Origin of the sequence: Spinactinospora alkalitolerans (assembly GCF_013408795.1) — a bacterium.
GTDB classification, from domain to species: Bacteria; Actinomycetota; Actinomycetes; order Streptosporangiales; family Streptosporangiaceae; genus Spinactinospora; species Spinactinospora alkalitolerans.
The window spans coordinates 4,278,355-5,192,132 of the sequence record NZ_JACCCC010000001.1 but is presented as its reverse complement, the minus strand read 5'-3'; the positions used below and the strand labels follow the sequence as shown (position 1 = coordinate 5,192,132).

The window sequence follows — 913,778 nt, the reverse complement described above, 5'->3', positions numbered from 1 at the left end:
CAGGCCGCGGTCCGCGGTCAGCGACTGCAGCGCGTAGATGCCCCAGAAGATCAGGTACGGCGCGGCCACGGTCGTCAGCAGCCGGTCCACCCGCCGGGCGCCGCCGTCGAACGACTTGGACAGGTATCCGCTGATCAGCACGAACGCGGGCATGTGGAACAGGTAGATCCAGAAGTAGACCGCGTCGGCGAGCCGGGTGTCGGTGGCCGGTGAGATCACGTGCCCGACCACCACGAGTACGATGAGCAGGAACTTCGCGTTGTCGAGCAGTGCGTCGCGCCGTTTGGGCGCGGCCGCGCCGCCGCCGTCCGGTCGGGAGCGGTCTCGCCGGGATGCTGTGCTGGTTGGGGCCACGAGGTCTCCGTGTCACCGTTTCGGGATTGGGACATGGGCGCAGGAACGGGCAGCCGTCACGCGCCGGCGCGGGATCGGGCGAACCCCGGGAATCGGAGCGCCGGCTCTTAGAGGATGAGGCTGGGAATTCGCTGAGAACGCAGACTATCGGCCAGGACCGAACAGGGCTGTTCCGGGGGTGCGGAACCGCTCCCTCAGGGTGACGGGAGGCAGGTCGGGGCGGCGTCCACCACGGAACGCGATGATCGGCACACCGGTGCGCGGCCGCCCGGCGCCCCCGGGGCCGCCGCCGGAGGGGCATCCGTTTGAGATTCGTTATCCCCGGCGGGAGAATCGGCGCGGCGGTACCGCACCGGGGCGTCCCGGGGGCGCCGCCATCCCTCCGGACCGAAGTAGAAGGCGGTGGAAGCAGTGCCGCAGGCGGTCGATCCGCGACGTGCAGCAGAGCACGGAAGCGCGGTCATGCGGCTCGTCGACGAGATCTTTCCCCTGGTTGAGGGGTTCTACGTCGACCTGCACAGGAACCCTGAACTCTCGTACCAGGAGCACCGCACCGCGCGGGCCGTGGCCGAGTGGCTCTCGCGCGCCGGATACGAGGTCGCCACCGGCGTGGGCGGCACCGGCGTCGTGGGTGTCCTGCGCAACGGCGAGGGGCCCACCGTCCTGCTGCGCGGGGACATGGACGCGCTGCCGGTGGAGGAGAAGACCGGCCTGCCCTACGCCAGCACCGCGCACGGCGTGGACGGCGAGGGCAACGACGTCCCGATCATGCACGCCTGCGGCCACGACGTGCACACCGCGTGCCTGGTGGGAACCGCCGACCTGCTGGCGGGCTCCCGCGACCGCTGGAGCGGCACGCTGATGGTCGTGGCCCAGCCCGCCGAGGAGATGATCGACGGCGCCACCGGGATGCTCGCCGACGGCCTCTACACCCGTTTCGGCCGACCCGATATCGCCCTCGCTCAGCACGTGGGGCCGCAGCCGGCCGGCATGCTCGTGCACCGCGCCGGGGTCATCATGGGCGCCTCCACCACGGTCAGGGTGCGGGTCTTCGGCACCGGCGGGCACGGCTCCCAGCCGCACGCCACGGTCGACCCGGTGGTGATCGCGGCCAACATCGTCACCCGGCTGCAGACCATCGTGGCCCGCGAGATCAACCCCAGCGAGATGGCCGTGGTCACGGTCGGCATGCTGCGGGCCGGCACCAAGTCCAACATCATCCCCGACGAGGCCTACCTGGAGGTCAACACCCGCGCCCACAACGACGCGGTGCTGGACCGGGTGCACGCCTCGATCGAGCGGATCGTCCGCGCCGAGGCCGAGGCCTCCGGCGCGCCGCGGGAGCCGGAGGTCACCCGGGTGCAGGAGGCCGGGGTCACCCGCAACGAGCCGGACCAGGCGCGGTCGCTGGCCGCGACACACCGCGCCTACTTCGGCGACCCCTACGTCATCGACCTGCCCGAGCCGTTCACCGGCAGCGAGGACTTCGGCGAGTTCGGGCTCCCCGGCGACCCCGACCCGATCCCCTGCGTCCTCTGGTTCGTCGGCGGCACCCCGCACGACGTGTGGTCGGAGGCCCCGGGGGAGACCCCGTTCGAGAAGCTCGCCGGGGTGCCGGGCAACCACTCGCCCTTCTTCGCCCCCGACCGCGAGCCGACGCTGCGCGCCGGCCTGGCCGCGCTGACCCTCGGCGCGCTCACCTACCTGGGGCGCCCGGACGCGCCCCTCGACCACGCCGGCGCGGCAACGGCCGAGCAGCGGCCCATCGCCGTCGACGAGGCGCCCGGGCCCGCGCCGATCGAGGAACCCTGCAACGAGGACGACGACGAGGACGAGAAGGAGGGCGAGTCCACCCAGCGGGCCGACATGGACGTGCTGCTCGGCGACGACGAGGAACGGCGGGAGTCCGGCCGGTACCCGGGCGCGGACGAGCACCCGTCCGGCGACGAGGACGGGCCGAGGGAGTCCCCGCGCCACGCCGGCGGCATGGACGAGCTGCTCGACCCGCCCCCGCCGGCGCACGGCCCCACCCGGGGCACCGAGACCGGGCCGTCGGAGTCCTTCGGCATGCCCGAACCCACGGGCCCGGCCTACTCGGCGCCGCCGCCCTCGGGCCCGCCGATCTCCGCCCCGCCGCCCCCGCCCGACTCCACCCCCTACCCGGACCCCGACGACCCGCCGTACCGCCTCTGACCGGATCCGGCCGAACCGGTCGCCAGGGCGACAATCGCCTCACCCGGGTGCGGCACCGCTGAAAACCCGACCCTCCGCCGCAGAGAATGGCCCCATGGTCATCTTGCGTTGGGGGAGCGGCCGACGGCGGCGGACCCTGAGGCATCCCCGGGAGAACCTGCTCCTGGGGGTGTGCGTCGCGGTCACCCTGCTCACGCTGGTGGGAGCGGCCAACCGGGCCGTCGCCGGCGACACCGGACAGCCGCTGCTGCTGCTCGGCGTGCCCGCGCTGGTGTTCTTCGTCCGCGGGCAGCTCTACGCCTCGCAGCGGGTCAACGGGGTGCGCATCAGCGAGACGCAGTTCCCCGACGCGCACCGGATGGTCGCCGACGCGGCGCGGGCGTTCGATCTGCCGCGCGTGCCCGACGCCTATGTGGTGCTCGGCAACGGCCGGATCAACGCGTTCGCCTCGGGGCACGGGTTCCGCCGCTACGTCGCGATCAACAGCGACCTGTTCGAGATCGGCGGCAAGCTGGCCGACCCCGACGCGCTGCGTTTCGTGATCGGCCACGAGGTGGGCCACATCGCCGCCGGGCACAGCTCGTTCTGGCGGCAGTTGGGCATCTCCATCGCCAACATCATCCCCGGGATCGGCAGCACGCTCAGCCGGGCCCAGGAGTACACGGCCGACAACCACGCCTACGAGTTCTGCCCCGAGGGCGTGACCGGCCTGCGCGTGCTCGCGGCCGGCAAGTACCTCTACGAGTCCGTGGACTTCGACGACATCGCCGCGCGGGCCCGCACCGACCAGGGATTCTTCGTCATGCTGGTGAACTTCCTGTCCAGCCACCCGATCAACACCTGGCGCTTCGCCGCCCTGCGCGATCGCGACACCCCCGGCCGCGTCCTGTGAGCCCGTGGAGACGGGGCGGGTGGCCCGGTCCACTAGAGCGACTTCACCAGGTCGGGGGCGAAGTTGTTGCCGGTCAGGATGGTGGCGACGCGGGCGCCGGGGATTTCGTGGCGGGCCAGCGCGGCGATGCCGACCGCGGCGGCGGGCTCGACGATCAGGCCCATGAGGTCGCGCAGCAGGCGCAGCGCCGCGAAGATCTCCTCCTCCTCGACCAGCACCATGTCGTCGACGACCTCGCCCATCCACTCCACGGCCTCGGGCACGGGCAGCCGCACCGCGATGCCGTCGGCGGAGGTGTGCACGTCCGGCGTTGACACCGGCGTCCCGGAGCGCCAACTGTGCGCCATGGCCGGCGCCCCCGCCGCCACGACGCCGATGACCCGGGTGGCGGGGGAGTAGGTCTTGAGCCAGCGGCCGATCCCGGAGACGAGCGCGCCGTTGCCGACCGGGACCAGCACCGCGTCCGGCCGCAGCGGCGCCAGTTCCACCCCGATCGTGCCGGCGCCCTCGGCGAGCTGCGGCTCACGGCCGTCCTCCACGAAGACGCAGTTCTCGCGCTCCCCGGCGTAGTCGAACGCCGCCTTCTTGGCCGCGTCGAAGTCGGCGCCTTCGAGGACGACGCGCGCGCCCAGTTCGCGCATCCGGGCCACCTTGGCGGGGTTGGCCGTGGTCGCGGCGAACACCCGCACCGACAGCCCGCGCCGCCGCGCCACGTAGGCCATGGCCCGGCCGAAGTTGCCCGCCGACGCGCACACGACCGATCGGGTCTCCCGGGTGTCGCGCAGCAGGAAGTCGGCGCCGCGGCCCTTGAAGGACCGGAGCGGATTGAGCGTCTCGATTTTGAGGATCGTTTCGTGCCCCAGTTCCCGGGACAGTGAATCGTCGGTTATCTGCGGCGTATTACGGAAAACCGGATCAATAAGGCGAGAGGCGGCTTCGATTCGGTCCAGGCGAAGGGTATCGATCGACATGTGCGCATCGTAAGACGGCGGGCATTCATCCGGTGGTGCCATCTCATAGATGTCACCGCGGGGCCACCGACACCGCGGGGCCTTGTGACCGAGGCGACCGACGACCGAAAGGCGCAGCACCGTGACGACCCACATCCCCTGGCCCGTTCCCGAGCCGGACCTGCCGACCGGCACCCACCCGGCGCTCGCGGCCGCGGCGCTCGGCGCGGCCGGGGCATACGACCGCGCGCGCCGCCGACACACCCGGACGGAACTGGCCGAGACACGCGGCACGGGCGCCGACGGCACGCCGACCATGCTCGTCGACGAGATCGTCGAGGAGGCCATCGCCGACGCCGCGCGGACGCACGGCGTCAACCTGCTCAGCGAGGAGGCCGGGTTCATCGACAACGGCTCGGCCCTGACCCTCGTCACCGATCCCGTCGACGGTTCGGCCAACGCCGCCTCCGGGGTGCCGCTGTCCTGCTTCGCCGGGGTCGTCACCGACGACGGCCGCCCGGTCGAGGCGCTGACCTGCTGGCTGGACACCGGTCGGGTCTGGCGCGCGGTGGCGGGGGAGCCGGTGCCCTACCGCACCTCCGGCCGCACCCGGCTCGACGGCGCGGCGATCAGCGTGCTGCGGCCCGGACCGCACGCCCGCGACGTCTGGTGGCGGGTCGTCGAGCGCGCGGAGCGCATCCGGATCCTGTCCACCACCTGCCTGGAGGCGGTGCTGGTCGCCGAAGGCTCCATCGACGCCTTCGCCGACGTCGGCGGCGACGTGCACCGCATCGTCGACCTGGCCGCGGCGATGCTGACCGTCCCCGCGGCCGGCGGGGCCGTGCTGGACGCCTTCGGCCGCCCCCTGGAGATCGATCCGGACCTGAGCCGCCGCTGGTCCGGCATTGTCGCCGCGACCCCGGAGCTGGCGGAGGAGATCGCGGCGGCCGTGCGCGGCTGACCCGGGAGGCGCCGCCTCCCGGGCGCGCGTGGGCCGCGCCGCCGGCGCGGCCCACGCCCCGCGGCCGCGGCCGGTCACGAATCGGCGGTCGCGCTCAGGTACCGGTCCGCCAGGTGCGCCGGGAGCGGCTCGTGGCGCAGGTAGCGGCGGTCGAAGGTGCCCGTGCCGTGGGAGACCGAACGCAGGTCGATCGCGTACCGGCCGATCTCCAGTTGCGGGATCTCGGCCTTGATCAGGGTGCGCCCGCCCGGCACGGCCTCGGTGCCGATGACCCGGCCGCGGCGTGCGGACAGGTCGCTCATCACCGCGCCCATGTACTCCTCGGCCACCAGGACCGACAGTTCGTCGACCGGCTCCAACATCGCGACCTGCGACGCGGCGGCGGCGTCCTTCAGCGCGAGCCTGCCGGCCTTCTGGAACGCCATGTCGGAGGAGTCCACGGAGTGCGCCTTGCCGTCGTAGAGCGTCACCCGGATGTCGACCACCGGGTACCCGGCCAGCACGCCCTGCTCCATCTGGGCGCGGACGCCCTTCTCCACCGACGGGATGTACTGGCGCGGCACCACGCCGCCGACGACCTTGTCGACGAACTCCAGGCCGGAGCCCGACGGCAGCGGCTCGACCTTGATGCGGCAGATGCCGTACTCGCCGTGCCCGCCGCTCTGCTTGACGTTGCGCCCCATGCCCTGGGCCGGCACGGCGAAGGTCTCCCGCAATGGAATGCGCACCTCCCCGGTCTCCACGGCGACGCCGTAGCGGTTGGCGAGCCGGTCCAGAGCCACGTCCAGATGGGCCTCGCCCATGCACCACAGCACCATCTGGTGGGTTTCGGGGTTGACCTCCACCCGCAGCGTGACGTCCTCCGTCACCAGCCGGGAGATCGCCTGGGCGAGCTTGTCCTCGTCGGCCTTGTGCGCGGCCCGCAGCGCCACCGGCAGCAGCGGGTCGGGGAACGTCCACGGCGGCATGCGCAGCGGGCGCTCGCGGTCCGAGAGCGTGTCGCCGGTCTCGGCCCGGGTCAGCTTGGCCACCGCGCAGATGTCGCCGGCGATGATCTCGCCGGCCGGCCGGGCCTGCTTGCCCAGCGGGACCGACAGCGGGCCGACGCGCTCGTCGACGTCGTGGTCCTCGTGGCCGCGTTCGGCCAGGCCGTGCCCGCACACGTGCACCGTGTCGTCGGGCCGCAGCGTCCCGGAGAACACCCGGACCAGGCTCACCCGGCCGACGTAGGGGTCGCTGACCGTCTTGACCACCTCGGCCAGCAAAGGGCCGTCGGGATCGCAGGACAGGTCCTCGACCGGCTTGTCGGAGACCGTGGTCACCGGCGGGATCGGCCGCTCGGTGGGGCTGGGGCAGGCGCGCGGCAGCTCCTCCAGGAGTTCGGCGACGCCCACGCCGCTGGCGGCGGAGATGGCGAGCACGGGGTGGAAGCCGCCGCGCACCACGGCCGCCTCCAGGTCGGCGATGAGCATCGCGGGGTCGAGTTCCTCGCCCTCCATGTAGCGGTCCATGAGCGTCTCGTCCTCGCTCTCCTGGATCACGCCCTCGATCAGCGCCTCGCGCAGCGCCCCCATCCGGTCCGCGGCCTCCTCGGGCAGCGCGGCCTCGGCGCGCTCGCCGCCGGAGTGGTCGTAGTAGCGCTGCGAGAGCAGTCCCACCAGCCCGCGCGCCGTCCGCTCGTCCCCCTCGCCCTCGGTCACCGGGAAGTAGGCCGGCATGACGCCCTCGCCGAACGCCGCCTGGCACTGCTCGACCACGTCGAAGAAGTCGGCGCGGTGGTGGTCGATCTTGGTGATGGCGACGGCGCGCGGCATGCCCAGCGCCGCGCACTCCTCCCACAGCATCTGGGTGCGGCCGTCGATCCCCTCCAGGGCCGAGACGACGAAGAGCGCGGCGTCGGCCGCGCGCAGCCCGGCGCGCAGATCACCCACGAAGTCGGCGTAACCGGGCGTGTCCAGCAGATTGATCTTGACGTCACCGACCTGGATGGGCGCGACGGTGAGGTTCACCGACCGCTTCTGCCTGACCTCCACCTCGTCGTGGTCGCTGACGGTGGTGCCCTCCTCGACCCGGCCTGCGCGGGTCGTCGCGCCGCCGGCCAGCAGCAGCGCCTCGACCAGTGTCGTCTTGCCTGCTCCTGAATGGCCGACCAGCACCACGTTGCGAATGTCCTGGGGCCGGTCGGCCTTCGGTGCCCTGCCGGCGGCCGCTGGGCCGGATTTGTCCGCCATGCTCATCACTCCCATGGGATGACGCCGGTGCCCCGCCCCGGATGTGATGCGGGGCACTCTCTACGGTCGCCCCGGATGCGCAATATCACAAGAGGCGGGACGCCGACACGCCGGGGCGGGGGTTGAGGAGCGGGCCGGGTCCCCCTTCGGGCCGGTGATCCTCCGGGCCGGGGACCGGGGAGTGCGCGGCGCCTGTTCGGGCGGGCGGCACGCGACCGGGCCGGATCCGGCCGGAAGGACCGCGGGAATCTCCTAGGCTGTGCCCCGTGCCATGGTCTGAGAGCCTTCCCCAGTTCAGTTTCGCCGCGACGGTCCTCGGGATCGTGCTGCTGGCCTACGCCGCCGTGGGCGAACCGCTGCTGGGTCGGCGCGCGTTCGCGTGGCTGGAGCGCAGACGGCATTCCGACCCGCGCGCGCTCAGCCGGTTCTACGCGCTGACGATCGGGGTCCAGTGGGCCTGGACCGCGGTCATCGTGGTGATCCTGGTGCTCTCGCCGGGGCTGGACCCGGGCCACCTCGGCCTGCGGCCGCCCGACGCGTGGCTGCCCTTACTCGGCGCGGTCGCCGGGTTCGCGGTGGCGGCGCTCGCGGTGTGGCTGCTGACGCGCGGCCGCGGCGGGCCGCGGCGCGGGAGCGAGCCGAAGGTCACCCCCGGCGGGCACGTGATCACCACGCTCGCCCCCCGTTCGCGCACGGAGCGCCGACTCGGCGCCGGGCTGGCCGTCACGGCCGGCGTCTGCGAGGAGCTGCTCTACCGGGGCCTGCTTGTCGCCTTCGGCGTGAGCCTCGGTCTGCCGGTGTGGGCGGCCGCGGTGCTGTCCTGCCTGCTGTTCGCGCTGGCCCACCTGTACCAGGGGTGGTGGGGCCTCGTCGGCCCCGGTGTGCTCGGCGCGCTGCTGATGGTGCTCTACCTGGGCACCGGGAGCCTGCTGGTCCCGATCGTCCTGCACATCGCCCTGGACATGCGCGCGCTGCTGCTCACCGGCACCGGCCGCCGGCACCGGAACTCCGAGCTGTAGGCCCGCTCCCGGAGGTCTCGGCCGGTGGCCGAGGTCGCGGCTCGACTCCGAAGTCGGCGGGGTCGCCGCAGGACACCGGGTGGTGCCCGCACGACCTCCCGGACACGGGGACGCACCCGCGCGCCCGCCGGAGGCGGTCGGGCACGATGGAGGGGTGTCCGATGTCTTGCCCGATCCCGTGCCGCAGGCCCAGCCCCACCGCAACCGACTGACCACATCCGACGGCGTCCACATCGACTCGGTGCTGATGCGCGGGTCCGGGACGCGCACCACCGCCGTCGTCGTCGCCAACGGCTTCACCGGCACCTGGCGCAGTCCCGGGACCCGGATGATCGCGCGCCGGCTGCTGGCGGCCGGCGACGTCATGCTCTTCGACTTCCGGGGCCACCACGAGTCCACCGGTGAGTGCACGGTGGGCGACCAGGAGGTCCTCGACCTGGAGGCAGCGGTCGCGCACCTGCGCGGGCTCGGCTACACCGGCATCGCCACCGTCGGCTTCTCCATGGGGGCCGCCGTGGTCATCCGGCACGCCGCCATGTTCGGCGGGGTCGGCGCGGTGGCCGCCGTGAGCGGGCCCGGCCGCTGGTTCTACCGCGGCACCTCCCGCATGCGGCTGCTGCACTTCGGCGTGGAGCAGGCGGTGGGCCGGCTCTTCCTGCGCCTGGCCCGCAACGTCAGGGTCATCGACCGGCACTGGGAGGCGGTGCCGCCCGACCCCACCGAGGCCGCCGCCGACATCGCCCCCACCCCGCTGCTGGTCGTGCACGGCGACGCCGACGCCTACTTCCCCGTCGAGCACGCCCACCGCATCCACGAGGCCGCGGGGGAGCCCAAGGAGCTGTGGATCGAGCCGGGGATGGGCCACGCCGAGCGCGCCATGACCCCCGAGCGGGCCGACCGCCTGGCCGACTGGCTGACCGGCCGCATGGGGGCGCGGGCGGAGGGCTGAGGCGCGGCGCGCGCCCGATCTGCGTTACAAAGGGGATCATGCGCATTTCCTCAGCAGACGGACCGGAACCGGTTGCCTCGCAGCGGCACCTGGGGCTGCACGGCCGGGCCTTCCGGCTGCTCGTCGTGGCCACGGTCGGATCCTTCTGCGGATACGTCCTGCTGCTGCCGCTGGTGCCGTTGTGGGCGTCCCGCGGTGGCGCCGGCGAGATCGGGGCCGGCTCCACGACCTCCGTGTTCATGCTGACCACGGTCCTCACCCAGTTGGCGATGCCGTGGCTGCTGGAACGCGGCGGGTACCGCTGGACGATGGTGGCCGGCTCGCTGCTGCTCGGCCTGCCGGCCCCGCTGTTCATCCTCACCGCCGACCTCGGCCCCCTGATCGCGGTCTCGGCCGTGCGCGGCGTGGGGTTCGGCATGGTCAGCGTCGTGGGCGCGGCCCTGGCGGTGCGGCTGGTGCCGCCCGGCCAGATCGGCCGCGCGTCCGGTTACTACGGGCTCGCCGTGGGCCTGCCCAACCTGGTGTTCCTGTCGACGGGGGTGTGGCTGGCGCTCAACGTCGGCTTCCCCGTGGTGTTCTGGATTGCCGGAATTGGTCCGATGATCGGTGCGATCGCGGCCGCCGGGGTGACGCTCGTCGCGGGCGACGCGATGGCGGCTCCGGCGCGCGAGAAGCGCGGCGAGGGCGGCGAGAGGGCTCTGACCTGGCCCGCGGGGCTCCGGCTGTGGCTGGTCCTGGCCACCCCGCTGCTCGTCATGCTCGTGCTCGCCGTCGCCTCCAGCGGCATCGTCACCTTCCTGGCCATCCCGCTGGAGCACGCCCCGTGGGTCGTCACCGCCGCGCTGCTCGGCTACGGGGCCATGTCGGTGCTCTTCAGGGGGATCGCCGGGACGGTCAGCGACCGGTACGGGCGTCCGACGCTGCTGGTCCCGAGCGTGGTGGCCGCCGGAGCGGGCATCGCACTGCTGGGCGCGGCGGTGTGGCCGGCCGCCGCCGACTGGGACGGGCCGGGCCTGTTCGGCGCGGTCCTGGCCGTCGCCGGTGCGGCGCTGTTCGGCGCCGGGTTCGGCGGCGCGCAGAACGACACCATCGTCGTCATGTTCCACCGCGGCGGCCCGCCGGGATACGGCACCGCGAGCGCGGCGTGGAACATCGGCTACGACGCGGGGACGGGGGTCGGCGCGCTCGGCCTGGGCGTGATCGTGCAGTACCTCGGCTACGGCCCGGCGTTCCTGATCACCGCCGTGGGCGTGCTGGCCTGCCTGCCCCTGACCCCCGCCCTGGCCCGCGCATCGGTGGCCGCCGGGCGGTGAGCCGCTAGTACGACGACACGTGCGGGTGGTCGTAGTGGTTGGCGGTGATGCTGCCGCGGTCCTCCATGGGCTTCCAGCCGGCGCCGGGGTTGCGGGAGTCCCAGATCCGCTGCTCCCAGATGACGTACATGACGCCCAGCCGGTCGGCGTTGTTCTTGGCGTACTCGGCGATCTGCGTGCCGAGCCGCTGGTTCTCGGCCGAAGGCATCGCCCCGCCCGAGCTCATCATGAAGTCGCAGGCGCGGCCGGAACCGTGCTCACCGGGGTCGCCCGGACGCAGGCAGCCGACCGGGTAGGGCGCGCCGAACCGGCCGATGATCTCGTCGCGGATCGCGGCCATGCGCGGCGTGACGCCGTCGAAGCCCGGCCCCCGTGCGCTGTCGGGGACGGTGCCGTCGCCGTCGCCGCCCCCGCCGTCGTCCTCGGGGGCTTCGGGGACCTGCTCCTCCTCGTAGCGCTCGATCTTCTCCTTGACCTCGTCGCGCTGCTCCTCGAGGTCGTCGATCAGCTCCTGGGCCTCCTCCAGCTTGCCGTCGGCCTTCTGGCTGGCCCGCTCGGCCTCGTCCTGGAGGTTGGTGAGGGAGGTCACGCGTGCGCCGTTGTTGTGCGAGACCTGGCTGAGTGCCGCGGCGTCGTCGAGCATGTCCTCGGGGGAACCGCTCAGCACGACCTCCATGGCCGGGTCGAGACCGGTGCCCTTGTACTGGGTCGCGGCGAGCTGGGAGACGCTCTCGCGGGCATCCTTCAGCTGCGCGTTGATCTCGTCGAGCTCCTCCTGGGCCTTCTCCGCGGCCTCCTTGGCGCTGGTGTACTGGGGGAGCTCGCTGTCGTACTCATCCTCAAGGGTGTCGGCGCGCTCGTTCAGCTCCTCCAGGCTGACCTCGTCCTCCTCCGGATCGGCGTAGGCGGGTGCGGGGAACGCGAGAGCCGCCGCGGTGATCAGGCCGACGAACACGGCCGCGCGGCGACGGGCTGGGGGGAAGGCTGATGTGCTGGTTCTGGACACTGTGAGTTGCTCCGTGGGACAGGCCTGTGGCGCCGTTTCCGGCTCCGCGGGACGAACCCGCGGCCGACTCGGCGTCACCGGGTTTCGGCTCGAATCGGCCCTCATCACTTGGGGAGGGTAGCCCGGGATGGCACGTGAGGGGCGGATGGTTCCGGTGAGCCACGTGGTGCTTCAGCAGACCATACGAGATCTCGCCGTTATACGCCTAGTCGTTGTCCGGATTTGTCGCCTAAAGCGTGAGTCACCCTAGTCCACCGAAAGCGCTGGGGAGCTTCGGGGCCTCCGGCACGGCCGGCTCCTCGCGCAGGAACCACGGGGACCGCCGGACCTCCCGCATCGCCGCGCGGCGGGTGTCGCGGTCGAGCCGGTCCAGGTAGAGCATGCCGTCGAGGTGATCGGTCTCATGCTGCAGGCAGCGCGCCATGAGGCCGGACCCCCGCAGCACGACCGGCTCGTTGCGCACGTCGACGCCGGTGACCACGGCGTGCTGCGCCCGCCGCGTGGGATACCACAGCTCCGGGACCGACAGGCAGCCCTCGCCGTCCTCCTGCGTCTCCTCCGAGAGCTCGGCGATCTCGGGGTTGATGACGTAGCCGATCCGGTCCTCGACGTTGTAGCTGAACGCGCGCAGCCCCACCCCGATCTGGGTCGCCGCCACGCCCGCGCGTCCCGGGGCGTCGACGGTGTCCAGCAGGTCCTGCACCAGCGCTTCGGTGTGCCGGTCGAACGTGGTGACGGGGGTCGTCGGCGTCGTGAGCACGGGATCGCCGAAGTACACGATGGGGCGCATGGTCATGCCTGCAAGGTTAGCCGCGCCCGGCGCGCCGTGATTCCTCCGGATTCGCCGCGGAACCGCCCGAAGCGCGGCGGGCCGGGCGCGCCCGGTCGACAGCGGCCCGCCGCCCCGCGGACCGGACCGTTGACGCGGCCGCAGCCGGGGCGGGTCCGCACCCCGGCGTTGAGCACCTCCCCGCGCCTGCCGCACCAGCTCGTCACCGGCTCGCCGTGCTCAGGCGACGGCGTTGCCCTCCGCCAGCCCGTCGAGCACGTCGTCGAGCACCAGGGACCTGTCGTTGCGCGACATCTGGCTCAGCGCGTCCAGGACGGCCGAGGAGTCCACCTTGGTCCCGCGGGCCCCGTGGACCGAGCAGAGCCACATGCACTCGCGGGTGAGGATGTGCAGCGAGGCGACCTCGTGCGGCGGGGCGAGGCCGGAGACCATCGCGGGAAAGGCCGACTTGCGCTTGGGATCGCGCCACTTCGCGACCTGCTGCAGGATCCATCCCTGCCAGAGGGAGTCGAACATGCCCTCGGGACGGAGATCGGAGAGGGCCTCCTTCTCGCCCTGGTTCATGCACTCCTTGCAGTAGGCCAACTCGGCGCGCAGGAGCCACCGGGCGCGCGGGTGCGCGATCTCGGCGTCCTGCAGCCTGCTGGGGTGTCGGTGTCCCATGTCCATCAGCGTACGGCGGCCGCCCCGCACCCGTACGGCGGTCGGAGTACGGCCGGCGTTCAGGCGGACGGGGAGGGCCCTTCACGGCGAGAAGAGGTCCGCCGCCGGCGCCCGGCGTGGTGAGCCGGTTATCCGGAGTCAGGTGGCCGTCAACGGCGGTGAAATCAGCGACAGGACCCTGCCGGTGTCCGAGTATTCGCGGAAAGCGGTCACCTTGCCGTCGCGCAGGGTCCAGAAGTGGGCGAAGCCGCACTCGAAAGCGGCGCCGCCGACCACGGAGCCGTACTGGCGGCCTTCGACGATGACCCGGTCGTCGACCTCGTAGAACCGGTCCGGATCGCCGTGCAACTCGCCGTAGTACGTGGGCAGCTTGGCGAAGAACTCGTCCACGCCCGCCGGACCGCGATAGGTCCCGCCTTCGGGCAGTTCATCGGGCGAGTACCACTCGACGGAGTCATCGAACAGCGAGAGCAGAGCAGGGATGTCCTGGCGCGCGAAAGCCTCGTAGCCGCTGCGGACGATATCGACGTTGGACACGGGAGACTCCTCGATTGAGGATCCGATTGAGGGCTCGGGCGCCGATGGCCGCGGCCCCGATCGGTGGCTGGACGGGGTGGAGTCCGTGGGCAGGACACCCTTGGCGGCGGGAACAGACGGTCGGACGCGACGGTCCGGTTCGCCCTCTCTCCTCCTCAAAGTCGAGCACCCCGACCTGCCCGAGTCAACGCAAACGCTGGTCAGGCCGAGGTCAAGAGGCGCCATCGGAGACCGTCTCGACGGCTCCCGCCGCCGTGGCTAGGCCGGGTTCGGGGTCAGGGCGTCGTCCAGAACCATCTCGATGTAGTCCAGTGCGGCGCGGCGGCGGGCCAGCGCGCTCTCGTACAGCGAGGGCAGCCTCGAGTTCCGGCGGATGCGCAGGCACTCGTTGACGATGCGCTCCCAGCGCTCGGGGAAGGCGTGCAGGGCGTAGAGGCCGGCGCCGGACTTCGAGGTGATCTCCCCCGTGCGCAGCGTGAAGTGCAGCCGGCTGACGCTGAGCACGCCCCAGGACGGGGCAAGGGAGCCCAGCGCGGCCATGCCCCGGGGAGTGATCAGCCGGCCGGCCTTCGCCCGCCAGCGGCGCCAGTGCTCGTCGAGGTTGCCCAGCGACCACGCGCGCAGGCCCTCGCGCTCGTCCCACACGTCGAGCTCGACCGGGAGCGGACCGCGGACGGGTACGCCCTTCTCGGCGAGGATGTGCCAGGTGACCGGGTTGACGTCGGCGCTGGCCTTGGCGCGGAACCGGCCGCCGAGCACGGACACGACCGGTCCGCAGGACAGCGGGTCGGCGGTGAGGTCGTCCCAGGTGACGTGGATGCCGTTGAACTGCGGCCGGGGGAAGCGGGAGCGCATGCGCGAGTGGACCCGGCGCAGCGCCGCGCGGTCGGCGTCGGTGATGCGCCGCGAGGTGACCACCACGAAGTCGACGTCGCTGGCGTGCGGGCGGTAGTCGCACAGGGCGACCGAGCCGGTCAGGTACAGGCCGTCCACCAAGCCCGGGGCCTCGGTGTCGGCGTCCTGCAGGAACGCCTCGGCCACGGTTCGCACCTGTGGGTGGACAGCCATGTGGTTCTTCTCCAGTCCGATCCGCGAAAAGGAGCGCGGAAGCGCGTTCGTGGGATTGCGGCGCGCCGCGGCCCGCAGCGGGGTTCGCGGCCGGTCCGGCCCGGGTCGCCCCCCGCCGGTCGGCGCCTCGTCGTTGTCGTTTCTTCAGGTGAAGGGAGTGTCGGTCCCTCATCACCAAGTGTGGGAGGTCGTCCATGCGAAGGCAAGTAATCCGGTCGAAGCCACCCCCTGTCTCCCCTCGTCGTAGGGGTGCAGGCACCACCATCGCCGGTCCGGCCGGGACCGGTGCCCGATGTCCGGAATACTCCGGTGAGCAAGGGGGATCTATGGGGCGACACGACCCCCTGATCAGAAAGAGCTCGATGACCGAGCGCGAACGCACGCAGATCCACGACTGGCTCGAGCAGGGCACCGAACTCCTCGCCGAACACGTCGCGGAGCTTCCCGACGTCGACTTCCGCGGCCCCTCCCGGCTGCCCGGCTGGACCCGTGCGCACGTCATCGCCCACCTGGTGGGCAACGCCGGAGCGCTGATGAACATGGTGACATGGGCGAGGACCGGCGTGGAGACCCGGATGTACGCGAGTCGCGAGGCCCGCGACGCCGCGATCGAGGAGGGTTCCCAGGACCCGCCGGAGTGGCTGCGCGCGGAGTTCACCGACTCCGCGCGGCGGCTGGAGGAGGCGCTGGACGAACTGCCCGAGGAGGCGCTGTCGGCGCGGTTGTTCCACCCGAAGCGCGGGGCGTTCCCCGCGAGCGACCTGCCGTGGCTGCGGACCGTGGAGGTGTGGCTGCACCTCGTCGACCTCAACGTCGGCCGGACCTGCGCCGACCTTCCCGCGGACCTCGTCGACGCCCTGCTGGAGCGGACCTGCGCCGACCTGACCGCGGCCGGTGAGGCGCCGGCCCTGCGGCTGGTCGCCACCGACCGCGACGCCGCCACCTGGACCGTGGGGGAGGCCCCCGCCGCGGTCGAGGTGATCGGTCCGGCGAGCGACCTGCTGGGCTGGCTCACCGGCCGCGACCCGGGCGCGCGGCTGCGCACCGGAACCGACGAGGACCTCCCCGGGCTCCCCGCGTGGCTGTAGAGCGGGGAAGGGACGAGGGGCGGGGCGGTCACGGTCGCGCCGCGGCCGGGGACGAGCGCAGCGCCTCGTTCATCAGATCGCGGGCCAGCCGCCGCCAGCGGGGACGGAAGGCGTAGACGCCGGCCAGCCGCAGCCGGGCCGCCGCGGCGTAGGCGGGGATCCGTTCATGGGTCTCGCGGTCCGGGCGCAGACCGCTCAGGAAGGCCGAGCGGAACGCCTCGGCGCGGCCGGGGGTGAGCCGCCCCTGCGCGCGGCGCAGGGCGATGTGCACCAGGACGTTGGCCGCGTCCAGCGCCGGTTCGCCGGTGGTCAGCGTGTCCATGTCGAGCAGGCCGATCCGCTCGTCGGCCGGGTCGGCGACGAACTGCTTGTCGTAGCAGTCGCGGTGGACCGGCCCGATCCGGGCGGCGTCGGCCTCGAACAGCGGGGCCAGTGCCGGTTCGGGGTCGACGTCGGGGAGCAGGCCGAAGCGCCGGGCCGGACCGAGCCAGCGCAGCACCGCCGCGCGCTCGTCGGCCGGGGTGTGTGCGCCCGGTCCGACTCCGCCGCCCCCGTCGGCCGGAACGGCGTGCAGCGCGGCCAGCGCGGCGCCGGCCCTGTACCAGGCGAGCAGCGGATCGCCGACCCTGGTGGCGCGGCTCAGCTCGTGCAGCGGTTCGCCGGGCAGCGCCGACCACAGGGTGACGCCGGAGTCCTCGGCCCTGATCAGCTCGGGGACCGTGAAGGCCCCGTCGGCGTACCGGGCGGCGCGCTCGCAGCGGGAGACCAGATCGGCCACCCGCTCGGGCCGCACGACCTTGGCGTAGCCCTCCGCGGTGCGCACGACGGCGCGCCGCTCCGGCCGGTGCGCGATCAGCCGGGCGTCCGCGCGCGCGACGAGCCCGTGCAGCGCGGGCAGCCGGCGGTCGGCGCCGTCCGGCTGCAGCAGCACCCCCTCCTCGGGCAGGGGCACGGCGCCTTCGGTCGCCGCGGCGGCCCGGTTCAACCGGGCCGGGTCGGCGAACCACTGGCCGGGGACCGGCTCGCCGTGCGGGGTCTCCCACTCCAGTAGCAGGTGCCCCTCGTCGCGGGGCCATGCGCGGCGTAGTCGCAGTCGTTCGTCCGTCACCGGATGGGAGAGGTGGAAGGCACGGTCGCGGATGGGCGCCTCGTTCATGGGGGCTCCACAGGTAGGGGGGGCGGTCGGGGGGATCTCGTGGCCCTCAACAAAGGACTTGCCCGTGGGAGGCCTTTAAACCAGGGCGGTGCCGGTTTCCCGTCTCGCCTCCCTTCCACCTCGACCCCTTGAGGCCGGGGGCGGCGTGCGCCATCGTCCGGTCACCGCGGATCCCTCCTTCGGCTGAGGCTCCAAAACCCCCGATGGTCGAGGTTGAAACTCACGGTCAAGATCGGCGGGGAAGTGACGCCTCGGCGGCCGCGATCAGGGCGCGGACCCGGCTGTCCCACTCGGGGGCGCGGTGCCGGAAGGGGTCGGTCGCGCGGCGCAGCAGCGCGGCGGCGGTGTGGGCGGGCAGGTCGTGGCGCAGGCGGTCGGCGGCAGCGGCCGACGCGGTCGCGAGGTAGCCCTCCAGCAGCGGGCCGAGCGCCGCGGCCGGGGCGGTTCCCGGTGCGGTCCGGCCCGCCGCGATCTCGGCGGCGGCGAAGCTCGCCAGGTCGACGGCCGGATTCGCCGCGCGGACCCGGTCCAGGTCGATCAGCGCGAGCCCCGAAGCGCCGATGAGGACCTGGTCGGCGGAGAAGTCCCCGTGGACCAGGGTCCGCGGCGCGGCCGGGTCGGTCAGGACCGGCGCGCACGCGCGGGCCAGCGCCTCCGTCCGCTCCTCCAGGCCCGGCAGCAGCGCCGTGACCGCGCGCACCGCGCCCCCGAGCCCCCCGAGCGCGCCGGACTCGCCGAATTCGCTCCCGGTCTCCACCGCCGGCAGCTCACGCGGCGTCGCGACCCCGTGCACCCTCGCCAGCAGCGCCCCGGCCCCGGCGAGCGGCGCGCGCGCCGCCTCCCGGCCGCCGGCCTCCAGCAGCGCCTCCATCGACTCGCCCGGGATCCACCGGGTGGCCAGCACCCCGTGGCGGCTGATCCTGGTGAGGTCGGGCACCGGCAGTCCCGCGCCGGCCAGCGCGATGTGCGCGGCGACGTTGACGGACCCCGCCCGGCAGCGGACCGCGTGCGTGGGCCGCCCCTCGGCGTCGTCGACCCGACCCACCCAGCGTCGACCCGGCTTGTAGCGCAGCGTGCGCACCCGTCGCGCGCCGGGCGAGGTGAACGCCTCGGGCGCCGCGGCGAAGTGCCGGACGGCGGGGACACCGCGGTCGTCCAGCGGCGGGACGACGACCAGGGACAGGCCGCGGTCGACGATCGGCCCGTCCCATTCGGGCACCGAGAGCTGCGAGACGTCGACCCGGTGGTCCGGGGCTCGACCGCCGCGTCGGCGGGCGTAGTCGATCTCCTTGTCCAGCTTCCCGCCGCCGGGCTCCGGTGCCAGCGCGGTCACGCGGGCGAAGCGGACGCCGGCGCCCGGGTACTCCAGCACGAGCGTGCCGGTGACGCCCGTCCCCGGTTTGTAGCGCAGGTAGTCGGTGCGCACCCGCGCGGGTCCTTCCGCTCCGGGCGGCAGCGGCCCGGTCAGCCTCTCCATCAGCGGTTCCGGGTCGAGCACGGCGCCCAGCCCGGGAACGCCGGGATCGCGGTCAACGAGTTCAACGTCCGCCGCCTGCAACACCGTTCGTCCTCCTCGTGATCGGCCGTGTGCCGATTGTGCCCGGATCGAGGTCCGCGCCGACGGCCCGCAGTCCGGGCAGCACCTCGCCGGGCGGTCCCTGGCGCAGCACCCGGCCGCCGTGGACGGCGACGATGAGGTCGCAGTCGGCGACGGCGTCGGCGTCGTGGGAGATGATGAACGCCGTGCGGCCGCTGGTCAGTTCGGCCAGCGCTCCCAGCACCTCCCGCTGGTTCTCCGGGTCCAGCCCGGTGGTCGCCTCGTCCAGGACGACGATGGGGGAGCGGCGCAGCATCGCCCGCGCGATCGCGATCCGCTGCCGCTGCCCGCCCGACAGGGTGGCGCCGCGTTCGCCCAGCACCGTGTCGTAGCCGTCGGGCAGTGCCGAGATGAAGTCGTGGGCGTTGGCCGCGCGGGCCGCGGCCAGCACCTCGCGGTCGCTCGCCGCCCGGTCGCCGTGCCGGATGTTCTCGGCGATCGTGGTCGCGAACAGCACCGACTCCTGCAGCACGACCGCCACCTGGGAGCGGGCCGCGGCCACCGGCAGGTCGCGCAGGTCCAGGCCGTCCACCAGGACCCGGCCGCCGGTCGGGTCCTGCAGCCGCAGCAGCAGGGAGGCCATGGTCGACTTGCCCGAGCCCGACGGGCCGACCACGCCGACCCGGGTGCGCGCGGGCACCCGCAGGTCCAGGCCGCGCAGCCCCCAGCGGCCGGCGCCGTACCCCAGGCTCACGTCCTCGAAGGCGACCTCGCCGACGCGGGGCAGCGGGGCGCGGCGCGGGCCGTCGACGATGTCGGGCCGCGCCGACAGCAGTTCGGCCACGCGCTCCCCGCTGGCCGCGGCCTTGGCGATCCTGCCGGTGTACTTGGCCATGTCGCGCATCGGCTTGAACGCGCTTTTGAGGTAGGTCACGAACACCACGAGCTCGCCGGGGGTGAGGTGCCCGATCACCGCCGCGTAGCCGCCGGCCGTGACGACCAGGCCGGTGGCGATGCCCACCAGCAGGTCGGTGCGGCGCTCCAGGCCCGCCGACAACCGGGTGGCCCGCACCCCGGAGACCAGGCTCTCGTCGTTGCTCGCTGAGAACGCCCTCTGCTGCTCCGGCTCCAGCCCGTAGGCCTGCACGACCGTGATGGCGGCCAGCCCCTCCGCCGCGCCGCCGGCCAGCTCCCCCTCGCGGCGGCGCTGCTCGCGGGCCGCGCCGTTGATCCGCAGGGAGTCGCGCGAGCCGAACAGCACGAACACCGGGAACAGCGCGAGCACCAGGCAGGCGAGCTGCCAGTTCAGCACCAGCATCACCACGCTCATCCCCACCAGCGTCACCACGTTGCCGACCATGGGCAGCGCGACCGTCACGGCGACCTCCTGCAGCCGGTTGACGTCACCGGTGAGCCGGGTCAGCAGGTCGCCGGAGCGCGCGCCCTGGTGGTAGCGCAGCGACAGGCCCTGCAGGTGCGCGAACAACTCGGCGCGCACGCGCGTCAGCACGCGCGAGCCGACCAGCGCGAACGCCGTCGTCATGAGGTAGGCGGCCAGGGCCCGCATCCCCGCGAACGCCACCACCGTCACCCCGCACAGCGCCAGCATCAGCAGCAGGCGCGGCCCGGCGGCGGCCTGCGGCAGGACGACCGCGTCGATGACGATCTTCAGCGGCCACGGCTCCAGCAGCCGGAACGCGACCTCGGTGAACAGCGCGATGAACCCGCCGGCCACGAGCGTCCTCTGGTCGTGCATGTGCGGGCGCATGCGCCCCAGGATGCGGCGCAGCCCCGGCAGGGACTCGCGCAGGTCCTTCGGTCGTGGCATGGGGGTCCCTTCAGGGGTGGGCCTCGGCGGGCACGCCGGCGGCCGCCAGGATGCGGGTGACGGTCGCCTCCCAGGTGTGGCCGAGCGCGGTCCTGCGGGCGGCGGCGCGCATCCGCGTGCGCGTGGCCGGGTCGCCGCGCAGGTCGGCCAGTGCCCCGGCCAGCGCCCCCGCGTCTCCCGGGGGCACCAGCACGCCGTTGCGGCCGGGCGCGACCACCTCGGCGTTCTGGCCGATGTCGCCGGCCACCACGGGCAGCCCGGCGGCCAGGTACTCGTAGACCTTCAGCGGGGAGAAGTAGCGCCCGGCCCCGGGATGGTAGGGCGCCGCGGCCACGTGCATCCGCCGCAACTGCGCGGGCACGCGGTCGGCCGGGAGCGCGCCGGTGAACTCCACCCGTCCGGCGAGGCGCCCTTCGGCGGCGCGCCGGCGCAGCGCCCCGCCTTCGGGGCCGTCGCCGACCAGCAGCAGCCGCGTGTCGTCGGGCAGCGGCGCGCACGCGTCCAGCAGGGCGTGCACGCCGTGCCAGCTCTTCAGCGAGCCGCTGAACCCCACCGTGAACGGTCCCGCGGGCTCGGCGGGCGCCGGGCGGAACCGGTCGGTGTCCACCCCGTTGGGGACGACGTGCACACGCTCCGCCGCCGCACCGCGCTCGCGCGCCCATGCCGCCACCGGCCCGGACACGCACACGACGGTCGGGGCGACCGCCAGGGTGCGGGTGAGGTTGGCCTCCGCGGCGCGCCGGTGCACCAGCCCGCGGTGCGCGGCCTGCTCCTCGATCAGCGGGGCGTTGACCTCCAGCACGCCCGGCACCCCCGAGGCGTGCGCCCACTCCGCGCCGAACCCGCCCCACAGCGCGTAGCGCTCGTAGACGAGGTCGAACGGCGCGGCGCGGCGCAGCAGCCCCTCCAGCGCCGTGGCGGCCCGCATCGTCATGCGCTCGCGCCGCCCGGTGTCCTCCGCCCGGGCCGGGGCGGCCTCGTGGACGGCGACGCCGGCCAGGTCGGCCGGTGCCGGGCCCCCGGTGCGCATGCAGAACAGCTCGACCCGCGCCCCGCGGGCAAGGAGGCGGCGCAGCACCTCCTGGACGTGGATCGAGGCCCCCTTGCTCCCGAATACCGGGACGCCGGGGTCGGCGCAGACGTAGGCGATTCGCACGGTGCCTCCTCCTTCGGTGCCGGGTCAGGCCACCACGGCCGTCGCGCCGCGCCCGGCCGCGGGCAGCGGGGGCGCGGGGACCGGCAGCAGGGCGTCGAGGCGCCGGGCCTGCGCCGCGGCGTCGAACTCCCGCTCCACCAGGGCGCGGGCGGCACGGGCCAGGCGGACGCGGCGGGCCGGGTCGGTCAGCAGCGCGGCCAGCGCGTCGGCGAGGGCGGCCGGGTCCCGCTGGCCGACCACGACGCCGGTCTCGCCGTCGCGCACCGCCTCGGGGACGCCGGTCACATCGGTCGAGACGCACGGGGTGCCCAGCGCCATGGCCTCCAGCAGCACGGTGGGCAGGCCGTCGGTGTTGCCGTCGGAGCCGACCACGCACGGGGCCGCCAGCACGGCGGCGCCGCTCACCAGCTCGCGCACCCGCGCCCGGGTGAGGGGGCCGGCGAGCTCGACCGCACCGGTCAGGCCGAGCCGCTCGATCCGGTCGGCCAGGTCGCCGGCGAGCGCGCCGGCTCCGGCGATCCGGCACCGGAATCGCACGTCGCGCCGGGCCAGTAGCGCGCAGGCCTGGACGAGCACGTCGAAGCCCTTCTTCTGCACCAGCCGGCCCACGGCGGCGATCAGCGGGGGCCGCTCGGCGGGGTCGGCGTAGCCGAAGTCGGGCAGGTGGACGCCGTTGTAGACGCGGCGCACCCCGGAGGCGGCGCTCCCGTGCGACCGGGCCAGGTGGGCCGCGTTGTAGTCGCTGACGGTCACCACGTGGTGGGCGCAGGAGAGCTTGGCCGCCAGGTCCGCATGCGAGACCGAGGAGTGGAAGATGTCCTTGGCGTGCGCGGTGAAGGAGTAGGTCACCCCGGTGAGGAGGGCGGCCAGCCGGGCCACCGTCGTGGCGACCGAGCCGAAGTGGGCGTGCAGGTGGGTGATGCCGTTCGCGGTGACGCACAGCGCCAGCTCCATCGCCTGCGCGGCGTCGTCGGCGTCGGCGGCCAGCAGTTCGGCGAGCGCGCCGCCCCGCACCGGCAGCGCGGCGTTGAGTCGGCCGAGCAGTCCCCACAGCTCCTCGGCCCGGACCCTGGCGTGGGGGACGTAGGTCACCGGCGCGCGCACCAGGGCCAGGTTCTCGTGGAAGCGCCCGTCGGTGGGCAGCCGCAGCGAGAAGATCTCGATGTCGGCGCCGCGGGCCTCGCGGGCCAGGATCTCGGTGACGACGAAGGTCTCGGAGAAGCGCGGGTACATCTTGAGCACGTAGCCGATGCGGTGCGCCGGGGCACGGGGCGGCATGGCGGTCCTCCCGGGTCGGGCGGTGGCGGGGGTCATCGGAGGCTCCGGGCGAGCGGCGCCGGGCGGCCGGTCAGGGCGAGCGCGAGCCCGGGGACGCGGGCCAGGCCGTCGAGGTCGACGCCGGTGCGCGCCCGCCGCGGCCGGGCGAGCGCGCCGCGCAGCCAGCGGCCCAGGTCGGCCGGTGTCAGGCGGTCGGGGTGCAGCATGTCCAGCAGGCGGGCGCCGGCCATGGCGCGGGCGCGCACGAGCTGCTCGGCGCGGGGTTCGACGCGCGGGACCACGAGCAGCGGCGCCGGGCGGGCCAGCGCCTCGCAGACGGTGTTGTAGCCGCCCATCGACACCACGGCCGAGGCGTGGTCCAGCCACGGCGCGACGTCGGGGGCGAATGCGTGGACGGCCACGCCGGAGCGCGCGCCGGCGGCGGCCAGCCGGTCCCGCTCCTCCCCGGCCATGTGCGGGCCGGTGATGAAGACGCCCCGGACGCCCCGGGGGAGGGGCGCGGCGGTGAAGGCCTCGGCCAGCCGGACGCCGTCGGAGCCGCCGCCGCACAGCCCCAGCACGAACGGACCCCGCTCCGGGTTCGGGGCGGTGGGCGCGGGTTCGCGGCCGTGCGCGAGGTAGCCGGTGTGGGTGACGATGCCGGCCAGGTCGGGAGGGAGTTCCAGGGCGGCGGTCGGGTCGGCGATCGCGGGGTCGCCGTAGGCCCACACCGCGTCGAACCACCGGCGCAGCGCGGCCGAGCCCCGGCAGCGGATCCAGTCGTCGGCCGCCGAGGCCGGGGAGTCCAGGACGTCGCGCATGCCCAGGACGGTCCGGGCGCGGCCGGGCCGCAGCGTCCGCAGCGCGGGCTCCAGCTCCCCGAACGCCCCGCGCGGATGCTTGTCCACGACGAGCAGGTCGGGCCGGAAGGAGCGCAGCGTCGAGGCCAGGATCGCCGAGCGCAGCGCCAGCAGCTCGGACAGGTCGGCGGAGAGGTTGCGGGCCGTGTACCCGCCGCGGTCGTCCTTGCCCAGTGCGGGCAGGCCGACGAGGTCGCAGCCCGGCGGGCGGCGCAGGGCCGCGGCCTCGGGCGTGCCGGTGAGCAGCAGGACGTCGGGGCGCGGGTCCAGGCCGCTGAGCGCGGTGGCGATGGCGAGGTTGCGCCGCGTGTGGCCCAGGCCCTGGGAGTCGTGCGAGTACATCGCCACCCGCAGCCGCCGCCCGGGGTCCGGTCGGGCCGCGGACCCGGGGCGCGCCGCCGCGAGTCGCACGTCGTCCAGCGTCACGAGAGCCTCCACAGCCGGTCGGTCGATCCAGTGGCGGCGTGCGGCCGCCGATCGCGAAACCAACTGTGGCCGCGGGAACCCTAACGGTGGGTTAAGGCGACGAGAAGGTGACGATAGGCCCTTCCCTCCAGGTTTCACACTCCTTGACCTGCGAAGATGCGATGAAAAAGGAGACGCGTCCGATACGCGGGAAAACGCTTGCGCAATTGCAGGAAGGACGATGGCCCTTCCGGTCGATGATCCGCAAAGCGGAATCCCGCGCCGAGGTTATTTTCGGCGCCAGAAAGGGTATTCCTGTTTTCCCTGGTGCATCGAGATCCAATTGTCCTTACACGGTGTTCGTGAGCTCTCCAGAGAGGATGGGGATTGGCGGCGTCGGCCCGCCCGGGTCCGGGATGCCGGAAACCCGGGGGATCGGCCGAGTGTGGAGGGAGTGATGGGCGTAACAGTGGAGTGCCGTGGAAAAAAGGAATTCCGCCGTATAGTCTCGGCTTGGTGTGAATGTGAGCGCTGGTCGTGTGGGTGATGAGTTCCCCCGACCACTCTCCGCTACCGGCCGGAATGATCTTTGCCGCCTCTTTGTGCTGGTCAAACGCTGCCATTAGGCGCTGTTTTCACGTGCGTAACAGTGCTTCATTCACCCGAAACCCGTGGTCATTACGCTTCTCCGATATCGGGCAGGCGTTCTCGGCGATTCTAAGGAGACGGACATGGTTCCGACGATGGTTCTGGTAGCCGACGACTCGCACGACGCGCAGCGCACGGAGGGCCTGCGTGACCTCGCCGACGCCGTGGCGCGCCGGGACGAGGTCCCCGTGGTGCCGGCGTTCGGCCCCGGACCGGAGGTCGCGGCCACCGTCGACGCGGTCGAGGGCCCGCTCGTGGTGGTGCCCGCGTTTCTCGCCGGGGGAGATCTGGCCAGCGCCGAGCTGTTCGCGGGACTGGACCTCGACGGCCGCTTCGACGCCTGCGCCACCGCCCCGCTGGGCGCCGTCCCCTCGATCGTCGCCGACCTCGCGCGGCGGCTGGCCGAGGCGGGGTGGCGCCAGGGCGACGGCGTCGTGCTGGCGGCCGACGGGACGCCGGCCCAGGACGAGCGCCGCCAGGTGGCCGCCGTGGCGCGGATGCTCAGCCGCCGCGTCCAGTCGCCGGTCCAGGTCGGCTACCTCAGCGCGTGGGCGCCGTCGGTCTCCGACGCGGTCGCCCGGCTGCGCCGCAACGGCCGCCCCCGGGTGGCGGTCGCGGCCTGGCAACTGGTCGACGGCGCCGAACGCGAGCGGCTGGGCGACCTCGGCGCCACGGCCGTGACCGCACCGCTGGGGTCCGCCTCCATCGTCGTGGACACCCTGCTCGCCCAGCACCGCGCCGCGACCGCGCGGCTGGCGGCGTAGGTGCGCGACACCCGGTCCGACACGGAGTCGCCGATCGGGTACTCTCGGTGTCCAGGAGGTCGCCTCCTCGGGGATGGGCGAGGTATACACCTCCTGCGGGATGCGGGGGCTCCGGCCGGCGGCCGGAGCCCCCGCGCTGTCGGGAGACCGGGCCGCTACAGTCGCACAATGAGTTCAGCGCTACCGATCCTCGCCATCGTGCTGCTCGTGCTGTGCGGCCTCGTCGCCCTGGTCGTATGGGCCGTCGTCCGCGCGAGCAAGCCGAAGACACCGCCCCACCAGGGGCTCCACCAACCGCCCCACCAGGGGCCCTCCCCCTACGGTCCGCCCCCGCACGGGCCCCGGCCCCCGCACGGACCGCGGTACTGACCGGCGGCGCAGGGCCCGAAGGTCACCACCCGGCGGGGCGCCGCCGGACACCGCCGGACGAGGCGCGCGAGCGAGGGGAGACCGGGGCGGTCCAGGCCGCGTCCCCGCGCGGCCGCGGTTCCCGCGCAGGGATCCGCGGACCGCGGGCATGCGCGCGGGCCTGAGGGGGAAGGACAGTCGTATGCCCTCGATGAACGGGCCGGTGATGCGACGAAGAGCCCCGGACCCGATGGGGCCGGGAAGGTGGTTTCATGAGCGACGTCACAGCGCGGTTGGTCGACGACGAGCAGCGGGAGAGGCTGGTGCGCCGGTTCGGCGGCAAGGCGTGTGACTGGCTGGACGGGCTTCCGGCCCTCGTCGACGAGTTCGCCGCGGAGTGGAAGCTCACCATCGACGGTCCCACCCCGCACGGGCAGACGTCGGTGGTGCTGCGCTGCCGGCGCGTCGACGGGACCGCGGCGATGCTCAAGATCAGCCCCGATCCGGGCCTCGCCGCCTCCGAGGCCCGCATCCTGCGGCTGTGGGAGGACACCAGGAGGGTGCCGGCCGTCTGGGAGTCCGACCGACGGCTCGGCGGCCTGCTGCTGGAGGCGATCGAGCCGGGCCGCACCGTCTCCCAGATCGGCGAGGTCCCGCCCATGGAGACGATCGCCGAGCTGATCCAGGACCTGCACTCCGCCGACATCCCGCAGCGGGAACTGCGGGAGCTGCACCCGCTGCACAGCCGCATCAACTTCGTCTTCAGCCTCTGGGAGCACTACCGCTCCGACGGCCCGGCCGCCGACGTCGTCCCGGCCTCGGTGCTGCACCACGCCCACGCCCGGGCCCGGGCGCTGGCGGCCTCGGAGGACAACGTCGCGCCGCTCCACGGCGACCTGCACCCCGGCAACGTGCTGGACGGCGGGCCCGACCGCGGCCTGGTCGCGGTCGACCCGCGCGCCTGCGTGGGCGACGCGGCCGCCGACGCGGTGGACTGGCCGCTGTGGAAGGCGGAGTCGGTGACCGAGATCGAGCGCCGCGCCGGGATCCTCGCCCCGGCGATCGGCTCCTCGCCCGAGCGGCTGCTCGACTGGTGCCGGGCCTGCGCCCCGATGTTCGCGATCGCCATGGCCAACCGCGGCGAGACCGACCGGCCGGAGTACGCCGTCCTCACGGAGTTCGCCGGCTGCTGAGCGCGAGGCCCCGGCGGCCGCCGGGGCCGGTGCCGGGAGCGCCTCGCTCCCGGCCCTCGCGTGGGGGCCGCGCGGGCCCTTCCGGGCCGGCCGCGCCCGGCGTAGGGTCGGCTCCGTCGAGCGGATTCCCGAGTGGAGGAGTTCTCCATGGCCCGTCCCGAAATCGGCTTCCAGTTCCCGTCCGGCTGCCCCTCTCGGAGTTGACCCCGCTGGCGCGCGGAGTCGAGCAGGCCGGGTTCGACGAGCTGTGGCTGGTCGAGGACTGCTTCTTCGCCGGAGGGATCGCCGCGGCCGCGACCGCGCTGGCCGTGACCGAACGCGTCAAGGTCGGCATCGGCATCCTGCCGGCGGTCGCCCGCAACGCCGCGTTCACCGCCATGGAGCTGGCCGCGCTGGCCGAGGCGCACCCGCGCCGCCTCATCGCGGGAATGGGGCACGGCATGCCGGACTGGATGCGCCAGATCGGCGCCGCACCGGCCTCCCCGCTCACGGCGCTCGCCGAGCATCTCGACGCGGTGCGCGCCCTGCTCGCGGGCGAGACGGTGAGCACCCGGGGGCGCTACGTTCAGCTTGACGGGGTGCGCCTGGAATTCCCGCCGCCGGTGCCGCCCCCGGTGGTGGCGGGCGTGCGCGGCCCGAAGTCGCTGGAGGTGTCCGGGCGGCACGCCGACGGCACCCTCCTGGCCGAACCGGCCACGCCCGCCTACATCGCCGCGGCGCGCCGGGCCATCGCCGAAGGGCACAGCGACCCGCGCCGACCGCACCGGATCGGCGTCTACACGTGGTTCCACGTCGACGAGGACCCCGACCGCGCCCGCGCGGCGCTGCGCCCGGCGATCGCGGCCGTCGTCACCGAGCCGTCCTGGGCGGCCCACCTCGCCCCGCTCGACTTCGGCGAGCAGATCCGGGAGATGGCCGACCTGTCGGCCGAGGAGCGCGCCGTCGCCCTCCCCGACTCCTGGATCGACGAGCTCGCGGTGGTGGGCACGCCCGAGGACTGCGCCAAGCGGATCGACGAGCTCTACCGGGCCGGCGCCGACGCCGTGGTGCTGTGCCCGCCCGGCGACGTCCCCACCCAACTCGACCGCGCGGGCCGGACCCTCCTGCCTCTGCTGGACGCCGCCGGGCACTGACGGCCTTGGCCCCAGAGGGCTGAAGACCCGTTCAAGGCCGTGAAGGAAGCCTCGGTTCCAGGGAGCTCTCAAGGCCCGCCCCGGGAGGGATGGTGCGCGGGTGGGCGATGCTCTCGCGTGGCCGAAGGCCCATGGACGCAAAATCGCCCTCACGCGCGCGAAGCGCACGCCGACACCGTGGACACAGACCGACACCGCGGTTTCGGCCCGGCGCCCAAGGGCGGCGGTGTGCGTTCAGTCTTTGGGTTGGGGTTCACGCCCCTGTGGCCGGTGTTTCACGCCCTCGGTGGCCGAGGCGGGCGGGCACGGCGGCCCGTTTCTTCACCGCGCGCCGAAACCATGGTCGCGTCCCGGCGCCGCGCCTACCGGGTCGGGTCCAGGACGAGTTTGCCGGTGGTCCGGCGGGAGCGCAGGTCCTCGTGGGCGGCGCGGGCGTCGGCCAGGGCGTACTCGCCGCCGGTGACCGCGCGCAGCTCGCCCTTGGCCACCAGGTCGAACATCTCCGCCATCGCCGCGTGCACCACGCCGCCCGGCAGCAGGAACGCGTGCGGCAGCCACATGCCGCTCACCGCCGTGGAGTGGCGCATCAGGTTGGGCAGCTGAATGGGTTTGGGGGCCTCGCGGCCGGCCATGCCGTAGAAGGCGAGGCGCCCGAACGGCGCGAGCGCGCGGACGCTCTCGTCGGTGACGCGTCCGCCGGTCATGTCCAGGACCGCGTCCACGCGCCGGCCGTTGTTGGCCTCGGTGAGGGCCGCGGTCATGTCGGGGGTCGTGGAGTCGACGGCAGCGTCGGCCCCCAACTCCAGGGTGAGGTCCCGCTTCTCCGCGCTGCTCGCGGTGGCGATCACCCGGCCCGCTCCGAACGCCTTGGCCAACTGCACCGCCAGCGATCCCACACCGCCGGCCGCCGCGTGCACGACGACGGACTCGCCCGGCTCCAGCCGCACGTTCTTGCGCAGCAGCACCCAGGCCGTCGCGCCCTGGACGACCAGGGCCAGCGCGGCCACGTCGTCGACGCCGTCGGGGACGTCGAAAACGAGATTGGCGTCGGCGACGGCGCGCTCGGCGTAACCGCCGCCGTTGACCATCGCCACCACCCTGCGGCCGTCGGGGGTGCGGCCCGCGATCTCGCTGCCGGGCACCAGGGGCAGCCTGGTCTGGGAGAGGTAGGAGTTCTCCGCCTGGTGGGTGTCGGCGTAGTTCACCCCGGCCCGGGACACCTCCACCGGCACCTCACCGGGGCCCGCCTCGGGCTCGGGAACGTCAGCGAGGCCGAGGACCTCGGGGCCGCCGAACTCGGTGATCTGAATCGCTCGCATCGGTCGCTCTCTCCATCCAGAGGAAACACTCGCCAACCGAGCATACCGACCAGGTGGTATGCACAGTGCGCCCGTGCGGCCGCGATTCCGGCTCCCGGTGAGCGCTCCGTCACCACGTCTCGATGTGGGTCCGCTTCTTGGCCGCGCGGGGCGGGGGCGCGAAGGAGGCGAACGTCGTGGTGATCCACCGGCGCGTCTCGGCCGGATCGATCACGTCGTCCAGCTCGAACACCGTCGCGGCGTTGTGCGCCTTGCCCGAGTCGTAGTAGGCGGCCACCAGCGCCTCGAACCTGCGCCGCCGCTCCTCGGGGTCGGCGATCGCCTCCAGTTCGCGGCGCGCGCCCAGCCGGACCGCGCCCTCAAGGCCCATCGCGCCGATCTCCCCGGTGGGCCAGGCCACCGTGGCCATCGGGGCCCGGAAACTCCCGCCCGCCATGGCCTGCGCGCCCAGACCGTAGCCTTTGCGCAGCACGACCGTGCAGATCGGGACGGACAGGTTCGCCCCGTTGACGAACAACCGGGCGAAGTGCCGCACCGTCGCGGTGCGCTCGGCCTCCGGGCCGACCATGAAGCCGGGGGTGTCGCACAGCGAGACCACCGGCAGGTCGAAGGCGTCGCACAGTTGAAGGAAGCGCGCCATCTTGTCGGCGGCGTCGGCGTCGATCGCGCCGCCCAGGTGCGCCGGGTCGTTGCCGACCAGCCCCATGGTGCGGCCCTCGATCCGGACCAGCGCCGTGACGACGCCGGCGCCGAAGTGCCGGCGCAGCTCCAGCACCGAACCGGTGTCGGCCAGGGTCTCGACGACGCGGCGCACGTCGTAGGCGCGCAGCCGGTTCTCCGGGACCGCGTGCCGCAGCAGCCGCTGGTCGGGGGCCTCCCAGTGCGCGGCGTCGCCCTGGAAGTAGCCGAGGTAGCGCCGTGCCACATCGGTGGCCTCGACCTCGTCGGCCACCGCGACGTCGACGACCCCGTTGGCCGTCTGCACCCCGATCGGGCCGACCTCCTCCGGTGCGTAGGAGCCCAGGCCGCCGCCCTCGATCATCGCCGGGCCGCCCATGCCGATCGTGGAGTCGGCCGTGGCGATGACGACGTCGGCGCAGCCCAGCAGCGCCGCGTTCCCGGCGAAGCAGCGCCCTGCCGCGATCCCGACCAGCGGAACCAGCCCCGAGAGCCCGGCCAGGCTCTGGAACGTGGTGACGTCCAGCCCGGAGACGGTCGTGGTGTCGGTGTCGCCCGGCCGCCCGCCGCCGCCCTCGGCGTAGAGCACGACCGGCAGCCGCCGCCGTCCGGCGAGGTCGAGCATCCGGTCCATCTTGCGGTGGTTGAGGTGGCCCTGGGTACCGGCCATCACCGTGTAGTCGTAGGCCATCGCGGCGACCTGGGTGCGCTCGGGCCCGAACAGCTCCCCGTTCACCCGGCCCAGTCCCGTCACCAGGCCGTCGGCCGGGCTCTTCTCGGCCAGCTCCTCGGGGGATCTGCGGCGCCGCTGCGCGGCCAGCACGAGCGGGCCGTACTCGGTGAAGCTGCCGGCGTCGCACAGGTCGTCGATGTTCTCCCGCGCGGTGCGTCGTCCGGTGCCGTGCCGCTCCGCCACGGCCTGCGAACGCGCCCCGTCCAGCGTCGCGGCGTGCCGGGCGCGGACCTCGGCGAGATCGGGGCGGATCGCGTCGGGATCGATCTCCCGCCGCGCGCCCCGCGCCTCGGCGGCGACCTCTTTCTCCAGCATGACGACCAGGGGCTCGCCCTCGACGACCGTGGCGCCCTCGGCCACGCGGACCTCGGTCACCACGCCGCTTCGCGCGGCGGTGACGACGTGCTCCATCTTCATGGCCGACACCACCAGCAGCCGCGCTCCGGCCGCGACCTCGGCCCCCTCCGCGACGTCGATCCCCGCCACGGTGGCCGGCATCGACGCGCGGACCGCGACGTGGCCTTCGGGCACCGGGAGGCCGCCGGATTCCGGCCCGGTGTCCCGGCCCTCGGCCCCGGCGCCCTCCGTCCCCGCGGCCTCCGCGGCGGCCGCCTCAAGGGTGCGGGCGCGTTCGCGCAGCCCCGCCAGGTGGTCGGCGACGAACGTCGTCGTGGCCGCGGCCTCCCGGACGTCGGGGTGGGAGACGACGGCGCGCAGCAGCGCGATGTTGGTGTCGGCGCCGGCGACCTCGAACTCGCCCAGCGCGCGCTCGGTCCTGGCCAGGGCCGCGGCGTGGGCGTCGGGCGGTCCGGGCGGGACCGAGCCGCCGCGCGCGTGCACGATGACCTTCGCCAGCAGCGGATCGTAGCCGGGCCCGGCCCGGTAGCCGGTGTGGCCGTGGGTGTCCACCCGCACGCCCGGCCCCGTCGGCGGGGTGAAGGCGGTCAGCGCCCCGGTCGAGGGGCGGGGCGACCCGTCGGCGGCCTGCGCCTCCAGGTTGACCCGGACCTGCACCGCGCAGCCGTCGGGCTCCGGGCGCCGCCGCGGCGACAGCCCGACGTCGGCGAGCGTCGCGCCCCGGGCGATGCGCAACTGCGCCGCGACCAGGTCGACCCCGGTGATCTGCTCGGTGACCGTGTGCTCCACTTGCAGCCGCGGGTTGGCCTCGATGAACACCGCGCACGCCGCGGGGTCCGCGCCCGCCGCCACGGCATCGGTGTCGACCAGGAACTCCACCGTTCCCAGCCCGCTGTAGCCCACCGCCTCGCCCATGCGGACCGCGCAGTCGAGCAGGTGCTCCCGCAGCGGCTCGGGCAGCCGGGGCGCCGGGGCGATCTCCACCAGTTTCTGATGCCGGCGCTGGATGGTGCAGTCGCGTTCCCACAGGTGGGTCACCGCGGTTCCGTCGCCGACGAGCTGCACCTCGACGTGGCGGGCGCGGGGAACGAGCCGCTCGACGTAGAGGTCGGCGCGGCCGAAGGCGGCCGCGGCCTCGGCCGCGCAGTCGCGGTAGGCGTCGGCGAGTTCGTCGGCCGAGCGCACCGCGCGGATGCCCCGCCCGCCGCCGCCCGCGCACGCCTTCACCATGACGGCGCCGCCCGGGCCCAGAGAGGCCAGGAAGGCGGCGGCCTCCTCCTGGTCCGTGGCGCCGCGGGTGCCCTCGGGGACGGCGATGCCGAGGTCGCCGGCCAGACCCCGGGCGCGGGCCTTGTCGCCGAACAGCGCGAGCACGCCGGGGTCCGGGCCGACGAACGTCAGCCCGTCCTCGGCGCAGCGGGCGGCGAAGCCGGCGTCCTCGCTGAGGAACCCGTAGCCGGGATGGACCGCCGCGCCGCCGGCGTCGCGGGCGATCGCGCGGACCGCCGCGCCGTCGAGGTAGCCGGCGGCGCCGGAGCCGGGCAGCGGGCGGACGGCATCGGCGCGGCGCGCGTGCGGGGCGCGGGGCTCGTCGGCGGTGTGCACCGCGATCGTGCGCAGTCCCAGGTCGGCGGCTGCCCGCAGCACGCGGACGGCGATCTCGCCCCGGTTGGCGACGAGAACGGTGTCGAATCCCATGGTGCCGGGGTTCCCCTTTCGGTCTATACCGACCGGATGGTATGCAACCGGGCGGGAATCGTCTAGCGTGTGATCCGCGCCACTTCCGCGCATCGACGAGAGGGTGAGGATGGCACAGGTCGAGACGGTTCGCGGCCCGATCCCCGTTGAGGAGCTCGGCACGACGCTCATGCACGAGCACGTCTTCATGGTGAACCCGGAGCTGCTGGACAACCACGGCGACTTCTGGGACGAGGAGGTGCGCGTCGCCGACGCGATCGAGCGCCTCGGGGAGCTGCGCGCACGCGGCGTCGACACGATCGTGGACCCGACGGTCATCGGGCTCGGCCGCCACCTCCCGCGCATCCAGCGGGTCAACGCCGAGGTCGACATCAACATCGTCGCCGCCACCGGCCTGTACGCCTTCCACGACCTGCCGCAGTTCCTGCACTACCGGGGGCCGGGCACGCCCCTGGGCGGCCCCGAGCCGATGACCGAGATGTTCGTCCGCGACATCCGCGTGGGCATCGCCGACACCGGGGTGAAGGCCGCCTTCCTCAAGTGCGTCGTGGACGAGTACCTGACACCGCAGGTCGAGCGGGTGGCCCGCGCGGTGGCGGCGGCCAGTGTCGAGACCGGCGCCCCGATCACGGTGCACACCAACGCCGAGGCGCGCAGCGGCACCGCGGCGCTGACGTGGTTCGCCGAGGAGGGGGTCGACCTGACCCGAGTGGTGGTCGGCCACGCCGGCGACAGCAACGACCTCGACTACCTGAGGTCGCTCGCCGACCAGGGCGCCGTCCTGGGCTGCGACCGCTTCGGCGTCGACACGATCAACCCCACCGAGCGGCGCGTCGCCACCATCGCGGCCCTCGCCGAGCAGGGCTACGCCGACCGGATCGTGCTCTCCCACGACGCCTGGTGCTACGCCGACCTGTTCGCCGGAGAGGAGACCATGGCGCTGGTGCGCCAGGTGCTCCCCAACTGGAACTACCTGCACATCAGCGACGACGTGCTGCCGGCGCTGCGCGCGGCGGGCGTCACCGACGCCCAGATCGACATGATGCTCACCGGCACGCCCCGGCGCTACTTCTCGGGGGCGGACGCGCCGGAGGCGGCGTCCGGGTGAGCGGGGCCGTTCCGCTGCCGGGGCCCCGCGGCGGCTTCCGGAGCGTCAGCCCCGTTCACGGGGCGGGAGGCCGGCGAAGTCCGGCGTGCGCTTGGCCAGGTGGGCCGCGAGGCCCTCGGAGAAGTCGGCGCCGGCGAACGCCTCGGGCATGAGGGCCGCCGCCTCCTCGCAGGCCGCGGTCAGATCGCTGTCCATCCCGCGGTAGACCTGCGCCTTGATCCACGCCATCGAGGCGGGGGAGCTGCCCTCGGCGAGGATGCGGGCGTGGTCGAGGGCGGCGTCGAGCACCTGGTCGCGGGGGAGCGCACGGTTGACCAGCCCGATGCGCTCGGCCTCGTCGCCCAGCACGATCCGCGACGACAGCAGCAGGTCCAGCGCCCTGGCCGCGCCCACCAGGCGGGGGAGGTGCCAGGCGATGCCGTACTCGGCGACCAGGCCGAGCCTGCTGAACGCCGTGGTGAGCTTGGCGTCCTCGGCGGCGAAGCGCAGGTCGGCGAAGAGCGCCACCACCAGCCCGACCCCGGCCGCCGGGCCGTTGATCGCGGCGATGACCGGTTTGCGCAGCGTGGTCGGGAACGACAGCGGGCGCTCGCCGTGCTCGAAGCCGGATCCGGCGGCCCCCTCCACCATGGACAGCGCCTCCATGTCGGCGCCGGCGCAGAACCCGCGCCCGGCGCCGGTCACGACGACGACCCGGACCCCGGGGTCGTCATCGGCGGCGCTCATGAGGCCGAACAGCCGCTCCGCCATCACCGGGTTCCACGCGTTCAGCCGGTCGGGGCGGTTGAGCGTGAGCAGCAGGACGCCATCGCGGTTCTCCGAGAGCACCTGCGTCTCCGGATCGTTCGCCCAGTCGGGGGCCTCGGGCATGTCGCCTCCTCGTCACCGTTCAGCCGGGTCCGGCTGATCCTACCCCCGAGTAACGTGACGCGGGCCACCCGCCATGGAAGGCGGTTCCCGATCGGTGGGGCTGCGGAGCTTGCGGAGCAGCGCGCAGTAGGGGAGTGCGCGGTCCACGGGCAGCCTCACCGATGCCCATGGTCCCATCCGATGATCCGGGCGCACTCCCTCTCCGGACGAGCGCCGGACAACGGCGGGTCACAGCTCGGCGTAGAGGGCGGTGGCGTCGTCGTGGGTCTTGCCCCGTTCGACGCCGTTGCGGCGCTCCTCCGTGCGGACCCAGGCGATCAGGGACTCCGGACCCGAGTCCACCAGGTGACGCCACACCGAGCTCCAGGCGTGGCCGTAGTGCTCCACGAGCCGGGTGCAGCCGTCGGTCATCAGCGCCAGGCGGCCGTCGGCGGGCCGCACCGATCCGGTCACCGCCTCGTAGGCGGCCTCGACCGCCGTGCCCGCCACCCAGAAGCCCCCGCGGACGTTGCGCGAGGCGCGCACCAGCTCCAGCGAGTAGGGGCGGCCGCCGGGCAGGTGGTCCAGCCGGTCGTCGGACACGGCGGTCACCGTCCCGTCCGGCCCGGGGAACAGCACGGCGGAGTCGGCGAGGACGAGGTAGTCCAGGCCGTCCTCGGTGCGGCGTGCCACCGCGGCGGTCGCCGAAGGGCTGTCGGGGTTGCCCAGGTCGCAGCCGTCGTGTGCGTCGCGGGTCCGGTCGATGGCCCCGGCCAGCGCGTCGGGCAGGGGTCGGCGCCGCGCTGAGGACAGCTCCGTCGCCAGCGCCGCGCCCAGCCGGTGCACCAGCCACCGCACACCGTGCCGGCACCCGGTGCGCACGCCCGGGGCGGCCGTCGCCCCGTCCAGGACGAACGCCCAGTCCGTCCCGGCCGCGACGTAGTCCTCGTTGTGCTCGCCGTCGCCCTGCTCGCTCGCGTAGCGGATCAGCACGCCCGATTCCCTCCCGTCGGTGAAACGGATTCCGGGACCAGCTTGCCCGGTCGAGGACGCCCACCGGACCCGAGGCGGACCCGACCGCGCGAGGGATCCGCGTGACCGCGCCGCCTCCGCCCCGGGGACGAGGATGGGCCGGGGTTCAGGCCCGACGGGTACCCGGCAGGATTCCGGCGTCGTTGACGGCCTGGGCGAGCGGGGCGGCGAGGTCGGTCAGGCGCTCGCAGCCCTCGGCGCCGATCGCGGCGTAGGCGGGCAGGGCCAGCGCGTCGGTGCGGTCCTCGATCTCCCGGCGCAGCCGCCGCCCGTCCTCGGTGAGGGAGACGGTCTCGTCCTCGCCGACGGCCACCAGGCCGCGCTCGCGCAGGCGCCCGACCGCCGCGTCCCACACCTCCCGGCTCCAGCCGCGGCTCCTGCGCAGCCCCTTGACGCTGGCCTGGCCGGTCGCGGCGTGGGTGACCAGGGCCTCGACCGGGTCCAGCCCGGCGGTGACCAGGGCGGCGACGTGGCCGTCACCGCGGAACTCCCGCAGCAGGCTCTGGGCGTGCCAGAGCACCAGGTGCGGCTCCTTGGGCCACTCCAGCCCGGCGTGCGCGGCGAACAGCGGACGGCCGTAGGGGTGCCGGGCCGCCTCCAGCGCGGCGGTGCGCGCCAGTTCGGCCGCCTCTCCGACGGCCTCGGACTCCAGCACGGGGGCGCCGATGATCCGGCGCAGCCCCTCGCCCGCGGCGCGCAGCCGCGCGGCCAGGACCGCCTCGGGCGCCGCGGCCTCCCATGCCTTGGGGATCACCGAGCGGACCACGTCGGGGTTGAAGTTGAAGAAGGTGGCGACGACGGTCTCGGCGCCGACGGCGCCGAAGGCGGCCGAGCGCGAGGCGAAGTAGCCCATGACCGTCGGCTCCAGGCCGATGGCCGCGTACTCGGCGGGCGCCTCGGGGGAGAAGTAGACGGACACGTGCAGCGGTTCGACCGCCCGCCAGGTGGTGCGGGCCAGTTCGGGGGAGACGGTCGCGGGGGACGGTGACGCCATGGGTGACTCCACTGGTTCTGGGCGGCTCGGGACGGGGCCCGGCCGGACCCGGGGGTTTACCGGTCGGTAACAAGCCTCAGGCTAACCAGCCCGACGGCGCGGCAGAACCCCCGGGGCCGCGGTTGCGGCGGGCGCTCCGGGGTGCCGCCGAACCTTGACACCGACCGGTCGGTCTGCGTAGGAATGGGCGACGGCACGGTGAGAGGAGACCCCGTGGAGGTCGTGGCCAAGACGCGCGCCGGCGAGGTGCGCGGAGTCCGGAACGACGGGATCGCGGTGTTCCGCGGCATTCCCTACGCGGCCGCTCCGGTGGGCCCCGACCGGTTCCGGCCGCCGCGCGCGCCGGAGCGCTGGGACGGGGTCCGCGACGCGACGGAGTTCGGCCCCACCGCTCCGCGCCCGGCCTACCCCGAAACCGTCGGCCAACTGCTGGTCGAACGCTTCATCCCCGGCGAGGACGTCCTGAACCTCAACGTCTGGACCCCCGACCTCGGGGCGGCCGGGCTGCCGGTCATGGTCTGGATCCACGGCGGCGCGTTCACCAACGGCTCGGGCTCGGAGCCGATCTACGAGGCGAGCGCCTTCGCCCGCGACGGCGTGGTGGCGGTGACCTTCAACTACCGGCTCGGCGCGGACGGCTTCTGCCTGCTGGAGGACGCCCCCGCCAACCTCGGCCTGCTGGACCAGATCGCCGCGCTGGAGTGGGTGCGCGACAACATCGCCGGCTTCGGCGGCGACCCGGGCAACGTCACGGTCTTCGGGGAGTCGGCCGGCGCCATGAGCGTCGCCACCCTGCTCTCGATCCCCCGGACCGAGGGGCTCTTCCGGCGGGCCGTCGCCCAGTCCGGTGCGGGCAACGCCGTGGCCGATCCCCGGGACGCCGCGACCGTGGCGCGCGTCCTCGCCGAACGGCTCGGGGTCGCCCCGACGGCCGAGGCCCTCTCCGGCGTCGCGACCGAGGACCTGCTGCGGGAGCAGAGCCGGATCTCGCTGGAGGTGCGCGGCGGCTCCGACCCCGAGGTCTGGGGGGAGCGGATCGCCGGCGGGTCCATGATGCTGCCGTTCGCGCCGGTCCTCGACGGCGCGCTGATCGAACACATGCCGACCGAGGCGATGCGCGCGGGCGCCGGCCACGGCGTCGACCTGCTGTTCGGCAGCAACACCGAGGAATACCGGCTGTTCCTGGCGCCGACCGGGCTGCTCGACCTCGTCTCGGAGGATCATCTGCCGGGCTACCTGGCCCGGGCCGGCCTGGCGGCCGGGGCGAGCGCGGTCTACGGCGCCTCCGGCCCACTGTCGACGCCCGGGGACGTGCTCTCGGCGGTCATCACCGACCAGAGGTTCCGGATCCCCGCCTACCGCATGGCCGAGGCGCGCGCCAAGGCCCCGGCCGGCACCTTCGGCTACGAGTTCGCCTGGCGGACGCCGCAGATGGACGGGCGCCTGGGCGCCTGCCACGCACTGGAGATCCCGTTCGTCTTCGACAACCTCGCCGTCGGCAGCGGGCTGACCGGCCCCGACGCGCCCGAAGCGCTGGCAGCGGCGATGCACGGTGCGTGGGTCCGCTTCGCCGCGACCGGCGATCCGGGCTGGCCGCGCTGGACCCCGCACACCCGCACCGCGATGCGGTTCGACCACCCGGCCTCCGCGGTCGTGGACGACCCCGGCGCCGAGACCCGCCGCCTCTGGGACGGCGTGCTCACCTGATCCGGCCGGTCGCGCGGCGCCGGGTCGGCACCGGATCAGCGGTCCTCCAACCAGATGGTCACGTTGGCCCCGTGGCAGCGGGAGCGGACGGAGCACATCAGCCGCTCGCCGGCGACCCAGGCCGCGGTGTCCAGCAGCCGGCGGCAGGGCTCGCGCCCGCACAGCACCGTGATCATGCCGTGGCCGCGAAGCCAGTGCGTGACCTCGGCGGCCAGGGAGGAGAAGGCGATCCTGCCGTGCTCGCGCACCATCAACCGGTGGCCGGTCCGGGACAGAGGAGGCAGGGGCAGCAGAACGGTGGCGCGGGAAAGGTGGTTCACTGAGGCTCTCTCGTACCCGGAGGGGAGGTCGGGGAACGCGTGAGGGCACGCGGGGACACGCTCTCGATGCGATCGTCGCTCACGGTGATGCGGACGCGACGAGAGGTGACGACTACGTCGAGTGTATCGCCGCGAGCGGCCTCCACACCACATCGGCGAACGTGAAACCTCCTGCGCCCCAGGCGATCGCGGAGCGCGGACCGCCGGAAGCAGGGGACCGGAGCGCCTCCCGTGCGAAGGGGGCTGCGAGGGCGGGCGCACATGCTCGGCATCCGTGAAAGACGCGCCCTGGGCCCCCTCATGGGCCCGTGCTCGGCACACTGCCGAGGTCTGCAGAAGTCGCGTGGCCCGGGTCTCCGGTGAACCGTCGGCCGCCGACCGCTGTGCGGCCCCGGTCGCCGTTGCGTCGCGGTAGGCCCCTGCCGCATCGGGTGCGTCTCTGCGAAGATCTCCGGAGACGACGGTAAAGGGGAGCGTGCCGATGACCCGGAGCAGGTCGGGGCTGGAGGACTACCGGTCGCGGGTGCGGGGCTGCCTGTTCGGCGGTGCCGTCGGTGACGCCCTCGGCGCGCCGGTGGAGTTCATGACGCTCGACGGTATCCGCGCCGAGCACGGACCGGCCGGCGTGCGGGAGTACGTCGCCGACTACGCCGACGGTTCGCCGCGCCACGGTCTGGTCACCGACGACACCCAGATGACGCTCTTCAGCGTCGAAGGGCTGATCCGGGCCGGTGTCCGTCAGGACCGCGGGTTGGGCTTCAACCCGCTGGGCGTGGTCCACCACGCCTACCTGCGCTGGTTCGAGACCCAGACGCTGCAGGAACCCTCCGGCCACCCCGACGGCTGGCTGCGGGAGGAGCGCTGGCTCTACGCCCGGCGCGCGCCCGGCGACACCTGCCTCAACGCGCTGGGGCGCGGCGCCGGGACCCCGGACCGGCCCTACGGCACGGCGGCGGAGAACGACTCGAAGGGGTGCGGCGGCGTCATGCGCAGCGCGCCGTTCGGACTGCTGCCCCCGGAGGGCGCTCCCGGCGACGCCTACATCTTCACCATCGCGGCCCAGGCCGCGGGACTCACCCATGGGCACCCCACGGGGCGGCTCGCCTCCGGCGCGCTCGCGCTGCTCATCCACCGCCTGGTGGCGGGGGACGACCTGCGGACCGCTCTGGACGCGGCAATGGTGGAGCTGCGCGGGCACGAGTCCCACGAGGAGACGGACGCGGCACTCGACCAGGCCCTGCGGGCCGCCGCGACCGAGCCGGTGTCCGCTGAGACGGTGGAGGGGCTCGGCGGCGGCTGGATCGCGGAGGAGGCGCTGGCGATCGCGGTCTACGCGGCTCTGGTGCACCCGGAGCCCGAGGAGTTCACCGACGCGCTGGCACTCGCCGTCACGCACTCCGGTGACAGCGACTCCACCGGTGCGGTCTGCGGCAACGTCCTCGGCGCGCTGCACGGCGAGACGGCGCTGCCTCCGGAGCTGACCTTCGAGGTGGAGGGCCGCGGCACCATCGGCCAGCTCGCCGACGACTTCGTGTGGGAGTTCACCGAGGGGAACCGGCTGCACGACGACTACGGGCCGCCCTCGCGGTGGACCCGGCGCTATCCGGGCGGGTGAGGCCGACGGGACGGTGCCGGTTCCGCGCAACCGGGTCCGCGCCCGGACACCGGTCGGTCATCTCCTGGGGAGGCCGCCTGATCGGGGCAGCGGCGGCCGGGGCTCCTCCGGCGGCGCCGATGCGGGGCGGGCGTGCCTGGCGCGGCGGCTGTCGGCCCTCCAGTCGTCCGGGGGCGGCAGGGCCGGAGCCGTGCCGGAGGGAGCGGCGACGGTGTGCGCCCGTCGCCGGGGTCCGTGCTCGACGACCAGGGAGCCGTCGGAGACGAACCGGCCGGACACGCCCGTGGCCAGCCAGCCCTCGCGGAAGGCCGTGCGGGCGGATTCGGGGGAGCTCCAGTACCCGCGGAACACGGCCGCGCCCCGCACCTCCACCTCGCCGAGGGAGGAGATCCGCACCTGCATCCCCGGTATCGGCCGCCCCGTGCTCCCCGCGGGGCTCTCCCCGCCGACGTTCAGCGTGAACGGGCCGGCGGTCTCGGTGATCCCGAACCCCTGGAGGACGGGCATGCCCACACCGGTGAAGAAATGGGTCATGCGCTCGGGCACCGCGCCGGAGCACACGATGAACCTCACCTGGCCGCCCAGGTGGTCGCGGATGCGGGTGTAGAGCCATCCGTGCATCGCGTGCGAGACGCGCCGCCACAGTCCGCGGCGTCCGCCCTTGCTCATCTCGATGGCGTGTTCGGTGGCGGAGTTGAAGGCGCCGAGGTTGTCCCAGCCGGGCATGTTCGACTTCTCGTGCTCGATCGCGTGCTCGATGCCGTGGACGCGTTCAAGGAAGGAGGGCCGCGCGAGCAGGATCGTGGGGGCGAATCCGCGGGTCTCGTGCAGCAGTGAGGAGCCGCGGGGCGGGAATCCGATGTGGACGCGCGCCATGACGCCGGCGATCAGCATGCTCTGGCCGAACGTCCCCGCCAGGGGCAGGTGCATGAGCGTGCCGGCCTCGCCCGCGGGGACGGCGTCGAGCAGCGGCTGCGCCCGCCCGATCAGGTTCTCGGCGCAGGCGAGCAGGTTGCCGTGGGTGAGGGCCGCGCAGGGAGAGCCCCGCTCCGTGGTGGCGGGGTGGGCTATCACGGCGATGTCGTCGCGCTTGGTCTCCTGCCGGCGGAGGAGGATGGCGGACGGGTCCATGTAGGCCCCGGCCGTCATGATCGTCTTGAGCCCCGTGTTCAGGCCGCTGTCCGGATCGGTGCCGAGGGAGTCGTCGAGGCGCCATATGCGGGCCAGGCCGGGGAATTCGTGCCGGATCCCGGCGACGGCGCGCGCGTGCCGCTCGTTCTCCACGATCACGGCGGCGGGCAGCGAATCGCGCAGGAGGTGCTGCAGCCGCGCGACCGGGCATGAGGGGTGGACGGGGACGAGGACGCCGCGGGCGGCCCACACCGCGAAGGCGATCAGCGCCCACTCGTAGCGCGTGCCGCATGCGAGGACCACGCGGTCGCCGGCGGAGACGCCCGCGGCGACGAGCCCTTTGGCGACCGAGGTGACGTCGCGCATGAACTCGGTCGCGGTGAGGTGCCTCCACTGGCCGCCGACCTTGTGCGCGAACCCTCCGTCGTGTCGCACGGCGTCGCGGCCCTGGTAGGGCAGGTCTCCGAGTCCTGTGAACCGCGGTTCCGGCGGAGGGGGATTTTCGCTTTTCTGTCGCATGTCGGCCATTCCTCCGCGGGGCGAGTGCCCTTACCCGGGCGCTCCACTCCCGCGGTGTTCGGTGGGGTTACGCGAGCGTCGTCCTACTGTGCAGGGTTTTCTCACCTCAAGGCAAGGCATGGAGCGCAGTTGAATCCGTGAATGGACGATAGGTAAGGGGGTGATTGGTGCGGGCCGTCGGAATTCGGACGGCCGTGCAGGCCGTGCCGCCGTCGGCCGGACCGGAGAGGGCCGGGATCCGGGAGTCGGCGGGCGGTCGGCGGGAGGAGCGGGAGGAAACGGCCGGTGATGGAATCCTCCGACCATGGCACTTTTTCGAATCAGGCTCCGAATCGTTGGCTTTTTCGCGTCCGGCCCTGTTCTGTGCCGGTAGAGCGGTGTACCGCATTCATCTGACGGATTCTGTCCGGTTTCCCGGCGACGACTATTTCACCCGGTTCGCCGGGCTCGATGGCATCGGCCGCCTCATCACCGACTCCGCCTCGTCCCCCGAGCTCGCCATGGGAATCCGAGGACGCGGGCCGTGCGTGCTCATGGTCTGACGCCGCGGCCTGGTTCCGCGTTCCGATTTCGCCGGGGCCACGGGGAGACTGGGACCGTGGCCCCGTGCCGTGCGCGCGCCGCGCCGCCCACCGGAAGCCACACGCCGACGGCCCTTCCTGCAGGTACGGGAGCGCAGGAAGGCCGCGCAAACCCAAGAGGCACGTCGATGCGGGCCTTGTGGGCACCGCATCACACCATTAACATCAACTAAACCAACATTGAAAAACAGGTGATTCCACATGTACGCGGAAGAACGCCAGCGGCTGATTCTCGAGCGTGCCCGCCGGGAGGGACGTGTGGACGTCGCCCAGCTCGCCTCGGAGTTCGAAGTGACCTACGAGACGATCCGGCGCGACCTCACCGCTCTGGAACGCCACGGCGTCCTGCGCCGGGTGCACGGCGGCGCGATCCCGGTCGAACGACTGGGTTTCGAGCCGACCCTGACCGTGCGGGACTCCGTGATGACCGAGGAGAAGGAGCGGATCGCCAAGGCCGCCCTGGCCGAACTGCCCGATGAAGGGGCGATCCTGCTGGACGCCGGTTCCACCACCGGGCGGCTCGCCGAGCAGCTCCCGACCGACCGCGAGCTCACGGTCGTCACCAACTCGGTCTCCATCGCCCTGACGCTCACCCCCCGCACCAACATCAACCTGATGCTGTTGGGCGGCCGGCTGCGCACCCGCACCCAGGCCACCGTGGACGGCTGGGCGCTCCAGGCGCTGGAGGAGACGTTCGTGGACGTGGCTTTCATGGCGACGAACGGCGTCTCCGCGGAACGCGGGCTCACCACGCCGGACACGGCCGAGGCCATGGTCAAGCGGGCGATGATCCGTTCCGCTCGGCGCGCCGTGCTGCTGGCCGACCACACCAAGGTCGGCAACGACCACTTCACCCGGTTCGCCACCGTCGACGACGTCGACTGCATCATCACCGACACCGGACTCGCGGCCGGCCTCGGCGACGAGCTCTCGGCGCTCGGCCCCCGGGTCGTCATGGCCTAGACGTGTTGCTCCAGGCCCTGCCGGACCACCGGTGGCCCGGTGGGGCCGTTGTCGGGCGCGAGCGCTGACGGCGGCCTTCCCGTGCCGTGCGGCGGTGCACGAAAGAACCGCGACCACAGCCTCCCGACTCCCGTCGACGATCTGAGGTGGGGACGGGGTGGCCCCCGGGGGCCGAGGAAACGTCCCGGTGCGGCCGGCGGACCGGCCGGTGGGGGAGCGGGTCAGGAGGCGGGGCCGCGGGGTTCGGGGGTCACAGCTCCTTCACCACCCAGTGCGGATCGGGCTCGGCGACGACCGTGACGGCCTCCGGGGCGATGTCGCCGGTTCCGGGAACGGTGGTGCCGGGCAGCGAGACCGCGGCCGTTCCCCACGCCACGGCGCGGCGCAGCCGCTCACCGGACAGCGCGTCGGTGGACAGGTATCCGGCGAGCGCGCAGTCGCCGGCGCCCACGGTGCTGCGGGGAGCGACCTCCGGGCCGCGCGCCCACCAGGTGCGGCCCCGCTCGACGAGCAGCGCCCCGTGGCCGCCCAGCGTCACCAGCACCACCCGGTTCCCCCAGCTCAGGACCTCCCGTGCGGCGGAGACGACCTCGCCGACGGTCGGCAGTTCCCTGCCGAGCAGCGCGGCCAGCTCCTCCTGGTTCGGCTTGAGCAGCGCGAACGCCCCCGTGAGGGCCGCGACCTCCAGTGGGACGCCCGAGGTGTCCAGCGCGACGGGGACGCCGTGCTCGGCCGCGAGCCGGGCGACCCGGACGTAGAGGTCCGGGGGGACGCCGAGGGGCAGGCTGCCGCCGGCCGCGAGCCAGCGCGGGCCGCGCGCGAGTTCGGTGCCGAGCGCGCCCAGCAGTTCGTCGGTCTCGGCGGCCGAGAGCGCCGGCCCGGCGGCGTTGAGCTTGGTCGTGGTCCCGTCGGACTCGGTGACGGTGATGTTGCTGCGGGTCTCGTCGCCGATCGGCACGCTCACGAAGGGGAGGTCGCCGAGCAGCGCGGTGAGCTCGGCGCCCTCTGCGCCGCCGATCGGGAGCACCGCGGTGGTCGGCGAACCGTTCCTGCGCAGCGCGCGCGAGACGTTGACGCCCTTGCCGCCGGCCTCGGCCCGGGCGGTGTGGACGCGCAGCACGTCTCCGCGGACGAGCGAGGCGATCTCAAGGGTGCGGTCGACGCTGGGGTTCGGCGTGACGGTGAGGATCATGCGAGCTCGATTCGCGGTCCTGCGGTCGCGACCTCCCCGGCCGTTCCGGAGTCGAGTCCGGAATCGGAGATGACGAGGTCGACGGCGTCGATCGGGGCCACGTGCACGGGTTCCGCACGACCGAACCTGCTGTGGTCGGCGAGGACGACGGTGCGCGCCGCGGCACCGATCAGCGCGCGCGTGATCCGCGCCTCGTCGGCGTCGGATGTGCTCAGGCCGTGGTCGGGGGTGATGGCGTCGGCGCCCATGAACGCGGCGTCGACGAAGACGCCGCCGGCCGCACCGATGGTCCACTCGCCGCCCGTCGCCGGGGTCCGGCCGCGCACCAGACCGCCGAGGACGTGCAGGGAGACGTTGGGCAGGGACGCGACGAGCGCGGCGACCGGCACGGAACGGGTGACGACGGTCGGAGCGGTGTCGGTCGGCAGCAGTTCGGCCAGGCGGGACGTTGCGGCGTCGGCGCCGAGGATGACCGATCCGCCATCGGGGAGTTCGGCGAGCGCGGCCTTGGCGATGCGCTGCTCCTGCGCGCCGGGGGCGGCCTCGCCGTCGGTCCCCGCCTGCCCGACGAGCCTGTGCTCGACCGGGATGGCGCCGCCGTGCACGCGGCGCAGCATGCCCAGCCGCTCCAGCTCGGTGAGGTCCCGGCGGATGGTCTCGGGGGTGACCGACAGGCTCTCCGCCAGGTTCCTCACCTCGATCCGGCCGCGTTCCCTGGCGCGGGAGACGATCTCCCGATGCCGCTCCGGCGCGTACACGATCGCACTCACCTCCACTCTTATGTCTGTTTTTCTGTCCGATTCTATTTGATTATGTCTGTTTGGCTTTGGAAGTCAATAGGGCGCGCGGGGACTTCCGCGACCCGCGCCCGGTCGTCCGAGGACGGGTGCTGCCGGCCGGTGACGACGGCTTGGCCAGGCCCGCCGACCGCGGAATCCGGCCGTAGCAGCCGGTGTCCGCGGTGGTCGAGACCGCCGACGCGGCGGCCAAGGCCCGACTGCGGAGCGTCAAGCGCCGTCGCGATCCCCGGGAGGCTTGCCGCGGCCACTCTCCGTAAACGCCGCCCGGCCTGTGCGCGCCGTAAGCGCTCCATCCGGCGCACCGTCCCCGACGTGGACCGGATGTCCGACCGTCCCTCCCCGCGTAAGGTGCGTGCAGCCCTGCACCGTTTCGCGTTAAGCTCGCTATTACCCCTGAATGCGCATCCCTTGGATCCGCGATACGGAAAAAGGAGCAGCATGATGGGGCGGGCGGAGTACGACCATGTCATCGTCTGCGGGGGCTCGGCGGGGCCGTGCGTCGGTCAATCGGTTGAGCGCGGGCCCGGGCGAGGAGATCCTCGTGCCGGAAGCGGATCGGCCGGACCGGACCCGGAACCTCCCCGCGCGCATGCCGCCGACCGCGCTCCGGTGCCGACGGGCCGCGAGCGCTCGGCGCGTCCGCGACGCCCCACCTCGCCGGCGGCGACTCATACGCCCTGACGGCGCCCGCCGGGAAAGCCGCAGATCCCGTCCTCGGCACACCCCGTCGCCGCCGTCCGCAGAGGACCACGACCGGTACCGCACGCAGAAAAGGTGAGACCCGTGTCCACGAACGGAGAGCGCGACAGCGCAGCGGAACCGGGGACTCCGGCGACCGCGGTCAAGGCGCGGCGCGGGGAGAGCCGACTCAAGCCCGCCGTCTTCATCGGCTCGTCCGTGCTGATCCTCGCGCTCTCGATCTGGGCGATCATCACGCCGACGGGTGCCGAGAACACCATCGGAACAGTGGTGAGCTGGATCTCCGCGGGATTCGGCTGGTACTACTTCCTCGCCGCCACCCTGTACCTGGTGTTCGTGGTGTTCGTCGCCGTATCCCGGTACGGCGAGGTCAAACTCGGGCCGCAGCACTCCACACCGGACTACGGGGTGTTCGCATGGGCCGCCATGCTGTTCGCGGCCGGCATCGGCATCGACCTGATGTTCTTCTCCGTCGCCGGACCGGTCAGCCATTACCTCGCACCGCCCGAGGGCGACCCGCAGACCGTCGAGGCGGCCCGGCAGGCCGTGGTGTGGACGCTGTTCCACTACGGCATCACCGGGTGGGCGATGTACGCGCTGATGGGCATGGCGCTCGGCTACTTCTCGTTCCGCTACCGCCTCCCGCTGGCCATCCGCTCGGCCCTGTACCCGCTCATCGGCAGGCGCATCCACGGCCGGATCGGTGACGCGGTCGACCTCGCGGCCGTCATCGGCACGATCTTCGGTATCTCCGTGTCGCTCGGAATCGGCGTCGTGCAGCTCAACTACGGGCTGAACTTCCTCTTCGACGTGCCCGAAGGAGTCCCGGCGCAGATCGGACTGATCATCGTCGCCGTGCTCATGACCACGGTGTCCGCCGTGGCGGGCGTCGACCGGGGCATCAGGCGGCTGTCCGAGCTCAACGTCCTGCTCGCCATCGGCCTGATGCTCTACGTGCTGGTCTTCGAGGGCCCCGTCCGGCTGCTCAACGCCCTCATCCTCAACATCGGCGACTACATCAGCCGCTTCCCCGCGATGACGCTGAACACCTTCGCCTACGACCAGCCGACCGAGTGGCTCAACGCCTGGACGCTGTTCTTCTGGGCCTGGTGGGTCGCCTGGGCGCCGTTCGTCGGACTGTTCCTCGCCAGGATCTCGCGCGGCCGCTCCATCCGGCAGTTCGTCACGGCGACGCTGGTGGTCCCGCTGCTGTACACGCTGACGTTCCTGTCGATCTTCGGCAACAGCGCGCTGAGCGTGGTGCGGCAGGGCGGCACCGAGTTCGGCGAGATCACCGTGAACGCGCCCGAGCAGGGCTTCTACGCGCTGCTCACGCAGTACCCGGGGGTCACGTTCAGCGCCGGGCTGGCGACCTTCGTCGGGTTGCTGCTCTACGTCACCTCCGCGGACTCCGGCGCGCTGGTGATGGGCAACCTCAGCTCCCACCTGCCGACACCGATCACCGACTCCAAGCCGTGGCTGCGCATCTTCTGGGCGTCGGCGACCGGCCTGCTCACCCTCGCCATGCTCCTCGTCGGCGGTGTGGACGCGCTGACCAACGCGACCATCATCATGGGCCTGCCGTTCTCGTTCGTGATGCTCCTGATCATCTGGGGCCTGTACAAGGCGCTACGGACCGAACGGTTCCGCAAGGACGCGCTCCGCACCACCCTGTCGTCGTCGCTGTCGGAGCGGACCGCGATCGGCCGCAGGGGCGCGGACCGGAACTGGCGGCAGCGGCTCACGAGGGTGATGAGCTTCCCCGGGAAGCGGGCGGCCGCCAAATTCGTCGACGAGGTGTGCCGCCCCGCGTTCCGGGACGTCGCGGAGGAGCTGCGCGCGCAGGGCGCGGAGGCGTCGGTCACCGAAGGGGTCGACGAGGAGGTCGGGATCCCGCACGTGGAGCTGAGAGTGCCGATGGACACCGAGGAGGAGTTCAGCTACCGGGTGTGGCCGATCGAGATGCCCACTCCGACGTTCGCCACGCGGCCGGTCACCGAGCACGACACCTACGTGCGCTTCGAGGTGTACCTCACCGAGGGCAGCCAGGGCTACGACGTGATGGGCTACAGCAAGGAGCAGCTCATCGGCAACATCCTCGACGAGTACGAGCGGCACCTGGAGTTCCTGCGGCTGCACCGGGAGGCGACCGCCCGCTCGCCGCTGCCCGACCACGGGCCCGGAACGGCCGAAGCCTACCCGGCCGAGGAGAAGGAAGAAGAGCGCTGACTCAATTCCGGACGTGTTCCTCCACAGGCGCTATGGGCGGTCGCCGATCCGGCCCTGTGGTCGCGGGTGATCCACGCCTAGCCGAGCCTCGCGCTGATCGGGTGTGTGGTCACAGGTCGAGCCGTTCGGCTGCGGCGAGGTAGGCCTCGCTGTAGGTGGGGAATTGGGCGACCGTGTCGAGCAGGGTGTCGATGGGCAGTTGGGCGCGGATGGCCAGGGCGGCCTGGTGGATCCATTCGCCGGCCATGGGCGCGATGGCCCAGGCGCCGATGAGGACGCGGCGGTCGCGGTCGGCGATCAGCCCGAGAGTGCCGGCGGGGTCGGTCTCATAGGTCCAGGGGCGGGCCAGGGACGCGGCGAGGTCGAGTTCGCTGGTGGCGACGTTGATGCCCTTCTCGCGGGCCTGGGCGCCGGTCAGGCCCACGGCGGCGATCTCGGGTTGGGCGAAGACGACGCGGGGGACGGCGGTGTAGGTGGCGCGCCGGGTCGTGCCCAGGATGGTGTCGGCGGCCACGCGCGCCTGGTAGAGGGCCACATGGGTGAACAGGGCGGTGCCGGTGACGTCGCCGACGGCCCAGAGGCCTTCGGCGGCCTGGCAGTGGTCGTCGACCGGGAGCGCGCCGCGGGCGTCGGTTTCGACGCCGACATCGGCCAGGCCCAGGCCGTCGGTGCGGGGCCGGCGGCCGGTGCCCAGGACGACGACGTCGGTTTCCACGCTGGTGCCGTCGTCCAGGTCGAGAACGGTGTGGTCGCCGTCGCGGCGGGCGGCGTCAGCCTGGCGGCCCACGCGGACGTCGATGCCGTCCTTGGTGAGCCGGTCGGCGACGAGTTCGCCGAGCCGGGGCTCCTCGCGGTCCAGCAGGCTCGGCCCGCGCTGGATGACGGTGACGCGGCTGCCCATGCGGGCCAGGAACCAGCCCAGCTCGACCCCCACGGCGCTGCCGCCGATCATCGCCACCCGCCCGGGGATCTCGCGCAGGGTGGTGGCCTCCCGGTTGGTCCACACCTCGACCTGGTCCAGGCCCGCGATCGGCGGGCGCACGGCCTCGGATCCGGTCGCCACCACGACGTGTTCGGCGCTGAGTCGCCGGTCGCCGACCTGGACGCGCCACGGGTCGCGCCCGATGATGCGCGCGGTGTCCTTGAGGACGGTCGCGCCCTTGTCCCGGTAGCCGGTGACCTGGCCGGAGTCGTCGAGGTGGCGGATCATGTAGTCGCGGTAGTCGCGTACGCCCGGCCAGTCCAGGCCGGGGCGTTCCAGGCCTGCGGCGCCGTCGGCCTCGGCGCGCGCCTCGGGCGGGCGCAGCAGCGTCTTGGAGGGGATGCACGCCCAGTAGGCGCACTCCCCGCCGATCAGCTCGCGTTCAGCCAGCGCCACCCGCAGCCCGCCCTTGATCAGGCGGGCCGCGGCGGCCTCACCGCCGGGCCCGGCGCCGATCACGATCACGTCGAAATCCGTGCTCATATCCATGTCCTCCGTGGTTGCCGGTCGTCTTTGGAATGGTGTGCGGCTGCTGGTCAGGGGTTGCGGCGGGTCAGGCGCCAGGCGGCTTCGGCGGCGGCTGTGACGGCGAGTCCGAAGGCGAGGTGGGCGGCGAACCCGCGGGCGTGGTGATGAGCGGGTGGTCGCGGTTGGACGCGGAGAACCCCGGCAGCGGGGTGCGCCCTTCGTCGACGACCAGCGACATGGCCGCGCCCGAGGCCGGCCCGGCGGTGACCGGTCCGGCCGCGGCCGGCACCTCGATCGAGACGGGTTCACCGCGGGCCAGCAGGGTGAGCAGCGGCCGCCACGGCCCTGCAAGACCGACAAGCGCGTCGGCGCCGCCGAGAGTCCGGCCGAGCCGGGGGTCAGGGATTCGATGTCGACGGTCATGTCCGGATCCTTCGGCGGGCGTGGCGGGTCAGGAGGCGCAGCAGGAGAGTTTGGCGACGTCGCGGGCGAAGGTCTGGGCGGCCAGCTTCAGCCCCTCGGCCATGGTCAGATACGGGCACCAGGTCTCGGCCATGTGATCGACGGTCATCCCCGCCTGCACCGCATAGACCGCGGCCGCGATCACGTCGCCGGCGCCCTCGGCCACCGCGGTGACCCCGACCACCCGGCCGCTGCCGCGTTCGGCGACGATCTTGATGAAACCGCGGGTGTCGCGGTTGACGATCGCGCGCGGCACGTTCTCCAGCGGCAGGACACGGCATTCGCAGTCCAGGCCCTGCCGGGCGGCCTGGGCCTCGGTCGGCCCGACCCCGGCGACGGCCGGGCCGGTGAAGGTCACCCGCGGCAGGTGGCGGTAGTCCAGGACCCGGTGGGCGCCGTCCAGGGCGTTGTCGGCCACCACCGAGCCGTGGGCTCCGGCGACGTAGACGAACTGCGGGTGCCCGGTCACATCCCCGGCGGCCCAGATCCGGGGGTTGACGGTACGCAAGTGCTCATCGACCACGACCTCGCCGCGCTCCCCGGTCTGCACCCCCACCCCGTCCAGCTCCAGGCCGTCGGTGACCGGACGGCGGCCGGTGGCGACCAGCACCTCATCGGCGGCCACCTCCTCACCACCGACCGTGGCCACGACACGGCCGCCCTCACGCCGGACCGCGGTGACGCCGACGCCGGTGCGCACATCGATGCCCTCGCCGGCGAAGACTCCGGCGATGGCCGCACCGGCCTCGGGCTCCTCGTTCGGGGCGAGCCGCTCGGCCGTCTCCACCACCGTGACCCGCACACCCAGGCGGGCGAACAGCTGGGCCTGCTCCAGCCCGATGTAGTTGCCGCCCACCACCAGCAGCGACGACGGCAACCGGTCGAGCTCCATGGCGGTCGTGGAGGTCAGATACCCCGCCTCGTCCAGGCCCTCGATCGGCGGCGCCCACGGCGCCGAGCCGGTGGCGATCACATAGTGGGCGGCCTCGACGCGCCGCGTTCCGCCTTCGGCCGGCTCCACCTGAAGCACCGGGCCTTCGGCGAAGCGCGCCGTGCCCTGGACGATGTCCCAGCCGTACTCCTTGGCCAGATCCACGTATTTGTCGGCGCGCATGTCCTCCACCAGGGCGCGCTTGCCGCCGATCAACGCGGCGAAGTCCACGTCCTCGGCGCTCGCCCGGACGCCGGGGAACCGGTCCGCCTCCACGGCGACGTGGCGGGCCTCGGCCGCGGCCAGCAGCGCCTTGGACGGCACGCACCCGGTGTTGACACAGGTGCCGCCGACGGTGCCGCGTTCGACCATCACCACCGAGCGTTCCTTGCGCCGCGCGGCGATCGCCGCGGCGAACGCCGCCCCGCCCGAACCGACGACCGCCAGATCGAACACCATGACCGTCCCTCCTCGCAGCGCCGACTACCCAGCCGACCTCGATTTATTCGCTTTGGCAGATGTATGCTGCCGGCATAGTATCCGCCAAAGCGAATACGACAGCGCATATGGAAGGGCATGTCACCGCGTTGAACGACACCACGGGCACCACCGCCGCACCACAGGCGCTGCTCCCCGCCCAGGGAGCCGGGGCGGAAGTGGTCGCGAAGCTCTTCCGCGCGCTGGGGGATCCCACCCGACTGCGGCTGCTGGAATTCCTGCGGTATGAGGAGCACACCGTCACCGAGTGCGTCGAGCATGTCGGCCTGTCCCAGGGGCGGGTCTCCACCCACCTGGCCTGTCTGGCCGACTGCGGCTACGTCCACGCCCGCCGTGAAGGCCGCCGCGCCTACTACAGGGTGACCGACCCGCGCGTGGCCGACCTCATCGTGCTCGCCCACGCCCTGGCCGCCGACAACCACGCCGCCCTGACCTGCTGCGAACGCATCGACGCACACCAGCACTGAAGAAGCCGACCATACGTTCCGCCCTCGGCCCCGCATCCCGCTGCGCCTGCCCGGTCCCGCCATGGCCATACGCACCGCTCCCAGCAGCACCGGCCGCCTGGCCCTATTCGGCACCGGCCAGGCCGCCGCTTCCCTCTTCGCGGTCGCGGTGCGGACGGCCCCACTGGGCATCCTGCGCCGTATGCCGTGTCCGCCAGTAACCGATGGGCGGGTTCGACCAGGTCAGGCCGCTGATCCTCCCTTAACGACTACGGGATTCCGGTGAGCGGTGTGGCGTCGGCGGGTAGATCACGGAGCGCAGGGGTGGGCGAATGATTCGGCGCCCCTTTGCAGGCAAACGCCACGCGAGGAAATGAGTTGGTCGCCGTGATGGACGGCATGGGAATGGGCATGCTCTGGATGGTGCTGTGGGGCCTGGTCGGCTTGGCCTTGCTGGTGCTGATCGTGGTGGGGATCATCTGGCTGATCCGACAACTGGTCGACGGTTCGTCCGCGGGCCCGGCGCGAGGAGAGGCCGTCAGGACTCCAGCGCGCCAAGAGCTCGACCGGCGCTACGCGGCCGGTGAGATCGATCAAGGGGAGTACCGACGCCTGCGGTCCGAGATCGAGCGATCCTGACCGGCGGCACACTCACCCGAGGATCTACGGCGACGACCACACCGGCGCCCGCCACGGCCGCCGCGGGTGATGGTCACCGCTTCACCGGTGTGGGCGGTGCGGGTGAGCAGACGGCCCAGGTTGGCCCGAGCATCCTGCAGCGTCACGTCGGTCATGCCCCTAACCTAGCCGGACAGTACAGACCGTACAGTCCGTATCGCGGCGGCACCGGGCCGCCAGCCCCTTGTTCATCGGCCAACGGCCAGGTGCTCAGTGGCAGCACGCGCGATGTGAACCCCTCAGGGAAAGTCCGCCGACCGGCTGGTGGCCATCGCCCGTGCCGTGCACGTCGAGCAGGACCGCCACGGCGTGGTCACCCTGGCCTCGGCGCAGATGTTGCTGGACGAACTGGACGTCGAGCACCCGCAGTGGCGTGACATGGCCATCGAGGCCAGCCAGACCCATCGCGCCGCCGCCCCCCCCCGCGTTGAGCCGTGCCCGCGATCTCCAGCGCGAGCACGGCATCGTCTTACCTACGACGAGCCGGAGGATTGGCACCACCCCTCCGACGGATGGCGGCCTCACCGGACTAGCTGGATCTACGGCGCAAAGGTGCGCGGTTGTTTCATCCGACACCTACACCCCTGACATCAAGGAGCGCTCATGAAGCCGCCCTGGCCAGCGCCTTCCCCTTCTTCGACCGGATCATCCAATCCACTGAATCCCCGTCCCAGAACCGACCAGTGAGGAACACGCCTGGGACGCGTACCCGCCGAGCATGCGCCCCAGCAGTACTTCTGGTACGGCTATGGTCGGCGCTACCTCCCGGGTTTCGGACCGCTCGGGGAGAACGCCCTCCCGGCCGGAGTGCTGGCTAACGTCGCATATAGAAGCGCAGGTCGAGGGACGGTCAGAACCGCACGGGCAGCGATTCGGCGTGGCCGTCGACGATGTCCCAGTCCGGCGCGGCGAAGGCGATTTCGACGCCGTGGCCGGACGGGTCGTCGAGCGGGACGCCGGTCAGGTAGCCACGGATTTCGATGGTCTCCCGGTACTCCCAGCCGCTGGAGAACGCCTGGCCGAGGTCGATGTCATCGACGCTTCGGCCGAACCCGCCATCGCCGGGCGCGTTGGCCGCCGAACGGACGGAGTACGACGCTCCCCTCCGGTGCCGTGGTGTACCAGCGCAGCGGGCCGTTCCCACCCATCGGTTCGGCCTCCAGGTGAATCGGCGACGCGCGGTGCAGGACACCCTGCCTGCTTTCGTCGTTGGTGTCGACCAAGGTGATCGTCACCGGGACCGTCCCGGTCCCCGCCGGTGGAGTGAGGGCGCACTCCCCTGTCTCGCGCATCGGCTCGCCCAGGCTCACCGTCGCCTCATAGGACACATAGGACGGCTCATCCCCGATTCCGCTGAGGTCACCAGGCGACGCCCACGACCGTGGTGGCGCTCGGCGGAGGCGAGGCCGGACGGTGCCGGTCCGGCCTGCCCGTCGTCCTCGCCGCTACAGGCCGCCAGCGGCCCCAGCAGGACCAGCCCGGCCACCAGCAGACCACCACCACGACGCATGCCCACGAGGCCCCCTGTTCTGGTGTCCGGCCGCAGCCCGACCTAGCGCCCCGACCGGTGCGCGTCCTCCGCCGGTAGAACCTTGGGGACCGGTTGCGGTCACGGGGTGGCCTGCGGGTGCGGGGCTGGTCCTGGTCTCCGCCAGAATCGGTGCATGCGGTGGGTGTGGGTGTGGGTCGGCGGTTCGGCGGCCGCGGCGTGTGCGGGACTGGCGGTGGCGCTGTACTACCTGCCGGGTCTGGAGAAGCTGTCCTGGATCGCCGGGGCGGGCTCGTTCGTCACCGCGGTGCCGTCGCTGGTTCTGGCGCTGGTGCTGGCCCGAGCGCAAACCCAGCCCCCGCCGACGCCGTCGTCGGCTGAGGTCCCGGCCGGAGGCGTGGCCAACTCGGTGGGCGATGTCAGCGGCTCGGCGGTGCAGGCCAGGGAGGTTGGCGGGCCGGTGCAGCAGGTCAGCGGCAACACCGGGGACACCTACACCGCCCACACCATGATGTTCAACCAGCTCCCGCCCGCCGAACAACCGCCCGGGGCTCTTGACCGGGTGGCTTCGGCGGTGCGTGTGGGACAGGCCGATCCGCGGGAGCTGGGAGTGCATGCGGCCCGGCCCGGATCCGACGGGTCGGCGCTGCCGCCCTATGTGGCCCGCGACGTCGACGCCGAGCTGGAGCAGCACCTCACCCGGGCTGCGTCCGGGGGCAGGCCGGTGCTGGTGGCCGGGGACTCCACCGCGGGCAAGTCCCGCGCCGCCCTGCAGGCCCTCAAAAACGCCCTGCCCGGCCGCCGCCTCATCGCCCCCTCCCCCAGTACCGACCTGCATGCCCTGGCCGCCCGCCTCACCGCGCCGCCGCTGCCGGAGGGCGGGGTGGTGGTGTGGCTGGACGACCTCCACCGCTACCTGGGCCTGGGCCGGATCGGGCTGACCGAGGACACCCTGCAGGCGCTCAGACGCGCCGGTGCGGCCGTGGTGGCCACGATGCGCTCGGAGTTCCTCGATGCCTACCGTCCCGGCGCTCTGGCCACCACCGGCCAGGAGTGGTTGGAGGTGCGCAGCGAGCGGGACGACACCGCCGCCCTGCTCAAGTGCTTCGACACCGTCGAAGTCGACCGGGTCTGGTCCGCAGGCGAGACCGATCGGGCGGCTGCGGTCGGGGATGAGCGGTTGGACGAGGCGGTGGCCCGCCACGGGGTGCACGGCATCGCCGAATACCTGGCCGCCGGCCCCGACCTGCTCGCCGAGTGGCGCAACGCCCGCCGCTCCAGTACCCGCGGCGGTCATCCCCGCGGCCACGCCCTGGTCGCCGCCGCCGTCGACCTGGCCCGTACCGGCCTGCTCGCCGCCCTCACCCGTCAGATACTGCAGCAGGCCCACCGGCCCTACCTGGCCGGGGCGGCCGCACTGCGCCCCGAGCCTTTCGACGATGCCCTGGACTGGGCCCAGCAGGTCCGGCTGGGGGTGAGCAGCCTGCTGGTGCCCGCCGACGGAGACCAGGAGTGCTGGCGCGCCTTCGACTACCTCGTCGAAGCCGCCACCGCCCCCATCCCCGCCCCCACCTGGCAGACCGCCCTGGCCTGCGCCGCCGGCGACGACGAACGCATCACCATCGCCGACAACGCCGACGAAGCCGGCCACCGCGACACCGCTGTGGCCGTCTGCGAGCCCCTGGCCCGCGACGGCCACCCCCGCGCCATGAACCTCATGGGCATCTGGGCCGAAGAGGGCGGCAACCCCGACCAAGCCGAGGCCTGGTACCGCCGGGCCGTCGACGCCGGACACACCGGCGCCCTGTTCAACCTCGGCCTCCTGCTGGACGAGCAGGACCGCCCCCAAGAAGCCGAGGAGGCCTACCGCCGGGCCGTCGACGCCGGCAACACCAAAGCCCTGAACAACCTCGGCCTCCTGCTCGCCGACCAGGGGCGGGCGGGGGAGGCCGAGGCCTGGTACCGCCGGGCCGCCGACGCCGGACACACCAAAGCCCTGTTCAACCTCGGCCTCCTGCTGGCCGCGCAGGACCGCTCTCAAGAAGCCGAGGCCTGGTACCGCCGGGCCGTCGACGCCGGCGACATCGACGCCCTGCTCAACCTCGGCCTCCTGCTGGCCGCGCAGGACCGCCTCCAAGAAGCCGAGGCCTGGTACCGCCGGGCCGCCGACGCCGGACACACCAAAGCCCTGTTCAACCTCGGCGTCCTGCTGGCCGCGCAGGACCGCTCTCAAGAAGCCGAGGAGGCCTACCGCCGGGCCGTCGACGCCGGCGACACCGACGCCCTGTTCAACCTCGGCGTCCTGCTGGCCGCGCAGGACCGCCCCCAAGAAGCCGAGGGCTACTTCCGCAGGGCCGTCGACGCCGGATACACTGGCGCCCTGAACAACCTCGGCGTCCTGCTGGCCGGCCAGAGGCGGGTGGGGGAGGCCGAGGAGGCCTACCGCCGGGCCGCCGACGCCGGACACACCAAAGCCCTGAACAACCTCGGCCTCCTGCTGGCCGGCCAGGGGCGGGCGGGGGAGGCCGAGACCCGGTATCGCCGGGCCGCCGACGCCGGCGACACCGGCGCCCTGTTCAACCTCGGCGTCCTGCTGGCCGCGCAGGACCGCTCTCAAGAAGCCGAGGCCTGGTACCGCCGGGCCGCCGACGCCGGACACATCGACGCCCTGCTCAACCTCGGCGTCCTGCTGGCCGCGCAGGACCGCCCCCAAGAAGCCGAAGGCTACTTCCGCCGGGCCGTGGACGCCGGACACACCAAAGCCCTGTTCAACCTCGGCGTCCTGCTGGCCGGCCAGGGACGGGTGGGGGAGGCTGTGGAGGCGCTGGAGCGCGCGGTCGAGGCGTTCGCCGCGGTCGGCGACGTCGACAAGCAGAGACTCGCCGCGGAATTGCTGGCGGAGCTGCGCGGGGAGGATGGCGAGGGCTGACCGCCGGTAACGCCCGCATCGGGGTCCCCGAGCGGTTCTAGACGGCCCTCGGTTTCTGGAGCTGCAGTGAGCCGCGGAGTCGGGGCCAGGGGGACACCAGAGCGGAATTCCGCGCTGAGAGCCTGCTGCTGAAGCGCGGCGAAATGTCCGTTTTCTGGGTTCCGATAAACCTTACCGACGATAGCCCTCCGCGGACTCGGTGCTCGCAGGCTCCCACTCCGGCGGCAACCGCACCACACTCGGCGCAGCCTCCGCCAATCCGTCCGGACACGTGCCCGATGCCGGTGGTCGCGGCTTCGGCGTCGCGTCCGGGTCCCCCGCGAAGTCCACCCGGCCGTCGGCGAATACTGCATCGGTGAAGGCCACCGTGCTACCGGAAAACTTCGCCTGGTTGAGAAATATTTGGCCGCCGGTGAACTTCGTGTGGTGAGACTCCACCTCGCCGCCGTTGAAGTTCGCTTGGTTGAAGAACACCCGGCTGCCGGTGAAGCATGCTTGGTTGAAGAACATGAACCTCCCCGGGTTCGTTAGAGGCTCGTGTTCTTTGTTGTGAGGTGTGGTTTTTGGGGGTTTTGGCGTAGTAGGCGGTCTCGTACTCCTCGGGTGGGACGTGGTCGATCTCGCCGTGCAGGCGGGTGGTGTTGTACCGGTCGGCCCACTCGGCGGTGGCCGGCTCGACCTCGCCCAGGGTCTTCCATGGGCGGCGGGGCGTGATCAGCTCGGTCTTGCACAGCCCGATCGCTGATTCCATCAGTGCGTTGTCGTAGGCATCGCCGACACTGCCGATCGAGGCCGCGATGCGCTCGCTGGCCAGGTGGGAGGTGAACAGGAACGAGCTGTACTGCGACCCGGCGTCAGAGTGGTGGACCGGCTCGCCCGGGCGCACCGGGTGTCCGCGGCGGTCACGGCGCCACAGGCCCGTCTCCAGCGCCGAGAGCACCAGTACCGCCTGTTTGGACCTCGCCGCCGCCCGGGAGTAGGTATCGACGACGAAGGCCACATAGACCACGCCGGCATCGGTGGGTACGTGGGTGAAGTCAGCGACCCGGGTGCGGTTGGGCGCGGTGGCCACGAAGCCGCGCTCCACCAGGTCCCCGGCCCGCTCCGCGGCCGGGTCGGCCCCGGTGGTGCGCACCTGCGTGCCCCGCACCGCCCCGCGCAGGCCCGTCTCGGTCATGAGGCGCTCGACGGTGCAGCGCGCCACCTTCTGGCCCTGCCGGTTGAGCTCCCGCCAGACCTTCACCGCGCCGTAGACACCGTAGTCGTCGGCGTGAACGCGCGCGATCTCGGTGTCCAGGACCAGCCGCACAGCGCGGTCCTTGAGGTCCTGAGGGTACTTTCGGGACATATCGGGATGGTCCTCTCAAGCTAGAGAGTCTCGATCAAACCCGGGGAGGTTCAAACGGGTCTCCATGGCCGAAGGGCTGGTGGCGGTCACCGTGGTCCCTGCCAAGAACAAGCGGGGCGCTCCCGATGCCGAGGTGTTGCGGCGGGCGCTGCGGCGCTGGTCCTTCAACGTGACCCGGCGCGATGAGCCGAAACCTCCGGAGATCGATGCGGCTTTGCGCCGGCTGGCGCGCAACTCGGTGCCGCTCGTCGCGCTCGAAGAGGTCGGCACGGTCACGAAGGCGCTGGACGCCTGTGCCCGGAAGCTGGACGGAAAGCCTGCCGCTCCCGAGTACTAACGCCGTCGTCGGCGGACGTTCTCGGCGGCGTTGAAGTACGCGGTTCGGCTGAACCGGCTGCGGGCCAATCCGCTCGATGACAAGGGGGCCGATGACTGGAGGCCTCCGGCGGTCGTGACCGAGGTGGACCGGCGGCGGGTCGCCAACTCAGAGCAGATGCGGACGCTCCTCGACGGCGTTCGGCAGGTCGGGCGTACGCAGGGGCCTCGGCTGGTGGCGCTGTTCGGGTGCATGTACTACGGCATGCTCCGGCCACAGGAGGCGATCTCCTTGAAGGAGAAGTCCTGCGAACTGCCCGAAGAAGGATGGGGCGTGCTGGACTTCGAGACCGTGCACTCAGCGGCCGGTAAGGACTGGACGGACGACGGGGAGGTGCACGAGGAACGGGGGCTCAAGGGGCGGCCACTGAACACGCGGCGCCGGGTGCCGGTCCCTCCGGACCTGGTGGCCTTGCTGCGTCGGCACATCGAGGAGTACGGGGCCGATGCGAACGGCCGGCTGTTCCGCACCTACCGGGGCGGGCGCTACCGGCCTTCGACGCTGTAGCGCGTCCTGCAGGTGGCGCGGGGGAAGGCGTTCACCGGAGAGCAGGCGGCCTCACCGCTCGCGGCGACTCCGTACGACTTCCGGCACGCGGGGGTGTCGCTGCGGCTCAACGCGGGCACTCCTCCGGCGCTCGTCGCGGAGTGGGCGGGGCACAGTGTGGAGGTCCTCTACCGGGTCTACGCCCATTGCCTCGACGGCGACGACGACCGCTGGTTCGGGCGGATAGACGACGAACTGAAGTAGTGTGCAGCCCCGGCCGACGCCGGGGCTTTTTCAACGGCTGACCTGGCCGGACGTGGTTCGGGGGCATTCCGCGTATATTCCGGGAACCCCCGCAACGGGCCGCTCTCGGTGACGCACGGCTGCACACATGAAGAAACCCCGGAACCTGGCGTATCGCCTGGTCCACCGGGGTTTTCGCTGCTGTCCTCTGGGTGCCCCCTGCAGGGTGCCACGCAGATGGGAACGCGGGCCAGCTCGTCATCGAGGAACGCGTGGAGCTCCCGGCCTGCGGCCGGGGCGTCCGCCCGTCCGAGGACGGGCGGTGATCGGGATGGAAGCCTCTCGCTGGTCCCGCTGGACCACCATCACCGCCGTGCTCATGCTGGCCGCCATCGCGGCCGTGGTCTCCTACTCGCACATGTACGAATTGGCCCAGCGCCACGGCGAGCCGCCCTGGCGCGCGGCGCTGTTCCCGCTGTCGGTCGAGACGGCATGATTATCGCCTCCTCCATGGCGCTGCTCACCGACGCCCGCCACGGCCGCCGCGGCGGGGTCCTGCCGTGGACCCTGCTGGTCCTGGGCAGCGCCGCGTCACTGGCCGCCAACGTCGCGGTCGCCGACCCCACCCTGTGGCCGCGGGTGATCCACGCCTGGCCGAGCTTCGCGCTGATGGGCGCCTACGAACTGCTGATGCGCGAGTTCCGGGCGAGTGCCCGTGGCGTACGCACTGCGATCGCAGGCGGTGAGCAGCCTGGACCGATCGGCCCGATAGCCGAGCCCGAGCCTGTCCGCGCCGACGACATGGAGGATGGTGCCGTATTCGGCGGAGAGCAGCGGCGCTCCAGGCTGCGGGTGGTTGAAGCACCGAGTGACGGCAGGGAGAGGGTCGACGCCGCTGCCGGGGACCTGTCCGAGGCCGTACCGAGGATCCAGGTGGAGGCGTGGCGGTGGGCGCTGGACAACCGGCGCGATGACGGTTCACTGCCCAGCGGCAAGGAGATCGCCGCCCGCTTCAACCGCAAGGACCGCTGGGGACGGCTGGTCAAGCAGTGGGGACAACAGGGACGGTTCGAGGAGAAGGCTCCAGCGCTCCCGGAATCAGGGATTCAACAGGGTGGGTATCCGGTCTGGAGGAAGGCCGGTCATGTGGGCGAGGCATAGGATCGGCAGCACGGAGCCGAATGGGGTTGCCATGGTGCCTGTTCCGGAGACCCTGGCAGGGAAAGGCGATTGGCCGAAACGAGAGGTTGCGATACGATAACGCGCCACATTGCTGCAGGTCATTTGCTGAGAGCTCCGCGCACGCGGAGATGGACCGGTCCGCGCACGAGCGTCCGCGACGGACGCGGAGAGAGCTCCGCGCACGCGGAGATGGACCGCTCCGGGCGCTCCACCCGGTCAACTCGCCGCAGAGAGCTCCGCGCACGCGGAGATGGACCGGCGAGGATGGGCGTGGTGAGCCAGACCGAGTTGAGAGCTCCGCGCACGCGGAGATGGACCGGGCGGCAGCGAGATCGCAAGGGAGGTGCTGCAGAGAGCTCCGCGCACGCGGAGATGGACCGACCCGGTTCCGGGCGGCGTGCCGGACCGTCCATGGGTGGCGTCGTGCGCGGTCTCTTCCGCGTCCTCGGTGAGTTGGTGTTCACCGCGGGGCTGGTCATGATGCTGTTCGCGGCTTATGAGTTGTACGGCAAGCAGTTCGAAACCGAACGCGAGCAGGACCGGCTCGCCCAAGGTCTCGAACAGCAGTGGGATAGGTCGAAGGGCCCCGACTCCCGGCCGCTCCCGGGTTCGGCCGACAGCCGCATGTACATCCCCGGTCTCGATCTGAACTGGGTCGTCGTCAACGGCGTCACCCAGGAGGACATTCGTTACGCCCCGGTCACTACCCGGGATCGGCCGAGGCCGGCCAGGTCGGTAACTACGCCGCCGCGGGCCACCGTGCGCCCGGCATGTTCTGGGACCTCGACCTCTTGGACGAGGGGGACGACATCGTGGTGGAGGACCAGGGGAGTTTCCACACTTATGAGGTCGTGGGCAGCGAGGTTGTCACCCCTGACCGAGCCGAGGTGGTCGGGCCCGACCCGTTCGACCCGGAGAACGACGATCCGTCGCGCGCCCTGCTGACGCTCACCACCTGCTACCCGAAGCTGGAGAACACGCACCGGCTGATCGTGTACGCAGAGCTGTCCGATACCCGGTCCAAGGACGAGGGCGTGCCGGGCAACATCGCGGACATGGCGCCGGAGAGGTGAGGCGAGTGCCTGTGCCTTGATCTGGCGTGCTCTGCCCGGCCGGTGGTTTGTGAAGCCTGCGCTGTCGCCCGGATCGGCCACGGGAGCCGCGGCTTTGCTGTGGTACGTCGCCTTTCATGGGCCGACCCCTACGTACCGTTCAATGATGGCGCGGTGGAGGTCGGCCACGTGCAGGAGGGCGCATCGGGTAAGGGCGGTCCCTTACCCGATGGGCCCTCTTTCCGGTCGGGACGGCGACGAGGACATCGCCGAAGTGAACATCCCCGTTGGAGGCGGAGAGCCGCCTCAGCGGAAGCGGAAGAAAAACGCGCCGCTCCGCCCCCTGACGGGGGATCTCACTCGCCGCCCATCTTGCAGTCCTCCATCATCTGCGCCATTCCCGGGTTCTGCATCATCTCCGCCATTCCCGGGTTCTGCATCATCTCCTGCATGGCGGGTGACTGCATCATCTGCCGCATGCCGGGCGGGCAACCGCAGTCCATCTCGTTCGTGCCGGACTCCGTCGCGGCGAATGCCGGTGCCGTTCCTGCGAGCATCAGCGCCGCGGCTGCGGTCGCCAGGGTGGCCGCGACTCGCCTGCTCCACGAGGCGGTGCTGTTCTCGGCCATGCCGGTCTCCTTTCCTGCGATGTTCTTCCTGTTATCCGTGATCCCTGTCACGCGTCGACGGGGTAGCCGGCCTGCTCCCAGCCGGTCATGCCGCCGAGTACGTTGATCACGGAGGTGCGGCGTTCGCGAGCGAGCAGACTGGCCGCGACCGAGGAGCGGTAGCCGCTGCCGCAGGCGACGGCAAGGGGTTTCCAACGGGTGCATCGCCGAGGCGGTCGGGCAGTTCGGCGCCGGTGATGAAGGCCGCGCCCCGGACATGACCGGCCGCCCATTCGGCGGGCTGGCGGACATCGAGCAGGTTCACCTCGCCGGCGTCGAGCCTGTCTTTGAGCTCGTGCACCGTGATCTGCGGGATCGTCTGGATCGGCCGGGCTGCGGTGCGCCAGGCGGTCATGCCGCCGGCCAGCCAGCCGATCGGCATGCGGTAGCCGATGCGCAGCAGGGGCCACACGGCCGCCCAGAGGTCATCCGGACGGTCGAGGACGAGCGCGATGTCGGCGTTGTCGGGCAGGACCGTGCCCGCCCAGGTGGCGAACGCCGAGCCGAGCTCGACGTTGAGGGCGCCGGGCACGTGGCCGCCGCCGAAGGCCTCGGGTGCGCGGGTGTCCAGCACCACCGCGCCGTCCTGGGCGTGGCGGGCGAACTCCTCGATCGGTAGGGCGGGCGGTTCGGTGAGCACGCCCAGTGGGGCCGCGCCCGCCATGTTCTCGGTGCGCATGCGCCGCCAGTACGGGGGCACCGCCGGCAGATTGTCCAGCCGGATGCATTCGCGGACGAACTCGTCCTCGTCCGCGACCGCGGCGAGGGCGGCGTTGGTGCGCTTCTCATATCCGACCGTGGTGGACAGGCGGGAACCGATGCTGCCGCCGCACAGCGAACCGGCCATGTGAGTGGGGAAGACCTCCACGTGCTCGGGCAGTGGCAGGAGCTTGTTCTGGATCGTCTCGCAGAAGACCCGTGCCTCACGGTGGGCGTGCTCCTGGCCGCCCAGCAGATCGGGCCGGGCCAGGTCACCGACCAGCAACGCCCCGCCGGACAGCAGCAGGGCCGGCTGCTCGGCGCCGGCGGCGCGGTCGAACACCAGCAGGCTGATGTGTTCCGGAGTGTGTCCGGGGGTGTGCATCACTTCGATGCCGACGTCGCCGAACTCGATCTGCTCCCCGTCGCGCAGCGACCGGTGCTCATAGCCCAGGTCCGCGGCGGCCGATCCCCACACCCGCACTCCGGGGATCCGGTCGGCGATCTCGCAGATGCCGGACAGGTAGTCGTTGTGGCCGTGGGAGTCGCAGGCGTAGGCGATGCGCAGTCCCTTCGCCCTGGCCGCCCGCACGTAGTCGTCGACGTCGCGCCGCGGGTCGAACAGCAGCGCCTGCCCGGTCCTCTCATCGCCGAGCAGATATGACGCGTGTCCCAGATCTTCGAGGCAGAACTGCTGGAATAACATCTCTCTCACCGGCACCTCTCGTTCGCGCCGCTACCCGGATCCTGGGTGGTCATGTGCTGGTCCGACACGGACGGGGGAGGAACGATGGGCTGGGCCGGACCTGTCCGGAGACGTCGGCGCAGAAGGTACGCGGACTCCTCGGTCCGGGTCGACGCCGCGTATGGCGTGATGGCCCCCGTCTATCCGGTACTGCGGACGCCCTGCGGCTGCCCTTCGCCGATGACGTCTTCGACGCCGTGGTCGCCACCTGGTCATTGGAGACGACCGCCGACCCTCAAGGCGCTTTGGACGAGTGCCTGCGTGTGGCTGCTCCCGGTGGCGTGGTGGCTTTGGCCTACTGCACCCGTCCCACCGCCACGTGGCTCCGACGGCTGTCCGCCCCGCTGCGTCTACTGGTCACCCATTGTTTCGTCGGCCGCTTCCTCCCTCTGTCTCTGCGTCCCTCCGCTTCCCACCGGCTGCTCCACCGATCCCGCACGCCCGCACAGCTCGCCGGCGTTCTCGTCGTGCGCAAACCGCCCGTGCGGCAGCCGCGGTAGTCCCGCCTCATACAAGGGCAGGAGGTCTCCTGCGTGGCCGCCTGTGCCGACCGCCGCATCAGCACCCTAACAACTAAACAGATTAGGTGAAAGTGCGGATTCGTTGGGTAGCCCTCTCGGGAGAGCGCCTAGGACGGTGCGCAGGCGTTTCCTTCCGGGATCGCCACCAGAAGCCGAAGGAGTTGGTCATCGTGATGGACGGCATGGGCATCGGCATGCTGTGGATGCTGCTGTGGGGCCTGGTCGGGTTGGCCCTGCTGGTGCTGATCGTTGTGGCGATCGTCTGGCTGGTCCGGCAGCTCAGCGCTGGACCGGCGTCGGGACCGCCGCCGGCGGAGGCCGGGGGCGGGCAGGTGCGGCGGGAGCTAGATCGGCGCCTGGCCGCGGGCGAAATCAGCCAGGAGGAGTACCGGGCCCTGCGGGCCGAGATCGACGGGCGCTGAGGGGCGCGCATCGCCTGACGTGCCGGCTACAGCGGCAGCTCGTAGCCGCCCACCCATTGCTGCATGGCCAGGATGAAGGCGGTCCACACTCCGCTGACCTGGGCGATGCCGACCAGCATGAGCATCGCTCCGCCCATGCGGGTGACCGCCCGTGCGTGTCGGCGGGCCCAGCCGAGCGCGCGCATGGTCTTGGTCAGGGTGACGGCCGCGATGAGGAAGGGCAGTCCCACGCCGAGGCCGTAGACGAAGGCGAGGAACGCTCCTCGGCCCGCACTGCCTGAAGCCGTGGACAGCGCCAGCACCGCGGCGAGAGTGGGACCCATGCACGGGGTCCAGCCCAGCCCGAACAGCACGCCCAGCAGCGGTGCGCCGGCCACGCCGCCGCGCGGCTGGATCTGCGGCTTCAGGCTGCGCGCCGTCCACGGGATGCGCTGGAAGGCGCCCATGAACATCAGTCCGAGCAGGATGGTGATGGTGCCCAGGACGCGGACCATGACGTCCTGATACTCGAGCAGCAGGCCGCCGAGACTGCCGAAGAACGCCCCGTAGGCAGCGAACAGGCCGGAGAACCCGGCCGTGAACAGCAGGGTGCCCAGCACCGTCCGGCCGCGGAGTGTCCCGGTGGCCGCGCGCTGCTGTCCTTCTGTGCCTGACATGCCGGTGACGTAGGAGAGGTAGCCGGGTACGAGCGGCAGGCAGCACGGAGACAGGAACGTGATGGCCCCGGCTGCCAGTGCAAGAGGGATCGCCAGCAGCAGCGGGCCGGCGGTGACGATTTGTGAGATGTCCATCGGTCGGGCGCAGTCCTCGGTGCAGTGCGGAAAAGACGACACGGAGCTCCGGCGAGGAGCTCCTAACCTAAGCAACTAGGTGCGTTAGGTGTACCCTGCCACCGCCTTTGGCTCGAGCCGTACGGGGGTGCGTCCGAGGCGACGCGGATCCGCAATTCGGTGCGCTCGAATTCTCTCTGCATCTATACCTAAGCAACTAAGGTTCTTAGGTATATTGGTGTGGGCGTGCACCGGCACGCCGCCGCTGGGAGGAGGCCGGGGGATGGCCGATGAGTGATGTGCTGTTCGGGACGGCGCTGCTGGCGTCGTTTCTGGCGGGATTCGTGGCGCTGCTGGCGCCGTGCTGTGTCTCGGTGATGCTGCCGGCCTATTTCGCCACGGGTTTTCGCAGTCCGGGGCGTGTGGTGGGCGCGACGCTGGTGTTCGCCGCCGGGATCGCCGCGATCATCGTGCCGATCGGCCTCGGCGCGGCCGCCGTCTCGGCCGCGTTGTCGGCGCACCATTCGCTGCTGTTCGGGATCGGCGGCGTGGTGATGCTGCTGGCGGGTGCGGCGGTCCTGGCGGGTGTCAAGCTGCGGCTGCCGATGCCGGGCGGGAGCGCTCCGAACGGCGGGGGGATCGGTTCGGTCTTCGCGCTTGGAGTCTTCTCGGGTATCGCCAGCGCCTGCTGCGCGCCGGTGCTCGCGGGCGTGGTTGTGCTTTCCGGTGCGACCACCTCGCTCCTGGCCGCACTGGGCGTTGCGCTGGCCTATGTGGCGGGGATGGTGGCTCCGCTGGTGGTGCTGGCACTGCTGTGGGACCGGCAGACCGCCCGTGTGGAGCGCTTCCTGCGCGGACGGAGCGTGCGGATCCGTCTCGGCGGCGGTCGCGAGCATGTGTTGTCGGTCGGCAACGCGGCCGCTGGTGTGCTGCTGGTCGGGATGGGCGTGCTCGCCCTGGTCTCGGCTGCCAAGGGGCCCGGCGTGCCCAACGACGGCTGGCAGGTGCGGCTGTCCGCGCAGCTGCAGCACTACGCGGCGCTGATCACCGATGCGCTGTCCTGGCTGCCGGGGTTCGTCTTCGGTCTGCTGCTGCTGTGCGTGGCCGTGCTCGTGGTCCGCCGGGCGCTGCGCTCCACGCGTCCGTCCACTGACGTCCCCTCGCGTCGGCGCACCGGCCAGGCGCCGCCCCCGGGATGCTGCGCCGATGCCGCGCCCGCGGATGCCAAGTCCGAAACCGCCACGAGTCCGGAGGAGACCACATCGGATGAGCACTGACCGCACCACCAGGCCGCGCAGTGCAGCACTGCGCTCGGCGACCGCGGCCACGCGGCGACGCCACGGGCTTTTGACCATCTTGGGCGCCGCCATCGCGATCATCGCGGTCGTGGCCGGCGTCGCCTTCCTCGTTCAGCGAGGCCCGGCGGAGTCAGGGGCCGTCACCGAATCCGGGGCCGCCACCGCTGTGCACGGCTCAGAGAAGTACCCCTACGCCATCGGTGAGCCCGGTCCGGGCGAGCAGGCGCCCGGCTTCGCCCTGCCGTCCAGCACCGGCGGGGACATCTCCCTCTCGGATTACCGCGGGCAGAGTGTGCTGCTGTACTTCCAGGAAGGCGTGATGTGCCAGGCCTGCTACGACCAGATCACCGACCTGGAGAAGCGCGCCGCCGACATCGAGGCGGCCGGGGTCGACCAGATCCTGTCCATCACCACCGACCCCGTGGACGTCTCGGTGCAGAAGATGCGGGACATGGGCCTGTCCACGCCCGTGCTCGCCGACACCGACCTCACCGTGTCCGAGAAGTACGACACCAACTCCTACGGGATGATGGGCGACACCCGCAACGGCCACACCTTCATGCTCATCTCACCCGAAGGCGAAATCCGTTGGCGCGCCGACTACGGCGGCGAACCGAACTACATCATGTACCTCCCGGTCGACCAGCTCCTGGCCGATATGGAAGCCGGGCCGGACCAGGGTGGCGCGTGATGTTCCGGATCACCCTGCTGACCCAGACCGACTGCGGGCTGTGCGAACACGCCAAGCAGGTCCTGGACGACGTCGGCAACGACTACGACCTCCATGTCACCGAGATCGATCTGCACAGCGATATCGGCCGCCGACTCGCCCAGGACGCGCGAGTGCTCTTCGCTCCCGGAGTCCTGCTCGACGGCGAGCCCTTCGGCCACGGCCGGCTGTCCGAACGCAAACTCCGGCGCACACTGCGGCGCCGCCACGACCGCCACTGAACCGATCCCACTTCTTAAGGAGTCCCAATGGAAGCGTTGTACTTGCTGGCCCTGCTCGCCTGCCCCCTGGGCATGGGCGCGATGATGTGGATGATGATGCGCCGCCCCGGCAGCACCTCGACGCCCGCTGACTCCCGGCTCCCCGAACAGGAGCGCGAACTCGCCCGGCTGCGCGCCGAGATCCAGACCCTGCGCACGCAAAGCCGTTCGGACACCGCGCCAAGGATGGACCAGCCGTGATGGAATTCCTTCTCCCCCTGGCCGCCGTGGCCGGCGCCTTCACCCTCACCTACTTCTGCTGCATGCGGCCGATGCGTCGAGGCCATGGCTGCGGTATGAAGCGCACCACCGGATCCGCGCCCGCCGCGAGCGGACGATCCGAACGACTCGATGAGCAGATCCATGCGGCCAGGGAAGAACTGCGGAAGCTCAAGCAAGGCGCCACTTGAGCGGTACCACTCTGCATCGATCACCTAAGATGATTGGGTGAATCCGCGTCAAAAGCGGGGCGACCTGCGCGGCGAGGGCCATGGTGCCCACGGCGTGTCATCCCCGAGAGGGGAACGGAAAGAAGGAGTTCGATGCCGCGGTTCGGTGACCTCGAAGCGGCGATCATGCAGTCCGTGTGGACCAACGGTGAACCGATGCGGGTGCGCGATGTGGTCGAAGACCTGAACCGGGAGCGGAAGGTCGCCTTCACCACGGTGCAGACGGTGATGGACATCCTGTTCCGCAAGGGGTGGCTGCAGCGGTCCAAGGAGGGGCGCAGCTACCGGTACTGGGCGGCTGCCTCGCAGGAGGACTACGCCACCGGCCTTGTCGAGGAGGCACTCGAATCGGCGCCGGACCAGGCGGCGGTGCTGTCCCGTCTGGTGGCGCGCCTGCCGAGCGATGAACTCGCCGGGTTGCGCGGCGCCCTGGACGACGCGAAGCGGCGCGAGGGCCTCGCGTGATCATCGCGCTGCTGCTGCTGGCCTACGCCGCTCTACTGGCCGTGGCCGGGCCCTATGTCGTGAGGCGGGCGCGCTGGGTGGAACGGGCGCCGCGGTCGGGCATCATCGCCTGGCAGGTGCTGAGCCTGGCCTTCATCGGATCCCTGGTGATGGGCGGGCTCGCCCTGAGCGTGCCGGACCTGCGGGTGGGCACCGACCTCGCCGAGCTTCTGCAGGCCTGCCTGGTGGCCCTGCGCGCGCAATACGCCACCCCCGGCGGAGCGGTGATCGGCATCAGCGGCGTGGGACTGGCCCTGCTGGTACTCCTTCGCTGCGGGTGGCGTGTGGCCGTGACGCTGTGGCGGGCGATCGCCGACCGCCGCCGCCACCTGGCGGCACTGCGACTGCTCGCCCGCCAGGACGGGCGTCTGGGCGCGGTGGTCCTCGACCACGCGGTGCCCGCCGCCTACTGCCTACCGGGCCTGCGGCAGCGCATCGTGCTGACCAGCGGTGCCCTGGCCGTCCTCAGCGACGAGCAGCTCCAGGCGGTGCTCGCGCACGAACGAGCGCATCTGCGTGCCCGCCACGACCTGGTGGCGGCCTTCGCGGCCGGTCTGACCTCCGCGTTCCCCCGGCTCCGCCTCTTCACGGCGATCCGAGACGAAACGGCAAGGCTGATGGAACTGGCCGCCGACGATTCCGCGGCACGTTCCACCCACCGCCTCGTGGCGGCCGAAGCCCTGCTCAACGTGGCGAGTCAGCAGAATCCGGCCGGTGCCTTCGCCGCCGGCGGATCGGGCACCGGAGACCGTGTACGGCGCCTGATCAGCGGCGTAACCCCGTTCGGCCGGATGCGATTGGCGATCACCGGCGGCGCCACCGCAGCACTGCTCGCCGTGCCACTGGCGATCTTCGCCGGTCCCGCCGCCACCTTGCTCGACACGGCCTGCTGCCCCACCGGTCCCTTCGCCCCCAGCCACGTACAGGTGTGCCAGGCGATGCCCACGGTACGCAACTGCCCACCGAACTGACCGACCGTCGGCTGGGTCCCGTCTCCAGGAAATCGTCGGGGAGGCCCACCACTGTGTCCGAGACATCGCCCCGTGCTCGTGGATCTCGTAGTGAGAAGAGGAGAGGCATGGCCGTCTGGAGGGCTTCGGTGGAGTTGCGGATCGAGGCTCGGGATCGGCACCGCTGGTTGGCGGTGGCGGCGTTCGGCGGCCTCGTGGTCGGTGCGCTCATGGCGGTGTTCGGGTTGCCGCCGGTGGACGTGCACGGGCTGCTGCACTACGCCGGGATCATGGATCCGGCCTGCGGCGGCACCCGCTCGGTGTGGGCGGCGATGCAGGGCGACTGGGCGCTGTCGTGGCGCTACAACCCGGTCGGGATCCCGCTGGTCGTCGGGGCGGCGGCCACGCTGGTGCGGTTCGCCGTCGGCCTGGCCACCGGGCGCTGGCTCAACGCCCGCGTGCGCTCCTGGCCCGCGGTCGCGGTCACCGGCGGCGTGCTGTTCGTGCTGCTGGGCGTCAACCAGCAGTTCCACGCCGACCTGCTGCGCACCCCCGCCCAGGAGTTCTCCCCCATCGGCCCGATCCTCAACGCCGCGCCCGCCCTCGCGCTGGGCGCCTGGATCGCCATTCGGCGCCGCCGGACGGCGAACCGAATCGACCGGCCCCGCGAGGCTGGGAGCTGAGGCACTGAGCGCCGTCCGATCCGGCCACCGACGGCCGCAGGAATCGGTGATTACTACGGGCAGCCATCGTTCTTCGATACCGGATTTGGGGCATCGAGGCTCGGGCAGCGGGCCGTCGCCGATCGTAATCGACGACCATGGAGGTCGATGATGACCGTTGCCGGTGACATGCTCCAGACCTATCCGGCGAGCCTGGGCCACCTGGACCGGGACAAGCTCACCCGCTGCATCCAGGAGTGCTTCACCTGCGCACAGGCCTGCACGGCCTGCGCCGACGCCTGCCTCAGCGAGGAGCGGGTGGCGGAGCTGCGCAAGTGCGTCCGCGCCAACGACGACTGCGCCGACATCTGCCTGACGACCGGACGGGTGCTGTCCCGCCACACCGGCTACGACGCCAACATCACCCGCGAAGTACTCCAGGCATGTGCGCAGGCGTGCAAGAGCTGCGGCGACGAGTGCGCCCGCCACGCCGACATGCACGATCACTGCCGCGTCTGCGCCGAAGCCTGCCGACGCTGCGAACAGGCGTGCAACGACCTCCTCACCTCCCTCGGCTGAGGGGAAGAGCGACATCCATGAACGCCCTGAGCATACGGTTCCTTCGCCGACCGGTGACCGCGGTCGCGTCTGCGGCGTTGGCCGCGGGGGTCCTGTTCGGCGGCGGCCTCGCCGCGGCGCCGTCGGCGTTGGCCGACGAGCCGGCGGCCGAGCAGGAGACGGCCCGCTTCGAGGTCGACTTCATGAAGAACATGATCGACCACCATGCCCTGGCAGTGGCGATGGCGCAGCCGTACGTGGAGAAGGCGGCCCACGAGAAGCTGGCGGATCTGTGCCGGACGATCGCCGACTCCCAGTCCGCGCAGATCGAGCAGATGCAGGGCTGGCTGCAGGACTGGTACGGCGTCGGCCACGAGCCGCGGTTGAGCCCCGCTGACAAGCAGTCGGTGCGGCGGCTGGAGGACCTGTCCGGAGAACGGTACGAGGTCCGGTTCATGCGCTCGATGATCCGCCACCACAGCGGGGCGGGCACCGATTCCAAACGCTGCCTCGACCGGGCCGAACATCCGGCTCTGCTCGATCTGTGTGACACCATCCGGCGGTCCAACAGCAAGCAGATCGACACGATGCAGGGCTGGCTCCAGCAGTGGTACGGCCGACAGAGCGGCTACTCCGGCTACTGAGTGAGTGGGAACGTGAGAGCCCGCGTCGTCTGATCCGGCGTGGAACGGCAGAGATCCCGGGGGACGAGGGTAGGGCTCACCACGGAGAATCACGACGCCGGCGGTCGGCCGGCTCCTGAACGGTGCCACGCCGTCCGCCGTGCGATGACCCGCTCTGGGTGACCGCGTCCAGGGTGAGATCTGCGAAGGCGGTATCGCGTCGCGCCGAACGATTCGGGGTGGGATGGCGGTCTCGGGGCGATGAGCGGGAAGTTCATCGCCCTGAGAGCCTCCCTTGTCCGGGAGCCGAGGCGCCCCAGGCCGGGACGGAGGCCCTGTTCGGGGCGCGGCCTGAGGCGCCTCGGGGTCAGGGGCGGACGGCTCCGACGAAGTGCTGGTCCCAGTAGTCGGCGAGGTCGACCACCGAGACGGTCTTGCCGCTGCTGGGGGCATGCACCATCTGGCCGTTTCCGGCGTACATGCCGTTGTGGCCGAGATCTTCGAAGAAGAACATGATGTCGCCGGGCTGGAGGTCGGCCCGGGAGACCTTTTTGGGCAGTTCGTACTGGGCGTAGGTGGTGCGGGGGATGCTGACCCCGGCCGAGCCCCAGGCGGCCTGCATCAGGCCGGAGCAGTCGTAGCCGTTGGGGCCGGTTCCGCCCCAGACGTAGGGCGTGCCGATCTTGCTGTAGGCGAAGTCCAGGGCCGCGCGGGCGCTGCCGGAGACCGAACCGGTGTAGGAACCGCCGCCGGAATCCGACGCGGCGCCGGCCGTGGGGTTCTCGCCCTCGAAGCCGGCGAGCAGTTCCTCCTGTTCGGCGAGCTTGTCCTCGACCTCCTCCTTCTGCTCCTCGAGGTCGCCGGTCTGCTCCTGGGCCTCGTCGCGGGCGTCCTCGGCCTCCTGCTTGAGCCTGATCAGGCGTTCGGAGGAGCCGGCGAACTCTTCGAGCTGGGTCCGCTGGTTCTCCGAGAGGTAGGACAGGTCCGCAGACTGGTTGAGGATGTCCTCGGGGTCCTCCACGCTGAGGACGGTCGTGGTGGAGTCGAGGTCGGCGGACTTGTAGGCGGCCGCGGCGAACCGGGCGACCTGGTCGCGCAGCCCCTCGTAGAGGTCCTCTTCGTCGCCGACCTCCTCCTCCAGCGACTCGATCCGCTTCTCTGCGGCTTCGAGGTTCTCCTTGGCCTGGTTGTACTCCTGGACGAGGGTGCTCGACTCCTCGGTGAGCTCCTCGATCCGCTGCTCGACCTCTTCCTTGGTCGGTTCGGGTTCGGCGTGGGCGACGCCGGCGGGCAGGACCAGGCTGCTCGCGGCCAGGACGCCGAATCCGGTGATGACGCGCTTCCTAGCGTTGCCGTTGTCGGTCACGGGCGGTTCACTCCTCGATGCATGGGGCAAGTGGGGGCGCGGTCGGCGGCCCGATCACCCGGTGCGGGCGTCGGGGCGCAGCACGCCTGGTGGGGTGCGGGATCCGGGGCCGCAGGAGAAGGCGGACGGCACACGCGGCCTCAAGGCACGGGACCGGCTCGGCTCACGGGTGATCGGCCGACCGCACCGCGGCCGCAGGGGGAACCAGGGCACAAGGGAGGCACTTCCGAATGGTGTGAGGTGCCCTGAACGGATGTGTGGAGCGGCGGCAAGGGGGTCTTACGGCGTGAGCCCCGTTGCCACGGACGCGCCGTCCGGAAGCTGGTCTAGACCCGGATGATGCAGAGGGAGAGCAGTAGCTGCGTTCCACTTCGGGGAATCAGGCGCCGCCGGAGAAGTCGACTCCATGTGCCCACCTGCGGCGAGGCGGCCCACACCGCAGGAATCAGCGCTGCACCGAGGGCGAGCAGCATGAGCAGCTTGACCGCGCCGGTGCGGTGGTCGGCCCGTAGCACATCGCTGTCGTCGCAGTGATGGTCTCCGGCGTGCTCGTGCGCTCCAGTCGGCCCCGCTCCTCCAGACTCAGCGGATTCCGCGGCGGTGTGCGTGCCATGGCCCGGCGAAGCCTTAGCGGAGGGACTCTCGGCGTGGCAAATCGAGCAGAGCAGGAAGGCGCAGACCAGCAAGGTCGACAGCAGCCCCTTGATCCAGGGCCGCCGCAGCGCTCTCGCGATCTGGTCGAACACGGCAGGAAGACTACACAACGGGCATCGGTGAAGTGGAACTGCGACCGGACCCGCCGTTTTGCCAGTGTCCGAGCACGCCGCCGTCAGGCAGATGACCGGCATGCTCGACGGAGACGCCACGGGAACCGGCGCCGAGCAGAACGAGGGCCAGGACCACAGCGGCCACTGATCCCACCACGGGGGCGCCGGGAACCCTCGGCGCCCCCGCTCTCCACGCCGGTGGTGGGCGCTCGTCCCGCTGCGCCTCACCCGACTCCGGGTGATCCAGGACGTGAACGCGGCCCTACCGGCGTCGGGCATCGACCTCGCGCTGGGACGCGGTGAGTCGACGTGGTGGCCACCGCGCCCCCGATTCCGGGTCCGGCCGATCCTGCCCGCGAGGACCAGTGGACACGGTGAGGAGTGCGGTCATGCGGCGAGGCGCTCCGCGCGTTCGGCCCGCCGTGCGCCTACCCCGACCAGCCGGCTCGCGACCAGGAGCAGGACGAAGAGCGCGGCGGAGAGCAGGAATCCAGGGGACAGCGGATCGGTGATCGTGTCACCGAGCAGGACCAGGGCGAGTGTCGCCGGCAGGCTGCCCAGAGCGGTCCCCGCCACGAAGGGCGCAACTCCCAGCCTGGTGAGCCCGAAACCGTGGTTGACCGCGGCGAAGGGCACGATGGGAAGCAGGCGCAACTGGATCACCGCCAGCAGGCCGTGCCGATCGGTGAGGCGGTCGAGGCGCGCGACGACCGCGGACGGCAGCCGCGCCGCGACGAAGTCGCGGGCCAGGAAACGGGCCAGGCCGAACTGGACCAGAGCGGCGGCGACCCCGCCGGCGAGCGCGGCCGCGACGCCCAGCCAGGCGGTGAAGACGACGCCCGCCGCCGCGTTCAGCAGTGGGCGGGGGACGAACACGAGCGAGGCGGCGACGTAGCCGGCGAGATACAACGCAGGTGCGACCGGCCCGGCCGCGGTGATCCAGTCCCGCAGCACGGCGAGATCCGGCATGGGGACGCCGACCACGACGGCGGTCACCAGCCACGCCGCAAAGGCCGCTGCGCGCACTCCCGGCCGGACCGCCACGCGCATGCTCCCGCCGCCTCCCCATCCCGACCGCACCATCGGCCCTCAGTATCCCCGACCGGTGACTCGGCACCGGCCCGGCCGCCTTTCTTCGCGCCGGAACCGCTCGCATCCCTGCTGAACGCGAGTGAGGCCGCGGTGCGGCGTCCGCACCGCGGCCCCGTCCGTCACTTCGCCGGGGAGGTGGCGGGTTCGGTGGGCGGGGTCGCGGCCGTGATCCCGCCGGCCCGGCCGATCAGTCCCACGCTCAGCGCGCACACCGCTCCCAGTGCCGCCAGGGCGAACCAGGGAACCGTGGTGGAGATCGGCGGATCGAGTTCCAGGCCGGCTCCGACGAGGAGGTTGCCCAGCGTGATACCGATCCCGGAGACGGTGTTGTAGAGACCGTAATGGGTGGCGACCAGCCGGTCCCCGGACAGCCGGACCACCGTGTCCATCTCGAAGGGGTAGACGAGTGCCGTGCCGAGGCTGAGCAGGGCGACGGTGAGCATCGCCGGCGCCGCGACGAGCGCGGCGACGGCCAGGGGCGGCGCCGTTGAATCGCGCACGGCCCCGGCGACGGGCGGCGTCGCGAGGATCGGCAGGAAGGCCAGGGCCATGACGGTGAGGCCGCGCGGGAGCGCCTGCGCGGCGTCCCAGCGGCGCTTCGCCCAGTCGGTGACGCGGACCTGGCCGACGATCGCCACCAGGGCCGAGACCCCGAACAGGGCCGCGACCGTCACGTTGCCGCTGTCCGAACCCAGGCCCGCCGTTGCGACGGAGTCCTGGACCGCCAACGGGATCGCCAGATACACCTGGAAGTTCAGGACGTAGGACCCGGCCATGGCGATGGTGAAGACGACGAAGCCGCGGTTGGCCACCACGGTGCGCCAATCCGCCAGCACGCCGAGGACGCCTGCGCGCTGCTGGACGGCCGGGGCGCGCCGGGCGGGCAGCGCCCGGGCCTGCAGCACGGTCAGGGCCAGGAACAGCGCCGCGGCGACGCTTGCCACCACCGAGAAGTCCACGGCGATCAGCGCCATGCCGATCAGCGGTCCGATGAGGATGCCGGTCTGGTAGAAGACGTTGAACAGGGCGAAGGCGTCGACGCGCCGGTCGCCGGCGTCCTGGGCCAGATAGGCGCGCACGGCCGGGTTGAACAGCGCCCCGGCGAAGCCGGTCGCGGCCGAGGCCAGCAGGAGCACCAGCAGGGAGTCGGCGAAGCCCAGCGCGGCGAAGCCCACGGTGCGCAGGGCGCAGCCGGCCAGGATCGCCGGCTTGTAGCCGAGCCGGTCGGCGATGCTGCCGCCGACGAGGAACATGCCCTGCTGGCTCAGATTGCGCATTCCCAGGACGAGTCCGACGGCCCACACGGCCATGCCCACGCTGTCGGTGAGGTGGAAAGCGAGGTAGGGCATGAGCATGTAGAAGCCGGTGTTGATGGTCAGCTGGTTGACCATCAGCAGCTTCACGCTGAGGTCGAAGCCGCGCAGGCGCCTCCATGTCTCGATCATCGCCGTCCCTCCAGTGCCGTGGCCGCAGCGGTGCCGTGCCGGCGCGGATCGGCGACTTCGGTGCAGCGGGTCCAGCGGGTCACGGTGCGCTCGCGCGGATGGGCGATCTCGTCGGGCTCGTTGAGAACCGGCCGGTCGAGCAGGCCGTGTGCGGCGCAGTAGTCGTCGTTGAAGACGGTGTCGAAGTAGCCGCTGGGGCCCGTCGGGGAAGACCGCGGCGATGCGCTCGGTCGCCGGACGGGTGCGTGCGAGCCAGCGGGCCACCGTGGCGACCGCGCCGACGCTCCATCCTCCGCTGGCGTAGTGGGAGGCCGCCAGGGTGCGGGCGGCCTGCACGGCCTGGGCGGCGTCCACCCAGTGGACCTCGTTGAAGGCTGCGTAGTCGACGTTGCGGGGGTGGATGCTGCTGCCGAGGCCGCGCATCAGCCGCGCTGCGGCGGGCTGGCCGAAGATGGTGGAGCCGACCGTGTCGACGCCCACCACCGTGAGATCGGGGAAGAACCGGCGCAGCGCCCGGGAGATGCCGGCCGAATGGCCGCCGGTCCCCACGCTGGTCACCAGGGTGTCGATCCGGCCCATCTGCGCGATGAGCTCGTGGGCGAGCGAGGTGTAGGCCCCGACGTTGTCGGGGTTGTTGTACTGGTCGGGGCAGTAGGAGCCGGGCTCGTCCGCGAGGAGCTCCCGTACCCGGTCCCGGCGGGCCTGCTGCCACCCGCCGCTGAGGTGGGGCTCGGTGACGGTGTGCACGGTCGCGCCGTAGGCGGTGAGCAGCCGCTGCATCAGCGGCTCCATTCCCGGGTCGGTGACCAGCGCCACCGGATGCCCGTAGGTGATGCCGGCCAGGGCCAGCCCCAGGCCGAGGGTGCCGCTGGTGGACTCCACGATCATCGCCTTCTGCGCGAGCTGCCCGCGTTGGCGGGCGCGTTCAACCATGTACAGCGCGGGCCGGTCCTTGACGCCGCCGGGATTGTGGCCTTCGAGCTTGGCCCAGAACCCCTGTCCGGCGCCGCAGAACGGTTCTCCGATCCACAGCAGTGGCGTGTTGCCGACGACGCCGGCGGGTGTGTGCTGGGCCATCGCCGTAGGGGTGGCCAGGAGTCGGCCGGGACTGGTTTCGGGCGTGGCTTCGCCCAGGGTGTCGGTCTGCACGGGTCTCTCCCACTCGCCGTATCGCAACGCGATACGTGAACCATCGGGACGCGCGCCTCGAGGCGCTGCGGCCCGCCGTGCCCGCGCCCGGTCAGGGACCGCGGCGCGAAGACGGTGAAGGACGGATGCGGTTCTGTTCGGGCCTGCGTGACCGGGCCGGAACAGAAGGAGGTCTTTCTAGACCCGCCAGATGCAGAGTGAGAGCAGGAGCCGGGCGGCGTTTCGCCGCCGGATCCGTCGCCCGCCGCCCGGCCGTCGGCGGTGGCCGCGCGGCGGCGGGCACCATAGCGCGGCGGTGGATGCCATACCCGTGTCGAACAGCAGCAGCCACAGCTTCGCGGTGGAACCGCGCTGATCGGCGGTGGAACCCGCCGTGCTGTCATGGGAGTGGTGCTCACCCACGGAGTGCGTGTGAGGAGCCGCGGAGGTGGAAGCGGTCTCCGTGCCCGACTGCTCGGCCGCCGCGTGGACCATCGGAGAAACCGACGGCACCTCCACCGAATCGGTCGCATGCCCGGCCGAGCACAGCACGTGCGCGACGACAACGAGTGCCAGCAGCAGAGGCCACGGCCCCTGCCGCTCCACGATCGTCGCCATTCCCACGCGCACGCAACGGAGACTACTTAAAGTAACGACATGGTTGCGTCGGCATTGCGGTCACAAATGGAGTGAACTGTGTCACCATTCAGTGACGGATGGTAGTCGACCATCCGTGGTGCGGCCGGTGCCGACCTCGGGATTTCCGCCTGTGAGCGCTGCCGCGGAAGGCCGTCCACGGCTCAACAACGGCGGAATCCCATTGGCGGGCGCAGCGCTGAGTCGGCCTACCGGTCGGCTTCTGCTCCTTTGCTCGCCGGTGTTCGGCGAGGGGAGGGGAAGGGCAGAGGGGCCCGCATGGAGGATTTGCTGCTCGTTGTGCTGCTGGCGCTCATACCCGCGGCGGCCAACATGCTGGGCGGGCTCGTCGCCGAGGTGGTCTCGCTGTCGGAGCGGGTCTTCAGCGCCGTACTCCATCTGGCCGTCGGCATCGTCATCGCGGTCATCGGCCTGGAGCTGATGCCCCGTGCCCTGGAGGCCGATCCCGCCTGGGTTCCGCTGGTCGCGTTCATCGTCGGCGGAGGGCTGTTCCTCGGGGTGGACGCCTTGTCCGGCTTCTTGCAGGCCCGTTCCCCGAGCCGCGGAGGCGGCGGTTCTCTGGGCATCTATTTCGGTGTCGCGCTGGATCTGTTCAGCACGGGGTCATGATCGGCACCGGAAGCACCATCAACCCCGGCCTGGGGCTGCTGCTGGCCGTGGGGCAGGCGCCCGCCGACCTGCCTGAGGGGTTCGCGGCCCAGGCGGCGTTTCGCCGCGCCGGTGTGGCATTGAGGTGGCGGGTGCTGGCGGGCGTCGGCTTCGCGGTGCCGATCCTGCTCGGCGCGGCACTGGGCTATCTCGCGCTGCGCGGCGCACCGGAGGTGGTGACCCTGTCGGTGCTGGCCTTCACCGGAGGCGCGCTGCTCAGCGTGGTGATCGAGGAGATGATCCCCGAAGCCCACGAGGCCGAGCAGAGCCGCCTGGACAGCTTCTACCTCACCGTCGGCTTCGTGGTCTTCGCCGCCGTGGCCGTCTACTTCGGCTGACCGTCAGCGCTCCCCGGCGAGCGAGGCGGAACGGCCGCCGACTCCCTGCGTCGCGGTCTCGCGGTCGGCCAGTCGCTGCAGGTAGGCGTTGTAGGCGTTGAGTTCGGCGTCGCCATCGCGTTCGGCCTGGCGGTCGGTGCGGCGGGCGAGCCGGTCATCGGAGCGCATCCACAGCACGGCGAGCGCGATCATCACCACGATGGTGGGGACGTCGCCGAACACCCAGGTGAGGCCGCCCGCCCAGAGCTGATCGTCGATGACGTCCACGTTCCACGAAGGGGGTGGGGAGGCGAAGAACTCCACGATGGGGGACGGGGCCATCATCACCGCGATCGCGAAGAAGGCGTGGAAGGGCAGTCCGGCCATCATGAGCATGATCCGCAGCAGGTGGTTCTTCGTCCCGGGCCACGGATCCACCATCAGCACCGGCCCGAAGAAGATGATCCCGGTGATGAGGAAGTGCATCAGCATGAGGTAATGCCCCCACACGCTGCTCATGAGGGCGTCGAAGGTCGGAGTGAAGTAGATGCCGTAGAGGCTGAAGATGAACAGCGACAGGGTGAACGCCGGGTGCGCGCCCACCTTGGCGATCGGGCGGCTGACGCGCACCGCCGGTGTCCCTCAATCCGCGCAGCGCTCGCGCATGCCGATCTATCCCGCCGCCGGTCAGCCGGTGGCGATCGGCGTGCGTGCGGGGCGTAGGCGGTGCCCGGAGTGGCCGCTACTTACAGCAGCGTCATCCAATAGGTCCAGAACGCCTGGGCGATGGCCGCGACGATCACCAGGGCCCACACGGTGAGCACCACGGTGTGGTTGCGGGCGAGCGCATCGACCGGCCGGTGCAGGCCGGCCGGTAGGGGGACGTGGCCGGTGCGCAGGTTGTGCAGGGTGACGTACCAGAAGATCGGGATGGTCACCGCCCACACGACCATGCAGTAGGGGCACAGCGCGCTGATCCGGTACAGGCTCTGGAAGATCAGCCAGTGCACGAAGCCGACCCCGAAGACGGTGCCGGCCTGCAGCCCGAGCCAGAACCAGCGGTCGAAGCGCGCCCCGGCGAGCAGCGCCATGCCGATGGTGATCACGATGGCGAAGCCGGCGACGCCGATCAGCGGGTTGGGGATCCCGAAGGCCGCGGCCTGCGGGGTGTCCATCACGGTGCCGCAGGACAGCACCGGGTTGATGCTGCACGAGGGCACGTGGTCGGGGTCGCCCAGGACGCGGATCTTCTCGACCAGCAGTGCTGCGGCGGCGATGAACCCGATGGCGCCGCCGATGGCCAGCAGCCAGGGCAGGGCGCGGCTGATGACACCGGTCCCGGCGCCCGGCGCTGTGCCGGGCGCCTCCTGGACCGGGGCTGCGGTGGTCACGCCCCCAGCTCCGTGTCGATCATCGACGACAGCGCCTCGTAGCTGGGCATCGATTCGGTCTGGCGGCCGTTGACGAAGATGGTCGGGGTGCCCTGGATGCCCAGCTCGACGCCGTCGTCGAAGTCGGCGCGCACCCGCTCCAGGGTGGCGGGGTCCTCCATGGTGGCGCGGAACCGCTCGATGTCGAGGCCGAGTTCCTCGGCGAAGCCGACGAACACCTCGGCCTTGGACTCCTGGGATTCGCCCCACTCGGCCTGGGTCTCATACATCTTGACGTACATCTCTTCCAGCGCGCCCTGCTCGGCCGCGGCCTCCACGGCGGTGGCGGCGGTCTCGGAGTTGGTGTGGCCGGGCAGCGGGAAGTAGCGGATGACGAAGTTGATCCGACCCTCGTAGTCGGCGCGCAGCTTCTCCATGACGGGGAACTGGGCTCGGCAGGCCTCGCATTCGAAGTCGAGGAACTCCACCACCGTCACCTCCGAGTTCTCGGCGCGGGACAGGTAGTGGCTGCTCTCGCGCACCAGCAACTCCTCCGGTGCGGGAGCAGACGGCGGGGCAGCGGCGTTGGAGGCGCCTTCCGGGGCGGCCGCGCCGCGGTCGACGCTGTAGGCGAAGATGCCGAGGGAGACCACGGCACCGATGAGCAGGACAAGGGTGATGGCGAGATTTCGGGTCATGTCACATCCAGGTTGAGCGGGCCGGCCGCGAAAAGTCCGTATCCGCGCCTCTCGACACCACGGCAGGCAGCCACTCGGCGCGCGGAGAAAAGACGGTGATCGGGCCTGGGAACAGGGAGAAGACCGAATGCGGGCGCGCGCGTCAGCGCCGACGCCCACGGGAGGGGATTCGGCCTACACCCGCTGGATGCACAGAGAGAGGAGGAGGGGCGGCCCGCTGCGCGTCGCGGCGAGGAGACGGCGGACGAGCCATGGGCCCGGCCGCGGCGGTGCCAGCCACAGCGCTGCGACGAGAACCGCGCCAAGGCCCAGCAGCATGAGCATCTTCGCCGCGGTGAGACGCTGATCGATACTGACATCGCCTTCGGTGGCGCAGACGGATCGGCCGTCTTCGTCTGATTCGTCTGAACTGTGCAGCGCCACGCCGCCGGCCGTCGCCTCTGCTGTTTGGACAGCCGCCGGAACCGCGCCGGCATCAGCCGGGGAATCGGCGATGGCGACGGCGGCGTGGCAGACCGAGCAGAGGAAATGGGCGAACACCAGCAGCGAGAGCAGCAGGACCCGCATGGGGATCCGCTGTCGTCGCGCACTGGTCACCTCGGCCACGAGTCGAACAATACCCAGGTCATCGCATGGCCGCGGCCATACCCCCGGTTTTCTCGCCAATGGCTGTGACGTGCGGGAACGAGTGCGCCGATTCGTCCGTGATCGGCCTCAGGGCCACGGTGACGCATCTGCGCGGCACGGTGAGACCAGACCCCGGCGGAGCCGGGCCCGTGCTACTCGACGGCGCCTGCCTCGTGCCAGGATTCCCAGCCGGTGTAGGCGGCCAGCGCGGCGATGACGAGGGCGGCGACGGCCGTGCGGAGCCCCGGAGGTGAGGACGCGCACACCCGACTGGGGCAGTGCACTTATTCGAAGGTGCGGTATTCCTCGTCCTTCGCTCGGTGACGAAGACGGGGACGTAGACGCCGATGTTGTCGCCGCCGTTGGCGAAGGTGACGGTGGCGACGGTGAGCAGGGCCGGGCCGCCGTTGCTGTCTGGGGCGTCATCGTCGTCGTCGCCGCGCCACAGTTTCCAGGCGGCGCGCAGGCCCAGCAGCAGTGGCAGTAGTCCGAAGTAGGCGCGTACCTGCTCGGGCAGGAAGGTCGCGCCGAATGCGGCGGCCAGCGCGGCGGCCAGGATCGCGGTGAAGCCCAGGTACTGCCCGGCCACGATCCGGGCGGTGGAGCCGCGGTGTCCGGCGCCTTGGGCGAAGAACAGCGCGAGCACCACGATGTCGTCGATGTTGGTGACAGTGAACAGGCCGGCGGCCTGGGCGATGGTGGTCAGGTCCACGGGGCAGGGTCCTTGCCGGGCGCCGGTGCGGGATGGCGGGCGGCGGTGAGCACGAGTAGCACCGCGCCGCCGACGATGAAGGCATCGGCGAGGTTGAAGGTGGGCCACCAGCCGGTGTGCAGGTAGTCGGTGGCCACGCCGTCGAGGCCGCGGTCGATGAGGTTGGCCAGCGCACCGCCCAGCACCCCGGCCAGGCCGATACGGCCCACGACGGGGGTGGTGGGGGCGGTGCGCCAGGCGTAGGCGGCCACGGCGGCGGTGATGAGCCCGGTGACGGCCACGATGACTCAGGCGGGCAGGGCCGCGCCCAGGCTGAAGGCGACACCGGGGTTGTAGGCCGGGCGCAACTCCAGCACACCCAGGAGTTGCGGTCCGGGCCCGCCGGTCAACTGGTGTTCGGCCAGGGCCTTCAGGGCCAGATCGGCGGCGGTGAGCGCGGCTGCGGCGGCCAGCACGCCCCAACGGGAGAGCGCGCCGAGCGCGGCCGGTGTCGTCGGCCTCACGCCCCCGCCTCCATGCGCTCGCGCGGTGCGGCGGTGGCGGGGCCACCGGGGGCCAGAGCCAGCTTGCGGGTGCGTCCGGCGCGGATGCCGTTGCCGATGACCACGACCTCGGCCACCTCGTGCACCAGCACCACCGCGGCCAGCCCGAGGACCCCGAACAGCGCCAGGGGCATCAGGCCGATGATGATGGCCAGCGACAGTCCCACGCTCTGCCACATGATGGCCCGGGAGCGGCGGGCATGGCCCAACACGCGGGGCAGGTGGCGCAGGTCCTCACCCATCAAAGCGACGTCAGCGGTCTCGATCGCCACGTCGGTGCCCATCGCCCCCATCGCGATCCCCAGGTCGGCGGTGGCCAGCGCCGGGGCGTCGTTGACCCCATCACCCACCATCGCCACGGGCCCGTGCTCGCGGAGCTGGCCGACGATGCGGGACTTTTCTTCGGGGCGCAGGTCGGCGTGCACGTCGCCCGCGTCGATGCCCGCCTGGGCGGCCAGGGCAGTGGCGGTGGCGCGGTTGTCCCCGGTGAGCATCACGATCCGGTAGCCCGCACTGCGCAGGGACGTGACGACTTCGCCCGCTTCGGGGCGCAGCTCGTCGCGGACCGCGATGGCGCCCAGCAGCGCGCCGCCGTCTTCGACCAGGACGGCGGTGGCCCCGGCGTGCTGCATCCGCTCCACGTCCCCCGCCAGAGGCCCGGCCTCGATCCAGCCCGGGCGGCCCAGCCGCACGCTGCGGCCGTGCAACGTGCCGGTGAGCCCGGCGCCGGTGACTGCCTCCACGCCGTCAGCGCGCTGGGGTGCGGGGGCGGCGTCCAGGATGGCGCGGGCCAGGGGGTGTTCGCTGCGCTCCTCCAGGGCGGCGGCCACCGCGAGCACCTGCTCGGCGGTGTGGCCGGGTGCGGGGACGGTTTCGATGGCGGCCGGGTGGTTGCGGGTCAGGGTGCCGGTCTTGTCCAAAGCGACGGTGCGGACCCGGCCCATGGCCTCCAGGGCGGCTCCGCCCTTGACCAGGGTGCCGTGCTTGGAGGCGGCGCCGATCGCGGCGACCACGGTGACGGGCACGGAGATGGCCAGCGCGCACGGTGAGGCGGCCACCAGCACGACCAGGGCGCGTTCGATCCAGGTCAGCGGATCACCGAACAGGGCTCCCAGAACGGCGATGAGCGCCGCGGCGACCATCACCCCGGGCACCAACGGCCTGGCGACACGGTCGGCCAGGCGTTGCCCGGCGCCCTTGCGGGACTGCTCGGCCTCCACGATGGACACGATGCGGGCCAGGGAGTTGTCGGCCGCGGTGGAGGTAACGGTGACCTCCAGGGCGCCGGTGCCGTTGATGGATCCGGCGAACACCTCGTTCCCGGGTCCTGCCTCGACGGGGACGGACTCGCCGGTGATGGCGGAGGTGTCCAGGCTGGTGTGCCCGGAGGCGATGACCCCGTCGGTGGCCAGGCGCTCCCCGGGGCGCACCACCAGCGTGTCGCCCACGACCAGTTCGGCCGGATCGATGCTCTGCTCGGTTCCGTCGCGCAGCACCCTGGCCTGGTCGGGGACCAGGTCCAACAGGGCGCGCAGGCCGCGCCGGGTGCGGGCCACGGAGTACTCCTCCAGCCCTTCGGCGATGGTGTAGAGCACCGCCAGCATCGCGGCCTCGCCCACCTCGCCCAGCAGCACGGCGCCGACGGCGGCGATGGTCATCAGCGTGCCCACGCCGATCTTGCCCTTGGCCAGGCGGCGCACGGTGCCAGGAACGAACGTCCAGGCGGCGACCACCAGCGCCGCGGCCTTGAGAACCAGCCCCACCAGGTCGCCGGCGCCGACCCAGCCCGCACCGTAACCGGCCAGCAGCAGCGCCGCAGCGACGGCGGCGAAGCGGGTCTCGCTCACCTGCCACAGCGTCTCCGGCTCGTGCTCTTCGGCCTCTTGGGTGGTGCGGGGCTCGTCGCCACCGCAGCCGCACGCGTCACTCACCGCGCACCTCCACGTTCTCGCTGTCGGTTCCATAGTTGGGGCACAGCGCGACCGCGTTCCCGGTCGCGGCCAGCACGACCTCGGCCGAGGCCAGCAGGTCCAGCAGTTCGGGCCGGGTCAGGGAGTAGAACACCTGGCGCCCCTCGGGACGACCGTCGACCAGGCCGCAGTCGCGCAGGCACGCCACGTGCTTGGAGACCGTGGACTGGGCCAGCCCCAGCTGGGCCACCAGGTCGGCCACCCGCGCCTCCCCCGAGGCCAGGCGGCGCACGATGGCCAGCCGGGTGGAGTCGGAGAGGCTGTGGAACAGCGCCTCGGCCGCGCCCAGACCCGCGCTCGTTGTGGATGGACATCCATCCGTGCTATTCATCGTCATAAGGCGATTATATCCTAGTATGGCGATGATGGAAGGCGCGGGTATGCTCATGAACAAGATCGAGTCGGCGCTGATCGACTCACCCCCCAGGCGCCTGCTCCAGCACTACGAGGCCAACCTGCTCATCAAGCTGGGCGGATGCACTCCCGGCGCCCGGGTCGCCGAGCTGGGCTGTGGGCCCGGCTACGGCACCAGGCTCATCCTCGATACCTTCGGCGCCGTGTCCGTGGACGCCGTGGACCTGGATCCGACCATGCTGGTCAAGGCCCGACGACGTCTGGAACACCACGGGGAGCGCGTCTACCTGGCCCGGGGATCGGCCGCCGATCTGGCCGCCGCCTTCAGCCCCGTCGGTGGCGGGAAGGACGCCTCCTACGACGCGGTGTTCGACTTCGCGATCATCCACCACATCCCGAATTGGCGCGACGCCCTGGCCGAGGTCGCCCGCGTCCTCAAACCGGGCGGCCGATTCTTCTTCGACGAGGTCACCGCCACCGCCCTGGCGCGCCCCACCTACAAGGCCCTGTTCGACCACCCCACCGCCGACCGGTTCAGCGCGGGCGAGTTCCTCGCCGAGCTGCCCCGGCACGGCCTGCACATCGGCGAGAACTGGCGCACCCGCGTCGGCGCCGACTACCTCCTCGGCGTCGCCACCCGCACCCAGGACAGCAGGTGAACGCGATGGCCATCACCGCGCTGGTGCTCTACGGCGTCTTCGTCGTCCTGACGGCCGCCAAGACACAGCTCCAACGACGGCACGGTGCCGACACGGGGATCCGACGCCCGGCCAGTCCGCTGGCCTGGGCCGCCCGACTCCCGCTCGCCCTGGGCAGCCTGTGCACCGGTGTTGCCGCCCCCATCGCGGAGCTGGTCGGCCTCACGCCGCTGCCCGGCCTCGACCAGCCCGCCCTGCGCACCGCCGGCGCGGCCTTGGCGGCCTTGGGCGTGGCGGGGACCTTCGCCACCCAGCTCGCCATGGGCCAGGCGTGGCGGACCACCCCCGACGAGACCGAACGCCCGCGGCTGGTAACCGACGGCCCCTTCCGCATCGTCCGCAACCCCATCTATGTCGCCTACACCGCGATGTCGCTGGGCCTGGCCCTCGCGGTCCCCAACCCCATCGCCGTGCTCGGCGCAGCCGCCGTCCTCATCGGCGCTGAATTGCAGGTCCGGGCGGTCGAAGAACCCTACCTGCGGCGCATCCACGGCGCGGCCTACCTCGACTACGCCGCACGCACCGGCCGCTTCCTGCCCGGGATCGGCCGCCTCACCGACCACGGCACCAAGAAGGGACCCCGATGAGCGGCTGCTGCACGCCCAACGACCATGACCCCACCCCCGGAGAAGAGCGCACCGGCAAGATCGCGCTGGTCCTCATCCTCGCCATCAGCATCGCGACCCTGGCCACCGTCGGCATCCTCGTTCTGGGGTGACCGATATGGGGCATGGATCACGGTTGACCTTCAAGTCGACTCGAAGGTCAACCGTGGGCGCATGGCATTGATGCGCGTCTCTGAACTGGCCGAACGCTCCGGCGTTCCGCCCTCGACCCTGCGCTACTACGAGGAGCGCGGCCTGCTCCCGGCCCAGCGCTCCCCGGCCGGCTACCGCCTCTACGACAAACCCGCCAACACGGCGACGATCCGGGTGACCCTGGCCGCTGAGACGGTGCCGGAACTCCGGCGGGCGGCGGATCGGGTGCTTGACCGGTCGGAAAGGAATGAGGAAAAAGCAATGGGAACACTGAACAGTGTTCCCATCTCCGTGGTGCCCCCTGCAGGATTCGAACCTGCGCACACGGCTCCGGAGGCCGTTGCTCTATCCCCTGAGCTAAGGGGGCTCGTTGCGGAACCAACTCTAGCAGGGGTGCGGGTGTGGGTTGAGCAATTCACGGCAAGGGGGCGATAGGTCTCACGTTGGGCATATGCCAGCGGCGCGGGAGGTGCGCGCGCTAGTCTCGCGGCCGTGGCTGAAGCGCTGGGACGGGTACTGGTCGTCGACGATGATGAGGTGATTCGGCAGCTCATCGCCGTCAATCTGCAGCTTGAGGGGTTCGAGGTCCACACGGCGGTCGACGGGCAGGACTGCCTGGACCAGGTGGGCGCTGTCGGGCCCGACGTCATCACCCTGGACGTGATGATGCCGCGCCTGGACGGATGGGTCACCGCGTTGAGGCTTCGGGAGGACGAGGGCACCAGCGGGGTCAGGGTCGTGCTGATCACGGCGCGCGCGCAAGAGGACGACCTGCGGCGCGGCGCGGACATCGGGGTGGACGCCTACCTCACCAAGCCGTTCGACCCCGCCGAGCTGATCCGGATCGTCCGCGACCTCGCGGGCCCCGGGCGCGAGCGGGCCGGGTAGCGGCGGTGGCCGGCGACCCGTTGAGCGGGGACGGCGCCACGCCGTGGCGGCTGGACGCCCTGCTGCGCCTCGCGTGCGCCGCCGTCGTGGGCGGCGACCCCGGCGACCTGCCCCCGGCCGAGCCGCGCCGGGTCCCGCCCGGTCGGCCGGGCGACTACGCCACGGCGCTGCCGATGCGCATCGCCGGCCGCGAAGGGCGCGCGGCGCCCGACCTCGCCGCCGACCTCGCCGCCGAACTGCGGTCCCGCCCACAGGTCGTGGACGCCGTCGCCGAGCGGCCCGGCTTCGTCAACCTCACCCTCGCGCCCGCGGCCCGGGTCCGCGTGGTGCGCGCGGCCGCCGAGGGCGGCGCCTACCTGTCCGGCCGGACCTGCTGGGGCGCCTCCGGCCGCGACTCCGACGCCGCCGACCCGTGGGCGCTCTCCGCCCTGCACGAGGCCGGAACGGCCGAGCGCGCCCGCGCATGGGCGCGCGCCGACGCCCGGCGCCGCATCGCACTCGCCGCGGGACCGGGCGGGGCCGCGCTCCCGCCGCCGAGCCCGCGTCCCGCACGCGGCGGCGACCCCCCGGCGGCCGACGCGGACTGGCGCGACCCCTGCCTCGGCTCCGCGCCGGGCGGCACCGAGGCCGCCCGACTGCTGCGCGCCATCGGCGAGGCGAGCGCCCGCGTCGCGTTCTGCCGCTCGCAGCCGGAACGGCCGCGCCCCGGCGAGGTGACCGGTCCCGGCCTGCCCGCGCTGCCCGCACCGGACGAGCCGGGGAACTGGGCCCGCCACACCGACGCCAACCCGGCCTTCGCCGTCCGCTACGCCCACGCCCACGCCCACGTCACGGCCTTCCGCTGGGCGCGCGACCTCGGGCTGGCGCGCACGCCCGCCGGGCGCGGGTACTGCGCCGCGGCGGTGGCCGACCTCGACGCGCCGCCCGCCGCGGCGCTGATCGGCGCGCTCTTCGACGGGCCGGGCGCGCTGGCCGCTGCGGCCCGACGTAGCGAACCCCATATCCTGGTGCGATACCTGGAAGGGCTCTCGGCTGCATACCATGAATGGCGGGAATCCTGCGACGCCATCACGGGGGAGAGCACCGGCCGGGCCACGGCCGATGGCGGGCGCGGGGAGATCACCGCCGCGCGGCTCGACACCTGCGCAGCCGTGGCCGGTGTCCTGAGAACGGGACTGTCCCTGCTCGGCGTGTCCGCGCCCACAAGGCTGTAGACGCGCCGGCCCGCGGCGCCCGCACCGACGAACGACCACTCCGATCAGCCGAGAGTCCACGCCCATGAGCCGTTACGCCCATCCCGCCGGCCCGCGCCACGCCGACGTGCTCCCCGAGGAGCACCCGCCGAGCCCGCCCATCGACCTCATCGAGCTCGACCCCCGGGTGTGGCCGCGCACGGCCAGGCGCGTCGACGGCGAGCTCGCCATCGGCGGCGTCGGCGTCACCGAGCTGGCCCGGGAGTACGGGACGCCGCTGTTCGTCCTGGACGAGGACGACTTCCGCGCCCGCGCCCGCGACTACCGGCTGGCGTTCAGCGACGCCGACGCCGACGTCTACTACGCGGGCAAGGCGCTGCTGACCAAGGCCGTCGCCCGCTGGGTGCGGGAGGAGGGCCTCAAGCTCGACGTGTGCAGCGGGGGCGAGCTCGCCGTCGCGCTGGCCGCGGGGTTCCCGGCCGAGCGCATCGGCATGCACGGCAACAACAAGTCCGAGGCCGAGCTCGCGAGCGCGGTCGAGGTCGGCGTCGGCCGCGTCATCGTCGACTCCTTCGACGAGATCGACCGCCTGGAGCGGCTGGCCGCCGAGCGCGGCCGGGTCCCCGACGTGCTGATCCGCGTCACCACCGGCGTCGAGGCGCACACCCACGAGTTCGTCGCGACCGCCCACGACGACCAGAAGTTCGGCCTGGCGCTGAGCACCGGCGCCGCAGCCGAGGGGATCCGCCGCCTCGTCGCCTCCGAGCACGTCAACCTGGTCGGCCTGCACTCCCACATCGGTTCGCAGATCTTCGACACCGCGGGCTTCGAGGTCGCCGCGCGCCGCCTCACCGAGTTCCTCACCGCGATCCACGGCGAGCACGGGATCCTGCTGCCCGAACTCAACCTCGGCGGGGGCCTGGGCATCGCCTACCTCCCCGGCGACCGCCCGCTGGAGCCCAAGACCATCGCCGAGAGCCTGCTCGGCATCGTCGCCCGCGAGTGCGAGGCGCACGGTCTGCCGATGCCGCGCATCGGGGTGGAGCCCGGCCGCGCCATCGCCGGTCCGTGCGGCGTCACCGTCTACGAGGTGGGCACCGTCAAGGACGTCGAGGGCATCCGCACCTACGTCAGCGTCGACGGCGGCATGAGCGACAACATCCGCACCGCCCTCTACGGCTCCGAGTACACTTGCGCGCTGGCCTCGCGCGACAGCGGCGCCGAGCCGATGCTCTCGCGCCTGGTCGGCAAGCACTGCGAGAGCGGCGACATGATCGTGCGCGACCTCTACCTGCCGAGCGACCTGCGCCCCGGCGACCTCGTCGCGGTCGCGGCGACCGGAGCCTACTGCCACTCCATGGCCAGCAACTACAACCACCTGCCCCGCCCCGCCGTCGTGGCGGTGCGCGAGGGCGGGGCCCGCACACTGGTCCGCAGGGAGACCGAAGAGGACCTGCTCCGTCTGGACGTAGGCTGACCCTGGCCGGCCGGCAGCGGGGCCGGCGACGGATCGATTCCAAGTCATGAGCGAAGAAGCGGGAGTCACCCCCTTATGGCACTGAAGGTGGCGCTGCTGGGCTGCGGCGTTGTGGGCTCTGAAGTGGTGCGGCTGGTCAACGAGCAGTCGCCCGAACTCGCGGCCCGCGTCGGAACGTCCCTGGAGATCGGGGGCATCGCGGTGCGCCGGCTCGGGCGCGCCCGCGGCACGGGACTGGATCCCGAGCTGTTCACCACCGACGCCATGGGGCTGGTGACCCGGGACGACATCGACCTGGTGGTCGAGGTCATCGGCGGCATCGAGCCCGCGCGCTCGCTCATCCTGGCCGCGATCAAGGCCGGCAAGTCCGTCGTCACGGCGAACAAGGCGCTGCTCGCCGAGGACGGCGAGGTCATCCACGCGGCGGCGCGCGACGCCGGCGTCGACGTCTACTACGAGGCCAGCGTCGCCGGCGCCATCCCGCTGCTGCGCCCGCTGCGCGACTCGCTGGCCGGCGACCGCGTGCACCGCGTGCTCGGCATCGTCAACGGCACCACCAACTACGTCCTCGACCGGATGGACGGCATCGGCGCGGGCTTCGCCGAGTCGCTGGAGGAGGCGCAGTCGCTGGGCTACGCCGAGGCCGACCCGACGGCCGACGTCGAGGGCTTCGACGCCGCCGCGAAGGCCGCGATCCTGGCCCGCCTGGCCTTCCACACCTCCGTCACGGCGGCCGACGTGCACCGCGAGGGCATCACCGAGGTGTCGGCCGGCGACATCGCCAGCGCCAAGGCGATGGGCTGCGTCGTCAAACTGCTGGCCATCTGCCAGCGCTCGGCCGACGGCGCCTCCGTGGGCGTGCGGGTGCACCCGGTGATGCTGCCGCGCGAGCACCCGCTGGCCAACGTGAACGAGGCCTACAACGCGGTCTTCGTCGAGGCGGAGTCCGCCGGCCGGCTGATGTTCTACGGCGCCGGCGCCGGCGGCGCGCCCACGGCGAGCGCGGTGCTCGGCGACCTGGTGGCCGTCGCCAGGAACAGGCTCGCCAACACCGCCATCACCGAGGGCGGCGAGGACAGCGGGCTGTCCGTGCACCCCATGGGCGAGACCGTCACCAGCTACCACGTCGCGCTCGACGTCGCCGACCGCCCGGGCGTGCTCGCCCGCGTCGCCGACGTGTTCGCGGGCAACGGCGTCTCGATCAAGAACGTGCGCCAGGAGGGCTTCGGCGACGACGCCCAGCTCGTCCTGGTCAGCCACCAGGCGCCCGACGCCGCGCTGTCCAGGACGGTCGAGGAGCTGCGCGCCCTCGACATGGTCCGGTCGGTCGCCAGCGTCATGCGGGTGGAGACGTTCGGCGAGGGCTGAGTCCCCCGGCGCGGCGGTCAGCGTCCCACCTGCTGAGATAGGCGCCCGCCGGATTCCTGGCCGGTCCCGTGAAGCTCTAGACTCGTGGGAGATCACGAGGCCGCGCGGAGTCGGCCCGTCAGCCGTTCGCCATCGCCGGGCACGCCGGCCGTGGCGGTCCGCGTCGCCTCCTGACCGCAGTCTTTGCGTTCATCACCCATTCGAAAGGGCCTGTCGTGAGCATGGCACGGGCGTGGCGAGGGGTCGTCGAGGAGTATCGCGACCGCCTTCCCGTCACGGCGAACACCCCGGTCGTCACCCTGTCCGAGGGCGGGACGCCGCTGGTACCCGCCACGCGGGTGTCGGAGCTGACCGGCTGCGAGGTGTTCCTCAAGGTCGAAGGGCTCAACCCCACCGGGTCCTTCAAGGACCGCGGCATGACCATGGCCATCACGAAGGCCGCCGAGGACGGCGCCAAGGCCGTCATCTGCGCCTCCACCGGCAACACCAGCGCCAGCGCCGCGGCCTACGCCGTCCGCGCCGGCATGACGTGCGCGGTCCTGGTCCCGCAGGGCAAGATCGCCATGGGCAAGCTCGCCCAGGCCCTCGTGCACGGCGCCAAGCTCCTCCAGGTCGACGGCAACTTCGACGACTGCCTGGAGCTGGCCCGCAAGCTGTCCGTGGACTACCCGGTGGCGCTGGTCAACTCGGTCAACCCCTACCGCCTGCAGGGCCAGAAGACGGCGGCGTTCGAGGTCGTCGACGCCCTGGGCGACGCGCCCGACGTCCACTGCCTGCCCGTCGGCAACGCCGGCAACATCACCGCCTACTGGATGGGCTACAAGGAGTACGCCGCCGACGGCGTCGCCGCGCGCACCCCGCGGATGTTCGGCTTCCAGGCCAGCGGCGCCGCGCCGATCGTCAGCGGCGAGCCGGTGACGCAGCCGCGCACCATCGCCACCGCGATCCGCATCGGCAATCCGGCCTCCTGGCAGTACGCGCAGCAGGCCAGGGACGAGTCGGACGGCCGCATCGACGCCGTCACCGACCGGCAGATCCTGGCGGCCTACCGGATGCTCGCCGCCGAGGAGGGCGTCTTCGTGGAGCTGGCCTCCGCGGCGGGCGTCGCCGGCCTGATGCAGGCCGCGCGCGCCGGGCAGATCGAGCGCGGCAGCCGCGTGGTCTGCACGGTGACCGGGAACGGCCTGAAGGACCCCGACTGGGCCCTGGCCGGCGCGTCCTCGGCCACCACGGTCCCCGTCGACGCCCATGCCGCGGCCACCGCCCTGGGCCTGGCCTGACCGCACCACCCGTCCCCCACCGGAGCCGAAGCATGTCTGAGCCGCGCCGCACCGCGGTGCACGTCGCCACCCCCGCGACCAGTGCGAACCTCGGTCCGGGCTTCGATGCCCTGGGCCTGGCCCTGGAGCTGCACGACGAGATCGACGTCGGTGTCCGCGACGACGACCGGGTGGTGGTGAGCATCGACGGCGAGGGCGCCGACGAACTGCCGCGCGATGCCTCCCACCTCGTGGTCAGCGCCATGCGCACGACCTTCGAGGCGGCGGGGGAGCGGCTGCCGGGCCTGGACCTGCACTGCCGCAACCGGATTCCGCACGGGCGCGGCCTGGGCTCCTCGGCCTCGGCGATCGTCGCGGGCGTCGCCGCGGCCACCGCGCTGCTGGGCGGCGGTGATCCGGCGACCGGCGGGCTCGACCGCGACCGCGTCTTCCGGATCGCCGCCGACATCGAGGGCCACCCCGACAACGTCGCCCCCTGCGTCCACGGCGGGTTCACCATCGCCTGGCGCGGCGCGGAGGGCTGGCGGGCGCTGCCGCTGGCCCCTTCGCCGCGCATCCGCCCGATCGTGTGCGTTCCGGAGGAGCGGCTGTCGACGGAACGCGCGCGCGGACTGCTGCCGGAGTCGGTGCCGCACGGCGACGCCGCGTTTTCGGCCGGCCGCTCCGCGTTGCTGGTCGCGGCCGTTTCCGGCCATCCCGAACTGCTCATGGCGGCCACCGAGGACCGGCTGCACGAGCCCTACCGCGGCCCGGCCATGCCGGCCAGCGCCGAACTGATCCGCACGCTGCGCGACCGCGACGGCCTGCCCGCGGTCGTGTCCGGGGCCGGCCCGACCGTCCTGGTCCTCGACCACGGCGCCGACGGGCCCGAACCGGCCGGGGAACCGGGGCCGCGGGGAGGCCTTCGGCAAAACAGTGCGGGTCCGGCTGATTCAATTCGAGAGCGAGCGGGTACGGGATGGCACATACGCCCCTTAAGAATCGATCCGGCAGGGGTGCGTATCAGTTCTCCCCGTTCATAGACTTGTGTCGAGGAATAGCTGTGGGCTCCGGTGATGTTAGGCTAGGTGAAGCACCAGATGCCCCATTGCGGGACGTGTGCTCATCCGCCACAGTGTCTTCCGCGCCTTCCGCGCAAGTGGTCCCTTCCACGCGAGCGCTGTGCACGGTTGCCACTGTGTCGAGTTCGCGGCGCGTCCGTGGCTCTGCCCACTCCACCGAGGTTTCGTTTTCCTCGCGCAGGAACGACATGACGGTCCGCGGGCGGCACTATCGAGCCCATCGCCCCAATGTCTGGCTGTACCCAGAGCCCGCCGCGATTGGGTAGGGACCGTTTCTCGACGGTTCCGACATCCACGTGGGGCAAGCCCAACCCGGCCCCTGCCGGTTCGCACCACCGGGCTGGCCGATCAGGAAGATGACGGCCCCAGCCCGCTCCTTGGGAAGGACCCTTAGTGAGCGACACCACCGAACTCCACCCGGACGCGGCGGTCAGCACGCAGAACACGCCCGCGTCCAGTGGGGAAGCCGGCGACGCCACGCCCCCGGCCGGCAAGAGCGCGCCAACGCGGTCGCGGAGCCGCTCCGGCGGCACCGGGCTGTCCGCGCTGAAGCTCACCGAGCTCCAGCGCCTGGCGTCCGGTCTCGGTATCACGGGCACGGGGCGCATGCGCAAGAGCGACATCATCGCAGCCATCGAAGCCAAGCAGGGCGGCCCCGTCGATGCGCCGCAGGCCGCGAAATCGGCGAAGAACACCGAGAACGCGGGCGCAGGCGGTAAGGTCGACGCCACCGACGGTGCGCCCTCGGGGCGCCGTTCCAAGAAGTCCTCCGCCAAGGAGGGCGAGAGCGGCGAGACCCCGGCACCGGCCGAGACTTCCGCGGTCGCCAAGGAGAGCACCGCGGACACGGCCGAGCGCCCGGACAAGCCCGCACGCAGCCGTCGGTCGTCCCGCAGGCGTGGGGACGAGACCGGCGACCAGCAGGCGCCGGCCGACGGCACCGATTCCTCTACCTCCGCGAGCAGCGTGACCAAGACATCCAACACCTCCCAGACCAACGGCTCCGACCAGCAGTCACAGGGTGGCCAGGGCGGCCGCGAGCGCCAGCGCAACCGGCGCAACCGCGACGACCGCCGCGCCAACCGTGATGACGGCGGCGGCTCCGACCAGCAGTCGCAGAGCGGCAACCAGCAGGGCGGCGGCCGCGGCGACAACCGGGGCGACAACGACGACGACTTCGGCGGCGGCGGCCGTCGCCGCGGTCGCCGCAGGGACCGCCGCGACCGCCGCGGTGGCCGCGACCGCCAGGACACCGAGCCGGTGATCAGCGAGGACGACGTCCTGCTGCCGGTCGCGGGCATCCTGGACATCCTCGACAACTACGCCTTCGTGCGCACCACCGGCTACCTGCCCGGCGCCAACGACGTCTACGTCTCCCTGGCCCAGGTGCGCAAGAACGGACTCCGCAAGGGCGACGCCATCACCGGTGCGGTCCGCCAGCCGCGTGAGGGCGAGCGCCGCGAGAAGTTCAACGCGCTGGTGCGCCTGGACACCATCAACGGCATGGCGCCCGACCAGGCGCGCAACCGCTCGGAGTTCTCCAAGCTGGTTCCGCTCTACCCGCAGGAGCGGCTGCGGCTGGAGTCCGAGCCCAACATCCTGACGACCCGCATCATCGACCTCATCTCGCCCATCGGCAAGGGGCAGCGCGGCCTGATCGTCTCGCCGCCCAAGGCCGGCAAGACGATGGTGCTGCAGTCGATCGCCAACGCGATCACCGAGAACAACCCCGAGTGCCACCTCATGGTCGTCCTCGTCGACGAGCGGCCCGAAGAGGTCACCGACATGCAGCGCACGGTCAAGGGCGAGGTCATCAACTCGACCTTCGACCGTCCGGCGGAGGACCACACGACCGTCGCCGAGCTCGCCATCGAGCGCGCGAAGCGGCTGGTCGAGATGGGTCTGGACGTCGTGGTGCTGCTCGACTCCATCACCCGGCTGGGCCGCGCCTACAACCTCGCCGCCCCGGCGAGCGGGCGCATCCTGTCCGGTGGTGTCGACTCCACCGCGCTGTACCCGCCCAAGCGCTTCTTCGGCGCCGCCCGCAACATCGAGAACGGCGGCTCCCTGACCATCCTGGCCACCGCGCTGGTCGAGACCGGCTCGCGCATGGACGAGGTGATCTTCGAGGAGTTCAAGGGCACCGGCAACATGGAGCTCAAGCTCAACCGGGGCCTGGCCGACAAGCGGATCTTCCCCGCGGTCGACGTCGACGCCTCCAGCACCCGCAAGGAGGAGATCCTGATGTCGAGCGAGGAGCTCAACATCATCTGGAAGCTCCGCCGGGTGCTGCACGCCCTCGACACCCAGCAGGCGCTGGAGCTGCTCTTGGAGAAGATGAAGGACACCAAGAGCAACGCCGAGTTCCTGCTCCAGGTCCAGAAGACCACAGTGGGCCCGAACGAGCACTGATCCGGGTTAGGATCAAGAAGCGGCCCTCCCCAGTATTGGTGGGGAGGGCCGCTTCGGCTTTCGGGGAGGGCTTCAGACCTCTCGGATCACCATCTCCGGGTAGAGCTTGCGGAGATCACCGGGGTCGGAGGTGAGGACCGGCCACCGGGTGTCCCGGGCGAGCAGGCTGACATGGGCGTCGACGACATCGGAGGTTCCGCTCAACCTCAGTGCCCGCCCGATCCGCCGTCCCATCTTCCAGTCGAGGGGCAGCACCTCGGTGGTCCGGAGCTTCAGCAGTGAGTTGACCGGAGCCTGTTCCGGAGTGTCCCGCCACACCTGGCCCAGGACCGCAGCCGAAATCAACAGCGGTTCGTCGCGCTCCCGCGCCCGGTCGAGCACGCCGAGAACGAAGTCCTTGCGTCGTTCCAGGGCGATGAGTGCTCCGGCATCGAGAATGTATCCGATCATGCGGCATCCGCCTGGGAGTTCTCGGAGTCGAGCCGCCGCTCCAACTCGTCCACCTCAGCGAAGAAGCCGTCCAGCTCGGCCTCCACCTCTGGAGAGCGGTTCGCCTTGGACTCCGCGATCATCTCCATCCAGAGCCGATCGCCTCGCTGCTCGTCCAGGCGGCGCTCCAGCAGTTCGGCCACCCAGTTGGAGACCGGCTCGTCGCCGGCCGCCTCCTTGACTCTTTCCATGAGTTCCTCCGGAAGACTGATGGTGAGCCGCTTGATCGCCATAGGTCCATCATAAACGTGTATGACGAGAGTCGTCGGACCCCACGGCGTGTTCGCGGCCTTGCAGAGAACAACATAGCGGTGACTCGCAGGTAACGCGCGGTGATGTCGACATCCGGGGCGGCAAAGGTGGTGAAAGCCGGAACCATCGGTCATTGCGGTCGGAGTCCCGAATCCGCGTTTCGGGTGGTCTGTGCCTTGAATCACATTTGGGTCTTTACTTCTCCGCAGAACCGGGCTTATCGTCCTGCCATCCGGTCACCCCTTACCCCGGGAGTGCAGCGCATTGGACAACCTCGCCGTGCTCAGCCTGCTGGCCCTGGCTCCGATCCTGACCGTGGGAGTACTGCTCGTGGGCCTGAGATGGCCGGCGAAGTACGCCATGCCCATCGGTTACCTCGTCGTGGTGGCCGTGGCCGTCTGGGGCTGGCAGGTGGAGTGGACCGCCGTCGCCGCCTCCACCGTGCAGGGCCTGATCCTGGCCGTCGGCCTGCTCTACATCATCTTCGGCGCGCTGCTGCTGCTGGCCACGCTCACCAAGAGCGGCGCCATCCAGACCATCCGGGCCACCTTCACCGGCATCAGCCCCGACCGCCGGGTCCAGGCGGTCATCATCGGCTGGCTGTTCGGCAGCTTCATCGAGGGCGCCTCAGGCTTCGGCACCCCCGCCGCCGTCGTCGCCCCGCTGCTGCTGGCACTGGGCTTCCCGGCCATGGCCGCCGTACTGGTCGGACTGATCATCCAGAGCACGCCCGTCAGCTTCGGGGCGGTCGGCACGCCCATCCTGGTCGGCGTGGACGGCGGGCTCGGCGACTCCCCCGCCGTCGCGGCCAGGGCCGCGGAACTGGGGATCACGGTCCCGGAGTACGTGTCGGGGATCGGCCTGCAGACGGCGGTCCTGCACGCCATCACCGGGACGCTGATCCCGGTGTTCCTGTGCTGCATGCTGTGCGGCTTCTACGGCGAGCGCCGCAGGTTCGCCGACGGTCTGGCGATCTGGCCGTTCGCGCTGTTCTCCGGCCTCGCCCTGACCATTCCCTCGGTACTGTTCAACGCCTTCCTCGGCGTGGAGTTCACCTCGCTGCTGGGCGGCCTGACCGGCCTGCTCATCGTGGTGGCCGCGGCCCGGCGCGGATTCCTGATGCCCAAGACCCCGTGGGACTTCCCGCCGCGCGAGAACTGGCTGGACCGCTGGAGCGGCCGGCTCCAGCCCGGCGACGGCGACGTCGACGTGGCCGAGGACCGCCGCATCGGCCTGCTGCGGGCGTGGTCGCCCTACCTGCTGGTCGCCGCGATCCTGGTGGCGACCAGGATGATCCCGCCGCTGACGGAGACGCTCGCCTCGGTGGAGGTGGGCGCCACGGAGCTCTTCGGCACCTCGATCGGCGAGGCGGTGCAGCCGCTGTACTCGCCCGGCGGCGTGTTCATCCTCGTCTGCCTCATCACCTACGCGCTGCACCGGATGAGCGGGCGGCAGATCGCCGCCTCCTGGAAGATGGCCGGCGGCCAGATCGCCGGAGCCGCCGTCGCCCTGCTGTTCGCCGTCCCCCTGGTGCGGGTCTTCATCAACAGCGGCGCGGAGTTCGGCGGCACCGACATGGCGAGCATGCCGCTGACCCTGGCCGAGGGGGCCGCCACCGTCGCCGGCGGCACGTGGCCGGTGTTCGCGCCGTGGATCGGTGCGCTCGGCGCGTTCGTGGCGGGCAGCAACACCGTGTCCAACCTGATGTTCTCGCTGTTCCAGTTCTCCACCGGCGCCCAGATCGGGGTGGCGCCGGAGACCGTCGTGGCCGCGCAGGCCGTCGGGGGCGCCGCGGGCAACATGATCACCGTCCACAACGTCGTGGCCGCCTCGGCGGTCGTCGGGCTGGTTGGCCGCGAAGGCGACCTCATCCGCCAAACCGTGATTCCGCTCACCTACTACCTGGTCATGGCCGGGTCGCTGGCGTACCTGTTCAGCTACGGGATCGGTGTCAATCTGGGCACTGTACTGCTCCTTCTCCTCATCGCGGTGCTCGCCGGCGCCTTCGTGCGGATGCGCAGGGGAGCCGCCGCCGCACGGTGACCCCGGTGCGTTGGTCGCCGAGACCCCGGAGCCGTGGTGAGATTTCCTCCGATGAGGACGAGACGATGGGCCGCCTACGCCGGGGTGGCGGCGGTGGCGGCGGGCGCGACCTTCCTCGCTCAGGCGGTGCCGGACCTGGTGTCCGGCGACCGCGCCGGCGAAGCGCCCGCGGAGGCGGCGTCGCAGGACGACGCGGGCCCGCCCGCGCCGCGGCTGTCCGCCCAAGAGCGCATCAGCCTGCAGCAGGCGCTGAACGACGTCGTCACGGCCGGCTCCAGTGGAGCGGTCGCGGAACTGGTGGTGACCAACCCTTCGGGCTCCGACTCCTGGAACGGGGTCGCCGGGGTGGCCGAGCGCGCCACCGGCGCGCCGGTCGACCCCCGCGCGCACTTCCGGATCGCCAGCCTGTCCAAGCCGTTCGTCGCCGCCGTCCTGCTGCAACTCGTCGGTGAGGGCAGGGCCGGCCTCGACGACACGGTGGAGCGGCACCTGCCCGGCCTGGTGGCCGGCGGGGACGAGGTCACGCTGCGCATGCTGATGAGCCACACCAGCGGCCTGTTCAGCTACAACCGGGCGATGCCCAGCGTGCTCGACGACCCCCACCGGACGTGGCGCCCTGAGGAGCTCGTCGAGATCGCCGGCGAGCACGACCCGGTGTTCGCCCCCGGCACCGACGTCGCCTACTCCAACACCAACTACGTGCTGGTGGCGATGGTGATCGAGAAGATCACCGGCCGTCCCTACACCGAGGAGGTCACCGAGCGGATCATCGAGCCGCTGGGACTGGCCGGCACCTCCCTCCCCGGCGACTCCGCCATGCCCGAACCGGCGATGCACGCCTACCTGGCGGTGCGGCCGTGGCCGGGCGCCGATCCCGAGCCGACCGAGATCACCGAGTTCAACCCCACGCGCTGGTACGGCACCGCGCAGGTCGTCTCCACGGTCACCGACATCAACCGGTTCTACGGCGCGCTGCTGGGCGGCGAGGTGCTGGACGCCCCGATGCTGGAGGAGATGCTGACCGTCCAGGCCACCGACGACCAGGGCATCGGCTTCGGGCTCGGCCCCAAGCAGCACGTGCTGTCCTGCGGGGTCGATGTGTGGATGCACTCGGGCAACATCCCCGGCTACCGCAACTGGACCGTGCACAGCGAGGACCGGCACTTCACCATGTTCCAGGCGCGCTACACCGAGGATCCCGACCCTCCGGCCTGGGACATCATCGAGACGGCGCTGTGCCCGGCCGAGACCGCCTCCGGAGCCGATCCGCGGCCCGGCGACCACCCGAGCGAGCCGGTCACCGGCCCCGAACAGGACAAGGGCGGGTCCTAGGTGTGTTGTTTCGGGAATTGTTTCCAGGTCTTGGCCGGGCCCGTGGTGACCTGATGAGGCTGTTGTCAGGCGCCGGCGCGCTGACGGCGGCCTCCCAGGTCATGCGGTGGTGCACGGAGGACCGCGGCCACAGCCTCCCGACTCCCACCGACCTCTCCGAACAACACATCTAGATCGCACTCCCCGGGCTCCGGGCACCCCCGGCGGGACGGGTGGGAATAGTCGCTGGACGATTGCGGTTTGAAGGTCTGGCAAACTGGTATATCGACCGCCGCGGTACCGGTTCGCGCATGTCCGCGTCGAGGAACGACCCGTTCACGACCGCGTGCGTCCGGCGACCGCCCCTAGCGAGGAGATCCACGTGCAAGCCGACATTCACCCTGACTACGTTGTCACCCAGGTGACCTGCGCCTGCGGCAACAACTTCACCACCCGAAGCACCGCCACCAGCGGCGTCATCCGCGCCGACCTCTGCTCCGCCTGCCACCCGTTCTACACCGGCAAGCAGAAGATCCTGGACACCGGCGGCCGGGTCGCCCGCTTCGAGAAGCGCTTCGGCAAGCGCAGGTAGCGTCAGCCGCCGGCGGCGCCGGCGCACCGTGCCACGGGCACGTGCGCCGGCGCCGCGGCACCGCGACGCCGCGCCCGCGGTCTTCGACATCCGGGCGCGCACACCGACGCACCGACGCTTTCGATGGGGACGAAGAAGTGAAGCTGGACGACCTCCTTGGCGAGTACTACGAGCTGGAGCAGCAGCTCGCGGATCCCGCTGTACACGCCGACCAGTCCCAGGCGCGCAGACTGGGGCGGCGCTATTCCCAGCTCACCCCCGTCATCGCGTCCTACCGCGAGCTCCAGCAGGTCGAGAGCGACATCGAGGCCGCCAACGAGCTCGCCGCCGAGGACCCGGCCTTCGCCGACGAGGCCAAGGAGCTCACCGCGCAGCGGGAGGAGCTCACCGAACGGCTGCGCCGCCTGCTGATCCCGCGCGACCCCAATGACGACAAGGACGTCATCCTGGAGGTCAAGGCCGGCGAGGGCGGCGAGGAGTCCGCGCTGTTCGCCGGCGACCTGGTCCGCATGTACCTGCGCTACGCCGAGCGCCAGGGCTGGAAGACCGAGGTCATCGACGCCACCTACTCCGACCTCGGCGGGTACAAGGACATCACGGTCGCGGTCAAGACCAAGGGCGGCGCCGAGCCCGGCCAGGGCGTGTGGACCCAGTTGAAGTTCGAGGGCGGCGTGCACCGCGTCCAGCGCGTGCCGGTCACCGAATCGCAGGGCCGCATCCACACCTCGGCCGCCGGCGTGCTGGTCGTCCCCGAGGCCGAGGAGATCGACGTCGAGATCAGCGACAACGACCTGCGCGTCGACGTCTACCGCTCCTCCGGTCCCGGCGGCCAGAGCGTCAACACCACCGACTCCGCCGTGCGCATCACCCACCTGCCCACCGGCATCGTCGTCTCCTGCCAGAACGAGAAGAGCCAGCTCCAGAACAAGGAGCAGGCGCTGCGCGTGCTGCGGGCCCGGCTGCTGGCCGAGGCGCAGGCCACGGCCGACGCCGAGGCCGAGGCCGAGCGCAAGAGCCAGGTGCGCACCGTCGACCGCTCCGAGCGCGTGCGGACCTACAACTTCCCCGAGAACCGCATCTCGGACCACCGGGTCGGCTACAAGGCCTACAACCTCGATCACGTCCTCGACGGCGACCTGAGCGGCGTGCTGCAGGCCCTCATCGACGCCGACACCAAGGAGAGGCTGGAACAGGCCCGGTAATGAACTTCCTGCTCGACGAGGTGGCGCGGGCGACGCTGCGGCTGGCCGAAGCCGGGGTCGCCTCGCCCCGCACGGACGCCGAGGAACTCGCGGCGTTCGTGCACGGCGTTCGCCGAGCAGAGCTGCACAACGTCGCCGACGGCGACTTCGACGCCCTGTACTGGGAGTGCGTCGCCCGCCGCGCCGCGCGCGAACCGCTGCAGCACATCACCGGCCGCGCCTACTTCCGCTACCTGGAGCTCCAGGTCGGCCCCGGCGTCTTCGTGCCGCGCCCCGAGACCGAGATCATGGTCGGCTGGGCGATCGACACGCTGCGCGCCATGGACGTGGCCGACCCGCTCGTGGTGGACCTCGGCACCGGCTCGGGGGCCATCGCGATCTCCATCGCCCAAGAGGTGCCGCGCTCCCGCGTGCACGCGGTCGATCTCGACCCGGAGGCGCTGATCTGGGCCAAGCGCAACATCGAGGCCAGCGGGCACGCCGACCGCCTCACGGCGCACCAGGGGGACATGCGCGAGTGCCCGCGCGAGCTCGACGGCCGGGTCGACCTGCTCATCAGCAACCCGCCCTACGTCCCCACCGAGGGCGCCCACGACATCCCGCCCGAAGTGCGCGACTACGATCCGGCGCCGGCGCTGTGGTCCGGGGCCGACGGCCTCGACATGATCCGCGACCTGGAGCGCGTCGGGCGGAGGCTGCTGCGCCCCGGCGGGTCCATGGCCGTCGAGCACGGCGACGACCAGGGGATCGACATCCCCCGCTTGTTCCCCGAGGAGCTCGGCTGGATCGACGTGCGCAACCGCAAGGACCTGGCGCGCAGGGACCGGTTCGTGGTCATGCGCAGACAGGACGCCTCGTGAGCGCCGCACCGCGCCGCTGACCGGGCATCCACGCAACGCCTGACGAGAAGGGTGGGCTCACGTGAGCCGCAGTTACGACTGTGCCGATGACGCCGAACGCCAGAGCGGCATCGCCGACGCCGCCTCGACCGTTCGCCGCGGCGAACTGGTGGTGCTGCCGACCGACACGGTCTACGGCATCGGCGCCGACGCCTTCAGCCCCAGCGCGGTCGCCGGGCTGCTGAAGGCCAAGGGACGCGGCCGGGACATGCCGCCGCCGGTGCTGATCGGCTCCGTGCGCGCGGCCCACGCGCTCATCGACGACCTCGGCACGCGCGGCCAGGACCTGATCGAGGAGTTCTGGCCCGGCCCGCTGACGATCGTGTGCACGGCCACGCCGAGCCTGTCCTGGGACCTCGGCGACACCAAGGGCACCGTCGCGGTGCGGATGCCGATGCACCCGGTCGCGCTGGAGCTGCTCAAGGAGGTCGGCCCGATGGCGGTCAGCAGCGCCAACCTCTCCGGGCGGCCCGCGGCGGCCACGGCGGCCGAGGCAGCCGACCAGCTCGGCGACAGCGTCGGGGTCTACCTCGACGGCGGCCCCTGCGCCGACGACGTCCCTTCGACCATCGTGGACCTCACCTACGCGGTCCCGCGGGTGCTGCGGGCCGGGGCGGTCCCGATCGAGCGGCTGCGTGCGGTGTGCGGCACGGTGATCGGCGAGGTCAAGAAGCGCTCCGAGGCGGAGGAGCAGCCCGAGGCGGAGGCTCCGGCGCGGGACGGCGCGGCGGGGGAGGAGCCGCGGGAGGACGCGTCCGCGCAAGCCGCGGCGCCCCCGGCGGACGAGGCGTCCCCGACCGACGAGAAGGGCGACCAGGCGCGTTGACGACGCCCCGTTCGGCACCGTGCGAATCGGCGACGGGAATTCGCCGAACGCGCGGAAAAGGGCGCCGAGTAGTGCTAGCGTCGATTGCATTCGCAGATCCACTCCGCGCCGTCCGATCGATGCGGCGCGGCAGCCACATGGAAGGCTCCTGGACAAGCCGTGCGTGAGTACGCGCTGACCTTCATCATCGCCGTGGCGGTCACCCACCTGCTGACCCCGTTCGTCCGGCGTGCCGCGATCGCGTTCGGCGCGACCCCGCCGGTCCGCGACCGGGACGTGCACACCGAACCCATCCCGCGCCTGGGCGGCGTGGCGATGTACGGCGGGTTCGCCGCGGCCCTGCTGATCTCGGCGCAGCTTCCGCACCTGCAGGAGGTCTTCCTCGGCCCCACCTGGCGCGGCCTGCTGATGGCCGGCGGGGTGATCACGGTCGTCGGGATCGTCGACGACCGCTGGGGCATGGACCCGATCAGCAAGCTGGCCGGGCAGATCGCCGCCGCAGGGATCCTGGTCTGGCAGGGGGTGCAGCTCCTGTGGCTGCCGCTGCCCAACACCACGCTGATCCTGGGTCAGGAGCTGGGCACGGTCCTTTCGGTGCTGCTGATCGTGGTGACCATCAACGCGGTCAACTTCGCCGACGGCCTGGACGGGCTGGCCGCGGGGATCGTGGCCATCTCGGCGTTCGCGTTCTTCGCCTACTACTACGTGGTGGCGGTGGACAAAGGCTTCGACCGCCAGTCCTACCCGGCGATGATCGCCATCATCCTGGCCGGGGTCTGCGTGGGGTTCCTGCTGCACAACTTCAACCCGGCCAGGGTCTTCATGGGCGACACCGGGTCGATGCTGATCGGCCTGCTGCTCGCCTCGATCACCATCACGGTCACCGGCCAGTTCGACGCCAACGCCTCCCGCGAGTTCAACGCCGGCGGCCTGGTGGTCTTCCTGCCGATCATGCTGCCGCTGCTGGTGCTGGCGCTGCCGCTGGCCGACCTCGTGCTCGCGGTGGTGCGGCGCACCCTCGCCGGCAAGTCGCCGTTCGCCCCGGACAAGAAGCACCTGCACCACCGGCTGCTGGAGCTCGGCCACTCCCACGCCCGCGCCGTCCTGCTCATGTACCTGTGGGCGGCGATCATCGCGTTCGCCTCGGTCTCGCTCTCGGTCTTCAACGCGCCCTACATGGTGCTGGCCGTGACCACATTGGTAGCCATCTGTGCCGTCGGGCTGATCACGCTGCCCCGGCTGCGCCGCCGCCGCACGCGGGCCCGGGCCGCCGAGGCGGGCGTCACAGATGATCACACCTCTTCGGTGAATCCTGGGTGAACGATGTTCCGGTCGGCGCGGGAGGGGTGCCACGCGGAAGGCCGGAAACCGAGGGAAAGGCGAGGTCCACGCGGTGACTTATCCGACAGGGAAAGGGGGAACTCTCGCTGAACAGGGGATTCGTTAGCCGGTTGTGGTCTGCATAAGGACGCCCCCGAATCCGGGGCCGAAATCCTTGTGATAGCTTTCACGAGCAAGCACCCCACTGAACAGCCACCCCGGAGCATCTTCATGCAGGAACACGACGCCCGGATCCTTCTCGGCGCCGCGATTCCGACCGCCGTCGTCGGTGTGATCGCCGCGGTTGCGGCGTTCGCCCTGAAGGGCTCCGACGGGCTGATCGGCGCCATCGTCGGGACGCTGCTCGTCATCGCCTTCTTCGCCGTGTCCGCGCTGGTCCTGGCCTGGGTGGGCAAGAAGTGGCCGGAGCTCGTCCTCATGGCGAGCCTCGCCACCTACACGATCAAGGTCGTGGCGCTGGGCATCGTCCTCGTCCTCTTCGGGGGGACGACCGCCTTCGACGGGACGGCGTTCGCGCTGACCGCCGCCGCGTGCGTCGTCACCTGGCTCATCGGGCACTCCGTCGGGAGCATGAAGGTGCGGCGGCTCTACGTCGAACCCGCCACCGACGACGAGCGCGCGGAGGAGAGGACGTGAGTGCGCCCACGTGGGGTGACGCGCGAAGAGCATTCGCTTACTGCTATCTTCCGGAGCGAGATGAACGATCGTCCGGGCGACGGGTCCGAGAAGGAGCCGCGCGCCGATGGAATGACGGTCGTCTCGTACCTGCTGGGAGGCCTGGCCTTCTGGGGAGGCGTGGGCTGGTTGGCGGACTGGGCATTCGGGTTCACGACGCTCTTCCTGCCCATCGGCCTGATCCTGGGGCTGGTCGGCGCGATCTATCTGATCGTCACCCAGTACGGCCGGTCCTGACCGTCCGCCCCGGTAACACGTGGCACTCCGGAAGCCCCGGAACCGCCGCGGTACCGCTCTACAACATCGAGGATTGAGTTGCGTCACGACGAAAGGGTTCGCCGTGAGTGCTGACGTGCGCACTACGCTCGCCGCGGCGGGAGAAGGCTGCCAGGATCCGCACATTTTCAATGATTACGGATGCGGCTTCGAGGCCCCTACCACCAGCCTTTTCTTCCCCACGCCGTGGCTCGAGTTCGGCCTCCCCGCCACCTCGGGGATCACGAAGTACACGGCGCTGCTGGTGCTGTCGGTGCTCCTCGTGGCCGCCTTCTGGTTCTTCACCATGCGCAGGGCCAAGGTCGTCCCCGGTCGCGGGCAGAGCATCGCCGAGCTGCTGATCACGTTCGTCCGGGACCAGATGACCCGTCCGGGCATGGGCAAGAAGGGCGACAAGTACCTGCCCATGATGGTGGCCATCTTCCTGTTCATCCTGGTGATGAACGTGATGGGCATCATTCCGGGCGCCCAGCTCCCGGTCACCAGCAACCTGGCGTTCCCCGCGGTGCTGGCCATCAGCATGTACGTGCTGTGGAACTACATCGGAATCAGGGAACACGGGTTCGGCGGCCACGTCAAGGGCAAGCTGGTCCCCAGCGGCGCCCCCGTCTGGATCCTGCCGGTCCTGGTCCCGATCGAGTTCATCTCCAACTTCGTCTTCCGCCCCGTCACGCACGCGATCCGACTCTTCGCGACGATGTTCGCGGGCCACATGCTGCTCGCCGTCTTCGCCGCCGCCGGGTTCTACCTGTTCAACCCGGACGCCGGCGGGTTCCTCGGTGTCCTCTCGGTCGGCTACTCCGGGTTCGCCCTCCTGGGCTTCCTGGTCTTCACCGGCTTCGAGTTGTTCATCATGGGACTGCAGGCATACGTGTTCGTCCTACTGGCCTCCTTCTACATCGGTGAGGCCATCGAGGGTGCGCACTAGTCGCACCCCCTGACCCCAGTCCGGTAAATCCACGTCAGTTCGACGGCATATCGTGCCCGTCGGCGTGTTTTCAGATCAAGAAAAGGAATCATCACCATGGTCGGTACCCTCGCCACGATCGGCTACGGCCTCGCCTGCATCGGCCCCGGCATCGGTGTCGGTCTCATCTTCGGCAACGGCGTCCAGGCCATCGCCCGCCAGCCCGAGGCGCGCGGTGTCCTGCAGGGTCAGATGATCCTCGGCATGGCCGTCATTGAGGCTCTCGCCATTCTGGGCTTCGTCCTCGCGTTCATCCAGCAGAACCCGGCCGGCTGATTTCGGTCAACTGAGTCGTCGGTCAAGAGCGCGAAGGGATGCCGGCCATGATCATGGCAGCCGAATCAGAGAACATCCTGCGTATCCACTGGGATGAGTTCACTTTCGGTCTCATCGCCTTCCTCATCATCCTCGGCATCGTCGCCAAGATGTGGCCGAAGATGTCGCAGGCGCTCGACGAGCGTGCCAACCAGATCGAGGGTGGCATCGAGCGCGCCAGGAAGGCTGAGGCCGAGGCGGAGGAGATCCGCCAGCAGTACCGAGAGAAGCTCGAAGAGGCCCATCGCCAGTACTCCCAGGAGCTGGAGAAGGCCAAGGAGCAGCGCGCCGCCATCATCGCGGAGGCGCGCGAAGAGGCCCAGGTCGAGGCGCGCCGCATCGTCGAGGCGGCGCACGCCCAGATCGAGGCCGACCGCCAGCACGCCCTGCACCAGCTGCGCAGCGAGATCGGGACGCTCTCCAGCGACCTGGCCTCCCGCATCGTCGGTGAGACGCTCAGCGACAGCGCCGCGCAGAGCCGCGTCATCGACCGGTTCCTGACGGAGCTGGAGCAGAGCGAGGGCGTGCAGAGCCAGGCCGAGGTGCGCTGATGCGGGGTGTCAGCCGAGCTTCGCTGGAAGAGGTGACGCGGCGTCTCGACGCCGTCCTGGAATCGGCCAACGCCGCCACGCTGGGACACGAGCTCTTCGAGGTCGTGTCGCTCCTGGAGCAGGAGCACTCCCTGCGCCGGTGGCTGGCCGACCAGGCCAACCCCGCTGAGAGCAAGTCCGGGCTGATCGGCCACCTGCTGGAGTCGAAGGTGTCGCCGGCCACGATCATCGTGGTCAGCGACATCGTCCAGGCCAAGTGGTCCGGCACCCGCGACCTGGTCGACGCGGTCGAGCAGGCGGCCGTGTTCGCCACGGTCGCCGGCGTCGAGGGCGAGCAGCGCCTCGGCGAACTGGAGGACGAGCTCTTCCGGTTCGGCCGGATCGTCGCCGCCGAGCCCGGGCTGCGCTCGGCGCTCACCCGCGAGGGCGTCGCCGCCGAGCACAAGCGGACCCTGGTGGAGAACCTGCTGTCGGGCAAGGCCGGCTCGGCGACGCTCGCGCTGATCAGCCAGGTCGTGACCCGTCCCAGGGGACGTACCCTGGAGCAGGGGATCGACCACTTCGGTCGACTGGTGGCCGAGCGGGCCCAGCGCTACGTGGCCGTGGTCCGCACGGCCGTCCCGCTGAGCGGGGCTCAGCAGGAGCGGCTGCGCAACGTGCTCACCCAGGTCTACGGGCGGGCCATCCACCTGAACATCGAAGTCGCTCCGGAGATCGTGGGTGGCCTCTCCATCCGCGTAGGCGACGAGGTCATCGACGGCACCGTCGCCGGGCGAATCGCCGAGGTCCGGCGACGCCTGGCCGGTTGACGCGACGATTCACGCAACGCAAGACGCACGGCGCCGGGCAACGCGGCGCCTACGAGAGCAAGGACATACGTGAGATGGCGGAGCTGACGATCCGGCCGGAGGAAATCCGGGACGCGCTGCAGCGCTTCGTCCAGTCGTACGAGCCTGACGCCGCCGCACGCGAAGAGGTCGGGACCGTCACCTACTCCGGTGACGGCATCGCCCGCGTCGGTGGCCTTCCCTCGGCGATGGCGAACGAGCTGCTCGAATTCGAAGACGGCACGCTGGGCCTGGCCCAGAACCTCGAGGTCGGCGAGATCGGTGCCGTCGTCCTCGGTGAATTCACCGGCATCGAAGAGGGCCAGCCGGTGCGCCGCACCGGTCAGGTGCTCTCGGTTCCGGTGGGCGACGCCTACCTGGGCCGCGTGGTCGACCCCCTCGGCCGCGCGATCGACGGGCAGGGCGACATCGAGACCTCCCAGCGCCGCGAGCTCGAACTGCAGGCCCCCACCGTCATGCAGCGCCAGCCGGTCGGCGAGCCGATGCAGACCGGCATCAAGGCGATCGACTCGATGACCGCGATCGGCCGGGGCCAGCGCCAGCTGATCATCGGCGACCGGCAGACCGGCAAGACCGCGGTCTGCCTCGACACGATCATCAACCAGAAGACCAACTGGGAGTCCGGCGACCCCGACAAGCAGGTGCGCTGCATCTACGTCGCGGTGGGCCAGAAGGGCTCGACCATCGCGAGCGTGCGCGGCGCCCTCGAAGAGGCCGGCGCGATGGAGTACACCACCATCGTGGCCGCTCCCGCCTCCGACCCGGCCGGCTTCAAGTACCTCGCCCCCTACACCGGTTCGGCCATCGGCCAGCACTGGATGTACGAGGGCAAGCACGTCCTGGTCGTCTTCGACGACCTGTCGAAGCAGGCCGAGGCCTACCGTGCGGTGTCGCTGCTGCTGCGCCGTCCCCCGGGCCGCGAGGCCTACCCCGGTGACGTCTTCTACCTCCACTCCCGGCTGCTGGAGCGTTGCGCGAAGCTCTCCGACGAGATGGGCGGCGGGTCGATGACCGCCCTGCCGATCATCGAGACCAAGGCCGGCGACGTCTCGGCCTACATCCCGACCAACGTCATCTCCATCACCGACGGCCAGGTCTTCCTGGAGGCCGACCTGTTCAACCAGGGGCAGCGCCCGGCCATCAACGTCGGTGTGTCGGTGTCCCGTGTCGGCAGCGCCGCGCAGACCAAGGCGATGAAGAAGGTCTCGGGTACCCTGCGGCTGGGCCTGGCCCAGTACCGCGAACTGGAGGCGTTCGCCGCCTTCGGCTCCGACCTGGACGCGGTGTCCAAGGCGCAGCTAGAGCGCGGTGGGCGGCTCATGGAGCTGCTCAAGCAGGGCCAGTACTCCCCGTTCCCCATGGAGCAGGAGGTCGTCTCGATCTGGGCGGGCACCACCGGCCAGCTGGACGACGTGCCCGTCGAGGACGTCCGCCGCTTCGAGACCGACTTCCTGGACTACCTGGGCCGCGAGCACTCCAAGGTCCTCGACAACATCCGTGAGAGCGGCAAGTTCGAGGACGAGACCGCCGACACGCTCAAGGACGCCGTCACACAGTTCAAGCAGTCCTTCCAGACCAGCGCCGGCACCATCCTCGGCAACGAGGAGGAGGCCGAGGCGCTGGAGGAGGACCGGGTCGGCCAGGAAACCATCAAGGTCGCCAAGAGCGCCGGGAAGTAGCCCATGGGAGCACAGCTTCGCGTCTATCGCCGGAGGATCCGCTCGACCAAGTCGATGGCGAAGATCACCCGGGCGATGGAGCTCATCGCCACCACCCGCATCAGCAAGGCGCAGCGGGCGGTCGAGGCGGCTGGGCCCTATGCGCGGGAGATCACCCGGGCGGTCTCGGCCGTGGCCGGAAAGGTCACCGAGCACCCGCTGCTCACCGAGGCGGAGAGCCCCACTCGGGCCGCCGTCCTGGTGGTCACCAGCGACAAGGGCCTGGCGGGCGCCTTCACGACCAACGCCATCAAGGAGGCCGAGTCCCTGTCCGCGCTCCTGCGGGAGCAGGGCAAGGAGGTCCTCCTCTACGTCGTGGGCCGCAAGGGCGTCGCCTACTACCAGTTCCGTGACCGCGTCGTCGAGCAGGAGTGGACGGGCATCACCGAACGCCCGACCTACCTGCACGCCAAGGAGATCGGCACGGCCCTGATGGACCGGTTCAAGCAGGACACCGACGAGGGCGGGGTGGATGAGATCCACGTCGTCTCGACCGAGTTCGTCTCGATGCTGACGCAGCGGGCGGCCTCCCACCGGGCGCTGCCCCTGGAGGTCGAGGAGGTCGACGCCCAGCTCCTGGCCAAGGAGCAGGGCAGGCCCCTCCCGCTCTACGAGTTCGAGCCCTCGGCCGAGGAGGCGCTGGACCAGCTGCTTCCGCAGTACGTGACCACCCGGATCTATTTCGCGCTCCTGGAGTCGGCGGCCTCCCAATGGGCGTCGCGCCGCAACGCGATGAAGGCGGCCACCGACAACGCCGAGGAGCTTGTCAAGAACCTGACCCGCCAGGCCAACCAGGCCCGCCAGGCGGAGATCACCAACGAGATCAGCGAGATCGTCGGCGGTGCCGACGCGCTCGCTGCTGCCAGCGCGGGAAGTGAGTAAGAGAAGTGACTGCGACTGTTGAAGGGACGGCCGCGCCTGGCACGGCCACCGGGCGCATCGCCCGGGTCACCGGCCCCGTGGTCGACGTGGAGTTCCCCGCCGACACGCTGCCGGACATCTACAACGCCCTGCACACCGACGTGACGCTCGGCGGCGAGACCAAGACCCTGACGCTGGAGGTCGCTCAGCACCTCGGCGGCAACCTGATCCGCGCCATCAGCCTCGCGCCGCAGGACGGCATGGTCCGCGGCGCCGAGGTCCGCGACACCGGCGAACCGATCAGCGTCCCGGTGGGCGACGGCGTCAAGGGCCACGTGTTCAACACGCTGGGCGAGTCCATGGACGTGCCCAGCTCGGAGCTGAAGGTCACCGAGCGCTGGCCGATCCACCGCAAGGCCCCGGCCTTCGACCAGCTCGAGTCGAAGACCGAGATGATGGTGACCGGCATCAAGGTCATCGACCTGCTCACCCCGTACGTGCGCGGTGGCAAGATCGGCCTGTTCGGCGGCGCCGGCGTCGGCAAGACCGTGCTGATCCAGGAGATGATCACCCGCATCGCCCGCAACTTCGGCGGTGTCTCCGTCTTCGCGGGCGTGGGCGAGCGGACCCGTGAGGGCACCGACCTCTTCCTGGAGATGGACGAGATGGAGGTCCTCCAGGACACCGCTCTCGTCTTCGGCCAGATGGACGAGCCCCCGGGCACCCGTCTGCGGGTCGCGCTGTCGGCTCTGACCATGGCGGAGTACTTCCGCGATGTGCAGAACCAGGACGTGCTGCTGTTCATCGACAACATCTTCCGGTTCACCCAGGCCGGCCAGGAGGTCTCCACGCTGCTGGGCCGCATGCCCTCCGCGGTGGGCTACCAGCCGAACCTGGCCGACGAGATGGGTCAGCTCCAGGAGCGCATCACCTCGACCCGCGGCAACTCGATCACCTCGATGCAGGCGATCTACGTGCCCGCGGACGACTACACCGACCCGGCGCCGGCGACCACGTTCGCCCACCTGGACGCGACGACCGAGCTCTCCCGCCCGATCTCGCAGAAGGGCATCTACCCGGCGGTGGACCCGCTGGCGTCGACGTCGCGCATCCTCGACCCGCAGTACGTGGGCCAGGAGCACTACGACGTCGCCCAGCGCGTCATCGGCATCCTGCAGCGCAACAACGACCTGCAGGACCAGATCGCCATCCTCGGTATCGACGAGCTGTCCGAGGAGGACAAGATCATCGTCAACCGGGCGCGGCGCCTGGAGCGGTTCCTCTCGCAGAACATGTTCGTCGCCGAGAAGTTCACCGGCAACCCGGGCGTGTTCGTTCCGCTGGAGGAGACCATCTCCTCCTTCAAGGCGGTGTGCGACGGCGAGTACGACCACCTGCCCGAGCAGGCGTTCCTCGACGTCGGCAACATCGAGATGGCGGTCGAGAAGGCCAAGACGCTGCAGGGCTAGTCTTCGCTGAGACCGGGTGGCCGGCCCCGCCGCGGGGCCGGCGCCCGGTTTCGGGGATCGGGCCCGTTACCAGAGGAGTTCATGGCAGTGTCGAAGAAGCTTTTCGTCGAGATCGTCTCGCCCGAGCGCGAACTGTGGTCGGGCGAGGGCGACATGGTCATCGCCAAGACCGTCGACGGCGAGATCGGTATCCAGCCCGGGCACGTCCCGGTGCTCGCGCTGCTGGCGCCGGGCGCGGTCGTGCGGATCCTCGGCGGCAGGGAGAACGGGGAGGTCCGGGTGGCGGCGCACGGCGGCTTCGTCTCCGTCGCCGAGGACCGGATCTCGATCCTCGCCGAGATCGCCGAGCTGGCCGAGGACATCGACGTCCAGCGCGCCCGCGGCGTGCTGGAGGAGACCCTCGCCGCCGGCGCGACCATCGAGAACGAGGAGGACGTGCAGCGCCTGGCGCGTGCGCGCGGCCGGCTCCGGGCGGCCGGAGAGGCCGCCTAGGACGCACAGCGGACCGGGCGGGGGACGACAGCAGAGTGGGGGAGCATCTGAGCAGCGGCACCGGATTGCAGATCGCCGAATGGGTGTTCTTCATGCTGCTCGCCCTGATCCTGCTGGCCCTCATCGCCGTGACCGTGCGCCGGTTCGTCCTGGAGCGCGGGGGCGGCGCCGTCGAGTGCTACCTGCGCCCCGGCGCGGGCGGGCGGCGCCCCTGGCGCATCGGATGCGGGCGCTACGGCACGGAGGAACTGCGCTGGTACCGCATCTTCTCCCTGTGGCCGCGGCCGACAGCAGAGCTGTCGCGCCGCGGTCTCGTCGTTATGGGGCGGCGTGCTCCGGCGGGTGACGACCTCAGGGAGCTCACCGGCGACCTCATTGTGGTCGAGGTGGGATGGCTCGCCGCGGACGGCTCCGACCCCAAGGAACCGGTCTACGAGCTGGCCATGAGCGAGGGCGCGCTGACCGGATTCCTGTCGTGGCTGGAGTCGATGCCGCCGGGAACCCACTGGCCGTCGTAGGCTTTTCCCATGATCGTTGCATTCTCAGTGAGTCCAGAGGGCAAGGGCGAATCCGTCGCACCGGCCGTGGCCCGGGCCGTGCGCGTCGTGCGGGAGAGCGGGCTGCCCAACCGCACCGACGCGATGTTCACCAGCGTCGAGGGCGAGTGGGACGAGGTCATGGCCGTCGTCAAGCGCGCCGTCGAGGCCGCGGGCGAGGGCGCCTCGCGGGTCGGCCTGGTGCTGAAGGCCGATATCCGCGAAGGGATGACCGACGGCCTCACCCGCAAGGTCGAAGCCGTCGAACGCGAATTGGGCGGCTGAGGCCGCGTCCGGCGCAGAAGAGGCGGCTCAGCGCTCTCCGCCCGGCTTCCAGAGGACCTCTCCGGTCGCCTGGCTGAGCGTGCGGCAGAGGATGAACAGCAGGTCTGAGAGCCGGTTGAGGTAGCGCGCGGTCAGCGGGTTGACCGAGTCGCCGTGCGCCTCGATCGCGCTCCAGGCGCTGCGCTCGGCGCGGCGGACCACCACCCGGGCGGTGTGCAGCAGCGCCGCGGCCGGGGTGCCGCCGGGCAGGATGAAGCTGCGCAGCTTCGGGAGGTCGGCGTTGTAGGCGTCGCAGGCCTCCTCCAGGCGGTCGATGTAGTCGGCCTCGATCCGCAGCGGCGGGAACTCGGGGTCCGGCACGACCGGGCAGCTCAGGTCGGCGCCGAGGTCGAACAGCTCGTTCTGGATCCGCACGAGCAGGGCGCGGACGTCGTCGGGCACCTCGCCCAGCGCCAGGGCCACCCCGATCGCGGCGTTGGCCTCTTCGGCGTCGGCGTAGGCCACGAGCCGCGGGTCGGTCTTGGACGTGCGGCTCATGTCGCCGAGCGCGGTCGCGCCGGCGTCCCCGGTGCGGGTGTAGATCTTGGACAGCACGACCGGCTTGTCGGTATCCCGTTTCGTCATGGGCCCACCCTACGAGGCGGCGGCGCGGGCGCCCTCACCCCGGCAGCCCCAGCCTCCGGTAGCGGTCGTGCCGGGCGGCGACGCGCACGGCGGGGTCGGTGTGCAGCAGGTCGGTGAGCTCGTGGCGCAGGACCGCGCCCATGCGGCGGCAGAACGCCTCGGGCTCGTCGGAGGCGTCGGCGTGCTCGGCGACGATCCGGTCCACGATCCCGTTGTCGCGCAGCTCGGTCGAGCGCACGCCCTGCTGCGCGGCGAGCTCGGGCGCCCGGTCCACGGTGCGGTGCACGATCGCGCTCGCGCCCTCGGGCGGCAGCGGGGACAGCCACCCGTGCTGGGCGCTGATCACCCGGTCGGCCGGGACCAGGGCGAGCGCGCCGCCGCCGGTGCCCTGGCCCAGCAGCACCGACACGGTCGGGGCCTCCAGGGTCACCAGTTCGGCCAGGCAGCGCGCGATCTGGCCGGCCATCCCGCGCTCTTCGGCCTCCTTGGACAGCGCGGCCCCGGGGGTGTCGATGACCGTGACCAGCGGCAACCGTAGCTCTCTCGCGATCCGCATGCCCCGCCGAGCCTCGCGCAGCGCGGCCGGCCCCAGTGGGCGCTCCACGCTCTGGCGGTCGCGGTCCTGGCCCAGCAGCACGCACGGGGCCCCGCCGAACCGGGCGAGCGCCAGCAGCAGCCCCGGATCGGACTCCCCCTCGCCGGTGCCGTTGAGGGGGACGACGTCGGTGGCCGCGTGGCGCAGCAGGGCGCGCACGCCCGGACGCCCCGGCCGCCGGGAGCAGACGATGGAGTCCCACGCGGGGACGTCGGGGATCGGCTCGTCGACCGGCTCCGGCCCTTCGGGCAGGCCTTCGGCCCGCGCCAGCAGCACGTTGAACGCGCGCTCGGCGATGGCGGGGACGTCCTCGGGCTGCAGCACGGCGTCGATCAGCCCGCTGCGGTGCAGGTTCTCGGCGACCTGCACGCCTTCGGGGAACGGCCGGTCGTAGAGCGCCTCGTAGACCCGGGGGCCGAGGAAGCCGATGAGCGCGCCGGGCTCGGCGACGGTGACGTGGCCCTGCGACCCCCAGGAGGCCAGCACGCCCCCGGTCGTGGGGTGGCGCAGGTAGACGAGGTAGGGCAGACCCGCGGCCTTGTGCGCGGCGATCGCGGCGGAGATCTTCACCATGGCCAGGAACGCCACGGTGCCCTCCTGCATGCGGGTGCCGCCCGAGGCGGGTGCGGCCAGCAGCGGCAGCCGCTCGGCCGTGGCCCGCTCGATCGCGACGACCAGCCGCTCGGCGGCGGCCACCCCGATCGATCCGGCCAGGAAGGAGAACTCGCACGCGATGATGGCCACCCGGCGCCCGCGCAGCAGGCCCTCACCGGTGATCACCGCTTCGTCGCAGCCGCTGCGCTCCCGTGCGGCGGCCAGGTCGGCCGCGTAGCCGGGATCTGGCCGCACGTCGACCGGCGGGGTGTCCCAGGAGGCGAACGATCCGGTGTCAAGGGTGCGGTCCAGCAGTTCGCGGGCGCTGGGGCGGCGGTTCACGGGCGGGCTCCCTTCCTCGTGGTCTTCTCGGTCGGCTACAGCCAGTTCGGCACGACCAGCACGCCCCAGGCCAGCAGCGGGCCGAGGAGGACGACCAGGCCGCTGTAGGCGAGCATCTGCTTGTAGAAGCGGTCGGGGTCGACGTCCTTGGCGTTGGCGAGCACCAGCGCGCCGTTGGTGGAGAACGGGCTGACGTCGACGACGGTCGAGGCGACCGAGAGCGCGGCGATCATGCCGACCGCGCCGATGTCCCCGGCGAGCAGGAACGGGACGGCCAGGGGGATGGTGACGCCGAGAATGGCCGTCGACGAGGCGAACGCCGAGACGACCGCGCCGATGTAGCAGAGCAGCAGCGCGACGAGCAGCGGGATCCCGAGCCCGGCGACGGCGTCGCCCACGTACTCGATCGTGCCGGCCTCCTCCATGACGCCGACGAAGGTCAGCACGCCGCCCAGCAGCAGGACCGTGGACCAGCTGATCTTGTTGACCGCGCCCTTCTGCGCCTTGGGGCTGAGCAGGGCGAGCAGCACGGCGATGCTGATGGAGACGAAGCCGACGTCGAGGTCGAAGCCCAGCGCCAGCACGCCCAGCGCCAGCAGGCCGACGATGGTGGCCGCCTGGTCGAAGCGGAACCCGCGGGGCGGCTCCTCGCTGCCCGGCTGGTCGGCGCTGTAGGCCGAGGAGCCGTGGCCGCGCACCGCCAGCCGCTCGGCGTTCTCCTCGTGCTCGCCGACCTTCACCTTCTCGCGGTCGTCGGCCCTCTTGCCGAGCAGGGAGCGGCCGCCCAGCGCGATGAACAGCAGCACGCTGATGCCCAGGTTGAACAGCAGGGTGGCGAGGAACAGCGTGGCCGGGCTGCTCTCCAGGTCGGTGCCGCCGACGATGCCGTTGACCGTGACCCCGTAGACGCTGATGGGCGAGAAGCCTCCTCCCTGCGCTCCGTGCACCACCATCATGCCCATGAGCAGGGGGTTGATCCCGTAGCGGGCGGCGAAGCCCAGGGCGATGGGGGCGATGATGGCGACGGCGGCGGGGGAGAGGGCGCCCATGGCGGTGAGCAGGGCGGTGATGGCGAACATGATCCAGGGGATGGCCGCCACCCGGCCGCCGACCAGCCGCACCGCGCCGCGGACGAGCAGGTCGACGGTTCCGTTGTTCTGCGCGATCGCGAACAGGTAGGTGATGCCCACCAGGGTCAGGAACAGACCGCCGGGGAAGGCGCCGAGGATGCCGTCCGCGTCCATTCCCACGGCCAGCGTGCCGACCAGGAACGCGGCGACGAACGCTAGCGCACCCATGTTCACGGGCAATACCGTGGCAACCACGAACATGGCCACCAGCGCCAGAATGGTGATGATCTCCGGTGACATAGAGGGACCGATCAATGACGAGATAATGGGGATGAGCCGTGATCATGTGAGGTAGGTCAATTGGCTCAGTGGCCTAGCCAATATGCCATTCGTCCTCTTTGTCAAGACGCACCGCCCCCCTGAAGGAGCCCATGCCCACGAAACGCAGCGCCCGTCCCCGCCCGATCGCCCGCCCCCGCCTCTACGAACAGTTGGTCGAGCGGCTCTGCGAGTACGTCCGCGAAGCCGGGCTGGCACCGGGCGACCGGCTGCCGCCCGAGCGGGAGCTGTCCGCCACGCTCGGGGTGAGCCGGGCCTCGCTGAGTCAGGCCCTGGTGGCGCTGGAGGTCCAGGGCGTCATCGACGTGCGGCACGGGGACGGCGCCATCGTCCGGCGGACCGTGGCCGAGGAACAGGTGCTGGCGCTGCTGCGGGACCGGCGCAACCGGCGGGCCGAGATCATCGAGGCGCGCCAGGCCCTGGAGGTCAAGCTCGCCGAACTCGCCGCCCAGCGCCGGGACCGCGACGACCTGGCCGAGATCGACGCCGCGCTGTCGGTCATGCGTTCGGAGGTGGCGGCGGGGGAGCGCGGCGTGCTGGGCGACGAGCGCTTCCACGCGGCGATCACCCAGGCCGCGCGGTCGCGGCTGCTGGCGCGGATGATGGCGGAGATCTCCCCGATGATCGCCGAGACCCGGGTGGAGTCGCTGTCGCAGCCGGGCCGGCCGGCCGCGTCGCTGGCCGGCCACGAACGCATCGCCGAGGCGATTCGGTCCGAGGACCCCCGGCGCGCCGCCGACGCGATGCGGTCCCACCTGCTGCTGGTCTCCGACGTCGAGTCCCTGCAGGACTGATCGGGTCGTGACCGCCGCGTTCGCGGGGCGGGACTTTTCCGGCCCGGACCCGCTGTGCCGCCGGCGGCGTGCGCGCACTGCGACGGCCGCCCCCTGTGCGAACCCGGTCGTCGAACATCGGTGAGCCCGCACGGCAAGGGGTGGACGACGTCGGTTGCACCCCGTGTCATCCACCCCGGCGGCCGTGAGAATGCCGTGGAGATCCGCCCGCTTTCGCACGTCGAACTTCGGATGGCCCCCGATGCTGCACCCGGAGCACCGACGGCATGTGGCCCGACCACAACAGTTCGTAGCTCGCTGACTCCTTAGAGTAGCAGCGCGGTGAAGCCGGTTCAGCCGTGATGCGCAACGAGATCCCTGGAAATTCTGGGAAGCCAGGCAATCCAGGCAATCCAGGCAGTCCGGGTGCCGTCCGCCGCCGGACACGACGGTGCCCCGCGGCGGGCGGACCGCCGCGGGGCACCGGATGCGGTAGGACGGTTACCGCAGCCAGCGATCGGCCTGGCGGTCGAACGCGATCTCCTGCTGGGCCTCCTGGGTCCGCAGCACGCCGTTCACGGGCAGCGTGCTGTCGGCGAAGGTCTCCACCGAGTGGGCCATGGCGTCGGACAATTGGTCCACGCTGTCCCAGTTGATGTTGTCGAGGTCGTCGGCGGCGGTGTGGTAATTCGGGTCGTAGTCCTCACCGGCGGTACCGCCGTAGTACTCGACCTGCTCCTCGGTCTTGGTTCCGTCGCCACCGCTGAACAGGCCGCCCGAGGCGATGCCGGCCTCCATGAAGGCGCTGTAGTCGGACCGCCCGCTGAACTCGGTGGGCTCGCTGACCAGGCCCCGTCCGGCGAAGTGGTCCTCGAACACCTTCTGGATCGCGCCGGAGCCCGACGGCGGGGCGATGGACCCGGGCAGCTCCCCGCGGCCGTCGTAGACGAACCGGCCGAAGTTGGGCGAGCCGATCATGTCGAAGTTCAGGTAGAGCGCGATCTCGTCCCGCTCGGCCTCGCTCAGGCCCTCCACGTACTCGGTGGAGCCGATGAGGCCCTGTTCCTCGGTGCCCCAGAACGCGAAGCGCACCGTGTTGTTGATCCTGCCGAGCTTGCGCATCTGCTTGGCGGTCTCCAGGACCGCCGCCGAGCCGCTCGCGTTGTCGTTCATGCCCGAGCCCTCCTCGACGCTGTCGAGGTGGGCGCCGACGACGACCACGTTGTCGTCCCTGCCGTGCCGGGTCTCGGCGATGATGTTGTAGGAGGACTCGGTGCGCACCTCGGAGTCGACCTTGACGTGCAGCTCCAGGTCATCGCCCGCCGAGGTCAGGGCCTCTCCCACCGCCACGGAGGCGCCCACGACCGGGATCGCGCTCAGGTTGGCCACGGTGCCGTTGATGGGGCCGGTGTCGCCCTCGGTCGCGCCGTGGTTGAAGATCACGACCGCCGCGGCGCCCGCGTCGGCCGCGTTGACGGCCTTCTGCTCGAACGTGCAGGTGCCCCGCTGGACGACGGCGATCGCGCCGTCGGGGAAGTCGGCGAAGTCGCCCGGCTCGCAGCCGCTGTCGGCGCTGTCGGCGTCCACCGGGACGCCCGGAGCGGTGACGTCGCCGGCCCCGGAGTACGACATCGTGATGAAGTCGTCCCCGTGCGCGAAGTCGCGCGCCTCGGGCGCGGTCTGGGCGAGTTCGGCCGTGCTGTTCTCGACCCAGGCGTCGAACTCGTAGGTGTTCTTGACCGGTTCGTACCCGGCGCGCTCGAGCTGGTCGATGACGTACATCGCGGCCACGTCGTAGCCCGGGGTGCCGTGGGCGCGGTTGCCGCCGTTGTAGTCCGCGATCGTCTGGAGGTTCTCCATGTGGGCGCGGATGTTGTCGGTCTTCACCAGCCGGGGCAGCCGGCCGTCGTCCGCCTGGGCCGCGGGTGCGAAACCGACGCCGAACGCCATGGCCGCGGCGAGGCCGACGGCCAGTCTTCGCTTCGCCTTGTGGGCAGGTCGCGGGGATCGTCCAGATGCTGTGCGCACGATCGTCCCTCCTGACGGGCGCCCGCCTACCTGGGGTGATGGGACGGACGCGAAATGTGCGAGGTCGGAGTGCAGCTTGTCACCCGGTGATGGCCATGAGCAAGAAAGGGCGTGCGCGGTTGCCACAATCAGCCAAAGCCTTACGCGATCACCGGACCGTGTGGTGTGATGGAGGATTTCCGGCGAATCGGGATCTTCGGAATCAGTCGCCCGAATCGAGTTCCTTGGGCTTCTTGTCCTTGGCCTGCTTCTGGTGCTTGCGGGGCTTTCGGGTGACACCGATGCCGCCCATGAGCGCGATCCCCACGACGTGCACGACGGGCGCCCCGGGCTCGACGACGCTGCTCGGCTTGCCGTCGGTGCCGTAGGCGCCCATGATGCCCACCCCGTTGACCCGCACCTCGATGTCGTCGGGGACGACGATCTCCATGCCGCCCATGATCACGTTGGCGATGATGGTGACCTCTCGCCGGACGAAGCGGGCCTCGCGCAGGTCGATCTCGATTCCGCCCATCACCGCGAAGGCGTGGTAGGTGCCCGGCACCACCCAGTTCCCGCTGCGCTCGGCGCCGCCCATGATGGCCAGGGAGAAGTGGCCGCTCGGCGGGGCGTCCACGACCCGATCGCTGCCGTACACCGGTCGCGGGGACGCGAAGGACGCGGCGGGGTCGGCGGGCGGCGCGCTCCCGGCCGAGGCGTCCGGCAGGTCGCTGGTGATGGGCACCAGTTCCCCCAGAGTCTTGGAGCTGTAGACGGCGTCCAGGCGCTCGGAGTGCTCGTCGGGGCTGATCCGGCCCTCGGCCAGGGCGTCGCGCAGCCGCGCGGCCACCTGGTCGCGGTCGGTGTCGGAGGCGCGCATCTCGCCCGGGCCGGGCGCGGGGGAATCGTTCACGGTATCGACCATAGCCCCGAGTCTGGCCGCGTCTAAGCTCCCGGCAATCCGGGAACGACCCTGAATCCTCCCTGATACGGGCCGGTTCAGAACAGTCTGGGGATGTCCGGCTCGATGCCGCGGAGGGCGTCGTAGTCCAGGGTGACGCAGGAGATGCCCCGGTCGGTGGCGAGCACCCGCGCCTGCGGCTTGATCTCCTGGGCGGCGAAGACGCCGCGTACCGGCTTCAGCGCGGGGTCGCGGTTGAGCAGTTCCAGGTAGCGGGTGAGCTGCTCGACGCCGTCGATCTCCCCGCGGCGCTTGATCTCCACCGCCACGGCGCCGCCGTCGCCGTCGCGGCACAGGATGTCCACCGGGCCGATCGCCGTGGGGAACTCGCGGCGGACCAGGACGTAGCCGTCGCCCAGCGTCGTGATGTGCTCGGCCAGCAGCTCCTGCAGGTGGGCCTCGACGCCGTCCTTCTGCAGGCCGGGGTCCACGCCGAGTTCGTGGGAGCTGTCGTGCTGGACCTCCTCGATCGTCAGCACGAGCTTCTCCCCGGACTTGCCGTGGGTGACCGTCCAGACCGCCCCGCCGTCCTCGCCCTCGGCCTCGCGGACCGTGCACGGCGGGTTCATCCAGTTCAGCGGCTTGAAGGCGCGGTCGTCGGCGTGGATGGACACCGAGCCGTCGGCCTTCATCAGGATCAGCCGCGGGGCCATGGGCAGGTGGGCGGTCAGCCGGCCGACGTAGTCGACGCTGCAGCGGGCGATAACGAGGCGCACGGGAGGCCACGCTACCGGTTGCGGCCCGCCGGTTCACATCGTGCGGCCGGGCGGGCGGAGGCGGGGGTGGTGCGCGTCACAGTCGCGGGGGCGAGGGAGTTTCGGCGTTTCGCTGACGTGCGACGAAAATGAAAACTATTTTCATATAACGCGGAGGGTAGCCATGTGTGGCCTCCGCGTCCCGTGACGCGTCGCAGAACGGGATCTAACGTCGCAACAGGTGCGCGGGGCCCACCGCCGACAACGGCGTCGCGGCCCGTCCCGCTGCCACCGGCCACTTTTGGAAGGGACTTACATGTCGTTGACGGTTTCCCCCGAACTCCTCGAAAAAGCCCGGCAGGGGCCGGTCGAGGACGCCGACTTCATCGCCTGCATCCGCGAATCCCTGCCCTACGCCTGGGGCGTCGTGAGCGGTCTGGCCGATGAGGCGCGGGCGTCGGACGCCGACTACGAGGCCAACGAGGTGCCTCCGCCGGGCGAGGCCGAACGGGGCCAGTTGCTGCGCCTGCTCGCCAGTGACGCGATGCGCGACGCAGTGGAGCGCCACTTCGGGATGCGGCTCGCCTTCCAGAACTGCCACAAGGTGGCACTGTTCAAGCCCGGCGCCGACGCGGCGTACGAGCAGTTCGTCACGCCCCGTGCCCAACTGCTCAACCAGTCCCCGGAGCTGGTGGACTGCTGAGTTCCCGTTGCGCGGAGCCGGCCGGGCCGAGGTCCGGACTTGAGCTCTAACCTCGACCCAAGATGAAAGTGGCGTGCGGGTGGGCGATTCTCTCGCGTGGCCGTCAGGCCCGTGGACGGAGAAATCGCCCACCCGCGCGCGAAGCGGACCCGCCACCTTCGGTGCATACCGACACCATGGTTTCGACCTGGCGCCCAAGCAGACGGCATGGGTGGCGCGGCTCCGGGTCGATCCCCGCGGGACCTTCGGCCACACGAGAGGATCGCCCGGTCACCGCGGATCCCTCCTTCTTCCGCGCCACAGGGCCGCGCGCACCCTCGGCAGGACCTCGGCGCCGAGCCGGGCGATGTTGTCGAGGACGGCTCCGGGATCGCCGGCGGCCTCGACCATGAGGATGATCTCGGCCGCCCCGGTCGCGCGGGCGTGCGCCACCAGCCGCTCGGCGCAGTCCTCCGGCGAGCCCACCGCGTGCGTGTCGCACAGGAACCGCGCGTACTCCTCGGGGTCCTTGCGCCGGCGCGGCCGCCCGTCCACCGTCACGTAGCCGGCCAGCCCCGGACCCAGCCACTCCGGCATCGCCCCCAGCACCGCCTCGCGCGCCCGCTCCCGCGAATCGGCGACGTGGGCCAGCCCCGTCACCACGTGGCCGCGGGCGGCGCGGTCTCCGGCGAGCTCGGCGTACTCGGCGATCCTCGCGGCCTGCTCGGCCGGCACCCGGTCCATCCCCAGCAGCAGCGGCAGGCCCAGTCGCGCGGCCAGTTCGAGGGTCGGCGCCGAGGAGGCCGCGACCACCACGGGCGGGTGCGGGCGGGTGCGCGGACCGGGCACGACCTCGACCTCGCGGAACCCGAACGTGGTGCCGTCGGCGCGTATCCGCCCGCCGCGCAGCGCCCCCAGCAGCACCTCCAGCGCCTCGGGGAAGTCCCGCTCGTAGCGTTCCAGGCCGGTGCCGAACACCTCCAGGTCCACCCACGGCCCGCCGCGCCCGACCCCCAGCCGGAACCGGCCGCCGGAGAGCTGGTCCAGCAGGTTCGCCTGCTCGGCCAGTGCCACCGGGTGCTGTGTGCTGAGCACGCTGACCGCGGTGCCCACGCCGATCCGCCGGGTGCGGCCCAGGACGAAGCCGGCCATCGTGACCGCGGAGGGGCACACGCCGTAGGACATGAAGTGGTGCTCGGCCAGCCAGACGTCGTCGAACCCCGCGGACTCCGCGGCCACGGCGGCCGCCAGCGTCGACTCCAGTACCGAGGTGTGGTCCCGCCCCGGGAACTGGGCGGCCAGCAGGAAGGCTCCGATTTTCATGTTCACATTGTGTTCGCCTCGCGCCCGCGCCGCCCGAGAAAACGGCGGAAACGGCGGACCCGTCCTGCGCGGGCGGGGCGCCGGCCCGCGACAGCACCTCCCGCGGGCCGTGCGGCGCGGCCACCCGGCAGCGGACGGGCCGAGGGACACCGTTTAGGGTTGGGTCCCATGGTGCAGGAATTTGACAAGGTCGGAGTGGTCGGACTCGGAACCATGGGCGCCGGCATCGTCGAGGTGTTCGCGGGCGCCGGTTTCGAGGTCACCGGCGTCGAGATCGACGAAGAGGCGCTGCGGCGCGGCCGGGCCCACCTGGAGAGGTCGCTGGCCAAGGCGGTGGACCGGGGCAGGCTCAGCGAGGAGGACCAGAGCTCGATCCTGGGGCGCGTCACGTTCTCCACCTCGCGCGAGGACCTCTCCGACGCCGACTTCGTGGTCGAGGCGGTCCCCGAGCGCGTCGACATCAAGCGCGACGTCTTCGTCGACCTGGACCGGATCTGCCCGCCGGGCACCATCCTGGCCACCAACACCTCCTCGCTGTCGGTCACCGAGGTCGCCGCACTCACCCAGCGCCCCGGCAAGGTCATCGGCCTGCACTTCTTCAACCCGGCCCCGGTCATGAAGCTCGTCGAGGTGGTGGGCACCGTCATCACCGAGCCCGGTGTCCTCGACGTGGCGACCGAGGTCGCCAAGCGCCTGGGCAAGACCCCGGTCGCCGTCACCGACCGGGCCGGCTTCGTCGCCAACGCGCTGCTGGTGCCCTACCTGAACCACGCGGTGTCGCTGTACGAGCGCGGGGTCGCCTCCCGCGAGGAGATCGACACCGCCATCACCAAGAGCGCCGGGTTCCCCATGGGGCCGCTGACCCTGCTCGACCTCGTAGGGCTGGACGTGTCCCTGGCGGTCATGGACGTGCTGTGGGCGGAGTTCCGCGACCCGCGCTACGCCGCGGCCCCGCTGCTGCGCCGCATGGTCGCGGCCGGCCTGCTCGGCCGAAAGACCGGCCGCGGGTTCTACGACCACTCCGGCTCCGACGACCCGGCCGAGCAGCTCCCGGTCGGACCGATCGCGCAGTCGGTGCGCGACAAGGAGCACGACTTCGACCTGGCCGACATGCTGCTGGCCCCGCACATCGACGACGCCGTGCGCATGATCGGCGACGGCTACGCGACGGCCGACGACGTCGACACCGCGATGCGCCTGGGCTGCGGCTACCCCAAGGGCCCGATCGAACTCCTCGACGAGCGCGGCGCCGGTTCGGTGGCCGACGTCCTCGGCGGTCTGGCCAACGCGGCGCTGAGCCCGGGCTACGCCCCCGCTCCGCTGCTGGCCAAGCTGCTGCGCGACGGCAGGGAGACCCTGCGCGGCGACTCCTGACCCGCGGGCGGGGGTTCGGCACCGCAACCGCCCGCTCACCGGCACTCGGATTCGGGGCACCTCGCGATCCCTCGTACCCTGGGGGACGTGAGTCCGCGCCGCAACGTCCCTCGCCGCAAAGGGGCCCGCAAGCAGTACGGCGACGACGAGGAGTCGTTCATCGCCCGGATCACCGGGGGCGAGCGGCGGGAGACCGGCCCCGACGGCGAATGGGTGCTCCGCCGCATCAGCGGCGCCGCGGCGATCAAGCACTACCGCTGCCCCGGCTGCCACCAGGAGATCCCGCCGGGCATGCCGCACGTCGTGGCCTGGCCCTCGCACAGCAAGGGCGACGACCGCCGCCACTGGCACTCCTCCTGCTGGGACAGGCGGGCCCACCGCTCGGTCCGCCACCCGCGGCGCTAGCCGACCGATCACGACCCCACGAGGAGCCATGGACATCCGCGCCAGTACGGTGCTGCCGGCCGAGCGCCGCCCCGTCACCCTGCACACCGCCGACGGCCTGGAGCTCGTCGGCGAACTCGCCCTGCCCGCCGGGACCGCTCCGGTGGCGACCCTGGTCTGCCTGCACCCGCTGCCCACGGCCGAGGGCATGATGGACAGCCACGTTCTGCGCAAGGCGTCCTTCCGGCTGCCGGCGCTGGCCGGCGTCGCGGTCCTGCGCTTCAACACCCGCGGCACGACCTCCCGGCACGGCACCAGCCAGGGGGAGTTCGGCGACGGCGAGACCGAGCGCTACGACGTCGCCTCGGCGATCGAGTTCGTCGAGTTCGAGGGGCTGCCCCGGCCGTGGCTGCTGGGCTGGTCGTTCGGCACCGAGCTGGCCCTGAAGTGGGGGTGCGACCCCGAGGTGGAGGGGGCGATCCTGCTGTCGCCGCCCCTGCGCCGCGCGGGCGACGCCGACCTGGACGTGTGGGCCGCCTCCGGCAAGCCGCTGGTCGCGCTGGTTCCGGAGTTCGACGACTACCTGCGCCCCGCCGAGGCCGAGGAGCGCTTCGCCCGCGTCCCTCGGGCCGAGGTCGTCGGCGTCGACGACGCCAAGCACCTGTGGGTCGGCGAACCCTACGTGCGCACCGTCCTCAACGAGGTGGTCAGGCGCGTGGCCCCGGAGGCCCACCCGCTGCCCACCGAGTGGGAGGGCGAGTACGAGCGCGACACCCTCTGACCGCCGCCGATCTTGACCTTGGGTTTCAACCTCGGCCCCGGGATGGAGTAGGCGGGAAAGGGGCCCGATCCGCATCGGATCGGGCCCCTTCGCTTTCGCTACTCTCGACGGTGGTCCGGAGGATCTACTCCTGCCACCAGTCCTCGTCGTCGGCGGCCTTGCCGGACTTGGCGGCCACGGGCTGCTTCTGGCCGCCGCCGTTGCCCTGCTGCTTCGGGGCGCCGTTGCCGTTGTTGCCGTTGGCCTCGATCGCGGCCGGCTCCTCGGCGGCGGGGGCCGCCTGCGGGGCGGGCGCGGCGGAGAAGTCGCCGCCGCCACCGCCGCCACCGCCCAGCAGCTGACGGAGCTGCTGCAGGTGCGACTGGATGCTGTCGCGCTGGCGGGTGAGCTCGTCCACCTGCTGCTGCGCGCTGGTCATGATCCGGTCGGCCTCGGACCTGGCGTCGTTGACCAGGTGCTCGGCCTTGGACTTGGCCTCGCCGCTGATCTGCTCGGCGTTCTTCTTGGCGTTGGCCACGAGCTGCTTGGCATGCTGCTCGGCGTCGCGGCGGGTCTGCTCGGCCTGGGAGCTGGCCTTGGTGGCCCGCTGCTCGGCGCTGGCGGCCCGCTCCTCGGCCTCGGCGACCAGCTTCTGCGTCGCGGCCTGGGCTGCGGCGAGGCGTTCGGCGTCCTGGCGCTCGGCCTCCTCGCGGCGGCTGGCGAGCTGGATCTCGAACTCGGCCTCGTCCTGGGCCCGCTTGGCCTCGCTCTCCTCGACCAGCCGCTGGGCCTGGGCGCGCAGCTCGTCGGCCTGGCGCTTGGCGGCCTGCAGCGTCTCGTCGCGCTCACGCTTGGCGGAGGCGCGGGCCTGGGCGCACTCGCGCTCGGTGGTGGTGCGCAGCTTGGCGATCTCACCCTCGAACGTGGCGCGCTTCTCGGCGATCTCGTGGTCGACCGTGGAGCGCTTCTTCTGGACCTCGCGCTCGGTGGTGGAGGTGAGGTCGTCGGCCTCGCGGCGGGCGGTGGTCCGGATCTCCTCGGCCTCGCCCTCGGCCGAGGAGCGCATCTCGTCGGCGTCGCGCTGGGCGGAGGTGCGCAGGTCGGTGGCCTCGTTCTCGGCGGCGGCGCGCATCTCCGCCGCCTCGATCTTGGCCGCGGCCTTGAACTCGTTGGCGTCGGTGCGGGCGGCCTGCACGAGCTCGGTCGCCTGCTCCTCGGCCAGCCTCAGCAGCTGCTCGATGCGGGCGCCCAGGCCGGAGTAGGTGGGGCGCTCCTGCTCCTGCAGCTGGCGCTTGACCTCGGTGAGGTTGTTCTGGGACTGCTGCGTCTCTTCCTTGGACTTGCGCAGAGATCCCTTGAGGCTCTCGATGAAGGTGTCGACCTGCTGCCGGTCGTAGCCGCGCAGAACCGTGTCGAACTCGGTCGGTTGAGGGCTTTCCTCGAAGAAGTTGCTGAGCTGGGCGTCAATATCGGACGGCATGTGGCGGAATCCTGAACAGGTTACGAGACGGCTACATTACGGATGTGTTCGTTTCGAGTTAGGGCGCGGGCGTCACAGCGTCCGGCTGAGGTCATGACTCACGCCTCAATCCGGCGATTACTCCCTGGGAGGGTACTCCGGGACATCGAATCGCGTGGTGCAGTTCGCTCCATTGATACGGAGCGTCGACTCTCGGACGGGGACGTGCTTCACGGCCAACCCGAATCGATGGGCCTGAACCGGCGGGGGGACAGGGGCTGCGTCCAAGTGCGTCCTGGACGCAACTTGGCAGCTAGCAGACTTTATCAAGCCACTGGCGGCATGGAAGGGTTTTTGCGGACGGAAGCTGGGATTTCGGTCTCTTCGGGTGCGCCGAGACGTGCACGAACATGAAATTGTGACGGTTCAGTTACACATTTCTTCCTGCCGTCGTCATCCGCGGTTCGTCCGCCGTCCGCCCGTCGGCTCAGCGCTCCCCGCCGTCGCCGCCGGTCGCCCCGCGCGCCTGCACCAGTTCGGTGAGCACGCCGCCGCAGTCCTTGGGGTGCAGGAAGGTGATCAGGGAGTCCATCGTCCCGTGCCGCGGCTCGGCGTCGAGGACGCGCACCCCGCGCCCGCCGATCGCCCCCGCGGCGCCGGCCACATCGGAGGTGCCGAACGCGACGTGGTGCACGCCCTCGCCGTTCTTGGCGAGGAACTTGGCGACGGGGGAGTCCTCCCGCGTCGGCTCCAGCAGTTGGAGGTAGCTGGCGCCGCCGTCGTCGGTGCCGTTGACCCGCAGCATCGCCTCGCGCACGCCCTGCTCCTCGTTGACCTCTTCGTGCGCCACCTCGAAGCCGAAGGCCGTGCGGTAGAACTCCGCGGTCGCGTCCAGATCGCGGCAGGCGATGCCGACGTGGTCAATACGGGTGAACACGGTGTCCGACCTCCTGGAAGGCGAGGAAAAGGCGTATATGTATGGTGGCAGATCAGGTCGGACACACGTACGGAGGACCCGCCAATGCCCGGTTCTGTCATCGTCAGTGGAGCCCGGACGCCCACGGGGCGGCTGCTCGGATCACTGGCCGGCTTTGAGGCCGTGGACCTCGGCGCGACCGCCATCCGCGCCGCGCTGGAGCGCGGCGGGGTCACCGGTGAGCAGGTCGACTACGTGATCATGGGTCAGGTCCTGCAGGCCGGCCAGGGCCAGATCCCCTCCCGGCAGGCCGCCGTCAAGGCCGGCATCCCGATGAGCGTCCCGTCGCTGACCGTCAACAAGGTGTGCCTGTCGGGCCTGGACGCGATCGCGCTGGCCGACCAGTTGATCGCCGCGGGCGAGTTCGACGTGGTCGTCGCCGGCGGCATGGAGTCGATGACCAACGCCCCGCACCTGCTGCCCAAGTCCAGGCACGGCTACAAGTACGGCTCGATCGAGGTGCTCGACGCGACCGCGCACGACGGCCTCACCGACGCCTTCGAAGGTGACTCCATGGGCGCTTCGACCGAGCGCCACAACGCCCGATTGAACATCACCCGCGAGCAGCAGGACGCCTTCGCCGCGCGCTCCCACCAGCGGGCCGCCGCCGCGATCAAGGACGGCCGCTTCGACGCCGAGATCACCCCGGTCGACATCCCGCAGCGCAAGGGCGAGCCCAGGGTCTTCGACGAGGACGAGGGCGTGCGCGCCGACACCACGCCCGAGTCGCTGGCCCGGCTGCGCCCGGCCTTCGCCGAGGACGGCACCATCACCGCCGGCTCCTCCTCCCAGATCTCCGACGGCGCCTGCGCGGTCGTCGTGATGAGCCGGGCCAAGGCCGAGGAGCTGGGCTGCGAGATCCTCGCCGAGATCGGCGCGCACGGCAACGTCGCCGGTCCCGACAACTCGCTGCAGTCCCAGCCCTCCAACGCGATCAAGCACGCGCTGGGCAGGGCCGGGCTGCAGGTGGCCGATCTCGACCTGATCGAGATCAACGAGGCGTTCGCCAGCGTCGCGGTGCAGTCCGTGCGCGACCTGGCGGTGTCGGAGGACATCGTCAACGTCGACGGCGGCGCCATCGCGCTGGGCCACCCGATCGGCGCCTCGGGCGCCCGCATCGCGCTGCACCTCGTCCACGAGCTGCGCCGCAGGGGCGGCGGGCTGGGCGCGGCCGCGCTGTGCGGCGGCGGCGGCCAGGGCGACGCGCTGCTGTTCCGGGTCCCGGCGCAGTAGTCCCGTGACCGGCCCCGGACGTCCGGCTTCCCGCCCGGCGCCCGGGGCGCTAGCGTCACGGTGATGACGACGACACCGAGTCCCGAGCCCCTCCCCGAACGGTCCCTCAACGCCGCCGAACGCGCGGTGGTGCTCGCCCGCACCGCCTCCGAGCGGGACGTCATGGAGGCCTTCCTCGACTACCTCCGCTCCGCCGTCGTCGGCAGGGTCGCGGGGCTGTCCGAAGAGGACGTCCGGCGCCGCCTGGTCCCGTCGAAGACCACCCCGGCCGCCCTGCTCCGCCATCTCGCGGCGGTGGAGCGCAACTGGTTCCAGCACCACCTCGCCGGGCTGCCGCGCGACGAGGGCGACATCACCGCCGAGGGCGAGGACCTGACCTGGGAGCCGGCCGAGGACGACACGGTGGCGTCGCTGACGGCGGCCTACGAGCGGGAGTGCGAGCGCTCGCGCGCGACGGCGGCCCGATTCGACCTCGACCGCGTCGTCCCGCACGCCGAGCTGGGCGAGGTATCGCTGCGCTGGATCTACGCGCACATGATCGAGGAGACCGGTCGCCACGTCGGGCACGCCGAGATCCTCCGCGAGCAGATCGACGGCTCCACGTCCACGTGACCGGGGAGGCCGACGCGCCACCTCGGCGTGCGCGGGGACCGGCCGCTTGCGATACTCGGCTCCCATGAACGTCTCCGAACTCGTCGAGCGCACGTTGCGGGGCGACCGCCGCGCCGTCGCGCGCGCCATCACCCTGGTGGAGAACGCCTCACCGGAGCTGCGCGGCATCATGGCCGGCCTCGCCGCGCACACCGGGCGGGCGCGCGTCATCGGGCTGACCGGATCACCCGGCGTCGGCAAGTCCACCTCCACCAACGCCCTCGTCGCGGCGCTGCGGGGACGCGGGGAGAGCGTGGGCGTGCTCGCCGTCGACCCGTCCTCGCCGTTCACCGGCGGCGCGCTGCTCGGCGACCGGATCCGCATGCAGGAGCACGCGGCCGACAGCGGGGTCTTCATCCGGTCCATGGCCAGCCGGGGCCACCTCGGCGGGCTGTCGTGGGCGACGCCGCACGCGCTGCGGGTCCTGGACGCCGCGGGCTTCGACACGGTCCTCGTCGAGACGGTCGGGGTCGGCCAGGCGGAGGTCGACATCGCCGGGCACGCCGACACCACGCTCGTGCTGTGCGCTCCCGGCATGGGCGACAGCGTGCAGGCGGCCAAGGCCGGCGTGCTGGAGATCGCCGACGTCTTCGTGGTGAACAAGGCCGACCGCGAGGGCGCGCACGTGACCGTGCGGGAGCTGCGCCAGATGGTGGCCCAGGTCGACCGGACCCCCGAGGAGTGGAAGCCGCCGATCGTGAGCACCGTGGCGGCCAAGGGGGAGGGCGTCGGGGAGCTGCTGGAGCGGCTGGACGAGCACGACCGGCACCTGCGCGCGACCGGGGAGCGCGAGCGGCGCAGGCACGCCCGGGCCAGGGAGGAGGTCGTCGGGATCGTCCTGGCCGAGCTGCGCGCCCGGACCGACGACCTCGGTGGCCGGGCCGACCTCGACCTGCTCGGCACGCGGGTCGCTGCGGGCGGCCTCGACCCCTACACGGCGGCCGACGAGATCCTCAAGGCATTGGGCTAGTCCCGATGCCGGGTGGTTGAGCCTGGGGAGCCGGTGCCGACCGGTGCCCCACAGGTCTCCCTGTGGTCGAGCAAGGCCGGCAAGACCGCGGTCAGCGCGCCGGCGGTGGCCGCGCGAGAGGTCTCGCCCAGCTCTTTACGCGCCAGAGCCCGGCCACCGGACCCGCAACGCCCCTCGACGACCCACCCCGCCCATTCCTTGACTTCACGGCATTGGGGCCGGTCCTGAGCCGTTGCAGGCGGGGCGGCCGATCGGACGGCAACGGGGGAGGCGGCGCGGAATCCGTGCCGCCTCCCCCGTTGATGTCTCACGGCGGGCCGGTGCGGGTCACCCGCGTCCGTTCAGTTCTTCGTCGAACGCCCTGACCAGGCTGCCCTGCTCGTCGTCGCCGTCCAGCGACCAGGTCATGACGCCGGCGAGGCCGGCTTCGCGCGCCCAGGCGGCCTTCTGCGCGATGGCCGTCGGATCGTCGAAGTTCCAGAACTCGGTGCCGTCGTAGAGCCAGGCGGTGCCCGCGTGCTCGTCGCGGTACAGCTCGAAGCCGTCCCGACCCACGTACTCCTTGAGGACCTTGTAGTCGTTGAAGCCGGCCTCCCACACGCCGGGCGCGGCGCCCGCGGCGTCGCCCCACAGGCCGTTGCCCTGCGGGCCGGGTTCGACGCCGGTCCAGCCGCGGCCGTAGAACGGGACGCCCATGACCAGGTCCTCGGGTTCGGCGCCGCGGTCCAGGTAGGCCTGGACGACGGTCTCGTAGCTGCGCGGGGTCGCGGCCGGGTCGCCCTCGGGCACCCGGACGTTGGACTGGTGCCCGGCGATCGGGGCCCAGGCGCCGGAGAAGTCGTAGCCCTGGACGTTCATGAAGTCGAACTCCTCGACGAGCTCGTCGACCTCGTATCCGGCGTCGATGGCGCCGGTGTCGGCCGGGACGAAGGCCGTCAGGTCGAACTCGCGGCCCTCCTCCTTCTCCAGCGCGTCGAGCTGGTCGCGGAACTCCCGGACGAGCGCGGTGAAGTTCTCCTTGTCCTCGGGCCGGATCACGTTGCCGGGCTCGCCCGGGGTGCCCGGCCACTCCCAGTCGAGGTCGATGCCGTCGAAGAGGCCCGCTGCGGCCCCGTCGCCGCCGGCGCCGTTGAGTTCGGGGAGGTTCCCGCGCAGGTACAGGTCGATGCACGACTCCACGGCGGCTTCGCGGTTCTCGGGCAGCGCCGCGTCGGAGAAGTGGTCCGACCACGCCCAGCCGCCGATGGCGATGCTCACGCGCAGACCGGGGTTGGCCTCCTTCAGCTCGCGGAGCTGGTTGAAGGTCCCGCGCAGCGGCTGGTCGGGGTCGTCGGCGACGCCGTCGACGGAGTCGGCCGCGCCGTAGACCCGCCCGTAGTCGGCGTGCGCGTCGCCCTGGCCGTCCTCGTCGGTCATGAAGCAGCGGCCGTTCTCGTCCAGGTTGGCGAACGCGTAGTTGAGGTTGGTGAGGCGTTCGGCCTGGCCGCTCTCGACGAGGTCCTTGACCGGGTAGCCGCGGTCTGCGGCGCCCCATTGGGTGAAGTAGCCGACCTGGCGGTACTCGGGCTCCTCCGGCGTCCCCTGGCAGGGGTCGCCGTTGACGGTGCACTCGGTGAAGCCGGTCTCGCCGCCGGAGAAGACGCCGTTGTAGCCGAACGTGTAGCTCTCACCGGCCGGGACGGTGGCGCCCCAGCGCGGCGGGGTCGCGGTGTAGCCGCCGGAGTCCGGCTCCAGGGTCGCGTTCCACATCTGGTGGACCTTCGCGCCCTCGGGGAGCGCGAACTCGATGGTCCAGTCCTCCAGTGGGGCGCCGGTGTCGTTGGTGACGGTGATCTCGGCCTGGTAGCCGCTGGGCCAGCGCGCGTTCTCGGTCTGGGTGACCGTGACCCGTCCGTCCCCGGTGTCGGCGCCGGCCGTTTCGGCATGGGCGAGGGGAGCGAGGGGGATGAGCACGAGCGCTGCGGCCGCCGTGGCGAACCGTGCGGGGGATCGGGTGGGGCGGGCGATGGGCATGCTGCGGTCGTCTCCGTCCTGACGGGGAACTGGCTGTCGGGGAACTCTGCTGCTGGCTTTTCGCGGTCGGATGGATGACCCGGGAGCGCCGCGGCGCGCGGCGTCCGGTGTCGGTCACCGCCCCCTCGTGGCGGACGTGTGTCCGGGGCGGCCTGGAGCGGGCCGTGCGGAAGAGTGAGCGGCGGCGGACCCGCCGCACCGGGTCCGCCGCCGGGGAGGCCGGAGGGGGAAGAGGCGTTCCCCTCCGGCTCCCGTCCTTTTCACGGTCCGGCCTCGCGCCGCGGGAGGCCGACCGTGCCGTTCTGCCGTCCACTTCGGTTGGGGCGCCGCGCCGGACCGCGTCGTGTGCGGTCCGGCGCGGCGCACTTGGTGCGACGGCGGGCCCGCCGTACCCGAACCCGCCGCCGCGGGGGAGGGGTCCGGGGGAGAGGAGAGGATCTCCCCGGACCCGTTGGTCCACCGTCGGTCAGGAGCCGTCCAGGGCCCCGTCGACGGCCGTCATCAGCGACCCTTGGGCGTCGTCGCCGTCCAGCGACCACGCCATGATCCCGCCGAGGCCGCGGTCCTGCGCCCACTCGACCTTCTGGCGCATCGAGACCTCGTCGTCGTAGGTCCAGAACGTGCTGCCGTCGTACAGCCAGGCGGTGCCGGCCGCGTCGTCGCGGTGCAGCGTGTAGCCCTGGAGGTCCTTGAGGTTCTTCCAGTCGTCGATCCCGTCCTCATAGGGGCCGGGAGCGGGCCCGGTGGCCTGCTGGAACAGGCCGTCGCCGTTGGGGCCGGCCGGGACGCCGGTCCAGCCGCGGCCGTAGAAGGGCACCCCGAGCACGAGGTCCTCGGGATCGGCGCCGCGGTCGATCCACGCCTCGATCGCGATCTCGGCGCTGAAGGCGCGCGGTCCGGGGTCGCCCTCGACCAGCGTCAGGTTGGACTGGTGGTTGGCGGTGTCCTCCCAGCCGCCGTGGAAGTCGTAGCCCTGCACCGTGACGAAGTCGAAGTCGGGCATGATCTCGGCGACCTCGAAGCCCGCGTCGACCTTCTCCGGGTCGGCCGGCATGAACGAGGTCAGCTCGAAGGTCCGCCCGGTCTCGGCCTCCAGCGCGTCCATCTGCTCCCTGAACTCGGCGACGAGCGCGGTGTAGTTCTCCTTGTCCTCGGGGCGGAACGTGTTGTCCGGGTGGCCTTCGGAGCCGGGCCACTCCCAGTCCAGGTCGATGCCGTCGAAGACGCCGTAGGCCGATCCCGGGCCGCCCGCGCCGTCGAAGACCGGCAGGTTCCCGCGCAGGAACATGTCGATGCACGAGCTGACCATGCGCTCCCGCGACTCCTGGGTGCGGACCGCGTCGGAGATGTTCTTGGACCAGGTCCAGCCGCCGATGGACAGGTTGACCCTCAGATGCGGGTGCTCCTCCTTCAGCTTGCGGAGCTGGTTGAAGTTGCCGCGCAGGTCCTGGTCCCAGGTGTCGGCCACGCCGTCGACGCTCTCGTCGGCGCGGAAGGACCGGCCGTAGTCGGCCCAGGCGTCGCCCTGGCCGAGCTGGTTGGCCTGGAAGCACTGGCCGTTGGTGTTGATATTGGCGAAGGCGTAGTTGATGTGGGTCAGCTTCGCCGCGGTGCCGCTGGTGTCGATGTCCTGGACGAGGTAGCCGCGGTCGTAGATGCCCCACTGGGTGAAGTAGCCGACCCTGCGGTCACCGCCGGGGCCGGGGCCGCCGCCGTCGTCGCCCTCGGCCGTGCGCACGGTGACGGGGGCGCTGGGTTCGGAGCGGTTGCCCGCGGCGTCGTAGGCCCGCACGGTGAAGGTGTACTCGGTGTCGGGGTCGAGCCCGCCGACGGTGGCCGAGGTGGTGTCTCCGACGACGGAGCGCGCGACCTCCCCGCCGAGCAGGACCTCGTAGCCGGCGACGCCCACGTTGTCCTCGGAGCCGGTCCAGTTCAGCGTGACGGCGTTGCCGGTCACCCCGGCCTCGGTCACGCCGGTCGGGACCGACGGGGGCTCGGTGTCGTCCTCGGAGGGGCCGCCGGCGCACGGTGCGCCGTTGAGGGTGCAGCTCACCGGCTGGGTCTCGCCGCCGGAGAAGACCCCGTTGAAGCCGATCCCGTACTGGCCGCCGGCCGGGACGCTCGCGCCCCAGGAGGGCGGGGTCAGCGTGTAGGTGTCGCCGGAGCGCTCCATGGTGGCGTTCCAGAGGCTCCCGACACTGGCGCCTTCGGGCAGGGTGAACTCGATGGTCCAGTCGGTCAGCGGGGCCGAGGAGCCGTTGTCGATGGTGAACTGGCCGCTGTAGCCGGTGTCCCAGCGCGCGCCCTCGCTGTAGACGACGGTGACGTCGGCGGCGTCGGCGGAGGCGGTGGTGGGCGTCAGGAGGGCGAGCGGGGCGGCCAGGAGGGCGAGGACGGCCGCTGCGGACCATCCGTGTCCGCGGGCTCTGCGGGGTCTGCGGAGTGTTCTCACGTTCTTGCGTCTCCTACTTCATCAGCAGGGCGGGGGATCGAGCGCCGCCGCGCGGGGCGGCGGATCGGATCGGACGGTGACGTGTGACGACCCGGAGGTCGGTCGGTGGAGTCAGCGGGGAGGCGGGGGATGGGCGGGGAGCAGGCGGCCCGCGAGCGTGCGGAATCGGGCCGGTCCGTGGACATTCCATGTATGGGTGCCGTTCTGACCGGCTCTTTCTAATTTTTAGGAAACTTAACTATTAGTTTCCCGAGGGGTCAACGACACTCCGGTCCTTTTCTGTGCCGCGCCGCTTTGAGTGAGATGCCGGACACATCCGGTGAGCCCGCGCGAGCTGGGATTTCCGGCTCCGGGGCGTTGCCGGGGGCGATTGTGGCCGAAGTCGGCCAGCGCGTCTCTCTTGACGGTCGGGGGTTTCCGTGCTTTACGCGGGTGGGTCGCTAAAGTGTGCGTGTGGGAAACCCGCTGAACCTTCCGTTCGACCCCATCGAGCGCGCCCATGAGAACTGGACGAACCGGTGGGGCGCCTCGCCCGCGATGGCCGCGGTCACCTCGGTCATGCGGGCGCAGCAGATCCTCATCGGCCAGCTCGACGCGACCCTGAAACCCTACGAGCTGACGTTCGCGCGCTACGAGGCGCTGGTCCTGCTCACCTTCAGCTCCACCGGCGCGCTCCCGCTGGGCAAGATCGGCGAACGGCTGATGGTGCACCCCACCAGCGTCACCAACACCATCGACCGACTGGAGCGCCAGGGGTTCGTCCGGCGCCTGCCCAACCCCAGCGACGGCCGGGGCACGCTCGCCGAGATCACCGACTCCGGCCGCGAGGTCGTCGAGCACGCGACGCACGACCTGCTGGCCATGGACTTCGGCCTCGACTGCTACTCCGACGACGAGCTCTGGCAGCTCCACGCGCTCTTCAAGAACCTGCGCGTGAGCTTCGGCGACTTCCCCGACGAGGACTCCTCCCGCCGGTCCTGACCGGTGTCTGACGGTCGGGTCCGCGCAGGGGGGCGGCTGTCGCAGTGCGCGCAAGCCGTCGGCGGCGCAGCAGGTCCGACCCCTGGAGACCCCGCCCACCTCGTGGCCGCGCTGGTCAGACCTCGATGAGGCCACCGGCCTCGTTCCAGGCGGTTTGAGGCCGGCGGGTCCGGGACCGGCGGAAGGGCGGCCCCTCACTACCCAAATTTAGTTGGAAGTCCTACTATCAAGGTATGGCTGAGGACATCGAGGCGGGGCGCGCCCGCTGGCAGGCGCGCTACGACGCGGCGCGCAAGCGCGACGCCGACTTCACGACGCTCTCCGGGCAGCAGGTCGACCCGGTCTACGGGCCGAGGAAAGGGACCGAGACCCCCGGATTCGAACGCATCGGCTGGCCGGGGGAGTTCCCGTTCACCCGCGGCCTGTACCCCACCGGCTACCGCGGCCGCACCTGGACCATCCGGCAGTTCGCCGGCTTCGGCAACGCGGTGCAGACCAACGAGCGCTACAAGATGATCCTCGCCTCCGGCGGCGGAGGGCTTTCGGTGGCCTTCGACATGCCCACGCTCATGGGCCGCGACTCCGACGACCCCCAGGCGCTGGGCGAGGTGGGCCACTGCGGCGTGGCCGTCGACTCGGTGGCCGACATGGAGGTCCTCTTCGACGGCATCCCGCTGGGCGACATCACCACCTCGATGACGATCAGCGGCCCCGCCGTCCCGATGTTCTGCATGTACCTGGTGGCGGCCGAACGCCAGGGCGTCGACACCGGCACCCTCAACGGCACGCTGCAGACCGACATCTTCAAGGAGTACATCGCGCAGAAGGAGTGGCTCTACCCGCCCGAGCCGCACCTGCGCCTCATCGGCGACCTCATGGAGTACTGCGCCGAGAACGTCCCGGCGTTCAAGCCGCTGTCGGTGTCGGGCTACCACATCCGCGAGGCCGGGGCCACCGCCGCCCAGGAGCTCGCTTTCACGCTGGCCGACGGCTTCGGCTACGTTGAGCTCGGCCTGTCGCGGGGCCTGGACGTCGACCGGTTCGCGCCGGGCCTGTCGTTCTTCTTCGACGCCCACATCGACTTCTTCGAGGAGATCGCGAAGTTCCGCGCGGCCCGCCGCATCTGGGCCCGCTGGATGCGCGACCGCTACGGCGCCACCAGCGAGAAGGCCCAGTGGCTGCGCTTCCACACCCAGACCGCCGGGGTCTCGCTGACCGCGCAGCAGCCCTACAACAACGTGGTGCGCACCGCGGTCGAGGCGCTCTCTGCGATCATGGGCGGCACGAACTCGCTGCACACCAACGCGCTGGACGAGACGCTCGCGCTGCCCACCGAGCAGTCCGCCGAGATCGCGCTGCGCACCCAGCAGGTCCTGATGGAGGAGACCGGCGTCGTCAACGTCGCCGACCCCCTCGGCGGCTCCTACTACGTCGAGGCGCTCACCGACCAGATCGAGGCCGAGGCCGAGCGGATCTTCGAGCGGATCCTGCACATGGGCGGCGGGGACTCGGGTGCGGCCGAGCACCCCATCGGGCCGATGACCTCGGGCATCCTCGCCGGCATCGACAACGGGTGGTTCAGCTCCGAGATCGCCGAGTCGGCGTTCCAGTACCAGCAGGCGCTGGAGAAGGGCGAGAAGCGCATCGTCGGCGTCAACTGCCACACCGGCACCGTCTCCGGGGAGCTGGAGATCCTGCGGGTCGGCCACGAGGTGGAGCGCGAGCAGAAGCGGGCGCTGGCGCGGCGCCGCGCCGACCGCGACCCGGCCGTCACCGGGTCCGCGCTGGCCGCGCTGACGGCCGCCGTGCGCGACCCGGCCGAGCGCAACCTCATCCCGCTGATCATGGACGCGGTGCGCGCGGAGGCCACCCTCGGCGAGATCTGCGGGGCGATGGGCGAGGAGTTCGGCACCTACACCGAGGACCCGCGGTTCTGACGTGATCGGTGGCCGCCGGCCGTGTCGCCGCGCCCGGCGTTGACCGTGTTCGCGTCGGATGCGGCAGGATGGAGGGTATGCAGCCTTCGGACTTCTCCATGCAGAGCGCGGTCGACCTCGGAGCTCGCAAGGCGGCCTTGGAACGCGAGGCCAAGCGGCAGGCCGAGGCGGCCTCAGGCACCGCCAACCCGTACGCGGTCGACGTCACCGAGGAGAACCTCCAGAGCGACGTCCTCGAACGTTCCCTTCAAATCCCGGTCATCCTGGTCTTGCTGGCGAACTGGTCCGGCGAGGCCAAACAGGTCGAGCAGGTGCTGGACCGCCTCGCCATCGGGGCGGGCGGGCAATGGCTGCTGGCCAAGGTCGACGCCGAGGCCAGCCCGCAGCTCGCCCAGGCCCTGCGCGCCCAGGGCGTCCCGGCCCTCTACCTCGCCCTCGGCGGCCAGATCCAGCCGATCGCCGCCGGGGCGATGAACGAGGAGCAGGTGCGCGAGCTGCTCACCCAGGTCTTCGGCGCGCTGCGCGAGCAGGGCGTCCTGCCCGAGGACTACACCGGCCTGGGCCCGGCCGAGGGCGGGCAGGAGGAGCAGGACCAGCCGGAGCAGCAGGCGCAGCAGGCGCAGGACCCCGTGCAGGCCGAGGCCGCCGCCGCGCTCGAGAACGGCGACTACGCCGCGGCGGAGGCCGTCTACGTCAAGGCGCTGGAGGCCAACCCCGGCGACGAGGAGCTCAAGGCGAGGCTGGCCCAGGTGCGGCTGGTCTCCCGGGTCCGCGACCTCGACGCCGCGGCGGTCCGCCAGGCCGCGGCCGACGACCCCGAGGACGTCGACGCCCAGTGCAAGGTCGCCGACATCGACATGTACGGCGGCAAGTTCGAGGACGCCTTCGACCGGCTCATCGCCACCGTGCGCCGCACCCGCGACGAGCCCCGCGACCGGGTGCGCAAGCACCTGCTCGGGCTGTTCGAGGTGCTGCCGCCGGGCGACCCCCGGATCGCCAAGGCACGCCGCGGACTGACCTCGGCCCTGTTCTAGATCGTCGACGGGGAAGGCGGGGACTGTTTCCAGGCCCCGCCGACCCGTGGTGGTCTGGTGGGGGTTGTCTCCAGCCCTTGGCCGGGCCCGTGGTGACCTGATGAGGCTGTTGTCAGGCGCCGGCGCGCTGACGGCGGCCTCCCCAGGTCATGCGGTGGTGCACGGAGGACCGCGGCCACAGCCCCCACTCCCATCGGCGATCCGGGGACTGCGAGCCGTTGGTTCGGTGTGTCTCGGCCGAAGAACGCCGTCGACCGTTCGCGTCGGACGTCGGGGGCCCGATCGGCGGACCTCCGGCTAACACCACCCCGACAGGGGTAAGACCTGGGCTGTACGAACGGTGTTCACGACCAGGTGGTGCCCCGATGAAGCACGTGGTGACCATTTCCGCGACCTATGGGGCCGGCGGCAGTCTGGTCGGCCCGGCCGTCGCCCGGCGCCTGGGAGTGCCGTTCCTGGACCGCGCCATCCCCGGGGCGGTGGCCAAGCGGATCGGCTGCTCGCTCGAAGACGCCCTTGAGCACGACGACCGCGCGCCCACCGGCTTCGAGCGGCTGCTGGCCAGCGCGGCCCGGCTGCCCAGCGTCACGCTCGGCAGCATCGACACCACGTTCATCGGCGCCACCGACGCGGAAGGGCGGCTCCTCTACGACCAGGAGTTCGTCGAGCACACCGAGCGCGTGATCAGCAAGGTCGGCTCCAGCGGCGGCGTCATCCTGGGGCGCGCCGCCGCCGTGGTCCTGGCCGACCGGGCCAACGCCCTGCACGTCCGCCTGGACGCCCCCAAGGACCGGCGGCTCGACCAGGCCGTGTCCCTGCGCGAGGCCGGGCGCAACGAGGCGCTCATGCTCGGGGAGAGCGAGGAGGCGGTCGACGCGCAGTGGCGGCCGCCCACCATGCGGGAGCTGGAGGACAACGACCGCGCCCGCGCCGCCTACGTGCGCCGCTTCTACCGGGTCGACTCCGCGAACCCCCGCTTCTACCACCTGGTGCTCGACAGCACCGCCTTCGAGCTGTCGACCTGCGTCGATATCATTGAGCGTCTTGCGCGCGAGCGCGCGGGGGAGGCCTGAGCGCTCCGCTGTGGGGGTTCTCACTCCGCCGGACCGCCGCCGCGCCGGGGATCCCCGAAGCGCGACGCAGGCAGGGGGCCGCGGCCCCCTGCCGCGGGCCCACTGCGCCCGGTCGCGCGCAGGCCAAACGCGGACAATGGCACCATTGGTGGTGCCGCTGAGCCGAGCGCTGCAACTTTAGTGAATAACGAGGAGCTTTACGTGGCCACCCTTCCCAGTGTTTCCTACTCGATCACGGTCCGTCTGGAGCTCGACGGACACGGCAGCGCGGTCAGCAGCCTGACCAACGCAGTCGAGCACGTGGGGGGCATCGTCACGGCTCTCGACGTGACCGCGGCCGGCCATGAGCGGATCCGCATCGACGTCACCTGCGCGGCCCGCGACACCGACCACGCGCAGGCCATCGTGGACGCGCTCGGCGGCATCGAGGGCGTCACCGTCCACAAGGTCAGCGACCGGACCTTCCTGATGCACCTCGGCGGCAAGATCGAGATCAAGTCGAAGGTGCCGCTGCGCAACCGCGACGAGCTGTCCATGGCCTACACGCCGGGCGTGGCACGGGTGTCCTCGGCCATCGCCGCCAACCCCGACGACGCGCGCCGGCTGACCATCAAGCGCAACAGCGTGGCCGTGGTCACCGACGGTTCCGCGGTCCTGGGCCTGGGCAACATCGGCCCCGAGGCCTCCATGCCGGTCATGGAGGGCAAGGCCGCCCTGTTCAAACGCTTCGCCGACATCGACGCCTGGCCGATCGCGCTGGACACCCAGGACGTCGACGAGATCGTGCGCACCGTGCAGGTCATCGCGCCCGGCTTCGGCGGCATCAACCTGGAGGACATCTCCGCGCCGCGCTGCTTCGAGGTCGAGGCCCGGCTGCGCGATCTGCTGGACATCCCGGTCTTCCACGACGACCAGCACGGCACCGCGATCGTCGTCCTCGCGGCGCTGAAGAACGCGCTGCGGGTCGTCGGCAAGGACCTCGCCGAGGTCCGCGTCGTGATGTCGGGCGCGGGCGCGGCGGGCACCGCCATCCTGAAGCTGCTGATGCACGCCGGGGCCAAGGACGTCATCGTCTGCGACATCCACGGCGCCGTCCACAAGGGCCGCGAGAACCTGGACGCCAACCTGGGGTGGATCGCCGACAACACCAACCCCGAGGGCTACGCGGGCGACCTCAAGGGCGCGGTCCGCGGAGCCGACGTCTTCGTCGGGGTCTCGGCGCCCGACCTCCTCGGCGGCGAGGACATCGCCGAGATGAACGACGACTCGATCATCTTCGCGCTGGCCAACCCCGACCCCGAGGTCGACCCCGAGATCGCGCACCTGCACGCCGCCGTCGTGGCGACCGGCCGCAGCGACTACCCCAACCAGATCAACAACGTCCTGGTCTTCCCCGGCGTCTTCCGCGGCCTGCTCGACGCCCAGAGCCACAAGGTGAGCTCCGACATGATGGTGGCGGCGGCCGAGGCGCTCGCCGCGGTCGTCACCGAGGACGAGCTCGGCCCGCACTACATCATCCCCAGCGTCTTCCACTCCGACCTGTCGCAGCAGGTGGCGACGGCGGTGCGCGAGGTGGCGGTGCGGGAGCAGTAGGCGGTGCGTCGCGGGGGTCGAAGGGGGTCGGCCCCCTGGGTGGTGCTGCACTCCGACCTGTCGCAGCAGGTGGCGACGGCGGTGCGCGAGGTGGCGGTGCGGGAGCAGTAGGCGGTGCGTCGCGGGGGTCGAAGGGGGTCGGCTGTCGCGGTGCGCGTAGTGCCGGCGGCGCGTGGTCGTCCGCACCTTGGCGGCTCGTCCGGTCCACGAGACCGCGGTGCGGGAGGAGTCAGGGCCGCGGGGATGGCGGTGGGCGACCTCGGGTAGGGATGGGGGCATGGATCAGCCGAGCCTGACCGGGCACCTGCTGGTGGCCACCCCGTTGCTGGACGACCCCAACTTCCGGCGCGCGGTCGTCTTCATGATCGATGACCACGACGCCGAGGGCGCTCTGGGCGTGGTCGTGAACCGTCCCCTGGAGCTGCCGGTATCCGAGGTGCTGGAGGACTGGGGCGACTACGCCAGCGACCCCGCGGTGATGTTCGCGGGCGGCCCGGTCGGCACGGGCGCCGGGCTGGCCCTGGCGGTGCCGGAGGCCGCGGAGGCGCCGTTGGGCTGGCGTCCGCTGGAGAACGTGGACGCCGACTCGGGGGTCTCGGGCATGGGCACCGTTGACCTGGACGCCCCGGCGGAGATCCTCGGCACCGCGCTGGGCCGGCTGCGGGTCTTCGCCGGCTACGCGGGCTGGGGCGAGGGCCAGTTGTCGGCGGAGATCGAGGAGGGCGCCTGGTACGTGCTCCCGGCGACCGTCGAGGACGTCTTCTGCGCCGATCCCGACGCGCTGTGGGCCGGTGTGCTGCGCAGGCAGGGCGGGGATCTCGCCTTGGTATCGACCTTCCCCGACGATCCCACGTTGAACTGAACGCGAGCGTCGGTCCGGATACCGTGGACGGTGACGCAGGAGGTGTGAGGGACACGATGGTGATGGACGTTTTCAACAAGGTGCTTCCGGAGAGCGAGACCCGGCCCGACACGTCGCACGACGACGGGGACCGCGAGCGCTTCGCGCACTACGTGCAGAAGGACAAGATCACCGAGAGCGCCGTCAGCGGCGCCCCGGTGATCGCGCTGTGCGGCAAGGTGTGGGTGCCCAACCGCGACCCCAAGAAGTTCCCGGTCTGCCCGGAGTGCAAGAAGATCTACGAGGAGATGATGGCCGCCTGAGCGGCGCTCTCGCCTGTGTGAGGGGCGCGGACGACCACCGGTCGTCCGCGCCCCTCGTGCCACCGGGACCGTCCGGAACCGGCCACCCCGCGGGGGATCGATCCACAATTTGCGCCGGGTGGCTGCTGGAGACCGCTCCGTCGCGGTACCCTCCCTTGGACGGATCGCGGCATATGGCCCACTCGCGGGGGAACGCCCTGCGGCACCGCCCGCATTGCCCAAGCGCCGTCCACTGATCACGAGGTCGATTCCTGTCGCACCCGCTCGTCCGGACTCGCACCGGTCCCAGCCCCCCGAGGTGACCACGTTCGGACGGCGGGTCGAATTCACGGGTAGGTCACATGGTTTCCACAACCGACGAACGCCGGTCGAGCAGTCGGGGCGGTCGGCGCCGACGGGGCACGCGCGGTCGGCGCCGCCGACCCGAACCGGCCCCGCGCGGGCGGCTCACCGGCGGCGACGTCGTGCGCGGCGTCTTCAGGACCTTCGGTGAACTGCTGTTCACCGCGGGCCTGATCATGCTGTTCTTCGCCGCCTACCAGGTCTACGGCAAGCAGTTCGAGACCGACCGCGAGCAGACCCAGTTGGCGCAGGGCCTGGAGGAGCAGTGGGAGACGCCCCCGGGCCCCGACTCCGAGCCGCTGCCCGGTGCGGCCAACAGCCGGATGTACATTCCCGACCTCGACATGAACTGGGTCGTCGTCAACGGAGTCAGCCAGGAGGACATCCGCTACAGCCCAGGCCACTACACCGATAACGCCGCGGCGGGCCAGGTCGGAAACTACGCGGTCGCCGGGCACCGCACCCCCGGCATCTTCTGGGACCTGGACCTGCTCGCCGACGGCGACGAGATCGTGGTGGAGGACCGGGAGAACTTCTACACCTACGAGGTCATCGAGTCCCACACCGTCACCCCGGACCAGGTGGAGGTGGTCGACCCCGACCCCTTCGACCCCGACAACGAGGACCCGACGCGTACCCTGCTGACGCTGACCACCTGCGCTCCGAAGTTGAACAACACGCACCGGCTGATCGTCCACGCGGAGCTGACCGACACCCGTCCCAAGGACGAGGGCATGCCCGAGAGCATCGCCGACATGGCCCCCGAGAACGCCGGGCAGGAGTGAGGTAGACGTGTACGGCCTGATCTGGCGCATCCTGCCCGGCCCGGGATTTGTGAAGTTCGTCCTGTCGCTGGCGCTCGTCGCGGGCGCGGCCGCGCTCCTGTGGTACGTGGCCTTCCCGTGGGTCGACCCCTACATGCCCTTCAACGACGGCGCCGTGGAGGTCGAGGGCGCGCCCGCCGACGGCGGCGGGGCTCCCGCGCCCTCGGAGGGCGGCGAGGAGGGCACCGCCGAGAGCGGCGGCGCCCCGGCCGACGGCGCCGACGGCTCCGAAGGGCTGCCCGGCGAGGGGCAGTAGCCGGAAGGGACGGGCCCGGCCGGACGCACCGGCCGGGCGCCGCGCCGGTCTCCGGATCCGGATACCCTCGTCCAAGTGAGCATCTGGGGATTCACGCGATGACGCTTGTCGAGAACAACACGGGTGAACGGCTTCGGGGTCTGCGCGCGTGGCAGCGCGAGGCTTTTGAGGAGTACTTCCGGCGCGAGCCGCGCGACTTCCTGGCGGTGGCCACCCCCGGGGCCGGCAAGACCACGTTCGCGCTGACGCTCGCCAGTGAGCTGCTGGCCCGGCACGTGATCCGCTCGATCACCGTGGTCTGCCCCACCGAGCACCTGAAGAAGCAGTGGGCCGACGCCGCGGCCCGGTTCGGCATCCCGCTCGACCCGGAGTTCAAGAACGGCCAGGGCGCGCTGGGCAAGCAGTTCATCGGCGCCGCGGTCACCTACGCCCAGGTCGCGGCGCACCCGATGCTGCACCGCAACCGCACCGAGGCCCGCCGCACGCTGGTCGTCTTCGACGAGGTCCACCACGCCGGCGACGCGCTGTCGTGGGGCGAGGCGGTCCGCGAGGCGTTCGACCCCGCGGCCCGCCGGCTGGCGCTGACCGGCACCCCGTTCCGCTCCGACGTCAACCCGATCCCGTTCGTCGACTACGTCCAGGACCACAACGGCGTGCGTCGCTGCTCCTGGGACTACAGCTACGGCTACGCGCCCGCGCTGGCCGACGGCGTGGTGCGGCCGGTCATCTTCATGGCCTACTCCGGTGAGATGCGCTGGCGCACCAAGGCCGGCGACGAGCTCGCCGCCCGGCTCGGTGAACCGCTCACCCAGGACGCCCTGGCGCAGGCGTGGCGGGCCGCGCTGGACCCCAAGGGCGACTGGATCAAGAAGGTGCTGGCAGCGGCCGACCGCAGGCTCACCCAGGTCCGCAGCACCAGCCCCGACGCCGGTGGGCTGGTCATCGCCAGCGACCACGAGAACGCCCGCGCCTACGCGCGCATCCTGCGCCAGATCACCGGGCGGGGCGCCACCGTCGTGCTGTCCGACGACCCCACGGCGAGCCGCAAGATCAAGCGGTTCGCCGAGTCCGAGGACCGCTGGATGGTCGCGGTGCGGATGGTGTCGGAGGGCGTCGACGTGCCCCGGCTCATGGTCGGGGTCTACGCCACCTCGACCAGCACCGCGCTGTTCTTCGCCCAGGTGGTCGGCCGCTTCGTGCGGGTGCGCCGGCGCGGCGAGATGGCGTCGGTGTTCCTGCCGTCGGTGCCCACGCTGCTGGAGTACGCGGGGGAGATGGAGCGCGAGCGCGACCACGCGCTGGACCGCCCCATCAAGGAGGGGGAGTTCAACCCCGAGCAGGACCTCGTCGACGAGGCCCGCAAGAAGCGCGACACCCCCGACGCCGGGGAGGAGTTGCCCTTCGAGACGATGGAGGCCTCGGCCGAGTTCGACCGCGCGCTCTACGACGGCGGCGAGTTCGGCGGCGGCGCGCCGGGTTCGCCCGAGGAGGAGGACTTCCTCGGGCTGCCCGGCCTGCTGGAGCCGGAGCAGGTGGCGAAGCTGCTGAACAAGCGCAACGCCGAGCAGCGGGCCGGTGAGCGCAAGGCTCCCAAGGAGGAGCCGAAGCAGGCCCCGGAGCACGAGGTGATGGCCGACCTGCGCAAGGAGCTGAACGGCCTCGTCGGCGCCTGGCACCACCGGACCGGCCAGCCGCACGGCATGATCCACAACGAGCTGCGCCGCGCCTGCGGGGGGCCGCCGATCGCCCAGGCCACCGCCGAGCAGGTGCGCAAGCGCATCGCCAAACTCCGGAGCTGGGCCACCGGGGGACGGTGAACCGGCGGCCTGCGGCCGGAGCCGGAGTCTCGTGACCGGTGGTCGGAGTCCGGCGGTCGGTGACTCGGTGCTGACGGCCGCGGGGTGGCGCTGCGACCGCGAGGAGCACTACCCGCAATCCGGAACCGGGCACCTCCCCAAGGGTGCAGAGGTTGACAAAATCGTGCGCATCACCGCAAGAACACCGTAAATACTGCACGATTAGGACGCGCGGGATCTAGCCATGGGTTACCGGATGACTACATGCTGTTGCTATGTATATCGGGGAAAGCGGGCGAAGCCGTCGAAACATCGGCACTTGGGGCGGTCTGCTGGTCGGCGCGGCGGCGCTGGCCGGAGCGGTCGCGACCACCGCGGCGCAGGCTCCACCGGTGCAGTCGGAACGCGCATCCGGGGCCTTCCCGGCTGACCGATTGTGCGAACCCGGGACGAGCGCGGCCCGGCTGGCCGACCCCGAAGCCCACGATCCCAGCGCGCTCACCTCGCAGGAGGCCGCCGAGCTCGACCGGCAGTTGAACGCGGCCCCCATCGCGCAGCGGACGCCCGATTCCGGGCAGCCCGAGACGATCCCGGTCGTGTTCCACGTGGTCTCCGCCGAGGACGGCACCGGCGACATCGACAACGCCACGATCGGCGAGCAGATCGCCGTGATGAACCGCGGGTTCGGCGGTGACTACGGCGGCGTCGACACCGGGTTCCGGTTCGAACTGGCCAAGGTCACCCGCACGGCCAACGACGCGTGGTTCGGCGACTTCGGCGCCAACGAGCAGGCCATCAAGCGCGAGCTGCGCCAGGGCGACGCCGGTGTCCTCAACCTCTACTCCATCGACATGGGGCAGGGACTGCTCGGCCGGTCGACGTTCCCGCAGGACTACGAGTCCAATTCGCGCAGCGACGGCGTCGTCATCGACTACCGCACGGTGCCCGGGGGCGGCCGGGACAAGTTCGACCTCGGCCACACCGGCACGCATGAGACCGGGCACTGGCTGGGCCTGTTCCACACCTTCCAGAACGGCTGCGAGGAGCCGGGCGACTACGTCGACGACACCCCCTACGAGCGGGAGCAGTCGTCGGGCTGCCCCGAGGGCCGCGACACCTGCACCGAACGCCCGGGCGAGGACCCCATCCACAACTTCATGAACTACAGCGACGACAAGTGCCTCTTCGAGTTCACCGAGGGCCAGGCCGAACGCATGGCCAAGAGCTGGGCCGCCTTCCGCACGTGAGACGTGGACGCCCCGTCGGCCCGGTTCAGTTCCGCGGCTCCGGCCCCGCCTCCTCCGGAGGCGGGGCCGGGCTCGTTGCGTGGCCGTGGGCGTCGATGGGTCCGCTCACGCGGCGGCGGTTCTTCGGGGGAGGGCCGGGACGTCGAAGGTCAGGCACAGGCAGCCGTGGGCGCGGCCGGGCAGGTAGGTCCAGTAGCGCGTCAGTTCGTGGATGAGGTGGAGGCCGCGGCCGTGCTCGGCGTCGAGGTCGCACGCCCTGGGATCGACGGCCGGGCGGTCGGTGCCGTTGACGGGCCCCTGGTCGAGGACGTCGACGTAGAGCGGGCCGCAGGTGAGGGCGTAGGCGCGGACGGTGACCCGGCCGCCGGGGCGGCCGCTGAGGGTGTGCTTGACGGCGTTGGTGAAGGCCTCGGAGAGGCAGAGTTCGGCGTCGTCGACCTGGCGCGGGTAGACCTCCGCGATTCCCCATCGCAGGAAGCGGCGGGAGCGGCGCAGGCCCTGGCAGGTGCCGGGGAAGGAGCGCTCGGTGTTGACGGCGAAGGCGGAGTGCCCGGTCATCGTCAGGCCACCGCCTTCAGGTGCGCACGCCGGGCGGGCCGAAACGGGGGACGCGGCATCCGGCGGGGCGCGGTGAGGTGCCGGGCGGAGAGGCGGGGGTCCGCGGCGTCGCTCTGCCCGCCGGGCCAGACGAACGCCCAGCCGCGAGGAGTCTCGGCCGCCACGACGATCACGGTCCCGGAGTGGGCTCGCACGTAGAGCAGGGGACCCCCGTCGTGCGCGAGGGAGAGAAGGGCGCGACCACCCCGAAGGTTCACCTCCTCGGAAAGGGCGGCCAGGAGCCGCCGCTTGACCTCGCAGGGAGTGGGCGGGCGACCGCCGAGGGTGATGTCGGTGGGCATGAGGACTCCTATGTGGTTGGGCGCCAACAGGGATTTTCGGGTTATCGCCGCATGACGCAAGGTGAACCCGTAGCGTCAGATTAGAAGAAGTCATGTAATTTGTGAAGCGCTTCAAGAATATTGAAGCGCCTGTTTCTGTCCGGAGGGGTGGCCAAGGGCGCCTTGGGAGCCAACTAAGGTCTCAGTGCAAGGAGGAGATGCACGAATGTCTCGGAAGCTGGGATCGACGGTCCGCGCCCGGCGCCTGCGCAGGGAGCTGAAGCAACTGCGCAACGCGACCGGCCTGAGCACGGACCAAGCCGGTGAGCGCGCCGGGATGTCCGGTCCGACCATCAGTCGGATCGAGAGCGGCAAGCGCGGTGTCAGCGTGGACGAGACCGAGCGCCTGCTCGATCTCTACGACGTGCCCTTGACCCGCCAACGGGAACTCCTGGACCTGGCCGAACGCGCCAACGAACTCGGCTGGTGGCAGGCGTACGCAGGGCAGATCACCGACGCGACACAGACCGAGATCGCGTTGGAAGAAGAGGCTACGAGGATCACCAACTTCGAAGTGGTGCTTGTCCCAGGCCTCTTGCAGACGGCTGAGTATGCCCGAGACATCATTCGGACCAGTAACTTCAGTGATCAGCCGCGCGATGTCGAGGCCAAGGTGGCGGCTCGTATGGCTAGGCAATCTGTGCTGACGCGTCCCAGTGCTCCTGAGTTGCAGGTGATCCTTGACGAAGCTGCGCTACATCGCTTCCGTGAAGCTCAGATCATGGCGCGTCAACTACGCCAGCTTGTTGATGCAGCCTCTCGTCCGAACATCACTGTTCGGCTTATCCCTTTCTCAGCTGGTCAACATGCCAGTGCTGAGGGCTCTTTCGTTCTTCACGAGTTCGGTGAGGACCCTGCCATCGTCCTTCTGGAAGGGAAGACAGCTGATCTCTTCCTCGAAGAGCCTCACGAAGTTGCCGCTTATCAAGATGCGGCAAAAAGGCTGCTCCAGGTAGCGTTAGATCCATCAGAATCGGTCGAGCTTATCGACCGCGTGAGCAAGGAGCTACAGTGAGCCCGCACGCACCGTGGCGGAAATCGAGCTACAGCGCTGGTAACGCCAACTGCGTCGAGTGCGCCAGCGTCGCCTGGACGAAGTCCAGCCACAGCCACGGGAACGCCGACTGCGTCGAGTGCGCCCCGCTTCCCACCTTCATCGCCCTGCGGGACTCGCAGAACCCCTCCCATGGGCATCTCTCCCTTCCGGCCGCCGAGTGGTCGGCGTTCCTCACCGCCGTCAAGGAGCAGCGCCTCTAGAAGCGCTCGGTGGCCGCTTCAGGTCAGTTGTGTGGTGATCTTGCGCTTTCGAGGCTCTCTAGTCTGGTGAGGAGCCTCACGAAAAGCCGTATACGCCGCACAACTGGAGAAGCATGTCCCCCGCCGAAGGTCCTCCCGGTCCTCCTGGTTCCTCAGGTCCTTCCGTTCCTCCAGGCCCTCCGGATCCCCCGGGCGGTCCCGGAACGCCCGCGCTGCCGCCGGAACTCTCCCCTCTCCGCGCGGGCGATCCCGCGCGCATCGGACCGTTCCAGGTGGTCGGGCGCCTGGGGGAGGGCGGCATGGGCGCGGTCTACGGCGCGCTCGACGGCGGCGGCCGGTGCGTGGCGGTCAAGGTCGTCCACACGCGCTACGCGGCCCGGACCGACTACCGGGAGCGGTTCGCCCAGGAGGTCGACCTCGTCCGGCGCATCGACGCCGAGTGCGCGCCCGCCTTCCTCGGCGCCGACCCGCACGCCGCCACGCCATGGCTGGCCACCGAGTTCGTCCCCGGCCGCACCCTGCGCGCCCACGTGCGCGAGTTCGGTCCGCTGACCGGCGACGAGCTGTCGGCGTTCGCCGCCGGTACCGCCGAGGCCCTCGCCGCGATCCACGCCGCCGGCGTGCTGCACCGCGACATCAAGCCGGGCAACGTCATGCTCTCCCCGGAGGGCCCCCGGGTGCTCGACTTCGGGATCGCCCGCGCCGCCGACGACCGCACGGCGGAGCCGGGCGTCTTCGGCACGCCCGGCTGGCTGGCGCCCGAGCAGGTGGCCGGTGTCGCCGCCTCCGCGGCCTCCGACATGTTCGCCTGGGGCGGCCTCGTCGTCTTCGCCGCCACCGGCAGCGGCCCCTACGGCACCGGTGACACCGAAACGCTGCTCGCCCGCATGCGTGCGGCTGAAACCAGCACCGACGGGGTCCCCGACGACCTGCGCGAGCTGGTCGAGCGCGCGCTGTCGGCCGACCCGGCCGCGCGTCCCGGCGCCGAGGAGGCGTTCACCGCCGTCCTCGCGCTGAGCGGGCAGGGCGTCCGGAACGGGGAACACGCCGCCGGTGCGCCGCGCGAGCACCTGCGCTCACTCCTGCACTCCGCCTGGCGCGGCTTCAGCGCCGCCGGGCACCGCCCCGAGAGCTGGCTCGCCGCAGGGGGAGCGGCCATGGTCGCCACGGGCATGGCCGCCCAGGCGGGCGTGGGCATGGGCGCGGCCACCCTGAGCGCCGCGGGTGCGGCCGGTACCGGGTCGGCGGCCGGAGGTGCCGCGACCGGAGGCGTCGCCGCCGGAAGCGTCGCGGGCGGCGCCGCGACGACGGCGGCGGGCGCGGGCACGATCGCGGGGGTGAGCAAGGCCACCGCTCTGATCGCCGCCGGGGCGACGGCGACCACCGTCGTGAGCGGCGGCTGGGTCGCCGGGCGGGTCGCCACCGACCAGCCCGTCATCCCCGGCCTGGCAGCGGAGGCGAGTCCGGCGTCCAGCGAGCCGCCCGGCCAGGAGATCGAGTTCCGGGGGATGACGCTGCGGATCCCCGAGGACTGGGAGGCGCAGACGTTCGAGGGCGAGTTCTTCCCGCTGTCCTCGCCCCCGGACGGCGACGAGATCCGCGAAGAGTGGCTGCTGCTGCTCCCCGAAGGCCAGGAGGCGTGTGAGGGCTTCGACTGGCACTGGGCCTCCAACCCCGACGGCTGCCGTCACCTGAAGGTGCTCGGTCCCGGCGGGATCGAGTTCGGCGGGGCCGGATACGGCCCGATCAGCGAAGCGGACGGCGCGGCGCTCTTCGCGCCCTACACCGACCCGCCGCTGTGCCCGACCACCCTGGAGATCTACAGGCAGGACGACCCGTCCTTCTCCCAGGGGCCCAAGGTCAGCGAGCTGCGGCCCGCCGGTGACCGCGAGGCCCTCTACCGCGAGGTCCCGGCCGGCTGCTACGACCGCGATGCCGGGACCAGCCCCGATGGCGTGCAGATCTGGGGCTACCACGACCAGCGCTCCTGGCTGCTGCCGGAGTCGGAGATCCTGATCGTCGACAACTGGGACATCGAGGAGTTCGACGACATCCTCGCCGCCGCCGAGTTCGGCGAGCGGTCCGAGCGGGCCACCCGGAGCGTGGAGTTCCGCAACATGACCCTGGAGCTTCCGGGGGAGTGGGAGGTGGAGCGCCGGGAGGCGGAGTTCAGCGAAATGGAGGTCGGCACGGTCCAGGGCGAGTGGCTGCTGATCCGGACCGACCCCGACGTCGAATGCCGGGAACCGGAATGGTGGGGCGGTCATTACGAGTGTCCGAACATCAGGGTGTTCGGGTCCGGCGGCGTCCGGACCGGGTACGCGCTCGGCCCCGTGGACGGGACCAATCCGTTCTACCCGGCCGCCGAGCCCTACAACTGCGATCCCGCCTACGACACCACGGCCCCCGAGCCCACAAGCCCCCTCGAACCCGAGGAGGACGGACTCGCCGACATCGGCGAGCGGCGCGCCCGTTACCAGGTGTGGTACGTGAGCTGCACCGATGCCTCGGGCGACAGGGTCGGTGTCGACGGCCCCACGGTCTACTACGAGCAGCGCCTCTGGCTGCTGCCGGAGTCGGAGATCCTCGTCGTGGACAACCACCGCACCGGGGGCCTCGGCGAGATCCTCGCCGACTCCGAACTCCCCGCCTGACATCTGTGGGACGCGGTGGTCGTCAGGCGCGGCGCGTTCGTGGCATCGCGAAAGCACCGAGTACCGAGTACGCAGAGGCGACTGAGTCATCCGGCTCTGGAGCGGGTCTCCCGTGGTCGGTAACGTCGACCCGGCCGCCGTCACACCGGCGGTCGATGCGCACACGGACACGGAAAGGCTTGCGATGCCCTTCAACGACCGCGCCGGGCCGGGCGGGGGGACGGCCGAGAAGGAGCGCGCCGGGAGTCCCGCACTCCGGGGCAGGACCGGCGACACCGTCTTCGCCGTCGTCGTCGGCCTGCTGTGGGGTCCCGTCGTCCTCTTCCTCTGGCTGGTGGCGATGCTCGCCACGAATCTGGTGCTCGGGGGCGAGCACGGCATCATGGGCGACGGGCAGGACCCGCCCACCATCGGGCTGGCCCTCGTGCTGCTGGCGCTGACCGCGGCGCTGGTGGCGAGAGGGATGCGCGCCGCCGGTGTCGCCCGCGCGGCCGCGGTGGTGTCGATCGGCCTGGCCGTCTCGCTCGCCGACCTGACCGCCCTCCTCCTGCTGGACCCGTCCGACCCCGTCGTGCCCTGGGCCCTCTGCCTCCTCTTCGCCCCGCTGCTGCTGGCCGCGGGGGTCCGCCGCGCCGCGCGGGGCGGTTCGCTGCGCCCGCTCGTCGCCATCGGTGTCGTCGCGCTGGTCGCGCACGTCTGCGCGGCCTGGGCCTGGGACGTCTGGCGGGAGCACACCGGTGCCCTGGCGGAGTTCGACGCCGTGCCGGTGATCGGCGTGCTGGACGGCGACGCGTGGGAGCCGGTGTACACGACCGTCCACGGGCTGGGGGACTTCGAGGTCTACTACGAGCACAGCGAGCCCGGAAGCCAGGACATCTCGGTGGTGACCTACCGGGACGACGGCGAAGGCGTCGAGGACGCCTGCCGCGAGCCCCACACCTACTGCGAGAGGCGCGGGGACGCCGTGCTGCTGGAGAAGGACTGGGACCGGGAGCCCGCCCCCTCGGCCTCCGGGGAGGACACCGACCCGTGGACCCGGGTGGAGGAGCCCACGAACGCCCTCGTCCAGTACGACGAGGCCCATGTGCGGATCTCGGCGCCGCGCGGCACCTTCTCCGGCGAAGAGCTGGCCGACCTCGCGGAGCGGGTCCGGCCCGCGACGCAGGCGGAGCGGACGGAGTTCAGGGAGCGGGTGCCCGAGTGAGCGCCCGCCCGAGCGGCGGGGGAGGCCCGAGCGGCGGGAGGTCCGGCCCTCCCGCCCGATAGGCTTGGCGCATGGCAGCGACCAAGACCTACCTCACCGGGATCCAGACCTCGGGCGAGCCGCACATCGGCAACTACATCGGAGCGATCAAGCCGGCGCTGGCCGCCGCGAGCTCCTACGACACGCTGTACTTCCTCGCCGACTACCACTCGCTCAACACCGTCAAGGACCCCCAGAGGCTCCGCGCCAACATCCGGTCGGTCGCCGCCACCTGGCTCGCCTGCGGGCTCGACCCCGAGCGGACCATCCTGTACCGCCAGTCGAGCGTCCCCGAGGTGTTCGAGCTCACCACGATCCTCACCACGGTCACCGGCAAGGGCCTGATGAACCGCGCCCACGCCTACAAGGCCGCGCGGGACCGCAACGAGGCGGCGGGCGTCACCGACCTCGACGCCGGCGTGAACATGGGGCTGTTCAACTACCCCATCCTCATGGCCGCCGACATCCTCATCATGGAGACCGACTTCGTCCCGGTCGGCCGTGACCAGACCCAGCACATCGAGTACGCCGCCGACATCGCCGGCTCCTTCAACCACGTCTACGGCGACCGCTACAGCTTCCCGATCCCGCAGGGCGTCTACCCCGAGGGCGAGGCGAGCATCCTGCCGGGCGTCGACGGCCGCAAGATGAGCAAGTCCTACGACAACCACATCCCGCTCTTCCTGCCCGAGAACAAGCTGAAGAAGCTGGTCCGCCGCATCCCCACCGACTCCACGCCGGTGGAGGACCCCAAGGACCCCGACACCTCGGTGGTCTTCCAGCTGCTCACCCAGTTCGCCGACGCCGACCGGGTCGCCGACACCCGCAAGCGCCTGGAGGCCGGCGGCATGGGGTGGGGCGAGCTGAAGAACGAGCTGTTCGAGGCCATCAACACCGAGGTGGCCGCCAAGCGCGAGCGCTACGACGAGCTCATGGCCTCGGAGACCGAGCTCGACGACATCCTCGCCGCCGGTGCCGCCCGCGCCCGCGAACGCGCCCGCCACGTCATCTCCCGAGTCCGCGCCGCCATCGGCATCGACTGACTGATGTCCGACGGTCGCGTTCGCACGGGAGGTGGGCTGTCGCAGTGCGCGCAGCGCCGGCGGCACAGCGGGTCCGAGTCCTGAAAATCCCACTTCGCCCCACGGACGCATCAGCCAGAGTTCGATGGGAGCCGGAGGCGGGGTCCCCGGGACTGTCACCGGAGTGACAAAAGCGGGGCGGGACTTCGGCCTCGGGTGTGCAGCGCCGGGGGCGCGCCGTCAGTACCTTCACCGGAGACCAGATCGGTGTCCGGGAGGGACCATGCCGCCGACCCGCTACGGCCACGTGCCGGCCCCGGCATCCTTCGACGCCGCGGAGCCGCTCGCCACCCGGCTCGCGCACTGGGGGAGCGCCGTGGGCGACGCCCCCGCCTACGCCTTCACCGACCACTCCGCCGACCCCGCGGGCGTCACGCGGACGCTCACCTGGGCGCAGACCGCGCGCCGGGTGCGCGTCCTGGCCACCGGGATCGAGGAGGCGACCGAGGCGGGGGGCGGGTCGCGATCCTGGCGCCGCAGGGGCTGGACTACGTCGTCGCCGTCCTGGCCGTCCTGCACACCCGCGCCGTCGCGGTGCCGCTGTTCCCGCCCGGCCCGCCCGATCTGTCCAACCCGCCCGGCCGCGGCGAGCGCCTGCGCTGGGCGCTGCGCGACTGCCGGCCCTCCCTCGTGCTCACCACCGCGTCGGCGCACGCGGGCGTGCGGGAGCTGATCGGCTCCGACGGGGCCTGCGGCGTGCGGGAGGTCATCGCCGTCGACGAGTTCGCCCCCGATACCGGTACCGCCTCCGGCGCCGCCCCTCGGCACCGGCGTGCGCGCCGACCTCCCCGACGTTCCGGCGCCGGCCGTACGGTCCGCCGGTTCGCCGAGGCGTTCGAGCCGTGCGGCCTGGACCCCGCGGCCCAGATCCCCGCCTACGGGCCGGCCGAGGCGACGGCCTACGTCAGCATGGACGGTGCGCGCCGCCCGCCGCGCGTGCGCGAGGTCGACCGCGACGCCCTGGCGATGGGTGTGGCCGTCGAGCTCCCGGGGTCCGAGGAGCCGGCGGTCGAGCTGGTCTCCTGCGGCAGGCCGGTCGGGCAGCGGGTGGCCGTCGTGGACCCCCGGCACGGGGTCGAGGTGCCCGAAGGGGCCGTCGGGGAGATCTGGGTGCAGGGGCCCAACGTCGCCGACGCCTACTGGGGCGACACCGAGCGCAGCGTCGAGGTCTTCGGCGCGACCATGTTCGGCGCGCCGCGCGCGGATCCGGCCGGTGACGCCCCGTGGCTGCGCACCGGGGACCTCGGTGTCGTCATCGGCGGCGAGCTGTGCGTGACGGGCCGGGTGAGGGACTCCGGCACCGGCGGGGCCGCCCGCCGCGGGGCCCGGTCGGAGCGGAGCGCCGCCGCGGCGTGGGCCTGATCGGGTCTTGACCGCTGCGTTCGCGGGATGAGGTGGGGGTTTTCAGGGACCGGGTCCGCTGTGCCGCCGGCGCTGCGCGCACTGCGACAGCTCACCCCCTGTGCGTATCCGATCGCCGAGCATCAGTGAGGCCGCCCGCCGTGCGAGTTCCTCCAACCCCCGCCCCGCGGTCCTTTCCGCTCACCGTTCGCCGCGGCGGCGGGGGAGCGCGATCACGCTCGCCGCGTCCCCGCCCTCGCGCTCGCGGCGCCGCCCGGCCCGGGATTTCAGGCCGCGCATCCGTAGCACCATCTCCAGTTCGAAGCGCTGGTCGGGGTCGCGCAGCCGGTCGCCGAAGAGCTCCTCCAGCCGGCGCAGGCGGTAGCGGACCGTCTGGGGGTGGACGTGCAGCCGCGCCGCCACCTCGTTGGCGTTGTAGCCGGTCTGCAGCCAGGACAGCAGGGTCTCGGCCATCCGGTCGCGTTGGGCCGGGCGCAGCTCCTCCAAGGGGGCCAGCCGGGCCTCGGCCATGGCGTGCAGCAGCGCCTCGTCGGCGAACAGCATCAGGGTCGTCAGGTGCTCGGTCCACCGGATGATCCCGGAACCGGGGATGAGGCCGCTGCGCACCAGCGCGAGCGTGTCCTGGGCGCGTTTCAGGGAGGCCGCGGCGTCGGCCACCTCCATCGCGGGTCCCACCGCGGCGTCCCAGCCCTGCAGCGCCCGGCCCAGCGACTGCAGCCGCCCGGGGCCGTCGGGGTCGGGCAGCAGCAGGCACGGGTCCAGCCGGTTGAAGTCCACGAGCACGTCGGGCGGCAGCGTCGGGGTGCTCACCGGCTCCCGGTCGCGGTAGTGCAGGGTGACCGCGGCGATCGAGGCGGGGACCCGCCACCGCGCGGCCCGCGCCAGGTCGGCGATGGCCTCGGGGGCCGCGGGCTCCTCGGCGAGCAGCAGGTTGATCAGCCGTCCCCTGCGCCGCTGGAGCTCGCCCGCGGCCTTGGCCCTGGCCTGGCTGTAGCCCTCCACCGCGGCCCCGGCGATCTCTTCGAGGAACAGGAAGGCCGCCTCGGCGAGCAGCGAGATGTAGTGCCGGGGGATGGCGGTCGACTCCGACATCTCCGCGATGCGCCGCCACGAGATCACCGCTCCGCTGCGCATCGCCGTCTGCAGGCTGTCCAGGTTGCGTCCCTCGTGCGCCTCTCCGGCCCCGATGGCCCGGAACTTCTGGTGCAGCTCCTCGGCGCGGGGGTCCGGGTCGCCCATCCGCTCCATGAACGCCTGCAGCGCGTGCTCGACGGCGGCCCGGGTGACCCGCAGGTAGTTGGCGTCGCGGGGGCGCGCGTACTCGGCGATGCGGGACTGGATGTCGGCGACGATCTCGTCGGTCGTCGAGTCCAGGGCGGGGCGGAGCCGGTCGGCGATCTCCGCGGGAATGGTCGCCAGCGGATTCTCCCGCAGACCGGTGACCGTGGGTCTCTGGTGCACTACTACCTCCGGCCGGGCCGGAAAAAGGGGATGCTCCTTTTACATTAGTCACATTCCTGTAATGAGCCAGTGATCACTGGCAATGAAAAGAAACCGGCGCTTTGTCACGCAGGTGACAAAGCGCCGGTTTGTCCAGGACCGTTGGCCCCTGGTTTCTGTTACTCCCGGCGACAAATGCGTTCCGGGGCGCTGCGGCCGGCGTTGCGCCGGTGGTGCGGCCGGTGGCCGGGCCCGGCGGGTCAGGCCACGACCGGCTGGCCCTCCAGGGCGACGCCGGCCCCGCGCAGCTCCTCCAGCGCCGTGTGCACGCTCTCCTGGGCGACGCCGGCGGTCAGGTTGAGCAGCACCCGGGTGTCGAACCCGGCCCGGACCGCGTCCAGGGCGGTGGCGCGCACGCAGTGGTCGGTGGCGATGCCCACCACGTCGACCGAGGTCACGCCGTGCTCGCGCAGCCAGGCCGACAGCGTCGCGCCGTCCTCGGTCGCCCCCTCGAACCCGCTGTAGGCGGCGGTGTGGGCGCCCTTGCTGAACACCGCATCCACCCGGTCGGTCTCGAAGCGCGGGTGGAAGTCCGCGCCGGAGGTGCCCACCACGCAGTGCGGGGGCCAGGAGTCGACGAAGTCGGGGGAGTCGGAGAAGTGCGCGCCGGGGTCGACGTGGTAGTCGCGGGTGGCCACCACGTGCACGTAGTCGCCGTGCCGCGCGTCGATGAACGCCGAGACCGCCGAGGCGACATCGGTGCCCCCGGACACGGCGAGGCTGCCGCCCTCACAGAAGTCGTTCTGTACGTCGACGACGATCAGTGCCAACATGTCAGGTCCCTTCGCGCGTCAGGCGTTGACGCGCTGTTCGAAAGACGTGGGGATCGCCGGTTCGCCGCGCGACATCCGCTGCGCGGCCATCGGCAGTTCCTTGACGGCCCGGGCGTGCCGCTCGCGCGCCTCGCTCAGCGGCTCGCGGCCGACGATCTCGCCCCCGGCGACCAGTCGCCGCAGCAGCGGCCGGTCCAGCGGGCCGAGCTCGGGTTCGTGGTCGTAGACCAGCTCGGTCGACGCGGTTCCGTCGTCGTCGAAGCGCCGCACCCCCCATTTGCGGCCGCCCCGGCTGGGCTTGCCCACCGAGCGCTTGGCGACCGGCGCCAGCGGCTCGGCCGGGTCGTCGCCGTGCGCGCGGGCCACCAGCTTGTAGACCAGCGACGCCGTCGGCGTTCCCGAGCCGGTGACCAGCGCGGTGCCCACCCCGTAGCCGTCCACGGGCGCGATGGCCAGCGCCTGGATCGCGTACTCGTCGAGGTCGCCGGTGACGACGATGCGGGTGTCGGCGGCCCCCTGTTCGTCCAGCAGCCGCCGCACCCGCTCGGCCAGCGGGCCGAGGTCGCCGGAGTCGATGCGCACCCCGCCCAGCTCGGTGCCTGCCAGCTCGATGCCGCAGTTGACGGCGCGCACCACGTCGTAGGTGTCGACGAGGAGCGTGGTGCCGTTGCCCAGCGCCTCCAGTTGGGCGGAGAAGGCGTGCCGCTCGCTGTCGTGCAGCAGGGTGAAGGAGTGCGCGCTGGTGCCCGCCGTCGGCACGCCGTAGCGCCGCCCCGCCTCCAGGTTGGAGGTGGTGGCGAATCCGGCGAGGTGGGCCGCGCGGGCCGCCGCGACCGCGGCCATCTCGTGGGTGCGGCGCGACCCCATCTCGATCAGCGGCCGCTCGCCCGCGGCCGTGACCATCCGCGAGGCCGCCGAGGCGATCGCGCAGTCGTGGTTGTAGACGGACAGCGCCAGCGTCTCCAGGATGACGGCCTCGGCGAACGTGCCCTCGACGACCAGGATCGGGGAGCCGGGGAAGTAGCAGTCGCCCTCGGCGTAGCCCCAGATGTCCCCGGAGAACCGGTAGTCCGCGAGCCACTTCAGGGTAAGGTCGTCGACGATCCCGGCCCGGGACAGGTAGTCCAGCGCCTCGGGGTCGAAGCGGAACCGCTCCAGGGCCTCGAGGAAGCGCCCGGTGCCGGCGACCACGCCGTAGCGGCGGGTCTCGGGCAGCCGGCGCGCGAACATCTCGAACACCGTCCGCCGGTGCGCCGCACCGCTGTGCAGCGCACCCTGCACCATGGTCAGCTCGTACTGGTCGGTCAGCAGCGCACTGCTCCAGCCATCGGTCATGAGCACCAAGCCTAGTTTGTGTCTCATGGGAGCAAAATCGGGTGGTGCAGCGGTGCGCGAATCGCACCGGGAACGGATGGGACAATACGAGTTGGAAGCAAGCCCGGGGAGGTGCCGCGCGCGTCCGCACACCCCGCGCCCGCGCCCGGCCCCGGCGGCCAGGACCGCCACGACCGGCAACGGTCGGACGACGAAGGAGATGGACCCATGACGACGGCGCCGGTCGAGCTGGAGCGGCCGGAGACCGAGGAGGACGTTCGGCCCGATCTCCCCTGGGTGACGATCGTCTGGAACGACCCCGTCAACCTGATGTCGTACGTGACCTACGTCTTCCAGACCGTCTTCGGCTACTCCAAGCGCAAGGCCCACAAGCTCATGCTCGACGTGCACTACAAGGGGCGGGCCGTGGTCTCCAGCGGCACCCGGGAGGAGATGGAGCGCGACGTCTCCATCCTGCACGAGTACGGGCTGTGGGCGACGCTCCAGCAGGACAAGTAGCCCCGCGGACCCAGCGAGAGACTCCATGACCAACGGATTCCGCCCCGCGCCCCGAGGGGGCGTCACCATCGACCTCGACCTCGACGAGGCCGCCGTCCTGCGCTCCATGGCCGGCCTGATCCTGCAGTTGGTGGAGCCGCCCGAACCGAAGGACGGGCTCGCCGAACTCGTCGGCATCGGCGGCAGCGACACCAAGCCGGAGGACCCGGTGCTGGCCAGGCTCTTCCCCGACGCCTACTCCGACGACACCGAGTCGGCCGGGGACTTCCGCCGCTACACCGAGGACGAGCTGCGCCGGCACAAGCGCGACAACGCCCAGGCGATGCTGGTCGCCCTGCCCGAGGCCGGCGGCAGCGTCACGCTCGACCTCGCCGACGCGCACGCCTGGCTCAAGGCGCTCAACGACGTCCGCCTCGCCCTGGGCACCCGCCTGGAGATCGAGGAGGAGACCTACGACGCCTACCTGCGCGGCGAGGGTCAGGTGGACGACGCCGACGCCGCGGCCCTGCACATCTACGACTGGCTCGGCGGCCTCCAGGAGACGCTGCTGCAGGCGCTGATCGGCGGCGGGACCGATCCGGGGTGAGCAGCGGCGGGGGAGGATCCGGGCCGGACCGCGGAGATCCCTCGCATTAGTCATACCCAGTGAGTGGGTAGGAATAGTTTCTCGGCTACGCTGAGAGCCATGCTGAGGATTGATCGCTCGATCTACGACCAGATCGTCGCCCATGCCCGCCGCGACCACCCCGACGAGGCGTGCGGCGTGGTCGCCGGCCCCGAGGGATCCGACCGGCCCGTGCGGTTCGTCGAGATGATCAACGCCGAGCGCTCGCCGACGTTCTACCGGTTCGACTCCATCGAACAGCTCAAGGTCTGGCGCGAGATGGACGACCGCGACGAGGAGCCGGTGGTCATCTACCACTCCCACACCGCGACCGAGGCCTATCCCTCGCGCACCGACATCTCCTACGCCTCCGAGCCCGGCGCCCACTACGTGCTGGTCTCCACCCGCGAGCCCGACACCGTGGAGTTCCGCTCCTACCGCATCGTGGACTCGGAGGTCACGGAGGAGCCGGTGGAGATCATCGGCGCCGCCTGAACCGGCGGGGAGCCGCCGGGCGCGGAATCAGCGTGCGGCTGCGCCTGTTGAAACCCAAGCGACGGGCCGTCGTCAGTGCCGCCGCGCCCACGCGACGGCGACCACGACCCACACGACCCACACAGACTTCTTACGGAGAGACACCCATGGCCATCGAGGTCCGCATTCCCACGATCCTGCGCAACCTCACCGACGGCGCCAAGGCCGTCGAAGGCAGCGGCAGCACCCTCGGCGAGCTCGTCACCGACCTCGACAAGCGCCACCCCGGCATCGCCGAGCGCCTCGTCGACAACGGCCAGCTGCGCCGGTTCATCAACGTCTACCTCAACGACGAGGACGTGCGCTTCCTCGGCGGCATCGACGCGCCCGTCTCCGACGGCGACAGCGTCACCGTCCTGCCGGCCGTCGCCGGCGGCATGCGCTAGCCGCCATGCGTTTCGACTCTCTCCTGGACTCCCTGGGGCGGACGCCGCTCGTGGGCCTGCCCGCCCTGTCGCCGTCGCCGGAGGTGCGGCTGTGGGCGAAGCTGGAGGACCGCAACCCGACCGGCTCGATCAAGGACCGCGCGGCGTTCTTCATGATCGAGCAGGCCGAGAAGGACGGCCGGCTCACCCCCGGCTGCACCATCCTCGAACCCACGTCGGGCAACACCGGCATCTCGCTGGCCATGGTCGCCAAGCTGCGCGGCTACCGCATGGTGTGCGTGATGCCGGAGAACACCTCGGCCGAGCGCAAGCAGCTCCTGGAGATGTGGGGCGCCGAGATCCACTTCTCCCCGGCCGAGGGCGGGTCCAACGAGGCCGTGCGGGTGGCCAAGGCGATGGCCGGTGAGCATCCCGACTGGGTCATGCTCTACCAGTACGGCAACCCGGCCAACGCCCGGGCCCACTACGAGACGACCGGGCCGGAGCTGCTGGCCGACCTGCCCGGCATCACCCACTTCGTGGCGGGGCTGGGCACGACCGGCACCCTGATGGGCGTCGGCCGCTACCTGCGCGAGCACAGGCCCGAGGTGCAGATCGTGGCGGCCGAACCGCGCTACGGCGAGCTGGTCTACGGTCTGCGCAACCTGGACGAGGGCTTCGTCCCGGAGCTCTACGACGAGAGCGTGCTGACCACGCGCTTCTCCGTCCCCTCCGACGCGGCCCTCAAGCGCACCCGCGAGCTGCTCAACAAGGAGGGAATCTTCGCCGGCATCTCCACCGGCGGCGCGCTGCACGCCGCGCTGGGGATGGCGGCCAAGGCGGTCAAGGCCGGCGAATCCGCCGACATCGCCTTCGTCATCGCCGACGCCGGATGGAAGTACCTGTCCACCGGCGCCTACGAGGGCACCCTCGAAGAGGCGGAGGAACGCCTCGACGGCCAGCTCTGGGCCTAGCCGCCCGACGCACGACCCGAGGGGCCGCACCGATCTCGTTCGGTGCGGCCCCTCGCCTGTTACCTCCCGGGCCGGCGCGGCTCCGCGCGGCGGTCGCCGCCGACCAGTTGACCTCAACCAAGGTTGAGGTATGAGACTGCTTCGCGTAGATCCGAAGAAACGCGGAGCAAGGAGAGCGATCGCCATGCGCGTGGTGCAGGTGGAGCGGTTCGGCGGCCCCGAGGTCCTGGTGCCCGGCCGGATGCCGGATCCGGTCGCCGGGCCGGGACAGGCCGTAGTCGGCGTCTTCGCCGCTGACGTCATGTTCCTCGACACACAGATACGCAGCGGGTGGGGCGGGGAGTACTTCGCCGTGAGCCCGCCGTACGTGCCCGGCAACGGGGTGGCGGGGAGGGTGGTCTCGGCCGGGGAAGGCGTGGACGCCGACTGGATCGGCACCGACGTCATCACCGAGACGGGCAGGCGCGATCCCGGGACCGGACTGTCGGTCGCCCCCACGGACGGCTACGCCGAACAGGTCGCGGTACCGGCGAGCGGGCTCATCCGGCTGCCCGACGGGCTGGGCCCGCGCGAGGCGGTGGCGCTGCTGCACGACGGTCCCACCGCACTGATGCTGGCCGAGGCGGCCCGGATCAAACCCGATGACCGGGTGCTCGTCGCAGCGGCGGCCGGGGGCGCGGGCGGTCTGCTGGTCCAGCTCGCGCGCGCCGCGGGCGCACGGGTCATCGGTGCCGCCCGGGGTCGGCGCAAGCTGGATCTGGCGCGCGAGCTGGGCGCCGAGGCCGTGGTCGACTACTCCGAACCCGGCTGGACCGATCGGGTGCGGCAGTTCACCGACGGCCACGGGGCGGAGGTGGCCCTGGACGGCGCCGGCGGCCGGCTCGGCCGTTCGGCGTTCGACGTCACGGCGCGCGGCGGCCGTTTCATCGCCTACGGCGCGTCCGGCGGCGAGTTCGCCGGGATCGGTCCTCAGGAGTCGCAGAGCCGCGAGGTGGACGTCACGACCCTCTTCGACCTGCCATCCCTCGACGCCGCGGGCAAGAGGCGGCTGGTCGAAGAGGCGCTGGGTCATGCGGCGGCGGGCCGGATCCGGCCGTTCATCGGCCAGACCTTCGACCTGGAACGGGCGAGCGAAGCCCACGCCGCGATCGCGGCCCGCAGCACCCTCGGAAAGACCCTGCTGCTGACCTGAGGACGCCCTGCTTCCGCGCCGATCCTGAAAAGCCGTCGGTTCAGGCCCCACAGGGTCGGGACCGGCGCGAAAATCCCTGCGTCACCGCTTCCGCTTCCGGGCGCTGACGGCGCTGACGGCGCGGGGCGCCCGGAGCGGCTCCGGGCGGGTCAGACGATGATGGAGACCATCCGCGCGGCCGCCTCCGTCAGCGCCTCGTCGCCTTCGCGCACCACCAGCGGCCGGGCCTCCTCCGGCACCGTGTCGCGGGTGCACAGCCGCCAGAACGTGTCGGCGTCCGTCGTCAGCGCGGCGTCGGGCTCCTGCCCCCCGCCGTCGCCGCGCTCCAGGGCCCAGCGGCCCGCGCTCCTCGTCGCGGTCCAGGCCCCGCCGGAGTCGCCGGTGACCGCGTAGCGCACCCGGGTGCCCTCGGGCGGCCGCACGTCGCGCAGCGCGTGCGGCAGGGCGCGCATGAACGCGTCGACGACCGGGGCACGGAAACGCGGCTCGTCCAGGCGCGGGGCGCCGACGGCCTCCCTGATCTGCTGCTGGTGCACCCAGTACTCGGTGTAGTCCCGCGCGCAGTCCAGCCACATGGGCGCCGCCTCGGGGCCGGCCCAGGAGACGGGCAGGCCGGTCGCGTGCAGGTCCACCGACTCCCAGTAGGCGGCGATCCGCGCCGCGGCGTCGGTCAGCATCTCGACCAGCAGCCGCGGCGAGATCCTGGCGGCGGCCGGCACCCACTCGTCGTTGACCCGGTGGATGAAGGCGTTGAACGCCTCGCCCTCGCGCGGCGCCGACCGGGCGTGGCCGTCCCGCCCGCCGGACAGCCGCCCCAGGTGGTCGCCCAGGATGTGCGGTGCGAGGTCGCGCACGCTCCACCCCGCGCACGCCGTCGGGGCCCGCCACTGCTCCGCCGACAGGCCGTCGAGGAGAGCGAGCAGCCTCTCCTGCTCCCGTGTGAACAGCGGGCGGGCGTCGATCGCGGGGCCCAACGCGGAATCGCTCATGGGCCGATCCCACCATCCCGTGCTGGTCGAAGGCATCGGGTTTTCCACCCCTGGCGTGTGGCAGGCACCCCGCCGCCTTCGGGTGGCAGCACCGTCGCCGCGGCGGCTCCCCGGCTCCTAGCGTGCGGCCATGCCGAAAAAACCGAAGAACGCCGCGGTCCTTCGAGGGCCGGGCATCGTCGCCGGCGCGCTCGCCGCCGGACTCGCCCTGACCCTCTCGACCGCGCCGGCGCTCGCCGGCACCGCACCGGCCGCAATCCCCGAATCCCCCGGGGAGGGCTTCCGCTTCACCCTCCCCGAACCCACCGGGCGCCACGACGTCGGAACGGTCGAGCTCCACCTGGTCGACGAGGACCGCGCCGACCCGTGGAACCCCGAGCGGGCCAGGGAGCTCATGGTGAGCATCTGGTACCCGGCCAAGGGCGGCCGCGGCCACGAGCGCGCCCGGTACGCGCCTTCGGGGACGGCCGCCGCGCTCGACGCGGAGGTCGCCCCGCAGCTCGGGCTGGAACCGGGCGACCTCGACATCGCGGGCGTGCGGACCGCGGCCAGGACCGGCGTCCCCGCCGACCGGCGCCTCGGCGAGCGGCCGGTCGTGCTGTTCTCCCCGGGAGGCGGGGTCTCCCGGACCCTCGGCACCGCCCTCGTGCAGGACCTGGCGAGCCGCGGCTACGTCGTGGTGACCGTGGACCACACCGGCGAGGCGCCGGTGGAGTTCCCCGGCGGGCGCGTCGAGGGGGTGCGCTACGACGCCGAGGACCCCCACTTGTACCGCGACCTGATGGACGCCCGCGTGCGCGACACCCGCTTCCTGCTCGACGAGCTCGAGACCATCGAGGACGGCGGCAACCCCGACGCCGAGGGCCGCAGGCTGCCGCCCGGCCTCGGCCGGATCCTCGACCTGTCCGAGATCGGGATGTTCGGGCACTCCGCGGGCGGCTCCGCCGCGGCCCACACCATGCACGAGGACCGGCGCGTCGACGCCGGCATCGACATGGACGGGTCGATCTCCTTCGGCGCTCCGGGCTCGCAGCAGCGGGCCGACTTCGAGGAGCGCTTCCCGGTCGCCCAGCGCGGCCTGGACCGGCCGTTCATGCTCATGGGCGGCAGCGGCGAGAAGGACCCCGAAAACCCCGGCGCCGACCCCGCGCACACCCATGAGACGTTCGACGACTGGGCAGCCCTCTGGGACAACTCCACCGGCTGGAAACTCGACGTGAACTTCCCCGAGGCCCGGCACTTCTCGTTCACCGACCACCTGGTGGCCCTGCCCCGGATCAGGGAGGAGTTCGACCTGGACGAGGCGCTCATCACCCCCGCCATCGGCACGGTGGACGACCCCGCGCGGATGCACCGCTCCCAGCGCGCCTACGTCGCGGCGTTCTTCGACGAGCACCTGCGGCACCGGCCCCAGCCGCTCCTCGACGCCGAATCCCCGGAGCACCCCGACGCGCGCTTCATCCCCTAGTGTCCTGAGTCGTTGTTTCGGTGAATCGTGGTGTGCCGGGGGAGGGCGCTCAGGTCATCGGGTGGCGCCGCTGCGGTCCTGAGGGCATGGCCGGTGTCTGGCGACCGGGTCCGTACGGGGGGTCGGCTGTCGCGGTGCGCGCAGGCCGCCGGCGGCGCAGCGGCGGCGGCGCGGGCGCGAGACGCGATGGCGACGGTGCTGCGGCGCTACGAGGACGGCGGAGCGGTGCGGCTGCCCGTCGGTGGATGGGTGGTCACCGCCCGGACGCAGTCCTCTCGGCCGCGGTCGCTGAAGACCATCCCGCCTGGCATTTTCAGAACGCAGTTCGGTTCAATGTCCTCATGACACGATTCGACTCAGCGACCGCGGTCACCAAGGCCGGCGACGGCCACTACACCGTCGACCTCGACCCCGGCTACCTCATCGGCAGCGCCCTCAACGGCGGCTACCTCATGACGGTGCTGCAACGGGCGGCCCTGGCCGAGTCCGCGCACCCCCACGCCGTCTCCTCCTCCTTCCACTTCCTGCGGCCCGGCGGCGAGGGCCCCGCCGACATCGACGTCGCGGTCCTCAAGCCGGGCCGCACCGTCAGCACCATCCAGGTCACCCTGCGCCAGGGCGGCAAACCCCTGGTCACGGGCCTCATCGCCAGCGGGGCGCTCGACGAGTCGGCGGCCCCCGTCTACGAGGCGCCGCCCGCCGAGATCCCGCCGATCGAGCAGTGCCACCGCTACGACCCGCGCCAGGGCCGGTCGGCGAGCATGGGCTTCCCCGACCGCGTCGACCAGTACTACAGCCGCGAGACCTACGCCATGCTCGCCCGCACCGCCGACCCGGCCGGGGCCGCTCCGCGACTGCGGGGCCACATCCGGCTCAGCGAGGGCGACGGCGGCCACAGCGAGGACCCCGCCCGGTTCCTGCCGCTGGCCGTCGACGCGCTGCCGCCCGTCGTCACCGTCCTCGACTCCTGGCGCTGGGCCCCCACCGTCGAGCTCACCTGGCACATGCGCGCCGTCCCCGCCCCCGGTCCGCTCGCCTTCCGCGCCAGGGCCGACCTGGTCAGCGACGGCTGGTTCGACGAGACCGTCGACCTGTGGGACACCAAGGGCCGCCTCGTCGCCCAAAGCCGCCAACTCGCACGCGTCGGAACGTGAAAACAGTCGCCGAGCAGCAAAAATAAGGTGGGGTGCCTGGTGTGAAGGCATCACATGTGATTCACACCGCCTGAGACGCGAGCCACATTTGGTACCACCGGAGCGGTCATTGGGGTAGACCCGTAACACGGGACACCCGTGATCCGTAAGACCCGGCCCCGCGCATACGGCGGGGTCTTACGCGGAGGCACCTCACCGAAAAGGCTTTACGACGTGCGACTCACCATCATCGGCTCATCGGGGAGCTTCCCCGGCCCGGCCAGTCCGGCGTCCTGTTACCTCGTGGAGGCCGACGGCTTCCGTGTCCTGCTGGACCTGGGCAACGGCGCCCTGGGGGCCCTGCAGAGGTACGCCGACATCTACGCGATCGACGCGGTCTACCTCAGCCACCTGCACGCCGACCACTGCTTCGACCTGTGCTCCTACTGGGTCGCCCGCACCTACCCCGCGGGCGGGCCCAAGCCGCGCATCCCCGTCTACGGTCCCCCCGGCGTCGCCGACCGCATGGCCGAGGCCTACGGGCTCGACCCCGACCCCGGCATGCGCGAGACCTTCGACTTCCACGAGCTGACCCCCGGCACCCGGCGGATCGGCCCGTTCACCGCTCACCTCGACGTCGTCAACCACCCCGTCGACGCCTTCGGCATCCGGCTGGAGCACAGCGGCGCCGCGCTCACCTACTCCGGCGACACCGGCGCCTGCGACGAGATCGTCCGGCTCGCCCGCGACACCGACCTGTTCCTGTGCGAGTCGTCCTTCCACGACCACCAGGAGCACCCCAAGGACATGCACCTCACCGGCAGCGAGGCCGGCGACCACGCCCGCCGCGCCGGCGCGCGCAAACTCGTCCTCACCCACCTCGTCCCGTGGAACGACGACGAGCGCTCGCTCGCCGAGGCCAGGACCACCTACAACGGGCCGGTCGAACTCGCCCGCCCCGGCGCCGTCCACGAGATCACCGGCCCGCGCGTCCCGAGCACCGCCTAGTCGTACGAGGCCGGGACGTCGGTGACGGTGACCCGCAATCGGGCCGCCGGTGGCCGGTCGCCGACAGCGCTGCAGGCTTCGGTGCAGGCGAGGCGGCTGAAGCCGTCGACGGCGGAGCGGAGGTACACGTAGCCGCCGCGTTCGGTCTTCTTCCTGCGCCGGTCCACGCCCTTAGCGCGTTCGCTGCCTCTGCCATGGGCCCGCCGGCCGCCACCGTCCGTGATACGGCTGATGAGACGCCCGTTTGGGCGGCGACGTGCGCGATGGGCCGCTCCTGGCATCGAGCTACCGGGCGACGGCGTCATTCCACCGTCAGCGGAGAGCCGTGGTGGGGTGCCGAGGGGGCCGGTCTGGTTCACAACAGTCGTCAGACCTCGGCGAGGGCAGCCACCAGAGCAGTGATGACGCCCCGCCAGTGGCGGCGCTGCCGCTCACGTTCGGATGCATCGGCCAGCCGTTCCTGATGGACTACCAGCATCGCCCGCCCCGCACCCGCGGACCGTACGGCCAGTTGCAATGTCGTGTCGTGGGACCAGTCGGGCGGCTGCCAGGTGAGCCGGACGCGGTCGAGTTCGCGGAAGCTGCGTGTCTCACCGCGGACTCCGGTCGTGGTTTCGTAGCCCGCGCCTTGCTCCGACAAGACGGTGACGCCCTCGCCCAGCCAGATGGCTACGCCCGCTGGCGAGGTGATGAAGGCCCACACCTCGTCGACAGGGCGGTCGACGGTCTTCGACACCCCAATCTGCCAGCCGGCATCACGGGTCCGGCCGACCTCTCTCCGCTTCCACCCGTCGCTCACGGCGTCACCGCCGCGACAGCGCTGACTTCAACGAGCGCGCCCGGGACGGCCAGACCGGCGACACGCATGACCACGACTGGCGGCGCTGCGCCCGCCAATGCGGCGGCGGCGACGGGATAAGCCTCCGTGAGGTCGAGGCCATCGACCACGAGGATCGTCATCAGCACCAGATCGTGGACACCGGCACCTGCGGAAGCCAGCGCGACGTGCAGATTCGTCATCACCTGCCGGGTCTGAGCGGCGGCGTCGCCCCCGCCGACGAGTCGGCCGTCGCCGTCGACGGCGTTCTGGCCGCCGACGTAGATCGTCGTCGCACCGGGCGACACCACCGCGACGTGGCTGAAAGCGGGAGAGCGCACGAGTCCTTCGGGGCGTAGCAGTGACTTCTGGGTCATGTCATCCAGGATGGCGCAATACCCGGTCAGATAGTGTCCGGGTATGCAGGACCATCAGCCAGTGAGCACAGCAAGTCGCCGCCTTGAGACGCTCTCACTGCTGCAGACACACCCGGGTATATCCGCCACCGGCCTTGCCGCCCGACTCGGCGTCACAGAACGCACCGCACGCCGTGACATCGCGCAACTGCGTGAGCTCGGCTACCGCATCGACGCCGAGGCGGGCCGGACAGGCGGTTACCGGCTCGCGCACGGTCGCACGATGCCTCCGCTACTGCTGGACGCAGACGAGGCCGCCGCGGTCGCACTCGGACTGCGGACAGCGGTTGCCGTCGAAGGACTGGAGACCGCGGCGGTCACCGCGCTGGCCAAGCTCACTCAGGTCGTGCCATCGCGCTGGCGGGCCCGGCTTACCGCACTCGCAGACGTACAGGCACTGCCAGGGCGATCCGCGCGCCGCGCCGGCCGCGACGTACTCATCCCCGCCGCGCTCGCCTGTCGCGCGAACGAAGCCATCCGCATCCGCCACCGCCGTAACGACACCTCGCAGGCGACGCCCATCGACGTACAGCCCCACCGCCTGGTGACTCTGCGCCGTCGCTGGTACCTTGTCGCATGCCCGCGCGGGGCCATGGAGTGGATGGTTTACGCCGTCGACCGTATCGACCACGTCCAGCCGCTCGGCATCCGCATCCAATCCCCTGAGCCACCGGCCGACGCCGCCGAACTCGTCGCTGACATCCTCGCGCATGGACCGTGGCGGCACCGCGTCCGCGTCCGGGTTCACACGTCGGCCGACCTCGTCCGCGAAGTCGTCGACCCGAGCGTCGCCACCGTGATCGGCGATGACGATGAATGCCAACTCCACTTCGGCACCGACGACCTCGACTGGGCCGCCCGCTGGCTCGCCTACCTCAACCTCGACATCGACATCATCGAACCGAGCTCACTCAACGACCATCTGCGGGCATTCGGCAACTGGCTGCTCGAACGCCACTGACGACACCCCGCGAAAGCCGGCTGTCACCGACGTCCCGGCCCGCAACACCTAGTCGGCGGGCTCCTCGCCGCCGGCCCCGTCCTCGGAGCCGTCCTCGTCGGCCCCGGGGTCGCCGCCGACCTCGGAGTCGTCACCGGCCTCCTCCGCCAGCAGGTCGCCGGCCGTCGCCGTGGCGACGGCGAGCAGCTCGTCGTCGCCGACCACATCGGCGTTTGCGGTGATCGACACCTGCATGCCCGGAACGTGCAGGGCCACGCCCGAGAACACCTGTCCGGCCCGCCACTCCGCGATGCCGCCCAGCTCCTCCACCTCGGGGGTGATGAAGAAGTCCGGGTTCGACGCCGCCGAGGCCGGGATGTGCCCGAGATGGTCGACCAGGCTCTCCCCCGGCGCGTAGGTCACCATCACGACCTCGCTCCAGTCGCTGCGGCTGAACCCCGCCCACGAGCACTCCAGCCGCATGTCGGTGCGGACCTCCTCGAAGTCCGGCTCCGCCATCTGGTCGGTGAACTCATCCAGGTGCGCCTTCAGCCCGGCGGCCTCGCACGACTCCGGCAGCGGCAGGGGATCGACGGGCTCGATGTCCTCAGGGGACACGCTCGGAGTCGGCACCGGCCGGCCGTCCACCTCCTCCGACCGCTGCGGTTCCGGTGACGACGGGGACGGCTCCGCGGCGTCCACCGGCTCCGGCTCCTCGGTGCACCCCGCCGCCGACACGGTCAGGAGCAGGGCCGCCCCGCTGATGGCGAACTTCGTCGCGATCGTGGTCTTCAAGTCCGGTTTCATGACGAGGAGCCCTTTGGGAATCGGGGAGATGGCGCCCGCCCGCGAATCTCCGGGACGGGGACGGTGTCCTTGATCGTGTCACTTCGCGGCGGTCCGCGCTCCTTCGGCGCGAAGAGCGCCGCTCGACGATCCGATCGGTTACGACGTGTACGACATCGCGCGCGGATCGGACAAGGCGCGGGCAACAGGGGCAACGACATTGTTATGCCGCGCGAAACGCGCACGGCCGGTCCGCGGCCCCCGATAGGCTCGATCCATGGCTCGACCCGACGGACGCACTCCGAACGAACTCCGCCCCGTGACCATCACCCGCAAGTGGCTGCGGCACGCCGAGGGCTCGGCCCTCGTCGAATTCGGCGACACCCGCGTGCTGTGCGCGGCGACCGTCGAGGACGGCGTGCCTCGCTGGCGCCGGGGCACCGGTGAGGGCTGGGTCACCGCCGAATACGCGATGTTGCCCCGCTCCACCGACACGCGCGGGGCGCGGGAGTCGGTCAAGGGCAAGATCGGCGGGCGCACGCACGAGATCTCCCGGCTCATCGGCCGGTCCCTGCGCGCGGTCATCGACTTCAAGGCGATGGGCGAGCACACCATCACCCTCGACTGCGACGTGCTGCAGGCCGACGGCGGTACCCGCACCGCCGCCATCACCGGTGCCTACGTGGCGCTCGTCGACGCGGTGAAGTACCTGCGCAAGCACCGCAACCTCAAGCGCGACCCCCTCACCGGCTCGGTCTCCGCCGTCAGCGTCGGCATCGTCCAGGGGCAGTCGCGCCTCGACCTCAACTACCTGGAGGACTCGGTCGCCCAGACCGACATGAACGTCGTCGTCACCGGCGACGGCCAGTTCATCGAGGTCCAGGGCACCGCGGAGGGCGCCCCGTTCGACCGCTCCAGCCTCGACGGCCTCCTCGACCTCGCCGTCGACGGATGCGTCCGGCTCACCGAGATCCAGAAGAAGGCGCTGGTGGGGTGAGCGCCGGGATGAGCACCGCCAGGACGATCGTGCTGGCCACGCACAACGCCAAGAAGGTCCCGGAGATGCGGGCCATTCTCGCCGAGGCCGGCCTCGACATCGAGGTGGTCGGGCTCGACGCGCACCCCGGTGCGCCCGATGTCGCCGAGACCGAGTCCACCTTCACCGGCAACGCGCTGCTCAAGGCACGCGCGGTCGCCCGCCACACCGGCCTGCCGGCCGTCGCCGACGACTCCGGCCTGCGCGTGGACGAGCTGAACGGCATGCCCGGTGTCTTGTCCGCCCGCTGGTCCGGCCGCTTCGGCACCGCGACCGGCGACAAGGACCGCGCCAATCTCGAACTGGTCCTCGACCAGCTCGCCGACACCCCTGACGAGCGCCGCGGCGCGGAGTTCGTCTCGGCCGCCGCGCTCGTGCTGCCGACGGGAGAGGAGCGTGTCGTCGAGGGCGTCATGCGGGGCGCGCTCATCACCGAGCCGCGCGGGGACAACGGGTTCGGCTACGACCCGATCTTCGTGCCCGAGGGCGAGACGCGCACCACGGCGGAGATGAGCGCGGCCGAGAAGAACGCGATCAGCCACCGGGGCATCGCGTTCCGGCTGCTCGCCGAGGAGCTGCGGAAACCGGGCTGACCCCTGCGGGCCGGGCGCGGCGGCCGCGTCGCGCCCGGCCCCGTGACGACGTGTGGCCACCGCCGGGGAAGGGCGGTGGCCACAGCGGTGCGGCGGGAGAACGCGGCGGCGGGATCACGCCCCCGTGAAGGTCTCCCACAGGTCGTGCCCGAGCAGCACGATGAACAGCAGGCCCGCGACGGCCAGGCCGAGGTTGCTCAGCCAGCCGTTGCGCCACTCCCGCGGGGTCCGCCCGGAGTTGAGCAGCCATATCAGCGTCAGCGCCAGGAACGGCATGAAGAACGCGCCGAAGACGCCGTAGATGATGACGAGCTCGTCAACGGGCCGCCCCCGGAACACCACGATCAGCGGGGGGAAGGTCAGCCACAGCGCGTAGGCGCGAAACGCCCAGCTCCGCTCCCGCTCCTCCACCGGGCGGTTGGTCCTGCCCCGGACGTGCCCGACGAAGTCGGCGAACAGCAGGCTGACGCCGTGCCACACGCCGAGCACCGACGAGTACGCCGCCGAGAAGAACCCGATGAGGAACAGGATCGCGATGGCGCGGCCGAACCGCTCCTCAAGGACGTCGCCCAGTTGCAGCAGGCCCTGCTCGCCCGATTCGAGGGCCAGGTTGGCGCTGTAGAGGAGCTCGGCGCCCACGATCAGCATCGCGATGACGAAGACCCCGGTGGTGATGTAGGCGACGCGGTTGTCCCAGCGCATCACCTTGATCCAGGCGGCGTCCCGCCAGCCCTTCGCGTTGACCCAGTAGCCGTACGCGGCCATCGTGATCGTGCCGCCGACCCCGCCGACCAGGCCCATCGTGTAGACGGCCGAGCCCTCGGGCAGCGTCGGGACCAGGCCGGCGAGCGTCGCACCGATGTCGGGCGTGAGGTAGGCGGCCAGGCCGACCACGGTCACGAACATGACGCCGACCAGGGCGGTCATGGCCTTTTCCAGCAGCGAGTAGCGGTTGAACCACACGAACAGCAGAGCCGAGAGGCCGACGAGGACGGCCCACGCCCACAGCGGAACCGCGGGGAAGAGCGACGCCAGCGGTAACGCGGTGGCCGACATGGCGGTGGCGCCGTAGACGAGGCCCCAGATGACGATGTAGGGCGCGAAGTAGACGTGCGTCCACCGGCCCAGGCTGCTCCAGCCGTCGAAGATCGTCCGCCCGGTCGCCAGGTGCCAGCGTCCGGTCGCCTCCGCGAGGGCGATCTTGACCAGGCAGCCGACGATGGTCGCCCACAGCAGGGTGTAGCCGAATCGCTGACCCGCGATCAGAGTGGCCACCAGGTCGCCGGTCCCGACACCTGTGGCGGCCACGACGAACCCAGGACCGATCAGTTTCCAGCTTGCTCTTCGTTGTTCGGTGACTGCCACGGAAGCCCCTTCTACCAACCCGAATCGGTGCGAAAAGCGTAATTCCATGATCACGTGTTGCAACGCCCTGCGCCGCAGTCGTCGCCCGATCGATATGACCCGGGTCACCGTGCGGCTCCGCGAGTCCGGCTCCGTGGGCGTGGCGCCGGGAGACCGCCTGGTCATGGGCTGAGTCATGGGCTGATCGAGCCGGAGGCGGACCAGGCGTGTTCGGTTTGCGTTGCCCGGGGCATCGGGTAGTGTTCTCCAGGTCGCCACGGCGAGGGCCGCTCGGCCGGAGCCTGGACGACGATCTTCCAAAAAAGGGTTCGAAGCATTGACTTCGAGCGTGTAAGCTTGGAAGGAACGGACCGCGGGAACCGAACATCCCCCCGGATGGTCGGCCGGGTCCACACTCCTCGGACGAAACGAGCGCCTCGGCGGTCGTGTCCATCACTCGCACGTCGCGCGGATCGGTCTCTTTGACCGTTTTTCGGATGGCTCGCTGGAATTACCGGTTAAAACGGTAATTCGAGAGAGTAGGGTGTAGGAAAGTCCATTTCGGAGCCGGAATCGCCGGAAACGCCAATTTGGCGGAACGGTGGGGCTCTGATAAAGTGGAGTCACAACAAAGCGGAAGCGCCGCTGCTGCTGAAGAGCGACTGGTTTGGTCGGCTTGTGTGTGGTGGGCGGTTGTTTTTTGAGAACTCAACAGCGCGATGTTTGTTTTTCTTTATAGCCATGTTTGTTTTGGCCCCGTGCATCGTCCGTTGGATGGTGTGGGGTTCCTTTGATTGGCCGACCCTTTTTGTTGGGTTGGTTGGTCGGGGTTGTTCTCTTCGAGGTTTTCCTCCTGCCCTGGTCGGGGTGGGGGGTGTTTGGCCTTTGATGGAGAGTTTGATCCTGGCTCAGGACGAACGCTGGCGGCGTGCTTAACACATGCAAGTCGAGCGGTAAGGCCCTTCGGGGTACACGAGCGGCGAACGGGTGAGTAACACGTGAGTAACCTGCCCCTGACTTCGGGATAAGCCCGGGAAACCGGGTCTAATACCGGATACGACGCCGGCCTGCATGGGCTCGGTGTGGAAAGTTGTTTCGGTTGGGGATGGGCTCGCGGCCTATCAGCTTGTTGGTGGGGTGATGGCCTACCAAGGCGGTGACGGGTAGCCGGCCTGAGAGGGCGACCGGCCACACTGGGACTGAGACACGGCCCAGACTCCTGCGGGAGGCAGCAGTGGGGAATCTTGCGCAATGGGCGGAAGCCTGACGCAGCGACGCCGCGTGGGGGATGACGGCCTTCGGGTTGTAAACCTCTTTTACCACTCACGCAGGCATCCGGTTTTCCGGGTGTTGACGGTAGGTGGGGAATAAGGACCGGCTAACTACGTGCCAGCAGCCGCGGTAATACGTAGGGTCCGAGCGTTGTCCGGAATTATTGGGCGTAAAGAGCTCGTAGGCGGCTGGTCGCGTCTGCTGTGAAAGCCCGGGGCTTAACTTCGGGTGGGCAGTGGATACGGGCCGGCTTGAGGTAGGTAGGGGAGACTGGAATTCCTGGTGTAGCGGTGAAATGCGCAGATATCAGGAGGAACACCGGTGGCGAAGGCGGGTCTCTGGGCCTTACCTGACGCTGAGGAGCGAAAGCGTGGGGAGCGAACAGGATTAGATACCCTGGTAGTCCACGCCGTAAACGTTGGGCGCTAGGTGTGGGGACTTTCCACGGTCTCCGTGCCGTAGCTAACGCATTAAGCGCCCCGCCTGGGGAGTACGGCCGCAAGGCTAAAACTCAAAGGAATTGACGGGGGCCCGCACAAGCGGCGGAGCATGTTGCTTAATTCGACGCAACGCGAAGAACCTTACCAAGGTTTGACATCGCCCACGTACCCGTAGAGATGCGGGGTCATTTGGTTGGTGGGTGACAGGTGGTGCATGGCTGTCGTCAGCTCGTGTCGTGAGATGTTGGGTTAAGTCCCGCAACGAGCGCAACCCTTGTTCCATGTTGCCAGCACGTGGTGGTGGGGACTCATGGGAGACTGCCGGGGTCAACTCGGAGGAAGGTGGGGATGACGTCAAGTCATCATGCCCCTTATGTCTTGGGCTGCAAACATGCTACAATGGCCGGTACAGAGGGCGTGCGATGCCGTGAGGTGGAGCGAATCTCTTAAAGCCGGTCTCAGTTCGGATTGGGGTCTGCAACTCGACCCCATGAAGGTGGAGTCGCTAGTAATCGCGGATCAGCAACGCCGCGGTGAATACGTTCCCGGGCCTTGTACACACCGCCCGTCACGTCACGAAAGTCGGCAACACCCGAAACGTGTGGCCCAACCCCTTGCGGGAGGGAGTGCGTGAAGGTGGGGCTGGCGATTGGGACGAAGTCGTAACAAGGTAGCCGTACCGGAAGGTGCGGCTGGATCACCTCCTTTCTAAGGAGTCTGTGAGAGTCAGCCGTTTTTCCGACGTGGTTGACGGACTCGAGAGTGGACCCGATGTTCTGGCGTTTCTGCTGGAGGTCGTCGGGGTGGCGTGAAGGAGAACGAGCAGTCCCCTGGTCGTCTGGAAGGGCCGGGGGCGCGCTGTTGGGTGTCTGAGGAAGCAACCGCTGGTTGTTTTCCGCGGGTGCCATCCCATGCGAAGACGCTGGTTGTCCCGGGTTGTTTCGGGTTTGCCGGTTGTTTTAGCCGGGTGTGTGGTGTGTGTTTTGATTTGTGGATAGTGTGCGCGAGCATCTTGTATCTGTGGTGGCCAAGTTAGTGTGGCATACGGTGGATGCCTTGGCACCAGGCGCCGATGAAGGACGTGGGAGGCCGCGATAGTCCACGGGGAGTTGTCAACCGGGCGTTGATCCGTGGGTTTCCGAATGGGGTAACCTAGCCTGTTTCATAGCAGGTTGCCGCTGCCTGAATGTATAGGGTGGTTGGTGGTGACGCGGGGAAGTGAAACATCTCAGTACCCGTAGGAAGAGAAGACAATAGTGATTCCCTGAGTAGTGGTGAGCGAAAGGGGATGGTGGCTAAACCGTGCGCGTGTGAGACCCGGCAGGGGTTGCGTGTGCGGGGTTGTGGGATGCATCTGGCCTAGTCTGCCGGCTGGGCGCGGTGATGGTCGGGTTAGCTGAAGTCGTTGGGAAGCGACGCCGGAGTGGGTGAGAGTCCCGTAGGTGAAGGCCCGGTCTAGCCGTTGGTGTGGTCCCGAGTAGCGCGGAGCTCGAGGAATTCCGTGTGAATCTGGCAGGACCACCTGTCAAGCCTGAATACGTCCTGGTGACCGATAGTGCACGAGTACCGTGAGGGAAAGGTGAAAAGTGCCCCGGTGAGGGGTTGTGAAATAGTACCTGAAACCGTGTGCTGTCAAGCCGTCAGAGCCTTTCGGGGTGATGGCGTGCCTTTTGAAGAATGAGCCTGCGAGTCGTGGTGTGTGGCGAGGTTAACCCGGGTGGGGTAGCCGTAGCGAAAGCGAGTCTGAAGAGGGCGTGTGAGTCGCATGCTGTGGACCCGAAGCGGGGTGATCTACCCATGTCCAGGGTGAAGCGGAGGTAAGACTTCGTGGAGGCCCGAACCCACCAGGGTTGAAAACCTGGGGGATGAGGTGTGGGTAGGGGTGAAAGGCCAATCAAACTCCGTGATAGCTGGTTCTCCCCGAAATGCATTTAGGTGCAGCGTCGTGTGTTGCTTGCCGGAGGTAGAGCGACTGGTTGGCTGATGGGCCCGACAAGGTTACTGAGGTCAGCTAAACTCCGAATGCCGGTGAAGTTAGCGCGGCAGTGAGACTGCGGGGGATAAGCTTCGTAGTCGAGAGGGAAACAGCCCAGATCATCAGCTAAGGCCCCTAAGCGTGTGCTAAGTGGGAAAGGTTGTGGAGTTGCTGAGACAACCAGGAGGTTGGCTTAGAAGCAGCCATCCTTTAAAGAGTGCGTAATAGCTCACTGGTCAAGTGGTTCTGCGCCGATAATGTAGCGGGGCTGAAGTGCACCGCCGAAGCTGTGGATGCACACCGTTGGGTGTGTGTGGTAGGGGAGCGTCGTGCATGAGGTGAAGCCGCGGGGTGACCGTGTGGTGGATTGTGTGCGAGTGAGAATGCAGGCATGAGTAGCGAGACCGGCGTGGGAAACGCCGGCGCCGATTGACTAAGGGTTCCTGGGGCAGGTTAATCCGCCCAGGGTGAGTCGGGGCCTAAGGCGAGGCCGACAGGCGTAGTCGATGGATAACGGGTTGATATTCCCGTACCCGTTCACGTGCGCCCGTACCGGGGCCTCTGAGACTAACCACCACCGAAGCTGCTGGTGGCCTTCGGGCTTCTGGCGGTGGAGGCGTGGGGCCTGAGGGGGTAGTAGGTAAGTGATGGGGTGACGCAGGAGGGTAGCTCTACCGGGCGGTGGTTGTCCCGGGATAAGCGTGTAGCCCGGAGTGCAGGCAAATCCGTGCTCCGTTGAGGGTGAGGCGTGATGTCGAGGCGTTGAGCCGAAGTGAGTGATCCCATGCTGTCGAGAAAAGCCTCTAGCGAGTGCGTGGGCGGCCCGTACCCGAAACCGACGCAGGTGGTCAGGTCGAGTAGACCGAGGCGTTCGGGTGAACCATGGTTAAGGAACTCGGCAAATTGTCCCCGTAACTTTGGGAGAAGGGGAGCCCTGTCCGGTGAGCACACGTGCTGTGTGAGCTGGGTGGGGTCGCAGATAGCAGGGGGAAGCGACTGTTTACTAAAAACACAGGTCCGTGCGAAGTCGTAAGACGCGGTATACGGACTGACGCCTGCCCGGTGCCGGAACGTTAAGAGGACTGGTCAGCCCGTTTCGGCGGGTGACGCTGGGAATCTAAGCGCCGGTAAACGGCGGTGGTAACTATAACCATCCTAAGGTAGCGAAATTCCTTGTCGGGTAAGTTCCGACCTGCACGAATGGCGTAACGACTTCCCCGCTGTCTCAACCATGGGCCCGGTGAAATTGCACTACGAGTAAAGATGCTCGTTTCGCGCAGCAGGACGGAAAGACCCCGGGACCTTCACTATAGCTTGACATTGGTGTTTGGGATGGTTTGTGTAGGATAGGTGGGAGCCGGTGAAGCCGCCACGCTAGTGGGGGTGGAGGCGTTGGTGAAATACCACTCTGACTGTTTCGGGCATCTAACCTGGGACCGTGATCCGGTTCGGGGACAGTGTCTGGTGGGTAGTTTAACTGGGGCGGTTGCCTCCTAAAGGGTAACGGAGGCGCCCAAAGGTTCCCTCAGCCTGGTTGGCAATCAGGTGTTGAGTGTAAGTGCACAAGGGAGCTTGACTGTGAGACGGACGTGTCGAGCAGGTGCGAAAGCAGGGACTAGTGATCCGGCACCGGCGTGTGGAAGCGGTGTCGCTCAACGGCTAAAAGGTACCCCGGGGATAACAGGCTGATCTTCCCCAAGAGTCCATATCGACGGGATGGTTTGGCACCTCGATGTCGGCTCGTCGCATCCTGGGGCTGGAGTTGGTCCCAAGGGTTGGGCTGTTCGCCCATTAAAGCGGCACGCGAGCTGGGTTTAGAACGTCGTGAGACAGTTCGGTCCCTATCCGCTGCGCGCGTTGGAGACTTGAGAAGGGCTGTCCCTAGTACGAGAGGACCGGGACGGACGAACCTCTGGTGTGCCAGTTGTCCCGCCAGGGGCATGGCTGGTTGGCTACGTTCGGGAGGGATAACCGCTGAAAGCATCTAAGCGGGAAACCTGCTTCGAGATGAGGTCTCCTGCCACCGTGAGTGGGTAAGGCCTCCAGTAGACGACTGGGTTGATAGGCCGGGTGTGGAAGCACTGTGAGGTGTGGAGCTGACCGGTACTAATCGGCCGAGGGCTTGTCCACCGCAGATGACTGGATGCTCGCGCACACGAATCCGCCCCCCCGGGAGGGGGTGCACGGATCGCACACACTGGTTTGATTTCTTCATATGGTTTCGCGCTTTTTTCCGCGCGGCCCTTAGGTTTCCCCGGTGGCCATGGTTTGTGGTTGTTGGGGTGTGGGGTTTGCGGTGGTGATGGCGGGAGGGTCACACCCGGTCCCATTCCGAACCCGGTCGTTAAGCCTCCCAGCGCCGATGGTACTGCCTCCATGGTGTGGGGTGGGAGAGTAGGACGCCGCCGCATTTTCTTGCAGAGGGGGCGGGGTTGGCCAGGCATCGTCTGGCCGGCCCCGCCCCCCTCTTTTTTGTGCCCCCTTTTTTTCCGGGGGGGGGGTGGGGGTCTTGGCCGCGGGTGGGGTGCGCGGTGGTGGGGTGGTCTTCTCGCACGGTCGAAGGCCCGTAGACGGAAATCGCCCTCCCGCACGCCCACTCCATCCCGGGGCCGGGCTTAAAGCCCCCTGGAGTCGAGGCGGAGGGGGCCCACCCGCGCGCCCACTCCCGAAGAGGTATCGGCGCGTACCGTGTCAATGGGTGTGGTGACGAGTACGTGGCACTCGCGCAAGGGCATAGGCTCAAGTCGCAGGATGACATCGGGTAAGCGAGGGGTGCGGAGACTGGTGGCGACGAACGGTGCGGTGGGGCAGATCGGTCAATTCACGCTGGACAACGGACTTCGCCTGGTAACCGCTCCGGCCGCCACCGGCCAGGTGGCAGCGGTCAACCTGTGGTACGGGGTCGGCTCGCGGCACGAGGTTCCCGGCCGTACCGGTTTCGCCCACCTGTTCGAGCACCTGATGTTCCAGGGCAGCGGCAACGTCAGCAAGGGCGCGCACTTCGACGCGGTGGAGCGGCTCGGCGGCGACATCAACGCCTCCACCTCCACCGACCGCACCAACTACTACGAGACCGTGCCCGAGCACGCTCTCGACCTCGCCCTCTGGCTGGAGGCCGACCGCCTCGCCACCCTGCGCGAGGGCATGACCCAGGAGGTCCTGGACAACCAGCGCGACGTCGTCAAGAACGAGCGCCGCCAGCGCTACGACAACGTCCCCTACGGCACCGCCTTCGAGCGCATCCTGCGCCTGGGCTACCCGGAGGGCCACCCCTACCACCACTCCACCATCGGGTCCATGGCCGACCTCGACGCCGCCGACCTGGACTACGTCCTGTCCTTCCACGAGCGCCACTACGGTCCGGACAACCTCGTCCTGACCGTCGTCAGCGACCTCGACCCCGGCGACGTCCACGAGCGGGTCAAGCGCTACTTCGGCGGCATCCCCGCCCGGGAGGTCGCCGCCGAGGCGCCCGACGCGGCCCTGGAGGGGCCGATCGGCGGCCCGTTCCGCGAGACCGTCACCGAGCCGGTCCCGGCGCCCGCCGTCTTCCTCGGGTACCGGGTCGCCCCCTACGGCGACCGCGAGTTCGACGTCATGAGCCTGACCTCCGCCATCCTCGGCCAGGGGCAGGGCAGTCGGCTCTACCGGCGGCTCGTCGTCGAGCGCGGTCTCGCCAACGACGACGGCGGGGCTTCGGCGGACCTGCTGCCGTTCCGCTACACGCCCAGCCTCATGCTCGTCAGCATGATCGCCCGTGAAGGCGTCAGCGGTGACGAGCTGGAGGCCGCCATCCTGGAGGAGGTCGCGGCCCTCGCCGACGGCGTCACCGAGGAGGAGCTGGAGCGGGCCCGCGCGGTCCTGGAGCGCGACCACCTCCAGAGCGTCTCCACCCCGGGCGGCCTGGCGGACTCCCTCGGAAGCCACACCCAGCTCTTCGACGACCCCGGGCTCGTCTACACCTGGCCGCAGCGCTGGGCCGAGATCAGCACCGACGACATCGTGGCCGCCGCCAAGCGAATCCTCACCGCAGAGAACCGGCTGGCCGTCCGCTTCGAGCCCGAGTCCCAGTCCGAGACCGCCGAAGCCTGACCCCCGCCGTTCACGTCCGCCAGGCCTCGCGCCCCGGAGAGGAAGAGCCGTTTTGAGCATGCTGCAGCCCCGTCCGACACTCGGTGCTCCCAGCCCGTACACGTTTCCCAAGCCGCGGCGCCTGCGGGTCGGCGGCGGCACGGTCGTCGCCATCGACGTCCCCCGCCAGCCCTACGCGTCGATCCGCCTCGTGCAGCCCGCCGGCGGCGTCAACGAGCCGCTGGAGCACATGGGCGTCGCCGCGCTCACCAACGAGGCGCTGGAGGACGGCGTCCGCGGCAACAGCTCGCTGGCGCCCGCTCTGGAGCGCCACGGGGCCGACTGGATCTCGCGCGTCACCTGGGACAGCTTCGTGACCGGGGTGGACGCTCCGGCCAACCGGATCAACGACGCGGTCTCCCTGTTCGCCGAGGCCGTCCGCGCTCCGGCGCTGCGGCCCGACGACGTGGTGCGCCGCCGCGACCAGCTCGTCGAGCGCTTCTGGCTGGAGGCCTCCGTCGCCTCCACCCTGGCCGCCCGCGCCATCGGCGGGCAGCTCTTCACCGGCCGCTACGCCACCCCGCTCAGCGGCGGCCCGGCGCGGCTGCAGGAGCTCACGCCGGAGGCCGTGGCCGACTTCCACGCGGGCTCCATCGCCGCCGTCGCCGGCACCCTGGTCGTCGTCGGCGACCTCTCCGACGTCGACCTGGAGGAGCTGGGCAAGACCGTCTTCGGTGACGCCGACCCCACGCCCTCCCCGTCCACCTCGGCTCCGGGGTCCGCGCCCGGCGAGCTGCCGCGCATCGTCGTCCTGGACCGGCCGGGGTCCGTGCAGTCGGCGCTGATCCTGGCCCACCGCGCCCCGGCCCGCTCCGAGATCGACCTGCCCAGGGCCGATGGCATGAGCGACGTGCTGGGCGGGATGTTCACCTCGCGGCTCAACATGGAGCTGCGCGAGCGCCTGGGCTACACCTACGGCGTCGGGTGCAGGTTCGACCTGCGCCGCGACAGCGGGGTCTTCCTCCTCAGCACCCAGGTCGAGGCGCCCACGACCGCGCACTCGGTCACCGCGACCCTGGGCGAGATCGAGCGGCTCCAGGCCGACGGCGTGACGGAGAGCGAGTTGGCGGCGGTCCGCGAGTCCAACACGGTGGGGCTCCCGGTGAGCTACTCCACCGCGCGCAGCCTGGCCGGCGCGCTGGTCGAGGCGGTCATCCACGACCTGCCGGAGGACCACGTCGACCGGCTGCGCGCCGGGTTCGAGCGCATCACCTCCGAGGACCTGCACGAGGCCGCGCGCGAGTACCTGCACCCGCGCGACTCCGTGGTCATCGTCGCGGGCGACGCCAAGGAGGTCGCCGGTCCGCTGGAGGAGACCGGTTTCGGTCCCGTCACGGTGCACGATCCCGAAACGTTGTGGACCTAACCGGTTTCGGACGCGCCCTGAGGGCAAAACCGGATGGGAGAGGAGGCGGCCGCGGCAGGTCACGCGGTTACGGGAGATAACGAAACCGAACCCATGTGACTGGGAACTCGCGGCCACCTGCTCTAATGTGCTCCGTAGCTGATATAACGAGGGATCCGTCCCCCCTACGACGAGACCACCATCGTAAGAGTCCGCAGGAGGCCACCGTGGCCCGTGATCTGACGACCTAGAAGCCGTGTCCTCCATCGAAAAGCCCGAAGCAGAGCGGCCTGCGCAGTCGTCGCTCGATTCAGCGCGCCCGGCGACTCTTGAGGCCGCCCCCGACGAGCGGGTGCTGGCCGGCCGCTACGCGTTGCAGGCTCAGATCGCGCGCGGTGGCGTCGGTACCGTGTGGCGGGCCACCGACCTGGTCCTCGACCGCGAGGTGGCGGTCAAGGAGCTGCGGCTGCCGGCCGATCTGAGCGAGTCCGAGCGGACCTCACTGCTGCGCCGTACCACCCGCGAGGCGCGGGTCGCGGCGCGGCTCACCCATCCCGGCGTGGTCACCGTTCTCGACGTCGTGAACGAGGACGGCCGGCCGTGGATCGTCATGGAACTCGTCGTCGCGCGCACGCTCGCCGAGATCATCGAGCTGGCCGGGCCGCTGCCCTACCAGCGCGTCTCCGAGATCGGCCTGCAGTTGATCAGCGCGCTGAAGGCGGCCCACGACGAAGGCATCATCCATCGCGACGTCAAGCCCGACAACGTGATGATCAGCGAGGACGGCCGGGTCGTGCTGACCGACTTCGGTCTGGCGGCGTGGACCGGCGAGTCCGCGCTGACCAGTTCCGGGCGGATCATCGGCTCGCCGTCCTACATCCCGCCGGAGCGGGCGAAGGCCGGGCCGGTGGGGCCGGCGTCGGACCTGTGGTCGCTGGGGGCGACGCTGTACGCGGCGGTCGAGGGACACCCGCCCTACAACCGCAAGGGCTACATCGCGATCCTGCGCGGGGACGACCTGGAGGATCCGCCGCTCGCAGAGCATGCCGGCCCGCTGGCGCCGGTGCTGGCGGGCCTGTTGCACGTGGACTCCGATGCCCGTCTGACGGCGGACAACGCGACGAAGATGCTGCGCATCGCCGCGCTGGCCCCGTGGGCGCCGGAGACCAGCCCCGAGACGGCTGCGAAGTCGGCCGCCGAGGTCACGGGTGCGCAGGAGGCCGTTGAGGAGGAGGTGTCCGCGGACCGCGACGGGGCCAGGGAGCACTTCCGGGCCGGTGCGCACGTGCTGCGCAGTTCGCTGCAGGAGTCGGTCTCGGAGTTGCAGGAGTCGGTTTCGGAGTCGATGTCGTCGCTGCAGGAGGCGCTGCACCGGCACCGCCCCGAGTCGGTCAGCTCCCTGCTGACCTCCATCCGGGAGTCGACGGACACGCTCGGTCTGACGAGTTCGGGCCGGCACCGCAGTAAGAGCCCTGCGGCGGTCGTGGCCGCGGTGGCCGTGGGCGTCCTCGCGCTGCTCGCGGTGGTGCTGTGGGCGCTGCTGTTCCGTTAGCGCGCCGCGAGGTCCGTAGAAGAGGCGGAAGAGCCGAAGGCGCGGGATCGCCGTCCCGCGCCTTCGGCTCGTGTAGGGCCGGCGGGATTCGAACCCGCACTGTACTGCCCCTAAAACAGTCGTCTCCTGCCCGTTGGACTACGGCCCCCGGTTCGCGCCCGGCCATGGTCCGCCGGTGGTCTTCGTCGGCTGTTCGAGCCGTGTCCACGGCGGTTCAGGTCGCACGGCGGGCGGCGCACCGTCCACAATGCTAGCGGCTCACCGGGGCGGCTGTCGCGTGCCGGGAGGAACGGGACCGCGGTGGCGTGGCCCGGCGGCCTACAGTCCCAGTTCGCGCTTGATCCGGTCGACGTGGCCGGTGGCCTTCACGTTGTAGAGGGCCTTCTCCACGGTGCCGTCGGCGGCGATGACGAAGGTGGAGCGGATGACGCCCTGGACGGTCCTGCCGTAGTTCTTCTTCTCGCCGAAGGCGCCGTAGGAGGCGAGGACCTTCTTGTCCGGGTCGCCGAGCAGCGGGAAGGTCAGGCCCTCCTTGTCGCGGAATCGGGCGAGCTTGGCGGTGCCGTCGGGGGAGATGCCCAGCACGGTCAGGCCCGCGGTGTCGAAGGCCCGCAGGTTGTCGCGGAAGTCGCAGGCCTCCGTGGTGCAGCCCGGGGTCATCGCGGCGGGGTAGAAGTACAGCACGACGCGCCTGTCGGACTTGAGCACCTCGCTGAGCGTCACGGGGTTGCCGTCGGCGTCGTCGAGGGTGAAGTCGGGAGCGGTGTCGCCGGGCTGGAGGCGGACGGTGGGCTCGCTCAACGGATCTCCTTTCGGGGAGAAGGGGACTTTCCCCTTGTCATGGCCGGTCCAGCCTAATGCGGGGCCGGAAGACCCCGCTGCGCGGGACGACCGGGGCCGGTTCCGGATGCGTTGTTCATCCGGTGCGCACGCATCGGCCGCGTTCTTCCCCTATCGTTGACCGAACCCAGGCGTCCGGTGGAGGTGTCACGGATCGCGCGGTATGCGTAGACTCGTGCGTCACCCGGTACCGGAGGTGCGCAGGGCCGGAGCACACCCCCCGCTTCGTGGTTTGGGAGTTCACCAGCGATGTCCGGTTTCACTTTGGACGAGGTCAAGGAGCGCACGTGCAAGGTGCGCGATTCCTGGTGGACGGTGTGGGCGGTCGATCCGATCGCGCTGCGCCTGGTCCGGGCGGCGGCCAACCGCACGTCGGTCACGCCGAACCAGTTGACGGTGGCGGCGCTGCTGCTGGGGCTGGGGGCCGCGGCGTGCTTCGCCCTGGGGTCGTGGCCGTTCCTGCTGGCCGGCGCGGTGCTGTACTACCTGTGCTTCCTGCTGGACTGCATGGACGGCAAGCTCGCGCGGCTGACCGACCGGGAGTCGCTGTTCGGGTCCTGGATGGACTACGTCTTCGACCGGTTCCGGGTGCTGGTGTGCGCGATCGCGCTGATGGGCGGGCAGTACGTGCTCACGGGCGAGGTCGTGTTCGTGTGGATGGCGCTGGCGGTGGTCTTCTGCGACATGCTGCGCTACCTCAACGCGCTGCAGGTCTACAAGATGCGCAGGGAGATGCGGTCGCACCTGGCCGGTGCGCTGGAGCGGGCGCGGGCCACGCTGTCGATGCTGGAGCCCGAGGAGGCGCACTCGGACGGCCGGCCGATGAGCGACACGGGCGAGCAGGCGGTGCTGCGGCACGGCATCTCGGTCCTGGCGCAGATCCTGCGCACGCAGACGGAGAAGGAGACGAGGTACGACCGCGACGCGGGCAAGCAGCCCGACGTCCGGCTGCCCAAGATCGACCTGCACCAGGAGTTCCGCAGCCGTTTCCCCTGGTACCAGCGGTTCTGGGACTTCATGCGGGCGCGCAGGGTCCGCACGCACCTGGTCAGCGGCATCGAGTTCCAGACGGCCGTGTTCATCCTGGCCCCGGTGGCCGGGGCGGTCGCGAGTGCCTCGATCGTCTGGATTACCGTTGCCGTGGGCGTTTTGCTGCTCGCGTTCGAGATCGCGATCGTCTATAAACTGTGGTTGTCCACTCGGGACTTCTTCCGCGTGGTGGATGGAATCGAAGGCGCGTTGAATCTCACGCGCTCGCCTGACGAATCGGCCGGCCGCGACGCGTCGGCCGAGAACCCCTCTCAGGTGACCCTGCGGTAGCGGAAGGAAGCGGCTGTATGGAGGGACGCGACCCCGCGGGGATGCGTCGGGATCCGGCCAGTGTGCAGGCGGAGATCGAACGCGTGCAGGCCCGGCTGGCCTGGGCGATCGATGAGATCGGCGATCGGACCAAGCCGGGCAACGTGGCGCGCCGTGGCTGGGGGCGGTTGCGCGACACCGGCGGGCACCTGGCCGAGGAGGCCAGGGCGCTGGTCTCCGGCAGTGGCGTGGTCCGCAGGAGCAGCCAGGAGGTCGAGCCGCCGGAGGGCAGCATCGTCCTCAAGGGCGATGGCGAGGTCGTCACCGACTACGAGATGCGTCCGGGGCCGTCGGGTCCGGTGCTGATCGGTGTCGGGGTGGGCGTCGTCGTCGCCGTGGGCCTGGTCGTGCTGTGGCGGCGCAAGCGGCGCTAGGCCGCACGAAGACGGACGGGAGCGGGAGGGGCCGGGCGGCCGGCCCCTCCCGCTCCGCGTGGTGCGGGCGCGCGGGTCACAGGAACGCCCGTCCCTCGCCGCGGTAGGTGGGGACGGTGGCGGTGACCGCGTCGGTGTCGATGAGGTGCAGTTCGGTGAAGTGCTCGCACAGCTCCCCGGCCTTGGCGTGGCGCAGCCACACGCGGTCGCCGATGGCGAGGGAGTCGGCCGCGGCGCCGAGCAGCGGGGTCTGGACCTCGCCTGCGCCCTCGGTGGGGCTGTAGGAGAGGCCTTCGGGCAGGTAGGGCTGGGGTAGCCGGGCGGCGTCGGCGGTGCCGGAGGCGAGGTAGCCGCCGCCGAGGGCGGTGGCGACGCCGGGGGCGGGGCGGCGGACGACCGGCAGCGCGAAGAGGGCCGCGGGGCGGCCGGCGAACGCGCTGTAGTGGTCGAAGAGGCGGGGCTGGTAGAGGCCGGAGCCGGCGGCGACCTCGGTGACGGCGCGCTCCCTGGCGGTGGTGTGCAGGCTGCCGGTGCCGCCGCCGTTGACGAAGCGCAGGTCGGCGACTGCGCGCACGGCCCTGACGATGGCGGCGCGTCGGCGGGCGAGTTCGTGGCGGGACCTCTTCTGCACCCAGCGCAGGGCCCGGCCGTAGGCCGGTCGGCCGGGAGGGGCGTCGCCGACGCCGGCGATCTGGGCCTCATAGGCCATGATCCCGTCCAGGTGCAGCCCGGGTCGGCGGGTGATCGCGCGGGCGAGCGCCGCGGCCTGCGCCGGGGTGCGGACGGGGGAGCGGTGCGCGCCGATGCGCAGTCGCGGGCCGAGCGGCTGCCAACTGGTGTCGACGTCGATGCACACCTTGATGGGGCGCGCCGGGTCGGGGGCCGCCGCGGCGATGCGGTCGAGGTGGGCGGGGTCGTCGACCATGATCGTGATGGTCTCGGCCGCGCGCGGGTCGGCGGCGAGCCGGGCGATGGCGGCCGAATCGACGGTGGGGTAGGCGACGAGGATGTCGTCGCTGATCCCGTCGGCGGCCAGCCAGAGCGCCTCGGGCAGGGTGTAGGCCATGATCCCGGCGAAGCCGGGCAGGGCGAGGGCTTCGCGCAGGAGGTGGCGGCAGCGCACCGATTTGCTGGCCACGCGGATGGGCGCGCCGCCGGCGCGGCGGGCGAGGTCGGCCGCGTTCGCGCGGAAGGCGGCCAGGTCGACGACGGCGAACGGTGCTCGGAGTCCGGCGGTCGCCGCCTCGTAGCGTTCGAAGAGGCTGCTCATGCCACCGTCCACGCCGCTGTTCAAGCCGCTGCTCATGCCTGCGAGCATGCCATATTTCATGAGAAATATTCACGTCTGTTGTCGCGGCCGTATCCCGCGGTTTTTCCGCACTCCGCCGCCGCACCCCGGTTAACCTGGGGTTCCGGCCGTTCGGCAGAGTTTTCACAAAGGTGCCCTTCAATGACGAGTGATCGTGAATACGTGCTGACCCTGTCGTGCCCCGACAGCCGCGGGATCGTCGCCGCGGTGGCCAACCTCCTGGCCGGGCACGGGTGCAACATCACCGAGAGCCAGCAGTACGGTGACCACTACACGGGGCGCTTCTTCATGCGGGTGCAGTTCGCCGCCGAGGACGCCGGTGTCGGCGAGGACGCGCTGCGCGGCGCGTTCGCGGCGCTGGCCGGCGACTTCCGCATGGACTGGGAGCTGTGGCGGCGCGACACGCGCCCTCGGATGCTGGTGATGGTCTCCAAGTTCGGCCACTGCCTCAACGACCTGCTGTACCGCCAGCGCAGCGGACTGCTCGACGTGGAGATCGCCGGGGTCGTCTCCAACCATCCCGACCTGGAGTTCCTGGCCGACTCCTACGGCCTGGACTTCCACCACCTGCCGGTGACGCCGCAGACCAAGGCCGCCCAGGAAGGGCGGCTGCTGGACCTGGTGGAGTCCTACGACGTCGACCTCGTGGTGCTGGCCCGCTACATGCAGGTGCTCTCCGAGGACCTCTGCCAGAAGATGTCCGGGCGCATCATCAACATCCACCACTCCTTCCTGCCGAGCTTCAAGGGCGCGCGCCCCTACCACCAGGCGCACGCGCGCGGCGTGAAGCTGATCGGGGCCACCGCGCACTACGTCACCGCCGACCTCGACGAGGGGCCGATCATCGAGCAGGAGGTCGCGCGGGCCGACCACACCTACAGCCCGGAGCAGCTCGCCGCCGTGGGCCGCGACCTGGAGTCGGTCGCCCTGGCGCGGGCGGTGAACTGGCACGCCGAGCGGCGGGTGCTGCTCAACGGGGCCAAGACGGTGGTCTTCCGCTAGATCGTTATGGGGGAGGGCCGGGATTGTCTCCGGTCCCTGCCGAGCCCGTGGTGACCTGGTGGGGCTGTCGTCGGCGCCGGCGCGCTGACGGCAGCCTTCCCGGGTCATGCGGTGGTGAATGGAGGACTGCGGTCACGGTCCTCCACCCCCGTCAACGATCTGGCGGCTCAGGCGATGTCGGCGATGTCGACGTCGATCCGCGTGATGCTCCAGCCGAGCTGGCTCCGGCCGGCGCCGCGCACGGCCCGGCGGGCCGCCTCGGCGGTCTCGGGGATGGGGGCGCCGGCCTCGATCCGGGCGGTGAGGCGCACGGGGACGCCCTCCTCGGTCTCCTCCCCGATCACGCACCGGCCGACGCTGAGGCCGGACACCTGCTCCGCCGCCAGGCGCAGGATCCTGGCCGCCGCGGTCTCGCGCACCCGCGTCAGGCCGTCCTCGTGCGGCGGGACGGCCAGCGTCCTGCGGGAACGGGGCTCGGCGCGCACCGCGCGCATGACGTCGCCGAGCAGTCGGGGAGGCGCCGAGACCTCCTCGGCGGCGAGCTCCTCCCGCGCGGCGGCCAGCACGCCGTGGTCGCGCTCCACCGCCCGGCAGTGCGGGCAGTGGAGCTCGTGCTCGGTGCGGGTTCCGGCCTCCAGGTGCTCGATGAGCTCGGCCTTGTCGGTGCCGCAGGGCAGCCGGTCGTGAGTGGGCTCTACCGCCATGAGTGAAGCGCCTCCACGAGGTGGGTACGGGCGCGGTGGATGCGGCCGCGTACGGCGGTCGGGGTCGCGTTGACGATCTCGGCTATCTCGTCATAGCTCATTCCTTCCAGTTCGCGAAGGACCCAGCACGTCCGTTGCGGCGGAGGAAGGCCGGCGAGCGCCAGTTCGAGGGCCTCCCGCAGGCCGGTGGCCACCGAGTGCTGCTCCGGGCCCGCAGCGGGGCCGGGGAGTCGCTTCTCATCGTCGCCGATCGGGACCGCGGGGTGCCGGGAGCGGGTGAGGTTCAGGGCGCGGCGGGTGGCGATCCGGTACAGCCACGCCGGGAACGTCGCCGTGTTCCGCAGCTTCGGCAGTTGCCGCCAGGCCGTGACGAGGGCCTCCTGCGCGGCGTCGGCGGCGTCGCCGGAATCGCCCAGGATGCGCAGGGTGATGCGGTAGACGGCGTCCTGGTGGCGCCGGACCAGGAGTTCGAAGGCGTCGGTATCGCCGTCCTGGGCGTGTTCCACCAGCGTTGCGTCCGAGATCTGCGAATGTGCCTGCGTTTCCAGTGTCCGCCGCCTCCTCGTTCACACCGACTGGGCATTACTTTACGCGGGCGATTAGCTACATTGGGTAGCGGCAGGGGTGACGCCCTCGCTTCGTGGGTATGGATTGTGATCCAGCTCACAAACAGTGGGGCGTGAGGCTGTCGACCTCCGCTGTGTCTTTACCTGTGACGGACGAAAGCGTGGTCATTACTTCAGCGATCGACCACGTGCCCCCGAACGGGGGAGTGAAACGTGAACGGGGCGATCATGGACGGTCCCGGCAGCGCCCGGCGGTGCCGTCGGCGCGGCCGCAGCGCCTTCTCCGATCCCGCTCCGACACCAAGCGCCAAGGGAGTTCAACAGTGACTGATACCAAAACGCAGGCCACGGTGCCCGGCGCTCGCGAGACCGGCTCCGGCGGCTCCGGCAAGGGGGCGCGCGAACTCGTGACGGCCAACGGCCGCACCTCCATCGCCGACCACGTCGTGGCCAAGATCGCCGGAATGGCCGCCCGCGAGGTCGGCGGCGTCCACCGCATGGGCGGCGGTACGGCCCGTGCGTTCGGCGCGGTACGCGACCGCATCCCCGGCGCCACCAGCACCAGCAACGCCGCCCGCGGCGTCGCGGTGGAGGTCGGCGAGCGGCAGGCCGCGATCGACATCGACCTGGTGGTGGAGTACGGCGCGGCGATCCCCGACCTGGCCGCGGCGGTGCGGCGCAACGTCATCGGCGGTGTGGAGCGGATGACCGGCCTGGAGGTCACCGAGGTCAACATCACCATCGACGACATCCACCTGCCCGACGAGGAGGGCGACGAGGACGCCGCCTCCACCGAGCCGCGGGTGCAGTGAAAAGATGACCGGCCCAGACCCCGCAGCAGAGGCCGGCGAGCGGATCGCCGCGCGGGTGCGCGCGTGCGCCGACGTGCTGGACCTGTCCGCTGGGGCGTTCAACACGGTGGCGACGCCCGTGCCCGGCGGCCGGATCGACGGGGTGGCCCTGCGTACCGACACCGTGGAGATCGGGGTGGTCGTGCGCTACGGGCGCCCGCTGCCGGAGATCGCGACCGAGATCCGGGCGGCGGTCGCCCCCATGGTGCCGGACCGCGCCGTCCACGTGTCCATCGAGGACGTGTCGGTCGGCCTGCCGGGACCGCCGACGAGGAGCGGTGAGTGAGCGAGGAGCGGCGGGCTTTTCGCGAGTGGGCCCTGGAGAACCACCCCGACCGGGGCGGCGACCCCGAGGTGTTCGCCGAGGGACTGGCGCGGTGGCGTCGTTGCCCGCGGCCGCCCGGGGGCGGTGCGGGCGAGATCGGCGTCCACCGCGCGCCGCGCGGGCCCGTCGGATGGATCGCCGAGGCGGTGCGGCGCCGCAGCCGCCGCCGCGCACGGGCGCGCCGGCTGCGCTGACCGCGCCGGCGGCTCTACCAGTGAGGAGGAATGGTCATGTGGCCGATCGCGGGACTGGCCTTCGGGTCGGTGTTGGGACTCGCCGGGGCTTTCGGCGGGTTCGGGGCGTTCGCGCTGGTGCTGGTGCTCGGGCTGCTCGGCTTCCTGGCCGGACGCGCCTTCGAGGGGGAGATCGACCTCGCAGAGCTGTTCACCCGGCGCAACTGACGACGTTGGCGAGGAACGAGGAATGAGCACGAGTATCGCGCCGCCCGCAGCGGTGCCGCAGCAGCGGACGCGCACCGGCCCCGTGGAGGAGCGCGGACGCACCGTCATCCCCGACGCCGTCATCGCCAAGATCGCCGTGCGAGCGGCGGCCGAGGTCGGCGGCACCCGGGACGTGCACCGCCGGCTCGGCGCGCTGCTGGGGAGCGGGACCCGGCCGGCCAGGGCGCAGGCGAGGTCGGACGGCAACGTGGTGACGCTGCGCCTGGGCATCGCCGTGCACTACCCCGAACCGCTGCGCGGGGCGACCCGTGAGGTGCGCGAGCACGTGCGCGAGAAGGTCGAGGTCCTCACCGGGCTGGCGGTCCGCCACATCGACATCGAGGTGACGGAACTGGTGCGTGACGGACGCATCTCCTAAGCGTTCGCGGGCGCACCGGCCGATTTTTCGAGGGAGGGGAAGAAGAGGACATGACCACGGTGGAAGAGGCGTTGAGCCGGCCGGATCCGGGCGTCGCCAGGAGAGCGCGGCGCGTGGCCGTCCACACCTTCCGGCCGTACCGCTCCTGGCCGGCGTTCATCGCCGGGGCGCTCCTCATGGTGGTGGCCGGCCTGGCCGCGGCCGAGGTGATCTCGGCGCTCGTGGGCAGCCCGCTGCGGCTGCTGCCGTTCGAACGGGCGGCCGGCTACGCGGGCGGCGCCCGCTGGAGCGATCCCACCGTCCAGGTCGCCTCCGGGGTGCTCGCGCTGATCGGGCTGGTGCTGATCTCGTTGGCGCTGGTGCCGGGGCGGGGGCGCTGGACCGCCCTGCGCACCGAAGACCCGAACCTGGTGGTGGGCCTGTCGAAGTCGGGGCTGCGCCGGGCGCTGGCCGCGGCGGCGTGCGACGTCGACGGCGTGCGCTCCGCCCACGTCAAGGTGGGGCGCAGCCGCGTCAAGGTGCGGGCCCACACGGAGCTGCGCCGCGACGAGGAGCTGCCGGAGCAGGTGCGCTCGGCGGTGCGGCAGCGGGTGGCCGAGCTGGCGCCCGTGCGCGAACTGAAGGTACGGACGCAGGTACGGTACGCGAAGGCGTGATGTCTGATGACGTTGGGAAGCAGGGCGCGCAAATCCGCGCGCGGCAACCGCTGGGGGCTGGCCGTCCTGGGTTTACCGTTCCTGGCCTGCGGTGCGGCGGCGCTGGCCACGGGCCTCGGGGTGTTCGGGGCGGGCCTGGCCCGCGCGACGCTGCTCAGTGACGCCGCGGCCGGTCAGCTCCAGCGGCCGTGGGTGCCCTACGTCGCCGCCGCGGTCGCCGTGCTCGTCGCGCTGCTGGCGCTGCGGTGGCTGATCGTGCAGGGCCGGACCGACGCGGTGGCGCGGCTGCGGATGGAACCCGACCCGGCCTCCGGCACGACCGAGCTGTCGGCCGGCGCGGCCCGAGGGGTCTTCGAGGACGAGGTGGGCGACTACCCCGGCGTGCGCCGGGCGCGCGCCCGCATGACGGAGTCCAGCGTGCGGCCGCACCTGCGCCTGGACCTGACGCTCAACGACGACGCCGACGCGGCCGCGGTGTGGCGGCGGGTGCGGTCGGAGGCGCTGGAGAACCTGCGCACGGCGCTGGAGTTGGAGAGGCTGCCCGCGGTGATCCGCATGTCGATGACCGCGCCGCCGAAGAATCCCCGGCGGGAACCCGCCTGACAAGAGCCATAGTGGATGAGCGGCGCCGGAGGACTTCGGGGGGAGCCTCCGGCGCCGCGCTCTCACCAACCTCACCGAACAACACATCTAGCCCAGCACCGCCTCCAGCACCGCGCCGGTGTCGGAGAGGTCGGGCAGCACGGTGGCCGCGCCCGCGGCGCGCAAGGCCGCCGCGTCGCTGATGCCGGTGGCCACGGCGACGATGCGGGCGCCGCCCTCGCGGGCCGCGCGGACGTCGTTGGGGGCGTCGCCGACGAGCACCGTGGTGTCGGGGGTGAACTGGACCCCGGTCGCCTCGTACACGCGCTCGCGGGCGATGCCGACCAGTCGGGGACGGTCCCAGTGGTCGTCGCCGTAGCCGCCGAGCCCGATGTCGACCAGGTGGTCCAGGCCGAACGCGCTCAGCTTGCGCAGGGCGTTGGCGCGGGTGTTGCCGGTGAGCAGGGAGGAGACGACGTCGGGGTCGTCGGCGCAGCGCCGCAGCGCCTCCTGCGCCCCGGGCAGGATCCGGCCGCGCGCGGTCAGCTCATCGGCCCTGCGGGTGAACTCCGCGTCCTGGGCCTCCAGGAAGAGCGCGAACTCTCCCGCCCGGCCCTGCAGTCCGTTGGCCTCGCAGGTCTCGTTGAACCACTGCCATTCGGTGCGGCCGGGGCCCCGGGTGTCGATGTGGTCGGTCAGCCCGCTGAACGCGGCGAACGCCGTCGAGAAGACCTCGAAGCCGATCCGGTCGACGTCCAGCAGGGTCTTGTCGATGTCCCACAGAACCAGCCGCTTGCCCACGCGTTTCCCCTCGCCTCTTCGCAGCCCCGTGCAGTGCCGCCTTCACGTTACCGGAGGCCCCGCCCGATTTCCTATTGAATTGATGGGGAACGCGGAGTGTCCGCGCCGGGTCGATCGCGGCCCCGGCATTCCGGGTCGATCAAGACTGAGGATAGGCTTGCCTATAGTTCGATTGTCGTCCGGTTGGGGGAGCCCGTGCCGACTTGCCATCCGCTGGCCGGCGTCGTGCAGTGGGTCAACGAGCGCGACCTCCACGTCAAGGTCGACCTGCTGGGCGCCGGCGACTCCGACCCCTTCGGGCCGGAGTGGGTGCGCGGCGACCGGATCGCCGAGCGCGTTCCCGAGCTGCTGGCCGGCCTGGAGGAGGGGACCTGCCGGGGGCACCGCACCTCCGCGGCCGCGATCTTCGCCGCGGACCTGGGCCGCCAGCTCGTGGCGTTCGCCGCGGGAACGGCCTACCTGACCGGTCGCGCGCCGCAGATGGCGGCGCGGCGGCTGTGGGTGCGCGCCGGCGAGGGCGGACGGCTGGACCGGCTGGCGCTGCGCCGACCCGACGTCGCGGTCCTTCCCGGCGATCCGATGGCGCACCGCCCCGGGGTCACGGTGGTGGCCGACGAGAACGAGCTGGACCGGTGGTTCATGAGCTCGGTGGTGGCCGCACTGGAGCCGGTGGTCGCGGCCGTGCGCGCGGTGATCCGCTACGGAACCCGACAGCAGTGGAGCATGGTGGCCGACGGCGTCCACTGGGCGCTGCTGCTCGCCGCGGGGGAGGTCGGCCACGACCAGCGGGCGGCCTGGCTGCGCGCCGCGCGGATGGCGGAGCTGATCAACTCCGACGCGCCCCGGATGATCGCCAGGCAGCGCCCGTTCCCGCTGGTGCTGCCCGACCGGCTGCCCGAGCGCGCCGAGCGGGTGTTCCTGGTGCGCGGCGGGTGCTGTTTCTACTACCGCTACGGCGGAGTCAAGTGCGCCTCCTGCCCGCTGGAGACCGACGAACAGCGCGAACGGCTGCTGCTCCAGGGCCGTCCCACGCCGCAGCGGGCCTGACCGGCCCCGGCCGCCCCGGCCGGTCCCTCTCCGCGGCGCCGGAGTCCGAGGCCCCGCCTCCGGAATCCGGGGAATCGAGCGGCGCGCCGCGCCCGGTTCGGTGAGGACTGTCACACGCCCCTGTTACCTTCACGGCATGGCTAAGAAAATCTTCGTGAACCTGCCCGTCAAGGATCTCAGGAAGTCCATGGACTTCTTCGCGAAACTCGGTTTCGCGTTCGATCCCCAGTTCACCGACGACAACGCCGCGTGCATGATCATCAGTGACGACATCTTCGCGATGCTGCTCGTCGAGGAGTTCTTCGCGAGCTTCACCAAGAAGGCGGTCTGCGACGCCTCCACCCAGACCGAGGCCATCATCGCGCTGTCCGCCGAGAGCCGGGCAGAGGTGGACGACCTGGTCAACAAGGCCCTCGCGGCCGGAGGGCGCCCGTCCAACGACCCCATCGACCAGGACGGCATGTACGGCTGGAGCTTCCAGGACGTCGACGGCCACCTCTGGGAGGTCATGTACATGGACCCGGCCGTCCTCCAGCGGTGACGCGGAGAGCCGGCGGCCTCTGTGAGCACCACCGCTGTCGAAGACCGGAAAGTCGATGGCGCATACTCGTACCGGTCGACCCGAGGCCGGGCGTCGAAGGCGCCGGCTCGGCCGATATGGCACGGCCGGTATCCCCCATGGTTTTGCCGGCTCGGCGAGTGATACGAATCCACAAGACCTCTGGGATCGGCTTTTCCAAGCGGGGTCGGTTCATACCGCATCTCTATGTGTGATGGCCCTGGGTGTTCGGGTATTCTGGTACCAGAACCGGTACCAATTGGGGGTGAGGGCATGCCCGCGCTCAACATCGAGTTCACCGAAGAAGAGATGGAGCAGATCCGCCAGGCCGCCGCTGCGGAGCAGACCAGCGTCAAGAAACTGGCTCGGACCAGTGTCCTTGCCAGCGTGCATCGGCGCCATGTCATGGAAGTGGCTGCCCGGGTGGCCCGTGTCTCGTCTGGCCTGAACAGGAGGCTCGCCCAGTAGATGACGTCTGGATCCATCATCTACCTGAGCGTGGACTTGGTGGTCGACATCACCACCCTGGCGCTACGCCAGAACGGTCAGGGTGACGCGGTCGTCCGTGATTACGGCCTGTTGGAGAGCGCGGTGCATCGGCCGCGCTCTTCATCGTTCGGTGTGGAGCATTATCCCGGGCTCTTCGAGAAAGGGGCGGCGCTCATGCAGTCCCTGGCCCGGAACCACGTGTTCGTAGACGGCGACAAACGGGCCGCCTGGAACTGTGCGGCCACCTTCCTGGAGGTCAACGGAGCTCCGCTGATCGATCCCGTCGACGAGGAGCGGGCGGAGCGGTTCGTTCTCGATGTCACTACAGGCGAGCTGTACGACATCGCCGGGATCGCGGTCGCCCTGTGCACGTTCCACCGAACCGGAACCGACATACGGTGAGGCAGCCCTTCAGCACTCGATGACGTTGACGGCCAGGCCGCCGCGGCTGGTCTCCTTGTACTTGTCCATCATGTCGCGGCCGGTGTCCCTCATTGTTCTGATGGCCTTGTCCAGGGACACGAAGTGGTGGCCGTCGCCGCGCAGCGCGATCTTGGCGGCGCTGATCGCCTTCACCGACGCCAGCGCGTTGCGCTCGATGCACGGCACCTGCACCAGGCCGCCGATGGGGTCGCAGGTCAGGCCGAGGTTGTGCTCCATCGCGATCTCTGCGGCGTTCTCCACCTGCTCGGGCGTGCCGCCCAGCGCCTCGGCCAGCCCGCCGGCCGCCATCGACGAGGCCGAACCGACCTCGCCCTGGCAGCCGACCTCCGCGCCGGAGATCGAGGCGTTCTCCTTGAACAGGATGCCGATGGCGCCGGCCGTGAGCAGGAAGCGAACGACGCCCTCGTCGCTCGCGCCCTGGGCGAAGTGCAGGTAGTAGTGCAGCACCGCCGGGACGATGCCGGCCGCGCCGTTGGTGGGCGCGGTCACCACGCGCCCACCCGCCGCGTTCTCCTCGTTGACGGCCAGCGCGTACAGCGTCACCCAGTCGCTGCCGCGCATGGGGTCGCTGAGGTCGGTGAGGTCGGGCTTGGCCAGTCCCGCCGCGTCGCAGGCCCCGCCGAGCTGGCGGTAGAGCCGGTGCGCGCGCCGCGGCACCTTCAACCCGCCGGGCAGCGTGCCCTCGGTGGTCACCCCGCGCCGCACGCATTGGCGCATCACCCGCCAGATCTCCAGCAGCTCCGAGCGCACCTGCCCGGCGGTGCGGCCGAACGCCTGCTCGTTGGCGAGCATGATCGAGCTCATCGACATCCCGGTCTCCCGGCACAGCTCCAGCAGCTCGGCCGCTGTGCCGAACGGATGGGGCAGCGAGGTGTCGTCGGCCTTGATGCGGTCGGCGCCCGCCGCCTGCTCGTCGACCACGAAGCCGCCGCCGACCGAGTAGTAGACCGTGGAGCGCAGCTCGGCGCCCTCGGCGTCGAACGCGCGGAACCGCATGCCGTTGGGGTGGCCGGGCAGGCTCTCCTTGCGGCGGAAGTCGACGTCGGCGCCCGGGTCGAAGGCGATGGCGCGCTCGCCGTCGAGCAGCAGCCGCCCGTCGCGGCGGACCTGCTCCAGCAGCCGCGGCACCGCGTCGACGTCGACGTCCTCGGGCGTCTCGCCGAGCAAGCCGAGGATGACGGCGGTGTCGCTGCCGTGGCCCTTGCCGGTGAGCGCGAGTGAGCCGTACAGCTCGGCGCGCACGCTCCCGACGCGCTCCAGCGCGCCGTCCCGCCGCAGCCCGGCGACGAACGTGCGCGCGGCCTTCATCGGGCCCACGGTGTGCGAGCTGGACGGGCCGATGCCGACCTTGAACAGATCGAAGACGCTGATGGCCATGGGATTCCTGCCCTCCTCGTCGAGTACAGGGATGCCCGAACCGCGCGGAAGGGCCGGCGGTTCGGCGGTATGGACGGATGTGGCCGGAGCGCGCGCCCGCGCTCCGGTGCCTCGGCCGCCCGACCTCGTCGTCGGGCGGCCCCGGTCGCGTCGGCGTGCGGTCCGGCCACGGATGGATCCGCCTGCCCTCGGCCAGCGGGGCCCCGGCGCCTGGAGCGGCGCCGCGGCGCCCCTACAGGTTCGGGTACAGCGGATGCCTGTCCGCGAGCGAACGCACGCGTGCGCGCAGCGCCTCGGCGTCGTACTCCGGCTTCAGCGCGGCCGCGATGATGTCGGAGACCTCGGTGAAGTCGTCCTCGTCGAAGCCGCGGGTGGCCAGGGCCGGCGTGCCGATGCGCAGGCCGGAGGTGACCATGGGCGGCCGCGGGTCGTTGGGGACGGCGTTGCGGTTGACCGTGATGCCGATCTCGTGCAGCCGGTCCTCGGCGTCCTGGCCGTTGAGCTCGGACTCGCGCAGGTCCACCAGGACCAGGTGCACGTCGGTGCCGCCGGTCAGCACGTTCACGCCGGCCTCGGTGGCGTCGGGCCGGGTCAGCCGCTCGGCCAGGATCTTGGCGCCGGCGACGGTGCGCCGCTGGCGGTCGGCGAACTCCTCGCCGGCCGCGACCTTCAGCGCCACGGCCTTGGCCGCGATCACGTGCTCCAGCGGGCCGCCCTGCATGCCGGGGAAGACCGCGGAGTTGATCTTCTTGCCGTACTCCTCCTTGGCGAGGATCAGCCCGCCGCGGGGACCGCCCAGCGTCTTGTGCGTGGTGGTGGTGACCACGTCGGCGTAGGGCACCGGGTTGGGGTGCAGCCCGGTGGCCACCAGGCCGGCGAAGTGCGCCATGTCGACCATGAGCACCGCGCCCACCTGGTCGGCGATCGCACGGAACCGGGCGAAGTCCAACTGGCGCGGGTAGGCCGACCAGCCGGCGACGATCATCTTCGGCTGGTGCTCCTTGGCCAGCGACTCGACCTCGTCGTAGTCGACCGTGCCGTCGGAGTCGCGGACGTGGTAGGCGACGGCGTTGAGGATCTTGCCGGAGTAGTTGATCCGCATGCCGTGGGTGAGGTGCCCGCCGTGCGCCAGGTCCAGGCCGAGGATGGTGTCGCCCGGCTTGAGCAGGGCGAAGTACACCGCGGTGTTGGCCTGCGCGCCCGAGTGCGGCTGGACGTTGGCGTGCTCGGCGCCGAACAGCGCCTTGGCGCGGTCGATGGCGAGCTGCTCGACGACGTCGACGTGCTCGCAGCCGCCGTAGTAGCGCCGACCGGGGTAGCCCTCGGCGTACTTGTTGGTGAGCACCGTGCCCTGGGCCTCCAGGACCGCCTGCGGCGCGAAGTTCTCCGAGGCGATCATCTCCAGGGTGTCGCGCTGGCGCCCCAGCTCGGCTCCGACGACGGCCGCGACCTCGGGGTCGAGCTGTTCGAGTGACTGGTTGAGCAGGTTGGTCTCAGATGCCATCCGATTAACCTTCGCCTTCGGTGAGCTGCGTGTACTGCTCCGGGGTGAGCAGATCAGCGGGTTCGTCCGCGAGCTCGACCTTGAACAGCCACCCCTGGCCGAAGGGGTCGGTGCCGATCACCTCGGGCTCGTCGACCGCGGCGCGGTTGACGTCGATGACCTCCCCGTTGACGGGGGAGTAGATGTCGCTGACCGACTTGGTGGACTCGACCTCGCCGCAGGTGTCACCCGCCGCGACGGTCGCGCCGACCTCTGGGGGCTCGAGGTAGACGATGTCGCCCAGCGCCTCGGCCGCGTACGCCGTGATGCCGATGGTGGCGACGCCGTCCTTGACGGCCACCCACTCGTGCTCGTTCGTGTAACCCAGCTCCGCGGGAACGCTCAATTCAACTCTCCAGGAGGTTTCTCATTATCCAGCAACGATGACCGCCGCCGCTGCGCGGGGCCGCCCGGGGCCGGGAAACGCCGCCCGCCGTGCGGGCGCCGGACCCCGGTCAGCGCCCGCGCTTGTAGAACGGCAGTTCCACCACGTCGACGGCTTCGGCGCGGCCGCGCACGTCCACGGCGAAGGAGCCGGTGGTGGTGTCGGTGTCGGCGTCGACGTAGGCCACGGCGACGGGCCTGCCCAGTGTCGGGGAGGGCGCACCGCTGGTGACCACGCCGACCCGCTGATCGTCGCGCATGACGGCGTATCCCTGCCGGGGAACGCGCCGACCGCGGCCGGTCAGTCCCACCAGTCTGCGGGTCGGCCCGCTCTCGGCGCGCGCGGCCAGGGCCTCCCGGCCCACGAAGTCGCCGGGCTTGTCCAGCTTGACGACGCGGCCCAGGCCGGCCTCGTAGGGGGTGACGTCGGCGCTCAGCTCGTTGCCGTACAGCGGCATGCCGGCCTCCAGGCGCAGCGTGTCGCGCGCCGACAGGCCGGCCGGCAGCAGGCCGTGCGGCTCGCCGGCCTTGGTCAGCGCCTCCCAGACGGCGGCGGCCCCGGTGCCGGGGTTGATGAAGATCTCGAAGCCGTCCTCACCGGTGTAGCCGGTGCGGGCGAGCAGCACCGGCAGTCCGGCGACGGTGTGCCGGTAGCCGGCGTAGTACTTGATGCCGGACAGGTCGGCGTCGGTCAGCGGGGCCAGGATCTCGACGGCCTTGGGGCCCTGGAGCGCGATCAGCGCGTACTCGGCCGACCGGTCGGCGATCCGGGCGTCGAGGCCGGCGGCGCGCTCGGTCAGCGCGGCGAACACGGTGTCGCTGTTGGCGGCGTTGGCGACGACGAGGTACTCCTCCTCGGCCAGCCGGTAGACGATCAGGTCGTCCAGGACGCCGCCGTCCTCGGCGGTGATCATCGTGTAGCGCGCCCGGCCGACGGTGACCGCGGACAGGTGCCCGACCAGCGCCCGGTCCAGGAACTCCGCGGCCTGCGGACCGGTGACCAGGAGTTCGCCCATGTGGGACAGGTCGAACAGGCCTGCGGTCTCGCGGACGGCCCGGTGCTCCGCGCTCTCGCTGCCGTAGCGCAGCGGCATCAGCCAGCCGGCGAAGTCGACCAGGTTCGCCCCGAGCCGCTCGTGGACCTCGTGCAGCGGGGTCCGGCGGGGTTCGGCGGGCGAATTGGAAGACGCTGTCATGAGCACTCCCGATGAGGATGGACGTCGATGTTCCACAGGCGTCCTCCCCCTCTGTCATCGGTGCCTGAGAGCTTCACCGTGCGCGCGGGCGCGGCTTGCACCTTCGGCGAGGGGACGCGGTCCCCTGCTTTCCAGAGTGGTCTCGCCCGTACGGTCCGGCGCGCCTGAGAGGTTCTCTGGGGAGGAATTGCTCCTTCGGCGGCCCGCGCTGGCTTGCGCGGGCACTCTCCCGTACGGGGTCGGCGACTGGTGCCCAAGCCTAGCAGCGCGACCCGGGCGAGCCCAGGACCGCACCTCGACCGCCGCGCGGCCCGGTGCCGCTCGGGCGCTACCGGGCGGGGGCCTGGACGGCCTTGCGGCGCCGCCGCACGGCCTCGGCCAGTCCCTGCAGGACGCCCTCGGTGGTCTCCCAGCTCATGCACGTGTCGGTGATGCTCTGGCCGTAGGTGAGGTCGGCCGGGGCGCCGAGCTTCTGCGCGCCCTCGACGATGAAGCTCTCCAGCATGACGCCGATGATGCCGGTCTGGCCCTCGGCGATCTGGGCGCCGATCGACTCGGCGACGCCGGGCTGGCGGCGGTGGTCCTTGCCGCTGTTGGCGTGGCTGGCGTCGATCATCAGGCGGCGCGGCAGGCCGGCGGAACCCACCACGTCCAGCGCCGCGCCGACGCTCTCGGCGTCGAAGTTGGGGCCGGAGCGGCCGCCGCGCAGGATGACGTGGCAATCGGGGTTGCCGGAGGTGACGACGACCGCGCCGGCGCCGTGGGGGTCGACGCCGAAGAAGGTGTGGGAGGCGGCGGAGGCGCCGCAGGCGTCGACCGCGACCTGGACGTCGCCGTCGGTGCCGTTCTTGAAGCCCACCGGCATGCTCAGGCCGCTGCCGAGCTGGCGGTGCACCTGGCTCTCGGTGGTGCGGGCCCCGATGGCGCCCCAGGCCACGGCGTCGGCGATGTACTGCGGGGTGATCGGGTCGAGGAACTCGGTGCCGGCGGGGACGCCCAGCGAGCCGATGTCGAGCAGCAGCTTGCGGGCGGTGCGCAGGCCGCGGTGCACGTCGTAGCTGTCGTCCAGGCCCGGGTCGTTGATGAGGCCCTTCCATCCCAGGGTGGTGCGGGGCTTCTCGAAGTACACCCGCATGACCACGCACAGCTCGCCGCTGACGGCCGGGATGAGCGCCTTCAGCCGGCGCGCGTAGTCCAGGGCCGAGGCGGGGTCGTGCACCGAGCACGGGCCGACCACCACCAGCAGCCGGTCGTCCGCGCCGTCGAGGACGCGCTTGACCTCGGCGCGGGCGTCCTCCACGAGAGCGGTGCGCTCCGGCCCCATCGGCAGCTCGGCGAGGATGTCCTGCGGCGCGATGAGCGGCTGGTAGCTGACGACGCGGGTGTCGTTGGTGCTCGTCATGTCTTCCTTCATCCCTCTCCGATGGCCCATTCAGCACCCTAACGCCCCGACCCCTCCGGCGCCTCCTTCGGGCCCTGGAGTGTGCTCGGGGTCATTCGTGCAGGCAGCGTCCGCGGACGGCGTCCGAACGGACGGTTCGGTTCATGATCGACCTCTAGGATTGGGCCGGTGGACGAGTTGCGCGGCGGTCAGGGCCCTCGGAGACGAAGACCGCGAGAGAGCCCCGGACCGCTGCCTCCGGACAGCGCGCAGAGATCGGGTGTCCCCGGCACCGTCCGAGCCGGGACCCCCGTGGCCGCTCGCGTGAACTCGGCCGCTCGCGCGACGAGGCGCTGACCGGCGCCGCGGGAGATCCCCGGCCGAAAGGGGGCCGAGCCGCCCGGACGGCCCGGCCCGCTCCCCGCCGCTCCCGGCACCGGCCCGCCTCGCCGCCCGGCCCCTTGCACGACCGACAGCCTCGTTGAAAGAAGGGCGCTCCTCCATGCGCACGCTGTATCCGCCCATCGAGCCGTATGACAGCGGGATGCTCGATGCCGGTGACGGGAACCGGATCTACTGGGAGCTCTGCGGCAATCCGGCCGGAAAGCCCGTGGTCTTCCTGCATGGAGGCCCGGGCGGGGGCTGCTCGCCCGACCACCGGCGCCTCTTCGACCCCGAGCGCTACCGGATCCTGCTGTTCGACCAGCGCAACTGCGGGCGCAGCACGCCGCACGCCGGGCGGATGGACACCGAGCTGCACGCCAACACGACGTGGAATCTCGTGGAGGACATCGAGCGGCTGCGCCGGATGACCGGTGCGGAGCGGTGGCAGGTCTTCGGCGGCTCGTGGGGCAGCGCCCTGGCCCTCGCCTACGCCGAGGAGCACCCCGAGCGGGTCAGCGAGCTGATCCTGCGCGGCATCTTCACGCTGCGCAACGAGGAGCTGCGCTGGTTCTACCAGAGCGGGGCCTCGTTCCTCTTCCCCGACCTGTGGGAGTCCTACCTCGCGCCGATCCCCGAGGAGGAGCGCGACGACCTCATCGGCGCCTACGCCGAGCGGCTGAACTCCCCGGACCCGGCGGTGCGGCTGGCGGCGGCGCAGGCGTGGAGCGTCTGGGAGGGCTCCACCGTCACGCTCATGCCCGACGAGGCGCTGCGCACCAACCACGCCGAGCCGGCCTACGCCCTGGCCTTCGCCCGGATCGAGAACCACTTCTTCGTGCACGGCGGCTTCTTCACGCCCGGCCAGCTCATCGAGAACGCCGACAAGCTGCGCTCCGTCCCGGGGGTCATCGTGCAAGGGCGCTACGACGTCTGCACACCGGCCAAGACGGCGTTCGACCTGCACAGGGCCTGGCCGGAGGCGGAGTTCCACCTGGTGGACGACGCGGGGCACGCGTTCAACGAGCCGGGCATCCTGCACCACCTGATCGAGGCGACCGACAGGTTCGCCGCCGGGTAGCGGGGCCTTTTTCCGACGGCGGCCGTCCCGGCGGGACCGCACCGCGCCGGGACGGGCGGGGCTCGAATAGGCTCGTGGCCCCGGACCGACGAGCGAGGAGCAGCAATGCGTGTGAACGTCGACTTCGACCGCTGCGAGAGCAATGCCGTCTGCATGGGCATCCTCCCCGAGGTGTTCGAGGTCCGCGACGACGACTACCTCTACGTGCTCCAGGAGGAGCCCCCGGAGGACCTCCGCGGCAAGGTCGAGGAAGCGGCCAGGATGTGCCCCAAGCAGGCCATCGGGATCGAGGGCTGAACCGCCGCCCTCCTCGGTCATAGGGGTTGTGAAACCTCGGCCATAGGGGTTCGCGGTGAACGGGCGGTCCGCCGTGTGGCCGGAGGCCCGTTTCTGCGGGGTGCCCGGCTCCGCGCGAAGCACATCGGACGTCCTGCGGTCCAGACCGGAACCGCGGTTTCGGCCCACGCCCAAGGCGGCGGGTCTGCTTCGCGCACGAGCGCGCAGTTCACCTCAATGGGCCTTCGGCCACACGAGAGAACCGCGCCCGCACGAGCCTCCTCCTGCGGTGGGCCTCCAAGCCCCCTGGGGCCAAGGTCCGCCCACGCATTCCTAACGCCCGGCGGCGGCCAGGGCGTCGTCCCAGGCGGTGGGCTCGGCCAGCAGCGGGCGGTAGCGCATGACCTTCGGGGTGGAGCGCAGGCCCAGGACGCCGACGAGCATCCCGGCCCGGCCGAGGAACGCCACGAACTTGCGGTCCTCGACCGAGCCGTGCACGAACTCCACGGTGTCGGCCGGGGCCGCCTGGCCGAGTAGCTGGACCTTCATGCCGTACTGGTCGGACCAGAAGTAGGGGACCGGAGCGTACTCCTGCCGGGCGCCCTCGCCGGCCAGCAGGTTGTGCGCCGCCACGGCCGCCTGCTCACCGGCGTTGGTCCAGTGCTCCAGCCTGATGCGGCCGCCGTAGCGGGGGTGCGGCCAGGAGGCGATGTCGCCGGCCGCGTACACGCCGGGAAGCGAGGTCGCGCAGTGGGCGTCGCAGCGCACGCCGCCCACGCCGCCGGCGAGTTCGACGCCGGAGCCGGCCAGCCAGCCGGTGTTCGTCTCCACACCCAGGCCGGCCACCACCAGGGACGCCTCGACCGCTGTGCCGTCGGCGAGCCGGACCCGCTCGACCCGGCCGGTGCCCTCGAACCCGGTCACGCCGACCCCCAGCCGCAGGTCCACCCCGTGGTCCAGGTGCAGTCCGGTGAGCGCCGCGCCGATCCTCGGGTCGACCACCCGGGTCATGGGGGTGGGCGCGGCCTCGACCAGAGTCACCTCGACGCCCAGCGCCCGGGCGCTCGCCGCGACCTCGGCGCCGATGAACCCGGCCCCGACCACGACCATCCGGTCCACGGCCTCCAACTCCGCGCGCACCGCCTCGGCGTCCTCGATCGTGCGCAGCACGTGCACCCCTGCGAGGCCGGTGGCCGGCCGCCGCGGCGCGGCCCCGGTCGCGATCACCAGGCCGTCGCAGGTGAGGGCGGAGCCGTCGTCCAGTTCCACCGCGCGCTCGGCGGGGCGTAGCCGCTCCGCGCGGCGGCCGAGCCGCAGGTCCAGCCGGAGCGCGTCGAACTCGGGCTCGTCGCGCAGCGCGACGCCCTTGGGCGAGCCCCGGCCGGTCAGCACCTCCTTGGACAGCGGGGGCCGGGAGTAGGGCCGGTGCTTCTCCTCGCCGACCAGGGTGATCGTGCCGTCGAAGCCCGCGCTGCGCAGCGACTCCGCGGCACCGAGCCCGGCCATGCCGGCCCCGACGATGACAATGTCGCGCATCCGATCTCCACTCGTCCCGGTGACGCGTGCCGTGGGCGGGGGCCGTCCCACCGCGGCACGCACCGGTGGGATCACCAAGGTGCAACGTCCACCGGAACCGATGTGTTTCCGCTGTGTTTCCGCGCTGTGCCGCACGCGGTTGTGCTGCGCGCGCAGCGGTGCGGCTCAGCCGGCCAGCGGGCGGACCGTCCCGACCGGGCGGCCGCCGCCGAGCACGTCCGCAGCGAGCAGGTCGGTGACCGGACCGACGTCGACGCCGAGTTCGGCCAGCGCGGTCAGCGCGACCATCGTGCGGGCCCGGACCAGCGGGTCGCCGTCGCTGATCTTGACCGCGACGCTCTCACCGGTGGCCGCGGCCACCACCATGACGCCCTCGGCCCCCTGCTTGGACACGACCCCGGGCAGCCGCCGCATCAGCACGGTGTCGTCGCGGTCGGCGCCCGCGACGTACTCGGGGAACCCCCGCATCGCCGAGAGCACGGTCGCCTCGTGCGAGTCCGCGTCGGCAAGGGCCATCGCCCGCACGCCGCGGGCCAGGCCGACCAGCGACACCGCCATCTGCGGGGCGCCGCAGCCGTCGACGGCGGTGTGGACGACCGGCTCGCCGCACTTCTCCTCGATGACCTCGCGGACCAGGACCTGCAACGGGTGGCCGGGGTCCAGGTAGTCGGCGGTGCTCCAGCCCTGCCGCACGCACGCGGCCAGCATCGCGGCGTGCTTGCCCGAGCAGTTCATCAGCTCCCGCGCGGGCCCGCCGCCCGAGCGCAGCAGCTCCTCGCGGGTCCTGCGGTCCATGGGCGGCTCCGGCGGGCAGTCCAGCGCGTCCGGTCCCAGACCGGCGTCGGCCAGCGTCCGGATGACATTGGCCACGTGGATGTCCTGGCCGCTGTGGCTGCCCGCGGCGATCGCCACCTGGGCGCCCGTGATCGGCGCGCCGACGCGCAGGCAGGCCAGCGCCTGGAACGGCTTGGCCGAGGAGCGCGGGAACGTGGGCGCCTCGACCGGTCCGCGCGCATGGGCCACCTCGCCTGACGCCGACAGCCCCACCACGGCGCCGAAGTGCACGCCTTCGCGGAACCCTGATCTGACCACCTCGACGAGCGGGGCGTGGGCGGTCGGCGTGCTGTCCGGCATGCGGGCTCCTCGTGCGGTGCGGGGGTCTTCCCTGGCTCGTGCTGCTCGGCCTCGTGGGCCAGGCCAGAGCATAGACGCCGCGACCGGGTCGGCACCCCGTCCGCGCGGCCTCCAGCGTGCTCGTTCGACGGGCTCCGTCAGTGTCGGCGGGTAAGGTCGGGGCTTGGCCCGGCAGGCAGGCGGGGTGGCCGGTGCACGCCGGAGGGTGTGCGTGCCGGGAGGCTCATTGCGACAGACAGGGGACGACAACGTGCTGGACGACGGTCGCGCCGGCCGGCGGGCCCTCCGTTTCGGAGCGCTGAGCCGTACCCGCCCCGGTCACCGGGCGCTGGACCTCGAATACGCCGTGGTCGACGTGGAGACCACCGGACTCGACCCGCGCCGGGGCGCGAAGGTCTGCGAGATCGCGGTGGTGCGGATGCGCGGTGACGGCACGGTGCTGCGCGAGTTCACCACGCTGGTCGACCCCCGCATCCCCGTCACCGGGCAGGAGTTCCACGGCATCGCCGTCGGCGACGTCGTCGGGGCGCCCAGGGCGGCCGACATCGTCGGGGACCTGGCCGAGCTGTTCTCCGGCGCGGTCCTGGTGGGCCACAACCTCGACTTCGAGGGGCGCTTCCTCGACGCGGAGTTCGTCCCGGCGGGGCTGCCCACGGGGCTGGCCGGGCTGTGCACGCTGCGCACCCTGCGCTCCCAGATCGATCTGGAGCGCTATTCGCTGCCCAGGGCCAGCCACGTCCTCAGCGGGCACTGGCCGACCGGCCAGCACACGGCGCTGGGCGACGCCAGGGCCTGCGCGCAGCTGCTCGCGGAACTGCTGCGCAACGCCCCCGGTGAGCTCCGCTACGCGGGCCCGGGGCCCGTGACGCTGACCGGCCGTTCCTCCGGCGCGCGGCTGAAGCCGCGCCGCTCGCTCAGCGGCCTGGTCACCCGCTTGTCGCTGGGAGCCGTGCGCGCGGCCCCCGCCCATGAGCTGTGCGACTGGCCGCGGCGCTGGCGGCCCTGGGAGTTGGATCCGGAGTTGTGTGCCGGGCGGTTCGGCGAGGAGGACCGCACCGCGGCGGTCGCCGATGCGGCCCTGCGCCGGCGGCGCCGCGAAGCCGCCTCGGCGACGGTGGCGCTGACCGGCGCGCTGGCCGGTGCGGCGGCCGCCGCGACCCTGGTGCGGCGCCTGCGCCGACGGTGATTCCGCCCGCCACCCACGGCACTGGAATACCCGGACTCTTGTGACCTGGCCGTTTGTGGAGCCCTCGGGGCGGTATCCTGACAACGGAACAATGACGCGGCGACGAGCGTTCCCGGCTCAAGAGTTCCCGGTCCGGGCGTTGGATGTCTCTCGTGCAATCCCGCTAGCGATAGACATTCCGGGCCATTATCGTTTGAATGCCGCGAATCATCTGCGCGCTGGCGTCTCGCTGAGCGGACGGTCGCAGTCTCCGATGAACTCCGATGAACACTGACAGCCGATGTCTCATCGTGCCGGGCGGTTGACGGGAGGACTCCGGGCATCGGAGGAGCCGCGAAGGTGCTGCCGAGCACCGAAGAACTGGTCGACGTAGAGGCGATGTGTGGACACTAGGAAAACAGAGCACGAGTCCGTGGCCGTGAGGTATTCCTACGCGGCGAGGACGGCCGATAGCGGCCATTCGGACGAGGCCGATACGCGTTCCGTGTCGGCCCCCGTCGAGTCGGTCGAGATCCTGCTGATCGAGGACGACCCCCAAGACGCGTTCCTGGTCGAGGAGCTGCTCGCCGACACGGCGCTGAGCGCGCACATCACCTGGTTCTCCACGCTGCACGAGGCCCGTGAGCACCTGCCGTCCTTCCGGGGCTGCGTGCTGCTCGACCTGAACCTGCCCGACGCCGGCGGCATGGAGCTGCTGCGCGAGGTGCTCACCTCGGCCGAGTCCGCCGCCGTGGTGGTGCTGACCGGATTCGACGACGAGCACGAGGGCGTCGCCGCCGTCGCGGCGGGCGCCCAGGACTACCTGGTCAAGGGGCACGTCGACGGCTCACTGCTGGCGCGCAGCCTGCGCTACTCCGTCGAACGGCAGCGCTCCGACGAGAACGCCCGCCAGTTGCGCGAGGCCGAGTTGTACGCGCGCGAGAACATGCGCCTGGAGCGCGGCCTGCTGCCGCAGGTGCTGCTGGACCGCTCCCCGCTGACGCACCGCGCCTTCTACCGGCCGGGCCGCAAGCGCGCGCTGGTCGGGGGCGACTTCTTCGACGCCATCGAGAAGGACGGCACCACCCACGTCATCGTCGGCGACGTCAGCGGGCACGGCCCCGACGAGGCCGCGCTCGGCGTGAGCCTGCGGATCGCCTGGCGCGCCCTGGTCATGGGCGGCGTGCCCGAGGAGTCGGTGCTGCCCGCGCTGGAGGAGATCCTGATCAGCGAGCGTGCGCAGGAGGAGATGTATGCGACGCTGTGCCAGGTCAGCCTCGACACCGGCGCCGAGACCCTGCGCATCAGGCTGTTCGGACACCCGCCGCCGCTGGTGATCACCGACCACGTCGCCGAGGTCGTGGCCAGCCCCCGGCCCCCGCTGGGCGCGTTCCCCGAGGTCGAGACCGTGGTCGATGAGGTCCCCTTCCCGCGCGGCGCGACGCTCATGCTCTACACCGACGGCCTCGTCGACGCCTACGACGACTCCCCCGAGCGGCTCGGGGTCGAGGGGCTGCAGCGGATCCTCAGCGACGTCGTCGGGGCCGGCACCTCGGTCGTCGACCTGCCCGAGCACCTGGTCGACGAGGCCGAGCGGCGCAACGGCGGCCCGCTCCAGGACGACGTCGCCATGCTGCTCATCACGCACGGGGATCAGGGGTGAGCCGGCCCGACGGCCCCGAGACCGCCGCGGCCCCCGGCGCCGGACGCACCGAGCGGCGGCCCTGGACGCTGCGGCGCCGCGTCACCGTCCTGCTCGCCGCGGTCGGCGTGGTCCTGGTCGCGCTGGTCTCCACCATCACGCTCAACGCGCTGGAGGCCCGGGACGCGATCATGCGCCAGGTCGACCAGCTGACCCCGGCCCAGAGCGCCGTCCAGCGCACCCTGACCGCCTACCTCAACCAGGACAACGGCGTCCGCGGCTACGCGCTCACCGAGGACACCGACTTCCTCTCCCCCTACCGGCGGGGCGTCACCACCCTTGAGGAGACCCTGCCGGTCCTCAGGGACGTGGCGCTGGACAACGAGGAGATCGACTCCGACATCGCGGAGCTGCTGGCGGCCGGTGAGGCGTGGGAGCGCGACTTCGCCGAGCCCACGCTGGACAAGGTCGAGCGGGGCGAGGAGATCACCTCGACCGACTACCGGCTCGGCCGCGAGCGGTTCAACGACCTGCGCCTGGCCGGCCAGCAGCTCGAACGGCGCATCAACCAGGAGCTCGTCGAAGCCAGGGACGGCCTGACGTCGGCGACCCAGCAGCTCATCGCGCTGCTGGTGCTGGTGGGGGTGGTCGTGGTGGTGCTGTGCACGTTCCTGTGGGTGATGCTCCAGCACTGGGTGCTGCGCCCCCTCGACCAGCTCGGCCGGCACCTCCAGCAGGTCTCCGACGGCTACTACGCCCACCGCATCGCCCTGGAGGGGCCGCCGGAGATCCAGCGGGTCGGCCGCGACGTCGACGGCATGCGCGAGCGCATCGTCTGCGACCTCGAAGAGGTCGGCACCGCCCGGCGCACCCTGCAGGAGCAGTCGGAGCTATTGGAGCGCCAGACCGAGGAGCTGCGCCGTTCCAACCTGGAGCTGGAGCAGTTCGCCTACGTCGCCTCCCATGACCTCCAGGAGCCGCTGCGCAAGGTGGCCAGTTTCTGCCAGTTGCTGCAGCGGCGCTACCACGGTCGGCTCGACGAGCGCGCCGACTCCTACATCGACTTCGCCGTCGAGGGCGCCAAGCGCATGCAGACGCTTATCAACGACCTGCTGGCGTTCTCCAGGGTGGGGCGGACCAAGAACTTCGGCGCCGTCGACCTCAACGTCGCGCTCAACGAGGCCCTGCGCAGCCTGGACGCGGCGCTGGAGGAGGCCGAGGCCGTCGTCACCGGCGACGACCTGCCCGTGGTCCGGGGCGACAAGACCCTGCTCACCCAGGTCTTCTTCAACCTCATCGGCAACGCCGTGAAATTCCGCGGCGATGATCCGGCGCGCGTCCACGTGAGCGCGCGCAGGGAGGGCGCCGAATGGGTGTTCTGCTGCACCGATAATGGGATCGGCATCGAGCCGCAGTACGCCGAGCGCATCTTCGTGATCTTTCAGCGGCTGCACACCCGTGACAAGTACGGTGGCACGGGCATCGGCCTGGCCATGTGCAAGAAGATCGTGGAGTTCCACGGCGGGCGCATCTGGCTGGGCGCCGAGTCGGAGGGGTCGGGGACCAGCATCTGCTGGTCGCTGCCCGTCGACACCCAGGAGAAGGAGTCCGCCGAGGACTCCACCGAGGAGGCCGGCGCCGACGCCGGCTTCCCCGAGGAGTTCGCCTTCGTCGGCAACGAGAGCGGCAATGAGAGCGCCTCCCGCGAGCGCGGGAACGATCCCGAGAAGGTCTGAGGCATTGAGCGAGGTCACGATGGTGCAACCCATAGAGGTGCTGCTGGTCGAGGACGACCCCGGCGACGTCCTCATGACCAAGGAGGCGTTCGAGGAGCACAAGGTCGGCAACCGCCTGCACGTCGTCTCCGACGGCGTCGAGGCGCTGCGCTTCCTGCGCCGCGAGGGGGAGTACGCCGAAGCGCCGCGCCCGCACCTCGTCCTGCTCGACCTGAACCTGCCCCGCAAGGACGGGCGCGAGGTGCTGGAGGAGGTGAAGAAGGACGAGGACCTGTCGCACATCCCGGTCGTCGTCCTCACCACCTCCGAGGCCGAGGAGGACATCGTGCGCAGCTACCGGCTGCACGCCAACGCCTACGTGACCAAACCGGTCGACTTCGACCAGTTCATCAACGTCGTGCGGCAGATCGACGACTTCTTCGTCACCGTGGTCCGGCTGCCCAAGGGGTAGCCGGACGCGCGAACCGCGCTGGTCACGGCCTCATCTTCCCCGTCCACGCGGGCTCCTGGGCTACCGTGGGCCCCATGAGCTTGCCGCAACCTCGTGATCCCGCCGGGCCGTACCGCATCTGCGTGGTCTGCCTGGGCAACATCTGCCGCTCCCCGATGGCGGAGAAGGTGCTGCTGGCCGATCTCGAACACGCCGGACTGGCCGACTCCGTGCGTGTGGACAGCGCTGGAACGGGGGACTGGCACATCGGGTCGGACATGGACACCCGGGCCGCCTCGGTGCTGCGCGTGCACGGCTACACCACCGACCACGTCGCCCGCCGGTTCGACGCGGTCTGGTTCGCCGAGCGGGACCTGATCCTGGCCATGGACACCGACAACTTCGCCGACCTGCGCCGCCTCGTCGAGGCGGTCACGGCCGACCCGGCGCAGGCCGAGGAACGGGTCCGGCTGTTCCGCTCGTTCGCGCCGGGCGCCGGCCCGAACCCCGAGGTGCCCGACCCCTACTACGGCGGCGACGACGGATTCACCACCGTGCTGAACATGGTCGAGGCGGCGAGCAAGGGCCTCACCGACGAGCTGACCGCCCTGCTCGGCAAGAGGTAGGCGGCGCATGGAACCCGTCGCAGCGCGCGTCGCCGAACTGACCGGTCGCGAGGTCGCCGAGACCGCCCCGCTGGGAACCAGCCACGACTGGGAGCTGCACCGCGTCACGCTCGCCGACGGCACGCCGCTGTTCGCCAAGGCGGTGCCCGACCGCGGCGAGCGGTTGTCCGGCCTGTTCCGCGCCGAGGCGCTGGGACTGGACTGGCTGGGCCGGGCCCCCGGGGCCCCGGTGCCCGAGGTGGTCGGCTGGGACGCCGACACCCTTGTGCTGTCCTGGATCGAGGAGCGGCCGCCCTCGCCGGCGGCGGCGGAGGACTTCGGGCGGCGGCTCGCCGCGATGCACCTGGCCGGCGCGGACTCCTTCGGAGCGGACTGGGACGGGTTCATCGGCCCGCTGCCGCTGGACAACACCCCGTCCCCGTCGTGGCCGGAGTTCTACGCCCGGCAGCGGCTCGCCCCCTTCCTGGAGCGGGCCGCCGACCGGGGCGCGCTCACACCGGGCGACGTCCGCGTCGTGGAGAAGGTCATCGGCTCCGTCGGGGACCTGGCCGGCGACCCCGAACCGCCGTCCCGCGTGCACGGCGACCTGTGGAGCGGCAACGTGATGTGGCAGGGGGACGGAGCGGTCGTCGTGGACCCCGCCGCGCACGGCGGCCACCGCGAGACCGACCTCGCCATGCTCTCGCTGTTCGGCCTGCCGCACCTGGACCGCGTGCGCGACGCCTACAACGAGGCGGCGCCGCTGGCCGCGGGGTGGCGCGACCGGATCGCCCTGCACCAGCTCCACCCGCTGCTGGTGCACGTGTGCCTGTTCGGCGCCGCGTACCGCACCACGGCGATGGACGCGGCCCGCGCCGCTCTGCGCGCCTGAGAGTGATCCGGCCGATCCCGACTTGAGTTTCAAGCTCAGCCATCGGGGGTTCTGGACCTCGGCCACAGGAGGGATTCGCGGTGACTGGGCGATCCTCTCGTGTGGCCGAAGGCCCTTGGACGGAGATCGCCCACCCGCACGCCTACTCCATCCTGTGGCTGAGCTTGGAAATCAAGTTCGAGATCGGCACAAAGGTGCGGAACCGCTAGAGTCGGACCCGTGAATTGGCCTGGAAACCAGCGACCGGACAACTGGGGCCACCCTCAGGGCGGTGCCCCGACCCCCCGAGCCTCCGGCGGACCCGGCCCCATGATGGTGGCGCTCCTCGCCATCGTGTTCGCGGCCGTGCTGGTCATCGCCGTGACGGTGGTGGTGATCAGCCTGCGCGGGAACGCGCAGCAGGCGGCGGCCCCCGCCGCGCCCGCCGAGGAGAGCAGCGAGCCCGAACCCGAGCCGGCCGGGGAACCGGAGCCGACGCAGGAGCCGTCCTCCCCGCCCCCGCCCGTGCCCCTCATGCAGGAGGGCTGGCAGCTGGCGAGCGTCACCAAGTGGGGCTTCGTCTACGAGATCCCGCCCAGCGACGACGGCTGGGTCTTCGACGGCCCCACCCACCTCCGGGGCTACGAGGACGATGACGGCCAGCCGGTCCTCGGCATGGGCGGCACCTCCCTGTACAAGGAGAACCCCTGCGAGACCTGGGGATCGCGCGCCGACGTCGGGGCCCAGGCCGTCACCGACACCGACGACACCGAGGAGATGGCCCGGAACGTCGCGCTGAAGTGGGCCGAGTACGCGTTCGAGACCGAGGCCGGGGGCAGGGCCGCCACGTCGGTGCGCTCGGTCGAGGCGTTCTCCTCCAACGACCTGACGGGCCACCACGCCGTGATCGACGCGACGGTGCAGCAGCCCGACGCCGACTGCCAGCCGCCCGGCGGGGTCGTGCACGCGGTCGCGGTCCCGGCCGACCAGGACGACACGGGCGTGCGCGTCTTCCTGGTCATCGCCGACACCGGGGTCGACGACGCCCTGACGGAGGAGACCATCGACACCGTCATCTCGACGCTGCGCGACAACGACTACGACTACGGGGACCAGCCCGCTTAGCCGCGTGCCGCCGGCGCCCCCGCGCGCCGGCGGACCCGGCCGAAGGGCTTGACCGTCGACAGCAGCGTGGCGGCCAGCAGCACCGTCAGCGCCACCGACAGGGCGATGACGGTCCTGGCCCGTTCGAGCAGCGGGGGCGGCACCGAGCCGTCCGCCGTCGCCGCAGCCAGCTCCAGGACCTGCGGGCCGAGGCTGAAGTTGCTTCCGACCACCAGGAGCGCGGTCAACCCCAGCTTGATCAGCACCCACCAGTGGCGGGCCAGGCCCCACGGGGTGCCCAGCGAGAGCACGAGGCCGGTGGCCAGCGCGGTGAGGCTCACGGGGGCGACCAGGGTGGAGACCAGCAGGCCCGCGGCGCCGTAGACCGCGCCGACCCGCGCGGGGTCGTCGTCGGCCAGGCCCGCGGCCAGCAGCGTCACCAGGCACACCTGGGCGCCGAGCCAGCCGACCGACGCGACGACGTGCGCGCTCAGCACCGTCTTGCGCCAGGCCGGGGAGAGCCGAGGGAACGCGGGGAGCGAACCGGTCCGGGGGCGCGGACGCCCCCGGGTCCGGTCCTGGCGGGGCGTCGCCGTCATCGCTTGGCTCCGGAGTCCTCACCCGGCACCCAGTTCAGGGCGCCGGCGCGCTCCATGAATTCGTCGACGCCGATGTCACCGGCGGCGAAGCGGTCGGCCAGCACCCGCCTGGCGCCCGCCTCGGGCGGTTCGGGTGCGCTCGCCCATGGCGGGCGGCGGCCGCCGCCGCGGCGGCTGAGCAGGAAGACGCCCAGCCCGATCAGCAGGGCGATGACGAGGAACATGGCGGCTCCCACGGCTGGAAGGAACGGGGGCGGTCCACCGCCCCAGGGCGGTCCGGGATGGGCGGCCAACGCGGTGAGTCCCGCGGCCCCGGCGGTCGGCGTGATGTTCGGTGCGGTGTCCAAAGCGGTGCTCAATGCAGTGTCCATACAACCGAGCCTGGCCGCCGGCCGCTACGCGCGTCATCGCCCGGTGCGCGGCTTCGCGGCTACGTCCGCGCGCGTAGCCGCGGTACGCCTCCGGCACGACGCCGGGCGGGCCCGCGCGAACTATCGTCGGGATGACGGCGGCCGGTGAGCGGGCCCGGCGCCGGCGGTGGCGGACCCGCGGTGAGGGGAGGCGCGCAAGCCCATGACGCGCAAGGCCGGCCGGATCCTCGCCGTGGACGTGCCGCTGGGGCTCCTCCTCGGCCTCCTGGTGCTCGCCGTGACGCGCGGCCAGACGGCGTTCGAGCACTGGGGCCCGCCCGGCCAGGGAGGGCCCGGCCCCGGGTGGCCCGACCGGGTGGACGCCGCGCCGCTGTCACCGGCCACCCACGCCGCCGTGTTCGCGGCCGCCGCGGGCGTGATGGTGCGCAGGCTCCGGCCCCGCACGGCCCTCGCTGTGACCGCATCGGCCGTCACGGCCTTCCTCGCGCTGGGCAACCCGTTCGGCCCGATTCTGCTGCTGCTGGCCGTGGTGGTGTTCTCCACCGCGGCCGCACTGCCGCTGCGGGCCTGGGCGCCGTGGACGGCCCTGGCCGTGCCGCTGCTGCTCTCCGGCTACCTCGACCGCCCCTACCTGGGGCTGCTCAACGGCGAGCTGCTGACGGGGGCCGTGTTCGGGCTGACCCTCCTGCTCGCCCCCGCCGCCCTGGGCGTCATCGTGCGCACCCGCCGCGAGGGAGCCCGCCGGGACCGGGAGCAGGAGCTGCGCCGCTACGCCTACGAGGAGCGGCTGCGCATCGCCCGCGAGGTGCACGACGTCGTCGGGCACAGCCTCTCGGTGATCAGCATGCAGGCCGGTGTGGCGCTGCACGTGCTGCACAAGCGCCCGGAGCAGGTCGTGCCCTCGCTGGAGGCGATCCGGCGGACCAGCAGGGACGCGCTGGAGGAGCTGCGCGGTACGCTGGCGGTCTTCCGCGACCCCGGCGTCGGGGGCGACGACGAGCGGGCGCCGCTGCCCGGGCTGGACCGACTGGAGGACCTGGTCGCCGCGATCACCGCCGCGGGCCGCCGGGCGCGGGTGCGCACCGATGGGGACCCCGTCGAGCTGCCCGCGGCCGTGGACCACGCGGCCTACCGCATCGTCCAGGAGGCACTGACCAACGTGGTGCGGCACGCCGAAGGAGCGGAGGCCGACGTGCGCATCGCCTACCGGCCGATGGAGGTCGTCGTGGAGGTGACCGACAACGGTCCCGCCCGGCCCGAGGCGCCGCCGGCCGAGGGCAACGGGCTGGCCGGGATGCGCGAGCGCGCCCGTGCCGTCGGCGGAGCCCTGCACGCCGGTCCGCGCTCCGGTGGCGGGTTCGCCGTGCGGGCCGAGCTGCCGCTGCCGACCGGGGGCGATCGGTGAGCGTCAGGGTGGCCGTCGCCGACGACCAGGCCCTGGTGCGGATGGGGCTGCGGGTGCTGATCGAGGCGGAGGACGACCTGGAGCTCGCGGGCGAGGCCGCCGACGGCCGCGAGGCGCTGGAGCTGGTGCGCAGGGAGCGGCCCGATGTGGTCCTGATGGACGTGCGCATGCCCGTCATGGACGGCATCGCCGCGCTGCGCGAGATCGCCGCCGACGACCGGCTGACCGGGACCCGCGTGGTGGTGCTCACGACGTTCGAGCTCGACGAGTACGTGTTCGACGCGCTGCGCGCCGGGGCGGCCGGGTTCCTGATCAAGGACAGCGAGCCGGAGGAGCTGCTGCGGGCGGTCCGGCTCGCGGCCGAGGGCGAATCGCTGCTGTCGCCGTCGGTGACCCGCCGCGTCATCGCGGCGTTCACCACGGGCTCGGGCGCCCGCCACGCCCCCCGCCCCGAGCTGGGCCTGCTCACCGACCGCGAGCGCGAGGTGCTGGGCCTGGTCGGCGAGGGGCTGACCAACGAGGAGATCGCCGAGCGCCTGGTGGTCAGCCCCGCCACCGCCCGCACCCACGTCAGCCGCTCCATGGTCAAGCTGCACGCCCGCGATCGGGCCCAACTGGTGGTGATCGCCTACCAGTCGGGCCTGGTGCGGTAGCGGGCCGTGCCGGGCGGCCGGGCCGGATCAGCCCTTGACGCTGCCGGCGAGCAGGCCGCGCACGAAGTAGCGCTGCAGGGCGAAGAACACGCCCAGCGGCACCACGATGGAGACGAACGCGCCGGCCGTGAGGCGCTGCCATTCGCCGCCCCGGGTGCCGGCCATCTCGGCCAGGCGGACCGTGAGCGGGGCGGTGTCCACGCTGCCGCCCGCGAAGATCAGCGCCACCAGGAGGTCGTTCCAGACCCAGAGGAACTGAAAGATCGCCAGCGACACCAGCGCGGGCACGATCAGCGGAGTCACCACGCGGCGGAAGATGACGCCGTGCCCCGCGCCGTCCACCCGCGCGGCCTCGAACAGGCTGCGCGGCAGTTGCGAGATGAAGTTGTGCAGCAGGAAGATCCCCAGCGGCAGGCCGAAGATCGTGTGCGCCACCCACACGTTGGTGAACTGGAAGGCGCCCTGCAGCTCCCAGGCCGGCAGGATCTGCTGGTCGCCGATGCTCACGCCCTCGGAGAAGAAGCGCAGCAGCGGCACCAGCGACATCTGCAGCGGTACGATCTGCAGCGCGAAGATCCCCAGGAACAGCCAGTCGCGCCCGGGGAAGTTCATCCAGGCCAGCGCGTAGGCGGCCAGCGCGGCGAGCGTCACCGCGAACACCGTGGCCGGCACCGTGATGACGAACGAGTTCACGAAGTAGCTGGCGAGCTGGCCCCGGCTGGCCGTGCCGAACAGCACGTCGCCGTAGTTCTCCATGGTGAGCCGCGGATCGCTGAAGAACGTCCACCACCCGGTCGTCTTGATCTGCTCCTCCGGGCGGAAGGAGGAGACGAACAGCCCCGCGGTGGGCAGCGTCCAGAGCACGGCGATGACGACGGCGGCGATGCCCGCGGCCCGGCCGGACAGCCGCCTGCGGACCCGGGCCGCCGATGACTCCGGCGGCGCGGCCCTGACGGCGTCGTCCGCGGTGGGCGGGGGAGGCGTCGGGTTGGTCACTGCTGCTCCCTGGCGCGTCGGTTGCTGCGCATCTGCATGATGACAAGGGGAATGACCAGGACGAAGAGGAAGACGGCCAGTGCCGAGCCCTGGCCGAGCTCGCCGTAGCGGAACGCCTGGTTGTACATCTCGTTGGCGATCACGCTGGTGTCGAACTGCCCGCCGGTCATCGTGCGGACGATGTCGAAGACCTTCAGCGTCTGCACCGAGATGGTGATCAGCACGACCGTCACCGTCGGCCAGACCGACGGCAGCGTGATGCGCCAGAAGAGCTGCGGGGACGAGGCGCCGTCGATCCGCGCGGCCTCGGTGATCTCCGCGGGGATCGCCTTGATCGCCGCCGACAGCACCACCATCGCGAAGCCCGCCTGCACCCAGATCAGCACGGCGATGAGCAGCAGCGTGTTCAGCGGCTGGTTGAGCAGCCACTGCTGCGGCTCGCCGCCCAGCCAGACCACCACCTGGTTGAGCACGCCGATCTGATCGGATCCGGCCGGTTCGAACGCGTAGACGAACTTCCAGATGATGCTGGCGCCGACGAAGGAGATGGCCATCGGCATGAACAGCAGCGACTTGGCGACGGACTCGAACCTGGAGCGGTCAACGAGGACCGCGTAGACCAGCCCGGTCGTGGTGGCCAGCACCGGCGCGAACACCACCCACAGCAGGGTGTTGCGCAGCACGATGAGGATCTCGGGCTGGGTGAACATCCAGACGTAGTTGGCCGTGCCGACCCAGGCGTCGCCGGAGCGGCCCATGAACGACAGCGCCGTGGTGCGCACCACCGGGTAGACCGTGCCGAGCAGGAGCAGCAGCGCGGCCGGGCCGAGGAAGAACGCCGCCTGCCACCAGTCGCGCCGCGTCTTGGGGCCGCGGTCGACGACGAGCAGGAGCACTCCGATGACGCCGGTGAACGCCGCGACGCCGATCACCAGCCACAGGAGCTTGGGCAGCTCTTCGAGCAGGGAGAAACCCATTCCATCCCTTTCAGGGGGAGCCGCCCGGGCGCCGGCGCGCCGGCGCCCGGGGCAGGTGCGGACGCTCCTTTAGGAGGAGGGCCAGGAGTCCTCGATGTAGGACAGGGTCTCCGCGGTCTCGTCGCCGTTGATCCAGTTGGTCATGCCGCGCCAGAACGTTCCGGCGCCGACCGCCGCCGGCATGTTGTCGCTGCCGTCGAAGCGGAACACCGTCTCGGAGTCGCGCAGGATCTCGGCGCCGAGTCGGTCGGTCGGGGACTCCAGCGTGTCCAGGTCCAGGTCCTGGTGGGCCGAGAACCAGGCGCCCTCGGCGGCCCGCCGGTCGGCGTAGTCGGCGGTCGCCAGGTACTCCTGGACCGCGACGACCTCGGGGCGGTCGGCGAAGGCGCCGACGAACTCGCCGCCGCCCATGACGGGCGTGCCGAAGTCGGGGTTGATCGGGGGCAGGTTGAACGCGAACGCGTCGCCGTCCTCGGCGACCGTGGTCCCCTCCGGCCACTGGGCGGCGTAGAAGGAGCCCATCAGGTACATTCCGCACTCGTCGTCCAGGATGGGCAGGCCGGCGTCCTGGAAGGAGGTGGTGACGATGCTCTGCACCTCGCCGTGGCCGCCGTTGACGTAGTCGGGGTTGCGCAGGATCCCGTCGACCCGCTCCATGGCGTCGGCGACCTGGTCGTCGTCGAACGGGATCTCGTGCTCGACCCACTGGTCGTAGACCTCGGGGCCGTTCTGCCGCAGCATCACGTTCTCGACCCAGTCGGTGGCCGGCCATCCGGTCGCGTCACCGGATTCGATGCCCGCGCACCACGGCTTGACGCCGTCGTCGGCCATCGCGTCGCTGAGTTCGATCAGTTCGTCCCAGGTCTGCGGGACCTCGTAGCCGTTGTCGGAGAAGAAGCCGGGGGAGTACCAGACGAAGGACTTGACGTTGGCTCCCAGCGGGGTGCCGTAGAGCTCGTCGCCGACGGTGGCGTAGTTCAGCCAGTCCTCGCTCCAGCCGGCCTCGGCCTTCTCCTGGACGCCCTCGGGCGCCGGCAGCGCGTCCCCGGATTCGGCGAAGCGCTCCAGCAGGCCGGGCTGGGGGAAGAAGGCGAGGTCGGGGGCGTTGCCGCCGTCGACCTTCACCTGGACCTGGGCCTCGAACTCGCCGCTGCCCTCGTACTGGATGTCGATGCCGGTGCAGGAGGCGAAGTCCGCCCACGCCCGCTGCATCCGCTCGCCCTCCTCGTCGCGGATGGAGGCGTAGACCTCCACGCTGGTGCCCTCGTGGCCCTGCCACTCCTGGAAGTCCTCGCAGTCCGCGGATTCGGGGTCGGCCGCCTGGGAGTCGCCCGACAGGTAGGAGCAGCCGCCGGCGAGCAGGATCAGGGGGAGCGAAGCCGCGACGGTGATGCGACTGCGCGGGGATGTGGGCATACGCGTACCTCCGGGGACCGCCCGGCGACTGGTGTAGACCGGGATCGTGAGGTCTGATGGAAGTGGGTTTGGCATGACTTGTCCATATCCGTGTCTGATCCCGGCCGTAACGGTTTCGTCACGTGGTCGTTCGGTCATGGAACCGTGCCGGGATCGAGATCGCTGTCAGCGAACAGAGACAGGGGAACAAAACCAGACTCTTCTTTATTGAGTCCTATTGACTCAATAAGGAGGGTCCCATGACTGACACGCAATCCGGCGTGACGCTGCCCGTCCTGCCGCTCGATGACGACGTGGTCCTTCCCGGCATGGTCGTGCCGGTGGACATCTCCGACTCCGAGGTCCGCTCCGCCGTCGAGGCGGCCCAGGCCGTGGGCGACGGCGCGGCGAAGCCCCCCGGCATCCGCTCGGCGAGCAAGCCGCGGGTGCTGATCGTGCCGCGCGTCGACGGCTCCTATGCGGGCGTGGGGACCGTCGCGGTCATCGAGCAGGTGGGCCGGACCTCCGACGGTGAGCCCGCAGCGGTGCTGCGCGGCACGGCCCGGGCGCGCGTGGGCAGCGGGACCACCGGGCCCGGCGCGGCGCTGTGGGTCTCGGTCGCGGTGCACGAGGAGAAGACCCCCGAGGGCGGCCACCCGGGCAGGGTGCAGGAGCTGGCCCGCGAGTACAAGACGCTGCTGACGACCTACCTGCAGAAGCGCGGCGCCTGGCAGATCCTCGACGGCGTCCAGCAGCTCGACGACCCGAGCCGGCTCGCCGACCGCGGCGGCTACTCCCCGTTCCTCAAGACCGCCCAGAAGCTCCGGCTGCTGGAGAGCTACGACGTCTCCGAGCGGCTGGGCGACCTCATCGAGTGGACCCGCGAGTACCTGGCCGAGCTCGACGTCACCGAGACGATCAACAAGGACGTCCAGGAGGGCGTGGACAAGCAGCAGCGCGAGTTCCTGCTGCGCCGCCAGATGGAGGCCGTCCGCAAGGAGCTCAACGAGCTGTCCGGAAAGCCCGGCAGCGAGGAGGAGGACTACCGCGAGCGGGTCGAGACCGCCGACCTGCCCGAACACGTCCGCACGGCCGCGCTGGCCGAGGTCGACAAGCTGGAGCGGGCCGGGGACTCCTCGCCGGAGGCCGGATGGATCCGCACCTGGCTCGACACCGTCCTCGACATGCCCTGGAACGAGCGCACCGACGACGCCTACGACATCGCGGGCGCGCGCGGGGTGCTCGACGCCGACCACGCGGGACTCGACGACGTCAAGGAGCGCATCGTGGAGTACCTGGCGGTGCGCAAGCGCCGCGAGGACAAGGGGCTCGGCGTCATCGGCGGCCGCCGCAGCGGTGCCGTGCTCGCCCTGGTCGGCCCGCCCGGCGTCGGCAAGACCTCGCTGGGCGAATCGGTGGCGCGCGCCATGGGGCGGACGTTCACCAGGGTCGCGCTCGGCGGCGTCCGGGACGAGGCGGAGATCCGCGGCCACCGGCGCACCTACGTCGGCGCGCTGCCCGGCCGGATCGTCCGCGCCGTCAAGGAGGCCGGTTCGATGAACCCGGTCGTGCTGCTGGACGAGATCGACAAGGTCGGCAGCGACTTCCGCGGCGATCCGACGGCGGCCCTGCTGGAGGTCCTCGACCCGGCGCAGAACCACACCTTCCGCGACCACTACCTCGAAGTCGACCTCGACCTGTCCGACGTGGTCTTCCTGGCCACCGCCAACACCCTGGACTCCGTCCCGGCGCCGCTGCTGGACCGCATGGAGCTGGTGGAGCTGGACGGCTACACCGAGGACGAGAAGGTCACCATCGCCCGCGACCACCTGCTCCCGCGCCAACTGGAGAAGGCCGGGCTGGAGCCGTCCGAGGTCGTGCTGGGCGACGACGCGCTGCGCACCGTCGCCGGCGAGTACACCCGCGAGGCCGGCGTCCGCGGCCTGGAGCGCTCCATCGCGCGGGTGCTGCGCAAGATCGCGGCGACCGTGGCGCTGGGCGAGCGCGAACTGCCGGTGTCGGTGGGAGCGGACGACCTGCGCGCCTACATCGGCCGGCCCAGGCACACGCCGGAATCGGCCGAGCGGACGGCCGTGCCGGGGGTCGCCACGGGCCTGGCGGTGACCGGCGCGGGCGGCGACGTGCTCTTCGTGGAGGCGTCGCTGGCCGACCCGGAGTCCGGTGCCGGCGGGCTGGCCCTGACCGGCCAGCTCGGCGACGTGATGAAGGAGTCCGCCCAGATCGCGCTCTCCTACCTGCGCTCGCGCGGCGCCGAACTGGAGCTGCCGGTGGGCGACCTCAAGGAGCGGGGCGTGCACATCCACGTCCCGGCCGGCGCCGTCCCCAAGGACGGCCCCAGCGCCGGCGTCACCATGACCACGGCGCTGGCCTCGCTGCTGTCCGGCCGCCCGGCGCGCTCCGACGTCGCGATGACCGGTGAGGTCTCGCTGACCGGCCGGGTCCTGCCGATCGGCGGGGTCAAGCAGAAGCTGCTGGCCGCGCACCGGGCCGGAATCACCACGGTGCTGATTCCGGCGCGCAACGAGCCCGACCTGGACGACGTGCCCGCCGAGGTGCTGGAGCTGCTCACCGTGCACCCGGTGGCCGACGTCAGGGAGGTGCTGGACCTGGCGCTGCGGCCGGCCGGCTCCAGGGAGCCGGTCGCCGCCTGACCGGCGGACGCCGACGCGGGCCGTCCCCCTCGGGGGACGGCCCGCGCGTGTCTTCTCCGCGGCCGGGGCGCGGCGCGCCGGGGCCGCGGTCTCCCATAATTGGACGCATGACCTCTTCGCACGGTGCTGACCACGATCTCCACGTCGCCCTGATCGGCTACGGCAAGGGCGGCGCCGTCTTCCACGCCCCGCTCATCGACGCCACCCCGGGCCTGCGGCTGTCCGCTGTCGTCACGGGCGATCCCGGGCGGCGGGCCGCCGTCCGCGAGCGCTACCCCGACACCGAGGTGATCGCGTCGGTCGACGAGCTGTGGCGGCGCGCCGACGACTTCGAGATCGCCGCCATCACCACGCCCAACGACAGCCACGCCCCGCTGGCCCGCGCCGCGCTGGAGGCCGGCCTGGCGGTCGTGGTGGACAAGCCCTTCGCCCTCACCTCCGCCGAGGCCCGCGAACTCGCCGAGGAGTCGCGGCGGCTCGGCCAGGTCCTCACGGTGTTCCACAACCGCCGCTGGGACAGCGACTTCCTGACCCTGTGGAAGCTGATCGACGAGGGCACCCTCGGCCGGGTGCACCGGTTCGAGTCCCGATTCGAGCGGTGGCGCCCCGAGGCCAAGGAGACCTGGCGCGATCAGGGCGGCGTCGAGGAGGGCGCCGGGCTCCTCTACGACCTGGGGCCGCACCTCATCGACCAGGCCGTCAACCTGTTCGGGCCGGTCGCGAGCGTCTACGCCGAACTCGACTCCCACCGGCCGGGCGTGCGCGCCGACGACGACACATTCGTCGCGCTCACCCACGCCTCGGGCGTGCGCTCCCACCTGTGGATGAGCGCGCTGACCGCCCAGCTCGGCCCGCGGTTCCGGGCGCTGGGCGACCGCACCGCGTTCACGGTCAGCGGCCTGGACGGCCAGGAGCGCCGCCTGGAGCGCGGCGAGCGCCCCGACGCCCCGGACTGGGGCGAGGAGCCCAAGGCCAGGTGGGGCGCGTTCGGGCTCGACGGCGACCTGCGCGCCGTGCCCAGCGAACGCGGCGACTACCCGGCCTTCTACGCCGCCGTCCGCGACGCCGTCGGCGAGGGCGACCCCCTGCCGGTCGAACTGCACGAGGCCGTGCACGGCCTGGAGGTCATCGAGGCGGCCAGGCAGAGCGCCGAAACCGGCCGGGTCGTCGCCCTGGCCGCGGACTGACGGCCGGGCACGGTGGACACGCGGCGGGTATGAGATATCCGATCGCCCGTTCATTGGACGTGTTCACGCCGATTTTCTAGCGTCAGAGGAGTGAGCGACACCGTCAGCGAGACGCCGTCACGGCAGGGCCACCGCGCCGGCAGTTCCGGATACCGGCGCGTCACAGTGGCGATGGTCGCCGCGGGGGTCGCCACGTTCTCCCAGCTCTACGCCGTGCAGGCGGTGCTGCCCGGACTCGCCGGCACGTTCTCGGCCTCGGCGGCGCAGGTGGCGCTCACCGTCTCCCTGGCCACCGGAGGGCTCGCCGGGTTCGTGCTGGTCTGGAGCGGCCTGTCCGACCGGTTCGGACGGGTCCGGGTCATGGCGGTGGCCCTGACGATCTCCACGGTGCTGGGCCTGCTGGCGCCGTTCGCCCCGGAGCTGTGGACGCTGCTCCTGCTGCGCGCGCTGCAGGGCGCCGCGCTGGGCGGGGTGCCGGCCGTCGCGATGGCCTACCTGGCCGAGGAGATCGACCGGGCCCATCTGGGCCGCGTGGTCGGCGTCTACATCGCGGGCAACACCGTGGGCGGGATGGCGGGCCGCCTCGTCGCCGGTGCCGTCGCCGACCTCGGCGGGTGGCGCTGGGGCGTCGGCGCGGACTCGGTGCTGGGTCTGCTCGCCCTGCTCGTGTTCCTCTTCGCGATCCCCCGGCCGCGGGGATTCGCGCCCGGGCGCCGGGCCGCGGGAGCGATGGGCATGGGGCGGCGGGTGGCCGCCGCCCTGACGGACCCCGGCCTGCTCGCGCTGTACTGCCAGGGCCTGTTCCTCATGGGGGCCTTCGTCTCCGTCTACAACTACCTCGGCTTCCGGATGGCGGGGGAGCCGTTCGGGCTCTCCCAGACCGTCGTGGCGTTCCTGTTCGTCGCCTACCTCGCCGGCACCGTCAGCTCGGCCGCCGCGGGGATCGTGATCGAACGGGTGGGCCGGCTCGCGGTGCTGCTGGCCGGCGTCGCCGGCATGGTGCTGGGCGCGCTCGCCATGCTGGCGATGTCGCTGCCGGTCATCGTGGTCGGCCTCGTCGTCCTCACGTTCTGCTTCTTCGCCGCGCACGCCACCGCGTCGGCCTGGGTGGGCCGCAGGGCCTCCGGCGAGGTCAGGGCGCAGGCCTCCGCGCTCTACACGCTGGCCTACTACCTGGGCTCCAGCGTGTTCGGCTGGCTCGGCGGCGTCGTCTACGACCACGTGGGATGGGGCGGCGTGGTCGGCTACGTCGCGGCCCTGTGCGCCGCGGCGGCGCTGGCCGGGCTCGTCTTGAGGACGCGGCCGCGGGGCTGATCCCGGCCGCGCGTTTCGCTCGCCGACGGTGCGCACCGTGCGCGGTGTCCGGGAATCCGCGGGCTACCGCATGCGTGTTTCAATCAAATTTCGGTTCCCCACTTGCTTAATCTGCTCAAACTGGTCATGATGTTGCGAATAGATTGCGCGAGATGAGCAGAGGAGCGTTGTGGCACGTCACCAGCGGCTGCTGGACGCCGTCATCGACGGGGTACAGCGGGTCGAGGAGCTCGCCGACGTCCTCGGCGTGAGCCCGTCCACCGTGCGCCGCGGCCTCAGCGAACTCGAACAGGCCGGCAAGGTCGTGCGCACCCACGGCGGCGCGGTCCCGGTGAGCGTCACCGGCGAGCTGTCCTGGACCCAGAAGAGCGAACGCAACGCCGCGGCCAAGCGCCGCATCGCCGAATGCGCCAACACCCTGGTCAACGACGACCACGTGGTGCTGCTCGACGCCGGGAGCACCACGACCTTCGTCGCCGAGCGGCTCGCCGCCCGCTCCGGCCTGACCGTGGTGACCAACGGCATCGGCCCCCTCTGGGCGCTGCACGACGCCGAGGACGTCGAGGTGATCCTCACCGGCGGCCGCGTCCGGCAGCGGCGCGGCTCGATCGTCGGAGACTACGCCCGCGCCGTACTCGACCGGATCACCGCCGACATCGCCTTCATCGGCGCCGACGGCCTGGTGCCCGGGCGCGGCGTCAACTGCTCCAGCTCCGAGCTCGCAGCGATCAAGGAACTCCACCTGCGCAGCGCCCGCCACGCGGTCGTCGTGGCCGACTCCAGCAAGATCGGTGCGGCCCCGTTCCCGCATTGGGCGATCGTTCCCGGTCACTACACGGTGATCACCGACGACGGACTTTCCGAGAAGGCCCGCCGATCCCTCGCCGAGGACCCGCGATGCACCCCCGTCATCGTGTCGCTCGGCTCCGGCCCTCCGGCCGCGGCGCCGGAGGAATCGTAGGAAAGAAGAATCACGACTATGGAATTGCAGCTGCTCGCGGCGCTGGTCCTCGGCGTCGCCGCGGTCGTCGCGCTCATCCTGTGGTCGAGGCTCGACGCGTTCGTCGGGCTGCTGGCCGGCGCGCTGGTGACCGGCGTGGTCGCCGGCGTCCCCGCCACCGAGCTGATCGAGCACATCACCACCGGTTTCGGCAACACCCTCGCCGGCATCGGGATCGTCATCGCGCTCGGCGTGATGATCGGCAAGGTCCTGGAGGAGAGCGGCGGCGCCGACGCCCTGGCCAAGATGTTCGTCCGGCTCGCGGGCAAGGGGCGCGAGGACGTCGCCATGACCGCCACCGGCGCCGTCGTCTCGATCCCGGTGTTCTGCGACTCCGGCTTCGTCATCCTGCACCCGCTGGCCCGCTCCCTGGCCCGCAGGTACGGCAAGCCGCTCGTGGTGGTCTGCCTCGCGCTCGCCGGCGGCCTGTCCGTCACCCACCACATGGTGCCGCCCACGCCCGGGCCGCTGGCGGCGGCCGGCCTGCTCAACGCCGACCTCGGCGCGGTGATCGTGGCCGGCACGCTGTTCGCGGTCCTGCTGATCCCGGTCGTCGTCGCCTACGCGCGCATCGTCGGCCCGAAGCTTGAGTCCCAGCTCGACCCCGACCTCGTCGCGGCGCTCGCCGCCGAGGACGGGCGCGGCGGATCCGGCTCCACGGGAGTCCTCACCGGTGACGGCCGCGACATCGCCGAGGAGCCCGCCGACCCGCCCGTCAGCGCCCTGCGGGCCTGCGTCCCGCTGCTGCTGCCGCTGCTGCTGATCGTCGGCAACACCGTCACCGGCGCCATGTCCGTGCCCCCGGTGGTCGGCGACACCTTCGCCGTCATCGGCAACCCCGCCGTCGCGCTGCTGATCGGCCTGGTCATCGCCGTCTACCTGCTGCCGCCGCGCGGTACCGACCGCAAGACCGTGGTCGGCTGGCTCACCGCGGCCGCCGCATCGGCGGGCATGATCGTCTTCATCACCGGCGCCGGCGGCGCGTTCGGCGAGGTCCTGCGCCAGTCGGGCGTGGGCGACGCGCTGGCCGACGCCGTGTCGGGCTGGCCGGTGCCGATGTTCCTCATCCCGTTCGTGATCGCCAGCTTCGTGCGCGTGGCGCAGGGGTCGGGCACCGTCGCGATCATCACCGCGGCCACGCTGAGCGCGCCCCTCGTCGAGTCCGCCGGCGTCGACCCGACGCTCGCCGTGCTCTCGGCCTGCGCCGGCTCGATCGTCTTCTCCTACTTCAACGACTCCTACTTCTGGGTCGTCACGCGCTTCACCGGCCTGTCCGGCGTGTCGGCGCTGAAGATGTGGAGCGGCATGACCACCGTGCTGTGGCTGGCCACGCTGCCCCTCCTCGGCATCGCAGCGCTCATTCTGAGGTAGGGGACGACCATGGCCCAGATTCTCGTCATCGCCGACGACCTCACCGGCGCCAACGCCACCGGCGCCCGGTTCGCCCGCGCCGGGCAGCGGGTGGCCACCGTCGCGCCCGAGCACGTCACCCGGGCGGCGGAGGACTACGACGTCGTCATCGCCAACCTGGACAGCCGCCACCTGCCCGCCGAACAGGCCGCCGACCTCGTCACCGACGTGGTCGAGGCGGTCTGGCCGGTGAGCCTCGTGGTCAAGCGGACCGACACCACCCTGCGCGGCAACATCGGCGCGGAGCTGGAGGCGGCCCTGCTGGCGGTCCGGGAGCGGACCCCGGCCGCGACGCGGGTGCGGGCGCTGTTCGCCCCGGCCTTCCCGGCATCGGGGCGGGTCACCGTCGACGGCATCCAGTTGCTCGACGGCGTGCCGCTGGAGCGCACCGAGCTCGCGTTCGACCCGCTCACCCCCATGCGCACCAGCGTGATCGCCGACATCGTGGCCGAGCAGACCCGCCTGCCGGTGCGGCACGTGCCGATCCGGCAGGTCACCCAGACCCTGCTCACCGCCGACCTCATGGCCGGGGACGAGCCGATCGTGCTGTGCGACGCGCTCACCGAGCAGCACCTGGCCGACATCGCCGAGGCGGCCGCCGAGGCGCACCGCATCGACGGCACGGTGTGGGTGGCCGTGGACCCGGGGCCGACCGGGGCGCTGCTCGCCGAGGCGCTGCGGCTGCGCGGCCGGGGCGGTTCGGTCGGCCCGCTGCTGGCCGTCGTCGGCAGCGCCACCGAGCTCACCCGCCGCCAGCTCGACGCCGTCGCCCGCACCGGCCCGGCCCGGTTCGTCGACATCGACGCCGCCCGGTTCACCGCCGACGACGCCGGCCACCGCGCCGACCTGGCCCGCGAGCTCGTCGACCACCTCACCACCGCGGTCTTCCCCGAAGTGGTGATCCTGCGCACCGCGACCTCGGCCGGCGACGTCGTCGAGCTGCCCGCCGCGGCCCGCCGGTCCCTGCCCCGCCTGCTGGCCGGGCTGGTCTCGGAGGTCGTACACGAGGTGGCCCGCGACGCCGGATCCACCGGGGTGCCCAGCGGCCTCTACACCAGCGGCGGCGAGGTCACCTCGGCCGTCCTGGACGAGCTCGACGTGCACGCCTTCGAGGTCGGCGGCGAGGTCGTGCCGCTCGCGGTGTACGGAACCCTGAGCGGCGGCCCGCTGGACGGCACCCCCGTCGTCACCAAGGGCGGCCTGGTCGGTGACGACGGAACGATCCTGGAGTGCTTCGGCAAGCTGCGCCGCGCCGTCCAGACCCGGCTGCGCAACGTGCGCGCCGAGGTGTCCGAACACGTCCTCGTCCCCGGCGGCCCGGCCGACCACGTCCGGCACTGACATCCCGATCCCGCGGCGCCGGAAGCGCCGCGGCACCGCTACAACTGGAGGAACCAGTCATGACGCAACGCCCGACCCTCGCCGTCACCGTTGGCGACCCGGTCGGCATCGGTCCTGAAATCACCGTGCGGACCCTGGCCGAAGTGGGCGCGCAGGCCTCCGCGCGCGGTGTGGTCGTCGCCGACCCCGCCGTGCTCCGCCGCGCGGTCGAGGTGTGCGGCCTCGACGTGCGGATCCGGGCGGTGGGCTCATGGGAGCTGCCCGCCAGGGAGGAGGGCGTGATCGACTGCTTCGACATCGGCGTCCTCGGCGAGACCGAACTGGAGTGGGGCAGGGTCGACGAGCGGGCCGGCGCCGCAGCCGTGCGCGCCATCGAGGTGGCGACCGGGGCCGCGATGGCCGGCGACGTCTCCGGCATCGTCACCGGCCCCATCAACAAGGAGGCCATCTGGGCGGCCGGCAGCAAGCACCTCGGACACACCGAGATGCTGGGCGAGCTGACCGGTGTGACCCGGCAGAACACCATGTTCGTGGTGCGCGGCAAGAAGATCTTCTTCGCCACCCGGCACCTGTCGCTGCGCACGGCCCTCGACCAGGTCAGCGAGGAGCAGCAGATCGCCCAGATCGAGGAGGCGCTGACCGCGCTGCGGGTCTTCGGCCACGACGAACCGCGCCTGGCCGTCGCCGCGATCAACCCGCACGGCGGGGAGAACGGCGCGTTCGGCGACGAGGAGATCGTGCACCTGACCCCGGCCGTGGAGCGGATGCGCGCCACCGGCGCCGACGTCACGGGCCCGGTCCCGGCGGACTCGGTCTTCCACCAGCTGCTGCAGGGCCGCTACGACGGCGTGCTCTCGCAGTACCACGACCAGGGCCACATCGCAGCCAAGACCTACGACTTCGACGGCACGATCTCGGTGACGGTGGGGCTGCCGATCCTGCGGACCTCCGTCGACCACGGCACGGCCTTCGACATCGCGGGCCAGGGCGTGGCCGACCCGGGCACCATGCGCTCGGCGTTCCTGCACGGCGCGGAGTTCTCCCACTTCGCCGACCGCATCCGGGCCGAGTACGGGAGCTGATCGATATCTGACGACCGGGTGTGCACAGGGGGCCGGCTGTCGCGGTGCGCGCAAGCCGCCGGCGGTGCAGCGGGTCCGCGCCGTGGAAGTCCGCCTCGCCCCGCGATCTCGGCGGCAGAGCCCGATGAGCGCCCCGATCGTGGCCCGCCGGTGCCCGGCCGCTCCGCGAGGCGGCCGGGCACCGCGTGCGCCGGACCCATCCGCCCGGCCGCCGGCTCCGAATTCCCCATGGACGAGCCGGTGAGAGGCGGAAGAGATGAAGAGCTGGACCCTGATCGTGCTGGGCGCGCTGCTCGTGCTGATCGGCGGAGTATGGGGACTCCAAGGATGGGGCCACCTGCAGGGCAGCCCCATGACCGGGGTGCGGCTGTGGGGAGTCCTCGGGCCGGTCGTCCTGCTGGCGGGCATAGGCCTGCTGGTATGGGGGATCAGGGGGCGCCGGACGCGCTGAGCCGCGACGCGGCGCGCGGGCCCGGCGTCCCCGTCGACCTCCTGCGCCGGCGCGAAAACCGGTGGAGGAGCGATAGGGCTCCGTTCTAGTGTGGAGCCGTGCACTTCCGGTGCGCAGACGACGGTTACTTCTGGCACTCACGTGGTTCGAATCCATGACGCGGCCGGTGCGAACCGGTCGCGGATGTCCGTCGTCGCCTCGACCTCGGAAGCGGCACCGCGGAAATCGGAAAAGGGCGCCCGGTGCGCAGGCAGCGGATACTTCACCTGAAAAATGAGATGTTGCGGGTTCGAGTCCCGTCGCCCCTTCGGGGGCGTAGCTCAATTCGGTAGAGCGCTACGTCTCCGCCGCCGATCTCGACCTCGGGCGTCCTTTTTCATGCCCTTTTCCGGGCCCTTTCTCCGAGCGGGACCGGTACGCCGGAAAAACCGGTGGCGCCGCCCCGCGGCCCCCTTCTACGGTGGGGGCCGTGCACCTCCCGGTGCGCGGGCGACGGTTACTTCCCCAGACCCCGAGGTCTTTGGAAACGGCTTCGAGGCCGCACGGCCGTCGCCGATCCGAACTCGGGAGCGGCATCGCGAAAACCGAAGAAGGGCGCCCGGTGCGCAGGTGACGGATACTTGGGGACCCAGAGGTCGCGGGTTCGAGTCCCGCCACCGGATTTCGCATCCGGTGTGGCTCAGGTGCGGACAGCACGGGTCGTGTAGAGCGCTGGGCGTTATTTCCGTCGCCGACCCCCGTCCTCGGGCGCCCCTTCTTCTCGTGCTCGCGGTCCCTCCCGGTGTCCGCCCCGTTCCCGGCACCATGAAGGAGGTGCGCGATGGCCAAGTTCAACCGGGCCGGCACGACCCCGGTCGGCGCCGGACCCGTCACCGCCGAGCGCGTCGCCACCGGACGCACCCACGAGGGCGCGCCCGGCCATCTGCGCGACCCCCGCTCCGAGCTCTTCGTCCTGGCGGTCGCCCAGATGGTCGGCGAGCAGACCTTCTACGAGGCGGCCGACGAGCGCGACGAGCGGTTCCGCGCCCTGGTCGCCCGGCTCGCCGTCGACGACCCCGACTGGCTGTCCGGCCTGCTGGGCTGGCTGCGGCGGGAGGCGGGGCTGCGCTCGGCGTCCCTGGTGGGAGCGTTGGAGGCGGCCAGGGCGCGACTGGCGGCCGGAGCGCACGGCCGCAGCCGCCGGCTCGTCGACTCGGTGCTGCTGCGGCCCGACGAGCCCGGCGAGGCGCTGGCCTACTGGACCGGGCGCTACGGCAGGTCCGTGCCCAAGCCGGTCAAGCGCGGCATCGCCGACGCGGTGACCCGGCTCTACACCGAGCGGGCGCTGCTGAAGTACGACACCGACGCCCGCGCCTTCCGGTTCGGCGACGTCATCGACCTCACCCACCCGGTGGCCGGTACCAGTGGGCAGGGCGAGCTGTTCCGGCACGCCCTGGACCGCCGGCACGGCCGGGACAACCCGGTCCCGGCCGGACTGGCGACGCTGCGGGCGCGCGCCGACCTCATGGCGCTGCCCGTTGCGGAGCGCCGCGCCGTGCTGGACCGCCCCGACGCCGCCGACGTACTGCGTCGGGCCGCGATGACGTGGGAGGCGCTGGCCGGCTGGCTGCAGGGGCCGATGGACGCGGCCGCGTGGCAGACGGTGCTGCCGTCCATGGGCTACACGGCCCGGCTGCGCAACCTGCGCAACTTCGACGAGGCCGGTGTCGGCGACGAGGTCGCCGAGGCGGTGGCCGCGCGGCTGGCCGACCCGGCCGAGGTCGCGCGGTCGCGGCAGATGCCCATGCGGTTCCTCGCCGCCCACCGCGCCGCCCCGTCGCTGCGCTGGGGCGCGGCGCTGGAGAGGGCGCTGCAGGCGTCGCTGGCCAACGTGCCCGCGCTGCCGGGGCGCACGCTGGTCCTGGTGGACCGGTCCGGGTCGATGTTCGGCCGGATGTCGGCGCGGTCCCAACTGACCTCGGCCGACGCGGCCGCGGTGTTCGGCGCGGCGCTGGCGCTGCGCGCGCGGGAGGCCGACCTCGTGGAGTTCGGCACCGGCCACCGGCCGGTCGCCGTGCGCGGAGGCGAGGCCGTGCTGCGCGTGGTCGAGCGGTTCGGCAGCCTGGGCGGCACCAACACCGCCCAGGCGGTCCGCGACAACTACCGCGGGCACGACCGGGTCGTCATCGTCACCGACGAGCAGGCGTGGGCGGGTCGGCGGGGCGCCGACCCCACCGCGGCCGTCCCGCCGCAGGTCCCGGTGTACACCTGGAACCTGGTGGGTTACCGGCGCGGCCACGGCCCTTCGGGCGAGGGCAACCGGCACGCGTTCGCCGGCCTGACCGACGCCGCGTTCGGCATGATCCCGCTGATCGAGGCCGGCCGCGCCGCCCACTGGCCGTGGGAGACCGCCGAGGCTTGCTGAGGTCCGCGGAAGTCGAGTGGGCCCGCCCGCCGATCTTGGCCTTGTGGGGCCTGAGAACGCTGCGACAACCCAACAGGGTCAAGATCGACGAGAGAACTCGCCCTGTCCCGCCGCGCCTCTCTCGATGGGGGATGCGGCGCGGCGGGGGTTCGCCTCGGCTAGACTCCGGGCAATTTACCCACACGGCCGGGTGACGCACCGGCCGAACGAATCGGCGCCGACCGTGCGATCCGGCGGCGGGAGGAGGACGATGAACCGACTCAGTCACGACACCATCCGGCGGGTGCCCAAGGTCGTCCTGCACGACCACCTCGACGGCGGGGTCCGAGCCGCGACGCTCGCCGAGCTCGCCGGGGAGGCCGGCTACGACGGCCTGCCCACCCTGGACCCCGGCCGGCTCGGCGACTGGTTCGCCGCAGGGGCCGGTTCGCCGGAGAGCTATCTGGGGCGCTTCGCCCCGATCGCCGACCTGCTGCAGAACGCTGCGGCGCTGACCCGGGTGGCCACCGAGTGCGCCCAGGACCTGGCCGCCGACGGCGTCGTCTACGCCGAGGTCAAGGTCGCCCCCGAACTGCACACCCGCGCCGGGCTCACCCGCGAGCAGGTGGTCGATGCGGTGCTGGAGGGACTGCGCGTCGGCACCGCCCGCGCCCGCCTGTTCGGCCGCGTCATCGACGTCAGGCTGCTGCTCACGGCCATGCGCCAGGCCGCCGATTCGCTGGAGATCGCCGACCTCGCCGTGCGCTTCCGGCACCGCGGCGTGGTCGGCTTCGACATCGCCGGCCCCGAGGCCGGCTACCCGCCCACCCGGCACATCTCCGCCTGCGAGTACGTCAAGCGCGAGAACTTCAACCTCACCCTGCACGCCGGCGAGGGGTTCGGGCTGTCCTCCATCTGGGAGGCCATCCAGTGGTGCGGCGCCGACCGGCTCGGCCAGGGCGTGCGGATCATCGACGACATCGCCGTGGAGGACGGCGGCGGCGCCAAGCTCGGCCAGCTCGCGGCCTACGTGCGCGACAAGCGGATCCCGCTGGAGCTGTGCCCGAGCTCCAACCTGCACACGGGCGCGGTCCGCAGCCTCGCCGAGCACCCGATCGACGTCCTGCGCCGACTGCGGTTCCGCGTCACGGTCAACACCGACAACCGCCTGATCAGCCGGACCTCGATGACGGGGGAGTTCGCCGCGCTGGCCGAGGAGTTCGGTTACACCCTCGACGACCTGCGCTGGTTCACCGTCAACGCCATGAAGTCGGCGTTCATCGGCCACGACGAGCGCCTGGACCTGATCAACAGGGTCGTCAAGCCGGGCTACGCCGCCGAACGCGCCGACCACACCGGCGCCGCCTTCTTCCGACAGGAGGACATCTGGTAACCGCAGGTCGGAGCGCACCTGTGGACAACCGCGACGCGCTTTGACGGCCTTCGCCTACGGTCGGAGATCCCCAACCGACCCGACCGCCGGGAGGCGCCGTGCACTACGCCGTTCAGATCGAGGTGGAGATCCCCGGTGACGCCGGGGAGCTGGACGAGCTGCGCTCCCGCGGCGGGGCGCAGATCCTCCTGGAGCAGCTCGACGCCGTCGTCCGGATCCAGGGGCCCGACGGCGCCGTGGTCCGGCTGCACGCGGTCCGCTGCCTCGCGCACGGCCGCGGCGCCGTCGTCAGCGCGGTCGCCGAGGCGCCCTCGCCAGAGGACGCCGAGACCGGGCTGCGGCTCACGGTGGCGCGGCTCCTGCTGGAGCACGAGGCGCTCGACGACTGGCAGGTCACCGGCTGCCGGGTCCAGGGGCCCGACGGCGACCTCCCCCGGCGCGCCGCCGACCCCGGAACCGTCCCGCCGGCCGCGCCGCGCGCGGGCTCCGCCGGTTCCGAGATCGACCGGGCGCGGGTGCGGCGGTGCCTGCTCGTCCACGCGCCGCGGCTGCGCGCGTTCGGTCCGGAGATGTTCGGCCTGCACGACGGGGCCGCGCCCGCGCCCCGCTGCGCCGACCTGCTGGCCGGATCGCTGCTCATGGGCGTCTACGCGTTCTTCGACGGCCTCTACCGCGACCTCGACGCGCTGCACCGGATCGGCGGCGGGACGGCCGCGGACCTGGCGGAGCCGCAGATCCTGGGCGTCCTGCCCGAGCCGGTCGCGCACCGCTGCGACATCGGGTTCGTGCGCCGCTTCCTGCTGGTGGCCGGCACCGGCGCGCACCGGCTGGTCGAGTCCTGCTGGCGGCCCCCCGCCTGCCTCGGCGAGGCGCTGGCGGTCCGGACCATGTTCCGGGCGGCCCATGACCACCTGAGCGGCCACGCGCTGCTGGCCGATGCCGCCGGCTACTTCGAGGCGCTGGCGGAGAACGCCTTCGCCCCGGCACACCTGGAGTCGCTGCGGCTGCTCGACGAGCGGGCCGATCCGCTCGGCGGCCCGCACGACCCGTACGCGATGTCCACCTGGTTCACCCCGGCCGACGACCTGGAACCGGTCCACCCCTACGCCTACGGCCCCGCCTCGGTTTAGCGATGCCTCCGGCGGCGACGCCCTCCCGTCCGACCGGCCCTGCTCACACCGCGTCGAAGTCGGCCGCCATCGCCATGTCCTCGTGTTCGAGGTTGTGGCAGTGCGGCATGTGGCGCCCGGTGAACCTGTCGAAGTGCGCCGGCACCCCCCACGACCTCATAGGGCCGCACGCCCACCGGCGGTCCCTCACCGATGCTCGATGATCGCGCTCGTACAGGGGGTCGGCTGTCGCAGTGCGCGCAGCGCCGACGGCACAGCGGGTCCGGGCCGTGAAACTCCCGCCTCGCCACGCGAACGCAGCGGTCGAGGTTCGATCAGTCCTCCAGATCCTCGGCGAGCACCTCGGGGACCGGGAACGGCGGCCGGCCGGCGCCCGAGACCGGGTGGCCGCCCCAGACGTCGGGTTCGGCCAGGACGCCCTCGGCCGCGCCGTCGGGCGTGCGGATCAGCACCGATCTCCGGCCCGTCTCGAAGCAGGCGGTGACCTCCGGATTCGCCGCGATCCGGCCCACCCAGCGGTAGCCGCCGGTGAGCGGGTCGAAGTGGCCGGCGAGGTGCACCCGCACCGCGGCCTCGCGGCCGTCGATCACCGCGGTCGCCGGTCCCCGGTACTCCTCCTCCTCGTCTCCCATGCCGCTCACGTCCGCGCCCCCGCCCCCGGTGCCATCGCGCTCCTCACGCCGTCGACGGCGCGCCGCGGCGGCCGAGCAGGCCGGCCCTGCGCCAGAAGTACCTGCCGGGCCCGGAGATGGCGCCGGCCTCGCTCAGCGTCTTGACGACCTTGCGCGCCGCCCAGGTCGTGGTGTCCTGCCAGTGGGGGTTGCGGCGCGCGGCCCTGCGGGCCTCACGCGGGTCCAGTCCCACCTGGGCGTAGCAGCGGGGGTTGATCAGCCGGGTCGTGGAGTAGTACACGACGAGGCCCAGCACGAACCGGGTGTAGACGCGCGACAGCAGGCTCTTGCGCCGCCACTCCCGCACGAACTCCTCGCGGGCGTAGCGCATGTGCCGCGCCTCCTCGACCACGTGGATCCGGGAGACCGCCCGGGTGAGCGGCTCCAGCGCGTCGTCGGCCATGATCTCGCGCTGGAACTGGTCCAGGATCTCCTCGACGAACAGCGCCCCGCTGAAGGTCAGCGGCCCGTTGGAGATCGTCTTGAAGACCTTGCCGAGGAGGTGCGTGACCGGGTCGAGCCGGTAGTGGGGAGCCCCGAGCTTGTCGATCATCCTGGCGAACATCACCGAGTGCCGGCACTCGTCGGCGATCTCGGTGTAGGCGTACTGGACGTGGTTGCTCGTGGGGTCGCGGTCGTAGGCGTGCCTGACCAGCATCTGCATCAGGATCGTCTCGAACCAGATGCCGATGCTGGCCACGCTGGCGATCTCGTGCCGGCTCAGCTCCTTGCGCTGCTCCTCGGTGAGCCGGTCCCACAGTTCGGTCCCGTAGATCGAGACGCGCTCGGGACGGATGGCGTAGCGGTCCTCGTCGATCGGGGCGTCCCAGTCGATCTCCACGAGGGGGTCGAAGGACGCCTTCGCCGAGGAGCGCAGCAGGCGTTTGGCGATGTTCTCGCGGTCGGTCGGGGGCTGCGCCTGAACGGTCATCGGTTTCTCCTGGGAGTGGGCGGTCGATGGGCCGGATCAGATGGTCGCGGGGGAGTCCGTGCCGGCGCCGTGGCGCCGGTGCAGGCCGCGGGCGAGGTCGGCGCCGGCGAAGTGGCCGGTGGCCACCAGCCGCCCGATCCGACCGGAGACGATGCGGTCGACCAGGGCGGGCGCGTGCCGGGCCAGGCGCAGCGCGCCGGTGCCCAAGGGGGTCGAGGCGAGGTCGCGATGGGCCGTGCGGGCCGCGGCGGCCCGCACGGCGGTCATGGCGGTGTCGCGCACGAGCTCGGCGGGGACGAGCCCGTCCAGTGACACGCCGACGGCGCGCGAGCGGTCGTGGATCGGGGTGTCGACGTATCCGGGGTGGATCGTGGTGACGCCGATGTGCGTGCCGTACTCGGCGCGCAGTGTGTCGGCGTAGGCGGTCAGAGCGCGCTTGGACACCGTGTAGGCGCCGGTGAACGGCATGCTGACGCCGGCGAGCAGGGAGGCGGTGAGGACGACCCGGCCGCGCTCGCGCAGCAGCGCGGGCATCGCGGCGGCGGTGACCCGCCACGCCCCGAGCAGGTTGACCTCCAGGGCCTCGTGCACCTCGGCGCCGGGGGCGGTCCCGATGTCCACGGCCGGGCCGACGCCGGCGAAGTGGATGAGGCGGTCGAGGCGGCCTCCGAGCCGCTCGACGGCCTCGGGGAGCACTTCGCACACCTGGGCGTCGTCGGTGACGTCGCACGCGAGCACGCCGTCGTCGGGCTTGCGGTCGATGCCGACGGCTTCGGCACCGAGATGCCGCAGCACGCGCAGGGTGGCGCCGCCGAACGCGCCGGATGCACCGGTGACGATCGCGGTGCGCCCGGAAAGGTCACGCAGAGTGCTTGCCGTCACGGTGATCTCCTTCACAGGTTTCGCTGGGAACGTTACAATGCTCATTGTCACAATTCAATAGGAGATTTTTTGACCTGGATGAGGACGTTCTCTTCATCCCCGCCGAGAGGCAGGAATCGGCCATGGACGAGCACCACCGCGGCCCGGCGTGTCCATAAGGTGGACACATGGCCGAGTACCGCATCGACGAGTTGGCCCGCCTCGCGGAGACCACCGTGCGTAACGTCCGCGTCTACCAGGACCGCGGGCTCCTGCCGCCCCCGCGCAGAGAGGGGCGCGTGGGCATCTACACCGAGGCGCACCTGGCGCGCCTCAGACTCATCGGCCAGCTGCTCAAGCGCGGCTACACCTTCGCCAACATCAGCGAGCTCGTCACGGTCTGGGAGCGCGGGGGCGACCTCGCCGACATCCTCGGCTTCGAGTCGGCGGTGGGCGGCCCGTGGTCGGACGAGATCCCGGACTACATCACGCTGAGCGAGCTGCACGGGCTCTTCGGCGCGCAGGTCACGCCGGCCAACCTCGCCCGCTCCATCAAGCTCGGCCTGCTGGAGCGCGACGGGACCCGGTTCCGGGTTCCCAGCCCCCGGCTGCTGCACGCCGGTGCGGAGCTGGTGTCGGTGGGGATGTCGCTGCGCACGGTCCTGGACATCGCCGAGCAGTTGCACGGCCGGGTGGACGCCGCGGCCGGCGACCTGGTCACTACGGTGGCCGACCACATAATCGCCAGCCACGCCCCCGACGGGATCGTCAGGAGCGGCGAACTCGCCGAGGTCGCCGACCTGATCCGCCGCCTGCGCCCGCTCGCCCAGACCGCCGTCGACGCGATGCTCGCCCAGGCCATGGCGCACCATCTCCAGGAGGTCATGGGCGAGCACTTCGCCGAGGTCCTCGACCACCTCAAGGAGGAGCAGGAGCGCCGAACCGCCTAGATCATCGGTGGGGGAAGGCGGGGACTGTTTTCAGGCCCTGTTCGGCCTTTGCGGACCTGGTGGGGCTGTTGTCAGCGCGCCAGCGCCGGCGGCAGCCCCACCAGGTCATGCGGTGGTGAACGAAAGGACTGCGGCCACAGCCTCCTGTTCCCGTCAACGATCTAGCGGTGCTCCGAGCCGTCGGCGGCCTCGCGGCACAGCCGGGCCAGGTGGTCGCCGACCACGTCGGCCGCCTCCAGCGGGAGCATGTGGCCGCGGCCGGGCAGGACCTCCAGTCGAGCGCCTGGCAGCGCCCTGGCCAGCGCGCGAGCGTGCCGCACCGGGGTCAGCCGGTCGGCCGTGCCGCTCAGGATCGACACCGGGACCTCGCGCAGCGCGCGCAGCCGCCAGATCTTGTCGTGCGCCATCAGCGCGGGGTAGAAGGCGCCGATGACATCGGCGGGCGTGGCGTGGACCAGTTCCGCGCAGTCGCGCACCCACAGCGGGTCGGCGCCGGGGCCGAACAGCAGCCGTCCGACCGCGGCCCGGTGCAGGGCCAGTCGCGGCGGGACGACCGCCCGCAGGCGCTCGGCGCGCTCAGGGAAGCGGACCAGGGTGTCCATGAGCCCTCGTCGGCAGGCGGCCGCGACCCTGGCCCGCAGGGGATGGCCCGGCAGCCCGGTGTCCAGGTGGCCGGCCGACGTCGACACCAGGGCGACTCCGGCCACCCGCTCGGCGACGAACCCGGGCCGCGCGGCGGCCAGGGCCATGATCGTCATGCCGCCCATCGAGTGCCCGCCGAGCACCACCGGCCCCGAGGGGGCCGACGCGTCGATGACGTGCGCGAGGTCCTCGCCCAGCAGGTCGACGCTGAGCGGATGCCCGCCCAGGGTGGAGCCGCCGTGGCCCCGCTGCTCCCAACTGATGACCCGGACCGCGCCGCAGGGGAGGCCGAGCCGGCCGGAGACGAGCGCCGTGGCCTGGGACCGCCAGGTGTCGGCGGTCAGGGTCCAGCCGTGCGCGAGCACGACCGTCAGCGGCGCGTCCTCGGGGCCGCGCGCGTGCACCCGCAGCGCGGCGCCGTCGGGGGTGGTGACGGTCCGGGTGGTCTCGACGACATTGCGCAAGGGGGGCATGGGGTCTCCGTCCTGGGATGGCCGATGGGGGACGGGGTGCCGGGGCCGCTCGGGGGCGAGCGGCCCCGGCGGCGCCGTCAGCCCGAGGCGGGCTCGGTGCGGACGACGTCGATGTCGAGGGAGAGCCGCTTGGTGAAGCGCAGCTCGGCGAACGCCCCGGCGGGGACCGCGGGCCGCTGGGGGAACACCGGCTCCACGCGCTCGTAGGGCGATCCGGGGGCCGGGCGCGGGTCGGCCCCGCCCCGGTTGGGCCACAGCGACATCGCGCGCTCGGCCTGCGCGGTGATCGTCAGCGACGGGTTGACACCGAGGTTCGCCGAGACCGCCGAGCCGTCGACCACGTGCACGCCGGGGTGGCCGTGCAGCCGGTGGTAGGGGTCCACCACGCCCTCCTGCGCGGTCGCGCCGATGGGGCAGCCGCCCAGGAAGTGCGCCGTCATGGGAGCGTTCACCAGGTCGCCGACGTTGCCGCCGGGGAAGCCGTCGATCTTCTCGGCCAGCCGGGTCATGACCTCCTGGCCGGCCGGGATCCAGGTCGGGTTGGGCGCGCCGTGCCCCTGGCGCGAGGTGAGCCTGCGCCCGCCCAGCAGCCCCTTCCTGGTGTAGGTGGTCAGCGAGTTGTCCAGGGACTGCATCACCAGCCCGATGATCGTGCGCTCGGAGAACCTGCGCACCGAGAGGCTGCGGGCGAAGACGTAGGGGTGCGCCGCCGCCAGCCCCAGGAAGCGCAGCCAGCGCGGGACGCGCCCGCCGCCGGGCACCTGGATGGTGGCGAGCAGCCCCATGGCGTTGGAGCCCTTGGCGTAGCGCACCGGCTCGACGTGGGTGTGCTCGTCGGGGTGCATCGACGACGTGATCGCCACGCCCCGGCTGAAGTCCTCCGGCGGGTTCGCCGAGCGCGTCATCGCCCCGGCCAGGGCCTCGGAGTTGGTCCGGGTCAGCGAGCCCAGGCGCGCGGAGATCCGCGGCAGCAGGCCCCGGTCGCGCATCGCGTGCAGCAGCCGCTGGGTGCCGTAGGTCCCCGCGGCCAGGACCACCTCGCGTGCGGTGAAGGTGCGGGCGTTGCCGCGCCTGCGTCTGGCGCCGGTGACCAGGGTGTCGACGGCGTAGCCGCCGCCCAGGGACTCGGGCCGCTCGCGCAGCCGCGCCACCGTCGTCATCGGGTGGATCTCGGCGCCGGCGCGCTCGGCGAAGTACAGGTAGTTCTCGGTCAGCGTGTTCTTCGCGCCGTGCCGGCAGCCGGTCATGCACCCGCCGCACTCGATGCAGGCGCGCCGCCGCGGACCGGCGCCCCCGAAGTAGGGGTCATCGGTCTCGGTCCCCGGATCGACGCGTTCGGCCCGCGCGGTGTCGCCGTCCCCGCCGTCGCCGAAGTACACGCCGACGGGGGCGAGGTGGAAGCTGTCCCCGACCCCCATTTCCTCGGCCACCTCCTTCAGGTGCACGTCGGAGGGGGTCATCGTGGGGTTGGTCCGGACGCCCAGCATGCGGCGGGCCTGGTCGTAGAAGGGGGCCAGTTCGCTGCGCCAGTCGGTGATGTCGCGCCACTGCTCGTCGGTGAAGAAGTCGTCCAGCGGCTCGTAGAGCGTGTTGGCGTAGTTGAGCGAGCCGCCGCCGACGCCGGCGCCGGCCAGGATCAGCACGTCCCGCAGCAGATGGATGCGCTGGATGCCGAACATGCCCAGGGAGGGAGCCCACAGGAAGTTGCGCAGGTCCCAGGAGGTCTTCGGCAGGGTTTCGGGGGTGTAGCGCCGCCCGGCCTCCAGCACGCCGACCCGGTAGCCCTTCTCGGTGAGGCGCAGTGCGCTCACCGAGCCACCGAATCCGGAGCCCACGACGATGACGTCGTAATCGAACGCCTCCGAATCGGAACTGAAACGTGACATCGAGGGTTTTCCCTCCTTCGCTCCAGGATTCACGGCGTTGTCGTGCTCGGGGGGCATGGCGCTCCTCTTCCGTGAGTGCGGGGAATGCGGAGAATGCGGGGGAGTGTGAAGAAGATCGAGCGGGCGCCGGCTCGGGGCCGGTGATCGGGCGAGGAATCAGCCACTTGGAAGTGTGACATTGGTTATTGTAATGTTCACCACCTACCGGTGAGTAAGGTGCCCTATGTAACACGCAGGGCGGGAACTCGCGCAAGGTCCCCGCGACGACCCCCGGGCACCGGTGCCGCCCCCCGGCACGGTGCTTCGAAGGAGGCAGCTTCCATGGCAGAAGACACGCAGGCGGAAACCGAGCACAGCGGCATCGGATGGCGCCGCTTCGGTCTTGCGCTCATCCCGGCCCTGGGGGCCGCGGGCGTGCTCGTGGCGCTGACGGCGCAGGGCAGCATCGCCGCGTCCTTCGCCGTCTCCGGCGACAGCTTCAAGATCTCGGCCGACTCCATCACCGGGACCGGGTTCGCCCAGTACGGCGACGTCAGCACCTCGGCCGACGACACCCGGCACCCGGTCGCCGTCTCCGTCATCGACGAGGCCGAGCTGGTCAACCTGTGCCAGTCGGTGCTGATGGAGACCCCGGTCGGCGAGATGACCCTCCTGGTCAACGCCGGCCAGGACGACACGCCGGTGTCGGCGGAGAACCTGGTCGTCGACACCGAACAGCTCTCCGGCGACGCCACGTTCACCAACATGGAGATCGGCCGCGACGCCGGCACCCTGGAGAACGCCTCCGGCCAGAGCGGTGCGGCCGGCGCCTTCGGCCAGCAGGCGGACACGGTCGCCATCAACGACCTCCAGCAGGTGGCGTGGGGCGTCAACGCGGGCACCTTCCGGCTCAGCGGCCTGCACCTCGGCCTTGAGCCCGGCAACCACGAGTGCTTCTGAGACCGATGAGCAGGCACGGTTCCGCCGCGCGGCGGCGCGGTGGGCGCCAGGCGTTCCGGCAGTGGAAACGGTCCCGCCCCTTCTGGGGCGGACTGCTCATCACGATCGCCGGGACCACGATCCTGGTCGCCCCGCTCGCCCCGCTCCCACTGATCGTCCACCAGGGCATCGCCGGGATCTCGGGCTACTTCGTCGGGATCCTGCTCGTGGCCATCGGTGTGCTGACCTGGCTGCAGCCGGCGCAGCGCACCTTCTACGGCATCGTGGCGATCCTGCTGTCCCTGGCCTCGTTCCTCACCTCCAACTTCGGCGGCTTCGGCATCGGCATGCTGTCCGGCCTCTTCGGCGGCGCGCTCGCCTTCGCCTGGCTGCCCCGGCGGCCCGGCGGGGCCGGACGCGGGAAGGCGCCCGACGCCGACGGCGGAGCGGAGGAGGAACCCGATGACGGGTCGGAGGACGCTCCGGCGCAGGAGGACAAGCTCCCGCCCCCTCTGCCTTCGCAGACCGGTCCGGACGGACCGGCGCGCGCCTTCGTCGCCCTGCCGATGGCGCTGGTCCTCGCCCTGTCCTCGCCCGCGGCGCTGGACTGGCCGTGGGACGACTGGTTCGGCGGGGCGGGGGCGAGCAGGAGGAGGGCGAGCCCGCGCCGGAGCCCTCGCCGTCCGGGACGCCGAGCCCCGGCACCTCGCTGCCGGAGCTCCCCTCGCCCTCTCCCGGGGACGGGGAGGAGGAGGCCGGGGCCGGCGAGGACGGAGCGGCCGATGACTCCGAGGAGGATGAGGAGGACCGGGAGGTCTCGCAGGAGTGCCGCGTCCAGGAGGGCTCGTCCGAGCTCTCGGAGGAGGAGCTCAAGGAACTGCTCCGGGCGTGCCAAGAGGCTCAGGAGCGGGATGAGGTCCCCGAGTTCACCGTCCGGGAGGGCGGCGATGACGGCCGCTTCGTCGCCGGCACCGCGGAGAGCGGACTGAGCGCCGACAGGCTGGCGATGAGCGGTGCCTCCTTCGACGGCGTCGTGGAGTACCCCACCGCCGACGGGCCCCGGCGCTACCTGAAGCTGTCCATGGACGAGGCCCGATTCAGCGGCGCCGAGCAGTGGTTCCGCCACGACGGAACGATCACCACGCTGGACCTGCCCGCCATGACGATGTCGGGCGACGTCGTCATGCACGTCACCCGGATGGAGGCGCGCATTCTCGGGATCAAGCTCACCTTCACCCCCGATTTCCCGCCCCCGCTGCTGCTGCCCTCCATGACCGTCACCGACCTGGAGGTCGACCAGCCCCTGGCCCAGGCCGGCACGGTCGACATCGACGGCCTCGAGGAGAATGTCGAGCCCTGACCTGAGAAGCCGAGGGAGCGGAAGGCCCCCACCGGTTCGCCGCGGTCCTCGCCGCCGTCCCCGATCGGCGGCGAGGACCGTCTTCCTCCGGTCCCTCCCGATCGGACGGCGCGGGGTTGTCCACAGCCGTGAGATCGGTGTTGCCGACCCGGCCGGTCGGCTCCGAGGCTTGGGTCATGCCGGAACTGTCCAGCGCGCACGCGCTCGCCGCAGCACAGCACGGGGTCATCTCGCGTGAGCAGGCCGCGGGATGCGGCCTGAGCGTGCACCAGATCCAGCGGCTCGTCCGCACGGGGCGGTGGCGGCGGGTGCGCGTGGGCGTGTACCTCGTGCGGGGCGATCCCGCCCCGGCACTGGCCGCGAGGGTCATGGCGGCGCAACTGGTGTACGGGCCGCGTGCGGTGGCGGTGGGCGGCACGGCCGCGCGCCTGTGGCGGATGCAGGGCCCGCTGCCCGGACCGGGGCACGAGTTCATCCACCTCTGCGCCCCCGGCGTGGCCGGTGCCAAGCACGAGGGGCTGCGGCTGCACGGCTGGCGGGTCGGCCCCGACGAGGTCACGCTGTGCGGCGGGATCCGGCTGACCACGCCGGGGCGCACCGTGCGCGACACCGTTCTCATGACCGACCGCTACAGCGGGATCAGCGTCATCGACTCCGCGCTGCAGCAGGGCCTGGTCAACGCGGAGGACCTGCCGGTCCCGGAGGCGGCCAACGCCGGGCGCCAGGGGGCCCGCCGGACCCGGAGCTGGTGGTCGCTGGCCGACGGCCGGGCGCAGAGCACGTTCGAGACCCGGTTGCGGCTCGTCTGCCACGACGCCGGAATCCCGCCCGAGACCCTGCAGTATCCCGTCCACGACGGCGAAGGCGGCCTCGTCGGCCACGCCGATCTCGCCTGGCCCGGCTGGGGCGTCGTCGCCGAGGCCGACGGCTCCGCGCCGCACGCCCTGCCCGACGCCCTGTTCACCGACCGCCGCAGGCAGAACCGTATCCTCAGCGCCCCCGAACGGCTCGTCCTGCTCCGCTTCACCTGGCGCGACCTCCAGCGCCCCGACGACATCGTCGCGATGATCCTCGAGGCCCGCGACCAGCGGGCGGCCATGGCGGGGGCGGCGCGATGAGCGCGGCGCCCCCGCCGCGGCGCGGAGCGACGGGCCCGGCCTGGAGACGAGGGAGGCCGGGCCCGCCGCGCATCAGGGCGCTACCGCGCGTTCGGGAGGAGGCGGCTGGGACCGCCCACGTGGGAGACGTAGAGCGCGTCGCGGGCGCGGGTGCAGGCGACGAACAACAGGTTGCGCTCCTGCTGGTGGATCTGCTCCAGCGCCACCGGATCGGCCTCGGCGGAGTCGATCGCGGCCTTGGGCGGCAGCAGCGGTTCGCTGACGCCCACCACCGCCACGCAGCGGAACTCCTGTCCCTTCAGCTTGTGCATCGTGCCCACGCGCACCGCGCCGACCCCGTCGGTGGCGTCCAGCGGGGCGGTCGGGATCCCGCAGGCCTGCAGCTCCTTCGTGATGTGCCGCACCACCCACTGGTTGCGGCCGGCCACGGCGATGGAGGAGGCGACCACGCCCGCCTCCAGCCACACCCTGACCCACTCGCCCAGCGCAGCCATCTCCTCGGCCCGGCTCGCGCAGCCCCGCAGCACCGGCTCGGGGCCGCGCAGCAGCGAGCGGTAGCCCGCCAGCGTGTCGGCGTTGTCGTCGAGGCCGACGGCCGAGGGCCGCCCCAGGATCGGCATCGCCCACGTGAGGATCTCCTGCGTCACGCGGTAGCTGACTCGCAGCCGGTGGCTGCGCCCGCGCACGTTGATCCCGAGCGAGGCGAGTGACACCCGGTTGTCATAGATGCGCTGGTGCGGGTCGCCGACGATGAACAGGTCGTCCGGTCCCTCGGCCACGGCGGCGCGCAGCAGCCGCCACTGGGCCGGGTGCAGATCCTGTGCCTCGTCGACGATGACGTGCCGGTAGCGCGGTCCCGACCGGCGCAGGATCCGGGCGGCCTCCTGGGCGACCTGCGGGTAGGACCACCGGCCGGCGGCGCGCAGCGCGGCCGTGTAGCGCTGGATGGTCTCCCACACGTGCGTGCGGTGCTCCGGAGCGAGGTGCAGCACGCGGCCGTTGCGCTCGCACCGGATGTAGGAGGGCAGGTCGGTGAGCTCGCGCGCCAGGATCACCTGCTCCCACTCGTCGGCCAGGAACCGCCCGGAGTAGGGGATGCCCTCGGCCCGCGCGGTCTCCCGCCACCACTCGCTCAGGGTCTCCCTGCCCAGGGTCTGCGGCGGGGTGCCGGTGTGGCCGTGCACGATGCCGCGGGCGAGGCCGTCGATCGTGACGACCTCGATCCGGTCCCGCACGGCCGGATCCGGCACGATCCGGTCGAGGTGGCCGCTCAGGGTCTGCGCCAGCAGCCGGTTGAACGTGGTGAGCAGGACGGACCTGCCGCCGTCGGGGGCGCGGTCGGCTTCCAGGGCGGCCAGGTGCGCGGCGCGGTGCAGCGCGATCACCGTCTTGCCGGTGCCGGGGCCGCCGGTGACCTGCGCGGATCCGGCGAAGCTCGCGTCGGCGATCCGGTGCTGGTCGGGGTGGAGCGTGACCTGCCACTCGGCGAAGGACCTGGTGAGCTCCTGTGCCAGTTCCACGGGGCCGCTCACCTGCGGTGGCGCGGCCGGGTGGACGGGGCGCTCGCGCATCTCCACGATGTCGAGCGCCGGTCCCGATTCGGGGCGGTAGCCGCGGGCGAAGGCCACCGCGTCGTCGTGCCGGCGGATCGTGACGAGGCAGTAGACGTCTTCAGAGGTGAGCGCCACCACACCGGACCATTCCGGACCGATCTGCAGGACGCGGACCCTGGGGTCGGAGGCGGACGAGATGGGTTCCAGGTGTTCCCGGTCACCGGCCATGTACGCCTGCATGACCGTCAGCGTGGCGGACTGGACCCCGGCGTCGAGCCGGGAGAAGTCGTTGAGGAAGGTCGGGGCAATCGCGAGTTGGGGCACGTCGTGCATTCCTCCGGTCGTCGACCTGGCGTGGGGAGTCGCGTGGGGAAGAAGGTTGGGGCAACCACCGCGTCTACAGGTAAGGATGCGCTTCCGCGAATTCCGGCAAACCCCCCGGCTAAGGCGATTCCGCGGCTCCCGAAAAGGGGTGGGGAGAGGTGTATATCGGCTGGTCAGAGCCTTATTTCGAAACTGTTTTCGATGTTGTGGGCGAACGGCGGCGGAACACCGGTCCCGAGCGGCCCATGGCTTCCCCGGTCCGAAGTCCGAAAACGGCATTGAAGTCAGACCGAAATCCGGGACGATCGCATCCGGCGACGCGCGTCCCGGCTCGGGGCCGCGGATCGGGAACCATGTCGGACCGGCCCGGGTCGGTCCTTCCGGGGCGCGGCTGGTCCTCCGCCGGGACCGAATCCCGGTACGGCGGTGCGCCCGTATTTCGGCTACCGGGATCGTCGACGGACGGACCGGGGGCGGCCGGCGAGTAGCCGAACTCACGGCGCACCCACGGCCGTTCCTGCACCACACTGGACGATGAGAGTGCCGCTGCCGCGGCCGTGGGAACCAACGCGCGAACCCAAGAGGAGTCCAGGTGTCCAAGCCCGTGCTGACCGCGTTCCGTGTGACCGCCGCCGTCGAGGCGGTCACCTGGATCGGGCTCCTGATCGGGATGTTCTTCAAGTACGTCGTCGTCCACGACGAGATCGGCGTGGAGCTGTTCGGCCCCCTGCACGGCGCCGCCTTCATCGGCTACGTCGCCATCGCGCTGCTCGCGTGGATCAGGTTGCGCTGGACCCCGTGGACCGGTGCGCTCGCGCTGGCCGCGAGCGTTCCGCCGCTGGGCACCGTGGTCTTCGAGCGGTGGGCCTCCGGTACCGGGCGGATCGACCGCGCATCGGTGCCGGAGGAGGAGCCGCAACCGGTCTGATCCCGTTTTCGCCTCCCATCGGAACTGGGTCTTGCAACCCGCCGCAACTACCATGAAATCCGAGTGCGGAGCGGAGCGACGGGAGAGACGTGACCCCAGAGGAGCCAGGCGGTCAGGGAGCCATGCGAGCGTCGGACGCCGATCGAGACCGGGTAGCCGAGATCCTGCGGGAGGCGGCGGGGGAGGGGCGCATCACGCTGGACGAACTCGACGAGCGACTCGACCGCACCTACCGGGCGCGCACCTACGACGACCTCGCGCCGCTGACCGCCGACCTGCCCACCCAGCCCGATGCTCCCTCCACCCCCCGCCCCGAGGGCGCCGTGCTCCGGGCGGGGTCGGAGCAGACGCTGGAGTTGAAGGCGAAGGCCGGCACCATCACCCGTAAGGGCAACTGGCAGGTGCCCGGCCGGGTCGTCGTGAAGAACCCCTACGGCGACACCCGGCTGAACTTCCGCGATGCCACGCTGCTGAGCACCATCGTCGAACTCGATATCACCGCCTCCTGGGGCGACGCCAAGATCATCCTGCCCGACGGCGCCAGCGCCGACATCAACGTCGACACCTCCTGGTTCGGCAGCGTCGACAGCCGCGTCCGCGAGGCCGCCTCCCCACCCGCGCCGCACTTCAAGATCACCGGCGGTGTCAAGGGCGGATCCCTGAAAGTCCGCTACAAGATGAAGTTCGACGACTGGCTGAGCTGGGACGACTGGGACTGACCGGAGTCCGGTCGCGCGTCCGCGGACTCTGACCGGGCAGCGCCTCGGCGCGTCCTCGGCCGCCGCCACGGGCACGGCCGCACCGCGCCGTCACTCCACCCGGCGGACCCCCAGGGCGGTCCTGGTCAGCTCCCCGCGGCCGAACCGCCCGGCGTCGAGCCGGACCGACACCGCCAACCCGGGCTCGACCAGCCAGAACGCCTGCCCATCGGTGATGTGGCCGCGGTGCTCGCCGTGCCGGAACGGCTCCAGCGCCCAGGCGTCGGGATCACGCTCGTGGTATTCGGCCAGGAACTCCCGCAGCGCGTCGAGGTCGCGCAGCCGCTCGCCCCGCAGCACGGCCACGGTCAGGTCCACCCGGTACCCGCCGTCGACCCGGCGCTCCCACACCCGCGAGGAGAAGGCGACGCGCCCCCACTCGTAGTCGAAGTCCGAGACCGCGTCGCCGGCCCCGGACGGCACGTGGCCGATGGCGAAGCCGTCCAGCTCCCCGCCTGAGCGTCCGTCGGCGCCCGGTTCGGCGCGCGCCCCCGACGATGCCATGACCACTCCCGCGACGAGCAGCAGCACCAGCAATGATCGACCCAGCATGACGACCTCCAGTCAGGACCGGCCCCCCGGACGGGGACCCGGGATCCATGCTGCGCACCCGCCCCGTCCGCCCGCCACACCGATTTCCCGCCTGTGGACGGCCGGTCGGCGGCCGCTCACCCGGGTGGCTTGTTCTCCCCCGGGCTCACGCTCACGGTGAAGCGGGGATCGTGCTCGCCGCCGAACGGCCAGATCCCGTTGGCCTCCCGCGCGATCGCCTCCTGCTGGTCCTCGCTCATGCCCTCGGCGAAGACCGTGGCCCGGACGTCGAGTGCGTAGCGGCCGTCGTCGTCCCTGTCCAGGCCGACCGTCGTCCGCACCCGCACCGGCCGGTCGCCCTCGTCGTCGCCGCCCGCGGCGGCCTCGGCCGCGGCGTGGTGCAGGCACGCGGCGAATCCTGCGGCCAGCAGGTTCTCCGGGGTGGGCGCGCCCTGCGACGGATTCAGCGGTGAGCCCAGCGCGCTGGACACCGCCCCGTCCTCCGTGCGCACGTGCCCGCCCTCGGCGGTGGCGACGGCCCGGTGGACGGTGCCGCTCTCCGCTTCTTCGCGGTTCTCCGGGTTCCCCGGGTTGTCGGTCATGTCTTCGCTCCGCCCGATCGGGGTGCCGTCTCGTGGGACTGTGGTGCCGCCCGCTACCCCGGCGCCGCCTCAGCCAATCATCCTCCTGAGCCCATACGGCCAGGTGGGAGCGTGATTAAGGCATGGCGGCCCGGGTAGCGGCACTGGTCCGACCACTACGTGCGACGACCAGGCAGAATGAGGGAATCCGTCATGACGGACGTGTCGAGCCAGGGGCCCCGGCCTGACGACCAGCGCGCCCAACTCACCAACCGACAGGGCCACCCGGTCTACGACAACCAGAACCAGCGCACGGTGGGCTCCCGCGGCCCCGCGACGCTGGAGAACTACCAGTTCCTGGAGAAGATCAGCCACTTCGACCGCGAGCGCATCCCCGAACGCGTGGTGCACGCGCGCGGAGCGACCTCCTACGGTTACTTCGAGGCCTACGGGAAGTGGGGCGACGAGCCCGTCAACCGCTACACCCGGGCCAAGCTCTTCCAGGAGGCGGGCAAACGCACCGACATCGCCCTGCGGTTCTCCACGGTGATCGGCGGGCGCGACTCCTCGGAGGCGGCGCGCGACCCGCGCGGATTCGCGATCAAGTTCTACACCGAGGACGGCAACTGGGACCTCGTCGGCAACGACCTCGCCGTCTTCTTCATTCGCGACGCCATCAAGTTCCCCGATGTCATCCACGCGCTCAAGCCGGACCCGGTGACGTTCCGCCAGGACCCCAACCGCATCTTCGACTTCATGTCGCAGTCGCCCGAGTCGATGCACATGATCGTCAACCTGTTCAGCCCGCGCGGGATCCCGGCCGACTACCGCCACATGCAGGGTTTCGGCGTCAACACCTACAAGTGGGTCAACGCCGAGGGCGAGACCGTTCTGGTCAAGTACACCTGGATGCCCAAGCAGGGCGTGCGCAGCATGACCGAGGAGGACGCGGCCAACGTCCAGGCCGGCGACCTCGGCCACGCCACCAAGGACCTGCACGACGCCATCGAGCGCGGCGAGTACCCCGAGTGGGAGCTGCTGGTGCAGATGATGAGCGACGACGAGCACCCCGAACTCGACTTCGACCCGCTCGACGACACCAAGACCTGGCCCGAGCAGGACTTCCCGCCCCGGCCGGTCGGCCGCCTCGTGCTCGACCGCAACGTCGGCAACCAGTTCGCGGAGAACGAGCAGATCTCCTTCGGCACCGGCGTGCTGGTGGACGGACTGGACTTCTCCGACGACAAGATGCTCGTGGGCCGCACGTTCTCCTACAGCGACACCCAGCGCTACCGCGTGGGCCCGAACTACCTGCAGCTCCCGGTCAACCAGGCCAAGGGCTCCGGGGTCAACACCAACCAGCGCGACGGCCTGATGACCTACCACCAGGACAAGGGGGGCGAGAACCCGCACGTCAACTACGAGCCGTCCATCAACGGCGGGCTCAGGGAGGCGCAGTTCCCCACCTATGACGAGCAGGGCCCGGAGATCACCGGCCGGCTGACCCGCAAGCGCATCCAGCGCACCAACGACTACAAGCAGGCCGGGCAGCGCTACTGCCTGATGGAGCGGTGGGAGCAGGACGACCTGGTGAACAACTTCATCAACCAGCTCTCCCAGTGCGACCGGCCGATCCAGGAGCGCATGGTCTGGCACTTCCTGCTGGTCGACGACGATCTCGGCCTGCGGGTCGGCGAGGGCCTGGGCATCTCGCCCGGCGACGTCGCGCAACTGGAGCCGCTGCAGAGCCAGACCCTGACCGAGGAGGACCGCGACCGCCTGGCCAACCTCGGCAAGAACGGCCGCCGCGACGTCGAGGGCCTCACCATGACCCACTGCGTCCCCAACGCCCGCCACACCGTGACGCGCTGACCGGCGGCCACGGCGAGAGAAGCGGGGCGGCGCCCTCCGGAGGGCGCCGCCCCGCCCCGCGTTCCGGGGAGGGGAGCCCCCGCGGACCCGGAATTTCAGGTGAAACGACCGAAAGGCGTTGGTAGAGTCCCGCGTCGTGACGATGACTCTGGGAGACGCCTTCAACCGGCGCAAGAAGCTCGCGGCCGACCTGCAGAGCTGGATCAACCGCCTGAGCCTTTCGGGCAACGAGCGGCGCGCCTACCGGACGTCGCGGCTGGAGGGGGAGGGCGCCTACCGGCCCCAGCCCGGCACGGAGAAGGCGACCCGACGCGAGTACACGGTGCAGGAGTGCCGCGAGCGCATCGCGGCGATCCTGGAGGAGGACCGCGAGCTCGCCCTGCGGATCTCGCGGACCAACCAGCTCGCGCGGGCCGAGATCGAGGACCTCGACGGGCGCATGCGGCTCCTGTCGATCCCGGAGCTGCTGGTCCTCAAGGACGACACCATCCCCAAGCTGGAGCAGGCGGCCCGGGCCGTCCCGCTGCGCGCGGACGACGTCGGCGTCTACGAGAGCGGCGATGACTGGGTGCGCTACCGGACGGTCAAGAAGATCGAGCGCAAGCGGGAGAGCTTCAGCGAGAAGGGCCTGAAGGTCGAGGAGATGGAGCTGCTCGGCTACGACGTCGTCGAGGTGACCGACTACGGCGCCGCCCGGCGCGCGCAGTGGGACGAGATCGACCGGATCGGCGAGTTCGCCCAGCGGGTCAAGCAGGCGATCAACCAGGCCAACAAGACCGATCTGGCCGAACTAGACTGACGAGCCGGAGCGGGGCCGGCCCACCGAAGTGTCGGTTCGTACCGAGTAGCCCGTAACGGGTCAATGGTCTATCCGCCTACCACTCACTCAGCAGGTGTGTTCGTTGTACCGGGTACGTCGTACGACCGTCATCTGTCACGTGTTTCGGGCAAGCGGTAAAACCACTCAGAAGGGTCACCACACACCCTGGCTCGGGCCGGTCCCGTTCCTCAGCATCCGTCACCGCGCACGCGCCGTCGGCGCCGGTCGTCCCGTGCGGGGGGGTCAACCGTTCTCGCGTGTTCGGCTGCTGTGGCGGAACAGCGTGGTGCGGGCCTGCTTGCGGATCTTCGCGTCGGGGTGGTTCTCGCCGATCCAGCCGAGGAGGTAGCCGGTCTCGGGATGGTCGAGCGCGACCGCGATGTCCAGGAAGGGCATGCCGTCGGCGCTCTTGCGCATGGGCAGGTCCGCGATCTGCTCGTCGGTCATGAGATCCAGCCGCGCCATGGCCGCGATTCCGTCGATCATGGTCCAGGCGAGGTCTTCGTGGGTGACCTCGTCGTCCTTGGCGAATCCGGCGTTGTGCAGCCAGCTCCTGGCCTGCCCGCCGAAATCGGGGTGGTCGCGCAGGCCCTCGTAGAACGGCCGGGCCACCAGCGCGTGCTCAGCGGTCGCGGCGCGGACCGCGGCCCTGTGCGTGCAGTCGTCGGTGCGCCGCGCCACCTCGATCAGCTCGCGCATCGCCTGCGCGGTGTCGCGCTCGGCGATCCAGGAGTCGAGGTCGGCATCGGTGAACGGCTCACCGGTGGCGGCCCGCTCCACGAGCACCTCGGCGTTCTCGCCCATCAGCTCGTCGAAGGTGCGAATGGCGTAGCCGGCGACGGAGAGCTCCTCGAACCCGGCCCATTCGCCCAGCGCCGTGAGGCGGATCACCGGTTCGCCGGCGCGCCGTGCGTCCTCGCCCGACGTCTCGCGCTCGACGGCGCCGAGCCGTTCCAGCTCGTCGAGCAGGAAGGCGACGGCCTCCCCGAACCGCCGCGACTCCGACTCCGTCAGCGGGCGGTCCTCCTCGAACAGGTCGCCCATCGCGGCCGTGATCTCGGTGATGAGCGAGGCGGGCAGCGCCAGCCTCTCCATGAACAGCGCCGTGACGACGAACTCGAGGAGGGTGTCGGGTTCGGCCCCGAACGCCTCGTAGCACGCCTCGTCCTCGAGTCCCAGCCGCGCGGCGAGCCTCTCCGGCACGCCGTCGTAGGCCTCCAGCCACAGCTCCTCGGGATCCTTCCGCTCTTCCGGGGCGGCCGCCCGCTCGTCGGCGATGGCCGGAGCCCTCTCGATCGCCGCGGCCAGCTCCTCGCCCTCCGGCAGCCGGGGGGCCCGCCAGGTGTAGCCGTACCGGCCGGGGCCGGCCAGCAGCGACGGGGGAGGGGCGACGTCGCCGGCGGCGATGTCGGCGAGCAGGTCGAGGTCCATCGGGATCTCGCCGGAATCGACCCTGGCCTCGAACTCCGCCACCTGCTCAGGGTCGCTGACGTCCACCCCGAACTCGGCCATCGTCCGCTGCATGAACGCCGCGATGCGGTGCTCGGCCGGGTGCTCCATCGCGTACCTGTGCCCGTCGGCGAACTCCTCGATCGCGGCCGCCAACGCGTCGGGGGCGTCGGAGCGGGGATCGAGCCACCCCTCCTCGGACAGCAGCGCCCACCACGTCCTGAGCGCCGTGGAGACCTCCTCGAACGCCGGGGGCTTGCCGCCGGCGCGCGGGATCCAGTCCAGCAGCAGGGAGGCGACGTCCGCGGCGTGCCAGCGCGCGACGAGCCCGTCGCCCCCGGCGTCGGGCTCCCCGTACTTGTAGTCGAGGACCTCCTCCAGCGCGAGCCGGGAGACCTCGGTCCGCTCACGCCGGGCGTGGTCGACCGCCCGCGCGACGAACCGCTCCCGGTACGCGTCGAAGGCCTCCTCGGCCGCGTTGGTGAACACCAGGCGCATGACGATGGGCTCCTCATCGGATCGAACAGGGGGCGGGGCCTTCGCGGACGTGCCGGAGGCGTTCCCGCCCGTCCGGCCCCGCCGCTCGGCGGACGGCGCCGGTACCGAGGCGTGTGGTCCCCATCCTAGGTTTCCGCGGCGGGTCCTGAGGCGCGTTGCGCCGCCTCCCCGCCTGCGGGACCGCCGGCGGCGCGCAGCCGGTGCCCTCCCGCGGCGAGCACGGACGCGGCGGCGTAGTGCCCCAGGGGCGTGAGGGCGAGGGCGTCGCCGATATCGGGATCACCGTCGCGCCGCAGCACCCCCAGCGCCTCCAGCAGCGTGAACGCGATCTCGAAGCCGGAGCGCCCCAGCCCTTCCGGATTCGCGGCCTCGACCAGCTCCTCGGCCGGAACCGGCCGCCCCTCCGCGCGGCACAGTCCCAGCAGCAGCCGGGGCAGCAGTCTCTCGGTCAGAGCGCCGAAGGCGTGCGGATCGCGGCGCCTCCACAGCAGCGGAACCTGGCCGAAGACGGTCCGCCACAGCACGAGCGACGCGTGCGGCCGCCTCAGGCGCTCCTCGGACGCCGGGACCACCCGGCCGTGTCGGCGCTGCACCTCCGCCGAGCGCCGCCGCCGCGTCTCCGCCTCGACCCGCACGACGCCGCCCTCCAGCAGGATGGCCAGCAGTTCGGCGGCGTCCTCGAAGTCGGTGTCGGCGGGGCCGTCCGGCACCTCGTCGTCGCCCACCCACCGCCCGATGCCCAGTAGCACGAGGTCCTCCCGGCCGTGCGGGCCGCGGTGCGCGTCCCGCGACACCGGCCGCCCGGCTCCGATCCACTCCAGGAACCGCCACAACCTGTCCACCAGGGGCGCGGCGTCGGCGGCGGCCACCAGCTCATCGCGATCGGGCGGGGAGAAAGGGGGAAGGGAGCCCGGCGGCCCCTCCGGACATCCGGTGCTGCGGCCACTCCAGCGCTGGGACACGGCGACTCCTCGTTTTCGACGGGCTTCGACGGCTTCGACGGGCCGGGTCTCCGTGCGGAGACCGGAGCATGCGCCACGTGGAATCGTGCTGATGTCCTCGGCTGGTCGTTCTCGTCATCGCTGGAGGTGACGCGGCGAAGCCAGCCTAAGCGCCGCCCCGGCGGAGCGCCACGGACGGTTTCTTCGCTGTGGACAAGCGGGGAACCGCCGCCCCTCCTTCCGGCGCGGCGCCCGCCCTCCCGCTCACGTCCACCCCGGCTCCTCGTCCGCCAGGTAGGGGTGCGGGAGCGGCAGCGAGGGGTCGGCGGGGCGGAACCAGGAGCGGACGGTGAGCTCGTCGGAGCCGAAGTCCTCCGGCGCGTCCCCGTCCTCGCCGTTCTCCACCGCGTCGAGCTCCTTCAGGTAGAGCCACTCGTGGTCGAGCGCGTCGTAGGCGGCCTCGTTGAAGGCCGCCATCATGTCGATCACGGTCTCCTCGTCCAGGCCGGCCTGGAAGGTCAGCAGGACCTTGGCGTTGCGGACCAGGAGGTGCAGGGCCAGCGCCTCGGCGGTGCACACCGGAGGCCGCCACTCCGGCCTCGTCAGGCGGGAGAAGACGCCGGCGGAGGCCACGAGGAACCTCTTGGCGAACATCGCGTCGTAGTGGTGGCGGTAGCGCGGCGGCAGGTCGTGCAGCACGAACATCGCATCGCAGTCGTCGGCCGTCAGGTCGGTCCCGCCGCGGACGACCGAGTCGGCGTCCTCGTCCAGCGCGAGGACGTCCATGAAGAGCTCCTCGGTCATGACGGAGGCGCAGTGGACGAGCGCCCCCGCGGCCAGAGCGGCACCGTCCGCCTCGCTCGGCGCGGATCCGGTGGACCCGGCGTCCCGGCCGCCCGGGGCGGGGCCGAAGACGGAAAGGGCGAAGGCGCGGAACCGGGCGCTGTCGCGGAGCAGGCGCCGCCGCTGCTCCGCGATCACCTCCTCGGGAACGCCCGCGGTCGGGGCCCGGGACGCGGCGCCGGTGTCCTCGTTCAGCGCGACCGCCTCGACCAGCTCCGCGTCGGTGACCGTCACCTCGCACCTGGCGACGCGCCAGTCCGCCAGCAGTTCGGTCCGCTGCAGGATCTCCTGGAGCAGCGCCTCGGCGCCGTTCTCCGCGAAGTCGAGGGCCGGGGCGTCGACGAGGAGCCGGATCACCGCGCCGCCGGGAGCCACGTCGACCTCGTGGTCGTACGGCGTGATCTCGGCGCCGTCGGGCCCCTCGACCGTCGCGATGCGCTCCAGCCACTCCAGGAGCAGCGCCGCCGCGCCGAGCTGCTGCAACTCGTCGAGCGGTCCCTGACCCGCGGGCGGCGTCAGGTCGGCGGTGAGGCGGTACTCCACGTCAGGCTCCAAACGGTGTCGCGCGGCGGACCCGGCACCGGTGGCCGCGCCGCCGCGTTCAGGAAGAATCATTGTGCCAACCCCCGCCGGGCCCGCGCGGTTGCGACATGGAAACGCGCCCTTCGGCCGCCCGGCGGTGGAACGGGGACGTCCGGTCCCGCGTCGAAGCGGGCGCCCCGGCATCGCCCGCGGAAATCGCCGAACCGCACGGGCTCGCTCGGCATCGACAACAATGAGCCCGCCGATCGCCGCACAGCGGCCGGTACCCCCTGGAGGCAGATATGAGCGAAGAACCCGGAGCGGTCGGACCCGAGGAGAGCGGGCGGCCGGAGGAGCCGCGGAAGGAACGGGAGGAGGCCCCGGCGCCCTCCGCGGAGGGCGCCGGGGCCTCCGACGCGTCCCGGGCCGCCGACGGCTCCGAGGAGGCCGAGAAGACCGGGAGCTCCGCGGAGACGGAGGCGGACGAGGCACCCGACGGCGCTGTTTCCCCCGCCGAGACGGCGGACGCGGTGGAGGCGGCCGAGACCTCAGGTGCGTCCCGGACCCCCGGCGGCTCCGAGGCGGCCGAGGAAGCGCAGACACCCTCTGCAGAGGCGGAGCCCTCCGGTGCGCCTCAGCGCCCCGGCGGGGCCTGGACCCCCGGCGGAGCCGGTCCTTCCGCGGGAGCGGAACCGACGGCCGCCGGGCCGGGCCGGAGCCGCCCGGGCCCACAGGCGTTCCCCGCGCCGTGGGGGCCGAATCCCTACGCCGCCCCGTATCCGGGGTGGGGGCCGCCACGCTACGGGGCGCCGCCCCGCCCTCGCCCACCGCGTCCGCCGCTTCCCGAAACGCCCCGCTGGCTGCTGCCCGCGGCCTTGGGCGCCGGCGCCCTGGCGGCCCTGCTGATCCCCTTCCACCGTCCCGGCCTGGGCCTGCTCGTGGCCGCGGCCGTCGCCGCGTCGGCGGTGTTCCCCGCGGCCCGCGGCCGCCTCTCGTTCTGGACGGTGGCCTACACCGCGCTCGCCGGGGTCCTGGCCGGTGCCGCCGTGATCCGCGACGCCGGCTGGCTGGTGTCACTGGACCTGGCCGCGGCCTTCGGCCTCGCGGCCCTCGCCGTATCGGGCGCCGGACGGCACTGGTTCGGCGCCCTGTTGGGCGGGCTCTGCCTGCCGGCCAACGCGTCCCTGGCGCCGCGCTTCCTCACCGCCCCGCTGCGCGATCCCGCAGCGCGGCGCAAGTGGCTGCCGGCGCTGATCAGCGCCGCGGTCACCGCGGTGCTCCTGATCGTCTTCGGTGCACTCTTCGCCTCCGCGGACCCCGTCTTCGCCCACTTCGCCGGGCAGCTCTTCGACGACGCCTGGCTGGCCTCCCTGCCGTTCAGGGCGGTGCTGTTCGCGGCGACCGCGGCGCTCGTCGGCACGGCGGTCCTGGTCGCGCGGCGGCCCGTGGTCGACCCCGAGGCGCCGCAACCGGGGCTGCGGGTGGGCCCGACGGTCTGGGCGGTGCCGCTGGCAGCGGTGAACCTGCTCTTCCTCTCCTTCGTCGCGGTCCAGGCGGCCACGCTGTTCGGCGGCAACGAGCACATCCTGAACACGGCCGACCTGACCTACGCCGAGTACGCGCGGCAGGGCTTCTTCCAGCTCGTCGTGGTGAGCGCGTTCGTGCTGGGGATCATCGCGGTCTCCCGCTGGCTGCTGTCCGGCGGCGGAACGGGGAAGGACAGGCTGCTCAGCGTCCTGCTCGGCCTGCTGTGCTGCCTCACCCTCGTCATCCTGGCCTCCGCGCTGGACCGGCTCGGGCTCTACACCGAGGAATTCGGGCTCACCCGGCTGCGCACCGCGGTCACGGCGACCGCAGGGTGGATCGGGACGGTCTTCGTGCTGGTGCTGGTCGCGGGCGTGCTCGACCTGCTGGGCCGGCCCGTCCGCTGGCTGCCCCGGACGGTGGTCCTGGCGACCGGCCTGGCCCTGGCGCTGTTCACCTTCTACAACCCCGACGCCCGGATCGCCGAGAGCATGGCGGGCCGGGTCGCGGCGGAGCAGGAGGCCCGCAGCGAGGCGGCGCAGACCTACCGGCTCATGGGGACGACGGACACCGACTACCTGAGAGGACTGTCCGCCGACGCGGTCCCCGCCATCGACGCGCTGCCCGAACCGGCGCGCAGCTGCGCCCTGATCGACCTCGCCGACCGCCTCGATGAGGCCGACCCCTGGACCGCCTGGAACTCCTCCCGCCACCGCGCCCGCGCGATCCTCGAGGAGAACCCCGTGAACCTCGACGAGGCCCGCAGCGAATGCACCTACGGCTCGTCCTTCCGCTACTGACCGGGGTCGCGCGTGCGGTTTCCGGCGGACGAGGGGCGGTCCGGCCGCGGTGCGGCACCGCGGCCGGACCGCCCGGACCGGAGGGCCCGTCACATCGGCAGGAACGGGCTCGGAGGGCCGTGCCAGGAGACGTAGAGGGACTCCCTGGCCCTGGTGCAGGCGACGTAGAGGAGTGAGCGCTGGGCCGCGAGGTCGGCGGCGTGCTGCTGCTCGTCGAGGTCGGCGCTGGTGACGTGGTCCATCTTGGGCAGGGCATCGGCGGTGGCGCCGAAGACGGCGATCGCGCGGAACTCCAGGCCCTTCACGCCGTGCATCGTCGTGACGCGGATGGTGTCGGATGCCTCGGTGACGGCGTGCTCGCGCGGATTGAACACCGCCACGGGCAGTTCGCGGTCGCGCAGGTGCCGGACCACGAGGTCGCGGATCCGGTTGGTGCGGGTCGTGACGCAGACGTCGCCCGGCGCGATGCCGTCGGCGAGCCACCTGCGCACGCGCTCGGCCAGGGCCTCCAGCTCGGCCGCCTCGTCGGGGGCGCCGTACAGCTCGGGCGGGTCGCCGCGCAGCACGGAGCGCGTGCTGCCGGCCGGCTCGGGCACCGACTCGCCCAGCTCGTTGACCTCCTGCCCCCGCATGATCTCGTTGGCCCAGGTCAGGATCTCGGTCGTGGTCCGGTAGTTGACCCGCAGCGGGTAGGAGCGGCCGACGATCCGAATGCCGAGCCGCTTGAAGGAGACCGTGCTGTCGTAGATCCGCTGGCGGTTGTCGCCCGCGATGAACATGTCGTTGGGGCCCGGAGGGACCGCGGCGCGCAGGGTTCGCCACTGAACCGGGTGCAGGTCCTGCGCCTCGTCCACGACGACGTTGGTGTAGGGCTTGTCCGTCCGGTCGGCGAGGATCCTGGTGGCCTCGGCGTGCAGTTCCAGAGCGGGCAACTGCCTGGTCTGGCGCATCATGGCGCGCGCGTCGGAGATCGCGTGCCAGACGTCGCGGCGCTGGTCCACCGTGAGGGGCGTGCTGCGGCCGCGCCGGGCGTCGGGGTCGAGGTAGCCCTCCAGCGTGCCGATCTCCTGGGCCATGACCACGTGCCGGTACTCCTGGTACACGAAGTCGGCGGGCCAGGGCAGCCGGTGCCTGCGCGCGATGTTGGCGAACAGGCCGCGGGTGTCGGAGCGCAGCCGGACCTCCGGGCGCTCCTCCTTGACCACGTCCAGCGCCAGCTTGTCGGCGGTGACCACGTCGACGTCGGCGATCAGCTCCGCGGGCAGCAGCAGCGCCAGGTTGCGCTTCAACGACTCCACCAGCGCGTTGGTGAAGCTGGTGAGCAGGACCCGCCCGTCCAGCGGGAGGTGCTCGGCGAGGTGCTTCACCCGGTGCAGCGCGACGACGGTCTTGCCGGTGCCCGGCCCGCCCGACACCTTCGCCGGCCCGTTGAACCGCGGCCGGTAGGCGAGCTCGCGCTGCTTGGGGTGCAGGTAGATCCGCCAGGCGTTGAACTCGCCGGCCAGCACGTCCTCGATCTCCTGGTCGTCGTTGACGACGATGACGCGCTCGCGGGTGTTGCGGATCGCGGTGTCGTAGTCGTCGGCGGCGACCGCACCGACGGAGGGCCGGCGCGGCTCGACGACCTCGCGCATCACGCGTTCGACGGAGTGGCCCTGGGCGAGTTCGACGAGCACCTCGTACTGGTCCTGCGGCAGCGTCGGACCCCAGTGCTCCAGCTCGCTGACGCTGCTCAGCGATCGGCAGAAGTCGAGGATCTCGGAGTCGATGCCGAGCCGCCGCAGATCGTGGTCGCCGATGTCGTCGAACAGGCCCGCGGCGGCATCGCCCTCCTGCGGCCGCTCCACCCGCTCGTCGGGCTTGTCGTCGCCGGCCCGCTCCAGGGCCGCGGCGTCGCGCCGCTCCAGCGTGCCCATGACGGTGTTGACGTCGTGGCGCTGGTCGCCGGCCCATTCGTCGGCGCGCTCGCGCGGCAGCAGGTGCACCAGCAGGAACGTCTCGCCCGACTCCGGCGCCAGCATGACCCCCGTCCAGGCGTCGCTGATCCGAAACGTCCGAATTCGCGGGTCCTGCCCGGCCGGCAGCCGCTGGATCCGCAGGTCGGGATGGGACATCAGGGCGTCGAACGAAAGCTCCCTGAACTTGCGCGTGACAGCGAGCAGGCGCTCCCGAGTCGGCCGGTCGAGCTTGTCGTACTGGGGAAGACACGTCGCGTCGATGGCCAGCTGGGGCATGGGCCTCCTTAGCTACGGACCCACGATTCGGCGGGGGAGCCCGTACATTCATGTTTCCCGGGAATGCCTTCCCTTGATCTTTTAATCGAAGGTGCTGACAAAAAGTCCGGAACCGGCCATTCGGCGGCACCTGCGGACGAGGCGGGGCCGGTTCCGGCCCCGGCGCCGTGCGGCCGCCGCGCGGCACGGGTCCGAAGACGCGTGCCGCGGGTAGCGGATTCCGCCGGGCCGCCACCTTGCGTCACGGATTCCCTCCGCGCGGTCCCGGGGCGGGAATGCGGTCGATGGCGTGTCGCGTTGGCCGAGGAGACCAGATGTGATCCGCGTCGAAGGGGAGAACGGCCGTGAAGGCGATCGTGTACGGCGAATACGGCGGTCCCGAGATGCTGCGCCTCGCAGAGGTCCCGGAGCCGAAGGTCGGGCCCGACTCGGTGCTGGTGGAGGTGCGGGCGGCTTCGGTCAACCCGGTCGATTGGAAACTCCGCGAGGGGTATCTGGACGCCGCGATCGAGACGTTCTTCCCGGTGATCCCCGGGTGGGACGTCGCGGGCGTGGTCGAGCGCCCCGGTCCGTCGGTGCCGGAGTTCGCGCCCGGTGACGAGGTCATCGGCTACGTGCGCGAGGACGTCCTGCGCCGCGGGACCTACGCGCAGAAGGTCGCGGCCCCGGTGCGCTCCCTCGCCCGCAAGCCGCGCAACCTGACCTGGGCGCAGGCGGCGAGCCTGCCGCTGGCGGGGCTCACCGCCTACCAGTCCCTCGTCCACCGGCTCCGGGTCGCCGACGGCGACACGGTGCTGGTGCACGCCGCCTCCGGCGGCGTCGGATCGCTGGCCGTGCAGATCGCCAGGGCCCGCGGCGCCCGCGTGATCGGCACCGCATCCGAGCGCAACCACGGCTTCCTGCGCTCGCTGGGCGCCGAGCCCGTCTCCTACGGCGAGGGCCTGGAGGACCGGGTGAGCGAGATCGTGCCCGGCGGAGTCACCGCGGTCTTCGACGCCGTCGGCGGCGACGCGCTGGCCGCCACGCCGAAGCTGGCCGCCGAGGGCGCCCGCGTCGCCTCGGTCGCCGACGGCTCGGTGACCGAACTGGGCGGCTCCTACCTCTTCGTCCGGCCCGACAGCGCCGACCTGACCGCGCTGGTCGAGTTGGTCGAGGCGGGGAAGGTCACCGTCGAGATCGCCGAGGTCCTCCCGCTGGAGGAGGCCGCCGAGGCTCAGCGCCGCAACGCCGAGGGCCACACCCGGGGCAAGATCGCCATCGAGGTGAGCCGGTAGGGGCCGCCACACAAGACGCCGCGCAGGTGGTGGCCTGCGGTGCGCGGGTTCAGGAAGAGCCGGGCCGCCACCTCGCGGTCGTTCGCCCCCGCGGCGACGAACCGGGCGGTCTGCGACTGCCGGGGGCTCGGCTCCTCCGGCGCCGTCCGCCTCCCGGACCGCCCACCGGCGGCCGGGGCGCATCCGTGCACCGGCCGACCGGCTCCGCGCCGGTCACGGACGGGAGCCTCGCCCGAGCCATTGGGTCATGGGCTTGGCCGTCACCCCGTGGGCCAGCACGGACGCGCAGATGACCAGGCTGCCGGCAGTCCAGGCCAGATTGGTCGGCGTCTCGTGCAGGCTCAGGTTCGCGTAGAACAGCGCCGCCACCCCGATCGGCCCGAACCAGCCCAGGAACACCGTCTCCCGCAGGTCGCGCACAGGGTGCATGAGCGGGCTCAGCGCCATGTAGGCGGGCAGCCGGCGCAGCAGCAGGACCGCGACCGCCAGTGCCGGGCCGCGCCAGCCCAGTTCGGCCCACTCCCGCCACGGCAGCGCGAGCCCGAGGAGCACGAAGACGGGCAGCAGGAAGAAGTTGTTGATCGCCTCCTGGATGTTCTCCTCCCGCTTCTCGTCCTCGGCCGAGATCGTGCGGCTGAACAGCAGGCCCGCGACGAACACGGCCAGCAGGCCGTCGGTCCCGGCCAGCTTGGTGGCGCCGAGCACGGTCAGTGTCAGCGCGAGGCTGTAGACCAGCAGGGACGTCCCGGTGTCGGTGTGGTGCGCGCGGCCCCATCTCAGCAGCAGCCCGGCGACGTATCCGAGAGCGGCGCCCAGGATGACGGCGGCGCCCACCTCCCAGAGCAGGGTGTGCAGCAGCCAGTGCGGCAGCGCTTCGGCCGCCGGACGTTCGAGCATCAGCACGGCCAGGAACACCAGGGGATAGGCCAGTCCGTCGTTGGCCCCGGATTCGGCGGACAGGAAGTTGCGCACGCGCGCCGGAATGCAGCGCTGCGCGACCGAGCCCTGCACGATGCTGCTGGCCACGACCGGGTCGGTCGGCGTGAGCACCGCGCCCACCAGCATTGCCACCCAGATCGGCACGCCCAGGATCCAGAACGCCAGCAATCCCGTGACCAGCCACATCGCCACCATGAGGGGGACCAGCACCACGGCCAGCGACCGCGTGTTCCTGCGGAAGTATGGGCCGGAGAGCCGCATCGCGATCCCCATCAGGGACATCGCGACGGTGAGCCGGGCGGCCTGTTCCAGGAGCAGGGACTCCTCGCCCCACCGCGCGGGGTCCAGCAGTCCGGTGACCTGGGGGCCCAGCAGCACGCCCAGGACCAGGGCGATGAGCGGCCCCGAGAGCATCGCCCGCTTGACGAGGTCGCTGAAGAGCCCGACGAGCAGGACCGTCGCGCCGACGGCCAGCAGCGCCAGATTGAACGTTGAAATTCGGCTCGCCTCCCCGCGTCCGTGCCGCTTCGGCGCCGGAGACGGCGGATCCCGCGGCACCCGGTGTCCTCTGCTGCCCGAACCGCCCGCGGTCAATCGCGGGGTGAGGCGGGCGCGGCCTGTTCATGCTGCGGGACGCGCGCGGCGCCGCGCAGAGGGGCGCCGGCCGACGGGCTGATCCCGTCGGACCTGCACGCCGAGGCGGCCCAGGTGGCGGCCACCCTCCTCGGGGAGGACCTGGCGCACCCCAGGGAGCAGGACAGCGGGCGGGTCCCGGGGCCGAGGCCGGGAGCCCGGCCGCCGGAGGCCGCGGACCGGACACCGGCGCCGCGTGAGATCCTCTAGGCGCGAGGCAGGACGGGCGGCGCGGAAAGACGTGTGGGGAGCGGTCGGGTGAGGACGGGAACGTGGACGCGGGCGGCGGTCGCGGGGGTCGCGCTGGCGCTGGCGCCGACGGCGTGGATGTACGCGGCGAGCGCGCGGCGCAGGTTCGGCGCCGCTGAGGTCCCGGAGCGCCCGGTGGCGATCGTGCTCGGCGCCGCCGCGTGGCCCGACGGGCCGTCCCCGCTGCTGGCCCGCCGCCTCGACCTCGCAGCCGAGCTGCTGCGCTCCGGAAAGGTGCGCGCGCTCCTGGTGTCCGGCGACAACCGGCGGGAATCGGGGTTCGAGACCGATGTCATGACCGACCACCTGGTCCGGCAGGGCGTCCCGGAGGAGGCGATCACGGCCGACCCCGCCGGGTACCGCACGTGGGAGAGCTGCGTGCGGGCGCGCGGAGCCTACGGCGTGACCGCGGCGACCGTGGTCACCCAGTCCTTCCACCTGCCCCGGGCGGTGACGCTGTGCCGGGCCGTGGGGGTGGACGCCGTCGGCGTGGGCGATCCCAGCCTGGCCCGCCGGTCGCGCTCCACCGGCTACGGCTACCTCCGCGAGCTCGGCGCCAACGCCAGGGCGGTGTGCGACGTGGTCCGGTGGCTGTCCCGCCGATCTTGACGTTATCGGACCTGTTCAGGCCGCGGTTCCAAGGGGCCGTTGCAACCACCGCCTGAAACCGCCGAGACGGCGCAGCGGGCCTGGGCCGCCGGCGGCGCTACTCGCGGCGCGGGGTCTCCAGGGCTCTTTGCACGGTGGTCTCGTGGTCGCCGAGGAACCGCGGTTCGGGCTGGAGGACCGCTTCGGTCACCGCCTTGAAGGCGGCGGGGACCTCACGGGTGTAGCCGTAGACGTTGGCGACCAGGCGCTCTTCGCCCCAGCCGGGGTCGCCCACGCCGCCGGCCTCGATGCCGGCGGCCCGGCACAGCGCCACCGCCCGGGGCAGGTGGAAGGACTGGGTGACCACGGTGGCCTTCTCCACACCGAAGACCTCGCGGGCCCGCACGCAGGAGTCCCAGGTGCTGAACCCGGCGTAGTCGCCGGCCGCCTTCGCCTCGGGCACACCCGCCTCGATGAGGTGGCCGCGCATGGCGTCGGTCTCGTTGTAGGAGTCCAGGCTGTTGTCGCCGGTGGCCAGGATCGCCTCCACCCTGCCCGACCGGTACAGCTCAGCGGCGATGTCGAGGCGGCGCGCCAGGGACGGTGTGGGCCGCCCGTCCGGGGTGAGGCCGGCGCCCAGCACGATCGCCACCGGACGCGCCGGCGCGTCGGCGAGGGCGTCGCGGTGGTCGGCTGTGGACACGTGCAGCCAGGTGACCGGGGTGAACGCCAGTGCGGCGAGCGCCAGCGCGCCCAGCGCGATCCAACGGGCCTTCGGTCTCGTCTTCGGCATTCTCACGATGGATCGACGCCGCGGGCCCCTCCGGTGGTTCCCGAACGTCCGGGAACGGCCGCGCCTGGTGTTCTGAGTCGTTGATGTGGAACACGCATCGAATCGACGACTCGGCACACCAGATCGTCGGTGGGAATCGGAGGTGTGGCCACAGGGTTTCGTCGGCCACCGCATGACGTGGGAAGGCTGCCGCCAGCGCCGGCGCGCTGACAACAGCCCCGCCAGGCCCGCAGGACCACGGCAGGGCCTGGAGACAGTCCCCGCCTCTCCCGTCAGCGATCTAGGACAGCCGGTCGATGGCCTTCAGGATCCGCTTGTCGGAGATCGGGTAGGCGGTCCCGACCTCCTGGGCGAAGTAGCTGACCCGGAGCTCCTCGATCATCCAGCGGATCTCCTCGTGCTCGGCCTCCGGCGGCCGGCCGGGCGGCAGGGAGTCCAGCAGCCGCCGGTGGGCCTGGCGCATCTGCTCGACCTTGGCCATGTGCATCTGGTCGCGGCGCGGGTTCTCCGGGAGCTTGGTCAGCCGGTGGTCGATCGCACGCAGGTAGCGCACCAGGTCGGGCAGTCGCCTGCGGCCGGTGGCGGTGACGAAGCCCCGGTGGATCAGCCCGCCCAACTGCGCCTGGATGTCGGCCAGTGACGGCAGCACCGCCAGGCTGGTCGTGCCCTTCAGCCGCTTCTCCACCGCGTGCGCGGCCGCCAGGACGCGCTCGACGGTGCCGACGACGTCCACCACGGTGTCGGTGAGCCCGGCCCGGACGTGGTCGTGCAGTCTGGCGAAGGAGGCGGCATCCCAGCCCGGTCCGCCGGATTCGGCCATCAGCGCGTCCACGGCGCAGGCCGTGCAGTCGTCGAACAGTTTCGCCACGCTGCCGTGCGGGTTGTGGCTCAGCGCCAGTTTCGCCTGGTTGCCCAGCCGGCCCTGGACGTACTTGGCCGGCGACGCGAGGTTGATCAGCAGCAGCCGGCGGGTGCCGGCCCACATGGCCGTGCGCTGCTCGGCCTCGGTGTCGAAGATGCGCACGGCGACGTCGCCGCCCTCGTCCACCAGCGCGGGGTAGCCCTTGACCGCGTGGCCGACCGCTCTGCGCTCGAACGTCTGAGGGAGCTCGTCGAAGTCCCAGGAGGTCAGCCCGCTCCGTTCGACGCCCTCGGCCTCGGCCGAGATCGCGGCCTGCAGCCTGGGCTTGAGGCGCAGCCTGAGCGCGTCGAGGTCCTTGTCCTCGGCCAGCTTCCGCTGCTTGTCGTCCACCGCCCGGAACGTCATCCTCAGGTGGTCGGGGATCCGCTCCGGCTGCCAGTCGGCGCGCCGCACCGGCGAGCCGCCCATGCGGCCGAGCTCGCGCGTCAACGCGTCCAGCAGCGGCTCCTCGTAGGGGGTGATCCGTCCCAGCACCGTCCGGGCGTGGTCGGGCACGGGGACGAAGCCGCGGCGCACCGGCTTGGGCAGCGACCGGATCAGCGCGGTCACCAGCTCCTGGCGCAGGCCCGGGATCTGCCAGTCGAACCCTTCGGGGCCCACCTGGTTGAGCACCTCCAGCGGGATGTGCACGGTGACGCCGTCGGCCTCGGTGCCCGGCTCGAACTGGTAGGTCAGCGGGAACCGCAGCTCGCCCTGCCGCCAGAAGTCGGGGTAGTCGGTCTCGCTGACGTCCTCGGCGGTCTCGTTGATCAGCATCGACTTCTCGAAGTCGAGCAGCTCGGGCCGGTCCCGCCGGGTCCGCTTCCACCAGGAGTCGAAGTGCCGGGCGGAGACGGCCTCGGAGCCGACCCGCTGGTCGTAGAAGTCGAAGAGCGTCTCGTCGTCGACCAGGATGTCGCGCCGCCGGGCGCGGTGCTCCAGGTCCTCCACCTCCTCCAGCAGCCGCCGGTTGGCGTGGAAGAACCGGTGGTGGGTCTGCCAGTCGCCCTCCACCAGCGCGTGCCGGATGAACAGCTCCCTGGAGACCTCGGGGTCGATGCGCCCGTAGTTGACCTTGCGCTGAGCCACGATCGGCACGCCGTAGAGCGTGACCCTCTCGTAGGCCATCACCGCGCCCTGGTTCTTCTCCCAGTGCGGCTCGCTGTAGGTGCGCTTGACCAGGTGCTGGGCCAGCGACTCGGCCCACTCGGGCTCGATGCGGGCGTTGACGCGGCCCCACAGCCGCGAGGTCTCCACCAGCTCGGCCGACATCACCCAGCGCGGCTGCTTCTTGAACAGCGACGAACCGGGGAAGATCCCGAAGCGCGCCCCCCGAGCGCCGAGGTACTCGTGCTTCTCGGGGTCCTTGAGTCCGATGTGGGAGAGCAGCCCCGACAGCAGCGACAGGTGCACGTGCCTGGGGTCGGGGACCGCGGTGTTGAGCGTGACCCCCATGGTCTTGGCGACCTGCTTGAGCTGGGAGTAGATGTCCTGCCACTCGCGGATGCGCAGGTAGTTGAGGAACTCGGTCCGGCACAGCCTGCGGAACTGGCTGCCCGAGAGCTCGCGCTGCTTCTCGCGCACGTGGTTCCAGAGGTTGAGGTAGGCGAGGAAGTCCGACTCCTTGTCGGCGAAGCGCGCGTGCTTCTCGGCCGCGGCCTGCTGCTTGTCCACTGGGCGCTCGCGCGGGTCCTGGATCGACAACGCGGCGGCGATGATCATGACCTCCCGCACGCAGCCGTTGCCGTCGGCCTCCAGCACCATGCGGCCCAGCCGCGGGTCGACCGGCAGTTGCGCCAGTTTGCGGCCGAGCGGGGTCAGCCGCCTGCGCGGGTCCTTCTCGTCGCGGTCCAGCGCACCCAGCTCGTGCAGCAGGTGCACGCCGTCCTTGATCTGGCGGTGGTCCGGGCCCTCGACGAAGGGGAAGGCCGCGATGTCGCCCAGTCCCAGCGCCGCCATCTGCAGGATGACCGAGGCCAGGTTGGTGCGCAGGATCTCGGGGTCGGTGAACTCCGGCCGGGAGAGGAAGTCCTCCTCCGAGTACAGCCGGATGCAGACGCCCTCGGCCACGCGGCCGCAGCGCCCTTTGCGCTGGTTGGCCGAGGCCTGGGAGACCGGTTCGATCGGCAGCCGCTGCACCTTGGTCCGGTGGCTGTAGCGCGAGATGCGCGCGGTACCGGGGTCGATCACGTACCTGATGCCCGGCACCGTCAGCGAGGTCTCGGCGACGTTGGTGGCCAGCACGACGCGGCGGCCGCGGTGCCCGGTGAAGACCCGATGCTGCTCGGCCGCCGACAGCCGCGCGTACAGCGGGAGGATCTCCGGCGCCGAGGGCCGGTTCCCGACGTGTTTGGCCAGCGCGTCGGCGGTGTCGCGGATCTCCCGCTCCCCGCTGAGGAAGACCAGGATGTCGCCGGGGCCCTCGGCCGACAGCTCGTCCACGGCCGCGCAGATGCCCTGGGTCTGGTCGAGGTCGTCCTCGTCCTCTTCGGCGTCGCCGGTCAGCGGGCGGTAGCGCACCTCCACCGGGTAGGTCCGCCCGGAGACCTCGACGATGGGGGCGTCGCCGAAGTGCCGGGAGAAGCGCTCCGGGTCGATCGTCGCGGAGGTGATGACCACCTTCAGGTCGGGTCGGCGCGGCAGCAGCTCCTTGAGGTAGCCGAGGAGGAAGTCGATGTTGAGGCTGCGCTCGTGCGCCTCGTCGATGATCAGCGTGTCGTAGGCCCGCAGCATCCGGTCCTGCTGGATCTCCGCCAGCAGGATGCCGTCGGTCATGAGCTTGACCAGCGTGTTCTCACCGGCCTGGTCGGTGAAGCGCACCTTGTAGCCGACCGCCTCGCCCAGTGGCGTGTCCAGCTCCTCGGCGATGCGCTCGGCGACGGTCCGCGCCGCCAGCCGCCGCGGCTGGGTGTGCCCGATCGTCCCGTGCACGCCCCGCCCGAGCTCCATGCAGATCTTGGGCAGCTGGGTGGTCTTGCCCGACCCCGTCTCACCGGCGACGATCACCACCTGGTGGTCGCGGATCGCGGCGAGGATGTCGTCCTTGCGCTGACTGACCGGGAGCTGCTCCGGATAGCCGATCTCGGGCAGCGCGGAGCGCCGCCGGGCGACGCTCAGCTCGGCGGAGTCGATGTCTGCGGCGATCGCGTCGGCGACCGTCTTCTGCTTCCGGGGATCGCGGACCTTGCGCGCACCCTCGATGCGGCGGCGCAGCCGGTGCTGGTCGCGCAGCGTCAGCTCGGGCAGGCGATCGCGGAGGTCGGCGAGGGGGGATCTCACAGGCGGCGTTTTCATACAGTCGCAAGAATAGGCAAACGGGCAACCGGTTTTTGACCCGCGGTGGAAACACCGGGAAGAGCCCGTCTGTTCCCGCGGCGGCGATCCGGTCGCGCCCGCGCCGGCCGCAGGCGCCGACCCGTGTCCTCCGCCGCGTCCTTCGAAGCCGGGAACACCGTTTCCCGTCCGTGGCCGGGGGTAGCTCACCGGTCACACGAGGCGCGCCGTGCCCGGGGCCACGGCAGGGAACGGCCATCGGCGGCCCGGCGCACCCGTGTTCCTTCGGTCGCGGCGGACAGCACCGGACGCGACGATCGGCACGCACGGGAAACGGCGGCATATGACGACGGCTGAACGCCTAGGCCACGGTTATCCGACGGTCGGGGTCGAAGAGGAGTTCCTGCTGGTCGACGCCGACGGTCACCTGTCAGCGCGGGGACCGGAGGTGCTCGGCGACACCCAGCGGGGCAGCGGCGAGGTGCAGTGCGAGCTCGCCCGCTGCCAGGTGGAGTCGGCCACCTCGGTGTGCGGCAACGCCGGGGAACTGCTGGCGGACCTGCGGAGCCTGCGGGCGCGCCTGGCCGCCTCGGCGCGGCACCGGGGACTGCGCGTGCTCGCCGTGGGCGCGCCGGTCCTGGCCGAGTCGAGACCGCCTCCGGTGACCCCCGAGCGCCGCTACCGGCGCATGGCCGAGCACTTCGGCGCCATCGTCGACTCGGGCGGCATCTGCGGCTGCCACGTCCACGTGGCCATACCGGACCGCGAGACCGGGGTCCGGGTCAGCAACCACCTGCGCCCCTGGCTGCCCGTTCTGCTGGCGCTGACGGCCAACTCCCCATTCTCGGGGGGAGCCGACACCGGGTACGCGAGCTGGCGGCAGGTGACGTGGTCGCGCTGGCCCTCGGCGCTGCCGACGCCGCTGTTCGCCTCGCTGGCCGACTACGAGGCCAGGGTGCGCGGGCTGCTCGACTCCGGAGCGGCGCTGGACCGCGGAATGATCTACTGGGACATCCGGCTGTCCGAGCACAACCCGACGCTGGAGGTGCGGGTCTGCGACGTCGCCGCCACCGCCGAGGAGGCCGCGCTGATCGCCGTGCTGGTCCGCGGGCTGGTGAGCGCGGGGCTGGGCGACGTCGCCGCCGGGCGCCGACCGCCGGACCTCCCCGTCGAGGCCCTGGTGGGACAGCTGTGGCGCGCCGCCCGCGGCGGGCTGGAGGGGCGCTGCGCCGACCCCGAGACCGGGGAGCTCACACCGGCGCGCGTCCTGCTGAAGCGGCTCCTCGAACGCGTCCGGCCGGACCTGGCCGAGTGCGGCGACCTCGATTTCGCCGAGTCCGCGCTGGCGGCCCTGTACCGGATGGGCGACGGCGCCCGGCGCCAGCGCATGGCCTTCCGCAGGCGGGAGAGCCTCACCGACGTCGTGAACCACATCGCCGCGACGACCTGCGCCGACCTGGTCGAGATCGCCTGAGCGCCGCGGACCCGCGCGCTTCACCCGTACCCGGGGCGGCGCCCGGTCCGGGCGGACAGCGGAACGCCTGGGGCAACGGTGCGCCCCCTGTCCAGGCCGCCCTCAGCGCCGCTCGTGCTGCGCCTGCTGCTGCTGTGAGGGGCCCGGCCCCGGGCCCTCCCCGCATGCATGGATCACCGCTGCCCGGGAAGCTGACCGCCATGCACGGAACCGGTGAAGCAGCAGGTGAGAGCGCCGAACTCAGCGCGGATCGGCGTCCGGAGGGGGTGGCGCCCGACGTGGTGGCCGGCGTCGGCAGGATCACCGAGGCGCTGGAGACCGTGGAGCGCGCGCGGGGCCACCTGTACGCCATGCACCAGTTGACCGGTGAGGCCGACTTCAAGCTGGACGAGGCGGTGTCCCTGCTGCGCCGCGCCGGCCACGGCGACCTGGCCGACCGGATCGAGACCGAGCTCATCGGGCGCAACGTGCTGACCGGCCGATGGACCTACCAGCTCCTCGAGGAGTACGACGACGGCTACTACGCCGACTTCCGCGCCCTCGAACGGCTGGCGAGGGAGAGCCTCATGGGCGGGCTCCGCCACGTCCACGAATCGGTGCTGAAGGAGCGCCGCCGCACCAAGGGCCGGCCCGGCCACGAGGCCGCCCCCGAGGCGGCGGGCGAGCAGCGGAGGGGAACGGTGTCCTGACCGGCGCGGGGACCGGTCACGGGTTCCAGGACCGGTCGTAGTCGGGGTGGTCGGCGTAGGGCAGCGCGAGCAGGTGCATCACGATGTCGAGCACCTCGCGGCAGGGGTCGGCCTCCGGGTGCAGGCCGTGCTCCTCAGCGGCGGCCTCGGCGTAGAGCTCGATGATCCGCCGCTTGGCATCCACGTCCAGCAGCATGCGCCGGTCGGGGGCGCGCCCGGGGGAGCGCGGCCACTCCGAGGGCGGCTCGTCGGACTCCCTGGAGCCGGGGATGGGGACCATCTGCTGCTGGGCCGCCCGTTCGTCCTCGGCCAGGCGGGCCTGCAGGAAATCCAGGAGTTCGGTCATGTTTCCCTTCGGGTACGGCGGCGCGGCGGGCGTGCGCGCAGCCGACGGCGGCAGGTGCGGTCCCGCTACCCACGGGTCCCCTCCGCACACGTGCCGGCGGCACCCGGTTCGGCGGGTGCCGCCGTTCCCGGCCGGCGCGGGGAGGTCACCGTTCGGCGGCCGACCCGGGCCGCGTCCTCACCGCGCGTCCCCGGCGGTGCTGAAGCGCGCCCAGACGGTCAGCCCGTAGGGGGTCTCCTGCGTGCCCCACTCATCGGCCACGGCGGTGACGAGCGCCATCCCCCGGCCGCTTTCGGCGCACTCCGAGGCCGCGGCCCGCTGCGGGCGGTCCGCGGCTCCGAGGTCGGCCACGCGCACCTCGACCCCGGTCGGCCAGCGCCTCAGGTGTAGTCGGGCCCATCCGCCGGGGGCACCCGAGCGCGAATGGACGATGGCGTTGGTCACCAGTTCGCTGACCGCCAGCAGCACGTCGTCGGCGCGGTCGACCCCGCGGAGCCGCTGCGCCGCCCACCCCCGTGCCGCCCCCACCTGGCTGCGCCGTCCCGCCACGATCCGGTGGCAGCGCAGTGCCCGGGAGGTCCTGCGCTCCTGCTCCGACCCGTACATCGGACACCCCTTCCGCTCGCTCCGCACCGCCCGGTCGACCGGAGGCGGTGAACGCCCTGCTCCGATCCGAGCGGCGGGTCAAGCGATCGGAAAGGAACGGAAGGATTTCGGGCAGGTCGAACGACGCGTGCTCCGGCACCGACGCGAGCCGGCGTCCGACGTCGCCGGGCCGGGTTCGGCGAAAGGCGAAACGGGCCGCCTTGAGAGCGCATCGCCCGCACGGGGCGGGCCCCTTGCCTTCCGTCCCGGGGAGGGGCGGGACGGGGAAGGGGCCCGCGGTTCGCGGCGCCGGGCCGGTCCGGCGCGGTCGGTCAGCCGATGGGGTGGGCGCCGTCGAGGTCCCAGACCTGCAGCATCCCGCACATACCGGTGCGCCACGGCCTCGACGGGGAGTCGGCCGTGTAGAGGGCCGACTCGTGCAGGTGCCGTCCGCGCCCGGAGGCGAGTTCGGCGATGTGGCGGCCGGTGGCCTCGGCCTGGCCGTGCGGGCCGCGCTCCCAGTGGTGGTGCCAGCCCGCCGCCTTGTCCCGCACCAGCCCGATCGCCGCCTCGTAGAGGTCGGCCAGCGCGCCGCCCCCTTCGGCCGCGACGCGCTCGCGCAGCCGCAGATATCCGTCGATGGCCAGGTCGCGGCGCTCGCGCGCGGCCTTGGACATCGCCGCGTGCGCCGATGCGGCATCGGGGAAGTCCGCCCACGCGGGGATGGCCGTCGCCCGCGCGTACGCCTCGGGGTCGGCGAGCACGTCCGGCGGGTAGGTCAGCACCGCGTCGCCGTTCTCCGGCAGTCCCGCGTTCTGCATGACGACGAGCAGCTCCAGGTCCCCGCTGCCGTTGACCAGCCGGTGGACGGTGCCGGGGGTGAACCACAGCAGCGTGCCCAGACCGAGCGGGGTCTCGGTGAAGCCCGCGCTGCTCAGCGTCTCCAGCGTTCCCCGGCCGCGCACGACCACGTAGCCCTCCGCGGACGCGGTGTGCAGGTGGGGGGATCCGCCGGCCAGGCCGTCTGCGGCGGGCCAGTCGTAGACGTGCAGGTGGGAGACCGCGGTGCCCCCGGGGAATCCGGGAACCCCTGGAACCGCGGTCGGGGCCGCCTCGCCGGGGCCCGGAACGGAGGAGTTCACGGTGCGCCCGCCTTCCCCCGCGCGGCCCGCTCCAGCTCGGCCAGGCCCAGCTCGGCCAGCTCCGCGCTGCCCGAGCTCCCCCGGTCGCCGTCGGAGACGACGACCGCGTAGCGGTAGCCCAACGCCGCGCCGGGCGGGGCCGGTACCTCCTCGCTGAAGAACGGTGCCGGGCACACGCAGGCGAAAATCCCCGAGCGCACGAACCACTGCACCGGGTGGCCCGGGTTCTCCGGCGCGTCCACGAACACCAGGGTGGAGGCCCGGTCGTGCTCGTCGTGGCGGCCGGCGAAGGCCATCCACGGGGCGCGCACGCCCATCATGTCGTCGCCGCCCTCGCCATGCGGGCCGTAGACGCGGCCGCCGCTGAAGGAGCGGGGGCCGCGCCAGAAGAGCCCGCCGTATCCGGCGTTGTCTCTGCCTTCCGTGGTGGGACTGCCCATGGCGATCTCGGCGTCGGTCAGGTTGGTGAACGCCGTCTCGAAAACGAGGGTCCACGCCTGGCGGGCGGGGTCCACGGCGACCCGGAACCCGCGGGTCTCGGTGAACCACGTCTCGCCCTGCTCGGTGACCCAGTCCAGGCGCTCGTCGACCGCCACGGAGTCCGGGGCGGCCGCCAGGCGGTCGAAGCCGCGGTGCAGCATCGCCCCGTCGTTGGCCAACTGCCGGTATCCGCGGTCGCGGACGTAGGTCGGCCCGCCCCAGAAGTTGGCCGCCCCCACGTTGGGCAGCGACCAGGCGATGCCCTTGTGCCAGACGTGGTCGTGCGGCCGGTACAGGCTGACGGTGTCGCCGCCCAGGGTGCGGACGGGATGGAAGTAGGGGCGCGGTGACTCCGACTGAACGTCCCAGGGCCGGTAGACGTAGCGCGTCAACTCCGCGCCGTCGTAGGTCAGGCGCAGCGAGCGGTCGTGCTCGTGCACCAGTCCCAGGCCCTTCGCCGCGGGTTCGGTCCCGTGCCCGGCCTGCTGGTCGATGGTCATTCACGGCCTCCTGTCTGCTGTACCGCGTCGCAGCCGCGGCATGGGGTCGGCCGGTCCCGCCGCGCCGGGCGGCGGCGCGGCGGAACGCGGCGGTGCCACTACTGCTCGATGAAGTACTGCTCGGGGTTGGTCGGGCCGGGCGTGTTGTAGACGGACGCCTCGGGCATCGACTCGGGGACGTTGCGGAAGTCGTCGGCGACGATGCCGTAACCGGGAGGGGACAGGTTGATGCCGAGCGCGTAGAACTGCTCCTGGGAGACCTCCAGCAGCTCGGTCATCAGCTCCTCCTGGCGCCGGGGGTCGGGCTCGGCGATGAGCCGGTCATAGCCCTCCAGGTGCTCCTTGACGTCGTCCGGCGGCTCCTGGGCGCGCGGGTCCCGGCCGTCGGAGGCGTACCACTGCGCCCACGGGATGCCGAAGTTGGATTCACCGCTGTGGACAGGCGCGTACCAGCGCGGGTCGTACATGGCGTCGAGCAGGCCGCTGTCGCCGGACCAGACGTTGGCGTCGTGCTCGTTGTTCTCCCGGCGGTCCTGCCACAGCGAGCGCTCCTCGGTTCTCATCTCCACGTCGACGTCCAGCTCCTCCCAGAAGCCGACCACCATCTCCATGGAGTCGACGATGTCGGGCCGGAAGCCGCCGGGCACCGAGAGGGTGAAGCTGAGCGCCCGCCCGTCGGGGCTGACCCGCACGCCGTCGCCGTTGCGCTCGTCGTAGCCGGCCTCGTCCAGCATCTCGTTGGCGCGGTCCACGTCGTGGTCGGTGTACTGCTTGGCCAGGGTCTCGTTGAAGAAGGGGGTGCCGCGGCGCGGCGCGGCCTGCCAGGGCTCGCCCTGGCCCTGGTAGACGACGTCGATGATGGACTGCCGGTCGATGCCCAGCGACATCGCCACGCGGAAGTCGCGGTCGCGGAAGATCTCGCGCAGCTCCTCGTCCTGGTGGGTGAGGTTGAACGCGATGACGCTGGTGTTCATCTCGCTGGGCTCCAGGTCGAAGAAGTCATAGCCTCCCGACTCGCGGTTCTCGGCGAGCACCGGGCGGTTCTCCAGGGTGTTGAAGTGCCGCGAGTGCATGTTGATGTCGCCGTTGAGCGCTCGGGTGAGCATGACCTCCTCGTCCTGCATGATCTCGAAGACGACGCGGTCGATGTAGGGGAGCTGGTTGCCCTCGGTGTCGACCTTCCAGTAGTAGGGGTTGCGCTCCAGCACGACGCGCCCGGAGTCGGACAGCGGCTCGGTGACCATCCAAGGGTTCATGGTCGGAATGTCGGGGTTCTGCCAGGTCAGCGCGGAGTCCGTGGCCCCGGACCTGACCTCGAACATCTCGGTCCAGTTCGCGAAGCCCTCCTCCTCGGCGAGTTCGTCGGCGTCGGGGTTGTGGTCGATGTGGAACTGCTCCAGGTAGTGCTTGGGCTTGTTGACGATCTGGTACTGCAGCAGGTCGTAGCCTGCCCACAGCGCGTCGGCCTCCTCGAAGGTGATGGTGACGGTGGTGTCGTCGATCTTCTCGGCGGTGCCCGGGTGGGTGGCGGCCACCGGGGTGAGGTCCTCGTTGTTGTAGATGTCGTTCATGGCGAAGACGACGTCGTCGGCGGTGAACGGCTCGCCGTCGGACCACTTCAGCCCTTCGCGCAGGTGGAAGGTCAGCTCGGTGGCGTCGTCGTTGTACTCGAACTCCTCGGCGAGGTTCGGGACGACCTCGGTCCACTCGGTGTTCCAGCGGGTGAGGTTCTCATACCCCACGGTGCGCCCCAGCCACGGCCAGTCGCCGATGCCCAGCATGGCGCTGCGCCAGGTGCCGCCGTAGGTGCCGACCTCATCGACGGGTTCGACCACGGCGGGGTTCTCCGGCAGCCGTTCCTCCAGCGGGGGCAGCTCGCCGGCCTCCACCCGCTCGGCGAGCGCCGGCGCCTGGCCGTTGGCCTCGCCGCCCGCTCCGTCCTCCTCGTCGGGGTCCAGGGAGAAGAAGCCGCAGCCGGTGAGGGAGAGCGCGAGGGCCGCCGCGCACGGCGCCATGAGCGCGCGCCGCCGCAGCGGTCCGGTCGGTGGTGCGTGCATGTCCTGATCTCCGTTTCTCTGTGGGGGATGCCAGAGTGGCGCCGTCTCAGGCGGCGCCGGCCAGGGACAACTCCTCGGCGTGGTGGCAGGCGGCCATGCGGCCGGGGGCGACCTCGCGCAGCGGGGGCGCCTCGACCGCGCATCGTTCGGTCGCGTACCGGCAGCGGGGATGGAACGGGCACCCGGCCGGGGGGTCGGCGGGGTCGGGCAGGTCCCCGTTGAGCCGGATCCGCTCGCGGGACCGTTCTGCCGGGCGACCGCGCAGCCGCGGGTCGGGCACCGGCACCGCCGAGATCAGCGCCTCGGTGTAGGGGTGCAGCGGACGGGCGTAGAGCGGCGCGGTGGGGCTCAACTCCACCACCCTGCCCAGGTACATCACCGCCACGCGGTCGCACAGGTGCTCGACCACCGACAGGTCGTGGGAGATGAACAGGTAGGTCAGTCCCATGTCGTCCTGGAGATCCCGGAGCAGGTTGAGGATCTGCGAGCGCACCGAGACGTCCAGCGCGCTGACGGCCTCGTCGGCCACCACCAGGCGCGGCCCGGGCACCAGCGCGCGGGCGATGCCGACCCGCTGGCGCTCGCCTCCGGAGAACGCGTGCGGGTAGCGGCGCAGGTACTCGGGCCGCAGGCCCACGCGGCGCAGGATCGCGGTGACGCGGTCCTCCAGCTCCGAACCGGACAGCCCCAGCAGCACCCGCAGCGGCTCACCGATGATCTCCAGCAGGGTCATCCGGGGGTTGAGCGACGCGTGCGGGTCCTGGAAGATCATCCGGACCTCGCGGCGGTAGGCGGCGGTGTCCCCGGCGGTGAGCGCGGCGGCGTCGATGACGCGGCCATCGGCCGAGCGGTAGCGGACCTGCCCGGTGGCTTCGGGGCGGACACCCATGATGGCCGAGCCCAGCGTGGTCTTGCCGCACCCGGACTCCCCGACCAGGCCGAGGGTCTCGCCGCGGTCGACGCTCAGGTCCACACCGTCGACCGCCTTGACCTTCTCGGCGGCGCCGCGCCCGCCGCGCAGACGCCGCCCCTCCCGACGGGCCGGGAAGTGCACCTTCACGTTGCGGGCCGCCAGCAGCGCCTGGTCGGCGCGGGCGGCGGAGTGAGCGGAGTCAGTCGACATCGGCGGCCTCCTGGTCGGTCCGGACGTCCGGATCTGGCTGGTCGGGTCGGGCGCGCTCGGCCGGAGGCCCCTGGACACCGCGGGCCGGACCGCCGTCGCCGCCGTAGAGCAGACACCGCACCTGGCGGCCGTCCTCCAGGGCGACGGGCGGCGGCACGGTCACGTCGCAGCGGCCCGGCATGGCGTGGTCGCAGCGGTCGCGGAACACGCAGCCGCTGGGCCGGCGGGCGGGATCGGGCACCGAGCCGCGGATGGCGGGCAGCCGCGCGCGCCGGGCGCCGCCCATGCGCGGGACCGACTCCAGCAGGGCGCGCGTGTAGGGATGCCTGGGCGCGTGGAAGACATCGTCGACCGGGCCCTTCTCGACCAAGCTGCCCAGGTACATCACGGCGACGTCGTCGGCGATCTCGGTCACCACGCCCATGTCGTGGGTGATGAACATCATCGCCATCCCGCGGGTCTCCTGCAGTTCGGCCAGCAGGTCCAGGATCTGCGCCTGGGTGGTGACGTCCAGCGCCGTCGTCGGCTCGTCGGCGATGAGCAGCGCGGGCTCGCACGACAGCGCCATCGCGATCATCACGCGCTGGCGCATGCCGCCCGACATCTGGAAGGGGTAGGCGTCCACGAGCCGTTCGGGGCCGGGGATCCCCACCTGGGCGAGCAGGGCGATACCGAGTCGGCGGGCCTCCTTGCGGCTGACGGGGTTGTGCACGCGGATCGCCTCGCCGATCTGGTTGCCGATCCGGTGCACCAGCGACAGCGACGCCATCGGCTCCTGGAAGATCATCGCGATGTCGCGGCCGCGCACCTGGCGGATGCGGCGGTCGCGGGTGCCCAGGGCCGCGAGGTCGACCGTCTCGGCGGGCTCGCCGCCGCGGCCGTCGCGGTGCAGCAGCACCTGCCCGCCCACCACCCTGCCGGGCGGCTCGACCAGTTGGAGGATCGAGCGCGCGGTCACGCTCTTGCCGCAGCCGCTCTCTCCCACCACGCACAGCGTCCGCCCGCGGCGGATGGCCAGGTCCACACCGTCGACGGCCCGGACCTCGCCGGTGTCGGTGGAGAAGTGCGTCCTCAGCCCTTTCACTTCAAGGAGCACATCGTGCTGCTGGGTGCCCATCTGTTGGCTCCCTACTGGTAGGGGTCGGCGGAGTCGCGGATGCCGTCGCCGGCGAAGTTCAGCACCAGAACCGTCACCGTCACGGCCACGCCGGGCAGCAGGGTCCAGGGCGCGTTGGCGATGGAGTGGATGTTCTGCGCCTCCTGCATCAGCACGCCCCAACTGACGACGGGCGGCTGCAGGCCCAGGCCCAGGAACGACAGCGAGGTCTCGGCGAGGATCATCAGCGGAATCGCCAGCGTGAGCGAGGCGACGATGTGGCTGGTGAAGGACGGCAGCATGTGCCGGCCGATGATGCGGGTGCGCCCGCAGCCGTCCAGCCGGGCGGCCAAGACGAAGTCCTCCTCGCGTAAGGACAGGAAGCGGCCGCGCACCACGCGGGCGAGGTCGGTCCAGCCGATCAGGGAGAGGATGACGGTGATCGCGAAGTAGGTCTGCAGCGGGCCCCACTCGCGCGGCACCGCCGCCGAGAGCCCCATCCACAGCGGAATGGTGGGGATGGACATGGTGAACTCGATGACGCGCTGGATGGCGGTGTCGACGCGGCCGCCGAAGTAGCCGGAGATCCCGCCGAGCACCACGCCCAGCAGGAAGGCCAGGGCCACGCCGACCAGGCCGATGGACAGCGACACCCGGGTGCCGTAGACGATGCGGGAGAGCATGTCGCGTCCGTTGCGGTCGGCGCCGAGCAGGTACATCCGCTCGTCGGGGTCCTGCGTGCCGATGAGGTGGCGGTCGGCGGAGAACAGGCCCCACATCTCATAGGGGCGGCCCTCGACGAAGAAGCCGACCGGGATCTTGTCGGACTCGTCGACGGTGTACTCGCGGGCGAGGGTCTCCTCGTTCCTGGTGGAGTCGTAGCCGTAGACGTAGAGACCCAGGTCGAAGCCGTCGGTGGTGTCCACGAAGTGCAGGGTCTGCGGCGGGGCGTGGGTGTGTTCGGCGCTGTAGTCGCCGGGGGCGGTGGGCGCCACGAACTCGGCGAACACGGCCACGAAGACCAGCGCGCCGATGACGGCGGTGCTGAACATGGCCAGGCGGTGCCTGCGGTAGCGCCACCAGATCAGCTTCCACTGCGGTGCGGCGGCGGTCGCGCTCTTGGCGTGCTCGCCGTCAAGGGGCGCGCCGCGTCGGCGGCGCATGAGGGGCAGCAGGTCCACGGGTCTCACGCCTCCTCTGCCTGGGCGTGGCGGATGCGCGGGTCCCACCACGCCAGGAGCAGGTCGGACAGCAGCGTGCCGATGAGTGTCAGTGCGCCGAGGATGAGGATGAAGGCTCCGGCCAGGTACATGTCCTGGCTCTGCAGGGCCTCGAGGAGCAGGGGCCCGGTGGTCTCCAGACTCAGCACGATGGAGACCATGACCTCGCCGCCGATGAGCGTGGGCAGGATCCAGCCGATGGTGCTGATGAACGGGCTGAGGGACATGCGCACCGGGTACTTGAGGACGACCCGCCACTCGGGCAGGCCCTTGGCGCGGGCCGTGGTGACGTAGGGCTTGCGCAGCTCGTCCAGGAGGTTGGCGCGCAGCACCCGGATGAGCACGGCCGTGCCCGCGGTGCCGATGATGAGCACGGGCGCCCACAGGTTGGACACCACGTCGACGACCTTGCCGAGGTTCCACGCGGAGTCGGCGAACTCCGGCGAGACGATGCCGCCGACGCTCTCACCGAAGTAGCGGTAGGCGATCCACACGAAGACGAGCGCGAGCATGAAGTTGGGGGTGGCCAGGCCGATGAAGCCGACGAAGGTGGCGGCGTAGTCGCCGAGGGAGCGCTGGCGCACCGCCGAGTAGACGCCGATGGGGAACGCGATGACCCAGCTCACCAGCATCGTGACAAGGGCGAGGACCACGGTCAGCGCGATCCGGTCCCAGATGAGGGCGGAGACGTCGCGCTGGTAGGCGAAGGACTGCCCGAAGTCGCCGTGCAGCAGGATCCCCGACATCCAGCGCAGGTACTGCACGTGGACGGGTTCGTTGAGGCCGTAGCGCTCCTCCAGCGCCAGGATCTGGCCGCGGTCGACCGTCGCTCCCCGGGCGGAGAGCTCGGCGATGTAGGTCGAGAGGTAGTTGCCCGGCGGGAGCTGGATGACCAGGAACGCCACCAGGGAGATGGCGAACAGCGTGGGCACCATGTAGATCAGTCGGCGGATCACGAGGGCGCGCATGCCGCCTCCTCGGTGGGGCCGCCGGCGCGCTCGCCGCTCCGGGTGAAGGGACCGCCACACTGAGTGTGGATAGCGCTTACCATTACGGCCTGCGTAAACGGGCGTCGGCGGAGCGAGCGCGAGCCGCGGATATGGACGGCGCTTACCACGGCGACCCGCCCTCGTGCATGCGGCTGTGGAAGGGCGCTCCCCGCCGCAGCTCGTCGGGGGTGACCGTGCGGTGCTGGGCGGCCGAGGCGTAGACACCGGCCAGGAGCCGCATCGTGCGCAGCGACTCGGCGGAGGTCACGGGCGGGGGCTCCTTGGCGCGCAGGGCCGCCACCACGTGGGCGATCTGGGCGGAGTGCCCGCTGCTGACCCCCGACTCCCCGGCGGCCCAGGCGGATCGGGCCTGCTCCTCGTACCCGGGGGCCGGCGTGAGCGTCCAGTCGTTGTCGCCGTAGCCGTAGAGGTGCCGCAGCTCGACGGTGGCGCGCTCGAAGTCGATCCGGATGTAGCTCTCCTCGCGCGGCGAGAGCACGCTGTTGACGAAGCAGGCCACCGCACCGTTGGCGAAGGCCACATGGCCCAGCGAGAGGTCCTCGGTCTCCATGGTCCGCGCCTGGCGGCGGGCGATGGCCGAGACCTCGGTCCAGTCGCCGAGCAGGGCGAGCAGCAGGTCCATCTGGTGGATGCCGTGGCCCATGGTGGGGCCGCCGCCCTCGGTGTCCCAACGGCCGCGCCAGGGGGCGTCGAAGTACGCCTGGTCGCGGAACCAGTGGGTGTGGCAGACCGCCACCAGCGGCCGCCCCAACTCGCCGGACTCCACCAGCGCCCGCACCCGCCGCGCGCCGGAGCCGAACCGGTGCTGGAAGAGGGTGGCGACCCAGGGGCCTTGCGCTCCCTCGGCCGCGGCCATGTCCTCCAACTCGGCCAGGCTCAGCGCCGGCGGTTTCTCCACCAGCGCGGTGGCGCCCGCGCTCAGGCACGCCATGGCCTGCCCGTGGTGCAGACCGGGCGGTGTGCACAGGTGCACCAGGTCCGGCCGCGCCTCGCGCAGCATCCGGTCCATGTCGCCGTAGCGATCGGCGATTCCGTAGCGGTCGGTGAATCGCTCCAGGTTGTCGGGGTCCACGTCGGCGGCCGCGACGATCTCGACGTCCTCGGGCATCGAACGCAGCGCCTCGACGTGGAAGCGGGCGATGTTGCCCGTGCCGACGACGGCCACGCGCACGCGGTCCGCCGCGTCGGGCGTCAAGGGGTCGGGGGTGTGCATGGGGCTCCTCCCGGGTGGGGGACCGAGGTGAGACGATCCGCCGCGGCGTCGACGGGTCGGGCGGCTGCCCGCTACGCGTCACCGCGGTCGGAGGACGGCTGCTGGCCTTTCCGGTTCGGGTCGGGGGATCGGGGGCAGGGGGCGGCGGCCGGGATGCCCCGGCGGTCGGTCGCGCCATCCGCGCGCGGCACACGCGCTCCGAAACTATCGGATTGAATGTCGCAACCTCTGGCGCCTGAATTTACGTTCGCGCAACGTCCAGGTCAATACCTTGCGGAGACTTGGATCACAGACGGCCGCCCCTTTGTGGCGGAACGGCCAAGGACGGCGCATCTGCCTGGGAGCTTCATCGCTCTTCTCTCGTGAAGCGATTGCGGCTGTCATGGGCGGCGTGCCCGAAACTTTCGAATAGGGGAATTTTCCTTTTCGTAGCGCCAACGGGGTCGTCCACACGCCTCTTCCGGACTCGGAAGCGGGACCGCCACGCGTGCCGTGCCGCGTGGCGCCTGCTCCCGGGAAGGCGGCCCGCCGCGACATGGGGCGCCTGCGCGGACGCCCTTCGCGCACCCGGATCCCCGGCATACGACGAAACCCCAGGTCCGCTACCGGTTACACCGGTGCTGACCTGGGGTCTTCCGTACTCCTATGCTGGTGCGCCATCAGGGACTCGAACCCCAAACCCGCTGATTAAGAGTCAACTGCTCTGCCAATTGAGCTAATGGCGCGCGTCGCGAAGGCGACGGGGGAAGCCTACCCGATCGCGGCGAGGAATCGGCGCGCATCGGGCTGCAGCGCGGATCACAGGGCCGTGTGATCCGCCCTGCAGCGGCCGGCGCGGTGCGGCGGTGACCGGGGCGCGGTTCACGGGCCGCCGACGTCGATCGGGTCCGCGGTCCCGGCCGTTCCCTCCCGCGGGCGCAGTGCCCGCCGCGCCGCGGGCGGCACCAGCACCGCCGCCGCGGCCAGAGCGGCCAGGGCGCACAGCAGCCCGGTCCACCCGACGTCGCCGACCAGCCGCTCGGTCTCGGCGACCCGCATCCCCACGATGACCATGCCGCCCCGCTCCGGCAGCCACGCCGTCCGGACCAGCCAGTCGGCGCCGCCGTCCCCGGCGCCCGCGGTGGGCAGCCGGTGGAACGCCTCGCCGTCGGGGGACTCCTCCGCGGCCTCGCCCGGTACGAGTTCCGGGGTGAGCACGGCGGGCAGCTCCGGCGCCTCGCCGTAGGAGACCGTGTCCAGGACCTGCCCGTCGGGATCGCGGACCTGGAAGAACGACGGCACGTCGCCGCGCTCGGCCATCCCCCGCCACACCGATGACACGTCGTCGGGCGGGGCGGTGGCGGCGAGCCGGCGCCGATCGGCGGGGCGCGATCCGAGTTCCTCCTGCAGGTCCCGCCCTGCCGCGCGGACCACGCTCTCGTCCCGGTCGGCCGTTCGGTCCCGCAGGACGCCGAACGCGGCGCCCACCGGGACGGCGGTGCCGAGTACGAGGAGGGCGGCCAGGATCAGCACCAGCCGGGCGCGCGGGGACATCGGGACTCCGCCGGGGCCGGCCGGGACTCGGGTGGCTGGATCGGTCACGAGTCCAGTCTCGCCGGTGCCGGATGCCTCCGCCAGGGACCGGCACGGGCTCACAGGGGTCTTTAACCTCGACACCAGGGGGTTTCAAGGCCCGTCACTGTGGGCGCGCACCGGCACAGCGGTTCGGGTCCGGGCCTCGCCCCGGGGACGTGGTCGTCGCGGGTGGCCTCGGTCCAGGCGAAGTCCTGCTGCGGCGGGAAGACGTGGTCGCGCTCGCCGCGGTTGTCGATGTAGCCGACCTCGCCGCCGGTGCCGATCCGCCAGCGCAGCACGCGGATGTCCTCGGTGCGCGGGCCGGTCTGGAAGACCGCGGGCAGCTTGTCGTCGAGCCGCCGCAGTTGCAGCAGGCGGGTCTCGCGGTAGTAGCGGTACAGCTCGGCGAAGTCGCGCAGGAACTGCGGGTGGTCCAGCAGACCGGGCGCCTCGCCGGGGTCGGCGCCGGCGAAGGCGTCGCCGTCCCGGTCGAACCGGTGCAGCGAGAAGACGTCGCCCACGGCGGTCTCGGGCTTGAGCCCGAAGTACACGTTGTAGCCGAACAGCACGAGCCCGCCGACCGACACGATGTCGCGGGGCACGCAGTTGTGCTCGGTGCGGACCCGCTCGGTGCCGCTCAGGCGCAGCTCGGCGCCACCGAAGACCTCCAGCCTGCGGGTGTTGAGCCCTTCGGCCCGCCGGGCCAGTTCCGCGGCCTGTTCGGACAGCCGGGCCCGCAGCACCTCGTAGGTGCCGGCGTCGAGTTCGGTCGGGTCCTTCGGGTCTTCGGTGGCGCCGTCGGTCACGTGCTGGTCACCGCTTCAGGGAGTCGACGGGGGCGGCGGGGGCCGCGGCGCCGTCCGGCCCGAGGGAGCCGATGGTCGACTCGGCGACGCCGAGGCGCCGGACGGCCTCGACCTCGGCGACCGTCCTGTCCACAGCGACGCGCTCGCGGATCGCCTCGGCGATGTCCGCTTCTCGGCCTCCAGCTCCTTGTCCTTGGCGATGCGGGACAGGTCGGTCTCGCGCTCGCGGGCGATGACCACCACCAGGGAGAAGGTGAACAGGACGGTCGGGAATCCGAGCGCCGCGGAGGTGAAGTCACTCATCGACCACCCGTGTCGCCCTCCCGCCGGTCCGCCACGGCGCTCCCCGCCCCGGCGACTGGGCGACGATTTTATCTGCGGTTCGCGGGGATGCGGCGGGAAACGGGCAGTCCTGATCCGGCCAGTCTCCCTCCCGTGTGCGCGGGCCCCGGTGCGGAACGGTGCGGGGACCGGCCCCGGAAAAGGAAAGACCCCGGTCCGGACACGGATCAACCGTGCTCGAACCGGGGTCGCGTGTGCGCCATCAGGGACTCGAACCCCAAACCCGCTGATTAAGAGTCAGCTGCTCTGCCAATTGAGCTAATGGCGCGTGCCTTCGCGGCGGTGTCGGTGCGGGTCCTCGGCCCCTTCCGACGGGGATAACTTTAGCAGCCCCCATGAGCGCTCGCGAACGGTTTGCCGCGGGGTGCGGTGAGCACCCACCCCGGTCGCGGGGCGGGTGCTCAACGGCCTCCTCGGATCGGTCGCAGCCGGATCACGACCACGTCATGACCACTGTGAGGATGATGGCGATCGCGACGACGGCGCCGACGGCGGCGAGGACGTAGGGGGTGACGGGGCGCTTGGGGGCGGCCTCCGGCTCGTTGTTGTCCGCGACGAAGCGGCGGAACATCTGGGTGGAGCCGGCGGGGTCGGTCTGCTGTTCCTCGTGTTGTGACATGAGCCCGACACTAGCGACTCGCGGCCACCACTCGGAGCGGTTCAGAGGTGCGGATCGCGCCACGCCCCGGGCGCCCCGGCCGGCGGCGAGAGCCGGGAACCGCACCTATGCGGGCGATACCGGTCCGCCCCGCGCCCATGACATCCGTCATCGCCGCGGCGGACATTTCTCCCGACCCTTCGATGACGGTGCGGACTGCCCCGCGAATCGCACTCGGGGCGACAATCGGTGCATGTCCACCTCTTCCTCCACGGTGCATCGGGGACCCGCCGCGGCCGCCGAGCGCGTGCTCGCGCCCGACCTCGCCCGCGGCTTCATGCTGCTGCTGATCGCCCTCGCCAACTCCGTGATCTACATGCACGGCTTCGACGCGGCGGTGCGCAGTCACCCGCTCGACGGCACCGTCGTCGACCGGGCCGTCAACCTCGTCCTGATCCTGCTCGTCGACCACCGGGCCTACCCGATGTTCGCGTTCCTGTTCGGCTACGGCATCGTGCAGATGCTGGGCAGGCAGCAGCGCGCCGGCACCGCCGCGGCGGAGGCGTTCCGGCTGCTGCGCCGGCGCAACCTCTGGATCCTGGTCTTCGGGGCCTTCCACGGCCTGCTGCTGTTCAGCGGCGACATCCTGGGCGCCTACGGACTGTGCGGCCTGCTCATCGGCTGGTTGTTCATCCGCTGCCACGACCGCGTCCTCGTCCAGCTCGCCGGGGTCTTCTTCGCCGTCACCGCGGCCTTCTACGCGCTCAACGCGCTGGCGGCGACGCTGCTGGAGTACATGGACGGGGCGGGCGTCGCGGAGGAGACGGCGGGGGTCTCCGGGCTGCCCTCGCTCGGGATCGAGGAGCCCCTGGGCGCGCTGCTGGCCCGGCTGTGGGAGTGGCCGGTCGGCACGATCGGCAGCGTGCTCATGGGTGTGCTCACCCCGATGCTGCTCGGCGTCCTCGCCGCCCGCCACCGGGTGCTGGAGGAGCCGGAGCGGCACGGCCGCACGCTGTGGCGCACGGTCGTGATCGGGGCGCCGGTCTCCCTGCTCGGCGGACTGCCGCTCGCGCTGGCGGGCGCGGGGGCGTTCCCGGTGTCACTGTCGCAGGAGATGTGGTTGACGACGCTGCACACGCTGTCCGGGCTCGGCGGCGGCCTGGCGTTCGCGGCGCTGTTCGGCATCATCGGCGGCCGCCTGCGGGGCCGGCCCGGTCTCGTCGGCACGGCGCTGGCCGCCACCGGAAGGCGCTCGCTGACGTGCTACCTCGCGCAGTCGCTGGTCTTCGTTCCGCTGCTGGCGGCCTGGGGGCTCGGCCTGGGCGGGCGGCTGGACAGCGCGGCCATGGCCGCGCTCGCCGTCGGCGTGTGGGCGCTGACGGTGGTCGCCTCGGTACTGATGGAACGCGCCGACCTGCGCGGCCCCGCCGAGGCCCTGCTGCGCGGCCGGGTCTATCGGGATTAGATCGCTGAGATGAGCGCCCCACCTCCGCGGAGCACGCACCGAACCGGCGCCCCGGCACACTAGGGCTCCAGCAGGCGGGAGTGCGCGGTGGCGGGGGCGCCGGCCCGGCGCAGCGCCAGGCCGGCGGCGCCCAGTGCGCCGTCGGCGGCATCGAGGGGGTGAACGCCGAAGCGCTCCCCGAGGCCGCGGCGGACCGCTTCGGCCACCGGGCCCTCGCGCAGCACCGAACCGGCCAGGACGACCGGGTCGGCCGCGGGCGGCTCGGGCGCGACGGTGCGGAAGGCGGTCAGCAGCGACTCGGCCGCCCCGGCCACGATCGACTCCGCGGCGGCGTCGCCCTCCAGCGCGGCCCGCGTCACCTCCGGGGCCAGCCGGCCCAGCTCGGCCGGCGGCAGGGCGTGTACGGCGCGGATGATCGACTGGGCGTCGCCGGGCTCGGTCTCCAGGGCCGCGGCCAGCCGCCCGCGCAGCACCGTCGCCCGGCCCCGGCCGTCCAGCGAGGCCAGCACCGCGCGCAGCCCCGCCAGCGCGATCCACACCGCCGACCCCTCGTCCCCGAGGAGCCAGCCGTGGCCGTCGCAGCGCCGCGCCACCGCGCCGTCGCGCACGTGGGCCGCCACGGCGCCGGTGCCCGCGATGAGCACCGTCCCGGCGGGCGCCGCGCTCCCGGACGCGAACGCCACCGCGATGTCGTCGGTGACCTCCGGTCCGCCCGGCAGGCCCAGGTCCCGCCAGGCCCGCAGCACCGCGGCCTCGGCCCGCGCGTGACCGGAACCGGAGGCCCCGGCGATGCCGAACACCGCCCCTGCCACCGCTGCCGCCGCGACGCCCGGCGCGGCGGCGAGCGCCTCGCCCAGCGCCAGCGCCAGCGCGGCCGCGGGGTCGGCGCTGGAGTACTGGTTGGCCCCGCCCGCGCGCCCCCGACCGAGCATCCGGCCGTCGAGTGCGGCCACGACGCAGCGCGTCGCGGTCCCGCCGGCGTCCACTCCGATGACGACGTCGCCGTTCATGGGGGAACCCTAGCCATTGCCCGCGCCGATCCGAAGCCGCGGACGCCCTCGTCGCGCCCCCGGTGTTTTTCTGTAAGTGAAACGCCAGTGCGGTGTAAGGGCGATGCTTCAGGCTGGTGCACTGCGGCCGATGCGTTCACCCCCGCCGCCGCACGGCACCGGCGGTGGGGGCGCGGCGGCCGACGGGCTCCCGTGCGCAGGAGGACGGCCTGCACACGGGTCCGCGTGTCCGGCGGGACGGTCGAGGACCGCATCGGTCCCGCCGGGCACAGCCTTCCCGGCGCCGCCCCGCTGGTCGGGAGCCCTGAGCCGCCGGGCGCGCCCTCCCGTCTCTCTGCTTCCCGGCCTCCCCGCCTTCCCGTTTCCCCGCCTCCCACCGGAGACCGGCCGGCCCTGCCGTCCGGCGGCCGCCGCCTCGCAATCGGAGTGTCGGAGAACGATACTGGGATAACCAGCCGAATCACCGGATTCTCCTCCTCATGCATTGACTCGCACCGCCGATACGAAGGAAACTTTCCGACATGGACAAGGCCGCGAAGGCAATGGGCGAGAGCCCGCCGTCGTCCGCCCGCGATGAGCGGCCCACCACCGTGCTGCGCATCCGCTCCCTGCTCCCCTCCCTGGCACCGGCGGAGCAGCGGGTCGCGCAGCGCATCATCGACGATCCCGAAGGCGTCGCCGCCTCCTCCATCACCCAGCTCGCCAAGGACTGCGACACCTCGGAGGCGACCGTCATCCGGTTCTGCCGCACGATCGACTTCGGCGGCTACCGCGAGCTCCGCCTCACGCTGGCCACCGAGGCCGGCCAGGCCCGCGGCGCCCGGGTCGGCGCCCGGGAGGTGACCAGCGACATCAGCCCCGACGACACGCTGGTGACGGTCGTCGAGAAGATCGCCTACACCGACGCCCGCGCGGTCGAGGAGACCGCGGCCCAACTCGACGTCGACGTGCTGCACAAGGTCGTCGAGGCGCTCGCCGCGGCCCGGCGCATCGACATCTACGGCGTCGGCGCCAGCGCGTTCGTGGCGGCCGACTTCCAGCAGAAGCTGCACCGCATCGGGCTCATCTCCTACGCCTGGTCCGACACCCACGTGATGCTGACCAGCGCCGCGCTGCTCGGCGACACCGATGTCGCGGTGGGCATCTCCCACACCGGCGCCACCCTCGACACGATCGAGGCCCTGGCCGAGGCCCGGCAGCAGGGGGCCGCCACCGTGGCGATCACCAACTTCCCCCGTTCACCGATCAGCGAGACCGCCGACCTCGTCCTGACCACCGCCGCGCGCGAGACGACCTTCCGATCCGGCGCCACGGCCAGCCGCCTCGCGCAGTTGACCGTGATCGACTGCGTCTTCGTCGGACTGGCCCAACTGCGCTACGCCGACAGCCGGCACGCGCTGGAGTCGACCTACCAGGCGGTCCGGGGCCTGCGCGTCGACCGCGACGACCGGCGCAGGACCCGGGGCCGGACCCAGGGCCGGCGGGCGGACGGCACGGAGCAGCGTTTTGACGCCCACACCGAAAGGGGAACCGGGGCATGACATCAGGCCCGGTGGAAATCGTGCGGGTCCCGACCGAGGACCGCAACAGCGGGACCCACGACATCGACCTGCTGTCGACATTGGAGGTGCTGCGCCAGATCAACGCCGAGGACGCGACCGTGCCGCGCGCCGTCACCGCCGTCCTGCCGGAGCTGGCGCGCGCGGTCGACCTGGGCGTGGCGGCGCTGAGCGGCGGCGGCCGGATCCACTACTTCGGCGCCGGGACCTCCGGCAGGCTCGCCACGGTGGACGCGGCCGAGCTGCCCCCCACGTTCGGCGTCGACGGCGACCGCGTGGTGGCCCACCACGCCGGGGGCAACGACGCCCTGAACCACGCGGCCGAGGGCATCGAGGACGACCACGACCTCGGCCGGCGCGACGCCGCGGTCCTCGCCGAGGGCGACCTCGCCGTCGGCCTCACCGCCAGCGGGCGCACGCCCTACGTCGCCGGGGCGCTGCGCCGCGCCCACGAGATCGGCGCGCGCACCGTCCTGGTCAGCGCCAACCCGCGGGCCGCGCTCGCCGGCGAGGCCGACGTCCATGTGGGTGTCGACACCGGCGCCGAGGTCATCGCCGGCTCCACCCGGATGAAGGCCGGGACCGCGCACAAGCTCGTGCTCAACGCGTTCTCCACGGCGGTCATGGTGCGCATGGGCTACACCTACTCCAACCTCATGGTGGGCGTGAACGCCACCAACGCCAAGCTGCGCGGCCGGGTGGTCACCATCCTCGTCGAGGCCACCGGACTGCCCGAGGAGGCCTGCGCCGAGGCGCTGGCCGGAGCCGACGGCGACACCCGGGTGGCGCTGGTGTGCCTGCTCGCCGACGTGGACGCCGCCGCGGCGACCGAGGCCGTGCGCGCCGCCGGCGGATCGGTCCGCGCAGCACTGCGACGAATCGGAGCCGCATAACACAGGAGCCGCACCCGCACGAGAGGGGTCCCCCATGACATCCCGCCGATCCGCGACCCTCGTCACCGTCACCGCCCTCGCCCTGATCGCTCCGGCCTGCGCCCCCGGCACCCAGGGAGGCGGGGACTCCGACGGCGACGTCACCCTCACCGTGTGGTCCTGGCGTCCGGAGGACGCCGAGGGCTACGACAGGATCTTCGACGCCTTCGAGGAGGAGCACCCCGGCGTCACCGTGACCTTCCGGGGGCACAAGAACGACGAGTACCCGGCGATCCTGCAGACCGGCCTGACGCAGAGCTCCGGCGGCCCCGACGTGGTCCAGCTCAAGCCCTACGGCCCGATCCAGGCCTTCATCGGGGCCGGGCAACTGGTCCCGCTGGACGGCGAGGTGGACCTGAGCTCCTGGCCGGAGGAGGTCGTGGAGGCCGCCCGCGGGCGCGAGGACGACCGGCTCTACGGGGTGCCGTTCGCCTTCCAGACGCTGGGCGTGCTCTACAACGAGGAGATCTTCGCCGAGCACGGCCTGGAGCCCCCGACCACCTGGGAGGAGATGACCGAGGCCGCCGAGGAGCTCAAGGACGCCGGGACCATCCCGTTCGCGACGTCGGGCCAGGAGCCGTGGGTGCTGGCGATCCTGCGCGAGACCATGGGCGCCACGCGCGTGGGCGGCGAGGAGTTCGCCCGCGCGGTGGTCTCGGGGGAGACCGACTTCACCGACCCCGACTACACGGCGTCCCTGCAGGCCGTCGCGGACCTGGAGCCCTACCTGCCGCCCGACGCCACGGCGGTGAGCTACACCGACGCCCAGACGCTGTTCACCAGCGGCAGGGCCGCGATGTACCCGGGCGGCGCCTACGAGCTGGCCCCGTTCGAGGCGGCTGCGCCGGACCTGCGGATCGGCTTCTTCGACGCGCCGCCCGCGCCGGACGCGGTCTCCGAGACCCCGCTGACACCGGGGTTCGCCGACGGCTCCTACGGGGTCAACGCGGCCTCCGAGCACCGCGAAGAGGCGATCGAGCTGGTCGAGTGGATGGCCACCGAGGAGTTCGGCCAGGCGTTCGCCGATGAGCTCCGGCAGATCTCGGCGGTTCCGGGAGTGCAGCCGAGCGATCCGCTGCTGGCCGAAATGCAGAGCCGCTACGAGGAGCACGGAACGCCGTACATGATGAGCGTGCACTTCGGCTACGGCGAACCGCTGGGGCGCGACGCCGAAGGGCAGGCGCTGGCGAGCATGCTGCTCGGTGAGGCCACGGCTGAGGAGGCGGGCGCGCAGATCCAGAAGGAGATCTCGGCGTGGTTCGAGCCGACCGGCTGAGACCGGCCGGGGCCGCTCCGGCCCCGGCTCCGGCCCCCTCCCGCCTCCGCCGGCCGCGGCCCGCGCGGGGCCCCGGCCGCAATCGGCCGCCGTGGTGGGTCCTGGCCGTGTTCATCCTGCCGGCGCTCGTGCTCTACACCGTCTTCATCGTGTACCCGCTGTTCAGCGCGTTGCAGTACAGCCTGTTCAGCTGGGAGGGCACCCGCCGGACCGGGATGGCGGGCCTGGACAACTTCATCCGGCTGTTCAGCGGGGTCTACGGCGAGCGGCTGTGGCGGGCGTTCGGCCACAACCTGGTGTTCTTCGCCGGGACGATGCTGGTGCAGACGACGCTGGGGCTGGCCTTCGCCGTGCTGCTGCGGCGCTCCCGGGCGGGCCGGCGCTTCCTGCAGACGGCCTACGTGCTGCCGCACCTGGTCAGCCCGATCGTCGTCGGCTACCTGTGGAGCCTCATGCTCAGCCCGCAGTTCGGCGCGGTCAACGCCGCCCTGCGCGCGGTCGGCCTGGACGCGCTCGCCCAGCCGTGGACCGGCGACCCCGCGCTGGCGCTGCCCACCCTGGTCCTGGTCAACGCCTGGCAGTGGATCGGCTTCCCGATGCTGCTGTTCACCGCGGCGCTGGCCGGACTGCCGCCGGAGTACGAGGAGGCCGCCCGGGTGGACGGCGCCACGGGATGGCAGGCCTTCCGGCACGTCACGCTGCCGCTGCTGGTGCCCGCGATCGGCATCGTGACGGTGCTGACGTTCGTGGGCACCATGAACGTACTCGACCTGGTCTATGCGATGCAGGGCTCGCAGGGGGCGCCCGCCGGCGCGACCGACGTGCTCGGCCTGCTGTTCTACCGCACCGCCTTCAACAACCCCGATCCGGGCGCGATCGGGCAGGCCTCGGCGCTGGCCGTGGTCATGTTCGCGTTCATCTTCGGCGTCTCCATCGCCGCCACCCGGATCCTGCGCCGCTGGGAGGCGAGGCTGCGATGACGACGACCACCGCGCCGGCCGCTCCGCGCCGGGCCCGCCGCGGGATCGCCCGCCACGCGAGCGGGGCCGCGGTCCACGCGCTGCTGTGGGGCTACGCCGCCGTGGCGCTGGCCCCGCTGCTGCTGATGCTGATCAGCTCCCTGCGGCCCGAGGCCGAGCTGCGCGCCGAGCCGCTGGGCCTGCCCACCTCGCCCGCGTGGAGCAACTACGCCCGGGCCTGGACCGAAGCCGACTTCGGGACCTACTTCCTCAACTCCACGCTGGTCACCTCCGCGGCGGTGGCGCTGGGCACCGCGGTCTCGGTGCTGGCGGCCTACGCCCTGGGCCGCTACTCCTTCCCCGGCAGCGGCCTGCTGCTGGCCTATCTGCTGGCCGGGCTGATGATCCCGATCCGGCTGGGCATCGTCCCGGTGTTCTACCTGTTCGACTCGCTCGGCCTGCTGGACTCGCTGTGGGGCCTGATCCTGGTCTACGCCGCCAGCGGAGTGCCGTTCTCGGTGTTCATCCTGACCGCGTTCTTCCGCCGGCTGCCGGACGACCTGGCCGAGGCCGCCCGGATCGACGGGGCGGGGGAGTTCCGGCTGTTCGGCCGGATCATGCTGCCGTTGGTGCGCCCGGCACTGGCCACGGTGATGCTGTTCCAGTTCATCCAGTTGTGGAACGACTTCTTCTTCCCCCTGGTACTGATCCGCGACCAGGCCAAGTACACGCTTCCGGTGGGCCTGACCAGGTTCTTCACCGAGTACGGCCTGACCCAGTCACTGCTGTACTCCGGCCTGGTCATCACGACGCTGCCCCTGGTCGCCCTGTTCCTGCTGGCGACCCGCCAGGTCATCGACGGCCTGACTGCGGGCGTCAACCGCTGACGCCGCCGCGCGCCGCGGCCCCTCAGGCGTGCCCCTGGGCGGCCGGGATCGGCGAGGTCGAGAAGGCGATGTCGTCGTCCTCCACGCCGACCACGACGTGCTCGCCCGCCTGGAGCTCATTGTTGAGCAGCAACTTCGACAGCCGGTTGCCGATGTTGCGCTGGATCGTCCTGGCCAGCGGCCGAGCGCCGAACTCCGGCTGGTAGCCGCGCTGCGCCAGCCAGCGCACGGCGTCGTCGGTGAACTCCACGGTGATGTCCTGGGCGCGCAGCCGCCGCTCGGTCCCCGCCAGCAGCAGCCGGGTGATCTGGCCCATCTCCGCCTCGCCCAACTGCTGGAAGACGACGATCTCGTCGATGCGGTTGAGGAACTCGGGCCGGAACTCCTCGCGCAGCCGCCGCATGATCCGGTTCTGGGTGTCGGCGGAGCTCTGCCCGTCGCCGGTGGTGAAGCCGATCGGGCCGCCGCCGGTGACCAGCTCCGACCCCAGGTTGCTGGTCATGATGACGACCACGTTGCTGAAGTTGACCGTGCGGCCCTGGCCGTCGGTGAGCCGGCCGTCGTCGAGCAGTTGCAGCAGCAGGTTGAAGACGTCGGGGTGGGCCTTCTCGATCTCGTCGAGCAGCAGGACCGAGTACGGCTGGCGCCGGATCGCCTCGGTGAGCTGCCCGGCCTCCTCGTAGCCGACGTACCCGGGCGGCGCGCCGACCAGTCGGCTGGCGGTGTGGCGCTCCTGGAACTCGCTCATGTCGAAGCGGACCATCCGCTCCTCGCCGCCGAACAGCGCCTCGGCCAGCGCGCGGGCGAGCTCGGTCTTGCCCACGCCGGTCGGCCCGAGGAACAGGAAGCCGCCGATCGGCCTGTCCGGGTCGGCCAGGCCGGCGCGGGAGCGGCGCACCGCCTCGGCCACGGCCGTCACGGCCTCGTCCTGGCCGATCACCCGCTGGTGCAGCCGCTCCTCCAGTTGGACCAGCCGCTCCCGCTCCTCCTGGGTCAACTGGGTGACCGGGATCGAGGTGATGCGCGAGACCACCTCGGCGATGTCGACGACGGCGACCTCGGGGACGCCGGTCGGACCCGTGCTCCTCGCCTCGTTGATGGAGGCGCGGGTCCGGTTGATCTCGTCGCGCAGTGACGAGGCCTGCTCGTACTCCTCCTGCTCGACGGCGCGCTCCTTGCGCGACTCCAGCTGCCGCAACTGCTGCTCCAGCTCGCGCAGGTCCACACTCGGCGTCTTCATCCGCAGCCGCACCCGCGCTCCGGCCTGGTCGATCAGGTCGATCGCCTTGTCCGGCAGGAACCGGTCGGTGAGGTAGCGGTCGGACAGCTCCGCTGCGGCCACCAGGCTCTCGTCGCTGAAGCGGACCTGGTGGTGGGCTTCGTAGCGGTCCCGGAGGCCGCGCAGGATCTCGATGGTGTCGGTGACATCGGGCTCCGAGACCAGGATGGGCTGGAACCGCCGCTCCAGCGCCGCGTCCTTCTCGATGTTCTGGCGGTACTCGTCGACCGTCGTCGCGCCGATGATGTGCAGCTCACCGCGGGCCAGCGCCGGCTTGAGCATGTTCCCGGCGCTCACGGCGCCCTCCGCCGCGCCGGCGCCCACGATCGTGTGCAGCTCGTCGATGAAGACCAGCAGCTCGGAGCCGTGCTCGCGGATCTCGTCGATCAGGTTCTTCAGCCGCTCCTCGAAGTCGCCCCGGTAGCGCGTCCCCGCGACCACGCCGGCCAGGTCGAGCTGGACCAGCCGGCGCCCGCGCAGGGTCTCCGGCACGTCGTCGTCGGCGATGCGCTGGGCGATGCCCTCGGCGATCGCGGTCTTGCCGACCCCGGGGTCGCCGATGAGCACGGGGTTGTTCTTGCGGCGGCGGGCCAGCACCTCGATGGCCTGCTCCACCTCTTCGTCGCGCCCGACGACCGGGTCGAGCCGGCCCTCCTGGGCCAGCGCGGTGATGTCCGTGCCGTGCTCGTCCAGGTGCGGCGTCGAACTCTCGGTCCTGGCCGGCCGCTCGCCCGTGGTCCCGGCGGCGGCCTGCAGGGACTGCGCCGTGACACCGGACTCCGAGAGCAGCCGGCCGACCGGGGACTCCTCGTTGACCGCCAGCGCGAACAGCAGGTGCTCGGGGCTGATGTAGGAGTGCCCGAGCGCCCGGGCGATCTGGTGGGCGTCCAGCAGGGTGCGCTTGGCCGCGGGGGTCAGCGTCGGCATTCCCTGGGCCGGGCGGGTCACCGGGGGGATCGCGCCGGTCTCGGCGCCGATGGACTCCGAGAGCCGGTCGGGGTCGGCACCGGTCTTGGCCACCAGCGCGCGCGTCGAATCGTGTCGCAGCAGCGCCCACAGGATGTGCCCCGCGTCGAGGTCGGTCCGGTCGGACTCCATCGCGCGGGCGATCGCCTCGCTGACGATCTGCCTGGCGTCGTCGTCCATGAGCTGGGAGATGTCAATGCGCCGTACCGGGCGGCGCGGTCCGGTCCCGCCGAAGAACCGGGCCAGGAACTCCTCGAAGGATCCCGGGTCGAAGCCGCCGCCATCTGGAAAGTTCTGCGTCATCGAAGGTGTCCTCCCGTGGCTGCCGAGTGGTGCCGCGGCACGGCCCGTGCGGACCGCACCGCGGTCGTGGACCGCATGAGTGCCACCGGCCGGCGCCTGCGAGCGGATTCTCCGCGGTGCCGACCCCGTTGTCCGCACGTGCGGATTCCCCACCACGGCCGTCCGGCGCGGCCCGGGCGCCCACGGCCCCCTGGTCGCCGCCGTAAAGGTCGGGCGGAACCGTGGGCCCGCAGGCCCGACTACCCGAGAACACCGGCTGAAACCGCACCGCGTCCGGAAAAAGAGCGACCAATGGGGCCCGACCCGGCCGCGGACCGGCGGCGGCGCCGGGCAGCGGGCGCGATCCGGCCGCGGACCGGCTACCGTGGTCGCACAACGCCACGATCCGTCGACTCCACGGCCGGTTGCCCATGCGCCTGGTGATCCTCTCCGACACCCACATCCCGCGACGAGCCCGCGACCTGCCCGAACAGGTGTGGCGCGCGGTGGACGGCGCCGACGTGGTCATCCACGCCGGCGACTGGTGCGACCTGGCCTCCCTGGAGGCGCTGGACGAACGGGCGCGCCGGTTGATCGCCGTCCACGGCAACAACGACGGGCCGCAGCTCCGCGAGCGGCTGCCCGAGGTCGCCCGCGCCACCCTCGACGGAGTGCGCCTGGCGGTGGTGCACGAAACGGGTCAGGCCCGCGGCCGCGACGAGCGCTGCGCCGCGCGCTTCCCCGACGCCGACGTGCTGGTGTTCGGGCACTCCCACATCCCGTGGGACTCCACCGCCTCCACCGGGCTGCGGCTGCTCAACCCCGGCTCGCCGACGGACCGGCGCCGCCAGCCGCAGCACACCTACATGACCGCGGTGGTCGAGAGCGGCGCGCTCACCGGGGTGGAGCTGCATCCGGTCCGCCCCGAGCCGTCCTCATCCGGCACGCCACCGCGGTGACGACAGCGCCCCCGCCGCCTGCGGGCCCATCAGGGTCAGCCCGCCGTCCACGAACACCGTCGCGCCGGTGACGTAGGACGCCGCGGGACTCGCCAGGAACGCGACGACCGCGGCCACCTCATGGGCGTCGCCCGGCCGGGCCAGCGGGTAGCCGCCGCGCGAGTCCGGTTCAGGGGGCTGCTCGTGCTGACCGGTCATGGGGGTCGCGATCTCCCCCGGCGCCACGGCGTTGGCGGTGATGCCGTACGCGCTCAGCTCCAGCGCCAGGGTGCGGGTCAGCATCCGCAGGCCGCCCTTCGCCGCGCAGTAGGGTCCGGCCCCCACGCGCGGGAGGTCCTCGTGGACGCTGGTCACATTGATGATGCGCCCGCCGCGGCCCCGCTCGGCCATGCGCAGCCCCGCGAACCGCGAGCACAGGAACGGCCCGTCGAGATCGACCGCCAGCGCCGCGCGCCACTGCTCGTAGTCCGTCTCCAGCAGGGCGCGCTCGGTGCCGACCCCGGCGTTGTTGACCAGGACGCCCACGCCGCCGAGCTCGTCGGCCAGCTCCTCGACCGCCCGGGAGCCGGAGACGGGGTCGGTGAGGTCGTGCCGGCGCACCGCGACGCCGCGCTCGGCCCGATGCGCCTCCTCGGCCGCGCCCCGCGCCCCCTCCTCGTCCTCGTGGTAGGTCAGTCCGACGTCGAATCCCTGTTCGGCCAGCGCCACGACGGTCGCCCGGCCGATTCCGCTGTCGCCCCCGGTGACGATCGCGATCCGGTCGTAGGAGGCGTAGACGTCCCGCCCTGCGCCCGGCGTGGTGGTGTCGTCGGCTGTGTCGGACACGTCGATCCCTCCTTCGTCGCCCGCGCCCGGCGCGGCGGCCGCGGATCATACTGGTCGTGGCGGTCCGGCTGCCCGTGCGCGGGGATCGTATGTGCGCGGGGGCGGACGCGTCCGCCGCGTAAAGGGGCCGGACGCATGGCCGGCGGGGTCCGGGGGTAGTCGGCCCGGCATGAGCGGGGCGGAGGACGAGTACGGGGCATCGGAGCGCCCGCGCGACGAGGGCGGGGACGCGCCGCGGTTGCCCGTGCTGCGCGGACTGGACGAGCTCGTGGAGTTGATCGAGGGGCGCAGAGGACTGTACCTGCGCTATTCCCACGGGCCCGCGCACGACAGCGGGAGCCTGAGCCTGGACTACGAGAGCGGTCTGGAACTGCCGGGGCTCTCGGCCACCGTGCTCGACCCCGAACCCTGGTGGCGGCGCCCCCTCGCCGACTGGCTGGCCCGCCAGGTCTGCAAGTACGCGGGCATCGCGGAGGAGGGGGAGTCCCGCCGGGCCTGGATCCTCGCCGGGCGGGTGACGGCGCGCGGGCCGGACCACGAGCCGCTGCTCGTCGACGTCGACCCGGTGGCCTGGCTGGACGGCGCCGTCATCCGGGAGGCGCACGCCCGCTACGAGCAGCGCTTCGACGTCGGACGGGACTCGACCCGGTGACGGGTCGGCGGCGCGCACCGGTGTCATCCGGCGCCGTCCGGGTAGTCGGGCCGCATGACCCGAGACCAGGAGCACCCGAAGGACCCGGAGCGTCCCAAGAACCCTGATCCGCCGCAGCCGCCCAACGCGCCGGAGCCGCCCGTTCCCGACATCGAGCCTCCCGGCGGCGACCGGGAGGTGCCCGACGAGGACGTGCGCCCGGAGCATCCCCGACCCGAGCCCCCCGGCTAGCCGACCGACCGCCGATTCGCGGCCCGGCTGCGGTTCTCCTCCAGTTCAGGTCGGTTACGCGCGAGCGCATGACCGGCCCGATGCCGGGTAGCCGGGCCCGTCACGTTCGAGGAACCGATTCGGAGGCGACCATGGCCCGCGACGCCATCACGCTGATCAAGCAGGACCACCGCGACATGGAGGAGATGTTCGACCGGCTGAGCCGGAACCGGGACGAGCGCTCCCGGCTGCTCCCGGAGATGGCCGCCCGCTTCCTGGCGCACAGCCGCGCCGAGGAGCAGCAGGTCTACCCGGTCGTCGCGCGGGAAGCGGGGGAGAGGAAAGAGGTGCACCACGGCGCGGAGGAGCACCACGAGGCCGAGGCGATGCTGCGCCGGCTGCAGGAGACCGACCCCGGCTCCGCCCAGTTCGACGACCGGCTGAAGGAGTTCGTCGACGCGGTCAAGCACCACATCGAGGAGGAGGAGAGCGAGGTCCTGCCCGGACTGGCCGACGCCGTCGGCAAGGATCGCCTCAAGGAGCTGGGCGACGCGTTCGACCGCATGCGCCAGGAGGAGGTGCGTCGGCTGATGGCGGGCAGCGCCGAAGAGCGCTCCAAGATGGTCAAGGAGCAGCTCGCCGAAGAGGTGGACCGCGCGCGGCGCGCCTCGCACTGAGCCGCGCCGGTCCACGCGGGGTGGGCCGCGTCCTTTCGGTCCGCCCCGATCGAGTCCCGGTCGATGCCCGCATTCGGCCACGGCGCCTGAGACCGCGGCGCATGCCGCGGTGCCGGTGCGCGGCCCGGCGCTCCGATCGCGGGGCCGCTCACCAGGGCCTGTCTCCGCTGCACGACGGTTGCGCCCGCACGCGGTGCGGGAGAGCGCCGGATGCGGCCACGCCCGCTCCCGTAAAACGATTCAAGGCGAGGCGGGTAGCATCGTGGGAGGCACGGACTCGTCGCAACGGGAAGAGAGCGGACCTTGGCAGCCACCACCTCCCAGTCGTCATCCGATGACACGCGCCGCCCGGTGGGGATCGGTGAGGTCGCGGCGCGCGCGGGTGTGTCGCCCGGCACGGTCTCCAACGTTCTCAACCGCCCCGAACGGGTGGCCGAGGCGACCCGGCGGCGCGTCGAGGAGGCCATCCGCGAGCTCGACTACGTGCGCAACTCCTCCGGTAGCAGCCTGCGCTCGGGCCGCACCGATTCGATCGGGCTGCTCGTCCTCGACGTCACCAACCCCTTCTTCACCGAGGTCGCCCGGGGGGTCGAGGACGAGGCCACCGCTGAGGGCCTCGCGGTGCTCCTGCTCAACTCGGCCGAGCGCGCCGACCGCCAGCGCCGGTCGCTGCGCCTGCTCGCCGAGCAGCGGGCCGCGGGCGCCGTGGTCATGCCGATCGACGACGACCTGTCCGACCTGCTGTGGCTGCGCCAGCGCGGAATCTCCTGGGTGCTGCTGGACCGCGGCGACATCGAGGTCGAGGAGGGATGCAGCGTCTGCGTGGACAACCACGCCGGCGGCCTGGCAGCGGGGCGGCACCTGATCAGTCTCGGCCACGAGCGGATCTCCTTCGTCAGCGGCCCCTTCGCGATCGAGCAGTGCCGCGACCGCCTGGCCGGGCTGCGGAGCGCGTGCGCCGAGGCGGGACTGGACCCCCACGAGGCCGTGCGCGTCGTGGAGACGCCGCAGCTCAACGCCAGATCCGGTGAGGACGCCGCCGAGGCCGTCCTGGCCGGCGGCCCGCGCCGGCGCCCGCAGGCGGTCTTCTGCGCCAACGACCAGTTGGCGCTGGGGCTGCTGAAGTCGCTGGGGCGGCGCGGCATCCGGGCCCCGGAGGACATCTCGGTGATGGGCTACGACGACATCGACGTCGCCTCGCTCATCCATCCGGGCCTGACCAGCGTGGCCCAGCCCAAGTACGAGATGGGCCGCGCAGCGATGCGGCTGCTGCTCGCCGAGCTCAACGACCCCGGCCACCGGCACGAGCGCCTGCGTTTCGAGCCGACGCTCGTCGCGCGCGGCTCCACCTCGGCGCGGCGCTGAAGCGGCGAACCCGCAAAACGGCGGCGACTTTTCCCGAAACCCGGCGAACCCCGCACGAGTCGCGCTAATGTCGCCGGTGACACGGGCGGTCACGGATGGCTGTTTTCGCCCGGTTGACCGGGCGTATCCGGTCATCCGGCGCACTCGGCCCATTTTTTCCATGGGTCGATGAATCACCTACTACGTAGGGGTTCTGTGCTACTGTTGCCAGCGATTCGCTCGTTTATCAGCGGTTGCACCGGCGGTTCGACGGCCGGAGATGCGACGACGCCACCAAAACGGCATCGCTCCGTTTCCCTCCGGAGAATCCCTGCTGACGACCGGCTTCCCGGTTTCTCGGTGAGCCGCGATGCGTGGCCGCGCGCCACCGGTATCCCGTCAGCTCGCCGTGATTGGTCAGTTCCCCCGTATCGAGGAGATGTGCTGTGGCACAGGCGCGGTCATCGGCTGATCGTGTGGACCATCCCTTGTCGCACATGATGCGGCCGGAGAGCGGCGTCTCCACCGCATCAGGAGGCGGCAGACTACGTCGGATCCTGGGCTGGCTGGGACTCGGCGGGCGCTCGGCCCCCGCTCCCGCGCCGGTCCCGCCGTCGGCTCCGGCACCACCACCGGCCCCGGTCGGCGTGCCGCAGGCGCCCCCCGGGCAGTCGGGCCCCGCGGGTCCTCCCGGCCCTCAGGGCGCACCGGTCGGCCCGCAGGCGGACACGGCATCCCAATCCCAGGAGCTGGTGACCGCCACCCTGGCCAGCCTCGCGATGCGCGACCTCACCCTGGTCGACTCGCTGCTGGACATCGTCGAAGAGCTCGAAGAGAGCACCGAGGACTCCGAACTGCTCGACCGGCTGTTCAAGATCGACAACCTCGCCACCCGGATGCGCCGCAACGGCGAGAACCTCCTGGTGCTGGCCGGTCAGGACAGCGGCGACCCGCAGATGGAGCCCGTTCCGCTGCTCGACGTGGCCCGCGCGGCGATCTCGGAGATCAGCGACTACGAGCGCGTGCGCCTCGGCCGGCTGCCCGAGCTGTTCATCGCCGGCCCGATCGCCGACGACATCAGCCACCTGCTGGCCGAACTCCTGGACAACGCCACCGCGAAGTCCCCCGACCACGCGCAGGTCGTCATCAGCTCGCAGCCGATGGCCGACGGCCGGCTCCTGCTCACGGTCGAGGACGAGGGCATCGGCATCCCGAAGCCGCAGCTCGACGCGCTCAACGAGCGGCTGAGCGGCTCCCCGGTCCTCGACCAGCAGGTCGTCAGGCACATGGGCCTCTACGTCGTCAGCCGCATCGCGCACCGCCACGAGCTGGAGGTGCAGTTGGAGGCCCGGGCGTTCCGGGGCATGAGCGCCCACGTCGTCGTGCCCGCCGGAATGTTCAGCGAGACCGGACCGGCTCCCGAGCGCCCGGAGCGCCCCGCCCCGGTGCGGACGCCGATGCCCGTCCCGCCGGTCAGGGCCGCGCCGGCCGCCGTTTCCGAACCGAAGCCGCAGGAGAGCAGAACGGACATGCAGCAGTCACAGTCACCCGTGACGGCTGCCGGCCTGCCGCGCCGCAGCGCCCACCGCACCACGTCGCCGCTGCCGACCCTGCCGGCCGAGCCGGAGAAGGAAGCCGCGGCGGACGGGCGGCCGGAGGAGGAGCAGGGCGGCGGCGCCAGCAAGGCCGAGCGGATCCGCGCCGATCTGGAGGGCTTCCTCGAGGGCGAGCGGGCGGCGAACACGGATGAGTAGCGGCTCGGACGTGAGCCAATCTATTCGTAACCGACTCATAGAGAAGCTTGGACGGACATGGAACACCGCTTGAGTGAGAGCGCGGAGAACTTCACCTGGCTCATCTCCAACTTCGTCTCCGAAGTGCCGGGGGTCGAGCACGCCGTCGTGGTCTCCTCCGACGGCCTCCTGCTGACCTCTTCCCGTGACTTCTCGGAGCAGAACGCCGAACAGCTCGCCGCGATCGCCAGCGGTCTGCAGAGTCTCGCCGACGGCACCGCCCGGATGTTCGGCAAGGGCGACTCCGAACAGCTCATCCTGCGGATGAAGCGCGGGTATCTGTTCGTCATGTCGATCAGCGACGGATCCTCCCTCGCGGTCCTCACCTCCGGTGACGCCGACATGAAGATCGTGGCCTACCAGATGACGCTGCTGGTGGAGAACGCGGGACACGTGCTGACCCCTCAGCTCCGTTCCGTGCTCCGCGAGGTCATCGCACGTTGACGCCCGTCTCCCTAGGACTTCGGAGCGACTCATGAAGAGGTTGTCACCGCAATGAGCAAACGCAGGCGAAGGGGCGCGCGCATTCGCCCCTACACCTTCACGGGAGGGCGCACCCGCTCGCGCCACCCGCTGATGGTGCAGACGCTCGTCTCCACCGCGGATCCCGGGACCGAGCCGCCGAAGAACCTGATGCCCGAGTCGCAGGACATCCACCGGCTCTGCCGGGAGGCGCGGTCGGTCGCCGAGATCGCGGCGCAGCTCAAGATCCCGCTGGGCGTGACCCAGGTCCTGCTGAGCGACCTGGCCGACCAGGACCTGATCTACATCCATCCCACCATCACCGGACACAGTCCGTCGGAAAACCAAGTTCTGGAGAGGGCGCTCCGTGGACTCGAACGTCTCTTCCAATGACACCAACTCGATGATGTCGACCAAGATCGTCATCGCCGGCGGCTTCGGCGCCGGGAAGACGACCCTGGTCGGCTCGGTGTCGGAGATCCCGCCGGTGACGACCGAGGCCGTGATGACCGAGGCCAGCGTCGAGCACGACGACATCTCGGCCACGCCGGAGAAGGTCACGACGACCGTCGCCATGGACTTCGGTCGGCTCACCCTGGACCAACAGCTGATCATGTACATGTTCGGCACGCCGGGCCAGGCCCGTTTCTGGTTCATGTGGGACGACATCGTCCGCGGTGCCGTCGGCGCGGTCATCGTCGTGGACAGCCGCCGCCTGGCGGACTGCTTCGACGCCATCGACTACTTCGAGAAGAACCAGCACATCCCCTACGTCGTGGCGCTGAACCGCTTCGACGACGAACTCGCCTACACCGCCGAGGAGATCCGCGAGGCCCTGGAGATCAGCGCCGACGTGCCGGTCATCGACTTCGACGCCAGGGAGCGCACGTCCTCCGGCGAGGTCCTCAAGCGGTTGCTCAAGTACACCCTCTCGCGCCCGAAGGACGCCGAACTCGTCGGCTGACCGCAATATCGGGCGGGGGCGAGGAAAGGCGGCCGACCGTCGCCTCGAACGCCCCGACCGGCGGGGAAGAACACCGAGCGCAGGGCTCCGGACAGCACGGAACGTGTCCGGGGCCCTGCGCTCTTACGTTGTGTCCCAGGTCATATGGAGGAGTCCATAACCATCGGATCCGTGACTGAAATGACGCGGGTAATTGCTCCGCGTTCCACCAGAGGGTTACTGTTCCCGCGTATTGTCCGCCTTGGGGTGAATGTGGCCGCGTGTCCTTTTGTGAGGGCGGTCACAGTGGTCCGGCTCCGGAAGCACCCCCGTCACTTCGCCGACGCACGACATGACGGAGAGGGGCAGGAGATGACCGTGCGGACGTCGCGCCGGCACCGCGCGCGAGCGGTGCCGGAGAGCATGGTCGTTCGGTTGAGCGAGGACACCGGCCAGGACCGGAACCTGATCTGCTTCCCGCACGCGGGCGGGAACGGCGGCTCCTACCTTCCCTGGCTGCCGGAACTGGCCGACCGCTTCCACGTCTGGGCCGCGGCCACCCGGGGAAGCGGCCTCCCGACCGCTCCCGAGCGGCACTGGCGACTCCTGACCGGGCGCTACGCCGACGACCTCGCGGCCATCGACGGGGAGCTGGTCCTCTACGGGCACAGCATGGGGACCCTGTACGCCTACGAGACCGCGCGGGAGCTGCGCCGACGCGGCAGGGCCGTCGCCCACCTGGTGGTGAGCGGGCGCGAGGCGCCGCACCGCGCAAAGTCGCTGGAGCTGCCGGAGGATCCGGTGGAGCTGGTGCGCCGGGTCGCCGAGCGCTACGGCGGCGTCCCCAGGGAGGTGCTGGCCGAACCGGAACTGATGCAGGTCTTCGGCGCGGACATGCGCGACGACTTCCTCGCCCACGGCCACTACCGGTGGCACGAGGACGCGCCGCTCGACATCCCGGTGACGGCCGTGGCCGGAGCCGACGACACCGAGGTGGCGGAGTCCGGTCTGCGGGAGTGGAGCCGGCACACCGCGGGCCCGTTCGCGAGCGCGCTGATCCCCGGCGGCCACTTCTTCACGGGCGCCCAACTGGGTCGCCTGTTCGAATTGCTCCGGAGCGAACCGCCGGGGCACTGACCGGTCCGGCCGGAGCCGCCCCGGCCGGACGCGGGTCCACCGCCGCGGCGCACAGCGGCGTAAGGTGTGCCGACGGCCCCGGGCCACCGGCCCCGCAATCCCCACGGACACGAATGGACGATCATGGCCGAGCGGCGACTCCTGTGGATCGGTACCTACACCCCCGATTCCGACCCGGCGGGGACCGGCTCGGGCATCCACCGGGTCCGGCTCGACCTCCGGACCGGAGAGCTCGGCGACGAGGGGGTCGCCGCCAGGACGAGCGGGCCGTCCTTCCTCGCCGCGCACCCCGGCGGCCGGCGCGTCTACGCGGTCAACGAGCGCGCCGAGGGCGGCGTCACCGGATTCGCCGCCACCGCAGAGGGGGTGCTGGAGGAGCTGGGCGCCGCGGCCACGGGCGGAGCCTCGCCGTGCCATCTGATCGCGCACCCCGGCGGTCGGCACGTCATCGCCGCCAACTACGCCGACGGCGGCGTGTCGGTCCACCCGATCGGTCCGGGAGGCGCACCGGGGGAGCGTTCGCGGCTCATCGGGCACAGCGGAGGCGGTCCCGACGCCGAGCGGCAGGAGGGGCCGCACGCGCACAGCGTCGGCGTGGCGCCCGGTGGCCGGCACCTGCTCGTCGCCGATCTGGGGACCGACGAGCTGCGCTGCATCCCGTTCGACCCGCGGGCCGCCGACCCGGTGGGGGAGCCCTCGATCGCCGCGCGGCTCACGCCGGGGACCGGACCCCGGCACCTGGCCGTCCACCCCTCCGGCCACGTCCACGTGGCCGGTGAGCTCGACTCCCGGGTACACGTGCTGCGCTGGGACGCGGCCTCGTCCACCGCCGAACCGGTGGACGAGGCCGAGGCCACCGGCGTCACCGGCGTCGACAATTTCCCGGCCGAGGTCGCGCTCTCCGCTGGCGGCGACCGCCTCTACGTGAGCAACCGCGGCGCCGACACCATCGCGACCTTCGAGGTCAGCGCCGACGGCGCGAAGCTGCGCCACCTGGCCGACACCTCCACCGGCGGCGCCTGGCCGCGGCACTTCGCGCGGGTGGCCGACCTCCTGGTGGTCGCCAACCAGAACTCCGGCACGCTGACCGCCCTGCGCATCGACCCCGCCACCGGCGTCCCGCGGGCCGCGGAGCACCACTTGCCCCTCCCCGACCCGGTCTGCGTCCTGCCCGCGCCCTAGCCCCGCCCGTCGGTCCGGGGCGGCCATCGCCGATTCCGACAAAAGGTCCGGGGAAAAGCTGTCCGACCCCGCATCCGCACCGGGGAGGGGGCGTACACCACAATGAAAGCGACACCTCTTCCCATATCGGGCACGGATCCAAGGACGGGACATGAGCGAATCCCCCACCAACCACATTCGCCATCGCGGGCTGACGGCCCGCGACGCCGCGCTCGTCGCGCTGTTCGCGGCGCTGATCGCGGTGCTGAGCATGCCGGTCGCCATCCCTGTCGGCCCGGTGCCCATCACGCTGCAGACGCTCGGGGTGATGCTGGCCCCGAGCGTCCTCGGCGCCAAGCGCGGCACGCTGGCGGTCGTCACCTTCCTGGCGCTCACGCTGGCCGGGCTCCCGCTGCTGCCCGGCGGGCGCGGCGGCCTCACCCCCTTCTTCGGGCCGACCGGCGGCTACATGGTCGGCTGGATCTTCGCCGCCGTGGTCATCGGCCTGCTGGTGGACCGGATGCTGCCCCGGTACCGGTTCTGGCTCGGCCTGCTGTTCAACGTCATCGGAGGCATCGGCGTCGTCTACCTGTTCGGGGTGCCGTGGACGGCGCAGGCCGTGGACGACGGACTGCTGGCCACGCTGATCGCGACATTCGTCTTCCTCCCCGGTGACCTGGTCAAGGCCGTCATCGCCGCGGCGATCGCCGCCGGCGTCCACCGCGCCTACCCGATCCCGCCCGCGGGCCGCCGCGTGGAGCAGGAGAGTGCGCCGGACGGGCCGAGGTGACCGAGCCCGCGGGCACCGCCGCGACCGCGGCCGCCGACGAGGAGCAACGGATGAGGCCAATGCTGCGACTGGAGAACGTGACGCACGCCTATGACGGGCGCCGCGTTCTGCACGACGTCTCCGTCGACCTGGCCGAGCACCGCATCGGGGTGATCGGCGCAAACGGGTCCGGCAAGTCGACCCTGGCCCGGATGCTCAACGGGCTGGTCGTCCCCGACTCCGGGCGGGTACTCCTCGACGGCGGGGACACCCGCCGCCACGCCCGGGCCATCCGCCGCAGGGTGGGCTTCGTCTTCTCCGACGCCGACACCCAGATCATCATGCCCACGGTCGCCGAGGACGTCGCGATCGGGCTGCGCGGCAGCGGGCTGAGCAGGGCCGAGGTCGACCAGCGGGTGCGCGCCGTCCTGGAGCGGCACGGTCTGGCCGATCACCGGGACCACCCCGCACACCTGCTCTCGGGCGGGCAGAAGCAGATGCTCGCGCTGGCCTCGGTGCTGGTCACCGAGCCCGAGGTCCTGGTCTGCGACGAGCCCACCACCCTGCTCGACCTGCGCAACGTGCACGTCATCGAGCAGACCCTGCGCGCGCTGCCGCAGCAGGTCATCCTGCTCACCCACCACCTGGACACGCTCGCCGGCTTCGACCGGGTGCTGGTCATGGATGAGGGCCGGATCGTCTTCGACGGAGCCCCGCAGGACGCCGTCGACCACTACCGGAAGCTGATGGAGCCGCCCGCGGCCCCGGAGCGGCGGCCGTGAGCGTGATCGGGCTCTACGTCCCCGGCACCGGACCCGTGTACCGGATACCGGCGGGCGCGAAACTGCTGGTCCTGCTGGTGACGGTGACCGCGGTGCTGCTGGTCGGCGACCCGTGGGCCGCACTGGGCGCGGCGGCGGGCGCGGCACTGCTCTACCCGCTGTGCAGCCCGGCGCATCGGTACCTGTGGCGCACCCTGCGCCCGCTGCTGCCCTTCCTCGTGGCCATCGCGGCCTTCCAGGCGTTCACCGCGGGCTGGGAGGTGGGCCTGCGGGTCTGCGCCCAGTTGACCACCGCGGTGCTGCTGGCCGGACTGGTCACGCTCACCACCAGGGTCAGCGAGATGCTCGCCCTGTTCGAGCGGCTGGCCGCACCGCTGCGCCTGGTCGGCGCGCGCCCCGACCGGGTGGCCCTGGTGCTGGCGCTCACGATCCGCTGCATCCCCATGGTCGCCACGGCCTGGCGCGCCTCCCGCGAGGCCTACGCCGCCCGCGGCCTGCGCGGCAGGCCGCACCTGATGGTGGTCCCGGTCATCGTCAACCTGATCCGCTCGGCGGAGTCCCTCGGCCAGGCCATGAGCGCCCGCGGAATGGACTGATCCCGACGGGCGCGGCCCGCCCGCTACCGGAAGCGGCCCGAACCGGGGACCGGGGCGGAGGCCGGGACGGGGGCCGGGGACACGGGGTCGAAGTGCACCACACGGCCCTCCAGCCTCGCCTGCTCGGCGGCGAAGACCAGCAGGTGCGAGTGCAGCGCGTCCTCGCCGCTGGTGGCGACCATCGCGGGGTCGCCGGCCGCGACGGCGGGCAGGAAGGACGCCAGCAGCCCGCCGTCGCCGCCGCCGTGACCCGACTCGATCATGCCGTCGTTGGCCGCGGCGACGTCGATCAGCTCGGTGGAGTCGGTGAGGAAGTCGTAGTGGGTGATGCGGGTGCCGTCGCAGAACAGCTCGCCGTGGGTGCCGTAGATCGACGTCTCGCGCGGGCGCGCCCGGTTGAAGGCGGTCATCGTGAACGTCGCCGTCGCGCCGCCGGTGAACTCCAGCGACACCACCTGGTGGTCCACCGCGTCGTTGTCGCAGTGGTAGACGCAGCGCCCGTAGGGGCCCTCGCGCAGCGCCCGGAAGACCGACTCCCGCGTGGGCTCGGGTGTGAGCACGTCCAGCGGCCAGCCCGTGCGGCCCTCGTCCAGGAACCGGCCGTAGATCCGGGGTGCGGAGTAGGGGCAGGTGGGCTCGGCCGCGCAGTCCAGGCAGCGCTCGCCCGCGCCGGGCGGGGCCTGCTCGGGGCGGAAGTGCCGCAGCGAGCCGAACGACGACACCCTGACCGGGTCCCTGCCGATCATGTGGCGCAGCCAGTCCAGGTCGTGGCAGGACTTCGCCATCAGCATCGGAGCGGTGTCCGCCGTGCGCCGCCAGTTGCCGCGCACATAGGAGTGGGCCTGGTGCCAGAAGCCGACCGGTTCGACGTGGTCGACGCTGACGATCTCGCCGATCCGCCCGGAGTCGATGATCTCCTTGAGCATCCGGGTGTAGGCGGTGTAGCGCAGCACGTGGCACACGCCCAGCAGCACGTCGTTGCGGTGCGCGGCGGCCACGATCGCCTCGCAGTCGGCCCGGGTCTGCGCCAGAGGCTTCTCCACCAGCAGGTGGTAGCCCCGGTCGGCCAGCGCCACGGCCGGCTCGAGGTGGGCGTCGTCCAGCGTGCACACCAGCGCGGCGTCGGCCAGCCGGGGCAGCGCCGCGGCCTCGCGCCAGTCGGCGAAGCGCAGTTCGGGCGCGATCCCGTGCGCCTCGGCCAGCGGCTCGCGGTATTCCGGCCGCGGCTCGGCCACCGCCACCACCTCGGCGACGTCGCGATGGCGCCGGATCCATTCCGCGTAGCCGCCGCCGCGCGACCCCGCTCCCACAATCAGCACTCGTACGGGGGGCATGCTCCTCCTCCTTCACCGCGGGAACCGCCGGACGTGCGAGGGCTCAACGGTACCCGCCTGCCGCCAGGCCCTTGACGATGCGCTTCTGGAACAGCAGCACCAGGATCACCAACGGAACCGTGACCACGACACCGGCCGCCATCTGCGAACCGAACGGCTGCTGGAACTCGCTGTCCCCGGCGAACTTGGCGAGCGCGACCGTCACCGGGTTGGAGGCCAGCGTGATGGAGACGACGCTGGAGATCAGGTACTCGTTCCAGGCCGCGAAGAACACCAGCAGAGCGGTCGTCACCACGCCCGGCGCCGCGATCGGCAGGATCACCCGCACGAACGCGCCGACCGGGCCGCACCCGTCGACCCGCGCGGCCTCCTCCAGGTCCCACGGCATCTCACGGAAGAACGTGGTCAGCACGAAGATCGCCAGAGGCAGCGCGAAGCTGATGTTGGGCACCACCATCGCCTGGTACTCGTCGATCCAGCCCCAGTCGGCGAAGAGCTGGTACAGCGGGGTCACGATCGCCACGCCGGGAAACATCGAGCAGGCCAGGATCAGCGCGAGCACCAGGTTGCGGCCGCGGAAGCGCAGCCGTGCCAGCGCGTAGCCGGAGAAGATCGCGATGATCATCGCCAGCGCCGTGGTCGACACCGCGATGATGACGCTGTTGCGTACCGCGTAGCCGAAGTTGTTCTGACCGCCGAACACGCCCCGGTAGTTGACCAGGGTGGGGTCGTCGGGCCACAGCGCGTTACCGGTGATCTCACCCGGCCCCTTCAGGCTGGAGACGAACATCCAATAGAACGGCGCGAGGCAGTACAGCACGAGCAGCGCGATCCCGGCGCCGATCACCCACGTCTCCCAGCTCCACCGGCGCGCGGCGCGCGTCGTGCCTGCGCTCATCGCTTCACCCCGTCGGCCTTGAACCCCGCGAACACGTTCGCTCCCATCGCCCGGATCAGCAGGAATGCGCACAGGAACACGAACAGGAACGTCAGGGTGGACAGTGCCCCTCCGTACCCCTGCTTCAGCTCACCGGTGGCGGTCCGCACGACCAGGATGGACAGCGTCTCGGTGTTGTTGGCGCCGCCGGTGAGGATCTGCGGGAGGTCGTACATCCGCAGCGCGTCCAGGGTGCGGAACAGGACGGCGACCACCAGCGCGGGCTTGACCAGCGGCAGGGTGATGGCGGTGAAGCGCCGCCACGACGAGGCGCCGTCGATGGCCGCGGCCTCGTACAGGTGCGGTGGAATCGTCTGCAGGCCGGCCAGGATCAGCAGCGCCACGAAGGGCGCGGTCTTCCAGACCTCGGCGAAGATGATCGACCACTTGGCCGGCCACTCGCTGCCGCCCCACACGATCTCGGTCCCCAGCAGCGCGTTGACGACGCCGTCGGGCTGCAGCATCCACCCCCACATGACGGCGCTCACCGCGGTGGGCAGCGCCCAGGGCAGCAGCACCGAGGCCCGCACGATGCCGCGGCCCCGGAACGCCCGGTGCATCACCAGCGCCATGACCAGGCCCAGCGCGGTCTCGATGACGACGCTGACCACGGTGAAGAACACCGTGTTGCCCAGCGCGGCCCAGAAGTCCTCGCGGTCGAAGCCGAAGAGGGCCTGGACGTAGTTGCCGAACCCGATGAACTCCGGCGCCCGCCCGATCGGGTCGTCGAAGAACGAGCGGACGATCGCCGAGGAGATCGGGTAGACCACGATCAGCCCGAGCGCGACCAGGGTGGGCAGCAGCAGCCACAGCGCCAGTCGGCGCTCCCCGCGCCGCTCGCCGACGGGATCCCCGGGGGAGCGCCCGCCGAGACGGGACCCCCGCGGCACCGTTCCGACCGCGCTCACCTGCTCGCCCGGCTCCGCCACCGACGGTGCGTCGCGCGGAGACGCCGGGGTGGGGGGCGCTTCGCGGTCGGACTCCGGCGGCTCCGCTCGCTCGTCGGATCGACGCTCCGTCATACTCCCCGCACCGCCCTCTCCAGTTCCTCCTGCAGGTCGGTGACCGCCTCGTCCACCGTCTTCTCACCGGTCATGGCGGCGTAGGCGTGCTTCTGGATTGCATTGGTGACGTCGTTGTAGCGCGGGGTCACCGGACGGGGCTGCACCTGGTCCAGCCCTTCGCGGAGCGGGCCGAGATAGGGCGCCTCGGCCAGGATCTCCGGGTCGGTGAACAGGTCGTCGCGGGCCATGGGCGTGCTGGTCTGCGCGAGCCAGTCGCGCATGACCTCCTCGCTCTGCATGAACTCGATGAACCGCAGCGCCTCGGCCTTGTGGTCGCTGTAGGCCGAGAGCCCGAAGTTGTTGCCGCCCAGCGTCCCGGTGCCCGGGCCGCCGGGGCCGGGCAGCGGCGCGACGTCGAACCGGCCCTGCACGATCGACTCCTCGCCGGGGGAGTTCATCAGCGGGTAGGCGAAGGCCCAGTTGCGCATGAACATCAGATCGCCGTGCTGGAAGGCCAGCCGGGTCAGGTCCTCGTTGTAGGTGAGGGCCGCCTGCGGGATGTGGCCCTCGGCCATGGCGTCGACCAGGAAGCCCAGGCCCTCGCGCCCCTCGGGGGAGTCCACCGCCACCTCGCCGTCGGGGGTGATGACCTGGCCTCCGGCCGAGGCGATCGCCTCGATCACGGCCACGGTGATGCCCTCGTAGCGCATGTACTGCCCGGCGTAGCAGTCCATGTCGTGCTCCTCGGCGATCGCGCAGGCGTCGATGAGCTCCTGCCAGGTGGTCGGGGGCTCGTCGATGAGGTCGGTGCGGTAGAAGAGCAGGCCGGTGCCCGTGGCGAAAGGCGCGGCGTAGAGCCGGTCCTCCCACCGCCCGGTCTCGGCCGCGGCGTCCAGGATCTCCGGTCCGGCGAAGCGCTTCTCCTCCAGCGGCTCCAGCCAGCCCCGCGCCGCGAACTCCGCCGTCCACACCGCGTCGACGTAGAGCACGTCGTAGCGGCCGGTGCGCGCCTGCAGGTCCTGGACCATGGCGTTGCGCTGCTCGTCGGCCTCGGCCGCGAGCGGGATGTAGCGGACCGGGGCGTCGGGGTTGGCCTCGTTGTACCGCTCGACCAGGGCGCCCAGGTCGCCGCCGCTGGCCCTGGTCGCCGCGAACGTGACGGCCGCGTCGGAGTTGTCACCGGGAAGGCTGCCCGCGCAGGCGGTGGCGGTGAGGGCGAGGCACAGGGCGAGAGCGGCCGCCCGGACGGGCCTGCCGGGACCGCGTCTGCCCATATGGACTCCAAGATCGATCGTCATTGACCTGCCGCGCGCATCTTCCGCTCATGCAACAGGAGGCATCGGCGTGGTGTCAATCACGTTGCGTGCCGGGACCGTCGCCCGACCGGAACCGGGCGCCGACCGCACTCGCAGTCCCGGACGCCGCAGGGGCTCTCGGTGAATCGATATGGGATGTCCGTTTAGCGGCTGTCCTCCTGTTATGCTCCGATCCACCGGCGGCCCCGATGGATCCGGAGCCGCCTCCATCCCCGGCTTCCCCCGGCCCGTGAGGTGATGGGCGTGCGACAGCGCTGGACGGAATCGTTACGGTCCCTTCCCGAGCGGATCGCGCCGCCTTCCCGGCGGGCGCGGCACTGGCTCCTCACCGGCTCCGTCGTCGCCGTGGCGCTGGTGCTGCTCCTCGCGGCCGTGGGCGTTCAGCGCGGGCCGGCGCGCACGGCGACCGCGGCCGGCGCCCCGGGATCCGCCGGGCCCTCTCCCGGCCCCTCCCCGCGACCGTCCCCCGAGCCCGAGCCGCAGCGGGGATCGGCCCTGGCGCCCGGCCGGTACGAGCGGCTCACCGGAGCGGTCGAGGACCACCTCGGCGCCCAGGAGGGCCGCCTCGCCATCGCGCTGCACGACCTCGGCGGAGGCGCCACCTACAGCTACGCATCCGACGAGCGGTTCCGGACCGCGAGCCTGGTCAAGCTGAACATCCTGGTCCTGCTGCTGCTCCGGGCCGACGACGCCGACCGCGCGCTGACCGGGGAGGAGCGCGACCTGGCCGAGCGGATGATCCGCTACAGCGACAACGACGTCACCGACGTGCTCTACGAGCGGATCGGCTTCACCCCCGGCTTCGTCGAGGGCAACGAGCGCCTGGGCCTGCACGCGACCGAGCCCGGCGCCGGGGGAGCGTGGGGCGCCACCACGACCACGGCGGCCGACCAGCTGCGGCTGCTGCGCGCGGTGTTCACCGACGCCGGCCCGCTGTCGCGGCGCAGCCGGGCCTACGCGCGGGACCTGCTCGGCTCGGTGGCCCCGGAACAGGCGTGGGGCGTGTCCACGGCGGCCGGGGACCGCGACCTGGTGGAGCTCAAGAACGGATGGGCGCCCCAGGAGGCCGACGCCGGCCGCTGGGCGATCAACAGCGCTGGACGCGTGCGCGGCCCCGAGCGCGACTACCTGATCGCGGTGCTGTCGGACCGCCACGGCGACTACGCAGGCGGGATCGAGTGCGTGGAGCACGTCGTCACCGAGGTCGCCGCCGCCATCGAGGAGGACCGGTCCTAGATCTAGGCTTGGGCGTGCCCGACCACGACAGCCCACAGGAGCGGAGCGCGGCAATGATCGACCTGCGATCGGACACCGTCACCAGGCCCACCCCCGAGATGCGGCAGGCCATGGCGCAGGCCGAGGTCGGCGACGACGTGTTCGGCGAGGACCCCACCGTGCGCGCGCTGGAGGAGGAGACCGCGGAGCTGCTCGGCAAGGAGGCCGCGCTTTACGTCCCCTCCGGCCACATGTCCAACCAGCTCGCGGTATTGGCCTCGGTGCACAGCGGGGACGAGGTCTGGGCGCACGAACGCGCGCACGTCCTGAGCAACGAGCAGGGCGCGACGTCGGTGCTGGCGCGGGCGCTGCCCCGCACCTTCACCGACCCGGAGGGCCACCCCGGCCAGGACCTGCTGGAGCGCTGGGCGACCGGCGTCGACGACGTCCACCGCGCCCGGCCGCGGCTGATCTGCCTGGAGAACACCTTCACCGGCCTGGTCGTCCCGCTCGCCGAGCAGCGGCGCGTGGCCGACTTCGCCCACACCCGCGACATGCGGCTGCACCTCGACGGTGCCCGGCTGTGGAACGCCGCGGTCGCCCTGGGCGCCACTCCGGCCGAGGTCGCCGCGGGCGCCGACACGGTCTCGGTCTGCTTCTCCAAGGGGCTGGGCGCCCCGGTGGGGTCGGCGATGGCCGGCGACGCCGAGACGGTCCGCGCCGCACGCCGCGCCCGCAAACTGCTCGGCGGCGGCATGCGCCAGGCCGGCATCATCGCCGCCGGCGCGCTGTACGCGCTGCGCACCAACATCGGCCGGATGGCCGAGGACCACGCCCGCGCCGAGCGCCTGGCCGCGGCCCTGACCCGGATCCCGGGGCTGGACGCTCTGGCCCGCACCAACATGGTCCTGGTGAGCACGCCCGAGGGCGCGGCCGCGCGCTACGCCCGGGCCTTCACCGAGTACGGCGTCGGGTGCGTGCCGATCGGCACGGAGCTCGTCCGCCTCGTCGTGCACCTGGAGATCGACGACGCGGGCGTGGACGAGGCGGCCAAGCGGATGGAGGAGGCCGCCGGATCGCTGGGCTGACCCGGTCGGGGACCCTCCCGGGCGGGTCCCCGGAGCCGGGGTTAGCGTGGGACCGAACCGTCCTCGGGAAAGGAACCCCGCGATGCGTCGTGGTCTGCAGGTCGCCGTGGCCGTTCTCGCGCTCGTCCCGATTCTCACCGGACTCAATGACGTCCTGCTGGGACCCACCATGATCCCCGGCGGGGGAGAGGTCACCCCGAGCGTGGACGGCACGTTCCGCTTCAACGGGCTCTTCTGGCTGGCGACCGGGGTCATCGCCCTGTGGATGGTGCCGCGCATCGAGTGGGTGACCACACCGTTTCGGCTGCTCTTCGGCCTGATCTTCGTGGGAGGGCTGGTCCGGCTGCTCTCGGTGGCCGTGACCGGCTGGCCGCACCCCGTCTTCATCGGGGCGATGCTCATGGAGCTGATCGGCATGCCGCTGCTGATCCTGGTCCAGGCGCGGGTGGCCCGGCGGGCCGCGGAGCGCGGATCCCCGGAGCGGGCGCCGATCGGGACGTCCGGCGCCCGCTCCGGAGGGTGAGGGCGCCGGCTACGCGCCCACCGGCAGCTCCACGAGCCTGGCGATCGTCAGGCGGTGGCGGTCGGCCGTGCCCAGGGCGATCGCCGCGCTCTTGGCCCGCTTCAGGTACAGGTGGGCCGGGTGCTCCCAGGTGAAGCCGATGCCGCCGTGCAACTGCACGGCCTCCTCCGCCGCCTTCACCGCGACGCCGGACACGAACGCCTGGGCCAGCGCGGCGGCCAGGGGCGCCTCGGGGCTGTCGGTGGCCACGGCGTCGGCGGCGTTGCGCACGACGGCCCGCGCCTGCGAGATCGCCACCCACAGGTCGGCCAGTCGGTGCTTGAGCGCCTGGAAGGAGCCCACCGGCCGACCGAACTGGGTGCGCGTCTTCAGGTAGGCGACGGTGGTGTCGAGCGCCCACTCCGCCACTCCGAGCTGCTCCGCCGAGAGCAGCGCGGCACCGGTGACCAGGGCCGACTGCACGGCGGTCTCGGCCTTCTTGCCCACGGCCAGCGCGCGCGCCGGGGCCGAGCGCAGCTCCACGGCCGCCAGCGGCCGCGTGAGGTCCAGGCTCACGACCGGCGTGCGGACCGCGTCACCGGCCTCCACCAGATACAGGCCGGGGCCGTCCGGCCCGGTGGCCGGGACCACCAGCACGTCGGCGGTGAGCGCGTCGACCACGCCGCGCACCTCGCCCGTGAGCGCACCGCCGTCGGCGCGCACCGCTTCGGGGAAGGCGGCGTCGGGCTCGGTGGCCAGCGGGACCACGAGCGCGGCGTCGCGCTCCCCCGACGCCAGCGCCGCGAGCGTCTCGCCCGCGGCGGCCTCGGCGTCGTCGCCCAGCGCCAGCAGCGCCGCCGTGGCCAGCACGGCGCTGCCCAGGAACGGCACAGGAGCCGCGGCGCGGCCCAGCTCCTCGGCGACCACCGCGGTCTCGCGCAGCGTCACGCCGGCACCGCCCCGCTCCTCGGGCACCGGCAGGCCGGTGACCCCCATCTCGGCGAGGTCGCGCCACAGCGCCTTGTCGGCGACGTCCCCGGCCTCGTTCTCCACCCGCGCCAGCACCGCGTCCCACGCGCACTTGTCGGCCAGCAGCGACCGGACGCTCGCGCGCAGGTCCTCCTCGACCTCGGTGTAGAGCAGGTTCAGCTCTTCCTTGCCGTCCGTCGGTCCGTTCACTTCGGCAGGTCCTTCCACGCGACGTCCTTGTCCACCCGGACCTCACCGGGCAGGCCGAGGACACGTTCGGCGATGATGTTGCGCAGGATCTCCGAGGTGCCGCCCTCGATCGAGTTGCCCTTGGAGCGCAGGTAGTGGAAACCGGCGACGCGGCTGCGGAAGTCCGCGCCCTCGGGGCGGCGGAAGGTCCAGTCGTCGTAGGTCAGCCCCTCGCCGCCCAGGAGTTCCAGCTCCAGGCCGGAGATCCGCTGGTTGAGCTCTGCGAAGGAGAGCTTGGCCGCCGACCCCTCCGGCCCCGGCTGGCCGATCGCGAGCTGCTGGCGCAGCCGCTCCTTGGTCAGGCGGGCCGCCTCGGCTTCGACCCACAGCCGCAGCAGCGCGTCGTGCATGCCGGGGGTGCGCGCCTGCGGCCGGTCGCGCCAGATGTCGGCGACCACGCCGATCAGTCCGCCTTCGCGCGGTTCGGCGTGGCCGCCGATGGAGACCCGCTCGTTCATCAGCGTGGTCTGCGCGACCCGCCAGCCGTCGCCGACCTCGCCGAGGCGGTGGGCGTCGGGGATGCGCACGTCGGTGAGGTAGACCTCGTTGAACTCGGCCTCCCCGGTCATCTGCCGCAGCGGCCGCACGTCCACGCCGGGGTCGGACATGTCGCAGACGAAGTAGGTGATGCCCCGGTGCTTGGGGACGTCGGGGTCGGTGCGCGCGATCAGGATCCCCCAGCGCGCGGCGTGCGCCCCCGAGGTCCACACCTTCTGCCCGTTGACCACCCACGCGTCGCCGTCGCGGACGGCCCGAGTGCCCAGCGCGGCGAGGTCGGAGCCGGCGCCGGGCTCACTGAAGAGCTGGCACCAGACCTCCTCGCCGGTGTAGAGCGGCTTGAGGAACCGTTCGCGCTGCTCGGGCGTGCCGAAGGCGAGGATCGTCGGCGCGGCCATGCCGAGCCCGATGACCAGCCTCTCGCGTCCGGCGGGGACCGGGGCGCCCAGGCGCGCGAACTCCTTGTCGACGACGACCTGCAGGGCGCGCGGCGCGCCCAGGCCGCCGGCCCCTTCGGGGAAGTGCACCCAGGCCAGACCCGCGTCGAATCGGGCGGCCAGGAACTCGCTCTGATCGGTGGTTGCGGGGTCGTGCGCGGCGACGAAGTCGGCGACCCTCGCCCGCAGGGCTGCGGCGTCGAGTCGGCCGCCGGCCGGAGCCGTTGTCAATGGAGCCTCCACGTGACGGTCTGACGGTGGACGTCTGGATCAGGGGTGGGCGGGTCAGTCGAGCGGGCCGCCGGCGACGTAGATGACCTGGCCCGAGACGAAACCGGCCTCTTCGCTGGTCAGGAACGCGATGGTGGCGGCGATGTCCTCGGGGCGGCCGGGGCGGCGCACCGGGATGTTGGCGGCGGCGGCGTTCTTGAAGTCCTCGAAGTCCATGCCGACCCGCTCGGCGGTGGCCCTGGTCATGTCGGTGACGATGAAGCCCGGCGCGACCGCGTTGGCGGTGACCCCGAACTTGCCGAGCTCGATCGCCAGCGTCTTGGTGAAGCCCTGCAGGCCGGCCTTTGCCGCGGAGTAGTTGGCCTGGCCGCGGTTGCCCAGCGCGGAGCTGCTGGAGAGGTTGACGATCCGGCCCCAGCCCTGGTCGGTCATGTGGGCCTGCGCCGCCCGGCTCATCAGGAACGAGCCGCGCAGGTGCACGCCCATGACGGTGTCCCAGTCGGCGTCGGTCATCTTGAACAGCATGTTGTCGCGGATGACGCCGGCGTTGTTGACCAGGATGGCCGGGCCGCCGAGGCGTTCGGCGACCTGGGAGACCGCCGATTCGACCTGGTCGCCGTCGCTGACGTCGGCGCCGATCGCGACCGCATTGCCGCCCTCGACGGTGATCGCGTCGACGGTCTGCCGGGCGTCGGCCTCCTTCAGGTCGACCACGGCGACGGAGTGCCCCTCGGCGGCGAGCCGGCGCGCCGTGGCGGCCCCGATCCCCCGGGCGGCCCCGGTGACGATCGCGACGCGGGAAGCCTGTGACATGTCTACCTCCAAATGGTGGTCCGGAACACGCTGTGGTGATCCTATCCACTTCATACCGACTGGGTGGTATGTGGGGTGGTGATGGCGGTGTCACCCCGCGGCCGGGGACGCGGGGCGGCCCGGCCCGCCGGTGCGGGTGGCGGGCCGGAGCGGGCCGCGGGCGCTACGGTGATGGCGTCCCCCGGGTTCCCCGCGCGGCCGCGCGGGGGAGGGAGAGCGGGCGCCACCGGCCCCGCGCTGGAGAGGCCACGACGTTGTTCGACGCTCACCTGCACATCATCGAGCCGCGGTTCCCGATCGCCGCCGACCGGGACTACCGGCCGCCGCCGTTCACGGTCGCGGACTACCGCGCCCGCGTCGCGGCGCTCGGAGTCACCGGCGGCGCGGTCGTCACCGGTTCGTTCCACGGCTACGACCAGGCCCACCTGATCGACGCCGTGCGGGAACTCGGCCCCGGCTTCGTCGGCGTCGCCCAACTGCCGGCCGGCACCTCCGACCGCGAACTGCGCGACCTGCACGCCGCAGGGGTGCGGGCGCTGCGCCTCAACCTGTACCGCGGCGTCGCCACCGACATCGACGCGCTGGTCCACCTGGGCCTGCGCGCCGCCGAGCTGCTCGGCTGGCCCTGCGAGCTCTACGTCGACGCCCGCGACCTGCCCGGGCTGCGGTCCAGACTGGCCCCGCTGCCCCGCATCAGCGTGGACCACCTGGGCCTGTCCAGGGAGGGGCTGCCGGCCCTGCTCGACCTCGTGGCCTCCGGCGCCCGGGTCAAGGCCACCGGATTCGGCCGGGGCGACCTCGACGTCCCGGCCGCCCTGCGCGCCGTCGCCGAGGTCAACCCCGGCGCCCTGATGTTCGGCACGGACCTGCCCTCCACCCGCGCGCCGCGGCCCTTCGCCGACGCCGACCGCGACCTGGTCGCCGAGGTGCTCGGCGGCGACGCGGCCGAACGCGTCCTGTCGGCCAACGCGCTGGACTTCTACGGGGCGCGGTGCGGGCCCGCGCCGAACAGCCGGGCGGCGTTGCCGTAGAGGACGCCGCGCAGCCAGTCCCCGCCCAGGTCCAGCTCCGCCAGCGCGGTGAGCTGATCGGCATAAGGGTGGGGGATGTTGGGGAAGTCCGTCCCGAGCAGGACGCGCCCGCCCAGGTCGGCCAGCCGGGGCAGCTCCGCGCGCGGGAACGGCGCGGAGCGCTCGGTGAACGCGGTGAAGACCATCGTGGTGTCCAGGTGCACTCGCTCGTAGCGCTCGGCCAGGTCCAGGAACTCGGTGTACTCCGGCGCCCCGCAGTGCGCGATGATCGCCGGCAGCCGCGGGTGCTCGGCCAGCACCTCGGCGAACGGTCCCGGCCCGGTGAAGGCCCCGCCGTGCGGCCCCGACCCGCAGTGCACCACGACCGGGGTGCCGGAGTCGGCGAGCGCGCCCCACACGTCCGAGAGCAGCGGGTCGCGGGGGTCGTACCCGCCGACCTGCAGGTGCGCCTTGAACACTCGGGCGCCGTCCTCGATCGCCGCGGCCGTGTAGCCGCCGGCTCCCGGCTCCGGGTGGAAGGTCGCGGTGCGCAGGCAGTCCGGTGTCCGCTCGGCGAAATCGGCGGCCCAGGCGTTCAGCCACTCGGCCATTCCCGGCCGGTGCGGGTAGAGCATGCTGGTGAAGCGCCGCACGCCCAGCGCGCGCAGCAGCTCCGTCCGCTCCCGCTCCCCGCCCCGGTACCTGATCGGCCAGACGCCCTCACCGAGCTCTTCGAAGAACCGCCACACCTTGACCAGGACGTTCTCGGGCATGAAGTGGGTGTGCACGTCGATGATCCCCGGCAGCCCGAGCCCGGACCACAGGGCGCGGACCGGGGCGGCCTCGTCGTCGTGCGGCGCATCGGTGGTCGTCATGCCGGCCACTCTAGAAGCCGACCCGCCGGCCGCTCCGCCCCCGGGCCCCTTGATGCAGAGGGGGCCCCACCGGCGGCGGTGGTGGTGCCACCACGTGCCGAGTGGGGACAGCCCGCCAATACGGTGCGTGACCGGATTTGCGGCCCTGTGCGCGGTATGGTGACGCTACGAGTTCGGCCGCCGGGATGTGGCCGGCCGCGTCCCGGCGGTGCGGCATGTCCTCCGTCCCTCCATCGGACGCTCACCCGGCTGCCACCGAGCGCTAACCAGAGCCGGTGAGGGTTGTGGGCAACGGCCCCACCGGGAGAGATCGAGAGGGGCGGTGCCGATGCCCGCCGTCGAGTTCCCCGTCCCGCCGCCGCGCGAGCGCACCGGCACCGGACCCCGGATGCGGTCGTCGATGATCATCGTGGCCCACCGTGGAGCCTCGGCCTACGCCCCCGAGAACACCCTGGCCGCCCTGCGCGAGGCGCACCGGCGCGGCGCCGACATGGCCGAGCTGGACGTGCGCCAGACCGCCGACGGCGCGTTCGTGGTCATGCACGACCCCACCCTGCGCCGCACCACCAACGCCGGCGCGGTCTTCCCCGAACGGCGGCCCTGGCGCGTCTGCGACTTCACGCTCGCCGAGATCCGGCGGCTCGACGCGGGCTCCTGGTACGGCCCGGCCTTCGCGGGCGAGCCGGTGCCCACCCTGGAGGAGGCGCTGGAGACGCTGAAGGACAACGGGCTGGGCGCGCTGGTGGAGCTGAAGGTGCGGCGCCGCGATCCGGCCGCGGCCCTGCGCCTGATCGGCCGGATCGCCGCCGACCCGCACTGGCGCGGCGCCGGCGCCGACTCCCGGCTCATCCTGCAGAGCTTCGACTGGACGGCGCTGCGGGGGATCGCCGAGCACCTGCCCGGCGCCCGCACCGCCGTGCTGGGCACGACCTACAGCAGGCTCGCGCTGCGCAGGGTGGCCCGCTACGCCAGCCAGGTCAACCCGCACCACCTCCGGGTCAGCGCGCCTTATGTCCGCCACGTCCACGAGCACGGGCTCACGATGTTCAGCTGGACGGTCAACACCGACAGCGCGATCCGCAGGGTGATCCGCGACGGCGTGGACGGCATCATCTCCGACTACCCCGACCGCGTCGCCGGGCACCTGGCCGTCGCGGCCTGAACGCGCTCCGCGCAAGGTCCCGCACGCAGCGAGAAGTCTGCTCTTTGTCGACGCCGCACAGAATCGCGGTGTTTTTTGTCCACACTTCATCTGATGGACGAGGGCCGATGTTCTAGGATGTTTGCAAGAGGCGCATGCACGTGCATTCGGGCCTTGCATCTGCATAATCCTCGGAGAATACTGGCGTCTGCGTGCCAGAGACATACGAGCGATCGAGACGACTGCAAGGGGATCGCGGTGACCGGACATTCAGCCCAAGAGTCGGTGAGGAGGACATCGGGATGGGAATGGACGTCCTCGGCCGCTCTCAACGCGAGCATCCCCCAATCCTGGTGGCTTCCCGCCCTGCAACACGGTGCGCTGCGCTGGGAGGCCCACAGGGGCCCTGCCAGCCATGACAGCACGTCGTGGAGCCTGGAGCCCGACTACGGCGCGGTGAAGGTCGCGCGCGAGCTCGCCATGGCGGTCCTGCGGGAATGGGGCATGTCCCGCATGGCCGGCGACGTCGAGCTCGTGGTCTCCGAACTGGTCACCAACGCGCTGCGGCACGCCGGCGTCCGCGCCTTCGACGCGCCGGGATGCGAAAACGTTATCCAGTTGAGCATGATGCGCCGGGGCGGCGAGTTGATCTGCGCCGTCCGGGACGGCAGCGACCAGCTCCCGGCCCAGCGCGAACCCGACTTCATGGCCGAGAGCGGACGGGGACTGCACCTGGTCGCGTGTTTCAGCCGCAGTTGGGGGGCGGTTCCCACCGTTCCCGATGGGAAATTCGTCTGGGCGCTGTTCACCTGAGCCCTGATTCGCACGAGGGCACGGAGGCCTGCTCCACGACGGCGCACCGGTACGAGCTTCCGGACGCCCGAATATTCGTCGTGGGCGGACAATTGCCGAGCAGACCCCTCCGTCCGCTATATCGTGTAGGAGTCACCGAGGCGGTGACTCCAGCGGTTCCCTTGGGGAGGGGAGCCGGCACGGGTCCCTTGGGGAGGGGAACCGGCGCTGACGCAGGAGCAAGGGTGGGGAGGCAGCAGCGGTGAGCGTCGCTCAGCCGGAGCCGGGCAGCGGCCCGACCGTGCGTCGGATCCTGCTCGGGTACCAACTTCGCAAGTTACGTGAGGCCAAGGGCATCACCCGAGCGGACGCGGGCTACAAGATCCGCGGTTCCGAATCCAAGATCAGCCGCCTGGAACTCGGCCGGGTCGGCTTCAAGCTGCGCGACGTCGAGGACCTGCTGACCCTCTACGGCGTGACCGACCCCAAGCAGCGCGAACCCCTGCTCTCCCTGGCCAAGGAGTCCAACAAGGCCGGCTGGTGGCAGCAGTACGGCGACGCCCTGCCCAGCTGGTTCCAGTCCTACGTGGGCCTGGAGGAGGCCGCCACCCGGATCCGCACCTACGAGGCCCAGTTCATCCCCGGCCTGCTGCAGACCGAGGACTACGCCCGCACGGTCATCACGGGCGGCTCCAACAGCAGGGATCCCGAGGCCGACAACCGCGTCGCCGTACGCATGCGGCGCCAGCGGCGGATCACCGAGAACCAGAGCGCCAAACTCTGGGCGATCATGGACGAGGCGGCCGTCCGCCGTCCCGTCGGCGACGGCCACATCATGAAGCGGCAGCTCGAACGGCTCATCGAGTTCTGCGACTACACCAACGTCACGCTCCAGATCATCCCGTTCAGCGTGGGCGCGCACGCCGCCGAGGCCGGGTCCTTCACGATCCTGCGCTACCCCGAGTACGACCTGGCCGACATCGTCTACCTGGAGCAGCTCACCGGAGCGCTCTACCTGGACAAGCGCGATGACATCGACGCCTACACGATGGCGATGGAGCGCCTGAGCGTGGCCGCCGAGCCGCCGAACAAGACGGCCCAGATGCTGAAGAGCATGATCAGCGACCTCTGACCGGGGTCCGACCGCCGCGTTCGCGGGGCGGGGTGGGACTTTCGGGGTCCGGATCCACCGTGCCGCCGGCGCCGCGCACACTGCGGCGGCCGACCCCCTGTGCGGACCCGGTCGTCGAACATCGGTGAGGGGCCGGCCAGGCCGGTGGAAGCGGCCGGAAGGCCCGTGAAAAGGGGGAGGAGCTCCACCCCCCGAAACCCAGTGGAGCTCCCCGGGCGCCGTTCTGCACGGCGCGAGCCGATGGTGCGCGAGGCGCGCGGGGGCTAGCTCAGCAGGTTGTCGAAGTCGCCGTCCTTGGCGCCCAGGATCAGCGCGTCGATCTCGGCCTGGGTGTAGACCAGGGCCGGACCGTTCGGGAAGCGCGAGTTGCGCATCGCGATCGACCCGTCGGACAGTTTGGCCATCTCCACGCAGTTTCCGCGGGAGTTGCTCCGCCGACTCTTCTGCCAGGCGACTTCGAGCTCGGTCGCGGAAATGCCGTTGTAGGCGCTCATGGGGAAGCTCCCTCGTTCAGCTCGTGTGGACCAGCGCGATGCCCCGTGCTCATGCACACTCCAATGCACGTGCATCCGCACCGTACTTTGAACAGGATAGCGCACGTGCATGAGAAACGGCTGAGGGTTCCCCCGGTATCGGTGGTAGGAAAATTCGTGCAAAGCACCGTACGAAATTGCACGAAGCAACCCGCCGCCGTGGCGGGGTCGGCGAGCGAGGCGGCTCGCCGACCCCGCCACGGCGGCGGAAGGGGCCCGTTCGGCGACCGCCGGACAGCGGCGCCGAGCGGGCCCGCCGGGCCCCTAACTGAGCTCGGCGAACTTCTCCACGCGGTCGGTCTCGCCCGCGACGATGATGATGTCGCCCTTCTGCGGCACCGTCTCGGCGGTCGCGTAGGTGAACCGCTCGCCGTGGCGCTTGATGCAGACCACGGTGATGCCGTGGTGGGCCCGGATGCCGGTCTCGCCGAGCTTGCGGCCGAGGATCTCGCGCGGGGCCCGGGTCTTGCCGAGCGCGAAGTTCTCCTCGATCTCGACGTAGTCCAGCATGCGGCCCGAGACCAGGTGCGCCACGCGCTCGCCCATGTCGTGCTCGGGCAGCACCACGTGGTGGGCTCCGATCTGCTGCAGGATGCGGCCGTGGCGGCGGCTGATCGCCTTGGCCCAGATGTGCGGCACGCCCATGTCCACCAGCATGGAGGTGGTCAGGATGCTCTCCTCCAGATGGGTGCCTATGGCCACCACCGCCCGGCTGAACTCCTGCGCGCCGATCTGGCGCAGCGCCTCGTCATCGGTGGAGTCCGCCACCACGGTGTGGGTGAGGGAGTCGGCGTAGGCCTGGACCAGGCGCGGGTTGCTGTCCACGCCCAGCACCTCCCAGCCGTGGGTCACGAGTTCGTGGGCGAGCGAACTGCCGAATCGACCCAGCCCGATGACGAGCACGCGATTGTCGTGGGTCTTGTTACGCTGCACTGCCTTGTCTCCTCGTGGTCTCAACCGATGATGGGGCGGGCCTCGGCCAGGTCGTAGCGCCGCGTGCGCTCGCGCAGCGCCAGTGCCGAGGCGAACGTGATGGGTCCGATCCGCCCCGCGAACATCAGTACGGCCAGCACGACCTGGGCCATGGGCGGAAGGTCGGGGGTGATGCCCGTGGACAGCCCCACCACGGCTGAGGCGGACACGACCTCGAACAGGATGTTCTTCAAGTCGAACGGTGTGGTTATCAGCATGAAGACGGTGGCGACCACCACGACCGTCATCGACAGGAAGGTGAGGCTGAGCGCCTGCCTGATGGCGCTGGAGGACAGCCTGCGGCCGAACGCGTGCACGTGCGGGTGGCCGCGGATCTCGGCCCAGACGACGAGCCAGATCACCGCGAACGTGGTCACCTTGATGCCGCCGGCGGTCCCGGCGCTGCCGCCGCCGACGAACATCAGCATGATCGTGACGAACAGCGTCGGGTCCCGCATCTCCCCGACGTCGATGACGTTGAGGCCGCCGCTGCGCGGCATGATCCCGTGGAAGGCCCCGTCCAGGACCTTCTGCCCCGGGCTCATGGGGCCCAGCGTCGCGGGGTTGGACCACTCCAGCGCGGTGACGACGACCATGCCGCCGAGGAACAGCAGGGCCGTGGTCCAGACGGTCAGCTTGGCGTGCAGGCTCCACCGCCGCGGCGAGGAGATGTGCCGGCGTAGTTCCAGCAGCACCGGGAAGCCGATGCCGCCGAGGATCGTGGCGCAGGCGACCGGGATGAGGATGACGGGGTCGCCGGCGAAGCGGGTCAGGCTGTCGCCGTAGATGGAGAGCCCGGCGTTGTTGAAGGACGACACCGCATGGAAGACGCCGCTGTACAGGGCGTAGTGCGGGTCGATGCCGTGGGCGAGCCACATGCGCGGCACCAGGATCAGGGCCAGCACGGCCTCGCACAGCAGGCTCGCCTTGAGGATGCGCGTCGCGATGCCGCGCACCTCGCCGACGTTGAGCGCCCGCGTCTCCGTCTGCACGCTCAACTGCATCCGCAGCCCGAACCGGCGGATGACGACCAGGCCCAGCAGCGAGGCCAGCGTCATGATCCCCAGGCCGCCGGCCTGGATGAGGCCGAGGACGACGAGCTCGCCGAACACCGACCAGTGCTCGCCGATGTCGACGACGGCCAGTCCCGCCACGCACAGGGCCGACGTCGAGGTGAACAGCGCCTGGACCAGGGTCGCGCCGCCGGGGTCGGCATGGGCGAACGGCAGCATCAGCAGCCCGGTCCCGATCAGGTCGACCACGGCGAAGATCGTCACCAGCAGCCGGGCGGGCCGCCCCCAGCCCCGGGGCGCACCCGTCGGCAGCCCCAGAAGGGGACGCCCCCGGTGCAGCAGCCGCAGCGGCCGCAACAGCCGGCCGCGCATTCCGCGCAGACTCCCCACCATGTTCCGCCTGCCATCTCACGTCGAATGATCGCCGAAGGCGACATTTCCACCGAGGTCGAAGGTAACGCCGTCGCGCACGTGGGACTAATCGACCTGCGGTGCGGCGGACTGCAACGGTGAACGAGCGCGGCCCGGCGGAAGGTTCCCCGCCGGGCCGGACACGAGCGTACCCGCCGATATCGTCGGCGGTCAGTCGATGCTGCCCCCGGAGTCGGTGCGGAGTTCCGGCATGCCGTGCTTGCGGTAGTGGGCGCTGCGCACCATCAGGATGCCGGAGGCCAGCACGGTCGCGATGAACGAGGCGACGAGGACGCCGGCCTTGGCGTGGGCCAGCATCTCCGGATGCTCGGGGAAGGACAGCTCGGTGATCAGCAGGGAAACCGTGAAGCCGATTCCGGCCAGCAGCGCCATGCCGATGATGTCGATCCAGTTCAGCGCCGGATTGAGCTCGGCCTTGGTGATCTTGGTGGTGATCCAGGAGCCGCCGACGATGCCGACCAGCTTGCCCACGACCAGGCCGAGCATCACGCCGATGGCGGCCGAGTCGGTGAACATCGTGCCAAGGCCCTCGAAGGCGACGCCCGCGGCCATCAGCGCGAAGATCGGCAGCACGAGCCCGGCCGACCAGGGACGCAGCATGCGCTCGATCAGGTGGCTGGGGTCGGCGTCCTCCCCTTCGAGGGGCTTGGTGCGCATCAGCATGCCCATCGCGACGCCGGCGATGGTGGCGTGCACGCCGCTGGCGTGCATCAGCGTCCAGATGGCGAAGGCGAGCGGGACGTAGACCAGCCAGTTCGGGACCGGGGAGCGGTTCAGGGCCGCGGCGAGGCCGCGCCCCTGCTGCAGGTAGCCGAACACCGCCAGCAGCGCGACGGAGCCCAGCAGCGGCAGGAACGCCAGGTGGTCGGTGTAGAAGACCGCGATGACCACGATGGCGCCGAGGTCGTCGACGATGGCCAGGGTCAGCAGGAACGTGCGCAGGGCCGGCGGAAGGTAGCGGCCGACCACCGCCAGGATCGCCACGGCGAAGGCGATGTCGGTGGCCATCGGGATGCCCCAGCCGCGCAGCGCGTCGCCCTGGCCGATGTTGATCCCGACGTAGACCAGCGCCGGCACCACCATGCCGCAGATGGCGGCGATGATGGGCAGCATCGCCCGGCGGGGGTTGCGCAGCTCGCCGTGGACGAACTCCTGCTTCAGCTCGTTGCCCACGATGAAGAAGAAGATCGCGAGCAGGCCGTCGGCGGCCCACGCCTCGACCGAGAGGTTCAGGTGCAGCGACTCGGGGCCGAAGCTGAACGTGCGCATGGCCTCGTAGGCGCCGCCCAGCGGTGAGTTGGCCCAGATCAGGGCGATGGCGGCCCCGGCGATGAGGAGGAAGCCGCCGACGGCGTCCTCACGCAGCAGCTCGCCGAGCGCACGCGGAGCGCGGGTCTTGGTCATGGAGATGTGCCCCCCCCGAAAAATCGATGGCCGGTACGATCGCCGACCAGACTTCCCGGCACACCCAGTGCGCGCCTCCTCCGGCGCGCGAAGAGGACCCTTTTCGGAATCCTCACGTGACTATGCCAGCTCAATGGGTGGTTTGTCCAAGGGCGACCGGATCGGCGGGGCGCGGCCGGGACCGGCCATCCGCTGCTTCCCGGGTTCTCCGGCGCCCGTGGTCGCCGTGTGGCCTCAGATCACTGGTGTCGCGCTCCTTCGTGGTCGACGTGGCCCGCGGGCTCCAGTTGCAGGGTGGAGTGCTCGACGTCGAAGTGCCCGGACAGGCACGCGTGCAGCTCGTCGAGTATCCGCCCGGTGTCGCCGAGCCGGCCCTCGTCGACCACCACGTGGGCGGACATGACCGGCACGCCGGAGGTGATGGTCCAGGCGTGCAGGTCGTGGACGTCGAGTACGCCCGGCTGGGCGAGCAGGTGCCGGCGCACCTCCTCCAGGTCGACGTCGCGGGGGGTGGCCTCCAGCAGCACGTGCACCGCCTCGCGCAGCAGGTTCCAGGCCCGGGGGACGATGAACACCGCGATGGCCAGCGACGCGATGGAGTCGGCGCGCTCCCAGCCGATGAGCCAGATGAGCAGTCCGGCCGCGATCACGCCCACCGAGGAGAGCATGTCGCTGAAGACCTCCAGGTAGGCTCCGCGCAGGTTGAGGCTCTCGGCCTGGCCGCGGCGCAGCAGGAGCAGGGAGGCCAGGTTGACCACCAGCCCGACGGTGGCGACCACGAGCATGACGGGGCCTGCGACGGGCTCGGGGGAGAGGACCCGCTGCACCGCCTCGTAGCCGATGTAGCCGCACAGCAGGAACAGCAGCAGCGCGTTGACCGCGGCCGCCAGGATCTCGGCGCGCTGGTAGCCGAACGTCCGCTTGTCGCAGGAGGGGCGGGCCGCGATCCACACGGCGAACAGCGCCAGGACGATGCCGAAGGAGTCGGCGGCCATGTGGCCCGCGTCGGCCAGCAGCGCCAGGCTCCCCGCCGCGAGACCGCCGATGATCTGGGCGACCATGACGACCAGGGTCAGACACAGGACGAGGACCAGCCGCCCGCGATGGGCCGCGGCCGCGGTCGCATGTCCATGGCCGTGGCCATGGCTGGTGCCCATGAAGCCTCCTCGTGTGACGGGCTAGTCCGCTGCGGCGGACCGGTTGCCGCGCGGGGGCCGGCGGCCGTGCCGGCCCGAGGACTGTTCAGTCCCTACTGTTTATACAGCCCAGGCTGTCTATACAGCAAACTATGTACAATGGTTTTCATGTTGACCTCCGAGCAGCGCCTCTCCGCGATCCAACGCCTCGGCCGAGCCCTCGCGGACCCCACCAGATGCCGGCTGCTCCTGGCCCTGCTGGACGGTCCCGCCTATCCCGCACAGGTGGCCGAGCAGCTTGGTCTTACCCGGCAGAATGTTTCCAATCACCTCGCCTGCCTGCGCGAATGCGGCCTGGTGACCGCGACCGCGCACGGACGGCAGGTGAGTTACGCGCTCGTCGACGCGTCGCTGGCCCACGCGCTGGAGGACCTGCTGGACGTGGTGTGGGGCGTGGCCGCCGACCACGTGCCGCCGGGCGAGACGGTGCCGGTGCGGGCCGGCTGAGCGCGGTGTCCATACCCCAAGGCTGCGTCTGAGAACCGCGCCCGCGCCACCGCGATCGCGGATCTGTGGAAAACAGCTCAGCGCGCTTCGGCCAGGGCCTGCCGCCACTGGCGCCGCATCGTCGCCGGCTCCAGCAGCGAGCAGTCCCCGCACATGGAGCCGCGCGGCGCCCGGTAGTACAGGCAGCAGGAGCGCCGCACGAAGAAGCGCTCGGGCCGTGCGGGGTCGGGGCGGGCCGTGGTCCCCAGGCCGGCCATGGGGCCGCGGGCGATGAGGGCCGTGGCGATCGCGTCGGCCGCACCGGCCCACTCCGGCCGGTCGCGCGAGATCATCTGCACCGCGCCCCCGACCGCCGAGGCCGCGTTGCCCCACAGCAGACGCTCCGCCACCCGCACGCGGGCGCGCACCGCGGCGACCAGCGGCCGCAGGTGCCCCTCGACCACCGTCCGGTGCAGCCCCGCGGCCACCGCTGCGGGATCGCCCGGATCGGCCGCGGCGGCGCGCGGGCGCACCAGGACCGGCGCGATCGGCCGGCCGGGCTCGTGCCTCCAGTGCAGCTCGGCGGCAGGCAGCTCCAGCAGCGCGCCGCCGCACGCGGACGCGAGCGCGGGGGAGCACACCCAGGCCGCGAACCCGAGGAACGCGATCGACGCCGACACCCGCGGCTCCGCGGGCTCGTGCAGCTCCTGGACCAGCCCGATCCGGGCGTCCAGCAGCCGGGGATCGGAGTACAGCCCGGCGAAGGAGTGCCGACCGGGCTCCGAGGGCGCGGCATCGGCGGCCGACAGGCCGAAGAAGCCGCCCATCCCGGCGACATCGCCGATGACCCGCAGGACCTCCGGGCGCGGCAGGCCGCGGGTCATCGGGACCCGCCCCCTTCCTCTTCGGCCGACTCCGCCTCCAGGGCCTCGCACAGCGCCTCGAAACCCCTGACCAGGTCGGCCAGCGTGGCGGTGTCGAGTCGGGCGAGGGCGGCGTAGTGGCGCTGGTGGCCGGCGCCCGACATCTCCGCCATCAGCCCGCGGCCCTCCTCCGTCAGGTCGATCCGGCGCACCCGCCGGTCGCGCGGGTCCTCGCGGCGGCACACCAGTCCCCGGGCGACCAGGCGGTCGACGATGCCGGTGAGGGTGGCCATCCCCACTCCGGCCCCCTCGGCCAGCTCGTGGGCCGCCATCTCACCGTCCAGGGAGAGCCGAAGCAGCACCTTCAACTGCTGGATGGTCAGCGAGGTGGTCAGCAGCGGCAGCGACCGGTCGCGCGCGAACATCCTGAGCTGGCGCTGCTCCAGCTCCCTGAGCCGCTCGATCAGCTCGTCCTTCTCCGTGCCGGCCACATCTTCCATCGTCATCCCTGACACACCGCTGACACACCCCTATTCTTCCCCTGATTTGTATCACCTCGATGTGATTTTTAAAGTGACACGAAGTATCGTGAAAGGTGCGTGCCCGGCAAACCCCGCGCGGAACCCCGTACCCCGTGTCCGCGTGGCGCAGGGGAATTTCGGCCGCTCGTCGCAGCGGCAGCCGTAACCAGCGCGAACAGCCTTCGAGGAGCACCACTTCCATGTCCAGATTGGCCAAGATGAGCCTTGGCAACCGGGCGCTCATCCTGCTGATCACGCTCGCGTCGATCCTCTTCGGCCTGATAGCCGCCGGATCCGCGAAACGTGAGCTCATGCCGTCGCTCGAACTCCCCATGGCCATGGTGGGCGCCCAGTACCAGGGCGCGTCACCGCAGGTCGTGGAGAACGAGATCACCGGGCCGCTCGAGCAGGCGGTCAAGGGCGTCTCCGGCGTCACCGGCTACACCTCCACCTCCAGCACCGGCTCCTCCTCGGTCATGGTCGAGTTCGACTACGGCGACTCGACCGACGACGTGGTCCGGTCGCTGCAGCAGGCGGTCGACCAGGCCGCCCCGATGCTGCCCGACGACGTCGACCCCTACGTCCAGGCGTTCAGCATCGACGACATGCCCGTCGTCATGCTCGCGGTCGGCAGCGGTGAGGGCGACGAGCAGGCGCTCGCCGAACCGCTGCAGGAGCAGGTCGTCCCCGAACTGGAGTCCATCGACGGCGTACGCGGAGTGCAGGTCACCGGCGTGCGCGAGTCCACCGTCACCGTCACCCCCGACAGCGACGAGCTGGAGGACGCCGGGCTCAGCACCGGCGACCTGACCAGCGCGCTGCAGGCCAGCGGCACCCTGTCGCCCGGCGGCGACATCACCGAGGACGGCCGCTCCCTCACCGTGACCACCGGCGGGCAGCTGGAGTCCCTTGAGGACGTGGAGGACATCTGGCTGATGCCCGGCGACGCCTCCGCCGGTTCCGCCGGTGCCCCGCAGATGCCGCAGGGGCCGACCGGCGCGGCGGCCGCCGCGCCCGAACCGGTCCAGCTCGCCGACGTCGCCGACGTCGAACTCAAGACCGACGAGGCCAGCAGCATCGCCCGCACCGACGGCCAACCCAGCCTCGGCGTCATGATCACCAAGACGCCCGAGGGCAACACCGTCGAGATCTCCGAGGCGGTCCAGGACCGGCTCGACGAGCTCGGGCCGCTGCTCGGCGAGGACGCCGACATCACCGTCGTCTTCGACCAGGCGCCCTTCATCAACGACTCCATCGTCGCCATGGCCGAGGAAGGCGCGCTGGGCCTGGCCTTCGCGATCATCATCATCCTGGTGTTCCTGCTGTCGATCCGCTCCACCGTGGTGACCGCGGTGTCCATCCCGGTGTCGCTGCTGATCGCGATGCTGGGCATGCAGGCGTTCGGCTACTCGCTGAACATCCTCACCCTGGGCGCGCTCACCGTCGCCGTCGGCCGGGTCGTCGACGACTCGATCGTGGTGCTGGAGAACATCAAGCGGCACATGAGCTACGGCGAGGACCGCTACGGCGCCGTCTACACCGGCGTCCGCGAGGTCGCGGCGGCCATCACCTCGGCCACCCTGACCACCATCGCGGTGTTCCTGCCCATCGGCTTCGTCGGCGGCCAGGTCGGCGAGATCTTCCGGCCGTTCGCTGTCACCGTCAGCATCGCGCTGGCCGCGTCGCTGCTGGTGTCGCTGACGATCATCCCGGTGCTCGCCTACTGGTTCATGCGGCCCAAGACGGTGCCCCCGGAGCGGCTGGAGGAGATCAAGGCCGAGGAGTACCGGCGCGAGCTGCACACCCCGTTGCAGCGCATGTACCTGCCGGTCATCCGCTGGTCCACGCGGCACCGCGTCATCACGCTGACCGCGGCCGTGCTGGTCTTCGTCGGCACGATGGCGCTGGTGCCCAACCTCAAGACCAACTTCCTGGGCGACCAGGGCCAGAACACCCTCTACGTCACCCAGGAACTGCCGGTCGGCACCTCCCTGGACAGCGCCGACGAGGAGGCTCGCAAGGTCGAAGGCGAGCTCGACGGACTCGCCTGGATCGAGTCCTACCAGTCCTCCATCGGCGGTGGCGGCATGGCCGCGATGATGGGCGGCGGCAGCGCCGACACCATCCAGTACACCATCACCACCGACCCCGACGGCGACCAGGCGCAGTACCGGGACAAGCTGCGCCAGACCCTGGCCGAGGTCGACACCGAGTCCGCCCCCGCCGTCGACGAGACCGGCGGCATGGGCGGCTCGACCCTGGAGGTCGAGGTCAAGGCCGAGGACTCCGAGACGCTGCGCGAGGCCGCCGGCACCGTCGAGGACGCCGTCCGCGACATCCCCGGCGCCGACGACGTGCAGAGCAGCATCGCCGCGGAGCTGCCGGCCCTGGAGGTCAGGGTCGACGGCGAGCAGGCCGCCGAGGAGGGCCTCACCGAAGGCCGGATCGGCCAGGCCGTCAGCGAGGCGTTCCAGGGCGCCACGGTCGGCACGGCGACCGTCGACGACGTCCAGCGCGACATGGTCGTGCGCGTCGACGAGGCACCCGGCAGCGTGCAGGCGCTGGAGGACCTGGAGATCACGACGCCGGCCGGCGAGCAGATCGAGCTCTCCGAGGTCGCCGACGTCGAAGAGGTGCGGCAGGCGCCCGAGCTCAACCGCAGCGACGGCGTGCGCAGCGCCACCGTCTCGGCGACGCCGACGGCCGACGACCTCGGCGCCGTCTCGGCCGAGCTGGCGACCGCCCTCGACGGACTCGACCTGCCCGAAGGCGCCACCGCCACCATCGGGGGCGTCACCTCCGACCAGAACGAGGCCTTCGCCCAGATGGGCGTCGCCATGCTGGCGGCCGTCGCGATCGTGTACCTCATCATGGTGGCGACGTTCAAGAGCCTGATGCAGCCGCTGATCCTGCTGGTGTCGATCCCGTTCGCGGCGACCGGGGCCCTGGGGCTGCTGCTCATCACCGACACCCCGCTCGGCCTGCCCGCGATGATCGGCCTGCTGATGCTGATCGGCGTCGTGGTCACCAACGCGATCGTGCTGATCGACCTGATCAACCAGTACCGCCAGGAGGGCATGGAACTGCGCGAGGCGGTCGTCGAAGGTTCGCGGCACCGGCTCCGCCCGATCCTGATGACCGCGTTGGCCACCGTCGGCGCGCTGACGCCGATGGCCCTGGGCATCACCGGGGGCGGGGCGTTCATCTCCCAGCCGCTGGCGATCGTGGTGATCGGCGGCCTGATCACCTCCACGCTGCTGACGCTGATCCTGGTCCCGGTGCTCTACGCCATGGCCGAGGGCCGCAAGGAGCGCCGGGTCAAGCGCCGGCGGGAGCGGCGCGAGGCCAAGATCGACGCCGTGCGCACCGAGCAGGAGCAGGCGGCGACCCGCTAGAGACGGCCGGCGAGCGCCGCGTCCCCCGGTGGCGGGGGCGCGGCGCTTCTTTCGCGGGTGCGGCCGAACGGGGGGCGGGCGCCCGGTCGGCGTCGCGCCGCGCGGCCCTGATTTGTTATAGCGCCCCCATGGAGGGCAAGCTTCGCGTATGGATCGCATCAACACCGACCTTGACGAGCTCGTTCGCGAGGAACTCGGCGAGGAGCCGTCGCAAGAGGCCAAGGACTACGCCCGCGAGCTGTACGAGAAGTACCGGCTGCCCGCGACCCCCGACACAGACCCCGAGGAGGCCACATAGTGCATGGGCAATGGCCCATCGACCATGCCGCAGGACCGGGCGTACTGACGAGTGGGGTCTCCCCATGTGGGGGACCCTTCGTCATGTCCGCCCGCGCCCGTCCGCGGCGATCCCGGTCCTGCGGGCGGTGCGGCCGCCGGTCCGGGCCCGCGAGGCCGGGACCGGTGCCGCAGGCGCGCTAGGCGGCCGGCAGGGCGTCGCCGGGCTCCCAGGTCAGCTCGAACCAGACGAGGCGACCCAGCCCGCCGTCGCGGGGCTCGGTGCCCCACTTGGCGGCCAGAGCCTCGACCAGGTCCAGTCCCCGGCCGTGCTCGCTGGTGTCGTAGGGGTCCCGGTGCTGGGCGCGCGGCAGCTCGGGGCTGCCGAGGTCGCGCACCTCCACCCGGGTCCAGCCCTCGGCCAGGTAGACCGCCACCTCGAACTTGCCGCCGGGCGCGCCTGAGGCGCTGTGGGTGAGGGCGTTGGTGGCGAGCTCGCTGGTGAGCAGTGTCGCCGTGGGAATCTCGGGGGACGAGCCGAGCTGGCGCTCCACGAATCGCCGGGCGTGCTTGATCTGGTTGGCCAGTCCAGGGAATCGGCGCCGGACCGCTACGCCGTGGACATCGGACGGGAGAATGGGGCGCTCTTCCATGGGATTCGCCGGAGGGTCGGTGGAGGGACGGGCGGAGCATGTGCGCGGCAAGGGCACCTGAACGTGCGCCTGCGGCTGCGCGGTAGGGACGTCGGGCATGGTGATCACTCCCCAGCGACGTGCGTCGGCGTCACGTCGGGTTCAAGCCGCGGATGACGTGCGTGGGGTGACCCTCCGCCGGGCGTCCGATGCCATGGAGGTCACGGCGCGAGGGAAGCGGGTGGTCACGCGTGGGGCAGTGTGTGCGATGGTGTCGGACTGCGCGGCTACGGACTTCCTGTCCACGGTCAGGATACGCGGACTGACTTCCGGTGACCTCGGTGGGGTGGCGGGTGGCCGGAATCTGTGGACAACCGGCCCGTTCGCCGGGGAGTGGCGTCTCTCCGAGGGTCACTACTGGTCGCCGGAGCCGTTCTATGAGTTACTGGTGTTGTGGGAGGTGAGCGCGTGCCGAGAAGTTGTCGCCGCATTAACCACGGATTCACCGCCCCGAGTGTCTGTTTTGCCAGGCTGACGGCCGTTTGGCGGATTGTGTCCGCCCGACGGTCGGCCCTACCGCGCGGCGCCCCGCGATTCCCACACTCCGCGCGCCGGGCCGGTCCCCCCGCCTGTGACAGGAGGAAGTAGTGTCTGATTCCGCGCCCCGCCGCCGACTGTTGCCCCTCATCGGCCACAATGGAGGGAGATCCCGCGCCACCTGCCGCTTCCGCTGCGGCGACGCCTGCTTCCACGAGGCGCCCAACACCAGCGCGAACGAATACTTCGGCGACATCTACGCCGGCGTGCTCTCCCGCCGCAACGTGCTGCGCGCCGGCGCCGTCGGCGCGGGCGCGACCGCCGTCGGCCTCAACGGGGCCTTCACCCCCGCGCTGGCCGCGCCCGGCGGAAGAGGCCCCAACCCCCGCCTCGGCTTCAAGGCCGTCGAGCCCAACACCGTCGACGCCGTCACCGTCCCCAAGCACTACGACCACCGCGTCGTGATCCGCTGGGGCGACCCGGTCGCCGCCGACGCCCCCGAGTTCGACTTCGCCGGCCAGACCGGGGAGGCCCAGGAGAAGCAGTTCGGCTACAACTGCGACTACGTGGCCTTCTTCGAGCTCGACGACCGCCGCGGCCTGCTGTGGGTGAACCACGAGTACACCAACGAAGAGCTGATGTTCGACGGCTACACCGACGGCAGCGCCGCAGACCTGGAGCAGATCAAGGTCGGCCTGGCCGCGCACGGCGGCTCCATCGTCGAGATCGAACGCGTACGCGCCACCGGCGCCTGGAAGCTGGTCACCAAGGGCGAGCGCCCCTACAACCGCCGCATCACCGCCACCACGCCGATGAGGATCACCGGCCCCGCGGCCGGCCACCGGCTGCTGCGCACCCAGGACGACCCCGCCGGGACCGAGGTGCTGGGCATGCTCAACAACTGCGCCGGCGGGACGACGCCGTGGGGGACCGTCCTCACCTGCGAGGAGAACTTCAACCAGTACTTCGTGGGCGGCGAGGACGCCCCCGCCGAGGCCAAGCCGGCGCTGCGGCGCTACGGCATCGCCACCAGCGGCGACACCCGGGAGGGCAACCGGCGCTTCGACCGGGTGCAGGAGCGCTTCGACCTGTCCAAGCACCCCAACGAGGCCAACCGCTTCGGCTACGTGGTGGAGATCGACCCCCTCGACCCCACCTACAAGCCCCGCAAGCGCACCATGCTCGGCCGCATCAAGCACGAGGGCGCCACCACCCGCATCACCGAGGACGGCAGGGTCGCCGTCTACATGGGCGACGACGAGCGCTTCGACTACATCTACAAGTTCGTCACCGCGAAGAGGTACCGCGAGGGCTCGCGCCGCCACAACGACACGCTGCTGGATTCCGGCACCCTCTACGTCGCCAGGTTCACCGGCAACAGCCCGGACGAGGAGATCGACGGCTCCGGCGCGCTGCCCTCCGACGGCAGGTTCGACGGCTCCGGCGAGTGGGTCCGGCTGTGCGACAACGAGCGCAGCTACGTCGAGGGCTTCAGCGTCGCCGAGGTGCTCGTGCACACCCGCCAGGCCGCCGACGCGGTCGGCGCCACCAAGATGGACCGGCCCGAGGACTTCGAGCCGAGCCCGGTCACCGGCAAGGTCTACTGCGCGCTGACCAACAACACCGCCCGCACCCCCGAGCAGGCCGACGAGGTCAACCCGCGGGCGAACAACAAGTTCGGCCACGTCCTGGAGATCACCGAGAAGGGCGACGACGCCGGCGCCACGGCGTTCGGCTGGATCGTGCCGATCGTCTGCGGCGACCCCGAGGACGAGAGCACCTACTTCGCCGGCTACGACAAGTCCAAGGTCTCCCCGATCTCCTCGCCCGACAACGTCACCTTCGACGCCCGCGGCAACCTGTGGATCTCCACCGACGGCCACCCCGGCACGTTCGGCAACCACGACGCGCTGCACGCCGTGCCGGTGGAGGGCAGGCACCGCGGTGAACTGCGGACGTTCGCCACGGTCCCGGCCGGAGCCGAATGCTGCGGCCCCTACATCACCCAGGACCAGAAGACGGTGTTCATCGCCCCCCAGCACCCCGGCGACGGCGGCACCGTGGCCGACCCCGTCAGCACCTGGCCCGACGGCGACTTCCCGCGCCCGTCGGTGGTCTCCATCTGGCACACCAAGGGCAAGGACATCGGCTTCTGACCGCGCCCGGCCCGCCGCGCCCGCCCCGCCGCCGTGCGGGACGGGCGCGCGGTGCCGACGTGGGAAAATGGCGCCCATGGTGCGAAAAGCCGACATTCCGCGTCTCGATGTGCCCAGCGCAGGCGTCTACCAGGCCGACCCGGCCCGCTACGACGACCGGATGCCCTACCGCAGGACCGGCCGCAGCGGCCTGGACCTGCCGGAGGTGTCGCTGGGGCTGTGGCACAACTTCGGTGACGACCGCGCGCTGGACACCCAGCGCGCCATCCTGCGCCGGGCGTTCGACCTCGGCATCACCCACTTCGACCTGGCCAACAACTACGGCCCGCCGCCCGGCTCGGCCGAACTGAACTTCGGCCGGATCCTGCGCGAGGACCTCCGCCCCTACCGCGACGAACTCGTGATCTCCACCAAGGCCGGCTACGACATGTGGCCCGGCCCCTACGGTCAGGGCGGCTCCCGCAAATACCTGCTGGCCAGCCTGGACCAGTCACTGGCGCGCATGGGACTGGACCACGTCGACATCTTCTACAGCCACCGCTTCGACCCCGACACGCCGCTGGAGGAGACGATGGCGGCGCTGGACCAGGCCGTGAAGTCGGGCAGGGCCCTCTACGCCGGCATCTCCTCCTACTCGTCCGAGCGCACCGCCCAGGCCGTGGCGATCCTGCGCGACATGGGCACCCCGCTGCTCATCCACCAGCCGTCCTACTCCATGGTCAACCGCTGGATCGAGGAGGAGGGGCTCCTCGACGCGCTGGAGCGCGAAGGCGCCGGCTGCATCGCCTTCTCGCCCCTGGCCCAGGGCATGCTCACCGACAAGTACCTCAGCGGCATCCCCGAAGGGTCGCGGGCCGGCGCGGGCAAGTCGCTGTCCCCGGACTGGCTGACCGAGGACAGCCTCGGCCGCATCCGCGCCCTCAACGAGATCGCGCAGCGGCGCGGCCAGTCGCTGGCCCAGCTCGCGCTCGCGTGGGCGCTGCGCGACCGCCGCGTGACCTCGGTGCTGATCGGCGCGAGCAGCGTGGCCCAGCTCGAGGACAGCATCGCCGCCGTGCACGCGCCCGAGCTCACCGACAAGGAGCTCGCCGAGATCGACGCGCACGCCCAGGACATCGGGATCAACATCTGGAGCAGGTCCAGCCGGAGCTGAGCCCGGGCGCGCCCCGCCCGCGCGGGGCGCGCACCCCGGCCCGGTCTCCCGGCGGAAGGGACGTGCGAGGATGGGGCGATGACGACCGTGCGCCCGGCCCGTAGCGACGACGCCCGGGCGATGAGCGAGATCTTCCACGCGGCCGCCGCGGTCGGCTGGGCGCACTTCCTGCCGGGCGGCGAGCTGGCCGCGGAGCCCCTGCGCCCGGAGGTCTACGCGGCGGCGCTTCGCGCACCGGAGGTGACGGTGTTCGCCGCCGAACACGGCGGCCGCGTCGTCGGCTTCGCCGTCACCCGCGAATCCCAGGACGGCGACGCCGACCGCGGCGTCGCCGAACTGCACATGCTCTACGTCCACCCCGACGCCTGGGGCGGCGGCGCGGCCCGGCTTCTGATGGCGCAGGCCCTCGCGCACTTCCGCTCCGGCGGCTACGCCGAGGCCACCCTGTGGACCGCCGTCGACAACCACCGCCCCCGGGCCTTCTACGAACGCCACGGCTGGGTCCCCGACGGAACCCGCCGCTCCAAGACCCGCTTCGGCGTCACCTTCACCGAACTCAGGTACCGCACCGCGCCGTGAAACCCGCGGAGCGGCCCGCGGCCGTGCGTGGGCTCGAAGGGGGAGAACGCTCGCACGGCCGCGGCGGGGCGCCGGGGGAGGACACCCACGGAGAACTACTCTCCGGTAACCCCATGATGCCGTCCCCGCGCCGACGACGCAACGTGACCGCACCATCGCCCGGCGGCCGCCTGTAACACTGATCACAGATGGGTGTCGATCAGGTCATCGCCGCCGCGCCGGGCGGAAACCGGACAGTACCGTGGGGACAGCCCCCCGGATTCGACTCCAAGAGACCGGTGGGACAGCGTGGGGGACCGGACCGCGGCCGGCCCCCCACGTGCCCTTCGGACCCGGCGCGGCGCCTCACAGGTCGTCCCGGGTCAGACGGCCCGGATCGACACCGGTGTGGGCGACCCGGCCCGCGATGTCGCGGAGCTTGATGTTGAGGTTCTGCGACGCCTGCGACAGCATCTCAAAACTCTGCCGGGCACTGATGCGGTGCCGCTCCATCAGCACCCCCATGGCCTCCCCGATGGTCTGGCGGCTGGAGATGGCCGAACGCAGCGCGCTCTCCAACCGGATCGAGGCCAGCGCGATGCCGGCGTGCGCGGCGTAGATGACCGCGACCTCGCGCGAAGCCGCATCGAAGGCCTTCGTACCGGCGGCGTACAGGTTGAGCGAACCCAAAGTGCCGCGCGAAGTCGACAACTGGCACGACAGGACACTGCCGATGCCCAGATCACCGGCGCGCGCGGCAAACCGCGGCCACCGCGGATCCGAAACGAGATCGTCGACCTGCACAACGATCACCTCCTCCCGCGCCGCCTGCACGCACGGCCCCTCACCGAGCTCGTACTGGATCCGGTCGCAGTCGATGACCACGGAAGCAGTGCAGGCCGGGGTGTCGAGCCGCTTGCCCGGCCCCAGGATCGACACCCCCGCGTACTCGCATCCCGGAACGGTCGCGGCCGCCAGCCGCACCGTCTGCTCCAGGGTCTTGTCCAAAGCCTCCTGCGCGGCGAGCTCGCGCGCCATCTCGGCGAACAAGCGCGCCATCTGCGTATCCGGTTCCATCTGTCCTCCCCGAAGGCCCTCACCCGTCCACAGCGGGCCACACCGGAACCGGTCCCGCCCCACCGGCCGCTGGCGTCCGTGGAACTCATCTTCCCCCGCCCGGGACTCCTGCGTAACGACAAACGCACGCCTGTTTTCCGGCGCGTGCACGGCACCGCCGCCGAGCACCGCCCAGCACGGGGAATCAGCCACCGCCACACCCCGCGACCCCGCCGCGGCGAGCCGCGCCGCCACCACCGGAAGCGGACACCGGGACCTCGGTGCGCGGACCGCCGCGGCCGGCGTGGGCGCGCCCTCCTCCCCGGCGGCCGGACACGCGCCGGACAGAGGACCCGACGCCGACGGATCAGCCCAGGTCTTGGCCGGGACGGTGAAACATGACGGCCAGTGCGCCCGCTCCCCGCCGCCGTCGGCCGGACCGGGGAGACGAAGGCGCCGTCGGGCTGCGGATCGGCGCTGATGACGCCGGCGGTTCCCAGCGTGAAGGCGCAGACGGAACCCTCGCTCGCATCGGGGACACACGCGCCGGGCTCATAAAAGTGCCGTGGTACGGGACCGAGCATGATCAACCTGCATCTGTTCGGGGGCGTCCGTGATCACCGACGCATCGGCACGGAACAGGGGGAACCGCGCCGCCGGACGTTCTGGGACGGCGTCGCATCGCTGGGCGCGTGATCCGGACCGTCGGCACGGCACGCGGACCGGTGGCGGAACCGAGGCGACCCCGCCGAATCGGCGGGAACCGCCCCCGGCCGGCCTTCCACAGCGAGGCGGAGAACCGGTCGGCGCGCCTCACCGGCGGAGCGGGTCGGACTCCGCGATGCCGCGGCTTCCGCTTCCCTCACAACGGAGGCCGCGACGGCGATCAGGCGGAAACCGCGCATCCGCCCGGGGGAAGGCGCTGGGGCACCCACTCTGTATCGGATCACCGGCGCACGAGAGCGCATCGACTCACCACTCGTGTGCCTGCCGTCCCCCTGACCACAGAACCGGATTTGAACCGCTTTGCCGCTGAAATCGTGCCAACGACAACGGCAACACCAGGTCAGCCGCTACTGAGACGCGCAAAAGTCGCGCCAGGCCCGCGGCCGGGCCTGCCCGCGCAGACCCTCGCCGCCCTTGCCGCTGCTTTTGGCTTCAGGCCACCCGCCGCCCGGCCGGCAGCAAGGCCGCACAGCAGACCGTGGCCGCCGGAGCACCCGACCCCACCCAACCAATGAAAACCTCGGTAGAACCCAAAGCCGAGAACAGCGGTGAAAACGCCCCGCGCCCGATCACCCCGCCCCGGCCCCGCGCGGCAGAAGACCGATCTCCCGCAGATAATCCAGCAGCTCATCGGCGGCCCGCTCCGGATCGGCGGTCACGACCCGCGGCGCGGTCCGCCCGCCCGGCGCACCGGCCAGCGCCAGCGCGCGCCGCCGCGCGTCCTCCGACGGATCCGGACGCGGCAGCGCACGAGGCCGCGGACGGAACGGGCCCGGCCGGTGCGGGAACCCGGAGAAACCATCGCGCGGAGCCGGCGCCAACGCGGTCTCCACCACCGACGAACGCGCCCCCAGCAGACCCTCCAGCGAAGCCCGCCGCACCACGGCGACCCCCGCCTCCACCGAGACCACCGCGGGCACCGCGACCCGCAACCGCTCCCGCCCACCCCCGTCCAGCCGGCGCACCCCGCGCAACTCCCCGCGGCCCCGCGACTCCGCGGTCTCCAACGACACCAGCCCCAGCGCCTGCGCCGCCCCCAACTCCTCGGCCAGGAACGCCGGAACCGAACCGCTGCCCCGATCCGGACTCGCCGCGCCGCACACCACCAGCCCGGCCGGCGCAGGCCCCTCAGACCCCACCACCGAAGCCAGCGCCGCGGCGACCGTCGAACTCGACGCCGAACCGTGCGGACCCGCCGTGGGCAGCTCCACCCGGACCGCGCGCACGGCCCCCAGCGTCAACGCCTCCCGCAGAACCCCCTCGGCCTCCGGCGGCCCCACACTGACCACCACCACCTCCTGGCCCCACGCCGACCCGATGCGCAGCGCCGTCTCCACGGCGGCCCAATCAGCGGCGGAGACCCCCAGCGTGTGCCGGTCCCACCGGTGCCCGCCGCGCACCGTGCCCGAGAGCGGATCGATCTCGGGACGCAGATCGACCAGCTTGATCGCAACGGCCACGGTCATGAGGAACCTCCCAGCGGGCGCGGCGCCCACACGATCACGACCACCGCATCACCACGCCGTGACCGCCCCGCGGATAGGACCAGGTGATGGCCCCCTCGCCGTCACAGACGAGATAGCAGACGCCGCACTCGAAGCAGTGCTCGTAGTTGAACAGGATGCCGCCGTCGGAGGTCGGCACGAACAGATCCGCGGGACAGGCGGTCACGCACGCCTTGGTCGTGCAACTCCGGCAGACATCGGTGTCCACCACGATGTGCGGCTCGTCCGCGACCCGGAACTCCACCGCCGCCATGCGCTCGGCAAAGGCGTACTCCGGCCACTCCGGCGGCTCCGCGGCCGCACGCGACTCCGCGGCCGGCGCACCGGGCCGCCGACCATCGGACCGCGCGCGCCGGCGCCGCCGCAGACGCTCCAGCATCGTCGCCATCAAAACCTCCTCAAGATCTGCCACCCGTCCCGAGCCAGGTCGCGCAACTTCACCCCGTGCGCGGCCGCGGTCTCCCTGAGCACCGCGGCGACCCCCTTCTTCGGACGCGGATTCGTCACCGTGAACAACCGCTCCGCCGCATCGCAAACCAACTGCGGATAACGCCGCTGCACCCGCTCCGACAGCACCAGGCCCGGCACGTCCCTGAACCTCTCGTGGTCGGAAAGCACGAAATCGGACTCCAACCGCCTGCGGTAGCCGGCCAGCCCCGCCTCCGACACGTCCCCTCTGCGCACCGCGCGCGCCGCGACCTCGCCCGCCGCCATGCCCGACCCGATCGCGAAGTTCACCCCCTCCAGCCACAGCCCCGCGGCCAGGCACATCCCCGCCGCATCCCCGCACACCAGCAGCCCCGGGCCCGCCAACTCCGGCATCGCCGCATAACCCCCCTCGGGGATCAGATGCGCGGAGTACTCCTTGAGCTCGGCGCCGCGCAGGTACGGCGCGATCGACGGATGCGCCTTGACACCCGCGATCAACTCCTCCGGCCGGATCTTCGCCTCGGCCAGAGCGGTCGTCGACACCACCACGCCCACCGCGACCGTGTCGACATTGGTGTGCAGGAACCCGCCGCCGGGGATGCCCCGCGTGCACCCCAGCATCTCGATGTCGAGCCCTTCCAGCCCGGTCAGCCCGAACCGCTTGTCGATCTCCTCCCGGGGCAGCGCCAGCACCTCCTTGGCGCCGAGCGAGAAGTTCTCGGCGCTGAAACCCGGGTACAACCCGGCCTCCCTCGCCAGGAACGAGTTCACCCCGTCGCAGGCCACCACCACGCCCGCCTCGACCTCACCGCCGTCGCGGTCGGTCAGCACACCCCGCACCGTGCCGTCAGGGGCGCGCAGCAGCCCGGTGACCGTCGTCGAGCACACCAGCCGCGCCCCGGCCCGCTCCGCCTCACCGGCGAACCAGGAATCGAACTCCGATCGGTAGGCCGTCGCCCCGTTGTAGGGCGGCTGCGACCAGGCATCCGTGCGGTACTCGACGCTGAGCGACTGGGAACCGGTCATGACCATCGTGGAGCGGCGCGCCACCCACCGCTGCACCGGCGCCCGCTCCCACCAGTCGGGGACCAGATCGTCCAGCACCCGGCCGTGGATGACACCGCCGTACATGTTCTTCGCGCCCGGGAACGGCCCGCGCTCGACGAGCAGCACCGACGCCCCGGAACGCGCCGCGGTGATCGCCGCGGCCGACCCCGCCGGCCCGGCGCCCACCACGACCACGTCAAAGCGAGTCACCCGCGTCCCCTCCCTCGAAGCGCGCATCCACCGCGGCCGGATCGACCCCCAGCCGCCGCGCGAGCGCGGCCAGCAGCCCCGGCGCGTCGGTGACCAGGCCGAGGTCGGCCGCGGCCATCATCGGGCAGCTCGGATCCAGGTTCACCGCCACCACGTGCGCCGGATCGCCCGTGCCCGACAGGTGCTGGACCGCCCCGGAAACCCCGATCGCCATGTACAGAACAGGGCTCACCATAGTCCCGGCGGTGCCGATCTGCCGCTCGAACGGGACAAGACCGGCATCGGTCACCACGCGCGTGGCACCCGTGGACGCCGCCAACGCGGTGGCGACCTCGGACAGCAGGGCGAAGGCCGCGGCCCCGCCGTCCTCGCCGCCCATCAGCCCGGCGCCCCCGGCGACGATCCGCCCGGCCTCCGAAAGATCCATCGTGGCGGGATCGGGCGCCATCACAGCGATCGTCTCGGCGTCGTGCGCCCCCGCATCGTCGGTCTCGGCGGTGATCAGCCCAACCCGCCCAACCGCCCCCGTCCCCGAGGGCGCCCCGGGGGTAGGGGGAGAACCAACCCCCCCACTCCCAAGAATCGGCGACCGGGAACCCGCGGCGCCAACCAGGTTTCCGGGCTGTGGACGAACCCCGCGGCCACCGGCCCCTCCACGCGCGGCCCCGCCGCCGGCGCCCGGCCGCACCGTCACCACGGCCGGTCCCGTCAACCCGACCCGGATGCTGCGGCGATCGCCGTCGCGGGGCAGCACCGCGAACCCCGGCCCCACCTCCACGGCCCCGGCCAACAACGGACGGCCCAGCCGCGCCGCCAGCCGGGGCGCGAGATCACGGCCGTCGGGACAGGCCGGCAGCAGCACCGCGTCGAAACCGGCGCACACCTCGGCGAGCACCCGCGCCCACGCACCCGCCCGGAAGCCCGGGGTCTCCCACGCCAGCACCCGCGGCGCGCCCGCGGTCAGCCCGGCCGCCGCCGCGGCCGCGCCGTCGCCGACCAGAATCACGGCGTCACCGGCCTCGGCGGCGACCTCCAGACCGCCCGCCGGAAGCCGACCCTCGCGCACCGGCACAACCGCGGCCATCCCCGAGGACGCCTCGGGGGTAGGGGGAGAGTCAACCCCCCCACTCCCAAGAATCGGAGATCCGGCCGGACCCCCGCCACTCGGATCATCCGGCTGTGGACAACCCGCCCCGGCGTCCTCCGCCTCACTCACAGCGCCGCTCCGATCCGGTCGCCCTCGATCACCGCGGCGTGCGCCCGCCTCGGCGCGACGCAGTCGCCCGCCCTGCGCACCGCGATCCCCGGCTCCCCCTTGAACTCCCGGTACAGGCCGTCCACCGGCGCCTGCGGCACCGCGCACACCACCCAGTCCACGGTGCGCGGCACCGGGGTCCCGGTCGGGTGGTGCAGCAGCGCCACCTCGAGCCGTCCCGGCTCCGCCCCGGAGGCCGCCACCCCCATCACGCCGTGGTCGCAGGTCTCCACGATCACCTTCGCGGCGGCGCGCACGCACCAGTTCTCCAGGTCCAGCGTCAGACCGAGGTCCCGGCCCACCACCATGTCCGGCGTGACGACCTCGACCGCGCAGCCGCGGTCGGCCAGCAGTTCCGCGACGCTCGTGGCCTGGTGGAAACCGAGTTCGTCCACGACCAGCACCGACCCCGACGGCCGCGCCACGCCCGCCACCACGTCACGCACGTCGACCACCCGCGCGTGCTCGCCCGCCCACCACGGCCGGTCGGGCCGCGCACCCGTGGCCACCACCAGCACCTCGGGCGCCTCCCGACGCACCAGCGACGCGCCGACCGGTGCTCCGTAGTCGATCCGCACCCCGTACCTGCGGCACTCGGCGAGCTGGTTGCGCACCAGGCCGCCCAACTCCGCGCGGCCGGGCGCGGCCGCGGCCAGCCGCACCTGGCCCCCGGCCGCGTCCTCCGCCTCCAGCACCCGCACCCTGTGCCCGGCCCGCGCCGCCGCGATCGCCGCCTGCAACCCCGCAGGGCCGGCGCCGGCCACCAGCACGTCGCGGCCGCGCCGACCCGGCGTCGGCAGCGCCACGGGCCGGCCGGCCTCCGGCGATGCGGCCCCGCGCCCGGTCCGCGGGTTCTCGACGCACCCCAGCCAGCGGTTCAGCCCCACCCGGCCGACGCACTCCTGATTGCACGACAGGCAGGTGCGGATGGCCTCGGGCGAACCGGCGCGCGCCTTCGCGGCGAAGTCGGGGTCCGCGACCTGGCCGCGCACCACCCCCACGAGGTCGCAGTGGCCGTCGCCGAGCGCCCGGTCGGCCTGCATCGGATCCGTGAACCGGCCGACCCCCACCACCGGCAGGTCGACCGCCCGGCGCATCGCGTTGGCGATGAACAGCGCGTACCCCGGCGGGACGTGCATGGACGCCTCGACCATGTACAGCGTCGACGTGGCGACCCCGATCGAGGTGTTGATGTAGTCGACCTTGCCCGTGGCCTCCACCATGCGCGCCACCTCGACGGCCTCGTCCAGGGTGGTGCCCTCGTCGACGAGCTCGTCGCCGCACAGCCGCACCCCCAGCACGCGGGAGGGGCCGATGCTGCGCCGCACCTCGCTGATCAGCTCCAGCAGCAGCCGCGCCCGGTTGGCCGGTGACCCGCCGTAGCGGTCGCCGCGGCGGTTGGTGGCGGGGGAGAGGAACCCCCGGACGATGGAGGAGTGCGAGCACTGCAGTTCCACGCCGTCGAAACCGCCGTCGGCGCAGTGCCCCGCGACCAGCCCGTAGCCGTCGATGATCTCGGAGATCTCGTGCCGCTCCACGGCCTTGGGCACCTCGCGGAACAGCGGATCGGCCACCGGGGAGGGGGCCCACACCGGCAGCCGGGAGTACATCGAGGACGCCTGCCCGCCGTTGTGGTTGATCTGCGCCAGGATCGGCACGCCCTCGCGGTGCACCGCCTCGGTGATGGCGCGGTAGCCGGGCAGCACCTCCGGCCGGAAGCCGTGGATGAGCTTCTCGTAGGGCTGGTCGGTGGGGTGGGTGGAATGCTCCTCGGTGATGATCAGCCCGGCGCCGCCGCGCGCCCGCGCCGCGTAGTAGGCGGCGTGCCGGATGCCGGGCAGGCCGTCCTCGGCGTAGTTGGTGAGGTGCGCGCTGAACACCACGCGGTTGGTCACCGTGATCGGCCCCACCCGCAGCGGCGTGAACAGGTGCGAATACCGCCCGCCGGCGCTCATCGGCGGCCTCCGCGCACGACCGGCAGCGCCCCTATCCCCGGGGGCGCCCCCAGGGGTGGGGGAGAGACGAGGTCCCCACTCACAATCCTTCCAGCCCGCACGCCTCGGCCTCCAGAAGAATTCCCGGCCTGTGGACGGCCCGGCACGAGCCGGGGTGCCGCCGGGGCGGGGCGAAGCGGAGAAGGGCGGCTGATCGGGACGGTCATTGATAGACCTCCTCGATGGCGAGGGCGGCGCGGCGACCTTCCAGGACGGCCTCGTGAACGGTGCGCGGAGCCACCGTGTCACCGGCGCGGCTCAGCCCCAGGCGCGCGCCGCGCCACAGGCCCTCGCAGGGGAGCCGGAAACCGCAGTCGATGAGCACCCCGGCCGCGACCTCGCGGCGCTCGCCGGTGAACGCGTGCTCCACTTCGACCGCGCCCGCGGCCGCCGCACGCAGCCGGGAGCGCTTCAGCACGGCCACGCCCGCCCCGGCCAGCCGTGTGGCGGCCGGGGCGAGATCGCCGGTGCGCGCGAGCTGCGTCCCCGCGACGTGGTCGGGCGTGATGAGCGTGACCTCGCGGCCCGCGGCGGCCAGCGACTCGGCGACGCTCACCGCGACGGGCCCGCCCACCGGGTCGTGCACCGCCACCGGGCCGTCGGGCAGCCGGATGCGCCCCTCCTGCCCGCTCAGCTCCAGCACCTCCGCCGCGTCGTGCACGCTGACGCCGGTGCCGACACGGAACTCGCGCCCGCCCGCAACGCTGCCCGTGCACACCACGACCGAGCCGCCGGTGGCCAGCCGCGCGTCGATGTCGGAGGCGCTCGCCCGGTACCCCGTCTCGACGGTGACGCCGAGCCGCTCGCACTCGGCCTCCAGCCAGTCGGCGAGCAGCGCCAACCGCTCCCGGCCCGCCCCTGCCGCCGCCACCCGCAGCATGCCGCCGGTCCGCTCCCGCCGCTCTACGACCCGGACCCGGTGCCCGGCCGCCGCGGCGACCCGCGCGGTCTCCAACCCGGCCGGTCCGCCGCCGATCACCAGCACCTCCACCGGGTGCCCGGCTGCGGGGCCACCGGCGCCGGCGAGCGCGCCGGGGTCGGGGTCGTCCTCGGTCTCGTGCCCGCTGCGGGGGTCGCCGATGCAGGAGACGATCGGGTTGCGCGGATCGCGGACCTGGCAGGTCTGGTTGCACAGCACGCACGGCCGCACCCGCTCGGCGACGCCCGCCGCGAGCTTGGCGCCGAGCTCGGCGTCGGCGATCTGGGCCCTGGTCATCTCCACAAGCTGGGCCGTCCCCTCGGCCACCAGCTCCTCGGCCATGGCCGGGTCGACGATCGAGCCCTGCGCGCACACCGCCACCGGTTCCGCCAGCCCGCCGCGCACGAGCCGGGTGAGGCCGTTGTTGAAACCCGGCGGCGTGTGGCCGTCGGGGCGGGTGGCGCCCGCGGAGTGGATCGATCCGCGCACCACGGCCACGTAGTCCAGCGCCCCCGCATCGGCGAGCTCGGCCGCCAGGGGAACCGCCGCCTCCGGGGTGATGCCCGCCCAAGGAGCGAGTTCATCGCAGGACAGCCGCAGCCCGAGCACCGCGCCCTCGCCCACCGCCGCGCGGACGGCGCCGAGCACCTCGCGTGCGAAGCGGGACCGCCCCTCGCCGCCGTAGCCGTCGCCGCGCCGGTTGGTCAGCCCCGAGAGGAACTGCCGGAGCAGGCTCGACTGCCCGGCGTTGACCTCCACGCCGTCCACGCCCGCGCGCACCGCGATCCGCGCCGCCGTCGCGAACGCCGTCACGATCTCGGCGATCTCGTCGGCGTCCATCTCCATGGGCACCTCGCGGCTCACCGCATCGGGCACCCGGGAGGGCGCCCACAGCGGCGCCTGGCTGTAGGCGCTGCTGCCCTGCTGGCCGGTGTGGCCCAGCCCGGCGAGGACGAGCGCCCCCTCGGCGTGGCAGGTGTCGGCGACCTCGGCCCAGCCCCCGGCGCAGTCGGCGGCCAGCGGGGCGCGCTCATAGGGGTGGTCCTCGGCGTGTACCGAGGCGGTCTCGGTGACGATGACGCCGGCCCCGCCGGCGGCGCGGCGCCGGTAGTAGGCGGTGTGCCGTTCGGACAGGCCGCGCCGGCGCCCGAGATTGGTCTCGTGCGGCCCGAACACCAACCGGTTGGGCGCCGTGGCCCCGCAGGCGAACCGCAGCGGAGACAGGAGCTGCATCAGGAGGAGGGGTCCCTTCTTCTCGCGTGCGCGATGGCCATTGACGCCGGGGATGACGCCGCGATGCCCATGATGTCGGGTCTCCGGTCGGTTCGGGGCCCACTCTGCCATACCCGTACCAAGCGGATGCTTGTTGCCCTGGCGGGTGCGGGGCGTTGCGCGGCGGAGGGTCCGCGAACGGGCCGCGACGCCGGTTCCATGATCAGGACGATCGGCGACGGCGGCGGGATTACCGAGAGTGCCCACCACGGGAGGCGACACGGCCGAGAGACCGGAGAGGAGCCCTGGTACTCCGGTTGTCGATCCGGTCTGCCTCGGACCGAGAGTGACGGAGGCTTCCATTCCCGGGAAGGATGAGAGTCATGGCAGCACCGAGGAAGTACCCCGATGCCACGTGGTTAGCGTGGCGGTGCGGCTGTCAAGGGGGAGGATTCAGGGCAACCGTCGTTGAGGAGATCGGGGCCCTGGTGGAGCGGGGAAGCCGACCAAGGTCTTCCTGCCCGAGAGGTCTCGTTGTCCGAACAGTGCGCCATCACCACGCTCGCCTGCCCCGGCCACCTGCATCCTCGCACCGGACCGGGCCGCTCCTGACCAACAGGAACCTCAGCCGGCAGCGGACTTGCCGGCTGCACCGCGCTAACCACGTGGCATTGGAAGCACCCCGAGAAGCTGCGCGAGCGCGCGGCACGAATGGCCGTCGATGCCCGCAAGGACCCTGCCACGCGGGCCGGCGCCTACCGGCGCGTGGCCGAGCAGCTCGGTATCCACCCCGAGGCGCTGCGGACCTGGGTCAAACGCGCCGAGACCGATGAGAGCCTGCGCCCGGGGACCACGAGCGACGAGGCGGCGCGCATCGCCGAACCGGAGCGGGAGAACCGCGAGCTCAAGCGGGCCGACGCGATCCTGAAACCGGCCTCGGCCTTCTTCGCCGCGGAGCTGGCCCGCCCACATCGGTGAAGGCCGACTTCGTCGACCGGCACAAACAGGAGTTCGGCGTCCAGCCGATCTGCACGGCGAGCTCGGCCACGTCCCACCCGCCGAGTACGGGGCCCTGCACGCGCCGAGCACGGCATCGGAGCTGCCCCTGAAAACCCGGGACACACCAGGCTCTGCACCAAACCCAGGGCTTGGCAGTTGGTACGCCCGGCATGGGCAGTTGCTTGGAGGTGGAAGTCCTCTAGGGAAAGTGGCTGTTCTCATCCGGGGAGGTCTGCCTGGGTGCCGGTTGTGCTGAGTATGTCGCCGCACCGACGGTCGGTCTCGCGAGGGGTCGGCTGACCGGGCAGAAGTCAGCAGAGGCCATAGTGCTGGCCGGGAGGTCGGGAAGGGCTGAACGTCGAGTGGAGCAGAAGGACGGGACTTGCTCGGTCGGGTTGTAAGGACCGCTGTAATCCGGTCTGAGAGCCGGTCCACCGTGGGGCGGCGAGGGTGCATTCCCTCAGAGTCCTTCGCTGGTGCGTAGGCGGCCACGGCGCAGTCTCGAAGAGCCGGTTCCATCGGCCTGGGCCGTGATGGCCGGGCTGGTCGCCGCCTGAGACGGCTGGACGAACCGCCGGATGCGGGCCCGCATGTCCGGTGGTGTGGGAGGCGGGTCGGGCGACCCGCCCCGCCTACCCGATTGCTTCCGAGTACTCGGGGCCGAGGAGTCAGGGCCGGGCCGGGACGTCCACCTCGCGCAGGGGGTCGCCTCCGTCGACGAACAGGCGGCCTCCGGGGGCGAGGGCGTGGCTGAGCCGCTCGAGGGCGAGTGCGCCGGCCCGGGGGTGGCGGCCGTCGAACGCCCCCACCCGGACGGCGAAGGCGATGTCGTAGAGCTCCTCGCCCGCGGCGAGCGTGAGCCGTTCGGCCGGGCACTGGCGGGCGGTGAGCCGACCGGCGTCGATCAGGTCCGCGGCCGCCCTGGTGAGCCGGCTGATGGCCTTGGCGGAGCGGTCGACCGCGAGCACGTGGCCGTTGGGGCCGACCCGTTCGGTCACCTCGCGCGCGGCCGCGCCCGGGCCGCAGCCGATCTCGATCACGCGCAGACCCAGGCGCAGGGGCAGGGCGTCGACGATCGCCCTCAACCGTGGAGACAGGGCAGCCATGCGGCCATCGTAGGCCTCGGCCTTCGTGGGCCCCCGTCGGCCTGCTCGGTGGAGCGGCTATCGACGCAAGGTCTCGATGTGCGCGGCGACCAGCTGCAGGGTGCCCTGACGGAACTCCTCGTCCAGCATGGACGTGACGTGAAGTCCCATCATCAGCGCGATGAGCTGGTCGGCGATGAGGGACGGGGCCGCCGGACGGATCTCGCCGTCGGCGGTCGCCGCCTCGAGGTAATCGACGATCTGCTGCTTCCATGAGGCCAGCGCCGTCCGGCCGATGGAACGCAGCGCCTCCTCGTGCTGAGCCCGCTGCCAGAAGGAGAGCGCGACCCGCGCCTCGATCCGGGTCAGCGGATCGGCGGGGACGATCTCGCCGCACATGAGCTCCAGCGCCTCCAGTCCGGTCCGGCCGGCGGTGACTTCCGCGATGCGCTCATCGGTGCGGTCACAGACCAGTTGGTACGCGGCGGCGAGCAGCTGGTCCTTGGATCCGAAGTAGTGGTTGAGCGCTCCTGGGGCCGCATACGAGGCGGCCTTCGCGATGTCGCGGACGCTGACGTTGTCGATCCCCTGCTCGGCGATCAGCTCCCAAGTGGCCTCGATGATCTCCCTCCGCCGTGCCTGGTGGTCAACCAGCTTGGGCATCGATCGCTCCTCCCTGGGCGCCCCTCGGGGCTCGCGCACGGGCCCGCTGGCCGCAGTCACCGTATCCCATTCGACTACACCGAACCCCCCATTCGCATTTTCGAAGGTCCAACCGGCGGTCTTTGATGGTACAACTGTTCAATAAAAATGATGCTGTGACTCAGGTCACTACACACCGTCATCAGTGCAGTGAAGGGACCACCCATGAGCGGAACCGACCAGCCCCGGGCCGACTGGCATCGCCGGGCGGCCGCCCTTGCCATGGACGGGAGGGCGCACATCGGCGGAAGGCGTCGCGACACCGAGAGTGGGCGGCGGGAACCGGTCGTCAGCCCCGCGAACGGCGGTCGGATCGCCGAGCTGAGCATCTGCGCCGCCGTCGACGTCGACCGCGCCGTCGCTGCCGCCCGCCGTGCCCAACCGGCCTGGGCGGCCCTGCCCGGCCAGGAGCGCAAGGAGGTGCTGCTTCGACTCGCCGACTCCCTGGAACAGCACTCCGAGGAGCTGGCACTGCTGGAGACGCTCGACATCGGCAAGCCGATCGGCCAGACCACGACCGTGGACCTTCCCGGTACCGTCGCGACCTTCCGCTTCTACGCCGAGGCCGCTGACAAGCGTGCCGGCGAACTGCCCAGCACCCCGCCAGGGGCGACGGCCATGGTCACCCGCGAGCCGCTGGGCGTGGTCGCAGCCATCGTTCCGTGGAACTACCCGCTGGAGATCGCCTCCTGGAAGGTGGCGCCGGCGCTGGCGGCCGGCAACACGGTCGTGCTCAAGCCCGCCGAGCAGTCCTCGCTCACCGCCCTGCGCCTGGCCGACCTGGCCGCCGAGGCCGGCCTCCCGGACGGGGCGCTCAACGTGGTCACGGGCGGTGCCGAGACCGGGGCCGCGCTCTCCGCCCACATGGACGTGGACGTGCTCGCCTTCACCGGCTCCACCGAAGTCGCCCGCGAACTGCTCGTCACCGCGGGACGCTCCAACCTCAAACGGCTCGCGCTGGAGGCCGGCGGGAAGAGCGCCAACCTGGTCTTCGCCGACGCCGACCTCGCGGCGGCCGCGGAGATGGCCGCAGCCGGCGCGTTCTACAACCAGGGGCAGGTGTGCTCGGCCAACTCACGGATCCTGGTGCAGCGGCCTGTACTGGAGGAGTTCACCGCGGCGCTGGTCAAGGCCGCGGCAGCGTACCGGCCGGTGGACCCGCTCAGCGGCGCGGCGGGCAACGGAGCCCTGATCAGCACCGCGCACACCGACTCCGTGCAGGAGTGGATCCGACGGGGCGAGGCCGACGGCGAACTGCTGGACGGCGGGCGCCGGGTGGAGATCACCGGGTCGGACGCCTACCTCGAACCGGCGGTCGTCACCGGCCTGGACGCCGCCCACCCGCTGCACACCGAAGAGGTCTTCGGGCCGGTGGCCGTCGTCCACCCCTTCGACACCGAGGACGAGGCCGTGCGTCTGGCCAACGCCACCCGCTACGGCCTGGCCGCCTCGCTGTGGACCGACGACTTCCGCCGCGCCCAGCGGACGGCCGCGCGGCTCGTCGCCGGAACCGTATCCGTCAACACGGTGGACGCCCTCTCGGTCACCACCCCGTTCGGCGGCTTCAAGCAGTCCGGGTTCGGCCGCGACCTCTCCCTGCACGCCCTTGACAACTACACCGCCTTGAAGACGACCTGGCTGCAGTGGGGTTGAGCGCGCACCGCACGTCCATGACCGAAACCGCGCCCATCGGAAGGAACACCATGCCCGTAGAGACGACCGTGACCGCCACCGACCCGACAGCGGAGGGCACCCGCACCGGCTCCATCGAAGAGCTGGCAAAGCGCCACCTGGTCATGAACTTCACTCCGGCGGCGAAATACCGTACGGACTCCCTGCCGGTCTTCGTCCGCGGCGAGGGCTGCCACGTCTACGACGAATCCGGGAAGCGCTACTTCGACGGGCTGGCCGGGTTGTTCTGCACCCAGCTGGGCTACTCGCACGGTGCCGAGGTCGGCGAGGCCGTCGCCCAGCAGATGCGCGCTCTCCCGTTCCAGACCACCTGGAGCGCAGCGCACCCGCCGGCGGCCAGGCTCGCCGCCGAACTGGCCGAGCTGGCCCCCGGCAACCTGAACCGGGTGTTCTTCACCTCCAGCGGTTCGGAGTCCAACGAGGCCGCCATCAAGCTGGCCCGGCAGTACCAGATCAGCCGCGGCGAGCACACCCGCCGGAAGTTCATCGCCCGCCGGGTCGCTTACCACGGCACCAGCTTCGGCGCCATGTCCCTCAACGGGATGGTGCAGGTGCGCAAGATGTTCGAGCCGCTGATGTCCGGTGTCCGGCACGTGTCCAACACCAAGCGGTACCGGCGCCCGGTCCAGGAGACCGAGGCCGAGTTCACCGCCTTCCTGCTGGCCGAGCTCGAGTCGCTGATCCTGCAGGAGGGCGCGGACACCGTCGCCGCGGTCATTCTGGAGCCGCTGCAGAACGCCGGCGGCAGCCTCACCCCGCCCGCCGGCTATCTCCAGGGTGTGCGCGAGCTCTGCGACCGGCACGGCATCCTGCTGATCGCCGACGAGGTGATCACCGGTTTCGGCAGGCTCGGCTCGTGGTTCGGTTCGGCCCACTACGGCTTCCGGCCCGACATCATCACCTTCGCCAAGGGCATCGCCTCGGCCTACGTGCCGCTGGGCGGCCTGATCGCCGACGACCGGATCATCGAGACCGTGCTGGACAGCCCGGCCGGCATGTACAACCACGCGCTCACCTACGGCGGACACCCGGTGGCCTGCGCCGCGGCGCAGGCCAACCTGGAGATCATGCGCCGGCTGGACGTGCCGGGCAATGTCAGGGCCACCAGCGCGACGTTCGCCGCCGAGCTCGAACGGCTCCGCGACAACCCGGTGGTGGGCGACGTCCGCGGCGACGGCTACCACCGCACCCTGGAGCTGGTCACCGACAAGGCCGCCAGGTCCTGGACCTCGGAGCGGCTGCCCGCAGCCGAGTTCGTCGACCGGCACCTGGCCCCGGCCGCCGCCGAGGCCGGGGTGCTGTGCCGGCTCGCCATCGACGCCGAGGGCAACCCGCTGCTGCAGCTCTCCCCGCCGCTGGTCGCGGACGCCGCCGCCATCGGCGAGCTGGTCGGGCTGGTCGAGCAGACCCTGGACCGGGCCGTCGCCTCGGGCGGACTCCGGTGAGCGGACACGAAGCCCCCGCCGAGGCGCCCCCGTCCGCGGCGGCGCGGGCGGGGGCACCCCCGCCCGGCGGGCGCGGACTCAAGCGCGTGCTCGGGCTGCCCTCGCTGTTCTTCTTCGGCCTGGCCTACATGGTCCCCCTGGCGGCCTTCACCACCTACGGGATCGTGACCGACATGACCCGGGGGCACCTGCCCACCGCGTTCCTGGTCACTCTGGCGGCGATGACGTTCACCGCGCTGGGCTACGCGAACATGGTGCGCGCCTACCCGGTGGCCGGCTCCGCCTACACCTACACCCAGCAGGCCTTCGGCCCCGCCACGGGCTTCCTCACCGGCTGGGCGCTGCTGCTGGACTACATCTTCCTGCCCACGATCAGCTACATCGTCATCGGTCTCTACCTGGGGATCGCGATCCCCTCAGTGTCCGGATGGATCTGGGTGCTGCTGGCGATCGCCCTCGTCACCGGGCTGAACGTCCTCGGCATCAAGCTGGTGACCGGCATGAACATGGTGCTGGTGGGCGCGCAGGGCGTGTTCGTCACGGTGTTCCTGGCGATGAGCTACCTGACCGTGTCCGGGCGCTCGACGCCGGCGGACCTGCTCGCTCCGTTCCACAGCGCGGACTTCTCGCTCACCGCCCTCATCGGCGGATCGGCCATCCTCTGCCTGTCGTTCCTGGGGTTCGACGCCATCTCCACGCTCTCCGAGGAGGCCCGGGAGCCGCAGAGGACGATCCCCAGGGCGATCATCCTGTGCACGCTCTTCTGCGGGCTGCTGTTCGTCCTCATGTCCTGGGCAGGCCACCTGGTCTACCCCGACTGGCAGACCTTCACCGATCCCGACTCGGCCTCGGTCGAGGTGATGGCCCGCGCCGGCGGCGGCTTCCTGGCGGCGTTCTTCACCGCCGCCTACGTCGCGGCCTGTTTCGCCTCGGCCATGGCGGCGCAGAGCGCGGTGTCGCGGATCCTGTTCTCCATGGGGCGCGACGGCGCGCTGCCCAGGCGGGTCTTCGGCGCCGTCCACCCCAAGTACCGGACCCCGCACCTGGCCACCCTGGCGGTGGGCGCGGTGTCGCTGGTGGCCTGCGTCATGTCGCTGGACCTGGCCGCCGCGCTGGTCAGCTTCGGCGCGCTGATCGCCTTCACCTTCGTCAACCTGAGCGTCATCAAGCACTACGCGATCGGCCTGGACAGGCGGCGGGGCACGGACTTCCTGCGCTACGTGCTCACCCCGGGCATCGGCGTGGCGCTGACCCTGTGGCTGTGGACGTCGCTGTCCTGGCTGACCTTCGTCATCGGGCTGAGCTGGGTGGCCCTCGGCTTCTTGCTGCTGCTCCGGCTCACCCGCGGTTTCACCCGGCCGGCGCCCACCATGGGCGACCGCGGAGCCTGACCGGCGCCCGCCGGGGCGGCTCGGCCTCGGCGGGGCATCCCCTCGGCGCACGCTCCACGCAGGCGCCCCTGACTCCCTCGATCGCCCGATCCCGAAGGGGAACGACCCGTGCCCGCACACCAGAGCCCCGCCTCCCGGGGCCAGAGACTCGTGAGATTCGAGACCCGTCATATCAGGCCCATCCCGCCGGACGAGAGGCACGGCACGGCCCGGGGCCTGTTCTTCGTCTGGCTGGGCATCAACATGCTCCCGCTGACGATCGTCACCGGCGCCGTGGGCACCAGCGTGCTCGGGCTGCCGTTCGGCTGGGCGGTCGCCGCGATCGTGGCCGGCAACCTCGTCGGCGGGCTCGGCGCGGCCCTGCACGCGGCCCAGGGGCCGCGCCTGGGGATACCGCAGATGTTGCAGGCCAGGGCGCAGTTCGGCTACCACGGCGGAAGCATCCTGGCACTGATCGCCCTGCTGATGTTCCTGGGGTTCTTCGCCTCCAACCTCGTGGTCGCCGCGCAGAGCTTCGCCGAGGTGGTCCCGGGCCTCTCGACCGACGCGGGGATCGCCGTCTGCACCGCGATCGCCCTCTTCGTCGCGGTCTTCGGCTACGACCTGGTCCGCAAGCTCATGGCGATCGTCTCGATCGTCCTCGGCGCGGTGCTGATCGCAGCCCTGGTCCTGGCGCTGGGCAACCCCGCCGCCTTCGCCGTCCACCGGGAACTCGCCCTCACCCCTGCGGGCTTCTGCGCGATGGTGGCGATCGGCGCCGTGTGGCAGCTCGCCTACGCCCCCTACGTCTCCGACTACTCCCGCTACCTCCCGGATAAGACCGGCGCGCGCCCGGCCTTCTGGGCCACCTACTCGGGGCTGGTACTGGGGACCGTACTGGTCATGGTGCTGGGCGCCTTGGTGGGGCTGACCACCGAGGAGGGCAACGCCATGGGGGCGCTCGGGGCACTCCTGGGCGGGTTCGGCGCCGTGACGCTGGCCGCCTTCGGTGTGGCATCGGCGGTGATGAACTCGTCCAACATCTACTCGGGGGTGATGTGCTCACTGACCGTGCTGGAGGCGGCGTTCAGCAGAGCCCGCGTCACCACCGGCACGCGTGTCGGCATGACCGCGGTGTACGCCCTCCTCGCCATGGCGATGGCGCTCTTCGGCCAGCACGACTTCCTCGTCGTCTTCAAGGACTTCGTGGCCGTACTGCTCTACGTCCTCGTCCCCTGGTCTGCCATCAACCTCGTGGACTACTTCGTGCTGCGAAAGGGCCACTACGCCGTCTCGGACATGTTCGCCCGCGACGGCGGCAGATACGGCCGATGGGACCCCGTCGGCCTGTCCTGCTACGCGGTGGGATTGGCCGTCCAGGTCCCGTTCATGATCACCAGCGTGTTCACCGGTCCCCTCGCCGAACCGATGGGCGGTGTCGACATCGCCTGGATCGTCGGCTTCGCGAGTTCGGCCGGCCTGTACGCGCTGGGGAAGCGGGGGGAGCGGAACCGCCTCCCCCATGACACAGTCGAGTGCGACGTCCAGGAGCAGTCTTCATGACACACGCTGAAACACTGATCACCGGGGCGCAGCTGTGGACGCCCACCCCGCTGGCCCACCCCGCCGACATCGCGATCCGCTCCGGCCGCGTCATGGCGGTCGGAGCGGCGGGAGAGCTGTCCGGCCTGGTGGACCGGCGAACAACGCAGATCGACGCGTGCGGGGCCGCAGTCCTTCCGGGGTTCCACGACGCCCACGTCCATCCGCTCGCCGGCGGGGTCGCGCTGCTGGGCTGCGACCTGTCAGACGTCCACTCGCTGGACGGGTACCGTCGGCGGATAGCCGAGTACGCAGCACGGAGCGACGAGCCGTGCATCGCGGGCTCCGGTTGGTTCGGCGACGCCTTCACCGGCGGCCTGCCCGACCGGCACCTGCTCGACGCGCTCGTCCCGGACCGGCCGGCGGTGTTCTCCAGCCATGACGCGCACGGCGTCTGGGTGAACTCCCGCGCGCTCGCGCTCGCCGGCATCGACCGCGACTCGCCCGATCCCCCCGCCGGAAGGATCGTCCGCGACGCCCGTGGCGAGCCCACCGGTGTGCTGTTGGACAGCGCCGCGGAACCGGTGGCGGCGCTGCTGCCGGAGCACAGTCCACAGAAGCTGGTCAGAGCCATGCGGGCGGCCCAGACGCACCTGCTCTCGCTGGGCATCACCTCCTGGCATGACGCGATCGTCGGAGAGTACCTGACACTCCCGGACTGCCTGCCGACCTACCTGCGGGAGACGGCCACGGGTTCTCTGCGCGCCCGAGTCACCGGTTCGCTGTGGTGGCGCCCTGACTGGGAGGCCGGTGACCTGCCGGAACTCCTGGAGACCAGGGCCCACGCCCGCGCCGCGGGAGTGGCGCTGGACAGCGTGAAGATCATGCAGGACGGGATCTGCGAGAACCACACAGCCGCGATGAACGACCCCTACGTAGGCTCCGGCGTCCAGGACAGCGGAGAGTCCGTGATCGAACCGGGCGCGCTCAACGAGATCGTCGCCGCGATCGACGCGCAGGGTATGAGCGTTCACTTCCACGGGGTGGGAGACCGCGCGGTACGGGAGTGCCTCGACGCGGTGGCCGCAGCGCGTCGGCGCAACGGCCCCGGGCGGCGCCACCAGATCGCCCACCTGGACGTCGTGGACCCCGCCGACGTGCCCCGGTTCGCGGAGCTGGGAGTCATGGCGAACATCCAGCCGCTGTGGGCGCGTGCCGACCGCGAGATCATCGAGCGCAAACTTCCGCTGCTCGGACCGGAACGAGCCCGACGACATTTCCCGTTCGGCTCACTCGCCGACGCCGATGCCGCGCTGGCGATGGGCAGCGACTGGCCGGTGACCAGCGCCGATCCGCTCTGGGGCCTGCACACTGCCTGCACCCGCACCGCCCCATCGGCCGATCCGCACGCGGACAATCCCGAGTCGCGTGTCCCGATGCTGCCCGAAGAACGGCTCCCGGTGGACGTGGCCGTGCGCGCCTACACGCTGGGCTCGGCAGAGGCCTCCGGTACCGACGGGGAGGTGGGGCGACTGGCTGAGGGGCACTGCGCCGACCTGGTCGTGCTCTCCGGCCCGATCGAAGGGCCGGACTCCTTCGACCGGTTGCGGGTCGTGCGGACCATGGTGGGCGGCGAGGTGGTGCACCCGGTCTAGGGGATCCGGTCGGGAGGCAACCGGGAAACGTCCCCGGGCAGGGGTCTTCGACGAACACCTGGAACCGTCGGAGGGGCTGGGAACCGCAGTGGGGGTCGGCTTCGGCGCCGAGGCCGTCGAAGCCGACCGTGAGCGGTGGACTCGCACGCCCGGTTCGTCAGGTGTCTACCGAGCCGAGGCGACTTCACCGGTCAGATTCTGCGGTGCCAGTGCCGCGTTGAGCTGTTCCTCGTCGAGCAGGCCCCGTTCCAGGGTCAGCTCCGCCAGTGTGCGGCGACTGCTCAGTGCCTCCTTCACGAGCGCGGCGGTGCGGGCATACCCGAGTAGGGGTACGAGGCCGGTCGCCACGGCGAGGCTGTCCTTGGTGCGTGCGGTGATGAACTCGCCGTCGGCACGGATGCCGCTCACGCACCGCTCGGCGAGCAGATCGGCACCACGCGTCAGCAGTGAGGCCGAGTCGAGCAGGGAGGAAGCGATGACCGGTCCGAAGGCGTTGAGCTGCAACTGCCCCGCCTCGGCCGCCATGGTCACGCTCGCGTCCGCGCCGACGACGAGGAACGCCACCTGGTTCACGGCCTCCGGAATGACCGGATTGACCTTCCCCGGCATGATCGAGGAGCCCGCCTGCACCGGCGGGAGCACGATCTCCTGCAGCCCTGCCTGCGGACCGGAGGAAAGGAGCCGGAGGTCGTTGCTGATCTTCGACAGCTTCACCGCACAACGTTTCAGAAGGCCGGAGGCCAGAACGAACACACCGGTGTCGGAGGTCGCCTCGATCAGGTCGCTCGCTGAGGTCAGCGGATAGCCGCTGATCTCGCTGAGCCGCGTCACCACACTCTCCCGGTATCCGACAGGAGCGGTGATGCCGGTACCGATCGCCGTGGCGCCGAGATTGATTTCACGCAGATGGGGGAGAAAGTCCTCTAGGCGGTCGGCGTCTTCTCGGATCGTTTCCGCGAAAGCCGAGAACTCCTGGCCCAGGGTCATCGGAACGGCGTCCTGCAACTGTGTGCGGCCGATCTTCACGATGTCGCGGAAATCCACTGAGCGCGCCTCGCACTCGGCAGCGATCCGACCGAGCGCCGGAATGAGCCGCTCAATGCTGCGGTGGATCGCCAGCCTGACCGCGGTGAAATAAGTGTCGTTGGTGCTCTGACTGCGATTGACGTGGTCAAGCGGGTCGATCACCTCGTAGGCTCCCGGCGCGCAGCCGAGTAGTTGCAGCGCCCGGTTGGCCACCACCTCATTGACGTTCATGTTGGTGCTGGTCCCGGCCCCACCCTGGACGCGGTCAACGATGATGCACTGGTCGAGCTCACCCTGCATGAGTTCACGGCAAGCCGACTCGATCGCCGTACCCCGCCTCTCATCCAACAGCCCTTGTTCGACGTTGGCCCGGCAAGCGGCCAGTTTGACCGCGCCATACGCCCAAACGAGATCGCGCAGTTGGCCGCATGAGCGACCGGTGATGGGGAAGTTCGCCCCAGCCCTCGCAGTATTGACCCCCCAAAGCGCGTCAGCGGGGATCACCACCTCACCAAGGGAATCGACCTCTGTCCTCTCCACCTCAGCATCCACAGTCATCCCCGACCGCCTCCCGATTGCCGTTCAGGCCTGCTGAAGTCCTCCTCTGCCGATCCGGTACCAGCAGGGCCGGCGTCCGACGCCTGCGCAAAGTACTCGTGCGCCGTACGCGCAAGCAGCGTGGCGCCGTCCGCGAGGACCCGATTGGCCGCCTCACCGATACACACGGCAGCGAACTCCGGCTGGTGGTTGCTCACCGGAAAGCAGTCGAGCCCGATGTAGGGGTGAATGGCCGGGACACACTGCGAGACATTGCCCAAATCGGTTGAGGCGCGGTTCATCGTCTGGTGCTTCACGGGCGCGTCGAACCGCCGACCGAGTGCGAGTGCGTGGCGCGTATAGATCTCCGATGCCCGCTCATCCGTACGGAATTCGGAGTAGGGCTGCGACTCAGGAGTGAAGTCCAATGTGGTGTCCGTCGCCAGCGCGCCGGCTTCGAAGCACTGCTTCACCCGGCGGCGAAGCGGCTCCAGTTCGGCGAGGGTCTCAGCCCGCGTATACCAGCGGCCCTCCGTGGCCCCGGGGATGACATTGGGTGCTTCACCACCGATCGTCTGGATCCCGTGGACCCGGGTGGTGGGCGGGAGCTGCTGGCGCAGCAGGCCGATGGCCACCTGAGAAATCACGAAGGCGTCGTTGGCATTGCGGCCCTCATGCGGATAGGCCGCAGCGTGTGCCGTGTGCCCGGTGAAGCGGACGTGATCGTGGGCGACGGCGTAGGGCTCGGCCCGTGGCGCGTCGACGGGGCCGGGATGGGCCATGAGGGCGAGCCCCAGATCCTTGAAGGCCCCGGCGTCGAGCAACTCGATCTTGCCCCCGCCTCCCTCCTCCGCCGGAGTGCCGATCACATCGATCCGGAGGTCGAGCGCTTGCGCCCACGGTCGCAGCGCGATCGCCGCGCCGGCCGACATCGCGGCGATCAGGTTGTGACCGCAGGCATGCCCCACGCCGGGCAGCGCGTCGTACTCGACGATGAAGCCGACCCGGCGGCTGCCCGACCCGTAGGAGGCGTGTACCGCGGTGGGGAAGCCGAGGTATTCGGTCGTCACCCTGAAGCCGAACTCACCGAGCAGTTCGGCTGTCCACCGCGCCGCTCGGTGCTCCTCCCAGGCGGTCTCCGGGTGAGCGTGCAGCGTCTCGGAGTACTCGACCAGGCGCGTCAGATAGTCGGAGGCGCTGGGGAGCGCGGGTTGTTCAGCGGTCATCGCCAGGAACTCCGTAACCGGGCGAGGCGGCCGGCTCCAGGCCGCGCTGAACATAGTCGTCCCGCTGCGGAAGCCAGACCTCGAGCAACCGCCCGAGCTCGCCGATCGGGCTCTCCTGCCAGTCCACGCGCAGATCGGTGTCGCGCCAACCGATCCCGGACACGGTCGACAGCCCGGCGGAGTACACCGGTCCGGCCTCGCCGCCGGCGGCGAGGCCGGCCGAGAGCGCGGTGAAGAGGCGTTCCTCCAGTTGACCCCCGGCGGAGGTGAAGGCGCCGCACAGGATCTCGGGGATGTCCGGACGGGAGAGCATGTTGCCGGCGGCGGCGCAGTGCGGCCCGGTGGCCTCACCATGCACGCCGAGGGTGAGGTGACCGCTGAACGTGGCCGCGGCCCCGGAGGCGTCGACCACGGTGAGCTGCCGGTAGGCGGCGTTCGGCTCGTTCGCGAGGACCGCCGCGATGGCCGCTTCGGGGCTCGATCCCGAGGCGAGTCCGTCCAGCAGGACCGGACCCAGTCGCGGATCGGTGACGTTCTGCGACGCGACCGCGCCGACCGAGTCGCGCAAGTGAACGACTCGTGCGGCCACCGCCGGTGAGGACGACGCTGCGGCGATGCCGAACCTACCGTCCTGGTGGGCTGCGATGGAGAAGGTCATGCCGCGCCTCCGGTGATCACAGCCGTGGCGTCGATCTCCACGAGCCACTCCGGCCGGGCAAGGGCCTGGACGACGATTCCGGTGGAGACAGGGTAGACACCCTTCAACCAGCGTCCGACCTCGCGGTACACCTCTTCACGGTAGCGAGGATCGACGATGTAGATCGTCACCTTGACGATGTCCTGGAGGCTGCTGCCCGCCTCCGTCAAGAGCATGTCGATGTTCGACATGGCCTTCTCGGTCTGCGTCCGGACACTGCCGATGCCCACTGACTCCCGGGTCTCCAGGTCCTGGCCGATCTGGCCGCGCAGATACACGACGTCCCCGGCGACGACGGCCTGACACAGGTCGTTGTCCAGATTCTGCTCCGGGTACGTGTCCTTGGTGTTGAACTTCCGAATACGAGTGTGCGTGGTCATTGTGCGCTCACTTTCCGAACTGTGGGAACTGCGTCGACGAATCCGGGCCCTCGTATTCCATGTAACTGCGCTGGATCGAGATGTGGTCGGCCACGTACTTCGCATCGTGCCAAGCACCCCAGATGAAACTCGATCCACGTCGGGACTGCCATGGCAATCCCATGAAGTAGACGCCGGGCTCGGACGAGACACCGCGCTGGTGCTTCGGCCTTCCGTTCTCGTCGAACGCATCGACGCGCAGCCAGCTGTAGTCGGCGGCGAAACCGGTCGCCCAGACGATGGACGTGACCCCGGCATCGGCGAGGTCGAGTTCGAGAACGGGGTCGGTCACCGACTCCGGGTCGGTTCCCAAAGCACGGGCCTCCGGCTCCTCCGGAAGATCCAGGCCGTTGCGCGCGATGTAGGCGTCCGCTTCGTCAAGCAGTGACAGGTAGTTCGCGTCGCCGTTCGCGATGTTCTCGCGGAGGTCGGGCGCGAACCGCATGACCCCCTCATCGAACGAATCGGCCCGGCCGACGAGCCTGATTCCGCGGTCGGCCAGCGTACGGAAGTCCACGGTGTGGCCGCCGTGCGCGCCACTGACCGCGATCGTGACGTGCTCGGCGCCCTTAGGAGGAGCTGAGGCCTCCCACTTGCCGAGGACCCCCAGCCACCAGACGAAGTCGCGGCTCCGATACCTCCGCGGTGGACGGTCGTGCGGGCCGACTGCGAGGTACACCTGTCGGCCGGAGCTCCGGAGTTCGTCGGCGATCTGCACGCCCGACGACCCGGATCCGACCACGAGGACAGCTCCGTCAGGCAGTTGAGCGGGATTGCGGTAGCCGCTGGAGTGGATCTGTGTGAGCTCCTCCTCTTCGGGAACGATCGGCGGGATGACCGGCCGCTGGAACGGCCCGGTGGCGGCTACGACGTAGCGTGCCTCGATGGTTCCGTCCGATGTCTCCACACGGAATCCGGTACGGCCCATGTTCTTATGCACGGACGTCACTTCGACTCCGCAGCGCACCGGCGCTCCGATCTTCTCAGCGTAGGCAACGAAATAGTCCGCCACCTGCTCCTTGGAAGCGAAAGCGTCGGGACCGATATCGGTGAACTCAAGACCGGGAAAGCGATCGTGCCAAGCAGGCCCGTTCGCGACCAGGGAGTCCCACCTTTCCGAGCGCCAGCGTTCGGCGATACGGTGCCTCTCCAGGACAACATGCGGCACGTTGCGTTCAGTCAGGTGCTCGCTCATCGCTATCCCGGCTTGGCCCCCTCCGACGACGACGGCCTCAATCTCTTGACTCGGCATCCAAACCTCCACTCCAGTGATCGACTACCGCAACTTGATCTGGTGCGCATTCATACGCACTTGGAATTTCGTCAGCCAACTTCAATCATCACCGGTGAACCGCATTAAAGAGACCGGGGCGGATATGCGTTTCCGGATCTGTCTGTCGACTACCCGGATAGGGTCAGCGATTGACGTCAACGGAAAGCATGAAGACCGTCAGGTCCCTACGGACGAGGCTCTGGCGGGAACGCCGCTCAGCGCTGAGCGCGATCACTCTCATGCAGCAGATCCGACCCGCTTGTCTCCGGCATCGTCCGCAGCGTCACCGCACCGACGATTCCGATCACGATCATCGTGAACCCCGGGACCATGGAGCTGCCGGTGAGCGAGATGAGCCATGTCATCAGGTATGGCAGCGTTCCGGCGAAGAACGCCCCAGCAACGCTGTAGGCCATCGACAATCCACTCTGACGGGTCCGCGTCGGGAAGAGCTCCGCCACTGCCGATGCGTGCGTGCCCAGGATGACTGCCAGGATCACGGCCAAGCCGAAGGTGGCGGCGAACGCCGACCACGGCGAGTTCACCTGCATCAGCAGGAACAACGGCACCGCGCCGACGATCATCAAGCCCGCGGCGGCGTACAGCACCGGCTTGCGTCCCACACGGTCCGACACCATGCCGGACAGCGGGATCACTCCCATGGCGACGACCGAGGCCGCCGCGGAGAGCAGGGCCGCCCGGTCCGCAGGCACACCGACGATCTCCTCCTGGTACGTGATCAGGTACACGAGGACGATGTAGAAGGCCGAATTCATGAACGTCTCGATGCCCACCGTCTGCAGGAACTGCTTCCCGTTCGAGCGGAACACCTCCACGACCGGCTGGCTCGGGACGTTGTTCATGTCCTCGAGCGCGCGGTACTCGGGCGTGTCCTCGATGCGCAGGCGGATGTAGAGGCCGACCGCCGCCAGAGGAACCGTCAGCAGGAACGGAAGCCTCCATGCCCAGTCGGTCACATCCCCCGGAGTGAAGACCGAATGCAGCGCCCAGACAACGAACGACGCGCAGAGGAACCCGCCGACCGAGCCGAACTCGATCCACGAACACCCGAATCCACGGCGTTTCGGCGGCGAGAACTCAGCGAGGAAGGCCGCAGCCGAGCCGAATTCACCGCCTGCCGCCAACCCCTGGATGATTCGGGCGACCACGAGCAGTACCGGCGCGATGATGCCGGCGGACTCATAAGTGGGCAGAAGCCCGAGCATCAGCGTTCCCGCCGCCATGGAAATGATGACGATGGACAGAGTCGTCTTACGCCCGAAACGGTCCCCGAGGTGTCCGAATATCACCGAGCCGAGCGGTCGAACGAAGAACGCGACGGCGAAGACGGCGAAGACTGACAGCAGTCCGGTAGTGCCGTCCTGCTCGGGAAAGAACACCTGCGCCATGGTGGTGGCGAGGTAGGCGTAAATGGCCCAATCGAACCAGTGGATGAACACGCCTACCGATCCGGCGAACACACTCCGACGCAGGTCCTTCCGATCTACATTCTCCAAGACCTCGCTCGTCATTTCTCCTCCTAGATTTCCGTTCTCAGACGCGCAAGACAACTCAAGAAGTCACGGGGACCCTCCATCGCGCAAGGAAGTTCTCGTAGTGGATCAGGAGGTTGTCAGCACCCTGGAGCGCCAGGGCGAGCGCGCCCCGCGAAGATCAGCGCGGAGCTCACCCCGATGCTCCTCGTATCCGACCGGTCTGTGCTCTAGCTCACGATTATTGAGGTGCGGGGTATGATCTGTAAAACACATAGATCTGAAGTCCCCCTTCGGAAAATCCGATACTACGGAGAGGCCGAACCGATGACTGATGTGAGCTTGAGGCAACTGGAGTACCTGATGGCCGTCGCGAGGCTCGGGTCGGTGACCGCAGCGGCACGGGAGCTCTTCGTCTCGCAGTCGGCGGTATCGACGGCGTTGACCGATCTCGAGTCGGCGCTCGGGATCACCCTGTTCGTCCGCTCTCGGAAGGGGATGCGGCTCACCGCGTCGGGACAGCGTGCGGTCACCGCCGCCGACAACGTGCTTTCCAGCCTCGATCAGCTCTGGGAGTCCGCCAGTCGGGAACGAGAGGAAGTCGAGGGCACACTCACGATCGGCTGTTACGCGACGATCGCGCCGATCCTCCTACCGAAGGTGATCGCGGAGTTCTCGCATCGGCACCCGCGAGTACAGCTCTCGTTCGTCGAGGCAGCCCACGAGACGCTCTTGGACGACCTGCTCAACACCCGGATCGATCTCGCGATCACCTATCACTACGAGCTTGATTCCGTGCGCACCGCGACCGGGATGACGGCGCAATCGCTGCGATCGGACCCGCCGTATGTGCTCACCCCTGTGGGTGGGGCACTGAGCACGGGGGATGAGCTGAGCCTTGCCGACCTGGCCTCGGAACCGCTGATCCTGTTCGATCTGCCGCCCGGTGGCGACTACTTTCTCGGCCTGTTCGCCAAAGCCGGTCTGACTCCGAACGTGCGCTTCCGCACTACGAGCTTCGAGATGGTCCGTGCCCTGGTGGCCCGCGGGCTGGGCAGTGCGCTGCTCACGCAGCGCACCGTGCTCGAGCGCAGCTACGAGGACTTGCCGTATGTGACCAGAGAGCTCGACATCCGGTCCGAAGGGCTCGGGATCGAGATCATCCAGCTGACTGACCGCAAACCGGTAAGGCGGACGCAGGCGTTCATCGACGTCTGCCGGGAGGTCGTGGTCTGATCCCCTGACGTCAGCCGGTCGGCGGCACCGGACCTCTCTCTGCCCGCGTTCACACGACCCCTGCCATCAGTGCGGTCGGTGCGCGAACACGATCGACCCGCCCAGCACGGCGCAGTCCACACGCAGTTCGGCGGCGATACGCGGTGCCCGGTGGACCCCGGGGCCGGTGGGGCCCGCCCCGTCGGCCTACTCGGTGGTGAGCGTGGCGCGGTAGTGCGCGATGAGCTCCTCGTCGGGGCCGGCGTCCGAATCCGGCTCCCGTCCGGCCAGCACCGCGCCGAGGCCGGTCAGGCACGTGTCCCAGCCGGCGGCCGTGTTCGCGGTCCACTCGGAGTCGACGACGGTGTTGGAGAGCCGGAGCACACACCCCTGGCCGTCCTCCTCCAGGGTCCAGCGCAGATCCTCCCCGGACCAGTGGAAGGCCAGGGTCTTGACCAGCGTGCCGAAGAGGTTCTCCATCAGCGGCGAGTCGAAGAACCAGTGCACGCCCATCGCCAGCAGCAGCAAGAGCGCTGCCGTTCTTCGGGATCAGTGACGTACCCGGCCATTCGGGAACTTGAACGAGCCCTGGAGTTCGGATGGACCTGGGCCGGTGACGACCTGGACAAGCAGGTCTTCGTCGACGCGCTAAGCATCATGCCGATGGGAACCGAAGTGGGCCCCCGGGCAGTTCGACTTCTCGCCACCAAGGACCATGAACTGTGCAGGCGGATCGCCGTACTTCGTGACAGCGATCGCGCATTCGAGGAGAATCCGGCGAAGCCGACCTGGGCAGACGAGCACGATCATGACATCGTTGGCGCGTAAAGCCCCTCTGCGACGACGGCGGTACGGACGAGCGTGGTGATGGCGCACTGTTCGGACAACGAGACCTCCCGGGCAGGAAGACCTTGGTCGGCTTCCCCGCTCCACCAGGGCCCCGCTCTCCTCAACGACAGTTGCCCTGAACCCTCCCCACCCCTTGACAGCCGCACCGCCACGCTAACCACGTGGCATTGGAAGTACCCCGAGGAGCTGCGCGAACGCGCGCCCCGGATGGCCATGGAGGCCCGCCGGGCTCCGGCCACACGGCCAGAAGCCCCGGCACGCACCGCCGACCGGCTGGACGTCAACCGCGAAACGCCGCGCAACCGGGTCACCCAGGCCGAGGTCGACGCCGACGACCGCCCCGGTACCACCACCGAACAGGCCCAGCGGCTCGCCGAGCCCGAACGCGGGATGCGCGGATTGCGGCGGGCCGGCGCGATCTGCGGTCGGCCTCGGCTTTCCTCGCGGCGGAGCTCGACCGCCCACACCCCGGGTAGCCGCCTACAGTGAGTCCGACGCTCTCAGCGGCCGTAGGCGATCAGGGACCGTTTGACCGGGGCGCGGGTTTCCCGGTCGTGCCGGATCGCCGCAGCCGGGGCCGGCCCTCCGAGGCCCGCTCCGACGGTGGCGACTCTCATGAAAGACCCACTCCCGCTCGTTCGGCTGCCGACGCAGTACTGACCGACCGGACGTAGGAGATGAACTGGCCGGTCGCGAGCCGGTCCGCCAGGCCGCGGGGCATGGGCGGCACCGGGTACTGCTGGATGGCCTCCAGGCCCGAGGCGGCCGAGCCGTTGGGGTAGAGGGTCACCGCCGCACCGCCGCGCCGCAGCTCCCCCGAGCGTTCGTGAACGCTCACCTCGTGTCCGTGGGCGCCGAGCCCCCTGGCCAGGGCGAGACCGCCTACTCCGGCCCCGACAACAACGATCCGCATGACCGGACTCCCGTGCCGCTTTGTTTCTCCGAGGGTAAGCGCGCTCCCGACGATCCTCCTTTCGGGGTGGCGACAGGCGTGCCCCGGCGGCCTCGCCTGTCACCGGGCACGGACCGTGGACATAGGACCCCCGGGATCGCTCCCGGAACGGGCCCAGCCGGGTGGAGACGGTCTTGACCAGCTCGTTCAGCCGGCGCTGCCAGCGTTGGGCGATGCGCCGAGCGCAGCGGCCACCGCCTGTGTTCTCGTTGTCTTCACAACCATCGGTGATCACACGGTGGCCGTCTGCGTGTGGGCAGAACGCTCCAGTTCAGGGGCTTGCGGTGCTGTCATCTCCGGCAAATGTGATCGGGTCAGGACGGACCGGATCTACAACTGGAGTACTGAACGACCGTCGGCGCGGTCGGTCCTCCTGATTCCCGTCCTGCGGCAGGGGTTCCAGGGGCAATCTGAATCGCCCAAGGTCCAATATGATTTTGGCACCCCCTGAAGAAAGAGGTTGGCTATGGGATGGGGCGCCCTGGTCGCTTTAAGCGTCGCCGTGATGGTGGCATCATGCGTGGTTGCTCTGGCGATGTGGCGGCACCGAGTAAATCAGGTGCCGGGAGGAGAGCGGTCCCGGTCTCCTCATCCAGTGGAATTCGCAAGTTGGATCGCTGGGATTCTCTCCGCCGCCGTCGCCGTCGTAGGGCTGTTCAGTACTCCGGATGGCGATTCCGGGAATATTGCAGACGGGGGAGCGGCCGCGCCGCCCGCCTCCGCTGAACGTCCCCGTGACGGCTCTTCCCCGTCAGGAAACCCTGAGGTGTCCTCATCGCCGTCCGAGATGGCCGACTACGAAGAGGAGAATTCGGGGATTCCACTGACCATCCGCTCGGCCCATGACGGCTCATGTGTCCCCTACCTTGCTGTCGACTTCGACGGTAGCCCTTCAGGCGGGGAGTTTCCGATCACCCGAAGGGTCGGCGACGAGGACGACTTGACCACCGCACAACTGGAAGCCATAGATATGCGCTACGTGACCTGTGCAGACGGCTTTCTGAAGGTTGCCGACGGGGCATCGGTGGGACTGCTGCGCAAGGGGGAGGAGGACGGGTGGCGGAAATGCGCGGCGGCGGCATCGGGAGCGTCGATCGGGGGAAGCCTGGAGATTACCGACGATGCCCGGCCCGCTGATGTGGGATTCGAGGTGGGTGCCTCGCTGTGTGCGGTTACCGCAGAGGGGCGTATCGCCCGTGCAACCATCACCAATATCGTCTATAACGCAGGCTATGGAGATTCACTGGCCACAGTGGAATTCGAACTGGCGACGTGGAAGCGTAAATAGGCGGCTCATCACTTCTGAAGACGCCGCTTTCTCGGGCCGTCCCGTGAGTGACCTTCCGGTCGGTCGGGACGCGGCCGGTCGCGGGCCCGGTGGTTCGTCCATCCCGCGAGGGCGGGGTTGTGCGGGCGGGTGTTGCCGCGCATGGCGCGGTGGACGCCGTCCCCTCTGAGGCGGCGGCCGCGCCGGATCCGGCCCGGGCCCGGCTTCCGTCAGCGGTCGAGGACCGTCGGGTCGAGCCTGTGCAGCCGTTCGGGATCGGACAGCACGTCGATGGCGAGGATCTTCCCGTCTGTGACGGTGAAACCCATGACGGACAGCGGCCGTCCGTGAGCGGCGACGACGACTCCGGCGGCTCCGTTGATCAGCGCCGGTCGTGCGAACGGGGAGAGCCGTCCGAAGGTGAGCGCCTGCTCGGCCACGGCCCGTGCGCCGGAGATCACCGTCGTGTGGCGGGCACGCGCGGCGCCACCATCGGACCGCAGAACGACGTCGGGGTCCAGCACGGCGACGAGCCCGTCGAAGTCGCCGTTGCGGGCGGCGGCGAAGAACGCGTCGACGGCGTCGCGCTGGCGGGTGAGATCGGGGTCGGGAGTCGGGGCCTGCCCCTGCACCCGGCGGCGTGCGCGGCTCGCGAGTTGCCTCGCCGCGGCCGGGGACCGCTCGATCATCGGAGCGATCTCCGCGAACGGCACGGCGAACATGTCGTGCAGCACGAACGCGAGCCGTTCGGCCGGCGACAGCGTCTCCAGCACCACCAGCAGCGCCAGCCCGACCGAGTCGGCCAGCACCGCTTCGTGCTCGGGGCCGCCCCCGTCCTCGTGGCCGATGATCGGGTCGGGCATGTGCACCTCGAGAGGTTCCTCGCGCCGCCGCTCGCGCGAGCGCAGCACGTTCAGGCACACGCGCGCCACCACCGTTGTCAGCCACGCCTCGAGGTTCTCCACGCTGCTGCTGTCGGCGCGACTGATGCGCAGCCAGGCGTCCTGCACCGCGTCATCGGCCTCGCTCACCGAGCCGAGCATCCGGTAGGCCACCGCTCGCAGACGAATCCGATGTTCCTCGAAACGCTCTGTCAGCCATTCGCGCTCGTCCACCGTGTCACGTTCCTTCCTCGCAGGGGGTCATAGCGGTAGACCCGCGAAATCCGGCTGATGTGACCGGGAGGCCGACTCCCGGACCGACGAGTTTGGAGAAGCCATGACATCACCCATCCTGCTCACCGGCGGCACGGGCACGCTCGGGCGCCTCGTCGCGCCGCTCCTGCGGGATGCCGGCTGCGAAGTGCGGGTGCTCAGCCGGCGCGGCCACGAGCCCGGGGACGGCATCGAGTACGTGACCGGTGACCTGCTCAAGGGCGAGGGGATCGGGCCCGCGGTGGACGGAGCCGAGATCATCGTGCACCTCGCGGGCGGCCCCAAGGGCGACGACGAGGCGACCCGGAACCTGGTGCGGGCGGCGTCGCGAGCCGGTGTGCGGCACCTGGTCTACATCTCGGTCATCGGGGCGGACCGGGTCCCGCTGGGCTACTTCAGGAACAAGCTGGGTGCGGAGCGGGCCGTGGCCGACTCCGGCCTGCCGTGGACGACGCTGCGGGCCGCCCAGTTCCATGACCTGGTCCTGACCGTGATGCAGGCGATGGCGAAGCTGCCGGTGGTCCCGGTCCCGGGCGGACTCCGGTTCCAGCCGGTCGATTCCGGCGAGGTGGCGGCCCGGCTGGTGGAACTGGCGCTCGGCAGGCCGGCCGGCCTGGTGCCAGATCTGGCCGGGCCGAAGGTGTACGGAATGGCCGATCTGATCCGCGGATACCTGCGGGCGCGCGGCAAGCACCGGTTGACGATGCCGATCCGGATGCCGGGAAAGGCCGGCCGCGCCTACCGGGCCGGCGAGAATCTGTCCCTCGACGGGGCCGCCGCGGGTAAGCGGACCTGGGAGGACTTCCTGGCGGAGCGGGTGAGCCAGTACTCCACTGGCAATTCGCTATCCTTGCTGGTCGGGGCTGCTCGCTGAGTGCACCGGGCTGGCGGTGCGTCATGGGTGGGAGGTTCGCGGCCTCCTGCGCGGCGCCGGTGGTGGCGGCGTCGGACGGTGGCCCGGTGGCGGCGCCGGAAGCGGGGCCGTCTCAGCGCGTGCTCGCGAGAGAGGCCGCGGCTGTGCCCTGCGGCCGTGTGGCGAGAGCGCCGCGCAGGTGCGGTCGGCCCGTCCGTCAGCATCGGGAGACGGCGACGACGCGAAAAACGCGTCCGACGCATCGTCTTCGGCGCGGCCGGTTCCGGGTAAGGAGTGAACCGGTTACCGGACCTGCGCGGGACCCGGCCGGCTCGAGCCCGGCGGGTCGGCCACACACCGTCACGGCCCGGACGGGAGGCGGCGGCGCCCACCGGGGCATCTGCGACGGGCGCGACATTCGGGGCGTCGCCGGGCGCGGTGACCGAGGTCTCGAACCGACCACATGATGAGACGCGGCGCAACCCGCCGCCGCGTCTCGTTGTACGTTCCGTTGATCTTCGGGGTGGAGGCGTTACGCGTTGTATCGAAGCGGCTAATCTTCTCCGCAGAATTCGTCCCGCGCCGCCGCGATGCGGTCCTCGTGACGCTTTCTTGATATCGCAGTAACCGGCCGGTGTCCGCCCGTAACGCACACTCGTGGTCATTCGGCCGCTGACCGTGAGCCGAACTGGAACGCGTTTCGGTTGTCGCATGGGGCGACCCTCCACGTCGGCGCGAGGCGATCACTCTTGGTGACATGAGTGCGTCACGCCGTCCGTGTGGGCCTCTCCACCGACCACCGCAGCCATTCGAACGCCGCGCAGGCACGAGGTGGGAGGCCCCAATTGGGGAAATTCCTGGTCAGGCGATTGGTGAACTATGTCGTCCTGATCTTTCTGGCGACCACGTTCGCCTATCTTCTGGCGGCCTCCACGCTCAGCCCGCGCGCCAACTACGCCGAGATGCAGCCCCGCCCCAGCGAGGAGCAGATCGACGCCCGCCTCGACGAACTGAACCTCAACGACAAGACCCCGCTGGCCGAGCGCTACGCGCACTGGATCACCGACGTCGCGACGGGCGACTTCGGCAAGGGCGTCACCGGGAGCTCGATCAACGAGGAGATGGGGCGCCGCGTCGGCGTCTCGCTGCGGCTGATCTTCTTCGGCACCATCATCGGCGCCACCTCCGGCGTCCTCATCGGCGCCTACGGGGCGGTCAGGCAGTACAGGCTGTTCGACAGGACCTCCACGGGCGCGGCGTTCTTCGTGCTGTCGGTGCCGGCCGTGGTGATCGCCATCTCGCTGCAGGTGATCGCGGTGGCGATCAACGAGGCCACCGGCGTGCAGATCTTCCAGTACGCCGGTGAGTACACGACAGGGCTGGACGCCGGATTCTGGGGACACTTAGGCAACCGGATCCAGCACGCGATCCTGCCCACCCTCGCGCTGGCCATCGGCCAGTTCGCGGCGTTCAGCCGCTACCAGCGCAACATGATGCTGGACGTGATCGGCTCCGACTTCGTGCGCACCGCCATGGCCAAGGGGCTCACCCGCCGCAAAGCCCTGTTCAAACACGCCCTGCGCACCGCGCTCATCCCCACGGTCACCTACTTCACCTTCGTGTTCGGCATCATGCTGGCCGGCACCACGTTCACGGAGAAGATCTACGGCTGGAAGGGCATGGGGTCCTGGGTCATCGACTCCATCGTCACCAACGACGTCAACGCCGTCGCCGCGGTCTCCTGCTTCATGGCCGTGTGCGTGATGGCGGCGTCCTTCTTCTCCGACATCCTCTACGCCTGGCTCGACCCGCGGGTAAGGGTGAGCTGATGACGCGCACGACCGCCGCCCGGCGCGGCACGCCCGTCCGCCGCCCCACCGCCTGCACTCCGCTGGAGAGAACGCCATGAGCATGTCCGCCGAACGCGCGGTCATCGAGACCGAGAGCGGCCACGAGGGCGGCGACGACGAGGTCCGGATCCCCGGCCGCTGGTCCTCGGTCCTGCGGACGACGCTGCGCCAACGCCGCGTCATCGCCGGCATCGCCGTGCTGGTGCTGCTGATGCTCGCCGCCTGGGTCGGGCCGCTGTTCGCGCAGTGGGGCTTCGAGGAGCGCGACTACGCCAACTTCCTGCAGCCGCCCTCGCCGGAGCACTGGTTCGGCACCGACAACACCGGCCGCGACATCTACATCCTCACCATGGTGGGCCTGCAGAAGTCGATCATCATCGGCCTGCTCGTCGCGGTCATCACCACCGTGGTGGCCGCGGTCGTGGGCGCGTTCGCCGGCTACTTCCTCGGCCCCACCGACAAGGCGATGATGTGGGTCACCGACCTCGCCCTGGTGCTGCCGAGCTTTCTGATCCTGGCGATCCTCTACCCGGCGATCCGGGGCAGCGGCTGGCTGATCTTCGTGCTGCTGCTCGCCGCGTTCATGTGGATGATCACCGCCAAGATGATCCGCGGCATGACGATCTCGCTCAAGGAGCGCGAGTACGTGCTGGCCGCCCGCTACATGGGCGTGCCGGCCTGGAAGATCATCTTCCGGCACATCATCCCGAACATGTCCTCGCTGCTGATCGTCGACGCCACCATCAACGTCAGCACCGCGATCATCGCCGAGACGAGCCTGTCCTACTTCGGTTTCGGCGTCCAGCCGCCCGACGTCTCCCTGGGGTCGCTGATCGCGCTGGGCGCCCGCCAGGCCGTCACCCACCCCTGGACGTTCGTCTTCTGCACCGGTCTGCTCATCATCCTCGTGCTGGCCGTCAACCTGATCGGCGAAGGGCTGCGCGACGCCCTCGACCCGCAGTCGAAGTCGCGCCGGGCGTGAGAGGGCAGCAGCTATGACCGCAACCGCGACGAGAACAGAGACCTCCGTGAGCGAACAGTGGCCCGATGACGCCCCCGTCCTCGAAGTCACCGACCTGCACGTCACCTTCCCCGGCGTCAACAAGGCCCCCGACGTCAGGGCGGTCCGCGGCGTCAGCTACAGCCTCAAACGCGGTGAGGTGCTCGGCATCGTCGGAGAGTCCGGCTCCGGCAAGTCCGTCTCCTCTCTCGCCGCCATGGGGCTGCTGCCCGACTACGCCCGGGTCGGCGGCTCGGTCAGGCTGCACGGCAGGGAGATGCTCGACCTGGACGACCGGCAGATGTCGCGGATCCGCGGCAAGGTCATCTCGATGGTCTTCCAGGACCCGCTGTCGGCGCTGACCCCCGTCTACACCGTCGGCGACCAGCTCGCCGAGGCCGTACGGGTGCACGACGAGTCGATCTCCAAGGCCAAGGCCGTGCGGCGGGCCGTGGAACTGCTCGAACTGGTCGGCATCCCCAACGCCGAACAGCGGGTCAGGGCGTTTCCGCACGAGTTCTCCGGCGGGATGCGCCAGCGCGTGATGGTCGCGATGGCGATGGCCAACGACCCCGACGTCATCATCTGCGACGAGCCCACCACCGCGCTCGACGTCACCATCCAGGCCCAGGTGCTGGAGCTGCTCAAGACCGCGCAGCGCGAGACCGGCGCCGCCATCGTCATGATCACCCACGACCTCGGCGTCGTCGCCGGCTTCGTCGACCGGGTCCTGGTCATGTACGCCGGGCGCCCGGTGGAGATCGGCGCCGTCGACGACGTCTACCACCGCACCCGCATGCCCTACACCATGGGCCTGCTCGGCGCGATCCCGCGGCTGGACCTGGAGGAGAAGACGGCGCTGGTGCCGATCAAGGGCAACCCGCCGTCGCTGTCGGCGCTGCCGCCCGGCTGCCCGTTCGCCCCCCGCTGCCCCATCGCGGTCCCCGAGTGCGAGCTGGAGGAGCCGCGGCTGCTGTCCATCGGCGCCCAGCCCTCCCGCGAGGAGATCGCCGCGGCCCACGAGGCCCGGTCCGTCGGCGCGGACGCCCAGGGCGCCGCGCCCGCCTCCGACGATGGCGACACCGATCCCGCGGTGCAGCGCGTGGCCTGCATCCGCTCCGGCGAGATCGAGACCAACGCCTGGACCGCCACCGACATCTACCCGCTGCCCGAGATCCCCGCCGACGCCGCGGCCCGGGCGCCGCGGGCCGAGCGCGAGACGGTCCTGGAGGTCGACGACCTCATCAAGCACCACCCGCTGATGAAGGGATCGGTCTTCAAGCGCCGCGTCGGCACCGTCTACGCCGTGGACGGCATCTCCTTCGACATCCGCGAACGCGAGACGCTGGGCCTGGTGGGGGAGTCCGGCTGCGGCAAGTCCAGCACGCTGATGGAGATTCTCAGCCTCGACAAACCGGCGCGCGGCCGCGTCGTGGTGCTGGGCAAGGAGTCGGGCCGGCTCTCGGCGCGCGAGCGCTTCGGGCTGCGGCGCGACGTCCAGGTCGTCTTCCAGGACCCGATGTCGTCGCTGGACCCGCGCATGCCGGTGTTCGAGATCATCGCCGAGCCGCTGCGCACGCACGGGTTCGCCAGGAAGGCGCTCAACGCCAGGGTCAGGGAGCTGCTGGACCTGGTCGGCCTCGACGTCGGCCACGCCTCCCGCTACCCCCAGGAGTTCTCCGGCGGCCAGCGCCAGCGCATCGGCATCGCCCGGGCCCTCGCGCTGGAGCCCAAGCTCCTCGTCCTGGACGAACCGGTCTCGGCGCTCGACGTCTCCATCCAGGCCGGCATCATCAACCTGCTGGAGGAACTCCAGGCGCGGCTGGGCCTGGCCTACCTGTTCGTCGCGCACGACCTGTCGGTGGTCAGGCACATCGCCGACCGGGTGGCCGTCATGTACCTCGGCAAGATCGTGGAGCTGGGCGACGTCGCCTCCATCTACGCCGAACCCGCGCATCCCTACACCCAGGCGCTGCTGTCGGCCATCCCGGTGCCCGACCCGGAGAAGGAGCGCGGCCGGACCCACATCGTGCTGGAAGGCGACCTGCCCAGCCCGGCCGCTCCGCCTTCGGGGTGCAGCTTCCGGACCCGCTGCCAGAAGTTCAAGACCCTCTCCGAGACCGACCGGCAGCGCTGCCTGGCCGAGGAACCCGACCTGCAGCCCCTGAACGGAGACGACCACACCGCCGCGTGCCACTACGCGGAGAAGCGTGCCGTCGTCTGACCCCCGCGCCCAGCCGTGCCCGCACAGGCTGGTCCACCCCCCCGAGGAGGAAATCCATGCGAATCCGACGGTCCGCGGCGCTGGCCGCGCCGGTCATGGCGTTGGCGCTGTTCGCCGGCGCCTGCAGCGGCGGCGGCGGTGGCGGTGACGACGAGGGCGGCGACACCCCCACCCTCGCCGACATCGCCAACAGCGACACCAACCCGCAGGAGCGCGACTCGCTGCAGGACGGCGGCACGCTCAACTGGGCGGAGTCCACCTGGATCACCCAGTACCAGCTCTTCCACACCGACGGCAACCTGGCCGTCAACGTCGACATCCTGCAGTCGGTGATGCCGCGCGCGCACAACTTCGACGACGAGGGCAACCCGACCCCCTATGAGCCCTACGTGCTCGAGAGCAGCGTGAGCGACGACGGCGGGACCGTCACCTTCACGCTCAACCCCGAGGCCGAGTGGTCCAACGGCGAGCCGATCACCTGGGAGGACTACGCGGCCCAGGTCGAGGCGCTGTCGGGGCGCGCCGAGGGCGACTACGGCCACGGCGGCTCCAAGGACGGCTACGACGACATCTCAGAGGTCGAGCAGGGCGCCGACGAGTACGAGGTGGTCTTCACCTTCGAGACGCCCTACGGCGAGTGGCCCGGCCTCTTCGACGTCCTGTACCCCAAGGAGTACATGGAGGACCCCGACGAGTTCAACGAGGGCTACTTCGAGGACATCCCCGTCACCGCCGGCCCGTTCGAGCTCGACAACCTCGACAAGACCACCCAGCGCGTGACGGTCGTCCGCGACGACGACTGGTGGGGTGAGCCGGCCAAGCTGGACAGCATCATCTTCCACACCTACGAGAACGACGCGATGGCCGGCGTGTTCGTCAACGAGGAGATCGACGCCTTCTACGTCGGCTACGACGCCCCCTCCTACGAGCGCGCCCAGGAGCGCGAGGACGCCCGCATCGCCCGCGCGATCGACAACGGCTACCGCTACATCGAGATCAACGCCGGCAGCGGCCCGCTGTCCGACCTCGACGTCCGGCACGCGGTCACGCTGGGCGTGGACCGCTCCGCACTGGCCAAGGCGTCCCTTGAGGGCGTCGACTGGCCCAGCGACCCGGCCGTGAACCGCCTCGTCCGCTCCAACCAGCCGGCCTTCCAGGACAACGCCGGTGAGTGGGGCGAGCGCGACACCGAACGGGCCGCCCAGCTGCTGGACGAGGCCGGCTGGACCCTGGAGGAGGGCGCGGAGTACCGGACCAAGGACGGCGAGCAGCTGACCCTGGACTACGTCGTCCCCTCGGGTCTGCAGACCACGCAGAACGAGGCCGAGATCACCCAGCAGATGCTGGAGGAGATCGGCATCGAGGTCACCATCAACACGGTGCCCTCGACCGGGTTCTTCACCGACTACATCTACACCGGCAACTTCGACCTGTCCTCGTTCGTGCAGGTCGGCTCCACGCCCTACCCCGGTGAGAGCTACGAGAACTACGGCGGGCCGTTCGGCGAGACCGAGGACGGCGAGCCCGACTGGGGCAACAACCGGGGCCGCACCTCCACCCCTGAGATCAACGACAAGTACGACGAGATGCTCAGGGAGACCGACCCCGACCGCTACTACGAGATCGCCAACGAGATCGACACGCTGCTGTGGGAGAACGCCCAGGGCATCCCGTTCTTCCAGCGCACCGGCATCTGGGCGCTCAAGGACGACCTGGCCAACTTCGGCGCCAACGGCATGTCCTCGATCATCTACGAGGACATCGGCTACCAGGCCGAGTAGGCCGGCGGCTGAATCCGGTCCGCGACCGAGAAGAGGGCCCGGGGCGAACGGTGTTCGCCCCGGGCCCTCATTGATATGCGGCGACCGGGTGTGCAGGGGGCGGCTGTCGCAGTGCGCGTAGCGCCGACGGCACAGCTGGTTCGCGCCTTGGGCGTTCACCCCGCCCCGCGCACCCGGCGGTCGAAACCCGGTCAGACCAGCCGCGGATTGCGCGAGGGGACGGCGAAGCCGCCGGCGACCTCGGCGGCGAGCTCCAGGTAGGCGCGGCGGGTGGCCGGGTGCAGCCGGTCGATGTCGACGGCCGAGCCCTGCTCCAGGTGGTCGTCGTTGGGGATGCGCACGACGCTGCGGCAGCGGTCGGCGAAGTGGCTCTCCAACCGGTCGAGGTCGATGCTGCTGCGCTTGCCGGTGCGCGAGATCACCACGACCGCGTTCTTGGCGAGATGGCCGTGGTCGTGCGCCTCCAGCCAGTCCAGGGTCGCCGAGGCGCTGCGCGATCCGTCCACCGAGGGCGGGCTGACCAGCACCATCTGGTCGGCCAGGGCCAGGATGGCGCTCATGGCGGCGTGCAGCATGCCGGTGCCGCAGTCGGTGATGCAGACGGAGTAGAAGCGCTCCACGACGGCGGCGACGTCGCGGTAGTCGCGGTCGCTGAACGCCTCGCTCACGGCGGGGTCGACGTCGGAGGCCAGGAACTCCAGGCGCGACATCGCCTGGCTGGTGTAGGCGCGCACGTCGGAGTAGCGCCCCAGCGAGGCCTGGTCGTTCAGCAGGTCGCGCACTGTCAGGTCGCTGCGCAGCTCCCGGGGGAGCCGCTCGGTGAGCGTGCCGCGGTCGGGGTTGGCGTCGACGGCGACGACCCGGTCGCCGCGCCCTTCGGCCAGGACGGAGCCGAGCCCGACGGTCGTGGTGGTCTTGCCGACCCCGCCTTTGAGGCTCAGCACGGCCACGCGGTGGTGCCCGCCGTTCACGGGTGTGCGCACCCGGTCCAGCAGCTCCTTGCGGCGCAGCTCGTCCTTTGAGTCGCCGGGGTTGACCAGGCCGCCGGTGACGGCGAACACCGCGCGCCGCCACCCTCCGTCGGGCGGGGTCTTCTCCTCGCGCAGCAGAGCGTCCGGTGTGAGGTCCTCGGTCCGCCCGGGCGCGGGCCGGTCGTCGCCGCCCGCGGCCGCGGGGCCGGGACGGTCCTGAGGGGCGGGCGGCGGCGCGTCCGGAGCGGATGCCGGCCGCGCCGACGGCGGGGCGTCGAACCCGGCCGGGAGCCGGGGAGGCGCCGCCATGGCGCCGTCGGAGGCGGGCGCCGGGCCGGTGCCGCGGGTCCCGCCGGAGACGGCCCCGGGCTCCGAGGGCCCCGGCTGCGCCTGCTGCTGCGCTTCGTTGTTGGCGTAGGGCGGAGGAACAGGAGTTGAAGACACCGTTCTGAGGCTTCCTAACGCTGCGGGCTTCAGGGCATCGGGGCGTGCGGCCACCGCCGGAAATCTTACGCAGCGGGACCGGACTTGCACGTAACGATTCGGTTCTGCGCCGGAAATTGAACCCTGAGACCCAATGCGGCGACCACCGCATTGGGCCCACGGGCCCTATTGCGCCCGAAATGCAGGCCTTAAAGTCTGGAGTTGACGGACCCGCCTTCGAACTCGCCTTCGATGCGGGTTCCGCTCCCACGGGCGGAGCCACCCGGGAAACGACGCTGTCAACAGAACCACTGCTGTCGGAATTCGGGGGCCTCGGGTGGTTTTGTCCGCTTACCGTCGTCGCCGTCGTCTGCGCAGCGGAGGACGGGCGGAGCCCGGGATCAGGCGCCTCCCACGGCCGCCGGCCGGGGCCGCCGGCCGCCACCGGTGGACGCGCCGGGTCCGTCAGCGCGGTCTCGCGCCGACGACCGCGCCGACGACCGCGGCCACCAGGCTGATTCCGAGCAGGCGGAGAGAGATCACCGGCTCGTCGTAGTCGACCAGGAACGGAAGGTTCAGCACGACGTTCACGGCGGTGGTGGCCGCCACGGGAACGATGACCGCGGCGCGGCGGCGCCACCCGCCCCGGAGCATCAGCCGGGCGGCAAGACCCGCTGCCAGCAGGCTGAACAGCCCGGCCAGCGCGAACGTGACGACGTCGATCCAGAACGGGAAGTCCTCGTGGAGGACGAAGTCACCGCCATGGCGGATGAGGGTGACGGTCCCGAGCCCGCTGATGCCGTATCCGAGGACGACCACCCCGACGGTCACGGCGATGGCCGACAGCAAGCTCTTCATGGGATCGCCTCACGCATTCAGTCGGTCGCCCCCACCGTATCGGCGATGGAGTCCGGGATGTCGGGGTCCAGTTCATCCTGCAACCACGTCACTTTGACCTGGTGCGCCATGTCCGAGCCGTCGATCATGATGACGTCGATGCCCTTCACGCGGTCACCGTCCTCCGCGGTGTAGCCGAAATCCACCTGATAGGCGTGCTCGGCCCCGGAAGCGGAGATCTCCGAGCGCTCCTGCTCGTAGTCCCGCCAGAGGCTCTGCCTGCCGGACTGGGTCACGGCGAGCGCGTGTTCGGGAATGGGCGCGTGGACGACGTTCTCCAGTACGTCGATCTGCGCGATCGGCTCCTCGGCGTCGACGATCGTCAGGACGGCTTCTCCCCCGGGATCGGTGGTGCGCCAATCCCGGGGGTGCGCCACGACGACGTGGTCGGTCTCGGTCTCGGTGAAACCGTCGGGGAGAGGGGCCGCGGGGGCGCAGGCGCAGGCGCCGACGGCCAGCATCGTCGCGATCGCGGGCGGGCCGAGCGCCTTCGGTCGTGGTCCTCGTGTCATCTTCACCTCGATGGTCCCCGGGAAGCGGGCAAGGGGCGGAGTCACTGCTCGCATGCGTCGTAGGGCTGGAAGGTCCGGCGGCCGTCCTGCGGGGCGCCCAGGTATTCGGCCTCCTCCGTCCGGCGGGTCTCCTCCGAGGTCGCGTAGCCTCCACCGATCGGAATGAACGGCTTCACCTCGGCGCCGATCTCGGAATCGGTGTACTCCCGGTCATGGGACGTGGTCCACACCTGTCCTCGTTCGTACATGAGCCTCTCCCATGGGTCACCGCCCGGGCCGGGATCCTCCGTGACGGAGCCGTCGTCCCCTTGCATGGTCTCCAGGAAGTAGTTCGCGGTTCCCACGACTCCGGCGTTGTCCCGCAGGAACCGCTCGCCGATCTCCCGCTGCTCCGGCGTGTCCAGCTCGACCTGGATCAGGGTGGTCGTCCGCCCGGCGGCGAGCTCGGTCTGGCCGCTGGTGTTGGGCCTGTGCGGTCCGACCCCGAACGGGAGCCGGCCGCGGAAATTGACCTCGTTGTCGAAATCGGCGCGCAGCAGGATGCTCTGGAGTTCGCCTTCTTCGTCGCGGGTCTGGCGGATCTGGGCCTGCCATGCCACTGCGCCGCCCGCCCCGACGCCGAGGAAGTACTCCCCGTTGCCGGAGATGCTCCCATTGGCGTAGTACGTGTCCGAGATCAGGGTCTCGGGACCGCGGTTGTCGGTGCGGGTGATGACGCCGCCCGCGCCCTCGATCGCCCCGTCCGCTCCCTGGCCGATGTCGAGCTGCCGTTCCCCCCGCTCGTCTCCGGTGCCGGGGATCTTCAGGCCGACTCCCGCCTGCCCGGTGAGGGAGCCCTCTCCGCCCTCGTGGTCGAGGAGCATGTCGGGAGGCGGCAGCCCCGAGTCCTCCTCGTCCGACCACAGCGAGTCCCACCAGGCGACGACGGGGTTCTGGGAGATCTGGCCCTCCTCCACGATCCGGCGCTCCAGCGCGTCGGCCTCGTCCCGCTCGTCAGGGCCGAAGGTCCAGATCATTCCCTCGCCCCATTGCCCTTCTCCGCCGACTTCGGCGCTTGCGCCCAAGTCGGCGGTCTCGCCGCCCTTGATCTTCGCGCCCGGAGTCCCGACCTCGGCACCGACGGCGCGATTGGACGGTTGGACCGTGATCCACACCGATCCGTCCGCCATTTCCTGACGCTGGAACTGCGTCTCCGCTCCTCCGTAGATCCCGATCTTCACGGTGAAGCTCGAACTCTCGCTGTCGGAGTTGACCTCGCACAATGGCGGCAGATAATCGGCCTCCCGCATCCCCGGTCCGTCTTCGTGTCCTTCCGGCGTCGACTCGGGGTCCGCTGACGAGCCTTCGCAATGGTCGCCGAGCACCTGGCAGATGGCGGAATCGACCGCCTGGCCGATGGGCGAAGGGACCGAGAGGACGACGACGGCCGCGATCGCGGCCAGGAGGAGAAGCAGCGCCGACCATTCGACGGCCGCTGATCCCCGGTCGGTGTCGGCGCGATGGCGGTTGGGCACCGGTCGACTCCGTTCGCCGCGGCTGCAGAGATCTTCGAGTCCGCCGAAGTTACGTGAGACCGGACCCGGGCGGATAGGGCCCGCAGGCTCAATCCGGATTCCATCCGGGGCCCAAGCCGTGCGGACCGAGGGCATGGGGCCGAGGCCGGGACCGATCGAGCGTTGACCGTCGCGTTCGCGGGGCGGGGTGGGATTCTCAGGGCTCGGACCCGCTGTGCCGCCGGTGCTGCGCGCACTGCGACAGCCGCCCCCCCTGTGCGAACGCGATCGAACGCGATCGTCAGACACCAGTGAGCCGGGAGGCCCGTCGACTCGGGCAGACGGACATCGATCCCGGGCGGTAGGGTCCCGGTGATCCCGCGATCCGGAGGGCCTCATGAACGCGACTCTGCTCGTACTGCTGCTCGCACTCGGGCTGATGGCGTTTGGGCTGCTCTCGCTGTGGTTGGCGGTCCGCGAGCTCTCCACTCTGCTGCGGCTCCGCGCCCGCGGGGTCCGTGCGGAGGGGACCGTGATCGGAAAGCGGCACGTGGCCCGGGGCGGTGCGACGCCTCGGTTCCGCTTCACCACGTCCTCCGGCGAGGAGGTCGTCACGGCGCACGACATGGCACTGGCCGTGGCGATCTTCCGCAAGGACGCACCGGTACGCGTCGTCTACGACCCGGAGAATCCGGAACGAGCCCGGATCCTCAATCCTCTCTACCGGCTCTCCAACGTCGGCGGATGCGCGCTCTTCCTCCTCATCGGCCTGGTGTTCGTCACCGTCTCGGCATACCTCTTCTTCTTGCTGCTGACGGCGGGGCCGGTGTGGGAATGAACCGCGGATATCGCGACCGCGCCATCGGTGTGAGCGGCTGAAGCAAGCCGGGAGATCACCCGTACAGGAGCACGGCGAGCACGGCCCCGGCGGCGGCCGCGAGGGCCCCGAGGCAGCAGAAGACCAGGCCCGGCAGGAGGAAGGTGCCGGTGAGCCCGTGCAGTCTGATCTCCCGCGGGTCCTCCGGGGCGTAGAGCACCGTCAGCGTTCTGCCCGGGGGCGTCGCCCCGAACCGCCGGGCGACCCGGCTGGAGGCGGTGACCTCCTCGCCCTCGCGGGTGCGGAAGCGCACCAGGGTGCCGTTCCCTGTCGGCACCGAGGTCCCGGTGGTCCGGTGCGCCCGCCGCAGGAACCGGTACTCGCCGACGGCGATCCGGATCCCCACTCCGAGGAACAGGGCGCCGACGGCCAGTGGGAACAGGGGGAAGAGGAGCACGGGGTCGAAGTCCATGGGGGCCACTTTCGTTCTTTCCGGCTGACTCCTGCTTACCAGCACCGCGGGCCGGGAGCACGGCTTGCCCTCCCCGCGGCGGCCCACGCGCGCGGCCGCCGCGCGAACGCGGTCGCCGGCGTCCCTCGATGAGCAGGGCCGTTGGGCCCTGGCTTGGGACCGTAATTGAGCCCGTGGGCTCTGCCGCGCCCGGCGGTGCGTCCCTAACCTCCTCTCATGTGCTGCGTTAATCCCCCATTCAGGCTCCGTTTTCCTCGCCGTATGGGGGCGCGGCCATGGTAGGCACACGCCGCGGAGCGGCCGCGGAGCAGGGGCGTGCCATCACCGAGTACGTGGGCGTCATCCTCCTCGTCGCCGCGATCCTGGGGGCCGTGGTCCTGGCCGTCCCGGGCGACATCGCCGGCTCGCTGCGCTCGGCCGTCTGCCGGGCCCTCGCCGACAGCGGGCTCACCGAGGCCGAATGCGAGGACGGGGTGTCCACGCAGGCCGACCCGGAGGAGGAGATCGACTACTCGCCGGACTACTGCGTCAGGGACGGCCGCAAGGAGACCTACGGCTACAGCCTGGAGCTGGGGATCTTCTCCTTGGGTCAGGAGTACAGCTATGCGCGGGAGGACCTCTCCGACGGCAGCGTCATCATCACCTTCGTCCCCAAGACCGAGGCGGGGGTGGCCACCGGCGTCGGCTACGACTTCGGCGACGACAACGGGGTCTCGACCGGCGCCAACATCGAGGGCGGGTTCTCCGCGAAGATCGCTCCGGGCAGCACCTTCGTCTTCGACAGCGAGGCGGAGTTCGAGGAGTTCGAGGATGAGGTCAACAACGCCATCATCGAAGAGCAGCAGCGCATGATGAACCCCGAAGGCGAGATGGGCAAGGCCCTCGCCGAGCTGCTCGGGCTCTACGAGCGGCCCGAGGTGATCGACCCGCACATCCGCACCGCGACCCTGGAGACCGAGAGGTACCTCTCCGGATCGCTGGGCGCATGGAGCACCGATCCGGACAAGAAGCCCGGGCAGGACGCCGGCGGCATCAACCTCAACATCGGGGCCGAGGGCAGTGTCTCGATCAGCGAGAAGATGGACCTCTCCCGCTGGTACCTCGAAGAGGGCAACGACCAGGTCTCCAAGACCTACACCTACACGGCGACCGGTGACCTGGGCGCCACGTACCTGGGCGCCCACGCCGGAGGCGAGCTCGGTTGGAGCGGGGCCACCCGGATCATGCGCAACGAGGACGGGTCGCTGGCCAACATCCGCTACATGACCACGGTCGAGGGCGAGTTCTCCTACGGCGCCGACGTCAGCGTGGGGCAGGGCAACAGCAGGGACGCCAGGAACTACGACGAGAACGGCGGCGGGGTCGAGGCCGGGAAGAAGGAGCGCAGGCGGATCGTGCAGATGGTGCAGATGGACTTCGACACGCCCGAGGAGCAGGAGATCGGCGAGGCCATGCTCGAGTCGCGGGGTCTCGTCCCGCCGGCCAACGTCCTGAACTCCATGGCCAATCCGTTCATGGACGACAGCACCGGCGGCGAGATCAACCGCCTGCCCGGCCTCAACGCCGCCCCCTGGGACCGGCACTTCTACAACAAGGGCAGGGCCTGGCAGTACTCCACCGGCATCGACGGCGAGGCGGTCGAGCTGTCCGCCAAGCTCAAACTGGGCCTGCAGTTCGGCGTCAGCGGGGGCTGGGCCATGCAGGAGCAGCACACCTCCGACGCCCAGATCCTGGACGCCCCGTCCAACGGGGAGCGGCGGTTCGTCGAGTATCCGCCCTGCATCTCGGAGGAGGAGGGATGAGCCGCTACCGTGACCGGGTCGGCGCGCGCGGGAGAGGCGGTACAGCGGTGAAGATCATCAGGGCTCTGGCCATCGCCCTCGTCGTGTGGATCGTCGGGGTCCTCGCCGGCACGCTGCTGGTGCTGAACCTGGCGACCGTCGACCAGATGCAGGACACCGCCGGCCGGCTGGGCTGGATCGCCCTGCCCCAACTGGTGGTCTCCTTCGCGATGGTGCTGCTGGCCGGGTTCGGCTACGGGCGCCCGGGGGCGTCCCGGCTGCTTCGGGACGCCGTGGTCCTGGCCCCGGCGGCCGTGCAGCTGATCGCGGTGACGGTGCTGGGCGCCCTGGGCGAGACCCCCGGGATCGTCGTTGGGGGACGCCTGGCCGCCGGGGCGGTCGGGATGGGCGCGGCGTGGTGGCTGCTGCTGCGCCGCGATCGGCGGAGCCGGTGACCCTGCGCGGGCGGTTCCGCAGGGCGCCAGGCCCAGGGCCCGCGGCCGGTCCGGGCAGGTGTCCGGGGCGGCCGCGGGCCCGGCGGGGGTCAGCCCGACAGGCTCTCCTGGAGGGTGCCGGTGTCCTCCTCGGGCGGAGCGGCGATCTCGACCTCGGCGCCCCAGTCGGAGTAGCTGACGGTGCTCGTCGCCGGCCGGCCGTCGGGGGTGAGGATCTCGGTGCTGAACTCGCTCGGCAGGCCCTTGTCGCCGACCGTCAGGGTCCAGCTCACCTCTTCGAGGCCGGCGTCCACGAGGTCCCGGTAGGTCTCGTTGCCCGCGTCGGCGACGTCGTAGGCGGAGGTCTCACCGGTGAACCGGGTGAGTTCCGCGCCGTCCTCGGCCACGGTCTCGGGGTCCTCGGTGAGTTCGCCCAGGCGCACCACGTCGAGCCCCGTATCGCCGGTGGCCTCGGTCAGCGCGGCGTCGGTCTCGTCCAGGACGACCGTGAAGATCTCGGCGAAGGGGCCCAGCTCGCTCTCAGCCTCGGCCACGTCCTCGCGCGACAGGCGCATCCAGCTCTTGCCGTCGACGATCGCCTGGCCTTCGAGCCGGGTGTAGACGACCCCGTCGATCACGATGATCTCGGTGGTGGTCGGGGTCTCCTTGTCCGACTCCACGACCTCCATCCTGGCGGTCGGCGGGTCGAGCATCCGCAGGGTCATGGTGGTGCTCTCCACCGGGGCGGCCTCCTCCTCGTCGGGTTCGAGGCTGATGCCGACGTCCACGGTCTGGGCCGTCTCCATCCGGTCCGCGACCAGGTCGGCCAGTTCCCCGGGGTCTTCGGGGAGCTCGGCGGCCTCCATCTGCTCGGCCGGCACCGGGGACGGGACCTCGGAGGCCTCATCGCTGCCCTCGGAATCACCGCCCTGGCAGCCGGCCACGGCCAGGAGCACGGTGATCAGGGACAGAGGGCGGAGAACACGGTTCATAGACGATGCACTCTACCGACAAATCCACCGGCGACCGAAGCCGCCCGTTTCGTGGCCGAACGCGGCCACCGACGGCGTTCGAGGACTCCCGGACACCGCCGCCGTGACCTTCCGTCGTTAGTCTGCCACTGTCCCGGACTCAAGGGGCCGCCGCCACCGGCCCGGTCCTGGTTCGCCCGAACGCCCCCTGACCTGACTGGATCGGATATGACCGCCCCCCACTTTGCAGCGGCCGACGGCGACTCCGCACGCCCGTCTCCCAGAGTGGCCGCTCTGCGCAGGACGACGGCGGCGGCCGCGCTGCTCGTGCTGGTCGGAGCGGGAACGGCCGGATGCGTGAGCTCCGGGGGAGACGCGGCCGACCCGGTGCGGGAGGGCGGCGCCGCGCCGTCCGAGAGCGCCGGCCCCGGCCGCGGCGGGGCCGACCTCGCCGGAGCCGGCGGGGAATCGACGCTGGAGGTCGGCGGGGTCAAGACCGAGGCCGTCGAGAACGACACCATCGAGCTGGCCACGGCGGGGCCGATGGGCGAGGAGGACTCCTCCTCCGCCGTGCGGGAGTGGACCCCGCGGCTCACCATGGCCTTCAGCTCGGCCCGGCGCGACGGCGACGCCCTGGTGTTCGCCGGGGAGGCGACCTACCTGCACGACGAGGGCGACTACACCCTGCACAGCAAGGACTTCACCGTGCTGGACCACAACGGTGAACCCGCCGCGGAGGTCGCCGGATTCGACGAGCAGTACGACGAGTACAAGGCGGCCGAATCCGAGGTGCTCGCGGTCCTGACCCCGGACGACCCCACCCGGGAGTTCTCGGTCGCCATCGCCGGCGTCCCGCCCGAGAGCGAGGCGACGGAGTACGCCGACGGAACCTTCTCCCGCTACTTCCAGTACGAGACGCCCGAGCGGCTGTGGGGGTACACGGTCGAGGCGCCCCGGGACTACGTTCCGGGCCGCCTCTGCTACGCCGAGGGGCCGGAGTGGCACGACGTGCCGCTGTTCGAGTTCACCGACATCCCGTGCGGGTGACGCGGGCGGTGAGCGGCGGCCGGGCGCGGTGCGACCGCGTGTTCTCCCGCGGCGGCCGTCCGCGGACCTGTGGATCCGATGTTGTTCGTTTGGCCGTCTTCGGCTGAGAGGGGTTTTCGTGCGTTGGGTGTGGCGGGCGGAGTCGGGGGCCTTCAAGCTCGAATACGCCGGGTTGGTTCTTCTGGTGGCCGCGGTGGCGGCGGCGGTGATCGGTTTCGGGCTGCCCACGCAGGTGTCGTCGGGGGTGGAGTCGGCGGTGTGCACCGCCCTGGACCGTGAGGACTGCGAGCCGGGGCAGGGCGACGGGTCCTCCGGAGAGGATCCCGACGGCGGTCAGGACTCCGACGGCACCGACCCGGGCGACGGCGAGAGCCCCGAGGGCGAGTCACCGGACGGCGAGGAGGACGGCGAAGGCGAGGAGACCGGCTCCGAGGGAGAGGAGGACGGTGACGGCGCGGACACCCAGTCGGCCGTCTACGACCCGGAACTGGCCCAGGACCTTGAAGACGCCCAGGGCGAACTGTCGGATGCCGAGGCGGACCAGAGTGCGGCAGAGGAGGAGTACGGCGATCTCGACGAGGAGCTGCTGAACCTTCTCAGTGAGCTGATCGGTCTGGAGGACGCCAAGAAGTGCTTCCTCGAGGGTGACATCGGCGCGTGCCTGATGACGCTGATCACCGCGCTGCCGTGGGGCAAGCTGCTCAAGGTCGGGTCCAAGATCCCGAAGATGTGGCGGCTGTTCGACCGCTGGCGCAGTGCGCGCCGCGCCAAGAACGCCGCCGAAGAGGCGATCGAAGACGCGCGGGGCAAGGTCGACGGCGCGCTGGAGGCGTGCACGCTGAACCTCCCCGATACGCCCAACAGCTTCACCCCCGCCACCCCCGTTCTCCTCGCGAACGGCGGCCATCTGTCGATCGAGGACGTCAGCGCCGGTGATCGAGTTCTCGCAACCGATCCCGTGACCGGTGTGACAGGAGCCAGGCCGGTGACCGCCACGATCACCGACACCGGTTGGAAGAGCCTCGTCGACGTCACCGTCTTCTCCGGGGGCGCGACGGCCACCGTCACCGCGACCGACGGGCACCCCTTCTGGGACGACGCGGCGAGGCAATGGACGGATGCGGGCGAACTGAGCAGCGGCGACCGGCTCGTGACGCCGGACGGATCGTCCCTGCAGGTCGCCAGTGTGCGGAGCTACACGGCTTACCGCTCCGTCCACAATCTCTCCGTCGCCGGCATCCACACCTACTACGTCGCTGTCGGCGGCCAGAACACGCTCGTACACAACAAAGACAAGAGGAACACCGACCGCTGCGGCCGGCGGACCGCCCCTGAGCAGAGGAGGCTCGCCACAGGGCTGGGATACGAGCCGACGGGGCAGACGTCGCACGGCCAGCCCGTCTTCAAGCGGTCGAAGAAGGCCCCGAAGTCACTTCCCAAGTTCATCAGCGGCGACGTCGACGTTCACAATGGAGGCGACTTCAAGGGGGCCAACAGCATCGATGCCCTGGGGAGCAAGGAGACCCGTTCAGGGACGTACAAGATCGCCTATGACGAGAGCGGAAAGCCGAAGGGGCTGGAGTGGTTCAAGGACTGACCCGCACTTTCCGGATCGAGAAGGACCCGGAGAAGGAAGGCGAGTGGAGTTCCGTCTCCGATGTCGGAAAGGAGTTCGGAGGCGCCGAACTGACCTGGGACGCCTATCTCCGGGTGGAGGAGGCTTATCTGCGAGCGATCAGGATCCTCGCGGACGCCTACGGGGTGACGGAGATTTCGGTCCGCCACCCGGAAGCGTGGTCTCCGCTTCCCGGCTGGCTGACGGAGTTCCGCGACGGAACCGTCCTGAGCCTGGAGACGGCCGTCCGGGTCGCGCGCGCGGTCCTGCGGGAATCGGGGATCTTCTGTCATCTGGTGAGCGAAGGGAGGATCGACCTCTCTTTCGGCCGGGACTACACGGTCTACGCCGACGTCGCCGGAGACCCCGATGAGGCGCTGGCGCGGATTCGCGGCACGGGACTGGACGTCCTGGACGAATCAGCATCCGCCGACCCCTTCCGGGACGTGGACGACGATGAGTTCTTCCGTCTCCCCGCCGACGCGGATTTCTGGCTTCGTCTGAGCGAGCGGATCGGGCGGCGGCGGGGCCGGCACCTGCTTCTGGAGCGCTGGGCCCAGGGAACCTATGGGCAGAGCTGGTACGCGCTCTTGCCCGGCGATTCGGAGGCGGTCCGTCGCCGGGTCCGTCCGCGGTCGCAGGTGTTCGCCTTCTTCGACGTGGACGTCTTCGGCCCCGCGAAGCTGCGGGACAGGGCCGGGTCGCTGTCCGAGGACGACGTCGACGACCTGGAGCCGTGGATTCGGGCGGTGCCCGCGGAGCCGCCTCGGCTGGAGACCGAGTACTTCACCGATCCGGAGTCGGTCACCGCCTTGGCGGAGTCCGCTGGGACGTCCGCGGAGGCGTTCTTCTTCGTGCACCCGGGGCTGAACCCCGAAGGCGAGGACCGGCTGGTCGGCGTGGTGCCGGATCCGGACGGCCGGGTCCGGGGAAGGTGGCCCGCCTACTGAGATCCCACCCGCCGGGGCCGGTGACCGGCATGGAAACGGCGGCAAGGATCTGGTCGGGCTTCGGGTGTTCACCGATGCGGTGCGGCCTTGTGGCCGGCCGGGTGGCGGGTGGTCCGCGCCGAAAAGCGGCACCGAGGGCGGCGGCGGGTCCGGACGGGTTCGGACATCCTTCCGCCGCGCCTCCTCTTCGCCGATCTTGGCTTTATGGGCCCTGAAGACGGCTGATGGGGAAAAGGCTGATGGGAAAAGACCGCTGCCGTTTTCGAATTCCACTGGAGCACCGGCGACCGGAGGACGGGAATGCGTGTTGTCCGGGCCGTTTCCGGATTCTCGAAGGCGGACGACTCCCTGGTGTGGGAGACGGAGGTGGGCGATGACGTCGTGGCCGAGGTCGGGGCGGCCTCCGATACGAGTGGCGATCCTGAGATGTACAACGCCTATCCGCTCGAAGGGGAGCTCCTGCGGAAAGTGAGCCGCATCGCCGGATTCGAGATCGATGCGGACCTGGATTACCTCCTTGAGACCTATACGCAAGGGTGAACGGTGCGGGCGGGCCCGCCCCCGCCTGTCCGCGCACGGTGGCCGGTTGCGGTCCTGCATCTGGTCGAGGTGCTGCCCATCCGGTATTTTCGTGCGGCCGTCTTCGGCTGAGAGGGGTTTTCGTGCGTTGGGTGTGGCGGGCGGAGTCGGGGGCCTTCAAGCTCGAATACGCCGGGTTGGTTCTTCTGGTGGCCGCGGTGGCGGCGGCGGTGATCGGTTTCGGGTTGCCCACGCAGGTGTCGTCGGGGGTGGAGTCGGCGGTGTGCACCGCCCTGGACCGTGAGGACTGCGAGCCGGGGCAGGGCGACGGGTCCTCCGGAGAGGATCCCGACGGCGGTCAGGACTCCGACGGCACCGACCCGGGCGACGGCGAGAGCCCCGAGGGCGAGTCACCGGACGGCGAGGAGGACGGCGAAGGCGAGGAGGAGGACGTTCCGGTCGAGGAGGAGGGGGATTCCTTCGACTGGGACGAACTCAACGCCGACTACGCCGACTACGAGGACGCCCAGCGCGATCTCTGGGATGCCGAGGCGGACCAGAGTGCGGCCGAGGAGGAGTACGGCGATCTCGACGAGGAGCTGCTGAACCTTCTCAGTGAGCTGATCGGTCTGGAGGACGCCAAGAAGTGCTTCCTCGAGGGTGACATCGGCGCGTGCCTGATGACGCTGATCACCGCGCTGCCGTGGGGCAAGCTGCTCAAGGTCGGGTCCAAGATCCCGAAGATGTGGCGGCTGTTCGACCGCTGGCGCAGTGCGCGCCGCGCCAAGAACGCCGCCGACGAGGCGGTCGACGGGGCGCGCAGCAGGCTGGACGACGCCGCAGCGGCCTGCCTGGTCCCGAACAGCTTCGAGGCGGGAACACCGGTCCTGCTCGGAGACGGCGACAGGGTGCCCATTGAGCAGGTCCGGGTCGGCGACCTGGTGGTCGCGTCCGATCCGGTCACGGGGCGGACCGCCTCCCGGCACGTCACCGCCACGATCGACGGGGTCGGCAGACGGGACATGGTGGAGGTCGGCCTCGCCGGAGGAGGCGGGAGCATCCGCGTCACGGCCGGCCACCCCTTCTGGGAGAAGGACGAGGACGACTGGGTCAGCGCCGAGGACCTTCGGGTGGGCGACCGGCTCACCTCGTCCGCGGGCGCCGACGTCGTCGTGGGGAGCCTTCGCCACTACGATCAGGAAGACGAGGTCTTCAACCTCACCGTCGCCGGTTTCCACACCTACCACGTCTCCGGCGGAGGCTCCGACGTCCTGGTCCACAACTCCAGCAGGAGGTGCCCGACCAAGACGGACCGCATCAAGGAGCACCTGACCGAAAGAGACCTCGACGCCGCCCGTCGGGAGCTGGACGGAGAGGTGGTCGCGAGGAAGCCCGACGGTACCCCGTGGGACCATGTGAACGAAGTGCGCGAGGCCCAGCAGGGCCTCAGGAACCGCATCCAGCAGATCCAGCGGCGTCTGGGGGACTCGCGCGTCACCGACGCCGAGAGAACCGAGCTCGAAGAGGAGCTGAGTGAGGCGAGCAGGCTGCTGGACCACTCGGAAGGGTTTGTGCCGCCCCAATGACGACCGGGATTTCCCGCAGCCGCGCGAAGAGGCTTCTGGACGAGGCCAAGAGCGGACGCCTTTCCGGCGCGGAACTGGACGAGGTCGTGCGGGCGCTCCAGGGCCCTCCCGAGGCCCTCGACGCCGACCTGTACACCCTGCTGCACATCGTGGGGCTGGCCTCGGATGCGGACGCCCACGCGGGACTGGTGGAGCGCTTCGTCGACCATCGCGAGGACCCGCCGGTCGCCGCGCTGGCCCTGAAGGTCCTGTGCCTGTGGTGGGGGAGGACCGGGGACCGGCTGGAGGAGGTCCGGGCCGCCCTGGAGGGCGCGGAGTGGGACGAGGACGAGGACGCGCGCCTGGCCGCCTGCTCGATCGCCGGTGAGTACCTCCGCGACCACGCCGACCCGGCGCTGCTCCGGATACTGATGGCAACCGCCGAGGACCGGGAGGCTCTTCCCGGTACCCGCGAGCATGCGCTGTACGAAGTGGGCAGGGCGCTCGGCCACTCACACGAGGAACTGCTGCACCGGAAGTCCTCCGGGAGGCCCGTGCTGCCGGGCGTGCTCGGCGAGGAGGCCGCCGCGCGCCTCGCGCGGGAGGAGCCCGGTTAGGCCCGCTCCCGGTCCTCCCGGCCCCGGCGGTCGGCGGATTCGGCGGGTCCGGCCCCTGATATTCGCCGAACAATCGCCGGCGGAATGGTTAACGGCAAATGGCGGCCCGGTGGCGCGGAATGCGGCTGCTCAAGCCGTTTCTTCCCGGGATGAATTCCCTGTGGCGCTCTGAGCTGCGGACGGGCTAATTCCCCGTCCACCCGGCGCGGCCGCATCCGGCCTCGAAGGCGGGGCATTGGGCCCTGGTGGGCCCAATGCCTGGGCCTACCGGGGGCACCTGCCGGAACATATTCTCTGAACCGCTCACACTCCATGCGATGTCGCGGACCCAGGGAGATGCGTTGTTCCTCGGCGAATCGGGTGCCCACCGCGATGCGGGGGCTTCGATCACGGAGTACATGGCGGTGATCCTGCTGGTCGCGGCCGTGGCCGGAGCCGTGGTCGTCACCGCGGTCCCGGCGCGGATCTCCGAAGGAATTCGCAACGCGATCTGCAGGGTATTGCAGTCGGAATGCGTCCCCTCCGAGGAGGACCAGGCCCAGGGCGACCCGGACGAGGATTTCCATCCGACGCGGTGCGAGGTTTACCAGACCCAGGACAAGGCCGGTTATTCGCTGTACGTTGCAATATTCAAATTCGGTGAAGAGTACGCGTTCATGGAGCAGCAGATGGCGGACGGAAGCTATCGTCTGACCCTGATGCCGCACAACGCGGAAATCGGGGTGGAGGGAAAGCTCTTCCAGATCAAAGGGGAGGGTGGAAGGAACTTCCAGCTCGGCGGCGAGGCGAAGATCGGCGCCTATTTCAAGGCCGGCGTGGGCGACACCTGGGTCTTCGAGGACGAGGCGGAGGCGCAGTCCTTCAAGGACGACATCATCGAGAACCAGATGGCCATGGACGCCATGGCCCGCAATCCCGGTGCCGGGATCTACTACTGGATCAATCCGCCGCCGGAGATCCCCGATCCGAGCATGACCACGGTGACCACGCGCCTGGAGGCCGGCGCGAACGCCGAAGCCGGTGTCAGCGTCAAGACCTCCGAAGCCGAGCAGTACTTCAACATCGGAACGGGTTTCACCGGAAAGTTCCGCGTCGGCGGCCAGATCGCCGTGCGCACCGACAACCGCAGGCCCGATGACCCCGACTACCCGCTCAGCGCGACGACCTACCAGCTCGACGGCCAGTTGGGCGCGGGCAGCGAGATCCTGGGCGGGGGCGAGGAGAACCTGCACAACTGGGCCGGAGCCGTGCGCGTCACCCGCAACAGCAAGGGCGAGCCGGTCGAGATCCTCTACACCACCACCGTCGAGGAATCACTGGTCAGCAAGGACCGGGCCGGTGGGAACGGCAGGAACGGCAAGGGTGGGGCCAAGGACAAGGACGGCGACGGCATCCTGCAGGAGACGCGCACCGTCATCGCGCTCGACACCCCCGAAGAACGCGCGGTCGCCGAGGAGTACCTGCGAAACGAGGGGCTCACCGGCATGCCCGCGATCGCCTTCAGCCAGTTGTTCGACGACGGCGACTCCCTGCTCACCCGGCCTCCGCCCGGGGCGAGCGAATTCGAGGAGCTGCTGTACGAGCAGGCCTGGGTCTCCAGCATCGCGCAGGAGAAGACCACCGACGCCCAGAGCTACGGCGGAAAGGTGGCGCTGGGCGTCGGACTGGGGTTGAAGATCTCGACCGAGTCCTCGCAGGCGCGCACCGTCGAATCGGAGTTCCTCGGCGCGCCCCGGCCCGACGGCACCCGCCGGTTCCAGGAGTTCCCTGAATGCCTCGCGGAGCCGCAATGACCGGGCGGCGGTCTCTCCTCGCGCTCGGCGCCGCTCTGGGTGCAGCCCTCGTGGCCCTCGCCGCGCTCGCCGGCTGCGCTCCGGCGCCGGACCCGATCGCACCGGGCCACCCGGTGGTGCTGCGGCTCCCGAGCGGCTGGGAGGCCGCTCCGGTGCCCGGCTCCGGTGACCCGGCGGCCGGGGGCGCCGGCGCGGATCCGGTCGTCTACGCCGCGCGCCCCGCCGACGACGGCGGTGCCGCAGGGCTCACCGTGAGCGCCCTGCCCGGCCGGGTCTCCACGATCGAATCGGGCGTGTCCGTCGCCGAGGCCGGCAGGGAGCTGCTGCGGCCCGACTACCGCGGCGAGCCCCCGGTCGAGCTGGAGGTCCCGGGAGCCGACGAGGCGCGCCGCGTCGACTACGCCTACACCTGCGCCGACTCGGGCGGGTCGTGCGCGGGGACCGCGTTCGTCATGCTGCGCGACCGCGACCTCTACATCGTCCGCGTCAGCCGGAGGGAGGGCGGCGGCACCGCCCCCGGCGTGGCCGATGATCTTCAGGAGACCCTCGCATTGGCGCAGTGAGAGCGGGCGGGCGGAGCCGTGCCGCGCGGAAAGGACGGGTGGATCGGGTGAGAGATGCGGGATGGGCCGCGGCCGTCGTGCTGGGCGGCTGGCTGGCGGTCATGGTCGGATACGCGTTGTCCGGCGCGGTCGCGGTCGCCCTGTGGCCCCGGCCGTCGGACGATCCGGCGGACCCGGCCGAACCGAGCATGGTCACCGATGTGGTCGGCGCGGTGCTGCTGCTGGGAATCGTCGCCGCCGTCACCTGGCTCGGAGCGCGGCTGGTGACGGAGCGGACGTCCCTGGCCCCGCGTTCCCGCGCGGTCGTGGCGGCCGCGGGGCCGCTGATCGGCGTCGCGATGACGCTGGCGCTCTTCCTCATGGGCGGCGGGCTGCTCTGGGCCGCGCTGGCCCACGCCGCGGCGGCCGCTCTGGGAGCCGCGGCGGGAGGCTACATCGGAACCCGCGGCTGACCCCGCGTCGGCCGCCGGGCCCGGCGGCCGACGCGGGGTCAGGTGTCGGCCGGTCGCAGGGTGATGGTGACGGTGTAGGGATGCTCCTCGGCGGCGATCGCGTCGATGCTCGCCTCGTAGTCGCCCACGGTCTGGGTGTGCCCGACCGGACCGCTGACCACGACGGTGTCGATGCCCTCGCCGTCGAAGTGCACTTCGGCGCTGTCGGCGGTGATGGCGAACACCGCGGCCGTGAGGTCGTCGGCGCCGAAGGGGCCCCGCGTGCCTTCGGCGAGCCGCTGGCTGACCGCGCCGGGTTCGGTGGGGGAGGGCGGCGGTGGCGCCATGGAAACGTCCGATTCGCTCGTCTGCGGCGGTTGTGTCGGCGGCGTCTCAGGGGATCCGGTGCACCCGCCCACGGCGAGCACGGCCGCGATCGCACCGCCGCCGACCGCGGTTTGCCACATGCGCATGTTCGCTCCTTGCTCAGTCATCGAGGGGAATGCTCTGGATACCGCTGAAGTTGCCCGCGATCTCCTCGTACTCGACGGTGCGCTTGCCCTGTCGTGGGCTCACGAGCTCAACTTAGGGCCCGAACGTCAATGGGCGCCCGGCCCCTCCTGCGCCGGGCGCCCCTTGAGGATGGTCGGTGGGGTCACGCGGCCGTGTCAGGGTCCTCGGCGGGCTTGAGGGCGAGCTCGAACCAGACGAGGCGGCCGGCGGAACCGCCGCGGCTGTCCCATGCGGTTGCGAGAGCGGAGAGCAGGCACAGGCCGCGCCCGCACTCCTCGTCGTCGTAGGCGGGGACGGGGATGGGCAGCGTGTGGGCGCCCTGGTCGCGGACGCTGACCCGCAGCACGTCGGCGTCGAAGGTCGCGATGACGGAGAAGACCCCGCCGCGCTGCCCGCTGCGGGTGTGCCGTACCGCGTTGGTGGCGACCTCGGAGAGCAGGAGCGCGGCTGTTTCACGGACGTCGTCGGAGTAGGGGAGCAGGACCCGACGGATCCAGTCGCGGCAGCGGCCCACGCTGGAGTCGACGCCGGAGAACATGACGCCGCGGGTCTCGGGGAGCTCGGGGAGTTCGTCGTGCACGGGGGTCACCCACTTGAGGAGAAAGCCGACATTCGCCACTTCGCCGTCACTATCCAACTAGAAGCCAAGTACTCTTAAGTGGCATGATGCCAATTTAGAGGGCGTGGTCACGCTCTGGCAAGAGTCAATGACAGAATGGTCGGATATGACTACAGGCAGGACCAGTAAGGTCCGTCGGCAGCTCCTGGGCGATGCCCTCCGTGAGATCCGACAGGATCGCGGTGAGAGCGGCGAGGCCGTGGGCAAGGCGCTGGACTGGCACTCGACCACCGTCAACCGTTACGAGTCGGGACGCCGGTCCATCAAGCGCGACCAGTTGAAAGCGCTGATGGACTACTACAAGGTCTCAGGCGGACAGCGGGACAGACTGCTCAGCATGTGGCGGCGGGCGGCGGAACCGTCGTGGTGGTACCCCTACCGGGACATCCTGCGTCCGGAGTATGCGGCTCTGATCGACCTTGAGTCCGATGCCACCACCATCCGCACCTACACCAGCGTTGTCACCGGCTTGCTCCAGACCGAGCCCTATGCTCATGCGCTGATCAGCAGTGGCGGGCAAGAGATCAGTGCCGACGAGATCGAGCGCCGTGTCGAGGTCCGGATGGAACGGCAGAAGATCCTCGACAAGTCTGATACGCCACGCTTCTGGGCGATCATGGACGAGGCCGCGCTGCGTCGGGAGATCGGTGGCCCAGAGGTCATGCGAACTCAGCTTGCCCACCTGCTCGATGTGATCAAGCGAGAACGCATCACCGTACAGGTCATCCCATTCCAGGTCGGGGCGCATCCCGCCACGGCGGGCAGCTTTACGGTGCTGGAGCTGTCCAACGACAAGCGCGTCGTCTATCTGGAGACCGTGGCCGGCGATCTCTACCTCGAACAGCCTCACGAAATCGGAGCGTGCGAAACTGCCTTCGAGCACCTGAACGGGGCCGCCCTCGACCGGGCGGGGTCCGCCAGACTCATCGCCTCAATCCTCAAGGAGTACCGGTGATTCCCCTTCACTGGCGTAAGTCCAGCTACAGCCATCAGCATGGCGACTGCGTCGAGGTCGCCGACCTTCCCCTCAGACGGGCCGTTCGCGATTCCAAGAATCCCGAATGCGGGAATCTGTCGTTCGACGCCGTGGAGTGGCGCGCCTTCGTGGCCGCCGTGCGGGACGGCGAGTTGTAGCCTTCGGCCCCTACCGGCCGCTCCTCGGCTCATCGGGCTTTGACCGCTGTGCTCGCGGGGCGAGGTGGGACTTCAGGGCCCGGATTCACTGTGCCGCCGGCGCTGCATGCACTGCGAAAGCCAACCCCTGTGCGAACCCGATCCTCAAACATCAGTCAGAGACCGGTCATCGTGAGCGCCGCGTCGGACTGACTCGGATGCGTCGACCGTCCAGCGTCCGAAACTCGGACACGGCCGCGGACGGCCGCGATCCGCCGCCTGTCAGTACCAGTTGTCGCTGAAGCCGGGACCGTCCGTGGGGTTCTGCCAGAAGGCCCAGGCCGCGCACGGGGTGCCGTAGCGGTCCTCGATGTAGTCCAGACCCCAGTCGATCTGGACGGGAGCGTTGTTCCGGTAGCCGGGCGGGGGAGTGTGGGCCCCGGGGTGAAGCTGCGGGATGCCGTGCGCGCCACCGCTGGGGTTGGTGGCGGTGTGGTTCCAGTTGCTCTCGTGGTGCCAGAGGGTCTCCAGGCACTTCCATTCTTTCCCGGTGAAGCCACGTTCGGCGGCCATTTTCATGCCGAGCGCCTTGTTCTCCTCGTTGTCGCCGCCGGTGTTGCCGGTGTAGCCGCCGAAGGAAAACTGCTCCGGCTCCTCGGGCCGGTCGTGCTCGGTCCAGGTCTCCCCGTTGCACTCCGGGCCCTCGACGAGGCAGACCATGTCCCGCACCGAGTCATGGATCGTGTCGCCGACGTTGGTCTGACTGATCGACAGGATGATGCTGCCGGCCAGCAGGGTCAGCCCGCCGGCCTCCAGGAAGGAGGAGCCGCGGTCGTCGCCGGGAATTCTTCTTCGTACACGAAACGAGAGGAAGTGCCAGGGGGGTGGGGGCACCGATCGCTCCTAAGCGGTTACTCGACCGGAACGTTCTGGATGGGGAGGAACCCGGGGATCTCCACGGTCACCTCAGTGGTGTCTTCGGAAAGCTTATAGGCGTCCCAGTAAGTGGCGTATCCTTCTGGCTGGACAATGGCGTGGAACTGGCCAGATCCCGAGGAATATCCTGGCCCCGAGCAGACGCAGTGTTCCTCTGAATCGATGTAGGGGTAGTAGCGGATACCGTTTTTCTCGTCAAGGAGCGTGACTCCACTTGTTGAGAGGACTTCGTATACGTATCCGCTCTCGGAAAAGTCGGTGAAATTAATGTCTTGCTGACTGTTGTTTCTGACGCTCCAGGTCAGCGAGGTGTAGTTACTGCTTTCCGACCGCTGGATCTGGTTGACCTCCGCATTGGCGCCTTCCCAGCTCGTATTGCTTGGATCGCTTGTGGCGACAACGGGGATTACGCGCTGCTCATCTGAACCGGACTCCCCGCTCTCGTCGGCGTAGGAGAGAGGTGTCGCGAAGAAGCCGACGGCGGCCACGGTGAGAACCATTGCCGCAGGACGGTAAACGGCCTTGCTGAGGAGAGACAAGTCTGCCTCCTATTTCTCGAACGTGACGGTGACGCGGCGGTTCTTCTCGCGGCCCTCTTCGGTGCTGTTGTCTCCGACCGGATCACTGGATCCGTGTCCGGCGACCTCGTAGCTGACGCCGTCGCGGGTGACGAGTTCCTTCAGCCGTTCCTCCACGGCGGCGGCCCGGTCCTCGGAGAGGGGGTTGTTGATCGCGTCATTGCCACTGTTGTCGGTGTAGCCGTCGATCCTGACAGTAGACGCTTCGGACCCGTCGACTTCCTGGGCCACCTGCTCCAGGGCGGCATCGGCCTCGGAGGTGAGCTCGGACTCGTTCAAGTCGAACAGCACATCCGAAGAGAGCATGACCGTGGTCTCGTCATTCGAGTCCTCCCGCGATATCGGACCGTCCACGTTCTCCTGGAACTGACGCAGCGGCAGAATCGTCGGTTCCGCAACCGCGGCATCCGCGATGGCGGGGTCCGGATCACTCGCCTCGGTGACCGGTATGTCAAGGAAATCCGGCGTGGCCGGCGTGGTGACCGTCATCTGCTCGACGTCATCGGGCGGCTCGGGAAAGGCGACCCAGATGTCGATGACGTCTCCAGGCTGCATCGCCTCTTGACCGGACCAGCTTGAGCAGTGACATTTGTCGTTGGTCAGCATCAGGGGGCGGTACCGCTCCTCGTTGACCATGTCAACGAGCGTCGCTCCCTGTGCGGTCATGGGGTCGCCCGGCTGAGAAATAGCGTTGAAGAACTGGATATTGTCGCTGCCCTTGTTCGTCACCGAAAACTCAAGGACTGCGACTCCGTCCCCGTAGCGTTCGATCGAGTAGACATCGAACTGGAGGTTCTGCCCATGGGGCGTAGTCGTGTTGAGAGATGATGCGGCGGGCTCGCGTCCTCCCTCACCTGGGGAACCGCTCGCGCCCGCACCTGGTGCACCCGGCTCTGACGAACCGTCTCCACCATCTCCATCGCCGTCAGAGCTCACACAGGAGGTCAGCAGGACGGCGCTGAGGGCCAGAGGAAGAGCGTAGCGCCCGCGCAGGAGCGCGGATCGCAAAAGAGACCGGTCAGGCACGGGAATGCTCACCTTCCATCGCGAATCGACCCACGGCCCCACAGAGTAGCGGAGCGAATGCGGCGGAGCCAGATCGGCCCTTCCGGAAGGAAAGTGAGCATTGCTTCACTCCAGCACCGAAACGTGGATGTGGTCCAGGTGGTTCACCGTATTGCCGCCGCGATCCTTCACCCAGCGCTTCACGTCGTCCCAATCCCCCACGGGGTCCCTGGACGGATTCCAGATGTGGTGATCCCACATGATGTAGTAGATGCCGAGTTCCTCATGGTTGTCGATCATCCACTGCGCGGCGGCGTCGGATCCCGCCTTGAGGTCCGCGCTGGGCAGCGCTCCATTGGCGGACACCATGTAGTCGCAGGCGCGTCCGCGCGGGTGTTCGCCGCCGTCCTCCTGGGAGCGGTAGCAGCCCACGCCGTAACGTTCGAAGACGGCGCCCCACTCCGCCATGATCATCTCGTGGGTGCGGCACATCCGCTCGGTGATCTTCTGACCGCCCACGGCGTCGCACGGAAACCGACCGCTTCCTCCGCCTCCACTGAGCTCGGAGAAGATCCACTGGCCCTCGCGGTCGACGAGCTCGACCTCGATCATGCTCTTGGCGTGCGCCTTTCCCCAAATCCGGCTGTATCCAGCGCTGTCGTTGGCGGGTCGACACTCCAGCCAGCTATAGACGATGTTGCCGTAAGGGTCTTCCAGAAAGCGTGTTTCGCAGTCGGGCAGCGTGACCTTGGCGATGGAGGCGGAGTTACCGGTCAGGGTGGGAATCTGCTCGCCCCTCTCCTCCGCTTCCTCGATCTCCTCCTTCGTGGGGCATTCCAGGTTGTTCCAGTGCACGTCGCGGTCCTCGTCGAGTTCGCGCTGGCACTGATTCCCCTGAACCTCCACCCGGACGATGTTGCCGGTCATGCCGAACTCGTCGTCGCTCGCCCTGATGTCGGTCAGCGCCGCACCATTGGCCTCGGCGTACTCCTCGGCAGCGGCCCGACCGGACGACGCCTGCCACCCGACACCGTGCGGGGCGCTTCCGGACACCATCATGTCGGCGGCGCGGTCCTCGATATCGCCGACCGCGGCCAGCGCGGCCGCGTCGGAACTCGATTGGGACTGGGTCCGCATGTCATTGGCGTTCCCCAGCCGGATGAACAAGAGGGCGAGCGCGACAAGGCAAAGCGTCAAGCCGACGAGCAGGAACAGGCTGGCCTGTCCCTGCTCGCCGGCTTTCCGCTTCCGAAGAGCGATGATCATGTGTAATCGCTTAAGAACCTTTGATCAGACGGTGGGCGACGGCGACGGGGCCGGCGCGTCCGGGTTCTGGGCGTTGCTGTTGGTGAAGACCTGGTTCACAGCGTTGGTGATACCGGTCTTGATCGCCTCGCCGACCGGGTTGTCGGTGCCGATCACCACACCCGCGATGGCGGCGACGAGCAGGATCACGGCCGCGTACTCGACGAAGCCGGCGCCCCGGTCACGGCGGCGGGCGCTGCGGCGGGCGGCGAGGCCATCGCGCATTTTGGTGACCATCGAAGTCATCGGGTTCTGCATTTCGGTTCTCCTCGCTGGGGGTGACCCGTGCTGCTCGTTTGCGACGAGGACAAATCTAGGGATCCGCCACTCGGGCGCATAGGGCCCGCGGGCCCAATTATTCGGGGGGCTGGGCCCAAGGTTTTCTGGGACCGGAAATGGGCCCTGCGGTGGGAGGGGAGTGCGTCGGCGCGGCCGCGTCGTCGCCGTTCCACCGGGCGATCGCCGCGGAGCGGGTGCTCACGCCGAGTTTGCGGAAGATCCGGTTGATGTGGTTCTTCACGGTCTTCTCGGTGAGGTAGAGCTCCGCGGCGATCGCGGAGTTGGGCAGGCCCCGGGCGGCCGCCGAAAGCACCTCGCCCTCCCGTTCGGACAGGCCCAGTTCGGTGAGGTCGGCCGTGTGCTCCTGCCTCTTGGGCGTGGAGCGCATGGCCTGCAGCACCACCGTCGCCGCCACCGGGGAGAGCGGGGTGCCGTTGCCGTGCACGACCTCGTGCAGCGAGCGGCTGAGCTCGTCCACCGTGAAGTGGCCGTGCACGAGGTATCCCGAGGCCCCGCGGCGCAGGGCGGTGCGGATGATCTCGGCGTCCTCGGTGTGCGTCAGCATGATCACCTTCGTCAGGCCGCTGAGCTCCTCCACGGTGCTGATGCCGTCCTGGACCGGCATCCGGACGTCGAGCAGCACGACGTCGGGCCGCAGCCTGCGCGCCTCGTCGAGCGCCTGCGCGCCGTCGCCGGCCTCCCCGACGACCTTGAGGTCGTCGGAGGTCTCCAGGAGCGTGACGAGCCCGGCCCGCACGACGATGTTGTCGTCGACGGCGAGGACGGTGATGGGGGAGGGGGGCATGGGGGACCTCCTTGGGACGTGGGCGGCGGGGGCCTGGGTCCGGTTCACCGGGTCGGCTCCTCGGCGACGGGGGCGGCCTGCACCAGAGGAACCTTGACGCTGATCCGTGCGCCCTGCCCCGGGGCGGAGGCGACGGTGAGGGAACCGCCCGCGCGTTCGGCCCTTTCCCGCATTCCCACCAGGCCGTAATGGCCGATCCTGGATTTTGCGGCGTCACTTGAGGGCGGGGGCGTCACTTCGAACCCTTTCCCGTCATCGGAGACGCACAACACGAGATGACCGGATTCGGACGCCATCGTCACCTCCACGGCCGTGGCCTCGGCGTGCCGCTCGATGTTGGTCAGCGCCTCGCGCAGGACGGCCAGGGTCTCGTGGCGGGCGGTCACCAGGAGTCCGACCGCGTGATCGGGGACGTGCACACCGGCGGGGATCCCGGTCTCGGCGGACCATGCGGTGACGACCTCGGTCACCGCCGCCGACATCGACTTATCCGACGCGTCGTCGCGCAGGTCGGAGATCAGCTCCCTGGCCTCCTGCGCCGCGGTCTCGGCGGCGCTGGCCACCTGCGCGGCGGTCGCGGCCGCGCGCTCGGGGTCCTTCTCCAGCCACACCGGCAGCGCCTGGGCGGCCATCGCCGCGCCGCGCAGCGTCTTGGCGACCGAGTCGTGCATGTCGCGGGCGAGCCGCGCGCGCTCCTCCGAGGCCGCCGCGGTCCGCTCCGCCTCCCTGCGGGCGCTCTGCTCGGCGGCGAGCTCGGTGAAGATCCCCCGCAGCCTGATGCCGACGTAGCCGGCCACCGGGTACAGCAGCGGGTGGACGACCAGGACCTGGAAGGTCAGCACGTCGACCGGGCCGTTGCCCTCCGTCATCGTCGAGTAGGACAGCAGCGCCGTCCCGTAGCACAGGATCTGGAACACGGCCACGCCCGCGACCCCGCGCCCGCCGAACAGCACGCCGGAGACCGTCGCGGTCAGGACGGTGGTGGCGAAGAACGGGCCGGAGGGACCGTCGAGGGCCAGGATCCCGGCGGCGCAGCAGATGTCCAGTGTGATGAGGAGCGGGTGGTTGAGCAGGTAGGGGACGAACCGCTCCCAGTACCGGGCGATGAGGCCGGACAGCAGGGCGAAGGCGATGACCGCCATCGCGGTCGGGATGCTGATCCGCTCGCCCGGCATGAGTAACAGGGCCAGGGCGGCCAGCATCAGGCGCAACTGCATGAGCACGCGGACCAGTGCCGCCAGGCGGGGGAGCATGGCGGTCTCGTCGCGGCTCGCCGTACTAGCCACCGAGGACGCCGCCGAAGTCGATGTTGGAGCCGAGGAACAGTCCGCCGCCGATGAGCAGCAGCAGTCCGGGCAGCATGGTGACGGCGGTGATGCCGGTGACCTGGGGGTTGAGCTTCTGGGCCTTGCGGCGCAGGTACTGGGCGTCCTCACGGCGCATGTCGTGGCTGATCGTCATCAGCGTCTGGGCCAGCGGAGCACCGAGCTCCTCGGCCTGCTGCAGCGCGCTGACGAACCGGCCCAGGGACTCGTTGCTGTTGCGGGCGCGCAGGGCGGTGAACGCGTCCCGACGGCTGGTACCCAGGTCCATCTGCTGCAGGGTGGTCTGGAACTCCGAGGCCAGCACGCCGGGCATCGAGTCCGACACCCGCGCCAGCGCCTGCCGGAACGACAGGCCCGCCCCCACGGTGACCGCGAGGACGTCGAGGAAGTCGGGGAGCTGGCGCTGGATCTGGTCCTGCCGCTTGCGCGCCTCGGAGTACAGGGCGTAGTCGGTCAGCGCCGTGAAGGCCAGGATGATCAGCGCGAACATCGTCGAGCCGTTCATGAAGAGCAGGACGGCGAGCGTCCCGTAGAGCAGGACCTCGCCGATCTTGCGGCTGACGTAGCGCTCGACGGTCAGGTCCTCCGGCCGCCCCGCCGCGTCGATGCGCACCTGGATACCGGCGCGCCGCTCCTCGCCGACGGCCTCCAGCACCGGACGCAGGAACGGCCGTCCGAGGCGCTCGGTGATCTGGTGCAGGATGAACGTCTCGTCGTCCTTCTTAGCCTTGGCCGCTGTCTCCGGCTCGGCCGCCACCTGGGTCTTCGTGGTCGCCAGATAGGCGCCCCAGACCACCATGACGACGCACAGGGCGCCGGCCAGGCCGAGCAGCAGGATGAGGGGAAGGGAGAGGGACATGGCGCAAAGGCTCCGAATGCTCAGAAGTCGATCTTGGTGGCGCGGCGGACCGCGATGAAGCCGATGACGAACAGGGAGAGGCCGATTCCCAGGACGGCCAGGCCGGGCAGGCTCTCGGTCATCCTGCGGACCGCGCCGGGCTGCAGCATGTTGATCAGGAACAGCGATCCGATGCCCATGGTGAGCAGGGCCCAGGCCGTCGCGGTGGTCTCGCCCAGGATGGTCCTGACCTCGCGCCTGGTCTCCTTGCGGCTCTCCAGGGTCTCGGAGATGCTGCGCAGCGCCGTCACCAGCGCGCCGCCCGAACGCGACGCGACCAGCAGGGTGCTGATCAGCACCCCGATCTCCCGGGAGGGCATCCGTTCGCGCAGGTCGCCGATCGCGGCCTCGAACGGCTGCCCGAGCTGCATGGAGCGTGCGGCGCGGCGCAGTTCCGTGCCCGCGGGGTCGTCGAGTTCGTCGGCCGCCATGTCCACCGCCGTGGGCAGGGCCAGGCCGGCCGAGGTGGCGTTGGACAGCACCCGCGCCAGCTCCGGCAGTTGGGCCGTGAACGCCTCCTTGCGGCGCTCCTCCTGGCGCTTCAGGTAGGCGAAGAACCCGAGGCCCACGCCGATGAGGGCCGCGATGCCGAAGATCGGTGCCAGCGTCCGCCAGACGAAGATCACCGCGATGATCGACACCGCGGCCATGAGCAGGACGAACGTGGCCACCCTGACCTTGACGCCGGCTCGGGCCAGCCGCTGCTCGATCTTCTTGCCCAGATCGGTGCGGCGCAGCATGACGTCGAACCTGGCCATGGGGCTGTTGGCGCGGCGCTCCACTTCGGCCAGCGCGCTGCGGGCCGCCAGTTGGCGCCGTTGCGCGGCGCCCTGGCCCAGGTCGACGACGCTCCATACCGCGATGGCCAGGGTCGCCAGGGTGGTCAGCAGGATGATGAGGGTGTGGTTCACAGCGAGACTTCCGAAGAGTCGTCGTGGTAGGTGGGGGCGACGCCGAAGGCGGCGGGGACGTTCTCCCCGGCGTTGTAGACCCGGGCCGCGACGTGGCGGGGCAGCGGGAAGCGGTGGAAGTGCCCGGTGGTCTTCTGGCCGGGACCGGTGCGGTCGGGTTCGAACCTGAGCAGGGGGTCCAGCCGGAACTCCTCTCGGCGGGTCGAGGCGACGATGCCCACCTCGGCGACCCGGCGGCTGCCGTCGGGGTAGCGGGACAGGTGCACGATGACGTCGATGGCGGCGTTGATCTGGTCCCGGATCGCCTCGAAGGGGAGTTTCACCTCGCTCATGCTGGCCAGCGTGAGCAGCCGGTAGACGGCGTCGTCGGCGGAATTGGCGTGCACGGTGGCCAGTGACCCGTCGTGGCCCGTGTTCATCGCCTGCAGCATGTCCAGGGTCTCGGCCCCGCGGACCTCGCCGACGATGATGCGGTCGGGGCGCATGCGCAGGGAGTTGCGGACCAGGTCGCGGATGGTGATGGCGCCGGCGCCCTCGATGTTGGGCGGGCGGGACTCCAGCCGGATCACGTGCTCCTGCTGAAGCTGCAGTTCGGCGGAGTCCTCGATCGTGACGATGCGCTCGCTGGTGGGGGCGAAGGCCGACAGGGCGTTGAGGAACGTCGTCTTACCGGTGCCGGTACCGCCGGAGATGATGATGTTGAACCGGGCGCGCACCAGTGAGGCCAGGAGCACGCTGGTGGACTCGTCGATGCTGCCCTTGGCCGCGAGCTGCTCGATGGTGAACGGCTTGGGGAAGCGCCGGATCGTGATGACCGGCCCCGACAGTGACAGCGGCGGGATGATGACGTTGACGCGCTCGCCGCTGGGAAGGCGGGCGTCGACCATGGGACTGGACTCGTCCACGCGCCGGTTCACCTGGGAGACGATGCGGTCGATGGTCTGGTAGAGCTGGTCTTCGCTGGCGAAGGTCGTCTCGATGCGCTCCACCCGGCCGCGGCGCTCGATGTAGATGTTGTCCGGGCCGTTCACCATGATCTCGGTGACGCTCTCGTCGGCCAGCAGCGGCTCCAGCACGCCCAGCCCGAGCGCCTCGTCGACGACCCTGCGGATCATCGCGCCGCGCTCCCGGTCCGACAGCACCGGGCCCTCGCGGCTCAGGATGTGCCCGACCACCTTCTCCAACCGGGTGCGGCGCTGGTGCATCGTGAGCATCGCGAGGTCGTCGAGGTTGACCTCGGTCAGCAGACGCTGCCGCCAGTGCGCGACGCTGCCGCGGTCGGAGTGCTGCTCGGCGACGTGGTCGGCGTCGAGGCGGTTTCTCAGTCCCATGGTTCTCGATGGCTCCCGGGGGTGAGGCGACTGCTGGGGAACTGGGGCGGTGACGCGCTAGACGTTGGGCATGTCCACCCGGCGCGAGAGCGTCAGGCCGATGTCGGCGACGCCGAAGACGATCGGCATGTCGGCCTGCACCTCCATGTAGTAGCCGCCGCCGGAGTTGGCGCCCGCGTGCACCTCGGCGTGGTCGAGCCAGCCCGGCAGGGCGCGCCGCGCCGTCGTCTCGGCCCCCTGCAGCCCTTGGGTGCTCGCGACCCGTGCGCCCGCCCGCGCCGCGCTCTCGATCCGCTCGGCGGCGGCGAAGGAGAAGAACGTCTCCAGCGCCAGCGCCACCACGAACAGGAACAGCGGGAGATAGGCACCGAACTCGATGAACTGCGAGCCGCGGTCGTCACGGCGTCGGCGCATCGCGATCCTCCTCGGGCGTAGGGGTGCGTGGTCTCCGGGCGGGGTTTCCAGGGTCACTCGGGCACGATCATCGATTCGCCGGTGATGTGCCAGGGGGACGAGGTGCTGGGCAGGACGACGGGCATCGCGATGCTGACGGTCACGTAGGAGGCGTCGTCGCGCTGCTCGATGTCCAGGGCGAAGGTGCCGTTGGCGTTCCAGGGGGCGTGCACGCGCTTGCGGGCCTCCTCGGTGATCCGGCCGAAGTCGCCGGGGGTGACGGCGGCCTGGCGGGCGCCCTCGTTGGCGGCGTGACCGGCGTACATCCCGGTGATGCCGACCAGGATGACCTGCCAGACCACCAACATGGCCAGGCCCAGCAGCGGGACCAGCGCGCCGAACTCCACGAACAGGGCGCCGCCGTCGGACCTGCCGCGGCGGCCGCGGCGGCCGGCGGCCGCGGCCTTCGCCTGGTCGGGTTGGGGCGGCGCCCCGTCGTCGCCGTCGGCGGGAGGAGCCGCACCATCGCCCAGGAGGCCGAGTTCGCCGACGAGCCTGCTGGAGGCCTTCAGCAGCGCCTCGTCGGTGACCCGCTTGGGGTCGCCGGTGTTGGACGCCTCCTCCAGGGCCCGGTAGGCCGCGGGGACGGCGGTGGAGAGCATGGGCGTGCCCAGCAGCTTGCGCGCGAAGTCCGGCTGGATCTCGTTCTTGCGGCTGTGCCGCAGGAGCAGGGCGGTGACGTTCTTCTTGTCCCGGACCTGCAGCCGGCCCCACATGCTGACGAGCCGCTGGGCGCCCCGCAGCGCCGGGAGGTCGGGGGTGACCGTCACGATCGCGGTGTCGGCGAGCTCCACCGCCATCGCGTTGGACTCGTTCACGGTCGAGCCGCAGTCGACGATGACGATCTCGTAGCGCGAGCGCAGTGCGCCGAGGATCTGGCGCGCGGCGCGCTCGGTGACCTCCTCGCCCCGTTCGCCCTCGCTCGGGGCGAGCAGGATGTGCACGCCCTCGGGCAGGACGTAGAGCGTCTCGGCCAGCATGGCCGCGCTGATGTTGTCGGCGGCCTCGACGAGGTCGACGATGCTGCGCCGGTGCCGCAGGTCGAGGTAGCCGGGGATGTCGCCGGTCTGCAGGTCGAGGTCGACCAGGCAGACGACCCGCCCGGCGCGCGCCGCGGTGAGCGCCAGGTGCACGGCGGTCGTCGTGGTCCCGGTTCCGCCCTTGCCGCCGCTGACGGTGATGATCGAGCCGCGCCGCCCGGAGACCGGGACGTCCAGTGACGCGGCCTCCAGGTGCCGCCGCAGCGTCTGCGACCACTCGGCGGCCGTGGTGACCCGGGCCTCCAGCTCCTCGATCGTGGCCCCGGCGCTCAGGACGCCGCGCGCGCCGGCCTCCATGGCGTTGGTGAAGACGTCGGGGTCCACGCTGTCGACGATGAGGATCACCGCGAGCTGCGGGTGGTTGCGCGAGATGTCGCGGACCAGATCGAGGACCGGCAGCGGTCCGACGTCCTCGTGGATCAGGACGACGTCGAGGTTGGGGAGCTTGGTGAGGGTGTCGCTGATCTCCCGCGAGGAGTGGTGGACGCTCACCACCTCGCACTCGGTGATCTCGTCGAACCGGGCGGTCAGCGAGTGCTCGAGGTCGGCCGTCGGGGTGCCGATCATGATCTGGTAGCTCATTGGACGCCGTCCGTGCCGTCCGTGCCGTCCGTGCCGTCCGTGCCGTCGGCGCCGGAGTCGCCGCTCTGGAGCTCGGCCTGGTCGCCGCTGCAGAACTGCAGGCCGCCCGGGTCGCCCGCGCCCTCCGGGCTGACCAGTCCCAGGCGCAGCGAGCCGGCGAACGCTTCGGCGTAGGTCAGCTTCAGGGTGTCCTCGGGGCTGAGCCGGAAGGTCACCGGGACCACGGCCGAGGTGTTGCCGGTGTTCTGGTCGACCTCGGAGCCGACCTGGCCGACCTCAAGGACCTCGACGTTGGTCAGGACGCGGACCGCGCAGGAGGCCTGGTCGGGGTTGTCGCCTTGGTAGGTGCCGTAGATGTCGACGCGGGACTGGCGCTGGACCTTGCCGGCCACGCCGGTCTCGGCGTCGATCATGATGGCGATCTCGCGTTCGCCGCTCTCCAGCTCAGGGGCCGGGATCACCATGCTCTGCTGCAGCAGCGACCCCGAGGCCAGGTAGGTCGAGGAGACGGGCTGCTGACCGGGCTGGTCGACGGTGCTCTCGAGGTCGCTGAGGAAGACCTCCTCGCTGAAGAACTTGGCCGGGACCTGGTACTCCTCGACCATTTCCGGGGTGACCGGTTGGTACGGTGCGACGTCCTCGGTCAGCCTGAGAGCCGTTCGGTAGGTGCCCAGCTCGCTGTTGAGCGAGTTCACGTAGGACACCACAGTGAAGAAGACCGCGATGGCGCCGATCCCGGCCACGATCATCAGCAGCACGCCGCGTCGCTGTCGGGGGTTCATGACGCTCCATTTCTAGAAGGTGGTGGCGAGGGGAGGGGGCGAGAGGTCACCCCTGCGTTCTGGACCCGTCGTCGGGTGCCGGGTGGTGCGGTGGGGGATCGAAGGCCCCCGTGGGGCGCGCGTGTCCGCCGTCCGGCCAGGGGGGTTCCTGTGCGGGCGGCGCCGACTCCGCCCGCCGGTCCTGGGCGATCCAGGTGGGGCGGACGTGCTCGCCGGTGGTCTTGGTCGGCGGCGGCGGTACGTCGGCGTTGCGCGTGGGGGGCTTGCCCACGGGCGGCTGGTTGGCCGCGCCGCAGAATTTGCAGTGCACACCGATGACCGGCTCCCGGCACCAGGTGCAGGCCGTCGGCCGCAGCGCCCGCACCGCGTGGGTGAGGGCCTCGGGGTGGGCGCTGAACGCCACGAACTCGATGTACTTGCGCGCCCCCCAGTACTTGGCGCCGAGCGGCTGCTCGGGCAGGGCCCCGGCGCTCACGGGACGCAGTGCGGGGGTGAACCGCTCGTTGAACGCCGTGATGTCCTGGCCCTCCGGCCGCGCGATGAGCATCTGGATCGGCTCGACCGGGCGGGCGGGGATGTTGGGGGACGGGTTGTTCCTCTTGACCCGGCCCACCCGCTTGGCCGGCGCGCAGAACGCCAGGAACGTGGTGTTGGGGGCGTAGGAGCCCATGTGCTGCTTGACCGAGATCGGGATGGTCGACAGATTGCTGACGCTCTTCAGCCAGCCGCCCGCCAGCATGTGGTTGGGCAGCTCGTCGGCCAGTGCCGTGACCAGCCCGGAGGGCAGGTACGGCGCCAGATAGGCGAGTTGGTCGGCGAGCAGGGACAGCGTGAGCGGGGCCAGGTCCACCGGGACCGCGGCGATGTGGTCGCTCTGGAAGGAGCCTCGGGCGAACCTGATGGCGCGTTCGGCCCTCGAGGAGTGCCACTTCGGATAAAGTGCCACGATCTTGCGGCCCTGGGTCAACTGGCGGCCCGTGAAGTCGAGGAAGTCGGAGGATTGGGCGGCGAGATCGTCGCCGTCCAGGGTGAAGCGCTGCGCCCGGGCATCACCGAGGTGGCCCGTGCTCGGGATGTCTGCGAGCAGGGCGACAACGCTCGATGACCTTGGACGGTCGTTGGACACTGGGCAAGCTCCCGGGGGTAGGCGCTTGGAGGGTGCGGGCCGCCGTGCGGGCGGAGCTGTGAGGTGATCTTATGGGGACGTATCGTAACGAGAAGTCGCCCAATCCCGTAGGGGAGGGGACAAGGCCTGTGGAAAAACGCGGGCTGAAGTCTACGGTGCGTTAGCGGAGGAATGGAAAGCGCGGCCCCTGCCGACCGAAACATGACGGATCGTCACCGCGTGGCCGATACCGGACAGGGGATGCCCCGGTCGTGAGCGCACAGGCCAATGTCTGACCTGTGGCAACGCCGATCCGGACGCCCGACCCGGCACCGCGTCGTGCCGTCTCTTCCCGATCCCGGCCGCCATGTCCCTCCCTGCTTCGGCGCCGCAGCTCCGTCACGCGTGGTGATGTGGATTCCGTGCACTCAGACGCGGCAGTCCGGCCCGCGGTTCCAGGTGCCGCGCACGATGATGCCTCCTTCGACCACCGAGGCCCTTGAACCTCATCGAGCTTTGACCGCTGCGTTCGCGGGCCGGGGTGGGACTCCCAGGGCTCGGACCTGCCGTGCCGCCGGCGGCCTGCGCGCACCGCGGCAGCCGACCCCCTGCGCGAACCCGATCGTCGAACACCAGTCGACCCAAGGCCGGGGCTTCAAGACCCGTGGGGCCGGGGGCGGAGAGACGACGGAGGCCGGCCACCGATCGAACCGATGGCCGGCCTCCGCCTCCGTGGGGTGAGTGACGGGACTTGAACCCGCGACTTCTTGGACCACAACCAAGTGCTCTACCGGCTGAGCTACACCCACCATGATCGCCGGGCCGAATTTCCTTCAGCGCCTGCGTCCACAAAGATACTACCGGTTCCGGGGCAGTGCTTCGCTCACCTTTTTTCGGCGAGGTCCTCCGGGGCGGTCAGGACCCCCGTGCCGCCGTTGACGACGTCGGAGGCGATGGCGCGCGCGGTGGCGCTGTCCGGGCCCGGCTGGGGGACGAACGCGGCGGCGCGGTAGTAGCGCAGCTCCCGGATGCTCTCGGTGATGTCGGCCAGTGCCCGGTGGCCGCCGTGCTTCTCCGGACTGGAGAAGTACACGCGGGGGTACCAGCGGCGCAGCAGCTCCTTGACGCTGGAGACGTCGACCATCCGGTAGTGCAGGTGGTCGTCGATGAGCGGCATGTCGCGCGCGATGAACATGCGGTCCGTCGCTATGGAGTTGCCGCACAGCGGAGCCTTCTTCGGCTCGGGGACGTAGCGCCTGATGTGCTGGAGGACGAGCTCCTCCGCCTCCTGCAGGGTGACGCCGCTGTCGAGCACGTCCAGCAGGCCCGAGGTGGTGTGCATCTGCGTGACGAACTCGCCCATCTGGTCCAGCGCCGCCTGAGGCGGCTTGACGACCACGTCAACGCCCTCGTCGAGCTGGTTGAGCTCGCTGTCGGTGATGAGACAGGCCACCTCGATCAGCGCGTCGCGTTCGAGGTCGAGCCCCGTCATCTCACAGTCGATCCACACCAGGCTGTCATTCATAGGGGACAGCTTAGGACTTCTTTCCTCCCGGAGCCGTCCGGGTGTACGACGATGCCCCGCACCGCCGCGGTCCGGGGCATCGGTGCGGGCCCGGGCCTTCAGAAGGTGGGGATGTAGATGCCGAACCACTCGCCCATGAAGTCGTAGACACCGGCCAGCTGCACGTAACCGGCCACGCCGAGCAGGACGAGGAACAGCAGGAGGAACATGAAGCAGCCCATGCAGCCGCCGCAGCCGCTCTTCCTCTTCCGCTGCGGCGGCGGCACCGGGTAGGGGCTGCGGCCGCCGGGAGCGGGGCCCCACTGGCCCTGGCCGCCCATGGGCGGCCGACCCGGATAGCCCTGGGGCGCTCCCCCGCGCGCCTGCGGCGGGGGCGGCTGGACCCCGGGCGGGTAGTGGCCGGGACCGCCACCGGGGTAGCCCTGCGCCATCGGTGCGTGCCCGGCCCTGCGGTCGCGGCGCGACGGCTTGGGCGCGGGGGCCGGCGGCTGCGGGTAGGGCCGGTAGCCCTGCTGGGGACCCGACGGGGGCGCCGGCCGGTAACCGGGCGCCGGATTGGCCTGCGGTCCCGTCGGCGGGGTGTAGGGCGGCTGCTGCTGCGGACCGGAGGGCGGGGGGTAGGCGGGGGGCTGCTGCGGCGGGTTCGGGGCCGAGGGCTGCGGCGGGCGGCCGCCGGAGGACGGCGCGGGCGGGTGGGGGGCCATCGGGCCGGACGGGGGCTTGGCCGGGGAGGCCGGTGACGAACCGGCCGCACCGGTCCCGGGGGTCTCGGCGCCGGGCGCGCCCGGCGCAGCGGGCTCCCCGGGGGCCTCGGGAGGGTTCCGCACCGCGGCGGCGGCCTGGTGGGCCTCCCGCTCGTGGCGCTCCTGCTCCTCCCTGGCCTGCTGCTCGGCTCGCTTCTTGGCGTCCTCTTCGGCCTTGCGCTGCTGCTCCTCCTGGCGCTTCTTGCGGTCCTCGGCGAGCTCGGAGCGGTACTCCTGCAGCCCTTCCTTCAGGTTCCCGAGGAATTTGTTGAACCTGGAGCCGCCCTTCTCCTCCTCACCGGAGCCGGGCCCGGCCATACCGGCCAGGGCGGGGTCGTCGGGGTTGAAGAAGCGGTGCTGGGAGGGGCGCCGGAGCCGTCGGCGTGGGGGTCGACGCGCATGGTGGAGCCGGCCGCGCCGCCGCTCATGTCGGCGGTGGGCTGCTCGTCGTCGGGCTCTCGCCGGGGCGGGGTGTGGGGATCGATGCGCATGGTGGAGGGCTCGTCATCCACCGGCCGCGCGGAGGCCGGACCGGAGTCGTCGGCGTGGGGGTCGACGCGCATGGTGGAGCCGGCCGCGCCGCCGCTCATGTCGGCGGTGGGCTGCTCGTCGTCGGGTTCCCGCCGGGGTGCGGTGTGGGGATCGATGCGCATGGTGGAGGGCTCGTCATCCACCGGCCGCGCGGAGGCGTGGGGATCGACGCGCATGGTGGAATCGGGGGCGGTGCCGCCGTCCAGGGCCTCGCTCAGGTCCGCGGTCGACTCGTCCGGGGCGGCTTCGGTCCCGGAGCGCCCGAACACCCCGCTGAGGTCCGCGGTCGCCCCGTCGGGGTCGGCCTCCCCTCCGGCTCCGGGCCGGGACGGCGCATCGCTGAGGTCGGCCGTCGCCTCGGGGTCGTCGGGATTCCGGGTGCGTTCGCCCGTCGAGCCGCCGGATCCGCCGGTGAGTTCGGACAGCGAACGGACGTGCTGCGTCCATTCGTCACCGTTCCACCAGCGCAGCCGGTCCTCCACCCCGTGAGGATCCGCGTACCAACCCGGCTCGATCGATCCACCCATGGCCGACAGACTAAGGGGTTTTCGAACCGTGGATGACCAAGGGTCCCTTTCCTCCCACCGGGGTTATGGGGCGGCCGTCGCATGGGGTCGGAGCCCGTTCCTGCTGTGCCGGACCTGGGGGAGCGGGGCCGCGTCCGACTGCGGCGGCCCGGGGCGCTGCCGGGGGGCCGCGCTGCCCAGGATCCGCTCTGGATCGATCCCTCCGGGGCCTCCGGCCCGCGACTCCGGTACCTGCGAGTGGCCGAAGTGCCCTCCGCGCGCCCACAGCCGTTCATTCCCGGTCTGGGCGTAGGAGGCGGGGACCGTCGCCGGGGGGCCGGCCGGCCAGCAGCGGGGGACTTCCCAGGAGTCGAGCCAGCGCAGGATGGCGTCGAGTCCGATGAGCGGCCCGTCGGTGAAGGGCAGCAGGGCGTGGCCGACCACCTGGATCAGCACGCAGACCCGGCCCTCCCCGGCGCGGTCCACCCCGCCGAGGGCGAGCTGGCCGAGGGCCGCGGCCGTCGCGGGCAGCAGTTGGGCGGTCTCTCCCGTCACGGGGTTCCACACCAGGTGGGCGGTGCCCCCGTCGCTGTCCAGGCGCTGAGCGACGGCCCGCGCGGACAGTGCTCCCGGGTCGGATTCGGTGGTCTGCCAAACGGCGCGTGGCGCACCGCCCTGGAGCGTCCCCCCAGGCGTCCTACCGCGAATCCGTCCGGCACCGGGCATCCACGCGTTGGCCACGGCGGCCACCTCTCAGCGAGTTCACAAGTTTTCCGCAACCCTCTGAGTACGCGAAGACGCCCGGTAAGTCCATAGGTGTCACCGACTGGGCAAGGATGATCTATCTGTCCGGTGTCATCGGTGCGGGGACGACGCCGACGGGCGTGCGTGGCCGGACCCGGCCACGCACGCCCGCCGGTCACTGCTCCTCGTCCCCGCCCTCGTCGATGCGCAGCGCGAACGACTTCAGGAAGATCTCACCGATCTCGGTGGGGTCGTCGGTGCTGTAGGCCGCGCCGTTGGTGACCTGCGCGATCTGGCGCAGCGGCTCGGGATCGATGTCGGGGCCGAAGGCGATGGAGATGACCGACACCGGAGCGCTCTGGGAGTGCTCCTCCTTCAGCGTGGCGAGCAGTTGGTCCAGCGAGACGCTCTGGTCGTCGTCGTTGTTGCCGTCGGTGAGGACCAGGATCGTGTTCACCCGATCGCTCTTGTAGGTGCGCGACATCTCGCGGTAGGCGGCGAGGATCGTGTCGTAGAGGCCGGTGTCGCCGTCGGGCTTGGGCTCGACCTCGGACAGTGCGCCGCTCAGCACGTCGCGCTGGGTCCCGCCGTCCACGTCGGCGCCGAGCGCCTCGACCGGCAGGATCTCGCGGTAGTCCAGGTCGTTGTTGATCTGGACGGAGAACTCCCACAGGCCGAGTTCGGCGTCGTCGGGGAACAGGGTCAGGCCTTCGACCGCCGCCCGGGACGTGACGCCCATGCGGGTCATGCCGGTGCCGGGCACGGGCTCGGCCATGGAGCCGGAGATGTCGAGCACGGTGAGTACGCGGCTGTTCAGCTTGAGCTGGTTCCACGCCTGGATCAGCGAGTCCACGGCGCTGTCGCTGGGCGTGGGCAGGTTCTCCGGGGCCTCGCTCCGGAAGCCGGACTCCTCCTTGAGCACGCCGGTGTCGGCCTGGTCGTCGGAGGAGCGGAACCCCTCCGCCCGGATCGACTCCTGCGTCTGCGGGTCGGTCAGCGCGGTGCGGAACTCCTCGGCGGCCTGCAGGACGAGCGGGTCGCTGGTGCGCAGGACATAGGGGTAGTCGAGGGTGTAGCTGCCGCCCTCGGGGTAGCTGACGCGGGCCGCGGAGTCCCCGTGCTCGGAGTTGTAGCGCCACGCCGCCTGCTCGGACATGACCATGACGGGAGTGCTGTCGCCGTCCTCCCCGCCGCTCAGGGAGCTGAACGCGGCCTCCTCATCGGCGGCCACCCCCTGCTGCAGCGCCTGGAGTGCGGCGATGAGAGCGGGCTTGGACTCCTCGCCGCCGCCGATCGCGCCGTGGATCAGCGCGAGCGTCGCCAGGCCGGAGGAGCTGCGGACCGGGTCGATCAGGCGCACGTCGTAGTCGCCGGATTCGGGTTCCCCGGTGGGGACGAGGTTCTGCCAGGACGGGGCCTCCCCGGCCTCCTCGGCGCTCTCCGCTGCCTTCTCCGGTACGGCCAGGACCAGCGGGGAGCGGGCCACCGAGGTGCCGGTGTCGGTGACGGTCGCCTCGCCGGAGTCGCGCTTGACGATCTTGGGCCACAGGTTGGAGTCCGGGATCCACACGTCGGAGTCGGTGTCGCCGATCGTCGGGCCGGCGCCGGTGATCCCGTAGGCGACGTTGGCCGAGTCGACGCCGCGCACCTCGACCCGGACGCACCGGCCCTCCACGCCGTGGTTCTCGCTGTTGAAGGCCGAGGCGGCCTGGGTGAGCACCGGGGCGAGTTCGGGCGCCGCCGCGACGCTCAGCGGGACGTCCTGGCCGCCGCAGCCGCCGCTGCGGTCGATCAGCACCCAGCCGGTGATGCCCAGGCCGATGATGATGGCGAAGGCGGCCGCCAACGCGACGAAGGCACCGCCCCTGCCGCGGCGGCGACGGCTCCGGCCGGAGCGGCGCGGCGGGTAGTCGGCCTCGTCTGCGTCTGCGTTTCCGCGGTGGCGTCCCAAGGTGTCCTCACGGGGGGTTGATACCGGTTACCGACGGGTTCAGACCGGAACGGTACTGAAGTCGGCATCCCGGAAAAAGAGGCGGGCGGTGCGCGGGCGGGGCGCCGCGGCGCCGCCCGGCCCGGTGCTTCCGGGCGCAAAGACCCGGTGAAGTCGGGTCTTCGGCCGGATCGATCATGCGTGAACAGCGGTCCCTGCTGGGATTTTCCGTGTCTGAATCGTGATGCATTGGGCGTTTCGGTGACGGGATGTCGGGATGGGGTGACGTCAGTTGTCGCAGTCGGGCACGCACAGCCGGCGCGAGACCGAACCGAGGAAGATGTCGCCGATCTCGGCGGGGTCGTCGGTGACGTAGAGCGTGCCGCTGGTCGCCGCGGCGACCTCGGACAGCTCCGCCCTGTCGGGCTGGTCCCCGAAGGCGATGATGAACATCGTGACCGGCCGGTCGGGGTCGAAGCCGTCCTGGAGTTCGGCGACCAGCTCCTCGTGGGAGATGTCGCTGGAGCCGCCGTCGCGGCCGGCGGTCAGCAGGATGACACTGTTGATCTTGTCCTCGTGGTAGGAGTCCCGCATCTCCCGGTAGGCGGCGAGGACGCCGTCGTAGAGCCGCGATTCGCCGCCCTCCACCTCGATGCCCGCGGCGATCTCCCGCAGCTCCTCGCGCCGGGTGGTGTCGGCCTCGTCCCCGGTCCCACCGAGCGGGGCGAGCGGCTCGGCCTCCGAGCGGCCGCTCTCGCCCAGGCGGGACGACAGCAGCCACAGGCCCAGATCGGTGTTGTCGGGGAACAGCGACAACCCCAGTTCGGCCGCTTCGACGGCGACCTCCAGGCGGGTCGGTCCCCCGTTGAGGTCGGTGGACATGGCGTCGGAGACATCGGCCAGCACCAGCGCGCGCGTGGGCATGGACAGCCTGTTCCAGTCCTCCACCGATGCCAGCAGCGCGTCGCCGGTGAGGTCGTCACCGGTCTCCGGCGGCGAGGCGACGATGCCCTCGCCGTCGGCGACGGTCGGGCTCGCGGTGCCGTCGGGCTCGCGGAAGCCCAGCTCGCGCAGGTGCTCGCGGTAGGCCGGCCGCTCCAGGATCTCGTACAGGTCGTCGGCCGCCGAGCGCATGCGCGGGTCGTCGGAGGTGGAGACGAAGGGGTAGTCGAGGCTGACGGTGCCCTCGATGGGGTAGAGCGCCTCCAGCGGAGTCTCGGGGCCGCGGCTGTTGTACAGCCAGACGGCCTGCTCGGGCAGGACCGTCACGGGGGCCGCCTCGACCGGACCCGAGTAGACGCCAGCCGGCTCGATCGCGCCGAACGCGGTGTCGAGCTGCACGTCGCGCACGAACTCCGTCATGGCGGCGTCGGCCTCGTCCCCGGTCCCCAGCTCCCGGCGGACCGCGTACATCGCGACCATCCCGTCGGCTCCCCGGTTGGGGTCGACCATGACCAGGGGGCGGTCGGGCTCGCGCCCGCCCGGCAGCACCAGCTCCCAGCTCGCCTCGGTGGCCCCGGGAATCCCTTCGGCCCCTTCGGGGGCGGCGAGGACAACGGGCGAGCCGGCCAGGGAGCGCGGCGAGGTCTCGATGGTGCGCGCGCCGGTCTCGGAGATGCGGGCCAGCTCCACCCAGGCCGAGGACTCCGGCACCCAGACATCGGGTGTGGTCGTGGACTCGCCGGCCGGGCCGCCCGAGAGCCGGGTCATGATCAGGTGCGGGCCGGCCTCGGTCGCCTGCGCGTAGACGCAGGTTCCGGAGTAGTCGTGCTCCTGGTCGTTGAACTCGTCGGCGGCGCGCTGGAGCACCGGGGCGATGCTCAGGGACGACGCCACGCGCAAATAGGCGGTTTCGCCGCAGCCCAGGTAGCGTGCGCCCAGGGGTGCGGCCACGCTGAGCACCGCGATGAGCCCGACGACGGCGGCGGTGACGCCGATCGGCGAGGTCAGGGCGGCACGGGCCCTCTCGGGGGTGCGGTGTCGTCCGGTGGTCACATCGTCTCCGGTACTCGAACGCCTGCTTGGTCCGTGACCCTACTGTTTGGTAACCCCGCAGAGAAGAGGGGGACACGAGTCGTGATCAAACCGCTGGGCGAGGTGAAGGACCGTCGGATTCCTCGCTAGGATGCTGAACCTGTTCGCGCGTGAGGGGGGACCGCGCAACGGGCGGCCGAACCGGGACGAGATCTCGATGTGGCCCTTTGCAATCAGACGACTTCGTAGAGTGGCGAACATGTCCAAGGTGAACTCCCGCCGGGCCTCCCCCGGCACGATCGGTACCGCGGTGCTCGGAACGCTCTGCCTCGGCGGCGCGGTCGTCTACACCGCGGTGGTGGGCGCCTCCCTGGTGTCCCTGCCGACACCCCCGTCCGCGGCCGAGGGAGTGCACACCATGAGCGGGCTCAGCGACATCCCCTCCGGGCCGGTGGGGTCCCTGCGGATCCGGGTCGACGACGGCGAGGAGGTCTACGAGCAGAGCCTCGCCTGCACCGGCGACCCCGCCACCGACCCGGCCGCGTGCGGCGAACTGGCCGCGCGCGCCGAAGAGGACGAGGAGCCGACCCCCTTCGAGGAGGTCTCGCCCGGCTCCATCTGCACGGACATGACCTACGGCCCGCAGACGGCGACCGTCGTCGGCACCTGGAACGGCGCCGAAGTTGAGACCGAGGTCTCGCGGGCCGGCTCCTGCGAGGAGGCCCGCTGGCAGCGGCTCAAGCCGCTGACCGACCGGCTGGAATAGCCGCGCCGCGCGGCCCGCCGCGATCAACGACAATGGGGCCGTGAACGTCATCGAGGTCCCCGACGCCAGTGACGAGCGGCTGGCCGACTACGTGCGGCTGCGCGACGTCAACCTGCGCAAGAGCCTTGAGGCCGAGCACGGGCTGTTCATGGCCGAGGGGGAGAAGGTCATCCGGCGGGCGCTGCGCGCCGGCTACGTGCCCCGGTCGGTGCTGCTGACCGAGCGGCGGCGGGCCGCGCTGGCCGATGTCCTGGACCGCCTCGACGCCCCGGTCTACGTGGTGGCCGAGGACGTCGCCGAACGGCTGGTCGGCTTCGACCTGCACCGCGGCGCGCTCGCCTCGTTCCACCGCAGGCCGCTGCCCGACCTGGAAGACGTGCTGCGCGGCGCCCGCAGGGTGGTCGTGCTGGAGGACATCGTCGACCACACCAACGTGGGCGCGATCTTCCGCAGCGCCGCCGGGCTCGGCATCGACGCGATCGTGCTGGCGCCCCGCTGCGCCGACCCGCTGTACCGCCGCGCCGTCAAGGTCTCCATGGGGGCGGTCTTCACGCTCGCCCACACCCGGCTGCGGGACTGGTACGGCGGGCTGGAGGCCCTGCGCGGACAGGGGTTCCGGCTGCTCGCGCTGACGCCCGCACCGGGGTCGGTGCCGCTCGCCGAGGCGCTGGCCGACGCCGCACCGGACGCTCGGCACGCGCTGCTGCTGGGCACCGAGGGCGACGGCCTGTCGTCGCGCTGGCTGGAACAGGCCGACGCGCGCGTGCGCATCCCCATGGCGGCCCGCGACGTCGACTCCCTCAACGTCACCGCGGCCGCCGCGATCGCCTGCTACGAGCTCGTGCGCCGCTGACGCCCCCGCGTTCCCGGCTCAGTCCGGCTTGGGCACCACGAAGTTCCACGCGCCCGGCAGCACCCGCCAGGTGCGGCCGGTGACGCCCTCCGTGATCTCGCCGTCATTGCTGGCCGTCACGGGTTCGCTGCGGATCGAGACGCTCTGCGCCCGGTGCCGGTGGACGTCGATCTCCATGGGGTGGGTGCCCCGGTGCAGGCGCACGCCGTGGGCGACGCGCCGCCACAAGCCGCGGGAACGCGAGATCACCAGGTTGATCACGCCGTTGTCGACCCGGGCGTCGGGGTCGAGGGTGCCGGCGCCGCCGCCGATGAAGCGGCCGTTGGCCAGGCCGACCATGAGGACCTTGTGCTGCGGGCCGATCACCGTCCTGCCGTCGGCCTCCACCCGCATCCGGTACCCCTGCGCGGCCCAGCCCGCGATCAGCCCGCCGACGGGGAAGCTCACCGGGCCCAGCGACCTTTTCCACCGCGCGGCCTCGCGGCTGGAGTCGGCGCCGGTGCCCAGGTGCACGGCGTTGACCGTCACCTCGCCGGCGTCGTCGACGAACAGGTCCAATGCGCGCGTCCCGCCGGTGAGGAACGCCTTTGCCGCGGCCTCGGCCTGCAGCGGGATGCCCAGGCTGCGTGCGAAGTCGTTGCCGGTGCCGAGCGGGATCAGCCCCACGGTGCGCTCGGCGAGCTCGCCCCTGCGGTACAGGGCGTTGGCCAGGGCGTGCAGGCTTCCGTCCCCGCCGGCCACGATGAGGATCTCGTGGCCGCGGTCCAGCAGCTCGTCCATTTCGTCCGGGGTTTCGGAGTAGCCGACCTCGACCCCCTCGGCGCCCGCGACGGCCAGTTCCGCCGTGGCGGCCCGGAGGTGTGCCTCCTCGTTGCCGCCGGCCTTGGCGTTGCTGATCACGAGCATGCTGGGCCTCCAGGGACACGGGGAGTACGAGTGGGAAGGGCGTGAGCGCAGGGCCCGAAGCGCCGGTTCGGTTCCATTCTGCCGGGCGGTCCGGGCTCGGTTGGCCAATGCCCCGTCTCCGCGCACTTACGCCTGCCCGGCGGCGGGGAGTGGCCCGTCTCCCACGGTGGTAGCGTCCCTGGAGCGAGCATGAAGGCGAGGAAGCGGGGGGATCCGTGGACGGACGGGTGCTGGTGCCGTGGGAGCAGAACAGGGACAACGCCGCCGCGGCGCTGCGCGTGGACGTCTACGACGGTGACTCCGAACCGCCGGCTGACCTCTCCGACGTCACCTTCTACGTCGTGCCTTATGCCCGTCGGCAGGCCGTGGGACTGCTGGAGCGCATGCCCCGGCTGCGCGCCGTGCAACTGCTGACCGCGGGCTACGAGCACGTGCTCGACGTGCTGCCCGAGGGCGTCGAGCTGTGCAACGCGCGCGGCCTGCACGACGCGAGCACCGCCGAGCACGCGGTCGCGCTGACCCTGGCCGCCCAGCGGGAGCTGCCCCGGTGGGCCGACGACCAGCGGCGGCACGTATGGCGGCCGCACTTCACCCGATCGCTGGCCGACTCCAGGGTCCTCATCGTCGGCTACGGCAGCATCGGCGCGGCGATCGAGGCGCGGCTGCGCCCGTTCGAGACCGAGGTGGTGCGGCTGGCCAGGCGGGCCCGGCCCGACTCCGGCGTCCACGGCATCGAGGAGTTGCACCGACTGCTGGGCGCCGCGGACATCGTCGTGGTCGTGACCCCGCACACCCCCGAGACGGAGGGGCTGATCGGCGCCGAGGAGCTGGCGCTGCTGCGCGACGACGCGCTCGTGGTCAACGTGGGCCGCGGGCCGGTCATCGACACCGCCGCGCTGATCGCGGAGAAGGGCCGCGTGCGCGCGGCCCTGGACGTGACCGACCCCGAGCCGCCGCCCGCCGACCACCCGCTGTGGGAGGCGCCCGGCGTGTACCTCACTCCGCACGTCGCGGGAGGCTCGGCCGCGTTCTATCCCCGCGCCCGGCGGTTCGTGGACGAGCAGCTCCGACGCTGGGCAGCGGGCGAACCGCTGCGGAACCGGGTGCGCCCCGGCGCGGGCTGAGGGGTTTCGCCGGACTCGGCGCGGCTACGCTCCCGTGCATGGAACCAGAGTTCAGGGACAACAGGGACGGCTCCCGCTACGAGATCCTGCTGGACGGATCGGTGGCGGGCTTCATCGACTACCGCGCCTCAGGGGACCTGGTGGAGCTCCTGCACACCGAGGTCGACTCCGCCTACGAGGGCAGGGGAGTGGGCGGGCGGCTCGCCCGGTCCGCCCTGGACGACCTGCGCGGCCGCGCCCGGACGACCGTTCCGACCTGCCCGTTCATCGCGGGATACATCCGCCGCCACCCCGAGTACCTTCCCATGGTGGCGTCCTCCCACCGCTGCTTCGTCGAAGAGTCCGGCTGACCCGCCGGCCGGGTCCCGGACTCCTTTCGTCTGCGCAGGCAGGGCGCGTGCGGTGTGCCGACTGATCCGGTTTGGCCGCGTAGGGAGCGGTCAGTGGCTGATCAAGGAGAACACCTGATCAGAGAGGAGCCAGGTCATGACCGACTCCGGAACCGGTTCGGCACTGCGGTCGTTGATATCGCCCGCGCGTTACATCCAGGGCAGGGGGGCGCTCTCCGAATTGGGTCCCCGCGTCGCCACGATCGGTTCCGCACCGTTGATCCTGGCCGACGACGTGGTCCGGGAGCTGACCGAGCCCACCATCACGTCGTCGTTCGAGCGGGCCGGGCTGCCGGTCTCCTTTGAGAGGTTCGGCGGACTGCCGACCCGGCGCGAGATCGGGCGCGTGGCCGGTGTCATCTCCGATCAGGAGGCCGACGTCGTCATCGGGCTGGGCGGCGGGACGGCCATCGACACCGCCAAAGCCGCGGGGGACGACGCGGGCATCCGCTGGGTGAGCGCTCCCACCGTCGCATCGACCGATGCGCCCACCTCCGCGTTGTCGGTCATCTACACCGAGGAAGGGGCGTTCGAGTCCTACCGGTTCTACTCCCGCAATCCCGACCTCGTGCTGATCGATACCCAGCTGGTCGCCAACGCCCCGGTCGGCTTCCTCATCGCCGGCATCGGAGATGCGCTGGCCACGTGGATCGAGGCGCGCGCCGTGGGGCAGTCCAACGCCGAGAACATGGCGGGGGGCGTCGCGACCCGGGCCGGCACGGCGCTGGCCCGGCTGTCGTGGGACATCCTGTGGGAGTTCGCGTTCCCCGCGATCGAGGCCGTGCGCGGTTCCCTGGTGACACCGGCCGTGGAGGCCGTGGTCGAGGCCAACACGCTGCTGTCGGGACTGGGGTTCGAGTCCGGGGGACTGGCCGCGGCCCACGCCGTGCACGACGGTCTGACCGCGGTGGAGGAGACGCACGGTCTGGCGCACGGCCAGAAGGTCAACATCGGATCGATCACCCAGCTGATCCTGGAGGGGCGGCCGACGGCGGAGGTCCGGGAGTTCATCGAGTTCACCGCGCGGGTCGGGCTGCCGACGACACTGACCGAGGCGGGGCTGGGCGAAGCCGGCGACGACGTGCTGAAGACGGTGGTGCGGGCGACCATGGCACCCGAGGAGACCATCCACAACCTGCCGTTCGCGGTCACCGAGGCCGAGCTCCTCGACGCGCTCAAAGCGGTGGAGCGCCTCGGCCGCAGCGTCCGTGCGGGCAGCGGGCTTCCCGAACCCAAGGCGCCGGAGCGGCGCTGAACCGCGGCGGTGTCCGGAGGCGGCCGCCCTCCCCGGCCGGGAGCGCGGCCGGGGAGGGCGCGCAAGCCCCGACCGGGGAGGGGAGGGCCGGGGCTTGCCGGGGACTCGGCCGCGCGGGCCGAGTGGTCACAACGGCAGGCCGAGGAGGCTGTAGGTCACCGCGCCGAGCACGCCGCCCACCACCGGCGCGACGACCGGGACCCAGGCGTAGGACCAGTCGGAGCCGCCCTTGCCGGCGATCGGCAGCAGGGCGTGGGCGATGCGCGGACCGAGGTCGCGGGCCGGGTTGATGGCGTACCCGGTCGGGCCGCCCAGGGACAGGCCGATCACGAGCACGAGCAGGCCGATCAGCAGGGGCGCCAGGCCCGTGGCGAACAGCGCGGAGAGGTCCACCCGGCCCTCGCCCAGCGGACCGGCGTTGCCGTTGATGCCGAGGATGCCGAAGAGCAGCATGAAGGTGCCGATGACCTCGGCCAGGAAGTTGGCCGGGATGTTGCGCACGGCCGGAGCGGTGCTGAACGCCGCGAGCTTGGCCTCGGCGTCCTCGGTCTCCCTCCAGTGCGGCAGGTAGTGCAGCCAGACCAGCGTCGAACCGGCGATGCCGCCGGCGATCTGGGCGGCGACGTAGCCCGGCACCATCGTCCAGGAGAACTGGCCGATGGAGGCCAGGCCGAGAGTCACCGCCGGGTTGATGTGCGCCCCGCTGATCTGGCCGACGACGTAGACGGCCATCGCCACGGCCAGGCCCCAGCCGAACGTGATGACGATCCAGCCGCCGTTTTGCGCCTTCGACCTGTTCAGCAGCACGCCGGCGACGACGCCGTTGCCGAGCAGGACCAGGATCGCGGTGCCGATGAACTCTGCAAGGTATTGCATGGGATGAACCTCCGCCAGGAAGGGCAGTCGCTCCGGGGCGGGCCCCGGGAAAAAGGGGATGGGCCGGCGCTGCGGGGCGCCGGATCCGGCCGGCGCGGGCCGGCGGTTCGTACGGGGCCCGGCCGCGCCGAGCGGCCGGGCCGGGCGGCCGACACGGGCCGCGTGCGGTCACTCGCTGTCGTGCTCGACCCAGCCGAGCGTCCGCTGCACCGCCTTCTGCCAGTTGTGGTACTCGCGGTCGCGGACGTCGGCGCTCATCTTCGGGCTCCACTCCGCGGCCCTGTGCCAGTTGGCGCGCAGCGTCTCCATGTCGGGCCAGTGGCCGACCGCCAGTCCGGCGGCGTAGGCCGCGCCCAGGCAGGTGGTCTCGGCGACCATCGGCCGCACGACCTCGACGTCGAGCACGTCGGCCAGGATCTGCATGAGCAGGTTGTCCGCCGTCATGCCGCCGTCCACCCGCAGCGTGGTCAGCGGGATCCCCGAGTCGGTGTTCATCGCGTCCACCACCTCGCGGGTCTGCCAGGCCGTGGCCTCCAGGACCGCCCTGGCGATGTGGCCCTTGTTGACGTAGCCGGTCAGGCCGGCCATGACGCCGCGCGCGTCGCTGCGCCAGTGCGGGGCGAACAGGCCGGAGAACGCCGGGACGACGTAGCACCCGCCGTTGTCGTCGACGGTGCGGGCCAGCGTCTCGATCTCGGGGGCGCTGGAGATCAGCCCGAGGTTGTCGCGCAGCCACTGGACGAGGGAGCCGGTGACCGCGATGGCGCCCTCCAGGGCGTAGACCGCCGGCTGGTCGCCGATCTTGTAGCCGAGCGTGGTGAGCAGCCCGTTCGTCGACATGATGGGCTTGGTCCCGGTGTTGAGCACCAGGAAGGTCCCGGTGCCGTAGGTGCCCTTGACCTGGCCGGGGTCGAAGCAGGTCTGCCCGAACAGCGCAGCGTGCTGGTCGCCGAGCGCCGACGCGACGGGGACGCCCTCCAGGAATCCGCGTGCCTCGCCGTAGACCTCCGCCGACGACCTGATCTCCGGTAGCATCGCCGGGGGGACGCCCATGGCGTCGAGGATGGAGGCGTCCCACTCCAGCGTCCGCAGGTTCATCAGCATGGTGCGGCTGGCGTTGGTCACGTCGGTGACGTGCTCGCCGGTGAGCTTCCAGATCAGCCAGGTGTCCATCGTCCCGAACAGCACCTCGCCGCGCTCGGCCCGCTCCCGCAGCCCGGGCACCTCGTCGAGCAGCCAGCGCAGCTTCGGGCCGGAGAAGTAGGTGGCCAGCGGCAGGCCGCAGCGTTCGCGGAAGCGCTCCTGGCCCACCCCGCCGGCGAGGTCGCGGATGATCCCGTCGGTGCGGGTGTCCTGCCAGACGATCGCGTTGTGCACCGGCTCACCGGTCTCGCGGTCCCACACGACCGTGGTCTCGCGCTGGTTGGTGATGCCGACCGCCGCGAGGTCGTCGGGGGCGACGTCGCCCTTCTCCAGCGCGTCGCGCACCACCTGCTCCACGTTGGTCCAGATTTCGGTCGCGTCGTGTTCGACCCAGCCCGGACGGGGGAAGATCTGCTGGTGTTCGCGCTGGCCGACGGAGACGATCCGGCCGTCGCGATCGAAGATGATGCAGCGGCTCGATGTCGTGCCCTGGTCGATCGCGGCGATGTAGTGCTTGGTCATCCGATGCTCGCCTCCGGGGGAGAAGTGGGGTGGGACACGCTGCGCCGAACGCCATCACGGGCAGAACCAATCTCGAATGGCGTACGACAATGTAGTACGATTACTGGGCAGTGTGATTCACGTCTCCGGTTCGTGTCAAGCCTGGCGGGCTCCGGCGAGCCGGGCCCTCACCAGGGGCCGGCGCCGAGTTCCCTGGAGATGGCGCGGGCGGCGTCGCGTACGTAGGAGACCTGCTCCATGTGCGGTTTCCGGCCGTCGCAGAGCCGCTCGATCGCGCCCCGGATCCCGATGGAGCCGACGGCCGTGCCGCGGCGGTCCCGGATCGGCGCGGCGATCGAGACCTCGCCCTCGACCAGTTCCTCGATCTCCGCGGCCCACCCGCCGATCCGGGCCCGCGAGAGGTCGGCCTCCAGATCGGCCACCTCGGTCAGGGTGCGCTTGGTGAAACCGGGCAGCTCGCTCTGGTCGCGCACGTACTCGGGCAGGGCGTGCGGATCGAAGGCGAGCAGGGCCTTGCCCAGGGCGGTGGCGTGCAGCGGCAGCAGCGAGCCGACCTCGAGGATCTGCCGGCTGTCATCGGGGCGGAAGACGTGGTGCACGACCAGGACCTGCTGCTCGTGCAGCGTCCCGATGCGCACGCTCTCCCTGCTGCGCCCCGCCAGGGCGTCGGCCCAGTTCAGGGCGCGGGTGCGCAGTTCGTTGCCGTCGAGGTAGCGGCTGCCCAGGCGCAGCACGCCGCCGCCCAGTTGGTAATGGCCGGTCTCGTCGTCCTGCTCGACGAACCCGACGTGCTGGAGCGTCCGCAGGATCCCCAGCGTGGTCCCCTTGGGCAACTCCAGTGACCGGGAGATCTCCGCCAGGCTCAGCCCGCGGGTGCCGCCGGCCAGGACCCGCAGGATGGCGGCGGCGCGTTCGATCGACTGGATCCTGCCAGGCATGCGCAACCTATCTGTCGTACGACAATGTCACACGGTGATCTTACGCTCGAGTGTGACGTGCCGTACATTCGGCTCATGCCCCGGCCCTCACCTGGGGAAGCGTATCTCCACGCGCCGGTTCTTCTCCCGGCCCTCTGGGTTGTCCTCGCCGTCGACCTCGTTGGGTTCCACCGGGTCGGCGGAGCCGTGGCCGGCCACCTCGAAGGTGACGTCCAGGTCGCCGACGAGCCCGGTCAGCTCCTCCTCGACGGCTTCGGCGCGCTGTCGCGAGAGCTCCAGGTTGTAGTCCTCGTCACCCTTGGCGTCGGTGTAGCCGTCGATGTTGACGGTCTTGCCCTTGGCCTCGGCGCGCAGGATCTCGGCGGCCTCCTCCAGGGTGCCCCTGGCGTCGCCGCTGAGCTCGGCCTCGTCGAACTCGAACAGGACGTCGGCGGCGAGGGTGACGGTGCGCTCCTCGGAGTCCTCGGCGTCGGTGAGGGAGCCGTCCTCGCTTTCGGTGGCGTAGGTGAGGTCGCCGACCGGCGTCGAGAACTCTTCGGTCCTGGTGTCGATGGTGTGGATGGGGGCCCGCTCCACCGGGCCCGCCTCCACCGGGACGACGGTCTGCTCCGGCTGCTCGGGTTCGCCGCCGCCGGCCGTGGCCGGCGTCGCGCCCGCCAGCAGCAGGGCGCCGGTCAGCAGGGCCGCGGCGGCCGTGCGCGGTGCGGGCCCGCGGCGCTCAGCTGAGCGGGACATCGTTGAACGTCCCGGCACCGGGAATGCGCACGCCCATGGTCTCGATCTCCTCGGGCGGAGCGCCGTAGGTCGCGCTCAGCAGGAGGGAGTCCCCGCCGCCGAGGGTGAATCCGTAGCCGGGCGTGGAGCACACGCAGGCGCCGTCGGCGTCGCGCGCGACCAGGTGGAGGCGGCCGGTCCGGGCGTCGATGAGCTCGACCGAGGCGACCGTGTTCTTGTCGTCGCTGAGGACGTTGCCGCCGCTGAAGAATCCGCCGTGATCCCACTCCGTGTCGCCGGTGTTGGTCACCGAGAACGTCAGCTCGACGGTCTCGCCCCGGCGGGCCAGCTCGTGCACGGCGATGTGCAGGTCGCTGCCGTCGTCCCGGAAGTCCTGGCTCGCGAGGGTCTCGCGCGGCTCGGCCTCCCCGGGGTCCACGGCCCCGGCGTTGACCGGCTCGCCGCCGGATCCGGAGTCCTCTGCGCCCTCTTCTTCGGGGTCGCCGCCGAACAGCCCGCACCCCGCCAGCAGCAGCGTGCAGGAGGCCAGGGCGATCGCCGCGGTCCCGCGTCGTTTCAGGAAGTCCAGGGGCGTCATGGAACCGAGAGTAGCGGGACGTGAGCGGACGCGATACGGCCGGGGACGCCCGATCCCCGGCCGGAACCGGTCCGGCCGGAACGGGAACCGAGAAGGGGCCCGCCGTGGTCCAACCCCCGGGCGCCGGTCAACCCAGCGCCAGGCCCACCGTGTAGAGCGCGCCGAAGGCGAGCTGCAGCCTGCCGGTCTCGCCCAGGGCCACGACAAGGTCACGGCCCTTCTCGCCGCGCAGCACGCGGGAGCAGGGGCGCACCGCCAGCGGGACGGCGAGCAGGACGAGCGCCGCCCACCAGCTCGCGGCGGCCGTGACCAGCGCGGTCACGAACGCGCCCGCCAGGCAGCCCAGGTAGAGCCGGCGGGTCCCGGCGTCGCCGAGCAGCACGGCCAGCGTCCGCTTGCCGCTCTCGGTGTCGGTGGGGATGTCGCGCAGGTTGTTGACCACCAGCACCGAGCAGGACAGCAGCCCGACGGGGACCGCGGCCGTCCAGCCCTCCCAGGGGACCGAGCCGGCCTGCACGAAGACCGTGCCGACGACCGCGACGACGCCGAAGAACACGAAGACCGAGACCTCGCCCAGGGCGCGGTAGCCGTAGGGGGTCCGCCCGCCGGTGTAGAACCAGGCGGCCACGATCGCCGCGGCGCCCACCGGCAGCAGCCACCACGAGGACGTGGCCACCAGGACCAGCCCGACGACCGCGGCGGCGGCGAAGCACGCCCAGGCCGCGGCGAACACCCGCCCGGGGGCGGCCAGCCGGGTCGCGGTCAGCCGGATCGGGCCCACCCGGCCCTCGTCGGTGCCGCGGACGCCGTCGCTGTAGTCGTTGGCGTAGTTCACGCCCACCTGGAGCGCCAGCGCCACCAGCATCGCCAGCGCGGCCTTCCACCACACGGCTGAGCCGATCCCGATGGCGACGCCGGTCCCGACCGCGACGGGGACGATCGAGTTCGGCAATGTGCGCGGGCGGGCCCCCGCGACCCACTCGCTGACCGTGGCCACGCGTCGGTCCTTTCTGAGAGCCCTGCGCCGAGGCGCCCGAGCGGTTCCTGCTGGGTCCGCTCAACGGTATCGCCGGGGGAGGACCGGCGCGGTCACCGGCTGATGGCGGCGTGCAGCCGGACCATCGCGACGCGCGCGCCCATGTCCAGTTCGCGCCGGGCCCCGTCGGGTCGCCACCCGGCGGCCTCCAGGAAGTCGCGCAGCGGGTTGCCGGTCTCCAGCACCCACACGTAAACCGCGTGGAACCCGTCGTCGAGCAGGTGGTCCACCGCGGCGTTGAGCAGTCGGCTGCCGTGGCCGCGGCGCGGGTGGTCGGGGTGGACGTGCAGCGCGTAGACCTCGGCGTCGGTGCCGGGCCAGCGGTCGGCGTCCTCGGCCGGGCCGATCGCCGCGAACCCCACCACCGCGCGCTCGTCGGTCGCGACCAGCAGCCGGTGCCGCGAGGTGGGCGGCCGCTCCACCGAGGCCAGCCACTGCTCGCGGAACCGCTCGCCGGCCTCGTCACCGGTCAGCTCGGCCAGCACCGGTCCGGGCAGCACGGAGCCGTACATCTCCTGCCAGGCGGCCACTTGGATGCGCACGATGGTGTCGATGTCCGCATTCCGGGCTGAACGAACAAATCGCTGTGTCGACACGGGAACGCCCTCATTCACTCGTCAGCCGGTTCCGGCCCCCGGGGAATCGTCGCAGCCTCCGGCGCGGTTTCAAAACCCCGGTCCCGCTCCGCCGCCGCGGCGCCCGGAGCCGGAGCTCCTGAGCGGGTCGGGGAGAGCCCCGACTTTTCCCCCATCCCCGGCGTTGAGGAGTTCACCTGTCTCGGCCAGCGTGGGAGCATCGGGTACGTGAGCGTCATCATTCGAATCATCGTCAACGCGGTCGCCCTGTGGGCGGCGGTGCTGCTGGTCGACGGAATCGACGTCGGCACCGACTCCGTGCCCGAGCAGATCCTGGTCTATCTGGTGGTCGGTGCGATCTTCGGCGTGGTCAACGCCGTCATCAAGCCGATCGTCAAGACCGTGGGATGCGCCTTCTACATCCTCACGCTCGGGCTGATCGCCCTGGTCGTCAACGCACTGCTGCTCCTCCTCACCGGATGGCTGGCCGGCCTGTTCGACCTGCCGTTCAGCATCGACGGCTTCTGGCCGGCGTTCTGGGGCGCGATCATCGTCGCCGTCGTGAGCTGGCTGCTCAGCCTGTTCGTGGGAGGCGACGACGACTGATCCCGGCGCCGCGCGGCGGCCGAGTCCGATCCGGCGGCCCGCGCCCCTGTGCGCGGGCCGTCCTCGCCGACCGGGGGCTCAGCGCAGGAACGTGATGCTCAGTCCGGCCGCGGCGATGCCGAAGAGCATCACCACCGAGCTGTAGCCGAGGACCTGCCCGGCGCGCAGCCGGGTCAGCGCCAGCAGCGGCAACGCCCAGAAGGGCTGGATGCCGTTGGTGAGCTGGTCGCCCATTGCCACCGCCATCACGCCCACTCCGGGGTCCAGGCCGAGCGCCGCGGTGGCGTCCATGACGATCGGCCCCTGGACCGCCCACTGCCCGCCGCCGGAGGGCACCGCGAGGTTCACCACGCAGGCGCTGATCAGCGCCCAGAACGGGTAGCTGAACGGGGTGGAGAAGGAGACGAACCACTCCGCGATGATCCCCAGCAGGCCGGAGTGCTCCATCATCCCCATGATCCCGGCGTAGAAGGGGAACTGCACGATCACCGATGCGGCGCTTCTCGCCCCCTCAGCGGCCGCCGAGGCGTAGCCGGCGAGCGTGCCGTGCAGCCCGAGGCCGACCACGAGGAAGGTGAAGTTGAGCAGGTTGAGGTCCATGCCGACGATGCCGCCGCGGATCAGCTCGGGCACCAGGTAGACCAGGCCGGCCAGCACCACGATCAGGACCGGTATCCGGCTGTGCATGAGCCGTTCGGCCGGTGGGCGCGCGGGCGCGGGCCGCTCGCCGGACACGGGGTCGGAGTCCTCCTCGGCGGCGTCGGCGTCGATCTCCGCGGCCTCCTCCGGCCGGGGGTGCATGCTCAGCACCAGCAGTGGCGCCCCGATCAGCATCGCGGCCAGGAACACCAGGTTGAACGGCTGGAAGACGGTCTCGCTGAGCGGGATGGTGCCGATCCGGTCCTCCAGGAAGTGCCCCGGCGTGTTGACCAGCAGGGGAGAGGATCCCGAAAGGCCGCTGTGCCAGACCATCAGCCCGGTGTAGCCGGCGGCGGCCAGCAGCGGGAAGTGCACCGTGATCCCGCGGGCGCGGCACGACTTGGCGACCTCGACGGCGAGCAGGGCCCCGGCGATCAGGCCGAGTCCCCAGTGCACCATTCCGAGCAGCGCGGCGAGCAGGGCCGTCAGGGCGCAGGCCGAGCGGGGACCGCGCGGCAGCGAGGCGACCCAGGTGATGCCGCGCCGCGCCGGGGGAGAGGACGCCAGCGCGTAGCCGGTGACGAGCACCAGCGACATCTGCATGGCGAACTCCAGCAGCCCCCAGAACCCCGCGTACCAGTCGTCGACCAGTTGCAGGGGACCGTGGTCGGTGAGGCCCAGCGCCAGCAGGTAGACCAGCACCGACAGCGCGATGGCGAAGACGAACGCATCAGGGATCCACCGCGTGCTGAACGCCGCGAGCGCGTTGCCGACTCGACGCATCCGACTCCCCCGCTTTCGCTACCCGGCCGCCGGGAAGGCGGCTTCCGCGCTGGTGCGGGCACTTTGTTATGTGTGTCACACACGCGTCAAGGTCAACCCGGGCTCCGTTGCCGACGCGTTACGTGACCTCCCTGGCGCCGAGCGTCACCGCGGGCCGCCTCAAGGAGCGGCCGGCCCCGGGAAAATCGGTCCCGACCGGGGCGCTTGGCGCCGACCGGGCTCCGCTAGCGGTAGCGTTTTCCCCATGGTAGGCAGCACTACGCCGAACGCGCCCTTCGGCCAGATGTTGACCGCAATGGTCACACCCATGCACGAGAACGGCGACGTCGACTACGACGGCGCCGCTCGGCTCGCCACGTATCTGGTCGACGAGCAGCGCAATGACGGCCTCATCATCAGCGGGACCACCGGAGAGTCGCCCACAACGAGCGACCAGGAGAAAGACCGCCTGCTGCGCGCCGTGATCGAGGCCGTCGGCGACCGCGCCACCATCGTCGCCGGGGTGGGCACCAACGACACCCGGCACAGCACCGAGCTCGCCGAGGCCGCCGAACGCGCCGGCGCGCACGGCCTGCTCACGGTGACGCCCTACTACAACAAGCCGCCTCAGGAGGGGCTGCTGCGCCACTTCACGGCGATCGCCGACGCCACCGAGCTGCCGGTCATGCTCTACGACATCCCCGGCCGCACCGGCGTGCCGATCGCCTCGGAGACGCTGGTCCGGCTGGCCGAGCACCCGCGCATCCTCGCCAACAAGGACGCCAAGGACGACATCGGCGCCAGCTCGTGGGTGATGGAGCGCACCGGCCTGGCCTACTACTGCGGCTCCGACATGCTCAACCTGCCGCTGCTGTCCATCGGCGCGGCCGGATTCGTCAGCGTCGTCGGCCACATCGTCGGCGCCGACCTGCACGACATGATCGACGCCTACCACTCCGGCGACGTCGGCCGCGCACTGGCCATCCACCGTCGGCTCACCCCCGTCTACACCGGCATCTTCCGAACCCAGGGCGTCATCACGACCAAGGCCGTGCTGAACATGTTCGGGCTGCCCGGCGGTTCGGTGCGGACCCCGCTGGCCGATGCCTCGGCCGAGCTCCAGGCCCTGCTGCGCGAGGACCTGGCCGCGGCCGGTGTCAAGGGACCCATAGGGCTCGCGCCGCATCAGGCCGTTCCGGCCAGCGCCGTGGGAGTGGAACGGCTGACGGAAGGATCCGCATGAGTCACCCGCACCCAGAGCTCGGCCCCCCGCCGCCGCTCGCCAAGGGCGCGCTGAGGGTCGTCGCCCTCGGCGGGCTGGGCGAGATCGGCCGCAACATGACGGTGTTCGAGTACGCCGGCAGGCTGCTGATCGTGGACTGCGGCGTGCTGTTCCCCGAGGAGGAGCAGCCCGGCGTGGACCTGATCCTGCCGGACTTCGACTACATCAGGGACCGGCTCGACGACGTCGAGGCGCTGGTCCTCACGCACGGCCACGAGGACCACATCGGCGCGGTCCCGTTCCTGCTGCGGGAGCGCCCCGACATCCCGCTGGTCGGATCGAGGCTGACGCTGGCGCTGCTGTCGGCCAAGCTCGGCGAGCACCGGATCAAGCCGGAGCTGGTGCAGGTCGAAGAGGGGGAGCGGCGCGCCTTCGGCGACTTCGACCTGGAGTTCTTCTCGGTCAACCACTCCATCCCCGACGCCCTCGCGATCGGCATCCGCACGCCCGCCGGCACGCTGCTGCACACCGGCGACTTCAAGATGGACCAGTTGCCGCTGGACGGCCGCCTCACCGACCTCGCCGGGTTCGCGCGGCTGGGGAGCGAGGGCGTCGACCTGCTGCTGGGCGACTCCACCAACGCCGAGGTCCCCGGGTTCGTCACCAGCGAGCGCGACATCGCCGGCGTCATCGACGACGTCTTCCGCAAGGCCGACAAGCGGGTCATCGTGGCCTGCTTCGCCTCGCACGTGCACCGCGTCCAGCAGGTCCTGGACGCCGCGCACGAGCACGGCCGCAAGGTCGCCTTCGTCGGCCGCTCCATGGTGCGCAACATGAACATCGCACGCGACCTGGGCTACCTCAAGGTCCCGGGCGGCCTGCTGGTCGACGTCAAGGAGATCGGCGACCTCCCCGAGGACGAGGTGATGCTCGTCTGCACCGGTTCGCAGGGCGAGCCCATGTCGGCGCTGAGCCGCATGGCCAACCGCGACCACCAGATCCGCATCGAGCAGGGCGACACCATCGTCCTGGCCTCCTCGCTGATTCCGGGCAACGAGAACTCGGTCAACCGGGTCATCAACGGCCTGACCCGTTGGGGCGCCAAGGTCGTGCACAAGGGCAACGCGCTGGTGCACGTCTCCGGGCACGCTCCGGCCGGCGAACTGCTGTACGTGCACAACATGGTGCGGCCGCGCAACTTCATGCCGGTGCACGGCGAGTGGCGGCACCTGCGTGCCCACGCCCGGGTGGCGGCGCTCGCCGGCCTGCCGGAGGACCGCGCGGTGATCGCCGAGGACGGCGTCGTCGTGGACCTCGTCAAGGGCAGGGCGCGCATCGTGGGCGCGGTGCAGGCCGGCTACGTCTACGTGGACGGCGCCTCGGTCGGCGACGTGACCGAGTCGGCGCTGAAGGACCGCCGCATCCTCGGCGACGAGGGCTTCATCTCCGTTGTCATCGCGGTCGACTCCACCTCGGGCAAACTCGTCGGCGAGCCGCAGATCCACACCCGGGGCTCCGGGATCGACGTCGAGGCCTACGACGAGGTCATCCCGAAGATCCAGGACTCCCTGGAGCGCGCGGCGGCCGACGGCATCACCGACCCGGGGCAGCTGCGCCAGCTGGTCCGCAGGGGCGTCGGCCGATGGGTCAACGAGGCCTACCGCCGCCGCCCGATGATCGTGCCGGTCGTGGTGGAGGTCTGACCCGCGCCGCCGCCTCCGCCCGCGTTCCGGTGAGCCGCCGGCCGGACCCCCGTGCTCCGTCGGAGCACGGGGGATCTCCGGACGCGCGCCCGACACGCCCGCCGCGCGGGCGGAAAACGGCCGGGGTTCCTTAGTAGGCTGCCCATCATGGCCACCCGCGCGCCGAAATCCCCCCAGCGCTCCGGCGGTGGAGCATCTCGGAGCGGCGGATCGGGCAAGAAGGCCCCGGCCCGCCGTCCGGCGAGCTCCTCGTCGCCGCGCACCAGGAAGAGCCCCCCGAAGAGCACCAAGAACGCTCCGGAGGGGCCCATCGCAGTGCTGGTCGTCTGGTTCGGCCGGGGGCTGCTGCTGGTCTGGAAGCTGCTCGCGCACACCGTGGGCGGCATCGCGCGGGCCATCGGGCGCAGCGCCCGCGATCTCGACCCCGACCTGCGCCGCGACGGCCTGGGCCTGGTGCTGCTCGCCCTGGGGCTGCTGATCGCCGCCGCGGTGTGGTGGGACACCGACGGCCCGCTGCCCGAGGCCACCCGGATGGTGGTGCTCGGCGCGTTCGGCACCTTCTCGCCGGTGCTGCCGCTGCTGTTCCTGCCGTTCGCCTGGCGGCTCATGCGCACCCCGGGCAGCGACCACACCGACGTCGGTCGGCTGCTGATCGGCTCCGCAGCGCTGCTGGTGGGCCTGCTGGGCCTGATCCACATCGGTCACGGGGTGCCGTGGCCCTCGGACGGCCAGACCGCGATGCGGCGGGCCGGCGGACTGATCGGCTTCGCCGCGTCGGGCCCGCTCACCGAGCTCATCACGCCGTGGGTGACCGGCGTGCTGCTGTTCATGCTGATGGCGTTCGGCCTGCTGGTGGTCACGGCCACCCCGGTCCACCGCATCCCCGACCGGCTGAACCGGCTCTTCGGCGGCCTCATGGCGCGGGAGGAGGGTCCCGGCAGCGGTGTCGGCATCCTCCCCGGTCAGGACGGGCCGGACGAGGAGGAGCCGAAGAAGAAGCGCAAACCGCGGCCCAAGAAGGCCGCGGCCGACGCCGAGGGCGACGCGCGCAGCGTCGCCGGCGCCAACGAGCGCCCCTACGACACCCCCGTCGTCGCCACGACCGAGGAAAAGGTCAAACCCGCCCCTGCGCCCGACCCCACGCCCGCTCCGGCCACCGTGGAGCAGCTCTCCATCCCCTCGCGCGTGGTCGACGGCGACTACGACCTGCCGGCGCCCCGGCTGCTCAAGCCGGGCACCCCGCCCAAGCCGCGCACCAAGGCCAACGACGTCGTCGTCGAGGCGCTCACCGGCGTCATGGACCAGTTCAACATCGACGCCGAGGTCACCGGCTTCACCCGCGGTCCCACGGTCACCCGCTACGAGATCGAGCTCGGCCCGGCGGTGAAGGTCGAGAAGGTCACGGCGCTGACGAAGAACATCTCGCTCTCCGTGAAGAGCGCGGACGTGCGGATCCTCTCCCCGATCCCGGGCAAGTCCGCGATCGGGGTGGAGATCCCCAACACCGACAAGGACATCGTCAGCCTCGGCGACATCATGCGCTCGACCGCGGCCACCTCCGACGACCACCCGATGCTCGTGGGCCTGGGCAAGGACGTCGAGGGCGCCAACGTGGTGGCCAACCTCGCCAAGATGCCGCACGTCCTGGTCGCCGGCGCCACCGGTGCCGGCAAGTCCACCTGCATCAACGGGCTCATCACCTCGATCATGATGCGCGCCACGCCCGACGAGGTGCGGCTCATCCTGGTCGACCCCAAGCGGGTCGAGCTCACGATGTACGAGGGGATCCCGCACCTCATCACCCCGATCATCACCAGCCCGAAGAAGGCGGCCGACGCGCTGCAGTGGGTCGTCGGGGAGATGGACCGGCGCTACGACGACCTCGCCGCCTCCGGGTACCGGCACGTCGACGACTTCAACGCCGCGGTGCGCGCCGGCGAGCTCAAGGCCCCGCCCGGCAGCGAACGCGAGTACGAGCCCTACCCCTACCTGCTCGTCATCGTCGACGAGCTGGCGGACCTGATGATGGTCGCCCCGCGCGACGTCGAGGACGCCATCGTGCGGATCACCCAGTTGGCCCGCGCGGCAGGCATCCACCTGGTGCTGGCCACCCAGCGCCCCAGCGTCGACGTCGTCACCGGCCTGATCAAGGCCAACGTCCCGTCGCGGCTGGCGTTCGCCACCTCCAGCCTCTCCGACAGCCGGGTCATCCTCGACCAGCCCGGCGCCGAGAAGCTGGTCGGCAAGGGCGACGCGCTGTTCCTGCCGATGGGCGCGAGCAAGCCGATCCGCCTGCAGAACGCCTGGGTCACCGAGAAGGAGATCCGGACGGTCGTCGAGCACTGCAAGAAGCAGGCCGAGCCCAGTTACCGCGAGGACGTCGGAACGGCCGAGGCCAAGAAGAAGGAGATCGACGAGGAGGTCGGCGACGACCTCGACCTGCTGCTGCAGGCGATCGAGCTGGTGGTCACCACGCAGTTCGGGTCGACCTCGATGCTGCAGCGCAAGCTGCGGGTCGGCTTCGCCAAGGCCGGGCGCCTGATGGACCTGATGGAGAGCCGCGACATCGTCGGCCCCAGCGAGGGGTCCAAGGCCCGCGACGTGCTGGTGAAGCCCGATGATCTGGCCGAGGTGCTGGCGCAGTTGAAGGTCGAGTAGCCGCAGGGGCCGATCATCAGGGCGGGACCGCGGAGGCCGCGGGGAGAGCGCGGGCCCCGTTTCGCGGATCGGGTGTCCTCATCGCCGGCCCGGCCCGCGCCTCCCGGCCGAAGCGCATCGCCGACTCCGCCGACCGGTCGGTCTCCCCACGGCTTCGGCGGCGAGGTGCGGCCCACCAGGCCTGTATCGCAAGGTGAGCATGCAGGGCCGCACTCTCGCCGCGGCCTCTTGCCGTTGCCCTACTCCGCGCTGAATGCGGTGGTCCGTGGCGCGCTGACCGTTTTTTGACCATCCGTGGGGGCGTGCCTGCATCGGATCGGGGCCGCCCCGGGGTAACAGTGGGTAGGTAGTCAATAGCGTTCCGCGTGGGGCGTCTTCAGGGGGAGCCTCTGTTGCGCGTGAGATCCTCCCGCGAGAAGACGGGCCCGGCGCCAACAGCTCAAGGGGTGTGCGCACCCGGAAACGGGGATGGGGGCGATCATGGCGACGATCGGTCAGACCCTTACCGGTGTCCGTAGACGAGCCGGGTACTCGGTGGCCGGACTCAGCGAACGTACCTGCATAACCGAGCACGTCATCCAGGCCCTGGAACGCGATGACTTCGCCGCGTGCGGCGGGGACTTCTACGTCCGCGGCCACATCCGCGGAATAGCCCGGGCGCTGGAACTCGATCCGGAACCTCTGATCCAGCAGTTCGACCAGGAGTACGCCGAGCAGGCGCCCGCGCCGATGACCGCCGACGAGTTCTTCACGGCGCACGCCCCGGACACGCTCGCCGAACCCGTCCAGCGCAAGTGGCCCATCGTCGTCGCGGCGGCCGTGGCGGGCGTGGCGCTCATCGGCGTCGCGCACGCGTGGCCGGGCGGGGACGGCGCGGACGACCGCCCATCGGCCCAGGCCGCGGCGCAGGCCGGAGGGGAGTCCTCGACCGAGCGGCAGCCTTCGGACGGCAAGTCCGGCCCCGAACCCAGGGCGTCGGCGCGGCCGGAGCCCTCCCCGAGTTCGCAGGAGGCGGTCCGGCTGCGGATCGCCGCCCAGGAGCCGACCTGGCTCAGCGTCTACAACGGGACCGGCGAGGACGTGTTCACCGGCGTGCTGGAGGCCGGGAAGAGCCGGGAGTGGACCGATCCCGAGGAGCTCCGCCTGCACATCGGCAACGCCGGTGGAGTCCGGCTGGAGGCCAACGGGCGCGACATGGGCGCCCCCGGCGGCGTCGGCGAGGTGGTCCAGCTCACCTTCGGTCCGGAGGGGCTGCGGCAGGAGCCGTCCGGCGTGCTGCGGCAGGAGGCCGCACCCCCGCCGCAGGAGGCTCCCGCGGCGCCTGAGGGAGCGCCGGCTCCGGCGCCGGCCCGGCCTGAGGAGCCGCCCGCGCCGCCGCAGGGGGTGCCGCAGGGGGTGCCGCAGGAGGCGCCGACGGCGCAGAGCGGGAGCCCCGGGGTCTGAAGGGCTCCCCGGGACGACCTACCCTTGAGGAAGCGGCGTCCCGCCGCGCTCAGGAACTCCCGTAACCTTGGAAGCTATGTCATCGCGCCGTACTGTTTCGCTCGTCACCCTGGGGTGCGCGCGAAATGAGGTTGACTCCGAAGAACTCGCCGGGCGACTGGCGGCCGGCGGCTGGGATCTGGTCGATCCCGACGACGGCGGCGGCCCCGCCGACGTCGTCGTCGTCAACACCTGCGGTTTCATCGAGGCCGCCAAGCAGGACTCCATCGAGGCGCTGCTCAACGCGGCCGAGGACGGCACCAAGGTGGTCGCCGCCGGGTGCATGGCCGAACGCTACGGCTCGGAGCTGGCCGACGCGCTCCCCGAGGCGCAGGTGATCGGCTTCGACGACTACACCGAGATCGGGCAGCGGCTCGACGACGTGGTCGAGGGCCGGCCGCTCGTCCCGCACGGCCCCCGCGACCGCCGCACCCTGCTGCCGATCTCGCCGACCGAGCGCCCGGCCCGCCAGGACGTGCACGTTCCGGGGCACGCCCCCTTCGGCGGCGAGCCCGAACCGCTGCCCGACGGCATCGCCCCCGCCTCCGGGCCGTTCCTGCCGCGCCGCCGCCTCGCCGGCGGCCCGGTGGCCAACCTCAAGATCGCCTCGGGGTGCGACCGCCGCTGCACGTTCTGCGCGATCCCGGCCTTCCGCGGCGCCTACATCTCGCGGCGCCCCGACGACGTCGTGCGCGAGGCCGAGTGGCTGGCCGACCAGGGCGTGCGCGAACTCTTCCTGGTGAGCGAGAACTCCACCTCCTACGGCAAGGACCTCGGCGACCTGCGGGCGCTGGAGGGGCTGCTGCCCCGGCTGGCCGCGGTCCCCGGCATCGAGCGGGTGCGGGTCAGCTACCTGCAGCCGGCCGAGGTGCGGCCCGGCCTGGTCGACGTGCTCACCACGACACCGGGCGTGGTGCCCTACTTCGACCTCTCCTTCCAGCACGCCAGCGGCTCCCTGCTGCGCCGCATGCGCCGCTTCGGCGACGGCGAGCGCTTCCTGGACCTGCTGGCGACCGTCCGCAAGGCTGCCCCCGAGGCCGGGGCCCGCTCCAACTTCATCGTCGGCTTCCCCGGCGAGACCGAGGCCGAGTACGGCGAACTGGTCTCCTTCCTGGAGGAGGCCCGGCTGGACGCCATCGGCGTCTTCGGCTACTCCGACGAGGACGGAACCGAGGCCGCCGCTCTTGACGGCAAGCTCTCAGGGGAGATCATTGCCGCACGGGCCGATCAGCTCAACCAGTTGGCGGAGGAGCTCATGGCGCAACGGGCAGAGGAGCGTGTCGGCTCCACCGTGGACGTCCTCATCGAGACCGACCTCGGGGACGGCGCCTACGAGGGGCGCGCCCACCACCAGGCGCCGGAGGTGGACGGCAGCACGATCGTGCACGGGGACGGCCTGCCGGTCGGGGAGATGGTGCGCGCCACCGTGACCGAGGCGGCCGGCGTCGACCTCATCGCCGAGGCGGCCGCTGACCTGACGGACGCGCGGTGAACACCCCCGGTCCCGACGCGGTCCCGTCCGGCCCCGTACCGGTGTGGAACATCGCCAACATCCTGACGGTGAGCCGGCTCGTCATGGTGCCGCTCTTCATCGTCTTCATGTTCCTGGAGCACCCGGCCTGGCGCTTCGCCGCGTTCGCGGTGTTCGTGATCGCCGCGATCACCGACCACATCGACGGCGAGCTGGCCCGCCGCCGCAACCTGGTCACCGACTTCGGCAAGGTCGCCGACCCCATCGCGGACAAGGCCCTCACCGGTGCCGCGCTGGTCGTGCTGTCCGTGCTCGGCGAGCTGTGGTGGTGGGTGACCATCGTCATCCTGGTGCGCGAATGGGGGGTCACGGCGCTGCGGTTCGCGGTCATCAGGCACGGCATCATCCCGGCGAGCCGGGGCGGCAAGCTCAAGACCGTGCTGCAGATCGTCGCGATCAGCGTCTACCTCTTCCCGCTGCCGGACCCGCTGCAGATCGTCGCGCACGTCATCATGGCCGCCGCGCTCGCCGCCACCGTGTGGACCGGTCTGGACTACGTCATCCAGGCCCTCCGGCTGCGCCGCGCGGCCGGGCCCCGGTTCCCCGGGACCGAGAAGAAGGCCTGAGCCGGGGCCGTGCCCTCTCCGCCTCCTCTGCCCGCCCGTGACGCCGCGGTCGGCGTGCACCGGCTGCTCGGTGCGCGCTCGGCCACCCTGGCCACGGCCGAGTCCCTCACCGGCGGCCTCATCGGCGCCGTCCTCACCGACGTCGCCGGGGCCTCGGCGACCTACCGCGGCGGGGTGGTCGCCTACGCCACGGAGGTCAAGGCCCGCGTGCTGGGGGTGCCCGAGGCGCTGCTCGCCGAGCACGGGGCGGTGCACCCCGATGTCGCCGCGCACATGGCGCACGGCGTCCGCCGGCTCCTCACGGCCACATACGGCCTCGCGGTGACCGGGGTGGCCGGCCCCGAACCCCAGGACGGCCGGCCCGTCGGAACCGTCTTCGCCGCCGTCTGCGGACCGGGCGGGCCGGCCGAGGTGGCCGGGTTCCACCTCTCGGGTGACCGGGCCAGGATCCGGTGTGACACCGCTGATCAGGCCCTTTGGCTGCTGCATGAGACCGTGGCCGGGACCACGGCGAAATAGCGGCCGCGAACCCGTTCAACCCGGGGATCCGGGGGAACAAACCCTCACCAAGATCGGTTACCCCTCCAGCGAACAGAAAGCCGTGAGGTGCGACGATCGGGCTTCGGGCAGGTACGGTGTTTTTTATGAAGGTCGCTACCGGGAGGGAGCGCGAATGATGGTCCTGCTTCGTCACCTACTTGGTGACGTGCTACGACAGCTTCGGCAGCGTCAGGGCCGCACTCTCCGCGAGGTGTCGGCCGATGCCCGGGTCTCGTTGGGCTACCTGTCGGAGGTCGAGCGGGGACAGAAGGAGGCCTCCTCCGAACTGCTCTCCTCGATCTGCGGTGCTCTGGGCGTCCCACTCTCCCAAGTGCTGCGTGACGTCTCCGATCAACTGGCGCTGGCCGAACTCCAGGAGGCGGCTCTGCTCAGCGGATCGGTTTCGGCCGATTCCGTTCCAGGACCCGACCGGCTCGGTATCGATTCGGTGCCCGACCGCGTTCCCGATGTCGTCGACATGGTGGGTGTGTAACCGCCCGCCCGACTCAACCTCCGTCGGCCGCAGCCCTGCGGCCGGCACCTCTTCCACGACGTCCCGGTCGCCGCACGGCGACCGGGACGTCGTGTTCCCGTCCTCCGTTCGTCCGCCGCCGCCCGTGTTTTCCCATCGGGCCATTGGGCAGTGGGACGAATGGGTCACAAGACACGACAGGGGGATGATCCACGATGACGAAAATCCACAGCCCGCTTCCCGATGACGCCCGCAAGGCCACCGGTGAGGCGCTGCAGGGCGCGGTCGTCGACCTGATCGACCTGTCACTGGTGGGCAAGCAGGCGCACTGGAACGTGGTCGGCCGCACCTTCCGCTCCATCCACCTGCAGCTCGACGAGCTGGTGGACGCGGCGCGCAAGCACACCGACGTGCTCGCCGAGCGGGCCATCTCGATCGGGGTCAACCCCGACGGCCGCTCGACCAAGGTCGCCGCCGACACCAAGATCGGTCAGCCGGAACCCGGCTACCTGCAGGAGGACAAGGTCATCGCGCTGATCGTGGACGCGCTGGGCGTGGTGGTCAAGCGATTCCGGGACCGGGTCGAGGCCACCGAGAAGCCCGATCCGGTGACCCAGGACCTGCTGATCGCCGCGTCGCAGGACCTTGAGGAGCAGCACTGGATGTTCGAGGCCATGCGCTGACATCGGCGGCCTTCTCGGCGGCCGTGGAGGCCGCGGGCAGAGCGCGGTCCTTGCCTGATGCGGGATGTCTCACCGCTGTCGGACGGGCCGCGCCCGGCCGCCGAAGCAGAAGTTCACGTTCGCATGCGGTCTCGACCACCGCTTCGGCCGGGAGGCGCGGCCCCAGGGCCGGCCTTCCGGTGACCGGTGGGTGCGAAGGGGGCCGCGCTCGCCCGGCATCCTCCCCAGAACCCGACTCCTGCAGACTGCTCGACCTCAAAACCCCGGTAGCAGGGCGTCAGCTCGCCCACGCCCCGGGGTCCTCGGAGAGGGAGCGCACCGACTCGGGGAGCTTGCCCGTCGAGACGTGCTCCAGCGTCACCGCCTCCAGGATGGCGCGCTCGCTGGCGCGCAGGGCGATCCACACCTGCTGCAGGCTGCGGGCCGCGCCGTCGTAGTCGACGTGCTCGGGGCGCTCCCCGCGCACGTTGGCCAGCGGTCCGTCCACGGCGCGGATGATGTCGGCCAGTGAGATCTCCGCGGCCGGGCGGGCCAGCCAGTAGCCGCCGACCGGTCCCCGCTGGCTGCGCACCAGGCCGGCGCGGCGCAACTGGGTGAGGATGTTCTCCAGGAATTTTCCGGGTATGGCCTGGGCGCGCGCGAGCTGTTCGGCCGTAACCGGGCCGCCACTGGCGGCAGCGAGTTCGGCCGCGGCGCGCAACGCGTAATCGACCCGGGCAGAAAGGCGCATGCTGCGATTATGCCGTGAATCGAAGGGGGTTCGGGTCAAGGGTGCTTCGCGCGGGGGTGCCGCACGCGCGCGCCGCCGCCCCCACTCCGGGCCTGGTTCCCGGGCCGAAGCGGGGTCCGCGGGGCGCGCGCTCCTCCGTGCGGTGCCGCGAAGAGGGCCCTGTACGGGCCTGTGCGCTGCGGCGTCACCTCAGGCGCAGCGACGCCGGGCCTGCGGCGCCGAGGACCTCTGCCGCGCTCTGGGCGTTGACCCGGGCGGCGCCGTAAGTGCTGACGTGCGCGCGGCATTCGGGCCGCCAGATCGGCAGGCCCATCTCCACCACGACGGCGTCGGGACGTGCGCGGCACAGTTCGGTGACGAAGGAGCGGATCATGGGATGGCGGTGGGCGTCGCGCACCACGAGGACCAGGTCGCGCCCCGAGGCGTCGGAGAGCACATCGGCGGGCCGGGCCGTGGCGGCCTCCAGGCGGACCGCGTCGGGGAACCACGGGCCGACCCCCCACGGGACGTCGCCCACGGCCGCGCCGACCGGAGCGTCGAACTCCACGACGAGCGGGGCGTGCAGGGGGCCGAGCTCGCCCTCCACCCGGACCGCCCGCCTGGCGCCGTCCAGGCCGACGTCCGCGGCCCCGGCCATGGCGGCGGGGCGCTCCTTCGTCCACTGCCGCGCCGCGGCGGTGCGCGCGGCGGCGTCCTCCAGCCGCTCGCCGCTGAGCCTGCCTGCGCGGACCGCCTCGACGACGGCGGCGCGGATCGCGGCGATCTCGTCGGCGTAGACGTAGCGGCCCAGGCAGAGCAGGTCGCAGCCGGCCCGCAGCGCGCGCACCGAGGCCTCGGGGACGCCGATGTCGCCGCTGACCCCGCGCATCTCCAGGGCGTCGCTGATGACCATGCCGTCGAAGCCGATCTCGCGGCGCAGCAGACCGGTGACGATCTCCGGCGTCAGCGTGGCCGGGCCGGTCGCGCCCAGCGCCGGGAGCTGGATGTGGGCGGTCAGGACGCTGCGCGCGCCCGCGTCGACGGCGGCCCGGAACGGCAGCAGCTCGCGGCGGTCGAGCAGGTCGGCATCGGCGTCGATCACCGGGAGCTCGTCGTGGGAGTCCTGGTGGGTGGCCCCGTGGCCGGGGAAGTGCTTGGCGCAGGCCGCCACGCCGCCCTCCTGCAGGCCGGTGACCGCGGCCGCGGCGTGCCGGGCGACCAGGTCGGCGTCGGCGCCGAACGAGCGGGTGCCGATGACAGGGTTGTCGGCGGCGGTGTTGACGTCCACCGACGGCGCGAGATCGAGGTTGAAGCCCAGGGCGTGCAGCTCGGCGCCGAGCGCGCGGTGCACGGCGCGGGTCAGCTCCGGGTCGTCGATGGCGCCCAGCGCGGCGTTGCCGGGATAGTCGCTGCCGGCCACGTGCCCGATCCGGGTGACGTCGCCGCCCTCTTCGTCCAGGGAGATCAGCGGAGCGTCGGCGGCCTCGCCGAGCAGCCGGTTCAGCTCCTTGACCTGCTCGGGGCCCGCGATGTTGTTGTGGAACAGGCAGACTCCGGCGATGCCGTCGGCCAGGCCCTCCAGCGTCCATCGCGGCGGGTCGTACGCCTCGAACGGCACCAGGAGGGTGGCGTTGGCGAGGCGTTCCAGGCTCCGGTCAGCGGGCATCACGGACTCCGTTCAGGGGTTGGGCGCCCCGGGTCGGGGCGGGCGGGTGTGCGCGGTGGGCACGGGGACGAAGGAGGGCGCCGCGCGCCGGCGGATCGGGTGCGCGGCGCCCCCAGCGGTCAAGGAGGGGGTGTGGGGCTAGCCCTTGACCGCGCCCATGGTGAGACCGGACACCATGCGGCGTTGGACGAACAGGAAGAACACCATCACCGGAATGGTGAGCAGGGTGGAGGCCGCCATGATGGAGCCCCACTCGATGCTGGCCCGGCCGAAGTAGTACTGCAGCGAGATCGGCAGCGTGAAGGAACCGGTGTTGTTCTGCAGGAAGGTGAAGGCCACCACGAACTCGTTCCACGCGGTGATGAAGGCGAAGATGCTCGCCGCGACCAGGCCGGGCGCCACCAGCGGCATCAGGATCCGCCAGAAGATCGTCCAGCTGTCGGCGCCGTCGATCGCCGCGGCCTCCTCCAGCTCCTTGGGCACCGCCGCCACGAAGCTGCGCATCATCAGGATCGTGATGGGCAGCGAGACCGTGATGTAGACGACGAGGACGCCGAGCAGGCTCCCGGTCAGCGGCACGGAGAGCAGCTCGCCCGCCTTGTAGAAGTTCACGAAGATCGAGATGATCAGCGCCTCGATCGGCACCATCTGGATCACCAGCAGCAGCACGATGAAGGATCCGCGCAGCGAGAACCTGAAGCGGGCGACGGCGACGGCGGCCAGCAGCGCGAAGACCGCGGAGACCACGACCGATCCGACGGTCACCAGCAGGCTGTTGCCCAGGAAGGACCAGAACGACGTGCCGGGGATGAGAACCCCGGAGAGCACCCGCTGGAAGTGTTCGAGGGTGAGCGCGGTCGGGAAGAGCGTGGGCTCGCGGGTGAAGATCTCGCCCGTGGGCTTCAGCGCCGTGGAGACCACCCAGTAGACGGGGAAGACGGCGAAGACGGTGACCGCGACGGCCGCGGCGTACTGGCCGATCCGGCCGGCCAGTTTCAGGGCGCGGTGGTTCATCGGATCTCCCCCTGCCGGATCATCACGCGGAGGTAGTAGGCGGTGATGCCGAGGACCAGGACGGTCATCACCACGGCGATCGCGGAGCCCATCCCGTAGTTGGGCGGGGTCGAGGCGAAGCCGAGTTGGTAGGAGTAGTAGGGCAGCAGGAACACGTCGCGGTTGCTGAAGCCGCCGGCGAGGATGTTGAGCTGGGTGAAGATCCGGAAGTCCCAGATGATCTGCAGGATCAGGAGCAGCGCGAACAGCGGCCGCAGCATGGGCACCGTCACCGTCCAGAAGGAGCGCCACGCGCTCGCGCCGTCGACCCTCGCCGCCTCGTAGAGTTCGCTGGGGACGCTCTTCAGCCCGGCGAGCACGCTCACCGAGACGAAGGGGAAGGACTGCCAGACGACGGTCAGGATCAGCACGGAGAACAGCGGCCCGGGGGAGTTGAACCAGTTGAAGCCCTCCCAGCCGGAGCCGACCAGCCAGTCAGGCATCCCGGCGAGCACCGCGTTGGCCAGCCCGTAACGGGAGTCGAAGAGCCACCGGTGCACGATCGCCGCGCTGATGACCGGGGTCGCCCAGGCGAGCATGAGGGCGGTCCCGACGACGGCGGAGAACCACTTCGGCAGCTTGTTGAGCAGGATCCCCACGAGGGTGCCCAGCACCATCGTGATGGCGACCATGAGCAGGCAGACGACGATGGTGTTGCGGAAGATGGTCCAGAAGCGCTCGTCGGTCAGGATGGCGAGGTAGTGCGCGAAGCCGTTCCACTCGGCGGGTTCGCCGCGCAGCTGCCGGAGCCCGTAGGTGTGCAGCGACATCCAGGCCATCTGCAGGATCGGCCACACCAGGACGGCGATGAGCAGGGCCAGGGCCGGCAGGATCAGCAGGTAGGGGATGAGCGGGACGAGACCGCGCCGCCGTCGCCGATGGCGGGGCGCCTTCTTCGCCGGAGCCCCTGGCGGCTCGACCCGCGGCTCCGGGACGTCAAGCGTTCGTGTCATGGGATGCTCTTCACTCACAGGTTGCGGCGGGCGGCCGCACCGGCGGCCGCCCGCTTCACGGTCTGCCTACTCGACGGGGCGGTTCAGCGCCTCGGTGAGCTCCCCGTTGAGTTCGGGGAGCACGGCGTCGGCGTCCTCGCCCTCGGCGAGCCGCCGGGCGGCGTTCTGCACCGTGGCCAGCTCCCACTGGACGTGCCCCCAGTTCGGGGTCGAGGGGAACAGGCGCAGGTCGCCCGTTGCCTGCGTGGCCGCGCCGGCCAGCACCGGGTCCTCCTGGTAGACGTCGCTCTCCAGCAGGTCCTGGTAGGCGGGGAACATCGAGGAGACCTCGCTGTAGGCGGTGGCGTTGTCCTTGCTGTTGAGCACCTTGATGTATTCGAAGGCGAACTCGGGGTTCTGGGTGGTGGCCCACACGGCCAGGTCGGAGCCGCCGCCGAAGGCCGGGGCCATGCCGTCCTTGCCCGGGATGGGGGCCGTGGCCCACTGGTCCTGGTTCTCGTCGTTGATCGCGGCGATCTGCGGCTCGGCCCACGGGCCGTCGATGAACATGCCGAGCTCGCCGTTGGCGAAGTCGGCGTGGGCGCAGTCGACCTCGGTCAGTCCGATGCAGGCCTCGGGCGAGATGCCGTCCGTGGTCAGGCCCGCGTAGAACTCCAGCGCCTCCTGGGTCTCCGGTGAGTCGAGCCGGCCGTCCCACTCCTCGCCCTCCTGGGCGGCGAACTCCCCTCCGGCGCCCCAGACGAAGCTGGCGATGCCGTTGACGAAGTCGGTCGGGGCGGCGAAGCCGACCGCGTCCTTCTCCTCCTCGATGGCCTCGGCGACCTCGACGAGTTCGTCCCAGTTCTCCGGGGGCTCGTGGCCGAGCTCCTCCAGCCAGTCGGTCCTGTACCACAGGGCGCGCACGCCGCTGTACCACGGAACGCTGTACTGGGCGCCGTCGAAGGTGCCGTTGGCGTAGGCGCCCTCGAGGAAGTCGTCCTTGTTCTCCCACGCGTCGGCGTACTCGGCGACGTCGTAGAGCGCTCCGGCGTTGGCCCAGGTCTGCACCTGGTCGTTGCCGATCTCGACCACATCGGGCCCGTCGCTGACCATGGCGGTCTGGAAGCGCTGCGAGAACTCGCCCCAGGGGATCCAGCTGACGTTGACCTCGGTGTCGGGGTACTCCTCCTGGAACTCGGCGGTGACCGAGTCCATGAACTCGTTCTGCGGCTCGCTGGCGTCACCCATGCGCCAGACCTCGATCGACTCCGGAGCGCCGTCGGTTCCACCGTCGGCTCCGCCGCCTCCGCCGCCACACGCGGCTGCCATGAGCAGCATCGACGATGCTGCCGCGACCTTCGCGAATTTCATCTGGTATCTCCCTTCACGAGTCGCCACGCGCGCGGCGTGCGTCGAAGATGACGCCCCCGAAGCATCTCGGTCGGCTACGAACGCTGTGCGGGCTTCGTCGTCGGTGCGGGGTGTGTGCTGGGATGGCACTGTGCTGTTGGTTCGCCCTGACCGGCGGGTGCCGGTGCGCATCAGGGAGACCTCCGCGGTCTTTCCTCCTGCGGGTTGGCCGCTAAACTAACAGGAAAGTTTCCTAATAAATAGAGAAGGAGGTGTCACGGTTATGTCTCGACGCCCGGGAACTCCTCGGTTGCTCCGACAACTCAACGATCGAGCGGCCCTGGAGTTGCTGCTGTCGTCGGGGCCACTGACGCGTACCCAACTCGGAGAGGCAACGGGGCTGTCCAAGGTGACGGCCTCCCAACTGCTCTCCCGCTTGGAAGAGCGAGAACTGGTGCACGTGGTGGGCACCCAGGCGGGTGGCCGCGGCCCCAACGCCGCGCTGTACGCGGTGGTCCCCTCCAGCGCCTACGTGGCCGCCCTGGACGTCGGGCCGAACCAGGTCACCGCCGCGATCGCCGACATCACGGGCACGATCGTCACGGAGGTCTCGATCGACCCCACGGACTCCGATGATCCGGTCGCGGTCGTGCACACCGCGGTCATGAAGCTCGTGGAGAGCGCGGGAGTGCCGCTGCGGCGGCTGACGGCCTGCGTCATCGGCACTCCGGGCGTGGTGGACCCCCGGACCGGCGACGTGCGCTTCTCCTTCGACCTGCACTCCTGGCACGAGGGCGTCCTGGAGTCGCTGCGCACCGACCTGAAGCGCTCCGTGACGATCGAGAACGACGTCAACCTCGCGGCCCTCGCCGAGCGTACGGAGGGCGTGGCCAGGGACGCCACCGACTTCGTGCTGATGTGGGTCGGCGGTGGCGGAGGCGGCGTCGGCATGGCGATCATGCTCGGCGACCGGATCCACCGGGGCCGCTCCGGCGGCGCGGGGGAGATCGGCTACCTGCCGGTCCCCGGCGCCCCGCTGCCCGACGACGTGGGGCTGCCAGGGGGGTACCAGTCACTGCGCAGCGCCTACGGCAAGCCGTCGCTGGCCCACGGCTTCCAGTCGCTCGTCGGCGCCCGGGAGATCCTGGCGCTCGGGGCCGGGCACGGACTGGACGGCGAGAACGTGGCCGGCGTGCTCACCGCGGCCCGAGAGGCCGGCCCGAAGGGCGACGCGTTCCTCCAGGAGCTCGCGGAGCGCATCGCGCGCGGCGTCGCCTCGGTCTGCGTCGTGCTGGACCCGGGCCTGGTGGTGCTCGGAGGCGAGGCCCCCCGGGCCGGGGGAGTCGACCTCGCCCGGCGCGTGGCCCGCGCCGCCGGCCGGATCGGTCCCAACGAGCCCGAGGTCAGCATCAGTGAGATCGAGGGCAACCCGGTCCTGCGCGGCGCGGTCCTCGCCGCCCTGAAGAAGGCGAGGGAGGAGGTGTTCGCCTCCACCGTGGAGTAGCGCGGGCGAACGCGGTCGGCGGCGCTACCCGCCGGCCAGACCGCGGCGCATCACGATCCTCGGCGCCACCGCGATGCCCGCGTCGATCTCCGCCTCCCACTGCGCGCGCAGCCGCGGCCCCCAGGCCGGCTCGGGGAGCTCGGCGAAGCCGCGCCGGGCGTACCAGGGGGCGTTGAAGGCCACGTCCCTGAATGTGGTCAGCGTGATCGCCCGATACCCGCGCTCCCGGGCATCGGCGCAGGCCGCCTCCAGCAGGGCCGCGCCGATGCCGCGCCTGCCGTGGTCGGGGTGCACCGCCAACTGCTCCAGATGTGCGGCACCGTCCAGCTCCGTCAGCGCGGCCAGACCCGCGACGGGGTCGCCGGCGACCAGGACCCGGTCGGCGTGGGCGAGCATCGGGCGCGGGTCGTCGAGCGGCAGCTCCAGGCCCGCGGAGGCGAACAGGGTGTCGGCCGCAGTGCTCACCTCCACCAGGCGCGGCAGGTCGGCGGGCACCATCGGCCGGACCGGGACGCGGGACTCGGACACGTGCGCGACCTCCGGAGAAGAAGACGGCGGCGTTCACGGCGATGATCGCCGCTCCGGACCGCGCTGTCGAACGGTTTTCCCCACCGGACCACCCGGACGGGACGGAGCCGCTGAGATCGTTGATGGGGGTTGGGAGCCGTGGTCGCAGTCCTCCATTCACCCCTGGTGACATGGAAGGCCGCCGTCAGCGCGCCGGCGCCGACGGTGCGAAGGGGCGCGCCGCGCCGTCGGCGCCGGCCGCCCGCCGCAGAAGGGCCGGGCACCTGCGCAGCGGGATCCCGCGCCCTTGCGCGTTGCCGGACGCTTCACGCCTGACAACAGCCCCACCAGGTCACCAGTGATCCGGCAGGGCCTGGAGACAGCCCCGCCCTCCCATCGACGGTCTGAGGTGACACCGGTCGCGGCGGCGCCGATACTGGAGGCGATGAGACTTTCGCATTTCTGGCAGCGGATGCACGAGCAGTTCGGCGAGACCTACGCCGAGAGCCTCGCGCAGGACTACGTGATCGAGGACCTCGGGTCGCGCACCGTGCGGCAGGCACTGGCCGACGGCGTGAGCGCCAAGGAGGTGTGGAGGGCCGTCTGCAATACATTCGGCCTTCCCGCGGCGGTGCGTTGAGGCGGGTCTGTCGGGTCGGCGTTGCAGTGGACCCGTTCGGCCTTCCCGCGGCGGTGCGTTGAGGCGGGTCTGTCGGGTCGGCGTTGCAGTGGACCCGTTCGGCCTCCCCGCGGCGGTGCGTTGAGGCGGGTCTGTGGGGTCGGCGTTGCAGTGGACCCGTTCGGCCTCCCCGCGGCGGTGCGTTGAGGCGGGTCTGTCGGGTCGGCGTTGCAGTGGACCCGTTCGGCCTTCCCGCGGCGGTGCGTTGAGGCGGGTCTGTGGGGTCGGCGTTGCAGTGGACCCGTTCGGCCTTCCCGCGGCGGTGCGTTGGGGCGGGTCTGTGGGGTCGGCGTTGCAGTGGACCCGTTCGGCCTCCCGGTGGCGGTGTGTTGGGGCGGGTCTGTCGGGTCGGCGTCGCGACATCGTGTGGTCGATACCGTGGAATCGAACAGAAGTTCGGGTAAGCTGGGTGGTGCACCCGGGTCGGCAGTGATGCGGTTCACGGAGAAGAACGCGAGACGCCCACCGTGGCGGAGGATTCGCCGGACCCGGTCGGGAGGACCGCCCAGCGGTTGTCCACAACGTGAGGCGAGCCGTCGCGAATTGTCACCACGGCCGCGTAGCGTCGCCCTCGACATGAAAAAGAAAGCACCGACCCAACAGGGGTTTCCCGTGGCAGCTGCTGACCGAGAGAAGGCTCTCGAAACCGCGCTCGCGCAGATCGAGCGCCAATTCGGCAAGGGGTCCGTCATGCGCCTCGGCGATGACGACCGCCCACCCATCGAGTCGATTCCCACCGGCGCCATCGCGCTGGACGTCGCACTGGGCATCGGCGGCATCCCGCGCGGCCGGGTCGTGGAGATCTACGGTCCGGAGTCCTCGGGCAAGACCACGGTCGCACTGCACGCCGTGGCCAGCGCCCAGCGGCTGGGCGGCATCGCGGCCTTCGTCGACGCCGAGCACGCGCTCGACCCCGAGTACGCCAAGAAGATCGGCGTCGACACCGACGACCTCCTGCTGTCCCAGCCCGACACCGGTGAGCAGGCGCTGGAGATCACCGACATGCTGATCCGCTCCGGCGCGGTCTCCGTCATCGTCATCGACTCCGTCGCGGCCCTGGTGCCCCGGGCCGAGATCGAGGGCGAGATGGGCGACAGCCACGTCGGTCTGCAGGCCCGTCTGATGTCGCAGGCGCTGCGCAAGATCACCAGCGCGCTGCACCAGACCGGGACGACGGCGATCTTCATCAACCAGCTCCGCGAGAAGGTCGGCGTCATGTTCGGCTCCCCCGAGACCACCACCGGTGGGCGGGCGCTGAAGTTCTACTCGTCGGTCCGGCTGGACGTCCGCCGCATCGAGACGCTGAAGGACGGCACCGACGCGGTCGGCAACCGCACCCGGGTGAAGGTCGTCAAGAACAAGGTCGCGCCGCCGTTCAAGCAGGCGGAGTTCGACATCCTCTACGGCGTGGGCATCAGCCGCGAGGGCGGCCTGATCGACCTCGGCGTGGAGCAGGGGGTCGTGCGCAAGTCCGGGGCCTGGTACACCTACGAGGGCACCCAGCTCGGCCAGGGCAAGGAGAACGCGCGCAACTTCCTGCGCGAGAACGCCGACATGGCCAACGAGATCGAGAAGAAGATCAAGGACAAGCTGGGCGTTCCCACCGGCGGCGACGACAGCGCCTCCGGCGTGGCACCGGAGGCCGAGCCCGCGGCCGCGGCCGCCAAGGACGTGCCTCCGGCGGCCCCGATCAAGCGCACCGCCAAGAGCAAGGCGGTTCCGGCCGCGGATGGCTGATCCGCGGCTCAGCGAGGACGACGGTCGAGACGCTCCTCCGGCCGGTAGTGCCGCGCGGTCGGAGGACGATCCCGAGGCCAGGGCGCGCGGCGTCTGCCTGCGGCTGCTCACCTCGGCCCCGCGCACCCGCGCCCAGCTCGCGCAGGCGCTGCGGCGTCGGGACATCCCCGAGGACGTCGCCGAATCCGTGCTGGGCAGGTTCAGCGATGCGGGGATCATCGACGACGCCGCGTTCGCCGAGGCCTGGGTCGACTCCAGGCACGCCGGTCGCGGGCTCGGCCGGCGCGCACTGGCGGCCGAACTCCGGCACCGCGGCGTCGCGGAGGAGACGGTGCGTGACGCCGTGGACGAACTCAGCCCCGAGCAGGAGGAGACCGCGGCGCGCCGTCTCGTCCGCCGCAAGCTCGCCGCCACCCGGGGCAAGGACACCGATGTGCGCGTCCGTCGGCTCATGGGCATGCTCGCCCGCAAGGGCTACTCCGCGGGCCTGGCCTACCGCCTGGTCCGGGAGGAGCTGGAGGCCGAAGGGGCCCAGGTCGAGCTTCCCGAGCCCGACCCCGACTGACCGGTCCGCGGCGGGGACACCCGGGGCGATTTTGTGACCCAGTGGTGATCCATCGCGGTCGAATGCCGCTGCGTGCCTGGTAATGGCGTATTTGCGTGGTATGCGCCGAGGGGGAACCGGCCCCTCCCGAGGCGGATCCGGTTGCCCGCGCAGGCCACCGCCCTCTAACCTCACGGCAGTGAGGAGTTAACTCCGCGCGCGACGGGTAGCCCTATCCACAGCGGACGATGTGCGCACCGACGTGCGCAGGACTGTGGCTTCTGGCAACCAACGGATGCGCGTTCGCAAGCCGGCCGCGAAACGAACGAGGAGTGGTTAGCGACCGCAGGCACGGTTGGGGGTGGGGCCATGGACGGGGCGACCGGCCCGCTGATCGTGGGAGCGCTGGCCTTCGTGGCCGTGCTCGCCGTCGCCGGCGTCCTCCTCCTGCGGACGGCCCTGGCCACCCGTGAGCGCCGTTCGCGGGCCCTCCAGGACGAACTCGCCGAGGCCCGCGCGCAGGCCGACCGCATTCGCTCCGCAGCCGAGAACGAGGCGGCGGAGAAGCTCCGGTCAGCGGAGGAACGCGTCGCCGACCAGCGTGCGGAGGCCGAGGAGGAGCAGGCCGCGGCCCGAGCCCAGTTGGCCGAGCAGCGCACGGACCTGGAACGGCGGGAGTCCCGCCTCGCCGAGCGCGAGCAGCGGCTGGACGAGGAGGTCCGCCGGCTCACCGAGGCCAGGGAGAGGGCCGAGGAGCGCTCGGAGCACCTCGACGAGCGCGAACGGGACCTCGCCCGCCTGGACGACCAGCGCCGCGCGGTGCTGGAGGCCGCCGCGGCCCTCAGCGCCGAGGAGGCGAAGGCCGAGCTCGTCGCCGAAGTGGAGAACCAGGCCAAGCGCGAGGCCGCGCTGATCGTCCGCGACATCGAGAAGGACGCCCGCAAGAACGGCGACGCCCGGGCCCGCAAGATCATCACCCTGGCCGTCCAGCGCCTGGCGACCGAGCAGACCACCGAGTCGGTGGTCTCGGTGGTGCACCTGCCCGGCGACGAGATGAAGGGCCGCATCATCGGCCGCGAGGGCCGCAACATCCGCGCCTTCGAGACGGTCACCGGGGTCAACCTCATCATCGACGACACCCCCGAGGCGGTGCTGCTGTCGTGTTTTGATCCGGTGCGCCGCGAAGTCGGCCGCCTGACCCTGGAGACGCTGGTCCTGGACGGGCGCATCCACCCGCACCGCATCGAGGAGGTCCACGAGGCCAGCCGGGCCGAGGTCGACCAGTTGTGCGTGCGCGCGGGCGAGGACGCCCTCGTCGACGTCGGCATCACCGATATACACCCCGAGCTGGTCACCCTGCTCGGCCAGTTGCGCTACCGCACCTCCTACGGCCAGAACGTGCTCAAGCACCTCGTCGAGTCCGCGCACCTGGCCGGGATGATGGCCGACGAGCTCGGGATGGACGCCCGGCTGCTGAGGCGCTGCGCTCTGCTGCACGACATCGGCAAGGCGCTGACGCACGAGGTCCAGGGCAGCCACGCGCTGATCGGCGCGGAGATCGCCCGCCGTTACGGCGAGTCCGAGGACGTGGTGCACGCGATCGAGGCGCACCACAACGAGGTGGAGGTCCGCACGGTCGAGGCCGTGCTGACCCAGGCCGCCGACGCGATCAGCGGCGGCCGCCCCGGGGCGCGCCGGGAGTCCCTGGAGGCCTACGTGGAGCGCCTCCAGCGGCTGGAGGAGATCGCCCGCGCCAACGAGGGCGTGGAGAAGGTCTTCGCGATGCAGGCCGGCCGCGAGATCCGGGTGATGGTCAGACCCGAGGCCGTGGACGACGTCCAGGCCCAGGTGATCGCGCGCGACATCGCTAAGCGGGTCGAGGAGGAGCTCACCTACCCCGGCCAGATCCGGGTGACCGTCATCCGCGAGTCCAGGGCGAGCGAGACCGCGCGCTGAAGACCGGTGTCGACGACCGCCACGTCCTCGACCGCGCCGATCGTGCGGCCGACGTGGCGGGCCCGCACCGGCATCGCGATGCCGGCCAGGCCGATGGCGACGAAGATGATCACACGCTCTCCTGCCCTGGTCGAACGGTGCGGACCGGTGTCGCCCCCGGTGGTGACCGGTGGCGGGCGACCGGGCTCCGACGCAGTCGCCGCGCAGCCGGTTCCCGGGCTCGGACTCTCCGCAGGCCGCCGGGGCCGAGCGGGAGGAAAAGAAGATCTGTGGATTCCCGGCCGGGAGGGCGCCGCGCGGGCTACCGTGTTTTTCATGTCTGAGGATTGGATTGCGGACCTGCTCGGTCCAGAGCGTTATGAGCGGGTCGCCACTCTCGCCCGCGAACGCCATGCTCCCGTTGACGAAGTCATCAGGGAGGCCATCGACAGGGGACTGTCCGCTTCGGCGGGCAGGCGCGCGGCCGCAGGAGCGCGGATCCTCGCGGCCGATCCCATGCCGGTCGGTGGTGTCGAGGAACTGCTCGTAGAACTCGATGAGTTGAGGGGACGTCGAGCGTGATCGTTCTTGACACGACGGTGCTGGTCTTCGCGGTCGGATCGGAGCATCCCCTTCGGGAACCATGCCGTCGCCTGGTCAAGGCCGTGACGGACGGTTCGATCGAGGCCACGACGACGGTAGAGGTGATCCAGGAATTCGCCTACATCCGGGCCAAGCGACGACCGAGATCCGATGCGGCTTCGCGCGCAGGAGATTACCTGACCCTGCTCTCGCCACTGCTGATGGTGGAAGAAGGCGTGCTCAGCAGCGGTCTCGCCGTCTTCGAGGCTCACGACCGGCTCGGTTCCTTCGACTCCGTGCTCGCCGCCGCGGCGCGCGCCAACGGCGCGACCGCCCTCGTCTCGGCCGACCGCGCCTTCGCGGCCTTCACCGACGTCCCGCACGTCTTCCCCGACGAGGCCGGGGTGAAGGGCCTCATCGGGGAGTGAGGGCGCACGGTCCACCCGCGCGCCGATCCGCTGCGGGCGGCTACCCCTGCTCCGCCGGCCGTTCGGCCCCTTCGGCGGGCGCGGCCCGCTCCGCCGGCTCCCCGGCCTCCCCGGAGGGCTCGACCTCGTCCACCGCCTCCTGGGCCTCCTCTGCGGGTCCGGCCTCGTCCTCCGCCTCCTCCGTTCGAGCCGGAGGCTCCGTCACCAGTTCGATCCCCGGCACACCGGGCGGGGTGAAACCGAAGACCTCGCCGTAGAAGGCCAGCTCCGCCTCCAGCGCCCGCCGACGGGAGTCCGCCTTGCGGAAGCCGTGCGATTCGCCCTCGAACTCGATGTGGGCGTGCGGGACCCCGCGCTCGGCCAGCGCCCTGCCGAACCCGCTCGCCTGCGCCGGCGGGACCACCGGGTCTTCGGACCCCTGGAGCAGCAGCACCGGCACGTCGATCTCGTCGGCGCGGTTGATCGGGGAGCGTTCGCGGTAGGTGGCCGCGTAGCCGGGCAGCGGCCCGATCAGCGAGTCCAGGTAGCGCGACTCGAAATCGTGGGTCTCCTCGGCCAGCCGCAGCAGGTCGGTGACGCCGTACAGCGAGACGCCGCAGGCGAAGGCGTCGCCGGTAAGTGCGAGCAGTGCGGTGAAGCCGCCCGCGCTGCCGCCGCGGATCGCCAGCCGCTCCGGATCGGCGGCCCCCCGCTCCACCAGCGCCCGGGCCGCGGCCGCCGCGTCCTCGACGTCGACCACGCCCCACTGCCGCTGCAGCCGCTCCCGGTAGGAGCGGCCGTACCCGGCGGACCCGCCGTAGTTGACGTCGATGATGCCGATGCCGCGGCTGGTGAAGTAGGCCTTCTCCAGGTCCAGCCGACTGTCGGCCGTGCCGGTGGGGCCGCCGTGCACCCACACCACGTAGGGGGCCGGGCCGTCGGCCGCCGCGGCCGGGTTGGCCGGCGGGTGGACGATGGCGTGCACCGTCCCGCCGTACCTGCCCGGCAGCGCCTCGGCCCGCGACTCGGGCAGGTAGCCGGCCTCCGGCAGGTCCTCCAGCGCGCGGCGCAGCGTCTCGACCGTCCCGGTGGCCGGGTCCAGTCGCACCACGCTCTGCGGCGTCCCCGCGGCGCCGGCGAGCCCCACCACGGTGCTCCCGTCGCAGTCCAGGGTCTGCCAGCCGGTCAGCGGGGTCCGGACCGGGCCGAGGTCGGCGGTCTCCGGATCGTAGACCGCCACGTCCAGGTCGGCGTGGCCGTGCAGGGCGACCAGCCGGCCGTCGTCGAGCACGCAGAAGGGCACGGTGCCCAGCCGCCACGGTGCCGGGGAGAACTCCTCCTCGGCCGGGTAGAGCGCCATGGCCGGGCCGTGCAGGCCGATCTCGTACAGGTTCCACCAGCCGGGCCAGTCGGAGACGAAGTACAGCGCCGAGTCGTCGCGCCAGCGGGGCGCCAGCACCGACTCGGTCGGTCCGCCCTTGAGCGTGTAGGCGCCGGTGACGCCGTCGCCGTCGCCGTCGACGGAGCCCACGCGCAGCTCGGTGCCGTCCCACGGCATGCGCGGGTGGCTCCAGGAGACCCACGCCAGGTGCCGGCCGTCGGGGGAGGGCGTGGGGGAGGCGAAGAAGTCGGCCCCGGTCACCAGTTCGCGAACGGCGCCGGGGTCCTCGGCCGCGCGCCCGGACAGCGGCACCGACACGATCGCGCGGCTCACGGCGGACCCGTCGCCGTCGTGGCGCTCCCGCACGCAGACGAGCCGCTTGCCGTCGGGCCACAGCGCCATGTCGGCGTAGCGCAGCGCGCACGGCCCCTCGGGCTCGGGCGTGAGCGGGCGCGGTTCCTTCGCGCCCTTCTCCAGCAGGTAGAGGCGCTGGTCGGAGAAGTCGGCGAAGACGATCCCGTAGCGGGTGATCGCCTTGTCGTCGCGCCGCGGGATCGGGAGGTAGGAACGGCCGCCGTACTCGTGGACCCGGGTGCGCGCGCTCCACGGAGCGTCCAGCAGCTCGGTGAGGGTTCCGTCACCCGCGCGGTGCATGACGGTGACGCGGCCGTCCTCGTCCGGACGCGACTCCTCCCACCAGGTCTCCTCGCCGACGACGGAGGGGTACCCCAGCCGTCGTTCTCCTCGTGCGACGTCGCTCGCGGTGATGGGCGATGGCCAGGCGCCGTAAGGGGCCGTCACGCGGTCGGTCATTTCCAAGCCCTGTGGTCGTGGATAACGGTCAGCGGACATAACGACCTTAGTGGTCCACCGGTACCGCCGGTGATGAGCCGCGGCGGTGCGGCGGGGCCTCCGGTCGCCGCACACGGGGCCGAATGCGCGATCCCCGCCCCGGAGCGACGGCTCCGGAACGGGGATGCGGTCAAAGGGGCGTCAGGCGGGGCGGTCCGGATCGGACCTGTCGGGTCCGTCCGGTCTCTCCCGCCGGTCCGGCTCGTGCAGTTCGACGGTGCCGATGTTGCCCGACGCGGTGACGCCCGCGACGGCCTCTTCGGTCATGGCGGCCTCACCGATGTGGGCGGAGGCCCGGCCGCGCCGGGCGTTGCGCCGCTCCAGCCAGATGGCCACCCGGCTCAGCGAGATGTTGATGACGATGTAGATGATCGCGCAGACGATGGCCGCGGGGATCACGCTGTTGAAGCGGGTGCCGATGAGCGAGAAGTTCCGCAGCAGCTCGGGGAAGGACACGATGTAGCCGAGGGCCGAGTCCTTGAGCAGCACCACGAGCTGGGCCACGATCGCCGGCATCATGCTGGTGACCGCCTGCGGCACCAGGATCAGCGACATCACCTTGCGCTTGTTCATGCCCAGCGAGTAGGCGGCCTCCGACTGCCCCTTGGGAACCGCGTTGATGCCGGCGCGGAACACCTCGGCGAGCACCGAGCCGTTGTAGAGCGTCAGGCCGACGACGACGGCCATGAGCGGCTCCACCCGGAAGGAGCTGGCGGGCAGCCCGGTGAGCTGGTTGATCGCCAGCGGAAGCGCGAGGAGGAAGAAGATCATCATCAGCAGCGGGATGCCGCGGAAGAACTCCACCACGGCGCCGCACGGCACCCGGATCCACCAGTGCTCCGAGAGCCTGCCGATGCCGAACACCAGCCCGAAGACGATCGCGAGGACGGCGGCCTGCAGCGCAGCCGACAGCGTGTTGAGCATGCCGGGGACGACGTAGGCGGTCCAGGTCTCGGGCCGCAGGAACGGCTCCCACTTGGCGGCGTCCCACTGGCCCTGCTCGTCGAGCTGCAGGTACACCCAGAGCAGCGCCGCCGCGAAGACGATCAGGGTCACGACGGTGTAGACGCCCTGCCGGGCCTTGGCCTTGGGCCCGGGCGCGTCGAAGAGCCTGCTGGTCTCGTTCTGCTGCGCGAGCTTCATCGGGCCACCGCCAATCGCCTGCTCATCCAGCCGAAGAGGTAGCCCATGGGCAGGGTGAGGATGAGGAAGCCGATCGCGAACCCGACGAACGTCGGGATGACCGGCACCACGCCCTGGTCGAACATCAGCTTCATCTCCCGGGACGCCTCCTGCACGCCGAGTCCGGCCACGGAGGCGACCGTCGTGTTCTTCGTGAGCGCGATGAGGACGCTGCCGAGCGGTCCGATGGTGGAGCGCAGCGCCTGGGGCAGCACGATCAGCCGAAGGTTCTGGGTGAAGGTGAGGCCGAGCGAGCGCGCCGCCTCGACCTGCCCGAACGGGACCGTGTTGACGCCCGAGCGCAGCGCCTCGGACACGAAGCAGGCGGTGTAGGCGGACAGGCCGAGCACCGCGAGCCAGTAGACGTTCCAGGCCACGGTCTCGCTGAAGGTGAGGCCGAGCGAGCTGTTGAGACCGAGGCCGCAGAACAGCAGCACGAGGGTGAGCGGGGTGTTGCGGACGACCTCGACGTAGCCGGTGGCGATCACGCGCATGAACGGCACGGGGGAGACCCGCATCGACGTGAGGATCACGCCGAGGACGAACGAGAACACCGCGCTGATCACCGTCAGTCGGACGGTCCAGGAGAAGCCGCCGATGACGGAGTCGATATTGCCGAGAAAAGCTTCCATGGAATCCAGCCGGTCATGCGCTGCGCCGGCGGGCCGCTGCCGTGGCCCGCCGGCGTCGTACGCGTGTTGTCAGATGGCCTGCGGCCTAGGCGCAGCCGTCGAGTTCCGGCTGCTCGGTGGCGTAATCCAGACCGGTCGGGCCGAAGTGCTCCTCGAGGAGCTCGGCGGCGGTGCCGTCCTCCCACATCTTGGTGATGGCGGCGTTGACGTCCTCGCACATGTCGCTGTCCTTGGGCAGGCCGACGCCGTAGCGCTCCTCCTGGAACGGCTCGTTCAGCAGGCGGAACTCGCCCTCCTGCTGGGAGGAGAAGCCGGCGAGGATGACGTTGTCGGTGGTCACCGCGTCGACCGTGCCGTTGGTCAGCAACTGCATGCACTCGGAGTAGTTGCCGGCCTCGCGCAGCTGAGCGTCGATCTCCATCGTCTCGGTGATGGTGAACGCGGAGCGCGACCCCGAGGCCGAGCACAGGGTCTTGCCTGCGAGGTCCTCGGGCGTGTTGATGCTGTCGTCGTCGGCGGCGACGAGGATGTCCTGCTGGGCGACGTAGTAGGGGCCGCCGAAGCTGACGACCTCCTTGCGCTCGTCGGTGATCGAGTAGGTCGCGAAGATCATGTCGACCGTGCCCTGCTGGAGGTAGGTCTCGCGGTTGGCCGAGGCGGCCTCGGTCCACTCGATCTGGTCCTCCTCGTAGCCGAGCTCGGCGGCGACGTACTCGGCGACGTCGACGTCGAAGCCGACCGGCTCCTGCCCTTCGAGCAGACCGAGGCCGGGCTGGTCGTACTTGGTGCCGATGGTGATCGTGTCACCGCCGCCCTCGCCTCCTCCTCCGCCGCCCTCTCCGGCGGTGGGGCCGCAGGCGGTGACGGCGAGCGCCAGCGCGGCCACCCCGGCGAGTGCGGTACTGATGCGACGAACTCGCATGATGGTTACCTCTTCCTGTGAATGCTCCGCCGGCGGTGGCGCGGGGAGTCGGGGGTGTCTGGAGTGCGGGGGATCGCCCGACTAGTGGCTCAAGATCTTGGACAGGAAGTCGCGGGCCCGCTCCGAGCGGGGATTGGTGAAGAACTCATCGGGGGAGCTCTCCTCGACGATCTGGCCGTCGGCCATGAAGACCACGCGGTTGGCCGCCCGACGGGCGAAGCCCATCTCGTGGGTGACCACGACCATCGTCATGCCCTCCTTGGCGAGGTCGGTCATGACGTCGAGCACCTCCTGCACCATTTCGGGGTCCAGGGCGGAGGTCGGCTCGTCGAACATGATGACCTTGGGGTTCATCGCCAGGGCCCGGGCGATCGCCACCCGCTGCTGCTGACCGCCGGAGAGCTGGGCGGGGTACTTGCCCGCCTGGTCGGCGATGCGCACCCGCGTGAGCAGTTCCATTCCGCGCTGCTCGGCATCGGCCTTGGACTTCTTCAGCACCTTCATGGGGCCCAGCGTCACGTTCTGCAGCACGGTCTTGTGCGCGAACAGGTTGAAGGACTGGAACACCATGCCGACGTCGCTGCGGAGCCTGGCGAGGCCGCGCCCCTCCTTCGGCAGGAGCTGCCCGTCGATGCTGATCGTTCCGCCGTCGATGGTCTCCAGCCGGTTGATGGTGCGGCACAGCGTGGACTTGCCGGATCCGGACGGGCCGATGACGACGACGACCTCGCCGGGTTGGACGGAGAGGTCGATGTCGCGGAGCACGTGGAGGTCGCCGAAGTGCTTGTTGACGTTCTCCAGCACGACGAGAGGAGTTGCGGTCATGAGGCGGAAACTAGTCGGCCGGGAGTGCGCTTGTCACCATCGCGGACCCCCTTGGAGAAGGGAGTAGCAGACTTGTTACGGCGAAATCTGTACAAACGTTATTAAATCAGAGGATTAGGTGGCTGTGTTGGTGACCGAGTGCGGTCGGCTTTAGGGTGGTCCGTCCTCCCGCGCCCGGGGACGGGCGAACGGGCGGTCGGCCCCGGCGTGCGCATCCCCTAGCCTGGAGTGGTGAGCCAGAGTCGTACCTATGAAGTGCGGACCTACGGCTGCCAGATGAACGTCCACGACTCCGAGCGCCTGTCCGGCCTGCTGGAGGACGCGGGGTACCAGCGCGCAGCCGAGGACGCCACGCCAGATGTCGTCGTGTTCAACACGTGCGCGGTGCGTGAGAACGCGGACAACCGCCTGTACGGCAACCTCGGGCACCTGCGCCCGGTGAAGGACTCCCACCCGGGCATGCAGATCGCCGTCGGGGGCTGCCTGGCCCAGAAGGACCGCGGCGAGATCGTGCGCCGCGCCCCGTGGGTCGACATCGTCTTCGGCACCCACAACATCGGGTCGCTGCCGACCCTGCTGGAGCGCTCCCGCGTGCAGCGCGAGGCCCAGGTGGAGATCCAGGAGTCGCTGGAGACGTTCCCCTCGACCCTGCCCACCCGGCGCGAGTCCGCCTACGCCGCCTGGGTGTCGATCTCCGTGGGCTGCAACAACACCTGCACCTTCTGCATCGTGCCGGCGCTGCGCGGCAAGGAGAAGGACCGCCGCCCCGGCGACGTGCTGGCCGAGATCCGGGCGCTGGTCGCCGAGGGCGCGATCGAGGTCACGCTGCTCGGGCAGAACGTCAACGCCTACGGCTCGGAGTTCGGCGACCGAGAGGCGTTCTCCAAGCTGCTGCGCGCCTGCGGCGAGATCGAGGGCCTGGAGCGGGTCCGGTTCACCTCCCCGCACCCCCGCGACTTCACCGACGACGTGATCGCGGCGATGGCCGAGACCCCCAACGTCATGCCGCAGCTCCACATGCCGCTGCAGTCCGGCTCCAGCCGGGTGCTCAAGGCGATGCGCCGCTCCTACCGGCAGGAGCGCTTCCTCGGCATCGTGGACAAGGTCCGCGCCGCCATGCCCGATGCCGCGATCACCACCGACATCATCGTGGGCTTCCCCGGCGAGACCGAGGAGGACTTCGCCGAGACACTGCACGTGGTGCGCGAGGCGCGCTTCGCCCAGGCCTACACCTTCCAGTACTCCAAGCGCCCCGGCACGCCTGCGGCGACCATGGAGGGCCAGCTCCCCAAGGAGGTCGTGCAGGAGCGCTACGAGCGCCTCGTCGAACTGCAGAACGCCATCTCCTGGGAGGAGAACAAGAAGCTCGTCGGCCGCGAGGTCGAGGTGCTGGTGGCAGAGGGCGAGGGGCGCAAGGACGGCGACCGCCGCCGGATGTCGGGCCGCGCGCCCGACAACCGCCTGGTGCACTTCGGGGTGGACGACGAGGCCCTGGCCTCCCTGCGCCCCGGAGACACGGCCGCGGTCGAGGTCACCTACGCCGCGCCGCACCACCTGGTGGCCGACTCCGGCGTGCGCCGCGTGCGGCGCACCCGCGCCGGCGACGCCTGGGCCGTGCGCAACGGCCGGGAGCCCCAGGCCCCGGGCGTCCTGCTGGGCATGCCCAAGGTCGGCGCACCCGCGCCGGAGCCCGCCGCCGCGGCGGGCGGCTGCTGCGACGCCTGAGACGCGACGACGGCGACCCGGGCGCTCCCGGGCCGCCGCCGTGCGGATCTCAGATCCGCACCGGGAGCCGGACCAGGCGGCGCATGGTCGGTACGGGCTGCCATTCCAGGTCCTGTTCCGCGACGCCCAGCTCCAGGTCGGGGTGGCGGCGCAGCAGCGCGCCGAAGGCCACCTCGGCCTCCTGCCGGGCCAGCGCGGCGCCCAGGCAGTAGTGTGCGCCGTGCCCGAATCCGACGTGCTGCTCGCCGCATCCAGGGGGCCGCCGCATGAGGTCGAGGCGCTCCGGGTCGGAGAAGTGCCGCGGGTCGCGGTTGGCGCCCACCAGCATCGCCTGCACCGGCTCGCCCGCCGAGAGCCGCACGCCGCCCAGTTCGAGGTCCTCTGCGGCGTAGCGCAGCCGGGTCATCAGAATGGGGCCGCACCACCGCTGCAGCTCGTGCACCGCGGCGGGGAGCAGACCGGGATCCCCGCGCAGCAGGGCCATCTGGTCGGGGTGGGTCAGCAGCGCGGCGGTGCCGTTGCCGATGAGGTGCGCCGTGGTCTCGTGGCCGGCGATGACCAGGGTGAACACCATGGTGATGAGTTCGGTCTCGCTGAGCCGGTCGCCGTCGTCGTCCTGCACCCGGATCAGCGCGTCGAGCAGGTCGTCGGAGGGGGCGGCGCGGCGGCGCTCGATCATCCCCCTGATGTGGTCGACCATGGCCCACATGGTGGGCTCGATCTCCTCGGGCCGCATCGAGAACAGGGCGTGGCTCCACTCCAGCCACAGCGGGCGGTCCTCCTCGGGCACGCCGACCATTTCGCAGATGACCGTGATCGGCAGCGGGTAGGCGAAGTGCTCGACGAGGTCGACGACGCCGTCCTCGGCGTGCGCCGGCAGCGCGTCGAGCAGCCCCTCGGTGATCTCCTCCACGCGGGGCCGCAGTTCGGAGACGCGGCGCACGGTGAAGGCGCGGGAGACGAGCTTGCGCAGCCGGGTGTGGTCGGGGGCGTCGCGGTCCAGCATCCCCTCGGTGAGGTAGGGGATCATGTCCTCGGTGATCCCCATGGCCCGCATGACGTCGACGCGCGTGTTGGGCGCCCGGTGGCCGGGGACCGACGCCGGGTCGACGACGAAGCGGGGGTCGTTCAGCACGGTCCTGACCTCGGCGTCCCGGGTGAAGAGCCAAATCAGGGAGCCGTCCATGAACCGGGCGCGCACGGCCGCGCCCCGCTCCCTGATGCGGGCGACGGTGCCGTAGGGGTCGGTCAGCAGTTCGGGGTCGGTCAGGCTGAATTCGCCGCCGGGGCGGGCGGCGCCCGGTTCGGTCGTGGTGCTCATCGTGGTGCCCTCCATCGGGCGTCAGGTGAGTTTCCGCCTGCCGATCTCCTCGCGCAGTCGATCCAGCAGGCGCTGGTAGAGCTCGATGACCTCGGGCGCCGCCGCACGTAGCGGTCCGGGGTCGTCGGACAGCTCGAAGGCCGAGTGCACGACCTGTGCGAGCGAGTCGGCCTTGGAGCCGGTGTCGTGGCCGGTGGGCGGAAGGATCGGGTCGACCAGCAGGAACCCCATGACGATGGCGGTGAACGCGTGTCGTTGCAGGTCTCTGGGGGTGTCCGTGCGCAGCGCACCGTGCTCGCGGAGCGCGTCGAAATATCCGTCCACGGTGCGCTCGCGCAACTCCAGCAGCTCCCCGGCGGTCTCGTAGGCGCTGCGCGTCAGTGAGCCCAGGGTCTCGGTGTCGCCGGTGAGGATGGCGCGGACCATGGGATCCCGCTGCACTTCGAGGTAGGCGGAGCGGGCCATGTTGCTCAGCAGGACACTGGACGGATCCGTCCGCATTCTCTGCACGGCCCGCTCGGCCATCGCGAGCTGGGAGCGCATCAGTACCGTCAGGAAGAGCGCCTCCTTGGTGGCGAAGTGCAGGTAGACGGTGCCCTTGCCGACGCCGGCGCGGCGGGCGACCTCATCGATGGTGACGCGCCGGTAGCCCCAGGAGACGAGCAGCTCGCCGGCGGCGTCGAGGATCCGCTCCGCGCGCCGGACGCGCTGGGCGTCCCCGGACGCCTTCGGTGAATCGCTGAGCCGCAACGGGATCTCCTCGTGTCCGCCGGATCTTTGACTGTGTGACCGGATTTCAAATCCGGTCACACAGTCAAAGATAGGCGCGGGGAGGCGCGGCGGCAAGGGCCGGTCTCGGGAGGCGTCAAGGGGCGGCCCGGTAACCTCGCCCTGTGCTGATCACCGCCGCCGTATGCCCGCACCCGCCGCTGCTCCTGCCCGAGGTGGCGGGGGCCGCGGCGCCCGAACTCGACGCCCTGCGGGCGGCCTGCGACCGGGCCGTCGCCGCGCTGGTCGCCGCCGAGCCGGACCGGCTGGTGGTGGTCGGGGCGGGCGAGCGCGCCGCGCGGCACGGCGCCGACGCCGGCGGGAGCCTGATCGCCCACGGGGTGGACATCGGGGTCGGCCCGGCCCCGGCGGTGCTGCCGCTCCCGCTGACCGTCGGGCGCTGGCTGGCCGAGCGGGCGGGAGCGGCCCCCGACGCCTACGTCGAGGTGGACCGCGCCGCGCGCTCCGAGGAGTGCCTCGTCTCAGGCGCGGAGCTGGCCCGCAGCGCGCCCCGGGTGGCGATGCTGGTGATGGGCGACGGCAGCGCACGGCGCACCGAGCGGTCACCGGGCCACATCGACGAGCGGGCCGCCGGCTACGACACCGGGGTCGCCGACGCGCTGGCCGGGGCCGACGTCGGCGCCCTGTCCGCGCTGGACCCGGTCCTCGCCCGCGAACTGATGGCCGCCGGCCGCGCCGCCTGGCAGACCCTCGCCGGAGCCGCCGACGGCGCAGGCCTCACCGGAACCCTCCTCGCCCACGAGGCCCCCTACGGCGTGGGCTACTTCGTCGCGCTGTGGAGCTGAAGAGCCGCCCCCGCCTTCGCGAATCGCCTTCGACCTGGTTGAGGACGGAACGGCTTGCCCTATTGCGGCTTGAAGGATCTGATGAAGGACGAACACGCCACGAAGGCCGCGGCCGAGGAGCTCTACGCACAGCATGACGAGTCCGAGCTCCTGGGGGACTGGGGAGGAGGTCGATCTCACGCCGGCTCGACCGCTGTCGTTGAGGGCCTCCTTCCGGTTGTCCGACGAGGAGGCCAAGGCGGTCTCGAAGGCGGCGGAGGAGGCGGGGATGAGCATGTCCGTGTGACATCCGGCAGGCCGCTGTGCGGGCGTCGACGGGGCCTCAGTCCGCGAGCGGGCCGCCGGGGTCGGATTCGACCAGCGCCATCGCCCGGTCGAGCAGGTCGGGGGCGTCGTAGGGCAGCCAGTGCACCCGCGGATCGCGGCGGAACCACGACTCCTGCCGCCGCGCGAAGCGGCGCGTGGCCCGGACGGTCTCGGCCTTCGCGGTCGCCTCGTCGCACTCCCCGGCGAGCAGGTCCAGCACCTGCGCGTACCCCAGCGCCCGCGACGCGGTCCTGCCCTCGCGCAGCCCGGCCTTCTCCAGCGCGCGCACCTCGTCGACGAGGCCCGCCGCCCACATGTGCTCGACGCGGCGTTCGATCCGGTCGTCCAGCTCGGGCCGGGGCACCTCCAGGCCGATCTGCACGCACGGATAGCGGGAGACGTGCTCCGGCATGGTCGCGGTGAACGGCCGACCGGTCAGCTCGATGACCTCCAGCGCCCGCACGATGCGCCGACCGTTGCTCGCCAGGATCGCATCGGCCGCGGCGGGGTCGCGCTCGGCCAGCCGCGCGTGCAGCGGATCCGGCCCCACCCGGGCGAGCTCGGCCTCCAGCCGGTCCCGCAGGACCGGATCGGTCCCGGGGAAGTCCAGGTTGTCCAGTGCCGCGCGGACGTACAGGCCGGAGCCGCCGACCAGGACCGGAACGTGCTCGGCGGTGCGCAGACCGTCGATGAGGGCGCGGGACATGCGCTGGTAGGCGGCGACGTTGGCCGTCTCGTTGACGTCCCAGATGTCGAGCAGGTGGTGGACGACTCCGCGCCGCTCGGCCACGGTGAGTTTCGCGGTGCCGATGTCCATGCCGCGGTAGAGCTGCATGGAGTCGGCGTTGATGATCTCGCCCGTGACGCCTTCGGCGCCGAGCCGCAGCGCCAGATCGACACCCAGGTCGGACTTGCCCGCTGCGGTCGCCCCGACGACCGCGATCACTCTGCTCACCCCTCCAGTGTGGCAGCGCGGCGGCCGTGCCCGGACGTGCGCGGCCCGGCGAGCACGTACCTGAGCGTCCGGTTCTCCCGGATCGCTGACCGGAGTCGGAGAGCTGCGGCCGCGGTCCTCCATGCAGGGCCGCATGACGTGGGAAGGCCGTCGTCGGGTGCGAAGCGTCCGGCAACAGCCTCATCAGGTCACCACGGGTCCGGCAGGGCCTGGAAACAGTCCCCACCTTCCCCCGACAACGATCTAGGATGATCAGCATGCGCTTCGCCAAAGGCCACGGCACCGAGAACGACTTCGTGATCCTCCCGGATCCCGATGGTGCGCTGGATCTCACCCCCGCCCGGGTCGCCGCGCTGTGCGACCGCCGCGCCGGCATCGGCGGAGACGGCGTCCTGCGCGTGGTGCGGACCAAGGCGCTCGGCGAGCCGCTCCCCGAGGGGGCCGCGACCGCCGAGTCCTGCGAGTGGTTCATGGACTACCGCAACGCCGACGGCAGCGTCGCCGAGATGTGCGGCAACGGCGTGCGGGTGTTCGCGCGCTACCTGATCGACTCCGGCCACCTCGCCGAGCACGCGTTCGGTGTCGGCACCCGCGCCGGAGCGCGGCGCGTCACCGTGGAGGACGACGGCGACATCACCGTTGACATGGGGCCCGTCACGGCGCTGGGCGAGGGGTCGGCGGTGCTGGCGCGCGACGTCGTGCACGGCCGACGGATCTCGGTGGGCAATCCGCACCTGGCCTGCCGGGTGGACCGCCCGGTCGCCGAGATCGACCTGACCGCGCAGCCGGAGCTCGACCCGGCCGCCTTCCCCGACGGCGCCAACGTCGAGGTCTTCCACGAGGTCGGGCCGGACGTGCTGGAGATGCGGGTGTACGAGCGCGGAGCGGGGGAGACCCGGTCGTGCGGCACCGGCATCGTCGCCGCGGCCGCCGCGGCGACCCCCGAGGAGCGCGGCGCCACCTGGCGGGTCCGCGTCCCGGGCGGCGAGTGCACCGTGATTCTCGACGCCGAGGGGGCCCGCCTGCGGGGACCCGCCGTCATCGTGGCCGAGGGCGAGGTCCGGTCAGCGCTCCTGTCCGGCTGATCCGAAAGGCGAGGGGGCGCAGTGGGCCGATTCCTCCTGCGCAGGCTGGCGGGGCACGCGCTGCTGCTGGTCACCGTCTGCAGCCTCGCCTACCTGCTCGCGGCCTCGGCCCTCGATCCGAGGAGCAACTACGAGGGGCAGCAGCCGCCCCCGCCGCCGCACGTCGTGGACGCTGTCCTCGACCGGTACAACCTCAACGACCGGGTCCCCCTCTCCGAGCGCTACGTCACCTGGGCCGCCGATGTCCTGGCCGGGGACTTCGGCCGCACCTGGGACGGCCGGTCGGTCAACGAGGAGATGCTTCGGCGCGTCGGGGTGAGCCTGCGGCTGCTGGCCATCGGCGTCACCGCGGGCAGCGTCACCGGGATACTGCTGGGGGCGTGGGCGGGCAGCCGTCAACGCGGCGCGGTGGACCGGGTCTCCGCGGTCGGTGCGATCGCGGTGATCTCGATCCCGACCGTGGTCATCGCGGTGTCGCTGCAGACCGCCGCGCTGTGGGCCAATCAGGCCGCCGGGGTCGACGTGTTCCGCACGACCGGGGAGTTCACCCCGGGACTGACCGACGGGTTCTGGGCCGGACTGGCCAATCGAGCCCAGCATCTGGTCCTGCCGACGTTGACCCTGGCGCTGCCGCAGATCGCCATCTACAGTCGCTACCAGCGAAACCTCATGCTCGACCAGGTCGGCGCCGACTTCGTGCGTACCGCCCGGGCCAAGGGGCTCACCCGCCGCGCCGCTCTCGTCAGGCACGCCCTGCGAACGGCGCTGATCCCCGCGGTCACCTACTTCGGCTACTCCTTCGCCGCGCTCTTCACCGGGGCCGTCTTCACCGAGAAGGTGTTCGGCTGGCACGGCGTGGGGGAGTTCCTGCTCGACTCGGTCGGCCGGGGTGACGTCAACGCGGTCACGGCGGTCTGCTGCTTCAGCGCGCTGTGCGTGGTCGCGGCCGCGCTGGTCGTGGATGTGGCGCACTACCTGCTCGATCCGCGGATACGCGTCGGTTAGCCCGGCGCGCAGCCGAAATCCGGGCCGATTCGGTGCACGCATCCTCCTCCGGGCGTCCGCGGGCACAGTATTATTTCCCAATTGTTCCAATAGTGCGTTTAGGTCGGCTGATCGCGACGCGTTACCCTCGGGCCGGTGCCCGGCCACGTCCTCCGTGGCCGGTACATCGCCGGAGGCACCACAGCATTGGGGGACGGGTGCGAGTGGGCAATGTCCGGAGGTGCCTCGCCTGGGTTTCGGCATTGGCAGTGGCCGTCGCCGCGACCGGATGCCAGAGCGACGCGCAGACGCATCCCCAGTCCGATCTCACCGATCTGCCGCCCTCGGCGACCAAGCCGGTCGCCAGGGAGGACCTCGCCGACGGCGGCACGCTGCGGTGGGGCATCAACGAGTTCCCCGGCCAGTGGAACCCGCACCACGCCAACGGCAACCTGGGGACCGTCGAGACCGTGCTCGACGGGCTGCTGCCCTCCCCGTTCCGCACCGACGCCGAGGGACAGGCCCACCCCGACCCCGACTACGTCGAGGAGGTCGCCGTGCAGACCGAGCCGGAGCAGACCGTGACGCTGCGGCTCAACCCCGACGCGCGCTGGTCCACCGGCGACCCGATCACCTGGTACGACTACGCGGCCATGGTCGGTGCGCTGGCCGGTGAGAACTCCGGCCACCAGATCCTCGGCGAGGCCGGATACGAGCGGATCTCCGACGTCTCCCCGGGCCGCAGCGAGTTCGAGGTGGTCATCACCTTCGAGCGGCCCTTCGCCGACTACGCCTCGCTGTTCCGCCTGCTGCTGCCCGCCGACTACACCGAAACCCCGGAGGGCTTCAACGAGGGCTACGCCGGCGACATACCGGTGACGGCCGGCCCCTTCGAGGTCGGCGGCATCGACCGCACCGCCCAGACGATCACCCTGGTCCGCAACGACGACTGGTGGGGCGCGCCGGCCAGACTCGACCGGATCATCTACCGCTCGCTGGCCCCCGAGGCGCTGGACGCCGCCTTCCTGGACGGCGGCATCGACGTCTACACGATGCCCATCGACCCCGGCTCCTACGAGCGGATCAGCGGCGCCTCCGACGGGGAGATCCGCGCGGCCCTCGCCCCCGACTACCGGCACATCACGCTCAACGGGCAGAGCCCCGGTCTCTCCGACGTCGACGTCCGGCACGCGATCTTCCTCGCCATCGACCGGCGGGCCATCGCCGAGTCGGCGTTCAGCGCCATGAACTGGTCGCCCAACGTGCTCGACAACCACTTCCTGCTCGCCAACCAGGAGGGCTACGCGGACAACAGCGGCGCCTGGGGGGAGCACGACCCCGAGCGCGCGGCCGAACTGCTGGAGGAGGCCGGCTGGGCGCTGGAGGGCGAAGGCGCCGACGCCGTGCGGACCAAGGACGGGGAACCGCTCGCCCTCCGCTTCACCGTGCCTCAGGGCTACGCCCCGGCGCTCAACGAGGCCGAGCTGGTGCAGGCGATGCTGGGCGAGGTCGGGATCGGGGTCGAGATCGAGAGTGTGCCCGGCGACCATCTGTTCAGCGACTACATCGTGCCGGGCAACTACGACATGGTCTCCTTCGTCAACAACGGCAGCGGCTTCCCGGTCTCGCAGTCCCTGCTGCAGTGGTCGGACGCCACCGTCGACGACGAAGAAGCGCCCCAGTGGCGCGGCAACGTCGGCCGCATCGGCTCGCCCGAGATCGACGCGGCCATGACCGATGCCATGGAGAGCCTGGACCCCTCCGAGGCGATCGAGCACATCAACGAGGCCGACCGCCTGCTCTGGGAGGCCGGCCACACCCTCCCGCTCTACCAGCGCCCGGAACTGGTCGCGGTGCGCGGCTCCCTCGCCAACATCGGCGCCCCCGGCTTCGGCAGGCTCGACTACGCCGACATCGGCTTCACCGGCTGAGACCGGCGCCCGGCCGGAAAGGACGCGGGCCCCGGTCGGCGGTTCAGCCGCCGAGCAGCGCCGACGGCGGCAGCCCCCGGATCGATGCGTCCAGGACCTGGGCGGTGTGGGCGACCGCGATGGTGCGGCCGCCGCGCTCCATCGCCGAGGCGATCTGCAGGGAGCAGCCGGGGTTGCCGGCCACCAGCAGCTCGGCGTCGGTGGAGCGCACGTCGGCGCTCTTGCGCTCGCCCAGTTCGCGGGCCGCCTCGGGCTGGAACAGGTTGTACACGCCGGCCGAGCCGCAGCAGATGTCGGCGTTGGGCAGGTCGGCGACCTCCAGGCCGGGGATGTCGCGCAGCAGCTCGCGCGGTTGGCGCGTGACGCCCTGGCCGTGCGAGAGGTGGCAGGCGTCGTGGTAGGCGGCGCGCAGCGGCAGGGGACGGCGCTCGGCCACCGGGCCCAGCTCCGTGAGGAACTCGGTGAGGTCCACGACCTTCGCGCCGAGGGCCTCGGCGCGCCGCTCCCACTCCCGCCCGGCCGACACCTCGGCGAGCACCTGGCCGTAGTGCTTCATCGTGCTGCCGCACCCGGCGGAGTTGACCACGATCGCCTCCACACCGGCCCGCTCGAAGGCCTCGATCGTCGCGCGGGCGAAGCGGGCGGCCTCCTCGGCGCGGCCCGAGTGCGCCGACAGCGCCCCGCAGCACCCCTGGGAGGGCGGGACGACCACGTCGGCGCCCTCGCTGGCGAGCACCCGGGCGGTCGCGGTGTTGACGTGCGGGAAGAACGCGCCCTGCACGCATCCGGTGAGCATCCCCACGACCGCGCGCCGCCGACCCACGGCGGGCACCAGTTCGGGCAGGGCCGGCGTCCGGCGTATCGGCGGCGCGACCCGCTCCATCGTCGCCAGCGTCGGCGAGAGGCGGTCCAGCACGCCGCTGCGGCGGACCAGCGCCGACGCGCCGCTCGCCTGGTAGGCGCGCAGCGGTCCGCGCAGCAGTTCCAACCGCCCGCGGTGGGGGAACAGCGCGAAGACCGCCGCGCGCAGCAGCCGCTCGCCGACACCGCGCTCGTGCTCCCGCTCCACCTTGGCCCTGGTGGTCTCGATCAGGGAGTCGTAGCGCACCCCGGAGGGGCAGGCGCTCACGCACGCCAGGCAGCCCAGGCATTGATCGAAGTGCTGGACCGCGCTGTCGGTGAGCACGTCCTCGTGCGCCTGGGCCATGAGGTGGATCCGCCCGCGCGGGGAGTCCATCTCCTCCCCCCACAGCACGTAGGTGGGGCAGCTCGGCAGGCAGAACCCGCAGTGCACGCAGTCGTCGAGCAGGTCGCCGAAGGAGCGGGCCTGCGGCTCGGTCCCGTCGGTCCCGCCGGTCCCGTCGGAGGGAGGCGGCGGTGAGATGTCGGTCACTGTTCCTCAGATCCCATCCGTCAAACGGCCCGGGGACATGCGGCCGCCGGGGTCGAAACGGTCCTTGATCGCACGCATCAGCGCCAGCCCGGGGACCTCGCCCCACAGGTCGACGCCGCTGTCGTGGATCGGGGGCGCCGCGCGGACGACGGTCACCGATCCGTCGGCCACCTCGCTCCTGGCGCGGGCGAGCAGCCGAGCGACGTCGCCGGGATCGGCCCCGGCCGGCAGCGCGGCGTACAGCACGCCGCAGCCGGCCGATCCCCGGATCCCGACCGGTACCGCCGCCGCCTCGCCCGCCGAGCGCAGCGCGGCGGCGGCACCGAGCACCCGCGAGATCGGAACGGCGACCTTGACCAGGGTGTCGCCGGGGTCGCCGGGCAGCGAGCCCCACTCCCGCGGCACCGCGTCGTCGGAGTGCGCACGGTCCAGCAGTGAGGCGATCTCCGCCGTGCGGGAGTCGATCCCCCCGCTCGCGCCCTCCAGCAGCACCTGCAGCGTCAGCGGTCCCTCGGCGGGCCAGTCGAGCTCGACGGCCGCCGGGGACGCCTGGGAGTGCAGGACCGCCCGCAGCCACGCGCCCGCCGCGGCGGGGTCTGCGGTCGCGGCCCGCACGATGCGCACGGCCGGCGGGACCGGATGCAGCCGGAACGTCACCGAGGTGATCAGGCCGAGGGTGCCGAACGCGCCGGTGTGCAGCTTCGCCAGGTCATAGCCTGCGACGTTCTTCACCACCACGCCGCCGGACTTGGCGGCGACGCCGTCGGCACGCACCACCGACATGCCGATGATCAGGTCGCGGACCGGGCCGTGCAGGAACCGGCGCGGCCCCGACAGCCCCGTCGCCACCACGCCGCCGACCGTCGAACCGGGCACCACGTGGTCCACCGTCAGCCGCTGGTCCGCCTCGGCCAGCACCGTGCCGAGGTCGTCCAGGGCCACGCCCGCGCCCGCGCGGACCACCAGGTCGCCGGCCGCGTGCTCGATCCCGGTCAGGGCACCGGTGTCGACCAGCAGGTCGCAGCCGCGCAGCCGGCCGCCCCAGTCGGCCTTGGTCCCGTGGCCGCGCGCGGCCACGGTGAGCCCGTGGTCGGCGGCGGCGGCCAGCAGGTCCGCGGCCGCCGCGGCGTCGGGGGGCGCGGCCACGTGGCCGGGGACGGCCCCGCCCACGGTGTCGGCCGCCGTGCCCGGCCGCGGTCGCGCCCCGGACCGGCGCAGGTCATCGGTGAGCGCCTCGGCTCCCCCTCCCTGCCGGGGGACCGCGGGTCCGCTCGTCACCTCGCTCATCCGTCCACGCTCCTTCGCATGACGTGCCGGGTCAGAACAGCTCGGCCTCGCCCGAGGCGACCAGCGGGTGCTCCTGCGTGCGGACGCCCGGCCGCTCCCCGCACAGGCGCGGCGTGGGCAGCAGCTTCTCGGGGTTGGCGATGCCGTCGGGGTCGAACGCGCGGCGGAAGCGGTCCATCGTCTCCAGGTCGGCCGGCGTGAACATCTCCGGCATGTGGCAGGCCTTGTCCACGCCCACGCCGTGCTCGCCGGTGATGGAGCCGCCCGCCTCGACGCACAGGTCCAGGATCGCCCCGGAGACCTCGGCGGCGCGCTCGGCGGCGCCCGGATCGGCGTCGTCGAACAGCACCAGCGGGTGCAGGTTGCCGTCGCCGGCGTGGAACACGTTGGCCACCCGGATGCCGGACCGGGCCGACAGTTCGGCGATCCGCGCGAGCACCTCCGGCAGCGCCGTGCGGGGCACCACCCCGTCCTGCACGATGTAGGCGGGGCTGATCCGGCCCACCGCGGCGAACGCCGACTTGCGGCCCTTCCAGATGCGCGCGCGCTCGGCCGCGTCGCTGGCCGTGCGGATCTCGAAGGCCCCGGCCCGCCTGCACAGCGCCGTCACCGCGTCGAACTGGGCGTCGACGTCGTGGGCCGATCCGTCGAGCTCCACGATCAGCACGGCCCCGGCGCCCTCCGGGTAGTCGCAGCGCACCGCCGCCTCCGCGGCCTCGATCGCCAGCGCGTCCATCATCTCGATCGCCGCCGGCAGCATCCCGGCGCCGATGATCGCCGAGACCGCCTGCCCCCCGGCGTCCATGGAGTCGAACGCCGCGAGCATCGTGCTCACCTTCTCCGGGGCGCGCAGCAGCCGCACGGTGATCTTGGTGGCGATGCCCAGGGTCCCCTCGGAGCCGATGAACGCGCCGATCAGGTCGTAGCCGGGCGCGTCGGCGGCCTTGCCGCCCAGCTCGACGATCTCCCCCTGCGGCGTGACGACCTCCAGGCCGAGGACGTGGTTGACGGTGAAGCCGTACTTCAGGCAGTGCGCCCCGCCGGAGTTCTCCGCGATGTTGCCGCCCACGGAGCAGACCTGCTGGCTGGAGGGGTCGGGGGCGTAGTAGTAGCCGTGCGGGGCCGCGGCCCTGGTGACGTCCAGGTTGAACACGCCCGGTTCGACCACGGCGCGCTGGGCGTCGATGTCGACCTCCAGGATGCGGCGCATGCGGGAGGTGACGATCAGGACGCCGTCGGGCCGCGGCAGCGCACCCGCGGACAGGCCGGTGCCCGAACCGCGCGGCACGAACGGCACGCCCCGCTCCGCGCACAGCCGCACGACGGCGGCCACCTGCTCGGCGGTGGTGGGCAGCACCACGACACCGGGCACGGCCGCGTGGTAGGTGATGCCGTCGCTCTCGTAGGTGCGGCGACGGGCGGCGTCGGTGATGACGCCGTCGTCACCGCAGACGGCGCGCAGGTGCGGAACCAGCGCGCCGAGGTCGACCGGTGCGGACATGGGGGCTCGCCCTCCCCAATCGTGTGGCCTGGCCGTGCCTGTGGAAAAGGCGCGGTGAGACCGTCCTTCCCGCCCGGGAGGGCGGGATAACGGCCGCACCGCGCGCGATGCGGCGGCCGCGGAGCCCGGTCTCGGGTCAGGGCATCCGCTCATAGGCCGGCAGCGTCAGGAAGTCGGCGTACTCGTCGGCCAGCGCGACCTCCTTGAACAGCTCCGTGGCCCGCTCGAAGAGCGCGGCGTCGAACGCCTGTCCCGCGGTCTCGCGGATCGAGGCGAGCTCGTCGTCGATGACGCGTTCGACCAGCTCCGGGGTGACCTTCGGGCCGTCGTCGAGGGTGACGTCGTTGTGCAGCCACTGCCAGATCTGGGAACGGGAGATCTCCGCGGTGGCGGCGTCCTCCATCAGGTTGTGGATCGCGACCGCGCCGTTGCCGCCCAGCCACGCGGCCAGGTACTGCAGGCCGACGTTGACGTTGCTGCGCAGGCCGCCCTCGGTGATGCCGCCCTCGGCGTCGCTGACCGCGAGCAGCTCCTCGGCCTTGACGGCGACGTCGTCGCGGAGCCGGTCGATCTGGTTGGGCCGCTCGCCCAGGACGCCGTCGAAGATCTCGCGGGCGACCGGGACGAGGTCGGGGTGGGCGACCCAGGAGCCGTCGAAGCCGTCACCGGACTCGCGCGCCTTGTCGTCGCGGACCTTGGCCAGCGCGGTCTTGTTGACCTCGGGGTCGCGGCGGCTGGGGATGAACGCGGCCATGCCGCCGATCGCGTGCGCGCCGCGCCGGTGGCAGGTGCTGACCAGCAGTTCGGTGTAGGCCCGCATGAAGGGTGCGGTCATGGTGACCGCGTTGCGCTCGGGCAGCAGGAAGTCGCGGCCGCGGGTGCGGTGCGTCTTGATGATGCTGAACAGGTAGTCCCAGCGCCCGGCGTTCAGGCCGGCGGAGTGCTCGCGCAGTTCGTAGAGGATCTCCTCCATCTCGAACGCGGCCGGGATGGTCTCGATCAGGACCGTGGCGCGGATGGTGCCGCGCTCGATGCCGAGCGCCTCCTGGGCGTGCACGAAGATGTCGTTCCACAGCCGGGCCTCGAGGTGGCTCTGCATCTTGGGCAGGTAGAAGTAGGGGCCCTTGCCCTTGGCGAGCTGGCGCCGCGCGCAGTGGAAGAAGTACAGCGCGAAGTCGACGATGCCGCCGGAGGTCCGCTCGCCGTCGACCAGGATGTGCTTCTCGTCGAGGTGCCAGCCGCGGGGGCGCACGACGATGGTGGCGAGCTCGGAGTCGTCCTTGAGCGCGTAGCTCTTGCCCTCGGGGGTGCTGAAGTCGACCGCGCGGTCCAGCGCGTCGCGCAGGTTGAGCTGGCCGCCGATCATGTTCTCCCACAGCGGGGTGTTGGCGTCCTCGAAGTCGGCCAGCCACACCTTCGCGCCGGAGTTGAGGGCGTTGATCGTCATCTTGCGGTCGGTGGGGCCGGTGATCTCCACGCGGCGATCGACGATGCCGGGAGCGGGCGGGGCGACCCGCCAGCTCGGATCCTCCCGGACGTTCCTGGTCTCCGGCAGGAAGTCCAGGTCGGCTCCTGCGGAGATCTCCTCCTGGCGGCGCTTGCGCGCGGCGAGCAGCTCCCGGCGCCGGCTCTCGAAGGCGCGGTGCAGGCCGGCGACGAACGCGAGAGCGTCGTCGGTCAGGATCTCGTCGTACCGCTCGTGTCGCGGGCCGATGACCTCGACCCCGGTGGTGGCGCCCATGAATCCATACCTTCCGCATAGCGAAAAAAGCTTTTGTTATGTGGAATATGACGCTACCCTTGTGTGCGATCATGGTCAATGTTGTGACCGTCTCACAGTCCCCGAGGATTTCGTCACATCGGAAGAAGCCGTCTTTTTGCCGAAGAAGTTGCGGGATTTTTGAGACTTGGTCGGCACGACGGCCGGGGTGAACGGTGGGGTGCGGGACGGCGGGCGGTGAAAAACACCGTGCCGTCCGGCGGTTGGCGTGGGACCATCTCAGGGAAGAACCCGCGGTGTTTCCGCGTTGACTCTGGATGGATATGACTACTGCTTTCAACGAACACGATCCCTTCGACGGCGTCGGCCGCGACGCGATCGTCGTCGACGACACAGATGTCGACGCGGTCCCCGCCACCGAGCCCCGCCGTGATGACCACATTCCCGAACAGGGCGAGCTCGAACTGCAGGACCGCCACGCGCTGCGCCGGGTGGCCGGCCTCTCCACCGAACTCGCCGACGTCACCGAGGTCGAGTACCGATCGCTGCGCCTGGAGCGCGTCGTCCTCATCGGCGTGTGGACCAGCGGAACCCAGCTCGACGCCGACAACTCCCTCGTCGAGCTCAAGCAGCTCGCCGAGACCGCCGGTGCCGTGGTGCTGGAAGGCGTCACGCAGCGCAGGCCCAAGCCCGACCCGGCGACCTACGTCGGCCGCGGCAAGGCCGCGGAGCTGCGCGACATCGTGGAGAGCACCGGCGCCGACACCGTCATCTGCGACGGTGAGCTGACGCCCGGCCAGTTGCGCCAACTGGAGGACGTCGTCAAGGTCAAGGTCATCGACCGCACCGCGCTGATCCTGGACATCTTCGCCCAGCACGCCCGCAGCAGGGAGGGCAAGGCGCAGGTGGAGCTCGCGCAGCTCACCTACCTGCTGCCGCGCCTGCGCGGCTGGGGCGACTCGCTGTCCCGGCAGGCCGGCGGCCGCGCCGGCGGCGGCAACGGCGGCGTGGGCCTGCGCGGTCCCGGTGAGACCAAGATCGAGACCGACCGCCGCCGCATCAACAGCAAGATGGCCAAACTGCGCCGCCAGCTCGCGCAGTTGGCCACCGCGCGCGACGTCAAGCGCGACCAGCGCCGCACCCGCCAGGTGCCGGCCGTCGCGATCGCCGGCTACACCAACGCCGGGAAGTCGAGCCTGCTCAACCGGCTCACCGGCGCCGGCGTCCTGGTGGAGAACGCGCTGTTCGCCACGCTGGACCCGACCGTGCGCCAGGCGCGGACCCCCGACGGCCGGGCGTTCACACTCAGCGACACCGTCGGCTTCGTCCGGCACCTGCCGCACCAGTTGGTCGAGGCGTTCCGCTCCACGCTGGAGGAGGTCACCGACGCCGACCTGATCCTGCACGTGGTCGACGGTTCGCACCCCGACCCCGAGCAGCAGCTCGCCTCGGTGCGCGAGGTGTTCGCCGAGATCGGCGCCCAGGACGTCCCCGAACTCGTCATCGTCAACAAGACCGACGCGGCCGACCCCACCGTGCTCAAGCAGCTGCGCACCAAGGAGCCGGGCGCCGTCGAGGTCTCCGCGCGCACCGGCGCGGGCGTCGACGCGCTGATCCGTGCGGTCTCGGAGTCGCTGCCGCTGCTGGACCGCGAGGTCCGGGTCGTGCTGCCCTACGAGCGCGGGGACCTGGTGTCGCGCGTCTACGAGGAGGGCCGCATCGTCGCCGAGGAGCACACTGGAGAGGGCACCGCCCTGCACGCCTGGGTGCCCAAGATGCTGGCCAACCAGTTGGGCGAGTTCGCCGTCCCCGTGGGGTAGCGATTTCGGCCGCAACGGCGGAACACCGGTGGGTGTTCCGCCGTTGGCTGTTTGGTCGCAAGAGCTATACATCGCGTTGGCGAATGAACTACGGTTTCCTTCACTGGCGCGGGATCGTGCCTCGCGGGCTCCCCGGCCGCGAACGATTTTTCTCCGGGCCAGACCATCTGAAGACGAGGTCGTGGAATGACTGTCTGCGGAATCCGGCGTGCCGCCCTGCCCGTGGCGTGGCGGCCGTGACGACGTGGGCGGGCGAGCGGTGAGACGATGACGGTACGACTGCTGACGAACATCGGGCGACTGTGGACGGGAACCGACCTGCTCAGCAACGCCGCGATGATTCTGCAGCACGACCGGGTCGCCTGGGTGGGCCCGGCCTCCGAGCTTCCGCAGAGCCTCCCGGGCGTCATCGACGACATCGTCGACGTCAACGAGGTGGAGAACCTCGGCGGCGGCCTGGTCACCCCCGGACTGATCGACGCCCACACCCACCCGGTCTACGCGGGCAACCGCTACGCCGAGGTCGCCATGCGGGCCAGCGGCGCGTCGAACTCGGAGATCACCGCCGCGGGCGGCGGCGTCGCCTCCACCGTGACGGTGACCAGGGGAACCGACCCGTGGACCCTGTGCAACGGCGTACGGGAGCGGCTGCGGCACTGGCTGCTGTCGGGGACCACCACGGTCGAGGCCAAGACCGGCTACCACCTCACCCGCGACGGCGAGCTGGCCGACGTCCGGCTGCTGCGCGCGCTGGAGGAGGAGCCGGGGATGCCCCGGCTGCACGTGACCTTCTTCGCCGCGCACGCCGTGCCGCCGGAGTACTTCGGTCGGCCGCGCGACTACGTCGACGCGGTCGGTTCATGGCTGAGCGACGCCGCGCAGGCCGGGGCGGACGGAGTCGACGTCTACTGCGACAGCCAGCAGTTCACCCCCGATGACGCGCGCCGGCTGCTGTCCACGGGGCGCGCGGCGGGCCTGCAGACGCGGATGCACGCCTGCGCCAAACCGCGGCACGGCGCCGTGCGGATGGCCGCCGACCTGCAGTGCTCCTCGGTCGACCTGCTGCACGACACCGACGAGGACGACGTGCTGGCGCTGGCCAAATCGAGTACGCCCGTCGTCATCTGCCCCACCTCGTCGCTGCACGAGCGCCGCACCCCGCCGGTGCGGGCGCTGCTGGACCACGGCGTCCCGATCGCGCTGGGCACCGACCACAACCCGGCCCAGTCGGGCTCCACCCTGATGCCGCTGGCCGTGTGCATGGCCATCGCGATGTTCAACATGAGCGTGCTGGAGGCCCTGCGCGCCGCCACCGTCGGCGGCGCGATCGCGCTGGGCGCGACCGACCGCGGCGTGCTCGCGCCGGGCCGCTACGCCGACATGGTCCAGTGGGACGCCGACCACGAGGGCGCGTTCGCCTGGGCCTACGGCCTGAAGGCCCTGCGCGTCTGGCACGGCGGCGAATCGATTCGCTGACGCGGCCGGCCCCGACCCCGGGATCCCTCTTCCCGCCGATCTCGACCTTGGATTTTGACCTCGGCCCCTGGGACTGAGGTCACAAGACCCCCTTGATTTGGACTTGAGGTCAAGACTCGAGCAGGGCGACAACATCGACCGCGAACGGGTCCGCCGGCTCACGGGCCGGCCGGAGCCCGACGGGCCCGGCGCACCGAGGCCGCCGGTTCGCGAGTGGCTGCTCGGCTGGATCGACGGGGAGGCGTCGCGCTTCGAGCAGATGGACTCCCTGCCGGGCTTGATGTGGCACCTCGCGGACGCGTGGGCCCGGCGCGACCGGCACAACGTCGTCCTGGTGCACTACGACGACCTGAAGAACGATCTGGAGGGCGAGATGCGCAGGCTCGCCCTGCTGCTCGACGCCGAGGCGCCGGAGGATGCGTGGCCGGTACCGGTGGAGGCCGCCACGTTCACCGGCATGCGGTCCCGCGCCCACGAGCTCACCTCCGATACCTCGGGGATCCTCAAGGACAGCGCCGCGTTCCTCCGCCGCGGCACCTCCGGTTCGGGCCGCGAACTCCTGACCGGCGACGAACTGGCCCACTACCGCGATCGGGCGGCGCGGACGGCCCCGCCGGACCTGCTGGACCGGCTGCACCGCTGAGAACCTCCCCGCGGCACCGGGGAGGAGGACCGGCGCCGACGGCACCGGAGACGCGGGCGGCGGCGGGAACCGCCGGCGCGGCCCGCGCTCGGCGGTCAGCCCCGCCGAGCGCGGGCCGAGGCGATCTCGATGACGGCGCGCTCCAAGGCGTATGCCGGGTCGCGGCCGGCGCCCTTGATCAGGGCATCGGTCTCGGCGATCACCTGGAGCGCGTGGGCGACGCCCTGCGGGGTCCAGCCCCGGGCCTGCTGGCGCAGCGTCTTGAGCTTCCACGGCGGGACCTTGGCGCGCTTGGCCAGCTCCGCCTCGCTCACGCCGCGGGGAGGCTGGGCCGCCACCGCCAGTCCGCGCACGGCACCGGCCAGCGCGCTGTTGATCAGCACCGGGGCGGTGCCCACCGAGAGCGACCAGCGCAACTGCTCCAGCGCCTCGGGAAGCCTGCCCTCGACGGCGCGGTCGGCCACCGTGAAACCCGAGGCCTCGGCCTTGCCCGTGTGGTAGCGGGCGACCGCCTTCTCGTCGACGCGGCCCTCGGTGTCGGCGATGAGCTGGGTGCACGCCGATGCCAGCTCGCGCAGGTCGTTGCCCACCGCGTCGAGCAGCGCCTGCTGGGCGTCCCGGGTGATCTGGCGGTCGGCCCGGGTGAACTCGTCCTTGATGAAGGCCATCCGCTCGGCGGCCTTGGTGGGCTTGGCGCAGTCGATCCGCGTCGCGCCGGCCTTCACCGCGGCCTCCAGCAGCGCCTTGCCCTTCGCGCCGCCGGCGTGCACCAGGACCAGCAGCACGTCGTCGGCCGGATCCTTCAGGTAGGTGACGACCTCGGCGGCCAGGTCCTTGGTCAGGTCCTGGGCCGAGCGCAGGACCACCACGCGGCGCTCACCGAACAGCGACGGCGAGGTCGCCTCCACCAGCTTGCCGGCGCTCACCTGGCCGGGCACCAGGTCGTGCACGTCCACCTCGGGGTCGTCGGCGCGCGCCGCCGCCACGAGCCCGGCCACGGCACGGTCCACGAGGAGTTCCTCGTCGCCCACGACGACGGACAGGAGGGAGACAGAGGTGGAGCCCATGCATGCAGCATGCCATGCCCGGGGGACACCGGTGTGCGCCTTCCCGCTCCACCTCCCTGGAACCGCCGCAGGGCGGGCACCGTGCGCCCGTTCATCCCTGCCCGCCTTCGCCGCTGCTTTCAGAGCGGGACCACCCGCCGTCCGGCCGACCACGGGGCCGCACGGCCGAACCGTCCCGCGGACGCACCGCGCGGCCTCCGCGGCCCTCGTCAGCGGTGCTCCTCCGGGCCGCGCGCCGCCACGGCCGGCCCGGCCGGACCCGGCAGGACGGCGATGTCGCCGTGCAGGTCGGTGCGGTAGCCGGCCTCGGTCAGCGACGTCAGCATCCGCCACGTGCCGGGTGCAGGGTGGCCGTAGGAATTGCCCGCGCCCACCGAGGTGATGGTGACGCGCGGCCGGGTGGCGGCCAGGAACGCCGGCTCCTGGGTCCGCGCGCCGTGATGCGGGGTCTTCAGCACGTCCACGCCGCGGATGGCGGGCTCGCCCAGCAGGGTGCGCTGGGCCGGCTCCTCGATGTCACCGGTGAGCAGCACCGTCATCGGAGCGGCCGCGGACTCCGGAGGCGGGTTCCAGCGGGCGAGCAGCACCACGCTCGCGTCGTTGGAGTCGGCCACGGTCCCCGGAGGCGGCCACAGCACGCCGAAGTGCCACGGGCCCACGGTGAAGCGGTCCCCGGCCGCGCCCGCCTCCAGCGGGACACCGGCCGCGGCCAGCATCCGCCCGGTCGGCCCCGAGCCGAAACCGGACGGGGCCAGCGCGGCCCGGACCGCACGGTCGCGCAGGATCCCCGAGGCCCCGCCGACGTGGTCGGCGTCATCGTGGGTCAGAACCAGCAGCGCCACCTCGCGCACCCCGAGGTCGCGCAGGCAGCGGTCCACCGGCGCCGGATCGATGCCCGCGTCCACCACGACCGCGCGGCCGTCGCCGGCCGACAGCACGAGGGCGTCGCCCTGCCCCACGTCGCAGGCCACCAGCGCCCACCCGCCCGGCGGCCACATCGGTGCCGCGCACTGCACCAGCACGGCGGTGCCCGCCACGGCCCCAGCGATCGCCAGCAGGGCCCTGCGGAGGCGGCCCCGGACGGCCAGGAGGAGGAGCGCCAGGCCGGCGAGCCCCAGGGCGCCCAGCAGGTCGGCGCGCCAGGGGAGCGCGCCGTGCGGAATCCGCGCACCCGTGTCGGCCACCGCGCCGATCCAGGTCACCGCCGCAGCGGGGACCCAGACGAGGAACCCGGCCGCCGGAACGGAGAGCACGGCCACGCCCGCCACGGCGAACCCGCCCACCGTGGCCACCGGCACCATCGGGCCGGCGAGCACATTGGCCGGCACGGCGACCCAACTGACCTCGGCGGAGAGCACGGTGAGCACCGGGGTGCAGGCCACGTGGGCGGCGACGGTCACGGCGACCGGTTCGGCCAGCCAGCGGGGCAGCCGCGCCGACCAGCGGTCCCGCCACCGCGGTGCCAGCACCACGATCCCGCCCGTGGCCAGCACGGACAGCGCGAAGCCGTAGGAGCGGGCCAGCCCCGGATCGAACAGCAGGAGTCCCACCACTGAGGCGGCCAGGGCGGCGATGCCCGCGCGCTCGCGGCCCAGGGCCAGCGCGACCAGCGCGATCACCCCCATGAAGGCCGCCCGCAGCACGCTCGGTTCCGCCCGCGCCACCAGCACGAAGACCGCGATCATCGCGCCGCCGGCCGCGACGGCGCACCAGGTGGGCAGGCGGCAGAAGCGCGCCAGGCCCAGCGCGGTACCGGTGAGCACCGCGAGGTTGGCACCGGAGACGGTCAGCAGGTGGGTCATGCCGGTGGCCTGGAAATCCTCCTTCGCCTGCGCATCGAGCTCCGAGACGTCACCGACCACCAGCGCGGGGAGCAGGCCGCGCTCGGGCTGGGGCAGCGGCGCGCACGCCTCGCGCAGCCGGGCGCGCGCCGTGCCCGCCAGGGCGTGCGCCCAGGACGGCGCTCCGACCTCGCGCGGCGGACCGCGGACCGCGACCAGGGCGGAGACGAGCCCGCCGGTGCCGGGCGCGAGCGCCTTCCCGGTCAGCACGACCCGCTGGCTCGGCACCAGCCGCCGCCACTGCGGGCCGGAGGCCAGCAGCACCACCGGGACCCGGGTGCGCACCCGGGTCCCGTCGACGACGACCCACGTGCTGCGGGCCTCGATGACGTACTCGGCGCGGCCGGGCTGGGCGGGCCCCGCCCGTGGCCGCGGGTCCATGCTGATGACGACCTCCATGTCGACGCGGCGCTCCTGCTCGGCCAGTGAGGTGACCGGTGACGCCTGCACCGCGGCGAGCCTGCCGCCCGCGGCCAGCGCACCGGCGGCGCCGCACACCAGTACGGCGATCACCGCCGCGGCGGCGGCCTCGCCGCGCGGCAGCCGCAGAGCCGGGGCCAGGACCAGCGCGGCGCAGCCGAGCACGGCGGCCACCACGGCCGCGGTCCAGGGCGGTCCGCCGAGCAGGAGCAGGACGACCAGCCAGGTGCCCGCGGCCGGTGCGCACAGGCGGAGGTCGAGTGGAGCCCGTACTCCGGGGGCGTCGGTGCCCAGGTAGCTCACGAGACACCTCCGACGTGCACCAGCCCGTTGAGGTCGGCGAAGCGCTGCTCGCCGATCCCCGAGACCTCGTGTAGCTGCTCCACCGAGGCGAACCCGCCATTGGCGGTGCGGAAGTCGACGATGCGCTGCGCCAGCACCGGACCGACGCCCGGGAGCGCGTCGAGCTGTTCGAGGGTCGCGGTGTTGAGGTCGATCGGAGCGCCGGACGGCGCACCGGGACCGGGGACGGCACCGCCCCGGGCCCCGGCGGCGTCCGGCGCGGGGGCCACGCCGACCAGGACCTGCTCGCCGTCGACGAGCGGGCGGGCGAGGTTGAGCAGCCCCGGCTCGGTGCCGTCCCTGATCCCGCCGGCCGCGTCGATCGCGTCGGCCACCCGGGACCCGGTCGGCAGCGTGACGACGCCGGGCTCCGCCACCTCACCTCCCACGTGCACGGTGACCTCGCCCTCGGGGGTCTGCGACGGGGAGGAGGACGCCTGGACGCCCGCGTCGGAGGCCGCGGGACCGCTGCCGGCGCGCAGGGCGGGCGCCGGCTCGGGGTCGGCCCGGGCGTGCAGCATGAACCAGCAGGTGGCCAGCACCGCGGCGACGCAGACGCCGAGCAGCGCGCGGACCCCCGTGCGGCCCAGTCGCGGCCGGTCGCCGATGGCCGGGAGGAACCGGGCGAGCAGGGCGTGGATCCGATCGGTGCGCGGGGGATCGTCCGAGACCTCGACGTATCCGGGCGGTGCGCCGTCCGGAGGGGCCGGCGGATCCGGCGCGCGGCGCGGTCGGCGCTCCCTCGCCCCTGTTCCGGCCGGATGCGGTGCGCGGTGCCGCGCGCGAGGCCCGCCGGACCCGGCCCCGCCGTCCGCCGGCACGGCGTAGGGCGGCACCGGGATCGGGTCGACGGCGACGGGACCGGTGCCGTCAGGGGCGCCCCTGACGTCGGCCGAGGGCCCGCCGGCCGAGGGAGCGTCCGCGGAGCGGGAAGCCGATGAGGGAGCGGCGGACGAGGGATCGGTGGTCGGGGGAGCGGCGGACGGGGACTCGGCCGCCGAGGAGGCGACCGGCAGGGGTTCGGTGACCGAGGGGGCGGCCGCAGGGGAGCCGGGGGATCCGGCCGTCGGGGGCTCGACCGGCGACGCGGGCCCGGTCCTCGGGAGCCCGGCCGCAAGGGACTCGGTCAGGGCGCGCAGGCGCCGTGCCGCGGTGTCGTCCGCCGTGCGGGAGGAACGCTGGAAAGGTGGCATGGAAGCCACGCTAGGAACGCCCGCCCCGCCCTGTCGCAGCGAATTCCGCGCCTGTGGACAACCTGCGCCGGCCCCGGGGAGGGCGCCGTTCCGGAGTCCGGTGGCCGGATGGCCACCACCCCTGTCATCGGCTCGGACGCTCCGGCCTCGCGGCATCGGGACACGACGAAGGGCCGCCCTCTTTCGAGAAGAGGGCGGCCCTTCGGTTCAGGCTCACACGGTTCAGGCGGCCTGCTGGACCTTCTCCATGCGCCGAGCGATCGCGCTCTTGCGGTTCGCGGCCTGGTTCTTGTGGATGACGCCCTTGCTCGCGGCCTTGTCGAGCTGGCGAGCGGCGGCCCGCTGCAGGACGACGGCCTGCTCGGTGTTCCCGGCCTCGGCGGCTACGCGGAACTTGCGGATGGCCGTCTTCAGCGACGACTTGACCGCCTTGTTGCGCACGCGGGCCTTCTCGTTCTGCCGGTTGCGCTTCTTCTGCGACTTGATGTTCGCCATGCGAAAACGTGCTCCAGTTAAGTCAGATCGTGCGCCGATCGCGCGGGGAACGCCGGACGTGGGCAGCCGATCCACGACCTGGTTCCGCGGCACACCGACGCAGGTGTGAGTCCGAAGGGCTCATACGGAACGTGGAACGTCCGAGACACGGACTTCCATTATGCCTTCCCCCTCCGAGTGCTCGCACCATGCGAGGTCCGCGCACGGCGGCCCCGGCGGTCTCAGCGGGCCGGGTCCGACCAGCCCTCCTCGAACGCGGCCCAGTTCTCCTCGCTGGTGTCGTCGAGGACGTACAGCGCCATCCCGAAGTCCTCCCTGCGCTCGCCGTGCTCCGACAGCCCGATCCGCACCGCCTCGGTGGCCGCGGCCACGGTCTCGGCCGAGGAGACCGGGCCCCACCCCTCGTGGTCGAAGGAGGGCGCCCCGATGCGCACCGCCACGTCCTCGGGCACGGTCCGCAGGGCCAGGAGGGTCTGGCGCACCATGAACCCGCCGTACAGCGACTCCAGCGGCATCCCCGTGCCGTGGCCGCGGATCACGACCGCGTCGGCCTCCTCGGCGATCCGTTCCAGGTAGCCGGCCGACCAGAACCTCTCCTCGCGCGCCACCAGGAACACGGGCAGCCGCAGCCCGGGGATCAGTTCCACCGGCTGGGCCTCCACGGACAGCAGGTGGTCGGAGCCGATGGCCTCCCGGGTGCGTTCGAGCAGGTCGGGCAGTGACGGGTCGTTGGTGGTGACCGGTGCGATCGCGTAGTGCACCCCGTCGAAGCCCGCGGCCGCGACCTCGCCCGCCGCCGCGGCGGCCGCGGCCCTGGCGTCCTCGTCGAAGCGGTCCTCGGTGAGCGAGGAGCTTTCGGCCGTGTGGCTCATCCAGCCCAGCACGCGCACGTCGGGCAGCTCCCGCCGCACCCGGTCCAGGAACGCGCCCGCCCGCGCGTACCCCTCGGGGGCCAGCGTCCCGTCCGCGCCGATGTCCCCGACGTGGACGTAGAGGTCGGAGAACCCGCCCGCCCGCAGGCGCGGCAGCGCCGCGGCGAACTCCTCCCCGCCCCGGGAGCCGTCGACCCAGGCGTTCCCCAGCCACGCCGCGTCGTCCCCCGTTGACGCCGCCCACGGTGCCTTAGGGCCGGAGAACTGCATGCCCAGCAGCGTTCCCGCGCCCACCGCCACCACGAGAAGGGCTCCAAGACCTGCGAGGATCCGTTTCAGCAGCCACTTCACCGATGTCTCCGCCTCTTCCGGTGTCACATAGCCTTGAACAGGTGCCGCACGCGCCATTCTCTCCCGCAGTACCGCCTTCGCGGGGGGACATGGGACGATGGAGGCACCATCCAGGACCGCCGACGGCCATCCGCCGCAGCGCCCCACCCCATGCCCGCCTCGAGAAATGTGAACGGACCACGGTGCCACAGCCAAACCGGACCGATCCCGCGCTGATCCGAAACTTCTGCATCATCGCGCACATCGACCATGGCAAGTCGACACTGGCCGACCGCATGCTGCAGCTCACTGGGGTCGTTGAGGACCGCCAGATGCGCGCGCAGTACCTCGACCGCATGGACATCGAGCGCGAGCGCGGCATCACCATCAAGTCCCAGGCGGTCCGGCTGCCCTTCACCGCCCTCGATGACGAGACCTACGTGCTCAACCTCATCGACACCCCCGGCCACGTCGACTTCAGCTACGAGGTCTCGCGTTCGCTGGCGGCGTGCGAGGGCGCGATCCTGCTGGTCGACGCGGCCCAGGGCATCGAGGCGCAGACGCTGGCCAACCTCTACCTGGCGCTGGAGAACGACCTCGCGATCATCCCGGTGCTGAACAAGATCGACCTGCCGGCGGCCCAGCCGGAGAAGTACGCCGCCGAACTGGCCAACATCATCGGCTGCGAGCCCGATGAGGTCCTCAAGGTCAGCGCGAAGACCGGCGTCGGCGTCGAGGAGCTGCTCAACGAGATCGTGGGCAAGGTCCCCCCGCCCGTCGGCGAAGCCGACGCGCCGGCCCGCGCCATGATCTTCGACTCCGTCTACGACACCTACCGCGGCGTGGTCACCTACGTGCGGGTCGTCGACGGCCGGCTCGGCACGCGCGAGCGCATCGCGATGATGTCCACCGGCGCCACGCACGAGATGCTGGAGGTCGGCGTCATCTCCCCGGAGCCCACCAAGGTCGAGGGCCTGGGCGTGGGCGAGGTCGGCTACCTCATCACCGGGGTGAAGGACGTCCGCCAGTCCAGGGTCGGCGACACCGTGACCTCGGCGACCAAGGGCGCGAGCGAGATGCTCGCGGGCTACCGGGACCCCAAGCCCATGGTGTTCTCCGGGTTGTACCCGATCGAGGGCACCGACTATCCGGTGCTGCGCGACGCGCTGGAGAAGCTCCAGCTCAACGACGCCGCGCTGGTGTTCGAGCCCGAGACCTCCGCCGCGCTGGGCTTCGGCTTCCGCTGCGGCTTCCTCGGCCTGCTGCACCTGGAGATCACCCGGGCCCGGCTGGAGCGCGAGTTCAACCTCGACCTGATCTCCACCGCGCCCAACGTCGTCTACCAGGTGATCATGGAGGACGGCACCGAGCACACGGTGACCAACCCCAGCGAGTTCCCCGAGGGCAAGATCGACACGGTCCACGAGCCGATGGTGAAGGGCACGCTGCTCGCCCCCTCCGACTTCGTGGGGCCGATCATGGAGCTGTGCCAGGGCCGCCGCGGCGTGCTGCAGGGCATGGACTACCTGTCCGAGGACCGCGTCGAGATGCGCTACACGCTGCCGCTCGCCGAGATCGTCTTCGACTTCTTCGACCAGCTCAAGTCGCGCACCAAGGGCTACGCCTCGCTGGACTACGAGCCCTCCGGCGACCAGGCCGCCGACCTGGTCAAGGTCGACATCCTGCTGCAGGGCGAGGCCGTCGACGCGTTCTCCGCGATCGTGCACCGGGACAAGGCCTACTCCTACGGCGTGGAGATGACCAAGAAGCTGCGTGAACTCATTCCGCGCCAGCACTACGAGGTGCCGATCCAGGCCGCCATCGGCTCCCGCGTGATCGCCCGCGAGAACATCCGCGCCATCCGCAAGGACGTCCTGTCCAAGTGCTACGGCGGCGACATCAGCCGCAAGCGCAAGCTGCTGGAGAAGCAGAAGGAGGGCAAGAAGCGGATGAAGATGGTCGGCCGCGTCGAGGTCCCGCAGGAGGCGTTCATCACCGCGCTGTCCACCGAGACCGGCGGCGAGAAGGACGGCAAGAAGAAGTAGCGCCGCCGGCGGGACCGCCCGGTCGGCGCGGTCCCGCCGACTCCGGCGCGGCGGGGCCGCCTCTCAGCCCTTGACCGCGCCGCTGGTCAGGCCCTCGGCGATGAAGCGCTGGAGGAACCAGAACACCGCCATCGTCGGGAGCGCGATGAGCAGCGTGCCGACGGCGAACATGCCGAAGTTGGCGTCGCGCTCGCCGGAGATCATCCCGTACAGGCCCAGCGCGACCGTCTTGGCCTCCGGGTCGCGCAGGAACACGCTGGCGATCAGGAACTCGTTGATCGTGGCGATGAACACCAGCAGGCCGACGATCGCGAGCACCGGGGTCACCAGGGGCAGCATGATCCTGAAGAACGTCTGGGCGTGGCTGGCCCCGTCGACCCGCGCCGACTCGTCCAGTTCGCGCGGGACCGTGTCGAAGAAGCCCTTCATCAGCCACGTGTTCACGCCCAGCGCCCCGCCCAGGTAGACCAGCAGCAGCCCCCATGGCGTGTCGAAGCCGATCGACGGCCAGTACTCGGTGACCGTCGTGAACATCAGATAGATCGCCACGATCGCCAGGAACTGCGGGAACATCTGGATCAGCAGCAGTCCGAACAGCCCGACCCGCCGCCCGGTGAACCGGAACCTGCTGAAGGCGTAGGCCGCCAGGGCCGACAGGAACACCGTGGCCGCGGCGTTGGCCAGCGCGATCAGGATCGAGTTCAGGTACCAGTCGCCGAACGGGGTGTTGCGGAACAGCCGGACCGCGTTGTCCAGGCCGAATCCGGAGGGCACCAACTGGCTCGTGCTGAGGGTGCCCAGCGGGTTCAGCGCGGCCGACACCACGAACAGGATCGGGAACAGTGCGAAGGCCAGCGCGACCCAGATCACCAGGTGCCGCCATCCGCTCCGGCGCGCCCAGCGCAGCGTGCGGTTCCCCGTTGTCGTCGCCATTTCAGTGCACCTCTTCCAGGGATCTGCTCTGCCTCAGGCTCACCAGGGAGATCAGCGCCACGATGAGGAAGATGAACACCGACACCGCCGCCGCGTAGCCGTACTGCGCCCCCTGGCCGCCGAACGCCAGCCGGTAGGTGTAGGTGATGAGCAGGTCGGTCGCCCCCGCCATGGGGTTGCCGGGCGGGAACGGGCCGCCTTCGGTCATCAGGTAGACGGCGTTGAAGTTGTTGAAGTTGAACGCGAACGTCGAGACCAGGATCGGCGTCATCGCGACCATCAGCAGCGGCAGCGTGACGTGCCGGAACGCCTGCCAGGCGCCCGCACCGTCGATCCGGGCCGCCTGCACGAGCTCGCGGGGGATGGACTGCAGCGCGCCGGTGGCCACGAGGAACAGGTAGGGGTAGCCGAGCCACATGTTGACCAGGAGCAGCGCGGCCCGGGCGGTCCACGGATCGCCCAGCCAGTCGACGTCGAGGCCGAACATCCGGTTGACCAGGCCGAAGTCGGCGTTGAACATGTCGCGCCACAGCAGGAACATCGCGAACGACGGCATCGCATAGGGCAGCACCAGCAGGATCCGGTAGGCCGTCCGGCCGCGCAGCCCCTGGACGTGCATGACCAGCGCCAGGGCCAGCCCGACGACGAAGACCAGCAGGACCGTTCCGGCGGCGAAGGCGATGTTCCAGGCCAGGATGCCGAAGAAGGACGCGTTCACCGACGGGTCGGTGAGGACCTTGGTGAAGTTGCTCCACCCGACGTCGACCTGCCACCCCTGGGGGAGCCGCTGACCGGCCTCGTCGACGAAGACGCCGCGCTCGTCGTCGGCGGTGAAGACGGCGCCGCTCGCGGAGTCGGTGATGCAGTCGCACTCCTCGTCGTAGGCGCGGGTCGCCGAGCCCTCGTAGGCGGCGGACAGCCCGCTGGAGCGGATGCCCGATCCGCCGCCGGTGGGCACCGCGAACGCCGCGATCTCCTCGCCGCGCGCGCTGACCTCGGCGGCCGTGAGCACGACGTAGCCCTCGGCCTCGGTGATCCTGCCCGCGGTGCTGACCGTGGCATCGCCGGGCGCCAGCTCGGTCAGGCCCTCGGCGTCGCCGGCGTAGGAGGTCCCGTCGGGCGCGGTGAGCAGGAAGACCAGCTCCCCGCCCGCGGGGTCGCCGACCGCGGCGACGCTGAGCGCGTAGTCCACCGAGTCGGCCGAGCGCTCGACCGAGGCGGCCTCGATCGAGGCGATCGCCTCCTCCTTGCTCCCGCGGTGCCCGTCCCCGAAGTTCGTGACCGAGGTGCTGACGGTGAAGAGCACCGGCAGGATCTGGAACGCGATGAGCAGGAGCGTGCCGGGCAGCAGGTACTTGACCGGGACGCGCCGAGGGGAGAGGTAGACGTAGAAGATCAGGGCGGTGACGCCGGCCACCACCGAGATCCCGATCCAGTTCCCGGCGGCGTACAGCGGAAAGGCCGCCCACAGCGCGAGGGCGGCGGCCAGGCCGAGCACGGCGATCTTGACGAGCTGCCCGGCCGGCGAGCCGTTCCGGACGAGGGAGCCGCCGGGGAGGGGAGGGGGCGCGGGCGCCCCTCCCGGGGCGCCCGCGGTACCGCGTCGATTGGGTGCCACGGGTCAGCCGATCTGGTCCGCGATGGTCTCCCCGGCGGCCGTGACGGTCTCCTCGGGGTCGGCCCCGCCGATGACCGAGGCCTCGGCCTTGCCGAAGGGGTCCCAGATGGCCGCCATCTGCGGGATGGCCGGGAGCGGGTCGCCGTTCTCCCCGGCGGCGACCACCTTCGCCAGGTCCGGGTCGTCCTCGCCGATCTGCTCCAGCGCGGCGGTGAGCGCCGGCGGGCGGGGGTCGGACTCATAGAGGGCGACGGCGAGCTCGGGCTTGGCCACGTAGTTGGTCACGAACTCCTGGGCCAGCACCTTGTTGGCGCCGCCGGCCGCGACGTAGAAGGTCTGCACGCTGACGAACGGGCGCGCCTCCTCGCCGCCCTCGAAACCGGGGACCGCGCTGATCTCGTAGGGGATCCCGGCCGTCCTGATGTCGGGGAGCGACCACGGGCCGGTGACGAAGTAGGCGGTCCTGCCGTCGTTGAACAGCGAGGCGACGTTCTGGTCGTCGATGGAGCGCTTCAGCGCGCCGCTGCCCTCCTCGCCGAGCTCGGCGATCCGCTCGAAGGCGGCGATCGACTCATCGGTGCCGACGCCGAGGTCGGTGGGGTCGTAATCGCCGTTGTCGTCCCTGCCGAACAGGTAGCCGCCGGCCGAGGTGTAGAAGGGGTGGATGTGGTAGGGGTCGCCGACCTGGCCGACCTGCAGCCCCATGATCTCCTCGACGTCGCCGGCGTCGCGCAGCCCGGTGCCGGCCTCGACCATCTCCTCGACGCTGGCCGGTTCCTCGGGGGCCAGGTCGGTGTTGCGGATCAGCACCAGGTTCTCCATGGCGTAGGGGACGCCGTAGAGCTGGTCGTTGTAGGTCACGGCCTCGATGGCCGTCGGGGCGAACGCCTCGACCGTGTCCTGGGGAAGCTGGATCGGGTCGATCGCGCCGTTCTGTACGAAGTTGCCGGTCCAGTCGTGCGCGCCGACCACGATATCGGGCCCGGAGCCCGCCTGGTGCGCGGTGACGAAGCTGGACTGCAGCTCGTCGTTCGGCACTGCCTGGACCTCGACCTCCACGCCGTGGGCATCGCCGAACTCCTCGGCGAAGGGCAGCAGGACGTCGGTGCGCTCGTCGTCGGCCCAGATGACCATGGCGTCCTCGGCCGCCGCTTGGGTCTCCCCGCCGGTGTCGCCACCGCCGCAGGCGGTTGCGAGCAGCGTGAGGGCCGCGGCGCCCGTGAACACGCTCGCGCTACGGATCTTCATTCTTCTCCTTCGGGGGCACACGGCCGTGGCGGCGTCCCCTGCGCGGACACGGCTCCGTGGGTGGTGCCGCGACGCTAGCAATTTCTTGCAGGCATTGGAAGCCCTTCCAAAAACTTTCCGAAAGGAGGCGGCGATCTCGCGGAAACCTTCCCGTAACGGCGAACGGCCCGGACGCCTCGGGGAGCGTCCGGGCCGTGAGAAGGAGCCGAGGTCAGTCGCGCAGCCACGCGGCGGTGTCGGGCGGCAGCACGAGCACGCCGTCGCGCGCCTCCACCCCGGCGCCGGCGAGCAGGACCTCCCCGCTCAACGGCAACCGCACCTCCTCGGAACCGAGGTTGACCGCGCAGACGAACCCGGGGTCGCGCCGGAAGACCAGGGTCTCGGCGGGGGAGTCCAGCCAGGTCAGCGTGCCGTCACCGAGGGCGTCCAGCTCGCGCCGGAGTCGCAGCGCCTCGGTGTAGAGCGACAGCGTCGAACCGGGGTCGGCCTCCTGGGCGGCGCGGGTCAGCGTCCGCCACTGCGCCGGAACCGGCAGCCACGGCTCGCTGCCGGCCGGACCGAAGCCGAACGGCGGCTCAGCGCCCTCCCAGGGCAGCGGCACCCGGCATCCGTCCCTGCCCCGCTCGGTGCGGCCGGAGCGCTCCCAGGTCGGGTCCTGCAGCGACTCCTCGGGCAGGTCGGTGACCTCGGGGAGGCCGAGCTCCTCGCCCTGGTAGAGGTAGACCGAGCCGGGCAGGGCCAGCATGAGCAGCGTGGCGGCCCCGGCCCGGCGCAGCCCCGCCTCCCCGCCGCCGAACCGGGTGACGTGGCGGACCACGTCGTGGTTGGACAGCACCCAGGTCGTGGGTGCTCCCACCGCGGCGTTGGCGGCCAGCGAGCCCTCGATGACGGTGCGCAGCCCGGCGCTGCGCCACGGGGCGGTCAGGTACTCGAAGTTGAACGCCTGGTGCAGCTCGTCGGGCCGCAGGTAGCGCGCCACCCGCTGGGCGTCCTCCACCCAGGCCTCGGCGACCATGGCCCGGTCGTCGTAGCCGTCCAGGAGCGCGCGCCAGTGCCGGTAGATCTCGTGCACGCCGTCCTGGTCGAAGTAGGGCAGCCGGGTGTGCCCGTCGAGCAGGCCGGCCTCCTGGCCCTCGGCGATGTCGGGCAGCGAGGGGTCCTTGACCATGCCGTGGGCCACGTCGATGCGGAAGCCGTCCACGCCCCGGTCCAGCCAGAACCGCAGCACGTCGTCGAACTCGTCGCGCACCTCCGGGCTGGTCCAGTCGAGATCGGGCTGCTCGGCGTCGAACAGGTGCAGGTACCACTCCTCGGGGGTGCCGTCCGGGCGCTTCAGCCGGGTCCACGCGGCGCCGCCGAAGATCGACTTCCAGTTGTTCGGCGGCTCGTCGCCGTCGGGCCCCTTGCCGGGGCGGAACACGTAGCGCCGCCGCTCCGGGGAGCCGGGGCCCGCCTCGACGGCCTCGCGGAACCAGCGGTGCGCCGAAGAGGTGTGGTTGGGGACGATGTCGATGATCACCCGCAGGCCCAGGTCGTGGGCCGACTCCAGCAGCTCGTCGAAGTCGGCGAGAGTGCCGAACCGCGGATCGACGTCGCGGTAGTCCGCCACGTCGTAGCCGCCGTCGGCGAGCGGGGACACGTAGAAAGGGGTGAGCCAGACGGCGTCGACGCCCAACGCGGCCAGCTTGGGCAGCCGCTGCCGGATGCCGGGCAGGTCGCCCTCTCCGTCGCCGTTGGAGTCGGCGAAGCTGCGCACGTAGACCTGGTAGATCACCGCGTCGCGCCACCATCCTCGGCGGGCGCTGGGAGCTGCGGTGTCGGGCTCGGGGGTCAACTGCATGGGATTCCCTCCGTATCGCCTGAGCGATGACGACAGGCTGAAATTACTTGCGCAAGATTACCTAGTTCTTTCAATCGTGTGCCGGTTTTCTCCATTAGAGTGCTCTCATGGGTCCACGACTAACCGACATCGCCCGCCAGGCCGGCGTGAGCGAGGCAACGGTTTCCCGGGTGCTCAACGACAAGCCCGGAGTGGGCGCCGACACCCGCAAGGCCGTGCTGACCGCCCTCGACGTCCTGGGCTACGAACGCCCGGCCCGGCTGCGCCAGCGCTCGGCCGGACTCGTCGGGATGGTGGTCCCGGAGCTGGAGAACCCGATATTCCCGATGTTCGCCCAGGCCGCCGAGGGGGCGCTCGCCCAGCACGGCTACACCCCCGTCCTGTGCACCCAGACACCCGGGGGCATCGCCGAGGACGAGTACGTCGAAATGCTGCTGGAGCGCAACGTCTCGGGCATCGTATTCGTTTCGGGGCTGCACGCCGACACCACGGCCGGCCACGACCGCTACCGGGCGCTGCTCGCCCGCAGGCTGCCGATCGTCCTGGTCAACGGGTACGCCGAGGACGTCCCGGCGGCGTTCGTCTCCTGCGACGACCGCGCCGCCAGCCGACTCGCGGTGAACCACCTCGCCGCGCTCGGCCACACCGGGATCGGCTTCACCAGCGGTCCGCAGCGCTACGTGCCGGTGCGGCGCAAACTCGAAGGCTACCGCGCCGCGATGGCGGCCAACGGCCTGTCCGTGGACGAGGACCTGGTGGAGCTGTCCCTCTTCGGCGTCGAGGGCGGGCACGCCGCGGCCGGCCGGCTGATCGACCGCGGCGCCACCGCCGTCGTGTGCGGCTCCGACCTGATGGCGCTCGGCGCCGTCCGAGCCGCCCGCCAGCGCGGGCTGTCGGTCCCGGGCGACTTCTCGGTGGTCGGCTACGACGACTCCCAGCTCATCGCGTTCACCGACCCGCCCCTGACCACTGTGCGCCAGCCCATCCAGTCGATGGCGCTGGCGGCGGTGCGGGCGCTGTGCGACGAGATCGCCGGGCACGCCGCATCCCGCACCGAGTACATGTTCGACCCGGAGCTGGTGATGCGGGGATCGACCGGGTCGGCCCGCTCCGGCGCGTCCCAGAAGGCGCCGGTCGGGTAGCCGCGGCCGCGCCGGGCCGCGCGATCGCCGGTTTTCCCTCCGGATCCCGCTGGCATAGTTTTCTGCCATGGAGACCGGGATCGTGCAGTCAGTCAACGTCGGCCGGGGCAGGGACGCCGAATGGGCCAACCCGCTCGGGCGCACCGCCATCGACAAGCGGGCGGTCGACGGCGGGGTCACCGTCCGCGCGCTCGGGCTCGACGGCGACGAGCAGGTCGACACCGACCACCACGGCGGGCCCGACCAGGCCGTCTACGCCTACGCCAGGGAAGAGCTCGACCTGTGGCAGCAGCGGCTCGGACGTCCCCTGCGCGACGGCGTGTTCGGGGAGAACCTCACCACCCGCGGCGTCGAGGTCAGCCGGGCGCTGATCGGTGAGCGCTGGCGCATCGGCACCGTGCTGCTGGAGGTCGTCCTGCCGCGCACGCCCTGCTCGGTGTTTCGCAACTGGATGGCGGAGAAGGGGTGGGTCAGGCGGTTCACCGACGAGGCCCGCACCGGCGCCTATCTCCGGGTCCTTGAGGAGGGCGAGCTCCGCGCCGGCGACCCGGTCACGGTCGAGCACCGCCCCGGCCACGGCATCGACCTCACCGCCGCGTTCCGGGCGACCCGCGACCGCGACGCCGACCTGCTCCGCAGGGTGCTCGACATCCCCGGGCGCTCGCACAAGTGGGATACCGCGGCGCACCAGGTGGAGCGGCAGCTCGCGCGCAACCACTGATGTCTGCGCCGGTCGTGTGGGTCCCTTCCACGGCTTCACGACCCCTGGGGCCGGGGGCGGTGTGCACCGTCGCCCGGCAGCAGGCAGGGCCGCACAGCGGCGGCACAGCAGCGGCACCGTCGGCGGAGGCACCATGCAGCGACTCCGTCCCCGGTCGGGGACGTCCCATCGGGTGCCCGCCATGACCGACACTGGGAACATGCCTTCTGTCCCCTTGGGCGGGGAGCCCGTGCCCGACGACGGCTCGCTGCCCGCCGGTTCGCTGGCCGGGGTGGGCGCGCGGCCGTTAGGGGTGTACGTGCACGTGCCGTTCTGCGTCACCCGCTGCGGCTACTGCGACTTCAACACCTACACCGCCGAGGAACTGCGCTCCCGCGACGGCGGCGCCACCGCTTCCCGCGAGACCTACACCGACCTCGCCGCCGCCGAGATCGGGCTGGCCCGCCGGGTGCTGGGCCCCGCGGACGCGCCGGTGCGCACCGTGTTCGTCGGCGGCGGCACGCCGACCCTGCTGAGCCCGCAGGACCTGGGCCGCGTCCTCTCGGCGATCGACGCGGAGTTCGGCCTGGAGCCCGGAGCCGAGGTCACGACCGAGGCCAACCCCGAAACCGTCGACCGCGACTACCTCCTGCGGTTGCGCGATGCCGGATTCACCCGGGTCTCCTTCGGGATGCAGAGCGCGCGGCCGCACGTGCTCTCGGTCCTGGACCGCGCCCACACGCCGGGGCGGCCGCAGGACTGCGTCGCCTGGGCCCGGGAGGCGGGCTTCGACCACGTCAACCTCGACCTCATCTACGGCACGCCGGGGGAGAGCGACGCCGACTGGAAGGAATCCCTGCAGGCGGCGATCGCCGCGGGACCCGACCACGTCTCGGCCTACTCCCTGATCGTGGAGGAGGGCACCCGGCTCGCGGCGCGGGTTCGGCGCGGCGAGCTGGCCCCGCCCGACGACGACGCCATGGCCGACCGCTATCTGATGGCCGACGACCTGCTGACGGCCGCGGGCCTGCACTGGTACGAGGTCTCGAACTGGGCGGCCGACGAGACCGGCCGCAGCCGGCACAACCTGCTCTACTGGACCGGCGGCGACTGGTGGGGCGTGGGCCCCGGCGCGCACAGCCACGTCGGCGGCACCCGCTGGTGGAACGTCAAGCATCCGGCGGCCTACGCCGCCCGGCTCGCCGACGGGCGCGCGCCCGGGCAGGCCCGGGAGGTGCTGGACGACGAGGACCGCCGGTTCGAGCGGATCATGCTGGAACTGCGTATCGCCGACGGGTGCCCGCTGGACCTGCTCGACGGATCCGGGCGGGCCGCCGCCGCCCGGGCCGTCGCCGACGGGCTGCTGGACCCGGACGCGCACGCGCGAGGGCTGGCGGTCCTCACCCGGCGGGGCAGGCTGCTCGCCGACGCGGTCGTGCGCGACCTGAGCTGAGCCGGGCGGCTACTTCACCATGCGGATGTTGAACGGGTAGGAGTACCACTCGCCCCGGTTGGCCGCCATGGTCGCCATGATCGAGAAGACCAGGGACACGATGAAGACGATCGGGAGCAGCAGGAGCCCGATCAGCACGATCGACAGGACGCCGGAGACGACGTAGCCGATGCACATCGTGATCTGGAAGTTCAGCGCCTCGACCGCGTGGTGCCGGACGTAGGGCGACTCGTCCTTCTTGATCAGGAAGACCACCAGTGGCGCGACGAACCCCAGGAGGAGCCCGCCCAGGTGGGACAGCAGCGCGAAGGTGTTGTCGTCGCCGGAGGGGCCGGGCTGCTGCCCGTAGCCGAACTGACCGTACCCGGGCTGCTGCGTGTTCGGGGGCTGCTGCCCGTAGCCCGGCTGCCCGCCGCTGTAGGGGCCGGCGCCCGGCGCGGGGCCGTAGCCGCCGGGGTAGCCGCTCTGGCCGTCCTGCCCGTCATAGGGCGGATTGGGATAGGGGTTGCTCATGATCTCCTCGACTTCCTGCCCGCACGGCCGGTACGGATGTGTGCGGTCGGCGACGTCCGGTGGTCCGGCCGGATCCGCGCGGCCATGCGGCGACGTGCCGATGTCCCCAACCTACCCGCGCCGGTCGCCGCGCGACAGCGCCGGCGGACCCGTCCCGTTCCTCTGACGGGCCCACCGGCGCCGGGGTTCCATGATCGGTCCGACTACTTGACCATCCGGATCGCCACCGGGTAGCGGTACCAGCCGCCCTTGCTGACGTTGACGGCGGCGAGGACGCCGAAGACGATGGAGGCCAGCCACACGACGCTGATCAGACCCGAGCCGATCCGCGACAGGTCCGGTGCGAACACGCCCAGCGCGATGAAGACCACCCAACTGATGATGTAGGGGATCAGCAGCGTCAACTGGAAGTTGAGCGCCTCGGAGGCGTGGTGCCGCACGTAGGGGGACCGCTCCTTCTTGACCAGGTAGACGATCAGTGCGGGCAGCCAGCCGGCGCACGCCATGATGACGCCGGCCAGGTGGGCGATCATCGACCACGTGGTGTCGTCGGAGCCGCCGGGGGACCCCTGGGCCTGGCCCGGGTGGCCGACGGGCGCTCCCTGCTGGGTGTAGCCCGGCTGGTGGGCGTACCCCTGTTGGCCGTAGGGCTGCTGTTCGGCGCCGGGGTGGCCGGGAGCCTGGGGCTGGTCGGCGTAGCCGGGCTGCGGCTGGGCATAGGGCTGCTGCTCGCCCGAGGGCTGGGCGTAGCCCGGCTGTTGGCCGTAAGCCTGCTGGCCGTAGCCCTGCCCGCCGTAAGGCTGCTGGTCGCCCGAGGGGTGGGCGTAGCCGGGCTGTTGGCCGTATCCCTGCTGGGGCTGCTGGGCGTATCCGGGGTGGGCGCCGCTGGGCTGGGCGTATCCGGGCTGCTGGCCGTAAGCCTGCTGACTGTAGGGCTGCTGGTCGCCCGAGGGGTGGGCGTAGCCGGGCTGTTGGCCGTATCCCTGCTGGGGCTGCTGGGCGTATCCGGGGTGGGCGCCGTAGGTCGGCTGACCGCCGGAGGAGCCCTGAGGCTGTCCGTAAGGCTGCTGGGGGTGGGGCTGCTGCTCGCCCGAGGGCTGGGTGTAGCCCGGCTGTTGGCCGTAAGCCTGCTGGCCGTAGCCCTGCCCGCCGTAAGGCTGCTGGTCACCGGAGGGGTGGGCGTAGCCGGGCTGTTGGCCGTATCCCTGCTGGGGCTGCTGGGCGTATCCGGGGTGGGCGCCGTAGGTCGGCTGACCGCCGGAGGAGCCCTGAGGCTGTCCGTAAGGCTGCTGGGGGTGGGGCTGCTGCTCGCCCGAGGGCTGGGTGTAGCCCGGCTGTTGGCCGTAAGCCTGCTGGCCGTAGCCCTGCCCGCCGTAAGGCTGCTGGTCGCCCGAGGGGTGGGCGTAGCCGGGCTGCTGGGGCTGCTCCCCGTAGCCGGGCTGATCGCCGTACGCGGGCTGGCCCCCGGACGGCGATCGACCCGGGCCGGGCTGTCCGCCGGTGTCCGCCTGCCCGTGGTCCGGCCGACCGTCCGAGGGCGCCTGGCCGTACCCTGGCCGACCGTCCGAGGACGGGTCCTGGGGCGGAGGGTGGTTGGGCGGTGTCTCGCTCATGGTTTCCTCTGGCTGTGTGCCGATTGCGATGGGCCGGACATCCGCGCCGGGCCTTCCTGGCAACGTCGGGCGCGGTCACTGCGCGGTCCTGCCCCTGAGCCTAGTCCCCGGCCGGCTGCGGGACGGTGACGAAGTCGATCAGTTCTTCGACGCGCCCCAGGAGCTCCGGTTCCAGATCCGCGTAGGTCCGGACCGAGTCCAGGATGCGCCGCCAGGCGTCGCCCGGCTCCATCCGCCAGCCGAGGGCGTCGAGCACGCCCTCCTTCCACGGCACTCCCCGCGGCACCTCCGGCCACGAGGCGATGCCGACGGCCGAGGGCTTCACCGCGGCCCACACGTCGACGAACGGGTGGCCGACGACGAGCACGTGCGGGGAGGCCGCGCGCTCGGCGATCCGGCTCTCCTTGGACCCGGGCACGAGGTGGTCCACCAGCACGCCGAGCCGCCGCTCCGGCCCGGGACCGAATTCCTCGACGACCTCGGGGAGGTGGTCGACGCCCTCCAGGTACTCCACGACCACGCCCTCCACGCGCAGGTCGTGCCCCCAGACCCGCTCCACGAGCTCGGCGTCGTGCACGCCCTCGACGTAGATCCGGCTCTCCCTGGCGACCCGGGACCGCAGATCCCGTACCGCGATGGAACCGGAGGCGCTGCGCGGCCGCCCGGTGGCCGGTGCCGCCGCGGGGCGCACGACGGTGACGGGCGCGCCGTCGACGAGGAAGGCCGCCGGGGCGAGGTCGAACACCCGGCGCCGGCCCTTGCGGTCCTCCAGCGTGACGGTGCTGCGGTCCCAGGTGACGACCGCGCCGCAGAACCCCTCGTCCGCGGACTCCAGGACGAGCCCGTGCTCGGCGGGGACCGTCGGGACCTGCCCCTTGCGGGGGCGGCGCCAGTCGCCCGCGAGCACGTCCTCGTCGTATCTCTTGCCGGAGTTGGTGCGCACGGGCCCGGATTGTAGCGGTGCGCCGGGGTCGCGTCCCGGATCGGCCGTCGGCGTGTCGCCGAAGGCGCTCCGGGCGCCGGCGACCGCTCCGACCTCGCGTTGTGACCCGGACATGAGAGGATCGGCCGACCGCCGGCGGGGTGGCCGGGCGGCGGACTCGCCCGTGATCTCGGCGGACACCCGCCGCACGTCGTTCACCGGTTGGGGGCCGACTTGGCGGGGCGACATAGAATTAGCACTTAAGACCACGGAGTGCCAGGAGGTGAGCGCGTGCTCGACGACCGGAAACTGGCGGTGCTGCGTGCCATCGTCGAGGACTACGTGTCCACGAACGAGCCCGTGGGATCCAAGACGCTGGTCGACCGGCACAGTCTCGGTGTCTCGCCGGCGACGATCCGCAACGACATGGTCGCCCTCGAAGAGGAGGGCTACATCGCCCAGCCGCACACCAGCGCCGGCCGGGTCCCCACCGACAAGGGCTACCGCCTGTTCGTCGACCGGCTGTCCACGGTCAAGCCGCTGTCGGTGGCGGAGCGCCGCGCGATCGAGACGTTCCTGTCCGGGGCGGTCGACCTCGACGAGATCGTGGCCCGCACCGTGCGGCTGCTGGCCCAGCTGACGCGCCAGGTCGCCATCGTGCAGTACCCCTCGCTCACGCGGTCGTCGGTCCAGCACGTCGAACTCGTGCCGCTGGGCCCGCAGCGCGTGATGATGGTCCTGATCACCGACACCGGCCGCGTGGAGCAGCGGGTCATCGACGGCATGGAGCAGGTCACCGAGTCCTCCGTCGAGAACCTGCGCACTGTGCTGAACCAGGCGCTCGTCGGCAAGTGGCTCAACGACGTCCCCAGGGCGGTGTCGGGCGTGCCGCTCCTGCTGCCCGTCCAGGAGCGCCCGATGGCGGCCTCGGTGCTCTCGGTGCTGCTGGAGAGCCTCGTGGAGAAGCACGAGGAGAAGGTCGTCCTCGGCGGCACCGCGAATCTCGCCGCGATGGGATTCTCCGCTAGCCTGCGTGGCGTACTGGAGGCCTTGGAAGAAAACGTCGTCCTCATCCGTTTGCTGGGGGAGGTGGGCGACCCCTCTATGCTCACGGTGCGCATCGGCGCGGAGAACTCTCACGAGGGGCTGCACACCACCTCGATCGTGTCCGCCGGTTACGGAATCGGCGACCAGTCGCTGGCCAAACTCGGGGTGGTCGGCCCGACCCGAATGGACTACCCAGGAACGATGGGAGCGGTACGCGCAGTGGCAAGATACGTCGGTCAAATCTTGGCGGGGCAGTAAGTGGCCAGAGATTATTACGAGATCCTCGGGGTTCGCCGCGAAGCGACCCAGGACGAGATCAAGAAGGCATACCGCCGGCTCGCGCGAGAACTGCATCCGGACATCAACCCCGATCCTGTCACGCAGGAGCGCTTCAAAGAGGTCACCCAGGCCTACGAGGTCCTCTCCGACGCGGAGAAGCGCCGGATGTTCGACATGGGCGCCGACCCGTTCGCGCCCGGTGGCGGCGGTGCCGGCGGTGCGGGCGGATTCGGCGGTGCGGGCTTCCCGTTCGACGACATCATGAACGCCTTCTTCGGCGGCGGCCAGCCGGGCGGCGGGCGCGGCCCGCGCGACCGGGTCCGCCGGGGACGCAGCATCAAGGTCCGCATCGAAATGGACCTCTCCGAGACCGCGTTCGGCGTCACCAAGGACGTGACGTTCCCCACCGCCGTGCTGTGCGACACCTGCCAGGGCGAGGGCACGGCCAAGGGCAGCCACCGCGAGACCTGCGACATGTGCGCGGGCCGCGGTGAGGTCTCCCAGGTCACGCGCTCCTTCCTGGGGCAGGTCATGACGACCCGCCCCTGCCCGCAGTGCGCCGGCCAGGGCAGCGTCATCAGGAATCCCTGCCCGGACTGCGCCGGCGAGGGCCGCGTGCGCGAGAAGGTCACCCGCAAGGTCCAGATTCCGGCCGGTGTCGAGGACGGCACCCAGATCCAGCTCGCCGGCGAAGGCGAGGTCGGTCCGAACGGCGGGCCGCGCGGCGACATCTTCCTGGAGATCGTGCAGCGCCCGCACCCGATCTTCGAGCGCCGCGGCGACGACCTGCACTGCACCGTCACCGTGCCGATGACGGCCGCCGCGCTGGGCGCCTCGCTGACCATCGAGACGCTCGACGGCAACGAGGAGGTCGACCTGCGGCCGGGGACCAACTCCGGGCACGTCATCACCCTCGACGGCCGGGGCAGCCGGCACCTCAACGAGCCGGGCCGCGGCGACCTGATGATCCACGTCACGGTCGAAACGCCGGGCAAGCTCGACGAGGAGCAGGAGGCCCTGCTGCGCAAGTTCGCGGAGCTGCGCGGGGAGGACCACCCTCCGGGCAGGTTCAGCCCGGGGCACGGCAACTTCTTCTCCCGGCTGCGCGGCGCCTTCAACAGCACCCGCTGACCACGCCGTCCACCGCGGCCGGGTCCCGCCCCGCGGGCGGGGCCCGGCCTTCGCCATGAAAGGGGTCCCGTGACCCGGGTCTCGCCGTTCCCGCGCTCCGCCGATGCCGGAGCCGGTCCCGCAGCGGTCCGGCTCCCGTGACGCCCCCGGTCTTCCTGGCCGAGCCGGGGCAGCTCGACTCCGACCGGGTGGTGCTCTCCGGGCCTGAAGGGCGTCACGCCGCGACGGTCCGCAGACTCACCGAGGGCGAGGTCGTGCACCTGGCCGACGGCGCGGGGACCCGCGCCCGGTGTGTCGTCACCGAGGTGGGCAGGGACACCGTGGTCTGCGCGGTCCAGGAGCGGCACAGCGAGCCGGCGCCAGCGCCGCGCATCACCGTCGTGCAGGCGCTGCCCAAGGGCGACCGCGGCGAGCTGGCCGTGGAGGTCATGACCGAGGCCGGGGTGGACGCGGTCGTGCCGTGGGCGGCCGATCGCTGCGTCACCCGGTGGAGGCCGGAACGGGCCGCCAAATCGCTGCGCAAGTGGCGGGCGACGGCGCGCGAGGCGGCCAAGCAGGCCCGGCGCAGCCGGGTGCCCGAGGTCGCCGAGCTCGCCGGCACACCCGCCGTCGCGGAGCTGCTGTCCGCCGCGGCGCTGGGGATCGTGCTGCACGAGGAGGCCGCCGAGCGGCTGTCCGGCGTCGCGCTGCCGGCCGATCCGGCGCGGACCGAGGGCGGGATCGTCGTGGTCGTCGGGCCCGAGGGCGGCTTCACCGACGCCGAACTCGCGGCGTTCGACGCGGCCGGCGCGGTCCGGGCGCTGCTCGGGCCGACCGTGCTGCGCACCTCCACGGCGGGCGTCGCGGCCCTGGCCGTCCTGCAGGCCCGCTGCGGACGCTGGTAGCCGCCGCGCCCCGTCCGCCATCACCGACGAAGGCGCCGCGCCGCTCGGGCCCTACTGCGTCTGGTCGCTCGTCGAGGGCTGCTCCTCGCCGCCGTCCGTGGGCTCGGGCTCGGGTTCGGGGGTGTCCTCCGGGTCCGGGGCGGAGTCGTCGCCGTCCCCGTCGCCGCGGCCGCCGTCGTCCCCGTCGCCGGTCTGGTCGTCGTCGCCGGGGGACGGGGCTCCCGGATCGGTCGGATCGGGCGAGGGCGCGCACGACTCCGCGGGGGCGGCCTCCTCCTCGGACTCCTCGAGGGTCCGGGCTTCGCCCGGCGTCGGGTCCTGCTGCGGGGGCGTGCACGCCGTCGTCATGCCCGCGGCATCGTCGGAACCGCTGGGGCCGGGCTCGGGGGAGGGGGATTGGGCGCCCTCCCGGCTCGGCCGGTCCCGCTCCTGGTCGGTCTCGGTCTCCGGGGCGACGGGACCGTCGAAGGTGTCGTCGGCGTGGTCGCCGTTGGATCCGGTCTCCTGCGACTCCGACGCGGCGGTCATGGAGTCGGGCAGCACCTGGTCGCGGATCTGCGGGGTGCCCAGCAGGACGGAGCCGACGATCAGCGCCGCCGCCGCGACGGCGACGGCGGGACGCAGCCAGGTCAACCCGAACCAGGGCATCCGGTTGCGCTCCGTGCGCGTGCGGATGCGGTCCAGCGCGTCGGGCGACGGCTGCACCGAGTCGGCCTCGGCGCTCATGGCGGCGCGCAGCCGTTCCTCGAAGCGGTCGTCGAATGGTTCGGTCATGTCGTCTGCTCCAGAACCGAGCGGAGCGCGGAGATCCCGCGCGCCGTGTGGCTCTTGACTGCGCCGCGGCTGATCCCCATTGCGTCGGCGATCTGAGCCTCGGAGAAATCCCCGTAGTACCGCAGCACGATGGCTTCCCGCTGTCGTGTGGGGAGTGTACGCAACGCCTCGATGACGGCGGCGCGCTCCAGCTCGCCCAGGGCGCCGTGCTCGGCGCTGGGGGCGTCGGGGAGCGCCTTGGGTGCGTGCTTCTCCACCACGGCGCGGTGGCGCAGGACCGAGCGCGCCCGGTTGACCACCGACTGGCGCAGGTAGGAGAGCGCCTTGTTGGGATCCCTCAGCCGCCGCCAGGCCCCGTGCATCGCGACGAAGGCGTCCTGCACGACTTCTTCGGCGGTCGCGAAGTCACGGACGAGGAGTGTGGCGAGCCGCACCAGGGGCCGGTAGTGCGCGGCGTAAAGCTGCGTCACCGCCTGGTCGGCGTCCCACTCGACCGTCACCGTCGCCGCGGAGGCACCCGCCACCATGGTTTCAGTCACGTCGGTAGGACGCGCGCCCTTGTCGCCGGGTTTACGAAAGGGCATACCGTTCTTCTCGCTCAGCTCGGCTGTCCGACGATTCATCCGGGAGAAAGCCACCGCGACCTCCTCCAGTGCGTGTGCCACCCCATGGCGTCCGCCGTGCGGCGCGGTCCTCCCCCGAAAACGGGATCGCGTGGGAGAAGTCACGCAAACTCCCACAATAGACCGCATCGCCGAGATCTTTCGGCCCCCGAAGGGTAAAGCCCTTCCAACGGCGGCGCCCGGAAAACCTCACGAGCGGGCCACCGGGCGAAAGCGGTCGCCCCTTCCCACCGTAGAAGAAAGCCCTTCCTGAGCACACCCGGAAACCGCAACTTCGCCCCCGGGTTTCCCGGGAGACGACACCAGGTCTCTGGGGCATCATGGTGGGAGGTCCACACTGAAGCGCGCGATGGAGGAATGCCGGTGGCCGTCAGCGAACCCGACTGCCTGTTCTGCAAGATCGCCGCGGGGAAGGTGCCCGCCGACATCGTCCGCGAGGGGGAGCGCACGCTCGCCTTCCGCGACATCAACCCGCAGGCCCCCGTCCACGTGCTGATCATCCCGCGCGACCACTACCCCACCGCCGCGGCCGCCGGCGCGGCCGGGGAGGGCCTGCTCGACGAGATCGCCCGCGAGGCCCATGAGATCGCCGAGGCCGGCGGCGTCGCCGAGGGCGGCTACCGGCTGGTGTTCAACACCGGGGCCGACGCAGGCCAGACGGTGTTCCATCTGCACGGGCACGTGCTCGGCGGGCGCGGATTGGAGTGGCCTCCGGGGTAGAGCGGGCGGGGGTGCGCTCGGGGGTCGAAGGGGGTCGCCCCCTGGGAGGCGCCGCATCTGCACGGGCACGTGCTCGGCGGGCGCGGATTGGAGTGGCCTCCGGGGTAGAGCGGGCGGGGATGCGCTCGGGGGTCGAAGGGGGTCGCCCCTGGGAGGCGCCGCACCTGTGCGGGCCCGAAAAGTCCTCGGGTCGACCAGGGCCGACTTGATAGAATCTGCACAGTCAACGCTGTACTCGTGATTACCTTCAGACCGCGAAAGGCAGGGACGTTACGGCCGCAAGGCCACATCATGGTCGAGTCAACGCAACCAAGCACTCAGGTCAAGATCGTCGTGCCGGAAGAGCACATGATGGTCAACCTGCTGGGTTCCGGCGACGAGCTGCTGCGCGTCGTCGAGCGCTCCTTCGACAGCGACATCCACGTGCGGGGCAACGAGGTCACCATCAGCGGCCGCCCCGAGGAGAACGCCCTGGTCGTCCGGCTCGTCGAAGAGCTGCTCGAGCTCGTCAAGAACGGCACCCACGTCACTCCCGACGTCATCGACCGCGCTCTGGGCATGCTGCGCGCCCCCAGCGGTGACGGCGAGCGCCCGGCCGACGTGCTGACGATGAACATCCTGTCGTCGCGCGGCCGCACCATCCGTCCCAAGACACTGAACCAGAAGCACTACGTCGACGCGATCGACCGGCACACCGTGGTCTTCGGGATCGGTCCGGCCGGCACCGGCAAGACCTACCTGGCGATGGCCAAGGCGGTCAAGGCGCTGCAGGCCAAGGAGGTCAACCGGATCATCCTGACCCGGCCGGCCGTCGAGGCGGGGGAGCGGCTCGGCTTCCTGCCGGGCACGCTCTACGAGAAGATCGACCCCTACCTGCGCCCGCTCTACGACGCGCTGCACGACATGCTCGACCCCGACTCCATCCCCAAGCTCATGTCGGCGGGGACGATCGAGGTCGCGCCGCTGGCCTACATGCGCGGCCGCACCCTCAACGACTCCTTCATCATCCTCGACGAGGCCCAGAACACCTCGCCGGAGCAGATGAAGATGTTCCTGACCCGCCTCGGTTTCGGTTCCAAGATCGTGGTCACAGGTGACGTCACGCAGGTGGACCTGCCCGGGGGCCAGGCCAGCGGCCTGGGCACCATCGAGCGCATCCTCGACGGGGTCTCCGACATCGGTTTCTGCAGGCTGGACAGCAAGGACGTCGTCCGGCACAAGCTGGTCAGCGCGATCGTCGACGCCTACGGGCGCTACGACAACGAGCAGAACAGGCAGCACAACGGCGCGCGGAGCCGGCCGTCCCCGGCCCGTTCCAACGGCTCGGCCGGCAGCGCAGGATGACCGGCGCGGCCGGTACCGAACAACAGATGAGGCGCGCTTAGCAATGAGTATCGACGTCGCGAACGAGTCCGGCGTCTCCGCGGACGAGATGCGGCTGGCCCGGCTGGCCCGCTTCGTGCTCGACGCCATGCGGATCCACCCGCTGGCGGAGCTGTCCATCGTGCTCGTCGACGAGGAGCCGATGACCGAGCTGCACGTGCGGTGGATGGACGAGCCCGGGCCGACCGACGTGCTGTCGTTCCCCATGGACGAGCTGCGCCCCGGGGGCCCGGGGCGCACCTCCGACCCCGGCATGCTCGGTGACGTGATCATCTGTCCGCAGGTGGCCGCCCGGCAGGCCGAGAAGGCGGGGCACGGCGAGCAGGACGAGATCGACCTGCTGTGCACGCACGGCATCCTGCACCTGCTCGGCTACGACCACGCCGAGCCGGACGAGCACAAGGAGATGTTCGGGCTCCAGGGCGAACTGCTCGCCGCATGGCGGCACGACCTGGAGAAGGAGCCCCGACCGGCTGACGACAGGGAAGACACGGCCCGATGAGCTCCGACCATGCCGGTTTAGCCGGTTCGATCCCGGCTCCGTTCGCCATGGACCCGCTGTTCGTCAGCGGTCGGGAGGCCGCGGAACTGGGGATCGCGTTCGGCTGCGCGGTCCTGCTCTCCCTGTTCGCCGCCTTCTTCGTGAGCGCGGAGGTCGCGCTGACCCGGGCCTCGCGCACGGGCGTGGCCGAGCTCATCGGCCGCGGCGAGCAGCGCTGGGTGCGTCGCCTGGAGGTCATCGCCGCCGATCCCGCCCGCTACCTCAACATGGTCCTGCTGCTGCGGGTCACCTGCGAGGTGCTGGCGGCGCTGGCCCTGGTGGTCGGGCTCATCGACTGGCTCGGCTTCGGCTGGCCGGCGGTCCTACTGGCCGCGGCCGTGATGATCCCGGTCAACTACGTGCTGATCGGCGTCACCCCGCGCATCCTCGGCCGGCAGTTCCCCGCCGCGGTCGCGATGGCCAGTACCACCATCGTCCACGCGGTGACGCTGGTGCTCGGGCCGCTGGCCCAACTGCTGGTCCTGCTCGGCCAGGCGTTCACGCCGCGCGCCAAGGGCGACCGGGAGGGGCCGTTCACCAGTGAGGACGAGCTGCGCTACCTCGTCGACCTCGCCGAGCAGGGGCACGCGATCCACCCCGAAGAGCGTCAGATGATCCACTCGGTGTTCAAGCTCGACGACACCTCGGTGCGCGAGGTCATGGTCCCGCGCACCGACATCGTGTTCATCGACCACGGCGCCGGTGTCGACGACGCGCTCTCCATAGCGCTGCGCAGCGGCTTCTCCCGGATTCCGGTCGCGGGGGAGGACGAGGACGACGTCGTGGGCATCGTCTACCTCAAGGATGTCGTGGCCAGGCTGCGCGACGAGTGGACGGCCAGGACGGCCGAGGACGGCGGGAGCGAGGCGCCCGACGAGAACCGCACGGTCCGCGACATCATGCGCGCGGCGACCTACGTCCCCGACTCCAAGCCCATCGACGAGCTGCTGCGGGACATGCAGCGGCAGCGGATCCACGTGGCCGTCGTGATCGACGAGTACGGCGGCACCGCCGGCCTGGTGACCATCGAGGACATCGTGGAGGAGATCGTCGGCGAGATCACCGACGAGTACGACGACGAGGTGCCGCCGATCGAGCGCCTCGGCGACCACCGGGCGCGCGTGACCGCGCGGCTGCCGCTGGGCGAGCTCGCCGAGCTGTTCGACGTGGAGATCGACGTCACCGACGTCGAGACCGTCGGCGGCCTGCTGGCCTACGCGCTGGGCCGCGTGCCGATCACCGGCTCCCAGGCCTGCTACGCCGGTCTCCGGCTCACCGCCGAGGACCCTTCGGGCCGCCGCAACCAGACCGCGACGGTCCTGGTGGAGAAGGCGCCGGTCCAGGCGGAGCAGCACGACTCCGGCCGGATCCAGTCCTGACCGCGCCGACCGCCACCGCAACCAGCCAAGGAGAGAACCGACGTGACCGACCCGACCCCGCGGATCGAGGACATCGATCACGAGGACGCCAAGCTCATCACGCTGGCCCGTTCCTCGCGAGCGCGCAACGCCGCGGCCGAAGGCGCCGCGGTGCGCGATGAGACCGGTCGCACCTACGTCGCCACCACCGTGGCGCTGAGCGCTCTGGAGCTGACCGCGCTGCAGGCCGCCGTGGCCGCCGCAGTCTCCAGCGGTGCGACCGCGCTGGAGGCGGCCGTCGTCGTCACCGAGGCCGACCGGCCGGCGGCGGCCGACCTCGCCGCGGCCCGTGAGCTCAAGACCGGCGTCGTGCTGCTCGCGGCGCCCGACGGCACGCCCACGAGCATCGCGCGCGACTGACGTTCCCCCGCCGATCCCGCCCTCATCGGCGCCGTTCCGTCCGGTTCGGGCCGGGGAGGGGCGGGGCCGGCGCCGAAGACATGGACTATGGACTGATGGACGACCTCGATCTCGAGAAGCTGCGGGTGCCGCTGCCGATGCCCTCCTACCCGGAGGGCTTCCGCAGCGGGTTCGCCTGCTTCGTCGGACGTCCCAATGTGGGCAAGTCGACGCTGATGAACGCGCTGGTGGGGCAGAAGGTGGCGATCACCAGCAACCGCCCCCAGACCACGCGGCGCACCGTGCGGGGCATCGTGCACCGCGAGGACGCCCAGTTGATCATCGTCGACACCCCGGGGCTGCACAAACCGCGCACGCTTCTGGGAGAGCGGCTGGACAGCCTGGTGCGCTCCACGCTGGTCGAGGTCGACGTGATCGGGTTCTGCGTCCCGGCGAACGAGCCCATCGGGCGCGGCGACACCTACATCGCCCGCGAGCTCGCCGCGCAGAAGGACACCCCGGTCGTCGCGATCGTCACCAAGACCGACACCGCGGATCGCGAGCAGGTGACCGAGCAGCTGCTGGCGGTCTCCCGGTTGGGCGAGTGGGCCGACATCGTGCCGGTCTCGGCGAACGGGGACTACCAGCTCGACACCGTCGCCGATGTGCTCTGCGGCCACCTGCCCGAGGGGCCGCCGCTCTACCCCGACGGCGACCTCACCGACGAGCCCGACGAGATGCTGGTCGCCGAGCTCATCCGGGAGGCGTCGCTGGAGGGCGTGCGCGACGAGCTTCCGCACTCGATCGCCGTGGTGGTCGAGGAGATGGCCCAGCGGGGGGACGCCGCGCCGGGCAGGGAGCTCATCGACATCTACGCCTCGCTCTACGTGGAGCGCCCCAGCCAGAAGGCCATCGTGATCGGCGCCAAGGGCGCCCGGCTGCGCGACGTCGGCTCCCGCGCCCGCAAGCAGATCGAGGCGCTGCTGGGCAGCCGGGTCTATCTGGACCTGCGGGTGCGGGTGGCCAAGGACTGGCAGCGCGACCCCAAGCAGCTCCGCAGGCTCGGCTTCGACCAGCAGGTCTGACCGGGGCGCCCGCACCGCCGATGCGCCGAGCCCGTCACCGCCGATCTCGGGGTGAGCTCCAGCCTCGGCCCGAAGACGGAAGTGACGCACGGGACGTCCGGGGGCGCAGATCGACACCGTGGTTTCGGTCTGGCACACAGAGCGGAGGCGGGGATGACGCGGCGCCGGGGCGATCCCTTGATGGGCCTTCGGCCACGCGCGAGGATCGCCCAGTCACCGCGGACTTATGTCCTGCGGCGGTCCTCGCGCTAGTTCTGGTGGTTGAGGTCGCCGGCCAGACTGACCGCCGTGCGCTGCACGATCGGTGCGGCCTGTTCCACGAACTCCCAGCTCATCCGCGACTCGGGGCCCGAGATGGACACCGCCATCATGGCGGGGCCGCCGAGCACCGGAACGGCCAGGCAGCGCACGCCGATCTCCTGCTCGCCGTCGTCGATGGCGTAGCCCTGCTCGCGGATGCGCGCCAGTTCCGCGGCGAAGGAGTCCGGGGTGGTGAGCGTGCGGTCGGTGGCGGCCGGCATGCCGGTGCGGCGCACGGTCGCCAGGGCCTCGTTCTCGGGCAGCTGGGCCAGCAGCGCCTTGCCCACGCCGGCGGAGTGCGGCAGCACCCGCCGGCCGACCTCGGTGAACATCCGCATGGCGTGCGGTGAGGGGACCTGGGCGACGTAGACCACCTTGTCGCCGTCGAGCATGGCGAGGTTCGCGGTCTCGCCGAGGTCGTCCACGAGCTGGGCCAGGTGCGGGCGCGCCCACGTGCCGAGCATCCGCGACGCGCTCTCGCCCAGCCCGATCAGCCGGGGGCCCAGGGCGTAGCGGCGGGAGGGGAGCTGGCGGACGTAGCCGTTGCCCAGCAGTGTGCGGATGATCCGGTGGATGGTGGGCAGGGGCAGGCCGGAGGAGCTCGCGAGCTGGCTCAGCGAGATCTCCCCTCCGGCGTCGGCCATGATCTCGAGCAGGGCGAACGCCCGGTCGAGGGACTGCACGCCGCCGGGCCGTCCTCGGTTCTCCGGTTCCGCGGCGATGTCGTCAGCGCCGGTGCTTCCGACCGCTGTCTGTGACGTTGCCAAAGGTCCAACTCCCATCACGTGACCGCTCCGACTGATCGCTCCGGTCGGCGGTCACCGAAGTTCGGAGTTCTCATTCTGCGATACGAAAAGCCGCTGTCGCCAACCGTATCCGGACCGACCTCTCGGCCCGGGCTCCGCGCGTCCCCGTTCTCCGGCTCCTCGTGTCCCGCCTCTGCCGCTCCTCTCTGCCACTCCCCCTTGCCTGTTCCGGATTGTAGAAGTTAGTGTCCGCTATATAAAAGTTTTCTGGTCGAGTTTTTCGGTGATCCCGCGATCTCCGCCTCGAACCGGATCGGAACGGAAAGGGTTGCCAGTGGGTGTGCAGGAATCCTCGGACGCCGGGACCGGCGTGGCCGGAAGCGGCCTGACGGAGTTGGCCGACGCCCTGGACGCGCGGCTCGCCGATGCGGACGCCCGGTTGCTTCGGCAGTACCCCGGCGACCGGGGGCTGCGCCAGCCGGTCCACACCGTCTACGTCCCCGCCGACCAGGTCCACCGGGGCATCGCCGGGGAGTGGGGCGAGCGGGCGGTCCGGTCGGTGAAGGAGTTCGCCGGAGACGCGGCGACGCTGGCCGCCGCCACCGGGCTGGAGGAGGCCGCGGTGGCCGAGTGCCTCCCGCGGGTGCTGGACAAGCTGCGCCGCGAACCCGTCGAGGACCTGCGCATCGACCTGGAGGACGGCTACAGCGGGCGGTCCGACGCGCAGGAGGACGCGGATCTCGTCTCGGCGACCGAGGCACTGTGCGCCGACCTCGCCGACGGCGTCGCGCCGCCCTACTTCGGCATCCGGATGAAGGGCATGGAGGCAGCCGGTCGGCGCCGCGGCCTGCGCAGCCTCACCATGTTCCTCGAAATCCTCCTGGAGCGGGCCGGCGCCGTCCCGGAGGGCCTCGTCCTCACGCTGCCCAAGATCACCTCCGTGCAGCAGGTCGAGGCGATGGTCTGGGTCACCGAGCAGTTGGAGCGGCGGCTGGGCCTGGCCGACGGCGCGCTGGAGTTCGAGCTCCAGATCGAGACGCCGCAGTCGGTCATGGCCCCTGACGGCACCGCCGCGGTCGCGCAGATGATGCGCGCGGGTGCGGGCCGGGTCACCGCCCTGCACTACGGGACCTACGACTACAGCGCGGCCTGCGGGGTCACCGCGGCCTTCCAGAGCATGGCGCACCCGGTGGCCGACCACGCCAAGGCCGTCATGCAACTGGCCGCGGCCGGAACCGGGGTGTGGCTGTCCGACGGCTCCACCAACGTGCTGCCGGTCGGCTCGGCCGAGCAGGTGCACGAGGCGTGGGGACTGCACGCCCGGCTCGTGCGCCGCTCCCTGGAGCGCGCCTACTACCAGGGTTGGGACCTGCACCCGCACCAGTTGCCGACCCGCTACCTGGCCACCTACGCCTTCTACCGCGAGGCGTTCGCCCCCGCGGCCGCGCGGCTGAAGGCCTACCTCGCCGCGGCGGGCGGCGCGGTCATGGACGAGCCCGCGACCGCCCAGGCGCTGGCCTCGGCGCTGGTGCGCGGCCGCCACTGCGGCGCGCTCGACGACGCCGAGGTCGCCGAGGCCACGGGCGTGGAGTGGGCGGTCCTGGAGGGCTTCGCCAACCGCAGAGTCGGATAGGGGCGCCGACCGCCCCCGGCGCCGGAGCCCGCGCACGCGGCTCGGCGCCGACGGCGGTCTCCGGGCAGGCCGGAGCGGGGGTTTCCGGGAGGAACCCCTTGCTTCAAGTCAACCCGGCCGGGCGGGGGTCCGCCATCTCCGCCCGGCCGGGTGTGGACGACGAGAGTGAATCGAGAGAGATGACGGAGCAGGTTTTCGATCTTGTGCTGCGCGCCCGGCGCGCCATCACGCCCGAGGGGGAGCGCGGCGTCAGCGTGGCGGTGCGCGAGGGGCGCATCGCCGAGATCGCCGACCACGGTGCGCGCCTCGACGCGGCGCGCACCGTGGAGCTCAGCGACGACGAGGTGCTGCTGCCGGGCCTGGTGGACAGCCACGTGCACGTCAACGAGCCCGGCCGCACCGAATGGGAGGGGTTCGCCAGCGCCACCCGCGCGGCCGCGGCCGGCGGCGTGACCACCATCGTGGACATGCCGCTGAACAGCGTGCCGCCCACCACGACGGTCAAGGGGCTGGCGGCCAAGCGCGACGCCGCGCGCGACCAGGTCGCCGTCGACGTCGGCTTCTGGGGCGGCGCCGTACCCGAGAACAGCCGCCCCGGCACGACCGGGGAGCTCAAGGCGCTGCACGACGAGGGCGTCCAGGGCTTCAAGGCGTTCCTCTCGCCCTCGGGCGTCGAGGAGTTCGGCCACCTGGCGCCCGATGAGTTCGGCACCGCCGCCGCGGCCATCGGCGCCTTCGGCGGGCTGATCATCGTGCACGCCGAGGACCCCGGCGTGCTCGACGGCGCGCCGGCGGCCCGGGGCCGCGAGTACGCGTCGTTCCTCGCCTCGCGTCCGGACGAAGCGGAGCACGCGGCGATCGCCCTGGTGATCGAGACGGCGCGGCGCACCGGGACCCGGTCGCACATCCTGCACCTGTCCAGCGCCACGGCGCTGCCCCTGATCGCCGAGGCCAAGGCCGACGGGGTCCCGCTCACGGTGGAGACCTGCCCGCACTACCTGACGATCGTCGCGGAGCAGGTCCCGGCGGGCGCCACGCAGTTCAAGTGCTGCCCGCCGATCCGCGGCGAGGCCAACCGCGCCGCCCTGTGGCAGGCGCTGGCCGACGGGCTCATCGACTGCGTGGTCAGCGACCACTCGCCCAGCACGCCGGACCTCAAGACCCTCGACACCGGTGACTTCGGGACCGCGTGGGGCGGGGTGTCCGGGCTGCAGGTGGGGTTCTCCGCCGTCTGGACCGAGGCCGCGGCCCGGGGCTTCACCCTGGCCGACATGGTGCGCTGGATGTCGCGCCGCCCGGCCGAGATCGCCGGCGTCGCGGGCAAGGGCGGCCTGGTCGCCGGCAACGACGCCGACTTCGCGGTCGTGGCTCCGGAGGAGACCGTCCGCGTCGACGTCGCGGCGCTGCAGCACAGGAACCGGGTGAGCGCCTACGACGGCCTCGAGCTCAAGGGCGCCGTCCGCCGGACCTGGCTGCGCGGCGAGCCGGTCGACCCCGCCCACCCCGGGGGCCGCCTGCTGCGCCGCTCCTCCTGACGCCAGCGGGAGCGCCGGGGTGCGGTCGGTCCGGTGGCCAAGGGCCTGCCGTGCGGCCTTGTTCGCTGCCGGGCGGCGGGCGTCCTGGGAAGCGGCACCAAGGGCGGCAGTGGACCCGGGCGGGCGCACAAGGTGTCCGTTCTGCGGTGCTTCTCCGAAAATGCGCGCGGGCCCGCTGCGCCGCCGGCGCTACGCGCACTGCGGCAGCCGACCCCTGTGGCCACCCGTTCAAGGGGCGACTGCGGGGAGGCGAAGCGCCCCGGGCGCGCCACATGCGCCCGGGGCGTGCATCTTCGATGGGACCCTCAGTCGTGCCGGGGTGCGAGGCGGTCGTCGCTCTCGGCGCCGGCCGGCGCGTCCTCCCCGGAGGGTGCCTGGACGGGCACCTGCGGGGACTCCTCCTCCCGGGGGGCGGAGCCGGGTTCGGCCGCGGATTCGGGGTAGTCGCGGTCCAGGGTGGGCGCCGCGGCGAAGACCGACGGCCCCTCCTCGTAGCGCCCGCCGCCGATGATGTTGAAGCAGATGTTGAGCACGATCGCGACGATCGCGGCGCCGACGATGCCGGAGTGCAGGATCAGCGCGAGCCAGTCGGGGAAGCCGTCGTAGAAGGCCGGCACGGCCAGCGGGATGATCCCGAAGCCCAGCGACGTGGCGACGATGATCAGGTTGAGGTTGTCGTCGAAGTCGACCTTGCCCAGGGTGCGGATGCCGCTGGCCGCGACGGTGCCGAAGAGCACCAGGCCCGCGCCGCCGAGCACCGGCATCGGGATCGCGGCGACGAGTCGGCCCAGGACGGGGAAGAGGCCCAGGACGATGAGCATCCCCGCGCCCGTGGCCACGACGTAGCGGCTCTTGACCCTGGTCAGCGCGATCAGGCCGATGTTCTGCGCGAACGAGCTCCCCGGCGTGCTGTTGAAGATCGGGCCGACGATGGAGGCGCTCACGTCGGCGCGCAGTCCGGCGGCGATGCGCTTGCTGTCGACCTTGGTGCCGATGATCTCGCCGACGGCGATGATGTGCGAGGCGCCCTCGGTGAGGACCACCAGCATGACCACGCACATCGTCAGGATCGCCGCGGTCTCGAATTGGAAGCCGCCGAAGTGCAGCGGGGAGCCGACCGAGAACACCGCGCCCGCGCCGATCTGGCTGAAGTCGGCCTTGCCGAACGGGATGGCCAGCAGGGTGCCGGCGATCAGACCCAGCAGGATCGAGATGCGGCTGAGCAGGCCGGGCAGCACCCGGGAGAAGAGCAGCACCAAGGCGAGGGTGGCGCCGGCCAGCCCGAGGTCGCCCAGGGCCGGTACGCCGCCCTCGGCGCCGTTGATCACCCATCCGGCGGCGACCGGCATCAGCGACAGGCCGATGACGGTGATCAGGCTGCCCGTCACCACCGGCGGGAAGAAGCGGATGAGCTGACCGAAGAACGGGGTCAGCAGGAAGGCGAAGACCCCGCCGACGAGGGAGGCGCCGAACACCACCGGCATTCCCTGGTCGGTCGCGATGGCGGTCATGGCGCTGACCGGGACGAACGACGATCCCACGACGATGGGCATCTGCGCGCCGACGCGCAGGACGCCGATCGTCTGCAGCAGGGTCGCGATGCCGGCGACCAGCAGGGCGCCGCTGACCAGGACGCCGAGGTCGCCCCCGTCCAGTCCGGCGGCGGCGCCGATGACCAGGGCGGGGGCGACGGCGCCGGCGTACATGGTGAGGATGTGCTGCAGCCCGTAGAGCAGCAGCAGTTTCGGGGGGAGCTTCTCGTCCTCCGGACGGCTCGCAGCGTTGTCGGTGGCGTCTGTTGTGGCCGAGGCACTGTTCGCGCTCTTGCGGAATCTCATGGCCAGTTTCCAGCCCCTTGAGGTCATGGCCGGCTCGCGGCGGTACTCACTCCCGATCGCGGTCGGCCGTCCGTGTTGTGTCGGGTGCGGTCCCTTCCGCGTATCGGGACCGCTGCGGCCGTCAGCCGTACGGTGCTGACGGTCCGCCCGGGCCGGCTGCCGCGTCCCGGGCGGAGGTCGTGAGGTGGGTGACCGGCGGCGGCGCGGTCAGGGGTCGGTCGCGCCGCCGGAGGCGGTACCGGCGGGAGCGAGGCGGCGGGCGCCGGCGCATGGCGGAGCGGGCGCCCGCGGTGCTCGTGGAGCGTCCGTTTCTCAGATGAAGCCCGGAACGGTCTCCCAGGCCCGGCCGGGCTCGGGGGCGTCGTCGCGCAGGACGGTCGCCTCGATCTTGCCGTAGGGCCGGTCGGCCGCGAAGAAGACCTCGTTGGGGTTGTCCAGGTCGAACGGGGAGAGGTCCACCAGGAAGTGGTGGTTGTTCGGCATCGAGAACCTGACCTCGGCCACCTCGGGGTGGGCCTCCAGTACGGCCTCGCCCATCCGGTACAGCGTCTGCTGCAGCGCGAGGCTGTGGGTCTCGGCGAAGGCCTCCAGCATGATCGAGGTGATGGAGGCGTAGGTCTTGTCCCAGTCGAGGTCGGTGCCGATGTAGCGCCAGCGGGCCTTGACGTCGGTGGCCAGGATCCGGTCCGTGGTCTCCTTCAGCGTGGTGTACTCGGTCTTGGGGTAGCCGTGGAACTCCGAGCCGGTCGACTTCAGGACGGTCAGGCCCTCGAAGCCGGAGACGACCCACTCCCGGTCGCCGTCCTTGGTGACGACGGTGGTGCGGGTCTCCCCGCCCCGGCGGACGAAGGAGTGGTCGTGCGGGCCCGCGGCGGTGTCGATCCGGTTCCAGGAGTACTCCTCGATCTCCTGGCGGGCGCCGTGTACCTGGTCGAAGGTGTCGACGTGGTACCGGGCCAGGCGCAGCGCGAAGTCCTCGATCGCGCCGACGCCGTACCTCCTGGCGAACGCGTAGACGGTGTTCTTCTGGGTGTCGGTCGCCACGCAGTTGCCGTTGTCGCCCTCGGTGTGCACCGCTTCGAAGTCGCCGCGCAGCTGGGAGGTGACGTTCACGTCCTTGATGGTGTGGACGTCGCTGTCGCGGTTGATGCGGACCAGGCGCACCTCGGCCTTGCCGTACTGGTTGTCTCCGAGACGGATCGCCATTTCGGGTCAACTCCTTGGGTGGTGAACGGTTCTGTCGGTACTGCGGAGTTTTCCGCCCGGGGCCGGACCTGACGGCCCGGACGGGTGCGCCCGAGGGAGGACCGCTGACAGCGGAAGGACCTATCACGCACTCGGTGGTGGAGCCGGAGAGGGCTAGCTGCCCCGGTAGGTGGAGAAGGCGAACGGGCTGAGCAGCAGCGGCACGTGGTAGTGCGCGTCCTCGTCCGCGATCTCGAAGACCACGGTGACCTCGGGGTAGAAGCCCCGCTGGCCGGTGCGTTCGAAGTAGTCCGCCGTGTCGAAGGTGACGCGGTAGACCCCGGCGGACAGCCGTTCGGGGCCGAGGTCGGGGACGCGCCCGTCGTCGTTGGTGGTACCGCTCGCCACCGGCCTCCACGAGGCCTTTTCGGCGCCGGCGGCCTCCAGGACCACGGGGACCCCTGCGGCCGGCCGCCCGAGGGCGGCGTCCAGGACGTGCGTCGTCACGTGGCTGGGTGTCGTCATGACGCGTCGAGCACCTTTCCAACGCGCAGCAGCGCGATCTTGCGGAGTTCCTCGGCGACGATCCGGGCCTCGGTGCCCGGGTCGTTGTCCAGCCGGCCCCTGAGGTCGGCCAGCAGCTCCTCGCTGGAGCGGCCGCTCGCGCACACCAGGTAGATCTGTCCGAAGCGGCGCTCGTACTCGGCGTTGCCGGCGCGCATGGCCTCCTGGACCTCGTCCTGCGCGCTGTCCATCCCGGCCTGCTCGCCGCGCGACCAGGCGGCCTCGGTGCCCCTGCCCCGCGCGCGCTCGCCGATCCGCGGGTGGCGCGCCAGGGCTTCGGCCACCTCCGCGTCGGTGATCTCGCGGGCGCGGGCGTCGGCGGCGTCGAGCAGTTCCCGCCGGGTGCCGAAGGGGCGCCCGCTCTCCAGGGCGTTCACCCAGCGGTCGATGTCGAGGCACTGGGTGAACTCGGTGCGGAACGCTTCGGCGTCCAGCGCGTTGATCCGCGCGAGCCCGGAATCGGTGACCGCTCCGGCGCGGGTGCTGTCGGACATGTGCTCTCCAGACGGGCGGTGTCCCCGGGATCGGCGGGCGCGCGTCCCCGGTCCCGGACGGGGCCGTCGGGAGGTGGCTGTGCGGCCCGTGCCAATGGGCGGCGTCCGCGTTTTCGCGGAGTATCCCTGCGGGACAACCGAATTTCGTAGTGCAGAAACTTGGTTTTGTATTACGGACTGTAGACCGGCGGCTCGGTTGCCTGTCAACACCCTCGGCGGGATGAATTCACATCGGGTCGGCCCGGTGCGCATCCGTCGAGGAGAAGGATTCCCGGGTCCGCCTCCCCGCACTCGCGGGGCCCCGCCCCGCGCGCCGGTGGCCGATGCGGATCCGCCGATGGCCCGGGTCCGGTGGGGGCGGGCCGGACGAGATCCGACGGAGCGGTTGACAAGCTCGGCGACCGGGCGCAAACTCGGAGCTGATTCCTTCAAGTGAAAAGTAGATTCCACATTGAGAAATCTTCCCGTGTCGGGGGTGCGATCGCCCGACGCGACGGGGAGGAAGGAGGCGGGTCCATGGGCCACTCACTGCGCTACACGGTGAACTGCTCGCTGCTCTTCACCGAGCTGCCCCTGCTCGAACGCCCGGCCGCGGCGCGCGCCGCCGGATTCGACGCCGTCGAGTTCTGGTGGCCGTTCACCCGCCCGGTCCCCGACGACGCCGATGTCGACGCCTTCGTCCGGGCCGTCACCGACGCCGGGGTCGAGCTCAGCGGCCTGAACTTCTTCGCCGGCGACATGCCGGCCGGTGACCGCGGCGTGCTGTCCTCGCCGTCGCGGGCGGGAGAGTTCCGCGACAACATCGACGTCGTCGTCGAGATCGGCCGCCGCCTGGGGACCAAGGGCTTCAACGCCCTCTACGGCCTGCGCGAGGAGGGCGTCGACCCGGCCGAATCCGACCGGGTGGCGCTGGAGAGCATCACCGCGGCAGCGAAGGCGGTCGACGCCATCGGCGGCACCGTCCTGATCGAACCGGTCAGCGGCGCGTCCGGCTACCCGCTCACGACCGCGGCCGAGGGCCTGGAGATCGTGGCCGCGGCCAGGCGCAACGGCGCCGACAACGTCGCGCTGCTCGCCGACTTCTTCCACCTGGCGGTCAACGGCGACGACGTCGCCGCGGTGGTCGAGCGGCACGCCGCGGAGTTCGGCCACATCCAGATCGCCGACGCCCCCGGCCGCGGCGAGCCCGGAACCGGCGGGCTGCCGCTGCCCGAGCTCCTGGCCGCGGCCCAGTCCAAGGGATACGCGGGCTACGTGGGCCTGGAGTACAAGCCGACCGTGCCCACCACCGAGAGCTTCGGCTGGATCGGGCGCTGAGCCCGACCGCCGCAACAGCAACCAGGAAAGGACGTTCAATGACCCAGGTGCGCAGCATCGCCTTCGTCGGCCTCGGCATCATGGGCCTGCCCATGGCGATCAACCTCGTCAAGGCCGGCTTCGAGGTCACCGGCTACACCCTCGAAGCCGAAAGGACCCAGCGGCTGGCCGCCGAGGGCGGCAAGGCCGCGGGCTCCATCGCCGAGGCGGTCGGCGGCGCCGACGCCGTCATCACGATGGTCCCCGACTCCCCGGACGTCGAGGCCGTTCTCCTCGGCGAGGACGGCGTGTTCGCCAACGCGGCGTCCGGGGCCCTCGTCATCGACATGAGCACCATCCGCCCCGACGTCGCCCGCACGGTCTCCGAAGAGGGCGCGAAGCGCGGCTTCCGGGTCCTCGACGCCCCGGTCAGCGGCGGCGAGGCCGGTGCCGTCGAGGCGAAGCTGTCCATCATGGTCGGCGGCGACACGGCCGACTTCGCGACCGCCAGGCCGGTCTTCGACGTGCTCGGCACGACCCCGGTGCACGTCGGCCCCTCGGGCGCCGGCCAGACGGTGAAGGCGGCCAACCAGCTCATCGTGGCGGGCAACATCCAGCTCGTCGCCGAGGCGCTGGTCTTCCTTGAGGCGCACGGCGTCGACACCGAGGCCGGGCTGGAGGTCCTCAACGGCGGACTGGCCGGCAGCACCGTCATGACCCGCAAGGGCGAGGCGATGCGCCACCGGCGGTTCGAGCCGGGCTTCCGGATCGCCCTGCACGACAAGGACATGAAGATCGTGACGACCGCGGCCCGCGAGGCCGGCGTCGCGATCCCGCTGGGCGCGCTCGTGGCGCAGTTCGTGGGCGCGCTCAAGGCCCAGGGCCACGGCGGACTCGACCACTCCGCACTGCTCAAGATCGTGGAGCAGCTCTCCGCCGGGGAGCGGTAGCGGCGAAGCAACGGGTTTCCGCCAGCGGGCACGGCGTCCGGCGCTCGCGCTTAGCGTCAGGGCCGGATCGCCTGGGTGTTGGCCGCACCCAAGAGCCCGCCGGCGGTCCCCCAACCCCCTAGCACTGAAGGGTTTCCCCAAATGGTACAGATACCCGCCATGCGCGCCGTCGTCGACGTGCTGCGCTCCGAAGGCGTCGACACGATCTTCGGCTGCCCCGGGGCCGCCATCCTGCCGTTCTACGCCGCCCTGCAGGGCAGCGGCATCGAACACCTCATCGTCCGGCACGAAGAGGGCGCCACCCACATGGCCGACGGCTGGGCCCGGACCACGGGCAACGTCGGCGTCGCGGTCGGCACCTCAGGCCCGGCCGGCACCAACATGATCACCGGCCTCTACACCGCGATCGCCGACTCGATCCCGATCATCTGCATCACCGGCCAGGCGGTCAGCACCAAGCTGCACCAGGAGGCGTTCCAGGCCGTCGACATCGTGGATATCGCCAAGCCGGTCACCAAGTGGGCGGTGCAGGTCAAGGAGGCCGCGCAGGCCCCGTGGATCTTCCGCGAGGCGTTCCGCATCGCCCGCTCCGGCCGTCCCGGCCCGGTCCTGATCGACCTGCCGCTGGACGTGCAGAAGGAGATCATCGAGTGGGACTCCGGCATCGACGCGCCGCTGCCCGTCCCCGCAGTCGAGCCGCACCTGCCGCGCGTCGAGCGCGCCCTGGACATGCTGCTGGCGGCCGAGCGCCCGCTACTGCTGTCCGGCGGCGGCGTGATCACCGGCGGGGCGCACGAGGAGCTCGTCGAGCTGGCCGAGTACCTGCAGATCCCGGTGCAGGTCACGCTCATGGGCAAGGGCTCCATCGACGAGGACCACGCCCTGTACTCCGGCATGGCCGGCATCCAGACCTCGCAGCGCTACGGCAACGCCTCGTTCCTGGAGTCGGACCTGGTGCTGGCGCTGGGCGCCCGCTTCGGCGACCGGCACACCGGCACCCTCGACGTCTACCGCGGTGAGCGCAAGTTCATCCACGTCGACATCGAGCCCACCCAGATCGGCAAGGTCTTCCAGCCCGACCTCGGCATCGTCTCCGACACCAGGCGCTTCCTGCGGGCGCTGCTCGACGCGGCCAAGCGGCGCGGCGCCGGGCGGGAAGCGGGCACGTGGGTCTCCCGGATCCAGGAGCTGCGCGCCACGCTGACCCGGCGCGAGGACTTCGACTCGGCCCCGATCAAGGCCCCGCGGGTGTACAAGGAGATCAACGAGGTCTTCGACGCCGACACCTACTTCGTGACCGCGATCGGCCTGTACCAGATCTGGGGCGGCCAGCACCAGAAGGCCTCCCTGCCGCGGCACTACCAGATCTGCGGCCAGGCCGGCCCGCTCGGCTGGGAGATCCCGGCCGCGATCGGCGTCAAGAAGGCGCTGAAGGCCACCGAGCCCGACGCCGAGGTCGTCGGTATCGTCGGCGACTACAGTTTCCAGTACATGGTGGAGGAACTGGCCGTCGCGGCGCAGTACAACGTTCCCTACGTCCTCATCATGCTGAACAACGAGTACCTCGGCCTCATCCGTCAAGCGGAGATCCCGTTCGACATGAACTTCGAGGTCGACATCCACTACGACGAGTTCGGCTCGGACAACGTCAAGATCATGGAGGCCTACGGCTGCTCCGGCCGCCGCGTCCTCGACCCGGCGCAGATCCGCGAGACGCTGGAGTGGGCGCGCAAGCAGGCCCAGGCGACCTCGCGGCCGGTGCTGGTCGAGATCATGATCGAGCGGGAGGCCAACACGCCGCACGGCCCCTCCATCGACGCCGTCAAGGAGTTCGAGCCGCTCCCCGGCGAGCCCGCGGCCTAGCCGGTCGCCCCGGCCGGGCCGCGCCCAGGAACCGGGGCGGCGGCCGCCGCCCCGGTCATTCCCTTCCACAAGGAGAGAGAGTTCGTGACCGACCAGGAGTTCCTCCGTTTCCCCGATCTCGCCGTCCGCTCCCTCGGCGGCGCCGTCGTCTACGCCAACGATGAGTCCTTCGCCGAGCGCGAGAACCTCATCAAGCCGACGGCCCCGCTGTTCGACGAGTCGGACTTCGGGCACAAGGGCAAGGTCTACGACGGGTGGGAGACCCGCAGGCGGAGGACTCCCGGCCACGACTGGGCCGTCGTCCGGCTGGGCGCGCCCGGTGTCGTCCACGGCGTGGTCGTCGACACCGCGTGGTTCAAGGGCAACTACCCGCCGGAGGTCTCGGTGGAGGCGGCCGGCTTCGAGGGCCACCCGACGGTGGAGCAGCTCAACGAAGCCGAGTGGACCACGATCGTGCCGAGGTCGCCGGTCAGCGGCCACGCCGCCAACCCGTTCGCCGTCACCGACCCGCACCGCTACACCCACGTGCGGCTCACCATGTACCCCGACGGCGGCATCGCCCGCTTCAGGGTGCACGGCGAGGCCGTCGTCGACCCCCGCCTCCTCGTCACCGGCGGCCTCGACCTGGCCGCGCTGGAGAACGGCGGCCGCGTCGTCGGGTGCAGCAACGAGTTCTACTCCTCGCCGGCCAACCTCATCTCGCCCGGGCGCGCCCGCATCATGGGCGAGGGCTGGGAGAACGCCCGCCGCCGCGACGGCGGCAACGACTGGGTGGAGTTCGCGCTGGCCGGCTGCGGCGAGGTCCGGATGCTGGAGCTCGACACCAGCTACTTCCTGTTCAACGCCCCGGGCGCGGCGCGGGTGACCGGATGCGACGAGACCGCCTCCGACCCCGCCGACGAGGGCGCGTGGTTCACCCTCCTCGAGCGCACCGACCTGCTGCCCGACACCCGGCACCGATTCGTCGTGCAGACCCCCCGGCCGGCCACCAGGCTGCGACTGGACGTCTACCCCGACGGGGGCCTGGCACGCTTCAGGGCCGTGGGCACCCCCTCCGCCGACGGCCGCTGCGCGCTGTGGCTGCGCTGGCTGAACGCGCTGCCGCGGGCGCAGGCCGACGCGGCCCTGAGCACCTTCGGCCTGACCGGTGCGCAGATCGCCGACGTGCTGGCCGCCCGCCCGATCGAGAAGGCGGACGGGCTCCCCGCCGCGCTGGCCGACGCCGTGCGCGGACCGGCCGCCGACGCGCGGTAGCCGCACCGCGGGAGAACGCCGCGGCGGGTCGGTGCGGCCGCCGCGGCGTCTCTCGTTCCCGCTCTCTTCACCCGCTTTTCCCGTCCGGCGAGCGGGGCAGGTCACGGACCGGTTTCAGGGTCTGCTACGGTGATGAACGTTATGCTGCGCGAGCTGCTCCTTCTTAGCGGCCGCGGCGGGGGCCGATAGGCCGGCTCCCTCGCCGCGGGGCTTCGGCTTGTCTTGTCGGCCTTTTCGACCGCGAGCATTTCTTTTCAAGGAGCCTCTTTCATGGTGCCGCAGCAGCAGCCCAGTGGTATGCCCTTCCAGCGCTACCAGCCCTTTCCGGCCGTCGATCTGCCCGATCGCACCTGGCCGTCCACGACCATCACCAAGGCCCCGCGCTGGCTGTCCACCGACCTGCGCGACGGGAACCAGGCCCTGATCGAGCCGATGGACCCCGAGCGCAAGCGGGAGATCTTCGACCTGCTGGTCCGCATGGGCTACAAGGAGATCGAGGTCGGCTTCCCCTCGGCCAGCCAGACCGACTTCGAGTTCGTCCGCTCGCTGATCGAGGGCGACGCGATCCCCGACGACGTGCAGATCTCGGTGCTGACCCAGGCGCGCGAGGACCTGATCGAGCGCACCGTGCAGAGCCTGGTGGGCGCCAAGCGCGCGACCGTGCACCTGTACAACGCCACCGCGCCGGAGTTTCGCCGCGTGGTGTTCGGCGTCGACCGGGACGCCTGCAAGGCCATCGCGGTGGACGGCACCCGGCACGTGCTGAAGTTCGCCGAGGAGTACCTGGGCGACACCGAGTACTTCGGTTACGAGTACTCGCCGGAGATCTTCATCGACACCGAGCTGGACTTCGCCCTGGAGGTCTGCGAGGCGGTGATGGACGTCTACCGGCCCGGCCCCGGCCGCGAGATCATCCTGAACCTGCCGGCCACCGTCGAACGGGCCACGCCCAACGTCTACGCCGACCAGATCGAGTGGATGAGCCGCAACCTGTCGCGGCGCGAGTACGTCTGCCTGTCGGTGCACCCGCACAACGACCGCGGCACCGGGGTGGCCTCCGCCGAGCTGGCCGTCATGGCCGGGGCCGACCGCGTCGAGGGCTGCCTGTTCGGCCACGGCGAGCGCACCGGCAACGTCTGCCTGGTCACCCTGGGCATGAACCTGTTCAGCCAGGGCGTCGACCCGCAGATCGACTTCTCCGACATCGACGAGATCCGCCGCATCGTCGAGCACTGCACCCAACTGCCCGTCGCGCCGCGCCACCCCTACGGCGGCGACCTGGTCTACACGGCGTTCTCCGGTTCGCACCAGGACGCGATCAAGAAGGGCCTGATCGCGCTGGAGCGCGAGGCCGAGGCCGCGGGCACGCCGGTCGAGCGGCACCCGTGGAAGGTGCCCTACCTGCCGATCGACCCCAAGGAGGTCGGCCGCGACTACGAGGCCGTCATCCGGGTCAACAGCCAGTCGGGCAAGGGCGGGGTCTCCTACATCCTGCACCGCGACCACGCCCTGGACCTGCCGCGCCGCCTGCAGATCGAGTTCTCCCATGCGGTGCAGGAGTTCACCGACACCGAGGGCGGGGAGTTCGCCGCCGAGCGCATCTGGGAGGTCTTCACCGCCACCTACCTGGCCGAGGACGGCCCCCTGGGCGTGATGGCGCACCGTTCCGAGACCACCGCCGACGGCTCCTACCGGGTCAGCGCCGACGTGCGCACCCAGGGCGAGATCCGTGAGATCACCGGCACCGGCAACGGCCCCATCTCCGCCTTCGTCGACGCGCTGGCCGAGGTCGGCGTGAAGGTGCGCGTGGTGGACTACAGCGAGCACTCCATGAGCGAGGGCGGCGACGCCCGCGCCGCGGCCTACGTCGAGGCCGAGGTGGACGGCGGCCGCACGGTCTGGGGCGTGGGCATCAACAGCAACATCACCACGGCCTCGCTGAAGGCCGTGTGCAGCGCGGTCAACCACGCCGCGCGCGGCTGAGGCGACAGCCGCATTTCCGCCGATCTTGACCTTGTCGGGTTATCGCAGCGTTTTCAGGCCCGACAAGGTCAAGATCGGCGAGTTCACTTCCTGCCGAACATCTGGGTCCAGTAGCCGTCGGTCTCGGCGACGCCGATCGCGCGGCTGTCGCAGTCGAGGATGTTCCTGCGGTGGCCGGGGCTGTTCATCCAGCCCTCCATGACGGCCTCGGCCGAGGAGTAGCCCGCGGCGACGTTCTCGCCGGACCAGGCGTCGTAGCCGGCCTCGGCCGCGCGCTCGCCCGGTCCTTCGCCCTCGGGGCTTTCGTGCGCCATGTAGTCCCGCGCCGCCATGTCGTCGCTGTGGGACCGCGAGGCGGTGACGAGCCGCTCCTCGATCCGCAGCGGTGCGCAGCCCGCGTCGGCGCGTTCGGCGTTGGTGAGGTCGACGACCTGGGCGGCCAGGGCGCTCGCGCCGCCGTCACCGCCGGATCCCGGACCGGAGCCGGAGCCGCCGCCCGGTCCGCCGCCGTCGGAGTCCCCGCCGCCGGACCCGGAGTCGTCGGAATCGTCGGAATCGTCGGAGGGGCGCTCGCTCTGCTCGGGGCTCGCCTCGGCCCGGAGCTCGGTGCCGCCGGTGGCCTCGCCGCCGCCGGTGGCACCGGGGTCGCTCTCGGGCGGGGGAGCGGGGGCCGGGGAGGCCGTGCTCTCGGCGGGGGAGGAGTCGGGGAAGAAGCCGGTGGGGGGCAGCGCCTCGTCGGGGGCGACCGCGTTCAGGTCGTCGGCCTGCTGCTCGATGTCGCCGGAGGGCGGCGAGGCGAGGATCAGGGCCGCCGCCAGACCGAGGCCCACGGGCACGGCCGCGACCGCACCGATGGCCGGCCGGGGCCACCGTGCCGGGGCCGGCGCCGCCCTGCGGCGCGAACCGCGGCGGTCGTCCCCGCCGCGGGCCCTGCCGGCCTTCGACCTTCGGTGGTTCCCATTACCGCGTGGCATCCGTGGTGCCCCCAATCGGTGCTGTGGAATGTGCCATTGGCGCGTGATAGTAGACCAAAACGCGGCAAAAGGCGTTATCAACCGGTGATCTGCCTGGTCGGCTCGCCGAGCTCCGACTGCTGCGTTCGCGGGGCGAAGCGGGGTCTCAGGGCCCGGATCCGCTGTGCCGTCGGCGGCGTGCGCGCACCGCGGCAGCCGACCCCCTGCGTGGCCCCGATCATCGGACATCGGTCGGCGCCGCCCGGGGTTCGCCCGCGAGCGCGCGATCGGGGACAATGGGGACGTGAGCCTCTACCGCGACGAGGGCGTCGTCCTTCGCACCCAGAAGCTGGGGGAGGCCGACCGCATCGTGACCCTGCTGACCCGGCGCACCGGGCTGGTCCGCGCGGTCGGCAAGGGCGTTCGGCGCACGAAGTCCCGCTTCGGCGCCCGGCTGGAACCCTTCACCCACGTCGACCTCCAGCTCTACACCGGCCGCACGCTGGACGTGATCACCCAGGCCGACACCCTGCGGGCCTATGGCGCGCCGATCGTCACCGACTACCCGCGCTACACGGCGGGCACGGCGATGCTGGAGACCGCCGAGAAGATCGTCATCGTGGAGAAGGACCCGGCCCTGCGGCAGTTCCTGCTGCTCATCGGAGGGCTGCGCACGCTGGGGGAGAACGACCACGACCCCCGGCTGGTTCTCGACGCCTACCTGCTGCGCTCGCTCTCGGTCGCCGGCTACGCACCCGCGCTCCAGGAGTGCGCGCGCTGCGGCTCGCACGGGGCCCACCGCAGCTTCGCGGTACACGCCGGGGGTACGGTGTGCTCGGTGTGCCGGCCCGCGGGATCGGCGAGCCCCGCGCCGGAGACGGTGCGGCTGATGCTGGCGCTGCTGCGCGGCGACTGGGCCGGGGCCGACGCCAGCGAGGGGCGGCACCGCAGCGAGTGCAGCGGCCTGGTCGCCGCCTACCTGCAGTGGCACCTGGAAAACGGAATCCGATCATTGCGCCATGTGGAGCGTGCGTGAGCCTGTACAACCCTCTCTCAGCGAAGTCCTCCCGGCAGTACGCGCCGCCGGTGCCGCATCCCAGCGGCGCGCGGCCGCCCGAGCTGCCGCGCGAGCTGGTGCCCCGGCACGTGGCCATCGTCATGGACGGCAACGGCCGCTGGGCCAAGGAGCGGGGGCTGCCGCGCACCGACGGGCACCGGGCCGGGGAGAGCTCCCTGTTCGACGTCCTGGAAGGGGCGCTGGAGCTCGGCGTCCCCTACCTGTCGGCCTACGCCTTCTCCACCGAGAACTGGAAGCGCTCGCCCGAGGAGGTCCGCTTCCTCATGGGCTTCAACCGCGAGGTCATCCGGCGCCGCCGCGACGAGCTGCACGCCCGCGGAGTCAGGGTGCGCTGGGCCGGGCGGCGCGGTCGGCTGTGGAAGAGCGTCATCAAGGAGCTGGAGGAGGCCGAGGAGCTCACCAAGCACAACACCCGGCTCACCCTGCAGTTCTGCGTGAACTACGGCGGCCGGGCCGAGATCGCCGACGCCGCGGCCGAGGTCGCCCGCGCGGCCGCCGCCGGCCGGATCAACCCGGACAGGGTCACCGAGTCCACGCTCGCCAAGTACCTGGACGAACCCGACATCCCCGATGTCGACCTGTTCGTGCGCTCCTCGGGCGAGCAGCGCTTCTCCAACTTCCTGCTCTGGCAGTCCGCCTACGCCGAGTTCGTCTTCCTCGACACGCTCTGGCCCGACTTCGACCGCCGCCACCTGTGGCACGCGTGCGAGGTCTTCGCCAGCCGCGACCGCCGCTACGGGGGCGCCGTGCCCAATCCGGTCGAACCGGCCCCGGCGGAGCACCCGCAGGAGGGGTGAGCGAGGGGACAGGGCGCGCGACCGCGCGTGAACGAGGAAGAGGAACGGGACGTCCATGAGTGCAATCGATCTGAACCGCGCCACGCTCTCCTACATGGCGATCGGCGACAGCTTCACCGAGGGGGTCGGCGACCCCTACCCCGCTGAGGCCGCGGGCCGCCACGGGGAGTTCCGCGGCTGGGCCGACCGCTTCGCCGAGCACCTGGCCGACAACGTCGCCGAGGTGCGCTACGCCAACCTCGCGGTGCGCGGCAAGCTGCTGCGCCAGGTCATGTCGGACCAGCTTCCGCGGGTGCTGGAGGTGCGCCCCGACCTGGTGACCTTCAGCGCGGGCGGCAACGACCTGCTGCGCCCCGGCGCCGACCCCGACAGGCTCGCACGCGTCCTGGAGCACGGCGTCCGCCGGCTGCGCGAGGCCGGCTGCGAGGTCGTACTGTTCACCGGCGTGAACTTCACCACCGGCTACATGCGCGCCCTGATCGGCACGTTCGCCCGGTACTTCATGGGCATCCGCTCGATCGCCGACCGCCACGGCTGCCACGTGGTCGACCAGTGGTCGATGGACGTGCTGACCGATGTGCGGGCCTGGGACACCGACCGGCTGCACATGTCCCCCGAGGGGCACCGCAGGGTCGCGCTGAAGGCGTGCGAGACGCTCGGGGTGCCGGCGGAGGGGCGCTGGGACGAGCCGTGGCCGCCCGCGACGGCGCCGAGCTGGCGCGCGGCCCGCCGCGATGACGTGCAGTGGGCCAGGTCCTTCCTCGCGCCGTGGGTCGGCCGCCGGCTGACCGGCCGCTCCTCCGGTGACACCGTGACGGCCAAGCGGCCCGATCTGGAGAAGGTCGAGCGGCCGGCGGAGGAGATCCGGCGCTGATCCGGGAGCGCACGCCGGGAGCTCCCGCGTGACCCGCGCTACAAAAGGCCGGAATCCCCGAACCTGCTGTCGAGTAACCATGGATTCGGCGTGCATCATCGTCTACAGTGAGCGGCTTTCGCATCGGTCAGGGCAGTGCCGACGTCTCCTACGTGGCCCTCGGTGACAGCTTCACGGAGGGCCTCGGCGACCCCCATCCGGACAGCGGGAGCCTGCCGCAGGGCCGGTACCGGGGCTGGGCCGACCGGCTGGCCGAGCACCTGGCCGACCACGCCGCCGAGGTGCGCTACGCCGACCTCGCGGTGCGCGGCAGGCTGATCCGCCAGATCGTCGACGAGCAGGTGCCGCGCGCGGTGGAGCTGCGCCCCGACCCGGTGACCGTCTGCGCCGGCGGCAACGACATCATCCGGCCGGGCGGCGACCCCGACCAGGTGGCGCGGATCTTCGGGCACGCGGTCGCGCGACTGCGCGGGACCGGCGCCCACGTGGTGGTCCTCACCGGCGTCGACACCGGATTCCAGCCGGTCATGCGGCACCTGCGGGGCAAGATCGCCACCTACACCATGCATCTGCGGGGCATCGCCGACGCCCACGGCTGCTCCGTCATCGACCTGTGGAACCTGCGGTTCTTCCAGGACCGGCGGGCCTGGAACCGGGATCGGCTGCACCCCTCGCCCGAGGGGCACCGCAGGCTCGCGCTCAAGGCCTGCGAGGTGCTCGGGGTGCCGGTGGAGGGGCGCTGGGACGAGCCGTGGCCGCTGGAGGCGCCGCTCGCCTGGCGCGCGGCGCGCCAGGCGGACCTGCATTGGGCCCGGGAGTTCCTGGTGCCCTGGATCGGCCGCCGCCTCACCGGCCGCTCATCGGGCGACGGGCTGGGCCCCAAGCGCCCGAACCTGGAGCGGCTGCGCTGACGGAGGGCCGGATCGTTGACGGGGGGTTGGAGGACTGTGGTCGCGGTCCTCCATTCCCCCTGGTGACCTGGGAAGGCCGCTGTCAGCGCGCCGGCGGTGGCGGCGCGAAAGGTCGCGCCGCACCTTCTCCGCCGGTCTCCCGCCTTGGGGGCCGGGGCCTTGAGCAGTGGGAGTCCCGCGCCCTTTCGCGTCGCCGGACGCTGCGCGCTGACAACAGCCCCACCAGGCCCGCAGGACTGCAGCAGGGCCTGGAAGCAGGCCCGCCCTCTCCCGTCAACGATCTAGCGCCGCCGCGCCTTTCGCGCCCCGGCGCAGTCGGCGCAGGTGCCGAAGACCTCCACGGTGTGCGTGAGCTCCACGAACCCGTGCTGGGAGGCCATGGCCTCGGCCCACTTCTCCACCGTGGGCCCTTCGATCTCCACCGCCTTGCCGCAGGAGCGGCAGACCAGGTGGTGGTGGTGCGAACCGGTGACGCAGGCGCGGTAGACGGCCTCGCCGTCGTCGGTGCGCAGGACGTCGATCTCGCCCGCGTCGCTCAGCGCCTGCAGCGCTCGGTACACCGTGGTGAGTCCGATCTTGGAGCCCTCGGCGCGCAGGTCGGCGTAGAGATCCTGGGCGCTGCGAAAGCCGCTGCTCTCGTTCAGCGCCTGGCGTACGGTCTCGCGACGTGTGCTCATGTCGGTGTGCTCCCTGCTCGGTCTGGGGCATCGTATCGACCGTAGCGCCGCCCCGCCCATCGCGGGGCGCGTGGGCGGCGGCCCGGGCGCCGCCGTGGGCGACCCTGCCGCAGCGGTCATCGGGGGACGCCCCTGTCTACTCTCAGCAGAATGAAAACGATTGTCAAAATATTCCGGTCTGCAGCACCGCCAGGCCGAGCAGGGTGACCACCACGACGCAGCGCATGGCCCGCTCCGCTCCGCGCAGCGTGGGCCAGGCGAGGAAGGCCAGCCAGGTGAAGAACAGCGCGAGCGCGGCCAGCAGCAGCGCGCCGGCGATCCCCGCGAGCAGCAGCCCGGAGACGAAGACGAGCGCCATGGCCACGGGCAGGATCCAGCGGGGGGCGTTGTGCAGCCACACCAGGGCGACCGCACTGCGCTGCTCGATCCGGCGCCGCACCCCGCCGGCGTCCGGAGTGTAGAACGCGTCACCCTCCGGCAGCGGGCGGGCCGGCCGGCCCGCACCGCGCCGACCAGGGGAGGGGCGGCTCTTGCGGGAGTTCTTGCGCTTGGGGGACACGCGGCTCCTCCGGACGGCGCGATCGTCGGGCAGTTCGAAGCCTAGCCCGCCCGGCCGCGGCGGGTGGTTCCGGCGGCACCGGCGGCACCGGCGGTGCGGGCGCCGCGGGCGGGAAGCACCTGCTCCGCGGGGCGCCGGCGCGCGCCGTGGCGGTCCGCACCCGGCCCACCCGCTAATTTGGAGGGGAAGGGGAAGAGGAGAAGTGGCGGACCGCGGTGCCGGCACCGTGAACGGGGGCTTGACCGGAGACTTGCCGGACGCTTACGCAAAGCGACGTATCCTTTACCCTTCAAACTGCCGAGCCGTGCCCTCATTCGGCTCCGCGCTCTCTTTTCCGCAGAAACGACGGGGAGACTGTTTTTCCGTGCCGAAGCTCAGCGTCATCGTGTCATTCGACGTCACAGAGCCCCACCTGCAGCACTGCCTGGACTCGGTGGCCGGGCAGAGCATGGACATGGCCGATGTCGAGATCGTCCTGGTCCCGGTGCTGCCGCATCCCGATCCCACCGCCGGGGCCGTCGGCGGCGCGGAGCCGGAGGCCGACCGGGCCCCGAACGGTGACGCCGACGAGGGCGAGGGCGACGCCGAGGGTGCGGCGGAGGCCGAAGGCGACGCGGCCGAAGACGACGACACCGAGGCCGCGGACACCGAGGCCGCGGACACCCTGCGCGCCGAGGGCCTGACCGTCGCGGAGGAGGTCGACGGCACCCGGCTGGGCGGCGCCCCGGTCGTCCTGCTCCACGACGGAGCGCCCGACCACGCCGAGGCGCGGCGGCGCGGCGCGGCGCACTCGGCGGGGGAGTACCTGGTGTTCCTGGAGGGCGCCGACGCGCTGACCGGCTACGCCCTGGAGTACCTCACCGGCTCCCTCGACGCCAGCGGGTCCGACTTCGCCACCGGCAACGTCCACCGGTTCAACGAGCTCGGTTCGCGGCCGTCGGCCGGCCACCGGGCGGTCTTCACCCGGGCCCGGACGGGCGTCCACGTGCGCGACGCCACCGTCCTGCTCGCTGACCGGCTGATCGGCAACAAGGCGTGGCGCCGCTCCTTCTGGGAGAGCACCGCCGGCACTGTCGGCACGTCCGGCACCGAGCTCTCCGATGCCGACACCGACATCCTGGTCGTGCGGGCGCACTTCGCCGCCGCGGCCGTCGACGTCCTGCCCGCACCGGTCCACCTGCGCAGGGACCGGGAGAAGCACGAGGACCTCAGCGACATCGACGTGCTGACCCGGCGGATCGGCGCGGTCACCGACCTCGGCGCCTCCCTGGCCGGCGCCGAGCGCGACCTGTGGAACGACACCGCGCTCCGCCGCGACCTGCGCCGGGTGCTGCTGCGGCTGGACGACGCAGACGAGGCGGCCCGGGGGCGCTTCCTCGACCTCGTCAACGCCTACCTCGACACGGTGGGCCGCGCGGTGCTGGACGGGCTCCCGGCCCTGCACCGGCTCAACTACTACCTGGTGCGCAAGCGCGAGTCGGCCCGCCTGCTGGAGACCGTCACGTTCCAGAAGAGCGTGGAGCTGAAGAAGGCCCCGGTGGTGCGGCGGGGACTGCACTACTACATCCGCTACCCCTTCTTCGAGGACGCCGCCGCCGACGTCCCGCGCGAGATCTACCGGCTCGACTCCGAGCTGAAAGTGCGCCAGAAGACCGAGCGCGTGGAGTGGCGCGACGGCCGACTGGTCGTCGGCGGCCGCGTCGGCATCCGGCACCTGCGGGCCGGTCGGCGCTGGCAGCAGCACCTCCTCGCCTTCGCGGTGAACGACGAGGCCGGCCGGCGCATCCCGGTTCCGGTCAAGGTGCAGCGGGCCGCCGAGTACCGGCTGCCCGACCTGCCCGACGCCGCCCGGCACGACTACGGCGGGTTCGAGATCACCGTCGACCCCGACCGGCTGCGGCTGTCGGGGGAGTGGCGGGCCACCGAATGGCGGCTGGAGCTCGTCGTCATCAACCGCGGCCTGGTGCGCCGCAGGGCCGTCGCCAACCCGGTCTCGGGGCCCCCGGAGCGCCCGCCCTACCACCAGGTCGCCGACGAGGTCTGGATCCGCCCGGCCTGGAACGACGAAGCCCGGCTGAGCATCGCCGTCGCGCCGCTGCAGGCCAAGGTCACCGGCCACCGCATCGACCGGGCCGGGGCGGCCGAACTGGAGCTCAGCGGGGAGTTCGTGGCCCCTCCGGCGGCGCGTTCGCACGTGCTCCGGCTCACCCGGCTGCCGGGCACGGCCGTCCTTGAGTACCCGATCCAAGCCGTCGGCGCCCGTTTCGACGCCCGGATCCCGGCGGCCGACCTGCTCGCCCGCGCTGTCAACGAGGGCGGCGCCGGACTGCGCCAGGAGCAGTGGCGGGCCGAACTGCGCACGCCCGAGGGCGAGACCGTCCCGCTGGTGCTGCCCGACGAGGTGGAGACGCTCAGCCACGCCGTCGGCGACGGCCACCGTGAGATCGCCGTCCGGCGCACCAGCACCGGCCACCTGCGGCTGCGGGCGGGCTGGGCGAACCCGATCATCCAGGGCGCCCGATGGTCCGGCCGGGACCTCGTCCTGACCGGCCACTACGCGGCGGAGTCAGAGGCCGACCTGGTCTTCAAGGCCAAGGGCCGCGACGAGGAGCACTCCTTCGCGCTGGTCCGCGACGGCGAGGCTTTTCGCGCGACGTTCACCCCCGCCGACATCCCGACCCTCTCCGGCACGCTCCCGCTGTCCGCCGGCACCTACCGGCTCTGGGCGCGAGTGCGCCTGTCCGGCGGCGGAAGCACCGACGTCGGCGCCGAGCTCTCCCCCGGCCTGGTCCGGGAGCTGCCCCTGGAGACGGAGACGCCGGAGCGCGCCTACACCTTCGCCGACAGCGGTTTCGACACCCCGGTGCTCAAGGTCGGCAGCGACCTGCGGCCCGACGAGCGCGGGACGTTCGCGCAGCGCCTGCTGCGCGAGGAGCTCTACCCGCGGATGCGCGAGGAGGGGCTGCGCGAGGAGATCCTCTTCGACAGCTACACCGGCCGGCAGTTCTCCGACAGCCCGCACGGCGTCTACGCCGAACTGCGCTCGCGCGGCGGGCGCTGGGCCGACTACCCGATGTCCTGGCTGGTGCGCGACGGCCAGGTGAACCTGCCGGAGGACCTCACGCGGGTCCGCCACAACGGCCGCGAGTTCTACGAGTCGCTGGCCCGCTCCAGGTACCTGGTGACCAACTCCCGCCAGCCCGCCTGGTTCGCCCGCCGTCCCGGCCAGGTCGTCGTGCAGACCTGGCACGGCTCGATGCTCAAGCGGATCGGCTTCGACATCGAGAACATCCGCGGCAAGTCCAGGGACTACCACGACAAGCTCGCGTGGGAGACCGCGCAGTGGGACTACCTGGTCTCGCCCAGCCCGTGGGCCACGCCGATCCTGCGCCGGGCGTTCCGCTTCGACGGCGAGATCCTGGAGACCGGCTATCCGCGCAACGACATCTTCTTCGCGCCCGAACGCGACGCGATCGCCGAGCGCACCCGGCGCCGGCTCGGGCTGCCCGCGGACAAGAAGGTCGTCCTCTACGCGCCGACCTGGCGGGACGACAAGTACTACACCCGCGGCAAGCACAAGCTCGACCTGCACCTGGACCTGCAGCGCATGTACGACAAGCTCGGCGACGACCACGTGCTGCTGGTCCGCCGGCACCCGCGCGTCGTCGACAGCGTGCCGATCGTGGGCCGCGACTTCGTCTACGACGTCTCGCTCTACCCCGAGGTCATGGAGCTGTTCCTGATCACCGACGTCCTGGTCACCGACTACTCGTCGATGATGTTCGACTTCGCCAACACCGGCCGGCCGATGCTGTTCTTCACCTACGACATCGACAGCTACCGGGACAACCTGCGCGGTTTCTACCTGGACTTCGAGGAGACCGCCCCGGGGCCGCTGCTGCTGCACTCCGACGACGTGATCGCCTCGATCAGCGACATCGGCGAGGTGGCCGACCGCTACGGCGCGAAGTACCGGGCCTTCACCGAGCAGTTCTGCCCGCTGGACGACGGCCACGCCGCCGCCCGCGTGGTGGACCGGGTCTTCGGTACCGACTGACCTGCGGTGGCGCCCTTCCTGCGCCGGGGAGCGCGCCTCACCGGTCCGGGCAGCGCCGACGGCGGCATCCTCGTCACCGGGGACCCGACCGGCATCGGCTTCGGGGAGTGGGACCCCGAGGTGTGGTTCGACGAGGCGTGCGAGCGCGCGGACCGGCCGCTCAGCGAGCGGGAGTGGAAGCGCCGCATGGACGGGGCGGTGGACTTCGAGCGGGCGTGCGCCGATCGGTGAGACGATGGGCCGGTGATCGTCATCACCCGTTACAACGTCGCCCCCGAGGACTCCGACGACTTCGTCGCCCGCGCCGGCGGGGCGCTCGACGCACTCGCCCGCAGACCCGGCTATCTGGGCGGATCCGTGGCGCGCGCGGCCGACGAGCCGGGGCTGTGGACCGTCGTCACCGAGTGGGAGGGCCCCGGGTACTACCGCAGGGCGCTGTCGGACTACGACGTCAAGGTCGCGGCCGTGCCGCTGCTGTCGCTGGCCAGGGACGAGCCGACCGCCTTCGAGGTGGTCGCGCGGCGCCCGGCCGAGGATTGAGCGGGCTTCGACCGCCGCGTTCGCGGGGCGGGGCGGGAGTCTCAGGGTCCGGGTCCGCTGTGCCGCCGGCGGCTTGCGCGCACCGCGACAGCCGCCCCCTGTGCGAAACCGATCGTCGGACATCGGCGAGCGGACCGAGCGGGCATCGAGCGGACGCCGCGCGAAAACCGGTCGAAAGCGGCCGCCGCCGACACGTATCGTCGTTGGTGCATGTCAGTGCCTGTGCGTCCAATAAGCTGGGCACTCACCGTTTCGAGCATCGCGCCTTCTCCGCGATCCGCCGACCGCCAGCCGGATGGAGAGTCATCTAACTATGGCCGCCAAGTCAGAGGCTATGGACACCCTGGTCAACCTCGCCAAGCGCCGAGGCCTGGTCTACCCCTCCAGCGAGATCTACGGGGGTCTGCGCGCCTCTTGGGACTACGGCCCGCTGGGCGTGGAGCTGAAGAACAACGTCAAGCGCCAGTGGTGGCGCTCGATGGTGCAGCAGCGCGAGGACATCGTCGGCCTCGACTCCAGCGTCATCCTGGCCCGTGAGGTCTGGGAGGCCTCCGGCCACGTCAACGCGTTCGTCGACCCGCTGACCGAGTGCCAGTCCTGCCACAAGCGGTTCCGCGCCGACCACCTCGTCGAGGCCTACGAGGACAAGCACGGCCGCGAGCCCGAGAACGGCCTGGCCGACCTCGCCTGCCCCAACTGCGGCGCGAAGAACTCCTTCACCGAGCCGCGGATGTTCAACGGCCTGCTGCGCACCTACCTGGGCCCGGTGCAGGACGAGAGCGGCCTGGCGTTCCTGCGCCCGGAGACCGCGCAGGGCATCTTCATCAACTACAAGAACGTCGAGCAGTCCGCCCGCCGCAAGATCCCGTTCGGCATCGGCCAGATCGGCAAGTCGTTCCGCAACGAGATCACGCCGGGCAACTTCATCTTCCGCACCCGCGAGTTCGAGCAGATGGAGATGGAGTTCTTCGTCAAGCCGGGCGACGACGAGGAATGGCACCAGTACTGGATCGACACCCGCATGCAGTGGTACGTCGACCTGGGCATCGGCAAGGACAACCTCCGGTTCTACGAGCACCCGAAGGAGAAGTTGTCGCACTACTCCAAGCGCACCGTCGACATCGAGTACCGCTTCAACTTCGTCGGTGGTGAGTGGGGCGAGCTGGAGGGCGTCGCCAACCGCACCGACTACGACCTCACGACGCACGCGGAGAAGTCCGGCATCGACCTGTCCTTCTTCGACCAGGAGAAGAACGAGCGCTACGTGCCCTACGTCATCGAGCCGGCGGCCGGTGTGGACCGCGCCCTGCTGACGTTCATGCTGGACGCCTACCACGAGGACGAGGCGCCCAACGCCAAGGGCAAGATGGAGCGGCGCGCCGTCATGCGGCTCGACCCGCGGCTGTCCCCGGTCAAGGCCGCGGTGCTGCCGCTGTCGCGCAACGCCGACCTCTCGCCCAAGGCCCGCGACCTCGCCGCCCGGCTGCGCGCGCGCTGGAACGTGGAGTTCGACGACGCCGGCGCGATCGGCCGCCGCTACCGCCGCCAGGACGAGATCGGCACGCCGTTCTGCGTCACGGTGGACTTCGAGACCCTGGACGACGACGCGGTGACCGTGCGCGAGCGCGACAGCATGAGCCAGGAGCGGGTCTCGCTCGACCGGGTCGAGATGTACCTGCTGGAGCGGCTCCCCGGCTGCTAGGGGCGCTTCGAAGGTCTCTTGGACGCCGCTGGGGTGCGGCACCACGGGAGGCTGCGGCGAGAGTGCGGCCCGGTTCGCCTGCGGATGCCCGTAAGCCCTCCGTGGCCGCGCCTCGCCGCCGAAGCGGGGGCCGAGTCCTGGCTCGCACGCTTCGCCGGTGCGCCTCGGCCGCGAGGTGCGCGCCGGGTCGCCTCCGACCGCGCAGGTGGCAGTGACGGCGCGCACTCTCGCGGCAGCCTTGCCCGTACGGCCCCGAAGCCCGCGGGACCGGCGTCAGTGGGCCGCCGTGTAGACGACGAAGGACACCGCGATGTAGTGGCAGACGTAGGCCGCGATCGTCAGCGAGTGGAAGATCTCGTGGAAGCCGAACCAGCGCGGCGCCGGATCGGGCCGCTTCAGGCCGTAGACGAGCGCCCCGACGCTGTAGAGCACGCCCCCGACGAGGATCAGGATCCAGGTGGCCGGGTGGGTGCCGCCGATCAGCTGCGGGATGAACAGCACGGCGGCCCAGCCGACCGCGATGTAGAGCGCGGTGGACAGCCAGCGCGGCGAGTTCAGCCAGAAGACCTTGAAGAGCACGCCGGCGATCGCCGCGCCCCAGATCAGCGAGACCATCGCGGCGCGCAGCGCGCCGTCCAGGACCAGCAGTACGAACGGCGTGTAGGTGCCGGCGATGATCAGGTAGATGTTGGAGTGGTCCATCCGCCGCAGGACCGCCATGCCGCGGGGCGACCAGCGCCCCACGTGGTAGATGGCCGAGGTGCTGAACAGCAGCACCGAGCTCACCGCGTACACGGCGCTGGCGACGCGGGACAGCCCCGTGGGCGCGAGGCAGACGAGTACGATGCCCGCCGCGAGGGCCAAGGGTGCGGTGCCCAGGTGCAGCCAGCCGCGGAGCCGCGGCTTGACCGCCTCCAGCAGGTCGGACGCTCGGGAGAGCGGGCCCTCGTGCTCCACGGGCGGGTCCTCCTCGGTGTCGCGCCTGAGTGTGTCGTCGGACTGCTCTGCTGACACGTTCCCATCTCCGTCGCTTCGGCGCTTCGGCGGCCGTCCGCGCCATGGGCGCGGACCGTCCTCCCCACGGGAAACTCTACCTACGCAACCGTAGGTTACTCATCGGTAGTGATGTGGTCCTCGGCACAGCCCGCACCCCGTTCGCCGGCGCATTGGATCAATGTCGGGCGTCCGGCGACCCCTGGCCGCCGTGAAACCGGCTGACCTGCTCCATTGTCGCCTCGGGGTATCGGCGAACGCGGTGTGACCTGGGTCTCCGCGGCTTTTTTGCCTAGACCTCTGGACTAGACCAATCGGATAGCTATGAGCTGCGCAAACGTTGATATGAGGGTGTGGTGACAGTGTTTTTTCGGTCGGCCGGGTAGAGTCGCGCCCATTCGAGGTCAAGCGGCCGTGAAAAGGAGCACCCCGTGCCCAAGTACGTCTACGAATTCACCGAGGGGAACAAGGATCTCAAGGATCTCCTCGGCGGTAAGGGCGCGAACCTCGCGGAGATGACCAACCTTGGTCTCCCGGTTCCGCCGGGGTTCACCATCACCACCGAGGCGTGTCGGCACTACCTCGAGCACGGTCGCGTGCCCGAGGGGCTGGACGCCGAGATCGCCGAGAAGCTGACCGCGCTGGAGGGCGCGATGGGCAAGCGCCTCGGCCAGGCCGACGACCCCCTGCTGGTCAGCGTGCGCTCCGGCGCGAAGTTCTCCATGCCCGGGATGATGGAGACCGTTCTCAACATCGGCCTCAACGACGAGTCGGTCCAGGGCCTGGCCGCCCAGGCCGGCGAGGAGCGGTTCGCCTGGGACTCCTACCGCCGCCTCATCCAGATGTTCGGCAAGACCGTCCAGGACATCGACGGCGAGCTCTTCGAGGACGCCATCGAGGACGTGAAGCGGCGCAAGGACATCACCAACGACCTCGACCTCGACGCCGGCGACTTCAAGGAGCTGGTCCAGACCTTCAAGGGCATCGTCCGCGACGAGACCGGCCGCGAGTTCCCCGCCGACCCGCGCGAGCAGATGGAGCTCGCGATCAAGGCGGTCTTCGACTCCTGGAACGCGCCGCGCGCCGTCCTGTACCGCCGTCAGGAACGCATCCCCACCGACCTCGGCACCGCGGTCAACGTGTGCTCCATGGTCTTCGGCAACCTCGGCATGGACTCCGGTACCGGTGTGGCCTTCACCCGCGACCCCGCCTCCGGCCAGCAGGGCATCTACGGCGACTACCTGCAGAACGCCCAGGGCGAGGACGTCGTCGCCGGCATCCGCAACACGGTCCCGCTGGCCGACCTGGAGCGGATCGACAAGAAGAGCTACGGCGAGCTCCTCGACATCATGGAGCGGCTGGAGAACCACTACCGCGACCTGTGCGACATCGAGTTCACCATCGAGCGCGGCAAGCTCTGGATGCTGCAGACCCGGGTGGGCAAGCGCACCGCGGCCGCGGCCTTCCGCATCGCCAACCAGCTCGTCGACCAGGGCCTGATCACCCTGGACGAGGCGGTCGCCCGGGTCAACGGCGACCAGCTCGCCCAGTTGATGTTCCCGCGCTTCGACGAGGCCGCCGAGCGCCACCGCCTCGGCCGCGGCATGAACGCCTCGCCCGGCGCGGCCGTGGGCAAGGCGGTGTTCGACTCCTACACCGCGATCAAGTGGTCGCGCAGCGGCGAGAACGTCATCCTGTGCCGCCGCGAGACCAACCCCGACGACCTCGAGGGCATGATCGCGGCCGAGGGCATCCTCACGAGCCGGGGCGGCAAGACCTCGCACGCCGCCGTGGTGGCCCGCGGCATGGGCAAGACCTGCGTCTGCGGGGCCGAGGAGCTCGACATCGACACCAAGAACCGCCGGCTCACCGCGCCGGGCGGCGAGGTGGTCGAGGAGGGCGGCCTCATCTCCATCGACGGCACCAGCGGGGAGGTCTTCCTCGGCGAGGTCCCGGTGGTCTCCTCGCCGATCGTGCGCTACTTCGACGGCGAGATCGACCCGGCCTCCGACCAGGCCGACGACCTGGTGCGCGCGGTGCACCGGATCATGCACTACGTCGACGCCGCGCGCCGGCTCTACGTCCGCGCCAACGCCGACACCCCCGAGGACGCCCAGCGCGCCCGCCGCATGGGCGCCCAGGGCATCGGCCTGTGCCGCACCGAGCACATGTTCCTCGGCGACCGGCGGGCGCTCGTGGAGCGGCTCATCCTCGCCGACACCGAGAAGGAGCAGGAGGAGTCCCTGGCCGCGCTGCTGCCGCTGCAGCGCGATGACTTCGTCGGCATCTTCGAGGCGATGGACGGGCTGCCGGTGACCGTGCGGCTGCTCGACCCGCCGCTGCACGAGTTCCTGCCCGACATCACCGAGCTGTCGGTGCGGGTGGCCGTGGCCGAGGCGCGCGGTGAGAAGCACGAGAACGACCTGCGGCTGCTGCAGGCCGTGCACCGGCTGCACGAGCAGAACCCGATGCTGGGCCTGCGCGGCGTGCGGCTGGGCCTGGTCGTTCCCGGCCTGTTCACCATGCAGGTCCGCGCGATCGCGCAGGCCGCGGCGGAGCGGATCAGGGCGGGCGGCCGGCCGCGCCCGGAGATCATGATCCCGCTGGTCGGCACCGTGCAGGAGCTGGAGATCATCCGCGAGGAGTCGCTGCGGGTGCTGCGCGAGGTCGGCGAGGAGTACGGCGTCGAGCTGGACTACCCGATCGGCACCATGATCGAGCTGCCCCGCGCCGCCCTGACGGCCGGCCAGATCGCCGAGAACGCGGAGTTCTTCTCGTTCGGCACCAACGACCTCACCCAGACGGTGTGGGGCTTCTCCCGCGACGACGTCGAGGCGTCGTTCTTCTCCAACTACCTGGAGAAGGGCGTCTTCGGCATTTCGCCGTTCGAGTCCCTGGACGTCGACGGCGTGGGCCGGCTGATCAAGATCGCCGTGGAGGAGGGCAGGGCCGCGCGTCCGGGGATCAAGCTGGGCGTCTGCGGCGAGCACGGCGGTGATCCGACGTCGGTGCACTTCTTCCACGAGGTCGGGCTGGACTACGTGTCCTGCTCGCCGTTCCGGGTACCCGTCGCCCGCCTGGAGGCCGGCCGGGCCGCCGCCCGGTAGCGGCGACCGCGGGGGCGTGCGGCACGGGTCCGGACCCGCGCCGCACGCCCCTTCCGTGCGCGGCGGGCTTCGGCGCGGCCCTGCGCGGAAGTGGGCGGCACCGCGGCGGTCTCATAGCATTGGCTCGACCATGCGTCGGCGGATGGCGTCCAGTACGCTTTGCCGGCCGGGACGGACCGGGAGAACCGTCCGGGACGCCGCCCGCCGTCCCGCCTTCCGGTCGACCTCGGTCGTCGTCGGGCGGGTCACAGGCCGATTCAGGGGGTGAGACGTGCGGACATCCGGAGACGAGCGCGGTGACGGGCCGCGCAGGGAGCATCCGCTCGGCGCCTCACCGGATGCCGAAGCGACGCGGGTGTTCGTCCGCGGCGGCGCCCAGGCGCAGCCCGAGCGGGAGCATCCGGTGCGGGCGCCGGAGCCCACCGCGGAGTTCGTCCGGCCCGAGCGCGGCGACACCCCGTGGGAGGCCGAGACCTCCGATCGGACCAGGGTCTTTTCCCGCGCCGCCGCTGACGAGGCCCGGGTCGACCCCGCCGACGGCCCTTCCCCCGACGCGACCCGCACCATGTCGCGTCCGGGGCGCGGCGCCCGTGGCGAGCGCGGGCCGCGGTCCCGGCGGTCCGGAGAGGACCCGCGCGCCCCCCGGCCGGGACGGCGGCGCGGGTTCCGGTTCCGGCACGTCGTCGCCCTGGTGCTGCTCGTCGCCGTCGCCCTGCCCGTCGGCACGTGGGGATGGGTCTGGTACGTCGCCAGGCAGGACGACCGCACGCCGGTCGACGCCATCATCGTGCTGGGCGCCAGCCAGTACAACGGCAGGCCGTCCCCGATCTTCGAGGCCCGCCTCGACCAGGCCGCCCACCTCCACGAGGAGGGCGTCGCCCCCATGATCGTGACCGTCGGCGGCAACCAGCCCGGTGACAACTACACCGAGGGCGGCAGCGGCCGCGACTGGCTGGTGGAGGGGGGCGTCCCGGATGAGCAGGTGGTCGCGATCGGGGAGGGCAGCGACACCCTGCAGAGCATCGAGGCCGTCTCCGAGGTCTTCCGGCAGCAGGGGTGGACGACCGCGGTGATCGTCACCGACCCCTGGCACTCGCTGCGCTCCCGCATCATGGCCGAGGACTTCGACATCGAGGCCACGACCTCGCCGGCCCGCTCAGGCCCGGCCGTCCAGGAGCGCGAGACCCAGTTGTGGTACATCACCCGCGAGACCGCCTCGCTCTGGTACTACTGGATCTTCGGAAACAGCTCCGACATCAACATCGACGCCGCGTAGCCGACGGCGCGATCCGGCGCGCGGCGCGTGCCGGGTTTTGGTCTCCCCGCCCGCGTAAGGTCGGAAGCACCATGTCAGCGCTCCAACGGCCGTCGACGCCCGCCTACACCGACCACGACCGGCGGCGCTGGATCGCCGAGCCCGCCAAAAACCGGAACAGGGGGCCGTTCGAGCGCGACCGCGCCCGGGTGCTGCACAGCTTCGCGCTGCGCAGACTGGCCGCCAAGACGCAGGTGGTCCAGCCGGGGGCCGGCGACTTCCCCCGGACCCGCCTCACCCATTCGCTGGAGTGCGCCCAGATCGGCCGCGAACTCGGCCGCTCCCTGGGCTGCGACCCCGATCTGGTGGAGGCCGCCTGCCTGGCCCACGACCTCGGGCACCCGCCCTTCGGGCACAACGGGGAGACCGCGCTGGACGCGGCCGCGGCGGCCTGCGGAGGGTTCGAGGGCAACGCCCAGAGCCTGCGGCTGCTCACCCGGCTGGAGGGCAAGGTCCTGGCCGGCGACGGGCGCAGCGCGGGCCTCAACCTCACCCGCGCGACGCTCGACGCCACCCTCAAGTACCCGTGGCCCCGCGGCGCCGGGCCCGCCGCCCGCAAGTTCAACTGCTACCCCGACGACGCCGAGGTCTTCGCCTGGGTGCGCGAGGGCGTCGAGGGCACCCGGACCTGTTTCGAGGCCCAGGTCATGGACTGGTCCGACGACGTCGCCTACTCGGTGCACGACCTGGAGGACGGGCTGCACGCCGGACTGGTCCGGCTGGAGGCGCTGCGCAGCCGGAGCGAGCGCTCCCAGTTGTGCGAACTCGCGGCCAGGGTCTACGCCGACGCCGAGCCCGCCGAGCTGGAGGAGGTGTTCGACGCGCTGGTCGCCGAGCCGTACTGGCCCCGCCGCTACGACGGCGACCTGCGCTCGCTCGCCGCGCTGAAGAACCTCACCAGCGAGCTCATCGGCCGCTTCTGCCGCGGGGCCGAGCAGGCGACCAGGGACGCCCACGGTCCGGCCCCGCTCACCCGCTACGCCGCGTCCCTCGTGGTGCCCCGGCGCCGACTGCTGGAGTGCGCGCTGCTGAAGTCGGTGGCGGCCCACTACGTGATGGCGCGCTCGGAGGCCAGGGAGTACCAGGCGCGCGAGCGCGCGCTGATCGCCGAACTCGTCGCCGCCGTGCGCACGGGCGCGCCGGGCACCCTGGACGAGCCGTTCCGCGACGACTACGAGCGCGCGGCCGACGACGCCGCGGCGCTGCGCGTGGTCATCGACCAGGTGGCCTCGCTGACCGACACCTCCGCCATGGCCCGGCACCGGCGCCTGGCCGCCGCTTAAGCCGTGCGGCTCCTGCCCGCTGTGCGGCCCTGTCCGCCGCCGGGTGGCGAGCGGTCTGCAAAAAGCGGCGGCGAGGGCGACCGCCGCCCTCGGTGCCGCTTTTCCCTCCGGGGCGCCCGTCACCCGGCCGACCGCAAGGCAGGCCCTCCTCGCCGCCTCCTCGTTCCGCGTTCCCGCGCCGGACTTTCTCGAAATTTCACGTCCCCTCTTGACCCCGCTCAATGTTAGCGCTAACAATGTATCCCACGTCACAGCGGCGTTAACCAAATGTTTCGCGAGGTGTCGAACGACCATGCCGTCCCCGAACGGGCGCAGCCCGGTCATGGCGGATGTCGCCCGGCTCGCGGGGGTGTCCCACCAGACCGTCTCCCGCGTGCTGAACGGCCATCCCAACGTCCGGACCGAGACGCAGGCGCGGGTCCAGGCCGCGATCGAGGAGTTGGGCTACCACCGCAACTCCTCGGCGCGGGCGCTGGTCACCCGCCGCACCAACGTCCTCGGCGTCATCGCGTTCGACACGACCCTGTACGGCCCGGCCAGCACGCTGTTCGGCATCGAGCAGGCGGCGCGCGAGGCCGGCTACTTCGTCAGCATCGTCAGCCTGAAGACCATCACGCGCCGGAGCGTACGCGAGGCGCTGGACTACCTCACCGAGCAGTCGGTGGAGGGCTTCATCGTCATCGCGCCGCAGCGCGCCGCGGTGCAGGCGCTCGCCGACCTCGTCGGTCACCGCCCGCTGGTGGCGGTCGAGGGCGGCCGGGGACCGGGCGTCCCCGTCGTCTGCGTCGACCAGGTCGGCGGCGCCCGCATGGCCACCGAGCACCTTCTGCGCCTGGGCCACCCCACGGTGCACCACATCGCGGGCCCCCCGGAGTGGCTGGAGGCGGAGGGGCGCGTCCAGGGCTGGCGCCAGGTGCTCCAGGAGGCCGGGGTCCCGGCGCCGGAGCCGGTCTACGGCGACTGGAGCCCGAGGTCGGGATACGGCATCGGGCTGCGGCTCGCCCGCGACCGCGCCGTGTCCGCGGTCTTCGTGGCCAACGACCAGATGGCGGTCGGCGTGCTGCGGGCGTTCAACGAGTCCGGGGTGCGGGTGCCCGAGGACGTCAGCGTCGTCGGCTTCGACGACGTGCCCGAGGCCGAGTTCCTCACTCCGCCGCTGACCACGGTCTGGCAGGACTTCGGCGAGGTCGGGCGGCGCAGCATCCGGGTGCTCCTCGAACTCCTGGAGAACGGCGAGGGCGCCGCTCCGACCCGGCACGTCGTCCCCGCCCGGCTGATCCCGCGCATGAGCAGCGCCGCGGCCCCGAACCCGTGACCCCTGCGACCACGAACAGGAGCTCCCGTGCCCGAAAATGTTAGCGCTAACAATCCCTCGTCCGTCGTGGTCGGGATCGACTTCGGCACCCTCTCCGGCCGGGCCGTCGCCGTCCGGGTGAGCGACGGCGCCGAGCTCGGCACCGCCGTCCACCACTACGAGCACGGTGTGATCTCGGAACGGCTGCCCGGATCGGCGGAGCGGCTGCCCCCGGACACCGCCCTGCAGTCGCCCGAGGACTACCGCGAGGTCCTGCGCCGGGCCGTGCCGAAGGCGCTGGCCGCCGGCGGGATCGACCCCGCGCGGGTCATCGGCGTCGGCATCGACTTCACCGCCTGCACCGTCCTGCCGGCCACCGTCGGCGGCACCCCGCTGTGCGAGCTCCCCGGCCTGGCCGGGCGCCCGCACGCCTACCCGAAGCTGTGGAAGCACCACGCGGCCCAGCCGGAGGCCGACCTGGTCAACGCCGTGGCGCGGGAGCGCGGCGAGCCGTGGCTGGCCCGCTACGGCGGCCGGATCTCCTCCGAATGGCAGTTCGCCAAGGCGCTGCAGGTGCTGCGCGAGGACCCCGAGCTCTACGACCGCGCCGACCGCTGGATCGAGGCGGCCGACTGGATCGTCTGGCAGCTGTGCGGAAGCGAGACCCGCAACGTCTGCACCGCCGGCTACAAGGGCATCCACCAGGACGGCGCGTGGCCGTCCCGGGACTACCTCGCCGCGCTGGACCCGCGGTTCGCCGACTTCGTGGCCGACAAGCTGGCCCACCCGCTGTCGCAGCTCGGCGGGCGGGCCGGCGGCCTCACGGCCGAGGCCGCGGCCTGGACGGGCCTGCCCGAGGGGACCGCCGTGGCGGTCGGCAACGTCGACGCCCACGTCACCGCGGCCGCGGCGCAGACCGTCGCCCCGGGGCAGATGCTCGCCGTCATGGGCACCAGCACCTGCCACGTCATGAACTCCGACGTCCTGGCCGACGTGCCGGGCATGTGCGGCGTGGTGCGCGACGGCATCGTGCCGGGACTGTGGGGCTATGAGGCCGGGCAGAGCGGCGTCGGCGACATCTTCGGCTGGTTCGCCGACACCCACACCCCGGCCGGGTACGCCGATGAGGCCGCCGAGCGCGGCGTCTCGGTGCACGAGCTGCTGTCGGCCAAGGCCGCCGAGGAGCCCGTCGGCGGGCACGGGCTGGTCGCGCTGGACTGGCACAGCGGCAACCGCTCGGTGCTGGTCGACCACGACCTGTCCGGGGTGATCGCCGGAATGACCCTGGCCACCCGGCCGGAGGAGGTCTACCGCGCGCTGGTCGAGGCCACCGCGTTCGGCACCCGGACCATCGTGGCGGCCTTCGAGGACTCCGGCGTGCCGGTGACCGACTTCACCGTCGCGGGGGGCCTGGTGCGCAACCCGTTCGTCATGCAGATCTACGCCGATGTGCTGCGCCGACCCCTCAACGCCATCGGCTCCGACCAGGGCCCTGCGGTGGGGGCCGCGATCCACGCCGCCGTCGCCGCCGGGGCCCACCCCGACATCCACGCGGCGTCGCGCGCCATGGGCGAGGTCCGGCGCGGCGCGTTCCGCCCCGACCCGACCAGGGCCGACGCCTACGACGAGCTGTACGCGATCTACACCGATCTGCACGACCACTTCGGCCGCGGCGGCAGCGACGCGCTGCACCGGCTGCGCCGCATCCGCAACGAGGCGGCCGCCTCATGAGGCCGTCCCCGACCCGCCACCGACCCCAACCTCCTGGAAGGAGCCGATGACCGTGCTCCCCGAAACCGTCGAAGGGATCCGGCGCGAGGTCTGCGCCCTGCACGCCGAGCTCGTTCGATGGGGCCTGGTGACCTGGACCAGCGGCAACATCTCCGCCCGGGTCCCCGGCGCCGACCTGCTCGTGATCAAGCCCAGCGGCGTGCTCTACGAGGACCTCACGCCGGAGTCGATGGTCGTGACCGACCTCGACGGCACCGTGGTCGACGGTGTGCACGCCCCCTCCAGCGACACCGACGCCCACGCCTACGTCTACCGCGCCATGCCGCACGTGAACGGCGTCGTGCACACCCACAGCCCCTACGCCACGGCGTGGGCCGCCCGGGGCGAGGCGATCCCCTGCGCCATCACCGCCATGGCCGACGAGTTCGGCGCGGACATCCCGGTCGGGCCGTTCGCCCTGATCGGCGGTGACGACATCGGCAAGGGCATCGTCGCCACGCTCTCCGGCCACCGCTCCCCGGCGGTGCTCATGCGCAGCCACGGGGTCTTCACCATCGGCGCCAGCGCCAAGTCCGCCGTGAAGGCCGCGGTGATGTGCGAGGACGTCGCGCGCACCGTCCACCTGGCGCGCGTCCACGGCCCCGTCGAACCACTGGCGCGCGAGCACGTCGACGCGCTCTACGACCGCTATCAGAACGTCTACGGCCAGCAGGCCGCCCGCGACGCGAAGGAAGGTGGGCACTCGTGACCGACCGTCTGCCCCGGATCGGGGTCCTGGGGATCATGCAGGAGCTCTACGACCACATGATCCCCGGCATCACCGAACGCCAGGCCGGATACGCCAGGCGCGTCGCCGACCGGCTCGGCGACGTCGCCGACTGCGTGATCGGCGAACCCGTCAAGAGCCGCGCCGACGCCGAGCGCGCGGTGCGCGGCTTCGAAAACGACGACCTCGACGGCGTCCTCGTGGTCATGCTCACCTACGCGCCGTCGCTGCGGGTCACCCGGATCTTCGACCGGATGCGGCTGCCGGTCTGCCTGGCCAACATCCAGCCCGATCCCGCGGTCACCCCGGCGTGGGACATGGACGACATGACCTACAACCAGGGCATCCACGGCGCGCAGGACACCGCCAACGCCATGGTGCGCGCCGGGCTGCCCTTCGACGTGGTCACCGAGGACTGGCAGAGCGACGCCTTCACCGAGCGGATCGACCGCTGGGCCAGGGCCGCGCGCGCGGTGACGGCGTGGAAGACGCTGAAGGTGGGCGTGTTCGGCTACGCCATGAACGGCATGGGCGACGCCCGCGTCGACGAGTCCGCATTGCTGCGCAAGCTCGGCCCCGAGGTCAGCGCCATCGCCCCCGGCGACCTGCACCGGGCGATGGACTCCCTCGACACGACGGCGGTCGAGGACCTGATGGCCCGGGAGGACGAGCGGTTCGAGGTCGACGCCCGGCTGTCCAAGGAGGAGCGCGACGACCACGCGCGCATGCAGTTGGCGATCGAGCAGATCCTCACCGAACGCGGGATCGGCGCCTACTCCACCCACTTCGACGCCATCGCCGAGGACGGCCGGTTCGCCCGGCTGCCCATGGCCTCGGCCTCCAGCCTCATGGCCAAGGGCTACGGCTTCGCGGGCGAGGGCGACGTGCTGGCCGCCTCCATCGTCTACGCGGGCCACCGGCTCGCCGGCGACGGCCACTTCACCGAGATGTACGCGATGGACTTCCCCAGCGACTCCATCCTCATGAGCCACATGGGGGAGGGCAACTGGAAGGTCGCGCGCGCCGACGAGCCGGTCCGGCTGATCAAGCGCCCGCTGGGCATCGGCAGGCTCGACGACCCGCCCACCCTGCTGTTCCGCATCCAGCCCGGTCCGGCGACCCTGGCCTCCCTGGTCTACCTCGGCGGCACGGACTTCCGCCTGGTCGTCGCCGAAGGCGAGGTCCTGGACTCCCAGGAGCTGCCCGTCCTGGAGATGCCCTACGGCCAGTTCAGGCCGGCCAGCGGGGTCCGGGGGTGCATGGACGCCTGGCTGCGCGCCGGCGGTACCCACCACATGGTCATGAACCTCGGTCACGCCGCGGCCGACTGGAAGGTCTTCTGCGAGCTGGCCGGCATCGAGTTCCACCAGGTATGACCGGTCCGGCGCGGGCCAGGGGAGCAGAACAGGGCCCGCGTCGGCCGCACGCACCCGCATCAGCGATGTGCCCCGCGCACATCCCCAGGAACGCGGCCTCGGGGGACGGCCGCACATCAGCGCATCAGCAGGCAGAGGAGATGCCATGCGCACGAACGGAGCAAGGACCCCATCCCAGGAGCCCCGAATCGGACGGCGCTCCTTCCTGGCCGGCTCCCTCGCGACCGCGGGGCTGGGACTGGCCGGCTGCGGCGCTCCCGCCGCGGCCGGCGGCCGCACCCCGCTCCGCCAGTGGAACCTCTTCACCGGCGGCGACGGCGCCCGGATGGTCGAGATGCACGAGGCCTACCGGGCGGAGCACCCCGGGATCGACTTCCGCCCCACCACCTACCTGTGGGGCAACCCCTTCTACACGAAGTTCGCGATGGGCGCCGCCGGCGGCCGCGCCTTCGACATCGCGACCCTGCACCTGTCGCGGTTGCGCGGCATGGGCGCGGGGACCCTGATCGACCCGGTTCCCGCGGACCTGCTCGCCGAGTACGGGATCACCGAGGACACCGTGCTGCCCAACGTCTGGGAGAAGTGCAGGGTGGACGGCGAGCTCTACGCGATCCCGCTGGACACCCACCTGGTCGTCACCTACTTCAACCGCGAGATCTGCGAGAGCGCGGGCGTCCTCGACTCCGAGGGCGGACTCGCCGAGACCAGCGGCGTCGAGGAGTTCATCGACCTGATCGCCGCGGTCAAGGACGCCACCGGCCAGTACGGACTCGTGATGGAGACCACGGGCGCGTGGCGGCAGTTCTGGTCGCTGTACCGCCAACTCGGCGGCGAGATGACCCTTGAGGGCGACGTCGGCATGGACGACGACAAGGCGCTGCAGTCGCTGGACTTCCTGCGCCGGGTCTGCGAGGAGGGGCTCGCACCCAAGGCCTCCGACGCACCCGGCACCCCGGCCAACTTCCAGAACGGGATCGCGGGGGTGATGTTCGGCGGGAACTGGGAGATCCCCACGTTCCAGGCGGCCGGGATGGACTTCGGCATGCGGCCGTTCCCCGGCGTCTTCGGCGATGAGCTCGGCCAGGGGGACTCGCACGCGTTCGTGCTGCCGCGCCGCAGGGAACCCGACGACGAGGCCGTGCGCGCGGCCGTGGAGTACGCGGCCTGGATGCTGAAGAACAGCCTCACCTGGGCCGGCGGCGGGCACACCCCCGCCTACCTCCCGGTGACGCAGAGCCAGGAGTACGCCGCCCTGGAACCGCAGTCGGACTACCGGGTCGCGGCCGAGAACGTGCAGTTCGACCCGGAGGCGTGGTTCAGCGGATCCGCCGCGGCGCTGCAGAACGAGGCCAACTCCCTCTTCAGCGGCGTGCACAACGGCACAACGACGCCCGAGCAGGCACTCGCCCGGTTCAAGCGGGCCGCCCAGAAGCTCCTCGACACACCCGCGCCGGTGTGACCCCGGGCCGTTTCCCCTTCTCCCTTGGAGTCCGACATGACCGTACACGCCGACACCGCGCCGGCGGGGGCGGCGCGGAGCAGGCCCGCCGATCCCGGCGTCCGCAGCCTGGTCCGAGCCCGCCGCACGACCTCCTGGACCGGCCTGTGGTTCGTCCTCCCGTTCACGATCCTCTTCGCGGTCTTCCTGGCCTGGCCGCTGCTCGCCGGACTGTGGACCAGCTTCACCGACCGCAGCCTCGCGCGCGAGGACGCCTCCTTCGTCGGCCTGGCCAACTGGCAGGAGATGCTGACCGACTCCGCCGTCTGGCAGTCGCTGTGGGTCACCCTGCTGTTCACCGCCATCAGCACACCGCTGCTGGTCGTCATCGCCCTGGCCATGGCGCTGCTCACCAACCGGGTCACTCGGCTGGGCTGGTTCCTGCGCTTCTCCTTCTTCGCGCCGTTCCTGCTGCCGGTGGCCGTGGTGACGCTGATCTGGGTCTGGCTGTACCAGCCCGGGTTCGGCCTGGTCAACGCGATGCTGACAACGGTCGGCCTGCCCGAGGTCGGCTGGCTCACCAATGAGAACACGGTGCTGCTCGCCGTCGCCATCACCACCGTGTGGTGGACCGTCGGGTTCAACTTCCTGCTCTACCTCGCCGCGCTGCAGGGCATCCCCGGCTACGTCCACGAGGCCGCGGCGCTCGACGGCGCGAGCCCTTGGCAGCGGCTCACCCGCATCACGCTGCCGCTGCTGCGCCGCACCACCGCGCTGATCGTGATGCTGCAGATGGTCGCGTCGCTGAAGCTGTTCGACCAGGCGTATTTGATGACCAACGGCTCCGGCGGCCCGGACTACGCCGCCCGCCCGATCATCGGCTACATCTTCGACAGCGGCTTCACCGGGCTGCGCATCGGCTACGCCTCGGCGATCTCCTACCTGTTCTTCGCCATCATCATCATCGCCTCGGTCATCCAGTTCCGCCTCTTCGCCCGGAAGGGGGACGCGGCATGAGCACCGTCACCTCCACCGCCCGCCCCGCCCCGCCGGCCCGGGCCGCGGCGGCGCCGCGGCGCCGCCCGCGCGTGCGCATCACCCCCGGAAGCGTGGCCGTCACCGTGTCCGCGCTGTTCCTGGCCGTCGTCTGGCTGCTGCCGCTGCTGTGGGCGGTGCTCACCTCGCTCAAGCCCGAGGGCGAGACCACGGCCGTCCCCGTCCACTGGCTGCCGCTGGAGCCCACGCTGGAGGCCTACCGGGTCATCATCGCCCGCGGCGACCTGCAGCAGTGGCTGATCAACAGCACGATCATCTCCACCGTGGTCACCCTGCTCACCCTGGTGGTGTGCGTCCTGGCGGCCTACGCCTTCTCCAAGACGCACTTCCCCGGGCGCTCATGGCTGTTCGCGCTGTTCATCGCCGGGATCCTGGTCCCGCCGCAGGTGCTCATCGTCCCGCTGTTCGACGAGATGACCGCCCTGGGCCTGGTCGACACCTACTGGGGCGTGGCGCTGCCGCAGGTGGTCGCCCCCGTCATGGTGTTCATCCTCAAGCGGTTCTTCGACGCCATCCCGCGCGACTACGAGGAGGCCGCCCGCCTGGACGGCGCCGGCCACCTGCGGGTCCTGTGCAGCGTCATCCTGCCGATGTCCACCCCGATCCTCGCGGCGGTCGGCATCTTCACCTTCGTCCAGGCCTGGAACAACTTCCTGTGGCCGTTCATCGCCACCACCGACCCCGCCCTGATGACGGTGCCCGTCGGCCTGGGCACCGTCCAGGGGGGCTACGGCATCCAGTACGCGCAGAACATGGCCGCCGCCGTCATCGGCGCGCTCCCGCTGATCATCGTCTTCATGCTGTTCCAGCGCCAGGTCGTGCGCGGCGTCACCGACGCCGGCCTGAAGTGACCGGCTCTTCGTCCCCCAGAGGAGGCAATCCCATGGCAGGCAGGATCCCCCGCCTGGCGGCGGTGCTCACCGCCGGGCTGCTCACCCTGGCCCTCGCCCCGGCCGCCAACGCGGCCCCGGCGCCGACGGGCCCGAAACCGCACCGGCTCTCCGGCGACGTCCGGGTGCACGACCCCGCCCTCGTCGCGGGCGGAGGCGGCGACGACTGGTACGTCTTCGGCACCGGCGACCCGGCGGTCTCCGACGGCAACATCCAGATCCGGTCCTCCCGCAACGGCAGGGAGTGGACCTACGAGGGCGCCGTGTGGGAGGAGAAGCCGGCCTGGCTGAGCGAGGAGATCCCCGGCGTCACCAACTTGTGGGCGCCCGAGATCCACGAGGACGACGGCACCTACTACCTGTACTACTCCGCCTCGACGTTCGGCTCCAACCGCTCGCTCATCGGGCTGGCCACCAACACCACGCTCGACCCCGACGACCCCTCCTACGAGTGGGTCGACCGCGGCAAGGTCTTCGAGACCCACTCCGGTGACGACTACAACGCCATCGACCCCGGCATCGTCGCCGACGCCGACGGCACCCGGTGGATGGCCTTCGGCTCCTACTGGAGCGGGATCCGCATGGTCCGGCTGGACTGGCCCAGCGGGAAGCCCGCCTCCGGAGCGGAGGTGCTGCACCTCGCCGACCGGCAGGAGCCGCCCAACGCGATCGAGGCGCCCTACATCGTGCACCGCGGCGACCACTACTACCTGTTCGTCTCCTTCGACGCCTGCTGCCAGGGCACCGACAGCACCTACAAGATCGCGGTGGGCCGCTCGGAGTCGGTCACCGGCCCCTACATCGACCGCGACGGCGTCCCGCTGCTGGAGGGCGGCGGCACCGTGATCCTGGCCGACCGCGGCTCCGACGTCGCCGCGGGCGGGCAGTCGCTCTCCGGCCCCCAGGGCAGACATGGCGAGTTCATCGCCTACCACACCTACGGCCCCTACGGCACCGACGGCGACTTCAAGCTCGGCGTCGAGCGCGTCCGCTGGGGCGCCGACGGCTGGCCCGCCCTGAGCGGCTGACCCTGGCCGGGGCGGTCCGCCCGCCCCGGCCCCCATCCCGACCACCCAAGGAGAGAGGACCACGTGCACAGCGCTTCCTTCACCCTCGACCCGGCCTTCACGATCGCCCCCGTCAACCGCCGCACGTTCGGCTCGTTCGTCGAGCACATGGGCCGCTGCGTCTACACCGGCATCTACGAGCCGGACCATCCCACCGCCGACGCCAACGGCTTCCGCCGCGACGTCTTGGACCTGGTCCGCGAGCTCGGGGTGGGCACGGTGCGCTACCCGGGCGGCAACTTCGTCTCCGGCTACCGCTGGGAGGACGGCGTCGGCCCGCGCGACCGGCGCCCGGTGCGGCGCGAACTGGCCTGGCACAGCACCGAGACCAACCAGTTCGGCCTGGACGAGTTCATCCGCTGGACCGCCGAGGCCGGCATCGAGCCCATGATGGCGGTCAACCTGGGCACGCGCGGCCTCCAGGAGGCGATCGACCTGCTGGAGTACGCCAACCACCCGGGCGGCACCCGCCTGTCCGACCAGCGCATCGCCAACGGCTCGCCCGATCCGCACGGCATCCGCATGTGGTGCCTGGGCAACGAGATGGACGGCCCCTGGCAGATCGGCCACAAGACCGCGCACGAGTACGGTCGGCTCGCCGCCGAGACCGCGCGGGCGATGCGGATGAGCGACCCCGACCTGGAACTGGTGGCCTGCGGCAGCTCCGGCTCGCAGATGCCGACGTTCGGGGCCTGGGAGGCCGAGGTCCTGGAGCAGACCTACGACCACGTCGACTACATCTCCCTGCACGCCTACTACCAGGAGCACGACGGCGACCTGGCGAGCTTCCTGGCCTCGGCCGCCGACATGGACCACTTCATCGAGTCCGTGGTGGCCACCGCCGACCACGTCCGCGCCCGGCTCAAGGCCGGGAAGCGCATCCAGCTCTCCTTCGACGAGTGGAACGTCTGGTACCAGAGCCGCTTCCACGACGAGGGAGCGCCCACGGACTGGCCGGTGGCGCCGCGGGTCATCGAGGACCGGTACAACCTCGCCGACGCCGTGGTCGTCGGCGGGCTGCTGATCTCACTGCTGCGCCACAGCGACCGGGTGACCTCGGCCAGCCTGGCCCAGCTGGTCAACGTGATCGCGCCGATCATGACCGAGCCGGGCGGGCCGGCGTGGCGCCAGACCATCTTCCACCCCTTCGCCGAGACCTCCAGGACGGCCAGGGGCGAGGTGCTGCGCGTGGAGCCGGTCGCCCCGGTCCAGGACACCGGCCGCCACGGCGAGGTGCCGGTGATCGACGCCGTCGCCACGCACGACCCCGAGAGCGGCGAGGCCGCGGTCTTCGTCATCAACCGCTCGGTCGACGAGCCCGTGACGCTCGACGTCGACGCGCGCGGCCTCGGCGCCGAGCGCGTCACCGAGTGCCTGACGCTCTCCGGCCCCGACGCCTACGCTGTCAACACCGCCGAGGCGCCCGACCGCGTGGTGCCCCGGGAGAACAAGGACGCCCGGCTGGCCGACGGCCGCCTCGACGTCGTGCTCCCGCCGGTGTCCTGGACCGTCGTCAAGCTCGCCGTCCCGCGGGGCTGACCTTCGACCCGGTCCGCCCGGGCGGTTTTTCCGGGCGGACCCACCAGGAGATGAGGACCATGAGAAGACTCCTGCACGCCGCGCTCGCCGCGGTGCTCCTGCTCCCCCTCGCGGCCTGCAACGGCGTCGGCGCAGCGGCGCGGGCCGAGGACAGGCCGCTGATCGGCGTCGCCATGCCCACGAAGTCGAAGGAGCGCTGGGTCGACGACGGCTCGAACATGGCCGGGCGGTTCCGGGACCTCGGCTACGACGTCGACCTGCAGTACGCGCAGGACGAACTGGAGACGCAGATCTCCCAGATCGAGAACATGATCACCAAGGGCGCCGACGCCCTGGTCATCGCCTCGATCAACGGGGAGGTGCTGACGGAGGTGACCCGGCAGGCCGCCGACCAGGGCATCCCGGTCATCGCCTACGACCGCCTGATCATGGGCACCGAGCACGTCGACTACTACGCGACGTTCGACAACTTCAAGGTCGGTGAACTGCAGGGCGGCTACCTGGAGCAGGAACTCGGCCTCGACGAGGGCGAGGGGCCTTTCAACATCGAGCTCTTCGGCGGCTCGCCCGACGACAACAACGCCTACTTCTTCTACGACGGCGCGATGTCGGTCCTGCAGCCCTACATCGACTCCGGCCAACTCGTGGTCCGCAGCGGCCAGACCGAGATGAACCAGATCGCCACCATGGGCTGGGACGGCTCCACCGCGCAGGCGCGGATGGACAACCTGCTCAGCGCCCACTACCAGGGCGAGCCCCTGCACGCGGTCCTCGCCCCGGCCGACTCGCTGAGCCTGGGCGTCATCTCCTCCCTCAAGAGCGCCGGCTACGGGTCGCAGAGCAAGCCGATGCCGGTCATCACCGGCCAGGACGCCGACATCTCCTCGGTCAAGTCGATCATCGCCGACGACCAGACCATGACGATCTTCAAGGACACCCGCGAGCTCGCCGACGTCGCCGTGAACATGGCCGACGCCCTGATCCACGGACGGGAGGTCGAGGTCAACGACACCGAGAGCTACGACAACGGCGAGAGGGTCGTGCCGTCCCAGCTGCTCGAACCGGTCGTCGTCGACCAGGACAACTACGAGGAGACGCTCGTCGACAGCGGCTACTACACCGAGGCGGAGGTGGCGGGATGACGACCGGCGCGAGCGGGCAGCGGGCCGAGGCGGGGCCCGGCGCGGGCGCCGAGGCGCCCGGCGCGCTGCTGGAGATGCGCGGAATCACCAAGGAGTTCCCCGGGGTGGTCGCGCTGGAGGGCGTCGACCTGAAGGTGCGCGACGGCGAGATCCACGCGCTCATGGGGGAGAACGGGGCCGGCAAGTCCACCCTGATGAAGGTGCTCAGCGGGGTCCACCCGCACGGCTCCTACAGCGGGGACATCCTGGTCGACGGCGCCGTCCGCGCGTTCAAGGGCACCAGGGACAGCGAGGCGGCCGGGATCGTCATCATCCACCAGGAGCTCGCGCTCGTCCCGCAGTTGTCCATCGCGGAGAACATCTTCCTCGGCAACGAGCAGGCCCGGTCGGGCGTGATCGACTGGAACCTGACGCTGGGCACGGCCCGGCGGCTGCTGGAGCGGGTCGGTCTGGACGAGGACCCCGGGCTGCCGGTGACCGGCCTGGGCGTCGGCAAGCAGCAGCTCGTGGAGATCGCCAAGGCGCTGTCCAAGGACGTCCGGCTGCTGATCCTGGACGAGCCGACGTCGGCCCTCAACGAGACCGACAGCGCCAACCTGCTGCGCCTGCTGGGCGAACTCAAGCAGCAGGGCATCACCTCGATCCTGATCTCACACAAACTGAACGAGATCACCCAGGTGAGCGACTCGGTCACCATCCTGCGCGACGGCCGGACCATCGAGACGCTGGACGTGGTCGCCGGCGAGGTGACCGAGGACCGGATCATCCGGGGCATGGTCGGCCGCGACCTCGACCACCGCTACCCCGAGCGCGAGCCCCGGATCGGCGCGACGCTGTTCGAGGTGCGCGACTGGTCCGTCGACCATCCGACGCAGCCGGGCCGGCGCGTGGTCGACCAGGTCGGCCTGCACGTCCGCCGCGGCGAGATCGTCGGCATGGCCGGGCTGATGGGCGCCGGGCGCACCGAGTTCGCGATGAGCGTCTTCGGCCGCTCCTACGGGCGCAAGGTGTCGGGCACCGCGCTGATGGAGGGCCGGGAGGTCCGGCTCGACAGCGTCGGCGACGCCATCGGCAACGGCATCGCCTACGTGCCGGAGGACCGCAAGGAGCTCGGCCTGATCCTCGGCGACGACATCCGGCGCAACATCACCCTGGCCGGGCTCGACCGGGTCAGCCGCGGCCGGGTGATCGACGACGGCCGCGAGGCGGTGCGCGCCGAGGGGCTGCGCACGGCGCTGAAGGTCAAGGCCCCCGACGTCTTCCAGGCCACGGGCAACCTCAGCGGCGGCAACCAGCAGAAGGTGGCGCTGGCCAAGTGGCTGTTCACCGAGCCGGACCTGCTGATCCTGGACGAGCCCACCCGCGGCATCGACGTCGGTGCGAAGTACGAGATCTACCTCATCGTCCAGCAGGCCGCGGCCGAGGGCAAGGCGGTGCTGCTCATCTCCTCGGAGCTGCCGGAACTGCTCGGCCTGTGCGACCGCGTCTACGCGATGAGCGAGGGCCGCATCACCGGGGAGGTTCCGCGCGACGGCGCCACACAGGAATCGATCATGAAGCTGATGACCAAGACGAAGGTGTCCCCATGACCGCCATACGCGACCTGTTCAGGAAGAACGCCAGGCAGTACGGGATGCTCATGGCGCTCGTGCTCATCGTGGTGCTGTTCGAGTTCCTCACCGGCGGACTGCTGCTGCAGCCGCTGAACATCACCAACCTCATCATGCAGAACAGCTACATCCTGATCCTGGCCATCGGGATGATGCTGGTGATCATCACCGGCCACATCGACCTGTCCGTGGGGTCGGTGGTCGCCTTCGTCGGAGCCGCGTCGGCGGTGATGATGGCCCAGTGGGGCCTGCCGGTCTGGCTCACGGTCGTCGCCGCGCTGGCCATGGGCGCCCTCATCGGGGCCTGGCAGGGCTTCTGGGTGGCCTACGTCCGCATCCCCGCGTTCATCGTGACGCTGGCCGGGATGCTGCTGTTCCGCGGGCTGACGCTGATCGTGCTGGACGGCCAGACCATCGCGCCGCTGCCGGCCTCCTTCCGGGTGCTCGGATCGGGCTACGTGCCCGACCCGTTCGGGGCGGGCGTCCACGTGCTGACCCTGCTCATCGGCGTCGCGGCCTCCGCGCTGCTGGTGTGGACCCAGCTCCAGGCCCGGGCGCGCAGCCGACGGCACGGGCTGCCGGTGAGCCCGCAGAACGCCTTCGCCGCCAGGATCGCCGCCCTCGTCATCGTCATCAACGTCTTCGCCTACGTGCTGGCCATCCACAACGGGATCCCGGTCGTGGGCCTGGTGCTGGTGGTCCTGATCGTCGGGTTCTCCTTCGTCATGAACAAGACGATCACCGGCCGGCACGTCTACGCGGTGGGCGGCAGCGAGAAGGCCGCGCTGCTGTCGGGCGTGCGCACCAAGCAGACGACGTTCTGGGTCTTCGTCACCATGGGCGTGCTCTCGGCGCTGGCCGGACTGGTGTTCATGGCGCGGCTGAACGCCGCCACCCCGGGCGCGGGCGAGATGTTCGAACTCGACGCGATCGCCGCGGCCTTCATCGGCGGCGCCTCGGCCACCGGGGGAGTGGGCACCGTCGTCGGCTCCGTCGTCGGCGCGCTGGTCATGGGCGTCATGAACAACGGCATGTCGCTGATCGGACTGGGCGTGGACTGGCAGCAGGCCATCAAGGGCCTGGTCCTGCTCGCCGCTGTGGCCTTCGACGTCTACAACAAGGACCACCTCGGCCTGCGCCGCGCCAGGCGCGGCGGCGCCGGGCGCTCGACGGCGGCCCCGCGGCAGCCGGACCCCGATGGCGCCGCGACCGAATCGGCCGCTCCGCCCGCCCCCGAAGACGCCCGCCGCTGAGGCGGCGGCAGACCCTTTCGGAGACTCCCCATGACGGAAAAACCCGAGACGGCCTCCTAGGTCGTGTTTTCCGAATCATTTCGGGCTCGCGGCCACCAGGCTGCCTCTCGCTGCGCCGATGTCGCTTGAACAGCCAACCAGGATGATCTACGCGAATCGTCTTGCGAGAGATTGCCTGGACGGCCGCTCGCTGACCCGAAAGCCTTCGTCAAACACTCCCTAGGGCCACGCGGGCCTGTCGGTCGTGCTCGCGGTACCCCGGGACGGCCCGGTGCGCCTGGCCGCGCTCACCGAGCGCGGCGGCGCCGGGTCCCCGGACGGCGATGCGGTGCCCTCCCCGCGCACGGGGAGGGCGAAGGCCCGCAAAGGCCGAGCAGAGCCAACAGTCCTCACCTCACCGAACAACACATCTAGCCCCGCTGCGGCCTCAGCCCTTCATGGCGCCGCCGAGGTTGAACCTGCCGCCCAGGGCCTTGGAGACCGCCACGTACAGGGCCACCACGGGCAGCGTGTACAGCAGCGAGTACGCGGCCAGCTCGCCGTAGCGCACCGAACCGTACTGGCCGAAGAACGAGTAGATGCGCACCGCGGCCGGCAGGTGGTCGGGGCTTTTCAGCAGGATGAACGGCACGAAGAAGTTGCCCCAGGTCAGCACGATCGTGAAGATGCCAACGACGGCCATGCCCGGGGCGATCAGCGGCGCGACGAGCAGCCGCAGCGACTGCCAGGCCGACGCGCCGTCCACCCAGGCGGCCTCCTCCAGCTCCATGGGGATGCCGTCCATGAAGTTCTTCGTCAGCCAGATCCCGAACGGCAGGCTGGAGGCGGCCAGGAACAGCATCGTGGCGAACCGCGAGTCCAGCAGCCCGGCCTGCACGAACATGCCGTAGACCGGGACCATGATCGCGGTGAGCGGCAGCCCGGTCGCGAACAGCACGGTGTACAGGAACGGCCGCCTGAACCGCAGGCTGTAGCGCGACAGCGGGTAGGCGGCCAGGGCGGAGGCGGCCACCGTGACCACGGCGGCGCCGCCGCACAGCAGCACGCTGTTCCACATCGGGACGTAGACGGTCTCCGGTGTCAGCACGGCGGCGAAGTTGTCCAGCGTGAACGCCGACGGCGGCGCGGCGCGCAGCGTCGCCTCGGCGTCGAAGGCCGCGAACACCATCCACAGCGACGGCAGCAGGAACACCAGGGCCAGCACGGCCAGCAGCAGATGGACCACCGCGCCGCCCGCCGCCTTCGCGGGTGAACTGATCGCCCGTGTCATCGCACCTCCTCCGGACGCAGCAGACGGACGTAGACCAGCGAGAACAGCCCGGCGACCACCAGCAGCGCGAGCGCGATCGTGGTGCCGTAGCCCAGGTCGCCGAAGTTGAGCGCCTCCTGGTACATCAGCAGCGGCAGCGTGGTGCTGCGCCCGCCGGGGCCTCCGCCGGTCATCACGAAGATCAGGGTGAACACCTGCACGGTCTGCAGCGTCACCAGCAGCAGCGTGGTGGCGATGGTGCGCCGCAGCAGCGGCAGCACCACGTGCCACAGCACCCGCCACCCCGACGCGCCGTCCACCCGGGCCGCCTCCTTGAGGTCGGTGGGCACCTCCGACAGCCCGGCGGAGTAGGTCATCATCGAGAAGGCGGTGCCCTTCCAGACGTTGGCCAGCACCACGGCCAGGATCGGCGCGGTGTACAGCCAGTTCTGCGGGGCCAGCCCCACCTGGTCCAACAGCGCGTTGAGCGAGCCCTCGCGCTCCAGGAACGCCACCCAGACGAATCCGGCCACGACCTCGGGCACCACCCAGGCGCCGACCACGATCGCGCTGACCGCCGTCCGCACGGCGGCGCCCCGGTTCTGCATCAGCAGCGCCAGCGCCAGCCCGAGCACCGTCTGGCCCACGACCCCCGAGCCGACCAGGAAGACCACGGTGACCACGGTGGCGTCGAGGAACTGCGGGTCGGTGAGCAGTCGCTCGATGTTGGCCAGGCCGACGAACTCGGTGTCGGCGGCCGCAGCGCCGGTCAGGGCCGCGTTGGTGAACGAGGCCCACACCGTCCACAGGATCGGTCCGGCGAAGAAGGTCAGCAGCAGGAACAGGGCGGGGGCCAGCGGGACCAGCCAGCGCGCGATCCCGGGCCGGCCGGGGCGGGCCGAGCGCGCGCTGCGGCGGGGCCGGGGCGCGCGCTGCGGCGCGGCGGCGGTGAGCGTCGACTCCATCGGCTCAGCCGCCCGAGGTCACGTTGTCCGCTCCGGCGATCCCCTCGACCTCCTGGGCGTAGGTCTCGGCGGCCTCGGCCGGGGTGGCCTCGCCCAGCATGACCGCCTCCATGGCCTCCTGGACCGCCAGCGAGATCCGCGGGTACTCGCTGTAGGCGGGGCGGAAGTGCGTCACGTCGACCAGCGCCGCGGCCTGCTCGGCCATGGGGGAGGCCTCCAGGAACTCGGGGGAGGAGGCGACGTCCTCGCGCACCGGGATCTGCCCGCCCTCGATCGCGAACTTGGTCGCGTTCTCCTCGTTCAGGGCGTGGCTCATGACCTCCCAGGCGAGGTCGGGGTTGGCCGACTGGGAGCCGAGTGCCAGCGTCCAGCCGCCCGACATCGAGGTGGCGCCGGGGTCCTGGCCGTTCTGCGTGGGCATCGGGGCGAACTCCATGACGTCCTGCCATTCGGGCCACGGCTTGTTCGCGCTCTCGATCCAGCTCTGGGTCACCCAGGAGCCGTCCAGGCTGATCGCGATCTCGCCCGCAGGGATGCGCTCCTCGTTGTTGAGCGTGGCGACGTTGGCGTTGAGGGCGTCGCGGGGGGCGAGGGCGAGGTCCTCGGAGTAGACCGTCTCGACGAACGCCAGCGCGTCCTCGAACCCGGCGCTCCCGGTGACCCACTTCCGCGCCTCCTCGTCGAAGAGGGCGCCGTCGGTTCCGCTGAGCAGCATCTGGAAACCCTGCATGGAGGACTGCTCGCCGGCCGGGGTGCCGGAGTAGACGTTGAGCGGGGTCACCTCCTCGCCCAGCTCCGACCTGATCGTGCGCGCGGTCTCCAGCACCTCGTCCCAGGTCCGCGGCTCCCACGGGGTGTCGACGCCGGCCTGGTCGAACAGTTCGGTGTTGTACCAGAGCCCCCGGGTGTCGGTGCCCAGCATCGCCGCGTAGCGTTTGCCGTCCAGCGCGGTCACCGCGGCGTCGGCCTGCTCGTTGTACTGCCCGGCGTCCTCCCAGGCCTCCCAGTACTCGTCCAGCGGGGCCAGGTAGCCGGCGTCGACGTCCTGGTTGATGGTGAAGCTGTCCTCGTAGATGATGTCGGGCGCCTCGGCGGCCGACTGGTTCATCAGGTTCACCTGGGTCTGGTAGTCCTCGGCGGGGGCCTCGATCGGGCGCAGTTCGACCGTGACGTCGGGATTCTGCCCCTCGAACTCCTCCTTCACCTTCGTGAACAGGTCGTCGGCCGCCTGGAAGGTGCCGAAGTCCTGGTAGGCGATGGTGACCGTGTTGGGGTCGTCCTGTGCGCCGCCGCCGCATCCGGCGGCGGCGAGGATCAGGGCGGCGGCGGCCGCGGCCGCGCGGGCCGCGCGGCGCTTCCGCCTGCCGACGGGCACTCGAGTCATGGGCGGTGGTCCCCTTACGTGCGGGCCCGCCGCGCGAAACGGCGAGCGGTCCTGGCGAGCCGGTCCGATCCCTTCGCAAGCGATGCGGCCCCGATCCCTGCCCGGACCGTCGCCGCAATGACGTGTGTCACATGGTTACTAAAATCCTTGGATAAAGGCAATGGATGAAGGCGGCCGATGGAGCGGCTCGGGGACCGGAGCGCCGCACATGCCAGGATGTATGGGGTACCAGGGGAGGAAAACCGCAAATGTCCACCGGCACCAACCTGCTCTGGCTCGGTGACTTCAACCAGAGCCTGGTCCTCGACGAGATCCGCCGCGCCGAGAACATCAGCCGCGTCGAGCTCGCCGAGCGCACCGCCCTCACCCCGCAGACGGTCTCCAACATCGTGCGCCGGCTGCTGGAGTCGGGACTGGTGCTGGAGGCCGGCCGGCGCTCCTCGCGCGGCGGCAAGCGCGCGACGATGCTGCGCCTCAACGCCGGCGCCTACTACGCCGTCGGCCTGCACATCGACCCCGCGCGCACCACGCTGGTGGTGACCGACATGCGCGGCCGGGTCATCGCGCGCAGCCGGCGCCGCACGCCGGTCGTGCACGGCCCCGCCCGGGTCATCAACGCCCTGGTCCGGGCGGTCCGGCTGCTGGTCGAGCGCTCCGGCGTGCCGGCCGAGCGCGTCCTGGGCATCGGCGTGGCCACGCCCGGCCCGATCGACTCCGGCGGCGGCTTCGTCGTGGAGCCGCCCAACCTGCCCGGCTGGCACAGCGTCCCGTTGCGGGAGGCGCTGGAGAGCGGGACGGGGCTGCCGGTCATCATCGACAACGACGCCACCGCCGCCACGATCGGCGAGCGCTGGTCCGGCGGCGTGCACCGGGCCGGGGACATGGCCTTCATCTACTTCGGCACCGGCATCGGCGGCGGCCTCGTCCTCGGCGACCGGCTCTACCGGGGCGCCTCATGGAACGCCGGGGAGATCGGGCACGTGACCGTCGAACCCGGCGGCCGCCCCTGCCCCTGCGGCAACGGCGGGTGCCTGGAGACCTACCTCGCACCGCACGCCATCGTCGCCGACGCGGCCCGGCGCAGGGGGGAGGAGCCGCCCGGCCTGCCCCGCGGCAGCGCGGCGGCCATCGAGTACTACGCGCGGGTCTGCCGCGCCGCGGAGTCGGGCGACCCCGAGGCCCTGGCCACCGTCCGCGCCGCGGCCGCCCACCTCGGCAGCGCCGCGATCGGGCTGCTCAACGTCGTCGACGTGCCCACCGTGGTCCTCGGCGGCTGGGGCATCTCCCGCGTGGGCGGCATCTACCGCAACGCGGTGGCCGAGGCCGTCTCCGCGCGCTCCATCGCCCGCGCGGTGCGCGGGCTGAGGGTCGAGACCTCCCTGATCGGCGACGACGTCGCGGCGATCGGCGCGGCCTCGCTGGTCCTGCACACCACCTACTCGCCCCGGTTCGCCCCGGCGCGCGGCTGACCGATGCCCGACGACCGGGTTCGCACAGGGGGCGGCCGTCGCTGTGCGCGCAAGCCGCCGGCGACGCAGCAGCCCGAGTCCTGAAACTCCCACCCCCGCCCCGCGAACGGCAGCGGTCGAGGTCCGATGAGCCGGACGGGCCGTCCACAGGGACCGGCCGGCCGCCTCCCCGCGCGCCGCGCGCGCCTAGACTTGTCTACTGTGGCCGGCCGAATTCGAGACGAAGACGTCGCGCTCGTTCGCGAGCGCTCACCCATCGCCGACGTGGTGGGGGAGTACCTCCAGCTCCGCAACGCCGGCGGCGGCTCCCTGAAGGGCCTGTGCCCCTTCCACGACGAGAAGTCCCCGTCCTTCAACGTCACCCCCGCGCGCGGCCTGTTCTACTGCTTCGGTTGCGCCGAGGGCGGCGACGTCATCGCGTTCGTGCAGAAGATCGAGCACCTGAGCTTCGTCGAGGCGGTGGAGAGCCTCGCCAGGGGCGCGGGGATCCAGTTGCGCTACGAGCAGGGCGGCTACGTCCCGCGCAACGAGCAGGGCCAGCGGCAGCGGCTGATCGACGCGCACAAGGCCGCGGCGGAGTTCTACGCCGAGCGGTTGCTGACCCCGGGCGCGCAGGAGGGGCGGCGCTTCCTCAGCGAGCGGGGGTTCTCCCGGGCCGACGCCGAGCGCTTCGGCGTCGGGTTCGCGCCGCCGGGGTGGGAGTCGCTCACCGGGCACCTGCGCGGCAAGGGGTTCAGCGACAAGGAGATCATCCTCGCCGGCCTGGCCAGCCAGGGGCGGCGCGGCCCCTACGACAAGTTCCGCAACCGGCTGCTCTGGCCGGTGCGCGAGGTGACCGGCGAGGTCGTCGGGTTCGGCGCGCGCAAGCTCGACCCCGACGACGACGGCCCCAAGTACCTCAACACCCAAGAGACGCCGATCTTCAAGAAGAGCCACCTGCTCTACGGGCTCGACCTCGCCAAGCGCGACATCTCCCGGGAGCGCCAGGCCGTCGTCGTCGAGGGCTACACCGACGTCATGGCCTGCCACCTGGCCGGGGTCGGCACGGCGGTGGCCACCTGCGGCACCTCCTTCGGCGAGGAGCACCTGAAGATCCTGCGCCGCATGCTGCTGGGGCGCTCGAAGTTCGGCGGCGAGGTCGTGTTCACCTTCGACGGCGACGCGGCGGGGCAGAAGGCCGCGCTGCGGGCCTTCGCCGAGGAGCACGGGTTCGTCACCGAGACCTTCGTCGCCGTGCAGCCCGACGGGCTCGACCCCTGCGATCTGCGCATACAGCACGGCGACGCCGCGATCCGGGACCTCGTGGCCGCGAAGAAGCCGCTCTATGAGTTCGCGATCCGCAGCGAGATCGAGGGGCACAACCTCGACACCCCCGAGGGCCGGATGGCGGCGCTGGAGGCGGCGGCCCCGATCGTCGCCGGCATCCGCAACGAGGGCGTGCGCAAGTTCTACGGCGTGAGCCTGGACAAGTGGGTCGGCCTCATGGACGAGCGGTTCGTGCTGCGCCGGGTCAACCAGCTCGCGCGCGGCGGCCGCCGCGGCGACCGGTCGGCGCCCCGTCAGCCCGCGGCGCCGCAGCAGGGCCAGGGCGCCCCCTACGACCTGCGCGACCCCTCCCTGCAGCGGGAGCGCCAGGCGCTCAAGATCGCCGTGCAGTACCCGGGCCTGGCGGCGGAGTTCGACCGGCTCGACGCCGAGGCGTTCTCCGTGCCGCAGCACCGGGCGATGTATGAGCTGATCCGGTCGCGGGGCGGGGTCGCGGCCGCCGACGACCCGGCGCAGTGGGCGGCGCGGTTGCGCGAGGCCGCCCCCAACGACGCCCAGCGCGGGTTGCTCACGCAATTGGCGGTGGAGCCGATCGAGATCTATGGAGAGCTCGACGAGCACTACGCCAATGAAATCCTGGGCACGATCAAAATTCATTCCATCAATCGCCAGGTCGCAAACCTGAAATCGCGCCTGGGACGGCTCGACCCGGTCGCCGAAGCAGCCGAATATCAGGCCGTTTTCGGCGAGCTCATGGCCATGGAGCAGCGCAGACGCACGATGCGGGAGCGTTCGGGGGGCGCGGCCTGACACGAGGGTGACAAAAGTAGTTCTCTCTGTTCCGCTGTATCAGCAGGCACACTGTAAGTGTGGCTCTTACGGTGCTGCCCAGCGAAATGCCACCGATCCGGCAGGTGGTGGAACTGGTCGCGGGCGCAGGATCCGGCGGTACGGTCTCCGTGGCCGACGTCGCCTCCGCCCTGGACCGGTTGGACGCCCCGCCCGAGGCCCTGGAACACGTGCTGCGCGACCTGGCCCGGCACGGGGTCGACGTCGTCGACCCGGCCGCCGATGACGCGCCGGCCCCGGCCGATCCGGGCCGGAAGGCCTCCACCAGCGACCTCGTACGCATCTACCTGCGAGAGATCGGCCGCGTTCCGCTCCTCACGGCAGAAGAAGAAGTGGAACTCGCGAAATCGATCGAGGCCGGCCTGTACGCGGAGCAGAAGCTCCACCAGGCCCGCCGCTCCCCGGTGCCGCCGCAGCTCTCCGAAGAGAGCATCGGCGACCTCGAAACGCTCGGCTGCGAGGGCGAGCGCGCCAAGCGCAGGCTGATCGAGGCCAACCTGCGGCTGGTGGTCTCCATCGCCAAGCGCTACATCGGCCGCGGCCTGCTGCTCATGGACCTGGTCCAGGAGGGCAACCTCGGTCTGATCCGCGCGGTCGAGAAGTTCGACTACACCAAGGGGTACAAGTTCTCCACCTACGCCACCTGGTGGATCCGGCAGGCCATCACCCGGGCCATAGCCGACCAGGCGCGCACCATCCGCATCCCGGTGCACATGGTCGAGACCATCAACAAACTGATGCGGGTCCAGCGCCAGATGCACCAGGAACTCGGCCGGGAACCCACGCCCGGGGAGCTCTCGCGGGAGCTGGGGCTGGGCGGTGAACGCGTCCAGGAGATCCAGCGCATCGCCCAGGAACCGGTGTCGCTGCAGGCGCCGATCGGCGAGGAGGACTCCGACTTCGGCGACTTCATCGAGGACTCCGACGCCGTGGCGCCGGTGGAGGCCGCGGCCTTCATCATGCTCCAGGACCACCTGGGCTTCCTGCTCGGGGCGCTGCCGGAGCGGGAGCAGCGCATCATCCAGTTGAGGTTCGGGCTCCTCGACGGCCACCCGAGGACCCTGGAGGAGGTGGGCCGGGAGTTCGGGGTGACACGCGAGCGCATCCGCCAGATCGAGTCCAAGACGCTGGCGAAGCTGCGCCACCCCTCGCGCGCCCGGATGCTGCGCGACTACCTGGAATGACGGCGGGCGGCGCCGACGGGGGGGCCGAACGCGGCGGACATGATCGAAGTTCCACGCTGACCACTGTCGGCCCGGACCGACCGGCGCCCGGAAGTCCGTGCGTTCACCCCGGTCTTCGGGCTACCTTTTGAGGTGATGCCCACGCATGACCGGCGCCGCACTCCGGAGGCCGGGGCCAGGCGCACCAGCGCACTCCTGGGGATCGTCGTGGCCGTGGTCCTCGGCGCCCTGTTCTTCAGCGCGTTCACGGTCATGGCCGACCGCACCGTCGGGTCCGGCGGCGGTACGCAGCGGATGGCCTACTTCGCCGACTGGAACACCGCCAACCGCGGGTACACGATCAAGGACGTCGACGACAGCGGCGCCGCCGAGCGGCTGGACCGGATCCTGTGGGCGTTCGGCGACGTCAGCTCCGAGGGGCTGTGCCACATCCCCGAGGACGCCAACCAGCCCTGGGAGATCTACCAGCGCCGCTACGACGCCGCCGACAGCGTCGACGGCGAGGCCGACACCTACCGGCAGCCGCTCGCCGGCAGTCTGAACCAGTTGCGCGAGCTCCAGGACAAGTACCCGGACCTCGCCGCGAGCATCTCGCTGGGCGGCTGGAACTGGTCGAGGTACTTCTCCGACGCCGCGGCGACCGAGGAGTCGCGCGAGCGGTTCGCGGCCTCCTGCGTCGACCTGTGGCTGCGCGGCGACCTGCCCCGGTTCGAGGGCGAGCCGCAGGGCGGCGACGGCGTGGCCGAGGGGATCTTCGACGGCATCGACCTGGACTGGGAGTGGCCCGGCGGCAGCGGCCACCCCGACAACGTGGAGCGCCCCGAGGACGGGCGCAACTTCACCCTGCTGGTGCAGGAGTTCCGGCGCCAACTGGACGCGCTGGGGGAGGAGACCGGCGAGGAGTACACGCTGTCGGCCTCGCTGTCGCACGACGAGGAGATCATGCGCGACGGCTACGAACCGGAGATCTTCGACTCCCTGGACTTCGCCACCGTGCAGGGCTACGACTTCGCCGGCTCGTGGAGCGAGACCACCGACCACCACTCCCAGCTCTACGCCCCCGAAGGCGCGTCCGACGACACCAGCGCGGACCTGGCCGTGCGCACCTACCTCGACCACGGGCTGCCGGCGGACAAGCTGGTGCTGGGCTTCCCCGGCTACGGCCGGGGCTGGCGCGGCGTGCAGCCGACCGGCTTCGGCCGCTACGCCCAGGCGCAGGGGGCGGCCGAGGGCGACTACGGGGAGGGCACCGACGCCTACGCCGTCCTCGAAGAGCGGGACGGCCAGCGGTTCTTCGACCCGGTCAACGGCGCCTACTGGATCTACGACGGCGACGAGTGGTGGACCTACGACACCCCCGAGATCGTCGCGATGAAGGGCGACTACGTCCTCGACAAGGGCCTGCGCGGCCTGGTGCTGTGGAATCTGGACATGGACCCGCGCGGCGAGCTGGTGGCGGCGATGGACGAGTCCCTGGCGGGGTGAGCCCGAGCGCCCCGGCGGCGGGCCCGTCCCCGTCCACCGCCGCCCCCGCGTTCCCCGTCTCCTCCGCCCTACGTCCGCTCCACCCGGCGCACGCCCTCGCCCGGCCGCCACATCCGGACCACGAGCCGGTCGTTCTCGACCGAGGTCAGCACGGCGTCGTCGAGCAGCAGCCGGAACAGGTGGAAGTCGCCGGGCGGCTGCCCGGGATCGCGGTAGCCCTCCTTCCCCTCGCCCTCCACCTCGACGGCCCGGCCGGACACCTTGGCGTCGCCGTCGGCCATGGACGAGGGGGCACCGGGGTTGGCGTGCAGCGCGAACCGCGGGTCGCGCTGCAGGTCGCGGGCCTTGACCGCGCCGGGCATCGAGCCGATCGTCAGATCGAGCCCGTGAAAGGCCGCCTCGGTCCCGCTGACCCGGGGCGATCCGTCCTTGCGCAGGGTGGCCAGTACGTGGTGCTCCGTCGCTGCGAGTCGCGCCCGTACGCCCTCGGCGAGCTCGGGCGCCTCCGCTGCGAACTGCTGCCATGTCGTCATGCGGCCAGTATGCGAGCCGTACCTGACACCTTCCGTCAGGTACGCCGATCCGGCCCTTCAGGCGCTGAAGCCGCGGGTCCAGAACCCGCAGGGCCGGGACCGACGAGAGACGGTGCCTAGATGCCCATCTGCTCCCTGAGGTCGGCCAGGGCCGCGGCGCTGCGGGCGCGCACGTCGGGGTCGCCGGGGTCGACGCCCTCGTCGAAGCGGAGGTGCCAGGTGATGTCGGCGCCGCCGGGCGGGCGGCGCGCCACCAGCCGGACGCCGCGGGGACCGTCGTCGCCCTCGGCGAGCGGGACGTGCCGACTGACCACGATCGTGGCGGTCACGCGCTCGAAGACGACCTCGGCCAGCGAGCCGGGCTCGGCCATCGCGTACGTCCGTTCGCCGAAGCCCTCCTCGGTGAAGACCAGTCCCTCCTCGGACCAGCGTGCCCGGTCCACCCGTTCCCACGGTGCGGCGTGCCCGTCGGGCAGGTGCAGCGCGCGGTCGGTGGCGACGAGGGGGCCGCTCGGGGAGGCCGCGTGGGCGAGCACGCGCTCGCCGCGCCCCAGCCGGGCGCGGACGTCATCGGGCAGCCGGTTCCGGCGCAACCATCCCATGCGGCCACGCTAGCGCGCGCAGGCGCGTGCGCGGATCAGCGGTGGGTGTCGCCCATCGGGGCGCCGTCGATCTCGGACCGGCGTACGGCCTCGGCCTCCTCCTCGCTCGGCCGGGCCAGGAAGTCCCGCAGCGACGTCACCGGCAGCCGCTCGGCGACCCTGCCGTAGGCGGTCCGGCCCGCGTTGCTCACCTGTGCGCCGACCAGGCCGGCGGTCTCCTGCACGGCGGGGCTCTCGGCGATCCGGCGGGCGGTGCGGGTGATCTGCTCGTAACGGGTCCTGCCGGCCTTGGCCCCGAGTACGTAACCGACGGCGAGTCCGGCGACGAAGGTGATCCGGTAGCGCATGTGGTCCTCTCGACGTCGAAGGTCGTTACGGGACCAAACGTTACCGGGTCGGTCCCGGCCGGGGCGGGTTTCGCCCGCGTGGAGTCCGGTGCCGCGGCCGGACCCGCGACGCGCTCGGCGACCGGAAATCCGTCACGAGCACCCCGCCGGATGCGCTAGTCTGTGTGTTGTCGCCGAGGGAGCACCCCGACGAAGGCGGCGACGAACGCGATCCCGCGTAGCTCAATCGGCAGAGCAGCCGGCTGTTAACCGGCAGGTTATTGGTTCGAGTCCAATCGCGGGAGCTTTTAAAGCCAGGCCGGGAGCCTGGCTTTTTGCGTTGGTGTCGGCGGCGACGGGGAGCGGTGTCAAGACCGGCTGCGGTTCGCCGTTACGGCCGGTGTTCTGAGCCGCTGCTCCGCTGAGAACATGTGAGGCGGGCTGACTGATGTTCGACGATCGGGTCCGCACAGGGGGTTGGCTGTCGCAGTGCGCGTAGCGCCGGCGGCATGGCGGGTCCGAGCCTTGAGAATCCACCCCGACCCGCGAACGCAGCGGTCAGAGTTCGGTGAGAGGCAACCCGGCCACGTCCGGACTTTCCGATGAAGAACGGACCGTTGGGCGGCTTCCATTCCAGGTGGAGCTCGATGCCGAAGATCCGCCGTATCCGCGGCACCGCGGTCCGACCCGGTCCGGTGCGCTCCGCCCTCGTCCCGCAATGGACGCACGGTGCAGCCGAATACCCATCGGATCAACGGCTCGCAAAAACCGGAGCGCGGTGGGAAGCACGGGGAGGGTGGGGACGGATCGGCGCGTCACCGGTGTGCGCAGGAATTCCCGGGTAAATCCGGCTTGTGAGCGCCGATGGCCCCGGCTAAGATGCTGAAAATCCGGATTTGGAAAAGAAGTGGCCATGGCGTTGCGATCGGGCGTGGCCGATCAAAGGGCCGGGTATTCGGAGACCGTCTCCACCGCCGTCCAGGGCTGCGGCCTTTTCCGTTTTTCCCGTGTAGGGGGAGCATGCCGTCGGGCGAGGACCCAACCAGGACTCCCGCGGCGCTGCTCCGTGCGGTCGCGGAGTTCGCCGAGAAGGCGGCCGGCCTGCGTGACGCCGCCGACTCGCTGACCCGAGGGGCGCAGCGGCAGCGGGAGTCACGCGTGGCCGATTCCGAACGGCGGCACGCGCGCGACGAGGCCGCGACCCGGGAGCGGATGGCGGCCGAGTTCGCGCGGGCGCGGACCGCGGCTCAGAACGCCGCGGAGGAACTGCTGCCGGAACCGTCCGCGCCGGCCGGTCTGCTGGACGCCGCCGAATACGTCGGGCTCGGGATCGCCACTCATGCGGGCGCCGGCGGCCGAGCGGACCAGAGCGTGCGCGTGCCCGCGCCGGTGCCGCTGCTCGACCACGGCAACCTGGTGATCGCGGGCGCATGGGACGACGACGTCGGCGGCCTCGTCCGATCCGTCGTCCGCCAAGCCCTGGAGCGCAGCGGACCCGGCCAGGTCGCGATCCGCGGTATCGATCCCGGGCTGCGCGCGGTGACCTCGGCCTTCGCGCCGCTGGCCAAGGTGAACGAGGATCTGCTGCCGCGCCCGGCGGGGACGGGGACCGACATCGAGCAGTCGCTCGCGGCACTGGTCGACGACATCCGGCAGACGGTGGACACGTTTCAAGGGCGCCGTACGACACTGGGGGAACTCCGGCGGCAGACGGGCCAGCCCGTCGGCGGTTACCAGCTGCTCGTCGTGTGCGACTACCCGCAGGGCTTCTCCGAAGACGCCGTCCGCAGCCTGGTGAGCATCATGCGCCAAGGCCCGGCCTGCGGGATCAGCACCATCCTGCAGTACGACCCCCGGATGCGGTGCGGGGGCACGGTCGACGACCAGTCCGACACGCTGGTCGAGCTCGGCAACGTGGTCGCGGCCACGTCTGGACGGTTCGAGCCCGGATGGCTGCCGGGATGGACGATCCAGCCGCCGCCCGCCGCCGATCTCGCGCCCGCCGTGACACGCATCGCCGAGCGCGCCAAGGCCGCGGAGGCACCGCACATCGACTTCCTCGAGCTGCAGCCCCGGCTGCCGCTGATGTCCGACTCGTCGGCCGAGCGGCTGGTGGCGACCATCGGCCGGGAAGGCCACGAACCGATTGAGATCGTCCTCGGCGACGACCGGGAGCAGCGGCACAACATCCTGGTCTCCGGGGCCGTCGGGCAGGGGAAGTCCAACCTGCTGATGGTGCTGGTGCACAGCCTTGCCATGCGCTACGCCCCGGCCGAGCTGGAGATGCACCTGCTGGACTTCAAGGAGGGCATCACGCTCGAGCCGCTCGGCCCGCGCCCGGGCAGCCGGTCATGGCTCCCGCACGCCAGGACCGTCGGGTTGAACAGCGACCGCGAGTACGGTGCGGCCGTGCTCGCCCATCTGGTCGAGGAGTTCGACCGCCGGGCCGCTCTCATCCGCTCCTACGGCGACGACCTCCTCAAGTACCGGCGGGCCGACCCGTCGCACGTGCTGCCGCGGATCGTGACGGTCATCGACGAGTTCCAGGTGCTGTTCGAAGCCGACGACGAAATCACCGAGCGTGCTCTCGCCGACCTCGAACGGCTGGCCAGGAAGGGGCGCGCCTACGGCATGCACCTCGTGCTGGCGTCCCAGACCCTGTCCGGTATCATCTCGATGCTCGCGAAGCAGGACGGGATCTTCGCGCAGTTCCCCGTCAGGCTGGCCCTGAAGAACTCCCCATCGGAGTCCCGGGCCGTGCTCGACCAGGAGAATACGGAGGCGTCCAGGCTGCGCTACCGCGGTGAAGCGGTGGTGAACCTGGAATCCGGCTCCGCCGAGGCCAACCGGCGGGCGACGGTGGCCTGGGCGGACGAGGCCAGGCTGCGGAGCCTACGCGAGCGAGTCTGTGCCCGGGTCGGCGACTCCGTTGCCGTCCCGGTCCTCTTCGACGGGTCGGCCGCCCAGCGGATATCGGGCGCGGTCGGCCGCCTCCACGAACTACGCGGCCGGCAACGGGCGGGCCGGGCCGCGCGCGTCGCGCTGCTCGGCACGGCGATCGACGTCGGGGTTCCCGCGGTGGGCTTCGCCCTCACCGATGACCACGGCAGGCACCTCGCCGTCGTCGGCGCGGGGGACTCGCGCTACTCGGGGGCCGCGAACGGCGGCGGGAACCAGGCGGTCGGGGCCGTGCAGGCCGCCGCTGTGAGTCTGGCACTGCAGCACCCCGCGCGAGACTGCGAGTTCGTCGTCCTCGACCTGCTGCCCGCGGAAACCTCCGACACGCTCGGCGTCGACGCCCTGGAGCGCACGCTGACCCGCCTCGGCGCGGGCGTGCTCCGCCTGGGGCGCACGAAGGTCGATCCCTACCTGCGGAAACTGCCGGGAATGCTGGAGGAGCGCCAAGCCGGGACTCCAGGGTCGAGCCTGTACGTCATCGGCCTCGGCCTGGACCGGCTGCGTCTGTCGCGGGAGTTCGACCTGTCGGGCGGTGGGGCCGCGACCCCGGCCGACGGTCTGCACGCGCTGCTCAAGCACGGCCCGCCGGTCGGCGCCCACCTGCTGGCGTGGTGGTCGAGCGTGCGCGTGATGAACGAGCACGTCGGCTTGGAGGCCCAGGACACCATCGACGGAATCCTGGGCCTGCGGATCAGCGGCCGGGACGTCCAGGACCTGTTCGGGCCACTGGTCACGTGGAACCCGCGGGGGCCGCGCGGCCTGCTGCACGACCGCACCGGGGGCGAGCCGACGACGATCGTCCCGTTCGGCCCGATCACCGAGGACGACGTCCGCGCGCTGACAGCGGAGCCGTGGGACGCATGAGCGAGGCATGGGATGCCTACCTGGCGGCCGCGGCCCGGATCAGTGGTGCGGAGGCCGAGCTCGAGCGGACTCTCACCGACCGGCGATCGGCGCATCGGCAGCGGCTCGACGAGGCTCACCGGCAGGCCGACGAACTGCGAGACACCGCCGGCCGCGCCGAGAAGCGGCGCCGTGAGCTGTGCCGTCGAGCCGAGCTCAAACTCAGGCCCTTGGGACTCGCGGACCGGCTGGAGATCGACGGCTCCGCCGATGGTGAGGCGCGTACCGACACCGAGGCGGTCGCCACGGCGCTCGACGAGGCGGAGCGGGCCTTTCAGGAGCTGACGCGCAAAGTCGGCGCCGAGGAGCGCAGGAGAGCCGCGGCGAGGAACGCGCGGGTCCGCGCCGACATGCGCCGGACATGCGCTTTGCGGACCGCCGCCTTCCTGGCCGCGGTCGCGCTCGTGATCGCCGTGGTCGTCGTCCTCGCCGTGTTCGTCATCCGCCGGCTGACCCCGCCGGAGCCGCTCCGTTCCGACACGGCCAGGGAAGCCGCGGACGTCGCCGTCGAGGCCTACAACACGGCCGACGCGGACATGCTCGCCGGCATCGCCTGCGGCAGCGTCGGACGCGGAGACGTCGACATCCCGGAGGGGCTCGCCGTCGAGGCCGCCGAAGAACCGGACGAATCCGGCGACGGCGCCCGGCTGGCCTTCGAGGCGACGGTTCCCGGTGAGCCGGAGACGCGGGAGGGCGTGTTCGTCTTCTCGGCGGACGACGGCGGATGGTGCCTCTCGGAGGTCAGATTCTGATCGAGTTTGTCGGTTTCCGAAGAAGGGTGCAGAAATGTCGCAGTTGTCGCAGTTGAAGGCGCACGTCGCTTCCTTGGCCGCGGAGGCCGATAGGACGGCGGGCGCACTGGCTGCCTACGGTGGCCGGTTCTCCGGGGAGGTGGCCAAGGTGTCGGCGACGGTCGGCGGATCGGCCCAGAAGGTCGACCAGGAGATGATCGCGACCCTCCAGGCCGCCCAGAAGGAGGTTGAGCAGGCGGTGCTGGCGCTGCGGCAGGCGGCGAGGGTGGCGAACAGGTATGCGGCCGGGATCTGACCCCGATGGCAGGCTCGGAACTGGAGAGACTCGCCGCGGCCGTGCGGCGGCTCGGCGCTGACGCCGAGCGGTTGAACGCGGACCTGGCGGAAAGGCGGCGGCGCATCGCATCGGTCGCTGCGGCGCTGCAAGGCCAGGCGAGGTATGCGGCTCCGGTGTCGCTGCGGGGTCATCCGACGCTGCGTGAGGCCGCGCAGTGGGCGGGGGCGGCGTCGGATCGGCTCGACAGGGCCCTGAAGGCGCTGGAGTGCTTCGCCGACAACGCCGACGGCTACGCCGCCCGCCTGGCGGCGGGAGGCGGCTCCGCCGGGTCGGTCCCATCGGGAACGAGCGGCCGAACGTCGACGGACGGTGCCGGCGGAGGCGGGGAGGAGACGCCGAAGCCGGTGGGCGGGCCGCGGCACAAGGGGGAGGGGCCGAGGTATACGCGGGGGGACGGGCCGAAGGTGGAGCCTCGGCACAAGCGGGGGAAGCCGGCGGGGCTGGATCGGTTTCTCGCTGCTGAGGAGCGTCTGTACGAGGGTGCCACCGCGCCGGTGGGGCAGCTCGCCGGCAGGGCGTCCAGTCTTGCGGCGGACATCGTCGACGTGCTGGAGACGGGGATGCCCGCTGCGGCCGAACTGCTGAGGAACCTCAGAAAGATGCCGCACTTCTATGCCTATGTCCGGATCGAACTATGGAATCGGATCAGGCGGGAGAACGACGAGGACACCTCGGGATGAGTCACGGGGACGCGGCGGAGTGGCCGGCGTGCTGCGCCGGTCCCCGGTCGCGGGTTCCGATCGGGACGACCATGGGCGTTCCGGTCACCGGGTCGGGGATGACGGTGGAGTCCAGGCCGAAGACGCCGGAGATCAGCGCGGGGGTGAGCACCTCGTCGGGGCGGCCCTGGGCGGTGATCCCGCCCTCGCGCATCGCGACCAGCCGGTGGGCGTAGCGGGCTGCGAGGTTGAGGTCGTGCAGCACCATGACGACCGTCCGGCCGTGCTCCTCGTGCAGGTCGCGCACCAGGTCCAGGACCTCGATCTGGTGTGCGAGGTCGAGGAAGGTCGTCGGTTCGTCGAGCAGCAGCAGGTCGGTTCCCTGGGCCAGCGCCATGGAGATCCAGGCCCGCTGCCGCTGACCGCCGGAGAGCTGCTCCAGCGTCCGCTCGGCGTAGGGGAGCATGCCCGTCATCTCCAGGGCCTCGGCGACCACGCCGTGGTCGGTGGAGGACCACTGCCGGTACCAGCTCTGGTGCGGGTGGCGGCCGCGCGCCACCAGGTCGGTGACTGTCAGGCCCGGTGGTGCCTGCGGAGACTGCGGCAGCACCGCGACGGTTCGCGCCACCTCCCGCGGCGGCATCGCCGCGATGCCGCGGCCGTCCAGGAGCACCCGCCCCGATGCCGGCCGCAGCAGCCGGCCGAGCGCGCGCAGCAGGGTGGACTTGCCGCAGCCGTTGGGGCCGATGATCGCCGAGACGGCGTTGTCGATGACGGAGAAGTCCAGGTCTTCGATGATCACGTTGTCGCCGTAGGCGAGCGTGACGCCGTCGGCGCGCAGCCGCGGCTCCGAGGGCGGGGACGGATCGGCCGGGTTCACAGACGTGCCTCCCTGTGGCGGCGGACGATGAGGTACATCAGGTAGGGCGCGCCCAGCACCGAGGTGAACACGCCCACCGGGAGCTGGGTCGGGGCGAACAGGCCCGCGGCCAACTGGTCGGCGGCCAGCGTGAGCGCCGCGCCGGTCAGCGCGGAGGTCATCAGCGGCGGCTGGGCCGCCTTGCACATCCGCAGCGCGATCTGCGGGGCGGCCAGGGCGACGAAGTTGACCGGGCCCGCCGCGGAGGTCGCCACGCACACCAGCAGCGCCGCCGCCACCAGCAGGAGCAGCCTGGAGGCGTCCACGCGCACGCCCAGCCCGCGCGCGGTGTCGTCGCCGAGGCCCAGGGCGCCGAGGATCCGGGCGGCGACCAGGGTCAGCGGCAGCAGCACCCCGAGGACCAGCGCGGCGGGGCCGGCCCGATCCCAGTCGGCGGCGTGCAGGCTGCCGGTGAGCCAGGTCTGGGCCCGGGCGGCGTCCTGGATGTCGGTCCAGGTCAGCGCCCAGTACACCAGGTTGGCGCAGAGTAGCGAGGTCGCGATGCCCACGAGCAGCAACCGGTTGTTCTCCACCCCGGACCGCCAGGACAGCCCGAAGACGATGACGGCCGCGCCCAGTCCGCCGACCAGCGCCCCGAGGGGGACGCCGAGCTCGGAGACCAGGCCGCTCACCCCGCCCGCGCTGCCGCCGAGGATGATCACGGCGACGGCGCCCACCGAGGCGCCCCAGGCGATGCCGAGGGTGTCAGGACTGGCCAGCGGGTTGCGGGTGATGCCCTGCATGATGGCGCCGGAGAGCCCGAGCGCGCCGCCGACCAGGGCTGCGGTCAGCGCGCGCGGCATCCGCAGTTCGAACAGCACGAACCGCTGACCGCCGTCGCCGCCGCCCAGCAGCGTCGAGACCACGTCGCCCAGGTCCATCGGGTAGTCGTCGAATGCCAGCAGCGCCCGGACGAACAGTGCGAGCAGGACGGCGAGTACGGCGGCGCCGACCAGCAGCGGGCGGGGCCGCCAGGGCCACGACGCGGGGCCCAGCCGCAGCGCGCGCCGATTCAGCGTCGCGGGGGCCGGCGAGCGGGGAGGCGAGGCGGTCATAGGGCGATCAGCCTCCTGCGTCGGACCAGCGCGATGAAGAAGGGGGCGCCCACCACCGCGAGGATGATCCCGACCTCCACCTCTCCGGTGCCGCGGACGATCCGGCCGATGACGTCGGCGACCAGGATGATGACCGCTCCCAGCATCCCGGCGTAGGGCAGCAGCCACCGGTGGTCGGGGCCGGTGACGGCGCGCGCGAGGTGCGGCGCCATCAGCCCGAGGAATCCGATGGGCCCGGCCGCGGCGACCGACGCGCCGGTGAGCAGGGCGATGGCGAGCACCCCGGTGGCGCGGGTGAGCCGGACGCGCTGGCCCAGTGCGGTGGCCACGTCGTCGCCGAGGGCCAGGGCGTTGAGCCCGGGGGCGTTGACCAGCGCCAGCAGCAGGCCGACGGCGATGAAGGGCAGCACCTGCCAGATCACGTCGGAGTGCCGGCCCACCAGCGAGCCGACCCGCCAGAAGCGGTAGACGTCCAGGCTCTGCTGGTCCAGCAGCACGATCGCCGAGGTGATGCCGCTGAGCAGCGCGGTCATCGCCGCGCCGGCGAGCACGAGGGTCACCGGGGTGGGGCCCCGGCTCCCGCCGGAGGCCAGCGCGAAGACGGCCACGCTGGCGAGGAGCGCGCCGGCCAGCGCGAACCACACGTATCCGGCGATGCTGGTGATCCCGAGCAGGAAGATGCTCATCACCACGGCGCACGCCGCGCCGTAGGCGATGCCGAGCAGGGTCGGGTCGGCGATCGGGTTGCGGGTGTGGCTCTGCATGAGCGCGCCGGCCACGCCCAGCGCGACGCCGATCAGGACGCCCAGGGCGGTGCGGGGGATCCGCAGCTCCCGCACGATCGTGCCGGCCTCGCCGCCGTCGGGGAAGAGGAGCAGGTGCCACACCTGGGGCAGCGGGATGAAGCGGGACCCGACGGAGACGCTGGCGACCGCGGCGGCCCCGAGCAGAGCGAGAAGGATCACAAGCCCGATGACGCGCCGTCGCCCCTTGGTGACGGCGGCCGGTGAATCGGCGCGTGGTCGGCGCCTCCGCTCGGCGAGCGCGGGTTCGATCACACCCTCACTCCTCAATCGTGGGCCCGCCGATACTGGACAAACGGCGAGTGGATCCGCATACTCCCTGATCACGGACAAAACGTCCGAGCCTTAGGCTAGACAAACCTAACGCAGGTTATACACGTAAGGGGTCCCCCATGTCGTTTGCCGCTCGCTCGCGGGCATTCGGGCGCTCGTGGCTCGCCGTATCCGCGGCCGCAGCGATCGCCCTGCTGACCGGCTGCTCCTCGGGCGCGGACGAGGCCGACGAGGCGGCCGCCGCCGGATCCGAGGGCTTCCCGATCACGGTCGAACACGCGATGGGCGAGACGACGGTCGAATCGGAGCCCATGACCATTGTGGCGCTCGACAGCAGCTACGTTGACGCCGCGGTCGCCCTGGAGCTGGACGTGGTGGGCAGGATCACCTACGCCGCCGGTGACGAAGCGCTCCCGGCCTACCTGGGCGAGGAGGGCCGGACCTACGCGGGCGACGCCACCATCGTCGGCGACCTGGAGGCGCCGGACCTGGCCGAGGTCGCCGAGCTCGAACCCGACCTGATCGTCTCGGCCAAGGTCCGCCACGAGGACGTCTACGACCAGCTCAGTCGGATCGCCCCCACCGTCTTCTCCGAGACCACCGGGGCGACCTGGAAGGACAACATCGAGCTGCTCGCCCGGGCCACCGGCAAGGAGGACCTGGCGGCGGAGAAGCTGGACGCCTACCACGAGCGCGCCGCCGCGCTCGGCGAGGCGATCACCGAGGAGTCCGGCGGCGAGGCCCCGACGATGACGCTGGCCCGCTTCGTGGGCGGCCCCAAGGTCCGGCTGTACTCCTCCAACTCCTTCACCGGCATCGTGCAGAGCGACGTGGGCCTGCCCCGGCCCGAGGGCGCGCCCGACGCCGCCGACGACATCTCGGTCGACCTCAGCCAGGAGGAGATCCTCGACCTGGACGCCGACCACATCTTCGTCTCGGTGTGGAACGACGGCACCGGGGAGTCCCAGAAGGGCGCGGACGAGTTCGCGACCAACCCGCTGTGGGACCAGCTCGAGGGCGAGCAGCACCAGGTGGACGACACCGAGTGGCTGACCTCGGTGAGCCTCCAGGGCGCCAACGCCATCCTGGACGACATGGAAGAGGCCTTCGGAGTCCAGGCGCAGTAGCCGGTGCGGCCGCGGGTCAGGCCTTGCGCCCCACGCCGCCGACGATGAGCCGATGCACGTAGTCGGCCATCCGGTGGGTGTCGGGCCCGGCCCGCCACTCCTGGCAGGGGACCAGGCCCGGCTCGACGAGTTCGAGGCCGCCGAAGCAGGCGAGGATCTCCTCGCGGGTGCGCCAGCGCCCGTGTCCCAGCTTCTCCAGGAACGCCTCCTCGACGAGGCGGGCCCGGTCGGCGTCGTCGGGGAACTCCTCCTCGTCCGGCCGATGGAAATGGGAGACGGCCACGTGACTGCCGGGGGCGAGCGCCCCGCACAGCTCCGCCGCCACCCGCCGGGGCTCCTGCCAGTCGTGCAGGTGGTGCAGGATCCCGCCCAGGACCAGCCCGACCGGTTCGCCGAAGTCGATCAGCTCCCGGGTGACCGGATGGCCGATGATCTCCTCGGGGCGGGTGAGGTCGGCGGTGATGACGTTGCTGCCGCGCTTGTCCTCCAGGAGCGCGCGGCCGTGCGCCAGCACGATGGGGTCGTTGTCGACGTAGACGACGTGGGCGTCCGGGGTGCTCTCGTGGGCGATCTCGTGGACGTTGCCGTCCGTCGGCAGGCCCGACCCGATGTCGAGGAACTGGCGGATGCCGGCATCGCGGGCCATGTAGCGCACCGAGCGCTGCACGAATTCGCGGTTGCCCAGGGCGATGTCGGTCAGTCCCGGAACGACTTTCGAGGCGTAGTCCGCCATGTCCCGATCGACCTGGAAATGATCTTTTCCGCCGAGGTAATACGAATAAACGCGCGCAATGCTCGGCTTCGTCGTGTCGATCTCGGGCGGAGGGGTCCGGTTCTGGACTGAACTCTTCATGAAGTCCGGGAATCCGGGGTCAGACATCGCGGTCCTCTTGCAGGGTAGGGGGATCCGGCCGGTACGGTTACGGATCCTATTCTCCCGCCGCGGCCCGGATAATCGAAATGCGCGTATTACCGAGGTTTTCTGCCGCAGGGGCCCGCACCGCCGGTGAACGCGCGGGCCGGGTCCGCTGTGCGGCCTTGTGGTCTGCCGGGTGGCGGGTGGCCTTAAAACGGCGGCGACGGCGGCAGGGGTCCGGGGCGGCGCGGATGTTCTCCCGCCGCGCCCCTGCCGCTTTTCGCCGATCTTGATCCTATCGGGGTTATTGCAACGCTTTTAGGCCCGATAAGGCCAAGTTCTCTAACCGGTGTTCCGGCCTGTTTGGGACTGTTCCGGTGTGGTGTCGTCTGGCCTGGTGGCGGGCGGTTTTTTGGGGTGGCGCGGTTGGAGTGCGGTGGTGCCCGTTCCGGGGGGTTTCGGGGTGGTGCGTTGATGTCTGGTTGACGTGTTGGCCTGGGTGGGCCGGTGGCGCGGGTCCTGCGGGGGTCGTGTCAACGGGGCGTGTTGACGGGGCCGGTCGGCGTGCTGACGCGGGTGGGCGCGGGCGGCAGCATGGGGCGGCGTGGCTCGATGCCGCGTCGTCCCATCATCGCCCGGGATTGCTGAGGGTGGCGGGATCTGGCCACAGGGGCGGGGGCAGCGGCGCGGGAGCCGGGCGGCGCTAAGCTCGCGGCGAAGGTGGGCCCCTGGCTCCGCCGCGTCTTTCCCCGCCTGGCCGCCCGGCTGAGGGACCCGCGCCGATGGTCCCGCGTGGACAGATCCGGACACCCGACCCTGACCCGCCTACGGTCAACTTCACTGGCCAAAGGCGCGGTCCATGGCGTTGCGCAGCCGGGCGGCGTCGCGCTGCTCTCGCAACGGGTTGGGCTCTTCCTCGGCAACCGTGATGATCACTGCCTGATCAGAGGTCCTGCGGCTGATTACCTTCTTACCGAGCTGCTTGGCTGCTGCGCGTGCGGCGCGGTGCCATGCCTTGCGGGTGTCCTCATCCGGGGCGGGAAACTTGCCGTACTGACGTGGCCCGGTTAGCTCTTCGACCACCCGGGCGGTCCGGGCGGCGTGCTCGGCGTCGGTGCGTTCCTTGGCGGCCTGGACTCTGGGGGCTGAGTCGATGCGGCGAACGTTGTCGGCCATGGCTTCACTCCTTGGTGGTGGCCTTCCCCACGATGCCGGATCAGCTTAGGGACTGTCACAGGTGGCCGGAGTGGGCCGTTTCGATGACAAGGCGTGTACGCCTGGTTACCGTCGATTTTGTAGGTCTTCCCCGGTCACCAGGAGGTCTAGCAGTGGGCAAGCGTGAAGAGAAGAAGGAAGGCGATGGCCAGTGGCCCAAGCCGGTTCCCCCGCCGACGCCCGACAGCGGCGGGAGCGGTGGCGGTAAACACGAACGGGATGATGACAACAAGTGAGGGCCGCTCAACGCCTCCGGTCTCGTCTGGTCGGGGAGCTGGCCGAATCCGGTGAGCTCGGCCCGGACTGGCGCGACGCCTTCTCAACGGTGCCTCGGCACTGCTTTGTCCCTGAGACGGTGTGGCTGGACGAAGCCGGGGCCCCGGCTGTGCTTGCCAGGTCCGAGTCCCCGGAGCGATGGTTGGAGGCGTGCTATGCCGACCGGCCGCTGATCACCCAGCTCGATGACGGGGACGGTAGTGGCCGGGGCTACTTCTCCTCGTCGATCTCCATGCCGACGACGGTCGCGATGATGCTTGCAGCCCTGGACCCGGAGTCCGGCGGGCGCGTCCTGGAGATCGGGACGGGAACCGGATACAACGCGGCGCTCCTGGCCTTCCGGGCCGGGACGGAGAACGTCACCACCGTTGAAGTGGATCCCGGCATCGCCGAACAGGCGCGCGCCGCCTTGAAGGCCACCGGTTGGCCGGTGAACGTGGTCACCGGTGACGGCACGAAGGGCCACCCTCCCGGTGCCCCCTATGACCGGGTGCTGTCCACCGCTTCGGTTCAGCGTGTCCCGTATGCGTGGGTGGAGCAGACCGCGCCCGGCGGCAGGGTGGTGACCCCGTGGGGGACGGCCTTCCACAACGGCGCGCTACTACACCTCCGGGTCCGCGCCGACGGAACCGCCGCCGGCCGTTTCAGCGGGAACGTGGGGTTCATGTGGCTGCGTGACCAGCGCACCCCCCATGGGGCGGTAGAGGACCGGGTGCGCCCGGAACACGACTACACCGAATCCACCACCGGGCTCCACCCCTACTACGCACTGTCGAACTTCGATGCGTCGTTCGCGATCGGGCTCCGCGTGCCCGCGATGAAGTCCGTGGTCGTCTTCGACGACGACAACCCCGGCAGCGCCGCATACACGGTGTATCTCATGGACCCGTACGTCGGGTCGTGGGCGTCGTGGCGGGTGGCACCCGGCCGGGATGCCTACACGGTGCGCCAGCATGGCCCTCGCTGCCTGTTCGAAGAGTTGGAAGATGCCTACCGGTGGTGGCTCGACGCAGGCGAACCAGAGCACACGCGCTTCGGCCTGACCGTGACCTCTGATGGCCAGACGGTATGGCTGGACACGCCCGGCGCTCCCATCGGTACCTGATCCACGGGCAGAGCTGGGGCTGTGTGTGGGGCTTCGTACGGGCGAGTCCACGTCCGCCACGCGTGGCGGTGGGGCGTGGGCGGTGGTGAGGCCGGGGAGGCCGCGTGTCGGCCTGCGCGCGAGCACGCGACGGAGTCGCGCGCGCAGCGCGCAAGGGCCGTAAGCGCGTGCCGACCTTCGGCCGACGCCCCGGGCAACGGCAACGTCCGCCCGCGCGAAGCGCGGGCGGACGTCTTGATCCTGTAGGGAAAGTTCTCACACGCTCAGAGTCACGCCGCGTCCGGGGAGTCCGGTGGTGTCGTGGTTCTGGTCCTGCGGGGCAGTTGGGGCCGTGGCTGGGCGCGCAGCAGGGCGCTGAGTTCGGTGATGGTGCCCGCGCAGATGAGTTCGGCCAGGCCGGTGTAGTGGCGGCCGGGTTTGAGGACGGCGGTGTACTCGGCGACGCCGGAGCGGTCGTGGAACTCACACACCTCGTAGTGGGTGAACTCCGCCCGTGCCCGGCGCAGCTCCAAGGCGGGGGTGAGGTTGTACATCAGGCTCCCCCGGTGACCGGCTCGGCCAGGTGCGGGGCAATGGCCTGGGCGGGCTGCCATGGGAGGGTGAAGAACACGCCGTCTTCGAACGGAAGCGGTCCCCATTCGGTGGCGAAGCAGGCGACCAGGTGCAGTCCTCGCCCGCTCTCGGTGCAGCAGTCCGGTTCCTTGATGTGGGGATGGTTCAGCAGCAGGCGCGGGGGTTTGGTGCGCACATCGGCTGCCACGCCTCGGGCGTTGACCTCGATGCGGACTTTGTAGGTCTGACCGGGATCACCGCTGCGGGTGTGCTGGACCGCGTTGGTCGCCAACTCCGAGATGATCAGCTCGGCATCCCCGATCACCGTCTCGGGAACGCTCACCCCGGGGGTGATGCGCAGTGCTGCGGCCATGAACCGGCGGGCAGCGGCCACACTCTCCACCGTGCCGGGAAATGCCGTGAGGTAGACGGTCACACCTGCACCGCCTTCACGCTCCGCAGAACGTAGGGGCGGACGCGGTGGGAGCGTCGCGGCCGGGACGTGGTGGCTCGAAGACGGGCGATAGCCTGTTTCATGAGTCCTCACCTGGTCCTAACAGGTTGGGGGCTAAGGCCCTGACCGGTGTGTCTGCACTGGTCAGGGCCGCTTTCATGTGCACCGATATGTGCGGTGAAGTCAGCGCGACACCGGACCTCACATTGTCACTACGCTAAAGACACATCTATAGGCACTACCGATCCGGTGTTTTTTGTTGGAAGAGGTAGCATTATGTAGAAGAGGTGTGTAGGAATGTGTGCATGGTTGAGAAACCACACGCGATATGGATCAGGTTTGGCGCGGAAGCCAAGCGGATGCGCACAAACGCCGGTGTCTCACAGGACCAGCTGTCCAAAACCCTCAGGGTCTCTCCCGCCCTGCTCAGTGCAATTGAGCGGGGGACACGGACCGCAAAACGGCATCATGCGGAAGCGCTGGACGCGGCGCTCAACACAGGCGGATCACTCACTCGGTTGTGGGTCAACCTGTCGAATCAGCAGGACGTTCCGGACTGGTTCCGCGACGTCGTAGTTCTGGAGAGGCAAGCCGCAGAGATCCGGGAGTACCAATCCATCCTTGTGCCCGGCCTCCTTCAGGCGGAGGAGTATGCACGGGCTGTGATCCGCTCTAGTCGCCCATGGGATGATGTGGAGCAAGTCGAACGTTCGGTTGAGTCTCGGATGAACCGCCGTGAGGTCATCACGCGGACAGGAAGGCCACTACTCTGGTTCGTGCTGGATGAGATCACCATCCGTCGCATCGTGGGTAGCCAGGAGATCATGCATGACCAGCTAGAACACCTGAGGAAGCTAGCAGAGGACGGGGTGGTCCGGCTTCAGGTGGTACCGCTCAGCACACTGAATCACCCCGGCTTGTGTAGTCCGTTCCGGTTGATGTCCTTCGATGATCGCCCTTCTGTGGCCTACGCGGAGCGCCTGAAGGGCGGCGAGCTGATCGACGCGACTGACCAGGTGCGGGAATGCAACACGATCTTCGGGTCATTGCAGGCGGAAGCGTTGTCCCCATCCGCTTCCGTGGAGATGGTCTGCAAGGTGCAAGGAGAGCTTCAATGACTGAAACCCCCAACTGGTACAAGTCCAGCTACAGCGATGGACACGGCGGTAACTGCGTCGAGGTAGCGGAAACCCCCCACGAAGTCCTCGTCCGTGACACGCAGAACCGGGAGCTTGGACACCTGGGGTTCTCGGCTGAAGCATGGGCTTCCTTCCTGCGGGATGTGAAGGCGGGCCGTTTGCAGTAGCCAGAAGTTTCGGTCACCCCCTTTCTGTCTGCGGGAGGGGGTTCTTTCATGTCTGTACGGTGTGCCATGCGTAGACAGGGTGTGCCAGCGTCGCCGTTTTGAGTGAGTTCTGCCGATATCGGCCGTGCGGATGGGCTGTTTTGTCTCAGGCTTGTTCGTAGGACGGGTGTTCGACGGGCTGTGTGGGGTGGTGTGGGCGTGGAGTCGCTGGTTCAGCGGGAACTGTGGGCGCGGGTGGGGCGTGGGGATTACCGCCGGTGGCAACGGCAGGTGGAGCGGGCGCGGTTCTGTTCTCATCCGGTGCGTGTCGCTGGTGGCGCGGCGGCGGTGGATGGCTCGTCGGGTGAGGTGCGGGCGGAGTTTTCGACGCGGGGCGAACCTGACGGGACACTGTTGATCGCGTGCGGGGACCGGCGCGCGTCGGTGTGCCCGAGTTGTGCGGAGACGTATCGGCGGGACATGTGGCATGTGGTGGCTTCGGGTCTGTCGGGGCGGATGCCGCCTGCCTCCTCGACCCAGGGGGCGGGGGTGCGCCAAAGTGCGGTGGAATCGGCGGTGCCTGCCTCGGTGGAGTCGCATCCTCGGCTGTTTGTGACGCTGACCGCTCCGAGTTTTGGGCCGGTGCATAGCGCGCGGGGCGGAGCGGCCTGCCGTCCGCGCTCCGGTAGGAAGAAGACCTGCCCACACGGGCGGCCGGCGGGCTGCGGCCTGGTCCATGAGGACGCTCACCCCGTCGTCGGCACTCCGATCTGTGCGGACTGCTGGGACTATGCGGGCGCGGTGCTGTGGAATGCCCATGCCGGGGAGCTGTGGCGGCGGACCCGGATCGCGGTTGATCGGGCGCTCGCCCCGCTGGCCTCGGCGGTGCTGGGGTGCCGGATGACGGTGGCCGGGGCGCGGGACCTGCTCAAGGTCTCCTATGTGAAGGTCGCCGAGTTCCAGAAGCGGGGCTTGGTGCATCTGCATGTGGTGCTGCGCCTGGACGGCGTGGATGCCGGTGACCGGTCGGCGGTGGTGGCTCCTCCGGCGTGGGCTTCGGCGGGCCTGCTGGCCGAAGCGGTGGAACAGGCGGTCGATGCGGTCTCGTTCGCGCTGCCCTCGCCCGATGGGGTGCTGCGGGCGGCGCATTGGGGCGCCCAACGCGACATCACCGACGTGAGCGCGGGCGGGCCGGTGGCGGATTCACGCAGGATCGGGGCGTATCTGGCGAAGTATGCGACCAAGACCGCTTCGGATGCGGCGGGGCCGGGGGCGTCGGCGGCGCTGGCGCGGCGGTTTCGGCGGCTGCATCGGGACCATCTGCGGCGCAAGGTCGGGCCGCATTTGGCGCGGATGGTCGAGACCGCGTGGGACCTGGGTGCGCGGCGGGGCCTGGCCGCGTTGAAGCTGCGGCACTGGGCGCACACGCTGGGGTTCCGGGGCCACTTCGCGACCAAGTCACGCGCCTACTCGGTCACGTTGGGGGTGCTGCGCCAAGCCCGGCGCTCCTGGCGAGCCCGTCAGCGCACCGCCTCCGGCGAGAGCGATGTGTGGGCCAGCGGCGACGGTGACGGCTCCACGGTGATCGTTGCGGACTGGCGCTATGCGGGCCGGGGCTATGTGGGCGCGGCCGATGCCCAGTTGGCCGAAACGATGGCGCGGGAATACGAGATCGCCCGCGCTGAATACCGTGACCTGTTGCGGCGGGAGAAAGAGATCACCTACTGGTGCGAATCGACCTAGGTCCTAGCGCGGCAGCACTAGGAAAAGCAGCCGCGCGAAGCGCGACCACTAAAACCCACATCTCACCTTCCCATTCCGTGCCTGCGGCCGGGATGGAACAGAAGAATTGCGCGCTTTGCGCGTCGGATGTCACTCGCGAAGCGGTGAAAAGGGGTGGGTGGTCGGGGGCCGGTCAGTGGGCGCCGGCCACCGCGAGTCGGCCCTAATTTGCACTTCGCTGCGCGTTCACCAGAAAACAGCGGGACGGTTTCACGTGAAACAGAGAAAAGGCGAGATTCCGGATTTCCTTGGCGACCTCGACGAACTGTGGACGGTGGACGACATGGCGTCCTACCTGCGCAAACCGGTGTCGTGGGTGTATGATAATCACAAGCGTTACTTTCATGCCGCGCGCGCGGGTCAGCAGCTCCTGTTCGCTCCTGCGGAAATAAAGGCATGGATTCGGGGCCAGATGTGGCCAAAATAAACGACTTTCCTATAACTATTTCGAACTCGGAATTAATAAAATTGGTTACGTAAGGCGAAATCGACAAAGGAGAGTCTAGGTCATGGTGGAAACCTCGAGCGCGTGGGCGGCAGGAACGATGCGAAATGGAATCCGTAAGGTCCTGCTGGCGCGGGAGTCCAAAGCGGCGGGCGTGAGGTGTTTGCCTACAAGGTGCCCTACCGGGACGGCAACGGCACGCAGACGTCGGAAACCTGGTCCACCCTGACCAAGGCGCGCAAGTTCCGGGATCTGGTGCGCTCGCAGAAACACGCGGGCCTGCTGGAAGACTTCAAGGCGGGGCAGCAGAGCGTGAGCGCCTGGGCGGCGGGCTGGCTGGAAACCGCTGGCGCAATCAAGCGTGAGGCGACCCACGTTGCCTATGAAACGCTGCTGCGGCTCTACATCCTGCCCGAACTGGGTGGGATGGCGGTGCGCGCGGTCACGGCCATGGACGTCCAACGCGCGGTCAACGCCTGGGCCAAAACGCGTTCGCCTCGCTCGGTGCATCTGACCTACACCGTGTGCGCCTCGATGTTCAAGGCGGCGGTGGTGGCCGGTCTGCGGCGGGTGAGTCCGTGTGTGGGGATTGAACTGCCCGAACTGCCCGATACCGAGGTCGAACCGTTCACGGTGGCGCAGGTGTGGGCGCTGGCTGGGGCCATCCGGCCGCAATACCGGTTGCTGGTGCTGATGGCGGCGCAAACGGGCTTGCGTATCGGGGAACTGCGGGGCCTGACCTGGGACCGGATCGACCTGCACGCGCGCACCGTGACGGTGGATCGCCAGGTGCGGGACGGACAGTTCCGGCCGGTCAAGTCCAAGGCGTCACGGCGCGTCGTTCCGCTGTCTGACGCGCTCGTGGTCGAACTGGGGGCCTACCGGCTGGCGCACCCTCCTAAGCGGCTGACCGTGGGTGTCAAGGGCTCCCACGCGGTCACGGTGGAACCGGTCTTCACCTCTCCGCGTGGGCGTCTCCTCGCAGACTCCACGGTTACGCCGTACTGGAAAGCGGCGTGTGAGGTGGTGGGCATCGATGCCACCGCCCGGAAATTCCACCGGCTGCGGCACACGTTCGCCTCGGTGCTGATCGACCGTAACGAGTCGCCGAAGAAGATTCAGCGGTGGATGGGACACAGCAGCATCGCCGTGACCATGGACGTCTACGGTCACCTCTACCCGACCTCTGATGACTCGCTGCGCTCAGCCATGGATGACGCGTTCGCGCTCGGCCCTGCGCCGTTGGCGACCGTTCCGGACCCGTCCGATCCCCTCCGTTGACCTCCCGTTGACACATACGGCAACGCCCGTCCGCTCCGCGCTCCCTACCTGGGACAACGTAGCGGGCGGGCGTTTCTCATGCCTAAGGTCAAGATCGGCGGGAGAACACAAGGCCGCACAGACGGACGGGTCCCTCAGCCGATCGACCGGCCGGCGTAGTCGGGGGCCGGCTCGACCAGGGCCGCCAGGCGCGCGGCCACCTCCTCGGGGAACGGCGTCGCGCGCCCCCGGGCCTGGTCGACGTGCAGAGCCATCAGCTCCTCGGTGGCCAGGAGCTCCTCTCCCAGCCGCATCTCGTGGCACAGCCGCACCTTCTTCGCGCCGCGGGCGATGACCCGGGTGCCGACCGAGACCTCGGCGCCCGCACCCACCTCGCGCAGGTAGCGCACGTGCGCCTCCACCGTGTACAGCGAGCATCCGGTCCGCTCGCGGTGGGCCGCGCCCAGGCCGACCCGGTCCATCAGGGCGTCGGTGGCGAAGCCGAAGACCAGGACGTAGTAGGGCTCGCTGAGGTGGCCGTTGTAGTCGATCCACTCGGGCAGGACCCGCTGCCGCAGCACCCCGCTCACGTCCGGGCCTCCGAGCGCTCGGCGGCCTCCTCGGCCGCCACCTCGGCCAGCGCGCGCATGACGGCGATCATCCTGCGGTCGCGCTGGGCGATCAGCTCGGTGTTGGAGCGCCCCGACACCACCTCATCGGTGCCGGCCACCATTGCGTCGCGCAGTTCGGCGGTGAGCTCCGGCGAGGCCAGCCGGGTCCACGGGTACTTCAGCGCCGGGCCGAAGTGGTCCAGCATGTGCGCCATGCCGCCCTCGCCGCCGGCCAGGTGGAAGGTCAGGCAGGGGCCGAAGAAGGCCCAGCGCAGGCCGGGGCCGTCGGTCATGGCCAGGTCGATCTGCTCCACCGTGGCCTCGTCGTTGGCGACCATGTGCAGGGCCTCGCGCCAGGCGGCCTCCTGGATCCGGTTCGCGATGAACCCCGGCAGCTCCCGGTCCATGGTGATCACCGACTTGCCCGCCGCGCGGTAGAAGTCCGATGCCCACTCGACCGCCCACCTCTCGGTGCGCTCGCCGCCGACGACCTCCACCAGGGGCACCAGGTAGGGCGGGTTGAACGGGTGGCCCACCACGAGGCGGCCCGGGGTCGACGCCTCGACCTGCATCCGCGTCATCGGGTAGCCGGAGGTCGAGGAGGCGACGACGACGTGCGGCGGTGCGGCCGCGTCGATCTCGGCGAGCAGCGAGACCTTCAGCTCCAGCCGCTCCGGCGCGCTCTCCTGCACGAAGTCGGCCCCGGCCACCGCCTCGGCCAGCGTCGGCGCGACCGTCAGGTTCGCCGTCGCCGCGCCCTCGGCCAGGCCGAGCCGGGCGAGCGACGGCCACGCCGCGGACACCAGGTCGCGCAGTGCGCGCTCGGCGCCGGGCGCGGGGTCCCAGGCCACCACCCGGTAGCCGCGCGCCAGGAAGTGCGCCACCCAGCCGCCGCCGATCACGCCCGCGCCGACGCACGCCACCGTGCGCACGTCCTGCGGGGCCAAAGTCCTGCTCTGCTCCGTCATCACGCTCCTGACCGCGTTCGGGACAAGTGGGGGACGAGGGGGCCGGCGCCGCCGCGCGGCGCCGGGCGGGTGCTCACTTCGCGCCGCGCAGCCCGAGTTCGGCGCGGGCCTCGTCCGGGGTGGCCACGCGCGCGCCGAGCAGCTCGATGATCCGCACCGCCCTCTCGACGAGCCGGCCGTTGGTGGCCTTCACGCCGCGGCTGAGGTAGAGGTTGTCCTCCAGGCCGACGCGGGCGTGTCCGCCGAGCAGCACCGACTGGGCCACCCACGGCATCTGCATGCGCCCGATCGCGAAGCTGGCCCATTGCGCGCCCTCCGGCAGCAGGTTGACCATGGACTGCAGCACGCCGGGGTCTGCGGGGGCGCCGTAGGGGATGCCGGTGCACAGTTGGAACATGCTCGGGTCGTCGATCAGGCCCTCGGCGCGCAACCGCTTGGCGAACCACAACTGGCCGGTGTCGAAGATCTCCAGTTCGGGGCGCACTCCCAGCTCCTGGATGCGCCTGGCCCCGGCGCGCAGCATGTCGGGGGTGGAGACGTAGACGAGGCTGCCGTCGCCGAAGTTGAGGCTGCCGCAGTCCAGCGTGCAGATGTCGGGCAGCAGCTCCTCGACGTGGGGGAGCCGGTCCAGTCCGTTGACGAGGTCGGTGCCCTCGCCGAACTCCAAGGGGTCGTCGGCGCCGATGACCAGGTCGCCGCCCATGCCGGCCGTCAGGTTGATGACGACGTCGACGCCGGTCTCCTTGATCCGCTCCACGACCTCGCGGTAGAGCGCGTTGTCGCGGGAGGGCGCGCCGGTCTCGGGGTCGCGGACGTGGATGTGGACGGCGCTCGCGCCGGCCTCGGCGGCCTCGACGGCGGAGGCGGCGATCTCCTTGGGCGTCACCGGCACGTGCTCGCTCCTGCGCACGGTGTCGCCCGCGCCGGTGAGCGCGCAGGTCAGGATGACGTCGCTGTTCATCGTCTCGTTCATGGTTGCCGGTCCTCTCCTTATGTGGTGGCCGTGGCCGCGGTGCCGCTCAGCGCCTCAGGACCTCGTGGGCGATGAACGCGTGCAGGGCGGTGCGCATGGTGTCGACGGTGCGCCCGGGGCGGCCGGTCAGGACCTGGATGCCCAGGCCGTCGATGAGCGCGGTGAGCCGCACGGTCGTCTCCTCGGCGTCGAGGGCGCGGAAGGCCCCGCTCTCGGCCCCCTCGCGCAGGGTCTGGGCGATGGTGTCGTGCCAGCGCTGGTAGGAGGCGGCGTGCAGTTCGCGCAACTCGGGGTGGAGCGTGGACTCGGTCCACACCTGCAGCCAGATCGACCACTCCAGGCGCAGCCGGCCGGGGCTGGGCAGTTGCAGCTCGATGAGGCGCAGGAGGCGCTCGTACGCGTCGTCGAGCTCGTGCAGCACGGCGACCTGGCGGTCGAACGCCTGCTTCACGGAGGAGCGCAGCGCCTCGTCCAGGAGGTCGCGCAGCGCGGGGAAGTGGTAGTGGATGGTGGCGCTGGAGGTGCCGCAGGCGCGGGCCACGTCGAAGACGCGCACCGAGTGGTAGCCGCGCTCGGCGATGAGCTGCCAGGCGGCCTCGACGATCTGGCGGCGGCGGCCGTGCTCGCGGGCCGAGGGGCCGTCGTCGGCCCCGGCCACGGAGTGGCGGGCCGGGAGGCCGCCCGGGCCCGCGGCGACGGTCGCGGCGTTGTCGTGCCCGTTGAGCAGCCAGTTGACGGTGACCCCTGCGACGTCGGCGATCCGGATGAGCTCCTCGGCGGTGAAGCGCCGGGTGCCCTTGAGTGACTTGGACAGCTTGGAGGGTTCCAGGCCCATCGTCGCCGCGAACTCCCGCTGCGGCTGCCCCGATGCGCCGACCACCTCGCGGACCCGCCGCCGCAGGCCCTCCAGGGGGTCGCCCGGGCCGTTCGTATCGCTCACGGTCGGGACCGTAGCAGTCCAATAGCGATAATCGCAACGAGATTCACGGGTGAAGTAGGAGGTTGCGGGGTTTATCGCGGCCAGGTTGACTGTTCGTCCGGTTGACGGCCTTGATGATCTCTGGTTTGTGGCTCCGCCTTGACTTCAGGGAGTTTGAAGCTCAGCCCCAGGAGGAGGTTCGCGCGGGTGCGGTTCTCTCGCGCGGCCGAAGGCCCATTGAGGTGAACGTCGCACCCGCGCGCGAAGCGGACCCGCCGCCTTCACCGCACACCGACACCGCGGTTTCGGCCTGGAGTACAGAGCATCCGGTGTGCTTCGCGCGGAGCCGGGCACCTCGCACACGGGCCTTCGGCCGCATGGCGGGGCGCCCGTTCTCCGCGAGCCCTGACGGCCAGGGTTCAAAACCCTCTGTGGTCGGGGTCTCAAGCCCCCGGTGACCGGTCAGACCAGCGGGATGCCGGTGTAGTTCTCGGCGAGCTCGGTGGCCGCGGCGGTGGAGGCGGCGATGCGGTTGAGGTGGGAGACCTGCAGCCGGTGGTCGAACTCGCCGCCCTCGGGGTCCCGGTGCAGCAGCGTCGTCATCCAGTACGAGAAGTGCTCGGCCCGCCACACCCGGCGCAGCGCGTCGTCGGAGTAGGAGTCCAGCAGCGCGGTGTCGCCCTTCTCGTCCCAGGCGGCGACGGCCTCGGCGAGCAGGGTGACGTCGTGCATGGCCAGGTTGAGGCCCTTGGCGCCGGTGGGCGGGACGATGTGGGCGGCGTCCCCGGCCAGGAACAGCCGCCCGTGGCGCATGGGCTCGGTGACGAAGCTGCGCATCGGGGTGATGGACTTGTCGGTGATGGGGCCGCGCTCCAGCGTCCAGTCGCCGTCGCGCAGCGCGAATCGGGCCGAGAGCTCGTCCCAGATGCGCTCGTCGGACCAGTCGGCGGGGTCGGTGCCGTTGGGAACCTGGAGGTAGAGTCGGCTCACCTCGGGCGAGCGCATGCTGTGCAGCGCGAAGCCGCGCTCGCTGTGCGCGTAGATCAGCTCCTCGCAGGAGGGCGCCACGTCGGCCAGGATGCCCAGCCAACTGAACGGGTACACCTTGTCGAAGGTGCGCGCCACACCGGAGGGCAGGGACCGGCGCCCGATGCCGTGGAAGCCGTCGCAGGCGGCCACCACGTCGCACTCCAGCACATCGGCTTCGCCGTCGCGCTCGAAGCGGATGCGGGGGCTGTCGGTCTCGACGTCCTCGACCGAGGTCGCCTTGGCCCCGAACAGGATCTGCCCGCCGTCGGCGAGCCGCCGGGCGATGAGGTCCTTGACGACCTCGGTCTGGGCGTAGATCATCACGTCGCGCCCGGTGAGCCCGGGGAAGTCGATGCGGTGGGCGCGGCCGTCGAAGCGCAGCTCGATGCCGTGGTGCACCAGCCCGTCGGTGTCCATGCGGGAGCCCACCCCGCTCTCGCGCAGCACCTCGGCCACGCCGTGCTCGACCACACCGGCGCGCTGGCGCTGCTCGCAGTAGTCGCGGGACCGGTTCTCCAGCACCACGGATTCGACGCCCCTGCGGTGCAGCAGGTGCGACAGCAGCAGACCGGCCGGGCCGGCACCGATGATTCCGACGCGGGTACGCATGAGGAACTCCTAGGGATGAGGGCGCGGACCCCGACAGCGCACGGCCGGAGCCCGGATGGGGACGGGAAAGAGGAGAGGGGGATCATCGGGGGCGGCGGCCCGGCCGGGCGAGCGCGCGAGCCCGGGGAACCGCGGTCGGCGGCCCCGGTGCCGGGCCTTGGGCGGGCGGGTCATCTCTAGACCTCTCCGATCTCCGAAAGGACCTGCTGGGCGACGGCGAAGGCCTTGTTGGCCGCCGGGACGCCGCAGTAGATCGCCGCCTGGAGGAAGACCTCCTGGATCTCGTCGGCGCTCAGCCCGTTGCGTACGGCCGCGCGGACGTGCATGGCCAGCTCCTCCCAGTGGCCCTTGGCCACCAGCGCGGTCAGCACCATGCAGCTGCGGGTCCGGCGGTCCAGCCCGGGCCGGGTCCAGATGTCGCCCCAGGCATAGCGGGTGATGAGGTCCTGGAACGGCTCGGTGAACCCGGTCTTCCTCGCCTCGGCGCGGTCGACGTGGGCGTCGCCGAGGACCTCGCGGCGGACCTTCATCCCGCCCGCGTAGCGGGTCGCGTCGTCGAGCCGGTGCTCGGTGCCGCCGGTTCCCATGTCCATGCTCCTATCGTCGTCCTGCGCGGCCGGTCCGCCTCAACCGGCGAAGTGCTCGCGCAGCAGGGGGTTGATCATCCCGGCCTGTTCCCAACTGGCCAGGTGCGCGGCGCCGGGCACGACGCGCATCCGGGCGCCGGGGATGCCCGCGGCGATCCGCTGGGCGTGGTCGGGCGGGGTCGAGGGGTCGTCGGCGCCGGCGACCACCAGCGTCGACGCGGTGATTCCCGGCAGGTCCGCGCGCAGGTCCATGTGCTCGATCGCGGCGCAGCAGCCCGCGTAGCCCTCGGCGGGGGTGCCCGCGACCATCGCGGTGAGCCGCTCGACCGTGTCCGGCTCGCGTTCGGCGAAGGCCGGGGTGAACCAGCGCTCCAGCACCCCGGCCGCGACGGCGCCGACGCCCTCGGCGCGCACCGCGGCCGCGCGCTGCGCCCAGTTCTCCGGCGGGCCGAGCTGCGCCGACGTGCACAGCAGCGCCAGCCGGTCGACCCGGTCGGGCGCGTGGGCGGCCAGCCACATGCCGGTCATGCCGCCGATGGACAGCCCGGCGAAGTGCGCGCGGGCGATGCCCAGCCGGTCCAGCAGCCGCGAGACGTCGGAGCCGAGGTCGGCCATCGAGTACGGGCCGTCGGGCACCGGCGAGGAGCCGTGCCCCCGGATGTCGTAGCGGATCACGCGGAAGTCCCCGGACAGCGCCGCCGCCTGCGGCTCCCACATCTCCAGCGTGCTGCCCAGCGACCCGGACAGCACCACCGCCGGCGCGTCGTCGGGTCCGTCGATCCGGTAGTGCACATCGACGCTCATCGGCGTCGCTCCTCTCCCCGTGGCGCGGTCCGCCGACCGGCCGACGGTCTCGGTTGCATCACGAACGCCGCGGACGCGCCGCGCGGGCGGAATCGGTCGCCGCGGCGCCCGCGTTGCCGATGATCATGAACGAATGGAAGCCGACCGAAACATTCGACTCCGCCCAGGGTGCGGTGCGCTGGGGATCGCTCGGGACGGGCGACCCCGTCGTACTGCTGCACGGAACCCCGTTCTCCTCGGTGGTCTGGCGCGACGTCGCGCGCGCCCTCGCGGCCGACCACCGGGTCTTCTTCTGGGACATGCCGGGCTACGGCGCCTCGGCCAAGTTCGAGGGCCAGGACGTCTCCCTGGCCGCGCAGGCCGACGTGTTCGCCGAGCTGCTGCGGCACTGGGGGCCGGCGGCCCCCGCGGTCGTCGCCCACGACTTCGGCGGCGCGGTCGCCCTGCGGGCGCACCTGCTCAACGGGTGCGCCTACCGCAGCCTCGCCCTGGTCGACGTGGTCGCCCTGGCGCCGTGGGGCTCCCCGTTCTTCCGGCTCGTGGCCGAGAACACCGACGTCTTCGCCCGGCTCCCGGCCCATCTGCACGAGGCGCTGGTCGGCGCCTACATCGCCTCCGCCGCGCACGGCGAGCACGCGCCCGGCACGCTGCGGGAGCTGTGCGCCCCGTGGCTGGGTGAGGATGGGCAGGCGGCGTTCTACCGCCAGATCGCGCAGGCCGACCAGCGCCACACCGACGAGGTGCAGCCCCGCTACGGCGAGATCGACCTCCCCGTTCTGGTCTGCTGGGGGGACCGGGACACCTGGATCCCGCCGGCCAAGGGCCGCGAACTCAGCGAGCTCATCCCGGGCGCCCGGCACCGGCTGATGGAGGGGGCGGGGCACCTGGTGCAGCTCGACGCGCCCGCCCAGCTCACGGCCGCGCTCGCCGGGTTCCTGGCCGAGCGCGGCTGAAGGCGCCGCGCTCACGGCCGGCCTCCGGACCGGTGCGCGGCCAGCGCCCGGTCGACGAACGCGCCGGCGCTGCCCAGGTAGCCGGCCGGGTCCAGCAGTCCGGCGACCTCCTCGGGGGACCGGCGGCCCTCCAGGTGCCGCGCCAGCACGTCGGCGAGGTCGCCGCCGGAGTCGACGGCCTGCGCGCAGGCGGCCTTGACCAGTTCGTGGGCCCGCATCCGGCCCAGCTCCGGGGCCAGCGCGGTGGTGACGCGCTCGGCGAGCAGGAGTCCGCCGGTCAGGTCCAGGTTGGCCCGCATCCTGGCGGCGTCCACGCGCAGCCGCTCGACGGAGGCGCCCAGCCAGGCGACGGCGGACCCGGTGGCGCGCAGGAGTTCGGTCAGCGGAAGCCATTCGGCGTGCCAGGAGCCGGCCGCGCGCTGGTGCTCCTGCACCATCGCGCCCAGCAGCGTGCCCACGAGCCCGGGCGCCCGCTCGGCGCAGGCCAGCGCGGACACCGCCGCCACCGGGTTGCGCTTGTGCGGGAGCGTCGAGGACCCGCCGCTGCCCGGGCCGCCCTGCTCCGACACCTCGCCGACCTCGGTCTGGGCGAGCAGTGTGACGTCGCGCGCCGCCTTGCCCACCGCCCCGCACATCCCGCCGAGGGCGCCGGCCAGCTCGGCCACGCGGCCGCGGTCGGTGTGCCAGGGCAGCACCGGCTCGGCCAGTCCCAGCTCGCGGGCGTAGGCCGCGACCACGTCGGGACCGGAGTCGCCCAGCGACGCCAGCGTGCCGGCCGCCCCGCCCAGTTGCGCGGCCAGCCGGCCCTCGGCCACCTCGGCCAGCCGCGCGGCCGCGCCGTCCAGCGCGTGCAGCCATCCGGCCGCGACGACGCCGAACGTGGTGGGCAGCGCCTGCTGCAGCAGCGTGCGCCCCGCCATCGCGGTGTCGCGGTGCGCCCCGGCCAGGTCGGCGAGCCCGTCGGTGAGGGCGGCCGCGTCGGCCAGGACCGCCGCGCACGCCCGCCGGCTCACCAGCATGGCGGCGGTGTCCATGATGTCCTGGCTGGTCGCCCCTTTGTGAACGTGCCGGGCGGCATCCCCGGAGACCGCGGCGGTCAACTCCTTGACCAGCGGGATCACCGGATTGCCGCCCCCGGCGGCGGCCGCGCCGATCCGGTCGGGGTCGAAGCGCCCGGGCACGCAGGCCGCGGCGATCGCCTCGGCGTCGCCGCGCCCGATCAGCCCCACCGAGGCCTGCGCCCGGGCCAGCGCGGCCTCGGCGTCGAGCAGCGCCCGCAGCCATGCGGCGTCGCCGACCTCGGCCGCCGCCGCGCCCCGCGCGAACACGCCCCCGAAGAGGCCCCCTGCCTCCTGTGTCACCTGTCCTCCCGTCCCCCTCTTCCACGGTGGCTGAGCCACCGTGCCCGCGGTCCTTGGCCACCGGGGGTTTTGGAACCTCGGCCCCAGGACGGAGCCCGCGGTGACTGGGCGATCCTCTCGCGCGGCCGAAGGCCCATCAAGGGATCGCTCCGGCGCCGCGCCACCCACGCCGCCACTCTGGGCTCCAGGTCGAAACCATGGTTTCGGTGTGTACCTGAAGCGGCGGGTCTGCTTCGCGTGCGTGAGGGCGATCTCCGTCCACGGGTCTGGCGGCCGCGCGAGAGAATCGCCCACCCGCACGCCTGCTCCGTCCTCGGGCGGGCCTTACCACCCCCCTGAGGCTGAGACCCAAGCTAGATGTCGAAGAACGCGGTCTCGTCATCGCCCTGCAGGTGGATGTCGAACCGGTAGCCGTCCTCGGCCGGCCGCGCGACCAGCGCCTCGCGCGCCCGCGGGTCGGCCACGCTGGTGAGCACCGGGTCGACGGCGTTGGCGGCGTGCTCCTCGGGGAAGTAGATCCGCGTCACCACCCGGTGCAGCATGCCGCGCGCGAACACCGAGACGTCGATGTGCGGCGCCTGCGGGCCCCGCGGTCCCGGCACCGGGCCGGGCTTGAGGGTGAAGATCCCGAACGCGCCGTCGCCGTCGGTCTGGCAGCGCCCGAACGCGCGGAACCCCGGGCGGTCGACGGCGCCCCGCGGGTCGTCGGGGTGGTCGAAGCGGCCGTCGGGATCGGCCTGCCAGGTCTCGATGAGGCCGTCGGGGACGACCGCCCCCGCGCCGTCGTAGAGGACGCCGCGGATCCAGAAGCCGTCCGGCGAGCCCTTGGCCACCGCGAACGGCCCGTCCGGCCAGGGCAGCCCGATGTGCAGGTAGGGGCCGACCGTCTGCGACGGTGTCGTCTCACTCGTCATCGTCGTCCCCTTCCGCCTCGAACGGCGTCGACTCCCGGCCGCGCAGCACGATGTCCCACTCGTAGGCCAGCGCCCACTCCGGCGCGGTGTTGGCGTAGTCGAACCGGGCCACCAGCCGCTCGCGCGCCTTGGGGTCGGGGATCGAGTTCCACATCGGGTCCTGGAAGAACAGCGGGTCGCCGGGGAAGTACATCTGGGTGACCAGCCGCTGGGTGAAGGCCCGGCCGAACAGCGAGAAGTGGATGTGCGCGGGGCGCCAGGCGTTGTCGTGGTTCTTCCACGGGTAGGCGCCCGGCTGGATCGTGGTGAAGCGGTAGCGGCCCTCGGTGTCGGTCATGGTGCGGCCGACGCCGGTGAAGTTGGGGTCCAGCGGGCACGGCCAGTTGTCGCTGACGTGCCGGTAGCGGCCGCCGGCGTTGGCCTGCCAGATCTCGACCAGGGTGTGCGGCACCGGCCTGCCGTCGCTGTCGCGCACCTGGCCGTGCACGATGATGCGCTGGCCCTGGGGCTCCTCGTCGTGCTGGCGGGTGAGGTCGTTGTCCAGCTCGCCCAGGCGGTCGTGGCCGAGCACCGGGCTGGTGATCTCGGTGAGCATGTGCGGCAGCAGCGTGAGCGGGCGCTTGGGGTGCCGCAGCGCCGTGCTCCGGTAGCCGGAGTAGTCCAGCGGCGGATGGACCTCGTGGTCGCGGATGTAGCCCGGAACAGAGAGGCCCTGCTCCGGGTTCGGGCCCGTGGGCCCGGTGGGTGTCGTCATTACTTCCTCCACAGATGCAAAAACCTGCGAGACCGCGGCGCGTCAGGCGTGCAGCACGACGGCGAGCCCCTGGCCCACCCCGATGCAGATCGCGGCCAGGCCCCAGCCGCCGCCGCGGCGGCGCAGCTCGTGGGCGAGGGAGCCCAGGACGCGCGCGCCCGAGGCGCCCAGCGGGTGGCCGATGGCGATCGCGCCGCCGTTGGGGTTGACGATCTCCGGGTCCAGCTCCGGCCACAGCTTCAGGCAGGCCAGCGACTGCGCGGCGAACGCCTCGTTGAGTTCCACGACCGACAGGTCGCCCCAGCCGATCCCGGCACGGCGCAGGGCGGTGTCGGCCGCCTCGACCGGGCCGATGCCGAACCGGTGCGGCTCCACGGCGGCCACGCCCCGGCTGACGATGCGGGCCAGCGGCTCCCGCCCCGTCGCGCGGGCGGCCGCCTCGTCGCCGATGAGCAGGGCGGCCGCGCCGTCGTTGAGCGGGGAGGCGTTGCCCGCGGTGATGGTGCCGTCGGGGCGGAACGCCGGCTTCAGCGAGCCGAGCTTGTCCAGCGACGTCTCGCGGATGCTCTCGTCGCGCTCCAGTTCGACGCCCGGCACGGCGGCGATCTCGTCGTCGAAGACGCCCTTGGCCCAGGCGTCGGCGGCGTTGGTGTGGCTGCGCAGCGCGAAGGCGTCCTGCTCGGCCCGGCCGATGCCGTGGATCCCGGCCACCTGCTCGGTGCTCTCGCCGAGCGACACGGTCCACTCCTCGGGCATCCGCGGGTTGACCATGCGCCAGCCCAGGGTGGTGGAGTGCAGCGTCTCGTGGCCCGAGGGAAAGCCCTTCGCGGGCTTCTGCAGCACCCAGGGGGCCCTGCTCATCGACTCCACGCCGCCGGCCAGCACGAGGGAGGCGTCGCCCACGGCCACCGCGCGGTTGGCGGCGATGGCGGCCTCCAGCCCCGATCCGCACAACCGGTTCAGGGTGGCGCCGGGCACCGATGTCGGCAGCCCGGCGAGCAGCACCGCCATCCTGGCGACGTCGCGGTTGTCCTCGCCGGCGCCGTTGGCGTCACCGAAGTAGACGTCCTCGACGGCCGCGGGGTCCAGGTCGGGGGAGCGGTCCACGATCGAGCGGACCACGTGCGCCGCGAGGTCGTCGGGGCGCACGCCGGCGAGGGCGCCGCCGTACCTTCCGAAGGGGGTGCGGACCGCGTCCAGGACGAATGCGTCGGTCATGGTCACTTCCGTTCGTTGGAGGAAGGGGGCATTACCTACCCGTCAGTTTCCGCAACGCCGCCAGCTCCTCGTCACTCGGGGCGGGGGTCACGGCCAGATCCGGGGACACGGCCAGCTCCCAACCCGTCGCGGCGCGCACGTCGTCGACCTCGACACCGGGGTGCACGCTGACCAGCGTCAGCTCCCGGGTGCGCGGATCGGGTTCGAGGACGCCCAGGTCGGTGATGACCCGCGACGGCCCGCCGCCGCGCAGCCCCAGCCGTTCGCGGTCGCCGGCGCCGCCACCGTAGCCGACCGACGTCACGAAATCGACGGACTCGACGAAGGCGCGCCGGCTCTGCCGGACGATCACCATGACCTGCCGGCACGAGGCGGCGATCTCGGGGGCGCCGCCGGCTCCGGGCAGCCGCACCTTCGGGTCGTCGTAGTCGCCGATCACGGTGGTGTTGATGTTGGCGTGGCGGTCGATCTGCGCCGCGCCGAGGAAGCCGACGTCGATCCGGCCGGGCTGCAGCCAGTAGTTGAAGATCTCGGGGACCGGGACGACGCTGTCGGCGGTCTCGGCGAGCACGCCGTCGCCGATGGACAGCGGGAGCGTGTCGGGCTTGGCGCCGAGCGTGCCCGACTCGTAGATCATCCACAGGCCCGGCGCGTGCGTGCGGCGGGCCAGGTTGGCCGCCGTGCTCGGCAGGCCGATCCCGACGAAGCAGGCCATGTCACCGGTCAGGGCCCGCGCCGCGGTGACGGTCATGATCTCGTCGGAGGACCAGTTCACGGTCGTGTCCATCAGTGCCGTCCGCCTTCCCGCGCGGCGTCGGCGGGCCTTCCGCCGAACACGTCGGTCTCCAGCCAGTTCTCGAACGCCTCGCGGTCCCTGCTGATCAGGTCCCACGCCTGGTAGGCGCCGTTGTCACGGCTGTAATACCCGTGGGCGTAGGAGGGACGCGCCCCGCCGGGGACCTCCGCCACGGCCGTCACCACCCGGGAGGGCAGGATGACCTGGCCGGGGACGGGGTCGAGTTCGTCCACGACCTCCTCGACGGTGACCAGGGACCGCCGCGCGGCGAGCACCGCCTCCTTCTGCACGCCGGTGATGCCCCACATCTGCACGTTGCCGGCGCGGTCGGCGCGCTGGGCGTGCACGATCGTCACATCGGGGTTGACCGCGGGGACGGCCGTCAGCTCCTCCCCGCTGAACGGGCAGGTGACCGTCTTGATGTTGGCGGTCTGCCCGATCAGGTCGGTGCCGGTGTAGCCGCGCAGCACCGCGAACGGGACGCCCGAGGCGCCGGCGACGTAGCGGTTGGCCATGCCGGCGTGGCTGTGCTCCTCGATCTCCAGTGGGACGGGCCAGCCGTTCTGGATGGCGTCGCGGAAGCGGTGCAGGGAGCCCACGCCGGGGTTGCCGCCCCAGGAGAACACCAGCTTGCGCGCGCAGCCCGCTCCGATCAACTGGTCGTAGACCACGTCGGGGGTCATGCGCACCAGGGTCAGGTCGCGGCGGCCCTGCCGGATGATCTCATGACCCGCGGATACGGGGATCAGGTGGGTGAAGCCCTCCAGCGCGACCGTGTCCCCGTCACGGACGAGCTCACGGATCCCCTCGTCCAGCGGCACGATCATAAGCGTTTCATCCTTTGTTCGTATGCCGAATGCATGTTCTTAAAGCGAACACTTTACGGCAGACGTTAGCGCCGCCCGTGGGCGTGGTCAAGCAGAATGTGGCGTGGACCATGGTCAAGAGCGGGCCGACCGGCCGGGGCCGGGGTGCCGCGTCCCTCTCACCGGGCTTTGGCCACTGCGTTCGCGGGGCGGCGCGGGATTTCCAGGGCTCGGCCCTGCTGGCTGTGCCGCCGGCGCTACGCGCACTGCGACAGCCGACCCCTTGTGCGAACCCGATCGTCGGACATCGGTCAGCCGCCGGTGCCGTTGCCGCGCGTGGCGATCTCCAGGTCGGCCTCGATCCTGGCGGCCGTGGCCAGCAGCGGGGGCAGCAGGTCGCGGCGGATGTCCTCCACCGCCGTGCGGCTCGCGTGCGCCGAGACGTTGACCGCGGCGATGACGGCGCCGTTGCGGTCGCGGATCGGCGCGGCGACCGACCGCAGCCCCTCCTCCAGCTCCTGGTCGACGATCGACCAGCCCTGCCCGCGCACGCGTTCGATCTCGGCGCGCAGCCGGGTGGGGGAGGTGACCGTGTGCGCGGTCAGCCGCTGCGGCTCCAGCCGCTCCAGGTAGGCGTCGAGTTCGGCCGCCGGCCTCCCGGCGAGCAGCACCCGGCCCATGGAGGTGACGTAGGCGGGGAAGCGGGTCCCGACGTTGATCGCCACCGCCATGATCCGCGAGGTGGGGACGCGCGCGACGTAGACGACGTCGTCGCCGTCCAGCACCGAGACCGAGGAGGACTCCCTGACTTCGGCGACCAGGCGCTCCAGGTGCGGCTGCGCGACCTCGGGCAGGCCGGCCGACGACAGGTAGGCGTAGCCCAGCTCCAGCACGCGGGGGGTGAGTGCGAACATCCGGCCGTCGGTGCGCACGTAGCCGAGGTCGGCCAGCGTCAGCAGGAACCTGCGGGCCGCGGCCCGGGTCAGTCCGGTTACCCTGGCCACTTCGCTCAGCGTCATCGACGGCGTCTGCGGCGAAAAGGCGCGGATGACGGCGAGCCCCCGCTCCAGGGACTGGACGAAGTGTTCGCCGCGCGCACCATGTGCCGCTTCGTGTTCCACTGCGCTCATGTCGGGCCTCTTCTCCGGTCCGGCGGTTCGGTTCGCGTTCTTGAGATGATGTTCCCATACCGCACAACGGAAGCGCCTCCGCCGCCGGTTCACCGTACCCCGTCCGGTTCCGGGAGGCGTTGGACACACGGGTGGCACGTGCAAACATCCCATGATCAGACCCTTGAGGTCCAGGTGAACGCGGTATAACGCTTTGATCTGCATGGGCGAAAAGGTGCCCGTCGCCACTTGACGAGGTGAAGGGCATCACTTACGTTCGCTAAAAGAACGGGCGTTCGTAACACGCACGAAATCGGCCCGTGGATGCGCTTAAAGGACGTGCGGCGCGATAATCTTCGTCACCACGTCAGCGGAGGTGGCGGATCCGCCGGCCCAAGGCCGCCCGCCGCCGCCCGGCGTGCCCATCCTCCCCATCCTCAATCAGGAGATCCGATGCGTCGAAAGATCTTCGCTCTGACCGGTGCCGCGGTACTCGTCATGACCTCGGCATGCGGTGGCGGTGACGAAACCGAGGAAGGCGGGCTGACCGAAGTCACCGTGGGTGCGATCCCGATCGTCGACGTCGCACCACTCCACCTCGGCGTGGAGCAGGGCTACTTCGAAGAGCACGGCATCGACCTGACGATCGAGAACACCACCGGCGGCGCCGCAGCCGTCCCCGGTGTCGTCAGCGGCAACTTCGAGTTCGCCTTCGGCAACGTCACCTCGCTGATCATCGGCCGCCAGGAGAACCTGCCGCTCAAGGTCGTCTCCAACGGCGTGACCAGCAGCGGTGAGGACGGCAACGACTTCGGCGGCATCGTCGTTCCCGAGGGCAGCGACATCACCTCCCCCGAGCAGCTCGAGGGCGCCACGATCGCGGTCAACAACCTCGAGAACATCGGCGACACCACGGTACGCAACTCCGTGGAGCAGGCCGGCGGCGACTCCGGCGACATCGAGTTCATCGAGCTCGCCTTCCCCGACATGCCCGCCGCGCTGGAGAACGGCGAGGTCGACGCGGCATGGGTGGTGGAGCCCTTCCTCACCTCGTCGATGGAGAACGGGGCCACGGAGATCGCGTCCAACTTCGTCGACGCCTCCCCGAGCCTGACCATCGCCACCTACTTCACCTCCGAGCAGATGATCGCGGAGGACCCCGAGCTCGTCGAGGCCTTCCGCACCGCGATGCACGAGTCCCTCAACTACGCCAACGCCAACCCCGACGAGGTCCGGCGCATCGTCACCACGTACACCGAGATCGACCAGAACCTGATCGACAAGATCAGGCTGCCGAACTTCCCCGCCGAGGTCGACCAGCAGTCCGTGCAGACCATCGCCGACCTGATGGTCGAGTACGACACGATCGACGAGGCGCCCAATCTGGACGAGCTGTACTACGAATGACTCCTATGACCGAGAACGTTCGCACGTCCGCCGTGCCGGCCGCCTCCGGGTCCCCCGACCCGGCGCCGCGGCCGGCCGCGGCGCCGCCGCGCCGCGGCCTCCGCCTGGGCAACACCGCGCTGGGAGTCATCGGCATCGTCGGGTTCCTGGCGCTGTGGGAGATCGTGCCGCGCGTGGGCCTGGTCTCCGGCAGGTACCTGCCGCCGGCCTCCGAGGTCCTCGCCGCGCTGGCCGAGCGCATGACCATGCCGACGTTTTGGACCGCCCTCGTCGACACCCTGGCCGGCTGGGGCCTCGGACTGGCCATCGCCTTCGGCGCGGCCGTCGTCCTGGGCTTCACGATCGGCTCCGTGCCCGCCCTGCGCCGCTTCACCGCCTCCACCGTGGAGTTCCTGCGCCCGATTCCCTCGGTCGCGCTGATCCCGCTGGCGGTGCTGCTCTACGCCACCGACATTCGCTCCACCCTGCTGCTCGTCGTCTACGCGGCGTTCTGGCAGATCTACATCCAGGTGCTCTACGGCGTCGCCGACGTCGACCCGGTCGCCGAGCAGACCGCCCGCTCCTTCGGGCTGGGCCGGCTGTCCAGGGTCCGGCACATCATCTGGCCCTCGGCCCTGCCCTACCTGCTCACCGGACTCCGGCTGGGCGCGGCGGTCGCACTGATCCTCGCGATCACCGCCCAGCTCATCATCGGCAGCCCCGGCCTGGGCAAGGAGATCGCCGTCGCGCAGACCAGCGGCGCCGTCGACTCCGTCTACGCGCTCGTCATCGCGACCGGTGCGCTGGGCGTGACCCTCAACGTCGGGGTGCGGATGCTGGAACGCCGCCTGCTGCACTGGCACACCTCCGTCCGGGGAGAGAGCTCCGCATGACCACCGTGAAAGCGACGCCCGAGCGGCGCACCCCGGCGCCACGTGCGCTCGGCCGGGCGGGCCTGCGCCTGTGGCACCTGCTGGCGCTGCCCGTCGCGCTGATCCTGCTGTGGTGGTGGATCAGCGCCTCCAGCGGCATGTACTACATGCCGCCGCCCGACGTCATCGCCACCACCTTCGCCGACGTCTGGTTCTCCGAGCGCTTCTTCGAGGACGCGCTGCCCAGCGTCGCCCGGCTGCTGACCGGGTTCGCGCTGGCCGCCGTGCTCGGCGTCGGCATCGGGGTCGCACTGGGCCTCTCGCCCCGGCTGCGGGCCCTGACCGAGCCGGTGCTGGAGTTCCTGCGGGCCGTCCCGCCGCCCGTGCTGGTCCCGCTGCTGATCCTGCTGGCCGGCATCAGCACCTCGATGAAGCTGCTGGTCATCGTGTCCGGCTGCATCTGGCCGATCCTGCTCAACACCGTCGAGGGCGTCCGCGCGGTCGACCCGGTGCTCGCCGACACCTGCCGCTGCTACGGCGTCCGCGGCCGCCGGTGGCTCACCACGCTGGTGCTGCGCTCGGCCAGCCCGCAGATCATGGCCGGGATGCGCCAGGCGCTGTCCATCGCGATCATCCTGATGGTGATCAGCGAGATGTTCGCCAGCTCCAGCGGCCTCGGCTTCACCATCGTGCAGTTCCAGCGCAGCTTCGCCATTCCGGAGATGTGGTCCGGCATCGTGCTGCTCGGCCTCATCGGCTTCCTGCTGTCGCTGGTGTTCCAGTTCGTCGAGAAGCGCGTGCTGGTCTGGTACAACGGCGTCCGCGCCGCCACCCGTGGGGAGTGAGCCCGCATATGACGACACCAAGTAGCACCGACAACGGGAACGCGCCCATGCTCGACGTCGCCGGCCTGCAGAAGATCTACCGGGGGGAGGGCCGCTCGGTCGAGGCCGTGCGCGACCTCACCTTCACCCTCGGCGACGGTGAACTCGCGTGCCTGGTCGGCCCCTCGGGCTGCGGCAAGACGACGCTGCTCAAGTGCATCGCCGGCCTGATGCAGCCGACCTCGGGGGCGGTCACGCTGGCCGGGAGCCCGGTCACCGGCCCGCCGCCGGACATGGCCGTGGTGTTCCAGGAGTACGGCCGCAGCCTGTTCCCCTGGCTCACCGTCCGGGGCAACGTCGAGCTGCCGCTGAAGGAGAAGAAGCTGCCCAAGGACAAGCGGGGGCGGCTGGTCGGGGAGGCCCTGGAGGCCGTCGGCCTGGCCGACTTCGCCGACTCCTACCCCTGGCAGCTCTCCGGCGGCATGCAGCAGCGCGTGGCCATCGCCAGGGCGATCGCCTACGAGCCCCGCGTGCTGCTGATGGACGAGCCGTTCGCCGCCGTGGACGCCCAGACCCGCGCCGACCTGGAGGACCTCATCCGGTCGCTGTGGAAGCGGTTCGGGATGACCATCCTGTTCGTCACGCACGACATCGACGAGGCCGTCTACCTCGGCCAGCGGGTGCTGGTGCTGTCGTCCTCGCCGACCGTGATCCAGGACGACATCACCGTCGACCTGTCCGACGAGCGCGACCAGCTCGTCACCCGCGGCGAGCGCCGGTTCACCGAACTGCGGGCCAAGGTCTATGAGGAGATCCAGAACGCCAAGCGCGGACCGGTCGCGGCGAGCGTGAGCGGTGAGTGAGGAGAACGCCATGACTGCGGGCTCCCCTGCGGACGCCGGCGATCGCACGGTGCGCGAAGCGGCGCTGGAGGTGCTGCGCGAGCACGGGCTCACCACGGTCTTCGCCAACCCCGGCTCCACCGAGGTCTCCTTCCTCACCGACCTGCCCGGGGACCTGCGCTTCGTGCTGGCCCTGCACGAGGGCTCGGTCGTGGGAATGGCCACCGGGTGGGCGATCGCCAACGACCGCCCGGCGCTGGTGCAGTTGCACACCACCGCGGGCCTGGGCAACGCCGTCGGCGCGCTGGCCACGGCCCGGGTCAACCGCGCGCCGCTGGTCGTGCTGGTCGGCCAGCAGGACCGCCGCCACCTGGCGCAGGAGCCGTTCCTTGCCGGACGCCTGGAGGGGCTCGCCGGGGACTACCCCGTGTGGGTCAAGCAGCCCGAGCGCGCCCAGGACGTGCCCGGCGCGATCGCCCGCGCCCACGTCGAGGCGGTCACGCACGGCGGGCCGGCCGTCGTCATCGTGCCCATGGACGACTGGGAGGCCTCGGCGGAGGAGACCGCGCGGCGGGCCGCCCCGCTGCGGGTGCTGCGGCCGGTCCCCGCCCCGCCGCCGGACGACCCGGCGGCGGCCGAGATCGCCGCGCTGCTCGACGGCGCGCGCTCCCCTGCGATCGTCGCCGGTTCGGCCAACGACACCGAGGAGGGCTGGGCCGCGCTGGTCGGGCTCGCCGAGCGGCTGGACTGCCCGGTGTGGCAGGAGAGCTTCGGCGCGCGGGCCGGGTTCCCGCAGGACCACCGGCTGTTCGCCGGGCACCTGCCGGCCGACCGCCCGCGGCTGCGCACCACGTTCGCCGAGAACGACGTCGTCATCGCGGTCGGGGCCCCGGTGTTCCGGCAGTACCAGTACCACCCCGGCGCGCTGGTCGAGCCGGGCACCCGCACCGTGCTGGTCTCCGCCGACTCCGACGAGGTCGGGCGCAGCCCGGCCGACGTGGCCGTGTACGCGCCGGTCGCCCCGTTCGTCGACCGGCTCGCCGGGCTGGTCGGCCGGCGCACGGGCGGCGGCCCGGCCGGGCGCGCCGTGGAGCACCCGGAACCGCCGGCCCCGGGGGAGCCGCTGACCCCCGCGCACGTGTTCACCGCCCTGGCCGCGCGGATCACCCCCGACACGGTGCTGGTCGAGGAGACCCCGTCGAGCCGCCCCGAGATGCACGCCCTGCTCCCCGCGCGGCGCCCGCTCGGGTTCCTGTCGGCGGCGATGGGCGGCCTGGGTTTCGCGCTGCCGGCCGCCATCGGCGTGCGCATGGCCCGGCCCGAGCGCCCGGTGATCGCCGTCGTCGGCGACGGGTCCTCGCTGTACCAGGTGCAGGCGCTGTGGAGCGCGGCCCGCTACGGCGCCGGCGTGCTGTTCGTGGTGCTGTCCAACGGCCGCTACGCGATCATGGACCGCCTCGCCGAGCAGCACGGCGGCAAACCGCCGTGGCCGGCCTTCGACGACGTCTCCGTGTCGGCTCTGGCGCACGGGCTGGGCTGTCCGGCCCGCAGGGTCGAGACCCACGGCGACCTCGTCGCCGCTCTCGACGAGATCGTGCCCACGCTCCTCGTCCGCGACGAACCCGTGGTCCTGGACGTCGCGGTCGCCGCGGGCCGCACGTTCCGGCCCTGAGCACAGCCACACCACCATCTCGAGCAAGGAGCACACCATGGGTCTGCTGAACGACGAGACCTGGACCGGCAAGGTCTTCACCGGGGAGTGGGTGAGCGCCCGGGGCGGTGACGCGCCGGTGGTCTCCCCCGCCACGGGGGCCGAGATCGGCAGGATCGGGTCGGCCGACGCCGACGACGTGACCGCTTCGGCTGTCGCTGCCGCGGGGGCGCAGCGAGAGTGGGCCGCGGCCTCGTTCGAGGAGCGGGCGGCGGTCCTGCGCCGGGCCGGCGACCTGTTCACCGAGCACGCCGCCGAGATCGCCGGATGGCTGGGCCGGGAGGCCGGGTCCGCGCCGGGCAAGGCCGGCTTCGAGGCGCACCTGGCCGTCACCGAGGCCTACGAGTGCGCGGCACTGGCCTCCCAGCCGGTGGGGGAGGTGCTGCGCACCGCCAAGCCGCGGCTGAGCCTGTCCCGCAGGGTGCCCGTGGGCGTGGTCGGCGTGATCGCGCCGTTCAACTTCCCCCTCATCCTGGGCATGCGCTCGGTCGCCCCGGCGCTGGCGCTGGGCAACGCGGTCGTGCTCAAGCCCGACCCGCGCACCGCCGTCAGCGGCGGCGCGGTGATCGCCGAGGTCTTCCGGGCCGCCGGCCTGCCCGAGGGCGTGCTGCAGGTGCTGCCCGGCGGGGCCGAGGCGGGCGTGCGCCTGGTCGAGGACCCGCGCGTGCGCGTCATCTCCTTCACCGGCTCCACCGCCGCCGGCCGCAAGGTCGGCGAGGCGGCCGGCCGGCACCTCAAGCGCGCGCACCTGGAGCTGGGCGGCAACTCCCCGCTCATCGTGCTCGACGACGCCGACCTCGACAGCGCCGCGTCGGTGGGCGCGTGGGGCTCGTTCCTGCACCAGGGCCAGATCTGCATGACCACCGGGCGCCACCTGGTGCACGCCTCCGTCGCCGACGCCTACGTGGAGCGGCTCGCGGCCAAGGCCGAGGCGCTGCCGGTGGGCGACCCTGAGTCGGGCGAGGTGGCGCTGGGCCCGATCATCGACGCCGGGCAGCGCGACAAGATCCACTCGCTGGTCACCCGCAGCGTGGAGTCCGGCGCCAAGCTCTCCGCCGGCGGCGTCTACGAGGGCCTGTTCTACCGGCCCACGGTCCTGGACCAGGTCCGCTCGGAGTCCCCGGCCTTCGCCGAGGAGGTGTTCGGCCCCGTCGCCCCGGTCATCCGCTTCGAGACCCTGGACGAGGCCGCCGACATCGCGTGCGCCAGCGACTACGGGCTGTCGCTGGGCATCCTCACCGCCAACCCGATGCGCGGCTACGAGCTGGCCGAGCGCATCCCCTCGGGGATCGTGCACATCAACGACCAGACCGTCGACGACGAGGCCGTCGCCCCCTTCGGCGGCGTCGGCGACTCGGGCACCGGATCGCGCTTCGGCGGCACCACCGCCAACATCGAGGCCTTCACCGAGACCCAGTGGGTCACGATGCGGGCCGACACCGCCCGCTACCCCTTCTAGAGCCGCCCGAGAACCCCCTCCCACGCCGGCCCCCGCACCCCCTCCCCGCGGGGGCCGGCCCCTTTCTTCACGCGGGGCCGTGCGGCCGGAGCGGAGTGCGGCGCCGGACCGGTGGCCCGATGGCGTCCGGGCGGCCCGGGAGGTGGTCGGGGCCTGTGTCAGGAACTCCGGCGCCGCACGATGTTCAGCGCGGCCGCGATGAGCATCAGCACCGCCGAGGGGAGGAAGTACAGCCCCACGGACGCGAGTCCGACCAGGCACCACAGCAGCAGGACGATCGCCGTGACGATGGTGGAGACCCGCTCGACCCAGGGGCCGAACACGAGCGGAACGGCCGGAACGAGCGCGGCGGTCACCACCAGGAGCAGGGGGAGCCCGGCGGCCCCCAGGCTCCGGTCCGGGCTCTCTCCCTGACTGCTCTCGGTGATGAAGCCGGGCAGGAGTACCACGGCGGCGGCGATGATCCCGGCGGCCAGGGACGCCACGATCCACCCCGGCGCCGTCCAGCGCGTGCGGCCGTCCGGCGTCCCGCCTCCGGCCTGCCGTCCACCCGCTCCGCTCACCCCGGTCCTCTCCTCGCCTGGACGCAGTCGACGTCGTCCCGGCTCCGGTCGGCTTCGTCGCGTACCGAGCCGACGCCGATCCGGATCGGGTCCTCCCAGTATGTCTTCAGGTATCCGCTGGAGTCGACGCGGGCTCGGGCGGCGGGTGGATTCCGTTCCGGCCGCGCCCCGGAAGCCACCCCAGGACCATGGAACCGGCCCGGCCAGGGGAGTCGCCGAAGTCGACGAACCGGACTTCCGCAGACATCGGTACTCGGCCAGAACGGAGGGCGGAAGAGGGCCGGCGCGGAGAGAGGCCGTTCAGCCCTTCTCCGCTCCCGCTGTCAGGCCGGAGATCAGCAGGCGCTGGGCGAGCAGGAAGCCGGCCACGACCGGGACGGTGATCGCGATCGAGCCGGCCATCAGCACCGGCGCGGGGACGTTGAAGTCGGTGAGCTGGGCGATCCCCAGCGACACCGTCCAGCGCCGCCGGTCGTCCACCAGGAACAGCAGGGCGAACAGGAACTCGTTCCAGGCGATCATGAACACGTACAGCGCGGTGGCGGCGATGCCGGGCATCGCCATCGGCAGCACCACCCGCCAGATCACCTGCATGCGGTTGCAGCCGTCGACCTCCGCGGCCTCCTCGACCCCGACCGGGACCGCGTGGAAGTAGTTGCGCAGCATGTACAGCGAGACCGGGATGGTCTGCGCCAGGTAGATGAGCACCAGGCCGGTCAACGAGCTGGTCAGGCCGATGCGGCTGAACACCACGAACAACGGGACCGCGAGCACGATGCCGGGGAACAGGTAGACCGCGAGGAAGAAGCCGTTGACCGAGTCCCGGCCGAAGAAGCGCAGCCGCACCGCCGCGTAGGCGCCCAGCACGCTGCACGCCACCGCCAGCGCCGTCGTGCCCAGCGCCACCGCCAACGAGTTGCGCATGAACCGGGCCAGCCCGAACCCGCCGGCCGACTCGTCCCGCAGCGCCTCGACGTAGGCTCCGGCGTCCACCTCGCCCGGGGCCGGCAGCGCCAGCGGCTCGGCGACGACGTCGGCGAACGGCCGCACCGACAGCACCACGCCGTACAGCAGCGGGCCCGCCGCGGCGGCGACCGCGCCGGCGATCACCAGCACGCGCAGCACCCCCAGCACGCGCCGCTCCACGGCGTGGCGGTCCAGTGGGCGCCGCGCCCGCGCCGGGGCGGTCACCGCGCCCCCTCCTTCCGCGTCATCCGCACGTAGGCCAGCAGCAGCACCGACAGCGCCAGCGTCATCAGCAGGCCCAGCGCCGACGCGGCGCCGATGTCGGCCCGCGTGATCAGCTCCTCGTAGACCCGCACGGCGACCACCTCGGTGCCGCCGGCGCCGCCGGTGAGCAGGTAGACGTCGTTGAAGTTCTGGAACGACCAGATGAAGCGCAGCAGCCCCAGCAGCGCGAGCACGCCGGTGAGCTGGGGCAGCAGGACGTGCCGGAAGCACTGCGTGGGCGAGGCGCCGTCGACGATCGCCGCCTCCTCGATGTCGCGGGGCGCGGCCTGCAGCCGCGCCGTGATGAACAGGAACGCCAGCGGGAAGGACTTCCACACCTCGAAGGCGATCACCACGCTGAGTGCGACCGGCACGGGCAGCCCCGCGATGTCGATGCCGCGCGTGGTGAGGAAGTTGATCGGCGCCTCCCAGCCGAGGAAGCGCCGCCCCACCTCGTTGACCGCGCCGTACTGCGGGTTGAGCAGCGTGGTCCAGATCGTGGTCGCGGCCACGACCGGCAGCACGTAGGGGACCAGCATCAGGCCCCGCACCGCACCCCTGCCGGGGAACGGCCGGCGCAGCGCCAGGGCCAGCACCAGCCCGGCCAGCACCGACCCGACCGTGGTCAGCGAGGCGTAGACGACGGTGGTGCGCGCCGCCTCCCAGAAGCCGGCGCTGGAGAGCACCTCGGCGAAGTTGTCGAACGTGATCCCCAGGTCGGCGGGCGACATGAAGCGGATGTCGATCAGCCGCACGTCCTGGAACGCCAGCACCACGCTCGCCGCGAAGGGCGCCAGCACCACCAGGCCGACGACCAGCAGCGTCGGCGAGACGAGCAGCCGCCCGTGCAGCTCCTCCCTGCGCCGGCGCGTCCTCACCACGGCCACCTCCCCGAACGCGTCCCGGCGACTACTCGACGTCGGCCCGGACCTCTTCGGCGGACCGCGCCATCCGTTCGGCGTAGGCCCGCGGATCCCCGTCGTCGAACAGCGTGTTGACATCCTGCACCAGCGTGTTCTGCGCGGCCAGCGAACCGGCCAGCGCGGCGTGCCCGGTTCCGTAGCCCCAGCGCCGGAAGTTCTGCGCGCCGTCCACGATCGCCTGGACGGTCTCCTCGTCGTAGAGATCCGAGAGCGGCGCGCGGGTCTGCTCGTCCTCGCCGGTGGGCAGGTCGGCCCAGGCGTCGGCGTAGGCGGTGGGATCCTCCTCGGTGCCCGTGCGCACCGGCACGCGGCCCTCGGTGGAGACCTCCAGGGTCTCCAGGTAGCCGTCGCCGAGCAGGAACTCGATGAACCGCCGCGCCGATTCGGCGTCGGCCCCGCGCGGCACGCCCAGGTTCAGCGTCAGCCCGTACTGCGCGCCGGCGGGGTCGTCCGGGCCGGTGAGCACGGTCGCCACCCCGGAGTTCTCGGCGAGGAAGCGCGGGTCGTCCTCGCACTCCGCGCAGGTCGGGGGGAAGTCCGGGGCGAGCCCGGCCAGCTCGTCGAAGATGTGGGAACCCCAGAACAGCATCGCGGCGTCACCGGCGAGGTAGGCCGCGCGCGTGGTCTCCACGTCCTGGTCGCCGCTGACCGAGGCGTCGGCCATCCGCGCGTAGAGCTCCAGCGCCGCGGCGCACTCGGGCGAGTCCAGCGTGACCTCCCCGGAGTCGTCGGCCAGCCGGCAGCCGTTGGCCAGCAGCAGCGCCTCGATGGTCTGGGTGGTGAACGGGTCGCCGGGCTTGGTGCCCAGCACGATCCCCGCCGTCCCGCCGCCGTCGAGCTCCTCGGCGGCCTCGGCGATGTCGGTCAGCGACTCCGGCGCGTCCAGTCCGGCGGCCTCGAACAGGTCGGTGCGGTAGACCAGCACCTGACCCCATCCGTCGCTGGGCACCGCGGCGAGCTCGCCGTCCAGGGTGACCATGTCCAGGGCCCGCTCGCTGAACGTCGAGCGCCCGAGCGCCTCGACCACGGCCGCCGGCACCTCGGTGTCCAGCAGGCCCTGCGAGCTCCACGCCGCGGCCTGGTCCGGCGCCAGCAGGATCACGTCGGGGACGTCGCCGGAGGCCGCGCCGGTGACCAGGGACTGGTTCTGGTCGGCCGCGCCCATGGGCACCACGGTGACCTCGATGCCGGTCTCCTCGGTGAACCGCTGCGCCGTGGCCTCCTGCTGGGCGAGCCGGTCGGGCGTGACGTGCGGGGTCCACAGCGTGATGCCCCCGCCGCCGGCGTCCCCGCCCGCCTGGCAGGCCGCGCCGAGCAGCAGCGCCGCTGCGAGTGCGGACGCCGGCCGGGCGCGCGGGGCGCGGCGGCGCGGACGGCTCCTCGTCACGGGCATGGGACCTCCTGTGCGGTCGTGGCCTCTTTCAGCCGTGGCCTCTTTCAGATGGGCGGGACGGGCAGCGGGCGGCCGTCGAGAGCGGCCAGGGCGATCAGGACGCTCGCGCCGGTCAGCGCCAGCGGGGCCACGGCGGCGGGCCGGCCGGCGGCGGTGACCTTCTCCGGCAGGCAGCCCAGGCGGGTGCGCCGCGCGTCCAGCCAGGAGAGGAGCTCCCCGGCGAGGGCTTCGTCGCCGACGGAGGCCGCGGTCATCGCGAACAGCGACACCTGCGGGGTCCAGGCGGTCTCGGTGTCGGCCCACTCCTCGCCCGGGCGCACGCCGCCGTTGGCCAGCCGCAGCGCGGGCACCGTGCGCCGCCACGCCGCGAGGGGCCCGGGCGTCTCCGGCGCGAACGGCGGGAGCAGGAAGGCCACCGAGGCGTCCCTGCCGCCGCCGGTGGCGCGCCGCGGGTAGTCCAGTGCGGCGAAGTGCTCCTCGATCCCCGCGCGCAGCACGACGGAGGTGCGCGCGCACTCCAGCGCCGCATCGTGCTCGGCGAGGCGGTGCAGCAGGTCCGCGCCCGCGCGGGCGCCCAGCAGCAGGGGAGCGGCCGAGCCGAGCGTGGCCTCGGCGGTGTCGTGCTCCCAGTAGTCCTGCGACGGGCGCGGCAGCCCGCTGCCGGGATCCACCGCCGCCGTGATCGCGTCAGCGGCGGCGAGCAGGCACGGGGCGAGTTCGGCCAGTCCACCGGTCACCCGGGAGCGCGGCGCGGTCCGCGCCCAGACCCAGGCGGCCCACAGCGTCCAGCCGATGCCGTCGAGCTGGGTCCCGCGGTCGTCGGGCACCCGGCCCGAGCCGTCGGGCAGGTAGCGGGCCTGCCAGGTGCCGTCGGCCTCCTGCAGGGCCGCCACGCGGTACAGGATCCGCAGCGCGTCGCCGTGGAACCCGGTCAGGCACAGCGCGGCGGCGCAGTACCCGGCGTCGCGCGGCCAGACGTAGCGCCAGTAGGGGCTGGCGGCGGCGACCATGGCGCCGTTGGGGTGCAGCAGGGTGCGAACGTCGACGAGCGCGGTGCGCGCCATGTCGGCGAACGCGGTGCCGGCGCCGGGGACCGACGCGGCCGCCAGTTGCGCGCGCGCCTCCCGTACGGCCTCGTCCGTCGCCTCGGCGGCGCCCGGCAGCGCCGCGCCGCCCGGGTCGAGGAAGCCGGTGCCGGCCAGGCGCCGCGCCCGCGAGTGGGGCGGGACGACGACGGGCGCGCCGTCCGCGCCGACGACGGCCCCGTCGGAGTACAGCCGGGTCTCGGGCGACCACGCGGTGCCCCGGGTGCCCAGCGCGGCGGTGTCGGCGAGGTCGCCGGGATCGACCATCGGAGGGCACATCAGACCTCCCCGGGTGCTCCGGTCGCGACGGGCGGGCCGGGCGCGTCGCAGGCCCGGGTCACCGTCGTGAAGTCGTAGCGGTCGCCGCGGTAGAGCGAGCGCCCGTGCTCGACGCGGCGTCCGTGCTGGTCGACGCTGAGCTGATCGACGTGCAGCGCCGCGCTGCGGTGCGGCACCCCCAGCAGGTCGGCGTGCTCGCGGTCGATGTTGACGGCCCGGATGCGCCGGTCGGAGCGGCTGATGCGCACCCCGTAGGCTTCGGCGAGCAGCGCGTAGAGGGAGCCGGTCAGGTCGTGTTCGAGCAGGCCGGGGAGCAGGGCGGCCGGCAGCAGCACGCGCTCGACGCAGATCGGGACGTCGTCGGCGAGCCGCACCCTGGCCACCTCGTGGACCTCGTCGCCGGCCTCGATGCCCAGTTCCAGCGCGACCGCCATGTCGGCGCGGACCGTGCCGGTGGCGATCACCCGCGTGGCGGGCCGGTAGCCGCGGGCCTTGGCGTCCTCGGAGAACGAGGACAGGATCGGCGCCTTGGAGACGCGGGGGCGTGCGGCGAACGTGCCCACGCCCGGCACCGAGCGCACCGCGCCGTCGGCCTCCAGCAGCTTCAGCGCCGCGCGGACGGTCATCCGCGAGACCGCGAAGCGCTCGGCCAGGAGGCGCTCGGCCGGGAGCACGTCGGCGGGGCCGAGCAGCGGGATCAGATCGCGCTCGATCAGCGAGCGCACGTGCTCGGCCTTCGGCGCGCGGCGCGTCATCCCGCCTCCCCTCGTCGTACCGGCGGTGCGCGGCGGCATCCGGCGGCATCCGGTGCGGGCCCGACGCCGGCCTCCTCGGCACCGGGACGTCTTTCCTCCCGCTGAAGGTAGACCAACTCTGGACCGTTGGGTAGACCTGTGGTCTATTTGATTTCGACGCGGTGCCGACGGCGAGGGCGTGGACGTGAACGACGACGCAGGGCGAACAGGGGCGGCGGCCAACTACTTCGCGGCGCTGCAGGCGCTGCTGGCCGAGGTGGCGGCGACCCAGTCCGAGGCGATCGACTCCGCGGCCCGGGCGGCCGCGGCCTGCGTCGCCGACGGCGGCATGGTGCACGTGTTCGGCAGCGGGCACTCCCAACTGGTGGCGATCGAGCCGATGGTGCGGGCCGGCGGGCTGGGCGCGGTCGCCGCGGTCGTGGATCCGGCGCTGTCGTCGGTCCGGCCACGCCGGGCCGCCCTCACCGAGCGGCTGCCCGGCTACGGCGCCGCGACGATGGAGCTGGCCGACCTGCGCCGGGGCGAGGTGCTCTTCGTCGTGTCCAACTCCGGCATCAATCCGGTCCCCGTCGACGCCGCGCTGGCGGCCAGGGAGCGCGGCGTCCACGTGGTCGGGGTGACCAGCTTGGCCCACTCCGGGGCGGCCTCCCCACGCCACCCGTCGGGGCGGCGGCTCTTCGAGGTCGCCGACACCGTGATCGACACCCGCGTCCCGCCCGGCGACACCGCGATCACCGTCTCCGGCGCGGCGACCGGCGCGGTCTCAACCATCCTGGGCTGCGCCGTCCTGCACGCGGTGACGGCGCGGACGGTGGAGCTCCTGGCCGAGCGGGGCGTCGAGGTCCCCCTGCTGCGGAGCCAGAACCTGGACGGCGCCGAAGAGTCCAACGCACGCGCCCTGGCCCCCTACCGCACCCGCCTGGGCCCTCAGACGGCCTGACGCGGAACCCCGCGCCGCGCTCCTCACCGCATCCGGCGAGCACGGCCGCGGAGCCTCGCCGGGGGCCGGGAGTGCGGCGCGGCACGCTCCGCCGGACACCGGTGAGCCCGCCCCGAGCCCGGCCCGTGCGCGGCGGTGCGGGCCAGGAAGGCCCCTCCGGGGTGGCTAACCTGGCAGGCATGACCGACCAGCCGGCCCCCGTCCGCCCCTACACGATCCTGAGCTGCGCCATGTCCGTGGACGGCCGCATCGACGACGCCGGGCCGGACCGGCTGCGGCTGTCCAACGAGGCCGACTTCGACGAGGTGGACGAGCTCCGGGCCGGGTGCGATGCGATCCTGGTGGGGGCGGGGACGGTCCGGGCGGACGACCCCCGGCTGCTGGTGCGCTCGCAGCGGCGGCGGCAGCGGCGCCTCGCCGAGGGCAGGACGGCGCATCCGCTCAAGGCGGTGCTCAGCGCGAGCGGCGGGCTCGACCCCGGTGCGCGGATCTTCACCACCGGCGACGCCGGCGCGGTCGTCTACACCGGCGACGGCGCGTACGCCGCCGCCGCGCGGCGGTTCGCCGAAGCCGCGGGCGTCGACGTCGTGGCGGCCGGGGACCCGCCGGAGCCGGGCGCGGTGGCCGCCGACCTGGCGCTGCGCGGCGTACGCCGGCTCATGGTGGAGGGCGGCACGGCGGTGCACACCGCGTTCCTCACCGCGGGGCTGGCCGACGAGCTCCGGCTGGCCGTGGCACCGTTCTTCGTGGGCGATGCCGCGGCGCCCCGGTTCGTCGATCCGGGAGCCTTCCCGTACGGCCCCGGCCGACCCATGCGGCTGGCCGAGACCCGGGCCATCGGCGACGTGGTGCTGCTGCGCTACCTGCTCGACGGGGACCGCGCGTGAGCGCCGCGCGGGCCACCGAGGCCGACCGCGACCTGCTGCGCGCCGCGATCGGGCTGTCGCGCTCCTGCCCGCCGTCGACCACGGCGTTCTCGGTCGGCGCGATCGTGGCCGGCGCCGACGGCGGCGTGCTCGCCGACGGCTACTCGCGCCGCGACGACCCGCACGACCACGCCGAGGAGGCGGCGCTGCGCGCCGTGGCGCCCGGCGACCCCCGCCTGGCCGGCGCGACGATCTACAGCTCGCTGGAGCCGTGCAGCGCCCGGGCGTCGCGGCCCTGCTCGTGCACGAGCCTCATCCTGGCCACGCCGATCCCGCGGGTGGTGTTCGCCTGGCGGGAGCCCTCGCTGTTCGTCGACTGCGAGGGCGCGGAGCTGCTGCGCGCCGCCGGGCGCACCGTGGTGGAGGTGCCGGAGCTGGCCGAACTGGTCCGCGACGTCAACCGGCACCTGCTGGGCTGACGTCCGGCGGGCCGCCCTGGTCCGATGCGGGGGTTTCCTCTACGATCGTGCATCGGTCGGAACCGTTCGGGGCCCGGGCCCGTCCGACGTCCGTGCCCGAACGTTCGCCCGCTCACCCGGCCGGCTGAGCGCGCCGCCGCGCGCCGTGCGAAATCGATTTCTCCTTGGGGGACCCTTTCTATGTCACACCGCCGACCGCTGCGCCACGGCGACCCCGACCGGATCGGGGGATACCGGCTGACGCACCGGCTGGGGCAGGGAGGCCAGGGCACCGTCTTCCTCGGTGTGGGCGCCGGCGGCGAGGAGGTGGCGCTCAAGACGCTCAACACCGAACTGGCGCAGGACCCGGGGTCCCGGCAGCGGTTCGAGCGCGAGGCGGCGGCGGCCCGGCGCGTGGCTTCGTTCTGCACCGCCCAGGTGCTCGCCGCCGACTTCGCGGCCGTCCCGCCCTACATCGTCAGCGAGTACGTCGAAGGACCCTCGCTCAAGGACGACGTCGCCGCACGCGGGCCGCGTTCGGGGGCCGCGCTGCACCGCCTCGCGGTCACGAGCGTGACCGCGCTGGTGGCGATCCACGAGGCCGGCATCGTGCACCGCGACTTCAAACCGGCCAACGTCCTGCTGGCAGCGGACGGCCCGCGCGTGATCGACTTCGGCATCGCCCGCGTCACCGACAACACCGGGACCATGACCGGCGCCATCACCGGCACCCCCGCCTACATGGCCCCCGAGCAGATCACCGGCCGCTCCGCCATCGGCGCGCCCGCCGACGTCTACGCCTGGGGCGCGGTCATGGTCTACGCCGCCACCGGGCACGCGGCGTTCGCCGGCGACTCGGTCCCCATGCTGATGCACCGGGTCCTGCACGAGGAGCCGGACCTGAGCGGGCTGGACGGCGACTGGCACCACCTGGTCACCGCGTGCCTGAACCGCGACCCCCGGCTGCGGCCGACGGCCCACAACGTGCTCATGAGGCTGGTCAGGTGGCAGCGGGGCGGGGCCCCCGCCGCGCCGGGGCCCGCCGCGGCCCCGGCGCCCGCCCCCGCCCGGCCCGAGCAGCCGATGGGCATGGCGGCTCCGACGGGGGAGGACGCGCCGACCGGACCGCGCGGCGACGGCGCGCGGGCGGGCGCCGATCCGGTCGACCCGACCGCCCGCCCCACCCGGCGGCGCGGCACCGGACTGGTCCTGACGGGCGCCGCGACGGCCGTGCTGCTGGTGGCCGGCGGCCTGACCGGCGCCTATGCGCTGACGCGCGACGACGACCCGGTGGCGTCGGCCGCCGATCAGCAGAGCGCACAGGAGCAGGCGGCTCCCGAGCCCAGCGCGAGCGAGTCCGCGGCCGAGCCGACGCCCTCCGCCGAGGCCTCCGCGCAGACCTCGATCGACCCGAGCCCGTCGGCGCAGGACGAGGAGTCCGCGGCCGACGACGCGGCCGAGGAGGACGGGGAGACCGAGGAGGACTCGGCGGAGCCGGAGCCGACGAGCTTCCCCGCCTCCTACGCCGGCACCTGGATGGGGCGCTGGCCCGGATACAACTACGACCACTGGGACTTCCGGATCGTGATCCCGCAGGGCGGCGGGACCGGGCAGTTCAGCCGGCTCGACGGCAAGTGCGACGCGGCCATCACCGTCACCGGGGCCGCCGACAACGGCGGCTACACCGCCACGCTCAACCAGACCGGCCCGGAGTGCACCACGCACACCACCGGCACGATCCGGGCGAACGGCGACCTGATGGACGCCGACCTGCACCCCAGCGCGACCGAAGAGGGACTCGGCCTGCAGCTCAACCGCTGATCCCCGCCCGGCGGGGCCGAGGCGCCGGGGTCCGCCGCGAAAGAGCCGCCGGCGCCCCGTCACAGGGAAGCGGACAGGACCTCGTGCAGCACCCGCCCCTGCGCGTCGGCCGGAGGGTCGACGCCCAGCAGGCGGCTGACGGTGGGGATCACGTCGACGGTCTCCGGGCGCTCAGGCGCCGCGCCGCGCCGGATGCCGGCCCCGGCCAGGATCAGGGGGGCCGCGGCCTCGCGCACGCTCGCGTGCCCGCCGTGCTCCTCGCCGTCCACGGCGCCGGGGTCGAGGAACGCATAGGGCGGCCGCGCCTCGATCACGAAGTCGCCCTCCGCCGCGGCGGCGCCCATCGCGTCGAGCTCGGCGCGGCCGTGCACGCCCTCCAGCTCGGGCAGCCCCCGCAGCAGCGACTCGATCCGCCCGCGCCCGGTCCCGGTCGCGGCGTCCCCGCGCAGGTAGACGTTTGCCGCGCGCGGGGTCGCGGTGAGCACCACCTCGGTGCCGGGGTCGGGGGCCTGCCCCGAGTACAGCCGCTGGACGGTGTGGCCCGCTTCACCGATCGCGCCGAGCACCTGCGGTTCGAGGGATTCGGTGTAGCCGGTCATGCCGTGGTCGGACACGAACACGAACGTGGTGCGCGCGGCGATCCCGGCCTCCCCGACGGCATCGATGATGCGGCCGAGGCCGGCGTCGAGCTCGGCCAGCCGGCGCGGGATGCGCTCGGAGCCGGGCCCCTCCTCGTGGCCGATGGCGTCCACGTCGGCGGTGTAGACGGCCAGCAGATCCGGGATCCGGGGCACGGTGACCCGGACGCCGCCGGAGTCCACCGGTTCCCCGCGCAGCACCCGCACCGCGGTGTCGACGTTCTCCTCCCACGTGGCGCCCTGCGTGTAGAGCCCTTCGGGGTCGCCGTAGGCCGCGCCCTCGTCCTGCACGATGTACCACCCGGCCGAGACCACGGTCCCGCCCTGGCGGCGCAGGCTCTGCGCGATGTTCTCGGCGGTGAGGATGCGGGTCTGCCCGATCGCCCTGCCGGTGGCCGGGTCCAGCACGTAGGCGACGTTGCCGTGCACGGCCGGGCGCGCGCCGGTCGCCAGGCTCGCGCGGTTGGGGTTGGAGACCGCCTTGTAGGTGCAGGCGGCGACGGAGCGGCCGCCCGCCTTCGCGAGCGAGCGGAGGTTGGGCAGCAGGCCGCCGTCCAGGTGCGCATCGATGTAGCGGGGGTCGACGCCGTCCCAGTCGACCAGCACGACGTGGCGCCGGGCGGGCGGCCGCGGGCGGGACGGCCGCGGCGCCATCATCGTCGAGAGCCCGGCGGCCAGGGGCGGACCGAGCGCGCCGATCGCCGTCGTGGTCAGGAAGACCCTTCTGCGCATGGGCGTCCTTGCTGTCGTCGGGACGGCCGGGGTCGGGCCGCGGCACAAGGAGCGTACAGAACCCGGTGGGCCGGTGAGGGGACCGGCGGTGCCCGCGGCGTGTGCGGGGCGCCCGCCTGGCGCGGCCGCCGCCCGCACCGCCGTCCGCGCCGCCACGCTCGTCCGGCCCCGCGGCCCGCATATCCGCCCCGGGAACGGGCAGCGGGCGGGCACGGCCGGTCCCCGCACCGGGCCCGGCGTCCGGGGAGCACGGCACGCGGTGAAGTGGGGAATCCATGAGACGTGACGAGTGGCGGCCGCCGCCGTTCCCGAACGACGTGGCCACCGACTTCCATGACGGGCCACTGGGACGCATGCGCAGCAGGAGCGTGGGGCGGCGCCGGCCGGACGTCCCGGAGGTCGTGCTCGTCCAGGGGATGGCGGTCTCCGACTACCTGCTGCCGGGGCTGGGGGCGCTCGGCGCCTGGACCCGTGCGCACCTGGTCGAGCTGCCGGGCCTCTCCGGCAGCGGAGAGCCCCCGCACGAACTCGACGTGCCGGAGTTCGGCCGGTGCGTGGCCGAATGGGTCACGGCGCGGCGGCCGGGCCGGGTGATCCTGGCCGGCCACTCCAGCGGGACGCAGGTCGCCGCCCGCGCCGCCGTGGGGCACCCCGACGTGGCCGGCGTGGTCCTGGCCGGCCCGACCGTGGATCCGGCGGCCCGAGGACTGCTGCGGCTGCTGGTGCGCTGGCGGCTGGACGGTCGGCGCGAACCGCCCGGCCTCGGCGAGTCGCACCGCCCGGAGTGGAGGCGGGCGGGCGTGCGTCGGCTGCTGCACGTGGTGCTCGTCCACCTCGACGACCCCATCGAGGAGCCGGTCGGCCGGCTGGAGGTTCCGCTACTGGTCATCCGCGGCGAGGACGACCGGGTCAGCTCCGAGGCGTGGGCGCGCCGACTGGCGGCGATGCGGCCTGACGGGAGGTACGTGCAGGTCCGCGGCGCCCACACGTTCCCGTGGCTGGACCCGCAGGCGTGGTCGGGGCCCGTGCGCGACCTCGCGGCCCGCGTCGGCGGGCCGTGACCGGGCGTCTCCCCGGTGATCACCCCAGCCGGTTCACGCCGACCACGCGGACGACCGCCCGGCCCTCCTCGTCCGAGGCGCCCAGGTCGGCCTCGGCGCTGATGCCCCAGTCGTGGTCCCCCGCGGGGTCGTCGAAGACCTGGCGGACCTCCCACGTCCCCGCCTGCTCCTCGATGAGCAGCAGCTTGGGGCCGCGCGCGTCGGGGCCGGTCCCGATCCGGTCGTGCTCGTCGTAGTAGTCGGCGAGCGCGTCCTCCCAGGCCTCGGCGTCCCAGCCGTCCTCGGCGTCGAGCCGGCCCAGCTCGTCGTAGCGGCGCAGGGCGGCCAGCTCGACCCGCCGGAACAGCTCGTTGCGGACCAGGACCCGAAACGCCCGGTGGTTGGCCGTGACCGGCTTGGGCCGCTCCTCGACCGGCGCCTCGGGCGACTCCTCCGCCGGGTTGGTCAACTGCTCCCACTCGTCCAGCAGGCTGGAGTCGACCTGGCGGACCAGCTCGCCCAGCCACTCGGTCAGGTCGAGCAGCTCATCGGTCTTGGCGTCCTCGGGAACGGTCTGGCTGACCGCCTTGTACGCACTGGCCAGGTAGCGCAGCACCAGGCCCTCCGAGCGCGCGAGCTCGTAGAAGCCGACGTAGTCGGTGAACGTCATCGCGCGCTCGTAGAGGTCGCGCGCCACCGACTTGGGGCGCAGCGGGTGGTCGCCCACCCACGGGTGGCCGCGCCGGTAGACCTCGTAGGCGTGGTCGAGCAGCTCCTCCAGCGGCTTGGGGTAGGAGATCTCCTCCAGCCGCTCCATCCGCTCGTCGTACTCCATCCCGTCGGCCTTCATCTGCGCGACCGCCTCGCCGCGGGCCTTGTTCAACTGGGCGGCGAGGATCTGGCGAGGGTCGTCCAGCGTCGACTCCACCACGGTCAGCACGTCGAGGGCGTAGGTGGGGGAGGCGGGGTCGAGCAGGTCGAACGCCGCCAGCGCGAACGTCGACAGCGGCTGGTTCAGGGCGAAGTCGGGCTGCAGGTCGACGGTCAGGCGCGCGGTGCGGCCCTCGGCGTCGGGCTCATCCATCTGCTCGACGATGCCGCCGTCCAGCAGCGACCGGTAGATCGCGATCGCCTCGCGGATGTGCCGGCGCTGGTTGCGGCGGTCCTCGTGGTTGTCGGTGAGCAGGTGCCTCATCCCGGCGAAGCAGTCGCCGGGCCGGGCGATGACGCTCAGCAGCATCGCGTTGCTGACCCTGAACCGCGAGGTCAGCGGTTCGGGCTCGGCCGCGATGATCTTCTCGAACGTGCTCTCGTCCCAGCCGACGAACCCCTCCGGCGCCTTCTTGCGCACGACCTTGCGCCGCTTCTTCGTGTCGTCGCCCGCCTTGGCCAGCGCCTTCTCGTTCTCCACGACGTGCTCGGGGGCCTGCAGCACCACGTTGCCGACGGTGTCGAACCCGGCCCGCCCGGCCCGCCCGGCGATCTGGTGGAACTCCCTGGCGCTGAGCCTGCGCACGCGGGAGCCGTCGTACTTGGCCAGCGCGGTGAACAGCACCGTGCGGATCGGCACGTTGACGCCGACGCCGAGGGTGTCGGTGCCGCAGATGACCTTGAGCAGCCCGGCCTGGGCCAGCCGCTCCACCAGGCGGCGGTACTTGGGCAGCATTCCGGCGTGGTGCACGCCGATGCCGTGCCGGACGTAGCGGGAGAGGTTGCGGCCGAACCGGGTGGTGAAGCGGAAGTTGCCGATCTCCTTGGCGATGGCGTCCTTCTCGGCCCTGCTGCACATGTTGATGCTGGTGAGCGACTGCGCGCGCTCGACGGCCTGGGCCTGGGTGAAGTGCACGATGTAGACCGGGGCCTCGCGGGTGCCGAGCAGCTCCTCCAGCGTCTCGTGCAGCGGCGTGGTCCGGTAGGAGTAGAACAGCGGGACCGGGCGCTCGGCCGAGCTGACCACGGCCGTGGAGCGGCCGGTGCGCCGGGTCAGGTCGTCCTCGAACCGCGACACGTCGCCCAGCGTCGCCGACATCAGCAGGAACTGCACCTGCGGCAGCTCCAGCAGCGGCACCTGCCAGGCCCAGCCGCGGTCGGGCTCGGCGTAGAAGTGGAACTCGTCCATGACCACGGTGCCGATGTCGGCGTCGGCGCCGTCGCGCAGCGCGATGTTGGCCAGCACCTCGGCGGTGCAGCAGACGATGGGGGCGTCGGCGTTGACGCTGGCGTCACCGGTCATCATCCCGACGTTGGCGGTCCCGAAGACCGCGCACAGCTCGAAGAACTTCTCCGACACCAGGGCCTTGATCGGGGCGGTGTAGAAGGCGCACTCGTCCCTGGCCAGCGCCGCGAACAGCGCACCGGCCGCGACCAGGCTCTTGCCCGAACCGGTGGGGGTGCTCAGGACGACGTTGGAGCCCGACACCACCTCGATGAGGGCCTCCTCCTGGTGCGGGTAGAGCGTGAGCCCTCGCTCCTCGGCCCAAGAGGCGAACGCTTCGAACAGGGAATCGGGTTCTGCGCCGGCAGGCAGTCGATCGATGAGACTCACGTGTTCCATACTGCCCGCTCCCCGAGCCCCCCTCGTCCATGCCGGCCGGAGGCCCTCGTCCGGTGGCGGCTGGTCCGCGCGGCGGCCGCCCCGACCCCGTCGGGACCCCCGGCCCCGCCCGAGGCGCCTGAGCCCGCCGGGGACCGCTGAGCCCTGGGCAGCCGCCCCGCCCTGTTAAGATGTGCTGCAACCCGGCCGTGTCAAGCCGGACCCTCCCATGCGGGGCCGGCGCACCCACCCCGCACGCCGCGTTCGCGGGCCGGTAGCTCAGCTGGTCAGAGCAGGGGACTCATAATCCCTGGGTCGCGGGTTCGAGCCCCGCCCGGCCTACCCCTCTCAGGCATTGAAAAAGCGCCGCCGACCTGCTGGAACAGGCCGACGGCGCTTCACCGTACTGTACGGCTGGTTACGGTTGCGAGCGGTCGTGACCGGCCGCCCACGCTGAATACGCGCAGAAGTCCGCGCGGGCAGCAGTCGTCGAACCCTGGCGACGCCGATGTCCAACGTGCGCCACGCCTCAGGTCGCACATCCGGTCCGCCCGAGGCGCGCGAGCCGATGGCGGATACGCGCTGAGAACCGGCCGCTCCGGAAGAGCGGACCCTCCTTCGCCTCCGGCGGCCGGTCACGGCCGTTCCGCGTTCCCGTGCACCGTTGCAGACCGCTGAGACCCCGGTTTCAGTAGCATTGGCTCCGGTCAGGGGTCAGGAGCACGGAAGGCGCGCGAACCGGGACCCGGTGCGTTTCCCGGCCGTCCTGTTCCGGCCCGGAACAAGGACGTGTGAAGGGCTTCCATGCGGGACATCGTCATCTTCTCCGGTAGCGCCCACCCCGAGGTCGCCGAGGAGATATGTGCTCACCTGGGGAAGCCGTTGTCCCCGACGCGCGTTTCGCGCTTCGCCAACGACTGCCTCGAAGTCCAGTTGCAGGCGAACTGCCGGGAGCGCGACGTCTTCGTCATCCAGCCGCTGGTTCCCCCGGTGCAGGAGAACCTCGTCGAGCTGCTCCTCATGCTCGACGCCGCCCGGGGAGCCTCCGCCGCGCGCACGACCGTGGTGATGCCGCACTTCGCCTATGCCCGGTCGGACAAGAAGGACGCCCCCCGCATCTCGATCGGCGCCCGCCTCGTCGCCGATCTCCTCACCACCGCCGGCGCGAACCGCGTCCTGACCATGACCATGCACTCGCCGCAGGTCCACGGGTTCTTCAGCGTTCCGGTGGACCACCTCCACGCGCTGCGCGAACTGGCCGGGCACTTCCGCCGGCTCGACCTCTCCGACACGGTGGTCGTCTCACCGGACTTCGGCAACGCCAAGGCGGCCTCCGCGTTCGCCCGGATGCTCGGCACGCCGGTCGCCGCGGGGGCCAAGCAGCGGATCAGCGACGACCGCGTCAGCATCACCTCGGTGATCGGCGACGTCAGCGGCCGCGACGTCGTCATCCTCGACGACGAGGTCGCCAGGGGGAGCACCGTCCTGGAACTCATCGACCGGCTCAAGGAGGACGGCGTCCGATCGATCCGGGTCGCCTGCACGCACGGCCTCTTCACCGACGGGGCCCTCGACCGCCTGTCCAAGCTGGACGACGTCACGGAGATCGTCTGCACGAACACGGTCCCCATGGAACCGGGCAAGACGTCGCCGAAGCTGGAGGTGCTCTCGGTCGCTCCCGCGTTGGCCGAGGCCATCCGGCGCATTCACAACGGCGAATCCGTCAGCACGCTCTTCGACGACCGCTGACGGGCGTGCGGCATGCCGGGACGGTCGCCGCCGGCGGCCGCCCCGCGGGCCCGATCGAGCCGGGCGGTGGCGCCGATGAGGAGAGGGGATGCCGGTGTGGACGAGCGTGATCGAGTCGGTCCCGCAGGCGCTGGACTCGCTGGAGCGGCTCTTCCCCGAGGCCCAAAAGCATGCGAGGCGCCGCGGACCTTGCCGGTCGTACCGGCTCCGCTGGTGCCCGCGTGGGCTGGAGCGGGAAACAAGAAGCTGGAAACTGCAAATGCGGAAAGAACGGCAGATGCACGCCCAACCTTTGACGTTATTAATCATCCGTCCAGATTCTGTTTGGCCTTAGCGGTCCGTCTGGAAGTAGTCAATGAAGAGCGTGGGTGCATGCTGGATGTTGAATCGCCTGGGTGCCGGAGTGTGGAGGTGATTTCCTCCGCCTTCCTGAAGTCATCAGGAGTTCCCAGGTCAGCAGCGACTCTGCTCGGGGTTGGATGATGAGCGGAGCGTACTGGCGCCTATCTTTTCCTGTGCATATCGCGATTGCATTACCTCTTTTCCCTGCTCCTGTGTTCGCGAGTCATGAGGCGGACGCATGAGATGCTCCATCCCCTAAACCGCTGATGGGAGACAGTGCGTCCTGGTCAGTGATCGCTTGGCAGGGGCTAGGCGGCGATCTCGCCCCTCTGCGAGCGGTTGACCGTGACTCGGGAGGCGCCGCAGCGCAGCGGGGCGCCATCCATCAACCGCAGCCGCTCATACCGGGTGCGAACCGCCCGAGCCAACCCATAGCCGCTGTGAGCAGGGCGGGCGCCACCGCGTGCAGGTGGCGGCTGTATCAGGGTTTAGCCAGCCCCTTCCTGCCCGAAGGCCGTCGACAACGCCGCGAAACGATGAACCCGGACGCGGCGGTGGGCGTCGCCTCGGTCGCGTACGGGTTCTGATCACAGCGTCGCTCCTTCCGGTGTTCCTCGGGTGGTCGTCTCCGTGCCGGCCTGCGCGGAGCAAACGGGAGAAGACGGTAGGCGTCGGCAGCGGGCGGATCGCCGGAAGCGCGGCGCCGCCGCCCTCCTGGGCCCTTGACCTTGGTGCGACCCAGGTCACATACTGGTCGCCAAATCGATTTGGCGCAGTGGCGTCCCTACTCGGCCAAGTCCCGGCAGCCAGCCGAACGGAGCCCGATCGTGTCCTCCCCCAAAGCGCGGCACCCCGTCGACGAATACCGGCCCCTGCACAGGATGCTGCTCTTCGGCCTGCAGCACGTGCTCGTCATGGCCGCAACGCCCATCTCCAGCGTGTTCCTGGTCAGCGCCACGCTCGACCTGTCCACCGGCATCACCGTGAACCTGCTCTCGGCGGCTTTCGTGCTGTCGGGCCTGGGATCGGTGCTTCAGTCGCTGGGACCGTGGAAGGTCGGCGCCCGACTGCCCTTCGTGATGCTGCCCGGCGGTGCGCCCGTCGTGCTGTTCATGGCCATCGCCCAGCAGCATGGGTTGCGCACCGCAACCGGCGCGGTCATCATCACCGGCGTCTTCTACCTGCTGGTGCTGCCGGTGTTCTCCCGGCTGATCCGCTTCTTTCCCGCGCTGGTCATCGGCACGATGATCATCATCGTCGGAGTCAATCTGGTGAAGGTCGGCGCGCTGCTGGTCACCGGCGCGCCCGGCACCCCCGGCTTCGGAGACCCCGGCGACCTGCTGCTGGGTCTGGCCACCATCGGCTTCACCGTCGCCTTCTACTGGCTGTTCACCGGGGTGCTGCGCCAGCTCGCCGTGATGCTCGGGCTGGTCGCCGGGGCGCTGCTCGCCTTCTTCATGGGGACGGCCGACTTCGCCGGTGCCACCGAGGGCGGCCTGGTGCACGTGCCCCAAGCGCTGCCCTTCGGGGTGCCCGAGTTCAGCCTGCTCGCCTCGTTGCCGCTGCTGCTCTACAGCCTCGCCTCCATGGCCGAGGCCACCGGCCAGACCGTCATCAACGGAGAGGCCGTGGGCAAGGACGTCGACGCGCGCCGCGACGCGCCCAAGACCATCCGCGGCGACGCCGTGGTCTCCTTCGCCGGAGGGTTCTTCGGCCTGCCGCTCATGGTCACCAGCGGCGAAAACATCGGCATCGTCCGGGTCACCGATGTGCGCAGCCGCTTCGTCACGGTCGCCGCGGGCGTGCTGCTCGTGCTCATCGGCTTCTTCGCCCCGATCACCGCGCTGATCAACGCCGTCCCCTCGGCCGTTGTCGGCGGCACCGCCATGGTGGTGTTCGGCGTGATCGTGGTGCTGGGCGTGCAGATGATCGGCCGCGCAGACCTCGACGACCACACCACCACGTTCATCTGCGCGGTCGCCGTCGCGCTGGGGCTGCTGCCCATCCTCGTCCCCGGCGCCTACGCGACCTTCCCACCCAACGCGCGCATCCTGCTGGAGAGCGGGGTCGCGGTCGGCGCCTTCACCGCCGCCGTGCTCAACATCCTGTTCAACCACGTCCGTCCGGCACTGGGTCGCCGCTTCGGCAGGCGGGCCCCGGCCCCTGCTGCGGCACCCGCGGCCGAGGACGGGGTCCCGCCCGTCCCGCCGCAGGCTTCGGCGCGATCACGGGCCGAGGGGACCCGCGATGCGCCCAACCCCTGAATCCGCGGCGCAGTCCGCGCCGTGCCCGTCCCGAGCTGGAAAAGAGAGCCATGAACGAGCTCACCCCTGACCGTTTCGACGCCGGGCCGGCGCTGCTGGCGCCTGAACTGGTGCTGTTGCCCGAAGGGCCGGCGCGTGAACACGCCGCCGTCGTCGCCGACGGGGTGTTCACCGCGGTCGGACCGCTGGAGCGGCTGCGACGCGAGCATCCCGACCTGACCCCGGTGGCGCTGCCCGGCCACCTGCTGATGCCGGGGTTCGTGGACGCCCACCACCATCTGACCCAGGTGTTGGGCTCCTCGCTCGCCTTCGGCGAGCCCTCGGAGATCTTCCGCCGGGTGTGGATACCGCTGGAAGGAGAGTTGGACGAGGAGAGCGCCCACCTGTCGGCGAAGCTGGCGTCACTGCAGGCGCTGCGCGGCGGCTTCACCACGGTGGCCGAGGCCGGCACCCGCGCACCCGTTGACGTCGAGGCCGTCGCCGCGGCCACCCGAGAGGCGGGGCTGCGCTGCGTCCTGGGCCTGGTCTGCAACGACGTGGGCGAGCCCGGCACCACCCCCTCCGAGGTCCTGGCGCGGGCGGAGAAGCACCTCGCCCGCTACGAGGGTGATGACCTGGTGCACGCATCGCTGGCGGTCTCCATCCCCGAGGCCGCCACCGAGCGCACCCTGCGCGACACCGCCGGCCTCGCCCGCGAGGCCGGCGCGGTGGTGCAGATCCACGTCAATGAGCACCTGGCCTCCGTCGAGCGCTCCCTCGTGCGCCACGGCGTGCGCCCGCTGGAGCACCTGGACCGGGCGGGCGCGCTGGGCCCGCAACTCCTCGCCGCGCACGCCACCCTGCTCACCGCCGCCGAGGTGGAACTGCTGCGCGGGCGCGGCGCAGCCGTCAGCTACAACCCGATCGCCAGCGCCTGGAAGGGCGACGCGGTCGCGCCCGCGCTCACCCTGGCGCAGACGGGAGTGCGCTTCGGCCTGGGCACCGACGGCACTCGGGGCGACGCCTTCCGGCTGCTGGACGCCGCCGAGTCCGCCCAACGGATCGCCTACGGTCTGACCATGGGCGATTCCTCCTGCGGCGGCGGCTGGACCTGGCTGGAGCACGGCACCCGCGCGAGCGCCGACGCTGTCGGTCTGGGCGCGCTCACCGGCGAGATCGCCGCGGGCCGCGCAGCCGACTTCCTACTGGTGGACGTCACGGTGCCGGAGCTGCGGCCGTCCTGGGACCTGCCCTGGGAACTGGTCCGGCTGGCCGACCGCGACCAGATCACCGCCGTCGTCGTGGGCGGGCGGCTGCGGTTGTGGAAGGGCTGGCCCACCGACTGGGACGGGCGCGCCCTGGTGGAGCGTGCGGCGGAGGTCGGCCGGGAGGTGGTGGCGCGGGCCCGCATCACCCGGGCGCATCCCGTCTCCACCGAGCACCGTGCGCGAAACGGTGCGCGATGAGCCCCGCCACCCTCCTGCTGCTGGCCGTGGTGGTGGCCGTCGCCGCGTTCGTCCAGGGCAGCAGCGGCCTGGGTTTCGCGCTCATCGTCGCGCCGGTGACCGGGCTCCTCGACCCTACTCTGCTCCCGGTGTTCCTGCTGGTGGCGATGGTCCCGCTGAACCTGTACGTGGCGTGGCGGGAGCGCTCGGCGCTGGACCTGCGGGGGGCGGGCTGGATCACCGCGGCCCGGCTGGCGGCGACCCCGGGCGGGCTGATGCTGCTGTGGGTGGTCCCGGCCGAGCGGCTGGGGTTGTTCGTGGGCGTCGCGACGGTGCTGGCCGCGCTGGCCAGTCTCGCAGCGCCTTCCTTCACCCCGGGGCGCACGGCCTACCTCGGCGCGGGCGTCGTCACCGGCATCACCGAGACCGCCACCGGGGTGGGCGGCCCGCCGCTGGCCCTGGTCTACCAGCACCGCCCGCCCGCCGAGCTACGCTCCACGGTGGCGGTGTGCTTCCTGGTGGGCGAGCTCGCCTCGCTCGCCCTGCTGTTCGGCACCGGCCAGAGCGACATCGCCCAAGCCTGGCCGGCCCTGCTGATGCTGCCGGCGCTGGCCCTGGGAGCGGGGCTGAGCCGCCTGGTCCACCACCGGATCAACGCGCCGAGGATGCGGCTGCTCGTTCTGGGCTTCGCCCTGGTGTCGGGGGTCGTGCTGATGCTGGGGGTGTGAGTGCGCCGTCGCCGGGCGGCGGCCGGGTCACCGCAGGGGCGGCTCAGCGGGCTCCGCGCAGTGAGGACGCCCGGGGCACCACGCGCGGGCGCGGTGCGCTCGGCGCGGGAGCGTCGGCGCCGCCCTCCAGCAGGGCGAGCAGCAGTTCCACCGCGTCGCCGGTGGCCTGGCCCAGGCCCAGATCGACGGCGGTGAGCGGAGGCCGACAGGTCTTGGCGCGGATGCCGTCGTAGCGGGTGACGACCATGATGTCGTCCGGGATGACGCGCCCGCTGTCGGCGATGGCGCGGATCGCGCCGATGGCGAAGGCGTCCACCATCGCGCAGACGGCGTCGATCTCGGGGTGCTCGCGCAGCAGGCGGGAGCAGCGGTCGTAGCCGGCCTGCTCGCCGTCCTGCTCCGGGGCGGTCGCGACGAGCGCCGGACGGCCCTGCTCTGCGGCGATCCGCTCGAACACCGCGCGCACCTCGACGTAGGACTGCCGGGTGCCGGACCCGATGATGAGCGCGGGGCAGCGGGCGCCCTGCCCGTGCAGGTGCTCCAGCAGCAGCTCGATGACCAGGCCGCCGTGCAGGTCGACGCTGGAGGCGTCGTCTGCGGCGCCCACCTGGCGGCCCAGCGTGACGTAGGGCAGGCCGCGGTCGCGCAGCTGACGCACGACGTCGTCGTCCTGTTCGGGTTCCACGACGATCGCGCCGTCGATGTCCACCGACTCCAGTCCCGGCCCCGACTCCACCGGCGGAACCAGTACCAGCGCGTAGCCGTGGGTCAGCGCCCGCTCGGCGGCGGCGGCCGCGACCTCCATGTAGAACCCGAGCCGCGAGGGCCCGCCCGCGACGGCGAAGGGCATCGAGGAGGCCAGCGCGATGGCCTGGGCCCGCCCGCGGCGCAGCCGCTGGGCGCGCAGGTTGGGCCGGTAGCCGAGCTCGGCGGCGATGGCCTTCACCCGCTCCCTGGTGCGCGGATCGACCTTGCCCAGTCCGTTGAGGGAATGCGAGACGGTGGTCCGCGAGACGCCCGCGGCCGCGGCGACATCGGCGATGGTCGGACGCCGGGCAGCGGGACCGGGAGTGGCCATCTGAGCAGGGCTCCTTCACGCGCGTCGGGTAGGCGATCGTACACGGACACACCCAGTCTCCCCGACCCCGCTCGGCCTCGCACCGATCAGTCGGGGCGGACGTGTGCGTCGCAGCGGGCGTCGGGTCGGTGCCTCTCAACGTCCGCACCCATCGCCGGAACACCGCCGACCGCGCGATCCCGCGCGTGCCGGCGGTCGTGGAGCGCATCGCCCGCGAACACGGCGGTCCGGCCGGGAGCGACCCGCGCACGGCGGCGCCAGTAGGGTTGCGGGTCATGCAGCCGCACCGCCGCAAGGTTCTCATCGTCGCCGTGCTCGTCCCCTCGGGGCTGGTCGCCCTCCTGGGCGCGTTCGTCCGGGGCGCCGGATTCTCGCTGCCCGGAATCGTCGGCGTGCTGGTGACCCTGGGCGTCGCCGCGGCGCTGGTGCGCCTGGTCCTTCCGGGGGTCGATCCGCTGCGGGGCCGGGCGGCCGTGTTCGTCCTCGGCTGGGGCGCGCTGGTCCTCGCCGCGACGGCGGGGGAGACCGCGGCCACCATCACGGGCAACGAGCTGGCCCAGCGGGGGACGCGGGTCACGTGGAGCCCGTCGGCGCAGGCGGAGTTCGGCTGGTTCGCCTACGCGCCCGCCGGGGCGGAGTCCTCGTCCCTGCGGACGTGGAGCGGGAGCGAGACCGGCGCCTCCGCGCTGACATCGGTCCGGCCCCCGATGACGGGATCGATCCTGCCGCACGGGACCGCCGCGAGCGCGCTGCTGCTCGGCTGGGCCGCGGGAGGCGCGGCCGCCGTCGCCTACACCAGGACCCTCCCGCAGGAACCACCGCGGGCCGGGCAGGGGGACGGCGGCGAGCAGCCCGACGCGTGAGAGCGCCGGTGGCGGCCGCTCCCCGCTGCCGCCACCGGCGCCTGCCCTGCGGGGCCCCGCCCCGGCGGCGGTGCGCGGGGCCCGCAGGGGTCCGGCCGCCCCCTTAGGAGGAGTGGGGGCAGGTGTCGCGGTAATCGGAGATGTCACTGCCCCAGCCGGTGCTGGGCGGGGGGCAGAGGAACTGCTCGTAGCGGGTGTCGTTGTCGACGAAGCGCTTCAGCCAGGAGATGCTGTACTTGGCGATGGTGGTGTTGGAGAAGTTCGGGGCGAAGTGACCGGCCCCGTCGAGCTCCAGGTAGGCCTTGTCCAGCGAACCGGGCAGGCTCTCGTAGAACGGCTCGGAGTGCGAGCGCACCGAGGCGATGGTGTCGTCCTCGGCGCCGACCACCAGCGTCGGCACCTGCACGTCGGACCAGTCCTTCTGAAGGTGCCAGCCGGTGAGCGGGATGGCCGCCTGCAGGTCCGGGTTGTCCTCGGCCGCGGCGAGGGTGCCGCCGCCGCCCATGGAGTGGCCCATGACGCCGAGCCGGTCGGGGTCGATCCGGTCCCGGACGTCGCTGTCGCTGTCCTCGACCAGGTACTCCAGTGCGGCCTCCAGTTGGCGGCCCCGGCTGTCGGGCTGGTCGTAGCGGGTGTTGGTGTCGATGGTGAAGATGACGAAGCCCTGGGAGGCCAGGCGCGGGCCCAGCCAGGACATCGACGAGGAGCTGGCGGTGTAGCCCGGGGCGACCGCGATCGCGCCGAAGGTCTCGCTGGTGCCGGTCGGGTAGTAGACCGTGCCGCCGCCGAAGCCGCTGACGCCCCACGAGGAGACGGAGTCCTCGTCGACCGAGTACGGGCCGCGCAGCGCCTCGATGCTGGATTCGGTGGGGGCCGGGCCGCGCTCGTAGGGGTTGTCGGCGTCGGCCTGGGCCGGGGCGGCGACGCTTACGCCGGCCATGGCCAGCGCGGCGGCCATGGCCAGCGTGCCGGCGATCCTGGCACTGCGGGAGCGCGGGGGCGGGGTCGTGCCACCGGAGTCGGGGGACAGGGGGTAACCGGGGGTGCTTGACATGCGCACGGAGTTCGATTCCTTTTCTTCGGGGCGGAGGCGTTCGCCGGATTTCCACCCGGAGGTCCGGAAAACGCGTGCGGGTCCGCCATCAGATACAGGGGGAAAGGGATCCAACGCTGGATCGCGGAGGGCCGCGGACTGCCTTGAACAGCAGGTCCGGGGTTTTCCCGTACCGTCCGGCGTGCGGCCGAAGGAACGGGAGGGCGGTCCTGGACAAGGCCCGCCGCGGCGCTGCCGGTTCTTCGTGCGAAGAAACGCGCAGCGGTCTCGTGGCCACTGATCGGGGTGTCCGGCCCGGAGATCCGGAAGTGTTCGCCGAGAACACCCCGAATGGGGAACGGGTGGAGGGTGCCGGCGAAAAGCGGCCACCGTCGGAGTGGAATGTGCGGCGGGGGGAACGTCGTATTCACCAACTCCTTACCGTGGAGACACCGCAACTATCCGTGTCGATCCGGTTACCGCGCATCCGTTAAATCACCAGTGTGTACGGAGCACCTGGTCAACGCCTGCCGAACGGTCGGGCCCGGCCCGTCCGGCGAGGGGCCGCCGCCCGGTGCAGCGGGCGGCGCGGACGCGGCGGATCGGGGCATCGGCGACATGCGGCGCGAGTGGGGCGTCGACTGATCGAATACGTCCTAGGATGCGCGCAGAGCCCGAAGACGGCCGCCCCGGAAACGACCACAGGAGCCACCAGCCCATGAGCGAAACCCCGGCGTGGATGAAGCCCCAGTCCGACAGCGCCGAGTTCCCTCCCGAGATCGACACGAGCACGGCCCACCCGGCTCGGATCTGGGACTACTGGCTGGGCGGCAAGGACAACTACGCCGCCGACCGCGAGACCGGCGAGCAGATCCTGACGGCCCTGCCGGACATGGTGGCCAACGCCCGCGCGAACCGGGCGTTCCTGGCGCGGGCGGTGCGCCACCTGGTCGAGGAGGCGGGCATCCGCCAGTTCCTCGACATCGGCACCGGCATCCCCGCCGCCGACAACACCCACGAGGTCGCCCAGTCGATCGCCCCGGAGTGCCGGATCGTCTACGTCGACAACGACCCCGTCGTCCTGGTGCACGCCCGGGCGCTGCTCGTCGGCACCCCCGAGGGCGCCACCGACTACATCGACGCCGACCTGCGCGAACCCGACGTGATCCTGTCGAGGGCCGCCCGGACCCTGGACTTCGACCGGCCGGTCGCGGTCATGCTGCTGGGGATCCTCGAATTCGTCCCCGACACCGGCGAGGCGGCCGCGCTCGTGCGGCGGATCATGGACGCCGTTCCCTCCGGCAGCCACCTGGTGGTCTCGCACTCGACGAACGAGGTGCGCGGCGAGGCGATGGACGAGGCCGCGCAGCTGTGGAACGAGGGCGGCTCCACCCCGCTCGTCCTGCGCAGCCGCGCCGATCTCGCCGGGCTCTTCGAGGGCCTGGAACTCGTCGAGCCGGGCGTGGCCTCCTGCTCGCAGTGGCGGCCCGACACCGGTGGCGCGGCCGTTCCCGAAGCAGTGGCCCAGTTCTGCGCCGTCGGGCGCAAGCCCTGACGCGCCTCCCACGCCTCTCGGAGGGCCGGGGCCGCGGGGAGGCGCGGGCGGTCAGCCGTGCTCGGCCAGGCCGATCGGGGCCGGGCCGCCGTCCGCGCGCGCGGTGCGGGCCCCGTCCCCCGGCTCGGCGCCGCCCGCGGCGCCGGTGAGGTAGGCGACCACCATGTCGCCGAGCATGCGGCGGTGGTGGTCGTGGCGTGAGGGGTCGAGCGGGTCGCGGTGGAAGATCGTGGTGAAGGTGTGCCGGTTGGCCACGGGGAAGACGCAGTAGGCGCTGATCATCATGTGCACGTCGACCGCGTCGGTGTCCGCGCGGAACACCCCCTGGCCGCGGCCGCGCTCCAGGATCGCGGCGATGAGGTCGATGACCGGCGTGCTGAGGTTGGCCAGGACCTCGGACTTGGCGATGTGCTCGCCCCGGTCGATGTTCTCGATGCCGACCAGCCTGATGAAGTCGGGGTTGGCCGTGTGGTGGTCGTAGGTCAGCTCGGCGAGGTGCCGGATGGCCTCCGCGGGTTCCAGGCCGGCGACGTCCAGGGTCTGCTCGGTCTCCCGGATCCGGGAGTAGGCGCGCTCCAGGACCTTGATGTAGAGCTGCTCCTTGCCGCCGAAGTAGTAGTAGATCATCCGCTTGGTCGTGCGGGTCCTGGCGGCGATCTCGTCGACCCGGGCACCGGCGTAGCCGCGCTCGGCGAACTCCCGGGCGGCGACGTCGAGGATCTCGGTCCGGGTCCGGGCCGCGTCGCGCACACGTCCCGCAGTGGGCGTCGAGGGCGGGACGTCAGGCATGCGGCTCCTCGTCGGCTGGCGGTTCGATCGGCCCCAGTCTAGGCGAGCGGGGCCCGGGGCCATCGGCGTTCCCGCGGGGGGCGCCGGCGCCGGCCTCGGGGACGCGCAGGGCGAGCAGCACGACGTCGTCGGCCGGGGTGTCGAGCACACCCTCCAGCAGGCCGTCGCAGAAGTCGCCGACGGGCGCCCCCGCGAGCGCGGCGGCCTGCCGGCGCAGCCGGGTCATGCCGCGGTGCAGCGACTCGCCCCGGCGCTCGATCAGACCGTCGGTGTAGAGCAGCAGCGTGGAGCGCGGCGGCAGCTCCTCCTCGGCGTCGGGGCGGACCCGGCTGTCGTCGACCCCGAGCAGCAGGCCGTGGCCCCCTGTCAGGTAGCGGGTCTCCCCCTCGCGGGTGACGAGCAGCGGGGGCGGGTGCCCGGCGTTGGTCCAGCGCCACCGCCACGGCCCTCCGACCGGCCCCTCGATCCGCCCGTAGAGGGCGGTGGCCGTCTTCGTCGTGCCGAGGTGGTGCAGCAGGCCGTCGAGCCGCCGCATGATCGCGCTGGGGGGCTCCTGGTGGTCCCACGCCAGCGCCCGCAGCATGCTCCGCAACTGCGCCATCTGCACGGCCGCGCTGCGGTCGTGCCCGCTGACGTCCCCGGCGACCAGCGCGGTGACGCCGTCGGGCAGCACGAACGCGTCGTACCAGTCGCCGCCCACCTCGGCGCTGACCTGCGCGGCGGTGTAGCGGGCCGCCATCTGCAGGTGGTCAGCCTTCGGCAGCTCCGGCAGCAGCGCGCGCTGGAAGTCCTGCGCGGCGTCGCGCTGGGCGGTGTAGAGCCGGGCGTTGTCGACGGCGAGCGCGGCCCGGTGCGTGAGGTCCTCGACCAGCGGCAGGTCGTCCTCTGACAGCGGGTGGTCGGGGTCGGTGCGCACCAGGACCAGCACGCCGAGGACGCGCCGCCGGGCGCGCAACGGGGCGAGGATCGCGGTGTCGGCGCCCAGCAGGTCCACCAGCTCCTTCTGCGCGCGCCCCAGGGGGCTGGCGGTGGCCGCCTCTTCGGGGAAGTGGTCGAGGAACAGTGGTCCGGCGCCGGCCAGCACGCGTTCCAGTGGGGTGTCGGCCAGCGGTTCGGGGCCGGGAACGGGTCCCCGCACCCCGGCCGGCAGGACGACCTTGGGGTCGCGGTGCGCCAGTGCCACCCGGCGCAGCTCCTCGTCCAGCAGCTCCACCACGCACCAGTCGGCGAGCTGGGGGACCAGCAGCCGGGCCAGGCGTCCCAGCACGTCCTCGGTGTGCAGGCTGCTGCTCAGCACGGTGCTCACCTCGGCGATGAGCATCAGCCGCGAGAGCGCGCGCTCCAGGACGGGATCGAGGTCGTCGGCGCCGCGCGGGTTGTCCGCCATGTGTCATCCCCCTTGTCCCGGCCGGTTCCGTCGGCCTTCCCGAGGTCGAAGGGGAGGCGGCGGAGGGGGCGGTGCGACCGTCCCGGGTGCCGGGCGCCGGCAGCGCCGGTGCTGTGTTCATGGTCACCCCGTACCGGTGGCCATGGCGAGTTTGCATGCTTATGTATTATCTTCCTAGGAAAAGAAATTCGTGCGCCTGCTCGGAGCCCAAAGGTTCCGGCGGGCGCGTTCCGTGAGACCAAGAGGTTGTCCATGAGTGAGAGCGTGAAGCTCAGCGTCGTCTACTACTCCGCCACCGGGACGGGGTACGAGATCGCGCGGGAGATCGCGGAGACCGCGGAGAAGGAAGGCGCCGAGGTCCGGCTGCGCAAGGTCGCGGAGCTGGCGCCGGCCGAGGCGATCGCGAGCAACGAGGCGTGGGCGGCCAACGTCGAGGCGACCCGGGACGTCGCCGAGGCGAGCGCCGATGACGTGGTGTGGGCCGACGCCGTCGTGTTCGGCTCGCCCACCCGCTACGGCAACATCGCCTCGCAGCTCAAGCAGTTCATCGACACGCTCGGCCCGCAGTGGTCGCAGGGCCTGCTGGCCGACAAGGTCTACAGCGGCTTCACCTCCTCGGCCACCGTGCACGGCGGCCAGGAGTCCACGCTGCTGGCGCTGGCCACCACCTTCTACCACTTCGGCGGCATCGTCGTGCCGCCCGGCTACACCGACGCCGCCAAGTTCGTCGACGGCAACCCCTACGGCACCTCCCACGTCGACGCCCAGGGCAGCAACCCCGTGGACGACACCACCCGCGCCGCCGCCCAGGTGCAGGCCAAGCGCGTGGTCCGCATCGCGGCCTCCCTCAAGGCCGGCCGGACCCTCTGATCGAGTTCTGACCTCGGCCCCAGGGAGTCTTAAGGCCGACCTCAGGGAGGAATGGCGTGCGGGTGGCCGATTCTCTCGCGTGGCCGTCAGGACCGCGGACGGAGATCGACCACCCGCACGCGAAGCGGACCCGTCACTGCGGGCGCGCACCGACACCGCGGTTCCGGTCCGGCACTCAAGCAGGCGGCGTGGGCGGCGCGGCGCCGGGTCGATCCCTGCGGGAGCCTTCGGCCACGCGAGAGGATCGCCCAGCCACCACAGGCTCCGACCTGGGGCTGAGGTCAGAGAACTCCGGTGGTTGAGACCCAGGTTCAGGGCCGGAGATCGGAGGGGCGGATGCGGAAGACCTGGAGCCGCAGGCCGTAGTACTTGTCGGTCTCGCCCACCCACTCCATGCCCAGGCGCCGCGCCGTGCCGATGGCCCGGGTGTTGGCGGGGCGGGCCACGGCGAACAGCTCCTCGATCCCCTCGCCGAAGGCCCAGCGGACCAGCGCCGTGCCGGCCTCGGTGGCGAAGCCGTTGCCCCAGGTGTCCGGGCGAAGCTGCCAGCTCAGCTCGAAGTCCTCCTCGAACGGGGGCAGCAGGCGAAGCGACAGCCCGCCGATGACCGCGTCGTCGTCCCGGCGCACCACGGCCCACCGGCCCGCGGGCGGGAGCAGGTTGGGCTGGGCCTCCACCCATGCCTCCAGCACCGAGCGCATCGCCGACACGTCGTCGACCGCGCGCATGGCCGGCGTCAGCCACCGGGCCACCTCGGGGGAGCCGTAGACCGCGAACGCCGACTCGGCGTCGTCGGTCGTCCAGTCCCGGATCAGCAGCCGTTCGGTGCTCAGGGGTGGCGTCATATCCGAATGCTAACCCCGGGCGGGGCCGATCCCCCGCTCCCGGGTCCGCTTCCTCCCCGGCCCGCGGCCGCGGCGCCGCGCCGGATCACCGGACCGCGCGGTCGAGTACGGCGTCGACCTGCCCGGGCAGCGGGGCGGCGCCGTTCCGGTTGTCGATCTCGGCGTGCGGCGCGGCCGGCGGCTCGTCGGGGCGGATGCGCTCGACGAAGGCGTCGAACCCCGTGAGCTTCCCCGCGTCGCGCGAGCGGCCCCGCCGCCGCAGCCGGGCCAGCAGCGTCGGCCCGTCGCAGCGCACCCAGACCAGCCGTACGGGGTCGCCGCCGAGCTCTGCCACCCAGGTGCGCCACGCGTCGGCGTCGCGGATCCGCCCGGTGAACGGAGCCACCAGCATGACCGGGCACCCCGCCGCCCGGATCTGGCGTGCGGCGGCCGTCATGCCCCCGTACTCGTGCACCTTGACGTGCTCGTCGTACCAGGGGCCCTCCCGCTCTCCCGCGGGCCGGCCGTGCGCGTCGAGCACGGCGGCCGCGAACCCGCTGTAGAGCGTGTCCTTGTCGAGGAGCGCGGGAACCGGCCGCAGCCGCTCCAGCACGAGGTCGGCGACGGTGGACTTCCCGGCCCCGGGTGCGCCGGCGACCACCCACACCGCGGCCCTGTCCGCAGAATCGATCACCGGTCCAGCGTGCCGGGTCGCGCGGCCCGGCGCCAACCGGGACCGGCCCCTCGACGCCGGGCGGCCGGTCCGGGATGCTGGGACCGGACGGACCGGATGCCGAAGGGGAGGAGCACGCATGCTGCCGTGGTCGGGAGAACTGGCGGGGCGCATCGAGCGGCGCACACTGGTGAGCGAGCGGCTGCGCGGGAACCCGCTGGGGGATCCGCACGAGCGTCCGGTCCTGGTCCAGGTGCCGCCCGGCTACGCCGACTCCGACCGCCGCTACCCGGTCGTCTACGTCATCCAGGGCTTCACCGGCCACGTCGGCATGTGGGACAACCGGACGGCGTTCCGGCGGCCGTTCCCCGAGCTCGCCGACGCGGTGTTCGCCGCAGGGCAGGCGCCGCCGGCCATCCTGGTCTACGTCGACGCCTGGACCTCGCTCGGCGGCAGCCAGTACCTCGACTCCCCCGGCACCGGCGACTACCACTCCTACCTGTGCGACGAGGTCGTGCCGTGGGTGGACGCCGAGTACCGGACCCTCGCCGCCCGCGACCACCGCGCGATCTCCGGCAAGTCCAGCGGCGGCTACGGCGCCATGGTCACCGCCATGCTGCGGCCCGAGGTGTTCGGGGCGCTGGCCACGCACGCCGGCGACGCCCTGTTCGAGCTGTCCTACCAGCCCTTCTTCCCCCGGATCGCCCGCACGCTGCGCGACGAGTACGGGGGCTCCTACCCGGCGTTCCTCGCCGACGTCCGGACCCGGCCGTTCGGGACGAAGGACGGCGACGGCGAGCTCATCGAGATGTACGCCTACGCCGCCGCCTACTCGGCCGAGCCCGACGGCACCGTGCTGCTGCCCTTCGACGACCTCGGCCGGATCGTCCCCGAGGTGTGGCGGCGCTGGCTCGCCATGGACCCGGTGCTCATGGCGGCCCAGGAGGCCGGAGCCGAGGCGCTGCGGTCGATGCGGGCCGTCTGGATCGACGCGGGCGACCGTGACGAGTTCTACCTCGACCTCGGGGCCACGGCCTTCCGCAGGGCCGTCGCCGCCGCGGGCGTGCCCGACGAGCGGGTGCGCTTCGAGCTGTTCGACGCCGGCCACGGCGCGATCGAGTACCGCTACGCCCCTGCGGTGGCCTGGCTGGCCGAGCGGATCGCGGGGTAGCGGCGCGGATGCCTCGGTCCTCTTCCGGGTAGGGGCGCGTGCGGACGCGTTCAAGGGGGACCGACGATGAGCAGGACCACGATCGCCCGGGCCGTCGTTGACGAGGCGGGCCGGACGCTGGCGCAGGAGGCCGGGATCCGACTGGAGGACAAGCCGTCGCCCCTGTGGCGGCTGCTGGTGCTGGCGAACCTGGTCAGCGCCCGGATATCGGCCGACATCGCCATCGCGGCCGCGCGCGAGCTGACCGGCGCGGGCGCGACGACGCCCGACGGCATGCTCGGACTGACCTGGCAGCAGCGCGTCGACGCCCTGGGCCGGGCCCACTACGTGCGCTACGACGAGAGCACCGCGACCCGGCTCGGCGAGTGCGCCGAGCGGCTGCGCGACCACCACGGGGGCGACCTGCGCCGGCTCGCCGACGAGGCCGGCGGTGACCCGCGGCGGCTGGAACGCGACCTGCAGGGCTTCAAGGGCATCGGTCCCACGGGCGCGGCGATCTTCTGCAGGGAGGCGCAGCAGGTGTGGGAGTGGTTGCGGCCCTATTTCGACGGCGTCAGCCGCAAGGGGGCCGAGCGGGTCGGTCTGCCGACCGCGGAGTCCGAGCTCGCCGGGCTGGTCGACGGCGGCGAGCTGGCCTCGTTCGCCGCGGGCCTGGCCCGGGTGGCCCGCGACGCCGGACTCGCCGAACGCGTCCGGCGGACCGCCGGCTGAGCGCCGCGCCCGCCGCCGCCCCGTTTCCGCATCGGGCTCCGGGGCAGGGGAGTGATGTCGGACCCGGGCCGGCGTGGAGGGAGACGCATTGAGTACCACCCGATGGACCCGATGGTCGTCCGGCCACGCCCACTCCGTCGACGACGCGGGCACCTCGGAGACGGTGTGGCGCGGGTGGCCGGCGCTGCACGAGTTCCCCGCGCTGCACGTCGCCGACACCCGCAGCGCCGTCGTCGTGGCGCCGCACCCCGACGACGAGGTGCTCGGCTTCGGCGGGGCCATCTCGATGCTGGCGGCGACCGACGCGCTGCTGCGGATCGTCGCGGTGACCGACGGGGCCGCCCCGGATCCGGGCGGCGGCGCCCCCGTCCGGACCGAGCAGGTGGAGCGGCGCATCGCCGAGACCGAGCGGGCGCTGGAGGAGCTGGGCGCGGGGGACGCGGAGATCGTGCGGCTGGAGCTGCCCGACGGCCGGGTCGCCGGGGCGGAGGCCGAGCTGGAACTGCACCTGGTGGAGCTGTGCACGGGCTTCGAGGTGTGCGCGGCGCCGTGGGAGGGCGACATGCACCCCGATCACGACGCCACCGGACGTGCGGCCCGCACGGCCGCCGACGCCGTCGGCGCCTCGCTGCTGGAGTACCCGATCTGGATGTGGCACTGGGCGCTCCCCGATGACGGGCGGGTGCCGTGGGCCGACGCGCACCGGATCGTGCTGCCGGAGGAGGTGCGGGCGGCCAAGGCCGCGGCGATCGCCTGCTTCACCAGCCAGACGCGGCCGCTGAGCGGGCACGCCGCGGAAGCGGCGATCCTGCCCCCGGAGATGGTCGCGCACTTCACCCGGGACGCCGAGGTGGTCTTCACCTGACCGGTGCCCGACGGCCGGGTTCGCACAGGGGGCGGCTGCCGCAGCGCGCGCGAGCCGCCGGCGGTACGGCGGATCCGGGCTTGAGAGTCCCGCCTCGTTCCGTGAACGCGGCGGTCGCAACCCGATGGGCCCGGGCCGCCGCCCCGGCCACGGGGACCGCGGACCCCCTGGGGCCGGGGACCTCTGAAATCCCGGACGTTTTCCTCCGTTCGGCCGCGACGACACTCGGTGACGGATATCGTCTGGCCCCATGACCGAGTCGCGGCGTGATGCACCGAATTCCCCCTCCGCCTGCCCGCTGCACAGTGAGGCCGTCCCGCTCTACGGCGACGCCCTGCGGGGTGACACGCACGAACTCTGGGAGCTGATGCGCAAGAGATTCGGCGGCATCGCCCCGGTGGAGGTGGAACCGGGGGTCGCGGCCTGGCTGATGCTGGGTTACAGCGAGCACCTGCAGGTGCTGCGCGACCAGCATCTGTTCAGCCACGACGGGCGCATCTGGCGCGAGCTGAAGGAGGGCCGCATCACCCCCGAGGCCGGAACCTACCCGGTCTTCGCCCACCGCCCCAACGCGCTGCACAGCGACGGGGCCGAGCACCAGCGGCTGCGCGGCGCGCTGGTCGACAGCTACGACGGGTCGGCCCAGAGCCGGCTGCGCGTCGACATCGAGGACCTCGCCAACGCGCTGATCGACCGGTTCGCCGCCCGGGGCGAGGCCGACCTGATCGCCGAGTACGCCGGCCGCATCCCGTTGCTGGCGGTCAACCGCATGCTCGGCCAGGACGATCGGCACGGCCACTACCTGTGCGACCTCATGGTGGAGCTGTGGAACGGCAACGGCGAGGCCGCCAACGCCGCCAACGAGAAGATGGTCGGCTACCTCGTCGACCTCGTCGACCGCAAGCGCGGGGAGCCCGGCGACGACATCACCTCGCGGCTGATCGCGCACCCGGCCGGGCTGACCGACGAGGAGGTCGTGCAGCAGGTCATGCTGACCATCGCCGCGGCGCACGACCCCACGGCCAACCTCATCGGCAACGCGCTGCGCCTGCTGCTCACCGAGCAGGAGATGCGGATGGCGGTGGCGGGGGCGCAGTTGCGCGTGGACGAGGCCATCGACCAGGTGCTGTGGCGCGACCCGCCGTTCCAGACCCTCGCGGGGCGTTACGCCCGGCGCGACACCGAGGTCGCGGGCTACCGCATCCGAGAAGGGGACTGCCTTATCTCGGGATTCGCCGCGGCCAATAACGACCCGCTGCTCTTCGACGGCGGCGGGACGCACGCCTCGGCGCGCAGCTCGGGCAACCGCGCTCACCTGGCATGGGGCGTGGGACCGCACCGGTGCCCGGCGCAGAAGATCGGCCACCACATGGCGGCCGTGAGCATTGAGACCCTGGTGTTCCGCTTGTCGGATATGCGACTCTCGGTACCGGAGCGTGATCTTCGGTGGCGGCCCTCCCTGTTCATCCGCGGACTGGAGCGCCTCCCCGTCGTGTTCACGCCGCAGGAGGTACCCGATGCCGCGAGCGGAGATCCGACATGGCCCCAGTCGAACCCGTCGTCCTCGACCCCCGCGCCCGAGACACCCAAGGACAGGCGGCCCGACTCCGCGAACTCGGGCCTGTGGTCGAGGTTGAGCTCCCTGGTCAGGTCGTGGCGTGGGCTGTGACCCGGCACGCCGAGGCCCAGGAGGTCATGTCCGGTCGGCGCTTCGTGAAGAACTACCGCAACTGGAGGGCCTGGCAGGACGGTGAGGTCGGCGCCGACTGGCCGCTGATCGGCATGGTCCACCTGGACAACATGCTGCACTCCGACGGCGAGACCCACGCGCGCATCCGCGGGCTGATCGCCAGGGCGTTCACCCCCCGCCGGGTGGAGGAGCTGCGTCCGGACATCGAAGGGCTCGTCACCGGCCTGCTCGACGACCTCGGCCGCGCGGGCGGCCGCGCCGACCTGAAGTCGGCGCTGGCCGTCCCGCTGCCGATGGGGGTGATCTGCAAGCTGTTCGGCATCCCCGACTCCGACCGCCCCACCATCGGCAGGCTGGTCGGCAGCGTCTTCAGCACCGTCGCCACCCCCGAGGAGGTGCTGGACACCCAGGCGCGGGTCAACGCCTACTTCACCGACCTGGTCCGCCGCCGCCGCGAGACCCCCGGCGACGACCTGACCAGCGCGCTCATCCAGGCCCGCGACGAGGGCGACCGGCTGTCGGACCGGGAGCTGCTGGACACGCTGTGGCTGTTCATGGCCGCGGGCTTCGAGACGACGGTCGGCGTCCTCGCCAACGCCGTACGGGCGCTGCTGACCCACCCCGAGCAGCTCGCCATGCTGCGCCGGGGCGAGCTGCCCTGGAGCGCCGCGGTGGAGGAGGCGCTGCGCTGGGACACCAGCGTGGCGGCCCTGCCCTTCCGCTACCCCACCGAGGACCTCGAACTGGGCGGCCGCACGCTGCGCAAGGGCGACCCCGTCCTGATCTTCTTCGCCTCGGCCAACCGCGACCCGCTTCAGCACGGCCCCGAGGCCCACGTCTTCGACATCACCAGGGAGCAGCGCCGCAACGTCGCCTTCGGCCACGGCCCGCACTTCTGCCTCGGGGCACCGCTGGCCCGACTCGAACTGGGCATCGCGCTGCCGGCACTGTTCGAGCGCTTCCCCGACCTGGCGCTCGACGGAGGCGAGCCGGTGCCGACGCCGTCGATCTTCACCAACCTCCCGCTGGAGCTGCCGGTGCGCTGCACGCCTTCGGGCGCGCCCGCTCCGCCCCGCCCGCGCGCGAGCGGGGACGACGCGGTCACTCCGGCGGCGCACCCAGCAGGTGATGGATGATCATGTCGGCGTAGACGTTGCCGAGCTCCTGGACCGACAGCCCGCCGGACGGGTCGTACCAGTTCAGGATCCCGTCGAGCGTTTCGAGTACGCTGGCCGCCGCCACCGCGGGGCGGGAGGGGGCGAGGACGCCCGCGTCGCGCCCCGCCGCGATGAGGCCGCGGACGTGCTCCCGGTATCCGCGCAGCAGATCGGAGATCTCGCGGTGGCGCGAGGGGTTGATCGCGCGCAATGTGGGGAGCACGCTGCGGCGCAGTTCCTCCTCGGTCCGGTGTTCGGAGCTGAACTCGATGTGCGTGCGAATGAACAGGGAAAGGCGCTCGACCGGCGCTTTCTCCTCGTCCGAAACGGTCATTTGGCGCTCAAGGAGTTGGCGCGTCGAACGCACGATGATGGCGTGGATCAGATCGAGTTTGGTCGGGAAGGCCCGGCGCAGGTCCACGGGGTCGACGTCGGCCTCGTGCGCGATGTCCGACATGCGGACGTCGCGCGTCCCGTCCCTGGCGAAGAGCCGGATCGCCACGTCGAGCGCGCGTTCGGTGAGGCGTGTGTCGAGAGGGGAGAGGTCGGCCGTCATGATCATCTCTAGCCTGCACTGGCGAGGGGTGGCGCGCGGTGGCGGAGGGATTTGCGCGTTCGGTGGTGCGAATGCCCGTCTGGTTCGGCTGTCCGTTTCGGCTGTCCGGTCGTGTTGCGAATCGGTTTCGAGGATAGCGCCGCCCCGGGGAGGATTCGCGGGAAACGCGGATGCGCGCAGCTCAATTTGGAAAATCCATACTTTCCGTTCCGGGGAGGGGCGGGGAGCGGGAAGAATGGTGAATTGAATTCAGTTCATCGGATACCGGATGAACGGAGCGGCCTCACCGAGGGCTGATCGGGATCTGACCGCTGCGTTCGCGGGGCGGGGTGGGACTCTCGGAACCCGGATCCGCTGTGCCGCCGGCGGCTTGCGCGTACTGCGACGGCCGACCCCTGTGCGGACCCGGTCGTCGGACATCGGTGAGGAAGGGGCGGCCGGACCTCGGTCAGCGGTGGGGGATCGGGGAGCCGCGCACCAGCTTGACCAGGTCGGCGGGCTGGTCGGTGATGATCGCGTCCACCCCCATGCCGATGAGCCGGGCCATTTCGGAGACGTCGTTGACCGTCCAGGCCGACACCGCGTACCCGTGCCGGTGCATCTCCGCCACGAGCTCACGGGTGAGCAGCGGCCAGTAGGAGTTGTAGAAGCGCGGCTGCACCACCTGCCACAGCTCGGCCGGCGGCAGACCCTGCTGGTCCCAGGTCAGCGTCAACCGGGCGTGCGGCCGCCGCGCGCGGATCGCCCGCATCGCCTCGACCGCCCCGCTGTAGACGACGCGGTCGAGCAGGCCGTGCTCGGCCACGACGTCGTCCGCGGCCAGCGCGACATCCACCGAGGCCACGTCCAGCATCAGGGGCACCCGGCCCGGGCCGCCGAACTCCGCGAGCACCTCCATCAGGGTCGGGATCCGGCGGTCGCGGCCGTCTCCCAGCGCCGCGATCTGGGCCAGCGTCAGTTCCCCGATCGGACGCGCCAGACCCCAGAAGCGCTCCAGGGTGTCGTCGTGCAGCAGCACCACGTGGCCGTCCGCGGTCAGCTTCAGGTCGATCTCGACCAGGTCGGCGCCTGCCGCCGCACCCGCGCGAATGGCCGGCAGGGTGTTCTCCCGGAACTGGATGGGGTCGCCGCGGTGGGCGATCGCCAGCGTCATATGGGGTCTCCGGTACGAGCGGCTGGAATCGGTGACGGGCATGCCGGGGTGCAGGAACAAGAGTGCCAAAAACCGTGCGTCCGCGCACGGGGGACCGGTGAAAACCCCGAAAAGGCCAGGTGGCCACCGTGCGAGGCGGGTCACGCCGGGCCCGGACGCGTTCGCGGACCGCGAACTGGGAAACTTCTAACGCAAGATGTGACCGTGCCACAGTGGCACGCACAACGAGAACCGATCGCGAAGGCGAAAGATGATCCCGGACCAGCGTCGCGAGCACATCCTCAAGCTCTTGCAGGAACGCCACGTTCTCAGCATCAACGAGCTCACGTCGATGCTGGCCGTCTCCCACATGACGGTGCGGCGCGACATCCAGGCCCTGGAGAACGAGGGCAAGGTGCTGTCGGTCACCGGTGGCGTGCGACTGGCGGCCCGGCTCAAGAGCGAGCCGTCCTACCTGGCGAAGGCCCAACTGGAGGTGCCGGCCAAGCGCGCCATCGCGCGGGCGGCCGCGGACCTGGTCAGGGAGAACTTCACCATCTTCCTCGACGCGGGCACCACCACCCTGCAGATGGTCCCGATGCTCACCGACAAGGTGGGACTCACCGTGGTGACCAGCGACTTCAACGTCGTCGGCCACCTCATGGAGTACCCCAACATCGAGTTGATCCACACCGGCGGGGTCGTCTCGCACGCCGACCACTCCTCGGTGGGCCAGTTCACCGCGGAGTTCCTCAGCAAGGTCAACGTCGACATCGCGTTCATCGCCAGCAGTTCCTGGGACGTCGAACGCGGCTCGACCACCCCGTCCGAGCCCAAGGTGGTCGCCAAGCAGCAACTGCTGCGCATCGCCTCCAAGAGCGTGCTGACCGTCGACAGCACCAAGTACGGCAAGTTCGGCACGTTCCGGGTGGCGCGGCTGGAGGAGTTCGACGGCATCATCAGCGACGACCGGCTGCCCCAGTCGGCGGTGGCCGGGATGCGCGAGCGCGAGGTGCGGCTGGAGCTGGTGTCGCCGGTCTAGGGAGTGTTTGACGAAGGCTTTCGGCTGCCCCTACTGTGCGCTGCTTCGCAAGCTCCGCAGCCTCGCACAGCGGGGGCCCGCGAGCGGCCGTCCAGGCAATCTCTCGCAAGACGATTCGCGTAGATCATCCTGGTTGGCTGTTCAAGCGACATCGGCGCAGCGAGAGGCCCCTACTGTGCGCTGCTCCGCAAGCTCCGCAGCCTCGCACAGCGGGGGCCCTGCCTGGTGGCCGCGAGCCCGAAATGATTCGGAAAACGCGACCTAGTCCTCGCCGGTGTCGGGCTCGGGCGAGCAGTGCAGTTCGAGCTGGAAGCCGTCGGGATCGATGAAGCTCATCAGCGATCCCATCTCGCAGTGCACGATCGGCGAGTGGTCGATGTCGAGGTCGGTGAGCCGCTCCTCCCAGGTCTCCAGGTCGCCCAGGCAGCCCACCCCGAACGAGAGGTGGTCGACGCCGGCGTGCCGGTGGTCGAAGCGCGAGTTGAAGTGGTCGAGGTGCTGGGTGATGCCCAGGACGAGGCCGGAGGGGTGGCGGCAGGTGGTGCGCAGCCACCGGCCCTCGTCGCGCGTCTGGAGTACGCGGAAGCCCAGCACGTCGCGGTAGAACTCGACACTGGCGTCGCGGTCGCGCACCGAGAGGGTGATGTGCGCGAGGCCGGTCAACTGTGGCACGGTGGCCTCTCTTCGGCGGTGCTGCGTCCGAAGCATGCGGGGAGGGAACAGCGTAAGCACAGTCGTCGAGCTTACGCGGCTGTTTCGGGCATGCAAGCGCCTGTTAAGAATTGTTTCGAGTTGGTTTTATGTGTCATTTATGGCACATCCTCGGTCCAGGCCCGGGAAGGCCGCGATCGCAGGGCGTGTGCGGCGGCGCGGAGGCTGGCTGCGGCGCGCGGCGGCGCGGCGCACCGTCGCGATGTGGTGACGAACACGCCGCGCGGACCTCGCGGGGGCGACCCGGGAGGCCCGCGCGGCGGGCGGGGGCCGGAGCCGGAAGGCGCGGGCCCCTCCGGGTTCTCGTCGAGCTCTGACCGCCGCGTTCGCGCGGCGGAGTGGGGCTCTCAGACCCGGGTCCGCTGTGCCGCCGACGGCTCGCGCACCGGGTCAGCCCCGCCAGGCGCCCTTGGCCACGTCGGGGACGAAGGAGGACAGGTCGGTCGAGGCCAGGTCGATCCGGCGGCCCTCCTGTGCCGAGAGGTAGGCGCCCATCAGCAGCCGGGTCACCAGCAGGCCGTCGTGCAGGCTCTCGCTGGGCTGCGCGCCGTCCAGGAACCTGGTCACCATGTGCCGGTTCTCCTCGGTGTAGCCGTAGGCGCCGGCCTCGTCGGGCAGCACCGGCATCAGCCCGCCCTCGGCGTTCTGCTTCTCCACCAGGTCCTCGCCGCGCCCGCCGGAGATCTCCCGGCTCAGAAAGACCTTCGCCTCGGTGTCCAGGCTGTTGACCGCCATGGCGTACTCGGGGCCCAGCAGCTCGAACGTCAGCCGCAGCCCGGCGCCGACGTAGCTCCACGACGTGGTGCCCTCCACGACCACCTCGTGGCCCTCTCCATTGCGGTAGGTCACCGTCGCCCGCGCGTAGTCCTCCGAGGGGGCCCGGCGGTAGTCGACCTCGGGTCCGTAGCGCTCCACGAGCTGGTCGGCGTAGGCCGGCCGGGACCACTTCAGGCAGGCGATGGTGGCGTCCACGCTCACCGGGGTCAGCCAGTCCGACTTCGCGGTCCCGGGCGGGGTGAGCAGGAACCGGCCGGCCTCGACGCTGTGGCACATCATGTCGTTGAGCACCCCGCCGCCCTGCTTCTCGCCCTGCCAGAACCAGGAGCGGTGCGGCCCGCTGTGCTCCTCGGCGCACCGGGCCAGGTAGGGCGGGCCGGCGATGGCGGCGCCGCGGTCCCAGGCCAGCTCGTGGGCGCGGGTCACACCGGGCGCGAACACCTGGTTCTCCAGGTAGCCGTGCAGCAGCCCGGCGCCCTCCACCATCTCCAGCACCTCGGTCGCCTCGGCCACCGTGCGGCCCAGGGGCTTCTCGATCGCGATGCCGCGCAGCTCCGCCCGCCCGGCCTGCACCTCCTCGACGATCGCGCGGACCGTCTCCACCCGGACGTGGTTGGGGGTGGTGATCCACACCGCCTCCACGGCCGGGTCGCGCACCAGCTCGCGGACGTCGCCGTAGCCGGTGGGATCGCCCACCCGCAGCTCGCGGGCGAGGTCGCAGACCCGGCGCACGGTCTCAGGGGTGCGGCCGCTGACCGCGACGACGTCGGCGTCGCGGACCCCGCGGAAGGCGCGCGTGTGGAACTCCGCGATGAAACCGCTTCCGACGATTCCGACGCCCAGACGATTCGTCACCTGTCATCTCCATTCATGTGTTCGGTTCACTGCCGCAGGCGCTTCTGGCGGCCGTAGGCCGACAGCACCACCAGTAGGACGAGGCCGTAGATGATCTGCCGCGGCGCGTCACCGCCGCCCCCGAGCTGCAGGATGCGCAGGAAGGAGTCGAGGACGGTGAGCAGGATCGCGCCGATGATGGTGCCGAGGTACCCCCCGACGCCGCCGATGAGCGCGGTCCCCCCGACGACCGTGGCGGCCACGCTGGGCAGCATGTAGGGGTCCGCCAGCCGCAGGAACACGGTCTGGGTGTAGCCGAGCAGCAGCAGCCCGCCCACGCCGGCGAACACCGAGGACAGCATGTAGGCGCTCAGCTTCATGGCGCGGGTGTTCACGCCGGACAGGTAGGCGGTGGTGCTGTTGCCGCCCACCGCGTACAGCCGCCAGCCGTAGGAACTGCGCCGCAGCAGCCAGATGACCAGGACCGACAGTGCGAGCCACAGCCACAGCACGCCCGGGATGCCGGCGACGGTGTCGCCGGTGACCAGGGAGCGCAGCGCCGGCGCCGCCGATCCGGCGGGGCGGCCGCCGGTGTAGAGCCTGATGAAGCCGTAGACCACCGCGATCATGCCGAGCGTCATGACCAGCGGGGGCACCCGGAAGAACAGGATCCCGACACCGTTGAGCACCCCGACCACGGCGGCGGCGCCCAGCGCGAGGGCGACCGCGGCGACCAGGTTGTCGTTGGAGCCGTCCATGTAGCGGGAGGCGACGATGGCGGCCAGCGTGGCCGTCGCGCCGACCGACAGGTCGATGCCCTCGCCGCCGGCGATGATCACCAGCGTCTGGCCGATGGCGATGACGCCGAGGAAGGACGCCAGCACCAGCAGGGTGACGATCTGGCTCCACGAGGCGAACGCCGGGGAGACGATCGCGGCGACGCACCACAGCGCCAGCGCCGCGATGCCGGAGATGACGACGGGGTCGCGCAGGATCCGCAGCAGCCGTTCCGACCGGGCGGACCGCTGCTGAACAGCGGGAGCCGCGGGCGTCGCGGACGTGGTGGACGGGGCGCTCATGTGACCTTCCCTTCGCCCGTTGCGGTGCCGCGGGCGGTGAGCAGGCCCGCGAGCGCGATGGCGACGATGGTGATCGCGCCGTTGACCAGTTCCCTGGCGTCCGTCGGCACGCCGGCGAAGAACACCAGGTTCTGGATCAGGGTGAGGATGACGGCCCCGACGATCGCGCCGCCGGCGCCGCCGGCGCCGCCGCGCAGCCGGGTGCCGCCGATGACCAGGGCCGCGATCGAGCCCAGGGTGAGCTCGTTGCCGATGAAGGGGTCGCCGGCGCCGGAGTTGGCCAGCAGCGCGATCCCGGCCAGCGCTGCGACCAGGCCCCCCGCGGTGTAGGCGAGGATCCGCACCTGGGTGACCGGCACCGCCGAGGCGTAGGCCGCCCCGGCGCCGCCGCCGACGGCGTAGAGGTACTGGCCCGCGCGGTGCGCGCGCAGCAGCCGCCAGGCCAGCCACAGCACCAGCAGCAGCAGTGCCGGCACCGGCAGCACCAGCGCGATCACCTGGCGGAAGCCGTCGGTGATGACCGGGGCGACCGACCCGCCGGGTGAGGGCAGTACCAGCAGCGCCAGACCGCCGAACACGAAGCTGGTGGCGAACGTGGCCACGATCGGCTGGAGCCGCAGCAGCGCGACGATGAGCCCGTTGAACAGGCCGCAGCCGGCCCCGGTGAGCAGCCCGGCGGCCAGGGCCAGGGGGACTCGGGCGGGGTCGCCGTCCATCAACTGCACGGTGACCACCGAGGACAGCGTGACGATCGTCCCGATGGACAGGTCGATCCCGCCCGTGAGCACGATGAGGGTCTGGGCGACCGCGACCGTGGCGATCGGCAGGATCGTCGCGAAGTTCGAGGTCAGCCCGTAGGGAGTGAAGAAGTTCGACTGCATCACCGCCGCCGCGGTCACGGTGATCACCAGCAGCGCTGCCGTGGCCAGCGTCGGCATGCGCGCGCCGAGGAGGCTTCGCGCAGCCGCCGTTCCCGCGGGCGGCGAGGTCGTGCGGACGTCGGTCATGGCCTGAAGTCGCGCTCCTTGGTCGTGGCGGACGGTGAGATGGGACGGACGGGGGATTCTGCGGACGCGGGGAGGCGGAGGCCCCCTCGGTTCTCGGGGCGTGCGGGAACCGGGCCGTTCATCACCGTTCCCCCCGCGCCGGGCCGGCCTCGGCCCGATCGGTCTCGGTGATGTGCATCGCGCTGGCGACCAGGGTCTCCTCGGTGAGCCGGTCACCGGAGACCTCGTCCACGACGTGCCCCTCGAACAGCACCAGCACCCGGTCGCACAGCTCCACCAGTTCGCGGTCGTCACTGGAGCCGACCACCACGGCGGCGCCCGAGGCGGCGAGCTCGCGGACCACCTCGAACAGCTCGGCCTTCGCGCGCACGTCGATGCCCTTGGCCGGGTCGTCCATGAGCACCACGAGCGGTTCGGTGGGGAACCACTTGCCGACCACGATCTTCTGCTGGTTGCCGCCCGAAAGGGTGGAGACGGGGTCGTCCAGCGAACCGTAGGAGGTGGAGATGCGCTCGGCGACCGAGCGGGCCGCCGCCACCTCGCGGCGGCGCGACAGGGACACGCCGAGCCCGGCGCGCCGCCCCACCGAGGGCAGCGCGAAGTTCTCCAGGATCGGCCGGCCCAGCGCCAGCCCCTGCGCGCCGCGGTTGCCCGGCACGTAGGCCAGGCCGGCCCGCACCGCCTGCTTGGGCGAGCGCGGACGCACCGGGCGGCCGTCCAGCGTGACCGTCCCGGAGCGCCGGCGGCCGGCGCCGAACAGGGTCGCCAGCAGTTGCGCCTGCCCCTGACCCTGCAGGCCGCCCAGCCCGAGGACCTCACCGGCGCGCACCTGGAAGGAGACGTCGTCGATGCGGTCGCCGGACAGCCCGCGCACCTCCAGGCGCACCTGGTCGGTGGCGGTGGACGGCGCGTTCTCCACCGCGGCCATCTCGCCCACCATCAGGTCCACCAGTTCGTGCTCGGGCACCTCGGAGACGGTCACCGTCGCGACGTCGGAGCCGTTGCGCATGACGGTGGCGCGGTCGCACACCGCGAGGATCTCGGCCAGCCGGTGCGTGATGAACAGCACCAGCACGCCCGCCGTGCGCAGCTCCGCGACCACCTCGAACAGCACCTCGACCTGGCGCCGGCGCAGCGAGGCGGTGGCCTCGTCCAGCACCAGCACGCGCGGATCGCGCACCAGCGCCTTGCAGATCTCCACGACCTGGCGCTCGCCGGGGTCGAGGTCGGCCACCCGCTCCTCCGCGGGCACCCGGCCGCCGAACGCGTCGGCGAAGCGCTCCAGCCACGGCAGGGCCAGCCGCCGCGCCGCCGCCCGGTCGCGCAGGCCCCACCTGCTGGGCTCCACGCCGAGCACCAGGTTGTCCAGGACGGTGAAGTCCTCGATCAGCGACAGCTCCTGGTAGACCGCGCTGACCCCGGCGGCGAGGGTGTCGCGGGGGCCGCGCGGCCGCAGCGGCCGCCCGTCCAGCCGGACGTCGCCCGCGTCCGGCTCCACCACGCCGGTGAGCACCTTGAGCAGGGTGCTCTTGCCGGATCCGTTGGGGCCGAGTACGGCGTGCACCGTGCCGGCCTCGGCCCGGAAATCGGCTCCGGCCAGCGCGGTCACGCCCCCATAGCGTTTGCGCACGCCGGTCATCTGCAGGAACGGGGGTGGCACGAGGACTCCTCACCAACGTGGTGTCGGACGGTTAGCCGGGAATCTGGTGAAGGGGCCGCGGGCCTACTGGAAGTAGGCGTCGGCCTCTTCGGGGGTGATGTGGTGGTCCACCGAGTAGGTGTCGGGCTGGTCCTCGACCTCGGCGAACCGCTCGTCGAAGTTCTCGTCGGTGACGGTCTCGGGGATCGGCAGGTAGAGGGTGTTGCCGTCCAGGGCGTCCGGGGCGAACTCCTGGTCCTGCAGCATGCGGACCACCACGTGCAGCGCCGAGACCGATCCGGCCGGCGGGTTGGGCACGCCGACGCTGGAGAAGTCCGGGTTCTCCTCGCGCTGCTCGGCCCAGCGATTCATGAAGCCCACCCGGGCCTCGCCGGTGATGGCGATCTCGTCGACCGTGCCCTCGGACTCCAGCGCCTGGAACGCGCCCAGCGCCATGCCGTCCTGCACGAAGATGCCGTCGACGTCGGGGTGGCTGGCGAGCAGGTTCTGCGTCACCTGCTGGCCGGTGGCCTGGTCCCAGTCGGCGAAGTCGTTGGCCGCGACCTCCACGCCGGCCTCCTCGAAGACCTGGGAGGCGCCCTCCCAGCGGGCCTCGTTGGCGGGGTGGCCGTCGATGCCGTTCACCGCGATGATCTCGCCGCCGTCGCCGACCTCCTCGGCCAGCCACTCCGCCGAGATGCTCGCCCACTCCCCCTGGTCGATGACGACGTTGGTGACGTTCTCGGAGGTGACCGCCTGGTCGATCGCGACGATCTCGATGTCCTGCTCCGCGGCCTCGGCGAAGACCTCGTCCAGGGCGGTGGGGGAGTTGGGGTTGACGATGATGGCGTCGACGCCGGAGTTGATCAGGTTGCGGATCTGCTGGATCTGGCCGTTGACGTCGACGTCGGCGCTCTCCACGACCAGCTCGTCGACGACCCCTTCCTGCTCGTACTCGGCGAACGCCTCCTCCAGGGTGGCGATCATCTGCTCGCGCCATTCACTGCCGATGAAGCCGTTGCTGACGCCGATGGTGAACGGGCCTTCGGCGTCGTCGCCACCGCCGCCACCGGCCTCCGGGGTGCTGCACGCGCTCGCGGTGATCAGGATCGCGCCCGCCGCCAGAGCGGTGAGTCGCAGCCGTCGCGGTTGTGAACCCATCGTGGGCCTCCAGAAGGTGTTACCGGGCCGCCGTCGACGGCCGGGGGGATGGGGGTGCGCCCGGCCGTCGGGCCAGCGCGCGGTTGATGAGATCGGGGGCGAGGACATGGTCGATGGCGAGGCGGCCGGCGCCGAGCGCGCCGCCCTCGTCGCCGGAGCGGCTGGGGACGACGGCCAGCCGGTGCGTCGCCAGCGGCAGCGACCGCTGGTAGATCACCTCCCGGACGCCGGCCAGCAGCGGTTCGTGCACCTCGGCCATGACGCCGCCGACGACGATGGCCTCGGGGTTGAAGAAGTTGACCAGCCCGGCGAGCACGTCGCCGATGACCCGGCCGCCGTCGCGCACCATGCGCAGCGCCAGCGGATCGCCCTGGTTGACCAGTTCCACGACGTCGCGGCCGGTCCGGGCCGGCACTCCGGCGGCGGTGAGCCGCTCGGCCAGCGCGGTGCCGCCGGCGACGGCCTCCAGGCATCCGGTGTTGCCGCAGCGGCACAGGGCGTCGTCGGCGCCGGGCACTCGGATGTGCCCGATGTCGCCGGCGCTGCCCTGGGACCCACGGTGCAGGCGGCCGCCCGCGATGATGCCGCAGCCGATGCCGGTGCCGACCTTGACGAACAGCAGGTGCGGGGCCTCGGGGTAGGCGAACCGGCGCTCGCCCAGGGCGAGGACGTTGACGTCGTTGTCCACCAGGACCTCGACGTCGTAGCGGTCGGTGAAGAACTCCGGGATCGGGTACTCGTGCCAGCCCGGCATGATCGGCGGGTTGACGGGGCGCCCGGTCGCGAACTCCACGGGCCCCGGTACGCCGATGCCGATCGCCTTGACCGTCTCGATCGGCCGCCGCACCTCGGCCAGCAGTTCGTGCATGCGGGCGTCGATGTGTTCCAGGACCGGTTCGGGGCCCCGGGTGATGAGGAGCGGGTCCTCGCGGGTGGCGAGGAGTGCTCCGCCGATGTCCATCAGCGCGACGCGGCAGTGGGTGGCGCCGAGATCCACGCCCAGGACGCAGTTGAGTTCGGTGTTGAGCCGGAGCACGCGCGGCGGCCGGCCCCCGGTGGACTCACCGGGCTCCGTCGCCTCCTCCACCAGGCCGTACTCGATGAGGGCGTCCACGCGCTGAGCCACGGTCGAGCGCGCCATGCCGGTGTGCCGGGCGAGGTCCGCCCTGGTGCCGGCCGCGCCACGACTGATCAGGTCGAGGACGTCCCCTGCTGAGTTCAACGCGTTCTCCGGATTTCCGTTCTTGTGGTGTAGCGCACAAACTAGGCCTTCTTTGTCCAAGAGTCAACGGACTTATGTCGATCATCGAACGAAGTTATCGAAACGAGTTCAACGCGTTCCCCGTGCCGCGGCGGGTCCGGCGGTGGTCGGACGCCCGCCGTTCACTGGTTTTTCCCTTCATGAAAGTACTTGCCAGTTTGGAAACTACTTGTCATGCTGGATTCAGTTGCTGTTCCGGACCGACCCGAGGAGCTGATGAACATGGGCGCCCACGCCGAAGCGGCGGCCGCGCTGGCGCACGCCGACGAGGTCGCCGCCAGGGTCCGCCGACAAGGGCGCTGGTTCGCCCTCTACGCCTTCGCCTTCGGAGCCGCCACCGGTGGCTACGTGGCGCTGCTGGGCCTGGCTCCGATGGACTGGGGCCTCAAGGTCGGGGTCTTCACGCCACCGGTCATCCTGCTGATCGCCGTGCTGCTGCCCCTCTGGGCGAGGCGCCGGCCGGTGGCGCCGGCCCGCTTCGGGTGGTGGCACACCGCGATGATCGCCGGATGGCTGGTGTGCTACGGCGTCGTCATCATCGTCGGCGGCAGCCTGATGATCGATGTCGCGGCCTGGTGGGTCGCCGGCGCCGCGATCACCGCGGCGGTCCCGTTCCTGGTCGGCGCCCGGACGCTGTGGGCCGCGGGAGGGAACGCGGAATGAGCCATCCGCGCGGCAGACTCGACGGCGTCATCCACGCCCCGGTGCGCTTCTCCATCGTCGCGGTGCTGGCCGCGGCCGACCGGGTCGACTTCCGGTTCGTCCGCGACACCGTCGAGATCACCGACTCCGCGCTGTCCAAGCAGGTCTCGACCCTTGAGGGCGCCGGCTACGTGAAGGTGCACAAGATGTTCGTCGGCCGGCGCCCCCGGACCCACTTGTCGCTGACCGCCGAAGGGCGCGCGGCCTTCGACCGCCACGTCCAGGCGCTGCGCGACATCGCGGCGGGGGCGGCGGCGCCGTCGGCGCCGGGCGGCGAGGAGTGAGGCGGCGGGATCCCCGCCCTCGGCCGGAGAACCCGGTCGTGCCGGAGGAGTCCGGCATGGAATGCTTTCGCTCATGAGCGAATCGACCACCCTCCACGTCGTCACGGTGTTCCTCGGCGAGGGGGACACCGGCGGCAACCCGCTCGGCGTCTTCCTCGGCGCGCCCGGCCTCGACGCCGGCACCCGGCAGCGCATCGCCGCCGACCTCGGCTTCTCCGAAACGGTGTTCGTCGAGGACCGCGGCACCGGCGCACTGTGCATCCACACCCCGGCCGTGGAGCTGCCGCTGGCCGGGCACCCGCTCGTGGGGACCTCGTGGCTGCTGCGCCGCGAGGGCGCGGGCGTCGACACGCTCCGGCCCTCGGCCGGCGACGTGGCGACCTGGGCCGAGGGCGAGCACACCTGGATCCGCGCCGACCCGCGGTGGGCGCCGGAGTTCGACACCCGCCGGCTGGCCTCCCCGGCCGACGTGGACGCGCTCACCGGCGGGGAGAAGGGCGTCGACCTGCACGCCTGGGCGTGGGAGGACGAACCGGCCGGCCGGGTCAGGGTCCGGGTCTTCCCCGATGAGATGGGCATCGGCGAGGACGAGGCCACCGGTGCCGCGGCGCTGCGGCTGGGGGCGCTCCTCGGCCGCCCGCTGGTGATCAGGCAGGGGGTGGGCTCGCGCATCGACGTGCGGCCCGGCCCCGACGGCACGATCGAGGTCGGCGGCCGCTGCGCTCTGCTGGAGACCCGGGAGTACCCCCTGGACTGACACGCCGCGGGGACGCCGACCCGCACGGGTCGCCGTCCCGGTCGGCGGTCTCCCCGGCCGAAGGCAGGGCGATCCCTGACTTTCGTCGGTAACGCCGCACGTCGGCGGACTGTAGCGTCGGGGGCCATGGAGTTGTCGGTGGCGTCCGCGGTGCGGTCGTGCGTGCGGGCGCTGCGTCCGCTGAGCGGTCGGCCCACCCGGGGCGCGGTGCTCAAGGACGTCCTGCTCGGCCTGTTCGTGTGGATTCCGGCGGCGCTGGAACTGGGGATGCGGCACTGGAACGCCGGGCCGGCCGCGGTCGTGCTGGAGTGCGCGGCCGCGCTCGCCGCCGTGGCGGTCACCGTGGCCCTCAGCCGGCCCTATCCGCTGGTCGCGCTGCTCGTCTCCGTGCCGGTCTCCTTCTGGGCCGCCTGGTTCTCGCTGCTCATGATGGTCATGAGTTACCTCGCCGGTCGCAGGACGGCGACCGCGCGCCCCGCCCTGCTGGCGTTCGGCGCGATCGGGGCGGTGGGCGTCCTGCTGACGCCGTGGGCTCCGAGGGCCTGGGTCGGGTCCGTCAGCATGCTCATGTTCACCATCGTGTTCCTGTGGCTGGTCGGCAGGTACCGCCGCCAGCACCTGGAACTGATGTCGGCCGGCTGGGAGCGGGCCGGGCAGCTGGAGCGGGAGCAGCGGATCATCGCCGACCAGGCCCGGCTGCGGGAGCGCTCGCGGATCGCCCACGACATGCACGACTCCCTGGGACACGAACTGAGCCTCATCGCGCTGCGGGCCGGGGCCCTGGAGGTCACGCCGGACCTGGACGAGCGGCACCGGTCGGCAGTGGCCGACCTGCGGGTCAGCGCCACCACGGCGACCGACCGCCTCAGAGAGATCATCGGGGTGCTGCGCGACGACTCCGAGCAGGTCCCCATGGAACCCGTCGGCGAGGGCGTCTACGCCCTGGTCGAGCGGGCGCGGAACTCGGGGCTGCAGGTGATCCTGCTCCGGGAGGGCGAACCGGCCGAGCTGCCGCCGATGGCCGACCGCGCCGCCTACCGCGTCGTGCAGGAGGCCCTGACCAACGCCACCAAGCACGCGCCGGGGGCCGCCGTCGTGGTCCGGCTGGTGCACGGCCCCGAGGAGACGCTGGTCAGCGTGGTCAACGAGCCCCCGCCCGCCGGCCCGCTGCCCGTGGGGGCGCGGGGGCGGCGCGGGCTGATCGGGCTGCGCGAGCGCGTGCGCCTGGCGGGCGGCACCTTCCAGGCGGGCGAGCGGGACGGCGGCTGGGCCGTCACCGCGCTGCTGCCGGTCCACCCCGAGGAGACCGACACCGCCGCCGCCGGCCATGCCGGCCGCACGGGCGGCGAGGAGTGGTCGGAGATCGCCGACCACTACCGCAGAGCGCAGCGCAGGGTCCGCTGGGGGCTCATCGCGCTCGTCGGCTTCCCGGTGGCCGCGGGGGCGCTGCTCATGGCCGGAGGGCTGGTGATCATGCTGTACCAGTCGTTCGTCAGCGCGATGTCCCCCGAGGACTACGCCTCGCTGCGCGTGGGCCAGGACCGCGCCTCCGTCGAGGACGTGCTGCCGCCGCAGGAGCACACCGTCCCGCTCCGCGACGACGCGCCGCCGGAGCCCGAGGGCGCCGAATGCCGCCACTACCGCTCGACGCCCGACTTCTTCGACACCGACGCCGACATCTACCGGATCTGCCTCTCCGGTGGCGAACTTGTCGCCAAGGACGCCCTGCCGCCGATCACGGCATCGATCCCGGACCCGGCGCCGTGACCCTCCACGGCCCCGCCCCGCCAAGATGCTGCGGTACCTCGACGCGCACGGGAGAAACGAAGGAGAGGAACGGATGATTCGGGTCCTGCTGGCCGATGACGAGGCCATGATCCGCGCGGGGGTGCGGGCGATCCTCGGAGCCGATCCGGGGATCGAGGTGGTCGCCGAGGCCGCGGACGGGCGCGAGGCGGTGGAGCTGGCCCGCGCCCACCGGCCCGACGTCGCGCTGGTCGACATCCGCATGCCCAGGCTCGACGGGCTGGCCGCCGCGGCGGAGATCCGGCGCGCGGTGCCCGAGACCGCCGTCGCCATCCTGACGACGTTCGGCGAGGACGACTACATCGCCCGGGCGCTCGGCGACGGGGCCAGCGGGTTCCTGCTCAAGGCCGGGGACCCCCGCGAGCTGATCGCGGGCGTGCGCGCGGTCGCCGACGGGGCGGCCTTCCTCTCGCCCAAGGTCGCGCACCGGGTCATCACCGAGTTGAGCGGCGGCCGGATGTCGCGCGGCGCCGAGGCCAGGCGCCGGACCGAGGAGCTCACCGGCCGCGAGCGCGACGTGCTGGCGCTGCTGGGCGCCGGGCTGTCCAACGCCGAGATCGCGCGCCGCCTCCATTTGGTGGAGGGCACCGTCAAGAGCTACGTCAGCACCATCCTGAACCGGCTGGGGGTGCGCAACCGGGTGCAGGCCGCCATCGTCGCCCACGAGGCCGGGCTGGTCCCCGGCGAATGAGCCTCCCGGGGTTCGCAACGGTCCTCCCGCCGATCTCGACCGTGAGTTTCGACCTCGACCATCGGGGGTTGTGAAGCCTCAGCCGAAGGAGGGGTCCGCGGTGACCGGGCGATCCTCTCGTGTGGCCGTAGGCCCTTGACAGGGATCGCCCCGGCGCCGCGCCGCCCACGCCGCCTGTGCGGGCGCCGGGCCGAAACCGCGGTGTCGGTCTGTGCCCACGGTGTCGGCGTGCGCTTCGCGCGCGGGAGGGCGATTTTCCGTCCACGGGCCCGGCGGCCACGCGAGAGAATCGCCCACCCGCACGCCGTCCCTCCTGGGGCTGGGCTTGAAGACCCCCTGGGGTCGAGGTGGAAGGGGCCCACCCGCGCGCCTACTCCGTCCCGGGGCCGAGGGTGAAACCCAAGGTCAAGATCGGCGGGTCGGGCGCCGTCAGGCGTCGCGTCCGCGCAGCACGGCGTAGCCGGCCGCCAGGGCGGCCGCGGCCCACGCCAGCAGCAGCGTGACGCCCAGGCCCGTGGAGTAGGGGTCCGTCATCCCGCTCAGCACGACCTGGCTCGCCGCGTTGGGCGTGTGGTCGACGATCTCCAGCAGGGTCCGGTTGCCGACGACCTGGGCGATCATCGGTACGCCCAGCAGCAGGCCGATCACCGCGGTCACCGTGCCCGCGGTGCTGCGCAGCGCCGTGCCCAGGCCCAGGGTGAGCAGTGAGAGCGCCGCCAGGCAGAGCGCGGTGCCGAGCACGCCGCGGGCGAGGTCGGCGGCCTCGAACACCAGGTCGGGGCCGAAGATCAGCGCGCCCATCGCGTAGCAGGCCAGCCCGACCGCCGCACCGGTGAGCGACGCCGTGGCGGTGAGCACGACGGCCTTCGCGGCGAGCGCGGTGCCGCGCCGGGGAACGGTGGTGAGCGTGGTGCGCACCGCCCCGGTCGCGTACTCACCGGTCACCACCAGCGAGGCGAGCGTGATGATCGCGAACTGCGGCAGCGCGATCGCGGTCGGGGTGAGCCCGTTGGCGGTCATGGCGGTCGCCCGGCCGCTCTCGTGCAGCGAGTACCCCATCAGCCAGGCCACGCCCACGCTGAGCAGCAGCGTCAAACCGATGCAGATCCAGGTGGAGCGCAGGCTCCACAGCTTGGTCCATTCGGCGGTCACGGCGCCGGGCAGGCCCCCGCCGCTCGCGGGGGCGCCCGCGTCGCGGCGCGGGCGGCCGTCCCGGGGGGTCATCGTGGTGGTCATGTGCTACACCTGCGCTTTCCTGGGCTGGTCGGGGGCGGTGCCGCGGTCGGGGGCCGGGGCTGCGTACTCCACGCTGGATGCGGTCAGCTCCATGTAGGCCTGCTCCAGGGAGGCCGAGCGGGGGCTGAGCTCGTGCAGCAGAACGCCGGCCTGGTGGGCGATGCCGCCGATCCGCTCGATCGTGGTTCCGGTGACGATGAGCTCCTGCTCGGTCGGCTGCTCGATCCGCGCTCCGGCCAGGGCGAGCTGCTCCCGCAGCTCCCCGGCCCGCGGGCTGCGGACCCGGACGGCGTTGAGCGAGCTGCCGGTGATGACCTCCTCCAGCGGTGCGTCGGCGATCAGCCGGCCCCTGCCGATGACGAGCAGCTGATCGGCGGTCTCCTGCATTTCGCTCATGAGGTGGCTGGAGACGAAGACGGTGCGCCCCTCGGCGGCCAGTGAGCGCATGAGGCCGCGGACCCAGCGCACGCCGTCGGGGTCCAGGCCGTTGACCGGTTCGTCGAACATCAGCACGCCCGGGTCGCCCAGCAGCGCCCCGGCGATGCCCAGCCGCTGGCCCATCCCCAGCGAGAACGACCCGGCGCGCTTGCGCGCCACCTCGGTCAGGCCGACCGTCTCCAGGACCTCGTCGACGCGGCGCGCCGGAACACCGTTGCTGCGGGCCATGGCCAGCAGGTGGCTGCGGGCGCTGCGGCCGGGGTGGACGGCCTTGGCGTCCAGCAGCGCGCCGACCTCGCGCAGCGGGTGGCGCAGCTCGGCGTAGTGCCTGCCGTTGACCGAGGCCCGGCCGGAGGTGGGCCGGTCCAGGCCGAGGACCATGCGCATGGTGGTGGACTTTCCCGCTCCGTTGGGGCCGAGGAACCCGGTGACCCTGCCCGGAGCGATCTCGCAGGTGAGGTCGTCGACCGCGGTCTTGTCCCCGTAGCGCTTGGTCAATCCTCGAAGACTGATCATGCCTTCGCCCTTCTCGTGTCGTCGTCGGATACGACCGTAGGGATCGGGCGGGATCCGCCACATCGGGCGATCGACGTCGCGCGCACCTGTCTTTCGGCGGGTCGGCGCGGGGCGGGGGCACCGACTTTCGTCGACCCGGGGCCGCCCCGGGCGGCCCCGGGCCGGGGGCGGTCTAGTCTGAAGGGGGTTTTCGCGGTCGTGAAGTAGGGGAGACGATGTCGGCGACGCGGCTGCTGGTCCTGGGCGTGGTGCGCATTCACGGTCGGGCCAACGGCTATCAGGTGTGGCGCGAGCTGATGTCCTGGGGCGTCGAAAAGTGGGCCAACACCAAGACCGGTTCGGTGTACCACGCGCTCAGGCAGCTCACCAAGAAGGAGATGCTGAGCGCGACCGGGGACGGCGACGGTGACGGCGGCGACCGGGCCGAGCCGACGGTCTATGAGCTGACCGAGGCCGGCGAGACCGAGTTCCTGCGGCTGCTCGACGACGCGCTCATGCGGGCCGACGCAAAGCCCGACCTGCTGGGGGCCGGCGTCACCTTCATGTGCGCCCGCCCGCGCGCCCACGTCGTCCTGCTGCTCGGCTTCCGGCTGCGGGCGCTGGAGGCCGAACGCGACAACCTGCGGTCGATGCTGAAGAACAGCGACCCGTGGGGCAAGCCCGAGCACGTCCAGGAGCTGTTCGGGCTGTGGGTCTCCGAGGTCGAGGCCGCGGTCGGCTGGACGCGCGGGCTCATCGAGCGCCTGGAGGCCGGCGCCTACACCATGGCCGACGACCCCGGTGCGGAGTTCGGCGCGCCCGGCGCGCTCCCGAACGGCCTCTGAGCGCCCCGCTCCGGGCGCGGCACCGGAGCGGCCCCGCCTTCTTTCACCGACGCGGAGGCCCGGACCCCGGTATTCAAATTTGACTATCCATCCGGCCGCGGGCATCCTTGACCCGCTATTCAAGTTTGAATACTGGAGCGCCGATGATCCACACTCAGGGACTGACCCGCCACTTCCGGGTCGAGGGCAGGACCGTGGAGGCCGTGCGCGGCCTCGACATCGACGTCGAGGCCGGTGAGCTGGTGGCCTTCCTCGGTCCCAACGGCGCGGGGAAGTCCACCGCTCTGCGCATGCTCACCACGCTGCTCGCGCCCACCTCCGGCACCGCGACCGTGGCGGGCCGCGACGTGCGCGCGGACCCGGTGGGCGTGCGCCGCCGCATCGGCTACGTCGGCCAGGGGCACGGAGCAGGAACCGACCAGCGCGTGCGCGACGAGCTGCGCACCCAGGGACGCTGCCAAGGGCTGGGCCGCGCACAGGCGCGGACGCGCGCCGACGAGCTCATCGAGTCGCTGGAGCTGGCCGCCGTCGCCGACCGGGTGACCGAGAGGCTCTCCGGTGGCCAGCGGCGCCGCCTCGACGTCGCCATGGGGCTCATCCACCGCCCGCGGCTGCTGTTCCTGGACGAGCCCTCCACCGGCCTGGACCCGCACAGCCGCGCCAACCTGTGGGACCACATCGCCCGGCTGCGCGCGGAGCACGGCACCACGATCTTCCTCACCACGCACTACCTCGACGAGGCGGACACGGTGGCCGGGCGGGTATCCGTCATCGACCACGGCCGGGTCATCGCCGACGGCACGCCCGACAAGCTCAAGGGCAAGGTCTCCGGCGACCTCGTCACGGTCGCCACCGACACCGAGCGGGCCGCCGGGCTCGCCGCCGAGGTGGCGCGGCGGCTGCCCACGGCACACGGGGTCACCGTGGAGGGGGCGGCGCTGAGCCTGCGCGCGGACCGGGGCGACGCGGCCCTGCCCGAGCTGCTGCGCGCCCTCGACGGCGCCGGGGTGCGGCTGCTGACCGCCCAGGTGCAGCGCCCCACGCTCGACGACGTCTTCCTCACCCTGACCGGCCGCAGCCTGCGCGAAGGCGCCGAGTAGCGCACTTTCGCCCACGTCCCGCGAAACCACGAAAGAGACGAAAGAGAAGCCATGAACGTCCTGCGCGACACCGGGATCGTCTTCGTCCGGCAGATGCGGCCCACCCTGCGCAACCCCGTCGCCGTCATCGTCTTCGGCATGCTGCAGCCCGTGCTCTACCTCGCCCTGTTCGGACCCCTGCTCTCGGGGATGCCGGGCCCCTCCGGGGCGGCCTCCTGGGAGTGGTTCGTGCCCGGGATCGTGGTCATGCTCGGCCTGTTCGGCACCGCGTTCGCCGGTTTCGGCCTGCTGCCCGAGCTGCGCTCCGGCGCGCACGAGCGGCTGCTGGCCACATCGGTGAGCCGGGTGGCGCTGCTGCTCGGCAGGGTGTCCCGCGACGTCGTCGTACTGCTGGTCCAGGCCGTCCTGGTCATCGCGGTGGTCACCGCCCTGGGGCTGCGGGTCTCCCCGCTGGGCGTGGCGGCCGGGCTGCTGCTCCTCGCCGTCCTCGGCATCGGGTTGGGCATCCTGTCCTACGTGATGGCGATGCTGCTCAGGCAGGAGTACCTCTTCGCCGGGCTGCTGCAGACGGTGATCATGCCGCTGATCCTGCTGTCCGGCGTGCTGCTGCCCATGGACATGGCGCCCGGCTGGCTCTCCACGATTTCCCGGGCCAACCCGATCAGCCACGTCGTCGACGCCGAGCGCGCCCTGTTCGCCGGCGACCTCACCGAGCCGGCCGTCCTGGTCGGAACCGGCGTGGCGGTCGCGATCGCGCTCATCGCCGTCGTCCTGGGCACCCGATCGATGCGCAGGGTGAGCGCCTGACCGCGAAGAACCCGCCGGGCGGCCGCGCGGCGCGTCACTCCGCCGGGGCGTCGGGACGGGCGGGCACCCGTCCGTCCCCCTCCGCCGGAGGGGTCACCCGGATGCGGTCCACGCGGCGGCCGTCCATCTCGGCGACCGTCAGGCGGTGGCCCTCCTCAGTGTCGACCGACGCGCCGACGGAGGGCACCCGGCCGAGCGCCGTCATGACGTAGCCGGCGGCCGTCTCGTAGGCCCCCTTGGGCAGCCGCAGGCCGGTCTGCTCCGCGAACTCGGTCAGATTCAGCAGCCCCGACACCTCGATCGACGCGTCCTGCAGGTGCCGCACGCCCTTCTCAGGACGGTCGTACTCGTCGCGGATCTCGCCGACCAGTTCCTCCACCAGGTCCTCCAACGTGGCGATGCCCGCCGTACCGCCGTACTCGTCGAGCACGATCGCCATGTGGTGGCCGCCGCCGCGCATCTCCGTCATGGAGTCGAGAACCTGCTTGGTCGACGGCAGGAACGGGACCTCGCGGACGATGCCGCGGACGCTCGCGTCTCCGCTTTCGGAGGACCGCTGGAGCAGGTCGCGGACGTGCACGAAGCCGATCACCCGGTCGTAGCCGCCGTCGTAGACGGGGAACCGGGAGAACTCGCTGGTCAACGCCGTGCGCGCGGCCTCGTCGATGGAGGTCCCGGCCTCGATGAAATTCACCTCGGTGCGCGGCACCATGACCTCGCGCAGCGGTCGGTCGGCGGTGATGAACACCCGGGAGATGATGCCGCGCTCGTCCGCGCCGAGGCTCTCGTGCTCGGCGACGATGTCGCGCACCTCCTCCTCGGTGATCTCCTCCCGGTCGGCCCTGGGATCGCCGCCGAGCAGCCGGACGACGAGGTTGGTCGACACCGACAGCAGCCAGATGGCCGGGCGCGCCAGTGACGCGATGCGGTCGAGGACGGGTGCCACGATCAGTGAGATGCCCTCGGCTCTCTGGAGGGCCATGCGCTTGGGCACGAGCTCACCGATCACCAGTGACACATAAGAGGTGATCAGGGTGATGACGACGAGCGCGACCGTTCCCGCGGCGCCCTCCGGCAGGCCCATGGCGACGAGCAGGGGTGAGAGGTAGGGGGCGAGCACGGCGCCGCCGAACGCGGCCGACATGAAGCCCGCGAGCGTCACACCGATCTGGACCGCGGAGAGGAAGCGGTTGGGGTCGGCCGCCAGGTTGGCGACCCGCTGCCCGCGCCCGCCCCGAGCGGCCATGCCGCGCACCTGGGAGTCTCGCAGCGAGATCAGCGCGATCTCCGACCCCGCGAAGAAGCCGCCGATGACGATGAACAGCAGGACGATCCCGATGTTCTGCACGACTTCGCCCACGGTGCGACTCCCCGACTCGCGCCTTTGCTTCGCGGACCGTTAGGAGGGCAGTACCCGGCACCGCCCCGGTTACGCACCTTGCCGCCGGATGCGCCGGCCATGAGCGCCCGGCCGCGAAATCCGGTCCCGAGCGATTGCTACTCGCCGGTCACCCGGATATTCCGGCGGACCGGTGGGTATTGCCCAACTCTGCGCTCGCGCGCAGCGTGACGGCAGTGACAGGGAGGGGAGAATGGGGATGTCGCCGACGCGGCCGGATCTGTCCGATGCCTGGCGGAGCCTCGCGGGCTCCGGGAGCGAGGCCGCGGCCGTGGGGGCGGAGCTGCTGGCCCGCTGGGCCGAGCCGCACCGCAGGTACCACACGCTCGACCACCTGCGCGCGGTGCTCGCCGCGGTCGACGAGCTGGCCGACGCCGCGGCCGACGCCGCGACGGTGCGCTACGCCGCATGGTTCCACGACGCGGTGTACCAGGGCGAGCCCGGCACCGACGAGGAGCGCAGCGCCCGGCTCGCCGAACGGCTGCTGCCGCGCTGCGGGCTGACCGCGCGGCGGGCGCTGGAGGTCGCCCGCCTGGTGCGCGTCACCGCGGGGCACACCCCCGAGCCCGGTGACGCCGATGCCGAGGTGCTGTGCGACGCCGACCTCGCCGTTCTGGGCCGTGCCCCCGAAGACTACGCCGCCTACGCCGAGGCGGTCCGGGAGGAGTACGCCCACGTCGGGGACGCGGACTTCCGGGCCGGCCGGGCCGCGGTGCTGCGGGGCCTGCTCGACCGGCCCGCGCTCTACCGCACGCCGTCGGCGCGCGCCCGCTGGGAGGAGCGGGCCCGCGCCAACCTCACGGCCGAGCTGGCCCGGTCGGCCCCCTCAGACGAGGATGCGCCCCACCTTGCGCCGTCGTAGCCCCGAGGCGTGCAGCCGGGCGACGATCGTCCTGCTGGACACCTCCAGCGCGCCCAGCTCGACGGCGCGCGCGTGCAGCGTCTCCGGCACGTCGTAGTGGTCGCGGTCGAACCCGCGCTGCGGCACGCCGAGCCGGCGGGCGAACGCGTGCAGTTCGGCGTAGGAGACGTCGCTGACCAGGTGCGACCACAGCAGGCCGCGCGGCCCGGGCCAGGCCGGGGGATCGATGAGGATGCTCACCCCCTCGACGTTAGGCGACCGCGGGGCCCGGGGCGCGCGGCCTACCCTGAAAACACCCACGGGCGGATCTCCGTTCGGCTACTTTCGGTCTCCGGGAGGTGACGCGGCGATGAGCATTGCTGCGATCGAGAACGATTCCAGTTGGGACGTCCTGCTGCGCGCCTGGGAAGAGCTGGGCGTGCCCGATGGTTGGCGGGCCGAGATCATCGGAGAGGGAATCACTCTGGTGCCTCCGCCCAAAGGCGGCCACAACGAGATCGTGGCGTGCATACAGGACCAGTTGCACGAGGTGAAGGCGCGGGGAGGAGTTGGTCTGCCCCGCTGCGGGATCTACAACAACACGGACGTCCGGATCCCGTTGCTCGGTCAGCTTTACATCCCTGATCTGGTCATACTTCCAAGGCCTCTGACCAAACGCGGTGAGGAGCACTCAGCGGAGGACGCGCTCATCGTCGTCGAGGTCACGTCCAAACGCAATGCCGACACCGACCGCAAAGCCAAACGCTGGGGCTACGCGCACGGCCCCGTGCCCCTCTACCTGCTCGCCGACCGCTGGGACGAGGAAGGGCCGACCGTCACTCTGTTCTCCGAACCGGAGGGCGGTACGTACCGGACCATCAAGCGGGTCCCCTTCGGGGAGGCCGTCACCGTGCCCGAACCGTTCGGCTTCGAGCTCGACACCTCGGAGTTTCCCACGGACGAATGACCGCTCCTCACCGCACCCAGCGGTAGCGGTGTTCGGGGCGGCCGGTGGAGCCGTAGCGCATCCGCAGCTCGGCGCGGCCGTCGGCGCACAGGTGCTCCAGGTAGCGCCGCGCCGTCACCCGGGCCACGCCGGTGCGCTCGCCGACCTCGGCGGCCGACAGGTCGGACTCGGCGGCGCGCAGCGTGTCGGCCACGAGCTCGGCCGTCGCCGGGGTCAGCCCCTTGGGCAGGGACTGCGGGGAGACCGGGCGCATCAGCCCGAACAGCCGGTCGACGTCGCTCTGGGTGGCCTCCTCGACCCGGGTCAGCCGTCGGCGGGCCGCGGCGTAGCGCTCCAGTTGGTCGCGCAGCGCCGTCAGGGGGAAGGGCTTGAGCAGGTAGTGCACCGCCCCGCCGTGCAGCGCGGCGCGCACCTGCTCGATGTCGCGCACCGCCGTGATGACCAGCACGTCCACCGGGTCCGCCGTGGCCGGGCCGGCCTGCGCGCGCAGCGCGCGCAGCACCGAGATCCCGGAGTCGTCGGGCAGGTAGAGGTCCAGCAGCACCAGGTCGGGCCGGTCCCGTTCGACGCCCGCCAGCGCGGCCGCCGCCGTGTGGGCGACGTCGACCACGGTGAACCCGGTCAGCGACTCCACGAGTTCGCGGTGGTTGTGCGCCACCCGCGCGTCGTCGTCGACGATCAGTACCCGGATCATCGCGCCCCCGCCCCGGCCCCCGCCGCCGTCTCGACGACCGGCAGATAGGCGGTGAACGCGGAGAACTCGGCGGCGTCGGGGGCGTCCGAGCCGTCCGGGCTCTCCACCCACACCTCGCCCCCTCTGCTCTCGCAGGTCTGGCGGACCAGGGCCAGCCCGAGACCGCGCGATCCGCCGTCGCGCGCCACCTTCGTGGTGAAGCCGAACGCGAAGATCTCGGCGGTCATCGCCGGATCGACCCCCGGCCCGGAGTCCACGATTCGCACCTCCACCAGGTCGTGCGGCAGCTCCTCGCCGGCCGGGTGGCGCAGCACCATCAGCTCCACCCAGCCCCGCGGCCCGGCGCCGGCCACCGACTCCAGCGCGTTGTCGGCCAGGTTGCCCACGACCAGCAGCAGGTCCGAGCGCAGTTCGGTCGGCAGCGGCTCGGCGATCCGGGTCAGCGGCGACAGCCGCAGTTCGGCGCCGCGCTCGGCCGCCTGGGCCGACTTCGCCAGCACCAGCGCCGCCAGCGCGGGGTCGCTGATGCGTTCGGCGATGCCGGTACTGGTGCGCGCGTGCGCGGCCGAGAGCCCGTCGAGGTAGGACCGCGCGTCGTCGTAGGCGCCCAGCTCCAGCATGCCGGCAACGGTGTGGATGCGGTTGGCGAACTCGTGGCTCTGCGCGCGCAGCCCCCGCGTGAGGGTGCGGGCGCCGTCGAGCTCGCCGGCCAGCCGGTCCAGCTCGGTACGGTCGCGCAGCGTCACGACCGCGCCGCCGTCCTGGCCGCGCACGCGCACCGGCATCCGGTTGCACACCAGCACCCGCGGGCCGACCAGGACGATCCGGTCGGCGCCCGGGTCGGCGCCGGAGAGGACGTCGTGCAGCCGGGAGTCGAGCCCGAGCTCGTCGAGCCGGTGGCCCTCGCGGTCGCCGGTCAGTTCCAGCATCGCCCGGGCCGGCTCGTTGACCAGCGTGATCCTGCCCTCCGCGTCCAGCGCCAGCACGCCCTCGCGCACGCCGTACAGCAGAGCCTCGCGCCCCTCCAGCAGCGCGGTGATCTCGGCCGGCTCCAGACCGTGCGTCTTGGCCCGGACCCGGCGCGACAGCACGTAGGCCGCGCCGGCGCCCAACACCAGCACGGCCGAGATCGTGCCGAGGATGGCCGGCAGCGCGGTGGCGGCCACGGAGTCGACGTCGGCCTCCAGGATGCCGACCGACACGTAGCCGACGACCCCGCCGGAGCCGTCGAACACGGGGACCTTGGCGCGCACGCTGCGGCCCTCGGTGCCGGTCTGCACGCCGGTCCACTCCTGGCCGCGCGCCGCCGGCCCGGGCGGCGTGGACACCGTCCGCCCGATCAGCGCGTCGTTGACGTGGGAGTGGCGGGTGCCGTCGGTGTCGGCGACGACGATGTACTGGGCGCCCGTCGCGGTGTTGATCCGGTCGGCGATCGGGTCGATCACGGCGGCCGGGTCCTCCAGGGCGAACGCCGCGCGGATGTCGGGCAGGACGGCGACCGACCTGGCGATCGCCAGCACCCGCTCGGTGTACTGCCGGTCGATGTCGCGGTCGTGCTGGGCGATCCACAGCGCGCCGGTGATGCCCAGCGCCGCGGTCAGCAGCAGCACGTGGGCGATGAACAGGTACCCCGTGAGGGACAACCGGTTGCGGGGGTGCGGCGCGGACATGTCGGTACTCCAAGGGCGGACGGGAGCGGGCCGGCCGGGCCCGCCGCGGTCACTGCTCGTCGCCACCATGGTCCCAGCGCCGAGGCACGTCGCCGGGGCGCCGGTCGCGTCGGTGGCCGCTCGGGCCCGGTGTCGGGAGAGGCGTCAGTCGGGTCGGGCCACCTCGCGCCACCACACCGGGCTCGACAGCACCATCGTGCTGGAGGGCCTGCCGTGCTCGGAGAGGGCGTCGATGACCTCCTCGAAGTGCGCCATCGAGCGCACCGCGATCAGCAGCGCGCAGCAGGCGTCGCCGGTGACCCGGTGCAACTGCAGGATCTCCGGCCGGCGCGTGGCGGTCTCGTCGCGCAGCAGGCACAGCGGCCCGTAGCACTGCATCCGCACCAGCGCGGTCACCGGCAGGCCGGCCGCCGCGGGGTCGACGTGGGCGTGGTAGCCGGCGATCACGCCGCGCTCCTCCAGGCGGCGCACGCGTTCGGCGACGGCGGGCGCCGACAGCTTCACGCGGCGCGACAGCTCGTTGTAGGAGAGCCGGCCGTCGGTCTGCAGCTCTTCGAGGATCCGCCAGTCCAGTATGTCGGGCATGGTTATCGAGTATAAACCGATATCGGCGAATCGATTATGGAAAACAGGTCGAAAGCGCCAAAGGGCATGCGATGTGCATTCCGTTTCCGGTGCGGATTCGCCCATGATGGTGCTCCACCGCACGCGGATGGGATGACACCGGACGAGAAGAGGTACACGATGGTCCCCCCGCCGGCCGCGACCCGCGGTCCCGACCGCCGCGCAGCGGCGGCCGAGCGAGCCGACCGCGCCGACCGCAACCACGGGCGGCCCACGCTCTCCTTCGGAGACGACGGCCCCACTCCCTACGTCGACTACGCCGGGATCGACGCGCTGCTCGGCCTGCAGCGGCCGCGCTCCGCTGAGCCCGCCGAGACGGCGTTCATCATCGCCACGCAGGTCATGGAGCTGCTCTTCACGCTCATCAGGCACGAGTGGGAGCAGGCCCGCGACGCGCTGGACGCCGACGACGTGGCCGGCGCGCTCGCCGCGCTGCGGCGCGGCCGCGGCGCCCAGGACGTGCTGGTGGACTCCTGGGAGCTGCTGGCGACGCTCAAGCCCACCGAGTTCAACCGGTTCCGCGACGGCCTGGGCGAATCGTCGGGGTTCCAGTCCTACACCTACAGGCACCTGGAGTTCCTGCTCGGCAACAAGTCCGCGGCCATGGTCCGCCCGCATCGGGCCATGCCCGATGTGCGGGCCGGACTGGAGCGGTCGCTGGGCGAGCCGAGCCTCTACGACGCGGCGCTGCGGCTGCTGCACCGGCGCGGCCTGCCGGTGCCCGAGGAGCGGGCCGAGCGGGACTGGAGCCGCCCCTACGAGCCGCACCCCGGCGTCGAGCGGGCCTGGGCCGAGGTCTACGCCGACGACCGGCCCGGCAACGAGCTGCTGGACCTCGCCGAGGCGCTGCTGGACACCGCCGAGCACGTCACCCGCTGGCGGCAGCGCCACCTCACGGCGGTCAAGCGCGCGATGGGCGCCAAACCGGGCACGGGCGGATCCAGCGGGCTGGAGTGGCTGAGCCGCGCGGCCCTCTCCGACGTCTTCCCCGAACTGTGGTCCCTGCGCACCGCCGTCTAGTGTGCCGAGTCGTCGATTCGACGTGTGTTTCGGTGGGGGAGGGCGCTCACCGAGCCCCGACTGCTGCGTTCGTGGGGCGAGGCGGGAATTCCAGGGCTCGGACCTGCTGTGCCGCCGGCGCTACGCGCACTGCGACGGCCAACCCCTTGTGCGGACCCGATCGTCAAAAATCAGTCAGATCATCAGGACCGCAGCGGTGAGTGGTGAGGCGGCCTTGCCGCCGTCCCCGGTTCCATTCGATGATCTGAGTGCCCTGCCCCTGCGAACAGGATTCACCGAATCAGCGACCCACGACACCAGCGTCTCAAGGACGACCCGGTGCCCACTTCTGGAAAAGGAACGCGAGCGATGCCGGCGACACCCCTCACCCGCGCTGCGTGCGCCGAACTGGACGCCGCCGATCCGCTGGCCGGATTCCGCGACGAGTTCGCGCTGCCCGAGGGGGTCGTCTACCTCGACGGCAACTCCCTGGGCGCGCTGCCCAAGGCCACGCCGGGGCGGGTCGCCGAGCTGATCGAGAAGGAGTGGGGGCACGGCCTCATCGGGAGCTGGAACGACGCCGGGTGGTGGGACAAGCCGCGCACGCTGGGCGCGAAGCTGGCCCCGCTGGTGGGCGCCGCACCGCACGAGGTCGTGGTCGGCGACGGGACGTCGGCCAACCTGTTCAAGACCCTGGTCGCGGCCCTGCGGCTGAACCCGGACCGGCGGATGGTGGTGGGGGAGGCCGGGAACTTCTCCACCGACCTCTACATCACCCAGGGCGTCGTGGAGCTGTTCGAGGGCGCCGGGCAGCGGCTCGTCGACCCCGACGACACCGACGGGCTGGAGGCCGCGCTCGCGCCCGGCGACGCGGCCGTCGTCCTGCTCAGCCACGTCGACTACCGCACCGGGGCGCTGCGCGACATGGCCGCCGTCACCGAGCTGGCGCACCGGCACGGCGCGCTGGTGGTCTGGGACCTGTGCCACAGCGTCGGCGCGCTGCCGATCGAACTGTCCGGCTGCGGCGCGGACTTCGCGGTCGGCTGCACCTACAAGTACCTCAACGCCGGGCCGGGGGCTCCGGCCTTCACCTACGCGGCCGAGCGCCACCACGCCACCGCACGCCAGCCGCTCACCGGCTGGCACGGCCACGCCCGTCCCTTCGACTTCACCGGGGACTACGAGCCGGCCCAGGGAGCCGACCGGTTCCTGAGCGGATCGCAGCCGCTGATCGCCGCCGCGGCGCTGGAGGCGAGCCTGGAGCTGTGGGGCCGCGCCGACCTGAAGCTGGTGCGCGAGAAGAGCCTGGCGCTCACCGACCTGTTCATCGAGCTGACCGCCCCGGCGGGGCTGGAACTGGTCACCCCGAGGGAGGCCGGGCGGCGCGGCAGCCAGGTGTCGCTGCGCCACCCCGACGGCTACGCGATGGTGCAGGCGCTGATCGCCCGCGGCGTCATCGGCGACTTCCGCGCGCCCGACGTCCTGCGGTTCGGGTTCACACCCCTGTACCTGCGCCACGTGGACGTCCACGACGCCGCGACGGCGCTGACCGAGATCGTGCGCACGGGGGAGTGGCGCGACCCGCGGTTCGCCGAGCGGGCCCGGGTGACCTGATCCCGGGCCCGCCCGGCGGAGCCGCGCAGGGGGCTCCTAGCCTTCGGAGCGCTTCTTGCTGCGGACCCGGATCCGCTTGGGCCCGGCGGCCTCGGCGGCGCCGCGGACCGTGATCTCGAGCAGCCCCTCGTCGAAGTTTGCCTCGACGTCCTCCTCGCCGGTTCCCTCGGGCAGGATGATCTCCCGCCGGAAGGCGCCCCAGAAGCGCTCGCTGGCGTAGTAGACGATGCCCTCGTCGTCGCGCCGGCGCTCCCCGGAGATCGTCAGGGTGCCGTGGGAGAACGTCACGTCCACGTCGTCGGACCCCACCCCCGGGAGCTCACTGCGGACCACCAGGTCCGTCCCCCGCGCGAAGATGTCGGTGGTCGGGCTCCAGGCGTCGGCGAACCCGCGCGGCTGCGTCTGGGTGGCGCTGTCCATGCTGGACATGTGGTCGGAGATGCGGTTCATCTCGCTCATCATGTCCATGACGCCGTGGAACGGGTTGCCTCTTTTCCTGCGTGCCGCCATGCTCACTCCCTTCCGCCGGCGCGCGTGCGCCCGCGTGGCCGTACCGTCACTTCCGTCCACCGTCCGTGCCGGGGCGGTTCTCCGCCGAGGACCCGGGGGCCGAGTCGGGGCGGTTGTCCGCCGCGGACACGCCGACCGGACTGCTCTTGTCCTGCACTTCCTCGGCTCCCGTCCCCGTGTCCGTTCCCGGGCGGAAGCCCCCGCGGCCCAACCGGGACACGGTGGTGACGCTGGTGTCGCCGCGCAGCGCCTTGGCCAGCCCGAAGCAGACCAGGATGAGCACGAAGGCGAAGGGCAGGCCGACGGTGATGGAGGCGGCCTGCAGCGCGTCGAGCGCCGCCGCGCCGCCGATGACCAGCAGCACCATCGTGACCAGGCCCTCGGTCACGGCCCAGAAGAAGCGCTGCAGCTTGATCGGGTGCGGGTCGCCGCCGTTGGTCAGCATGTCGACCACCAGCGATCCGGAGTCGGAGGAGGTCGCGAAGAACAGCACGACCACCACGATGGTCAGGACCGAGGCGAGGGTGTAGAGGATTCCCGCGATCGGCAGCTCCTGCAGCAGCAGGTAGACCGCCTGCTCGGCCGGCGCCTCCGCGATGCCGGCGCCGCGGAACAGGTCGTAGAAGATCCCCGAGCCGCCGAACACGCTGAACCACACGATGGAGGCCCCGACGGGCGCGAACAGCGTCCCGACGATGAACTGGCGGATGGTGCGGCCGTAGGAGATGCGCGCGATGAACATCCCGACGAACGGGGACCAGGAGATCCACCAGCCCCAGTAGAACAGCGTCCAGCCCGCCTGCCAGCTCGCCGCGTCCGGCTGGGTGTTGGGGTTGTAGACGGTGAGGCTGGTGCCGACGAGGTTCTGCAGGTAGTAGCCGGTGAAGTCGGCCAGACCGGTCAGGATGAACAGCTTCGGCCCGACGGCGAAGACGAACACCATCAGGGTCACGGCCAGCCAGAGGTTGATGACCGAGAGCCGGCGGATCCCCTTGTCGATGCCCAGCATCACACTCGCGACCGCGACGGCGGTGATGAGCGCGACGATCAGGATCTGGGTCCAGGTCACGTTGGGGATCCCGAACAGCGTCTCCAGGCCGGCGCCGATCTGCTGGGTGCCGATGCCCAGCGAGGTCGCCAGGCCGAACAGGGTGCCGAAGACCGCGAGGACGTCCACGATGTGCCCGGGCCAGCCGTAGATGCGGTTGCCGATCAGCGGGTACAGCGCCGAGGCCGGGCGCATGGGCAGGCCCTTGCGGAAGCAGAAGTAGCCCAGCGCCAGGCCGAGGACGATGTAGATGGCCCACGGGTGCAGGCCCCAGTGGAACAGGGTGAAGTTCATGCCCTGGTCGGCCAGTGCCTGATTGGACAGGCCCTCCGTGCCCTCGGGCAGGTTGGCCGCGTGGTAGGTCGGCTCGTTCACGCCGTAGAAGACCAGGCCGATGCCCATGCCGGCGGTGAACAGCATGGCGAACCACGCCGTGGTGCCGAACTCCGGCCGGGAGCTGTCCGGGCCCAGCCGGATGCTGCCGTAGCGGCTCAGCATGATCCACAGCACGAAGACGAGGAAGCCCGTCGCCGCGAAGATGTAGAACCAGCCCAGGTAGGTCGCGATGAAATCGAGGGCGGCGAAGGCTCCGGTGCTGACGGCGTCGGTGAAGAGCACACCGGCAAACAGGAAAACGACGATGACGGTCGCCGATATGAAGAAGACCGGTGGATTCGTGTGCTCCGAGATGTAGGCCCTTAAGCGGTTGATGACGCCTCCTCCCCGCCCCCGGCGGCATGGGGACGGACGGCGCCCGCGCCGTTCGCGAGAGCGAGGCAGGCTCTCGGTGGCCGTCGCGGACGAGGTGCGAAAGGTCCCTGCCGCGGGAGCTCGTACGGTTCCGGATTCGGATTGAGCTCTATGTTTCGCTATTCGGAACGAAATCTTAGAACGCTTCGCCCTTGATATGGGGATTTCCGGAAACTGGTTACCGGATATTGACCGGGGTGAGTGTCGATGGTGATTCCTCCTGTCCTCAGAGTGATCCGGACCACTCAGCGCCCCCGGGCGCGGTGCGCCGCGACGTTGACGCGGTTGGCGCAGGCCACGCTACAGAACCTGCGGCGGCCGCCGCGTGAGGTGTCGACGTAGACGGTGGCGCAGCCGGTGCGCGCGCAGCGGCCCAGCCGGTGCCCGCCCGCGCCGCAGATCGCGACGGCCAGCCCGCCCGCGGTGGCGGCGCGGACCCGCTCCACCGGGTCGCTGGTGTCGCTGACGTAGTGCAGGTGCGGCGCGCGACCGTCGTGCATGGACACCTGGACGCAGGTCGCGGCGTCGTTCAGCAGGGCGTTGACGGTCTCGATCTGGCGCTCCGGCGCGGTCTCGCCGAAGACCGGGCGCAGCCGCGCGGTCCAGGCGACGAGCCGCTCCGCCTGCTCGGCGTCCACCCGATGGTTCTTCATCTCGTTCTTGAACAGGACGGCGCTCAGCGCGGCCGGGGCGTGGTCCGTCGCGTTGACGAGATCGGCGGCCAGGAACGCCCCGGTGCCGCCGTAAGTGTTGAATTGCACAAGGCCATTACATCAGGCTGGTGGGCATGAGCGTCGAGCACTGTGGCACGTGCGGTGCCTGTGGCCGGGAGGCCGTCGAGGCCGAGGTCGAGTCCTCCCATTACACCTCCGAGGGGATCGTGCGCTACCGCCGATGCGGCTGCGGGCGGCGCTGGGTGGACCTGGCCCGCTTCAGCGCCGTCACGGGCACCGGCGACCTGCCGTGGAGCGGCCCGAACTAGTGTGCCGAGTCATTGATCCGATGTGTATCTCAGTGGAGGTGGGACACCCGGATCATCGGATGATCATGGGAAGAGTGGTAAGGCTGCCGTCAGCGCGCCGGCGGCGCGGAAGGGCACGCCGCACGATCCGTGCCGGGCGCCCGCCACAGGCGACCGGGGAACTGCACGGCGGTGATCCCGCGACCTTTCGCGTCGCCGGACGCTTCGCGCCTGACAACGGTCCACCAGGTCGCCAGTGGCTCAGCAGGGCCTGAAGACAACACCGATCCGCTCCCATCAGCGATCTGGTGCCGATCCCGTTCCTGCGGGCCCTGGGCCAGGGGGGTTCGGCGCCCGCCGGGTCGGGACCGCCACGGCCTCCCGGTGCTACGTGTCCGGATGCGCACGCTCCGTGATTTTACCCGGGTCGTTTCCGGTTTTACCTTTTCGTGGGTTAGAGTCCGTCGTGATCGGTTCGTGACTTTCCCTGATGGGACGGGTCGGAACCGGTGCCGGGCCCCGGACGCGGCCGAAGCGCTCCGGGAGCACGAGACCCCGGAACGCGCGGTGCCGCGCGCCCTCGCGCCGCACCACCCCTCATCGGTTCGGCCGATGCCCCCACGGGTGACCGCGCCGCACGCCCCGGGCCGACCGGCCGCGGCGTGCCCCCGACGGCAGCGGACGGGACACGGTCCCGCCCGGCGGCCCTGCCGCGGTCTCGGCTCGGCCCCCGCTCTCGACCCCCCTTCTTCCATGAACCCACAGACCGGTCCCGGCGACACCGCCGACGACGTCCTGCTGCACGGCGAGGCCAAGGCGTCCTACTTCTGGGACGACGGCTCCGGAATCAACGGCGACACCGGGGCCCCCGCGTCGGGCGAGCCCATGCAGAAGGGGCTGTTCGCCAGCCCCAGCTGGCCGCTGGGGACCGAGGGATACATCGAGTACGACGGCAAGAAGGCCGAGTTCTTCATCGGCGACCGGGGGCCCGGAGCCCCCTCCGAGGACTGCGACGTCATGCTCGACCTCGACGGCAAGACCTTCGCCGAGCTGACCGGCGGCTCCTGGGACGGATCCGGCTACCGGGTCGAGGGCTTCGGCGCCGGCCACATCGAGGTCAGCTACCACATCACCGAGTGGGGGGACGGCGCCGGCGAGCCGGGCGCCCCGCACCCGTTCAGCGACCCCTCGAACCCGTGCGACGCCGAGGTTCCCGCCGACTCCGCCGACTCCGCCGACTCGGAGGGCGCCGAGGGCTCAGGGGAGCCCGGGAGCGACGGCGCGCAGCAGACCGGCGAGGGGAGCCCGTCGCCGGAGCAGGCGGTGCCGGAGAGCGGGGAGGACTCGGCGGGGTCCGAGCAGGTCCACCCGGCGCTGGATCTCATGGCCAACGAGTCGCCCGCGCTGTCCGGCGCGGTGCTGGTCGCCCTCATCGCCGCGCTCACGGTGGTGGTCCTGGCGGTGCGGCGCCGGTTCGCCCCGGCTCTGACCGCGGGCCGGCACCGCAAGCCGTCCTTCCTGTCGCGGGTCGGATCCCGGCGCTACTAGAGGTCGCCGAGCAGCAGCTCCGGGCGTTCCACGCAGTCGGCCACGAAGCGCAGGAAGCCCCCGGCCTCCTCGCCGTCGCAGACGCGGTGGTCGAAGGCCAGCGTCAATTCGGTGACCGGGCGCACCGCGAGCTCGTCGCCGACCACCCACGGGCGTTTGACGACGCGGCCCATGCCGAGGATCGCCGCCTCCGGGTGGTTGATGATCGCGGCCGACCCGTCGACCCCGAACACGCCGTAGTTGTTGACCGTGAAGGTGCCGCCGGTGAGCTGCGCCGGGGTCAGCCCGCCCGCGCGCGCCGACGCGGTCGCCTCGCCCAGCGCCGCGGACAGCTCCCGCGTGCTCATCCGGTGGGCGTCGCGCACCACCGGTACCACGAGGCCGCGCGGCGTCTGGGCGGCGAAGCCGAGGTCCACGTGGGCGAACCGCACCAGCTCGCCGCGCTCGGCGTCGACCTGGGAGTTCAGCGAGGGGAAGCGCCGCAGGCCCAGCACGCAGAACTTCGCGAGCAGCGCGAGCAGGCTCACCGGCCGGTCCGGATCGGCCTCGTTGAGCGACGAGCGCAGCGCCAGCAGGCCGGTGGCGTCGGCGTCGACCCACACCGTGGCCTCGGGGATCTCCCGTCGGGAGCGGGACAGCCGCTCGGCCATCGCGCGCCGGGCCCCGCGCATCGGGACGCGCTCGGCCTCGCCGCGCCCGGCCGCCGCCGGCTCCGGCCGGGCCCGGGCGGCCTCCCGCTGCCGGGAGAGCGCCGCGACCACGTCGCGGCGCAGCACCAGCCCTCCGCCGCCGGTCCCGGACAGCGCGTCGACGTCGACGCCGTGTTCGCGGGCCATGCGCCGGACGAGCGGGGACACCACCGGGGTGCGGCCGCTCGCCGGCCGCACCGGGGCGGCGGGGAACGGAGCCCTGGACGCCGTTGTCCGGGGCCCGTCCGCCGCGAGGGCGCGTCCGCCGCGCCGCCGGCGCGGCGTGCCCTCGCCCGTGCCGTAGCCCACGAGGACCGCGCCGGAGCCGGATTCGCCGGCGGTGGCGCCGTTGCCCCCGCCGTTGTGCTCCGCCGGGTCGGCCGCGCGGGCCTCCGGCACGACGACGCCGGGTTCGGTGAAACCGCCGCCCTCCGGCGCCGTGGTGTCGATGCCGATCAGCGGCGCGCCGACGGCGACGGTCTCACCGGGCGCACCGTGCAGGGCCGTGACGACGCCGCCATAGGGGCAGGGCACCTCGACCGCGGCCTTCGCGGTCTCGACCTCGGCCACCGGCTGGTCCACGGCCACGGTGTCGCCCACCTCGACCAGCCAGTGCAGGATCTCGGCCTCGGTGAGGCCCTCGCCGAGGTCGGGCAGTGCGAAGTGCCGGACCGCCGTTCGGGCGTCTCGCGGAGCGCTCATCAGCTCACCCCCGTCCCCATGCGGTAGCGGGCGATCGGCGCGAACGTCTCGCCGGGGTGCTCGGCGCCGACCGGCGCGGCGCCCTCCGGATCCCGCTGGTCCGGCGACACCCATTCGGACTCCCACTGCAGGCGCCCGATCGCGTCGAGGATGCGGTCCACGCCGGGCAGGTGGTGCCGCTCCAGCTTGGGCGGCGGGTAGGGGATGTCGAACCCGCCCACGCGCAGCACCGGCGCCTCCAGGTAGTGGAAGCAGCGCTCGGTGACGCGCGCCGCGACCTCGGCGCCGTAGCCGCCGAACGTGGCCGCCTCGTGCACGACCAGGGCGCGCCCGGTCCGGCGCACCGATGCGGTGACGGTCGCGTCGTCGAACGGCGCGAGGCTGCGCAGGTCGACCACCTCGACGCCGATGCCGTTCTCCTCGGCGGCGTCGGCGGTCTCCAGCGCGGTGGCGACCATCGGGCCGTAGGCGATCAGGGTGACGTCGGAGCCCGAGCGGCGCACGACGGCGCGGTCCATGGGCTCGGTGCGCACGGGGAGGTCGAGTCCGGCCTTGGTCCAGTAGCGGCGCTTGGGTTCGAGGAAGACCACCGGGTCGGGGGACTCGATGGCCTCGCGCAGCATCGAGTAGGCGTCGGCCGGGGTCGCGGGCGTGACCACCCGCAGGCCCGGGGTGTGCGCGTAGTAGGCCTCGGATGAGTCGCTGTGGTGCTCGACGCCGCCGATGCCGCCGCCGTAGGGGATGCGGATGACGATCGGCAGCCCCACCTGGCCGCGGGTGCGGTTGCGCATCTTCGCCACGTGCGAGACGACCTGCTCGAAGGCCGGGTAGCCGAAGGCGTCGAACTGCATCTCCACGACCGGCCGCTGCCCGTACATGGCCATGCCGATGGCGGTGCCCACGATGCCGGACTCGGCGAGCGGGGAGTCGAAGCAGCGCTGCTCGCCGAACTCGGCCGTCAGGCCGTCGGTGATCCGGAAGACCCCGCCGAGCGGGCCGACGTCCTCGCCGTAGACGACGACGTCGGGATCGGCCATGAGGGAGTCGCGCAGCGCGCGGTTGAGCGCCTGCGCCATGGTGACATCGGCCATCGGCTACGCCTCCCGCAGTTCGTCGTGCAGCGCCTGACGCTGTTCGGCCAGCGACGCCGGGAGTGTGGCGAAGACGTGGGCGAACAGGTCGTCGGGGTCGAGCGCGTCCTCGCCGGACAGCCGCTCGCGTACGTCGGAGGCCAGCCGCTCGGCCTCGGCGCCGATCCGGTCCATCTCGGCGTCGTCGAGCCGGCCCTCGGCGCGCAGCAGCGCCTCCAGGCGGGTGACGGGGTCGCGCTCCTTCCAGTGCGCGACCTCGGAGTCGTCGCGGTAGCGCTGCGGGGCGTCGGCGTTGGTGTGCGGGTCGAGCCGGTAGGTCTGCGCCTCGATGATGGCGGGCCCGCCGCCGGCGCGCGCCTCGGCCAGCGCGTGGGAGACGACGGCGTGCACGGCCGCGGCGTCGTTGCCGTCGACGTGGTGGCCGCGCATGCCGTAGCCGATGGCCTTGTGCGCCAGCGTGGGGGCCTTCGACTGCTTGTGGACGGGGACGCTGATGGCCCAGCGGTTGTTCTGGATCAGGAAGACCACCGGGGTGTTCCAGACGGCGGCGAAGTTGTAGGCCTCGTGGGCGTCGCCCTCGCTGGTGGCGCCGTCGCCCATGAGGACGAGCGCCGCGACGTCCTCGCCCTTGCGCCGGGCGGCGTAGGTGAGGCCGACGGCGTGGGAGGCGTTGGTGGCCAGCGGGGTGCACTGCGGCGCGCAGCGGTACCGGTTGGAGTCGTAGCCGCTGTGCCAGTTGCCGCGCAGCAGGGTGAGCACCTGGACCGGGTCGACGCCGCGGCTGACCAGCGCGACGCTGTCGCGGTAGGTGGGAAACAGCCAGTCGTGCTCCGCCAGAGCCAGCGCGCCCCCGACCTGGCAGGCCTCTTGGCCGTAGGAGGAGGGATAGACCGCGAGCCGCCCCTGGCGGGTGAGCGCGCCGGCCTGGCGGTCGAAGCGCCGACCGATGACCATGCCCCGCAGCAGCGACAGCAGCGTGCCGCCGTCGGGGACGGGGAAGGCCGGGTCGCTGACGCGGTGACCGTGCCGGTCCACGAGGCGTATCGGCTCCGTGGACGGGAGTGTCGGCGGAGCCGACGCGGACCGGTCGTCGATGCGGATGCGCTTCATGTCTTGAATATGAGCAGAATCACCCCATAGTGTCCATGTCTCGGGGGCAAGCGTGGACAGATGGCTCGTATCGCGGTGCTGAGACGCAGTTCGTCCGAGATGTCCAGCATTTGGACGCTGTGAGGTGAGACACATGGCCGTCGATCTTGACCCGGTGGACCGGCGCATCATCGACCTGCTGCGGGCCGACGGCCGGATGTCGATCCGCGCCGTCGCCGACCGCGCCCACATCTCCCGCGCCAACGCCTACGCCCGCCTGGACCGGCTCCGCAGCGAGGGCGTGATCACGGGGTTCACCGCCGTGGTCGACCCGGAGAAGTGCGGCACGGGCCTGGCTGCCTACGTCTCGGTGCGCATCGAGCAGCATTCCTGGGAACGCTTCCGCGACTACCTGCGCGACATCCCCGAGGTCGATCACGCGGCCCTGGTCTCGGGCGATGTGGACCTCCTCCTGCTGGTCCGCGTGGCCGACGCCGCGGCCCTGCGCACCTTCGTCCTGGAGCGGCTGCAGCGGATCCCCGAGGTGCGCTCCACCCAGACGATGTTCATCCTCGACGAGCCCCACCTGCGCGGCCCGCAGTGATCCCGCGGCGCCTCCCCGCACCGGCCCGGGCCCGCCCGGGCCGCGTGAAACGACCGCTCGCGGCGGTGCGGCACGTAGCATCCGGGGCAGGGGGAAAACCGGACCCGGAGCCCGAGGAAGCGAGGAGGACGCACCCATGCCCGCACGCCACGGCGGCAGGGAACACCGGTACGGGGGACGCCCGGACCGGGGACCGCGGCGCGAGCAGCCCGAGATCCGCGGTCGGCGCGACGACCGGCGGCTCGCGGAGGAACTGCGGCGCATGGACGGCGCGTCCTACGGACGCTACAAGTCGCTGTCGGGGGAGTGGGACTTCGGCGACTTCACGCTGACGGTCGAGCGGGTGCAGGCCGACCCCTTCGCCCCGCCCTCGCGGATCGGGGTGCGGATCCCGGCCGACGTCGCCGGGCTGCCCGGCGACGCCTGGCGCTCACCGGTGCGCCGCCGCGCGACGGCCGACCACCTCGTCCGCCGCGCCCACCGGGTGCTCAAGGGCGCGCGGCTGCGCATCGACGCCGGCGGACAGGAGGTCCTGGACCGCGCGGCCTGCCAGATCCACGAGGGCGAGGTGCGGCTGCGCCTGGGGATCGAGCTGCCCGGGCACGGCCGGCGCATCGACGCCCGTACCGCCGAGCGGGAGCTGTGCGAGCGGCTGCCGGACGCGGTCGACGCCCTGATGTGGGACGCGCTGGACACCGAGGCCGCGACGGCGTTCGCCGACACCGTCGAGGACGCGGTCGCGCTGCGTGAGCAACTGCCCGACCTCGGTCTCGTGGCCTTCGTGGCCGACGGGTCGGTGCTGCCCCGCCGCAGCGGCGTCAGCGATCTGCCGATGACCGGTGCCGCCGTGCCGTTCGCCTCGCCCGAAAGCCTCCGGGTCACCGTGAAGCTGCCGCATCGGGGCGAGGTCAGCGGGCTGGGCGTCCCCGAGGGCATCACGCTGATCGTCGGCGGCGGCTTCCACGGCAAGTCCACGCTGCTGCACGCGCTGGAGCGCGGGGTCTACGACCACGTGCCCGGCGACGGCAGGGAGTGCGTCGTCACCCGCGCCGACGCGGTGAAGATCCGCGCGGAGGAGGGACGGCGGGTCGAGCGCACCGACGTCGGCGCGTTCGTGCGCAACCTGCCCACCGGCGCCGACACCGGCGACTTCTCCACCGAGAACGCGTCGGGCTCCACCTCGCAGGCGGCCAACATCGCCGAGGCGCTGGAGGCCGGATCGGCCGCGCTCCTGGTCGACGAGGACACCACGGCCACCAACCTGATGATCCGCGACGCGCGCATGCAGGCGCTGGTGCACGGCGACCGCGAACCGCTGACACCGTTCGTGGACCTGGTCCGCCCGCTGCACCGCGAGCATGCGGTGTCGACGGTGCTGGTGATGGGCGGCAGTGGCGACTACTTCGACGTCGCCGACCACGTCATCATGCTCGACGGCTACCGGCCCTACGACGTCACCGAGCGAGCGCGCGCGCTCGCCGCCGACCGGATCGACGCCGACTTCGGCGTTCCGGCGCAGCGGGTCGTCGACCCCCGCTCGGTCGACGCCACCGCGCGCGGCCGCGCCAGGATCAAGCGCAGGGACATGGACGTGCTGACGTTCGGGGAGAGCGACATCGACGTCCGCAACCTCGCCCAACTGGTGGACCCGAGCCAGGTCATCGGCGTCGGCCTGGCCCTGCGCACCCTCGCCGAGGAGGGCCTGCTCGACGGGCGGCGCACCCTGGCCGAGTCGCTCGACGAACTCGACGCCCGCCTCGGCTCGGCCGGCGTCACCGCGCTGGGCCGCGGATACGCGGGCGACTACGCCCTGCCCCGCCGGTACGAGATCGCGGCGTCGCTCAACCGCCTGCGCACCCTGCGCGTGCGCGAGTTGCGCCGGAGCCAGTGTGCCGAGTCGTTGTTTCGGTGAATCGTGTTGTGCCGGGGGAGGGCTGGGACTGTCTCCAGGTCCTGCCGAGCCCGTGCGGGCCTGGTGGGGCTGTTGTCAGCGCGCCGGCGCTGACGGCAGCCTTCCCGGGTCATGCGGTGGCGAACGGGAGGGCTGCGGCCACAGCCTTCCAACTCCCATCAGCGATCTGGGGCTCTTCCGCCGGGCACCGGGGAAGGGCGGGTATGTCCGTCCGGGTCGCTATCCTGAAAAGTGATCCGGTGGGTGGTGTGCCGCGCCGCAGGTCCGGACGGCGCAGACCCTCTCCCGTCCGACGGCACGCGCCCCTCCCCGAACGCGCGGTGTGAGAATGGAGACCTGTCCAGGTGCGAGATCCCGCTGATCTCTACGAGCTTCGTCCCGACCCTCCCGAGCTCGCCGAACCGGTCCTGCTGATCGGTCTCGACGGGTTCGTGGACGCCGGCGCGGCCGGCCGCCAGGCGGTGGGGGACCTCTTCGAGAGCTTCGAGGCCCGCGAGGTCGCGGCCTTCGACATCGACGCGCTCCTGGACTACCGCTCCCGTCGGCCGGTCATGACGTTCGTCGAGAACGCCTGGACCGACTACACCGACCCCAAACTCGCGCTCTACCTGCTGCACGACGCGGAGGGCACTCCGTTCCTGCTGCTCAACGGCTTGGAGCCGGACCGGGAGTGGGAGGCGTTCGCCGCGGCGGTGCGCCAGCTCATCGACCGCTTCTCGGTGGGTCTCACGGTCGGCTTCCACGGCGTCCCCATGGCGGTGCCGCACACCCGGCCGGTCACCGTCACCGCGCACGCCACCCGCCCCGACCTCGTCGCCGCGCACACGCCGTGGATCGACCGCGTCCAGGTGCCGGGCAGCGCGGCCTCGCTGCTGGAGTACCGGCTGGGCCAGGCCGGGCACGACTTCATCGGCTACGCCGTGCACGTGCCGAGCTACCTCGCCCAGTCGGAGTACCCGCGGGCGGCGATCGCCGTGCTGGAGTACGTCTCGGGGGCCACCGGGCTGGCGCTGCCCACCGACCGGCTCGCCGAGGAGGCGGAGGGCACCGACACCGAGATCGAACAGCAGGTGGCGGCCTCCGAGGAGGTCCAGCGCGTGGTGCACAACCTGGAGCAGCAGTACGACGACTTCATCTCGTCGCGGGAGGCCGGCGACGGCCTCGCCGACACCGAATCGCTGCTGACCGGGGACGAGTCGGCGCTGCCCACCGCCGACGAGCTCGGCGCGGAACTCGAACGCTACCTCGCCGAACGCGACCGCGGCACAGAAGGATAACGACGCACGTGCTCTACCAGCTGCTCTTCCATGCCGTCCTGCGGCGCACCGACCCCGAGCGGATCCACCGCCTGAGCTTCGCCGCGCTGCGCGGCGTCAGCGCGGTGCCCGGCGCGGCCGGGGCGATGCGCGCGGTGCTCGGCCCGCGCGAACCGGAGCTGCGGACCACCGCGCTCGGCCGCGAGTTCGGCGGTCCGCTGGGCCTGGCCGCGGGCTTCGACAAGAACGCCGAAGGGGCCGCGGGGCTCGCCGCGCTCGGCTTCAGCCACGTCGAGATCGGCACCGTCACCGCCCGGCCCCAGCCGGGCAACCCGAAGCCGAGGCTGTTCCGGCTGCCGCCCGACCGCGCCATCGTCAACCGGATGGGGTTCAACAACGACGGCTCGGCCGCGGTGGCGGAGCGGCTGCGCGAACAGCGGGCGCGGCACCGGCGCCGGCTCATCATCGGCGCCAACATCGGCAAGACCAAGGTCGTGCCGGAGTCGGAGGCCGTGCAGGACTACGTCACCAGTGCCCGCCGCTTCGCCGACGTCGCCGACTACATCGCGGTGAACGTCAGTTCGCCCAACACGCCGGGGCTGCGCGACCTGCAGGCGGTGCAGCACCTGCGCCCGCTGCTCGCGGCCGTGCGCCGGACGCTGGACGAGGCCGGGCGTCCGGAGCTGCCGCTCCTGGTGAAGATCGCCCCGGACCTCGCCGACACCGACGTCGACGCGGTCGCCGACCTCGCACTCGAACTGGGGCTGCACGGCATCATCGCCACCAACACCACGGTCTCGCGCGCCGGGCTGGCCACGGGGCCGGAGCAGGTCGAGGCGGCCGGGGCCGGCGGCCTGTCGGGGGCGCCGCTGAAGCGCCGCTCGCTGGAGGTCCTCAAGCGGCTGCGCGCCCGTGTGGGCGACCGTCTGCTGCTGATCGCCGTGGGCGGCGTCGAGACCCCGCAGGACGCCTGGGAGCGGATCCGCGCCGGCGCCACCCTGGTCCAGGGCTACACCGGCCTCGTCTACGGCGGGCCGCTCTGGCCGCGCCGCATCCACAAGGGCCTGGCCCGGCTGGTGCGCGAGGCGGGCTACGCCACGATCGCCGAGGCCGTGGGGACCGACACCGACGCCGCGGTCCCCAAAGGGGCCTGAAGCCCCTCCGGGGACAGCGGGGTTGGAGCGTTGACGGGAGTGGGGGCTGTGGTCGCAGTCCTTTCGTTCACCACCGCATGACGTGGGAAGGCTGCCGCCGGCGCGTCGCCGGACGCTGCGCGCCTGACGACAGCCTCACCAGGCCCGCAGAACCACGGCAGGGCCTGGAGACAGTCCCCGCCCTCTCCCATCAGCGGTCTAGTGCGCCGCCAGGGGGCGGGCGCTGTCGAGTTCGGCGCCCAGCAGCGGGCCGGCCAGGTGCTCGGGGCGCATCCGGACGCCGGTCACCCGTTCGGCCAGCGCCAGCGTCGCGGCCCCCGGGTCGGGTCCGCCGGGGCCGGGGGTCAGCCCCACCGCCGCCATCTCCTCCAGCAGCGCGTCGGGCCGGACACCGCGGCGCCGGTCCGGTCGGCGCGCGTCGAAGAACGTCTGCAGCACGCCGTCGATCACCCAGCGGAACTCGTAGCGGTGCTCCATCACCACGCGCACCGACACCAGTTCGGTCCCGGCGGACAGCGCGCGGTACAGCTCCGGACGGGTGGCCCTGCACCCGGTGGGCTCCACGATCACCGACCAGCCGTTCACGCGCAGCGCGTGCGCCGTCATCGGGGGCGCCTCCTCGGCGCACAGGCACGCCTCCAGCGCCTCGGCGATGGGCAGCGAGCGCAGCCTGCGTTCGCTGACGCCGAGCCGCCGCAGCGCCTCGGTCCTGGTCAATCCGCGCACATAGGACAGACAGTATGCCTCGGCGAGGTCCGGCTGGCTCTCCTGCAGCCAGGCGTAGTCGCGGGCAAACGCAGCGGACATCAGCCCGTCCCTTCCGAACTCTTGGGGGTGGTGCCGTGGGCGTCGTTGTCCACTTGGGCGCTGGCGCTCACTCGTCGGGTTCCCGCTGACAGGACGGATAAGCGGGCCGATTCAGGACACCGTGGGATGATTTGGATTGCTCGGATGCGGGTACCGGAGTCGACGCCCGGTCGGGCCGTCACGGGCCGACCGCCCGGCCGATCTCGCTCGCGGCTCTCGCTCACGGCGTCCCACCCTATGCGCGACCAGGGACATTTTCGTACAGGGACCCGCTGGGCCCTTGCTCACGAGGGATCCGGAGACTACTCGGCGGGCTCCTCGGGGTGGCCGTCCATGTAGGACTCGCCCGGATCGGTGTCCCCCAGCAACTGGGAGACGGTCACCATGGTGTAACCCTTCTTCTCCAGCTTCTCCAGGATCGTGGGGACCGCGTCGATCGTCGTGTCGTGGATGTCGTGCATGAGCACGATCGACCCCGGCCGGATGTCCCGCACCGCGCGCTTGGCGACGATGCCGGAGTCGCGGTCCTTCCAGTCGTTGGTGTCGATGCTCCAGATGATCTCGGCGAGCCCCTGCTCCTCCGACACCTGGGAGACGGTGTCGTCGGTCGAGCCGTAGGGCGGGCGCATGAGGCCGACCCGATGGCCGGTCTCGCGCCGGATGAGCGCGTTGACGGTGCTCAGCTCGTCGCCGACCTCACCGGCCGAGAGCGTGGCCAGGTCCGGGTGGTTCACGGTGTGGTTGCCGACCTCGTGGCCCTCGGCGTACTCGCGGCGCAGGGTCTCGGGGTGCTCCCTGACGGGTCCGCCGGTGACGAAGAAGGTGGCCCTGGCATCGTGCTCGGCGAGCGCGTCGAGCAGCTCGGGGGTGCGTTCGCCCGGGCCGTCGTCGAAGGTGAGCGCGACGCACTTGGACTCGGGGTCGGCGCAGTCGACGTCCTCCGCGCCCACCGGCATGACACCGGGGGCCGCGCCCTGCTCGGCGCCGTCCTTGGGCGCCGAGGGCGGCTCGGGGATCTCGAAGTCGGGCGTGACGACGGTGGCCGCCGCCCGCGCGCGCTCGCCGAAGTCCGACAGCAGCGGATCGGCCTCCTCGCTGTCCACCACGGCGAAGACCCGCCCGGCGCCGGCATCGGCGACCTGGCCCTCGTCGAACTCCACCACGAGGTCGCCGTCGGGGTTGAAGCCCATCGAGTCGTAGGTGCGCGCGATCGGCTGGATCGCGGAGAGGTCGACGCCCTCCTCGTCCTTCAACCGCTCCTTCACCAGGCCGTCGAGCTCCTGGAGCTCCTCCTGCCCCGCGAGGAGCTCGGTGGAGAGGGCCGGGTGCTCGTTCGCGGCGTCGTACCAGTACGTGGAGTACCCGGTGCGCGGCCCCTCGGAGTCCTCCTCGTCCTGGGTGAGGCGCACGCCCACGACGTCGTCGCCGGCCGCGGTCAGGCCCCAGGAGATCGAGAGGTTCTTCGCCCCGGGGTTGGCCGCCTTGAAGTCGTCGGCCTCCCGGGCGGTGACCGCCCCCAGACGCTCGTTCAGCGGGTCGGCGTTGGGGACGGTGGGGTAGGCGATGTCGATCGCGACGCCGCCGTCCTCGGAGGACCTCTCCTCGCCGAGGCCGACCACGTGCTCGGGGTCGACGGCCGTGAGCTCCTCGGGCGCGCCGGTCGCCTTGGGGCGCTCCTCGGACCCGCCGCCCGAGGTCTGCTCGGCGTTCCCCTCCTCCGAGCACGCGCCGACCAACAGGACGGCCGCGACCGCGATGGCGGCGGCACCGAAGGCGCGCACGGCGCCGCGACCGCCGCGGACCCGGAGGGCGGCGCTGCCGGTGCTGTTCCTGATGCTGCTTGCCGCGGTGCTTCCGCAGGAGGACGGGTGGGGCTCGGGAGGGTTCTTCAAGGGGACGGCAGTCTTTCGCGTTCGTCAGATCATGAGGGGGCGACCCGTGTTTCGCGGGAGGGGAGCGGGGGGTCCGGCTCCGACCGGTCGGCACAGGTTCGCGGTGGTGTCGATCCGGCCCATCGAACGAGGGTATGACTTCGGCGGGGTGGGCAGGTACGCCCATACCGGTGACAGCACGCGCGGGGCCGGCCCATCAGCCGTTTTTCCGGCGCGGGTGACGAACACCCCAGGCTGCTGTGACGTGGGCCTTCTCCACCGCAGGAGGGGCCGGGTCTCCCGCTGCGCCGCACCGCCGCCGGATCATCGGGGCGCACGACCACATCCGGACAATCGCCGCCGGCCGGCATCGAGGCGCCGCGCCCGCGGACCCCCGGTGCCGGCCGGTGCCTGCGGAAGGGCTCGGCCTATACTGCCGATCGCGGTTGGTTCACGTGGGAGCCGCGGCCCCCACGTGTCGCAAGAGGGAACCCGGTGCGAATCCGGGACTGCCCCGCAGCGGTGAGCGGGAACGACAGCCGTCACGAGCACTGGGCGCCGAACGCGCCCGGGAAGCGACGGCCGGTAGGAGGCGCGGCGAAACGCCGCCGCGCCGCGCCCGCGAGTCCGAAGACCTGCCACCGCCCGCGGACGCAGCGCGCGCCCGCGGTGGTCCGCGGCCCCGAGGGAGGGCCGGGTGACGGCGGGTGCGGCGCGTCCCACGCCCTGCCCGCGCGCCCGCCCCCTCCTCGGCGGCCGGACCTCATGGCTGCTCGACGAGGGGAAGAAAAGCTGATGAGAACCCGTGCCCGCACTTCAGCGGGGGGCGGTGCCCGATGACGACGACCGTTCTGGGCTACCCCCGCATCGGGGCCGACCGAGAGCTCAAGCGCGCCACCGAGTCCTTCTGGGCCGGCGGCATCGACGCGCCGGCCCTGGACGCGGTCGGCGCCCGGCTGCGCCGCACCGTCTGGGAGGCGCTGCGCGACGCCGGGATCGCGCACATCCCGTCCAACACGTTCTCCTACTACGACCACGTCCTGGACACCGCCGTCCTGTTCGACGCGGTCCCACCGAGATTCGCCGGGGTCGCCGCCGGGCGCGACGGCCGCGAGGCCGAACTGGCGCGCTACTTCGCCATGGCCCGGGGCGCCGACGACGTCCCGCCGCTGGAGATGACGAAGTGGTTCGACACCAACTACCACTACCTGGTGCCCGAGCTCTCGCCGGCCACCCGGCCGCGCCTGGCCGGGCGCAAACCGCTCTCGGAGTACTGCCAGGCGCGAGGGCTGGGCATGGAGACCAGGCCGGTGCTGGTCGGCCCGCTCACCTTCCTGCTGCTGGCCAAGCCGGCCGCTGACGCACCGCCGGGGTGGCGGCCCCTGGAGCTCCTGGACGACCTGCTCGCCTGCTACGCCGCCCTGCTCGACGAGCTCGGCGCCGCCGGAGCGGGCTGGGTCCAGCTCGACGAGCCGATCCTGGCCACCGATGCGGGGCGGGCCGCACTGCCCGAACTGGAACGCGCCTACGCCCGGCTCGGCCGCGTCGCCGGACGGCCCCGACTGCTGGTGCAGACCTACTTCGGCTCCATCGGCCCCGACGCCGTCGCCGCGCTCAAGCGCACCGCCGTCGAGGCGATCGGGCTGGACCTGGTCACCGCGCCCGACTCCCTGCGCGACCTCGCCGCCGTCTCCGGCCTGGGTGAGCGGACCCTGGTGGCTGGCGTGGTCGACGGCCGCAACGTCTGGCGCACCGACGTCCCCGCCGCGCTGTCCACGCTGACCTCCCTGCTGGGCCTGGCCGGCGAGGTCGTGGTGAGCACGAGCTGCTCGCTGCTGCACGTGCCGATCGACCTCGACGCGGAGACCGGTCTGGACCCCGCTCTGCGGGAGCGGCTGGCCTTCGCCCGGCAGAAGGCCGATGAGGTGGTGCTGCTCGGGCGCAGGCTCGCGGGCGGGGAGCAGGCGCCCGGCGCCGGAGCGGGGTGGACGCGCGCCGCCGCACCGGTTCCCGCGTCCTTCGTCGACCAGCGGGTGCGCGCCCGTCTGGACGCCTTGGGGGACGCGGCCGAGCGCGTCGACCACGAGCAGCGGTCCGCGGCCCGCGCCGGGTCGGCGGCCTCGGCCGCGCCGCCGCTGCTGCCGACCACCACGATCGGCTCCTTCCCGCAGACCGACGAGGTCAGGGCCGCGCGCGCCGCCCACCGCGCGGGCGGCATCGACCGGACCGAGTACGAGCGGCGCATGCGCGCCGAGATCGACCGGGTGATCGCGCTGCAGGAGGACATCGGCCTGGACGTCCTGGTCCACGGCGAGCCCGAGCGCAACGACATGGTGCAGTACTTCGCCGAGCAGTTGGCGGGTTACGCGAGCACCCGGCACGGGTGGGTGCAGTCCTACGGCTCGCGCTGCGTCCGCCCGCCGATCCTGTTCGGCGACGTCTCCCGGCCCGAACCGATGACCGTGGAGTGGACCACCTACGCGCAGTCCCGCACCGCCAGGCCGGTCAAGGGCATGCTCACCGGGCCGGTCACCATGCTGGCGTGGTCCTTCGTCCGCGACGACCAGCCGCCGGCCGAGACGGCCCGGCAGGTCGCGCTGGCGCTGCGCGACGAGGTCGCCGACCTCGAGCGCGCGGGCATCCGGCACATCCAGGTCGACGAGGCGGCGCTGCGCGAGTCGCTGCCGCTGCGGGAGGAGGACCGCGCCGACTACCTGACCTGGGCCGTCGGCGCGTTCCGGCTGGCCACCTCCGGCGTCGGCACGACCACCTGGATCCACTCGCACATGTGCTACTCGGAGTTCGGCCGAATCGTCGGCGCGATCGACGCGCTCGACGCCGACGTCACCAGCGTCGAGGCGGCCCGGTCGCACATGGAGCTGGTCGAAGACCTCGCCGCCGCCGGGTACCGCAGGGGGATCGGTCCGGGCGTCTACGACATCCACTCGCCGCGGGTGCCCTCGGTGGCGGAGATCGAGGCGTCGCTGCGCGCCGCCCTGCGGGCGGTGCGGTCGGACCGGCTGTGGGTCAACCCCGACTGCGGCCTGAAGACGCGCGGCTACGCCGAGGTGGAACCGGCGCTGCGCAACATGGTCGAGGCGGCCCGCCGGGTCCGCGCCGACCTCGCGGCCGACTAGCCTCGCCGCGCCGTCGGTCGGGTCCGGCCCGGATCCGGCCGACGGCGGGCGCCCCCGTGCGCGGGGCCGGTTCTGTCACACCGGCCTGGTTTACTGGGGCGGTCGGTGCGCGGTGGACACGGGGGAGAGTGCGCGATGATCAAGGCCCTGGTCATGGAGACGCCCATCGGCGCACTCAGCCTCCTGGAGCGCCAGGGGTGCTGCGTGGGCGCCGGCTTCCACGCCGATCCCGCCCGGCTGCACCGCGACCTGCACCCCTCGCTGCGCGAGCCGCTGACGGAGGTGACCGACCTCGGCGCGATCGGCGCGGCGGTGCGCCGCTACTTCGAGGGTGAGATCGACGCCTTCGACGACATCCCCGTCCACCAGCCGTCCACGCCGACGAGGGAGCGGTTGTGGGCGGTCATGCGCGAGGTGCGGGCCGGCGGCACCGTCAGCTACGGCGGCCTGGCCACGGCGGCCGGACTGCCGGCCTCGGCCGCGCGCGTCGCCGGGGGCGCCTGCGCCGGCAACCTGGTGGCGCCCATCGTGCCCTGCCACCGCGTGGTGGCCGCCGGCGGATCGCTGCACCACTACGGCTACGGGCTGCCCCGCAAGGAGTGGCTGCTGCGGCACGAGGGCAGCATCCTCTAGCTCTCCTCTTCGGACTTCTTTCGATCCCGGCCCCTTCGCCCCGTTTTTTCGGTGGCCGCCCGGATCGCCCCAGGTCATCGGGGACGCCTTCTGGTATGCCGAGACGTTATCCGCGCACGCCTTGACAGAAACTGTTCGGAGATGACTGGATATGTCCATTGACAACGTTGTCATGACCTGTGTCACGTCAGGTTGCCGTATCCCGTGACACCCGGTGGACCCGCAGGTCATGGCCGCATGCGGAGAACGGCGTAGTCGTGCCGCGCGAAGGCGCGGCCGCCGGAAGGGAACTGCTATGCGAGCACGCTGGAAGGTGGCCGGAGCGGCCGCCCTCACCGGTGTCCTGGCCGCCACCGGCTGCGGGGGCGGAGGCGGTGACGGCGGCGGCAACACCCAGGTCGAGGTCTTCTCCTGGTGGACCGGAGGCGGCGAGGAGGCCGGCCTCAACGCGCTGATCGAGAAGTTCCAGGAGGACAACCCCGACATCGAGTTCGTCAACGCCGCCGTGGCCGGCGGCTCCGGCACCAACGCCCAGGCCGTCCTGGAGGGGCGGCTGCAGAGCCAGGACCCGCCGGACTCCTTCCAGGGCCACGCGGGCGCCGAGCTGCAGGACTACATCGAGGCCGGCTACCTCCAGCCGCTGGACGACTTCTACGACGAGCACGGGCTGCGCGAGGCCTACCCCGAGCAGCTCATCGACCAGATCAGCTACGACGGCAGCATCTACTCGGTGCCGGTCAACGTGCACCGCTCCAACGTGCTCTGGTACAACCCCTCCGTCCTGGATGAGGCCGGCGTCGACGGCGCCCCGGAGACGCTGGACGAGTTCATCGACGACCTCCGGACGATCGAGGAGGAGACCGACGTCATCCCGCTGGCCGTCGGCGCGCAGTGGACCGTCGACCACCTGCTGGAGAGCGTCCTGCTCGGGGAACTGGGCGTCGAGGCCTACAACGCGCTGTGGGAGCCGGGCGCCGACTGGAGCACCCCCGAGGTCCAGACCGCGCTGGAGAGGTTCGACGAGATCCTGCAGTACTCCCAGGAGGAGTCGGCCTCGGAGGACTGGCAGGAGGCCAGCAAGCGGGTCGTCGACGGCGAGGCCGCGTTCAACATCATGGGCGACTGGGCCGCCGGCTACTTCGTCAACGACCTGGGCATGACCGAGGGCGAGGACTTCGCCTGGGCGCCCTCGCCCGGCACCGACGGCGCCTACATGTGGCTCTCCGACAGCTTCACGCTGCCGGAGGGCGCGCCCAACCAGGAGGCGGCCCTGACGTGGCTGGAGCTGGTCTCCAGCCAGGAGGGCCAGGACATCTTCAACCCGCTCAAGGGCTCCATCCCTGCGCGCACCGACGGCGACCCGGCCCGGTACGCCGACAGCCAGTACCTCACCGAGGCCATGGAGCAGTGGAAGAGCGACGAGCTCGCCGGCTCCTTCTGGCACGGCGTGACGGTGAACAACCGCTGGAAGTCCGACATCGACACCGCGCTCGGCCTCTACCTGCAGGACGGCGACCTCGACACGCTGCAGGGCGCGCTCGACAGCGCGGCCCAGGCGTAAACAGCGGCCCGGTCCCCGGGCGGTCCCGCCGGAAGCGGCGGGGCCGCCCGGGGCGGTGCGGCGCAACGAGAAGGGGGTGGCCGTGCGGCGCGCACGCACCTGGCTGCCGGGGCTGCTGCTGGTGTCCCCGTCGATCATCCTGATCGGGGTCTTCGTCTACGGGATGATCGGTTGGAACTTCCAGCTCGCCCTGAGTGACAAGCACAAACCGATCCAGGACGGCGCCTTCGTCGGCCTGGCCAACTTCATCGACCTGTGGAGCGAGCCGCGCTGGACCAACGCGGTCGGCAACGCGATCGTCTTCACGGTCGTCTTCGTCGGCGGCGCCCTCGTCCTGGGCTGGCTGCTCGGCCTGCTCCTGGACAAGGGCATCAAGGGCGAGGCCGCGCTGCGGACGATCTACCTGGCGCCCATGGCGGTCTCCTTCATCGCCACCGGCCTGGTGTGGCGCTGGCTGATGAACCCGGCACCGGCCGAGCGCGCCACCGGCCTGAACGCGCTGTTCGCCAACCTCGGCCTGGACTCCCTGGTCAACGACTGGTGGACCAGTCCGGACTTCGGCATGGCCGCGATGGGCCTCCCGGCGATCTGGCAGCTGTCCGGCTACATCATGGCGCTGTTCCTCGCGGGTTTCCGCGGGGTCCCCGAGGACCTGCGGGAGGCCGCCAGGGTCGACGGCTGCTCGGAGTGGCAGGTCTACTGGAAGGTCGTCATCCCGCAGTTGCGGCCGGTGCTGCTGTCGGCGGTGATCATCCTCGGCCACATGTCGCTCAAGGTCTTCGACCTCATCATCGCCGTCGCGGGCAAGCAGATCATCACCGACGTCCCCGCGATCTTCATGTTCGACATGGTGTTCGAGGTGCGCGACCCCGCCAAGGGCGCCACGATCGCCTCCTACATGCTCTTGGCGGTCGCCGCGGTCGTCATCCCGTATCTGATCTGGACGATCCGCAAGGAACGGAGCGAGGGCAGGTAATGGCGACCAGGACATCCGTCCCCGGGCCGGCGCCGCGCGCGGTCGCCGCCGGCCGCTACGCCCAGGCGGTCAGGTTCACCGTGCTGCTCGTCATCGCGGTGGTCTTCCTGCTGCCGATGTACATGCTGCTGGTGACCGGCTTCAAGCCGTTCTCCGAGGCGACGGCCGACCAGGCGTGGCTGCTGCCGCAGACCTGGACGGTGGACAACTGGATCACCGTCTGGGGTGAGCTCTCGCCCGCGCTGTGGAACAGCGTGCGGGTGGTGGTGCCCAGCTCGATCATCTCCGCCGTGCTGGGCTCCCTGAACGGCTACGTGCTGGCGAAGTGGCGCTTCCCCTACGCCGACCTGGTGTTCACGCTGTTCCTGTTCGGGATGTTCATCCCCTACCAGGCGGTGATGATCCCGCTGCAGCAGATGCTGGTGTCGGCGAACCTGATGGGCGGGGTGTTCCCGCTGGTCCTCGCGCACGTCGTCTACGGCATCCCGATCTGCACGCTGATCTTCCGCAACTTCTACGCGGCCATCCCCGACGGCATCGTCGAGGCCGGCCGCGTCGACGGGGCCGGCATCCTGCGGACCTACGCCTGGATCATCCTGCCGGTCTCGGCCCCCGCGTTCGCGGTGACGCTGATCTGGCAGTTCACCTCGGCGTGGAACGACTTCCTGTTCGCGGTGTTCCTCACCGGACCGAGCAGCTGGCCGGTCACGGTGCAGCTCAACAACATCGCCGGCTCCGGCTCGGCCGCCGTCCCCTACAACGAGCAGATGGCCGGAGCGCTGCTGGCGTCGCTGCCGACGCTGGTGATCTACCTGCTGCTCGGCCGCTACTTCATGCGGGGCCTCATGGCCGGCGCGCTCAAGGGGTAGCACCGCGACCGGGGAACTCCAGCGGCGCCGGCTCCAGCTCACCGGGGTCGGCGCCCACGCGGCGGCAGGCGTGCGCGGCCACGCGCTGGGCGTGGCCGACGCAGACGGCGAGCTCGTCGGGCGTCAGCGCGGCCAGCCGGGCCCGGCCCGCCGCCCCCAGCGCGCCGGCCTGGCCCAGCGCGTCCAGCAGCCCGGCGTTGAAGGCGTCCCCCGCGCCCACGGTGTCCACGATCTCGATGGGCTCGGGCGTGAGGTACATCGGCGCCGCAGCGCCGCGCCCGATGACGAGGGTCCCGGCGGCGCCGCGGGTGACGGCGACGACGGCCGGTCCGAGCGCGAGCCAGGAGCGGGCGGCCTCCTCCAGGAAGGGGTCGGCGCCGACCGGGGCCGCCGCGCCGTCGGCCTCGGGGGCGTCCTGCGGCCGCGGCGGGCGGTTCTCGGAGTACAGCCAGTACACGTCATCGTCGCTGGCCTTCACCACGTCGGCCAGTGCGATCTGGCGCTCCACCCTGGCGCGCTCGGCCGCGCGCTCCCCGGCCAGCGCCGGGCGGATGTTGGGGTCGTAGCCGACGACGACGCGCTCGCGCTGCCGGGCGACCCACTCCTCCAGCACGTCCGCGCCGGGGGCCATGGCCAGCGCCAGGGAGCCCACGTGCAGCGCCGTGACGTCCGCGCCGATCGGGTCGGGCAGCTCCGCGGGATCCCACTGCCAGTCGGCGGTGCCGCGGACGTAGAAGTCGTACTCGGCGTGGCCGTACCCGTCCAGGTTGGCGATGGCCAGCGTGCTCGCCTCCTGCGCCGCCACCAGGTCGCGGGTGTCGACGCCGCGCGAGCCGACGTAGGAGCGCAGTTGCCGGCCGAAGCGGTCGGAACCGATCCGGGCCAGCAGCGACACCGGCACGCCGAGCCGGGCCAGCGCCACGGCGGTGTTGGCCGGGGCTCCACCGGGTGCCGAGCGGTAGGTGCCGCTCTCGGCGCTGATGAGGTCGATCAGTGCTTCGCCGACGACGGTGATCAACGGGCGTCCTTTCCAGGGGGCGTGCACGGGCGCACACCATCATGCACGGTCGCGGGGCTCTCCCGGCAGCCCGGCCGGTCGTCGTTCACCGGAGCCGCGCGCGATGAGGCGGGTCGCCAGCTCCAGCCGCCGGGCGGGGGAGCGGTCGCCGGCCAGCCGCTGGAACAGCAGCCGCGCGGCGGCCCGCCCCATGCCCACGGGGTCCTGGGCGACGACGGTGACCGGAGGCGTCATCAGGTCGGCGAGCTCGAAGTCGTCGAACCCGACCAGGGCCGGACGCTCCTCCCGGCGTGCCAGGATCCGCAGCGTCTCGACGGTCGTGCGGTTGTTTCCGGTGAACAGGGCGGTCGGCGGGTCCGGCAGCGCCATGAGCGCGGCCAGCGCGGCACCGAGCGCGTCCGGACTCGGCGGGCCCATCGCGACGAGCGCGTCGTCGCGGGGCAGGCCGGCCGCCGCGAGCGCCTCGCGGTAGCCGAGCAGCCGTTCGCCGGCGGTGTAGATGCCGGGGGAGTCGCCGAGGAAGCCGATCCGGCGGTGGCCCCGCTCGACCAGGTGCCCGACGGCGCCGCGCGCGCCGCCCCGGCTGTCGGCGAGCACGGTGTCGGCCGCCAGCCCGATCGGCGGCCGGTCCACGAACACGACGGCCATCCCCGCGGCGAGTTCGGGCTCCAGGTAGTCGTGGCGCGAACCGGGGGCCGGCACGATGACGAGCCCCTGGACCCGGCGCGCGCACAGGGCCAGACCGAGGTCGCGCTCGTAGTCGGGGTCCTCGTCGGAGGCTCCGGTCAGGGCCAGCATGCCGTGCTCCTGGGCCACCGTCTGCACGGCGCCGACCAACTGGGCGTAGAACGGGTCGGTGGTGTCCTCCAGGATCAGCCCGATGGAGGCCACATGGCCGTTGCGCAGCCCGCGCGCCGCGTCGTCCCTGCGGTAGCCGAGCCGGGCGATGACCTCGCGCACCCGGTCCACCGTCGCCTCGGAGACGCCGGATTCGCCGTTGACCACGCGCGAGACGGTCTTGAGCCCGACCCCCGCCTCATGGGCGACGTCCTTCATGGTCGGCCGCTGGGCGGCGCCGAGCCGAGGCCGCTTCGTTTCCACGCCGGATGCCCCCCGTCGGCTCTGTCCCCGTCCCTCACTGCGCGGATCGCGCGGCGAACGCGTCGGGCCGGATCCCGGCCCCAATCGTGAGTATGACCGGCGGAAGCGCGATTGACAACGTTGTCAGTCACCGTGCGGAGTCGGACCGGGACACGAGAACGGGGGCGTGCGGTTCTTCTCCGCACGCCCCCGTTCGCCGAGTCCTGGACGGTCGTCCCCGCGGGGATCCGGGTCAGGCGGAGCCCACGATGTTGAGGGCCTGCTTGCCCAGGTCCGGGAGCGCGTCCTCGACCTCGGAGAACTCCTGCGGGGGCTCGGCGCCGCTCTCGAAGCCGCTGGAGTTGACGCTCCAGTCGACGGTGATGTTCATGTTGTCCTGCCGGATCAGCAGGGTCGAGACCGACGACGTCCCGACGACCTCCTGGGTGGCGAAGACCAGCGCCGACTCGTCACCGAGGTTCTGCTCCCGGTTCTCCAGGACCTCCAGCTCGAAGACGGAGCTCTCCTCGTCGGTGGCGAGGTCCAGGTTGGTCTGGTAGTCGCTCTTGGCGGCCTCGACGGAGTCGGAGCCGGAGTAGGGGACCTCGTAGCGCACGGTGAGGGAGCCGTACTCGTCGTCGGCGTTGACGGTCGACCACGTGCACGAGGCCGAGGAGTCGGTGATGCTCTTGCTGCCGTCGGTGGCCTCGAACTCGGCGAGCTTCTCGTCGGTGAACGCCGAGCAGGGGTCCTCGGGCAGCGCGTAGGGGGGCTCGCCGCTCGCGGAGTCGGTGCCCTGGTCCTCTTCCTCCTCCGGCGGGGCATCGGCCTCCTGCTCCTGGCCGCCACCGCCGCCGGCGCTGCCGCCCCCACCGGTGTCGGCGGTGTCGGAGCCGGAGTTGTTGACCACCAGCATCACCAGGACCGCGATCACCAGTACGACGATGACGGCGCCGCCGGCGATGACGATCCACATGCCGGCGCTGCTCTTGCGGGGGGCCGGGTAGCCGGGCATGTCACCGGGGCCGCCCGGACCCCCGGGACCGCCCGGTCCTCCGGGGCCGTAGGGAGGCTGGCCGCCCTGGAACATCTGCTGGTCCTGGGGCTGCTGGAACTGCGGTCCGCCCGGGCCCTGCGGGCCGGGGCCGTAGGGGCCCTGCTGCTGGTACTGCGGCTGGCCGGCGTTGGGGTCGCCGTAGGGAGCCTGGTTGGGGTCGCCGTAGGGGGCCTGGTACGGACCGCTCGGGTACTGCGGCTGGCCGGCGTTGGGGTCGCCCGGACCGGGCTGACCGGGACCGGACTGGCCGTAGGCGCCTCCGTACGGCCCCGGCTGTCCTCCAGAGTTGCCCTCGCCACCGGGGTACTGCGGTGGCTGTGTGTAGGGTCCGTTGTCGCTCATGACTCCCCTCGCGCCAGCTGCGTTCTAATCAGTGCTCGGACGCGCGTCGGCGCGTTCACGGTTCCATCCGAATGACTTGCCCCCGCCCGCACCCCCTGTTCGTCCGCTCGCGGGGCATCGGGTGGGATGCGCCGGAGTGATCCGGTTCCCGGTTGCCGCGGTCGTGGCGAAAGCGGATGGTGGGCAGGGCCCCCGGCGCTACGCTCGATGGAGGGCCGCGCCGGTGTCGGCCGGTGGCGGTTCTCATCAAAGGAACGCGAGATCTGAAATCCTAGCTGTACGGCGCGCGCCTTCGGCAGGCGCTCCGGGGCGAAAAATGATGGATCGTCACCTTTCCGTGGCGAGAACGTGCCATGGGAACACGGCCCTGCCCTGCGGATACCCGGGCGAAGAAGGTGAAGAGCGCCCTCCGGCGGCGTTCCAGGGGGTGGCGGGGCCGCGCGCGGTCCCTCGCACCGGCGGCCCGGGATCGTTGCGGGATCGAAACCGCCTCCCCGGCGTTCCCGGGCCGCGGACGCCCGCAGAGCCTAGAGTTGACCCCGACGCCCGTCGAGGGCGTCCCCGACGCACGCGCGACACGAAGGAACGGCCATGTCGTCTTCGCCCGAACCCCGGCCGTCGGCCCAGCCTCCCAAGCGCGGCCCTCTCGCCTGGCTGGTCTTCCTCGCCGCGATCGCCGCCGTGCTCGCGGTCGCGGCCGGGTGCATGACCATGATGTACGCGCCGATCTTCACCGGCGGCTCGTAGGGGACCGGGCGGGCGCGCGCACCTCGACCCCAGGGGGTTTTGAAGGCCCGCCCCAGGAGGGACGGCGCGCGGCCGCGCGAGAGGATCGCCCGGTCACCGCGGATTCCTCCTGGGGCTGGTGTCAACGACCCCCAGTGGCCGAGGTTGAAACCCGAGTTGACCTTATGGGCCCTGAAAACGCTGCGATAACCCCGACAAGGTCGGGATCGGCGCAGAACTAGAACATCGAGATGTGCACGTGGTCGAAGTGGTTCTCGGTGATGCTGCCCCGGTCGGCCATGTCGCGCCAGCCTTCGCCACCGCGGCGGATGTCCCAGATCTGCTGCCGGTAGATGATGTACATGATCCCCAGGCGCTCGGCGTTGTCCTGGGCCCAGTCGGCGATCGCCTGGCCGTGCTCGATCTGCTCCTGTGACGGCATCTGGCCGTTCTTGTCCACCATGAAGTCGCACGCCCGGCCCTTGGGATGCTCGCCGACGACCCAGCCGCCGACGGCCCGGTAGCACCCGACGCCGCCGTTGGCCGTGTTCTCGCCGAACTCCTCGATGATGATCTCCTTCATCTGCCGGGTCCGGGGCGTGAGGTTGTCGGGGCCGCCCATCTCCTGGACCGGGTAGTCGGCGATCATCGCCTGGACCTCCTCGCGCTGCGCCTCCAGCGCGTCCAGGTCCTCCTGCACCTGGTCGACCTTCTCCTGGGCGTTGTCCTGGGCCTTCTCGTCGCGCTTGATGGCCTGCTGGAGCTGATCGATCCGGTCCTGGTTGGCGTTGGAGAGGTGGTCCACCAGCACCGCGCGGTCGATGATGTCCTGCGGGTCCTCCTCCACGAACAGGGTCAGCGCGGGTTCCAGGCCGCCGGTCTGGTAGCTGGCCACCGCCAGTTGCTGGACCTGCTCGCGGGCGGCGTCGACCTCTTCCCGGGTCTTGTCCGCGCGCTCCTCCGCCTTCTCGGCGTCGGCGATGACGCCCTCCATGTCGCGCAGCTCGCCGTTGTAGTCCTCGCTCAGCGCGTCGGCCCTCTCCAGGAGGGAGTCCAGGCTCTCGGTCGGCGCCATCGGGCTCGCCGTGCTCGCGGGGGCGGGGAGGCCGATGAGGGAGACCAGCAGGGCCGCGGCGAGCGCGGCGGCCCGCCGGCCGCGCGGCGCCCTCGGCGCGGACGGGCCGAACACGGCCGCGGCGGCGCCGCGCCAGGTCCAGGACGGCGGATCGGGCGCCCAGAAGTCGGCGTAGCGGTCACGACCGTCGCCGGTCGAACGATCGGGCTCCACTCTCACTAGCTCCTCAATCGGCGCGGGGACCCCAGTGGCGGGCGGGGCCTTCCGAAGGATCTGCTCGTCGCTCGAACCGCTCGTGCGCGGTGGCCTCCACCGGGGTGCGGGCGCGTTCCGGGAGGCGCGGTGCCCCGTGCCGATGGTCGCACTTCGAGCGCTTGGTCCGGCTTCACCGCCGATCCGCGTCGGTCGGGCAGTGGGCCGCAGGCCGTGCCGGCTGGGGGACCGGTGCTGCCGGGTTGAGTCTAGATGGCCTGGCAAACAGACGGGGACAGCCGACATGGCCTGCATCACAATGGTGTCGGACCGAGTGCCCTCACGTGGGCGGACCGCTCATCCTCCGCGCCCCCGAGGGGGCGAGACCATCTCGTGACCCCGACGCGGGAACAATCCGGTCCGTACCCGCGCTGCGCTCTGGTGGACCTGGTCAGGACCGAGCCGGACAGGACAGCGGGGTAAAACATGGGATCTTCGGATCGTTCGATGCGCGGGGTGCGCGGGGCCTTCCGTTGACCGCCGGGGGCGCGGCCGCGCGCCGGTCCGGTGCGATCCTGGTCGTCGGCCTGGGGGCGCTCACCGCGGTCGGACCGCTCTCGATCGACATGTACCTCCCGGCCTTTCCCGAGCTCAGCCGGGACCTGGCGACGGGGGCCCCGCAGGTGCAGCTCACGCTGACCGCGTGCCTGGTGGGGCTGGCGCTGGGGCAGCTCGTCATCGGCCCCCTCAGCGACTCGGTCGGCCGGCGGCGGCCGCTGCTCATCGGCACGGCCTGCTACTCGGTCATCTCCCTGCTGTGCGCGTTCGCCCCGGCCGTCGAGGCGCTGACCGGCCTGCGCTTCCTCCAGGGCGTGGCGGGCGCGGCCGGCATGGTGATCGCGCGGGCGATGGTGCGCGACATCTACTCCGGTCCCGCGGCGACCCGGCTGTTCTCCCGCCTCATGCTCATCATCGGCCTGGCCCCGATCCTCGCGCCGGTCTTCGGCGGCCAGCTCATGCTGGTCACCTCGTGGCGCGGCATCTTCGTCACGCTGGCGGTCCTCGGCGTGCTGCTCTTCGCGCTGGCCTGGGTCGTGCTGAAGGAGTCGCTGCCGCCGGAGAAGCGGCGCGGCGACGGTCCGCTCGCGGTCGTCGGCGTCTTCGCCCGGCTGCTGCGCGACCCCGTCTTCCTGGCGTTGATGCTCACCCAGGCGCTGGCCTCGGTCGGCCTGTTCGGCTACGTCTCGGGCTTCTCCTTCGTCGCCCAGAACGTCTACGGCGTGTCGGCGCAGGCGTTCAGCCTGCTGTTCGGGCTCAACGGCCTGGGCATGGTGGTGTTCAGTCAGGTCAACGGTTTCCTGGCGGGCAGGGTCAGCGAGCGCTCGGTGCTCACGGTGGTGCTGTCCGTCGCCGCGGCGTCGGGGGTGGGCCTGCTGCTGGTGACCGTCGCGGGACTGCCGTTCGCCTTCACGTGCGCGCTGCTGTTCGTGATCATGTGCAGCCTGAGCTTCACGATGCCCAACACGACGTCACTGGCGCTGGGGCGCTACCCGCTCAACGCCGGCAGCGCCTCCGCGCTGCTGGGAACGGTGCAGTTCCTGATCGGCGCGACGGCCTCCCCGCTGGTGGGACTGGCCGGCGAGGACAGTGCCATGGGGATGGCCCTCGTCGTCATGGCCGGCCTGGTGGGGGCCTTCCTCGCCAACCTGTGGAGTAGGAGGGCGTCGGGGCCCGGGGCCGCCGAGCGCACGCGGGACTGATGCGCCGGCGGCGTCGGCTGAGAGAGAGGTCGGCCACATTTTCCTACTGGTAAAGTGTGGTTTGTGGCGAGGGTTACCCCGCCTCCCCGTGATTCCCCGCGCCCGGCCGAAATGGGCGCACGTCGGAAATGGTTGTGCAGGAACGTGAACGGCGATCGGTTGAGCAGCGTGGACCCGCGCACCGCGGCGGGGTCCGGCCGAATGCCCGCGTCCCCCCGCCGGTCCTGTCGCCGGCCCGCGAGCCGCTGCCGTCCGACGCGCCGCTGAGCCGCGCGGCCCGAGCCGCGCAGCGGGTCAGAAGAGGGGCCGCCGCGAGAGCGCGGGCCCGTCGTAGGCCCGCGCTCTGCAGGCGGCCCACGCCGATTCATAAAACCGTCCGTAGTAGGGACGGGCCGCACTCTCGCCACGACCCCCGTGGTGACTCCGGCGGCCACGGCCCCACGGGTTCTCACGAGGAACCCCGCAACCCTTCGAGGAAGCCAGTGATAGACGCTGTGGGCCTGCGCAAGGTCTACCGGTTGAAGGACCGTGAGGTGCACGCGCTCGACGGTGTCGACCTGCATGTCCGGCAGGGCGAGATCTACGGCGTCGTGGGCCAGAGCGGCGCGGGCAAGAGCACGCTGCTGCGCTGCGTGAACCTGCTGGAGCGCCCGACCGGGGGCACCGTCGCGGTGGACGGCGCCGAGCTCACCTCGCTGAGCGGCGCGCGGCTGCGCGCGGCCCGGCGCGGGATCGGGATGGTGCACCAGCACTTCGCGCTGCTGTCGTCGCGCACCGTCGCGGCCAACGTGGCGTTCCCGCTGGAGATCGCCGGAGCGTCGAGGGGCGAGCGCAGGCGCCGCGTCGGCGAGCTGCTGGAGCTGGTCGGTCTGGCCGACAAGGCCAAGGCCTACCCGGCGCAGTTGTCGGGCGGGCAGAAGCAGCGGGTCGGCATCGCCCGCGCGCTGGCCTCCCGCCCCAAGGTGCTGCTGTCGGACGAGGCCACCTCGGCGCTCGACCCGCAGACCACCGAGTCCATCCTGGAACTGCTGCGCGACCTCAACCGCGAGCTGGACCTGACCATCCTGCTGATCACGCACGAGATGGACGTGATCAAGCGGATCTGCGACTCCGCGGCCATCATGGAATCCGGCGTCCTGCAGGAGTCCGGAGCCGTCCTGGACCTGCTCGCCCGGCCCGGGTCGCTGCTGGCGCGCTCACTGTTCCCGCTGCCGGCCACCGAAGCGCCCGACGTCGTCGCGCTCACCTACACCCGGCAGTTCGACGAACCGCTGATGTCGCAGCTCACCCGCAAGTTCGACGTCGACGTCAACGTCCTCGGCGGCGCGGTGGAGACCGTCTCGCGCAGCTCCGTGGGACGGCTGAACGTGCAGATCCAGGGCGCCAACCGGGACGCGGCCCTCGACTATCTCGTGGACAAGGGCCTGCTGGTGGAGGTGCCGGCCTGATGGTGTGGACGGACGAACTCGCCCAGCGCTGGCCCGAGATGTGGCCGGTGCTGTGGATCGGCACCCTGGACACCCTCTACATGGTGCTGTGGGCCACCATGTTCACCGTCCTGTTCGGCCTGCCGCTGGGCGTGCTGCTGGTCTCCACCGATCGGGGCGGCCTCACCCCCGCCCCCGCGGTCAGGGCCGTGCTGGGCGCGATCGTCAACATCGGCCGGTCCCTGCCCTTCATCGTGCTCATGGTGGCCGTGCTGTCGCTGACCCGGCTGCTCACCGGCACCACGCTCGGCCCGACGGCGGCCATCGTGCCGCTCAGCATCGGCGCCATCCCGTTCTTCGCCCGGCTGGTCGAGACCTCGCTGCGCGAGGTGGACCGGGGCGTCATCGAGGCGTCGCACGCCATGGGCGCCCGCAAGCTGACCATCGTCGGCAAGGTGCTGCTTCCCGAGGCCCTGCCCGGCCTGATCGCCGGCCTGGTGATGACGGTCGTCGCGCTCATCTCCTACTCCGCCATGGCCGGCGCGATCGGCGGGGGCGGACTGGGCGACATCGCGATCCGCTACGGCTACCAGCGCTTCGACGACTACTACCTGTGGGCGACCGTCGTCTTCCTGGTCGTGGTGGTCCAGGCCGTGCAGAGCCTCGGCGACGTCCTCGTGCGCAGGATGTCGCACCGCTGACCTCCCCCGTTTCCTCCAGTCCCTCCCGCGGCCGGACCCTTCGGACCGGCCCCTTTTCGACCCGGCAGTCCACGAGAACACGGAAAGCTACGAGAATCCCATGAAGCACACCGCGATTTGGTCGGTCATCGGCACGACGGCACTGGTCACGACGCTCGCGGCCTGCGGAAGCCCCAGTGAGCAGGCTTCGGGCGGCGAGGACGCGATCACCGTCGGCGCGACCGCGGTCCCGCACGCCGAGATCCTGGAGTTCGTGCGCGACGAACTCGCCGCCGACGCCGGCCTCGACATCGAGATCCAGGAGTTCACCGACTACAACCAGCCCAACGCGGCGCTGGTCCAGGGCGAGCTCGACGCCAACTACTTCCAGCACCGGCCCTTCCTCGAGGAGTACCTCGCCAACAACGAGGACGCCGATCTCACCTACCTCGACGACGTCCACTTGGAGGCGTTCGGACTGTACTCCGACGCGCTGGGCGGCGTCGACGACCTCGGCGAGGGCGCCACGATCGCGGTGCCCAACGACGGCTCCAACCTCGGCCGCGCGCTGCAGCTCCTGCAGGCGCAGGGGCTGATCACGCTGGAGGAGGGCGCCGGCGACGGCGCCACCGAGAACGACATCGCCGACAACCCCGAGGGCCTGGAGATCACCCCGATCGAGGCGGCCCAACTGCCGCGCTCGCTGGCCGACGTCGACGCCGCGGTCGTCAACGGCAACTTCGCGCTGGAGGCGAACCTCGCCGAGGAGGCCAACACCCTGGCCCTCGAGGACACCGAGGACAACCCCTACGCCAACGGGCTGGTGGTCGACAGCGCCGACGTCGACGACGAGGACCTGAACAAGCTCGACGAGCTCCTGCACAGCGACGAGGTCGGGGACTTCGTCGAGGAGCGCTGGCAGGGCGTGGTGATCCCGATCGAGGCCGGCGCCGCCGGGCAGGAGTAGCCGCACCGCCGCCGCACCCGTCGGCGCAGCGTCGACGGGTGCGGCGCCGACGGCCCGGGGCCGGGTGCCCGCACGAGAGGCGTGCGGGCACCCGGCCCTCTTCGTCGCCCTGGGTCACCTCGGGTCACAGCGGGAACCCGGCGGCCCCCGATTCGCCGCACGGCCCTCCCGCCCTGTTCAGGGCCTGTTCGCCACGCTCGGCCGGATGTGACCGAGGTAACGGTTGTGTTGCGTCGTCATGCCGGGGGATTGACGGAGGGTGGAGAGCGCTCCACCCTTATGGGAGCGCTCCCAAGCCGGGGGGTACGCGGGGCGCCGCCCAGTCGTCTTTCCTTCTGGAGAAGGGCACCACCGATGCGAAACTTCCAACGCCGCCGCTGGCAGATGGCCGCGGTGGCCGGAGCCGGAGTCATGCTCGCCGCGACCGCCTGCGGCGGTGGCGACTCGGCCGACTCCGGAGGCGAGATCACCCTGGTCGTCGACACCTACGGTGTCTTCGGCTACGACGAGCTCTACGAGCAGTTCGAGTCGGAGCACCCGAACATCACGATCGAGGAGCGCAACGTCACCGACCTCGCCGACTACACCCCGCAGCTGCAGCAGAACATCGCCTCCGGCAGCGGCGCGGGCGACGTCGTCGCCCTCGAAGAGGGCAACATCGTGCAGTTCCTCGCCCAGGGCGACCAGTTCACCGACCTCGCCGAGCACGGCGCGGAGGAGCTGGAGGGCAACTTCCTGCCCTGGAAGTGGGAGCAGGGCAAGACCGCCGAGGGCCAGCTCGTCGGCCTGGGCACCGACATCGGCAGCATGAGCATGTGCTACAACGTCGGCCTCTTCGAGGAGGCCGGTATGCCGACCGACCGCGAGGAGGTCGGTGAGCTCTGGCCGACCTGGGACGATTTCATCGAGACGGGTCAGGAGTTCCAGGAGGCCGAGACCGGCGCCTCCTTCGTCTCCACGATCCAGCCCTACTTCCGCGCCATCGCCGCCCAGGCCGGCGGCGAGCCCTACCAGGACAGGGAAGGCAACCTGGTGATCGAGAGCAACAGCTCGACCCAGGAGGCCTACGAGACGGTCACGACCATGGCCGAGGAGGGGCTGTCGGCCAGCCTGCCGATCTGGTCCGACGAGTGGAACGCCGGCATCCAGAACAACGTCTTCGCCACCATGCCCTGCCCGGCCTGGATGCTCGGCCACATCGAGACCACCGCGGGCACCTCCGGCAACAACCAGTGGGACGTCGCCGCGGTTCCCGGCGGCGGCGGAAACTGGGGCGGCTCCTGGCTGGCGGTCCCGACCCAGAGTGAGCACCCCGAGGAGGCCGCCGAACTGGCCCAGTTCCTGACCAGCCCGGAAGGCCAGTTGAGCGCCTGGAACGCCGCGAACGTCCTGCCCTCCTCGCCCGAGGCCCTGCAGAGCGACGAGGTCCAGAGCTTCGAGCGCGAGTACTTCAACAGCGCCCCGGTCGGCCAGATCTACGGTGAGAGCGCCATGGAGCTGGAGCCGGTCTACTTCGGCCCGGACACCCAGGCCATCGACGACGCCTTCCGCGCCGCCATGGAGTCGGTCGAGCAGGGCCAGGCCTCGCCCGACGAAGGCTGGGACACCGCGATGGAGGCGGCCGAGCGCGCGACCGGCGAGGGCTGACGCGCCGACCCTGACGGAGGGGGCCACGCCCATCCTCCAGACCCGGTGACCCGAGCCCCGGTCCCCCTCCCACGCGGCCCCAGCGCCGCGCACCGGGGCCGGGTCACCACCGTGTCGCCGCCCTTTTCCCGTTCCCGCCTTCCCACGGCCCTCGCCCGCGGGCGAGGGCCGTGCGGCCGGCCCGAGCCCACCCACGCACACATCCTCATGCGCACAACGACAACCCACAACGAAAAAGGAGCGCGCGACGTGACCACTCTCAAGCGCGGCGGCGCCCCACCGCCCCCGCCGTCCGCCGGAAAGGGTGAAGGCGGCGGCCGAGGGGCCCACCGAACAGCGGCGCAGGAGAAGCGGGAACGCCGTCAGATCCTGTTCAGCCGGCTGGACGTCAAGAGCTCGCCCTACCTGTTCATCTCCCCGTTCTTCGTGCTCTTCGGGATCTTCGGGCTCTTCCCGCTGCTCTACACGGTCTGGGTCTCCCTGCACGACTGGAGCCTGATCGGCGGCAACGAGGGGTTCATCGGGCTCGACAACTACGTCCGCCTCTTCGGTGACGCCAAGTTCTGGAACGCGCTGTACAACACGCTGGGCATCTTCGCCATCGCCGTGGTGCCGCAGCTCCTCCTCGCGCTCTTCCTCGCCGACACCCTCAACCGCAGGCTCCGCATGCGCAACATGTTCCGCATGGCGCTGATCCTGCCTTACATCACCTCCATCGCCGCCGTCGCGATCGTCTTCAGCCAGCTCTTCGGCACCCAGTTCGGGCTGATCAACTACGCGCTGGAGTTCTTCGGCGTCGACCCGATCAACTGGCGGGGCGAGAAGTACGCCTCATGGGCCGCGATCGCCGTGATGATCGACTGGCGCTGGACCGGCTACAACGCGCTGATCTACCTGGCCGCGATGCAGGCCGTCCCCAAGGACGTCTACGAGGCGGCGGCCATCGACGGCGCGTCGCGCATGCGCCAGTTCTGGCAGATCACGATCCCGATGCTGCGCCCGACGATCATCTTCACCGTCATCATCTCCACGATCGGGCAGATGCAGCTCTTCACCGAGCCCGCGGTCTTCGACAGCGGTGGAGCCATGGCGGGCGGCACCCAGGGACAGTTCCAGACGGTGATGATGCTGGTCTTCCAGGAGGCGTTCCGCTACGGCAACTACGGTTACGGCGCCGCCATCTCCTGGGCGCTGTTCGTGCTGGTCATCGTCTTCTCGCTGGTCAACTCCCTGGTGACCAGCCGGATTCGGAGCGCGACATGACAACGACGACAACGACCCCGTCCGCATCGGCGGCGTCGCCGCGGCGCGGTCCGGCGCACGCCGACCCCGGACCGAAGCGGCGCCGCCGCGGCCGGGTCGGCGAGATGCGCGACGCCACGCCGCTGACCTACATCGCGCTGATCATCACCGTCCTGACGTCGTTCTTCCCGCTGTGGTGGATGTTCGTCGTCGCGACCAAGGACAGCGCGGCCGCCTCCGAGCGCCCGCCCTCGTTCCTGCCCGGCGGGAACTTCCTGCTCAACATGGAGCGGCTGTTCGCCAACACCACGGCCAACTTCACCCTCGGCCTGATGAACTCGCTGATCGCGTCCACCATCGTGGCCGTCTCCGTGGTGTTCTTCTGCTCGCTGGCCGGCTTCGCCCTGGCCAAGCTGCGCTTCGCCGGACGCACATTCTTCACCCTCGCCGTCGTGGTGACGATGGCCGTTCCGGTGCAGGTCGGCGTCATCCCGCTGCTCATCCTGATGGACTGGCTGGGCTGGCGCGGCGAACTGCAGGCGGTGATCGTGCCGTTCCTGGTCAGCGGGTTCGGCGTGTTCATGATGCGCCAGTACGTTCAGCAGACCGTCCCCGACGAACTGCTGGAGGCCGCGCGGATCGACGGCTGCTCCAGCTTCCGGATCTACTGGAACGTCGTGCTGCCCGCCCTGCGCCCCGCCATGGTGGTGCTCGGCCTGCTGACGTTCATGAACACCTGGAACGAGTTCATCTGGGCGCTCGCCGTCCTCACCCCCGACAACCCGACCGTCCAGTTCTCGATCAACCAGCTCAACGAGTCGGCGTACTCCCGTGACTTCGCGCTGATGTTCATGGGCTCGACGTTCGCCACTCTCCCCCTGCTCATCATTTTCGTCGTCCTCGGCCGCCAGCTCGTCGGCCGGATCATGGAAGGTGCGATCAAGGCGTGACCACGCAACAGTCAGAGTCCGCAGCGCAGACCGCGACGCAGACCGCTCAGGCCACCGGGGTGCACTTCCCCGCGGGCTTCCTGTGGGGCGCCTCCACGGCGTCGTTCCAGATCGAGGGAGCGACCAAGGAGGACGGCCGGGGGCAGAGCATCTGGGACACCTTCGCCGCGACCCCCGGCAAGGTGTTCAACGGCGACGGCGGAGACCCCGCGACCGACCACTACCACCGCTACCGCGAGGACATCGAGCTGATGAGCTCGATGGGCATCGGCGCCTACCGGTTCTCCATCGCCTGGCCGCGGATCCAGCCCGACGGCAAGGGCCGGATCAACCAGGCCGGCCTGGACTTCTACGACCGGCTCGTCGACGAGCTGCTCAAGGCCGGCATCGAACCGTGGCCGACGCTCTACCACTGGGACCTCCCGCAGCGGCTGGAGGACGACGGCGGCTGGCCCAACCGCGACACCGCCCACCGGTTCGCCGAGTACGCCGCCGTGGTCCACGGCGCGCTGGGCGACCGCATCTCCGACTGGGCCACGCTCAACGAACCGTGGTGCGCGGCCTTCCTCGGCTACGCCCAGGGCGTGCACGCGCCCGGCCGCACGGACCCGGCCGCCTCGCTGGCGGCGGTCCACCACCTGCTGCTCGGGCACGGTATGGCCGCCACCGCGATGCGCGACCAGGCCGGGCGGTTCGACCGGCCGCTGCGCGTGGGCCTGGTGCACAACCAGACGGTGCTGCGTCCCCACAGCGACAGCGAGGCCGACCTCGACGCCGCGCGCCGGATCGACGGCCTGCGCAACCGGATCTTCACCGAGCCGCTGCTGCGCGGCCGCTACCCCGAGGACATCCGGACCGACCTGGCGCGGGTGAGCGACTTCGGCTTCGTGCGGGACGGCGACCTCGCCGCGATCTCGGTGCCGCTGGACATGCTGGGGATCAACTTCTACAGCCCGCAGCGCGTCGCGGGCGGCGCCGAAGGGATCGACCCCGCCCTGATCGAGCCCGGCGAGGGCGAGGTCTGGACCGGCGCCGAGGACGTCGTCTTCGTCGACCAGGGCATGCCGCGCACGGCCATGGGCTGGGAGATCGACGCCACCGGGCTCACCGAGGTCCTCACCCGGCTGGCCGCCGACTACCCGGGCGTGCCGCTCTACGTCACCGAGAACGGCGCGGCGTTCGACGACGAGGTGGCCGCCGACGGCAGGGTGCACGACTCCCAGCGGGTCGCCTACCTGGACGCGCACCTGCGCGCCGCGCACCAGGCCGTCGAGGAAGGCGTGCCGCTGAAGGGCTACTTCGCCTGGTCGCTGCTTGACAACTTCGAGTGGGCCTTCGGGTACTCGAAGCGCTTCGGCCTGGTGCACGTGGACTACGGGACCCAGAAGCGCACCGTGAAGGACAGCGGGCACTGGTACTCCGGTGTCGCCCGCTCGGGGAGCCTGCCCGACCGGCACTGATAGGAAGGACGGCGGCGTCCGCCGTGGTAACCGCCGCCCCTCCGCGTGTACCACTATTGGACTGGTGGGACGTGGAAGGGCGGCGGCGTCATGTGTGCAGCAGGCAGGGAAGAAGGGGTGGACATGGGGGTTCGTCGGCAACGGCCGACGCTGGAGATGGTGGCGGAGCTCGCCGGAGTGGGGCGGGGCACGGTGTCCCGGGTGATCAACGGTTCGCAGCAGGTGAGCCCCGCCACGCGCGATGCCGTGCTGCGCGCCGTCAAGGACCTGGGGTACGTCCCCAACCACGCGGCGCGCACCCTGGTCACCCAGCGGACCGACATGATCGCCCTGGTCGTCTCCGAGCACGAGGACCGGCTGTTCGCCCAGCCGTTCTTCGCCGACATCGTCAGGGGCGTCAGCTCGGTGCTCAACGACCGGGGCCTGCAGCTCCTGCTGGCGACCGCCCGCTCCAGCGCCGAACACGAACGCCTGGGGGAGTACCTGACCGGTCGGCACGTCGACGGCGTGCTGGCGGTGTCGCTGCACCGCGACGACCCGCTGCCGGCCCGGCTGGCGCGGGCCGACGTGCCCTGCGTGCACGGCGGCCGCCCGCTCGGCCCGGTGGGCGAGCCGCTGTGCTCCGTCGACATCGACAACGTGGGCGGGGCCCGCAGCGCCACCAGGCACCTGCTGGACAGCGGCCGCAGCCGGATCGGCACCGTGGCCGGCCCGCAGGACATGGTCGCCGGTGTGGACCGGCTGCGCGGCTACCAGGACGCGCTGCTGGAGAGCGGTCAGCCCGCGTCCCCCGATCTCATCGCCTACGGCGACTTCAGCTACGAGGGCGGGGAGCGGGCCGTCCGGTCCCTGCTGGCCGCCTCCCCGCGGTTGGACGCGGTGTTCGTCGCATCGGACCTCATGGCGCTGGCCGCGCTGCGGGTGCTGCGCGAGGCCGGCCGCAGGGTCCCCGACGACGTGGCGGTCGTGGGCTTCGACGACTCCGCGCTCGCGCTGCACTCCGACCCCCCGCTCACGACGGTGCACCAGCCGACCGAGAAGATGGGCCGGGAGATGGCGCGCATCCTGGCCGACTGGCTGGCGTACTCCGACCGCGCCCCCGCCAACCTGATCCTCGACACCTACCTGGTGGTTCGTGAGTCGGCCTGACCCCTCCTCCCTGGACGCCCGCCCCAGGCTGTGCGACGCTGGGCCTGCCCTTCCGGCGGACGGCCGGCGCTTTCCGCCGCGCCGTGCGGCCGGTGCGGCGATCGTCGCGGGCCGTCGCGGCCGAAGGCGGGAGGGCTGCCATGGGTGTGGGGGACGGGCTGGTGCGGGTGGAGTCGAGGCGGCGGCAATGCGAGCTGGACGCCTGCGAATGGTGCGATCGGGACGACCGGCCGTGCCGGTTCTGCACCGGCTCCGGCCGGTGGCGGCCGGAGCGGCCGCACCTGGACGGAGCCGGCGTGATCGGCTGGGTCCGGGTGGCCGAGGAGTGCCGGATGTGCGCCGGCACCGGAAAGGAGCACGGCCCGCTCGCGGATCCGGCCCCGGAGCGCGGCTGAACGGGCGGCCGCCGAGAGCCGCCCGGTGTCCGCAGGTTTCCGGCCCGGGATACCGTGAGTGGGGGCGATAACCGCCCTCTGTTGTTCCAATGATCGTTCCATCGGCTGTTCCGGTGTTTCACGGTTCGGTTCGGGAAGGCTGTTTCATCTTGGGAGGGGTGGGACATGCGCTGGGTCACCTATCTGTCGCCCAGTGGCGGTGCGGAGCGGCCGGGGATCATCGATGACGGCTGCGTCTTCGGCTACCCCGGCGACGAGAGCGTGCCCGAACTGCTGGCGGAGGGGTGCGACGCCCTGGCGGGCGCCTACCAGCGCGCACTGGCCGCGCCGGTGGAGATCATCGTGGAGTTCGAGACCCGGCTGTGCGCCCCGCTCGTGCCGTCGGCGCCGATCGAGTTGAGCCTGGCCGACGGCGAGCGGCTGAGCATCGGACCGGAGCTGGTGCGCGGCACCGATGACGGCATCGTGCTTCCGCAGGGGGTCGATGCGCTCTCCGCCGCGCCGGGCGTGGCCGCGGTGTTCGGCGCCCAGGGTCGGCACGCCGGCTACACGCCGGCCTGCCTGTGGCGCACCCCCGAGGGGGAACCGGTCGGGCTCACGCTCGGCCCGGCCATCGTGACCCACGACGAGTTCGACGGCGCCGACCTCACCGTGACCGCCGGCATCGAGGGCACCGTGATGGCCACGGTCGACCTCGACGGCAAGCTCGCCTGGGCCGAGGGGCTGCGCGGCGACGTCGTCGCGGCCCTGCCGGCCCGCACCCGGCTGCTGGAGGCCGGCGAGGAGCTCCTCGTCGAGGGCGGTGTCCTCGGCGAGTTCGAACTCAGGATCGGTTCGGGGGCGTAGCGGCCGCACGTGGCCGCGGGCCCCTCGTCCGGAAGCGGAACCTCGGCCGCAGGAGACCCTGAAGGCCCGTCGTAGGGGTTTGTCAGGCCCGCCCCAGGAGGGAGGGCGTGCGGGTGGGCGATTCTCTCGCGTGGCCGAAGGCCCATAGACGGAAGTCGCCCTCCCGCTCCCGCGTGCGAAGCGCACGCCGACACCATGGTTTCGGCCTGGAGCCCGAGGTGGCGGTGTGCGTTCAGTCTTTGGGTCGGGGTTCAAACTCCTGTGGCCGGTGTTTCACGCGCTCGGTGGCCGAGGCGAGCGGGCACGGCGGCCCGCCGCCGTGGGCGCGCACCGAAACCCCGGTCGCGGCCTGGCGCCCACGGTGGCGGCGTGGGTGGCGCGGCGCCGGCGCGATCCCTGTAGGGGCCTTCGGCTACGCGAGAGGATCGCCTAGTCACCGCGGATCCCTCCTGTGGCTGAGGCTTCAAACCCCCTGAGACTGGGGACGGCGTGCACCGTCGCCCGGTCACCGCGGATCCCTCCTTGGGTTGAGGTTTCACGACCCCCTGTGGTTGAGCGCAGCTGGTAAGGGCCGCTCAGCCCGTGTACTCCCAGTGCCAGGGCTCGAAGCCGTTCTGCGCCCAGCCGGGGTTGTGCCAGCCGTGCCCCGGGGCGTTGGCCATCATCCACCGGTACTCCGTCGAGCCGTGCACGTTCACGCCCCCGCACAGGTCCACGGCGATGCCCAGGCCGTGCATGCTGGTGCCGGGACGGGCCGCCATCCCCGCCTGCATCTGGTGGAACAGCCGGACCTGCTCCGACAGGGGCCGGTAGGAGTCGGTGACGCACATCGGGCGACCGAACCGCTCGCGGAAGGCGCCGTCGAGCCTGATGAAGTCCGCCGCGGCGTCGGCGCGCAGCATCTCCCCGGCCTGGGGCAGCGGGCACAGCGCCGACCAGGGGATCTGGCCGTTGGCGAAGCCGCCGGTGGAGCGCCCGGTGCACCCGCCGGTCGCGGACCCCTGCCGGGTGCTCCCGTCCCCGCCGGAACTCCCGCCGCCGTCGTTCTGCCGCCCGAGCGCCGATCCGCCGCCTTCGGCGGCCTGCTCGGCCTGCTCGGCCTGCTCCAGCGCCTCCTCGCGCTCCCGCTCCAGCTCGGCGGTGTTGTCCTGGGCCGCGAGGAGCTCGGCCTCCACCTCCGACTGCTCGGCCAGGATCGACTCCATGGCCTCCTCCTGCTCGTGCACCGCCGCCAGCGCCCGCTCCCTGGCCTCCGCGGCGTCGCCGGTGGCCTCCTGCTGCTCCTCCTCCGCCGACTCGGCGTGGTCGCGCAGCGTCTCGGCCGCGATGTCGGAGGCGTCGGTGCGGTCCAGGACGTCCTTGCGGTGGCCGGCCAGCAGGCGCACGTAGCCGCTGCGGTCCATGATCTCCTGCGGGCCCCCGGGCTCCACCCAGGCGCTCAGCATGCTCAGGTCGGCGCCCTTGTAGGCCGAGACCGCGTAGCCGGCCGCGTTGCGGCGCGACTCCTCGTGCCGCTCCGCGGCCCTGCCGGCCTTGCGGTCCGCCGCCTCGTAGGCCTGTTCGGCCTTCTCCAGCCGGTCGGCCTCCTCCCGGTAGTCCAGGATCGCCGCGTCGGCGTCGGCCTGGAGGTCGGCCAGCCGCGCGCGCACCTCGGCCAGCCTGCCCTTGAGGACGGCGATCGACTCCTCGTGCCCGGCCTCGGCGCGCCTGCTGCGCTCGATCTCGTCGGTGCCGGGGGTCGGGTCCGCGCCGGCCGATGCCGTGATCGAAAGGGCCAGCCAGGTTCCGAGGACGAGCGCGGTCGCCGTGCGGGCGCCGCCGCGGCCGCGCCGCCTCCGGTGCCTCCCCCTGCGCCTCCGCGGCGGCGACCACTGCTCAGGCCGGCCCCGTCCCCGATCCGGTCCCTGCGCGGGGCGCAGGGACGCGCAGTCGCTGTGCCTCACGGCCGCTCCCCCCGAAACGTGCGTGTGCGGCTTTCACGATGCCACGCTGACCAGTCGGTTCGCGGGAAGCGGTACGCGTGTCCAAAAAGTTATAAAGGTAACGTTGGGGGGACTCTTGCGGTGGGGAAAGACCCTCTGACCGGCCCAAGGGTCTATACCAGGGAGGCCCTGAGGGGCGATTCGGGCGTAGCCGGCACCATCCGACCGCACCCAAAGATGGATAATCAAGGTATCCGGGATGTCCAGCCGGATTGATACGCTATCGACCTCACGCGCATCGTTTCGGTTTAATGGTGTGCGACGCCTCTCCCCTCATGAGGCGAGTCCTGGTCGCGAAAAGCTCCCCCTTCTCGATGACGGACCGCGATACGCGGCAGGCCGTTCGGCCCTCCCCGGCGCCATCCGGACCTCAGTTGAAGCCAAGGCGGGATCCGCTCATGGGGGTCAATGTCCGTTGCCCAGGCGGTGACACGAAAGGTTGCGAGGGTCCGTGCCGACACGAGCGACGAACAATGGAGCCGACGCCGAGCACGACGAGCTTCCGGAGCAGGCAGAACAGGCCGCCGGCAGCTCGGAGCGCCCGGCCCGACGGTGGGCGCCGCGCAACTGGCGCGTGCGCTCCCGTCTCGTCGCCCTCATCGTCATTCCCACCGCGGCAGCGGTCCTGCTGGGTGGGCTGCGCATCTCCGTCAACGTCATGGATACGCTGACCCACGAGCGCATCGAGACCATGGCGACCCTGGGCGAGGACGTCGTCACGCTGGCGAACGAACTGGGCAAGGAGCGTCTGCTCAGCGCCGCCTACATCGCCGACGACCCCAATCCGGAGGAGCGCTCCGACAGCCGCCAGGCCGCGCTGCAGGAGCAGCAGAGGAGTGCGGACCAGGCGCTCAACGACGTGCGCAACGGCGCCAACGAGCTGGGCGACCCGGGCGGTGACAACGCCGCGGGCAAGCTCGACAGCATGCTGACGAGCCTGGAGAACCTGCCGACGCTGCGCGAAGAGGTCGCCGACACCCGCATCACGGTGCTGCCGACCGTCACCAAGTACCGCCAGGTGATCAACACCCTCATCGACTTCAACGAGACGATCGCCGGCGAGACCGACGACACCGAACTGCGCGAGAGCGTCCGCTCCCTGACGGCGCTGAGCAAGGCGCGCGACCAGCTCTCCTACGAGTCGGCGCTCATGCTGCACTCGCTGATGCGCGGCTCGATGTCCGGCGGCATCCAGGAGGCCATCGAGACCACCCGGGCCCGCTACGACAACGAGATCCTGAACTTCACCTCCAGCGCGACGCCGGAGCAGCGCAGGAGCTACGACGAGACCTTCACCGGCCTCGAGGTCAGCCGCATGGCGACCATGCGGCTGCGCGTCATGATGCGCGTCGAGACCGACCAGCCGCTGACCGGCGTCACCTCCGGCGACAGCGCCTCCGACTACCAGGAGGTCGCCAACGAGACCCTCGACCGGATGCAGGAGGTGGAGTCCTCGCTCGCCTCCTCCGTCCGCGGCGAGTCCAACGCGCTGAAGTCCGACGCGCGCAACACCGCCATCCTCGACTCGCTGCTGGTCCTCGCGGTCATCCTCGCGGTCATCGTCGTCACGATGCTGGTGGCCCGCTCCATGGTCCGCCCGCTGCGCGCGCTGCGCGAGGGCGCGATGCGGATCGCGGCGAACGAGCTGCCCGACTCGATCGCCCGGATGCGCGAGACCAGCGCGGGACCCGGCGAGGTCGAGGTCGCCCCGATCGGCGTCGCCTCCAGGGACGAGATCGGCGAGGTCGCGCGCTCCTTCGACGAGGTCCACCGGGTGGCGCTGCGCCTGGCCTCCGACGAGGCGGCGCTGCGCAGCAACGTCAACGCCATGTTCGTCAACCTCTCGCGCCGCAGCCAGACGCTGGTGGAACGGCAGCTTCGGCTGATCGACGGCCTCGAGCAGGGTGAGCAGGACGCCGACCGGCTCGGCGACCTGTTCCAGTTGGACCACCTGGCGACCCGCATGCGCCGCAACAACGAGAACCTGCTGGTCCTCTCCGGCCAGGACAACACCCGCAAGTGGGCCCAGCCGGTCCCGCTGGTCGACGTGCTGCGCGGCGCGATCTCCGAGGTCGAGCAGTACGAGCGGGTCAACGTCCGCGCCCCCTCCCACGTCTCGGTCCTCGGGCGGCCGGTCAACGACGTCATCCACCTCGTGGCCGAGCTGGTGGAGAACGCCACCGCGTTCTCCTCGCACGACACCCAGGTCTCGGTCACCGCGCGCGCCCTGGAGGGCGGCGAGGTCATGGTGGAGGTCACCGACAGCGGCATCGGCATGGCGCCGGAGGAGGTCGACGCCACCAACGCCCGGCTGGCGGAGCCGCCCGTCATCGACGTCGCCGTCTCGCGGCGCATGGGCCTGTTCGTGGTCAGCCGGCTGGCAGCGCGGCACGGCATCCAGGTGCGGCTGCGCGCGGCGCACAACGGCGGCATCACCGCGCTCGTCGTCCTGCCGGCCGACCTGCTGATCACTCCGGTCGAGTCCACGCCGGCGCTCGGCGCCGGCCGCAGCGGGGTGCCCGACACCTACGCCGAGGCCGCCGCGGCCTTCGCCTCCGCCCCGGCGCCCGCCGACCCCTCCGACATCTGGCAGTCCCAGTCCTCCGGCGACCGCCCCTCCTGGCAGCGGGAGACCCCGTCCGCGCTGCCCAAGCGGCCGGATCCGGCCGACCGCGGCCAGAACGGCCATCAGGAGCACCCGCCGAGCGGGCAGGACCTGTGGGCCGACAGCGGCTGGATCAAGCCCGCGGAGCCGCCCGCCGCACCCCAGCCCCCGGCGGCGGCGCCCGAGGAGCCCGTCGAGCCGGAGCCGCCGCGGCGCCAGACCGAGCCGTCCGACGGCTTCTCGGCCTTCTCCCGTCCCGCCGCCGCGCCCCGGCCCGAGCCCTCTCCGGCTCCCCAGGAGCGCCCGGTGGAGCAGCAGCCGTGGCGGGCCGAGGAGGACGCCCGGCCCGAGGAGACGCGCTCCTGGCAGGAGCCGCCCCCGCCGAGCCGCACCTCCGAGCCCGAGATCCGCGAGGGGTACGGCTCCACGGCCTACCTGTCCAGGCGCTACGGCGGGAGCAACAGCAACGGCACCGTGGTCCCGCCCTCGCCGGAGAACGGCAGCGAGACACTGCCGATCTTCGACTCGATCGAGTCCAACTGGTTCCGCCGCCGGCCGATGAGCCCCGCGGTGACCACGCCCGACACCGGCCCGATCGGCAAGGTGAACGTGAACGGGACGGAATCCGCGCACACCAACGGCTCGACCCCGCCGCCCCCGCCCGAGCGGCCCTCCGCCCCTCCAGCGGCCGCGACGCCGCGTCCGGAGGACGAATGGCGCTCCGAGTCCGACAGCGGATGGAAGGCCGCGCAGACGGCCAGTGAGCCCGTCGCCGGTGGATTGACGTCCTCGGGGTTGCCAAAACGCGTTCCCAAGGCAAACCTGGTTCCCGGCACCGCGCCCGCGCCGGAGAACTTCAAGCAGATCACGTCTCGCTCCGCCGACCGTGTCCGCAACAGGTTCTCCGGGTTCCAGCAGGGTGTGCGCCAGGGTCGGCACGAAGCCGGCGATCAGACGTCCAAGGAGAACTAGTGTCCAGCGAGAGCAGGAACGCGGAGCCGGCCCGCCGGGGCGCGGCCCGCAGCCCGTGCCGGTGGGGCCGCCGAAGATCACGGATGAGGCATGAATTAGCATCATCCGCACTTCTTGGACATTCATTCGCAATAAAGTCGCTAACGATGAACTCTTGGCTTTTGGCCGGCTCCACCCTTGACGGCCGATGTGAAGGCCGGGACCGACAGGAGAGCAGATGAATCAACCGGTGAATGAGCTCAACTGGCTGATCACTGACTTCGCCAACCGCGTGCCCGACGTCGCGCATGCGATCGTGGTGTCGTCGGACGGGCTGCCGCTGGCCGCTTCGGCGGGCTTCCCCGTCGACCGTGCCGACCAGTTGGCGGCCATCGCCTCTGGTCTGTCCAGCCTCACGCAGGGGGCCGCCCGGGTCTTCGAAGGCGGAGCGGTCGCGCAGACGGTCGTCGAGATGGAGCGCGGGCTGCTGCTCATCATGGCGATCAGTGACGGATCGTGTCTGGCGGTGCTCGCCGCGGCCGAGTGCGATCTCGGCCTGGTCGCCTATGAAATGACCCTGCTCGTCGACCGGGCGGGTCGGGCGCTGACTCCGGCGGCGCGCACCTCCGGAATCCACTGATCCACCGACAGGAGGAAGTGGTGGCACCTCACGGTAGAGATGCCGGGAGCCCCTCGTGGTTCGGACAGCAGTCGGCCGGCGCCTCGCGGTCGCCGGCGGACGGCCCGAGCGGCGCAGACGTTCCACGACCGGGCCAGCAACCACCAGACCAACAGCAATGGTCGGCCAGTAGCAACGCGCCGAGTTCGCTGGTGCGGCCTTACGCTGTTACCCGGGGCCGCACCAAGCCGCGGGCTCAGCTGCCGCTGGAGGCTCTGATCTCCGCGACCATGACGGCGCGCAGCGAGTTCGGGACCCTGACCCCCGAGTGCCAGGCGATCAGCGACCTGTGCCGGGAATGGCGTTCCATCGCGGAGATATCCGCGCTGCTGCGGATCCCGCTCGGCGTTGCGAGGGTGCTCGTGGCGGACATGTCGGAGCAGGGCCTGGTCCAGATCAGATCGTCGCTCAACACCGACAGCCGGCCCAACACCAACCTGCTTGAAAGGGTGCTCAGTGGACTTCGCAAGCTCTAGCGCGGCCGATGAGGGCGGTGCTGTGGCGAACGCGATGACGTCGGTCAAGATCGTCGTCGCCGGAGGCTTCGGCGTCGGTAAGACGACGTTCGTGGGTTCCGTCTCCGAGATCGTGCCGCTGACCACCGAAGCGGTCATGACCAGCGCCAGCGTCGGCGTCGACGACCTGGCCAAGACGCCGGAGAAGCAGACCACCACGGTGGCCATGGACTTCGGCCGCGTCTCGCTGGACTCCGACCTCATCCTGTACCTGTTCGGCACGCCGGGCCAGCACCGGTTCTGGTTCATGTGGGACGACCTGGTCAAGGGCGCGATCGGTGCCGTTGTCCTGGTCGACACCCGCCGCCTCGCCGACTGCTTCCCGGCGATCGACTACTTCGAAGAGGCGCGGCTGCCCTTCATCGTCGCCGTCAACGGGTTCGACGGCTACTACCCGCACGCCGCGGCCGAGGTGCGCGACGCCCTCACGCTCAGCGACACCATCCCGATCGTGCAGGTGGACGCCCGCGACCGCGCCTCCACCAAGTCGACGCTGATCACCCTGGTGGAGCACGCCATCACGGTGGGCGACACCGGCGCCGGCCAGCCGACCTCCACCGGCGGTCAGGGCACCTGGCGCTGACCCCCGGTTCCTGCTCCCGGGCCCTCGGGGTCCGGGAGCCTCCGGTCGTGCCCGCGCTCGCCGCTCCGCTCCCGGGCGGCGGGTGCTCCGCCGCCGGGGCGGCCGCCCGCCGCCCGGCCCCCGGCGGGCCGCGTCACCGGTCCGTGCGCCGCGCCCGGCGCCGCGCCGCCAGGGTGCGGACCGACCAGCGGCGCCCGGGGCGCGGATGCCGCACCACGATCTCGCCCAGACCGGGGCGCGACACGATGTGGATGCGCGGCGCGTCGCGTCTGGGCTCTGCCGAGGTGAGGTCGTGCACGTCGCCGGCCCCCGGCACGGCCTCCTCGGTGCTCACCCGGTAGCCCTCGGGCACGATGATCTCGACGTTGCGCCAGTTCGGACGGGCGTCCACGACGACCTCGTCGTGCTCGATGACGGCCTCGGTGAAGTCCAGGTGGACGCTGCCCCGGCCGGCGCTGGCCCGGATCCGCGGCGGGACCGCCCAGCGGCCCCGGCGGTGGACGTCGTGCAGCGCGGCCGTGAGGTGCAGCGTCTCGGGAATGGTGTGCTCGGGGACGGTGCGGGCGCGCGAGAGGCCGATCTCGGGCAGGTCCTCGACGAGCCGCTCCAGGTCCCCGTAGGTGTGCGACTCATACACCTGTGCCAGCCGGGTGCGCAGCTCCCCGGTGCTGATGCGCCCCTCACCGGCGGCGGCCGCGAGCTGGCGGGCCACCGCTTCGCGGTCGGCGTCCGATGCGCGGACCGCCTTGCGCGGTTCCTCGGTCATGTCGCTCCTTGAAGAAGGGCGCGGGCCGGTGCGGCGCCTCAGCGCGGTCCGACCGCTCGTTGTACGAATCGCTCCACCCACTGCCGGATGTCGGAGGGCGGCGCGTCCCCGCGCTCCATTCGGATGGGGCGTCCGCGCACCGCGGGGTCGGACAGGATGTCGCGGTACAGCCCCACGCACATGCCGATCAGGACGAGCGCGAACGGCGACGCCACGACGATGGCGCCCCACTGCAGCGCCTCCAGCCCGCCGACCAGCAGCAGCACGATGGCCACGAGCCCGATCAGGGAGCCCCAGACGGCGGTGAGCCAGCGGTGCGGGTGCAGGGAGCCCCGGGACGAGAAGGTGCCCAGGACGATGGCGCCGGCGTCGGCACCGGCGACGAAGAAGATGGCGGCCAGCACGATCACCACCCCGGAGGTGACCAAGGCGAACGGGTAGGCGCCCAGGACCTCGAACAGCCCGGCCTCGGGACTCCCTGCGGCGACCGCGGCGATGTCGCGCCGACCGGTGATCTGCAGGTGCAGGGCCGTCCCGCCGAGGACCGCGAACCACAGGACCGTCACCGCACTCGGGACGATCAGCACCCCCAGCACGTACTCGCGGATGGTCCGCCCCCGCGACACCCTGGCCAGGAACGTGCCGACGTAGGGCGCCCAGGAGATGCCCCAGGCCCAGAAGAAGATCGTCCAGCTCCGCATCCATTCGTCGCCGCCGAACGCGCCGGTCTGGAAGGACATGGGGACGAAGTTGAACAGGTACCCGCCCAGGGCCTCGGGCAGCAGCGCGAGGATGAACGCCAGCGGGCCCACGACGAGCAGGAAGATCACCAGCGCGACCGCGAGGCCCACGTTGATGTTGGCCAGCACCTGCACGCCCCGCGCCACCCCGGTGATGGCCGACAGCACGAACGCGCAGGTGAGTACGGCCGTGATGATGGCCTGCGTCGTCAGCGTGGATTCGGGGCCGCCGATGTAGGAGATCCCGCTGGTGATCTGCAGGACCCCGAGACCCAGCGTGACGGCGTTGCCGAAGAGGGTCGCGAAGATCACCAGGATGTTGATCGCCCGCCCGGCCCAGTGCTCGGCGCTCGCCCGCTCGCCGAACAGCGGCACGAACGCCTCGCTGACCAGCGTCTTGCGTCCCTTGCGGTAGGTGAGGTAGGCGAGCGCGAGCCCCACGACGCCGAAGAAGGCCCAGACGTGCAGGCACCAGTGCAGCAGCGAGTACTCCATGCCGGTGATGGCGGCGTCCTGGGTCTGCGGCTCCGCGGTGCCCGGCGGCGGATTGGCCCACAGCAGGACGGGCTCGGTGGCGCCGTAGAAGATCAGCCCGATTCCCACGCCGACCGCGAACATCATCGAGATCCAGGAGAACGTGGAGAACTCGGGCTCCTCGTCGCCGTCCTCCTCGCTCAGCCGGATGCCTCCGAACCGGCTGAGCCCGAGGAACAGCATGAACGCGACGAAGCCGAAGGTCGCCATGACGTAGACCCAGCCGAACCACCGCGCGATCCACTGCCACGCCGCCTCGCCCACGGTGGCCATGCGGTCCGGGAACAGCGCACCGGTCAGCACGAAGAGGACGGCGATGCCGGCCGCGATGGCGGTGACCAGCGGGTCGATGGTCGCTTTCTCACGCTGTGGACGTGCCATTGCGCGCGGCTCTTTCACCTCGGGGAGTCTGTCGCCTGCCGTGTCGCCGTCGATCGTGCTGCCGGGCGCCGGCGAGGAGCGGTCCCGTCGGCCGCCCCCGCTGTGCACCCGCCGGAGCCGCCGCGCCGATCGTCGCGGCGGCCGTTGTGGGGTGGTCGGCTACCGATGCCGGCCCGGTTCAAACCTCGCCCGGCGCCCCGGGAGCGGTCCGGTGGGCCGGAACCCCGCGGCGCGGGCCGCCCGCGCCGGGCGACGGGACCCGACGGAAGTCCCGCCAGCCGTTCCCCGCGGTTTCCCGAGGCCATAGGATCGCTGTGTTTCCAGGGTTTCTCGCACATCTGGGGAGTGTGGTCACATGGCCGAGACCGGGCGGTCGTTCCCGCCGAACATCACGACGGACGAGCCCACCGTCGCCCGCATCTACGACTACGGAATGGGCGGCAAGGACAATTTCGCGGTCGACCGCGAAGCCGCCCTCTCCCTGGCCAAGATCGCGCCGGAAATGCTGGACGTGGCCAGGGAGAACAGGTCGTTCCTCTACCGCGCGGTCCGCTACCTCGCCGAGGACATGGGCATCCGCCAGTTCATCGACATGGGCAGCGGGATGCCCACCGAGCTCAACGTCCACCAGGTGGCCCAGCACTTCCAGCCCGAGGCCCGGGTCGTCTACGTCGACATCGACCCGATCGTGCTGGCGCACGGGCGCGCGATCCTCGCCGACAACGCCAACACCACGGTGCTCACCGCGGACATGGCCCGCTCCGACGAGATCCTGGCCCAGGAGGAGCTGCGCGACCTCATCGACTTCTCCGAGCCGGTCGGCGTCCTCTACTTCTCGGTGCTGCACTGCCTGCCCGATGAGGCCGATCCCAAGGGCGCCCTGTGGACCATGCTCGACGCCGTGCCCTCGGGCAGCCACGTCGCCCTGTCGCATCTCATCAGCGACGACGTGGAGGCCGGTGACGCGTTCACGGCGGGCATGCTCGCCCTCGGCCCCTGGGGGCGGGTGCGCAGGCCCGCGGAGCTCCGAGCGTTCCTGGAGGGGCTCGAACCGGTCGAGCCCGGAATCGTCGACGTCAGCGAGTGGCGGCCCGACCCGGACCAGCCGCCGCTCACCCCCGCTCCCGCGCCGCTCCAGCCCTACCTCGGCAAGGCGTCGGGAGGCAAGGCGGTGTGGGAGATGGGCGGCGTCCTGCGCAAGCCCTAGTGTGCCGAAGGCCTTGAAACCTCACCCCCGGGGAAATCCCAACCCCAGGGGTTCGGTAAGGCCGACCCCAGGACGGAGCGGGCGCGTGGGTGGGCGACTCTCTCGCGTGGCCGAAGCCCCGTGGACGGAAAATCGCCCTCCCGCGCGAAGCAGACCCGCCACCTTCGCCTCAGACCGAAACCATGGTGCCGGTCTGGCATTCGAGCAGACGGCGTGGGGGCGCGGCGCCGGTGCGATCCCTTTGGGGCCTGACGGCCACGCGAGAGGACCGCCCGGTCACCGCGGAGCTCCGGCTTGTGGTTGAGTCGCGAAACCCCCGATGCCGAGGACGGCTGTCGCCGCCTCAGGCGGGCAGGCCCAGTTCTCTGGCGATCAGCATGCGCTGCACCTCCGAGGTGCCCTCGCCGATCTCCAGGATCTTGGCGTCGCGGTAGAAGCGGCCCACCGGGTACTCGTTCATGAAGCCGTAGCCGCCGAAGACCTGGGTGGCGTCGCGGGCGTTGTCCATGGCGGCGTTGGAGGCCACCAGCTTGGCGATCGCGGCCTGCTTCTTGAACGGCTCGCCGGCCAGCATCCGCGACGCCGCGTCGTAGTAGGCCAGCCGCGCGGTGTGCGCCCGGGCCTCCATGTCGGCGATCTTGAACTGGATGGCCTGGTACTGCCCGATGTGCCGGCCGAACGCCTCCCGCTCGGCGGCGTAGCGCAGGCTTTCGTCCACGCACCCCTGGGCCAGCCCGACCGACAGCGCGGCGATCGCGATCCGGCCCTCGTCCAGGATCCGCAGGAACTGCGCGTAGCCCCGGCCGCGCTCGCCCACGAGGTTGGCCTCGGGCACCCTGCAGTCGTCGAACACCAGCTCGTTGGTGTCGGAGGCGTTCCAGCCGACCTTGGAGTACTTCTGCCCGACGGAGAACCCGGGGGTGCCCTTGGGGATCAGGACGGCCGAGATCTCCGGGCGGCCGTCCGGGCGCTCGCCGGTCACGGCGGTGACCGTGACCAGGGCGGTGATGTCGGTGCCGGAGTTGGTGATGAACGACTTCGTCCCGTTGACGACCCACTCGCCGCCCACCAGCTCGGCGGTGGTGCGGGTGCCGCCGGCGTCGGAGCCGCCGCCCGGCTCGGTCAGTCCGAAGGCGCCCAGCGCCTCGCCCGAGCACAGGCGCGGCAGCCAGGTCTTGCGCTGCTCCTCGGAGCCGAACCGGAAGATGGGCATCGCGCCCAGTGAGACCCCGGCCTCCAGGGTGATCGCCACCGAGGAGTCCACGCGGGCCAGCTCCTCCAGGGCCAGGCAGAGGGCGAAGTAGTCGCCGCCCATGCCGCCGAACTCCTCGGGGAAGGGCAGCCCGAACAGCCCCATCCGGCCCATCCCGGCCACGATGTCGTAGGGGAACGCGCCGCGTTCGTAGTAGTCGCCGATGGTCGGTGCGACGGCGTCGCGGGAGAACTCCTCGACGGTGCGGCGCAGCTCCTCGTGCTCTTCTGACAGGTGGTGCGGCGATCGGTGCGGCACGGTGCTCACTCCTTCGTGGCCTGGATGTCGGTGGCGGTGTCGGTGGCGGGGGAGGCGCCCGGCGCGGACCGCGCGGTCGCGGCGGTGCCGTCCTGCGGGGCGGCTTCGGGCGTGATGACGGCCAGGACGGTGTCCATGGCCACGGACTGGCCGGGACGCACCTCCAGGCCGGTGACGACGCCGTCGATCGGTGCGGTGACCGAGTGCTCCATCTTCATGGCCTCGACCACGACGACCGGGGTCCCGGCGGCCACGCTGTCGCCCTGCCGCACCGGGACCGACAGCACGGTGCCCGGCATGGGGCTGCGGACGGTGCCGTCGCCGCCGGACTCCGCCTCGCGCATGGGGGCGAGCAGGGTCTCCTCGTGCAACTGCCACGCCGTGCCCCCGAGGCCGAGCCAGAGCGTGCCGGCCTCCAGCACGCGGGCGTAGCGCACCGTGCGGCCGGCGTAGCCGACGACGAGCGTCCGGTCCCGCCCGGCCGGGCCGGCGGCGGGGGGACCGGAACCGGCGCGGCCCGCAGCGGCGCCGTCGGCGGCCGGGGGAGCGCCTTCGCGGGCGGCGGTGGCGGTGACCGGTTCGGAGCCGTCCACGGCCACCTCGAACGCGCCGCCGTGCGCGGCGGGTCCGACCGGTGCGCGGCGGCGCACCCTCACGGTGACCGGCTCGCGGCCGGGCGCGCGCAGCCGCCACGTGGTCCAGGCCGGGCCGCCGATCCGCCAGCCGTCGGGCACGTCGAACCGGTCGACCACCGGCCCGGTCGGCTCCAGGGCGAGCTGGCGGTCCAGCGCGGCCGCGGCGTAGACCTCCGCGGGCGTCTCCTGGGCGTCGGGCAGCAGCTCCGGGCGGATCCGCTCGGTCAGCTCGGTGCTGAGGCGGCCGGCCGCGACATCGGGGTGGCGCAGCAGCCTGCGCAGGAACGCGACGTTGCTGCCGCAGCCCAGCAGCGTGTAGCCGGCGAGGGCCGCGTCCATGCGTTGCAGCGCCCCGGCGCGGTCCGGCGCCCAGGTGATGACCTTGGCCAGCATCGGGTCGTAGGCCGAGGTGATCTCGGTGCCCTCGTCGAGACCGGAGTCCACGCGCACGTCGGTGCCCTCGGGCTCCTCCAGCAGCAGCACCGGGCCGCCCGTCGGCAGGAAGTCGCGGGCGGGGTCCTCGGCGTAGACGCGGGACTCCACCGCGTGCCCGGCGAAGCCGATGTCGGCCTGGGAGAAGGGCAGCGGCTCGCCCATCGCGACGCGCAGCTGCGCCTCGACCAGGTCGATGCCGCGCCGCCCGCCGATCGTGACGACGGCCTCGGTGACCGGGTGCTCCACCTGCAGGCGGGTGTTCATCTCCAGGAAGGAGTAGTCGAAGGAGCGGTCGGGGCCGCCGGCCGTCCACAGGTCGGCCGATCCGTCTGGCGGACCGGGCCGGGGATCGGCTTGACTTGAAGCAAGGGGTCCCCCCGGGACCTCGGCCGCGCCGTGCCCGGAGCCGGAGCCGGCCCCAGCGGCCTGCGCCGCGGCACCGCCCCCGGTCGCGATGAACTCCACGGTCCCGGCGCCCACGTACCCGCACGCCTTCGCGGCGGCCACCGCGGCCTCGCCCATCGCGGCGCGCTGGGCGGCGCCCAGCAGGGGCGAGGGCGCCTCCTCCACGATCTTCTGGTGCCGGCGCTGCAGGCTGCACTCGCGTTCGCCCAGGTGCACGACGTTGCCGTGGGCGTCGGCCAGCACCTGCACCTCGATGTGGCGCGGCCGCTCCACGAACCGCTCCACCAGCAGGGTCGCGTCGCCGAAGGCCGCCTTCGCCTCGCGCCGCGCGGCGGCGGCCGCCGCGACCAGCTCCCCGGGCTCGCGGACCAGCCGCATGCCCTTGCCGCCGCCGCCGGCCGACGGCTTGATCAGCAGCGGGTAGCCGACCTTGGCCGCGGCCTCGGCCAGCTCGTCGTCGGGCATCGGCCTTCCTGCCTCCTCGGCGAAGCCGGGCAGCAGCGGGACGCCTGCGTCGGCGACCGTCCGCTTGGCCTGGATCTTGTCGCCCATCGCCTCGATCGCTCCGGGCGGCGGGCCCACGAACGTCAGCCCGGCCTCGGCGCAGGCGCGCGCGAACCCGGCGTTCTCGGAGAGGAACCCGTAGCCGGGGTGGATCATCGCCGCCCCGGTCGCCCGGGCCGCCGCGATGATGGCGGGGCCGTTGAGGTAGCTGTCGGCCAGGCTCGCACCGCCCACCCTGACCGCGACGTCGGCCGCGCGGACGTGCCTGGCCCCGGCGTCGCCGTCGCCGTGGACCGCCACCGAGCGCAGGCCCAGCCGCCGCAGCGTGCGGATGATCCGCACGGCGATCTCGCCCCGGTTGGCGACCAGCACCGCGGGCGGACCGGCCGCTCCGGCGGGCCCCGCCGTTGCCGCGGACTCCGCTGCCGTTGTCTCCGCCGCGGATCCTGTCAACGCTGTCATCTGCGACTCCGTGTCCCTTCCAGGTCTCACATGCGGAAGACGCCGTAGCCGACCGGCTCCAGCGGTGCGTGCCGGGCGGCCGCCAGCGCCAGGCCCAGGACGGTGCGGGTGTCGGCGGGGTCGATCACGCCGTCGTCCCACAGCCGCGCCGTGGAGTAGTAGGGGCCGCCCTGGTGCTCGTACTGCTCGCGGATGGGCGCCTTGAACTCCTCCTCGGCCTCGGCCGGCCACTCCTGCCCGAGCGCCTCCGTCTGGTCGCGGCGCACCGTCGCCAGGACGGAGGCGGCCTGCTCGCCGCCCATCACCGAGATGCGGGCGTTGGGCCACATCCACAGGAAGCGGGGGGAGTAGGCCCTGCCGCACATGCTGTAGTTGCCGGCGCCGAAGGAGCCGCCGATCACCACCGTGAACTTCGGGACGCGGGCGCAGGCGACGGCGGTGACCATCTTCGCGCCGTGCTTGGCGATGCCGCCGGCCTCGTAGTCGCGGCCCACCATGAAGCCGGAGATGTTCTGCAGGAAGACCAGCGGGATGCCGCGCCGGTCGCACAGCTCGATGAAGTGCGCCCCCTTCATCGCCGACTCGGCGAACAGGATGCCGTTGTTGGCGACGATGCCGACCGGGTGGCCGTGCAGGTGGGCGAACCCGGTCACCAGGGTCGTGCCGTACTCGGCCTTGAACTCGGTGAACGCGCTGGCGTCGACGATCCGGGCGATCACCTCGCGCACGTCGTAGGGGGTGCGGGTGTCGGTGGGCACGATCCCGTAGATCTCCTCGGGGTCGGCCGCGGGCGGCTGCGCGGGGCGCTGCTCCCACGCGGGCGCCGGCCGGGGGCCGAGGGTGTCGACGATCTGGCGGACGATGCTCAGCGCGTGCGCGTCGTCCTCGGCGAGGTGGTCGGTGACGCCGGAGACGCGGGAGTGCACGTCGCCGCCGCCCAGCTCCTCAGCCGTGACGACCTCGCCGGTCGCGGCCTTCACCAGGGGCGGCCCGCCGAGGAAGATCGTGCCCTGCTCGCGCACGATGACCGCCTCGTCGCTCATGGCCGGGACGTAGGCGCCGCCGGCGGTGCAGGAGCCCAGCACGGCGGCGATCTGGGCGATGCCCAGCTTCGACATCGTGGCCTGGTTGTAGAAGATCCGGCCGAAGTGCTCCCGGTCGGGGAAGACGTCGTCCTGCATCGGCAGGAACGCGCCGCCGGAGTCGGCGAGGTACACGCACGGCAGCCGGTTGTGCAGCGCCACCTCCTGGGCGCGCAGGTGCTTCTTGACGGTCATCGGGTAGTAGCTGCCGCCCTTGACCGTGGCGTCGTTGGCCACCACCACGACCTCGCGGCCGCGCACCCGGCCGACGCCGGTGATGATGCCGGCGGCCGGGGCGTCCCCGCCGTCCTTGCCGTACATCTCGTGCGCGGCCAGCGGGGACAGCTCCAGGAACGGGGATCCGGGGTCGAGCAGCGCGTCGACCCGGTCGCGCGGCAGCAGCTTGCCGCGTTCGACGTGCCGGATCCGGGTCTTCTCCGGGCCGCCGAGGGCGGCCGTGGCGATGCGCTCCCGCAGTTCGGCGGCCAGGGCGCGGTTGGCCTCGGCGTTGGCCGCGAACGCGGGCCCGGCGGTGTCGACCTCGGAGGCGAGCACGGGCGCCCTGCTCATTTCCACCCCTCTGTTCCCATCTGTTCCCAGACGTTAATGACCGCTAACATGGCCGATGTTAGTGTTCATTAACCTCGGTGTCCAGGGCCGCACGTGTCCGGTGGCGGAGCCCTCCGGCGGCACGAGCGTCCGGGAACCGAGGCCGAGGGCGTCCCGGAGAGCGGCGGGCGGCCGCGCGGCGAAGGCGAACGGGGGAGCGATGGCCAACCGGACTGCGGGAGCGCGCCGGTCGGTGATCCTGCGCGCGGCCGCCGACCTGTTCGCCGCCCGGGGGTTCCACGGCGTCTCGATCGAGGACCTGGGGCGCGCGGTGGGCACCAGTGGGCCGGCGCTGTACCGGCACTTCCCCGGCAAAGACGCCCTGCTCGCGGCCATGCTGCTGGACATCAGCGAACGGCTGGCCGCCGACGGCGAGGCGCGGGTGGCCGCGGCGCGCGACCCGCGCGAGGCCCTGGAGGCGCTGCTGCGCGGCCACATCGCCTTCGCCCTGGGGGAGCCGGCCCTCATCACCGTGCACGACCGGGAGTTGGGCAACGTCCCCGCCCCGGAGCGCCGCCGGATCCGCCGGCTGCAGCGCGGCTACGTCGAGCAGTGGGTGGGGGTGCTCGGCGAACTGCGCCCCGCGGCCCGGCCCGCGTGCCTGCGCGCCGCCGTCCACGCCACGTTCGGCCTGCTCAACTCCACCCCGCACAGCGCGGACGAACTGCCCCCCGAGGCGATGACCGAGCTGCTGCTGGCCATGGGGCGCGCCGCGCTGCTCGCCGAGGCCGCGGAGGACGGTGCGGGGAAGGCCGCGGCCCCGCCGTCCGGCCGGTCCGCGTCGAGGTGAGGCCGCCCGCCGGGTGCAGGGAGCCCGCCGCGGACGTTTGGTGCCGGGGTCTTCGGGCAGCGGCAGCATTGACGGCCTGACCTGCATGGCGCGATCCGTGTGACGCGGCCTGCACGTCCTGGCCCGTGCGACCTAATCCGTACGGTGCCCGCAGTCCTGTGGGCGGTGGGACACCGGATCCGTATGAGGGGAAGTGGTTCGACGATGTCGCGGCCTCGCATCGTGGTGGTCGGCGCCGGTTTCGCGGGCCTGAGCGCACTGCGCCGCCTGGAGCGGCGGATACCGAAGGGCGCGGCCGAGATCGTGCTCATCGCACCCAACGACTACATGCTCTACCAGCCGCTGCTGCCGCAGGTGGCCTCGGGACTGCTGACCCCGCAGTCGATCGCGGTCTCACTGCACCGGCTGCTGCACCGCACCCGCATGGTGCCGGGCGCGGCCATCGGAGTCGACGTGCGGTCGCGCACCGTCGTCGTGCGCAAGATCTCCGGCGAGACGGCCTACGAACCCTACGACCGGCTGGTGCTCGCCCCGGGCAGCAACACCCGCGTCTTCGACATCCCCGGCCTGGTCGAGCACGGCCGCGGCAACAAGAACCTGGCCGAGGCGGTCTACCTGCGCGACCACGTGCTCGCCCAGCTCGAACTGGCCAACGCCAGCGACGACCCGGCCGAGCGCGACGAGCGCTGCACGTTCCTCGTGGTCGGCGGCGGCTACACCGGCGTGGAGACGGCGGCGTCGCTGAAGCTGCTGTGCGAGGAGGCGTGCAAGCGCTACCCGCTGCTGCGCGACCACATCCAGTGGCACCTCATCGACATCGCCCCCAACCTCATGCCTGAGCTGGGGGAGAACCTCGGGCGCAGCGCCATGGAGCTGCTGCGCCAGCGGGGCGTCAAGGTCACGCTGGAGGTCAGCGTCAAGGAGGCCACCGAGGACAAGGTCACCCTCACCGACGACCGGATCCTGCCCTGCCGGTCCCTGATCTGGACCGCCGGCACCTCGCCCAGCCCGCTCATGGGCGGCCTCGGCCTGGAGACGAACAAGGGCAAGCTGGTCGTCGGCCCGGACCTGTCGGTCCCCGACGCCCCGGAGATCTTCGCCATCGGCGACTCCGCCGCGATCCCCGACCTCAGCAAGGACGAGGACGACGCGCTGTGCCCGCCGACGGCCCAGCACGCCGAGCGGCAGGGCCCGGCGGCGGCCGACAACGTCATCGCCTCGCTCCTGGACCGGCCCAAGACGGATTACCGCCACAAGGACCTCGGCCTGCTGGTGGACCTGAGCGGCCGCGACGCGGTCGCCCGCCCGCTGGGCAAGGAGTTCACCGGGATGCCGGCCCTGGCGCTCACCCGCGCCTACCACCTGTACTCGCTGCAGTCGGGGCCCGGCCGGGTGCGCGTCGCCACCAACTGGGCGATCCGTGCGCTGCTGGGCGGTGAGGTCTCGCGCCTGGGCTTCCTCAACAAGACGATCGACACGCTGGTCGACACCGATCAGATCGACCAGTACCTCGACACCGAGCAGGCGCACGAGAAGGTGCTCGTGGCCGGCGGCGCGCACGATCGGGCGTGAACGCACCGGTGCCCGGCCGCCGGATGATCGAGGCGGCCGGGCACCGGCGTCGACGCGGTCGGCCTCAGGCGACGATCTCGTAGCCCGCCTCGTCGACCGCGTCCTTCAACTGCTCGCCGGTCAGCGGCGCCTCGCTGTCGACCGTGACGCGGCCGCTCTCCAGGTCCACGTCCACGGCGGTGACGCCGGGCAGCCCGCCGATTTCCTCCTTGACGGAGCTGACGCAGTGCCCGCAGGTCATGCCGCTGACGGTGATCGTGGTGCTGGTGGCCATCGGTTCACATCCCCTCGTATCGCGGTCGGGTACCGGCCCGGTGCGCACCCGCTGTCGGCGGGGCCGCGGGCGGGCCGGGAAGCGGATCAGGAGCGGACCAGCCGGGCGATGGCGTCGGAGGCCTCGCGCACCTTCTCGTCGGCCTCGTCGCCGCCGTTGGCGACGGCGTCGGCGACGCAGTGCTTGAGGTGCTCGTCCAGCATTGACAGGGCGAACGAGCGCAGTGCCTTGTTCACCGCAGAGGTCTGGGTGAGGACGTCGATGCAGTAGGAGTCGTCCTCCACCATCCGCTGCAGCCCACGGATCTGGCCCTCGATTCGGCGCAGCCGGTTGAGGTGCTGCTGCTTGTTGTCGTGGTAGCCGTAGGTGGCCATGCCGGGGCTCCCTGGTTCCTGTTCTCTTTCTCCGCTTCGCTCAACAATACCCCTGCAGGGTATGTTCCGTCCGCTGCTCCCTTCCGAGGGACGCGGCCCGATGAACGGCGGCCCTTGAGGTGCCGCCCTACGAGTATCGGCGCTGCGCGGGTGCCAACGGGACAAAAGCCGCCGCGACGGATCTTTTCCGAACGCGGCCGGTGCGTGCCGCCCCGCCCGCGGCCTCCCCGCCTCGCCCCTACACCTTCAGCCCGAGCCTGCGCAGCTCCAGCTCCGCGAGCCGGGCGATCGTGGCGTCGTCGCCGGTGCGCCACGCGCCGACCGGGTCGGGGTGCACGCGGGCGAGCCGGCCGATCGGGGCCGAGGACAGCGCGCGCAGCGCCAGCAGCTCACCACCCGCCTCGGGCGACATGGCGCGCAACCGCCTGGCCCCGCTTGCCCGGTGCACCCAGCGCGCCCGCAGCGGCAGCCACGTCGCCAGGACGAACAGCAGCGGCAGCACGGCGGTCAGCAGCGCCAGCACCAGCGCCATGCCCGCCACCGTCTCCTGGAACTGCCGCCCGGCCTCGGTCAGCGCGTCACCGGCCTCGCTCACGCTGGTGAACGGCTTGCTGAGCTGGTCGCCGGCCAGGGGGACGCTCCCGACGCGCTCGGCGGCGTCGCTCATGTTCGAGCTCAGGCCGCCCCCGGCGTCCTCCATCAGCGTGCCGGGCCGCGCGAGCCCGCTGAGCATGTCGTGCAGCGACACCGCGGCCCAGACCCAGGCGGCGATCCAGGCCAGGGCGAACACGTCGCCGAGGAACTGCAGGAAGAAGCGGAGGGGCCGATCGGCATAGATCTTCATCGTGCGCTCCTGGCCGACTCAAGGGCGATCCGGGCGGATCAGGGGGCGAAGACATCCGGGCGTGGCGGGGCATCGGCGCCGCGGCGGCCAGAGGGGTTTCGGTCCTCTTCGCACCGGACCGCCGCCGACGGCCGGATGCCTTCCCCCTGCCGACCCGGTTAACCCGTTCCGCCCCGAAAAGCGAGTGAGCTGCGCGGACGCCGCCGGAATGCTTGCCATCAGGGGCGCGACCGGCCGAACATGGGTCACATGAGTGACGCCAAGAGCCGCGAGGCCGAGATCATCCAGCGCATCGGCGACCTGGTCACCGAGGAGCGCGACCTGCGGGAGCAGCACGAGCACCGGCTGACGCCGGAGGAGCGCCGGCGCATCCGCGACCTGGAGACCGCCCTGGACCAGTGCTGGGACCTGCTGCGCCAGCGCCGGGCGCACGAGGAGTTCGGGCAGGACCCCGAATCCGCGGAGGTCCGCCCGGCCCCGGAGGTGGAGAGCTACCGGCAGTAGGGGGTCTCAAGGGCGCGGGTCCGGAGAGCCGACGCGGCCGCGCGGTGCCGTCGGCGCGTGCGGGGCGGTGCCTCGGCCGCGCGTCCCCGCCCGTGATCCCGGCTCCACTCCTCTCCGGTGACCACAGGCGGTACCGGGACGGAACCGGGCGCGCCGCCGCCGCGTCTCTTCCCGTGACGCCGCACGCCGCGGCGTCCACGGCGCCGTCCCGCGGCGCGCCACGAGACAGCGGGGGCGGGAAGAGATCGCATGCTGGAGGTACTGACCGGAGCCGGGCTGGCCTCGGCCGCCGGTCTCAACGCCTATGTGCCGCTCCTGGCGGTGGGGCTCATCGCCCGCTACACCGACCTGCTGCCGCTGTCGGGCGCCTGGCAGTGGCTGGAGAACCCGGTCGTCCTGGTGGTCGTCGGCCTGCTGCTGGCCGTGGAGCTGGTCGCCGACAAGGTTCCGGCCGTGGACAGCGTCAACGACGTCCTGCAGACCTTCGTCCGGCCGACCTCGGGCGGCATCACCTTCGGCGCCGGAGCCTCGGCGGTCACCGTCACCGACGGCCTCGGCGCCGCCGCCGAGGCTGACGGGGGCTCGTGGTGGCCGGTCGCGGCCGGGGTGCTCATCGCGCTGGCCCTGCACGCGGTCAAGGCGCTGGCCAGGCCGGTGCTCAACGTCGCCACCGGCGGCGTCGGCGCCCCCGTCGTCAGCACCGCCGAGGACGCCGCCAGCACCGTGCTGGCACTGCTGGCCATCCTGGTCCCGCTGATCGTCCTGGCGGTGCTGCCGCTGTCGGCGGTGTTCGCGCTGTGGGTGTGGCGGGCCCGCCGCCGGCGCCGCCGCAGGCGCGCGGTGGAGCGGGACGCGGCGGCCTGACGTCGCCGTTTCGCGCAGGGTGGGGGCGGGGCCGCGGGATCCGGGCCGGACGCGGGCCCATAGAGTGCAGGGCGTGGCAGACAACGCGACGGCCGGGAGCACGGCCCAGAACAGCGATCTCAGGAACGGCGTCACCCACATCGTCTGGGACTGGAACGGAACCCTCCTCAACGACACCGACGCCAACCTGGCCTCGGTCAACCGCCTCTGCGCCGAGTTCGGCCGCGACCCGGTCGACCTGGACTACTGGCGCTCGATCTTCCGCAGGCCGCTCATCCCCTGCTACGAGGAGCTCCTCGGCCGCCCGCTCACCGACGGCGACTGGCAGCGCATCGACACGACCTACCACGACCACTACAAGGGGCTGCTGCCCTCCTGCGACCTCGCCGACGGGGTGCTGGAGGTGCTGCGCGCCTGGAACGCCGGCGGCGGCACCCAGTCGCTGCTGTCCATGGCCTCCCACGACCACCTCGTGCCGCTGATCGCCGACCGCGGGCTGACCGAGCACTTCACCAGGGTCGACGGCCGCCGCTACGACGCCGAGCACGACTCCAAGGCCGAGCACCTGGTCGAGCACCTGCGCGCCCAGGACGCCGACCCGGCCGCGACCGTGCTCATCGGCGACATCGACGACGACGCCCACGCCGCGACCGCCGCCGGTGCGCACGCGATCCTGGTCGCCACCGGCATGATGAGCCGCACCCGCCTGGAGGCCACCGGCCACCCCGTCGCCGAGACCCCGGCCGAAGCGGTGGCGATGCTGTACCGCTGAGATCGTTGATGGGGACTGGAAGCTGTGGCCACAATCCTTTCGTTCGCCACCGCATGACGTGGGAAGGCTGTCGTCAGCGCGTCAGCGGTGGCGGCGCGAAAGGTCGCGCCGCACGGTTCGGGCCGGTCGCCCGCCCCAGGCGGCCGTGGTCTTGAGCGGCGGTCTTCTCGCGCCCTTTCACGTTGCCAGACGCTTCGCGCCTGACAACAGCCTCACCAGACCCGCAGGACCACAACAGGGCCTGGAGACAATCCCCGCCTTCTCCATCAACGATCTGAGGCAGCAGGGAACCGCCGCCGATGCGGGATCAGCCGGGGAGGTCGGCGGCGTCCTCCGCCGCGGCGTGCAGTGCGGCGGCCGCGTCGCCGATGATCGGCGGCCCGTGCCCGAAGCACGCGGTCGAGGTCTCCAGCCCGGCGAGCCGGTGCAGTGATTCGATCGCCCGGTCGCGGTCGGTGTTGAAGACGCCGAGCACGGTCTGCTCGACGTCGGCCACCGCGTCGCCGGTGAACAGCACATCGGGGCCTTCGAGGTGCAGCGCGACGCTACTGTCGGTGTGGCCGGGGATCGACAGCACGCGGGCGCCGCCGCCGAATTCGAGGACGTCGCCGTCGTCGACCTCGCGGTCCACCCGACACGGCGGTGCGGGCGGGATCGGCGGCAGGCCCTCGTGGATGGGGCGCTCCCAGTCGGTCAGGACCGGAGGGGGGTTCGGGCACCGCCCCGCGGATGACGGGTGCGTCGAGGCGGTGCGCGACCACCTCGACGCCGCCCCGGTCGGCGATGTCGGCCGCGGCGCCGGCGTGGTCGGCGTGCGAGTGGGTGAGGACCAGCCGGACGACCCGGTCGGGGTCCATGCCCGCCGACCGCAGCGCCTCGGCGATCAGCGGCGCCGAACCGGGCACACCGCTGTCGACCAGGGTCAGCGCGCCGCCGTCGTCCTATACGTAGACCTGACCGAAGTCCGGCGTGATCATACGCAGGCGGGGCAGCACCTCGACGATCTCCATGCCGAAAGTAAACCCGCGCCCTCCGCCCCCGATCCAGCCTTTCTGCTGAGGGGAGAGCGGCTCCGGAAGGCCCGCCCGGCGCCCGCAGCACGGACGCCGGACGGCCCGCCGAGCGGACCGGACCGACCGCTGCGGGTGGCCCGGTCCGCAGCGGCGGATGTGAACCGACCGCGCCGGAATGCGGATCTTTCCACATCACGACGGGGAGTCGGACAGCGCCTGGACAACCTCGGCGACCTCCTCGCGCCAGGAGCGCAGCTCGGCCGCGCTCGGGGCGAAGCCGTAGGAGTGGTAGTGACAGGCCCGGCTCAGAACGCCCCAGGAGGCCGACCAGCGGCCGGACGCGCCGGGGCCGCTGTAGAACTCCAGGCACAGCGAGCGCACGTGCGGGCTGCATCCGTTCAGCTCCGGGCGGGTCCGGCTCCAGTACCGGCGCAGGGCCTCCTCCAGCGCCAGGCGGAGCAGGAAGGCGGCGGCCCGGTGGCGGGCACCGATCGCGGCGCCCGAGGACGGGGCGAGCAGGCCGTCCGCGCGGGCCAGAAGCTCAGAGGGCGATGCCGTCACAGCCCACGCACCTCCTTGGCCAGCCGCCGGGTGTTGCGGAGGAAGACCTCGGGATCGGGGATCTCCACGGACTCATGCGCGCCCTTGTTGCAGTCCACCACCAGTTCGGCGGCCCACCCCCCGTAGGTTCGCCGCAGGTACGGGAGCACCTCGGGAGCGCGGCACGGGTCTCCGTACAGGGCCAGAGCGGCCAGGGCGGTGAGCTTGCGCGCCTTGCCGAGCTTCTCGTTGATCTTGGCGTGCTCATGGCCGTCCCGGAGCAGCCGACGCCAGACGGGCTCCAGGAACGCAGCCTCCAGCGCGTTCCGGCAGAGCCCGGGCAGCACCAGCGAGATCACCTCGGTCGTCACGCCCCTGTCCCTGACCAGCTCCCCGGATTCGTGCAGTGCCTGCTCAACGGGGTCGGTGGCCGTGCTGACGTGTACCCGGGACCGTTCCTTGCGGGTCACCTCCAGAATGGTCGCGGGGAGCCGCTGGTACCGGATCGAGTCGGCGAGGCGGGTGTCGTGGGTGAACACGACGATCTGCCGCGTCTCGGCGATCGTGTCCAGGACCTTGGCCAGCCCGTCGACCTTCGCGGGATCCATGGACTGCACCGGGTCGTCGATGACCAGGAACTTGAACGGGCTCTCCGGTGAGGCGGCCCGGGGCAGGAACAGGGACAGCGCGAGCGAGTGCAGTTCGCCCTGGCTCATGACGCCGAGCGCGGGCGCCTCGATGTCGTCGACGGCGACATCGAGGACCACCCTGCGCTGGTTGGTCGCTCCAGCCAGCTGGACGGAGCCGAGCGCCACGCTGCTCTGCCGGCGCAGCAGGCTCCAGTAGAGCTGGGACATCTCGGCGAGCGGCCGCATCCGGTCGTCGCGCAGGTCGTCGTGGGCCGCCCTGAGCCATTTGCGGGCGGCTTTGGCGTCGGTCAGCTCGGCGCGGCCGGCCTCGGCCTCGTCGGCGCGCGAGAGCCAGGCCGCGAGCCGGGTCGCGGCGTCGAACCAGCCGCCGTCCAGGGCGGCCAGCTCCGCGGCCGCGTCCTCGCGGGCCTTCCGGCATGCCTCGGCGAGCTCGATCCCGTTGAGCTCGACCGCGAGGGCGAGATCGGACGGGTCTGCAAGGGATCGGCAGGCCGCCCACTTCCGCCACACGGCCGACAGCTCGGCCGGGAGCCAGGCGGGCGGGTTCTCCACCAGCCCCCGTGCCGCTTGGGCGGCGGCGTCCAGTTCGCGCCGTGCCTCATGGGCCTGGCGGCTCTCCTCCCGCAGAAGCGCGACCTGCTCGACGGTCTGTTCCGCCCACACCGCATCGAGCCGGTCGGCGCTCCCGCAGACCGGGCACGCGAGCTCATCGGGGTGGCGGCGGTGGTAGGACAGTGCGCGCTCCAGCAGGTCGGCGCGCTGCCGGGCGGTCTCACCAGAGGAGTCGCGGACGCCGGCCACCGCGCGGACGGCGGCCCGCAGGCGTTCCACCGCGGCCGCCACGGCCTCCGGGGCGGGGCCGCTCAGCTCGCTGAGCCGACGCAGCATCGCCAGCCGCCCGTCGTCGGGGGCGTGCCGTCCGGTGAGAAGTGCCCGGATCCGGCTTGTGCCCGGTGAGTGCGTCGACGGCCTCGCGGGCGCGGGGGTCGTCCAGCGCGCTCAGTTCCTCGATCAGCCCGGGTTTCTCGGCGTTGACCTGCTTGACCGCGGTGTCAAGCCGCTTGGCGCGCTCGCGCAGCCGCTTGTCCGCGGTGGAGAGTGCCTCAAGACCGAGAATGGTGGCGACCGCGTCGTACATGTCGCTGGGGCGGCCGCTGATGATCTGGCCGAGTTCGGAGTAGGAAAGGAACGGCCGGTACAGGCTGAGGCCCTGCTCCCAGCCGAGTGAGGACAGAGTGGTCGTACCCGAGGAGGACCGGAGCTCGGCCCGGGAGTCGGCGACGTCTTCGCCCTGCCAGGCACGGTGGACGGTGGCGGCTTCGGCGTCGCCGGGGAGGAACAGCTCGACCTCCACCTGAGGGTCCCCGTTGTGGTGGAGATTGCGCCAGCTGCGCCGCCAGATGTCGGACCGGGACTTCCACCGCGCGTTGTCGCCGGTGAGAGCGATCTCGATGCCTTCGGCGAAGCTCGACTTCCCGGAACCGTTGGGCCCGGTGACCAGTGTGAGACCGGGCTTGGGAGCGATGTCGAGGCGGCAGTGCTCTCCGATGCCGCGGAAGCCCCGCACCGCCACCGATTTCAGATACGCCGTCTTCGGTGCGATGGAGGGCCCGGCCTCTTCCTCGAACGCGTCGAGAAGGAGCTTCCGGGCGCCGGGGGCCAGGCCGGAGTCGGCGAGCCTGGCTTCGAGGAGGTCGCGCAGCGCGCCTGCGCGCGGCTTTTCGGAGGGGGTGGCGGATTGGGTCACTTCGGTCTCCAAGCAGATGAAAGGGAAGTGCTGCATGGACCTCTGAGGGGAGTGCGGCGCTGACTCGTGGGGATCGCCGCTGCCTCTGCGGTGTGACCAGAAAAGCAGCTCTCGACCTTATATGCATCATCTATTCTTGGTAAGGCCCCTTATCAGTAGATATTGTACTCACGTCCGTTTTCTCGGATGTGTGAAAAGGGCCCTGCGGAGCTTTTCAATCAATGCCGTGAAGTCAAGGTCCGCGGGTCGAGGGCAAGCCGGTGGCCGAGAGGGCTCCCTGTGGCCGAGCACAGCTGAGAATGCTGCGGTCAGCGCGCCAGCGCTGGCCGCGCGGAAGGTCGCGCTCAGCCTTTTGCGCGCCAGAGCCCGGCCACAGGACTGCACAAGCGCCGGTACCGCGACCTTTCGTGTCGCCAGACGCTGCGCGCTGACGACAGCCCGACCCCGCAGGCTCCGGCTGAGGGAGCCCTGGACCTCCACGTCCCTAGACAAACACCACCCAACTCTGAACTCCACGGCATTGGCTCTTCAATGTTGCGTGGGGGCGGGTGATCAGGCAGCTCGGGTTGTTCGGGCGGCCACGATCTGCTGTGCGGCCCTGTGGTCGGCCGGGTGGCGGTGGTCTTCACTGGAAAAGCGGCGCCAAGGGCGGTGGTGGGCCCGGGATGGCGTGAAGGGCGCGCGCCGTGTCTCCTCGCGCGACGATCATGCTGCTTTTGCCATGTTCACCCGGCTCCGGTGGCAAAAACAGCACGATCGTTCCGACAAGACCGCCTGCCGCCCGGCATTGAGGCAGGGCCGCAGCAGCAGACCGCGGCCGCCAGACCGCCGGGCGCGCCACACAATTTTTGCAGAACTCAGTGGGAAGAAGACGGGAGTGGACGTCTGCGGGTCGGCGAACTCCAGAAGGTCGCCCCGGAATGGGCTGAGGAGCTCTGCGGAGAACGGTAGGCGTGGGCGTGTCCGTATCGGGCGACCGATGAAAAAGGGGCCCGCCCGTTTTCGGGCGGGCCCTGCCGTCAGCGGGAGCTCCAGTACTCGGCGTAGGACTCGGCCTGGAACAGCACCTGGTCGACGGCCGACTCCTGGGCGTCCGGCGGGTAGCCGTGCTTCTTCAGCAGCCGCTTGACCTTGCTGCGCAGCAGCGCCTTGACCTGTATACGCTGCGACCAGTCCACGGACGCGTCCTCCTTGACCCGCTTCACCAGGTCGCGGGCGATCACGGCAAGTTTGCCGTCGCCGAGTTCCCGCACTGCGGACTCGTTCTGCGCGACCGCGTCGTAGAAGGCGAGCTCGTCCTCGTCCAGGCCGAGTTCGGCGGCGCGCCCCCGGTCGGCGGAGACCTCCTTGGCGAACTCCACCAGTTCGGCGATGACCGCGGCGGCGGTGAGCGCTCCGTTGGTGTAGCGGTTCATCGTCTTCATCAGCTTCTCGATGAACCCCTCCTGCTTGACGACGTTGTGCGGGTACACCGCCTTGACCTCGCGCTCGATCGCCCGGCGCAGCGCCTCGATCGCCAGGTTGGGGCGGCTGCTCTCCTTCAGCCTGCGGATGAAGTCCTCGTCCAGGTGGGACAGGTCCGGCTTCTCCAACCCCGCCGCCTCGTAGATGTCCACGACCTCGTCGGCGGCGACGGCACCGGCGGTGAGCTGGCGGATCGCCAGCTCCACGTCGGCGGCCGAGGCCATCCCGCGGGCCGCCTTCTCCTCGGCGCTGAGCTTGCCGAGGTAGCGCCGCACCGACTCGAAGAACTCCAGGTCGGGCAGGAGCGGTCGCAGATCCGCCTCGGTCGGGCACAGGGAGAACGCCCGGGACAGCTTGCGCGCGTGGTCGGTGAACCGCTGGACCAGCGTCGGTTTGCCCTCCTCCAGATCCGGCTCGGGCCGCTTGAGGAAGTCCACGGCGTCGAGAACCGCGTTCAAGAACGCCTTGGGCCTGCCGGAGTCGCGCTTGACCCGCCAGTTCAGGCCGTGCAGCATCCCGTCGAGGATGTGGTGCTGTTGCTTGACCAGCGTGACGGCCTCCTCTACCGCCTCGCCGATCGGCTTCTCCCGCTGGTCGGTGAGGGTGTACTTGGCCAGCGCCTCGGTCAGCCGGTCGGCGATGCCGAGGAAGTCCACCACCAGTCCGGCCGGCTTCTCCCCGAAGCGGCGGTTCACCCGGGCGATCGCCTGCATCAGCGCCGCGTCGCGCATCGGCTTGTCCAGGTAGAGGGTGTGCAGGGGAGGGGAGTCGAACCCGGTCAGCCACAGCGACTGGACGATCACCAGCTCCAGCTCGTCCTCCGGGTCGGTCGCCCGCCGCTGGATCGCCTTGATCTGCCCCGGAGTGCGGACGTGCTCCCGGACCGGCTGCCGGTCGGCGGCGTCACCGGTGTAGACGCACTTGATGGTGCCCGTCGCGTCGTCGTCGGAGTGCCAGGACGGCCGCAGCCTGGTGATCGCCGCGTACAGCTCGGCGCAGATCCGTCTGCTCAGGCCCACGATCATCGCCTTGCCGGGGACGGGGCGGGGATGATCGCCGGTGGTGGTCAGCAGCTTGCGCATCTCCTCGCGGCGCCGTTCCCAGTGGGCCACGATGTCGGCGGCGAGCCGTTCGATCCGGTCCGGTGCCCCCACCACGTCCTCGTAGGCGGCCAGGGCGCGGCCGGCGCGCTTGCGTTCCTCCTCGTCCAGGTCGGCGGTGAGCTCCTCGGCGCGGCCGTCCAGCAGCTCGGGGTCGATGTCCTTGGGCAGGGAGACGGGGATGTGCCGGTTCTCGTAGTAGACCCGCACGGTCGCGCCGTCGCGCACGGCCCGGGACAGGTCGTAGACGTCGATGTAGTCGCCGAAGACCGAACGGGTGTTGCGGTCGTCCTCGGAGATCGGGGTGCCGGTGAAGGCGATGTAGGCGGCGTTGGGCAGCGCGTCGCGCAGGTTCTTGGCGAAGCCTTCGAGCAGGCCGTAGTGGCTGCGGTGCGCCTCGTCCACGATGACGACGACGTTGCGCCGGGTGGTCAGCACCCGATGGTCGAGCCCGGCCTCCTTCTCCTCCTTGGAGACCCGGAACTTCTGCAGCGTGGAGAACACGATCCCGCCGGAGGGTCGCTCCAGCAGGTGGCTCAGCTGCTCGGTCCGCTCCGCCTGCTGCGGCTCCTCGGGCAGCAGGTCGGAGGCCGCGAAGCCGGTGTAAAGCTGGTTGTCCAGGTCCAGGCGGTCGGTGAGGACGACGATGGTGGGGTTGCGCAGCGCGGGGTGCTTTAGCGCCTTCGCGGCGTAGAACTCCATCTCCTTGCTCTTGCCGGAGCCCTGGGTGTGCCAGACGACGCCGATCCGGCCGTCACCGGCCACGGCGGTCACGGTGGCGCTGATCGCCTCGTTGACCGCTTTGTACTGGTGGGCCTTTGCCAGCCGGACGGTGTCGACCGCGTTGCCGTTGTCCCGGGAGAACGCGAGGAAGTTCTCCAGCAGGTCCAGGAACCGGACCGGGGCGAACACCCCGGCGACGAGGGTCTCCAGCGCGGTGGGCCGGGACTCGTCGTCGCGGTCGGTCGCCAGCGCGATCGGGTCGCCCTCCTCGTCGACGTCCCACGGGGCCATGTGCTCCCAGGGGGTGTGCAGGGTTCCGACGCGGGCGGTGATGCCGTCGGAGGCCACGGCGAAGGCGACGGGGGCGAGCGCGGTCGCGCCGTACTCGTCCCGGTAGGTGTGCAGCTGGGCGTGCGCCTCGCGGCTGCCGTCGGTGGCGCCGGCGGCCTTCAGCTCGAACACGGCCAGCGGGAGCCCGTTGACGTAGCCGACCACGTCCAGCCGCCGGGTGCGGGTCCGCGAGGAGCCGCCGGCGGGGTCCTTGACGGTGACCTGGCTCGCGGCGAGGAACTCGTTGGCGTGCGGGGCGGTGAAGTCCAGCGCCCAGGCGGTCTCGGTGACGGTCTGCCCGCTGTCGGGGTCGGTGACCTCCACCTTCACGCCTTTGGTGATGAGGGTGTGCAGGCGGTGGAACTCGTGGAACGGGTCGGCGCTCTCACGCTTGGCGAACTCCTCGACGACCTCGGCCACGGCGTCGGCGGGCAGCTGCGGGTTGATCCGGGTGACGGCGGCGGCCAGGCGCTTGGGGAGGAGGAGGTCGTCCCAGGCCCGCCGCTCCCCGGACCCATCGCGACGCGGGGCGAGCTCGTGGCCGGGAACGTGCTCCCACCCGCACGGCTCGGCCAGCCACTCCAGGGCCCAGGCCTCCCACTGGGCCTCATCGGGATCGCGGGGGTAGTCGGGGAGGGCGGAGAGAGCGTCATCGGGGTACTGGCTCATCATCGGTCTCCTTCGACGGTCGCGCCAGCGGGTGGGGATGGGGATTGGGGGATGAGGAGGGATGGTGGGGGTGGGGTGTGTGCCGGGGCGCTGGGGACGTGCGCTCCGACGGGTGGAGCGGAGTAGAGAGGCAGGGGCAGGAGTCAGACCGCGTCGGAGCCCTCGCGCTCGGCGTCCTTGATCCGGAGCTCCCCGGAGATCAGCTTGGGGAGGAGAGTGTCACGGAGGGCGGCGAGGGTGTGGTTTTCGCGAAGCGCATGGTCTCCGGAGCGTTCCAGAGCCTGAATGTCGTCCGCCAGGCGAGGCCAGGACATCTCTTCGGGAACCTGGAGGGAGAAAGACCCCAGCTTGGCCCGACTAAGTTCGGTCTGACCGGTGCTTCCTTCGCCGAGGCGTTCAATCTCACTTTGAGAGCGCAGAAGCGCGAGTGCGCCGATGATCTGTGGAATAACGGCTTCATTTATGCGAACGATGGTCACATGCGTATCGCAAGTTGCCTCTACGTCGTGTGTCCACAAGGAAACTCGCCCGAGAGTTCCAACGCCGGTTGAGTTCACCAATACATCGCCGGACTGGAGAACCCTTTCCGGGCGCACCTTTTCGCGAAGTGTCTTACGCGATGGTGAAAGGTCGACCCGTCCGCCTCTCACGCACTTCTGGTTGACGACTGTCAACTGCTGATCGTCGTCCGTGTACTTCGGAGTTCCGCCCCGGGTCAGTAGCGAACTGATGGCAGAGACAGTGGTAGTCCTGCCAGACCTTAGTGTGTCCTTCTCGAAGAGAGACAAGGCAAGCTGACGTGAGCTGTCAGCGATCCGCTCGTTGACCGCGATCTTGTCGTCCAGTGCGCCGAGTAGCGACGCAATCTTATCTTGCTCGCTAATCGGTGGGACTGTGACAGTGACCGATCTAATATAATTCCGGTTCAACATAGGCTGGGCGGCTCCAGAGTTGTAGCCGGAAAAATCTATACAGCGGAGCATGCTGTAGATGAAGCGTGGGTTGTTTCCTAGGAAGTCTTCAACAAATAGAGAAGTATTTAGTGGCCAGAAATCTTGTGTAACGTAAGTGGCAACACCCATCGAAGCGCCAGCGCGCCCTAAGACCACGCCTGGCCCTTTGATTGGGCCTTCGCTATGCCAACCACTTATGCCAGCTGCGCCTACGACAGGGAAGATCCCAGGAGCCCTCTTGTTGGTAGCCAGATCAAAACCACGTTTGAGCTTGATAACTTTCTTCAGAGGAAGATCGCTCCAGGATGCTGAGGTCATCCGATCCTCCCCAACTGTTCCCTGACTACGGCCTCCAGCCGAGTCGACTTCTCGAAGTGCCCGAACAGCTCCTTCGTCAGACGGGCGATCTTCTCTTCCACCGGTTCGGCGTCCGGGTCTTCCTCGACCTCGGCCGCGCCCACGTACCGACCCGGCGTCAGGATGAAGTCGTGTTCGCGGATCTCGGCCAGTTCTGCCGACTTGCAGAAGCCGCCCACGTCCTCGTACTTCAGCTCCGCTTCCTTCGCGGACTCGGTTCCGAGCCAGGCGTGGAAGGTGCCCGCGATGCGGCCGATCTCCTCGTCCGTCAGCTCCTTCTCGGTGCGACTGATCATCTGCCCGAGGTGGCGGGCGTCGATGAACAGCACCTGGCCGCGCCGGTCGACCGAACCCCGTCCGCTCCCGGCGCTCTTATCGCGGGCCAGGAACCACAGGCACGCCGGGATCTGCGTGGAACGGAAGAGCTGCCCCGGCAGCGCCACCATGCACGCCACCAGGTCGTCCTCAACCATGGCGCGGCGGATGTCGCCCTCGCCGGACTGCTTGCTGCTCATCGAACCGTTGGCCAGCACGACGCCCGCCCGGCCCGTCTTCGGTGCCGTCTTGTAGGCCATGTGCTGCAGCCAGGCGTAATTGGCGTTGCCGACCGGCGGTGCGCCGTACTGCCAGCGCGGGTCCATCACCAGCCTGTCGCCGCCCCAGTCGGAGATGTTGAACGGCGGATTGGCCATGACCACGTTGAAGCGCATATCAGGATGCTCGTCATCGTGGAAGGTGTCGCCCCACTTGTTGCCGAGGTTGGCACCGATGCCATGGATGGCGAGGTTCATCTTGGCCAGCCGCCAGGTGTTCTGATTCAGCTCCTGGCCGTAGACGGCGATGTCCTTGGAACTGCCGCCGTGGCTCTCGATGAACTTCTCGGCCTGCACGAACATGCCGCCCGAGCCGCACGCCGGGTCGTAGACCCGCTCGTTCCTCTGCGGTTCCAGCATCGCGACGAGCAGCTTCACCACGCTCGCCGGGGTGTAGTACTCACCGCCCCGGCGTCCTTCGGCCAGCGCGAACTTGGCCAGGCAGTACTCGTAGACCTCACCAAGCACGTCTCGGGCGCTGCGCCGGCGCCCCTGCTCGTCGAGCTGTTCGCCGAAGCCGATCCGGTTGATCAGGTCGACCAGCTCGCCGAGCCGCCGCTCGTCGACGCCCCGGGCGTTGAACAGTCCCTGCGGCAGCGCGCCCTTCAGGTCCGGGTTGGCGTTGCCCACGGCCTTCATCGCGTCGTCGAGGAGCTTGCCGACGCTGTCCTCGCCCGAGGAGGTCTTGGCCCGCTCGGCGATGGACTCCCAGCGCGCCGCCTGCGGGACCCAGAAGACGCCGTAGCCGGTGTACTCGTCCCGGTCCTCCAGCAGTTCCAGGATGTCAGTCTCGCTGTAGCCGCCCTCCTCGCGCAGCTCGGCCTCCATCACCGTGCGCCGCTCGGCGAAGGCGTCGGAGACGTACTTGAGAAAGATCAGCCCGAGGACGAAGTGCTTGTACTCGGCAGCGTCCATGCTGCCGCGCAGCTTGTCCGCAGCCTTCCACAGGGTGTCCTTCAGGTCCGCGGACCCGGTGCGGGACGCCTTCTTGGCGCCCCTGCTTCCTGCTACCACGAGGTGGTTCTCCTTCGCTGTTCTTCCGGACCGGAGGTACCGGTCTCAGGGGTGGTCGTTCGCTTGGCGCCGCACTCGGCGGAGCCGCTGTTCATGGAAAGACGTGAGCTTTGGGGCGTGGGCGAGGGTGTGCGGCCTGGCGCGGCCTCGCGCGTGCCACCGGCGCTACGCGCACTGCGACAGCCAACCCCCTTGACCTCCGCCCTTGGAGCCCTCTATTGCCCGGGCGCCTCCGTGTGCTCCTGCGCGGGGACGAAGGGGCGCAGCTGCACCGACAGCGCGCCGTCGGCCGCCCCGGAGGCCAGCGCGTCGCCGAGTTCCTCCAACGCGGTGAGCTGGCGACGGAGCCCTTCGAGCTGGGCGGCGTGCTCGGCCATCGCCTCGTTGAAGAGTCTGGCCTCCTGCGGTGACAGAACCGGGACCTCCACCCCCTCCAGGTCGGCCCGACGGACCAGTGCGCCCCGGCCGCGCCGGGAGTTGCGTCGGGCGCCGAGCACGGCGGCCAGCTGGTGCGGCCAGATCCGCAGTGACGCCATGCGCCCGAGCTGCGCCGCCATGGGGCCGCGCAGCTCGCCGTAGGCTTTGATCCGCAACCCCTGCACGGGAGCGAGGAGCACGCTGCCGCCCGCTTCGTCGACGATCGCGCGCAGCCGGTCGTCGAAGAGGAGGACCACATCACCCGGCTCGGTGACCACCGCCGAGGCGTACTCGGCCAGCGCGAGGGGATCGATCCGGCGTCGGCCGAACGGCAGCTCGCCGAGGACCTCCTCTCGGCCGTAGACCCGCTGGCCGCGCTCGCCCAGATCCTCGGCGCGGATGCGGTGCCCTTGCAGCAGGCGCAGCTGGCCGCTGCGCAGCAACGACCCCAGGCGCTCGTAGCGCACCGGGGCCTTGCGTTCGGACATCTCCAGTCGGTTCAGCCACAGTTGTGCCGGGCCCTGCGTCCCGGCCAGGGCGACGGCGGCCGCGCGCCGGGCATCGGCCGCCGTACCGGCGTGCTCGTCCGGCATGGCTTGGACGGTCAACCGCTGGGACGGCAAGAGCGGCCGGCGGTCCATCAGTTCCCGCAGCGGGATGGAGCGGCAGTTCTCCGTGAGGGATCCTGCGCGGGCGGCGCCGACCGCCTGCACGATCTCCTCCACCCACGGCCCGATCCAGGCGCGGTCGCCGCTGGCGCCGCGAATGCGGCGGCCGTTGCGCTGCGCGACGCGGTCGGCGTCGCACAGCACGACCGAGCCGTCCCCGCTGCCCTCCGCCGCCAGCACGAGCAGCACCAGTTCGGCGCCGGGGCGCGACGGATGGATGCGGCGGGGGAGCTGCACGATGGCGCGCAGGCACCGCCTGCGGAGCAAGGCTTCACGGGAGCGGGCCACCGGCGGCGTGCTGCCGCCGTGCCCGCTGTTCGTCAGCGCCCAGTCCGGAACCACGACGTAGGCGGTGCCGTCCACGCTGAGTCCCGCCACCGCCCGCTCGGCCCAGAGCAGCGGATGCTCGGGGCGGTCGGCGTGCTCGCCGGGCTGGAACGGCGGGTCGGCCACCACGACGTCGGTATCGTCGACGGCGGGGGAGTGCTCAATGAGCTCGGGGTCGGCGACGCCATGGCACCGAAGGCGCAGGGCCAGCAGTTCGCGCAGCGCCGCATCGGGCTCGGTCGCGGTCACCGCATTCGGCTTCCCTGTCGCCAGTAGTGCGGTGAGCATCCCGCCCGTGCTCGCGCACAGGTCCACCACCGCCTGTCCCTCAACGCCGTCGGCCAGGCTCCGGTGGAGCTCGGCGACCAGGGCCGACACCGCGAGCGGGGTCTCGCTCCCGGCCCACTCGACGCCCAGCCGGCCCGCCGCGCCGAGCAACCGTTCGGCCGCTCCCGTGGTGCCCAGGGCCTCCACCAGCGGAGGCACGGCGGCCGAGAGAGCGAGACGGGCCCGGTCGTCCGGGTCTGCCTCCGGCGGTGTGTCGCCGTCTCCGACGATGAGGAGCAGCGCCCGCCGGAGGAGCCGGTCGGGCGGAAGGTCGGAAATCGACGTGATCGCGGCCAGCAGCAGTCCCGCGCGGAACAGGTCGCCGTAGGTGTTCGCGGATTCATTCAGGCCGTCGATGATGCCTGGGGCCGACGCAATGGCCGGAATCGGCCGTCGGCCCAGCCAGTTCGCGACCTCTTCGGAGTCGAAGAGCGGTACGTTCGCAGAGCCGCCGACGGGTGAGGGGAAGTCGGCGTGCCGACGCCGCCAGTTGCTCACGGTGGGCCGCCGCACCTGTGCATAGTCGGCGATCTCGGCCAGGCTGACCAGTGGGGGAGTGGCCAACGCCGACCTCCTTCCGGTATGCGGCGGCGGTTACCGCGTGTCAGTGACAGCAGGACTCTAGAGTCAGTAGAGATAAGTCGCAACAAGTCTCTTTGGTAAGGCCCCTTATCAGGTTTTGAATCGTCTCATCACCTTTGATCGCTGCGTTCGCGGGTCGGGGCGGGATTTTCAAGGCACGGACCTGCTGTGCCGCCGGCGCTGCGCGCACTGCGACAGCCAACCCCCTGTGCGGACCTGGTCATCAAACATCAGTCAGTGGAGACGGGGAGGCTCTTGTGTGCGGCCGGCGGCGGCCCCACCGCCTTTCAGGAGCCGCCGCCATAACATCAGGGGGCTCAGCGCGTCGCGGGGCCGGAGGCGCAGAGGAGGCGGGCGATCTGCGCGGCGAGGTCGAGCGCCGGCGTGTCTTCGGGGATCTCGTCACCGGCGGAGAGGCTCCATTCGGCGCTGCGGTCGTCGCGCATGTCGAGCTCGACGGTGTGGCCGGTGCGGCGGTTGTGGATCTCCAGCGTGCTCGGGGCGCCCTCGTTCGGGGTGCGGACGTCCAGGCCCGCGGCGGTGAGCAGTGCGGCGACGGTCTCGGCGTAGCGGTCGAACTGCTCGTCCGACAGCAGCCGCGGCGTCTCGGCGTCGATGGAGGTGTCGACGCCGTCCCAGTCATAGGCGACAATCGGTGCAGGGAGTGCGTGGACGTCGGTCATCGATGGATCCCCTCTCCTGTAGGGCACCGCCCGGAGCGCTTGGAGGGCCAACTCACATGAGCGCCCCGGGCGGTGGTCTGTGTGGGTGCTGCTACTGATCGCCTTGAATCCCAGCCTGTAGCTCCTGGTGAGACTTGAGTCACCTAGTGCTAGAGTGACACGCACGGAGAGTGATTGCAAGGGTAAATGTAAACTTACAAAATCAGTGAAGAGGTAGGTGAATGGGAGAAGCTCGAGGGGTCACGCTGCGAGCGCAGTGGCTCGGACAGATGCTGCGTGATCTACGCGAAGATAAGAGGCTCACCCTGAGGGAGGCCGGGGAGTACCTGCAGCGGACCGGCGCGACGATCAGCCGCTTCGAGACGGGTGTCTACCCAATCCGCCGTGTTGATGCCGCAGCACTCCTGGACCTCTACGGGGTTGAAGACCCCGGCCGTCGTGACACTCTGCTGCAACTGGCAGGCGAGCTGTGGCACACCGGTTGGTGGGAGACCTACTCCAAGGACGCCTGGAGTTCGACGATTGATCTGGCCTGGTTGGAGAACCGGGCATTGACACTTCGGACTTTCGCGGGGTTGGTACTGCCTGGACTTCTTCAGACACGGGACTACATATTGAGCCTGTTCCAGGCTGCCAACTCTGAGATGAAAGAGCGTGAGATCGAGCGTGCGGTGGAACTGCGACTCGAACGACAGCGCGTCTTGGTACGAGAGGAACCCGTCAGACTGTCTGCGATCATCGACGAGGCGGCTCTGCGGAGGCCGATCGGTGGGGCTCAAGTCATGGTTGGGCAGCTGAAGCGCCTGCGGGAAGCAGCGGAACTATCGAACGTAGACATCCGGGTGATTCCTTTCTCCCGAGGTGCCCATGCCAGCCCAGAGGGAAGCTTCACGTTGATTGGGTTGGAAGAGCCCTTCTCTGAGATCGCTCACACAGAGAGTGCTGGAGGTGCAATTTACCTTGAACGCGGCGACGTCGACCGATTGATCGATGTGTACGATCGACTGCAAGAGAGCAGTCTGAGCGTTGAAGAATCGGCTGCCTTCATCGTAGCCATGGAGAAGGATCTGTCATGAACCGCGATGCGTCGGCCGTGGTGGGGTGGCACACCAGCAGCTACAGCGCCAACGGTAACGCGAAGTGCGTTGAGGTCGGCTGGCACACCAGCAGTTACAGTGCCAACGGCAGTGCCGAATGCGTCGAAGTCGGCCCTTTCTTGGACGGCTCCGCCCGCTTCGCCGTGCGCGACTCCACCCAGTGGGACCTCGGCTTCCTCTCCTTCGGCCGGTCCGAATGGACGGCCTTCCTGCGCGCAGCCGAGCGCGAGGCGCTGTAGCGCCCTCTCGCCCCGTTCCTCCTCGCTCCTCTGCGACGGCACGAAGTCCTTCCCTCCAGGTTATTCCTTCTCGCTGAGTACTTGTGGGAATATACCCATTGACATTGTTTCCATAGTGAGGAGACGTGCAGTGAGGCTCACGAGAATCGGCGGGACGTGCGAGGACGACAACTGTCCGACGCTGTATGCGACGGACCGGGGAACAGTGGTGGTGCAGGGGTACGCCGTGACCGATGCCGACGCTCTGAACGCGCTGGGGCTGCCCGAAGGCGAATCCGCCGTGGAGGTGCCGGCCGAGCTGCTGAAGGGCGTCAGTGCCGGTTCTTGAGCCCGGCGAGCTCGGTGGGCTGTTCCACGCCGCAACGCGCAGCGTGTTCCGGTTGGAGACGCTGCCGGTCTACAACCCCGTCTCAGAGGCGGACCGGCTGCATTCCTACCTGGCGGGCGAACCATGCCCGAAGGAACGTGAGCCGTCGGCGTACATGAAACGGGTCTCCGAGCAGACCGGCCGCGGGATCGACTACTCACGGGTCCACGTGTTCGCGGGGCCGCCGACGGACTACCTGCGTTATGAGATGGAGTGGGGATACCTCTACAACGCCAGGGTGGGGGACCGCGTCTTCATCCTCGACACAGCGGAGCGGCGGCGTCCGGACAGGCTGGTCGACGAGGACTTCTGGCTGTTCGACGACACCCGCGTCGTGCTCATGCACTACGCGGACGACGGCGAGTTCCGGCACGGGAAGCTGTTGGAGGACCCCGACCTCGCCCACTACCGCGCCCAGCGTGATCTTGCGATGGCTCACGCCGTACCCTTCAACGAGTACTGGAAGGCGCATCCGCAGTATCACCGGGACTGATGGCGGCACAGGAATCGTTCGAGCGGGAGCGCGCGGAGCTGGCCGAGGAGATCCGCCGGCTCCGCGTGGACTCCGGCATGTCCGGCGTCGCGGCGGCGGAGCGGCTCGGGTGGAGCCAGTCCAAGGTCTCGAAGATCGAGACCGGCCGCGTCACCCCGGGGCCCGACGACGTCGACGCCATGCTCACGGTCTTCGCCGCTTCTCCCTCGACGCGGCGGAGGATCGCGGCCAGGGCCGCCGAGCTGAACGAGCGCTACGGCTCCCTGCGCATGCTGCGCAAGCGCGGCCTGCACCGCGTCCAGGACGCGATCGCCCACGACGAACGCGCGACCGCGCTGACGCGGGCGTTCCAGCCCACGATGGTGCCGGGCCTGCTGCAGACGGCCGAGTACGCCCGAGCGGTGTTCAGTCAGCCGCTGTCCATGGCTGGCGTGGACGTGGCGGAGGCGGTGCAGAGCCGACTCAACCGGCAGTCCGTGCTGTTCGACACGGAGCGCCGGTTCCACTTCGTGCTCACCGAGGCCGCGCTCCGCTGGAAACTGGGCGATGCGCGGATGATGGCCGCCCAGATGGACCGGATCTCCAACCTCTCGACCCTGACCAATGTCCGCGTCGGCGTGCTGTCGTGGGAGAGGTCCGTTCCGCAGGTTCCCAAGAGCGCCTTCGTCATCCGTGACGAGCGGGAGGTCGCGGTCGAGGGCTTCACCACTCACCAGTCCATCACCGACCCGCGCGACATCGCCTTCCATCTGCAACTGTTCGAGCTGTTCGCCGACTCTGCGGTCTATGACGGCGAGGCCCGGGACTTCCTGGCGCGGCTGGCCCGCGAACACGCCTGACGGGTCACTCCCTCGCACGCTGAACCGCTTGTCATCCACATCTATTCTTTGATCCATGCAGTTTCGTGGAATAGTCTGCATAATGTGCAGGGAACGTCCCTGTCGTCGTTCCGGGAGGAAGCCATGCCCGCCGAGACCTATGAACCTCCGATGGTGATCGAACTGGGCGAAGCCCGCGAGCTGATCCTCGGCTCAGCGGCGCACGACACCGCCGACATGAACACCGCTCGCTACAACTGATCCGGCGGTGCGGCCCCGTGTCGGCGGGGCCGCACCCGATCCCCGGGAGGAGCTGCCTCGTGGCGGTTGGAAAGCCCATCGCCGAGCGGATCGACCGGTGTTCCCTGGTGCTGGCCGAGGGCCGGACCAGCGGGCGGGTGCGGCGACTGACTTCGGGCCCTCGCAGGGCGGTTCTCTTCGGTGAGTGTCCGGCCTCTGACGAAACCCTGGCGAGAGCCCTCACCGAGGCGCCCATCCCCGCGCAGGCGGTCACGGCCGTGGGGAGCCTCCCCGGCGCGTACGGAGTGAGCGTCACCGATGGCCGGGAGACCGCCGTCGCGGGAGACCTCGCGGGACTCGTCCGCATCTGGTTCCGCCGCGACGAGAACGCGGTCGCGTGCGCCACCAGTCCGATCCCGCTGGCCGCGGCCGATGGCCTCCGGCTGGACCGGGACGCGCTGGCGGCCTGGATGTTCTGCTCCGACTTCAGCGGCGGTATCTCCGGACGCCCCCTGTTCAAAGGCATCACCGAGCTGTCACCCGACCGGATGCTGGTGGTCCGCGACGGGCGCGCCTCCGTTCTGCAACGTCCGCGATGCCGTCAACGCACCGACTTCGCCACAGCGAGCGCCGCGCTGCGTCGCGCACTGTCGGCCGCGGTGGAGCGGCGAGTCACCCGAGCCGATTCAGTGACCGCTGATTTCAGCGGCGGACTGGACTCCTCGTCCCTGGCCCTGCTCGCCACCCGCTACCGCACGACCTCCATCCCGGCACTCACCTACACCGACGCGTTCGCGGCCAACGACGACGACACCGGTTATGCCACTCGGCTCGCCACCGCCGCTCCTGGACTGCGGCAGGTGCTCATCAAGGGAAACGCCCGAACTCTGCCCTTCACCGATATGATATCGGCGCCGTTCACCGATCACCCCAGCCTCGACGCGGTCATCCACGGGCGGGACCGCACGCGGCTGCTGCCCGCTACCGGATCGGCGCTGCACCTCGTCGGTGACGGCGGCGATGTGGTCCTCGGCGCGCCACTGACCTACCTCGCCGCCCTCGCCCGTCCGGGCACCCTCCGCCGCTTCGCCCGGGAGAGCGCCGGCTGGGCGCGGCTGCGGCACCGTCCGTTGCACCGTGTCGTACGTGCGGCTCTCGCGGCTGCCCACACGTCCTACGAGGACACGCTCATCGCACTGGCCGCACGGCTGGAAAAGCCCTCCGAGGCCCCCTCCGCGGGTCATGCCCCGGCGATGGAGCACAGCATCGTCTGGTCCTCCCTGAACCAGTCCGCCCGATGGGGGACCGATGACGCCCGAGGCGCTGCGGCCGACCTGCTGCTGGGCGCGGCGAAAGACAGCACCGACGCCGACGGCGCCGATGCGCACGCGATGCGGGCCGTCCGCCGGCACGCGTTCATGACGCGATCCTTCGTGCAGATCGCCGAAGATCTCGGAGTTCAGGTGGCGGCACCGTTCTTCGACCACCAGGTGATCGCCGCGTGCATGCGGCTTCCCACGGCCGAACGGGTCTCGGTGGACCGGGCGAAGCCGCTCCTGGCATCGGCCATGGAGGGGCTGCTTCCGGCCGAGCTGTTCGACCGTCGTACGAAAGGCGACTACACCGCCTGCGAGTACCACGGAGTGCGCCGCAACGCGGCGGCCCTGCGAGCACTCCTCCACGAGTCCCGCCTCGGTGACCTCGGCATCATCCGGCCCGACCTCGTACTGCGCGAACTGGAGACCGCCGTCGACGGCGGGCACGCGGCGATGGCCGGGCTGGAAGAGGTCTTCGCCACCGAAGTCTGGCTGCGCAACCTCGATGACCCACCGATACCCGCCACAGTCACCGTCACGGCGAAAGGATAAGTATGAGGACGGGCACCCCGGCCGCCGACACCCACTTCGTGGTCACCGACGAAGGGGCGATGCTGCTCAACCTCGCCACCGGAAAATTCTTCGGACTCAACCCCACCGCCGCCGCGATCTGGACCGGGCTTGCCGAGGGCACCGAGCCGGCCGCGATCGCCGCCGGACTCGCTCCAAGTTTCAACGTCAGTGAAGAACGGCTGTTCGCCGATGTCCGCCGCCTGGTGGAGACCCTGCGCGGCCACGGACTCCTCACCGACGCCGGAGATCGGACATGAGCACGCACATGGCGCTTCCTCCGCCCTCTGCCTACCGCCTGCGCCATCGGGAACGCCTGGCCGGCCTCCTCGGATTCACGTCCGCGGTCCTGCTCCTGCGGCTGCCCATCAAGCACAGCGTGGTGATCGTCGGAAAACTCAAGCGCCACACTCCGAAGTCAGCCACCATGGACGAGGCGGCGGCCGCCGTGGCGGCCGGCCGCGCCGCTGCGCGCTGGTTTCCGGGCCGGGCCGCCTGCCTGGAGAACTCCCTCGCCGCGGTGCTCACGGCGCTCCTGCTCCGTCGATCCCTCGACTGGTGCATCGGCGCCCGTCTCATGCCCTACGCCGCACACGCCTGGGTCGAGGCAGGCGGCCGCCCCGTGGGGGAGACGGCCTCTCCGGACCGCCCATACCTGCTCCTGCTCCGCACATGAGACCCGACCCCGGAAAGGCCGCCGTGCAATTCAGCCCGCGCGTTCAGGACGCTCTCGACAGCGTCGATGAGGACTACTACACGCTGCACCCCGACGGGCGTCTCGTCACGCAGACGACGGTCGCCTGGCTCATCGCCTCGACGCTGGACCGACTCGATGTCCGGCCGGGAACGCGCGTACTGGAGATCGGTACGGGGTCGGGCTTCTCCGGGGCGCTCCTCGCCGAGCTCGTCGGTGACGGCGGGGCCGTGGTGTCCGTGGACGTCGTGCCAGACCTCGCCGACCGGGCACGCGAGCTGCACCGCCGGCGCGGCCGAGGCGGTATCGAGGTGCGCACCGCCGATGGGCGCGAGGGCGCACCGGACCACGGCCCATTCGACCGGATCGTCGCCTGGGCCACCCCCGACCTCATCCCGCAGGCATGGGTGGACCAGGCCGCGCCAGGGGCGCTCCTCATCACTCCGGTCCAGGTCACCCCACTGGTGAAGACGAACGCCGTCGTCGTGGCGCACGTTGCCGCCGACGGCCGGATCGCCGCGGACTCGCTGTTTCCCGGCGGGTACGTGGAGATGCACGGCGAGGTGCTGACACAGTGGCTGGTGCCCCCGCGCGGCGTCGACGCCCTCGCCCATGACGCCGATGGCGCTCCGTGGTGGATCGCCGCTCCGTGGGCGGCCGAGGACCGGCAGGCGGCGGAGCGGTTGCTGAGGACCCTGATGAGCGTCCGCTCTCAGCGGCTGCTCACTGAGGACGAGAGCGTTCAGGACTTCACCGCCTACCTGTACGCCGTCCGGCCTGAAGAGCTCAGCATCGTGGGGACGGGAAGTGCGGGCTGGCGCCTCGGTTGCACCAGCGGCGATGGTGCGGCACTGCTCGACCGCGGCACCGGAGCGGACGTCGTCCACACCGGTGATCGGGGTGCTCTGGACACCCTGCTGGGCTGGACCGAATCCTGGCGCGAAGCCGGACGCCCCGGATACGCGGAGGTGTGTCCGGTCCTCCGTCAGGTGGACGGCGGCTGGGAAGTGCGCCTCGCCATGGCCAGTAAGGGTCGATATGCATGAATCCATGTGAACTGTCCTTTGACTCCGAGACGATGGCGTCATGCAACAGCTCGAAGCCCACGAAGTCCCGTTGCACAAGCTGTTCTGCAGCGACTACGACTTCCAGATCCCCGACTACCAGCGCCCCTACGCCTGGGAGGTCGAGCAGGCCGCCCAACTGCGCGACGACCTGATCGAGGCACTGGACCGCGACAGCGACGAGCCGTATTTCCTCGGCTCGGTGGTGCTGGTGAAGAACAAGCAGTCCTCCAATGCCGAGGTCATCGACGGGCAGCAGCGGCTGACCACGCTGACCATCCTGCTGGCGGTGCTTCGAGACCTGACGGACGATGCCGAGCTGCGCGGCAACCTCGAAGGAATGATCGCCGAGTCGGGTAACAAGATCCTTCGGCTCGCCCCCAAGCCGCGGCTGAAGCTGCGCCCCCGCGACGCGGAGTTCTTCGAAACCCACGTCCAGATCACCGGTTCCATCCAGGGCCTCCTCGATCTCAAACCCGACGCCCTGAAGACCGAGGCCCAGCAGGCGATTCATGCCAATGCCGACGCTCTCCACTCGGTCCTGAAGGACTGGAGCGAGGAACGGCGCCTTGCTCTGGTCAGCATGCTCGGCGCCCGCACCTACCTTGTCGTCGTCAGCACCCCGGATCTGAACAGTGCCCATCGGATCTTCAGCGTCATGAACGATCGAGGGCTCAACCTCTCCGCGGCCGACATCTTCAAGTCGAAGATCATCGGCGACCTTGCCCCGGAGATTTCGGACGTCTACGCGGACAAATGGGAGAACGCCGAGGAGGCGCTCGGACGCGACGACTTCGCCGACATCTTCCTACATCTGCGGATGATCTTCTCCGGGGAACGCGCCAAGGTCGAGCTGCTCAAGGAGTTTCCCAGGCAGGTGCTTGACAAGTACCTACCACGCAAGGCCGCGGAGTTCGTCGACGACGTTCTCCTTCCCTACACCGACGCCTACATCCAGGTCCGGGATCAGAGTTACACCGCCTCGGCCGGCGCGGAGAAGGTCAACGCCTGGTTCAAGCGCCTTGCGCAACTCGACAACAGCGACTGGCGCCCACCTGCGCTGTGGGCGGTGCGCAACCACGGGGACGACCCGCACTGGCTCGACGCGTTCTTCCGATCCCTGGAGCGCCTGGCCGCCAGCATGCTCATCCGGCGTGCCTACGCCTCGACGCGCGCCCAGCGCTACGCGGATCTCCTGCGCGAACTCGCAGCCGGTAAAGGACTCGACGCACGCCACTTCGAGCTGAGCGACGTGGAGAAGCGGGACACGGTGCGGGCGCTCGACGGTGATCTCTACCTGTCCACCAAGGTGCGCAAGTACGTCCTGCTCCGCCTGGACGAGGTCCTCGCCGACGCGTCGGGGGTCGTCTACGATCACTCGGTCGTCACGGTCGAGCACGTGCTGCCGCAGAACCCGAAGCCGGACTCGATATGGCTCGCCTCCTTCGACGAGGAAGAGCGGATGCGATGGACCCACGCGCTCGCCAACCTGGTACTCCTCAATCGGAGGAAGAACTCCGAAGCGCAGAACTACGACTTCGGCCAGAAGAAGGCGAAATACTTCATCGGGAAAAAGGGGATCGTCACCTTTGCGCTCACCAGCCAGGTGCTCAACCACGGTGAGTGGACGCCTGACGTGCTGGAGGGGCGGCAGGAGGAGCTGCTCCAGGCGCTGCGGGAGGAATGGGACCTGTAGGGCCTCGCCGTTGGCGTGCTCGGATCCGCGGCCCGGACGTGCTGAGGGGCGGCGTCCTGTTGGGCGCCGCCCCTCAGCAGGATGTGCGGGGTCGTGTCCCGCTAAGGCAACGGCTCTAGCCGAGGGCGACCTTGCGGGCGTCGTCGAAGCGGCGCTGCACGTCGGCCCAGTTGACGACGTTCCAGAACGCCTTGACGTAGTCGGCCTTGACGTTCTTGTACTGCAGGTAGAAGGCGTGCTCCCACATGTCGAGCATCAGCAGCGGGTAGGAGCCGGCGGCCAGGTTGCCCTGGTGGTCGTAGAGCTGCTCGATGATCAGCCGCTGGCCGAGGATGTCCCAGGCCAGGATCGCCCAGCCGGAGCCCTGGACGCCCGTGGCGACCGCGCTGAAGTGGGCGCGGAAGGCGTCGAAGGAGCCGAAGGCGTCGTCGACCGCCGCGCCGAGCTCGCCCTCGGGCTTGTCGCCGCCGTCGGGCGAGAGGTTCGGCCAGAAGACGGTGTGGTTGACGTGGCCGGCCAGGTTGAACGCGAGGTTCTTCTCGAGCAGGTTGATGGTGCCCAGGCTCTCCTTCTCGCGAGCCTCGGCCATCTTCTCCAGCGCGTCGTTGGCGCCCTTCACGTAAGTCGCGTGGTGCTTGTCGTGGTGCAGCTCCATGATCTGACCGGAGATCCACGGCTCAAGCGCGCTGTAGTCGTAGGGCAGCTCGGGGAGCGAATAGGGCGCGGACATCTACGCACCTTCCTCTGACACGTTCTTGCGTTGGATTCGCGAAGTGATCGCTTGGTAAAGAAGCTATCAGCAGCGGCGTCGCCGGGCCGGTGTTGCCCTCGCGACAGCCGATGCGGGGAATAACCCGCGAACTGCGCCCTACCCAGCGCGGTGCGCGCCATGCGTCCCGGAACCGCATCCTCTCCGCACACCGGCCCGGCCGCGGTCGGTCCCCGGCCGAAGGCGGCCAGGAGCGCCGTTCACGCCGCGGCCGTCTCGAAGCCGGTGCCGTTCCAGGTGGTGCGGGCGCAGGCCACGCCCCAGGCGCCCTTGCGCTTGAGGATGTCGGAGATGTGCATCCGGTCGATCCTCGGGGAGACGCCGTAGCCCGACGGCCAGGTGATCGCCCAGTCCATGTCCAGGTCACCAGCAGCTCCAGCAGCCGCGCGATCGTGGGGTCGTCCAGCCGCTCGAACGCGTCGTCCAGCAGCACCATGCGCAGCGGCCCGTCGATGTCGGTCTCCAGCGCGTCGTAGAAGGCGGCGCTGGCGGCGAACAGCGTCACGTACGACACCAGGCGGGTCTCGCCGGAGGAGAGCTGGCGCACCCGGCGGTCGCGCGGGCGGCCGTCGGGGCCGGTGTCGCGGATGCGCACCCGGTAGGCGTACCACTGCCGGTAGTCCGGCGCGCTGTCCAGCACCTCGGCGTACCCGCTGCTGCGGCCCTCGGCGCGGGTGGCGCGGATGCGGTCCATCAGGGCCCGGCGCAGCCGGTCGTCCTCCTCGGGGGTGCGCCGGGCGACGGACTTCTTCGCCAGCGCGAACGCCGAGCGCTCGGCCGGATCCAGGTCCGGCGCCGGCTCCCAGGCCAGCTCCACCCGCACCCCCTGACTGGGCCGGGCGCTCTTCAGCACCGCGTTCATCCGCCGGGTCAGCGCCTCGGCCGAGCCGATCTGGCGGTGCAGCTCCTCGACGTCGGCGACGCCGGCCTCGGCCTCGGCGACCCTCTTCTGCGCCTCGCCCAGCCGCGACTCGGCCTCCGACGCCGCGCGGATGAGCCTCTCGACCTCTCTGGCGGCTGGAGGCAGCGGCCTTCACCCCGACGCCGCAGGTCAGAAAGTCCTCGGTGCCGTCGGGGAGCACGCGCCGCAGCTCGATCCAGGCGTAGCCCGTCCGGGAGGAGCCCGCGCTGTAGTCGTCGAGCATGAGCCGGCTCATGCTCACGGTGCCGAAGCCCTTGCACCCCATGGTGCGCAGATCGCCGTCCAGGCACAGCGGGAGCAGCAGCTCCAGGGTGCGCGACTTGCCCGAGCCGTTGATGCCCTTGAAGATCACCCGGCCCCCGATGGTCGAGGTCAAAACTCAAGGCCGAGATCGCCGAGGGAGCCACCCTGTGCGCCCAGCCGGCCCCGCCGCCCGGCGGTGAACAAGGCCGTACGGCAGGCCGTGGCCGCGAAAGGCGCAGGCTACGGGATTTCCGGAGACCTCGGTGACCTTCGCGGCGTCGGGGGTGAAACGCGACGCGGCCGCCGCACATCCTCGGGATGCACGACGGCCGCGCCGGTGTTCGGGGGCGGTCCGCGCCCGGGCCGCCGCGGAAGGGCGGCCCGGGACGGTCCTACTGCGCCGGCGAGGTGCGGCGCCGCGTCGCGTAGACGGTCACCGCGCCCACGCCCATGGCCAGGACCCCGCCGAGCACGAAGCCCGACAGGTCGACGCCGGTGACCGGGAGCTGCTCCCCGGCGGACGAACCGCCGGAGTCGCCGCCGTCACCGACTTCGACCGTGGTGCCGGTCGCGGGCGCCTGGGCGCCGACCTGCGAGGCCGGGCCGCCGCCGTCGCCGGGGCCGCCACCGGAGCCGCCGCCGTTACCGGGGTCCTCGGGGCCGGGCGCCGGGTCCGTGGGACCCGGGTCCTCCGGCTCGGGCTCCGGCTCGGGCTCGGGTTCCGGTTCGGGCTCCGGTTCGGGCTCGGGTTCCGGCTCCGGTTCGGGCTCGGGTTCGGGCTCGGGTTCGGGCTCGGGCTCGGGCTCCGGTTCGGGCTCCGGTTCGGGGTCCGGGCCCGGGTCGGGGTCCTCACCGCCGCCACCGGGCGGGTCATCGGGCAGGAGGTTGACGCCTGCCTCGGCCACACCCGGAACGGCCAGGGACAGGTCGTCCCCCGCCTCCGCGCCCTGGGGCGCCGAGGCGGCCTCGGGAGCCACCTCTTCGGCGGTTTCGGCGTACGCCGGAGCCGTGGCCAGCCCGAAGGCCAGCAGGCCCGCGGCGGTCACGCCGACCGCGCGTGCTGAATGGGACATCCATTCTCCTTTTCACATAGGGGGAGACCCGGTCGGGGGAGACCGGATCGCTGGGGAGAAAGATCGGTCGGAAGGGCTGTGCAGGGCAGGGGGAGCGGGGCGGGGCGGTCGCCGGGCGGTCATTCGGGGGAGAGGGCGTAGAGGTCGTCGTCGGCGACGACGACCGCACGGCCGTCGAGCAGCCCCCACGGGCGTGCGGTGTCCTCCTCCAGCTCCACCGGTTCGCCGTCGGCGCCCACGGCCACCGGGGCGCCGTCCAGCTCGCCGTAGAGCGTGTCGCCCGCCGCGTTGACGGGGATGAAGCCGGACAGGACATCGGTGGTGCCGTCGGCGAGATCCACCAGCAGGGGGCCGTAGGCGGCCGTGCGGTCGCCGTCCACCCAGCGGGCGTCCTCCAGTTCGTCCGGGGCGATCGCGGCGGAGGCCGTGACCGAGCCGTCGCCGGCGTCGTGGACGGCGAGCACGGTCCGGTCCTCGTCGTCGGCGCTCCAGCGCACGATGACGTAGCCCGCCGAAGCGGTCAGCACCCGATCCACCTCCTCGGCCCCCTCGGGCCGGTCCGCCTCGACCTCGCGCGGCTCCTCCTCGCCGCCCGCCCAGGCCCACGGGCCGTCGGCCGACGCGGCGAGCACCTCGCCGCCGTCGGCGAGCATCGCGCCGGTGCCCCCGGGCGGCTCCACGCGGACCAGCTCCCCCTCGGAGAAGCCTCCCGGGGACGCCGCCGCCTCGGCGGAGTCCTCCGACGAGGCCGCGAACGAGGGCACGAAGGCATCGTCGCCCGCGGTGACGAGGGGGCCGGTGCCGGCGAAGGACACCTCGGCGTCATCGGGCAGGTCGAACCGCTCGGGAACGCCGCCTCCGGCGGGCCACAGCCACAGCGCTCCGTCGCCGACGAGCACGACCCGCTGGGTGTCGCCGTCGCGCGCGAACCGCAGCGGGCCGTCGATGTCGCCGACCTCCACGGGCAGCTCGGCCGACCAGGTCTCGGTTCCGCCGGGGCCGACGACCATCAGCCGCTCGTCGGGATCGATCAGCGCGGCCGCGCTGCCGTCGAGGGCGACGGCGGGGCGGGTGCCCGGCGCCATCGGCAGCCGCCAGTCGGCCTGCCGGGTGAAGCCGGGGGGCGCGGGCCGGGTCTCGAAGGTGGCGGAGGCCGGCGCGGAGGAGCCGTCCACCGGGACGACCGTGGCGTCGGGCAGGAGGCGGACCGCGGCGACGCCGGCGCCGGCGAGGACCCCGACGGCCAGCACGCCGCCCACCGCCACGACGGCGAGCCTGCGGCCGCGGCGGGAGCGCTGGGGCGGCTGCGGCGGTGTGGCCGCGGCGCGTACCACCCCTGCGGGGGTGGCGACGAGCTGCCACACGCTGTGGGCGTCCTGGGCGTCGATCACCACGTGCCGACCGGTGCGGGTGGCGTACTCGGCGATGGCGCCGATGGCGGCGCGGCGGGTCTCCTTGGCGCCCTGGCCGGTCACGAGTCGGGTGCGCCCCTCGATGGTGACCTCGGCGCTGCGCTCGTCCGGGGCGATGGCGAGGGTGACGTGGTGCCACTGCGGCATCGGCTCGGCGCCGGTGCTCATGGCGCCTCCGGCCGGACGCGCCGCGTGCGCGATGGGAGATCTCGCACGCCGGACCGGGACACGCGTCGTTGCCCCGGCGGCGGAGACGCTGTGATCATCTTTGTCGTGAACCTGTTCGTGTGCGAAGGCGTGTGCGGAGCGTAGCTGTCGCCCGGCGGCCGTCCGCCATGGGGGGATGGGGCCGTTCCGAACCGGAGTTGATTGCGGCGAAGCGACAAAGAACGGTTACGGATGACCGAGATGATACTAATCCGGGCCCTCGCAGGCATTATCGCCCGTCCACCGATCGGCTCGCGTCGGATTCGGGACCGGCCGAGGTCGGCGCGGCGCTCACCGTCACCGGTCCGCTCCCGGGCGTCAACGTCCGACCTGCGGTGATGCGGACGCACGTAAGGGAAGTGCGGGGGCGCGGTGGAGGGCGGGGCGGGTGCGGACCGGGCGGCCGGCGGCGGGGCCCGCGCCGATCCGCCGCCCGGGGGCCCTGGATACTGGCCACATCCGGCCGGGAGTGCGTCCTTTTCGCCGGTCTGGGCGTCGCCGGCCCCGAACCGGGGGTGGTGGCCCCGGCGGGGGCGCGGCGGGGGTGTCCTGACTAGGGGACCAGGAGCGAGAGGGTCTCGGCGATGAGGGCGGGGCGCTCCTCGTCCTCGATCTCGACCCGGTGGCCCATGGTCAGCAGCAGCCCCTTGGGGGTCTCCTTGACCTCGGTCAGCTCGATGCCGTCGCGCACCCGGGAGCCGACCGTCACGGGCTGCAGGAAGCGCACCTTGTTAAGTCCGTAGTTGATGCCCATCGCCGGGGGCTTGTCCAGCGTGTAGACCTCGGGGCCGAATGCGGGGAGCAGGGACAGGGACAGGAAGCCGTGCGCGATCGTCGCGCCGAAGGGCCCCTGGGCCGCGCGCTCGGCGTCGACGTGGATCCACTGGTGGTCGTCGGTCGCGTCGGCGAACAGGTCGATCCGGTCCTGGTCGATGGTGTGCCACTCGCTGTGCCCCAGGTGCTCCCCCTGGGCCGCGACCAGGGCGGCGACATCGGCGAATCTCCGCATGATCCTCGCACTCCTCACGCTGCGGTCGAAGACGCGACCGACTGTACCGCATACCGACTGTTTGGTTTGTGGCCGGAGCCATACCGTCCTCGCCGGTCTCCAACGGCGGCCGACGCTCTTGGGGCCGCGAAGATGCCGCTACCCCTGCGCGAGCTGCTCCAGGCGCTGCCGGGACAGTCCGAGGTACTGCGAGATGTCGGTGAGGGTGAGTCCCGCGTCGCTGAGGCCGTACACCGCCTCGCGGGTCTTGGCCGCGGCCCCGCGCATGGCCTCGTCGGCGTCGTGCACGGCGCGGCGGGTCTCCAGGACGAGCTGGTCCAGGTCGTCGCTGACCTGCGGCACCAGGTCGAGGTGGATCGCGCGCTCGTCCAGTTCGAGCTGGGTGGAGATGTACTCCCGGGCCCGTGACTCGGCGTCACCCAGCGTGGGCGACCACGTGACGCCGACGCCCTCCACCCGCAGTTCCCACCCGTTCTCCCATTTGCGGGCGTGCACCTCGTACAGCGCCACCGATGTCCTCCCTGCCGGATCTTGCGGAGAGTCCGATCATCCCGGAAGGCCGTGTGGGCGGCAAGACCGTCGAGCCGACATTGCCGCTGTGCAATGTCGGTCCCGCCTTCCCCGGGCGATGGGCCGCACCCTCCGGACAGGAGTCGTGGCGGAGAGTAGTGGAATGCGGCGGGAGACCGATCGGGAGACGGGATCCGCGGACTCCTCAGCCGATGGGGGTGACGTCGGCGGTGAGGTCGTCGAAGACGACTCCGCCGCTGTAGCGCTCCCCGGAGCGCGTCTCCACCACGTAGACGCGGTCGACGGAGATCGGCTGGGCCAGCCCGCCGGTGACGTCGACGTCGGCCCGCCGCCACCCCTCCCAGGCGATCCTGGGCCCGTACAGCGAGCGCCGCAGACCGTCGCCGTCGGTCACGGTGATCGCGAGCATGCCGTCCCGGTCGTCCCCCTTGACCCACAGGCTCAGCTCCGAGATGTGGCCGTCGACGGCCAGGCGCGCGGGCGGCAGCGCGTAGGCGGCCCGGGTGGCGGTGGAGCCGGTGAAGTCGTAGGACAGCCGCAGGCCGCGTCCCTCGCGGCCCTTGACGCCGGAGACGGCGGCGCTACCGCCCACGGACGCGGCCGTCCAGTCGGCGGCGTCGTCGAAGGCGGCGATCGTCCGCTCCTCGGCGCCGATGTGCACCGGCAGCACGACCTCCTTCCCGCCGACCGAGACCGCGATCGTGCCGGAGCCGTCGTCGGCGGCCGGTTCGACCTCGAACACGCCGTCGCCGCGGGCCGTGACCGCGACGAGGTCGCGGTCGTAGTCCAGCGACGCGTCGGCCGGCTCGATCGGGGCGCGGGTCCCGTCGGGCGCGATGCCGGTCAGCCCGAACGTCGCCGAGGAGGATCCGTCGGGCAGCGCCACCGCGGGGACGGTGGCCTCGATGCGCTCGGGCGCGGGCAGCACCTCCAGTTCGGCCTCGCCCGCGATGTCACCGGAGCGCGCGGTGACCAGCGCGGTCCCGGGCTCGGCCGCGGTGTAGGAGCCCTTCTCGGCCGATCCGCTGTCGGCGCTCCACTCGATCTCTCCCGCGGGCACCGGGTCGCTCACCGGCCCGTACGCCTCGTCGTGCGCGGTGGCGTCGAGGGCGCGGGTCAGCCCGCTGAAGACCCGGTGCGGGTCGGCCAGGACGGGCGCGCTCGGCCCCGGATCGGGCAGCGGGTCGATTCGCGGTCGCACCCACAGGCCCCTCGCCTCGCCGCTGCCCTCGGGCGCGTAGACGGCCAGACCGTTGGGGACGGCGCGCTCGGCCTCGCCGGTGCGGTTCTCGATCCGGTTTCCGCCGCCGGGCGTGCGGGCCACCAGCGTGGAGGAGCCCCCGCCGTCCAGCTCCAGGCCGACCTCGGCGCCGGCGGCCCTGAGCCGCTCGCCCATCTGGCGCAGGGTCGCACCCCTGCCGCCCGCGTGCCGGCCGTCCGCGGTCACCACGTACATCTCGGTGCCGTCGGCGGAGAAGCCGACGGCGGTGCGCGGTTCGCGGGCGGAGGCGCCGGTGAAGGCGACCTCGCCGCCGCGCAGCAGGACGTTGCGGCCGCCGATGGCGGTTCGGGGCCCGGCCCCGTCGGCGGTGAGCGCGTAGTCGACGGCGACCTCGTCGCCCCTGCGCAGCCCCGCCAGCCGGTCGGCGCCGGCCTCCCGGCCCACCAGCACCGTTCCGGAGGGCGCGCCCGCACCGGCCGCGTCGCGGACCTCGGTGACGCGGCCGTCGGCGATCACCACCTCCCGCACCCGGTCGGCCCCCCGCACGGCCCGGCCGCGCGGGTGGGCGCCCCACAGGGAGGTGAACGCGCCGATGCCGTCGACGGGGATCTCGTGGCTGTTGAGGCGGTCGATGCGCACCTCGCCGTCGGGCAGTGCCGCGGTCCCGTCGAAGAGCAGGTCCTGGACCCGGCCCACGCCCCCGGCGTCGATCGTGACGGCGGTGGAGCGGCCGACCGAGGGGGACTTGACCACCTCGCCGCCGCGCACCGCCGGGCCCAGCGGGGCGAGGGAGCCGCCGATGTCGAAGAAGTCGCCGTTGACCGCTGCGACCGCGCCGGCCTGGGCCGCCTGCTCGGTCAGCGGTGCGGCGTCGGTGACGCTCCCGCCACTCAGGTAGCCCACGCGGGCGCCGCCGTCGAGGTCGACGCTGAGCGTGGTGAACCGCTGCGGCTCGGCGCCCTCCAGGTTCGTCGAGGTCAGTTCCACACCGGGGGCGACCGGCCGGGACCGGGCGGTCGCCGCGGTCGCGGCGCTCACCGGAGCGCACGATGTCAGGGCGGGTGAGAGTGCCGACACCAGGGCGATCGCCGTGATCGCCGCACCGGCTCCGACCGCGCGCCCGGACACGATGGACCTCCGTCACCGCAGTGCCGCCGCGCCGTCGCCACACGACCGCCGCAGCGAGATCCGCCCGGAGGCGGGACGGGAAGAACACTGACGACTGTGACAGAAAGTGTCGACTCAGTGGCGGAAGGTGCCTGCCGCCGCGTGTCGCGCGGCGGGGGAGACCGTCACCAGACCGTGGTTCACGGGGCGTTCAGCGTCACCGTCTCCACGGCCATCGCGCGGACCGCCTTCTCGTCCACGGTGTGGCCCAGGCCCGGCTGGGTGAGCGGGATCGGGGTGATGCCGTCGTGCGCGCGGACCGGGGGCGAGACCACGTCGCGGGTGAAGCGGCCGCCGGCGCCGGGCATCTCGCTGGGCAGCGACACCCCCGGCAGCGAGGCGAGCGCGACGGTGGCGGCGCGGCCGATGCCCGATTCGAGGTCGGAGCCGCACCAGACCTGCCAGCCCGCGTCCACCGCGCGGTCGTGCGCCCGCCGCGCCGGGGTGAGGCCGCCCATGCGGGCGACGCGCAGGTTGAGGACGCTGCCCGCCTCCATCTGGATGGCCTCGTCCAGCGTCTCCAGGGAGTCGATGCCGGCGTCCAGCGCCAGGGGCGTGCGCAGTTCGCGCCGCAGGCGGGCGTGCGCGGCGAGGTCGCCGCCGGCGAACGGCTGCTCGATGGCGAGCAGGCCGTAGTCGTCGAGGGCGCGCAGCGCCTCCAGGTGCGCGGGGTCCTCGGTGTAGCGGCCGCGCGCGTCGACCTGGAGCACCAGGAACGGGTACGCCTCCTGGACGGCGCGCACCACGTCGACGTCCCAGCCCGGTTCGATCTCCAGCCGGATCCGCCGGAACCCGCTGCCGACCTGGCGGTTGACCTCGTGCACCAGGGATTCCGATGTGGGTTGGCGGCCCAGCGTGACCCCGGCCGTGATCGCGGTGCGGGTGCCGCCCAGGGCGTGGGAGAGCGGGGTCGCGCGCTGCCGGCTCCACAGGTCCCAGCAGGCGATGTCGAGGCCGGACTCCACGGCCGGCAGTGACGGCAGGTCGGCCCAGGCCCCGGCGACGTCGGTGGGGCGCTGCCAGGCGTGCCGCAGCAGCGCCGGGGCGAAGTCCTCGACCAGCGCCCGCCAGCGTCCGGGGTCGGCCGCCGTGATCTCACCCCAGCCGGTGGTACCGGCGTCGTCGGCCACCCGCACCAGGATGTGCTCGGCGAAGCGCGGCCGTTCGTCGATTCCGCGGTTGCGGGGTTTGGGGTGGGCGAGCGGCAGCCGCACCCGGGTCGCGTCGACGGCCGCGACTCGGGGCAGGGTTGCCGGCTCCGTGCGTGACACGCGTGTTCCGCCTCCAAATTCCGGGTCGTCCGGGCCACGGGGATGCAGGGACGAAGAGCGGGGCCGAGGAAGCCGACCCCCTCATTCGACGTTATCCCCTCTTCGCCCGCACAACCACCGGGCCGCCGCCACCGGCGCGGCGGCCTCACCGCGGTCCGGGCGGCCGCGCCGGGGCCTTGGCCGCGGTGAACACCACGCTCCTCTCCAGGAGGTGGCGCCGCGCGTCGCCGAATTCGGCGCGCAGGGTCGACTCGATCGTGTCGAGCTCGTCTGGCCTCAGCGCCAGGTGGCCGGTGCCGCCGTGCCAGGTGATGACCGCGCGGCCGCCGGGGCGCAGCACCCGGTGGAACTCGGCGACTCCGGCGGCGAGGTCCGGCCACATCGCGACCGTGTTCACCGAGACCACCAGGTCGACGGCCGCCGCGGCCAGGCCGGTCGCCGCGGCGGCGCCCGTCCGGAGCCGGACCCGCCCGGCGCGCACCGCTTCGGCGTTGCGGCGCCGCGCCATGTGCACCATCTCCGCCGACGGGTCGACGCCCTCGACGGTGACATCGGGCCGTCGGGCCAGGAGTTCGACGAGCACGCCGGGGCCGTGCCCCACCTCCAGCACGCGCTCGCCGGCTCCGACGTCGAGGAAGTCCAGGACCTCGGCGTTCTGATCCCGGTTGCTCCTGGCCAGCACCCACCCGGCGAGGTGGCCGATCACGCCCCGGGGCAGCGCGAACGGGTTCCCGCCCGGCTCGCGGCCGGTCCACAGCCGTCGTTGCGACATGAGCACTCCTTGATCGATGCGGCTCCTGGCTCCAGGCTGAGTGTTCAAGCACACTTGAAGTCAACTCGCCGAGCGGAGGGGCGTCGAACATGGAGTCGGTCAAGGAGCCGGTGGGGGTACCGGGCGTGCGGGCGCCGGTCGCGGAGCCGGGGGCCGGCGCGACGCCCTCGGCGCCCACCGGCGAACTGGTGCCCATCGGGGAGGCCGTGCGGCGCACCGGCGTCGCGGCGTCGGCGCTGCGCTACTACGAGGAGCGCGGACTGCTGCCGCCCGCGGTGCGCATCGGGGGCCGACGGCACTACGGCCGGGCCGAGCTCCGCCTCATCGCGCTGATCAGGATGCTCACCGAGATGGGCATCGGCCTGCGCGCCGTCACCGGCATGCTCGACGGCTCCGACTGGCACGGCGCGCTGCACACGCAGATCGAGGCGCTGACGCGGCGGATCGAGCAGGCCGAACGGGCCAGGGAGCTGCTGCGCCACGGCACCGAGTGCCCCAGCGAGGACCCGGTGCGCCGGTGCCCGCACTTCACCGCCCACCTCGACGCCCGCATCGGCGCCCCGACAGTGGGCGCCGATGCGTGACGGGAGCACGCGGACCGGGGACGGCGCCGGACCGCGGCGCGGCAGGGGCGCCGGTCAGGACGCCAGCGCCTCGGCGACCGTGCGGGCCTTGAGGCCGTGGGCCTCGGCGACGGCCTCGTTGGTCAGGTCGCCGTCGAAGGTGTTGAGGCCGAGGGCGAGCGTCTGGTCGTCGGCCAGGGCCTGGCGCCACCCCTTGTTGGCCAGGGCCACGGCGTAGCGCAGCGTGTCCTTGGTCAGGGCGTGGGTGGAGGTGTTGGGCACCGCGCCCGGCATGTTGGCGACGCAGTAGAACACCGTGTCGTGCACCGGGAAGGTCGGGTCGGCGTGCGTGGTGGGGCGGGTGTCGGCGAAGCAGCCGCCCTGGTCCACGGCGATGTCGACGAGCACGGCGCCCGGCTTCATCCGGGACACCAGCTCGTTGCCGACCAGCTTCGGGGCCTTGGCCCCCGGGATCAGCACCGCGCCGATGACCATGTCGGACTCCAGGACCGCCTGCTCGACCTCGAAGGCGTTGGAGGCCACCGTCTTGACCCTGCCCTGGTAGACGGCGTCGGCCTGGCGCAGCTTGTTGATGTTGAGGTCCAGCAGCGTGACGTCGGCGCCCATGCCGACGGCGATCTGGGTGGCGCTCATACCGGAGACGCCGGCGCCCAGCACGGTGACCTTGGCCGGGCGGACCCCCGGGACACCGCCCATGAGCACGCCGCGGCCGCCGCTCGGGCGCTGCATCGTCGCGGCGCCGACCTGCGGGGCCAGCCGCCCCGCGACCTCCGACATCGGGGCCAGCAGCGGCAGGGAGCGGTCGGGGAGCTGCACCGTCTCGTAGGCGATCCCGGTGACCTTGCGATCCAGCAGCGCGTCGGTGCACTCGCGCGAGGCGGCCAGGTGCAGGTAGGTGAAGAGGGTCTGGCCCTCCCGCATCCGGTGGTGCTCCTCGGGGACGGGCTCCTTGACCTTCAGGATCAACTCGCCCTCGGCCCAGACGTCGTCCGAGGTCTCCAGGATGCGGGCGCCGGCGGCGACGTACTCCGCATCGGGGATGGACGACCCGGCGCCGGCATCGCGTTCGATGACGACATCGTGGCCGTTGGCGACCAGTTCGTTGACGCCGGCCGGGGTGATGGCCACCCGGTACTCGTGGTTCTTGACTTCTCTGGGCACGCCGACGCGCACGGTTCCTCCTCGCATCTCCTTTGATACCTCCCCACTGTGAAATGCGGAAAAGCCTCTGGTCCCCCTGCAGTGTGGCTGCGAAAACGCGATCTTCTTGACAGCGTGTAAAAGCCCCGCCGCGCGTCTCAGGTGCCGGCGGACAGCAGGGGGCCGCCGTGCACGGAGTGCGGCAAGGGGCGGATGCCGTCCGGCTCCCGCGGCACCGCGCGGCCGCAGACCCACGTGCCGGTCACCCGGCCCCGCAGCAGCCGCCCGGCGTAGGGGCCGCCCTCGTCCTGCGGGACCGGCTGGGAGGCCTCGGCGTCGAAGGCCACCAGGTCGGCGTCGCAGCCGACGGCGATGCGCCCCTTGGCACGCAACCCCACCACCTCGGCCGGGCGCTCGGCCGTCCACCGGCTCACATCGGCCAGGTCCCGGCCGCGCCGCCGGGCGGCGGTCCACAGCGCCGGCAGCGTCCACCGGATCGCGCCGACGCCCGTGCCGGGCCGGTGCCCCGACCCCACCGAGGCGACGACGTCGCCCGATTCGTCCAGCAGCGCGCTCCACAGCGCGCCGCGGTTGGCGTCGGAGCGGATGGGCGGCCGGCAGCGGTAGGCGGGGTCGGCGTCGGGCACGCTCTCGGCGGGCAGGCACAGGTAGTGCGGGCAGGTCTGCGCGCTCACCGGCACGCCCATCGAGCGGACCGCGGCCAGGATCGCCGCGCACTCGGCGGCCGCCAACGGCGCGACGTGCGCCCGCGCGCCGGTCATGCGGGCCGCCGCGATGACCCGCTCCAGGCCGCGGCGCTCGGCGCGCGGCGGGCGGGCCGCCAGGAGCGCGTCGTTGCCGGGCAGGGCGGGGTCGGACAGCTCGGCGGCGTCCTCGGCGTGCACCAGCAGGGGCGCGTCCATGGCGGCCAGCTCGGCCATGGCCTTGCCCAGGTGGACGTCGTCCAGTGCGGCGATGTCGGGGGCGCCGCCGTCGGACAGCGAGCAGGCGAAGCCGGCGACCCCGGCCGCGCGCAGGTCGGCCAGGTCGGCCGGCGTGCTGCGCGGGGTGACCCCGCCGAGGAAGGCGACGTGGGTCCAACTGCTCCCGCTCGCGGCGCGCAGGTGGGCGGCCAGCGTCGCGGTGCCGGTGATCGCGGGGCGCGCCGGTGCGGGGGCCACCACCACGGTGGTGACACCGCCGGCCGCGGCCTGCCACGTCGTGCGGGCGTAGCCCTCCGCCGGAGACAGCCCCGGCGCCTGGACGGCGACGTCGACATCGACGCAGCCGGGCAGCAGCGCCACGGGACCCAGATCCGTTTCGCGCAGGCAGGCCAGCGGGACGCCGTACTCGGTGACGGCGGCGATGCGCCCTCCCGAGACGGCGACCGCGGCCGGGCCGGTCCCCTCGGGCGTGACCGTGCACCGCGAGCGGATGACGAGATCGAACTGACGCACCTGGCTCCCTCCATGACCGCAGCGGGGCCGCCGCCTCCCGGCGGCCGCGCTCGCCGACGTCCCCCGGCCCGCCGCGGACCCCCATTTTCCCCGGTGGGCCCTTGGCCCGCGGGCTTTTCCGGGATATCCGCCGGGCGCGCGCCCGTTTCAACGCGGACCGGCCCGGGCACGTGTCCGACACGTTGTAGTAGTTCGTCTACTCTTGACCCTTGAGGTGATGTCCACGCCGGACGTGCTGCGCCTGCTCTTCGGGGCGGCGGCCGCCGAACTCGCCCCCTGGCTGTGGGGCTGTCTCGGGCTGGCCGTCGGCGCGGGTACCGCCGTGGCGGTGATGCGGCGCCACCTCCGACAGCAGCGACCCCGACACCTACGGAGCGGCACGCGTGGCTTCCCCCGGTACCCGCGAGAGTGACCCCCGGCGCCAGGGCGGCGGCATCGAATCCGTCGTCCAGGTGGCCGCCGCGGCCGTCGCCGCCTGCCTCATCGCGCTGATCATCGCGCTGGTGGCCGGTGGGGCCGTGACGGCCCAGATCATCCCCGGCCTGCCCGACGCGGGAGCGTTGACGCGCTGGGGCCTTCCGGTCGCCAAGACCACGATGGACATCGCCGGCGCCCTCACCCTCGGCGTGCTGCTCCTCGCGGTCGTCCTGCTGCCCTCCGACCGGGGCGTGCTGAGCGACCAGGCCCAGTCCTACGTGCGCGCCGCCTCCTGGATCGCGCTGGTCTGGGCCGTGGCGGCCGGGGCGACACTGGTCTTCCAGCTCTCCGACGTCCTCGGGCTGCCGCCGATGGAGGTCATCGGCGACCAGCTCACCAGCTACGCCGGCTCGGTCTCCCAAGGCGTCGCGCTGATGCTGGTCATCCTGCTGGCCACGGCCGTCGCACTGCTCGGCCGCACCACCGGCTCGGCGGCCGGGGCGTTCGGGCTGCTCGGCCTCACCCTCGTCGGCCTGGTGCCCCCGGCGCTCACCGGCCACTCCGCGTCCTCCCCCAACCACGAGCTCGCGGTCACCGGACTCGCGCTGCACGTCCTGGCCGTCTCGGTGTGGGTCGGCGGACTGGCCGCCCTGACCCACCACGCCCTGCGGGCCGGGGGCGAGCACGTGCCCGTGGCCGCCCAGCGGTTCAGCCGGGTCGCGCTGTGGGCCTACATCGGCGTCGCCGTCAGCGGCGTCGCCAGCGCCGCGGCCCGGCTGTACTCGGTCAGCGAGCTGTTCACCAGCTCCTACGGCCTGATCATGGTCGCCAAATCCGTGCTGTTCATCGCCTTGGGCTGCCTCGGCTGGCTGCACCGCCGCCGCACCGTCGCCCGGATGACCGAAGGCGGCACCCGGGTCCTGTTCGCGCGCCTCATCGCCGTCGAGGTCGTCATCATGGCCGCGGTCATGGGGCTGGCCTCCGCGCTCAGCCGCACCGCGCCCCCGCCGCCGCTGGACGGCACCTTCGATCCCGTCACCGAACTGCTCGGCTTCCCCATGCCCCCGCCGATGAGCGCCACGACGCTGCTCACGCTGTGGCGGCCCGACCTGTTCTTCATCCTGCTCGTGGCCGTGCTGGGCGGCCTCTACATCGGCGGGATCGTACGGCTGGCCCGACGCGGCGACCCCTGGCCCTGGGGCCGCACCGCGGCCTGGTTCGCCGGGCTGCTCAGCATCGTGGCGATGCTGCTCAGCGGGGTCGGGACCTACTCGATGGTGCTGTTCAGCACGCACATGGTGCAGCACATGGTGCTGTCCATGATGACGCCGATCCTGCTGGTGCTGGGCGCCCCGGTGACGCTGGCGCTGCGCGCGCTCAAGCCCGCGGTCCGGCGCGGCGACCGGGGCCCGCGCGAGTGGCTCACCGTGTTCCTGAACAGCCGCTTCTCCCACGTCGTCACGCATCCGGGATTCGCCACGCCGCTGTTCGTGGTCAGCACCTACGCGCTGTACTTCACCCCGCTGTTCGGCACGCTCATGACCGACCATCTGGGTCACCTGATCATGAACGTGCACTTCCTGGTCACGGGCTTCCTGTTCTACTGGATCATGGTCGGCGTGGACCCGGCGCCGCGCAAGGTCCACCACCTGCTGCGCATCGTGCTGCTGCTGCTGACCATGGGCCTGCACGCCTTCTTCGGCATCTCGATCATGATGCAGTCGGCCCCGCTGGGCATGGAGTACTACGGCCAGTTCGAGGTGCCCTGGCTCGACAGCGTCGCCGAGGACCAGTACGCCGGGGGCGGCGTGGCCTGGGCGATCGGGGAGGTCCCCACCCTGATGGTGCTGATCGCGCTGATCGTGCAGTGGTCGCGCGACGAGGAGCGCACCGAGCGCCGCCGCGAGCGGCACAGCCGCCGGGACGGCTCCGACGACGCCGACATGGACGCCTACAACGCCTACCTGCAGTCCCTGGAGCGAAGGGCGAAGGAGCAGAGCTAGCCGGGCTCGGGACCGCCGCGGGGCGCACGGGGCCGCCCCCTCTGCCGGTGGCATAACCGCTTGGCCCCGCGGCGGCGTATCGGGTTGGCTCGTGCCCATGACGAAATTCCGGTTCGGGATCAACTACAGCGACGCCACGGGCGACGGGTGGACCGGGTTCTGCCGCACCTCCGAGGAGATGGGCTTCGACGTCATCCTCGCCCCCGACCACCTCGGCGCGCCCGCACCGTTCGCGATGCTGGCGGCGGCCGCCGCCGTGACCACGCGGACGCGGCTGGGCACCTACGTCGCCAACAACGAGTTCTGGAACCCCGCGATGCCGGCGCGCGAGGCGGCCACCGTGGACCGCCTCTCCGGCGGACGGCTGGAACTCGGCCTGGGCTGCGGCTACATGAGATCGGAGTTCGAGAGCGCCGGGATCCCGTGGCGCGGCCACCCCGAACGGGTCGACCGGCTGGAGCGCGGCATCACCGAACTCGACCGCCTCTTCACCGGGGACGGCCCGCGCCCGCTGCCCGGCGCGGACCGGCGTCCGCCCCTGCTCGTCGGCGGGCACGGCGAACGGATCCTCGCGCTCGCGGCGGAGCGCGCCGACATCGTCGGCTTCAGCGGCCTGCGCCAACGGCGTGCGGCCGGACCCGGGGCGCTCGTGGTTGCCGGTGCCGAGGAGACGCTGCGACGGGTGGAGCTCGTCAGGCGGCGGGCGGGGGCGCGCGCCGGGAGCCTGGAGTTCAGCGTGCTGGTCCACGCGGTGCTGATCACCGACGACGCGGAGCGGACCGCCGCCGAGACGGCCGAGAAGTACGCCGGCGTGGGCCTGGAGACGGCCCGCGACGTCCTGGACAGTCCGTACATCCTCGTGGGCACGGTCGACGAGATCGCCGCCGAGCTGGTCGCCGACCGCGACCGCTTCGGCTTCGGCTACGTGGCCACCCACGGCCCGTTCCGGGACGCGCTGGCCCGGGTGATCCCCCGAGTGCGGGAGCTGGAGGCCGCCCGGGGAATCAGCTGAGGACGGTGCCCAGGGCCGCGCCGATCAGACCGAGCACGGCGCACACCACCAGGCCGCCGGCCAGCGTGGTCGGCGACAGCCGCAGCCGGGTCGGCCCGGCGCCCCTGCGGGCGGCGGCGCGTTGGGCGACCAGCGGCAGCAGGGCGATGTTGGCGGCGTAGACGACGGTGACGACGCAGAAGGCGGCCAGGAACGCCTGACCGAAGCCCGCACCGGCGTCGAACGTGCCCGCTGCGGCCATCGCGGGCAGCGCCACGAGGATCACGGCCGACATCGCACCGAACAGGATCTGGACGCCGACACCGATCGTACGCTCCGAGAACACCAACAACAGGCCGATGAGCGCCCCCATCATGACGGCACCGGCGATTCCGAACACTGCGACGTTGACCAGCAAATTCACCTGGTCATTGTCCCACCGGCCGGCGGGTGTCCCCGCCATGGGCCGGTGCGGGCGGCCATGGGTTCGGTCACGGTCCCCGCCGCGGGGCCCGCTACAGGGGAGCGAGCAGCGCCGCGCCGTAGAGGCCGGGGCAGGTCAGCACGCGCAGAGCCGGGCCCTGCGGCACCGGCGCGCCGGAGCCGCCGAAACGGATGCCGCCCAGGCGTCCGGCCCTGCGGCGGTCCAGCACGACCAGGGAGCGCGCGCCGGGCATGGCGCGCCCGGGACCGCGCGTGCAGGCGCCGATCAGTCTGCGCCAACGGCGCTCGTGCGTGCGGAAGCTCCGGGAGGTGACCATCCGGCCCCTGGCGATCTGGCCGCGCCGGGCCTCCCAGGGGTCCGCGTCGATCAGCACCAGGTGGACCGGCACGCCCACCAGCCGGCAGTACGTCCCCAGCAGGACGCGCACGATCCGCCGGGTTCCGGTCTCGTGCACGATGACGGGGTCGCCGCTGCGCAGCGCCGTGGCGACCCGCAGATAGTGCAGGACGTGCACGACCCAGCGCCACGCGGGGTAGGGCAGTCGGCGCAGCCACGGGGTGAGCCGGTTGCGCGACTGCTGGGAGTCCACGACGCGCACGCCCCCGCCGGTGCGCACGGTGTCGGTCTCCGAACCCGTCAGCCCGTAGAGCCGGTTCAGCAGGGTGCTCTTCCCGGCTCCGGGAATCCCGCCGAGCAGGATCAACGAGCGGTCCGGGTAGTGGAGGATCTCCAGTGGCCGGCCGCCGTGGTCGTGTCGCTCCGAGGCGACGAGAGGGATGCCCACGCCTCCTATGTTCACCACTCGCATAAGAGGCGGCTAAAAGCCCTACTGGAACGGGGGTGGAATCGGGGACCGGACCGTCCTAGCCGGAGTGCCGCTCGCGCCACTCGCTGACGACGCGTTCGACGTCGAAGGGCATCAGGTTGAGCGGAGGGCCCGAGGTCGGCCTCTTGAGCATCTCCGTGATCCTGTCGTTGACGTCGGCCACGATCCGCCGCACCTCGGCCTCTGATCCGGCCCGCGACGCCGCGGCGAGCGCGTCCTCGGCCTCCTTGCGCAGGGCGAGCGTCGGCGGCAGGAGGGACACGTTCTCGCGGCGCAGCTTCCGCTTGACCCACCACGACTCGTCGTAGGGCTCGTCCAGTTCGGGGATGGGCTTGCCGGCGCCCGGCAGGTTGTCGAACTCGCCGCGCTCCGTCGCCTCGCGGATCTGCCTGTCCACCCACGTCTCGAAGCTGACACCGGGCGGCTTGCGCTCTGTCATGGTGCGATTGTCCCCCGGATCCCTCTGGAGCAACCCGCGGGGCCGTCACCGGGGCGGCAGGGCAGGCTTACTCATCGGGTGACGGGCGAATCGGGATGTCACCGAGCGGGCGGGGCTGCGGCTTCGAGGTCGGCGATGCTGCCGGACATGACGGTCCGCAGGTGCCGGGTGAGGTGCTCGACCGGCCAGTCCCACCAGGCCAGGGCGAGAAGGCGGGTGATGTCCGGCTCGCTGTAGCGGGTGCGGATGAGTTTGGCCGGGTTGCCGCCGACGACGCCGTAGTCGGGGACGTCGTCGACGACGACGGCGCCCGAGGCGATGATCGCGCCGTGACCGATCCGGACTCCGGGCATGACCATGGCGCGGTAGCCGACCCAGACGTCGTTGCCGACCACGGTGTCCCCGCGGCCGGGCAGGCCGGTGATGAGGTCGAAGTGCTCGGCCCAGGCACCGCCCATGACGGGGAAGGGAAACGTTGAGGGTCCGTCCATGCGGTGGTTGGCGCCGTTCATGATGAACCGCACCCCGGTGCCCAGCGCACAGAACCTCCCGATGACCAGTCTCTCCGGACCGTAGTGGTAGAGCACGTTGCGAGTCTCAAAAGAGGTCGGCTCGTCCGGATCGTCGTAGTAGGAGTACTCGCCGACCTCGATCAGCGGGGATGTCACCAGCGGTTTCAGGAGCACCACGCGCGGCTGTTCGGGCATCGGGTGAAGCACCGAAGAGGCAGGAGGAACAGGGCTCACGGCGGCACCACTTCAGACGATCTGCGAATGTGCGGACAGCACACCCATGGTCCCAGCCCTCCCGCGCGATCCGAGCAGCGGAGCCTCGGACACGGAGTCCCCTACTGAGGTTTGCAGAAGTTGTGCGGGGTGGGATGGCGGGGAGGCTGCGGCGGGAGCGCGGCCCCTTTCCTCGGGCGGGATGCTTTATCGCCGCCGGTGGGCCGCGCCCCGCCGCCGAAGCAGACGGCAAAGGTGTGCGCGAACCCGCGCCACCGCTTCGGCCGGGAGGCGCGGCCCCACGCCGGGCTCACCGGTGAAGGACGCGCCAAGAGGGCCGCACTCTCCCGGCGACCTCCCGCAGAACCGTCCCTGCACCTAAAGGCCCACTCGACTTCTGCAAACCTCAATAGAACTGCTCCACGCGCGATCCGGTGGTGGACTTCACCACCTTGAGGCGGGTGGTGATGCGGGAGCGCAGGTCGGCCACGTGGCTGACCACGCCCACGGCACGGCCGCCGTCGCGCAGGCCGTCCAGGACCTCCAGCACCTCTTCGAGGGTGTCCTCGTCCAGGGTGCCGAAACCCTCGTCGACGAAGAGGGTACCGATGTCGGCGCCGCCGGCCTCCGCGCTCGCCACGTCGCCCAATCCCAGCGCGAGCGCCAGCGAGCTGACGAAGGTCTCGCCGCCCGACAGCGTCGCGGGGTCGCGCTCCTGCCCGGTCCAGGCGTCGATGACCCGCAGCCCCAGGCCGCCGCCGGACCGCGAGCGGTCGCCCGCGGTCTTGTCGACGGTGTGCCGCAGCAGGTATCGGCCACCGGACATGGTGGTCAGCCGGTCGTTGGCCGCGTTCACCACCTGCTCCAGCCTCGCCGCCAGCACGTAGGCCGACAACTGCACGCTTTCGCGGTTGTCGCCCGAGGTTCCGGCCGCCAGCCGCGCCAGCCCGGATGCCACGGCGTGGCGCTCCCGCGCCGGCCGGGACGTCTCCAGCCGGTCCTGGAGTTCCCCGCGCAGGGACGCCAGTCGCCGCGCCCGGTCGGCGAGCCGGTCGCGCCAGGACACGGCCCGCTGCTCGGCCGCCTCGGCCGCGGCGGCCGCGTCGGCGGCGCCCTCCAGATCGGGAGCGGGCAGCCGACTCGCCGCGACGATGTCGGGATCGTCGAGCTCCGCGTCCACGCGGGCCTTCTCGTCGTCGTAGTGCCGTGCGCGCTCGCGCAGGCCGCGGCGTTCGGCGTCGCTGCGCGCGGCGGAGCGCGCCGCGTGGGCTTCGGCGAAGCCCGACTCGGCCAGCCCGCGCTCCAGCTCCTGCTCGGCCGCCCGCAGCTCCTCCACCGCCGTGCCGCAGGCGCTCAGCGCGTCGGCCGCCGAGCGCAGCAGGTCGGCCTCGCCGCTCAGCCGCGTGACGCGGGAGGCGAGATCGGGGTCGTCGCCGCGGGCGTCGTCCAGCAGGGCGCTCAGCCGCCGCTCCTCCTCGGCACGCTCGGCCCGCCGCGCGACCGTCTCGGCGAGTTCGCGCTCGATCCGGGCCTCGGTGCCGCGGGCCTCCTCCAGCGCGGTCTCGGCCTCGCTCACCTGCGCGGCCAGCCGCTCGACCTCGGCCGCCGCGGCCTCCACGGCCGCCAGCTCCCGCTCGCCGGACCGCACCAGCTCGTGCGCCGCGGCGCGGTCCAGGCCGTCGGCCCTGGCCCCCGCGGCGGCCAGCTGCTCGGTCAGCGCCGCGACCGCCCGCTCGGCGTCCTCGCGCCGGGCCTGGGCCTCGTCGGCGGCCCGCTGCGCGGCCTGCTCGTCGGCGCCGGTCGGGCGGCCCTCCTCGCCCGCGGCGGGGGCCGGGTGCTGCACCGATCCGCACACCGGGCAGGCCTCGCCCTCGGCGAGCCCCGCGGCGATCTCCGCGGCCATGCCGGCGATCCGGAGCTCGCGGACGGACAGCGCGCGCTCCTTGGCCGTCTGCGCAGCGTCGACCGCCTCCGTCCGCTCCCGCTCGGCCGCCGCCGACTCGCCGCGCAGCCGCTCGTGCTCGGTCGCGGCCTCCAGCCGGGTGCGCGCCGAGGCCAGCGCCTCGGCCGCGGCATCGCGGGAGCCGGTGCGCAGCCGCGCCCGCTCCAGGTCGGCGGCGAGTTCGGCGCGCCGGTCGGGCAGCGCCGCCATCCGCTCGCGGGCCCGATCGCGCTCAGCCGTGCGGCGCTCGATCAGCCCGGTCAGTTCGGTGATGTCGCGCAGCACCTCGTCGCGCCGGGCGGCCTCGCCGTGCAGCCGCTTCAGGTGCGCGATCTCATCGCGCCCGGCGCGCTCGGCCGTTTCCAGCCGGGCGCGCACGGCGGTCTCGTCATCGGCCGGGCCGGAGCCGGTGAACGCCGAACCCGCGGTGGCCGGGTCCGGAGGGAACGCGTCGGGGCCGGAGAGGCCGGCGAGCGGACCGGCCAGGGAGAGCGAGTCGGCGGCGGCCAGGTGCGCCTTCTCCAGTTGGGTGCGGCGCTGTTCGACCGCGCCGAGGAGCTGCACCACCGGGACCGCCCGCTCGGCGGCCTCGGTCTCGGCCTCCAGCGCCGCGCGCCACGGCTGCCGCTCCCGCAGCTCCGCCGCCTTTCCGCGGGCCGCGGCGAGGCGGTCCTGGCGCCTGGCGACGTCGCGCGCCTCGTCCAGTGCGGCGCGCGCCCCGGCCTGCTCCAGGGACAGGGCTCCGGCCGCCTCGGCGGCGTCGCGCGCGGTGGCCGCGGTGACGTGCGCCAGCTCCACGGCCCACGGCATCAGGGCCTCGAACCCGTCGTCCTCGGGCCACGGGGCCCCGCCGACCTCGGCGATCCGGTCGGCGACCCGGGACACCTCCGTCTCGGCGGCCTCGGCCTCGCGGCCGAGGGAGCGCGCGTGCTCTTCGAGCCACTTCTCGATCTGGGCGAAGACGCCGGTGGCGAAGATGTACTCCAGCGCCTCGCGCCGCTCGGAGGCCTTGGCCCGCAGGAACCGCGCGAAGTCGCCCTGGGGGAGCAGCACGATCTGGCAGAACTGCTCCCGGGACAGGCCCGTCAACTCGTTGATGAACTGGCCCGCCTCGTCCAGCCGGGTGGTGACGGGGACGTGCCGGCCCTCGACGATCTCGGTGACGGAGACCTTGGGGTTCTGCTTCGTGGTCCCCGTTCCCCTCTTCTTCGGCCGCTCCCACTGGGGCGAGCGCACGATGTGCAGCGTGCGGCCGCGCACGGTCACGTCCAGCGTGACCTCCGGCTCCAGGCCGGGCCGGGCGTGGTTGCTGCGCGGTGACTTGGCGGCCTCGCGCGCGCCGGGCACCTGGCCGTAGAGCGCGAAGCACACGGCGTCGAGCACCGAGGTCTTGCCTGCGCCGGTGGGCCCGTGGATCAGGAACAGCCCGCCGTCGCCGAGCGCGCCGAAGTCGACGGTCTCGACGCCGCCGAACGGGCCGAACGCCTGGACGGTCAGTTTGTGCAGGCGCATCAGCGCTTCGCCTCCCGCACGCGTACGTCCTCGAACGCCTGCCGGATGAGCCGGCGCTCCTCGGGCGTGGCCGAAGCCCCGCGGGCCCAGTCGACGAAGTCGAGGACCAGGTCGGGGTCGGAGCGCTCGGCGATCCGGTCGTTCCAGGTGCCCTTCTCGGCCGGGCGCTCGCCCTCCGGGGCGAAGTCCAGGTTCAGTGCGTGCGGGAAGCGTTCGCGCAGCCGGTCCATGGGGAAGGCCGGGCGTACCGGGTCGGTGAGCGTGACCTGCAGCCAGTGGTCGGTGTAGCGTTCCCACTCCGCCGCGCCGAGCAGGTCCTCGATCCGGCCGCCGATGCGCGCGATCGGGCGCGGCACCGGTGCCTTGACGAACGCGGTCTCCTTCACGCCCTCGGAGTCGAGGTCGACCAGTAGGCAGCCCTTGACCTGGTGCTCCTCGGAGAAGGAGTAGGCGAGCGGGGAGCCGCAGTAGCGGACGGTCTCGCTCATGCGCTGGCCGCCGTGCAGGTGGCCGAGCGCGACGTAGTCGACGCCGTCGAACGCGGAGGCGGGCACGTGCGCCGCGCCGCCCACGGAGATGTCGCGCTCGCTGTCGGAGCCCTCGCCGCCGCTGACGAAGGCGTGCGACAGCACCACCGACCGGGTCGCGCCGGGGCGGCCGGCGAGGTCGGCCCGGACCAGGTCCATGGCGTGGCCGATGGCGGCGCGGTGGCTGCGCTCGGGCAGCCCCCAGATGTGGCGGGCGATCTCGGGTTCGAGGTAGGGGATGCCGTAGAAGGCGACCGGGCCGTGCTCGTCGTCGAGGACGACGGGTTCGCCGACGCCCTCCAGCGAGCTGCGCAGGTGGACGCCCGAGGCGTCGATGAGCTCGGTGGCGTAGGCCAGCCGGACCATGGAGTCGTGGTTGCCGCTGATCAGCACGGCGCGCGCGCCGGTGTCGCGGATGCGCCGCAGCGCGTCGCCGAACAGCCGGACGGCGTCGACCGGGGGCAGCGCCCGGTCGTAGAGGTCGCCTGAGACCACCACGACGTCGACCTTCTCGGAGCGGACGGTGGTGATGAGGTGGTCGATGAACGCCGCCTGGGCGTCGAGCAGGTTCTCCCGGTGGAAGGACCGGCCCAGATGCCAGTCGGAGGTGTGCAGCAGCCGCATGTTCCGGGAGATTACTCCAGGCGCGCCCGGGTTCGCAGGGGAAAGCGGGACGGCTGTGGACGAAATGCGCCGCGGAGGCGGCCGCCGCAGAGGGATCCCGGGCGCGGGAGCGCGGTTTTGCGGTCCGCCGATATCGACGGCGACCGAAGAGGGCGCGCGGACGGGCTCCCGCGGCCCCGCCCCGCCCGCCGCGGGCCCGGCCCTGTGGAAAACCGCGTCCGGAGCCGCGCGGGGCGGCCGGTCCGCGGCGGGACCGGGTACGCGCGGAATGTGTCGGGACGGTGAACGGCCGGGCGTTCCCGCTCGCGGGATTGCTTTCCCGGTGGCTCGCTGAGCTGGAGAGACGCTCGGTGAACAAGGGGGAGCGCGGGGATCCGCGCGGCGACCGCGGAGAAAGCGCAGGTGAAGCGGCGGTTACCGCGCAGGGTGAGCGGGGATGTCCACAGGGCGACGGCTCCGGTTGTGTACAACGCGTGGCCCCCGGAGCGCCGCCGTACCGGTGTGTGAACGCACGGTCAGCAGCATTGCCGATTTCGCTACTTTCGGTGACGACCCGGAAAACCGGAACCCGGTGACCGGAAGTGGGACCGGTGGGAACGCGCTCGCGGCGCGGCTGAGAGGGTCGCAGATCGGAGTTTCGCGGTGACCGGGCGCTGGTGCGCACCGTCCTCGGCCCCAGGGGGTCTTTGACCCCCGGCCGAAGGCGGGATCCGCGGTGACCGGGCGATCCTCTCGCGTGGCCGAAGGCCCGTGGTAGGGACCGCCCCGGCGCCGCGCCGCCCGCGCCGCCACCGTGCGCACCAGGACGCAACCGCGGTTTCGGTGCGCGCCGAAACGGCGGGCCGCCGTGTCCACACCCCTGCGGGCCGCGGTGGCTGCACCGCGGCCCGCAGGGCCCTCCCGGTTGGCCGGGTCGGAACCGGTCGGCGGATCCTGGCGGACCGGCCGAGCGGAGTCAGCCGAACACCGGCATGATCTCGTCGTGGACGAGCCGCAACTGGGCGTCGACGTCGGCGACCCCCTCCAGATCGCGGCCGGTGAACGCCTTGACCAGACTGCGGTCGGTGATCGCCAGGATCATGTGGTTGACGCCGGTCGGCGCGATCTCCCGCTTGATCCTGTCCGCGCACTCGGCCGGGGTCCCGGCGATGGACAGCTTCTCGGCGATCTCCGGCGTGGTCAGCTCGATCCCCCTGGCCAGGTCCCCGGCCCCGATCGCCTCGATGATCGGCGCGAGGTCGGCCGGATCCACCCCGTTGCGGCGCAACTGCTCCTCGGGCATGGAGGAGGCGTAGATGCCGACCATGCTGCGCGCGGCGTCCTTGGCCTTCGCCGAGTCCGGCCCGGTCGCGAACACCACCCACGCCCCGATGTCCAGCGAGCGCCAGTCCCTGCCGGCCCGTTCGGCGCCGGCCCTGATGTGCTCGACCGCGTACTCGTAGGCCTCACGGGTGTAGCTGAGCGCGTGGTGGCAGCCGTCGGACAGCTCACCTGCCGCCTCGAAGGACTTCGGGCCGCGCATCGCGCCGAGCTTGAGCGGCACCCGCTCCTGCACCGGGCGGGCGAAGGTGAACAGCCCGTTGTAGTTGAAGAACTCGCCCTCGTGGGTGATGGTCCCCTCGTCCAGGAAGGTCCGCATCACCGCCAGCCCCTCCTTGACCCGGGACAGGGGTCTGGTGCGCGTCCAGTCGATGCCGTACTGCGCCAGCAGGCCGAAGTTGCCGCTGGACAGCACCGCCTCGGCCCGCCCGCCGGACAGCTCGTCCAGGGTCGCCACGGCCTGGGCGATCAGTGTGGGCTCGCGCAGCACCACCGAGGACACGCTCGGTCCGAAGCGGATCCTGCCGGTCTGCCCCGCGGCCGCCGCGAACAGCAGCCACAGGTCCTTGTGCCAGGTCTCGTCAGCGGCGTAGCAGGCGTGGAAGCCCAGCTCGTCGGCGAGTCGGATGGAGGCCAGGGACTCGGTGAGCGGATAGTCGGGGAGCATGACGTAGCTGAACTTCACGGCTGCCACCTTCTTCGTGCGCGGATGGACGCGGAGCGGATCACTCCTCGTGGTTGCTCATGACGTGCTTGATCCGGGTGTAGTCATCGAATCCGTACATCGACAGGTCCTTGCCGTGCCCGGAGTGCTTGAAGCCGCCGTGCGGCATCTCGGCCACCAGCGGGATGTGGCAGTTGATCCACACGCAGCCGAAGTCCAGGCGGCGCGAGACCCGCAGCGCCCGGCCGTGGTCGGTGGTCCACACGCTGGAGGCCAGCCCGTACTCGACCCCGTTGGCCCAGGCCACGGCCTCGTCCTCGTCGCTGAACCGCTGCACCGTGATGACCGGACCGAACACCTCGTTCTGCACGATCTCGTCGCTCTGGCGCAGCCCGGACACCACCGTGGGCGAGTAGAAGTAGCCGCGGTCGCGGGCCCGGCGCCCGCCGGTCAGCACCTCGGCGTGGCCGGGCAGCCGGTCGACGAAGCCCGACACTTTGGTGAACTGGTCGGCGTTGTTCAGCGGCCCGTACAGGACGTCCTCGTCGGGCGGCCCGGTGACGGTGCCCTTGGCCTCCTCCACCAGCGCGCCGAGGAAGTCGTCGTGTACGCCGGGGCCGGCGAGCACCCGGGTCGCCGCGGTGCAGTCCTGTCCGGCGTTGAAGTAACCGGCCTCGGCGATCGCGGCGGCGGCCTTGGCCGGGTCGGCGTCGTCGAAGACGATGACGGGAGCCTTGCCGCCCAGCTCCAGGTGCGTGCGCTTCAGGTCGGCCGCCGCGGCCGTCGCCACCTCCGTGCCGGCGCGGACGCTGCCGGTGATCGACACCATCTGCGGGACCGGGTGCGCCACCAGTGCCCGGCCGGTGTCGCGGTCGCCGCACACGACGTTGAAGACGCCCGGCGGCAGGTGCTCGGCGAGGATCTCCGCCGTCAGCAGCGTGGAGGCCGGCGTGGTGTCGGAGGGCTTGAGCACCACCGTGTTGCCCGCGGCGATCGCCGGGGCCCACTTCCACACCGCCATCAGCATCGGGTAGTTCCACGGCGTCACCTGCCCGCACACCCCGACCGGCTCGCGCCGGATCCAGGAGGTGTGCCCGGCCATGTACTCGCCGGCCGAGCGGCCCTCCAGCACGCGCGCGGCCCCGGCGAAGAACCGGACGGCGTCCAGCGCCATCGGGATCTCCTCCGACATCGTCAGGCCGAGCGGCTTGCCGGTGTTCTCCGACTCGACCTTCACGAACTCCTCGGCGCGGCGCTCGATGTCCTCGGCGATCCGGAACAGCGCGAGCTGGCGCTCGGCCGGGGTGGAGTCGCGCCAGGTCTCGAAGGCGTCGGCGGCGGCGCGCAGCGCCGCGTCGACGTCGTGCTCCCGCGACAGCGGGGCCTTCGCGAACACCTCCTCGCTCACCGGGTCCACCAGGTCGTAGGTGCGCTGCTCGGCGGTGTCGGCGTAGTCGCCGCCGACGAAGTTGCGCAGCGTGCGCGGGCCGCTCATGAGTCCTCCCAGATCCGATCGGTTTCTCGTCCGGTGGGCGCGGTGGCGGGCTCCGAGGCGATCGCGTCGCCGGCGGGCGCGTCGCTCCCCTCGTGGGGGCGGGCGGCGAGCAGGTAGACCAGGCCCAGTCCGACGACCACGGCCCCGGAGACCGCCACGATGTAGTTGTCGAACCACGGAGCATCGGGGGTGCGCGGCCAGGCCATGTTGACGATGGCCAGCACCCCGTAGACCAGTGCGCCCACGGTGACGGGCATTCCCCACCGGCCCAGCGTGAAAGCCCCCGAGGGGCGCCAACCCTTGAGCCTGGCTCGCAGCGCGGCGAGCACGACCATCTGGAAGCCCAGGTAGATGCCCAGGACCGCGAAGGAGATGATCTTGGTGAGCGCGTCGGTGGAGACGATCGAGCCGAGCACGATCAGGGCGGGCACCACCGCGGCGACGAGCATGGTGTAGGGCGGGACGTGCCGCCCGGGCAGGAACGTGCGCAGTACCCGGGAGCCCGGGACCATGCCGTCGCGGGCGTAGGAGTACATCAGCCTGCTGGCCGCGGCCTGCAGGCTGAGCGCGCAGGAGACGAACGAGATCAGCACGACGGCCAGCACGACCTTCATCCCCACGGCGCCGAACGCCGCGGTCAGCACGGTCGTCACCGGGTCGGGGTCGGCGCCGCCGATCACCGCGGCGTAGTCCTCGACGGCGAGCAGCAGCGCCAGGCAGACGAACATCGCCGCGGCCCCGCCCACGTAGATCGTCATGCGCATCGCCTTGGGGATGCGCCGGGTGGGGTCGGGCACCTCCTCGGCGACGTCGCCGCAGGCCTCGAAGCCGTAGTACTGGAAGATGCCGATCAGGCCGGCCGCGAGGAACGCGCTCAGGTAGCTCCCGCCCGATCCCGCGCCGAAGGCGTCGAACAGCACGCCCAGCCCGTGGTGGCGCTCGGAGACCAGCAGCCAGCCGCCGACGGCCAGCGCGCCCAGCAGTTCGGCGCTGAACCCGATGATGGCGGCCCAGGCCAGCCACTTGGTTCCGGCCAGGTTGATCGCCAGCGCGATCCCGATGATGATCAGCGCGCACGCGATCGTGCTCGCCGTGCCCGCCGTGAAGCCGAGCAGCTGCGCCAGGTAGGGGCCTGCGCCGTAGCTGACGCTGGCGATCGTCACCAGCAGCGCGATGGCGTACACCCAGCCGGTCATCCACGCCCAGCGGCGCCCCCACAGCCGGCGCGCCCACGGGTAGACGCCGCCGGCCACCGGATACTGCGAGACGACCTCGCCGAACACCAGGGCGACCAGGAACTGGCCGGCGCCGACGACGACCAGGCTCCAGAACATCGGCGGGCCGCCGGCGGCCAGCGAGACCGCGAAGAGGGTGTAGACGCCGACAACGGGGGAGAGGTAGGTGAAGCCCAGCGAGAAGTTCGCCCACAGGCTCATGTCGCGCTTGAACTCCGAGGTGTAGCCGAGCGCGGCCAACCGGGCCGCGTCGGCGTCGTGCTGCCCCGGGCGCTCCGAGGCGCCGGGGGACTCCAATGCCGTCATCGCTCTCCTCGAGAGGGGAATGGGCAACGGGTGTTCAGGAGGGGGCGCCGGGGTCGCCGGGCCCGCGGGCCTCCGAGGCGTCCTCGACCTCGGCGAGGATCTCCGCTCCGGAGACGACGGTGCGCGCGAAGTGGCGGTGCATCCACTCCAGGTGGTCGTGGCGGCCGTTCATGATGCGCAGCGTGTCCCAGTTCGGGAACTCCTGCTGCAGCACCCAGCGCTCCATGAGGCGGGGGTCCACCTCGAAGGCGTGCTCGAAGCGGGTGATCGCCACGTCGGTGGCCCGCTCGGCCGGCGGCGGCGCGTGCTGCTCGGCGCGGCGGTAGGCGAAGGGGTGCTCCCGGTCCGGGCCGGTCCCGCCGCGGGCGCCGCCGCCCGCACCGTCGGACCCGATGTGCTCGCTCACGGCCGTCCCCCTTCGCCGTAGGCCCGGTCCAGCAGGTACTTGCCGGGGTTCATGATGTTCTCGGGGTCCAGCGTGCGCTTGATGTCGAGCATCACGCCGAACCCGCGGCCCAGTTCGTCGGGCACGAGGTCGACCTCGCCCTCCCGGCAGGAGCCGTGGCAGGCGCTGATCGAACCGCCGTGCTTCAGCGCGACCGCCGCGATGTCGCGCTTGGCTTTGACCCACATCTCCCAGGCGCGGTCGTCGAGCCGCTGCTCCCAGATGCCGACGTCGATCTCGGTCAGGTAGTCCACGCCGGTGCTGCCGCTGGTGTAGGCGAACATCCCCCAGTCGTCGAAGACGTCGGTGCGCCGCCGCAGGTCGGCGATGATCGCGTGCCATTCGCGCCGGACGGCCGGCAGGTTCGTGTAGTTGATCGCCGCGTCCTCGCAGTGCCAGCTCATCGGCACCACCTGGCCGGCCTTGGTCCGCCCGTGCAGGGGCGTGGCGTAGCGGTCGTGCCGGGCGGCCCAGTCGCCTTCGGAGATCTCGTCGCCCAGGTAGCGGGCGCCGTGCTCGCGGGCGATGCGCATCAGCCGCCGCCCGCCGGCCCGCACCTCGTCCTCGTAGCCGTAGAGCACCGCGCAGACCAGCGCCCTGACGTCGGCGGGCTGCGGGATGTAGGCCTCGTCGTCGCGCCGGAGGTAGGCGACCTTCCACTCGTCGAACAGCACCGCGCCGGCGAAGGTGGCCACGCCGGCGCGGGCCAGGGCGCCCACGCACGCGTAGGCGCTGTCGTAGTCGGAGAAGGCGAAGAAGGGCGAGAACTCCGCCTCGGGCTTGGGGAACAGCTTCAGCGTGGCCCGGGTGGCGATGCCCAGCGTCCCCTGATGCCCCATGAACAGGTGCTTGAGCTGGTAGCCGCTGGAGCTCTTGCTGACCTTGCCGCCGACGCCGTCGCCGACGTGCATGACCTCGCCGGTGGGCAGCACGTGGTCGAAGCTGAGCACCAGGTCGCGGGTGTGGCCGTAGCGCGAGCCGATCAGCGACCAGCCGCTGGTGCCGATCCGCCCGCCCACCAGCGAACACGGGTAGGACGCCGGGTCGTCGGGGTAGATCAGGCCGTGCCGGGCGAGCTCCTCGTTGAGCTTGAGCATGCTGATGCCGGTGCCGACGGTGCAGGTGCGGTTGTCCAGGTCGATCTCGTGGATCCGGTTCATCCGCTTGACGTCGACGACGATGCCGCCGCGCAGCGGCACCGCGCCGTCGGTCAGGCCGGTGCCGCCGTCGCGCGGCACGATCGGCACGTGGAAGCGGTTGGCGATCCGGACGACCTCGGCGACCTCTTCGGTGCTCTCCGGCAGCACCGCGAGGTCGGGCACCCGCTCGGCCCAGCGGTGCACCGGGAACGGGGCCGGCACGCGGGCGCGGTTGTAGCGGTCGGTCTTGGCGGTCAGCACCTGGTCGTCGCGCAGCACGTGCCGCAGCGCCTCGACGACCGGGTCGAGCACGTCGGTGGCGATGCTCACTGGTCCTCCTCCTCTCCAGGGCCCCGCACGTCGGCGCCGCCGCCGCAGGAGCCCCCTCCGCAGGTCCCTCCGCCGCAGCCGCCGCCCCGCCGGTCGCCGACCTCGCCCCTGCTGCCCCCGACGGCGATGCCGAGCGACTCGGCGAGCAGTTCGTGGATGTCGACGACGTCGATGTCGCGGCCGTCGCCGGCCTCGCTCAGCGGGCGCTCCGACCACGGGCAGGCGCTGACCAGCGTGTCGACCTCCAGCGCAGCGGCCTTGTCCAGCCGGTTGGCGCTGATCGCAGCGGTGAGCTCGGGTTTCTCCACGGGCAGTCCACCCCCGCCGCCCGAGCAGTAAGACCACTGGGTGACCCGGTCGACGTCGTTGAAGACCAGGCCGGGGATCGCCCGCAGGATCTCGCGGGGCTCCTGCCAGATCCCCTTGCGCTTGTTCAGCCGGCAGGGGTCGTGGTAGGTGATCGTGCGCTCCACCGGCACCTCCGGGGTGAGCCTGCCCTCGCGGATCAGCTGGGCGAGCAGCTCCACCACCAGCACGACCTCGATGTCGTAGTCGTCGCCGAAGTACTTCGGGTAGTCCTCGGTGAAGGTGATGTAGTCGTGCGGGTCGAGGACCAGCACCCGCTTGGCCCCCACCGAGCGCCAGTCGGCCAGGTTGTGCCGCGCGAAGCGCTCGGCCTGCTCGACGTAGCCCATCTCGGCGGCCGGTCCGCCGCAGCACCACTGCTCGGACATGAGGCCGAACTCCACGCCCGCGGCCTTGAGGATCTGGGCCACGGCGCGGGGCACCGCCGTGCGGTAGAACGCGGCCTCGCAGTCGACGAACAGGACGGTCTCGCCGCCGATCGGCAGGTCCAGCCCTTCGGCCCAGTCGCGCACGTGCTCCTGGTCGACCGGGGTCTCGCCGAGGACGGGCTCGTGGGTGCGCTCGTCGGTCAGCAGGTTCCAGCGCCGCCAGCCGGGCTGGTGCACGCCACTGTCCACGGCCAGTGCGCGCACCGCCTTGACCACGTCGACCGTGCGGGTGCGGAACCGGTAGAAGTCGCCGGTGAACAGCGTGTTGGGGCAGCGCAGCTCGCACGCCCCGCACTGGGTGCAGTTGACGTAGTCGGCGGCGATGTCGGCGATGTCGAGCTCGCCCTTCTCCATCGCCACGACGTTGGCGTGGAAGGCCGTGGGCGTCCACGACTCGTTCCGGGTCACCTGCATGACCGGGCAGACCTCGCGGCAGAACTTGTGGCCGGAGGAGTAGCAGTTGTAGGCGGCGTTGCGCCACTGCTCGACGAACTCGCGGGTGCGCTCGTCGCGGACGGGGATGTGCGGCGGCGCCACGATGACGTCCTGCGGCGGACCGGCGGGGTCCGTTCCCGTCCGCATGCCGGGCGTGTGGGGGTGCTGCAGCGCGTCGGTCCCCGGCTCGCCCCCGGGTCGCGTCTCCGTCATGGGTGCCCTCCTTCACCGGCCCCGCTGCGCCGGGCGCGGCGCGGCTTCCGCGCCGCCGTGCGCACCGCGGGGTCTGCATGGTCGGCCCTGCGCGGGTCGCGTGATGTGACCCACGCCATGTATTCCGAAAACATATGGGTTTATATTTCAAAGGGCAAGACCTGTGGACATGTTCGCGGACACGGGCGGCAGACTGGAGGCACGGCTCCCGAGGGAACGACCCCGGGGAGCGCGCGGGATGGGGAGACGGTGGATCCGTGAGTCGATTGTCCGGTGCCGCACGGCACGCTGTTTTCGCTCCGCTCGACGACGGGGCCGGGCGCAGCGAAGCCGTGGCGCGCAGGCTGGGAAGGGCGATCGCGCTGGGGCTGATCGCCGACGGCGAGCAGCTTCCCACGGAGTCCGAACTGGCCACGGCGCTCAACGTCTCCACGGTCACGCTGCGCGAGGCGCTGTCCAGCCTGCGCAGGCAGGGGCTGGTGGAGACCCGGCGCGGGCGCGGCGGCGGCAGCTTCGTCCGGGCCTCCGCCGACGCGCTCACCGAGCGCGCCCGCCGCCGGCTGCGCGAGATGGGCACGACGGACCTGCGCGAGCTGGGCGACTTCCACGCCGCGATCGCCGGCGCCGCGGCCCGCCTGGCCGCCGACCGCGCCTCGGCCGACAATATCGCCCGGCTGCGCGAGATCGTCGACCGGCTCGCGGCCGCCCGCCCGGCCCACGCCCGGCGGCGCATCGGCGGCCGCTACTACATCGAGGTCGCGGCCGCCGCCCAGTCGGTCCGGCTGACCACCCAGGAGATCGACCTGCAGTCCGAGCTGGGGGAGCTGCTGTGGTCGCCGATGCGCCCGGCGCTCGACCAGGAGAAGCTGCATGAGCGGACCGTGCACAACCACCGCGCCGTCATCGACGCTGTCGAGCGCCGCGCCGGCGACGCGGCCCGCGCGCTGACCGAACGGCACATCGAGGCGGGCGTGCAGCGGCTGATCGAACTCCACTTCGACCTCGTCGAGCGGGACGGCGGCGGGGCCGGCGACCCCCCGGCCCCGCCGTGACCCGGGACGGCGCCGACGGCGGTGTCCGCGGTGTCCGCGGTGAGACGCGGGCCCCCGGGGCGTTCCACGGGCCGCGGCCGATGTTCGTCGCGGTCCCCGGGTGGATTTTCGCGGCGCGCGGCAGTAAGAACGAGGTGATGGATCCGTTCCCACCCCCTCGGCCGTCGCCCGCTCCGAGGTCCGCCGCGGACTCCGGAGGAGCCGGCCCCCGGAAAGGCGGTGAGCGATGACGCTGCCCAGGCGGGCCGAGCCCGCGCGCGTCGCCGGATGGATCGCCGCGGTCGTCGAGGACGTCTTCGCCTCGCTGGAGGAGGTCCGCGCCCGGATGCTCGGCTGCCACCGGGCTGTCATGGACCGCGGCGAGCGCCTGACCAGCGATGACATCGCCCAGCTCCGGCCGGAGCTGCTGGAGCGGCTGCGCCGCGAGGGCGAGGGCGAGGTCGTCGTCGGCATGGGCATGATCGTCACGCCGGGGCTGCTCGCCGACGAGCCGCGCCGACTGGAGTGGTGGCACACGGTCCCGGGGCGCGACCCGGCGTTCCTCAACGTCGACCTCGACCCCGAGAGCATCGGGTTCTACGACTACGCCGAGGCCGAGTGGTTCGCGGTGCCCCGCCGCACCGGCGCCCGCCACGTGGTCGGCCCCTACGTCGACTACGGCGGCACCGACCGCTACATGCTCACGCTGACCCTGCCGGTCCGGGCCGAGGGGGAGTTCCTCGGCGTGGTGGGCGCCGACGTCCCGGTCTCGAGGTTCGAGGCGCTGCTGCTGCCCGGGCTGGCCGCCCTGGACGACGAGGTCATCCTGATCAACGCCGAGCGGCGCATCATCCTGTCCAACTCGGCCCGGCGCCTCACCGGCTCGCTGCTGCGCGAACCCGATCCGGCCGGCTCGCGGCCCGAAGCCGCCGGGCACGCGCCCTACGACCTGCCGAACCTGCCGTGGCGGCTGCTGATGTCGGCCCGCTCCAAGGCCGGGCGCGCCGCCCCGCCTATTTCCTCCGCGCCAGCGTGAGGCCGTCGCCGACCGGCAGCATCACCAGCTCCACCCGGTCGTCGGCCAGGGCGTGGGCGTTGAAGTCGCGGATGCCCTGGACCGCGGCCGAGGTGACGGAGGGGTCCAGGACCCGGCCGTGGGAGAAGGTGTTGTCGATCAGCAGCGCCCCACCGGACCGCACGCGCGGGACCAGTTCGTCCCAGTAACCGACGTAGCCCTCCTTGTCGGCGTCGATGAAGGCCAGGTCGAAGAGCGGATCCTCGGGTAGGGCGCGCAGCGTCTCGATCGCGGGGGCCAGCTCCAGCGTCACCTTGCCCGCGACCCCGGCGCGCTCCCAGTACCGGCGCGCCACCGACGTCCACTCCTCACTGACGTCGCAGGCCAGCAGGGTGCCGTCGGCGGGAAGGCCGCGCGCGAGGCAGACGGAGGAGTAGCCGGTGAACGTGCCGACCTCCACGGCGTCGCGGGCGCCGATCAGCCGCGCCAGCACGGTCATGAACACGCCCTGCTCCGGACCGATCTGCAGGCCCACGCTGCCGGGGAACAGCCGCTCGGTCTCCGCCGCGAGGTCCCGCAGGACCTCGTCCACCGGGGTGCTGTGGGCGACCAGGTAGTCGTGCAGTTCCGGGCTGAGGTTCTCACTCGTGCGCGTCACGGGATCAGCCTAGCCCCGCTCACGGGCGCGGCCCCGCAAGCCGCGGGACCGCGTCGCGCAGCCTGCGGGTGTAGGGGTCGCGGGGATCGTGCAGCACCTGCCGCGTGGGGCCCTCCTCGATGATGCGGCCGCCGCGCATCACGGCCGTGCGCTCGCACAGCCGCTCCACCACCGCCAGGTCGTGCGAGATGAGCAGGTAGGCCAGGTCGTGCTGCGCGCGCAGCCGCTCGAACAGCTCCAGCACGCGGGCCTGCACGGTCACGTCCAGCGCGCTGGTGGGCTCGTCCAGGACGAGCACGCGCGGCCGTACCGCCAGCGCCCTGGCGATCGCCACCCGCTGGCGCTGGCCGCCGGAGAGCTGGTGCGGGTAGCGCTCGGCGTACTCGGCGCCGAGGTCCACGTCGGCGAGCAGCTCCAGCACCCGGGCGCGCTCGCCCCGGCGCGGGACCAGCCGGTGCGCGCGCAGCACCTCGGCGATCGCCGGGCCGACGCGCATCCGCGGGCTGAGCGCGCCCTCCGGGTCCTGCAGCACGACCTGCACCGCGCGCCGGTAGGGGCGCAGCCTGCGCATGGCGAACACGTCCTCGCCGTCGAAGCGGACCGAACCCCCGGACGCCCCGGTCAGCCGCAGCACCGCCCGGCCCAGCGTGGTCTTGCCCGAACCGCTCTCGCCGATCAGCCCCAGGGCGCTGGGTCCGTCGGGCAGGGTGAGGTCGGCGCGGTCCACCGCGACCGTGCGGCCGAAGCGCACGGTCAAGTCCCTGACCTCAAGCATCGGATGCCTCCAACCGGGGGGCCGCGGCGAGCAGCTCCCTGGTGTAGTCGTGGTGCGGCGCGCCGACGAGTTCCGCGGTCGGCCGGTCCTCGATGACGCGGCCGCCCCGCATCACCGCGATGCGGTCGCACAGTCCGGCCAGCACCGCCAGGTCGTGGCTGACGAACAGGATGGCCAGGCCCTCGGAGTCGCGCAGCCCGGCCAGCAGCGCGCAGATCTCGGCCTGCACGGTCACGTCCAGCGCGCTGGTGGGCTCGTCGGCGATCAGCAGCCGCGCGCCCAGCGCCACCCCCAGCGCGATCGCCACCCGCTGCAGCTGGCCGCCGGAGAGCTGGTGCGGGTAGCGGTCCAGGTGCTCCTCCTCCAGCCGGACCATGCGCATCGCCTCGACCGCCCGCCGCCGCGCGGCCCCGCGGCCGTCGCCGTGCAGCCGCAGCGCGCGCAGCACGGTGGCGCCCACGGGCAGCACCGGGTTGAACGCCCCCGACGGGCTCTGCGGGATGAGCGCCGCGGTGCCGCCGCGCAGCCGCCGCAGCCGGCGCTCCGGCGCGCCCACCAGCTCCGCGCCGTCCAGCCGGACGCTGCCGGTCACCTCGGCCCCGGTGTGGCGGGCCAGCCCCAGGGCGGCCAGCCCGGTGAGCGACTTGCCGGCCCCACTCTCCCCGGCCAGGCCGAGGATCTCCCCGCTGCGCAGGGTGAGCTCGTCGAGGTCGACCGCCGCGCGCGGACCGAAGGCGATCCGCAGACCGCGGACGGCCAGCAGCGGGGCCGGCGCCGCACCGGGCCCCGTCTCGCCGCTTCCCTGTTCGGTGCTCATTCGTCAGGTCTCCACCAGGTGTCGCGTCGTTTCCTTCTAGATCCGAGCGGTCCGCCGGGGGTCGAGCCGGTCGCGCAGCGCGTCGCCGAGCAGGTAGCACAGCGCGGCGATCAGCATGATCGCCAGCCCAGGGAAGGTGCCGATCCACCAGTGGGTGGCGAAGTAGCTCTGCGACTCCTGCACCATCAGGCCCCAGTCGGGCGTGGGGGACTGGGCGCCCAGGCCGAGGAAGGACAGCCCGGCCGCGACCAGGATGACGCCCCCGATGTCGGTGGAGGCCTGCACCAGCAGCGGCGTGGTGGTCCCCGGCAGCACGTGGCGCAGCAGGATCCGCCGGTGCGGCAGGCCGAGCGCGCGGCAGGCGTCGACGTGTGCGCGCCCGGCCACGGAGGCCGCCTCCCCGCGCACCAGCCGGGCGTACCACGGCCACCAGGTGACCGTCAGCGCGATGGTCAGGCCCACGACCCCTGGGGGCAGCACCGCGGCCAGGGCCAGCGCCAGCAGCAGCGCCGGGACGGCCAGGAAGACGTCGGTCAGGCGCATCAGCACCTCGTCGATCCAGCCGCCGAAGTACCCGGCGGCCAGGCCCACAGCGGTTCCGACGAGCACCGAGACCGCCACGACCAGCAGCGCGATCACCGGTCCGATCCGCGCACCGTAGAGCACCCTGGACAGCACGTCCCTGCCGAGGTGGTCGGTGCCGAACCAGTGCTCGGCCGAGGGCGGCAGCAGCGCCTGCGCGGGGTCGGTGCCGCCGGTGGCGTCCCCGGGGTGGGGCGCGATGACGGGGGCCAGCGCCGCGGCGAGCGCGATGAGCAGGAGCAGGCCGGCGCACGTCCAGATCATGGGCGAGCGCCGCAGCGAGGGCAGCGGGCGTCCCGGCGCCGCGGGCCCGGAGGCCGGTGCCGGGACGGGGTCGGGAGTGGGGCCGGAAGAGGTCACCGTAGCCGGATCCGTGGGTCGAGGGCGGCGTGCAGAAGGTCGACGAGCAGGTTCGCGGCGATGTAGAGCAGCGCCACCAGCAGGGTGACGCCGACGATCGCGGGGACGTCCAGGACGGTCGCCGACGCCGCGGCGTAGCCGCCCAGGCCCGGGTAGTTGAACACCGCCTCGACCAGGAACGTGTTGACCAGCGAATAGCCGAAGATCAGCGCGCTGATCTGCAGGACGGGGTTCCAGGACAGCCGCAGCGCGAAGCGCCCGAGCACGGCGCGCTCGGGGAACCCGAGCGCGCGCGCCATCTGGACGTGGGGCTCGCCGAGCGTGTCCAGCAGGCTCGCCCGCACCAGCCGGGCGATCACGGCCACCGGGTAGGCCGCGACCACCAGCGCGGGCAGCAGCAGGTGGTCGAAGGCGCTCGCCGCCATGGGCCAGTTCCCCGTGAGCACCGCGTCCAGCAGCGGCAGGCCGGTGATCCTGGTGAGCGGGTGCGCCTCCAGCACCGCCGGGTCGTAGATCCCGGCCACGGGCAGCAGCCGCAGCCGACTGGCGAAGAACATCTGCACCAGCAGCGCCATCCAGAACACCGGCATGGAGCCGCTGATGACGGCGCCCGCGCGCACCGCGGCGTCGGGGAGCCGGCCGTGCCAGCGGGCGGCGACCAGGCCGGCGGGGACCCCGACGGCCAGCCCGATGAGCAGTCCGGCCAGCACCAGCTGCAGCGTGTTGGGCAGCAGCGTGAACAGGTCGTCGAGGACCGGGCGGTGGGTGCGCACCGAGACGCCCCAGTCGCCGCGCAGGACGCCGGCGACGTAGTCGGCGATCTGCCGGTGCAGGGGCAGGTCCAGCCCGAGCTCGGCGCGCACCCGCTCGCGTTCGGCCGCACTCGCCCGCGGCCCGGCCCAGCCCGCGGCGGGGTCGCCGGGCACGACGCGGGCGATCACGAACGTCAGCACCACGACGCCGAGCGCGACCAGCGCCGACAGGCCCACCCTCCGGGCCGCGTAGGCGATCACCGCGGCCCCGCTCCGGCGAAGGGCTCCGATCGGTCCACCACCGGCGCTACCCGGCCGGCGCGTAGTCGTGGACGAAGGCCACGTTGGCGTACATGGGGTTGTCCCGGAACCCCTCGACGTCGCTGCTGAGCGCCCGCTGGTAGACCCGGGTGCCCAGGAAGAGCGAGGGGGCGTCCTCGACCAGGACCTCCTGCATGTCGGCGTACATCTGCGCCGCGGCCTCCTCGTCGGTGGCCGTCACCGAGCCGACCTCGTCGATGAGCCCGTCCAGCTCCGGGTCGGAGTAGTAGGCGAGGTTGAAGACGATCTCGTCCTCGCTGCGGAACATGTTCTGGTACCACGACAGCGGCTGCGGGTCGTCGGGCCACCAGTACATGAGCAGGATGTCCTGGCGGTCCTGCGGGTCCTCCTCCTGCGCCCTGGGCCACTGGGCCGACTCCCACGGCAGCGCCTCGACGTTGAGCTCGATGCCGACCTCGGCCAACTGGGACTGCATGAGGCTCACCATGGTCGCGACCTCCTCGTCGCCCTCGGTGTAGGTCAGGTCCAGCGACGGGCCCTCGTCGCCGCCCGGCCCGTAGCCGGCCTCCTCCAGCAGCTCCTCGGCCCGCTCCGGGTCGTGACCGCGCAGCTCGGGGTCCTCCTGGTGGCCGAGCAGCCCCTCGGGGACCACGCCGTCGGACTCGGTGAACGACCCGTCCGTGCCCTCGACCAGCTCCTCGTAGTCGACGGCGTGCGCGACGGCCCGGCGCACCCGCGCGTCGTCCAGCGGCGCCTTCTCCGTGTTCATCAGGCCGAACAGGTTCTGCCACGACGTCGTCTCCGTCACCTCCAGCGCGGGGTCGTCGCGCATCGGCTCCAGCAGCTGCGAGGGCAGCAGTTGGGCGTAGTGGGCCTCTCCCGAGGTCATGAGCTGGGCCGCGGTGGAGGCCTGGGGGGCCACCCGGTAGCTCACGCTGTCGTAGTGGGCGCCCTCCCAGCCGCCCCAGTAGTCGTCGAAGCGGGTCAGGTTCAGCTCGTTCTCGCTGCCCGGGCTCCAGGACTCGACGGTGTAGGGGCCGGTGCCGAACGACGTCGCCTCGAAGTCCTCGGCGTCATCGGGGACCTCGTAGACGTAGGCGGCGTAGGCGGCGGAGCTGATCAGGTCGAGCGCCGCGGGGTAGGCCAGGGTGAAGGTCACGGTGTGCTCGCCGGTCGCCTCGATGCCCTCCACCGGGGCCCACAGGTAGGCGGCCCCCGAGTCGAGCTCGATCGTGCGCTCGACGGCCTCCTTCACCGACGCGGCCGTCATGGGGGCGCCCGAGTGGAACGTGACGTCGTCGCGCAGGGTGAACGACCAGGTCAGCCCGTCCTCCGAGCCCGACCACTCGGTGGCCAGAAGCGGCTCGACCTGCTCGGTCTCGGGGTCGTAGCGGGTCAGGGTCTCGTACATGTTGGGGAAGGCGGCGAGCTCGTTGGAGTAGGAGGCCGCGGGGTCCCATTCGGTGATGACGTCGGTCGGGGTCAGGTAGGTGAAGGTGCTGCTGCCGGCGCTTCCCTGGTCGTAGCCGCCGGACGAGCACCCGGCCGCGGACAGGGCGAGGGCCGCAGCGACGGCCGCGACGGCCCTCAGGCGGGTGGAGCGAGGGCGGGCTCTCGTGGCTGGGGCGTCTGCTACTGGCATGATCTGGCCTTCGTGGGCGGGACGGGCATGTGGACGGGCGAGGTGCTGCTGCCACCGCGCCGTGGCCGTGCGGGCCGTGTTCTCCGCCGGCGCGGGAAGAAGCGCCCTTCCCGCGCCGGCGGATTTCCGGGGCGTGTCCCGGGACGGACGGGACGGGCTCCGGAGTAGGGAGGAGTCATACCTTACTGAGCGGACCCGCGGCCTTGACTCGCAGCCGTACCGCGGGCTCCCTGAGGTAGGACAGCGGGATCTCGTCGATCTCGACGATCTCGACGGCGCCGGGGTCGGCCCCCGCGCCGACCGCGTTGCCCACGGCGTCCTTGCGCGCCTCCTCGATCACCCTGGCCCGCTCGCCCTCGGTGCGGCCGATCGAGACGATGCGGTCGACGTGCCCGCTCACCGTGCCGATGGCCGCCCCGATGGCGTTGGCGACGTCGAAGTGCTCGGGGCGGATCACCTCGGTCACCCCCGGCAGGCCGTCGGGGATCAGCACGCTGCCGCCGCCCACCGCGATGAGCGGCAGGTCCCCGCGCGTCACCTTGATCCGGTCGATGGCGTCGGTGATCCGGCGGTCCGACTCGCCGATCGCCTCGGCCAGCAGCGGGTGCGCCGACGCGGGGACGTCCTGGTGCCCCATCCGGGCGCGTCCGGCGGCCACGGCGGCGTCGGACAGGGTGGCGACCTCGCCGCCGAAGACCAGCGCGCGCTCGCCCAGCCGGTAGCCCACGCTGCGGGGCCCCACGGAGACGGCGCCGTCGCCGTCGCGGGCGACCACGGTTCCGCCGCCGATCGCGATGCTGACCAGGTCGGGCATTCGGAAGTTGGTGGCCACGCCGCCGATCTCCACGCCGAACGCCGACTCGCGCGGGAAGGTCAGGCTCAGCGCCCCGATGTCGGTGGAGGTGCCGCCGACGTCGGCCACGAGGGCGTTGGCCTCCCCGGTCAAAAACGCCGCGCCCCGCAGGCTGTTGGCCGGACCGCTGCCGATGGTGAGGACCGGGGTCCGCTCGGTGGACTCCAGGCTCATCAGCGTGCCGTCGTTCTGCGCGAAGTAGGGCACCGCGTGCCCGAGGTCGTGCACCTTGAGCGCGTCCTCGATGGCCTGGACGACCTGGACGGCCACCCGGCCCAGGGCCGCGTTGAGGATGGTGGTGTTCTCCCGCTCCAGCAGGCCCAGCGACCCCACCTGGTGCGACAGGGAGACCGGGATGTCGCCCAGCTCGCGCCGCACCACGTCCAGGGCGAGGAACTCGTGGCGGGGCGACACCGGCGCGAAGACGCTGGAGATCGCGATCGCCTCGGCGCGGTCGCCGACCTCGGCGCAGAACCGGGCCACGGCGTCGGCGTCGAAGGCGACGCTGTCGCCGCCGTCCAGCTCCAGCCCGCCGGCCACCACGGCGGCGTCCGCGCTCACCGCCCGGCGCAGGTCCTCGGGCCAGCCGAAGATCGGGCGCACCGAGGTCGAGGCGGGTGCGCCGATCCGCAGCGCCGCGACCCTGCGCAGTTCGCGCCGCTCCAGCAGCGCGTTCGTCGCGTGCGTGGTGCCGATCATGACGTGGCCGACGCGGGCGGCGCCGACCCGGGGATCGGCCAGCACCGCGGCCAGCGCCCGCCGGATCCCGGTGTTGATGTCGGGGGTCGTGGCGACCTTGGTCTTGGCCACGGGGCGGTCGGAGGCGTCGAGCACGACGGCGTCGGTGTTGGTGCCGCCCACGTCGATGCCGATGCGCAGGTCGGCGCGGCGGTTCCGGGCCGCGCTCATCGGCCGGCCTCGGCGGGGGCCGAGCGCGCCGGGGCGCCGGGGAGGCCCGCGAGGATGGAGCCGACGGGCTCGTAGTCGAAGTCGTAGCCGAACGCGCGCGGGCCGACGACCTCCAGGCCGCGCGGCGTGCACCAGATGTCGGGGGCCGGCAGCGCGACCAGCGTCACGCGCTGGCCGTAGCGGAGCAGTTCGGTGAAGACGACGTCGCTGGTCTGGGTGTCCAGGACGGTGATGATGTCGGGGACCGACGCCAGCATCCGGCCCTCCTCCAGCACGACCAGGTTCTCGTTCTGGATCTCCACCCGGACCAGGCGCCCCTTGTCCTCGCGCACGCCGTCGATCAGCACGCTGCCGCGGACGAACCCGTCGGTCGTGCGGCGGTCCACGTCGCTGATCTTGCCGGTGACGAGCGCGTGGCCGTCGAGGTGCTCCAGGATGCTGGAGACGCGGTCGGAGCGGGAGCCGGAGACGATCTCGCCGATGCGCACCGCGCGGCTGACGCTGCCGAGCACGGTGGAGGTGCGGGCCTGGGCGCCGGTCACGACGTGGTCGGCCGTCGTGACGAAGCCGCCGAAGGCCACCGCGACCGCGCGGGCGGCGCGTTCCAGCCAGTGGGCGTCCATGTCGCGGAAGACCATGCCCTGGCCGCGCTCGTCGATCAGGACGGTCGGTGTCGCGGGGATGCCGGCCAGGTGCATGCTGATCATCTGCATCTCGGGGAACGCCCGGCCCATGCCGTCGGCGTCGACCAGGGGCAGTCCGGCGTGCGCGGCCCAGACCACCGGCATCAGGGCGTTGCCGCCGCCGATCTCGCCGGGCATCATCGCGTGCGCGCGCAGTCCCGTCTCGCGCTCGATCATCTCACGCAGCCATACCCCCATCCGGGGGTTTCCGATCTTCTCCAGCGTGACGTCGGGGGAACCCAGCCCCGCGACGGGCATGATCAGTCCGTCGTCGGGGACCTCGGTCACGGGGACGACCTCGACGGGGCCGAGCTCCTCCACCGCCTGCAGGGCCGCGAGCAGGCCGACCCCGGTGGAGCCGCCGCCCCCCGCGCCCAGGATCGCCGCGCCGCGCGCGTAGTGGTGCAGCGTTGTCGCATCCAGTAGCACAGGTCAAGATTCTAGGAAAAAATGGACACGCAATGCGTTGGGCCGGTCGCACCAGGTTCCGCGACCTTCTTATGCGTGGGGCACAATGATCGCCATGCCCAAGCTGTCGGAAGTGCTGTCGAGTCCGGGTCTGGAGACGCTTTCGGTCGTCACCGAAGTCGATGCGCGACGGAACGTGAGCGACATCGCCATGGTCCGCGATTCCGCCGAGCTGCACAAGGTTCCGCGCGACGGCGTCGTCATCCTTTCCTCGGCGATGACCGACGGGGTCCGCGGCTACCAGTTCGACATCTGGTGCCGCACCGCCGCCGAGCGGGGCGCCGCCGCGCTGCTGGTGCCCGACCTCACGGCCGACGACGTGCCCCGCACCGCCCGGCGGCTGGCCGACCGCTCGCGCCTGACCGTGGCCTGCGTGCCCGGGGGCACCGACATGGGGCGGCTCGTACACGCCATCGCCCGCGCCATCGACGCCGGCGCAGCGGAGACGCTGAGCAGGGCGACGCGGATCGCCGACGTGCTGACCGAGGCGGTCGGCGGCGCCGAGAACGGGGAGATCGGCACGGACGAGCTGTGTGAGCTGGCCACGCGGGCCGGCGGCCGCCTCGTGCTGCCGCGCAGGCCGGCCGAGGCCGAGGTCGGGGCGCCGGTGCTGGTCGACGGCGTCGAGGTGGACCACGTGTCGGCGGCGGGGGGCAGCGGCCCGGAGGGGCACCTGTCCCGGCTCGCCGTCCGGTTGACCGCCGACGCGGCGACGCAGACCGCGGTCACCCGCCAGCGCGTCGCCGAGCTGCCGATCCGGTCGCGCACCCAGCTGCTCAGCGAGCTGCTGGTGGCCGGACCCCAGCACATGGCCGAGCTCGTGCCGCGGGCGCGCTCCCTCGGGCTGGCCATCGACGACTGGCACGTCATCGTGGCGATCGACACCGACGTGCACGAACTGGACGAGGTGGAGCGGTTCGGCTTCGCCGAGACCCTCGGCGCGGTCGCGATGCAGGCGGTCGGGCGTTCGGCCGGCGGGCAGGGGGAGGGCGGCGGCGCCGGCTGGCACCTCGCCTTCGCCGAGCGCGCTCCGCTGCTGGTGCGCACCTGGAAGCGCAACCCCGGCCAGCAGGCCGGCCGACTGGTGCGCGGCGCGGTGGAGACGCTGTACGGGGAGCTGACGCGCCGACTGCCGGAGTGGCGGATCCGGTGCGGCGTGGGCAGCGTGCACGAGTCGGTGGAGGGGCTGCGCGCGTCCTGGGCCGAAGCGCGGGCCGCCCTGCTCAGCGACGACCCCGGTTCCGGCCCCGCCCCGCCGCGGATCGTGTTCTTCGACGACCTCGGCCTGCACCGCATGCTGGTCGAGTGGTACACCACCCACACCGCGCGCACGGCGGTGCGCGACCTGCTGGCCCCGCTGGAGGCGCTGGGCCGGGAGAAGGCCGAGACGATGGTGCGCACGCTGCGCGTCTACCTCGACCAGCAGGGCTCCCTCAGCGGGACCGCGGCGGTGCTGAACCTGCACCGCAACGCGGTCAGCTACCGGCTCAAGCGCATCACGTCGCTGCTGAGCGTGGACCTCAACGACCCCGACCAGCGCCTCGCCGTCCACCTGGCCTGCCGGGCCTGGAAGATGTCGTGACGGTCCTCTGGCTTGGGTCTCGACCTTGGCCACCAGGGGTCTCCGTCCTGCGGCGAGCCTTGAACTCCCAGGGGTCGAGGTCGAACAGCGACCTATGCCTCCGGCAGTATCTCCCGCCAGGGGAAGAGGTAGACCGAGAGCAGGATGATGGCGATGGTCAGCATCGGGGTGACCACGTTGCGCTCGATCTTGCCGTCGGTCTTGAAGCCGATGTTCTGGCCCACGCGGTACTTGCTGACCGGCCACAGCAGCGGCACGCCCATCTCGGTGGCCATGTCGCCGGCGAAGTGCAGCAGGCAGCCGAACGCCACGGCGAGGCCGATCCAGGAGTAGTCGGTCCCCGAGGTGTAGAGCGCCAGCGTGATGCCGGCCGTCCCCAGGGCGTTGATGATCTCGGCCGCGGTCCGGTTCTTGTCCATGCCGAACCCGAGCCCGTTCATCGCGATGCCGATGAGCAGGAAGACGAAGATCTGTACCGCCAGCGGGGACCACAGCGCCAGCACCTGGGTCAGCGCGCCCATGAGCAGGGCGAACAGCAGCGAGTGCGTGCCGTTGCGGTGCCCGCCGAACATCCAGTTCAGCAGCGCGCTCAGGGCCCGGGTGACGAAGCCGTAGGTCTGGGTGATGGTGGAGCTCTTGTGGTCGAGATCGGGGATCAGCGCGGCGCCGGCGCACACCAGCGAGCCGGCGATGATCTCACCGGGGCCCAGGTCGAACCGCACGCCCCAGAACTCGGTTCCCTGAACCAGGGGGACGATCGCCATCCAACCGACCACGCCGCTGAGTGCGTGAGAATGCCCCATCATGAGCGGAACCGTAGCGGTTGCGGCGATTCATGGCGAATTGCCGGCGGGTCGGAAGCCCGGGACACGCGGTGAGTCCCCGCATCCACCGCATCCGGCCGACAACATCGTAAACGTTGTGTGACAGGGCTGATGTAAATCGTTGACGCTTTCTCGGAGACGCTGGTAGACAACCAACTCATACGGCGAAAAGGCCCGGCCTCCCTACCCGAGGGGTTTGACAGCATGGTCGTTCAGCAGGCTTCCCCCGCAAGACGCGCCCCACGCCGACTCAAGGCCGCGGCCGCCGCCGCGCTGGCGGTTCTCGTCGCCGCACTGCCCACGACCACGGCCGACGCCGAGGCCGCCGGCGGCGACCGGGACAGGCTGACCATCGCGGTGACCCAGAACGTCGACTCCCTCAGCCCGTTCCTGGCCCAGCTCGCGATCACCACCAACATCCACCGGCTGATCTACGACTACCTCACCAACTACGACCCCGAGACCAACGAGCCGATCGGCGCGATCGCGGAGTCCTGGGAGACCTCGGAGGACCGGCTCACCTGGACGTTCAAGATCCGGGACGGACTGGAGTGGAGCGACGGCGAGCCGCTGACCGCCGACGACGTCGCCTGGACCTACACCACGATGATGGAGGACGACGCCGCGGCCACCGCCAACGGCAACTTCGTCGCCAACTTCGAGGAGGTCACGGCGCCCGACGAGAGCACCGTCGAGATCACGCTCGCCGAGCCGCAGGCCACCATGCTCGCGCTGGACATCCCGATCCTGCCCGAGCACATCTGGTCCGGCGTCGAGGACTACGCCGAGTTCAACAACGACCAGGACTTCCCGATCGTCGGCAGCGGCCCGTTCCGGCTCACCGACTACGAGCAGAACCGCTCCATCACGCTGGAGGCCAACCCGGACTACTGGCGGGGGGCTCCGGAGTTCGACGAGCTCGTCTTCCGGTACTACAAGGACAAGGACGCCATGGTCGAGGCCCTGCGCACCGGCGAGGTCTCGTTCGTCGAGGGCCTCACCCCCGCGCAGGCCGAGTCGCTGGCCGGCGAGGACAACATCACCGTCAACGACGCCACCGGCAAGCGCTTCATGGGCTTCACCGTCAACCCCGGCGCCGAGGCCCGCAACGGCGACCCCGTCGGCGACGGCCACCCCGCGCTGCAGGACCGGGTGCTGCGCCAGGCCATCATGCGCGCCATCGACAAGGACACGCTGGTGGAGCGGGTGTACGGCGGGCACGCCGTCGCCGGCGAGGGCTACATCCCGCCCCGCTACGAGGACTACGCCTGGCAGCCGGCCGAGGACGAGCGGCTCGGCTTCGACCCCGACGCGGCCAACGCGATGCTGGACGAGGCCGGCTACGAGACGGGCGACGACGGCGTGCGCGTCTCGCCCGACGGCGACCGGCTGAGCCTGCGGATGCACGTGCACAACGACAAGCCGGACTACGTCCAGACCGGCCAGTTCATGGAGGAGTGGCTCGCCGACATCGGCATCGAGGTCGAGGGCAACTACGTCGACCCCGCCCAGATCGGCGACACGCTCGTATCCGGGGACTTCGACCTCATCTTCACCGGCTGGTCGGTCAACCCCGACCCCGACTACGTGCTCGGCATCCACACCTGCGACGCCCGCCCCGAGGAGCCCGGCGGACCCATGAGCAGCGACGCGTTCTACTGCGACGAGGAGTACGACGAGCTCTACCAGGAGCAGATCGGCGAGTACGACGCCGAGGCGCGCGCCGAGCTCGTCCGGCGGATGCAGCGCAACCTCTACGACAACGCGGTCGTCAACGTGCTGGCCTACCCCAACGCGCTGGAGGCCTACCGGTCCGACCAGATCGCCTCCATCCAGGTCCAGCCCGACCCCGGCGGCAACATCTGGGGCCAGGACGGCTACTGGAGCTGGTGGTCGGCCGTCCCGGCCGAGCAGCAGGCCGGCAGCGCCTCGTCGCTGTCCACCGGCGCGCTCCTGGGCATCGGCGCGGCCGCCGTCATCGTGATCGCGGGCGGGGCCTTCCTCGTCCTGCGCCGCCGCTCGGCGACGGCGGGGGACCGGGAGTGACGCGTTGACCGGATCCTCCCCGTCCACCGCGACGGCGACCGACCGCACCGCCCCGGGCAGGTCCCGGGGCGGGCGGTCGGCCGGGACGCTGCGCTACGTGGGGGGCCGCGTCCTCGGCTCCCTGGTGTCCCTGCTCGCCGTCATGCTCACCGGCTTCTTCCTGTTCCGCATCCTGCCCGGCGACCCGGTGCGCGCCATGACGCAGGGCCGGGCGGTCAGCGTCGAGCAGATGGCCGAGCTGCGCCGCCAGTACGGCCTGGACCAGCCACTGCTCCAGCAGTTCGCCGACTACTGCTGGGGGCTGCTGCGGTTCGACCTCGGCGACTCCTACCGCTACCGGGCGCCGGTGACCGAGCTCATCGCCGACCGCCTGTGGCCGACCGTCCTGCTGGTCGGCACCGGCACCCTGATCGCCGCGATGCTGGGCCTGTGGCTGGGCACCCGCGCTGCGTGGCGGCGCGACTCGGTCACCGACCGGGCCAACACCGGCGTCGCGCTGACGCTGTGGTCGGTGCCGACGTTCTGGCTCGGCCTCATCCTCATCGTGCTGCTCGCCTCCGGCGCCGGGCTCTTCCCCACCGGCGGCATGATGACGCCGGGCACCACCGGTTTCGCCGACGTCGCCGTCGACGTCGCCCACCACATGGTGCTGCCGGTCGCCACGATGGTCGCCGTGCTCTACGCGCAGTACCTGATGATCATGCGCTCGTCCCTGCTGGACGAGATGGGCGGCGACTATCTGGTGACCGCCCGCGCCAAGGGGCTGCGCGACGCGCTGGTGCTGCGCCGCCACGCCGTGCCCAACGCGCTGCTGCCCACGATCACCCTGATCTTCCTCAACATCGGCCAGGTGGTGGCCGGCACCATCCTGGTCGAGACCGTCTTCTCCTGGCCGGGGCTCGGCACGCTCTTCTACCAGGCGCTGTCATTCCCCGACCTGCCGCTCGTGCAGGGGATGTTCATCTTCTTCTCGGCTTCGGTGATCCTCATGAACCTGCTGGCCGACCTGGTCTACCCGCTGATGGACCCGAGGGTGCGCACATGAGCGCCGGCACCGACCCCGGCATCCCGGCGCGGCGGCCCGCCCCGGACGCCGATCCGGCCCCCTCCGGCGGGCCGGCCACGCCCCGGGCGGTCGCCAGGGAGCGGCGCCGCCGCGCCCGCGCCCGGTTCTGGCGCGAGTACCGCACCAACCGCGCCGGCGTGTTCGGGCTGGCCGGCCTGCTGCTGTTCGTGCTCCTCGCCCTGGCCGCGCCGCTGATCGTGGCCCCGGCCGACCTCAGCGTCACCGGGCCGCCCGGCATGCCTTACGAGCCGCCGAGCGCGGAGTTCCCGCTGGGCACCGACAACTTCGGCCGCTCAGTGCTGGACCTGGTCATCTGGGGGTCGCGGGTCTCGCTGACCGTCGGGTTCACCGCCACGTTCGTCTCGGTCGCGCTCGGCGCGCTGATCGGGATCGTCGCGGGGCACTTCGGCGGCTGGGGCTCGACCGTGCTGATGCGGATCACCGACTGGTTCATCGTGCTGCCCACCCTGGTGCTGGCGATCGCCCTGGCCGCGGTCATGAGCCGCAGCACGCTCACGGTCATCATCGCGATCGGCATCACGGCCTGGCCCACGACGGCCCGGCTGGTGCGCGCCCAGACCCTGGCGGTGGAGGCGCGGCCCTACATCGAGCGGGCGCGGGCACTGGGCGCCGGCCACGCCCACATCATGACCCGCCACGTGCTGCCCAACGTGATGCCGCTGCTCCTGGCGCAGACGACCCTGATGGTGGCCAGCTCCATCATCATGGAGTCGACGCTGGCCTTCCTCGGCATGGGCGACCCGACCACGGTCTCCTGGGGCGGCATCCTGCAGGACGCCCGCAACGCCGGCGCGGTCAGCTCCGGCGTGTGGTGGTACCTGCTGCCCCCCGGCCTGGCGATCGCGGTCGTGGCCCTGGCCTTCACCCTGTGCGGGCGGGCGCTGGAGGCCGTGTTCAACCCGAGGCTGAGGGGGCGGCGATGAACCGGCTGGATGCATCGGCTGAGGGATGGCGATGAGTCGTTCACCGGACAACTACCTGGAGGTCAGGGACCTGGCCGTGACCTACCGGACGGCCGGGGGCGAGATCCCGGCCGTGCGCGGGGTCGACCTGGCCGTCGCGCCCGGCAGCAAGCTGGGCGTGGCGGGGGAGTCGGGCTGCGGCAAGTCGACGGTGGCGCTGGCGCTGCTGCGGCTGCTGCCGAAGTCGGCCCGGCTGAGCGGCAGCGTCCTGCTGGACGGCGAGGACGTGCTCACCATGAAGTGGGGGCGGCTGCGGGCGGTGCGCTGGGCCGGGGCCTCGATCGTGTTCCAGGGCGCCATGCACTCGCTCAACGCCGTGCACCGCGTCGGCGACCAGATCGCCGAGCCGATCCTGCTGCACGGCGGCGCGACCCCCGCTGAGGCGGCGCGCCGCGTCGGCGCCCTGCTGGAGCAGGTGGGCCTGCCGGGGCAGCGTGCCGGCGCCTACCCGCACGAGCTGTCCGGCGGGCAGCGCCAGCGCGTCATGATCGCGATGGCGCTGGCGTGCGACCCGCGGCTGATCATCGCCGACGAGCCTACGACGGCGCTGGACGTGATGATCCAGGCGCAGATCCTGAGGCTGATCGACCGGCTGGTGGGCGAGCACGGGATCAGCATGATGATGATCAGCCACGACCTGTCGGTGCTGGCCGACACCTGCGACCGGCTCGCCGTGATGTACGCGGGCCGCGTGGTCGAGGAGGGCCCGGCCCGCACCGTCTTCGAGGCGGCCCGCCACCCCTACGGCGCCGCGTTGAGCGCGGCCTTCCCCCGGATCGGAGACCCCGCCTCCCGGCGCAGCCCGCGCGGCCTGGCCGGCGACCCGCCCGACCCGGCGGCCCTGCCGACCGGGTGCGCGTTCCGGCCGCGCTGCGCCGTCGCCGAGGAGCGCTGCGCCGAGATCGACCCGGTCCTGTGGCCGGCCGGCCCCGAGCGCGCCGCGGCGTGCGTGAAGGTGCTCGACGGCGACGGCGTCCTGACCGCGGAGGCCCCGGACGGCCGCGCCGCCGTCGACGCCGACTACCAGGAGGAGGCGCGGTGAGCACCGACACCGAACTGCCCGACGACGTGCGCACCGCCGTGCCTCCGGCGCTGAGCGCGTCCGGCCTGCGGGTGGAGTTCTCCGGCCGGGGCGGTCGCGGCACGGCCCGCGCGGTCGACGGGGTCGACCTCGACGTGCGCTCCGGCGAGATCGTCGCCCTGGTGGGCGAGTCGGGCTGCGGTAAGACCACGCTCGCCCGCGCCCTGCTCGGCCTGGAGCGGCCCGCGGCCGGCCGGGTGGCCTTCGAGGGTGCGCCGCTGAACTACCAGGCGAAGGCGCTCAAGGCCTACCGCCGCAGGGTGCAGCTGGTGCTGCAGGACCCCAGCGGCTCGCTCAACCCGCGCCACACCGTCTACGACGCCGTCGCCGAAGGGCTGCGGATCCACGGCGGCGCCGCCGACGAGTCCGACCGGGTCGCCGCGGCGCTGTCGCTCGCAGGGCTGCGCCCGCCCGAACGGTTCTTCCTGCGCTACCCGCACGAGCTGTCCGGCGGGCAGCGCCAGCGCGTGGTCATCGCCGGGGCGCTGGTGCTGGAGCCCGAGGTGATCGTGGCCGACGAGCCGGTGGCCTCGCTGGACGCCTCGGTGCGCGGCGAGATCCTGGAGCTGCTGCTGCGGCTGCGTGACGACCTGGGCCTCTCGGCGCTGGTGGTGACGCACGACCTCGGCCTGGCCTGGAACATCGCCGACCGGGTGGCCGTGATGTACCTGGGCCGCATCGTCGAGGTGGGAACGGTCGAGGAGGTCCTCACCGCGCCCCGCCACCCCTACACTCAGGCGCTGCTGTCGGTGCTGCCGGAGGCCGGCGACGCGGAGGCGGTGGTGCTGTCCGGCGAGCCGCCGGACCCCACCCGCATCCCCGGCGGCTGCCGCTTCCACGCCCGCTGCCAGGTGCTCGCCTCGGGCGAGGCCGACCGCGCGGACGTGGCCCACCGCTGCCGCACCGAGGACCCGGCGATCCTGACCAGCGCCCCGGAGTCCCAGGTGGCCTGCCATTACGCACCGAACGAAACCGGTCGGAAGTGAATTTCGTCCTTTCGTGCTCGAATGAGCGGCTAGGGCAGCTCTTCGTAACGAAGGAAAAGCTCCGTGTTTGGCCGAGTTCTGCATGTAGAATGCATGCATGGTTGCTTTGCAGATCAGGGACGTACCCGAAGAGCTGCGTGATGCCTTGGCATGCGATGCCCGTTTGAAAGGGCAATCGCTCCAGTCCTACCTGCTCGATCTGGTCGGCGAGAGGGCGAGGATGGTGCGCGCGAAGCAGCGGCTTCGCCTTCTCGAGGACATGGGCGGCGGGGTGGGCGATGACGACCCGAACGCCGTGGCGGAAGCCCTGCGCGCAGCTCGCGCCGAACGCGATGCACAGCTCCTCGGACGTTGGGAGCCGGGAGAAGAACCGGAAGAAACTTGATGATCATTGTGGACGCGAGTGTCCTGGCCAACTCCTTGATCCACCAGGGCGAGGCTGGCAAGCGGGCGCGCGCCGAATTGCACAAGGCGTCCGCGTGGGCAGCGCCGGAACATGCCGTCACCGAGGCCTTCTCGGTCATCAGAGGGCTCTGTCTGGGAGGCAAGGTCGAAGAGGCGCGGGCTCTCACCGCGCTCGACATCCTCGAGGACATGCCGATCCACATCGTCCAGGCGCGCTCGCTTCTGCAGCGAATGTGGGAGCTCCGTGGGAACATTTCAGGGTACGACGCCGCCTACGTCGCGACGGCGGAGAGTCATGGCTGCCCTCTTGTGACAACGGATCGCAAGATCGCTCGTGCGCCTGGCCTGAAATGCGAAATTCGTGTGCTGCCGAACGAATAGTCGGCTTTGAGGCCGCGAGCCCGGGGCCCGTCTCCGGCGGGAGTCTCCCGGGCTCACTTCCGGCCGCTCCGCGAAGCGGCGGCTGGTAAAGGGAGGGAAGAGAACCAGAAGTCCGCCTCGTCGTCAAAGCCGTATCACCGGACGACCGGCCGTCACCCCGCCAGGTTCGGCCGGTGAGCGGGACTCACAACCCCATCGCCCGCAGTTCGCGGTGTTCGCGGACGGCGCGCATCAGCCTCGACACGGTGCGGCCGTCGGCCGTGCCGTCGGGCGGCAGTCCGGCACAGAGCTGGAAGGACCGCAGGGCGGCTACCCGCTCGCCGGGCAGCGCCGCGGCGTCCAGGCGGCCCAGTTCGATCAGCAGGGCGCGGACCTCGCCCGGGTCGGCCTCGGGCAGCACCCGGTCGGCGGCGAAGAGGCCGGCCAGCACGGCACCGGCCAGGCGCGCGGCGCCGCGCAGTCCGCCCCCGAACCCCCGAGCCCTCCGACCCTCCTGACGGGCGCCGTGCGCGTCGCGCCCGGAGCGCCACGCCCTCTCGTGGTGGGTCACCGGAATCGTCGCCATCGTGCCTCACCCTTTCCCCGGACCCGTTCGGCCTTCCGCGTCCCTTCGCGTCCTTCGTCCTTTCGAGTATGCGCGGCGGAGTCCGAATGCGCGTCATACTCCGGGTTGGAGTTCGGTTAGACCGAAAGTCGGGGATGGTGCGGGACCGGACCGACGATCGGCCGGTGCGGGCGCTCAGCGCAGGGCGGGCTCGTCCAGAGTGAGGGTCGCGGCGTCGGCGTCCAGCGTCGCCATGGCCCCCAGCGGCACGGTGAGCTGGCTGGGGCAGTGGCCGAACCCGAACTCCCAGACGACGGGCACGCCCAAGGGCGCGAGCCGGTCCAGCACGAGTTCGCGGATGACCTCCGGGTCCGGCGTGCAGCGCCGCCAGGAGCCCAGGGCGATCCCCGCGACCCCGGCCATCCAGCCGGTGCGCAGCAGCTGGGTCAGCATCCGGTCGATCCGGGAGACGTCCTCCGCGACGTCCTCCAGCAGCAGGACGGCCCCCGCCGCCGAGGGCCGGCTGTGCGGCGTCGCCAGGCCGTCGTTGAGCAGGCTCAGGTTGCCGCCGACGGTGACGCCGCGCGCCGTGCCGGGGACCAGGGTCCGGGCCGTCGGCGACGTCAGCTTCAGCCGCGACTCCGGCTCGAACAGGGTCGCGCGCAACTCCTCGGCCGTGCGGGCGTCGCCGGTGAACTCCTCGGTGGCCAGGACCGGGCCGTGCAGCGTCGCCAGGCCGAGCTCCTCGGCGAAGGCCTCGTGCAGCGCGGTGACGTCGCTGTAGCCCACGAACGCCTTCGGCGGCGCCTGGCGCATCGCGGCGAAGTCCAGCAGGTCCACCGTGCGGTGCGCGCCGTCGCCGCCCCGCGCGCACAGTACCGCGGAGGTGCCGGGGTCCAGCCACGCCTCCTGCAGGTCGCGGGCGCGCTCGGCGTCGAGGCCTGCGAGGTGGGGCAGCGTGGGGTGGCGGTCCAGCACGTGCGGGGCGAGCACCGGTTCCAGGCCCCAGCCGCGCACGATGTCGCACGCCGCGTCCAGCAGGCCGGCCGGGACCGGGCCGCACGGCGCGACCACCGAGACCCGGTCGCCGGGCCGCAGCCGGGGCGGCCGGAGCGGCGCGCGGGCGGCGCTCACCGCCGCAGCTCCAGCGGCGGCGCGTCGGTCTCGAAGCCGAACACCTGCGCGTACAGCGACATCTCGGCGTGCAGGGCCGCGACGATCGTGGCCTCCTGCCGGAAGCCGTGCTGCTCGCCGGGGAACGTCAGGTAGGCGTGCGCGGGGCCGCGGCCGCCGAGGCGCTCCAGCAGCCGCTCGCACTGCACCGGCGGGCAGATCTCGTCCTCCAGTCCCTGGAGCAGCACGAACGGCGCCGTGATCGCCTCGGCGTGGTTGACCGGCGAACGGGTCTCGTAGCGTTCGCGGACCTCGGGCCACGGCCCGACGAGGCTCTCCAGGTACTGGGACTCGAAGTCGTGGGTCTCACCGGTCCGCCAGCCGACCAGGTCCAGGATCGGGTACTGGATCGTGCCGCACCGGAACACGTCGGTGAAGGCCAGGGCGGCCGCCGTGGTCCACCCGCCGGCGCTGCCGCCGCGGATCGCCAGCCGCTCCGGGGCGGCCAGGCCCTCCGAGACCAGCGCGCGGGCCACGGCCACGCAGTCCTCGACGTCGACGACGCCCCAGTTCTCCCGCAGCCGCTCGCGGTAGGCGCGGCCGTGCCCGGTGGAGCCGCCGTAGTTGACCTCGGCCACCCCGATGCCGCGGTTGGTGAAGTAGGCGATCTCCAGGTCGTGCACCATGGGCGTGCGGCTGGTCGGCCCGCCGTGCACGAACACCACGTACGGCGGCGCCTCGTCCGCCGGTCCCGCCACATCGGGGTGGTGCGGGGGGTAGACGTTGGCGTGCACCTCGCGGCCGCCGGTTCCGGAGAAGACCCGGGCCTCGGGATTCGGCAGGTGGTCGGCGTAGGGATCCTCGGCGGCCTCGGTGCCGCGCGGACGGCTCAGCGACTGCCACGCGCCGCCGGCCACGGGCACCGCGACGACCTCGGCCGCGATGTGGGGGGAGGCGGCCACGCCGATGATCGAATCGCCGGCGGCGCCCCCCAGCGCCAGCTTCCCCGGCCACTCGCTGTGCGGGGTGGCCACGTCGGTGATCTCGCCGGAGTCCGGGTCGAGGACGCCCAGGGCGTTGGCCGCGCGCCCGTGCACGGCGGCGATCCTGCCGTCGCGCAGCGGCAGGAACCAGGAGGCGCCGAGCTGCCACAGCGGGCCGCCGAACTCCTCCTCGCGCTCGACCAGGCGCACCGGCGCGCGCCGGGTCCCGCCGTCGGCGTCGAAGGTGATCCGGTGCGGGTTCCACCAGCCCCCGGGGTCGGTGACGCAGAGCAGGGTGTCGGTGTCGGCCCACTCCGCCTGCACCACGGCCTCGCCGGCGCCGCCGGCGACGGTGCGCGGGCTCGAGGCGCCGCCGTCCGCGCCGAGCTCGCAGACCCGCAGCCGGGTGGAGTCCCACGGCATGTCCGGGTGGTCCCAGCCGATCCAGGCCAGCCGGGCGCCGTCGGGGGAGATCCGGGGGCAGGCCAGGAAATGGTGGTCGGCGACGACGACCCGGACCGCCTCGGGGTCCTCGGCGGCCGAGCCGTCCAGCGGGACGGCCACGATCGCACGCTCGACGTCGGTGGGGGCCGGGCCGGTGTGCAGCTCCCGCACGCACCACACCTCGCGTCCGCCGGGGGCCGCCACCGGCTCCACGTAGCGGACGGCCGAAGGGCGCTCCGGCGCGGGCGTCAGCGCACCGGGCAGCGCCACCGGGCCGGGGGCCGGTTCGTGCGGGTGCCGCGCCCGGCCCGGCTCGTAGCGGTACAGCCGCTGGTCGCCGTACTCGCTGAAGACGACCACCGGCCCGTTGTCTCCCGGGAGCAGCACGTAGGGCCGCCCGCCGTACTCGTGCACCCTGCTGCGGACGTTCCACGGGGCCGGCAGCACCGTCTCGGCCCGGCCGGGCGCGCTGTCCAGCCGGGTCCGGCACAGCGTGACCCGCCCGTCCTCCTGCGGCCGGGGCTCGGTCCACCACACCTCCTCGCCCATGGACGCCGGCCAGCTCGGCGCCCCGTCGTGCCGCGCGACGGCGCCGGCGCCGATCGGCGAGGGCCACGATCCATAGGGCAGGGTGCGCATGGTCACCATCGGCCTTTCCGCTGTCGTGTCGAGAACGGTCGAGGGGCGGTCGGTCGTCAGTCGACCGCGCTGAGGAACGCGTCCAGGACGCGCGTGCCGAACCGCAGCGCGTCGACGGGCACGCGCTCGTCGACGCCGTGGAAGAGCGCGCCGTAGTCCAGCGAGGGCGGCAGTCGCAGCGGGGAGAACCCGTAGCCGGTGATGCCCAGCTCGGCGAACTGCTTGGCGTCGGTGCCGCCGGACAGGCACACCGGGACCACGTGCGCCCCGGGGTCGTGCGCCAGCAGGGCCGCGCGCATGGCGGCGAACGTCGGCGTCTCCACGGGCGCGGTCAGCGGGGCGGAGCGGTGCGCGAACTCCCAGTCGACGCGGGGGCCGGTGAGCTCGTCCAGCGCGGCGGTGAACTCCTCCTCCGCGCCCGGCAGCATCCGGCCGTCCACGCCCGCCCCCGCCGACTCCGGGATGACGTTCACCTTGTAGCCGGCGTCGAGCACGGTGGGGTTGGTGCTGTTGCGGACCGTGGAGCGCACCAGCGCCGCCGCCGGGCCCAGCCGCTCCAGCACCGCGTCGACGTCGAACTGCGGGTCGAAGCCGGGGGCCTCCAGGTCGACCTTCACCCCGACCGCGGCGCCGATCTCGGTGAGCGCGGCCCGGGTGGTCGGGGTGAGCCGCACCGGCCAGCGGTGGTCGGCGATCCTGGTGACGGCGGCGGCCAGCTCGCTCACGGCGTTGACGGCGCCGGGGTCGGTCTTGGACCCGTGCCCCGCGGTGCCGCGCGCGGTCAGCCGCAGCCAGGCCGTGCCGCGCTCTCCCGCGCCCACCGGGTAGATCCGCACCGGATCGCCCCCGGTGGTGCGGGCGTGGTAGGTGTAAGCGCCCGACTCGCTGATGCCCTCGGTGCAGCCGTCGAACAGCCCGGCGTGCTCGCGCACCAGCCAGTCGGCGCCGTAGGCCGCACTGTCCTCCTCGTCGGCGGTGAACGCCAGGACGATGTCGCGGCGCGGCCGCCGCCCCGCGCGCGCCCAGGCCCGCACCACCGAGAGCACCATGGCGTTGGCGTTCTTCATGTCGATGGCGCCGCGGCCCCACACCATGCCGTCGCGCACCTCGCCGGAGAACGGGTGCACCCTCCACTGCGAGGGGTCGGCGGGGACCACGTCGAGGTGGCCGTGGACCAGCAGCGCCGGTGCCGAAGGGTCGGAGCCGGCCACGCGGGCGACCACGTTGGCCCGGCCGGGGGCCGACTCCAGCACGGCCGGCTCCAGGCCGGCCTCGGCCAGCCGCTCGGCGACGTACTCGGCCGCCGGGCGCTCCCGGCAGTCGCCGCCGCCGCGGTTGGTGGTGTCGATGCGGATCAGCTCGGAGGTGAAGCGGACGACCTCGTCGTCGACGGCCGCGCGGTCATCGGCCCGGTCGTGCGCGCGGCGCTCCGTCCGGTCGCCGATCGAGGGTTCAGCCATAGTTGCGTTCCACCGCGTTCGAGATCAGGGTCGTGACGGCCTTGAAGCACCGGATCATCTCGTAACCGCTGGGCGAGGTGTAGCGGACACGCCGCTCGCCCACCTGGACCACGCCCGGCACCATGGCGGCGGCCCCGGCCAGTTGGGCGGCGTCGACCTCCACCTCCACGGTCAGCTCCCGGTGCGGCGCCGGATCGGTGCGCCCGGCCAGCGCCATGGCGGCCTCGGCGCCCGCGCTGATGTCGGCGAACGTGCGCGCGGGCGGCCGGCAGACCGCGGCGTAGCGCGAGACGTGGTCCTTGACGGCCACGGTGCGGGCCCGGGGCGCGTAGGACGCGGCGTCGGCGCAGGCGCGGTCGTCGCCGGTGACCAGCACGACCGGAGCGCCGTACTCGGCGGTCACGTGGGCGTTGAGCCGCCCCTCGCTCGCCGGCTCCCCGTCCAGCCACACGCCGGTGACGGAGTTGGGCAGGTAGGTGTGGGCGAGCACCCCCTCGGCCCCCGCCCCGCAGTGGTAGCCGAGGAAGGCGACCCCGTCGACGTCGCCCCGCTGCACGCCCTCGACCATCGAGAGGTCCTTGTGCCGACCGGTCAGCATCGTGGCGCGCTCGTCCAGCCGTTCCAGCAGCAGATTGCGCATGGTGGAGTGGGCCTCGTTGACCAGCACCTCCGTGGCGCCGCCCGCGAAGAACCCGGCGATCGCGCCGTTGACGTCGGAGGTGAACATCGCCCGGCAGCGCTGCCACTGCTCCGTCCCCGGCTCGACGTCGGCCGGCCAGGTGACCCCCGTCGCGCCCTCCATGTCGGCAGAGATAAGGATCTTCACGGGGCGACCCTATGCCTTCCGGGACCGGGAACGCACTCTCCTAGGGAAGGGTGAGGATCTCCGCGCCGTCCTCGGTGATGAGGAGGGTGTGCTCGAACTGGGCCGTGCGCCCGCGGTCGGCGGTCACCGCGGTCCAGCCGTCGTCCCAGATGTCGTAGTCGACCGTGCCCAGCGTGATCATCGGCTCGATCGTGAACGTCATGCCCGGCACCATGACCGTGGTCGCGCGCGGGTCGTCGTAGTGCGGGATGACCAGGCCGGAGTGGAACTCCGGGCCGACGCCGTGCCCGGTGAAGTCGCGCACGACCCCGTAGCCGAAGCGCCTGGCGTAGGACTCGATGACCCGGCCGATGACACTGACCTGGCGGCCCGGCCGGCACGCCTTGATCCCGCGCGCCGTCGCCTCGCGGGTACGTTCCACCAGCAGCCTGGACTCCTCGTCGACGTCACCGGCGAGGAACGTGGCGTTGGTGTCGCCGTGCACGCCGCCGATGTAGGCGGTGATGTCGATGTTGACGATGTCGCCGTCGGAGAGGACGGTGTCGTCGGGGATGCCGTGGCAGATGACCTCGTTCAGCGAGGAGCACAGGGACTTGGGGTAGCCCTTGTAGCCCAGCGTGCTCGGGTAGGCGCCGTGGTCGCAGAGGAACTCGTGGCCGATCCGGTCGAGTTCGTCGGTCGTCACGCCCGGCCGGACGTTCCTGCCGACCTCCTCCAGCGCCTGCGCCGCGATCCGCCCGGCCACTCGCATGGCCTCGATGGTCTCGGGCGTCTGGACGTCGCCCAGCACGCCCTCCACCGGGCGTTTCCTGCCGACGTACTCCGGGCGCTCGATGGAGGAGGGGACCGAACGTTGCGGCGAGACGCGCCCTGGAACCAGCGGAGTAGTCATGGAATACGAGTCTAGTTCGTGCTCCTCACCGAACCGGACGGTGCGGGAGGGGACCGGGCGGGTAGGAGGCGGACGTAGGCACCGACGCCGACGCGGCGGCACAGGCCGGCACGAAGGAGGCGCCCGATGAACGATCGGGACAACCCCGGCAGCGACCAGCAATGGTGGTACTGCCTGAAGCACAACCGCCCGGAGTTCGGTCCCGGATGTCCGAACAAGTACCGGCTGGGCCCTTACCCGGACGAGGCCGCCGCGGCCGGGGCGCTGCAGACCGTCGCCGACCGCAACGAGACGTGGGACGAGCAGGACGAGCGGGACTGAGAGAAGGAGCGCTAGTCGGGGACGCGCGGCCCGCTGACCACGTCGAGGAAGCGGGACAGCCTGGCCCGCAGCCCCGACTGGCGCAGCCGCTCCACCGGATGCCCGGCCGCGGTGCTGACCAGGTGCTGCGCTCCGTCGAAGGAGACCGGGGCCGTCGCCGGGTCGATGCTGATCGCGTCGTGGGCGAGTGAGGCCAGCTCCGGATCGCCCTGGTCGAGGGCGAGGACGGTCGCCCCGGTGCGGCGGGCGTCGTCCACCCGCTCCAGGAGCGGAACGGGCGCCTCGGCCTCGGGGCTGACCACGAACAGCGTCTCGCCGCGGCGGGCCTGGGAGAGCCGGTCCAGCCCGATCCGCAGGTGCCCCGGCGCGTTCGGCGGCGGGTCCCACCGCACCAGCGTGGGGGAGAGTTGGGGCAGCCCGGCGTAGCGGCTCTCGTCGGCCAGATGCGCCGTGAGGTGCCAGGGCTCCTCCTCCGGCGTGCCGATCAGCATCAGGCCGCCGGGATCGCGGGTGTGCCGCAGCGCCCGGGCGAGTTCGTCGGTCCGGTCCAGCCAAGGGGTGGTGGCGAGCAGGTCGCGCAGTGCCGCCACGTGGTGAGCTTCCACCCCACCCATGGTGCCGCATGGGAGGTCCGGCCCGCAGGCGCATGGCGCAAACCCCGCGGAATCCGCGGCCCCGCCATGCCGCCGCGGGCGGGTGCCCTGCGATGATCGGCCTATGGCAGACCAGAAATCTCCACACGACCTGCCCGACGTCACCGGGCTCTCCGTCGCCGTGCTCGGCGGCACCGGCGACCAGGGGCGCGGGCTGGCGCGGCGCTTCGCCCTGGCCGGGCACGAGGTGGTCCTCGGGTCGCGCAGCGCCGAGCGGGCGCGGGCCGCGGCCGAGGAGCTCGGCGCGGACCTGGCCGTCCGCGGGCTGGACAACGCCGGGGCCGCGGCAGAGGCCGACGTGGTCGTCGTCGCCGTCCCCTGGGAGGGGCACCGGGAGCTGCTCGTCTCCCTGGCGGCCCCTCTCGCGGGCAAGATCGTCGTCGACTGCGTGAACCCGCTGGGCTTCGACAAGAAGGGCGCCTACGCGCTGCCCGTCGAGGAGGGCAGCGCCGCGCAGCAGGCCGAGGCCGTCCTGCCCGAGAGCCGGGTGGTGGCCGCGTTCCACCACGTCTCGGCCGTGGTCCTGCTGGACCCGGAGGTGGACCGGGTGGACCTCGACGTGCTCGTCCTCGGGGACGACCGCGAGGCCGCCGACACCGTGCGCGCGCTCGCCGGGCGGATCTCCGGCGTCCGCGGCATCTACGGCGGCCGGCTGCGCAACGCCCACCAGGTCGAGGCGTTCACCGCGAACCTGATCTCCATCAACCGCCGCTACAAGGCGCACGCGGGTCTACGGATCACCGACGTGTGAGCGGAGGGGCGCCCGGTTCTCCCGCCGGTTTCGGACCCGGGTCCGAAACCGGCGGGAGAACCGGGCGGAGCGCTACTGGAGCCAGCCGTTGACCTTCTCGATCAGCTTGACCGGGTCGTCCGACATCGGAATCAGGTTGAGGTGGCTGACCCCGGCGTCGCGGAACGCCTGCACGCGCTCGCGGACGTAGGACTCCGGGCCGACCAGGTTGGTCAGTTCCACCATCTCCTGGGGCACGGCCGCGGCGGCCTCGTCCTTCTTCCCCGCCAGGTAGAGGTCCTGGATCTTCTCGGCGGCCTCTTCGTAGCCGTAGCGGCGGGCCAGCGTGTTGTAGAAGTTCTTGCCCTTGGCGCCCATGCCGCCCACGTACAGCGCGATCTGCGGCCGCGCGAAGTCCAGCAGCCTCTTGGTCTCCTCGCCCTCGCCGATCGCGATCATGCCGCCGGCGGAGATCTCCAGCTCGCCCAGGCCGGGGTCGCGCTTGGCCCGGCCGGCCGCCAGCGAGTCGCCCCAGACGTCGTCGGCCTTCTCCGGGATGAAGAAGATCGGCAGCCAGCCGTCGGCGACCTCGGCGGTCAGCTCGACGTTCTTCTCGCCCAGCGAGGCCACGTACAGCGGGATTCGGTCGCGCACCGGGTGGTTGATGATCTTGAGCGGCTTGCCCAGGCCGGTGCCCTGCTCGGCCGGCAGCGGCAGGGTGAAGACCTTGCCGTCGTGGGTCAGCGGCTCCTCGCGCGCCCAGACCTTGCGGCAGATCTCGATGATCTCGCGGGTGCGGGTCAGCGGCCTGGTGTAGGGAACGCCGTGCCAGCCCTCGATGACCTGCGGCCCGCTCGCGCCGAGACCGATGACGGCGCGGCCGTCGGAGAGGTAGTCCAGCCCGGCCGCCGTCTGGGCGATGAGCGTGGGCGTCCTGGTGTACAGCGGCAGGATGGCGGCGCCGATGTTCACGCGCTCGGTGCGCGCGGCGATGTAGCCCATGAGCGTGGGGCTGTCGTAGCCGTAGGCCTCGGCCACCCACACGGTGTCCAGCCCGGCCTTCTCCAGCTCCACCACCTGCTTGACGGATTCCCTGAGATCGCCCGCGTAGCCCAATGGCATGGAGATGCGCATATGGGATGCCTCCACTGTCTGTCGCGCCGGAGTCCGACGGAGATTACTACCGAGTAGCGTTCGGTTTTGAGGTCGGGAGCAGAATACAGAAGAGCCCGGGGGCCGGTCGGCGCCGACTCCCGGGCGGTGCGGACTCCCGTCAGGCGTAGGAGTGCTCCTCGTCGGGGAACGTGCCCGCCACGACCTCCTCCGCGTAGCTCCTGGCCGCCCGGGTCAGGCTCTCGGTGAGGTCGGCGTAGGTCTTGACGAACTTGGCAACGTGCGGGCTCAGTCCGGCCATGTCCTGCCAGACCAGCACCTGGGCGTCGGTGCCCGGGCCGGCCCCGATGCCGATGGTGGGGACGGACAGGTGCCCGGTGACCTCGGCGGCCAGGTCGGCGGGCACGCACTCCAGGACGATGGAGAACGCTCCGGCGTGCTCCAGCTCCTTGGCCTCGGCCAGCAGCCGCGCCCCGGCCTCGCCGCGCCCCTGCACGCGGTAGCCGCCCAGGGTGTTGACGGACTGCGGGGTCAGCCCGAGGTGGCCCATCACCGGGACGCCGGCGGCGACCAGCGCCTCCACCTGCGGGACGACGCGGTGGCCGCCCTCCAGTTTGACCGCCTGCGCTCCGGCCTCCTTCATGAAGCGCGCAGCGGAGGCCAGCGCCTGCTCGGTCGAGGCCTGGTAGGAGCCGAACGGCAGGTCGGCCACCACCAGCGCGCGCCTGGTGGAGCGGACGACGGCCGCCGTCAGCGGCAGCAGGTCGTCGACGGTGACGGGGACCGTGGAGTCGTAGCCGTACACGACCATCGCGGCGGAGTCGCCGACGAGCAGGACGGGGATGCCGGCGTCGTCGAAGACGCGGGCGGTGAGGGCGTCGTAGGCGGTCAGCATGGGCCAGCGGTCGCCGTGCTCCTTCGCGCGGGCGATGTCGCGGACGGTGCCCCGGCGGTTGGCCGCTCCGCCGTAGAGAGGGGTGGGGGTGGACGTGGTGGTGCTCATTGCGTTTCCTCCGTTGTCTCGAAGCGCCGCGAAGGCGTCCCCGGACGTGTCGGTAACGAGGCCGGCGCGAAGCCGCCGGTGTGGTCATCATCGCACGCGGCGCCCATTCTGTTCCCACCGAGTGCGAACCGCTCCGTCCTCCGACGTCGTCCCGCCGCCTCGGCCCGGATGATCGGCGGTGCGGTCGTGGTCGCCCCATTCGCCAGACGCTCTCGACCATCACCAACCCGTCCGGTCAGTAGCACATCTAGGGAACGCCGCCCACGGGGACCGCGCCCGGCCCGCCGGATCTAGGCCGACTTCCCGATACCGCCGGCCCCCGCCTTAGCCCGAACGTCGGAGGCGGGCGGGCCGCGGTGCCCGGAGGTGACGACAGCGGGAGGGACCGTGCACCCGGACCAGGCGGCCGAGCTGACCCGGCGCTACCAGCAGGAGGCGCGCGAATGGGCGAAGCGGGAGCGGGCCCGGCGCGCGGTGTCGGCCCCCGAGGAACCGGAGCCGCCCGCCGCCGCGCGCACCCGCCGGTGGAGGCGGCAACGGGGCGAGGCACGGGCGTGACGGTCGGCACGACCGGCGGGACGGCGCCGAGACGCCGGTCTGCCGCCCGCGCAGGAACCGGCGCAGACCGAGGGAGGCGGCGCCCGGCCGGCCCCCGCAGGTCTCACCCCGCGCGAGACCGAGGTGCCGGCGCTGCTCGCCGAGGGGCGCACCAATCGCGAGATCGCGGCTGAGCTGTTCATCTCCGCCAAGACGGTCAGCGTGCACGTCTCCAACCTGCTGGCCAAGCTCGGCGTCTCCAACCGCAACGCCGCGGCCGTCAGGGCCGGGGACCTGGGGCTCGTTCAGCGCCGATCTTGACCTTGTGGGCCCTAAAAACGTTTAGATAGCGCCCACAAAGTCAAGATCGGCGGGCCTACAGCGTCGGCAGGTAGCGCTGCAGTTCGTAGGGGGTGACCTGGCGGCGGTACTCCTGCCATTCGGCCTTCTTGTTGCGCAGGAAGAAGTCGAAGACGTGCTCGCCGAGCGTCTCGGCGACCAGTTCGCTGTTCTCCATCGCGCGTATGGCCTCGTCCAGGCTCTGCGGCAGCGGGGCGATGCCCAGTGCGCGCCGCTCGGCGTCGGTGAGCGCCCAGACGTCGTCCTCGGCGCCCGGCGGCAGCTCGTAGCCCTCCTCGATGCCCTTCAGCCCCGCGGCCAGGATCAGCGCGTAGGCCAGGTAGGGGTTGCAGGCGGTGTCCAGCGAGCGGAACTCGATCCGGCTGGAGTTGCTCTTGGTGGGCTTGTACATCGGCACCCGCACCAGCGCCGAGCGGTTGTTGTGCCCCCAGCAGACGTAGGCCGGGGCCTCGCCCCCGGCTCCGGCCGAGGCGGCGGCGTTGTCCCACAGCCGCTTGTAGGAGTTGGTCCACTGGTTGCACACCGCGGTGATCTCCGTGGCGTGGCGCAGCAGGCCCGCTATGAAGCCGCGGCCGACCTTGGAGAGCTGGTACTCCGCGCCCGGTTCGTGGAAGGCGTTGCGGTCGCCCTCGAACAGCGACAGGTGGGTGTGCATGCCCGAGCCCGGGTACTCGGTGAAGGGCTTGGGCATGAAGGTCGCGTACACCTCCTGCTCCAGCGCCACCTCCTTCATGACCAGCCGGAAGGTCATGATGTTGTCGGCGGTGGTCAGCGCGTCGGCGTAGCGCAGGTCGATCTCCTGCTGGCCCGGCCCGCCCTCGTGGTGGCTGAACTCCACCGAGATGCCCATGTTCTCCAGCATCATGATGGCGTTGCGCCGGAAGTCGTGGGCGTTGTTGTGCGGCGTGTGGTCGAAGTAGCCGCCGGAGTCGTTGGGCTCGGGGAACTCGCCGTACTCCGGCTTCTTCTTCAGCAGGTAGAACTCGATCTCGGGGTGCGTGTAGAACGTGAACCCGAGGTCGGAGGCCTTGCCCAGTTGCCGCTTGAGCACGTGGCGCGGGTCGGCGTAGCTGGGCGTGCCGTCGGGCATGAGGATGTCGCAGTACATCCGCGCGGTTCCGTGCGGCTCGTTGCGCCAGGGCAGCACCTGGAACGTCGACGGGTCGGGCTGGGCCAGCATGTCGGCCTCGTGCACCCGCGCGAAGCCCTCGATCGCCGAGCCGTCGAACCCGATCCCCTCCGCGAACGCGGCCTCCAGCTCGGCCGGCGCCACGGCCACCGACTTGAGGTAACCGAGCACGTCGGTGAACCACAGTCGCACGAACCGGATATCGCGCTCCTCCAGCGTTCGGAGCACGAATTCCTGCTGTCGGTTCACGGTCCACCTTCCTCCGTCGTTCACGCACGCCTGACGCGTTCCTACCAGACGCCCTGTCTCCAGTGTGCCTGCTGCGGGTTTCCGGGACGTTAACCGAGGTCCCGGTCGACGTGGTGGAGAGGCGGATCACCCCCGGCCGCCCGCCCCGCAGGGGAGCCCGGAACCCCGCTGCGCGGCCGTGATCGTTAGGCTCGTGGTCGTGGCACAACTGCGTATGGCTATGGCCCAGGTCAACCCCACTGTGGGGGACCTGGAGGGCAATTGCGGCATCGTCGTGGAGTACGCCCGGCGCGCGGCCGGGGCCGGCGCGCACCTGGTGGTGTTCCCCGAGATGGTGGTGACGGGCTACCCGGTCGAGGACCTCGCGCTGCGGAAGTCGTTCGTCGCGGCCTCCATCGAGGCGACGCACCGGCTCGCCGAGCGGCTCGCCGACGAAGGGCTGGGCGAGCTGCCCACCGTGGTCGGGTTCCTCGGCCGGTGCGAGGACGCCGAGCCGCGCTTCGGCCAGCCCGCGGGCGCGCCGCAGAACGCGCTCGCGCTGCTGCACCAGGGGCGGGTCAAGGTCGTCTCCGCAAAGCACCACCTGCCCAACTACGGGGTGTTCGACGAGTTCCGCTACTTCGTCCCCGGCCGGACGCTGCCGGTGGTGCGGGTGCACGGCGTCGACGCCGCGCTGGTGATCTGCGAGGACCTGTGGCAGGAGGGCGGCCCGGTGGCCACCGTCCGCGACGCCGGCGCCGGCCTGCTCGTGGTGCTCAACGGCTCCCCCTACGAGCACGACAAGGATGACGAGCGCCTGGACCTGTGCCGACGGCGCGCCCGCGAGGCCGGCGCCGCACTGGCCTACGTCAACACGGTGGGCGGCCAGGACGAGCTGGTCTTCGACGGCGACTCCATCGTGGTCGACGCCGAGGGCGAGGTGCTGGCCAGAGGGCCGCGCTTCGAGGAGGCGCTCCTGGTCACCGACCTGGAGCTGCCGGTCCCCAGCGAGCCGGAGCCGCGGGGGACCGCGGCCACGACCGGCATCGGCATCGAGCGGACGGTGCTGTCGGAGGAGCCGGTGCCGGCCTACGACCCGCGGCCGGGGGAGATCGCCCAGCCGATGGAGGACCTCGCCGAGGTCTATACCGCACTGGTCACCGGGACCCGCGACTACGTGCGCAAGAACCGCTTCGGCTCGGTCATCCTCGGCCTGTCCGGCGGGATCGACTCCGCGCTCACGGCCGCGATCGCCACCGACGCGCTCGGCCCCGACCCGGTCCACGCGGTCCTCATGCCGAGCCGCCACTCCAGCGAGCACTCGGTGGCCGACGCCGAGGAGCTGGTCCGGCGCCAGAGGATCAACGCCCGCACCGTGGCGGTCGGCCCCATGGTGGACGCCTTCGAGGAGGCGGTGGCCGTCGACGGGCTGGCCGCGGAGAACCTCCAGGCGCGGGTGCGCGGGCAGCTGCTGATGACGCTGTCCAACCAGGAGGGGCACCTCGTCCTGACCACCGGCAACAAGAGTGAGCTGGCCACCGGGTACTCCACGCTCTACGGTGACTCCGCCGGCGGTTACGCGCCCATCAAGGACGCGTGGAAGACCCTGGTGTGGGAACTGGCGCGGTGGCGCAACGCCGAGGCCGCGCGCAGGGGCGAGACCCCGCCGATCCCGGAGAACTCCATCTCCAAACCGCCCAGCGCCGAGCTGCGGCCGGACCAGCTCGACACCGACTCGCTGCCGGACTACTCGGTGCTGGACGCGCTGCTCGACGACTACGTGGGCACCGACCTCGGCCGCACGGAGCTCATCGCCGCCGGGCACGACGCCGAGCTGGTCGACCGCGTCATCCGGCTGGCCGACCGGGCCGAGTACAAGCGCCGGCAGTACCCGCCGGGCCCCAAGATCAGCAAGCGCAACTTCGGCCGCGACCGCCGACTCCCGATCACCAACCGCTGGAGCTGACGGCGGCCGGCAGCGGCCCGCCCGCGTGCCCGGCCCCTGGGGGCTTTGAAGTCGGCCCCAGCACGGAAGTGGCGTGCGGGTGGGCGATCTCCGTCCACGGGTCTTCGGCCACGCGAGAGGATCGCCCAGTCACCGCGGAGCTCCATCCTTCGGCTAAGGCTCAAAATCCCTGTGGTCGGGGCCGGGCGTGACGGCTTGCCGACCTGGGGCCGTGGATCCCGCTACCCCACTCCCAGCTCCCTGGCTCGGGCGGCGGCGGCGCCGCGGTTGGGGACGCCGAGCTTGGCCAGGATGTTGGAGACGTGCACGCTGGCGGTCTTGGCCGAGATGAACAGCTCCCCGGCGATCTGGACGTTGGTCCGGCCGCGTGCGAGCAGCCGCAGCACCTCCGCCTCGCGGGGGGTGAGGCCGGCGGGGAGCGCGGGCGAGGCCGCGCCGGGGGAGGCGTCCAGCGAGACGTTCAGCCGCCGGGCGAGGTCCTCCACGCGGTGCTTCAGCAGCGCCGCCCCGGTCTCCTTGGCGATGGCCGACGCGTCCCGCAGCATCGCCGCCGCGGCGGAGCGGTCCTCCGTCGCGTTCGCCTCGGCCTCGTGCAGGAGCGCGTCGGCGTGCGCGAGCCGGAACTCCGACGCCGCCCACGCCTCGACGACCTCGGCCCACGCGGCGCGGGAGGCCGCGGGGGACGCGCCATCGGCGTCGCCCAGCCGGGCCAGCACCGTCAGGCGCAGCGCCGCCTGGATCGGGCCGTGGACGGGGAACCTCTCGACCAGATCCGCCAGCCGTTCGCGCAGCCGCACCGATGTCCGCGCCTGCGCGGCGCCGTGCCGCCCGCACAGCGCGCGGGCCATCGAGTCGACCAGCGGCCATCCGTAGCCGCAGGCCACGGTGATGTCGGCGTCGGCGTCGGCGGCGTGCAGCGCCAGCTTCAGCGCGGCGTCGTCCTGGCCGAGGGCCATGTGCACGTCGATGGCGAGCGAGATCGCGGACAGCGAGTGCTGGAGGTGAGAGAACTCCATCGCCCCCTTGCGGTGCACCCCCGCGACCGCCTCGCGCGCCGCGTCCAGGTCGCCCAGCGCCAGCGCGATCCTGCCGTCGGCGATGTTGAGGAACGAGCGGTGCAGCGGTGAGGGCGACCAGCTCAGCCCTTGCTGGGCGCTGCGGCGCGCCTCCTCCAGATGGCCCACCTCGTACAGCACCTCGGCCAGGTTCAGCGCGGAGAACGTGCCGATGCTGCGCAGCAGGCTCGCCTCGCGGGCCCGTTCCACGCTCCTGCGCGCGAGCTCCAGGGCCTCGCCGTGACGGCCCTGCTCCCGCAGCATGGAGGTCAGGTTGCCCATGCCGCGTGCCTCCAGAGCGGGCTCGGCCGCGGTGCGCGCCGCCGCGATCCCGCGCCTGAAGGTCTGCAGCGCCGTGTCGATGTCCCCGTTGTTGCCCTGCACCGTCGCCAGCGTGATGAGGGCGTCGCCCACGGCGCAGTGGTCGCCGTGGCGGGCGGAGTGGGTCAGCGCCTCCTCGGCGAGCTCGGCCGCTGAGACCGCCTCCCCCTCCCGTCCGACCGGCGCTGCGGTCGGCAGCCCGCCGGGCGGCACCGACTCGCCCCGCATCATCAGCTCGCGGGCCAGGACGGCGAGCAGGAAGCCGTAGCGCCAGTCCTCGGCGGGGTGGATCTCCAGCGCGGTGTAGAAGTCGTCGATGCCGCTGTCGTCGGCGAGCTGGATGCGGGTCCGGCCCCGGCGCCGCAGCACCAGCGCCCGCAGGGTGAGCAGCTCCCGTCTGCGCTCGGCGGCGGAGTCGTCCTCCGGGGCGTCCGGGGCGTCCGGGGCGGTCGCCGGGTGCTGCGGCGGGAGTTCCTCCAGCGCGGCGTCGCACAACTGGCGGGCGCGGTCGAACACGCCGCTGTCGAAGGCCGCCGAGGCCGCGCGGTCCAGGACCTCGGCCAGGCAGAGCCCTTCGACCAGGTTCGGGGCGTCGGGCACGCGCTCCCACAGTTCGATGACGCGTTCGAGCATGCGCAGCTCCTCGGCGTAGGCCAGGGCCTCGCCGGCGCGCACCGCCGCCCACCACGCCGCGCTCAGTGCCCGGGGGAGCTCGTGCGCGGCGTGGAAGTGGTGGGCCTGCTCCGCCGCCAAGCGGTCGAAGGGCACCAGGCCGGGGTGGGTCTCCAGCGCCTCGGCGTAGCGCAGGTGCAGCCGGGCGTGCTGGCCCGGCAGCAGCTCCTGGTGCACGGCCTCGCGCAGCAGGGCGTGCCGGAACCGGTAGCCGGTGCCGTCGACGCGCAGCACGTTGGTGTCGACGACGGCGTGCAGCGCCGCGTCGAGCTCGGGTTCGGGGAGCGCGGCGACGTGCGCGAGCAGTTCGTGCTCGATGCGCGCGGCGCTCACCGCGCCGACGGAGGCGACCCTGGTGACGAACCGGGCCCGGTCGTCCAGCCGGTACAGCGATGACAGCAGGAGCTCGCGCGGCCGCTCCGGCACGAGGGAGCCCACGATCTCGGCGCACCCCACGAGCGATTCGACGAACAGCGGGTTGCCGGCCGTGCGCTCGTAGAGCACGGTGAGCTCGTCGGGGTCCAGCGCCGCGTCGCGGATCGCTGCGGCCTGCTCGGCGACCTCCTCGCGCGTCAGCGGTTCGAGGTCCATCCGCTCCACCGTCGCCAGCCGCTCCAGCTCGGGCAGCAGCCGCCGCAGCGGGTGGTCGCGGTGCAGGTCGTCGGAGCGGAAGCTGGCCACGATCTGCACCGGGGTGGTGTCCAGGTTGCGGACCAGGAAGATCAGCAGATCGCGGGTTGAGGGGTCGGCCCAGTGCAGGTCCTCGATGATCACCGTCAGACCGCCGTCGGCCGCCGCGTCGGTGAACAGCCGCAGCACCTGCTCGAACAGCCGCCCGCGGGCCTCGCGCCGCTCCTCCGGCGCCTGGCCGAGTTCGGGCAGCAGGCGCGCCAGCTCCTGCTCGCCGCCGAGGGCCAGCGCGTCGAAGAGCTCCCTGCCGAGGTCGCGCAGCAGCTGGCGCAGCACGGTGACGAACGGCGCGAACGGGACCCCGTCCACGCCCAGTTCCAGGCAGCCGCCCACCACGATCCGGCCGGTGGGCGCGCGCTCGGCGAACTCGCTGAGCAGCCGGGACTTGCCCACCCCGGCGTCGCCGCCCACCAGCATCGTCGCGGCGGCGTCGGATCGTGCGCGGCGGGCGTGGTCCAGCAGGGCCTGCAACTGGGACTCGCGTCCGACGAAGACCGGACTCGCACCGTGTGGGGTCATATCACCCAGTATGCAGAGAGTCCGTGACATCGCCGATCCGTTTTCCCGGTCCGGACCGGTGGGACCGGCCGGAGCGCGGGTCACCGCCGCCCGGCCGGGACCCGCTCCTCCCGCGGCCGGCTCCGGGGCCGGGGAGCGGCCTCGACCGGGCGCGGGGCCGGGGCCGCCGGGACGGTTTCGGCCCCGCCGCCGGGACGCGAGCCGCCACCGGGGTTCCCGTCCGCTTCCTCTTCGGCGGTGGCGTCGCGGCGCCGCAGCGCCCGGTCCCTGAGCCGCCGCTGGATGTCGCGCTCCCGCTGGGCCGTCCGCTCGCGCGCCACGCCGCTGAGAATGTCGGGGTGCATCATGGTCGCCGTCTTCCTTCCCTCTTTCCTCCGCGGACCGGCCCGCTGCCGTTCCCCGTGATCCTCAGACTGTCGCTAAGGCCCGCGGGGGCACATGAGGCGAATGCCTTATCCGCGGCCGGGGTCCTGTCCGGAGCGCCGCGGCGGGCTAAGGAGCCGAGGTGGAAGGGGCCTTATGAGCGCGGAGGCGCACCGGAGCCCCGGGGCGCCGCGCACCCGCGTCGACAGGAGCCCGGGCGGGCGGAGCGGAGGAGAGGGAGGGGCTCCGCCCGCCGGGCGATCACCTGCCGGACGTCACCTCCAATCGTCGTTGAGCGTCACCGGCCCGCTGGGGGTGTAGGAGCGGTTGCCGCCGGACTCCCACTCGACGGTGCCGTCGGGGTTCCTCTTGATGAACTTGTACTCGAACCGCTGGTCCAGCGGCAGGTCGACGGTGGTCTTCCAGATCGGGTAGTCGGCCGAGGACATCGCCACGGCGTCGTCCGGGTTCCAGGAGCCCAACTGCGGGAGGTCGCCCACCACGAGCACGTTCTGGCCGTACCAGGTGGTCACATTGGCGTGGAAGCCGACCGCGGCGGTGCCGCCCGGCTCGTCGGGGTCGCCCGGACCGCCGGGACCGGTGCCCTCGCCCTGCGCCGCCACGTGCAGGGCCACCGCGCCGTCGGCCGGGACCTGCGCGCTGAACGATCCGCCGGAGACGGTGTAGGAGGGGCCGTCGCACTCGCCGTCGACGAACGTGCCGTTGGCGACGTCGCAGTAGGTGCCGTCGGGCAGGTCCGTGTCGAAGGTCCGGCTCCACGCGCCGCCGGTGGCGTTGAAGGCGGCGTGGCCCCTGTCGCCGCGGGCGAAGGCGAGCTGCCCGCTGGACCCGGTGGCGACGTCGCCGATCGAGGTTCCGTCCACGGCGTTGCGGAAGCCCACCATCCCGGCGACCTCGCGGTGCTCGCACACCCAGCGTGCGTCGGCGCAGTCGGTGGCCCGCGTCTCGCCGTCGGAGCCCATCGGCGGGCCGGTGTCGTTGCTCCCGGACCACGCGTAGCTGGACATGATCTTGGGGGTGCCGTACGGGTGCGCCAGCATGAACGCCTGGGCCAGGTCGTAGCGGTCCCCGTCGGTGTGGGTCAGGGTGGGGTGGCTGCGCTGGGTGTCGTGGTTGGCGACGAAGACCACGGCCTGCTCGCCGTCCACCAGGTTGCCGCCGAGACCGGTCAGGTGGGCGATGTCGCCGTTCTTGAAGGCGTTGCTGATGTCGCGGTGGTACTGGAACTCGGTGACGTCGCCGGCCGGGACGTACTCCCCGGGCGCGATGGTCTGGTCGCCGATGACCTCTTGGAAGACGTAGGGCCTGCCGCCGCCCCACGCGGCGTCCACGTCGTCGAGCCGGGAGTTGATCGCCTGGACGTCGGCCAGCGGCACGTGCTTGGCCGCGTCGTAGCGGAACCCGGCCACGCCGATGCCGATCAGCTCGTTGAGGTAGCCGGCGAGCCGGTCTCGGACGTACTCGGAGGAGGTGTCCAGGTCCGACAGGCCCACCAGCTCGCAGTTCTGCACCTCCCACTTGTCGTTCCAGTCGGAGATGTCGCGGCGGCAGTCGTGGAAGTCCCGGCTCTGGTAGATGCCGGGGTAGTCGTACTTGGTGTAGTCGGAGCCCGCGCTGCCGGGGCCGCTGTCGACCGAGCCGCTGCCGGTCATGTGGTTGAGAACGGCGTCGACGTAGATCCTGACGCCGGCGTCTTCGCAGCGGTCCACCATGTCGACGAAGTCGGCGCGGGTGCCGCGCCGGGTGTCGTCGAGGCTGTAGGACACCGGTTGGTAGTCCTGCCACCAGGGATAGCCTTCGCCCTGCAGCACCACGTGCTCCTGCGGCGGGGAGACCTGGACGGCGCCGAACCCGTTCGGCCCGAGCGTGCTCTCGCACTCGGCGGCGACGGACTCCCAGCGCCACTGGAACAGGTGGACGACGACCTCCTTGTCGCCTCCTGGCGCGGCATGAGCGGGGGACACCGCGCCGGACGGGGGAACGAGCAGCAGGGCGAATCCGAAGACGGCCGCCAGTGCGGCGGCCATCGATCTGCGGATGGTCATCGCGCTCTCCTCAATGAGCGGATCGGGGGACTCGACACCCGAAAGCGGTCTTGCAAAGATTGAAAAGACTGCAAGAACTTTCAAGTGTGTTGAAGGTAACAACCGCCGACCGATTTGTGAACACCTCTGGTGAGATTCCAGCGGATTGCCGGAAGTGGGCCGATACGGCCGTTCGTCTCTTTGTCGGGGGTAAGAGGTCTCTGCCGTGCGGGGCGGGTGGGGAGCGGCGAGGGTGCGCTCCTCCTGCAAGTCCTGAAATTTTTTGCGAATCAGGGGTGGTCGGAGCGGGTGGATCTTCCACGGGTCCGCCGCGCTCCGGGGCCCTCCGGTCGCGCACCGGGGAAACGTGATGCCACCGTGTCATGGGGGGTGGACCCGACCTACTACGCGCCGTAGTAGGTTGTGGATCATGGACATCGTCTACTCCGCGCTCGTGTTCCTCCACATGCTCGGCCTGGCCGGCATCATCAGCGGCTGGCTGATGCAGCTCATCACCGGCCACGCCAAGTCCACCAAGGTGCTGTTGCACAGCTCCCTGCTCCAACTGGTCACCGGCCTGCTGCTGGTGGGCGTCGCCGAAATGGGCGACGGCGACGTCGACCACGTGAAGATCGCCGTGAAGCTGGTGGTCGCCCTCGCCATCGCCGTGCTGGGAGTGCTCAACCTGCGCGGGCCCAACGTGAAGCTCGCCACCGCGGCCGGCGTGCTGGCCGTCGTCAACATCGCCGTCGCCGTCTTCTGGTAACCCCCGGGCCCCGCGGCTAGTCGTCGTAGAAGGCCCGCTCCATCACCGCGCGGGCGCGGCGGGTGACGCGCCAGTAGTCCTGGAGCAGCAGCTCGGCCGCGCCCTCACCGTCCTCCTCGGTGCGATACCCCAGCGCTCCGGCGATCGCGGAGCGCTCCCGCAGGTCCATGGGGATGGAGTCGCCGCCCTTGCCGCGCACCAGCATGATCATGCCGCGCACCCGGGCGGCCAGGCGCCAGGCGATCTCCAGGGTCGCGCCGTCCTCCGGATCGATCAGGCCGGTCTGCGCCGCGACGTCGAGCACCCGCAGCGTGCCGGTGGTGCGCAGCTCGGGGATGCGGTGGGCGTAGCGGAGCTGGAGCAACTGGGCCACCCACTCCACGTCGGACAGTCCGCCCCTGCCCAGCTTGGTGTGCAGCGTCGGATCGGCGCCGCGCGGCAGCCGCTCGGCCTCCATCCGGGCCTTGAGCCGGCGGATCTCGCGCACCGCCTTGTCGCTCACGCCGCCCTCGGGGTAGCGGATCGGGTCGATCAGCGCGGTGAACCGCTCGCCCAGCGCGGCGTCGCCGGCCACCGGGACCGCCCGCAGCAGCGCCTGGCTCTCCCAGGCCGCCGACCAGCGGGCGTAGTAGGCGGCGTAGGAGTCCAGCGTGCGCACCATCGGCCCGCTGCGGCCCTCCGGGCGCAGGTCGGCGTCCAGGCGCAGCGGCGGCTCGGCCGCAGGCAGCTCCAGGAGCCGGCGCAGCTCCCTGACGATGGCGCCGGCCGTCCGGGTGGCCGCCTCCGGGGTCGCGCCCGGCAGAGGCTCGTGCACGAACATCACGTCGGCGTCGCTGGCGTAGCTGAGCTCGTTGCCGCCGAACCGGCCCATGCCCACCACGCACAGCCGCGTGCAGGCCTGCTCGCCGCGCTCCCACTCCACGCGCATGGTCGCGGCGCGCAGCGCGGCGTCGATCGTGACCGCCGAGATCGCGGTGAGCGCGTCGCCCACCCCCTCCACCCCGGTGACCTCCAGCAGGTCGGCCGCCGCGGTGCGCAGCAGCTCCCTGCGGCGCAGCGCGCGCACCGCGGCCACCGCGTTCTCAGCGGTGTCGTGCCGGCGCAGGGCCGAATCGGCCTCGACGGAGAGCTCGGCGTTGCGGCGCTGGACCAGGTCGGCGTCGTCGGCGAGGACGGCCACGGCCTCGGGCGCGCGCAGCAGCAGGTCGGTGGCGTAGCGGCTGGTGCCCAGCAGCCAGGCCATCCGCTCGGCCACCCGCACGTCGTCGCGCAGCAGCCGCAGGTACCAGGGGGTGGTCCCCAGCGCCTCGCTGACCCGGCGGAACCCCAGCAGGCCGGCGTCGGGGTCGGGGGCGTCGGCGAACCAGCCCAGCATCACCGGCAACAGCGTGCGCTGTATGGCCGCGCGGCGCGTCACCCCCGAGGTCAGCGACTCCAGGTGGCGCAGTGCCCCGGCCGGGTCGACGAAGCCCAGCGCCTCCAGCCGGACCCGCGCCTGCTCGGGGGAGAGCCGGGCCTCCTCCCCGGGCAGCCGCGCGACGGCGTTGAGCAGCGGCCGGTAGAACAGCTTCTCGTGCAGCCGGCGCACCTCGCCGACCCGCCGCCGCCAGACCGAGGCCAGACCGGTGACCGGATTCGCGGTGAAGCCGAGCGCGCGGCCCAGCCGGCGCAGCTGCTCCTCTCCGTCGGCGGTGTCGGGGTCGGGCAGCAGGTGGGTGCGGCGCAGCCGGTAGAGCTGGAGCAGGTGCTCCACGCGGCGCAGGAACCGGTAGGCGTCGGCGAGCCCCGCCGCGTCCTCGCGGCCCACGTACCCGCCCCTGGACAGGGCCGCCAGCGCGGCCAGCGTGCCGCCGGCGCGCAGGGTCTCGTCGCCCCGGCCGTGCACGAGCTGCAGCAGCTGCACCGCGAACTCGACGTCGCGCAGGCCGCCGGGACCGAGCTTGAGCTGGCGGTCGGCCTGCGTGGGCGGGATGTGGGCCTCGACGCGGCGGCGCATGGCCTGCACGTCGTCGACGAAGTGCGGTCGCCCGGCGGCCTCCCACACCAGAGGGGTGATGGCCTTGGCGTAGGCCGCGCCGAGTTCGGCGTCCCCGGCGATCGGCCTCGCCTTGAGCAGGGCCTGGAACTCCCAGGTCTTGGCCCAGCGCTCGTAGTAGGCGACGTGGCCGGCCAGCGGGCGCACCAGCGGCCCGTTCCTGCCCTCCGGCCGCAGCGCGGCGTCGACCTGCCAGAGCATGCCCTCGCTGTCGGTCTCGCCGGGGACGCGCATCATCGCCGCGGCCAGCCGGGCTGCGGCGCGCAGCGCGGCCTGCTCGTCCTCGACGCCTTCGGCCGGCTCGGCCACGAAGACCACGTCGACGTCGCTGACGTAGTTCAATTCGCGCCCGCCGCACTTGCCCATGCCGATCACGGCGAGCCGGCACAGGGCCGCGTCGTCGGGCGCCTGGAAGCGGGCGATCGCCAGCGCGGCCTCCAGGGTGGCGGCGGCCAGGTCGGCGAGTTCGGCGGAGACCTGCTCGAAGTCGCTGACGCCGGTGAGGTCGCGCCCGGCCAGCCGCAGCACGCGGCGCCGGTAGGCGACCCGCAGCGCGTGCGCCGGATCCTCGGGGCCGCCCCCGGCCGGGTCGGCGGCCGGCGCGGCCGCGTTGGGGTCGGCGCCGACGATGTGCAGCAGCCCGGCGCGCAGCTCCTCGGGCTCGGGCGCGCGGGCGGCGTCGGCCCCGTGCAGCTCCCGCCAGTCCTCGGGGTGGCGGACGAGGTGGTCGGTGAGCGCCACGCTCGCCCCGAGCACCTGGACCAGCCGGGCGCGCAGGTCGGGGTCCTCGCACAGCGCCGTGCAGACCTCCTCGGGGTCGGGGGAGCGCTCCAGCACCCGGGTCAGCCCGAGCAGCGCGAGGTCGGGGTCGACCGCCCCGCTGAGCGCCCCGATCAGGTCGGCGTGCCGTTCGGGATCGAGCCCCGCCTCCGCGATGAGCCGTCCGGCCCGGGCGGAGTCCATGAAGCCCCGCCGCGCCAGCGCGCCCGCGGTCGTCCCCATCCTGTCGCGAGATGCCACTCCAATACCGTAGCCCGATCCGCCGCGCACCGGGGAGGAGCGATACCGCCCCACCTGCGGCGGGCGGCCGGCGCGGGGCGGGGGTAGACTGAAGTAGTTGAACTGATGTCCAAGTTTTTCCGGCCGTGTGCGGCCCCGTTCCCAGGAGAGTCCACGATGACGTGGTTGATGCTGATCGGCGCCATCCTCGCCGAGGTCACCGGGACGATCGCGCTCCGCTTCTCCGAGGGCTTCACCCGACCGGTGCCGTCACTGGTGACGGCCGTCGGCTACCTCGTCGCGTTCTACCTGCTCGCTCAGGTGCTCAAGCAGGGGATGAGCATCGGGGTGGCCTACGGGATCTGGGCGGCGCTCGGAGTCCTCCTGGTGGCGGTCATCGGCGCGCTCTTCCTCGGCGACACCCTGACCTGGGTCCAGGTCGGCGGCCTGGTCCTGGTCATCGCGGGCGTCGCCGCTCTGGAGATGGGGGGCGCACACTGAACCGGCACGAGGCCGGGCACACCGACGGCAGGCTGGCCCGAGGGCGGCGGCGCCGCTCCGAGCTCATCGCGGCCACGCTGCGCGTGGTCGAGCGCGACGGGGTCGCGGGCGTGACCCACCGCGCGGTCGCCAAGGAGGCCGGCGTCCCGGCCAGCTCGGCCACCTACTACTTCGCCACGCTCGACGACCTCCTCGTCGCGGCGCTCACCGCGGCCGCCGACGCCTACACCCGCCAGCTCCGCCGCATCGTCGAGGGCGGAACCGAGGACATCGACGGCATGACCGAGCTGATCGCCGAGGTCGGCGAGACCGGCCGCCGCCGGGTGCTGGCCGAGTACGAGCTGACCCTGCTCGCCGTGCGCCGCCCGGCCCTGCGGCCCATCGCTCGTCGCTGGATGGAGATGGTCGCCGACATGGCCCGCAGGCACACCGACGACCCGGTCGCCGTCCGCGCCACCGTCGCCGCAGCCGACGGCCTGTGCCTGCAGGCCCTGCTGGAGGAGCAGGCCGTCACCGCATCGGATGTGCGCGCCGTGCTGCGCCACGTGCTGCGGCTGGACTGATCGCCGGACCCGGATCGGCGCCTCGCCGACCCGCTGGAATGATGGTCCCCGCCATGACCCGAGACCGGCTGACCTTCCGCGCCCTGCGGGCGACCCTCTTCGCGGTCGTCTGCGCCGGAATGGCGCTGGCCGGGCACGTCATCGCCGGCGGGGCGGCGCCGGGCGGGACGCTCTTCGGCGCCGCCGTCGCCGGAACCGCGGCGGCGGCGCTGCCGTTCGCCGCCCGCCCGCGGTCCCGGGCCTGTCTCATCGCCGCTCTGCTGGCGGCGCAGGGGCTGCTGCACGCGCTGTTCGGTGCCGCGGCCTCCGGTGCGGCCCCGTCCGCGGACGGGTTCGCGCGGACGCTGGGCCACGCCTGCGCGTCCGGCCTGCTGACGGGCGACCTCCCCGGCATGGCCGTGGCGCACGCGTGGGCCGCGCTGGTCACCGGCTGGTGGCTGGCCGCGGGCGAGGACGCGCTGTGGGCCGTGCTGCACTGGCTGCGCGCCGCTCTGCTGCCGCCCCCGCCGGGCATCGGCGCGCACCCCGCCGCGCGGCCGCCGCGCAGGTACGGCCGCGGCCTGGTGCCGACGCCGCGGCTGCGCGTCCTGCGCCACGCCGTGTCCGGCCGCGCCCCGCCACCGGCGTTCTAGCCTCCCGAACCCCTTCTTCTCCGCGCCCGCGGCCGTGTCGCCCCGGGCGCCCCACCCACGTCCTGGAAGTTCCCATGCGCTTCAGTGTTCCGGTCGTCGGCGGGCTCGCCCTGCTGACGACCCTGGCGGCGTGCGCCGCACCGGCCGGACCGACCGGTGCGGGCGACGACTCGCCCTACAACGGCACCGAGATCGGCGGCACGTTCGAGCTGCCCGACATCACCCTCACCGACACCTCAGGGGAGGACTACAACCTCAGGGAGGACTCCGCGGGCAGCACCACCGCCGTGTTCTTCGGCTTCACCAACTGCCCCGACATCTGCCCCACCACGATGGCCGACATGGCCCAGGCCGTTCAGCTACTCGAACCCGAGCAGCGCGAAGGGGTCGACGTGGTCTTCGTGACCGCCGACCCCGATCGCGACGACACCGAAGTGCTGCGGATGTGGCTGGACTCCTTCGACTCCTCTTTCACCGGCCTCACCGGGGAGACCGCCGACATCGACTCCGCGGCCGAAGAACTCGCCGTCTCGATCGAGCGCCCTGAAGACCGTACCGGCAACTACCAGGTGGGCCACGGCAGCCAGACCCTGGTGTTCTCCCCGGAGGGGGAGTCCGAGCTCATGTGGCGCTACGGCACCGAGCCCGACGCGATCGCCGAGGACCTGCGCCTGCTGCTGGAGGAGGCCTGATGCCCGGATCGAGACCCGCTGCCGCCGGACGCGCCCCGGTGGTGGCCGCCGCACTGCTGGCGCTCGGGGCCCTGGCCGGCTGCGGCTCGGCGGACTCCGCGGAGCAGCCCGGTTCCGAGACCTCCGCCGCGACCTCCCCCGGCCCCGACATCGCCGTCGAGGGCGCGGCCGTGCGCGTGCCGGCCACCCCCGACGTGACGGCCGGGTACCTGGTGATCGACAACACCGGCGGTGCCGCCGACACGCTGACGGGCGTGCGCACCGACGCGGCCGCCGAAGTGCAGATCCACGACACCAGGGAGGAGGACGGCGTCATGATGATGGAGCGGCGGCGGGAGGTCGCCGTCCCCGCCGGGGAGACCGTGGAACTGCGCAGTGGAGGGACGCACCTGATGCTCATGGAGCCCGACGGGTTCGAGGCCGGCGACACGGTCGAGCTGACCCTGGTCTTCGAGACCTCGGGTGAGATCTCCGTCGAGGCCGCGGTCGAGGATCCGATGGGCGGCTCCACCGGTATGGACGGCCACCGCGGGCACGGCTGACCCTCCGGCCCCGCAGAGCGCGAGGGGCCACCGACTGCCCGGTCGATGGCCCCTCGGAGGACGCGGAGCGAGCCCGATGTACGCCCGGCGAAGGCCGGGGACCCGTCCGTGCGGCTCGGCGGGCACGGACTCATCGAGCTTCGACCGCCGAGTCTGCGGGGCGGGGTGGAACTTCCGAGGCGCGGACCCGCTGCGCCGTCGGCGCTGCGCGCACCGCGGCAGCCGACCCCCTGCACACCCGGCCGTCAAACACCGATCAGATGTCGTAGTAGAGCTCGAACTCGCGCGGGTGCGGGCGCAGCCGCAGGGAGTCGATCTCGACCGTGCGCTTGTAGTCGATGTAGTTGGCGAGCAGGTCCTCGGTGAAGACGCCGCCCTCCAGCAGGAACTCGTGGTCGGCCTCCAGGGCGTCCAGCGCCTCGTCCAGGGACGCCGGCACCTTCTCGATCGCGGTGGCCTCCTCGGGCGGGAGCTCGTAGAGGTCCTTGTCCATCGGCTCCGGCGGCTCGATCTTGTTCTTGATGCCGTCGATGCCGGCCATCAGCATGGCGGAGAAGGCCAGGTAGGGGTTTGCCGAGGGGTCCGGAACCCGGAACTCCAGGCGCTTGGCCTTGGGGTTGGAGCCGGTCAGCGGGATGCGGATGCAGGCGGAGCGGTTGCGCTGCGAGTACACCAGGTTGATCGGGGCCTCGTAGCCCGGCACCAGGCGGTGGTAGGAGTTCACCGTCGGGTTGGTGAAGGCGAGCAGCGCCGAGGCGTGCTTGAGCAGGCCGCCGATGTAGTAGCGCGCGGTGTCGGAGAGCTGGGCGTAGCCGGTCTCGTCGAAGAACAGCGGCTCGCCGTCCTTCCACAGGCTCTGGTGGCAGTGCATGCCCGAGCCGTTGTCGCCGAACAGCGGCTTCGGCATGAACGTCACGGTCTTGCCCGCGGCGTTGGCGACGTTCTTGACGATGTACTTGTAGAGCTGGACGCGGTCGGCCTCCTGCAGCAGTGTGCCGAACTCGATGCCGATCTCGGCCTGTCCGGCGGTGCCGACCTCGTGGTGCTGCAGCTCGACCGGCAGCCCGGCGTCGATCAGCGCGCGCACCATCCGGGAGCGCAGGTCGCTGTAGTGGTCGACCGGCTCGACCGGGAAGTAGCCGCCCTTGTAGCGGGGGCGGTAACCCAGGTTGCCGCCGTTGCGCGCCGCGCCGGTGTTCCAGGCGCCCTCGATGGAGTCGATCGAGTAGAAGCCGGTGTTGGCCTTCGTCTCGAACTGGACGTCGTCGAAGATGTAGAACTCGGCCTCAGGGCCGAAGAACGCGGTGTCGGCGATCCCGGTGCCCTTGAGGTAGGCCTCGGCCTTGCGCGCGACGTTGCGCGGGTCGCGGCTGTAGGACTCCAGCGTGAACGGGTCGTGCACGAAGAAGGTCATGTTCAGCGTCTTGAACTCGCGGAACGGATCCAGGACGGCGGTGCTGAAGTCGGGCAGCAGCAGCATGTCCGACTCGTGGATGGCCTGGAAGCCGCGGATCGACGACCCGTCGAACATCATGCCGTTGGCGAAGGTGTCCTCGTCGACGTTCTCCACCGGGAGGGTGATGTGGTTGACTCCACCGAAGAGATCGGTGAACCGTACGTCGAGGAATTGGACGCCCTCATCGCGAATATAGGTGAGGACCTCATCGGCGCTGCTGAACAAGACTTACCTCCGTGCAGGTATAAGAGGCGACGCGGGTAGGCCGTTCGCTTCGATGCGAACATCCGACCCCCGTCACCTCTTGACTACGCCGTCGACGCTAGGAGGGGTCCATTTCCGAGCCGTGTCCCCAATGTTTCGCCTATGTTACAGACCCTGTTCTCTTCCCTCTGACCTGAGGAATCAACCCCGTTCCGGTCAAGGTTGCGGTCAAGGCCCGTCGGCCCGCGGGGCCGGTCCCGGTGTGCCGGAGCGCCCCGGTAACGTGATGACCATGGGTAACGACGACGGCCGGGGCGGCCGCGGATCCGCCGACGGCGTGGACGACACCGGATTCGTCCACCGGGGCAACCGGCTCGGCCTGCCGGAGACGGGCAGCGGCTCGGTCCCCGGGATGGGGCGCCGGCTGGCGGCCATCTTCCTGGACTGGCTGCTCAGCCTCGCGGTGACCTACGCGCTCTTCGGCGCCGACACCTCCGCCGTCGCCAACATCACCCTCCTGGTCTTCGCGGTGAGCACCATCGGGCTGCTCACCCTGTTCGGCACCACCGTGGGCAAGCGCATGGTCGGCATCCGCATCGCCGCCACCGGCGAGCGCCCCGTCCCCTGGCCGGTCGCCATGGCCGTGCGCACCGTGCTGCTGTGCCTGGTGATCCCGGCCGTCATCTACGACCGCGACCAGCGCGGCCTGCACGACCGCGCGGCCGGCACCGTCACGCTGCGCTTCTAGACGTGTTGTTCGGAGAGCTGTGGCCGGAGTCCTCCGTTCACCACCGCATGACCTGGGGGAGGGCCGCCGTCAGCCCACCAGGTCACCAGCGGCTCAGCAGGGCCTGAAAACAGCACATCCAGGCTCTTCGCCCGGCCCGCGTCCGGGACCGGGTGCGGGGCCGTGCGGCGACTCGGGTCCCCGCCGATCCCACGACGAGGCCCCGCACGAAAGGGGCCTTTCGTGCGGGGCCTCGGCAGGCGAATGAGCCGGATCAGCGGTTCTGCGGCCGGGGGCCCTTCGGCATCTTCACGCCCTTGGGCATCGGCCCCTTGGGCATCTGCATGGCGGCCGGCAGCGCCTTGAGCCGGTAACGCAACTCGGCGACCTCGGCCTTGTCCAGGTTGCGGGGCAGCTTCAGCATCCGCTTCTGCAGGTCGGCGATTGCCACCTGGCCCTCGCCGTGACCGACCTGCACGTCGTAGATCGGGGTGGTGGCCACCCGCGCCACGCGCTTGCGCTCGGCGGCGATCAGGGGCTTGAGCCGCTGCGGGTCGCCCTCGCCGACCAGCACCACGCCCGGGCGGCCCACCGCGCGGTGCACGATGTCCATGTTGCGGTTGGCGTTCACACCGGCGTCGACGCTCCAGTCGCCGCGCATGTTCTCCAGCACCGCCATGCCCGCGCCCAACTGGCCGTCGAGCATCTTGTACTGGATCCGCTGCGCGCTGCGGGTGAAGACGATGAAACCGACCAGGAAGGCCACCGGAACGCCGAGCAGCAGCCAGTACAGCCAACTGCCGGTGAGGAAGCCGCCCAGGACGGCCAGCGCCAGCACCACCAGGGCGACCCCGACCGCGATCGGGATGCTCTTCGGGCTCTGCTGCCGCACGACCTTGGCGACCATGCCGATCTGCTTGAACCTGCCGGGAGGCTTCTCAGCGCCGCCCTTGCCCTTGGCGCCGGCCGCCGGGCTGTTCTGGGTGTCCTTGGGCTTCTTCGCCATACCCCAAGGATATGGCCAATGGCGGAGCATACGTGAAACGGCAGCCCGAGGCCGCCGTTTCAGGTTGATTACGTTGCCCGCGGGCCGGCCGCGGGCCCTTTTCAGCTCCCGGTCGGGACCGCGGCCTCGCGCTTGGCCACCGCCTGCTTGTACAGCCGGCCGGCGCGGTAGGAGGAGCGCACCAGCGGACCCGACATCACCCCGGCGAAGCCGATCTCCTCGGCCTCCTCGCTCAGCTCCACGAACTCCTCCGGCTTGACCCACCGGTCGATCGGGTGGTGCAGCTTGGAGGGGCGCAGGTACTGGGTGATGGTCAGCAGGTCGCAGCCCGCCTCGTGCAGGTCGCGCATCGCCTGGCTGATCTCCTCGCGGTTCTCGCCCATGCCCAGGATGAGGTTGGACTTGGTGACCAGTCCGTCCTCGCGGGCCTTGGTGATGACGTCGAGGGAGCGCTCGTAGCGGAAGCCGGGGCGGATGCGCTTGAAGATCCGCGGGACGGTCTCGATGTTGTGCGCGAGCACCTCCGGCCGGGACCCGAAGACCTCGGCGAGCTGCGCGGGGTCGGCGTTGAAGTCCGGGATCAGCAGCTCGACGCCGGTGCCGGGGTTGAGCTCGTGGATCTTGCGGACGGTCTCGGCGTAGAGCCAGGCGCCGCCGTCGTCGAGGTCGTCGCGGGCGACGCCGGTGACCGTGGCGTACCTCAGCTCCATCGTGCGGACCGACTCGGCGACCTTGAGCGGCTCACGGCGGTCCAGCGCGGACGGCTTGCCCGTGGCGATCTGGCAGAAGTCGCAGCGCCGGGTGCACTGGTCGCCGCCGATGAGGAAGGTGGCCTCGCGGTCCTCCCAGCACTCGTAGATGTTGGGGCACCCGGCCTCCTGGCACACCGTGTGCAGGCCCTCGCGGCGGACCAGCGAGTGCAGCTCGGTGTACTCCGGGCCCATCTTCGCCTTGATCTTGATCCACGGCGGCTTCTTCTCGATGGGGGTCTCGCTGTTGCGGGCCTCGATCCGCAGCAGCTTGCGGCCCTCAGGAGCGATGGTCAACGCTGACCCCTTCCTTCCTGTCATCCCTTGTGGGGAGTGTCGTTCGACTCGGTGAACAGGCCATCAGGCATCGATGAGCTCGGGGAGCCCTGGCAGCTCGGGGACGCCCTCGACGCGGCTGTGCGCCCGCGCGCCGAGCACATCGGCCAGGTGCCGCTCGACGAGAGGCAGCACGTCGGCCGCGCCGACGTCGCGCCCCAGCTCCCGGGACAGCGAGGTCACCCCGGCGTCGGTGATCCCGCACGGCACGATCCGGTCGAACCACGACAGGTCATTGTCGCAGTTCAGCGCGAACCCGTGCATGCCGACGCCGCGGGCGATACGGCAGCCGATCGCCGCGATCTTGCGCTCGGTCAGGCCGCGGGCGGGGTCGGCGTCGAGCCACACGCCGGTGCGGCCCTCGACCCGCTCGCCCGAGAGGCCGAACTCGGCGATCGTCCGGATGATCGCCTCCTCCAGCATCCGGACGTAGGCGATGACGTCGATCGGGTCGGAGAGCCTGACGATGGGGTAGACGGTGAGCTGACCGGGACCGTGCCAGGTGATCTTGCCGCCGCGGTCGATGTCGACGACGGGGGCGCCGGGGTCGGTCAGCGGCCGGTCGGCCTTGCCGGTGCGCTTTCCCGCGGTGTAGACCGGTTCGTGCTCCAGCATGATCACGGTGTCGGGGATCTGGTCTGCGACGCGGCGCTCGTGGAGCCGCCGCTGGAGCTCCCAGCCCTCCTCGTAGGGAACCGGAGCCTCGCCCAACCAGGCGTAAACGAGTTCACTCTCACTCACACATCCCACCTTACGCCCGGCGGTGACCGTCCAGGATGCCGGATATCGCACTGTGGACATCCCCGTGCCGGAAGGAATAACCGGCCGCCAGCAGGCGTTGCGGCACCGCTCGCTGACTCACCAGGGCCGCCTCGTCGGCGAAGCCGCCGAGCGCGGCGCGCATCGCGAACCCCGGTACGGCGAACACCGCCGGACGGCCCAGCGCGCGGCCGAGGGCCGCGGTGTAGTCGGCGTTGCGCACCGGCGCCGGCGCGCTCAGGTTGACCGGCCCGGTGATGTCGGGCCGCTCCAGCAGGAAGCGGATGGCCGCCACCTGGTCGGCCAGCCCGATCCAGCTCATGTACTGCCGGCCGTCTCCCAGCCGGCCGCCCAGGCCGGCCCTGAAGAGGGGCAGCACGGTCCCCAGCAGGCCGCCCGAGCGGGCCAGCACCACGCCCGTGCGCAGGTGCGCCACTGAGACCCCGGCCCGCTCGGCGGGTTCGGTGGCCGCCTCCCACTCGGCCACGAGATCGGCCAGGAAACCGGTCCCGCGTGGCCCTTCCTCGGTGGTGACGGTGGTCCCGGTGTCGCCGTAGAAGCCGATCCCCGACCCCGACAGCAGCCGTGCGGGGGGAGTCTCCATCGAGGCCAGGCGCGCGGCCAGCGTGCGCGTGCCCAGGATCCGGCTGTCGCGGATCCTGCGCTTGTGGCGCCTCGTCCAGCGCGCCGGGCCGATGGGCGCCCCGGCCAGGTGCACCACCGCCTCCGTCCCGGCCATCCGGGCGAGGTCGACCCGTCCGCGCTCCGGCTCCCATTCGACCTCGGCCATGGTGCGCGCGGGGCGGCGCACCAGGTGCAGGACGTCGTGCCCGTCGTCGGTCAGGGACCGGCTCAGCGCCGTCCCGATGAGACCGGAGGCTCCCGTGATCGCGATTCTCATGACGAGGGCCTACCCGTGCGCCCGAGGCTCATCCGCCGCCCGGGACGCGGTCGGCGCGGTCGGCGCGGACGGGGACGGCGGAGCGGCGGTGGAACGGAAGCGGCACCGGTTTCGCGGAATCGCTGCGTCCCCGACCACCGATGCCTTACGGTGGGTATCGGCGGATGCGCCCGGGGTCACCACTGGTGCCGGGTCGTCGCCCGTCCTTCGCGAAAGGAGCCTCGGCCCCGGTGATGGGGATCGCCGGGCGAGGGTGGTGGGATGAGGAAAGCGGGGCGGTACCCGATCGGTACCGCCCCGCTGCCGCGTCGTGCGGCCGCGCCGCGCCGGGCCGTCAGGCCAGGCCGAGTTCGGCCTCGAAGGAGCCCTCTTCCAGCCGCTCCTTGATGTCGTTCAGGAAGCGGGCGGCGTCGGCGCCGTCGATGAGGCGGTGGTCGTAGCTCAGCGACAGGTAGGCCATCGAGCGGACCGTGATGACCTCGCCCAACTGCGGGTCGTCCACGACGACCGGCCGCTTGACGACGGTGCCGGTGCCCAGGACGCCCACCTGCGGCTGGTTGATGATCGGCGTCTCGAAGAGCGCGCCGTCGCTGCCGGTGTCGGTCAGCGTGAACGTGCCGCCGCTCAGCTCGTCGGGGTTGAGGCCGCCGGTGTGCGCGCGCTCGACGAGGTCGGCCAGCTTGCGGGCCAGGCCGCCGAGGTTGAGGTCGCCCGCGTCCTTGATGACCGGGGCCAGCATGCCGCGCTCGGTGTCGACCGAGACGCCCAGGTTCTCGATGCTGTGGTAGGTCACCTCCTGCTTCGCGCTGTCGATGACGGCGTTGAGCTTGGGGTGCGCCTTCAGCGCCTCGATCGTGGCCAGGGCGAAGAACGGGAAGAACGACAGCTCGACGCCCTCGCGGGCCTCGAACTGCTCGGCGGCGAGCCCGCGCAGCCGGGCGATCTTGGTGACGTCGGCCTCGACCACCTGCGTGAGCTGCGCCGAGGTGTGCAGCGACTCCACCATCTGCTCGGCGATGGTCTGGCGCAGCCGCGACATCTTCTCGGTACGCCCGCGCAGGGTCGTGTCGGCCGCCACCGGGCGCCGCGCCGGAGCGGCGGGGGCGGGCTGAGCGGCCGCGCGCTGCTCGCGCTGCTTGCGGGCGGCCTCCTGGACGTCCTGCTTGCGGATGCGGCCGCCCACGCCGGTGCCCTCGACGGTGCCGAGGTCGACGCCCTGCTCCGCGGCGAGCTTGCGCACCAGCGGGGTGACGTAGGCCTCGGGGGCGCCGGCGGTGTCGGCGTCGGCGTCGGTTCCGGAGGACCGCCCGGTGCCGCTCAGCGTCTCGACGTCGACCGGCGGGGTGGAGTCCTCGCGGCTGGCGCGGGGCTGCGGCGCGGGCCGCGGCTCCTCGGGCGCCTGCGGTCGCGGTTCGGGCTCGGGGCGGGCCTGCGGCGCAGGGGCGGGCTCGGCCTTCGGCTCCGGTTCGGGCTCCGGCTCCGGTTCGGGCTCGGGCTCCGGCCGGGGCTCGGGTTCGGGCTGCGCCTCCTCGGCCGGGGGCGCGCTCTCCTGCGCCGGGGCCTCGCCGCCCTCGCCGATGACCGCGATATCGGCGCCGATCTCGACCGTCTCGTCCTCGGCGACGAGGATCTTGGTCAGGACACCGGCGACCGGCGACGGGATCTCGGTGTCGACCTTGTCGGTCGAGACCTCAAGGAGGGGCTCGTCGACCTCGACGGAGTCGCCCTCCTTCTTGAGCCATTGGGTGACGGTGCCCTCGGAGACGCTTTCGCCCAGAGCGGGCATTGAAACGGAAGTCGGCATGGGGTCCTCTTAGCTGAACTGGCGGAACGCGGAGCAGGCGGCGCGGGCGGGACCGGCCCGCCCGCGCCGCCCGCATCAGTCGTGGACGTGCAGCGGCTTGCCGGCGAGGGCGAGGTGCGCCTCGCCCAGCGCCTCCGACTGGGTCGGGTGCGGGTGGATGAGCTGCGCGACCTCCGAGGGCAGCGCCTCCCAGTTGTAGATGAGCTGCCCCTCGGCGACGAGCTCGCCGACGCGGCTGCCCACCATGTGCACGCCGAGCACCGGGCCGTCCTTCTCGGCGATGACCTTCACCGCGCCCTGCGTCTGCAGGATCTGGCTCTTGCCGTTGCCGCCGAGGTTGTAGTTCATCTCCACGACGTCGTAGCCGCGCTCCTTGGCGACCTCGGAGGTGATGCCCACGGAGGCGACCTCGGGCTCGCAGTAGGTGACCCTGGGGACGCCGTCGTAGTCGACGCCGACCGGGTTGAGTCCGGCGATCTGCTCGGCCACGAAGATGCCCTCGGCGAAACCGACGTGCGCCAGTTGCAGGGTCGGGATGAGGTCGCCCACGGCGTAGATGTTGCCGACGCCGGTGTGCAGGTTCTCGTCGACCTTGACGAAGCCGCGCTCCATCTGGACGCCGGCCTCCTCGTAGCCCAGGCCCTCCGAGACCGGGCCGCGGCCGACGGCCACCAGCAGCAGCTCGGCGTCCAGGGACTTGCCGTTCTGCAGCGTGAGCGTGACGCCGGAGTCGGTGGTCTTGACGCTCTCGAACGGGGTGCCCAGCTCGTACTTGATGCCGCGCTTGCGGAACGCGCGCTCCAGCAGCTTGGAGCTGGACTCCTCCTCGACCGGGACGAGGTGGGGCAGCGCCTCCACGATGGCGACCTCGGCGCCGTAGGAGCGCCACACGCTGGCGAACTCCACGCCGATGACGCCGCCGCCGAGCACGATGACGGACTCGGGCACCCGGTCCAGCTTGAGCGCGTCGTCGCTGGAGATGATCTTCTCGCCGTCCAGCTCCAGGCCCGGCAGCGTCTTCGGCTTGGAGCCGGTGGCCAGCAGGATGTTGCGGCCCTCGTAGACGGTGCCGCCGACGGTCACCTGGTTCTCGCCGGTGAGCCTGCCCTCGCCCTCGACGACGGTGATGCCGCGGCTCTTGACCAGCCCGGTGAGCCCGCGGTACAGGCCTCCGACCACCTTGTCCTTGTACTTGTGGACCGCCTCCATGTCGATCCCGTCGAAGCTCGCCTTGACTCCGAAGGTCTCGCTGTCCCGGGCGCTGTCGGCGACCTCGGCGGAGTGCAGCAGGGCCTTGGTGGGGATGCAGCCGTTGTGCAGGCAGGTGCCGCCGAGCTTGCCTTTCTCGATCAGAACGACGCTCATGTCGAGTTCGGAGGCGCGCAGCGCGGCCGCGTAGCCGCCGCTGCCGCCGCCCAGGACGACGAGGTCGAAGGTGCCGCCGCTCTCACTCACGGGAAGGACACTCCTTGGTTCGGAATTAGCCGTGTTCGTCTTGGTCAGACGGTCCGCGCGGCCGGGAGCGACGTGTGCGCCCGGCCGCCGTTCCTATTCAGTTCTTGGCGTTCGCCTCGGCGATGCGCACCAGGGTGCGCGTCGCCGAACCGGTGCCGCCCTTGGGGGTGTAGCCGTACGGCTGGCCCTGGTTGAAGGCCGGCCCGGCGATGTCCAGGTGGGCCCACCGGACCCCGTCGGCCACGAACTCCTTGAGGAACACCCCGGCGCTGAGCATGCCGCCCCAGCGCTCCCCGGCGACGTTGGCGATGTCGGCGACGGAGGAGTCCAGCCCCTTGCGCAGCTCCTCGGGCAGCGGCATCGGCCAGGCGGCCTCGCCGGCCAGCCCGGCCGCGGCGACCACGTTCTCGCGGACTTCGTCGTCGTTGGCCATCACGGCGAACACCCGGGTGCCCAGCGCGACGAGCTGGGCGCCGGTGAGCGTGGCGACGTCGACGATGAGGTCGGGCCCGTCCTCGTGGGCGCGGACGATGGCGTCGGCCATCACCAGGCGGCCCTCGGCATCGGTGTTGAGCACCTCGACCGTCTTCCCGCCGTAGATGGTGAGGACGTCGGAGGGGCGTTGGGCCGTGCCGCTGGGCATGTTCTCGGCGATGGGGAGGTAGCCGACCACGTTGACCACGGGCTTGAGTCCGGCGATGGCGCGCATGGCGCCCAGGACCGCGGCCGCGCCGCCCATGTCGGACTTCATCCAGTCCATGGACCCGGCCGGCTTCAGGGACAGGCCGCCGGAGTCGAAGGTGATGCCCTTGCCGACGAACGCGATGGTCGTCTCGGCCTCGGGGTGGGAGTAGGCGAGGCGGACCAGGCGCGGCGGGTTCTCCGAGCCCTGGCCGACGCCGACGATGCCGCCGTAGCCGCCGTCGCCGAGGGCGTGCTCGTCCAGCGTCTCGATCTCCAGGCCGGTGTCGCGGGCGACCTGCTCGGCGACGCCGGCGAGGTCCTCGGGGTTCAGGTCGGCGGGGGAGGTGTTGACGAGGTCGCGGGCGAGGTTGACCGATCCGGCGAGGACCTCGGCGCGCGCGGCCGCTTCGGCCGCGCCGTCGGCGGAGGAGACCAGCAGCAGCGACTCGGTCCGCTGCGGCTCCTCCCCGCCGGTGCGGTAGCGGTCGAAGGAGTAGGCGCCCAGCAGCGCGCCGATGGCTGCGGCCCCGGCCTGCCCGGCGGAGCCGGCCGGCAGCGCCAGCGCGACGCGGGCCTTGCCCTCGCAGGCGCGCAGCGCGGCGCCCGCAGCGCGGGACAGCAGGTCGGGATCGATCTCACCGCCGTCGCTCGGCGCGTCGTCCAAGCCGACCGCGACCACCACCGGGGCCTTGAGGGCGCCCAGCGTGGGGACGACGCGCACCTCCTCGGGGGCTCCGCCCGCGCCCAGGAGCGCCAGGGTCCGGCCGAGGCCGCCGGCGAAGGCGGCGTCGACGTCGTGAGCGCCCGACGCGGGCTCCGGGCCATCGGCTCCGGAGTGGTAGCCGACGACTACCGCGTCGGCGTCGAGCGAACTGGGGGATTCCGTAATGACTGACAGCGACGTGCTCACGTTGTCGATGCTAGTCCTTGTGGCGTGCGACCGGGCACGCGACTCTCAGAGACCGGCAGAGACCCGGCGGAGACCGGGCCTGCTCGACGCCGCGCCGCAGCGGCCGGTCCGAGAACCGGCGGACGTGCGCAACCCGGTAAGAACACGTTTTCTCCAGATCCGTTGCCCCGGTCTCCCCGCCCTCCGGGTCCTATGTGAAGAAATGTGACGATGGCGACAGGGGGCGCCGTCCGCGAGGGTTCCCTCCCCGGCCGCAAGGGGCGGTAAGGCCCGCCCCAGGAGAGGTGGAAGAGGCCTTGACTCCAGGGGGTCGTGAAGGCCGGCCCCAGGAGGGAGGGCGTGCGAGAGGACCGTCCGGTCACCGCGGGCTCCGTCCTTGGGCTGAGGTTCACCCCGTTGGCCGGGGACATCGGGCGCGCCAACCGGTCACTGCAGCGCCGCCGCCACCAGCAGGGTCGTCGTCGTGGCGGTCTCGGCCAGTGCGCCAAGGACGTCGCCGGTGATCCCGCCCAGGCGGCGCGTCGCGTGCCACAGCATCGCACCCGCCGCCGCCAGGCCGGCCAGGACCGCGATCGCGTGGCCCGCGCCGGCGAAGCCGGCCGGCAGCACCACCGTCGCTGTGGCCGCGACCGCGGCCCAGCGCGGCACCGTCCCGGCCACGAGCGCGCCCAGCCCCTCCGGGCGGGCCGCGGGAACGCCCCGAGCGCAGGCCCAGGTGATGGCCAGCCGGCCGGCCGACACGGCGGCGACCAGGCCGACCAGCACCGCCGCCGCCCCGTGCCCGGCCGACTGCGCCAGCGCCAGCACCTGCAGCAGCACCGTCAGCACCAGCGTGAGCACGCCGAACGGGCCGATGTCGGAGCGTTTCATGACCTCCAGCGCCCCCTCGGCGGGGCGGGCGCTGCCCAGGCCGTCGGCGAGGTCGGCCAGTCCGTCCAGGTGCAGGCCCCGGGTGAGCAGCGCCAGGGCGCCCACGGCCAGCGCCGCGGCCGGTGTCGCGGACAGCCCCGACGCGGCGGCGGCAGCGAACACCAGCCAGCCCAGCAGCCCCAGCAGCAGTCCGGCCAGCGGCGCCAGCGCCATCGCCCATCCCGCCACGGCGCGGTCCACGCGCTCCACCCGCACGGGCAGGACCGTCAGCGTCCCCAGCGCCATGCGCAGTCCGGCGAGGGCGTCGGAGAGCACGGTCACGGCAGTTGCAGGACGCGCCCGGCCGTGGCCAGCACGACCTCCTCGGACTCGGCCGACAGCATCTGGTTGAGCCGGCCCAGCCAGTCGCGGAACAGCCCGCCGCTCACCGTTCCCGGCACCACGCCGGAGCCGACCTCGTTGGTCACCGCCACGATGCGCGCCGGGCAGGTCCGCCACGCCTCGACCAGCCGGGCGGCCTCGGCCCACACGGCCTCCTCGGCGCCGGCCGGCGGATCGTCGCGCCACATCCCGCGGTCCTCCATGACGCCGGCCAGCCAGGTCCCCACGCAGTCGAACAGCACCGCGCCCCGCGCCCGGCCCAGGACGCAGGCCACGTCCAGGGTCTCCTCGGTCCGCCACCACCACGGGCGCCGCCCCTGGTGGGCGGCGACGCGCCGGGCCCACGACTCGTCGCCCTCGGGCTTGGGGCCGGTCGCGACGTAGGTGACCTCCGGGTCGCCGAGCAGCCGCCGCTCGGCCTCGGTGGACTTGCCCGAGCGCGCGCCGCCGGTGACGAGTACGCGGTGCGGCCCGACGATCCGCTCCGGCGGCCACGCCGACGGCGGGCACGCCAGCTCCTGGCCGTCGGAGGGGGCGAGCGCGCCCCACAGCCGGGCGCGGCGCGCGAACTCGTCGGGGGAGTGCACCCGGTGGTCGCCGCCCACCGCGACGACGGCCGTGGTGGCGCCCACGACCCCGGCCCGCCGCAGCGCGCCGATCGCACCGGGGGACTCGACGACGTCGACGATGGCGAGGTCGACCCGCTGGTGCGGGACGGGGGAGTCCGCGCCGGGGTCCACCGGCGGATCGGCGGAGGCGCCGGGCGATGCGTGCAGCAGCCGCCCGCCGTCCGGGGCCTCCAGGCGGATGCCGTAGGGGGTGTCGGTGAGGCGGTAGCCCGCGGGCGTCCGCGGCGGCGCCCCGCCGCCCGGCACGGGCAGCGCGAACGCATCGTCGACGGTCACCCGGACCGGCAGCCGCCGGTTCCGCGCCGCGAGGTTGCACGAGGCGCAGCGGCAGTTGGGGGCCGGCCAGCCGGCGGGACCCGCCGTCCCCGAGAGTCGGATACGCACGCCCGCCAGTTAACAGCATCCCCGGACCCCCTGCCGTAGGCTCGACCCGACCGAGCCGGGCTGTGACGGAGGTAATCGATGGCGTGGAGCTGGCGGTACGAGACGGCCGAGGGAACGGTCCTGCAGGACGAGTCGCTGCCGGGGGAGCTGTTCCCCTCCCGGGGCGACGCCGAGAGCTGGCTGGGGGAGACCTGGCAGGAGCTCCGCGAGGCCGGTGCGGAGCGGGTGACGCTGCTGGAGGAGGACCACGCGGTGTACTCCATGAGCCTGGCCGACCCGGACTGACCCGGCCCGGGGCGCGCGAAAGGGGGTGCGGCCCGCGCGGGGCGGCACCCCCTCGTCACGTCCGCGGAGGCGCTACGGCCGCTCCTTCGGGCTGACCGTCAGGGCGGGGTCGCGCTGGACGGAGTCGCCGAGGACCTCGTCGACGCGGCGCAGCAGGTCGGCGTCGAGCTTGACGCCCGCGGCCTTGACGTTGTCGCGGACCTGCTCCGGGCGCGAGGCCCCGATGATGGCCGAGGACACGTTCGGGTTCTGCAGCACCCACGCGATCGCCAGTTGGGCGAGGTTCAACCCGGCCTCCTCGGCGAGCGGGGCCAGGCCCTGGACCCGCTGGAGCAGCTCCTCGTTGTCGAGGAAGCGCTGGATGAAGCCGGCGCCGCTCTTCTCGTCGGTGGCGCGGGAGCCGGCCGGCGGAGCCTGGCCGGGCTTGTACTTGCCGGTCAGCACGCCCTGGGCGATCGGGGACCAGACGACCTGGCCGAGGCCCTCGCGCTCGCACACCGGCACGACCTCGGACTCGATGACCCGCCACAGCATGTTGTACTGCGGCTGGTTGGAGACGATCCGGTCCAGGCCCATCTCGTCGGCGAGCTTGAGCGCGCGCTCGATCTCCTCGGCCCGCCACTCCGAGACGCCGATGTAGAGCACCTTGCCCTGGCGGACCAGGTCGTCGAAGGCGCGCAGCGTCTCCTCCAGCGGCGTGCTGTAGTCGAAGCGGTGCGCCTGGTACAGGTCGAGGTAGTCGGTGCCCAGCCGGCGCAGGGAGGCCTCCACCCCGCGCACGATGTGCTTGCGGGACAGCCCGCGGTCGTTCCTGCTCCGCCCCATCGGCCAGAAGACCTTGGAGAAGACCTCCAGGCCGTCGCGGCGCTCGCCCTTCAGCGCCCGCCCCAGCACCTCCTCCGCCCGGCCCTGGGCGTAGACGTCGGCGGTGTCGAACGTGGTGACGCCCTCGTCCAGCGCCGCGCGCACGCACGCGACCGCCGCGTCCTCCTCGACCTGGGAGCCGTGGGTGATCCAATTGCCGTAGGAGATCTCGCTGACGACGAGACCACTGCTGCCAAGATGACGGAATTCCATGTTCCGAGCCTAGTGCGCCGACCGGCCGCGCTCCGGCGGCAGGGGCGGCGGTCTAGCGGCGGGGCAGCGCGATCGCGTCGCCCGGCTTGACCCGCGGCTTGGGCAGGCGCAGCTTGCGGATCTGCAACTGGCGCATTGCCGCGTACATGCCGGCGCCGCGCACGGACTCGTCCGGGAAGTGCTCCTGGCCCAGCCTCTTGACCTTGCGGGCGGTGAAGAAGCCCTCGACCACGATGGTGACGATCATCAGCGGCCACACGAAGGTGGTGACGGCCATCTGCACCTCGGGCATCGGCAGGAACAGCACCACGATGATCGCCAGCGAGAAGTACAGGAAGAACTCGCTGGCGCTGCGGCGGGAGTCGACGTAGTCGCGCGCCATGGCCCGCACCGGGCCTCGGTCCTGCGGGCGGAAGTAGCGCTCGTCGCCCTTGGCGTAGCCCTCGCGCTCGCGCTGCAACTGGCGGCGCTGCCGCTGCCGGTATTGCTTATAGGCTTCCTTCCGGTTCTGCGGCGCCTTGAGGGGCCGCCGAAGATCCTTGGCGGCCTCGTTGCGTTTCGGGGTAGGAGCCCCCTTTTTGGGGGTATGCCCCTTGCGTTGGGCGGTCTCAGTAGCCTCAGAACTGACAGAGCTGGTCATGGCCTGCTCTTCGGATGCGGGAGCGGAGCGACGTCGGAACACTCCTTCAGAGTAACCGGTTCGAGCTTCATGGCGACCCCTTGCCATAGCGCGTAGGGTTGGATAAAGCGCCCGTTGGGAACAGCCGATACGGACCGAGAAGGGGACGGCCACGCCGATGAGCGTGTTTCAACGACTTTCCATGATCTTCAAGTCCAAGGCCACCAAGGCCCTGGACTCCGTCGAGGATCCGCGTGAGACCCTCGACTACTCGTACCAGAAGCAGCTGGAACTGCTGCAGAAGGTCCGTCGCGGGGTGGCCGACGTCGCCACGTCGCGTAAGCGCGTGGAGCTGCAGGTCCAGCAGCTGGAGCAGCAGAGCGGCAAGCTGGACAACCAGAGCCGCGCGGCCCTCACGCAGGGGCGTGAGGACCTCGCCCGCGAGGCCCTCACCCGCAAGTCCGGCCTGCAGAGCCAGATCGACGGCCTCCGCCAGCAGCACGAGCAGCTGCAGGGCGAGGAGCAGAAGCTGACGCTGGCCGCGCAGCGCCTGCAGGCCAAGGTCGACTCCTTCCGCACCCGCAAGGAGACCATCAAGGCCACCTACACCGCGGCCCAGGCCCAGACCCAGATCAGCGAGGCGTTCTCGGGCATCTCCGAGGAGATGGGCGACGTGGGCATGGCCGTCCAGAGGGCCGAGGACAAGACGGCCGAGATGCAGGCCCGGGCCGGCGCGGTGGACGAGCTGCTGGCCTCCGGCGCCCTCGACGACGTCACCGGCACGCAGAAGGACGACATCCAGGCCGAGCTCGACCGCATGGCCAGCTCCAGCGGCGTCGAGCTGGAGCTGGAGCGGATGAAGCAGGAGATCGGCCAGGGCAGCGGCGGTGGATCCGCCCCGCAGATCGAGGGCGGCGACACCAACGCCTCCGGCCAGAACAACCAGGTGCAGCCCTACCGTCAGGGGGAGGGCGCATGATCGTCCGGATCATGGGGGAGGGGCAGCTCGACCTCTCCGAGGCCGACCTCGACCTGCTCAACTCCTTCGACCAGATGCTGGAGGAGGCCATTGAGGCCGGCAGCGAGGAGACCTTCCGCCGGGCGCTGCACGAGCTGCTGGAGAAGGTGCGCCAGGACGGCAAGCCGCTGCCGGCCGATTCGCTGGAGCCGTCGCACTTCATCCTGCCGCACGCCGACGCCGGCATGGAGGAGGTCCGCGCCATGCTCGGTGACGAAGGGCTGATCCCCGACCTCACCTGATCGCGGGAGCGGGCCACTCCCGGCGGAGCGCCCCGACCGGCCGGTTCCCGATCCGAGCGCCCACGGCCGCCGCGACGGTGTCGCGGCGGCCGTCCGCTTTCGCCCCGGTGCGAGGCACGGGGTCGGCCCGTCCCGCCACACCGCCTAGACTTCCTGGTAGTGGACTCGGCGGGCGACGGCCGGTGACGAGACCGGCGAAAGGCAGGACGCCGTGGCAGGATCCCGATTCATCCCCGACCGCGGGCTGACGACCCGCATGCTCCTGACGATGTCACTGCTGGGAATCGTCTACGTGGCGTTCATCATCGCCCTGATCCTGGTGGGCATGCCGTGGTGGCTCGTCGCACTGGTCGTCATCGGCTTCGCGCTCTTCCAGTACTTCGCCTCCGACAAGATCGCCATGTACTCCATGGGCGCGCGCGAGGTGAGCCCCAGGGAGGCGCCCGAGCTGCACGCGATCGTGGACCGGCTGTGCGCCATGGCCGACATGCCCAAGCCCAAGGTCGCCGTCGCCCGCACCGACGTCCCCAACGCCTTCGCCACCGGCCACAACGAGAAGAACGCCGTGGTGTGCGCGACCACCGGGATCATGAACCGGCTGGAGCCCGTCGAGCTGGAGGCGGTCCTGGCCCACGAGCTCTCCCACGTCGCCCACCGCGACGTGATGGTCATGACCATCGCCGGGTTCCTCGGCATCATCGCCGGGTTCCTCACCCAGATGGGCCTGCGCTTCATGGTGTTCGGCGGGGCCTCGGGCGGCCGGAACAACAACAACAGTCCGGCCCTCGTGGCGCTGGCGGTCGTGGCGGTCAGCGCCGTGGTGTGGGCGCTCAGCTTCCTGCTGACCAGGATGCTCTCGCGCTACCGGGAGCTGTCGGCCGACCGCGCCGCGGCCTACCTGACCGGCCGCCCCTCGGCGCTGGGCGGCGCACTGACCAAGATCACCGGTGACATGGGCCGGATCCCCAACCGGGACCTGCGCAGGGCCGAGCCGTTCAACGCCTTCTTCTTCACCCCGGCGTTCTCCAAGAGCGGCTTCAGCCTCAGCCGGCTCTTCGCCACCCATCCGCCGATCCAGCAGCGGCTGGCCCAGCTCGCCGACATCTCCCGGCAACTGGGCCGGGGATGACCGCCGCCGACCCGGCTTCCGCGCGGCGGCACGGGCGCCTCCAGCGGTCCTCCGGAAGACCGCTTCGGCCCTGCGGGACGCGAGACAAGGAGACGATGAGACCATGAGCTTCCTCCGCGCCCTGCTGGGCCGTTCCAAGCCGGCCAAGCCCGATCTCGACCGGCTCTTCGCGCTGCCGTCGGCCGCCGTGACGCTGCAGGCCACCTCCGGTTTCACGGCGACGGGGACGGGGTCGGTGGCGTTCCGGGCCGCCGAGGGGCAGGCGTTCGCCACCTTGGAGCGCGAGATCACCGACCTGCTCAACGCCGACGGCGGGCCCCGGGTCGAACCCGTCGCCGACGAGTACGGCTACACCTGGCTGGTGCTGCGCAGCGGTTCCGGGGACCCCGGGCCCTCCGGCGACCCCGCCGCGCCCACCGGCATCAGCGACCTCGTCACCGACCTGCACGCGGTCAACTCCACACTGGAGGGCGCGGGGTTCGGGCCGTCGCTGCTGTGCTCCCTGGTGGCCTTCGCCGACGGCCGCGGCCGCAGGGTCGCCCTGGTCTACCTCTACAAGCGGGGCACGTTCTACCCGTTCGCCCCGCTGGGCGGGCAGCGCAGGGACAACGCGCTGGAGCTGCAGGTCGAGGCCGCCGTCGCGGGCGACCTCGCGGTGGAGCGCGACAAGTCCCGCTGGTTCCCGGTCTACGCCGCGCCGGGGCTGTGACGGCGCGGCCGGTTCCGAAGGAGGAACCCGGGGAATCCGGGGACACGAGAATCCTTCATTCCGCGATTCGGATAGCAGTTATCGGGAAGCGGATAAATCTTGGTCGCGGGTCTGGCTGATCGGGGTGCGTCCGGGCACACTGGAAGCGTGCGTATCGTTATTGCCCCTGACAAGTTCGCCGGCACCCTCACCGCCATCGAGGCCGCTCAGGCCATCGCCGACGGGTGGAGCACCGTCGACCCCGATGCCGAGCACGAGCTCGTGCCCCTGTCCGACGGCGGTCCCGGTTTCGTGGAGGTCCTGCACACGGCCCTGGGCGGCAAGGTCGCGGCCGAGGAGGTCACCGGCCCGCTCGGCGCCCCCGTCCGCGCCGACTACCTCCTGGTCGAGGACACCGCCTACGTCGAGAGCGCCCAGGCCTGCGGCCTGCACCTGGTCCCCGAGGCCGACCGCGACCCCGGCCGCACCACCAGCCGCGGCGTCGGCGAGCTGATCGGCCACGCCGTCGCCGCGGGCGCGCGCACCGTCGTCGTCGGCCTGGGCGGCAGCTCCACCAACGACGGCGGCGCCGGCATGCTCGCGGCCCTGGGCGCGGCGCCGCGTTCCGGACTGGAGCGCGGCGGCGCCCCGCTGTCCGACCTCTCCGGGCCGGTCGACCTGGCCCCCGCCCGCCGCGTCACCGAGGGCGTACGGCTGATCGCCGCCACCGACGTGGACAACCCGCTGCTGGGCATCCACGGGGCCAGCGCGGTCTTCGGCCCGCAGAAGGGCGCTGACGACGACCAGGTGCAGCGCCTCGACGCGGCGCTCACCGCGTTCGCCGACGCGACCGACCCCGAGGGCGGGCTGCGCGAGACGCCGGGCGCGGGCGCGGCCGGCGGCCTGGGGTACGCGCTGCTGCTGCTCGGGGGGACCGTGGAGTCCGGCGTGTCCCGGGTGCTCGCCGCGGTGGACCTCGCGGTCCGGGCGGCCTCGGCCGATGTCGTCATCACCGGTGAGGGCTCCTTCGACTCCCAGTCGCTGCGCGGCAAGCTTCCGCACGGCGTCGCCCGCACCGCGGCGGAGCACGGTGTGCCCTGCCTGGTCATGGCCGGCCGTGTCGCCGTGGGGCGGCAGGAGGCCGCCGCGGCCGGCATCACCGAGACCCACGCGGTGGCCGACTCCGCCGGCTCGGTCGAGGCCGCGCTGGCCCGCCCGGCCGAGGAGCTGCGCGGCCTCGCCGCCCGGGTGGCCCGCCGCTGGCGGCGCTGACCCGGGTCGGCCTTACCGGTGTTCGGCGGTCGGGCTCGCACAGGGGTCGGCTGCCGCAGTGCGCGTAGCGCCGGCGGCGCAGCGAATCCAGGTCCCGGAGATCCCGTCCCGCGCGCGCAGCGGTCAAAGCTCGATGAGGTGTGATGGCGGTGGCCGATTCGACGACTTAACCTGGAAGGGAAGTCCATGGGGCCGCGCCTGCGCGCGGCGCCGCCCGGAATGCACAACGGCACCCCGACGTTTGAGACGTTGGAGCACCACAGGTCGCCGCGGCGGCCGCCATCCCATTTTGGAGGAGCTAGCAGATGACGGTTCAGAGCGAGACCACCGCGCAGGGGATCACCCTGACCGATGAGGCCGCCGGCAAGGTCAAGGGTCTCCTCGAGCAGGAGGGCCGGGACGACCTGCGGCTGCGCGTCGCCGTCCAGCCGGGCGGCTGCTCGGGACTGCGGTACCAGCTGTTCTTCGACGAGCGGGAGCTCGATGGCGACCAGGTGGCCCAGTTCGGCGGTGTCGAGGTCGTCACCGACCGCATGAGCGCTCCCTACCTCATGAACGCCACGATCGACTTCGTCGACACGATCGAGAAGCAGGGCTTCACGATCGACAACCCCAACGCGACCGGCTCCTGCGCCTGCGGCGACTCGTTCCACTAGGCGCCAGGCCATCGGGCGGCCCGTACTTCGCGGTGCCGCACAGGCCCGCGCGGCACTGCCGCGCGGGCCTTCGGCGTATCCGGGGCCGGTCCCGGATTCGGGAGCCGGGGCCCCCTGACGCCGGGCCTACCGCTCGGTACTCTTGAGGTTCCGTATTGTCCGCCCCCCACTCAAGGGAGCCCTCCGCAGTGCGCATCGCGGTTACCGGATCCATCGCCACCGACCATCTGATGACTTTCGAGGGCAGGTTCGCCGAGCAGCTCATAGCGGACCAGCTGGAACAGGTGTCGCTGTCGTTCCTGGTCGACGAGCTGGAGGTGCGGCGCGGCGGCGTCGCGGCCAACATCTGCTTCGGCATGGGGCGCTTGGGCCTCAAGCCTGTCCTGGTCGGTGCGGTCGGCGCCGACTTCGACGAGTACCGCTCCTGGCTGGACCGCCACGGAGTGGACACCTCGGGCGTGCACATCTCCGAAGTCCGCCACACCGCGCGGTTCGTCTGCACCACCGACCGCGACCACAACCAGATCGCCTCCTTCTACGCCGGCGCCATGGCCGAGGCGCGCAACATCGAACTCGGTCCGCTGGCCGAGCGCGACGGCGGGCTCGACCTGGTGCTGGTCGGCGCCAACGACCCCGAGGCCATGGTCCGCCACAGCGACGAGTGCCGCACCCGCGGCATCGCGTTCGCCGCCGACCCCTCCCAGCAGCTCGCCCGGATGGAGGGGCCGGAGGTCCGCCGGCTCGTCGAGGGGGCGACCTACCTGTTCACCAACGAGTACGAGAAGGCGCTGGCCGAGCAGAAGACCGGCTGGAGCGAGGACGAGGTCCTCGAGCGGGTGACGACCCGCGTCACCACGCTGGGGGCCAAGGGCGTGCGGATCGACCGCAAGGGCGAGCCCTCGCTGCACGTCCCCGCCGCGGCCGTCACCACCAAGGTCGACCCCACCGGCGTCGGCGACGCCTTCCGCGCCGGCTTCCTGGCGGCCGTGGCCTGGGAGCTGCCGCTGGAGCGCTGCGCCCAGGTGGGCAACGCCGTCGCCGTGCACTCGCTTGAGGTCGACGGCCCGCAGGAGTACCGGCTCACCGCCGAGACGCTCACCGAGCGCCTGGCCCACTCCTACGGCGACGAGGTCGCCCGGGAGGTCGCCGGGCACCTGTAGCGCATCGCGGACTCCGAGCGCCCGGGCCCGTGGTGGAGAGGGGTCCCTCCTCTCCGCCACGGGCCCTCAGCGTGGGGCGTGCCGGTGGGCGATGAGGCCGTGCAGCGCCCGCTCCAGTTCGCAGGGGGCGGTGGCCGGCGCGCTCCACGGCAGGCGCACCAGCACCGGCCGATGGCGGCCGCCCTCGCCGTAGGGGGTGACCCACAGCGTCGCGCCGTGGCCGTCGAGCTCCCAGAGCCATGCTGCGCCCTCGGGGGCGTCGGCGACGTCGCGCAGGACCGCGCCGAGCTCGTCGCGGTGGCAGTCGTTGACGTGGGCGATGATCCGCTCGGCCGTCCGGGTCAGCGGGTCCGGCGGCGCGGCGAGGAACGCGTCGCCGTCGATGATCCCGGCATCGTCGTAGGTGTCGTAAATCACCATGGCGGGCTCGACCCTGGCCAGCAGCGGTGCGTCCGGTGTGGGATCATTGTCGACTGCGGCGAGCAGCCCTTCGTCGGGAGTCCCCTCCCATACGGCGAGGGCCGCCTCGCGGCGCTCATCTGCGGGGACCGCCGACACCCAGCCCTCGCACCACAGGCGAGCGCGTACAGTAGGTGTCTGACCCACATGCCGCAGCGCGGAGAGATCGACGCCGACCGCGAGGTCGGCGCGCCCGTACCGGGTCGCCCGCAGTGCCTCGTGCAGCGGGTGGTCCGCATCGAGCAGCAGCACCGCGCGACCGGCATGATCGACCGCCCCACGCACGCTGAAACGCGCGCTGGGATCGTCTGCCAACGCCGCCGTGGTGGGGGTCGCCGTGGCGGCAAGGGAACGGACCCGTTCGATCGCGGACGGGCTGGGCTGTCGCATGACACCTCCTAGACTTAGGCAAGCCTTACCTAGGATTCCCGTTTTTGCAAGAGACTCAAATATCGGAGGACTTGAATGCGCTACACCGGACCGAAGGTGCGGTTGTCCCGGCGCGCCGGTACCCCGCTGACCCGTAAGGCGGTCAGCTACTTCGAGAAGCGGCCCTACCCCCCGGGTGAGCACGGTCGCCGCGTCCGGCGCTCGACCAGCGACTACGCCGTCCGGCAGGCCGAGAAGCAGAAGCTGCGCTGGTACTACGACCTCTCGGAGAAGCAGCTCGCCCGCGTCTACGACAACGCCAAGAAGCGTCCGGGCCGCACCGGTGAGGAGATGATCTCCGAACTGGAGCTGCGCCTGGTCACCGTCGTGCTGCGCGCCGGCTTCGCCGCGTCGGTCTACGCCGCCCGCCAGTACGTCAACCACGGCCACATCACCGTGGACGGCAAGAAGGTCGACATCCCGTCGTACCAGGTCAAGCCGGGCCAGATCATCGGCGTCCGCGAGAAGTCGCGGCAGATGGTGCCGTTCGTCGAGGCCGCCGAAGGCGTCCACGCCGACGACAAGATCGCCGGCTACCTCGCCGTGAGCCACAAGGACCTGCGCATCGCGGTCGTCGACCGCCCCAAGCGCGAGCAGGTTCCGGTGCCCTTCGACGAGCAGCTCGTCGTCGAGTACTACGCGCGCTGACCCATACCGGGCATCCGGTGCACGAGGGGCCGCGCGGCCGATGGCCGCGCGGCCCCTCGCATTCGCGGGGCGAGGCGGGTTTCCAGGGCTCGAATCCGCTGTGCCGCCGACGCTACGCGCACTGCGACGGCCGACCCCCTGTGCCGACCCGATCGCCGAACACCGGTCAGTACATCCGTCGGATGTGGAACGCGCTGCCCCGCTGCAGCGGGACCTCGGCCACGAACTCCTGCATCTTCAGCCGGCACCACGACGGGATGTCGCTGCGCGCGGCCGGGTCGTCGGCGGTGACCGCGATCACCGAGCCGATGGGGACCTCGCGGATGCGCCCGGCCAGCAGGATGATCGGAATCGGGCACTTGCGGCCGATCGCGTCGATGGTCAGCAGCGGCTGGTCCGGCACGGGCGCTCCTCTTCATGCGGGCTCGTGATCCAATCCTTACCCATGTGGACGGCTAACCGGCACCCGGTTAAGGGCGTCGTAAAACCAGCGATACCCTCGCCTTAGCCCGCTTGCAAGGACGATTCCGGGCGCCGCGGCGCGGCACCGGGCGAACCCGGCAGGGCGGGTGGGTGACGATCGCGAAACCACGATCCGCTCCCCGCGCACGCGGGGACGGTCCCCACGATGGGTCAAGCCTAGGAGTGCGGCGCCGCGAGGACGGGAGAGGGTCCGCAGGACCGTGTCCCGCCGCGCCCGTCACAGCGGCCGCGGCACAACACGCTGACCCGCCGTGCCCGTGATCAGTGGTGCGGATGGTTCGCGATAATGTTTGCCCTTGACAAGCTTTGGATATACGACCGCCCGCGTACCGCGCGGGCATCACCGCTGGGAAGGCAATCCGTGAGTCCGACCCGCCATAGGAATCGGCGCCCCGCGCTGCGCCGATGGGCACCACGTGGCGCCGCGCTCGCCGCGTTGGGTATAGCCGCGACCGGCTGCGCGTCGAACGAGTTCACTCGTTTGGGTGTGCCGGAGCCGATCACCGAGCAGGCCGAGCGTGTCCTCACGCTCTGGCAGGGCTCGTGGGTGGCGGCGCTCGCGGTCGGCATTCTTGTGTGGGGACTGATCATCTGGACGTTGATCTTTCACCGCAAGCGCTCCGAGCAGCTGCCGCCGCAGGTGCGCTACAACATGCCCATCGAGGCGCTCTACACCGTTCTGCCGATCGTCATCATCGCGGTCCTGTTCTACTTCACCGCTCGGGACCAGACCTACCTGATGGAGACCGACGAGCCCGCCGACGTCAACGTCAACGTCAACGCCTTCCAGTGGAGCTGGGAGTTCGTCTACGAGGGCGAACAGGACGTCAACGGCGAGGTCGTCTCCGTCGCCGGCATCCCCGGAGACGACCCGACGCTGGTCATCCCCAACGACAGCGTCATCCACTTCGACCTCGAGTCCCCCGACGTCATCCACTCGTTCTGGATCCCGGCGTTCGTGTTCAAGATGGACGTCATCCCCGGCCAGCCCAACGAGTTCCAGGTGAAGGTCAACCCCGACGTCGAGGGCGAGTTCGCCGGGCGCTGCGCGGAGCTCTGCGGCGTCGACCACTCCCGCATGCTGTTCAACGTCAGGGTGGTCAGCCCCGAAGAGTACGAGCAGTGGCTCGAGGAGCAGAAGCAGAACCCCGAGGAGTCCCCCGAGGAGCTCGAGGCTCCCGAGGGCGACCCCAACCAGCCCGCCGAGGGCGCTCAGGAGCAGGGTCTCGAGGAAGGGCGGGGCGAAGAGGCCGGGCAGGAGCCCGCTCTCGACCAGCCCAATGATCCGGGGGCCAACGAGGAGGACGGCCAGCAATGACGGCGGTTAGTCAGACGCCCGTCGGCGGGGCGCAGGCCCGGTCGGCGCGCAAGGGGTCGATCATCGTCAACTGGATGACGTCGACCGACCACAAGGTCATCGGGTACATGTACCTGATCACCTCGTTCGTCTTCTTCATCATCGCGGGCATCATGGCGCTGATGATCCGTGCCGAGCTGATGTACCCGGGCATGCAGCTCATGACGAACGGCACCTACAATCAGCTCTTCACCATGCACGGCACGATCATGCTGCTGCTGTTCGCGACCCCGCTGTTCGTCGGGTTCGCCAACATCATCATGCCGCTGCACATCGGCGCGCCCGACGTGGCGTTCCCGCGCATCAACCTGTTCGGGTACTACCTGTTCCTGTTCGGCGGCCTGATCGTCATCGCGGGCTTCATCACCCCCGGCGGCGCGGCCAGCTTCGGCTGGTTCGCCTACACTCCGCTGTCGGACTCGGTCCGCTCGCCGGGGATCGGCGGCGACCTGTGGATCCTCGGCCTGGTCGTCAGCGGTCTGGGCACGATCCTCGCTGCGGTCAACTTCATCACGACCGGCCTGTGCATGCGCGCGCCCGGCATGACCATGTTCCGGATGTCGATCTTCTCCTGGAACACCATGCTGACCAGCGTGCTCGTGCTCATCGCCTTCCCGGTGCTGACCGCGGCGCTGATCGCCCTGGGCGCCGACCGCATGTTCGGCACGCAGGTCTTCAGCCCCGAGCACGGCGGCGCCATCCTGTGGCAGCACCTGTTCTGGTTCTTCGGCCACCCCGAGGTCTACATCATCGCGCTGCCGTTCTTCGGCATCGCGACCGAGATCCTGCCGGTGTTCAGCCGCAAGCCGATCTTCGGCTACAAGAGCCTGGTGGCCGCGACCATCGCCATCACCGGCCTCTCGGTCACCGTGTGGGCGCACCACATGTTCCCGACCGGTGCGGTGCTGCTGCCGTTCTTCTCGTTCATGTCGTTCCTCATCGCCGTCCCGACCGGCGTGAAGTTCTTCAACTGGATCGGCACGATGTGGCGCGGCCAGCTGACCTTCGAGAGCCCGATGCTGTTCGTGATCGGATTCCTGGTCACGTTCCTCTTCGGCGGTCTCACCGGCGTGCTCCTGGCCTCCCCGCCGATCGACTTCCACGTCACCGACTCCTACTTCGTGGTGGCGCACTTCCACTACGTGGTCTTCGGCACCGTGGTCTTCGCGATGTTCGCCGGCTTCTACTACTGGTGGCCCAAGTTCACCGGCAAGATGCTCAACGAACCGCTGGCCAAGTGGCACTTCTGGCTGCTGTTCTTCGGCTTCCACGGCACCTTCCTGGTGCAGCACTGGCTGGGCGCCGAGGGCATGCCGCGGCGCTACGCCGACTACCTGCCCTCCGACGGCTTCACCGCGCTGAACCAGGTCTCCTCGGTCTCCTCGTTCGTCCTGGGCGCCTCCACGCTGCTGTTCTTCTGGAACATCTGGACCACCCACAAGAACGCGCCGAAGGTCGAGGTCGACGACCCGTGGGGCTACGGGTGCTCGCTGGAGTGGGCGACCTCGTGCCCGCCGCCGCGGCACAACTTCACCTCGCTGCCGCGCATCCGGTCCGAGCGCCCGGCGTTCGACCTGCACCATCCGCACGCCGCCGCCGGTGCGGCCCCGGTCCCGGCGAGCACGAAGTAGGAGGGCGGCTTCACCATGAAGATGCAGGCATATCTGTTTATGGGGGTCTCGACCTTCTTCGGGCTCATCGCGGGCCTCTACGCCTACTGGGCGTGGATCGTCGATGGCAAGATCGAGTGGACGGGCACCGTCGCGCTCATCGTGGCGATCGGGTTCGGCTGGATGATCGGCTTCTGGCTCTGGCAGGCGGCCCGGCGCAGCGAGCGCTACCACGGCCTGCCGCCGGAGGAGCGCCTCGACGGCGAGATCGCGGAGAACGCCGGCGAGTACGGTTTCTTCAGCCCGCACAGTTGGTGGCCGCTGTTCGTCGCGATGGCGGTCGCGTTCACCGCGGTGGGCATCGCGATCGGCTGGTGGATGGTCTTCATCGGCTTCCTGGCCGTCATCCTGACCGCCATCGGTTGGGTGTTCGAGTACTACCGCAAGGAGTTCCAGCACTGATCGACCTCGGTGGGGGACCGGGCCGGTTCCCATTCGGGATCTTCTTGTGACCCCGGCCGGTCGGCGATGTCAGCAGAGACCGCCGACCGCCGGGGTATTCTTTTTGGAGCGGCCCGGCCCGCCCTATGGGCGTTGATCACGTTTTGGCCGCTCTTGCCATTTTTCCGGAAACTTTTTCGCTCGGCCGCGCGTCCAACCGGACAGGATTCCCGCAAGTCGAGCCGATGCTGGAGGTCGCACGCGTGAAGGGCAGTGCATTCCCACTGGTGCTCCGTCGCCTGGGAGCCGGATTGGCAGGGGTGAGTCTCGTCCTCACCGCTGCGTGCTCCGGCTCCGGTGCCGACACCACCGGTGCCGAAGGGGACAGCGGCGGCGGCGACCCGGTCGAGGTGCAGATCTCTCCGGAGGACGGCGCCACGGAGGTGCGCCCGGACCTGCCGATCACCGTCACCGCGGCCAACGGGACCATCACCGACGTTCAGGTCACCCAGAGCGGTGGTGAGAGCGACGCCCAGAACGGTCCCGAGGGCGAGACCGGCGCCTCCGAGGGCGAAGAGGGCGGCGAGGAGGAGGCCGGCGACGCCTTCGACGCCATCACCGGCACCCTCAACGAGGACGAGACCGAGTGGACCAGCGACTGGACGCTGACGCCCGGCAGCCAGGTGACCGTCACCGCCACGGCCGAGAACGAGGGCGGCGAGGAGACCGAGGTCGTCAGCGAGTTCTCCACGCTCGCCGCCACCGCGGGCCAGCGGCTGGAGCTGCAGTCCAACTTCCCCGTCAGCGACGACACCGTCGGCGTGGGAATGCCGGTGATCGTCAACTTCGACCTGCCGGTGCAGAACAAGGCCGCGGTCGAGGCGGCGATGGAGGTCACCTCCGAGCAGCCCGCCGAAGGCGCGTGGAACTGGTTCGGCGACCAGATGGTGGTGTTCAGGCCCAAGGAGTACTGGGAGCCCAACCAGAAGGTCACCGTGAACATGCACCTGGCCGGTGTCCAGGCGAGCGAGGGCGTCTACGGGGTCGAGAACCACCAGCTCGACTTCGAGGTCGGCCGGTCCCAGATCAGCACCATCGACAGCGACACCCACCGCATGACGGTGGAGCGCGACGGCGAGCAGGTCCAGGACTTCCCCACCAGCATCGGCAAGGCCACCACCCGCGCCTACACCACCACCAGCGGTACCCACCTGACGATGGAGAAGTACCAGCACCTCGTCATGGACTCGGCCACCGTCGGCATCCCCGAGGGGCACCCCGAGTACTACAAGTTGGACGTCAACTACGCCGTCCGCTTCTCCAACAGCGGCGAGTTCACCCACGCCGCCCCGTGGAACGGCCAGCTCGGCGAGGCCAACCTCAGCCACGGCTGCCCCAACCTCTCCACCGAGGACGCCAAGTGGTTCTACGAGAACAGCTACATGGGCGACCCGCTGGTCATCACCGGTACCGACCGCGAGCTCGAGGTCGACAACGGCTGGGGCTACTGGCAGCGCTCCTGGGACGAGTGGCTGAGCAACAGCGAGGTCGGTGAGGCCGACAAGACCGACGAGGCCGGTTCCCCCGGTTCCCCGTTCGGCGAGGCCGGCGAGAGCGGCGAGACCGAGTAGTCTCCGCGGTCTTCGCCCCGCAGCACACCGAAGCCCGAGAGGCCCCCGGAGCACCGCTCCGGGGGCCTCTCGGCGTCTACGGGCGGGGAGCCAGTCCGGAAGCTCCCGGGAGAACTTCTGTGTCGCTCTCCTCGGCCACCGGGGGTCTTGAGAGCTCAGCCGAAGGAGGGATCCGCGGTGGTTGGGCGATCCTCTCGCGTGGCCGAAGGCCCATAGACGGAAATCGCCCGCCCGCGCGCCGTCCCTCCTGGGGCGGGCCTTCACGACCCCCTGGGATTGAGGTGGAGGGGACCCACCCGCGCGCCATCCTTCCTGGGGCGGGCCTTCACAACCCCCTGGGGTCGAGGTGCTCGCGCCCTCCCTCCTGGGGTGCGCGCGCACTTCCTTCTGGGGCGGGCGCGCGCTCCCTCCTGGGGCGGGTCGGATCTTCTCGGCGGAGGACGGCGCGGCCCTGAGAGGCTCCGAGGGCAACGGAGAAGGGCCCGGCCGCCTTGGGGGGCGACCGGGCCCTTCAGTGGCCCCTGAGCTCGGCTCAGCGGGTTCCCACGACCTCTTCCTTGCCCGTCTCGGCACTCTCGTTGGGGCCGACGTGGCCGACGTGGCCGTTGTGCGGCACCGCGCCGTCGAAGGAGACGTTGTCCTTCGTGTACCAGCGGGCCAGGCCCAGGCGGATCCTGCCCATGATGCCGCGCTTCTGCGGCGACTCGACGCCGTTCTCGTCCAGGGCGTCGGCCTCGATGCGCGGCACCGGCTTCTTGCTCTGCAGGACGTGCACGGTCTCCGTCGAGGACTCCTTGTGCACCTCGATGAACTCGCCGCTGTCCAGTTGCTGGATGGTCCCGCTCTCGTAGCCGTGCTCCAGCGTCTCCAGGTCGCGGCGCTGCAGCCCGAGGCAGATGCGCTTGGTGGCGATGAAGGCGATGATCGGCCCGAAGATCACGGCGAACCTGAAGAACCAGGTGCTCGCGTACAGGCTGATCGAGAACGTCTCCGAGAGGATGTCGTTGGAACCGGCCATCCACAGCAGGCCGTAGAAGGTGACGCCGGCGACGCCCACGCTCGTGCGGACCGGCGCGTTGCGCGGACGGTCGGCGACGTTGTGGTGCCGCTTGTCACCGGAGATCCAGGATTCCACGAACGGCCAGACGGCCAGTCCGCCGAAGAGGAGCCCCGGAATCACCAGGCCCGGAACCAGCACACCGGTCGGAATGGCGTAACCGGCGATGTTGATGTCGAACCAGTTCGGGAAGATCCGCAGCGCGCCCTCCATGAAGCCCATGTACCAGTCGGGCTGGAGGCCCGAGGTGATGGACGTCGGCGTGAACGGGCCGAACAGGTGGATCGGGTTGATCTGCACGAACGCGGCCATGCCCGCGATGACGGCGAAGGTGAAGAAGAAGAACCCGCCGGCCTTCACGGCGAAGGCCGGGTACATCGGCGTGCCGACGACCTTCTTCTCCGTCCGCCCCGTCCCGGGGTACTGCGTGTGCTTCTGGTGCCACAGGATCATGATGTGCGCCACGATCAGCGCCAGCAGCAGACCCGGGATCAGCAGGATGTGCAGCATGTACAGCCGCGGGATGATCAACTCGCCGGGGAACTCGCCGCCGAAGAGGAAGAACGACACGTAGCTGCCCACCACCGGCAGGGACATCATGACGCCCTGCAGGATGCGCACGCCCATGCCCGAGGGCAGGTCGTCCGGCAGCGAGTAGCCGAACAGGCCCTCCAGGATCGCCAGCGTGAAGATCAGCACGCCGATGATCCAGTTGATCTCACGCGGCTTGCGGAACGCGCCGGTGAAGAACACCCGGAGCATGTGGAAGATCAGCGCCGCGACGAAGATCAGCGCGGCCCAGTGGTGGATCTGGCGGACCAGCAGGCCGCCGCGCACGTCGAAGGTGATGTGCAGCGTCGACGCGTAGGCCTCGCTCATCTCCACGCCCTGCAGGCGGGCGTAGGAGCCGTCGTAGACGGTGTGCGCCATGCTCGGGTTGAACCACAGCGTCAGGAACACACCGGTGATCAGCAGGATGATGAACGAGTACAGCGCGATCTCGCCCAGCATGAAGGACCAGTGGTTCGGGAAGACCTTGCGCAGGTTCTTCTCGCCGGTCTTGGCCAGGTGGAAGCGGTCGTCGATGAAATTGCCGGCGTTGCGCAGTCCCTTGGGGGTCTTGGGCGCTTGTCCGTTCGCCACTTGTTACTCACCCCTCCCAGCGGACCAGAACGTCGGGCCGACCGGGGCGGAGAAGTCCCCCGCCGCGACGAGATAGCCCTCGTCGTCCACTCTAACCGGTAGCTGCGGCAGCGGCCGGTGGGCCGGGCCGAACACCACCTCGGCGCCGTTGGCGGCGTCGAAGGTCGACTGGTGGCACGGGCACAGGATCCGGTGGGTCGTCTGCTCGTACAGTGCCGCAGGGCAGCCGACGTGCGTGCAGATCTTGGAGTAGGCGATGATCCCGTTGTGGGTCCAGTCGAGCTGCTGCTCGGTCATCCCGGGACTGAACTCCGACGGCGCCATCTTGATCAGCAGCACGACGGTGTCGGCCTGCTCGTTCAGGCTCAGGCCGTGCTCGGCGTCGTGCGGCTTGGGCAGGGCGGAGATCATGCTGCCGTTCTGCAGGTCGGTGGCCAGGATCTCGCGTTCGGTGCCCTCGACGACCATGCGCATGCCGTCTTCCCACAGCGTGGTCCTGAGCTCCTCGCCGGGCAGCGGCCCGGTGTCGCGCAGCAGCACGATGGGCGCGAGGCCCAGCGGAACCATGGCCAGCAGCAGGGTGCGGCGCATCAGCGGGCGCTTGGTGATCCCGCTCTCCTCGCCGCCCCGCATGAAGAACTCGCTGAAGGAACCCTTCTCCTCCGGGGACGAGGGCAGCTCGTCGTAGGGCGTGCCGACCTCGTAGTGCGGCATGACCTGCCGCGCCCACACGGTCATGCCCGCGCCGATCGCGAACAGCGCCAGGGTGATGGTCCCGCCCATGGCCATGTTGGCGATCTGGGCCGTGCCCGGATCGGTGATGGAGCGCGCCGCATCGGGTTCGGGCGAGAACAGGAAGTAGCTGACGAGGAAGCCGATCCCGGAGAAGAAGGCGAGGAGGAACCACAGCGCGGCGCCCTTCTCGCCCTTGCGCTGCATCTCCTCGGTACGCGTGTGCGTCTCCTCGGCGGAGTAGGGCCCCTCGTGCCGGCGGTGCGGTTCGGTCCCGGTGTCCGCAGGGCCCTCGCCGTCAGCGGCCGAGGGAGTGCCGATGACCCGGTCGCGGGCCTCGGGACCTGCCTCGTTGTCGTGGTGGTTGGTGTTATCAGTCATGTGCTCGCTGCTTCGCGGTGATCCAGATGGCGCACGCCACGACCAGGCTGATGCCGATGGTCCAGCCGATGAAGCCCTCGGCGACCTGGCCGATCCGGTTGAGGGCGAAGATGCCGCCGGCGTCCGGCTCGGCCTGCAGGTCCTTCACGTAGGTGATGAGGTCCTGCTTCTCCTCCTCGGTGATGGTGGTGTCGTTGAACACCGGCATCGCGCCGGGTCCGACGATCATGGCCTCGTAGATCTGGCGCGGGGTGGCCACGTGCAGCTCCGGGGCGTAGCGGCCGTCGGTCAGGGCGCCGCCGCCACCGGACCAACTGTGGCAGTGCGCGCAGTTGGCCAGGTACAGCTTCATGCCCGGCTCGGTGTCGCCGCTGGCGATGTACTCCTCGTAGGCGGCCTCGTAGCGCTCCATGGCGGTCTCGTAGGCGGCCTCGTCCTCGAATTGGGAGCGTTCGGGGGCGGTGCCGGGGATGTTCTCCGGGATGGCCGGCCCGCCGCCGAAGGACTGGTGCACGTAGGCGGCCAGATCCGCGATCTCCTCCTCGGAGAAGATCGGTTCGCGCCGGGGCATCTGCGCGTTCGGGTCCATGGAGGGCATGCGCCCGGTGCTGACGTAGAAGTCCACCGCGGCCGCGCCGGCGCCCTCAAGGGAGGGGCCGTTGCCTTCAACGCCCTGCCCCTGGGGGCCGTGGCAGCTGGCGCAGCTCTCGGTGTAGATCTGCTTGCCGTTGCTGATGTCGACCTGGCCCTCCTCGGGGCCGGCGGCGACGGATTGCGCTTCGGCCCGGTCAGCCGTCGGCGCGACGAAGGCGTAGCCCACCCCGAAGAAGGCCAGCGCGAGTATGACGACGACATACCCCGCAAGGGGATGCCGTCGCCGTGCGGTAATCCATTTCACGGTTTCCCCGTTCGGGTTACTGAAGGAAGTAGATGGTGAGGAACAAAGCGATCCAGACCACGTCGACGAAGTGCCAGTAGTAGGACACAACGATGGCGCTGGTCGCCTGCTGGTGAGTGAAGCGCTTCGCGGCGTACGTGCGTCCCAGCATGATCAGGAACGCGATCAGACCACCGATGACGTGGAGACCGTGGAACCCCGTGGTGAGGTAGAACATCGAGCCGTAGGCGCTGGACTGCAGGGTCAGGCCTTCGTGCGCGATGAGTTCGTAGTACTCGTACGCCTGGCCCAGCACGAAGACGAGGCCCATGAAGAACGAGATGAAGAACCACATACGGAGCTTCCGGACGTCACCGCGCTCGGCGGCCCAGACGCCGGCCTGCGCGGTGAAGCTGGAGGCCACCAGGATGACGGTGATGCTGAGCGCCCATGGGACGTTCAGGTGAACGGTCGGCCATTCACCCAGGTCCGGGTTGCCCTTGGTCACCGATCGGATGGTGAAGTACATCGCGAACAGCGCCGCAAAGAACATGAGTTCGTTGGCCAACCACACGATGGTGCCAACGCTCACCAGGTCAGGTCGCTTCGCCGCACCATGTGCTGGTGTCGGTCCTGTTTCTTGGTTCGCGGTTGCTGTCGCCACGGGAGCATTATTACGGTATCTGACGAGGGTTGTTGCACGACCCCCCGTATCGGGCCGGATGGGCCGCCGCGATGACGGGGTGGAACCGGGGCCGTCCGGCGGCCCGCGACCCCCGCGACCCCCGGGGCGATCCGGCGGCCGCGCACCGGCGCACCGCCCGGGCGCGCGGCGGTTCCGCCCGATTCGCCGCCGCCCGCTCCTCCCTCCTCGGGGCGCGGATCACCGGGAGCGGGCCTGGAAACCGGCCTCGACGTTGATATGGTTTCAGGCGTCGCGGCAGCCGGGCGGCGGGCCGCAGCACACGCGGTCGCGGGGCGCCGAGGCCTCCGGCCGCCGGGCGGGTCCGTGCGGCGCCGACGGTCTTCTCAGACGGTCCGATGCTCGAGGCCCCGACAACATCCTCCGGCGCCGGCCGCGAGGAGGAAGTCACCATTAAGGACGGTTGACCATGGCGAACGGCGGCACGGAGATCACGGAGCGCGCCCCGAAGATGCGCGTCCTCATCTACAGCGACGACGCCGCGGTGCGCGAGCAGGTGCGCCTGGCGATCGGCCGCCGGCCCGCCGCGGACGTCCCCAAGGTCGAGTTCGTCGAGTGCGCGACCGCGCCGGCCGTCTTCAAGCGCCTGAACGACGCCGAGTCCGCCGTCGACGTCCTGATCCTCGACGGCGAGGCCAAGCCGGCCGGGGGCATGGGCGTGTGCCGCCAGGCCAAGGACGAGATCTACCGCTGCCCCCCGGTGCTGCTGCTCGTCGGCCGCCGCGACGACGGCTGGCTCGCCACCTGGTCGCGCGCCGACAGGGTGGTCAGCCACCCCGTCGACCCGGTGGCCCTCGCCGAGTCGCTCGCCGAGCTGATGCGCGAGCGCGCCCAGCGGCTCTCCGCCGCCCAGTGACACCCCCGTCCGCCCTGAAAAACAGGTAGATCTTCCTTGATGGTGCTCGTTCACGGCGCCGCCGCGCGTCGGCGCGGCGGCCGGTGCCCCCGGTTCTTCAACGGTGCGCCCCACCACGGGGCCGACATCGCGCGATGGCGCGTCCGCGATCTCCGGGCCGTTTCGCAGCGAACCATGAAGGAACCGACGTGAGCATCCAAGAACGCACCTGGGCCGAACTGATCAACGCCCTGCTGACCGGCGAGTCCCTCTCGGCCGACGACACCGAGTGGGCCATGAACGAGATCATGTCCGGCTCGGCGACCGACACCCAGATCGCGGGCTTCGCCGTCGCCCTGCGCGCCAAGGGCGAGACCGTCGAGGAGGTCACGGGCCTGGCCCAGGGCATGCTCGACAACGCCGTGGGCATCAGCGTCGCGGGCCCCACGCTCGACGTGGTCGGCACCGGCGGCGACCGCGCGCACACCGTCAACGTCTCGACGATGGCCGCCGTCGTGGCCGCGGCCGCCGGTGCGCGCGTGGTCAAGCACGGCAACCGCGCGGCCTCGTCCTCCTGCGGCACGGCCGACGTGCTGGAGCGCCTGGGCGTGGTCATCGACCTGCCGCCCCGCTACACCGCCCGGGTGGCGGAGGAGGCCGGCATCACCTTCTGCTTCGCCCCGCTCTTCCACCCCTCGCTGCGCTACGCCGCCAAGCCCCGCCGGGAACTGGCCGTGCCGACGGTGTTCAACTTCCTCGGCCCGCTGACCAATCCCGCCCGGCCCACCGCGGCGGCGATCGGCGTCTTCGACCGGCGGATGAGCGAGGTCATCGCCGGGGTCTTCGCCCGGCGCGGCACCTCGACCCTGGTCTTCCGCGGCGACGACGGCCTGGACGAGCTGACGACCACCACCACCTCGTCGGTGTGGGTGGTGCACGAGGGCGAGGTGCGCCCCGAGACCGTCGACCCCGCCGACTTCGGCATCGAGCGGGCGGCGCCCGACGCGCTGCGCGGCGGCGACGCCGAGTTCAACGCCGCGGTGGTGCGCGACCTCGTCGGCGGCGGGACCGGCCCCGTCCGCGACGCCGTGCTGCTCAACGCCGCGGGCGCGCTCGCCGCGGTGGAGGGCGTCACCGGTCCGCTGAAGGAGACGCTGCTCCCGGCCTATGAGCGGGCGGCGGCGGCCGTCGACAGCGGCGCGGCGGCCACCGTCCTGGAGAAGTGGATCGAGGCCAGCCAGGCCTACGCCAAGCGGGTCTAGGGCTCCCTCAACCGAAGCCACGGGGTCAGGCTGTCGTCAGCCTTGGCGGCTCTGCTCGACCACGGGGAGACCTGTGGGACACCGGTCGACATCGGCTCGGCGAACCTCGACTTCACGGCATTGGGTCTGGTCGGCGGCGGGACGAGCACGGGAGAGCGCGAGGAGGGGGCGCCCGGCCGGGCGCCCCCTCCTCCTTCCTTCCGCCGATGCCGCCGGCGCGGTCCGGCCGCGGCCTCACATGCCCAGCGAGAACGCGGCCTCCAGGTCGTGCTGGGAGTAGGCGTGGAAGGCGATGTGGGTGTCGGAGGACAGCACGCCGGTGACCTTGTTGACCCGGCCGGGGATCACCTCGGCGAGCTCGTCGTGCCGGCGCACCCGGACCAGCGCGATCAGGTCGACGCCGCCGGTCACCGAGTAGACCTCGCTGACGCCGTCGATCTCGGCGATCGCCTCGGCGACCTCCGGGATGCGGTCGACGTCGGCCTTGATCAGTACGATCGCGGTGATCACGGGGATTCCTCCTGGAGCAGTGGTTGCGGCGGTCTTGGTCAGTGCACGTCGGACAGCCGGGCGCCGGCGCGCCAGCGTATGCGGTAGATGAGCAGCCCGCCGACCACACCGGCGACGAAACCGTAGACGTGCGCGGCGTATGCCGTCTGGGTGTCCTCCCCCGGGAACAGGCTGAGGCTGACGTAGAGAAGATACTGAAGCACGAAGTAGGTCCCGACCAGCACCCAGCCGGGCAGCCGCACCGGGATGACGCCGAAGACCAGGGTGATCACCCGGCTGCGGAACTGCACCACCAGGTAGGCCCCGAGCACCCCGGAGATCGCGCCGGAGGCGCCCACCATCGGGACCTCGATCGGCCCCTCGCTCAGCGCGAAGCCGTAGCAGGCGATGACGCCGGAGACCAGGTACATGCCGAGGTAGCGCAGCCGGCCGAGGCGGTCCTCCACGCACGGCCCGAACACGAACAGATAGACCATGTTGCCGAGCAGGTGGGCGACCCCGCCGTGCAGGAACATCGAGGTCAGGGTGGACAGCCACGGGACCTTGCCGAAGTCGGCCCCCGGGCACTCGGTGGCGCCGCGCAACTGGTCGCCGGTGAGCAGCTCGGCCGGGATCGCGGCCCAGTGCAGCAGGTAGAGCTCCTGGGCGCACGCCCGGGAGAAGACGTCGCCGTACCAGACCGCGATCTGCGACAGCGGCGACAGCAGATAGACGGCGACGTTGGCGGTGATCAGCAGGTAGGTGACGACGGGGACGCGGCGGACGGGGTAGTCGTCGCTGAGCGGGATGCCTGCCATCGGATGCGCGTTCCGTCCGTTGCCGGGAGCCAGTGTTTCTCGGTTCGGTTCCACCGTAGATCAGCCGGGCCGCGCGGCGCGCCGGGACGCCCGGGAGGTCCGGGAGGCCTCATCTCAGGGCGGGGGAGAAGTCGCCGGGCCGCTCCTGCAGTTTCCGGTACTTCTCCGCGCCGTTGGCCGGGCACGTCCAGGTTCCGTCCAGTTCGACCAGTCGGGTCCCCGGGACGTCGAGCCAGCGCAGCACGCACTCCATCTCCCCGGCGGTCGCGCGCGGCGTCGGCCCCGGACCGGGCTCGACGGTTTCGGCGGAGTCCACCAGGGCCCGCAGGTAGGCGTGCGGGTCGGAGGCGGGGGTCATGATCCCGGCCGCGGCGAGGCGGCCGTGGCGGACCACGCACATCTCCCAGTCGGCGCCCGCGCGGCGGGCGGCGACCAGGTGCGCGCAGCGCGAGAGGGCGGAGAGCCGCTGGGCGCGGCCCGCCGCGCGCACGAAGGCGGCCAGCCGGTCCCGGTGGAGCGCGGCCTCCTCGTAGCGGAGTTGGGCCGACAGGTCGAAGATGTGGTCGGTCAGGGCGCGCACGACAGAGGAGGCGTCGGTCGTCATCGCCTCGGCGGCCGCGCTCACGTGGGCGTCGTAGTCCGCAGGGGACTCGCGTCCCTCGCACGGGGCGCCGCAGCGGCCCATCTGGGCGAGCACGCAGGCGCTGACCGCCCGGCGGCCGGGGCCGAGGCGGTGGGTGCACTGGCGCAGCGGGAAGGTCTGGTGCAGCGCCTCGCGGGCCATCTCGGCCTCGCGCGAGGAGCGGAACGGGCCGAGATAGGGCGCGCCGTCGTCGCGCACCTCCCGCACGACCGACAGCCGGGGGTAGGCCTCGCGGGTGAGCTTGAGCCAGACCGCGCGCTCGGGGTTGCGGGAGCGGCGGTTGTAGGGCGGCTTGCGCTCGGCGATCAGCCGGAGTTCGCGGACCTCGGCCTCCAGGGCGCTCCCGCACACGATCGGGGTGACGCGCTCGGCCAGGGCGAGCATCTCGCGCACCCGGCCGCGGGTCTCGGAGGCGGTGAAGTAGGACCGGACGCGCTTGCGGAGGCTGCCGCTCTTGCCGACGTAGAGGGCGTCGCCCTTGGCGTCCTCGAAGACGTAGACGCCGGGCGCGTCGGGCAGGTCGTCGGCCAGGTGGCGCTTGCGGCGCTGGGCGGGGGTGGGGGCGTTGCGGAAGCCGCGCAGCTCCTCCAGGGTCTGCACTCCGAAGGAGCCGAGGCGCTCCAGCAGGCCGTTCAGGACGCCCACGGTGGCGCGCGCGTCGTCGAGCGCGCGGTGGGTGGGCCGGTCGGGCACGCCGAAGAAGCCGGCGAGGGTGCCCAGCTTGTGGTTGGGCACCTCCTCCTTGGTGACCAGCCGCCGGGCCAGCGGGACGGTGTCGACGACCGGGGGACCGGGCCAGGCGTGGCCGTGCTCGGCGCAGGCGGCCTTGAGGAAGCCGACGTCGAAGGGGGCGTTGTGGGCGACCAGCACGGTGTCGCCGCCCAGGCCGGCGAATTCCAGGAAGGAGGGCAGGACCGCCTCGATCGGGGGAGCGGGGGCGACCATGGCCTGGGTGATGCCGGTGAGCAGGGTGATGAACGGCGGGATCGGCGCGCCGGGGTTGACCAGCGTGGCGAACTCGCCCAGGACCTCGCCGCCGCGCACCTTCACGGCGCCGATTTCGGTGATGCCGGCGCCGTCCCCCTTCGCTCCGGTCGTCTCCAGGTCGACGATCACGAACGTGGTGAGCGACAGCGGCGTCCCCAGGTCGTCGAGGGTCCCCTGGACCGGGAGGTGCTGTTGTGCCACCTGGTCAGAGTACGGGCGGCCGGTGTCCGGAGGGAACCCGTCCCCGTGTCGGGCCGGTGGGCGCGGGGCGCCCGGTCCCGGGGGCCGGGCGGTGGGCGCCCGCAGGCCCTCTCCGTCCGGATCGCGGCCGGTGGGAGCGCACGGGTTCGCGGAGAACACCTTTGCTCCGACATGGAAAGATGGCGAGGACCGGGAAGAGCGCGCCGGGCCCCGTGCCCACTCCGGGCCGGCGCGCCGATCCGGGGATCGAGCACGCGGACGAGCGAGGGGACCATGGCAGTGAGCATTTCGGTGCCGACCGGCAAGCGGCGGTGGCGGTGCGCGCAGTGCGGCAACCTGACGCGCTTCGACGTCACCCGCACCGTGCGGTCGCGCGACTACCTCCACTTCGACCTGTCGGGCGCGAGCCGGGTCGAGGAGAGCGAGGTGCTCGGCGAGACCGTCGAGCAGGTGCGGTGCCGCTGGTGCGACGCCGTCGACTCCGTCGAGGTCGTCGACCGGCCCGCCGCCGAAGAGGGCGTGCCGGCGGAAGGCGACGTGGAGCGGGCATGACCGCGGACGACGGCGCCGGCGCGGCGGCCGGGGAGGAGGGCCCGACCCGGCCGCTCCCCGAGGCCGTGCGCGCCCGGATCATCGAGTACGGCTCCGACGTGCTCGGATCCATGCCGGTGGCCGATCTTCCGCAGGCGCTGCGCCGGGTCGCCAGGTTCGAGCCGCGCCGCCGGGCGAGGCTCGCCGGGCCGCAGATCGCGGCCCAGCTGGAGACCGACGCCTCGTTCCGCGGCCGGGTCGCCGAGCGGATGGAGAGGGTGTGGCCCGAGCTCGCCGAGGGCCTGCGCGGCGGCGTGGTGCCGCCGGCGGCCGATCCGGTGACCGTCGCCGCAGCGGCCTACCTGCTCAGACCCGAGGGGTGGGCCGGGATCGTCGAGCGGATCCATTCCGAGCTGGAGCACAGGGAGACGGTCAAGGAGGCCGACGAGGCCGCCGAGACCATCGCCCAGTTGCGCCGGCAGTTGGCCGAGGCGAAGGCCGAGCACCGCGGGGAGGTCACCAGGCTCCGCTCGGGACTGCGCGAGCAGCGCAGCTCAATCGCCGACCTGCGGCGCAGGGTGCACGCCGAGCGGCAGCGGGCCAAGGAGGCCGTGGAGCGGGCCGAGCAGGCGGCCGCGGAGGCGGCGGATCGCAGCAGCGCGGCGGCCGGCCAGGTCGGCGCCGTGGAAGCCGAGAACCGCCGGTTGCGCAATCGCCTCGCCGCCGCCGAGACGCAACTGGAGAACGCCCGCCGCGCCGCCAGGGCCGGACGCAGCGCTGACGAGGCCCGGCTGCGGGTGCTCATCGAGGTGCTGCTGGACGCCTCGCACGGGCTGCGGCGCGAACTCGCGCTGCCGACCTCCATCGAGAGCCCGGCCGATCTGGTGGCCGGCGAGACGCGCGATCGCGGGCTCGGCATGCCCGGGCGGGGACTTCCCGACGACGACCCCGGCCTCGTCGACCAGTTGCTGGTGCTGCCGCGCATCCACCTGCTCGTCGACGGCTACAACGTCACCAAGACCGGGTACGACACCCTGCCGCTGGCCGACCAGCGGAGCAGGCTGCTCACCGGACTGGAGGGCCTGGCCAGCAGGACCAAGGCCGAGATCACCTGCGTGTTCGACGGCGCCGACGTCGAAGCCCCGCCGGCGCTCTCGGCGACCCGCCGGGTGCGGCTGCTGTTCAGCGCGCCGGGGGAGACCGCCGACGAGCTGATCGTCCGCCTGGTCCGGGCCGAACCCTCGGGCCGCCCGCTGGCCGTGGTCACCTCCGACAAGGAGATCGTCTCCGCGGTCCGCCGGGAGGGGGCCCGGACGGTGGCGTCGGTCCTCCTGCTGCGCCGCCTGGAGACGGGTTAGCCCCTGACGTCCTTGCCGGGCTCCGATGTCGAGGGGCGACAAAAGCCGCAGAGCCGGAGGAATGGCCGGATGTGGCCATTGCTCCCGGTTTCGTCGGTGCTCTGCCAGGTGCTGCGGTTATGTCGCGTTGCGCATTGTGTCCCAAGTTACAACCCGGGTGCCGTGGTTGAGCCTGGTGGAGTGGTCCGCTAGGTTCTACCCGGAGCTTGATCGCTTTCCCGCCGAACGGACCGGCTCGCAACCGCAGGTGCCGACCGGTGGCGTGGAAGGTTTCCCATCACGTGCGGGACTGTGTGGTCTGCTGTTGCGCAAACCCCCTGCGCGGCGCGTCCGGAGCGGCGGTACCCGCGTCCGGCCCGCGTGCGCCGACCCACTCCCCACTTCGCAGCGGACTTTGATCGAAGGAGCGTGTACCGCCCATGACCGACAACGGTGGTCGGCGCACGGCCCGCCGGATCGCGACCGGCCTCGGAGTCGCGGCGGCCGGAAGCCTGATCCTGCCCGGATTCGCCCACGCCGACCCGGAGCCCACCCAGGAGGAGGCCGAGGCGAGGCTCGGCGAGCTCCAGGAAGAGGCCGACATTGCGGTCCAGGACTACAACCAGGCCAAGGAAGACTACGACGCGGCCAAGAAGAAGGTCGAGGAGCTCGAGAACCAGGTCGGCGACGAGGAGGAGCGCTACAACGAGCTGCGCGACCAGGTCGCCGAGTTCGCCAGCGCGGCCTACCAGGGCACCGACCTCGACTCGTCCATGACCGTCCTCTCGATCGACGACCCCGAGGACGTCTACGAGCAGGCCGCCGACATCGGCTACCTGTCCGAGAACCAGCGGGCCGAGCTCGAGGAGTTCGCCGGTTCGTCCGAGCGCCTCATCAAGCTCAAGCAGGAGGCCGAGGACGCGCTGGAGGACGCCGAGGAGCAGAAGGACGAGGCCGAGGAGCAGAAGGACGACGTCGAGGAGAGGATCGGCGAGCAGGAGGAGCTGCTCGCCCAGTTCCCCGACGCCGACCCCGCGGCCGGCGGCTCCGACGCCGGCGGCTCCTACACCGGCTCGGCCTCCGGCAACGCGCGCGCCGCGCTCGACTTCGCCTACGCCCAGATCGGCAAGCCCTACGTCTGGGGCGGCGCCGGCCCCGACGGCTACGACTGCTCCGGCCTGACGATGCGCGCGTGGGGGGCGGCCGGCGTCAACCTGCCGCGCACGACCTACGCCCAGGCCAACGCGGGCCAGCGGGTCAGCCGCGACGCCCTCCAACCCGGCGACCTGGTGTTCTTCAGCGGCCAGGGGCACATGGGCATCTACGCCGGCAACAACCAGATGGTGCACGCGCCGCGTACCGGCAAGAACGTCGAGGTCGTCTCGCTGGCCGGCTACTGGGACGGCCAGTACGAGTTCGCCGTGCGCCCCTGACCGTCGCCCGCACGGAGGGCGCGGCGGTCAGCCGCGCCTCCCCGGTGCGATACCCCATATGGAGTTCCGGGCCATCGCCGTCCGAGCCGCGGGTGGACACCGCGTCTCGGGCGGCGATCGCCGTTTCGCCCGCCCCTTTTGCGGCATTCGCGAGCCTCGCGGGGATCTCGGGGGAAGGTAACGAATACGTTGAGATCGGTGTCCGTGATGCACTAGGGTTCGACGCCGAGTGAGGTCGTCGTTCTCGCCATCACCAGGATGGCGGCGACCAGCTCCCGCCGAACTCCGCGACGCGACCCTCATCACCGGCGCGCGGAGACCGGGGAGCCACCCGCGCACGCCGCCCCCTCATCAGGCTGTGGCGCACGGTGGCCTCGTGTGCGAACCAGCACCCCCCGTCGTGCCGCGGCGGGGCGCCGACGCGCCCTCGTCCCGCACGGCCGCTCCGGTAGGCGGACCATGGGAGAAAGGTGCGCCACAACCGTGGATAAACGCCATGATCGTGGCTCGTATCGCCGTCATCTGGCCGCCGTGGGCTTCATCGCCGCGGGCGCCCTCGTCCTGTCGCCGGGCGTCGCCTACGCCGACCCCTCCGCCGACGAGGTGCAGGACGAGATCGAGAGCCTCGAACGCGAGTTCTCCGAGCTGAACGAGACCTACAACCAGGCCAAGCAGGACCACGACGCCGCGAAGAAGAAGCTCAAGGAGATCGAGGAGGACCTCGAGGAGGCCGAGGAGGACCTCGGTTCCCTGCGCGGCCAGGTCCGGATGCTGGCGACCGCCGCCTACAGCGGTACCGACTACACCTCGCCGGCCTACCTCCTCGGCTCCGCGGGCCCCGAGGACACGCTCCGCCAGGCGGCCGACCTCGGCTACCTCTCCAGCAACCAGGAGGAGAGCCTCGAGCAGTACTCCGAGCAGAAGGACAAGCTCGAAAGGCTCCAGGGGGAGGCCGAGCAGACCGAGCAGGAGGCCGCCGACAAGCTGGAGGAGGCCGAGCAGGCCCAGGAGGACGGCGAGGCCAGGATCGAGGAGCAGCAGGAGCTCCTCGACGAGCTGACCGCCGAGGAGCAGGCAGCCGCCACCTCAGGCGTCGGCTCCGCGGACGGCGACTCCTCGGGCGGCGGCTCCTACACCGGTCCGGCCTCCGGTAACGCGCGCGTCGCGCTCGACTTCGCCTACGCCCAGATCGGCAAGCCCTACGTCTGGGGCGGCACCGGCCCCGACGGCTACGACTGCTCCGGCCTGACCCAGGCCGCCTGGTCCCAGGCCGGCGTCAGCCTGCCGCGGACCTCCCAGCAGCAGTTCAACGCGGGCCAGCGCATCTCCTGGGACCAGATGCAGCCGGGCGACCTGCTGTTCTTCTACGACAGCGCCGCGCCGACGCACGTCGGCATGTACGCGGGCAACGGCAAGATGGTGCACGCCTCGACGTCGTCCAAGCCCATCGGCGAGGTCACGCTCAACGACTACTACCGCAGCAACTTCGTCGGCGGCGTCCGGCCGTAGCGGCTCCCGCCGGTCTTGGCGCCGCCGCACCCCGCCCGCCGCGGTCCGGTGCCGACGGGGCCAAGACCGGCGCCCCTAGAATCTGGGCCGTGTCCCGCACTCTGATCATCACCAACGACTTCCCGCCCCGACCCGGGGGCATCCAGGCGTTCGTGCACGCGCTCGCGCTGGGGCGCCCGGCCGACTCCGTGGTCGTCTACTGCTCGTCCCCGCCGCGGCGCCCCGGCGCGCGCTCGTGGCGCGACCCGGAGGCCTTCGACCTGGACCTGCCGTTCCCGGTCGTCCGGGAGCGGACGTCGGTGCTGCTGCCCACCCCGGCCGTTGCGCGGCGGGCCCGCGCGATCGCCCGGCTGGAGGAGTGCGACTCGGTGCTGTTCGGCGCCGCGGCGCCGCTGGGTCTGCTGGCCGGGGGCCTGCGCCGGGCCGGGGCCGAGCGCCTCGTGGCCCTCACGCACGGCCACGAGGCCGGCTGGGCGATGCTGCCGGGGGCGCGGTCGCTGCTGCGCCGGATCGGTGAGCAGACCGACACCGTCACCTACTTGGGGGACTACACCCGCGAGCGGCTGGCCCGAGCCCTGACGCCGCGGGCCGCCGCCCGGATGCGGCACCTGGCGCCGGGCGTGGACCCGGACCGCTTCCGGCCCGGAGCGGGAGGGGACCTGATCCGCGAACGGCACGGGCTGGGCGATCGCCCGGTCGTCGTGTGCGTCTCGCGGCTGGTGCCGCGCAAGGGCCAGGACACGCTGCTGCGCGCGTGGCCGCGGGTGCTGGCCGACGTGCCCGAGGCGGTGCTGCTGCTGGTCGGGGGCGGGCCGTACCGCTCCAGGCTGGAGGCCATGGCTCGGGAGCAAGGGGTGGGCGCGTCGGTGCGCTTCACCGGTTCGGTGCCCTGGGAGGAGCTCCCGGCGCACTACGACGCCGGCGACGTGTTCGCGATGCCGTGCCGCACCCGCAACGGCGGCCTGGACGTGGAGGGGCTGGGCATCGTCTACCTGGAGGCGTCGGCGACCGGCCTGCCGGTGGTCGCCGGCAACTCCGGCGGCGCCCCGGACGCGGTCCTGGAGGGCGAGACGGGCCACGTCGTGGACGGCGGCGTCCCCGGCCCGACGGCCCGGCGCGTCATCGGGCTGCTGCGCGAGCCCGCCGCAGCCCGGGAGATGGGCGAACGCGGCCGCGCGTGGGTGCGGCGCCGGTGGAGCCGGGAGCAGATGTCGCGCCGTCTGGACGACCTGCTGACCGGCCGGTAGCCACCGGCCGGCCGTCCCCCCGGCCGCCACCGGCCGGGGGGAGTGGGGGGGGGCTCAGGCGCTGTAGATGGCCTCGATCTCGTCACCGAACTGCTTGACCACGATGTGCCGCTTGACCTTCAGCGACGCCGTGAGCTGGCCGCCCTCCTCGGTGAAGTCGACGGGCAGGATCGTGAACTTGCGCACGGACTCGGCCCGCGAGACCGACTTGTTGGCGTCGTCCACGGCCCCTTGGATCGCGGCCACGAGGTCCGGGTCGTCCTTCAGGTCGGCGACCTCGCCGGTCTTGCCGTTCTGCTTCTTCCAGAACTCCAGGGCCTCGGCGTCAACGGTGATGAGCGCCGAGATGAAGTTGCGGTTGTCGCCGACCACCATGCACTGGCTGACCAGCGCGTGGCCGCGGATGCGGTCCTCGATGACGGCCGGTGCCACGTTCTTGCCGCCGGCGGTCACGATGATCTCCTTCTTGCGGCCGGTGATGCTGAGGTAGCCGTCCTCGTCGAGCGCGCCGAGGTCGCCGGTGCGGTACCAGCCCTCGGAGTCGAACGCCTCCTCGGTGGCCTTGGGGTTGTCCCAGTAGCCCCGCATCACGTGGTCGCCCTTGATCAGGATCTCGCCGTCCTCGTCGATCCTGGTGCTGACGCCGGGGAAGGCGCGGCCGACGGTGCCGATCTTGTTCAGCTCGGGGCTGTTGACGGCGGTCGGCGCGGAGGTCTCGGTGAGGCCGTAGCCCTCGATGATGGTCAGGCCGACGCCGCGGAAGAAGTGGCCGAGCCGCTCGCCCAGGGCCGAGCCGCCGGAGACCGAGTACTCGGCCCTACCGCCCACGGCGGCCAGGATCTTGCCGTAGACGAGCTTGCTGAACACCGCGTGCTTGATGCGCAGGCCCAGGCCGGCGCCGCCGGTGTCCAGCGCGCGGCTGTAGGCGATCGCCGTGTCGGCCGCGGCGTGGAAGATCTTGCCCCTGCCCTCGGAGACGGCCTTCTGCTCGGCCTTGTTGAAGACCTTCTCGAACACGCGCGGCACGGCCAGCAGGAAGGTCGGCCGGTACACGCCGAGCGTGTCGATGAGCTCGGGACCGGTGGTGGGGAAGTGGCCCATCACGGTCTTGGACTCGATGCAGCCGACCTGGATGATGCGGGCGAAGGAGTGCGCCAGCGGCAGGAACAGCAGCGTGGAGCGGCCCTCGACGGTGAACACCTTCTCCAGCGGGCCCCGGATGATGTTGAGGATCGTGAACAGCAGGTTGCGGTGGGAGAGCTCGCAGCCCTTGGGGCGGCCGGTGGTCCCGGAGGTGTAGATGAGGGTGGCCAGGTCGTCCACCGTGCCGGTGGTGCGGCGCTCCTCCAGGGTCTCCTCGGTGACCTCCGAGCCGGACTCCTTGAACTCCTTGAGCCCGGAGCCCTCGATCTCCCAGATGTTCTTGAGTTCGGGCAGCTCGGCGCCGACCGCCCGGACGCGGTCCGCGTGCTCGGCGCTCTCGACGAAGACGGCCTTGCTGCCGGAGTTGCCGAGGATCCACTCGACCTGCTCCTCGGAGGAGGTCTCGTAGATGGGGACGGTCACGCCCCCGACCGTCCAGATCGCGTAGTCGATGGCGGTCCACTCGTAGCGGGTCCGCGACATCAGCCCCACGCGGTCGCCGTGCTCGACGCCGGCGGCGATGAGCCCCTTGGCGATGGCGGCGACGTCGTCGCGGAACTCCTTGCAGGTGACGTCGCGCCACTGGCCCGACTCCTGCCGCCGCAGCATGGTGGCGCTGGGCTCCTCGGCGGCGCGCGCGAAGACGGTGTCGCTCAGGCGCGCGTCGGGAGAGATCTCGACCTTCACGGGACGGCTGTACTCGCGCACGGGCTCAACTCCTGCGATACGGGGTTCTACGAGGGGACGTGAGGACGGTAACAAGTTTTGCTACCGGTCGGTAGAACAGGTTCTAATTCGGTATGTGATGGTGACCCGGGCTTGATGGAAACCGGGTTACAGCCACCCAGGTGGGGCGGCGTGCTCCCGTCCGCCGGCGCCCCGCTCCTGCGCGGCGGCGGACGCCCAGTATGCCGGTTTCGCGGCGCCGGTCCCAATCAGGGGGCCGTCCGGCGGGGCGCCCGGCCCTGAAACCGCCTCCGGGATGTCCCTGGTTTCCCCGCCGCGGCGCGGCCGCGACCGCGGCCGTCCGGCTAACGTGGCAGGAGACCGACGAACAGGCAGGTGACCATGGCACAGCCCAATCGCGACCCCGCGGGTTCCTCCGACATCATCGACGACGCCCTCCGGCTGGTCGACGCGCTGCAGCGCAAGCTGATCATCGCCGGCGTGCGGCGCGGGGTCTCCGGCGCGACCTCCCAGCCGCAGCGCAAGGGTGACGTGTGGGAGGAGGCCGTCAAGGAGGCTCCCGGGCGCGAGGAGCCGGCCCTCGACCAGATGATCGGCATCGTGCGCACGGCCGGACCCCAGGTGGCCGAGCACATCGGCAGGGCGGGATCGGTGCTGTTCGGCGCGCTGGGCGAGGCGTGGGGCGTCGTCGAACGCTCCCGCAGGCAGGCCGAGCAGCAGCGGCGCGACGGCGGCTCCGACGGCCCGCCGCCCGCCATCCCCCGGGCCGACTGACCCCCTCGGCGGGCGGCGCTGGTTTAATCCAATGGTTTACTCCATTCGATGCCCCCAGCACAGCCCGGTGCGGTCCTGAGAGGCCGCACCGGAGCCCGAGGTGAAAAGGAGCCGTCCATGCGGTTGACCATCGGCGTGGACATCGGCGGCACCAAGGTCGCCGCAGGCGTCGTCGACACTGATGGCCGGATCCTGGAGAAGGTCAAGCACTCCACCCCCGCCAAGAACAGCGACGCCATCGCCGACGTGGTCGGCGACGCCATCGAGGAACTGCTCGCCCACCACCCGCAGGGCGCCGTCGACGGCGTCGGCGTGGGCACCGCCGGCTTCGTCCACCAGGACCGCGCCACCGTCGTGTTCGCCCCCAACCTGGCCCTGCGCGACGAGCCGCTCAAGGAGCGCATCCAGCGGCGGATCGACCTGCCGGTGGTGATCGAGAACGACGCCAACGCCGCGGCCTGGGGCGAGGCCCGGTTCGGCGCCGGCCGGGGCGCCGAACACGTCACCTGCGTGACGCTGGGCACCGGCATCGGCGGCGGCGTGATCGTCGACGGCGCGCTCCTGCGCGGCCGGTACGGCGTCGCGGCCGAGGTCGGGCACTACCGGCTCGTCCCCGACGGGCGCCGGTGCGGCTGCGGCAACCGGGGCTGCTGGGAGCAGTACGCCAGCGGCCGGGCGCTGGTGGCCGAGGCCCAGGACCTCGCCAAGACCGAGCCGAAGCGGGCCGAGCGCCTGCTCAAACTGGCCGAGGGCGATCCCGAGCGGATCCAGGGCCAGGAGATCACCCAGGCGGCGGTCGAGGGCGACGCCGCCGCGCTGGAGTGCTTCCGCATCGTGGGCGGCTGGGTCGGCCAGGGCCTGGCCGACCTCGCCGCGATCCTGGACCCCGAGCGCTTCGTCATCGGCGGCGGCGTCTCCGAGGCCGGGGAGATCCTCCTCGGGCCCGTCCGCGAGTCCTTCGCCCGGTACGTCACCGGCCGGACCGTGCGCGCATTCGCCGACATCCGCGCCGCGGAGCTCGGCTCCCAGGCCGGGATCGTCGGCGCGGCCGATCTGGCGCGGGTCTAGCCGCAATGCCGTTCGGTCGGGCACTGCGCAATATGTGCCGAGGCGGCTTGGGGCCAGGGCTCCCTCGGCCGGAGTCTGCGAAACAAGGCTGTCGTCGGCCTTGGCGGCTCTGCCCGCCCACAGGGAGACCTGTGGGACACCGGTTGGCATCTGCTTCCGGGCCTTGACTTCACGGCATTGGGTCCGACCGACCGCCCGCTCGCGGGCGGGCGGGCCGGGCGTCGCGGGCGGGTACCACCACGGCGTGGGAACCATCCGGGTGCTCGGCTACAACGTCCGCTCGCTGCGCGACGACCGGCGGGCGGTCGCCCGAGTCATCGCCGCGTGCTCCGCCGACGTGGTGTGCGTGCAGGAGGCGCCGCGCCTCCTGCTGTGGCGGACCGGGCGGCGCGCCCTGGCTCGCGACTGCCGCCTGAAGGCCGCGGTGAGTCGCCGGACGGGCGGGCTGGCGATCCTGGTCCGCCCGGACGCCGAGGTCGTGCACACCGAGCACCACGTGCTGCGGCGCTACCCGGGGCTGCACGTCCGCGCGGTGACGATGGCCGTCGTCGAGCTGTCCGGGCACCGGATCGCCGTGGCGAGCACCCACCTGGACCTGGCCCCGGGGCCGCGGCTGCAGCACGCGGCGGAGGTCCTGGGCCGGCTGAACGCGATGGCGGCGGCGCACGGCGCCCCGCCGCTGCTGGCCGGCGACGTCAACGAGGAGCCCGGCGGCCCGGCGTGGCGCCTGCTGACCGCGGACCTGCGCGACGCGGCGGCCGAGGCCCCGTGGGGCGAGCCGATGACGTTCACCGCGCGCCGCCCGCGCAGGCGCATCGACGCGGTCTTCACCGGAGCGGGGCTCACACCGCTGCGCGCGGGCGTCCCCACGGCACTGGTCACCGACGGCGACGCGGTCGCGGCCAGCGACCACCGCCCCGTCCTCGCCGAGATCGGCTTCGAGTCCTAGAGCACCGCGCCGTCGTCGGGTCCGCTGTCGCGCGGGGGGCGGTCGCCCATGCGGATCACCAGGACCACGAAGCCCGCGACGAAACCGGCCACCGCGCAGAACGCCAGCCAGTCGGGCACCGGCAGGCCCAGCAGGGTGGACACGAGCAGGAGGACGGGGCCGCCGAAGAGGCCGCCCCAGGCCAGCCTGCTGGTCAGGTCGCCGCGGGGCAGCGGCGGGGGCGGCGGCGGAATGTAGTGGTCGCCGTCGTCGAGCTCGGCGCGGCGCTCCGCACCGGCCGGGTGCCCCTCCCGGTCCTCCGCAACGGAACCCGGCGGGTCGAGTTCGTCGGTGGCGTCGAGGTCTTCCAGGTCAAGGCGGTCGTCGAGCCTCCCGGCCGAGACGTTCTCGGCGTCGGGCCACGCGCTGTCGCGGTCGCCGGACTCGTAGAAGCGCGCCACCAGGTCGGCCCAGACCTCGTCGTCGCCGGAACCGCCCGCGGGAGCGGTCTCGCGCGCCGCGGGATCGGTCGGCGCCATCGGTTCGGTGTTCTCGGCGGCCCCGGCCGGCTCCTGGCCGCCGACCTCGATGGTGTGCTCCTCCAGCCCGGGCAGCTCCGACCGGAGGATCTCCTCGGCGGAGCGCCGCTCGTTGGCGTCGACGTAGAGGTGGTCGGCGGGAGGGTCCTCCATGGGCGCGTCGCGCAGCGCCGGCACGTCCTCGCCCAGCGGGACCGCGTAGGCGGCGATGCCGGCCCGGCGCAGGGCGTCGAGCATGGTGTCGGCCAGGGCCGGGGGCAGCAGGATCAGCGGGACATAGGCGTCCGCGAGCAGGCCGTTGCCACGGCGATGCGTCATGCGTCCAATCCTTCCCCGCTCCTGCTGTGGTCGCGTACGAAGGCGAGGCTGCCGCCGAAGACGGTGGCCGCGTCGTTGTCCAGGGTGGCGACGTGGAAGCTGTTGTCGAGCGATCGGGTGGTCACGGTGGAGTTGACCGCCCCACTCGTGAGGATACGCAGACTCTCCGGGCCGATGACGTGATCCTCGGGACTTCGGTAGGCGAGGATCGGCGCGGTGATCAACGGAAGGTCGCGCCGGGTCGCGGTCCACAGCTTCGGGAGTGTCGCGGCGGCGGCCGTGGGGACCCGCGCGTAGCCCACTTCGCGGGCTCCGGCCTTCTTGATGTCGTTGACCAGTCCCTTGGTCGAGGGAAGCAGCCACTTCAGCAGCCGCGCGGCGTGCAGCAGCCTGTTCTCCACGGCGAGGGAGGGGTTGACCAGTACCACGCCCGACACGGCGTCGGGGTGCACCTCGGCCAGCCGCAGCGCCAGGCAGCCGCCCAGGGACATCCCCATGGCGAACACCTCGTCGCAGGACTCGCGCAGCCCCAGCAGAGACTCCTCCACGGCGGCGAACCACTGGTCGGAGGTGGTGGCCCGCATCTCCTGCCAGGTGGTTCCGTGGCCGGGCAGCAGGGGCAGGTCCACGCTGAGCCCCGCGGCGGCCAGGTGGTCGGCCCACGGGCGCATCGACTGCGGACTGCCGGTGAATCCGTGGCACAGCACCACGCCGACGCAGCCGCCGTCGTGCCGGAACGGTTCGGCGCCTGGCAGTAACGACATGGATGCCTCCCTCAGGTCTGGGCGCGCCGTCCGGCCGCGGCGGTACCGCACCGGGTCCTATGAAACTAGCCGAGGGCCCGGGCGCCCGAAACCCCCGGCCCCGGTGCGGCGCGCGGCGGCCGACCGGCCCCCTACCGCCGGGTAGCCCGGGCCGACATTGGTGATAGCGCGCGAGCGATGCGAAGATGTCGAGGATTGTCTGTGGCAGCGGGAAGGCGAACGTGGCGAAGCAGGACGAACGCTCCCCGCACGTGCGGGGGTGACTCTGGGTGTTTTACTGGGTGGTCAAGGCGATTCTCGGCCCGGTGCTGGCGGTGCTGTGGCAGCCGCGCGCCGAAGGCGTCGAGAACGTCCCCAGGCAGGGGCCTGCGATCATGGTGAGCAACCACCTGTCCTTCTCCGACCACTTCTTCGGTCCGCTCCCGTTGCCGCGCAAGATCACCTTCCTGGCCAAGGCCGAGTACTTCACAGGTAAAGGCGTGAAGGGGCTGGCCAGCCGGCTGTTCTTCACGGGGGTCGGGCAGATCCCGATCGACCGCTCCGGCGGCAAGGCCAGTGAGGCGGCGCTGCGCACCGGGCTGAAGGTGCTCAAGCAGGGCAAGCTGCTGGGCATCTACCCCGAGGGCACCCGTTCCCCCGACGGCAAGCTCTATCGCGGCCGCACCGGCGTGGCGCGGCTCGCGCTGGAGGCCGAGGCCCCGGTCGTCCCGATGGCGATGATCAACGTCGACAAGATCATGCCGCCCGGGCGCACCGTCCCCAAGCTCGGCATCCGGCCCAAGGTCAAGTTCGGGCGGCCGCTGGACTTCTCCCGCTACCAGGGCATGGAGAAGGACCCGCGCGTGCTGCGCGCCATCACCGACGAGATCATGTACGCCCTGATGGAGCTGTCGGGCCAGGAGTACGTGGACCGCTACGCCCAGTCGGTGAAGGCCGAACTGGAGGCGGCGGCCAAGGAGGAGCGCAAGGAGCAGCACGCCGACCGCAAGGACCAGCGCCGCGCCGGGCGCGAGGCCAAGAAGGCCGAGCGCGCCAAGCGCAAGGCGGAGAAGAAGGCGCTGAAGGCCGGGAACCCGGAGCCCGACGAGGGCTGAGGCCGCCGCGGCCGCCGATGGGAGGACGCCCCTCATGGCACTGCCCGAAGAGGCCGAGGACGTCGCCGCCTCCTGCCCGGCGGCGGTCGACGCGCGGACCCTCGGGGCGGGGCCGCACGGATTTCCCGCTGCGCCTCCTTCGGCGGCGATCTTGCTCCCGCGGTCGTGTCCGGAGCCCGACATGACCACCGGGCTCGATCTCGTTGATCTTGGCCTTGTGGGGCCTGAAACCGCCCGGACAAGCCCGATAAGGTCAAGATCGGCGCAGAAGGGGAACGGACGCCCTCCCCGCCTGTCCGGCCCGCCTTCGGCAGGGCGGGGTATGGGCTGATGGGGTTCGAGGTCCCCCTGTGGCGCGGAATCGCGGTGTTTCGGATCGCCTCCCTGGTCTATGCGGCCGCGCTGGTGCTGCAGCACTTCCGGCGGCTGGACCACCCCGCCCTGGCCTGGACCGTCATCGGTGCCATGGCGGTCTGGACGGTGTTCGCCACCTACGCCTACGCCGAGCCCTCCCGACGCGGTTCGGCGCTGGTGGCCGCCGATCTCGGCGTGGCCTTCGCGTGCATGCTGAGCACCGGGCCGGTCGCGGGGGAGGACTACCTCGGGGCGGCCCCTCCGCTCACCGCGACCTGGTTCGCCGCGGCACCGCTGTCGGCGGCGGTCATGGGCGGACGCCGGTGGGCGGTCGGCGCCGCGCTCGGCTACGGCGCCTGCGACACCGCCCTGCGCGGCGGTCTGGGCCCCGATGTCGTCAGCGGCGTGGTACTGCTTCTGCTCGCCGGCTACGCGGTCGGCTACATGGCGCACATCGCCACCGAGGCCGAGCAGCGCTTCGCCAGGGCCGTCGAGCTGGAGGCGCGCACCCGCGAACGCGAGCGGCTGGCCCGCTCCATCCACGACTCGGTGCTGCAGGTGCTGGCCATGGTGCAGCGGCGCGGCAGCGAGGTCGGTGGGGAGGCCGCCGAACTCGGCCGGCTGGCCGGTGAGCAGGAGGCGGCGCTGCGCAGCCTGATCGGCGCGGAGCACCGCCCCGCCACGCCGGCCGGCCGGACCACCGACCTGTGCGGCACGCTCGGCGTGCACGCCTCGGCCACCGTCACCGTGTCCACGCCGGCCACCGAGGTGGCGCTGCCCGCCCACGTGGCGGGGGAGATCGACGCCGCCGTACGCGCGGCGCTGGCCAACGTCGAGCGGCACTGCCCCGAGGGGACCAAGGTGTGGCTGCTGGTCGAGGACGAGGGCGACGCCGTGGTCGTCACGGTGCGCGACGACGGCCCCGGCGTTCCCGAGTGCCGGATCGCCGATGCCGAGGCCGACGGGCGCCTCGGTATCGCGCAGTCGGTCAAGGGCCGCATCGGCGACCTGGGCGGTGAGGTCGCCGTCGCCACCGCCCCGGGCGAGGGTTTCGAGATCGAGATGCGGGTGCCGCGGCCGCCCACTCCGAGCTGACCGGGTCCGGGCCACTCGCTAGAGTCGGCTGGGTGGAGAGCGCGCAGAACAACGGAATCCGGGTCATGGTGGTGGACGACCACCCGATGTGGCGCGACGCGGTCGCCCGCGACCTCGCCGAGGCGGGGTTCGAGGTGGTGGCGACGGCCGGCGAGGGCGGAAAGGCCGTGCGCGTCGCACCGGCCGCGCGTCCCGGTGTGGCAGTGGTGGACCTGCAGCTCCCGGACATGTCGGGGGTCGCGGTCACCCGGAAGCTGCTGGCGCTGGATGCGCCCCCGCGCATCCTCATCCTGTCGGCCAGCGGGGAGCACCAGGACGTGCTCGACGCCGTCAAGGCCGGCGCGACCGGCTACCTGGTGAAGTCGGCGGGGCGGGAGGAGCTCATCGACGCCGTGCGCCGGGTGCACGCCGGCGACGCCGTGTTCACCCCCGGGCTGGCCGGGCTGGTGCTGGGGGAGTACCGGCGGCTGGCCGCGGCCCCGGAACCGGCCGACGACGGCGAGGCCCCGCGGCTGACCGAGCGCGAGACCGAGGTGCTGCGCCTGGTCGCCAAGGGCCTCACCTACAAGCGGATCGCCACCCGGCTCACCCTGTCCCACCGCACGGTGCAGAACCACGTGCAGAACACCCTGAACAAGCTCCAGTTGCACAACCGGGTCGAACTGGTGCGCTACGCCATCGACAAGGGGTTGGACGGCGATGAGTGAATAGGGTTCAGTCGTCGTCGGGTGGGTTGACCGGGTTCAGTGGGGTCGGTAGGCGTTGCGGCGGTGTCTGACGACCTCGACGGTCACCATGCGCTTGTCGTCGTCGGGTGGGTTGACCGGGTTCAGTGGGGTCGGTAGGCGTTGCGGCGGTGTCTGACGACCTCGACGGTCACCATGCGCTTGTCGTCGTCGATCGTATAGAGGACGCGGTACGTCGCCCGGCGTGCCGAGTACATTCCGTCGAACGGCTCATGTACGGGCTTGCCCACTCGCCGAGGGTTCTCCCGCAGCGGCCCCAAGACGAGTTCGAGCACGGCGGCGGCGACGTTCTCCGGCAGCTCCTCGGACAGGGCCCGCTTCGCCGACTTCGTCCATCGCAGGTCATAGGGATCGCTCACGCGGTGCGCCGCTTCCGGGTCATCTCCGCGAGAACCTCATCCGTCGTGTAGACGTCACCGCGTTCCACATCTTCACGGGCCTCGCGGATGGCCGCCACCGTCTCCGAATCGGAGAGGATCTCGATGGTCTCCCGCAGGCTCTCCCACTCGTCAATGGAGATGACGACGGCGGCGGCCTTTCCGTTGCGCGTGACCGTGACCTGGTCGTGCTGCTTTTCGATCTGAGTGACCAATTCGGACAGTCTGGCCTTCACATCGGCCAGCGGCAGAGTTTCCATGGTCCGAATTCTAGTCACCAGATCGGGTCGTGTCAGTCGATTCCCTAACCCAGACCCGCCCAGCCCTTGGAGCGTTCGACGGCCTCGCGCCAGCGGCGGTAGGCGCCCTCGTCGCGCTCGCCCGGCTCGAACCGGTGCTCCAGCTTCCAGGTGTCCATCAGCTCTTCGGTGGAGGACCACACGCCGGTGCCCAGCCCGGCCAGGAACGCCGCGCCCAGGGCGGTGGTCTCCTGCACCTGGGGCCGGGCCACGCTCACGCCGAGCTGGTCGGCCTGGAGCTGGCACAGCAGGTTGTTGGCCGATGCGCCCCCGTCGACCCGCAGCTCGGGCAGCTCGGTGCCCGACGCCTCGCCCATCGCCGCCACGACGTCGCGCACCTCGAAGGCGATCGCGTCCAGCGTGGCGCGCACCAGGTGCGCCCGGCCGGTGCCCCGCGTGATGCCGAAGATCGCGCCGCGCGCCTGCGGGTCCCAGTCCGGTGCGCCCAGGCCGGTCAGCGCCGGTACGAACACCACGCCGCCGGAGTCGGTGACGCTTCTGGCCAGCCCCTCCGACTGCGGCGCCTTGTCGATGAGGCCCAGGCCGTCGCGCAGCCACTGCACGGCGGCGCCGGTCACGAAGATCGACCCCTCCAGCGCGTAGTCCAGGTGGCCGTCGGGGTGCTGCCACAGCACGGTGCTGAGCAGGCCGTGCTCGGCGGCGACGGCCTCGGTCCCGGTGTTGACCAGCACGAAGGAGCCGGTCCCGTAGGTGCACTTGGACGAGCCGGGGACGTAGCAGTTCTGGCCGAACATGGCCGCCTGCTGGTCGCCGGCGATACCGGCGATGGGGATGCGCAGGCCGAGGAAATCCTCCGGCGAGGTCTCGCCCACGGTGCCGTAGGAGGGCACGACCTCGGGCAGCGCCTCCATCGGCACGCCGAACAGCTCGCACAGCTCCGGTGACCAGGCGCCGGACACGATGTCGTAGAGCAGCGTGCGCGAGGCGTTGGAGGCGTCGGTCACGTGCCGCCCGCCGCCGGTCAGCCGCGCGATGACGTAGGAGTCCACCGTGCCCACGGCGACGTCGCCCGACTCCACGCCGCTCCACGCGCGCGGGTCGTTGCGCGCCATCCAGGTCAGCTTGGTGCCGGTGAAGTAGGGGTCCAGGCGCAGCCCGGTCAGTTCGGTGACCCGCTCCTCGTGCCCGGCCTCGCGCAGCTCCGTGCAGATGCCGGCGGTGCGCCGGTCCTGCCAGACGATCGCCCGGCGCGGCGCGGTCCCGCGTCTGCGCTCCCACAGCACCGCCGTCTCGCGCTGGTTGGTGATGCCCAGGCAGGTGGGCGTGCGCCCCGAGGCGTCGATCGCCTCCTGGCAGGCGGCGAGCGTGGCCTGCCAGATCTCCTCCGGGACGTGCTCGACCCAGCCGGAGTCCGGATAGTGCTGGGCGAACTCCTGGTAACCGCGGGAGAGGACGGCTCCGTCCTCGCCGACCATCAGCGCGGTGACGCCGGTCGTGCCTGCATCGATGGTGAGCACCGACATGGGGTTGGCCTCCAGTAGCTCGGACGACTATGGTCTAGACCATGTGAGGGTTGCGGCACGAAAGCGTTGTCCCGCATCGGATCGTCATCCGTGGGACCTACCCGGACGCGTGGGTTTCTCAACTCCGTCCGGATCCGTTTCCGTGACGCTCGTCACATCATCGCCGTCAGGCTGACGGCGAGGTGCCGCGAGGTCAAGAGTTCATGGGCGGGCGCTCGAGCGGCACCGTCCGCGGTTTTCGGAATTTCGAACAAATCGAGGAGTACACGCAATGCGAGTCGGGGTGCTGACCGGTGGCGGCGACTGCCCTGGACTGAACGCGGTCATCCGCGCGGTGGTCCGCAAGGGCATGAAGGACTACGGCTACGAGTTCGTCGGCTTCCGGGACGGTTGGCGGGGTCCGCTCGAGGGCGACACCATGCCGCTGGACCGCGCGGCCGTGAGCGGGATCCTGCCGCGCGGCGGCACCATTCTCGGGTCCTCGCGCACCAATCTGATGAAGATCGAGGGCGGTATCGACCGCGTCAAGGACAACCTCGCCGGCCTGGGCATCGACGCCCTGGTGGCGATCGGCGGCGAGGACACCCTGGGTGTCGCGCGACAGCTCTACGACGCCGACGTCAAGGTCATCGGCGTTCCCAAGACGATCGACAACGACCTCAACGCCACCGACTACACGTTCGGCTTCGACACCGCGGTGAACATCGCCACCGAGGCGATCGACCGGCTGCACACCACGGCCGAGTCCCACCACCGCGCCCTGATCGTCGAGGTCATGGGCCGCCACGCGGGCTGGATCGCGCTGCACTCCGGCATGGCCGCCGGCGCCAACGTCATCCTGATCCCGGAGCGCCCGTTCGACATGGACGAGGTCGTCGCGCACGTCGAGAGCCGCTTCAAGACGAACTACGCGCCGATCCTCGTGGTCGCCGAGGGGGCCCACCCCAAGGAGGGCCAGATGGAGCTCGCCACCGGCGAGAAGGACTCCTTCGGACACGTCCGCCTCGGCGGCATCGGCCAGCGCCTGGCCGAGGAGATCGAGACGCGCACCGGCAAGGAGGCCCGCTCGGTCGTCCTCGGCCACGTGCAGCGCGGCGGCACCCCGTCGGCGTTCGACCGCGTCCTGGCCACCCGCCTGGGCGTCAACGCCATCGACGCGGTGCACGGCGGCGACTACGGCAAGATGGTCGCGCTGCAGGGCACCGACATCGTCCGGGTGGACCTGTCCGCGGCCACCGACAAGCTCAAGACCGTCCCGGTCGAGCGCTACCAGGAGGCCGAGGTCTTCTTCGGCTAGAGCCGCCCCGTCGGCCCCTCGGGGCCGCGGTGCGCAGTCCGGACCGCCGAAGAGGGGGACCCGCCGCCGCGGGTCCCCCTCTTCACCGTTGACCGGCCCTTCCTCCCCGCGGCTCCTCCACCGGTTCCGGCCGTCCCAACCGGTGGCCCGCGTGTTCGATACTGGAAGGACCGCAAGAAGCGGCCCCCGCGTGCGAGGCCGCCCCGCAAACCACCCCGACCCCTGGAGGTGCCGTCATGTCCGCGTCGCTTGACACCGCGGCCGTCGAAGCGCGAGAGGCGGTCGGCGGCGTGGCCCGGTCCGACGGGCTGGGTGAACTGTGCGTCCTCATGAAGCTCGGCGAGATCGTCCTCAAGGGCAGCAACCGCCAGCTCTTCGAGCGCCGGCTGCACAACAACATCCGCGCCGCGGCCCGAGGGCTCGGCGAGATCAAGCTCTCCCAGCGCAAGGGCGTCATCGTCATCCGCATGCCCGGAGCCTCCGACCTGGAGGTGGCCGAGCTCGGCGAGCGCATGGGCAACGTCATGGGGGTCGTCTGGGTGCACCTGGTGCGCCGGGTGCCCAAGGACATCGACGCCGTTACCGACGTCGCCGTGCGCTCCATGGCCGAGCGCACCGGCACCTTCGCGGTGCGGGCCCGCCGCCGCGACAAGCGGTTTCCGATGAGCTCCTCCGAGATCGCGGTCCACATCGGCTCGGCGATCCGCGGCGCCCACAACCTCCCGGTCAAGCTCAAGAAGCCCGACAACACGGTGTTCGTCGAGGTCGACAAGGACGAGGTGTTCGTCTTCACCGACGGCATGCCGGGCCAGGGCGGCCTGCCCGTCGGCATGAGCGGCCGCGCGCTGGTGCTGATGTCGGGCGGCATCGACTCGCCCGTGGCCGCGTACCGCATGATGCGCCGCGGCCTCAAGGTCGACTTCCTGCACTTCTCCGGCATGCCGTTCACCGGCCCCGAGTCCATCTACAAGGCCTACAGCCTGGTCCGCCAGCTCGACCGGTTCCAGAGCGGGTCGCGGCTGTTCGTGGTGCCCTTCGGCAAGGCCCAGCAGCAGAT

836 protein-coding genes, 7 tRNA genes, 3 rRNA genes, 7 pseudogenes, 1 CRISPR repeat array and 2 riboswitches (2 of these 856 only partly in view) are annotated in these 913,778 nt (G+C 71.7%); of the genes and pseudogenes, 451 read left to right on the top strand and 402 right to left on the bottom strand.

From position 1 onward, the window contains the following. Window positions 1-354, bottom strand: the start of a protein-coding gene (locus HDA32_RS23165) for an acyltransferase family protein (RefSeq protein ID WP_179645206.1). Its footprint begins 729 nt before the window's first position; 354 of the gene's 1,083 nt are visible here — the first part of the coding sequence; it begins with the start codon at window positions 352-354; its stop codon lies off the left edge, out of view. A 402-nt stretch (window positions 355-756) separates the two neighbouring features. On the opposite strand from HDA32_RS23165, the gene HDA32_RS23160 reads away from it, so the two are divergent. Further along, window positions 757-2,547 (top strand): amidohydrolase, encoded by a 1,791-nt coding sequence (locus tag HDA32_RS23160; protein ID WP_179645205.1) that lies wholly within the window; start codon window positions 757-759, stop codon window positions 2,545-2,547. Between the two features lie 94 nt (window positions 2,548-2,641). Next, window positions 2,642-3,439 (top strand): M48 family metallopeptidase, encoded by a 798-nt coding sequence (locus tag HDA32_RS23155; protein WP_179645204.1) that lies wholly within the window; start codon window positions 2,642-2,644, stop codon window positions 3,437-3,439. Window positions 3,440-3,471: 32 nt separating this feature from the next. On the opposite strand, the gene HDA32_RS23150 is transcribed toward HDA32_RS23155, so the two are convergent. Next, window positions 3,472-4,410 (bottom strand): threonine ammonia-lyase, encoded by a 939-nt coding sequence (locus tag HDA32_RS23150; protein ID WP_179645203.1) that lies wholly within the window; start codon window positions 4,408-4,410, stop codon window positions 3,472-3,474. Between the two features lie 121 nt (window positions 4,411-4,531). On the opposite strand from HDA32_RS23150, the gene HDA32_RS23145 reads away from it, so the two are divergent. Beyond that, entirely contained in the window at window positions 4,532-5,350 is an 819-nt protein-coding gene (locus tag HDA32_RS23145) for an inositol monophosphatase family protein (RefSeq protein WP_179645202.1), read from the top strand. A 74-nt stretch (window positions 5,351-5,424) separates the two neighbouring features. Here the strand turns inward: HDA32_RS23145 and HDA32_RS23140 are convergent, their stop codons facing one another. After that, complete coding sequence (locus HDA32_RS23140; RefSeq protein WP_179645201.1) at window positions 5,425-7,581, bottom strand: elongation factor G-like protein EF-G2; 2,157 nt, start codon at window positions 7,579-7,581, stop codon at window positions 5,425-5,427. 266 nt (window positions 7,582-7,847) lie between these two features. On the opposite strand from HDA32_RS23140, the gene HDA32_RS31895 reads away from it, so the two are divergent. The 3 genes from HDA32_RS31895 to HDA32_RS23125 all read left to right on the top strand — a co-directional run bounded on the left by HDA32_RS31895 (window position 7,848) and on the right by HDA32_RS23125 (window position 10,862). Further along, window positions 7,848-8,600, top strand: coding sequence for a CPBP family intramembrane glutamic endopeptidase (locus HDA32_RS31895; protein ID WP_312863294.1), 753 nt, complete (start codon window positions 7,848-7,850; stop codon window positions 8,598-8,600). A 154-nt stretch (window positions 8,601-8,754) separates the two neighbouring features. Beyond that, window positions 8,755-9,549 carry an alpha/beta hydrolase gene (locus HDA32_RS23130; protein WP_312863293.1) on the top strand — a complete coding sequence of 265 codons (795 nt, stop codon included), beginning with the start codon at window positions 8,755-8,757 and terminating at the stop codon, window positions 9,547-9,549. 38 nt (window positions 9,550-9,587) lie between these two features. After that, the gene (locus HDA32_RS23125; protein WP_179645200.1) at window positions 9,588-10,862 is read left to right on the top strand and encodes an MFS transporter; all 1,275 of its coding nucleotides are present in this window, start codon (window positions 9,588-9,590) and stop codon (window positions 10,860-10,862) included. A gap of 4 nt (window positions 10,863-10,866) precedes the next feature. Here the strand turns inward: HDA32_RS23125 and HDA32_RS23120 are convergent, their stop codons facing one another. From HDA32_RS23120 to HDA32_RS23100, 5 genes are all read right to left on the bottom strand, one after another. After that, the gene (locus HDA32_RS23120; RefSeq protein ID WP_179645199.1) at window positions 10,867-11,817 is read right to left on the bottom strand and encodes a coiled-coil domain-containing protein; all 951 of its coding nucleotides are present in this window, start codon (window positions 11,815-11,817) and stop codon (window positions 10,867-10,869) included. Window positions 11,818-12,109: 292 nt separating this feature from the next. Then, window positions 12,110-12,664, bottom strand: a complete 555-nt coding sequence (def, locus tag HDA32_RS23115) for a peptide deformylase (RefSeq protein ID WP_179645198.1) — start codon at window positions 12,662-12,664, stop codon at window positions 12,110-12,112. 213 nt (window positions 12,665-12,877) lie between these two features. Further along, window positions 12,878-13,321 carry a hypothetical protein gene (locus HDA32_RS23110; protein WP_179645197.1) on the bottom strand — a complete coding sequence of 148 codons (444 nt, stop codon included), beginning with the start codon at window positions 13,319-13,321 and terminating at the stop codon, window positions 12,878-12,880. 138 nt (window positions 13,322-13,459) lie between these two features. Then, window positions 13,460-13,858 (bottom strand): nuclear transport factor 2 family protein, encoded by a 399-nt coding sequence (locus tag HDA32_RS31890; RefSeq protein WP_179645196.1) that lies wholly within the window; start codon window positions 13,856-13,858, stop codon window positions 13,460-13,462. Between the two features lie 258 nt (window positions 13,859-14,116). Beyond that, window positions 14,117-14,926, bottom strand: coding sequence for an aminoglycoside adenylyltransferase domain-containing protein (locus HDA32_RS23100; RefSeq protein ID WP_179645195.1), 810 nt, complete (start codon window positions 14,924-14,926; stop codon window positions 14,117-14,119). 362 nt (window positions 14,927-15,288) lie between these two features. On the opposite strand from HDA32_RS23100, the gene HDA32_RS23095 reads away from it, so the two are divergent. Then, window positions 15,289-16,014 (top strand): maleylpyruvate isomerase family mycothiol-dependent enzyme, encoded by a 726-nt coding sequence (locus HDA32_RS23095; RefSeq protein WP_179645194.1) that lies wholly within the window; start codon window positions 15,289-15,291, stop codon window positions 16,012-16,014. 28 nt (window positions 16,015-16,042) lie between these two features. Here the strand turns inward: HDA32_RS23095 and HDA32_RS23090 are convergent, their stop codons facing one another. The 6 genes from HDA32_RS23090 to HDA32_RS23065 form a co-directional block, all read right to left on the bottom strand. Continuing rightward, window positions 16,043-17,170: a phosphotransferase gene (locus tag HDA32_RS23090; RefSeq protein ID WP_179645193.1), complete on the bottom strand. Its 1,128-nt coding sequence runs from the start codon at window positions 17,168-17,170 to the stop codon at window positions 16,043-16,045. A gap of 226 nt (window positions 17,171-17,396) precedes the next feature. Then, window positions 17,397-18,731, bottom strand: coding sequence for a phosphotransferase family protein (locus HDA32_RS23085; protein WP_179645192.1), 1,335 nt, complete (start codon window positions 18,729-18,731; stop codon window positions 17,397-17,399). Beyond that, window positions 18,709-20,535, bottom strand: a complete 1,827-nt coding sequence (locus HDA32_RS23080; RefSeq protein ID WP_179645191.1) for an ABC transporter ATP-binding protein — start codon at window positions 20,533-20,535, stop codon at window positions 18,709-18,711. The genes HDA32_RS23085 and HDA32_RS23080 overlap by 23 nt, the downstream gene beginning before the upstream one ends. Window positions 20,536-20,545: 10 nt before the next feature. Next, the gene (locus HDA32_RS23075) at window positions 20,546-21,691 is read right to left on the bottom strand and encodes a glycosyltransferase (protein WP_179645190.1); all 1,146 of its coding nucleotides are present in this window, start codon (window positions 21,689-21,691) and stop codon (window positions 20,546-20,548) included. A gap of 24 nt (window positions 21,692-21,715) precedes the next feature. Beyond that, window positions 21,716-22,969 carry a glycosyltransferase family 4 protein gene (locus HDA32_RS23070; RefSeq protein WP_179645189.1) on the bottom strand — a complete coding sequence of 418 codons (1,254 nt, stop codon included), beginning with the start codon at window positions 22,967-22,969 and terminating at the stop codon, window positions 21,716-21,718. A gap of 32 nt (window positions 22,970-23,001) precedes the next feature. Then, entirely contained in the window at window positions 23,002-24,234 is a 1,233-nt protein-coding gene (locus HDA32_RS23065) for a glycosyltransferase family protein (RefSeq protein ID WP_179645188.1), read from the bottom strand. 710 nt (window positions 24,235-24,944) lie between these two features. Between HDA32_RS23065 and HDA32_RS23060 the strand changes: the two genes are divergently transcribed. The 4 genes from HDA32_RS23060 to HDA32_RS23045 all read left to right on the top strand — a co-directional run bounded on the left by HDA32_RS23060 (window position 24,945) and on the right by HDA32_RS23045 (window position 28,299). Beyond that, a complete protein-coding gene (locus HDA32_RS23060) occupies window positions 24,945-25,625 on the top strand; it encodes a sirohydrochlorin chelatase (protein ID WP_179645187.1) in 681 nt (226 codons plus the stop codon). A 168-nt stretch (window positions 25,626-25,793) separates the two neighbouring features. Next, on the top strand, window positions 25,794-25,994 hold the full coding sequence (locus HDA32_RS23055) for a hypothetical protein (RefSeq protein ID WP_179645186.1): 201 nt from the start codon (window positions 25,794-25,796) through the stop codon (window positions 25,992-25,994). A gap of 251 nt (window positions 25,995-26,245) precedes the next feature. After that, on the top strand, window positions 26,246-27,166 hold the full coding sequence (locus HDA32_RS23050) for an aminoglycoside phosphotransferase family protein (protein ID WP_179645185.1): 921 nt from the start codon (window positions 26,246-26,248) through the stop codon (window positions 27,164-27,166). Between the two features lie 200 nt (window positions 27,167-27,366). Continuing rightward, on the top strand, window positions 27,367-28,299 hold the full coding sequence (locus tag HDA32_RS23045; RefSeq protein ID WP_218882563.1) for an LLM class flavin-dependent oxidoreductase: 933 nt from the start codon (window positions 27,367-27,369) through the stop codon (window positions 28,297-28,299). Between the two features lie 362 nt (window positions 28,300-28,661). On the opposite strand, the gene HDA32_RS23040 is transcribed toward HDA32_RS23045, so the two are convergent. Together HDA32_RS23040 and HDA32_RS23035 are read right to left on the bottom strand one after the other, a co-directional pair. Continuing rightward, window positions 28,662-29,618 carry a quinone oxidoreductase family protein gene (locus tag HDA32_RS23040; protein WP_179645184.1) on the bottom strand — a complete coding sequence of 319 codons (957 nt, stop codon included), beginning with the start codon at window positions 29,616-29,618 and terminating at the stop codon, window positions 28,662-28,664. 109 nt (window positions 29,619-29,727) lie between these two features. Then, window positions 29,728-33,084 carry an acetyl-CoA carboxylase family protein gene (locus tag HDA32_RS23035; protein ID WP_179645183.1) on the bottom strand — a complete coding sequence of 1,119 codons (3,357 nt, stop codon included), beginning with the start codon at window positions 33,082-33,084 and terminating at the stop codon, window positions 29,728-29,730. A 109-nt stretch (window positions 33,085-33,193) separates the two neighbouring features. Between HDA32_RS23035 and HDA32_RS23030 the strand changes: the two genes are divergently transcribed. Further along, window positions 33,194-34,192 (top strand): phosphotriesterase family protein, encoded by a 999-nt coding sequence (locus HDA32_RS23030; protein ID WP_179645182.1) that lies wholly within the window; start codon window positions 33,194-33,196, stop codon window positions 34,190-34,192. A 45-nt stretch (window positions 34,193-34,237) separates the two neighbouring features. Here the strand turns inward: HDA32_RS23030 and HDA32_RS23025 are convergent, their stop codons facing one another. The 3 genes from HDA32_RS23025 to HDA32_RS23015 form a co-directional block, all read right to left on the bottom strand. Further along, a complete protein-coding gene (locus tag HDA32_RS23025) occupies window positions 34,238-35,062 on the bottom strand; it encodes an enoyl-CoA hydratase-related protein (protein WP_179645181.1) in 825 nt (274 codons plus the stop codon). A gap of 228 nt (window positions 35,063-35,290) precedes the next feature. Continuing rightward, window positions 35,291-36,034, bottom strand: coding sequence for a protein phosphatase 2C domain-containing protein (locus HDA32_RS23020; RefSeq protein ID WP_179645180.1), 744 nt, complete (start codon window positions 36,032-36,034; stop codon window positions 35,291-35,293). Window positions 36,035-36,179: 145 nt separating this feature from the next. Continuing rightward, on the bottom strand, window positions 36,180-37,067 hold the full coding sequence (locus HDA32_RS23015; RefSeq protein WP_179645179.1) for an SCO6745 family protein: 888 nt from the start codon (window positions 37,065-37,067) through the stop codon (window positions 36,180-36,182). A 213-nt stretch (window positions 37,068-37,280) separates the two neighbouring features. Between HDA32_RS23015 and HDA32_RS23010 the strand changes: the two genes are divergently transcribed. Beyond that, window positions 37,281-38,774 carry a carboxylesterase/lipase family protein gene (locus tag HDA32_RS23010; protein WP_179645178.1) on the top strand — a complete coding sequence of 498 codons (1,494 nt, stop codon included), beginning with the start codon at window positions 37,281-37,283 and terminating at the stop codon, window positions 38,772-38,774. Window positions 38,775-38,809: 35 nt separating this feature from the next. Here HDA32_RS23010 and HDA32_RS23005 read toward each other — a convergent pair whose 3' ends face one another. After that, window positions 38,810-39,094 (bottom strand): hypothetical protein, encoded by a 285-nt coding sequence (locus tag HDA32_RS23005; protein WP_179645177.1) that lies wholly within the window; start codon window positions 39,092-39,094, stop codon window positions 38,810-38,812. A gap of 481 nt (window positions 39,095-39,575) precedes the next feature. On the opposite strand from HDA32_RS23005, the gene HDA32_RS23000 reads away from it, so the two are divergent. Further along, window positions 39,576-40,709 (top strand): ADP-ribosylglycohydrolase family protein, encoded by a 1,134-nt coding sequence (locus tag HDA32_RS23000; RefSeq protein ID WP_179645176.1) that lies wholly within the window; start codon window positions 39,576-39,578, stop codon window positions 40,707-40,709. A 57-nt stretch (window positions 40,710-40,766) separates the two neighbouring features. Here HDA32_RS23000 and HDA32_RS22995 read toward each other — a convergent pair whose 3' ends face one another. Continuing rightward, window positions 40,767-42,359 (bottom strand): AMP-binding protein, encoded by a 1,593-nt coding sequence (locus tag HDA32_RS22995; RefSeq protein ID WP_179645175.1) that lies wholly within the window; start codon window positions 42,357-42,359, stop codon window positions 40,767-40,769. Between the two features lie 167 nt (window positions 42,360-42,526). Between HDA32_RS22995 and HDA32_RS22990 the strand changes: the two genes are divergently transcribed. Both HDA32_RS22990 and HDA32_RS22985 read left to right on the top strand, forming a co-directional pair. Continuing rightward, the gene (locus tag HDA32_RS22990) at window positions 42,527-42,901 is read left to right on the top strand and encodes a hypothetical protein (RefSeq protein WP_179645174.1); all 375 of its coding nucleotides are present in this window, start codon (window positions 42,527-42,529) and stop codon (window positions 42,899-42,901) included. A 240-nt stretch (window positions 42,902-43,141) separates the two neighbouring features. Continuing rightward, on the top strand, window positions 43,142-43,903 hold the full coding sequence (locus HDA32_RS22985; protein WP_179645173.1) for a DeoR/GlpR family DNA-binding transcription regulator: 762 nt from the start codon (window positions 43,142-43,144) through the stop codon (window positions 43,901-43,903). A gap of 250 nt (window positions 43,904-44,153) precedes the next feature. On the opposite strand, the gene HDA32_RS22980 is transcribed toward HDA32_RS22985, so the two are convergent. Then, on the bottom strand, window positions 44,154-45,095 hold the full coding sequence (locus HDA32_RS22980) for a 1-phosphofructokinase family hexose kinase (protein ID WP_179645172.1): 942 nt from the start codon (window positions 45,093-45,095) through the stop codon (window positions 44,154-44,156). Then, on the bottom strand, window positions 45,092-45,865 hold the full coding sequence (locus HDA32_RS22975) for a DeoR/GlpR family DNA-binding transcription regulator (protein WP_218882562.1): 774 nt from the start codon (window positions 45,863-45,865) through the stop codon (window positions 45,092-45,094). The genes HDA32_RS22980 and HDA32_RS22975 overlap by 4 nt, the downstream gene beginning before the upstream one ends. Window positions 45,866-46,678: 813 nt before the next feature. Between HDA32_RS22975 and betT the strand changes: the two genes are divergently transcribed. Continuing rightward, window positions 46,679-48,823, top strand: a complete 2,145-nt coding sequence (gene betT, locus HDA32_RS22970) for a choline BCCT transporter BetT (protein ID WP_179645171.1) — start codon at window positions 46,679-46,681, stop codon at window positions 48,821-48,823. Between the two features lie 109 nt (window positions 48,824-48,932). On the opposite strand, the gene HDA32_RS22965 is transcribed toward betT, so the two are convergent. Together HDA32_RS22965 and merA are read right to left on the bottom strand one after the other, a co-directional pair. Then, window positions 48,933-50,288, bottom strand: coding sequence for a dihydrolipoyl dehydrogenase family protein (locus HDA32_RS22965; RefSeq protein WP_179645170.1), 1,356 nt, complete (start codon window positions 50,286-50,288; stop codon window positions 48,933-48,935). Between the two features lie 436 nt (window positions 50,289-50,724). Beyond that, entirely contained in the window at window positions 50,725-52,125 is a 1,401-nt protein-coding gene (gene merA, locus HDA32_RS22960; RefSeq protein WP_179645169.1) for a mercury(II) reductase, read from the bottom strand. 107 nt (window positions 52,126-52,232) lie between these two features. Between merA and HDA32_RS22955 the strand changes: the two genes are divergently transcribed. Continuing rightward, window positions 52,233-52,631 carry an ArsR/SmtB family transcription factor gene (locus HDA32_RS22955; RefSeq protein ID WP_179645168.1) on the top strand — a complete coding sequence of 133 codons (399 nt, stop codon included), beginning with the start codon at window positions 52,233-52,235 and terminating at the stop codon, window positions 52,629-52,631. Window positions 52,632-52,997: 366 nt separating this feature from the next. Then, window positions 52,998-53,249: an SHOCT domain-containing protein gene (locus HDA32_RS22950; RefSeq protein ID WP_312863440.1), complete on the top strand. Its 252-nt coding sequence runs from the start codon at window positions 52,998-53,000 to the stop codon at window positions 53,247-53,249. Here the strand turns inward: HDA32_RS22950 and HDA32_RS32125 are convergent. Both HDA32_RS32125 and HDA32_RS22940 read right to left on the bottom strand, forming a co-directional pair. Further along, window positions 53,204-53,404 carry a type II toxin-antitoxin system prevent-host-death family antitoxin gene (locus HDA32_RS32125; protein ID WP_179645166.1) on the bottom strand — a complete coding sequence of 67 codons (201 nt, stop codon included), beginning with the start codon at window positions 53,402-53,404 and terminating at the stop codon, window positions 53,204-53,206. The two genes, HDA32_RS22950 and HDA32_RS32125, sit on opposite strands and share 46 nt — an antisense overlap. 734 nt (window positions 53,405-54,138) lie before the next feature. Beyond that, complete coding sequence (locus HDA32_RS22940) at window positions 54,139-54,432, bottom strand: hypothetical protein (RefSeq protein WP_179645165.1); 294 nt, start codon at window positions 54,430-54,432, stop codon at window positions 54,139-54,141. Window positions 54,433-54,952: 520 nt separating this feature from the next. Here HDA32_RS22940 and HDA32_RS31550 point away from each other — a divergent pair. Further along, on the top strand, window positions 54,953-57,706 hold the full coding sequence (locus HDA32_RS31550) for a tetratricopeptide repeat protein (RefSeq protein ID WP_179645164.1): 2,754 nt from the start codon (window positions 54,953-54,955) through the stop codon (window positions 57,704-57,706). A 370-nt stretch (window positions 57,707-58,076) separates the two neighbouring features. Here HDA32_RS31550 and HDA32_RS22930 read toward each other — a convergent pair whose 3' ends face one another. Further along, the gene (locus HDA32_RS22930) at window positions 58,077-59,054 is read right to left on the bottom strand and encodes an IS3 family transposase (RefSeq protein ID WP_179645163.1); all 978 of its coding nucleotides are present in this window, start codon (window positions 59,052-59,054) and stop codon (window positions 58,077-58,079) included. A 64-nt stretch (window positions 59,055-59,118) separates the two neighbouring features. Here HDA32_RS22930 and HDA32_RS22925 point away from each other — a divergent pair, with 64 nt between their 5' ends. The 6 genes from HDA32_RS22925 (at window position 59,119) to HDA32_RS31885 (ending at window position 62,414) form a co-directional block, all read left to right on the top strand. Beyond that, window positions 59,119-59,391, top strand: coding sequence for a hypothetical protein (locus HDA32_RS22925; RefSeq protein WP_179645162.1), 273 nt, complete (start codon window positions 59,119-59,121; stop codon window positions 59,389-59,391). Between the two features lie 30 nt (window positions 59,392-59,421). Next, window positions 59,422-59,937 (top strand): site-specific integrase, encoded by a 516-nt coding sequence (locus HDA32_RS22920; protein ID WP_179645161.1) that lies wholly within the window; start codon window positions 59,422-59,424, stop codon window positions 59,935-59,937. A 12-nt stretch (window positions 59,938-59,949) separates the two neighbouring features. Then, window positions 59,950-60,180, top strand: a complete 231-nt coding sequence (locus HDA32_RS22915) for a site-specific integrase (protein WP_179645160.1) — start codon at window positions 59,950-59,952, stop codon at window positions 60,178-60,180. Between the two features lie 310 nt (window positions 60,181-60,490). Beyond that, the gene (locus HDA32_RS31545; RefSeq protein ID WP_281370521.1) at window positions 60,491-60,655 is read left to right on the top strand and encodes a DUF2637 domain-containing protein; all 165 of its coding nucleotides are present in this window, start codon (window positions 60,491-60,493) and stop codon (window positions 60,653-60,655) included. After that, window positions 60,652-61,320: a hypothetical protein gene (locus tag HDA32_RS22910; RefSeq protein WP_281370406.1), complete on the top strand. Its 669-nt coding sequence runs from the start codon at window positions 60,652-60,654 to the stop codon at window positions 61,318-61,320. The genes HDA32_RS31545 and HDA32_RS22910 overlap by 4 nt, the downstream gene beginning before the upstream one ends. Before the next feature lie 128 nt (window positions 61,321-61,448). After that, a CRISPR array of direct repeats spans window positions 61,449-61,721; the repeat unit is 29 nt; unit sequence GAGAGCTCCGCGCACGCGGAGATGGACCG. 270 nt (window positions 61,722-61,991) lie between these two features. Continuing rightward, the gene (locus HDA32_RS31885; RefSeq protein WP_312863439.1) at window positions 61,992-62,414 is read left to right on the top strand and encodes a sortase; all 423 of its coding nucleotides are present in this window, start codon (window positions 61,992-61,994) and stop codon (window positions 62,412-62,414) included. A 335-nt stretch (window positions 62,415-62,749) separates the two neighbouring features. On the opposite strand, the gene HDA32_RS22900 is transcribed toward HDA32_RS31885, so the two are convergent. Both HDA32_RS22900 and HDA32_RS22895 read right to left on the bottom strand, forming a co-directional pair. Further along, window positions 62,750-63,022, bottom strand: a complete 273-nt coding sequence (locus tag HDA32_RS22900; RefSeq protein WP_179645159.1) for a hypothetical protein — start codon at window positions 63,020-63,022, stop codon at window positions 62,750-62,752. A 106-nt stretch (window positions 63,023-63,128) separates the two neighbouring features. Further along, window positions 63,129-64,466, bottom strand: a complete 1,338-nt coding sequence (locus HDA32_RS22895; RefSeq protein WP_218882561.1) for an MBL fold metallo-hydrolase — start codon at window positions 64,464-64,466, stop codon at window positions 63,129-63,131. On the opposite strand from HDA32_RS22895, the gene HDA32_RS22890 reads away from it, so the two are divergent. Both HDA32_RS22890 and HDA32_RS22885 read left to right on the top strand, forming a co-directional pair. Next, entirely contained in the window at window positions 64,421-65,005 is a 585-nt protein-coding gene (locus HDA32_RS22890) for a class I SAM-dependent methyltransferase (RefSeq protein ID WP_246334458.1), read from the top strand. The genes HDA32_RS22895 and HDA32_RS22890 overlap by 46 nt on opposite strands. A gap of 191 nt (window positions 65,006-65,196) precedes the next feature. After that, window positions 65,197-65,448, top strand: a complete 252-nt coding sequence (locus HDA32_RS22885) for an SHOCT domain-containing protein (RefSeq protein ID WP_312863438.1) — start codon at window positions 65,197-65,199, stop codon at window positions 65,446-65,448. Between the two features lie 26 nt (window positions 65,449-65,474). Here HDA32_RS22885 and HDA32_RS22880 read toward each other — a convergent pair whose 3' ends face one another. Continuing rightward, entirely contained in the window at window positions 65,475-66,239 is a 765-nt protein-coding gene (locus HDA32_RS22880; protein ID WP_179645157.1) for a cytochrome c biogenesis CcdA family protein, read from the bottom strand. Window positions 66,240-66,508: 269 nt separating this feature from the next. Here HDA32_RS22880 and HDA32_RS22875 point away from each other — a divergent pair, with 269 nt between their 5' ends. The 10 genes from HDA32_RS22875 (at window position 66,509) to HDA32_RS22830 (ending at window position 72,273) form a co-directional block, all read left to right on the top strand. Then, a complete protein-coding gene (locus HDA32_RS22875; RefSeq protein ID WP_179645156.1) occupies window positions 66,509-67,495 on the top strand; it encodes a cytochrome c biogenesis CcdA family protein in 987 nt (328 codons plus the stop codon). Continuing rightward, window positions 67,485-68,207 carry a peroxiredoxin family protein gene (locus HDA32_RS22870; protein ID WP_179645155.1) on the top strand — a complete coding sequence of 241 codons (723 nt, stop codon included), beginning with the start codon at window positions 67,485-67,487 and terminating at the stop codon, window positions 68,205-68,207. Before HDA32_RS22875 ends, HDA32_RS22870 begins: the two co-directional genes overlap by 11 nt. Continuing rightward, window positions 68,207-68,467 (top strand): glutaredoxin family protein, encoded by a 261-nt coding sequence (locus HDA32_RS22865; RefSeq protein ID WP_179645154.1) that lies wholly within the window; start codon window positions 68,207-68,209, stop codon window positions 68,465-68,467. Before HDA32_RS22870 ends, HDA32_RS22865 begins: the two co-directional genes overlap by 1 nt. Before the next feature lie 27 nt (window positions 68,468-68,494). Further along, window positions 68,495-68,707 carry a hypothetical protein gene (locus HDA32_RS22860; RefSeq protein WP_179645153.1) on the top strand — a complete coding sequence of 71 codons (213 nt, stop codon included), beginning with the start codon at window positions 68,495-68,497 and terminating at the stop codon, window positions 68,705-68,707. Further along, complete coding sequence (locus HDA32_RS22855) at window positions 68,707-68,916, top strand: hypothetical protein (protein WP_179645152.1); 210 nt, start codon at window positions 68,707-68,709, stop codon at window positions 68,914-68,916. The genes HDA32_RS22860 and HDA32_RS22855 overlap by 1 nt, the downstream gene beginning before the upstream one ends. A gap of 132 nt (window positions 68,917-69,048) precedes the next feature. Beyond that, window positions 69,049-69,420, top strand: coding sequence for a BlaI/MecI/CopY family transcriptional regulator (locus HDA32_RS22850; RefSeq protein WP_179645151.1), 372 nt, complete (start codon window positions 69,049-69,051; stop codon window positions 69,418-69,420). Next, window positions 69,417-70,430, top strand: coding sequence for a M56 family metallopeptidase (locus HDA32_RS22845; protein ID WP_179645150.1), 1,014 nt, complete (start codon window positions 69,417-69,419; stop codon window positions 70,428-70,430). Before HDA32_RS22850 ends, HDA32_RS22845 begins: the two co-directional genes overlap by 4 nt. Window positions 70,431-70,537: 107 nt before the next feature. Next, window positions 70,538-71,092 carry a DUF2752 domain-containing protein gene (locus HDA32_RS22840; protein ID WP_179645149.1) on the top strand — a complete coding sequence of 185 codons (555 nt, stop codon included), beginning with the start codon at window positions 70,538-70,540 and terminating at the stop codon, window positions 71,090-71,092. Between the two features lie 150 nt (window positions 71,093-71,242). Then, on the top strand, window positions 71,243-71,650 hold the full coding sequence (locus HDA32_RS22835; protein WP_179645148.1) for a four-helix bundle copper-binding protein: 408 nt from the start codon (window positions 71,243-71,245) through the stop codon (window positions 71,648-71,650). A gap of 17 nt (window positions 71,651-71,667) precedes the next feature. Next, on the top strand, window positions 71,668-72,273 hold the full coding sequence (locus HDA32_RS22830; protein ID WP_179645147.1) for a DUF305 domain-containing protein: 606 nt from the start codon (window positions 71,668-71,670) through the stop codon (window positions 72,271-72,273). Window positions 72,274-72,619: 346 nt separating this feature from the next. Here the strand turns inward: HDA32_RS22830 and HDA32_RS22825 are convergent, their stop codons facing one another. The 5 genes from HDA32_RS22825 to HDA32_RS22800 form a co-directional block, all read right to left on the bottom strand. Then, on the bottom strand, window positions 72,620-73,618 hold the full coding sequence (locus HDA32_RS22825) for a C40 family peptidase (RefSeq protein ID WP_179645146.1): 999 nt from the start codon (window positions 73,616-73,618) through the stop codon (window positions 72,620-72,622). Window positions 73,619-73,944: 326 nt separating this feature from the next. Continuing rightward, window positions 73,945-74,364: a hypothetical protein gene (locus HDA32_RS22820; protein ID WP_179645145.1), complete on the bottom strand. Its 420-nt coding sequence runs from the start codon at window positions 74,362-74,364 to the stop codon at window positions 73,945-73,947. Window positions 74,365-74,772: 408 nt separating this feature from the next. Further along, window positions 74,773-75,435, bottom strand: coding sequence for a TVP38/TMEM64 family protein (locus HDA32_RS22815; protein WP_179645144.1), 663 nt, complete (start codon window positions 75,433-75,435; stop codon window positions 74,773-74,775). Between the two features lie 161 nt (window positions 75,436-75,596). After that, window positions 75,597-78,071, bottom strand: a complete 2,475-nt coding sequence (locus HDA32_RS31540; RefSeq protein ID WP_312863291.1) for a pyridoxal-phosphate dependent enzyme — start codon at window positions 78,069-78,071, stop codon at window positions 75,597-75,599. Between the two features lie 177 nt (window positions 78,072-78,248). Then, window positions 78,249-78,668 carry a hypothetical protein gene (locus tag HDA32_RS22800; protein ID WP_179645142.1) on the bottom strand — a complete coding sequence of 140 codons (420 nt, stop codon included), beginning with the start codon at window positions 78,666-78,668 and terminating at the stop codon, window positions 78,249-78,251. A gap of 297 nt (window positions 78,669-78,965) precedes the next feature. Here HDA32_RS22800 and HDA32_RS30310 point away from each other — a divergent pair, with 297 nt between their 5' ends. Together HDA32_RS30310 and HDA32_RS30305 are read left to right on the top strand one after the other, a co-directional pair. After that, entirely contained in the window at window positions 78,966-79,316 is a 351-nt protein-coding gene (locus HDA32_RS30310) for a ZIP family metal transporter (RefSeq protein WP_218882559.1), read from the top strand. Then, window positions 79,313-79,693 (top strand): ZIP family metal transporter, encoded by a 381-nt coding sequence (locus HDA32_RS30305; protein WP_218882558.1) that lies wholly within the window; start codon window positions 79,313-79,315, stop codon window positions 79,691-79,693. Before HDA32_RS30310 ends, HDA32_RS30305 begins: the two co-directional genes overlap by 4 nt. 3 nt (window positions 79,694-79,696) lie before the next feature. Here the strand turns inward: HDA32_RS30305 and HDA32_RS22790 are convergent, their stop codons facing one another. The 9 genes from HDA32_RS22790 to HDA32_RS22755 form a co-directional block, all read right to left on the bottom strand. Further along, on the bottom strand, window positions 79,697-80,302 hold the full coding sequence (locus HDA32_RS22790) for a cytochrome c oxidase assembly protein (RefSeq protein WP_312863290.1): 606 nt from the start codon (window positions 80,300-80,302) through the stop codon (window positions 79,697-79,699). A gap of 116 nt (window positions 80,303-80,418) precedes the next feature. After that, on the bottom strand, window positions 80,419-81,063 hold the full coding sequence (locus HDA32_RS22785; protein ID WP_179645141.1) for a vitamin K epoxide reductase family protein: 645 nt from the start codon (window positions 81,061-81,063) through the stop codon (window positions 80,419-80,421). After that, window positions 81,060-81,740: a DsbA family protein gene (locus tag HDA32_RS22780; RefSeq protein WP_179645140.1), complete on the bottom strand. Its 681-nt coding sequence runs from the start codon at window positions 81,738-81,740 to the stop codon at window positions 81,060-81,062. The genes HDA32_RS22785 and HDA32_RS22780 overlap by 4 nt, the downstream gene beginning before the upstream one ends. 174 nt (window positions 81,741-81,914) lie before the next feature. After that, window positions 81,915-82,346, bottom strand: a complete 432-nt coding sequence (locus HDA32_RS22775) for a hypothetical protein (RefSeq protein ID WP_179645139.1) — start codon at window positions 82,344-82,346, stop codon at window positions 81,915-81,917. Window positions 82,347-82,365: 19 nt separating this feature from the next. Continuing rightward, window positions 82,366-83,079: a cadmium resistance transporter gene (locus HDA32_RS30970; protein ID WP_312863289.1), complete on the bottom strand. Its 714-nt coding sequence runs from the start codon at window positions 83,077-83,079 to the stop codon at window positions 82,366-82,368. Further along, window positions 83,070-83,360, bottom strand: coding sequence for a signal peptidase II (locus tag HDA32_RS30965; protein ID WP_312863288.1), 291 nt, complete (start codon window positions 83,358-83,360; stop codon window positions 83,070-83,072). Before HDA32_RS30965 ends, HDA32_RS30970 begins: the two co-directional genes overlap by 10 nt. A 6-nt stretch (window positions 83,361-83,366) precedes the next feature. Beyond that, window positions 83,367-83,582, bottom strand: coding sequence for a hypothetical protein (locus HDA32_RS30960; RefSeq protein ID WP_246334456.1), 216 nt, complete (start codon window positions 83,580-83,582; stop codon window positions 83,367-83,369). After that, window positions 83,579-85,552 carry a heavy metal translocating P-type ATPase gene (locus tag HDA32_RS22760; protein ID WP_179645138.1) on the bottom strand — a complete coding sequence of 658 codons (1,974 nt, stop codon included), beginning with the start codon at window positions 85,550-85,552 and terminating at the stop codon, window positions 83,579-83,581. The genes HDA32_RS30960 and HDA32_RS22760 overlap by 4 nt, the downstream gene beginning before the upstream one ends. Further along, window positions 85,545-85,928, bottom strand: coding sequence for an ArsR/SmtB family transcription factor (locus tag HDA32_RS22755; RefSeq protein ID WP_179645137.1), 384 nt, complete (start codon window positions 85,926-85,928; stop codon window positions 85,545-85,547). The genes HDA32_RS22760 and HDA32_RS22755 overlap by 8 nt, the downstream gene beginning before the upstream one ends. Before the next feature lie 43 nt (window positions 85,929-85,971). Here HDA32_RS22755 and HDA32_RS22750 point away from each other — a divergent pair, with 43 nt between their 5' ends. The 4 genes and pseudogenes from HDA32_RS22750 to HDA32_RS22740 all read left to right on the top strand — a co-directional run. After that, window positions 85,972-86,604 (top strand): class I SAM-dependent methyltransferase, encoded by a 633-nt coding sequence (locus tag HDA32_RS22750; RefSeq protein WP_179645136.1) that lies wholly within the window; start codon window positions 85,972-85,974, stop codon window positions 86,602-86,604. A gap of 5 nt (window positions 86,605-86,609) precedes the next feature. Beyond that, window positions 86,610-87,230, top strand: coding sequence for a methyltransferase family protein (locus HDA32_RS22745; RefSeq protein ID WP_179646885.1), 621 nt, complete (start codon window positions 86,610-86,612; stop codon window positions 87,228-87,230). Then, window positions 87,227-87,361, top strand: coding sequence for a hypothetical protein (locus tag HDA32_RS31535; RefSeq protein WP_281370405.1), 135 nt, complete (start codon window positions 87,227-87,229; stop codon window positions 87,359-87,361). The genes HDA32_RS22745 and HDA32_RS31535 overlap by 4 nt, the downstream gene beginning before the upstream one ends. 61 nt (window positions 87,362-87,422) lie before the next feature. Further along, window positions 87,423-87,539: pseudogene (locus tag HDA32_RS22740) on the top strand (MerR family DNA-binding transcriptional regulator); the annotation flags it as partial. Between the two features lie 154 nt (window positions 87,540-87,693). Here HDA32_RS22740 and HDA32_RS22735 read toward each other — a convergent pair. After that, window positions 87,694-87,768: transfer RNA gene (locus tag HDA32_RS22735), tRNA-Arg, on the bottom strand. 125 nt (window positions 87,769-87,893) lie between these two features. Between HDA32_RS22735 and HDA32_RS22730 the strand changes: the two genes are divergently transcribed. From HDA32_RS22730 to rho, 7 genes are all read left to right on the top strand, one after another. Next, the gene (locus HDA32_RS22730) at window positions 87,894-88,289 is read left to right on the top strand and encodes a response regulator transcription factor (RefSeq protein ID WP_312863287.1); all 396 of its coding nucleotides are present in this window, start codon (window positions 87,894-87,896) and stop codon (window positions 88,287-88,289) included. A gap of 5 nt (window positions 88,290-88,294) precedes the next feature. Further along, a complete protein-coding gene (locus tag HDA32_RS22725) occupies window positions 88,295-89,503 on the top strand; it encodes a DALR anticodon-binding domain-containing protein (protein ID WP_312863286.1) in 1,209 nt (402 codons plus the stop codon). A gap of 64 nt (window positions 89,504-89,567) precedes the next feature. Beyond that, complete coding sequence (lysA, locus tag HDA32_RS22720; RefSeq protein WP_179645135.1) at window positions 89,568-90,959, top strand: diaminopimelate decarboxylase; 1,392 nt, start codon at window positions 89,568-89,570, stop codon at window positions 90,957-90,959. Between the two features lie 75 nt (window positions 90,960-91,034). Continuing rightward, window positions 91,035-92,327: a homoserine dehydrogenase gene (locus tag HDA32_RS22715; protein WP_179645134.1), complete on the top strand. Its 1,293-nt coding sequence runs from the start codon at window positions 91,035-91,037 to the stop codon at window positions 92,325-92,327. A gap of 221 nt (window positions 92,328-92,548) precedes the next feature. Beyond that, window positions 92,549-93,607 carry a threonine synthase gene (gene thrC, locus HDA32_RS22710; RefSeq protein ID WP_179646882.1) on the top strand — a complete coding sequence of 353 codons (1,059 nt, stop codon included), beginning with the start codon at window positions 92,549-92,551 and terminating at the stop codon, window positions 93,605-93,607. A 32-nt stretch (window positions 93,608-93,639) separates the two neighbouring features. After that, a complete protein-coding gene (gene thrB / locus HDA32_RS22705) occupies window positions 93,640-94,629 on the top strand; it encodes a homoserine kinase (protein WP_179645133.1) in 990 nt (329 codons plus the stop codon). Window positions 94,630-95,061: 432 nt separating this feature from the next. Beyond that, the gene (gene rho / locus HDA32_RS22700) at window positions 95,062-97,080 is read left to right on the top strand and encodes a transcription termination factor Rho (RefSeq protein ID WP_179645132.1); all 2,019 of its coding nucleotides are present in this window, start codon (window positions 95,062-95,064) and stop codon (window positions 97,078-97,080) included. Window positions 97,081-97,152: 72 nt separating this feature from the next. Here the strand turns inward: rho and HDA32_RS22695 are convergent, their stop codons facing one another. Next, window positions 97,153-97,530, bottom strand: coding sequence for a PIN domain-containing protein (locus HDA32_RS22695; protein ID WP_179645131.1), 378 nt, complete (start codon window positions 97,528-97,530; stop codon window positions 97,153-97,155). Next, window positions 97,527-97,802: a hypothetical protein gene (locus tag HDA32_RS22690; protein WP_179645130.1), complete on the bottom strand. Its 276-nt coding sequence runs from the start codon at window positions 97,800-97,802 to the stop codon at window positions 97,527-97,529. Before HDA32_RS22690 ends, HDA32_RS22695 begins: the two co-directional genes overlap by 4 nt. A 283-nt stretch (window positions 97,803-98,085) precedes the next feature. Here HDA32_RS22690 and HDA32_RS22685 point away from each other — a divergent pair, with 283 nt between their 5' ends. From HDA32_RS22685 to HDA32_RS22595, 19 genes are all read left to right on the top strand, one after another. Continuing rightward, complete coding sequence (locus HDA32_RS22685; RefSeq protein ID WP_179645129.1) at window positions 98,086-99,864, top strand: L-lactate permease; 1,779 nt, start codon at window positions 98,086-98,088, stop codon at window positions 99,862-99,864. Window positions 99,865-99,915: 51 nt separating this feature from the next. Next, complete coding sequence (locus HDA32_RS22680) at window positions 99,916-101,196, top strand: serine hydrolase domain-containing protein (protein WP_179645128.1); 1,281 nt, start codon at window positions 99,916-99,918, stop codon at window positions 101,194-101,196. Between the two features lie 361 nt (window positions 101,197-101,557). Continuing rightward, a complete protein-coding gene (rpmE, locus tag HDA32_RS22675) occupies window positions 101,558-101,767 on the top strand; it encodes a 50S ribosomal protein L31 (protein ID WP_179645127.1) in 210 nt (69 codons plus the stop codon). Between the two features lie 137 nt (window positions 101,768-101,904). Next, on the top strand, window positions 101,905-102,969 hold the full coding sequence (gene prfA / locus HDA32_RS22670; RefSeq protein WP_179645126.1) for a peptide chain release factor 1: 1,065 nt from the start codon (window positions 101,905-101,907) through the stop codon (window positions 102,967-102,969). Further along, window positions 102,969-103,829 (top strand): peptide chain release factor N(5)-glutamine methyltransferase, encoded by an 861-nt coding sequence (prmC, locus tag HDA32_RS22665; protein WP_179645125.1) that lies wholly within the window; start codon window positions 102,969-102,971, stop codon window positions 103,827-103,829. The genes prfA and prmC overlap by 1 nt, the downstream gene beginning before the upstream one ends. A gap of 61 nt (window positions 103,830-103,890) precedes the next feature. Beyond that, complete coding sequence (locus tag HDA32_RS22660; protein WP_179645124.1) at window positions 103,891-104,694, top strand: L-threonylcarbamoyladenylate synthase; 804 nt, start codon at window positions 103,891-103,893, stop codon at window positions 104,692-104,694. A 159-nt stretch (window positions 104,695-104,853) separates the two neighbouring features. Then, window positions 104,854-106,014, top strand: coding sequence for an MraY family glycosyltransferase (locus tag HDA32_RS22655; protein ID WP_179645123.1), 1,161 nt, complete (start codon window positions 104,854-104,856; stop codon window positions 106,012-106,014). A gap of 231 nt (window positions 106,015-106,245) precedes the next feature. Beyond that, window positions 106,246-106,671: a Cg1360 family ATP-synthase-associated protein gene (locus HDA32_RS22650; RefSeq protein WP_179645122.1), complete on the top strand. Its 426-nt coding sequence runs from the start codon at window positions 106,246-106,248 to the stop codon at window positions 106,669-106,671. A gap of 60 nt (window positions 106,672-106,731) precedes the next feature. Further along, entirely contained in the window at window positions 106,732-106,947 is a 216-nt protein-coding gene (locus HDA32_RS22645) for an AtpZ/AtpI family protein (RefSeq protein WP_179645121.1), read from the top strand. Window positions 106,948-107,050: 103 nt separating this feature from the next. Beyond that, on the top strand, window positions 107,051-107,914 hold the full coding sequence (gene atpB, locus HDA32_RS22640; RefSeq protein WP_179645120.1) for a F0F1 ATP synthase subunit A: 864 nt from the start codon (window positions 107,051-107,053) through the stop codon (window positions 107,912-107,914). A 96-nt stretch (window positions 107,915-108,010) separates the two neighbouring features. Then, a complete protein-coding gene (gene atpE, locus HDA32_RS22635; RefSeq protein WP_179645119.1) occupies window positions 108,011-108,229 on the top strand; it encodes an ATP synthase F0 subunit C in 219 nt (72 codons plus the stop codon). Between the two features lie 47 nt (window positions 108,230-108,276). Next, complete coding sequence (gene atpF / locus HDA32_RS22630; RefSeq protein ID WP_179645118.1) at window positions 108,277-108,819, top strand: F0F1 ATP synthase subunit B; 543 nt, start codon at window positions 108,277-108,279, stop codon at window positions 108,817-108,819. Then, a complete protein-coding gene (locus HDA32_RS22625) occupies window positions 108,819-109,628 on the top strand; it encodes a F0F1 ATP synthase subunit delta (protein WP_179645117.1) in 810 nt (269 codons plus the stop codon). Before atpF ends, HDA32_RS22625 begins: the two co-directional genes overlap by 1 nt. Window positions 109,629-109,702: 74 nt before the next feature. Then, complete coding sequence (gene atpA, locus HDA32_RS22620; protein ID WP_179646881.1) at window positions 109,703-111,346, top strand: F0F1 ATP synthase subunit alpha; 1,644 nt, start codon at window positions 109,703-109,705, stop codon at window positions 111,344-111,346. Window positions 111,347-111,349: 3 nt separating this feature from the next. Then, entirely contained in the window at window positions 111,350-112,267 is a 918-nt protein-coding gene (locus tag HDA32_RS22615; protein WP_179645116.1) for a F0F1 ATP synthase subunit gamma, read from the top strand. Between the two features lie 5 nt (window positions 112,268-112,272). Next, window positions 112,273-113,715, top strand: coding sequence for a F0F1 ATP synthase subunit beta (gene atpD / locus HDA32_RS22610; protein ID WP_179645115.1), 1,443 nt, complete (start codon window positions 112,273-112,275; stop codon window positions 113,713-113,715). Between the two features lie 87 nt (window positions 113,716-113,802). After that, the gene (locus HDA32_RS22605) at window positions 113,803-114,207 is read left to right on the top strand and encodes a F0F1 ATP synthase subunit epsilon (protein ID WP_179645114.1); all 405 of its coding nucleotides are present in this window, start codon (window positions 113,803-113,805) and stop codon (window positions 114,205-114,207) included. A gap of 92 nt (window positions 114,208-114,299) precedes the next feature. Beyond that, the gene (locus tag HDA32_RS22600; RefSeq protein WP_179646880.1) at window positions 114,300-114,725 is read left to right on the top strand and encodes a DUF2550 domain-containing protein; all 426 of its coding nucleotides are present in this window, start codon (window positions 114,300-114,302) and stop codon (window positions 114,723-114,725) included. Window positions 114,726-114,734: 9 nt separating this feature from the next. Next, complete coding sequence (locus HDA32_RS22595; protein ID WP_179645113.1) at window positions 114,735-115,028, top strand: MTH1187 family thiamine-binding protein; 294 nt, start codon at window positions 114,735-114,737, stop codon at window positions 115,026-115,028. A gap of 27 nt (window positions 115,029-115,055) precedes the next feature. Here the strand turns inward: HDA32_RS22595 and HDA32_RS22590 are convergent, their stop codons facing one another. From HDA32_RS22590 to HDA32_RS22580, 3 genes are read right to left on the bottom strand one after another with little or no spacing between them, the layout of a single operon-like run. Then, window positions 115,056-115,652: a cob(I)yrinic acid a,c-diamide adenosyltransferase gene (locus HDA32_RS22590; RefSeq protein WP_179645112.1), complete on the bottom strand. Its 597-nt coding sequence runs from the start codon at window positions 115,650-115,652 to the stop codon at window positions 115,056-115,058. 34 nt (window positions 115,653-115,686) lie between these two features. Next, window positions 115,687-117,183: a carboxyl transferase domain-containing protein gene (locus HDA32_RS22585; RefSeq protein WP_179645111.1), complete on the bottom strand. Its 1,497-nt coding sequence runs from the start codon at window positions 117,181-117,183 to the stop codon at window positions 115,687-115,689. Between the two features lie 35 nt (window positions 117,184-117,218). After that, window positions 117,219-118,568 carry an SLC13 family permease gene (locus tag HDA32_RS22580; protein WP_246334455.1) on the bottom strand — a complete coding sequence of 450 codons (1,350 nt, stop codon included), beginning with the start codon at window positions 118,566-118,568 and terminating at the stop codon, window positions 117,219-117,221. A 116-nt stretch (window positions 118,569-118,684) separates the two neighbouring features. Here HDA32_RS22580 and HDA32_RS22575 point away from each other — a divergent pair, with 116 nt between their 5' ends. Beyond that, window positions 118,685-119,386 carry a FadR/GntR family transcriptional regulator gene (locus HDA32_RS22575; protein ID WP_179645110.1) on the top strand — a complete coding sequence of 234 codons (702 nt, stop codon included), beginning with the start codon at window positions 118,685-118,687 and terminating at the stop codon, window positions 119,384-119,386. Between the two features lie 480 nt (window positions 119,387-119,866). On the opposite strand, the gene HDA32_RS22570 is transcribed toward HDA32_RS22575, so the two are convergent. The 3 genes from HDA32_RS22570 to nucS form a co-directional block, all read right to left on the bottom strand. After that, entirely contained in the window at window positions 119,867-121,315 is a 1,449-nt protein-coding gene (locus tag HDA32_RS22570; RefSeq protein WP_179646878.1) for a M20/M25/M40 family metallo-hydrolase, read from the bottom strand. Between the two features lie 280 nt (window positions 121,316-121,595). Beyond that, window positions 121,596-122,297, bottom strand: coding sequence for a DUF1707 SHOCT-like domain-containing protein (locus HDA32_RS22565; protein WP_179645109.1), 702 nt, complete (start codon window positions 122,295-122,297; stop codon window positions 121,596-121,598). Between the two features lie 74 nt (window positions 122,298-122,371). Then, on the bottom strand, window positions 122,372-123,049 hold the full coding sequence (nucS, locus tag HDA32_RS22560) for an endonuclease NucS (RefSeq protein ID WP_179645108.1): 678 nt from the start codon (window positions 123,047-123,049) through the stop codon (window positions 122,372-122,374). 295 nt (window positions 123,050-123,344) lie between these two features. Between nucS and HDA32_RS22555 the strand changes: the two genes are divergently transcribed. Beyond that, entirely contained in the window at window positions 123,345-123,731 is a 387-nt protein-coding gene (locus tag HDA32_RS22555; RefSeq protein ID WP_179645107.1) for an SCO5389 family protein, read from the top strand. A 270-nt stretch (window positions 123,732-124,001) separates the two neighbouring features. Here HDA32_RS22555 and HDA32_RS22550 read toward each other — a convergent pair whose 3' ends face one another. Continuing rightward, a complete protein-coding gene (locus HDA32_RS22550; protein WP_179645106.1) occupies window positions 124,002-125,033 on the bottom strand; it encodes an LLM class flavin-dependent oxidoreductase in 1,032 nt (343 codons plus the stop codon). A gap of 168 nt (window positions 125,034-125,201) precedes the next feature. Here HDA32_RS22550 and HDA32_RS22545 point away from each other — a divergent pair, with 168 nt between their 5' ends. The 3 genes from HDA32_RS22545 to HDA32_RS22535 all read left to right on the top strand — a co-directional run bounded on the left by HDA32_RS22545 (window position 125,202) and on the right by HDA32_RS22535 (window position 127,572). Continuing rightward, window positions 125,202-126,407, top strand: a complete 1,206-nt coding sequence (locus tag HDA32_RS22545; RefSeq protein ID WP_179645105.1) for a 3-hydroxyacyl-CoA dehydrogenase — start codon at window positions 125,202-125,204, stop codon at window positions 126,405-126,407. Between the two features lie 87 nt (window positions 126,408-126,494). Beyond that, window positions 126,495-126,812, top strand: coding sequence for an Rv1322 family protein (locus HDA32_RS22540; RefSeq protein WP_179645104.1), 318 nt, complete (start codon window positions 126,495-126,497; stop codon window positions 126,810-126,812). A 28-nt stretch (window positions 126,813-126,840) separates the two neighbouring features. Continuing rightward, window positions 126,841-127,572, top strand: a complete 732-nt coding sequence (locus HDA32_RS22535) for an alpha/beta hydrolase (RefSeq protein ID WP_179645103.1) — start codon at window positions 126,841-126,843, stop codon at window positions 127,570-127,572. A gap of 124 nt (window positions 127,573-127,696) precedes the next feature. Here the strand turns inward: HDA32_RS22535 and HDA32_RS22530 are convergent, their stop codons facing one another. Both HDA32_RS22530 and mce read right to left on the bottom strand, forming a co-directional pair. Then, a complete protein-coding gene (locus HDA32_RS22530; protein WP_179645102.1) occupies window positions 127,697-129,031 on the bottom strand; it encodes a DivIVA domain-containing protein in 1,335 nt (444 codons plus the stop codon). A gap of 466 nt (window positions 129,032-129,497) precedes the next feature. Next, window positions 129,498-129,947 carry a methylmalonyl-CoA epimerase gene (gene mce / locus HDA32_RS22525; RefSeq protein WP_179645101.1) on the bottom strand — a complete coding sequence of 150 codons (450 nt, stop codon included), beginning with the start codon at window positions 129,945-129,947 and terminating at the stop codon, window positions 129,498-129,500. 84 nt (window positions 129,948-130,031) lie between these two features. Between mce and HDA32_RS22520 the strand changes: the two genes are divergently transcribed. From HDA32_RS22520 to meaB, 3 genes are all read left to right on the top strand, one after another. Beyond that, the gene (locus HDA32_RS22520) at window positions 130,032-131,219 is read left to right on the top strand and encodes an acetyl-CoA C-acetyltransferase (protein WP_179645100.1); all 1,188 of its coding nucleotides are present in this window, start codon (window positions 130,032-130,034) and stop codon (window positions 131,217-131,219) included. Window positions 131,220-131,282: 63 nt separating this feature from the next. Further along, window positions 131,283-131,831: a DinB family protein gene (locus HDA32_RS22515; RefSeq protein ID WP_179645099.1), complete on the top strand. Its 549-nt coding sequence runs from the start codon at window positions 131,283-131,285 to the stop codon at window positions 131,829-131,831. Window positions 131,832-131,895: 64 nt separating this feature from the next. Next, a complete protein-coding gene (meaB, locus tag HDA32_RS22510; protein ID WP_179645098.1) occupies window positions 131,896-132,840 on the top strand; it encodes a methylmalonyl Co-A mutase-associated GTPase MeaB in 945 nt (314 codons plus the stop codon). A gap of 327 nt (window positions 132,841-133,167) precedes the next feature. Here meaB and HDA32_RS22505 read toward each other — a convergent pair whose 3' ends face one another. Together HDA32_RS22505 and HDA32_RS22500 are read right to left on the bottom strand one after the other, a co-directional pair. Then, entirely contained in the window at window positions 133,168-134,853 is a 1,686-nt protein-coding gene (locus HDA32_RS22505; protein WP_179645097.1) for a glycosyl hydrolase family 18 protein, read from the bottom strand. Window positions 134,854-135,319: 466 nt separating this feature from the next. Next, complete coding sequence (locus HDA32_RS22500; RefSeq protein ID WP_179645096.1) at window positions 135,320-137,305, bottom strand: glycosyl hydrolase family 18 protein; 1,986 nt, start codon at window positions 137,303-137,305, stop codon at window positions 135,320-135,322. A 453-nt stretch (window positions 137,306-137,758) separates the two neighbouring features. Between HDA32_RS22500 and HDA32_RS22495 the strand changes: the two genes are divergently transcribed. The 11 genes from HDA32_RS22495 to HDA32_RS22445 all read left to right on the top strand — a co-directional run bounded on the left by HDA32_RS22495 (window position 137,759) and on the right by HDA32_RS22445 (window position 149,552). Next, complete coding sequence (locus HDA32_RS22495; protein ID WP_179645095.1) at window positions 137,759-138,286, top strand: MarR family transcriptional regulator; 528 nt, start codon at window positions 137,759-137,761, stop codon at window positions 138,284-138,286. 233 nt (window positions 138,287-138,519) lie between these two features. Then, window positions 138,520-140,223: a coenzyme B12-dependent isobutyryl-CoA mutase large subunit gene (gene icmA / locus HDA32_RS22490; RefSeq protein WP_179645094.1), complete on the top strand. Its 1,704-nt coding sequence runs from the start codon at window positions 138,520-138,522 to the stop codon at window positions 140,221-140,223. A gap of 77 nt (window positions 140,224-140,300) precedes the next feature. Then, complete coding sequence (locus HDA32_RS22485; protein ID WP_179645093.1) at window positions 140,301-141,257, top strand: tetratricopeptide repeat protein; 957 nt, start codon at window positions 140,301-140,303, stop codon at window positions 141,255-141,257. Window positions 141,258-141,622: 365 nt separating this feature from the next. Next, the gene (locus tag HDA32_RS22480) at window positions 141,623-142,330 is read left to right on the top strand and encodes a cytidylate kinase-like family protein (protein ID WP_179645092.1); all 708 of its coding nucleotides are present in this window, start codon (window positions 141,623-141,625) and stop codon (window positions 142,328-142,330) included. Between the two features lie 201 nt (window positions 142,331-142,531). Beyond that, window positions 142,532-143,923: an NAD-dependent malic enzyme gene (locus HDA32_RS22475; protein ID WP_179645091.1), complete on the top strand. Its 1,392-nt coding sequence runs from the start codon at window positions 142,532-142,534 to the stop codon at window positions 143,921-143,923. Window positions 143,924-144,200: 277 nt separating this feature from the next. Continuing rightward, entirely contained in the window at window positions 144,201-144,785 is a 585-nt protein-coding gene (locus HDA32_RS22470; RefSeq protein WP_179645090.1) for a YqgE/AlgH family protein, read from the top strand. Window positions 144,786-144,841: 56 nt separating this feature from the next. Then, on the top strand, window positions 144,842-145,087 hold the full coding sequence (locus HDA32_RS22465; RefSeq protein WP_179645089.1) for a DUF3039 domain-containing protein: 246 nt from the start codon (window positions 144,842-144,844) through the stop codon (window positions 145,085-145,087). 341 nt (window positions 145,088-145,428) lie between these two features. Beyond that, entirely contained in the window at window positions 145,429-146,214 is a 786-nt protein-coding gene (locus tag HDA32_RS22460) for a class E sortase (protein WP_179645088.1), read from the top strand. Between the two features lie 7 nt (window positions 146,215-146,221). Continuing rightward, a complete protein-coding gene (locus HDA32_RS22455; RefSeq protein ID WP_179645087.1) occupies window positions 146,222-146,509 on the top strand; it encodes a hypothetical protein in 288 nt (95 codons plus the stop codon). 98 nt (window positions 146,510-146,607) lie between these two features. Further along, entirely contained in the window at window positions 146,608-148,326 is a 1,719-nt protein-coding gene (locus HDA32_RS22450) for a DEAD/DEAH box helicase (RefSeq protein ID WP_179645086.1), read from the top strand. Between the two features lie 254 nt (window positions 148,327-148,580). Then, a complete protein-coding gene (locus HDA32_RS22445; protein ID WP_179645085.1) occupies window positions 148,581-149,552 on the top strand; it encodes a zinc metalloprotease in 972 nt (323 codons plus the stop codon). Window positions 149,553-149,657: 105 nt separating this feature from the next. Here the strand turns inward: HDA32_RS22445 and HDA32_RS22440 are convergent, their stop codons facing one another. Both HDA32_RS22440 and HDA32_RS22435 read right to left on the bottom strand, forming a co-directional pair. Further along, window positions 149,658-150,110 carry an ATP-binding protein gene (locus HDA32_RS22440; RefSeq protein ID WP_179645084.1) on the bottom strand — a complete coding sequence of 151 codons (453 nt, stop codon included), beginning with the start codon at window positions 150,108-150,110 and terminating at the stop codon, window positions 149,658-149,660. A 2-nt stretch (window positions 150,111-150,112) separates the two neighbouring features. Further along, window positions 150,113-150,451: a hypothetical protein gene (locus HDA32_RS22435; RefSeq protein ID WP_179645083.1), complete on the bottom strand. Its 339-nt coding sequence runs from the start codon at window positions 150,449-150,451 to the stop codon at window positions 150,113-150,115. 205 nt (window positions 150,452-150,656) lie between these two features. Here HDA32_RS22435 and HDA32_RS22430 point away from each other — a divergent pair, with 205 nt between their 5' ends. From HDA32_RS22430 to HDA32_RS22410, 5 genes are all read left to right on the top strand, one after another. After that, on the top strand, window positions 150,657-151,505 hold the full coding sequence (locus HDA32_RS22430) for a helix-turn-helix domain-containing protein (protein ID WP_179645082.1): 849 nt from the start codon (window positions 150,657-150,659) through the stop codon (window positions 151,503-151,505). Then, window positions 151,502-151,747 (top strand): DUF397 domain-containing protein, encoded by a 246-nt coding sequence (locus HDA32_RS22425; protein WP_179645081.1) that lies wholly within the window; start codon window positions 151,502-151,504, stop codon window positions 151,745-151,747. The genes HDA32_RS22430 and HDA32_RS22425 overlap by 4 nt, the downstream gene beginning before the upstream one ends. 272 nt (window positions 151,748-152,019) lie before the next feature. Further along, the gene (locus tag HDA32_RS22420; RefSeq protein ID WP_312863285.1) at window positions 152,020-154,401 is read left to right on the top strand and encodes a serine/threonine-protein kinase; all 2,382 of its coding nucleotides are present in this window, start codon (window positions 152,020-152,022) and stop codon (window positions 154,399-154,401) included. A 184-nt stretch (window positions 154,402-154,585) separates the two neighbouring features. Then, the gene (locus HDA32_RS22415; RefSeq protein WP_179645079.1) at window positions 154,586-155,605 is read left to right on the top strand and encodes a hypothetical protein; all 1,020 of its coding nucleotides are present in this window, start codon (window positions 154,586-154,588) and stop codon (window positions 155,603-155,605) included. 71 nt (window positions 155,606-155,676) lie between these two features. Then, a complete protein-coding gene (locus tag HDA32_RS22410; protein WP_179645078.1) occupies window positions 155,677-156,687 on the top strand; it encodes a tryptophan--tRNA ligase in 1,011 nt (336 codons plus the stop codon). A 372-nt stretch (window positions 156,688-157,059) separates the two neighbouring features. Here HDA32_RS22410 and HDA32_RS30955 read toward each other — a convergent pair whose 3' ends face one another. Then, window positions 157,060-157,245: a hypothetical protein gene (locus HDA32_RS30955; RefSeq protein WP_246335364.1), complete on the bottom strand. Its 186-nt coding sequence runs from the start codon at window positions 157,243-157,245 to the stop codon at window positions 157,060-157,062. On the opposite strand from HDA32_RS30955, the gene HDA32_RS22405 reads away from it, so the two are divergent. Continuing rightward, on the top strand, window positions 157,192-158,088 hold the full coding sequence (locus HDA32_RS22405) for an AMP-binding protein (RefSeq protein WP_312863436.1): 897 nt from the start codon (window positions 157,192-157,194) through the stop codon (window positions 158,086-158,088). The two genes, HDA32_RS30955 and HDA32_RS22405, sit on opposite strands and share 54 nt — an antisense overlap. 180 nt (window positions 158,089-158,268) lie before the next feature. Here the strand turns inward: HDA32_RS22405 and HDA32_RS22400 are convergent, their stop codons facing one another. From HDA32_RS22400 to HDA32_RS22390, 3 genes are all read right to left on the bottom strand, one after another. Then, the gene (locus HDA32_RS22400; protein ID WP_312863284.1) at window positions 158,269-159,549 is read right to left on the bottom strand and encodes a PucR family transcriptional regulator; all 1,281 of its coding nucleotides are present in this window, start codon (window positions 159,547-159,549) and stop codon (window positions 158,269-158,271) included. 239 nt (window positions 159,550-159,788) lie between these two features. Further along, entirely contained in the window at window positions 159,789-160,361 is a 573-nt protein-coding gene (locus HDA32_RS22395) for an isochorismatase family protein (protein WP_179645076.1), read from the bottom strand. Between the two features lie 18 nt (window positions 160,362-160,379). Continuing rightward, on the bottom strand, window positions 160,380-161,696 hold the full coding sequence (locus tag HDA32_RS22390) for a nicotinate phosphoribosyltransferase (RefSeq protein ID WP_179645075.1): 1,317 nt from the start codon (window positions 161,694-161,696) through the stop codon (window positions 160,380-160,382). Window positions 161,697-161,903: 207 nt separating this feature from the next. On the opposite strand from HDA32_RS22390, the gene clpS reads away from it, so the two are divergent. The 6 genes from clpS to HDA32_RS22360 all read left to right on the top strand — a co-directional run bounded on the left by clpS (window position 161,904) and on the right by HDA32_RS22360 (window position 165,863). Beyond that, entirely contained in the window at window positions 161,904-162,194 is a 291-nt protein-coding gene (clpS, locus tag HDA32_RS22385; protein WP_179645074.1) for an ATP-dependent Clp protease adapter ClpS, read from the top strand. 25 nt (window positions 162,195-162,219) lie between these two features. After that, a complete protein-coding gene (locus HDA32_RS22380) occupies window positions 162,220-162,780 on the top strand; it encodes a DUF2017 domain-containing protein (RefSeq protein WP_179645073.1) in 561 nt (186 codons plus the stop codon). A gap of 99 nt (window positions 162,781-162,879) precedes the next feature. Then, on the top strand, window positions 162,880-163,293 hold the full coding sequence (locus HDA32_RS22375) for a M67 family metallopeptidase (RefSeq protein WP_179645072.1): 414 nt from the start codon (window positions 162,880-162,882) through the stop codon (window positions 163,291-163,293). A 146-nt stretch (window positions 163,294-163,439) separates the two neighbouring features. Further along, window positions 163,440-163,718: a MoaD/ThiS family protein gene (locus HDA32_RS22370; protein ID WP_179645071.1), complete on the top strand. Its 279-nt coding sequence runs from the start codon at window positions 163,440-163,442 to the stop codon at window positions 163,716-163,718. Window positions 163,719-163,723: 5 nt separating this feature from the next. Next, on the top strand, window positions 163,724-164,671 hold the full coding sequence (locus HDA32_RS22365; protein ID WP_179645070.1) for a PLP-dependent cysteine synthase family protein: 948 nt from the start codon (window positions 163,724-163,726) through the stop codon (window positions 164,669-164,671). A 184-nt stretch (window positions 164,672-164,855) separates the two neighbouring features. Further along, the gene (locus HDA32_RS22360; protein ID WP_179645069.1) at window positions 164,856-165,863 is read left to right on the top strand and encodes a zinc-binding dehydrogenase; all 1,008 of its coding nucleotides are present in this window, start codon (window positions 164,856-164,858) and stop codon (window positions 165,861-165,863) included. A gap of 149 nt (window positions 165,864-166,012) precedes the next feature. On the opposite strand, the gene HDA32_RS22355 is transcribed toward HDA32_RS22360, so the two are convergent. Beyond that, complete coding sequence (locus HDA32_RS22355; protein WP_179645068.1) at window positions 166,013-166,852, bottom strand: maleylpyruvate isomerase family mycothiol-dependent enzyme; 840 nt, start codon at window positions 166,850-166,852, stop codon at window positions 166,013-166,015. Window positions 166,853-166,982: 130 nt separating this feature from the next. On the opposite strand from HDA32_RS22355, the gene HDA32_RS22350 reads away from it, so the two are divergent. From HDA32_RS22350 to HDA32_RS22340, 3 genes are all read left to right on the top strand, one after another. Continuing rightward, complete coding sequence (locus HDA32_RS22350) at window positions 166,983-168,320, top strand: alpha/beta hydrolase family protein (protein WP_179645067.1); 1,338 nt, start codon at window positions 166,983-166,985, stop codon at window positions 168,318-168,320. Window positions 168,321-168,661: 341 nt separating this feature from the next. Continuing rightward, window positions 168,662-169,474 carry a thioesterase family protein gene (locus HDA32_RS22345; protein WP_179645066.1) on the top strand — a complete coding sequence of 271 codons (813 nt, stop codon included), beginning with the start codon at window positions 168,662-168,664 and terminating at the stop codon, window positions 169,472-169,474. Window positions 169,475-169,687: 213 nt separating this feature from the next. Then, window positions 169,688-170,461, top strand: coding sequence for an MBL fold metallo-hydrolase (locus HDA32_RS22340; protein ID WP_179645065.1), 774 nt, complete (start codon window positions 169,688-169,690; stop codon window positions 170,459-170,461). 74 nt (window positions 170,462-170,535) lie between these two features. On the opposite strand, the pseudogene HDA32_RS30950 reads toward HDA32_RS22340, so the two are convergent. From HDA32_RS30950 to HDA32_RS22325, 3 genes and pseudogenes are all read right to left on the bottom strand, one after another. Beyond that, window positions 170,536-170,694 (bottom strand): annotated as a pseudogene (locus HDA32_RS30950) (IS481 family transposase); the annotation flags it as partial. A 134-nt stretch (window positions 170,695-170,828) separates the two neighbouring features. Further along, window positions 170,829-171,260 carry an SRPBCC domain-containing protein gene (locus HDA32_RS22330; RefSeq protein ID WP_179645063.1) on the bottom strand — a complete coding sequence of 144 codons (432 nt, stop codon included), beginning with the start codon at window positions 171,258-171,260 and terminating at the stop codon, window positions 170,829-170,831. Continuing rightward, entirely contained in the window at window positions 171,257-171,655 is a 399-nt protein-coding gene (locus tag HDA32_RS22325; protein ID WP_179645062.1) for a RidA family protein, read from the bottom strand. The genes HDA32_RS22330 and HDA32_RS22325 overlap by 4 nt, the downstream gene beginning before the upstream one ends. Before the next feature lie 43 nt (window positions 171,656-171,698). Between HDA32_RS22325 and HDA32_RS22320 the strand changes: the two genes are divergently transcribed. Beyond that, window positions 171,699-172,655, top strand: coding sequence for a helix-turn-helix transcriptional regulator (locus tag HDA32_RS22320; protein WP_218882553.1), 957 nt, complete (start codon window positions 171,699-171,701; stop codon window positions 172,653-172,655). Between the two features lie 48 nt (window positions 172,656-172,703). On the opposite strand, the gene HDA32_RS22315 is transcribed toward HDA32_RS22320, so the two are convergent. Next, the gene (locus HDA32_RS22315; protein ID WP_179645061.1) at window positions 172,704-173,429 is read right to left on the bottom strand and encodes a hypothetical protein; all 726 of its coding nucleotides are present in this window, start codon (window positions 173,427-173,429) and stop codon (window positions 172,704-172,706) included. A 310-nt stretch (window positions 173,430-173,739) separates the two neighbouring features. Here HDA32_RS22315 and rph point away from each other — a divergent pair, with 310 nt between their 5' ends. Together rph and rdgB are read left to right on the top strand one after the other, a co-directional pair. Next, the gene (gene rph / locus HDA32_RS22310; protein ID WP_376767024.1) at window positions 173,740-174,417 is read left to right on the top strand and encodes a ribonuclease PH; all 678 of its coding nucleotides are present in this window, start codon (window positions 173,740-173,742) and stop codon (window positions 174,415-174,417) included. Window positions 174,418-174,425: 8 nt separating this feature from the next. Then, on the top strand, window positions 174,426-175,049 hold the full coding sequence (rdgB, locus tag HDA32_RS22305; RefSeq protein ID WP_179645059.1) for an RdgB/HAM1 family non-canonical purine NTP pyrophosphatase: 624 nt from the start codon (window positions 174,426-174,428) through the stop codon (window positions 175,047-175,049). A 114-nt stretch (window positions 175,050-175,163) separates the two neighbouring features. On the opposite strand, the gene HDA32_RS22300 is transcribed toward rdgB, so the two are convergent. Continuing rightward, window positions 175,164-176,414: an Nramp family divalent metal transporter gene (locus HDA32_RS22300; protein ID WP_312863283.1), complete on the bottom strand. Its 1,251-nt coding sequence runs from the start codon at window positions 176,412-176,414 to the stop codon at window positions 175,164-175,166. 864 nt (window positions 176,415-177,278) lie between these two features. Here HDA32_RS22300 and HDA32_RS22295 point away from each other — a divergent pair. The 6 genes from HDA32_RS22295 (at window position 177,279) to HDA32_RS22270 (ending at window position 187,108) form a co-directional block, all read left to right on the top strand. Further along, a 16S ribosomal RNA gene (locus HDA32_RS22295) occupies window positions 177,279-178,813 on the top strand. Between the two features lie 316 nt (window positions 178,814-179,129). Next, window positions 179,130-182,211 (top strand): 23S ribosomal RNA (locus HDA32_RS22290). Window positions 182,212-182,372: 161 nt separating this feature from the next. Next, window positions 182,373-182,491, top strand: a 5S ribosomal RNA gene (gene rrf, locus HDA32_RS22285). Together the 16S, 23S and 5S rRNA genes form the textbook arrangement of a ribosomal RNA operon. A gap of 373 nt (window positions 182,492-182,864) precedes the next feature. Next, on the top strand, window positions 182,865-184,172 hold the full coding sequence (locus tag HDA32_RS22280; protein WP_179645057.1) for a M16 family metallopeptidase: 1,308 nt from the start codon (window positions 182,865-182,867) through the stop codon (window positions 184,170-184,172). 58 nt (window positions 184,173-184,230) lie between these two features. Continuing rightward, window positions 184,231-185,577, top strand: a complete 1,347-nt coding sequence (locus HDA32_RS22275) for a M16 family metallopeptidase (RefSeq protein WP_179646875.1) — start codon at window positions 184,231-184,233, stop codon at window positions 185,575-185,577. 235 nt (window positions 185,578-185,812) lie between these two features. Further along, window positions 185,813-187,108, top strand: a complete 1,296-nt coding sequence (locus tag HDA32_RS22270) for a serine/threonine-protein kinase (RefSeq protein ID WP_179645056.1) — start codon at window positions 185,813-185,815, stop codon at window positions 187,106-187,108. A 73-nt stretch (window positions 187,109-187,181) separates the two neighbouring features. On the opposite strand, the gene HDA32_RS22265 is transcribed toward HDA32_RS22270, so the two are convergent. Then, a tRNA-Leu gene (locus tag HDA32_RS22265) sits at window positions 187,182-187,256 on the bottom strand. A gap of 170 nt (window positions 187,257-187,426) precedes the next feature. Next, complete coding sequence (bcp, locus tag HDA32_RS22260; RefSeq protein ID WP_179645055.1) at window positions 187,427-187,909, bottom strand: thioredoxin-dependent thiol peroxidase; 483 nt, start codon at window positions 187,907-187,909, stop codon at window positions 187,427-187,429. Window positions 187,910-188,197: 288 nt separating this feature from the next. On the opposite strand from bcp, the gene HDA32_RS22255 reads away from it, so the two are divergent. Next, window positions 188,198-189,268: a CDP-alcohol phosphatidyltransferase family protein gene (locus HDA32_RS22255; protein WP_179645054.1), complete on the top strand. Its 1,071-nt coding sequence runs from the start codon at window positions 188,198-188,200 to the stop codon at window positions 189,266-189,268. Window positions 189,269-189,285: 17 nt separating this feature from the next. Further along, window positions 189,286-189,681, top strand: a complete 396-nt coding sequence (locus HDA32_RS22250) for a DUF3618 domain-containing protein (RefSeq protein WP_179645053.1) — start codon at window positions 189,286-189,288, stop codon at window positions 189,679-189,681. A 76-nt stretch (window positions 189,682-189,757) separates the two neighbouring features. Here HDA32_RS22250 and HDA32_RS22245 read toward each other — a convergent pair whose 3' ends face one another. After that, window positions 189,758-190,951, bottom strand: a complete 1,194-nt coding sequence (locus HDA32_RS22245) for an amino acid deaminase/aldolase (RefSeq protein ID WP_179646874.1) — start codon at window positions 190,949-190,951, stop codon at window positions 189,758-189,760. A 180-nt stretch (window positions 190,952-191,131) separates the two neighbouring features. Between HDA32_RS22245 and purU the strand changes: the two genes are divergently transcribed. Next, window positions 191,132-191,992 (top strand): formyltetrahydrofolate deformylase, encoded by an 861-nt coding sequence (purU, locus tag HDA32_RS22240; RefSeq protein WP_179645052.1) that lies wholly within the window; start codon window positions 191,132-191,134, stop codon window positions 191,990-191,992. A gap of 167 nt (window positions 191,993-192,159) precedes the next feature. Here purU and HDA32_RS22235 read toward each other — a convergent pair whose 3' ends face one another. Continuing rightward, the gene (locus tag HDA32_RS22235; protein ID WP_179645051.1) at window positions 192,160-192,696 is read right to left on the bottom strand and encodes an Asp23/Gls24 family envelope stress response protein; all 537 of its coding nucleotides are present in this window, start codon (window positions 192,694-192,696) and stop codon (window positions 192,160-192,162) included. Then, window positions 192,687-193,205, bottom strand: coding sequence for an RNA polymerase sigma factor (locus HDA32_RS22230; RefSeq protein ID WP_246335172.1), 519 nt, complete (start codon window positions 193,203-193,205; stop codon window positions 192,687-192,689). Before HDA32_RS22230 ends, HDA32_RS22235 begins: the two co-directional genes overlap by 10 nt. Before the next feature lie 380 nt (window positions 193,206-193,585). Here HDA32_RS22230 and HDA32_RS22225 point away from each other — a divergent pair, with 380 nt between their 5' ends. Genes HDA32_RS22225 through HDA32_RS22195 form a run of 7 tightly spaced genes read left to right on the top strand, consistent with a single transcriptional unit; the run spans window position 193,586 to window position 196,516 of the window. Continuing rightward, complete coding sequence (locus tag HDA32_RS22225; protein WP_179645050.1) at window positions 193,586-194,074, top strand: Asp23/Gls24 family envelope stress response protein; 489 nt, start codon at window positions 193,586-193,588, stop codon at window positions 194,072-194,074. Window positions 194,075-194,078: 4 nt separating this feature from the next. After that, window positions 194,079-194,399 (top strand): Asp23/Gls24 family envelope stress response protein, encoded by a 321-nt coding sequence (locus tag HDA32_RS22220; protein WP_246334454.1) that lies wholly within the window; start codon window positions 194,079-194,081, stop codon window positions 194,397-194,399. Then, window positions 194,396-194,632, top strand: coding sequence for a hypothetical protein (locus HDA32_RS22215; RefSeq protein WP_179645049.1), 237 nt, complete (start codon window positions 194,396-194,398; stop codon window positions 194,630-194,632). The genes HDA32_RS22220 and HDA32_RS22215 overlap by 4 nt, the downstream gene beginning before the upstream one ends. 36 nt (window positions 194,633-194,668) lie before the next feature. Further along, the gene (locus tag HDA32_RS22210) at window positions 194,669-194,839 is read left to right on the top strand and encodes a hypothetical protein (protein WP_179645048.1); all 171 of its coding nucleotides are present in this window, start codon (window positions 194,669-194,671) and stop codon (window positions 194,837-194,839) included. Window positions 194,840-194,861: 22 nt separating this feature from the next. After that, window positions 194,862-195,257: an Asp23/Gls24 family envelope stress response protein gene (locus tag HDA32_RS22205; RefSeq protein WP_179645047.1), complete on the top strand. Its 396-nt coding sequence runs from the start codon at window positions 194,862-194,864 to the stop codon at window positions 195,255-195,257. A 50-nt stretch (window positions 195,258-195,307) separates the two neighbouring features. Continuing rightward, window positions 195,308-195,913, top strand: a complete 606-nt coding sequence (locus HDA32_RS22200; RefSeq protein ID WP_179645046.1) for a DUF6286 domain-containing protein — start codon at window positions 195,308-195,310, stop codon at window positions 195,911-195,913. A gap of 6 nt (window positions 195,914-195,919) precedes the next feature. Next, the gene (locus HDA32_RS22195) at window positions 195,920-196,516 is read left to right on the top strand and encodes an alkaline shock response membrane anchor protein AmaP (protein WP_179645045.1); all 597 of its coding nucleotides are present in this window, start codon (window positions 195,920-195,922) and stop codon (window positions 196,514-196,516) included. A gap of 87 nt (window positions 196,517-196,603) precedes the next feature. Here HDA32_RS22195 and HDA32_RS22190 read toward each other — a convergent pair whose 3' ends face one another. Beyond that, the gene (locus tag HDA32_RS22190) at window positions 196,604-197,296 is read right to left on the bottom strand and encodes an HAD family hydrolase (RefSeq protein ID WP_179645044.1); all 693 of its coding nucleotides are present in this window, start codon (window positions 197,294-197,296) and stop codon (window positions 196,604-196,606) included. A 195-nt stretch (window positions 197,297-197,491) separates the two neighbouring features. Here HDA32_RS22190 and HDA32_RS22185 point away from each other — a divergent pair, with 195 nt between their 5' ends. The 4 genes from HDA32_RS22185 (at window position 197,492) to HDA32_RS22170 (ending at window position 199,793) form a co-directional block, all read left to right on the top strand. After that, a complete protein-coding gene (locus tag HDA32_RS22185) occupies window positions 197,492-198,343 on the top strand; it encodes a (2Fe-2S)-binding protein (protein ID WP_179645043.1) in 852 nt (283 codons plus the stop codon). A gap of 136 nt (window positions 198,344-198,479) precedes the next feature. Beyond that, complete coding sequence (locus HDA32_RS22180; protein WP_179645042.1) at window positions 198,480-198,884, top strand: VOC family protein; 405 nt, start codon at window positions 198,480-198,482, stop codon at window positions 198,882-198,884. Between the two features lie 291 nt (window positions 198,885-199,175). Beyond that, window positions 199,176-199,370: a hypothetical protein gene (locus tag HDA32_RS22175; RefSeq protein ID WP_179645041.1), complete on the top strand. Its 195-nt coding sequence runs from the start codon at window positions 199,176-199,178 to the stop codon at window positions 199,368-199,370. Beyond that, a complete protein-coding gene (locus HDA32_RS22170; RefSeq protein WP_179645040.1) occupies window positions 199,371-199,793 on the top strand; it encodes a type II toxin-antitoxin system death-on-curing family toxin in 423 nt (140 codons plus the stop codon). It begins immediately after the preceding gene. Between the two features lie 9 nt (window positions 199,794-199,802). On the opposite strand, the gene HDA32_RS22165 is transcribed toward HDA32_RS22170, so the two are convergent. From HDA32_RS22165 to HDA32_RS22145, 5 genes are all read right to left on the bottom strand, one after another. Then, the gene (locus HDA32_RS22165; RefSeq protein WP_179645039.1) at window positions 199,803-201,212 is read right to left on the bottom strand and encodes an L-serine ammonia-lyase; all 1,410 of its coding nucleotides are present in this window, start codon (window positions 201,210-201,212) and stop codon (window positions 199,803-199,805) included. A gap of 232 nt (window positions 201,213-201,444) precedes the next feature. Then, the gene (gene glyA / locus HDA32_RS22160; RefSeq protein ID WP_179645038.1) at window positions 201,445-202,716 is read right to left on the bottom strand and encodes a serine hydroxymethyltransferase; all 1,272 of its coding nucleotides are present in this window, start codon (window positions 202,714-202,716) and stop codon (window positions 201,445-201,447) included. Between the two features lie 4 nt (window positions 202,717-202,720). After that, on the bottom strand, window positions 202,721-203,101 hold the full coding sequence (gcvH, locus tag HDA32_RS22155) for a glycine cleavage system protein GcvH (protein WP_179645037.1): 381 nt from the start codon (window positions 203,099-203,101) through the stop codon (window positions 202,721-202,723). Window positions 203,102-203,210: 109 nt separating this feature from the next. Continuing rightward, complete coding sequence (gcvT, locus tag HDA32_RS22150) at window positions 203,211-204,335, bottom strand: glycine cleavage system aminomethyltransferase GcvT (protein ID WP_179645036.1); 1,125 nt, start codon at window positions 204,333-204,335, stop codon at window positions 203,211-203,213. Window positions 204,336-204,476: 141 nt separating this feature from the next. Next, a riboswitch (glycine riboswitch) is annotated at window positions 204,477-204,577 on the bottom strand. Between the two features lie 86 nt (window positions 204,578-204,663). Further along, window positions 204,664-205,737: a 3-deoxy-7-phosphoheptulonate synthase gene (locus HDA32_RS22145; RefSeq protein ID WP_179645035.1), complete on the bottom strand. Its 1,074-nt coding sequence runs from the start codon at window positions 205,735-205,737 to the stop codon at window positions 204,664-204,666. A gap of 481 nt (window positions 205,738-206,218) precedes the next feature. Here HDA32_RS22145 and pip point away from each other — a divergent pair, with 481 nt between their 5' ends. Next, the gene (gene pip, locus HDA32_RS22140; RefSeq protein ID WP_179645034.1) at window positions 206,219-207,178 is read left to right on the top strand and encodes a prolyl aminopeptidase; all 960 of its coding nucleotides are present in this window, start codon (window positions 206,219-206,221) and stop codon (window positions 207,176-207,178) included. A gap of 105 nt (window positions 207,179-207,283) precedes the next feature. Next, window positions 207,284-207,475, top strand: a complete 192-nt coding sequence (locus HDA32_RS22135) for a ferredoxin (RefSeq protein ID WP_179645033.1) — start codon at window positions 207,284-207,286, stop codon at window positions 207,473-207,475. Between the two features lie 312 nt (window positions 207,476-207,787). On the opposite strand, the gene HDA32_RS22130 is transcribed toward HDA32_RS22135, so the two are convergent. Both HDA32_RS22130 and HDA32_RS22125 read right to left on the bottom strand, forming a co-directional pair. Next, a complete protein-coding gene (locus HDA32_RS22130) occupies window positions 207,788-208,990 on the bottom strand; it encodes an NAD(P)/FAD-dependent oxidoreductase (protein WP_179645032.1) in 1,203 nt (400 codons plus the stop codon). Window positions 208,991-209,155: 165 nt separating this feature from the next. After that, a complete protein-coding gene (locus HDA32_RS22125) occupies window positions 209,156-210,124 on the bottom strand; it encodes an asparaginase (protein WP_179645031.1) in 969 nt (322 codons plus the stop codon). 226 nt (window positions 210,125-210,350) lie between these two features. On the opposite strand from HDA32_RS22125, the gene HDA32_RS22120 reads away from it, so the two are divergent. The 7 genes from HDA32_RS22120 (at window position 210,351) to HDA32_RS22090 (ending at window position 217,698) form a co-directional block, all read left to right on the top strand. Continuing rightward, a complete protein-coding gene (locus HDA32_RS22120; RefSeq protein WP_246334453.1) occupies window positions 210,351-211,310 on the top strand; it encodes a 3'-5' exonuclease in 960 nt (319 codons plus the stop codon). 484 nt (window positions 211,311-211,794) lie between these two features. Beyond that, window positions 211,795-212,952, top strand: coding sequence for a PP2C family protein-serine/threonine phosphatase (locus tag HDA32_RS22115; protein ID WP_312863282.1), 1,158 nt, complete (start codon window positions 211,795-211,797; stop codon window positions 212,950-212,952). Continuing rightward, entirely contained in the window at window positions 212,949-214,667 is a 1,719-nt protein-coding gene (locus HDA32_RS22110) for a sensor histidine kinase (RefSeq protein WP_179645029.1), read from the top strand. Before HDA32_RS22115 ends, HDA32_RS22110 begins: the two co-directional genes overlap by 4 nt. Window positions 214,668-214,686: 19 nt before the next feature. Then, the gene (locus HDA32_RS22105; RefSeq protein WP_179646870.1) at window positions 214,687-215,118 is read left to right on the top strand and encodes a response regulator; all 432 of its coding nucleotides are present in this window, start codon (window positions 214,687-214,689) and stop codon (window positions 215,116-215,118) included. Window positions 215,119-215,192: 74 nt separating this feature from the next. Beyond that, on the top strand, window positions 215,193-215,723 hold the full coding sequence (locus HDA32_RS22100; protein ID WP_179645028.1) for a low molecular weight protein-tyrosine-phosphatase: 531 nt from the start codon (window positions 215,193-215,195) through the stop codon (window positions 215,721-215,723). Between the two features lie 7 nt (window positions 215,724-215,730). Beyond that, window positions 215,731-216,594 (top strand): fructosamine kinase family protein, encoded by an 864-nt coding sequence (locus HDA32_RS22095; RefSeq protein WP_179645027.1) that lies wholly within the window; start codon window positions 215,731-215,733, stop codon window positions 216,592-216,594. Window positions 216,595-216,903: 309 nt separating this feature from the next. Continuing rightward, a complete protein-coding gene (locus HDA32_RS22090; RefSeq protein ID WP_179645026.1) occupies window positions 216,904-217,698 on the top strand; it encodes a DUF8017 domain-containing protein in 795 nt (264 codons plus the stop codon). Here HDA32_RS22090 and HDA32_RS22085 read toward each other — a convergent pair. Together HDA32_RS22085 and HDA32_RS22080 are read right to left on the bottom strand one after the other, a co-directional pair. Next, the gene (locus tag HDA32_RS22085; RefSeq protein WP_246334452.1) at window positions 217,695-218,276 is read right to left on the bottom strand and encodes a hypothetical protein; all 582 of its coding nucleotides are present in this window, start codon (window positions 218,274-218,276) and stop codon (window positions 217,695-217,697) included. The two genes, HDA32_RS22090 and HDA32_RS22085, sit on opposite strands and share 4 nt — an antisense overlap. Continuing rightward, window positions 218,273-218,647 carry an SHOCT domain-containing protein gene (locus tag HDA32_RS22080; RefSeq protein WP_246334451.1) on the bottom strand — a complete coding sequence of 125 codons (375 nt, stop codon included), beginning with the start codon at window positions 218,645-218,647 and terminating at the stop codon, window positions 218,273-218,275. Before HDA32_RS22080 ends, HDA32_RS22085 begins: the two co-directional genes overlap by 4 nt. Window positions 218,648-218,849: 202 nt before the next feature. Here HDA32_RS22080 and HDA32_RS22075 point away from each other — a divergent pair, with 202 nt between their 5' ends. Beyond that, window positions 218,850-220,052, top strand: coding sequence for a sensor histidine kinase (locus HDA32_RS22075; RefSeq protein WP_179645025.1), 1,203 nt, complete (start codon window positions 218,850-218,852; stop codon window positions 220,050-220,052). Continuing rightward, window positions 220,049-220,705 carry a response regulator transcription factor gene (locus HDA32_RS22070; protein ID WP_179645024.1) on the top strand — a complete coding sequence of 219 codons (657 nt, stop codon included), beginning with the start codon at window positions 220,049-220,051 and terminating at the stop codon, window positions 220,703-220,705. Before HDA32_RS22075 ends, HDA32_RS22070 begins: the two co-directional genes overlap by 4 nt. A 27-nt stretch (window positions 220,706-220,732) precedes the next feature. On the opposite strand, the gene HDA32_RS22065 is transcribed toward HDA32_RS22070, so the two are convergent. From HDA32_RS22065 to HDA32_RS22055, 3 genes are all read right to left on the bottom strand, one after another. Beyond that, entirely contained in the window at window positions 220,733-221,701 is a 969-nt protein-coding gene (locus HDA32_RS22065; RefSeq protein ID WP_179645023.1) for a carbohydrate ABC transporter permease, read from the bottom strand. After that, entirely contained in the window at window positions 221,698-222,678 is a 981-nt protein-coding gene (locus HDA32_RS22060; RefSeq protein WP_179645022.1) for a carbohydrate ABC transporter permease, read from the bottom strand. The genes HDA32_RS22065 and HDA32_RS22060 overlap by 4 nt, the downstream gene beginning before the upstream one ends. Window positions 222,679-222,747: 69 nt before the next feature. Continuing rightward, entirely contained in the window at window positions 222,748-224,094 is a 1,347-nt protein-coding gene (locus HDA32_RS22055) for an ABC transporter substrate-binding protein (protein ID WP_179645021.1), read from the bottom strand. A 239-nt stretch (window positions 224,095-224,333) separates the two neighbouring features. Here HDA32_RS22055 and lon point away from each other — a divergent pair, with 239 nt between their 5' ends. The 8 genes from lon to HDA32_RS22015 all read left to right on the top strand — a co-directional run bounded on the left by lon (window position 224,334) and on the right by HDA32_RS22015 (window position 234,530). Continuing rightward, window positions 224,334-226,745, top strand: coding sequence for an endopeptidase La (gene lon, locus HDA32_RS22050; protein WP_179645020.1), 2,412 nt, complete (start codon window positions 224,334-224,336; stop codon window positions 226,743-226,745). Window positions 226,746-226,852: 107 nt separating this feature from the next. Further along, entirely contained in the window at window positions 226,853-227,932 is a 1,080-nt protein-coding gene (locus tag HDA32_RS22045; protein ID WP_179645019.1) for a Gfo/Idh/MocA family oxidoreductase, read from the top strand. 171 nt (window positions 227,933-228,103) lie between these two features. Next, window positions 228,104-229,246 (top strand): MFS transporter, encoded by a 1,143-nt coding sequence (locus HDA32_RS22040; RefSeq protein WP_179646867.1) that lies wholly within the window; start codon window positions 228,104-228,106, stop codon window positions 229,244-229,246. A 169-nt stretch (window positions 229,247-229,415) separates the two neighbouring features. Continuing rightward, window positions 229,416-230,207, top strand: coding sequence for a DeoR/GlpR family DNA-binding transcription regulator (locus tag HDA32_RS22035; RefSeq protein WP_179645018.1), 792 nt, complete (start codon window positions 229,416-229,418; stop codon window positions 230,205-230,207). Window positions 230,208-230,225: 18 nt separating this feature from the next. Then, window positions 230,226-231,617, top strand: a complete 1,392-nt coding sequence (locus HDA32_RS22030; RefSeq protein ID WP_179645017.1) for a GntP family permease — start codon at window positions 230,226-230,228, stop codon at window positions 231,615-231,617. A 9-nt stretch (window positions 231,618-231,626) separates the two neighbouring features. Further along, the gene (locus tag HDA32_RS22025; RefSeq protein ID WP_179645016.1) at window positions 231,627-232,997 is read left to right on the top strand and encodes a four-carbon acid sugar kinase family protein; all 1,371 of its coding nucleotides are present in this window, start codon (window positions 231,627-231,629) and stop codon (window positions 232,995-232,997) included. Between the two features lie 59 nt (window positions 232,998-233,056). Then, window positions 233,057-234,079: a 4-hydroxythreonine-4-phosphate dehydrogenase PdxA gene (pdxA, locus tag HDA32_RS22020; RefSeq protein WP_179645015.1), complete on the top strand. Its 1,023-nt coding sequence runs from the start codon at window positions 233,057-233,059 to the stop codon at window positions 234,077-234,079. Window positions 234,080-234,335: 256 nt separating this feature from the next. Then, window positions 234,336-234,530 (top strand): hypothetical protein, encoded by a 195-nt coding sequence (locus HDA32_RS22015; protein WP_179645014.1) that lies wholly within the window; start codon window positions 234,336-234,338, stop codon window positions 234,528-234,530. Window positions 234,531-234,667: 137 nt separating this feature from the next. Here HDA32_RS22015 and HDA32_RS31530 read toward each other — a convergent pair whose 3' ends face one another. Further along, a complete protein-coding gene (locus HDA32_RS31530) occupies window positions 234,668-234,796 on the bottom strand; it encodes a hypothetical protein (protein ID WP_281370404.1) in 129 nt (42 codons plus the stop codon). A gap of 554 nt (window positions 234,797-235,350) precedes the next feature. On the opposite strand from HDA32_RS31530, the gene HDA32_RS22010 reads away from it, so the two are divergent. The 3 genes from HDA32_RS22010 to HDA32_RS22000 all read left to right on the top strand — a co-directional run bounded on the left by HDA32_RS22010 (window position 235,351) and on the right by HDA32_RS22000 (window position 239,436). Further along, on the top strand, window positions 235,351-236,934 hold the full coding sequence (locus HDA32_RS22010) for a TROVE domain-containing protein (RefSeq protein WP_179645013.1): 1,584 nt from the start codon (window positions 235,351-235,353) through the stop codon (window positions 236,932-236,934). A gap of 250 nt (window positions 236,935-237,184) precedes the next feature. After that, window positions 237,185-238,306, top strand: coding sequence for an adenosine deaminase (locus HDA32_RS22005; protein WP_179645012.1), 1,122 nt, complete (start codon window positions 237,185-237,187; stop codon window positions 238,304-238,306). Between the two features lie 98 nt (window positions 238,307-238,404). Then, window positions 238,405-239,436, top strand: a complete 1,032-nt coding sequence (locus HDA32_RS22000; protein ID WP_179645011.1) for a hypothetical protein — start codon at window positions 238,405-238,407, stop codon at window positions 239,434-239,436. Between the two features lie 43 nt (window positions 239,437-239,479). Here the strand turns inward: HDA32_RS22000 and HDA32_RS21995 are convergent, their stop codons facing one another. The 4 genes from HDA32_RS21995 to HDA32_RS21980 all read right to left on the bottom strand — a co-directional run bounded on the left by HDA32_RS21995 (window position 239,480) and on the right by HDA32_RS21980 (window position 241,920). Continuing rightward, complete coding sequence (locus HDA32_RS21995) at window positions 239,480-239,581, bottom strand: multicopper oxidase domain-containing protein (protein ID WP_179645010.1); 102 nt, start codon at window positions 239,579-239,581, stop codon at window positions 239,480-239,482. Between the two features lie 169 nt (window positions 239,582-239,750). After that, window positions 239,751-240,077, bottom strand: a complete 327-nt coding sequence (locus HDA32_RS21990; RefSeq protein ID WP_179645009.1) for a DUF4873 domain-containing protein — start codon at window positions 240,075-240,077, stop codon at window positions 239,751-239,753. A gap of 34 nt (window positions 240,078-240,111) precedes the next feature. Further along, window positions 240,112-241,038, bottom strand: coding sequence for an AurF N-oxygenase family protein (locus HDA32_RS21985; RefSeq protein ID WP_179645008.1), 927 nt, complete (start codon window positions 241,036-241,038; stop codon window positions 240,112-240,114). A 36-nt stretch (window positions 241,039-241,074) separates the two neighbouring features. Next, window positions 241,075-241,920: an SDR family NAD(P)-dependent oxidoreductase gene (locus HDA32_RS21980; protein ID WP_312863280.1), complete on the bottom strand. Its 846-nt coding sequence runs from the start codon at window positions 241,918-241,920 to the stop codon at window positions 241,075-241,077. Between the two features lie 167 nt (window positions 241,921-242,087). Here HDA32_RS21980 and HDA32_RS21975 point away from each other — a divergent pair, with 167 nt between their 5' ends. After that, a complete protein-coding gene (locus tag HDA32_RS21975; RefSeq protein ID WP_179645006.1) occupies window positions 242,088-242,849 on the top strand; it encodes a MerR family transcriptional regulator in 762 nt (253 codons plus the stop codon). Window positions 242,850-243,010: 161 nt separating this feature from the next. Here HDA32_RS21975 and HDA32_RS21970 read toward each other — a convergent pair whose 3' ends face one another. Together HDA32_RS21970 and HDA32_RS21965 are read right to left on the bottom strand one after the other, a co-directional pair. Next, a complete protein-coding gene (locus HDA32_RS21970; RefSeq protein WP_179645005.1) occupies window positions 243,011-243,964 on the bottom strand; it encodes an alpha/beta fold hydrolase in 954 nt (317 codons plus the stop codon). 77 nt (window positions 243,965-244,041) lie between these two features. Then, window positions 244,042-245,850 (bottom strand): GMC oxidoreductase, encoded by a 1,809-nt coding sequence (locus HDA32_RS21965; protein ID WP_179645004.1) that lies wholly within the window; start codon window positions 245,848-245,850, stop codon window positions 244,042-244,044. 321 nt (window positions 245,851-246,171) lie between these two features. Between HDA32_RS21965 and HDA32_RS21960 the strand changes: the two genes are divergently transcribed. The 4 genes and pseudogenes from HDA32_RS21960 (at window position 246,172) to HDA32_RS21950 (ending at window position 249,246) form a co-directional block, all read left to right on the top strand. Beyond that, a complete protein-coding gene (locus HDA32_RS21960; protein WP_179645003.1) occupies window positions 246,172-246,789 on the top strand; it encodes a DUF6230 family protein in 618 nt (205 codons plus the stop codon). 5 nt (window positions 246,790-246,794) lie between these two features. Beyond that, window positions 246,795-247,097, top strand: a pseudogene (locus HDA32_RS31880) (DUF6114 domain-containing protein); the annotation flags it as partial. A gap of 284 nt (window positions 247,098-247,381) precedes the next feature. Beyond that, window positions 247,382-248,128 (top strand): DNA primase, encoded by a 747-nt coding sequence (locus HDA32_RS31875; protein WP_312863455.1) that lies wholly within the window; start codon window positions 247,382-247,384, stop codon window positions 248,126-248,128. A gap of 176 nt (window positions 248,129-248,304) precedes the next feature. Then, window positions 248,305-249,246, top strand: a complete 942-nt coding sequence (locus HDA32_RS21950; protein ID WP_179645002.1) for a type IV toxin-antitoxin system AbiEi family antitoxin domain-containing protein — start codon at window positions 248,305-248,307, stop codon at window positions 249,244-249,246. Between the two features lie 80 nt (window positions 249,247-249,326). Here the strand turns inward: HDA32_RS21950 and HDA32_RS21945 are convergent, their stop codons facing one another. Further along, window positions 249,327-251,123 carry a UvrD-helicase domain-containing protein gene (locus HDA32_RS21945; RefSeq protein WP_179645001.1) on the bottom strand — a complete coding sequence of 599 codons (1,797 nt, stop codon included), beginning with the start codon at window positions 251,121-251,123 and terminating at the stop codon, window positions 249,327-249,329. 592 nt (window positions 251,124-251,715) lie between these two features. Between HDA32_RS21945 and HDA32_RS21940 the strand changes: the two genes are divergently transcribed. Then, window positions 251,716-252,051: a DUF3817 domain-containing protein gene (locus HDA32_RS21940; protein ID WP_179645000.1), complete on the top strand. Its 336-nt coding sequence runs from the start codon at window positions 251,716-251,718 to the stop codon at window positions 252,049-252,051. A gap of 122 nt (window positions 252,052-252,173) precedes the next feature. Next, window positions 252,174-252,770 carry a DUF1707 SHOCT-like domain-containing protein gene (locus HDA32_RS21935; protein ID WP_179644999.1) on the top strand — a complete coding sequence of 199 codons (597 nt, stop codon included), beginning with the start codon at window positions 252,174-252,176 and terminating at the stop codon, window positions 252,768-252,770. Between the two features lie 90 nt (window positions 252,771-252,860). Here HDA32_RS21935 and HDA32_RS21930 read toward each other — a convergent pair whose 3' ends face one another. Together HDA32_RS21930 and HDA32_RS21925 are read right to left on the bottom strand one after the other, a co-directional pair. Next, window positions 252,861-253,361, bottom strand: coding sequence for a hypothetical protein (locus HDA32_RS21930; RefSeq protein WP_179644998.1), 501 nt, complete (start codon window positions 253,359-253,361; stop codon window positions 252,861-252,863). 116 nt (window positions 253,362-253,477) lie between these two features. Further along, window positions 253,478-253,942 carry an OsmC family protein gene (locus tag HDA32_RS21925; RefSeq protein WP_179644997.1) on the bottom strand — a complete coding sequence of 155 codons (465 nt, stop codon included), beginning with the start codon at window positions 253,940-253,942 and terminating at the stop codon, window positions 253,478-253,480. Between the two features lie 192 nt (window positions 253,943-254,134). On the opposite strand from HDA32_RS21925, the gene HDA32_RS21920 reads away from it, so the two are divergent. Then, window positions 254,135-255,793 carry a catalase gene (locus HDA32_RS21920; RefSeq protein ID WP_179644996.1) on the top strand — a complete coding sequence of 553 codons (1,659 nt, stop codon included), beginning with the start codon at window positions 254,135-254,137 and terminating at the stop codon, window positions 255,791-255,793. Between the two features lie 142 nt (window positions 255,794-255,935). After that, window positions 255,936-256,592, top strand: a complete 657-nt coding sequence (locus tag HDA32_RS21915) for a hypothetical protein (RefSeq protein ID WP_218883271.1) — start codon at window positions 255,936-255,938, stop codon at window positions 256,590-256,592. A gap of 264 nt (window positions 256,593-256,856) precedes the next feature. Here the strand turns inward: HDA32_RS21915 and HDA32_RS21910 are convergent, their stop codons facing one another. The 3 genes from HDA32_RS21910 to HDA32_RS21900 form a co-directional block, all read right to left on the bottom strand. After that, entirely contained in the window at window positions 256,857-258,560 is a 1,704-nt protein-coding gene (locus HDA32_RS21910) for a hypothetical protein (RefSeq protein WP_179644994.1), read from the bottom strand. Between the two features lie 125 nt (window positions 258,561-258,685). Continuing rightward, window positions 258,686-259,522: a hypothetical protein gene (locus HDA32_RS21905; RefSeq protein ID WP_179644993.1), complete on the bottom strand. Its 837-nt coding sequence runs from the start codon at window positions 259,520-259,522 to the stop codon at window positions 258,686-258,688. Window positions 259,523-259,765: 243 nt separating this feature from the next. Beyond that, entirely contained in the window at window positions 259,766-260,887 is a 1,122-nt protein-coding gene (locus HDA32_RS21900; RefSeq protein WP_179644992.1) for a hypothetical protein, read from the bottom strand. A gap of 281 nt (window positions 260,888-261,168) precedes the next feature. Here HDA32_RS21900 and HDA32_RS21895 point away from each other — a divergent pair, with 281 nt between their 5' ends. Continuing rightward, a complete protein-coding gene (locus HDA32_RS21895; protein WP_179644991.1) occupies window positions 261,169-263,190 on the top strand; it encodes a DUF4153 domain-containing protein in 2,022 nt (673 codons plus the stop codon). 89 nt (window positions 263,191-263,279) lie between these two features. Here HDA32_RS21895 and HDA32_RS21890 read toward each other — a convergent pair whose 3' ends face one another. Next, window positions 263,280-265,424 carry a 3'-5' exonuclease gene (locus HDA32_RS21890; protein ID WP_179644990.1) on the bottom strand — a complete coding sequence of 715 codons (2,145 nt, stop codon included), beginning with the start codon at window positions 265,422-265,424 and terminating at the stop codon, window positions 263,280-263,282. Window positions 265,425-265,768: 344 nt separating this feature from the next. On the opposite strand from HDA32_RS21890, the gene HDA32_RS21885 reads away from it, so the two are divergent. Next, entirely contained in the window at window positions 265,769-266,698 is a 930-nt protein-coding gene (locus HDA32_RS21885; protein WP_179644989.1) for an NADP-dependent oxidoreductase, read from the top strand. Window positions 266,699-266,911: 213 nt separating this feature from the next. Here the strand turns inward: HDA32_RS21885 and HDA32_RS21880 are convergent, their stop codons facing one another. Continuing rightward, window positions 266,912-268,195, bottom strand: a complete 1,284-nt coding sequence (locus HDA32_RS21880; RefSeq protein ID WP_218882549.1) for a cation:proton antiporter domain-containing protein — start codon at window positions 268,193-268,195, stop codon at window positions 266,912-266,914. A gap of 333 nt (window positions 268,196-268,528) precedes the next feature. Here HDA32_RS21880 and HDA32_RS21875 point away from each other — a divergent pair, with 333 nt between their 5' ends. Continuing rightward, entirely contained in the window at window positions 268,529-269,128 is a 600-nt protein-coding gene (locus tag HDA32_RS21875) for a SanA/YdcF family protein (protein WP_376766975.1), read from the top strand. Between the two features lie 97 nt (window positions 269,129-269,225). Here HDA32_RS21875 and HDA32_RS21870 read toward each other — a convergent pair whose 3' ends face one another. Continuing rightward, window positions 269,226-269,900 carry a SanA/YdcF family protein gene (locus tag HDA32_RS21870; protein WP_179644988.1) on the bottom strand — a complete coding sequence of 225 codons (675 nt, stop codon included), beginning with the start codon at window positions 269,898-269,900 and terminating at the stop codon, window positions 269,226-269,228. Window positions 269,901-270,180: 280 nt separating this feature from the next. After that, complete coding sequence (hrpA, locus tag HDA32_RS21865; RefSeq protein WP_179644987.1) at window positions 270,181-274,095, bottom strand: ATP-dependent RNA helicase HrpA; 3,915 nt, start codon at window positions 274,093-274,095, stop codon at window positions 270,181-270,183. A gap of 322 nt (window positions 274,096-274,417) precedes the next feature. Here hrpA and HDA32_RS21860 point away from each other — a divergent pair, with 322 nt between their 5' ends. Further along, the gene (locus HDA32_RS21860) at window positions 274,418-275,548 is read left to right on the top strand and encodes a carboxylate-amine ligase (protein WP_179644986.1); all 1,131 of its coding nucleotides are present in this window, start codon (window positions 274,418-274,420) and stop codon (window positions 275,546-275,548) included. A gap of 200 nt (window positions 275,549-275,748) precedes the next feature. Beyond that, on the top strand, window positions 275,749-276,237 hold the full coding sequence (locus HDA32_RS21855; protein ID WP_218882548.1) for a hypothetical protein: 489 nt from the start codon (window positions 275,749-275,751) through the stop codon (window positions 276,235-276,237). A 16-nt stretch (window positions 276,238-276,253) separates the two neighbouring features. On the opposite strand, the gene HDA32_RS21850 is transcribed toward HDA32_RS21855, so the two are convergent. From HDA32_RS21850 to HDA32_RS21780, 16 genes and pseudogenes are all read right to left on the bottom strand, one after another. After that, window positions 276,254-276,583: a DUF6221 family protein gene (locus HDA32_RS21850; RefSeq protein ID WP_179644985.1), complete on the bottom strand. Its 330-nt coding sequence runs from the start codon at window positions 276,581-276,583 to the stop codon at window positions 276,254-276,256. Window positions 276,584-276,760: 177 nt separating this feature from the next. Further along, on the bottom strand, window positions 276,761-277,189 hold the full coding sequence (locus HDA32_RS21845) for an ATP-binding protein (protein ID WP_179644984.1): 429 nt from the start codon (window positions 277,187-277,189) through the stop codon (window positions 276,761-276,763). Between the two features lie 311 nt (window positions 277,190-277,500). After that, window positions 277,501-278,310, bottom strand: a complete 810-nt coding sequence (locus HDA32_RS21840; protein ID WP_179644983.1) for a cupin domain-containing protein — start codon at window positions 278,308-278,310, stop codon at window positions 277,501-277,503. After that, window positions 278,307-279,290: a DUF6807 domain-containing protein gene (locus tag HDA32_RS21835; RefSeq protein ID WP_179644982.1), complete on the bottom strand. Its 984-nt coding sequence runs from the start codon at window positions 279,288-279,290 to the stop codon at window positions 278,307-278,309. The genes HDA32_RS21840 and HDA32_RS21835 overlap by 4 nt, the downstream gene beginning before the upstream one ends. Before the next feature lie 98 nt (window positions 279,291-279,388). Continuing rightward, window positions 279,389-281,305: an ABC transporter substrate-binding protein gene (locus HDA32_RS21830; protein WP_179646863.1), complete on the bottom strand. Its 1,917-nt coding sequence runs from the start codon at window positions 281,303-281,305 to the stop codon at window positions 279,389-279,391. Between the two features lie 88 nt (window positions 281,306-281,393). Continuing rightward, window positions 281,394-282,470, bottom strand: a complete 1,077-nt coding sequence (locus tag HDA32_RS21825; RefSeq protein ID WP_179644981.1) for an ABC transporter ATP-binding protein — start codon at window positions 282,468-282,470, stop codon at window positions 281,394-281,396. Continuing rightward, entirely contained in the window at window positions 282,460-283,587 is a 1,128-nt protein-coding gene (locus tag HDA32_RS21820) for an ABC transporter ATP-binding protein (protein WP_179644980.1), read from the bottom strand. Before HDA32_RS21820 ends, HDA32_RS21825 begins: the two co-directional genes overlap by 11 nt. Window positions 283,588-283,598: 11 nt before the next feature. Beyond that, window positions 283,599-284,729, bottom strand: a complete 1,131-nt coding sequence (locus HDA32_RS21815; protein WP_179646862.1) for an ABC transporter permease — start codon at window positions 284,727-284,729, stop codon at window positions 283,599-283,601. A gap of 23 nt (window positions 284,730-284,752) precedes the next feature. Then, entirely contained in the window at window positions 284,753-285,754 is a 1,002-nt protein-coding gene (locus HDA32_RS21810) for an ABC transporter permease (RefSeq protein WP_179644979.1), read from the bottom strand. A 142-nt stretch (window positions 285,755-285,896) separates the two neighbouring features. Continuing rightward, the gene (locus tag HDA32_RS21805) at window positions 285,897-287,009 is read right to left on the bottom strand and encodes a Gfo/Idh/MocA family protein (RefSeq protein ID WP_179644978.1); all 1,113 of its coding nucleotides are present in this window, start codon (window positions 287,007-287,009) and stop codon (window positions 285,897-285,899) included. Between the two features lie 649 nt (window positions 287,010-287,658). Beyond that, window positions 287,659-287,734: transfer RNA gene (locus HDA32_RS21800), tRNA-Lys, on the bottom strand. Window positions 287,735-287,870: 136 nt separating this feature from the next. Beyond that, window positions 287,871-288,590, bottom strand: coding sequence for a hypothetical protein (locus HDA32_RS21795; protein WP_179644977.1), 720 nt, complete (start codon window positions 288,588-288,590; stop codon window positions 287,871-287,873). A gap of 131 nt (window positions 288,591-288,721) precedes the next feature. After that, a pseudogene (locus HDA32_RS21790) lies at window positions 288,722-289,369 on the bottom strand (DNA repair ATPase); the annotation flags it as partial. Window positions 289,370-289,376: 7 nt separating this feature from the next. Next, window positions 289,377-289,502 carry a hypothetical protein gene (locus tag HDA32_RS31525; RefSeq protein ID WP_281370564.1) on the bottom strand — a complete coding sequence of 42 codons (126 nt, stop codon included), beginning with the start codon at window positions 289,500-289,502 and terminating at the stop codon, window positions 289,377-289,379. Between the two features lie 404 nt (window positions 289,503-289,906). Then, window positions 289,907-289,979: transfer RNA gene (locus HDA32_RS21785), tRNA-Lys, on the bottom strand. A gap of 165 nt (window positions 289,980-290,144) precedes the next feature. After that, window positions 290,145-290,330 (bottom strand): hypothetical protein, encoded by a 186-nt coding sequence (locus tag HDA32_RS21780; protein ID WP_179644975.1) that lies wholly within the window; start codon window positions 290,328-290,330, stop codon window positions 290,145-290,147. Between the two features lie 232 nt (window positions 290,331-290,562). Here HDA32_RS21780 and HDA32_RS21775 point away from each other — a divergent pair, with 232 nt between their 5' ends. After that, window positions 290,563-291,774, top strand: a complete 1,212-nt coding sequence (locus tag HDA32_RS21775) for a DUF418 domain-containing protein (RefSeq protein ID WP_179644974.1) — start codon at window positions 290,563-290,565, stop codon at window positions 291,772-291,774. A gap of 59 nt (window positions 291,775-291,833) precedes the next feature. Here HDA32_RS21775 and HDA32_RS21770 read toward each other — a convergent pair whose 3' ends face one another. After that, window positions 291,834-292,784 carry an N-acetylglucosamine kinase gene (locus HDA32_RS21770; protein WP_179644973.1) on the bottom strand — a complete coding sequence of 317 codons (951 nt, stop codon included), beginning with the start codon at window positions 292,782-292,784 and terminating at the stop codon, window positions 291,834-291,836. A 521-nt stretch (window positions 292,785-293,305) separates the two neighbouring features. Between HDA32_RS21770 and HDA32_RS21765 the strand changes: the two genes are divergently transcribed. From HDA32_RS21765 to HDA32_RS21745, 5 genes are all read left to right on the top strand, one after another. Then, window positions 293,306-294,325 (top strand): MurR/RpiR family transcriptional regulator, encoded by a 1,020-nt coding sequence (locus tag HDA32_RS21765; RefSeq protein ID WP_246334450.1) that lies wholly within the window; start codon window positions 293,306-293,308, stop codon window positions 294,323-294,325. Next, complete coding sequence (gene murQ, locus HDA32_RS21760; RefSeq protein ID WP_179644972.1) at window positions 294,322-295,236, top strand: N-acetylmuramic acid 6-phosphate etherase; 915 nt, start codon at window positions 294,322-294,324, stop codon at window positions 295,234-295,236. The genes HDA32_RS21765 and murQ overlap by 4 nt, the downstream gene beginning before the upstream one ends. 34 nt (window positions 295,237-295,270) lie before the next feature. Continuing rightward, on the top strand, window positions 295,271-296,551 hold the full coding sequence (locus HDA32_RS21755; protein ID WP_179644971.1) for an ABC transporter substrate-binding protein: 1,281 nt from the start codon (window positions 295,271-295,273) through the stop codon (window positions 296,549-296,551). A 107-nt stretch (window positions 296,552-296,658) separates the two neighbouring features. Then, complete coding sequence (locus tag HDA32_RS21750; protein WP_312863279.1) at window positions 296,659-297,531, top strand: carbohydrate ABC transporter permease; 873 nt, start codon at window positions 296,659-296,661, stop codon at window positions 297,529-297,531. Continuing rightward, window positions 297,528-298,397, top strand: coding sequence for a carbohydrate ABC transporter permease (locus HDA32_RS21745; protein WP_179644970.1), 870 nt, complete (start codon window positions 297,528-297,530; stop codon window positions 298,395-298,397). The genes HDA32_RS21750 and HDA32_RS21745 overlap by 4 nt, the downstream gene beginning before the upstream one ends. A 22-nt stretch (window positions 298,398-298,419) precedes the next feature. On the opposite strand, the gene HDA32_RS21740 is transcribed toward HDA32_RS21745, so the two are convergent. Continuing rightward, entirely contained in the window at window positions 298,420-300,945 is a 2,526-nt protein-coding gene (locus tag HDA32_RS21740) for an ATP-dependent Clp protease ATP-binding subunit (protein WP_179644969.1), read from the bottom strand. Window positions 300,946-301,355: 410 nt separating this feature from the next. Here HDA32_RS21740 and HDA32_RS21735 point away from each other — a divergent pair, with 410 nt between their 5' ends. Further along, complete coding sequence (locus HDA32_RS21735) at window positions 301,356-301,883, top strand: metallophosphoesterase family protein (protein ID WP_179646859.1); 528 nt, start codon at window positions 301,356-301,358, stop codon at window positions 301,881-301,883. On the opposite strand, the gene HDA32_RS21730 is transcribed toward HDA32_RS21735, so the two are convergent. Beyond that, the gene (locus tag HDA32_RS21730; protein ID WP_179644968.1) at window positions 301,860-302,708 is read right to left on the bottom strand and encodes an SDR family oxidoreductase; all 849 of its coding nucleotides are present in this window, start codon (window positions 302,706-302,708) and stop codon (window positions 301,860-301,862) included. The genes HDA32_RS21735 and HDA32_RS21730 overlap by 24 nt on opposite strands. A gap of 169 nt (window positions 302,709-302,877) precedes the next feature. On the opposite strand from HDA32_RS21730, the gene HDA32_RS21725 reads away from it, so the two are divergent. The 13 genes from HDA32_RS21725 (at window position 302,878) to HDA32_RS21665 (ending at window position 313,234) form a co-directional block, all read left to right on the top strand. Next, window positions 302,878-303,360, top strand: a complete 483-nt coding sequence (locus HDA32_RS21725; protein WP_246334449.1) for a DUF6098 family protein — start codon at window positions 302,878-302,880, stop codon at window positions 303,358-303,360. A 54-nt stretch (window positions 303,361-303,414) separates the two neighbouring features. Then, window positions 303,415-303,591 (top strand): hypothetical protein, encoded by a 177-nt coding sequence (locus HDA32_RS21720; RefSeq protein WP_179644967.1) that lies wholly within the window; start codon window positions 303,415-303,417, stop codon window positions 303,589-303,591. A gap of 131 nt (window positions 303,592-303,722) precedes the next feature. Then, on the top strand, window positions 303,723-304,247 hold the full coding sequence (locus HDA32_RS21715; protein WP_179644966.1) for a hemerythrin domain-containing protein: 525 nt from the start codon (window positions 303,723-303,725) through the stop codon (window positions 304,245-304,247). A 303-nt stretch (window positions 304,248-304,550) separates the two neighbouring features. Continuing rightward, a complete protein-coding gene (locus HDA32_RS21710; protein WP_218882547.1) occupies window positions 304,551-305,612 on the top strand; it encodes a LacI family DNA-binding transcriptional regulator in 1,062 nt (353 codons plus the stop codon). 731 nt (window positions 305,613-306,343) lie between these two features. Continuing rightward, window positions 306,344-307,345: a sensor histidine kinase gene (locus HDA32_RS21705; protein ID WP_179644965.1), complete on the top strand. Its 1,002-nt coding sequence runs from the start codon at window positions 306,344-306,346 to the stop codon at window positions 307,343-307,345. Window positions 307,346-307,402: 57 nt separating this feature from the next. Then, window positions 307,403-307,828, top strand: a complete 426-nt coding sequence (locus HDA32_RS21700; RefSeq protein ID WP_179644964.1) for a roadblock/LC7 domain-containing protein — start codon at window positions 307,403-307,405, stop codon at window positions 307,826-307,828. Window positions 307,829-307,879: 51 nt separating this feature from the next. Further along, complete coding sequence (locus tag HDA32_RS21695) at window positions 307,880-308,239, top strand: DUF742 domain-containing protein (protein WP_179644963.1); 360 nt, start codon at window positions 307,880-307,882, stop codon at window positions 308,237-308,239. A gap of 13 nt (window positions 308,240-308,252) precedes the next feature. Next, window positions 308,253-308,810, top strand: a complete 558-nt coding sequence (locus HDA32_RS21690; protein ID WP_179644962.1) for a GTP-binding protein — start codon at window positions 308,253-308,255, stop codon at window positions 308,808-308,810. A 414-nt stretch (window positions 308,811-309,224) separates the two neighbouring features. Next, window positions 309,225-309,926: a thioesterase II family protein gene (locus tag HDA32_RS21685; protein WP_179644961.1), complete on the top strand. Its 702-nt coding sequence runs from the start codon at window positions 309,225-309,227 to the stop codon at window positions 309,924-309,926. A 123-nt stretch (window positions 309,927-310,049) separates the two neighbouring features. Continuing rightward, complete coding sequence (locus tag HDA32_RS21680; protein WP_179644960.1) at window positions 310,050-311,108, top strand: lactonase family protein; 1,059 nt, start codon at window positions 310,050-310,052, stop codon at window positions 311,106-311,108. A 151-nt stretch (window positions 311,109-311,259) separates the two neighbouring features. Next, window positions 311,260-311,877 carry a biotin transporter BioY gene (locus tag HDA32_RS21675; protein WP_179644959.1) on the top strand — a complete coding sequence of 206 codons (618 nt, stop codon included), beginning with the start codon at window positions 311,260-311,262 and terminating at the stop codon, window positions 311,875-311,877. 59 nt (window positions 311,878-311,936) lie between these two features. Then, the gene (locus HDA32_RS21670; protein ID WP_179646856.1) at window positions 311,937-312,638 is read left to right on the top strand and encodes an energy-coupling factor ABC transporter ATP-binding protein; all 702 of its coding nucleotides are present in this window, start codon (window positions 311,937-311,939) and stop codon (window positions 312,636-312,638) included. Beyond that, window positions 312,635-313,234, top strand: coding sequence for an energy-coupling factor transporter transmembrane component T family protein (locus HDA32_RS21665; RefSeq protein ID WP_179644958.1), 600 nt, complete (start codon window positions 312,635-312,637; stop codon window positions 313,232-313,234). Before HDA32_RS21670 ends, HDA32_RS21665 begins: the two co-directional genes overlap by 4 nt. Window positions 313,235-313,257: 23 nt before the next feature. On the opposite strand, the gene HDA32_RS21660 is transcribed toward HDA32_RS21665, so the two are convergent. The 4 genes from HDA32_RS21660 to HDA32_RS21645 are packed head-to-tail and all read right to left on the bottom strand — an operon-like array spanning window position 313,258 to window position 317,783. Next, the gene (locus tag HDA32_RS21660; RefSeq protein WP_179644957.1) at window positions 313,258-314,568 is read right to left on the bottom strand and encodes a Gfo/Idh/MocA family protein; all 1,311 of its coding nucleotides are present in this window, start codon (window positions 314,566-314,568) and stop codon (window positions 313,258-313,260) included. 43 nt (window positions 314,569-314,611) lie between these two features. Beyond that, window positions 314,612-315,466: a carbohydrate ABC transporter permease gene (locus HDA32_RS21655; RefSeq protein WP_179644956.1), complete on the bottom strand. Its 855-nt coding sequence runs from the start codon at window positions 315,464-315,466 to the stop codon at window positions 314,612-314,614. After that, entirely contained in the window at window positions 315,463-316,527 is a 1,065-nt protein-coding gene (locus HDA32_RS21650; protein WP_179644955.1) for a carbohydrate ABC transporter permease, read from the bottom strand. The genes HDA32_RS21655 and HDA32_RS21650 overlap by 4 nt, the downstream gene beginning before the upstream one ends. Further along, window positions 316,524-317,783 carry an ABC transporter substrate-binding protein gene (locus HDA32_RS21645; RefSeq protein ID WP_179644954.1) on the bottom strand — a complete coding sequence of 420 codons (1,260 nt, stop codon included), beginning with the start codon at window positions 317,781-317,783 and terminating at the stop codon, window positions 316,524-316,526. The genes HDA32_RS21650 and HDA32_RS21645 overlap by 4 nt, the downstream gene beginning before the upstream one ends. A gap of 285 nt (window positions 317,784-318,068) precedes the next feature. On the opposite strand from HDA32_RS21645, the gene HDA32_RS21640 reads away from it, so the two are divergent. The 3 genes from HDA32_RS21640 to HDA32_RS21630 all read left to right on the top strand — a co-directional run bounded on the left by HDA32_RS21640 (window position 318,069) and on the right by HDA32_RS21630 (window position 320,651). Next, entirely contained in the window at window positions 318,069-319,061 is a 993-nt protein-coding gene (locus tag HDA32_RS21640; RefSeq protein WP_312863278.1) for a serine hydrolase, read from the top strand. A 53-nt stretch (window positions 319,062-319,114) separates the two neighbouring features. Continuing rightward, window positions 319,115-320,128, top strand: coding sequence for a threonine aldolase family protein (locus tag HDA32_RS21635; protein ID WP_179644952.1), 1,014 nt, complete (start codon window positions 319,115-319,117; stop codon window positions 320,126-320,128). 82 nt (window positions 320,129-320,210) lie between these two features. After that, window positions 320,211-320,651, top strand: coding sequence for a DUF4345 domain-containing protein (locus tag HDA32_RS21630; protein WP_179644951.1), 441 nt, complete (start codon window positions 320,211-320,213; stop codon window positions 320,649-320,651). 9 nt (window positions 320,652-320,660) lie between these two features. Here the strand turns inward: HDA32_RS21630 and HDA32_RS21625 are convergent, their stop codons facing one another. From HDA32_RS21625 to fabG, 3 genes are read right to left on the bottom strand one after another with little or no spacing between them, the layout of a single operon-like run. Further along, window positions 320,661-321,809, bottom strand: a complete 1,149-nt coding sequence (locus tag HDA32_RS21625; protein WP_179644950.1) for an acyl-CoA dehydrogenase family protein — start codon at window positions 321,807-321,809, stop codon at window positions 320,661-320,663. Continuing rightward, window positions 321,806-323,014 carry an acyl-CoA dehydrogenase family protein gene (locus HDA32_RS21620; RefSeq protein WP_179644949.1) on the bottom strand — a complete coding sequence of 403 codons (1,209 nt, stop codon included), beginning with the start codon at window positions 323,012-323,014 and terminating at the stop codon, window positions 321,806-321,808. Before HDA32_RS21620 ends, HDA32_RS21625 begins: the two co-directional genes overlap by 4 nt. A gap of 54 nt (window positions 323,015-323,068) precedes the next feature. Further along, complete coding sequence (fabG, locus tag HDA32_RS21615) at window positions 323,069-323,827, bottom strand: 3-oxoacyl-ACP reductase FabG (RefSeq protein ID WP_179644948.1); 759 nt, start codon at window positions 323,825-323,827, stop codon at window positions 323,069-323,071. Between the two features lie 254 nt (window positions 323,828-324,081). On the opposite strand from fabG, the gene HDA32_RS21610 reads away from it, so the two are divergent. Next, window positions 324,082-324,858 (top strand): amidohydrolase family protein, encoded by a 777-nt coding sequence (locus HDA32_RS21610; RefSeq protein WP_179644947.1) that lies wholly within the window; start codon window positions 324,082-324,084, stop codon window positions 324,856-324,858. On the opposite strand, the gene HDA32_RS21605 is transcribed toward HDA32_RS21610, so the two are convergent. Next, window positions 324,807-325,712, bottom strand: coding sequence for an amidohydrolase family protein (locus HDA32_RS21605; protein ID WP_179644946.1), 906 nt, complete (start codon window positions 325,710-325,712; stop codon window positions 324,807-324,809). The two genes, HDA32_RS21610 and HDA32_RS21605, sit on opposite strands and share 52 nt — an antisense overlap. A 328-nt stretch (window positions 325,713-326,040) precedes the next feature. Here HDA32_RS21605 and HDA32_RS21600 point away from each other — a divergent pair, with 328 nt between their 5' ends. The 3 genes from HDA32_RS21600 (at window position 326,041) to HDA32_RS21590 (ending at window position 328,777) form a co-directional block, all read left to right on the top strand. Continuing rightward, window positions 326,041-326,874, top strand: coding sequence for a glycerophosphodiester phosphodiesterase (locus HDA32_RS21600; protein WP_246334447.1), 834 nt, complete (start codon window positions 326,041-326,043; stop codon window positions 326,872-326,874). A 237-nt stretch (window positions 326,875-327,111) separates the two neighbouring features. Continuing rightward, on the top strand, window positions 327,112-327,666 hold the full coding sequence (locus tag HDA32_RS21595; protein ID WP_312863277.1) for an ATP-binding protein: 555 nt from the start codon (window positions 327,112-327,114) through the stop codon (window positions 327,664-327,666). A gap of 241 nt (window positions 327,667-327,907) precedes the next feature. Next, on the top strand, window positions 327,908-328,777 hold the full coding sequence (locus HDA32_RS21590; protein WP_179644945.1) for a Sco1979 family transcriptional regulator: 870 nt from the start codon (window positions 327,908-327,910) through the stop codon (window positions 328,775-328,777). Window positions 328,778-329,040: 263 nt separating this feature from the next. Here the strand turns inward: HDA32_RS21590 and HDA32_RS21585 are convergent, their stop codons facing one another. From HDA32_RS21585 to HDA32_RS21565, 5 genes are all read right to left on the bottom strand, one after another. Beyond that, complete coding sequence (locus HDA32_RS21585) at window positions 329,041-329,271, bottom strand: DUF397 domain-containing protein (RefSeq protein ID WP_179644944.1); 231 nt, start codon at window positions 329,269-329,271, stop codon at window positions 329,041-329,043. Between the two features lie 303 nt (window positions 329,272-329,574). Continuing rightward, entirely contained in the window at window positions 329,575-330,243 is a 669-nt protein-coding gene (locus HDA32_RS21580) for a potassium channel family protein (RefSeq protein ID WP_179644943.1), read from the bottom strand. Between the two features lie 20 nt (window positions 330,244-330,263). After that, on the bottom strand, window positions 330,264-331,667 hold the full coding sequence (locus HDA32_RS21575) for a TrkH family potassium uptake protein (RefSeq protein WP_246334446.1): 1,404 nt from the start codon (window positions 331,665-331,667) through the stop codon (window positions 330,264-330,266). A gap of 210 nt (window positions 331,668-331,877) precedes the next feature. Beyond that, window positions 331,878-333,131: a Na+/H+ antiporter NhaA gene (gene nhaA, locus HDA32_RS21570; protein ID WP_179644941.1), complete on the bottom strand. Its 1,254-nt coding sequence runs from the start codon at window positions 333,129-333,131 to the stop codon at window positions 331,878-331,880. Between the two features lie 239 nt (window positions 333,132-333,370). After that, window positions 333,371-334,288, bottom strand: a complete 918-nt coding sequence (locus tag HDA32_RS21565) for a cation diffusion facilitator family transporter (RefSeq protein ID WP_179644940.1) — start codon at window positions 334,286-334,288, stop codon at window positions 333,371-333,373. A gap of 138 nt (window positions 334,289-334,426) precedes the next feature. On the opposite strand from HDA32_RS21565, the gene cmtR reads away from it, so the two are divergent. Continuing rightward, entirely contained in the window at window positions 334,427-334,774 is a 348-nt protein-coding gene (cmtR, locus tag HDA32_RS21560; protein WP_281370402.1) for a Cd(II)/Pb(II)-sensing metalloregulatory transcriptional regulator CmtR, read from the top strand. Between the two features lie 77 nt (window positions 334,775-334,851). Here cmtR and HDA32_RS21555 read toward each other — a convergent pair whose 3' ends face one another. Both HDA32_RS21555 and HDA32_RS21550 read right to left on the bottom strand, forming a co-directional pair. Then, on the bottom strand, window positions 334,852-335,637 hold the full coding sequence (locus HDA32_RS21555; RefSeq protein ID WP_179644938.1) for a (2Fe-2S)-binding protein: 786 nt from the start codon (window positions 335,635-335,637) through the stop codon (window positions 334,852-334,854). Then, entirely contained in the window at window positions 335,634-336,122 is a 489-nt protein-coding gene (locus HDA32_RS21550) for a MarR family winged helix-turn-helix transcriptional regulator (protein WP_246334445.1), read from the bottom strand. The genes HDA32_RS21555 and HDA32_RS21550 overlap by 4 nt, the downstream gene beginning before the upstream one ends. Before the next feature lie 215 nt (window positions 336,123-336,337). Here HDA32_RS21550 and HDA32_RS21545 point away from each other — a divergent pair, with 215 nt between their 5' ends. Beyond that, window positions 336,338-339,532, top strand: coding sequence for an efflux RND transporter permease subunit (locus tag HDA32_RS21545; RefSeq protein WP_179644937.1), 3,195 nt, complete (start codon window positions 336,338-336,340; stop codon window positions 339,530-339,532). 148 nt (window positions 339,533-339,680) lie between these two features. After that, window positions 339,681-339,830, top strand: coding sequence for a hypothetical protein (locus tag HDA32_RS21540; protein ID WP_179644936.1), 150 nt, complete (start codon window positions 339,681-339,683; stop codon window positions 339,828-339,830). Window positions 339,831-340,008: 178 nt separating this feature from the next. Here HDA32_RS21540 and HDA32_RS21535 read toward each other — a convergent pair whose 3' ends face one another. Further along, window positions 340,009-340,461 (bottom strand): ATP-binding protein, encoded by a 453-nt coding sequence (locus HDA32_RS21535; RefSeq protein WP_246334444.1) that lies wholly within the window; start codon window positions 340,459-340,461, stop codon window positions 340,009-340,011. Window positions 340,462-341,087: 626 nt separating this feature from the next. Between HDA32_RS21535 and HDA32_RS21530 the strand changes: the two genes are divergently transcribed. The 3 genes from HDA32_RS21530 to HDA32_RS21520 all read left to right on the top strand — a co-directional run bounded on the left by HDA32_RS21530 (window position 341,088) and on the right by HDA32_RS21520 (window position 344,865). Next, entirely contained in the window at window positions 341,088-343,133 is a 2,046-nt protein-coding gene (locus tag HDA32_RS21530; protein WP_179644934.1) for a PhoX family protein, read from the top strand. 76 nt (window positions 343,134-343,209) lie between these two features. Continuing rightward, entirely contained in the window at window positions 343,210-344,286 is a 1,077-nt protein-coding gene (gene mgrA, locus HDA32_RS21525) for an L-glyceraldehyde 3-phosphate reductase (RefSeq protein ID WP_179644933.1), read from the top strand. A 78-nt stretch (window positions 344,287-344,364) separates the two neighbouring features. Continuing rightward, window positions 344,365-344,865, top strand: a complete 501-nt coding sequence (locus HDA32_RS21520; protein ID WP_179644932.1) for a GNAT family N-acetyltransferase — start codon at window positions 344,365-344,367, stop codon at window positions 344,863-344,865. 345 nt (window positions 344,866-345,210) lie between these two features. On the opposite strand, the gene HDA32_RS21515 is transcribed toward HDA32_RS21520, so the two are convergent. The 7 genes from HDA32_RS21515 to HDA32_RS21485 form a co-directional block, all read right to left on the bottom strand. Beyond that, on the bottom strand, window positions 345,211-345,921 hold the full coding sequence (locus tag HDA32_RS21515; protein WP_179644931.1) for a GAF and ANTAR domain-containing protein: 711 nt from the start codon (window positions 345,919-345,921) through the stop codon (window positions 345,211-345,213). A gap of 1,274 nt (window positions 345,922-347,195) precedes the next feature. Then, the gene (locus HDA32_RS21510) at window positions 347,196-348,092 is read right to left on the bottom strand and encodes a mycofactocin-associated electron transfer flavoprotein beta subunit (RefSeq protein WP_179644930.1); all 897 of its coding nucleotides are present in this window, start codon (window positions 348,090-348,092) and stop codon (window positions 347,196-347,198) included. A gap of 34 nt (window positions 348,093-348,126) precedes the next feature. After that, complete coding sequence (locus HDA32_RS21505) at window positions 348,127-348,519, bottom strand: ferredoxin family protein (RefSeq protein WP_218882543.1); 393 nt, start codon at window positions 348,517-348,519, stop codon at window positions 348,127-348,129. Then, on the bottom strand, window positions 348,519-349,817 hold the full coding sequence (locus HDA32_RS31520; RefSeq protein ID WP_312863276.1) for an FAD-dependent oxidoreductase: 1,299 nt from the start codon (window positions 349,815-349,817) through the stop codon (window positions 348,519-348,521). The genes HDA32_RS21505 and HDA32_RS31520 overlap by 1 nt, the downstream gene beginning before the upstream one ends. After that, entirely contained in the window at window positions 349,804-350,889 is a 1,086-nt protein-coding gene (locus HDA32_RS21495) for an FAD-binding protein (protein ID WP_312863275.1), read from the bottom strand. Before HDA32_RS21495 ends, HDA32_RS31520 begins: the two co-directional genes overlap by 14 nt. 140 nt (window positions 350,890-351,029) lie before the next feature. Beyond that, on the bottom strand, window positions 351,030-353,027 hold the full coding sequence (locus HDA32_RS21490; protein WP_179644928.1) for a mycofactocin system FadH/OYE family oxidoreductase 2: 1,998 nt from the start codon (window positions 353,025-353,027) through the stop codon (window positions 351,030-351,032). A gap of 202 nt (window positions 353,028-353,229) precedes the next feature. After that, window positions 353,230-355,218 carry a mycofactocin system FadH/OYE family oxidoreductase 1 gene (locus HDA32_RS21485; RefSeq protein WP_179644927.1) on the bottom strand — a complete coding sequence of 663 codons (1,989 nt, stop codon included), beginning with the start codon at window positions 355,216-355,218 and terminating at the stop codon, window positions 353,230-353,232. A 690-nt stretch (window positions 355,219-355,908) separates the two neighbouring features. Here HDA32_RS21485 and HDA32_RS21480 point away from each other — a divergent pair. Continuing rightward, window positions 355,909-356,175 carry a transposase gene (locus tag HDA32_RS21480; RefSeq protein ID WP_179644926.1) on the top strand — a complete coding sequence of 89 codons (267 nt, stop codon included), beginning with the start codon at window positions 355,909-355,911 and terminating at the stop codon, window positions 356,173-356,175. Between the two features lie 689 nt (window positions 356,176-356,864). On the opposite strand, the gene HDA32_RS21475 is transcribed toward HDA32_RS21480, so the two are convergent. Further along, window positions 356,865-357,302 (bottom strand): SAM-dependent methyltransferase, encoded by a 438-nt coding sequence (locus tag HDA32_RS21475; RefSeq protein WP_179644925.1) that lies wholly within the window; start codon window positions 357,300-357,302, stop codon window positions 356,865-356,867. Window positions 357,303-357,359: 57 nt separating this feature from the next. Next, the gene (locus tag HDA32_RS21470) at window positions 357,360-357,944 is read right to left on the bottom strand and encodes a TetR/AcrR family transcriptional regulator (RefSeq protein ID WP_179644924.1); all 585 of its coding nucleotides are present in this window, start codon (window positions 357,942-357,944) and stop codon (window positions 357,360-357,362) included. A gap of 204 nt (window positions 357,945-358,148) precedes the next feature. Between HDA32_RS21470 and HDA32_RS21465 the strand changes: the two genes are divergently transcribed. From HDA32_RS21465 to HDA32_RS21445, 5 genes are all read left to right on the top strand, one after another. Continuing rightward, window positions 358,149-359,636, top strand: a complete 1,488-nt coding sequence (locus HDA32_RS21465; RefSeq protein ID WP_179644923.1) for an aldehyde dehydrogenase family protein — start codon at window positions 358,149-358,151, stop codon at window positions 359,634-359,636. Between the two features lie 50 nt (window positions 359,637-359,686). Beyond that, window positions 359,687-361,120 carry an aspartate aminotransferase family protein gene (locus HDA32_RS21460; RefSeq protein WP_179644922.1) on the top strand — a complete coding sequence of 478 codons (1,434 nt, stop codon included), beginning with the start codon at window positions 359,687-359,689 and terminating at the stop codon, window positions 361,118-361,120. Then, window positions 361,117-362,511, top strand: a complete 1,395-nt coding sequence (locus HDA32_RS21455) for an APC family permease (protein ID WP_218882542.1) — start codon at window positions 361,117-361,119, stop codon at window positions 362,509-362,511. The genes HDA32_RS21460 and HDA32_RS21455 overlap by 4 nt, the downstream gene beginning before the upstream one ends. 150 nt (window positions 362,512-362,661) lie before the next feature. Next, window positions 362,662-364,053 (top strand): purine-cytosine permease family protein, encoded by a 1,392-nt coding sequence (locus tag HDA32_RS21450; RefSeq protein ID WP_179644921.1) that lies wholly within the window; start codon window positions 362,662-362,664, stop codon window positions 364,051-364,053. Next, complete coding sequence (locus HDA32_RS21445) at window positions 364,050-365,687, top strand: amidohydrolase (RefSeq protein WP_179644920.1); 1,638 nt, start codon at window positions 364,050-364,052, stop codon at window positions 365,685-365,687. Before HDA32_RS21450 ends, HDA32_RS21445 begins: the two co-directional genes overlap by 4 nt. Window positions 365,688-365,852: 165 nt before the next feature. On the opposite strand, the gene HDA32_RS21440 is transcribed toward HDA32_RS21445, so the two are convergent. From HDA32_RS21440 to HDA32_RS21415, 6 genes are all read right to left on the bottom strand, one after another. Beyond that, the gene (locus tag HDA32_RS21440) at window positions 365,853-367,271 is read right to left on the bottom strand and encodes an aspartate ammonia-lyase (protein WP_179644919.1); all 1,419 of its coding nucleotides are present in this window, start codon (window positions 367,269-367,271) and stop codon (window positions 365,853-365,855) included. Next, entirely contained in the window at window positions 367,268-368,476 is a 1,209-nt protein-coding gene (locus HDA32_RS21435) for a M20 family metallopeptidase (protein ID WP_179644918.1), read from the bottom strand. The genes HDA32_RS21440 and HDA32_RS21435 overlap by 4 nt, the downstream gene beginning before the upstream one ends. Beyond that, on the bottom strand, window positions 368,466-369,134 hold the full coding sequence (locus tag HDA32_RS21430) for a DUF1028 domain-containing protein (RefSeq protein WP_179644917.1): 669 nt from the start codon (window positions 369,132-369,134) through the stop codon (window positions 368,466-368,468). The genes HDA32_RS21435 and HDA32_RS21430 overlap by 11 nt, the downstream gene beginning before the upstream one ends. Continuing rightward, window positions 369,131-369,553, bottom strand: coding sequence for a RidA family protein (locus tag HDA32_RS21425; RefSeq protein ID WP_179644916.1), 423 nt, complete (start codon window positions 369,551-369,553; stop codon window positions 369,131-369,133). The genes HDA32_RS21430 and HDA32_RS21425 overlap by 4 nt, the downstream gene beginning before the upstream one ends. Window positions 369,554-369,560: 7 nt before the next feature. Continuing rightward, window positions 369,561-370,844, bottom strand: coding sequence for a flavin-containing monooxygenase (locus HDA32_RS21420; RefSeq protein WP_179644915.1), 1,284 nt, complete (start codon window positions 370,842-370,844; stop codon window positions 369,561-369,563). 236 nt (window positions 370,845-371,080) lie between these two features. Continuing rightward, a complete protein-coding gene (locus tag HDA32_RS21415) occupies window positions 371,081-372,397 on the bottom strand; it encodes an MFS transporter (protein WP_179644914.1) in 1,317 nt (438 codons plus the stop codon). Between the two features lie 288 nt (window positions 372,398-372,685). Here HDA32_RS21415 and HDA32_RS21410 point away from each other — a divergent pair, with 288 nt between their 5' ends. Continuing rightward, window positions 372,686-373,594, top strand: a complete 909-nt coding sequence (locus tag HDA32_RS21410) for a LysR substrate-binding domain-containing protein (protein ID WP_179644913.1) — start codon at window positions 372,686-372,688, stop codon at window positions 373,592-373,594. 186 nt (window positions 373,595-373,780) lie between these two features. On the opposite strand, the gene HDA32_RS21405 is transcribed toward HDA32_RS21410, so the two are convergent. Further along, window positions 373,781-374,101, bottom strand: a complete 321-nt coding sequence (locus HDA32_RS21405; RefSeq protein WP_246334443.1) for an SRPBCC family protein — start codon at window positions 374,099-374,101, stop codon at window positions 373,781-373,783. A gap of 24 nt (window positions 374,102-374,125) precedes the next feature. On the opposite strand from HDA32_RS21405, the gene HDA32_RS21400 reads away from it, so the two are divergent. After that, a complete protein-coding gene (locus HDA32_RS21400; RefSeq protein ID WP_179644912.1) occupies window positions 374,126-374,401 on the top strand; it encodes a hypothetical protein in 276 nt (91 codons plus the stop codon). Window positions 374,402-375,035: 634 nt separating this feature from the next. On the opposite strand, the gene HDA32_RS31515 is transcribed toward HDA32_RS21400, so the two are convergent. Then, the gene (locus tag HDA32_RS31515) at window positions 375,036-375,335 is read right to left on the bottom strand and encodes a hypothetical protein (protein ID WP_179641200.1); all 300 of its coding nucleotides are present in this window, start codon (window positions 375,333-375,335) and stop codon (window positions 375,036-375,038) included. 826 nt (window positions 375,336-376,161) lie between these two features. Between HDA32_RS31515 and HDA32_RS21390 the strand changes: the two genes are divergently transcribed. Beyond that, complete coding sequence (locus HDA32_RS21390) at window positions 376,162-376,662, top strand: hypothetical protein (RefSeq protein ID WP_179644911.1); 501 nt, start codon at window positions 376,162-376,164, stop codon at window positions 376,660-376,662. A gap of 209 nt (window positions 376,663-376,871) precedes the next feature. On the opposite strand, the gene sigJ is transcribed toward HDA32_RS21390, so the two are convergent. Then, window positions 376,872-377,756, bottom strand: a complete 885-nt coding sequence (gene sigJ, locus HDA32_RS21385; protein ID WP_179644910.1) for an RNA polymerase sigma factor SigJ — start codon at window positions 377,754-377,756, stop codon at window positions 376,872-376,874. Window positions 377,757-377,859: 103 nt separating this feature from the next. Here sigJ and HDA32_RS21380 point away from each other — a divergent pair, with 103 nt between their 5' ends. The 5 genes from HDA32_RS21380 (at window position 377,860) to HDA32_RS21360 (ending at window position 385,503) form a co-directional block, all read left to right on the top strand. Continuing rightward, a complete protein-coding gene (locus tag HDA32_RS21380; RefSeq protein ID WP_179644909.1) occupies window positions 377,860-378,669 on the top strand; it encodes an SDR family oxidoreductase in 810 nt (269 codons plus the stop codon). An 824-nt stretch (window positions 378,670-379,493) separates the two neighbouring features. After that, complete coding sequence (locus HDA32_RS21375; protein WP_179644908.1) at window positions 379,494-380,477, top strand: ABC transporter permease; 984 nt, start codon at window positions 379,494-379,496, stop codon at window positions 380,475-380,477. A gap of 76 nt (window positions 380,478-380,553) precedes the next feature. Beyond that, complete coding sequence (locus tag HDA32_RS21370; RefSeq protein ID WP_179644907.1) at window positions 380,554-381,480, top strand: ABC transporter permease; 927 nt, start codon at window positions 380,554-380,556, stop codon at window positions 381,478-381,480. A gap of 13 nt (window positions 381,481-381,493) precedes the next feature. Next, window positions 381,494-383,722 carry an ABC transporter ATP-binding protein gene (locus HDA32_RS21365; RefSeq protein WP_179644906.1) on the top strand — a complete coding sequence of 743 codons (2,229 nt, stop codon included), beginning with the start codon at window positions 381,494-381,496 and terminating at the stop codon, window positions 383,720-383,722. A gap of 56 nt (window positions 383,723-383,778) precedes the next feature. Then, window positions 383,779-385,503, top strand: a complete 1,725-nt coding sequence (locus HDA32_RS21360; protein ID WP_179644905.1) for an ABC transporter family substrate-binding protein — start codon at window positions 383,779-383,781, stop codon at window positions 385,501-385,503. A gap of 191 nt (window positions 385,504-385,694) precedes the next feature. On the opposite strand, the gene HDA32_RS21355 is transcribed toward HDA32_RS21360, so the two are convergent. The 4 genes from HDA32_RS21355 to HDA32_RS21340 all read right to left on the bottom strand — a co-directional run bounded on the left by HDA32_RS21355 (window position 385,695) and on the right by HDA32_RS21340 (window position 389,820). Next, a complete protein-coding gene (locus tag HDA32_RS21355) occupies window positions 385,695-386,918 on the bottom strand; it encodes a MinD/ParA family ATP-binding protein (protein WP_312863274.1) in 1,224 nt (407 codons plus the stop codon). A gap of 444 nt (window positions 386,919-387,362) precedes the next feature. Next, window positions 387,363-387,755: a hypothetical protein gene (locus tag HDA32_RS21350; RefSeq protein WP_179644904.1), complete on the bottom strand. Its 393-nt coding sequence runs from the start codon at window positions 387,753-387,755 to the stop codon at window positions 387,363-387,365. Between the two features lie 17 nt (window positions 387,756-387,772). Beyond that, window positions 387,773-388,306: a hypothetical protein gene (locus tag HDA32_RS21345; protein WP_179644903.1), complete on the bottom strand. Its 534-nt coding sequence runs from the start codon at window positions 388,304-388,306 to the stop codon at window positions 387,773-387,775. Window positions 388,307-388,347: 41 nt separating this feature from the next. Next, a complete protein-coding gene (locus tag HDA32_RS21340; protein WP_179644902.1) occupies window positions 388,348-389,820 on the bottom strand; it encodes a hypothetical protein in 1,473 nt (490 codons plus the stop codon). 376 nt (window positions 389,821-390,196) lie between these two features. Here HDA32_RS21340 and HDA32_RS21335 point away from each other — a divergent pair, with 376 nt between their 5' ends. Then, complete coding sequence (locus HDA32_RS21335; RefSeq protein ID WP_179644901.1) at window positions 390,197-390,637, top strand: DUF3592 domain-containing protein; 441 nt, start codon at window positions 390,197-390,199, stop codon at window positions 390,635-390,637. Between the two features lie 55 nt (window positions 390,638-390,692). Here HDA32_RS21335 and HDA32_RS21330 read toward each other — a convergent pair whose 3' ends face one another. Beyond that, window positions 390,693-391,088 (bottom strand): DUF3592 domain-containing protein, encoded by a 396-nt coding sequence (locus HDA32_RS21330; protein ID WP_179644900.1) that lies wholly within the window; start codon window positions 391,086-391,088, stop codon window positions 390,693-390,695. A gap of 275 nt (window positions 391,089-391,363) precedes the next feature. On the opposite strand from HDA32_RS21330, the gene HDA32_RS21325 reads away from it, so the two are divergent. Together HDA32_RS21325 and HDA32_RS21320 are read left to right on the top strand one after the other, a co-directional pair. Continuing rightward, on the top strand, window positions 391,364-392,890 hold the full coding sequence (locus HDA32_RS21325; RefSeq protein ID WP_179644899.1) for a hypothetical protein: 1,527 nt from the start codon (window positions 391,364-391,366) through the stop codon (window positions 392,888-392,890). Next, complete coding sequence (locus HDA32_RS21320; RefSeq protein ID WP_179644898.1) at window positions 392,887-393,324, top strand: hypothetical protein; 438 nt, start codon at window positions 392,887-392,889, stop codon at window positions 393,322-393,324. Before HDA32_RS21325 ends, HDA32_RS21320 begins: the two co-directional genes overlap by 4 nt. Window positions 393,325-393,413: 89 nt before the next feature. Here HDA32_RS21320 and HDA32_RS21315 read toward each other — a convergent pair whose 3' ends face one another. Then, a complete protein-coding gene (locus tag HDA32_RS21315) occupies window positions 393,414-394,295 on the bottom strand; it encodes an SCO4651 family lipoprotein (RefSeq protein WP_246334442.1) in 882 nt (293 codons plus the stop codon). A gap of 207 nt (window positions 394,296-394,502) precedes the next feature. On the opposite strand from HDA32_RS21315, the gene HDA32_RS21310 reads away from it, so the two are divergent. From HDA32_RS21310 to HDA32_RS21270, 9 genes are all read left to right on the top strand, one after another. After that, a complete protein-coding gene (locus tag HDA32_RS21310; protein WP_246334441.1) occupies window positions 394,503-395,321 on the top strand; it encodes a hypothetical protein in 819 nt (272 codons plus the stop codon). 118 nt (window positions 395,322-395,439) lie between these two features. Then, window positions 395,440-396,918, top strand: a complete 1,479-nt coding sequence (locus HDA32_RS31870; protein ID WP_179644897.1) for a toxin C-terminal domain-containing protein — start codon at window positions 395,440-395,442, stop codon at window positions 396,916-396,918. Next, complete coding sequence (locus HDA32_RS21300) at window positions 396,903-397,886, top strand: hypothetical protein (protein WP_179644896.1); 984 nt, start codon at window positions 396,903-396,905, stop codon at window positions 397,884-397,886. The genes HDA32_RS31870 and HDA32_RS21300 overlap by 16 nt, the downstream gene beginning before the upstream one ends. 300 nt (window positions 397,887-398,186) lie before the next feature. Further along, complete coding sequence (locus HDA32_RS21295) at window positions 398,187-398,426, top strand: DUF7683 domain-containing protein (RefSeq protein WP_179644895.1); 240 nt, start codon at window positions 398,187-398,189, stop codon at window positions 398,424-398,426. Between the two features lie 122 nt (window positions 398,427-398,548). After that, window positions 398,549-399,991 (top strand): polymorphic toxin type 28 domain-containing protein, encoded by a 1,443-nt coding sequence (locus tag HDA32_RS31865; RefSeq protein WP_179644894.1) that lies wholly within the window; start codon window positions 398,549-398,551, stop codon window positions 399,989-399,991. Next, a complete protein-coding gene (locus tag HDA32_RS21285) occupies window positions 399,988-400,587 on the top strand; it encodes a hypothetical protein (protein WP_179644893.1) in 600 nt (199 codons plus the stop codon). The genes HDA32_RS31865 and HDA32_RS21285 overlap by 4 nt, the downstream gene beginning before the upstream one ends. A 317-nt stretch (window positions 400,588-400,904) precedes the next feature. After that, the gene (locus tag HDA32_RS21280) at window positions 400,905-402,380 is read left to right on the top strand and encodes a hypothetical protein (RefSeq protein WP_246334440.1); all 1,476 of its coding nucleotides are present in this window, start codon (window positions 400,905-400,907) and stop codon (window positions 402,378-402,380) included. Continuing rightward, window positions 402,377-402,943, top strand: a complete 567-nt coding sequence (locus HDA32_RS21275; protein ID WP_179644892.1) for a hypothetical protein — start codon at window positions 402,377-402,379, stop codon at window positions 402,941-402,943. The genes HDA32_RS21280 and HDA32_RS21275 overlap by 4 nt, the downstream gene beginning before the upstream one ends. Before the next feature lie 47 nt (window positions 402,944-402,990). Continuing rightward, entirely contained in the window at window positions 402,991-403,395 is a 405-nt protein-coding gene (locus HDA32_RS21270; RefSeq protein ID WP_179644891.1) for a hypothetical protein, read from the top strand. Window positions 403,396-403,433: 38 nt separating this feature from the next. Here the strand turns inward: HDA32_RS21270 and HDA32_RS21265 are convergent, their stop codons facing one another. Together HDA32_RS21265 and HDA32_RS21260 are read right to left on the bottom strand one after the other, a co-directional pair. Beyond that, complete coding sequence (locus tag HDA32_RS21265; protein ID WP_179644890.1) at window positions 403,434-403,847, bottom strand: hypothetical protein; 414 nt, start codon at window positions 403,845-403,847, stop codon at window positions 403,434-403,436. A 182-nt stretch (window positions 403,848-404,029) separates the two neighbouring features. Beyond that, entirely contained in the window at window positions 404,030-404,476 is a 447-nt protein-coding gene (locus HDA32_RS21260; protein ID WP_179644889.1) for an ATP-binding protein, read from the bottom strand. Between the two features lie 118 nt (window positions 404,477-404,594). Here HDA32_RS21260 and HDA32_RS30925 point away from each other — a divergent pair, with 118 nt between their 5' ends. Next, entirely contained in the window at window positions 404,595-405,461 is an 867-nt protein-coding gene (locus HDA32_RS30925; RefSeq protein ID WP_312863435.1) for a helix-turn-helix domain-containing protein, read from the top strand. Then, window positions 405,458-405,640: a DUF397 domain-containing protein gene (locus HDA32_RS30920; RefSeq protein WP_179644887.1), complete on the top strand. Its 183-nt coding sequence runs from the start codon at window positions 405,458-405,460 to the stop codon at window positions 405,638-405,640. The genes HDA32_RS30925 and HDA32_RS30920 overlap by 4 nt, the downstream gene beginning before the upstream one ends. A 261-nt stretch (window positions 405,641-405,901) precedes the next feature. Here the strand turns inward: HDA32_RS30920 and HDA32_RS21245 are convergent, their stop codons facing one another. The 21 genes from HDA32_RS21245 to HDA32_RS21145 form a co-directional block, all read right to left on the bottom strand. Then, window positions 405,902-406,513, bottom strand: a complete 612-nt coding sequence (locus HDA32_RS21245; RefSeq protein ID WP_312863273.1) for an aggregation-promoting factor C-terminal-like domain-containing protein — start codon at window positions 406,511-406,513, stop codon at window positions 405,902-405,904. Window positions 406,514-406,530: 17 nt separating this feature from the next. After that, the gene (locus tag HDA32_RS21240) at window positions 406,531-407,094 is read right to left on the bottom strand and encodes a hypothetical protein (protein WP_179644886.1); all 564 of its coding nucleotides are present in this window, start codon (window positions 407,092-407,094) and stop codon (window positions 406,531-406,533) included. 9 nt (window positions 407,095-407,103) lie between these two features. Continuing rightward, complete coding sequence (locus HDA32_RS21235) at window positions 407,104-407,862, bottom strand: OmpA family protein (RefSeq protein ID WP_312863272.1); 759 nt, start codon at window positions 407,860-407,862, stop codon at window positions 407,104-407,106. Between the two features lie 402 nt (window positions 407,863-408,264). Next, window positions 408,265-409,404: a VldE C-terminal domain-containing protein gene (locus tag HDA32_RS21230; RefSeq protein WP_179644885.1), complete on the bottom strand. Its 1,140-nt coding sequence runs from the start codon at window positions 409,402-409,404 to the stop codon at window positions 408,265-408,267. A gap of 24 nt (window positions 409,405-409,428) precedes the next feature. Then, window positions 409,429-409,701 (bottom strand): hypothetical protein, encoded by a 273-nt coding sequence (locus HDA32_RS21225; protein ID WP_179644884.1) that lies wholly within the window; start codon window positions 409,699-409,701, stop codon window positions 409,429-409,431. A 97-nt stretch (window positions 409,702-409,798) separates the two neighbouring features. Next, window positions 409,799-410,527: a response regulator gene (locus tag HDA32_RS21220; protein ID WP_179644883.1), complete on the bottom strand. Its 729-nt coding sequence runs from the start codon at window positions 410,525-410,527 to the stop codon at window positions 409,799-409,801. 44 nt (window positions 410,528-410,571) lie between these two features. Then, window positions 410,572-411,813 carry a sensor histidine kinase gene (locus tag HDA32_RS21215; protein ID WP_312863271.1) on the bottom strand — a complete coding sequence of 414 codons (1,242 nt, stop codon included), beginning with the start codon at window positions 411,811-411,813 and terminating at the stop codon, window positions 410,572-410,574. Further along, on the bottom strand, window positions 411,806-412,711 hold the full coding sequence (locus HDA32_RS21210) for a type II secretion system F family protein (RefSeq protein ID WP_179644882.1): 906 nt from the start codon (window positions 412,709-412,711) through the stop codon (window positions 411,806-411,808). Before HDA32_RS21210 ends, HDA32_RS21215 begins: the two co-directional genes overlap by 8 nt. Window positions 412,712-412,731: 20 nt before the next feature. Next, the gene (locus tag HDA32_RS21205; protein WP_179644881.1) at window positions 412,732-413,661 is read right to left on the bottom strand and encodes a type II secretion system F family protein; all 930 of its coding nucleotides are present in this window, start codon (window positions 413,659-413,661) and stop codon (window positions 412,732-412,734) included. After that, window positions 413,658-414,992 carry a TadA family conjugal transfer-associated ATPase gene (locus HDA32_RS21200; protein WP_179644880.1) on the bottom strand — a complete coding sequence of 445 codons (1,335 nt, stop codon included), beginning with the start codon at window positions 414,990-414,992 and terminating at the stop codon, window positions 413,658-413,660. The genes HDA32_RS21205 and HDA32_RS21200 overlap by 4 nt, the downstream gene beginning before the upstream one ends. Window positions 414,993-415,049: 57 nt before the next feature. Then, window positions 415,050-415,406: a TadE/TadG family type IV pilus assembly protein gene (locus HDA32_RS21195; protein WP_179644879.1), complete on the bottom strand. Its 357-nt coding sequence runs from the start codon at window positions 415,404-415,406 to the stop codon at window positions 415,050-415,052. A gap of 53 nt (window positions 415,407-415,459) precedes the next feature. Next, entirely contained in the window at window positions 415,460-417,067 is a 1,608-nt protein-coding gene (locus HDA32_RS21190) for a CpaE/TadZ family protein (RefSeq protein ID WP_179644878.1), read from the bottom strand. Beyond that, entirely contained in the window at window positions 417,064-417,849 is a 786-nt protein-coding gene (gene cpaB / locus HDA32_RS21185; RefSeq protein WP_179644877.1) for a Flp pilus assembly protein CpaB, read from the bottom strand. Before cpaB ends, HDA32_RS21190 begins: the two co-directional genes overlap by 4 nt. Window positions 417,850-417,895: 46 nt before the next feature. Continuing rightward, entirely contained in the window at window positions 417,896-418,975 is a 1,080-nt protein-coding gene (locus HDA32_RS21180) for a hypothetical protein (RefSeq protein ID WP_179644876.1), read from the bottom strand. Between the two features lie 712 nt (window positions 418,976-419,687). Next, window positions 419,688-419,763, bottom strand: a tRNA-His gene (locus HDA32_RS21175). A 74-nt stretch (window positions 419,764-419,837) separates the two neighbouring features. Next, window positions 419,838-420,479, bottom strand: a complete 642-nt coding sequence (gene orn, locus HDA32_RS21170; protein ID WP_179644875.1) for an oligoribonuclease — start codon at window positions 420,477-420,479, stop codon at window positions 419,838-419,840. 98 nt (window positions 420,480-420,577) lie between these two features. Then, on the bottom strand, window positions 420,578-421,540 hold the full coding sequence (locus HDA32_RS21165) for a hypothetical protein (RefSeq protein ID WP_179644874.1): 963 nt from the start codon (window positions 421,538-421,540) through the stop codon (window positions 420,578-420,580). Beyond that, window positions 421,471-422,280: a DUF2510 domain-containing protein gene (locus HDA32_RS21160; RefSeq protein ID WP_179644873.1), complete on the bottom strand. Its 810-nt coding sequence runs from the start codon at window positions 422,278-422,280 to the stop codon at window positions 421,471-421,473. The genes HDA32_RS21165 and HDA32_RS21160 overlap by 70 nt, the downstream gene beginning before the upstream one ends. Window positions 422,281-422,343: 63 nt before the next feature. Further along, window positions 422,344-422,814 (bottom strand): hypothetical protein, encoded by a 471-nt coding sequence (locus tag HDA32_RS21155; RefSeq protein WP_312863270.1) that lies wholly within the window; start codon window positions 422,812-422,814, stop codon window positions 422,344-422,346. A gap of 364 nt (window positions 422,815-423,178) precedes the next feature. Next, window positions 423,179-424,954, bottom strand: coding sequence for a substrate-binding and VWA domain-containing protein (locus HDA32_RS21150; RefSeq protein WP_179644871.1), 1,776 nt, complete (start codon window positions 424,952-424,954; stop codon window positions 423,179-423,181). A 267-nt stretch (window positions 424,955-425,221) separates the two neighbouring features. Continuing rightward, the gene (locus HDA32_RS21145; RefSeq protein WP_179644870.1) at window positions 425,222-426,928 is read right to left on the bottom strand and encodes a substrate-binding and VWA domain-containing protein; all 1,707 of its coding nucleotides are present in this window, start codon (window positions 426,926-426,928) and stop codon (window positions 425,222-425,224) included. A gap of 238 nt (window positions 426,929-427,166) precedes the next feature. Between HDA32_RS21145 and HDA32_RS21140 the strand changes: the two genes are divergently transcribed. Together HDA32_RS21140 and HDA32_RS21135 are read left to right on the top strand one after the other, a co-directional pair. Beyond that, window positions 427,167-427,673, top strand: a complete 507-nt coding sequence (locus HDA32_RS21140; RefSeq protein WP_179644869.1) for a hypothetical protein — start codon at window positions 427,167-427,169, stop codon at window positions 427,671-427,673. Between the two features lie 40 nt (window positions 427,674-427,713). Next, window positions 427,714-428,526 carry a TrmH family RNA methyltransferase gene (locus HDA32_RS21135; RefSeq protein WP_179644868.1) on the top strand — a complete coding sequence of 271 codons (813 nt, stop codon included), beginning with the start codon at window positions 427,714-427,716 and terminating at the stop codon, window positions 428,524-428,526. Window positions 428,527-428,544: 18 nt separating this feature from the next. Here HDA32_RS21135 and HDA32_RS21130 read toward each other — a convergent pair whose 3' ends face one another. Next, window positions 428,545-429,432 carry a diacylglycerol/lipid kinase family protein gene (locus tag HDA32_RS21130; protein WP_179644867.1) on the bottom strand — a complete coding sequence of 296 codons (888 nt, stop codon included), beginning with the start codon at window positions 429,430-429,432 and terminating at the stop codon, window positions 428,545-428,547. Between the two features lie 215 nt (window positions 429,433-429,647). Between HDA32_RS21130 and HDA32_RS21125 the strand changes: the two genes are divergently transcribed. The 3 genes from HDA32_RS21125 to HDA32_RS21115 all read left to right on the top strand — a co-directional run bounded on the left by HDA32_RS21125 (window position 429,648) and on the right by HDA32_RS21115 (window position 432,200). Then, window positions 429,648-430,556: a 2-hydroxyacid dehydrogenase gene (locus HDA32_RS21125; protein ID WP_179644866.1), complete on the top strand. Its 909-nt coding sequence runs from the start codon at window positions 429,648-429,650 to the stop codon at window positions 430,554-430,556. A gap of 38 nt (window positions 430,557-430,594) precedes the next feature. Beyond that, window positions 430,595-430,906, top strand: coding sequence for a GNAT family N-acetyltransferase (locus HDA32_RS21120; RefSeq protein WP_179644865.1), 312 nt, complete (start codon window positions 430,595-430,597; stop codon window positions 430,904-430,906). A gap of 136 nt (window positions 430,907-431,042) precedes the next feature. Next, entirely contained in the window at window positions 431,043-432,200 is a 1,158-nt protein-coding gene (locus HDA32_RS21115) for a glycerol dehydrogenase (RefSeq protein WP_179644864.1), read from the top strand. Between the two features lie 126 nt (window positions 432,201-432,326). Here HDA32_RS21115 and HDA32_RS21110 read toward each other — a convergent pair whose 3' ends face one another. The 7 genes from HDA32_RS21110 to HDA32_RS21080 form a co-directional block, all read right to left on the bottom strand. Continuing rightward, window positions 432,327-433,076, bottom strand: coding sequence for an MIP/aquaporin family protein (locus tag HDA32_RS21110; protein ID WP_179644863.1), 750 nt, complete (start codon window positions 433,074-433,076; stop codon window positions 432,327-432,329). Window positions 433,077-433,244: 168 nt separating this feature from the next. Continuing rightward, a complete protein-coding gene (gene glpK / locus HDA32_RS21105; protein ID WP_179644862.1) occupies window positions 433,245-434,741 on the bottom strand; it encodes a glycerol kinase GlpK in 1,497 nt (498 codons plus the stop codon). Window positions 434,742-434,908: 167 nt separating this feature from the next. Next, window positions 434,909-435,679 carry an IclR family transcriptional regulator gene (locus HDA32_RS21100; protein ID WP_179644861.1) on the bottom strand — a complete coding sequence of 257 codons (771 nt, stop codon included), beginning with the start codon at window positions 435,677-435,679 and terminating at the stop codon, window positions 434,909-434,911. An 87-nt stretch (window positions 435,680-435,766) separates the two neighbouring features. Continuing rightward, the gene (locus HDA32_RS21095) at window positions 435,767-436,414 is read right to left on the bottom strand and encodes an OmpA family protein (RefSeq protein WP_179644860.1); all 648 of its coding nucleotides are present in this window, start codon (window positions 436,412-436,414) and stop codon (window positions 435,767-435,769) included. Next, window positions 436,398-436,991, bottom strand: a complete 594-nt coding sequence (locus HDA32_RS21090) for a hypothetical protein (RefSeq protein ID WP_179644859.1) — start codon at window positions 436,989-436,991, stop codon at window positions 436,398-436,400. The genes HDA32_RS21095 and HDA32_RS21090 overlap by 17 nt, the downstream gene beginning before the upstream one ends. 127 nt (window positions 436,992-437,118) lie before the next feature. Next, a complete protein-coding gene (locus HDA32_RS21085) occupies window positions 437,119-437,988 on the bottom strand; it encodes a 1,4-dihydroxy-2-naphthoate polyprenyltransferase (protein ID WP_179644858.1) in 870 nt (289 codons plus the stop codon). A 92-nt stretch (window positions 437,989-438,080) separates the two neighbouring features. Continuing rightward, window positions 438,081-438,623, bottom strand: coding sequence for a GNAT family N-acetyltransferase (locus HDA32_RS21080; protein ID WP_179644857.1), 543 nt, complete (start codon window positions 438,621-438,623; stop codon window positions 438,081-438,083). Window positions 438,624-438,830: 207 nt separating this feature from the next. On the opposite strand from HDA32_RS21080, the gene HDA32_RS21075 reads away from it, so the two are divergent. Beyond that, on the top strand, window positions 438,831-439,208 hold the full coding sequence (locus tag HDA32_RS21075) for a phage holin family protein (RefSeq protein WP_179644856.1): 378 nt from the start codon (window positions 438,831-438,833) through the stop codon (window positions 439,206-439,208). Between the two features lie 78 nt (window positions 439,209-439,286). On the opposite strand, the gene HDA32_RS21070 is transcribed toward HDA32_RS21075, so the two are convergent. Further along, window positions 439,287-440,630 (bottom strand): short-chain fatty acid transporter, encoded by a 1,344-nt coding sequence (locus HDA32_RS21070; protein WP_179644855.1) that lies wholly within the window; start codon window positions 440,628-440,630, stop codon window positions 439,287-439,289. Window positions 440,631-440,874: 244 nt separating this feature from the next. Here HDA32_RS21070 and dapA point away from each other — a divergent pair, with 244 nt between their 5' ends. The 9 genes from dapA (at window position 440,875) to HDA32_RS21025 (ending at window position 451,466) form a co-directional block, all read left to right on the top strand. After that, a complete protein-coding gene (dapA, locus tag HDA32_RS21065) occupies window positions 440,875-441,852 on the top strand; it encodes a 4-hydroxy-tetrahydrodipicolinate synthase (protein WP_179644854.1) in 978 nt (325 codons plus the stop codon). Beyond that, window positions 441,849-443,534 carry a ribonuclease J gene (locus tag HDA32_RS21060; protein ID WP_179644853.1) on the top strand — a complete coding sequence of 562 codons (1,686 nt, stop codon included), beginning with the start codon at window positions 441,849-441,851 and terminating at the stop codon, window positions 443,532-443,534. The genes dapA and HDA32_RS21060 overlap by 4 nt, the downstream gene beginning before the upstream one ends. Window positions 443,535-443,681: 147 nt before the next feature. Next, complete coding sequence (locus HDA32_RS21055) at window positions 443,682-446,192, top strand: DNA translocase FtsK (RefSeq protein ID WP_179644852.1); 2,511 nt, start codon at window positions 443,682-443,684, stop codon at window positions 446,190-446,192. 480 nt (window positions 446,193-446,672) lie between these two features. Further along, complete coding sequence (locus tag HDA32_RS21050) at window positions 446,673-447,635, top strand: helix-turn-helix domain-containing protein (RefSeq protein ID WP_179644851.1); 963 nt, start codon at window positions 446,673-446,675, stop codon at window positions 447,633-447,635. Between the two features lie 76 nt (window positions 447,636-447,711). Then, window positions 447,712-449,166 (top strand): 30S ribosomal protein S12 methylthiotransferase RimO, encoded by a 1,455-nt coding sequence (gene rimO, locus HDA32_RS21045; RefSeq protein ID WP_179644850.1) that lies wholly within the window; start codon window positions 447,712-447,714, stop codon window positions 449,164-449,166. Then, the gene (pgsA, locus tag HDA32_RS21040; RefSeq protein ID WP_179644849.1) at window positions 449,163-449,771 is read left to right on the top strand and encodes a CDP-diacylglycerol--glycerol-3-phosphate 3-phosphatidyltransferase; all 609 of its coding nucleotides are present in this window, start codon (window positions 449,163-449,165) and stop codon (window positions 449,769-449,771) included. Before rimO ends, pgsA begins: the two co-directional genes overlap by 4 nt. Window positions 449,772-449,780: 9 nt before the next feature. Continuing rightward, the gene (locus HDA32_RS21035) at window positions 449,781-450,290 is read left to right on the top strand and encodes a CinA family protein (protein WP_179644848.1); all 510 of its coding nucleotides are present in this window, start codon (window positions 449,781-449,783) and stop codon (window positions 450,288-450,290) included. A gap of 154 nt (window positions 450,291-450,444) precedes the next feature. Further along, window positions 450,445-450,804 carry a helix-turn-helix domain-containing protein gene (locus tag HDA32_RS21030; protein ID WP_179644847.1) on the top strand — a complete coding sequence of 120 codons (360 nt, stop codon included), beginning with the start codon at window positions 450,445-450,447 and terminating at the stop codon, window positions 450,802-450,804. Between the two features lie 194 nt (window positions 450,805-450,998). Next, a complete protein-coding gene (locus HDA32_RS21025; RefSeq protein ID WP_179644846.1) occupies window positions 450,999-451,466 on the top strand; it encodes a Dps family protein in 468 nt (155 codons plus the stop codon). A gap of 277 nt (window positions 451,467-451,743) precedes the next feature. Here the strand turns inward: HDA32_RS21025 and HDA32_RS21020 are convergent, their stop codons facing one another. The 5 genes from HDA32_RS21020 to HDA32_RS21000 all read right to left on the bottom strand — a co-directional run bounded on the left by HDA32_RS21020 (window position 451,744) and on the right by HDA32_RS21000 (window position 457,197). Beyond that, window positions 451,744-452,196, bottom strand: coding sequence for an RrF2 family transcriptional regulator (locus HDA32_RS21020; RefSeq protein ID WP_179644845.1), 453 nt, complete (start codon window positions 452,194-452,196; stop codon window positions 451,744-451,746). Between the two features lie 184 nt (window positions 452,197-452,380). Then, window positions 452,381-453,841 carry a glycoside hydrolase family 3 protein gene (locus tag HDA32_RS21015; protein WP_179644844.1) on the bottom strand — a complete coding sequence of 487 codons (1,461 nt, stop codon included), beginning with the start codon at window positions 453,839-453,841 and terminating at the stop codon, window positions 452,381-452,383. Window positions 453,842-453,979: 138 nt separating this feature from the next. Further along, the gene (locus HDA32_RS21010; protein WP_179644843.1) at window positions 453,980-454,855 is read right to left on the bottom strand and encodes a carbohydrate ABC transporter permease; all 876 of its coding nucleotides are present in this window, start codon (window positions 454,853-454,855) and stop codon (window positions 453,980-453,982) included. Then, complete coding sequence (locus HDA32_RS21005; protein ID WP_179644842.1) at window positions 454,852-455,847, bottom strand: carbohydrate ABC transporter permease; 996 nt, start codon at window positions 455,845-455,847, stop codon at window positions 454,852-454,854. The genes HDA32_RS21010 and HDA32_RS21005 overlap by 4 nt, the downstream gene beginning before the upstream one ends. 66 nt (window positions 455,848-455,913) lie before the next feature. Further along, complete coding sequence (locus HDA32_RS21000; protein WP_179644841.1) at window positions 455,914-457,197, bottom strand: extracellular solute-binding protein; 1,284 nt, start codon at window positions 457,195-457,197, stop codon at window positions 455,914-455,916. 262 nt (window positions 457,198-457,459) lie between these two features. Between HDA32_RS21000 and HDA32_RS20995 the strand changes: the two genes are divergently transcribed. Further along, window positions 457,460-458,680, top strand: coding sequence for an ROK family transcriptional regulator (locus tag HDA32_RS20995; RefSeq protein ID WP_179644840.1), 1,221 nt, complete (start codon window positions 457,460-457,462; stop codon window positions 458,678-458,680). A 24-nt stretch (window positions 458,681-458,704) separates the two neighbouring features. On the opposite strand, the gene HDA32_RS20990 is transcribed toward HDA32_RS20995, so the two are convergent. Continuing rightward, complete coding sequence (locus HDA32_RS20990) at window positions 458,705-459,178, bottom strand: GNAT family N-acetyltransferase (RefSeq protein WP_179646842.1); 474 nt, start codon at window positions 459,176-459,178, stop codon at window positions 458,705-458,707. Window positions 459,179-459,632: 454 nt separating this feature from the next. On the opposite strand from HDA32_RS20990, the gene HDA32_RS20985 reads away from it, so the two are divergent. From HDA32_RS20985 to rny, 4 genes are all read left to right on the top strand, one after another. Beyond that, window positions 459,633-459,827, top strand: a complete 195-nt coding sequence (locus tag HDA32_RS20985; protein ID WP_179644839.1) for a DUF3046 domain-containing protein — start codon at window positions 459,633-459,635, stop codon at window positions 459,825-459,827. Between the two features lie 651 nt (window positions 459,828-460,478). Continuing rightward, window positions 460,479-461,603 carry a recombinase RecA gene (recA, locus tag HDA32_RS20980; RefSeq protein WP_179644838.1) on the top strand — a complete coding sequence of 375 codons (1,125 nt, stop codon included), beginning with the start codon at window positions 460,479-460,481 and terminating at the stop codon, window positions 461,601-461,603. Beyond that, window positions 461,596-462,168 carry a recombination regulator RecX gene (recX, locus tag HDA32_RS20975; protein WP_246334438.1) on the top strand — a complete coding sequence of 191 codons (573 nt, stop codon included), beginning with the start codon at window positions 461,596-461,598 and terminating at the stop codon, window positions 462,166-462,168. Before recA ends, recX begins: the two co-directional genes overlap by 8 nt. Window positions 462,169-462,516: 348 nt before the next feature. Continuing rightward, a complete protein-coding gene (gene rny / locus HDA32_RS20970) occupies window positions 462,517-464,103 on the top strand; it encodes a ribonuclease Y (RefSeq protein WP_179644837.1) in 1,587 nt (528 codons plus the stop codon). Here the strand turns inward: rny and HDA32_RS20965 are convergent. Beyond that, window positions 464,040-464,216: a hypothetical protein gene (locus HDA32_RS20965; protein WP_179644836.1), complete on the bottom strand. Its 177-nt coding sequence runs from the start codon at window positions 464,214-464,216 to the stop codon at window positions 464,040-464,042. The genes rny and HDA32_RS20965 overlap by 64 nt on opposite strands. 202 nt (window positions 464,217-464,418) lie before the next feature. Here HDA32_RS20965 and HDA32_RS20960 point away from each other — a divergent pair, with 202 nt between their 5' ends. Further along, window positions 464,419-464,664 (top strand): antitoxin, encoded by a 246-nt coding sequence (locus HDA32_RS20960; RefSeq protein WP_179644835.1) that lies wholly within the window; start codon window positions 464,419-464,421, stop codon window positions 464,662-464,664. Further along, complete coding sequence (locus tag HDA32_RS20955) at window positions 464,661-465,092, top strand: type II toxin-antitoxin system VapC family toxin (protein WP_179644834.1); 432 nt, start codon at window positions 464,661-464,663, stop codon at window positions 465,090-465,092. The genes HDA32_RS20960 and HDA32_RS20955 overlap by 4 nt, the downstream gene beginning before the upstream one ends. 40 nt (window positions 465,093-465,132) lie before the next feature. Here HDA32_RS20955 and HDA32_RS20950 read toward each other — a convergent pair whose 3' ends face one another. The 5 genes from HDA32_RS20950 to HDA32_RS20930 form a co-directional block, all read right to left on the bottom strand. Next, window positions 465,133-467,265 carry a prolyl oligopeptidase family serine peptidase gene (locus tag HDA32_RS20950; RefSeq protein ID WP_179644833.1) on the bottom strand — a complete coding sequence of 711 codons (2,133 nt, stop codon included), beginning with the start codon at window positions 467,263-467,265 and terminating at the stop codon, window positions 465,133-465,135. Between the two features lie 180 nt (window positions 467,266-467,445). Beyond that, window positions 467,446-468,447 (bottom strand): amino acid ABC transporter permease, encoded by a 1,002-nt coding sequence (locus HDA32_RS20945; RefSeq protein WP_179644832.1) that lies wholly within the window; start codon window positions 468,445-468,447, stop codon window positions 467,446-467,448. After that, a complete protein-coding gene (locus tag HDA32_RS20940) occupies window positions 468,444-469,118 on the bottom strand; it encodes an amino acid ABC transporter permease (RefSeq protein WP_179644831.1) in 675 nt (224 codons plus the stop codon). Before HDA32_RS20940 ends, HDA32_RS20945 begins: the two co-directional genes overlap by 4 nt. A gap of 85 nt (window positions 469,119-469,203) precedes the next feature. Next, window positions 469,204-470,040, bottom strand: coding sequence for a glutamate ABC transporter substrate-binding protein (locus tag HDA32_RS20935; protein ID WP_179644830.1), 837 nt, complete (start codon window positions 470,038-470,040; stop codon window positions 469,204-469,206). A gap of 81 nt (window positions 470,041-470,121) precedes the next feature. Further along, complete coding sequence (locus tag HDA32_RS20930) at window positions 470,122-470,865, bottom strand: amino acid ABC transporter ATP-binding protein (protein ID WP_179644829.1); 744 nt, start codon at window positions 470,863-470,865, stop codon at window positions 470,122-470,124. 255 nt (window positions 470,866-471,120) lie between these two features. Here HDA32_RS20930 and miaB point away from each other — a divergent pair, with 255 nt between their 5' ends. Next, entirely contained in the window at window positions 471,121-472,590 is a 1,470-nt protein-coding gene (miaB, locus tag HDA32_RS20925; RefSeq protein WP_312863434.1) for a tRNA (N6-isopentenyl adenosine(37)-C2)-methylthiotransferase MiaB, read from the top strand. A gap of 49 nt (window positions 472,591-472,639) precedes the next feature. Here miaB and HDA32_RS20920 read toward each other — a convergent pair whose 3' ends face one another. Both HDA32_RS20920 and HDA32_RS20915 read right to left on the bottom strand, forming a co-directional pair. Then, complete coding sequence (locus tag HDA32_RS20920; RefSeq protein ID WP_179644827.1) at window positions 472,640-473,911, bottom strand: cytochrome P450 family protein; 1,272 nt, start codon at window positions 473,909-473,911, stop codon at window positions 472,640-472,642. Window positions 473,912-473,932: 21 nt separating this feature from the next. Continuing rightward, the gene (locus HDA32_RS20915; RefSeq protein WP_179644826.1) at window positions 473,933-474,661 is read right to left on the bottom strand and encodes a TetR/AcrR family transcriptional regulator; all 729 of its coding nucleotides are present in this window, start codon (window positions 474,659-474,661) and stop codon (window positions 473,933-473,935) included. A 143-nt stretch (window positions 474,662-474,804) separates the two neighbouring features. Here HDA32_RS20915 and HDA32_RS20910 point away from each other — a divergent pair, with 143 nt between their 5' ends. Then, window positions 474,805-475,485, top strand: coding sequence for a class III extradiol dioxygenase subunit B-like domain-containing protein (locus HDA32_RS20910; RefSeq protein ID WP_179644825.1), 681 nt, complete (start codon window positions 474,805-474,807; stop codon window positions 475,483-475,485). Window positions 475,486-475,618: 133 nt separating this feature from the next. Continuing rightward, the gene (locus HDA32_RS20905) at window positions 475,619-475,771 is read left to right on the top strand and encodes a hypothetical protein (protein ID WP_179644824.1); all 153 of its coding nucleotides are present in this window, start codon (window positions 475,619-475,621) and stop codon (window positions 475,769-475,771) included. A gap of 36 nt (window positions 475,772-475,807) precedes the next feature. On the opposite strand, the gene miaA is transcribed toward HDA32_RS20905, so the two are convergent. Further along, window positions 475,808-476,746: a tRNA (adenosine(37)-N6)-dimethylallyltransferase MiaA gene (gene miaA, locus HDA32_RS20900; protein ID WP_312863269.1), complete on the bottom strand. Its 939-nt coding sequence runs from the start codon at window positions 476,744-476,746 to the stop codon at window positions 475,808-475,810. Window positions 476,747-477,003: 257 nt separating this feature from the next. Here miaA and dapF point away from each other — a divergent pair, with 257 nt between their 5' ends. The 3 genes from dapF (at window position 477,004) to HDA32_RS20885 (ending at window position 480,746) form a co-directional block, all read left to right on the top strand. After that, window positions 477,004-477,831 carry a diaminopimelate epimerase gene (dapF, locus tag HDA32_RS20895; RefSeq protein ID WP_179644822.1) on the top strand — a complete coding sequence of 276 codons (828 nt, stop codon included), beginning with the start codon at window positions 477,004-477,006 and terminating at the stop codon, window positions 477,829-477,831. Window positions 477,832-477,852: 21 nt separating this feature from the next. After that, window positions 477,853-478,836, top strand: a complete 984-nt coding sequence (locus HDA32_RS20890) for an ABC transporter permease (RefSeq protein WP_179644821.1) — start codon at window positions 477,853-477,855, stop codon at window positions 478,834-478,836. Between the two features lie 248 nt (window positions 478,837-479,084). Beyond that, window positions 479,085-480,746: an ABC transporter family substrate-binding protein gene (locus tag HDA32_RS20885; protein ID WP_312863433.1), complete on the top strand. Its 1,662-nt coding sequence runs from the start codon at window positions 479,085-479,087 to the stop codon at window positions 480,744-480,746. A 43-nt stretch (window positions 480,747-480,789) separates the two neighbouring features. Here HDA32_RS20885 and HDA32_RS20880 read toward each other — a convergent pair whose 3' ends face one another. The 4 genes from HDA32_RS20880 to aceB form a co-directional block, all read right to left on the bottom strand. Continuing rightward, window positions 480,790-482,130: a (Fe-S)-binding protein gene (locus HDA32_RS20880; protein WP_179646841.1), complete on the bottom strand. Its 1,341-nt coding sequence runs from the start codon at window positions 482,128-482,130 to the stop codon at window positions 480,790-480,792. 15 nt (window positions 482,131-482,145) lie between these two features. Then, entirely contained in the window at window positions 482,146-483,426 is a 1,281-nt protein-coding gene (locus HDA32_RS20875) for an FAD-binding oxidoreductase (RefSeq protein WP_179644819.1), read from the bottom strand. Window positions 483,427-483,457: 31 nt separating this feature from the next. Beyond that, complete coding sequence (locus tag HDA32_RS20870) at window positions 483,458-484,927, bottom strand: FAD-linked oxidase C-terminal domain-containing protein (protein ID WP_179644818.1); 1,470 nt, start codon at window positions 484,925-484,927, stop codon at window positions 483,458-483,460. Between the two features lie 136 nt (window positions 484,928-485,063). Beyond that, window positions 485,064-486,668, bottom strand: a complete 1,605-nt coding sequence (gene aceB / locus HDA32_RS20865; protein ID WP_179644817.1) for a malate synthase A — start codon at window positions 486,666-486,668, stop codon at window positions 485,064-485,066. Window positions 486,669-486,964: 296 nt separating this feature from the next. Between aceB and hflX the strand changes: the two genes are divergently transcribed. From hflX to HDA32_RS20850, 3 genes are all read left to right on the top strand, one after another. Beyond that, window positions 486,965-488,467 (top strand): GTPase HflX, encoded by a 1,503-nt coding sequence (hflX, locus tag HDA32_RS20860; RefSeq protein WP_179644816.1) that lies wholly within the window; start codon window positions 486,965-486,967, stop codon window positions 488,465-488,467. A gap of 267 nt (window positions 488,468-488,734) precedes the next feature. Continuing rightward, a complete protein-coding gene (gene hutI, locus HDA32_RS20855) occupies window positions 488,735-489,943 on the top strand; it encodes an imidazolonepropionase (RefSeq protein ID WP_179644815.1) in 1,209 nt (402 codons plus the stop codon). Window positions 489,944-490,046: 103 nt separating this feature from the next. After that, on the top strand, window positions 490,047-490,586 hold the full coding sequence (locus HDA32_RS20850; protein WP_179644814.1) for a sulfotransferase domain-containing protein: 540 nt from the start codon (window positions 490,047-490,049) through the stop codon (window positions 490,584-490,586). A gap of 95 nt (window positions 490,587-490,681) precedes the next feature. Here the strand turns inward: HDA32_RS20850 and holA are convergent, their stop codons facing one another. The 5 genes from holA to HDA32_RS20825 all read right to left on the bottom strand — a co-directional run bounded on the left by holA (window position 490,682) and on the right by HDA32_RS20825 (window position 497,167). Further along, entirely contained in the window at window positions 490,682-491,653 is a 972-nt protein-coding gene (holA, locus tag HDA32_RS20845; protein WP_179644813.1) for a DNA polymerase III subunit delta, read from the bottom strand. Window positions 491,654-491,862: 209 nt separating this feature from the next. Next, entirely contained in the window at window positions 491,863-494,217 is a 2,355-nt protein-coding gene (locus HDA32_RS20840) for a ComEC/Rec2 family competence protein (protein WP_179644812.1), read from the bottom strand. Then, entirely contained in the window at window positions 494,214-495,449 is a 1,236-nt protein-coding gene (locus HDA32_RS30915) for a ComEA family DNA-binding protein (RefSeq protein WP_246334436.1), read from the bottom strand. Before HDA32_RS30915 ends, HDA32_RS20840 begins: the two co-directional genes overlap by 4 nt. A 222-nt stretch (window positions 495,450-495,671) precedes the next feature. Continuing rightward, entirely contained in the window at window positions 495,672-495,944 is a 273-nt protein-coding gene (rpsT, locus tag HDA32_RS20830) for a 30S ribosomal protein S20 (RefSeq protein ID WP_179644811.1), read from the bottom strand. Between the two features lie 221 nt (window positions 495,945-496,165). Then, the gene (locus HDA32_RS20825; protein ID WP_179644810.1) at window positions 496,166-497,167 is read right to left on the bottom strand and encodes a hypothetical protein; all 1,002 of its coding nucleotides are present in this window, start codon (window positions 497,165-497,167) and stop codon (window positions 496,166-496,168) included. Window positions 497,168-497,349: 182 nt separating this feature from the next. Between HDA32_RS20825 and lepA the strand changes: the two genes are divergently transcribed. Continuing rightward, the gene (lepA, locus tag HDA32_RS20820) at window positions 497,350-499,191 is read left to right on the top strand and encodes a translation elongation factor 4 (RefSeq protein ID WP_179644809.1); all 1,842 of its coding nucleotides are present in this window, start codon (window positions 497,350-497,352) and stop codon (window positions 499,189-499,191) included. A 63-nt stretch (window positions 499,192-499,254) separates the two neighbouring features. Here lepA and HDA32_RS20815 read toward each other — a convergent pair whose 3' ends face one another. The 4 genes from HDA32_RS20815 to HDA32_RS20800 all read right to left on the bottom strand — a co-directional run bounded on the left by HDA32_RS20815 (window position 499,255) and on the right by HDA32_RS20800 (window position 504,830). Continuing rightward, window positions 499,255-500,124 (bottom strand): sugar ABC transporter permease, encoded by an 870-nt coding sequence (locus HDA32_RS20815; protein ID WP_179644808.1) that lies wholly within the window; start codon window positions 500,122-500,124, stop codon window positions 499,255-499,257. A 1-nt stretch (window position 500,125) separates the two neighbouring features. Continuing rightward, the gene (locus tag HDA32_RS20810; RefSeq protein WP_179644807.1) at window positions 500,126-501,742 is read right to left on the bottom strand and encodes an ABC transporter permease subunit; all 1,617 of its coding nucleotides are present in this window, start codon (window positions 501,740-501,742) and stop codon (window positions 500,126-500,128) included. Window positions 501,743-501,745: 3 nt separating this feature from the next. After that, entirely contained in the window at window positions 501,746-502,990 is a 1,245-nt protein-coding gene (locus HDA32_RS20805) for a sugar ABC transporter substrate-binding protein (RefSeq protein ID WP_179644806.1), read from the bottom strand. Between the two features lie 211 nt (window positions 502,991-503,201). After that, window positions 503,202-504,830 carry a glycoside hydrolase family 13 protein gene (locus HDA32_RS20800; protein WP_179644805.1) on the bottom strand — a complete coding sequence of 543 codons (1,629 nt, stop codon included), beginning with the start codon at window positions 504,828-504,830 and terminating at the stop codon, window positions 503,202-503,204. 107 nt (window positions 504,831-504,937) lie between these two features. Here HDA32_RS20800 and HDA32_RS20795 point away from each other — a divergent pair, with 107 nt between their 5' ends. From HDA32_RS20795 to hemW, 3 genes are all read left to right on the top strand, one after another. After that, window positions 504,938-505,972 (top strand): LacI family DNA-binding transcriptional regulator, encoded by a 1,035-nt coding sequence (locus tag HDA32_RS20795; protein WP_179644804.1) that lies wholly within the window; start codon window positions 504,938-504,940, stop codon window positions 505,970-505,972. Between the two features lie 67 nt (window positions 505,973-506,039). After that, window positions 506,040-506,693, top strand: a complete 654-nt coding sequence (locus HDA32_RS20790) for an MOSC domain-containing protein (protein ID WP_179644803.1) — start codon at window positions 506,040-506,042, stop codon at window positions 506,691-506,693. Between the two features lie 199 nt (window positions 506,694-506,892). Continuing rightward, window positions 506,893-508,125 carry a radical SAM family heme chaperone HemW gene (gene hemW, locus HDA32_RS20785; protein WP_179644802.1) on the top strand — a complete coding sequence of 411 codons (1,233 nt, stop codon included), beginning with the start codon at window positions 506,893-506,895 and terminating at the stop codon, window positions 508,123-508,125. 9 nt (window positions 508,126-508,134) lie between these two features. On the opposite strand, the gene HDA32_RS20780 is transcribed toward hemW, so the two are convergent. The 3 genes from HDA32_RS20780 to HDA32_RS20765 all read right to left on the bottom strand — a co-directional run bounded on the left by HDA32_RS20780 (window position 508,135) and on the right by HDA32_RS20765 (window position 511,158). Then, entirely contained in the window at window positions 508,135-508,638 is a 504-nt protein-coding gene (locus tag HDA32_RS20780) for a magnetosome magnetite crystal formation protein family (protein ID WP_179644801.1), read from the bottom strand. Window positions 508,639-508,841: 203 nt separating this feature from the next. Beyond that, window positions 508,842-510,251 carry a magnetosome magnetite crystal formation protein family gene (locus HDA32_RS31510; RefSeq protein WP_281370401.1) on the bottom strand — a complete coding sequence of 470 codons (1,410 nt, stop codon included), beginning with the start codon at window positions 510,249-510,251 and terminating at the stop codon, window positions 508,842-508,844. Between the two features lie 100 nt (window positions 510,252-510,351). Beyond that, entirely contained in the window at window positions 510,352-511,158 is an 807-nt protein-coding gene (locus HDA32_RS20765) for a DUF3097 domain-containing protein (protein ID WP_376767023.1), read from the bottom strand. A gap of 306 nt (window positions 511,159-511,464) precedes the next feature. On the opposite strand from HDA32_RS20765, the gene hrcA reads away from it, so the two are divergent. From hrcA to HDA32_RS20750, 3 genes are all read left to right on the top strand, one after another. Further along, complete coding sequence (gene hrcA, locus HDA32_RS20760) at window positions 511,465-512,478, top strand: heat-inducible transcriptional repressor HrcA (RefSeq protein ID WP_179644799.1); 1,014 nt, start codon at window positions 511,465-511,467, stop codon at window positions 512,476-512,478. After that, window positions 512,479-513,630, top strand: coding sequence for a molecular chaperone DnaJ (dnaJ, locus tag HDA32_RS20755; RefSeq protein ID WP_179644798.1), 1,152 nt, complete (start codon window positions 512,479-512,481; stop codon window positions 513,628-513,630). A 137-nt stretch (window positions 513,631-513,767) separates the two neighbouring features. Beyond that, window positions 513,768-514,514 carry a 16S rRNA (uracil(1498)-N(3))-methyltransferase gene (locus HDA32_RS20750; protein WP_179644797.1) on the top strand — a complete coding sequence of 249 codons (747 nt, stop codon included), beginning with the start codon at window positions 513,768-513,770 and terminating at the stop codon, window positions 514,512-514,514. 51 nt (window positions 514,515-514,565) lie between these two features. Here HDA32_RS20750 and HDA32_RS20745 read toward each other — a convergent pair whose 3' ends face one another. Both HDA32_RS20745 and HDA32_RS20740 read right to left on the bottom strand, forming a co-directional pair. After that, a complete protein-coding gene (locus HDA32_RS20745; protein ID WP_179644796.1) occupies window positions 514,566-515,288 on the bottom strand; it encodes a hypothetical protein in 723 nt (240 codons plus the stop codon). Then, on the bottom strand, window positions 515,285-515,815 hold the full coding sequence (locus HDA32_RS20740; protein ID WP_179646838.1) for a SigE family RNA polymerase sigma factor: 531 nt from the start codon (window positions 515,813-515,815) through the stop codon (window positions 515,285-515,287). The genes HDA32_RS20745 and HDA32_RS20740 overlap by 4 nt, the downstream gene beginning before the upstream one ends. A gap of 459 nt (window positions 515,816-516,274) precedes the next feature. Between HDA32_RS20740 and HDA32_RS20735 the strand changes: the two genes are divergently transcribed. From HDA32_RS20735 to era, 6 genes are all read left to right on the top strand, one after another. Further along, a complete protein-coding gene (locus tag HDA32_RS20735; RefSeq protein ID WP_312863267.1) occupies window positions 516,275-516,631 on the top strand; it encodes a histidine triad nucleotide-binding protein in 357 nt (118 codons plus the stop codon). A 291-nt stretch (window positions 516,632-516,922) separates the two neighbouring features. Then, window positions 516,923-517,975, top strand: a complete 1,053-nt coding sequence (locus tag HDA32_RS20730; RefSeq protein ID WP_179644794.1) for a PhoH family protein — start codon at window positions 516,923-516,925, stop codon at window positions 517,973-517,975. 43 nt (window positions 517,976-518,018) lie between these two features. Then, on the top strand, window positions 518,019-518,516 hold the full coding sequence (ybeY, locus tag HDA32_RS20725) for an rRNA maturation RNase YbeY (RefSeq protein WP_179644793.1): 498 nt from the start codon (window positions 518,019-518,021) through the stop codon (window positions 518,514-518,516). A 47-nt stretch (window positions 518,517-518,563) separates the two neighbouring features. Beyond that, the gene (locus HDA32_RS20720; protein ID WP_179646837.1) at window positions 518,564-519,934 is read left to right on the top strand and encodes a hemolysin family protein; all 1,371 of its coding nucleotides are present in this window, start codon (window positions 518,564-518,566) and stop codon (window positions 519,932-519,934) included. Window positions 519,935-519,976: 42 nt separating this feature from the next. Then, the gene (locus tag HDA32_RS20715; protein ID WP_179644792.1) at window positions 519,977-520,333 is read left to right on the top strand and encodes a cytidine deaminase-like protein; all 357 of its coding nucleotides are present in this window, start codon (window positions 519,977-519,979) and stop codon (window positions 520,331-520,333) included. A gap of 95 nt (window positions 520,334-520,428) precedes the next feature. After that, window positions 520,429-521,397, top strand: coding sequence for a GTPase Era (gene era, locus HDA32_RS20710; RefSeq protein ID WP_179646836.1), 969 nt, complete (start codon window positions 520,429-520,431; stop codon window positions 521,395-521,397). Window positions 521,398-521,645: 248 nt separating this feature from the next. Here the strand turns inward: era and HDA32_RS20705 are convergent, their stop codons facing one another. Beyond that, entirely contained in the window at window positions 521,646-522,464 is an 819-nt protein-coding gene (locus HDA32_RS20705) for an IclR family transcriptional regulator (RefSeq protein WP_218882539.1), read from the bottom strand. A 373-nt stretch (window positions 522,465-522,837) separates the two neighbouring features. Here HDA32_RS20705 and HDA32_RS20700 point away from each other — a divergent pair, with 373 nt between their 5' ends. Both HDA32_RS20700 and allB read left to right on the top strand, forming a co-directional pair. Further along, window positions 522,838-524,076 carry a DUF6986 family protein gene (locus tag HDA32_RS20700; protein WP_179646834.1) on the top strand — a complete coding sequence of 413 codons (1,239 nt, stop codon included), beginning with the start codon at window positions 522,838-522,840 and terminating at the stop codon, window positions 524,074-524,076. 179 nt (window positions 524,077-524,255) lie between these two features. Next, entirely contained in the window at window positions 524,256-525,611 is a 1,356-nt protein-coding gene (allB, locus tag HDA32_RS20695) for an allantoinase AllB (RefSeq protein WP_179644791.1), read from the top strand. Between the two features lie 305 nt (window positions 525,612-525,916). On the opposite strand, the gene HDA32_RS20690 is transcribed toward allB, so the two are convergent. From HDA32_RS20690 to uraD, 4 genes are all read right to left on the bottom strand, one after another. Further along, entirely contained in the window at window positions 525,917-527,449 is a 1,533-nt protein-coding gene (locus HDA32_RS20690) for a nucleobase:cation symporter-2 family protein (protein WP_179644790.1), read from the bottom strand. A 312-nt stretch (window positions 527,450-527,761) separates the two neighbouring features. Further along, on the bottom strand, window positions 527,762-528,655 hold the full coding sequence (gene pucL, locus HDA32_RS20685; RefSeq protein WP_179644789.1) for a factor-independent urate hydroxylase: 894 nt from the start codon (window positions 528,653-528,655) through the stop codon (window positions 527,762-527,764). Window positions 528,656-528,808: 153 nt separating this feature from the next. Continuing rightward, the gene (uraH, locus tag HDA32_RS20680) at window positions 528,809-529,159 is read right to left on the bottom strand and encodes a hydroxyisourate hydrolase (protein WP_179644788.1); all 351 of its coding nucleotides are present in this window, start codon (window positions 529,157-529,159) and stop codon (window positions 528,809-528,811) included. Further along, window positions 529,156-529,692, bottom strand: a complete 537-nt coding sequence (gene uraD, locus HDA32_RS20675; protein ID WP_179644787.1) for a 2-oxo-4-hydroxy-4-carboxy-5-ureidoimidazoline decarboxylase — start codon at window positions 529,690-529,692, stop codon at window positions 529,156-529,158. Before uraD ends, uraH begins: the two co-directional genes overlap by 4 nt. A 516-nt stretch (window positions 529,693-530,208) precedes the next feature. Between uraD and HDA32_RS20670 the strand changes: the two genes are divergently transcribed. The 5 genes from HDA32_RS20670 to leuA all read left to right on the top strand — a co-directional run bounded on the left by HDA32_RS20670 (window position 530,209) and on the right by leuA (window position 537,038). Further along, window positions 530,209-531,009 carry a hydroxypyruvate isomerase family protein gene (locus tag HDA32_RS20670; protein ID WP_179644786.1) on the top strand — a complete coding sequence of 267 codons (801 nt, stop codon included), beginning with the start codon at window positions 530,209-530,211 and terminating at the stop codon, window positions 531,007-531,009. A gap of 38 nt (window positions 531,010-531,047) precedes the next feature. Next, window positions 531,048-531,938, top strand: a complete 891-nt coding sequence (locus tag HDA32_RS20665; RefSeq protein WP_179644785.1) for a 2-hydroxy-3-oxopropionate reductase — start codon at window positions 531,048-531,050, stop codon at window positions 531,936-531,938. A 141-nt stretch (window positions 531,939-532,079) separates the two neighbouring features. Beyond that, the gene (gene gcl, locus HDA32_RS20660; protein ID WP_179644784.1) at window positions 532,080-533,801 is read left to right on the top strand and encodes a glyoxylate carboligase; all 1,722 of its coding nucleotides are present in this window, start codon (window positions 532,080-532,082) and stop codon (window positions 533,799-533,801) included. 84 nt (window positions 533,802-533,885) lie between these two features. Then, window positions 533,886-535,055, top strand: coding sequence for an allantoicase (gene alc / locus HDA32_RS20655; RefSeq protein WP_179644783.1), 1,170 nt, complete (start codon window positions 533,886-533,888; stop codon window positions 535,053-535,055). 270 nt (window positions 535,056-535,325) lie between these two features. Beyond that, a complete protein-coding gene (leuA, locus tag HDA32_RS20650) occupies window positions 535,326-537,038 on the top strand; it encodes a 2-isopropylmalate synthase (RefSeq protein WP_179644782.1) in 1,713 nt (570 codons plus the stop codon). Between the two features lie 83 nt (window positions 537,039-537,121). Here the strand turns inward: leuA and HDA32_RS20645 are convergent, their stop codons facing one another. Beyond that, window positions 537,122-537,874 carry a CAP domain-containing protein gene (locus tag HDA32_RS20645; RefSeq protein WP_312863266.1) on the bottom strand — a complete coding sequence of 251 codons (753 nt, stop codon included), beginning with the start codon at window positions 537,872-537,874 and terminating at the stop codon, window positions 537,122-537,124. 421 nt (window positions 537,875-538,295) lie between these two features. Here HDA32_RS20645 and recO point away from each other — a divergent pair, with 421 nt between their 5' ends. The 4 genes from recO (at window position 538,296) to HDA32_RS20625 (ending at window position 541,651) form a co-directional block, all read left to right on the top strand. After that, window positions 538,296-539,027 carry a DNA repair protein RecO gene (gene recO, locus HDA32_RS20640; RefSeq protein ID WP_179644780.1) on the top strand — a complete coding sequence of 244 codons (732 nt, stop codon included), beginning with the start codon at window positions 538,296-538,298 and terminating at the stop codon, window positions 539,025-539,027. Beyond that, window positions 539,024-539,866 carry an isoprenyl transferase gene (locus HDA32_RS20635; protein ID WP_179644779.1) on the top strand — a complete coding sequence of 281 codons (843 nt, stop codon included), beginning with the start codon at window positions 539,024-539,026 and terminating at the stop codon, window positions 539,864-539,866. Before recO ends, HDA32_RS20635 begins: the two co-directional genes overlap by 4 nt. A gap of 55 nt (window positions 539,867-539,921) precedes the next feature. Further along, the gene (locus HDA32_RS20630; RefSeq protein ID WP_179644778.1) at window positions 539,922-540,740 is read left to right on the top strand and encodes an SGNH/GDSL hydrolase family protein; all 819 of its coding nucleotides are present in this window, start codon (window positions 539,922-539,924) and stop codon (window positions 540,738-540,740) included. A gap of 107 nt (window positions 540,741-540,847) precedes the next feature. Then, entirely contained in the window at window positions 540,848-541,651 is an 804-nt protein-coding gene (locus tag HDA32_RS20625) for an SGNH/GDSL hydrolase family protein (RefSeq protein WP_179644777.1), read from the top strand. A gap of 281 nt (window positions 541,652-541,932) precedes the next feature. Here HDA32_RS20625 and HDA32_RS20620 read toward each other — a convergent pair whose 3' ends face one another. Both HDA32_RS20620 and HDA32_RS20615 read right to left on the bottom strand, forming a co-directional pair. Continuing rightward, window positions 541,933-542,328 carry a Fur family transcriptional regulator gene (locus HDA32_RS20620; protein ID WP_179644776.1) on the bottom strand — a complete coding sequence of 132 codons (396 nt, stop codon included), beginning with the start codon at window positions 542,326-542,328 and terminating at the stop codon, window positions 541,933-541,935. A 163-nt stretch (window positions 542,329-542,491) separates the two neighbouring features. Further along, window positions 542,492-542,887 (bottom strand): DUF6703 family protein, encoded by a 396-nt coding sequence (locus HDA32_RS20615; RefSeq protein ID WP_312863265.1) that lies wholly within the window; start codon window positions 542,885-542,887, stop codon window positions 542,492-542,494. A gap of 364 nt (window positions 542,888-543,251) precedes the next feature. Between HDA32_RS20615 and HDA32_RS20610 the strand changes: the two genes are divergently transcribed. From HDA32_RS20610 to HDA32_RS20595, 4 genes are all read left to right on the top strand, one after another. Continuing rightward, window positions 543,252-546,944 carry a bifunctional glycosyltransferase/CDP-glycerol:glycerophosphate glycerophosphotransferase gene (locus HDA32_RS20610; protein WP_179644775.1) on the top strand — a complete coding sequence of 1,231 codons (3,693 nt, stop codon included), beginning with the start codon at window positions 543,252-543,254 and terminating at the stop codon, window positions 546,942-546,944. A gap of 6 nt (window positions 546,945-546,950) precedes the next feature. Further along, on the top strand, window positions 546,951-547,175 hold the full coding sequence (locus tag HDA32_RS20605) for a hypothetical protein (RefSeq protein WP_179644774.1): 225 nt from the start codon (window positions 546,951-546,953) through the stop codon (window positions 547,173-547,175). Between the two features lie 12 nt (window positions 547,176-547,187). Next, window positions 547,188-547,484: an antibiotic biosynthesis monooxygenase family protein gene (locus HDA32_RS20600; protein WP_179644773.1), complete on the top strand. Its 297-nt coding sequence runs from the start codon at window positions 547,188-547,190 to the stop codon at window positions 547,482-547,484. A gap of 313 nt (window positions 547,485-547,797) precedes the next feature. Beyond that, window positions 547,798-549,186, top strand: coding sequence for a glycine--tRNA ligase (locus HDA32_RS20595; RefSeq protein WP_179644772.1), 1,389 nt, complete (start codon window positions 547,798-547,800; stop codon window positions 549,184-549,186). A 273-nt stretch (window positions 549,187-549,459) separates the two neighbouring features. Here HDA32_RS20595 and trhA read toward each other — a convergent pair whose 3' ends face one another. Further along, window positions 549,460-550,143 carry a PAQR family membrane homeostasis protein TrhA gene (gene trhA, locus HDA32_RS20590; RefSeq protein WP_312863431.1) on the bottom strand — a complete coding sequence of 228 codons (684 nt, stop codon included), beginning with the start codon at window positions 550,141-550,143 and terminating at the stop codon, window positions 549,460-549,462. 467 nt (window positions 550,144-550,610) lie between these two features. Between trhA and ppdK the strand changes: the two genes are divergently transcribed. The 15 genes from ppdK to mmsB all read left to right on the top strand — a co-directional run bounded on the left by ppdK (window position 550,611) and on the right by mmsB (window position 571,046). After that, the gene (gene ppdK / locus HDA32_RS20585) at window positions 550,611-553,286 is read left to right on the top strand and encodes a pyruvate, phosphate dikinase (RefSeq protein ID WP_179644770.1); all 2,676 of its coding nucleotides are present in this window, start codon (window positions 550,611-550,613) and stop codon (window positions 553,284-553,286) included. 271 nt (window positions 553,287-553,557) lie between these two features. After that, a complete protein-coding gene (locus tag HDA32_RS20580; RefSeq protein WP_179644769.1) occupies window positions 553,558-554,562 on the top strand; it encodes a YdcF family protein in 1,005 nt (334 codons plus the stop codon). A 71-nt stretch (window positions 554,563-554,633) separates the two neighbouring features. Then, window positions 554,634-555,884 carry a deoxyguanosinetriphosphate triphosphohydrolase gene (locus tag HDA32_RS20575; RefSeq protein WP_179644768.1) on the top strand — a complete coding sequence of 417 codons (1,251 nt, stop codon included), beginning with the start codon at window positions 554,634-554,636 and terminating at the stop codon, window positions 555,882-555,884. A gap of 292 nt (window positions 555,885-556,176) precedes the next feature. Beyond that, entirely contained in the window at window positions 556,177-557,199 is a 1,023-nt protein-coding gene (locus tag HDA32_RS20570) for a LacI family DNA-binding transcriptional regulator (protein WP_246334435.1), read from the top strand. Window positions 557,200-557,226: 27 nt separating this feature from the next. Then, window positions 557,227-558,909 carry a ribulokinase gene (araB, locus tag HDA32_RS20565; RefSeq protein WP_312863264.1) on the top strand — a complete coding sequence of 561 codons (1,683 nt, stop codon included), beginning with the start codon at window positions 557,227-557,229 and terminating at the stop codon, window positions 558,907-558,909. A 46-nt stretch (window positions 558,910-558,955) separates the two neighbouring features. Next, entirely contained in the window at window positions 558,956-559,657 is a 702-nt protein-coding gene (locus tag HDA32_RS20560; protein ID WP_179644767.1) for an L-ribulose-5-phosphate 4-epimerase, read from the top strand. 35 nt (window positions 559,658-559,692) lie between these two features. Beyond that, on the top strand, window positions 559,693-561,051 hold the full coding sequence (locus tag HDA32_RS20555) for an L-fucose/L-arabinose isomerase family protein (protein WP_218883235.1): 1,359 nt from the start codon (window positions 559,693-559,695) through the stop codon (window positions 561,049-561,051). 145 nt (window positions 561,052-561,196) lie between these two features. Further along, complete coding sequence (locus HDA32_RS20550) at window positions 561,197-562,510, top strand: extracellular solute-binding protein (RefSeq protein ID WP_179644765.1); 1,314 nt, start codon at window positions 561,197-561,199, stop codon at window positions 562,508-562,510. 36 nt (window positions 562,511-562,546) lie between these two features. Next, window positions 562,547-563,506 carry a carbohydrate ABC transporter permease gene (locus HDA32_RS20545; RefSeq protein ID WP_179644764.1) on the top strand — a complete coding sequence of 320 codons (960 nt, stop codon included), beginning with the start codon at window positions 562,547-562,549 and terminating at the stop codon, window positions 563,504-563,506. Beyond that, the gene (locus tag HDA32_RS20540; protein ID WP_179644763.1) at window positions 563,503-564,396 is read left to right on the top strand and encodes a carbohydrate ABC transporter permease; all 894 of its coding nucleotides are present in this window, start codon (window positions 563,503-563,505) and stop codon (window positions 564,394-564,396) included. Before HDA32_RS20545 ends, HDA32_RS20540 begins: the two co-directional genes overlap by 4 nt. A 32-nt stretch (window positions 564,397-564,428) precedes the next feature. Then, the gene (locus HDA32_RS20535; protein WP_179644762.1) at window positions 564,429-565,463 is read left to right on the top strand and encodes an arabinan endo-1,5-alpha-L-arabinosidase; all 1,035 of its coding nucleotides are present in this window, start codon (window positions 564,429-564,431) and stop codon (window positions 565,461-565,463) included. Between the two features lie 63 nt (window positions 565,464-565,526). Then, window positions 565,527-567,041, top strand: a complete 1,515-nt coding sequence (arfA, locus tag HDA32_RS20530) for an arabinosylfuranosidase ArfA (RefSeq protein ID WP_179644761.1) — start codon at window positions 565,527-565,529, stop codon at window positions 567,039-567,041. A gap of 59 nt (window positions 567,042-567,100) precedes the next feature. Next, on the top strand, window positions 567,101-568,183 hold the full coding sequence (gene chvE / locus HDA32_RS20525; protein ID WP_179644760.1) for a multiple monosaccharide ABC transporter substrate-binding protein: 1,083 nt from the start codon (window positions 567,101-567,103) through the stop codon (window positions 568,181-568,183). 74 nt (window positions 568,184-568,257) lie between these two features. Next, the gene (gene mmsA / locus HDA32_RS20520) at window positions 568,258-569,772 is read left to right on the top strand and encodes a multiple monosaccharide ABC transporter ATP-binding protein (protein WP_179646830.1); all 1,515 of its coding nucleotides are present in this window, start codon (window positions 568,258-568,260) and stop codon (window positions 569,770-569,772) included. Then, window positions 569,769-571,046 carry a multiple monosaccharide ABC transporter permease gene (gene mmsB, locus HDA32_RS20515; protein ID WP_246334434.1) on the top strand — a complete coding sequence of 426 codons (1,278 nt, stop codon included), beginning with the start codon at window positions 569,769-569,771 and terminating at the stop codon, window positions 571,044-571,046. Before mmsA ends, mmsB begins: the two co-directional genes overlap by 4 nt. Window positions 571,047-571,473: 427 nt before the next feature. Here the strand turns inward: mmsB and HDA32_RS20510 are convergent, their stop codons facing one another. From HDA32_RS20510 to HDA32_RS20500, 3 genes are read right to left on the bottom strand one after another with little or no spacing between them, the layout of a single operon-like run. Then, complete coding sequence (locus HDA32_RS20510; protein WP_179644759.1) at window positions 571,474-572,316, bottom strand: carbohydrate ABC transporter permease; 843 nt, start codon at window positions 572,314-572,316, stop codon at window positions 571,474-571,476. Next, window positions 572,313-573,260, bottom strand: a complete 948-nt coding sequence (locus HDA32_RS20505; RefSeq protein ID WP_179644758.1) for a carbohydrate ABC transporter permease — start codon at window positions 573,258-573,260, stop codon at window positions 572,313-572,315. Before HDA32_RS20505 ends, HDA32_RS20510 begins: the two co-directional genes overlap by 4 nt. Window positions 573,261-573,264: 4 nt before the next feature. After that, window positions 573,265-574,644: an extracellular solute-binding protein gene (locus HDA32_RS20500; RefSeq protein ID WP_179644757.1), complete on the bottom strand. Its 1,380-nt coding sequence runs from the start codon at window positions 574,642-574,644 to the stop codon at window positions 573,265-573,267. 248 nt (window positions 574,645-574,892) lie between these two features. Between HDA32_RS20500 and HDA32_RS20495 the strand changes: the two genes are divergently transcribed. The 4 genes from HDA32_RS20495 (at window position 574,893) to HDA32_RS20480 (ending at window position 580,897) form a co-directional block, all read left to right on the top strand. Then, on the top strand, window positions 574,893-576,113 hold the full coding sequence (locus HDA32_RS20495) for an ROK family transcriptional regulator (protein WP_179644756.1): 1,221 nt from the start codon (window positions 574,893-574,895) through the stop codon (window positions 576,111-576,113). Window positions 576,114-576,314: 201 nt separating this feature from the next. Continuing rightward, complete coding sequence (dnaG, locus tag HDA32_RS20490) at window positions 576,315-578,189, top strand: DNA primase (RefSeq protein WP_179644755.1); 1,875 nt, start codon at window positions 576,315-576,317, stop codon at window positions 578,187-578,189. A gap of 86 nt (window positions 578,190-578,275) precedes the next feature. Next, window positions 578,276-579,412 (top strand): RNA polymerase sigma factor RpoD, encoded by a 1,137-nt coding sequence (gene rpoD / locus HDA32_RS20485; protein ID WP_246335143.1) that lies wholly within the window; start codon window positions 578,276-578,278, stop codon window positions 579,410-579,412. Between the two features lie 135 nt (window positions 579,413-579,547). Further along, window positions 579,548-580,897 (top strand): glycoside hydrolase family 18 protein, encoded by a 1,350-nt coding sequence (locus HDA32_RS20480; protein WP_179644754.1) that lies wholly within the window; start codon window positions 579,548-579,550, stop codon window positions 580,895-580,897. 68 nt (window positions 580,898-580,965) lie between these two features. On the opposite strand, the gene HDA32_RS20475 is transcribed toward HDA32_RS20480, so the two are convergent. From HDA32_RS20475 to HDA32_RS20465, 3 genes are all read right to left on the bottom strand, one after another. After that, window positions 580,966-581,430 (bottom strand): pyridoxamine 5'-phosphate oxidase family protein, encoded by a 465-nt coding sequence (locus HDA32_RS20475; protein WP_179644753.1) that lies wholly within the window; start codon window positions 581,428-581,430, stop codon window positions 580,966-580,968. Between the two features lie 116 nt (window positions 581,431-581,546). Further along, a complete protein-coding gene (locus HDA32_RS20470; RefSeq protein ID WP_179644752.1) occupies window positions 581,547-582,032 on the bottom strand; it encodes a hypothetical protein in 486 nt (161 codons plus the stop codon). A gap of 35 nt (window positions 582,033-582,067) precedes the next feature. Then, a complete protein-coding gene (locus HDA32_RS20465) occupies window positions 582,068-582,379 on the bottom strand; it encodes a hypothetical protein (protein WP_179644751.1) in 312 nt (103 codons plus the stop codon). Window positions 582,380-582,590: 211 nt separating this feature from the next. Between HDA32_RS20465 and HDA32_RS20460 the strand changes: the two genes are divergently transcribed. From HDA32_RS20460 to HDA32_RS20440, 5 genes are all read left to right on the top strand, one after another. Next, window positions 582,591-582,663 (top strand) — tRNA-Asn (locus HDA32_RS20460). 715 nt (window positions 582,664-583,378) lie between these two features. Further along, the gene (locus HDA32_RS20455; protein WP_179644750.1) at window positions 583,379-586,180 is read left to right on the top strand and encodes an FtsK/SpoIIIE domain-containing protein; all 2,802 of its coding nucleotides are present in this window, start codon (window positions 583,379-583,381) and stop codon (window positions 586,178-586,180) included. Continuing rightward, window positions 586,177-586,971 carry a hypothetical protein gene (locus HDA32_RS20450; RefSeq protein ID WP_179644749.1) on the top strand — a complete coding sequence of 265 codons (795 nt, stop codon included), beginning with the start codon at window positions 586,177-586,179 and terminating at the stop codon, window positions 586,969-586,971. Before HDA32_RS20455 ends, HDA32_RS20450 begins: the two co-directional genes overlap by 4 nt. Before the next feature lie 34 nt (window positions 586,972-587,005). Beyond that, window positions 587,006-587,266: a hypothetical protein gene (locus tag HDA32_RS20445; protein ID WP_179644748.1), complete on the top strand. Its 261-nt coding sequence runs from the start codon at window positions 587,006-587,008 to the stop codon at window positions 587,264-587,266. A 5-nt stretch (window positions 587,267-587,271) separates the two neighbouring features. Continuing rightward, window positions 587,272-587,988: a hypothetical protein gene (locus HDA32_RS20440; protein ID WP_179644747.1), complete on the top strand. Its 717-nt coding sequence runs from the start codon at window positions 587,272-587,274 to the stop codon at window positions 587,986-587,988. 1 nt (window position 587,989) lies between these two features. Here the strand turns inward: HDA32_RS20440 and HDA32_RS20435 are convergent, their stop codons facing one another. The 3 genes from HDA32_RS20435 to HDA32_RS20425 are packed head-to-tail and all read right to left on the bottom strand — an operon-like array spanning window position 587,990 to window position 590,996. Continuing rightward, the gene (locus HDA32_RS20435) at window positions 587,990-588,847 is read right to left on the bottom strand and encodes an ABC transporter ATP-binding protein (RefSeq protein ID WP_179644746.1); all 858 of its coding nucleotides are present in this window, start codon (window positions 588,845-588,847) and stop codon (window positions 587,990-587,992) included. Then, window positions 588,844-589,941, bottom strand: coding sequence for a FecCD family ABC transporter permease (locus HDA32_RS20430; RefSeq protein ID WP_179644745.1), 1,098 nt, complete (start codon window positions 589,939-589,941; stop codon window positions 588,844-588,846). Before HDA32_RS20430 ends, HDA32_RS20435 begins: the two co-directional genes overlap by 4 nt. Next, complete coding sequence (locus tag HDA32_RS20425) at window positions 589,938-590,996, bottom strand: FecCD family ABC transporter permease (RefSeq protein WP_179646828.1); 1,059 nt, start codon at window positions 590,994-590,996, stop codon at window positions 589,938-589,940. Before HDA32_RS20425 ends, HDA32_RS20430 begins: the two co-directional genes overlap by 4 nt. Before the next feature lie 140 nt (window positions 590,997-591,136). On the opposite strand from HDA32_RS20425, the gene HDA32_RS20420 reads away from it, so the two are divergent. Further along, the gene (locus HDA32_RS20420; protein ID WP_179644744.1) at window positions 591,137-592,144 is read left to right on the top strand and encodes an ABC transporter substrate-binding protein; all 1,008 of its coding nucleotides are present in this window, start codon (window positions 591,137-591,139) and stop codon (window positions 592,142-592,144) included. Between the two features lie 16 nt (window positions 592,145-592,160). On the opposite strand, the gene HDA32_RS20415 is transcribed toward HDA32_RS20420, so the two are convergent. Further along, the gene (locus HDA32_RS20415) at window positions 592,161-592,997 is read right to left on the bottom strand and encodes an SAM-dependent methyltransferase (RefSeq protein ID WP_246335141.1); all 837 of its coding nucleotides are present in this window, start codon (window positions 592,995-592,997) and stop codon (window positions 592,161-592,163) included. Between the two features lie 840 nt (window positions 592,998-593,837). Beyond that, window positions 593,838-594,176: a hypothetical protein gene (locus HDA32_RS20410; RefSeq protein WP_179644742.1), complete on the bottom strand. Its 339-nt coding sequence runs from the start codon at window positions 594,174-594,176 to the stop codon at window positions 593,838-593,840. 152 nt (window positions 594,177-594,328) lie between these two features. Between HDA32_RS20410 and HDA32_RS31505 the strand changes: the two genes are divergently transcribed. Next, the gene (locus tag HDA32_RS31505; RefSeq protein WP_281370563.1) at window positions 594,329-594,451 is read left to right on the top strand and encodes a hypothetical protein; all 123 of its coding nucleotides are present in this window, start codon (window positions 594,329-594,331) and stop codon (window positions 594,449-594,451) included. Between the two features lie 119 nt (window positions 594,452-594,570). Next, a complete protein-coding gene (locus HDA32_RS20405; RefSeq protein WP_312863262.1) occupies window positions 594,571-595,596 on the top strand; it encodes a methyltransferase domain-containing protein in 1,026 nt (341 codons plus the stop codon). Between the two features lie 269 nt (window positions 595,597-595,865). Here HDA32_RS20405 and HDA32_RS20400 read toward each other — a convergent pair whose 3' ends face one another. Further along, window positions 595,866-596,129, bottom strand: coding sequence for a hypothetical protein (locus HDA32_RS20400; RefSeq protein ID WP_179644740.1), 264 nt, complete (start codon window positions 596,127-596,129; stop codon window positions 595,866-595,868). Continuing rightward, window positions 596,129-596,584 (bottom strand): ATP-binding protein, encoded by a 456-nt coding sequence (locus HDA32_RS20395; protein ID WP_312863261.1) that lies wholly within the window; start codon window positions 596,582-596,584, stop codon window positions 596,129-596,131. Before HDA32_RS20395 ends, HDA32_RS20400 begins: the two co-directional genes overlap by 1 nt. A gap of 323 nt (window positions 596,585-596,907) precedes the next feature. Here HDA32_RS20395 and HDA32_RS20390 point away from each other — a divergent pair, with 323 nt between their 5' ends. From HDA32_RS20390 to HDA32_RS30910, 5 genes are all read left to right on the top strand, one after another. Beyond that, window positions 596,908-597,720: a helix-turn-helix domain-containing protein gene (locus tag HDA32_RS20390; protein WP_179644739.1), complete on the top strand. Its 813-nt coding sequence runs from the start codon at window positions 596,908-596,910 to the stop codon at window positions 597,718-597,720. After that, a complete protein-coding gene (locus HDA32_RS20385) occupies window positions 597,717-597,908 on the top strand; it encodes a DUF397 domain-containing protein (protein ID WP_179644738.1) in 192 nt (63 codons plus the stop codon). The genes HDA32_RS20390 and HDA32_RS20385 overlap by 4 nt, the downstream gene beginning before the upstream one ends. Before the next feature lie 102 nt (window positions 597,909-598,010). After that, window positions 598,011-599,630, top strand: a complete 1,620-nt coding sequence (locus tag HDA32_RS31860; RefSeq protein ID WP_312863260.1) for a replication initiator — start codon at window positions 598,011-598,013, stop codon at window positions 599,628-599,630. A 253-nt stretch (window positions 599,631-599,883) separates the two neighbouring features. Further along, on the top strand, window positions 599,884-600,096 hold the full coding sequence (locus HDA32_RS20375; RefSeq protein ID WP_179644737.1) for a helix-turn-helix domain-containing protein: 213 nt from the start codon (window positions 599,884-599,886) through the stop codon (window positions 600,094-600,096). Window positions 600,097-600,273: 177 nt separating this feature from the next. Continuing rightward, window positions 600,274-601,395: a tyrosine-type recombinase/integrase gene (locus tag HDA32_RS30910; protein WP_179644736.1), complete on the top strand. Its 1,122-nt coding sequence runs from the start codon at window positions 600,274-600,276 to the stop codon at window positions 601,393-601,395. A gap of 134 nt (window positions 601,396-601,529) precedes the next feature. On the opposite strand, the gene HDA32_RS20365 is transcribed toward HDA32_RS30910, so the two are convergent. From HDA32_RS20365 to pcaD, 7 genes are all read right to left on the bottom strand, one after another. Next, window positions 601,530-601,964, bottom strand: a complete 435-nt coding sequence (locus tag HDA32_RS20365; RefSeq protein ID WP_179644735.1) for a thioesterase family protein — start codon at window positions 601,962-601,964, stop codon at window positions 601,530-601,532. Beyond that, a complete protein-coding gene (locus HDA32_RS20360) occupies window positions 601,961-602,953 on the bottom strand; it encodes a 3-hydroxyacyl-CoA dehydrogenase NAD-binding domain-containing protein (protein WP_179644734.1) in 993 nt (330 codons plus the stop codon). The genes HDA32_RS20365 and HDA32_RS20360 overlap by 4 nt, the downstream gene beginning before the upstream one ends. Window positions 602,954-603,026: 73 nt before the next feature. Continuing rightward, window positions 603,027-603,926: a beta-keto acid cleavage family enzyme gene (locus HDA32_RS20355; protein ID WP_179644733.1), complete on the bottom strand. Its 900-nt coding sequence runs from the start codon at window positions 603,924-603,926 to the stop codon at window positions 603,027-603,029. 46 nt (window positions 603,927-603,972) lie between these two features. Then, window positions 603,973-604,866 carry a TetR/AcrR family transcriptional regulator gene (locus tag HDA32_RS20350; protein WP_312863259.1) on the bottom strand — a complete coding sequence of 298 codons (894 nt, stop codon included), beginning with the start codon at window positions 604,864-604,866 and terminating at the stop codon, window positions 603,973-603,975. 441 nt (window positions 604,867-605,307) lie between these two features. Continuing rightward, window positions 605,308-606,483 carry a 4-hydroxybenzoate 3-monooxygenase gene (locus HDA32_RS20345; RefSeq protein ID WP_179644732.1) on the bottom strand — a complete coding sequence of 392 codons (1,176 nt, stop codon included), beginning with the start codon at window positions 606,481-606,483 and terminating at the stop codon, window positions 605,308-605,310. A 176-nt stretch (window positions 606,484-606,659) separates the two neighbouring features. Then, entirely contained in the window at window positions 606,660-607,076 is a 417-nt protein-coding gene (gene pcaC, locus HDA32_RS20340) for a 4-carboxymuconolactone decarboxylase (RefSeq protein WP_246334432.1), read from the bottom strand. Window positions 607,077-607,109: 33 nt separating this feature from the next. Continuing rightward, complete coding sequence (gene pcaD / locus HDA32_RS20335) at window positions 607,110-607,874, bottom strand: 3-oxoadipate enol-lactonase (RefSeq protein ID WP_179644731.1); 765 nt, start codon at window positions 607,872-607,874, stop codon at window positions 607,110-607,112. A gap of 125 nt (window positions 607,875-607,999) precedes the next feature. Between pcaD and HDA32_RS20330 the strand changes: the two genes are divergently transcribed. Beyond that, complete coding sequence (locus HDA32_RS20330; RefSeq protein WP_179644730.1) at window positions 608,000-608,827, top strand: alpha/beta fold hydrolase; 828 nt, start codon at window positions 608,000-608,002, stop codon at window positions 608,825-608,827. 11 nt (window positions 608,828-608,838) lie between these two features. Here the strand turns inward: HDA32_RS20330 and pcaB are convergent, their stop codons facing one another. The 7 genes from pcaB to HDA32_RS20295 all read right to left on the bottom strand — a co-directional run bounded on the left by pcaB (window position 608,839) and on the right by HDA32_RS20295 (window position 615,806). Next, window positions 608,839-610,188, bottom strand: a complete 1,350-nt coding sequence (gene pcaB, locus HDA32_RS20325; protein ID WP_179644729.1) for a 3-carboxy-cis,cis-muconate cycloisomerase — start codon at window positions 610,186-610,188, stop codon at window positions 608,839-608,841. Between the two features lie 353 nt (window positions 610,189-610,541). Beyond that, window positions 610,542-611,102 (bottom strand): protocatechuate 3,4-dioxygenase subunit alpha, encoded by a 561-nt coding sequence (pcaG, locus tag HDA32_RS20320; RefSeq protein WP_179644728.1) that lies wholly within the window; start codon window positions 611,100-611,102, stop codon window positions 610,542-610,544. Further along, complete coding sequence (gene pcaH, locus HDA32_RS20315) at window positions 611,092-611,856, bottom strand: protocatechuate 3,4-dioxygenase subunit beta (RefSeq protein ID WP_179644727.1); 765 nt, start codon at window positions 611,854-611,856, stop codon at window positions 611,092-611,094. Before pcaH ends, pcaG begins: the two co-directional genes overlap by 11 nt. A 42-nt stretch (window positions 611,857-611,898) precedes the next feature. Continuing rightward, window positions 611,899-613,074: a thiolase family protein gene (locus HDA32_RS20310; protein ID WP_179644726.1), complete on the bottom strand. Its 1,176-nt coding sequence runs from the start codon at window positions 613,072-613,074 to the stop codon at window positions 611,899-611,901. A gap of 31 nt (window positions 613,075-613,105) precedes the next feature. After that, window positions 613,106-613,861 (bottom strand): CoA-transferase subunit beta, encoded by a 756-nt coding sequence (locus tag HDA32_RS20305; protein ID WP_179644725.1) that lies wholly within the window; start codon window positions 613,859-613,861, stop codon window positions 613,106-613,108. Continuing rightward, window positions 613,861-614,697: a CoA transferase subunit A gene (locus tag HDA32_RS20300; RefSeq protein ID WP_179644724.1), complete on the bottom strand. Its 837-nt coding sequence runs from the start codon at window positions 614,695-614,697 to the stop codon at window positions 613,861-613,863. The genes HDA32_RS20305 and HDA32_RS20300 overlap by 1 nt, the downstream gene beginning before the upstream one ends. Window positions 614,698-614,987: 290 nt before the next feature. Beyond that, window positions 614,988-615,806, bottom strand: coding sequence for an IclR family transcriptional regulator (locus HDA32_RS20295; protein ID WP_179644723.1), 819 nt, complete (start codon window positions 615,804-615,806; stop codon window positions 614,988-614,990). Window positions 615,807-616,238: 432 nt separating this feature from the next. Between HDA32_RS20295 and HDA32_RS20290 the strand changes: the two genes are divergently transcribed. The 6 genes from HDA32_RS20290 to HDA32_RS20265 are packed head-to-tail and all read left to right on the top strand — an operon-like array spanning window position 616,239 to window position 622,879. After that, window positions 616,239-617,192, top strand: coding sequence for an ABC transporter substrate-binding protein (locus HDA32_RS20290; RefSeq protein WP_179644722.1), 954 nt, complete (start codon window positions 616,239-616,241; stop codon window positions 617,190-617,192). A 5-nt stretch (window positions 617,193-617,197) separates the two neighbouring features. Continuing rightward, window positions 617,198-618,064 carry an ABC transporter permease gene (locus tag HDA32_RS20285; protein ID WP_179644721.1) on the top strand — a complete coding sequence of 289 codons (867 nt, stop codon included), beginning with the start codon at window positions 617,198-617,200 and terminating at the stop codon, window positions 618,062-618,064. Next, the gene (locus HDA32_RS20280) at window positions 618,061-618,888 is read left to right on the top strand and encodes an ABC transporter permease (protein WP_179644720.1); all 828 of its coding nucleotides are present in this window, start codon (window positions 618,061-618,063) and stop codon (window positions 618,886-618,888) included. Before HDA32_RS20285 ends, HDA32_RS20280 begins: the two co-directional genes overlap by 4 nt. Window positions 618,889-618,935: 47 nt before the next feature. Beyond that, on the top strand, window positions 618,936-619,730 hold the full coding sequence (locus HDA32_RS20275; RefSeq protein ID WP_179646823.1) for an ABC transporter ATP-binding protein: 795 nt from the start codon (window positions 618,936-618,938) through the stop codon (window positions 619,728-619,730). Between the two features lie 10 nt (window positions 619,731-619,740). After that, window positions 619,741-621,381: a thiamine pyrophosphate-dependent enzyme gene (locus HDA32_RS20270; protein ID WP_179644719.1), complete on the top strand. Its 1,641-nt coding sequence runs from the start codon at window positions 619,741-619,743 to the stop codon at window positions 621,379-621,381. 37 nt (window positions 621,382-621,418) lie between these two features. Next, on the top strand, window positions 621,419-622,879 hold the full coding sequence (locus HDA32_RS20265; protein ID WP_179644718.1) for a benzaldehyde dehydrogenase: 1,461 nt from the start codon (window positions 621,419-621,421) through the stop codon (window positions 622,877-622,879). Between the two features lie 158 nt (window positions 622,880-623,037). Here HDA32_RS20265 and HDA32_RS20260 read toward each other — a convergent pair whose 3' ends face one another. From HDA32_RS20260 to HDA32_RS20235, 6 genes are all read right to left on the bottom strand, one after another. After that, entirely contained in the window at window positions 623,038-623,442 is a 405-nt protein-coding gene (locus HDA32_RS20260) for a hypothetical protein (protein WP_179644717.1), read from the bottom strand. A 300-nt stretch (window positions 623,443-623,742) separates the two neighbouring features. After that, window positions 623,743-624,633 (bottom strand): carbohydrate ABC transporter permease, encoded by an 891-nt coding sequence (locus tag HDA32_RS20255; RefSeq protein ID WP_312863258.1) that lies wholly within the window; start codon window positions 624,631-624,633, stop codon window positions 623,743-623,745. Further along, window positions 624,630-625,553, bottom strand: a complete 924-nt coding sequence (locus tag HDA32_RS20250; RefSeq protein WP_312863257.1) for a carbohydrate ABC transporter permease — start codon at window positions 625,551-625,553, stop codon at window positions 624,630-624,632. The genes HDA32_RS20255 and HDA32_RS20250 overlap by 4 nt, the downstream gene beginning before the upstream one ends. Before the next feature lie 28 nt (window positions 625,554-625,581). Beyond that, the gene (locus tag HDA32_RS20245) at window positions 625,582-626,988 is read right to left on the bottom strand and encodes an ABC transporter substrate-binding protein (RefSeq protein WP_179644715.1); all 1,407 of its coding nucleotides are present in this window, start codon (window positions 626,986-626,988) and stop codon (window positions 625,582-625,584) included. A 44-nt stretch (window positions 626,989-627,032) separates the two neighbouring features. Further along, window positions 627,033-628,352 carry a glycoside hydrolase family 15 protein gene (locus HDA32_RS20240; protein ID WP_246334431.1) on the bottom strand — a complete coding sequence of 440 codons (1,320 nt, stop codon included), beginning with the start codon at window positions 628,350-628,352 and terminating at the stop codon, window positions 627,033-627,035. Continuing rightward, window positions 628,352-629,107: a GntR family transcriptional regulator gene (locus HDA32_RS20235; RefSeq protein ID WP_179644714.1), complete on the bottom strand. Its 756-nt coding sequence runs from the start codon at window positions 629,105-629,107 to the stop codon at window positions 628,352-628,354. The genes HDA32_RS20240 and HDA32_RS20235 overlap by 1 nt, the downstream gene beginning before the upstream one ends. 184 nt (window positions 629,108-629,291) lie before the next feature. On the opposite strand from HDA32_RS20235, the gene HDA32_RS20230 reads away from it, so the two are divergent. The 4 genes from HDA32_RS20230 (at window position 629,292) to HDA32_RS20215 (ending at window position 633,192) form a co-directional block, all read left to right on the top strand. Then, entirely contained in the window at window positions 629,292-630,047 is a 756-nt protein-coding gene (locus tag HDA32_RS20230) for a sugar isomerase domain-containing protein (RefSeq protein WP_179644713.1), read from the top strand. A 179-nt stretch (window positions 630,048-630,226) separates the two neighbouring features. Then, window positions 630,227-630,934 (top strand): RibD family protein, encoded by a 708-nt coding sequence (locus HDA32_RS20225; protein WP_179644712.1) that lies wholly within the window; start codon window positions 630,227-630,229, stop codon window positions 630,932-630,934. Continuing rightward, window positions 630,931-631,392: a cytidine/deoxycytidylate deaminase family protein gene (locus HDA32_RS20220; protein WP_179644711.1), complete on the top strand. Its 462-nt coding sequence runs from the start codon at window positions 630,931-630,933 to the stop codon at window positions 631,390-631,392. Before HDA32_RS20225 ends, HDA32_RS20220 begins: the two co-directional genes overlap by 4 nt. A 180-nt stretch (window positions 631,393-631,572) precedes the next feature. Further along, the gene (locus HDA32_RS20215; RefSeq protein WP_179644710.1) at window positions 631,573-633,192 is read left to right on the top strand and encodes a serine/threonine protein kinase; all 1,620 of its coding nucleotides are present in this window, start codon (window positions 631,573-631,575) and stop codon (window positions 633,190-633,192) included. A 59-nt stretch (window positions 633,193-633,251) separates the two neighbouring features. On the opposite strand, the gene HDA32_RS20210 is transcribed toward HDA32_RS20215, so the two are convergent. Then, entirely contained in the window at window positions 633,252-634,562 is a 1,311-nt protein-coding gene (locus HDA32_RS20210; RefSeq protein ID WP_179644709.1) for an alkaline phosphatase family protein, read from the bottom strand. Window positions 634,563-634,837: 275 nt separating this feature from the next. Between HDA32_RS20210 and HDA32_RS20205 the strand changes: the two genes are divergently transcribed. Then, complete coding sequence (locus HDA32_RS20205; RefSeq protein ID WP_179644708.1) at window positions 634,838-635,623, top strand: alpha/beta fold hydrolase; 786 nt, start codon at window positions 634,838-634,840, stop codon at window positions 635,621-635,623. A gap of 19 nt (window positions 635,624-635,642) precedes the next feature. On the opposite strand, the gene HDA32_RS20200 is transcribed toward HDA32_RS20205, so the two are convergent. Further along, window positions 635,643-638,156: a DEAD/DEAH box helicase gene (locus HDA32_RS20200; RefSeq protein ID WP_179644707.1), complete on the bottom strand. Its 2,514-nt coding sequence runs from the start codon at window positions 638,154-638,156 to the stop codon at window positions 635,643-635,645. Window positions 638,157-638,403: 247 nt separating this feature from the next. Between HDA32_RS20200 and HDA32_RS20195 the strand changes: the two genes are divergently transcribed. Next, window positions 638,404-638,477, top strand: a tRNA-Ile gene (locus tag HDA32_RS20195). A gap of 462 nt (window positions 638,478-638,939) precedes the next feature. Continuing rightward, window positions 638,940-639,884 (top strand): ribose-phosphate diphosphokinase, encoded by a 945-nt coding sequence (locus tag HDA32_RS20190; protein ID WP_179644706.1) that lies wholly within the window; start codon window positions 638,940-638,942, stop codon window positions 639,882-639,884. 656 nt (window positions 639,885-640,540) lie between these two features. Here the strand turns inward: HDA32_RS20190 and HDA32_RS32230 are convergent. Then, window positions 640,541-640,707, bottom strand: a pseudogene (locus HDA32_RS32230) (IS982 family transposase); the annotation flags it as partial. A gap of 346 nt (window positions 640,708-641,053) precedes the next feature. Here HDA32_RS32230 and HDA32_RS20185 point away from each other — a divergent pair. Genes HDA32_RS20185 through HDA32_RS20175 form a run of 3 tightly spaced genes read left to right on the top strand, consistent with a single transcriptional unit; the run spans window position 641,054 to window position 644,642 of the window. Beyond that, window positions 641,054-642,490, top strand: a complete 1,437-nt coding sequence (locus HDA32_RS20185; protein ID WP_312863256.1) for a uracil-xanthine permease family protein — start codon at window positions 641,054-641,056, stop codon at window positions 642,488-642,490. Between the two features lie 50 nt (window positions 642,491-642,540). Beyond that, entirely contained in the window at window positions 642,541-643,935 is a 1,395-nt protein-coding gene (locus tag HDA32_RS20180; protein ID WP_179644705.1) for an amidohydrolase family protein, read from the top strand. Further along, a complete protein-coding gene (locus tag HDA32_RS20175) occupies window positions 643,932-644,642 on the top strand; it encodes a sulfite exporter TauE/SafE family protein (RefSeq protein WP_179644704.1) in 711 nt (236 codons plus the stop codon). The genes HDA32_RS20180 and HDA32_RS20175 overlap by 4 nt, the downstream gene beginning before the upstream one ends. A gap of 43 nt (window positions 644,643-644,685) precedes the next feature. Here the strand turns inward: HDA32_RS20175 and HDA32_RS20170 are convergent, their stop codons facing one another. Continuing rightward, window positions 644,686-645,720 (bottom strand): LacI family DNA-binding transcriptional regulator, encoded by a 1,035-nt coding sequence (locus HDA32_RS20170; protein ID WP_179644703.1) that lies wholly within the window; start codon window positions 645,718-645,720, stop codon window positions 644,686-644,688. Between the two features lie 128 nt (window positions 645,721-645,848). Between HDA32_RS20170 and HDA32_RS20165 the strand changes: the two genes are divergently transcribed. After that, window positions 645,849-646,583 (top strand): hypothetical protein, encoded by a 735-nt coding sequence (locus HDA32_RS20165; protein ID WP_179644702.1) that lies wholly within the window; start codon window positions 645,849-645,851, stop codon window positions 646,581-646,583. Window positions 646,584-646,686: 103 nt separating this feature from the next. On the opposite strand, the gene HDA32_RS20160 is transcribed toward HDA32_RS20165, so the two are convergent. Next, a complete protein-coding gene (locus HDA32_RS20160) occupies window positions 646,687-647,637 on the bottom strand; it encodes an alpha/beta hydrolase family protein (RefSeq protein WP_179646819.1) in 951 nt (316 codons plus the stop codon). A 697-nt stretch (window positions 647,638-648,334) separates the two neighbouring features. Here HDA32_RS20160 and HDA32_RS20155 point away from each other — a divergent pair. After that, window positions 648,335-649,171 carry an SAM-dependent methyltransferase gene (locus HDA32_RS20155; RefSeq protein WP_179644701.1) on the top strand — a complete coding sequence of 279 codons (837 nt, stop codon included), beginning with the start codon at window positions 648,335-648,337 and terminating at the stop codon, window positions 649,169-649,171. 51 nt (window positions 649,172-649,222) lie between these two features. On the opposite strand, the gene HDA32_RS20150 is transcribed toward HDA32_RS20155, so the two are convergent. After that, window positions 649,223-649,960, bottom strand: coding sequence for a TetR/AcrR family transcriptional regulator (locus HDA32_RS20150; protein ID WP_179644700.1), 738 nt, complete (start codon window positions 649,958-649,960; stop codon window positions 649,223-649,225). After that, entirely contained in the window at window positions 649,953-651,347 is a 1,395-nt protein-coding gene (locus HDA32_RS20145) for a PP2C family protein-serine/threonine phosphatase (RefSeq protein WP_179644699.1), read from the bottom strand. The genes HDA32_RS20150 and HDA32_RS20145 overlap by 8 nt, the downstream gene beginning before the upstream one ends. 252 nt (window positions 651,348-651,599) lie before the next feature. Here HDA32_RS20145 and wrbA point away from each other — a divergent pair, with 252 nt between their 5' ends. Next, the gene (gene wrbA, locus HDA32_RS20140; RefSeq protein WP_179644698.1) at window positions 651,600-652,217 is read left to right on the top strand and encodes an NAD(P)H:quinone oxidoreductase; all 618 of its coding nucleotides are present in this window, start codon (window positions 651,600-651,602) and stop codon (window positions 652,215-652,217) included. 311 nt (window positions 652,218-652,528) lie between these two features. Here wrbA and HDA32_RS20135 read toward each other — a convergent pair whose 3' ends face one another. Next, entirely contained in the window at window positions 652,529-653,062 is a 534-nt protein-coding gene (locus tag HDA32_RS20135) for a GNAT family N-acetyltransferase (RefSeq protein WP_179644697.1), read from the bottom strand. A gap of 85 nt (window positions 653,063-653,147) precedes the next feature. Next, window positions 653,148-653,735 (bottom strand): P-loop nucleotide/nucleoside kinase family protein, encoded by a 588-nt coding sequence (locus HDA32_RS20130; RefSeq protein WP_312863255.1) that lies wholly within the window; start codon window positions 653,733-653,735, stop codon window positions 653,148-653,150. Between the two features lie 118 nt (window positions 653,736-653,853). On the opposite strand from HDA32_RS20130, the gene HDA32_RS20125 reads away from it, so the two are divergent. From HDA32_RS20125 to HDA32_RS20110, 5 genes are all read left to right on the top strand, one after another. Further along, complete coding sequence (locus HDA32_RS20125; protein WP_179644695.1) at window positions 653,854-654,885, top strand: alpha/beta hydrolase; 1,032 nt, start codon at window positions 653,854-653,856, stop codon at window positions 654,883-654,885. A 66-nt stretch (window positions 654,886-654,951) separates the two neighbouring features. Beyond that, a complete protein-coding gene (locus HDA32_RS20120; RefSeq protein ID WP_179644694.1) occupies window positions 654,952-655,596 on the top strand; it encodes an endonuclease in 645 nt (214 codons plus the stop codon). Between the two features lie 88 nt (window positions 655,597-655,684). Then, a complete protein-coding gene (locus tag HDA32_RS20115) occupies window positions 655,685-656,461 on the top strand; it encodes a PIG-L deacetylase family protein (RefSeq protein ID WP_179644693.1) in 777 nt (258 codons plus the stop codon). A gap of 250 nt (window positions 656,462-656,711) precedes the next feature. After that, the gene (locus HDA32_RS30905; protein WP_246334430.1) at window positions 656,712-658,130 is read left to right on the top strand and encodes a cytochrome P450; all 1,419 of its coding nucleotides are present in this window, start codon (window positions 656,712-656,714) and stop codon (window positions 658,128-658,130) included. Beyond that, window positions 658,115-659,287 (top strand): cytochrome P450 family protein, encoded by a 1,173-nt coding sequence (locus HDA32_RS20110; RefSeq protein ID WP_312863254.1) that lies wholly within the window; start codon window positions 658,115-658,117, stop codon window positions 659,285-659,287. Before HDA32_RS30905 ends, HDA32_RS20110 begins: the two co-directional genes overlap by 16 nt. Here the strand turns inward: HDA32_RS20110 and HDA32_RS20105 are convergent. Next, on the bottom strand, window positions 659,253-659,864 hold the full coding sequence (locus HDA32_RS20105) for a TetR/AcrR family transcriptional regulator (RefSeq protein ID WP_246334428.1): 612 nt from the start codon (window positions 659,862-659,864) through the stop codon (window positions 659,253-659,255). The two genes, HDA32_RS20110 and HDA32_RS20105, sit on opposite strands and share 35 nt — an antisense overlap. A gap of 448 nt (window positions 659,865-660,312) precedes the next feature. Further along, window positions 660,313-661,017: a glycerophosphodiester phosphodiesterase gene (locus HDA32_RS20100; protein ID WP_179644690.1), complete on the bottom strand. Its 705-nt coding sequence runs from the start codon at window positions 661,015-661,017 to the stop codon at window positions 660,313-660,315. 250 nt (window positions 661,018-661,267) lie between these two features. Between HDA32_RS20100 and HDA32_RS20095 the strand changes: the two genes are divergently transcribed. Then, complete coding sequence (locus tag HDA32_RS20095; protein ID WP_179644689.1) at window positions 661,268-662,038, top strand: DeoR/GlpR family DNA-binding transcription regulator; 771 nt, start codon at window positions 661,268-661,270, stop codon at window positions 662,036-662,038. A 261-nt stretch (window positions 662,039-662,299) separates the two neighbouring features. Here HDA32_RS20095 and HDA32_RS20090 read toward each other — a convergent pair whose 3' ends face one another. The 7 genes from HDA32_RS20090 to HDA32_RS20060 all read right to left on the bottom strand — a co-directional run bounded on the left by HDA32_RS20090 (window position 662,300) and on the right by HDA32_RS20060 (window position 670,468). Beyond that, on the bottom strand, window positions 662,300-662,710 hold the full coding sequence (locus tag HDA32_RS20090; RefSeq protein WP_312863253.1) for a VOC family protein: 411 nt from the start codon (window positions 662,708-662,710) through the stop codon (window positions 662,300-662,302). 429 nt (window positions 662,711-663,139) lie between these two features. After that, a complete protein-coding gene (locus tag HDA32_RS20085) occupies window positions 663,140-664,381 on the bottom strand; it encodes a Gfo/Idh/MocA family protein (RefSeq protein WP_179644687.1) in 1,242 nt (413 codons plus the stop codon). A gap of 26 nt (window positions 664,382-664,407) precedes the next feature. Beyond that, a complete protein-coding gene (locus HDA32_RS20080; RefSeq protein ID WP_179644686.1) occupies window positions 664,408-665,439 on the bottom strand; it encodes an ABC transporter permease in 1,032 nt (343 codons plus the stop codon). Continuing rightward, window positions 665,436-666,446, bottom strand: coding sequence for an ABC transporter permease (locus HDA32_RS20075; RefSeq protein WP_179644685.1), 1,011 nt, complete (start codon window positions 666,444-666,446; stop codon window positions 665,436-665,438). The genes HDA32_RS20080 and HDA32_RS20075 overlap by 4 nt, the downstream gene beginning before the upstream one ends. 121 nt (window positions 666,447-666,567) lie before the next feature. Then, the gene (locus HDA32_RS20070; protein WP_312863252.1) at window positions 666,568-668,106 is read right to left on the bottom strand and encodes a sugar ABC transporter ATP-binding protein; all 1,539 of its coding nucleotides are present in this window, start codon (window positions 668,104-668,106) and stop codon (window positions 666,568-666,570) included. A gap of 63 nt (window positions 668,107-668,169) precedes the next feature. Beyond that, window positions 668,170-669,246, bottom strand: coding sequence for an ABC transporter substrate-binding protein (locus HDA32_RS20065; protein ID WP_179644684.1), 1,077 nt, complete (start codon window positions 669,244-669,246; stop codon window positions 668,170-668,172). Between the two features lie 19 nt (window positions 669,247-669,265). Beyond that, entirely contained in the window at window positions 669,266-670,468 is a 1,203-nt protein-coding gene (locus HDA32_RS20060; protein WP_179644683.1) for an ROK family transcriptional regulator, read from the bottom strand. A 213-nt stretch (window positions 670,469-670,681) separates the two neighbouring features. Here HDA32_RS20060 and HDA32_RS20055 point away from each other — a divergent pair, with 213 nt between their 5' ends. The 5 genes from HDA32_RS20055 to HDA32_RS20035 all read left to right on the top strand — a co-directional run bounded on the left by HDA32_RS20055 (window position 670,682) and on the right by HDA32_RS20035 (window position 674,747). Then, on the top strand, window positions 670,682-671,170 hold the full coding sequence (locus tag HDA32_RS20055) for a hypothetical protein (protein ID WP_179644682.1): 489 nt from the start codon (window positions 670,682-670,684) through the stop codon (window positions 671,168-671,170). Next, entirely contained in the window at window positions 671,167-671,493 is a 327-nt protein-coding gene (locus HDA32_RS20050; RefSeq protein ID WP_179644681.1) for a winged helix-turn-helix domain-containing protein, read from the top strand. The genes HDA32_RS20055 and HDA32_RS20050 overlap by 4 nt, the downstream gene beginning before the upstream one ends. 73 nt (window positions 671,494-671,566) lie before the next feature. Next, window positions 671,567-672,250, top strand: coding sequence for a PhzF family phenazine biosynthesis protein (locus tag HDA32_RS20045; RefSeq protein WP_246334426.1), 684 nt, complete (start codon window positions 671,567-671,569; stop codon window positions 672,248-672,250). A gap of 126 nt (window positions 672,251-672,376) precedes the next feature. Then, window positions 672,377-674,017, top strand: coding sequence for a sensor histidine kinase (locus HDA32_RS20040; RefSeq protein ID WP_179644679.1), 1,641 nt, complete (start codon window positions 672,377-672,379; stop codon window positions 674,015-674,017). A gap of 73 nt (window positions 674,018-674,090) precedes the next feature. Further along, the gene (locus HDA32_RS20035; RefSeq protein ID WP_179644678.1) at window positions 674,091-674,747 is read left to right on the top strand and encodes a response regulator; all 657 of its coding nucleotides are present in this window, start codon (window positions 674,091-674,093) and stop codon (window positions 674,745-674,747) included. A gap of 429 nt (window positions 674,748-675,176) precedes the next feature. Here the strand turns inward: HDA32_RS20035 and HDA32_RS20030 are convergent, their stop codons facing one another. Further along, window positions 675,177-675,983, bottom strand: coding sequence for an ABC transporter (locus HDA32_RS20030; protein ID WP_179644677.1), 807 nt, complete (start codon window positions 675,981-675,983; stop codon window positions 675,177-675,179). A 3-nt stretch (window positions 675,984-675,986) separates the two neighbouring features. Further along, window positions 675,987-676,937, bottom strand: coding sequence for an ABC transporter ATP-binding protein (locus tag HDA32_RS20025; protein WP_179644676.1), 951 nt, complete (start codon window positions 676,935-676,937; stop codon window positions 675,987-675,989). Window positions 676,938-677,152: 215 nt separating this feature from the next. On the opposite strand from HDA32_RS20025, the gene HDA32_RS20020 reads away from it, so the two are divergent. The 3 genes from HDA32_RS20020 (at window position 677,153) to HDA32_RS20010 (ending at window position 679,668) form a co-directional block, all read left to right on the top strand. Beyond that, window positions 677,153-677,761, top strand: a complete 609-nt coding sequence (locus HDA32_RS20020; protein ID WP_179644675.1) for a PadR family transcriptional regulator — start codon at window positions 677,153-677,155, stop codon at window positions 677,759-677,761. A gap of 143 nt (window positions 677,762-677,904) precedes the next feature. Beyond that, complete coding sequence (locus HDA32_RS20015) at window positions 677,905-678,861, top strand: ATP-binding cassette domain-containing protein (protein ID WP_179644674.1); 957 nt, start codon at window positions 677,905-677,907, stop codon at window positions 678,859-678,861. Between the two features lie 51 nt (window positions 678,862-678,912). After that, entirely contained in the window at window positions 678,913-679,668 is a 756-nt protein-coding gene (locus tag HDA32_RS20010; protein WP_179644673.1) for an ABC transporter permease, read from the top strand. Window positions 679,669-679,702: 34 nt separating this feature from the next. On the opposite strand, the gene HDA32_RS20005 is transcribed toward HDA32_RS20010, so the two are convergent. After that, window positions 679,703-681,028: a hemolysin family protein gene (locus HDA32_RS20005; RefSeq protein WP_179644672.1), complete on the bottom strand. Its 1,326-nt coding sequence runs from the start codon at window positions 681,026-681,028 to the stop codon at window positions 679,703-679,705. A gap of 232 nt (window positions 681,029-681,260) precedes the next feature. Between HDA32_RS20005 and HDA32_RS20000 the strand changes: the two genes are divergently transcribed. Then, a complete protein-coding gene (locus tag HDA32_RS20000) occupies window positions 681,261-681,929 on the top strand; it encodes an HD domain-containing protein (RefSeq protein ID WP_218882536.1) in 669 nt (222 codons plus the stop codon). Here HDA32_RS20000 and HDA32_RS19995 read toward each other — a convergent pair. After that, window positions 681,894-682,169 carry a DUF4031 domain-containing protein gene (locus HDA32_RS19995; RefSeq protein ID WP_179644670.1) on the bottom strand — a complete coding sequence of 92 codons (276 nt, stop codon included), beginning with the start codon at window positions 682,167-682,169 and terminating at the stop codon, window positions 681,894-681,896. The two genes, HDA32_RS20000 and HDA32_RS19995, sit on opposite strands and share 36 nt — an antisense overlap. Window positions 682,170-682,278: 109 nt before the next feature. On the opposite strand from HDA32_RS19995, the gene HDA32_RS19990 reads away from it, so the two are divergent. Next, a complete protein-coding gene (locus HDA32_RS19990) occupies window positions 682,279-682,875 on the top strand; it encodes a Uma2 family endonuclease (RefSeq protein ID WP_179644669.1) in 597 nt (198 codons plus the stop codon). 7 nt (window positions 682,876-682,882) lie between these two features. On the opposite strand, the gene HDA32_RS19985 is transcribed toward HDA32_RS19990, so the two are convergent. From HDA32_RS19985 to HDA32_RS19975, 3 genes are all read right to left on the bottom strand, one after another. Further along, a complete protein-coding gene (locus HDA32_RS19985; RefSeq protein WP_179644668.1) occupies window positions 682,883-683,569 on the bottom strand; it encodes a response regulator in 687 nt (228 codons plus the stop codon). Beyond that, window positions 683,566-685,239, bottom strand: coding sequence for an ATP-binding protein (locus HDA32_RS19980; protein WP_179644667.1), 1,674 nt, complete (start codon window positions 685,237-685,239; stop codon window positions 683,566-683,568). Before HDA32_RS19980 ends, HDA32_RS19985 begins: the two co-directional genes overlap by 4 nt. Window positions 685,240-685,383: 144 nt before the next feature. Further along, complete coding sequence (locus HDA32_RS19975) at window positions 685,384-685,824, bottom strand: Lrp/AsnC family transcriptional regulator (protein ID WP_179644666.1); 441 nt, start codon at window positions 685,822-685,824, stop codon at window positions 685,384-685,386. 159 nt (window positions 685,825-685,983) lie between these two features. Between HDA32_RS19975 and HDA32_RS19970 the strand changes: the two genes are divergently transcribed. Beyond that, window positions 685,984-686,883: a tryptophan 2,3-dioxygenase gene (locus HDA32_RS19970; RefSeq protein WP_179644665.1), complete on the top strand. Its 900-nt coding sequence runs from the start codon at window positions 685,984-685,986 to the stop codon at window positions 686,881-686,883. A 348-nt stretch (window positions 686,884-687,231) separates the two neighbouring features. Further along, window positions 687,232-688,476, top strand: coding sequence for a kynureninase (gene kynU, locus HDA32_RS19965; RefSeq protein WP_179644664.1), 1,245 nt, complete (start codon window positions 687,232-687,234; stop codon window positions 688,474-688,476). Window positions 688,477-688,512: 36 nt separating this feature from the next. On the opposite strand, the gene HDA32_RS19960 is transcribed toward kynU, so the two are convergent. The 3 genes from HDA32_RS19960 to HDA32_RS19950 all read right to left on the bottom strand — a co-directional run bounded on the left by HDA32_RS19960 (window position 688,513) and on the right by HDA32_RS19950 (window position 691,545). Then, entirely contained in the window at window positions 688,513-688,986 is a 474-nt protein-coding gene (locus HDA32_RS19960) for an Hsp20/alpha crystallin family protein (protein WP_179644663.1), read from the bottom strand. A 46-nt stretch (window positions 688,987-689,032) separates the two neighbouring features. After that, window positions 689,033-690,652, bottom strand: coding sequence for a BCCT family transporter (locus tag HDA32_RS19955; RefSeq protein ID WP_376766974.1), 1,620 nt, complete (start codon window positions 690,650-690,652; stop codon window positions 689,033-689,035). 377 nt (window positions 690,653-691,029) lie between these two features. Then, complete coding sequence (locus HDA32_RS19950; protein WP_179644662.1) at window positions 691,030-691,545, bottom strand: CGNR zinc finger domain-containing protein; 516 nt, start codon at window positions 691,543-691,545, stop codon at window positions 691,030-691,032. A 26-nt stretch (window positions 691,546-691,571) separates the two neighbouring features. Here HDA32_RS19950 and HDA32_RS19945 point away from each other — a divergent pair, with 26 nt between their 5' ends. Together HDA32_RS19945 and HDA32_RS30900 are read left to right on the top strand one after the other, a co-directional pair. Continuing rightward, the gene (locus HDA32_RS19945; RefSeq protein ID WP_179644661.1) at window positions 691,572-691,766 is read left to right on the top strand and encodes a hypothetical protein; all 195 of its coding nucleotides are present in this window, start codon (window positions 691,572-691,574) and stop codon (window positions 691,764-691,766) included. Window positions 691,767-692,498: 732 nt separating this feature from the next. After that, the gene (locus HDA32_RS30900) at window positions 692,499-693,293 is read left to right on the top strand and encodes a hypothetical protein (RefSeq protein ID WP_246334425.1); all 795 of its coding nucleotides are present in this window, start codon (window positions 692,499-692,501) and stop codon (window positions 693,291-693,293) included. Here the strand turns inward: HDA32_RS30900 and HDA32_RS19935 are convergent. From HDA32_RS19935 to HDA32_RS19925, 3 genes are read right to left on the bottom strand one after another with little or no spacing between them, the layout of a single operon-like run. Then, window positions 693,290-694,684: a dihydrolipoamide acetyltransferase family protein gene (locus tag HDA32_RS19935; RefSeq protein ID WP_179644660.1), complete on the bottom strand. Its 1,395-nt coding sequence runs from the start codon at window positions 694,682-694,684 to the stop codon at window positions 693,290-693,292. The two genes, HDA32_RS30900 and HDA32_RS19935, sit on opposite strands and share 4 nt — an antisense overlap. Then, the gene (locus HDA32_RS19930) at window positions 694,684-695,775 is read right to left on the bottom strand and encodes an alpha-ketoacid dehydrogenase subunit beta (protein WP_179644659.1); all 1,092 of its coding nucleotides are present in this window, start codon (window positions 695,773-695,775) and stop codon (window positions 694,684-694,686) included. Before HDA32_RS19930 ends, HDA32_RS19935 begins: the two co-directional genes overlap by 1 nt. Window positions 695,776-695,778: 3 nt before the next feature. Further along, window positions 695,779-696,885 (bottom strand): thiamine pyrophosphate-dependent enzyme, encoded by a 1,107-nt coding sequence (locus tag HDA32_RS19925; RefSeq protein ID WP_179644658.1) that lies wholly within the window; start codon window positions 696,883-696,885, stop codon window positions 695,779-695,781. A gap of 133 nt (window positions 696,886-697,018) precedes the next feature. Between HDA32_RS19925 and HDA32_RS19920 the strand changes: the two genes are divergently transcribed. From HDA32_RS19920 to HDA32_RS19905, 4 genes are all read left to right on the top strand, one after another. Then, window positions 697,019-697,468 (top strand): Lrp/AsnC family transcriptional regulator, encoded by a 450-nt coding sequence (locus tag HDA32_RS19920; protein ID WP_179644657.1) that lies wholly within the window; start codon window positions 697,019-697,021, stop codon window positions 697,466-697,468. 136 nt (window positions 697,469-697,604) lie between these two features. Then, window positions 697,605-699,380 carry an ABC-ATPase domain-containing protein gene (locus HDA32_RS19915; protein ID WP_179644656.1) on the top strand — a complete coding sequence of 592 codons (1,776 nt, stop codon included), beginning with the start codon at window positions 697,605-697,607 and terminating at the stop codon, window positions 699,378-699,380. A 344-nt stretch (window positions 699,381-699,724) separates the two neighbouring features. Beyond that, window positions 699,725-700,657, top strand: a complete 933-nt coding sequence (locus tag HDA32_RS19910) for a proteasome assembly chaperone family protein (protein WP_179644655.1) — start codon at window positions 699,725-699,727, stop codon at window positions 700,655-700,657. 8 nt (window positions 700,658-700,665) lie between these two features. After that, the gene (locus HDA32_RS19905; protein ID WP_179644654.1) at window positions 700,666-701,790 is read left to right on the top strand and encodes a quinone-dependent dihydroorotate dehydrogenase; all 1,125 of its coding nucleotides are present in this window, start codon (window positions 700,666-700,668) and stop codon (window positions 701,788-701,790) included. 198 nt (window positions 701,791-701,988) lie between these two features. On the opposite strand, the gene HDA32_RS19900 is transcribed toward HDA32_RS19905, so the two are convergent. Both HDA32_RS19900 and HDA32_RS19895 read right to left on the bottom strand, forming a co-directional pair. Beyond that, window positions 701,989-702,597 carry a DUF6461 domain-containing protein gene (locus HDA32_RS19900; protein ID WP_179644653.1) on the bottom strand — a complete coding sequence of 203 codons (609 nt, stop codon included), beginning with the start codon at window positions 702,595-702,597 and terminating at the stop codon, window positions 701,989-701,991. A gap of 302 nt (window positions 702,598-702,899) precedes the next feature. After that, on the bottom strand, window positions 702,900-704,378 hold the full coding sequence (locus HDA32_RS19895; RefSeq protein WP_179644652.1) for a polysaccharide deacetylase family protein: 1,479 nt from the start codon (window positions 704,376-704,378) through the stop codon (window positions 702,900-702,902). A 519-nt stretch (window positions 704,379-704,897) separates the two neighbouring features. Continuing rightward, window positions 704,898-705,125, top strand: a riboswitch (cobalamin riboswitch). A gap of 179 nt (window positions 705,126-705,304) precedes the next feature. Here HDA32_RS19895 and metE point away from each other — a divergent pair. The 5 genes from metE (at window position 705,305) to HDA32_RS19870 (ending at window position 711,644) form a co-directional block, all read left to right on the top strand. Continuing rightward, window positions 705,305-707,605: a 5-methyltetrahydropteroyltriglutamate--homocysteine S-methyltransferase gene (metE, locus tag HDA32_RS19890; protein ID WP_179644651.1), complete on the top strand. Its 2,301-nt coding sequence runs from the start codon at window positions 705,305-705,307 to the stop codon at window positions 707,603-707,605. 135 nt (window positions 707,606-707,740) lie between these two features. Then, window positions 707,741-708,238, top strand: coding sequence for a methylated-DNA--[protein]-cysteine S-methyltransferase (locus tag HDA32_RS19885; protein ID WP_179644650.1), 498 nt, complete (start codon window positions 707,741-707,743; stop codon window positions 708,236-708,238). Between the two features lie 295 nt (window positions 708,239-708,533). Then, on the top strand, window positions 708,534-709,799 hold the full coding sequence (locus tag HDA32_RS19880; protein WP_179644649.1) for an ABC transporter substrate-binding protein: 1,266 nt from the start codon (window positions 708,534-708,536) through the stop codon (window positions 709,797-709,799). An 82-nt stretch (window positions 709,800-709,881) separates the two neighbouring features. Then, a complete protein-coding gene (locus HDA32_RS19875) occupies window positions 709,882-710,775 on the top strand; it encodes a carbohydrate ABC transporter permease (protein WP_179644648.1) in 894 nt (297 codons plus the stop codon). Then, window positions 710,775-711,644 (top strand): carbohydrate ABC transporter permease, encoded by an 870-nt coding sequence (locus tag HDA32_RS19870; protein WP_179644647.1) that lies wholly within the window; start codon window positions 710,775-710,777, stop codon window positions 711,642-711,644. The genes HDA32_RS19875 and HDA32_RS19870 overlap by 1 nt, the downstream gene beginning before the upstream one ends. On the opposite strand, the gene HDA32_RS19865 is transcribed toward HDA32_RS19870, so the two are convergent. The 3 genes from HDA32_RS19865 to HDA32_RS19855 all read right to left on the bottom strand — a co-directional run bounded on the left by HDA32_RS19865 (window position 711,634) and on the right by HDA32_RS19855 (window position 715,141). Beyond that, window positions 711,634-712,662 carry a carbohydrate kinase family protein gene (locus HDA32_RS19865; protein ID WP_179644646.1) on the bottom strand — a complete coding sequence of 343 codons (1,029 nt, stop codon included), beginning with the start codon at window positions 712,660-712,662 and terminating at the stop codon, window positions 711,634-711,636. The genes HDA32_RS19870 and HDA32_RS19865 overlap by 11 nt on opposite strands. A 39-nt stretch (window positions 712,663-712,701) precedes the next feature. After that, entirely contained in the window at window positions 712,702-713,763 is a 1,062-nt protein-coding gene (locus HDA32_RS19860; RefSeq protein ID WP_376766973.1) for a LacI family DNA-binding transcriptional regulator, read from the bottom strand. 232 nt (window positions 713,764-713,995) lie between these two features. Next, window positions 713,996-715,141: a hypothetical protein gene (locus HDA32_RS19855; protein ID WP_246335363.1), complete on the bottom strand. Its 1,146-nt coding sequence runs from the start codon at window positions 715,139-715,141 to the stop codon at window positions 713,996-713,998. 591 nt (window positions 715,142-715,732) lie between these two features. Between HDA32_RS19855 and HDA32_RS19850 the strand changes: the two genes are divergently transcribed. Beyond that, the gene (locus tag HDA32_RS19850; protein WP_179644645.1) at window positions 715,733-715,888 is read left to right on the top strand and encodes a hypothetical protein; all 156 of its coding nucleotides are present in this window, start codon (window positions 715,733-715,735) and stop codon (window positions 715,886-715,888) included. A gap of 217 nt (window positions 715,889-716,105) precedes the next feature. On the opposite strand, the gene HDA32_RS19845 is transcribed toward HDA32_RS19850, so the two are convergent. Next, on the bottom strand, window positions 716,106-717,161 hold the full coding sequence (locus tag HDA32_RS19845) for a coiled-coil domain-containing protein (RefSeq protein ID WP_179644644.1): 1,056 nt from the start codon (window positions 717,159-717,161) through the stop codon (window positions 716,106-716,108). A gap of 506 nt (window positions 717,162-717,667) precedes the next feature. On the opposite strand from HDA32_RS19845, the gene HDA32_RS19840 reads away from it, so the two are divergent. From HDA32_RS19840 to HDA32_RS19790, 11 genes are all read left to right on the top strand, one after another. Beyond that, a complete protein-coding gene (locus tag HDA32_RS19840; RefSeq protein WP_179644643.1) occupies window positions 717,668-718,894 on the top strand; it encodes a multidrug effflux MFS transporter in 1,227 nt (408 codons plus the stop codon). Window positions 718,895-719,388: 494 nt separating this feature from the next. Beyond that, window positions 719,389-720,342: a methionine ABC transporter ATP-binding protein gene (locus HDA32_RS19835; protein ID WP_179646814.1), complete on the top strand. Its 954-nt coding sequence runs from the start codon at window positions 719,389-719,391 to the stop codon at window positions 720,340-720,342. Further along, window positions 720,342-721,022, top strand: coding sequence for a methionine ABC transporter permease (locus HDA32_RS19830; RefSeq protein ID WP_179644642.1), 681 nt, complete (start codon window positions 720,342-720,344; stop codon window positions 721,020-721,022). Before HDA32_RS19835 ends, HDA32_RS19830 begins: the two co-directional genes overlap by 1 nt. Window positions 721,023-721,122: 100 nt before the next feature. Next, a complete protein-coding gene (locus HDA32_RS19825) occupies window positions 721,123-721,968 on the top strand; it encodes a MetQ/NlpA family ABC transporter substrate-binding protein (RefSeq protein WP_179644641.1) in 846 nt (281 codons plus the stop codon). Between the two features lie 354 nt (window positions 721,969-722,322). After that, complete coding sequence (locus HDA32_RS19820; protein WP_246334423.1) at window positions 722,323-723,615, top strand: ABC transporter substrate-binding protein; 1,293 nt, start codon at window positions 722,323-722,325, stop codon at window positions 723,613-723,615. 366 nt (window positions 723,616-723,981) lie between these two features. Beyond that, window positions 723,982-724,878, top strand: a complete 897-nt coding sequence (locus HDA32_RS19815) for a carbohydrate ABC transporter permease (protein ID WP_312863429.1) — start codon at window positions 723,982-723,984, stop codon at window positions 724,876-724,878. Further along, window positions 724,875-725,807, top strand: a complete 933-nt coding sequence (locus HDA32_RS19810; RefSeq protein WP_179644639.1) for a carbohydrate ABC transporter permease — start codon at window positions 724,875-724,877, stop codon at window positions 725,805-725,807. Before HDA32_RS19815 ends, HDA32_RS19810 begins: the two co-directional genes overlap by 4 nt. Window positions 725,808-725,866: 59 nt before the next feature. After that, window positions 725,867-727,267: a GH1 family beta-glucosidase gene (locus HDA32_RS19805; RefSeq protein WP_179646812.1), complete on the top strand. Its 1,401-nt coding sequence runs from the start codon at window positions 725,867-725,869 to the stop codon at window positions 727,265-727,267. A gap of 123 nt (window positions 727,268-727,390) precedes the next feature. Next, entirely contained in the window at window positions 727,391-728,416 is a 1,026-nt protein-coding gene (locus HDA32_RS19800) for a LacI family DNA-binding transcriptional regulator (protein WP_179644638.1), read from the top strand. A gap of 140 nt (window positions 728,417-728,556) precedes the next feature. Next, window positions 728,557-728,811, top strand: coding sequence for a hypothetical protein (locus HDA32_RS19795; protein ID WP_179644637.1), 255 nt, complete (start codon window positions 728,557-728,559; stop codon window positions 728,809-728,811). 165 nt (window positions 728,812-728,976) lie between these two features. Next, complete coding sequence (locus tag HDA32_RS19790) at window positions 728,977-729,657, top strand: FAA hydrolase family protein (RefSeq protein ID WP_179644636.1); 681 nt, start codon at window positions 728,977-728,979, stop codon at window positions 729,655-729,657. A gap of 575 nt (window positions 729,658-730,232) precedes the next feature. On the opposite strand, the gene HDA32_RS19785 is transcribed toward HDA32_RS19790, so the two are convergent. After that, window positions 730,233-731,600, bottom strand: a complete 1,368-nt coding sequence (locus HDA32_RS19785) for a D-alanyl-D-alanine carboxypeptidase family protein (RefSeq protein ID WP_312863251.1) — start codon at window positions 731,598-731,600, stop codon at window positions 730,233-730,235. Between the two features lie 613 nt (window positions 731,601-732,213). On the opposite strand from HDA32_RS19785, the gene HDA32_RS19780 reads away from it, so the two are divergent. From HDA32_RS19780 to HDA32_RS19765, 4 genes are all read left to right on the top strand, one after another. Next, entirely contained in the window at window positions 732,214-735,216 is a 3,003-nt protein-coding gene (locus tag HDA32_RS19780) for a sensor histidine kinase (RefSeq protein ID WP_446689061.1), read from the top strand. Between the two features lie 217 nt (window positions 735,217-735,433). Continuing rightward, on the top strand, window positions 735,434-735,835 hold the full coding sequence (locus HDA32_RS19775; RefSeq protein ID WP_179644634.1) for a roadblock/LC7 domain-containing protein: 402 nt from the start codon (window positions 735,434-735,436) through the stop codon (window positions 735,833-735,835). A gap of 17 nt (window positions 735,836-735,852) precedes the next feature. Further along, the gene (locus HDA32_RS30895) at window positions 735,853-736,350 is read left to right on the top strand and encodes a DUF742 domain-containing protein (protein WP_312863250.1); all 498 of its coding nucleotides are present in this window, start codon (window positions 735,853-735,855) and stop codon (window positions 736,348-736,350) included. Between the two features lie 34 nt (window positions 736,351-736,384). Next, window positions 736,385-736,972, top strand: a complete 588-nt coding sequence (locus tag HDA32_RS19765) for a GTP-binding protein (RefSeq protein WP_179646810.1) — start codon at window positions 736,385-736,387, stop codon at window positions 736,970-736,972. 133 nt (window positions 736,973-737,105) lie between these two features. On the opposite strand, the gene HDA32_RS31500 is transcribed toward HDA32_RS19765, so the two are convergent. After that, complete coding sequence (locus HDA32_RS31500) at window positions 737,106-737,738, bottom strand: DUF1707 SHOCT-like domain-containing protein (RefSeq protein ID WP_179644632.1); 633 nt, start codon at window positions 737,736-737,738, stop codon at window positions 737,106-737,108. Between the two features lie 38 nt (window positions 737,739-737,776). Further along, window positions 737,777-739,393 (bottom strand): BCCT family transporter, encoded by a 1,617-nt coding sequence (locus HDA32_RS19755; protein ID WP_179644631.1) that lies wholly within the window; start codon window positions 739,391-739,393, stop codon window positions 737,777-737,779. Window positions 739,394-739,748: 355 nt separating this feature from the next. Here HDA32_RS19755 and HDA32_RS19750 point away from each other — a divergent pair, with 355 nt between their 5' ends. Continuing rightward, entirely contained in the window at window positions 739,749-740,600 is an 852-nt protein-coding gene (locus HDA32_RS19750; RefSeq protein ID WP_179644630.1) for an SAM-dependent methyltransferase, read from the top strand. Between the two features lie 343 nt (window positions 740,601-740,943). On the opposite strand, the gene HDA32_RS19745 is transcribed toward HDA32_RS19750, so the two are convergent. The 3 genes from HDA32_RS19745 to HDA32_RS19735 are packed head-to-tail and all read right to left on the bottom strand — an operon-like array spanning window position 740,944 to window position 746,188. Further along, window positions 740,944-742,110 carry an acyl-CoA dehydrogenase family protein gene (locus tag HDA32_RS19745; protein ID WP_179644629.1) on the bottom strand — a complete coding sequence of 389 codons (1,167 nt, stop codon included), beginning with the start codon at window positions 742,108-742,110 and terminating at the stop codon, window positions 740,944-740,946. A 5-nt stretch (window positions 742,111-742,115) separates the two neighbouring features. After that, a complete protein-coding gene (locus HDA32_RS30295) occupies window positions 742,116-744,551 on the bottom strand; it encodes an acetyl/propionyl/methylcrotonyl-CoA carboxylase subunit alpha (protein WP_246334422.1) in 2,436 nt (811 codons plus the stop codon). Window positions 744,552-744,577: 26 nt separating this feature from the next. Then, complete coding sequence (locus tag HDA32_RS19735) at window positions 744,578-746,188, bottom strand: carboxyl transferase domain-containing protein (protein WP_179646809.1); 1,611 nt, start codon at window positions 746,186-746,188, stop codon at window positions 744,578-744,580. Window positions 746,189-746,402: 214 nt separating this feature from the next. On the opposite strand from HDA32_RS19735, the gene HDA32_RS19730 reads away from it, so the two are divergent. Both HDA32_RS19730 and HDA32_RS19725 read left to right on the top strand, forming a co-directional pair. Continuing rightward, window positions 746,403-747,032 carry an SACE_7040 family transcriptional regulator gene (locus tag HDA32_RS19730; protein ID WP_179644628.1) on the top strand — a complete coding sequence of 210 codons (630 nt, stop codon included), beginning with the start codon at window positions 746,403-746,405 and terminating at the stop codon, window positions 747,030-747,032. 204 nt (window positions 747,033-747,236) lie between these two features. Then, window positions 747,237-748,604, top strand: coding sequence for an NAD(P)/FAD-dependent oxidoreductase (locus tag HDA32_RS19725; protein ID WP_179644627.1), 1,368 nt, complete (start codon window positions 747,237-747,239; stop codon window positions 748,602-748,604). 64 nt (window positions 748,605-748,668) lie between these two features. Here the strand turns inward: HDA32_RS19725 and HDA32_RS19720 are convergent, their stop codons facing one another. From HDA32_RS19720 to HDA32_RS19710, 3 genes are all read right to left on the bottom strand, one after another. Further along, the gene (locus tag HDA32_RS19720) at window positions 748,669-748,878 is read right to left on the bottom strand and encodes a heavy-metal-associated domain-containing protein (protein ID WP_179644626.1); all 210 of its coding nucleotides are present in this window, start codon (window positions 748,876-748,878) and stop codon (window positions 748,669-748,671) included. An 86-nt stretch (window positions 748,879-748,964) separates the two neighbouring features. Next, on the bottom strand, window positions 748,965-749,252 hold the full coding sequence (locus tag HDA32_RS19715) for a metal-sensitive transcriptional regulator (RefSeq protein ID WP_179644625.1): 288 nt from the start codon (window positions 749,250-749,252) through the stop codon (window positions 748,965-748,967). 238 nt (window positions 749,253-749,490) lie between these two features. Further along, a complete protein-coding gene (locus HDA32_RS19710; protein WP_179644624.1) occupies window positions 749,491-750,096 on the bottom strand; it encodes a hypothetical protein in 606 nt (201 codons plus the stop codon). Between the two features lie 249 nt (window positions 750,097-750,345). On the opposite strand from HDA32_RS19710, the gene HDA32_RS19705 reads away from it, so the two are divergent. The 3 genes from HDA32_RS19705 to HDA32_RS19695 all read left to right on the top strand — a co-directional run bounded on the left by HDA32_RS19705 (window position 750,346) and on the right by HDA32_RS19695 (window position 752,236). Continuing rightward, window positions 750,346-750,600 (top strand): DUF2630 family protein, encoded by a 255-nt coding sequence (locus tag HDA32_RS19705; RefSeq protein ID WP_179644623.1) that lies wholly within the window; start codon window positions 750,346-750,348, stop codon window positions 750,598-750,600. Window positions 750,601-750,849: 249 nt separating this feature from the next. Beyond that, a complete protein-coding gene (locus HDA32_RS19700; protein WP_179644622.1) occupies window positions 750,850-751,464 on the top strand; it encodes a DUF4126 domain-containing protein in 615 nt (204 codons plus the stop codon). Window positions 751,465-751,537: 73 nt separating this feature from the next. Further along, on the top strand, window positions 751,538-752,236 hold the full coding sequence (locus tag HDA32_RS19695) for an HAD family hydrolase (RefSeq protein ID WP_179644621.1): 699 nt from the start codon (window positions 751,538-751,540) through the stop codon (window positions 752,234-752,236). 307 nt (window positions 752,237-752,543) lie between these two features. Here the strand turns inward: HDA32_RS19695 and HDA32_RS32120 are convergent, their stop codons facing one another. The 10 genes from HDA32_RS32120 to HDA32_RS19650 form a co-directional block, all read right to left on the bottom strand. Next, window positions 752,544-752,867: an MBL fold metallo-hydrolase gene (locus HDA32_RS32120; RefSeq protein WP_344732316.1), complete on the bottom strand. Its 324-nt coding sequence runs from the start codon at window positions 752,865-752,867 to the stop codon at window positions 752,544-752,546. Then, complete coding sequence (locus HDA32_RS32115) at window positions 752,782-753,141, bottom strand: MBL fold metallo-hydrolase (protein WP_344732314.1); 360 nt, start codon at window positions 753,139-753,141, stop codon at window positions 752,782-752,784. Before HDA32_RS32115 ends, HDA32_RS32120 begins: the two co-directional genes overlap by 86 nt. Before the next feature lie 300 nt (window positions 753,142-753,441). Next, window positions 753,442-753,810, bottom strand: a complete 369-nt coding sequence (locus HDA32_RS19685) for a hypothetical protein (protein WP_179644620.1) — start codon at window positions 753,808-753,810, stop codon at window positions 753,442-753,444. Then, window positions 753,807-755,327, bottom strand: coding sequence for an AAA family ATPase (locus tag HDA32_RS19680; RefSeq protein ID WP_179644619.1), 1,521 nt, complete (start codon window positions 755,325-755,327; stop codon window positions 753,807-753,809). The genes HDA32_RS19685 and HDA32_RS19680 overlap by 4 nt, the downstream gene beginning before the upstream one ends. Next, on the bottom strand, window positions 755,212-756,186 hold the full coding sequence (locus tag HDA32_RS19675; protein WP_179644618.1) for an AAA family ATPase: 975 nt from the start codon (window positions 756,184-756,186) through the stop codon (window positions 755,212-755,214). The genes HDA32_RS19680 and HDA32_RS19675 overlap by 116 nt, the downstream gene beginning before the upstream one ends. Window positions 756,187-757,205: 1,019 nt before the next feature. Further along, window positions 757,206-760,472, bottom strand: coding sequence for a type I restriction endonuclease subunit R (locus HDA32_RS19670; protein WP_179644617.1), 3,267 nt, complete (start codon window positions 760,470-760,472; stop codon window positions 757,206-757,208). Between the two features lie 143 nt (window positions 760,473-760,615). Further along, on the bottom strand, window positions 760,616-761,743 hold the full coding sequence (locus HDA32_RS19665) for a restriction endonuclease subunit S (RefSeq protein WP_179644616.1): 1,128 nt from the start codon (window positions 761,741-761,743) through the stop codon (window positions 760,616-760,618). Beyond that, window positions 761,740-763,389, bottom strand: a complete 1,650-nt coding sequence (locus tag HDA32_RS19660; protein ID WP_179644615.1) for a class I SAM-dependent DNA methyltransferase — start codon at window positions 763,387-763,389, stop codon at window positions 761,740-761,742. The genes HDA32_RS19665 and HDA32_RS19660 overlap by 4 nt, the downstream gene beginning before the upstream one ends. Window positions 763,390-763,604: 215 nt before the next feature. After that, window positions 763,605-765,692: a hypothetical protein gene (locus HDA32_RS19655; protein ID WP_179644614.1), complete on the bottom strand. Its 2,088-nt coding sequence runs from the start codon at window positions 765,690-765,692 to the stop codon at window positions 763,605-763,607. A gap of 335 nt (window positions 765,693-766,027) precedes the next feature. After that, entirely contained in the window at window positions 766,028-766,393 is a 366-nt protein-coding gene (locus HDA32_RS19650) for a hypothetical protein (RefSeq protein ID WP_179644613.1), read from the bottom strand. Between the two features lie 221 nt (window positions 766,394-766,614). On the opposite strand from HDA32_RS19650, the gene HDA32_RS19645 reads away from it, so the two are divergent. From HDA32_RS19645 to HDA32_RS19595, 11 genes are all read left to right on the top strand, one after another. Beyond that, window positions 766,615-767,469 (top strand): helix-turn-helix domain-containing protein, encoded by an 855-nt coding sequence (locus HDA32_RS19645; RefSeq protein ID WP_179644612.1) that lies wholly within the window; start codon window positions 766,615-766,617, stop codon window positions 767,467-767,469. Beyond that, window positions 767,466-767,729 carry a DUF397 domain-containing protein gene (locus tag HDA32_RS19640; RefSeq protein WP_179644611.1) on the top strand — a complete coding sequence of 88 codons (264 nt, stop codon included), beginning with the start codon at window positions 767,466-767,468 and terminating at the stop codon, window positions 767,727-767,729. The genes HDA32_RS19645 and HDA32_RS19640 overlap by 4 nt, the downstream gene beginning before the upstream one ends. A gap of 130 nt (window positions 767,730-767,859) precedes the next feature. Continuing rightward, the gene (locus HDA32_RS19635; protein ID WP_179644610.1) at window positions 767,860-768,057 is read left to right on the top strand and encodes a hypothetical protein; all 198 of its coding nucleotides are present in this window, start codon (window positions 767,860-767,862) and stop codon (window positions 768,055-768,057) included. After that, on the top strand, window positions 768,044-768,589 hold the full coding sequence (locus HDA32_RS19630; RefSeq protein ID WP_179644609.1) for a DUF6879 family protein: 546 nt from the start codon (window positions 768,044-768,046) through the stop codon (window positions 768,587-768,589). The genes HDA32_RS19635 and HDA32_RS19630 overlap by 14 nt, the downstream gene beginning before the upstream one ends. Beyond that, window positions 768,589-769,428, top strand: coding sequence for a helix-turn-helix domain-containing protein (locus tag HDA32_RS19625; RefSeq protein WP_179644608.1), 840 nt, complete (start codon window positions 768,589-768,591; stop codon window positions 769,426-769,428). Before HDA32_RS19630 ends, HDA32_RS19625 begins: the two co-directional genes overlap by 1 nt. A gap of 84 nt (window positions 769,429-769,512) precedes the next feature. Continuing rightward, on the top strand, window positions 769,513-769,668 hold the full coding sequence (locus HDA32_RS19620; protein WP_312863249.1) for a lasso RiPP family leader peptide-containing protein: 156 nt from the start codon (window positions 769,513-769,515) through the stop codon (window positions 769,666-769,668). Window positions 769,669-769,727: 59 nt separating this feature from the next. Beyond that, window positions 769,728-771,515: an albusnodin/ikarugamycin family macrolactam cyclase gene (locus HDA32_RS19615; protein ID WP_179644607.1), complete on the top strand. Its 1,788-nt coding sequence runs from the start codon at window positions 769,728-769,730 to the stop codon at window positions 771,513-771,515. 2 nt (window positions 771,516-771,517) lie between these two features. Beyond that, window positions 771,518-771,793: a PqqD family protein gene (locus HDA32_RS19610; RefSeq protein WP_179644606.1), complete on the top strand. Its 276-nt coding sequence runs from the start codon at window positions 771,518-771,520 to the stop codon at window positions 771,791-771,793. Then, window positions 771,790-772,209, top strand: coding sequence for a lasso peptide biosynthesis B2 protein (locus HDA32_RS19605; RefSeq protein WP_246334420.1), 420 nt, complete (start codon window positions 771,790-771,792; stop codon window positions 772,207-772,209). Before HDA32_RS19610 ends, HDA32_RS19605 begins: the two co-directional genes overlap by 4 nt. A gap of 23 nt (window positions 772,210-772,232) precedes the next feature. Continuing rightward, on the top strand, window positions 772,233-773,273 hold the full coding sequence (locus HDA32_RS19600) for a protein-L-isoaspartate O-methyltransferase family protein (RefSeq protein WP_312863248.1): 1,041 nt from the start codon (window positions 772,233-772,235) through the stop codon (window positions 773,271-773,273). A gap of 40 nt (window positions 773,274-773,313) precedes the next feature. Next, a complete protein-coding gene (locus HDA32_RS19595; RefSeq protein ID WP_179644604.1) occupies window positions 773,314-774,987 on the top strand; it encodes a DUF262 domain-containing protein in 1,674 nt (557 codons plus the stop codon). A gap of 115 nt (window positions 774,988-775,102) precedes the next feature. On the opposite strand, the gene HDA32_RS19590 is transcribed toward HDA32_RS19595, so the two are convergent. From HDA32_RS19590 to HDA32_RS30880, 3 genes and pseudogenes are all read right to left on the bottom strand, one after another. Then, a complete protein-coding gene (locus tag HDA32_RS19590) occupies window positions 775,103-775,717 on the bottom strand; it encodes a superoxide dismutase (RefSeq protein ID WP_179644603.1) in 615 nt (204 codons plus the stop codon). Between the two features lie 239 nt (window positions 775,718-775,956). Continuing rightward, a complete protein-coding gene (locus HDA32_RS30885; RefSeq protein WP_246335362.1) occupies window positions 775,957-776,112 on the bottom strand; it encodes a hypothetical protein in 156 nt (51 codons plus the stop codon). Window positions 776,113-776,180: 68 nt separating this feature from the next. Further along, a pseudogene (locus HDA32_RS30880) lies at window positions 776,181-776,450 on the bottom strand (SbcC/MukB-like Walker B domain-containing protein); the annotation flags it as partial. Here HDA32_RS30880 and HDA32_RS30875 point away from each other — a divergent pair. Next, window positions 776,440-776,586, top strand: a complete 147-nt coding sequence (locus HDA32_RS30875; protein ID WP_246335361.1) for a hypothetical protein — start codon at window positions 776,440-776,442, stop codon at window positions 776,584-776,586. The pseudogene HDA32_RS30880 and the gene HDA32_RS30875 sit on opposite strands and share 11 nt — an antisense overlap. Before the next feature lie 727 nt (window positions 776,587-777,313). On the opposite strand, the gene HDA32_RS19580 is transcribed toward HDA32_RS30875, so the two are convergent. The 7 genes from HDA32_RS19580 to HDA32_RS19550 all read right to left on the bottom strand — a co-directional run bounded on the left by HDA32_RS19580 (window position 777,314) and on the right by HDA32_RS19550 (window position 785,585). Then, a complete protein-coding gene (locus HDA32_RS19580) occupies window positions 777,314-777,994 on the bottom strand; it encodes a DNA primase (protein WP_179644602.1) in 681 nt (226 codons plus the stop codon). Between the two features lie 119 nt (window positions 777,995-778,113). Next, complete coding sequence (locus HDA32_RS19575; RefSeq protein ID WP_246334419.1) at window positions 778,114-779,574, bottom strand: hypothetical protein; 1,461 nt, start codon at window positions 779,572-779,574, stop codon at window positions 778,114-778,116. Window positions 779,575-780,166: 592 nt separating this feature from the next. Next, the gene (locus tag HDA32_RS19570; protein ID WP_179644601.1) at window positions 780,167-780,622 is read right to left on the bottom strand and encodes a MaoC family dehydratase; all 456 of its coding nucleotides are present in this window, start codon (window positions 780,620-780,622) and stop codon (window positions 780,167-780,169) included. 138 nt (window positions 780,623-780,760) lie between these two features. Beyond that, window positions 780,761-781,132 carry a hypothetical protein gene (locus tag HDA32_RS19565; RefSeq protein ID WP_179644600.1) on the bottom strand — a complete coding sequence of 124 codons (372 nt, stop codon included), beginning with the start codon at window positions 781,130-781,132 and terminating at the stop codon, window positions 780,761-780,763. Window positions 781,133-781,337: 205 nt separating this feature from the next. Further along, the gene (locus tag HDA32_RS19560; RefSeq protein WP_179644599.1) at window positions 781,338-783,503 is read right to left on the bottom strand and encodes a phosphodiester glycosidase family protein; all 2,166 of its coding nucleotides are present in this window, start codon (window positions 783,501-783,503) and stop codon (window positions 781,338-781,340) included. 179 nt (window positions 783,504-783,682) lie between these two features. Next, window positions 783,683-784,813 (bottom strand): enolase C-terminal domain-like protein, encoded by a 1,131-nt coding sequence (locus HDA32_RS19555; protein WP_179644598.1) that lies wholly within the window; start codon window positions 784,811-784,813, stop codon window positions 783,683-783,685. 145 nt (window positions 784,814-784,958) lie between these two features. Next, window positions 784,959-785,585, bottom strand: coding sequence for a class I SAM-dependent methyltransferase (locus HDA32_RS19550; RefSeq protein WP_179644597.1), 627 nt, complete (start codon window positions 785,583-785,585; stop codon window positions 784,959-784,961). Window positions 785,586-785,674: 89 nt separating this feature from the next. Between HDA32_RS19550 and HDA32_RS19545 the strand changes: the two genes are divergently transcribed. Continuing rightward, on the top strand, window positions 785,675-786,169 hold the full coding sequence (locus tag HDA32_RS19545) for a MerR family transcriptional regulator (protein WP_179644596.1): 495 nt from the start codon (window positions 785,675-785,677) through the stop codon (window positions 786,167-786,169). Window positions 786,170-786,223: 54 nt separating this feature from the next. Here the strand turns inward: HDA32_RS19545 and ald are convergent, their stop codons facing one another. Next, complete coding sequence (ald, locus tag HDA32_RS19540; protein ID WP_179646805.1) at window positions 786,224-787,342, bottom strand: alanine dehydrogenase; 1,119 nt, start codon at window positions 787,340-787,342, stop codon at window positions 786,224-786,226. 125 nt (window positions 787,343-787,467) lie between these two features. Continuing rightward, a complete protein-coding gene (locus tag HDA32_RS19535) occupies window positions 787,468-788,766 on the bottom strand; it encodes an amidohydrolase family protein (RefSeq protein WP_179644595.1) in 1,299 nt (432 codons plus the stop codon). Between the two features lie 383 nt (window positions 788,767-789,149). Here HDA32_RS19535 and HDA32_RS19530 point away from each other — a divergent pair, with 383 nt between their 5' ends. Next, on the top strand, window positions 789,150-791,186 hold the full coding sequence (locus tag HDA32_RS19530) for a bifunctional copper resistance protein CopD/cytochrome c oxidase assembly protein (protein ID WP_179644594.1): 2,037 nt from the start codon (window positions 789,150-789,152) through the stop codon (window positions 791,184-791,186). 97 nt (window positions 791,187-791,283) lie between these two features. Next, window positions 791,284-792,198: a TIGR03621 family F420-dependent LLM class oxidoreductase gene (locus HDA32_RS19525; protein ID WP_179644593.1), complete on the top strand. Its 915-nt coding sequence runs from the start codon at window positions 791,284-791,286 to the stop codon at window positions 792,196-792,198. Here HDA32_RS19525 and HDA32_RS19520 read toward each other — a convergent pair. From HDA32_RS19520 to HDA32_RS19465, 12 genes are all read right to left on the bottom strand, one after another. Next, complete coding sequence (locus HDA32_RS19520) at window positions 792,191-792,601, bottom strand: hypothetical protein (protein WP_312863247.1); 411 nt, start codon at window positions 792,599-792,601, stop codon at window positions 792,191-792,193. The genes HDA32_RS19525 and HDA32_RS19520 overlap by 8 nt on opposite strands. Window positions 792,602-792,692: 91 nt before the next feature. Continuing rightward, the gene (locus HDA32_RS19515; protein ID WP_376767022.1) at window positions 792,693-793,400 is read right to left on the bottom strand and encodes an AAA family ATPase; all 708 of its coding nucleotides are present in this window, start codon (window positions 793,398-793,400) and stop codon (window positions 792,693-792,695) included. A gap of 85 nt (window positions 793,401-793,485) precedes the next feature. Beyond that, complete coding sequence (locus tag HDA32_RS19510) at window positions 793,486-793,887, bottom strand: DnaJ family domain-containing protein (RefSeq protein WP_179644590.1); 402 nt, start codon at window positions 793,885-793,887, stop codon at window positions 793,486-793,488. A 98-nt stretch (window positions 793,888-793,985) separates the two neighbouring features. Next, window positions 793,986-794,594, bottom strand: a complete 609-nt coding sequence (locus tag HDA32_RS19505; RefSeq protein ID WP_179644589.1) for a CatB-related O-acetyltransferase — start codon at window positions 794,592-794,594, stop codon at window positions 793,986-793,988. A 424-nt stretch (window positions 794,595-795,018) separates the two neighbouring features. Continuing rightward, on the bottom strand, window positions 795,019-798,066 hold the full coding sequence (locus HDA32_RS19500; protein ID WP_179644588.1) for an AAA family ATPase: 3,048 nt from the start codon (window positions 798,064-798,066) through the stop codon (window positions 795,019-795,021). After that, window positions 798,066-799,217: an exonuclease SbcCD subunit D gene (locus tag HDA32_RS19495; protein WP_179644587.1), complete on the bottom strand. Its 1,152-nt coding sequence runs from the start codon at window positions 799,215-799,217 to the stop codon at window positions 798,066-798,068. Before HDA32_RS19495 ends, HDA32_RS19500 begins: the two co-directional genes overlap by 1 nt. A gap of 955 nt (window positions 799,218-800,172) precedes the next feature. Continuing rightward, window positions 800,173-801,222, bottom strand: coding sequence for an LLM class flavin-dependent oxidoreductase (locus HDA32_RS19490; protein ID WP_179644586.1), 1,050 nt, complete (start codon window positions 801,220-801,222; stop codon window positions 800,173-800,175). 40 nt (window positions 801,223-801,262) lie between these two features. Next, window positions 801,263-802,696: an aminobutyraldehyde dehydrogenase gene (locus HDA32_RS19485; RefSeq protein ID WP_179644585.1), complete on the bottom strand. Its 1,434-nt coding sequence runs from the start codon at window positions 802,694-802,696 to the stop codon at window positions 801,263-801,265. Further along, window positions 802,693-804,237, bottom strand: a complete 1,545-nt coding sequence (locus HDA32_RS19480; RefSeq protein WP_179644584.1) for an APC family permease — start codon at window positions 804,235-804,237, stop codon at window positions 802,693-802,695. Before HDA32_RS19480 ends, HDA32_RS19485 begins: the two co-directional genes overlap by 4 nt. A gap of 34 nt (window positions 804,238-804,271) precedes the next feature. Continuing rightward, window positions 804,272-804,643 carry a hypothetical protein gene (locus HDA32_RS19475; protein WP_218882533.1) on the bottom strand — a complete coding sequence of 124 codons (372 nt, stop codon included), beginning with the start codon at window positions 804,641-804,643 and terminating at the stop codon, window positions 804,272-804,274. Continuing rightward, entirely contained in the window at window positions 804,640-806,151 is a 1,512-nt protein-coding gene (locus HDA32_RS19470) for an FAD-binding oxidoreductase (protein WP_179644583.1), read from the bottom strand. Before HDA32_RS19470 ends, HDA32_RS19475 begins: the two co-directional genes overlap by 4 nt. Further along, a complete protein-coding gene (locus HDA32_RS19465) occupies window positions 806,148-807,593 on the bottom strand; it encodes a (Fe-S)-binding protein (RefSeq protein ID WP_218882532.1) in 1,446 nt (481 codons plus the stop codon). The genes HDA32_RS19470 and HDA32_RS19465 overlap by 4 nt, the downstream gene beginning before the upstream one ends. Window positions 807,594-807,850: 257 nt before the next feature. Between HDA32_RS19465 and HDA32_RS19460 the strand changes: the two genes are divergently transcribed. Together HDA32_RS19460 and HDA32_RS19455 are read left to right on the top strand one after the other, a co-directional pair. After that, the gene (locus tag HDA32_RS19460) at window positions 807,851-808,645 is read left to right on the top strand and encodes a FadR/GntR family transcriptional regulator (protein WP_312863245.1); all 795 of its coding nucleotides are present in this window, start codon (window positions 807,851-807,853) and stop codon (window positions 808,643-808,645) included. 226 nt (window positions 808,646-808,871) lie between these two features. After that, window positions 808,872-809,660, top strand: a complete 789-nt coding sequence (locus HDA32_RS19455) for a cache domain-containing protein (RefSeq protein ID WP_179644581.1) — start codon at window positions 808,872-808,874, stop codon at window positions 809,658-809,660. Here HDA32_RS19455 and HDA32_RS19450 read toward each other — a convergent pair. The 8 genes from HDA32_RS19450 to HDA32_RS19415 form a co-directional block, all read right to left on the bottom strand. Further along, the gene (locus HDA32_RS19450; protein WP_179644580.1) at window positions 809,638-810,297 is read right to left on the bottom strand and encodes an O-methyltransferase; all 660 of its coding nucleotides are present in this window, start codon (window positions 810,295-810,297) and stop codon (window positions 809,638-809,640) included. The two genes, HDA32_RS19455 and HDA32_RS19450, sit on opposite strands and share 23 nt — an antisense overlap. A gap of 19 nt (window positions 810,298-810,316) precedes the next feature. Beyond that, complete coding sequence (locus HDA32_RS19445) at window positions 810,317-811,072, bottom strand: ABC transporter ATP-binding protein (protein ID WP_179644579.1); 756 nt, start codon at window positions 811,070-811,072, stop codon at window positions 810,317-810,319. Continuing rightward, entirely contained in the window at window positions 811,065-811,889 is an 825-nt protein-coding gene (locus HDA32_RS19440) for an ABC transporter ATP-binding protein (RefSeq protein WP_246334418.1), read from the bottom strand. Before HDA32_RS19440 ends, HDA32_RS19445 begins: the two co-directional genes overlap by 8 nt. Window positions 811,890-811,925: 36 nt before the next feature. Then, window positions 811,926-812,831 carry an ABC transporter permease gene (locus HDA32_RS19435; RefSeq protein ID WP_312863244.1) on the bottom strand — a complete coding sequence of 302 codons (906 nt, stop codon included), beginning with the start codon at window positions 812,829-812,831 and terminating at the stop codon, window positions 811,926-811,928. Next, entirely contained in the window at window positions 812,828-813,844 is a 1,017-nt protein-coding gene (locus HDA32_RS19430) for an ABC transporter permease (protein ID WP_179644578.1), read from the bottom strand. The genes HDA32_RS19435 and HDA32_RS19430 overlap by 4 nt, the downstream gene beginning before the upstream one ends. A gap of 46 nt (window positions 813,845-813,890) precedes the next feature. Further along, entirely contained in the window at window positions 813,891-815,507 is a 1,617-nt protein-coding gene (locus tag HDA32_RS19425) for an ABC transporter substrate-binding protein (RefSeq protein WP_179644577.1), read from the bottom strand. 175 nt (window positions 815,508-815,682) lie between these two features. Next, a complete protein-coding gene (locus HDA32_RS19420; protein WP_179644576.1) occupies window positions 815,683-817,269 on the bottom strand; it encodes a hydantoinase/oxoprolinase N-terminal domain-containing protein in 1,587 nt (528 codons plus the stop codon). Next, the gene (locus HDA32_RS19415) at window positions 817,266-818,381 is read right to left on the bottom strand and encodes an S-methyl thiohydantoin desulfurase family protein (RefSeq protein ID WP_179644575.1); all 1,116 of its coding nucleotides are present in this window, start codon (window positions 818,379-818,381) and stop codon (window positions 817,266-817,268) included. Before HDA32_RS19415 ends, HDA32_RS19420 begins: the two co-directional genes overlap by 4 nt. A 94-nt stretch (window positions 818,382-818,475) precedes the next feature. Here HDA32_RS19415 and HDA32_RS19410 point away from each other — a divergent pair, with 94 nt between their 5' ends. Next, window positions 818,476-820,002: a helix-turn-helix domain-containing protein gene (locus tag HDA32_RS19410; protein ID WP_179644574.1), complete on the top strand. Its 1,527-nt coding sequence runs from the start codon at window positions 818,476-818,478 to the stop codon at window positions 820,000-820,002. Between the two features lie 92 nt (window positions 820,003-820,094). Here HDA32_RS19410 and HDA32_RS19405 read toward each other — a convergent pair whose 3' ends face one another. Continuing rightward, entirely contained in the window at window positions 820,095-820,808 is a 714-nt protein-coding gene (locus HDA32_RS19405) for a metal-dependent hydrolase (protein ID WP_179644573.1), read from the bottom strand. Window positions 820,809-821,030: 222 nt separating this feature from the next. Here HDA32_RS19405 and HDA32_RS19400 point away from each other — a divergent pair, with 222 nt between their 5' ends. The 7 genes from HDA32_RS19400 to HDA32_RS19370 all read left to right on the top strand — a co-directional run bounded on the left by HDA32_RS19400 (window position 821,031) and on the right by HDA32_RS19370 (window position 827,774). Further along, entirely contained in the window at window positions 821,031-822,872 is a 1,842-nt protein-coding gene (locus tag HDA32_RS19400) for an ABC transporter substrate-binding protein (protein WP_179644572.1), read from the top strand. A 4-nt stretch (window positions 822,873-822,876) separates the two neighbouring features. Beyond that, window positions 822,877-823,917 (top strand): ABC transporter permease, encoded by a 1,041-nt coding sequence (locus HDA32_RS19395; RefSeq protein WP_218882531.1) that lies wholly within the window; start codon window positions 822,877-822,879, stop codon window positions 823,915-823,917. After that, the gene (locus HDA32_RS19390) at window positions 823,914-824,882 is read left to right on the top strand and encodes an ABC transporter permease (protein ID WP_179644571.1); all 969 of its coding nucleotides are present in this window, start codon (window positions 823,914-823,916) and stop codon (window positions 824,880-824,882) included. Before HDA32_RS19395 ends, HDA32_RS19390 begins: the two co-directional genes overlap by 4 nt. A gap of 31 nt (window positions 824,883-824,913) precedes the next feature. Then, the gene (locus HDA32_RS19385) at window positions 824,914-825,963 is read left to right on the top strand and encodes an ABC transporter ATP-binding protein (RefSeq protein WP_179644570.1); all 1,050 of its coding nucleotides are present in this window, start codon (window positions 824,914-824,916) and stop codon (window positions 825,961-825,963) included. After that, the gene (locus HDA32_RS19380; protein WP_179644569.1) at window positions 825,960-826,988 is read left to right on the top strand and encodes an oligopeptide/dipeptide ABC transporter ATP-binding protein; all 1,029 of its coding nucleotides are present in this window, start codon (window positions 825,960-825,962) and stop codon (window positions 826,986-826,988) included. Before HDA32_RS19385 ends, HDA32_RS19380 begins: the two co-directional genes overlap by 4 nt. Window positions 826,989-827,085: 97 nt before the next feature. Further along, window positions 827,086-827,373: a hypothetical protein gene (locus HDA32_RS19375; protein ID WP_179644568.1), complete on the top strand. Its 288-nt coding sequence runs from the start codon at window positions 827,086-827,088 to the stop codon at window positions 827,371-827,373. Then, entirely contained in the window at window positions 827,373-827,774 is a 402-nt protein-coding gene (locus tag HDA32_RS19370; RefSeq protein WP_179644567.1) for a type II toxin-antitoxin system VapC family toxin, read from the top strand. Before HDA32_RS19375 ends, HDA32_RS19370 begins: the two co-directional genes overlap by 1 nt. A 184-nt stretch (window positions 827,775-827,958) precedes the next feature. On the opposite strand, the gene HDA32_RS19365 is transcribed toward HDA32_RS19370, so the two are convergent. From HDA32_RS19365 to map, 6 genes are all read right to left on the bottom strand, one after another. After that, complete coding sequence (locus HDA32_RS19365; protein WP_179644566.1) at window positions 827,959-828,339, bottom strand: peptidoglycan-binding domain-containing protein; 381 nt, start codon at window positions 828,337-828,339, stop codon at window positions 827,959-827,961. Window positions 828,340-828,513: 174 nt separating this feature from the next. Continuing rightward, window positions 828,514-829,452: a S66 peptidase family protein gene (locus HDA32_RS19360; RefSeq protein ID WP_179644565.1), complete on the bottom strand. Its 939-nt coding sequence runs from the start codon at window positions 829,450-829,452 to the stop codon at window positions 828,514-828,516. Beyond that, window positions 829,449-831,506 (bottom strand): LpqB family beta-propeller domain-containing protein, encoded by a 2,058-nt coding sequence (locus HDA32_RS30870; RefSeq protein WP_312863243.1) that lies wholly within the window; start codon window positions 831,504-831,506, stop codon window positions 829,449-829,451. Before HDA32_RS30870 ends, HDA32_RS19360 begins: the two co-directional genes overlap by 4 nt. Before the next feature lie 47 nt (window positions 831,507-831,553). Further along, window positions 831,554-832,957 (bottom strand): M20/M25/M40 family metallo-hydrolase, encoded by a 1,404-nt coding sequence (locus tag HDA32_RS19350; protein WP_179644564.1) that lies wholly within the window; start codon window positions 832,955-832,957, stop codon window positions 831,554-831,556. Next, the gene (locus HDA32_RS19345) at window positions 832,950-833,783 is read right to left on the bottom strand and encodes a M55 family metallopeptidase (protein WP_179644563.1); all 834 of its coding nucleotides are present in this window, start codon (window positions 833,781-833,783) and stop codon (window positions 832,950-832,952) included. Before HDA32_RS19345 ends, HDA32_RS19350 begins: the two co-directional genes overlap by 8 nt. Before the next feature lie 40 nt (window positions 833,784-833,823). Next, entirely contained in the window at window positions 833,824-834,675 is an 852-nt protein-coding gene (map, locus tag HDA32_RS19340) for a type I methionyl aminopeptidase (protein WP_179644562.1), read from the bottom strand. Window positions 834,676-834,801: 126 nt separating this feature from the next. On the opposite strand from map, the gene HDA32_RS19335 reads away from it, so the two are divergent. Beyond that, complete coding sequence (locus HDA32_RS19335; RefSeq protein WP_179644561.1) at window positions 834,802-834,996, top strand: hypothetical protein; 195 nt, start codon at window positions 834,802-834,804, stop codon at window positions 834,994-834,996. A gap of 11 nt (window positions 834,997-835,007) precedes the next feature. Here the strand turns inward: HDA32_RS19335 and HDA32_RS19330 are convergent, their stop codons facing one another. Then, window positions 835,008-835,610, bottom strand: coding sequence for a hypothetical protein (locus HDA32_RS19330; protein WP_179644560.1), 603 nt, complete (start codon window positions 835,608-835,610; stop codon window positions 835,008-835,010). 103 nt (window positions 835,611-835,713) lie between these two features. Here HDA32_RS19330 and npdG point away from each other — a divergent pair, with 103 nt between their 5' ends. After that, window positions 835,714-836,400: an NADPH-dependent F420 reductase gene (gene npdG / locus HDA32_RS19325; protein ID WP_179644559.1), complete on the top strand. Its 687-nt coding sequence runs from the start codon at window positions 835,714-835,716 to the stop codon at window positions 836,398-836,400. Window positions 836,401-836,472: 72 nt separating this feature from the next. Here the strand turns inward: npdG and HDA32_RS19320 are convergent, their stop codons facing one another. Further along, entirely contained in the window at window positions 836,473-837,513 is a 1,041-nt protein-coding gene (locus HDA32_RS19320; RefSeq protein ID WP_179644558.1) for an LLM class F420-dependent oxidoreductase, read from the bottom strand. 139 nt (window positions 837,514-837,652) lie between these two features. Then, a complete protein-coding gene (panB, locus tag HDA32_RS19315) occupies window positions 837,653-838,495 on the bottom strand; it encodes a 3-methyl-2-oxobutanoate hydroxymethyltransferase (protein WP_179644557.1) in 843 nt (280 codons plus the stop codon). Window positions 838,496-838,861: 366 nt separating this feature from the next. On the opposite strand from panB, the gene HDA32_RS19310 reads away from it, so the two are divergent. Together HDA32_RS19310 and HDA32_RS19305 are read left to right on the top strand one after the other, a co-directional pair. Next, complete coding sequence (locus tag HDA32_RS19310; RefSeq protein WP_179644556.1) at window positions 838,862-839,053, top strand: hypothetical protein; 192 nt, start codon at window positions 838,862-838,864, stop codon at window positions 839,051-839,053. A gap of 102 nt (window positions 839,054-839,155) precedes the next feature. Next, window positions 839,156-839,353, top strand: a pseudogene (locus tag HDA32_RS19305) (response regulator transcription factor); the annotation flags it as partial. A 55-nt stretch (window positions 839,354-839,408) separates the two neighbouring features. On the opposite strand, the gene glnA (HDA32_RS19300) reads toward HDA32_RS19305, so the two are convergent. Continuing rightward, window positions 839,409-840,770 (bottom strand): type I glutamate--ammonia ligase, encoded by a 1,362-nt coding sequence (gene glnA, locus HDA32_RS19300; RefSeq protein WP_179644555.1) that lies wholly within the window; start codon window positions 840,768-840,770, stop codon window positions 839,409-839,411. Between the two features lie 220 nt (window positions 840,771-840,990). Here glnA (HDA32_RS19300) and HDA32_RS19295 point away from each other — a divergent pair, with 220 nt between their 5' ends. After that, window positions 840,991-842,715: an NAD+ synthase gene (locus tag HDA32_RS19295; protein WP_246335112.1), complete on the top strand. Its 1,725-nt coding sequence runs from the start codon at window positions 840,991-840,993 to the stop codon at window positions 842,713-842,715. Window positions 842,716-842,936: 221 nt separating this feature from the next. Here the strand turns inward: HDA32_RS19295 and HDA32_RS19290 are convergent, their stop codons facing one another. From HDA32_RS19290 to HDA32_RS19280, 3 genes are all read right to left on the bottom strand, one after another. Continuing rightward, window positions 842,937-845,972: a helix-turn-helix transcriptional regulator gene (locus tag HDA32_RS19290; protein WP_179644553.1), complete on the bottom strand. Its 3,036-nt coding sequence runs from the start codon at window positions 845,970-845,972 to the stop codon at window positions 842,937-842,939. 80 nt (window positions 845,973-846,052) lie between these two features. Further along, window positions 846,053-846,319 (bottom strand): hypothetical protein, encoded by a 267-nt coding sequence (locus HDA32_RS19285; RefSeq protein ID WP_179644552.1) that lies wholly within the window; start codon window positions 846,317-846,319, stop codon window positions 846,053-846,055. 291 nt (window positions 846,320-846,610) lie between these two features. Further along, window positions 846,611-848,401 carry a carbohydrate-binding module family 20 domain-containing protein gene (locus HDA32_RS19280; protein ID WP_179644551.1) on the bottom strand — a complete coding sequence of 597 codons (1,791 nt, stop codon included), beginning with the start codon at window positions 848,399-848,401 and terminating at the stop codon, window positions 846,611-846,613. 409 nt (window positions 848,402-848,810) lie between these two features. Between HDA32_RS19280 and HDA32_RS19275 the strand changes: the two genes are divergently transcribed. Beyond that, window positions 848,811-849,146 (top strand): hypothetical protein, encoded by a 336-nt coding sequence (locus HDA32_RS19275; protein WP_179644550.1) that lies wholly within the window; start codon window positions 848,811-848,813, stop codon window positions 849,144-849,146. Window positions 849,147-849,162: 16 nt separating this feature from the next. On the opposite strand, the gene HDA32_RS19270 is transcribed toward HDA32_RS19275, so the two are convergent. Beyond that, window positions 849,163-852,183 carry a bifunctional [glutamine synthetase] adenylyltransferase/[glutamine synthetase]-adenylyl-L-tyrosine phosphorylase gene (locus tag HDA32_RS19270; protein WP_179646798.1) on the bottom strand — a complete coding sequence of 1,007 codons (3,021 nt, stop codon included), beginning with the start codon at window positions 852,181-852,183 and terminating at the stop codon, window positions 849,163-849,165. A 174-nt stretch (window positions 852,184-852,357) separates the two neighbouring features. Between HDA32_RS19270 and HDA32_RS19265 the strand changes: the two genes are divergently transcribed. The 5 genes from HDA32_RS19265 (at window position 852,358) to HDA32_RS19245 (ending at window position 855,110) form a co-directional block, all read left to right on the top strand. Continuing rightward, window positions 852,358-852,681, top strand: coding sequence for a DMT family transporter (locus tag HDA32_RS19265; protein ID WP_179646797.1), 324 nt, complete (start codon window positions 852,358-852,360; stop codon window positions 852,679-852,681). Further along, a complete protein-coding gene (locus HDA32_RS19260; protein ID WP_179646796.1) occupies window positions 852,678-853,244 on the top strand; it encodes a TetR/AcrR family transcriptional regulator in 567 nt (188 codons plus the stop codon). The genes HDA32_RS19265 and HDA32_RS19260 overlap by 4 nt, the downstream gene beginning before the upstream one ends. A gap of 53 nt (window positions 853,245-853,297) precedes the next feature. After that, window positions 853,298-853,876: a hypothetical protein gene (locus HDA32_RS19255; protein ID WP_179644549.1), complete on the top strand. Its 579-nt coding sequence runs from the start codon at window positions 853,298-853,300 to the stop codon at window positions 853,874-853,876. 74 nt (window positions 853,877-853,950) lie between these two features. Beyond that, window positions 853,951-854,568, top strand: a complete 618-nt coding sequence (locus HDA32_RS19250) for an SCO family protein (protein WP_179644548.1) — start codon at window positions 853,951-853,953, stop codon at window positions 854,566-854,568. After that, window positions 854,568-855,110, top strand: coding sequence for a copper chaperone PCu(A)C (locus HDA32_RS19245; protein ID WP_179644547.1), 543 nt, complete (start codon window positions 854,568-854,570; stop codon window positions 855,108-855,110). The genes HDA32_RS19250 and HDA32_RS19245 overlap by 1 nt, the downstream gene beginning before the upstream one ends. Before the next feature lie 256 nt (window positions 855,111-855,366). Here HDA32_RS19245 and glnA (HDA32_RS19240) read toward each other — a convergent pair whose 3' ends face one another. Next, entirely contained in the window at window positions 855,367-856,791 is a 1,425-nt protein-coding gene (gene glnA / locus HDA32_RS19240) for a type I glutamate--ammonia ligase (protein ID WP_179644546.1), read from the bottom strand. 271 nt (window positions 856,792-857,062) lie between these two features. Here glnA (HDA32_RS19240) and HDA32_RS19235 point away from each other — a divergent pair, with 271 nt between their 5' ends. Further along, the gene (locus tag HDA32_RS19235) at window positions 857,063-857,518 is read left to right on the top strand and encodes an RDD family protein (RefSeq protein ID WP_179644545.1); all 456 of its coding nucleotides are present in this window, start codon (window positions 857,063-857,065) and stop codon (window positions 857,516-857,518) included. 253 nt (window positions 857,519-857,771) lie between these two features. Here HDA32_RS19235 and HDA32_RS19230 read toward each other — a convergent pair whose 3' ends face one another. The 9 genes from HDA32_RS19230 to HDA32_RS19190 form a co-directional block, all read right to left on the bottom strand. Continuing rightward, window positions 857,772-858,503: a DUF4191 domain-containing protein gene (locus HDA32_RS19230; RefSeq protein WP_179644544.1), complete on the bottom strand. Its 732-nt coding sequence runs from the start codon at window positions 858,501-858,503 to the stop codon at window positions 857,772-857,774. A gap of 101 nt (window positions 858,504-858,604) precedes the next feature. Continuing rightward, window positions 858,605-859,549 (bottom strand): lipoyl synthase, encoded by a 945-nt coding sequence (gene lipA, locus HDA32_RS19225; protein ID WP_179644543.1) that lies wholly within the window; start codon window positions 859,547-859,549, stop codon window positions 858,605-858,607. A gap of 63 nt (window positions 859,550-859,612) precedes the next feature. Then, entirely contained in the window at window positions 859,613-860,329 is a 717-nt protein-coding gene (gene lipB, locus HDA32_RS19220; protein WP_312863242.1) for a lipoyl(octanoyl) transferase LipB, read from the bottom strand. Window positions 860,330-860,339: 10 nt separating this feature from the next. Continuing rightward, window positions 860,340-861,248 (bottom strand): TIGR01777 family oxidoreductase, encoded by a 909-nt coding sequence (locus HDA32_RS19215; protein ID WP_179644541.1) that lies wholly within the window; start codon window positions 861,246-861,248, stop codon window positions 860,340-860,342. Window positions 861,249-861,582: 334 nt separating this feature from the next. Continuing rightward, complete coding sequence (gene sucB, locus HDA32_RS19210) at window positions 861,583-863,034, bottom strand: 2-oxoglutarate dehydrogenase, E2 component, dihydrolipoamide succinyltransferase (RefSeq protein ID WP_179646795.1); 1,452 nt, start codon at window positions 863,032-863,034, stop codon at window positions 861,583-861,585. Window positions 863,035-863,127: 93 nt separating this feature from the next. Next, window positions 863,128-864,507: a dihydrolipoyl dehydrogenase gene (gene lpdA, locus HDA32_RS19205; protein ID WP_179644540.1), complete on the bottom strand. Its 1,380-nt coding sequence runs from the start codon at window positions 864,505-864,507 to the stop codon at window positions 863,128-863,130. Between the two features lie 97 nt (window positions 864,508-864,604). Then, entirely contained in the window at window positions 864,605-866,101 is a 1,497-nt protein-coding gene (locus HDA32_RS19200) for a leucyl aminopeptidase (protein WP_179644539.1), read from the bottom strand. Window positions 866,102-866,527: 426 nt separating this feature from the next. Next, window positions 866,528-867,256 (bottom strand): adenosylcobinamide-GDP ribazoletransferase, encoded by a 729-nt coding sequence (locus HDA32_RS19195; RefSeq protein ID WP_179646794.1) that lies wholly within the window; start codon window positions 867,254-867,256, stop codon window positions 866,528-866,530. Window positions 867,257-867,288: 32 nt separating this feature from the next. After that, complete coding sequence (locus HDA32_RS19190; protein ID WP_376767021.1) at window positions 867,289-868,257, bottom strand: bifunctional adenosylcobinamide kinase/adenosylcobinamide-phosphate guanylyltransferase; 969 nt, start codon at window positions 868,255-868,257, stop codon at window positions 867,289-867,291. Window positions 868,258-868,443: 186 nt separating this feature from the next. Between HDA32_RS19190 and HDA32_RS19185 the strand changes: the two genes are divergently transcribed. After that, window positions 868,444-868,650 (top strand): hypothetical protein, encoded by a 207-nt coding sequence (locus HDA32_RS19185; protein ID WP_179644537.1) that lies wholly within the window; start codon window positions 868,444-868,446, stop codon window positions 868,648-868,650. A gap of 72 nt (window positions 868,651-868,722) precedes the next feature. Here HDA32_RS19185 and HDA32_RS19180 read toward each other — a convergent pair whose 3' ends face one another. Both HDA32_RS19180 and HDA32_RS19175 read right to left on the bottom strand, forming a co-directional pair. Beyond that, the gene (locus HDA32_RS19180) at window positions 868,723-869,727 is read right to left on the bottom strand and encodes an aldo/keto reductase family protein (protein WP_179644536.1); all 1,005 of its coding nucleotides are present in this window, start codon (window positions 869,725-869,727) and stop codon (window positions 868,723-868,725) included. A 52-nt stretch (window positions 869,728-869,779) separates the two neighbouring features. Beyond that, window positions 869,780-870,367: a DUF3043 domain-containing protein gene (locus tag HDA32_RS19175; RefSeq protein WP_179644535.1), complete on the bottom strand. Its 588-nt coding sequence runs from the start codon at window positions 870,365-870,367 to the stop codon at window positions 869,780-869,782. Window positions 870,368-870,524: 157 nt separating this feature from the next. On the opposite strand from HDA32_RS19175, the gene HDA32_RS19170 reads away from it, so the two are divergent. From HDA32_RS19170 to HDA32_RS19140, 7 genes are all read left to right on the top strand, one after another. Continuing rightward, the gene (locus HDA32_RS19170; RefSeq protein ID WP_179644534.1) at window positions 870,525-871,325 is read left to right on the top strand and encodes a PspA/IM30 family protein; all 801 of its coding nucleotides are present in this window, start codon (window positions 870,525-870,527) and stop codon (window positions 871,323-871,325) included. Next, the gene (gene pspAA, locus HDA32_RS19165; protein WP_179644533.1) at window positions 871,322-871,606 is read left to right on the top strand and encodes a PspA-associated protein PspAA; all 285 of its coding nucleotides are present in this window, start codon (window positions 871,322-871,324) and stop codon (window positions 871,604-871,606) included. Before HDA32_RS19170 ends, pspAA begins: the two co-directional genes overlap by 4 nt. A 211-nt stretch (window positions 871,607-871,817) precedes the next feature. Then, window positions 871,818-872,735 carry a zinc metalloprotease HtpX gene (gene htpX, locus HDA32_RS19160; RefSeq protein WP_179644532.1) on the top strand — a complete coding sequence of 306 codons (918 nt, stop codon included), beginning with the start codon at window positions 871,818-871,820 and terminating at the stop codon, window positions 872,733-872,735. Window positions 872,736-872,838: 103 nt separating this feature from the next. Then, on the top strand, window positions 872,839-873,444 hold the full coding sequence (pspAB, locus tag HDA32_RS19155; protein ID WP_179644531.1) for a PspA-associated protein PspAB: 606 nt from the start codon (window positions 872,839-872,841) through the stop codon (window positions 873,442-873,444). Between the two features lie 147 nt (window positions 873,445-873,591). Beyond that, the gene (locus HDA32_RS19150) at window positions 873,592-874,695 is read left to right on the top strand and encodes a glycerate kinase family protein (protein ID WP_179644530.1); all 1,104 of its coding nucleotides are present in this window, start codon (window positions 873,592-873,594) and stop codon (window positions 874,693-874,695) included. Window positions 874,696-875,000: 305 nt separating this feature from the next. Further along, the gene (locus tag HDA32_RS19145; protein WP_179644529.1) at window positions 875,001-875,351 is read left to right on the top strand and encodes a HesB/IscA family protein; all 351 of its coding nucleotides are present in this window, start codon (window positions 875,001-875,003) and stop codon (window positions 875,349-875,351) included. A 188-nt stretch (window positions 875,352-875,539) separates the two neighbouring features. Beyond that, a complete protein-coding gene (locus HDA32_RS19140; protein ID WP_179644528.1) occupies window positions 875,540-876,511 on the top strand; it encodes a carbohydrate kinase family protein in 972 nt (323 codons plus the stop codon). A 66-nt stretch (window positions 876,512-876,577) separates the two neighbouring features. On the opposite strand, the gene HDA32_RS19135 is transcribed toward HDA32_RS19140, so the two are convergent. Continuing rightward, window positions 876,578-877,360, bottom strand: coding sequence for a DUF2470 domain-containing protein (locus tag HDA32_RS19135; RefSeq protein WP_179644527.1), 783 nt, complete (start codon window positions 877,358-877,360; stop codon window positions 876,578-876,580). A 75-nt stretch (window positions 877,361-877,435) separates the two neighbouring features. Here HDA32_RS19135 and rpsD point away from each other — a divergent pair, with 75 nt between their 5' ends. Then, the gene (gene rpsD / locus HDA32_RS19130) at window positions 877,436-878,047 is read left to right on the top strand and encodes a 30S ribosomal protein S4 (protein ID WP_179644526.1); all 612 of its coding nucleotides are present in this window, start codon (window positions 877,436-877,438) and stop codon (window positions 878,045-878,047) included. Window positions 878,048-878,213: 166 nt separating this feature from the next. Here the strand turns inward: rpsD and HDA32_RS19125 are convergent, their stop codons facing one another. Further along, window positions 878,214-878,450: a sulfurtransferase TusA family protein gene (locus HDA32_RS19125; RefSeq protein WP_179644525.1), complete on the bottom strand. Its 237-nt coding sequence runs from the start codon at window positions 878,448-878,450 to the stop codon at window positions 878,214-878,216. Window positions 878,451-878,891: 441 nt separating this feature from the next. On the opposite strand from HDA32_RS19125, the gene ctaC reads away from it, so the two are divergent. From ctaC to HDA32_RS19105, 4 genes are all read left to right on the top strand, one after another. Further along, window positions 878,892-879,848 (top strand): aa3-type cytochrome oxidase subunit II, encoded by a 957-nt coding sequence (ctaC, locus tag HDA32_RS19120; protein ID WP_446689054.1) that lies wholly within the window; start codon window positions 878,892-878,894, stop codon window positions 879,846-879,848. Continuing rightward, on the top strand, window positions 879,845-881,518 hold the full coding sequence (gene ctaD, locus HDA32_RS19115) for an aa3-type cytochrome oxidase subunit I (RefSeq protein ID WP_179644523.1): 1,674 nt from the start codon (window positions 879,845-879,847) through the stop codon (window positions 881,516-881,518). Before ctaC ends, ctaD begins: the two co-directional genes overlap by 4 nt. A 15-nt stretch (window positions 881,519-881,533) precedes the next feature. Then, window positions 881,534-881,959 (top strand): cytochrome c oxidase subunit 4, encoded by a 426-nt coding sequence (locus tag HDA32_RS19110; RefSeq protein ID WP_179644522.1) that lies wholly within the window; start codon window positions 881,534-881,536, stop codon window positions 881,957-881,959. A 242-nt stretch (window positions 881,960-882,201) separates the two neighbouring features. Continuing rightward, window positions 882,202-883,569 (top strand): L,D-transpeptidase, encoded by a 1,368-nt coding sequence (locus HDA32_RS19105; RefSeq protein ID WP_376766972.1) that lies wholly within the window; start codon window positions 882,202-882,204, stop codon window positions 883,567-883,569. 532 nt (window positions 883,570-884,101) lie between these two features. Here HDA32_RS19105 and qcrB read toward each other — a convergent pair. From qcrB to ctaE, 4 genes are read right to left on the bottom strand one after another with little or no spacing between them, the layout of a single operon-like run. Next, entirely contained in the window at window positions 884,102-885,769 is a 1,668-nt protein-coding gene (gene qcrB, locus HDA32_RS19100) for a cytochrome bc1 complex cytochrome b subunit (RefSeq protein ID WP_179644520.1), read from the bottom strand. 3 nt (window positions 885,770-885,772) lie between these two features. Next, entirely contained in the window at window positions 885,773-886,882 is a 1,110-nt protein-coding gene (gene qcrA / locus HDA32_RS19095) for a cytochrome bc1 complex Rieske iron-sulfur subunit (protein ID WP_179644519.1), read from the bottom strand. Next, on the bottom strand, window positions 886,875-887,780 hold the full coding sequence (gene qcrC, locus HDA32_RS19090) for a cytochrome bc1 complex diheme cytochrome c subunit (protein WP_179644518.1): 906 nt from the start codon (window positions 887,778-887,780) through the stop codon (window positions 886,875-886,877). Before qcrC ends, qcrA begins: the two co-directional genes overlap by 8 nt. A gap of 16 nt (window positions 887,781-887,796) precedes the next feature. Beyond that, entirely contained in the window at window positions 887,797-888,423 is a 627-nt protein-coding gene (ctaE, locus tag HDA32_RS19085; RefSeq protein ID WP_179644517.1) for an aa3-type cytochrome oxidase subunit III, read from the bottom strand. A gap of 448 nt (window positions 888,424-888,871) precedes the next feature. Here ctaE and HDA32_RS19080 point away from each other — a divergent pair, with 448 nt between their 5' ends. Together HDA32_RS19080 and trpD are read left to right on the top strand one after the other, a co-directional pair. Beyond that, window positions 888,872-889,318 carry a response regulator gene (locus tag HDA32_RS19080; protein ID WP_179644516.1) on the top strand — a complete coding sequence of 149 codons (447 nt, stop codon included), beginning with the start codon at window positions 888,872-888,874 and terminating at the stop codon, window positions 889,316-889,318. Between the two features lie 134 nt (window positions 889,319-889,452). Continuing rightward, complete coding sequence (gene trpD, locus HDA32_RS19075; protein WP_179644515.1) at window positions 889,453-890,559, top strand: anthranilate phosphoribosyltransferase; 1,107 nt, start codon at window positions 889,453-889,455, stop codon at window positions 890,557-890,559. Between the two features lie 234 nt (window positions 890,560-890,793). Here trpD and HDA32_RS19070 read toward each other — a convergent pair whose 3' ends face one another. From HDA32_RS19070 to HDA32_RS19060, 3 genes are all read right to left on the bottom strand, one after another. Next, entirely contained in the window at window positions 890,794-891,069 is a 276-nt protein-coding gene (locus HDA32_RS19070; RefSeq protein WP_179644514.1) for an Lrp/AsnC family transcriptional regulator, read from the bottom strand. Between the two features lie 38 nt (window positions 891,070-891,107). Then, window positions 891,108-891,866, bottom strand: a complete 759-nt coding sequence (locus HDA32_RS19065) for a rhomboid family intramembrane serine protease (RefSeq protein WP_179644513.1) — start codon at window positions 891,864-891,866, stop codon at window positions 891,108-891,110. A 109-nt stretch (window positions 891,867-891,975) separates the two neighbouring features. After that, window positions 891,976-893,697: a DEDD exonuclease domain-containing protein gene (locus HDA32_RS19060; protein WP_179644512.1), complete on the bottom strand. Its 1,722-nt coding sequence runs from the start codon at window positions 893,695-893,697 to the stop codon at window positions 891,976-891,978. Between the two features lie 279 nt (window positions 893,698-893,976). On the opposite strand from HDA32_RS19060, the gene HDA32_RS19055 reads away from it, so the two are divergent. The 5 genes from HDA32_RS19055 (at window position 893,977) to HDA32_RS19035 (ending at window position 899,754) form a co-directional block, all read left to right on the top strand. After that, entirely contained in the window at window positions 893,977-894,249 is a 273-nt protein-coding gene (locus HDA32_RS19055; RefSeq protein ID WP_179646793.1) for a hypothetical protein, read from the top strand. Next, window positions 894,246-895,586, top strand: coding sequence for an NYN domain-containing protein (locus HDA32_RS19050; RefSeq protein ID WP_179644511.1), 1,341 nt, complete (start codon window positions 894,246-894,248; stop codon window positions 895,584-895,586). The genes HDA32_RS19055 and HDA32_RS19050 overlap by 4 nt, the downstream gene beginning before the upstream one ends. A gap of 419 nt (window positions 895,587-896,005) precedes the next feature. Beyond that, complete coding sequence (locus HDA32_RS19045) at window positions 896,006-896,998, top strand: C40 family peptidase (RefSeq protein WP_179644510.1); 993 nt, start codon at window positions 896,006-896,008, stop codon at window positions 896,996-896,998. 483 nt (window positions 896,999-897,481) lie between these two features. Continuing rightward, window positions 897,482-898,507, top strand: a complete 1,026-nt coding sequence (locus tag HDA32_RS19040) for a C40 family peptidase (RefSeq protein WP_312863241.1) — start codon at window positions 897,482-897,484, stop codon at window positions 898,505-898,507. A gap of 89 nt (window positions 898,508-898,596) precedes the next feature. Then, the gene (locus tag HDA32_RS19035) at window positions 898,597-899,754 is read left to right on the top strand and encodes a glycosyltransferase family 4 protein (RefSeq protein WP_179644508.1); all 1,158 of its coding nucleotides are present in this window, start codon (window positions 898,597-898,599) and stop codon (window positions 899,752-899,754) included. Window positions 899,755-899,808: 54 nt separating this feature from the next. Here the strand turns inward: HDA32_RS19035 and HDA32_RS19030 are convergent, their stop codons facing one another. Further along, entirely contained in the window at window positions 899,809-901,605 is a 1,797-nt protein-coding gene (locus HDA32_RS19030) for an AMP-dependent synthetase/ligase (RefSeq protein WP_179644507.1), read from the bottom strand. 360 nt (window positions 901,606-901,965) lie between these two features. Between HDA32_RS19030 and HDA32_RS19025 the strand changes: the two genes are divergently transcribed. The 3 genes from HDA32_RS19025 to HDA32_RS19015 all read left to right on the top strand — a co-directional run bounded on the left by HDA32_RS19025 (window position 901,966) and on the right by HDA32_RS19015 (window position 904,375). Continuing rightward, window positions 901,966-902,358, top strand: coding sequence for a hypothetical protein (locus HDA32_RS19025; protein ID WP_179644506.1), 393 nt, complete (start codon window positions 901,966-901,968; stop codon window positions 902,356-902,358). A 117-nt stretch (window positions 902,359-902,475) separates the two neighbouring features. Continuing rightward, window positions 902,476-903,426 (top strand): ROK family glucokinase, encoded by a 951-nt coding sequence (locus tag HDA32_RS19020; protein WP_179644505.1) that lies wholly within the window; start codon window positions 902,476-902,478, stop codon window positions 903,424-903,426. 244 nt (window positions 903,427-903,670) lie between these two features. Next, window positions 903,671-904,375 carry an endonuclease/exonuclease/phosphatase family protein gene (locus tag HDA32_RS19015; RefSeq protein WP_179644504.1) on the top strand — a complete coding sequence of 235 codons (705 nt, stop codon included), beginning with the start codon at window positions 903,671-903,673 and terminating at the stop codon, window positions 904,373-904,375. Here HDA32_RS19015 and HDA32_RS19010 read toward each other — a convergent pair. Continuing rightward, window positions 904,372-905,211: a hypothetical protein gene (locus HDA32_RS19010; protein WP_179644503.1), complete on the bottom strand. Its 840-nt coding sequence runs from the start codon at window positions 905,209-905,211 to the stop codon at window positions 904,372-904,374. The two genes, HDA32_RS19015 and HDA32_RS19010, sit on opposite strands and share 4 nt — an antisense overlap. Beyond that, entirely contained in the window at window positions 905,208-905,975 is a 768-nt protein-coding gene (locus tag HDA32_RS19005) for an alpha/beta hydrolase (protein WP_179644502.1), read from the bottom strand. The genes HDA32_RS19010 and HDA32_RS19005 overlap by 4 nt, the downstream gene beginning before the upstream one ends. Before the next feature lie 269 nt (window positions 905,976-906,244). Here HDA32_RS19005 and HDA32_RS19000 point away from each other — a divergent pair, with 269 nt between their 5' ends. The 3 genes from HDA32_RS19000 to HDA32_RS18990 all read left to right on the top strand — a co-directional run bounded on the left by HDA32_RS19000 (window position 906,245) and on the right by HDA32_RS18990 (window position 909,225). Continuing rightward, window positions 906,245-907,069, top strand: a complete 825-nt coding sequence (locus HDA32_RS19000; protein ID WP_179644501.1) for a lysophospholipid acyltransferase family protein — start codon at window positions 906,245-906,247, stop codon at window positions 907,067-907,069. 330 nt (window positions 907,070-907,399) lie between these two features. Further along, entirely contained in the window at window positions 907,400-908,518 is a 1,119-nt protein-coding gene (gene macS / locus HDA32_RS18995; protein WP_179644500.1) for a MacS family sensor histidine kinase, read from the top strand. Between the two features lie 65 nt (window positions 908,519-908,583). Continuing rightward, the gene (locus HDA32_RS18990; RefSeq protein WP_179646792.1) at window positions 908,584-909,225 is read left to right on the top strand and encodes a response regulator; all 642 of its coding nucleotides are present in this window, start codon (window positions 908,584-908,586) and stop codon (window positions 909,223-909,225) included. Window positions 909,226-909,347: 122 nt separating this feature from the next. On the opposite strand, the gene HDA32_RS18985 is transcribed toward HDA32_RS18990, so the two are convergent. Genes HDA32_RS18985 through glpK (HDA32_RS18975) form a run of 3 tightly spaced genes read right to left on the bottom strand, consistent with a single transcriptional unit; the run spans window position 909,348 to window position 911,424 of the window. Next, window positions 909,348-909,623, bottom strand: coding sequence for a type II toxin-antitoxin system RelE family toxin (locus HDA32_RS18985; RefSeq protein WP_179644499.1), 276 nt, complete (start codon window positions 909,621-909,623; stop codon window positions 909,348-909,350). Beyond that, window positions 909,620-909,901, bottom strand: coding sequence for a type II toxin-antitoxin system Phd/YefM family antitoxin (locus HDA32_RS18980; protein WP_179644498.1), 282 nt, complete (start codon window positions 909,899-909,901; stop codon window positions 909,620-909,622). The genes HDA32_RS18985 and HDA32_RS18980 overlap by 4 nt, the downstream gene beginning before the upstream one ends. Before the next feature lie 44 nt (window positions 909,902-909,945). After that, the gene (gene glpK / locus HDA32_RS18975) at window positions 909,946-911,424 is read right to left on the bottom strand and encodes a glycerol kinase GlpK (RefSeq protein WP_179644497.1); all 1,479 of its coding nucleotides are present in this window, start codon (window positions 911,422-911,424) and stop codon (window positions 909,946-909,948) included. Between the two features lie 271 nt (window positions 911,425-911,695). Here glpK (HDA32_RS18975) and HDA32_RS18970 point away from each other — a divergent pair, with 271 nt between their 5' ends. Continuing rightward, complete coding sequence (locus tag HDA32_RS18970; protein WP_179644496.1) at window positions 911,696-912,721, top strand: 6-phosphofructokinase; 1,026 nt, start codon at window positions 911,696-911,698, stop codon at window positions 912,719-912,721. A gap of 236 nt (window positions 912,722-912,957) precedes the next feature. After that, window positions 912,958-913,778, top strand: the 5' portion of a protein-coding gene (gene thiI / locus HDA32_RS18965; protein WP_179644495.1) for a tRNA uracil 4-sulfurtransferase ThiI. Its footprint extends 442 nt past the window's final position; 821 of the gene's 1,263 nt are visible here — the first part of the coding sequence; the start codon lies at window positions 912,958-912,960; its stop codon lies beyond the right edge, outside the window.

Coding starts and splice junctions, on each gene's coding strand:
- HDA32_RS23155 (WP_179645204.1), top strand. CDS start 2,642: ATGGTCATCTTGCGTTGGGGGAGCGGCCGACGGCGGCGGACCCTGAGG.
- HDA32_RS23150 (WP_179645203.1), bottom strand. CDS start 4,410: ATGTCGATCGATACCCTTCGCCTGGACCGAATCGAAGCCGCCTCTCGC.
- HDA32_RS23140 (WP_179645201.1), bottom strand. CDS start 7,581: ATGGCGGACAAATCCGGCCCAGCGGCCGCCGGCAGGGCACCGAAGGCC.
- HDA32_RS23125 (WP_179645200.1), top strand. CDS start 9,588: ATGCGCATTTCCTCAGCAGACGGACCGGAACCGGTTGCCTCGCAGCGG.
- def (WP_179645198.1), bottom strand. CDS start 12,664: ATGACCATGCGCCCCATCGTGTACTTCGGCGATCCCGTGCTCACGACG.
- HDA32_RS23110 (WP_179645197.1), bottom strand. CDS start 13,321: ATGGGACACCGACACCCCAGCAGGCTGCAGGACGCCGAGATCGCGCAC.
- HDA32_RS23100 (WP_179645195.1), bottom strand. CDS start 14,926: ATGGCTGTCCACCCACAGGTGCGAACCGTGGCCGAGGCGTTCCTGCAG.
- HDA32_RS23095 (WP_179645194.1), top strand. CDS start 15,289: ATGACCGAGCGCGAACGCACGCAGATCCACGACTGGCTCGAGCAGGGC.
- HDA32_RS23090 (WP_179645193.1), bottom strand. CDS start 17,170: ATGAACGAGGCGCCCATCCGCGACCGTGCCTTCCACCTCTCCCATCCG.
- HDA32_RS23080 (WP_179645191.1), bottom strand. CDS start 20,535: ATGCCACGACCGAAGGACCTGCGCGAGTCCCTGCCGGGGCTGCGCCGC.
- HDA32_RS23070 (WP_179645189.1), bottom strand. CDS start 22,969: ATGCCGCCCCGTGCCCCGGCGCACCGCATCGGCTACGTGCTCAAGATG.
- HDA32_RS23060 (WP_179645187.1), top strand. CDS start 24,945: ATGGTTCCGACGATGGTTCTGGTAGCCGACGACTCGCACGACGCGCAG.
- HDA32_RS23055 (WP_179645186.1), top strand. CDS start 25,794: ATGAGTTCAGCGCTACCGATCCTCGCCATCGTGCTGCTCGTGCTGTGC.
- HDA32_RS23050 (WP_179645185.1), top strand. CDS start 26,246: ATGAGCGACGTCACAGCGCGGTTGGTCGACGACGAGCAGCGGGAGAGG.
- HDA32_RS23040 (WP_179645184.1), bottom strand. CDS start 29,618: ATGCGAGCGATTCAGATCACCGAGTTCGGCGGCCCCGAGGTCCTCGGC.
- HDA32_RS23035 (WP_179645183.1), bottom strand. CDS start 33,084: ATGGGATTCGACACCGTTCTCGTCGCCAACCGGGGCGAGATCGCCGTC.
- HDA32_RS23030 (WP_179645182.1), top strand. CDS start 33,194: ATGGCACAGGTCGAGACGGTTCGCGGCCCGATCCCCGTTGAGGAGCTC.
- HDA32_RS23025 (WP_179645181.1), bottom strand. CDS start 35,062: ATGCCCGAGGCCCCCGACTGGGCGAACGATCCGGAGACGCAGGTGCTC.
- HDA32_RS23015 (WP_179645179.1), bottom strand. CDS start 37,067: ATGGCGTCACCGTCCCCCGCGACCGTCTCCCCCGAACTGGCCCGCACC.
- HDA32_RS23000 (WP_179645176.1), top strand. CDS start 39,576: ATGACCCGGAGCAGGTCGGGGCTGGAGGACTACCGGTCGCGGGTGCGG.
- HDA32_RS22995 (WP_179645175.1), bottom strand. CDS start 42,359: ATGCGACAGAAAAGCGAAAATCCCCCTCCGCCGGAACCGCGGTTCACA.
- HDA32_RS22985 (WP_179645173.1), top strand. CDS start 43,142: ATGTACGCGGAAGAACGCCAGCGGCTGATTCTCGAGCGTGCCCGCCGG.
- HDA32_RS22980 (WP_179645172.1), bottom strand. CDS start 45,095: ATGATCCTCACCGTCACGCCGAACCCCAGCGTCGACCGCACCCTTGAG.
- HDA32_RS22965 (WP_179645170.1), bottom strand. CDS start 50,288: ATGAGCACGGATTTCGACGTGATCGTGATCGGCGCCGGGCCCGGCGGT.
- merA (WP_179645169.1), bottom strand. CDS start 52,125: ATGGTGTTCGATCTGGCGGTCGTCGGTTCGGGCGGGGCGGCGTTCGCC.
- HDA32_RS22955 (WP_179645168.1), top strand. CDS start 52,233: ATGGAAGGGCATGTCACCGCGTTGAACGACACCACGGGCACCACCGCC.
- HDA32_RS32125 (WP_179645166.1), bottom strand. CDS start 53,404: ATGACCGACGTGACGCTGCAGGATGCTCGGGCCAACCTGGGCCGTCTG.
- HDA32_RS31550 (WP_179645164.1), top strand. CDS start 54,953: ATGCGGTGGGTGTGGGTGTGGGTCGGCGGTTCGGCGGCCGCGGCGTGT.
- HDA32_RS22930 (WP_179645163.1), bottom strand. CDS start 59,054: ATGTCCCGAAAGTACCCTCAGGACCTCAAGGACCGCGCTGTGCGGCTG.
- HDA32_RS22925 (WP_179645162.1), top strand. CDS start 59,119: ATGGCCGAAGGGCTGGTGGCGGTCACCGTGGTCCCTGCCAAGAACAAG.
- HDA32_RS31545 (WP_281370521.1), top strand. CDS start 60,491: ATGGAAGCCTCTCGCTGGTCCCGCTGGACCACCATCACCGCCGTGCTC.
- HDA32_RS22910 (WP_281370406.1), top strand. CDS start 60,652: ATGATTATCGCCTCCTCCATGGCGCTGCTCACCGACGCCCGCCACGGC.
- HDA32_RS22900 (WP_179645159.1), bottom strand. CDS start 63,022: ATGGCCGAGAACAGCACCGCCTCGTGGAGCAGGCGAGTCGCGGCCACC.
- HDA32_RS22890 (WP_246334458.1), top strand. CDS start 64,421: ATGACGCGTGTCCCAGATCTTCGAGGCAGAACTGCTGGAATAACATCT.
- HDA32_RS22895 (WP_218882561.1), bottom strand. CDS start 64,466: ATGTTATTCCAGCAGTTCTGCCTCGAAGATCTGGGACACGCGTCATAT.
- HDA32_RS22880 (WP_179645157.1), bottom strand. CDS start 66,239: ATGGACATCTCACAAATCGTCACCGCCGGCCCGCTGCTGCTGGCGATC.
- HDA32_RS22875 (WP_179645156.1), top strand. CDS start 66,509: ATGAGTGATGTGCTGTTCGGGACGGCGCTGCTGGCGTCGTTTCTGGCG.
- HDA32_RS22870 (WP_179645155.1), top strand. CDS start 67,485: ATGAGCACTGACCGCACCACCAGGCCGCGCAGTGCAGCACTGCGCTCG.
- HDA32_RS22865 (WP_179645154.1), top strand. CDS start 68,207: ATGTTCCGGATCACCCTGCTGACCCAGACCGACTGCGGGCTGTGCGAA.
- HDA32_RS22860 (WP_179645153.1), top strand. CDS start 68,495: ATGGAAGCGTTGTACTTGCTGGCCCTGCTCGCCTGCCCCCTGGGCATG.
- HDA32_RS22855 (WP_179645152.1), top strand. CDS start 68,707: ATGGAATTCCTTCTCCCCCTGGCCGCCGTGGCCGGCGCCTTCACCCTC.
- HDA32_RS22850 (WP_179645151.1), top strand. CDS start 69,049: ATGCCGCGGTTCGGTGACCTCGAAGCGGCGATCATGCAGTCCGTGTGG.
- HDA32_RS22840 (WP_179645149.1), top strand. CDS start 70,538: ATGGCCGTCTGGAGGGCTTCGGTGGAGTTGCGGATCGAGGCTCGGGAT.
- HDA32_RS22835 (WP_179645148.1), top strand. CDS start 71,243: ATGACCGTTGCCGGTGACATGCTCCAGACCTATCCGGCGAGCCTGGGC.
- HDA32_RS22830 (WP_179645147.1), top strand. CDS start 71,668: ATGAACGCCCTGAGCATACGGTTCCTTCGCCGACCGGTGACCGCGGTC.
- HDA32_RS22815 (WP_179645144.1), bottom strand. CDS start 75,435: ATGCGCGTGGCGGTCCGGCCGGGAGTGCGCGCAGCGGCCTTTGCGGCG.
- HDA32_RS22800 (WP_179645142.1), bottom strand. CDS start 78,668: ATGGCGACGATCGTGGAGCGGCAGGGGCCGTGGCCTCTGCTGCTGGCA.
- HDA32_RS30310 (WP_218882559.1), top strand. CDS start 78,966: ATGGAGGATTTGCTGCTCGTTGTGCTGCTGGCGCTCATACCCGCGGCG.
- HDA32_RS30305 (WP_218882558.1), top strand. CDS start 79,313: ATGATCGGCACCGGAAGCACCATCAACCCCGGCCTGGGGCTGCTGCTG.
- HDA32_RS22780 (WP_179645140.1), bottom strand. CDS start 81,740: ATGACCCGAAATCTCGCCATCACCCTTGTCCTGCTCATCGGTGCCGTG.
- HDA32_RS22755 (WP_179645137.1), bottom strand. CDS start 85,928: ATGACGATGAATAGCACGGATGGATGTCCATCCACAACGAGCGCGGGT.
- HDA32_RS22750 (WP_179645136.1), top strand. CDS start 85,972: ATGCTCATGAACAAGATCGAGTCGGCGCTGATCGACTCACCCCCCAGG.
- HDA32_RS22745 (WP_179646885.1), top strand. CDS start 86,610: ATGGCCATCACCGCGCTGGTGCTCTACGGCGTCTTCGTCGTCCTGACG.
- HDA32_RS31535 (WP_281370405.1), top strand. CDS start 87,227: ATGAGCGGCTGCTGCACGCCCAACGACCATGACCCCACCCCCGGAGAA.
- lysA (WP_179645135.1), top strand. CDS start 89,568: ATGAGCCGTTACGCCCATCCCGCCGGCCCGCGCCACGCCGACGTGCTC.
- HDA32_RS22715 (WP_179645134.1), top strand. CDS start 91,035: ATGGCACTGAAGGTGGCGCTGCTGGGCTGCGGCGTTGTGGGCTCTGAA.
- thrC (WP_179646882.1), top strand. CDS start 92,549: ATGGCACGGGCGTGGCGAGGGGTCGTCGAGGAGTATCGCGACCGCCTT.
- thrB (WP_179645133.1), top strand. CDS start 93,640: ATGTCTGAGCCGCGCCGCACCGCGGTGCACGTCGCCACCCCCGCGACC.
- HDA32_RS22695 (WP_179645131.1), bottom strand. CDS start 97,530: ATGATCGGATACATTCTCGATGCCGGAGCACTCATCGCCCTGGAACGA.
- HDA32_RS22690 (WP_179645130.1), bottom strand. CDS start 97,802: ATGGCGATCAAGCGGCTCACCATCAGTCTTCCGGAGGAACTCATGGAA.
- HDA32_RS22680 (WP_179645128.1), top strand. CDS start 99,916: ATGAGGACGAGACGATGGGCCGCCTACGCCGGGGTGGCGGCGGTGGCG.
- prmC (WP_179645125.1), top strand. CDS start 102,969: ATGAACTTCCTGCTCGACGAGGTGGCGCGGGCGACGCTGCGGCTGGCC.
- HDA32_RS22650 (WP_179645122.1), top strand. CDS start 106,246: ATGCAGGAACACGACGCCCGGATCCTTCTCGGCGCCGCGATTCCGACC.
- HDA32_RS22645 (WP_179645121.1), top strand. CDS start 106,732: ATGAACGATCGTCCGGGCGACGGGTCCGAGAAGGAGCCGCGCGCCGAT.
- atpE (WP_179645119.1), top strand. CDS start 108,011: ATGGTCGGTACCCTCGCCACGATCGGCTACGGCCTCGCCTGCATCGGC.
- atpF (WP_179645118.1), top strand. CDS start 108,277: ATGATCATGGCAGCCGAATCAGAGAACATCCTGCGTATCCACTGGGAT.
- HDA32_RS22625 (WP_179645117.1), top strand. CDS start 108,819: ATGCGGGGTGTCAGCCGAGCTTCGCTGGAAGAGGTGACGCGGCGTCTC.
- atpA (WP_179646881.1), top strand. CDS start 109,703: ATGGCGGAGCTGACGATCCGGCCGGAGGAAATCCGGGACGCGCTGCAG.
- HDA32_RS22615 (WP_179645116.1), top strand. CDS start 111,350: ATGGGAGCACAGCTTCGCGTCTATCGCCGGAGGATCCGCTCGACCAAG.
- HDA32_RS22600 (WP_179646880.1), top strand. CDS start 114,300: ATGCTGCTCGCCCTGATCCTGCTGGCCCTCATCGCCGTGACCGTGCGC.
- HDA32_RS22595 (WP_179645113.1), top strand. CDS start 114,735: ATGATCGTTGCATTCTCAGTGAGTCCAGAGGGCAAGGGCGAATCCGTC.
- HDA32_RS22590 (WP_179645112.1), bottom strand. CDS start 115,652: ATGACGAAACGGGATACCGACAAGCCGGTCGTGCTGTCCAAGATCTAC.
- HDA32_RS22575 (WP_179645110.1), top strand. CDS start 118,685: ATGCCCACGAAACGCAGCGCCCGTCCCCGCCCGATCGCCCGCCCCCGC.
- HDA32_RS22570 (WP_179646878.1), bottom strand. CDS start 121,315: ATGGCGTTCGGCGTCGGTTTCGCACCCGCGGCCCAGGCGGACGACGGC.
- HDA32_RS22565 (WP_179645109.1), bottom strand. CDS start 122,297: ATGGTCGATACCGTGAACGATTCCCCCGCGCCCGGCCCGGGCGAGATG.
- HDA32_RS22555 (WP_179645107.1), top strand. CDS start 123,345: ATGTCGTTGACGGTTTCCCCCGAACTCCTCGAAAAAGCCCGGCAGGGG.
- HDA32_RS22550 (WP_179645106.1), bottom strand. CDS start 125,033: ATGAAAATCGGAGCCTTCCTGCTGGCCGCCCAGTTCCCGGGGCGGGAC.
- HDA32_RS22545 (WP_179645105.1), top strand. CDS start 125,202: ATGGTGCAGGAATTTGACAAGGTCGGAGTGGTCGGACTCGGAACCATG.
- HDA32_RS22535 (WP_179645103.1), top strand. CDS start 126,841: ATGGACATCCGCGCCAGTACGGTGCTGCCGGCCGAGCGCCGCCCCGTC.
- HDA32_RS22530 (WP_179645102.1), bottom strand. CDS start 129,031: ATGCCGTCCGATATTGACGCCCAGCTCAGCAACTTCTTCGAGGAAAGC.
- HDA32_RS22520 (WP_179645100.1), top strand. CDS start 130,032: ATGCCCGGTTCTGTCATCGTCAGTGGAGCCCGGACGCCCACGGGGCGG.
- HDA32_RS22515 (WP_179645099.1), top strand. CDS start 131,283: ATGACGACGACACCGAGTCCCGAGCCCCTCCCCGAACGGTCCCTCAAC.
- meaB (WP_179645098.1), top strand. CDS start 131,896: ATGAACGTCTCCGAACTCGTCGAGCGCACGTTGCGGGGCGACCGCCGC.
- HDA32_RS22505 (WP_179645097.1), bottom strand. CDS start 134,853: ATGCCCATCGCCCGCCCCACCCGATCCCCCGCACGGTTCGCCACGGCG.
- icmA (WP_179645094.1), top strand. CDS start 138,520: ATGGCTGAGGACATCGAGGCGGGGCGCGCCCGCTGGCAGGCGCGCTAC.
- HDA32_RS22485 (WP_179645093.1), top strand. CDS start 140,301: ATGCAGCCTTCGGACTTCTCCATGCAGAGCGCGGTCGACCTCGGAGCT.
- HDA32_RS22480 (WP_179645092.1), top strand. CDS start 141,623: ATGAAGCACGTGGTGACCATTTCCGCGACCTATGGGGCCGGCGGCAGT.
- HDA32_RS22470 (WP_179645090.1), top strand. CDS start 144,201: ATGGATCAGCCGAGCCTGACCGGGCACCTGCTGGTGGCCACCCCGTTG.
- HDA32_RS22465 (WP_179645089.1), top strand. CDS start 144,842: ATGGTGATGGACGTTTTCAACAAGGTGCTTCCGGAGAGCGAGACCCGG.
- HDA32_RS22460 (WP_179645088.1), top strand. CDS start 145,429: ATGGTTTCCACAACCGACGAACGCCGGTCGAGCAGTCGGGGCGGTCGG.
- HDA32_RS22450 (WP_179645086.1), top strand. CDS start 146,608: ATGACGCTTGTCGAGAACAACACGGGTGAACGGCTTCGGGGTCTGCGC.
- HDA32_RS22445 (WP_179645085.1), top strand. CDS start 148,581: ATGTATATCGGGGAAAGCGGGCGAAGCCGTCGAAACATCGGCACTTGG.
- HDA32_RS22440 (WP_179645084.1), bottom strand. CDS start 150,110: ATGACCGGGCACTCCGCCTTCGCCGTCAACACCGAGCGCTCCTTCCCC.
- HDA32_RS22435 (WP_179645083.1), bottom strand. CDS start 150,451: ATGCCCACCGACATCACCCTCGGCGGTCGCCCGCCCACTCCCTGCGAG.
- HDA32_RS22430 (WP_179645082.1), top strand. CDS start 150,657: ATGTCTCGGAAGCTGGGATCGACGGTCCGCGCCCGGCGCCTGCGCAGG.
- HDA32_RS22415 (WP_179645079.1), top strand. CDS start 154,586: ATGCCCTTCAACGACCGCGCCGGGCCGGGCGGGGGGACGGCCGAGAAG.
- HDA32_RS22410 (WP_179645078.1), top strand. CDS start 155,677: ATGGCAGCGACCAAGACCTACCTCACCGGGATCCAGACCTCGGGCGAG.
- HDA32_RS22395 (WP_179645076.1), bottom strand. CDS start 160,361: ATGTTGGCACTGATCGTCGTCGACGTACAGAACGACTTCTGTGAGGGC.
- HDA32_RS22390 (WP_179645075.1), bottom strand. CDS start 161,696: ATGACCGATGGCTGGAGCAGTGCGCTGCTGACCGACCAGTACGAGCTG.
- clpS (WP_179645074.1), top strand. CDS start 161,904: ATGACGACGGCGCCGGTCGAGCTGGAGCGGCCGGAGACCGAGGAGGAC.
- HDA32_RS22380 (WP_179645073.1), top strand. CDS start 162,220: ATGACCAACGGATTCCGCCCCGCGCCCCGAGGGGGCGTCACCATCGAC.
- HDA32_RS22375 (WP_179645072.1), top strand. CDS start 162,880: ATGCTGAGGATTGATCGCTCGATCTACGACCAGATCGTCGCCCATGCC.
- HDA32_RS22370 (WP_179645071.1), top strand. CDS start 163,440: ATGGCCATCGAGGTCCGCATTCCCACGATCCTGCGCAACCTCACCGAC.
- HDA32_RS22365 (WP_179645070.1), top strand. CDS start 163,724: ATGCGTTTCGACTCTCTCCTGGACTCCCTGGGGCGGACGCCGCTCGTG.
- HDA32_RS22360 (WP_179645069.1), top strand. CDS start 164,856: ATGCGCGTGGTGCAGGTGGAGCGGTTCGGCGGCCCCGAGGTCCTGGTG.
- HDA32_RS22355 (WP_179645068.1), bottom strand. CDS start 166,852: ATGAGCGATTCCGCGTTGGGCCCCGCGATCGACGCCCGCCCGCTGTTC.
- HDA32_RS22350 (WP_179645067.1), top strand. CDS start 166,983: ATGCCGAAAAAACCGAAGAACGCCGCGGTCCTTCGAGGGCCGGGCATC.
- HDA32_RS22345 (WP_179645066.1), top strand. CDS start 168,662: ATGACACGATTCGACTCAGCGACCGCGGTCACCAAGGCCGGCGACGGC.
- HDA32_RS22325 (WP_179645062.1), bottom strand. CDS start 171,655: ATGACCCAGAAGTCACTGCTACGCCCCGAAGGACTCGTGCGCTCTCCC.
- HDA32_RS22320 (WP_218882553.1), top strand. CDS start 171,699: ATGCAGGACCATCAGCCAGTGAGCACAGCAAGTCGCCGCCTTGAGACG.
- rdgB (WP_179645059.1), top strand. CDS start 174,426: ATGAGCACCGCCAGGACGATCGTGCTGGCCACGCACAACGCCAAGAAG.
- HDA32_RS22275 (WP_179646875.1), top strand. CDS start 184,231: ATGCTGCAGCCCCGTCCGACACTCGGTGCTCCCAGCCCGTACACGTTT.
- HDA32_RS22255 (WP_179645054.1), top strand. CDS start 188,198: ATGTCCGGTTTCACTTTGGACGAGGTCAAGGAGCGCACGTGCAAGGTG.
- HDA32_RS22250 (WP_179645053.1), top strand. CDS start 189,286: ATGGAGGGACGCGACCCCGCGGGGATGCGTCGGGATCCGGCCAGTGTG.
- HDA32_RS22245 (WP_179646874.1), bottom strand. CDS start 190,951: ATGAGCAGCCTCTTCGAACGCTACGAGGCGGCGACCGCCGGACTCCGA.
- purU (WP_179645052.1), top strand. CDS start 191,132: ATGACGAGTGATCGTGAATACGTGCTGACCCTGTCGTGCCCCGACAGC.
- HDA32_RS22235 (WP_179645051.1), bottom strand. CDS start 192,696: ATGGCGGTAGAGCCCACTCACGACCGGCTGCCCTGCGGCACCGACAAG.
- HDA32_RS22220 (WP_246334454.1), top strand. CDS start 194,079: ATGACCGGCCCAGACCCCGCAGCAGAGGCCGGCGAGCGGATCGCCGCG.
- HDA32_RS22210 (WP_179645048.1), top strand. CDS start 194,669: ATGTGGCCGATCGCGGGACTGGCCTTCGGGTCGGTGTTGGGACTCGCC.
- HDA32_RS22205 (WP_179645047.1), top strand. CDS start 194,862: ATGAGCACGAGTATCGCGCCGCCCGCAGCGGTGCCGCAGCAGCGGACG.
- HDA32_RS22200 (WP_179645046.1), top strand. CDS start 195,308: ATGACCACGGTGGAAGAGGCGTTGAGCCGGCCGGATCCGGGCGTCGCC.
- HDA32_RS22195 (WP_179645045.1), top strand. CDS start 195,920: ATGACGTTGGGAAGCAGGGCGCGCAAATCCGCGCGCGGCAACCGCTGG.
- HDA32_RS22180 (WP_179645042.1), top strand. CDS start 198,480: ATGGCTAAGAAAATCTTCGTGAACCTGCCCGTCAAGGATCTCAGGAAG.
- HDA32_RS22175 (WP_179645041.1), top strand. CDS start 199,176: ATGCCCGCGCTCAACATCGAGTTCACCGAAGAAGAGATGGAGCAGATC.
- HDA32_RS22170 (WP_179645040.1), top strand. CDS start 199,371: ATGACGTCTGGATCCATCATCTACCTGAGCGTGGACTTGGTGGTCGAC.
- HDA32_RS22165 (WP_179645039.1), bottom strand. CDS start 201,212: ATGGCCATCAGCGTCTTCGATCTGTTCAAGGTCGGCATCGGCCCGTCC.
- glyA (WP_179645038.1), bottom strand. CDS start 202,716: ATGGCATCTGAGACCAACCTGCTCAACCAGTCACTCGAACAGCTCGAC.
- gcvT (WP_179645036.1), bottom strand. CDS start 204,335: ATGACAGCGTCTTCCAATTCGCCCGCCGAACCCCGCCGGACCCCGCTG.
- HDA32_RS22145 (WP_179645035.1), bottom strand. CDS start 205,737: ATGACGAGCACCAACGACACCCGCGTCGTCAGCTACCAGCCGCTCATC.
- pip (WP_179645034.1), top strand. CDS start 206,219: ATGCGCACGCTGTATCCGCCCATCGAGCCGTATGACAGCGGGATGCTC.
- HDA32_RS22135 (WP_179645033.1), top strand. CDS start 207,284: ATGCGTGTGAACGTCGACTTCGACCGCTGCGAGAGCAATGCCGTCTGC.
- HDA32_RS22130 (WP_179645032.1), bottom strand. CDS start 208,990: ATGCGCGACATTGTCATCGTCGGGGCCGGCATGGCCGGGCTCGGTGCC.
- HDA32_RS22125 (WP_179645031.1), bottom strand. CDS start 210,124: ATGCCGGACAGCACGCCGACCGCCCACGCCCCGCTCGTCGAGGTGGTC.
- HDA32_RS22105 (WP_179646870.1), top strand. CDS start 214,687: ATGGTGCAACCCATAGAGGTGCTGCTGGTCGAGGACGACCCCGGCGAC.
- HDA32_RS22100 (WP_179645028.1), top strand. CDS start 215,193: ATGAGCTTGCCGCAACCTCGTGATCCCGCCGGGCCGTACCGCATCTGC.
- HDA32_RS22095 (WP_179645027.1), top strand. CDS start 215,731: ATGGAACCCGTCGCAGCGCGCGTCGCCGAACTGACCGGTCGCGAGGTC.
- HDA32_RS22090 (WP_179645026.1), top strand. CDS start 216,904: ATGATGGTGGCGCTCCTCGCCATCGTGTTCGCGGCCGTGCTGGTCATC.
- HDA32_RS22085 (WP_246334452.1), bottom strand. CDS start 218,276: ATGACGGCGACGCCCCGCCAGGACCGGACCCGGGGGCGTCCGCGCCCC.
- HDA32_RS22080 (WP_246334451.1), bottom strand. CDS start 218,647: ATGGACACTGCATTGAGCACCGCTTTGGACACCGCACCGAACATCACG.
- HDA32_RS22075 (WP_179645025.1), top strand. CDS start 218,850: ATGACGCGCAAGGCCGGCCGGATCCTCGCCGTGGACGTGCCGCTGGGG.
- HDA32_RS22060 (WP_179645022.1), bottom strand. CDS start 222,678: ATGGGTTTCTCCCTGCTCGAAGAGCTGCCCAAGCTCCTGTGGCTGGTG.
- HDA32_RS22055 (WP_179645021.1), bottom strand. CDS start 224,094: ATGCCCACATCCCCGCGCAGTCGCATCACCGTCGCGGCTTCGCTCCCC.
- lon (WP_179645020.1), top strand. CDS start 224,334: ATGACTGACACGCAATCCGGCGTGACGCTGCCCGTCCTGCCGCTCGAT.
- HDA32_RS22045 (WP_179645019.1), top strand. CDS start 226,853: ATGACCTCTTCGCACGGTGCTGACCACGATCTCCACGTCGCCCTGATC.
- HDA32_RS22040 (WP_179646867.1), top strand. CDS start 228,104: ATGGTCGCCGCGGGGGTCGCCACGTTCTCCCAGCTCTACGCCGTGCAG.
- HDA32_RS22030 (WP_179645017.1), top strand. CDS start 230,226: ATGGAATTGCAGCTGCTCGCGGCGCTGGTCCTCGGCGTCGCCGCGGTC.
- HDA32_RS22025 (WP_179645016.1), top strand. CDS start 231,627: ATGGCCCAGATTCTCGTCATCGCCGACGACCTCACCGGCGCCAACGCC.
- pdxA (WP_179645015.1), top strand. CDS start 233,057: ATGACGCAACGCCCGACCCTCGCCGTCACCGTTGGCGACCCGGTCGGC.
- HDA32_RS22015 (WP_179645014.1), top strand. CDS start 234,336: ATGAAGAGCTGGACCCTGATCGTGCTGGGCGCGCTGCTCGTGCTGATC.
- HDA32_RS22010 (WP_179645013.1), top strand. CDS start 235,351: ATGGCCAAGTTCAACCGGGCCGGCACGACCCCGGTCGGCGCCGGACCC.
- HDA32_RS22005 (WP_179645012.1), top strand. CDS start 237,185: ATGAACCGACTCAGTCACGACACCATCCGGCGGGTGCCCAAGGTCGTC.
- HDA32_RS21985 (WP_179645008.1), bottom strand. CDS start 241,038: ATGACCGTTCAGGCGCAGCCCCCGACCGACCGCGAGAACATCGCCAAA.
- HDA32_RS21975 (WP_179645006.1), top strand. CDS start 242,088: ATGGCCGAGTACCGCATCGACGAGTTGGCCCGCCTCGCGGAGACCACC.
- HDA32_RS21970 (WP_179645005.1), bottom strand. CDS start 243,964: ATGCCCCCCTTGCGCAATGTCGTCGAGACCACCCGGACCGTCACCACC.
- HDA32_RS21965 (WP_179645004.1), bottom strand. CDS start 245,850: ATGTCACGTTTCAGTTCCGATTCGGAGGCGTTCGATTACGACGTCATC.
- HDA32_RS21960 (WP_179645003.1), top strand. CDS start 246,172: ATGGCAGAAGACACGCAGGCGGAAACCGAGCACAGCGGCATCGGATGG.
- HDA32_RS21950 (WP_179645002.1), top strand. CDS start 248,305: ATGCCGGAACTGTCCAGCGCGCACGCGCTCGCCGCAGCACAGCACGGG.
- HDA32_RS21935 (WP_179644999.1), top strand. CDS start 252,174: ATGCGAGCGTCGGACGCCGATCGAGACCGGGTAGCCGAGATCCTGCGG.
- HDA32_RS21930 (WP_179644998.1), bottom strand. CDS start 253,361: ATGCTGGGTCGATCATTGCTGGTGCTGCTGCTCGTCGCGGGAGTGGTC.
- HDA32_RS21925 (WP_179644997.1), bottom strand. CDS start 253,942: ATGACCGACAACCCGGGGAACCCGGAGAACCGCGAAGAAGCGGAGAGC.
- HDA32_RS21920 (WP_179644996.1), top strand. CDS start 254,135: ATGACGGACGTGTCGAGCCAGGGGCCCCGGCCTGACGACCAGCGCGCC.
- HDA32_RS21915 (WP_218883271.1), top strand. CDS start 255,936: ATGACTCTGGGAGACGCCTTCAACCGGCGCAAGAAGCTCGCGGCCGAC.
- HDA32_RS21910 (WP_179644994.1), bottom strand. CDS start 258,560: ATGCGCCTGGTGTTCACCAACGCGGCCGAGGAGGCCTTCGACGCGTAC.
- HDA32_RS21895 (WP_179644991.1), top strand. CDS start 261,169: ATGAGCGAAGAACCCGGAGCGGTCGGACCCGAGGAGAGCGGGCGGCCG.
- HDA32_RS21890 (WP_179644990.1), bottom strand. CDS start 265,424: ATGCCCCAGCTGGCCATCGACGCGACGTGTCTTCCCCAGTACGACAAG.
- HDA32_RS21870 (WP_179644988.1), bottom strand. CDS start 269,900: ATGCCGAAGACGAGACCGAAGGCCCGTTGGATCGCGCTGGGCGCGCTG.
- hrpA (WP_179644987.1), bottom strand. CDS start 274,095: ATGAAAACGCCGCCTGTGAGATCCCCCCTCGCCGACCTCCGCGATCGC.
- HDA32_RS21860 (WP_179644986.1), top strand. CDS start 274,418: ATGACGACGGCTGAACGCCTAGGCCACGGTTATCCGACGGTCGGGGTC.
- HDA32_RS21855 (WP_218882548.1), top strand. CDS start 275,749: ATGCACGGAACCGGTGAAGCAGCAGGTGAGAGCGCCGAACTCAGCGCG.
- HDA32_RS21850 (WP_179644985.1), bottom strand. CDS start 276,583: ATGACCGAACTCCTGGATTTCCTGCAGGCCCGCCTGGCCGAGGACGAA.
- HDA32_RS21845 (WP_179644984.1), bottom strand. CDS start 277,189: ATGTACGGGTCGGAGCAGGAGCGCAGGACCTCCCGGGCACTGCGCTGC.
- HDA32_RS21835 (WP_179644982.1), bottom strand. CDS start 279,290: ATGACCATCGACCAGCAGGCCGGGCACGGGACCGAACCCGCGGCGAAG.
- HDA32_RS21830 (WP_179646863.1), bottom strand. CDS start 281,305: ATGGCGCCGTGCGCGGCGGCCCTCGCGCTCTCCCTCACCGGCTGCGGC.
- HDA32_RS21825 (WP_179644981.1), bottom strand. CDS start 282,470: ATGTCGACTGACTCCGCTCACTCCGCCGCCCGCGCCGACCAGGCGCTG.
- HDA32_RS21820 (WP_179644980.1), bottom strand. CDS start 283,587: ATGGGCACCCAGCAGCACGATGTGCTCCTTGAAGTGAAAGGGCTGAGG.
- HDA32_RS21815 (WP_179646862.1), bottom strand. CDS start 284,729: ATGCGCCGCCGACGCGGCGCGCCCCTTGACGGCGAGCACGCCAAGAGC.
- HDA32_RS21810 (WP_179644979.1), bottom strand. CDS start 285,754: ATGCGCGCCCTCGTGATCCGCCGACTGATCTACATGGTGCCCACGCTG.
- HDA32_RS21805 (WP_179644978.1), bottom strand. CDS start 287,009: ATGCACACCCCCGACCCCTTGACGCCCGACGCGGCGGACCGCGTGCGC.
- HDA32_RS21780 (WP_179644975.1), bottom strand. CDS start 290,330: ATGTCACAACACGAGGAACAGCAGACCGACCCCGCCGGCTCCACCCAG.
- HDA32_RS21775 (WP_179644974.1), top strand. CDS start 290,563: ATGTCCACCTCTTCCTCCACGGTGCATCGGGGACCCGCCGCGGCCGCC.
- HDA32_RS21770 (WP_179644973.1), bottom strand. CDS start 292,784: ATGAACGGCGACGTCGTCATCGGAGTGGACGCCGGCGGGACCGCGACG.
- HDA32_RS21765 (WP_246334450.1), top strand. CDS start 293,306: ATGGACAAGGCCGCGAAGGCAATGGGCGAGAGCCCGCCGTCGTCCGCC.
- murQ (WP_179644972.1), top strand. CDS start 294,322: ATGACATCAGGCCCGGTGGAAATCGTGCGGGTCCCGACCGAGGACCGC.
- HDA32_RS21755 (WP_179644971.1), top strand. CDS start 295,271: ATGACATCCCGCCGATCCGCGACCCTCGTCACCGTCACCGCCCTCGCC.
- HDA32_RS21745 (WP_179644970.1), top strand. CDS start 297,528: ATGACGACGACCACCGCGCCGGCCGCTCCGCGCCGGGCCCGCCGCGGG.
- HDA32_RS21740 (WP_179644969.1), bottom strand. CDS start 300,945: ATGACGCAGAACTTTCCAGATGGCGGCGGCTTCGACCCGGGATCCTTC.
- HDA32_RS21735 (WP_179646859.1), top strand. CDS start 301,356: ATGCGCCTGGTGATCCTCTCCGACACCCACATCCCGCGACGAGCCCGC.
- HDA32_RS21725 (WP_246334449.1), top strand. CDS start 302,878: ATGAGCGGGGCGGAGGACGAGTACGGGGCATCGGAGCGCCCGCGCGAC.
- HDA32_RS21720 (WP_179644967.1), top strand. CDS start 303,415: ATGACCCGAGACCAGGAGCACCCGAAGGACCCGGAGCGTCCCAAGAAC.
- HDA32_RS21715 (WP_179644966.1), top strand. CDS start 303,723: ATGGCCCGCGACGCCATCACGCTGATCAAGCAGGACCACCGCGACATG.
- HDA32_RS21700 (WP_179644964.1), top strand. CDS start 307,403: ATGGAACACCGCTTGAGTGAGAGCGCGGAGAACTTCACCTGGCTCATC.
- HDA32_RS21695 (WP_179644963.1), top strand. CDS start 307,880: ATGAGCAAACGCAGGCGAAGGGGCGCGCGCATTCGCCCCTACACCTTC.
- HDA32_RS21690 (WP_179644962.1), top strand. CDS start 308,253: ATGTCGACCAAGATCGTCATCGCCGGCGGCTTCGGCGCCGGGAAGACG.
- HDA32_RS21680 (WP_179644960.1), top strand. CDS start 310,050: ATGGCCGAGCGGCGACTCCTGTGGATCGGTACCTACACCCCCGATTCC.
- HDA32_RS21675 (WP_179644959.1), top strand. CDS start 311,260: ATGAGCGAATCCCCCACCAACCACATTCGCCATCGCGGGCTGACGGCC.
- HDA32_RS21670 (WP_179646856.1), top strand. CDS start 311,937: ATGCTGCGACTGGAGAACGTGACGCACGCCTATGACGGGCGCCGCGTT.
- HDA32_RS21660 (WP_179644957.1), bottom strand. CDS start 314,568: ATGCCCCCCGTACGAGTGCTGATTGTGGGAGCGGGGTCGCGCGGCGGC.
- HDA32_RS21655 (WP_179644956.1), bottom strand. CDS start 315,466: ATGAGCGCAGGCACGACGCGCGCCGCGCGCCGGTGGAGCTGGGAGACG.
- HDA32_RS21650 (WP_179644955.1), bottom strand. CDS start 316,527: ATGACGGAGCGTCGATCCGACGAGCGAGCGGAGCCGCCGGAGTCCGAC.
- HDA32_RS21645 (WP_179644954.1), bottom strand. CDS start 317,783: ATGGGCAGACGCGGTCCCGGCAGGCCCGTCCGGGCGGCCGCTCTCGCC.
- HDA32_RS21635 (WP_179644952.1), top strand. CDS start 319,115: ATGATCGACCTGCGATCGGACACCGTCACCAGGCCCACCCCCGAGATG.
- HDA32_RS21630 (WP_179644951.1), top strand. CDS start 320,211: ATGCGTCGTGGTCTGCAGGTCGCCGTGGCCGTTCTCGCGCTCGTCCCG.
- fabG (WP_179644948.1), bottom strand. CDS start 323,827: ATGTCACAGGCTTCCCGCGTCGCGATCGTCACCGGGGCCGCCCGGGGG.
- HDA32_RS21605 (WP_179644946.1), bottom strand. CDS start 325,712: ATGACGACCACCGATGCGCCGCACGACGACGAGGCCGCCCCGGTCCGC.
- HDA32_RS21600 (WP_246334447.1), top strand. CDS start 326,041: ATGCCCGCCGTCGAGTTCCCCGTCCCGCCGCCGCGCGAGCGCACCGGC.
- HDA32_RS21585 (WP_179644944.1), bottom strand. CDS start 329,271: ATGAGCGCCTACAACGGCATTTCCGCGACCGAGCTCGAAGTCGCCTGG.
- HDA32_RS21575 (WP_246334446.1), bottom strand. CDS start 331,667: ATGCGCGGCCGGCTGTTGCGGCCGCTGCGGCTGCTGCACCGGGGGCGT.
- nhaA (WP_179644941.1), bottom strand. CDS start 333,131: ATGACCAAGACCCGCGCTCCGCGTGCGCTCGGCGAGCTGCTGCGTGAG.
- HDA32_RS21565 (WP_179644940.1), bottom strand. CDS start 334,288: ATGGGCACCAGCCATGGCCACGGCCATGGACATGCGACCGCGGCCGCG.
- cmtR (WP_281370402.1), top strand. CDS start 334,427: ATGGTTTTCATGTTGACCTCCGAGCAGCGCCTCTCCGCGATCCAACGC.
- HDA32_RS21555 (WP_179644938.1), bottom strand. CDS start 335,637: ATGACCCGCGGCCTGCCGCGCCCGGAGGTCCTGCGGGTCATCGGCGAT.
- HDA32_RS21550 (WP_246334445.1), bottom strand. CDS start 336,122: ATGACGATGGAAGATGTGGCCGGCACGGAGAAGGACGAGCTGATCGAG.
- HDA32_RS21545 (WP_179644937.1), top strand. CDS start 336,338: ATGTCCAGATTGGCCAAGATGAGCCTTGGCAACCGGGCGCTCATCCTG.
- HDA32_RS21540 (WP_179644936.1), top strand. CDS start 339,681: ATGGATCGCATCAACACCGACCTTGACGAGCTCGTTCGCGAGGAACTC.
- HDA32_RS21535 (WP_246334444.1), bottom strand. CDS start 340,461: ATGGAAGAGCGCCCCATTCTCCCGTCCGATGTCCACGGCGTAGCGGTC.
- mgrA (WP_179644933.1), top strand. CDS start 343,210: ATGGTGCGAAAAGCCGACATTCCGCGTCTCGATGTGCCCAGCGCAGGC.
- HDA32_RS21520 (WP_179644932.1), top strand. CDS start 344,365: ATGACGACCGTGCGCCCGGCCCGTAGCGACGACGCCCGGGCGATGAGC.
- HDA32_RS21515 (WP_179644931.1), bottom strand. CDS start 345,921: ATGGAACCGGATACGCAGATGGCGCGCTTGTTCGCCGAGATGGCGCGC.
- HDA32_RS21510 (WP_179644930.1), bottom strand. CDS start 348,092: ATGACCGTGGCCGTTGCGATCAAGCTGGTCGATCTGCGTCCCGAGATC.
- HDA32_RS21505 (WP_218882543.1), bottom strand. CDS start 348,519: ATGGCGACGATGCTGGAGCGTCTGCGGCGGCGCCGGCGCGCGCGGTCC.
- HDA32_RS21490 (WP_179644928.1), bottom strand. CDS start 353,027: ATGAGCGCCGGCGGGCGGTATTCGCACCTGTTCACGCCGCTGCGGGTG.
- HDA32_RS21485 (WP_179644927.1), bottom strand. CDS start 355,218: ATGCAGCTCCTGTCTCCGCTGCGGTTCGCCTGCGGGGCCACGGCGCCC.
- HDA32_RS21480 (WP_179644926.1), top strand. CDS start 355,909: ATGGCCGTCGATGCCCGCAAGGACCCTGCCACGCGGGCCGGCGCCTAC.
- HDA32_RS21475 (WP_179644925.1), bottom strand. CDS start 357,302: ATGGCTGCCCTGTCTCCACGGTTGAGGGCGATCGTCGACGCCCTGCCC.
- HDA32_RS21470 (WP_179644924.1), bottom strand. CDS start 357,944: ATGCCCAAGCTGGTTGACCACCAGGCACGGCGGAGGGAGATCATCGAG.
- HDA32_RS21465 (WP_179644923.1), top strand. CDS start 358,149: ATGAGCGGAACCGACCAGCCCCGGGCCGACTGGCATCGCCGGGCGGCC.
- HDA32_RS21460 (WP_179644922.1), top strand. CDS start 359,687: ATGCCCGTAGAGACGACCGTGACCGCCACCGACCCGACAGCGGAGGGC.
- HDA32_RS21445 (WP_179644920.1), top strand. CDS start 364,050: ATGACACACGCTGAAACACTGATCACCGGGGCGCAGCTGTGGACGCCC.
- HDA32_RS21440 (WP_179644919.1), bottom strand. CDS start 367,271: ATGACTGTGGATGCTGAGGTGGAGAGGACAGAGGTCGATTCCCTTGGT.
- HDA32_RS21435 (WP_179644918.1), bottom strand. CDS start 368,476: ATGACCGCTGAACAACCCGCGCTCCCCAGCGCCTCCGACTATCTGACG.
- HDA32_RS21430 (WP_179644917.1), bottom strand. CDS start 369,134: ATGACCTTCTCCATCGCAGCCCACCAGGACGGTAGGTTCGGCATCGCC.
- HDA32_RS21425 (WP_179644916.1), bottom strand. CDS start 369,553: ATGACCACGCACACTCGTATTCGGAAGTTCAACACCAAGGACACGTAC.
- HDA32_RS21420 (WP_179644915.1), bottom strand. CDS start 370,844: ATGCCGAGTCAAGAGATTGAGGCCGTCGTCGTCGGAGGGGGCCAAGCC.
- HDA32_RS21415 (WP_179644914.1), bottom strand. CDS start 372,397: ATGACGAGCGAGGTCTTGGAGAATGTAGATCGGAAGGACCTGCGTCGG.
- HDA32_RS21410 (WP_179644913.1), top strand. CDS start 372,686: ATGACTGATGTGAGCTTGAGGCAACTGGAGTACCTGATGGCCGTCGCG.
- HDA32_RS31515 (WP_179641200.1), bottom strand. CDS start 375,335: ATGCGGATCGTTGTTGTCGGGGCCGGAGTAGGCGGTCTCGCCCTGGCC.
- HDA32_RS21390 (WP_179644911.1), top strand. CDS start 376,162: ATGGCCGACTACGAAGAGGAGAATTCGGGGATTCCACTGACCATCCGC.
- HDA32_RS21380 (WP_179644909.1), top strand. CDS start 377,860: ATGACATCACCCATCCTGCTCACCGGCGGCACGGGCACGCTCGGGCGC.
- HDA32_RS21370 (WP_179644907.1), top strand. CDS start 380,554: ATGAGCATGTCCGCCGAACGCGCGGTCATCGAGACCGAGAGCGGCCAC.
- HDA32_RS21365 (WP_179644906.1), top strand. CDS start 381,494: ATGACCGCAACCGCGACGAGAACAGAGACCTCCGTGAGCGAACAGTGG.
- HDA32_RS21360 (WP_179644905.1), top strand. CDS start 383,779: ATGCGAATCCGACGGTCCGCGGCGCTGGCCGCGCCGGTCATGGCGTTG.
- HDA32_RS21350 (WP_179644904.1), bottom strand. CDS start 387,755: ATGAAGAGCTTGCTGTCGGCCATCGCCGTGACCGTCGGGGTGGTCGTC.
- HDA32_RS21345 (WP_179644903.1), bottom strand. CDS start 388,306: ATGACACGAGGACCACGACCGAAGGCGCTCGGCCCGCCCGCGATCGCG.
- HDA32_RS21335 (WP_179644901.1), top strand. CDS start 390,197: ATGAACGCGACTCTGCTCGTACTGCTGCTCGCACTCGGGCTGATGGCG.
- HDA32_RS21330 (WP_179644900.1), bottom strand. CDS start 391,088: ATGGACTTCGACCCCGTGCTCCTCTTCCCCCTGTTCCCACTGGCCGTC.
- HDA32_RS21325 (WP_179644899.1), top strand. CDS start 391,364: ATGGTAGGCACACGCCGCGGAGCGGCCGCGGAGCAGGGGCGTGCCATC.
- HDA32_RS21320 (WP_179644898.1), top strand. CDS start 392,887: ATGAGCCGCTACCGTGACCGGGTCGGCGCGCGCGGGAGAGGCGGTACA.
- HDA32_RS21315 (WP_246334442.1), bottom strand. CDS start 394,295: ATGAACCGTGTTCTCCGCCCTCTGTCCCTGATCACCGTGCTCCTGGCC.
- HDA32_RS21310 (WP_246334441.1), top strand. CDS start 394,503: ATGACCGCCCCCCACTTTGCAGCGGCCGACGGCGACTCCGCACGCCCG.
- HDA32_RS21295 (WP_179644895.1), top strand. CDS start 398,187: ATGCGTGTTGTCCGGGCCGTTTCCGGATTCTCGAAGGCGGACGACTCC.
- HDA32_RS21285 (WP_179644893.1), top strand. CDS start 399,988: ATGACGACCGGGATTTCCCGCAGCCGCGCGAAGAGGCTTCTGGACGAG.
- HDA32_RS21280 (WP_246334440.1), top strand. CDS start 400,905: ATGTCGCGGACCCAGGGAGATGCGTTGTTCCTCGGCGAATCGGGTGCC.
- HDA32_RS21275 (WP_179644892.1), top strand. CDS start 402,377: ATGACCGGGCGGCGGTCTCTCCTCGCGCTCGGCGCCGCTCTGGGTGCA.
- HDA32_RS21265 (WP_179644890.1), bottom strand. CDS start 403,847: ATGCGCATGTGGCAAACCGCGGTCGGCGGCGGTGCGATCGCGGCCGTG.
- HDA32_RS30925 (WP_312863435.1), top strand. CDS start 404,595: ATGACAGAATGGTCGGATATGACTACAGGCAGGACCAGTAAGGTCCGT.
- HDA32_RS21230 (WP_179644885.1), bottom strand. CDS start 409,404: ATGATCATCGCTCTTCGGAAGCGGAAAGCCGGCGAGCAGGGACAGGCC.
- HDA32_RS21225 (WP_179644884.1), bottom strand. CDS start 409,701: ATGCAGAACCCGATGACTTCGATGGTCACCAAAATGCGCGATGGCCTC.
- HDA32_RS21220 (WP_179644883.1), bottom strand. CDS start 410,527: ATGCCCCCCTCCCCCATCACCGTCCTCGCCGTCGACGACAACATCGTC.
- HDA32_RS21210 (WP_179644882.1), bottom strand. CDS start 412,711: ATGTCCCTCTCCCTTCCCCTCATCCTGCTGCTCGGCCTGGCCGGCGCC.
- HDA32_RS21200 (WP_179644880.1), bottom strand. CDS start 414,992: ATGGGACTGAGAAACCGCCTCGACGCCGACCACGTCGCCGAGCAGCAC.
- HDA32_RS21195 (WP_179644879.1), bottom strand. CDS start 415,406: ATGCGCCGACGCCGTGACGACCGCGGCTCGCAGTTCATCGAGTTCGGT.
- HDA32_RS21190 (WP_179644878.1), bottom strand. CDS start 417,067: ATGAGCTACCAGATCATGATCGGCACCCCGACGGCCGACCTCGAGCAC.
- cpaB (WP_179644877.1), bottom strand. CDS start 417,849: ATGAACCCCCGACAGCGACGCGGCGTGCTGCTGATGATCGTGGCCGGG.
- orn (WP_179644875.1), bottom strand. CDS start 420,479: ATGAATGACAGCCTGGTGTGGATCGACTGTGAGATGACGGGGCTCGAC.
- HDA32_RS21165 (WP_179644874.1), bottom strand. CDS start 421,540: ATGGCCGGGCCCGGCTCCGGTGAGGAGGAGAAGGGCGGCTCCAGGTTC.
- HDA32_RS21160 (WP_179644873.1), bottom strand. CDS start 422,280: ATGGGTGGATCGATCGAGCCGGGTTGGTACGCGGATCCTCACGGGGTG.
- HDA32_RS21140 (WP_179644869.1), top strand. CDS start 427,167: ATGTCCAAGGTGAACTCCCGCCGGGCCTCCCCCGGCACGATCGGTACC.
- HDA32_RS21130 (WP_179644867.1), bottom strand. CDS start 429,432: ATGCTCGTGATCAGCAACGCCAAGGCCGGCGGCAACGAGGAGGCACAC.
- HDA32_RS21120 (WP_179644865.1), top strand. CDS start 430,595: ATGGAACCAGAGTTCAGGGACAACAGGGACGGCTCCCGCTACGAGATC.
- HDA32_RS21115 (WP_179644864.1), top strand. CDS start 431,043: ATGACCGACTCCGGAACCGGTTCGGCACTGCGGTCGTTGATATCGCCC.
- HDA32_RS21110 (WP_179644863.1), bottom strand. CDS start 433,076: ATGCAATACCTTGCAGAGTTCATCGGCACCGCGATCCTGGTCCTGCTC.
- glpK (WP_179644862.1), bottom strand. CDS start 434,741: ATGACCAAGCACTACATCGCCGCGATCGACCAGGGCACGACATCGAGC.
- HDA32_RS21100 (WP_179644861.1), bottom strand. CDS start 435,679: ATGCCTGGCAGGATCCAGTCGATCGAACGCGCCGCCGCCATCCTGCGG.
- HDA32_RS21095 (WP_179644860.1), bottom strand. CDS start 436,414: ATGTCCCGCTCAGCTGAGCGCCGCGGGCCCGCACCGCGCACGGCCGCC.
- HDA32_RS21090 (WP_179644859.1), bottom strand. CDS start 436,991: ATGACGCCCCTGGACTTCCTGAAACGACGCGGGACCGCGGCGATCGCC.
- HDA32_RS21070 (WP_179644855.1), bottom strand. CDS start 440,630: ATGCGTCGAGTCGGCAACGCGCTCGCGGCGTTCAGCACGCGGTGGATC.
- dapA (WP_179644854.1), top strand. CDS start 440,875: ATGGTAGGCAGCACTACGCCGAACGCGCCCTTCGGCCAGATGTTGACC.
- HDA32_RS21060 (WP_179644853.1), top strand. CDS start 441,849: ATGAGTCACCCGCACCCAGAGCTCGGCCCCCCGCCGCCGCTCGCCAAG.
- HDA32_RS21055 (WP_179644852.1), top strand. CDS start 443,682: ATGGCCACCCGCGCGCCGAAATCCCCCCAGCGCTCCGGCGGTGGAGCA.
- HDA32_RS21050 (WP_179644851.1), top strand. CDS start 446,673: ATGGCGACGATCGGTCAGACCCTTACCGGTGTCCGTAGACGAGCCGGG.
- rimO (WP_179644850.1), top strand. CDS start 447,712: ATGTCATCGCGCCGTACTGTTTCGCTCGTCACCCTGGGGTGCGCGCGA.
- HDA32_RS21030 (WP_179644847.1), top strand. CDS start 450,445: ATGATGGTCCTGCTTCGTCACCTACTTGGTGACGTGCTACGACAGCTT.
- HDA32_RS21025 (WP_179644846.1), top strand. CDS start 450,999: ATGACGAAAATCCACAGCCCGCTTCCCGATGACGCCCGCAAGGCCACC.
- HDA32_RS21020 (WP_179644845.1), bottom strand. CDS start 452,196: ATGCGCCTTTCTGCCCGGGTCGATTACGCGTTGCGCGCCGCGGCCGAA.
- HDA32_RS21015 (WP_179644844.1), bottom strand. CDS start 453,841: ATGCCCGCTGACCGGAGCCTGGAACGCCTCGCCAACGCCACCCTCCTG.
- HDA32_RS21010 (WP_179644843.1), bottom strand. CDS start 454,855: ATGAACCACCGCGCCCTGAAACTGGCCGGCCGGATCGGCCAGTACGCC.
- HDA32_RS21005 (WP_179644842.1), bottom strand. CDS start 455,847: ATGACACGAACGCTTGACGTCCCGGAGCCGCGGGTCGAGCCGCCAGGG.
- HDA32_RS21000 (WP_179644841.1), bottom strand. CDS start 457,197: ATGAAATTCGCGAAGGTCGCGGCAGCATCGTCGATGCTGCTCATGGCA.
- HDA32_RS20995 (WP_179644840.1), top strand. CDS start 457,460: ATGTCTCGACGCCCGGGAACTCCTCGGTTGCTCCGACAACTCAACGAT.
- HDA32_RS20990 (WP_179646842.1), bottom strand. CDS start 459,178: ATGGTGCCCGCCGACCTGCCGCGCCTGGTGGAGGTGAGCACTGCGGCC.
- HDA32_RS20985 (WP_179644839.1), top strand. CDS start 459,633: ATGAGACTTTCGCATTTCTGGCAGCGGATGCACGAGCAGTTCGGCGAG.
- recX (WP_246334438.1), top strand. CDS start 461,596: ATGGCTGATCCGCGGCTCAGCGAGGACGACGGTCGAGACGCTCCTCCG.
- rny (WP_179644837.1), top strand. CDS start 462,517: ATGGACGGGGCGACCGGCCCGCTGATCGTGGGAGCGCTGGCCTTCGTG.
- HDA32_RS20960 (WP_179644835.1), top strand. CDS start 464,419: ATGTCTGAGGATTGGATTGCGGACCTGCTCGGTCCAGAGCGTTATGAG.
- HDA32_RS20950 (WP_179644833.1), bottom strand. CDS start 467,265: ATGACCGACCGCGTGACGGCCCCTTACGGCGCCTGGCCATCGCCCATC.
- HDA32_RS20945 (WP_179644832.1), bottom strand. CDS start 468,447: ATGAAGCTCGCGCAGCAGAACGAGACCAGCAGGCTCTTCGACGCGCCC.
- HDA32_RS20940 (WP_179644831.1), bottom strand. CDS start 469,118: ATGGAAGCTTTTCTCGGCAATATCGACTCCGTCATCGGCGGCTTCTCC.
- HDA32_RS20935 (WP_179644830.1), bottom strand. CDS start 470,040: ATGCGAGTTCGTCGCATCAGTACCGCACTCGCCGGGGTGGCCGCGCTG.
- HDA32_RS20930 (WP_179644829.1), bottom strand. CDS start 470,865: ATGACCGCAACTCCTCTCGTCGTGCTGGAGAACGTCAACAAGCACTTC.
- HDA32_RS20920 (WP_179644827.1), bottom strand. CDS start 473,911: ATGAGCACCACGACCGAACCGGGCGCCGCCCGCCCCGGCGGCGAATTC.
- HDA32_RS20905 (WP_179644824.1), top strand. CDS start 475,619: ATGACGAGTCCGAGCTCCTGGGGGACTGGGGAGGAGGTCGATCTCACG.
- dapF (WP_179644822.1), top strand. CDS start 477,004: ATGCGCTTCGCCAAAGGCCACGGCACCGAGAACGACTTCGTGATCCTC.
- HDA32_RS20875 (WP_179644819.1), bottom strand. CDS start 483,426: ATGAGCGAGGTGACGAGCGGACCCGCGGTCCCCCGGCAGGGAGGGGGA.
- HDA32_RS20870 (WP_179644818.1), bottom strand. CDS start 484,927: ATGTCCGCACCGGTCGACCTCGGCGCGCTGGTTCCGCACCTGCGCGCC.
- aceB (WP_179644817.1), bottom strand. CDS start 486,668: ATGGGCGCCACCACCGGGGTCGAGGTCATCGGCCCGCGACACGAGCGG.
- hflX (WP_179644816.1), top strand. CDS start 486,965: ATGGATATGACTACTGCTTTCAACGAACACGATCCCTTCGACGGCGTC.
- hutI (WP_179644815.1), top strand. CDS start 488,735: ATGACGGTACGACTGCTGACGAACATCGGGCGACTGTGGACGGGAACC.
- holA (WP_179644813.1), bottom strand. CDS start 491,653: ATGGGCTCCACCTCTGTCTCCCTCCTGTCCGTCGTCGTGGGCGACGAG.
- HDA32_RS30915 (WP_246334436.1), bottom strand. CDS start 495,449: ATGCCACCTTTCCAGCGTTCCTCCCGCACGGCGGACGACACCGCGGCA.
- rpsT (WP_179644811.1), bottom strand. CDS start 495,944: ATGGCGAACATCAAGTCGCAGAAGAAGCGCAACCGGCAGAACGAGAAG.
- HDA32_RS20815 (WP_179644808.1), bottom strand. CDS start 500,124: ATGGCGACGACAACGGGGAACCGCACGCTGCGCTGGGCGCGCCGGAGC.
- HDA32_RS20805 (WP_179644806.1), bottom strand. CDS start 502,990: ATGAAGATCCGTAGCGCGAGCGTGTTCACGGGCGCCGCGGCCCTCACG.
- HDA32_RS20800 (WP_179644805.1), bottom strand. CDS start 504,830: ATGCAGTTGACCCCCGAGCCCGACACCGCAGCTCCCAGCGCCCGCCGA.
- HDA32_RS20795 (WP_179644804.1), top strand. CDS start 504,938: ATGGGTCCACGACTAACCGACATCGCCCGCCAGGCCGGCGTGAGCGAG.
- HDA32_RS20790 (WP_179644803.1), top strand. CDS start 506,040: ATGGAGACCGGGATCGTGCAGTCAGTCAACGTCGGCCGGGGCAGGGAC.
- hemW (WP_179644802.1), top strand. CDS start 506,893: ATGCCTTCTGTCCCCTTGGGCGGGGAGCCCGTGCCCGACGACGGCTCG.
- HDA32_RS20780 (WP_179644801.1), bottom strand. CDS start 508,638: ATGAGCAACCCCTATCCCAATCCGCCCTATGACGGGCAGGACGGCCAG.
- HDA32_RS31510 (WP_281370401.1), bottom strand. CDS start 510,251: ATGAGCGAGACACCGCCCAACCACCCTCCGCCCCAGGACCCGTCCTCG.
- HDA32_RS20745 (WP_179644796.1), bottom strand. CDS start 515,288: ATGACCGAACCATTCGACGACCGCTTCGAGGAACGGCTGCGCGCCGCC.
- HDA32_RS20740 (WP_179646838.1), bottom strand. CDS start 515,815: ATGGTGGCGGGTGCCTCCGCGGCGACGGTGACGGTCGAGTGGGACGCC.
- HDA32_RS20730 (WP_179644794.1), top strand. CDS start 516,923: ATGGTCGAGTCAACGCAACCAAGCACTCAGGTCAAGATCGTCGTGCCG.
- ybeY (WP_179644793.1), top strand. CDS start 518,019: ATGAGTATCGACGTCGCGAACGAGTCCGGCGTCTCCGCGGACGAGATG.
- HDA32_RS20720 (WP_179646837.1), top strand. CDS start 518,564: ATGGACCCGCTGTTCGTCAGCGGTCGGGAGGCCGCGGAACTGGGGATC.
- era (WP_179646836.1), top strand. CDS start 520,429: ATGGACGACCTCGATCTCGAGAAGCTGCGGGTGCCGCTGCCGATGCCC.
- allB (WP_179644791.1), top strand. CDS start 524,256: ATGACGGAGCAGGTTTTCGATCTTGTGCTGCGCGCCCGGCGCGCCATC.
- HDA32_RS20690 (WP_179644790.1), bottom strand. CDS start 527,449: ATGAGATTCCGCAAGAGCGCGAACAGTGCCTCGGCCACAACAGACGCC.
- pucL (WP_179644789.1), bottom strand. CDS start 528,655: ATGGCGATCCGTCTCGGAGACAACCAGTACGGCAAGGCCGAGGTGCGC.
- uraH (WP_179644788.1), bottom strand. CDS start 529,159: ATGACGACACCCAGCCACGTGACGACGCACGTCCTGGACGCCGCCCTC.
- uraD (WP_179644787.1), bottom strand. CDS start 529,692: ATGTCCGACAGCACCCGCGCCGGAGCGGTCACCGATTCCGGGCTCGCG.
- HDA32_RS20670 (WP_179644786.1), top strand. CDS start 530,209: ATGGGCCACTCACTGCGCTACACGGTGAACTGCTCGCTGCTCTTCACC.
- HDA32_RS20665 (WP_179644785.1), top strand. CDS start 531,048: ATGACCCAGGTGCGCAGCATCGCCTTCGTCGGCCTCGGCATCATGGGC.
- gcl (WP_179644784.1), top strand. CDS start 532,080: ATGGTACAGATACCCGCCATGCGCGCCGTCGTCGACGTGCTGCGCTCC.
- leuA (WP_179644782.1), top strand. CDS start 535,326: ATGGTGCCGCAGCAGCAGCCCAGTGGTATGCCCTTCCAGCGCTACCAG.
- HDA32_RS20630 (WP_179644778.1), top strand. CDS start 539,922: ATGAGTGCAATCGATCTGAACCGCGCCACGCTCTCCTACATGGCGATC.
- HDA32_RS20620 (WP_179644776.1), bottom strand. CDS start 542,328: ATGAGCACACGTCGCGAGACCGTACGCCAGGCGCTGAACGAGAGCAGC.
- HDA32_RS20595 (WP_179644772.1), top strand. CDS start 547,798: ATGGCCGCCAAGTCAGAGGCTATGGACACCCTGGTCAACCTCGCCAAG.
- HDA32_RS20575 (WP_179644768.1), top strand. CDS start 554,634: ATGTCAGCGCTCCAACGGCCGTCGACGCCCGCCTACACCGACCACGAC.
- HDA32_RS20570 (WP_246334435.1), top strand. CDS start 556,177: ATGCCGTCCCCGAACGGGCGCAGCCCGGTCATGGCGGATGTCGCCCGG.
- HDA32_RS20560 (WP_179644767.1), top strand. CDS start 558,956: ATGACCGTGCTCCCCGAAACCGTCGAAGGGATCCGGCGCGAGGTCTGC.
- HDA32_RS20555 (WP_218883235.1), top strand. CDS start 559,693: ATGCAGGAGCTCTACGACCACATGATCCCCGGCATCACCGAACGCCAG.
- HDA32_RS20550 (WP_179644765.1), top strand. CDS start 561,197: ATGCGCACGAACGGAGCAAGGACCCCATCCCAGGAGCCCCGAATCGGA.
- HDA32_RS20545 (WP_179644764.1), top strand. CDS start 562,547: ATGACCGTACACGCCGACACCGCGCCGGCGGGGGCGGCGCGGAGCAGG.
- HDA32_RS20540 (WP_179644763.1), top strand. CDS start 563,503: ATGAGCACCGTCACCTCCACCGCCCGCCCCGCCCCGCCGGCCCGGGCC.
- HDA32_RS20535 (WP_179644762.1), top strand. CDS start 564,429: ATGGCAGGCAGGATCCCCCGCCTGGCGGCGGTGCTCACCGCCGGGCTG.
- chvE (WP_179644760.1), top strand. CDS start 567,101: ATGAGAAGACTCCTGCACGCCGCGCTCGCCGCGGTGCTCCTGCTCCCC.
- mmsA (WP_179646830.1), top strand. CDS start 568,258: ATGCGCGGAATCACCAAGGAGTTCCCCGGGGTGGTCGCGCTGGAGGGC.
- mmsB (WP_246334434.1), top strand. CDS start 569,769: ATGACCGCCATACGCGACCTGTTCAGGAAGAACGCCAGGCAGTACGGG.
- HDA32_RS20510 (WP_179644759.1), bottom strand. CDS start 572,316: ATGACACGGGCGATCAGTTCACCCGCGAAGGCGGCGGGCGGCGCGGTG.
- HDA32_RS20505 (WP_179644758.1), bottom strand. CDS start 573,260: ATGGAGTCGACGCTCACCGCCGCCGCGCCGCAGCGCGCGCCCCGGCCC.
- HDA32_RS20500 (WP_179644757.1), bottom strand. CDS start 574,644: ATGACTCGAGTGCCCGTCGGCAGGCGGAAGCGCCGCGCGGCCCGCGCG.
- HDA32_RS20495 (WP_179644756.1), top strand. CDS start 574,893: ATGTCCACCGGCACCAACCTGCTCTGGCTCGGTGACTTCAACCAGAGC.
- rpoD (WP_246335143.1), top strand. CDS start 578,276: ATGCCACCGATCCGGCAGGTGGTGGAACTGGTCGCGGGCGCAGGATCC.
- HDA32_RS20480 (WP_179644754.1), top strand. CDS start 579,548: ATGCCCACGCATGACCGGCGCCGCACTCCGGAGGCCGGGGCCAGGCGC.
- HDA32_RS20475 (WP_179644753.1), bottom strand. CDS start 581,430: ATGACGACATGGCAGCAGTTCGCAGCGGAGGCGCCCGAGCTCGCCGAG.
- HDA32_RS20470 (WP_179644752.1), bottom strand. CDS start 582,032: ATGGGATGGTTGCGCCGGAACCGGCTGCCCGATGACGTCCGCGCCCGG.
- HDA32_RS20465 (WP_179644751.1), bottom strand. CDS start 582,379: ATGCGCTACCGGATCACCTTCGTCGCCGGACTCGCCGTCGGTTACGTA.
- HDA32_RS20455 (WP_179644750.1), top strand. CDS start 583,379: ATGCCGTCGGGCGAGGACCCAACCAGGACTCCCGCGGCGCTGCTCCGT.
- HDA32_RS20450 (WP_179644749.1), top strand. CDS start 586,177: ATGAGCGAGGCATGGGATGCCTACCTGGCGGCCGCGGCCCGGATCAGT.
- HDA32_RS20445 (WP_179644748.1), top strand. CDS start 587,006: ATGTCGCAGTTGTCGCAGTTGAAGGCGCACGTCGCTTCCTTGGCCGCG.
- HDA32_RS20440 (WP_179644747.1), top strand. CDS start 587,272: ATGGCAGGCTCGGAACTGGAGAGACTCGCCGCGGCCGTGCGGCGGCTC.
- HDA32_RS20430 (WP_179644745.1), bottom strand. CDS start 589,941: ATGACCGCCTCGCCTCCCCGCTCGCCGGCCCCCGCGACGCTGAATCGG.
- HDA32_RS20420 (WP_179644744.1), top strand. CDS start 591,137: ATGTCGTTTGCCGCTCGCTCGCGGGCATTCGGGCGCTCGTGGCTCGCC.
- HDA32_RS20415 (WP_246335141.1), bottom strand. CDS start 592,997: ATGAAGAGTTCAGTCCAGAACCGGACCCCTCCGCCCGAGATCGACACG.
- HDA32_RS20410 (WP_179644742.1), bottom strand. CDS start 594,176: ATGGCCGACAACGTTCGCCGCATCGACTCAGCCCCCAGAGTCCAGGCC.
- HDA32_RS20400 (WP_179644740.1), bottom strand. CDS start 596,129: ATGTACAACCTCACCCCCGCCTTGGAGCTGCGCCGGGCACGGGCGGAG.
- HDA32_RS20390 (WP_179644739.1), top strand. CDS start 596,908: ATGGTTGAGAAACCACACGCGATATGGATCAGGTTTGGCGCGGAAGCC.
- HDA32_RS20385 (WP_179644738.1), top strand. CDS start 597,717: ATGACTGAAACCCCCAACTGGTACAAGTCCAGCTACAGCGATGGACAC.
- HDA32_RS20360 (WP_179644734.1), bottom strand. CDS start 602,953: ATGACGGAGCAGAGCAGGACTTTGGCCCCGCAGGACGTGCGCACGGTG.
- HDA32_RS20355 (WP_179644733.1), bottom strand. CDS start 603,926: ATGAACGAGACGATGAACAGCGACGTCATCCTGACCTGCGCGCTCACC.
- HDA32_RS20345 (WP_179644732.1), bottom strand. CDS start 606,483: ATGCGTACCCGCGTCGGAATCATCGGTGCCGGCCCGGCCGGTCTGCTG.
- pcaC (WP_246334432.1), bottom strand. CDS start 607,076: ATGGACATGGGAACCGGCGGCACCGAGCACCGGCTCGACGACGCGACC.
- pcaD (WP_179644731.1), bottom strand. CDS start 607,874: ATGAGCGTCGATGTGCACTACCGGATCGACGGACCCGACGACGCGCCG.
- HDA32_RS20330 (WP_179644730.1), top strand. CDS start 608,000: ATGAACGAATGGAAGCCGACCGAAACATTCGACTCCGCCCAGGGTGCG.
- pcaG (WP_179644728.1), bottom strand. CDS start 611,102: ATGACGAGTGAGACGACACCGTCGCAGACGGTCGGCCCCTACCTGCAC.
- pcaH (WP_179644727.1), bottom strand. CDS start 611,856: ATGACGACACCCACCGGGCCCACGGGCCCGAACCCGGAGCAGGGCCTC.
- HDA32_RS20310 (WP_179644726.1), bottom strand. CDS start 613,074: ATGACCGACGCATTCGTCCTGGACGCGGTCCGCACCCCCTTCGGAAGG.
- HDA32_RS20305 (WP_179644725.1), bottom strand. CDS start 613,861: ATGGACACGACCGTGAACTGGTCCTCCGACGAGATCATGACCGTCACC.
- HDA32_RS20300 (WP_179644724.1), bottom strand. CDS start 614,697: ATGATCGTGCCGCTGGACGAGGGGATCCGTGAGCTCGTCCGTGACGGG.
- HDA32_RS20295 (WP_179644723.1), bottom strand. CDS start 615,806: ATGAGCGCAGTGGAACACGAAGCGGCACATGGTGCGCGCGGCGAACAC.
- HDA32_RS20290 (WP_179644722.1), top strand. CDS start 616,239: ATGCGTCGAAAGATCTTCGCTCTGACCGGTGCCGCGGTACTCGTCATG.
- HDA32_RS20285 (WP_179644721.1), top strand. CDS start 617,198: ATGACCGAGAACGTTCGCACGTCCGCCGTGCCGGCCGCCTCCGGGTCC.
- HDA32_RS20280 (WP_179644720.1), top strand. CDS start 618,061: ATGACCACCGTGAAAGCGACGCCCGAGCGGCGCACCCCGGCGCCACGT.
- HDA32_RS20275 (WP_179646823.1), top strand. CDS start 618,936: ATGCTCGACGTCGCCGGCCTGCAGAAGATCTACCGGGGGGAGGGCCGC.
- HDA32_RS20270 (WP_179644719.1), top strand. CDS start 619,741: ATGACTGCGGGCTCCCCTGCGGACGCCGGCGATCGCACGGTGCGCGAA.
- HDA32_RS20265 (WP_179644718.1), top strand. CDS start 621,419: ATGGGTCTGCTGAACGACGAGACCTGGACCGGCAAGGTCTTCACCGGG.
- HDA32_RS20245 (WP_179644715.1), bottom strand. CDS start 626,988: ATGCCCGTGACGAGGAGCCGTCCGCGCCGCCGCGCCCCGCGCGCCCGG.
- HDA32_RS20240 (WP_246334431.1), bottom strand. CDS start 628,352: ATGTGCCCTCCGATGGTCGATCCCGGCGACCTCGCCGACACCGCCGCG.
- HDA32_RS20235 (WP_179644714.1), bottom strand. CDS start 629,107: ATGACGCGCCGCGCGCCGAAGGCCGAGCACGTGCGCTCGCTGATCGAG.
- HDA32_RS20225 (WP_179644712.1), top strand. CDS start 630,227: ATGACCGACCAGCCGGCCCCCGTCCGCCCCTACACGATCCTGAGCTGC.
- HDA32_RS20215 (WP_179644710.1), top strand. CDS start 631,573: ATGTCACACCGCCGACCGCTGCGCCACGGCGACCCCGACCGGATCGGG.
- HDA32_RS20210 (WP_179644709.1), bottom strand. CDS start 634,562: ATGCGCAGAAGGGTCTTCCTGACCACGACGGCGATCGGCGCGCTCGGT.
- HDA32_RS20205 (WP_179644708.1), top strand. CDS start 634,838: ATGAGACGTGACGAGTGGCGGCCGCCGCCGTTCCCGAACGACGTGGCC.
- HDA32_RS20200 (WP_179644707.1), bottom strand. CDS start 638,156: ATGGAACACGTGAGTCTCATCGATCGACTGCCTGCCGGCGCAGAACCC.
- HDA32_RS20190 (WP_179644706.1), top strand. CDS start 638,940: ATGCGGGACATCGTCATCTTCTCCGGTAGCGCCCACCCCGAGGTCGCC.
- HDA32_RS20180 (WP_179644705.1), top strand. CDS start 642,541: ATGAACGAGCTCACCCCTGACCGTTTCGACGCCGGGCCGGCGCTGCTG.
- HDA32_RS20175 (WP_179644704.1), top strand. CDS start 643,932: ATGAGCCCCGCCACCCTCCTGCTGCTGGCCGTGGTGGTGGCCGTCGCC.
- HDA32_RS20170 (WP_179644703.1), bottom strand. CDS start 645,720: ATGGCCACTCCCGGTCCCGCTGCCCGGCGTCCGACCATCGCCGATGTC.
- HDA32_RS20160 (WP_179646819.1), bottom strand. CDS start 647,637: ATGTCAAGCACCCCCGGTTACCCCCTGTCCCCCGACTCCGGTGGCACG.
- HDA32_RS20155 (WP_179644701.1), top strand. CDS start 648,335: ATGAGCGAAACCCCGGCGTGGATGAAGCCCCAGTCCGACAGCGCCGAG.
- HDA32_RS20150 (WP_179644700.1), bottom strand. CDS start 649,960: ATGCCTGACGTCCCGCCCTCGACGCCCACTGCGGGACGTGTGCGCGAC.
- HDA32_RS20145 (WP_179644699.1), bottom strand. CDS start 651,347: ATGGCGGACAACCCGCGCGGCGCCGACGACCTCGATCCCGTCCTGGAG.
- wrbA (WP_179644698.1), top strand. CDS start 651,600: ATGAGTGAGAGCGTGAAGCTCAGCGTCGTCTACTACTCCGCCACCGGG.
- HDA32_RS20135 (WP_179644697.1), bottom strand. CDS start 653,062: ATGACGCCACCCCTGAGCACCGAACGGCTGCTGATCCGGGACTGGACG.
- HDA32_RS20125 (WP_179644695.1), top strand. CDS start 653,854: ATGCTGCCGTGGTCGGGAGAACTGGCGGGGCGCATCGAGCGGCGCACA.
- HDA32_RS20120 (WP_179644694.1), top strand. CDS start 654,952: ATGAGCAGGACCACGATCGCCCGGGCCGTCGTTGACGAGGCGGGCCGG.
- HDA32_RS30905 (WP_246334430.1), top strand. CDS start 656,712: ATGACCGAGTCGCGGCGTGATGCACCGAATTCCCCCTCCGCCTGCCCG.
- HDA32_RS20105 (WP_246334428.1), bottom strand. CDS start 659,864: ATGACGGCCGACCTCTCCCCTCTCGACACACGCCTCACCGAACGCGCG.
- HDA32_RS20100 (WP_179644690.1), bottom strand. CDS start 661,017: ATGACGCTGGCGATCGCCCACCGCGGCGACCCCATCCAGTTCCGGGAG.
- HDA32_RS20095 (WP_179644689.1), top strand. CDS start 661,268: ATGATCCCGGACCAGCGTCGCGAGCACATCCTCAAGCTCTTGCAGGAA.
- HDA32_RS20080 (WP_179644686.1), bottom strand. CDS start 665,439: ATGAGCGCCCCGTCCACCACGTCCGCGACGCCCGCGGCTCCCGCTGTT.
- HDA32_RS20075 (WP_179644685.1), bottom strand. CDS start 666,446: ATGACCGACGTCCGCACGACCTCGCCGCCCGCGGGAACGGCGGCTGCG.
- HDA32_RS20065 (WP_179644684.1), bottom strand. CDS start 669,246: ATGGGTTCACAACCGCGACGGCTGCGACTCACCGCTCTGGCGGCGGGC.
- HDA32_RS20055 (WP_179644682.1), top strand. CDS start 670,682: ATGCTGGATTCAGTTGCTGTTCCGGACCGACCCGAGGAGCTGATGAAC.
- HDA32_RS20050 (WP_179644681.1), top strand. CDS start 671,167: ATGAGCCATCCGCGCGGCAGACTCGACGGCGTCATCCACGCCCCGGTG.
- HDA32_RS20045 (WP_246334426.1), top strand. CDS start 671,567: ATGAGCGAATCGACCACCCTCCACGTCGTCACGGTGTTCCTCGGCGAG.
- HDA32_RS20040 (WP_179644679.1), top strand. CDS start 672,377: ATGGAGTTGTCGGTGGCGTCCGCGGTGCGGTCGTGCGTGCGGGCGCTG.
- HDA32_RS20035 (WP_179644678.1), top strand. CDS start 674,091: ATGATTCGGGTCCTGCTGGCCGATGACGAGGCCATGATCCGCGCGGGG.
- HDA32_RS20030 (WP_179644677.1), bottom strand. CDS start 675,983: ATGACCACCACGATGACCCCCCGGGACGGCCGCCCGCGCCGCGACGCG.
- HDA32_RS20025 (WP_179644676.1), bottom strand. CDS start 676,937: ATGATCAGTCTTCGAGGATTGACCAAGCGCTACGGGGACAAGACCGCG.
- HDA32_RS20020 (WP_179644675.1), top strand. CDS start 677,153: ATGTCGGCGACGCGGCTGCTGGTCCTGGGCGTGGTGCGCATTCACGGT.
- HDA32_RS20015 (WP_179644674.1), top strand. CDS start 677,905: ATGATCCACACTCAGGGACTGACCCGCCACTTCCGGGTCGAGGGCAGG.
- HDA32_RS20010 (WP_179644673.1), top strand. CDS start 678,913: ATGAACGTCCTGCGCGACACCGGGATCGTCTTCGTCCGGCAGATGCGG.
- HDA32_RS20000 (WP_218882536.1), top strand. CDS start 681,261: ATGGGGATGTCGCCGACGCGGCCGGATCTGTCCGATGCCTGGCGGAGC.
- HDA32_RS19990 (WP_179644669.1), top strand. CDS start 682,279: ATGAGCATTGCTGCGATCGAGAACGATTCCAGTTGGGACGTCCTGCTG.
- HDA32_RS19985 (WP_179644668.1), bottom strand. CDS start 683,569: ATGATCCGGGTACTGATCGTCGACGACGACGCGCGGGTGGCGCACAAC.
- HDA32_RS19980 (WP_179644667.1), bottom strand. CDS start 685,239: ATGTCCGCGCCGCACCCCCGCAACCGGTTGTCCCTCACGGGGTACCTG.
- HDA32_RS19975 (WP_179644666.1), bottom strand. CDS start 685,824: ATGCCCGACATACTGGACTGGCGGATCCTCGAAGAGCTGCAGACCGAC.
- HDA32_RS19970 (WP_179644665.1), top strand. CDS start 685,984: ATGGTCCCCCCGCCGGCCGCGACCCGCGGTCCCGACCGCCGCGCAGCG.
- kynU (WP_179644664.1), top strand. CDS start 687,232: ATGCCGGCGACACCCCTCACCCGCGCTGCGTGCGCCGAACTGGACGCC.
- HDA32_RS19960 (WP_179644663.1), bottom strand. CDS start 688,986: ATGGCGGCACGCAGGAAAAGAGGCAACCCGTTCCACGGCGTCATGGAC.
- HDA32_RS19945 (WP_179644661.1), top strand. CDS start 691,572: ATGAGCGTCGAGCACTGTGGCACGTGCGGTGCCTGTGGCCGGGAGGCC.
- HDA32_RS30900 (WP_246334425.1), top strand. CDS start 692,499: ATGAACCCACAGACCGGTCCCGGCGACACCGCCGACGACGTCCTGCTG.
- HDA32_RS19935 (WP_179644660.1), bottom strand. CDS start 694,684: ATGAGCGCTCCGCGAGACGCCCGAACGGCGGTCCGGCACTTCGCACTG.
- HDA32_RS19930 (WP_179644659.1), bottom strand. CDS start 695,775: ATGGCCGATGTCACCATGGCGCAGGCGCTCAACCGCGCGCTGCGCGAC.
- HDA32_RS19925 (WP_179644658.1), bottom strand. CDS start 696,885: ATGAAGCGCATCCGCATCGACGACCGGTCCGCGTCGGCTCCGCCGACA.
- HDA32_RS19920 (WP_179644657.1), top strand. CDS start 697,019: ATGGCCGTCGATCTTGACCCGGTGGACCGGCGCATCATCGACCTGCTG.
- HDA32_RS19915 (WP_179644656.1), top strand. CDS start 697,605: ATGCCCGCACGCCACGGCGGCAGGGAACACCGGTACGGGGGACGCCCG.
- HDA32_RS19900 (WP_179644653.1), bottom strand. CDS start 702,597: ATGTCCGCTGCGTTTGCCCGCGACTACGCCTGGCTGCAGGAGAGCCAG.
- metE (WP_179644651.1), top strand. CDS start 705,305: ATGACGACGACCGTTCTGGGCTACCCCCGCATCGGGGCCGACCGAGAG.
- HDA32_RS19885 (WP_179644650.1), top strand. CDS start 707,741: ATGATCAAGGCCCTGGTCATGGAGACGCCCATCGGCGCACTCAGCCTC.
- HDA32_RS19880 (WP_179644649.1), top strand. CDS start 708,534: ATGCGAGCACGCTGGAAGGTGGCCGGAGCGGCCGCCCTCACCGGTGTC.
- HDA32_RS19870 (WP_179644647.1), top strand. CDS start 710,775: ATGGCGACCAGGACATCCGTCCCCGGGCCGGCGCCGCGCGCGGTCGCC.
- HDA32_RS19855 (WP_246335363.1), bottom strand. CDS start 715,141: ATGAGCGACAACGGACCCTACACACAGCCACCGCAGTACCCCGGTGGC.
- HDA32_RS19850 (WP_179644645.1), top strand. CDS start 715,733: ATGTCGTCTTCGCCCGAACCCCGGCCGTCGGCCCAGCCTCCCAAGCGC.
- HDA32_RS19830 (WP_179644642.1), top strand. CDS start 720,342: ATGGTGTGGACGGACGAACTCGCCCAGCGCTGGCCCGAGATGTGGCCG.
- HDA32_RS19825 (WP_179644641.1), top strand. CDS start 721,123: ATGAAGCACACCGCGATTTGGTCGGTCATCGGCACGACGGCACTGGTC.
- HDA32_RS19820 (WP_246334423.1), top strand. CDS start 722,323: ATGCGAAACTTCCAACGCCGCCGCTGGCAGATGGCCGCGGTGGCCGGA.
- HDA32_RS19810 (WP_179644639.1), top strand. CDS start 724,875: ATGACAACGACGACAACGACCCCGTCCGCATCGGCGGCGTCGCCGCGG.
- HDA32_RS19800 (WP_179644638.1), top strand. CDS start 727,391: ATGGGGGTTCGTCGGCAACGGCCGACGCTGGAGATGGTGGCGGAGCTC.
- HDA32_RS19795 (WP_179644637.1), top strand. CDS start 728,557: ATGGGTGTGGGGGACGGGCTGGTGCGGGTGGAGTCGAGGCGGCGGCAA.
- HDA32_RS19790 (WP_179644636.1), top strand. CDS start 728,977: ATGCGCTGGGTCACCTATCTGTCGCCCAGTGGCGGTGCGGAGCGGCCG.
- HDA32_RS19775 (WP_179644634.1), top strand. CDS start 735,434: ATGAATCAACCGGTGAATGAGCTCAACTGGCTGATCACTGACTTCGCC.
- HDA32_RS19765 (WP_179646810.1), top strand. CDS start 736,385: ATGACGTCGGTCAAGATCGTCGTCGCCGGAGGCTTCGGCGTCGGTAAG.
- HDA32_RS31500 (WP_179644632.1), bottom strand. CDS start 737,738: ATGACCGAGGAACCGCGCAAGGCGGTCCGCGCATCGGACGCCGACCGC.
- HDA32_RS19755 (WP_179644631.1), bottom strand. CDS start 739,393: ATGGCACGTCCACAGCGTGAGAAAGCGACCATCGACCCGCTGGTCACC.
- HDA32_RS19750 (WP_179644630.1), top strand. CDS start 739,749: ATGGCCGAGACCGGGCGGTCGTTCCCGCCGAACATCACGACGGACGAG.
- HDA32_RS30295 (WP_246334422.1), bottom strand. CDS start 744,551: ATGACAGCGTTGACAGGATCCGCGGCGGAGACAACGGCAGCGGAGTCC.
- HDA32_RS19730 (WP_179644628.1), top strand. CDS start 746,403: ATGGCCAACCGGACTGCGGGAGCGCGCCGGTCGGTGATCCTGCGCGCG.
- HDA32_RS19725 (WP_179644627.1), top strand. CDS start 747,237: ATGTCGCGGCCTCGCATCGTGGTGGTCGGCGCCGGTTTCGCGGGCCTG.
- HDA32_RS19720 (WP_179644626.1), bottom strand. CDS start 748,878: ATGGCCACCAGCACCACGATCACCGTCAGCGGCATGACCTGCGGGCAC.
- HDA32_RS19715 (WP_179644625.1), bottom strand. CDS start 749,252: ATGGCCACCTACGGCTACCACGACAACAAGCAGCAGCACCTCAACCGG.
- HDA32_RS19710 (WP_179644624.1), bottom strand. CDS start 750,096: ATGAAGATCTATGCCGATCGGCCCCTCCGCTTCTTCCTGCAGTTCCTC.
- HDA32_RS19705 (WP_179644623.1), top strand. CDS start 750,346: ATGAGTGACGCCAAGAGCCGCGAGGCCGAGATCATCCAGCGCATCGGC.
- HDA32_RS19700 (WP_179644622.1), top strand. CDS start 750,850: ATGCTGGAGGTACTGACCGGAGCCGGGCTGGCCTCGGCCGCCGGTCTC.
- HDA32_RS19680 (WP_179644619.1), bottom strand. CDS start 755,327: ATGCTGCGTCGGCTCAGCGAGCTGAGCGGCCCCGCCCCGGAGGCCGTG.
- HDA32_RS19670 (WP_179644617.1), bottom strand. CDS start 760,472: ATGAGCCAGTACCCCGATGACGCTCTCTCCGCCCTCCCCGACTACCCC.
- HDA32_RS19665 (WP_179644616.1), bottom strand. CDS start 761,743: ATGACCTCAGCATCCTGGAGCGATCTTCCTCTGAAGAAAGTTATCAAG.
- HDA32_RS19650 (WP_179644613.1), bottom strand. CDS start 766,393: ATGACCGACGTCCACGCACTCCCTGCACCGATTGTCGCCTATGACTGG.
- HDA32_RS19645 (WP_179644612.1), top strand. CDS start 766,615: ATGGGAGAAGCTCGAGGGGTCACGCTGCGAGCGCAGTGGCTCGGACAG.
- HDA32_RS19640 (WP_179644611.1), top strand. CDS start 767,466: ATGAACCGCGATGCGTCGGCCGTGGTGGGGTGGCACACCAGCAGCTAC.
- HDA32_RS19625 (WP_179644608.1), top strand. CDS start 768,589: ATGGCGGCACAGGAATCGTTCGAGCGGGAGCGCGCGGAGCTGGCCGAG.
- HDA32_RS19610 (WP_179644606.1), top strand. CDS start 771,518: ATGAGGACGGGCACCCCGGCCGCCGACACCCACTTCGTGGTCACCGAC.
- HDA32_RS19605 (WP_246334420.1), top strand. CDS start 771,790: ATGAGCACGCACATGGCGCTTCCTCCGCCCTCTGCCTACCGCCTGCGC.
- HDA32_RS19595 (WP_179644604.1), top strand. CDS start 773,314: ATGCAACAGCTCGAAGCCCACGAAGTCCCGTTGCACAAGCTGTTCTGC.
- HDA32_RS19590 (WP_179644603.1), bottom strand. CDS start 775,717: ATGTCCGCGCCCTATTCGCTCCCCGAGCTGCCCTACGACTACAGCGCG.
- HDA32_RS30885 (WP_246335362.1), bottom strand. CDS start 776,112: ATGGACTGGGCGATCACCTGGCCGTCGGGCTACGGCGTCTCCCCGAGG.
- HDA32_RS30875 (WP_246335361.1), top strand. CDS start 776,440: ATGCGGTCCATCAGGGCCCGGCGCAGCCGGTCGTCCTCCTCGGGGGTG.
- HDA32_RS19580 (WP_179644602.1), bottom strand. CDS start 777,994: ATGTCCCATTCAGCACGCGCGGTCGGCGTGACCGCCGCGGGCCTGCTG.
- HDA32_RS19575 (WP_246334419.1), bottom strand. CDS start 779,574: ATGAGCACCGGCGCCGAGCCGATGCCGCAGTGGCACCACGTCACCCTC.
- HDA32_RS19570 (WP_179644601.1), bottom strand. CDS start 780,622: ATGCGGAGATTCGCCGATGTCGCCGCCCTGGTCGCGGCCCAGGGGGAG.
- HDA32_RS19550 (WP_179644597.1), bottom strand. CDS start 785,585: ATGTCGCAACGACGGCTGTGGACCGGCCGCGAGCCGGGCGGGAACCCG.
- HDA32_RS19545 (WP_179644596.1), top strand. CDS start 785,675: ATGGAGTCGGTCAAGGAGCCGGTGGGGGTACCGGGCGTGCGGGCGCCG.
- HDA32_RS19525 (WP_179644593.1), top strand. CDS start 791,284: ATGACGAAATTCCGGTTCGGGATCAACTACAGCGACGCCACGGGCGAC.
- HDA32_RS19510 (WP_179644590.1), bottom strand. CDS start 793,887: ATGACAGAGCGCAAGCCGCCCGGTGTCAGCTTCGAGACGTGGGTGGAC.
- HDA32_RS19505 (WP_179644589.1), bottom strand. CDS start 794,594: ATGCCCGAACAGCCGCGCGTGGTGCTCCTGAAACCGCTGGTGACATCC.
- HDA32_RS19500 (WP_179644588.1), bottom strand. CDS start 798,066: ATGCGCCTGCACAAACTGACCGTCCAGGCGTTCGGCCCGTTCGGCGGC.
- HDA32_RS19495 (WP_179644587.1), bottom strand. CDS start 799,217: ATGCGGCTGCTGCACACCTCCGACTGGCATCTGGGCCGGTCCTTCCAC.
- HDA32_RS19485 (WP_179644585.1), bottom strand. CDS start 802,696: ATGAGCGGCCCGCGCACGCTGCGCAACTTCGTCGGCGGCGACTACGCC.
- HDA32_RS19480 (WP_179644584.1), bottom strand. CDS start 804,237: ATGACGGCATTGGAGTCCCCCGGCGCCTCGGAGCGCCCGGGGCAGCAC.
- HDA32_RS19465 (WP_218882532.1), bottom strand. CDS start 807,593: ATGACGGAGACGCGACCCGGGGGCGAGCCGGGGACCGACGCGCTGCAG.
- HDA32_RS19455 (WP_179644581.1), top strand. CDS start 808,872: ATGACGCTGCCCAGGCGGGCCGAGCCCGCGCGCGTCGCCGGATGGATC.
- HDA32_RS19445 (WP_179644579.1), bottom strand. CDS start 811,072: ATGCTTGAGGTCAGGGACTTGACCGTGCGCTTCGGCCGCACGGTCGCG.
- HDA32_RS19440 (WP_246334418.1), bottom strand. CDS start 811,889: ATGAGCACCGAACAGGGAAGCGGCGAGACGGGGCCCGGTGCGGCGCCG.
- HDA32_RS19425 (WP_179644577.1), bottom strand. CDS start 815,507: ATGCCAGTAGCAGACGCCCCAGCCACGAGAGCCCGCCCTCGCTCCACC.
- HDA32_RS19420 (WP_179644576.1), bottom strand. CDS start 817,269: ATGAGCGCGGCCCGGAACCGCCGCGCCGACCTGCGCATCGGCATCGAC.
- HDA32_RS19410 (WP_179644574.1), top strand. CDS start 818,476: ATGCCCAAGCTGTCGGAAGTGCTGTCGAGTCCGGGTCTGGAGACGCTT.
- HDA32_RS19405 (WP_179644573.1), bottom strand. CDS start 820,808: ATGATGGGGCATTCTCACGCACTCAGCGGCGTGGTCGGTTGGATGGCG.
- HDA32_RS19400 (WP_179644572.1), top strand. CDS start 821,031: ATGGTCGTTCAGCAGGCTTCCCCCGCAAGACGCGCCCCACGCCGACTC.
- HDA32_RS19390 (WP_179644571.1), top strand. CDS start 823,914: ATGAGCGCCGGCACCGACCCCGGCATCCCGGCGCGGCGGCCCGCCCCG.
- HDA32_RS19385 (WP_179644570.1), top strand. CDS start 824,914: ATGAGTCGTTCACCGGACAACTACCTGGAGGTCAGGGACCTGGCCGTG.
- HDA32_RS19375 (WP_179644568.1), top strand. CDS start 827,086: ATGGTTGCTTTGCAGATCAGGGACGTACCCGAAGAGCTGCGTGATGCC.
- HDA32_RS19370 (WP_179644567.1), top strand. CDS start 827,373: ATGATCATTGTGGACGCGAGTGTCCTGGCCAACTCCTTGATCCACCAG.
- HDA32_RS19365 (WP_179644566.1), bottom strand. CDS start 828,339: ATGGCGACGATTCCGGTGACCCACCACGAGAGGGCGTGGCGCTCCGGG.
- HDA32_RS30870 (WP_312863243.1), bottom strand. CDS start 831,506: ATGGTGACCATGCGCACCCTGCCCTATGGATCGTGGCCCTCGCCGATC.
- HDA32_RS19350 (WP_179644564.1), bottom strand. CDS start 832,957: ATGGCTGAACCCTCGATCGGCGACCGGACGGAGCGCCGCGCGCACGAC.
- map (WP_179644562.1), bottom strand. CDS start 834,675: ATGACTACTCCGCTGGTTCCAGGGCGCGTCTCGCCGCAACGTTCGGTC.
- HDA32_RS19335 (WP_179644561.1), top strand. CDS start 834,802: ATGAACGATCGGGACAACCCCGGCAGCGACCAGCAATGGTGGTACTGC.
- HDA32_RS19330 (WP_179644560.1), bottom strand. CDS start 835,610: ATGGGTGGGGTGGAAGCTCACCACGTGGCGGCACTGCGCGACCTGCTC.
- npdG (WP_179644559.1), top strand. CDS start 835,714: ATGGCAGACCAGAAATCTCCACACGACCTGCCCGACGTCACCGGGCTC.
- HDA32_RS19320 (WP_179644558.1), bottom strand. CDS start 837,513: ATGCGCATCTCCATGCCATTGGGCTACGCGGGCGATCTCAGGGAATCC.
- panB (WP_179644557.1), bottom strand. CDS start 838,495: ATGAGCACCACCACGTCCACCCCCACCCCTCTCTACGGCGGAGCGGCC.
- HDA32_RS19295 (WP_246335112.1), top strand. CDS start 840,991: ATGGCCCAGGTCAACCCCACTGTGGGGGACCTGGAGGGCAATTGCGGC.
- HDA32_RS19290 (WP_179644553.1), bottom strand. CDS start 845,972: ATGACCCCACACGGTGCGAGTCCGGTCTTCGTCGGACGCGAGTCCCAG.
- HDA32_RS19285 (WP_179644552.1), bottom strand. CDS start 846,319: ATGATGCACCCCGACATTCTCAGCGGCGTGGCGCGCGAGCGGACGGCC.
- HDA32_RS19280 (WP_179644551.1), bottom strand. CDS start 848,401: ATGACCATCCGCAGATCGATGGCCGCCGCACTGGCGGCCGTCTTCGGA.
- HDA32_RS19275 (WP_179644550.1), top strand. CDS start 848,811: ATGGACATCGTCTACTCCGCGCTCGTGTTCCTCCACATGCTCGGCCTG.
- HDA32_RS19270 (WP_179646798.1), bottom strand. CDS start 852,183: ATGGGGACGACCGCGGGCGCGCTGGCGCGGCGGGGCTTCATGGACTCC.
- HDA32_RS19265 (WP_179646797.1), top strand. CDS start 852,358: ATGACGTGGTTGATGCTGATCGGCGCCATCCTCGCCGAGGTCACCGGG.
- HDA32_RS19255 (WP_179644549.1), top strand. CDS start 853,298: ATGACCCGAGACCGGCTGACCTTCCGCGCCCTGCGGGCGACCCTCTTC.
- HDA32_RS19250 (WP_179644548.1), top strand. CDS start 853,951: ATGCGCTTCAGTGTTCCGGTCGTCGGCGGGCTCGCCCTGCTGACGACC.
- HDA32_RS19245 (WP_179644547.1), top strand. CDS start 854,568: ATGCCCGGATCGAGACCCGCTGCCGCCGGACGCGCCCCGGTGGTGGCC.
- HDA32_RS19235 (WP_179644545.1), top strand. CDS start 857,063: ATGGGTAACGACGACGGCCGGGGCGGCCGCGGATCCGCCGACGGCGTG.
- HDA32_RS19230 (WP_179644544.1), bottom strand. CDS start 858,503: ATGGCGAAGAAGCCCAAGGACACCCAGAACAGCCCGGCGGCCGGCGCC.
- HDA32_RS19215 (WP_179644541.1), bottom strand. CDS start 861,248: ATGAGAATCGCGATCACGGGAGCCTCCGGTCTCATCGGGACGGCGCTG.
- sucB (WP_179646795.1), bottom strand. CDS start 863,034: ATGCCCGCTCTGGGCGAAAGCGTCTCCGAGGGCACCGTCACCCAATGG.
- HDA32_RS19195 (WP_179646794.1), bottom strand. CDS start 867,256: ATGGCGCTGGGGACGCTGACGGTCCTGCCCGTGCGGGTGGAGCGCGTG.
- HDA32_RS19185 (WP_179644537.1), top strand. CDS start 868,444: ATGGCGTGGAGCTGGCGGTACGAGACGGCCGAGGGAACGGTCCTGCAG.
- HDA32_RS19180 (WP_179644536.1), bottom strand. CDS start 869,727: ATGGAATTCCGTCATCTTGGCAGCAGTGGTCTCGTCGTCAGCGAGATC.
- HDA32_RS19175 (WP_179644535.1), bottom strand. CDS start 870,367: ATGACCAGCTCTGTCAGTTCTGAGGCTACTGAGACCGCCCAACGCAAG.
- HDA32_RS19170 (WP_179644534.1), top strand. CDS start 870,525: ATGAGCGTGTTTCAACGACTTTCCATGATCTTCAAGTCCAAGGCCACC.
- pspAA (WP_179644533.1), top strand. CDS start 871,322: ATGATCGTCCGGATCATGGGGGAGGGGCAGCTCGACCTCTCCGAGGCC.
- pspAB (WP_179644531.1), top strand. CDS start 872,839: ATGAGCTTCCTCCGCGCCCTGCTGGGCCGTTCCAAGCCGGCCAAGCCC.
- HDA32_RS19145 (WP_179644529.1), top strand. CDS start 875,001: ATGACGGTTCAGAGCGAGACCACCGCGCAGGGGATCACCCTGACCGAT.
- HDA32_RS19135 (WP_179644527.1), bottom strand. CDS start 877,360: ATGCGACAGCCCAGCCCGTCCGCGATCGAACGGGTCCGTTCCCTTGCC.
- rpsD (WP_179644526.1), top strand. CDS start 877,436: ATGCGCTACACCGGACCGAAGGTGCGGTTGTCCCGGCGCGCCGGTACC.
- ctaD (WP_179644523.1), top strand. CDS start 879,845: ATGACGGCGGTTAGTCAGACGCCCGTCGGCGGGGCGCAGGCCCGGTCG.
- HDA32_RS19110 (WP_179644522.1), top strand. CDS start 881,534: ATGAAGATGCAGGCATATCTGTTTATGGGGGTCTCGACCTTCTTCGGG.
- qcrA (WP_179644519.1), bottom strand. CDS start 886,882: ATGACTGATAACACCAACCACCACGACAACGAGGCAGGTCCCGAGGCC.
- HDA32_RS19080 (WP_179644516.1), top strand. CDS start 888,872: ATGGCGAACGGCGGCACGGAGATCACGGAGCGCGCCCCGAAGATGCGC.
- trpD (WP_179644515.1), top strand. CDS start 889,453: ATGGCGCGTCCGCGATCTCCGGGCCGTTTCGCAGCGAACCATGAAGGA.
- HDA32_RS19065 (WP_179644513.1), bottom strand. CDS start 891,866: ATGGCAGGCATCCCGCTCAGCGACGACTACCCCGTCCGCCGCGTCCCC.
- HDA32_RS19050 (WP_179644511.1), top strand. CDS start 894,246: ATGACCGCGGACGACGGCGCCGGCGCGGCGGCCGGGGAGGAGGGCCCG.
- HDA32_RS19045 (WP_179644510.1), top strand. CDS start 896,006: ATGACCGACAACGGTGGTCGGCGCACGGCCCGCCGGATCGCGACCGGC.
- HDA32_RS19025 (WP_179644506.1), top strand. CDS start 901,966: ATGGCACAGCCCAATCGCGACCCCGCGGGTTCCTCCGACATCATCGAC.
- HDA32_RS19020 (WP_179644505.1), top strand. CDS start 902,476: ATGCGGTTGACCATCGGCGTGGACATCGGCGGCACCAAGGTCGCCGCA.
- HDA32_RS19010 (WP_179644503.1), bottom strand. CDS start 905,211: ATGACGCATCGCCGTGGCAACGGCCTGCTCGCGGACGCCTATGTCCCG.
- HDA32_RS19005 (WP_179644502.1), bottom strand. CDS start 905,975: ATGTCGTTACTGCCAGGCGCCGAACCGTTCCGGCACGACGGCGGCTGC.
- macS (WP_179644500.1), top strand. CDS start 907,400: ATGGGGTTCGAGGTCCCCCTGTGGCGCGGAATCGCGGTGTTTCGGATC.
- HDA32_RS18990 (WP_179646792.1), top strand. CDS start 908,584: ATGGTGGTGGACGACCACCCGATGTGGCGCGACGCGGTCGCCCGCGAC.
- HDA32_RS18980 (WP_179644498.1), bottom strand. CDS start 909,901: ATGGAAACTCTGCCGCTGGCCGATGTGAAGGCCAGACTGTCCGAATTG.
- glpK (WP_179644497.1), bottom strand. CDS start 911,424: ATGTCGGTGCTCACCATCGATGCAGGCACGACCGGCGTCACCGCGCTG.
- HDA32_RS18970 (WP_179644496.1), top strand. CDS start 911,696: ATGCGAGTCGGGGTGCTGACCGGTGGCGGCGACTGCCCTGGACTGAAC.